At 45.0% G+C, this 922,746-nt stretch carries 714 protein-coding genes, 8 tRNA genes and 1 pseudogene (2 of these 723 cut by a window edge); 407 read left to right on the top strand and 316 right to left on the bottom strand.

Annotation, left to right across the window (positions count from 1 at the left end):
* Positions 1 to 400, top strand: the 3' portion of a protein-coding gene (locus AC5ZC7_RS22180) for a response regulator (protein ID WP_496158857.1). The gene continues 323 nt to the left of window position 1, outside the view; 400 of the gene's 723 nt are visible here — the last part of the coding sequence; its start codon lies off the left edge, out of view; the stop codon is at positions 398 to 400.
* 1 nt (position 401) lies between these two features.
* On the opposite strand, the gene AC5ZC7_RS22175 is transcribed toward AC5ZC7_RS22180, so the two are convergent.
* Positions 402 to 2,144 (bottom strand): hypothetical protein, encoded by a 1,743-nt coding sequence (locus AC5ZC7_RS22175; protein ID WP_496158858.1) that lies wholly within the window; start codon positions 2,142 to 2,144, stop codon positions 402 to 404.
* A gap of 181 nt (positions 2,145 to 2,325) precedes the next feature.
* Here AC5ZC7_RS22175 and AC5ZC7_RS22170 point away from each other — a divergent pair, with 181 nt between their 5' ends.
* Positions 2,326 to 3,768, top strand: a complete 1,443-nt coding sequence (locus AC5ZC7_RS22170; RefSeq protein WP_496158859.1) for a sulfatase-like hydrolase/transferase — start codon at positions 2,326 to 2,328, stop codon at positions 3,766 to 3,768.
* Between the two features lie 186 nt (positions 3,769 to 3,954).
* On the opposite strand, the gene AC5ZC7_RS22165 is transcribed toward AC5ZC7_RS22170, so the two are convergent.
* Positions 3,955 to 4,941, bottom strand: coding sequence for an aldo/keto reductase (locus AC5ZC7_RS22165; protein ID WP_496158860.1), 987 nt, complete (start codon positions 4,939 to 4,941; stop codon positions 3,955 to 3,957).
* Between the two features lie 163 nt (positions 4,942 to 5,104).
* Here AC5ZC7_RS22165 and AC5ZC7_RS22160 point away from each other — a divergent pair, with 163 nt between their 5' ends.
* From AC5ZC7_RS22160 to AC5ZC7_RS22140, 5 genes are all read left to right on the top strand, one after another.
* Entirely contained in the window at positions 5,105 to 6,016 is a 912-nt protein-coding gene (locus AC5ZC7_RS22160; protein ID WP_496158861.1) for a helix-turn-helix domain-containing protein, read from the top strand.
* 60 nt (positions 6,017 to 6,076) lie between these two features.
* On the top strand, positions 6,077 to 6,505 hold the full coding sequence (locus AC5ZC7_RS22155) for an SRPBCC domain-containing protein (protein ID WP_496158862.1): 429 nt from the start codon (positions 6,077 to 6,079) through the stop codon (positions 6,503 to 6,505).
* Between the two features lie 261 nt (positions 6,506 to 6,766).
* Entirely contained in the window at positions 6,767 to 7,813 is a 1,047-nt protein-coding gene (locus AC5ZC7_RS22150; protein ID WP_496158863.1) for a type II asparaginase, read from the top strand.
* 17 nt (positions 7,814 to 7,830) lie between these two features.
* A complete protein-coding gene (gene aspD / locus AC5ZC7_RS22145) occupies positions 7,831 to 9,474 on the top strand; it encodes an aspartate 4-decarboxylase (protein WP_496158864.1) in 1,644 nt (547 codons plus the stop codon).
* Between the two features lie 127 nt (positions 9,475 to 9,601).
* Positions 9,602 to 10,165 (top strand): YceI family protein, encoded by a 564-nt coding sequence (locus AC5ZC7_RS22140; protein ID WP_496158865.1) that lies wholly within the window; start codon positions 9,602 to 9,604, stop codon positions 10,163 to 10,165.
* Between the two features lie 116 nt (positions 10,166 to 10,281).
* Here AC5ZC7_RS22140 and AC5ZC7_RS22135 read toward each other — a convergent pair whose 3' ends face one another.
* Both AC5ZC7_RS22135 and AC5ZC7_RS22130 read right to left on the bottom strand, forming a co-directional pair.
* Positions 10,282 to 10,713 (bottom strand): GNAT family N-acetyltransferase, encoded by a 432-nt coding sequence (locus AC5ZC7_RS22135; protein WP_496158866.1) that lies wholly within the window; start codon positions 10,711 to 10,713, stop codon positions 10,282 to 10,284.
* A 6-nt stretch (positions 10,714 to 10,719) separates the two neighbouring features.
* Positions 10,720 to 11,160 carry a carboxymuconolactone decarboxylase family protein gene (locus AC5ZC7_RS22130; RefSeq protein WP_496158867.1) on the bottom strand — a complete coding sequence of 147 codons (441 nt, stop codon included), beginning with the start codon at positions 11,158 to 11,160 and terminating at the stop codon, positions 10,720 to 10,722.
* A gap of 92 nt (positions 11,161 to 11,252) precedes the next feature.
* On the opposite strand from AC5ZC7_RS22130, the gene pdxR reads away from it, so the two are divergent.
* Complete coding sequence (gene pdxR / locus AC5ZC7_RS22125) at positions 11,253 to 12,725, top strand: MocR-like pyridoxine biosynthesis transcription factor PdxR (RefSeq protein ID WP_496158868.1); 1,473 nt, start codon at positions 11,253 to 11,255, stop codon at positions 12,723 to 12,725.
* Positions 12,726 to 12,856: 131 nt separating this feature from the next.
* Here the strand turns inward: pdxR and AC5ZC7_RS22120 are convergent, their stop codons facing one another.
* The 7 genes from AC5ZC7_RS22120 to AC5ZC7_RS22090 form a co-directional block, all read right to left on the bottom strand.
* A complete protein-coding gene (locus tag AC5ZC7_RS22120; RefSeq protein ID WP_496158869.1) occupies positions 12,857 to 13,255 on the bottom strand; it encodes a hypothetical protein in 399 nt (132 codons plus the stop codon).
* Positions 13,256 to 13,278: 23 nt separating this feature from the next.
* On the bottom strand, positions 13,279 to 14,661 hold the full coding sequence (locus AC5ZC7_RS22115; protein WP_496158870.1) for a DUF4302 domain-containing protein: 1,383 nt from the start codon (positions 14,659 to 14,661) through the stop codon (positions 13,279 to 13,281).
* 23 nt (positions 14,662 to 14,684) lie between these two features.
* Positions 14,685 to 15,581: a substrate import-associated zinc metallohydrolase lipoprotein gene (locus AC5ZC7_RS22110; RefSeq protein WP_496158871.1), complete on the bottom strand. Its 897-nt coding sequence runs from the start codon at positions 15,579 to 15,581 to the stop codon at positions 14,685 to 14,687.
* A gap of 21 nt (positions 15,582 to 15,602) precedes the next feature.
* Positions 15,603 to 17,027, bottom strand: coding sequence for a RagB/SusD family nutrient uptake outer membrane protein (locus AC5ZC7_RS22105; protein ID WP_496158872.1), 1,425 nt, complete (start codon positions 17,025 to 17,027; stop codon positions 15,603 to 15,605).
* An 18-nt stretch (positions 17,028 to 17,045) separates the two neighbouring features.
* Positions 17,046 to 20,714: a SusC/RagA family TonB-linked outer membrane protein gene (locus AC5ZC7_RS22100; RefSeq protein ID WP_496158873.1), complete on the bottom strand. Its 3,669-nt coding sequence runs from the start codon at positions 20,712 to 20,714 to the stop codon at positions 17,046 to 17,048.
* A gap of 69 nt (positions 20,715 to 20,783) precedes the next feature.
* Positions 20,784 to 22,013: a FecR domain-containing protein gene (locus AC5ZC7_RS22095; RefSeq protein WP_496158874.1), complete on the bottom strand. Its 1,230-nt coding sequence runs from the start codon at positions 22,011 to 22,013 to the stop codon at positions 20,784 to 20,786.
* A gap of 51 nt (positions 22,014 to 22,064) precedes the next feature.
* Positions 22,065 to 22,658: an RNA polymerase sigma-70 factor gene (locus AC5ZC7_RS22090; RefSeq protein WP_496158875.1), complete on the bottom strand. Its 594-nt coding sequence runs from the start codon at positions 22,656 to 22,658 to the stop codon at positions 22,065 to 22,067.
* 130 nt (positions 22,659 to 22,788) lie between these two features.
* Here AC5ZC7_RS22090 and AC5ZC7_RS22085 point away from each other — a divergent pair, with 130 nt between their 5' ends.
* The gene (locus AC5ZC7_RS22085) at positions 22,789 to 23,370 is read left to right on the top strand and encodes a sigma-70 family RNA polymerase sigma factor (RefSeq protein WP_496158876.1); all 582 of its coding nucleotides are present in this window, start codon (positions 22,789 to 22,791) and stop codon (positions 23,368 to 23,370) included.
* A 168-nt stretch (positions 23,371 to 23,538) separates the two neighbouring features.
* Here AC5ZC7_RS22085 and AC5ZC7_RS22080 read toward each other — a convergent pair whose 3' ends face one another.
* Positions 23,539 to 25,374: a transthyretin-like family protein gene (locus AC5ZC7_RS22080; protein WP_496158877.1), complete on the bottom strand. Its 1,836-nt coding sequence runs from the start codon at positions 25,372 to 25,374 to the stop codon at positions 23,539 to 23,541.
* 547 nt (positions 25,375 to 25,921) lie between these two features.
* Here AC5ZC7_RS22080 and AC5ZC7_RS22075 point away from each other — a divergent pair.
* The 5 genes from AC5ZC7_RS22075 to AC5ZC7_RS22055 all read left to right on the top strand — a co-directional run bounded on the left by AC5ZC7_RS22075 (position 25,922) and on the right by AC5ZC7_RS22055 (position 37,004).
* Complete coding sequence (locus tag AC5ZC7_RS22075) at positions 25,922 to 28,687, top strand: TonB-dependent receptor domain-containing protein (protein WP_496158878.1); 2,766 nt, start codon at positions 25,922 to 25,924, stop codon at positions 28,685 to 28,687.
* Between the two features lie 43 nt (positions 28,688 to 28,730).
* Positions 28,731 to 30,266 carry a hypothetical protein gene (locus AC5ZC7_RS22070; protein WP_496158879.1) on the top strand — a complete coding sequence of 512 codons (1,536 nt, stop codon included), beginning with the start codon at positions 28,731 to 28,733 and terminating at the stop codon, positions 30,264 to 30,266.
* Positions 30,267 to 30,331: 65 nt separating this feature from the next.
* Positions 30,332 to 31,318, top strand: a complete 987-nt coding sequence (locus AC5ZC7_RS22065) for a hypothetical protein (protein WP_496158880.1) — start codon at positions 30,332 to 30,334, stop codon at positions 31,316 to 31,318.
* Positions 31,319 to 31,954: 636 nt separating this feature from the next.
* On the top strand, positions 31,955 to 34,336 hold the full coding sequence (locus AC5ZC7_RS22060; protein WP_496158881.1) for an ABC transporter permease: 2,382 nt from the start codon (positions 31,955 to 31,957) through the stop codon (positions 34,334 to 34,336).
* 172 nt (positions 34,337 to 34,508) lie between these two features.
* Entirely contained in the window at positions 34,509 to 37,004 is a 2,496-nt protein-coding gene (locus tag AC5ZC7_RS22055; RefSeq protein ID WP_496158882.1) for a glycosyl hydrolase family 95 catalytic domain-containing protein, read from the top strand.
* Between the two features lie 70 nt (positions 37,005 to 37,074).
* Here the strand turns inward: AC5ZC7_RS22055 and AC5ZC7_RS22050 are convergent, their stop codons facing one another.
* From AC5ZC7_RS22050 to AC5ZC7_RS22035, 4 genes are all read right to left on the bottom strand, one after another.
* Positions 37,075 to 37,461 (bottom strand): DUF3037 domain-containing protein, encoded by a 387-nt coding sequence (locus tag AC5ZC7_RS22050; protein WP_496158883.1) that lies wholly within the window; start codon positions 37,459 to 37,461, stop codon positions 37,075 to 37,077.
* Entirely contained in the window at positions 37,439 to 38,239 is an 801-nt protein-coding gene (locus AC5ZC7_RS22045) for a HipA family kinase (RefSeq protein WP_496158884.1), read from the bottom strand. Before AC5ZC7_RS22045 ends, AC5ZC7_RS22050 begins: the two co-directional genes overlap by 23 nt.
* An 81-nt stretch (positions 38,240 to 38,320) precedes the next feature.
* Positions 38,321 to 39,373: a DNA glycosylase AlkZ-like family protein gene (locus AC5ZC7_RS22040; RefSeq protein ID WP_496158885.1), complete on the bottom strand. Its 1,053-nt coding sequence runs from the start codon at positions 39,371 to 39,373 to the stop codon at positions 38,321 to 38,323.
* A gap of 53 nt (positions 39,374 to 39,426) precedes the next feature.
* Positions 39,427 to 40,368 carry an HTH domain-containing protein gene (locus AC5ZC7_RS22035; RefSeq protein WP_496158886.1) on the bottom strand — a complete coding sequence of 314 codons (942 nt, stop codon included), beginning with the start codon at positions 40,366 to 40,368 and terminating at the stop codon, positions 39,427 to 39,429.
* Positions 40,369 to 40,479: 111 nt separating this feature from the next.
* Here AC5ZC7_RS22035 and AC5ZC7_RS22030 point away from each other — a divergent pair, with 111 nt between their 5' ends.
* Together AC5ZC7_RS22030 and AC5ZC7_RS22025 are read left to right on the top strand one after the other, a co-directional pair.
* Complete coding sequence (locus AC5ZC7_RS22030) at positions 40,480 to 41,442, top strand: hypothetical protein (RefSeq protein WP_496158887.1); 963 nt, start codon at positions 40,480 to 40,482, stop codon at positions 41,440 to 41,442.
* A 126-nt stretch (positions 41,443 to 41,568) separates the two neighbouring features.
* Positions 41,569 to 42,549: a hypothetical protein gene (locus tag AC5ZC7_RS22025; RefSeq protein ID WP_496158888.1), complete on the top strand. Its 981-nt coding sequence runs from the start codon at positions 41,569 to 41,571 to the stop codon at positions 42,547 to 42,549.
* Positions 42,550 to 42,645: 96 nt separating this feature from the next.
* Here the strand turns inward: AC5ZC7_RS22025 and AC5ZC7_RS22020 are convergent, their stop codons facing one another.
* From AC5ZC7_RS22020 to AC5ZC7_RS21985, 8 genes are all read right to left on the bottom strand, one after another.
* Positions 42,646 to 43,497, bottom strand: coding sequence for an aldo/keto reductase (locus AC5ZC7_RS22020; protein ID WP_496158889.1), 852 nt, complete (start codon positions 43,495 to 43,497; stop codon positions 42,646 to 42,648).
* A 202-nt stretch (positions 43,498 to 43,699) separates the two neighbouring features.
* A complete protein-coding gene (locus tag AC5ZC7_RS22015) occupies positions 43,700 to 44,695 on the bottom strand; it encodes a hypothetical protein (RefSeq protein ID WP_496158890.1) in 996 nt (331 codons plus the stop codon).
* 96 nt (positions 44,696 to 44,791) lie between these two features.
* On the bottom strand, positions 44,792 to 46,612 hold the full coding sequence (locus AC5ZC7_RS22010) for a cytochrome c peroxidase (RefSeq protein WP_496158891.1): 1,821 nt from the start codon (positions 46,610 to 46,612) through the stop codon (positions 44,792 to 44,794).
* Positions 46,599 to 48,167: a metallophosphoesterase gene (locus AC5ZC7_RS22005; protein WP_496158892.1), complete on the bottom strand. Its 1,569-nt coding sequence runs from the start codon at positions 48,165 to 48,167 to the stop codon at positions 46,599 to 46,601. Before AC5ZC7_RS22005 ends, AC5ZC7_RS22010 begins: the two co-directional genes overlap by 14 nt.
* Before the next feature lie 10 nt (positions 48,168 to 48,177).
* Entirely contained in the window at positions 48,178 to 49,263 is a 1,086-nt protein-coding gene (locus AC5ZC7_RS22000) for a phytase (protein ID WP_496158893.1), read from the bottom strand.
* Positions 49,264 to 49,268: 5 nt separating this feature from the next.
* Positions 49,269 to 50,534, bottom strand: coding sequence for a hypothetical protein (locus AC5ZC7_RS21995; RefSeq protein WP_496158894.1), 1,266 nt, complete (start codon positions 50,532 to 50,534; stop codon positions 49,269 to 49,271).
* 23 nt (positions 50,535 to 50,557) lie between these two features.
* Positions 50,558 to 53,314 (bottom strand): TonB-dependent receptor domain-containing protein, encoded by a 2,757-nt coding sequence (locus tag AC5ZC7_RS21990; RefSeq protein ID WP_496158895.1) that lies wholly within the window; start codon positions 53,312 to 53,314, stop codon positions 50,558 to 50,560.
* Positions 53,315 to 53,564: 250 nt separating this feature from the next.
* Positions 53,565 to 55,139 carry a tetratricopeptide repeat protein gene (locus tag AC5ZC7_RS21985; protein WP_496158896.1) on the bottom strand — a complete coding sequence of 525 codons (1,575 nt, stop codon included), beginning with the start codon at positions 55,137 to 55,139 and terminating at the stop codon, positions 53,565 to 53,567.
* Between the two features lie 179 nt (positions 55,140 to 55,318).
* Between AC5ZC7_RS21985 and AC5ZC7_RS21980 the strand changes: the two genes are divergently transcribed.
* The 12 genes from AC5ZC7_RS21980 to AC5ZC7_RS21925 all read left to right on the top strand — a co-directional run bounded on the left by AC5ZC7_RS21980 (position 55,319) and on the right by AC5ZC7_RS21925 (position 74,734).
* Positions 55,319 to 56,092 (top strand): 3-keto-alpha-glucoside-1,2-lyase-like domain-containing protein, encoded by a 774-nt coding sequence (locus AC5ZC7_RS21980; protein ID WP_496158897.1) that lies wholly within the window; start codon positions 55,319 to 55,321, stop codon positions 56,090 to 56,092.
* A gap of 150 nt (positions 56,093 to 56,242) precedes the next feature.
* A complete protein-coding gene (locus AC5ZC7_RS21975) occupies positions 56,243 to 56,752 on the top strand; it encodes a hypothetical protein (protein WP_496158898.1) in 510 nt (169 codons plus the stop codon).
* A 94-nt stretch (positions 56,753 to 56,846) separates the two neighbouring features.
* Entirely contained in the window at positions 56,847 to 57,449 is a 603-nt protein-coding gene (locus AC5ZC7_RS21970) for an RNA polymerase sigma-70 factor (protein WP_496158899.1), read from the top strand.
* Between the two features lie 96 nt (positions 57,450 to 57,545).
* Positions 57,546 to 58,706: a FecR domain-containing protein gene (locus AC5ZC7_RS21965; protein WP_496158900.1), complete on the top strand. Its 1,161-nt coding sequence runs from the start codon at positions 57,546 to 57,548 to the stop codon at positions 58,704 to 58,706.
* Between the two features lie 301 nt (positions 58,707 to 59,007).
* Positions 59,008 to 62,352, top strand: coding sequence for a SusC/RagA family TonB-linked outer membrane protein (locus tag AC5ZC7_RS21960; RefSeq protein WP_496158901.1), 3,345 nt, complete (start codon positions 59,008 to 59,010; stop codon positions 62,350 to 62,352).
* 12 nt (positions 62,353 to 62,364) lie between these two features.
* Positions 62,365 to 64,050, top strand: coding sequence for a RagB/SusD family nutrient uptake outer membrane protein (locus tag AC5ZC7_RS21955; RefSeq protein WP_496158902.1), 1,686 nt, complete (start codon positions 62,365 to 62,367; stop codon positions 64,048 to 64,050).
* 18 nt (positions 64,051 to 64,068) lie between these two features.
* Positions 64,069 to 66,555, top strand: a complete 2,487-nt coding sequence (locus tag AC5ZC7_RS21950; RefSeq protein WP_496158903.1) for a hypothetical protein — start codon at positions 64,069 to 64,071, stop codon at positions 66,553 to 66,555.
* Between the two features lie 3 nt (positions 66,556 to 66,558).
* Positions 66,559 to 67,734 carry a hypothetical protein gene (locus AC5ZC7_RS21945; RefSeq protein ID WP_496158904.1) on the top strand — a complete coding sequence of 392 codons (1,176 nt, stop codon included), beginning with the start codon at positions 66,559 to 66,561 and terminating at the stop codon, positions 67,732 to 67,734.
* Positions 67,712 to 69,514 (top strand): FAD-dependent oxidoreductase, encoded by a 1,803-nt coding sequence (locus AC5ZC7_RS21940; protein ID WP_496158905.1) that lies wholly within the window; start codon positions 67,712 to 67,714, stop codon positions 69,512 to 69,514. The genes AC5ZC7_RS21945 and AC5ZC7_RS21940 overlap by 23 nt, the downstream gene beginning before the upstream one ends.
* Positions 69,514 to 70,473, top strand: a complete 960-nt coding sequence (locus AC5ZC7_RS21935; RefSeq protein ID WP_496158906.1) for an FAD:protein FMN transferase — start codon at positions 69,514 to 69,516, stop codon at positions 70,471 to 70,473. Before AC5ZC7_RS21940 ends, AC5ZC7_RS21935 begins: the two co-directional genes overlap by 1 nt.
* Before the next feature lie 63 nt (positions 70,474 to 70,536).
* Complete coding sequence (locus tag AC5ZC7_RS21930; protein ID WP_496158907.1) at positions 70,537 to 71,829, top strand: S41 family peptidase; 1,293 nt, start codon at positions 70,537 to 70,539, stop codon at positions 71,827 to 71,829.
* Between the two features lie 115 nt (positions 71,830 to 71,944).
* Complete coding sequence (locus AC5ZC7_RS21925; RefSeq protein WP_496158908.1) at positions 71,945 to 74,734, top strand: family 78 glycoside hydrolase catalytic domain; 2,790 nt, start codon at positions 71,945 to 71,947, stop codon at positions 74,732 to 74,734.
* A gap of 631 nt (positions 74,735 to 75,365) precedes the next feature.
* Here AC5ZC7_RS21925 and AC5ZC7_RS21920 read toward each other — a convergent pair.
* From AC5ZC7_RS21920 to AC5ZC7_RS21900, 5 genes are all read right to left on the bottom strand, one after another.
* Positions 75,366 to 76,181, bottom strand: a complete 816-nt coding sequence (locus AC5ZC7_RS21920) for an SDR family oxidoreductase (RefSeq protein WP_496158909.1) — start codon at positions 76,179 to 76,181, stop codon at positions 75,366 to 75,368.
* A 166-nt stretch (positions 76,182 to 76,347) separates the two neighbouring features.
* Entirely contained in the window at positions 76,348 to 77,358 is a 1,011-nt protein-coding gene (locus AC5ZC7_RS21915; RefSeq protein ID WP_496158910.1) for a hypothetical protein, read from the bottom strand.
* A 422-nt stretch (positions 77,359 to 77,780) separates the two neighbouring features.
* The gene (locus AC5ZC7_RS21910) at positions 77,781 to 80,363 is read right to left on the bottom strand and encodes a glycosyl hydrolase 2 galactose-binding domain-containing protein (RefSeq protein ID WP_496158911.1); all 2,583 of its coding nucleotides are present in this window, start codon (positions 80,361 to 80,363) and stop codon (positions 77,781 to 77,783) included.
* Positions 80,364 to 80,536: 173 nt separating this feature from the next.
* On the bottom strand, positions 80,537 to 81,979 hold the full coding sequence (locus AC5ZC7_RS21905; RefSeq protein WP_496158912.1) for a RagB/SusD family nutrient uptake outer membrane protein: 1,443 nt from the start codon (positions 81,977 to 81,979) through the stop codon (positions 80,537 to 80,539).
* A gap of 29 nt (positions 81,980 to 82,008) precedes the next feature.
* Positions 82,009 to 85,365 (bottom strand): SusC/RagA family TonB-linked outer membrane protein, encoded by a 3,357-nt coding sequence (locus tag AC5ZC7_RS21900; protein WP_496158913.1) that lies wholly within the window; start codon positions 85,363 to 85,365, stop codon positions 82,009 to 82,011.
* Between the two features lie 298 nt (positions 85,366 to 85,663).
* Between AC5ZC7_RS21900 and AC5ZC7_RS21895 the strand changes: the two genes are divergently transcribed.
* Entirely contained in the window at positions 85,664 to 88,477 is a 2,814-nt protein-coding gene (locus AC5ZC7_RS21895) for an alpha/beta hydrolase family protein (protein ID WP_511911270.1), read from the top strand.
* A 167-nt stretch (positions 88,478 to 88,644) separates the two neighbouring features.
* Here AC5ZC7_RS21895 and AC5ZC7_RS21890 read toward each other — a convergent pair whose 3' ends face one another.
* A complete protein-coding gene (locus AC5ZC7_RS21890; protein WP_496158915.1) occupies positions 88,645 to 88,905 on the bottom strand; it encodes a hypothetical protein in 261 nt (86 codons plus the stop codon).
* A 287-nt stretch (positions 88,906 to 89,192) separates the two neighbouring features.
* Between AC5ZC7_RS21890 and AC5ZC7_RS21885 the strand changes: the two genes are divergently transcribed.
* Positions 89,193 to 91,799 (top strand): prolyl oligopeptidase family serine peptidase, encoded by a 2,607-nt coding sequence (locus AC5ZC7_RS21885; RefSeq protein ID WP_496158916.1) that lies wholly within the window; start codon positions 89,193 to 89,195, stop codon positions 91,797 to 91,799.
* A gap of 27 nt (positions 91,800 to 91,826) precedes the next feature.
* Here AC5ZC7_RS21885 and AC5ZC7_RS21880 read toward each other — a convergent pair whose 3' ends face one another.
* The gene (locus AC5ZC7_RS21880) at positions 91,827 to 94,478 is read right to left on the bottom strand and encodes an outer membrane beta-barrel protein (RefSeq protein WP_496158917.1); all 2,652 of its coding nucleotides are present in this window, start codon (positions 94,476 to 94,478) and stop codon (positions 91,827 to 91,829) included.
* 457 nt (positions 94,479 to 94,935) lie between these two features.
* Between AC5ZC7_RS21880 and AC5ZC7_RS21875 the strand changes: the two genes are divergently transcribed.
* From AC5ZC7_RS21875 to AC5ZC7_RS21855, 5 genes and pseudogenes are all read left to right on the top strand, one after another.
* Positions 94,936 to 96,540, top strand: a complete 1,605-nt coding sequence (locus tag AC5ZC7_RS21875) for a hypothetical protein (protein ID WP_496158918.1) — start codon at positions 94,936 to 94,938, stop codon at positions 96,538 to 96,540.
* Positions 96,541 to 96,613: 73 nt separating this feature from the next.
* Positions 96,614 to 97,168, top strand: a complete 555-nt coding sequence (locus tag AC5ZC7_RS21870; protein WP_496158919.1) for a redoxin domain-containing protein — start codon at positions 96,614 to 96,616, stop codon at positions 97,166 to 97,168.
* A gap of 138 nt (positions 97,169 to 97,306) precedes the next feature.
* The gene (locus AC5ZC7_RS21865) at positions 97,307 to 97,579 is read left to right on the top strand and encodes a hypothetical protein (RefSeq protein ID WP_496158920.1); all 273 of its coding nucleotides are present in this window, start codon (positions 97,307 to 97,309) and stop codon (positions 97,577 to 97,579) included.
* A gap of 1,140 nt (positions 97,580 to 98,719) precedes the next feature.
* Positions 98,720 to 98,992: a hypothetical protein gene (locus tag AC5ZC7_RS21860; RefSeq protein WP_496158921.1), complete on the top strand. Its 273-nt coding sequence runs from the start codon at positions 98,720 to 98,722 to the stop codon at positions 98,990 to 98,992.
* 944 nt (positions 98,993 to 99,936) lie between these two features.
* Positions 99,937 to 101,141, top strand: a pseudogene (locus AC5ZC7_RS21855) (IS256 family transposase).
* A 28-nt stretch (positions 101,142 to 101,169) separates the two neighbouring features.
* On the opposite strand, the gene AC5ZC7_RS21850 reads toward AC5ZC7_RS21855, so the two are convergent.
* From AC5ZC7_RS21850 to AC5ZC7_RS21840, 3 genes are read right to left on the bottom strand one after another with little or no spacing between them, the layout of a single operon-like run.
* Complete coding sequence (locus tag AC5ZC7_RS21850; RefSeq protein WP_496158922.1) at positions 101,170 to 101,361, bottom strand: hypothetical protein; 192 nt, start codon at positions 101,359 to 101,361, stop codon at positions 101,170 to 101,172.
* 12 nt (positions 101,362 to 101,373) lie between these two features.
* Positions 101,374 to 101,616 carry a hypothetical protein gene (locus AC5ZC7_RS21845; RefSeq protein WP_496158923.1) on the bottom strand — a complete coding sequence of 81 codons (243 nt, stop codon included), beginning with the start codon at positions 101,614 to 101,616 and terminating at the stop codon, positions 101,374 to 101,376.
* A 30-nt stretch (positions 101,617 to 101,646) separates the two neighbouring features.
* Entirely contained in the window at positions 101,647 to 101,988 is a 342-nt protein-coding gene (locus tag AC5ZC7_RS21840; protein ID WP_496158924.1) for a winged helix-turn-helix transcriptional regulator, read from the bottom strand.
* Between the two features lie 106 nt (positions 101,989 to 102,094).
* Between AC5ZC7_RS21840 and AC5ZC7_RS21835 the strand changes: the two genes are divergently transcribed.
* The 11 genes from AC5ZC7_RS21835 to AC5ZC7_RS21785 all read left to right on the top strand — a co-directional run bounded on the left by AC5ZC7_RS21835 (position 102,095) and on the right by AC5ZC7_RS21785 (position 120,021).
* Positions 102,095 to 103,219: an MFS transporter gene (locus AC5ZC7_RS21835; protein ID WP_496158925.1), complete on the top strand. Its 1,125-nt coding sequence runs from the start codon at positions 102,095 to 102,097 to the stop codon at positions 103,217 to 103,219.
* Positions 103,220 to 103,289: 70 nt separating this feature from the next.
* Positions 103,290 to 103,856, top strand: coding sequence for an RNA polymerase sigma-70 factor (locus tag AC5ZC7_RS21830; protein ID WP_496158926.1), 567 nt, complete (start codon positions 103,290 to 103,292; stop codon positions 103,854 to 103,856).
* A gap of 62 nt (positions 103,857 to 103,918) precedes the next feature.
* The gene (locus AC5ZC7_RS21825) at positions 103,919 to 104,851 is read left to right on the top strand and encodes a FecR family protein (protein WP_511911269.1); all 933 of its coding nucleotides are present in this window, start codon (positions 103,919 to 103,921) and stop codon (positions 104,849 to 104,851) included.
* Positions 104,852 to 104,967: 116 nt separating this feature from the next.
* Positions 104,968 to 108,411, top strand: coding sequence for a TonB-dependent receptor domain-containing protein (locus AC5ZC7_RS21820; RefSeq protein WP_496158928.1), 3,444 nt, complete (start codon positions 104,968 to 104,970; stop codon positions 108,409 to 108,411).
* A gap of 17 nt (positions 108,412 to 108,428) precedes the next feature.
* Positions 108,429 to 110,129 carry a hypothetical protein gene (locus AC5ZC7_RS21815; protein WP_496158929.1) on the top strand — a complete coding sequence of 567 codons (1,701 nt, stop codon included), beginning with the start codon at positions 108,429 to 108,431 and terminating at the stop codon, positions 110,127 to 110,129.
* Between the two features lie 8 nt (positions 110,130 to 110,137).
* The gene (locus AC5ZC7_RS21810; RefSeq protein WP_496158930.1) at positions 110,138 to 111,316 is read left to right on the top strand and encodes a hypothetical protein; all 1,179 of its coding nucleotides are present in this window, start codon (positions 110,138 to 110,140) and stop codon (positions 111,314 to 111,316) included.
* 18 nt (positions 111,317 to 111,334) lie between these two features.
* Positions 111,335 to 112,417, top strand: coding sequence for a fasciclin domain-containing protein (locus AC5ZC7_RS21805; RefSeq protein WP_496158931.1), 1,083 nt, complete (start codon positions 111,335 to 111,337; stop codon positions 112,415 to 112,417).
* Between the two features lie 11 nt (positions 112,418 to 112,428).
* Positions 112,429 to 113,610 carry a fasciclin domain-containing protein gene (locus tag AC5ZC7_RS21800; protein WP_496158932.1) on the top strand — a complete coding sequence of 394 codons (1,182 nt, stop codon included), beginning with the start codon at positions 112,429 to 112,431 and terminating at the stop codon, positions 113,608 to 113,610.
* An 18-nt stretch (positions 113,611 to 113,628) separates the two neighbouring features.
* Positions 113,629 to 114,606 carry a fasciclin domain-containing protein gene (locus AC5ZC7_RS21795; protein ID WP_496158933.1) on the top strand — a complete coding sequence of 326 codons (978 nt, stop codon included), beginning with the start codon at positions 113,629 to 113,631 and terminating at the stop codon, positions 114,604 to 114,606.
* 5 nt (positions 114,607 to 114,611) lie between these two features.
* Positions 114,612 to 117,851 carry an outer membrane beta-barrel protein gene (locus AC5ZC7_RS21790; protein ID WP_496158934.1) on the top strand — a complete coding sequence of 1,080 codons (3,240 nt, stop codon included), beginning with the start codon at positions 114,612 to 114,614 and terminating at the stop codon, positions 117,849 to 117,851.
* A gap of 19 nt (positions 117,852 to 117,870) precedes the next feature.
* Entirely contained in the window at positions 117,871 to 120,021 is a 2,151-nt protein-coding gene (locus AC5ZC7_RS21785; protein ID WP_496158935.1) for an IPT/TIG domain-containing protein, read from the top strand.
* A 107-nt stretch (positions 120,022 to 120,128) separates the two neighbouring features.
* Here the strand turns inward: AC5ZC7_RS21785 and AC5ZC7_RS21780 are convergent, their stop codons facing one another.
* The 3 genes from AC5ZC7_RS21780 to AC5ZC7_RS21770 form a co-directional block, all read right to left on the bottom strand.
* The gene (locus AC5ZC7_RS21780) at positions 120,129 to 121,607 is read right to left on the bottom strand and encodes a RagB/SusD family nutrient uptake outer membrane protein (RefSeq protein ID WP_496158936.1); all 1,479 of its coding nucleotides are present in this window, start codon (positions 121,605 to 121,607) and stop codon (positions 120,129 to 120,131) included.
* A gap of 25 nt (positions 121,608 to 121,632) precedes the next feature.
* Positions 121,633 to 124,785, bottom strand: coding sequence for a SusC/RagA family TonB-linked outer membrane protein (locus tag AC5ZC7_RS21775; protein ID WP_496158937.1), 3,153 nt, complete (start codon positions 124,783 to 124,785; stop codon positions 121,633 to 121,635).
* Between the two features lie 579 nt (positions 124,786 to 125,364).
* Complete coding sequence (locus tag AC5ZC7_RS21770; RefSeq protein WP_496158938.1) at positions 125,365 to 125,754, bottom strand: VOC family protein; 390 nt, start codon at positions 125,752 to 125,754, stop codon at positions 125,365 to 125,367.
* A gap of 48 nt (positions 125,755 to 125,802) precedes the next feature.
* Here AC5ZC7_RS21770 and AC5ZC7_RS21765 point away from each other — a divergent pair, with 48 nt between their 5' ends.
* Complete coding sequence (locus tag AC5ZC7_RS21765; RefSeq protein ID WP_496158939.1) at positions 125,803 to 127,329, top strand: sulfatase-like hydrolase/transferase; 1,527 nt, start codon at positions 125,803 to 125,805, stop codon at positions 127,327 to 127,329.
* Between the two features lie 61 nt (positions 127,330 to 127,390).
* Here the strand turns inward: AC5ZC7_RS21765 and AC5ZC7_RS21760 are convergent, their stop codons facing one another.
* On the bottom strand, positions 127,391 to 128,593 hold the full coding sequence (locus tag AC5ZC7_RS21760; RefSeq protein WP_496158940.1) for a copper amine oxidase: 1,203 nt from the start codon (positions 128,591 to 128,593) through the stop codon (positions 127,391 to 127,393).
* 88 nt (positions 128,594 to 128,681) lie between these two features.
* Positions 128,682 to 129,917: an ROK family protein gene (locus tag AC5ZC7_RS21755; protein ID WP_496158941.1), complete on the bottom strand. Its 1,236-nt coding sequence runs from the start codon at positions 129,915 to 129,917 to the stop codon at positions 128,682 to 128,684.
* A gap of 159 nt (positions 129,918 to 130,076) precedes the next feature.
* Between AC5ZC7_RS21755 and AC5ZC7_RS21750 the strand changes: the two genes are divergently transcribed.
* From AC5ZC7_RS21750 to AC5ZC7_RS21695, 12 genes are all read left to right on the top strand, one after another.
* Positions 130,077 to 131,276, top strand: a complete 1,200-nt coding sequence (locus AC5ZC7_RS21750) for a n-acyl-d-glucosamine 2-epimerase (RefSeq protein ID WP_496158942.1) — start codon at positions 130,077 to 130,079, stop codon at positions 131,274 to 131,276.
* Between the two features lie 106 nt (positions 131,277 to 131,382).
* Positions 131,383 to 134,562 (top strand): SusC/RagA family TonB-linked outer membrane protein, encoded by a 3,180-nt coding sequence (locus AC5ZC7_RS21745; RefSeq protein WP_496158943.1) that lies wholly within the window; start codon positions 131,383 to 131,385, stop codon positions 134,560 to 134,562.
* Positions 134,563 to 134,581: 19 nt separating this feature from the next.
* Positions 134,582 to 136,273 carry a RagB/SusD family nutrient uptake outer membrane protein gene (locus AC5ZC7_RS21740; RefSeq protein ID WP_496158944.1) on the top strand — a complete coding sequence of 564 codons (1,692 nt, stop codon included), beginning with the start codon at positions 134,582 to 134,584 and terminating at the stop codon, positions 136,271 to 136,273.
* Positions 136,274 to 136,303: 30 nt separating this feature from the next.
* Entirely contained in the window at positions 136,304 to 137,971 is a 1,668-nt protein-coding gene (locus AC5ZC7_RS21735; protein ID WP_496158945.1) for a DUF5018 domain-containing protein, read from the top strand.
* 42 nt (positions 137,972 to 138,013) lie between these two features.
* Positions 138,014 to 139,414: a family 10 glycosylhydrolase gene (locus AC5ZC7_RS21730; protein ID WP_496158946.1), complete on the top strand. Its 1,401-nt coding sequence runs from the start codon at positions 138,014 to 138,016 to the stop codon at positions 139,412 to 139,414.
* Positions 139,415 to 139,418: 4 nt separating this feature from the next.
* Positions 139,419 to 140,804: a DUF5009 domain-containing protein gene (locus AC5ZC7_RS21725; protein ID WP_496158947.1), complete on the top strand. Its 1,386-nt coding sequence runs from the start codon at positions 139,419 to 139,421 to the stop codon at positions 140,802 to 140,804.
* Between the two features lie 5 nt (positions 140,805 to 140,809).
* Positions 140,810 to 141,478, top strand: coding sequence for a GDSL-type esterase/lipase family protein (locus AC5ZC7_RS21720; protein ID WP_496158948.1), 669 nt, complete (start codon positions 140,810 to 140,812; stop codon positions 141,476 to 141,478).
* 21 nt (positions 141,479 to 141,499) lie between these two features.
* A complete protein-coding gene (locus AC5ZC7_RS21715) occupies positions 141,500 to 143,410 on the top strand; it encodes a sodium:solute symporter family transporter (protein ID WP_496158949.1) in 1,911 nt (636 codons plus the stop codon).
* A 1-nt stretch (position 143,411) separates the two neighbouring features.
* Positions 143,412 to 144,083: a GDSL-type esterase/lipase family protein gene (locus AC5ZC7_RS21710; RefSeq protein WP_496158950.1), complete on the top strand. Its 672-nt coding sequence runs from the start codon at positions 143,412 to 143,414 to the stop codon at positions 144,081 to 144,083.
* The gene (locus tag AC5ZC7_RS21705) at positions 144,083 to 145,015 is read left to right on the top strand and encodes a DUF4434 domain-containing protein (protein ID WP_496158951.1); all 933 of its coding nucleotides are present in this window, start codon (positions 144,083 to 144,085) and stop codon (positions 145,013 to 145,015) included. Before AC5ZC7_RS21710 ends, AC5ZC7_RS21705 begins: the two co-directional genes overlap by 1 nt.
* A 172-nt stretch (positions 145,016 to 145,187) precedes the next feature.
* Positions 145,188 to 146,447: a divalent metal cation transporter gene (locus AC5ZC7_RS21700; protein WP_496158952.1), complete on the top strand. Its 1,260-nt coding sequence runs from the start codon at positions 145,188 to 145,190 to the stop codon at positions 146,445 to 146,447.
* A gap of 85 nt (positions 146,448 to 146,532) precedes the next feature.
* On the top strand, positions 146,533 to 148,338 hold the full coding sequence (locus tag AC5ZC7_RS21695) for an alpha-1,3-galactosidase-related protein (protein WP_496158953.1): 1,806 nt from the start codon (positions 146,533 to 146,535) through the stop codon (positions 148,336 to 148,338).
* A 28-nt stretch (positions 148,339 to 148,366) separates the two neighbouring features.
* On the opposite strand, the gene AC5ZC7_RS21690 is transcribed toward AC5ZC7_RS21695, so the two are convergent.
* Together AC5ZC7_RS21690 and AC5ZC7_RS21685 are read right to left on the bottom strand one after the other, a co-directional pair.
* Positions 148,367 to 149,191 carry an SUMF1/EgtB/PvdO family nonheme iron enzyme gene (locus AC5ZC7_RS21690; protein ID WP_496158954.1) on the bottom strand — a complete coding sequence of 275 codons (825 nt, stop codon included), beginning with the start codon at positions 149,189 to 149,191 and terminating at the stop codon, positions 148,367 to 148,369.
* Positions 149,169 to 149,918 carry a hypothetical protein gene (locus AC5ZC7_RS21685; protein WP_496158955.1) on the bottom strand — a complete coding sequence of 250 codons (750 nt, stop codon included), beginning with the start codon at positions 149,916 to 149,918 and terminating at the stop codon, positions 149,169 to 149,171. Before AC5ZC7_RS21685 ends, AC5ZC7_RS21690 begins: the two co-directional genes overlap by 23 nt.
* Positions 149,919 to 150,113: 195 nt before the next feature.
* Here AC5ZC7_RS21685 and AC5ZC7_RS21680 point away from each other — a divergent pair, with 195 nt between their 5' ends.
* The 5 genes from AC5ZC7_RS21680 (at position 150,114) to AC5ZC7_RS21660 (ending at position 157,182) form a co-directional block, all read left to right on the top strand.
* Positions 150,114 to 150,692 (top strand): hypothetical protein, encoded by a 579-nt coding sequence (locus AC5ZC7_RS21680; RefSeq protein ID WP_496158956.1) that lies wholly within the window; start codon positions 150,114 to 150,116, stop codon positions 150,690 to 150,692.
* An 11-nt stretch (positions 150,693 to 150,703) separates the two neighbouring features.
* Entirely contained in the window at positions 150,704 to 150,862 is a 159-nt protein-coding gene (locus AC5ZC7_RS21675) for a hypothetical protein (protein ID WP_496158957.1), read from the top strand.
* A gap of 331 nt (positions 150,863 to 151,193) precedes the next feature.
* Positions 151,194 to 154,241, top strand: a complete 3,048-nt coding sequence (locus tag AC5ZC7_RS21670; RefSeq protein WP_496158958.1) for a SusC/RagA family TonB-linked outer membrane protein — start codon at positions 151,194 to 151,196, stop codon at positions 154,239 to 154,241.
* Between the two features lie 22 nt (positions 154,242 to 154,263).
* Entirely contained in the window at positions 154,264 to 155,838 is a 1,575-nt protein-coding gene (locus tag AC5ZC7_RS21665; protein WP_496158959.1) for a RagB/SusD family nutrient uptake outer membrane protein, read from the top strand.
* Positions 155,839 to 155,847: 9 nt separating this feature from the next.
* The gene (locus AC5ZC7_RS21660) at positions 155,848 to 157,182 is read left to right on the top strand and encodes a sulfatase-like hydrolase/transferase (RefSeq protein WP_496158960.1); all 1,335 of its coding nucleotides are present in this window, start codon (positions 155,848 to 155,850) and stop codon (positions 157,180 to 157,182) included.
* A gap of 49 nt (positions 157,183 to 157,231) precedes the next feature.
* Here AC5ZC7_RS21660 and AC5ZC7_RS21655 read toward each other — a convergent pair whose 3' ends face one another.
* Positions 157,232 to 158,062 carry a phosphatase PAP2 family protein gene (locus AC5ZC7_RS21655; RefSeq protein ID WP_496158961.1) on the bottom strand — a complete coding sequence of 277 codons (831 nt, stop codon included), beginning with the start codon at positions 158,060 to 158,062 and terminating at the stop codon, positions 157,232 to 157,234.
* Between the two features lie 93 nt (positions 158,063 to 158,155).
* Here AC5ZC7_RS21655 and AC5ZC7_RS21650 point away from each other — a divergent pair, with 93 nt between their 5' ends.
* From AC5ZC7_RS21650 to AC5ZC7_RS21640, 3 genes are all read left to right on the top strand, one after another.
* Entirely contained in the window at positions 158,156 to 158,911 is a 756-nt protein-coding gene (locus AC5ZC7_RS21650; protein WP_496158962.1) for an MBL fold metallo-hydrolase, read from the top strand.
* Between the two features lie 85 nt (positions 158,912 to 158,996).
* Positions 158,997 to 159,497, top strand: a complete 501-nt coding sequence (locus AC5ZC7_RS21645; protein WP_496158963.1) for a DUF5946 family protein — start codon at positions 158,997 to 158,999, stop codon at positions 159,495 to 159,497.
* A gap of 80 nt (positions 159,498 to 159,577) precedes the next feature.
* Complete coding sequence (locus AC5ZC7_RS21640; RefSeq protein ID WP_496158964.1) at positions 159,578 to 160,306, top strand: DUF92 domain-containing protein; 729 nt, start codon at positions 159,578 to 159,580, stop codon at positions 160,304 to 160,306.
* Positions 160,307 to 160,382: 76 nt separating this feature from the next.
* Here AC5ZC7_RS21640 and AC5ZC7_RS21635 read toward each other — a convergent pair whose 3' ends face one another.
* Both AC5ZC7_RS21635 and AC5ZC7_RS21630 read right to left on the bottom strand, forming a co-directional pair.
* Positions 160,383 to 161,693: a RagB/SusD family nutrient uptake outer membrane protein gene (locus AC5ZC7_RS21635; protein ID WP_496158965.1), complete on the bottom strand. Its 1,311-nt coding sequence runs from the start codon at positions 161,691 to 161,693 to the stop codon at positions 160,383 to 160,385.
* A 10-nt stretch (positions 161,694 to 161,703) separates the two neighbouring features.
* Positions 161,704 to 164,619 carry a SusC/RagA family TonB-linked outer membrane protein gene (locus AC5ZC7_RS21630; RefSeq protein ID WP_496158967.1) on the bottom strand — a complete coding sequence of 972 codons (2,916 nt, stop codon included), beginning with the start codon at positions 164,617 to 164,619 and terminating at the stop codon, positions 161,704 to 161,706.
* Between the two features lie 407 nt (positions 164,620 to 165,026).
* Here AC5ZC7_RS21630 and AC5ZC7_RS21625 point away from each other — a divergent pair, with 407 nt between their 5' ends.
* The 4 genes from AC5ZC7_RS21625 to AC5ZC7_RS21610 all read left to right on the top strand — a co-directional run bounded on the left by AC5ZC7_RS21625 (position 165,027) and on the right by AC5ZC7_RS21610 (position 183,479).
* The gene (locus AC5ZC7_RS21625; protein ID WP_496158968.1) at positions 165,027 to 167,132 is read left to right on the top strand and encodes an alpha-L-fucosidase; all 2,106 of its coding nucleotides are present in this window, start codon (positions 165,027 to 165,029) and stop codon (positions 167,130 to 167,132) included.
* A 379-nt stretch (positions 167,133 to 167,511) separates the two neighbouring features.
* Positions 167,512 to 180,801: a DUF7927 domain-containing protein gene (locus AC5ZC7_RS21620; RefSeq protein WP_511911268.1), complete on the top strand. Its 13,290-nt coding sequence runs from the start codon at positions 167,512 to 167,514 to the stop codon at positions 180,799 to 180,801.
* A 33-nt stretch (positions 180,802 to 180,834) separates the two neighbouring features.
* Positions 180,835 to 181,854 (top strand): PorP/SprF family type IX secretion system membrane protein, encoded by a 1,020-nt coding sequence (locus AC5ZC7_RS21615; RefSeq protein WP_496158970.1) that lies wholly within the window; start codon positions 180,835 to 180,837, stop codon positions 181,852 to 181,854.
* A gap of 32 nt (positions 181,855 to 181,886) precedes the next feature.
* A complete protein-coding gene (locus tag AC5ZC7_RS21610; RefSeq protein WP_496158971.1) occupies positions 181,887 to 183,479 on the top strand; it encodes a hypothetical protein in 1,593 nt (530 codons plus the stop codon).
* A 235-nt stretch (positions 183,480 to 183,714) separates the two neighbouring features.
* Here the strand turns inward: AC5ZC7_RS21610 and AC5ZC7_RS21605 are convergent, their stop codons facing one another.
* From AC5ZC7_RS21605 to AC5ZC7_RS21565, 9 genes are all read right to left on the bottom strand, one after another.
* Positions 183,715 to 184,710, bottom strand: coding sequence for a TolB family protein (locus AC5ZC7_RS21605; protein WP_496158972.1), 996 nt, complete (start codon positions 184,708 to 184,710; stop codon positions 183,715 to 183,717).
* 60 nt (positions 184,711 to 184,770) lie between these two features.
* A complete protein-coding gene (locus AC5ZC7_RS21600) occupies positions 184,771 to 186,249 on the bottom strand; it encodes a RagB/SusD family nutrient uptake outer membrane protein (protein ID WP_496158973.1) in 1,479 nt (492 codons plus the stop codon).
* A gap of 17 nt (positions 186,250 to 186,266) precedes the next feature.
* Positions 186,267 to 189,446: a SusC/RagA family TonB-linked outer membrane protein gene (locus AC5ZC7_RS21595; protein ID WP_496158974.1), complete on the bottom strand. Its 3,180-nt coding sequence runs from the start codon at positions 189,444 to 189,446 to the stop codon at positions 186,267 to 186,269.
* A gap of 229 nt (positions 189,447 to 189,675) precedes the next feature.
* A complete protein-coding gene (locus tag AC5ZC7_RS21590) occupies positions 189,676 to 190,734 on the bottom strand; it encodes a FecR domain-containing protein (RefSeq protein WP_496158975.1) in 1,059 nt (352 codons plus the stop codon).
* 112 nt (positions 190,735 to 190,846) lie between these two features.
* Positions 190,847 to 191,413, bottom strand: coding sequence for a sigma-70 family RNA polymerase sigma factor (locus tag AC5ZC7_RS21585; RefSeq protein ID WP_496158976.1), 567 nt, complete (start codon positions 191,411 to 191,413; stop codon positions 190,847 to 190,849).
* A 141-nt stretch (positions 191,414 to 191,554) separates the two neighbouring features.
* Entirely contained in the window at positions 191,555 to 191,824 is a 270-nt protein-coding gene (locus tag AC5ZC7_RS21580; protein ID WP_291916351.1) for a hypothetical protein, read from the bottom strand.
* Between the two features lie 78 nt (positions 191,825 to 191,902).
* Entirely contained in the window at positions 191,903 to 192,802 is a 900-nt protein-coding gene (locus tag AC5ZC7_RS21575; protein ID WP_496158977.1) for a LysR substrate-binding domain-containing protein, read from the bottom strand.
* 14 nt (positions 192,803 to 192,816) lie between these two features.
* Positions 192,817 to 193,614 carry a hypothetical protein gene (locus AC5ZC7_RS21570; RefSeq protein ID WP_496158978.1) on the bottom strand — a complete coding sequence of 266 codons (798 nt, stop codon included), beginning with the start codon at positions 193,612 to 193,614 and terminating at the stop codon, positions 192,817 to 192,819.
* Between the two features lie 113 nt (positions 193,615 to 193,727).
* Positions 193,728 to 194,846, bottom strand: a complete 1,119-nt coding sequence (locus tag AC5ZC7_RS21565) for a hypothetical protein (RefSeq protein WP_496158979.1) — start codon at positions 194,844 to 194,846, stop codon at positions 193,728 to 193,730.
* A gap of 118 nt (positions 194,847 to 194,964) precedes the next feature.
* Here AC5ZC7_RS21565 and AC5ZC7_RS21560 point away from each other — a divergent pair, with 118 nt between their 5' ends.
* The 5 genes from AC5ZC7_RS21560 to AC5ZC7_RS21540 all read left to right on the top strand — a co-directional run bounded on the left by AC5ZC7_RS21560 (position 194,965) and on the right by AC5ZC7_RS21540 (position 203,813).
* Positions 194,965 to 196,266: a hypothetical protein gene (locus AC5ZC7_RS21560; RefSeq protein WP_496158980.1), complete on the top strand. Its 1,302-nt coding sequence runs from the start codon at positions 194,965 to 194,967 to the stop codon at positions 196,264 to 196,266.
* Between the two features lie 68 nt (positions 196,267 to 196,334).
* On the top strand, positions 196,335 to 196,715 hold the full coding sequence (locus AC5ZC7_RS21555) for a hypothetical protein (protein ID WP_496158981.1): 381 nt from the start codon (positions 196,335 to 196,337) through the stop codon (positions 196,713 to 196,715).
* Between the two features lie 87 nt (positions 196,716 to 196,802).
* The gene (locus AC5ZC7_RS21550) at positions 196,803 to 201,164 is read left to right on the top strand and encodes a CusA/CzcA family heavy metal efflux RND transporter (protein ID WP_496158982.1); all 4,362 of its coding nucleotides are present in this window, start codon (positions 196,803 to 196,805) and stop codon (positions 201,162 to 201,164) included.
* A gap of 19 nt (positions 201,165 to 201,183) precedes the next feature.
* Positions 201,184 to 202,323: an efflux RND transporter periplasmic adaptor subunit gene (locus AC5ZC7_RS21545; protein WP_496158983.1), complete on the top strand. Its 1,140-nt coding sequence runs from the start codon at positions 201,184 to 201,186 to the stop codon at positions 202,321 to 202,323.
* Positions 202,324 to 202,397: 74 nt separating this feature from the next.
* Positions 202,398 to 203,813, top strand: a complete 1,416-nt coding sequence (locus tag AC5ZC7_RS21540) for a cation diffusion facilitator family transporter (protein WP_496158984.1) — start codon at positions 202,398 to 202,400, stop codon at positions 203,811 to 203,813.
* Positions 203,814 to 203,952: 139 nt separating this feature from the next.
* Here the strand turns inward: AC5ZC7_RS21540 and AC5ZC7_RS21535 are convergent, their stop codons facing one another.
* From AC5ZC7_RS21535 to AC5ZC7_RS21510, 6 genes are all read right to left on the bottom strand, one after another.
* Positions 203,953 to 205,443, bottom strand: coding sequence for an amino acid permease (locus AC5ZC7_RS21535; RefSeq protein WP_511911267.1), 1,491 nt, complete (start codon positions 205,441 to 205,443; stop codon positions 203,953 to 203,955).
* 52 nt (positions 205,444 to 205,495) lie between these two features.
* Positions 205,496 to 206,701, bottom strand: a complete 1,206-nt coding sequence (locus AC5ZC7_RS21530; protein WP_496158986.1) for an FAD-dependent monooxygenase — start codon at positions 206,699 to 206,701, stop codon at positions 205,496 to 205,498.
* Between the two features lie 296 nt (positions 206,702 to 206,997).
* Complete coding sequence (locus AC5ZC7_RS21525) at positions 206,998 to 207,885, bottom strand: alpha/beta fold hydrolase (RefSeq protein ID WP_496158987.1); 888 nt, start codon at positions 207,883 to 207,885, stop codon at positions 206,998 to 207,000.
* A 58-nt stretch (positions 207,886 to 207,943) separates the two neighbouring features.
* Positions 207,944 to 208,711 (bottom strand): TSUP family transporter, encoded by a 768-nt coding sequence (locus AC5ZC7_RS21520; protein ID WP_496158988.1) that lies wholly within the window; start codon positions 208,709 to 208,711, stop codon positions 207,944 to 207,946.
* Between the two features lie 76 nt (positions 208,712 to 208,787).
* Positions 208,788 to 209,675 carry an alpha/beta fold hydrolase gene (locus AC5ZC7_RS21515; RefSeq protein WP_496158989.1) on the bottom strand — a complete coding sequence of 296 codons (888 nt, stop codon included), beginning with the start codon at positions 209,673 to 209,675 and terminating at the stop codon, positions 208,788 to 208,790.
* 69 nt (positions 209,676 to 209,744) lie between these two features.
* Positions 209,745 to 210,308, bottom strand: coding sequence for a TetR family transcriptional regulator (locus AC5ZC7_RS21510; protein WP_496158990.1), 564 nt, complete (start codon positions 210,306 to 210,308; stop codon positions 209,745 to 209,747).
* A gap of 738 nt (positions 210,309 to 211,046) precedes the next feature.
* Here AC5ZC7_RS21510 and AC5ZC7_RS21505 point away from each other — a divergent pair.
* The 6 genes from AC5ZC7_RS21505 (at position 211,047) to AC5ZC7_RS21480 (ending at position 221,091) form a co-directional block, all read left to right on the top strand.
* A complete protein-coding gene (locus AC5ZC7_RS21505; protein ID WP_511911266.1) occupies positions 211,047 to 211,508 on the top strand; it encodes a sigma-70 family RNA polymerase sigma factor in 462 nt (153 codons plus the stop codon).
* A gap of 163 nt (positions 211,509 to 211,671) precedes the next feature.
* A complete protein-coding gene (locus AC5ZC7_RS21500) occupies positions 211,672 to 212,943 on the top strand; it encodes a FecR domain-containing protein (protein WP_496158992.1) in 1,272 nt (423 codons plus the stop codon).
* Between the two features lie 296 nt (positions 212,944 to 213,239).
* Positions 213,240 to 216,512 (top strand): SusC/RagA family TonB-linked outer membrane protein, encoded by a 3,273-nt coding sequence (locus AC5ZC7_RS21495; RefSeq protein WP_496158993.1) that lies wholly within the window; start codon positions 213,240 to 213,242, stop codon positions 216,510 to 216,512.
* Between the two features lie 32 nt (positions 216,513 to 216,544).
* Positions 216,545 to 218,410, top strand: coding sequence for a RagB/SusD family nutrient uptake outer membrane protein (locus AC5ZC7_RS21490; protein ID WP_496158994.1), 1,866 nt, complete (start codon positions 216,545 to 216,547; stop codon positions 218,408 to 218,410).
* Between the two features lie 35 nt (positions 218,411 to 218,445).
* Complete coding sequence (locus tag AC5ZC7_RS21485) at positions 218,446 to 219,543, top strand: discoidin domain-containing protein (RefSeq protein WP_496158995.1); 1,098 nt, start codon at positions 218,446 to 218,448, stop codon at positions 219,541 to 219,543.
* 24 nt (positions 219,544 to 219,567) lie between these two features.
* Entirely contained in the window at positions 219,568 to 221,091 is a 1,524-nt protein-coding gene (locus tag AC5ZC7_RS21480; RefSeq protein WP_496158996.1) for a discoidin domain-containing protein, read from the top strand.
* A gap of 66 nt (positions 221,092 to 221,157) precedes the next feature.
* Here the strand turns inward: AC5ZC7_RS21480 and AC5ZC7_RS21475 are convergent, their stop codons facing one another.
* The 3 genes from AC5ZC7_RS21475 to AC5ZC7_RS21465 form a co-directional block, all read right to left on the bottom strand.
* Entirely contained in the window at positions 221,158 to 222,117 is a 960-nt protein-coding gene (locus tag AC5ZC7_RS21475) for an amidohydrolase family protein (protein WP_496158997.1), read from the bottom strand.
* 67 nt (positions 222,118 to 222,184) lie between these two features.
* Positions 222,185 to 222,754 carry a cyclic nucleotide-binding domain-containing protein gene (locus AC5ZC7_RS21470; protein WP_496158998.1) on the bottom strand — a complete coding sequence of 190 codons (570 nt, stop codon included), beginning with the start codon at positions 222,752 to 222,754 and terminating at the stop codon, positions 222,185 to 222,187.
* 148 nt (positions 222,755 to 222,902) lie between these two features.
* Entirely contained in the window at positions 222,903 to 223,880 is a 978-nt protein-coding gene (locus tag AC5ZC7_RS21465) for a helix-turn-helix domain-containing protein (RefSeq protein ID WP_496158999.1), read from the bottom strand.
* Between the two features lie 118 nt (positions 223,881 to 223,998).
* Between AC5ZC7_RS21465 and AC5ZC7_RS21460 the strand changes: the two genes are divergently transcribed.
* Complete coding sequence (locus AC5ZC7_RS21460) at positions 223,999 to 224,430, top strand: VOC family protein (protein ID WP_496159000.1); 432 nt, start codon at positions 223,999 to 224,001, stop codon at positions 224,428 to 224,430.
* A 175-nt stretch (positions 224,431 to 224,605) separates the two neighbouring features.
* Here the strand turns inward: AC5ZC7_RS21460 and AC5ZC7_RS21455 are convergent, their stop codons facing one another.
* Positions 224,606 to 225,478 (bottom strand): endonuclease/exonuclease/phosphatase family protein, encoded by an 873-nt coding sequence (locus tag AC5ZC7_RS21455; RefSeq protein ID WP_496159001.1) that lies wholly within the window; start codon positions 225,476 to 225,478, stop codon positions 224,606 to 224,608.
* A gap of 10 nt (positions 225,479 to 225,488) precedes the next feature.
* Complete coding sequence (locus AC5ZC7_RS21450) at positions 225,489 to 226,457, bottom strand: metallophosphoesterase (RefSeq protein WP_496159002.1); 969 nt, start codon at positions 226,455 to 226,457, stop codon at positions 225,489 to 225,491.
* A 429-nt stretch (positions 226,458 to 226,886) separates the two neighbouring features.
* Here AC5ZC7_RS21450 and AC5ZC7_RS21445 point away from each other — a divergent pair, with 429 nt between their 5' ends.
* From AC5ZC7_RS21445 to AC5ZC7_RS21405, 9 genes are all read left to right on the top strand, one after another.
* Entirely contained in the window at positions 226,887 to 230,006 is a 3,120-nt protein-coding gene (locus tag AC5ZC7_RS21445) for a SusC/RagA family TonB-linked outer membrane protein (RefSeq protein WP_496159003.1), read from the top strand.
* Positions 230,007 to 230,024: 18 nt separating this feature from the next.
* Positions 230,025 to 231,533: a SusD/RagB family nutrient-binding outer membrane lipoprotein gene (locus AC5ZC7_RS21440; protein ID WP_496159004.1), complete on the top strand. Its 1,509-nt coding sequence runs from the start codon at positions 230,025 to 230,027 to the stop codon at positions 231,531 to 231,533.
* A gap of 29 nt (positions 231,534 to 231,562) precedes the next feature.
* On the top strand, positions 231,563 to 232,801 hold the full coding sequence (gene phnA, locus AC5ZC7_RS21435) for a phosphonoacetate hydrolase (protein WP_496159005.1): 1,239 nt from the start codon (positions 231,563 to 231,565) through the stop codon (positions 232,799 to 232,801).
* Between the two features lie 8 nt (positions 232,802 to 232,809).
* Positions 232,810 to 234,255 (top strand): phosphonoacetaldehyde dehydrogenase, encoded by a 1,446-nt coding sequence (phnY, locus tag AC5ZC7_RS21430; protein WP_496159006.1) that lies wholly within the window; start codon positions 232,810 to 232,812, stop codon positions 234,253 to 234,255.
* A gap of 23 nt (positions 234,256 to 234,278) precedes the next feature.
* Complete coding sequence (locus AC5ZC7_RS21425) at positions 234,279 to 235,505, top strand: FAD-dependent oxidoreductase (protein ID WP_496159007.1); 1,227 nt, start codon at positions 234,279 to 234,281, stop codon at positions 235,503 to 235,505.
* A 44-nt stretch (positions 235,506 to 235,549) separates the two neighbouring features.
* Positions 235,550 to 236,854 (top strand): DUF5690 family protein, encoded by a 1,305-nt coding sequence (locus AC5ZC7_RS21420; RefSeq protein WP_496159008.1) that lies wholly within the window; start codon positions 235,550 to 235,552, stop codon positions 236,852 to 236,854.
* A 27-nt stretch (positions 236,855 to 236,881) separates the two neighbouring features.
* Positions 236,882 to 237,973, top strand: coding sequence for an alkaline phosphatase family protein (locus AC5ZC7_RS21415; RefSeq protein ID WP_496159009.1), 1,092 nt, complete (start codon positions 236,882 to 236,884; stop codon positions 237,971 to 237,973).
* Entirely contained in the window at positions 237,973 to 239,577 is a 1,605-nt protein-coding gene (locus AC5ZC7_RS21410) for a LamG-like jellyroll fold domain-containing protein (RefSeq protein ID WP_496159010.1), read from the top strand. The genes AC5ZC7_RS21415 and AC5ZC7_RS21410 overlap by 1 nt, the downstream gene beginning before the upstream one ends.
* Positions 239,578 to 239,673: 96 nt before the next feature.
* Complete coding sequence (locus tag AC5ZC7_RS21405) at positions 239,674 to 240,246, top strand: hypothetical protein (RefSeq protein ID WP_496159011.1); 573 nt, start codon at positions 239,674 to 239,676, stop codon at positions 240,244 to 240,246.
* A 142-nt stretch (positions 240,247 to 240,388) separates the two neighbouring features.
* Here AC5ZC7_RS21405 and AC5ZC7_RS21400 read toward each other — a convergent pair whose 3' ends face one another.
* Positions 240,389 to 241,390: an aldo/keto reductase gene (locus tag AC5ZC7_RS21400; protein WP_496159012.1), complete on the bottom strand. Its 1,002-nt coding sequence runs from the start codon at positions 241,388 to 241,390 to the stop codon at positions 240,389 to 240,391.
* Positions 241,391 to 241,471: 81 nt separating this feature from the next.
* Entirely contained in the window at positions 241,472 to 242,380 is a 909-nt protein-coding gene (locus AC5ZC7_RS21395) for a helix-turn-helix domain-containing protein (protein ID WP_496159013.1), read from the bottom strand.
* Positions 242,381 to 242,857: 477 nt separating this feature from the next.
* Here AC5ZC7_RS21395 and AC5ZC7_RS21390 point away from each other — a divergent pair, with 477 nt between their 5' ends.
* From AC5ZC7_RS21390 to AC5ZC7_RS21380, 3 genes are all read left to right on the top strand, one after another.
* A complete protein-coding gene (locus tag AC5ZC7_RS21390; RefSeq protein WP_496159014.1) occupies positions 242,858 to 243,844 on the top strand; it encodes a hypothetical protein in 987 nt (328 codons plus the stop codon).
* A 6-nt stretch (positions 243,845 to 243,850) separates the two neighbouring features.
* Positions 243,851 to 244,213: a hypothetical protein gene (locus AC5ZC7_RS21385; protein ID WP_496159015.1), complete on the top strand. Its 363-nt coding sequence runs from the start codon at positions 243,851 to 243,853 to the stop codon at positions 244,211 to 244,213.
* A gap of 403 nt (positions 244,214 to 244,616) precedes the next feature.
* A complete protein-coding gene (locus AC5ZC7_RS21380) occupies positions 244,617 to 246,128 on the top strand; it encodes a serine hydrolase (protein ID WP_511911265.1) in 1,512 nt (503 codons plus the stop codon).
* Between the two features lie 389 nt (positions 246,129 to 246,517).
* On the opposite strand, the gene AC5ZC7_RS21375 is transcribed toward AC5ZC7_RS21380, so the two are convergent.
* The 5 genes from AC5ZC7_RS21375 to AC5ZC7_RS21355 all read right to left on the bottom strand — a co-directional run bounded on the left by AC5ZC7_RS21375 (position 246,518) and on the right by AC5ZC7_RS21355 (position 250,321).
* Positions 246,518 to 247,879 carry a Fic family protein gene (locus AC5ZC7_RS21375; RefSeq protein WP_496159017.1) on the bottom strand — a complete coding sequence of 454 codons (1,362 nt, stop codon included), beginning with the start codon at positions 247,877 to 247,879 and terminating at the stop codon, positions 246,518 to 246,520.
* 440 nt (positions 247,880 to 248,319) lie between these two features.
* Positions 248,320 to 248,970, bottom strand: a complete 651-nt coding sequence (locus AC5ZC7_RS21370; protein WP_496159018.1) for a DUF5710 domain-containing protein — start codon at positions 248,968 to 248,970, stop codon at positions 248,320 to 248,322.
* 192 nt (positions 248,971 to 249,162) lie between these two features.
* A tRNA-Leu gene (locus AC5ZC7_RS21365) sits at positions 249,163 to 249,248 on the bottom strand.
* Between the two features lie 20 nt (positions 249,249 to 249,268).
* Positions 249,269 to 249,341, bottom strand: a tRNA-Gly gene (locus tag AC5ZC7_RS21360).
* A 140-nt stretch (positions 249,342 to 249,481) separates the two neighbouring features.
* Entirely contained in the window at positions 249,482 to 250,321 is an 840-nt protein-coding gene (locus AC5ZC7_RS21355; RefSeq protein ID WP_496159019.1) for an RHS repeat domain-containing protein, read from the bottom strand.
* Between the two features lie 148 nt (positions 250,322 to 250,469).
* Between AC5ZC7_RS21355 and AC5ZC7_RS21350 the strand changes: the two genes are divergently transcribed.
* From AC5ZC7_RS21350 to AC5ZC7_RS21330, 5 genes are all read left to right on the top strand, one after another.
* Positions 250,470 to 251,477 carry a DUF3667 domain-containing protein gene (locus AC5ZC7_RS21350; RefSeq protein WP_496159020.1) on the top strand — a complete coding sequence of 336 codons (1,008 nt, stop codon included), beginning with the start codon at positions 250,470 to 250,472 and terminating at the stop codon, positions 251,475 to 251,477.
* A gap of 8 nt (positions 251,478 to 251,485) precedes the next feature.
* Positions 251,486 to 252,265 carry an enoyl-CoA hydratase-related protein gene (locus AC5ZC7_RS21345; protein ID WP_496159021.1) on the top strand — a complete coding sequence of 260 codons (780 nt, stop codon included), beginning with the start codon at positions 251,486 to 251,488 and terminating at the stop codon, positions 252,263 to 252,265.
* A 140-nt stretch (positions 252,266 to 252,405) separates the two neighbouring features.
* The gene (locus AC5ZC7_RS21340) at positions 252,406 to 252,930 is read left to right on the top strand and encodes an Ivy family c-type lysozyme inhibitor (RefSeq protein ID WP_496159022.1); all 525 of its coding nucleotides are present in this window, start codon (positions 252,406 to 252,408) and stop codon (positions 252,928 to 252,930) included.
* A 41-nt stretch (positions 252,931 to 252,971) separates the two neighbouring features.
* Entirely contained in the window at positions 252,972 to 253,580 is a 609-nt protein-coding gene (locus AC5ZC7_RS21335; RefSeq protein WP_511911264.1) for a transposase, read from the top strand.
* On the top strand, positions 253,568 to 254,398 hold the full coding sequence (locus tag AC5ZC7_RS21330; RefSeq protein ID WP_511911597.1) for an IS3 family transposase: 831 nt from the start codon (positions 253,568 to 253,570) through the stop codon (positions 254,396 to 254,398). Before AC5ZC7_RS21335 ends, AC5ZC7_RS21330 begins: the two co-directional genes overlap by 13 nt.
* A 102-nt stretch (positions 254,399 to 254,500) precedes the next feature.
* Here the strand turns inward: AC5ZC7_RS21330 and AC5ZC7_RS21325 are convergent, their stop codons facing one another.
* Positions 254,501 to 256,774 (bottom strand): helix-hairpin-helix domain-containing protein, encoded by a 2,274-nt coding sequence (locus AC5ZC7_RS21325; protein WP_496156870.1) that lies wholly within the window; start codon positions 256,772 to 256,774, stop codon positions 254,501 to 254,503.
* 291 nt (positions 256,775 to 257,065) lie between these two features.
* Here AC5ZC7_RS21325 and mazG point away from each other — a divergent pair, with 291 nt between their 5' ends.
* Positions 257,066 to 257,836, top strand: coding sequence for a nucleoside triphosphate pyrophosphohydrolase (gene mazG / locus AC5ZC7_RS21320; RefSeq protein WP_496156871.1), 771 nt, complete (start codon positions 257,066 to 257,068; stop codon positions 257,834 to 257,836).
* 18 nt (positions 257,837 to 257,854) lie between these two features.
* Positions 257,855 to 261,658 carry an ATP-binding protein gene (locus AC5ZC7_RS21315; protein ID WP_496156872.1) on the top strand — a complete coding sequence of 1,268 codons (3,804 nt, stop codon included), beginning with the start codon at positions 257,855 to 257,857 and terminating at the stop codon, positions 261,656 to 261,658.
* Between the two features lie 183 nt (positions 261,659 to 261,841).
* On the opposite strand, the gene plsX is transcribed toward AC5ZC7_RS21315, so the two are convergent.
* Genes plsX through AC5ZC7_RS21300 form a run of 3 tightly spaced genes read right to left on the bottom strand, consistent with a single transcriptional unit; the run spans position 261,842 to position 263,593 of the window.
* Positions 261,842 to 262,795 (bottom strand): phosphate acyltransferase PlsX, encoded by a 954-nt coding sequence (gene plsX / locus AC5ZC7_RS21310; protein WP_496156873.1) that lies wholly within the window; start codon positions 262,793 to 262,795, stop codon positions 261,842 to 261,844.
* Between the two features lie 48 nt (positions 262,796 to 262,843).
* Entirely contained in the window at positions 262,844 to 263,038 is a 195-nt protein-coding gene (rpmF, locus tag AC5ZC7_RS21305; RefSeq protein WP_079473289.1) for a 50S ribosomal protein L32, read from the bottom strand.
* 12 nt (positions 263,039 to 263,050) lie between these two features.
* Positions 263,051 to 263,593, bottom strand: coding sequence for a YceD family protein (locus AC5ZC7_RS21300; RefSeq protein WP_496156874.1), 543 nt, complete (start codon positions 263,591 to 263,593; stop codon positions 263,051 to 263,053).
* 246 nt (positions 263,594 to 263,839) lie between these two features.
* Between AC5ZC7_RS21300 and AC5ZC7_RS21295 the strand changes: the two genes are divergently transcribed.
* Entirely contained in the window at positions 263,840 to 266,278 is a 2,439-nt protein-coding gene (locus AC5ZC7_RS21295) for a PAS domain S-box protein (protein WP_496156875.1), read from the top strand.
* Here the strand turns inward: AC5ZC7_RS21295 and AC5ZC7_RS21290 are convergent.
* The gene (locus tag AC5ZC7_RS21290; RefSeq protein WP_496156876.1) at positions 266,264 to 267,142 is read right to left on the bottom strand and encodes a fructosamine kinase family protein; all 879 of its coding nucleotides are present in this window, start codon (positions 267,140 to 267,142) and stop codon (positions 266,264 to 266,266) included. The genes AC5ZC7_RS21295 and AC5ZC7_RS21290 overlap by 15 nt on opposite strands.
* A 15-nt stretch (positions 267,143 to 267,157) precedes the next feature.
* Here AC5ZC7_RS21290 and AC5ZC7_RS21285 point away from each other — a divergent pair, with 15 nt between their 5' ends.
* Positions 267,158 to 268,243, top strand: coding sequence for a DUF3810 family protein (locus AC5ZC7_RS21285; RefSeq protein WP_496156877.1), 1,086 nt, complete (start codon positions 267,158 to 267,160; stop codon positions 268,241 to 268,243).
* A gap of 510 nt (positions 268,244 to 268,753) precedes the next feature.
* Here the strand turns inward: AC5ZC7_RS21285 and AC5ZC7_RS21280 are convergent.
* Positions 268,754 to 269,701 (bottom strand): arginase, encoded by a 948-nt coding sequence (locus AC5ZC7_RS21280; RefSeq protein WP_291918394.1) that lies wholly within the window; start codon positions 269,699 to 269,701, stop codon positions 268,754 to 268,756.
* A gap of 237 nt (positions 269,702 to 269,938) precedes the next feature.
* On the opposite strand from AC5ZC7_RS21280, the gene AC5ZC7_RS21275 reads away from it, so the two are divergent.
* The 4 genes from AC5ZC7_RS21275 (at position 269,939) to AC5ZC7_RS21260 (ending at position 273,966) form a co-directional block, all read left to right on the top strand.
* Entirely contained in the window at positions 269,939 to 271,078 is a 1,140-nt protein-coding gene (locus tag AC5ZC7_RS21275) for an acyl-CoA dehydrogenase family protein (protein ID WP_496156878.1), read from the top strand.
* Positions 271,079 to 271,222: 144 nt separating this feature from the next.
* A complete protein-coding gene (locus AC5ZC7_RS21270; RefSeq protein ID WP_496156879.1) occupies positions 271,223 to 271,912 on the top strand; it encodes a YggS family pyridoxal phosphate-dependent enzyme in 690 nt (229 codons plus the stop codon).
* Between the two features lie 4 nt (positions 271,913 to 271,916).
* The gene (locus tag AC5ZC7_RS21265; protein WP_496156880.1) at positions 271,917 to 273,167 is read left to right on the top strand and encodes a redoxin family protein; all 1,251 of its coding nucleotides are present in this window, start codon (positions 271,917 to 271,919) and stop codon (positions 273,165 to 273,167) included.
* Positions 273,168 to 273,663: 496 nt separating this feature from the next.
* Positions 273,664 to 273,966 (top strand): YtxH domain-containing protein, encoded by a 303-nt coding sequence (locus AC5ZC7_RS21260; RefSeq protein ID WP_496156881.1) that lies wholly within the window; start codon positions 273,664 to 273,666, stop codon positions 273,964 to 273,966.
* A 122-nt stretch (positions 273,967 to 274,088) separates the two neighbouring features.
* On the opposite strand, the gene AC5ZC7_RS21255 is transcribed toward AC5ZC7_RS21260, so the two are convergent.
* Positions 274,089 to 274,817 (bottom strand): SRPBCC family protein, encoded by a 729-nt coding sequence (locus AC5ZC7_RS21255; protein ID WP_496156882.1) that lies wholly within the window; start codon positions 274,815 to 274,817, stop codon positions 274,089 to 274,091.
* A 219-nt stretch (positions 274,818 to 275,036) separates the two neighbouring features.
* Between AC5ZC7_RS21255 and AC5ZC7_RS21250 the strand changes: the two genes are divergently transcribed.
* A complete protein-coding gene (locus AC5ZC7_RS21250; protein WP_496156883.1) occupies positions 275,037 to 275,891 on the top strand; it encodes a 3-keto-alpha-glucoside-1,2-lyase-like domain-containing protein in 855 nt (284 codons plus the stop codon).
* A gap of 231 nt (positions 275,892 to 276,122) precedes the next feature.
* Positions 276,123 to 277,346, top strand: coding sequence for a DUF4272 domain-containing protein (locus AC5ZC7_RS21245; protein WP_496156884.1), 1,224 nt, complete (start codon positions 276,123 to 276,125; stop codon positions 277,344 to 277,346).
* 47 nt (positions 277,347 to 277,393) lie between these two features.
* Here the strand turns inward: AC5ZC7_RS21245 and AC5ZC7_RS21240 are convergent, their stop codons facing one another.
* Positions 277,394 to 278,563 carry a hypothetical protein gene (locus AC5ZC7_RS21240; protein ID WP_496156885.1) on the bottom strand — a complete coding sequence of 390 codons (1,170 nt, stop codon included), beginning with the start codon at positions 278,561 to 278,563 and terminating at the stop codon, positions 277,394 to 277,396.
* 147 nt (positions 278,564 to 278,710) lie between these two features.
* A complete protein-coding gene (locus AC5ZC7_RS21235) occupies positions 278,711 to 280,462 on the bottom strand; it encodes a DUF885 family protein (RefSeq protein ID WP_496156886.1) in 1,752 nt (583 codons plus the stop codon).
* Positions 280,463 to 280,657: 195 nt separating this feature from the next.
* Between AC5ZC7_RS21235 and AC5ZC7_RS21230 the strand changes: the two genes are divergently transcribed.
* Positions 280,658 to 281,368, top strand: coding sequence for an RNA ligase family protein (locus tag AC5ZC7_RS21230; RefSeq protein WP_496156887.1), 711 nt, complete (start codon positions 280,658 to 280,660; stop codon positions 281,366 to 281,368).
* Entirely contained in the window at positions 281,337 to 282,455 is a 1,119-nt protein-coding gene (locus AC5ZC7_RS21225) for an AAA family ATPase (protein WP_496156888.1), read from the top strand. The genes AC5ZC7_RS21230 and AC5ZC7_RS21225 overlap by 32 nt, the downstream gene beginning before the upstream one ends.
* A 120-nt stretch (positions 282,456 to 282,575) precedes the next feature.
* Here AC5ZC7_RS21225 and dcd read toward each other — a convergent pair whose 3' ends face one another.
* Positions 282,576 to 283,112: a dCTP deaminase gene (dcd, locus tag AC5ZC7_RS21220; protein WP_496156889.1), complete on the bottom strand. Its 537-nt coding sequence runs from the start codon at positions 283,110 to 283,112 to the stop codon at positions 282,576 to 282,578.
* A gap of 112 nt (positions 283,113 to 283,224) precedes the next feature.
* Here dcd and AC5ZC7_RS21215 point away from each other — a divergent pair, with 112 nt between their 5' ends.
* The 7 genes from AC5ZC7_RS21215 (at position 283,225) to lpdA (ending at position 291,310) form a co-directional block, all read left to right on the top strand.
* A complete protein-coding gene (locus tag AC5ZC7_RS21215; RefSeq protein WP_496156890.1) occupies positions 283,225 to 283,845 on the top strand; it encodes a 4'-phosphopantetheinyl transferase superfamily protein in 621 nt (206 codons plus the stop codon).
* A 33-nt stretch (positions 283,846 to 283,878) separates the two neighbouring features.
* Positions 283,879 to 284,373 carry a shikimate kinase gene (locus AC5ZC7_RS21210; protein ID WP_496156891.1) on the top strand — a complete coding sequence of 165 codons (495 nt, stop codon included), beginning with the start codon at positions 283,879 to 283,881 and terminating at the stop codon, positions 284,371 to 284,373.
* Position 284,374: 1 nt separating this feature from the next.
* A complete protein-coding gene (locus tag AC5ZC7_RS21205; RefSeq protein WP_496156892.1) occupies positions 284,375 to 284,767 on the top strand; it encodes a DUF423 domain-containing protein in 393 nt (130 codons plus the stop codon).
* A 14-nt stretch (positions 284,768 to 284,781) separates the two neighbouring features.
* A complete protein-coding gene (locus AC5ZC7_RS21200; RefSeq protein WP_496156893.1) occupies positions 284,782 to 286,194 on the top strand; it encodes a CocE/NonD family hydrolase in 1,413 nt (470 codons plus the stop codon).
* A 103-nt stretch (positions 286,195 to 286,297) separates the two neighbouring features.
* Positions 286,298 to 288,955, top strand: coding sequence for a DNA translocase FtsK 4TM domain-containing protein (locus tag AC5ZC7_RS21195; RefSeq protein ID WP_496156894.1), 2,658 nt, complete (start codon positions 286,298 to 286,300; stop codon positions 288,953 to 288,955).
* Between the two features lie 133 nt (positions 288,956 to 289,088).
* Entirely contained in the window at positions 289,089 to 289,748 is a 660-nt protein-coding gene (lolA1, locus tag AC5ZC7_RS21190; protein ID WP_496156895.1) for an outer membrane lipoprotein periplasmic chaperone LolA1, read from the top strand.
* A 155-nt stretch (positions 289,749 to 289,903) separates the two neighbouring features.
* Positions 289,904 to 291,310: a dihydrolipoyl dehydrogenase gene (lpdA, locus tag AC5ZC7_RS21185; RefSeq protein ID WP_496156896.1), complete on the top strand. Its 1,407-nt coding sequence runs from the start codon at positions 289,904 to 289,906 to the stop codon at positions 291,308 to 291,310.
* A gap of 113 nt (positions 291,311 to 291,423) precedes the next feature.
* Here lpdA and AC5ZC7_RS21180 read toward each other — a convergent pair whose 3' ends face one another.
* Positions 291,424 to 294,189 (bottom strand): S8 family serine peptidase, encoded by a 2,766-nt coding sequence (locus tag AC5ZC7_RS21180; RefSeq protein WP_496156897.1) that lies wholly within the window; start codon positions 294,187 to 294,189, stop codon positions 291,424 to 291,426.
* A gap of 718 nt (positions 294,190 to 294,907) precedes the next feature.
* On the opposite strand from AC5ZC7_RS21180, the gene AC5ZC7_RS21175 reads away from it, so the two are divergent.
* Entirely contained in the window at positions 294,908 to 295,735 is an 828-nt protein-coding gene (locus AC5ZC7_RS21175) for a M57 family metalloprotease (protein ID WP_496156898.1), read from the top strand.
* A 146-nt stretch (positions 295,736 to 295,881) separates the two neighbouring features.
* On the opposite strand, the gene AC5ZC7_RS21170 is transcribed toward AC5ZC7_RS21175, so the two are convergent.
* The gene (locus AC5ZC7_RS21170; protein WP_496156899.1) at positions 295,882 to 296,904 is read right to left on the bottom strand and encodes a histidine kinase; all 1,023 of its coding nucleotides are present in this window, start codon (positions 296,902 to 296,904) and stop codon (positions 295,882 to 295,884) included.
* A gap of 167 nt (positions 296,905 to 297,071) precedes the next feature.
* On the opposite strand from AC5ZC7_RS21170, the gene AC5ZC7_RS21165 reads away from it, so the two are divergent.
* Positions 297,072 to 299,234 carry a S46 family peptidase gene (locus AC5ZC7_RS21165; RefSeq protein WP_496156900.1) on the top strand — a complete coding sequence of 721 codons (2,163 nt, stop codon included), beginning with the start codon at positions 297,072 to 297,074 and terminating at the stop codon, positions 299,232 to 299,234.
* 131 nt (positions 299,235 to 299,365) lie between these two features.
* Here AC5ZC7_RS21165 and AC5ZC7_RS21160 read toward each other — a convergent pair whose 3' ends face one another.
* Together AC5ZC7_RS21160 and AC5ZC7_RS21155 are read right to left on the bottom strand one after the other, a co-directional pair.
* Positions 299,366 to 300,259: a methyltransferase domain-containing protein gene (locus AC5ZC7_RS21160; RefSeq protein WP_496156901.1), complete on the bottom strand. Its 894-nt coding sequence runs from the start codon at positions 300,257 to 300,259 to the stop codon at positions 299,366 to 299,368.
* A 25-nt stretch (positions 300,260 to 300,284) separates the two neighbouring features.
* Positions 300,285 to 301,832, bottom strand: a complete 1,548-nt coding sequence (locus tag AC5ZC7_RS21155) for a methylmalonyl-CoA mutase family protein (protein WP_496156902.1) — start codon at positions 301,830 to 301,832, stop codon at positions 300,285 to 300,287.
* Between the two features lie 96 nt (positions 301,833 to 301,928).
* On the opposite strand from AC5ZC7_RS21155, the gene AC5ZC7_RS21150 reads away from it, so the two are divergent.
* Entirely contained in the window at positions 301,929 to 302,837 is a 909-nt protein-coding gene (locus AC5ZC7_RS21150; RefSeq protein WP_496156903.1) for a peptidoglycan DD-metalloendopeptidase family protein, read from the top strand.
* On the opposite strand, the gene AC5ZC7_RS21145 is transcribed toward AC5ZC7_RS21150, so the two are convergent.
* The 4 genes from AC5ZC7_RS21145 to AC5ZC7_RS21130 all read right to left on the bottom strand — a co-directional run bounded on the left by AC5ZC7_RS21145 (position 302,838) and on the right by AC5ZC7_RS21130 (position 306,805).
* Entirely contained in the window at positions 302,838 to 303,356 is a 519-nt protein-coding gene (locus tag AC5ZC7_RS21145) for a DUF7935 family protein (protein WP_496156904.1), read from the bottom strand.
* A 136-nt stretch (positions 303,357 to 303,492) separates the two neighbouring features.
* Positions 303,493 to 304,632, bottom strand: a complete 1,140-nt coding sequence (locus AC5ZC7_RS21140) for an aminotransferase class I/II-fold pyridoxal phosphate-dependent enzyme (RefSeq protein ID WP_496156905.1) — start codon at positions 304,630 to 304,632, stop codon at positions 303,493 to 303,495.
* A 195-nt stretch (positions 304,633 to 304,827) separates the two neighbouring features.
* Positions 304,828 to 305,562, bottom strand: a complete 735-nt coding sequence (locus AC5ZC7_RS21135; RefSeq protein ID WP_496156906.1) for a DUF4397 domain-containing protein — start codon at positions 305,560 to 305,562, stop codon at positions 304,828 to 304,830.
* Positions 305,563 to 305,608: 46 nt separating this feature from the next.
* The gene (locus tag AC5ZC7_RS21130; RefSeq protein WP_496156907.1) at positions 305,609 to 306,805 is read right to left on the bottom strand and encodes a serine hydrolase; all 1,197 of its coding nucleotides are present in this window, start codon (positions 306,803 to 306,805) and stop codon (positions 305,609 to 305,611) included.
* Positions 306,806 to 307,018: 213 nt separating this feature from the next.
* On the opposite strand from AC5ZC7_RS21130, the gene secDF reads away from it, so the two are divergent.
* On the top strand, positions 307,019 to 310,168 hold the full coding sequence (secDF, locus tag AC5ZC7_RS21125; RefSeq protein ID WP_496156908.1) for a protein translocase subunit SecDF: 3,150 nt from the start codon (positions 307,019 to 307,021) through the stop codon (positions 310,166 to 310,168).
* Positions 310,169 to 310,339: 171 nt separating this feature from the next.
* Here the strand turns inward: secDF and AC5ZC7_RS21120 are convergent, their stop codons facing one another.
* From AC5ZC7_RS21120 to nusB, 5 genes are all read right to left on the bottom strand, one after another.
* Positions 310,340 to 310,630: an iron-sulfur cluster assembly accessory protein gene (locus tag AC5ZC7_RS21120; protein WP_496156909.1), complete on the bottom strand. Its 291-nt coding sequence runs from the start codon at positions 310,628 to 310,630 to the stop codon at positions 310,340 to 310,342.
* A gap of 71 nt (positions 310,631 to 310,701) precedes the next feature.
* Positions 310,702 to 311,298: a dephospho-CoA kinase gene (gene coaE / locus AC5ZC7_RS21115; protein ID WP_496156910.1), complete on the bottom strand. Its 597-nt coding sequence runs from the start codon at positions 311,296 to 311,298 to the stop codon at positions 310,702 to 310,704.
* Positions 311,299 to 311,397: 99 nt separating this feature from the next.
* Positions 311,398 to 311,745 (bottom strand): preprotein translocase subunit YajC, encoded by a 348-nt coding sequence (yajC, locus tag AC5ZC7_RS21110; RefSeq protein WP_496156911.1) that lies wholly within the window; start codon positions 311,743 to 311,745, stop codon positions 311,398 to 311,400.
* 29 nt (positions 311,746 to 311,774) lie between these two features.
* Entirely contained in the window at positions 311,775 to 312,218 is a 444-nt protein-coding gene (locus AC5ZC7_RS21105; RefSeq protein ID WP_496156912.1) for a DUF1573 domain-containing protein, read from the bottom strand.
* A gap of 39 nt (positions 312,219 to 312,257) precedes the next feature.
* Positions 312,258 to 313,187, bottom strand: a complete 930-nt coding sequence (nusB, locus tag AC5ZC7_RS21100) for a transcription antitermination factor NusB (protein ID WP_496156913.1) — start codon at positions 313,185 to 313,187, stop codon at positions 312,258 to 312,260.
* Between the two features lie 397 nt (positions 313,188 to 313,584).
* Between nusB and AC5ZC7_RS21095 the strand changes: the two genes are divergently transcribed.
* The 7 genes from AC5ZC7_RS21095 (at position 313,585) to AC5ZC7_RS21065 (ending at position 321,795) form a co-directional block, all read left to right on the top strand.
* Positions 313,585 to 313,866: a co-chaperone GroES gene (locus AC5ZC7_RS21095; RefSeq protein WP_079473337.1), complete on the top strand. Its 282-nt coding sequence runs from the start codon at positions 313,585 to 313,587 to the stop codon at positions 313,864 to 313,866.
* 52 nt (positions 313,867 to 313,918) lie between these two features.
* The gene (gene groL / locus AC5ZC7_RS21090) at positions 313,919 to 315,556 is read left to right on the top strand and encodes a chaperonin GroEL (protein WP_496156914.1); all 1,638 of its coding nucleotides are present in this window, start codon (positions 313,919 to 313,921) and stop codon (positions 315,554 to 315,556) included.
* Between the two features lie 190 nt (positions 315,557 to 315,746).
* Positions 315,747 to 316,175: an FKBP-type peptidyl-prolyl cis-trans isomerase gene (locus AC5ZC7_RS21085; protein ID WP_496156915.1), complete on the top strand. Its 429-nt coding sequence runs from the start codon at positions 315,747 to 315,749 to the stop codon at positions 316,173 to 316,175.
* A 62-nt stretch (positions 316,176 to 316,237) separates the two neighbouring features.
* A complete protein-coding gene (locus tag AC5ZC7_RS21080; protein WP_496156916.1) occupies positions 316,238 to 316,723 on the top strand; it encodes an FKBP-type peptidyl-prolyl cis-trans isomerase in 486 nt (161 codons plus the stop codon).
* Between the two features lie 114 nt (positions 316,724 to 316,837).
* Positions 316,838 to 317,317 carry an FKBP-type peptidyl-prolyl cis-trans isomerase gene (locus AC5ZC7_RS21075; protein ID WP_496156917.1) on the top strand — a complete coding sequence of 160 codons (480 nt, stop codon included), beginning with the start codon at positions 316,838 to 316,840 and terminating at the stop codon, positions 317,315 to 317,317.
* Between the two features lie 101 nt (positions 317,318 to 317,418).
* Entirely contained in the window at positions 317,419 to 318,846 is a 1,428-nt protein-coding gene (locus AC5ZC7_RS21070; RefSeq protein ID WP_496156918.1) for an L-serine ammonia-lyase, read from the top strand.
* 138 nt (positions 318,847 to 318,984) lie between these two features.
* A complete protein-coding gene (locus AC5ZC7_RS21065; RefSeq protein WP_496156919.1) occupies positions 318,985 to 321,795 on the top strand; it encodes a BamA/TamA family outer membrane protein in 2,811 nt (936 codons plus the stop codon).
* Between the two features lies 1 nt (position 321,796).
* On the opposite strand, the gene AC5ZC7_RS21060 is transcribed toward AC5ZC7_RS21065, so the two are convergent.
* Entirely contained in the window at positions 321,797 to 322,276 is a 480-nt protein-coding gene (locus tag AC5ZC7_RS21060; protein WP_496156920.1) for a hypothetical protein, read from the bottom strand.
* Positions 322,277 to 322,335: 59 nt separating this feature from the next.
* Positions 322,336 to 324,987, bottom strand: a complete 2,652-nt coding sequence (locus AC5ZC7_RS21055) for a valine--tRNA ligase (protein WP_496156921.1) — start codon at positions 324,985 to 324,987, stop codon at positions 322,336 to 322,338.
* 206 nt (positions 324,988 to 325,193) lie between these two features.
* Here AC5ZC7_RS21055 and AC5ZC7_RS21050 point away from each other — a divergent pair, with 206 nt between their 5' ends.
* The gene (locus AC5ZC7_RS21050; RefSeq protein WP_496156922.1) at positions 325,194 to 325,844 is read left to right on the top strand and encodes a collagen-like triple helix repeat-containing protein; all 651 of its coding nucleotides are present in this window, start codon (positions 325,194 to 325,196) and stop codon (positions 325,842 to 325,844) included.
* 95 nt (positions 325,845 to 325,939) lie between these two features.
* Here AC5ZC7_RS21050 and AC5ZC7_RS21045 read toward each other — a convergent pair whose 3' ends face one another.
* Entirely contained in the window at positions 325,940 to 326,956 is a 1,017-nt protein-coding gene (locus AC5ZC7_RS21045; protein ID WP_496156923.1) for a GntG family PLP-dependent aldolase, read from the bottom strand.
* 328 nt (positions 326,957 to 327,284) lie between these two features.
* Between AC5ZC7_RS21045 and AC5ZC7_RS21040 the strand changes: the two genes are divergently transcribed.
* The 5 genes from AC5ZC7_RS21040 to AC5ZC7_RS21020 all read left to right on the top strand — a co-directional run bounded on the left by AC5ZC7_RS21040 (position 327,285) and on the right by AC5ZC7_RS21020 (position 331,491).
* Positions 327,285 to 328,142 carry a sigma-70 family RNA polymerase sigma factor gene (locus tag AC5ZC7_RS21040; RefSeq protein WP_012793808.1) on the top strand — a complete coding sequence of 286 codons (858 nt, stop codon included), beginning with the start codon at positions 327,285 to 327,287 and terminating at the stop codon, positions 328,140 to 328,142.
* A gap of 159 nt (positions 328,143 to 328,301) precedes the next feature.
* On the top strand, positions 328,302 to 329,180 hold the full coding sequence (locus AC5ZC7_RS21035) for a DUF4249 family protein (RefSeq protein WP_496156924.1): 879 nt from the start codon (positions 328,302 to 328,304) through the stop codon (positions 329,178 to 329,180).
* 16 nt (positions 329,181 to 329,196) lie between these two features.
* Positions 329,197 to 330,147 carry a thioredoxin-disulfide reductase gene (gene trxB, locus AC5ZC7_RS21030; RefSeq protein WP_496156925.1) on the top strand — a complete coding sequence of 317 codons (951 nt, stop codon included), beginning with the start codon at positions 329,197 to 329,199 and terminating at the stop codon, positions 330,145 to 330,147.
* Positions 330,148 to 330,282: 135 nt separating this feature from the next.
* Complete coding sequence (locus tag AC5ZC7_RS21025) at positions 330,283 to 330,633, top strand: dihydroneopterin aldolase (protein WP_496156926.1); 351 nt, start codon at positions 330,283 to 330,285, stop codon at positions 330,631 to 330,633.
* Between the two features lie 102 nt (positions 330,634 to 330,735).
* The gene (locus AC5ZC7_RS21020) at positions 330,736 to 331,491 is read left to right on the top strand and encodes a tetratricopeptide repeat protein (protein WP_496156927.1); all 756 of its coding nucleotides are present in this window, start codon (positions 330,736 to 330,738) and stop codon (positions 331,489 to 331,491) included.
* 78 nt (positions 331,492 to 331,569) lie between these two features.
* Here AC5ZC7_RS21020 and AC5ZC7_RS21015 read toward each other — a convergent pair whose 3' ends face one another.
* Positions 331,570 to 332,901 (bottom strand): MATE family efflux transporter, encoded by a 1,332-nt coding sequence (locus tag AC5ZC7_RS21015; protein ID WP_496156928.1) that lies wholly within the window; start codon positions 332,899 to 332,901, stop codon positions 331,570 to 331,572.
* A 141-nt stretch (positions 332,902 to 333,042) separates the two neighbouring features.
* Between AC5ZC7_RS21015 and AC5ZC7_RS21010 the strand changes: the two genes are divergently transcribed.
* Genes AC5ZC7_RS21010 through AC5ZC7_RS20995 form a run of 4 tightly spaced genes read left to right on the top strand, consistent with a single transcriptional unit; the run spans position 333,043 to position 335,402 of the window.
* Positions 333,043 to 333,912: a DUF3822 family protein gene (locus AC5ZC7_RS21010; RefSeq protein ID WP_496156929.1), complete on the top strand. Its 870-nt coding sequence runs from the start codon at positions 333,043 to 333,045 to the stop codon at positions 333,910 to 333,912.
* Complete coding sequence (locus tag AC5ZC7_RS21005) at positions 333,903 to 334,457, top strand: RsmD family RNA methyltransferase (protein WP_496156930.1); 555 nt, start codon at positions 333,903 to 333,905, stop codon at positions 334,455 to 334,457. The genes AC5ZC7_RS21010 and AC5ZC7_RS21005 overlap by 10 nt, the downstream gene beginning before the upstream one ends.
* Positions 334,458 to 334,473: 16 nt before the next feature.
* Positions 334,474 to 334,950 (top strand): pantetheine-phosphate adenylyltransferase, encoded by a 477-nt coding sequence (gene coaD / locus AC5ZC7_RS21000; protein ID WP_496156931.1) that lies wholly within the window; start codon positions 334,474 to 334,476, stop codon positions 334,948 to 334,950.
* 20 nt (positions 334,951 to 334,970) lie between these two features.
* Positions 334,971 to 335,402 carry a hotdog fold thioesterase gene (locus AC5ZC7_RS20995; RefSeq protein ID WP_496156932.1) on the top strand — a complete coding sequence of 144 codons (432 nt, stop codon included), beginning with the start codon at positions 334,971 to 334,973 and terminating at the stop codon, positions 335,400 to 335,402.
* Between the two features lie 53 nt (positions 335,403 to 335,455).
* Here the strand turns inward: AC5ZC7_RS20995 and AC5ZC7_RS20990 are convergent, their stop codons facing one another.
* Entirely contained in the window at positions 335,456 to 336,076 is a 621-nt protein-coding gene (locus AC5ZC7_RS20990) for an NUDIX domain-containing protein (protein WP_496156933.1), read from the bottom strand.
* A 146-nt stretch (positions 336,077 to 336,222) separates the two neighbouring features.
* Here AC5ZC7_RS20990 and pyrE point away from each other — a divergent pair, with 146 nt between their 5' ends.
* The 3 genes from pyrE (at position 336,223) to AC5ZC7_RS20975 (ending at position 337,929) form a co-directional block, all read left to right on the top strand.
* Complete coding sequence (gene pyrE, locus AC5ZC7_RS20985; RefSeq protein ID WP_496156934.1) at positions 336,223 to 336,858, top strand: orotate phosphoribosyltransferase; 636 nt, start codon at positions 336,223 to 336,225, stop codon at positions 336,856 to 336,858.
* 49 nt (positions 336,859 to 336,907) lie between these two features.
* Entirely contained in the window at positions 336,908 to 337,285 is a 378-nt protein-coding gene (locus AC5ZC7_RS20980) for a cation transporter (RefSeq protein ID WP_496156935.1), read from the top strand.
* A 188-nt stretch (positions 337,286 to 337,473) separates the two neighbouring features.
* Complete coding sequence (locus tag AC5ZC7_RS20975; RefSeq protein ID WP_496156936.1) at positions 337,474 to 337,929, top strand: hypothetical protein; 456 nt, start codon at positions 337,474 to 337,476, stop codon at positions 337,927 to 337,929.
* Here AC5ZC7_RS20975 and AC5ZC7_RS20970 read toward each other — a convergent pair.
* Positions 337,915 to 338,370, bottom strand: coding sequence for an LEA type 2 family protein (locus tag AC5ZC7_RS20970; protein ID WP_496156937.1), 456 nt, complete (start codon positions 338,368 to 338,370; stop codon positions 337,915 to 337,917). The two genes, AC5ZC7_RS20975 and AC5ZC7_RS20970, sit on opposite strands and share 15 nt — an antisense overlap.
* Before the next feature lie 404 nt (positions 338,371 to 338,774).
* Here AC5ZC7_RS20970 and AC5ZC7_RS20965 point away from each other — a divergent pair, with 404 nt between their 5' ends.
* Both AC5ZC7_RS20965 and AC5ZC7_RS20960 read left to right on the top strand, forming a co-directional pair.
* Positions 338,775 to 339,401, top strand: coding sequence for a WbqC family protein (locus AC5ZC7_RS20965; RefSeq protein WP_496156938.1), 627 nt, complete (start codon positions 338,775 to 338,777; stop codon positions 339,399 to 339,401).
* Between the two features lie 259 nt (positions 339,402 to 339,660).
* A complete protein-coding gene (locus AC5ZC7_RS20960) occupies positions 339,661 to 341,061 on the top strand; it encodes a type III PLP-dependent enzyme domain-containing protein (RefSeq protein ID WP_496156939.1) in 1,401 nt (466 codons plus the stop codon).
* Between the two features lie 376 nt (positions 341,062 to 341,437).
* Here the strand turns inward: AC5ZC7_RS20960 and AC5ZC7_RS20955 are convergent, their stop codons facing one another.
* Both AC5ZC7_RS20955 and AC5ZC7_RS20950 read right to left on the bottom strand, forming a co-directional pair.
* Positions 341,438 to 342,271, bottom strand: a complete 834-nt coding sequence (locus tag AC5ZC7_RS20955; RefSeq protein WP_496156940.1) for a hypothetical protein — start codon at positions 342,269 to 342,271, stop codon at positions 341,438 to 341,440.
* Positions 342,272 to 342,485: 214 nt separating this feature from the next.
* Positions 342,486 to 342,938, bottom strand: a complete 453-nt coding sequence (locus AC5ZC7_RS20950; protein ID WP_496156941.1) for an Hsp20 family protein — start codon at positions 342,936 to 342,938, stop codon at positions 342,486 to 342,488.
* Between the two features lie 237 nt (positions 342,939 to 343,175).
* Between AC5ZC7_RS20950 and AC5ZC7_RS20945 the strand changes: the two genes are divergently transcribed.
* The 16 genes from AC5ZC7_RS20945 (at position 343,176) to AC5ZC7_RS20870 (ending at position 357,891) form a co-directional block, all read left to right on the top strand.
* Positions 343,176 to 343,589, top strand: a complete 414-nt coding sequence (locus AC5ZC7_RS20945; protein ID WP_291918592.1) for a BrxA/BrxB family bacilliredoxin — start codon at positions 343,176 to 343,178, stop codon at positions 343,587 to 343,589.
* Positions 343,590 to 343,718: 129 nt separating this feature from the next.
* Positions 343,719 to 345,020, top strand: a complete 1,302-nt coding sequence (locus AC5ZC7_RS20940; protein ID WP_496156942.1) for a prolipoprotein diacylglyceryl transferase family protein — start codon at positions 343,719 to 343,721, stop codon at positions 345,018 to 345,020.
* Positions 345,021 to 345,027: 7 nt separating this feature from the next.
* Complete coding sequence (locus tag AC5ZC7_RS20935) at positions 345,028 to 345,459, top strand: hemerythrin domain-containing protein (RefSeq protein ID WP_496156943.1); 432 nt, start codon at positions 345,028 to 345,030, stop codon at positions 345,457 to 345,459.
* 170 nt (positions 345,460 to 345,629) lie between these two features.
* Positions 345,630 to 346,565 carry a DUF2167 domain-containing protein gene (locus AC5ZC7_RS20930; RefSeq protein ID WP_496156944.1) on the top strand — a complete coding sequence of 312 codons (936 nt, stop codon included), beginning with the start codon at positions 345,630 to 345,632 and terminating at the stop codon, positions 346,563 to 346,565.
* A gap of 313 nt (positions 346,566 to 346,878) precedes the next feature.
* Positions 346,879 to 349,359 carry a TonB-dependent receptor domain-containing protein gene (locus AC5ZC7_RS20925; RefSeq protein WP_496156945.1) on the top strand — a complete coding sequence of 827 codons (2,481 nt, stop codon included), beginning with the start codon at positions 346,879 to 346,881 and terminating at the stop codon, positions 349,357 to 349,359.
* Between the two features lie 336 nt (positions 349,360 to 349,695).
* On the top strand, positions 349,696 to 350,262 hold the full coding sequence (locus AC5ZC7_RS20920; protein ID WP_496156946.1) for a sigma-70 family RNA polymerase sigma factor: 567 nt from the start codon (positions 349,696 to 349,698) through the stop codon (positions 350,260 to 350,262).
* Positions 350,262 to 350,819 carry a hypothetical protein gene (locus AC5ZC7_RS20915; protein WP_496156947.1) on the top strand — a complete coding sequence of 186 codons (558 nt, stop codon included), beginning with the start codon at positions 350,262 to 350,264 and terminating at the stop codon, positions 350,817 to 350,819. Before AC5ZC7_RS20920 ends, AC5ZC7_RS20915 begins: the two co-directional genes overlap by 1 nt.
* Positions 350,803 to 351,888 (top strand): hypothetical protein, encoded by a 1,086-nt coding sequence (locus tag AC5ZC7_RS20910; RefSeq protein WP_496156948.1) that lies wholly within the window; start codon positions 350,803 to 350,805, stop codon positions 351,886 to 351,888. Before AC5ZC7_RS20915 ends, AC5ZC7_RS20910 begins: the two co-directional genes overlap by 17 nt.
* A 41-nt stretch (positions 351,889 to 351,929) precedes the next feature.
* On the top strand, positions 351,930 to 352,664 hold the full coding sequence (locus tag AC5ZC7_RS20905; RefSeq protein WP_496156949.1) for a GIN domain-containing protein: 735 nt from the start codon (positions 351,930 to 351,932) through the stop codon (positions 352,662 to 352,664).
* A gap of 93 nt (positions 352,665 to 352,757) precedes the next feature.
* On the top strand, positions 352,758 to 353,249 hold the full coding sequence (locus tag AC5ZC7_RS20900; RefSeq protein ID WP_496156950.1) for a YajQ family cyclic di-GMP-binding protein: 492 nt from the start codon (positions 352,758 to 352,760) through the stop codon (positions 353,247 to 353,249).
* Between the two features lie 74 nt (positions 353,250 to 353,323).
* Positions 353,324 to 353,575 carry a type B 50S ribosomal protein L31 gene (locus AC5ZC7_RS20895; RefSeq protein WP_145674946.1) on the top strand — a complete coding sequence of 84 codons (252 nt, stop codon included), beginning with the start codon at positions 353,324 to 353,326 and terminating at the stop codon, positions 353,573 to 353,575.
* A 69-nt stretch (positions 353,576 to 353,644) separates the two neighbouring features.
* Positions 353,645 to 354,823, top strand: coding sequence for a putative sugar nucleotidyl transferase (locus tag AC5ZC7_RS20890; protein ID WP_496156951.1), 1,179 nt, complete (start codon positions 353,645 to 353,647; stop codon positions 354,821 to 354,823).
* A 13-nt stretch (positions 354,824 to 354,836) separates the two neighbouring features.
* The gene (tpiA, locus tag AC5ZC7_RS20885; protein ID WP_496156952.1) at positions 354,837 to 355,598 is read left to right on the top strand and encodes a triose-phosphate isomerase; all 762 of its coding nucleotides are present in this window, start codon (positions 354,837 to 354,839) and stop codon (positions 355,596 to 355,598) included.
* A gap of 149 nt (positions 355,599 to 355,747) precedes the next feature.
* Positions 355,748 to 356,272: a GNAT family N-acetyltransferase gene (locus AC5ZC7_RS20880; RefSeq protein WP_496156953.1), complete on the top strand. Its 525-nt coding sequence runs from the start codon at positions 355,748 to 355,750 to the stop codon at positions 356,270 to 356,272.
* 225 nt (positions 356,273 to 356,497) lie between these two features.
* Positions 356,498 to 357,094, top strand: coding sequence for a 2'-5' RNA ligase family protein (locus AC5ZC7_RS20875; RefSeq protein ID WP_496156954.1), 597 nt, complete (start codon positions 356,498 to 356,500; stop codon positions 357,092 to 357,094).
* Positions 357,095 to 357,603: 509 nt separating this feature from the next.
* Positions 357,604 to 357,891, top strand: a complete 288-nt coding sequence (locus AC5ZC7_RS20870) for an acylphosphatase (protein WP_496156955.1) — start codon at positions 357,604 to 357,606, stop codon at positions 357,889 to 357,891.
* 292 nt (positions 357,892 to 358,183) lie between these two features.
* Here the strand turns inward: AC5ZC7_RS20870 and AC5ZC7_RS20865 are convergent, their stop codons facing one another.
* From AC5ZC7_RS20865 to AC5ZC7_RS20835, 7 genes are all read right to left on the bottom strand, one after another.
* Complete coding sequence (locus tag AC5ZC7_RS20865; protein WP_496156956.1) at positions 358,184 to 359,311, bottom strand: C1 family peptidase; 1,128 nt, start codon at positions 359,309 to 359,311, stop codon at positions 358,184 to 358,186.
* 114 nt (positions 359,312 to 359,425) lie between these two features.
* The gene (locus AC5ZC7_RS20860; protein ID WP_496156957.1) at positions 359,426 to 361,879 is read right to left on the bottom strand and encodes a M56 family metallopeptidase; all 2,454 of its coding nucleotides are present in this window, start codon (positions 361,877 to 361,879) and stop codon (positions 359,426 to 359,428) included.
* A 10-nt stretch (positions 361,880 to 361,889) separates the two neighbouring features.
* Complete coding sequence (locus tag AC5ZC7_RS20855; RefSeq protein WP_496156958.1) at positions 361,890 to 362,279, bottom strand: BlaI/MecI/CopY family transcriptional regulator; 390 nt, start codon at positions 362,277 to 362,279, stop codon at positions 361,890 to 361,892.
* 198 nt (positions 362,280 to 362,477) lie between these two features.
* Entirely contained in the window at positions 362,478 to 363,335 is an 858-nt protein-coding gene (locus AC5ZC7_RS20850) for a sterol desaturase family protein (RefSeq protein WP_496156959.1), read from the bottom strand.
* Positions 363,336 to 363,455: 120 nt separating this feature from the next.
* Positions 363,456 to 364,322, bottom strand: a complete 867-nt coding sequence (locus tag AC5ZC7_RS20845) for a DUF4249 family protein (protein WP_496156960.1) — start codon at positions 364,320 to 364,322, stop codon at positions 363,456 to 363,458.
* A gap of 21 nt (positions 364,323 to 364,343) precedes the next feature.
* Positions 364,344 to 366,725 (bottom strand): carboxypeptidase-like regulatory domain-containing protein, encoded by a 2,382-nt coding sequence (locus tag AC5ZC7_RS20840; protein WP_496156961.1) that lies wholly within the window; start codon positions 366,723 to 366,725, stop codon positions 364,344 to 364,346.
* A gap of 192 nt (positions 366,726 to 366,917) precedes the next feature.
* Positions 366,918 to 367,130 carry a hypothetical protein gene (locus AC5ZC7_RS20835; RefSeq protein WP_496156962.1) on the bottom strand — a complete coding sequence of 71 codons (213 nt, stop codon included), beginning with the start codon at positions 367,128 to 367,130 and terminating at the stop codon, positions 366,918 to 366,920.
* 108 nt (positions 367,131 to 367,238) lie between these two features.
* Between AC5ZC7_RS20835 and AC5ZC7_RS20830 the strand changes: the two genes are divergently transcribed.
* Positions 367,239 to 368,234 (top strand): helix-turn-helix domain-containing protein, encoded by a 996-nt coding sequence (locus tag AC5ZC7_RS20830; protein WP_496156963.1) that lies wholly within the window; start codon positions 367,239 to 367,241, stop codon positions 368,232 to 368,234.
* A 51-nt stretch (positions 368,235 to 368,285) separates the two neighbouring features.
* Here AC5ZC7_RS20830 and AC5ZC7_RS20825 read toward each other — a convergent pair whose 3' ends face one another.
* From AC5ZC7_RS20825 to AC5ZC7_RS20790, 8 genes are all read right to left on the bottom strand, one after another.
* Positions 368,286 to 368,915: an NAD(P)H-binding protein gene (locus AC5ZC7_RS20825; protein WP_496156964.1), complete on the bottom strand. Its 630-nt coding sequence runs from the start codon at positions 368,913 to 368,915 to the stop codon at positions 368,286 to 368,288.
* A 305-nt stretch (positions 368,916 to 369,220) separates the two neighbouring features.
* Positions 369,221 to 371,434: a sodium-translocating pyrophosphatase gene (locus tag AC5ZC7_RS20820; RefSeq protein WP_496156965.1), complete on the bottom strand. Its 2,214-nt coding sequence runs from the start codon at positions 371,432 to 371,434 to the stop codon at positions 369,221 to 369,223.
* A gap of 181 nt (positions 371,435 to 371,615) precedes the next feature.
* Positions 371,616 to 373,133 carry an NAD(P)H-hydrate dehydratase gene (locus AC5ZC7_RS20815; protein ID WP_496156966.1) on the bottom strand — a complete coding sequence of 506 codons (1,518 nt, stop codon included), beginning with the start codon at positions 373,131 to 373,133 and terminating at the stop codon, positions 371,616 to 371,618.
* Positions 373,134 to 373,232: 99 nt separating this feature from the next.
* Positions 373,233 to 373,766 (bottom strand): hypothetical protein, encoded by a 534-nt coding sequence (locus tag AC5ZC7_RS20810; RefSeq protein WP_496156967.1) that lies wholly within the window; start codon positions 373,764 to 373,766, stop codon positions 373,233 to 373,235.
* Between the two features lie 90 nt (positions 373,767 to 373,856).
* Entirely contained in the window at positions 373,857 to 375,068 is a 1,212-nt protein-coding gene (nhaA, locus tag AC5ZC7_RS20805) for a Na+/H+ antiporter NhaA (RefSeq protein WP_496156968.1), read from the bottom strand.
* A 136-nt stretch (positions 375,069 to 375,204) separates the two neighbouring features.
* A complete protein-coding gene (locus AC5ZC7_RS20800) occupies positions 375,205 to 377,085 on the bottom strand; it encodes an OstA-like protein (protein WP_496156969.1) in 1,881 nt (626 codons plus the stop codon).
* Positions 377,086 to 377,094: 9 nt separating this feature from the next.
* Positions 377,095 to 378,093: an MlaD family protein gene (locus AC5ZC7_RS20795; protein WP_496156970.1), complete on the bottom strand. Its 999-nt coding sequence runs from the start codon at positions 378,091 to 378,093 to the stop codon at positions 377,095 to 377,097.
* Between the two features lie 128 nt (positions 378,094 to 378,221).
* Positions 378,222 to 379,454, bottom strand: coding sequence for an N-acetylmuramoyl-L-alanine amidase (locus AC5ZC7_RS20790; protein WP_496156971.1), 1,233 nt, complete (start codon positions 379,452 to 379,454; stop codon positions 378,222 to 378,224).
* Positions 379,455 to 379,639: 185 nt separating this feature from the next.
* On the opposite strand from AC5ZC7_RS20790, the gene AC5ZC7_RS20785 reads away from it, so the two are divergent.
* Entirely contained in the window at positions 379,640 to 382,414 is a 2,775-nt protein-coding gene (locus AC5ZC7_RS20785; protein ID WP_511911263.1) for a putative LPS assembly protein LptD, read from the top strand.
* Positions 382,415 to 382,517: 103 nt separating this feature from the next.
* Here AC5ZC7_RS20785 and AC5ZC7_RS20780 read toward each other — a convergent pair whose 3' ends face one another.
* Both AC5ZC7_RS20780 and ung read right to left on the bottom strand, forming a co-directional pair.
* Positions 382,518 to 383,264 carry a 1-acyl-sn-glycerol-3-phosphate acyltransferase gene (locus AC5ZC7_RS20780; protein WP_496156973.1) on the bottom strand — a complete coding sequence of 249 codons (747 nt, stop codon included), beginning with the start codon at positions 383,262 to 383,264 and terminating at the stop codon, positions 382,518 to 382,520.
* Between the two features lie 11 nt (positions 383,265 to 383,275).
* Positions 383,276 to 383,947 carry a uracil-DNA glycosylase gene (gene ung / locus AC5ZC7_RS20775; protein ID WP_496156974.1) on the bottom strand — a complete coding sequence of 224 codons (672 nt, stop codon included), beginning with the start codon at positions 383,945 to 383,947 and terminating at the stop codon, positions 383,276 to 383,278.
* Between the two features lie 134 nt (positions 383,948 to 384,081).
* On the opposite strand from ung, the gene AC5ZC7_RS20770 reads away from it, so the two are divergent.
* Together AC5ZC7_RS20770 and AC5ZC7_RS20765 are read left to right on the top strand one after the other, a co-directional pair.
* Positions 384,082 to 384,155 (top strand) — tRNA-Arg (locus tag AC5ZC7_RS20770).
* Between the two features lie 94 nt (positions 384,156 to 384,249).
* On the top strand, positions 384,250 to 384,846 hold the full coding sequence (locus tag AC5ZC7_RS20765; protein ID WP_496156975.1) for a hypothetical protein: 597 nt from the start codon (positions 384,250 to 384,252) through the stop codon (positions 384,844 to 384,846).
* 80 nt (positions 384,847 to 384,926) lie between these two features.
* Here the strand turns inward: AC5ZC7_RS20765 and AC5ZC7_RS20760 are convergent, their stop codons facing one another.
* On the bottom strand, positions 384,927 to 385,427 hold the full coding sequence (locus tag AC5ZC7_RS20760; protein ID WP_496156976.1) for a DinB family protein: 501 nt from the start codon (positions 385,425 to 385,427) through the stop codon (positions 384,927 to 384,929).
* A 137-nt stretch (positions 385,428 to 385,564) separates the two neighbouring features.
* Between AC5ZC7_RS20760 and AC5ZC7_RS20755 the strand changes: the two genes are divergently transcribed.
* The 4 genes from AC5ZC7_RS20755 (at position 385,565) to AC5ZC7_RS20740 (ending at position 387,177) form a co-directional block, all read left to right on the top strand.
* Positions 385,565 to 385,879: a metalloregulator ArsR/SmtB family transcription factor gene (locus AC5ZC7_RS20755; RefSeq protein ID WP_496156977.1), complete on the top strand. Its 315-nt coding sequence runs from the start codon at positions 385,565 to 385,567 to the stop codon at positions 385,877 to 385,879.
* 2 nt (positions 385,880 to 385,881) lie between these two features.
* Positions 385,882 to 386,391 (top strand): SRPBCC domain-containing protein, encoded by a 510-nt coding sequence (locus AC5ZC7_RS20750; protein WP_496156978.1) that lies wholly within the window; start codon positions 385,882 to 385,884, stop codon positions 386,389 to 386,391.
* Entirely contained in the window at positions 386,388 to 386,801 is a 414-nt protein-coding gene (locus AC5ZC7_RS20745; RefSeq protein WP_496156979.1) for an SRPBCC domain-containing protein, read from the top strand. Before AC5ZC7_RS20750 ends, AC5ZC7_RS20745 begins: the two co-directional genes overlap by 4 nt.
* A 130-nt stretch (positions 386,802 to 386,931) precedes the next feature.
* Positions 386,932 to 387,177 carry a hypothetical protein gene (locus AC5ZC7_RS20740; RefSeq protein WP_496156980.1) on the top strand — a complete coding sequence of 82 codons (246 nt, stop codon included), beginning with the start codon at positions 386,932 to 386,934 and terminating at the stop codon, positions 387,175 to 387,177.
* Positions 387,178 to 387,186: 9 nt separating this feature from the next.
* Here AC5ZC7_RS20740 and AC5ZC7_RS20735 read toward each other — a convergent pair whose 3' ends face one another.
* Positions 387,187 to 388,263, bottom strand: coding sequence for a hypothetical protein (locus AC5ZC7_RS20735; protein ID WP_496156981.1), 1,077 nt, complete (start codon positions 388,261 to 388,263; stop codon positions 387,187 to 387,189).
* Positions 388,264 to 388,580: 317 nt separating this feature from the next.
* On the opposite strand from AC5ZC7_RS20735, the gene proA reads away from it, so the two are divergent.
* Both proA and AC5ZC7_RS20725 read left to right on the top strand, forming a co-directional pair.
* On the top strand, positions 388,581 to 393,212 hold the full coding sequence (gene proA, locus AC5ZC7_RS20730) for an anti-phage protein ProA (RefSeq protein WP_496156982.1): 4,632 nt from the start codon (positions 388,581 to 388,583) through the stop codon (positions 393,210 to 393,212).
* Between the two features lie 155 nt (positions 393,213 to 393,367).
* Positions 393,368 to 395,761 carry an ABC transporter permease gene (locus tag AC5ZC7_RS20725; protein WP_496156983.1) on the top strand — a complete coding sequence of 798 codons (2,394 nt, stop codon included), beginning with the start codon at positions 393,368 to 393,370 and terminating at the stop codon, positions 395,759 to 395,761.
* Between the two features lie 106 nt (positions 395,762 to 395,867).
* On the opposite strand, the gene ygiD is transcribed toward AC5ZC7_RS20725, so the two are convergent.
* The 4 genes from ygiD to msrA form a co-directional block, all read right to left on the bottom strand.
* Positions 395,868 to 396,734, bottom strand: coding sequence for a 4,5-DOPA-extradiol-dioxygenase (gene ygiD / locus AC5ZC7_RS20720; protein WP_496156984.1), 867 nt, complete (start codon positions 396,732 to 396,734; stop codon positions 395,868 to 395,870).
* Positions 396,727 to 397,137: an Rrf2 family transcriptional regulator gene (locus tag AC5ZC7_RS20715; RefSeq protein ID WP_496156985.1), complete on the bottom strand. Its 411-nt coding sequence runs from the start codon at positions 397,135 to 397,137 to the stop codon at positions 396,727 to 396,729. The genes ygiD and AC5ZC7_RS20715 overlap by 8 nt, the downstream gene beginning before the upstream one ends.
* Before the next feature lie 64 nt (positions 397,138 to 397,201).
* On the bottom strand, positions 397,202 to 397,624 hold the full coding sequence (locus AC5ZC7_RS20710; RefSeq protein WP_496156986.1) for a hypothetical protein: 423 nt from the start codon (positions 397,622 to 397,624) through the stop codon (positions 397,202 to 397,204).
* 306 nt (positions 397,625 to 397,930) lie between these two features.
* The gene (gene msrA / locus AC5ZC7_RS20705) at positions 397,931 to 398,578 is read right to left on the bottom strand and encodes a peptide-methionine (S)-S-oxide reductase MsrA (protein ID WP_496156987.1); all 648 of its coding nucleotides are present in this window, start codon (positions 398,576 to 398,578) and stop codon (positions 397,931 to 397,933) included.
* 430 nt (positions 398,579 to 399,008) lie between these two features.
* Between msrA and AC5ZC7_RS20700 the strand changes: the two genes are divergently transcribed.
* From AC5ZC7_RS20700 to AC5ZC7_RS20640, 13 genes are all read left to right on the top strand, one after another.
* Entirely contained in the window at positions 399,009 to 401,117 is a 2,109-nt protein-coding gene (locus AC5ZC7_RS20700; protein WP_496156988.1) for an endonuclease MutS2, read from the top strand.
* A gap of 125 nt (positions 401,118 to 401,242) precedes the next feature.
* Positions 401,243 to 402,130: a helix-turn-helix domain-containing protein gene (locus AC5ZC7_RS20695; protein ID WP_496156989.1), complete on the top strand. Its 888-nt coding sequence runs from the start codon at positions 401,243 to 401,245 to the stop codon at positions 402,128 to 402,130.
* 342 nt (positions 402,131 to 402,472) lie between these two features.
* Entirely contained in the window at positions 402,473 to 403,666 is a 1,194-nt protein-coding gene (locus AC5ZC7_RS20690; RefSeq protein WP_496156990.1) for an efflux RND transporter periplasmic adaptor subunit, read from the top strand.
* Between the two features lie 136 nt (positions 403,667 to 403,802).
* Positions 403,803 to 406,967, top strand: a complete 3,165-nt coding sequence (locus tag AC5ZC7_RS20685; RefSeq protein WP_496156991.1) for an efflux RND transporter permease subunit — start codon at positions 403,803 to 403,805, stop codon at positions 406,965 to 406,967.
* A 41-nt stretch (positions 406,968 to 407,008) separates the two neighbouring features.
* Complete coding sequence (locus tag AC5ZC7_RS20680) at positions 407,009 to 408,424, top strand: efflux transporter outer membrane subunit (protein WP_496156992.1); 1,416 nt, start codon at positions 407,009 to 407,011, stop codon at positions 408,422 to 408,424.
* Positions 408,425 to 408,696: 272 nt separating this feature from the next.
* A tRNA-Ser gene (locus AC5ZC7_RS20675) sits at positions 408,697 to 408,781 on the top strand.
* A 534-nt stretch (positions 408,782 to 409,315) separates the two neighbouring features.
* On the top strand, positions 409,316 to 409,702 hold the full coding sequence (locus AC5ZC7_RS20670) for a hypothetical protein (protein WP_496156993.1): 387 nt from the start codon (positions 409,316 to 409,318) through the stop codon (positions 409,700 to 409,702).
* Positions 409,703 to 410,655: 953 nt separating this feature from the next.
* A complete protein-coding gene (locus tag AC5ZC7_RS20665; RefSeq protein WP_496156994.1) occupies positions 410,656 to 412,977 on the top strand; it encodes a TonB-dependent receptor domain-containing protein in 2,322 nt (773 codons plus the stop codon).
* Positions 412,978 to 412,979: 2 nt separating this feature from the next.
* Positions 412,980 to 413,858, top strand: coding sequence for an ABC transporter substrate-binding protein (locus AC5ZC7_RS20660; protein ID WP_496156995.1), 879 nt, complete (start codon positions 412,980 to 412,982; stop codon positions 413,856 to 413,858).
* A complete protein-coding gene (locus AC5ZC7_RS20655; RefSeq protein WP_496156996.1) occupies positions 413,836 to 414,867 on the top strand; it encodes an iron chelate uptake ABC transporter family permease subunit in 1,032 nt (343 codons plus the stop codon). Before AC5ZC7_RS20660 ends, AC5ZC7_RS20655 begins: the two co-directional genes overlap by 23 nt.
* The gene (locus AC5ZC7_RS20650; RefSeq protein WP_496156997.1) at positions 414,867 to 415,640 is read left to right on the top strand and encodes a heme ABC transporter ATP-binding protein; all 774 of its coding nucleotides are present in this window, start codon (positions 414,867 to 414,869) and stop codon (positions 415,638 to 415,640) included. The genes AC5ZC7_RS20655 and AC5ZC7_RS20650 overlap by 1 nt, the downstream gene beginning before the upstream one ends.
* Positions 415,641 to 415,675: 35 nt before the next feature.
* Positions 415,676 to 416,194 (top strand): hypothetical protein, encoded by a 519-nt coding sequence (locus AC5ZC7_RS20645; protein WP_496156998.1) that lies wholly within the window; start codon positions 415,676 to 415,678, stop codon positions 416,192 to 416,194.
* Between the two features lie 52 nt (positions 416,195 to 416,246).
* On the top strand, positions 416,247 to 420,521 hold the full coding sequence (locus AC5ZC7_RS20640) for a discoidin domain-containing protein (protein ID WP_496156999.1): 4,275 nt from the start codon (positions 416,247 to 416,249) through the stop codon (positions 420,519 to 420,521).
* A gap of 106 nt (positions 420,522 to 420,627) precedes the next feature.
* On the opposite strand, the gene AC5ZC7_RS20635 is transcribed toward AC5ZC7_RS20640, so the two are convergent.
* From AC5ZC7_RS20635 to AC5ZC7_RS20605, 7 genes are all read right to left on the bottom strand, one after another.
* Positions 420,628 to 421,488, bottom strand: a complete 861-nt coding sequence (locus AC5ZC7_RS20635; RefSeq protein WP_496157000.1) for a hypothetical protein — start codon at positions 421,486 to 421,488, stop codon at positions 420,628 to 420,630.
* Positions 421,489 to 421,855: 367 nt separating this feature from the next.
* Positions 421,856 to 424,516 carry a hypothetical protein gene (locus AC5ZC7_RS20630; RefSeq protein WP_496157001.1) on the bottom strand — a complete coding sequence of 887 codons (2,661 nt, stop codon included), beginning with the start codon at positions 424,514 to 424,516 and terminating at the stop codon, positions 421,856 to 421,858.
* 15 nt (positions 424,517 to 424,531) lie between these two features.
* Entirely contained in the window at positions 424,532 to 425,062 is a 531-nt protein-coding gene (locus AC5ZC7_RS20625; RefSeq protein ID WP_511911262.1) for a DUF4402 domain-containing protein, read from the bottom strand.
* Between the two features lie 10 nt (positions 425,063 to 425,072).
* Positions 425,073 to 433,127, bottom strand: a complete 8,055-nt coding sequence (locus tag AC5ZC7_RS20620; protein ID WP_496157003.1) for a DUF8693 domain-containing protein — start codon at positions 433,125 to 433,127, stop codon at positions 425,073 to 425,075.
* 29 nt (positions 433,128 to 433,156) lie between these two features.
* Positions 433,157 to 434,014, bottom strand: a complete 858-nt coding sequence (locus AC5ZC7_RS20615; protein ID WP_496157004.1) for a hypothetical protein — start codon at positions 434,012 to 434,014, stop codon at positions 433,157 to 433,159.
* 108 nt (positions 434,015 to 434,122) lie between these two features.
* Complete coding sequence (locus tag AC5ZC7_RS20610) at positions 434,123 to 434,638, bottom strand: DUF4402 domain-containing protein (protein WP_496157005.1); 516 nt, start codon at positions 434,636 to 434,638, stop codon at positions 434,123 to 434,125.
* A 514-nt stretch (positions 434,639 to 435,152) separates the two neighbouring features.
* On the bottom strand, positions 435,153 to 437,501 hold the full coding sequence (locus tag AC5ZC7_RS20605) for a discoidin domain-containing protein (protein ID WP_496157006.1): 2,349 nt from the start codon (positions 437,499 to 437,501) through the stop codon (positions 435,153 to 435,155).
* 331 nt (positions 437,502 to 437,832) lie between these two features.
* Between AC5ZC7_RS20605 and AC5ZC7_RS20600 the strand changes: the two genes are divergently transcribed.
* A complete protein-coding gene (locus AC5ZC7_RS20600; RefSeq protein WP_496157007.1) occupies positions 437,833 to 438,384 on the top strand; it encodes a dihydrofolate reductase family protein in 552 nt (183 codons plus the stop codon).
* Between the two features lie 10 nt (positions 438,385 to 438,394).
* Here the strand turns inward: AC5ZC7_RS20600 and AC5ZC7_RS20595 are convergent, their stop codons facing one another.
* Positions 438,395 to 438,772 (bottom strand): winged helix-turn-helix transcriptional regulator, encoded by a 378-nt coding sequence (locus AC5ZC7_RS20595; RefSeq protein ID WP_496157008.1) that lies wholly within the window; start codon positions 438,770 to 438,772, stop codon positions 438,395 to 438,397.
* 188 nt (positions 438,773 to 438,960) lie between these two features.
* On the opposite strand from AC5ZC7_RS20595, the gene AC5ZC7_RS20590 reads away from it, so the two are divergent.
* From AC5ZC7_RS20590 to AC5ZC7_RS20580, 3 genes are all read left to right on the top strand, one after another.
* Complete coding sequence (locus AC5ZC7_RS20590; RefSeq protein WP_496157009.1) at positions 438,961 to 439,563, top strand: NAD(P)H-dependent oxidoreductase; 603 nt, start codon at positions 438,961 to 438,963, stop codon at positions 439,561 to 439,563.
* Between the two features lie 121 nt (positions 439,564 to 439,684).
* Positions 439,685 to 440,707: an LLM class flavin-dependent oxidoreductase gene (locus AC5ZC7_RS20585; RefSeq protein ID WP_496157010.1), complete on the top strand. Its 1,023-nt coding sequence runs from the start codon at positions 439,685 to 439,687 to the stop codon at positions 440,705 to 440,707.
* A gap of 271 nt (positions 440,708 to 440,978) precedes the next feature.
* A complete protein-coding gene (locus tag AC5ZC7_RS20580; RefSeq protein WP_496157011.1) occupies positions 440,979 to 441,986 on the top strand; it encodes a PDDEXK nuclease domain-containing protein in 1,008 nt (335 codons plus the stop codon).
* Positions 441,987 to 442,306: 320 nt separating this feature from the next.
* Here the strand turns inward: AC5ZC7_RS20580 and AC5ZC7_RS20575 are convergent, their stop codons facing one another.
* The 7 genes from AC5ZC7_RS20575 to AC5ZC7_RS20545 form a co-directional block, all read right to left on the bottom strand.
* Positions 442,307 to 443,299: a DUF4407 domain-containing protein gene (locus AC5ZC7_RS20575; protein ID WP_496157012.1), complete on the bottom strand. Its 993-nt coding sequence runs from the start codon at positions 443,297 to 443,299 to the stop codon at positions 442,307 to 442,309.
* 11 nt (positions 443,300 to 443,310) lie between these two features.
* The gene (locus tag AC5ZC7_RS20570; RefSeq protein WP_496157013.1) at positions 443,311 to 443,877 is read right to left on the bottom strand and encodes a hypothetical protein; all 567 of its coding nucleotides are present in this window, start codon (positions 443,875 to 443,877) and stop codon (positions 443,311 to 443,313) included.
* Positions 443,878 to 443,887: 10 nt separating this feature from the next.
* Positions 443,888 to 444,289: an HNH endonuclease gene (locus AC5ZC7_RS20565; RefSeq protein ID WP_496157014.1), complete on the bottom strand. Its 402-nt coding sequence runs from the start codon at positions 444,287 to 444,289 to the stop codon at positions 443,888 to 443,890.
* A gap of 299 nt (positions 444,290 to 444,588) precedes the next feature.
* Positions 444,589 to 444,798 (bottom strand): hypothetical protein, encoded by a 210-nt coding sequence (locus AC5ZC7_RS20560; RefSeq protein ID WP_496157015.1) that lies wholly within the window; start codon positions 444,796 to 444,798, stop codon positions 444,589 to 444,591.
* Positions 444,799 to 444,897: 99 nt separating this feature from the next.
* Positions 444,898 to 445,563, bottom strand: a complete 666-nt coding sequence (locus tag AC5ZC7_RS20555) for a response regulator (RefSeq protein WP_496157016.1) — start codon at positions 445,561 to 445,563, stop codon at positions 444,898 to 444,900.
* Positions 445,560 to 447,242, bottom strand: coding sequence for a tetratricopeptide repeat protein (locus AC5ZC7_RS20550; protein WP_496157017.1), 1,683 nt, complete (start codon positions 447,240 to 447,242; stop codon positions 445,560 to 445,562). Before AC5ZC7_RS20550 ends, AC5ZC7_RS20555 begins: the two co-directional genes overlap by 4 nt.
* 111 nt (positions 447,243 to 447,353) lie before the next feature.
* Positions 447,354 to 447,500, bottom strand: a complete 147-nt coding sequence (locus AC5ZC7_RS20545) for a hypothetical protein (protein ID WP_496157018.1) — start codon at positions 447,498 to 447,500, stop codon at positions 447,354 to 447,356.
* A 355-nt stretch (positions 447,501 to 447,855) separates the two neighbouring features.
* On the opposite strand from AC5ZC7_RS20545, the gene AC5ZC7_RS20540 reads away from it, so the two are divergent.
* Entirely contained in the window at positions 447,856 to 448,842 is a 987-nt protein-coding gene (locus AC5ZC7_RS20540) for a hypothetical protein (protein ID WP_496157019.1), read from the top strand.
* Positions 448,843 to 448,907: 65 nt separating this feature from the next.
* Entirely contained in the window at positions 448,908 to 449,153 is a 246-nt protein-coding gene (locus AC5ZC7_RS20535; protein ID WP_477079312.1) for a GlsB/YeaQ/YmgE family stress response membrane protein, read from the top strand.
* 85 nt (positions 449,154 to 449,238) lie between these two features.
* On the opposite strand, the gene AC5ZC7_RS20530 is transcribed toward AC5ZC7_RS20535, so the two are convergent.
* The 3 genes from AC5ZC7_RS20530 to AC5ZC7_RS20520 all read right to left on the bottom strand — a co-directional run bounded on the left by AC5ZC7_RS20530 (position 449,239) and on the right by AC5ZC7_RS20520 (position 451,721).
* On the bottom strand, positions 449,239 to 450,078 hold the full coding sequence (locus AC5ZC7_RS20530) for a rhodanese-like domain-containing protein (protein WP_496157020.1): 840 nt from the start codon (positions 450,076 to 450,078) through the stop codon (positions 449,239 to 449,241).
* Positions 450,079 to 450,154: 76 nt separating this feature from the next.
* Positions 450,155 to 450,799, bottom strand: a complete 645-nt coding sequence (locus tag AC5ZC7_RS20525) for a CPBP family glutamic-type intramembrane protease (protein WP_496157021.1) — start codon at positions 450,797 to 450,799, stop codon at positions 450,155 to 450,157.
* A 232-nt stretch (positions 450,800 to 451,031) separates the two neighbouring features.
* The gene (locus tag AC5ZC7_RS20520; RefSeq protein WP_496157022.1) at positions 451,032 to 451,721 is read right to left on the bottom strand and encodes a DJ-1/PfpI family protein; all 690 of its coding nucleotides are present in this window, start codon (positions 451,719 to 451,721) and stop codon (positions 451,032 to 451,034) included.
* Positions 451,722 to 451,915: 194 nt separating this feature from the next.
* Here AC5ZC7_RS20520 and AC5ZC7_RS20515 point away from each other — a divergent pair, with 194 nt between their 5' ends.
* Positions 451,916 to 452,482, top strand: coding sequence for a cyclic nucleotide-binding domain-containing protein (locus AC5ZC7_RS20515; RefSeq protein ID WP_496157023.1), 567 nt, complete (start codon positions 451,916 to 451,918; stop codon positions 452,480 to 452,482).
* Here the strand turns inward: AC5ZC7_RS20515 and AC5ZC7_RS20510 are convergent, their stop codons facing one another.
* Both AC5ZC7_RS20510 and AC5ZC7_RS20505 read right to left on the bottom strand, forming a co-directional pair.
* Positions 452,483 to 453,082 (bottom strand): macro domain-containing protein, encoded by a 600-nt coding sequence (locus AC5ZC7_RS20510; protein WP_496157024.1) that lies wholly within the window; start codon positions 453,080 to 453,082, stop codon positions 452,483 to 452,485.
* A 108-nt stretch (positions 453,083 to 453,190) separates the two neighbouring features.
* On the bottom strand, positions 453,191 to 454,135 hold the full coding sequence (locus AC5ZC7_RS20505) for an NmrA family NAD(P)-binding protein (protein WP_496157025.1): 945 nt from the start codon (positions 454,133 to 454,135) through the stop codon (positions 453,191 to 453,193).
* A 138-nt stretch (positions 454,136 to 454,273) separates the two neighbouring features.
* Here AC5ZC7_RS20505 and AC5ZC7_RS20500 point away from each other — a divergent pair, with 138 nt between their 5' ends.
* Positions 454,274 to 454,660 (top strand): winged helix-turn-helix transcriptional regulator, encoded by a 387-nt coding sequence (locus AC5ZC7_RS20500; protein WP_496157026.1) that lies wholly within the window; start codon positions 454,274 to 454,276, stop codon positions 454,658 to 454,660.
* A gap of 85 nt (positions 454,661 to 454,745) precedes the next feature.
* On the opposite strand, the gene AC5ZC7_RS20495 is transcribed toward AC5ZC7_RS20500, so the two are convergent.
* From AC5ZC7_RS20495 to AC5ZC7_RS20480, 4 genes are all read right to left on the bottom strand, one after another.
* Positions 454,746 to 455,495: an SDR family oxidoreductase gene (locus tag AC5ZC7_RS20495; protein ID WP_496157027.1), complete on the bottom strand. Its 750-nt coding sequence runs from the start codon at positions 455,493 to 455,495 to the stop codon at positions 454,746 to 454,748.
* Between the two features lie 33 nt (positions 455,496 to 455,528).
* The gene (locus AC5ZC7_RS20490; protein WP_496157028.1) at positions 455,529 to 456,215 is read right to left on the bottom strand and encodes a hypothetical protein; all 687 of its coding nucleotides are present in this window, start codon (positions 456,213 to 456,215) and stop codon (positions 455,529 to 455,531) included.
* Positions 456,216 to 456,393: 178 nt separating this feature from the next.
* Positions 456,394 to 456,678: a transcriptional regulator gene (locus AC5ZC7_RS20485; RefSeq protein ID WP_496157029.1), complete on the bottom strand. Its 285-nt coding sequence runs from the start codon at positions 456,676 to 456,678 to the stop codon at positions 456,394 to 456,396.
* Positions 456,679 to 456,688: 10 nt separating this feature from the next.
* Positions 456,689 to 457,261, bottom strand: coding sequence for a hypothetical protein (locus AC5ZC7_RS20480; RefSeq protein ID WP_496157030.1), 573 nt, complete (start codon positions 457,259 to 457,261; stop codon positions 456,689 to 456,691).
* A 136-nt stretch (positions 457,262 to 457,397) separates the two neighbouring features.
* Between AC5ZC7_RS20480 and AC5ZC7_RS20475 the strand changes: the two genes are divergently transcribed.
* On the top strand, positions 457,398 to 458,162 hold the full coding sequence (locus AC5ZC7_RS20475) for a hypothetical protein (protein ID WP_496157031.1): 765 nt from the start codon (positions 457,398 to 457,400) through the stop codon (positions 458,160 to 458,162).
* Between the two features lie 388 nt (positions 458,163 to 458,550).
* Here the strand turns inward: AC5ZC7_RS20475 and AC5ZC7_RS20470 are convergent, their stop codons facing one another.
* The 3 genes from AC5ZC7_RS20470 to AC5ZC7_RS20460 all read right to left on the bottom strand — a co-directional run bounded on the left by AC5ZC7_RS20470 (position 458,551) and on the right by AC5ZC7_RS20460 (position 463,893).
* Positions 458,551 to 460,116, bottom strand: a complete 1,566-nt coding sequence (locus tag AC5ZC7_RS20470; RefSeq protein ID WP_496157032.1) for a DUF6770 family protein — start codon at positions 460,114 to 460,116, stop codon at positions 458,551 to 458,553.
* Between the two features lie 31 nt (positions 460,117 to 460,147).
* Complete coding sequence (locus AC5ZC7_RS20465) at positions 460,148 to 461,593, bottom strand: M48 family metalloprotease (protein ID WP_496157033.1); 1,446 nt, start codon at positions 461,591 to 461,593, stop codon at positions 460,148 to 460,150.
* A 158-nt stretch (positions 461,594 to 461,751) separates the two neighbouring features.
* On the bottom strand, positions 461,752 to 463,893 hold the full coding sequence (locus AC5ZC7_RS20460) for a GH92 family glycosyl hydrolase (protein ID WP_496157034.1): 2,142 nt from the start codon (positions 463,891 to 463,893) through the stop codon (positions 461,752 to 461,754).
* 236 nt (positions 463,894 to 464,129) lie between these two features.
* Between AC5ZC7_RS20460 and AC5ZC7_RS20455 the strand changes: the two genes are divergently transcribed.
* The 10 genes from AC5ZC7_RS20455 to AC5ZC7_RS20410 all read left to right on the top strand — a co-directional run bounded on the left by AC5ZC7_RS20455 (position 464,130) and on the right by AC5ZC7_RS20410 (position 476,433).
* Entirely contained in the window at positions 464,130 to 464,690 is a 561-nt protein-coding gene (locus AC5ZC7_RS20455) for an RNA polymerase sigma-70 factor (protein ID WP_496157035.1), read from the top strand.
* An 80-nt stretch (positions 464,691 to 464,770) separates the two neighbouring features.
* The gene (locus tag AC5ZC7_RS20450) at positions 464,771 to 465,838 is read left to right on the top strand and encodes a FecR domain-containing protein (protein ID WP_496157036.1); all 1,068 of its coding nucleotides are present in this window, start codon (positions 464,771 to 464,773) and stop codon (positions 465,836 to 465,838) included.
* A 197-nt stretch (positions 465,839 to 466,035) separates the two neighbouring features.
* Positions 466,036 to 469,290 (top strand): SusC/RagA family TonB-linked outer membrane protein, encoded by a 3,255-nt coding sequence (locus AC5ZC7_RS20445; protein WP_496157037.1) that lies wholly within the window; start codon positions 466,036 to 466,038, stop codon positions 469,288 to 469,290.
* Positions 469,291 to 469,314: 24 nt separating this feature from the next.
* Positions 469,315 to 470,865, top strand: coding sequence for a RagB/SusD family nutrient uptake outer membrane protein (locus tag AC5ZC7_RS20440; protein ID WP_496157038.1), 1,551 nt, complete (start codon positions 469,315 to 469,317; stop codon positions 470,863 to 470,865).
* A gap of 191 nt (positions 470,866 to 471,056) precedes the next feature.
* On the top strand, positions 471,057 to 472,088 hold the full coding sequence (locus AC5ZC7_RS20435; protein ID WP_496157039.1) for a S41 family peptidase: 1,032 nt from the start codon (positions 471,057 to 471,059) through the stop codon (positions 472,086 to 472,088).
* Positions 472,089 to 472,109: 21 nt separating this feature from the next.
* Positions 472,110 to 473,222 (top strand): histidine kinase, encoded by a 1,113-nt coding sequence (locus AC5ZC7_RS20430; RefSeq protein ID WP_496157040.1) that lies wholly within the window; start codon positions 472,110 to 472,112, stop codon positions 473,220 to 473,222.
* Positions 473,212 to 473,907 carry a response regulator gene (locus tag AC5ZC7_RS20425; RefSeq protein ID WP_496157041.1) on the top strand — a complete coding sequence of 232 codons (696 nt, stop codon included), beginning with the start codon at positions 473,212 to 473,214 and terminating at the stop codon, positions 473,905 to 473,907. Before AC5ZC7_RS20430 ends, AC5ZC7_RS20425 begins: the two co-directional genes overlap by 11 nt.
* 155 nt (positions 473,908 to 474,062) lie before the next feature.
* Positions 474,063 to 474,950, top strand: coding sequence for a DcsG N-terminal domain-containing protein (locus AC5ZC7_RS20420; protein WP_496157042.1), 888 nt, complete (start codon positions 474,063 to 474,065; stop codon positions 474,948 to 474,950).
* A gap of 458 nt (positions 474,951 to 475,408) precedes the next feature.
* Positions 475,409 to 475,999, top strand: a complete 591-nt coding sequence (locus tag AC5ZC7_RS20415) for a cyclic nucleotide-binding domain-containing protein (RefSeq protein ID WP_496157043.1) — start codon at positions 475,409 to 475,411, stop codon at positions 475,997 to 475,999.
* Positions 476,000 to 476,073: 74 nt separating this feature from the next.
* Positions 476,074 to 476,433, top strand: a complete 360-nt coding sequence (locus AC5ZC7_RS20410; protein ID WP_496157044.1) for a nuclear transport factor 2 family protein — start codon at positions 476,074 to 476,076, stop codon at positions 476,431 to 476,433.
* A gap of 212 nt (positions 476,434 to 476,645) precedes the next feature.
* On the opposite strand, the gene AC5ZC7_RS20405 is transcribed toward AC5ZC7_RS20410, so the two are convergent.
* The 3 genes from AC5ZC7_RS20405 to AC5ZC7_RS20395 all read right to left on the bottom strand — a co-directional run bounded on the left by AC5ZC7_RS20405 (position 476,646) and on the right by AC5ZC7_RS20395 (position 481,985).
* Positions 476,646 to 478,157: a RagB/SusD family nutrient uptake outer membrane protein gene (locus tag AC5ZC7_RS20405; RefSeq protein WP_496157045.1), complete on the bottom strand. Its 1,512-nt coding sequence runs from the start codon at positions 478,155 to 478,157 to the stop codon at positions 476,646 to 476,648.
* A 55-nt stretch (positions 478,158 to 478,212) separates the two neighbouring features.
* Positions 478,213 to 481,281 (bottom strand): SusC/RagA family TonB-linked outer membrane protein, encoded by a 3,069-nt coding sequence (locus AC5ZC7_RS20400; protein ID WP_496157046.1) that lies wholly within the window; start codon positions 481,279 to 481,281, stop codon positions 478,213 to 478,215.
* 455 nt (positions 481,282 to 481,736) lie between these two features.
* Positions 481,737 to 481,985: a hypothetical protein gene (locus AC5ZC7_RS20395; protein WP_496157047.1), complete on the bottom strand. Its 249-nt coding sequence runs from the start codon at positions 481,983 to 481,985 to the stop codon at positions 481,737 to 481,739.
* A gap of 313 nt (positions 481,986 to 482,298) precedes the next feature.
* Between AC5ZC7_RS20395 and AC5ZC7_RS20390 the strand changes: the two genes are divergently transcribed.
* Complete coding sequence (locus tag AC5ZC7_RS20390; RefSeq protein WP_511911261.1) at positions 482,299 to 482,961, top strand: GntR family transcriptional regulator; 663 nt, start codon at positions 482,299 to 482,301, stop codon at positions 482,959 to 482,961.
* Positions 482,962 to 483,145: 184 nt separating this feature from the next.
* On the opposite strand, the gene AC5ZC7_RS20385 is transcribed toward AC5ZC7_RS20390, so the two are convergent.
* The 3 genes from AC5ZC7_RS20385 to AC5ZC7_RS20375 form a co-directional block, all read right to left on the bottom strand.
* Positions 483,146 to 484,144: an aldo/keto reductase gene (locus tag AC5ZC7_RS20385; RefSeq protein ID WP_496157049.1), complete on the bottom strand. Its 999-nt coding sequence runs from the start codon at positions 484,142 to 484,144 to the stop codon at positions 483,146 to 483,148.
* 70 nt (positions 484,145 to 484,214) lie between these two features.
* Entirely contained in the window at positions 484,215 to 485,102 is an 888-nt protein-coding gene (locus tag AC5ZC7_RS20380) for a helix-turn-helix domain-containing protein (RefSeq protein WP_496157050.1), read from the bottom strand.
* A 141-nt stretch (positions 485,103 to 485,243) separates the two neighbouring features.
* Entirely contained in the window at positions 485,244 to 486,131 is an 888-nt protein-coding gene (locus AC5ZC7_RS20375) for a COG4315 family predicted lipoprotein (RefSeq protein ID WP_496157051.1), read from the bottom strand.
* Between the two features lie 192 nt (positions 486,132 to 486,323).
* Between AC5ZC7_RS20375 and AC5ZC7_RS20370 the strand changes: the two genes are divergently transcribed.
* Entirely contained in the window at positions 486,324 to 490,355 is a 4,032-nt protein-coding gene (locus tag AC5ZC7_RS20370; RefSeq protein ID WP_496157052.1) for an SNF2-related protein, read from the top strand.
* A gap of 82 nt (positions 490,356 to 490,437) precedes the next feature.
* On the opposite strand, the gene AC5ZC7_RS20365 is transcribed toward AC5ZC7_RS20370, so the two are convergent.
* Complete coding sequence (locus AC5ZC7_RS20365; protein WP_496157053.1) at positions 490,438 to 491,196, bottom strand: glucose 1-dehydrogenase; 759 nt, start codon at positions 491,194 to 491,196, stop codon at positions 490,438 to 490,440.
* 10 nt (positions 491,197 to 491,206) lie between these two features.
* Positions 491,207 to 492,925 carry a dihydroxy-acid dehydratase gene (locus AC5ZC7_RS20360; RefSeq protein ID WP_496157054.1) on the bottom strand — a complete coding sequence of 573 codons (1,719 nt, stop codon included), beginning with the start codon at positions 492,923 to 492,925 and terminating at the stop codon, positions 491,207 to 491,209.
* 227 nt (positions 492,926 to 493,152) lie between these two features.
* On the opposite strand from AC5ZC7_RS20360, the gene AC5ZC7_RS20355 reads away from it, so the two are divergent.
* The 6 genes from AC5ZC7_RS20355 (at position 493,153) to AC5ZC7_RS20330 (ending at position 499,221) form a co-directional block, all read left to right on the top strand.
* Positions 493,153 to 495,951 carry an outer membrane beta-barrel protein gene (locus AC5ZC7_RS20355; protein WP_496157055.1) on the top strand — a complete coding sequence of 933 codons (2,799 nt, stop codon included), beginning with the start codon at positions 493,153 to 493,155 and terminating at the stop codon, positions 495,949 to 495,951.
* A 2-nt stretch (positions 495,952 to 495,953) separates the two neighbouring features.
* Positions 495,954 to 496,724: a GLPGLI family protein gene (locus AC5ZC7_RS20350; RefSeq protein WP_496157056.1), complete on the top strand. Its 771-nt coding sequence runs from the start codon at positions 495,954 to 495,956 to the stop codon at positions 496,722 to 496,724.
* 24 nt (positions 496,725 to 496,748) lie between these two features.
* Positions 496,749 to 497,555: a DUF6597 domain-containing transcriptional factor gene (locus AC5ZC7_RS20345; RefSeq protein WP_496157057.1), complete on the top strand. Its 807-nt coding sequence runs from the start codon at positions 496,749 to 496,751 to the stop codon at positions 497,553 to 497,555.
* A gap of 69 nt (positions 497,556 to 497,624) precedes the next feature.
* Entirely contained in the window at positions 497,625 to 498,074 is a 450-nt protein-coding gene (locus AC5ZC7_RS20340; protein ID WP_496157058.1) for a VOC family protein, read from the top strand.
* A 104-nt stretch (positions 498,075 to 498,178) separates the two neighbouring features.
* Positions 498,179 to 498,436 carry a hypothetical protein gene (locus AC5ZC7_RS20335; protein ID WP_496157059.1) on the top strand — a complete coding sequence of 86 codons (258 nt, stop codon included), beginning with the start codon at positions 498,179 to 498,181 and terminating at the stop codon, positions 498,434 to 498,436.
* 251 nt (positions 498,437 to 498,687) lie between these two features.
* Complete coding sequence (locus AC5ZC7_RS20330) at positions 498,688 to 499,221, top strand: hypothetical protein (RefSeq protein WP_496157060.1); 534 nt, start codon at positions 498,688 to 498,690, stop codon at positions 499,219 to 499,221.
* Positions 499,222 to 499,229: 8 nt separating this feature from the next.
* Here the strand turns inward: AC5ZC7_RS20330 and AC5ZC7_RS20325 are convergent, their stop codons facing one another.
* Positions 499,230 to 499,667, bottom strand: a complete 438-nt coding sequence (locus tag AC5ZC7_RS20325) for a thioesterase family protein (protein WP_496157061.1) — start codon at positions 499,665 to 499,667, stop codon at positions 499,230 to 499,232.
* A gap of 190 nt (positions 499,668 to 499,857) precedes the next feature.
* On the opposite strand from AC5ZC7_RS20325, the gene AC5ZC7_RS20320 reads away from it, so the two are divergent.
* Positions 499,858 to 499,942, top strand: a tRNA-Ser gene (locus tag AC5ZC7_RS20320).
* 112 nt (positions 499,943 to 500,054) lie between these two features.
* Here the strand turns inward: AC5ZC7_RS20320 and AC5ZC7_RS20315 are convergent.
* The 4 genes from AC5ZC7_RS20315 to AC5ZC7_RS20300 form a co-directional block, all read right to left on the bottom strand.
* Entirely contained in the window at positions 500,055 to 500,660 is a 606-nt protein-coding gene (locus tag AC5ZC7_RS20315) for a hypothetical protein (protein ID WP_496157062.1), read from the bottom strand.
* A 244-nt stretch (positions 500,661 to 500,904) separates the two neighbouring features.
* The gene (locus tag AC5ZC7_RS20310) at positions 500,905 to 501,492 is read right to left on the bottom strand and encodes a hypothetical protein (RefSeq protein WP_496157063.1); all 588 of its coding nucleotides are present in this window, start codon (positions 501,490 to 501,492) and stop codon (positions 500,905 to 500,907) included.
* Positions 501,493 to 501,533: 41 nt separating this feature from the next.
* Positions 501,534 to 502,121 (bottom strand): hypothetical protein, encoded by a 588-nt coding sequence (locus AC5ZC7_RS20305; protein ID WP_496157064.1) that lies wholly within the window; start codon positions 502,119 to 502,121, stop codon positions 501,534 to 501,536.
* Positions 502,122 to 502,373: 252 nt separating this feature from the next.
* Positions 502,374 to 502,574 carry a hypothetical protein gene (locus AC5ZC7_RS20300; RefSeq protein ID WP_496157065.1) on the bottom strand — a complete coding sequence of 67 codons (201 nt, stop codon included), beginning with the start codon at positions 502,572 to 502,574 and terminating at the stop codon, positions 502,374 to 502,376.
* 248 nt (positions 502,575 to 502,822) lie between these two features.
* Here AC5ZC7_RS20300 and AC5ZC7_RS20295 point away from each other — a divergent pair, with 248 nt between their 5' ends.
* On the top strand, positions 502,823 to 504,697 hold the full coding sequence (locus tag AC5ZC7_RS20295) for a M13 family metallopeptidase (protein WP_511911260.1): 1,875 nt from the start codon (positions 502,823 to 502,825) through the stop codon (positions 504,695 to 504,697).
* Between the two features lie 170 nt (positions 504,698 to 504,867).
* Here AC5ZC7_RS20295 and AC5ZC7_RS20290 read toward each other — a convergent pair whose 3' ends face one another.
* The 8 genes from AC5ZC7_RS20290 to AC5ZC7_RS20255 all read right to left on the bottom strand — a co-directional run bounded on the left by AC5ZC7_RS20290 (position 504,868) and on the right by AC5ZC7_RS20255 (position 515,144).
* Positions 504,868 to 505,164: a hypothetical protein gene (locus AC5ZC7_RS20290; protein ID WP_496157067.1), complete on the bottom strand. Its 297-nt coding sequence runs from the start codon at positions 505,162 to 505,164 to the stop codon at positions 504,868 to 504,870.
* Positions 505,165 to 505,242: 78 nt separating this feature from the next.
* Positions 505,243 to 506,454 carry a hypothetical protein gene (locus tag AC5ZC7_RS20285; RefSeq protein WP_496157068.1) on the bottom strand — a complete coding sequence of 404 codons (1,212 nt, stop codon included), beginning with the start codon at positions 506,452 to 506,454 and terminating at the stop codon, positions 505,243 to 505,245.
* Between the two features lie 34 nt (positions 506,455 to 506,488).
* A complete protein-coding gene (locus tag AC5ZC7_RS20280; RefSeq protein WP_496157069.1) occupies positions 506,489 to 508,570 on the bottom strand; it encodes a tetratricopeptide repeat protein in 2,082 nt (693 codons plus the stop codon).
* Positions 508,571 to 508,682: 112 nt separating this feature from the next.
* Positions 508,683 to 510,851, bottom strand: coding sequence for a tetratricopeptide repeat protein (locus tag AC5ZC7_RS20275; RefSeq protein WP_496157070.1), 2,169 nt, complete (start codon positions 510,849 to 510,851; stop codon positions 508,683 to 508,685).
* A 31-nt stretch (positions 510,852 to 510,882) separates the two neighbouring features.
* Positions 510,883 to 512,106 carry a hypothetical protein gene (locus tag AC5ZC7_RS20270; protein WP_496157071.1) on the bottom strand — a complete coding sequence of 408 codons (1,224 nt, stop codon included), beginning with the start codon at positions 512,104 to 512,106 and terminating at the stop codon, positions 510,883 to 510,885.
* 15 nt (positions 512,107 to 512,121) lie between these two features.
* Complete coding sequence (locus tag AC5ZC7_RS20265; protein ID WP_496157072.1) at positions 512,122 to 512,736, bottom strand: hypothetical protein; 615 nt, start codon at positions 512,734 to 512,736, stop codon at positions 512,122 to 512,124.
* 70 nt (positions 512,737 to 512,806) lie between these two features.
* Entirely contained in the window at positions 512,807 to 513,856 is a 1,050-nt protein-coding gene (locus tag AC5ZC7_RS20260) for a hypothetical protein (RefSeq protein ID WP_496157073.1), read from the bottom strand.
* 19 nt (positions 513,857 to 513,875) lie between these two features.
* Positions 513,876 to 515,144, bottom strand: coding sequence for a hypothetical protein (locus AC5ZC7_RS20255; RefSeq protein WP_496157074.1), 1,269 nt, complete (start codon positions 515,142 to 515,144; stop codon positions 513,876 to 513,878).
* A gap of 187 nt (positions 515,145 to 515,331) precedes the next feature.
* Here AC5ZC7_RS20255 and AC5ZC7_RS20250 point away from each other — a divergent pair, with 187 nt between their 5' ends.
* The 7 genes from AC5ZC7_RS20250 (at position 515,332) to AC5ZC7_RS20220 (ending at position 521,855) form a co-directional block, all read left to right on the top strand.
* Positions 515,332 to 517,305, top strand: coding sequence for an ATP-binding protein (locus AC5ZC7_RS20250; protein ID WP_496157075.1), 1,974 nt, complete (start codon positions 515,332 to 515,334; stop codon positions 517,303 to 517,305).
* The gene (locus AC5ZC7_RS20245; RefSeq protein WP_496157076.1) at positions 517,305 to 517,919 is read left to right on the top strand and encodes a response regulator; all 615 of its coding nucleotides are present in this window, start codon (positions 517,305 to 517,307) and stop codon (positions 517,917 to 517,919) included. Before AC5ZC7_RS20250 ends, AC5ZC7_RS20245 begins: the two co-directional genes overlap by 1 nt.
* A gap of 51 nt (positions 517,920 to 517,970) precedes the next feature.
* The gene (locus AC5ZC7_RS20240; protein WP_496157077.1) at positions 517,971 to 518,705 is read left to right on the top strand and encodes a DUF6597 domain-containing transcriptional factor; all 735 of its coding nucleotides are present in this window, start codon (positions 517,971 to 517,973) and stop codon (positions 518,703 to 518,705) included.
* A gap of 64 nt (positions 518,706 to 518,769) precedes the next feature.
* Positions 518,770 to 519,318, top strand: coding sequence for a dihydrofolate reductase family protein (locus AC5ZC7_RS20235; RefSeq protein ID WP_496157078.1), 549 nt, complete (start codon positions 518,770 to 518,772; stop codon positions 519,316 to 519,318).
* Between the two features lie 59 nt (positions 519,319 to 519,377).
* The gene (locus tag AC5ZC7_RS20230) at positions 519,378 to 520,511 is read left to right on the top strand and encodes a prolyl oligopeptidase family serine peptidase (protein ID WP_496157079.1); all 1,134 of its coding nucleotides are present in this window, start codon (positions 519,378 to 519,380) and stop codon (positions 520,509 to 520,511) included.
* Positions 520,512 to 520,729: 218 nt separating this feature from the next.
* Positions 520,730 to 521,278: a hypothetical protein gene (locus AC5ZC7_RS20225; protein ID WP_496157080.1), complete on the top strand. Its 549-nt coding sequence runs from the start codon at positions 520,730 to 520,732 to the stop codon at positions 521,276 to 521,278.
* 112 nt (positions 521,279 to 521,390) lie between these two features.
* Positions 521,391 to 521,855 carry a hypothetical protein gene (locus AC5ZC7_RS20220; RefSeq protein ID WP_496157081.1) on the top strand — a complete coding sequence of 155 codons (465 nt, stop codon included), beginning with the start codon at positions 521,391 to 521,393 and terminating at the stop codon, positions 521,853 to 521,855.
* A 15-nt stretch (positions 521,856 to 521,870) separates the two neighbouring features.
* Here AC5ZC7_RS20220 and AC5ZC7_RS20215 read toward each other — a convergent pair whose 3' ends face one another.
* Entirely contained in the window at positions 521,871 to 522,395 is a 525-nt protein-coding gene (locus tag AC5ZC7_RS20215) for a GNAT family N-acetyltransferase (protein ID WP_496157082.1), read from the bottom strand.
* Positions 522,396 to 522,514: 119 nt separating this feature from the next.
* Between AC5ZC7_RS20215 and gap the strand changes: the two genes are divergently transcribed.
* On the top strand, positions 522,515 to 523,531 hold the full coding sequence (gene gap / locus AC5ZC7_RS20210) for a type I glyceraldehyde-3-phosphate dehydrogenase (RefSeq protein ID WP_496157083.1): 1,017 nt from the start codon (positions 522,515 to 522,517) through the stop codon (positions 523,529 to 523,531).
* 84 nt (positions 523,532 to 523,615) lie between these two features.
* On the opposite strand, the gene AC5ZC7_RS20205 is transcribed toward gap, so the two are convergent.
* From AC5ZC7_RS20205 to AC5ZC7_RS20185, 5 genes are all read right to left on the bottom strand, one after another.
* Positions 523,616 to 524,941: an ankyrin repeat domain-containing protein gene (locus tag AC5ZC7_RS20205; protein ID WP_496157084.1), complete on the bottom strand. Its 1,326-nt coding sequence runs from the start codon at positions 524,939 to 524,941 to the stop codon at positions 523,616 to 523,618.
* 10 nt (positions 524,942 to 524,951) lie between these two features.
* Positions 524,952 to 526,142, bottom strand: coding sequence for an ankyrin repeat domain-containing protein (locus tag AC5ZC7_RS20200; RefSeq protein ID WP_496157085.1), 1,191 nt, complete (start codon positions 526,140 to 526,142; stop codon positions 524,952 to 524,954).
* Between the two features lie 153 nt (positions 526,143 to 526,295).
* Positions 526,296 to 526,913 (bottom strand): DUF4304 domain-containing protein, encoded by a 618-nt coding sequence (locus AC5ZC7_RS20195; protein WP_511911259.1) that lies wholly within the window; start codon positions 526,911 to 526,913, stop codon positions 526,296 to 526,298.
* A gap of 46 nt (positions 526,914 to 526,959) precedes the next feature.
* Positions 526,960 to 527,793: a GDSL-type esterase/lipase family protein gene (locus AC5ZC7_RS20190; protein WP_496157087.1), complete on the bottom strand. Its 834-nt coding sequence runs from the start codon at positions 527,791 to 527,793 to the stop codon at positions 526,960 to 526,962.
* 62 nt (positions 527,794 to 527,855) lie between these two features.
* Complete coding sequence (locus tag AC5ZC7_RS20185) at positions 527,856 to 528,428, bottom strand: cyclic nucleotide-binding domain-containing protein (protein ID WP_496157088.1); 573 nt, start codon at positions 528,426 to 528,428, stop codon at positions 527,856 to 527,858.
* A gap of 195 nt (positions 528,429 to 528,623) precedes the next feature.
* Between AC5ZC7_RS20185 and AC5ZC7_RS20180 the strand changes: the two genes are divergently transcribed.
* Positions 528,624 to 529,028, top strand: a complete 405-nt coding sequence (locus AC5ZC7_RS20180; RefSeq protein WP_496157089.1) for a DoxX family protein — start codon at positions 528,624 to 528,626, stop codon at positions 529,026 to 529,028.
* Between the two features lie 87 nt (positions 529,029 to 529,115).
* Here AC5ZC7_RS20180 and AC5ZC7_RS20175 read toward each other — a convergent pair whose 3' ends face one another.
* Entirely contained in the window at positions 529,116 to 529,412 is a 297-nt protein-coding gene (locus tag AC5ZC7_RS20175; protein WP_496157090.1) for a hypothetical protein, read from the bottom strand.
* Positions 529,413 to 529,415: 3 nt separating this feature from the next.
* Here AC5ZC7_RS20175 and AC5ZC7_RS20170 point away from each other — a divergent pair, with 3 nt between their 5' ends.
* Positions 529,416 to 530,222 (top strand): hypothetical protein, encoded by an 807-nt coding sequence (locus AC5ZC7_RS20170; RefSeq protein ID WP_496157091.1) that lies wholly within the window; start codon positions 529,416 to 529,418, stop codon positions 530,220 to 530,222.
* A gap of 2 nt (positions 530,223 to 530,224) precedes the next feature.
* Here AC5ZC7_RS20170 and AC5ZC7_RS20165 read toward each other — a convergent pair whose 3' ends face one another.
* Positions 530,225 to 531,748, bottom strand: a complete 1,524-nt coding sequence (locus AC5ZC7_RS20165; RefSeq protein ID WP_496157092.1) for a family 43 glycosylhydrolase — start codon at positions 531,746 to 531,748, stop codon at positions 530,225 to 530,227.
* A 563-nt stretch (positions 531,749 to 532,311) separates the two neighbouring features.
* Between AC5ZC7_RS20165 and AC5ZC7_RS20160 the strand changes: the two genes are divergently transcribed.
* Positions 532,312 to 533,256, top strand: coding sequence for a terpene synthase family protein (locus AC5ZC7_RS20160; RefSeq protein ID WP_496157093.1), 945 nt, complete (start codon positions 532,312 to 532,314; stop codon positions 533,254 to 533,256).
* Here AC5ZC7_RS20160 and AC5ZC7_RS20155 read toward each other — a convergent pair.
* The gene (locus tag AC5ZC7_RS20155; protein WP_496157094.1) at positions 533,241 to 534,998 is read right to left on the bottom strand and encodes a response regulator; all 1,758 of its coding nucleotides are present in this window, start codon (positions 534,996 to 534,998) and stop codon (positions 533,241 to 533,243) included. The two genes, AC5ZC7_RS20160 and AC5ZC7_RS20155, sit on opposite strands and share 16 nt — an antisense overlap.
* Positions 534,999 to 535,360: 362 nt before the next feature.
* Entirely contained in the window at positions 535,361 to 536,038 is a 678-nt protein-coding gene (locus AC5ZC7_RS20150) for a TIGR02117 family protein (protein WP_496157095.1), read from the bottom strand.
* A gap of 90 nt (positions 536,039 to 536,128) precedes the next feature.
* On the opposite strand from AC5ZC7_RS20150, the gene AC5ZC7_RS20145 reads away from it, so the two are divergent.
* Positions 536,129 to 536,869 carry a tetratricopeptide repeat protein gene (locus AC5ZC7_RS20145; protein WP_496157096.1) on the top strand — a complete coding sequence of 247 codons (741 nt, stop codon included), beginning with the start codon at positions 536,129 to 536,131 and terminating at the stop codon, positions 536,867 to 536,869.
* A gap of 184 nt (positions 536,870 to 537,053) precedes the next feature.
* Here the strand turns inward: AC5ZC7_RS20145 and AC5ZC7_RS20140 are convergent, their stop codons facing one another.
* From AC5ZC7_RS20140 to AC5ZC7_RS20120, 5 genes are all read right to left on the bottom strand, one after another.
* Positions 537,054 to 537,968: a bestrophin family protein gene (locus tag AC5ZC7_RS20140; RefSeq protein ID WP_496157097.1), complete on the bottom strand. Its 915-nt coding sequence runs from the start codon at positions 537,966 to 537,968 to the stop codon at positions 537,054 to 537,056.
* Positions 537,969 to 537,978: 10 nt separating this feature from the next.
* Complete coding sequence (locus AC5ZC7_RS20135) at positions 537,979 to 538,464, bottom strand: hypothetical protein (RefSeq protein WP_496157098.1); 486 nt, start codon at positions 538,462 to 538,464, stop codon at positions 537,979 to 537,981.
* A 109-nt stretch (positions 538,465 to 538,573) separates the two neighbouring features.
* The gene (locus AC5ZC7_RS20130; RefSeq protein WP_496157099.1) at positions 538,574 to 539,932 is read right to left on the bottom strand and encodes an ATP-binding protein; all 1,359 of its coding nucleotides are present in this window, start codon (positions 539,930 to 539,932) and stop codon (positions 538,574 to 538,576) included.
* Entirely contained in the window at positions 539,916 to 540,632 is a 717-nt protein-coding gene (locus AC5ZC7_RS20125) for a response regulator (protein WP_496157100.1), read from the bottom strand. The genes AC5ZC7_RS20130 and AC5ZC7_RS20125 overlap by 17 nt, the downstream gene beginning before the upstream one ends.
* A gap of 118 nt (positions 540,633 to 540,750) precedes the next feature.
* Complete coding sequence (locus AC5ZC7_RS20120) at positions 540,751 to 541,326, bottom strand: histidine phosphatase family protein (protein WP_496157101.1); 576 nt, start codon at positions 541,324 to 541,326, stop codon at positions 540,751 to 540,753.
* A 181-nt stretch (positions 541,327 to 541,507) separates the two neighbouring features.
* Here AC5ZC7_RS20120 and AC5ZC7_RS20115 point away from each other — a divergent pair, with 181 nt between their 5' ends.
* On the top strand, positions 541,508 to 542,470 hold the full coding sequence (locus tag AC5ZC7_RS20115; protein ID WP_496157102.1) for a terpene synthase family protein: 963 nt from the start codon (positions 541,508 to 541,510) through the stop codon (positions 542,468 to 542,470).
* Here AC5ZC7_RS20115 and AC5ZC7_RS20110 read toward each other — a convergent pair.
* Positions 542,467 to 544,281: an ATP-binding protein gene (locus tag AC5ZC7_RS20110; RefSeq protein WP_496157104.1), complete on the bottom strand. Its 1,815-nt coding sequence runs from the start codon at positions 544,279 to 544,281 to the stop codon at positions 542,467 to 542,469. The two genes, AC5ZC7_RS20115 and AC5ZC7_RS20110, sit on opposite strands and share 4 nt — an antisense overlap.
* A 145-nt stretch (positions 544,282 to 544,426) precedes the next feature.
* Here AC5ZC7_RS20110 and AC5ZC7_RS20105 point away from each other — a divergent pair, with 145 nt between their 5' ends.
* The gene (locus AC5ZC7_RS20105) at positions 544,427 to 544,645 is read left to right on the top strand and encodes a hypothetical protein (protein ID WP_496157105.1); all 219 of its coding nucleotides are present in this window, start codon (positions 544,427 to 544,429) and stop codon (positions 544,643 to 544,645) included.
* 61 nt (positions 544,646 to 544,706) lie between these two features.
* Positions 544,707 to 545,780, top strand: coding sequence for a class I fructose-bisphosphate aldolase (locus AC5ZC7_RS20100; protein ID WP_496157106.1), 1,074 nt, complete (start codon positions 544,707 to 544,709; stop codon positions 545,778 to 545,780).
* A gap of 193 nt (positions 545,781 to 545,973) precedes the next feature.
* Here AC5ZC7_RS20100 and AC5ZC7_RS20095 read toward each other — a convergent pair whose 3' ends face one another.
* Entirely contained in the window at positions 545,974 to 547,224 is a 1,251-nt protein-coding gene (locus AC5ZC7_RS20095) for a glutamate-5-semialdehyde dehydrogenase (protein WP_496157107.1), read from the bottom strand.
* Positions 547,225 to 547,244: 20 nt separating this feature from the next.
* A complete protein-coding gene (gene proB / locus AC5ZC7_RS20090; protein ID WP_496157108.1) occupies positions 547,245 to 548,291 on the bottom strand; it encodes a glutamate 5-kinase in 1,047 nt (348 codons plus the stop codon).
* A 106-nt stretch (positions 548,292 to 548,397) separates the two neighbouring features.
* Between proB and bla the strand changes: the two genes are divergently transcribed.
* The 4 genes from bla (at position 548,398) to AC5ZC7_RS20070 (ending at position 551,224) form a co-directional block, all read left to right on the top strand.
* Complete coding sequence (bla, locus tag AC5ZC7_RS20085) at positions 548,398 to 549,300, top strand: class A beta-lactamase (RefSeq protein ID WP_496157109.1); 903 nt, start codon at positions 548,398 to 548,400, stop codon at positions 549,298 to 549,300.
* A 154-nt stretch (positions 549,301 to 549,454) separates the two neighbouring features.
* Positions 549,455 to 550,192 carry a hypothetical protein gene (locus AC5ZC7_RS20080; RefSeq protein WP_496157110.1) on the top strand — a complete coding sequence of 246 codons (738 nt, stop codon included), beginning with the start codon at positions 549,455 to 549,457 and terminating at the stop codon, positions 550,190 to 550,192.
* A gap of 8 nt (positions 550,193 to 550,200) precedes the next feature.
* Positions 550,201 to 550,524 carry a hypothetical protein gene (locus AC5ZC7_RS20075; protein WP_496157111.1) on the top strand — a complete coding sequence of 108 codons (324 nt, stop codon included), beginning with the start codon at positions 550,201 to 550,203 and terminating at the stop codon, positions 550,522 to 550,524.
* 22 nt (positions 550,525 to 550,546) lie between these two features.
* Positions 550,547 to 551,224, top strand: a complete 678-nt coding sequence (locus tag AC5ZC7_RS20070; protein WP_496157112.1) for a hypothetical protein — start codon at positions 550,547 to 550,549, stop codon at positions 551,222 to 551,224.
* A gap of 59 nt (positions 551,225 to 551,283) precedes the next feature.
* Here the strand turns inward: AC5ZC7_RS20070 and AC5ZC7_RS20065 are convergent, their stop codons facing one another.
* Positions 551,284 to 551,760: a hypothetical protein gene (locus AC5ZC7_RS20065; protein ID WP_496157113.1), complete on the bottom strand. Its 477-nt coding sequence runs from the start codon at positions 551,758 to 551,760 to the stop codon at positions 551,284 to 551,286.
* A gap of 275 nt (positions 551,761 to 552,035) precedes the next feature.
* Here AC5ZC7_RS20065 and AC5ZC7_RS20060 point away from each other — a divergent pair, with 275 nt between their 5' ends.
* The 3 genes from AC5ZC7_RS20060 (at position 552,036) to AC5ZC7_RS20050 (ending at position 553,966) form a co-directional block, all read left to right on the top strand.
* On the top strand, positions 552,036 to 552,305 hold the full coding sequence (locus AC5ZC7_RS20060) for an ArsR/SmtB family transcription factor (protein ID WP_145673940.1): 270 nt from the start codon (positions 552,036 to 552,038) through the stop codon (positions 552,303 to 552,305).
* A gap of 136 nt (positions 552,306 to 552,441) precedes the next feature.
* On the top strand, positions 552,442 to 553,197 hold the full coding sequence (locus AC5ZC7_RS20055; protein ID WP_496157114.1) for an SDR family oxidoreductase: 756 nt from the start codon (positions 552,442 to 552,444) through the stop codon (positions 553,195 to 553,197).
* A gap of 19 nt (positions 553,198 to 553,216) precedes the next feature.
* The gene (locus AC5ZC7_RS20050; RefSeq protein ID WP_496157115.1) at positions 553,217 to 553,966 is read left to right on the top strand and encodes an SDR family oxidoreductase; all 750 of its coding nucleotides are present in this window, start codon (positions 553,217 to 553,219) and stop codon (positions 553,964 to 553,966) included.
* Between the two features lie 237 nt (positions 553,967 to 554,203).
* Here the strand turns inward: AC5ZC7_RS20050 and AC5ZC7_RS20045 are convergent, their stop codons facing one another.
* Positions 554,204 to 555,634: an aminotransferase class I/II-fold pyridoxal phosphate-dependent enzyme gene (locus AC5ZC7_RS20045; RefSeq protein ID WP_496157116.1), complete on the bottom strand. Its 1,431-nt coding sequence runs from the start codon at positions 555,632 to 555,634 to the stop codon at positions 554,204 to 554,206.
* Positions 555,635 to 555,705: 71 nt separating this feature from the next.
* Positions 555,706 to 557,136, bottom strand: coding sequence for an aminotransferase class I/II-fold pyridoxal phosphate-dependent enzyme (locus tag AC5ZC7_RS20040; protein WP_496157117.1), 1,431 nt, complete (start codon positions 557,134 to 557,136; stop codon positions 555,706 to 555,708).
* A gap of 96 nt (positions 557,137 to 557,232) precedes the next feature.
* Between AC5ZC7_RS20040 and AC5ZC7_RS20035 the strand changes: the two genes are divergently transcribed.
* The 11 genes from AC5ZC7_RS20035 (at position 557,233) to AC5ZC7_RS19985 (ending at position 566,231) form a co-directional block, all read left to right on the top strand.
* On the top strand, positions 557,233 to 557,580 hold the full coding sequence (locus AC5ZC7_RS20035; protein WP_496157118.1) for a SnoaL-like domain-containing protein: 348 nt from the start codon (positions 557,233 to 557,235) through the stop codon (positions 557,578 to 557,580).
* A gap of 39 nt (positions 557,581 to 557,619) precedes the next feature.
* A complete protein-coding gene (locus tag AC5ZC7_RS20030; RefSeq protein ID WP_496157119.1) occupies positions 557,620 to 558,060 on the top strand; it encodes a carboxymuconolactone decarboxylase family protein in 441 nt (146 codons plus the stop codon).
* A 150-nt stretch (positions 558,061 to 558,210) separates the two neighbouring features.
* Positions 558,211 to 559,119, top strand: a complete 909-nt coding sequence (locus tag AC5ZC7_RS20025; protein ID WP_496157120.1) for a DNA glycosylase — start codon at positions 558,211 to 558,213, stop codon at positions 559,117 to 559,119.
* A gap of 9 nt (positions 559,120 to 559,128) precedes the next feature.
* Positions 559,129 to 559,614 (top strand): methylated-DNA--[protein]-cysteine S-methyltransferase, encoded by a 486-nt coding sequence (locus AC5ZC7_RS20020; RefSeq protein ID WP_496157121.1) that lies wholly within the window; start codon positions 559,129 to 559,131, stop codon positions 559,612 to 559,614.
* Between the two features lie 234 nt (positions 559,615 to 559,848).
* Positions 559,849 to 561,264 carry a pyridoxal-dependent decarboxylase gene (locus tag AC5ZC7_RS20015; protein WP_496157122.1) on the top strand — a complete coding sequence of 472 codons (1,416 nt, stop codon included), beginning with the start codon at positions 559,849 to 559,851 and terminating at the stop codon, positions 561,262 to 561,264.
* A complete protein-coding gene (locus AC5ZC7_RS20010; RefSeq protein ID WP_496157123.1) occupies positions 561,257 to 562,177 on the top strand; it encodes an EamA family transporter in 921 nt (306 codons plus the stop codon). The genes AC5ZC7_RS20015 and AC5ZC7_RS20010 overlap by 8 nt, the downstream gene beginning before the upstream one ends.
* Positions 562,178 to 562,302: 125 nt before the next feature.
* The gene (locus tag AC5ZC7_RS20005; RefSeq protein ID WP_496157124.1) at positions 562,303 to 562,743 is read left to right on the top strand and encodes a GNAT family N-acetyltransferase; all 441 of its coding nucleotides are present in this window, start codon (positions 562,303 to 562,305) and stop codon (positions 562,741 to 562,743) included.
* A gap of 118 nt (positions 562,744 to 562,861) precedes the next feature.
* Positions 562,862 to 563,425 carry an NUDIX domain-containing protein gene (locus tag AC5ZC7_RS20000; RefSeq protein ID WP_496157125.1) on the top strand — a complete coding sequence of 188 codons (564 nt, stop codon included), beginning with the start codon at positions 562,862 to 562,864 and terminating at the stop codon, positions 563,423 to 563,425.
* A gap of 20 nt (positions 563,426 to 563,445) precedes the next feature.
* Complete coding sequence (gene rlmB, locus AC5ZC7_RS19995; RefSeq protein ID WP_496157126.1) at positions 563,446 to 564,267, top strand: 23S rRNA (guanosine(2251)-2'-O)-methyltransferase RlmB; 822 nt, start codon at positions 563,446 to 563,448, stop codon at positions 564,265 to 564,267.
* A 131-nt stretch (positions 564,268 to 564,398) separates the two neighbouring features.
* Positions 564,399 to 565,250, top strand: a complete 852-nt coding sequence (locus AC5ZC7_RS19990; RefSeq protein ID WP_496157127.1) for a hydroxymethylglutaryl-CoA lyase-like TIM-barrel protein — start codon at positions 564,399 to 564,401, stop codon at positions 565,248 to 565,250.
* 9 nt (positions 565,251 to 565,259) lie between these two features.
* The gene (locus tag AC5ZC7_RS19985) at positions 565,260 to 566,231 is read left to right on the top strand and encodes a GSCFA domain-containing protein (protein ID WP_496157128.1); all 972 of its coding nucleotides are present in this window, start codon (positions 565,260 to 565,262) and stop codon (positions 566,229 to 566,231) included.
* Between the two features lie 98 nt (positions 566,232 to 566,329).
* Here AC5ZC7_RS19985 and AC5ZC7_RS19980 read toward each other — a convergent pair whose 3' ends face one another.
* Positions 566,330 to 567,790 carry an MFS transporter gene (locus AC5ZC7_RS19980; protein ID WP_496157129.1) on the bottom strand — a complete coding sequence of 487 codons (1,461 nt, stop codon included), beginning with the start codon at positions 567,788 to 567,790 and terminating at the stop codon, positions 566,330 to 566,332.
* 222 nt (positions 567,791 to 568,012) lie between these two features.
* Here AC5ZC7_RS19980 and AC5ZC7_RS19975 point away from each other — a divergent pair, with 222 nt between their 5' ends.
* A complete protein-coding gene (locus tag AC5ZC7_RS19975) occupies positions 568,013 to 570,283 on the top strand; it encodes a patatin-like phospholipase family protein (protein ID WP_496157130.1) in 2,271 nt (756 codons plus the stop codon).
* 106 nt (positions 570,284 to 570,389) lie between these two features.
* Here the strand turns inward: AC5ZC7_RS19975 and AC5ZC7_RS19970 are convergent, their stop codons facing one another.
* Positions 570,390 to 570,986, bottom strand: a complete 597-nt coding sequence (locus AC5ZC7_RS19970; RefSeq protein WP_496157131.1) for a tRNA isopentenyl-2-thiomethyl-A-37 hydroxylase MiaE — start codon at positions 570,984 to 570,986, stop codon at positions 570,390 to 570,392.
* A gap of 78 nt (positions 570,987 to 571,064) precedes the next feature.
* On the opposite strand from AC5ZC7_RS19970, the gene AC5ZC7_RS19965 reads away from it, so the two are divergent.
* From AC5ZC7_RS19965 to AC5ZC7_RS19940, 6 genes are all read left to right on the top strand, one after another.
* A complete protein-coding gene (locus AC5ZC7_RS19965) occupies positions 571,065 to 572,180 on the top strand; it encodes an aminotransferase class I/II-fold pyridoxal phosphate-dependent enzyme (protein WP_496157132.1) in 1,116 nt (371 codons plus the stop codon).
* A 52-nt stretch (positions 572,181 to 572,232) separates the two neighbouring features.
* On the top strand, positions 572,233 to 574,659 hold the full coding sequence (locus AC5ZC7_RS19960) for a penicillin acylase family protein (RefSeq protein ID WP_496157133.1): 2,427 nt from the start codon (positions 572,233 to 572,235) through the stop codon (positions 574,657 to 574,659).
* Between the two features lie 77 nt (positions 574,660 to 574,736).
* Positions 574,737 to 574,809: transfer RNA gene (locus AC5ZC7_RS19955), tRNA-Lys, on the top strand.
* A gap of 251 nt (positions 574,810 to 575,060) precedes the next feature.
* Positions 575,061 to 575,699 (top strand): uracil-DNA glycosylase family protein, encoded by a 639-nt coding sequence (locus AC5ZC7_RS19950; protein ID WP_496157134.1) that lies wholly within the window; start codon positions 575,061 to 575,063, stop codon positions 575,697 to 575,699.
* A 13-nt stretch (positions 575,700 to 575,712) separates the two neighbouring features.
* The gene (locus tag AC5ZC7_RS19945) at positions 575,713 to 576,072 is read left to right on the top strand and encodes a hypothetical protein (protein WP_496157135.1); all 360 of its coding nucleotides are present in this window, start codon (positions 575,713 to 575,715) and stop codon (positions 576,070 to 576,072) included.
* A gap of 141 nt (positions 576,073 to 576,213) precedes the next feature.
* A complete protein-coding gene (locus tag AC5ZC7_RS19940) occupies positions 576,214 to 576,891 on the top strand; it encodes a hypothetical protein (RefSeq protein ID WP_496157136.1) in 678 nt (225 codons plus the stop codon).
* 221 nt (positions 576,892 to 577,112) lie between these two features.
* On the opposite strand, the gene AC5ZC7_RS19935 is transcribed toward AC5ZC7_RS19940, so the two are convergent.
* Both AC5ZC7_RS19935 and AC5ZC7_RS19930 read right to left on the bottom strand, forming a co-directional pair.
* On the bottom strand, positions 577,113 to 577,802 hold the full coding sequence (locus tag AC5ZC7_RS19935; RefSeq protein ID WP_496157137.1) for a response regulator: 690 nt from the start codon (positions 577,800 to 577,802) through the stop codon (positions 577,113 to 577,115).
* Positions 577,799 to 578,833, bottom strand: a complete 1,035-nt coding sequence (locus tag AC5ZC7_RS19930) for a histidine kinase (protein WP_496157138.1) — start codon at positions 578,831 to 578,833, stop codon at positions 577,799 to 577,801. Before AC5ZC7_RS19930 ends, AC5ZC7_RS19935 begins: the two co-directional genes overlap by 4 nt.
* A gap of 189 nt (positions 578,834 to 579,022) precedes the next feature.
* Between AC5ZC7_RS19930 and AC5ZC7_RS19925 the strand changes: the two genes are divergently transcribed.
* Both AC5ZC7_RS19925 and AC5ZC7_RS19920 read left to right on the top strand, forming a co-directional pair.
* A complete protein-coding gene (locus AC5ZC7_RS19925) occupies positions 579,023 to 580,339 on the top strand; it encodes a serine hydrolase (RefSeq protein WP_496157139.1) in 1,317 nt (438 codons plus the stop codon).
* Between the two features lie 2 nt (positions 580,340 to 580,341).
* Positions 580,342 to 581,559: a M28 family peptidase gene (locus AC5ZC7_RS19920; protein ID WP_496157140.1), complete on the top strand. Its 1,218-nt coding sequence runs from the start codon at positions 580,342 to 580,344 to the stop codon at positions 581,557 to 581,559.
* A gap of 39 nt (positions 581,560 to 581,598) precedes the next feature.
* On the opposite strand, the gene AC5ZC7_RS19915 is transcribed toward AC5ZC7_RS19920, so the two are convergent.
* The 4 genes from AC5ZC7_RS19915 to AC5ZC7_RS19900 form a co-directional block, all read right to left on the bottom strand.
* Complete coding sequence (locus AC5ZC7_RS19915; RefSeq protein ID WP_496157141.1) at positions 581,599 to 582,444, bottom strand: sigma-70 family RNA polymerase sigma factor; 846 nt, start codon at positions 582,442 to 582,444, stop codon at positions 581,599 to 581,601.
* A gap of 75 nt (positions 582,445 to 582,519) precedes the next feature.
* Complete coding sequence (locus tag AC5ZC7_RS19910) at positions 582,520 to 583,323, bottom strand: SDR family oxidoreductase (RefSeq protein ID WP_496157142.1); 804 nt, start codon at positions 583,321 to 583,323, stop codon at positions 582,520 to 582,522.
* 121 nt (positions 583,324 to 583,444) lie between these two features.
* Positions 583,445 to 584,593: a chromate efflux transporter gene (gene chrA / locus AC5ZC7_RS19905; RefSeq protein ID WP_496157143.1), complete on the bottom strand. Its 1,149-nt coding sequence runs from the start codon at positions 584,591 to 584,593 to the stop codon at positions 583,445 to 583,447.
* Positions 584,594 to 584,704: 111 nt separating this feature from the next.
* Positions 584,705 to 585,046 (bottom strand): HopJ type III effector protein, encoded by a 342-nt coding sequence (locus tag AC5ZC7_RS19900; protein WP_496157144.1) that lies wholly within the window; start codon positions 585,044 to 585,046, stop codon positions 584,705 to 584,707.
* Between the two features lie 344 nt (positions 585,047 to 585,390).
* On the opposite strand from AC5ZC7_RS19900, the gene ppsA reads away from it, so the two are divergent.
* The gene (ppsA, locus tag AC5ZC7_RS19895; RefSeq protein ID WP_496157145.1) at positions 585,391 to 588,003 is read left to right on the top strand and encodes a phosphoenolpyruvate synthase; all 2,613 of its coding nucleotides are present in this window, start codon (positions 585,391 to 585,393) and stop codon (positions 588,001 to 588,003) included.
* 62 nt (positions 588,004 to 588,065) lie between these two features.
* Here ppsA and AC5ZC7_RS19890 read toward each other — a convergent pair whose 3' ends face one another.
* A complete protein-coding gene (locus tag AC5ZC7_RS19890; protein ID WP_496157146.1) occupies positions 588,066 to 589,709 on the bottom strand; it encodes an oligopeptide:H+ symporter in 1,644 nt (547 codons plus the stop codon).
* A gap of 456 nt (positions 589,710 to 590,165) precedes the next feature.
* Between AC5ZC7_RS19890 and AC5ZC7_RS19885 the strand changes: the two genes are divergently transcribed.
* The 3 genes from AC5ZC7_RS19885 to AC5ZC7_RS19875 all read left to right on the top strand — a co-directional run bounded on the left by AC5ZC7_RS19885 (position 590,166) and on the right by AC5ZC7_RS19875 (position 592,537).
* The gene (locus tag AC5ZC7_RS19885) at positions 590,166 to 591,548 is read left to right on the top strand and encodes an OmpA family protein (RefSeq protein WP_496157147.1); all 1,383 of its coding nucleotides are present in this window, start codon (positions 590,166 to 590,168) and stop codon (positions 591,546 to 591,548) included.
* A gap of 117 nt (positions 591,549 to 591,665) precedes the next feature.
* Positions 591,666 to 592,133, top strand: a complete 468-nt coding sequence (locus AC5ZC7_RS19880) for a hypothetical protein (protein WP_496157148.1) — start codon at positions 591,666 to 591,668, stop codon at positions 592,131 to 592,133.
* 14 nt (positions 592,134 to 592,147) lie between these two features.
* Positions 592,148 to 592,537: a DUF1801 domain-containing protein gene (locus AC5ZC7_RS19875; RefSeq protein WP_496157149.1), complete on the top strand. Its 390-nt coding sequence runs from the start codon at positions 592,148 to 592,150 to the stop codon at positions 592,535 to 592,537.
* A gap of 76 nt (positions 592,538 to 592,613) precedes the next feature.
* On the opposite strand, the gene AC5ZC7_RS19870 is transcribed toward AC5ZC7_RS19875, so the two are convergent.
* Positions 592,614 to 592,901, bottom strand: a complete 288-nt coding sequence (locus AC5ZC7_RS19870) for a hypothetical protein (protein ID WP_496157150.1) — start codon at positions 592,899 to 592,901, stop codon at positions 592,614 to 592,616.
* A 201-nt stretch (positions 592,902 to 593,102) separates the two neighbouring features.
* Between AC5ZC7_RS19870 and AC5ZC7_RS19865 the strand changes: the two genes are divergently transcribed.
* Both AC5ZC7_RS19865 and AC5ZC7_RS19860 read left to right on the top strand, forming a co-directional pair.
* Entirely contained in the window at positions 593,103 to 593,924 is an 822-nt protein-coding gene (locus AC5ZC7_RS19865) for an alpha/beta fold hydrolase (RefSeq protein ID WP_496157151.1), read from the top strand.
* Positions 593,925 to 594,216: 292 nt separating this feature from the next.
* Positions 594,217 to 594,876, top strand: a complete 660-nt coding sequence (locus AC5ZC7_RS19860; RefSeq protein ID WP_496157152.1) for a hypothetical protein — start codon at positions 594,217 to 594,219, stop codon at positions 594,874 to 594,876.
* A 40-nt stretch (positions 594,877 to 594,916) separates the two neighbouring features.
* On the opposite strand, the gene AC5ZC7_RS19855 is transcribed toward AC5ZC7_RS19860, so the two are convergent.
* Positions 594,917 to 595,732 carry a helix-turn-helix domain-containing protein gene (locus tag AC5ZC7_RS19855; RefSeq protein ID WP_496157153.1) on the bottom strand — a complete coding sequence of 272 codons (816 nt, stop codon included), beginning with the start codon at positions 595,730 to 595,732 and terminating at the stop codon, positions 594,917 to 594,919.
* A gap of 12 nt (positions 595,733 to 595,744) precedes the next feature.
* On the bottom strand, positions 595,745 to 596,575 hold the full coding sequence (locus AC5ZC7_RS19850) for an SDR family NAD(P)-dependent oxidoreductase (RefSeq protein WP_496157154.1): 831 nt from the start codon (positions 596,573 to 596,575) through the stop codon (positions 595,745 to 595,747).
* A 135-nt stretch (positions 596,576 to 596,710) separates the two neighbouring features.
* Between AC5ZC7_RS19850 and AC5ZC7_RS19845 the strand changes: the two genes are divergently transcribed.
* From AC5ZC7_RS19845 to AC5ZC7_RS19820, 6 genes are all read left to right on the top strand, one after another.
* On the top strand, positions 596,711 to 597,148 hold the full coding sequence (locus AC5ZC7_RS19845; RefSeq protein WP_496157155.1) for an SRPBCC domain-containing protein: 438 nt from the start codon (positions 596,711 to 596,713) through the stop codon (positions 597,146 to 597,148).
* 78 nt (positions 597,149 to 597,226) lie between these two features.
* Positions 597,227 to 598,195, top strand: a complete 969-nt coding sequence (locus AC5ZC7_RS19840) for a PKD domain-containing protein (protein ID WP_496157156.1) — start codon at positions 597,227 to 597,229, stop codon at positions 598,193 to 598,195.
* Between the two features lie 72 nt (positions 598,196 to 598,267).
* On the top strand, positions 598,268 to 598,771 hold the full coding sequence (locus AC5ZC7_RS19835; RefSeq protein ID WP_496157157.1) for a GNAT family N-acetyltransferase: 504 nt from the start codon (positions 598,268 to 598,270) through the stop codon (positions 598,769 to 598,771).
* 340 nt (positions 598,772 to 599,111) lie between these two features.
* Positions 599,112 to 601,820 (top strand): ferritin-like domain-containing protein, encoded by a 2,709-nt coding sequence (locus AC5ZC7_RS19830; protein WP_496157158.1) that lies wholly within the window; start codon positions 599,112 to 599,114, stop codon positions 601,818 to 601,820.
* A 121-nt stretch (positions 601,821 to 601,941) separates the two neighbouring features.
* On the top strand, positions 601,942 to 602,919 hold the full coding sequence (locus AC5ZC7_RS19825) for a Gfo/Idh/MocA family oxidoreductase (RefSeq protein WP_496157159.1): 978 nt from the start codon (positions 601,942 to 601,944) through the stop codon (positions 602,917 to 602,919).
* Between the two features lie 85 nt (positions 602,920 to 603,004).
* Positions 603,005 to 603,385, top strand: coding sequence for a hypothetical protein (locus tag AC5ZC7_RS19820; protein WP_496157160.1), 381 nt, complete (start codon positions 603,005 to 603,007; stop codon positions 603,383 to 603,385).
* A gap of 37 nt (positions 603,386 to 603,422) precedes the next feature.
* Here AC5ZC7_RS19820 and AC5ZC7_RS19815 read toward each other — a convergent pair whose 3' ends face one another.
* The 7 genes from AC5ZC7_RS19815 to AC5ZC7_RS19785 form a co-directional block, all read right to left on the bottom strand.
* Positions 603,423 to 604,109 carry a DUF4998 domain-containing protein gene (locus AC5ZC7_RS19815; protein ID WP_496157161.1) on the bottom strand — a complete coding sequence of 229 codons (687 nt, stop codon included), beginning with the start codon at positions 604,107 to 604,109 and terminating at the stop codon, positions 603,423 to 603,425.
* Positions 604,110 to 604,129: 20 nt separating this feature from the next.
* Entirely contained in the window at positions 604,130 to 605,302 is a 1,173-nt protein-coding gene (locus AC5ZC7_RS19810; RefSeq protein WP_496157162.1) for a DUF5000 domain-containing lipoprotein, read from the bottom strand.
* An 18-nt stretch (positions 605,303 to 605,320) separates the two neighbouring features.
* Positions 605,321 to 607,213: a RagB/SusD family nutrient uptake outer membrane protein gene (locus tag AC5ZC7_RS19805; protein WP_496157163.1), complete on the bottom strand. Its 1,893-nt coding sequence runs from the start codon at positions 607,211 to 607,213 to the stop codon at positions 605,321 to 605,323.
* A gap of 10 nt (positions 607,214 to 607,223) precedes the next feature.
* Positions 607,224 to 610,613, bottom strand: coding sequence for a SusC/RagA family TonB-linked outer membrane protein (locus tag AC5ZC7_RS19800; RefSeq protein ID WP_496157164.1), 3,390 nt, complete (start codon positions 610,611 to 610,613; stop codon positions 607,224 to 607,226).
* Between the two features lie 240 nt (positions 610,614 to 610,853).
* Complete coding sequence (locus tag AC5ZC7_RS19795) at positions 610,854 to 611,900, bottom strand: FecR domain-containing protein (protein WP_496157165.1); 1,047 nt, start codon at positions 611,898 to 611,900, stop codon at positions 610,854 to 610,856.
* Between the two features lie 81 nt (positions 611,901 to 611,981).
* On the bottom strand, positions 611,982 to 612,533 hold the full coding sequence (locus AC5ZC7_RS19790) for an RNA polymerase sigma-70 factor (protein WP_496157166.1): 552 nt from the start codon (positions 612,531 to 612,533) through the stop codon (positions 611,982 to 611,984).
* Positions 612,534 to 612,858: 325 nt separating this feature from the next.
* Positions 612,859 to 613,230 (bottom strand): DUF1801 domain-containing protein, encoded by a 372-nt coding sequence (locus tag AC5ZC7_RS19785; RefSeq protein WP_496157167.1) that lies wholly within the window; start codon positions 613,228 to 613,230, stop codon positions 612,859 to 612,861.
* Between the two features lie 153 nt (positions 613,231 to 613,383).
* Between AC5ZC7_RS19785 and AC5ZC7_RS19780 the strand changes: the two genes are divergently transcribed.
* Positions 613,384 to 614,550 carry an acyltransferase family protein gene (locus tag AC5ZC7_RS19780; protein ID WP_496157168.1) on the top strand — a complete coding sequence of 389 codons (1,167 nt, stop codon included), beginning with the start codon at positions 613,384 to 613,386 and terminating at the stop codon, positions 614,548 to 614,550.
* Here AC5ZC7_RS19780 and hisG read toward each other — a convergent pair.
* The 6 genes from hisG to AC5ZC7_RS19750 form a co-directional block, all read right to left on the bottom strand.
* The gene (gene hisG, locus AC5ZC7_RS19775; RefSeq protein WP_496157169.1) at positions 614,547 to 615,194 is read right to left on the bottom strand and encodes an ATP phosphoribosyltransferase; all 648 of its coding nucleotides are present in this window, start codon (positions 615,192 to 615,194) and stop codon (positions 614,547 to 614,549) included. The genes AC5ZC7_RS19780 and hisG overlap by 4 nt on opposite strands.
* A gap of 3 nt (positions 615,195 to 615,197) precedes the next feature.
* Positions 615,198 to 615,767, bottom strand: coding sequence for a P-loop nucleotide/nucleoside kinase family protein (locus AC5ZC7_RS19770; RefSeq protein ID WP_496157170.1), 570 nt, complete (start codon positions 615,765 to 615,767; stop codon positions 615,198 to 615,200).
* Positions 615,727 to 616,050 carry a hypothetical protein gene (locus tag AC5ZC7_RS19765; RefSeq protein WP_496157171.1) on the bottom strand — a complete coding sequence of 108 codons (324 nt, stop codon included), beginning with the start codon at positions 616,048 to 616,050 and terminating at the stop codon, positions 615,727 to 615,729. The genes AC5ZC7_RS19770 and AC5ZC7_RS19765 overlap by 41 nt, the downstream gene beginning before the upstream one ends.
* Positions 616,051 to 616,080: 30 nt before the next feature.
* Positions 616,081 to 617,145, bottom strand: coding sequence for a phosphoribosylaminoimidazolesuccinocarboxamide synthase (locus AC5ZC7_RS19760; protein ID WP_496157172.1), 1,065 nt, complete (start codon positions 617,143 to 617,145; stop codon positions 616,081 to 616,083).
* A gap of 10 nt (positions 617,146 to 617,155) precedes the next feature.
* Entirely contained in the window at positions 617,156 to 618,589 is a 1,434-nt protein-coding gene (locus AC5ZC7_RS19755) for a hypothetical protein (protein WP_511911258.1), read from the bottom strand.
* A gap of 274 nt (positions 618,590 to 618,863) precedes the next feature.
* On the bottom strand, positions 618,864 to 619,340 hold the full coding sequence (locus AC5ZC7_RS19750; RefSeq protein WP_496157174.1) for a globin domain-containing protein: 477 nt from the start codon (positions 619,338 to 619,340) through the stop codon (positions 618,864 to 618,866).
* A 255-nt stretch (positions 619,341 to 619,595) separates the two neighbouring features.
* Between AC5ZC7_RS19750 and AC5ZC7_RS19745 the strand changes: the two genes are divergently transcribed.
* A complete protein-coding gene (locus AC5ZC7_RS19745; protein WP_496157175.1) occupies positions 619,596 to 620,453 on the top strand; it encodes a glycerophosphodiester phosphodiesterase family protein in 858 nt (285 codons plus the stop codon).
* Here AC5ZC7_RS19745 and AC5ZC7_RS19740 read toward each other — a convergent pair whose 3' ends face one another.
* The 13 genes from AC5ZC7_RS19740 to AC5ZC7_RS19680 all read right to left on the bottom strand — a co-directional run bounded on the left by AC5ZC7_RS19740 (position 620,454) and on the right by AC5ZC7_RS19680 (position 635,753).
* A complete protein-coding gene (locus AC5ZC7_RS19740) occupies positions 620,454 to 622,082 on the bottom strand; it encodes a glycerophosphodiester phosphodiesterase family protein (RefSeq protein WP_496157176.1) in 1,629 nt (542 codons plus the stop codon). It abuts the gene before it with no gap.
* A complete protein-coding gene (locus AC5ZC7_RS19735) occupies positions 622,082 to 623,437 on the bottom strand; it encodes a PhoPQ-activated protein PqaA family protein (RefSeq protein WP_496157177.1) in 1,356 nt (451 codons plus the stop codon). The genes AC5ZC7_RS19740 and AC5ZC7_RS19735 overlap by 1 nt, the downstream gene beginning before the upstream one ends.
* A gap of 37 nt (positions 623,438 to 623,474) precedes the next feature.
* Positions 623,475 to 625,175: a SusD/RagB family nutrient-binding outer membrane lipoprotein gene (locus tag AC5ZC7_RS19730; protein ID WP_496157178.1), complete on the bottom strand. Its 1,701-nt coding sequence runs from the start codon at positions 625,173 to 625,175 to the stop codon at positions 623,475 to 623,477.
* Positions 625,176 to 625,196: 21 nt separating this feature from the next.
* Positions 625,197 to 628,652, bottom strand: coding sequence for a SusC/RagA family TonB-linked outer membrane protein (locus AC5ZC7_RS19725; RefSeq protein ID WP_496157179.1), 3,456 nt, complete (start codon positions 628,650 to 628,652; stop codon positions 625,197 to 625,199).
* Between the two features lie 84 nt (positions 628,653 to 628,736).
* Positions 628,737 to 629,780 (bottom strand): FecR domain-containing protein, encoded by a 1,044-nt coding sequence (locus AC5ZC7_RS19720; RefSeq protein ID WP_496157180.1) that lies wholly within the window; start codon positions 629,778 to 629,780, stop codon positions 628,737 to 628,739.
* A gap of 73 nt (positions 629,781 to 629,853) precedes the next feature.
* Positions 629,854 to 630,402 carry an RNA polymerase sigma-70 factor gene (locus AC5ZC7_RS19715; RefSeq protein ID WP_496157181.1) on the bottom strand — a complete coding sequence of 183 codons (549 nt, stop codon included), beginning with the start codon at positions 630,400 to 630,402 and terminating at the stop codon, positions 629,854 to 629,856.
* Between the two features lie 77 nt (positions 630,403 to 630,479).
* On the bottom strand, positions 630,480 to 630,992 hold the full coding sequence (locus AC5ZC7_RS19710; RefSeq protein ID WP_496157182.1) for a hypothetical protein: 513 nt from the start codon (positions 630,990 to 630,992) through the stop codon (positions 630,480 to 630,482).
* Between the two features lie 138 nt (positions 630,993 to 631,130).
* Positions 631,131 to 632,018 (bottom strand): hypothetical protein, encoded by an 888-nt coding sequence (locus AC5ZC7_RS19705; protein ID WP_496157183.1) that lies wholly within the window; start codon positions 632,016 to 632,018, stop codon positions 631,131 to 631,133.
* Between the two features lie 19 nt (positions 632,019 to 632,037).
* Positions 632,038 to 633,267: an MFS transporter gene (locus AC5ZC7_RS19700; protein ID WP_496157184.1), complete on the bottom strand. Its 1,230-nt coding sequence runs from the start codon at positions 633,265 to 633,267 to the stop codon at positions 632,038 to 632,040.
* 15 nt (positions 633,268 to 633,282) lie between these two features.
* Positions 633,283 to 633,720 carry a MarR family transcriptional regulator gene (locus AC5ZC7_RS19695; RefSeq protein WP_496157185.1) on the bottom strand — a complete coding sequence of 146 codons (438 nt, stop codon included), beginning with the start codon at positions 633,718 to 633,720 and terminating at the stop codon, positions 633,283 to 633,285.
* Between the two features lie 69 nt (positions 633,721 to 633,789).
* Entirely contained in the window at positions 633,790 to 634,878 is a 1,089-nt protein-coding gene (locus AC5ZC7_RS19690; protein ID WP_496157186.1) for a transglutaminase domain-containing protein, read from the bottom strand.
* Positions 634,879 to 634,915: 37 nt separating this feature from the next.
* The gene (locus tag AC5ZC7_RS19685) at positions 634,916 to 635,287 is read right to left on the bottom strand and encodes a DoxX family protein (protein ID WP_496157187.1); all 372 of its coding nucleotides are present in this window, start codon (positions 635,285 to 635,287) and stop codon (positions 634,916 to 634,918) included.
* A gap of 1 nt (position 635,288) precedes the next feature.
* Positions 635,289 to 635,753 carry a hypothetical protein gene (locus tag AC5ZC7_RS19680; RefSeq protein WP_496157188.1) on the bottom strand — a complete coding sequence of 155 codons (465 nt, stop codon included), beginning with the start codon at positions 635,751 to 635,753 and terminating at the stop codon, positions 635,289 to 635,291.
* Positions 635,754 to 635,878: 125 nt separating this feature from the next.
* On the opposite strand from AC5ZC7_RS19680, the gene AC5ZC7_RS19675 reads away from it, so the two are divergent.
* The 5 genes from AC5ZC7_RS19675 to AC5ZC7_RS19655 all read left to right on the top strand — a co-directional run bounded on the left by AC5ZC7_RS19675 (position 635,879) and on the right by AC5ZC7_RS19655 (position 641,374).
* Positions 635,879 to 636,505: a winged helix DNA-binding protein gene (locus AC5ZC7_RS19675; protein ID WP_496157189.1), complete on the top strand. Its 627-nt coding sequence runs from the start codon at positions 635,879 to 635,881 to the stop codon at positions 636,503 to 636,505.
* Positions 636,506 to 636,866: 361 nt separating this feature from the next.
* Positions 636,867 to 637,493, top strand: coding sequence for a CPBP family glutamic-type intramembrane protease (locus AC5ZC7_RS19670; protein WP_496157190.1), 627 nt, complete (start codon positions 636,867 to 636,869; stop codon positions 637,491 to 637,493).
* A gap of 60 nt (positions 637,494 to 637,553) precedes the next feature.
* Positions 637,554 to 638,354 carry a methyltransferase domain-containing protein gene (locus AC5ZC7_RS19665; protein ID WP_496157191.1) on the top strand — a complete coding sequence of 267 codons (801 nt, stop codon included), beginning with the start codon at positions 637,554 to 637,556 and terminating at the stop codon, positions 638,352 to 638,354.
* A 25-nt stretch (positions 638,355 to 638,379) separates the two neighbouring features.
* Positions 638,380 to 638,868, top strand: coding sequence for a phosphatase domain-containing putative toxin (locus AC5ZC7_RS19660; RefSeq protein ID WP_496157192.1), 489 nt, complete (start codon positions 638,380 to 638,382; stop codon positions 638,866 to 638,868).
* 142 nt (positions 638,869 to 639,010) lie between these two features.
* A complete protein-coding gene (locus tag AC5ZC7_RS19655) occupies positions 639,011 to 641,374 on the top strand; it encodes an ABC transporter permease (protein ID WP_496157193.1) in 2,364 nt (787 codons plus the stop codon).
* Positions 641,375 to 641,377: 3 nt separating this feature from the next.
* On the opposite strand, the gene AC5ZC7_RS19650 is transcribed toward AC5ZC7_RS19655, so the two are convergent.
* Positions 641,378 to 641,947, bottom strand: coding sequence for a cyclic nucleotide-binding domain-containing protein (locus AC5ZC7_RS19650; protein ID WP_496157194.1), 570 nt, complete (start codon positions 641,945 to 641,947; stop codon positions 641,378 to 641,380).
* A gap of 453 nt (positions 641,948 to 642,400) precedes the next feature.
* On the opposite strand from AC5ZC7_RS19650, the gene AC5ZC7_RS19645 reads away from it, so the two are divergent.
* Positions 642,401 to 642,772 carry a hypothetical protein gene (locus AC5ZC7_RS19645; protein ID WP_496157195.1) on the top strand — a complete coding sequence of 124 codons (372 nt, stop codon included), beginning with the start codon at positions 642,401 to 642,403 and terminating at the stop codon, positions 642,770 to 642,772.
* A 431-nt stretch (positions 642,773 to 643,203) separates the two neighbouring features.
* Positions 643,204 to 643,575 (top strand): hypothetical protein, encoded by a 372-nt coding sequence (locus tag AC5ZC7_RS19640; RefSeq protein ID WP_496157196.1) that lies wholly within the window; start codon positions 643,204 to 643,206, stop codon positions 643,573 to 643,575.
* 1 nt (position 643,576) lies between these two features.
* Here AC5ZC7_RS19640 and AC5ZC7_RS19635 read toward each other — a convergent pair whose 3' ends face one another.
* On the bottom strand, positions 643,577 to 645,976 hold the full coding sequence (locus AC5ZC7_RS19635; protein ID WP_496157197.1) for an ABC transporter permease: 2,400 nt from the start codon (positions 645,974 to 645,976) through the stop codon (positions 643,577 to 643,579).
* Between the two features lie 256 nt (positions 645,977 to 646,232).
* Here AC5ZC7_RS19635 and AC5ZC7_RS19630 point away from each other — a divergent pair, with 256 nt between their 5' ends.
* Together AC5ZC7_RS19630 and AC5ZC7_RS19625 are read left to right on the top strand one after the other, a co-directional pair.
* On the top strand, positions 646,233 to 647,318 hold the full coding sequence (locus AC5ZC7_RS19630) for an AI-2E family transporter (RefSeq protein ID WP_496157198.1): 1,086 nt from the start codon (positions 646,233 to 646,235) through the stop codon (positions 647,316 to 647,318).
* Between the two features lie 30 nt (positions 647,319 to 647,348).
* Positions 647,349 to 647,831 carry a hypothetical protein gene (locus AC5ZC7_RS19625; protein WP_496157199.1) on the top strand — a complete coding sequence of 161 codons (483 nt, stop codon included), beginning with the start codon at positions 647,349 to 647,351 and terminating at the stop codon, positions 647,829 to 647,831.
* Here the strand turns inward: AC5ZC7_RS19625 and AC5ZC7_RS19620 are convergent.
* The gene (locus tag AC5ZC7_RS19620) at positions 647,828 to 648,193 is read right to left on the bottom strand and encodes a winged helix-turn-helix transcriptional regulator (RefSeq protein WP_496157200.1); all 366 of its coding nucleotides are present in this window, start codon (positions 648,191 to 648,193) and stop codon (positions 647,828 to 647,830) included. The genes AC5ZC7_RS19625 and AC5ZC7_RS19620 overlap by 4 nt on opposite strands.
* 98 nt (positions 648,194 to 648,291) lie before the next feature.
* Here AC5ZC7_RS19620 and AC5ZC7_RS19615 point away from each other — a divergent pair, with 98 nt between their 5' ends.
* Together AC5ZC7_RS19615 and AC5ZC7_RS19610 are read left to right on the top strand one after the other, a co-directional pair.
* Positions 648,292 to 649,308 carry a zinc-binding dehydrogenase gene (locus AC5ZC7_RS19615; RefSeq protein ID WP_496157201.1) on the top strand — a complete coding sequence of 339 codons (1,017 nt, stop codon included), beginning with the start codon at positions 648,292 to 648,294 and terminating at the stop codon, positions 649,306 to 649,308.
* Positions 649,309 to 649,396: 88 nt separating this feature from the next.
* A complete protein-coding gene (locus tag AC5ZC7_RS19610; RefSeq protein ID WP_496157202.1) occupies positions 649,397 to 649,918 on the top strand; it encodes a GNAT family N-acetyltransferase in 522 nt (173 codons plus the stop codon).
* Here AC5ZC7_RS19610 and AC5ZC7_RS19605 read toward each other — a convergent pair.
* Both AC5ZC7_RS19605 and AC5ZC7_RS19600 read right to left on the bottom strand, forming a co-directional pair.
* A complete protein-coding gene (locus AC5ZC7_RS19605) occupies positions 649,915 to 650,235 on the bottom strand; it encodes a hypothetical protein (protein WP_496157203.1) in 321 nt (106 codons plus the stop codon). The genes AC5ZC7_RS19610 and AC5ZC7_RS19605 overlap by 4 nt on opposite strands.
* Entirely contained in the window at positions 650,232 to 651,080 is an 849-nt protein-coding gene (locus AC5ZC7_RS19600; protein ID WP_496157204.1) for a DUF899 family protein, read from the bottom strand. The genes AC5ZC7_RS19605 and AC5ZC7_RS19600 overlap by 4 nt, the downstream gene beginning before the upstream one ends.
* A 131-nt stretch (positions 651,081 to 651,211) precedes the next feature.
* Between AC5ZC7_RS19600 and AC5ZC7_RS19595 the strand changes: the two genes are divergently transcribed.
* Entirely contained in the window at positions 651,212 to 652,198 is a 987-nt protein-coding gene (locus AC5ZC7_RS19595; protein ID WP_496157205.1) for a helix-turn-helix domain-containing protein, read from the top strand.
* Positions 652,199 to 652,201: 3 nt separating this feature from the next.
* Here the strand turns inward: AC5ZC7_RS19595 and AC5ZC7_RS19590 are convergent, their stop codons facing one another.
* Entirely contained in the window at positions 652,202 to 654,571 is a 2,370-nt protein-coding gene (locus AC5ZC7_RS19590; RefSeq protein WP_496157206.1) for an ABC transporter permease, read from the bottom strand.
* 189 nt (positions 654,572 to 654,760) lie between these two features.
* On the opposite strand from AC5ZC7_RS19590, the gene AC5ZC7_RS19585 reads away from it, so the two are divergent.
* The 3 genes from AC5ZC7_RS19585 to AC5ZC7_RS19575 all read left to right on the top strand — a co-directional run bounded on the left by AC5ZC7_RS19585 (position 654,761) and on the right by AC5ZC7_RS19575 (position 659,082).
* Positions 654,761 to 654,967, top strand: a complete 207-nt coding sequence (locus AC5ZC7_RS19585) for a hypothetical protein (RefSeq protein ID WP_496157207.1) — start codon at positions 654,761 to 654,763, stop codon at positions 654,965 to 654,967.
* A gap of 63 nt (positions 654,968 to 655,030) precedes the next feature.
* Entirely contained in the window at positions 655,031 to 656,905 is a 1,875-nt protein-coding gene (locus AC5ZC7_RS19580) for a M1 family aminopeptidase (RefSeq protein ID WP_496157208.1), read from the top strand.
* Positions 656,906 to 657,090: 185 nt separating this feature from the next.
* Positions 657,091 to 659,082 carry a glucosidase family protein gene (locus AC5ZC7_RS19575; RefSeq protein WP_496157209.1) on the top strand — a complete coding sequence of 664 codons (1,992 nt, stop codon included), beginning with the start codon at positions 657,091 to 657,093 and terminating at the stop codon, positions 659,080 to 659,082.
* A gap of 680 nt (positions 659,083 to 659,762) precedes the next feature.
* On the opposite strand, the gene AC5ZC7_RS19570 is transcribed toward AC5ZC7_RS19575, so the two are convergent.
* Together AC5ZC7_RS19570 and AC5ZC7_RS19565 are read right to left on the bottom strand one after the other, a co-directional pair.
* Positions 659,763 to 661,439, bottom strand: coding sequence for a SusD/RagB family nutrient-binding outer membrane lipoprotein (locus AC5ZC7_RS19570; RefSeq protein WP_496157210.1), 1,677 nt, complete (start codon positions 661,437 to 661,439; stop codon positions 659,763 to 659,765).
* 31 nt (positions 661,440 to 661,470) lie between these two features.
* Positions 661,471 to 664,902, bottom strand: a complete 3,432-nt coding sequence (locus AC5ZC7_RS19565) for a SusC/RagA family TonB-linked outer membrane protein (RefSeq protein WP_496157211.1) — start codon at positions 664,900 to 664,902, stop codon at positions 661,471 to 661,473.
* A gap of 419 nt (positions 664,903 to 665,321) precedes the next feature.
* Between AC5ZC7_RS19565 and AC5ZC7_RS19560 the strand changes: the two genes are divergently transcribed.
* The 3 genes from AC5ZC7_RS19560 (at position 665,322) to AC5ZC7_RS19550 (ending at position 666,873) form a co-directional block, all read left to right on the top strand.
* Positions 665,322 to 665,690: a YccF domain-containing protein gene (locus tag AC5ZC7_RS19560; protein WP_496157212.1), complete on the top strand. Its 369-nt coding sequence runs from the start codon at positions 665,322 to 665,324 to the stop codon at positions 665,688 to 665,690.
* 64 nt (positions 665,691 to 665,754) lie between these two features.
* On the top strand, positions 665,755 to 665,955 hold the full coding sequence (locus AC5ZC7_RS19555; protein WP_496157213.1) for a hypothetical protein: 201 nt from the start codon (positions 665,755 to 665,757) through the stop codon (positions 665,953 to 665,955).
* A 228-nt stretch (positions 665,956 to 666,183) separates the two neighbouring features.
* A complete protein-coding gene (locus AC5ZC7_RS19550; RefSeq protein WP_496157214.1) occupies positions 666,184 to 666,873 on the top strand; it encodes a nuclear transport factor 2 family protein in 690 nt (229 codons plus the stop codon).
* Between the two features lie 34 nt (positions 666,874 to 666,907).
* On the opposite strand, the gene AC5ZC7_RS19545 is transcribed toward AC5ZC7_RS19550, so the two are convergent.
* Positions 666,908 to 667,498 (bottom strand): YdeI/OmpD-associated family protein, encoded by a 591-nt coding sequence (locus AC5ZC7_RS19545; RefSeq protein ID WP_496157215.1) that lies wholly within the window; start codon positions 667,496 to 667,498, stop codon positions 666,908 to 666,910.
* A 114-nt stretch (positions 667,499 to 667,612) separates the two neighbouring features.
* Here AC5ZC7_RS19545 and AC5ZC7_RS19540 point away from each other — a divergent pair.
* A tRNA-Lys gene (locus AC5ZC7_RS19540) sits at positions 667,613 to 667,685 on the top strand.
* Between the two features lie 137 nt (positions 667,686 to 667,822).
* Here the strand turns inward: AC5ZC7_RS19540 and AC5ZC7_RS19535 are convergent.
* Together AC5ZC7_RS19535 and AC5ZC7_RS19530 are read right to left on the bottom strand one after the other, a co-directional pair.
* On the bottom strand, positions 667,823 to 668,698 hold the full coding sequence (locus AC5ZC7_RS19535) for an SEC-C metal-binding domain-containing protein (protein WP_496157216.1): 876 nt from the start codon (positions 668,696 to 668,698) through the stop codon (positions 667,823 to 667,825).
* Entirely contained in the window at positions 668,685 to 669,335 is a 651-nt protein-coding gene (locus tag AC5ZC7_RS19530; protein WP_496157217.1) for a hypothetical protein, read from the bottom strand. The genes AC5ZC7_RS19535 and AC5ZC7_RS19530 overlap by 14 nt, the downstream gene beginning before the upstream one ends.
* Before the next feature lie 126 nt (positions 669,336 to 669,461).
* Between AC5ZC7_RS19530 and AC5ZC7_RS19525 the strand changes: the two genes are divergently transcribed.
* Positions 669,462 to 670,166 carry a hypothetical protein gene (locus AC5ZC7_RS19525; protein WP_496157218.1) on the top strand — a complete coding sequence of 235 codons (705 nt, stop codon included), beginning with the start codon at positions 669,462 to 669,464 and terminating at the stop codon, positions 670,164 to 670,166.
* Positions 670,167 to 670,231: 65 nt separating this feature from the next.
* On the opposite strand, the gene AC5ZC7_RS19520 is transcribed toward AC5ZC7_RS19525, so the two are convergent.
* Positions 670,232 to 670,573: a DUF3892 domain-containing protein gene (locus AC5ZC7_RS19520; protein ID WP_496157219.1), complete on the bottom strand. Its 342-nt coding sequence runs from the start codon at positions 670,571 to 670,573 to the stop codon at positions 670,232 to 670,234.
* 150 nt (positions 670,574 to 670,723) lie between these two features.
* Between AC5ZC7_RS19520 and AC5ZC7_RS19515 the strand changes: the two genes are divergently transcribed.
* The 3 genes from AC5ZC7_RS19515 to AC5ZC7_RS19505 all read left to right on the top strand — a co-directional run bounded on the left by AC5ZC7_RS19515 (position 670,724) and on the right by AC5ZC7_RS19505 (position 672,475).
* On the top strand, positions 670,724 to 671,062 hold the full coding sequence (locus AC5ZC7_RS19515; protein ID WP_496157220.1) for a helix-turn-helix domain-containing protein: 339 nt from the start codon (positions 670,724 to 670,726) through the stop codon (positions 671,060 to 671,062).
* 290 nt (positions 671,063 to 671,352) lie between these two features.
* Positions 671,353 to 671,715, top strand: coding sequence for a plasmid mobilization protein (locus AC5ZC7_RS19510; RefSeq protein ID WP_496157221.1), 363 nt, complete (start codon positions 671,353 to 671,355; stop codon positions 671,713 to 671,715).
* Positions 671,705 to 672,475 carry a relaxase/mobilization nuclease domain-containing protein gene (locus AC5ZC7_RS19505; protein ID WP_496157222.1) on the top strand — a complete coding sequence of 257 codons (771 nt, stop codon included), beginning with the start codon at positions 671,705 to 671,707 and terminating at the stop codon, positions 672,473 to 672,475. The genes AC5ZC7_RS19510 and AC5ZC7_RS19505 overlap by 11 nt, the downstream gene beginning before the upstream one ends.
* A gap of 142 nt (positions 672,476 to 672,617) precedes the next feature.
* On the opposite strand, the gene AC5ZC7_RS19500 is transcribed toward AC5ZC7_RS19505, so the two are convergent.
* Positions 672,618 to 672,848 (bottom strand): helix-turn-helix domain-containing protein, encoded by a 231-nt coding sequence (locus tag AC5ZC7_RS19500; RefSeq protein ID WP_496157223.1) that lies wholly within the window; start codon positions 672,846 to 672,848, stop codon positions 672,618 to 672,620.
* Between the two features lie 492 nt (positions 672,849 to 673,340).
* On the opposite strand from AC5ZC7_RS19500, the gene AC5ZC7_RS19495 reads away from it, so the two are divergent.
* Together AC5ZC7_RS19495 and AC5ZC7_RS19490 are read left to right on the top strand one after the other, a co-directional pair.
* Positions 673,341 to 673,835 carry a hypothetical protein gene (locus AC5ZC7_RS19495; RefSeq protein WP_496157224.1) on the top strand — a complete coding sequence of 165 codons (495 nt, stop codon included), beginning with the start codon at positions 673,341 to 673,343 and terminating at the stop codon, positions 673,833 to 673,835.
* A 44-nt stretch (positions 673,836 to 673,879) separates the two neighbouring features.
* Complete coding sequence (locus tag AC5ZC7_RS19490; protein ID WP_496157225.1) at positions 673,880 to 674,362, top strand: hypothetical protein; 483 nt, start codon at positions 673,880 to 673,882, stop codon at positions 674,360 to 674,362.
* A 360-nt stretch (positions 674,363 to 674,722) separates the two neighbouring features.
* Here AC5ZC7_RS19490 and AC5ZC7_RS19485 read toward each other — a convergent pair whose 3' ends face one another.
* The gene (locus tag AC5ZC7_RS19485) at positions 674,723 to 676,081 is read right to left on the bottom strand and encodes a phage integrase SAM-like domain-containing protein (RefSeq protein ID WP_496157226.1); all 1,359 of its coding nucleotides are present in this window, start codon (positions 676,079 to 676,081) and stop codon (positions 674,723 to 674,725) included.
* A 426-nt stretch (positions 676,082 to 676,507) separates the two neighbouring features.
* On the opposite strand from AC5ZC7_RS19485, the gene AC5ZC7_RS19480 reads away from it, so the two are divergent.
* On the top strand, positions 676,508 to 677,743 hold the full coding sequence (locus tag AC5ZC7_RS19480) for a tyrosine-type recombinase/integrase (protein ID WP_496157227.1): 1,236 nt from the start codon (positions 676,508 to 676,510) through the stop codon (positions 677,741 to 677,743).
* 160 nt (positions 677,744 to 677,903) lie between these two features.
* On the opposite strand, the gene AC5ZC7_RS19475 is transcribed toward AC5ZC7_RS19480, so the two are convergent.
* Positions 677,904 to 678,473: an SMI1/KNR4 family protein gene (locus tag AC5ZC7_RS19475; protein ID WP_496157228.1), complete on the bottom strand. Its 570-nt coding sequence runs from the start codon at positions 678,471 to 678,473 to the stop codon at positions 677,904 to 677,906.
* Between the two features lie 497 nt (positions 678,474 to 678,970).
* Between AC5ZC7_RS19475 and AC5ZC7_RS19470 the strand changes: the two genes are divergently transcribed.
* Complete coding sequence (locus tag AC5ZC7_RS19470; RefSeq protein ID WP_496157229.1) at positions 678,971 to 679,306, top strand: helix-turn-helix domain-containing protein; 336 nt, start codon at positions 678,971 to 678,973, stop codon at positions 679,304 to 679,306.
* Positions 679,307 to 679,320: 14 nt separating this feature from the next.
* Here the strand turns inward: AC5ZC7_RS19470 and AC5ZC7_RS19465 are convergent, their stop codons facing one another.
* Positions 679,321 to 679,554, bottom strand: coding sequence for a helix-turn-helix domain-containing protein (locus AC5ZC7_RS19465; RefSeq protein ID WP_496157230.1), 234 nt, complete (start codon positions 679,552 to 679,554; stop codon positions 679,321 to 679,323).
* A 402-nt stretch (positions 679,555 to 679,956) separates the two neighbouring features.
* On the opposite strand from AC5ZC7_RS19465, the gene AC5ZC7_RS19460 reads away from it, so the two are divergent.
* The 8 genes from AC5ZC7_RS19460 to AC5ZC7_RS19425 all read left to right on the top strand — a co-directional run bounded on the left by AC5ZC7_RS19460 (position 679,957) and on the right by AC5ZC7_RS19425 (position 693,613).
* Positions 679,957 to 680,454, top strand: coding sequence for a hypothetical protein (locus AC5ZC7_RS19460; protein WP_496157231.1), 498 nt, complete (start codon positions 679,957 to 679,959; stop codon positions 680,452 to 680,454).
* Positions 680,455 to 680,588: 134 nt separating this feature from the next.
* Positions 680,589 to 680,714 carry a hypothetical protein gene (locus AC5ZC7_RS19455; protein ID WP_496157232.1) on the top strand — a complete coding sequence of 42 codons (126 nt, stop codon included), beginning with the start codon at positions 680,589 to 680,591 and terminating at the stop codon, positions 680,712 to 680,714.
* A gap of 684 nt (positions 680,715 to 681,398) precedes the next feature.
* Positions 681,399 to 682,394: a hypothetical protein gene (locus AC5ZC7_RS19450; protein WP_496157233.1), complete on the top strand. Its 996-nt coding sequence runs from the start codon at positions 681,399 to 681,401 to the stop codon at positions 682,392 to 682,394.
* Positions 682,395 to 682,471: 77 nt separating this feature from the next.
* Positions 682,472 to 685,831 (top strand): RHS repeat domain-containing protein, encoded by a 3,360-nt coding sequence (locus AC5ZC7_RS19445; RefSeq protein WP_496157234.1) that lies wholly within the window; start codon positions 682,472 to 682,474, stop codon positions 685,829 to 685,831.
* Between the two features lie 65 nt (positions 685,832 to 685,896).
* A complete protein-coding gene (locus AC5ZC7_RS19440) occupies positions 685,897 to 687,369 on the top strand; it encodes a hypothetical protein (protein ID WP_496157235.1) in 1,473 nt (490 codons plus the stop codon).
* 30 nt (positions 687,370 to 687,399) lie between these two features.
* Positions 687,400 to 688,569, top strand: a complete 1,170-nt coding sequence (locus AC5ZC7_RS19435) for a hypothetical protein (protein WP_496157236.1) — start codon at positions 687,400 to 687,402, stop codon at positions 688,567 to 688,569.
* An 83-nt stretch (positions 688,570 to 688,652) separates the two neighbouring features.
* Positions 688,653 to 693,125, top strand: a complete 4,473-nt coding sequence (locus AC5ZC7_RS19430; RefSeq protein ID WP_496157237.1) for a DUF6443 domain-containing protein — start codon at positions 688,653 to 688,655, stop codon at positions 693,123 to 693,125.
* Positions 693,126 to 693,139: 14 nt separating this feature from the next.
* Complete coding sequence (locus AC5ZC7_RS19425; protein WP_496157238.1) at positions 693,140 to 693,613, top strand: hypothetical protein; 474 nt, start codon at positions 693,140 to 693,142, stop codon at positions 693,611 to 693,613.
* Between the two features lie 435 nt (positions 693,614 to 694,048).
* Here AC5ZC7_RS19425 and AC5ZC7_RS19420 read toward each other — a convergent pair whose 3' ends face one another.
* The 4 genes from AC5ZC7_RS19420 to AC5ZC7_RS19405 form a co-directional block, all read right to left on the bottom strand.
* Positions 694,049 to 694,816, bottom strand: a complete 768-nt coding sequence (locus AC5ZC7_RS19420; protein WP_496157239.1) for a hypothetical protein — start codon at positions 694,814 to 694,816, stop codon at positions 694,049 to 694,051.
* A gap of 149 nt (positions 694,817 to 694,965) precedes the next feature.
* On the bottom strand, positions 694,966 to 695,799 hold the full coding sequence (locus AC5ZC7_RS19415) for a hypothetical protein (protein WP_511911257.1): 834 nt from the start codon (positions 695,797 to 695,799) through the stop codon (positions 694,966 to 694,968).
* A 257-nt stretch (positions 695,800 to 696,056) separates the two neighbouring features.
* Positions 696,057 to 696,107 (bottom strand): hypothetical protein, encoded by a 51-nt coding sequence (locus AC5ZC7_RS19410; RefSeq protein ID WP_511911607.1) that lies wholly within the window; start codon positions 696,105 to 696,107, stop codon positions 696,057 to 696,059.
* 541 nt (positions 696,108 to 696,648) lie between these two features.
* A complete protein-coding gene (locus tag AC5ZC7_RS19405; protein WP_496157241.1) occupies positions 696,649 to 696,786 on the bottom strand; it encodes a hypothetical protein in 138 nt (45 codons plus the stop codon).
* Between the two features lie 40 nt (positions 696,787 to 696,826).
* Between AC5ZC7_RS19405 and AC5ZC7_RS19400 the strand changes: the two genes are divergently transcribed.
* The 3 genes from AC5ZC7_RS19400 (at position 696,827) to AC5ZC7_RS19390 (ending at position 701,178) form a co-directional block, all read left to right on the top strand.
* Positions 696,827 to 697,081: a hypothetical protein gene (locus tag AC5ZC7_RS19400; RefSeq protein WP_496157242.1), complete on the top strand. Its 255-nt coding sequence runs from the start codon at positions 696,827 to 696,829 to the stop codon at positions 697,079 to 697,081.
* A gap of 1,270 nt (positions 697,082 to 698,351) precedes the next feature.
* Positions 698,352 to 698,996 (top strand): hypothetical protein, encoded by a 645-nt coding sequence (locus tag AC5ZC7_RS19395; protein ID WP_496157243.1) that lies wholly within the window; start codon positions 698,352 to 698,354, stop codon positions 698,994 to 698,996.
* Positions 698,997 to 699,018: 22 nt separating this feature from the next.
* Positions 699,019 to 701,178, top strand: coding sequence for a hypothetical protein (locus tag AC5ZC7_RS19390; RefSeq protein ID WP_496157244.1), 2,160 nt, complete (start codon positions 699,019 to 699,021; stop codon positions 701,176 to 701,178).
* A 21-nt stretch (positions 701,179 to 701,199) separates the two neighbouring features.
* Here the strand turns inward: AC5ZC7_RS19390 and AC5ZC7_RS19385 are convergent, their stop codons facing one another.
* From AC5ZC7_RS19385 to AC5ZC7_RS19365, 5 genes are all read right to left on the bottom strand, one after another.
* Positions 701,200 to 702,402, bottom strand: a complete 1,203-nt coding sequence (locus tag AC5ZC7_RS19385) for a hypothetical protein (RefSeq protein WP_496157245.1) — start codon at positions 702,400 to 702,402, stop codon at positions 701,200 to 701,202.
* Between the two features lie 193 nt (positions 702,403 to 702,595).
* Positions 702,596 to 703,231 (bottom strand): DUF4760 domain-containing protein, encoded by a 636-nt coding sequence (locus AC5ZC7_RS19380; protein ID WP_496157246.1) that lies wholly within the window; start codon positions 703,229 to 703,231, stop codon positions 702,596 to 702,598.
* 66 nt (positions 703,232 to 703,297) lie between these two features.
* Positions 703,298 to 703,423, bottom strand: coding sequence for a hypothetical protein (locus tag AC5ZC7_RS19375; RefSeq protein ID WP_496157247.1), 126 nt, complete (start codon positions 703,421 to 703,423; stop codon positions 703,298 to 703,300).
* A 55-nt stretch (positions 703,424 to 703,478) separates the two neighbouring features.
* Positions 703,479 to 703,889 carry a hypothetical protein gene (locus AC5ZC7_RS19370; protein WP_496157248.1) on the bottom strand — a complete coding sequence of 137 codons (411 nt, stop codon included), beginning with the start codon at positions 703,887 to 703,889 and terminating at the stop codon, positions 703,479 to 703,481.
* Between the two features lie 319 nt (positions 703,890 to 704,208).
* On the bottom strand, positions 704,209 to 704,772 hold the full coding sequence (locus tag AC5ZC7_RS19365) for an AAA family ATPase (RefSeq protein WP_496157249.1): 564 nt from the start codon (positions 704,770 to 704,772) through the stop codon (positions 704,209 to 704,211).
* Between the two features lie 429 nt (positions 704,773 to 705,201).
* On the opposite strand from AC5ZC7_RS19365, the gene AC5ZC7_RS19360 reads away from it, so the two are divergent.
* Positions 705,202 to 705,987 (top strand): heparin lyase I family protein, encoded by a 786-nt coding sequence (locus AC5ZC7_RS19360; RefSeq protein ID WP_496157250.1) that lies wholly within the window; start codon positions 705,202 to 705,204, stop codon positions 705,985 to 705,987.
* A 72-nt stretch (positions 705,988 to 706,059) separates the two neighbouring features.
* Here AC5ZC7_RS19360 and AC5ZC7_RS19355 read toward each other — a convergent pair whose 3' ends face one another.
* From AC5ZC7_RS19355 to AC5ZC7_RS19340, 4 genes are all read right to left on the bottom strand, one after another.
* Positions 706,060 to 707,634, bottom strand: a complete 1,575-nt coding sequence (locus AC5ZC7_RS19355) for an alpha-L-fucosidase (protein ID WP_496157251.1) — start codon at positions 707,632 to 707,634, stop codon at positions 706,060 to 706,062.
* Between the two features lie 470 nt (positions 707,635 to 708,104).
* Complete coding sequence (locus AC5ZC7_RS19350; RefSeq protein ID WP_496157252.1) at positions 708,105 to 709,709, bottom strand: RagB/SusD family nutrient uptake outer membrane protein; 1,605 nt, start codon at positions 709,707 to 709,709, stop codon at positions 708,105 to 708,107.
* A gap of 24 nt (positions 709,710 to 709,733) precedes the next feature.
* Complete coding sequence (locus AC5ZC7_RS19345) at positions 709,734 to 712,919, bottom strand: SusC/RagA family TonB-linked outer membrane protein (RefSeq protein WP_496157253.1); 3,186 nt, start codon at positions 712,917 to 712,919, stop codon at positions 709,734 to 709,736.
* A 391-nt stretch (positions 712,920 to 713,310) separates the two neighbouring features.
* Positions 713,311 to 717,162, bottom strand: a complete 3,852-nt coding sequence (locus AC5ZC7_RS19340) for a response regulator (RefSeq protein WP_496157254.1) — start codon at positions 717,160 to 717,162, stop codon at positions 713,311 to 713,313.
* A gap of 955 nt (positions 717,163 to 718,117) precedes the next feature.
* Here AC5ZC7_RS19340 and AC5ZC7_RS19335 point away from each other — a divergent pair.
* The 3 genes from AC5ZC7_RS19335 to AC5ZC7_RS19325 are packed head-to-tail and all read left to right on the top strand — an operon-like array spanning position 718,118 to position 719,823.
* Entirely contained in the window at positions 718,118 to 718,714 is a 597-nt protein-coding gene (locus tag AC5ZC7_RS19335; RefSeq protein WP_496157255.1) for a methyltransferase domain-containing protein, read from the top strand.
* A gap of 36 nt (positions 718,715 to 718,750) precedes the next feature.
* On the top strand, positions 718,751 to 719,014 hold the full coding sequence (locus AC5ZC7_RS19330; RefSeq protein ID WP_496157256.1) for a hypothetical protein: 264 nt from the start codon (positions 718,751 to 718,753) through the stop codon (positions 719,012 to 719,014).
* A 56-nt stretch (positions 719,015 to 719,070) separates the two neighbouring features.
* Positions 719,071 to 719,823, top strand: a complete 753-nt coding sequence (locus AC5ZC7_RS19325; RefSeq protein WP_496157257.1) for a DUF1275 family protein — start codon at positions 719,071 to 719,073, stop codon at positions 719,821 to 719,823.
* A 27-nt stretch (positions 719,824 to 719,850) separates the two neighbouring features.
* On the opposite strand, the gene AC5ZC7_RS19320 is transcribed toward AC5ZC7_RS19325, so the two are convergent.
* Positions 719,851 to 720,558 (bottom strand): cyclic nucleotide-binding domain-containing protein, encoded by a 708-nt coding sequence (locus tag AC5ZC7_RS19320; protein WP_496157258.1) that lies wholly within the window; start codon positions 720,556 to 720,558, stop codon positions 719,851 to 719,853.
* A 165-nt stretch (positions 720,559 to 720,723) separates the two neighbouring features.
* Here AC5ZC7_RS19320 and AC5ZC7_RS19315 point away from each other — a divergent pair, with 165 nt between their 5' ends.
* The 3 genes from AC5ZC7_RS19315 to gcvT all read left to right on the top strand — a co-directional run bounded on the left by AC5ZC7_RS19315 (position 720,724) and on the right by gcvT (position 723,040).
* Positions 720,724 to 721,341 (top strand): methyltransferase domain-containing protein, encoded by a 618-nt coding sequence (locus tag AC5ZC7_RS19315; protein ID WP_496157259.1) that lies wholly within the window; start codon positions 720,724 to 720,726, stop codon positions 721,339 to 721,341.
* Between the two features lie 166 nt (positions 721,342 to 721,507).
* Entirely contained in the window at positions 721,508 to 721,882 is a 375-nt protein-coding gene (gene gcvH, locus AC5ZC7_RS19310; RefSeq protein WP_496157260.1) for a glycine cleavage system protein GcvH, read from the top strand.
* A 66-nt stretch (positions 721,883 to 721,948) separates the two neighbouring features.
* Positions 721,949 to 723,040 (top strand): glycine cleavage system aminomethyltransferase GcvT, encoded by a 1,092-nt coding sequence (gene gcvT / locus AC5ZC7_RS19305; RefSeq protein WP_496157261.1) that lies wholly within the window; start codon positions 721,949 to 721,951, stop codon positions 723,038 to 723,040.
* Positions 723,041 to 723,397: 357 nt separating this feature from the next.
* On the opposite strand, the gene AC5ZC7_RS19300 is transcribed toward gcvT, so the two are convergent.
* The 5 genes from AC5ZC7_RS19300 to AC5ZC7_RS19280 form a co-directional block, all read right to left on the bottom strand.
* A complete protein-coding gene (locus AC5ZC7_RS19300) occupies positions 723,398 to 725,074 on the bottom strand; it encodes a sulfate permease (protein WP_496157262.1) in 1,677 nt (558 codons plus the stop codon).
* Positions 725,075 to 725,129: 55 nt separating this feature from the next.
* The gene (locus tag AC5ZC7_RS19295; RefSeq protein WP_511911606.1) at positions 725,130 to 725,435 is read right to left on the bottom strand and encodes a DUF983 domain-containing protein; all 306 of its coding nucleotides are present in this window, start codon (positions 725,433 to 725,435) and stop codon (positions 725,130 to 725,132) included.
* A gap of 110 nt (positions 725,436 to 725,545) precedes the next feature.
* A complete protein-coding gene (locus AC5ZC7_RS19290) occupies positions 725,546 to 725,830 on the bottom strand; it encodes a hypothetical protein (protein WP_496157264.1) in 285 nt (94 codons plus the stop codon).
* 38 nt (positions 725,831 to 725,868) lie between these two features.
* Positions 725,869 to 726,450, bottom strand: coding sequence for a methyltransferase (locus AC5ZC7_RS19285; RefSeq protein WP_496157265.1), 582 nt, complete (start codon positions 726,448 to 726,450; stop codon positions 725,869 to 725,871).
* Positions 726,451 to 726,477: 27 nt separating this feature from the next.
* Entirely contained in the window at positions 726,478 to 726,882 is a 405-nt protein-coding gene (locus AC5ZC7_RS19280; protein ID WP_496157266.1) for a biotin/lipoyl attachment domain-containing protein, read from the bottom strand.
* Between the two features lie 95 nt (positions 726,883 to 726,977).
* On the opposite strand from AC5ZC7_RS19280, the gene AC5ZC7_RS19275 reads away from it, so the two are divergent.
* Positions 726,978 to 727,691 (top strand): cyclic nucleotide-binding domain-containing protein, encoded by a 714-nt coding sequence (locus tag AC5ZC7_RS19275; RefSeq protein WP_496157267.1) that lies wholly within the window; start codon positions 726,978 to 726,980, stop codon positions 727,689 to 727,691.
* Positions 727,692 to 727,715: 24 nt separating this feature from the next.
* Here the strand turns inward: AC5ZC7_RS19275 and AC5ZC7_RS19270 are convergent, their stop codons facing one another.
* From AC5ZC7_RS19270 to AC5ZC7_RS19215, 12 genes are all read right to left on the bottom strand, one after another.
* Entirely contained in the window at positions 727,716 to 728,195 is a 480-nt protein-coding gene (locus AC5ZC7_RS19270; RefSeq protein ID WP_496157268.1) for a macro domain-containing protein, read from the bottom strand.
* A 691-nt stretch (positions 728,196 to 728,886) separates the two neighbouring features.
* A complete protein-coding gene (locus AC5ZC7_RS19265) occupies positions 728,887 to 729,366 on the bottom strand; it encodes a hypothetical protein (RefSeq protein WP_511911256.1) in 480 nt (159 codons plus the stop codon).
* Positions 729,367 to 729,476: 110 nt separating this feature from the next.
* A complete protein-coding gene (locus AC5ZC7_RS19260; protein WP_496157270.1) occupies positions 729,477 to 732,239 on the bottom strand; it encodes a family 78 glycoside hydrolase catalytic domain in 2,763 nt (920 codons plus the stop codon).
* 9 nt (positions 732,240 to 732,248) lie between these two features.
* Complete coding sequence (locus AC5ZC7_RS19255) at positions 732,249 to 734,123, bottom strand: family 20 glycosylhydrolase (RefSeq protein WP_496157271.1); 1,875 nt, start codon at positions 734,121 to 734,123, stop codon at positions 732,249 to 732,251.
* 21 nt (positions 734,124 to 734,144) lie between these two features.
* A complete protein-coding gene (locus AC5ZC7_RS19250; RefSeq protein ID WP_496157272.1) occupies positions 734,145 to 736,169 on the bottom strand; it encodes a family 20 glycosylhydrolase in 2,025 nt (674 codons plus the stop codon).
* A 56-nt stretch (positions 736,170 to 736,225) separates the two neighbouring features.
* Complete coding sequence (locus AC5ZC7_RS19245) at positions 736,226 to 736,906, bottom strand: DUF4998 domain-containing protein (RefSeq protein ID WP_496157273.1); 681 nt, start codon at positions 736,904 to 736,906, stop codon at positions 736,226 to 736,228.
* A 24-nt stretch (positions 736,907 to 736,930) separates the two neighbouring features.
* Positions 736,931 to 738,121, bottom strand: a complete 1,191-nt coding sequence (locus AC5ZC7_RS19240; RefSeq protein ID WP_496157274.1) for a DUF5000 domain-containing lipoprotein — start codon at positions 738,119 to 738,121, stop codon at positions 736,931 to 736,933.
* 24 nt (positions 738,122 to 738,145) lie between these two features.
* Positions 738,146 to 740,032, bottom strand: a complete 1,887-nt coding sequence (locus tag AC5ZC7_RS19235; RefSeq protein ID WP_496157275.1) for a RagB/SusD family nutrient uptake outer membrane protein — start codon at positions 740,030 to 740,032, stop codon at positions 738,146 to 738,148.
* A 39-nt stretch (positions 740,033 to 740,071) separates the two neighbouring features.
* Positions 740,072 to 743,227: a SusC/RagA family TonB-linked outer membrane protein gene (locus AC5ZC7_RS19230; RefSeq protein WP_496157276.1), complete on the bottom strand. Its 3,156-nt coding sequence runs from the start codon at positions 743,225 to 743,227 to the stop codon at positions 740,072 to 740,074.
* A gap of 519 nt (positions 743,228 to 743,746) precedes the next feature.
* A complete protein-coding gene (locus AC5ZC7_RS19225; RefSeq protein WP_496157277.1) occupies positions 743,747 to 744,919 on the bottom strand; it encodes a macrolide family glycosyltransferase in 1,173 nt (390 codons plus the stop codon).
* A gap of 141 nt (positions 744,920 to 745,060) precedes the next feature.
* Positions 745,061 to 745,882 (bottom strand): DUF4249 family protein, encoded by an 822-nt coding sequence (locus AC5ZC7_RS19220; RefSeq protein WP_496157278.1) that lies wholly within the window; start codon positions 745,880 to 745,882, stop codon positions 745,061 to 745,063.
* A gap of 10 nt (positions 745,883 to 745,892) precedes the next feature.
* Positions 745,893 to 748,265, bottom strand: a complete 2,373-nt coding sequence (locus AC5ZC7_RS19215) for a carboxypeptidase-like regulatory domain-containing protein (RefSeq protein ID WP_496157279.1) — start codon at positions 748,263 to 748,265, stop codon at positions 745,893 to 745,895.
* Between the two features lie 246 nt (positions 748,266 to 748,511).
* On the opposite strand from AC5ZC7_RS19215, the gene AC5ZC7_RS19210 reads away from it, so the two are divergent.
* From AC5ZC7_RS19210 to AC5ZC7_RS19190, 5 genes are all read left to right on the top strand, one after another.
* Positions 748,512 to 749,519: a histidine kinase gene (locus AC5ZC7_RS19210; protein WP_496157280.1), complete on the top strand. Its 1,008-nt coding sequence runs from the start codon at positions 748,512 to 748,514 to the stop codon at positions 749,517 to 749,519.
* Positions 749,520 to 749,644: 125 nt separating this feature from the next.
* A complete protein-coding gene (locus AC5ZC7_RS19205) occupies positions 749,645 to 750,337 on the top strand; it encodes a LytR/AlgR family response regulator transcription factor (protein ID WP_511911255.1) in 693 nt (230 codons plus the stop codon).
* Between the two features lie 227 nt (positions 750,338 to 750,564).
* Positions 750,565 to 751,893 (top strand): TolC family protein, encoded by a 1,329-nt coding sequence (locus tag AC5ZC7_RS19200; protein WP_496157282.1) that lies wholly within the window; start codon positions 750,565 to 750,567, stop codon positions 751,891 to 751,893.
* Positions 751,894 to 751,898: 5 nt separating this feature from the next.
* A complete protein-coding gene (locus AC5ZC7_RS19195; RefSeq protein WP_496157283.1) occupies positions 751,899 to 752,957 on the top strand; it encodes an efflux RND transporter periplasmic adaptor subunit in 1,059 nt (352 codons plus the stop codon).
* Positions 752,958 to 752,969: 12 nt separating this feature from the next.
* Positions 752,970 to 756,095 (top strand): efflux RND transporter permease subunit, encoded by a 3,126-nt coding sequence (locus tag AC5ZC7_RS19190; RefSeq protein ID WP_496157284.1) that lies wholly within the window; start codon positions 752,970 to 752,972, stop codon positions 756,093 to 756,095.
* A 203-nt stretch (positions 756,096 to 756,298) separates the two neighbouring features.
* Here AC5ZC7_RS19190 and AC5ZC7_RS19185 read toward each other — a convergent pair whose 3' ends face one another.
* Positions 756,299 to 756,928 carry a hypothetical protein gene (locus AC5ZC7_RS19185; RefSeq protein WP_496157285.1) on the bottom strand — a complete coding sequence of 210 codons (630 nt, stop codon included), beginning with the start codon at positions 756,926 to 756,928 and terminating at the stop codon, positions 756,299 to 756,301.
* A 482-nt stretch (positions 756,929 to 757,410) separates the two neighbouring features.
* On the opposite strand from AC5ZC7_RS19185, the gene AC5ZC7_RS19180 reads away from it, so the two are divergent.
* The 18 genes from AC5ZC7_RS19180 to AC5ZC7_RS19095 all read left to right on the top strand — a co-directional run bounded on the left by AC5ZC7_RS19180 (position 757,411) and on the right by AC5ZC7_RS19095 (position 786,838).
* A complete protein-coding gene (locus AC5ZC7_RS19180; protein ID WP_496157286.1) occupies positions 757,411 to 757,986 on the top strand; it encodes an RNA polymerase sigma-70 factor in 576 nt (191 codons plus the stop codon).
* 6 nt (positions 757,987 to 757,992) lie between these two features.
* Positions 757,993 to 759,108, top strand: a complete 1,116-nt coding sequence (locus AC5ZC7_RS19175; protein ID WP_496157287.1) for a FecR domain-containing protein — start codon at positions 757,993 to 757,995, stop codon at positions 759,106 to 759,108.
* Between the two features lie 59 nt (positions 759,109 to 759,167).
* Positions 759,168 to 762,833, top strand: a complete 3,666-nt coding sequence (locus AC5ZC7_RS19170; protein ID WP_496157288.1) for a SusC/RagA family TonB-linked outer membrane protein — start codon at positions 759,168 to 759,170, stop codon at positions 762,831 to 762,833.
* 9 nt (positions 762,834 to 762,842) lie between these two features.
* Complete coding sequence (locus AC5ZC7_RS19165) at positions 762,843 to 764,351, top strand: RagB/SusD family nutrient uptake outer membrane protein (RefSeq protein WP_496157289.1); 1,509 nt, start codon at positions 762,843 to 762,845, stop codon at positions 764,349 to 764,351.
* A 24-nt stretch (positions 764,352 to 764,375) separates the two neighbouring features.
* Positions 764,376 to 765,197 carry a hypothetical protein gene (locus AC5ZC7_RS19160; RefSeq protein ID WP_496157290.1) on the top strand — a complete coding sequence of 274 codons (822 nt, stop codon included), beginning with the start codon at positions 764,376 to 764,378 and terminating at the stop codon, positions 765,195 to 765,197.
* A 31-nt stretch (positions 765,198 to 765,228) separates the two neighbouring features.
* Positions 765,229 to 767,337 carry a carboxy terminal-processing peptidase gene (locus AC5ZC7_RS19155; RefSeq protein WP_496157291.1) on the top strand — a complete coding sequence of 703 codons (2,109 nt, stop codon included), beginning with the start codon at positions 765,229 to 765,231 and terminating at the stop codon, positions 767,335 to 767,337.
* A gap of 40 nt (positions 767,338 to 767,377) precedes the next feature.
* Positions 767,378 to 768,571 carry a redoxin domain-containing protein gene (locus AC5ZC7_RS19150; protein ID WP_496157292.1) on the top strand — a complete coding sequence of 398 codons (1,194 nt, stop codon included), beginning with the start codon at positions 767,378 to 767,380 and terminating at the stop codon, positions 768,569 to 768,571.
* Positions 768,572 to 768,652: 81 nt separating this feature from the next.
* Positions 768,653 to 769,642, top strand: a complete 990-nt coding sequence (locus AC5ZC7_RS19145; protein ID WP_496157293.1) for a thioredoxin-like domain-containing protein — start codon at positions 768,653 to 768,655, stop codon at positions 769,640 to 769,642.
* Positions 769,643 to 769,874: 232 nt separating this feature from the next.
* Entirely contained in the window at positions 769,875 to 770,459 is a 585-nt protein-coding gene (locus AC5ZC7_RS19140) for an RNA polymerase sigma-70 factor (protein ID WP_496157294.1), read from the top strand.
* Positions 770,460 to 770,550: 91 nt separating this feature from the next.
* Positions 770,551 to 771,807 (top strand): FecR domain-containing protein, encoded by a 1,257-nt coding sequence (locus AC5ZC7_RS19135; RefSeq protein WP_496157295.1) that lies wholly within the window; start codon positions 770,551 to 770,553, stop codon positions 771,805 to 771,807.
* Positions 771,808 to 771,923: 116 nt separating this feature from the next.
* Positions 771,924 to 775,496, top strand: coding sequence for a SusC/RagA family TonB-linked outer membrane protein (locus AC5ZC7_RS19130; protein WP_496157296.1), 3,573 nt, complete (start codon positions 771,924 to 771,926; stop codon positions 775,494 to 775,496).
* 10 nt (positions 775,497 to 775,506) lie between these two features.
* Positions 775,507 to 777,027, top strand: coding sequence for a RagB/SusD family nutrient uptake outer membrane protein (locus AC5ZC7_RS19125; protein ID WP_496157297.1), 1,521 nt, complete (start codon positions 775,507 to 775,509; stop codon positions 777,025 to 777,027).
* Between the two features lie 17 nt (positions 777,028 to 777,044).
* Entirely contained in the window at positions 777,045 to 778,157 is a 1,113-nt protein-coding gene (locus tag AC5ZC7_RS19120) for a redoxin domain-containing protein (protein WP_496157298.1), read from the top strand.
* A 174-nt stretch (positions 778,158 to 778,331) separates the two neighbouring features.
* Positions 778,332 to 780,173: a type VI secretion system tip protein VgrG gene (locus tag AC5ZC7_RS19115; protein WP_496157299.1), complete on the top strand. Its 1,842-nt coding sequence runs from the start codon at positions 778,332 to 778,334 to the stop codon at positions 780,171 to 780,173.
* An 11-nt stretch (positions 780,174 to 780,184) separates the two neighbouring features.
* Positions 780,185 to 781,531 (top strand): hypothetical protein, encoded by a 1,347-nt coding sequence (locus tag AC5ZC7_RS19110; RefSeq protein WP_496157300.1) that lies wholly within the window; start codon positions 780,185 to 780,187, stop codon positions 781,529 to 781,531.
* A 32-nt stretch (positions 781,532 to 781,563) separates the two neighbouring features.
* Complete coding sequence (locus AC5ZC7_RS19105) at positions 781,564 to 781,899, top strand: DUF3592 domain-containing protein (RefSeq protein WP_496157301.1); 336 nt, start codon at positions 781,564 to 781,566, stop codon at positions 781,897 to 781,899.
* 12 nt (positions 781,900 to 781,911) lie between these two features.
* Positions 781,912 to 786,162 (top strand): DUF6531 domain-containing protein, encoded by a 4,251-nt coding sequence (locus AC5ZC7_RS19100; protein WP_496157302.1) that lies wholly within the window; start codon positions 781,912 to 781,914, stop codon positions 786,160 to 786,162.
* 10 nt (positions 786,163 to 786,172) lie between these two features.
* Positions 786,173 to 786,838, top strand: a complete 666-nt coding sequence (locus AC5ZC7_RS19095; protein ID WP_496157303.1) for a hypothetical protein — start codon at positions 786,173 to 786,175, stop codon at positions 786,836 to 786,838.
* Between the two features lie 51 nt (positions 786,839 to 786,889).
* Here the strand turns inward: AC5ZC7_RS19095 and AC5ZC7_RS19090 are convergent, their stop codons facing one another.
* Positions 786,890 to 788,035: a serine hydrolase gene (locus tag AC5ZC7_RS19090; RefSeq protein ID WP_496157304.1), complete on the bottom strand. Its 1,146-nt coding sequence runs from the start codon at positions 788,033 to 788,035 to the stop codon at positions 786,890 to 786,892.
* Between the two features lie 208 nt (positions 788,036 to 788,243).
* Between AC5ZC7_RS19090 and AC5ZC7_RS19085 the strand changes: the two genes are divergently transcribed.
* The 4 genes from AC5ZC7_RS19085 to AC5ZC7_RS19070 all read left to right on the top strand — a co-directional run bounded on the left by AC5ZC7_RS19085 (position 788,244) and on the right by AC5ZC7_RS19070 (position 792,892).
* The gene (locus AC5ZC7_RS19085; RefSeq protein ID WP_496157305.1) at positions 788,244 to 788,669 is read left to right on the top strand and encodes a hypothetical protein; all 426 of its coding nucleotides are present in this window, start codon (positions 788,244 to 788,246) and stop codon (positions 788,667 to 788,669) included.
* A gap of 21 nt (positions 788,670 to 788,690) precedes the next feature.
* Positions 788,691 to 789,089, top strand: coding sequence for a GNAT family N-acetyltransferase (locus AC5ZC7_RS19080; RefSeq protein ID WP_496157306.1), 399 nt, complete (start codon positions 788,691 to 788,693; stop codon positions 789,087 to 789,089).
* Positions 789,090 to 789,344: 255 nt separating this feature from the next.
* Positions 789,345 to 791,561: a glycosyl hydrolase family 95 catalytic domain-containing protein gene (locus tag AC5ZC7_RS19075; RefSeq protein WP_496157307.1), complete on the top strand. Its 2,217-nt coding sequence runs from the start codon at positions 789,345 to 789,347 to the stop codon at positions 791,559 to 791,561.
* 116 nt (positions 791,562 to 791,677) lie between these two features.
* Positions 791,678 to 792,892: a low temperature requirement protein A gene (locus AC5ZC7_RS19070; RefSeq protein WP_496157308.1), complete on the top strand. Its 1,215-nt coding sequence runs from the start codon at positions 791,678 to 791,680 to the stop codon at positions 792,890 to 792,892.
* A 68-nt stretch (positions 792,893 to 792,960) separates the two neighbouring features.
* Here the strand turns inward: AC5ZC7_RS19070 and AC5ZC7_RS19065 are convergent, their stop codons facing one another.
* Positions 792,961 to 793,470 carry a dihydrofolate reductase gene (locus AC5ZC7_RS19065; RefSeq protein ID WP_496157309.1) on the bottom strand — a complete coding sequence of 170 codons (510 nt, stop codon included), beginning with the start codon at positions 793,468 to 793,470 and terminating at the stop codon, positions 792,961 to 792,963.
* Positions 793,471 to 793,562: 92 nt separating this feature from the next.
* Between AC5ZC7_RS19065 and AC5ZC7_RS19060 the strand changes: the two genes are divergently transcribed.
* A complete protein-coding gene (locus tag AC5ZC7_RS19060; protein WP_496157310.1) occupies positions 793,563 to 793,928 on the top strand; it encodes a winged helix-turn-helix transcriptional regulator in 366 nt (121 codons plus the stop codon).
* Here the strand turns inward: AC5ZC7_RS19060 and AC5ZC7_RS19055 are convergent.
* Together AC5ZC7_RS19055 and AC5ZC7_RS19050 are read right to left on the bottom strand one after the other, a co-directional pair.
* Positions 793,918 to 794,394, bottom strand: coding sequence for a GNAT family N-acetyltransferase (locus tag AC5ZC7_RS19055; RefSeq protein ID WP_496157311.1), 477 nt, complete (start codon positions 794,392 to 794,394; stop codon positions 793,918 to 793,920). The genes AC5ZC7_RS19060 and AC5ZC7_RS19055 overlap by 11 nt on opposite strands.
* An 87-nt stretch (positions 794,395 to 794,481) precedes the next feature.
* The gene (locus tag AC5ZC7_RS19050) at positions 794,482 to 795,411 is read right to left on the bottom strand and encodes a pentapeptide repeat-containing protein (RefSeq protein ID WP_496157312.1); all 930 of its coding nucleotides are present in this window, start codon (positions 795,409 to 795,411) and stop codon (positions 794,482 to 794,484) included.
* Between the two features lie 166 nt (positions 795,412 to 795,577).
* On the opposite strand from AC5ZC7_RS19050, the gene AC5ZC7_RS19045 reads away from it, so the two are divergent.
* From AC5ZC7_RS19045 to AC5ZC7_RS19005, 9 genes are all read left to right on the top strand, one after another.
* Positions 795,578 to 796,171, top strand: a complete 594-nt coding sequence (locus AC5ZC7_RS19045; protein WP_496157313.1) for an NAD(P)H-dependent oxidoreductase — start codon at positions 795,578 to 795,580, stop codon at positions 796,169 to 796,171.
* Positions 796,172 to 796,183: 12 nt separating this feature from the next.
* Positions 796,184 to 796,522, top strand: coding sequence for a YciI family protein (locus AC5ZC7_RS19040; protein ID WP_496157314.1), 339 nt, complete (start codon positions 796,184 to 796,186; stop codon positions 796,520 to 796,522).
* Between the two features lie 186 nt (positions 796,523 to 796,708).
* On the top strand, positions 796,709 to 797,713 hold the full coding sequence (locus tag AC5ZC7_RS19035; RefSeq protein ID WP_496157315.1) for a PDDEXK nuclease domain-containing protein: 1,005 nt from the start codon (positions 796,709 to 796,711) through the stop codon (positions 797,711 to 797,713).
* 183 nt (positions 797,714 to 797,896) lie between these two features.
* Positions 797,897 to 798,223: a hypothetical protein gene (locus tag AC5ZC7_RS19030; RefSeq protein ID WP_496157316.1), complete on the top strand. Its 327-nt coding sequence runs from the start codon at positions 797,897 to 797,899 to the stop codon at positions 798,221 to 798,223.
* Between the two features lie 142 nt (positions 798,224 to 798,365).
* Positions 798,366 to 798,959 carry an RNA polymerase sigma-70 factor gene (locus AC5ZC7_RS19025; protein ID WP_496157317.1) on the top strand — a complete coding sequence of 198 codons (594 nt, stop codon included), beginning with the start codon at positions 798,366 to 798,368 and terminating at the stop codon, positions 798,957 to 798,959.
* A 64-nt stretch (positions 798,960 to 799,023) separates the two neighbouring features.
* Positions 799,024 to 800,025, top strand: a complete 1,002-nt coding sequence (locus tag AC5ZC7_RS19020; protein ID WP_496157318.1) for a FecR domain-containing protein — start codon at positions 799,024 to 799,026, stop codon at positions 800,023 to 800,025.
* A 208-nt stretch (positions 800,026 to 800,233) separates the two neighbouring features.
* Complete coding sequence (locus AC5ZC7_RS19015) at positions 800,234 to 803,644, top strand: carboxypeptidase regulatory-like domain-containing protein (protein ID WP_496157319.1); 3,411 nt, start codon at positions 800,234 to 800,236, stop codon at positions 803,642 to 803,644.
* Between the two features lie 20 nt (positions 803,645 to 803,664).
* Positions 803,665 to 804,435, top strand: a complete 771-nt coding sequence (locus AC5ZC7_RS19010; RefSeq protein ID WP_496157320.1) for a hypothetical protein — start codon at positions 803,665 to 803,667, stop codon at positions 804,433 to 804,435.
* Positions 804,436 to 804,447: 12 nt separating this feature from the next.
* Positions 804,448 to 805,248: a hypothetical protein gene (locus tag AC5ZC7_RS19005; RefSeq protein WP_496157321.1), complete on the top strand. Its 801-nt coding sequence runs from the start codon at positions 804,448 to 804,450 to the stop codon at positions 805,246 to 805,248.
* A 64-nt stretch (positions 805,249 to 805,312) separates the two neighbouring features.
* Here AC5ZC7_RS19005 and AC5ZC7_RS19000 read toward each other — a convergent pair whose 3' ends face one another.
* From AC5ZC7_RS19000 to AC5ZC7_RS18990, 3 genes are all read right to left on the bottom strand, one after another.
* The gene (locus tag AC5ZC7_RS19000; protein WP_496157322.1) at positions 805,313 to 806,896 is read right to left on the bottom strand and encodes a discoidin domain-containing protein; all 1,584 of its coding nucleotides are present in this window, start codon (positions 806,894 to 806,896) and stop codon (positions 805,313 to 805,315) included.
* A 310-nt stretch (positions 806,897 to 807,206) separates the two neighbouring features.
* Positions 807,207 to 807,716, bottom strand: a complete 510-nt coding sequence (locus AC5ZC7_RS18995) for a helix-turn-helix transcriptional regulator (protein WP_496157323.1) — start codon at positions 807,714 to 807,716, stop codon at positions 807,207 to 807,209.
* 20 nt (positions 807,717 to 807,736) lie between these two features.
* Entirely contained in the window at positions 807,737 to 808,255 is a 519-nt protein-coding gene (locus tag AC5ZC7_RS18990; protein ID WP_496157324.1) for a hypothetical protein, read from the bottom strand.
* Between the two features lie 246 nt (positions 808,256 to 808,501).
* On the opposite strand from AC5ZC7_RS18990, the gene AC5ZC7_RS18985 reads away from it, so the two are divergent.
* From AC5ZC7_RS18985 to AC5ZC7_RS18960, 6 genes are all read left to right on the top strand, one after another.
* Positions 808,502 to 810,781, top strand: coding sequence for a hypothetical protein (locus AC5ZC7_RS18985; protein ID WP_496157325.1), 2,280 nt, complete (start codon positions 808,502 to 808,504; stop codon positions 810,779 to 810,781).
* 96 nt (positions 810,782 to 810,877) lie between these two features.
* Positions 810,878 to 812,764 carry a glycoside hydrolase family 97 N-terminal domain-containing protein gene (locus tag AC5ZC7_RS18980; protein WP_496157326.1) on the top strand — a complete coding sequence of 629 codons (1,887 nt, stop codon included), beginning with the start codon at positions 810,878 to 810,880 and terminating at the stop codon, positions 812,762 to 812,764.
* Positions 812,765 to 812,871: 107 nt separating this feature from the next.
* On the top strand, positions 812,872 to 813,765 hold the full coding sequence (locus AC5ZC7_RS18975; protein WP_496157327.1) for an aldo/keto reductase: 894 nt from the start codon (positions 812,872 to 812,874) through the stop codon (positions 813,763 to 813,765).
* A complete protein-coding gene (locus AC5ZC7_RS18970) occupies positions 813,765 to 814,937 on the top strand; it encodes an enolase C-terminal domain-like protein (RefSeq protein WP_496157328.1) in 1,173 nt (390 codons plus the stop codon). Before AC5ZC7_RS18975 ends, AC5ZC7_RS18970 begins: the two co-directional genes overlap by 1 nt.
* Positions 814,938 to 814,953: 16 nt before the next feature.
* Positions 814,954 to 816,516, top strand: coding sequence for a sodium:solute symporter family transporter (locus tag AC5ZC7_RS18965; RefSeq protein ID WP_496157329.1), 1,563 nt, complete (start codon positions 814,954 to 814,956; stop codon positions 816,514 to 816,516).
* A 9-nt stretch (positions 816,517 to 816,525) separates the two neighbouring features.
* Positions 816,526 to 816,960, top strand: coding sequence for an L-rhamnose mutarotase (locus AC5ZC7_RS18960; RefSeq protein ID WP_496157330.1), 435 nt, complete (start codon positions 816,526 to 816,528; stop codon positions 816,958 to 816,960).
* A gap of 19 nt (positions 816,961 to 816,979) precedes the next feature.
* Here the strand turns inward: AC5ZC7_RS18960 and AC5ZC7_RS18955 are convergent, their stop codons facing one another.
* On the bottom strand, positions 816,980 to 817,858 hold the full coding sequence (locus AC5ZC7_RS18955) for a helix-turn-helix domain-containing protein (RefSeq protein WP_496157331.1): 879 nt from the start codon (positions 817,856 to 817,858) through the stop codon (positions 816,980 to 816,982).
* A gap of 354 nt (positions 817,859 to 818,212) precedes the next feature.
* Here AC5ZC7_RS18955 and AC5ZC7_RS18950 point away from each other — a divergent pair, with 354 nt between their 5' ends.
* Positions 818,213 to 820,528, top strand: a complete 2,316-nt coding sequence (locus tag AC5ZC7_RS18950) for a hypothetical protein (protein WP_496157332.1) — start codon at positions 818,213 to 818,215, stop codon at positions 820,526 to 820,528.
* A 52-nt stretch (positions 820,529 to 820,580) separates the two neighbouring features.
* On the opposite strand, the gene AC5ZC7_RS18945 is transcribed toward AC5ZC7_RS18950, so the two are convergent.
* The 7 genes from AC5ZC7_RS18945 to AC5ZC7_RS18915 form a co-directional block, all read right to left on the bottom strand.
* On the bottom strand, positions 820,581 to 821,621 hold the full coding sequence (locus tag AC5ZC7_RS18945; protein WP_496157333.1) for an RNA ligase family protein: 1,041 nt from the start codon (positions 821,619 to 821,621) through the stop codon (positions 820,581 to 820,583).
* 190 nt (positions 821,622 to 821,811) lie between these two features.
* Positions 821,812 to 822,972, bottom strand: a complete 1,161-nt coding sequence (locus tag AC5ZC7_RS18940; protein ID WP_496157334.1) for a BT_3987 domain-containing protein — start codon at positions 822,970 to 822,972, stop codon at positions 821,812 to 821,814.
* A gap of 20 nt (positions 822,973 to 822,992) precedes the next feature.
* On the bottom strand, positions 822,993 to 824,942 hold the full coding sequence (locus AC5ZC7_RS18935) for a RagB/SusD family nutrient uptake outer membrane protein (protein ID WP_496157335.1): 1,950 nt from the start codon (positions 824,940 to 824,942) through the stop codon (positions 822,993 to 822,995).
* A gap of 10 nt (positions 824,943 to 824,952) precedes the next feature.
* On the bottom strand, positions 824,953 to 828,360 hold the full coding sequence (locus AC5ZC7_RS18930) for a SusC/RagA family TonB-linked outer membrane protein (protein WP_496157336.1): 3,408 nt from the start codon (positions 828,358 to 828,360) through the stop codon (positions 824,953 to 824,955).
* Positions 828,361 to 828,499: 139 nt separating this feature from the next.
* Positions 828,500 to 829,573, bottom strand: coding sequence for a FecR domain-containing protein (locus tag AC5ZC7_RS18925; RefSeq protein ID WP_496157337.1), 1,074 nt, complete (start codon positions 829,571 to 829,573; stop codon positions 828,500 to 828,502).
* 69 nt (positions 829,574 to 829,642) lie between these two features.
* The gene (locus AC5ZC7_RS18920; RefSeq protein WP_496157338.1) at positions 829,643 to 830,197 is read right to left on the bottom strand and encodes a sigma-70 family RNA polymerase sigma factor; all 555 of its coding nucleotides are present in this window, start codon (positions 830,195 to 830,197) and stop codon (positions 829,643 to 829,645) included.
* 440 nt (positions 830,198 to 830,637) lie between these two features.
* Entirely contained in the window at positions 830,638 to 831,021 is a 384-nt protein-coding gene (locus tag AC5ZC7_RS18915; RefSeq protein WP_496157339.1) for a hypothetical protein, read from the bottom strand.
* 365 nt (positions 831,022 to 831,386) lie between these two features.
* Here AC5ZC7_RS18915 and AC5ZC7_RS18910 point away from each other — a divergent pair, with 365 nt between their 5' ends.
* Complete coding sequence (locus AC5ZC7_RS18910) at positions 831,387 to 832,547, top strand: acyltransferase family protein (protein WP_496157340.1); 1,161 nt, start codon at positions 831,387 to 831,389, stop codon at positions 832,545 to 832,547.
* A gap of 59 nt (positions 832,548 to 832,606) precedes the next feature.
* Here AC5ZC7_RS18910 and AC5ZC7_RS18905 read toward each other — a convergent pair whose 3' ends face one another.
* Positions 832,607 to 833,140 carry an NAD(P)H-dependent oxidoreductase gene (locus AC5ZC7_RS18905; protein ID WP_496157341.1) on the bottom strand — a complete coding sequence of 178 codons (534 nt, stop codon included), beginning with the start codon at positions 833,138 to 833,140 and terminating at the stop codon, positions 832,607 to 832,609.
* Between the two features lie 147 nt (positions 833,141 to 833,287).
* Between AC5ZC7_RS18905 and AC5ZC7_RS18900 the strand changes: the two genes are divergently transcribed.
* The 4 genes from AC5ZC7_RS18900 (at position 833,288) to AC5ZC7_RS18885 (ending at position 835,756) form a co-directional block, all read left to right on the top strand.
* Positions 833,288 to 833,653 carry a winged helix-turn-helix transcriptional regulator gene (locus AC5ZC7_RS18900; protein WP_496157342.1) on the top strand — a complete coding sequence of 122 codons (366 nt, stop codon included), beginning with the start codon at positions 833,288 to 833,290 and terminating at the stop codon, positions 833,651 to 833,653.
* 1 nt (position 833,654) lies between these two features.
* Positions 833,655 to 834,128 carry a DinB family protein gene (locus AC5ZC7_RS18895; protein ID WP_496157343.1) on the top strand — a complete coding sequence of 158 codons (474 nt, stop codon included), beginning with the start codon at positions 833,655 to 833,657 and terminating at the stop codon, positions 834,126 to 834,128.
* A gap of 56 nt (positions 834,129 to 834,184) precedes the next feature.
* Positions 834,185 to 834,260, top strand: a tRNA-Lys gene (locus AC5ZC7_RS18890).
* Positions 834,261 to 834,520: 260 nt separating this feature from the next.
* On the top strand, positions 834,521 to 835,756 hold the full coding sequence (locus tag AC5ZC7_RS18885) for a tyrosine-type recombinase/integrase (RefSeq protein ID WP_496157344.1): 1,236 nt from the start codon (positions 834,521 to 834,523) through the stop codon (positions 835,754 to 835,756).
* Between the two features lie 191 nt (positions 835,757 to 835,947).
* On the opposite strand, the gene AC5ZC7_RS18880 is transcribed toward AC5ZC7_RS18885, so the two are convergent.
* Positions 835,948 to 836,424, bottom strand: coding sequence for a hypothetical protein (locus AC5ZC7_RS18880; protein ID WP_496157345.1), 477 nt, complete (start codon positions 836,422 to 836,424; stop codon positions 835,948 to 835,950).
* 510 nt (positions 836,425 to 836,934) lie between these two features.
* Here AC5ZC7_RS18880 and AC5ZC7_RS18875 point away from each other — a divergent pair.
* The 4 genes from AC5ZC7_RS18875 (at position 836,935) to AC5ZC7_RS18860 (ending at position 840,021) form a co-directional block, all read left to right on the top strand.
* The gene (locus tag AC5ZC7_RS18875; RefSeq protein WP_496157346.1) at positions 836,935 to 837,261 is read left to right on the top strand and encodes a hypothetical protein; all 327 of its coding nucleotides are present in this window, start codon (positions 836,935 to 836,937) and stop codon (positions 837,259 to 837,261) included.
* Between the two features lie 408 nt (positions 837,262 to 837,669).
* Positions 837,670 to 839,031: an ATP-binding protein gene (locus tag AC5ZC7_RS18870; RefSeq protein WP_496157347.1), complete on the top strand. Its 1,362-nt coding sequence runs from the start codon at positions 837,670 to 837,672 to the stop codon at positions 839,029 to 839,031.
* Between the two features lie 324 nt (positions 839,032 to 839,355).
* Entirely contained in the window at positions 839,356 to 839,697 is a 342-nt protein-coding gene (locus tag AC5ZC7_RS18865) for a hypothetical protein (RefSeq protein WP_496157348.1), read from the top strand.
* Positions 839,698 to 839,766: 69 nt separating this feature from the next.
* Positions 839,767 to 840,021, top strand: a complete 255-nt coding sequence (locus tag AC5ZC7_RS18860; protein WP_496157349.1) for a hypothetical protein — start codon at positions 839,767 to 839,769, stop codon at positions 840,019 to 840,021.
* A 25-nt stretch (positions 840,022 to 840,046) separates the two neighbouring features.
* On the opposite strand, the gene AC5ZC7_RS18855 is transcribed toward AC5ZC7_RS18860, so the two are convergent.
* The gene (locus tag AC5ZC7_RS18855) at positions 840,047 to 840,664 is read right to left on the bottom strand and encodes a hypothetical protein (RefSeq protein ID WP_496157350.1); all 618 of its coding nucleotides are present in this window, start codon (positions 840,662 to 840,664) and stop codon (positions 840,047 to 840,049) included.
* A gap of 168 nt (positions 840,665 to 840,832) precedes the next feature.
* Here AC5ZC7_RS18855 and AC5ZC7_RS18850 point away from each other — a divergent pair, with 168 nt between their 5' ends.
* The 6 genes from AC5ZC7_RS18850 (at position 840,833) to AC5ZC7_RS18825 (ending at position 845,020) form a co-directional block, all read left to right on the top strand.
* Positions 840,833 to 840,985, top strand: a complete 153-nt coding sequence (locus tag AC5ZC7_RS18850) for a hypothetical protein (RefSeq protein WP_511911254.1) — start codon at positions 840,833 to 840,835, stop codon at positions 840,983 to 840,985.
* Positions 840,986 to 841,198: 213 nt separating this feature from the next.
* Positions 841,199 to 841,792, top strand: a complete 594-nt coding sequence (locus AC5ZC7_RS18845; protein ID WP_496157351.1) for a cyclic nucleotide-binding domain-containing protein — start codon at positions 841,199 to 841,201, stop codon at positions 841,790 to 841,792.
* Between the two features lie 78 nt (positions 841,793 to 841,870).
* Entirely contained in the window at positions 841,871 to 842,617 is a 747-nt protein-coding gene (locus AC5ZC7_RS18840; RefSeq protein WP_496157352.1) for a DUF8737 domain-containing protein, read from the top strand.
* Positions 842,618 to 842,732: 115 nt separating this feature from the next.
* Complete coding sequence (locus AC5ZC7_RS18835; protein ID WP_496157353.1) at positions 842,733 to 842,879, top strand: hypothetical protein; 147 nt, start codon at positions 842,733 to 842,735, stop codon at positions 842,877 to 842,879.
* A 73-nt stretch (positions 842,880 to 842,952) separates the two neighbouring features.
* Positions 842,953 to 843,915, top strand: a complete 963-nt coding sequence (locus tag AC5ZC7_RS18830) for an ornithine cyclodeaminase family protein (protein WP_496157354.1) — start codon at positions 842,953 to 842,955, stop codon at positions 843,913 to 843,915.
* Between the two features lie 67 nt (positions 843,916 to 843,982).
* A complete protein-coding gene (locus AC5ZC7_RS18825; protein ID WP_496157355.1) occupies positions 843,983 to 845,020 on the top strand; it encodes a proline racemase family protein in 1,038 nt (345 codons plus the stop codon).
* Positions 845,021 to 845,143: 123 nt separating this feature from the next.
* On the opposite strand, the gene AC5ZC7_RS18820 is transcribed toward AC5ZC7_RS18825, so the two are convergent.
* The 4 genes from AC5ZC7_RS18820 to AC5ZC7_RS18805 all read right to left on the bottom strand — a co-directional run bounded on the left by AC5ZC7_RS18820 (position 845,144) and on the right by AC5ZC7_RS18805 (position 852,685).
* Positions 845,144 to 846,994, bottom strand: coding sequence for an ATP-binding cassette domain-containing protein (locus AC5ZC7_RS18820; protein WP_496157356.1), 1,851 nt, complete (start codon positions 846,992 to 846,994; stop codon positions 845,144 to 845,146).
* 91 nt (positions 846,995 to 847,085) lie between these two features.
* Positions 847,086 to 847,307 carry a hypothetical protein gene (locus AC5ZC7_RS18815; RefSeq protein WP_496157357.1) on the bottom strand — a complete coding sequence of 74 codons (222 nt, stop codon included), beginning with the start codon at positions 847,305 to 847,307 and terminating at the stop codon, positions 847,086 to 847,088.
* A 117-nt stretch (positions 847,308 to 847,424) separates the two neighbouring features.
* Positions 847,425 to 849,023 (bottom strand): vitamin K epoxide reductase family protein, encoded by a 1,599-nt coding sequence (locus tag AC5ZC7_RS18810; RefSeq protein ID WP_496157358.1) that lies wholly within the window; start codon positions 849,021 to 849,023, stop codon positions 847,425 to 847,427.
* 461 nt (positions 849,024 to 849,484) lie between these two features.
* Positions 849,485 to 852,685 carry a reprolysin-like metallopeptidase gene (locus tag AC5ZC7_RS18805; RefSeq protein WP_496157359.1) on the bottom strand — a complete coding sequence of 1,067 codons (3,201 nt, stop codon included), beginning with the start codon at positions 852,683 to 852,685 and terminating at the stop codon, positions 849,485 to 849,487.
* Between the two features lie 157 nt (positions 852,686 to 852,842).
* Here AC5ZC7_RS18805 and AC5ZC7_RS18800 point away from each other — a divergent pair, with 157 nt between their 5' ends.
* Positions 852,843 to 853,148, top strand: a complete 306-nt coding sequence (locus tag AC5ZC7_RS18800; RefSeq protein WP_496157360.1) for a hypothetical protein — start codon at positions 852,843 to 852,845, stop codon at positions 853,146 to 853,148.
* 302 nt (positions 853,149 to 853,450) lie between these two features.
* On the opposite strand, the gene AC5ZC7_RS18795 is transcribed toward AC5ZC7_RS18800, so the two are convergent.
* The 3 genes from AC5ZC7_RS18795 to AC5ZC7_RS18785 all read right to left on the bottom strand — a co-directional run bounded on the left by AC5ZC7_RS18795 (position 853,451) and on the right by AC5ZC7_RS18785 (position 857,920).
* Positions 853,451 to 855,604 carry an Ig-like domain-containing protein gene (locus tag AC5ZC7_RS18795; RefSeq protein WP_496157361.1) on the bottom strand — a complete coding sequence of 718 codons (2,154 nt, stop codon included), beginning with the start codon at positions 855,602 to 855,604 and terminating at the stop codon, positions 853,451 to 853,453.
* A 414-nt stretch (positions 855,605 to 856,018) separates the two neighbouring features.
* Positions 856,019 to 856,456 carry a lipocalin family protein gene (locus AC5ZC7_RS18790; protein ID WP_496157362.1) on the bottom strand — a complete coding sequence of 146 codons (438 nt, stop codon included), beginning with the start codon at positions 856,454 to 856,456 and terminating at the stop codon, positions 856,019 to 856,021.
* Positions 856,457 to 857,098: 642 nt separating this feature from the next.
* Positions 857,099 to 857,920: a methyltransferase domain-containing protein gene (locus tag AC5ZC7_RS18785; protein ID WP_496157363.1), complete on the bottom strand. Its 822-nt coding sequence runs from the start codon at positions 857,918 to 857,920 to the stop codon at positions 857,099 to 857,101.
* A gap of 194 nt (positions 857,921 to 858,114) precedes the next feature.
* On the opposite strand from AC5ZC7_RS18785, the gene AC5ZC7_RS18780 reads away from it, so the two are divergent.
* From AC5ZC7_RS18780 to AC5ZC7_RS18715, 14 genes are all read left to right on the top strand, one after another.
* Positions 858,115 to 859,329 (top strand): YncE family protein, encoded by a 1,215-nt coding sequence (locus AC5ZC7_RS18780; RefSeq protein WP_496157364.1) that lies wholly within the window; start codon positions 858,115 to 858,117, stop codon positions 859,327 to 859,329.
* Positions 859,330 to 859,985: 656 nt separating this feature from the next.
* Positions 859,986 to 860,534, top strand: coding sequence for a sigma-70 family RNA polymerase sigma factor (locus tag AC5ZC7_RS18775; protein WP_496157365.1), 549 nt, complete (start codon positions 859,986 to 859,988; stop codon positions 860,532 to 860,534).
* 56 nt (positions 860,535 to 860,590) lie between these two features.
* Positions 860,591 to 861,610, top strand: a complete 1,020-nt coding sequence (locus AC5ZC7_RS18770) for a FecR domain-containing protein (protein WP_496157366.1) — start codon at positions 860,591 to 860,593, stop codon at positions 861,608 to 861,610.
* Between the two features lie 81 nt (positions 861,611 to 861,691).
* On the top strand, positions 861,692 to 864,871 hold the full coding sequence (locus AC5ZC7_RS18765; RefSeq protein WP_496157367.1) for a SusC/RagA family TonB-linked outer membrane protein: 3,180 nt from the start codon (positions 861,692 to 861,694) through the stop codon (positions 864,869 to 864,871).
* A gap of 21 nt (positions 864,872 to 864,892) precedes the next feature.
* The gene (locus tag AC5ZC7_RS18760) at positions 864,893 to 866,620 is read left to right on the top strand and encodes a RagB/SusD family nutrient uptake outer membrane protein (RefSeq protein WP_496157368.1); all 1,728 of its coding nucleotides are present in this window, start codon (positions 864,893 to 864,895) and stop codon (positions 866,618 to 866,620) included.
* Positions 866,621 to 866,691: 71 nt separating this feature from the next.
* A complete protein-coding gene (locus AC5ZC7_RS18755; protein WP_496157369.1) occupies positions 866,692 to 868,869 on the top strand; it encodes an alpha-galactosidase in 2,178 nt (725 codons plus the stop codon).
* A 20-nt stretch (positions 868,870 to 868,889) separates the two neighbouring features.
* Positions 868,890 to 869,075 (top strand): hypothetical protein, encoded by a 186-nt coding sequence (locus AC5ZC7_RS18750; RefSeq protein ID WP_496157370.1) that lies wholly within the window; start codon positions 868,890 to 868,892, stop codon positions 869,073 to 869,075.
* Complete coding sequence (locus tag AC5ZC7_RS18745; RefSeq protein ID WP_496157371.1) at positions 869,050 to 870,420, top strand: glycosyl hydrolase family 18 protein; 1,371 nt, start codon at positions 869,050 to 869,052, stop codon at positions 870,418 to 870,420. The genes AC5ZC7_RS18750 and AC5ZC7_RS18745 overlap by 26 nt, the downstream gene beginning before the upstream one ends.
* Positions 870,421 to 870,484: 64 nt before the next feature.
* Entirely contained in the window at positions 870,485 to 872,371 is a 1,887-nt protein-coding gene (locus tag AC5ZC7_RS18740) for an alpha-galactosidase (RefSeq protein WP_496157372.1), read from the top strand.
* A gap of 646 nt (positions 872,372 to 873,017) precedes the next feature.
* A complete protein-coding gene (locus tag AC5ZC7_RS18735; RefSeq protein ID WP_496157373.1) occupies positions 873,018 to 873,614 on the top strand; it encodes a sigma-70 family RNA polymerase sigma factor in 597 nt (198 codons plus the stop codon).
* 145 nt (positions 873,615 to 873,759) lie between these two features.
* On the top strand, positions 873,760 to 874,923 hold the full coding sequence (locus AC5ZC7_RS18730; protein ID WP_496157374.1) for a FecR domain-containing protein: 1,164 nt from the start codon (positions 873,760 to 873,762) through the stop codon (positions 874,921 to 874,923).
* 115 nt (positions 874,924 to 875,038) lie between these two features.
* Positions 875,039 to 878,437, top strand: a complete 3,399-nt coding sequence (locus AC5ZC7_RS18725) for a SusC/RagA family TonB-linked outer membrane protein (RefSeq protein WP_496157375.1) — start codon at positions 875,039 to 875,041, stop codon at positions 878,435 to 878,437.
* Positions 878,438 to 878,466: 29 nt separating this feature from the next.
* Entirely contained in the window at positions 878,467 to 880,194 is a 1,728-nt protein-coding gene (locus tag AC5ZC7_RS18720) for a RagB/SusD family nutrient uptake outer membrane protein (protein ID WP_496157376.1), read from the top strand.
* A gap of 29 nt (positions 880,195 to 880,223) precedes the next feature.
* On the top strand, positions 880,224 to 881,063 hold the full coding sequence (locus tag AC5ZC7_RS18715) for a DUF5018-related domain-containing protein (protein ID WP_496157377.1): 840 nt from the start codon (positions 880,224 to 880,226) through the stop codon (positions 881,061 to 881,063).
* Between the two features lie 126 nt (positions 881,064 to 881,189).
* On the opposite strand, the gene AC5ZC7_RS18710 is transcribed toward AC5ZC7_RS18715, so the two are convergent.
* The 3 genes from AC5ZC7_RS18710 to AC5ZC7_RS18700 are packed head-to-tail and all read right to left on the bottom strand — an operon-like array spanning position 881,190 to position 884,053.
* Positions 881,190 to 882,719, bottom strand: coding sequence for a sulfatase/phosphatase domain-containing protein (locus tag AC5ZC7_RS18710; RefSeq protein ID WP_496157378.1), 1,530 nt, complete (start codon positions 882,717 to 882,719; stop codon positions 881,190 to 881,192).
* A gap of 44 nt (positions 882,720 to 882,763) precedes the next feature.
* Positions 882,764 to 883,147: a BACON domain-containing protein gene (locus AC5ZC7_RS18705; protein WP_496157379.1), complete on the bottom strand. Its 384-nt coding sequence runs from the start codon at positions 883,145 to 883,147 to the stop codon at positions 882,764 to 882,766.
* A 27-nt stretch (positions 883,148 to 883,174) separates the two neighbouring features.
* Positions 883,175 to 884,053, bottom strand: coding sequence for a RagB/SusD family nutrient uptake outer membrane protein (locus AC5ZC7_RS18700; RefSeq protein ID WP_496157380.1), 879 nt, complete (start codon positions 884,051 to 884,053; stop codon positions 883,175 to 883,177).
* Between the two features lie 456 nt (positions 884,054 to 884,509).
* On the opposite strand from AC5ZC7_RS18700, the gene AC5ZC7_RS18695 reads away from it, so the two are divergent.
* The 5 genes from AC5ZC7_RS18695 to AC5ZC7_RS18675 all read left to right on the top strand — a co-directional run bounded on the left by AC5ZC7_RS18695 (position 884,510) and on the right by AC5ZC7_RS18675 (position 891,357).
* Positions 884,510 to 885,937, top strand: a complete 1,428-nt coding sequence (locus AC5ZC7_RS18695; protein ID WP_496157381.1) for a 3-keto-alpha-glucoside-1,2-lyase-like domain-containing protein — start codon at positions 884,510 to 884,512, stop codon at positions 885,935 to 885,937.
* Between the two features lie 10 nt (positions 885,938 to 885,947).
* Complete coding sequence (locus tag AC5ZC7_RS18690; protein ID WP_496157382.1) at positions 885,948 to 887,993, top strand: plastocyanin/azurin family copper-binding protein; 2,046 nt, start codon at positions 885,948 to 885,950, stop codon at positions 887,991 to 887,993.
* Positions 887,994 to 888,386: 393 nt separating this feature from the next.
* Complete coding sequence (locus AC5ZC7_RS18685) at positions 888,387 to 888,833, top strand: hypothetical protein (RefSeq protein WP_496157383.1); 447 nt, start codon at positions 888,387 to 888,389, stop codon at positions 888,831 to 888,833.
* 22 nt (positions 888,834 to 888,855) lie between these two features.
* Positions 888,856 to 890,082, top strand: a complete 1,227-nt coding sequence (locus AC5ZC7_RS18680; protein WP_496157384.1) for a putative outer membrane beta-barrel protein — start codon at positions 888,856 to 888,858, stop codon at positions 890,080 to 890,082.
* Positions 890,083 to 890,388: 306 nt separating this feature from the next.
* Positions 890,389 to 891,357: a hypothetical protein gene (locus AC5ZC7_RS18675; protein WP_496157385.1), complete on the top strand. Its 969-nt coding sequence runs from the start codon at positions 890,389 to 890,391 to the stop codon at positions 891,355 to 891,357.
* A 146-nt stretch (positions 891,358 to 891,503) separates the two neighbouring features.
* Here the strand turns inward: AC5ZC7_RS18675 and AC5ZC7_RS18670 are convergent, their stop codons facing one another.
* Genes AC5ZC7_RS18670 through AC5ZC7_RS18655 form a run of 4 tightly spaced genes read right to left on the bottom strand, consistent with a single transcriptional unit; the run spans position 891,504 to position 898,698 of the window.
* Complete coding sequence (locus tag AC5ZC7_RS18670) at positions 891,504 to 892,829, bottom strand: c-type cytochrome domain-containing protein (RefSeq protein WP_496157386.1); 1,326 nt, start codon at positions 892,827 to 892,829, stop codon at positions 891,504 to 891,506.
* Complete coding sequence (locus AC5ZC7_RS18665; RefSeq protein ID WP_496157387.1) at positions 892,826 to 893,935, bottom strand: NHL repeat-containing protein; 1,110 nt, start codon at positions 893,933 to 893,935, stop codon at positions 892,826 to 892,828. The genes AC5ZC7_RS18670 and AC5ZC7_RS18665 overlap by 4 nt, the downstream gene beginning before the upstream one ends.
* 17 nt (positions 893,936 to 893,952) lie before the next feature.
* Positions 893,953 to 895,467 carry a DUF1501 domain-containing protein gene (locus AC5ZC7_RS18660; protein WP_496157388.1) on the bottom strand — a complete coding sequence of 505 codons (1,515 nt, stop codon included), beginning with the start codon at positions 895,465 to 895,467 and terminating at the stop codon, positions 893,953 to 893,955.
* A gap of 6 nt (positions 895,468 to 895,473) precedes the next feature.
* On the bottom strand, positions 895,474 to 898,698 hold the full coding sequence (locus tag AC5ZC7_RS18655) for a DUF1553 domain-containing protein (RefSeq protein ID WP_496157389.1): 3,225 nt from the start codon (positions 898,696 to 898,698) through the stop codon (positions 895,474 to 895,476).
* An 823-nt stretch (positions 898,699 to 899,521) separates the two neighbouring features.
* On the opposite strand from AC5ZC7_RS18655, the gene AC5ZC7_RS18650 reads away from it, so the two are divergent.
* The 3 genes from AC5ZC7_RS18650 to AC5ZC7_RS18640 are packed head-to-tail and all read left to right on the top strand — an operon-like array spanning position 899,522 to position 906,686.
* Positions 899,522 to 902,416: a SusC/RagA family TonB-linked outer membrane protein gene (locus tag AC5ZC7_RS18650; RefSeq protein ID WP_511911253.1), complete on the top strand. Its 2,895-nt coding sequence runs from the start codon at positions 899,522 to 899,524 to the stop codon at positions 902,414 to 902,416.
* A 16-nt stretch (positions 902,417 to 902,432) separates the two neighbouring features.
* On the top strand, positions 902,433 to 903,956 hold the full coding sequence (locus AC5ZC7_RS18645; RefSeq protein WP_496157391.1) for a RagB/SusD family nutrient uptake outer membrane protein: 1,524 nt from the start codon (positions 902,433 to 902,435) through the stop codon (positions 903,954 to 903,956).
* 33 nt (positions 903,957 to 903,989) lie between these two features.
* Complete coding sequence (locus AC5ZC7_RS18640; protein ID WP_496157392.1) at positions 903,990 to 906,686, top strand: glycoside hydrolase family 38 N-terminal domain-containing protein; 2,697 nt, start codon at positions 903,990 to 903,992, stop codon at positions 906,684 to 906,686.
* Positions 906,687 to 906,748: 62 nt separating this feature from the next.
* On the opposite strand, the gene AC5ZC7_RS18635 is transcribed toward AC5ZC7_RS18640, so the two are convergent.
* Positions 906,749 to 907,642, bottom strand: a complete 894-nt coding sequence (locus AC5ZC7_RS18635) for a helix-turn-helix domain-containing protein (protein WP_496157393.1) — start codon at positions 907,640 to 907,642, stop codon at positions 906,749 to 906,751.
* 300 nt (positions 907,643 to 907,942) lie between these two features.
* Between AC5ZC7_RS18635 and AC5ZC7_RS18630 the strand changes: the two genes are divergently transcribed.
* From AC5ZC7_RS18630 to AC5ZC7_RS18585, 10 genes are all read left to right on the top strand, one after another.
* Positions 907,943 to 909,331 (top strand): glycoside hydrolase family 76 protein, encoded by a 1,389-nt coding sequence (locus AC5ZC7_RS18630; RefSeq protein ID WP_496157394.1) that lies wholly within the window; start codon positions 907,943 to 907,945, stop codon positions 909,329 to 909,331.
* Positions 909,332 to 909,365: 34 nt separating this feature from the next.
* Entirely contained in the window at positions 909,366 to 910,748 is a 1,383-nt protein-coding gene (locus tag AC5ZC7_RS18625) for a sugar porter family MFS transporter (protein ID WP_496157395.1), read from the top strand.
* Positions 910,749 to 910,756: 8 nt separating this feature from the next.
* Positions 910,757 to 911,935 carry a M24 family metallopeptidase gene (locus AC5ZC7_RS18620; protein WP_496157396.1) on the top strand — a complete coding sequence of 393 codons (1,179 nt, stop codon included), beginning with the start codon at positions 910,757 to 910,759 and terminating at the stop codon, positions 911,933 to 911,935.
* A gap of 10 nt (positions 911,936 to 911,945) precedes the next feature.
* A complete protein-coding gene (locus AC5ZC7_RS18615) occupies positions 911,946 to 912,734 on the top strand; it encodes a glucose 1-dehydrogenase (protein ID WP_496157397.1) in 789 nt (262 codons plus the stop codon).
* 11 nt (positions 912,735 to 912,745) lie between these two features.
* Entirely contained in the window at positions 912,746 to 913,174 is a 429-nt protein-coding gene (locus AC5ZC7_RS18610; RefSeq protein ID WP_496157398.1) for a cupin domain-containing protein, read from the top strand.
* Positions 913,175 to 913,184: 10 nt separating this feature from the next.
* A complete protein-coding gene (locus AC5ZC7_RS18605; RefSeq protein ID WP_496157399.1) occupies positions 913,185 to 913,850 on the top strand; it encodes an RraA family protein in 666 nt (221 codons plus the stop codon).
* Between the two features lie 20 nt (positions 913,851 to 913,870).
* Positions 913,871 to 914,926: a mannonate dehydratase gene (locus AC5ZC7_RS18600; protein ID WP_496157400.1), complete on the top strand. Its 1,056-nt coding sequence runs from the start codon at positions 913,871 to 913,873 to the stop codon at positions 914,924 to 914,926.
* Positions 914,927 to 915,061: 135 nt separating this feature from the next.
* The gene (locus AC5ZC7_RS18595) at positions 915,062 to 918,571 is read left to right on the top strand and encodes a glycoside hydrolase family 38 N-terminal domain-containing protein (RefSeq protein ID WP_496157401.1); all 3,510 of its coding nucleotides are present in this window, start codon (positions 915,062 to 915,064) and stop codon (positions 918,569 to 918,571) included.
* A gap of 171 nt (positions 918,572 to 918,742) precedes the next feature.
* The gene (locus AC5ZC7_RS18590; RefSeq protein WP_496157402.1) at positions 918,743 to 919,003 is read left to right on the top strand and encodes a hypothetical protein; all 261 of its coding nucleotides are present in this window, start codon (positions 918,743 to 918,745) and stop codon (positions 919,001 to 919,003) included.
* Positions 919,004 to 919,280: 277 nt separating this feature from the next.
* Positions 919,281 to 920,141, top strand: a complete 861-nt coding sequence (locus AC5ZC7_RS18585; RefSeq protein WP_496157403.1) for an alpha-1,2-fucosyltransferase — start codon at positions 919,281 to 919,283, stop codon at positions 920,139 to 920,141.
* 26 nt (positions 920,142 to 920,167) lie between these two features.
* On the opposite strand, the gene AC5ZC7_RS18580 is transcribed toward AC5ZC7_RS18585, so the two are convergent.
* The 3 genes in view from AC5ZC7_RS18580 to AC5ZC7_RS18570 are tightly spaced (at most 48 nt apart) and all read right to left on the bottom strand, a layout consistent with a single transcriptional unit that may run on beyond the window.
* Entirely contained in the window at positions 920,168 to 921,028 is an 861-nt protein-coding gene (locus AC5ZC7_RS18580; RefSeq protein ID WP_496157404.1) for a beta-1,6-N-acetylglucosaminyltransferase, read from the bottom strand.
* 48 nt (positions 921,029 to 921,076) lie between these two features.
* Positions 921,077 to 921,937, bottom strand: coding sequence for an alpha-1,2-fucosyltransferase (locus tag AC5ZC7_RS18575; protein WP_496157405.1), 861 nt, complete (start codon positions 921,935 to 921,937; stop codon positions 921,077 to 921,079).
* On the bottom strand, positions 921,934 to 922,746 hold the 3' portion of the coding sequence (locus tag AC5ZC7_RS18570; RefSeq protein ID WP_496157406.1) for a hypothetical protein. Its footprint extends 561 nt past the window's final position; only the last 813 of its 1,374 coding nucleotides appear in the window; the start codon falls outside the window, past its right edge; the stop codon is at positions 921,934 to 921,936. The genes AC5ZC7_RS18575 and AC5ZC7_RS18570 overlap by 4 nt, the downstream gene beginning before the upstream one ends.

Below are 922,746 nucleotides of genomic sequence, written 5' to 3'. Positions count from 1 at the left end.
CGTAAACAAGGCATTGTTGTATCGCGGCATGCTGGACGAATCCCACCAAACCAGCGGCAGCGCGTCTATAGCAAATGATGCGGTATATGTGAAAGCCGATCGTAAATTTTTCCAGGTATACTTCCGGGATATCCTGTTTATCGAAGGCCTGAAAGATTATGTGATCTTACATGTACCTGGGCGGAAAATTATTACCGCCATGAACATCAAAACCATTTATGAGCAGTTACCACCGCTGTTGTTTGTAAGAGTCAGCAGGTCTTATATTGTAAACGTACAACATATTCACACGTTCGATAACAATACCATTTACATCCAGCATCACGAAATCGCGATTGGCAATAATTACCGCACTTATTTTTTTGATGAATTTGTAAAGAAGAAATTACTCAGCAAATAAGTTAAAAGAAGATATCCATTTCCAGTCCGGAGAAATATCGCGGAGACCGGCGAGGCGATAATACCGTGCCATAGCTGATCTTCAACGGCAAAAAGTATTGTGCCGGAATGCGCAACCATACCGGCATGTTAAAGTAGTTCAGGTTAATCAGCGATGCCAGTTGTAAACCAACCGCAGGCACAAAAATAAAGGCCGTGTTGTGATGCGTGAACTCCAGGCCCACTTCTGTATAATTGTAAATGCCAATAAATTTCCGGTCGGTAACCCATAAGTCGAAATTGCTCCGGATGCCTACCCGCGCCTGTTGTACATCCCAGGTGTTATCCTTGTATTGCATCACAGCAGACCGCACCAAACTATAGCTTGCGGTATAACCGAGCCAGTAGTCGAATGTGCCCTTTTTGCCCCCTTTGCTGTTTAAAGAATAGTTGTTGGAGAAGTTGCCCACATTCAACCGGAAATCTATGGCCCGGTAATATTCACCGGGGGTGAAGTTACTGTTAATCGCTACCACCAGGGAGTTAGATACCCTGCTGCGCACGAAATTGCGATAATACAGCGGACGGTTAGCCTGTTGCATGGCCGGCGTAATAGTGGTTTGACCATCCATCACGGCGGCCAGGTCAGAATTATAAGGAATTGGTACCAAAGCCAGGCTCGGAATATGGTGGATGAGGAAAGACGCCTGGGTGGCCTTATCATCCGGAATGCGCTGCAAAAAGGGCGTATAACGGTCATCGGTATACGCCTGCTGATAGGCGGTCCACAGATCCTGCAGGGATAACGTTACGGCGTTGATGACCCTTTCGGATTCGGGTGTTTCAATGGGATAGGTAATATCCTGGAGAGACGGGGACTTCTTCCAGCTGCTGTGAGTATGGTTGTATTCCCCGTCGCCATACGCATGCCATATTTCTCCTTTTTGATTGACTACGGTAGCGCCATTTTGGCAATAGAAATCATGCAATGCTTTATTGTTGGTAACAGAGGCCAACAGGGTTCTGTTTACTACCAGGTGCCCCGCTGCGAATGCATCTTCCAGAAAATGATCTGCAAAACCATTGAAGAGGAACGCATAGTATAATAATTTGCCGGCAGCAGGATCGCTGATTTTAGCCAGCCTGGCGCTTTGTTCGGCCAGGTCAATGGCCAGCGTATGCAGGGTGACATACATATTGATCGCATTGGTATTACTCAATTGTTTGAATATATCCGCTACCATGGCAGGATTTTCACATTGTTTCACGTTGGCTTTATCAAAGTGACGCAGCTGTTGAAAGAATGATTTTTTATACTCGTAGAAATGCGAAATGTTCACAGCAGCCTGTAGCGCATAGCTGAAATCTACTTTGGTCAGTTTGCCATCCGGCGCCGCCGGATAGCCTGCTGCTATATACTGTTCATGTAATACCAGGAGACGCTGTATTACTGAGTAGCGGTAGCGCAGCTGTTCTTCCAGCAGCAAGGGATTGCTTTCATGATCCCCGCTTAGGCCATTTAAGACACCGTAAGACACCTCGTATTTTTCATCTTCTGTAAGAGAAGGAAAGTAATAACGCTGCTGGATACTATCTGACCGGATACCGGCGTATTGCAGGAAGGAAGCCATGAGCGGCTGGTTACCTACCCGTTGCAGGAATTGAATAAAAGCTTTGTCGCCAATGGCTTTGTGTTCCCCATACTTGTAGGCTAGCAGCGGGGTGGGGAATACGATTAACAGGAACAATATTACTTTTTTGCGCATGGAGTGTTTGGCAGGTTACAGTCAAAAGTATAGGCATCCTCCTTAGCGAGGGGCATTTTTATACGAATGCGGCTGTTTTTTCTACCAGCAGGGGGGTACTAAACAATTTGAATGTGCCAGAGGTGGTTATAATACTTCCGGAATACTTTGTATTTTGGCTGACTAAGAACAATGAAACACTATGAAGAGGAACATTTTTACAAAGCTGCTGCCAGCTATAGCAGGCTGCGCGCTGTTGTCGGCGCCGGTAAACGCGCAGCAGACATCCGCTACTACTCCGAACATCGTTTTTATTCTCGCAGATGATTTAGGTTACGGAGACCTGAGTGCCTATGGTCAGCAAAAATTCAGTACCCCACATATTGATCAACTGGCGAAGCAAGGCATGCGATTTACACAGTTCTATGCCGGCACTTCTGTTTGCGCCCCTTCCAGGGCATCGCTGATTACCGGTTTACATACCGGGCATACCTTTATCCGCGGCAATAAAGAAATACAACCAGAAGGCCAGCAACCTATAGCCGATACCGTTATAACGGTGATGGAAGTACTGAAAAAGGCCGGGTATACTTCCGGTATCTTCGGTAAGTGGGGACTGGGACCAGTAGGCTCTTCCGGCGATCCTTTGCGGCACGGAACCGATCGCTTTTATGGCTATAATTGCCAGCGGCAGTCGCATCGTTACTTCCCCACACATCTCTGGGATAACGATACCAAAGTAGTGTTGCCGGGAAATGAGCAACTGGCGCAAATGAGCACCTACGCACCAGACATGATTCAGCAACAGGCGCTGCGTTTCCTCGAAGAAAACAAAAACAAACCGTTCTTTCTGTACCTGACGTATACGTTGCCACATGCAGAGTTGCAGGTGCCTGATGATAGTTTATTCCGTCATTTCAAAGGCAAATTTGCGGAGAAGCCTTATAAAGGCAACGATTACGGCCCTAAAGCCACGGTACCGGGATATGCGTCACAGGCTTATCCACACGCCACCTTTGCAACTATGATGACCCGCCTGGATAATTACGTAGGGGAAGTAATGGCCCGTCTCCAGGCGCTGGGATTGGATAAAAACACCCTCGTAATATTCACCAGCGATAACGGTCCACATACAGAAGGCGGTGCAGACCCGGCTTTCTTCAACAGTGCCGGTGGGTTACGCGGGGTAAAAAGAGATTTGTATGAAGGCGGTATCCGCGAACCTTTCATTGCACGCTGGCCGGGTCGTATAAAGGCAGGCAGCACCAATAGTTTCAAGGGAGCATTCTGGGATATTATGCCTACGCTGGCTGCCCTCACCAAGGCACCTGCGGTGCCTTACACGGATGGCGTATCCCTGTTGCCTACATTAACCGGCGGCAAAGGTCAGCAGGAACATCCTTATCTCTACTGGGAGTTTCATGAAGATGGTGGTCGCCAGGCAGTACGCCAGGGCAAGTGGAAAGCAGTGAGGCAGCAGGCACAGCAACATCCCGACGGCGCGGTAGAGTTATACGACCTTGTTGCAGATCCGGCAGAAACAAAGAATGTAGCCACTACACATCCTGATATTGCAACAAAAATGGCCGGATATATGAAAGAAGCACATGTGGAGACGCCGTTGTATCCCTTTTGGGGGAAATAAGCGAATTTTGTCTTTTTCAGGATTAAACTGAGTATACTGATTTTTTTTTTTTACTGATTTAACAGAATTTGGGGAGATGTAAGCGAATATATTCGCTTACATCTCCCCAAATTTTTTTACATCTTATAAAATCAAAAAGTAAAAATCAGTATACTCAGTTTAATCCTGAGAAAGACAAAATTCGGATCAGCTTTTATCCACCAGCTTGTTCATGCTTTCGCTGTACCGGTCGCCGGTGTTAGGATATTTTTTGAGCAAATCTTCCAGGTTTTGCAGGTCTGTTGCGGTTAAGTGTACGTTTACTGCACCGGCATTGTCCAGCAGGTATTTTCTTCTTTTGGTACCGGGGATAGGGATGATATCCTCTCCCTGTGCCAGCACCCATGCCAGGGCCAGCTGGGCGGGGGTACAGTTTTTACCGGCAGCCAGTTCCGCAAATCCGGCGGCCAGCAGCCGGTTGTTTTCAGCGTGTTCGCCCTGGTAGCGGGGCAGCTGTTTCCGGAAGTCGTTATCTGCCAGTGAGGAAATGTCGAGATCGTTGGTAACAAGGCCACGGGCCAGCGGACTGAAAGGCACAAAGGTGATGCCCAGTTCTTTACACGCCGGCAGTATCTCTTTTTCCACATCCCTGGTCAGCAGGGAATATTCACTCTGTAAGGCGCTGATGGGATGCACGGCACAAGCTCTGCGTAAGGTGTTGGCAGAGGCTTCAGACAGGCCCAGGTAGCGCACTTTCCCTTCTTTTACCAGTGCTGCCATAGCGCCTACCATTTCTTCTACGGGTACGTTAGGGTCAATACGGTGTGCATAATATAAATCGATCACATCTGTTTGCAAACGCTTCAGACTGGCTTCTACGGCCTTTCTCATATAGGCCGGAGAACCATCGAAATTACCCGCACGGACTTCCGTATTCATGGAAAATCCAAACTTGGTGGCAATGAAGATTTTATCACGGTTAGGTTTCAGCACCTTCGAGATCAGCTCCTCATTTTTGCCCGCTGCATATACATCTGCGGTGTCCCAGAAGTTAATACCTATTTCAAGTGCTTTTTCAAGTGTGGCAATGGATTCCACATCATCGGGTACACCGTAGGCATGACTCATGCCCATACAGCCCAAACCAATGGCAGACAATTTCACGTCTGTAGTGCCTAATGTTCTGTATTCCATATGATAATCTGCTTTTATTATATTTTGATAATTGGATGACGCAAAGGTAAGCCGCCTATATGGCCAAAAATTGTAGTAGCACCAGTATTAATTGTGTTTTTCAAAGATAGCAGGACATAGGATTGTTTTTTAAAGGTAGGTATTATTCGTAATTTTAAAGTGTATGAGGAACCATGATAAACAATATGAATTAACCACCCCTAACAGTATTACCACTGTTACCGACTGGTATAGTGACGATATCCGGCTTACACATACTATTTCCAACTACCGTAAGGCCGATCTGATGCATGCCAGCGCCGATAACGATGTGGTACGGTTACATTTCGGATTGAAAGGAGACTATGCCTTTTCTTATAAGCAGTTGAACCGCTCCTTTGACCTGGTAGGAGGGCATCACAATATTATGTACTCCGATGGCTTTGAAATAGAAGTGCGGCCTAAAACAGCGGAAATAGAAACTTTTGGGGTACAGTTTCCTAAAAGCCTGTTCGTCGAGTTTACACAAACGGGAAATGATTCCCTGCAGCGCTTTTGTGAACATATACTGGCGGGCCGGCATGCGTTGCTCTCCGAAAACTGGGGACCTATTGATCCGCCTACACAGGCGGTAATCGGGCAAATTATGCAATGTCGCTTTACCGGGCAGTTGAAGAAATTATTCCTGCTGTCGAAGAGCATTGAATTACTGGTGCTGTCGGCAGAAGCGTATAACTATGCGGCCACTAAAAAAGACATCTTCCTGAAAAATAAAGCAGACAAAGAAAAAATTATTGCGGTCCGGGATTTGATTCACGAACGTTTAAATGATCCACCAGGACTGTCTGAAATAGCGCAACTGGTAGGACTGAACGAATATAAACTCAAACGTGGTTTTAAAGAAACATTTAACAGCACGGTATTCGAATACCTGACCGGACAACGTTTGGAACTAGCCAATCAATACCTGCTGGATACCGAAAAAACATCGGCAGAAATAGCGTATGAACTGGGTTATGCCACCCCGCAACATTTTAATAATGCGTTTAAAAAGAAGTTTGGCGTTACACCCAATTCGGTTAGAATTAATCCGTAAAATGCAACAGCTGGTTGCTGCAACTGCTTAATATTGTAGTCATCTTTAAAATACTTTATTATGGATAAGCAACTGACCATGTCGGCCTCAATTAACATTCACGCGAATGCATCAAAAGTGTGGACCGCCATCACGGACAAAGCACAGATTAAAAGTTATTTTTTTGGAACAGATGTAGAGAGCGACTGGAAAAAAGGAAGCCCGGTGATCTGGTCCGGTGAATGGGAAGGACAACGATATGAAGAAAAAGGAGAAGTACTGGCGGTGGAAAAAGACCAGCTGTTATCCTACAGCTATTTAAGCACCGGCAAAGAAGACATCCCGGACAATTATTCCACGATCGTTTATCGCCTGGAAAAAAACGGACAGGGAGAAACTCAATTTTCTGTTACCCAATCCAACTTCGCCAGCCAGGAAGCCTGCGAGGATTCTAAAAAGAACTGGAAGCAGATCCTGGAGGGCCTGAAGAAAGTTGCGGAAAGTAATTGATGTTTGTCTTTTTCAGGATTAAAGGGATTAGGCTGATTTTATTTTTTTGATGTCACAAGATTTGGGGAGATGTAAATGGATATATCCGTTTACATCTCCCCAAATTTTTTTCATCTTATAAAATCAAAAAATCAAAATCAGGTTAATCAGTCTAATCCTGGATAAGACAAAAAACCGCCTTCGAACAATCTGGCGGCTTCCGGTGTTCTAATATCCTAACAATTCCTACCAAACAATCTAAAGGTATTAAAAGCATTACATATGAGATCCTTATGTACTTTAATCGTAGTATTATTTGTTAGTATAACCGCCCTGGCTCAGAAACCCCGCATTATTATCCTTGCTACAGGTGGTACTATTGCCGGAGAAGGTGCTTCCGCCGACAGGGCTGCTTATACCGCAGGAAAGGTGCCTATTGAATCACTACTGAAAGCGGTGCCAGGTATTGAAAACATCGCGGATATTACCGGAGAACAGGTGGCGAATGTTGGTAGCCAGGATATGACGATCGATATCTGGATGAAACTCAACAAGCGTATCAACGAAATTTTTACCCATAATGAAGCCGAAGGCGTAGTGATCACCCATGGTACCGATACACAGGAGGAAACAGCTTATTTCCTGAATCTGACCATACGTAGTAATAAGCCGGTAGTGATCACCGGTTCTATGCGGCCATCTACCGCTATCAGCGCTGATGGACCTAAAAATTTATTTGATGCCGTTACCGTAGCTGCTAACCCTAAATCCAATGGCCGCGGAGTAATGGTAGTATTTAATGAAAATATATTTGATGGCCGTGATGTATCAAAAGGAAGTACCACCAAGGTAAGTGCTTTTCACTCTCCCAACCTCGGCCCAACAGGACAAGTATACGACGGTAAAGTAATTTATTACATGACCCCTGTTCGTAAAGCAGATAAGGAAACACCTTTTAATATTACCGGTGATAAAACATTACCCAAAGTAGGTATTGCCTATATGTATACAGACGCAGAACCTGGCGCCATTAATAACTTCGTAGCAGAAGGTTATAAGGGAATTATTATTGCCGGCGTGGGTAATGGTAACTTCAATAAAGCTTTTTATGATGCTATTGATGCAGCCGTGAAAAAAGGAGTGGTGGTGGTAAGATCCAGTCATGTTGGCTCCGGCAGGGTTACGCAGTATGATGAAGTAGATGATAAAACGCTGGGTACCATTGTGAGCGATGACCTCAATCCCCAGAAAGCAAGGATACTACTGATGTTGGGACTCACCCAAACTACTAACAAAGATATTTTGCAGAGTTATTTCTTTAAATATTGATGCCTCAATAATTAATTATGGGACTATCTTATATTAAAACCACGGTAGCAGAGCAACGTGCGTTGCAGAAACTAAGCCCCTTTGAATTGAAGGATACCCTCATTTCGCTGGCGGAAAGTAAAGCTGAGAAAAGTACTGAAATCATGTTGAATGCCGGACGTGGTAATCCTAACTGGGTAGCCACTGTGCCGCGTGAAGCCTATTTCCTGTTGGGGCAATTTGGTATAGCGGAATGCCGCCGTAATATGGCCGACAATCATGGGTTGGCCGGTGTACCGGAAAGAAGTGGCATTGCTGATCGCTTTAAAGCATTTCTGGCGTTGCACAAAAATGCACCTGGCGCCAATCTGTTGCAACAGGCTTATCTATACGGTATACAACAACATCAATTTGGAGAAGACGATTTCGTTTTTGAGTTGGCAGAAAGCATCATTGGCAATGAATATCCCGTACCAGGCCGCATGCTGGCACATATGGAGCCAATTGTGCATGATTATATTGTACAGGAGATGTGTGCAGGACAGGCACCCAAGGGGAAGTTTGACCTGTTTGCCGTGGAGGGTGGTACGGCAGCGATGTGTTATATTTTCGATTCGCTGATGCAGAATAAGCTGCTGAAACATGGATCCCGCATTGCATTGATGGTACCTACGTTTACACCTTACCTGGAAATTCCGGAGCTGGATCGCTACCAGTTTGAAGTAGTATACATTAACGCTACCGGACAAACGAAAGAAGGACGGCATACCTGGCAATACCCGGATGCAGAACTGGAAAAATTAAAAGACCCTGAGATAAAAGTACTGTTTGCTGTAAACCCCAGTAATCCCCCTTCCAGGGCCCTCGCACATCCGGTTATGGATAAACTGGCGGCCATCGTGAAAAAGGATAATCCTCATCTGATGATTGTAACAGATGATGTATACGGCACTTTCGTCAACGGCTTTCACTCACTGTTATCAAAAATTCCTTATAACACAATTTGTGTTTATTCGTTCTCTAAATACTTTGGTTGTACCGGCTGGCGCTTAGGCGTGATTGCCATTCATGAGGATAATATTTACGATAAACTCATTGCCGGACTACCCGTTGCCGCCAGGAAAGACCTGGCCAAACGTTACAACACGACCACGCTGCACCCGGAGAAAATGAAATTCATTGATCGCATGGTGGCCGACAGCCGGCAAGTAGCGCTGAATCATACAGCCGGACTTTCTTTACCACAGCAAACGCAAATGACCTTGTTTTCCCTGTTTGCCCTGCTGGATAAAGAAAATAAATACAAGCAAATAGCACAGGAACTGGTGCACAAGCGCCTGAAATTATTGTGGGATAAAATAGAGCTGAAACAATTGGATGATCCTTTGAACACCGGCTATTACTCCGAAATTGATATTGCTTCCTGGGCGAGTAAGATTTATGGAGAAGATTTCTCTAAATGGTTGCAAAAGAAAATGCAGCCTACCGACATCCTTTTCCGGCTGGCAGAAAAAACCGCCATCGTGTTGCTCAATGGTGGTGGATTTGGTGGCCCTGAATGGTCTGTACGGGTATCGCTCGCTAATCTGCCCACAGATGCCTACACACTTATCGGCGAAAACCTCACGGAAATTATGCATGAATACGTGAGCGCCTTTAAAGAGGAAACGGGTAAAAAATAGTCTTTTTTCATAATGATAGCTATACGGCGGGTGACTATGCAAGGGTAGCCCGCTGTTTTTTATACTATCCCGCCAGAAACATGGTACGCGATTTGGCCGAATAAGGGTAAACAAACACCTTTGTATCATGAAAACTCAGGTATTTCTTCTTCGCTTCCTGTTATGCAGTATCCTGGTGTTTAGCACCGGCATGGTACAGGCACAGCAATACACCCTCTCTGATGAGGGGGCTACCGTAAAATTTACGATCGTCAATCACCTTATTTTCAGCAGTACGGTAAATGGGTATTTTAAGGGGCTGAAAGGCCATGTCCGCTTTGATCCGCACGACCTGAAGTCGGCCGCCATAGATGCCACAGTAGCCGTGAATACAATCAGTACCGGCATCGGTAAACGGGATCGCGATTTAATGGACGAAAAGTATTTCAATACCGCTAAATATCCCAACATGCGGTTGTTGGCTACCAGTATAACGGCTACGGATAAACCGAATACTTACCAGCTCACCGGCGCACTAACCATTAAAGGGGTTACCAAAACCATTGCATTCCCGTTTACCGCGGTGGTGGGAGCAAATGATTGTCAGCTGAACGGACAGTTTACTATTAACCGCAAAGACTTCGGCGTAGGCCCTGACAATGCCATTGATGATAAACTGACCGTGTCCTTGAAGGTACTGGCCAGGAAGTAAGTATTACGAATTACGAATTACGGATTTGTGGGTAGATAGTAAACGCGAAGATTAACATCGCTTCCATCTACTCACAAATCCGTAATTCGTAATCCGTAATTCGTAATTCGTAATTTTTACAGCGGTTGTGTGAAATGATGTGCAGAAATATAATATCCTTTCCGGAGATATACCCGGTGCGCCGGGTGCCGGTCATGACCGGAGTCCAGTTGCACCCGTGGTAATCCTTCTGCTGTTGCCTGTGCCTTGATATGATCCAGTAGCATCCCGGCATAGCCCCGGCCCTGGTAGGCAGGCAAGCAGGCCAGGTCATCGATATAAATAATTTTCCCGCTAACCAGCTTGTTCATGTGCCGGAAGCCTGCAAAGGCAGCGGCCTTGGTTGGGTCATCATCTGCCGCGATGTAGATGACCTGGTAGTCTTCCTGCTGCATTTCTTTTATCTGTGCCAGCAGCGCTTCTTTTTTCAAATGAGGGCGCAGGTACAAAATAACTTCACTGCAAGCCAGGAAATCGGCATCCGTAATGGCTTTTTGAATAACAGGCATAGGTTATTATTTTCCGGGTACCCGGTGTGAGGAAATACCAATACGGTTCCAGGCGTTGATGGTGTTAACGGCCATAATGAGTTCGGCGGTACCTTTCACCCCAAAATGTTGTACTGCTTTTTCGTAAGTAGCGGCTGTTAATCCCTGTTGGTGGATGAGCGTTACCTCTTCTGTGAGCGCCAGGATAACCCTTTCTTCTTCGGTGAATTGCGGGGCTTCGCGCCAAACGGGGAGGAGGTATAAACGCTGTTCTGTTTCTCCTTTACTACGTGCATCCTGGCTATGTATATTAAGGCAATAGGCACAACCATTTATCTGGGATGCCCTTACCCGGATCATTTCGTGGTGAAGTGGAGAAATGCTGGTGGTTTCCAGGTAATCTTCCAGTGCCAGCATTACTTTATAGGCAGCCGGATCAACTTCTTTCATTAAAAAACGTTCGGTCATATCGTGATGGTTTTATCGTAAAAATTATACTACAAAATTAAAAGTTGCTGGAGTATCTTAGTAGTCCACTTTACAATTGGTGAGTAGTCCAGATGCTTCCATTTAAAACGCTTATACAAACAGATAAATCGCTGAAGCTGCCGGTATATCAGCAAATCTCCAATAGCCTGATAGGCCTGATACAGGAAGGCCTCCTGAAGCCAGGTTCTTTTCTGCCGGGAAGCCGTGTGCTGGCGGAACAGCTGGAGTTACACCGTAAAACGGTGATGGCCGCTTATGAGGAACTGATCAGCCAGGACTGGCTGGAAGCAGTGCCCCGCAAAGGGGTGATGGTGGCGACCAATTTACCGGTGATCCGCGCCCGGACCTACCGGAAAACGGTTTCTCCTTACGGAGAGGAGGCGTCGTTTGCTTTTCATCGTATTCCTACCGTGGTAACCCCTACGCCACCGCCGGTAGCAGGAGCCATGCTGGTGCTCAATGACGGGTTTCCCGACGCCCGCCTGGCACCGCTAAAAGAATGGGTAAGGGAATGCAGATCTGTTATAGAAAGTCCACGGTATCATAAACTGTTAATGTATGGTAAGCCAATGGGGAGTGACGCCTTGCGGGAGGCCATGGTACACTATTTAACCGACACACGGGGCCTCAGTATTGCCATTGATCATATCATGATTACCCGTGGCGCGCAAATGGCTATTTACCTGGCAGCTGCGATGATTATCAAAAAAGATGATTATGTGATTGTGGGTAGTCCGAATTATTTTTTTGCAGATCTCTGCTTTGAACAGTTGGGCGCCCGCCTGTTATATGTGCCGGTGGATGAAGAAGGAATAGATGTAGATGCCGTGGAAAAGTTGTGTAGCAGCAAAAAAATAAAGATGTTGTACCTGATCACTCATCATCACCATCCTACTACGGTGACACTGAGTGCTGCCCGAAGAATGAAGCTGCTAACCATCATCCGGAAATATAACCTGCCCGTGATTGAAGATGACTATGACTACGATTTTCACTACAGCTCGGCGCCTATTTTACCTTTGGCCAGTGCTGACCATGGTGGAAATGTTATTTATATTGGTTCTTTTACCAAGTCACTGGGCTTGTCGATCCGTATTGGTTTTATGATTGCACCCGCCAGTTTCATCAAAGGAGCAGCTGCGCTTCGCGGCCTGATGGATTTACGGGGAGATAATCTTTCTGAACAGGCATTAGCCAATCTATTGACAGATGGTACCATAGAAAGGCATTTAAAGAAGTCCAATAAAATATATAAGGAACGCCGTGACCTGCTCTGTCACCTGTTACAAACGCGCCTGGGAGATGCCGTACAGTTTACGATTCCGGCAGGAGGAATGGCTGTTTGGGTGCGCTTCTCTCCCAAAATATCCTTAATAAAGTTAGCAGAAAAAGCGAGGGCCAATGGATTACGGATCGCTTCCGGTGAACAATATCATTATGGTGCGGCCTCACGAAACGGGCTGCGGCTGGGTTTCGCGTCACTCAATAACAAAGAATTGACAGAGGCGGTGAGGATTTTGGAGAAGTTGATTTTGGGAGCATAAAGCATAAGTGCTAAAGCACCTGTAAACAAAGCGAAAAGCATAAAGCTATTATAGCGAATCATCATTGCGGATATACGCTTTGATCATTCGCTATAATAGCTTTATGCTTTATGCTTTTCGCTTTCTGCTTCTTAATAAAACAGTCCGGTGAGATAGTTCTTTTTATCGCCGCGGGCTGGTTTGGTGGCCAGAAACGCATTCATTTGTTCTGCGCTGAGTACAGTGCTTAGATTTGTTTTAAAGGTGTTGAATAACGCAGGTTGTTGCTGTTGGTACACTGCAGGATTGTTCCTGGTAGATAGCCACAGTGCTTTCCTGGCCGCCATGTAGTCTGCAAAGATTTTATTGGCCGCTGGCTTTTGTGCATCTGATACAGCAATCTTTGGCATAAACAGGTCGGTATAGTCCAGGTTAGCCAATGTGTTTTTTAGATCTGCCATAATGATGTCTCCCGGTTTGGTAGCGCTTTGTTGCGCTTGTACACCAAATGCGCTGCCGGTGATCATGAGTAGAAAGAATATCTTTTTCATTTGCGGATGTTTTTAGTTTAAGATTACTGATGACTCCATGTCATCCAGCCCAGACCGTCACCTGCGGTCACCATGTCAAAAGAAACACCATCTTCCTTACGGACAATATAGAATCCAGGGGAATCAGCCGCGTAAGGTGGTGCTACTTTCCCTGTGGCAAAGATATTATTAGTGATCAGGAGACGGGTGGGGGGAATTATACCGCCAAAATCTACCATCACAAATATCAGTTGCCCGTTATCTCCCAGATAGGTATTGGCCAATCCTTTACGCAGGTAAGGGTAGGAGGTGCTACCACCGATGAAGAAAGGTGATAACAAGTCAAGGTCTCCGCCATTTACACCACCAGGGATGTAGACAAAACGATAGTAGTTGGCGCCTGGATACGTTAAGTGCAGGATGTCATAAGCATCATCTTTACCGTTCACGTGAAAACCGGCTACCGCCAGCCAGGGGTTTGTATTACCTTCTGTATAAAAGTTCGATGCAATATCTGCTTCTGGTGCGATAGGATCCAGCGCCGTATCAATGGTGGCAGGCGTAGTTCCATTAATGCTGACACTGATATTTTGAGTGCCAGCATTCCAAACCAGGTTATTGAAGCTTTTAATGGTTTGTCCGCCTAAGGCAACGGGTGTTTCCAGCACCATGTTATTGGCAGTATACTGTACTGCTACGTTGATCAGTTCCGGATGGCTGGCCGATTTGATATTCAAGGTTCGTCCGCCCGTGCCGGGAGTCAGTTCAATCTGTTCTGGGCCGCCCTTTACCCGTTTGAAGTAAGTGAGCAGTTGGTTAAAGGTGGCATAAGCTGCAAATCCTTTGGTCGTAAACAGTTGTTGATCTGCCTGGGTGGCTTTTACCAGCGTAACGCGTGTTTTATTCAGGTTACCGGTCAGGTGAATGGTATCACCCAGCTCGGTGGCTGCCACGTTGTCGGCAAAAGAAAACTCAAAGTCGGTGCCCCAGCCGAAGCCGCTGCCAAAAGGACTCTGGGATACGGCTACATCAGGATCACAAGGCACATGCAGGTAGCTGTAAGTATCAAAGATCAGCGTAGGACGCTGGGTAGCTTTGATAAAGTACGACGATGTATTGAACGTAGTAGACATGGACGGACTAAAATCAGAGATCATAGCTACCCGGTTGCTCTTATCAAATGTCATGTAGTAAGAAAAGATAGCTCTGGGACCTGATTTGGTAACACCACCATTTAGTGCGGTACCATTGGTATACTCGGTGAGTATCCATCCATAAGGCGCATCCGTGAGCTTTTTCTGGTAATTGGCCAGTGCTTCAGAGAGGCGCTGATCAGCAGATTTACCATCTATATTCAGATCCGATTTCCTGTCGCAGCCGGAGAGCAGAGCGGTAGCGCCAAGAAGATATATCAGTAATTTTTTCATAAATAACAATTCAGGTGATACAATTATTGGAAATACCCGGTTAATGCACGGCGGCATCTGGCTTGTAGCGCATAGATATCGATGTTCCATGACCTCGCATAATAGTCTACCACTGCCGCTTCTTTGGCCCTAAGCAATTGGTAGGATTGGGAACCTGGCCCGCCGGTTTGTTCTGCCATAATTTTTTCGTAGTCATCATAACCAGATAAACCATTTCTGCCGCCTATCAGCATGGTAGCTACCATTTCCACAAAATCTTCTCCCGGATCAGATTCTGCATAAGCAGAAATGAAACCTTGTTTACGGGCAGCCTGGTCAGAAATATTGTACCAGTTGCCGGTGTAGCCCGGAGTAATTTGTTTGAAGGAAATGGGATATGGGATATTCTGATTCAGTATATGCCCAAATTCATGGTGCATGGTATGTCCTATTTCTTTCAATATGCCGGAGTCTTTCATTTGCCGGGTAAAGCTGTTGATTTCATACAACAGCATCGCTGTACCGCCTTCTGCTTGTCCGAGAATGATGCTGCCATTGCTTTGGTACTGTGCACTACCAGCCATTTTAAGCACTTTAGGAAGATATCTTCTTAAGAAAACCGTGCTGCCGGTTTGGTCATTAAACGGTTGAAAAGTAATGGCCATCAGGGCTTTCAGGGCAGGTACGATCTGAGCTTCCTTAGGTGGTACAATTTCATAAGGGAAGTCCAGCTGTCCGGGTTGCCATTTGTAATATACGGCCACGTTGTAGGGGACCGTTAAGCTATCATAAATAAATACATCGGTGGGTGATTGGGTGGAAGAGTCGCCGCCCAGTCCCACCGGGATCGTGTCCAGGTGTACCTTTTCTTTTTTACAGGCGCTCCATCCGGTAGCCAGTAGCAGCAGTAATATGATTGCAGGGAATATATTCCGTTTCATGTTGTTCATTTTAAAGGGTCATTATCTGGGATTCAGCGCCATACCATCGTTAACAGCTTCCGCTGGTAACTGCAACAATCTTCTTTTGTCTCCGGGTACCAGTGTGGTGCTAAAATTATTGGCGCCCGTATGTGTAACGGGGATGTCCAGTCGCTTAATATCCAGCCATCTTAATCCTTCCTGGAAGTAGGTAGCTCTTTTGAAGTCCAATGCAGTGGCGATCATGGCAGCATCCTGTGGTAATCCATAGAACTCCATCATTTTGTTGGCGTCTACATTATAGCTCGGACTATAGTCGGAAACGTTTTTACTGATCCAGATGTTGAGGTCTTTAATAGCTGCTGCATAGTTCTTCAGGCGGACATTTGCTTCTGCCCTGTTCATCAGTACTTCTTCCATTCCAAACAGTGGTTGTATTTTTAAGTTATCCGTGAATTTCGGGAAGTTAAAATACTGTGGGCTGGCACCATATATACTCATGGCATAAAAGCCACCGGTAACATTAGGTGCGTTGAAAACCTCCTGGTTGAGGACAGAACCCACACCATACCGGTAAGAGTAATAGTTATTCATGTACTTACTGCCGGGCATCTCCTGCAAGAGGATATTGGCGGAATTGGAAGAGTTGGTATACAAGGTTACCATATCGTTGTAAGACATTTTGTAAACCGCTACCTGGTTACGTATCAGCGATGAAGGGTCGGCGCTGCCAAAAACAGCATTTGCATGTGTTACTACTTTGTCATAATCTCTCTTAAACAAATAAAACCTGGCGGCAAACGCGTGGGCTGCCTGTGCAGTAAAATGGAATTTTGGAGCGTCGCCATATATCCTGTCCTGGATGAGGGCAAGGCCGGTGGTGAGATCGCTCTCTATTTGTTTGTAGACATTCGCTACGGTGCCTCTGCTGTATTTTGTGAAAACATTTTTGCTGATAGTGGTCATATACGGAATGCCGGGATCGTTGGCAGCCGTAGTAGGATCATATGCTTTGGAAAACAGCGTTACGAGCATGAAATGCGCATACGCTCTGCAAACCAATGCTTCTCCTTTTTGTGCGGAAAAACTGGCGGAATCCGGACCGCTGCAATACGAGAGGGCCTGGTTAGCAACGGCAATCGCTGCATAACAGGAGTCCCAGTAGGCTACCGGAGAATCTGTTGTAATAGCCTGCGGATCTTCATATTTAAACACCTGCGAATTGATCAGGAATGTTTGGGGATCAATACCTATTCCGCTGTTTCCTTTGTCTTCCACATTGTCGCTCAATGCTTCGCAAAACAGCATATACGTACCATGTGGATAGGCGGTGGTGAGCAATTGCGATACCTGTTCGGGGGTAGTGATCACGGTTCGGTTATCGGGAAGGGTTTCCAGGTATTTTTTACATCCTGGCAAAGCCAGTGTGCCGGTGATCAAACCTATATAAATGAGTAGTTTTTTCATAATAAAGTACTTTTTGAATTAAAGGCTTACTCTCAGAGAAAAAGTGATTTGCTTATTTACCGGGAGGGCTACACCACCAGTGTTATAAAACTCCGGATCCTGCCCATGTAAGCGGGGATCAGCGTAAATAAGCCATAAGTTGTTTCCTGTTGCGGTGAGTGAGCCGCCTTTAAATCCTATCCGGTTTAATATAGACATTGGCAACTGGTAGCTGACTGTTACCGTTTTAAGCCTGATAAAACCACCATCTGCCACCCGGTCATGTGAGAAATTGTAGTTGTTGTATGGGAAGGCCGTGTTGTTCTGCAGATCTGTTTGTGTATAGATATCTGCTATAGAAGGGATATTGGTTTTCTTGTCATCTCCGGGTAAGGTAAAGCGTCCTTTGAATTCGTTGGGAAGCGCGTTAAAGTCAGAATAATCGGTGCTATAAACCGGTGTTAGCCTGATTTTATTACCTGCCTGGTAAGTAACCAATGCGCTCAATACAAAGTTTTTGTACCGTAAACTGTTATGCCAGCCACCTGTAACGGTAGGATCAGCTGGACCTTCATATTTAAGGTACTTCACATTATGGCTCTGAAGATATACGCCGGGAGATACGGTACCGGTATCATTGACGAACAATGCTTTTCCATCATAGGGATCCAGTCCGGCGTTTTGCAGGGAGAATAAGCCTCTCACCGGGTAGCCTTCGAGAGCGCCACCGCCTTCACCAATCAGGTCCATGATTACCGGGTTGTTTTTGGCATTGGTGATCAGTGTATTGTTATAGCTGAATGTTAGGGTACTGGTGAGGCCAAAGTTTTTATTCGCAATGATTTTACCCGCTATCTGGAGATCGACACCATGTGCTTTTAAATTGGCATAGTTGGCAAACTGGTTTACTTGTCCGCCTACACCGGAAGTCCGGATCAACCCAATGAGGTCGAAGCTTTTCCGGCGATAGTAGTCAAAGGCGAAGTTCAGTCTCTCTTTAAAAAATCCTACGTCGGTACCCAGGTCCAGTTCATATTTTTTCTCCCAGGTCAGATCCGCATTTTCCAGTGCTGCGAGCTGGATAGCTGTTTGCTGATCCACAATATAAGGGCGGTTAGTGATAAAAGAACGGAGGATGGCCGTAGAGTTGGTAGCGCTACCGGTGCTGGCATTCAGTCCATAGCTCGCTTTCACAATCATATGACTAATGGTCTTGCTGTTTTCCAGGAATTTTTCCTGGTCTACATTCCATGCGCCAGACACGGTCCAGGTAGGGAGCCAGCGTGCGCGGGGGGAACTTCCCAGCCTGTTGGATCCTTCATCTCTCACGGTTCCTGTGATGGTATACCTGTTCAGGTAGGTGTAGCTGGCATTGGCATAGAACGCGATGAAGCGGTCGTATTCATTGCTCATACCATAATAAGTTTCATTTTGCTCCGTCATTTTTTTAATGAACAGGTAGTTGATGAAAGGGGTACCACCTGTATTATACTGATAACCAATACCGGTGTTGCCTGACGTGACGCGGTCAGCATATTTTACTTCCTGTCCTACCAGTGCATTGAGTTGGTGACGGTCATTGTCGAATGATTTATTAAAGTTTAGCTGGTTACGGAAAGTATAGTTTTTCAGTTCTATATCTTTTCTTTTATAGAAGCCTCCATAAGGAAGTACAACTATCGGCAGGTCGTTGGGAAAGTCCGGGTTTTGGTAAAGGAATTTATTGTTTTGCCTGATGATGCTGGTACCGGCGGATCTATAAGCATTGGCTTCATTGGAATTTTCATTCACTTTGTGTTCCACGGTTGTTTTAGCGTAGCGGATCGCGCCGGTAAACTCGTAGTTCAGGTGTGAATTGAATTTATATCCCAGGTTACCCTGTAAGCGGAAGTCCATCAGGTTAAGGTCTGTAAAGTTGTTTTTAGTTTCCTGCAGGATATTAAACGGTGCGAAGTTGCGGGTAAAATATTCGAGGTTACCTTTTTCATCATATGCGGTTAATGCCCTGCTGGTGCTGAGCGCATAAGAGAAAGGGTTGATATCGAAATCCCTGCTGTAGGTACCTTGTACGGCATCTGTTACGCGGTCTTCTGTACCGGGGGCTTTTTGTTGGCGTACGTTACCATTTACCAGGAATCCGTAAGTCAGTTTCCGGTTAGGGGTGTAGTTGGCGCGCATGTTAACCGTATATCTTTTCACGTTATCGGCAATGGTCCATCCCTGGTCGTTGAAAAAGCTGGTAGAGAGATAGAGCTGTGATTTATCGGTACCGGTAGAGATACTGAGGGAGTGTTCCTGGGTGAGCGAATTGCGGAACAGCAGGTCAAACCAGTCGGTGTTGGCGTTGGCATATCTTAACAGCCATTTTTGCCTGTTTTCCCTGGCATTGATTACTTCAAACTGATCGTTCTGGTCAGGATATTGGAGCAGGCGTCCCAGTTTGCCGTAAATACCGGAGGAGGCTTCGTTGATCAGTTTTTCCGGTTGCAGGAGTTTTTTGCGTTCCAGTTCTGCGTATACAGACATCTGGTCAGCGGAGTTCATGATATCATAGTTCCTGTAAGAAGGTTTCAGTTGTACGCCGAAGTTGCCGGTATAGGATACTACCGGGGCGCCAATTTTTCCTTTCTTGGTAGTGATCACAATTACACCGTTCATGGCCCGGGCGCCATAGAGGGCGGTAGCGGCGGCATCTTTCAGGATGTCGAATGTTTCAATATCGTTGGCATTGATACCGGCTACAGATGATCCCAGCAGGGTGCTGGCATTACCGGTGGTGAGCTGTTCATTAGCCACGTTTACAATGTCTTCCAGCACCACTCCATCTATTACCCACAGTGGTTTATTTTCACCGGAAATGGAGGTAGCCGCACGGATACGTACTTTGGGCGCAGAGCCGAAGGTACCGGATACGTTTTGTATACTTACGCCGGCAGCGCGGCCTTCCAGCATACGGCTTACATCAACCACACCATCTATTTTTACGTTGTCTCCTTTGAGGGTAACGGCGGCTCCGGAGAATTTTTTGCGGTCAATAGTCTGGAAACCGGTTACTACTACGCCACCCAGCTCTGTTACATCTTCACTCAGGGAGATGACCAGGTTGTTTTTGGCTTTTACTTCCTGGGTTTTATAACCAATGGCAGATATGACAATGGTAGCGCCATCGGGTACGTCCAGGTCAAAGGCGCCGGCAGCATTGGTAATGGCGCCCTGTGTATTACCTTTTATTTTTACAGAGGCGCCCGCAATAGGTTCGCCTTTGGCGTTGCGTACAATACCGTGAATAGGTGGGGCAGCCACGATAGTACCGGGCGTTGTTTTAGCACGGGTGATGGTGACCATTCTTCCATCTATCGAAAATTCAAGGTGTTGATTTTTCAGGCATTCTTCCAGGAAATTGTTCAGCGATGCATCTTTCGCGTTAATGGTAACAGGGGAGGTTTCTTGCTGCAACAGTTGATAATCGTACAGGAATACATACTCTGTTTGCCGGGAAACATCGGATAGCACTTTGATCAAAGACGACTGCCTGGCCGTATAAGTGATCTTCTGTGAGTAGCTTCTGGCGCTTACCTGCAAGCAAAGAGCAAGTAAGCAAAAGAATAATAGTTTCATCGCTTTCAGCGGTTTAGTTGAGAGTAACAGCCAGTGCGTATCGGGACTATTGGATACACGCCAGCGCCTACCTTTTTTGGTTGAATGCATAAGCTAACGCTTTTGGGTTTAATTCTGATGATTTGTGACCTTATTTATTTTCAGTTGATAAAATACATGCTATTTATTGTTGCCTGGCTGCATCGACAGTACGTTAACTTTCCGGTCGGCGATTTCAAACCGCATCCCATATTTCTCCAGTGCTCCCAGTATGCGCGACAGCGGGAGGTGTTTGTCTATCCCTCCGCCAAAAATAATGTCAGGTGTCCTACCTTCATAGGCGATGTCTACATTGTACCAGCGACCTATCTGGCGCATAATGGCCGGTAGTTTTTGCTGGTCAAACCGGAAAAATCCTTTTTTCCAGGCTACTGCAATTTCGGTATCTACATTTTCTACGAGGATAGTGCTGTTGTTGTCTGGTGGGAAAATGGCCTGCTGACCCGGGGTTAACCTTTTGCTGTTGCCCGACCGGGACACCAGTACGGCGCCTTCCAGCAGGGTGGTATGTACAGCGGTTTCATCGTCATAAGCCATAATATTGAAGCGGGTACCTAATGCGGTTACCTCGCCCTCCTGATTATGATGGGTTTGTACCTCCACTTTAAAAGGAGATTGCTCGTTACTATTTGCTTCAAAGTAAGCTTCTCCGGATAAAATAACTTTTCTTTCCGCTCCTTTTACAAAGGATACGGGGTATTGTAGCGTGGTGGCTGCATTGAGCCATACCCGTGTGCCATCGGGCAGCACAATCTCGTATTGTGAGCCACGGGGAGTGGTAATGGTATTCCAGGCAACGGTGCCGGGATCTGTTTGGGCGATTACATCATAGGTAAGTGCACCAGTGGCAGTTTTCGTGATATTGGCGCCATTTTGTTTAGCGAGTGCACCTTCCCGGGCACTATCTAATACAATGGTGGAGCCATCGGACAGGGTGAGAACAGCGCCTGTTTTACCAGGTTGGATATCCCGTTTTACCTGGTGGGTTGCCACCGGTGATGGGTGGGAGAGGGTCTTTTTTTGCAGGTAGAAAAATCCGCCGGCGGTCAGCAATAATACAAGGAGAGCAGCGGCGGCCAGCATGCCGTTTTGTTGCTTCCTGCGGGTAGTAGTTTGGCGTAACAGCTGTGTGGAGGTTTGTTCGGAAAACAGGATTTTATCCAGGATAGCAGATTGCCTGTGTTCCGGCAAAAATGGGGTTCCCTCAGCTGATTCCCAGTATTCGCTGATCTTATTTTTGAATACTTCATCCAATTCCTCACTTTTTACATACTGCATCAACTCCTGCTTTTCGGCAGGGCTTAAGTTGTCTTGTAGATGCTTATGAAGTAGTTCGGCAATACGATGCATACTTAATAAGACGACTGGGAAGAACGGAGGGAGTAGTTGGATTAAAAAAAATTACCGGACCAACAGCCAAAGGAGTAGTGGGCCCAGGCTGCTGATATGCTGGCCCAGGTAGTGGCGGATGCGATGCAGGGCCATGGCCATATGTTTTTTGACGGTGAGCCGGGAGAGCCCCATTTGTTGGGCAATTTCCTCCTGCGATAATCCGGCGGTTTTAGAAAGCCGGTATACTTGTTTTTGCTGGGGAGGGAGCAGGTTAATGGCTTCTTCCAGTAATACCTCGCACTGACGGTTGCGCAACGGGTGGTCGGTGGTGTCGGTAAAGTGGGTGCAGGAATCTGTAAAAGCTTTCAGGTGTGTATTTTCATAGGCTGCTTTCTTCAGCCGGTCCAGGATCAGGTGGCGGGTCATGGACAGCAGGTAGGCTTCAAGGTTTTTGATATCACCGAATGCTGCCCGTTTCAGCCAAACCTTCATAAATACATCCTGCACTATTTCTTCAGACTGGGTAGGGGATTTCAGGAACCCCATTGCTGTGCCGTATACTTTGCGGTGAAACCTGCCAAATATGCTGGCAAAAGAAGACTCATCTCCCTGCCTGAGCAATTCCAGCATCTGGGCTTCATCAAAAGTATCGGGCAACCGCATAGTATTTATTTCATAGTGTGCACCGGCTAAATTAATTAAAAAAAATTATAAGCAGCCGGCATTTTGCCAGAAACGTTTTTTGCTGTATTTTGCTTGTCATCACAAAAGCAAATCCCAATATTCCAATATCATGCATGAAAATGAATTATGGTACTCCTATAAAGAGGGAGATGTAAAAGCATTGGAAGGTTTGTACGAACAATATTATCACCCCCTCACCAATTACGGTTATAAGTTTACCCCCGATCGCATTTGCATAGAGGAAAGTATGCAGGATCTCTTCCTGAAGTTATGGCAAAACAGGGAGCGTATTGCACAACCTGCAGTGGTGAAGCAGTACCTGTATCATGCGTTCCGCCGTATCTTGCTTGGTAGGCTGGAATTAGGGCCTTCCCGGCATGATGGAGAACTGGCCGGAGAGCATATTCCTTTTAACGTGGACCTGAACTGCGCGCACCCATTGCTTCGCCGCGAACGGATGGAAGCGTTGGCCGCTCAATCAGCTACTTTACTAACCCACCTCAGTAACCGGCAGCGGGAAGCTGTTTTCCTGAAATACTACGAAGACCTTTCTTATGAACAGGTGGCCGAGATTATGTATATGACGGTTACCGGCGCGCACCAGTTGGTGTATCATGCCCTGGAACGTTTGCGTGGACAATTTGGCAATTTTACGTTGCTGCTGCTGTTATGCATTTTAAAAAGAACCTGAATTTTTGAAAGCAGAAAGCAAAAAGCTATTATAGCGAATGATTGAAGCGTATTAATATTCGCAGTGATCATTCGCTATAATAGCTTTTTGCTTTCAGCTTTATGCTTTCTGCTCAATACAGAAGGCTGTCTCCCATTACAGGAGGCAGCCTTCATCGTCACATGCATATCAGCTTGTTTTACAGAACGCGATATGATCATGGATCTGTGGTATTTTCTGATAACCATTGGTAAGGCCCAGTTGGAGGTCCAGCCAGAGGATATACGCGCATGGTTCCATACCTGTTGTGCTGAATACTTTGTTGTTATCGTGGTATTCGGCAGCATATGGTGGCGGTCCGGCGCTGAAAGGTGTGGGCAAGGTCGGATTACCTTCAAAGCGCAGTGTAAAGCTTTCCACATGCGGATGGCATACGGTGTATTGTGCGGTAACAGTGGTGGTAATGCCGCCGCAACCGTGTCCGCTGCCGGTGGTTTCTTTTATTTCCAACATGGCGGCTGCCATAAGGGATTCATCTCCAGTATAGCCCCAACCCGGGTGACGGCGTTGTTTATAGCTCACATTAGAGATCACAATTTTATCCAGGGTATTTACTGCGGTGAGCGTAGTGGTACCTACCTTACGGGCTTCAAACACAATTTTGAAGGTGTGGATAGATGCCTGTTGGGCTGCTGGTACTGCGGTGCCGGCAATGAGTACTCCGGGGGCTGTCAGGTCAAATACATTATTGGCGAATGTAGTATTTGACGCATCCAGGGCCAGTGCTGCAGAGTTGATATTGGCCAGTACCCCATTGGTAGGGGTAAATATTCCGGTGGTGAGGTTGTTGCCGCGTGGCACAGTAATCCACAATTCGCCGGCGCTGTTGAGTGCCGGGGTGATGATTACGGCATCATGTGTCCAGGTGATAGGCCCGGTTTGTTTTAACAGCTCGCCAATTTTGAACGGTACCATCGCATTTAATACCTGTGTGGCGGTCAGCTCGTAACTGGTATCAGCATTGAAGATGCGGAAGCGGTATTCCATTTCATTGGTGTTGGTACCGCTGGGCAATGTGCCGTTCAGATCCAGGCCGCCGTAGAAAGCCAGCTTAGGTACATCTGTGGTGTAGCCGTTGGCATCAAACTGCGCGCCGGTAGGACCTATATCATAACCGCCTACTCTTTCAAAGAGGGCAGGTACTTCGTTATTAGGTGTTACATCCTGTGGTACGCATAGTTCTACGCAGAAACAAGGACCCCTGTTAGCGCGGTCGTTGCGGTGGCCGATGCTACGGTCTTCGTTCAATAGTACGGCGCCGGAAACGGGTTCTGTAATGCGGAAATAAATATCCGGACCGGCAGGCCATTCAACATTCAGGAAAGGCAACAGGGTTTTACTGAAATCTGCTGCGGTGTAGTCGATGCGGAAGTGTCCGGTGGCATCGGTGATGTTGCTGCCTAATGGATCATCCTGTAGCCAGTCTACATCGAAAGCGGCGACTTTCAGGCCTTTTAGCGGCAGCTTGGTTTTACAATTGATTACACGGCCACAAATAATCCAGGCATCAAATTTACCCCGGATGGCGCACCACCAGCGGTTAGGAACCTGGTATTCCCAGTATGCCAGGAAGTTGTTTTCCGTTTGCCGCCATTTCGGCTGCAGGGTGGTAATGTGAAATTGCAGTACCGGCAACTTTTTAGGGTACGGTTTAGTGCGGGGTACATTACCACACTCGAAATCAATGTCGAAGGCTTCTCCTTCGTATTTGCTGTCGCGACCAAAATCGATGGTGAAGTTACCATCGGTATCGGTCATGGTTTCCGCGAGGAGGTTGCTTTCCTTGCTTCTCAGCTCGTCTGCGCTGACTTCGTGGAAGGTTTCCTTAGCGGCTGCAGTGGCTTGTTGTACCACGTCGCGGGAGGCGATAGCCCGGTAAATGCGGATTTTTACGTTGGCAATGGCTTCTATGCAGTAATCATCGCATAGCATGCCTTTTAAATTGCCTTTGAACTGATAGCTCATGACTTATTTTTTTGGGGTTATTTAAATATAGAAGCAAAGGCTTTTGGGGTGCTGATAAATGATCAAATTTTTTGGGGAAGGTATACAATTGGGGCCAATGCTTCCAATACAAATGTCGGCTTAATATCTTTTGTTATCAAGCGGAGAAGTGCGCAAAAACAGGAACACGTACATATACCGGTTCACCAGGTATAGTGAGAAGTACTTCGATTGCAATGTACTTAAGCGAGCTGTCGAACATGTTGTAACAACTAAATGAGCAGAAGGCGGCATACATCAGATATGCGACTTTTGGCAATACAGAATTCCTCCAGAATGATTACATATTGTATGTTTCCGGGTTGTTTTTCAGCTGCCCGGCTGCATATACAGGCCGGGTAATGGTTCCACGGATTCCGCTACCGGATAACATTTGCGCGGATTCGCGGGGCATCTCAGTGTACCGCTTGTTAACTAATCATTACGTTATAATTACCATTCTATTAAGATGCGCTACCGCCCTGTTATCTGAGGAAAAATAAAATTTCCTTTGCACAAATTCTACAGGATGATAAGAACGATACTCATCTTCTTTTTACTTTTTTGCTGCGTATCAACCGTTTTTAGTCAGCAGTCTGAAGTGGTTTTCAAAGGAAAAATTATTGATGCTCAAACCAAGGAACAATTACCCGGCGCCACTGTGCGCTTACATGAATCAAAACGTGGCGGCAGCGCCCGGCTGGATGGTACTTTCAGCGTTGATAAAATAACCGCAGGCACCTATCATTTACAGGTTACCTATATGGGTTATTTTACCCTGGATACGGTAGTGCATATAGACAACAATACTTACTTGTTGTTAACGATGCGTAATAAAGCAAAAGACCTGAACACTGTGAGCGTAAATGGAAAACGCGATGTCGAATCTGCTGCATCGGCCAAAAAATCGGAGCAGCTGGCAGGCAATGTGATGAACATCGTCTCTGCAAAAAATATACAGTTATCACCGGATATCACCATTGCTAACGTATTACAACGTGTATCTGGTGTGTCTTTAGAAAAAAGCGGCAGTGGAGATGGACGTTATGCGATTATTCGTGGTATGGACAAGCGTTTTAATTACACATTGATTAATGGCGTGAAAATTCCCAGTCCGGATAATAAAAACCGCTATGTGCCTTTGGACTTATTTCCCGCTGACCTGGTAGAAAGAGTGGAAGTGAATAAAACACTCACCCCTGACATGGAAGGAGATGCGATTGGTGGTACCGTGAATATGGTGATGAAAAATGCGCCGGATCGTTTATACGTGAACGGTAGTGTTTCCGGCGGATATAATCAAACACTGATGGATCGTAAATTCGATTATTTTCCAACAAGTGCTATTAACCGTAAATCGCCTTACGAGGCCAACGGGCCGGCCTACCTGGCGCAACCGGGCGATTTTACCCGTGATAACCTGAACTTCACCAGGAAAAATTTTACGCCGAATCTATTTGCGAATCTATCTATTGGTAACCGGTTTTTTAATAACAAACTGGGCGTAATGTTAGGTGGTTCTTACCAACATTCCTATAAGGGATATCACAGTATCTATAACCCCGTGGATGAATACCAGGATTTGACAGATGCCTATGGTACCATCTACATAAAACATGCGTATATACGGGATTATTCTACCGAGGTAAAAAGAACCGGCTTAAATGCAAAAATAGATTATCGTTTTAACGATTATAATAAAATCAGCGTTTACTCTTTTACTGCCATATTAGCTGATGCGCAGGCAAGAATGGGCATGGATACCTTGCAACCAACTCCCCGTACAGCACCAGGTTTAGGACAGGTATGGTATCAGAACCGTGCGAAGTATCAGCGGCAAACGATTAACAGTACTACTTTACGGGGTGAGCACGACCTGCTGCCGGGGCGTTTGAAACTGGATTGGTCAGCCGTGTACTCAAAAGCGAGCAGTAGTATTCCTGATCTGGCTGAATACCAGTATGATGGAGGTTTCTATGCAGATGGTACCAATAAAGATCCTTACCAACATCCTAACAAAGTATCCTCTTACAACCGGGAATGGTGGAAAAATAATGACCGCGATTACACCGGGTATTTAAATGCCAGCTATACCGGCAAAGTGGCCAGTATTCCTTTTAAACTTACTGCTGGTGGTATGTACCGGTCAAAGCATCGTGATAACTTCCATCAGAATTATAGCCTGGGTGTCATCACTGATGGTAACCAGGACATGCAACTCTGGACAGATATCTACCATTTCAACTGGAAGGTAAACAATCCCGCCGGTACCAGTGATGATGGCAATAACTATCGCGCAGATGAAAATATTGCGGCCGGTTACGCCATGCTGAAATTTACTGTAAAGAAGCTGGAAGCCATTGTAGGCGCACGTATGGAGAATACCGATCAGCAATATAATACAGATGCGCCGCCAAGTATGCCGGGCAAAAGCGGGAAGATTAGCTATAGCGATATCATGCCCAGTGTGCATTTGAAATATATGCTGAACAGTAAAACCAATCTCCGTTTATCTTATTTTAGCTCTATCAGTCGGCCTGCTTATTTTGAACTGATACCTTATCCTTATAACGGAGATGAATATGTGGAAACAGGGAACCCCCAACTGAAACATACGACGGCTGATAATATTGATTTCCGTTATGAATATTTCCCACGCCCGGAAGAACAGATTTTAATAGGCGCTTTTTATAAAAAGCTGGCAAATCCTATTGAGTATGGATTTGTGGAAACGGGCGTGCAGAGCCAGGCTACCTTCCAACCCAACAACTATGGAGATGCTACCAACTTTGGTTTTGAGGTAGTGTATGAAAAATATATCCGCAACTTTGGTATCCGCGCTAACTATACTTACACTAATTCAACGATAGAAGCATCTAAGTTCCGCTCATTTAACAGAGTAGGCTCAAATGTACTGGAGAAGCGCCCATTACAGGGGCAATCCGCCAACGTGGCTAATGCAGCCTTGTTGTACAAGAATCCAAACATTGGATTGGATATACAATTAAACTGGCAACTTACCGGAAAGCGTATTGCCGTGGTGTCCCGCTACTATGGATATGATTATTGGCAGAAGGATATGAACACCTTTGATTTTTCTGCGGAGAAAAAAATTGGTAAACACTTTTCTGTCTTCACAAAAATTCAAAATCTGCTAAACACACCTTACGAGTTATATATCAATGGCACACCGTCTAACACCGTGCCTATGCCGAAGGCTGGAGATAATAAAACACTGATCCAGAAAGATACGTTCGGTCAGGATTTCCAGCTGGGAGTACGATTTGTGCTTTAACATTTTTCCATAATAAATTTTTCAAATTTCCAAGTAGAAACTTATGAAAAAGATCCTCTCTCAAAGCGGCCTGGTTGCCCTGGTAGCAATGTCTGTTATCTCCTGTAAAAAAGGAGACGAACGTGTAGACATCTCCAAACCACTGGTGGTAGTTGGTCAAACTATCAGCGACACCATTCTCCCAAAGAAGGATGCCAATAACAATCCGATTCCATTGAAAGGTACCATGCTGGCTGGCAAAACCTATCATATCATGTCGGATGTTACCATCAATGAAGGCGATACCCTGTACCTGCAGCCAGGTGTTAAAGTATTGATCCACGGTGATGGCAAAAGCCCTGCTACTTCTCCTGCATTCCTGGTAAATGGTACCCTGGTAAGCGATGGTACTAAAAATGCACAAAACTGGTTTACCGTAGCAGAAACCGAAACGGTGAAAAAATCTGATGCCACCTATAAAGATGATGCGGGTAATGATCCTGCCTTTAAAGGCTACTGGGGCGGTTTCCAGTGTGGTGGTAACGCCAAACTGTTGTTGCTCCGTTGGTCGCACGTAGAATACACTGGCGGCGCCTGGGGTGCTGATGCGCCTCAATATGGCGCCAATGTTGGTGACGCACGTTTCACTATTTACATGAACAGCAAGAGCACTACTTTAGGTAGCCTGATCGTTGAAGACTCCTGGTTCTATGGTAGTAAAGATGACGGTATCCGTCCAAATAACGTATACATGAGCCTCATGCGTAACACCTTTACCAAAATGGGTGCTACCGGTGGAGAATCTGTTAATATCAAAGATGGTGTATATGGCGATATGGCCTATAACCTGACTTATGGTATTGCAACCAACGGTCTGAAAACTTCCGGATCTACCGGTAAAACCTGCATGGTGAACATCTATAACAACACCGTGGTTAACTGTGGATTCAGACAAACCAAAGCTACCCGAAATGGTTCTATCAATACAGAAACCAACGCCGGTGGTTACATCTTCAATAACATTATCGTAAACTGTAAATCAGGGCTGAGAATATCTTTCCACTCTGAGAAAGGTAAACCAAGCGATACCCTGAATACCCTGTACAACAACAACCTCACTGCTATTGGCAGAGGCAATCCAATGGGCGGTGCAGAGCAATATATGGTGTTCATTGAACCTAATCAGTTCACCCTGAAACAGCCGTATGATATCAATGGTTACATCAACGGTACTATCGCCGCAGATGGCACCAACAATGGTACTAACCCCGCCAACGACTCTTTGAAATATGATCCAATGTTTGTTAACTATGATATGGCTGCCATGAGCCTGGGCCGGAACTACCGTGTTTACCAGATTCCTGCCGGAGCCGACTTCCATCTGAAAGCAGGATCTCCTGCTATCGGTGCGGGCGTATATCCTGGTGGTACCGGTAAAAATGCTATTCCTGCCAAAGCAACTGCTCCTTTGCTGAACCAATATGGTTTCCCAATGAAAGTAGTAGCTGCCGGTGGTATCTATGGGGCTACCATTACTCCGCCCAATAAGGATCTTGGTGCATTCCCTTCTGATAATTCAGGGAATCAGCATACCTATTAATCGCTATACCTGGCCCAAGAAAAAGGACGTCTTTGTACGTCCTTTTTCGTTTTAATTTTTTAGTGATGAAACCTGTTCATAGTTTTCTTTTTGTATCTGCCTGCATGGTAGCCACTATGGCTTGTGGAAAAGGGAGTAAGGAAGATGGGATCACACCCGGTAAAGATTCTTCCGGTGTGGTAGTGGACACTACCCGGACAGCTACCTACGACCTTTCCCTGCTGGACCGTTGCACGTTATTTAACGACGCTCCCCAGGTAAGCGTTACTGCCCGCCAGGATTACCAGGAGTTGTCCGGCGTTGCTCCCAGTCACCGGACACCCGGATTGTTATTTGTGCATGAAGACAGCGGTAACTCCAACGAAGTATATGTTACCGCTGCTGATGGCAGAAATGCTGGTAAACTGGTACTGCAGGGCATTGATAACCGCGACTGGGAAGACATTGCCACCGGGCCAGGCCCGGATAAAAACCAGTCGTATATCTATGTGGCAGAAATTGGCGACAATAATGCCGTGTATCCCAGCATATTTATTTATCGTTTCCCGGAGCCTGATCTATCCGCCGCCAATGCCACTACGGTGGTTAACATCACGGCGGTGGATAAAATTGAACTCCGCTATCCGGGTGGTCCTGTGAACGCGGAGTCCCTGTTGCTGGATCCTTTAACAAAGGATCTTTACATTGCTACCAAGGAGGAGAGCCGCAGTACCCTCTATGTGGCGCGTTACCCACAATCTACTACCAGCAAAACCACGCTGGTAGCATTAGATAAACTCCCTTTTGATCACCTCACTGCCGGCGATATCTCGCCGGATGGTATGGAAATATTAGTACGCAATACAGGTCAGATCTGGTATTGGAAAAGACAGGCCGGTGAAAGTATTGCCGCCACTTTCTTGCGCAAGCCACAGGATGCTCCTTATGCCCGCAATGAGCGGCAGGGGGAGGGCATTTGCTTTGGACTGGAGGGTAGTGGTTATTTCACCGATTCAGAAACCAAGAAATACGCCGGCGAAAAAGTAGCCATCTCATTTTATAAAAGGAAATAAGTTGTAGGAAAAAGAATGGTAGCTATCTCTTGTCTTTATTCGCTATAGTGGTGACGATGAAAGATACAGTTAGAGGATTTTAACCCCAGTATAAAATTGCGTAAAAAATTGGCCCGTGTTACACGGGCCAATTTTTTAGAATAAACAGTTCTCAACGCCGGGTAGAAAATTCAAACCATTTATCCCGGCATTATCCGTGGAAGCCGATCCTGTTTTGATCGTCTTCCTACGGAAACTACGCCGGACAGTACATAGGTATAGGCGGAAGGGGTGGGGTTAACAACAATGGCTTTAGGTCAACAATGATGGATTTTCAAAGGTCAACAATAATGGATGTTGAGGGTCATGCTATTCATTTAAATTAGGGGTTAACAAACCGTCTTTTGCTATCACAAACATACCCGTGCACCACGCATTTTATTTGCGTGATGATCGAAATATTATCCATCTGAAATAATATCTGTTAACATGATAGAACCGGGCTGTTCATTTCCGGACAATCCCCGTCCTGAACTGGACATGTGATTGAATTATTGTATTTGATAAGTATTGATTTAAAGCTACTTTTAGCATGGCATTTTCTTCGCTTCCGCTAGCCGGCGTGTGTAATATGATTCATCTTATCAACTGCAAACGATGTTTAAAAACTATCTCAAAATTGCCTGGCGCAATCTCTGGAGAAATAAAGTGTTTTCCCTGATTAATGTGTTGGGTCTTACTGTAGGCCTGACCGCCTGTTTCTTCATTTTTCTTTATGTACATTTTGAATGGAGTTATGATAAATTTCATTCCAAAGGAGATCGCATTTACCGGGTAACCTGTGATATACAAACTCCCAGTGAATTGATAAAGGGGGGAATTACACCCTGGCCGTTTGGACCTAATATGAAACGCGACTTCCCGGAAGTAGAAGCCTTTACAAGGTTCAGCAAAGGGAATTTGTTAGTGAAAAAAGGCAATGTTAGTTTCCAGGAAGAGCATTCTTTATTTGCCGATTCTTCCATTTTTCGCGTATTTGATTTTAAGCTGTTGAAAGGCAATCCGGTTACGGCCCTGGCAGATTTAAACAGTGTGGTGTTAAGCAAAACCGCGGTTAAAAAATACTTTGGAGATACCGATCCTATTGGTCAAACAATATTACTGACTGGTGGAATGTTGCCTCATACCATTACGGGTGTGATGGAAGATATGTCGGAGAATTCCCAGATAAAAGCCGATATGCTGGTGTCAATGAGTTCACTGGTTACGCAGAACAAAGGTATCGATGAACAGTGGGGTAACTTTGGAGCATCTACTTACCTGCTACTGAAACCTAACACCAACGCCAGTTTGCTCGAAGCGAAGTTCCCTGATTTTATAGAAAGACACAATGGTGATGAACGGAGGAGTGCTAAAATGTTTTATACTATAAAATTACAGCCCTTAGAAAAAATCTACCTGTATTCCGGTCCTTATTCCGCGTATGAAAAAGGCAGCATCACGAATGTGTATATTTTTTCTATTATCGCCATCTTTATCCTTTTCATTGCCTGTATCAACTTCATTAACCTGACTACAGCCCGTTCTGTAGAGCGGGCCAAAGAAATAGGCATCAGGAAAGTAGTGGGCGCCACCAAATCTGAGTTGCTCCGGCAGTTCATCGGGGAATGTGTGTTACTGTGTTTAATTTCCTTTGTATTAACAGTGGCATTATTTGCTGCATTGTTGCCTACATTTAATCTGTTGGCAGGTAAAACCATCAGCCCGGGTGTGTTTGCCAATGCATGGTATATCGGGATATTGTTTGTGGCGGCTATTGTGATAGGATTGTTAGCGGGTATTTATCCGGCCGTGGTACTTTCTTCCTTTAAACCAGTATCTGTACTGAAAGGACGTTTCGCTACCGGCACCAAAGGCGTGTTTCTCCGCAAAGGTTTAGTGGTAACACAATTCGCCATTTCTATTGCCCTGATCATTGGCACCATGATCGTATACCTGCAAATGCATTACATGCATACCCATGACCTGGGCTTCAATAAAGACCAGATGTTGGTCATTGATACTCATGGAGATCCTGCCAGGAACGCGTTAAGAGATGCAATTGCCAGGCTGCCGAAAGTGAATTCTGTGAGTATGGGATCCGGCGTACCGGGAGGAGAAGCTAATGGAGCCTATACGGAGATCATGAATAAGCAGGGCGAAATGCAGGTGGCTAACCTGGATTTGTATGATGTGGACTTCGATTACCTGAAACAGTATAAGATCAAAGTAGTGGCCGGACGTGGTTTTTCAAAAGACTTTGGTACGGATACCACCAAGGCTATGATGATCAACGAAGCTGCTGCCAGGCTCCTGGGCTATGCTAAACCGGAAGATGCTGTTGGCAGAGCATTCCGCCAATGGGGCCGGGAAGGCGTTATTATCGGTGTGGTAAAAAACTACAACTATCGCTCCCTGCAGCAGGATATTAGCCCCCTCACCATGCGCATTGAACCACGGGATTGTGACATGATTTCTGTAAATGTGGCTCCCGGCGATTTGCCTGGTACCTTGTCTGCCATTGAACAACACTGGAGAACACTCATGCCCAACCGTCCTTTCTCTTATTTTTTCCTGGATGAATTCTTCGACCGCCAATACCGCACGGAAGAACGGTTTGGTAAACTCTTTTTCAATTTTGCCTTGCTGGCCATTATTATTTCCTGCCTGGGATTGTTAGGCCTGGCTTCCTATAGCGCCATACAGCGTACCCGTGAAATCGGTATCCGTAAGGTGATGGGCGCTTCGGTAGCAGATATTGTGAATTTATTATCCCGCGATTTTCTGAAGCTGGTGCTTATTTCCTTTATCATCGCCACACCCGTGGCGTGGTACTTTATGCATAAATGGTTGCAGGTGTTTGCGTATCGCATCAGCATTGGCTGGTGGGTATTCCTGGTAGCAGGCATTATTGCGCTGTTGATTGCCATAACTACTATCAGCTACCAGGCGATTAAAGCAGCGCTGGCAGATCCGGTGAAAAGTATGCGCGCAGAGTAGTTGTAAAAAAATATTTTAAGTGGTTTTGGAATAAAGCAGATTCCTATTACTTTTAGCTTTAAGCCGTTAGTTTTTAGCTTTTAGAAGATGCAGCGGAGACCAACATATGATTATCTCCCCTGCATCTTCTAAAAGCTAAAAACTAACGGCTTAAAGCTAAAGTAAAATACCCATGATAAAATTCCACGATTCCACGCAAAACAAATTAAGGAGGCGTATCGCCTTTTACCTGGCCACCTTCCTGGTAGCCGGGCCAGCATTTTCGCAGCAACAACCGCTGAAACTTTGGTACAATCAACCTTCCGGAAAAGTATGGGAGGCAGCATTACCAGTAGGTAATGGCCGGTTGGCTGCCATGGTATATGGTAATCCTGGTGAGGAACTGATACGCCTGAACGAAAACACCGTTTGGAGTGGTAGCCCCAACCGCAACGATAATCCCCATGCACTGGCGGCATTACCGGAAGTGAGAAAGCTGATATTTGAAGGAAAAATGAAAGCAGCCAGCGACCTGGCTGCCCAAACGATACAGGCGGAGAAAATCAACGGGATGTGTTATCAGCCGGTGGGGGATCTGCGGTTACGCTTTCCCGGTCATGAGCAGTATACCGGCTACTCCAGGGAATTGAACCTGGAAACCGCGGTAGCCAGTACTTCTTACAGTGTTAATGGCGTGAAGTATACCCGCGAAGTATTTGCCTCTATTCCTGATCAGGCCATCATTGTACATCTTACTGCCAGCGAACCTGGTCGTCTTACCTTTTCTGCCAGCACTAAGAGCCCGCAACGTTCTACGGTGACGGTGAAAGATAATAACGAGTTGGTATTGTCCGGTATTAGCGGCGACAGAGAAGGCGTACCCGGTAAAGTGAAGTTTCAGTCGCAGATACGCTTTAAAACAACCGGGGGCACCAGCACAGCCACAGGGGACTCGGTTAGCATTACAGGCGCCAGCGAGGTAACGGCATACATTTCCATCGCTACCAACTTTGTAAATTATGCTGACATCAGCGCCGATGAAGTAAAACGTACGACGGATTATATGAACCAGGTTTGGCCCAAAACATACCCTGGTTTATTGCAACGTCATATCGCAGCTTACCAGCGCTTTTTCAACCGGGTACAACTCAACCTGGGTAGTACGGATTCCATAAAAAATCCTACTGACATCCGGGTAAGAGATTTTGCCTCCGGTAACGATCCACAGCTGGTGGCCTTATATTTCCAGTTTGGCCGGTATTTGCTGATTGCGGCTTCCCAACCGGGAGGGCAACCCGCCAACCTGCAAGGCATCTGGAACCCGCACATGAATCCACCCTGGGGCAGTAAGTATACCATCAACATCAATACAGAAATGAATTACTGGCCGGCAGAGGAAACCAATCTTACCGAAATGCATGAGCCATTGGTACAAATGGTAAAAGACATTGCGGTAACCGGCCGGGAAACGGCCAGGGTAATGTATGGCGCCGGCGGATGGGTGACTCATCATAATACAGACCTATGGCGTATCACCGGCCCGGTGGATGGTATTTATTCCGCTATGTGGCCTATGGGAGGCGCTTGGTTAAGTCGCCATCTCTGGGAAAAATATATGTTCAATGGCGATAAACAATACCTGCAAACCATTTACCCGGTGTTAAAAGGCGCCGTGGCATTTTACCTCGATTTCCTGGTGGAAGAACCCACGCATAAATGGTTGGTAGTATCTCCTTCTATGTCGCCGGAGAATAATCCTAAAATTTATCCTGACGTGTCTATTGCAGCGGGTACCACTATGGATAATCAATTGGTATTCGATCTTTTTTCCAATACCATTCATGCGGCGGAAGCACTGGGTATAGATGCAGCGCTGGTGGCAAAACTGAAGGCCACCCGTAAACGACTGCCACCTATGCAAATCGGGCAGTATGGACAATTACAGGAGTGGCTGCAGGACCTGGATAATCCTAACGATAAACACCGACACGTGTCGCATTTGTTTGGATTGTATCCCGCCAACCAGATCTCTCCTTACCGTACACCGGAGTTATTTACCGCAGCGCGTACTTCGCTGGTGCAGCGCGGAGATGTATCTACCGGTTGGTCTATGGGATGGAAAGTGAATCTCTGGGCAAGACTACTGGACGGTAACCATGCCTGGAAACTGATTAAAGACCAGCTGACGCCGGCAGGGAAAAACAAAGCAGAAAATAGTGGGGGCGGTACCTATCCTAACCTGTTTGATGCGCATCCACCCTTTCAGATAGATGGTAATTTCGGCTGTACTGCCGGGATCTGTGAAATGTTGCTGCAAAGCCAGGATGGAGCTGTTCACCTCTTACCAGCTTTACCAGACGACTGGAAAAATGGGCAGGTAAAGGGATTGCGTACCCGTGGCGGTTTTGAAATTACCGACATGGTTTGGGAGAATGGAACGCTGAGTAAAGTGACTATTCGCTCCACCTTGGGTGGCAACCTGCGTTTGCGGGTACCCAATGCCTTGCGTAGCAGTAGCAAACTGACGCTGGCGAGCGGGCCACAAACCAATTCTTTTTTCCAGCCGGATGAAACAGCCGCTGCTTTAATTAATCCCGCTGCTTCGGTAGTACCGGGTGCCATAAAGAAAACGATAACATATGATGTGCCTACACGTGCGGGGCAAACGTATACGTTCACAAAAGAATAAGCTCATTTTATATTTAAACAAAAAGCCCTCTGCAATAGCGGAGGGCTTTTTGTTTAAATATAAAATGAGCTTAGCCCACCAGTTGTTCCTGTAAGCGTGCCAGCGTAGCGGCGGCATCGCTGTTACAAAAGCCGGGATGTACTTTGGAGGTTTGTATGATACTGCTACGTGTAGCCGTGAGCCAGCGAAAACGCGCTGCCATATCCAGTTTGGCGATGGGACCTCCGGCTTTGCTGCCCTTGCTGATTTCTACAAATGCGTCCAGGTAAGGACGGATCGCAGGAATATCTATAGCGGGCGAAAAGGCGCGGAGTCGTTCTTCGTTCAGTGTATAAACAGCCTGAAGAAATTTCTGTTGTCTGCAATAAAGAATTACACCTACATTCAAAAATTCTTCCCGCTCTACACTTGGTACTACGCGTATCACGGCATATTCATATAAGTGCTTGTCTTGCATGTTGTGCTTCTTTTACAAAAATTTCGGAATGGCTGATCCGGGTAGTTAAAAATTCGAAATACACCTGCCGGCGTTGTTCCGGTGTTTCATCGGAATGGTCGGCCACCAGCCATTCATCCGGTATGATTTCCACAATAGCACGTATACGCGCCGGCGTTAGTAACGCACGGAAGGCGATATCGGTGCTTTCCAGTTCACTGGCCTGTGGCAGCAATACATGATCTTTTACCTGTACAAAAGGACGTAAGGCCTGTTCCTGCCAGTTGTGCCAGGAATGATGGAAGTAAAGGGAAGCGCCTGCATCTATCAACCACAATTCATTGCGCCACATCAGCATATTGGTATTGCGTGCGGTGCGGTCTACATTGGTGAGCAGGCAGTCGAGCCACACAATCCGGGATGCCAGGGTAGGAGCTACCGTGTTGACGGTGGGATCGTAGGTAGTGGCGCCGGAAAGGTAGTGCAGCGCCAGGTTGAGGCCTACACTCTTTTTCAGCAGGTCTTGTATTTCTTCGTCAGGTTCGGTACGACCAAAAGCTTCATCGAGGTTGGCAAACACCAGTTCGGGTACTTTTAAACCCAATACCCTGGCTATTTCGTCGCCAATTAATTCGGCAATCAATGCTTTTACGCCTTGCCCGGCACCCCGGAATTTCAGCGCATACAGAAACCCATCGTCGGCTTCGGCAATAGCGGGCAATGAACCGCCTTCCCGCAAGGGGGTTACGTAGCGGGTTACATTGACCGTTCTTAGCTGAAGTTGAATATCTTCTATCATCTAATATCTGGTTATTGTTTTCTATAATATGACTAGTTCCATCATCAAAGTACCAAATATCAGCCTTTTTTTGCAGTCGGCTTATGCGCTTCCCATGAAAGTCTTATATGCCTGTATGGCGGCGGCAATAGCTTTGTCGGCGTTTTTGGGCCGTTTGATGAGTTGCGTGTCTACTATCAGCTGCCGGCGTACTTCTTTGCGGCTCCAGGTGCCAGCGATTTGTCCGTTTACCACAATCACAGGTTTGAAAATGCCGTATCCTGCCTGTGCGTTTAATGCCGGGTTGAGGATATCGCTGCGATCTTTATAGGCTACGGTGTATTCGTCGTAGACCGGCAGTAACTGCACCGCAACGTGGGGGGAGGGAACTGCTTTAACGGCGGTGGGGAACCAATAGGCCTGACCGTTAGCTACTATATGGGTGAGCGCCTGTTTATTCAGGAGCAATCCTTTTTTGATATCTGTCATATTGAGTCCGCTCCACCACTGGAAATCATTGACGGTAGCGGGGCCGCGGCTGGAGAAATAGCGGAGCGTCAGGCGGGCGATGGCTTCGTCCCGGTCCAGTGGGGGCTGGGCCGGTGCCCTGTCGGATAGCAGGGCATAGGTAAATTGTTTGCCTTGCCGGGGACCGCTACAGATCAGCCCATCCAGTTCTGCATCCATCAGGAGAAAGCCGAGGCGGATATCATCGGTATTAATCCTGGCTTTTGTCAGCAAAGGTTTAAGCGCACTTCGTGTAAGAAAGGTGGCGTCGCTGAGGGCTTTGCCGATGATGGTTTTACTTTGCCGGAGATCTTTGTCTGAGATCCCCAGTTTAGTGTACAGGTTTTTATTGAATGCCTTTATTTTAGGAGCCGTCAGCTGCAGCATCCAGCCGATGTCCTGCGGCGATACAAAGTGCCAGGTGGGACGTAAAATGTGCGTGCGGAGAAAAAGACCGTTGTTGAAGTCTTTTTCAATAGTGGCATCTGTGCTACCCGGAATGCGGTTGCCAATACCCCATTTGGCGCCGGCATAATCCTGTGCCTGGATACATCCCATCCATTGCACCAGGTCGGCGGCACCGGTGAATTGGGTGCTCGCTATTTGCTGTTGTTGCAGGCGTATTTGCGCGATTTGCTGACTGTTCATGTCCCAAAATTACCGGTGGGATATGACAACAGTATGTCAGTTGCAAAACGGGGTCAGGAAACTTTGGCCAATATTTCCTTTACGCGGTCTTTTACCAGGGTTTTAAGCGATGCTGGTTCAATGATGGTGGCTTCATCCGCAAAAGTGATATACCAGCGGGAAAACGCCTGTATACACGGCGCCTGGAAATGCATGGTGGTTTGTTCGGCGTCTTGTGTTTCGCTCAGGAAGCCATAGTTAAATTTTTGCTCTACCAGGTAGCGGGCCAGGAAGTTTTTCACGGCGATGGTAACAGGGAAGGACCCATCATTCACCGGGGGACGCTGGGCCAGGTATTCGGGTAAGGTAAGGTGTGTTTGTTTGCTCGTTTTCCCGGTATCGCGGAGTGTTAATATCCGTTCTGTGCGGAAGGGATGGTATTTTTTCGACTTCGTACACCAGGCGATGGCATTCCAGGTACCGTTTTCATGATAGATGCCGATAGGCGTGATATCTCTTTCGTTGATGCCATCTTCTGTAGCATAATGAATGGTCAGTACAGATTTTTCCCCTATCGCTTTAATGATCTGTGGAAGAATGCCATTGAGCAGGTGATTATGTTCGGATACTTTGTCTTTTACCTCAATATTTTCTTCCATGTTCTCCATCACGGTTTTCTGTGTATGGCGCAACACTGCTTTTACTTTGAACATGGCGGCTTTGAATTGTTCGCTATTATACAGGTCGGCATGTTTTTCCAACAGTTTTTCTGCCATGAGAAAAGCAATCACTTCTTCTTCCGTAAACATCACCGGCGGAATGCGATACCCTTCCATAATAGAGTATCCCAGGCCTTTTTCTCCGATAATGGGTACGCCGGCCTGTTCAAGGGAACGGATGTCGCGGTAAATGGTACGCAGACTTACATCGAACCGATCGGCTATGTCCTGGGCCAGTACAATTTTTTTGGATTGAAGGTGGATAAGAATAGCAGTTAATCTATCGAAGCGATTCATGGGTAACAGTATATTTGCCTGCTAATTTACAGTTTTTCGGCAGATATGAATTTTAAATACATCGGGTTATCTTTGCTGGCGCCGTAAAACTCCGGCGAAGAAATATACGATATGAAACGTTTGTTTGTTATGTTATGTATGCAGGTGGGCCTGGTGGCTACCTGCCTCGGGCAGGTTCCTGCCGATGGATTGCAGAAAAAAAATATCAGTGACACTTTTTTGTTGCCCACGCATAGTTTATTACTGAAAGGCCCTTTTAATCCCCAGAACGCCCTGCAGCAACTATTTCCTGGCAAACATTACCGGTTGGTAGATGGGAAATATGTAAATGAGATGATTAACTGGGAATGTAAAACCTGCAAACCGAAGAAATATGAAGATGTGAATGAAGATGGCCTTGGAGGTTTCCCTTATGAAAACGGGGTTGCTACCCGCCTGCTGGGGGTGATGGATTTTAAAGATTCGTCCGGTATGCAGTACAAAGTGATCAGCTTTAACCATTCTGAATTTGATGAAGATGGCGCCCAGGTGTCCAGATTTACCGGTGGTTTGCTGGGGCTGGCTAAGTTTGTGCTCACGGACCAGGGTTGGAACCTGCGTATGTTTTCGCCGGCTATCAAAGCCTATGGCGCGTTTTCCAACTGCCCAACACCCAAGCCCTTGCTGATTGGAGTGGATCAATATGCTTTTATACTTAAACACAGCAACGGTGGTGCCGGTGGTCCCTATAATGGTGACTATTTCCTGATAGCCGGTATCAATGGTGGCTATCAACAGGTGATGGCTGCTTACGGTATTGAGTTAACAGACGGTGGAGAAGATGGTATGGTACCCTGTACCTGGACCAGCACCTACAGTGTGCCGGCCAGCGACAAAAAATATTTCCGGGATATTCTTATTACCATCACCGGAACCGCCAGTGCATCGGATAAGGATCATGTGCCCCAGGGAGTGGAAGTTTTTCTGAAAGGAAAGAAGTCCGTGCGTTTTGTGGAGGAAAGAAGGTATGTGTATAAGGGCGCCACTAAAGGATATGAATTACAATTGCCTACAAAGGTGAGCCAGGCGAATTAGCTTTTAGCCATTAGCTTTTAGCTTTTAGCAAAATGCAGCGGAGATGATGTTATATATTCTTCTCCGCTGCATTTTGCTAAAAGCTATTTTTACGCACCATAAAATCTTGGTTACGAAATATACCTTATGAAACGTTTCTTTGTTCTGTTATGTATGCAGGTGGGCCTGGTAGTTGCCTGCCTGGCACAGGCGCCTCAGGGCGATCTCCAGTTAAAGAATATCAGCGATACCTTTTTGCTACCCACCCGGAGCTTAATACTGAAAGGTGATTTTAATCCACAGGATGCACTACTGCAATTATTTCCGGGCAAGCATTACCGGTGGGTAGAAGATAAAGTGGTGAATGAGATGATTAACTGGAAATGTAAAACATGTAAGCCGAAGAAATACGAGGATGTGAATGGACCCGGAGAGAATGACGGGTTTCAGGATTTTCCCGAAACAGAAGGTATAGCTACCCGTCTGTTGAATGTAATGGATTTTAAAGATTCATCCGGCCTGCAATATAAAGTGATGAGCTTTAACCATTCTGTATTTGACAAAGAGGGTTTCCAGGGAACCCGTTTGGTGGGTGGTTTGTTGGGACTGGCTAAGTTTGTACTAACAGATCAGGGTTGGCATCTGCGTATGTTTACCCCAGTTATCAAGGCATACGGTGATTATTCCGCGTGCCCAACACCAGCGCCATTGCAGATCGGGGTAGATCAATATGCTTTTATGCTTAAACATAGCAGCGGTATGGGCGATGGTCCGTTTCATGAAACTTTTTTCCTGATCGCCGGCATCAATGGCGCCTATCAGCAGATAATGGCGGTGTATGATATTGAGCAGGCCGTAGATGAAGAAAGAAAGAAGGTGTCGTCTTTCTGGGCAAGTACCTACCAGGTACCACCCAGCGATAAAAGATATTTTCGGGATATTGTTGTTACCACCACAGGAACCGCCAACGCTGCAGATACAGGTGGTTTACCCAAAGGAGTGGATGTATTGTTGAAAGGAAAGAAAATAATACATTTTGTAATAGAACGAAGATTTGTATACAAAGGCCCTGCTAAAGGATATGAATTGCAAGGGCCGGCAATGGTGAGGTTAGCGTTTAGCCATTAGCTTTTAGCTTTTAGCAAAATGCAGCGGAGATGATGTTATATATTCTTCTTCGCTGCATTTTGCTAAAAGCTAAAAGCTAATGGCTAAAAGCTATTTCTATGCTGACAGCAGCGCGAAATCTTCTGCTGATAGTTCAATATTAACGGCTTTAAGGTTTTCAGCCAGGTGGTGAATGCTTTTGGTGCCTGGGATGAGCAGGATATTATCTGCACGTTTCAGCAACCATGCCAGCGCTATTTGTGCGGTGGTAGCATTGTATTTGGCGGCAATGTGGCTGATTTTTTCTTCCAGTGTTTGCGGACCGGCAGCCAGCGGGTACCAAGGAATGAAAGCGATGCCTTTTTGGGTGGTATAGTCCAGCACTGCTTCCCATTGACGGTTACCCAGGTTATAAAGATTTTGTACAGATACAATCGGCAGTACACTTTCTGCCCGTTGGATTTGCTCCACGTTTACTTCCGACAATCCCACGTGTTTTACTTTACCGGCTTTTACTGCGTCCGCTACTGCTCCTATGGTTTCTTCCACAGGTACGTTAGGATCTACCCGGTGTAATTGCCAGAGATCTATTTGCTCTACCTTCAGGTTTCTAAGGCTGTTATCTATTTCTTTGGTGATCCATGCCGGGGTGCCATCAGTACGCCATTCTTCCGGTTTGGAGCGGTGGAAGCCGCCTTTGGTGGCGATCACTAATCCTTTCTTATAAGGATGCAATGCATCTGCTATCAGTCGTTCGTTCAACTCAGGGCCATAAGCAGCGGCAGTGTCAATAAAGTTAACGCCGGCAGCGACTACCTGGTGTAATACTTTGATGGCGGCAGCACGGTCGGCTCCTTCTCCAAAAGCCAGGTCGCCGGACAGGCGCATGGCGCCATAGCCCATACGATTAATGTTCAGATCATTGCCTAAGCGAAAAGTATAAGTGGGTGATATTGTTGTTGTGTCCATTTTTTTAAATTTTAATGAACCAAAGGTAAGGGGATAGTCGCTCTCAAAAATTGTGAAAATAAAAGACCAACTTGTAGAAATCAAAGAATTGTTTTCCGGGCATAAAAAAGGCGGGTAGAAACCCGCCTTATACCAACTTCATGTATTTTACGATGAAAATCTGACTATAACTAGAAAGAGGTCTAAATGTAATGAAGGCCTGTCAGAGGGAGGTGGCGTACCAGGTGGCTGCCTGGTAAGTCATCACGTGTTCGCAATCCATCAGTTTATTGGCAATTTCCAGCAGGCCTTTCTGCAGGCCGCCAACGCCCGGGCGGAGCATGGGATTGATCAGTTTGTCGCCCCAGCCGATCTCCGCCAGTTTACCATCAAATTTTGTGAGGCCATCCAGGTAATCTTTTTGAGCCAGGAACCACAGTTCCTTGTTTTTTAATAAGGCGTTTTGGGCCACTTTCATATGCTCGTTGAAGTATTTGGTGCGGATCTGCTTTTCTTTGGCAGGATCAGCCCCGGTGTACTCACCCACCTGGATAACCGGCAGGGCCTGTAGTTCGGCAGCTTCCTTTTTATCCAGTACCTCATGTACACTCAAATCCGGTTTAGAAAGCTGGTTAAGATATTTGGTTTCCAGTTGTTGCTGAAAGGCTCCCATCTCCATGGCCAGCTTTTTCATTGCTTCCATTTCATTGCCTACGTTATGATTGACGTCAACGGGTTTCGTAGATGCTTTTACGTTATATTTCTTACTCCACTCCTTTAGGAATATTTCCTTCTCCTTGTCACTTTTAGCTTCAAATTCTTCGGCGAATTTTTCATCATTCTGCAGTTTGTCTGAAAGATCCCTCATGGCGCGTTGCATTTCGGGACTGCCGGCTACAAAGGAATTGCTTTGTTTGGCCATATCTACTGCAATATCCGCGCTTTCTGCCTTTGATGGCGGGGGAGCGCCCGCGTCAATTTTTGCAATGACTGCATTGATTTGCTCCTGGGCATGGTTATAAACATCCTGTTTGGTATTCACTGTTTTTTTCTGCTCACCGGCACTATGTGCCAGGTGATAGGCGGCTTCCAATGAAGCAGGCGGAGCTGGTAATTTGTCTGCCACTACTTGCACCAGCTTTAATTTAAGTGCTGTTTGCGCGGTTCCACCCAAACACGCGAAGCAGATCATACAACCGGTAAACAATATCTTTTTCATCTCGGGCAACATTTATTGTTTCCCAAAAGTAGGCGCCCGGAATCGTCCGGGTGTCAGTATTAACAAGGGCTCCCGAAATTCAGTAGTACTACGTAGTTACTGTGGTGTGTCGGTCAGCGCATGCAGGAAGGCAATAACATCCTGTATTTCCCCGGGTGTTAATCCCAGTGGAGTAGCGGATAAGGTTTGGTAGGAATCATGCAGCCCCAGTCCATTACCGCCGCCGGCATTGTAGAATGCCATGACTTTCTCCAGGTCAGCAAATACACCGTTGTGCATATAGGGAGCAGTCATAGCGCTGTTGCGCACGGTGGGCGTTTTAAATGCCCGTTGATAAAATTCAATAGGGAAAAATTCAAACCGGCCGGCATCTTTATCAGCTTGTGGATGTTGCAGGTCGTCATTTGCCGGCACTCCTAAGTTTTCAAATTCTGTACGTTGATAGTAAGGTGGGGTAAGACCATTGAACAGCGGTGCAAAATGACAGGTAGCACATTGTGCTTTACCCATGAATAAGTTGAAGCCATGGATTTGCGCGGCCGTCATAGCCTGTTTGTTGCCGGCAAAATAATCGTCCATGGCGCTGCGCATGGGTGAGAGTGTATGAAGGTAGGCCGCAATAGCGCTGGTGAGATGGGATAATGTAATGGCGCTGTCGGCAACGGCTTCGGGGAATGCTATCCTGAACGCCTGTACGTAGTGAGCGCTGTCGCGGAGCCGGCTGAGTACAACGGCATGTACACCATTCATCTCTTGCGGGTTACGGATCACATCGGCAATTTGCCGGGCGATATTATTTGCCCGGCCATCCCAGAACTGTGCATATTGGAATCCGCTGTAATAGAGGCTGGGTGCATTTCTGCGCACATAGCTTTTCCCATCTATTGCCAAACTGGTTTTTAAACCGTCTGTGAAATATTTAGCGGGTTGATGACAGGAAGCGCAACTGCGGCTATGATTGCCGGAAAGCGCTTTTTCAAAAAACAGTTGTTGTCCTAACGCTCTGCGTGCGGCGCTGTTGTTGCTGGTATCCTGGAATATGCCTGAACGCAGTGCATCTTTGGCGAACAAATTTTTGGCACTGTAGTTCAACGCGGTGCGTGTATGTTGGTCCAGTTGCAGGGAGGTAATCAGTTTGTTCAATTGTTCCTGTAGTGGTAAAGCGTAGTTGATCAGGAATTCCAGGCGGTTGAACGTATCAAAATCCGGATGTTGCTGTAAGTATTGTATGCATCCGGTGAGGTATTTTTTTACGGGTAGGTTTTCGGGAGATGGGGTACCGAGCCAGGGCTGTAGCAGGGCGTGGATCGTTTGCATCGATTGTGCCGTTTCGGTGATACCGCTTTTTAATTCAGGCGCATCGTAACCGGTGATGCCATTTGCGTATAGGCGTACCAGTTCGATACGTATACTTTCCATAATGGCTTTGTCGGTGGTATGAAACTGGTACAACAGCGCAGGGAGATCGGCGGCAGAGGAGCTGATCACGGCGGCCTGCTGTGATAATTCGTTTTTGTGTAACAGGGGATCTTTGTTGTACAGCAATACGGCTATTTGCTGTAAGCCGGCAGGAGCCTGGTATTCCATGTACGGCTCATCTATTTCTGTTTTCGCGGGCTGGTTATATACCAAGGAAGAACTGAAGAAGTAGTAGTCGAGAAAAAATTCTATTCGTTTGTATTGTTGCCGGCATTTGCGGAGCGCGGCTTTGGCGTTGTGGAGACTATTGGGTTGTGCATCCAGTGCGTTGATGGCCTGTTCCATTTCCAGGGAGGCGGCCGCAAAGCCAGCGGCGCCTTCCCTGAAAATGGCGATGGTATTGGCCTCACCGCGGTTATCATCGGTTTGTTTGAGCCCCAGGGTACTGATAATAACGCTGGAGGCAAACAGTAGCCAGATGAGCTTATTTCGATACATGTACGATGAAGGTATCTTTTACATGATTAAACGCGTCGGTAACAGTATATTTAGTGACAGCTGCACTGGGTGTTACGGTGATGCTTCTGCCGGTATCGGTACCATTGTTCCATTTGTAGGTACCTACAAAGGAAGCGGTTAAGGTAGCCGATTGTCCTTTTTTAATATGGATATCCGTTTGACGGTTTACATTTTTTAAGATGGTAAACTGATCACGGATGGAGCCATCTGCGCAAATCCATTTCAGGTCCAGGCGGGTATCCTGTATTTCCAGCAAGCTGGAGCCGCCATGGTCGGCATCTGCAAAGTACATGGCTTTGTGTGGGTAAGTAGTTTGTTTACCGCCCAGTTTGCCGGCAGAGCCACTGACTACATATACGGTGCCTTTGTTGTGGATACTATCTTTGATATAAGGCGCCGCATTATTGCCACCGTCATAGCGTCCGGAAGAGCTGCTGACATTATGTTTTGCCGGATCAAAAGAATTGGCGGGGCCATAATGTCCCTGTATCAGCCTGGTTCTTTCGTAATCGTGGCTATGTCCGTTCAATACCAGGTCTACGCCGTTACGTTCCAGTACCTGGATGAAGTTTTCGCGGATATGTACCAACTCATCTTCTTCATCGGAGTTGTGGGAACCCATAGTATAAGGAGGGTGGTGCCAGAAGGCAATGACCCAGCCTTTGTTTTGATTGGCCGCCAGGTCTTTCTTTATCCAGGTTACCTGTGGACCGGCGGTATCGTAGAGGCGGTAGGCGCTGTCTTCTTTACCGTAGCTGTCGAGCGACAGGAAATGGATATTGCCGATATCGAAAGAATAGAACGACTGGGTATGCGAAGGCACGCCGCCTGCTTCTCCTTCGGTGGGCATAGAGAAGTTCTGGTAGTAGGTGGTTTGGTGCGTCATCTGGGCCTGTTGCGCTGAAACATCCGTATCATGGTAGTCGTGATTGCCGGGTGCCGGGAACAGGGGTGATTTTTTCAGCAGGTCATCTTTGTATACGTTAAAGAACTTGCTTTGGTATTCCGCGTCTGTGCCATCGGGGTAAGCATTATCTCCCAATAATATCCATGCATTCAGGTAGTTGTTACCGAGATATTTCAGCAGCTGTTCTTTTACCTGGCGTTGGTTTACGGAGTTGTCGCCGCAGTCGCCGAGGGCGGCAATGCGATACAAACCGGTGGCGCCGGGAGCGGGGAGTGTCTGGAAGTAATTATTGGCATCTCCCTGTAACACATCTTTATAACCGCCAATACTGTAGTAGTAGCGGGTATTAGGTTGCAGGTGGGTGAGTTTCACTTTATGTTCGGTCACCAGGTTGATGTCGTCGGTTTGTTGGTCGAGTTTATCGGGAGAAGTACCGTATTTGACGCGGCTTCTGGCAGATACATCGGTGCGCCACCTGATCAGGATGCTTTCGCTGCTGGCGGCTTGTAAATAGGGGCCACGCAGCAGGGCAGGCGTTAGCGTTGCTTTTTTAACCGGTGCTTCCTGTGCCTGTGTCGTGGTATACGCGAACAGCAATAGCATGGAAGCCAGGACAGTAGATTTCATATAGCGGGCATTATTTTTTTGTTGGCGCAAGTTCCAGTTGCTTCCCTGCAATGTCTTCCCAGCGATAATAGTGGAAGGTTTTGTCGTCACTCATCACTACAAACAACCCATGGCGGAAAGTATCGTTTAACGGCACATTTACTACATCGGAACCATCACTGTGGCTGGCGGCTACCTGCACTACTTTCAGCAGTGTATGCTTTGTTCCTTCCCGGCTGAAGATATGGAATTTATTGGCACCCTGGTCAGATACCAGCAGGTATCCTTTCTTCCGGCCGGTTTTATAAATAGAAATGCCCTCATGGTCTTCCGTAAACCCGGTGGTTCCGAAGAGTGATAATTCTTCATTACCTTTTTCCGGGTCGGCATAATATTGTCTTACACCATGTTGTTCATCTGAATAGTAAATATAACCCGCTTCGTTATCTACTGCAATAGATTCAATTTCTTTTTTACCACTATACTGTCCAAATTTGCGAACCAGGGTAGCTTTCACTTGTCCGGCGCCATTATCGGTCAGCAGGTATTGCCATAAGTAAGAACCGTCCTGTGGGCCGGTTTTGCGGCCTACGATGGCATAGTGTGCTCCTTTTTTGCTGGTATACACCGCAATTCCCATTAAGTCGCGGTACTGTTTGCCGGTTTCTCCTTCAAATACGGGAATACCGCCGCCGTCAATGGGTTGCATATCAGGCAGGGAGAAGAAGCGGATTTTATGCGTGATACGTTCGGTGGTAACGGCGTAGTCTACACGCTTTCCGTTGAGTAAGAGGCCATAGGCAATGTCCACATTGTTAGGACGTTGCAGGCCGGATACCACCTGTTTTATTTTGCCTTGCAGGTCAAACACGTATAGGGCGCCTTCCGCCGATTTATCAGTACCCACTACCAGGCTCCGGGCCGGATTAGCCGGATTTACCCAGATGGCCGGATCGTCAGAATCAAATTGTACCGGAGCGGTGATGATGGCAGGTTGAATGATGCCGCTGGTATCGGCCGGATTGTTTTGTTTAGTGGACCTGGCAGCGCCCGCACAGGCAAGAAAGCACAGCAGTCCGGGGACTGCTGTGAATAAAGCTATATTTCGTTTAATCATGGATGTTAGTTTTTAGCGGAAAACGCGCCAATCGTAGAAGAAGGATCCGGAGAGGGGTAAGGATATTTTTCCATGCCCACGCCGTTAGGGAAGTTGCGTACAAAGCTGGTAGTACCTGCGCCAATAGCAGGTGACCCGGCCTGTAACCGGAAGTTCCAGGAGGGATTGAAAGTGGCGTTATTCATCGCGGTATTGAGCGGGTAATTCACGAATTTAGGATCATTCTCTCCTGCTTTGGTACCGATGACATCGTTTTTACCGGCTATTATTTCTTTAGAGGGCTGGAACTGGTCAACAGTAGCCTGGTCAAATCCGTAGTAGAGATTGTTGCTGATCACAGAGCGGTTATCCTCCAGTTTTTTGGTATCTCTCTTAATACCAAAACGTGTGTTGGCAAACAAATTATTATGCAATTCCACAAATACAGCCGCTTCCACCCAGATAGAACCGCCTTTCACAGTAGGTCTTCTCCAACCAGTATTGAGGATGGTATTGTTGTAAGCGATCACATGTGCCTGCGGCGTACGTTCGCCGGCGTTAGACAGCTTCAGCGCGTTGGTATTGGTGGCATAAAACAAGTTGAATGCCACGTCCGCAATACAACCGGATTTGATGTTAATCCCTTCTCCACCAGTGATACCGGTAGTGTAAAACTGGTTATTGGAGAAGATAATTTTTCCGCCTTCAATATAGGTACAGTCTTCATTGAAATTCCTGAAAATGGAATTGTTGACCACCAGTTTCCCTTTCACATTGCTATACCATAAGGCTGGCAGGTTTTCGCCGCTGGTAGCTTTGTACAGGCCCATTTTCACAGAAGTAGAAGATTCTGTGGTAGTAGATCCGCCATATTCCAGGATGGCATTATCCAGCAACAGTTCTGCACAGCTGGGTGCAGCGAGAATGCCTCCCCATTGTTTACCGAATTTGTTGGCTGCTGTACGTGCATTTTCGTGGATGGTAAATGTTACCGGGCTGCCTGGTTTTCCCATGGCATAGAGGTTACCTTTTACAATCACTTCCGGTTTGGCGAGGGTATCCATGATAATGGTGACGCCTTCTTCAATGATCAATGTTTTACCTTCCGGGATAATGATATCGCCGGTAACACGCAGGGTGCTGAATTTAGACCATACACCGGATACTTCTCCATGGATACCAGTGGTATCAACAGGTTTCTCGGTAAGGTCTACGTAGAGGTTAGCCTTTTTACAACTACTCACGAGCGCTATGAGGAATGCCGTGTAGCAAAGTGTTTGTATAAACTTCATGACGATTAATATTTTGAAGACGTTTATAATTTGTAGCGTACGCCGAGCAGGTAAGTTTGTTTGTAATACTCTTTCCTGATCAGTGTTTCGTTGGCATTATTTTGTCCGGGAATATCCTGGTTTTCTTTGTTTACTCCTTTGATAAAGATGGTGGTGGGAGTGTTCAGCAGGTTACCCGCTTTAGCGAACACGCTGAAGTGATTGCGGAACTTTTTCTCCACGGAAATATCCATCTGGATAAATCCTTTCTGCCAATAATCGTTATCCACAAACTGGGATACCACACTAATACGGGGACCGGTGTAAGCACCTGCCAGTTGTGCATCCCAACCATGTTGTGTGTCTTTGTACAACAAGGAGAGGTTGGCAATATGTGCCGACTGACCATACAGTGGTCTTGTTTGATCCACTTTACCGGTTGTCTGATTGCCTTTATCATCTGTGTAGCGGTAACTTTTGGGTGTAGTGATACTGGAATTGGTATAGGTATAATTGGCTTTGAAGCCTATTTTATGGAAGAATTTGATGTAATCTATTTCCAGTCCGTAGTTACGTGCTGTACCAAAGTTACCCGGTGTATAGTATTGATCCTGTCCGCGCACGGTATCAGCTACGATGGTGTTTTCAATTGGATTCTGGATTCTTTTATAGAATACGCCCACGAGTAACTGATCGGTATGGTTGGGGAATAATTCGTAGCGCAGATCCAGGTTGTCGGCGATAGCGCGTTTCAGGTCCGGGTTACCGCGTTCGGTATAGTCTTCGTTCACAATAGGGCCAGGCACCAGTTCAAAGAAGCCCGGGCGGTTTAAGGAACGGAAGTAGGATGCACGGATGTTCTGATGGGAAGTTAATTCATATTTCAGGTTCAGGCTGGGCAATACATCTGTATAAACCTGGTTGCCGGTAGGACGTTTTTCACCTTTAGGGAACAGCATATGATAACCCTGATCAGTATGTTCTACGCGTACACCGCCGGTTACTTCCAAATCAGCGGCCTTGAACTTAAACATGCCGTAACCGGCTGTTGTTTTTTCAGAAGCGTCATAGGTCAATGCGTTGTCAACGGCACCGGTAGCCTTTTCTATATTCCATTGAATGTCTGTGTAGGAATGGAAGTCTTTGCCATATACGGCGGCCAGGTTGGTAGGCAGGAATTTATAGTTGTTATAGAAACTACTTCTTTGTTTGTCGCGGTATAAGCCTCCGGCAGAAAAATCCACTTTGGTACCGGCAATTTTTGCGGTGTAGGTCAGGTTGGCATAACCGGCGATATCGTTATCTGTATTACGTTCCCAGCGACGCATGCTTTGTGATACTGTGGTACGTGCTTCCTGGAAGTTAGTACGCTGGCCATACACATCGATGGTGGTATTGTCGGGCACTTCGTTTAATGCAGTAGAGATCACAGCAGACCAATCCAGTTTTAATTTACCCGGAACGATCTTGTGTTCACCATGCAGGGTGGAGTTATAGATTTTTTGATCTATTTTCCGGGACCGGCTTTGATAAGTCAGTTGTGCGTTGCCATTTTCCGGCTCAAATCCGTTACCTACGTTGGTAGTGATCCCTTCCCGCGTCTGGAAGCTTAACAGGTTCATATAAGCATTGTAGAGCGACAGCTTATTATTATCATTGATGGCATAATCTATTTTGGCGTGTACCCCGCTGCGTTGCTGTTGTTCGCTGTACTGGCGTTCGCGCATGCTGGAAATTTTCTGGTATTTGTCTATTCCAACATTGGACGCCTCATAAAACGTGCTGGTGGTACCGCGGTAGTTGTTCTGGAAGCTACCAGCTACGATTACCCCCAGTTTATTATGAAAAAAGCGCTGACCTACAGACAGTCCTGCTACCAGGTTGGGTGCAAAGTTTTTAGGTTGGTAGTTCAGGGTGCCGGTGGCAAAGTCGGCAGGGGAGGCATTGTAGTCTTTGCCATGTATTTCATAAGGAGATTTGCTTTTGATACCGCTGGCATCGAAGCGGGTATATCCCTTATCCAGTAACATCTGGCTATAGCCTGTAGCTATATTGGCATTCAGCGATAGTTGGTTAGGGGCATCTTTCATCACCATATTTACCACACCGCCAACGGCATCGCCTTCCATGTTAGGGGTTAAAGATTTGTATACTTCCAGGCGGTCCAGCAGTTCGGACGGGAAGATGTCCAGGGGTACATAGCGGTATTTGTTGTCCGGGCTGGGGATTTTCACGCCGTTGATCAGGGTATAGTTATATCTTTTGTCCATACCGCGGAGAATGGCATATTGTCCGTCGCCATTGCTGCTACGTTCAATAGACACACCGGATACGCGCTGAATAACGTTGGCAACGGTGAGATCGGGCGATACTTCTATGGCGGCGCCGGATACTACGTTCATTACCTGTACGGATTTTTGTTCCAGTTTGCGGGCCGTTTTTTCTGAAGACGCTTTGGTGGTGGCAGATACCACTACTTCGCTGAGGCCTTTGCTGCTGCGTTCACTGAGATAAATAGTAATGTGTGGATTGTCTTTTTCCACTACGGTTACTGATTGGGAAAGCGTTTTGTAGGTAAGGTGGGAAATAACGAGGGTGAATTTGCCGGGTGTTACCTTTTTGAATTCGAAGGAACCATCCAGGCCGGTGAGGGCCACCAGTTTTGTTTGTTCCAGTATAACGGTAACGCCTACCAGCGGTTCCCCTGTTTTCTGATCGTAAACATGTCCTTTCAGGCCATCGGCTTTAACGATGGTGGCGCTGAGCAACAGACATAGCAACGTTGTTAAAAGTGTCTTCATTTGTAATGAATTTGATACCGTTTGTGTTGTTCGTAAATGGTATCGCAAATGTGATCTGTTGAGAAAAAAATTACAAGAAACGGCCGTAAGCAAAACGTAAACAGCGTTAACACGGGCGTAAACAAAGCGTAATCAGCGTATACAAATGGATGGTAAGTAGCTGATAATTAACTGTTTATTTGTAACATGATTCGCCATTACCATATTGTTAAGGGAATTACGAATTACGAATTACGGATTCGTAATTCTTTCAGAGTCCATGGACAAATGTTGTCAACGTATCGCCTTCGGGGATGTTTAATTTTTTCCGGAGACGGTACCTGGCAACGCGTAAACTATCGGGTGAAATACCGAGAATGGTAGCCATATCTTTGGAGTCCATATTCATTTTATGGAGTGCCAGTAATTTGATATCGTTGGTGGTGAGGTCGCTGTAAAGTGCGTTGAGTTTGTCGAAGAATACCTGGTGTACCTGTTCAAAGATGCCGGTGAATTCTTTCCATTGTTTTTCGTGGTTAACGGTTTGATTTATTTTCAGCACCAGTTGCTGCAGTTGTTTTTTCTGGTCTCTTTTATCATCCTGTACCAGTTGGGAGAGGCTGTTCCTTAGTTCGTCGAGGAATTGGTTACGCTGGATAACATCGAGGGTATGGGTAGCGAGTTGTTTACTTTTCAGTTCCAGCTGGTCTTTTTGTACCCGGTTGATTTCCGCATTTTTTTCTTTCTCAGCCTGGGCCTGGCTGATTTTCAGTTTTTGCCGGGAGATGGTGAGCAGGCAAAGGATGACGAGTAATACCACCACTATCACGATAGCGGTGTAGATGATGCGGTTTATTTGGTGGCTGTTTTCCAGCTGTTTAATTTCATCATTCTTTTTATTGGTATCATAAATGATCTGGAGGAAGTTCATCTGTTGGTTATTTTGGGCAGAATAGATTTCCGCTAGGCATTTGCGGCTTTGCTCCATATAATAATAGGCGCTATCGTTTTGTCCTAACAGGTTAAATGTTTTGGCGATATCTTTTCCGGCGGCGGCTTCCTGGTATTTGTTGTTGGTGCGTTGTGCAATGTCCAGGGCTTCTTTGGAGAAGGGCATGCTGTGTTTATAGTCGCCTGTTTTCCTTAATACGTCTCCTATATTATTGATGATTTCTATTCCGGCGCTGCGTTCGTGGTGCAGTTCGTACAGGCGGAGGGCATTCTGGAAGTAGTAGAGGGCGCTGTCGTATTTCTCCAGGTCTTCATGAATAGTGCCCAGGTTTTCGTAGATGCCGGCCATACCAAAGGTATCGCGGATGGCCTGGTATTGCCTGAGGGCGAGTTGCTGGAAGAAAAAGGCGCTATCGTATTGTTGTTGTTTTTCGTAGTGGTGACCGATATAACCGTAGGTGGCGGCCATACCGGCTTTATCGTTCACCGCGCGGTACAGTGCAAAGGCCTTATCATATTGCACTTTGGCTGCTTTCTTATTGATGTTGCGGTAGTAAAGCTGGCCCATGTCGTTCATGGTAGCGGCTTCATCTGCCTGTTGATGGCTGACTGAAAACAGGGTAGCAGCTTCCTGGTAATATTCGAGCGATTTGGCGTAGTGGCCGAGGGTAAAGCAGATGCGACCCATTTGTTGCAGGCATTTGCCCGCAGCGGCGTTGTTATGGGCAGCTGCGGCCTGGTCATGCATTTTGCGAAGTGCAAGGAAAGCCGCATCGGGCGACTGCTGGCTTAGTTTTGCGGCTGCCTGCAATTGCATTTGCAGGGAATCCTGCGCGGAGGCCGAAAAGATAAATAAGCATAGCACAATGAACTGAAAAACCCCTTTCTTTTTCATGACAGCACAGAACAATTAAGCATAAACAATCCGCAAAGAACCCATTTTAGTGTTAACTGTATGTTACCAAATGACGCTCCGCCGACATAAAAATGCTTGCGTCCCTATCGGATTTTATATATTATTGTGCTATCGGTTACTTTATTGAACCCACATTTAATTCCAGTTAAACACTCATTATGAAAAGAAAATTCTTATTTACGATGCTTTTAGCGGGTGGATTTTGTGCCGCTCAAGCGCAGGAGAAAGCAAAGCCTGAAGATACAGAAGTATATACACCCGTACCACCGGAAGTTATTCCGGCTAAAAAGCCTGGTGCACCGCCTTCCGATGCCATCGTATTATTTGACGGCACCAACCTGGATCAGTGGGTAATGGCCGACGACCGCGACAAGCCCGCAGAATGGCTGGTAGGAAAAGGTGTCTTTACTGTAAATAAGAAAGTAGGTAACATAGAAACCAAAAAGACCTTCACCAATTACCAGTTGCACATCGAATGGCGTGTACCTTCCAATATTACCGGTACCGGCCAGGCCCGCGGTAACAGCGGTATTTTCCTCGCCTCCCTCGGTAAGGGTGATGCCGGTTACGAATTGCAGGTATTGGATTCTTATAAGAATAAAACATATACGAACGGACAGGCAGCCAGTATCTATAAACAATATGTACCGCTGGCTAATCCCACCCTGCAACCTGGCGAGTGGAATACCTATGATGTAGTTTGGAATGCACCGGTGTTTGGTGCAGATGGTGCCGTAGTGAAACCAGCCAAAGTAACCGTGTTCTTTAACGGCGTAGTAGTGCAAAATGATGTGGAACTGAAAGGACCTACACAATATATCGGTCAGGCAGCTTACGGTCAGGCACATGGCGCTTGCCCTATTAAATTGCAGGCACACGGTGATAAGAGCGAGCCGCTGAGCTTCCGGAATATTTGGGTGAGAGAGTTGTAGTTGTAAATTGATTTTATATAGGCGAAGACTGAAGTGTTTTATAAACGCTTCGGTCTTTGCTTTTTTAGTTAGGGATAATGGCGAGTGTGCTTTGTTTTAGTACCGTTTTTATGGTAATAGTGTATTATTATATGCCAAAACTTTATTGAAATGAAAGCAAAAAAGAAAAAAAAAGAAGCCCTCTCACCGGACAATATTTATCCGCACGGTCTTTCTGCCGCCGAAAAAGCAGCAGCAGACAAAGAGTTTGTGGCCTTGCGAATGGAGATGCTGAATAATCGTACAAAGAAGGATCGTTTAAGGGATAATTTGATGCAATTGAGATTCCAGATACTGGATGTAATAGAGGCCCGGGAATACCAGGAGGAATTACATTTCGGTTATTTTCTTGCTGCCTATATCCGTATCCTGGAAAAGACGCAAAAAGAATTTTCAGCTGAAATCAGTGTGGATGCCACCCGTTTAAGCAGAATTATCCATCAGAAGGAATTCCCTAATGATGAATTATTTATTAGACTTGAATTACATTCTGACGACAACATCCCCGCATTTTACTGGTTCATGCTGGCAGAGAAAGAAAAAAGTTATAATATCCGAACGAACAAAGCCTTAAGAAAGCAGGAACAAAAAAATGTACATAAGACAGTTGCGGAGATGTAACATCTCCCCCAAAAATTATTTCCCCTTATTTCCCCTTTTTTTTTAATTTTAGTCTGATCTACGTTATGTAATACTATTCCACTTATCCTGTTTCATGGAGCATGTAACCGATGAACAAAGATTGCTGCAAATGGCTGCTGCCGGGCATGAAGAAGCGTTTACGCGCCTTTTTCACAGCCATAAGCATAAGTTATATAGCTTCCTCCTCCGTTTAACCAATTCACCGGAAATGTCGGAAGATGTAATCCAGGATGTCTTTTTGAAATTGTGGAAGGATCGTCAGCAGTTGGTGAATATTGAACAGTTTGGTGGCTATATTTACCGCATGGCCCAGCACCAGGTATTGAATGCGTTCCGGCGGATGGCCAGGGAAACGCTGATCCTGGCGGAAATGAATAAGAGCGGTCATGTAGCACCCGCCAATGCAGAAGATAATTTAAGTGTACAGGAGGTGAGAGCGCGACTGCAACAGGCATTGGATAAATTGCCTCCCAAACAAAAGCTGGTATATACCCTTAGCCGGGACCAGGGATTAAAGCACGATGAAATTGCCCGGCACCTCAATATTTCCCCGGCTACTGTTAATAATCATATGATTGCTGCCCTGCGCACCATCCGGGAGCAGCTCGGTATACATCTACACTCCGCTACTGGCGCCTCTTGCGTGCTGCTCGCCCTGGCTGCCTTCCAAAAATAAAAATATTTTCTTCCGGACTAGTTATATCTCCTTTCCCGTTTGTCTATAATAAGATAGATACCGTGGAGCGGATGTTGATTAACGTAAATAACCAGGATGCTGTCAGCAAGAATTAAATACCTCGTTGAAAGATATTTTAACGATACCGCTACTACTGCCGAAAGAGAAGAATTAGCGGTGTGGATAGACACCACTGCCACACAAGATCAGCTCGAAGAAGCGTTGGGAGACGCCTGGGAGCAGCATGTACCACTGGCAGAGATGCCGGCCGACATGTCCGATCGTATTGAAAAGGCATTATTTAATATCGTTCCGGAAAAACAGCCGGCGCGTATTATCCGTTACGGCTGGTGGGCAGCGGCGAGTGTATTGTTGCTGGGCGCGGGCACCTGGTGGGCATTGCGTTATACCAAGCCCGTTACACCCATGATCGCCAGTAAACAAGCCCGGTATAAAAATGAAGTAGCCCCCGGCGGCAACAAAGCCACGCTTACGCTGGCAGATGGCAGCGTTATCACCCTGGACAGTGCCGGCAACGGCTTGCTGGCACAACAGGGCAATATTAAAATAGTAAAGCAGCGCAATGGAGAGCTGGCCTATGAAGGCAACGGCAACGGAGAACAGCTATACAACAAAATGGTAACACCACGCGGAGGACAATACCGCCTCACACTACCGGATGGAACCATTGCATGGCTCAACGCCGCTTCCTCTATTTCCTTTCCGGCTGCTTTTTCCGGCAGCAACAGAACCGTAAATATTACCGGAGAAGTATATTTCGAAGTAGCCGCCGATGCGCATCATCCATTTGTAGTAAATACCGGCACAGTGGATATCACCGTGCTGGGTACACGATTCAACGTTAATGCCTATGGGCAGCTGCCTGCTATCAGCACTACCTTGTTGGATGGGGCGGTAAAGGTGAGCAGTGCCAGTGTGAATACAATCCTGAAGCCCGGACAACAGGCACAGGTAAATAATCATGGCGCATTAACCGTGGTAAACAATGTAGATACCGATGAAATTATAGCCTGGAAAAATGGTTTCTTCCAGTTTACCGATGCAGATATGCCTACCGTGATGCAGCAAATCGCACTATGGTATGATGTAACCGTGAATTATGAAGGAGCCATCCCGAAAAGGAGCTTTGGTGGCGGTATACAACGCTCATTGCCTTTGTCGGAAGTATTAAGTATCCTGGAAGCCAACGATGTTAAATTTAAAATAGAGGGGAAAAATATTACAGTACTAAAGTAAAAACCACGTTTCATTTTTTTAATGCAGCAAATAAATTCCACTGCGTAAGTCACCACGATTACGCGTATGACAGGACTATGCAAATAAAAGCCGGAAATACTGGTCATATTTCCGGCGGCATTTGATAGCGATGAACAAAATAAGTCGGCGAAGACTCCTTATTCACTCAACCAAACAATGCAAATGTATGCAAATTAATTGTAACGCTCTTTGCAGCCGGACGGCCGTTGCTATTCCCCAAAGGGTACCAAAAACAGCTGTCGGGCATCACAGGGCATGCTCAACCAAAATGCTGTTAGCTATGAAGTTAACGTTTCTGTTTCTTACGGTTGTTTTTCTGAATGTAAGTGCTACAGGACTTTCTCAAACAGTGAGTTTTTCCGGGAAAGAGGTATCACTCAAAACGGTTTTTTCCGCTATCAAAAAGCAAACAGGTTGCGTCGTATTTTACGACAACTTTCTCCTGAAAGATAGTCATCCGGTTACGCTGGATGTAGAAAAGGTATCCCTGGAAGAGCTGCTCACGCGAGCTTTAAAAGGGCAGGACCTTACTTTCACTATCGTAGACAAAACAATTTCCATCAAAAAACGGGTACCCATTACGCTACCCCCGATGTTAAAAATGCTGACATTCTCCATGTCGCTCATCGGGCGGGTTACAGATGATACGGGTACGCCACTACCCGGTGTAACGGTACAATGGAAGGGTACTACCAAAGGTACCGTGACCAACGCCCTGGGAGACTATAAACTCAGTGATATCAGTGATGGGGCCACTATCGTATTTTCTTTTATTGGCTTTGAAAAACAGGAAATCACCCTGCAGGGACAATTCCGGCTCGACGTTCGACTGAAAAAAGCCGGGAATACAGCACTCGACGAACTGGTGGTGATCGGTTACGGCTCCGTGAAAAAAAGTGATCTTACCGGCGCCGTTTCCACCGTAAAAGGCGATGCCGTAGCATCCCGTAAAACCACGCAGGTATCGCAGGCCTTACAAGGCGCTATGCCCGGTGTAACAGTAACACGCGATGCCAAAGGCCCGGGCGCTACCGCGCAAATCCGCGTGCGCGGTATTACCACATTTTCCAATGAAGGTGCTACACCACTGGTGATCCTAGATGGAGTACCAATTGATGATGTCAATTCCGTCAACCCTAATGATATCGATAATATTTCCGTACTGAAAGATGCCGCCTCCGCTTCTATCTACGGCTCCCGCGCAGCCGCAGGCGTGATTCTTGTGACTACCAAGCGTGCTAAAAACGGACAACTGGATCTTAACTACAGCTACGAGTACGGCCTGGAAAAACCGACTAAACTACCACAATACGTAGATGCCGTAAGGTTTATGCAACTGACCAATGAATTGAGATGGAACGATAACGGCAATAACGCCAACGAATATCCCACCTTCACAAAAGATATTGTAGATAACTACACACAACTGCACGCAGAAAACCCGGACCTCTATCCCAATACCGACTGGCGGGCACTTATGCTGCACAGCAGCGCACCCCGCGAAACGCATATGCTCAGCATTGCCGGCGCCGGAAAAGCACTGCGCTCCCGTGTATCACTGGCATATGATAAAAATGGCGCCTTGTATGATAACCGTTCTTACGACCGGATCACCACCCGCATCAACAATGATATTACGATCAATAAATACCTGTCGGCCAGCGTAGATATTAACTTTAAGCGTACCATCGTGAAAGCGCCTATTATTCCGGCCCCTATGCTGGATCCTATGTATAAAATGGGCATCGTACCACCTATTTATGCGGCGATGTGGTCAGATGGACGTATTGGCGCCGGAAAAGATGGCGCTAATATTTATGCGCTGACAAAATACGGAGGCTTCAATAACAACTGGTACAACCAGCTGGGAGGAAAAATCGGCATCGATTTTACCCCTATTGAAGGATTGAAAGTTTCTGCGGTGGTAGCGCCTTTCCTGAACTTCGACAAAGGGAAGAAGTTCACGAAAAAAATCCCTTATACCGCTTTCAATAACCCCGGTTCTGTCTCCGGCTATATTGAAGGCGCCACAGAAACCAAGCTGGAAGAAGTGCGTAACGATAACTACCGTTATACTACCCAGTTCATCGCCAATTACACCAAAGAAATTAAAGCCCACAGCTTTAACGTGATGGCAGGCTATGAGTTTTACAAAGCTTCGGATGAGTTGTTAGGCGCTTCCCGTGGACAATATCAATTGAATAATTATCCTTACCTCAACCTGGGCCCGCTGGAATTCCGCGATAACAGCGGCAGCGCCTTTGAAAATGCTTATCGCTCCTGGTTCGGCAGATTGATGTATAGTTATAAAGATAAATACCTGCTGCAAGGGAATATCCGCTATGATGCTTCTTCGCGTTTTGCGCCAGGGTACCGCTGGGGCGCCTTCCCTTCTTTCTCTGCCGGCTGGGTGATGTCGGAAGAAAGCTTTTTGAAGAAAACAGCTCCCTGGTTGTCGTTCCTGAAAGTAAGAGGTTCTGTAGGCGCACTGGGTAATGAGCGTATTGGAAATTATCCTTACCAGGCGTTGCTATCTTTCGAAAATAATTCCCTGTTCTATAAAGGTAATACCGTGGTATCCGGACAATCCGCGGCACAATGGCAATATGCCATCCGCGATATTTCCTGGGAAACCACCCGCTCCTGGGATATAGGCGCAGATGTTAACTTCTTACAAAACCGCTTACGCTTTACCGGCGACTACTACCAGAAAACGACCAGCGATATTTTGCTGGAGCTGGAAATACCGGATTATATTGGTTACGACAACCCTTACCAGAATACGGGTAAAATGTTTACCAAAGGCTGGGAAGCGCAGGTGGGCTGGAGTGACCGTCTCGGTGACTTCAATTACAGTGTATCCGTTAACGTATCCGACTTTATCACCAAAATGGGCGACCTCGGCGGTACCGTGTTCCTCGGTGACCAGATCAAAAAACAAGGCAGTGAATTTAATGAATGGTATGGCTATGTATCCGATGGCATCTATCAAACACAGGACGAAGTGGATAAATCGCCTAAACTCAATGCCAACGTAAAGCCTGGTGATATACGCTACAAAGATATCAGCGGCCCCGATGGTGTGCCGGATGGTAAAATATCGCCGGAATATGATCGCGTGTTATTAGGCGGTTCCCTGCCCCGGTACCAATATGGTGCTGCTATACAGGTAGGCTATAAAAACTGGGATCTGGGCATTGCCTTACAGGGCATCGGTAAACAAAACTCGCGACTCGGTACCGATATTGTAAAACCATTGCAGGAAAATTATGGCAATTTCCCCGCTATACTGGATGGCAATTCCTGGAGTAAATACAATACTGCGGAACAAAACCTGGCGGTGAAATATCCCCGCTATACCAATACTTCTGCCGGCAATAACTATGCGATGTCTGATTTCTGGCTGATCAAAGGAAATTATTTCCGGTTGAAAAATATCAATATTGGTTATTCTATGCCAAGCAACTGGATGAAAAAAGTGCATCTGCAGGGTGTTCGTTTATACGGTAGCGTGAGTGACCTGTTTTCTATACACCATTTCCCCAGGGGCTGGGATCCGGAGCAGAGCGGACTGGGCTATCCTATCACTACCAGCTTTGTATTTGGCGCATCTGTTAAATTCTAAAATTCCACGATCATGAAACAATTGGCTATTATCATATTCACCGGGATGCTGTTGAGTGGCTGTGGCTCACTGGACCTGCATCCTTTGTCTGACGGCTCCAGCGAAACCTGGAACTCCACGCCGGAAGAAATTAACATGTCGCTCAACGGATTGTACAAAGGCGATTTCTGGCTGAAAGACAGCGACGATTGGACCGACGACTGGATGTACCGCGATGTGACAACAGACATCACCGGCGCTACTATCAATGGGCAAACCGACTTTGTGAAAGACTGGTGGACTAAAACTTACAAAGCCATTGCCAGGGCAAATAATATCCTGCAAAGTATTTCCAGGGCCAGCAAGGTATTGTCTGCTGATCAGATCACCAGTTACTCCGCAGAAGCCAGGTTTGTAAGGGCCTGCCAATACTCCCGTTTGCTATCGCACTACGGCAATATTGTGTACACCGATTCTACGCTGGACATAGAACAGGCGCTGCAACTGAAACAAATGAAACCGCAGGAAGTACTGCAAAAAATTTATGCGGACTTTGACATCGCCGCCGCGGCTTTGAAAACCACCTATAGCAGCAGTGACCTGAAACGCGCTACCAAAGGCGCTGCATTAGCCATGAAAGCACGCATTGCCTTGTACATGGGTGATTGGGAAACCGCTAAAACAGCGGCCAAAGCCTGCATAGACTTGAATATCTATAAACTGCATGACGACTTCGGCAATCTCTTTTTATCTAAAACAAAGAACTCCGCCGAAACTGTTTTTGGCCTGCCTCGTTCAGTTACCCTGAAAGTAACGCTGGGCGACTGCCAGAACTTTGTTACCCGCAACGCCGGCGGCTGGGCTGCTAAAGACCCTTCCTGGGACCTGTTGTGCGCCTTCCTCTGTAAAGATGGATTGCCGATTGATAAATCACCACTGTTTAATCCACGCCGCCCCTTTGATAACCGCGATCCCCGCTGTACCGCCACGTTGGTGGAATTTCAGACGCCGCACCTGGGATATGTTTTCCAGCCACACCCGGATTCTGTGACGGTGCTGAAGGTAGCAGATAACAAGTATGTAGAAAATAAAGACACCCGCTCCATCGCGCAGTACGCTTCTTTCAATGGCCTGCTCTGGAAAAAAGGTATTGACGGCGACTGGCTCCTCAATTCCTGGACGGTAGAGCCGGATAATATCATTATCCGTTTTGCAGATGTGTTGCTGATATATGCAGAAGCAAAAACAGCGTTGGGAGAAACAGATCAATCAGTGCTCGATGCCATCAATAAAGTAAGAGCCCGCGCTTACGGTACCACCTATACGAACACGGCCGCTTACCCTGCCGTGACCACTACAGAGAAAAATGCGCTGATGCAGGCCATTCGTATTGAAAGACGGATGGAGTTTGCATTGGAAGGAATTCGTTACATGGATATCATCCGCTGGCATTTGGCAGAGAAGGTATTGAACAAACCCAATTATGGTTTGCTGGATCCTGCCGATCTGCGCGCCAAAGTGGTAAAGCCGGGCCTGTGGTTTTTTCCGCAAACACCCGCGATAGATGCAGATGGCGTGGCCGACTTCTCACCCATGTACAGCGCAGGGCTGGTCAAACAAATTACCATACGTAAGTTTGATGCTACCCGTCAGTATCTCTGGCCCATACCATCTACTGAAGTACTGACCAGTCATCTTATCCAGAACCCAAATTATTAAGCCGCGATAAAAAACAATATGAAACACGGAAGAAATATTATTTTGTGTACGGCTATTATGGGCCTGTTAACCACAGCTTGTAATAACAACGCCGATGCACAGTCGGGTAAACCCCGTGGCTATAGTGGTATTTATCCGCAATTGGCCATGTATAACAAAGAAGGAGAATGTGGTACCGGTGCAGTAGTTCCCTGGGCTGGTAATTTATGGGTCATCACTTACGGCCCGCACATGCCCTTTGGCTCATCAGATAAGTTGTATGAAATCACACCGGCCCTGAAACAAATGGTGCGGGAAGAAAGTATAGGAGGAACACCGGCCAACAGGATGATACATCCCGAAAGCAACCAGTTATTTATAGGGCCGTATGCCATCAGTGATAAAGGTATAGTGAAGGTGATTCCCTACACGTTAATGCCAGGGCGACATACCGGCAACGCCCGCCACCTGACCGATCCCGCCGGCAAAATATATTATGGCACCATGGAAGAAGGTTTCTATGAAGTAGATGTACATACCCTGCAGCCGAAGTTATTGTATGAAGATGGAAATGTGAAGAACAAAAAAGGCGCAGATACTGTTGCCAACGCAGCACTGGCTTTGTTGCCGGGTGCGCATGGTAAAGGATTGTACTCCGGTCAGGGCGTATTAATTTATTCCAACAATGGGGAACCGGGTCCTAAAGCACTCACTGATTTTGATATCGAAGCCGGCTCCTTATCGGAATGGAATGGTAAGGACTGGAAAGTAGTGCGCAGGAATCAATTTGTGGAAATTACCGGCCCGGGTGGCATCTCCGGAAATCAACACCCGGCCACAGATCCTATCTGGACTACCGGCTGGGATCATAAATCGTTGTTACTGGGATTGAGAGACCAGGGAAGATGGCAGTTCTTCCGGTTGCCCAAAGCCAGCCATACCTACGACGGCGCCCACGGATGGAATACCGAATGGCCGCGCATCCGGGATGTAGGCACTGCCGCGCAACCGGAATACCTCATGACTATGCACGGCATGTTCTGGCATTTTCCGGCTACTTTCGCCAGCGGACATACTGCGGGTATCCGTCCCCGTAGTGCTTATTTAAAAGTAATCGGCGACTATACCCGTTGGCAGGATCAACTGGTATTTGGTTGTGATGATTCCGCACAAAAAGAATTCCTGAACAAACGCAGCGCGAAAGGAAATATCGAAGGTCCTGGTCAATCGAATTCTAATTTATGGTTCACCAGTTTACAACAACCGGATCACCTGGGGCCTACTACCGCGGAAGGCGCAGTATGGCAGAATGAAGCGGTAAAAGCAGCCGTGGCCTCTGAACCGTTTTTATTTGCCGGCTGGCCGCAACGCAGTGCACGTATTCAACACAACAGCACACAACCGGTAGTATTTACTTTTGAAACAGATCGCGCCGGTAATGATACCTGGACCACCGCACAAACTATCACCGTGGCACCCGGACAAGCAGCCGAAGTAATTTTCCCGGAAAACATGCCGGGAGAATGGATTCGCGTAAAGGCCAACAAGGACGTAGTGGCCACCGCTCATTTTTCCTATACCGCCAACGACCCGCGCAGCACTACTGCAGCGCCTATTTTCGAAGGGCTCAGTAAGGTAACTACCGCCAACGTGAAAGGAGGCTTGTTATACGGACTGGGCAATGATCGCCGGGCGTTGGGTATGGTAGCACGCACGTATCGCAATGGGGACGTCACTAATACCGGCTACTATGAACTGAATGCAGACATGCAGCTGCAACCTAAAAACGATGCGGCCACCGCTGATTTTATTGAACAAAAATTTGCGATCCCACAACAGCCGGTAATAATAGAAGCCGCTTCTGTATTGATCGTAGATGATAAAGGTCGTCGCTGGCGATTACCACTGGGAGAGGAGGCATATACCTCGCTTATTGGTAAAGCAGCGCTCCGCATTTGCAGGGAAGTAGCAACAGAAAGAGATTTGTTGAACTGCCACGGTACCTTCTATGAACTACCTGCTGAAAACGCCGACGGCTATGCGAAAATAAGACCCATTTCCTCTCATCATTTCCGGATCAACGATTACGCCTCTTACCGGGGAATGTTGATTATGACAGGCATTGATCCGGATACCAAAGCAGGCGCACACATCATTGTATCCGATGATAAAAAAGCGGCGGTATGGGCAGGCGCTATTGATGACCTGTGGCAAATGGGCAAGCCTACCGGTCATGGTGGCCCATGGAAAAATGCCGCCGTGAAAGCAGGACAACCATCGGACCCTTACCTGATTGGGTTTTATGACAACCGCAGCCTGCAATTATCGCATGATGCCCGCACAGCGGTTACGTTCACCATTGCTACCGACCCGGTAGGCAATGGTACCTGGATGCCTTATAAAACCGTTACCGTAGCACCGGGAGAAACCTTTACATATCAATTTCCAAAAGGCTTCCAGGCCCGGTGGATTCGTTTTGATAGTAATAAAGATTGTAACGCCACCGCGTGGCTGGAATATAAATAGCATATGAAATATACAATGGCGGTATGGTTGATAACAGGATGGCTGGGGCTAACAGCTAAGGCTTTCTGCACGCCGGCAGATACCACCGGGCTGCAGGCATTGGATACCAGCCATATCGATGACGTGCTGCATAACCGTTACCTGTTGCCGGTAGCTACTCATCAGCGCACATATACCTTCCGGGAAAACGATACCACGGTATATCCGCTGCACCTGGCCACCAACAAAGCCGGACAGCCACTGTATTATTTCAGGAACATTTTTACACCGGTTTGTTATACCGGCGAATGCAAACCGGTGTACATTAATTTCTACTGGGACCTGTTGGGGAATTATATCCGTTATGATTTGCCCGTTAATGAAGCACTGACCAAACTGGATCACAAAGTTTTTAAGCAGGACGACTATGAAAAGATGCAGGACATCCTGGCTAAATCCAACTCGTTACTGGCATCACTGAAAATTACGGACCTCATTGTACCGGGCACCGAAAACCTGACCGACTCCGTAGATGCCAGAACTGGGGCCACTTTGAAGACGATCAAAAATGAAGTGATATCCGGCGCCGTATATTCCTGCTATACACTGTGGCACATCGCCCACGGGCCGGTGACTGATGAAATGACACGGATTACGGAAACTTATAGCAATGAAGCGATGTGGCACCGGTTACTATCTTCCGGAAATTATCCTTACCAGTATTGGGCCATCGATAAAGTAATGGATAAAAAAGGGAAGATCCGCGCCGGTTTTGACCATGATATACGCGAAGTAGTGGCCGGAAAAAATGTTTTCCTAACCCGGTATTTATTGCAACAGCTACATCCGGATTTTATGACCGGCAAACAACCACAACGCTGGCTGTGGAAAATATATGCAGCAGCTGCTTACCCGGTACAGATCACCATCTTACGAAAACTAAAAATGATTCCGTTAGATGCGGAGTTGATCCAACACCTGGTAGCCGCTTTCCCGGATGCCAATACGGAGCAGTCGGCCCTGATACTCCCGTTGCTGCAACACGCGCCGGTGTTGCCACTGGACCAGTTGGCCGCACAGTTAACCAGTGCGGAGGCAGAAAAAGCCGCCGTTATTTACACCCTGATACAAACACGGAAACCCGATAATAAACACGTTAAAAAGCAGCTATACAATTATGAAAAGCATATTAGCCAGTAGCCAAACATGGTGGCGCGTAATAGCGTTATGTTGCAGCTCCCTGTGGTTGCATGCACAGGAGCCGGTTTTGGTGGAAACAGAATCCTTCGCCAACAAAGGCGGTTGGGTCATTGACCAGCAGTCGTTTGTAGTAATGGGATCTTCTTACCTGATGGCACACGGGATGGGCCGGCCGGTGAAAGATGCTGTTACCACCGTGACCTTCCCCGCCAAAGGAAAGTACCATGTATGGGTACGTACCAAAGACTGGGCGCCCTTCCCCAAAGGACCGGGTAAGTTTCGTGTAACCGTTAACGATATACCGCTGACACCCGTATTCGGCGAAAGCGGCGACGATCAATGGAAATGGTACGATGGGGGCATGGTGAACATCACCGACGTAAATGCAAAAATAGCCCTGCATGACCTGACCGGTTTTAATGGCAGATGTGATGCCCTGTTATTTACCACTGCAGCAAAATATACACCGCCCAATGATAAATCTACCTTAAGCGCCTTGCGCAGAAAGTTATTGCATACCACGGAACAACCTGCCAATGGTGGTCAATACGACCTGGTAGTAGTAGGCGGCGGTATTGCCGGCACCTGTGCCGCGATTTCTGCTTCCCGCATGGGTTTGAAGGTGGCATTGATACAAGACCGCCCGGTGTTGGGAGGCAACAACAGCTCCGAAATCAGGGTGCACCTGAAAGGAGATATCGACAAAAATCATTATCCCAAGTTAGGGAGAATAGTAAGGGAGATGGATAACGGCGACCCCGGTAATGGTAATCCGAACGCGGAAGAATATGGCGATAGCCGGAAAATAGCCATCGTAAAAGCAGAAAAAAATCTGACTGTTTTTCTCAATACCTATGTGTATAAAGTAGAAAAAGATAACGACCGTATTATTGCCGTTACCGGCCGTGACATTGCCACCAGCCAAGATACCCGGTTTACCGGTACTTATTTTTCAGATTGTACCGGCGATGGTACCATCGGCTACCTGGCCGGCGCTGAGTTCAGAATGGGCCGGGAAAGTAAAGCCGAAACACATGAATCACTGGCCGCCGAAAAACCAGATAGCTTCACATTAGGCACTTCCAATTTGTGGGCGGCTGTACCGGTAGACACGCCTACTTCATTTCCGGCTACACCCTGGGCCCTTCCTTTTTCCGATGAATATCATATCGATGCTACCAAAGCCGATTGGGAATGGGAAACCGGCTTCGGTAACTTCAACACCATCACCGATGCAGAGAAAATACGGGACCATAATCTACGCGCCGTATACGGTAACTGGTCTTATCTCAAAAATAACAAACCTGAAAAATACGCCAAACAGGAGCTGGCATGGGTAGCCTATATAGGCGGCAAACGGGAGTCGAGACGCATCATGGGCGATCTTGTACTCAACCAGATGGACATACAGGAAGGTAAACGTTATCCCGATGGTGCGGTAACAGCTACCTGGACCATCGACCTGCATTTCCCGGATTCCCTGAACCGCAAGTATTTTGAGGGACAGGAATTTTTTGCCGGCACCCGGCATATCCGCGTAGCCCCTTACACCATTCCTTACCGTTGCCTGTATTCCCGTAATATCAGCAACCTGTTTATGGCCGGCAGAAATATCAGCACTACACACGTGGCCTTTGGCAGCACCCGGGTAATGCGTACCTGTGGTATGATGGGAGAAGTGGTAGGCTTTGCCGCTTCCGTGGCACAAAAATATCACAGTAGTCCCCGGGAAGTATACACCGCTCACTTATCGGAATTAATGCAGTTATTGCAGGAGTAATGATGTACCTGTTTTTTTTACTATTTCACAGCCAGGTGGTGAGCCTGGAAGGCGCAGCACAAGGCACCACCTGGCATGTGACATATACCGGTATACCCCATCCGCAGTTGTCACGGGCCATTGATAGCACATTGCAGGAGATTGATCAGTGCCTGTCCGTTTACCGCAAGGATTCAGAAATATCGCTCTTTAATAAATCCACTACCTGGACCTATGAGCTGCCTTATTTTTACCCGGTATTGAAAAAGTCTGCTGAAATATACACGGCTACGCACGGCGCCTTTGACCCCACCGTAATGCCGCTCACCGAAGCCTATCGTGCCGGAAAAAAATCCGGCCTGCCCTGGTGGGAGAAAAAAGATTCCTTATTACAATACGTAGGCTTTACTAAAATTACATTTGATGAAAACCAGGTGCATAAGCTACAGGAACAGGTACGCCTTGATTTCGACGGCATTGCCCAGGGCTACAGCGTTGATGTTTTAGCCGCTTTGCTGGAGTGCAATGGCATCGGCAACTACATGGTGGAGATAGGAGGGGAAGTACGCTGTAAAGGCCGGAAAAACGGTGTGCCGTGGAGTATCGGCATCGACAATCCCCAGCATCCCGAAGCCAAAGCTTCCACCGTGCAACTCTTCAACAAAGCTGCCACTACTGCCGGCAACTACCGCGACTACTACCAACAGGCAGGGCATACATTCGGACATATCATTAACCCCGCCACGGGGGCCACTGCACCAGCCGACTTACTCAGCGTCACCGTTTTTGCCGATGATGCCATTACCGCCGATGGCTACGATACGGCATTTATGGTAATGGGGCTGGAAGCCACGAAACGCTTCCTGGCGCAACGAAAGGAGCTGGATGCATACCTGATCTATAAGGACAAAGACGGGCAACTAAAAGTATTCATCACGGAGGGAATCAAACCTTTTATCACCGCCAGTACTTTTCCCTGAATTAGTTTCTTATTCGTAAATTAACCCATGCTTTTCTTTCAACGTTGTATACTTCTGCTATTGATGGCATTTCCTGCAGCGGCCCAGGAACGGTCCTGGAACCCTGATCAGTTATACACTCCTGCTGCATTAAAAGCAGATCTCCGGTTTGTAAGAAAGCAATTAGAAACTACTCATCCCGCGCTTTACCGCTATACGTCCAAACAAACATTTGCCGCTTTTTGGGATAGCCTGGATAAGGCAATCCGTGCGCCAATGACCGGGCCCGCATTTTTAAGTTTGATAACACTCCTCCATGAAAAGATAGCAGACGGCCATACCATGTTCCTGCCCGGCAAAGCGGCGATGGCATATTACGGCAGCAAAGGACGCTTTTTACCGCTGGTGTTAACGTATAACGATGGCAAGCTTTTCATCAAAGACAACAGCTCCCTGAATAAGGAATTGTATGCTGGCGCAGAAGTCCTGTCCGTCAATCATATGCCGGCAGATAGTGTAATGGCGGAGTTGGAGAAAAGACAAATCAGGGACGGCTATAATCGCACCTACCCATTGTGGATATTACAACACTATTTTTCCGCGTATTATCATTTCGCCTTTGGGGAGTGTAGCAGCTTCCAGGTGCAGATCAAAGGAATGCCGGAAGTACAAACCGTGGCGGCACTGACAAAAGACAGCATCCGGTTGTTGCGGACGCCGGATACAACAGCGGTGGCACCCCTGTTATATCCCAACGGGAATGATAACCCCGGTATTGCGTTATCACTCATGCCTTATAAAAAGCCGGTAGCCTGGCTGAAGGTAAAAACATTAGATAAGGACGAACTAACAGCCACCTATCACCAGCAGTATAAGACAGCTATTGATAGTGTGTTTGCAAGGATACGGGATTCCGGGTACGCTCATCTTGTACTGGACCTGCGGGATAACCAGGGCGGCGATTTTGCCCCCGGATGTTACCTGCTTTCTTACCTGGTACCCAAACCAGCCGCGTATTTATATGGAGGGAAAGAAGCCCGGATAATTACGCCGGCGCGTAAACGTTATACCGGGCGCTTGTTTGTATTGATTAATGGGGGCACATTTTCTAATGCGGCGATTGTGAGCGCCTGCCTGGAGAAATACACAGCAGCCGTTTTTATCGGAGAGGAGTCGGGTGGTAATAAACATGTTATCAGCGGCAATGCCAAGGCGATCTCTTTACCCAATACCCATTTGCAGGGATTTATTTCTACTACCAAGTACCTGGTTAACCGGGATGTAAATGACGGACATGGGCTGGTACCGCAGTACAACCAGGTAACTGATGAAGCTACCCTCAGAGAAACGTTAGCGGCTATACTGGAGGAGGAATGAATTAATCTGTAGAAATATACCAGCAGTTCCGGAGAAATTTGTATAAATTAAATGTAGTGAAAACACTGCCCCGGATATGTAGTTTTTGGTATATCACCCTATAAACGGTGTCACTATGAAATCCATTTTTTTTCTTTTCCTGTTACTGATCAGCACTGCCACCACGGCGCAAAAAGTTCGCGTACAACAACTCCTGTGTAACGGACAAGCCAATAACCCTATCGGTATAGATGCTGTGAAACCGGCTTTTAACTGGCAGCTTTACGCCGATGTACCACATGTTAAACAAACCGCTTATCGCATACTGGTAGCTGATAATCCCGCGCTGCTGGCGCGAGATAAAGGAAACATCTGGGATTCAAAGAAAGTAGTATCAGATGAATCGATACAAATAGCCTATGCGGGTAAATCATTACAGCCTGCCACTATGTATTACTGGAAAGTAATGGTATGGAATAATGGCGTGGCGTCCGACTGGAGTGAACCGGCCTCCTGGCAAACGGGTTTGTTTACACCGGGCGACTGGAAAAATGCGCAATGGATAGGTTATGAAGCAATGCCCAACAACGAACGGATTATACCCGGACTTACCAGCGATTATCACCTGAAAACCTGGCGACGCAGGGACATTCTTCCGCTGCTGAGAAAAGATTTTACCCCCCGCAAACCGCTGGAAAGGGCCACTGTTTTTATTTGCGGCCTGGGACAATTTGATCTTCATCTCAACGGAAAAAAAGTAGGGGAGCATTTCCTGGATCCGGGCTGGACAAAATACGATCAGCAAGCCCTTTACGTCACGTTTGATGTAACCCGGCAAATAACGAGCGGCCAAAATACATTGGGAGTTATGCTGGGCAACGGCTTCTTTTTTATACCCGGAGAGCGGTACCGTAAGCTCACCGGCGCCTTTGGTTATCCACAGCTTATTTGTCGCCTGTACCTGCAATACCGCGATGGCAGCACCGAGAATATCGTCAGTGATCCGGGCTGGAAAGCGGCACCGGGTCCCGTTACTTTTTCCAGCATCTATGGGGGAGAAGACTACAACGCTACTTTACAGCCATCCGGATGGGATCAACCTGGCTTCAACGACAGCAGCTGGCGGAATGCGGTAGTAGTAAGTGGCACCCCGCATTTGAAGGCGCAAACCTCCGCGCTGACCACCTTCGATCAGTTCCCGCCGGTGAGTATTACGGAGCCCAGGCCTGGTGTTTGGTTGTATGATATGGGTCAAAATGCTTCCGCTATTCCGCGCCTGCAGGTGAAAGGGGCCGCCAATGCCGTGGTGAAGTTAACACCGGCAGAACTGCTGACGGCTGAAGGCGTGGCAGACCAAAAGCCGGTAGGTAGCCCGGTGTTTTTCAATTACACCTTAAAGGGGGATAGTGTGGAAACCTGGCAGCCGCAGTTTATGTACTACGGCTTCCGCTATATACAGGTAGAAGGAGCAGTGCCCGAAGGAAAGGATAATCCCCGGCATTTGCCGGTGATACAGCAGCTCACGGAGATCCATACACGTAACGAGGCCCCCGTAAGTGGCGAATTTCAATGCTCCAATGAGTTATTTAATAAAACGTTCCGCCTGATTGACTGGGCCATACGTAGTAATATGGTGAGTGTTTTTACGGATTGTCCTCATCGTGAAAAGCTGGGATGGCTGGAGCAGGCGCACCTGGTAGGCAGCTCTATCCGCTATAATTACCGCATACAGGAGCAGGGGCGTAAAATTGTGCAGGACATGATCCTGGCACAGACCCCGGAAGGCCTTGTACCAGACATTGCACCAGAGTATGTAGTGTTTGAAGAGGGCTTCCGCGATTCCCCGGAATGGGGCAGCAATGCTGTTATTTTCCCTTATTACCTGTACCAGTGGTACGGCGATAAACGGATACTGGAAGAGAGTTATGAGATGATGGCCCGCTATGTGGCCTACCTGGAGAAAAAATCGGATCATCATATTCTCCGGCATGGCCTGAGCGACTGGTACGACATTGGTCCTAATTTCCCCGGAGAATCCCAGTTGACGCCGAAAGGCGTAACCGCTACCGCGATGTACTATTATGATCTCTCTATACTGGCAAAGGTCGCGGGTATTTTAGGGAGAAAGGAAGATGCCCAACGATACGAGGCGCAATCCGAATTGGTAAAGGCCGCCTATAATAAGGCCTTCTTTAACGACAGCACCAAACAATATGCTACCGGTAGTCAGGCCGCCAATGCCATGTCGGTGTATATGGGACTGGTAGCGCCTGAGCATAAAGCGGCGGTAGTGGATAATATCATTGCAGATGTGCGTGCGCATAACAACAGTCTTACTGCCGGAGATATTGGTTACCGCTATTTGTTGCGGGTGTTGGATGATGAAGGCTATTCTGATGTGATTTATGATATGAATAACCGTTCCGATGTTCCGGGTTATGGGATGCAGCTGGCCAAGGGGGCTACGGCGCTTACGGAATCCTGGGAGGGTTTTCACTATGCCTCCAACAATCATTTTATGCTGGGGCATTTGATGGAATGGTTTTATACCGGTTTGGCCGGTATCCGTGCTGCGCCTGGCAGTGTGGCTTTCCGGGATATCGTGATTCGTCCGGAAGTGGTGGGAGATGTGACGTCGGCCGCCGCCCGGCATGAATCACCTTATGGTGTTATCAGTAGTAAATGGAGAAAGGAAGACCGTGATTTTTTCCTGGATGTACAGATACCTGGTAATGCCCGCGCTACTATTTATTTGCCGGCCTCCTATACGGCAGATGTGACCATGAACGGGGAGCGTCTTAATGCGGAGTATAAAGACGGGCATTATATCCTACACGTAGATTCCGGTAAATATGCTTTCATTGTTACCAATACACCACCTGCCAATAATTCCGCCGGCAGCTACGCCGGCTATATAAAGCGATAGAAAATAAGACATCTGATCGGCACTGCATGGGGGCAATTCCCATGTAAAGGAAAAGTCATTTATGGTAATGGATACACTTTTTGCCATTAAGGGAGATGTATTTGGCGCTATTGTGCGTGGTAAACGTGTTGTTTAAATAGTTAGGCATCCATAGTATGTGAGGTGAGGTAGGTCCGGAGGTGTGCTCTGTGGTTTGTGTGTATAGTGAATGTGGTGGCGTTATTTGGTTGATATGAGAAGTTGTTTTTTGATCAAATTATATCCTTCCTGGTTATTCTCTATAAGAAATTTTTCAATTCAAAAATCAACTTTTTGGCGGTTTTAAAAATGAATGAGAATGAACAAGAAAAATTAAAACTGAACGAAACTGAATACTTCTTTTCGAGATAGTCGTTGTAAATTTATGCTGGGTTAACAAACATGTCATTCGACGGAATACTCGAATGACTATAAAGATGTAACAGGCAACCCTTTCCAGGGCAGCTTTCGCTCACATTAATAGTTAACGAAAAAAGCCGTTCTTTTTAGAGCAGCTTTTATTTTTTATATAGTTTGGATATACCCAGTTATATAAATACGGTCATCATTCGCTTCTATAGCTTTGTGCTTTTAGCTTTCGGCTTTCTGCTCCTCAAAGGAACAGGTCCTTCTGTAATTTCCCGCCGGGAACAACCGCATATTTATCGAAGTTGGTGATGCCAGCAGCCTGTAATACTTCTTCATCAATAAACGTGTGACCCGTATAAGATGCAGGTTGCTGCAGTATATATTCTACTGCATCTGCCAATATATCGGGTGTACGGCTTCTGTTAATAAGGGCTTCTCCACCCAGCAGGTTTTTTACCGCGGCAGTAGCAATGGTGGTAGCCGGCCAGAGGGCATTGGAGGCAATATGATGGGGAGCCAGCTCAGCGGCCCAACCCAACGCCAGCATGCTCATGTTATACTTGCTGATGGTATACGCCACATGTGGGCCAAACCACCTGGGATCCATATTAATAGGAGGGGATAAGGTGAGAATATGTGGGTTATTACCTTTTTTGAGATAGGGAAGGCAGTGTTGCGTAACCAGGAAAGTACCCCGCACGTTGATATCATACATCAGGTCGAACCGTTTGGCGGGTGTTTGTTCGGTGTTGGTGAGTTGAATGGCGGAGGCGTTGTTGATCACCACGTCTATCCCTCCAAATTTTTCTACTCCCAGTTGTACGGCCTGGGCAATTTGTGCTTCTTCCCGGATATCTACCTGCACTGCCAGGGCTTTGCCGCCGGCCTCTTCCACTTCTTTGGCAGCAGAGTAAATGGTACCTCCCAGGCGCGGATCTTCTTCTACACTTTTGGCGGCAATAATGATATTAGCGCCTTTGCTGGCGAGTCGTAGTGCGATGGCCTTACCAATGCCACGGCTTGCGCCGGTAATAAGGATGGTACGTTGCTGAAAAGACATAACCCTTGCTTTTTGCGGTGAATAAAGAAAAGGAATTTAAGGATTCTTTCTCTCTTAGCAAAAAGCAAGGGTTATTTTGAGGGATAGAAGGAAAAAAATAGCGGGACTAAGACTAGTCCCGCGAGTCACCAACCTAAAAAATCAAAAGGGGTGATTAAAGTAAACTTCATTGGGCATTACGAACGGTGATGAAGGAACAGTTAAAATATGTTTCAAAAACTTTGATGAATTCTGCGGCATTTCTCATGGCAACAGATTTCGCAATTTCTTTCGCGGAAGATTTAGTGGACACGGTCAGGTGAAATGCATGGAGCATTTTACGTTGCCTGTCAAAGGCTTCCATGCTGATCTGGAAGGTGTTTTCAAAGGCCGCATGTAGCTCTTTCGCATTTACATCGAAGATGTAGGCAATTTTCGCCAGGTTAAACTGGTCTTCCACATTTTTGTTCATATACTCCACTACATCTTTCAGGATAGCTTCCATTTCATCGGAGTTATACACATTCGGGAGATGAGCAATGCTGTCCTGGTTAGCGAAGTTGATAAACAGGTCCAGGGAGCATCTGTAAAGGAATTTATCCGCCAGTATCCCGATATATTTACAATCCGTAATTTCTTTGATCAGGTAATTACATACCAGGTTTATTTTATAAGGCCTGTTTTGCAATGGTCCGCTACCGGCCATGAGTTTTTTCTTTGCCAGTTGTGCCAGCTCAGGATGCAGTTCACCCAGTGTAGGCAAGTCCTTTGGCAGCACATTGATGTGGAAGCTGATCATTTCATCGCCTCTTTTCAGAGGGGCTTCATTGAACAGGGCATTTAATTTAAACAGGTTAACCTCTTTGCCATTGAGCGGATAGCTGCCGTTTTGGGCTATCTCTGCTTTGGTGGAGCCGTGGGCCATAAAATGTAACACCACAATTTCCTTACAGGTAACGGGCAATAGTTTAATGGCTTCCATGGCGTAAATTTCGTGCATCCAGATAGTAAAGATACCCAGCCGGATACACTGGCAAACCATGTCGAAGTCGTAATCTCTGGTGAAGAACACTTTTGAAGCAGGGATGATCAGGTGTTGGTACTCTTCTGGAATCTCCTCAATCGGCGTGTAGTTTTTGTCTTCAGTTTCGATTCTCAGAATTTTCTCGGGGAGTTTTAACTTTCTTGGCGTAGCCATAAAAACAAGGTTTTTTGAACTTTTAAATGTTTGTTTTCCGGTGCCTGCGATCTTCTGGGCTAATGAATAAGTTTTCATAGGACAGCAACAAATTATTTCAATCGGCTGTCAGTATTGTTTCTTAAAGTGTGTCTTTTAACGGTTATCCTGGTTGTACTTATAATACACTTGTTATATTTAAATCGTACTATAACAATCTTTTTTTGAGGTAGTACACTAATGATACACCATTAAAATCCCGATCGTACTATAGTCATTAAACTTTTTTTGAATTTTTTTGGGATGCTGGATGGAAGCGGATCATATTTTAAATATTTGTATCAGTTTTAGAAAAAAGGTCACTAACAAGACTATTAGCGACGTTCCCATATGAGTGCACATGGGGCGTAAACCAATCCGCCCACATGTACCGCGTAATGTGTTTAGTTATTTGTAGGCCAGGTTGGCTGGCCGGATTTCATTTTTTGGAGGGCATCAGTATATAATTTTTCGTCTGGCGCGCCTTTCTTTATTTGCAGAGCCTTCTCTTCCCATTTAATAGCTTCGGTGGATTGATTAAGTTTATGAAGTATGTTGGCGTAAGTATCATAGGCTTCAGGATCTCCCTGATACCAGTTCTCCAATGAGTATTTCATTACTTGTGCAGCAAATTCCAATATTTTCGGATCATTTTCATGTTCGAATAAGAGCCAGGTTATATTGTTAATATAATAAAGGGGATGCTTTAATGCCTTTTGAAAATATAATACATAGTATTTTGAGAAGTTTTTCCAATCTTTAGGGTCCGGTCCGAAGCCACAATAGATCATACGACTGCCATAACCATATTCTTCACCAAGATCGCCATATTTATCTTTTAGTTTGGCAATAATTGCGTCCCAGTCTGGGGGTATTTTTGAAGTATAAAGGGGCGTTATTTCTTCCTCTCCAATTATCTTTGTCAAGAGCTTCATAGCCGTAGTGGCCCCCAGTACTTCATCGACTTTTTCCTGGTTTTTTAAGAACAATCTAAACCCCTTGTCTTTACTGGTAAACATTGTTTTTGACAGAAATTTTAAGTTTTCTTTTGAGAAGGGGGTAGTTAGTTGAGCAACATAGTCGTTACCAAATTGAGTTGTTTTAGCCTGATCTTTTTTACGGACAGAAATAAGTACCAGTCTTCTTAAAAGCGCTGAGTCGCGTTTACCGCTATTATATTCGTTCAATAGCTGTTCATAACGATCATCATTGTCATTTACATCTATGTTTGAGGCAATAGTGAAGTTAGGGTCCAGGTTAAATCCATTCGTTTGGCTTACAAATGGTTGGTTAAGCACCCTCAACTCATTAACAGGAATTTTAATAATGGAGCGATCATAGGTGAGTAAGCCATTTTCCTCGCCTTCTACATCAAAAGGCTGTGTATAGATGGAGGCGCTCAGACCGTCTTTTTCAAGTTCTTTTAATGCCTGCATCATATGGGCATATTTGGCCTTCAAGTCGGCAGGTGTTACCTGCACATATCCCCAACCTTGCATATCATCCCATTCGTGTCCGGGAACGGGCACCCCTACACCTCCAAACTCACCCAGTACCCTGGCTTCGTTGGGCTTCGCCGGTGCCATTCTTGGTTCAGGATAGGAATGTACGTCGGTCATGTCACTGGATACCCAGGGATTGTTGGCTGGCTCACGTAACTGATTATCCACGTATAATAATTCACCGGAATGCCCATTGACTATTCTGCTGGGATCATTCTTTTTAACCCATTCTGTTAACCGTTGTTGATCGTAAGCACCCCAGCGTTCATTGAACAGTACCCAAGTGATGATACTGGGGTGGTTATGTAATTGTTCCATGGTTTCTGCCACTTCCTTTTCAAAGGCAGGCTTGGAACCAGGTCGGAGGTCCTGTGAAGGATTGACGAAGTCCTGCCAAACCAGCACGCCTGTTTTATCGGCATGGTAATACCATCTTTCTGGCTCAATTTTGATATGTTTCCGGATGGTATTAAAGCCAAGGGACTTAATTGTTTTAATATCAAAGGCCAAAGCCTCATCTGTCGGCGCCGTGTACAGCCCTTCCGGCCAGAACCCCTGATCCAGAATACCCAGGTTGTAAGTGTATTTATTATTCAGGAAAATACGATCAGCTCCTTTCTCATCTTTTTGGATGTCTATTTTGCGCATACCAAAATAGCTTTTCACCTCATCAATGGGTTTGTTGTTTTTTAATACCCTGACAGTAAGGTCGTATAAGAAGGGATCATCCGGGGACCATAGTCTTTCGTTAGGAATGTCAATGGTAGAAGACAGGTCATTTCCTGTAATTGTTTTTTTGCTGCTACTAACTATCTTTCCATTGGCGGAAGCAATAATTTCAAGTGTGGTGTTATCGGTCTTGCCAATCGTGTTGATATCTATATTTAGCACGCTTTTATCTATATCCGGGGTTGCTTTCAGATGACTGATATGTGTAGCCGGCACTGTTTCTATCCATACTGTTTGCCAGATGCCGCTGGATGGAGTGTAATAGATGTTGGCAGGATGAAGTACCTGCTTGCCATGGGGATTTGGGCCCTGATCGGTCGGATCATATACTTTTACCAGTAACTCATTGTTACCGGACTTCAGAAAATCGGTAATATCAAATGAGAAGTTTTGATATCCTCCCGTGTGCTCCCCAACCTGTTTATTGTTTATATAAATAGTTGCCTGCCAATCTACAGCGCCAAAGTTTAATAATACCCGTTCATTGGATTTTGTTGCTGGTTTTTGTATGCTTTTTTTGTACCAGAGCCGTTGTTCGGGCATTAATGGTTTTTGTACCCCAGAAAGAGCAGATTCTATTGGGTATGGAACAAGTATTTTTCCATCAAACTTAGTGGGAAATGTAGTAATAGAATCGGTAATGGTATACTCCCACAACCCATTGAGGTTTTGCCAATTATTCCGCTGTAATTGTGGCCTGGGATATTCTTTCAGTGCATTATCTGGACGGACTTCTTTCGCCCACCTTGATTGCATATGGATGGGCGCCATTTGGTAATTGTTAGATTGTTGCTGGGCATAACAATGAAAAATCATTAAATTAGCTAACCCCGTCAAAATAATTTCTTTCCGCATTATTTTATTATTTAGTCAAATAGTGGTTTAAATACTGGTTATGGTAGTAATAAATTCCCTCTGCAAGTCACCTGTTAGTAGCCTGGATTTTGGGTGAGGTTTCCATCAAATTGGATGTCAAGTGGCGGAATGGGGTATAGTTGCTTGCTTGTATTCCAGGTTCCTCCCTTTAGGGGGGTGACTACTCTCATCACAGCATCGACCATTTTTGTTCTTTTTAAATCCAACCATCGGTGCCCCCATTCTGTGAATAACTCTACCTGTCTTTCATGGTAGATGGACTGTAGTAAACCTGATTTGTCATTTAATGTGGAGGCCTTCAGCCCAGCCCTTTCCCTAATCGCATTTAAATCTGATCTGGCATCTGCCAGATTATCCATTTGTGCCCTAGCTTCAGCGCGGATTAGATATTGTTCTCCCAGCCGCAATACAGTGTTGTATTCTGTTGGAACTCCACCTGAGGTAAGTGTATCAATTTTGTATTTATAGGCGAAGTAATAAAGACCATCAGATGTGGTCAGAGTATCAACCCAATTCTTTTTTCGTTGATCATTAGGTTCAAAACTGTTAATTAATTGAGAACTGAGATATACCGGGGTGGCGCTCGACAAACCAGTGGCAGGGATAATATAAACTTTTGCATCTTCTGAAGTATAGCTAGCATTTACGGGCTGAAATTGCCAGATGGATTCTTTGCTGTTTTTCAAGAAGACATTGTTTAGAGAGTCTAATGAGTACGCGCCGGAGTTAATGACATCGTTGGCCTGTGCTTCCGCATTTTTCCAGTCTCCAGTATATAAATAGCTCCTAGCTAAAAGTGAAGTAGCAGCCCATTTTGTTGGTCTGACGTGCTCTGGCGTTTTTGTTAAAAGAGTGCCATCCAGATAATTAGGAGATAACAATGATTTGGCATCTGAGAGATCGGTAATAATTTGTTGCCAAACCTGTGCTTGTGGAGTGCGAGACATTACCTTATTTTGATTATAATCTGTTCCCAATATAAGGGGAACATCCCCATATAGATTTATCAGGTAAAAATAGCAGAGACCTCTGATGAATTTAGCCTCTCCTAACAGCTGTTGTCTTACTGCCGGGGTTAAAGAGTTTGTATTATTGAGACCCTCAATGGCACCATTTGAAGTATAAATTTCGTTGTAAATAACAGACCAGAAGCCAAAGATATTAGTGGGTATCCGATTTTGATAATAGGATTTTAATTGGTTATCTGCATATCCGGTGTAGAATGTTAGTTCATCTGAAGAAAGACCGGTTATAAATCCTACAGAATTTAGGTCTGTTCCAACTAAACCACGTGAACTTATTTGAGTATATATAGAAGTAATTACTGCAATAGCTGTTGCATCATTAGTATAAACATTTTTAGCGCTTATAGCAGTAGTAGGTGCATTTACCTCGACCAGTTTCTTACAACCTGTGATAGCCAAAACAGTATACAGGTTTATAACAAGCAAGTTGATTGCAATTGGAATTTTTTTAAAGTATCGTGTCGATGTCATGATATTTGTTTTACTTATTGGCAATGATATTAGAGCGTAACCTGTGCCCCAACAGATACTGTTCTTAGCGGCGGTAAAGAGAGCCCGGTGGACTCGGGATCTAGCCCTTTATAACTGGTAATCGTTAATAAATTTTGAACATTCAAAAATAATCGTGCATTCTGAAGTCGTATTCTTTTCTTCCAGGAATCTGGCATTTGCCAGGAGAGAGATAGATTTTTTAATCTTATATAAGATGCATCTACAACAAAGGCATCACTACTCTGAATATAACCTAAGTTACCGTTGACTCCTGTACTAAATGGTTGGCGAGTAGCATGATCACCAGGCCTCCGCCAGCGATCTAGAACACTTGTTAATTGATTGTTCATTCCTCCCATAAAATATCCAGGATATACTCCTCCCAAGCCATAAGAAGAATTGTCTATACCCATTTTTTTAGTAAATGAGAAGAAAACATCTAGTGAAAATTCTTTGTAGGTGAAGGTATTTTGAAAACCGCCATATAGTTTGGGCTCAAAACTGTATATAGCTGTCGCATCGGCTGGTGCGGAGGGAGTATAAGTAAGATTGCCCTTTGCATCTTTGAATTGATATTGGCCAGTAGTATCATTTACCCCAACATAATTAAAGAATGTACGGATTGAAAGGGGCCTCCCTATAAAAATGGAATTGTTTTTGTCTTGCCCTTGGTAAGAAAGGATTTGGTTCTTTGGAATAGTTATGTTAAAACCAGAGGACCACGAAAAGTGCTTGGATTTAATATTGATAGTTGAGAGTGTTATTTCCCATCCAGTATTTTGAATAACTGCAGGGAAATTGGCCGTAATTCCGCTAAATCCTGTAATACTTGGTAGTATAGTTGATATAAGCTGATTAGACGATCTGTTTTGATTATAGTTTACACCGAGCAAAATTCTATCCTTGATGAACCCGAGATCTAACCCGAATTGCAGTTTTTTAGTTTCTTCCCATTTTAAATACGGATTTGTTATGCGTGAAGGCATGAGCCCGATTAAACCTTGGTAAGGAATGCCACTGACAGGAACTGAATTATAGATATCCATGAACTGATAATCAGGAATTTGGTCGTTACCAGTGGTGCCATAGCTTGCTCGCAGCTTACCAAAGCTTATAACGGGTATGTGTGACTGGAAGAATTGCTCTTGTGAGAATATCCATGCACCCCCTACAGAACCGAAATTATGAAACTGGCTCTTGGGACCGAATCTGGAGCTACCATCCCGTCTCGCATTAATGTTGACTATGTATTTGTTTTGCCAGTTGTAAGATATTCTACTATAAACAGCATTGTATTTGTAAATAGCATTTTGAGTGGTTCCATATAGCTGTGGTGCGGATCCCAGGTCCTCCATTACTAATTCATTGTTGAAGCCAAGGGCTGTTAGACTTTCCTGATCACTGTTTTGTTGAGTAATAGTCGTCCCAACTAAGACCTCTAAATCACCTCGGCTAATTTTTTTTAAGTACTGTATCTGAGGCTCTACTATCCATGAACCTATTTTGTTTGTTATAAATTGTGTATAGTTGGGATAGTAATGCCTATACTCCGGAGAAATAATGGACTTGGGGGTTTTGACGATTTCTTTAGTCAATAAAGTATTGTATCCAAAACTACTTTTAATGATGAGACCAGGTATGATTTCATAGCTCAGAATTGCATTGCTGATTAAATTGCTCGTTTGATTTTTACTTCTTTGAGCAATCAGAGCGAGCGGGTTTTGTGAAAAAGTGCTGCCACCAGTGGCCTTGGGTTGCCAATTAATCTCGCCATCAGGAAGAAAAGGCTCAGGTGCCATAGGAGCCAATGATAGTGCTGCATTCATTAGGTCTGTTAATGGTAATTTATTATCATCAAAAACAAAGGAGGACGTAAATTGAATTTTGAACTTTTGGTTTGCGGAACTACTATTTAGATTTACATGCACGGATCCTTTGGTATCTGAGAAAGGACCTGGAAATACTGTTGTTTCCTTATGGTATCCGGCTCCAAATAAGTATTGAGTTGTTGTATTGCCTCCCGATACATTGAATTGAGCATCGGTATATTGTGCATTACGTCCGACTAACCTTTTTTGCCAATCCACATTACGGGTTGTATCCCACGAACCGTTTAGGTCGTAATCGCCACTGGATATAGAGCTATTATCATTTTTTATAGCTTCATGTCTCATGGCCAGATATTCTTTTGTATCTAATGCATCTAATTTTTTCTGAATGTGAGACCATCCACTTTGGAAAGTTAGCTGTACTCTTGTGAGGCCTGCCTTGCCTTTTTTTGTGGTGATTAATACTGCACCATTAGCTGCTCTAGAACCGTAGATTGCTGTAGCATCAGCATCTTTCAGTACTTCGATACTCTCAATGTCTGCTGAATTAAGATAATTAAAAGGGCTGCCACTAATACCAATACTCCCAGAGGTTCCGCCTATTGTATTGTTGGTTGATAGTAATTGAGAAGTGAAAGGAATACCATCCACAACATAGAATGGGTCGTTCCCGCTGTTTATACTATTCACTCCTTGTATACGTACTTTTACCCCAGCGCCGGGTAAGCCAGTTGCTTGCTCAATAAAAATGCCTGGCACCCTGCCTTGCAATGCCATTAGCGGGTTACTTACTGGCTGTTTCTCGATGTCAACGGCCTTTAAACTGCTAACATTGCCAGTACTTAATCTCTTGGTAGTAGTTCCATAAGCAATAACTACTTTTTCATCCAGTATGTTGGTATGTGTATTCAACTGAATGAGCATGTTTTTATTTTCACTGCTTATTTCTTTTGATTCAAATCCGATGGAACTAAAGACAACAATTGATCCCTTTTTTACATCTGACAATCGAAATCCTCCATCGGAATTTGAAATAGTACCATGTTTAAGGTCATTTTTTAGCTTTACAGAAGCGCCTGGAATGGGGTTGCCATCTTTGTCAATTATTTTTCCAGATAAGTCAAAAGCATTTGACGTGGTATCCGATTTTATGAATGAAATTGGATTTTTCATAAAGAGATCAGATTTCTTAAAAATGAGAATATGATGATCTGTTAATGAGTATGTCAAATCTTTTTTGTCATTAAGGAGAAAGGTCATTACCTCGTTAATTTCAGTTTGCCGAAAGTTGACGCTCACTTTCTTTTTATCACTGAATTCTATTTCAGGTAGATTAGTATAGATGGTAATGCCGGTTTGCTGTTTTATTTTTCGGAAAACAAGTTCTAGTGGTATATTATTAGCTGATATAGAGACCTTTTGTATCTGGCAATTGGAGATGCCCAGTACAGGACTGGCGTAATAAATGCAAATCAGCATGGCAATTATTAAGCGCCCTTTACGATGATCAGAAACCCCGAAGGCAATGATGTTCATATAGTACCGTTTTATTAATGTTTTTTGCAAGAAAAATTAGTTGCTGCCTATTAAGTACACTTGACGAGAGCGATCCGTACTAGAAGTTTTCATTAACATATTATTAAAATCTTCAGTGTCCTGTTATTTTATGTAGGGATTTATATGTTTCCTGGTACTTTAATTAATGAAGAAGGGTATATCTAGTAGTATTTATCTGGCCGAAGATGTCTATTGGGGGACAAGGCCTACTTTAGGAATCTATGTAATATAGATTTGCTTATGACTGCAATATGGTTTCATTATTATTAATTAATTTATGGTTTTAATTTTTAATATTATATTATTTAAAAACCCAACAAATAATTCATTGATGAAGAGGTCTTTTTTTTTAATGCTTTTTTTGTTATTATTCCTGACTGGTATTAAGCTTGTTAATGGACAAGTAGCTGTTACAAATAACCACTCATACCCAATACAGACGCCAAAGCCTGTAATAGATACTTCGGTTTACGGAAAATGGACGCAAGTAGACGATGCTCAGATAAGTAAGAATGGGGCATTTATATCTTACGTTATAAAAAATGACTCAATGACTAATAGCTTTGCGACAATCTTAACAGATGGGAGTGGTCGTTGGCAGAGAAAATTAAATCACATTAAAGATATTAAGTTGACGGGAGATAGCCGGTTAGCCGTATACTTGGTCAATGATACCCTATTTCTCGTTAGGTTAGGTAGCACAGAAGTGGAAAAAATACCCAGTGTCAATTTTTTCTTTACATCTGAGAATGGAAAAGGTGAATGGATTTGTTTCAAACACAAGACGTCTGATAGCCTCATTGTATATAATACCCATTCTGGAAGTAAGAAGAAGTATGCCCCCACCAGTAGTTCTTATTTTTCGGAAGATGGTGAAAGTTTGCTACTTCAAACAGATGATGGCACGAATAATGGCCAATCAGTAAGTTTCTTGGATCTCAATAATGGGAAGTTGGTTAAAGCCTGGAAAGGTAAAGGTTTAATTAGCACTCAAATGAATCCGACTGCCAATCTCGTTGTATTTATAGTTTCAGATGGTGTCGGTAGTGGGAAATCTATGTGGTTTTATGACCGGAAAAAGGCGCAAATGAGTTTATTGGTGAACAGCGCGACTCTAAAGATGGATAGTTCATGGATATTGGAAGACCGTGTAGAATTTAGTGTTAGTGGAAAGTACGTTTCTTTTTTTGCTCGGAAGTTGGAACAGGATGTAGTTAATCCGGAAACTCAGAATTCCACTGTGAATATTTGGAGCTATTTGGATATAAGACTGCAGTCACTTCAATTGAAGAATGAACAAATACCTCCGGTACAGTCATTTGTCATGAATCTGGATAATCGTCATGTTGACCAGATATGTAACGAGAAAGAGTCAATAATATCTGCTAGCCGGGATAATGATACATATGTACTACGAAAAGTTGCGAATGATATAGATGAATTCGAGACATATTGGAATTCAGCCGGGCAAAGAACTTATTATGTAAGATCAATTAAAGATAATAAGAATGTGTTGTTGAGACAGGGTAAATACGACTTGGTTTTTATTTCTCCTGAAGGGAAGTATGTTATTTATTACGATAATGAAGCATCTAGTTATTTTAGCTATGAAATGAAAACGGGAATTTATCGGAATATTACATTTGGAATGAATGTCGCCTGGAATTTTCTTTATAGAGAGGATGCTTTTATTGCACCACGAGGTGTTTGCGGATGGGGACAGGAGGATGCCTGGTTATTGATTTATGACAAATTTGACATTTGGAAAATAGATCCGTTGGGAATTAAACAACCAGTGAATTTAACAAATGGATATGGACTGCAGAATTCCATTGTTTTCAATATTTCTTTTCTCAAGTCTTCTGTCCCAGTATTTTCAGAAACAGATAAACTTATTTTAAGCGCAGTTAACATACAAAATAAGCAGAACGGATTTTTTCAGAAGGTGATTGATAAAGTTGGAAATCCTGAGTTGTTAACAATGGGAAATTATATTTATCAACTTGTCGACAACCCATATTTGTATCAGCCGCATTTAGAGCCGATAAAGGCAAAAAGCGTGAACGCCTATGTTGTTTCAAGAATGAGTGCGACAGAGGCTCCTAACTATTTTTTGACAAACGATTTTATACACTTCAAACAATTGAGTTATGTATCCCCGGAAAAGAAGTATAATTGGTATCGTACAGAACTGCATGCTTGGGAAAAACCAGATGGTAAAATAGGGCAAGGCGTACTTTACAAACCTGAAAACTTTGATTCTTTAAAAAGGTACCCTATTATATTTTATTATTATGAGAAAAAATCATTTTCATTGAATGAATATTTAATTCCAGAAAATATTAGCTCGGGATGCAACATCAACATACCAACATATGTCAGTAACGGATATCTTGTGTTTACCCCAGACATAGACTATGTTATCGGCAACCCTGGGGGGAGCACTATGGATGCAGTTGTATCTGCAGCCAACAATGTTTCCCGACTTTCTTTCGTAAGGAGTGATAGAATGGGAATTGGGGGATGTAGTTTTGGAGGATATGAAACTAATTATTTAATTACGCATTCAAATCTATTTGCAGCTGCCTATTCTGCTTCATCTGTTTCAGATTTAGTGAGCCAGTATAATGATGTTCCGACTCAAGGACAAAGTAATCAAACGTATTATGAGAGTGGGCAAGGACGTATGGGGGTTTCTTTGTGGAAAGATCCGGATAGATATATTAAAAATTCACCTATTTTATATGTTGATAAAGTAACTACCCCCTTGTTAATAATGCATACAACCAATGATATTGGCATACGTTTTTCTCAGGCGCTCGAACTATATACCGCATTACGTCGATTGGGTAAAAAAGTTTGGTTGCTGGAATACACAGATGGGAATCATGGTGTTTGGGGTAAATCGGCAGAGGATTATTCTATACGCTTGAGCCAATTTTTTGATCATTATTTAAAAGGAAAGGCAGCACCTAAGTGGATGACTAGAGGTATCCCAGCTAGATTAAAAGGAATAGATAATGGGTATGAATTGGATTCGGTTTTAATTATTCCTGAAAATGGATTATTAATGCAAAATATTCAGAAGTAAATATATTGAGTACCTAATTTGACCTCAGAATAAGTATCGATGTGTAGAATAGAAGAGTTATAAAAAAAAGCAGCTGATATGATTCAGTTGCTTTTTCGTAGATTAATGGAAGCCTGGTATTAACACCTGACAATTGCTACTTTTTAAGGGGTTAATTATAAAACATTTTATAAAGTAGGAATTACTGATATAACGGGACAAGGCACGTTGATAGATGCGGTACTGGCTTTGATCGTTCTAACCCCACCGGGACTGGCGGTAAGGGTATACGTTGTAGGTAACTCGCAAACGGTGGCCGGAGAACCGGAAAGCATTGTTGTTGTATCTAAATAGAAAATGTGTTGTTCTCTATTGGCTTTATATGCTAGCGCACCACCGGCAATTGTGACCGTGAACAACAAGGCTAAAAAAATTTTGCTTTTACGCATAGATGCTCCGCTTTTTAGAACCCAAAAGCTAAGGTTTAGTTGTTATAAATTAGTTGTTATAAAATTAAGTAATTGATATACGTGACCTGGCTATAATTTGTAAAAATTGATTTTAAATATATAGAAACGGAACGATATAGAGTAAGGGTATTGTTCTCGAAGATAGGTTAAGGTGCTGTAACTTGGCTTCAGTGCATTTGTTAAATCATCCGGCTGCAGTGTGAATACAGTTTTAGTATTTAACTTAAAACTCCTCCTTTGGTGTCAAAAGAATCTGGAGGTGATGTATGAAATATATTATATTACTATTGTTCATATTTGTATCTATAAATGGGAAAACGCAATCTCTCATAAACCTTAAGAGTATTACATCCACAGTTCGTTCTAAACCCCCTTTGGATATTAGCAATTTGAAAGATTGGATAGACGTAGCTTATTTGAAAATTAGTGATGATGGAAGATATTGTGGGTATGTCATAAAACAACAGGAATCAACTGACGGGATATTGGTTTTAAGGAGTACTGAGAAGAAATGGGAAATAAAGTCTGCAATTAAAGGATATTACTTTTTCCTAGATAGGCTTGATAAAGTAGTTTGGATAAATTCACATGACAGTTTATGTCTGGTTACTTTGGGAAGATTTGACATATACTATATTCCTGGTGTTTTGTCATTTTGGATTAACGGTGACCATATAACATACCAACCAAAAGATCCCAGTAAAGGAATCGTCTTTGTTGACCCTAAAGGAAATTTAAGATCAACGGAAAAAGATGAAAAAGGTACATCACTTGTAGAGAGTAAACGAGGACGGTTGATTTTGCGAAGGGAGGGGTATAAAAGCCAGCTATTTATCAAATCAAAGAATAGAGAGTCACAAATATGGAGCGGGGGAGAGATTAATAGTATTGTTAAAGATAATAATAAAAGCCAGGTTGCTTTGGTTTCTAAAGAAGCTACGAATGTTATATGTTATTGTAAACTGAGAAATGGTACTATAGACTTTTTAAATATACCATTGGATTCCACTTTTTTTTTTGAAAGTTTATCATCTTTCAGTAACAATGGGGAGTACTTATTTTTGAATTTGATTGAACGTATTCCTTCTGAAACTCGAAGAGAATCTGCTTTAAATGTTTGGAGTTATATTGATAGCAAACTACAAGCACAACAAGTAATGGAGCAATCTGCAAGACATTATACCGGCGTTATACGATTATCTGATTATCATTTTTTTAGATTAGATAGTGAAAATGATTGGTTATTTCTACCTAAGATACAGGATTCAGTAGCATTGGTACGTCAACAGGCTGTAACAGTGCCTGCAGACGAAGTGAATTGGAATATTCATAGCGAATATTCATGGTATCTTATATCAATGAAGGATAACAGAAGAATGGAATTAGCAAACATAAAGCAGAATCGAATTGTACAAGTATCTCCTTCTGGGAAGTATGTAGTGTATTACGATAATAAAGAAATGAATTATTTTATTTACGAAACAAGGAACGGATATAGACGATGTTTGACTAACGGGATCAAAGAAGATTGGTTAAAAGGAGGGCAGGAGGTAGGCTATGGTCAGTATATTGCTGCTTGGGGAGAAAATGATGATTTTATCCTGCTATATGGGATGAGAGACATCTGGCAAATTGATCCTACAGGATTAACTCTACCGATTAATTTGACTGAGGGATATGGAATAAAACATAATGTCGTTTTCTTCCTAGCATTAGATGAGTATATGTATCGGGGAATTTCAGGAGGTGAGTCACTCCTGTTAAGTGCCTTTAATCTGGATACTAAGGAAAATGGCTTTTATAAGACAAGGATTGGCGCGAAACGGAGACTTGATTCATTAAGTATGGGGCCCTACGTATATGATATTAGAGAAAATAAATATATTCCATCAGGCATGAGCTATGCCCCGCTTAAGGCGTTAAAATCAAATAAATTTATTGTAAGAAGGATGAGGGCAAACGAAGCTCCAAATTTTTTCTATACCACAAATTTTCAAACATTTAAGCCGTTAAGCAATATTCAGCCTCAACAAAATTACAACTGGTATACTACCGAGTTGCATGAATGGAGATCACTTGACAGTTCTAAATTGCAAGGAGTTTTATATAAGCCGGAGAACTTTGACAGTACGAGGAAGTATCCGGTTATCTTTCATTATTATGAAAAAAAATCGGATGCTTTGAATGTTTATTTGAAGCCTAGTATTCTGGATAATGGTTGTGATATTAACATTCCTTACTACGTTAGTAATGGGTATCTTGTATTTTGTCCAGATATAAGATATCAAGTAGGAAATCCTATGAAGGGAACTTATGATGCTATTGTTTCTGCTGTGAAGTATGTAATGAGGATGTCATTTGTTGATACGCAGAAAATTGGAGCCCAGGGCTGTAGTTGGGGAGGGATACAGACAAATTACATTATTGCACACACTAGTTTTTTTGCAGCAGCATGTTCTGCCTCTGGGATTGCAAATTGGGTAAGTGGTTATGGGGGATTAGCAGGAACGGGTGAAAGTATGCAGGGAATATTTGAAGTAGGTCAGTTTCGGATGAATGGAACGCTTTGGGAGAAACAAGAGACGTATATAAGTAATTCTCCTTTCTTTGACGTTAGTAGAATAAATACTCCTTTATTGTTAATGCACACTACGAAAGATATGATCTGTAACCTATCAGATATGCAAATTTTTTTCAGGTTGTTATGCAATGCCGGGAAAAAGTCTTGGTTTTTGCTTTATGAAGGAAATCATGGAGTTTATGGCAAGGACGCTGAAGATTTTAGTTTGAGAATGAAGCAGTTTTTCGATTATTATTTGCGTGATTATCATGCACCGAAATGGATTACCTCCCCAAGCAGCGATAAGAAATGATTTTTTTAAATATATTTTATGGCTAATTCAATTTTTCATTTTTCCAAAAAAGTAAGAAAACCTAAGTAGGAAAAAGGGGGCAATTGTATTTGTTTGGATGTCTTCAATATAGTTCGCCTGTACATTACGGGTGATATTCTTATTTTGTTTTAAAAGATCAGTTCCCTGGAAAGTAATCAACCCTTGTTTGTGTTGAAACAATATTTTGGAGACAGATGCATTGAGTATCCAGATGTTATTGCTGTAAGAAGCAGGTAGACCGGAAGTATAGCTGTAATGGAGAAAAGCACTGATGGTAAATCCAAGAGGAAGATTTAGGTTTCCACTGTATGTGGCACCATATGTCAGATAGTTTGTGTTGCTGTTTACAGGGCTCGAATAATGAATATTGTTATAATTTATGCTGGCAGAAACTAGATAGTCAAACAATTTTGCCTGTTCCGAATTATAGCTAATTGACTGCGCAATTGATAGTTTGTCATTAACATTTTTAGTTTCATTCACATAATTCAGCGATCTCAAGATGGAAGATTTCGTGGCGATGTTAATAGAGTTGGCTCGATTTTTAATAGGTAATCCATTGGCAAAGTCAAAGGTAATGGAATAGCCTCCCGAATGATTAAATGGCTGTGTTACTTGTCTTCCAATAGAGTCAGTTTTTATGTCAGTAGTAATTTGGTCACTATTTAGATTGCCATTAATTGCAAGAAATAGTGATCGTAAGGATTTAGTATCGAATGTATTATATGATAGATTGAATCCATGAGAACTTGCGGGTTTAAGATTAGGATTACCGAGCTTGGGATTTAAAGGATCACTAATATCTGGTAAAGGTTGCAATTGTGTAATATCCGGAAATTGAACTTCTTTTGAATAGCCAAATCGAAGTTGTTTGTTATTGCTGATGACATAATTAAAGTTTAACGAAGGGAGTAATACTGCGCTTTGTAGAGAAATATTTGTCAAATTTGTATTGCTGTTTTTTAGTTCATAGAACAGACTAGATAGCGAAACCGAATAATCGAATTTGTTTTTTTTTACAAACCAGCTTATCCTTTCGCAGTGCTGACTGGCAACGCTTTTGGATATATTGCTCATACTATCAAGGTACTTGTCATATAATCCGTTTGTCATATTGAAGTCGAATGTAGATTTATTATAGGAATCATTTGTGTGGCTCGTGCCGACAAAAAAAGTAATTAACCCATTTTTTTGGATTGGTTCTGTATAGCTAACATAGAACAATGCTCTTTGACTCTGAGTGTTTATATTTATGTACTGATTGATGGTGTCTTCGCTATTTTCTCCAGTAGGAGAAAAGAACGAATTTCTTGATGTGTTAAGTTTCGATCCAACACCTTTATTAGCCGAGTAGCCGATATTAAAGTTTAATGAACGATTTTTTTTTCGGAATCTCTTTTCGTAAACAAAGTTGCTAGATAATGATTTTGTATTATTTTCTTCGCTGTTATTCACAATTCCGTTATTAATGTTTCTACCATTCTGGGTAGAGGCGTATGTATTGGAGAATAAGTTGCTATTGCGACTTAGAAGTGTATTGAAAGAGAAATTTATTTTCTGAAGAGAATCCGGCTTGTAGTCTAATTGAACAGAAATGCCATGATTGTCCATACGATTACTGAGTTTTGAGCCCTGATTGCTTGATAGAATAGAGTCCCCTATAAAGTTTTTTTTGATACTATTTTGCTGTTGAGTATTAAGTTTACTATCCATTAAATAATTGGCATTTACAGTTATTTGCTTGTTTATATCTTCCAAGTAGCTAGCTCCAGCATTCCAAGTTCTTGCTAACCCCCCACTTCCAATATAATTAATATCTGGAGCTCCATTTGTATTATTCCCATTCCCTAATAGTAGTATTTGTTGATGTTCTCTGAATCGGCTTAGATATGTTTTTGCATCGAATAAATCTGATGTGCCGATTGCCGCGCTTAGTTCACCTGAAATTTGGTTTTGCTTGTTTTTTTTGATAGTGATGTTAATGTACTTGGCTGTTTCCCCGCTATTTTGGATGTTTTCAGAACTTTTATTAAACACCTGAATTTTATCAATTAAATCTGACTGAAGGTTTCTACTTATAAGCTTTGGATCCCCATTGCCCAGTGAAGAATATCCGTTAATCATAATTGATTTTACGATTTCACCGTTTATTCGGATAGTCCCATCCTGATCTATCTGAATACCGGGTATTTTTTTGAACAGATCCTCAACAGTCGCATTATTATTGGTTTTGAAATGACTAGCATTAAATTCTATAGTATCTCTAGTAAGTTTAACAGGAGGTTTTGTTTGAAGTATTTCGATCTCGGACAGGCTTATGCCGGTTCTTTTTATATGAAGAATTCCGACATCAATGCTTTCCGTGCCTGGTGCCATTTTTACATTGTACATTAACGGTTGATATCCCATGTATGTAATATACAAAATGAGGTTTTTCCGCGGAAGGCTGTCAAGTATGAAGTATCCATTTTTGCCAGAGAATCCTTGCGCTGCACGAGAAGAGTCTTTGGCATATAAACATATTATTGAAGCATCTGCCAGTCCAGTATTTGCTTCCTCGTCATGTATACTGCCCTTAATTTGTACTATGTAAGGCAACTGAGCGGATGCCTTCAGGGTAAACAGAGCGATGAGTAATAAGATTAATATGTACTTCATGTTGAGGAATTGCCGGTTCCCGTAAATTCTATCATTTAAATGCAGTCGAATTGCAGTGTAGTCAGAAATTATTTATTTTTTGGAACTGTATGTTTTTATAAAAAAAGATCGCTGTGTGGTGATTGCAGTGGCTCACGTTAATTTTGATTTAGTAAATGAAATAACCATTATAGACTACCTGTTTTAATGAATAGAAGCTCAGTAGGCAACACTGATTGTAAGCTGAATTACAAAAACCTCAAATAACATGAACCATGTCAATAATAAGAAGGAATATTACCGGTATTATTTAACATTATAGTCTGCTAGTTCAGAAGTGAGGAACTAATTGCAATAATAATTTATTCCAATTTTTTGTTATCTATTTCACGATATCATCTATGCATAGACGTAGTGTTGCTAGTTACATATACAGTATTAGATTACTAATAATATTGATGCTAAATTAAAAGGCTCGATGAATACATCTGATTTTACAACATCAACATCAGTGGAGGAAAGAGAGATAAGTAATATCTTGCCTACAGTCGTGGGTAGTGATTCTGAAGAAAGAGATAATGTCAAAGGTGGAGAACCATCAGTTGGATTCAAGGATTATATATTTAAAGATCCTGCTAATAGATGGTTTGTGCGTGTCGCTGTTCTGGCTATTTTTATGCAGTTGATTATTTTTAAGTTTTTGTATCCATTTGCTGGGTTCATAAATGGGGACTCTTATGTTTATTTAACTGCTGCTTATCAGAATGCTTTTATTAATACTTATCCAATTGGATATTCAAAGTTTCTTCGCTTAATTAGTGTGTTTACACATTCCGATACGGTAGTTGTGGTGCTGCAGTATGTTTTAATGCAATGCAGTACATTGGCATTGGTGTTCACGTTGTTTTATTTTTATAATCCTACAAAATTAACCCGGATACTATTGTTTGGGGTGATGTTGTTTAATCCTGCTTACTTGTATCTGGCAAATTATATATCCAGTGATTCCTTTTTCCTTGCGCTCAGTTTGGCTTGGTTTACTTTGTTGATATGGATTATGAATAAGCCAAACAGACAGATAATATTAGTAAATGCTGTTGTTCTTTTTGTAGCTTTTACAGTACGATACAACGCATTGTTTTATCCAGTTATAAGTATAGTTGCCCTGCTGTTAGTCAGACGAAAAGTAACAATGAATATTATCGGTTTTTTGCTAAGTGTATTCTTGATTGGACTTTTTATGTGGACAACGACAAATAGGTATGAAAAAGCAACAGGGTATCGGCAATTTACACCGTTTACTGGTTGGCAACTGGCAAATAATGCCTTATATGCCTATCGATTTGTGGATAGTGCTAATAGGAAGGAAGTGCCTCCGAGACTACATAAGTTAGATCAAATGGTACGCAACTATTTCGATTCAAGTAGGGATATAAGAACACACCCCTCAGAGGCATTGATTGCTAGCACAGTTTATATGTGGGCACCAAGTTCTCCACTATCCATGTATATGGAGGGCGAGTTTAAGAATGATTCTACCGCATCTGCATTAAAAAAATGGGCTACAGTTGGACCAATAATGAAAGAATATGGATCGTTTTTGATTAAAAGTTATCCCATTGAATTTGCTAAATTTTATCTGCTTCCCAACGCTGTGAAATATTATGCTCCCCCTGTGGAGTTTTTGGATCACTACAGTACGGATATAGACAGCGTTAATGAAGTGGCGAAGGTTTGGTTTGATTACAAGAGCAATAAAATTAAATGCTATTTCAACGATTTTAATGTGGCAACGCTAGATTTCTATCCTACCCTAACGGGAACTATGAATGTTGTATTGGTGTTTAGCTTGATCAGTTTTGTGGTTTTACGCGGGTATCGATATTGCAATAAGTTGTGGAAAGGGGTAATCTTGTTGATGTCATTGTGGGCAGTGAATTTTGGATTCAGTGTATTTGCATCACCTATTGCTCTTCGATTTCAACTATTCCCTATTTTGATATCCCTGTCTTTTGCATTTTTACTTGTGGAGTTCCTTGTAAAGGCATCGAAAGGTGCATTTGATGGGAAAAAGACACCTTAGGAAGATTCTCATATAGACAGCGCGGAGCAGGTAAAAATATTATAATTGAACAATATTAAAGTGCATATTTAGTATGAAGAAAATTGGTTTATTCATCACTGTTGCATGTGTTCTGACTTTTCTTTCTTACGTAGGCGTGTGTAAGTTAATGGGATATCCTGTTTTTGAAAATGATCGTAAAGCAAGCTACGTTGTTCCTGTTTACTCTGGTAAAGAGGGGGAGCTACTTCCGGACGTGGAGTTATTAATGGTAGATAGTATTACTTATATAAATATTGCAGATATACCCGAAGGGAAACCCACTGTTCTCTTTTACTTCGGTCCGTATTGTCCATATTGCCAGGCGGAAATTGAAAGTATTATAAAGCACATAAAATTATTTCGAGATATACAGATTTATTTACTTACTGCGTATTCATATGCCGAGATGAAATCATTTTATGACAAGAATACAATTAGTAAGTATGACAATATTAAAATCGGTATCGACTATAAATACAAATTTGGTAAGTATTTTAACACAACATCTATTCCGTGCACAGCTATTTATAGTGCCAAAAAAAGATTGAATTCAGTTTACTTGGGGGCCCTTAAGTATGATCAAATAAAGGACGTTTCTGAAATGTAACTTGTTGCGCAACATCGGCGGACTATATCCTTGCAAGTAAGTCGGCCAAGAAAATGGAGAAGCCGAAAACCATTATAAACGAGTAGGCGTGTTTATCAAACAAAGTTTAGCTTTTTGAATTAAAAAGCATCTATCATTATGAAACAAGCAAAATTTGCATTAACAGCAGTAGCTTTATTGGCAGTTATTGGTGGTGCATTAGCATTTAAAGCTAATAGAACTCCTAAGTTTTTCTACAAATATAACACTTCTGTTATTGACGGAGCAGTGACTGGTATTTGTGATCAGAATCTGAGTGTTTCTTTACTTTCTACAACAGTGATTCCTCAGGCTGGTGTTAGAACAACTGTTTCTGCTCTGCCTGCTCAGAAAGTAACTACTTGTACTACTTATGTTGCAGGTAATGACTAATTACTGTTAAGGAGGAAGTTGGTATAGTAATGCCTGGTTCTATCCGAAATCAGTTTCTAAACTAGTAGAGCCGTCCCGAGATCCTGGGACGGCTCTATATTTATAGCAAATTTTACCTGACTCTTAGTAGGCGATATTGCTAATGCCAGGCCTAACTACCAGATAGAGTGTTTGCAGAGGGGGAAATTGTCTCGATTTTTTTTTCGGGAAAGAAATATCATAATGAAATCGTTACGCACCGATCTGCACTAACTTTATATAGATTTTTTATTTAGTCGATGCGTAATTCAGCACGGTAAGAATAATCTAGAAACGGAGTAATTATTATTATTATTATTAAAATACTGGCGTCCCCTATTGTCGCGAATCGATTTCGTTTATGAGGGTAATACTAAATAAGCTTGTATTGTCTACATATGATAGCATTGCGGATAATTTCGATTTTTATTTGTTTATGGCTTGATTAGAGTTGGTTTGTAAATGAAGAAGTCGAGCAAGCAGATGATAGCATTCATTTTTTTTATAATAATGCATTAATAGTGTATTTGTGCGGAGGTATCACGTAAAGAACGGGAGGCTGGTGGTAGTCGTAAACGAGTTGTTATGTTTATCAATCAAGTTTAGTTTATTTAATTTAAAAACATTTATCATTATGAAACGAGCAAAATTTTCATTGACGTTATTAGCCGTGTTAAGTATTATTGGCGGTGCATTGGCATTTAAGTCCAACAGAAATGTTCAAACGTTTTATAGATACAATAGTTCTACTATCAATGGTAAAGTTACTGGCATTTGCGATCAGAATCACACAATAACTCTCCAGTTTACAACAGTACCTTTCCCCTTAGGGCACGAGATACCGGTTTCTGCTAGACCCGCTCAGAATGTAGTTACTTGTACTGCTTATGTGCTTCCAACCATGTAGTTTGGAAATGAAACAGCGCTATCCCATTCTTGTTAGTGTCGATCTCAATTTAGTTCTTAAATGGGACATTCGATACTTGGCGAATAAGTTAGAATCGCGTCAGGATATCAGTATACTTACTGTATTAGAAATGAAGAAGTCGAATATCATTAGAATAATCACTCGTATTTATTAACCAAAGGTTAGCTTTTTGGATTTAAAAAGCATTCACCGTTATGAGAAAAGAAAAATTTGCATTGACTGTAGTAGCTGCATTGGCAGTTGTGGGAGGTACACTTGCGTTTAAAGCTAGTAGAATTCCAAAGTATTTCTACCAATACTCCACTTCTGTAATTGATGGGCGTGTAACTGGTATTTGCAATGGAAATCAGTCGACTACGTACCTGTATACCACCACAGTAGCACCTAACGGCGTCAGAATTACACTTTCTGCATTAACGGCAGATAAGGTTACTACTTGTACTGCTTATATTATTGGGAACGGTTGAATTTACGCTAAGATACAACAGAGTAAGATGTCTATAAAGAGTGTTTTGTGAACGCTTAGTTACTTTATGATTTACATTATATAGGATATGAATTGAGCTTTGAATTGGAGGTGCTGAGTTTGATATAGATGTTTTATTCTGTTTGGATAGTTAAGGTAGTAGGATGGCGTACCCTGCCTTTACAAATATTGACATTAAAGTAAGTGCTCTGAAAACTGTAAATGAGTAGTCGGTTTATTAAGCAGAGTTTTAAGAAAATAGTTATTACTATGAAATATGCAAAAATTGGACTAATAATGCTAGTCGTATTGGCAATTGTTGGGTGGGGTATTGGTGTTTAAAGCAGCTCGGATACCCAGCGTATTTTATAAGTACAATACCTCTGTTATAGATGGACAAGTAACTGGTATTTGGGATCAAAGTCAGACTGCTGTTCTCTTGTCTATAACTGTGCCGGAACTCCTAGGAGCGCGGATTACACTTTCTGCCGCTCCATCGATAAAGGTATTTACTTGTACAACTTATCTTAATCCATATAACTTAATTTTTTGAAAAAAAATCAACATAACAGCAGTTTGGATCTACCTGATGGTTATTGATTAGCTATGTTTACAGTTTTGCATAAGAGATGATGAAAATGGGTAATGCCAATAGGAGAGTAGGCATTGCCCCGGGGCTACTTTAAACTATTTTTGAAAACATGACCAAAGCATGAATCAACTTATTAACTCTGGTTCTCGCAATTTACACAGTTTATGGGGTGGCCCCGTGTAGAAGAAGCTATAATCTCAAGTATCTTAATGTATTCGTTTTCCTTTTGGTGCAATTTACTTTGCGGAATTTAAGGGATACGAATGGTTCATCGCATTATTTGTCATAAATATTGAGGCTATTACATAAAGTGTGTCAGCAAAAAGTTATTTAACTTAAACTGACAATGTAATATGGAAAAGCAAAACTTTGATTTCGAATTCTTCAAGAAGCTAGCAGCTAGTCGTTTGAGGAACAAAGATACGCTTTTTGCACACGACGGGGTTCTAACGCCGCTGCTGAATGAGCTTCTTTGAGGGCACCCTGGATGGTGACTTGGAAGCACATATGGAAGATGAAGGAAAAGACAATAATAAAATGGCAAAGGGCGTAAATTGGTAAAACCGTCCTAGGGTCGGTAGATATTAATTCAGCGTGTGATTGCAGTGGAACATTCTACTCTGATCTTATTCCTAAACATTATAAAATCCTTGGGTAGCCCTGAATTTACAAGAGTATTTCTTTTGCCTCTATGGCGCCAGTTACAGCGATATACGGGAACACCTCATGGATATGTATGGTTTGGGGGCATCTACGGCCACAATAAGCCGTGTTACAGATAAGATTCTATCATTGATACAGGAGTGGCGTAGCCGGCCCCTGGAACGTGTTTATCCCTTTGTTTGACTAGGTGCTATACACTATAAAGTTCGCCATGAGGGGCGAGTCGTCAGCCGTACTGTTTATTACATTATTGGGCTCAATCAGGAGGGCTACAAAGAGTTGCTGGGGATGTATATAGGAGAGAACGAAGGCGCTAAATTCTGGTTACAAGTATTGACCGACTTACAGAATCGCAGTTTGGAGGATATCTTCATTGCCTGTATTGATAATCTTCAGGGCTTTGCCGACGCGATAAAAAGTGTTTTCCCCAAGACCGAAGTTCAGCTCTGTATTGTACATCAGATACGTAATTCCCAGAAATATCTTTCTTACAAAGACGTTAAGCCATTTATGAAAGATCTTCAAAATGTCTACAAGGTGACCACTGCTGACCAGGCAGAACGCAGGCTTGATCAATTGGACTTCAACTGAGGCGATATCCCAAGGTGATCGAATCCTAGCGAAAGAATAGGCCTCGACTCAGTAGCTATATTCAATACAACAAAGACATCCGCGGAATAATGTATACTACAAATATTATTGAAGGCTTCCACCGGCAGCTTCGCGCTGTTACCAAATCAAAAGGCGCCTTCCAGTCGAAGGACGCCCTTATGAAACTCTTATTTCTTGTCCAGGAGAATATATGTGCAAATGGAACAAGCCAGTACACAACTGGAATCAGACATTGGCGCAATTATTAATTATATTTAGTGATCGATTAAAACTTAATCTTTAATCAATCTGACACACTTTATGATACTCCCCTATTTTCTATTCCCCGCAATCATCATCTCCTCCCTATCCACAATCAAACTATCTACAACCCGAACACTCGTTACTACAGGAACATATGTATCCCTGGGAGGCTCTCTCTTCTCACTCCCCATCCAACTAATAAACAACGCCACCATCCCTCCAATCACCACCATCCCCAACGCTATCCTCGCTGTTTTCATAAAAAATAAATTTTACTCCCCAACAATAATAAACGACCCACACGCCCCAGGCGTTGCCGCCAGCGCCACTCGCTTCCCTTTCGTAAAATTAGTCCCCACATCCGGAAGAACACTCTGATAAGGCGTTACCGCCACGGTACATACACCACCTTCGTATAAAGGTTTATAATAAACGTTCGGCGTAAAATACGCCAAGGCGCCGCCAGTCAGGCCGGACAACGCAATCATCATCAATAGAATACGTGCTTTTTTCATAACCTGAATATAGGCGAAACCCCTGCAACGCTAATGCACTCCCGCTTCTTTCATTTTCTCCAGTCCATACTCCATAATGGTTTGTATTACGGGGATGGCGCGCATGCCAACAGCGGTGATTTTGTACTCCACTTTGGGCGGTGCTACGGGGTAGACAATCCGCTCTACCATCCCCAGTTCTTCGAGTTCCCGGAGTTGGGAGGTGAGCATTTTGTGTGTGATATGTGGGATGTCAGCTTTTAGTTCTCCGTATCGCATGATGCGGAGATGTAGTCGCCAGAGGATAGGCATCTTCCAGGTGCCGCCGATATGTTTTAGTGCAAACTCGATGGGCGTATAATATAATTTGCTATCATGAAAAAATTCAGGCATAATTCAAGCTGGTTGTGATGCTTTCAAAAAAGTAAGTATCTCACTTAAAAGTGAACAAGCCGGTAACAGGGCGATACTCCTGCAAATTTGCACAAAAAATAGCAGGATGAAACGAACACTTTATTTATTGGCATTAGGCGTTTTCGGTATTGGTACAACGGAATTTGGGGTAGTAGGTATTTTGCCGCAGGTAGCGGCGTATTTTGATATTACGGTAGACAGGGCGGGGTGGTTATTAAGTGCGTTTGCATTGGTGATTGCGATATTCGGGCCGTTGATGGTATTATTATTCCGTCATGTGGAAAGGAAGAAGGCGATGTTGATGGTGTTGGCGGTGTTTACGGTGTCGAATATCATTTCTTATGCCGCGACCAGTTTTGGGATGTTGTTGGTGGCGAGGATATTACCGGCTTTTTTGCATCCGGTATTTTGGTCTATTGCATTGTCGGCGGCGGCGGGTAGTGTGAGCAGGGAGGAGGCGCCGAAGGCGGTAGGCATCGTTTTCGGCGGCTTTACGGTGGCGAGTGTATTGGGGATACCGTTGTCTACCTGGGTGGCGGATGTATTTACCTGGCGCGCGGCGTTTGGTTTATGTGCGGTGGTGAATATGCTGTCTTTGGTGGGGATGGCGGCGTGGTTGCCAGTGATGCCGGTAGTAGTGCAACACAAAATAGGTACACAGCTAGGTATTTTAAAAAGCAGAAGACTATGGTCAAGATTATTGCTGGCTTGCCTGATGATTTCGGCGATGTTCGCGGGGTATGGATATATGGCGGCGTACCTGGATAGTGTGACGCATATGAGTGGACGTAGTATCAGTATCATGTTGCTGATCTTTGGCGTGGCGGGGGTAGGAGGGAATTGGTTGGCGGGGAAGCTGCTGAGTAAGAGCATCCGGCAAACGACTATCACCTTCATGGCGGCATTAGCAGTAATATATATCATGATCTATGCTGCCGGTGCCAGCGGGCTACTAATGATCCCCGTGGTAGTTGCCTGGGGCTTTATCCACACAGGTGGTTTCCTCATCAGTAATATCAATGTTACTTCGGCGGCGCCGGAGTCACCGGAATTCGTGAACAGTATTTTTACATCGTGTGGGAATACAGCGGTTACTGTCGGGACCACTGTAGGGGGCCTGACGATCGCCCATGCCGGTGTGCAGAACATTCCCTGGGCAGCAGTAGTGTTACTACTGTCGGCTGCTGTAGTATGGGTACGCAGTAAATGATAACAGTAACTTAAAATCCCTGCTCCCGCAAATCGACTATTTTGCCCCCGCGTTGTTTAAAAGACTACCCATGCAATCCAGTGAAGATATCGAGTTGCTGAATCTTATCCGTGCCGGTGATCAGAAAGCATTTGAAAGGTGTTTTAATCGTCATTGGACGGTGTTATATGCTTTTGCGTGGAAAATCCTGGGTAGTGCAGATGATGCCAAGGATGTGGTACAGTTGGTGTATATCTCGCTGTGGTCACGGCGGGAGCGGTTACATATTAAAGGCCCGCTGGAGAACTACCTATTGCAGGCGGTGCGGTTTCAGTCGCTGAAGAAGCTGCAGGAAATCATGAACCGGCCGGAGGAGTTGGAGCGGGTGCAGGAGTATATTCTGCCGGTATTAAATGATATCTGGGAGAAGATGGAGGAAGCGGATGTATTCAGGGAGATAGATGAACAATTAAATACGTTACCGGTAAAAACCCGGGAGATATTCTTGTTAAGCCGTCGGCATCATTTGTCGGTGACGGAGATTGCCCAAAAATTAAATCTCTCCGAGAAAACAGTCAGAAATCAGTTGCATATGGCGCTGAAGGCCCTGCGACACCATATCGCAGTGGCGATGTTACTGATAGAATTTATCAGTTAATAATTCCTTAACGTACTTCTTCGGGACAAGGACCCCTTGTAAAGGAACATATCTATAGAAGCATGTTCCGGATGAATATTTCACAGTTTAAAAGAATGATCGATAACTACCTGGCGGGGAATGCCTCCCGCAAGGAGGCCGCGGTGTTGCAGCAATGGCTGGATAAGGCCATGGCGGAAAAGGAGTTGCCGGCAGATGCAGAGGCGCATCGGGAGCAGGTGTTGGACAACCTACGTTTAGCCATATACGAACCGCGCAGGATCAGTTTCTGGAAGTATGGGATGGCGGCGGCGGCGAGTGTGTCGTTGCTGGTGGCGGCCACGGTATACCGTTTTGAGCTGCAGGACTGGCTGAATCCCGTACCTATTGAGCGGGTAACGGCGTTGAAGTACCAGGTGAAGAAGGTGATATTGCCGGATAGTTCGGTGGTAGTGTTGAATGGGGGAAGTACCATGATGTATCCGAAATATTTCCGTGGGCGGCAGCGCAGTATCAAAGTCAATGGAGAAGCCTTTTTTGATGTAACGCCGGAGTCGGCGCCATTTATTATTACGGGGCCTAATCTGAAAGTACAGGTACTGGGTACTTCGTTTGTGGTAACGGATAGTATTGGCATCCAGTCGCCGAAGGTAAGTGTGAAATCGGGCAGGGTAGCGGTAACAGCGGAAACCGTAACGCGGCAATTAGGAGCAGACGAAGAGTTGGTATTTAACAAAGAGCAGCAACAAATAAAAATATACAGCCACCAGGAGGTGAACACCGGGTGGATCAGTAACAAGTTAATATTTAATGAATCGGCGTTATCAGCGGTATTTGGGGAGATAGAAAAAATGTACGGGGTAAAAATTAGCTGCGGAAGCCAGGCGACGGCAGGGCTGAAGTTTACGGGTGCTTTCGAGGAAGCGGATACCCTGGATGATATCTTAAAAGTAATTTCCCTTTCCTATCGGTTAACTATTCATAAAAACAAGGACGGAACCATTTTAATCAAATAGCATCACAATAGTAGCAGAAGTGAAGCCTGGCACACCGCCATGGCTAACGGCTGCTCATTGTCCAAACTCAGACTAAAAGCTAACTGCTAAAAGCTAAAAGCTAAATCATCAAACGAATGAAGCAAAAAATTTTACACGGATGTATGTGGATCCTGCTGTTGGTGACGGTCCCGGCGATGGGGCAGGTCAACGTTTTACAGCAGAAGATCAACATCAGTTTCAGGAATGAGGGCATCACCAAATGTTTCTCCCTGTTACAACAAAAAGGAGGGGTCACCTTCTTTTATAATCCCGCCGATATCAAGGTGCTGGATAAAAAATATAATGTCGATCTGAATAATAAAACGGTGGCAGAAGTACTGGGTTACCTGTTGCTGAATACAGGGCTCGAGTATGAGGCAGTCGACGGCAAAAAGATTGTGATCCGCAAAATTGTAATAAAAGAAACGACTGCTCCCCGCAAAAGAACCATTAGCGGGATGGTCACAGATGCGGTAAAGAGTACGCCGGTAGCTCATGCGGAGATCATGTCGCAAAGCACCGGGCATGTAGTTACAGCAGATGAATCCGGCCGTTTTTTCATCGACGTGAAAGATACCAGTGATGTGCTGGTGGTGTATTATGTAGGGTATGCCACCAAAATGGTAAAGGCCGGAAATCTGCCTGTATTACAGGTGCTGCTGAAATCCGACAGCAAAACATTGGCCGCCGTAACGGTAGATGCCCGCAGACGCGCCAATACAGAAGTGATGATGCTGAACGACCGTAAAAATTCAGCGATGATCTCTGACGGTATTTCCGCGCAGAACATCGAGAAAACAGCGAGCATCACTACTACCCAGGCGCTGCAACGCGTGTCTGGGGTAACGGTAACAGACGACAAATACGTAGCTATCCGCGGATTGGGCGATCGTAGTGTCATCGGTCAGCTGAATGGTATTCGCCTGGCCTCTTCAGATCCGGATAGAAGTGCTATTCCGTTGGACCTGGTGCCTGCCGGCTTGCTGGACAACATCACCATCTATAAAACCACTACTTCCGATAAACCTGCCGATGCTGCCGCCGGTATCGTGGAGCTGAAAACAAAGTCGGTGCCGGATCATCAAACACTGAGCATCACGATTCAGTCGGGTATGAACTCACGGACAGGCAACTACGTAAACAGTTTCTATAACAGCGACATGGGCTTTCTCGGAGATAAAGTAAAAGGGAAAGGATTGTCTAATGATTTCCAGCAGTTGTCGTCCCAATACCCTAATGGCCTGGGCGACATCCAAAGCAAAATCGCCAACAGCCGCAATGACCCGGCTATGCTGGCAGAAGCCAACCGTATCAACAAAGTGATGCATGGCTTTGATCCCGTACTAACCACTAAATATAAAAAGACGCCGCTGAACCAGATTTATTCTATTACCTACGGTAACAGTTACACGGTATTTAAGAAACACCAGGTAGGATTAATTGCCGGCGCCAACTATTACAGCCGCACCAACGATATCTATGATGGATCGCTGACCCAGTATAGTGTATACCAGGGCGTGTTAACGGGTAACAGCGCATTGTACAGTCCCCGCGTGATTCCTAACTATATTACCCCGAACAACATTAACCTGGGGAAGTACTTAAATTATAAGGAAAACACCGGTACACAAACACTCAACTATGGATTTTTGGGTGGACTGACCTATCGCTTTAGCCCGCAGCACGAAATAAGTATGCAGTACCTGGGCAGCCGTGGTGCGGAAACAAGGGCCAGCAACCTGCATGGCGCCTATGAATACACGGGTTTGCCGGGTAAGGTATACAACCTGATTTATTCCCTGCGTCAAAGCTATCGTACGCTCAACACATTCAACTTACAGGGGGAGCATAAGTTCGGAAAGAATGAATATGCGCCGAAATTGAGTTACAACATGGCTACTTCTTCTTCCACACAGGATGATCCGGATTATCGTTTTGTGAACCTGGCCGATTACCGTATCAATGGAGGAAGTACGTATCCGGGTCCTTCAGAAACACCAGGAACCCTGCCTCCAGTAAATGCTTCGCCTAGTTTATATTCGCTGGTATCCGGTTATGTAAATGGCTATGGCCCGTATGGTATCATCCAGGCCGATCCGAATGGGCGTCGTTTCCGTCACCTCAAAGAAGAAAACTATAACTACAAAGCAGATATCACGATCCCTTTTAAAGCCCTGAACAAAAAGCAGGACTTCAAAACCGGTGTGAACTACCTGCATAGAAGAAGAAGTTTTGGCGAGAATGTACTCTATCTCCCGGGATCTAACTATGGTACCGGTGGGGCATTGCCTTTATACGAGGTAAATGGTAACCTGGATCAGCTGGTAGGATATGATCGTATTGGTATTCGTCCGCCTTCGGCGTATAACGAAGAAGGAGCGCCCCGTGTTGGTGCCTTTCTCTATAATATCCAGAAATCGCCTAACAACTATAAAGGCTACTACGAAACACGTGCGTTCTATGGTATGCTGGATTTGCACCTCACAGAACAGTTACGCTTCACCGGCGGGGTGCGTTTCGAAATGACGGATATACAGGCGGCCGTAGATACGTCTAATGTATTCCTGGATCCCTCCATTACCGCTAAAGACGCCAGCGGTAACAAAGTGAACCTGGTGTACACGGAGCCTAATTCCATCTACAAAACAGATTACGAGCCTTACTACTCTGCTAACCTGACCTATACACTGAATAAAAATATGAACTTCCGCCTCGGCTACAACACTACGCTGGCAAGGCCTGAGCTGCGGGAGCTGACAAATGTATTCGACTTTGATCCTTTCCAGTTTGCGCTGGTAGTAGGTAACCCGAAGTTAAAGAACCAACAGACGACGAACTACGATTTCCGCTGGGAATGGTTCCCGCGTCCGGGAGAAGTAATTTCTGCATCGGTTTTTTATAAAGAAATCAATAACCAGTTAACAAAAGTATTCAAACAAAATTCCGGCGGACTGGAAGCCCGCTTCCCGGAGTTTCCGGCTATTGAATTCCAGAACGATCCTAACAAGGGTAAGGTATACGGGATAGAGCTGGAGGTAGTAAAGAACCTGGGCATCCTGGCGCAGGGCATGAAGAATTTTTCACTGGGATCTAACTTATTGCTGGCACAAAGTGAGATTAAGAAAACCAAAGAACGACTGGAATCTTCCCGCGCCATCGATCGCCGTGCGCCGGCTAACAGCCCGCTGTTTGAGCAGGCCCCTTATTCCGTGAACGTATTCATGAACTATAATAACGCTAAAACCGGAACAGATATCACCACCACGTTCAACATGGTAGGAGAGCGGTTGATACAGGTAAACCTGGATGGGACGCCGGATCTGTATTCCAGGCCTAACCCGGTGTTGGATATCGTGTTTTCCCAGCAGCTGCTGAAACGCTTACAGTTAAAAGGTTTCGCTAAAAATATTTTAGACCGTCCGGTAGAAGAAGTATATGCCAACCCGGGCACCGGTGGAAATTTTTATGGAAAGAAATATGTACGCAGAAGTTTTTACCGCGGAACAGAATTTATGCTGGGATTGACTTTCAACCTGTAAAAATTTGAATGATGAAAATGAAAACTACTTATATACTTGTTGCGGCGGCAGTTTTATTGAATGCTTGCAGCAAAAAACTGGACTACACCTACGATAACCGGGTGGTACAACAGCCGATGACGCCCTCTACGATCCGCCTCATAAATTTGGTGGGGGCTACAGAGTTGTCGGTAAATGGTATACAACTGACCAGCTACCAGTTACCCGATGGGGAAGGCTATTATGGTGAGAAACAAACTAAGGGCACCTTTTATTTCCCGGAAAATGGTCGGTTGGGTACCACCTATACCATTCCACGGGAGTTGGTAAAAAATGGCTGGGCAGATAGTATTATGTTCAGCAGTTTATCTCCCCGGAATTATGTGCCACCGGCACGGCCATTCCGTGCAAAAGACGATGATGCACATCCGAACGATTATTACTATGTGCGTTTTCGCCCTCATACGGCCGGTTTGATGGACTCTTTGTTTGTAGTGCCACGGGGTATATCACCGGCGGCAGATCCGGCCGGATTTAAGATCCGGTTACTGAATCTCAGTTCTACGATTACGGGTAGTATTCCGCCGGGAATTTATCGCACCGGCCCGATGTCAGTCACTCTGGCAGATGGTACCAATGTACCCGGACTGAGCAACATTGCGCCCGGTCAGTACTCCGACTATGTGGACCTGCCTTATGGTACTTACCAGTTCAGGGTATTGAATAATGAAGGTAAACAGGTACCGGCAGCGAATAGCCTGTACAATATCCTTAATCCTGTTACCGGAACCCTGATGGATGTTTGGGGCGTCCCCGGCATTGGTAATTATAAGGATACCTGGTTAACCTATGCGCCGGTGAAGACGTTTCAGCCGGGAGGTATTTATACCATTGTGGTATCCAATACCTATGACGCCAATATTCCGAATGGTGGCCCCTCGGGGGAAACCTATAAGTCAGAAAACAATACGTTCCGCATCCTCGCAGATATTGCGGAGCCGGTAAACCTCACCTACGCCCGTTTACAGGGGATTAATGTGGCGGCTGGCAAGAAAATCACCTGGCAGGTAGACGGACAACCTTTGGGGGATGCCCTCACTTTTGCCAAACAAACCAACTATGCCCGTTACATAACGGGTAAGCATATAGTAAAAGCTTTGGGAGATGATGGTAAAGTAGTAGCTGAAAGCAGCATCGATCTGCAGCCCGCTGATAATCTCACGGCCTGGTTGTATACCCGTAAAGATGGTAATACCGCCATTACGTTTGTAGCCAATAATCTCAGTGGTAAGTATTACGATGGCAACGCCACCGACAATGGTAGCTGGAGTTCCATGAAAGATATCTACCCTTCCTGGATCCGTTGCATGAACTTCTGCCCCGACCTGGATGAAGTAACCTTTACACAGAACGATGGCCAGCCCTTACCTGGCTTGTCTGCCGCTTCACAGCATATTTACCAGGGCAGGCCGGTAACGGACGTACCGTATGTACAGTTGCCGGTTAATTTTCCGCAAAGACTACTGGCCTATGCTTCCGCCCCCGGCGTTACACCCGGCGACTGGCTGACAGGGATTGCGCCGCTGAAGAGCCGTGATTTTATTGCCCGTCCTGAATTATATAAAACACCGCTGCTGCCACAGAGCGAGCCAGGCATTTATACCGTGGCGCTGGTAGGTAGCACCGCTGCCAATGCTATAGAAAAAGCCCGGATGATTATTGTGAAACATAACAATTGAGTCGTTTTATGAACTATAAATATTTTTTACTACCCCTGTTGCTCACCGCGCTGTTGTTTAGCAGTTGCCGCAAAACAGAATATGCGGAGTTGAGTAGTCCTGCGTATCTGCGGGTATTCAACTGCCTGGAATTTGTACCTACACTCAACAATAAGGATGTGCCACAACCTTTCCTGGCCTTCCTGATAGATCCCGTAATGGATGATTATGGAGTACCGTTAAGTGCGGCTATTACCGGCGATTTCCTGCAACGTCGCGCCGATTGGGCCCGCCCTTATCCTGATGCTGCCAGCAATGTACTCTGGCAAAATGAATATCCGGGTACCAGGAGAGTACTGGCAGCGCCCATTGTGAATGGATATGATTTATCGAGCTGGGCGCAGGTGCCTTCCGGAAAACACCGCATTGTGTTCCGCACCAGGCCCCTGAATAATACGCCGTACTTCGAACTGGAAAAAACAGAAAGAGGTATTACCCTGGTTGATACCACTATTAACCTGACAGCCGGAGAGGTATATACCATGCATGCATTGCTGGAAGACTTTACCAGTCAACGCCCTATGATGTATCTGCGTAATGAAACTTTTCAGAAACAGCCATTCGCGGACTCGTTGGTGTATGTGAATTTCTACAACCTCAGCGCGAATGACTTCTTTACGAAAGGGCCCGATGTATTACCAAATGTGGATATCGCTAACACGAAGCTGAAAGATACCATGAATGTGTATTACACGCTTGGCAAACAGGCCAATAACATCCTTACAGCACTCCCCGGATACAAAGGGATACCGATGGGACAAATCACACATTCCCTGCAACCAATTGTAGCACCTTATTATAGCTTCCCGCTATTCCCGGATAGCAGCAGTAATAAAATCTTTACGGGTAATATGTACCAGGCATTTGGCTATTATGCGCCCGGTCTTTCGCCGGACAATATGACCTATCCCGGTTTCCTGCCGGTAGGGGCTTACTCCGCTGTGATTATGGGAGACTATGGGTCATTAGGACGAAATACTTATTACCCTTTTAACGTGAGATGTGATTTGCGTACAGGGCTGGTGGTAAGTATTCACTCCGGTACTACTAATCCACGGTCGTTTGCTACGGTAAATACGGTGGAGTATATCAACAGACGCTTTTATATCACCACTATCCAGCGCAAGTTTGCACCGCCTGTTTATTAACGTCTTTATTATTTTAATATGTTGAATACCGCTATCATAAAACAGCTCGTCGCCGGTTTACTTTTACTGGTACTCCTGGCAGGCTGCCGGAAAGACAACCTGCTGCCGCCGGTGGACCGAACTACTTCACCGCGCCAGATAGGCGCCTTTATTGAAAATAACTACGACCTGAGTATCCTGGCCGCTGCATTGAAGAAAACCAACCTGCTGGATACACTGAATCAGGCAGGCCCTTTCACGTTTTTTGCACCCGATAATAATGCTTTCAATAGCATGGGTATTAAAGGCGTGGAAGATGTAGCCAACATGAATGTAGATAGTCTGCGTTTCATGCTCCGTTATCATATGATCCGCAACCGCTATTATACCACCACCTTCCCGCAACAACTGGATAGCCGCTATATGACATTGGCAGGAGAGGAAGTATATATCTCTACCGCACCTGGTGTACAGTTGCAACCTGATAACGACATGTTTGTAAACGGTGCGCTGATCTACAAGGAAAGCAGGCGTAATATTCCCTTAGCCAATGGGGTATTACATATCCTGGCCAAGCCGTTGAAATTTACCCGTGCTACTGTACAGGATTATATCGCTGCTGATACCAGCCTCACCTTGTTTGCTACCGCAATGAAACAATTCAAATTGTGGGATGGACTCAAAACAAATAAGCCACTCACCGTATTTGCGCCAGCCAACAGCGCTTTTGCCAAATATGGTATCACCGCAGCCAAAATTGGGGCGATGAATCCGGATGATTATAAAGCAATTGTTTTTTCCATCTATGCGATTGACATGAGGAAGATACACGTTTTTTCTACGGATGGTTATCTTATCAATGGTAGCTCCGTGATATCGGAAAACGCTATCCAGGTAGGAGGCTACGCTATCGCGCCAGGATATGTCTACTATTCAACAACAGGCGAACAGAGTACGATCACCGTTACAAAATGGAAAAATGCCGCCTGGTTCCCTAATGAAGAAGGGCCTTTTAATCTAAACTATAAAAACGGCCTCGCCAATGCGGATCATCTGACCAGCAATGGTATTGTACATGTGGTAGATGACCTTTTCCTGAATCCGGATTTAATGAAGCGATAAAAATGAAAATAATGACATCAAGAATATCTTTACTCTTATTGCTGCTCCTGTCTTTTGCCGCCTGTAAAAAACAGGATATTGAACCGGAACCGGTAGGAGAAGCTGTACCACACTTGCCTGGTCCGGATAAAACCTGGCAGCAGCAACTGGCGGCATCTCCGTATGCCCGTTTCCGTGAGGCATGGCAACGTGCCGGTATGGATGAAAAAGTGAAACAAAGTGGCGCCGGTTTTCATACCCTGCTGGTACCTACTGATAAAGCATTTGAAGAAGCCGGCTGGACCGCAGATAAAATAAAAAACACGGATGCGGCTACGCTCAGTGAACTCCTCACCTTGTACGTAATGCCTGCCCGCCTGCTACCAGACAATATTGCAGCCACAAAAGGAAGTACGCCCACCGCTACCTTATCATCCCGCGCTTTTCCGGAAAGAGAAAACTGGTATAGTGACTATACCGATTTCCTGTTCCCCGCAAAGTCCGGAGACAGCCTGATAGTAAATGGAAATGCCCTCAGTAAATGGGGACAATACCTGGAAGGTACCAACGGTATCGTATATCCTATTGATCACCTGATTGCTAAACCACAGCAAAGCATGTGGGAATACCTGGAAAGTCAGCCGCAGTTTAGCCTTTACATGGAAGCACTGCGCATCAATGATAGCCTCTACGCATCCGTTTATATGAGCGAAATGGCGCCCTTTCTGAAATCAGCTTCCAGTTTTGCACAGTTTACACTCTTTGCACCCAATAATGATGCGTTCATCAAAAATGGCTTCCGTAACTCAGAAGATATACTGGCATATTGCCTGCGCTCCTGGCCTTTGCCTGATGCCGGCTATGATGAAAATATGTATTGGCAGACCCCCGTTACCGCCATGGATTCTATTCTCAGAGCCTGCGGACCGGAAGTATCCGGCGCCAGTCAACTGGATGCGAACTACCGGGTAGGACCGGTATACTTCTCCAACGACCTGGTCAACAACGCCACCGGACTCACAGGCCTCGTGCTGCGGGAAGGCCAGCGTTACAATGAAGGACCGGTAACGATTCACCTCTCGTTTGTGAATAACAACGGACAACCAGGCGTCAGAAGATTGAATACCAACTATCCTTACGTTTCTCTGAAGAACAGGAACACCCGGGTCATTAATGGTGTCATCCATGAAATAGATGATCTCTTTAAAAGATAATTTTTAAAAGCAGACAACATGAAGAAATTTACCTGCGCAGGTTTGCTACTGTTAATGCTGGCAGCCTGCACAAAGGATAAAGATAACGGGCCGGGAGCAGGCGAATTAACCCGCCTGACCTACGTCATTGATGATAATAAATTCAATTTCTCTTCTTTCAGTACCGCATTGGGACGCACCGGCTACCGTAATGTCCTGGCCGGAGAAGGCCCATATACGGTCATGATACCGGATAACAACGCCTTTATCAAGGCAGGATATGGTACTACCCAACAAGTGCTCACGCAAAGCGCGGATATACTCAATAAACTGGTATCCTATCATATTGTAAATGGTACCTGGGAGTTAAACAAACTGCCCTTTAAATTTAACCAGGAACTCAGTGCCGTAACAGGTGCTAAAATGTTTGTTACGCATTGGGTAAAAGGCGCAGATACGATCCTGACAGTGAATGGCAGCCCGGTGCTTGCCTATAACCTGCCAGCCAGTAACGGCATCATACAGGTACTGAATACCGTATTACAACCACTGGTACACGCTAACCTCTCCGCCGCTATTTCTTCCGATACCAGCCTCACCTTTTTGAATGTGGCCTTACAACGTGCCGGATTAAAAGAAAGCATCGCAGGCGCCGACGTATATACCTTCTTCGCGCCTTCCAATAATGCTTTCCGCGCAGCCGGGTATCCTTCTGCGGATAGCATCCTGCAAACAGATGCCACCGTACTGAAAGATTTATTACAGTATCATTTTTTCGCTGGCAGGAAATTCATCTACGATTATATCCTCACCACAGGTGTCACAGATCAATCACAGCAAGCCATGCTGAATGGTAATAATGTCACCATTTCCCTGGAGAAAGAAGGGGTGAAATATACAGGTATCAACATCAAAGGCGCCAGTAATAAAACAGCCGCAAAAGTTACCAAACAGAATTTCATGGCCGGCAACGGTGTACTGCATATCATAGATCAGGTATTAAAAGAAAATCAGTAATTGTGATGAATAAAATTTTATACATAGCTTATTTTTTTGCACTCCTGCTCTGCCTGCGTTTCCCCGCACAGGCACAGGAAACAAATGGTACGCTCAGCGGTAAAATCACCGGTGATAAAAATGAACCACTCATTGGTGTTACAGTAGTAGCGCTCCATGAGCCCTCCGGCACCAAATACGGCGTAGCCACCGGTACCGACGGCCGCTATTATTTACCCGGTTTGCGCATCGGCGGTCCTTACACCGTGAGTGTGACCATGATGGGCATGCAACCACAGAAAAGAGAACAAATAAATATCCGCCTCGGTGAACCGATGCAACTCAACTTCGTACTTGCAGTAGCCGGTAAGGAATTATCGGCCGTAACGGTGAAAGGCACGAAGAAAGGGGCTTCCGCTAACACCTTCGGAGCAGGACAGAATATCAGTCGTACCCAGTTGGCAAACATGCCCACCATTTCCCGCAGCCTGCAGGATATGACTAAAATGGTACCACAAAGCTCCCGGGATAACTCCTTCGCCGGTACCAACTTCCGGTATAACAACGTCACCATCGATGGCGCCATTAATAATGATGCCATTGGCTTCAGTCCTTCTGCAGGTGGTATCACCGGCAGCTCCGGTATGCCCGGGTCCAGCACCCGCACCAACGCGGTATCGCTGGATGCCATCGAAGATATGCAGGTATACCTCGCCCCCTTTGATGTGAAGATTGGTAATTTTACCGGTGGTAGTATCAACGCCGTTACCCGCAGCGGTACCAACACCATTACCGGCTCCGTGTATGGCTTTGGCCGTAATGCGGCATTGACCGGTAAAGGTCCCACCGGCAATAAAATGAACAACGACTTTTACGATTACCAGGCAGGGGTGAGGGTAGGTTTCCCTATCATCAAAAATAAATTGTTCTTCTTCACCAATGAAGAAATCACCTCCCGCCAGGACCCTTCCCAGTTGCTCGTTGGGCAAACAGAAACGACGCATATCCTCAGCATCAAAGACGCGGATCAGATCCGCCAGTCTACGCTGGATCGTTATGGCAACAGTTTTGACCCTGGCACTGCTGGCAATTACAGCGCGTATTCCCGCTCGCAGAAATTCTTTAACCGCCTCGACTGGAATATTAACGATAAACACCAGCTGTCCGTTCGCAACAACACCATCATGTCTAAAGCCATGAACATGGACCGCGATCAGCAGGATTTCCGTTTCAGCAGCATGGCGTATCAGCAGGTAAATAACCAGACTTCTACCGTGATGGAGCTGAAGTCGCGTTTCAACAGCCGCTGGTCTAACAGCTTCATTGCCGGCTACAGCGTGGTGCATGATAAACGTAACCCGGATTCCGATCCAACGCTGCCACAGGTGCAGATTGCAGGCCGCACACCCGGTACCACCATTTATCTCGGTACCGATCGCGAAGCCAGCATCTTTGACATGAAACAGCGTACCATTGAAATCTCCGATAACCTCACGTGGCGCAAAGGAAAACACACCGTGTTACTGGGTACCCATAATGAGCTGTATCGTATTAACTATGGATTTGTGAACGCCTGGAATGGCCGTGTGGACTATCTCAGCATTGAAGACTACCTCAATAACAACCCTTATCGCGTAAGAGGAAGTTATAACTATACAAACAACAGCCGTAATTATATCCTGGACAACCCGGAAGCAAAGTTCAATGTGAATATGCACAGCGTATATGCGCAGGATGAAATACAGGTAACGGATAAACTAAAGCTGATTCCTGGTTTGCGGGCTGATTATACCTGGCTGCCGGAGAAACCGGCACTGAGCGATAAAACACAGAACGCCTGGACAGATGGTTTCTTTGGTAACACCTACACCTATACGCCACTCAATCGTATTAACAATGGCTACCTTGGCAAAGTGCAGGTGTCGCCACGGCTGGGTTTCCGCTTCGACTGGAAAGGCGACCAAAGCCTCATCCTGCGTGGTGGTACCGGTTTGTTTACCGGCCGTATTCCATTTGCATGGATTGCCTATGCGTATTACAACAACGGCATTAACTACGGTTCCTTTGACCAGAAAGCCGATACAAAGGCATTTGCACCAGGTAGTGATCCGTTAAAACCCAATCCTAACGGGATTGCACAATTTATTGAACAGAATGGTGCATTGATCAGTAACCGCAATGCCGGTAAAACACAGGTAGATGTATTGGATAACAATTTTGTGATGCCGCAGGTTTGGCGTACCAGTGTAGGGGTGGATTATACCAGCCCGGCAGGGTTTAAGTATATGGTGGAAGCCATGTACACCAAAACACTGAAAGATGTATTGTTTCAGCAGATAAATATCAAAGATGATCCAAAGTACTATGGATATGACAAGGACCGTTTGCAACCTGTTTACAGTGGTACCGTAGATCCTCATTTTTCTAATGCTTACCTGTTAAGTAATACCAGCAAAGGTTACCGTTACAGCATTACCGGTAGTGTAAACCGCACTTTCCCTTCCGGTATACAGGCGTCCCTGGCCTATACTTATGGTGGCTCAAAAGATGTATCCAATGGTATCCGTAACTCTATGGAAAGTAACTGGCAGTTGAACCAGGCACTGAATCCCAACAATCCCGGTTTGGCCTGGTCTAACTTTGATGTGCGTCATCGTGTAGTCGGCAACGTTACTTATCACAAAGCCTGGAGCAATAGCTGGGTGAGTACGCTGACCGTTTTTGCCACAGCGCAGTCAGGTAGTCCGTTTACCTATGGTATTGTTAACAACAGTATCCAGGGATTACCACAGCAGGTAAGCCTGCTGTATATTCCAAAGGTGGAAGAAGCCGTGAATTATTTCCAGGATAAAGGAGAAGGTGCAGCAGCGCAGGCAGCGGCTTTCAATGCCTATATTGACGGCGATAAATATCTCCGTTCCCGCCGTGGACAGTTTACCGAGCGCAATGCGGGCCGTACCCCATGGAATATCCAGGCAGATCTGCACTTCGCACAGGAGTATCATTTTGGTGGGAAACAATATATCACTTTCACCCTGGATATCGTGAACCTGACTAACCTGGTGAACAGCAATTGGGGAAAAGTATATTTCTCTCCTAATACGTTCAACTCAACGGCCAGTACAGGTTTAACACCGGTGTTCCCGGCCCGGCAGAATCCGGGCGCATATCCGGTGTATACCTTTGAAAATCCGGGTAAGCCTTATTCTGTGGACTTCTTCAATTCCCGCGCACAAATGCAGTTGGGAATGCGGTACTCTTTTTAAGCTGATTAATATAACCAATATGAGAAAATATTTATCCCTGCTGGCGGTATGCTGTATACTGGCAATGGCCTGCAGGAAAAACAACAACAAAGACGCCGTGTCCCTGAATGTAAAAACATTCTGGCCTAACAGTGGTAACGCAGGTACCATTGTTACCCTGCAGGGACAGGGCCTTAACAAGGAGGTGAGCGTAAGTTTTAATGGTACCGATGCCAAAGTAGTGGATGCCCGTGATTCAATATTGATGGTGTTGGCGCCGGAGCAGGGAACTACCGGTACACTCACCGTGAAAGCGGGAGAGCGTAAGCAGGAACTGGGCACCTATACCTACCAGGCATTGAGTTTACACGAAATAAATCCGGCTAACGGTCCCGCAGGTACGAATATTTCGATTCATGGCGCCGGCTTTAGCAGCCTGGATGGCCCGGCAGTGGTAACGGTAAATGGAAAAGCGGCAGTGATTACCGCCGCTACTGATACATTGCTGATTGCGTCGGTACCGGAGGGCGCGGGAAGTGGTAAAATAGCCGTAAATGTAAACGGTAAATCCGTTACCGGACCTGATTTTACCTTCCAGTTGATCAGTGCTATCAAGCCGGTGAAAGGCGGTGCCGGTACACAGGTGGCCATTAGTGGAGAAGGCTTTAATACAGCTGTTGCCGGTAATACAGTCACCTTCAATGGAAAACCGGCAACGGTGGTAAGTGCTGCCAGCAACAAGCTGGTGGTAACAGCCCCGGCAGGCGTAGCCACGGGACCGGTGGCAGTTAGCATCAACGGACAAAAAACCGTAGGGAATGTATTTACCGTAGTACCTAAGCCGGTGATCAAAGTAGTGACTCCTTTAAGTGGTCCTGCCGGTGCTTCGGTAGATATTACCGGTGAATATTTTAGTACACTGGCAGACGAAGTAAGCGTTACGTTCAACGGCCAGCCGGCGGTAGTTACTACCACCGGGGATAGGCAGCTCAGTGTAAAAGTGCCGGCAGGTGCGGGAGCCGGCCAATTGCAGATAACAGTGAATGGGCAGCAAACCACCGGGCCACTGTTTAAAGAGCAGGCATTGGGCGTGAAACAGCTGCTGCCGGACAATGGACTGGCAGGAACAGAAGTAGTAGTAAAAGGGGTTGGTTTTAGTACCAATGCCGGGGATAATATCGTGACCTTCAACGGCATCCCGATCCCTGTGAGTGAGGCTACAGATACCACGCTGCGTGTAGTGATGCCTGTTGGTATCTCTACAGGTGATGTTCAGGTAAAAGTAGGCAACCTGGTAGCTACGGGACCATTGTTTAGAAGAGCCGGTGTAATCACCATGGCGGGTGGACCCAATAGCAATGCATTCAGCTATCCAATGGGGATAGTGGCAGACAGAAGTGGAAATGCATATGTTACGGAAGGGAATATAATAAAGAAAATAACGCCGGATGGTGTAGTGAGCCTGTTTGCAGGGCATGCTGATGGAAGCAGTGGCAACGAGAATGGTACCGGTACCGGCGCGGCATTTAACTTTGCCACCGGGATGACGATCGATGCGCAGGACAATATATATGTGGTAGACCAGGGCAACAAGGCATTGCGTAAAGTTACGCCTGCCGGGGTAGTAACTACCTATGCCCGCGTAAGCTTCACCCCTGTAGGTGTGGGGATAGATCAAAGTGGCAGCTTATATATCGGTGCCATGTGGGGTGGTGTATACAAACTGGATGCGGTAGGTAATGCCACGCAGGTAGCGCGTAACAGCTATGAAACACCTGGTATAACGATGGCTGTTGATAATGCAGGGAGCGTATTCTACACCAGTGATGATGCGGTGGTATACCGGTTGGCGGATGCCAACAAAAGCACGTATGCGGGTTCACAGTATGGTTATAATGATGGTCCATTACGGAGCGCTGGCTTCTCATCATTAGCGGGTATTGTAAGAGATCCGGCAACCGGTGTGATGTATGTGGCAGATAACAACGCGGTGCGTATGCTGACGGCTGATGCGGTAATTACGGTGGCTGGTTGGAAAGGTGGCACGGCGCCGCCGAGGGCCGGATACCAGGATGGTACGTTGAATCAGGCGTTGTTTAGCAGTATCCGGAGTTTATTTATCGATAAAGAAGGGAATTTATACGTCGTAGAACAAACCAACAAATCTGTGAGAAAAATTTTCTTTAAGTAAGCGCTGATAGATTTCATAAACAAAAACAAATGCCGGCTACATCTGCAGCCGGCATCTTTGTTTTTATACAGTTAGTAAGTATGGACCGCTTTGGGCGTTCCTGCTTATTAGTAACCTTTATTCTGTTCCATATTTGGGTTACGTTCTACTTCCTGGTTAGGCAGTGGGAAAATAGCGTAGTCACCTTTCCAGGGTTGAACGTTTACACCACCGTGCGCCGGAATGTCGCGGTGTGTTCTCATGAAATCAAACTGGGCTTGTCCTTCGAAAGCCAGCTCTATACGGCGTTCTGTCAGGATGTTATCAATCAGCGCAGCTGGTGTGGCGGGTGCTAATGGCGCAGCGTTCGCTCTCTTCCTGATAGCATTTAACAGGGTGATGGCGCCTGCATCAGGAGTAGCCGTATTTAACCGGGCCAAAGCTTCCGCTTTGATCAGCATCACTTCTGCGAGGCGGAAAATGGGTACCCAGGCATCCAATGGCATGGTGCCGGCAAACTTTTTAGTGAAGAAAGCAGTGGTATCACCCGTTTTGCTGAATGTATAAGCGAACAATGGCTTACCTCTCAGGTCTGTCTGATAGTTAAAGTTGGGTAACGTGCGGTAATCTTTACTAATGGAAATATCCTGGCGGCCATTAGCACCATAGTGTTGTCCGATGGCATTATTGGTGTTAGGATTGTCCGCACCATTCATCGCTACAGAGAAGATACGCTCTGTAGAGCTTTGATAGTTGGCAGCGGCGTAAATAGCAGCAGGTGTTGCATCCAGTGCATATCCTGCAGAAGATAAAATCACACTGTCTGCAAAAGCTCTGGCCTTATCCCATTCGCCCTGGTACAGGTAGATGCGGGACAGGAGTGCATGAGCAGCGCCTTTAGTGGCCCTGGCATGGTCCGCATAAGGATCATTGTTGCTGACTGGTAAATCGGCGGCTGCTTCCGTGAGGTCTTTGATCATCTGATCGTATACTTCTTTAACGGAATTGCGTTTTACCTTATTAGCGGGATCCATTGCTTCCGCACCGTTTCTGGCTGCCTTTAATATCAATGGTACACCAGGTTGGGTGGCACCAGCTTCTGCGGTGTAGGTTTGTGCGAAAGTATTTACCAGGTAAAAGTAACTGAGTGCGCGGATGAATTTAGCTTCTGCATAATAACGTGCAGCAGCTGCCGGCGCCAATACTTTTTCGTTGTCTTTCAGGTTTGCGGTGAAGAAGTTGGATTCGTGGATGGTGCGGTAGCCACCTGACCAGCCATTGAAGGCGTAAATATTAGTCGACAACATACTGTAGGTCGGTACGTCGCCAAAGTAAGAGGAAATATTGACATCCAAACCCCGCACATCTGAATAGATCAGGATGCGGCCACCAAAAAACTCTTTGTTTTGCAGCGCGTCATACATACCCACCGCCGCTTTTTCAATTCTTTCCGGATTACTGAAAGCATCCTTCGGATCTATTTTAGAATAAGGCGTTTGGTCATTTACCTTGGAGCAGGAAAACATGGCAGTGGCAGCCAGTGCTACTGCGCCGAGAGCCAGGCGCCCCGATTTTCTGCGGCTGTTTGTTTTATTCTTGAAATTCATAATTCTTTTTTTTAATCACTAACAATTAGAAACCAACATTTAATCCCAGCATGAATGTTCTTGGCATAGGTACTGCCCTGTTATCCATACCGAAGTTGATGTTACTCACACGGTTGGTATTTGCTTCAGGATCAGAACCTTTATACTTGGTGAAGATGAACGCATTTTGTACCAGGCCATATACACGCAGGGTACTTACGCCTAATTGTTTTTTAATGCCAGGGAAAGTATACCCAACGCTGATTTCACGCGCTCTCAGGAAATCGCCTTTTTCCAGCCAGCGAGTAGACGCCTGGGTAGACACACCTTCTTTCATATATAATTTTGGTACATCGGTATTCTTGTTTTCCGGTGTCCACCTGTTTTTGATGTCCTCCAGGTTGTTACCGAAATAGTTGCTCATCAGGTTGGCCCTGGTACCGTTATACACGTAGTTTCCACCACTGTATTGGAGGAAAATGCTCAGGTCAATGCCTTTATAAGTGAAGGTGTTATTAAGACCACCATAGAAAGTAGGGTAGCCGGACTTTCCCTGGTAATGTGCATCAGCAGAGGTAATAGGTGCTACTTTGGTTTTACCGTCTGGTGTAGTCCATCTGTCTGCAGCACTTGCGACATCCGGGCCCGGATTGTACATCACCAACTCATGCTTCTTGTTGTAGAACATGGGATTGCCTGTTTCCGGATTTACACCACCCCAGTCAATCAGGTAAAATACACCCAGTGTTTGGTCTATTGCAGCCCTGTTATTGGTCTTGATAATGTCGCTACCGTCTGCAGTTGCAGTTACGCGGTTTTTAATAAAGGTAATATTGAAGCTGGAGCTCCAGGTGAAGTCTTTTTTATCAATATTGCGGGTATTGATGGTAAATTCCCATCCTTTATTCCACATAGAACCTACGTTGGTAGTTAAAATAGGGCCAGGATTGCCGGTAGAGGGATCCCATGGAGTACCTACTGTAGCCAGTATAGGTGCATCGAGGATCAGGTTGTCAATATTGTTGCTGAAATAATCTGCCGTAAATGTGATCCTGTTTTTCAGCAGCGTCAGGTCGATACCGATATCCAGTTTTTTAGAAGTTTCCCATTTCAGGTTAGGGTCACCAATCTGGTAAAGGGAGAAACCATTCAGGTCGGCATAAGCACCACCGCCATATAAGGTTCTGTAAGCATAAGGTCTGATGTTGGAGTTACCTACCAGGCCATAGCTGGCGCGGATTTTCATATCGCTGATCACGGAGATATTATCTTTGAAGAAGTTTTCTTCAGAAAGTCTCCATCCAAGGGAAGCTCCCGGGAAATAACCACGACGGTTATTAATACCAAAGTCAGAATACGCATCAGCTCTCAGTGTTGCATCGAAGTAATACTTAGAGCCGTAGTTGTAACCAATTTTACCAAAGTAAGAATCAAAAGCATTAGCAAAATTGTCACCACCGGTTTGGCTGGTTTCTGTACCGGCATACAGATTGTCGTAGATTTCCTTGAAGTAAGAATCTGCCAGATTACCTTGTCCGTTAGCCATTTGTTTGGTTTGTCCAAACTGCGACTCAATACCCACCATGGCATTAATGAAATGCACATTGTTAATGCTTTTCGTATAGGAGGCGTAGTTAGACCAGTTCCATTGGTTTTTCCTGGTCAGGATGTTCTGTGCCAGCCCTCCGTAGGTAAGACCGTTACCAGCTTGTAACGGGCTGTTATATTGTTCTTCCAGGTTTTGAATAAAGTCTACACTGAAGCGGGAAGTTAATTTCAAACCAGCAATCGGTTCTACTTCAACATAAGCAGCAGATAACACGCGGGTAACGGTATTATCATTTCTTCCGTAGAACAGGTTAGACAATGGGTGGAAGAAGCGGTTTAATTTACCGGCGGTACTATCGTTTCCATCTCCCAGGTCACCGTTGCTTTTGAGGTAGTAGTTACCATTTTTATCATACACGGGTACATTCGGCATAGCAGAATAAGCAGAGCCGGTAGATCCTGCCAGGTAGCCGTCAGACAATACACCGTTGTTTACACTTTTGGAAGTATACAGGCTAAAACCTGATTTCAACCATTTCCGGGGGGTTACATCCATGTTCAGGCGCATACCACCTCTGCGTAAACGGTTCGTAAGAACAATGCCTTTCTGGTCGCTGTATTCGCCGGAAGCATAGAGTCTTGCTTTCTCAGTACCACCGGAAATAGATAACTGGTGACTTTGAATAATGCCGGTTTGGAATGTTTCTTTTAACCAGTCTGTTCTGTCGGGTTTACCATCGCCGTTTACGTCAATGTCTTTGGCAGGAACCAAAGGGATATCTCCTGCTTTGGTGATATTTTTTTGTTTTTCATTTTGAATGACAGTAAAGTCATCACCATTCAGCAACTTCGGTAATTTAGCCGCTTTGCTCCAACCAACATAACCATTGTAGTTAACGCTGACAACGCCTGCTTTACCTCTTTTGGTAGTAATTACAATCACCCCTGCAGAAGCCCTGGAACCGTACAATGCAGTAGCTGCTGCATCCTTCAGGATATCCATTGTTTCAATGTCATTGGGGTTAATATCCGCCAATGGATTGTAACGGGTACTATTACCACTGTTGAAATTGTTTAAGTTGGAACTTACGTTCATAGGAATACCATCTATAATAACCAGCGGTTGTGTGCTGTTACTGATAGAGCTTACTCCCCTGATACGAATGTTTACACCGTCACCCAGTACACCGGAGTTAGTGGTAATATTCACACCGGCTGCGCGGCCGGCTAATGACTGGTCAAAGCTGGTGCTGGGACGGTCATTAATTAATGCACCGGATACTGCGGTTACAGAAGACGTAACATCTTTTCTTTTCTGCTCACCATAACCGGTAACCAATACTTCATTCAATATTTTATTGCTGGCAGATAGAGACACCTGCATGTTAGTACCGGCACCCACTTTTTGTTCTTTCTGTTCGTAGCCCACAAAAGAGAAAAACAAGGAAGTACCATTATCTGCCTGGATGGTGAAAGCACCATCAGGACCGGTTACTGCGCCTACTTTTGCGCCTTTTACGCTGACAGATACCCCCGGCAATGGTGAGCCATCCTGTGCATCTGTTACTTTACCTTTAATCGTTCGGGTTTGGGCAAAAGCATGCACCATACCGATGGCCAACAACAGCCATAGTAGTAAACCTTTTTTCATACGGTTTAAATTGGGTTTATTATGTGAAAAAAATTGGGGACACTACACGGTGCTGCGGGCTACGCCTGTATCAGCTATGAGGTAGGTCGCTGTCATATTTCATTTTGGTTTAGGCATGAGTTTATCTGTTCGTCATTTTTAATGACCAACTGTGGTTAAGAAAACGGTATTGCAGCGCAAGTGAAGATAAATTTGCTAAACAGCTAACGTGATTTGTTGTAACGTAAATACTAAATTGGCTACAGCGTATACATCATATCTTCCTGCCGGAAAATAAACCGGTTATTTTTTTTTATGTTGAAATGATAACTATGAAACCGCACACCGATGCAGGTTTATAGCTTTAATGCTACTGGTTTACATGTTGTCTGAATTCTTTGGATTAAATGGATTCTCAAGCAAAAAAAATTTCAAAAGCAAAAAATATATTTCAAAGCAAAAACTACAGTCTACAAATTTTGTTGCTACAAGGGCGCTGTTTTCAGATCGGTTGAAACACAGTTAACACAATGTTATTTTTTCATTAGCGCTATAAAAATATATTGTTTTTTGGAAAAAACAATATTATAGTTTCAGATTTCAAACCATCACATTATTACTTACTTCCAGTAAATTTCCGTCGGGGTCACGAAAGTAAACAGAATGAATGTGGCCTGTAGCCCCCGTCCTTTCTACGATTCCGCCTTCCAGTATTTCAATGTTGTTATCAAGTAATTCCTGCATAACTTCCGTTATCGGTGTGGCCGCAATGAAACAAAGATCTGCAGATCCTGCAGTGGGAATATTGGCTTTGGGATCAATTTCTTTTCCAACTTCATGTAAATTTATTTTCTGATGCCCAAACTGTAAGGCTTTCCGGCCATTTCCAAATGTTACAATGGTCATGCCTAGTATTTTTTTATAAAAATCACAGGTTGTCTCCACATTTTTTACTGTTAATACCAGGTGGTCCAAATGCTTAATTATCATGTGCAAAATTTTATACTTTTGGAAGATATACTAAAGAACATCCGGGCAATGAAAAAGTTATATCTCTGTGGTTGCCTGCTCCTTGGCATACACATCACGCTCCACAGTCAAACACCCACTGCTCCCAATATCATCTTCTTCCTGGTAGATGACATGGGCTGGCAGGATACCTCCGTGCCTTTCTGGGACAGCATCACACCAGCCAACCGCAAATTCCATACCCCCAACATGGAACGCCTGTGTAAAGCAGGTACTAAATTTACCAACGCCTATGCGGCGTCTGTTTGCACTCCTTCCCGTGTGAGCTTCCTCACCGGCATGAATGTAGCCAGGCACCGGGTCAGCAACTGGACTTCTCTCAAAAATAAAGCTGTGGATGGCCAGGATAGTTTACTTGAAGCACCCAACTGGAATGTAAATGGTATTTCACCTATACCCGGCCAGGAAAGAAGCGTATATGCCACACCGTTACCACAACTGCTGAAAGCACACGGGTATTATACCATTCAATGTGGAAAAGCACATTTCGGCGCCTACCAAACCATTGGCGCCGATCCGCTGCAGCTGGGCTTTGTTAAAAATATAGGCGGCAGCGCGGCCGGACATCCGGCTTCCTACCTCGCGGAAGACGATTTCGGCCGGGTACCCGGTCGCTTTATCTTGCAGGCGGAAATGCCCGGACTCGATAAGTACAGGAAAGGAAAATCCTTCCTCACAGAAGACCTCACCAAAGAAGCCATGCTGGCAATGGATACGGCACGGCAAAGAAAACAACCTTTCTTCCTCTATATGGCACACTATGCCGTACACTTACCTTATAATACAGACGATCGCTTTATACAACGCTACCTGGATATGGGACTGCCTAAGCCCGAAGCGGCCTATGCTGCGCTGGTGGAAGGCATGGACCAGAGTCTCGGTGAACTGATGGATTACCTCGATCAACATCATCTTACCCAAAATACCATCATTGTATTTATGTCTGATAACGGGGGCTTTTCACATCCGCCCCGGCAAGGTGGAGATAATACACAAAACTATCCCCTGCGCGGCGGCAAGGGCGCACTATATGAGGGCGGTATCAGGGAGCCGATGATGGTGCGCTGGGAAGGGGTTACCCAACCAGGTACCGTGAATACACAGTACATGATCATGGAAGATTTTTATCCTACTATCCTGGAATGGGCGGGCATAAAAAAGTATACCACCGTACAAACCATTGATGGGCGCAGTATCATTCCTTACCTCAGGCAACCGGCGCTGCGGGATAACCGCCGCGCGTTGATCTGGAACTATCCCAACGACTGGACCGGCGGAAATTTAGGGGCCGATAATTCCTGGTTAACGGCTATCCGCCAGGGAAAGTGGAAACTGATTTATTTGGAGAAACAACAACGACTGGAACTATACAACCTGGAAACAGATATTTATGAAGCCAATGATGTATCGGCGCGCTACCCGGAAAAAACCAAAGCATTGGCAAAGCTGCTGACACAACAACTGAAGCAACGGAAAGCGCAGTTACCTTTTTATAAGGGCACACAAAAAGTGGTGCCTTACCCGGACGAATTATAATGACTGGCAAAAAAAACGGCGTTCCATCGTGGAACGCCGCTGTATATGATTTCCGTTATTATTATTTCAGGTCTACCGGTACCAGCACCAATGGTGTTGGCAGGCAGGAAGCGCCGGGAGGGGAGTAGGTCAGGTGAATTTGTTGTACACTGCCATCTGCCGGTGGTATGAAAATCTGCACCAGGATTGCTTCCGGTGCTTTGGTTGTCACCAGTTGATTAGTCGGCAATTGTATAATGCCTTCTTTAAACTTACCACTACTTACGATCATGGTGTTGGCCATACCGCCGCACCATTGACCGTTGTCGCCGCGTGGATTCCAGGTCATGAGTGCCAGGCCTTTGCCATCAGAGCTCTTCCAGGCCAGGTCTATGTGATATAGGATACCATAGTTACCATCCAGGCTTTTCAGTTCACCGGTGGTAGCTTCTTTACCCATTACCCAGGGATCTTTTTCTCCGTCTGCCACTACAATTTGTGCCAGTCCGTTTTTAGTATCGAGGGTATCTTTTGCAATGATGCGATAGTTGCTGATACCATAGGTGCCGCGTCCTGCGCCAGCGTATTGTTTGGTGGCGAGGGCTGTTTTTACGCGGGCTGCTGCTACCGTAGCAGGTGTTTTTAAGTCTGTTTGTACAATGCTGATTTCGCCGGGTTGGTCAATCACAAATTCATAGAAGCCATGTACCAGCTCATCGTATTTCACCACCGCTTTATCCTGGATGGGGTCCAGGCAAATGGCAGCGCCGGGCTTCACTTCGCGGGCAATGGTTTCCGGTTTTGACGCAAAGAAATCTGCCAGTCCCTGTTTACCTGCAAAGAAGTAGTTGGTAGTAGGTTTTTGGGAAGCATATTTCAGCATGCGTATGTGCATGGGTTGGGTCCCGGTATTTTTTATCACCGCCGCTATTTTACGATCCATTTTCTGCGGTTCCTGTACGCCGTTTACGTTATAGAGGTATAGTCTTACGGAGCCGGGTTGCACGGGTTCCCGCAAAGCTACGCCCTCGGGTACACGAATATATTCAGGGTCATCGGAAATGAGGTATTGTGGCCCGGGTAATACTATTTTCTGGTAGTTCAGGGACGGCAATTGTTCGCTGAGCAGGCCGGGTACCTGTAAAGTATGACCTTGCGGCGTGTTGATGATCACCTGGTTTAATGCGCTGGAAACGCCCTGTGCATGCGCCATACAACCTGCTGCGATGGCATAGCCGAATAATAGTATCTTTTTTCCGTTGGCTGATATACGTGTTGTAAACATGGAAATTTGTTACGATGAATAGTTAATATTATTATTAATCGAAACAAACTTAATAAAATAATTTAAAAAACAACAACCGTTGGTGTAATTAGTTATTAAAAGCAAGCAGGTTATGCCGGGCAATCAGGCAACCGCCAATAATACCGGCCTTTTCATGCAGTTTAGACATCCGTAACTGGGTATCATTATTTACCAGGCTCAGTGAATACTTGTTCAGCGCACTGCGTATAGGCAGCCGGATATAGTCGCCCGTATCAGCCAGGATACCGCCTATAATCACGAGTTCCGGGTTAAAGAGATTGATGAGCACAGAAATACCCCGGCCTATTTTTTCTCCCAGTTCCGCAATCAGCTCTATGCACAGCGTGTCTTCCTGTAGGGTAGCCTGTATAATATCAGATACGCGCAGGTTCTCCGGCAGCTGCTTGCCATGCAGCAGGGCAGAGGTGTGCCCCTGTTCAATTCTTTCCCGGAACATACGTACCAGCGCCTGCCCGGAGGCTTCTGTTTCGAGACAGCCCTTCTTGCCGCAATGGCAAATGATTTCGTTGGAGAAAATCGGGATATGCCCAAACTCGCCACTGAAGCCGGATTTGCCCCGGTAAATCTTGCCGTCTATCATAATCCCCAAACCAATACCGTAGTCCAGGTTCAGGTATAATACATTCTTTTCGTCATGTACGGTGCCGTTGTAAAACTCGCCATAGGCCATAGCCCTGGAATCGTTTTCCACAAAGGTTTTGATGCCAATCGCATTTTCCACGATCTGGCTCAGCGGCTCTTCATTAAAATGGAAATAGCTGTAGCTATACCCTTTCTCGCTGTTGATGCGCCCGGAAAGATTCAGGCAGGCAGCAAAAATTTTCTTCTTATCAACAGATACATTATCTATAAAGTGAAGAATAATGCTGATCAGTTCTTTAAAAGACTCGGGTGTATTTGCCAACGTAAAAGGGACGTGCATCTCCGAGGTCACCAGCTCCTTCTTAAAATCCAGCAGGCCGATGTTCACGTAGAAGTTCTTAATGTCTACCCCCACAAAGAAGCCACATTCGGCTACCAGGCCGTACATACTGGCCCTGCGCCCTCCTTTGGAGTCGTCTTTACCATAGTCCTTTACAATGCCGTCGGTCATCAGTTCATTAATAAGACTGGTGGTTTTGGGGACGCTGATATTCAGGGCGATGGTTAAATCTGTAATGGTGCTGTTGCCCGACTGATCAAGGTGATCAATGATGGAGCGCTTGAGGGATTTATTCTTATAGGCCACACCGGCCAGGTTCTCTTCTGAAAAGATCTCAAATATGCTTTCCTGGGTTGTCATGCAGTAAATATGATATTTTTTCTTAAAAGTAGTATTTAATTAATAAAGTTATTCAAGTTGTCATGAAATCACCTTTAATAATAAAATATTTTACGAACCATTGCTTTATAATTAAAATAATAATAAATTAGCCTTCGAAAATAAAATAATTTAAAAAGAATGCAACCAAAAGTAGCCGATCGACCGGAAGAGACCACCCACGAATTGAATACTACCTATTATGCTGGTTTATATAGAACCGAATTACTCGATAATATTTTGCCATTCTGGGTCAACTTCAGTAAAGACGAAACCAATGGAGGATTTTATACCTGCCTGAACAGAGACGGCAGCGTATTTGATACGGATAAATTTATGTGGCTGCAGGGCCGCGAGGTATGGACGTTCAGCCATATGTTCAACCACATCGCACCCCGCCAGGAATGGCTCGACATGGCCCTGCACGGCGCCGCCTTCATGGAGAAATATGGCCGCAACGAAAAAGGCCACTGGTACTTCTCCCTCAACGAACAAGGCCAACCACTGGTGCAAGCCTACAATATTTTCAGCGACTGCTTCGCCGCCATGGGATTTGCCGCACTCGACAAAGCCGCTCCCAGCGACCGCTTCAAAGAAATCGCCCTCGATACTTTTGAAAGTATCCTGCTCCGCCAGGACAACTGGAAAGGCAACTACAATAAAACCTTTCCCGGCACCCGCCCCCTCAAAGGCTTCAGCTTACCCATGATACTCTGTAACCTGTCGCTCGAAATGGAACACCTGCTCGGCGCCTCCCGCGTGGCCGCATTCATTCCCACCGTGGTACATGAAGTGATGGACGTATTCTATCAACCAGATAAAAAACTGATCGTTGAAAATGTATACGCCAACGGCACCTTCTCCAACAGCTTCGAAGGACGCCTCGTCAATCCCGGCCATGGCATCGAAGCCATGTGGTTTATCATGGACCTCGCCAAAAGAATGAATAATCCGGTTCTCCTCCGCCAGGCCTGCGATATCATGCTAGATACCCTGGAATTCGGATGGGATAAGGAATTCGGCGGCATCCTCTATTTTAAAGACATCCTGGGTCATCCACCACAACAACTGGAATGGGACCAGAAACTATGGTGGGTACACGTAGAAGCATTGGTAGCCCTGGCCAAAGGCTATGCCTATACCGGCGATCCACGCTGCGCCGCCTGGTTCAAAAAAGTACACGACTATACCTGGCAACATTTCCGCGATGCAGAACATGGAGAATGGTTCGGATATCTTAACCGGCAGGGAGAAATACTACTGCCACTCAAAGGTGGAAAATGGAAAGGTTGTTTCCACGTACCCAGAGCACTATACCAGGTAGCTACTACTTTCTCGTAGTAACGTGTTACTAACTATGATTTAAAAATATCCCTGTAAAAGTAATCGCAAAAGGCAATCACTAACTGCTAACAGCTAAAAGCTAACAGCTGAAAAAATCCAAGTTATGAATAAGCGTAAACCAAATCTAATGTGGCGCACCTGCCTGCTGATGATACTACTGATCATACAGCAAGGGATAGCGCAGGCACAACAACAAGTGCTCAAAGGTACCGTCAGGGACGAAAAAGGAAACGCCCTTCCGGGCGCTACCATCCTGGTAAAAGGTACACAGAAAGGGATGGTGACAAATGCAGACGGAACTTTTAGTCTCCCTGCCAACGGTCCGCAAACCCTGCAGATATCGATGACAGGCTTTACCACCATCACCATCAATGCCACGCCTGGTCAATCCTTCAACGCGATACTGAAGGAAAATTCAAAAGACCTGAACGAAGTAATGGTAGTAGGGTATGGTACACAAAAGAAAGCTTCCCTTACCGGCAGCGTGGCGCAGATATCTTCCGCAGAGCTGAAGAAAACACCGGCCATGAACCTGACCAACGCTCTGGCAGGCCGCCTTCCAGGATTGGTAGCCAGCCAGACTTCCGGCCGCCCCGGATTTGACGATGCCACCCTGCTCATCCGCGGACAAAGTACCTACAACAGCAACGCGCCGGTAGTGATTGTAGATGGCGTGGAGCGCTCTTTCGGCAGCCTCGATCCTACAGAAGTAGAAAGCATCACCCTCCTGAAAGATGCTGCTGCCGCCGCTACCTATGGCGTACAAGGCGCTAACGGCGTTATCCTTGTCACCACAAAAAGAGGCGTCACTGGCAAACCAGTTGTATCCTACGACGGAGAAATTACCCGCACCGCCTTTACCCGTTTCCCTAAATTCCTCAACGGACCAGATTATATGTACTGGTTCAAAAAAGGAGAACAAATGGATAATGACTATCTCACCGCTACCGGCGGAGATCCTATTCCATACACCTATTCCGATGCACAGATTGCCGCCCTGCGCAACGGCACCAATAAAGATCCTTACCTCGGCAACACCGACTGGACCGGCATGCTCACCGGTAGAAAAACAATGGCGCAACACCACAGTGTAAGCGTAAGAGGCGGCAGCGATAAAATCCGTTATTTCTCCAACGCCAGTTACCTCAACCAGGAAGGCGTGGTAAAGGGATCTGACTACAAACGCTTCAACGTAAGAACCAATGTAGACGCTACCATCAGCAAAACTTTTTCAGTAGCTTTTGATCTCGGCGCACGCCAGGAAACACGCAACAGCACCGGTATCCCCGCAGATGATGGCGAATACATGAACCCCTTCTACCAGGCAGTAAGAGCACTACCCAATATTCCTGCAACCGTTGATGGCACGCCTACGGCTACACGCTCTAACTCCGGTATCGTAAACCCGCAGGCAGTGATTGAACAATCCGGCTGGCAACGTTACGTGACCAGCACCTTCCAGGGCGCGTTGACTTTCACCATGCACGTACCTTATGTAAAAGGACTGGACCTCAAACTGATGACAGCCTACGATAAATCTTTCCAGGAATTTAAAAGCTGGACTACGCCGTATACCATGATGGTAAGAGAACAAAGCAGCACCGGCTTCTACTGGAATCCTTCCCTGCCGCCGGGTATCAACATCAATACGGTACGTCAGTCGCAGGGCAACAACGCGCGTCAGACTTTCCAGCCCAGCATTCAATATAGCACCGAAGTGGGCAAGCATAGTATCAAAGCACTGGCCTTATATGAATATTCTCAATACGATAGAAACGGCTTTTCTGCCGGTGGTAGCAACCTGCCATTAACAGAACTGAAAGAAATTGATTTCCGCGACCAGGACAACAAATACATTGTACAACCTACGGGTAACAGTGGTACCAATGCCCGCTCCGGCCTGGTGACCAGGATTAACTACGCTTACAAAAACCGCTACCTGCTGGAACTGGTATCCCGCTACGATGGCTCTTTATATTTCCCGGTGAATAACCGCTGGGGCTTTTTCCCGGCGGCTTCTGCGGCATGGGTGCTGAGTGAAGAACAATTTTTTGCCGGCCTGAAAGAAAAAGTAGACTTCCTGAAATTAAGGGCTTCGTATGGTAAAACCGGTAACGACCGGGGTATTGGCGATTACCAGTACCTGCAAACTTTTTCATTGTCAGCAAACCCGGTAGTAGTAATCGGTGATAAATCTGTATCCGGTATTTATTCCGGTAGTATTCCTAACGCCAATCTCAGGTGGGAAAAAGCTTACACCACCAACGTGGGTGCAGATGTAAGCCTGTTCAATGGTGCACTATCTGTCACCGCTGATTATTTCTACAAAATTACCAAAGACATACTCGATGTACAAGGTAACTTATTCCCACCTTCCATGGGAGGCTACTATACACAGGTGATCAATCGTGGTATGGCCGATGTACGCGGGATAGACCTGCAGGTTACCCATCGCCATAAAGTAAACAACAAACTGGATTATGGAGTGACCGGTAACTTCAACTGGTCGCGCAATAAAATCCTGGTAAAAAATGATCCGGATGGATGGCCCGCCTGGCAGAGAACACCGGGAAGAAGTATCGGCGAAAAGAAAGGATTTATTTCTGAAGGTTTATTCCAGAACTGGGATGAAGTCAACAGCTGGCCTTCTTCACCCAGTGGTGGCGCGGCTCCCGGCTTTATTAAATATAAAGACATCAACGGTGACGGTAAAATTACTACCGATGATATTACTTACATGGGCCGTAGTAACATTCCGCAAATCATGTATGGTTTAAACCTGGAACTGCGTTATGGCATTTTTGATTTCTCTGCCTTAATACAGGGAGCAGCTTTGGTAGATGTGTCACTCGGTGGTGAATATGAAGGTTCATCCGGTACCTGGGGCGTGAATGATAACACACCGTTTACCCGTCCGTTTTATGGCGCTGGTAACAGTCCGTACTATCTCGTGGAACAAGCCTGGACCCCGGACAATCCAAATGCCGCCTTCCCCCGCTTAACCGCTGACCGCGCAGGATTTCCGAATCACAATGGCTGGGCTAATTCACAATGGGTAAAGAATGGCGCCTATGTACGTTTGAAATCAGCACAGATTGGGGTAACCGTACCTGCGCCTGTTTTGAAGCGACTGAACATTGAAAAATGCCGCTTCTACCTGGCAGGGTTTAACCTCATCACGCTGGATCACCTGAAGTACATGGATCCGGAAATGCCGAATGCCAACAATGGCTTCTATCCGCAACAACAGATGATGTCTTTTGGCGCTAACCTTACTTTCTAAACCGGAAAAGAAATTACTTATGACCACATTTCGCTCAAATATAAAAAAGGCCCTGCTGCTCCTGTTCGTACTCTCTGCCGGCATGCAGGGATGTAAGCTGGATGGTATGCCCGGCGATCGCTATACCGATGCGGCCATCTGGAAAAATGCCAGCAGCGTGGACCTGTACATGTACGGCATGTACGACCAGTTTAAAACATTTTCTTTCGGCCAGTTTCCCATCGGTTACAGCAATGCCACCGATGCACTGACCGACCTGGAGAAATATACCTCCAATACTACCGGCAATGGATCAGTGAACAAATTGATGTACAACCCGGCGCAGGTGAATGCCACCGCACCGGGTATTTCCTTCTGGGATGGAGCTTACGGGAATATCCGCCGCATCAACGAATTCCTCAATGGTATGCAGCTCTATGCTAAAATCAATGCGGAACAAAAAATACAGTACGAAGCAGAAGCACGCTATATCCGGGCCTATTCCTATTTCTGGCTGGCCCGTATCAATGGAAGCGCCATTATTCTCGATAAGCTTCCTGCCGGCCAGAGCATAGCCCGCAGCAGTGAAGAAGAAGTATGGAACTTTATTACGCAGGACCTCACTTTTGCAGCAGCTCACCTGCCGAAAGAATGGCCGGCTGCACAGAAAGGCCGCGCTACGCAAGGCGCCGCTAACGGACTGCTGGCACGGGCATGGTTATACGCTGCTTCGGTAGCAGAGTACGACAACAAACAATTCAACAAGGATCCTCTCACCGGCGTACCCGCTGCAAAGAAAACGGAATACTACCAGCATGCGGCAGATGCTGCGGCGGCAGTAATCAACTCCGGTGTGTATGAACTGGAAAGCGATTACAGTAAACTGTTTACCAATAACAACAGCAAGGAAACCATCTTTGCCCTCTATTATCAACGCCCGGGCGTGACCCATCAGCTGGACTACTTCTTTTGTCCGCCGGCAGATGTAGACGGTGGTGGGGCTACCGGCGTACCTACGGCGGAACTGGTAAACGAATATGAAATGGCAGATGGCCGGAAATTCTCCTGGTCGGAAGCAGCCATGGCAGCCGATCCGTATACCGGCCGTGAACCGCGCTTCTACGCCAGCATTTTATACAATGGCGCCAGCTGGAAAGGTCGCGTATTGAATACCACACCGGATGATAAAATTGAAGGCTACATCGATTTTAAAGTAAATACCGATCCACGTAAAACAGTAACGGGCTACTATATCCGCAAAATGCTGGATGAAAGCAACAGGGACATCCTGGTACTGGGTAGCAACCAGCCATGGATAGAAATGCGTTTTGCAGAAATATTGCTGATTCATGCAGAAGCACTCACCAAACTGAATCGTATTCCTGAGGCTAAAATATCATTGGATAAAGTACGTAACAGGGTAAAGCTGCCAGGCGTAACGGCGGCTACGCCGGAAGCCATGATGGCGGCTATTGAACACGAACGCAAAGTAGAACTGGCCTTTGAAGGACATCGTTACTGGGATTTGCGCCGTTGGCGTAAAGCACATATTGTGCTGAACAATGTGCGTTTCCACGGTCACAAGGTGACCGGAAATGGTAGTGGCTTCAATTACACAGAAGTAGACTGCGACAAGGAAAACCGCTATTTCCCCAGCTCCTTCTACTATATGCCTATCACACAGGATGAAATTATCAAGAATCCTGCGATGAAACAAATTCAGGGTTGGTAATTACTATGCGTAACAATAAATGACATGAACATGCGAAATATATTCATCATACTGGGACTAGGCATAGCGGTTACCGCCTGCCGCCAGCCGGAACCTATCTTCCCCAAATCAGACAACAGTCTGCAGGATATCTGGGTAGGGCTTCCCGGCGTTAAAGATGCCAAATTTGATCCCGTTTACAGTACCGCACGTGATACCGCGTATATCAATGTGCCTTATTTCTACCCGGAGGAATCGGACAATGAAACCGATATGAAACAACTGGTACTCCGCGCCAATATTCCCCTGGATGCCGTGGTAACGCCGGCATTGGGCGTGCCGATGGATTTATCTAAACCGGTGAAGCTGGAAATAAAAGGTGGTACCGGTGAGAAAAGAAATGTAGTAGTGGTGGCAAAAAAGGTCGGAAACACGGACATCAAGGGCGCTACCATACACTATTTGATGGATGGAGAGGAAACAGAAATGGAAGCCGTGATAAAAGGTAACGACGTTATTTTTTACATCCTGCCGGGAGTAGATGTGAGTAAAGTGAAAGTAAGCGTATCGGTAAACAGTCATTCCACTACTTCCGTATCGCCGGATGCTACGCTGAACCTCTCTGCCGATCTGCCTTTCACCGTAAAGAGTATAGACGGTATCGTAAAGCAGTATACTATGAAAGTAATGCCGCCGGTGAAAAAGCCGTATGGTATTGGTATTACACGTAAGTTGTTTATTAAGCTGGGTGCAGCTTCCGGCGGCGGTGGTATCAGCACTAACTATACCGAAACCAGTATGGCCGTAAGCGGTGATTACCTCGTGATTGTGAGCAATACCAATCCGTCTAAATTGCGCCTGTTCAATCGTACTACGGGCAACTATGTACGTGATATGCCATTACCTGCCAACGATTACTATTCCTTCCAGATGCAGAACGATAGCACCGGCGCTTTGCTGGGGGCTACTTTCGCAGGCAGTGGGGATAAGTTCCGTTTATACCGTTGGAAGAGCGCTACCGATGCCGCGCCGGAAAAAATCCTGGAGTGGACCAATAATACCGCCTGGGGTGGTGTAGGCCGTAGGGTAAGGATTTATGGAGATGTGAATAAAGACGCGGTGATCTATGCTACAGCCTCCCTTACAAATGACATCTACAAGTGGCGTATCCACGATGGAAAAATTGTGAATGCAGCGAATGCGCCGGATGTTAATGCAGCGCCGGTAATCGCTACCTATGCCTCCGGTTCCGGCAGCTTCGGCTACCTGGCGGATGCGGTACCTACCGATGTATCTTTCAGCAGTACTTACTTCCTCAACTATGGTAGTGAAATAGCCATGGTGAATGGTGGCAGCAACATACGTACATCGGCGTTCAATGGCGATGCCGCGGGTAACATCTTCCATGCCCCTTCCCTGTATTTCCACTTTAATAACGCCAGTTACCTCGCTATCCTGAAGTATACTTCCTGGAGCCTGAACGGTGGTAACATCGCGTTGTTCGATGTAACCGATCCTGCGGCTATCAGTATGTCGCCGGCTAATCCGAATTATGGTACGTTCAACGTATTTAATTCCGAAGTGATCAACGGACCGGCAGATAACGGTAATGGTACCGGCGATTTGTGCGTGTCTTTCTCCGCCGACCGATCCAGTGCCTATATCTATATGGTGCTCACCAACGTGGGCATTGTTGGTTACGAACTCACTACTTATTAATGATCAGCCACGCGCTTGCGCGTGGCATTAAAATAATGCGTTATGATAAAATCAACATTCCTGTATGCCTGCTGCCTCTTAATACTGGCAGCAACAGGTTGCAAAAAAAATAACGATACACCTCCGGTAGATCCGGGCAACGGAACAGACACCATTCCTATCCCTACCGGAAAAAAAGAGGCGATTGTATGGATAGACCTGAATGCAAATGTATTCGGTACCTATGGCCGTTTCAATGATACAGCGGCTATCCGCAAAACATTGGATACCCTGCAGCAAATAGGTATTACCTCGCTGGTGGTAGATGTAAAGGAATCTTCTGGTCATACTGTTTTTCCAAGTGCGTATACCAAAAAAGTAGGTAGCCATAACGGTAAGTCGTTGCCCGCAGAGGTAGATTACCTCGACTTCATGGTGAAAAAAGCCAAAGAGAGAAAATTCAAAATATACGCGTCTGTGATGACCTTCGTAGAAGGTGACAACGATGATAAAACAGGTGCTGTATTTGAAGATCCTGTCTTTAAGAATAAGTACCAATCGATCGTATGTGACGTAAATGGTAAACGTATTCCTATCACGGAAACGGGTCGCCCGGGATTTGTAAATCCCGCTTACCCGGAAGTACAGGATCGTATCATCAATATCCTGAAAGAGATTGTTACCAAATACGCGGTAGATGGCGTTATCCTCGACTACGGCCGGTATGCCAACATTGACGCTGATTTTTCTGACTACAGCAAAACACAGTTTGTGCAGTACCTGAAAGAGGTGTTTCATGACCAGAATGCCAACTTCCTCAACTTCCCGGCAGACATTGTAAGTTCCTGGAAAACAGAAAGTGGGCAAACCACCCCTGCGGCCACCGGTAAGTACTACAAACGCTGGCTGGCATATCGCATGAGTGTGATCTACCACTTCGTGAAAAAAGCACATGCCGCTGTGAAGGCAGCCCGTGCAGACGCCTTATTTGGCGCTTATGTAGGCGGCTGGTATGGCGATTATTACCCGGTAGGGGTGAACTGGGGTAGTCAGCAATATGATCCGTTCAATGATCCTAAGATCCGCATGGACTGGGCCTACCCGCAAACCAAAGAATATGGGTATGCAGAGGAACTGGGATTACTCATGACGGGGAATTATTTTTCACAGCTATACCTTGCCGATAACCCGGCTACGGCTAACTTAACCTATAACTGGTGGAGTTTGGAAGGATCGCTGCGAGGCGGTCGTTATGTGACCCAGGGTAAAGTGCCGCTGGTAGGTAGTATTGATGCCGGCAATACCAGCTGGAATCAAAAGTCGGATATCCGCAGGGCGATTAAATTAATTCTCTCACAAACTTCCGGCGTAATGATCTTCGACCTGGTACACCTGTATGCACCACAGTATAACAAATTACAGCAGCCATTATGGGACGAAGTAAAAGCAGGATTACAGCCGTAAGCATATGAAGCAGCGTAATCAAAGCCTGGATGCATTAAGAGGGCTGGCTATTTTTGCCATGGTCTTGGCCGGTAGTATTGCCTTTGGCATATTACCGGCATGGATGTACCATGCGCAGGAACCGCCTCCTACGCATGCTTTTAATCCTGCACTGCCGGGTATTAGCTGGGTAGACTGCGTGTTCCCTTTCTTTTTATTCAGCATGGGCGCCGCGATTCCCTTCTCCCTACAGAAAAAAATACAGGCAGGGACCCATGTGGGAGCCATTTTGGAAACAGCGTTGAGACGATTCCTGTTACTGGTGTTCTTTGCCTTGTTTAGCCGGCAGATGACCGCATCGGGGTTAAGTAAGCAACCGGGCGCCATGGAATACGGATGGTCGTTGTTATCATTTGCGCTGTTATTTGTGTTGTTTTACCACGGGAAATCGATAGCATGGCGGGCGTTGAAAGCCGCTGCCATTATCATTACAGCGTCATTGCTTTATTGGTTGCCGTTTGAAAGTGGGCAGGGGTTTTCATTATACAACAGTGATATCATTATCCTGATCCTGGCAAATGTATCACTTGCCGGAACACTGTGCTGGTACGTTACGCGCAACCGGCCATTGCTCCGTATAGCGCTGTTGCCGGTGCTCATGGGGATTTTTCTCAGCGGAACACAGGACGGCAACTGGTGCCACACTTTGTTGTCATGGTCGCCGGTGCCGTGGATGTATAGTAGTCATTTTTTGAAATACCTGTTTATCTTGTTGCCGGGCACACTGGCGGGAGACTGGATGTTGCAATATGGTGCGGTACAAACCATACCGGAAAAGCAATCGCTCCGCTATCTCCGATGGGCCGCGGGATGTGCAGCAGTGGTGCTGATCGGAAATATCTGTTTGCTGTTTGGCCGGCATACTACGCTCAATTTTCTATTGACCATAGCGGGTTTGAGTGGATGTTACGCGGCTATCCGGAAAACAGATGCAAATGAATTCCCACTATTGCATCTATTTTTGAAAGCAGGTGCTTATCTTGTTGTACTGGGCTTATGTTTTGAGTCATTTGAAGGAGGCATCAAAAAAGATCCGGCCACGTTTAGCTATTACTTTGTTACTGCCGGCCTTGCGTTCCTGGCATTAATAATTTTTTACGCATGCCAATATAGTAAAGCAGGAAATGTGGTTGTCCATTACCTGGCCATGGCCGGCCGCAACCCCATGGTAGCCTATGTAGCAGGCAACCTGTTACTGCTGCCGTTGTTACACCTCACCGGCGCCATCATACTTTTTGAAAGAATGGGGCAATCGCCGGGGTGGGGGATGGCACGGGGTGTATTTTTTACCGGTATTGTATCAGCCGTTGCGGTGTGGTTTACCCGCCGGCAATGGTTTTGGAAAACATAAATTATATGAAGAAGATATCAACCATGCTGCCTATGCTTTTGATATGCGCGATGACGCGGCTGTTGGCACAGGATTCCAGCTATCATAATTATTTGTACGATAGTCGTACCGCCTATTTTAAACAATTACCCATTGCAAAGAAACCGGTTATTTTTTTTGGAGACAGTATCACGCAGTGGGGCGACTGGTCAGAGTTCCTGGGCAAAGCCAACATCCTGAACCGGGGTATTGCAGGTGATAATACCAATGGCCTGTTGGCCAGGGTAGATGAGGTGATCCGGCATAAACCTGCCCGCCTGTTTATACTGGTTGGGACCAATGATATCAACAAGCAAATGCCGGCAACGGCCATTGTGGCTACCTATCGCCGTATTATTGCGGCAGTGCAGTCACAGTCGCCCGCCACCCGCATTTATGTACAAAGCGTATTCCCTGTCAACAACCAGCTCATAGGCCGTCAGTATTACAGCGGTACCAATGAACAAATCAAAACGCTCAACACCGGTATTCAACAGATGGCGACGGATCTGCACATCACTTTTGTAAATATTTACGATGCCCTGCTGGATGGCAGCGGACAACTGGATGCAAAGTATACCTATGATGGGCTGCACCTCTCCGGGGAAGGCTATCTGAAATGGGTCAGCGTGTTGCAGCAACAACGATTAATTTAATTCATCTATTAATAGCATATCATGAATTTGGCGACAATAGACATTGTGATCATCTTTCTTTACCTCGCTGTTATTGTGGGGCTGGGGTTCTGGATATCGAAGAAAGCATCTAAAAATATCCAGTCGTATTTCCTGGGAGATAATAACATCAAATGGTACTGGCTGGGATTCAGCAATAGTAGTGGCATGTTTGATGTAAGTGGTACCGCCTTTTACGTGGCACTGCTGTTTGTATATGGCTTCAAAGCTGCGTGGTTGCCCTGGTTGTGGCCTATCTGGAACCAGATTTTTGTGATGGTATTCCTGGCCATCTGGATACGGCGTAGCAACGCTATGACCGGCGCCGACTGGATCACCAAACGTTTTGGAGATGACCGGGGCGGCCGACTGGCACATATTATTGTAGTGCTGTTTGCCATTGTGAGCGTGATTGGATTTATCGGCTACGTGTTCGTAGGGATTGGTAAATTCAGCGGAAGTATTTTGCCCTGGGACCTCTCGAATCCGCTGTTGACCAGTCAGCAAACCTATGCCGTGATCATTGTGGCGTTAACCACCTTGTATACCGTAAAAGGAGGGATGTATAGTGTAGTAGCCACAGAAGTATTGCAATACGGCATCCTGCTGGTGAGCTGTGTGCTGGTGGTAACGTACGCTGTACATGACGTAAATTATGCAGAACTACATCGTAAGGTACCGGAAGGCTGGAGTAATTTCTGGCCCACCTGGAAACTGGATGTGAACTGGAGCAACTCTTTCCCGCAAGCCAATCAGAAAGTAGCGGAAGATGGTTTTACCTGGTTTGGTGCATTGGTGATGATGATGATTGCCAAAGGCGTATTTTCCAGCTTAGCAGGCCCGGTACCGGGTTTTGATATGCAGCGTATCCTCAGTGCTAAAAAGCCGAAGGAAGCGGCCATGCTGACAGGTTTCACCAACCTGGTATTATATATTCCGTTGTTCATGATGGTGAGTGCTTTAACGTTGATTGGTATCAACTACCTGATGCCCGTATTGCAGGGACAAACGAAACCCGATTTCGAGATTATTCTCAGCAGGGTAGTAGGCGGTTATTTGCCGGCTGGCGTAAGAGGCGTGGTGCTGGCAGGTTTGCTGGCTTCTTTCATGAGTACATTTTCTGCCTTTGTGAATGCGGCGCCGGCTTACCTGGTGAACGACTTCTATAAAAAATACTTCAGACCCAATGAAGCGCCGGCCCATTATGTGAAATGGAGCTATGTGACTTCGGTGGTGGTGATTTTAACGGGTTGTATTTTCGGATTGTTTGCAGATTCATTGAGTTCATTAACCCTGTGGATTTCTTCCGCGCTGTATGGTGGTTATGCCGCAGCCAACGTGTTGAAGTGGATCTGGTGGCGGTTTAATGGCTACGGCTATTTCTCCGGCATGCTGGTGGGGTTGATTTCCGCAACGTTTGTGCCTAAGCTGATGGACCTGTTATCGTCTGCTTATTTCCCGCAATACGCTGATCTTTTCGGTAGTGGCATTGGTACCCTGATCTCGTTCTTTATCATCCTGGTATTTTCTATGACGGGCAGTATATTGGGTTGCCTGCTCACGCCGCCGGCAAATGAAAAGGTACTGACGGAGTTCTATGTAAATACCCGTCCCTGGGGCTGGTGGACGCCGGTAGCCCGTTGGGCAAAGATGGCGGATCCTTCCTTTATGCCTAATCAACAGTTTAAATGGGATGTGTTGAATATACTGGTAGGTATTTGCTGGCAGATGAGTATGGTGATTATGCCCATCTGCTTTGTATTCGGTTATTTTGAAAAAGGATTCCTGGCAATGGGCGTATGGCTGGCCTGCATGGCAGTGCTGAAATTTACCTGGTACGATCGCCTGCATATCACGGCAGCAGAAAATATACCGCATACTGCTCCGGCTACTTTGACCGCAGAAAACGCATAATATGATGAAGCAGATTTTCTTCACCGCAGGGTTATTGTTATGGGGCGTTTCCGCCGTTGCGCAATACGATAGTACCTATGGTAGTAGCTACTACCGGCAAAAGGTGACCCAGTTTTATGGGATACCGGATACTGACAACGGGGAAATCATTTTCCTGGGAGACAGTATTACGGACATTGCAGAATGGGCGGAGTTATTTAAAAATCCGAAAATAAAAAACAGGGGTATCAGTGGCGATCATACGGCCGGTATTTTAAACCGGTTGCAGGAAGTGACCAATCGTAAGCCGGCAGCAATTTTCCTGATGATCGGAATTAATGATATGGCAGACGGGGTGCCGGACAGCGTGCTCCTGGCCAACTATACGGAGATCATACGCCGCATCCGGCTGGCATCTCCCATCACAAAAATATATGTGCAGAGCATACTGCCCACCAACGACCACTTTAGTGAATTTGCACGGCACCAACACCAGGAATCGCGTATACAGGCTGTGAACCGTCAACTGGAAATACTGGCGGCACAACGTCAATGTACCTACGTAAATTTACATGATGCGCTGAGCGACCCGGAAGGCCGGCTAAGCAGCGCCTACACCAATGATGGCCTGCATTTAACCGGCGCCGGTTACCAGGTTTGGAAAAGCATCTTGCAGCAAAAAAAACTATTATAATGAAGATTACGGGAACATTTATAGATGAAATCAGTCACGATATCCCGCACCAGAACTGGGGCCGGGAAGAATGGCGCAGGGATTTTGAGCATATGAAAGCCATCGGTATTGATACGGTAATCCTGATCCGTAGCGGTTACCGGAAGTTTATTACCTACCCTTCCCGCTATCTTATGAACCAGTTTGGTTGTTACCAACCACCGGTAGACCTGGTGAAAATGTTCCTGGAACTGGCCGATGAACTGGATATGCAATTTTATTTTGGCCTCTACGACAGCGGTAAATACTGGGATACCGGCGATATGCAGCATGAAACCGACAGTAACCGTTTTGTGATAGACGAGGTATGGCAAACATACGGACATCATAAAAGTTTTAAAGGTTGGTATCTCAGTATGGAAATCAGCCGTAAAACAAAAGGGGCTGCTGCCGCATTTCGTACACTGGGCTTGCAATGCAAGGAAGTAAGTCGGGGCCTGCCCACGCTTATTTCTCCATGGATAGACGGTAAAAAAGCCGTGATGGCAGCTTCCGGGCAACTGACCAAAGCTGAATCCGTATCGCTGCAGGAACACGAAAAAGAATGGAGCGAAATATTTGAAGAAATCAGGGGAGCTGTAGATGCGGTGGCCTTCCAGGATGGTCATATCGACTATAGTGAGCTGGAAGATTTTTTCCGGGTCAATAAAATGATGGCCGATCGCTATGGACTACAATGCTGGACCAATGCAGAAAGTTTTGACCGCGATATGCCGATCAAATTCCTGCCCATCAAGTTTGAAAAACTGCGTTTGAAGCTGGAAGCCGCACGCCGTGCCGGTTATGATAAAGCGATCACGTTTGAATTTTCTCACTTCATGAGCCCGCAGTCGGCCTACTTACAAGCAGGGCATTTATACAATCGCTATAAAGAGTATATGCATAGTTTGTAGGAGCGGAAAGCAAAAAGCAAAAAGCAAAAAGCTATTGAAGCGATTGAGAAGGGCGGATAAGTAATTTAATACTCGCCCTTGTCAATCGCTTCAATAGCTTTTTGCTTTCTGCTTTCCGCTTTCCGCTAAATTTGATTTATCTTAACGTATACTCATTAAACATTACTTACTCATGCGTAAACAGGCATCCGGGAACAAACTGCTTACATTCTTTAAAAAATTAGGACCTGGATTAATAACAGGGGCCAGTGATGATGACCCCTCCGGTATAGCTACCTACTCACAGGCAGGCGCGCAGTTTGGACTGGCTACCCTGTGGACCGCCTTATTAACGTTCCCCCTGATGGCTGCTGTGCAGGGCATGTGTGCCCGCATAGGACTGGTCACCTGCCAGGGCTTAACAGTGACCCTGAAAAAGTATTATCCACGCCCGGTACTGTATACCATGCTGCTGTTCAGCTTTCCCGCTATCACACTTAACCTGGGCGCCGATATTCAGGGTATGGGGGCCGTATGTCATATGATGGTACCCGCCGTACCAGTATCCGTTTTTTGTGTACTCATTACCGCCCTGATGATGTATGTAATCATTCAGTACTCTTACCAGAAAATAGCGATGATCCTGAAATGGCTTTGCCTGTCGCTGTTACTGTACCTGGTGGTACCTTTTATGGTAAAGCAGGACTGGCCGGCGGTACTGCGGCATACTTTTATCCCTACAATCCGGTACAACAAAGATTTCTTTTCCATTATTGTAGCCCTCCTGGGCACCACTATTTCTCCTTACCTCTTTTTCTGGCAAACTACTATGGAGGCGGAAGATGTGGCGCATAGCACAACGGGCATTGTGGTGGATAAAAGAATATTGGGTGATATGAAAACAGATGTGAACACGGGGATGTTGTTTTCTAATATAGTGATGTTTTTTATTATCCTTACCACAGGTAGTGTATTGTTTCCTGCGGGTATTACACAAATAGATACGGTAGATCAGGCGGCCCAGGCTTTGGAGCCGCTGGCAGGTAAGCTCACTTCTTTTATTTTCACCACTGGCGTGCTGGGAACAGGTTTGCTGGCTATCCCGGTGCTGGCGGGTTCTCAGTCTTATATGCTGGCAGAAACCATGGGATGGTCAGCCGGGTTGGATAAAAAATTCGCGCAGGCGAAGCCGTTTTATATTTCCATCATCGTGTCGCTGATTGTGGGGTTGTCGCTCGATTTTCTTGGGGTGAGCCCTATCAAAGCGCTGTTGTATACGGCCATTGCCTACGGATTAACGGCGCCCGTGATGATTGCGATGATCATGCATATTGGCAATAATAAAAAGATCATGAAGGAGTTTACCAACTCGAAGTTGTCGAATATATTAGGGGCGCTGACCCTTATTATTATGACGGCTGCCGCGGTAGCTATGATCTGGTTTTTGTTCTGATGTTAAAACAGCGATAGTATTTCAGCGAAAAATATCATTTCATAAGGACCAGATGTAGTAGCTTTCCCCCCATAACACGTTTAGGATGCACCGATATTTCATTATACTCTCCGGCTTACTATTATCGATCGCTGTAACAGCACAACAACGTATACCCGTCAACGTCATACCCAATACATTTAAAGATGTGACGGCGCAGGTTCAACGTGTGATTAATGCCAATAAAGACAAGCCCGGCACCGTGCTGGAGTTTCAGCCCGGCCGGTACGACTTCTACCCGGATAGCGCTGTGAAGAAAACGTATTTCATTTCCAATACGTCCAGCGAAACAGAAGTACCTGATAAGGAGAAAACAATCGGCTTGTTTTTTGAAAACTGCCGTGACATGACCATTGAAGGTAATGGGGCTACTTTTGTATTTCATGGAAAGATGATTACCTGGTTATTGGATCATTGTGACAACATGACCCTGCGCCACTTTACTGTTGATTTTGAACGGCCATCTATGTCGGAGCTGACACTGGTGAGCCTGTCACCTACCAGTGTTACAGCGGCTATACACCCGGATTCCCGGTTTGCTGTTATTGGGCAGCGGTTGGAGTGGTATGGTGAAAAATGGGACATGAAACAATTCCACGCAATACTGGCAGATACTATCAGGGGCGTAAATACCTACTCTTCCTGGGATCCGTTTTATAAAAGTAAAGCTACGCTGGTAAGCCCCGGAGTGGTGCGCTTTGATGGCGACTTCTCCCGTTTCAGCGGCAAGCCAGGAGACATCCTCTCCGTGCGGGATGGCATCCGCGACCAGGTAGGGGCCTTTATCCATCATGCAAAAGATATCCACCTGGAAGATATTAACATGCGGTATATGCACGGACTGGGCATCGTAGCGCAGTTTTCCGAGAACCTGTATTATCAGCACATACAGGTGGTACCTGCCCCAGGCGGTGGACGGACGATGGCTTCTTTTGCAGACGGCATGCACTTTTCCGGCTGCAAGGGCGTTATCGAAATCACCGATTCACACTTCAAAGGATTACACGATGATCCCATCAATGTGCATGGCACACATCTGCAGATTACAGAACGGATTTCACCTACTGTATTGAAGCTGAAATTTATGCACCATCAAACCTATGGCTTTGCCGCTTACTTTGCCGGCGATAGCGTAGCATTTGTACGCAGCGCCGCCCTGCAGGGATTAGGCAATGGTCGCATTACCGCTGCCCGTATGCTCTCCGACCGGGAAATGGAAGTAACGCTGAGTGAAAACATACCAGCTACTGTGCAGGTAGGTGATTGCCTCGAAAATATAACCTGGACACCGTCATTGACTATACGAAATTGTCGCTTTGAAAGTGTCAACACACGTGGGCTGTTGGTAACCACCCGCAAAAAGGTAGTCATTGCCAACAATACCTTTTACAGAACCGGCATGCACGCTATTTTAATAGCCGATGATGCCACCAGTTGGTATGAATCCGGCCCGGTGCAGGACGTCACCATTACCGGTAATACTTTTGAAGGTTGTGGCTATAATTCGGCGCCCGGTAATTTTGTCATTGCCATTGCACCGGAAAACCATACACTGGTGAAAGGATACATGGTACACCGTAATATCCGCATTGAAAACAATGATTTCCGGGTGTACGATTACCCCATCCTCACTGCCCGGAGTACGGCGAATCTTATTTTCAGCCATAACCGGATTACCTGGGTGAAAGATTTTATGGCGCCACAAGCCACGGTGAGCGCAGCTTTTAGCCTGACAGCCTGTGAGAAAGTAACGATAAAAGAGAATGATTTTAAAGTGCCGTTTCAGCCGGTAGTGCAACTGAAAGAGATGTTGCCGGCGGCGGTAAAAACAGATTTACCCGTTAAAAAGTAACCTGAAATGCCCCCGCACAGGGGGCATTTTATTTCTTCACAACCCGAAATCCCTGGTTGCTAAATGAGGCGCGCCTGTTAACCCTGCCTATATCTGCAGAATTAAAAAAAGAGCAGGACTTACTGCTGCACCACCAGGAACCGCCGCGGGCATGCACTATCGAAGGACTTTCTCCCGGAGATACCTTACCGGAACAAAATTCAAATACATTGCCGTATACATCATACAAGCCCCAGGGATTGGGTTGGAAACTGCCTACAGGAGCCGTGTACATATATCCGTCTGAACTATCCGCCTTTAAATGGTCAGAGCCATGCCAGATGTTAGCATATTGACCAATAAGCGATTTGTCATTACCGAAAAAGTAGTCAGTGTTGGCGCCTGCGCGGGAGGCTATTTCCCATTCCTCCAGGGTAGGGAGCCGTACATCCGCCCATTTGCAATAAGCTTCGGCATCGTTATAACTGATGCAGGTAACCGGATGATCCATTTTGTGATCGATTCCACCTGCACTTACACCATTGGGAAAACGCCAACAGGCAGTACTATCTTCGTGCCATTCAAATTCTTTTAGTCCCGGCAGAAATACAAGCGCATTGTGGCGCCGCTCTGCATCTGTGATGTAGCCGGTGGCTGCTACAAAGGCCGCAAATTGTTGATTGGTTGTTTCGCAGGCGGCAATGTAGAAACTATCTACCACTACCTGCCGCCGTGGATTCACACCATGTTGTTTTTTCCCAATCCAGTATTGTCCACCAGGTATTGGTATATAGCTGCTTTTATGCTGTGCCCGCACAGCATAAAAGCAGCATAGCAATAACGCTAACGCACTAACGTTTTTTAGGAAGCCCATTATAGAAAGCAGTGGCACGTTGTATAATCAGTTCTTCGTTCGCCGTATTACAAATCAGGTAAGCCCGGTAGCTGCTTTCCTGGTTAGTTGCTGCATATAATTTTTTATAGGATGGGGAGGTCATGAATGGCGTATACTCATTTTTTTTCATCAGCAACATGAGTAGGGTAAGAATGTCTTTGTCTTTATGATCCTTGTTATAAGTGCTGATCAGCAAAGGAATCATTTCCCGGCCATTTAAATCTTCAATCGCTCTTTTATAGTTAATTCCTACGCGGTTACTTCTGCCAATTGATTCGCTCATCAGGGCGATGGCGGAATCGCGGTTGGCCTGCATGAAATTCCCCTGGCGTTCACTCCAGCTAAAATCGCCAAAGGCATCAGGTAGTTGACCGAATACTTTTGTCTCTGATCCCGGTACCGGTGGGGTGGCATCACAGTTCTGGCTATACGTTTCTGCGTGAATCATATGATAGGTGAACTTCTCGCGAAGTGATAACGCCATATAATCTTTCTGGTTCAGTACCAGGTTTTCGTCGTCCGTTTCTTTAATACGGCTGATCAGTCCTAATACTTTTTCCAGTCCATAAGGCGGGCGGGTGATTTTGACACGGGATTCTTCGTAAGCCAGGGTTGCTTTGGTGATATGCTCGTAATCTTCCGTTTCCTGGGCAAATCCAACGGCATAAGAGGTTAAAAAAACAAAAAGGACAACAATACGTTTCATATAGTTCGAGAAAATTTTAGGGAAAGATAAAGCAGTAGGGAGAAACGGCCAAAGTTAATTACTGTTAAAATGGCCGTTTGGCCTCCTTCTTTTAACATAAAATTTAAAACCCACTTCTCTGTGTGTTGTTATCATAGTACCATTTAGCTTCATTGTGCTGCATTATTTATTTGTCAACATCTAAATTTTGTCATCATGAAAAAGCTTTTTTTATCCGTCGCCTTCATAGCTGCCGTGAGTTCGCTTTATGCGCAAAGCAGTGGCCCTGCTGTGGGGATGAATCGTAAGGAAGTCCGTAAAGAACGGCACGAACAAAAAATTACCCTGCGGAAACTGGAAGGAAAAGAAGTAAGTACGCTTTCCCAGCATCAGTTTAATATCGATTTCGGGAATATACCGGATGTTACCTGGAGCCGCGAAGCTTACTTCGATAAGGCTACGTTCGTTAATGCCAAAGGAAAGGAAATGTCGGCCTATTATGATATGGATGGAGGATTGGTAGGTACCACTGCTGTTGCTTCTTTTAGTGATCTTCCGCCGATGGCGCAAAAAGAAATTAGCAAACACTACAACTATTATGAACACGCACCTGTTATTTTCTTTGATGATAATGAAGACAATGAAACAGATATGATCCTCTATGGCACCCAGTTTGACGACGCGGATAATTATTTTATAGAACTGGCCGATAAGAAAGGAAAGCCTGTTGCCCTGAAAGTAGACATGCAGGGAAACGTGTCTTATTTCGCAGATATGAGTCATCTTAAATATTGAAACCACGTAACATGAATAACAGGAAAATTCATCATCGCCTTTTGTTCACCTTGTTGCTCCTGTTTACCGGAGGTTGTGCCGGCTCCGGCAGCGTAAGCCAGGTATCGATGCAGGGGCCACCCCAGGTCAGCATCACCTACCAGACCTTCTACGAAGAATTGTCGCCTTAAACGACGAATGGCCCGCTGCCAGACCGGAAGAACAATGTCCCAATGTATCACAACTTCCTGTGATGCACAGAATAATCCACCTCCGGAAATGAGAGGTGGCGGTGCGCCACATAGTCCCGGTGGTAGAAACGGTGGCCGCCATTAATGACAGCTAAATTGAAACGCGGTCCTGCTGGTAATGGGGCTGCGTTTTTCATTTCTTTATAAAAATATGATTACCCTATAGGATTTGTAGACTATAAAATATACTTTTGTTCCCATCAATGAAAAAACACTAAACCAACATTACTTCCGGCTAATCAAAGGCTACCATTTTAATACCAACAACTAAATGAAAAAGCTTTCACTTTTCATGTATGGCATCGCCATGCTATTATCTTTCACTGCCCGGGCCCAGCAGCCGCTGAAAATCACGGGGCAAATAAAATCAGGTAAAGGCGATGCGCTACCCGGCATCAATATATTGGTGAAACATAGCCGGTCAGGCACGGTAACAGATGCGCAGGGGCGCTACACCCTTACTGCTGCTAGTTCCGATACGCTGTTAATTACAGGTATCGGTTTTAAAAAACAGGAAGTGCCGGTGAATGGCCGGGATCTGCTCAATCTACGCCTGCAGGACGACGAAACGGCACTGGGAGAAGTAGTGGTAGTGGGATATGGTACACAAAAGAAAAGCGATTTGACTAACGCCGTTTCCCAAATCAAAGGCGCCGATATCACCCGGCGGCCCGTATCCAACATACAACAGTCGCTCCAGGGCATTGCCCCCGGCGTAACCGTATTAGACAGGGGAGGCGCTCCCGGCTCATCTGCCGCCACTATCCGCGTGAGAGGCATCACTACTTTTAATATCAACAACAGCTCCACCAGCGGTTTCGATCTTGGTAAAAATGATGCATTGGTAATTGTGGATGGTATCGAACAGCAAATGTCTTACCTCAACCCGGAAGACATTGCTTCTCTCACAGTATTGAAAGATGCTGCATCCACCGCTATCTATGGATCACGCGCTACCAACGGGGTGATATTGATTACCACCAAACGGGCCAAAGCCGGTAAGATAACCGTGAACTACAACGGTTACTATGCCTGGCAACAAAGCGTGAACAAGCCGCAAATGATGGATATAGCATCCTATATGCGGGAACAGGTAGCAGCGTATACTAACGCCGGCGTAGCCGTACCGCCAAGATTTACAGAAGCGTCTATTCAGCAGTATGTCAACGCAACGGACAGGTATAAATATCCCATGCCCAATACCTGGTTCCAGACCATGCTGAAAACCGCGCCACAACAGAGTCATGCGCTCTCACTCGCAGGTGGCAACGAAGTAGTGAAAAGTCGCCTGAGCATCCGCTACCAGGATCAGCAAGGCATCGTGGAAAATTACAGCAACCAGCTCAGCGAGCTCCGGTTGAATACTGATTTTACACCGGTGAATAGTCGCTTCCACCTGGCCGGAGATATCCACTATCAGAACAATGGATCTAATGCGCCCACAGTAGCGCCTTTCAATAATATGCTCCATGGCTCTTTATGGGCCGTGCCCAAATATCCGGATGGTACCTATGGCCTGAGTACACAGGGTAATAACCCGCTTATGTTTGATGAACTGGGAGGACTATCTAAACAGATTATAGATTACTTTAACGGAAATGTAAAGGGCGATGTGGAACTGCTGCGTGGCTTGCGTTTTTCTACCCAGTTTGGCGCCCGCGTGATATACACCAGGCAGAAGAATTTCGCGAACGCCTATACGAATACCGATAAAAACACCAACATCACCAAAACGGTAGCAAATAATTCGCTCACGGAAGTACGCAATAACCTGAAAGAATATACGTGGAATAACCTGCTTACGTACGAGCGCTCTTTCGGTAAACATGATCTCAAAGCATTGGCAGGATATTCACAAATCAGCAACACGCAGTCTTTCCTCTCCGCTTACCGCGAACGTTTTTATAACAACGATATTACGTCGATTGGGCAGGGCGCCAATGATGGCACCAAAAGCAACAGCGGTAGTGATGTGGCATACGGACTGCGCTCTTATTTTGGCAGGATCAACTACGCTTATGCCGGCAAATACTTGTTGGAAGTCAACGGTCGCTATGATGGATCTTCCCGCTTCGCCGGTGATAAACGCTACAGCTTCTTCCCGTCTTTCTCGGCAGGCTGGCGCATTGCGCAGGAAAATTTCTTTGCTTCGTTATTGCCCTTGGTCAACGATCTGAAACTACGCGGCTCCTACGGCAGCACCGGTAACCAGTCGGTAGACCTCTACAGCTACTACGATGCACTCACCGCTACCAGCTATACCTTTAACGGGGTGCCGGTAGCCGGATATCGACAAACCACCCTCGCCAATACCGACCTCGGATGGGAAAGTACCAACCAATTGGACCTCGGCCTGGATGCCGCTTTTCTCGATAAGCGACTCACATTGACCGCCGACTATTACCGCAAACTCACTTCCAATATCCTGCTCAACCTGGATATCCCCGCCACGGTAGGACTCAACGCGCCGCCGCAAAATGCCGGTTCGGTAGAGAATAAAGGTGTGGAAATTGCAGTGAACTACAGCAGTAAACCCACCAGTGAAATACGTTATAATATAGGCGCCAACGTTAGTTACAATGAAAATAAAGTAACAGACCTGAAGGGAACAGGCCCTTATATTACCGGTTCGGATATAGATCCCCGTTATATCATCAAAACAGGGCTTCCTATCAACACCCTCTGGGGATACCAGACAGACGGGCTGTTTCAGACCCAGGAAGAAATTAGTAAATACCCCACACTGGCAGCCAACACCAAACCGGGAGACGTTAAATACGTGGATCGCAACCACGATGGGAAAATTGACGCAAACGATATGACAAATATTGGGGTGTCTTTCCCAAAATATACTTTCGGTATCAATGCTGGTATTCAATATCATGGCCTGGAACTAAACATCCTGTTACAGGGGGCCGCTAAAGTAGATACCCGCTTATCCGGTGCACTCGCCGAAATGGGTAACCAGGAAGGGTTCACACATAAAATATATACGAACAACTACTGGACACCAGACAATCCCAACGCCCGTTTCCCGCGGCCAATAAAGTATGATCTGCGTAATGTGGCTACTTCCGATCGACTGGTAATTGATGGCTCTTATCTGCGATTGAAAAATATACAACTGGCTTACCAACTGCCAACCCATATCACGCGGAAAGCTTTTCTCAGCAGTGCCAGGGTATACGTGTCTGCTACTAACCTGTTCACCATTTCCAAATTAAATGAATGGAACCTTGACCCGGAAGCAGAATCCGGCAGGGCAGTTTATTACCCGCAAACATCGTTGTACACCGTTGGTATTAACCTGCAGCTCTAAGGCTGTGCAAAATTGAAATGCTATGAACTTAATCAATAGAAGTATTTATCTTTTTCTCGTCATCCTGCTGTCATCCTGCAATAAAAACCTGCTGGATACTGCGCCTACCGATCGGCTGGCAGTGAATATTTTCTGGAAAACAGAAGCCGATGCCAAACTGGCCGTGAATGCGCTGTACCAGGACCTCGACTCTACCAATATCCTGTCATTGGATGCCCTCACGGATATTGGTCATACCAACCAGAACTTTGATGTACAGGCGTATATCGAACTGGGTACTTACGACCAGTCCAGCGCCAAGGTATACGGAGAGTGGAAGAATGCCTACAAAGGCATTCACGCAGCCAATTATTTCCTGGAAAATGTAGACAAGATTACCGTGGTTACCCCTGCACTGATTAACCAGTTCAAAGGAGAAGCCAAAACCTTACGCGCTTACCAGTATATTAAATTAGCCGGTTTATATGGAGATGTACCACTGGTTACTAGCTCCATTACCCTGGAGCAGGCACGGACCCTGAAAAGAACACCGGTGTCTGAGATCTACGACTTCATCGATAAAGAACTCACCGAAGCCGCGGCCTTATTGCCGGCCAGCTATACCGCTGCAGATAAAGGTCGTATTGCCCGCGGTGTTGCCTGGGCGCTGAAAGCGCGTGCCGACTTATTTGCCGGTCGTTATCAACTGGCCGTGGATGCGGCTACGCAGGTTAACAGTCTTGGCTACACGCTGTATGATAGTTACCAGAAATTATTCAGCTATGCAGCAGAAAATAATAAGGAAGTGATCCTGGATAAACAGTTTATCAAAGACAACTATCCTAACAATGTATTCAGTTTAATGGCGCCTTACAGCCAGAAAAATGGCAACAGTTCGTATGTGCCTACACGCGTGTTGGCAGATACCTATCAAACCAGCAGCGGCAAAGGGATCAACGATAACGGCAGCAATTATGATCCGGCACATCCTTATGATAACCGCGATCCGCGCCTGCGATACAGCCTGTTCGTAGACGGTGATGTACTACCCTCCGGGCAGTTGTTTCATCCGGCTCCCAACAGCGGCACCGCGGATGCTATCGGTAGTACCTACATTGCTTCTACCACCGGTTACAACCTGAAGAAGTATATCAACCCGGAAGATTATGTCAACCCCACTAACTGTGGTATCAACATCATCCTGTTGCGTTATGCAGAAGTATTACTCACCTATGCAGAAGCAAAAATAGAACTGAACCAGTTGGACCAAACCGTATACAACGCCATTAATACCGTGCGGCAGCGGGCGGATGTGAATATGCCTGCCCTGCCGGCAGGGTTGACACAAAGCCAGTTGCGGGAGGCTGTACGCTATGAACGTACCGTGGAACTGGCCTTTGAGGGACTTCGCCTCTACGATATCCGTCGTTGGAAAACAGCGGAAACCGTGATGAATGGGCCGGTGTACGGCATTACGTGGAATAACAACGGACAACCTGTCACGGTGCAGGTAGTTTCCTTTAATCGGGCATTTGATAAGTCCAGGCATTATCTTTGGCCGGTGCCGCAAAAAGAGCGCGACCTGGATCCGGCATTATCACAAAATCCTAACTGGTAATAGTTATTTATGAAGAAGTATCTCTATTGTTTACTGGCAGGGCTTTCTATTGGCAGTATTGATCAATTGTATGCGCAACAGCGCCCTAACATCATTTTTGTGCTGACGGACGATATGGGGTATAGTGACCTGAGTTGCTATGGCAACCCGCAAATTCGTACCCCTTTCCTCGATCATGTGGCAGAGAAGGGGGTGAAGGCAACGGGCTATATGGTTACTTCGCCATCCTGCACGCCTTCCCGGGTAAGCCTGCTCACCGGACGTTATCCTACCCGCTCTCAACTCAATTTTCCGATTCCTCCGGGCTATAAAATCGGGTTGCCGGATGAAGATGTTACCATTGCTGAAATGCTCAAAGGAGTGGGCTATAATACCTGTATGATAGGGAAGTGGCACCTGGGTGATATTCAGCCGTATAACTTTCCGGTCGCACAGGGATTTGATCATTACTTTGGGTTGTTGTACAGCCACGACTATCGTTCTCCATATGTGAAAACAGATACCGTGCTGAAGATTTACCGCGACAGAACACCGGAAATTTATCGCCCGGCAGATACCTCACTCACGGAGCTGTACACCAAAGAAGCCATCAAATACATTCAGCAACAAAAGAAGGATAAACCTTTCTTCCTGTACCTGGCGCATAACATGCCACACTTGCCGGTAGCGGCTTCCAAAAAATTCAGAGGGCAATCAGCCGGAGGATTATATGGTGATGTGATTGAGGAGATAGATGCTAACCTGGCAGCCCTCTGGAAGGCGTTGGAAAAACAGGGGCTCGCAAACAATACCATTTTCATTTTCAGCAGCGATAACGGTCCCTGGATCGACTATCCCGCCCGTATGTCGGCCGATGGTGTGATTAAACCATGGGATGTAGGCAGCACCGGTATCTTCCGGGGTAAGAAAGGAGAAACCTATGAAGGTGGACACCGCGTACCTTTTATCGTATACTGGAAAAATCATGTACCTGCCGGCAAAACAATCACGGATGCGTTTACCAGTATGGATGTATTACCAACCCTGGCGCAATGGGTGAAAGCTCCGCTTCCCGCCGGCAGAACATTGGATGGTGAATCAGTGGCAGCACTGCTGACCGGGCAGCAGGCACATATCGCACATCACCCCATTTACTATGTAAACAACGGCACGCCGGAAGCCATTCGCGTGGGCGACTGGAAACTGCGCCGCATCGTGGATAAAACAACAGGTACAAAAAATATCGAGTTGTTTAACCTGCAGTCAGATGTACGTGAACGCAGCAACGTGGCCGCTGAATACCCGGATAAAGTAAGTGATCTTGAACAACAGTTGGATAAGTATAATGGTAATGCGGCTAACTAGTAGGTGTTTACAATAAAAAAGGTGCGATGATTCCCTCATCGCACCTTTTTTATAAATGAAGGTTGAGTAATTGCATGGCTTTTTTATGCTCCAGCTCCCGGTGATGTCTGAAGATACTTTTGGTCACAAAATGTCCCAGCGACAGCCCTATCAGCACATCACTGCTCCAGTGACGATTTTCGTATAGCCGGGTTATGCCGGTAAGCCCGGCAATACTATACGCCACCCATGGTACCCAGGGATGATCTTTGCCGTATAGCTCGGCCATCGCGGTGGCTACTGTCATCACAGTAAGACTATGCCCCGAAGGAAAGGAGGTATGTTGTTTGTCTTTGCTGAATGGTGGTTCAAAAGTAAAAGGGGAGTCGTAATAAGTAGGCCTGCCTCTTCTTACAATACTTTTAATAGTCGCATAAATGGCAGTAGAAATAATGAGTGATTTGGCTGCCATCAGCCCGCCATGCTCGAGGTTCCGGTCATGTGCAATCACGCCGGCTACATAGATGCCCGCAACCAGGTAGGGAGAATAAGCATTGCCAAAAGGTTCTATCTGGTCAGTAACGCTGGTCACGAAATTACTTTGATGATGTACAAAGAATTGTTTTACGCCATAGTCGATCCCCAGTAAAATACCCGTTACGCCGGTAATCACGCCCAGCCGTATATAGTCCCGTTTTTCCCAATGTGCGGGGCGGGCTACAGTATACTTCAGGTCCTGCCAGATACTGCCCAGGTAAGCCCCGTTGATGCGGTAACGGATCAACCTATCCGCAGCCCGTACAGGTGCCGCTACGCTGTCTGTTACGGTGGTGCTGTCTGACTGTCCATGTACATGGCCGGTGAGTAGCAGTAATAAAAAGAGTATAAGCGTGGACCTCATCTGTATAACTGGTTTTGGAGTAATAACGAATGTAGCATTTTATTAAAAAAGAAGAAGAAACGCGGTACCTTTAGCTACTACAATCAACTTCATATGAAAATCAGTATGCTCTCTTTATGCTTCTTGCTGGCTACCTCCGCGGTATTTGCCCAACGGGTAAAGCCAGACGTTGTACCGGTAACCGGCGGCGAGTTAACCATTCAACCCATTGAACACGCCAGCATGGTGTTAACAGCCGGTAAATCTACCATCTACATAGACCCGGTAGGTGGCGCAGGAAAATATACCGGCCTCGCTGCACCCGACCTGATCCTGGTTACCGATATTCATGGTGATCACTTCGATGCCGCTACGCTGAAAGCTGTCAAAACGGCCAAAACCATTATCATTGTTCCACAGGTAGTAGCCGATAAACTACCTGCAGATGAAAGGGCCAATGTAGTGGTGTTGAAAAACGGCGACCAAAAGAAGGAAGCGGGTGTAGACATACTCGCCATCCCTATGTATAATATTCCAGAAGGCCCCAACACCATGCACACCAAAGGCAGGGGGAATGGTTATGTACTCAGCTACGGCAAAAAGAATATCTATATCTCCGGCGACACCCAGGGTATCCCCGAAATGCGTAGCCTGAAAAATATAGATGTGGCTTTTGTTTGTATGAACCTGCCCTATACGATGGATGTGCCGGAAGCCGCTGATGCCGTGCTGGCCTTTGCACCTAAAATCGTATATCCATACCATTACCGTGGTAAAGACGGATTCAGTGACGTAAATAAGTTTAAATCACTGGTAGATGCCGGTAACAAAAAGATAGACGTCAGACTGAGAGATTGGTACGCCAAATAAGGCCATTTTCTTTCGGGCGGATTAACATCGATGCTGGTGTAAAATCGTTACATTTAAGTTTTACACCAGCATTAATTCCGCAGCTATGACAGGAAACAAAATTATTTGCCCCGGTTGTCACCTGCACCTGGCAGATGAGCAACTCGCCCCTTCCGACAGATACAATGCATCCGGTGAATGCCTGGATCTTTTTCAACAACTTTCGGCCCGCACGTTTGCCCTGGAACATCCCGACTTCCATCATCAGCTGGCAGTAGACGCCTACAGTGCCCAGCACGCCGGTGGCGTAGCTAAAAGCATCACCACCGCCTATGCGCTGATAGGACTCTATCTTGCGCTGGAACTCAAATACACCGGCCGGCAGGTGCAGCATGTACACAGTATTATTCCCAAACAACACTGGGCGCCCATTACACCGCCTGAACAACCTGCTGCCATCACGGTACAGGAAGTACTAAAGGCAGGTACCAATGAGGCGCTGTACACCGCCATCCGCAAATGGGCAAAATCCGTATGGGATAGCTGGGCCCTGCACCATGAATGGGTGAAGGAAAAAGCAATGCTGTTTGTAGAACAGAATGCATAAAGCCATTCCTGTTCGCACGGGCAGATCGCATCAATAGCTTTTTGCTTTCTCCTTTAAGCTTTCTGCTTAAATTGCGTCCCATGACGCTACTCACATTTTCTTTTGGCCCCCTGGCAACGGCGGTGTTGATTCTTATCATCGCCATCTTATGCGTTAAAATGGGCAAACTCACCATACCCGCGGCGGTAATGGCTTTCTTTGTTGGCCTGTTGGTAATGCTGGGGACGGGCTATGGCGGCCTGGTATTGCTGGGTACTTTTTTTATCCTGGGGGTAAAAGCTACCTCTCATAAAAAACAGTTGAAGCAGGAAGGAGGAGATGCACATCCCCAGCAACGCACCGCCGGACAAGTATTTGCCAACGGTGGGGTAGCCGCTATTATGGGATTGTTGGCGATATGCTTTCCTTCGTACACTGCTACCTGGTGCCTGATGCTGGCTGCCAGCCTTGCTTCTGCTACCGCAGATACCCTCTCCTCTGAATTAGGCATGGTATACGGCCATAATTTCTATAATATCCTCACGTTTAAGAAAGAACCCAAAGGCCTGGATGGGGTGATTAGCCTGGAAGGTACGCTGCTGGGCGCTGCGGGTGCATTGCTCATTGCGGTGGTATATGGCGCTTTCTTTGGTTTCAATACAGCAATGCTTATTGTATGGTTGGCAGGTGTATTGGGAAATGTGATAGATTCTTTGCTGGGCGCTACGTTGGAGCGTCAACGTTATATCGGGAATGATGCGGTGAATTTTTTGAATACGGCGCTGGCAGGGTTGATAGCATGGGGTTTAGCGGGCATCATTCATCTGTAAAACGCTGTTTTAATTAAAATATAAAAAGGCATTAAGTCTTGTCCTTAATGCCTTTTCTGAAAGTACCTAACTCACTTTACTGCGCTGTTTCTTGCTCCGCCAATGGTAATTGTGGCCACACATCATCATTTGGCCGGTCAATCGGTAAGGTATTCAGCCGGTTATACCGGCGCATATCAATTAACCGATGTCCTTCTCCGAAGAGCGAAAACCTGCGCTGTACCAGTAGTTCATCTAACAGTTTGTCTTTGGTATCCAAATCATTCCTGGCAGCAACACCATGCGCTGTTCTGATGTGGTTGAGTGCAGTAGCTGCTTCTGTAAGCTGATTGGTTTGTAAACTGGCTTCTGCATAGATCAGTATCAGTTCCTCATTGCGTATAATAGGTATGGGACTGGTTTCTTTTGGATAGAGTGCAAAGTCCCGGTCTGAAGTAAGATCATCACCCTTAAACGGTTCCGTTCTTAAGGCGGTTTTCTTAATGCGGTCATCTGCCGGATCTATATCATGCGCAAAAGATGACTGCACAAATCTTACCTCGGAGGTACCATCTGGCAGGGTTACCATATCATTGACCATATCGCCGCTGGCCGCCGCAAATATATGATATACCCCCTCATTCAAATCAGCACCCGCTGCTTTATTCAGGAAAGATGCCTGTAGAAATGCCAATGCATCCGTCCATTTTTGACGATAAATAGCTACACGGGCGGCCAGTGCACGGTTGAATTTCCGGAAACCGGCAACATCACTGAATCCTTCAAATCCAGCAGAGAGTTGGAACAAAAATTGGGCGTCTCCCATAGCGGTATTGGCTTCGTCCAGCAACTGGGCAATGGCAGTATACGCCGCGTCTTTTGTTACAATAGGTCCCAGCTTGTCGGGATCAGCTACATCAATACGGATACCATTTTCATACGTCAGGTTCAGGCACATGAGCAGTTGGTAAGCCATAATGGTTTTCGCAAAAGCAATGTATCCTTTGCGCTGCTTGTCATTAGACAGGTAAACAGAGTTTTTTACCCCAATGAGTAACAAGTTGGCATTTTTTATTACACCGTAACGATACAACCAGTAGTTAAAGCAGTAGAAAGAAGTGCTATTCAGGGTAGAGGTGCCTTTTCCCAGCAACTCCTGTGTCCAGCGATTTTCTGAACCGGAAGAACGATAATACTCCCTGCCAAATATGCTTAATAGATCTAATTGCAGCGACAGCTCCAGTCGCATACCGCCCTCGCAACCAGTGACCAGGTTATTTAAATCAGCGATGGTTGGATTCTTTACTATTTGATCCATCGTAGGGGCGTTGGGGTTAAGTATCGGTTCGTTTTTGCATCCCGTCAGCAGCAGGCCGGTGAGGAGAAGCATTGAAAATATACGTTGCATAAATATTTTTTTAGAAATCAAGCGATAAGTGAAATTGCAGGCGTTTGGAAGATGGGTAAGGCGCTACGTCTATCCCTGATCCGAAACCAGTACCGAAGTTGGATACTTCCGGATCATATCCTTTATAGGGAGTCCAGGTAAAGTAGTTGTTAGCGGAAACACCTACCCGCAGATTTTGTACCTGCCTTGCAATAGATTTTATCCGTATACGGTAATACAAGCCAATTTCACGGAGCCGTATATAGCTGGCGTCCTGTACATACATCCACGGGTTATCCTGGCGCACAATCCCTAAAGGTTGACCCTTCTCGCCTTTATCATCCCAATCAGGAGAAGTGCCGCCCGAGTCGTATAGGGTTTGGGTTAAGTTGACATTAGAGTTTCCTTTCTTCCAGTGAAGGAGAAAACGCAGACTGAAATCTTTCAGAAAAGTGAATTCATTGAAAAAGCTAACCTGGAATTTAGGCTCCGCATCTCCAAATGGTACCAATTTTTTGTTGGCATCCTTGGCTACCAACTGTGTGATAGATTTGCCTTCTTCTATAATGATGGTGCCGTAGGCAGTGCCAAATCCATTGCCCTGGTCAAAACTGGGCACGTTCAACTTTAATACTTTAGAACGGTTCATCCAGAAGTTAAGGGTGGAGTTCCAGTGTATAGATGTATTATCAACAGGAATCATTCTTAATCCCAGTTCTATACCCCTGTTGCGGAGATTGGCACCATTGATCCACCTGGTAGAGAACCCGGTAGAACCAGGTACACGGGCAGCCATCAGTAGATCTTTGATCACTTTATTATAGAAGGTTGCTTCCAGGCCAATTCTTCCATGCAGGAAGCTCACATCCACACCACCTTCCAATTCTGTTTGCCGTTCAGATTTTATGTTGCCGTCGCCCAGTGAAATATTGATGAGGGAGCCAGGCAACCCACCAATGTTGTTCACAGGTAAGGTGGTAAAGCGACTGTTGAAAGAAGGAAATCCGCTACTTTCACCATAAGCTACACGCAGTTTCAGATCGTTGAGTACGGACCCTTCCCAGCCAGTCATCCGGGTGATATTCCAGGAAGCATTGGCTTTAGGATAAATATTATATTTTTTGTAATCCCCGTTATTGGTAGATTTATCGAACCGTACGCCCGCAGTGAAATTCAGGTAATCATTAATCGCTACTTCTTCCTGTAAAAAAATACCATCATTACGGAAAAGGTTACGGGTTTGTGTGGACCGCACAGAAGCGGCCTCGGATTCGCTGGATTGCCCGCCAATCAGGTTAGTGGCAACATTGATTAACTGATCAAAAGCGCCATATTCATGTGTTAACCCGGCAGTGGAGGTGAATGTCATTGACTTATCAGGCGTAAGCGTGTTCACCAGGAATACTGCCCAGTTGGTATTCAGATCGTTGGAACTGCTTTGCACATTATGTCCGCCCGTTCCCCTGGCAATTTCAAAGAAGAGAATAGGCGGAAATAAAGCCTGTGTTTTTTGATGATAGAAATCCACTCCTGCCCGCACAATGCCTTTGGTAACAGAATGAACAGACTCCTGTAAAATTACATCAGCATTTACACCCGTAATTACCCGGTTTACTTTCTCGTTATTCGTCATTAGTGCAATGGTCTGCAACGGGTTGGCACCATTAAATGGGTTTGGGTAAATACCGTTGGCATCAGGATGCAGTTCATGATACGGCCTTATATAGGACAGGTTAACGCCCACGGATACACTCTGATTATCATTATTCGTTAAACCCCTGTCAGATGAAGAATTGATATAGTTAGAAGTGAAGCCAAAGTTAACCCGGTCGTTTGCACGATGGTTGACATTTAATCGCAAACTATTGTTGGCATAACCGGTGCGTTGTATAATGCCATCTTCTTTTTTCATGCCGGCAGAAAATAAGAAAGTTGTTTTTTCAGATCCACCACTTACATTGATACTGGTGTTCCGGGTTGTTCCCCGGTTACCATACATTTCTTTTTCGTAGTTGTATAGTTTGCCGTTTTTCCGTGCCGCTTCATACCTGTCTACATTCCATCTCCGCTTACTTACCTGTGCAGTATCCAATATTTTCATTCCCAGCAGATGCGCTGCGGTAACAAAGCCATAGTCTTGTGAGATATTGAGTTTTGTTTTGCCTGCTCTTCCTCTTTTGGTAGTGATGATCACCACGCCTGCGGAGGCCTGTGATCCGTAAATAGCCGAAGCAGAAGCTCCTTTCAGGATTTCCACATTTTCAATATCCGCCGGATTAATATCAGCAATCCTGGAAGTGGCGTTGTCTTGTGTTGAAGTAGGAAACCCACCGCCCTGCGCACTGGTAACTGCATTCAGACCCGCAGAGATACTCCGGTTACTGACAATCACCCCATCAATAACATACAACGGCTGCGTGGTACCATACACGGAAGATACGCCCCGCAGTTTTACAGAAATACCGCCGCCCGGTGCGCCGGAATTGGAAACGATATTGGCGCCCGTAATTTTGCCGCTCAACGCCGCATCAAAAGTTTGTGCCGGCGCGGTACCCGACAACTCTTTGGCGGATACTACCGCCACTGCATTAGCCGCGTTTCTTCTTTTAACCGTGGTGGCCAGACCCGTCACCACAATTTCATCGAGGCGTGCTACGTCTTCTTCCAGGGCCACTGTAACTGGTGTGGCGCCCGGCTTAAATGTTTTGGTTTTATACCCGGTGAAATTAACAACGAGTACAAGATCAGATGGCCCGGCAATACTAAATTGCCCGTCGGCATTGGTAACAGTTCCCTGACGGGAATGTTGCATCATGACACTGGCGCCTGGTAACGGCGCTCCTTTGGAGTCGGTAATCCTGCCCGTATAGGTCCTGGATTGCCCTTGCGAAAAGAGCGGCAGTAACAGGTACAGGGTACTAAGCAGTGCTAGTAGTAGTTTTCTCATAAACATAAAACTTATTTTGACATTTCAGGTAGACGATTGAGGTTGTTGATATTGTTGTATAAATGGCATGGCATTGGTCGATCAATTCTTTGTCCGGGGGCATTGGACATAAATGTAGGACGCAACTTTTCACGAGTTACCCGGCTCCGGACGAACTGCTTTTTTTTATGATCAGGATGCGCAAATGGATGATTGAAATGAACCTGGGGTGCAACGAAAATTGAACTGGTACATTAATTTCATTATGTTTATAGGGGTAATCCGTTCGCTTGTTTCGGCAAATACCAACCACAGTGAACTAATGTTGCACTGCCGGAAAGGCAAAAACAGCCAGCTATTCTACCAGGATAAAGGGTAAAATATGCCAGCAAGATAAATAGGACGAATTTTTAAAACAGTTTGCTACAATGAAAAAAACAGGTCTTTTCGCAGGATTACTGGCTTTATCAGCCAACCTTTTCGGCCAGTCGGCGCCTACGCCTTATGGCGCGCTGCCTACTGCCGCTCAATTGAAATGGCATGAAATGGAAATGTACTGCCTGATCCATTTCGGCGCCAATACTTACCTCGACCATGAATGGGGATACGGCGATGAAGATCCTAACCTCGTAAATCCCGTACAATTCGATGCCCGCCAGATTGTAGGCGCGGCGAAAGCAGGCGGATTTAAAGGCGTGATTGTGGTGGCCAAACACCACGACGGATTATGCCTGTGGCCTACCAAAACCACTACGCATAATATCTCTCAAAGTAAATGGAAAAATGGGAAAGGAGATATCCTGAAAGAATACCAGCAGGCCTGTGAGCAACTGGGCATGAAACTGGGCGTATACTGCTCCCCGTGGGACCGGAACAATGCTGCCTATGGTACACCGGCCTACCTGGATATTTATCGTCGCCAGCTCAAGGAATTATACAGCAATTACGGTCCCCTGTTCACCTCCTGGCACGACGGCGCCAATGGTGGCAGTGGATACTATGGCGGCGCTAATGAAACCCGCAGCATTGACCGTACCACTTACTACGACTGGGACTCTACCTGGAATATTACCCGTACTATGCAACCTGATGCCGTTATTTTTGGTGATGTAGGTCCGGGCAGCCGCTGGCTGGGTAATGAAGACGGAAAAACCAGTACCACTTGCTGGGCCACCTATACCCCGGAATCGCCGGAGGAAGGCAAACGGCCCGCTAACGGCTATGTGAAATCTGAGTTGGGTATTGAAGGTACCCGCCATGGTAAATACTGGCTGCCGGCAGAATGCGACGTGGCGATGCGACCAGGATGGTTTTATCATACCTCTCAAAATCCGCAGGTAAAAACCTCCTCCGAATTGCTGGACCTCTACTTTGAAACAGTCGGCCGCGGCGCCTCGCTGGACCTGGGCCTGTCGCCCGACCAGCGCGGACTGCTCAACGACATCGACGTAGCTGCCCTGAAAGGATTAGGTGACCTCCTTCGCAAAACATTTGCCGTAAACCTGGTAAAGAATGCCACCGTTACCGCCAGTAATGTAAGAGGCAACAACACCGCTGCATTTGGTCCGCAACAAGTACTGGATGCCGACCGCTACTCCTATTGGGCTACCGACGATAACGTCACAACTGCCAGCATTACCCTGGATCTGCACAAGCCTCAAACGTTTAATATTATCCGCCTGCGGGAAAACATCAAACTTGGTCAGCGCATTGACTCCGTAGGAGTGGATATCATGCTGAAAGGCGCCTGGACAACTATCGGCGGCGCTACCAGCATCGGTGCTAACCGGTTAATACGTTTGGAGAAAAATGTTACAACGGATAAAATCCGGGTACGTGTATATGCGCCCGTTAGCATTACGCTGAGCGACATCGGGCTGTATAAAGAACCTCCTCACATTAAAGCGCCGTTGATAAAAAGAGAAAAATCAGGCATGGTAACCATCTCCCCTGAAAAATCCACTGAGCCGATTTATTATACCCTGGACGGTAGCGAGCCTACCTTGAAATCGCTGGTGTATAAACATCCCTTTAGCTTTGCCGACGGGGGAACTATTAAAGCCAGAAGTGCCGGTAAATTATTGATGGGCGATATTAAAACCCAGATTTATGGTATTGGCAAAAAAGGCTGGAAGGTTATCGAAGCACCTGCTAACAGTCATGCAGATAACGTAATTGATGAAAATGAACATACCGACTGGAATACGCTGACACCTGAACTGGCAGGGAAAATTCCGGTAGATGTAGCCGTCGATATGGGCGAAACACATCTGATCAAAGCCTTTACCTATCTGCCACGGCAGGATAAACAAGATGAAGGATTAATTGGTAAATATGCCTTTTATATCAGCCAGGATGGCCATAACTGGGAAAAGGCCAGGGCAGGCGATTTTCATAATATAGAAGCCAACCCGGTGCAACAACTGGTGATCCTGGATCATCCCATGAAGGCGAGATATTTTAAGTTCTCTGCGTTGCACATCAATGAAGGCGCCGGCGTTGCGGTGGCTGAGCTTGGAATCATTACGCGTTAAAAATAATAACGGAATACCTGGAAACGGGGTTTGATACGGAGAACGTATTAAACCCCGTTTTTTATTTTTGTTTTAGGTAGATAGGAATCCTCCTTTATGCTTTCTCCGCTTTTATTAAACTTTCTGCCTTTTTTATTGTTGATAATTCCAAAAAGATACTGTTGCTGAGGTGAATGTATGTAGATAGCTATAGTATCGTTGATTCCAATTTAAGCATGTAATAAATTTTTGCAGCGGAAATACTATGGGAAACTGCGTGTGGTCTGGCACGTACGGAGACCTATTGTCTGATTGTCATGAATGTTGGTTGATCCCCGGACAGTATGGGATACCCTGAAACCGATTTCACCTGCGATATACCCTCCAAATTGTGAACCTTATGGTCAATAAGTTTACCGTATCCTCATTTACTGCAAAATGGCAACGGCGACTGGCTGCAACGGGCGGTGTGATACATAAAAACTATGCGTGGTTGCTTGGTGCATGGGTTGCTTTTTTTCTTTCCTTGTCTGTTATTCCCGCCACCGCACAACAATGTACGGGTTCGTTAGGTGACCCGGTATTTAAAGAAACCTTCGGACAGGCGCCTTCAGCTGCCAAACCTACTTTAGGAGGTCCCCTGCCAGCAGGGCTTACCACTTATACTTACTACAGCCCCGGCGTAGGAGGCCGTCCCACTGGTCCCTATCCCGGACAATATACCATCAGCAATACCACCCGGGGATATAACAATACCTATTTCGTAGACCGCCCCGATCATACCAGTACAGATGGTACCGGCTATTGTATGGTAGTGGATGCGGAAGCAAGACCCGGACAATTTTACCAAAGAACAATTACAGGCCTTTGCGCAGGTACTACCTTCGAGTTCTCTGCCTGGATCATGAATATAAACCCCCAGAATGGCGTATCCCAACCCAGCCTGAGGTTTGATATCCTGGATGCCAATAACCCCAATGGTACGCCTATTACTTCTGTATCTACCGGAACGGTGCCTTACCAGAGTCCGGGTACCTGGGTACGCCAGGCGGGCGTGTTCCAGATGCCGTCTTCCACCAGTGCTGTTATCTTAAGAATTTTCAGTAACACCCCCAGCAGCAATGGTAATGACCTGGCACTGGATGATATTGCTTTTGCGGCTTGTGGTCCGCCTATTGCTTTTGTGCAGGCGCCCGGCGTAGTATGTGCAGGAGGAAACACCAGTTTGAGTGTGAGTTTACCCGTAGGTAGTTATTCTAACTATTATTTCCAGTTGCAGAAACGCCCCCTGGGAACTACCGACTGGAATAATGAAGGGGGTATTATTAATAACCAGGGCAATAATCAGCATGTTTTTCCGGTGACCAATGCGCAGGCAGGATTCGAATATCGTGTAGTCGCCGCCGGTGGTAGCGCAGAAATTAACAACCTCAATTGTCGCGTTGTTTCCAGTCCTGTAGAATTAAAAGTGATCGACTATACGGTAACTATTACCGGTCAGCAACCCCTTTGTTATAATACCGCTACCCAACTATCTGCGGTAGTTACCCCCAAAGCCGGTACCGGTACACCCACTACCGGGTTTACTTATCAATGGGAAACCAGTACCAATGGTACCAGCGGCTGGACCGTGGTAGCTGGCCAAACAACAGCTACGCTGAATACCGGGGCGCTCACAGCTACCCGTTATTACCGGGTAACGGCTACCGTAAGTGGTTGTCAGGGGGATGGTGTGTCCCGTCCATTCGTGGTGAACGTGAATCCCGCTATTACCGCTACACTGGGAGCAGTGAACAATGTATGCCAGGGCGCGGTGGTAATGGCTGTTCCTTATACCATTACTTCCGGCGCTGCAGACAAATTCAGTGTGGTTACTTCAGATATGCCGGGCTTTGTTGCCGTGAACAACAATAACCTGTCTGGTTCCCCGCTCAGTATTGCCATTCCGGGTAATGCACCGGCCGGCACCTATCATTTTGCCATCAGGTTCACCAACAGTACCACCGGGTGTAACTCCGACTCATATCCATTTACGCTGGTGGTAGATGCACCTTCCACCATTGCCTCCGCTGGCCCAAACCAGGAGTTGTGTGCGGTTACCAGCGCTACACTGGGCGGTAACATAGCCGTTAACGGCACAGGTACCTGGTCACAGATCAATGGGCCTAATACCGCCGTATTTGCCAATGTCAATGATCCTGCCACCGCCGTAAGTGGTTTGATCCCCGGCACCTATATATTTAACTGGAGAATCGCCAATGGAACGTGCTTACCTACCAATAGCCGGGTGCAGATAATTGTTGACCAGGCGCCTACTGTTGCCAATGCCGGTCCTGATCAGCTACAGTTCAATTCCGGTATATTTACAATGGCCGCCAATGCGCCGGCAGTAGGCACCGGTAAATGGACCGTAGTAAGCGGTACCGCTACCATCGACAATCCAACCGACCCACATACGATTGTTACTATTGCAGCCAATACTACTGCTACACTGGCCTGGACTATTACCAACGGCAATTGTCCGCCTTCTACAGACCAGGTAGTCATCACCTATACCCACGAATCCAGTATTAAGATTAATAAATCTGTGCTGAACTCCGGACCTTACCTGGCCGGACAAGACCTGGTGTACCGGGTGGTTGTGTCTAACGGAGGACCAAGTGATGCCAATACGGTGACTGTAAAAGACGCCATCCCGGCTGATTTTGTGGCAACCAACGTTACTTTCACCACTTCGGGTACTGCACAGATATTAACCAATTCGTCTACTAATACCCAGATAGATCTGACCGCCAAAATTCCGGCTACCAGTTCTGTGATTATTACTATTGAAGGTGATATTAAGTCCTCTTTTGAAGGAGACCTGACCAATACGGCTATCGCAACTTCTCCGGATATAACAGATCCTGCGGGCATCAGCAGCACGGTGACGATACCAGTACTACGCCGCCCATTTTTCTCGGCAGAGAAAAAGGCACCTGTTGCGGCAGTAGCAGGCGAACAAATCCAGTTCAGTATTGCGATAGATAACACCGGCCTGGGTGATGCCGTAGGCGCCGTTATTACAGACGCCATTTCCTCTAAACTCACTAACGTAAGTTGGACCGCATCCGCTACGGGTGGCGTGGTGATTACAGGCGGTGCTACCGGTACAGGCAACAACATCCGTGTGGTAGCCAATATGCCCGGAGGCGTGGTGGATACCGGTAAAGTATATATTACCGTTACAGGTACGGTGGACGCCGCAGCTACCGGCACGATCACGAATGTAGCTACCGTAACCGCATCAGAACCGGCTACTAACCCGGTAAATTCCAATACCACCAATACGCTGATCACCAGCTCACCAGGATTACTGGTGAATAAAGAAAGAACCAGTTCTGTTATAGCCATTGCCGGACAACGTATCGACTACGTACTCACGCTTGTAAATAATGGACCCAGTAACGCGGTAGGTACTGTACTCACTGATACCGTACCGGCTATGATCCAGAATGTTACCTGGACTACCACTACACAAGGATCCGCTACTGTTACCAGCGGGGCTTCCGGTACAGGCAATATCATTCGGGTAACTGGTAATATACCTGCGGGATCTACTAATCGTATATTGGTGAGCGTTAGTGGCACCGTGAGCCCTGATTATGCAGGTACTATCCTTAACAGGGTAACCGCCACACCGGCAGAACCAGGTGTACCACCGGTAACGGATGAAGATATAGCTACCGTAAAGAAGGCGGTGAAATTTAATATCACCAAGAACGGACCCGCTACCGGAGTAGCAGGTGAACCAATCACCTACACGGTAGATGTAGAAAATGAAGGTCCTTCCAATTCCACCAATACGGAAATCAACGACATTATTCCTTCTTCCCTGACAAATGTAACCTGGAATGCTACCGTATTAAAAGGAACGGCTGTTATTAAATCAGGTGTTACCGGCAGTGTGAATAGTGTAGATATAGTGGCAGACATGAATGCCGGATCTGCTATCAGGATTATCATTACCGGTACCATCTTACCTGCAACTGTTAACCCGATCAAAAACACAGCAGAAGTAACCCCTTCAGAGCCGAATACACCCCTGGTAAATTCCAATGAAGTAATTACCACTGTTAGTCAGCAGTCCAACCTGTCAATTACCAAATCTGGTCCTGATACGGCCAGCGCAGGTAACACGATTACCTATATCCTCAAGGCCACTAATAATGGCCCAAGTATAGCACGGAACCTGGTAATCACCGATGTAGTGCCTGCAACACTACAAGGTGTTGTGTGGGCAGCCACTGCTCACGGCAATGCGGTGATTCACGGCACACCGGGAGGAACAGGCAATAATATTTCCCTGAGCAGCGACATCGGTGTAGGTAGCAGCAACTACATTACCATCACCGTAAAAGGCACCATTGATCCGGCCTTCTCCGGGCAAATCAGTAACAAGGCTGTTATCACACCTGCGCCAGGCACCGGCACTGCCGATTCTGCGGTGAAAATTACCACCGTTAACAGGCTGCCTAAACTGGCCATTTCCAAAACAGCCGTAGACATCATGGTGGCAGGAGACAGCCTTACTTTCACTATCCAGGTAACTAACCTGAGTAACTCCGATGCACAAAACCTCGTTGTTACGGATGTGGTGCCATCTTCGTTGACAGGTGTACACTGGAGCGCTACTGCTGCAGGTGCCGCAACAATCAGTACTGCCAGCTCCGGCACCGGTAATAATATCAGTCTTACCGGATCCATTCCTGCCGGCAGCGGCAATATGCTGACCATCATTGTAAAAGGTAAAACAGATCCTTCCCTGGATGGATTCATTAATAACACTGCGCAGGCTACACCTTCAGAAAATGTACCGGCAGTAGCTGCTAACAAAACAGTAAGAGTAAGGAGAATACCAGTGCTGACCATCAGCAAATCCGGGCCAGCTACTTTAAACGCGGGAGAGGAAATTGTATACACGATAGCGGTAAACAACACCGGCGCTTCTGATGCACAAAACCTGACGATCGATGATATGATCCCGGCGATGGTACAAAATGTTACCTGGACTACTGCTACTTCCGGCGCAGCTACGGTTGTAAGAGGCGCCACCGGCAGCGGCAGCAATGTAAATCTCGCCGCCAATATTCCGGGTGGAGGTAATAGTGGTATCCTCATCTTTGTGAAAGGAACGGTAGATCCTGCGTTCAGCGGTACATTCTCGAATACCGCGGTTTACCAGCCATCAGAACCTGGTACGCCTCCAGGCAGTTCCAACGTGGTGGTAACAACGGTTAATCAAACACCGAACGTAAAAATAATTAAGCTGGGACCCACCAACGCCCATGCAGGGGATATGATTACTTATAACCTGCGGGTCACCAACCTGGGGCCATCTAATTCCATGAATACCCTGATCACAGATCAGCTGCCGGCATTGTTACAGAACATAAGCTGGACTGCCATAGCCAGTGGTGGGGCTACCATTCATACAGGGGCTACCGGCACCGGCAATGCGCTGTCTGTAGAAGCAGATGTTCCCGCAAAAACAGGAGTGGTTAATATTTCAGTTACCGCCACCATTCCTCCTTCTACACCTGCAGGCAGTATTCAAAACTTTGCAGTGGCTACGCCGTCAGCACCTGGTATCCCACCAGTAAATTCTGATACAGTAGTAACGGTGATTCAACAAAAATCAAACTTGCTGATTACCAAAATTGGTCCTTCCACCGCACGTGCAGGGGAAACGCTCAATTATGGTATCAAAGTAGTAAATACAGGCCCAAGTGACGCTACCGGTGTAGTGATTACAGATACAATCCCTGCTACCATACAGCATTCATCCTGGGCAGCTACCGCTGCCGGTGGCGCGGTGATTACTACCGGTGCGGGAGGTACGGGTAACCTGCTCCGTATTGTTGCCAATATTCCGGCAGGTGAAACCAATTTTATCAACGTACTCGTAAACGGTACTATTGATGGCAATTTCTCCGGTACCCTGATCAACAGGGCGCAGGCAGCCATTCCTGGCAATACACCGGTTACTTCTACTGCCACCACACAGGTAACCAGGAGCGCCGTATTACAGGTACGCAAATCCGGACCGGCATCTGCTGCCGCAGGTAGTCCTATTCAGTATACCATCGCCGTATCTAACAACGGTCCTTCCAATGCGACTAACGTAACCATTAAAGATGCCATACCTGCGGGCGTTATTAATGCCACCTGGATAGCTAACGGCGTGAATGGCGCAGTGATCACCAGCGGTAATACCGGCAACGGCAATATTCAGTTACAAGCCAACATACCTGCTACCTCGCTGGCCGCAGTGAATATCATCGTAAGCGGACAGGTAGATCCGGGCTTTACAGGTACTACTATTACCAACACCGCTATTGCGCTGAATGATCCTTCCATTACGCCGGCAGGAGATACTTCCACAGTAGTAACTTCTACCTACAGACAGGCTAACCTGGGTATCGTGAAGAGCGCACCTGCCGACGCAGCGGCCGGTGAGCCAATTCAATATACCCTGCTGGTCCGCAACCAGGGCCCATCCAATGCCATTGGTTTGCAGGTACAGGATGTACTGCCTGCAGGACTGCTCAATGTCAGCTGGACCACCAGCACTACCGGCAATGTGCAAAACATTACACCAGCATCAGGCAACGGTAACATTAATCTCACAGCAGATATTCCGGCTGATGGTAGCACCTTACTGGTAACCATAAATGGTATGGTATCGCCTGCACTTATTAATGGGGCTACGTTGCAGAATACCGCCACTGTTGGCTTCCCTCCAGGTAGCAATATCGTGGATCCAAACCTGGCAGATAATACCAGCACGGTTACAACAGTAATCGACAATGATCCGGTAGTAAGAATTGGGAAAACAGGTCCGGCTATTACACATGTGCTGGATCCGATTACTTACCGCATAGTAGTAACCAATGGAGGTTCCGGCAATATCACCAATGCCAAGATAGACGATATCGTACCAGGCGCCGTTACCGTTAGTTCCTGGACTGCCACCGCTACCGGTACCGCCACTGTTACCGGCGCTACATCCGGTACTACCAATAACATCAGCACTACCGGCGATATCCCGGTGGGATCTAATAATACCATCGTGATAGTGATCCAGGGAGTTGTGAACAATACGGCTGGCAACACCATTACGAATACCGCCACCGTAACAGCGGGTGCTAATAAAACAAGTTCGGTTACCACCTCTGTTGACCGCTCGCTGGATGTAAGCATCATTAAGAATGGTCCGCAACAGGTGTTGGCAGGAGAGCCGATCAACTATACCCTGCAAATATTTAATGCAGGACCACAACGCGCCAATAACCTGGTGATCACAGATGTGTTGCCCACTGCCATCACTAATGTTACCTGGACGGCCATTGCCCATGGCGATGCATCCGTACTCGACAGTGCAAGAATAGATAGTAGTGGAAATATTAACCTGCCTGCACAACTGGGACCAGGCGCTGCTAATTTCATTACCATTACGATCCGTGGTACCGTGAGCGGTACGGCTACTGCCGGCACCATCACCAACACTGCCACTGCCGTAGCAAATGGTATCACCGACTACAACCCGGATAATAATACCAGCAGTGTTACCACCACCGTGGGTGTATCTACTGGTGTACAGGTACGTAAGAGCGGACCATCACAGGCGGTAGGTGGAAATGCCATCACTTATAATATCATCGTTACCAACAGTGGTCCGTCAGATGCCACCGGCCTCAATATTGCCGACCTGGTACCAGCAGCCGTTACCAACGTAAGCTGGCAGGCTTCCGTGAATGGATCGGCCAGCGTTACCGGACCTTTCTCCGGCGCCGGCAACAACATCAGTACTACCGCCACCATACCAGGTGGTGTAGGCAACAATGTAACCATCGCCGTAACAGGTACCGTCGATAATGATTTTGCTGGCAGCATCCTGAATACCGTTCACGTAACCGGTACAGGTATCCCTGCCGTTAGCGATTCTGTTAGAACAAATGTTGCCAGGGAAACAGGTATCAATATCCGTAAAGACGGTCCGGCTAACATTACTGCCGGTGATAAAGTAACCTATGTGATTACCGTAGGCAATACCGGTCCGGGATATGCCCGCAATATGCAGGTAACGGATACCATCGACGCCCGCATCCTGCAACCAACGTGGACTACTCAAACCAGCAACGGCGCAGTGGTGAACAGCGGCGCCACCGGCAGCGGTTCATTATTGGCTCTTAACGCCGATATACCGCCTACCGGCAATGCTTTGGTGACTATAACGGTAACGGGTATACTATCCCCGGCCGCTAGTGGTACACTCAAAAATACCGCTACTGTTACACCTCCGGATCCAACCAATCCTCCTGTGGTAACACCGCCGGTAATCACCCCGATTCAGCAGCACCCAATGCTGGAAATTACCAAGAACGGACCAGGTGCACTGCATGCAGGCGAAATGATTCACTATACACTGCAGGTGAGCAACAATGGTATCAGTAATGCCACCAATGCACAGATAACCGACCAGGTGCCTGCTACCATCAGCCAGGTACAGTGGAGTGTACAAAACACTTCCGGCGGCGCTGTGGTAACCGCCGGCAACACGGGTACCGGTAACCAGGTATTGGTAACCGCTAACATGCCGGCAGGTGCCACCATACTGGTGCAGATAAGCGGTAAGGTAGATTCGTCTTTTGCTGGTACCATTACCAATACCGGTATAGTGATACCTTCTGAATCAGGCAATACACCGGATAGCAGTGCAATACAAACCAGGGTTACACTGCAGCCTGCTGTGAATATCACGAAGAGCGGCCCTGCTACTTTACAATCGGGAGAAAATATCAGCTATACCATCGTTGCTACTAATAACGGTCCGAGTGCAGCCCTGAATGCAGACATACACGATGCCATCCCTACTGCTATCAAACAAGTAACATGGACGGCCACCGCAGCTGGTAAAGCCACTGTCAACGGTACCTCCAGCGGCAGCGGTAATCTCGTGGATCTGCTGGCGAGCATTCCGCCGGGAGCAGGCAATAGCATCACGGTGCAGGTAACCGGTACCGTAGATCCGGCCTTCCGCGATACGCTGAAAAATAAGGCGATCATCACACCATCAGAACCAGGAGCATTACCGGATACTTCTGAATTGGTGCAAACTATTGTAACCGGTAATCCAATATTGTACATTGATAAATCCGGTCCTGCTACGGTGATCGCCGGTCAGAATATCAGTTATACCATCACCGTGGGCAACAGTGGTAAGAGCGATGCCATTAACCTGGCCATCACCGATACGGTGCCGGCATCTATTGTTGACGTACAATGGCAGGCAGTAGTAGACGGAGTAGCCACTATCAACGGTGCCGCATCCGGCAGCGGTAACAATATTAACCTGCATGGAAACATTCCGGCAGGTAATGCAAATTCCATTGTGATTACTGTCACAGGAAGGGTATTACCAGCTACTACCGGCACCATATTGAATGTGGCCAGGGTAACACCTGCAGAGCCAGGTGCAGCATCCGCGCAATCGAGCGCCAACACCACCGTGAATATTGTTTCGCTGCTCAATATCAATAAAACAGGTCCGGCGGTAATGACCAGGGGAGAAGGGGCCACTTATGTCATCAATGTCACCAACCCGGGCCCAAGCAAAGCCACCAATGTAGATATCACGGACCTGGTTCCGTCTGTGCTTACCAATGTAACGTGGACGGCTACACCGGTACGTACAACAGTGATCACCGCTGGCGCCACTGGCACCGGTAATAATGTGAAAGTTACAGCCGATATACCTGCCATTGATACCAGCGGTGTTACGATCGTAGTAAAAGGTACGGTCGCACAAAATGCACCGGCTGGTAGTGTGACCAACATTGCACATGCAGTGATCAGCAACCAGGGAGGAAAAGACTTCCCGTCAGCGCCGGTAATCAGCAAAATTGGTAGCGCGGCAGATTTGAGTATCACTAAAACAGGTCCTTTATCTGTATATGAAGGTGGCCAGGTAACCTATGTGTTAACTGTCAATAACCAGGATGGACCTTCCGATGCAAATGGAGCCACTGTGAGCGATATGCTACCGGCAGGATTTAACAATGCAGCTATCAGCGTACAAAGCAGCAGCGGCGGCGCCAGCAATATTCAAACCAGCATTAATGGCAATACCGCCAATGCCACACTGGGTGCATTCCCGGTAGGTGCGCAGGTCGTATTGCAAATTACCGGCATCGCAACAACACCAGGCAGCCTTAGTAACGTAGCCGTAGTGAATACGCCAACCGGTATGCCGGATACAGATAGCAGCAACAACACCAGCAGCACCGTAGTCACTACCGTTCAGGCTAAATCAGCACTGAAAGTAGTGAAAGCGATTACCCCTGCCACCGGCCCATATGAAGTAGGTCAAACCGTTACGTATACCATTACCGCCACTAATAATGGTACCGTAGGTGTAAATCCGGTGATCACAACTGATCAGTTGCCGGCAGCCACGTTGGTAAGTGATCCAACCTATTCCGCACCACCAAGAGGTACTGTCAATTACAACGCTACCCAGCGCATCCTGGAATGGAACATTGGTCTGCTCAACGGTGGAGAAACACTGAGCTGGAATTACCAGGTAACCATCAAAGGACCCGGCAGTATCCAAAACGGTGTGGTAATTACCGGCCCACCAGATGTAAGTACGCCGGATACATCTACCGTTATTATTCCGGTGCCGAAAAATACAGACCTGAAGATCAGTAAAAGCGGTACTGCTACCGTGTTTGAAGGGGGTAAAGTAACATATGTACTCACCGTTGACAATGCCGGTCCGTTAGCAGCCGACGGAGCTACCGTAAATGATGTACTGCCGGCAGGCTTAACACAAACCGCTATCAGCGTACAATCCAGCACAGGCGGCGCCGGTAATATTCAAAGCAGTATCACCGGTAATACGGCAACGGCTACACTGGGTACGTTCCCGGTAGGCGCGCAGGTAGTATTACAAATTACTGGTACTGCCCCAACGCCAGGTACACTCAGCAACGTAGCAGTCGTGAATACACCAGCCGGATTGCCGGATAAGGACAGCAGTAACAACACCAGCAGTACAGTTATCACTACCGTACAAGCCAAGGCAGCATTGAAAGTAGTGAAAGCGGTATCACCAGCAACAGGTCCTTATGTAATAGGTCAAACACTTACCTACACTATCACTGCTACCAACACCGGTACTACTCCGGTAGATCCGGTAGTGACCAGTGATCAGCTGCCGGCAGCTACCCTGGTGAGTGATCCAACCTACTCCGCGCCGCCAAAAGGCAGCGTTAATTACGATGCTACCCAACGTATCCTGCAATGGAACATCGGCGTACTCAATGGTGGAGAAACCACCAGTTGGAGCTACCAGGTAACGATTAAAGGACCAGGTAATGTTCAAAACAGCGTAGTGATCACCGGTCCACCAGATGTAAGTACACCAGATACTTCTATCGTGATTGTTCCGGTAGAAAAAAATACAGACCTGAAGATCAGCAAAACTGGTCCTGCTACTGTATTTGAAGGCGGTAAGGTAACGTATGTACTCACCGTTGATAACGCCGGTCCGTTAGCGGCCGATGGAGCTACCGTAAATGATGTACTGGCGGCTGGTTTAACACAAACCGCTATCAGCGTACAATCCAGCACAGGCGGCGCCGGTAATATTCAAAGCAGCATCACCGGTGATACGGCAACGGCTACACTGGGTACGTTCCCGGTAGGCGCGCAGGTAGTATTACAAATTACTGGTACTGCGCCAACGCCAGGTACACTCAGCAACGTAGCAGTCGTGAATACACCAACCGGGTTGCCGGATAAGGATAGCAGTAACAACACCAGCAGTACAGTTATCACTACCGTACAAGCCAAGGCAGCATTGAAAGTAGTGAAAGCGGTATCACCAGCAACAGGTCCTTATGTAATAGGTCAAACACTTACCTACACTATCACTGCTACCAACACCGGTACTACTCCGGTAGATCCGGTAGTGACCAGTGATCAGCTGCCGGCAGCTACCCTGGTGAGTGATCCAACCTACTCCGCGCCGCCAAAAGGCAGCGTGAATTACGACGCTACCCAACGTATCCTGCAATGGAACATCGGCGCACTCAATGGCGGAGAAACCACCAGCTGGAGCTACCAGGTGACCATTAAAGGACCAGGTAATGTTCAAAACAGCGTAGTGATCACCGGTCCACCAGATGTAAGTACACCAGATACTTCTATCGTGATTGTTCCGGTAGAAAAAAATACAGACCTGAAGATCAGCAAAACGGGTCCTGCTACTGTATTTGAAGGCGGTAAGGTAACGTATGTACTCACCGTTGATAACGCCGGTCCGTTAGCGGCCGATGGAGCTACCGTAAATGATGTACTGCCGGCTGGTTTAACACAAACCGCTATCAGCGTACAATCCAGCACAGGCGGCGCCGGTAATATTCAAAGCAGTATCGCCGGTAATACGGCAACGGCTACACTGGGCACGTTCCCGGTAGGCGCACAGGTAGTACTGCAAATTACAGGTACAGCGCCGGCATCAGGTACACTCAGCAACGTAGCGGTAGTGAATACACCAGCCGGATTGCCGGATAAGGATAGCAGCAATAATACCAGCAGCACGGTAGTCACTACGATAGTGGGTAAATCGGCGCTGAAAGTAGTGAAAACGGTATCGCCGCCAACAGGCCCGTATAGTGTAGGTCAACAACTTACCTATACCATCACCGCTACCAATACCGGCACCGCTGCAGTGAACCCGGTAATCACTACGGATCAGTTGCCGGCCGCCAGCCTGGTAAGTGATCCAACCTATTCCGCGCCACCAAAAGGCAGCATTACCTACGATAGCAGGCAACGTGTATTACAATGGAATATTGGAGCAGTGAACGGTGGAGAAACGGTAGTATGGAGCTACCAGGTAACCATCCTGGGGGCAGGCAAGGTAGAAAACAGCGTGGTGATCACCGGTCCGCCGGATGTAAGTACGCCTGATACATCTACCGTAATTATTACCACCGACCGGTACGCCAACCTGAAAGTGTTGAAGAAACAAAACACGCCAGCGCCATTGAGTGTAAACCAGGTATTGCAGTTTGAAGTAACGGCCATCAACAACGGACCAGATGTAGCTACCGGCGTAGTGGTGAAAGATGTGCTGGAAAGTATGGTAGGACAACCATTAACCATTACCACCAGCAAGGGATTGGCCACCTTTGATCCGATTTCTAAAACCATTACCTGGCAGCTGCCGGATATGGTATCGGGTACACAGGAAACACTCACGTTTACGGCTAAACTGATCAGCGGCGGAACCCTGAGCAACACTGCTACCATCCGTGGTAATGAAACAGACCTGGATCTATCTGATAACACGGCTACCATTACACAACCGGTGAATGGCGACGACATCTTCATCCCGAACATCGTGACACCAAACGGCGATGGTAAGAACGATCATTTTGTAATACCAGGACTGGATCGTTATCCGGGATCATCACTGATGATTTACAACCGTTGGGGTAACCAGGTATATCAGAATAAGAATTATGATAACAAATGGGATGGTAACGGACTCAATGAAGGTACTTACTACTATATACTGAAATTACGTACGGCGCAGGGAGAAAGAAATTACAAAGGATGGATAGAGTTGCTGCGATAATAATCAACTACAGAAATTTTAAAGGAATTTAGTATGAGCATAAGCGCGAAATCAAGGTTGCTGCTACTGTTAATGTTATCCGGGGGGATACTGAAACCTGCACTAACACAGGCACAGCAAAACCTACAGTTCAGTCAGTATATTTTTAATATGCTGAGCGTGAATCCTGCGTACGCAGGGTATAAAGAAGATCTCTATGCAAATGCGATCTATCGTAAGCAATGGGTCAACTTTCCCGGCGGACCGCAAACAGGGGGCGTGTCGGTAGACGGCGCACTCAACGCCTCCAGGGATAACCGTGTGGGGCTGGGCATGCAGGTGATGTATGATAAACTGGGCCCACAGGATGCTACCTCCATTTACGGGATGTATTCCTACCGTATTCCCCTAAACGAAGATGGTGATAAACGGCTGTGTTTAGGAGTAGGCGCCGGCGTTACCCAATACGCAATTGATGGAAAGGCCCTGCAATATAATGATGAGAATGACCCCTCCATTCCGCTGGGAAGAGCCTCCACCTGGATTCCGGATGCACGATTCGGTATCTACTACTATACATCAAAGTTTTATGCAGGCGCCTCTGTGATGGACCTCTTTTCATTGTATACCGATGCCTCCAAATATTACTGGAAAGGATATCAGTATAAAACCATCCGCAAAACACAACACCTGTATGTAAACGCCGGGATGATGTTTGACTTTTCAGAAAACGTAAAATTTAAACCTTCTATCCTCATAAAAGAAGACTTCAAAGGACCTACCAACGTAGACCTCACCGCCTTATTCCTGCTGGCCGACCGCTTATGGGTAGGAGCCTCTTACAGAACAGGGGTGAAGCTGTGGAGCAAGCCTGCGCTGGAGAGCGACCTCGAACAACTGGATGCTGCCAGCATACTGGTACAATTCAACATCAATCAACAATTCAGAATAGGATATGCATATGATCTTACCATCAATAAAATGGCCTCTTTCCAGAGTGGATCGCATGAAATATCCCTTGGCTTTTTATTCCCTGGTAAGAAAGCCAGGATTATCAGTCCAAGGTATTTTTAATCATCGCCAGGCTGTCCTTTTAAATAAATACTATGAAAAAATATGTTGGAATAATTCTACTACTACTATCAGCGGCTTGTTTATCGGCACAGGAGCAGTTGTCGTTAGACAGGCAGGCAGCTATTTATTATAACAAATATGATTTTGCCAAAGCAGCTTCTATGTACGAACGGATAGCCGCCAAACGGAAGGAGAAAACTTCCACGCTGGTATTGGAAAGACTGGCTAATTCCTACCGGGAAATGAACCGGTATGCCGCTTCGGCCAACTGGTATGAAAAGCTGCTGGCCCGCACGGATGCTCCGGCAGATGCCCGTTTGTATTATGGTGATATGCTCATGAGCCTGGGTAAATACCCGGAAGCGAAAGCCGCCTACACCCAGTATGCACAAACGCCGCCGCAACAGGAAGCCGTGAAAAACCGCATCGCCGGCTGCGATGCCGCCCCTGGCTGGATAGCATCACCCACCCCTGTTTTTATTAATAATGTGGAAAGATTGAATACATCTAAATCCGATTGGGGCGCTACATACTATCCCAATGGGATCGTATTTACTTCAGATACTTTATACCGCCATCAACTAGCCAATGGCAGCCATTTTAACCGGAATAAATATGGCCGTACCAATCGTGACTATTATGGTTTGTATGTAGGAGATACCGCTAACTACGGTAGCGTATATATCAAAGACTTTTCCCCCTCTTTTAACTGGTCACGCTACCACGTAGGCCCTGCGGCATTCGACAAGGATTATCGTACCACTTATGTAACCATGACCTACCCGCAACGTCGTATTCCCGGCGTTAAAGAACACCGCGTAATGTATGGTTATCGCCGCCTGGAACTCTTTTCTTCAGAGAAAGATAAAGACGGCAAATGGGGCAAGCCAGTACCTTTCCCTTACAATAAAGCGGATCAATACTCGCTTGGCCATGCTGCCCTCAGCAACGACGGCAACACCTTGTACTTTGCCAGCGATATGCCCGGTGGCGTAGGTGGAACAGACATCTGGTACAGTGATAAGCAAAGCGATGGAAAATGGGGCACACCCATCAACTGTGGGCCGGCTATCAATAGCCCCGGTGAGGAAGAGTTTCCTACCATTGCACCAGACGGTAGTTTGTTTTTCTCCAGCAAAGGCTGGCCAGGTATGGGCGGCTTCGATATCTTCCATGCCACTGGTAGCAAAGCACAATGGAGTACACCCGAAAACCTGCGCTATCCCACCAACTCACCGACCGATGATTTTTACTTCGTAACCGGCAACAACGGCGCTACTTACTTTTCCTCCAATCGTCCTGGTGGTAAAGGCAGCGATGACATCTATAGTATTACCACACCAGAAACATACACCCTGAAAAAAATCACCCCTGGATTGGTGATTCCATTTACCGGCATCGTTTGCCCATCACTGAGCGACGCCTGTATCTATATCTACAATAAACAGCGTGAGATGGGCTGGTGCTTCATTGGCACACCCGGACGGGAAATTAACATGATGCTGGAAAAAGATACCGATTACGAAATCCGGGTTACCTATCCGAATGGCCGCCAGCAAAGAATGGAGTTTAATACACGGGGCATGACGGAAGGACAAGCGTTGAAAAAAGATATTTGTTTTTAGCAGGCAGCTATTGACCGGGAGATATTAGCGGATTTTGTCTTTTTCAGGATTATACTGATTATACTGATTTTTTGTTTTAAAAAGATTTGGGAAGATGTAAGCATTTATCCGCTTATATCTTCCCAATTTCTTTTTCATCTTTCGAAATCAAAATTCGAAATCAGTATAATCAGTATAATCCTGAAAAAGACAAAATACGCTTTGGTTATTCGCTTTAATAGCTTTCTGCTTTCCGCTATTTATAACATCCTCCTAATTCATTTTGCGTACTGTTAATATTCGCGTTGTACGCACTCAATGACCATATATCACCAGTGGTAATATTGGCAATATACAGGTCATACGCACCTATGGTGCCGTTGCGGGTACTGGAGATGATCACATAGTCTGTACCGCAGGGAAAGGCATCAGAATAGTCCGCGTTGCTGTTATTGAATGGCAGCCTGGTGCGGGTATTATTGGCGAAGTAACCCATGTATACCTGGTCGTGTTGATTGGAGCTGCTGTACCACCTGGAGTACAGGAAGGTGTTGTTATCGCGGGTAATGGGGTAATACTCCTGTACGTTGGCCGTGTTAGCCAGCGCTGTTTTACCGGTTCCATCGATGTTTATTTTGTAGATGTCTGATCCGCTGCCGGCGCCCTGCGCAAAGATTAAACCGGTGGCATCATCGGTGTAATAAGGCATTCCTTCTTCTATGGAAGGGGTGTTGGTTACATTGTTGGTAACGTTACCATTCAATTCCATGATCCGGAGATTACCATCTTGTTTGAAGGTAATGCGATAGCCGTTGGGAGAGAATTTAGGATCTTCATCCCGGAGACCATTGCCCGCTGTGAGGTTTACAGGAACGCTGCTGCTGCCCACGTCCCAGGTATAAATGTCCCAGTCGCCGGAGCCTTTCGGTTGTCCCATGAATACTATTTTGGTAGCATCGGGATTGAAGTGGGCGTTCATGGGGTAGTCGATATTCCAGTTTTGATTGAGCCAGGTAAGCTGGTTGGTGGCGAAGTTGTAGAGGAACATTTTGGTATCTGCGCAACCGTAGCAATCGTAGCGGTGGAATAACAGTTTGCCGCTGAGTGTTGGCCGGGTGGCCGCCGGTACAGCGGTGTCTGGGTGGGTTACAGGGGGCGTAGTGGTGTTGTTGGCGCCTGCCTTATCATTTTTGGAGCAGGCGCAGGAAAGTAGAATGCAGACGATGCTGCAACTGAGCGATAGCAGTTTCATATGATAAAGATTAGAAGGTGAAAAAGAAGAAGGTGTACTTTTAATACACCCCCTCATTAATTAGTAGCCTTTATTTTGTGTGAGCTTTGGGTTCCTGTTCATTTCACTTTGTGGAATGGGCAATAGGCGTTTGTCGTTGGTAATGCCGTAGTCAACGAGCACTTTGGCGTTGCTGTTGCAAGACAATACATATTCTTTCAGGTTGCCCATTACGGTAGTGAGTTTATTCAAACGTACCAGGTCGTACCAGCGCTGACCTTCGAAGGCCAGTTCCAGTCGGCGTTCTTTGAGGATGGCATCCCGTAATACTTCTTTAGAAGCCATGGGAACAGGCGACAGGTTTACGCGTTTACGAATCTGGTTATTCACGATGTTCAACGCTTCGGCAGGTTGACCAATTTCATTGAGTGCTTCTGCTTTCAGCAGCAGGATATCACCTAAACGAAGCAGGGAAATATGGTCACCGCTGGCCCAGCCGTTGGCATGTTTCCATTTATAGGTAAATGGAATAGAACCTTCGCTGGCACAGGGTTTCCAGTATTGGTCAGACCAGGATGCATTATCAAAAAGAATGTTGGCATTTTTGCGGATGTCATCGCCTTCATCATCATATGCTTTCACGAGATCTTTGGAGGGCGTACCATATTTGCGCCAGTCGTCACCAGTAAGAGAAGGGGGCAGGAACATCTGCGGACCCCAGTTGGCTTGTGGCGTGCTTTGAATAAACTGTACCTGCAGAATTACTTCTGAGTTAAGATAGTTAGCGCCGTCAAACAAGGTAGTATAAGAAGGCGTGAGTTCATAACCGGTTACGGCATCGCAATAGCTAATGACTTTGTTATAATCGCGGTCCGGCATCTGGGCGTATACTTTTGCCAGCAAGGCATTTACGGCACCTTTGGTAGCACGGGAAGTATTGAGTGATAAGCCTTGTCCGTAGTCGGCTGGCAAAGCGAGGGCTTCTTCCAGGTCTTTCACAATGGCAGCATATACTTCTTTTTCGGAAGCGCGGGGTACGTTTGCCTGCGCGGGTGCTACATCTCCGAAGGTAAAGACCAACGGCACCGGACCGTAATTTTTTACCAGTTCAAAATAGCAGTACGCACGGATAAATTTAGCTTCTGCTGCCAGGGTGATTCTGCGATTATTGATATCGAGTGCCGGATCTTTTACGCCTTTTATTTTGTCGAGTATCAGGTTGGCTTTGGAGATGCCATTGTAGAGCAGTTTCCAGTTGGCGAAGATGCGGCTGTTGACCGTAGCAATTTTTAAATTATCATACTGGTCAATTTCTGCGTCATCTCCCCCGGAGTAGGCATTGTCGGCACGGATATCTCCCAGTAATACATCATCCCAGATAAAATATTCTCCGAAGAAAGTGCTGTAGAGTCCTACCAGTGCTGCTTCCATGTCTTCGGCAGTTTGGTAGGCGTTGCCGGTGGTAGCGCTGGATTCAGGCGCCAGGTCCAGGAATTTCTTACACCCGCTCATGCTGGTGAGAGCAGCTAATAGTAAGAGGAAATATATTTTGTTGCGCATATAATAAGATTAGGAGATCAGAAAGAAATGTTCAATCCGGCAATCAGCTGCCTGGTTTGCGGATAGGTACCGAAGTCAACACCCATGGCGCCATTCTGTGCGCCGAAGGCACTTACTTCCGGATCGTAACCGGAGTATTTGGTGGCAGTGAGCAGGTTTTCACCTGTCAGGTAGATGTTGGCACCTCTTAACCGCATGCGTTTGGCGAGTGCATCAGGCAGCTGGTAACCCAGGGTGAGTGCTTTCAGACGTACATAAGCACCATTTTCCACGAAGCGGGAAGAGATGCGGGTATTGGATGCATCATCAGGTACTGCTTTGGGAATATCAGTGATTTGTCCTTCTTTGGTCCAGCGGCGTAATACGGCGGTAGACTGATTCCTGAAATCATTCATGGCTTCAATTTCTATGCGGGTACCATTAAAGATATCGTTGCCCTGTACGCCTTGCACGAAGATGCTGAGGCGCCAGTTTTTATAGCTGAGGGTGTTGGTGAGTCCGTATGTAAACTTAGGGTTGGCGTTGCCAATCACGGTTTTGTCGCCATCGCTTACATCGCCGCTTTTATCCAGGTCGGCATAAGTCATCATTCCGGTTTTAGGATCTACGCCGGTAGCCACATATCCCCAGAAGGTGCCCAGTGGGGAACCTTCGCGGATCAGCGCCGCTTCTTCCCGTTGCGGGATCATGCCTACAGGTAGTACTTCGTGACCGATGTCAATTACTTTATTGCGGTTAAAGGAGATATTGAAATCGGTATTCCATTTTAATGCGCCCACCAGGTTTTTGGTGTTCACGGTAATTTCCAATCCTTTATTTTCCAGTTTGCCGATGTTTTGCAGCGCGCCGGTGAACCCGCTGGAAGTAGCCAGTGGCTTGTCGAAGAGCAGGTCGTGGGTATATTTGCGGTATACATCTACAGAGAGATTAATTCTTGTTTTCAGTACGGCTACATCTAACCCGATGTTATTTTGTGTGGTGGTTTCCCAGCGCAGATTCCTGTTCTCCGGTGTGAGGGGAGCAGTACCCGGTTGTACCACACCGCCCAGGATATAGCTGGCGCCGGTGCCTACTTTGCCATACCAGCCGTAAGCATCGATATGGTCATTACCTACTTTACCCCAACCGAAACGCAGTTTTAATTCGTCTACGTTAGGGATGCTTTTAAAGAAAGGTTCTTCTGAAATGCGCCATCCCACAGAGAAAGAAGGGAAGTAGCCGGTACGGTTACCCGGACCAAATACAGAAGAAGCATCTGCACGGAAGTTACCCGTGAACAGGTATTTATCTGCGTAGGTATAGTTAATTCTGCTGATCAATGCATCATTTGCGCGGGCAATGCGGGTACCGGTAGCGAAGTTTACTACGGCGCCACCGCTTACAGTAGGTACGCTGATGCCGGAGAAGTTCTTCGTTTCGATGGCAGATGTTTCGGTGTTGGTTTTCGATACGCTGAAGCCGGCGAGTGCGTCCAGGCTGTGTTTACCCATTTTTTTGGAGAAGCTCAATGTATTTTCCGACAGCCAGTAGATGGTTTGATCGGTGTTAAGGTCGGCTACTCCTTTGTTTACGCGTCCCCAGTCAGTTTTATACGGATCGAGGAAGTAGTTGTATCTGCCGGTAGTTTGATCGTAGCCAAAAAGGCTTTTGAATTTCAGGCTGGGTGAAATTTTTACTTCTCCATACACATTGCCAAAGAAGCGGCTGTTGTTGAAACCGTTGGTAGCACCATCGGTGTAGGCCACGGGGTTATGAAACGATAAGCGTAACGGGTTGGCGGTGAAAGTGCCGTCAGGGTTGTAAACACCAATCACGGGTGCGGTGGTGAGTACATTCATGATAACGCCACCGTTGCCGGTACCTCTGCTATCATCTACGTTGCGATCGAACCATTTGGAATAGGAGATGCTGGTCCCTATTTTAATGAAGTCGTTTATTTTTTGATCGAGGTTGATTTTAAAATTATACCGGTTCATGGTATTGGTGCGTACTACGCCATCCTGTTTCATCCAGGCGCCGGAGATGTAGTAGGCGGTGGCATCATTGCCGCCGTTGAGCGACAGCTGATAATTCTGGCTGGCTGCTTTTCTGAATACTTCGTTATGCCAGTCGGTGTTAGCGGTATACTTGCTCCAATCGGCTACCTGGCCAAGTTCCGTCATCAGGTCGATGTAGTCTTTGCTGTTCAGTACCGGTAATTTTTTGGTGACCTGTGATTCGCCGTAGTAAGTGTTGAAGGCGAGTTGTGGTTGTTGATTTTTACCGCGTTTGGTAGTGATCAGTACTACGCCGTTGGCGCCTGCAGCGCCATAGATGGCTGCTGAGGAGGCGTCTTTCAAAATTACAATATTCTCAATATCGTTAGGATTGATATCGTAGGTAGTGGCGCTGGGTACTCCGTCTACCACGTAGAGTGGTTCGCTGTCGGCGGTGATGGAGGTGGTACCTCTTACGCGGATAGAGAAGCCTGCCTGTGGTTTGCCGGAGGAGCGGATTACCTGTACGCCGGCGGCCTTGCCTTCCAGGGAGTAGCCGAAGTTGGTGGCGGGTCTGTCTTCCAGTTCTTTGCCGGATACAGTGCTTACGGCGCCGGTGAGGTCTTTTTTGCGTTGTGCGCCGTAGCCTACTACCACTACTTCATTCAGTGCGCCCTTTTTTTCTTCGAGGGATATGTTGATGATGGCGTGGTTATTTACTTTTACTTCCTGCTTTTCGTAGCCGATGAAGCTGAACGAGAGTATGTCGTTGGGAGCGGTGCTGATTTCATAGCGGCCGTATTGGTCGGTGATGGCTACTTTTTTGCCGGCTAATACGGTGGCACCGGGTACCGGTTGGCCGGCTGCGTTTTTTACAACGCCTCTTACAATGATATCTTTTTCTTGTGGTGGGGTGTTTTCCCGCATTTTGATGATGACGAGGTGATCGCTCATAACCTGGAAAGTGAGGCGGGTATTGGCGAGGGCAGTTTGCAGTACCTGTTGCAGCGGCTGGTCTACCACGTCGATATTAACCAATTGGTTATTGGACAGCAGGTTGCTGCTGTAGGCGATATGATAATCGCATTTGTTTTCGATGAGTTTAAAGAATTTTTTCAGTGGAACATTTTCTGCCTTCAGGGTGAGCTTTACATCCTGCGAATAGACCATCGCAGTGGATTGCATCACAAAACAACATAGAAGGATTGCCAGCATTTTCATTTTCAAGTGCATTTTAGCCCATAACGGCCCCGTTCCGAAGGTTCGGAATTGCCTGTTTTTTTCCATAGATTTGAATTGTTTAGTTGCTAAATCATTACCGGCTCCACGCCCGCGAAGTTGGGAGTACGGTAATACTAACTGAACTGAAGGGGGATGTTCATCGTTCCCCTTTTTTAATTACGAATTACGAATTACGAATTACGAATTACGAATTACGGATTTGTAATTCTCATTGGTTGATATGCTGTTTATTTATTTTTACCTCCGTGCCATTGATGGTATATTGAAATGGTAGAATTAATTGCAGGATATGCAATGTTTGCGGCAGTGTTTCTTTCTCAAAAACGGCCGTATAGTGATAGTTACCCGCAATGCTGCTGTCTACCTGGATCTGTACGCCATACCAGCGTTCCAGTTTATGTGCTACTTCTGCCAGTGTTTCGTCATTAAAGGCCAGTTTATCGTTGGTCCAGGCGGTTTCAGCGATCAGCTGATTTTTGGATTGCAGGCTTGTTTTGCTAACCTGTATGGCCATGCTATGGTTGTTGTTGTTGGGCGACAGTATACCATTTTCTAACGTGATTTTTTCATTGGGCTTTAGCACAATGTGATTGTCTGGTTTGCTTTTCAGCGTTATTTCCACGGCGCCGCTGATCAGCGAAGTTTCTGTTTTGGTGTCATTTTTATACGCCATAATATTAAAAGTGGTGCCCAGTACTTTTACGTCCATATGTGCGGTATGGATAATAAAAGGATGTTGGGCATCCTGGTGTACATCGAAGAAAGCTTCACCTTGTAAAGTGATTTCCCGGACGCCTTGTTTGAATTGCGGATGGAGTTGCAGCTGGCTGTTCACATTGAGGTTTACTTTGGTGCCATCGGCCAGTACCAGCGACTTCCGTTCGCCGGGCAGGGATTGTACCACTTCCGGGAGGACGGCTTTGGGAGTGGCATGTTGCCAGTACCAGGCGCCGGCTCCTGCGGTAACAGCAATGGCGGCTGCTGCGGCTATCCGTTTGTACCAAATGCGCAAAGTGGGTATCCGGTCTGGCTGTTGGGCTTCCAGCAGCTGACGGAATTCCGTAGCGGCTTCGTCTGCGGCCAGTGGAGTGAGGGCGGCATGCAGTTGTTGTACGGCCAGCCTGGCTTTTTCCACATTGGCCGCTTCGCCCGGGAAATGCGCCAGGTAAGCAGCCCAGTATTGCGCTGCATCGGCGTTGTGCGTGGTGCAATAGGCGATGAAAGTATCGTGGGTGATCAGTTCTTCGTACGTGTAAATTTTGGTCATTCCGCCGTATTTATAAATAACAGACGGCCGGAAGTAGCGGATGTACCAACTTTTTGTAAAGTTTTTTATAACTTTTTTCGGGAGATGTGGTTCGCAGCCACCCGCTTATGTTTCAGATCATGCACAGGGTCAGCAGGGCGCGTAAATGAGTAGGGCGCTGGGATTTATCTTCCAGGAGGAGGCGCATGGCTTTTAAGCCTTCGGAAAGATTGTTATAAATGCTGCGGTGACTTAGCCCAGTTTGCGCGGCAATCTGGTCGTGGGTCAGTCCTTCGTAATATTTGAGGCGGATCACGAGGCGGCAGCGGGGAGGCAAAGCCTGGTAGGCCTGTTGCATCTGTGCTTTCAGTTGTGCCGCTTCTTCCGTCAGGATGATTTTTTCCTCTATGCTGTCGTCCGTAGTTTCCGTATCCGGAATCGTGTACATTTTACCCTTGCTGCGGGCATAGTCGGTGAGTTTGTTTTTAAAGCTGCTGGCAATGTAGTATTTGGGCTGTTCTATCTGTGACCAGTCGATGTTTTTTTCTATGAAAGCCAGGAAGGTTTGATTGATGAGGTCTTTGATGATATCTGGCGTAAAGCCTGCATTTTGGCCGGTTTTGAATAAATAAGGATAGTGTTGCCGGTATAAGGCAACATATTGTTCATTACTATCTGTTGTATAAGACGACCTCAGCACAGGTGGGAAGCTACAAAAAAAGATGATATCCTGCTACATTATTGCGGGGAGGGCGTGGAAATAGGCGGGGAGCCTTGAGGGGTAAACAGCTGTTGATGTATTCATAGGAATGAAGGGTTGCCTTCATTCCTATGAATATTTTTATTCTCCGTTATACAGCATTTCCATTTCAAGCAGTTTGCTGCCGCCGGCAAAATCGGCTGCTGCATCCGGGCATAAAATAGAACCTAATGAACTCATCATGCGCTGTGCAACGAGGTCTATATCTTCTTGCGTGGTTGATAAGAAAGGAGCCTGACTTTTAAGCGTTGATAACAAGTAGTTTTTTTGCTGTACAGAAATATCGACAATTTTATTGATTCTTTCTACAGCCGCTTTGTATAACTCATCATAATAAAAAAGCATGTTCATAGAAAAATACATTTTGTGGTATTCAAATGTAGGCTTATACCTATAATTTTGTCTATTGGAAATTATTATGACCTATAATTATAAATTATAAATGCTTTTGGCCATTTTGATGAATCGCTTGTTCAGGTCGCTGGTTTCGCCTTTTCGCTGAATAAAGTAAAAACTGCGCTCTATGCGCAGGCCGTCAAAGTGAAGGATGGTCAGTTCGCCGTGTTGCAGTTCTTTTACAATAGAGCGGGTAGACAGAAATCCTACGCAGCCGGATTCCAGCAGGAAATTTTTCAGGGCTTCGGTACCACCCAGCCGCACTTTTATTTTCAGGTCGTTCAATCGTATTTTACTTTTTTGCAGGCCTGTTTTAATGGCTTCCAGTGTGCCGCTGCCCCGTTCCCGGATAGCTATCGGCATGGTCAGGATGTCTTTCACCGCATAGTTCTTTTTCTTCGCCAGCGGGTTATTTTTGCTGCACACGGCCACTATCTGGTCTTTCAGGAAAGGTTGATAGGTAATGTTGCTCAGTTGTCCTTTTTCTTCTGTAACACCTATGTTAATTTCTTTATCCAGCAAGGCCTGCAGCACAATTTCACTGTTGCGGTTTAGCAGGGAAATATCTACCAGCGGATATTCCCGGTGAAAGGCCGACATCACTTTAGGCAGGATATACAATGCTGCCGTTGTGCTGGCGCCGAGGTTGAGCATACCCGTAGCTTGTTGCTGGTCGTGGATCACAGAGATATCAAACTCCGTTTCCTGCTGTATATGCCTGACGGTCAGCAGGCGATTGTACAACAACTGTCCCGCTTCCGTTAGTTCAATTTGTAATCCCTTCCGCTCAAATAACTTCGTTTGATACTGTTCTTCCAGCCCTTTGATATGCGTGCTCACGGCAGGCTGTGAAATAAACAACGCCTGGCTGGCTTTGGAAAAGCTTTTCTGATGCGCTACTTCCATAAAAATCAGGTGACGGTTAGATAGCATATCGGTGGTGTTAATTAGGGATGGTAAGTAATTTCCCGCTTCCGGATAAACTGTATCTTATCCTGGAAGCCGGTAATTTTGTTATTCATCGTTTCAGTTTTTTCTATCCAGTTATCATATGCATCGTATTGATAGCGATAATGGAAAATGGTACGCCAGACATCACCCTGTTCGTTTATACGGTCATGGATATACGTAGTTAAATGGTGTTGTTGATTATAGGTGTTGGTTTTAATGGAATCCGGCTTGTTGGCCGCAAGGGCCGCCTCATCCGCGAAAGTAGCCTCATACGTCAGCTGTTGCTGCGCATTGTATTTCCGCTTGGTGATATCGTGCAGGGTACCGTAGGCGTAGTAATGTACCAGCTCCGCCGGATGACCATCCGTATCCGTGATCAACTGGGTTTCCCACTGTTCATTGTAAGGATCGGTTTCAATATCAGTGGGCAGGTTATTTTCAAATTGCGCGGTTACATTTCCTGTTTCGTCGTATAGGGTTTTATAAGTATCCTCCCCATAGTATTGCACTGTTTCTTTGTATTGCCCGTTAGGGTAGTAGCTGTTTTTATATACCACCCGGTCATTGCTTTCCTGCAGGGTTTCTTCCTGTAATATACCGTGGTCGTTGAAATGATATAAGATGTGTTTTACGGGTATATTCCCGGCATCATATTTTTCCCATTTCAGCAGGGTGCCCTGCGTATCATAGTGTGATAATTCATAATCGTATTGGGCGCCGGCTGCGTCAGTGGTCCTATATTTCATTTGCCGGACCGGCCCCGTTAATTCATCATCTGTAATGGTTTTTCTCATGGCAGATATAAAAGATATTTATATCAATTTATGTTAATCAACGGAAAAACCGGCATAAATATATAATCCTTATATATCAGTAGCCACGCTATATGGCGTGGCTACTGCGGAGGTTATCTTTCTGTGACGAGGTGTTCAAATTTATCCAGTTGTGCCATTATGCCCCAACCATAAAAATTGTTGGCTACACCAATCAGCAACTCATTATCTCCTTTTACGAGGGGCAGCTGGATGGTGCTGTTTTCTATGGTGCATCGGCCATCGGGTTGCTTCATAATAGGGGAGGCATAGGTGTTTTTATCTATATACAGGAACTTCCCGTTTACCAATACCCATACTTCATTATTGAAACCCAGGTGTAATTGCCGCACCTGGTCTGTGGCGGCATGGATATTTGTTTTGAGCCATACCAGCCGGCGGGCGCGATTGGGCGCACCGCCAAATCTGCGGGTCAGGTTAACCAGCCCTCTTCTTTCTGCCCGGATAGTATCCCACATGGTAGTTTTGTCCGGCAGGTAAGCGTCGCGGAAATCATTTTTTTCGGGCATGGGAATCACCGGGCTGATCATCCATTTACGGAGGTAACGGGGATCGTTGTTGGTAATGTCAACACCTTCCTGCGGCGACAAACCAGCTGTTTGCCCCGGCTTCACTACCAGGTTGGCAATGATCACCTTTCCGTCGAAAGAGAGCGTACCATGGGTGGAATTGCCCTCCAACCGTGGAACTTCCAGTGCGGGATGCAGGGTATCGTTTACGTATACACGCAGTTGTTTGCCGGAAATGACCAGCTTGACATGATTCCACTGCTGTTTCTCAAACCAGGCAGCATTCTGGTAGTGATACAGCATGTTCCATAGATTCACCCCGTCAATAATAGGGGTGTATTGTACCGCCGCCTGGTTACCAGACTCCCCTGTACGGAAGTAGAAACACTCACTTTCTGCCTTGCTGCCACGCCGGAAGTAAAAGGCCGTAAAAAAGGAATCTACCGGCTCTATATCATATTCTATGGTGCCATCCGTAAAGTCAAAGTTTTTTAATACGGAAGAATCAATACTGTTTAATATCTTCATAGCCGGCACAGACTTGTACGTGAAGAACTCCACGGTACCTGGTTTAAAATCCCAGTTGGCGGCCGTGAGTGGCACCTGGATCGTCCCCTTTTTGGATTGCGCCACTGCACACACCGGCAGCAATAAAAGCAATACGCGCATAGCTGTTTTTGTCATGGTCTTTTTTATTTTAAATGGATATCCGGCAAAGATGAAGGAGGCGTATTTTTAATGCAATTCAAAGCTGCATCAAGTTGGTGCAAGTGCGTGCAAGTCTGTAAAATGTTAATAAACAATGACTAATAGTGAGGAAATATATGATATAAAAAGATGCCTGTTATTGGCAGAAGCCCGCCTGAACCGGGGGCCTGCCGATGCCTGGAGCAGCTACGACTTCGAAGCACTGAGCATCGCCATCGCTACAGACACGGGAGTAACGCTCAGCGTTACCACCCTGAAGCGGCTATGGGGAAAACTGAAATACGCGCATATTCCTACCACTACCACGCTGAATACGCTGGCTCAATTTGTTGGATATAAAGACTGGCGTGATTTTAAAAATCAGGCGCCACCCGGTAAATCCGATACCACGACGCCTGCACCGGGGCAACTGCTGGTCAACACCGCATTGGCATCTCCTGAAAAAATACCCGGCAAACGCAGTCGCCGCAAATGGGCCTGGGCCTTGCTGCTGCTAATACCTGTCCTCACATATGGCCTGTTGTCATTAAATAGCAGAACCATTGCCCCTGTTAATCCAGCCAATTTTGCCTTTAGTTGTGATAAAATCCGGCGTACCGGCGTCCCCAACTCCGTCATTTTTCATTATAATGCCTTTGCCGCTACAGACACGGTATTCATTGCGCAATCATGGGATATTAGCCGTAAAGCAGTGGTGCCGATGGACCAAAACACCTATTCCTCCATCTACTATACCCCCGGTTATTTCCGGGCAAAACTCATGGTGGGCAAACAAATAGTAAAAGAAGATGACCTGATGATTGCTTCTGATGGCTGGGTCACCATGATAGAAAATGAAACAGGGGTACCGCTGTATTTCAAAAAAGAAGAAGTAGAAAAAAATGGGGAAATAAGCGTGAATGAAGCATTATTATCGCAATACCATCTCCCTTTACACCCTACGGCACCAGCACTACGTTTTTTTAATGTGCAGGACATGGGCGCCCTGAAAAACGACCAGTTTGTTTTTGAAACCACCCTGAAAAGTGATTTCCATCAGGGTAGTGCCGCCTGTCAGCGGATACAGGTGCTCATACTGTGTAAAAATGATGTGATCATGATCCCGCTATGCGCCAAAGGTTGCGTGGGGGACATCTTTTTATATGCTGCCGGCAAAAATGTAAGAAGCCGCGAAGCAGACCTCTCCGGGTTTGGCTGCGACCTGGACCAATGGGCCACGCTACGCGTAGAAGCGAAAAACCGGGAAATGCGATTTATAGTAAACGGACAAACCGCCTACACCCTCAATTTTCCACACGCCCCCACCGACATTGTTGGATTACAGTACCGCTTCTCCGGCACCGGCGCTATCAAAAACACCCGCTTCATCAACGGGGACCAGGTGATTCACCTATAAATTCTGTAGATACCGCGTTCATCAAAAATAATGGGTTCCTTGTAGGAGAATATTTATATTTGCGGCATATGAAAAAATGTGGCGTATACATATTGATGCTCATTTTCATACTTCATCATACTGCGTTAGACCAGTTGCTCAAAATACCCGCACTCATTGTGCACTACCAGGAGCATCATCAACTTAACCGGCATCTGAGTGTGAAGGACTTCCTGTGTATGCACTACTGCGGAGAAGATGATAATGATGGCGACAACGACCGCGATATGCAGCTGCCCTACAAAACGGTAGATGTGCATACCCTGCATCATACATTTATTCCACTTGCCAAAGTAGTTGCTGTAAAACAGCAAACCTTCTCTGAAATAAAGATTCATTACCCTGCGCTGAAAGATAATTATCTGCCTGAACCAGCGTTGACTTCACTCTTCCGTCCTCCCAGGGCTTAATCAGCCATTACTTTGTACGCTTGCCACCAGTATCATACAGGTGGTAGCCACTATTTTATTTCTACTTGATTTAACGAAAACAAGGACATGCTAAATAAGATCATTAGCTTTTCTGTAAAGAATAAGCTGGTAATAGGGCTATTTGTACTGGCGCTGATAGGTTGGGGTACTTTCGAAGTAACCCGCCTCCCTATTGATGCCGTACCGGACATTACCGACAACCAGGTACAGGTGATCACCGTATCTCCCTCACTGGGAGCACCGGATGTAGAGCGATTGATTACTTTTCCCATAGAACAATCCTGCAGCAACATCCCTGGACTCAAACAGCTCAGAAGCTTTTCCCGCTTTGGATTGTCGTTGGTGACCATTGTATTTACCGATGAAACAGATATTTACTGGGCCAGGCAACAAATTGCCGAACGCCTGCAACAGGTGCAACGGGAAATTCCTGCCGGCGTAGGATCACCGGAAATGGCGCCCGTGACTACCGGCCTGGGTGAAATATATCAGTATGTAGTGCGCCCGTTACCCGGCTACGAAGGGAAGTATGGTCCCATGGAACTGCGTACGTTGCAGGACTGGGTGGTACGCCGGCAACTGCTGGGTACACCGGGAGTGGCAGATGTGAGCAGCTTCGGCGGACAACTAAAACAATATGAAATCGCCGTAAAGCCCGGACTACTGAAGGCCAACAACATTTCTATTGCAGATGTATTTGATGCCCTGGAGAAAAATAACGAGAATACCGGTGGCGCCTATATTGAAAAAGGCCCCACCGTATTATATATCCGCAGTGAAGGACTCACGAAGAACATCGATGATATTGAGAAAATAGTAGTGAAAACACTGGATAACGGTATCCCGGTACTGATACGCGATGTAGCCACCGTGCAACTGGGCGCTGCTACCCGCTATGGCGCCATGTGTTTCAATGATAAAGGAGAAGTAGCCGGCGCCGTAGTGATGATGCTGAAAGGAGAAAACTCTTCTGCGGTGATCAAAAGAGTGAAAGATAAAGTGGCCGTTATTCAGCAATCTCTCCCGGAAGGCGTGGTCATAGAACCCTTCCTGGACCGCACCAAAATGGTGAACAACGCCATTAAAACAGTAGAAACAAACCTCATAGAAGGTGCGCTCATCGTAGTGTTTGTACTGGTGTTTTTCCTCGGTAACCTGCGCGCAGGTTTGATCGTTTCTTCCGTGATTCCGCTATCTATGCTGTTTGCCATTATCCTGATGAATAAATTTGGCGTAGGCGGTAACCTCATGAGTTTGGGCGCCATCGACTTCGGGTTGATTGTAGACGGTACCGTGATTGTGGTAGAAGCGATCCTGCACCGGTTTACACACTCCAAACATTTCAGTAAGCTGAGCGTAGTAGATCAAAATACTATGGATAAAGAAGTGAATGCTTCTACCGGTACCATGATTAAATCTGCCGTATTCAGCCAGATCATCATCCTCATTGTATACATTCCTATTTTATCATTACAGGGTATTGAAGGCAAGATGTTTAAGCCCATGGCCTTTACCGTGGCCTTTGCCATCCTCGGCGCTTTCCTGTTGTCGATTACTTATGTGCCGATGATGAGCGCCTTGTTCCTGAGCAAAAAAATCAGTCATAAACCTTCCCTGGCCGACCGCATGATGGTATGGCTGGAAAGACGTTATCAGCCCGCGCTGAAAACGATGATGCGGTTTCCGAAAGCCATCATCGCCAGCACCCTGGTACTACTGGTAATTGCTGTTGTGATATTGGGTCGCATGGGAGGAGAGTTTATTCCTGAATTGGAAGAAGGCGACTTTGCCGTGGAAACCCGCTTGCTGACAGGCAGTAACCTCAATACCACGGTGAAGGCTACGCAGCAAACCGCCGCTATCTTATTGAAAAAATTCCCGGAAGTGGAAAAGGTAGTCACCAAAATAGGAAGCGCGGAGATCCCCACAGACCCTATGCCAATGGAAGCCAGCGATATGATGGTGATCCTGAAAGATAAAAAAGAATGGACCTCTGCCCGCACGTTTGATGAGCTATCGGAGAAGATGAGTAAAGAATTATCTGTAGTACCCGGTGTGAGTGTAGGCTTCCAGTTCCCGGTACAAATGCGTTTCAACGAATTGATGACCGGCGCCCGCCAGGATGTGGTATGTAAGATTTTTGGAGAAGACCTGGACTCGCTGGCTTTCTACGCCAACAAACTGGGCGACGTCATAAAAACCGTGGATGGTGCTATCAACCTGTACGTGGAAACCGTTACCGGTATGCCACAGGTAGTCATCAACTATAACCGCGATGCCATGGCTAAATACGGTCTGAATGTGAGTGATATCAACCGCGTGGTGAATACCGCTTTCGCCGGACAATCTACCGGGCTGGTATATGAAGGAGAGAAGCGCTTCGATATGGTAGTGCGATTGTCAGACGATGCCCGCAAAAACTTATCGGACGTGCAGCACCTCCTGATCCCTACCCGGCAGGGTTTGCAAATACCACTGGACCAGGTAGCCACGGTAGAAGAAACAGAGGGACCTAACCAGATACAACGGGAAGATACCCGCAGACGTATAATTGTAGGCTTCAACGTTACCGGCAGGGATGTGCAAACCATTGTAAGGGAACTGCAACAGAAAGTAGCCACACAGCTGAAATTGCCGCCTGCGTATTCTATCGTATATGGCGGTGCTTTCGAAAATTTAACGGCGGCTAAAGAACGGTTGTCGCTGGTAGTACCTATTGCCTTGCTGATGATTTTTATGCTGCTGTATTTTGCCTTCAATTCTGTTAAACAGGGACTCCTGATTTATACGGCCATCCCGTTATCTGCTATTGGTGGTATCCTGGCTTTATGGATGCGGGACATGCCTTTTAGTATATCCGCCGGCGTTGGATTTATTGCGTTGTTTGGTGTGGCGGTATTGAATGGTATCCTGTTGGTATCAGAATTCAACCGCCTGAAAAAAGAAGGTTGGGATGATGTGGGCAGAGTAGTGATCCATGGTACCAAATCCAAATTGCGTGCGGTGCTGATGACGGCCCTGGTACCTTCCCTGGGATTCATTCCCATGGCCGTGAGTAATGGCGCCGGTGCAGAAGTACAAAAACCATTGGCTACCGTGGTCATTGGTGGTTTAATTATTTCTACGATGCTTACTTTATTTGTATTGCCGGTATTGTATATCCTCTTTGAAAAAGGATTTAAGTATTTTAAACTCCGTAAATCTGTAACGGCAGTTATTGTGTTGGCAATGTTAGCTGTACCGGCTGCCAGCCAGGCACAGCAACGGCTCACCGTACAGGAAGCAGTGGAACTGGCGCTGAAAAACAATTTGCAGCTGCAATCGGCTAAAATCAACGAACAATATTATCAGTCGTTGAAGAAAAGCCACCTCGACCTGGATAAAACGAACGTAGGAGTAGAATACGGAAAAATTAACAGCGTGGCCAACGATAATCGTTTTACCATTTCCCAGGGCATACAATTTCCGTCGGTATATAAACATCAGCGGAGTATTAACAACACCAATATATCGCTTAGTAAAATTAATACACGGCAACAGGAATATGAACTGAAAGCACAGGTAAGGCAGGTATATTATTCCCTGTTGGTATTACAGCAAAAGAAACAATTGTTGCTGGAAGCCGACAGCATTTACCGGGTGTTCCTGGAAAAGTCTGACTTACGATTTAAAACCGGCGACGTAAATACCCTGGAGCATTCTACCGCAGAGAATCAACGCCTGCAGATTGCCGACCAGCTCAGTTTATTACAAACAGACGATGCCGTGCTGCGGAACCAGTTAAGGAGATTGCTGAATACAGGGGAAGAAGTGATCCCGGTGGAAACTGCGCTGATATACCCGTTGAACGATATGCCGGATACCAGTTACATTGGCCGCACACCCGCCATCGCGTTGCGTGAGCAGTTGCTGGAACGGAGTATGGAGGAAAATAAACTTGAGAAAAGCAAGTTGTTACCTACGCTGAACCTGGGCTACAACAATATGAGCATCATCGGATACCAGCGGGTAGGCACCGACGAAAAATATTTTGGTGGAGGAGACCGTTTTTCCTCTGTAAGCGCTGGCATCGGCATTCCATTGTTTGGTGGGGCGCAACGCTCGCGTATCCGTGCTTCCGGTATTTTTGTGCAACAGCAGCAAAAGGAACTGGATGCTACCAAACAACAGTTACAATCCGAATTAACGAATGCAGTAGCCGTGTATGCCAATCGTTTAAAGCGCTATAGCACGCATACCGTTCTATTAAAGAATGCCGCTACCATCCTGGCCGGCGCCGGTAAGCGTATGGCCATCGGGGAAATTGGTTATGTAGAATGGGTAGTGCTGGTGAACCAGGCCATGGAAATAAGAGGTAATTATTTTACCATGGTAGAAGAATTGAATAATGCTGCTTTCACCATCGAAAAATTAAGCGCCCTTCACTAAAATTTTTAAATTCAGTTTCATGAAAAAGATAACCTTCTTTCTATATAGCCTGGTCGTTATTTTAACCGCCTGCAAAGAGCACCCCGCACCACAGAAAGCTCCTGACACCAAAGCGGCAGCAGCCACTCTGACTAACGAAGTAACACTCACACCCGAACAAATGAAAGCCGCCGGGGTAGCCGTCAACCCACCTGAGCGGAAAGATATGCACAGCACCCTGCGTGTAAACGGGGTAGTGGATGTGCCACCACAAAACATCGTATCAGTAAGCATGCCGTTAGGTGGGTATTTAAAAAGCATGCAGCTGTTGCCCGGTATGCAGGTGGCCAAAGGCCAGGTATTGGCCGTATTGGAAGATCCGCAATACATCCAGCTGCAACAGGATTATTTAATGGCAAAGAGTAAACTGCGCTACCTGGAAGCGGACTTTGTGCGCCAGAAAGAACTGAATGAATCCAAAGCGAACAGCGACAAGGTGTTTCAGCAGGCAAGAAGTGAGTTTGATGCGCAGAAAATTATGGTTAGTTCACTGAAACAAAAGCTGCAACTGATTAACATCAATACCGAAAAATTAACAGAGGAAACCATCACCCGGAGCATAGCCGTGTATGCGCCCATCAGCGGTTATGTTACTAAAGTAAATGTGAATACCGGTAAGTATGTAAACCCCACAGATGTATTGTTTGAGCTGATTAATCCGGCTGATTTACACCTGAGTTTAACGGTGTTTGAAAAAGACCTGGGCAGCCTGGAACCCGGTCAGCAGGTAAAATGTTATACCAATAATGGTGGGGAACAATATGCCGCCAAAATACACCTGATCACCCGCAACGTGGATCAAAACCGCTCCGGAGAAGTGCATTGTCATTTTGAAAAATATGATAAGCGTTTGTTACCCGGGATGTTCATGAATGCGGAGATTGAATTACAAAATGCCAATGTTACCGCGGTGCCGGATGATGCTGTGGTGAAGTGGGAAAACAAACATTATATTTTTGTATCAGCAGGAAATAATAAATTTATAATGACACCGGTAGAAATTGGTACCAGCAATGGCGGCTATACCGAAATTAAAAGTAATATCGGAGCGCAACCCATCGTTACCCGGAATGCATATACGCTGTTGATGAAAATGAAGAACAGCGGAGAGGAAGGATAATAAAATGACTGGCCTGGTGTATTTTTTTGGTATACCAGGCTATTTACGCATACATTCGCTTTTTAATCAGCATTATGGCAAATATGGTAGTCCCTGAAGCGGCTAACGTACAAAGTAAAAGTAAGATTACTACGATCTCAGTAATTGCCAGCGGCAGTCTTGCTGCTATCAAATTTATTATCGGCGTCCTGACGGGTAGTCTTGGTCTGATTGCAGAAGGCATACATTCCCTGCTGGATTTGCTGTCTACCTTGGTCACCTTTGTGGCCGTACGCGTGGCGGCCAAACCGCCTGACGCCAATCACCCTTATGGGCATGAAAGAGCAGAGTCGTTGGGGGCGCTTGCCGGTATGATATTACTGGGTGCTACTGCGTTGATTATTGGTTACCATGCCATCGTTAAAATTGTATGGGAACCCGGTGCGCCGGAAGTGACCATCTGGTCATTTGCCATCATCATTATCAGCATTGTGGTTGATTTTATGCGGGTCAGATCCTTGAAGAAGGCAGCCCGGCTTTATCAGAGTCAGGCACTGGCCTCGGATGCAGAACATTTCGGCAATGATATGCTGGGATCTATCGCCATATTAGTAGGACTGGTATTTATATTTTTAGGAAGATACCTGCCATTACCTGTTTGGCTGGTGGAACGTGCAGATGCTATTGCCGCATTGGGGGTGGTAGGCATCGCATTTAAATCGGTGTGGAGCGTTGGATCGCAGGCCATCCGCTCTTTAATGGACGACGTACCGGAAGATTTGCAACCCCGCCTTCAGCAACGGGTGGAACGCATCTATGGGGTAGTACCCGGCGCCGTGACGGTCAAAACCCGCTTCGTGGGAAACAAGCCTTATGTAGAAGCCAGTGTAGGCACGCTCAGAAGCTTAACGTTTGAAAAAGCACACGAACTCACCAAAACTATAGAATACGCCATCAAAGAAGAACTGGACCCCGAAGCAGTGGTGATTGTACACGCACAACCCATTCATACCACCGATGAGCCGTATAGTATTACCGTAAGATCTGTGGCAGCCCGCCTGGACCTGCGTATTCATAACCTGAACCTTTACGTGGTAGGAGAGGAAATGAGAATTGAACTGGACCTGGAAGTATCAGAAGAGGTGACCCTGCAGGAAGCACATACCAAATCAGAATTGCTGGAATCTGCGCTGATACAGGAATTCCCAAGGCCGGTGAAAGTAGCCGTACATATTGAACCAAGAAATGAAATGCCCAAAACCGCCAGGCGCCAGGTGGAAGCATTTGAACGCGTAAAGGTGGCGTTAACTAAATTAAAAGCCTGGCCCAATGTGAAGATCGATGAAGTGCTGGAAACAGAAGAAGGGCTGGTAGTTACCCTGATTATTTTCTTGCCCGGCGATACCTCGCTGGCATATACCCATACCATCATGTATGACCTGGAACGTGCACTGAAACTGGAAGTGCCGGACATTATCCGTGTGCATATTGATCCGGAACCTCTGAGATAAACCAGTGGCTTTTGTTGTCCGTTTCCGGACATGACAATGAGCGTTAAGATGGAATAGGGTAGTGGAAAGAATGTATTACCCATGGGAATAAAAAAAAGTGAGGCAATTCGCCTCACTTTTTTTATAATATCAAAGCAGGTTAAGCCTGCGCTTTATTTCTTCTTACCAATTGATAACAAATAAACAAACAGATCACCCACACCGGAATCATGGCTACCGGTACCCACATACCGGTAATGCACATCAGCGTTAATATGCCTACCAGGAACACCAGGCAGATATAATTCGATACCGGGTATAAGAAAGAAGGGAACTTCGTTTTTATTTGTGCTTCTCTTTTCGTGCGTTTGAAGCGGAAGTGTACCACGGTAATCATGAGCCAGTTGATAATCAAACAGGATACCACCAGCGACATCAATATTTCCAGCGCTTTTTCCGGGATCAGTTTATTGATCACAATACATACGGCGGCAAAAACACCGGATACCAAAATAGCCTTTACCGGTACATGATTTTTATTTAAAGAAGACAGGAACTTAGGTGCATTCCCCTGTTCAGCCAGGCCATACAGCATCCGGCTATTGCTATACACACAGCTGTTGTAAACAGATAACGCGGCGGTGAGTACAATCAGGTTCAATACATTGGCAATCAGGCTGGTGAAGTAAATGGTATGGCCGAAGAGCGTAAACTGGAAACCTTTCAGGCTTTCAAATACCGTCACAAAAGGACTGCTGTCTGTGGTGATGCTTCTCCAGGGAGATAAGGCAAATAAGATAATCAGGGCGCCTACATAAAAAATCAGGATACGGTAAATCACCTGGTTGGTGGCTTTCGGAATCGTTTTTTCCGGGTTATCCGCCTCCGCTGCCGTGATCCCGATCAGCTCCAGACCCCCAAAAGAAAACATGATCATGGCAATGGCCGCAAATAATCCCTGGTAGCCTCCCTTCCCATCCGACTGCAATAACCCTTTCGGGAAAAAGCCATCGTCGTTCCACAGGTTTTGTATGCTGGCCTGAGATCCGCCACTACCGCTGATCAGCAGGTAGCTGCCGAAAACAATCATGGCCACAATAGCAGCTACTTTTACAATGGAAAACCAAAACTCCGCTTCTCCGTATACTTTAACGGAACTCAGGTTGAGCGCATTAATGGCAATGAAAAAGAAAAGGCTGGAAGACCATAACGGAATGCCCGGCCACCAGAAATGGACGTACATGCCGATGGCAGTTAATTCAGACATGCTCACCAGGATATATAATACCCAATAGTTCCATCCGGATGCAAAGCCCGCAAAGGTGCCCCAATATTGATAAGCAAAATGACTGAAGCTACCGGATACCGGTTCTTCTACTACCATTTCCCCTAGTTGTCGCATAATAAAAAAGGCGATGATGCCTGCAAAGGCATAACCTAAAATAACAGATGGCCCTGCCTGTACGGCTGCCGGGCCAATGCCCAGGAATAAGCCCGTGCCAATGGCGCCACCAAGGGCAATCAGCTGAATATGCCTGTTTTGTAGTCCTCTCCGCAGTTGCTGGTCTGCTGGTTTAGTAGTGCTTGCTTTCAATGTAAATGCGCTGGATAAGATTGCAATTTGAGTTAATTTCAGCAAAAAGATAAACATATTTACTCCATTTATCTGATGGCTGCCCTTTCTCCTTTGAAATAGGGGGGCATTACTCCCAGTCAATCTTATATCGATATACCCAGTCGACTCCTTTGATACCAAATAGTTTGAGGAAAAAGCTCATCATCAGGTTGCGTATTTTTGCCTGGAAGGGGCTTATGGCTTTTTTGCCTACACTGCGTTTCCGCCCTTCCGCCACAATTTTTTCCACACGTTCTTTGCGGCCGCCTTCAAACTGTGCAAATACTTTTTCGTAATCCCCGTTTCCGTCGCGGAGCAATTTAGCCAGGTACATGGCATCTTCCAGCGCCATGGAAGCACCCTGGCCAGCATTGGGACTTACCGCATGCGCGGCGTCTCCAATGAGTAATACGCGGCTTTTGTGCCAGGTAGGAAGGGATTGAATATCGCTGATATTTTGCCGGATGGGGCGCTCCGTGTTTTTAATCAGTGCCGCAGCCGGTGCGTGAAAATCCTGGTAAATGCTGAGCATTTCTTCCTGTAATTTATCCATCGATGTATCCCGCAAGGCGGCTTCATTCATAGGCTGCTCTGCATACAAATTAGACCACCACATGGCATACCCCTGGTCAGCCGCACAGTAACCAAAAAATCCCTTGGCGCCGAAGGTGAAATTTAAACTGCTTAATTCTTGCTGGGTAAGCTCCGGTACTTTTTCCAGCTTTACAAATCCACCTACGCCTACCACGCCTACAAAACCAGGGGTGGGGCCGGCAGGTAAAATAAGACTCCGGGTTTTGGAACGGATACCATCTGCACCAATCAGGATACTACCGCTGTCGCTGTCCCCGTCTTCAAACCAGGCGGTGATGCCACGGGGCGATTCTTCGATAAACTGTAATCGCTTATTGTATTTTATTTCAATACCCGATTGGTTGATTTCCCTTGTCAATACTTCATATAACAGCGCCCTGGACAAACTCACGCCGGGTTGTCCATACTTATGAATATCTCCATAAGGAATGCGTGCCAGTACTTTGCCATTTTCACTCCGGAAACAGTGTTCCAGTGTAACTGCGCCGCGGGCCGCCAATTCATCTGCCAAACCCAGTGCAGCCAGTACATTCATGCCATTGGGGGCAATGTTCATTCCTCCACCAGCTTCTCCTTTGTAAGCATAGGCTTCATAAACGGTGCAGTTAATACCTGCTTTTTTTAAGAATAATGCCAGCGCAAGACCGGCCACACCTCCACCAATAATCAATACATGTTGCGATTGGGTACTGTTGATCATATAAAGAGTTTATGATGCAAAACTATCGGCGCAAGGTGGGAGCAACAATGGAAAGCAGGTAAAATCAAGGGAATTTGTCGGTGAAAGGAATGATTACAGCGGTGAAAAAGAAGGGCGATCTTTAAAACCGCAAATATTTTCAGGGAAATACCGGGCGTAATATGGGAAGAACCTGCATATTTCAACCAGGTTTCTGATTACCAAATAAAGCCGTTAAATATAAAAATGGAAAAGCTGCCTCATTTTATTTATGAGACAGCTTTTTCTATTGTTAGTGTGTAGTATGAATTGGCAGATCAGTGTTGTAAGAAGTGTTTAATTCTTGCGGCTATTTCCACTGCATATTCTTCCAATGCAAAGTGCCCGGTAGGATAGAAATACATTTCTGTATCAGGCATGTCTTTTTTGTAAGCCAGTGCACCGGGTTTCAGGAATACCGGATCATTTTCTCCCCAAACAATCAGCACTTTCGGTGAAAGTTTGCGCAAAGTTTCCTGCCATTTTGGATACTCCGCGATGTTGAAGCGATAATCATATTTTAATTTGTACTGGATCTCTTTGTTACCGGGTCTGTCCATCAGCAGTTGATCCAGCAGGTAGCTTTCCGGTGCCACTTTGGTAGAATCGCTCACACCGTGTAGGTATTCGAATTTAGTGTATTCCAGTTCGAATGCGCTGTATACTTTGGCGCGGGATGCTTCCGTATTTTCATCGATATTTTTCCGGTATGATTTCAGGATGTCGCTTAATCCTTCTGCATAAATATTTCCATTCTGCACAATCAGGCGATCTAATATGGCGGGGTTGCGTTGGATGATTCTCATTCCTACCGGCGCGCCATAATCGAAGATATACATGCTGCATTTGGTTACGCTTTTCAGCTGTAAGAATTTTTCAACGATCAGCGAATAGTTTTCGAAAGTATAATCAAAGTCAGTCATCGCTGGCATATCACTGAATCCATAACCAGGATAATCGGGTGCCAGTATGTGAAATTGATCTTTCAGTAAGGGGATCAGTGTTCTGAAATTGTGGGAAGAAGAAGGGAATCCATGTAACAGGAGCAGCGTAGGTTTGGTAGGATCACCTGCTTCCCGGTAAAAGATATTAAGGCCATCGACTTTCAGTGTTTTGTGGTACACTGGGTATTGCGTTTGTGCAGTGCCGGTTAATGTAGTTGTCATAAGTATCCAGATTAAAAAGATGGGTAAAGTTAATGGGTATTTCATTTGTTGATAATTTTTAGTGTTGATAATATTCTTTAAGGAAGAACAGTAAGGTAATGATGGCGCCCAAAGTAATGATGAGTTTACGCAATATGGGAGGTGGTATTTTTCGCGTAAATTTTGCACCGTAGTACCCTCCCAGCAAAGCGCCTGCAAGCATGATCCCTGTGTATTCCCAGACAATCATATGGGAAACAACAAAAGCAATAGCGGCTATCCCGTTGTTAAAGGACACTAATAATACTTTGAGTCCGTTCATTTCGTTGAGTTGCTTGTATCCAAAGAAGCTGAAAACAGTCAGCAGCATCATACCCAGGCCGGCTCCGAAGAAGCCGCCGTAAATTCCTATCAGCAATAAGGTGCCTGTTTTACCTGCTAAGCTGATACGGTATTGTGGCCCGGTCAGAAAACGGCGAATAATGGCCGGGCTACAAACAAATATCAGCCAGGTAAAAAGCAGGAAGAAGGGCACGAATTTGCTGAACAGGCTGGGTGAGGATACTACCGCCAGGCTGGCACCGATGAGGCCACCCAGGGTAATGGCAATAATGAGTGGCCCGGTGTGTTTCCAGCTATAATCGGTATCTGGACGGTACGCATTGATACTGGCGATGTTCCCCGGCCATAGGGCTACCGTGCTGATAGCATTGGCTGCTAATGGCGTGGTACCGATTGATACCAGGGAGGGATAGGATACGAAACCACCACCGCCGGCGGCGGCATTCATGGAGCTGCCAAAAATAGCGGCGCCGAATAGAACGAGGGAATCTTGAATGGGTATCATGGCGTAAATAAAAATTTTAGCGGTGCAAAAAACAGGAGTGGGAACCTGGCCACACTCCTGGTGTATAATGGTACAATCAGGCAGTAGCTAAAGATTTGCGTGCCACCTTTCTGCCGAGGAATTCTCTGATGGTAGCTGCAATTTCTTTTCCATGGCTTTCAAGGGCGAAGTGACCGGCATCGAATAAATGATACTCCAGGTTTTTCACATCTTTCTTATAAGCTTCAGCGCCGGCTACGGGAAATATGTAATCGTTTTTGCCATATACGATCAGCATTTCCGGTTGATGTGTGCGGAAATATTCCTGCCATTGAGGGTATAAGGTGGTATTATTTTGATAGTCGTAAAACAGTTGCAGTTGTATGCGGTCATTGCCCGGGCGTTGAATGTGACGAAGGTCCAGTTCCCAGTTATCAGGGCTGATAACGGTGGCATCAGATACGCCGTGTGTATACTGCCATTTCAGGCCATCTATGTTGTGAAATCCTTCGAGTATACGTTCGGTTTCTTTGTTGCTATTGTCTTTCCAATATGCTTTAATAGGATCCCAGAACTGCTCCAGTCCTTCCTCATACGCACATCCGTTTTGTACGATCAGTGATTCAATTCTTTCCGGGTGTGCGGTTGCCAGACGGTAACCCACTGGTGCGCCGTAGTCCATGAGGTAAAGGCTGTACCGTTCCAGTCCCAGTTGGTTGAGCAGGCCTTGTACAACGTCCGCCAAACTGGCGAAGGTGTAGCTGAAATCAGTCATATTGGGTTGCGCACTTCTGCCAAAACCAGGGTAGTCGGGCGCTATCAGGTAGTAGTCGTCGGAGAGCTCCTGCATCAGGTTCCGGTACATGTGGGAAGAAGTAGGATAGCCGTGTAATAATACCAGGGTGGGTTTACCTTTCTGACCTGCTTCCCTGTAGAAGATGTCGATGCCATTTACTTGGGTGGTGTGGTGTTTTACGTTGCTCATTTTAGGAGACTTTTAAAGTTTTATAAATATTATTACCGAACGTTCGGTAAAATTAAAGTGAAAAAAATTTTACTCGTTAGTGAAAAGCATTTTCAAATCGGTCAGTGCCTTTTGAAAATGGGTAGGATCGCTCAATCCTTTCGACAGCACCAGGCTTCCCTGTATCAGCACGAATGATTGTCTTGCTTTAGCCTTTGCCTGGGCAGTTGTAAAACCCTGTTCTATGCCCAGCGCAGTAAAGGATTCAAGCCATAGCAATATCGTTTTGCTGATTTCATTGCCCAACACTACTAATCCTGAATCAAGGGAGAGGGCGTTCAGGATACAACTTTTCTCCCCATTATGATACAGCTCTTTAATATGCTGAATAGCCCGTTGCAATTTTGTGGCGGGCGCTACCCCTTTTTCTGTCAGCACCAGGTAGATATTGTCTTTAATCCACGTATACACAAATTCAAGCACCATCACCGCAATCTCATTCTTCCCGCCGGGAAACCGGTGGTACAGACTGGCTTTCTGCAAGCCGGTAGCTTTGGCGAGGTCGTTGAGGCTGGCCCCTTCAAAACCTTTCGACTGTAATACAGACATCAGGCTTTCTATCAATCTTGCGTCGTCTATTTTTTGCGGTCTCATGGAACAAAGGTAATGCGTTTTTTGATATTACCAAACGTTCGGTAAAATAATTTTTCAGATTTTTTATTCTGACCTCCTTCCTTCATAAACAGGTGCCCGGTTTTAGGAAAAGAAAAAACAAAAAATATTTTGCATCTTTGAATGCCTGGTATTTTTATTAAGAGCGATTTACACATTGGGTCATCCGTACAGGCTGATATAAACCGCGGCGGCCCCAGTAAATGATGTAATTATTTAGTGAACAATTAAACATAGCGTGTTCCTTACTATTATTCCACGATAATAGTTTACCGGCCAGGACACGTTGTCAGACGAAATAATTTTTATTTAGCACAACCGGCACCAGATGCTGTTGAAAGCATGCTGGCGTCTGTAGAAACAACATCATAGCGCTACCTTTTGCTACCGGTATGGGTGAAAAAAAGATATGAATAGATCAATTTTGGTGTAGTTTTATAGCGTGTGGCCCGTTACATTAGCGCACATGCGGTTTTTATTCCTTGTAAAGGAAGCATAGGGCTTATTGGTGACATATCAACGCTGTTATATCCAACAGTTTTTTGATTGCCTGAAAATCTGCATTTTTTAACTTAAGAGTATACGGTACTTGCCTTTGATATGGTGTTAGAAGTATTAGATGACGATGATTGCTATAACCGGTTAAGGACAGGTGACGAATTCGCATTTCGCTATCTGATTGGGATATATGGACCAGTACTGTGCCGTTATACCGACAGGATGATTATGAACAGTGCGGCAGCAGAAGATATTGTAACGGAGGTACTTGTAAAAGTGTGGGAGAAGCGGGAAACATTTGAATCATTTGGCAACATAAAACGCTTTTTTTACGTCGCCGCCAGGAACGCGGCATTGCAATATATACGCGACCGTCAGCGTGAACAACGAAAGTTCGAGGCATTTAGCGAAGTACATACGGGTGTGGCAGTGGATGAAGTGATTTATGCAGAAATGATGGCGGATTTACAAAAAGCCATTGCAGAATTGCCCGCCAAAATGAAAGAAGTATTCATCCTGGGATATGTACGCCAACTTACTAACCAGGAAATCGCTCAGCAACTAAACCTGTCTGATCAAACCGTTCGCAATCAGAAAACCAAAGCGCTCTCTATCCTTAGAAATAAGCTTGGATATCGGTCTCATCTCGAAGTTTATCTTGCCATATTATTGCTGCTTCGTTAATGTATGTCCGTATCCTGCTGCAAATGGGATCATTTTATGACCCGGCAGCACGCCCTCTTTTTTCCATTTGACCCACTTTTAAAAAAAAACTTTGCTAAACCGATGGTACAAAGTCGGGTAGGCGGCGTTGTAATGATATAAGTAGAAAATTCCTTTGCATGTCATGAAAGATCAACGAATGGATGAAGCGTTGCGCATAGCGGCGTTGATACAACAATGGAGAACAGGAACAATAACGGAGGAAGACTTAGCAGTCTTGCAAGGGTGGAGAGCCGCGGATAAAGATAATGAAGCTACATTCCGGCAACTCAGTGATCCTGCTCACTGGAATAATGAACTGCAGGCCATTGGAAAGCATGATATCAATACACTTACCCAACGGATTTTTACGTCGGCTGGCTTGTCGTTGCAGGAAACAGCGACCAGTGTCCGGCAGCCTGTTTCACGCCCCTGGCATCAGCGGGCGCTCTGGCGATGGACCGCGGCGGCCGCAGCAGTGGTATGTTTCGCGATGATCACGATCCAATACGTGATCAATAAGCAAACACAGCAACATATGCCTTTGAATAAACCGGCTGTTAAGATGGCCGCCATTACACCAGGTAGTAACAAAGCCACTCTGATTTTAGGTAATGGCGATGCCATCGCGTTAAAAGATGTAGCGGCGGATACGGTGGCACTACAGGGAGGAAGCCTCATTGCCCAACACCAGGAAGGGGTACTCATTTATCAGAAATCCCCTGCAGCCGCGAAAGAGGCCACTACCTGGAATACCGTGTCAACACCAAAGGGCGGCAAGTATGAAATTGTATTATCGGATGGTACACGCGTTTTTCTCAACGCAGCATCTACCATAAAATTTCCGGTAGCGTTCCCCCAAAACAGCCGGGAGGTGGTATTAACAGGCGAAGCTTATTTTGAAGTAACCCATACTGCAGCCGGCAACAAAGAATGGCCATTCCTGGTGAAAATAAAACGGGCCGGCGAAGATGGGGGAGTGGTGAAAGTATTGGGAACCCACTTCAATGTGATGGCCTATGATGATGAAAAGGCGGTGAAAACTACACTGGTAGAGGGATCGGTGAGTATGCAGAAAGGGACTAATGCCGTAGTGCTTAAGCCGGGAGAACAATCTCTATGGTTTCCACAAACAAACACCCTGCAGGTAAAACCCGCCGATCTGGAGGCAGAAATTGCCTGGAAGAACGGACGATTCCTGTTTCGCTCCACCGACATAAAAACAATTATGCGGCAACTCGCCAGGTGGTATGATGTAAGTGTAGACTACAACGGAGACATGACCGATATCCGTTTTGCCGGAAATATTGAACGAAAAGAAAATATCAGGGAATTAATAGAAATACTGGAAGCAGACGGCCGGTTGCGCTTCCTCATCACAGGGAACAAAATTATGGTATCACGTATCTCAAAATAAAATAAGGAGGAACAATGAAATAAAAAATCAAACAGCACTGATCAGCCAAAATAAACCGGAATCCGCGGCCAGGCGGTATTCCGGTAGTAAACGTTCGCTTTTTTCATAAGGCGTAGTAATTCCTGTTATCAAAAACGAAACTATACAAATATATGTATTTGCTTGCGCAATATGCATGCTCATTGTATTGGAGCATGCGAAGAACCAGAATCTTGTCACACATCGTTATGAGACTAGCTTTTTTTGTTTTATTAGCCGTCTGTTTGCAGGCACGGGGGAGTGCCTATTCTCAAAAGATGAATCTTTCAGGAAAAGACCTTTCACTGGAAAAGGTTTTCTGGATGATTGGTCAGCAGAGTGGGTACCAGATTATCTACAATCCCGACCTGGTAAAACATACTGCCAACATCGACCTGAACCTGAAGGAAGCCTCACTGCAAGAGGTCCTCGATGTATGCCTTAAAAATCAGGGCCTCACTTATGTAGTCAGGTACAACACCATTATATTGAAAAAAACAACCGACACCGAAGACGCTGCCACACGGGTGATGACCGTCCGGGGCCATGTAATAAATGAGAAAGGATTACCCCTGGAAAGAGTCGGTATACAGGAAAAAGGAACTGCCAATGGAGTTTATTCCGATAAAAAGGGGGAGTTCGTCATATCGGTAAAAGATGGAAACGCCATACTCCTCTTTAAATACCTCGGCTATACGCCTAAAGAAGTGCCGGTAAATAACCAGGCCTTCGTAGAGGTACAGTTGGCGCCTTCTTCCATAGGTATCGACTCGGTAGTAGTCACCGGTTTTAACACCAAACAAAAGAAAATCAGTATCGTAGGCGCCATCACCACTATTTCTCCCCAGGAATTAAAAACGCCTTCCAGTACGTTGTCTTCTTCATTTGCAGGGAGGTTATCAGGCGTTATCGCCAGGCAGTCTACCGGAGAACCTGGCAGCGGCGCCCAATTCTGGATCAGAGGGGTATCTACCTACGGAGGAACCGGTGCCCTGATCTTTCTCAATGGCGTAGAAATATCTTCCGGCGATCTGAATAGTATTGATCCCAGTAACATTGAAAGTTTTTCTATCCTGAAAGATGCGTCGTCTACCGCACTATATGGGGCAAGAGGCGCCAACGGTGTGATACTGATCGAAACCAAGCGAGGCAAGATCATGGAAAAACCAAGGATTACCGGGCTGGTGGAAAGCTCCGTTTCTTCACCCACACAAATTGTGAAGTTTACGGATGGCGTTTCCTACATGAAGCTATACAATGAAGCGTTGCGGAACGATAACCCTTATAACGCCGATCGCTATTCCTCCGAAAAAATTAATGGTACCGCACAGGGACTGGATCCTTACATCTATCCGAATGTAGATTGGTATAAAATGTTGTTTAAGGATTATGCACTGAGTCACCACGCCAACCTCAATGTACAGGGAGGCGGACAGGTAGCGCGTTATTACATGGGGATCGCCTATTATAAAGACATGGGGATCCTGAACAACGGTTTACTGACAGGGTTTAAAAACAACATCGATAATAATCGTTTCAACTTCGTGAATAATGTAAGCGTAAAAGCTACCAAAACCACCGAGCTGGAACTGAATATCAACGCCGACTATTACCGGAATACCGGTCCTGCTACCAGCGCTTCTGATTTGTTTGGTAGTGTAATGGGCGCCAATGGTGTGGATTTCCCAGCTTATTACCCTACGCCTGCTGACGGAACGATGGATCATATTTATTTCGGTAATAAAACGGATGGTTTCCTGGGCGCTAATACCCGCGATAACCCGTATGCCGACATGGTAAAAGGATATAATCAATCGGCCGCTTCCACCTTACTCACCACGCTAAGGGGAAAACAGGAGCTGGATATGATCACCAAAGGATTAAGTTTTAACGCGCTCATTTCTTTCAAAAACTGGTCCAGCAGCAGCATTACCAGGACTTATACTCCCTACTATTATACCCTGGATAGCTATCGTAAAGAGGCAGATGGAAAGTATATCTATAACCTCAACTGGATAGCTGCTGCAGGTGGGTCTACTGCACTGGGCCAATCCGGGAATAACAATGGCGACCGAACATTGTACATGCAAACTACGCTGAATTACAATCGTGTGTTTAACGACAAACACGACGTAGCCGGCATGTTGGTATTTTTAAGAAATGAATACAATACCAACACCCCTGGCGACAACATTGTAGATGCATTACCATCCCGCAAACAAGGATGGGCGGGCCGCCTGGCATATGGATATGACTCCCGCTATTACCTGGAAGCAAATTTGGGTTACACCGGTTCTGAAAACTTCGCCGCCGGACACCGTTATGGTTTCTTCCCTGCAGGAGGTATTTCCTGGGTAGCATCTAATGAGTCCTTTTTTAAAGGAACCACCTGGACCAATCATATCAACCTGCTCAAAGTCCGTGCTTCTTACGGTTTGTCCGGTAATGATCAAATTGGAGGCGACCGGTTTCCTTACCTCAGCGTGGTGAATATGAACGGTAAGAATGGTTTTACGACCGGTTACAATTTCGATAACGGGATGTCCGGTATACAAATTACCCGTTACCCGAATAATAATATTCAATGGGAGATAAGTAAGAAGTTGAACGTAGGGATTGATTTGGGTTTGTTTAACGATCTTACCCTGAACTTGGACTGGTTCCGGGAAATACGTAGTAATATCTACCAGCAGCGAGGTACCATACCTGCTACAGCAGGCGTATTGAGTGCGTTGCCCTATTCCAATATCGGACGGGTACTGAATCATGGAATAGACGCTACCCTGTTGTATAACCACAGTTTCAACAAGGATTTGCAGGTATCTTTCCGTGGTACATTTACCTACGCACGTAACAAGATATTGTACTACGATGAACCCAATTATGCAGCTGCAGGACTTCCCAATCTTTCCTTTATAAATCATCCACTGAATACCAATTTCGGATTAGTGGCAGAACGGTTATTTATCGACGACAAAGAAGCAGCTAACAGCCCTGTGTTCATTGCTTCCAAAGCAGGAGATATCAAATACAAAGATATCAATGGGGATGGGGTGATTAATAACAACGACCGCATCGCAATGGGCTACCCCCGGGTGCCGGAAATTGTATATGGCGCCGGATTTACAGTTAACTATAAAAAGTTTGATGTAGGCGTCTTCTTCCAGGGATTATCTCATATGTCTGACTATATCAGCGGGTTCCGTCCTTTCGGCCGCGCGCAAAACAACCTGATCGCTGCCATTGCGGACAATCACTGGTCGCCGGATAATCAGAATTTATATGCTTTTTACCCAAGACTGACTGCACTCGAATCTGCGCCAAACAACGAGCAAAGGTCTTCCTGGTGGTTGCAGAATTTCTCCTTCCTTCGCCTGAAGCAGGTAGAAATCGGCTATAATCCTGCAAAAATTGCCAGGATCTACCTGAGAGGAATCAACCTGCTCACCTTCTCTAAATTTAAATTATGGGATCCTGAACAGGGAGGAGGTAATGGTTTAGGATATCCGCCACAGGCCGTAGTCAACTTAGGCGCGCAGTTTAATCTCTGATTACATCCATTCATCAGTTGAAAAAGAAATTTATGAATATCTTCAAACGCAAATATATATTCGGTGGACTTTTGGCTTGTTTCCTGGTATCAGGATTATTGTCCTGCAAAAAGTACCTCGACATTGTACCGCCCAACACGGCTACCATCAATACTGCTTTTCAAAATTATAATACAGCGCTGCGTTTTCTGTATTCTCTATATGCTTATATGCCTACAGAGAACGACGCCAGCTATGGTAACATCAGCGCCTGTGCCACTGACCAGGCGATTACGGTATGGCAGGGGAATGTTATTTCAAGGATGTTGCGGGGAGAACAGAATTCTTCTGATCCGTTATTTAACTATTGGGAAGGGAAAAACAGTATCCCTGGCATCAGTCTTTTTGAAGGGATACGGCAATGCTATATCTTCCTCGATAATGTGGACAAAGTACCCGGGGTGGCTGCAGATGTAGCGAAGCGCTGGAAAGGAGAAGCCATTTTTTTATCTGCCTACTATCATTATATTTTATTAAGACAGTATGGCCCTATTCCACTGATTGATCATCAAATAGATTTTAATGCCACCAGCGGCGACGATATTTTTCCGGCTCGTCAGCCGTATGATTCCTGTGTGAATTACCTGGTACGCAGATTTGATGAAGCTACTGCGCTGTTGCCTAATACCATTCCTGCTCAAAATGAATTGGGACGCGTTACCTCAGTGGCCGTAAAAGCGATGAAAGCCAGACTGCTACTCACCGCAGCATCTCCGTTGTTCAACGGTAACAGTGAATACTACGCCAATTTCAAAAACAGGACTGGGCAGCCGCTGATGAATGTTGCCTATGATAAAGAAAAATGGAAAAGGGCGATAGATGCTATCAAAGACGCTATAGATGCAGCTACACAAAATGGCAGACGCCTCTATCAGTTTGCGGACTATAAAGGTCCAACCAGCATCTTTGAAAAAACACGTCGTGATACAGGTATGATTGCCTACCGTTTTGCAATGGTAGACCCCTGGAATACAGAATTGATATGGGGATATTCTGTGCCGGAAGGATACTATCAATGGCAACAGAACTGTGCGCCGCTGACTGGTAATTCCTACAATGGTATCGGTCCGAGCCTGAGAACAGTAGAAACATTCTACACGGAAAATGGATTACCAATCGATAAGGATCCTACCTGGGCCTATGCCAAAAGATATGAAGTAGATCCTGACGAACATACCATGAATGTAAACCTGCATCGCGATCCCCGCTACTATGCATCTATCGCTTATGACAATGGTAGTTACCTGGTGAATGGCACCGTAGAAACGATGCATTTTAAAGCAGGAGAAGCACAGGGATGGCGCTCCGGAGCCACAAACTATTCGCTTACAGGCTTCCTCGTACAGAAAGTGGTGCATCCGCAAACCGTAGCAGACGACAACAATTTCACCATTGTCCATTATCCGTGGCCGCTTATTCGTTTGGCGGAATTATACCTCTCTTATGCAGAAGCCCTGAATGAGTACTATGGTCCGGCAGAACAACAACTGGTGTTGGATAACCTCAACGCCATCAGACAAAGATCTATGTTGCCAACGGTACAGGCTTCCTGGGCTATTGCAGGCCATGCTGCCGTGTTTACGCAAGATGAAATGAGAGCCATTATACGGCAGGAGCGCACCATAGAACTGGTTTTTGAAGGACAATATTTTTGGGATGTACGCCGCTGGAAACAGGGAGATAAATACCTGAATCAAACCATTTATGGAATGAACTTTCAGGGATCTGATGAAAGTTCCTTTAACCAGGTAACACCGGTGATGAACCAGGTATTCAAAACACCCGCCAGTTACCTTTTCCCGATTAGTGTACAGGAACTCAGCAAGAATGTGAACCTGGTACAAAATCCTGGTTGGTAAGCATCTTTAAAAATTTCTATCCCAAAACATTTATTATGCTACATAAGAAAATATTAGCAGGCATTGTGTCAGGTGTTTTATTGATGAACCTGGTGAGCTGCAAAAAGAAAGAAGAGGTTGGTGTTCCACCGGCTTCGCTGAGTAATGTAAAATGCGTAGCGGGTTATGGCGAAGCTATCTTTACCTGGGATCCGATTGGCCGTACACCGCAGGATTCTGCCAGTTATCTCTATACGGCTATTAGCTACACCGATAGTATCGGGAAAGTCAATGAATTTAAATTTAGTCGCTATACCGATACCGCGGTGGTAAGCAGCCTGGTAGACCGGCCCTATTCCTTTACCATTAAAGCGGTGGGGCCTCAGGGAGCAGTAAGTGGTATCACTACGCTTTCGGTGACACCCAAACCACCGGTGTATGTTGCTATTGCGCATACGCTCAAAATATCGGCTTCTATAGGCGGGGCATTGGTGACATGGGAAAATAATTCAGGAAAAACGGTGATCGTTAATGCTGCCTATACTGATCCGGCAACAGGGAAAGTAGTCACCAAAGCCTTTACATCGGCGGCAGCAATCGGTTCCGGCTATCTTTCCGGTATGCCTGGTGGAAGCCCGCTTACCGTAGTGGTAACGGTAACGGATATATCCCGGCGTCAATCGGATCCGGTGAGTGCAACGATCACCCCGTTAACGGAAATTAAACTTCCCCGGAATGGCTGGTCCATCGCTGGTTTCAGCGACCAGGAAGCAGGCGGTGAAGGGCCGGTAAGTGGATATGCTACCGCTGCTATAGATGGTAATATTAGCACCTTCTGGCATACCAGCTGGTCCGAAGCAGAAACGCCTTATCCGCACTGGATTGCGGTGAATATAGGACAGGCAGCTACTATTTCCAGGGTAGGACTCATCAATCGCCAGAACAATAATGGAGGGCAAACAGAAATACAATTGATGGGAAGTACCGACGGACAAACCTGGACAGACCTGGGAACATTTCCTTTCCAACAGAAAAATGGAGAACAGTTTTTTTCTGTGGCACCTCAGCCATGGAAATATATAAAAGTAGTGCTCACCAAGGGACCGAATTTCTTCGGGTTCCTGGCAGAGATCAATTTGTACGGCGCATTATAGATTTTTCACCCTCAAAACAAACATATGAAAACGCTTACTTGTTGGATTTATATTGTTTTTTTCGGCTGGATGCTTTCCTGTACTTCCTGTGGTAAAACAACGGAAACAAATACAGATGGTAAGAAGCCACCACCTGTAGAAGTCAACAAAAGCACCTATAAATTGAATGTCATTTATTTCCTGCCACAGGGGCAGGACACCTTATTGCGCTACCGGGAACGGATGACAGATATGTTGTTTTTCTTCCGGGATTTCTATGGCAAAGAAATGAAGCGCAACGGATTTGGTGAAAAAACCTTCGGACTTCAAACCAATGCTGCGGGTAGCCAGGTGGTATTTTCTGTTGTTCAGGGCGCTCATCCTGCATCATCCTATAAATATGATGGAGGAGCAGGGCCTATGATGGATGAAATCAAAGCCTATTTTGTACAACATCCCAATGAAAAGAGAAGTGAACACTACCTGGTAATCACGCCGGTGCCGGATGTTACGCATGCGGACGTACCTTACTATGGTATTGGCAACTGGGCATTTATACTGGACCACGATAAACTGGATATCAAACAATACGGACCCGGCATAGACTGGGTAGCCGGCAATGCACATGAACTCGGTCATGGCCTTGGCTTACCTCACGATAAAGAGAAGAAAAGCGAAGCTACTACCATAGGCACCTCACTGATGAGTTATACTGATTTTACAAAGGGTACTATTTTATCGAAAGCAGCCTGCGCTATTTTAAACAACTGCGAATTATTTAATAATGCAGTGGTCAACAATTACCAGCAGTCTTTTAAATCCTATGTAAAGAAAGTAAATGTAAACTACACCAATGGCAACATGGTGATCACCGGACGTTTCTATGCAGATCAACCTGTTAACGGTATCAACGTATACCAGGATCCCGATGCCAACGCTGACTCCTATGATACGCCGAGCTGGTCTGCTGCTCCTATAGGAACGGATAGTTTTAGCATATCAACGCCCATCAGTGAACTCTGGGACCTCACAGGAACTTACGCGTTGCGCGTTGACCTGCTGGGCGCCAATGGTTATCGCCAAACCATTGTGACCTATCACTATTCTTTTATCAACCAGGTACCGGTATTGGATCCTGCCATCGGGTCCAAACCGGAGATCCCTAAAACCGGTTGGGTAATCGCTGATGTAGATTCAGAGGAAAGTGGCTATCCGGCCACCAATGCCCTGGATAACGACCCTTCTACCTACTGGCATACACAATACAGTGGCGCAGAACCCACACATCCTCATCAACTGACAATAGACATGGGTACCTCCCACCTGTTGAATGGTCTTACTTTCAGAGATCGTCAGGGGGTATGGCCGGGTATAAAAGATGTGACCGTATACACGAAAACGGCCACCGGTAACTGGACACAGGCAGGGGTGTTTGTGCTGAGAAAAAGTGACATGGACCAGTTTATTTCCTTTACTACACCAGTAAATGCCAGGTATTTCAGGATCGTAACCAGCAGCAGTTATGATGATGGCAGATCCTGTGCACTGGCGGAAGTGGGGGCTTATTAATACGCCGGATAAGTGAGTACAAGCGAGGTGTTTCCTTTTATGAGGAAGTACCTCGCTTGTTTGTTTTTATTTCGTATTCAGCGCCAGCAATTGCTCTGCATTGCCACCCGCAATTTTCGCTACCTCTCCGGGCGACAACGGAATGCTTGCCAGCAGCTGCTTGCCTGCTTCATTTGTACTGAACGGATAATCTACAGAAAACATCATATTATCGATACCAAAAGTCTCCAGTGCAGCCATCAGTGGAGGTAACGTAAAAATTCCACTGGTGGTGATATGTACCTGGTCGCGCAGGGTTTGACTGATGGACCGCTGGTGGTATCCAGTGCCACTTACCGTGAATTTTTCGTCCAACCGGGACATCATCATGGGAATCATTTCTCCCATATGCCCAATGATAATCTTTACTCCGGGATACCGGTCCAATGTGCCTGTGACAATCAAACGCAGTATCTGTAGCGCTGTTTCCGAATGCCATCCCCAGCCGCCGCAGGCCAGCATCACGCCGGTAGATCCTGGCAGATCCTGGTAGTAGGCCTGGGCCACCGCTTCGGGAGGCATACCAGGATGGAGGTACAACGGCATTTGTAATTGTTCCGCTTTTTCCAGTAAAGGCCTGAATGTGGGATGATCCAGGAATTGACCATTGGTCAGTCCGTTGATGAGCGCCCCACAGAAATGAAGTTCCTCTTTGGCTCTTTCCAATTCATTAGCCGCGGCCTCCGGGGAGGACATCGGCAGATGTGCGAATGCCTTAAACCGGCTGGGATGTACAGCAATGCGGGTAGAAAGGAGATCATTATACCGGGCAGCAAATTTCATGGCTTCCTGTGGAGGCAAACTTTCTGCTCCTCTGCCCACTACAGACAATACCTGCATATCGATACCGTTATCGTCCATTGATTTCAGGCGAACATTGTTGATGTCAGCCAGTTTCTCCAGTGCCTGGTCGGGCAAAGGCCACTGTTGTATCTCATGGGCAAACTCAGGTAACACAATGTGTTCTTCTAATGTGATAATACGCATAGCTCGTTGATTTGAGATACAAAAGTCCGGCTATGCAATTTTGAAATCGTTGATCGGGATCAAAAAATCATCCCGCGGATTTTATTCTGCTGAGTGCTTCCTGCGTGATATTCAGATAATTTGCTACTAACTTATTCGGTAAACGGAGTACCATTTCAGGATGCTCCTGCAGCAGTAACTGGTAGCGCTCACGTGGACTGAGGGTAATAAAATCTTCCAGTCTGCTGGTATTGATAATATAAGCCTGTTCAAGAAAACCACGGTAGAATTTTTCCCAGCCGGGAACCGTGTTTAGCAATCTATAGAAATCTTCACGACTAATATACAGCAGCTCCGAACGTTCAACCGCTTGCGTATCTTCTTTGAGCAACGTACCGCCAATAAAAGAGGTTAAAGAAGTAGAAAAGGAATTTTCGAAAGCAAAGCGGCGGGTAGCTTCCCTTCCGTCGGGTTTTATATAATACACCCGTAAACATCCTTTGTTAACGAAAAACATACGCCGCGATGGTTCTCCTGTTCTCCCAACCAATTCATTCTTTTTTGCTTCCAACGGATGAAAACAGGAGAGGACCTGTTGCAAATCAGTGTCGCTTAATGGAAGGCTGTCTGTAATAAATTTAGTCAGCTGTTCATGCATGCTAATGGGTTGTAGTGGCAATAATAAACAAAAACAGAGATATAAGCCTAAGATGGCATCCTATGCCGATAGTGGAAAAAGTCGGCCTGGCTTTGTATAATTGTAGCGAAAGCATTCAGGGATAAGCATGTGCAACTGCCGGAGTAGTTTAGTCCAGCATCTTCCTTGAATACTTGTTTTTGTATTCTACAGGCGTCATGCCTGTATTACGTCTGAAAACATCTCTGAAACTCTGGGTGTCAGTATAGCCAACATTCAGCATAACTTCCCGGATAGACTTTCTGCCAATTTCCAGTTGTTTTTTTGCGCCTTCAATTTTAACCCGTTGAATATATTCTGCAACGGTATTCCGGGTAGCTTTTTTGAACCGCCGTTCAAAAGATCTTCTGCTCATGTTGAATGTTTTCGCCAGCTCCTCCACGGTAAGTTTGTCTCTGTAGTGTTTTTCAATATACGCCTGTATCTCTTTGATATTGTCGTCGTGATGCTCCTTGAGGCCATGGAACACAATGAAGGGAGACTGTACACTTTTATCGAGGTCAATAACGAAGTATTTGGCGGCATAGATAGCAATTTCACGACCTGCATATTTCTCCACCAGGTGTAGCAACAGGTTCCAGTAAGCATTACCACCTCCGCAGGAATACAGGCCATGTTGGTCAGTGATCATATGTTCGTCTGCTACATCGATAGAAGGGTAGTAGAACTTCAGTTCATTGGCATAACTCCAATGAGTGGTACATTGTCGGCCTTTCAGAAGACCGGAGAAGGCGAGTAGAAAAACACCGGCGCTTAAACAGGCGATTTCAACCCCTTCTTTATATTGTTCAGCTGCCCACAATGAATAAGGCGTATTGAGCATCACCGCCGTAGTCATATCGCCTGTCAGTGCGGGAATTATAATGAGGTCAGCGGTTTGTATATCCTCCAGCCGCACCTCGGGTTTTACTTTAAACAGCCCGCCATTATAGGTTACATCGTCTGTAATACCAGCAAGCCGTACATCAAACAACGCCTTTTTACCCCGTTCGGTCAGAAAGGTGTTTACCATGGTAAAAACATGCTGGCAGTCAGCAATGGACGCCACAGCAGCATTTCTAACAGTAAGGATGTATATCTGAATCATATTCATCAAATGTAAACCAAAGAAATGACGCAAATACCTATCATAAGTTGCCGTATTTACCGTTTATTGAGATTGCTTTCTGTCTTTACCTTTGTTTTCAGCAAAAAACACGTTTATCATGCAAGCAATTACAACGTATTTCAATTTCCTGGGTAATACAGAGGAAGCCATGAATTTCTACAAGTCTGTTTTCGGTGGAGAATTTACTTCGTTTACACGTTTTAAAGATACTCCCGGCAGCGAAAATATGTTGCCCCACGAGCGGGATAAGATCATGAATATTATTCTGACGACAAAAAGCGGCGCTGTGTTGATGGCGACTGACTTTCTGGAATCTATGGAACAGAAAGTACAGTTAGGGAATAATATACACCTGGTGATTCATGCGGATTCAGAAGAGGAGGTGGATAGTTTGTTCAAAGCACTTTCAGCCGGCGGGAAAATAGAAATGCCCGTAAACAAAACTTTCTGGGGGGCCTATTTCGGCATGTGTGAAGACAAATTTGGTATTAAATGGATGCTTAGTTATACCTATCCTGCTGCTAATTAACAGCGCATTCGGTAGCTTCCGGTTACCAACGGGCAACCGGTTTTTGCTGTAGCTGAAAATACAGCCCCCGGCCCGGCCTTTTTTAAGTTGATGTTAAACAGCAGGCCGGGGGATTTTTCAAAGCGCGCCTTTTCCTTTCATTCCACTGCTTATAGGAGGATTATAGGTTGATTGTTTAAAAAAGCAGGAGCGCCTTTACGGGATAATGGTCCGATAAAGTGTCTGTTACCGGATCTTTCACTATATCTACTTTTTTGCAGACATTTTTTATTTCAGGAGACAGTAGAATATGATCGATATTTATTTGTTCGCTTAGCGGTTCATTTGGATATATCCTTGTAGGATAACTCGATTCAAATTTTTTATGGAACATCGAAAAGCCGTCGGAAAAACCTGCACTCAAAAAGGTACGTAGTACCTTGTAATCTATTTCATTATTCCCGTCCAGGTTTTGTAATACCTTATTTTTTTGCTGAGCCAGTAGCATACTGTCGCGGATGCCGGAACTACTATAAAATATACTGTCGCCGGGTATAAATGAGTTGAAGTCGCCCAGGATGATGGCAGGCTTCCCGGCACGTTCTTTTTCCTGTAAGGCGTGGAGTACGGCATTCGCTTCCTGCAATCTCCTGGCGCTGCTGAAAGGAGAGAAGTGTACCACGAAGAATCCAATTCCTTTTATTTCCGCATATAAACATCCATGATGCATGTCGGCAGTAAGCCGGTATATATTCGTGATGGGATAGCGGGAAGAAATGCCAACAGGATACCCTTTTTCTTTGAGAATAACGGCATAGGGATGCCCCCAGGATGCAGCCAGCTGGCTAAAAGATTCCTGTGTGAAATTATTTAATTCTTCCAAAGCCATTACATCAGCATGCTGCTGTTGGGCCCAGTTTACAAACGTATTTTTCCGCTGGCTTTCACCTTCAAAGCCGTTCCATACATTATAGGTAATGACAGATAGCGGCGGCTTTTTTTCTTTTAAGGGAGAAGTAAAAGCGCATAATAAGCTGATAATGGCCAGCAGGCCTGTTATATATTTCATTGTAGCAGAATTATATTTTAAGCTTCCTGTCTGAAATAACAGGCACAATAGGATAAATATATTCCACCAGTTTTACTCCCAGCTTTTCAGGTGAAGAGCCAACAAACACTGTTTTCCGCCCATTGATGGTGATGGTACCGTTTTCTGTTATTTCAATGGTGGCCCAAAGGGGATCTTTATAGGGTACGGTATATTTTATCATCGGGTGGGCTTTGTCTACCGCTTCGGAATAACGGATTTCTTTGTAGTCATCACCGAGCCACTGATAGGAGGCACTGTTGATTTGTACATAGTGGATGCCATTAATAAAGTTATAGTAGTCCTGGTGGTGGTGGCCACTCAGTACCAGGATCACTTTTTGTTTCCCGTTTTGATTGGCTTGTTCCAGCGTATATCGCAGTAGTGTACCATTTTCGAGCCCGCCGGCATCATTATCCAATCCCTGGTGGCAGCATATAATCGTTGGTGACTGGGTAGCTTCCAGGTCTTTCTTTAACCATTCCAGTTGTGTGAGGGATATGAAGCGGGCATAACCCGGTGGGCGTGATTTGCTTTCATTGTGTTCATTACCATCCAATACAATGAAATGAAATCCGTTGGCATCAAAAGAATAGTACTTGCCTTTGGCTTTCCAGAATTCCACTACCTGCTCACGTGTATAACCGGTGTCTGTGTCATGGTTGCCTATTACGTGGTAAGCGGGTCCTTTGAACTGGTTCCAGATGTCCATCAATGGTTGGTTCTCTTTCTTAGGATAGCAGAAGTCGCCCATCTGTATAATAAAATCGGGTGACTCTTCTTTCATCTTATTAATAAAAGCCGATAAACGCGCTGGCCCGTCGTGCATAATATCGTGGTGTAAGTCGGCAATGACGCCAAACCTGATCTTTTTATGGGAAGGCTTCCATTCAGGATAGCGTGGGAGTAAGAACGCGCCGCCAGCGAGACTGGCTTTTGTCAGAAAGTCTTTTCTATTCATGTTACGAAGATTGTGAGGACTTAATTGATAAAATACAAATACTAAACACAAGTGTAGCTAATATTTCCATGATTTTATAATGTAGCGTTTAAAATTTCCATAAATTTTAAAGATGAAATCAGCCGGAAAATCTGTTGATCTCTTATGGGTGCATTTGTGAAATGTATTGTAGTAGATGGTTTTATGGTATTTTCATTATCCCTGCTTCCCCTCGCTTTATTTACTTTTAACCTCCTCACTGAAAAGGGTTTTCAGTTTATATTTTTTGCTCATCTTTTTAAAGAAAATAAAAAGTTTAGTATAAATAAACATTTTTCAAAATTAATGTTTAATATTACTTAACAAAAGTTTAATTACAAAATATTTCATCCGTCAACCATTAGCCACGTTTCAGTGATCAATTAATGAAAAAAACCAAAATCCACTATCATGAAATTAGTGCTCTTACTTGCCCTGAGCTTATGGGCGGCGTTGCCTGCTGCTTTTGCACAAAAGGAAATTAGAGGAACAGTAACTGATGAAAATGCCCAGCCACTAACCGGCGTTTCCGTTTTATTAAAAGGCACCGGAAAAGGAACTATCACCGACCTGAAAGGAAATTTTACCATTAGCATGAAGATACCCGGTACCCTGACCTTTAGCTTCATTGGCTACACCGCAAAAGAAGTACCTGTAAACAATGAACAATCGCTGGAAGTACAACTCATGCCATCCAAAGGCGGCCTTAATGAGGTAGTGGTTACCGCACTGGGCGTAAAAAAAGAAAAGAAAGCCGTTGGTTTTGCCGTACAGGAAGTAAAGGGCGCGGACCTTGTTAAAGCACGTGAACCCAATGCCATTAACTCCCTTACCGGTAAAGTAGCTGGTCTTACCATCGCCGCCAGCAGCAACCTTTATGGAGATCCCGGCATACTGCTGCGTGGCCACTCCGGCGTACTGATCGTAGTGGACAACGTGATCGTAAAATCGGATTCCTGGAACCTGGCACCGGACGACATTGAATCCTATTCTGTACTGAAAGGCGCCAGTGCGGCGGCTCTCTATGGTGCTCTCGGTGCCAATGGCGCTATCATCATTACTACGCGCAGAGGCTCCAAAGATAAACGCGGTTTCTCTGTTGAGTTTAACTCCAGTACCCAGTTGCAAACAGGCTACAATGCTATTCCTAAATACCAAACAGAATACGGCGCCGGCGATGGATTTGAATACGCCTTTAAAGATGGTAAAGGCAGCGGCATTAACGACAACGATTATTTTATCTGGGGCCCACGCTTCGAAGGGCAACTGATCCCGCAATATAACAGCCCGGTAAATCCAGCTACCGGTGAACTGGTACCCATTCCCTGGGAGGCAAGAGGAAAGGATAACCTGAAAAATTTCCTTCGCAACGGATTGCTCAGCACCAATAATATCGCCATCTCCGCTAACAATGATAAAGGAGATATGCGACTCTCCGTATCGCAAACCTATCAGAAAGGAACCATCCCCAACACCCAGGTGGCCAGCACCAACCTCGGCTTCAACGGTGGCCTGAACATCGGCTCCAAAGTACGCTTTGAAACAAACATTAATTACAATAAACAGTACACTAAAAATTATCCTTCATTGGGATATGGACCACAAAGCCTGATTTACCTGATGACCATTTGGGGCGGGGTAGACTATGATGTACGCGATCTGCGCAACTACTGGCAACCGGGAAAAGAAGGTATCCAGGCATACAACCGCGAGTACACCATTTACAACAATCCATGGTTTGTTGCCTATGAAAACCTGCGCGGATACTACAAAGATGACCTCTATGGCTATGTGAAAATGGATTACTCCCTCAGTAATAAAATTAAATTCAGCGCAAGAACCAATGTAAGTACCTATACGCTGAATCGTTCCACCCGCTACCCTGTATCCGGTACTTTCTATTCTCCCTATAATACAGTAGGTGGTTATGAAGAATCATATACGCAACTATGGGAAAATAATACGGAAGCATCCCTGAACTATTCCGATACTTATGGCAACTTCCATTTTCACGGCGCACTTTACGGCAACCTCAGAACACTTTCCTATAAACAAATGTCCGGCGCCACATTGGGAGGTCTCGTAGTGCCCGGCGTATACACCTTATCCAATTCCGTATTGCCGAATTCTCCATCAAATACAAGAGCTTCTAAACAAGTGTCCAGCGCATACAGCTTCCTGGATCTCGATTATAAAAATTATCTCTTCCTGAGCGTTACCGGCCGATTCGATAAATCGTCCACACTCCCGGCAAAGAATGATACCTACTTCTATCCCTCTGTATCATTGAGCGCGGTGGTTTCGGATATGGTAAAACTGCCCAAAGCTATTTCCTTCCTGAAAGTACGCGGCGCTTATGCCAACGTAGCTACAGATCTGGGTACTGAACCCAGCGACCTGTATAACCTGCTTCCTTCTTATTCTACCTATGGTACCCGGTGGAATAACAACGTAGGCGTTTCTTATTCAGGTACCCTCTATAATCCTGACATACTCCCTTCCAGGATTAAAACAGTGGAAGTGGGAATGGAAGCAAGATTCCTGAATAACCGCCTGGGATTTGATCTCGCCCGTTATCGCAATATTGAAGGTCCCAGCATTGTAAATGTGACCGTTTCCAACAGCTCCGGTGTAAATACCATCCAGAAAAACGCCTACACTTATTTGCGGAAAGGATGGGAACTCACGTTGACAGGTACGCCCGTAGCACATAAAAATTTCTCCTGGAACGTACTGGCCAACTGGTCTACTTCCCATCGCTGGCTGGATAAAATAGATGGAGTACTCATCCGTGATGGTAATATCCACCTCAAGGAACGTGCAGATGCCTATTATATCACCGACTTCCAACGGGATGAAAAAGGACAAATGTTGGTGGGCACCAACGGATTGCCCGCTTATAATCCGTATACCACCCGCATCGGTTACGCAGATAATAATTTTGAAGCCAGCCTGAATAACAACTTCCGCTATAAATCAGTCAGCTTCTCCTTCCAGCTGGACGGTCGTTTCGGCGGACTTATCAACAACTACCTGGACGGCTACCAATGGAGCGCCGGAACGGAACCTGCATCGGCAAGCCCATACCGCCTGCTCGACTGGAACCATCGCGATGATCCCAACTGGAAAGGCTCTGTAATGACTAACGGACAACGAATAGTATCCGGCCAGCTGAGTACAGACCAGGATGGAAAGGTGACAGCCGATACCCGGGTGCTTGCACCTAACGACAAACCAGTGCTCTGGCAAACATGGGCCCGGAATTATTATCAGTCAGGATATAACCTTGCCCGTAACCGTACATACGCGAAACTGAGAGAAGTGGTGCTTACCTATAACTTCCCCGCTGCCATGCTGGAACGCACTCATTTTATACACAATGCGAGCATCTCGGCAGTAGGCCGGAATTTATTGTACTTCACCGGCAAAGGTACCCAGAACATGGATCTCGATCAGTACACCGGAAGCGTGTCTTCCCTGGAAACACCCTCTGTAAAAAGTTTTGGGATCAACTTAAACCTCACCTTCTAACTGTTCAACCACATCAACATGAAAGCTGTAACATATATATTCTCCGTTGGCCTGGTAGCAGTTTTACTGGCCTCTTCCTGCAAAAAAATAGCAGATCTTCAGCAAAATCCTTCTGCTATTTATAATCCAAATGCGCAACTGATTTTTACAGGCATTCTCCTGAATATAAATGAATCACCATGGAGTACAGACCAACGTAACAACCAGTTTATGGTGATCAACGAAAACTATTACGGTAATCAGGCATATACCTGGGGAACCGGATCTACCGTAGGTTACGACCAGCTGCGCAATGTATTACAACTAGAAGCGCAGGCAACAAAACTGGGAACACTTGGTAAACCATACCTGGCGCTTGCAAAATTTTTCAGGGCTTATTTTTTCGTGGAAATGACACAGATGCTCGGTGAAATACCTATGAAAGATGCGTTAAAAGGACGTACAGAAGGCGTTTTCCGGCCGGCTTATGATCCACAGCAGGATATTTATAAACAATGTCTGCAATGGCTGGAAGAAGCCAATACTGATATCAGCACACAACTCACACAAACAGTAGGCGGCGATTTTTATTATGGCGGCGACCTTTCAAAATGGCAACGGCTCATTAACTCCTACAGACTAAGGGTGTTGATCAGTTTGAGTAAAAGAGCAGATGATGCGCCTGACCTGAATGTTCGGCAACAGTTTACCACCGTGGTGAATAATCCGTCGAAATACCCGCTGATACTGGATAATAAAGATAATCTCCAGTTGGTCTACAACAGCACCACTACCTCCAACTACTACCCGCTATGGCCCAGTAATGGCATTGTGGTGAAACAGGATCTCCGTAATAATATCGGGGATACCTATATGAGTATTCTTACCACTACCAGCGATCCCCGTGTTTTTATAGTAGCTAATCCTACTGACTCTGCCAAAAATAGTGGTGATCCTGCCTATGCTACGAAGTTTACTTCTTTCCGTGGCGGCAAAACCGGTGAATTGCAAACCACGCTTAAATCCCAGGCGGTAGCCGGTAAATTGTCGACCATCAACTTTGATTACTGGGAAGCTTCTCCTGCCGGTATTCCCAATATTATGTTTGGTGCTGCCGAAACGGAATTTTCCATAGCCGAAGCCATTAACAGGGGCTGGATAGCCGGCGATGCAGCCGATCACTTTAAAAAGGGTATTACTGCTTCCATGAAATTTTATGGCGTGAGTGCCGGCGATGTAGCCAATTATTTCCTCTTACCTGGCAACAACTACACCGGTAATAATGCGCTGGGCCTCCGGCAGATACTGTTGCAGAAGTACGTTGCTTTCTTTGAAAATTCCGGCCGTCAGGCTTATTATAATTTCCGCAGAACAGGGTTGCCGGTGTTTGATATTGGCCCTGCCAACGGGAACAATAACCAGATTCCCGTGCGTTGGGCATATCCTGTATCAGAATATACTACCAATGAATCTAATCTTAAAGCATCATTACAAAGGCAATATGCCGGATCCGACACACGGAATGATGTTATGTGGCTGATTAAATAATGTGAACAGGTTTTATAAAAATCAAAACTATGGATATTTCAACAACCGCGTTTTCTGTAAATGGTAAAACGTATAACCCACCTTCAAAACCAATCGTGGTCATTTGTATGGATGGATCTGCCGACGAGTATTATAACGCTGCACTGGCAAGAGGAAGGATGCCCCATCTGCAACGGATGATTGTGGCAGGTTTCAGAGGACTGGTAAGAGGCGCTTTACCCTCTTTTACAAACGTCAATAATTCTTCTATTGTAACCGGTGTATCGCCCGCTGTACATGGTATCTCAGGTAATTTTTTTTATGATGAAAAGAAAGACCAGGAGATCATGATGAACGCTGCGGAATACCTGCGGGCCGACACTATTCTTGCCGCCGCAGCCAACGCGGGCAGAAAGGTAGCAGTAGTAACGGCTAAAGAAAAATTGCGCGACATCCTTTCGTATAAAATGAAAGGCATTGCATTTTCCGCAGAAAAAGCGGCGCAGGCAAAAATAGATACGCACGGCATTGAGAAGGTGGAAGAGATAATCGGACATCAAACGCCTGAAATCTACAGCGCCGCCGCCAGCCTGTTTGTGTTGCGCGCCGGGGTAGCCCTGATAGAGCAGGGGATGGCGGATTTCCTCTATTTATCGCTGACAGATTACATGCAGCATACCTATGCGCCGGAAGCTCCTGCTTCCCTCGATTTTTATGAAGCCATCGATACGGAACTGGGACGCTTACTGTCCACCGGCGCCATCATCGGCGCTACACCTGATCACGGAATGAATGCTAAAGTGGATGAACATGGAAAACCAAACGTACTGTTTGTGGAAGATATGCTCGAAGCACAGTTCGGCAATCACTTCCGGGTTATTTGCCCCATTACCGATCCGTATGTTAAACACCATGGCGCATTAGGCTCTTATGTAGTGATACATGTAAACGATAAAGTCAAAATACCTGCCGTAAAAGAATGGCTGGCGGCGCAACCGGGCATCACCGAAGTATATGATAAAAAAGAAGCGGCCCGGCTCCTGGAACAACCGGAAGACCGGACCGGCGATCTCGTAGTGCTCTCCGCACGTGATGTGGTAGTAGGACGTCGCCCTCAATACCATGACCTTTCGGCGCTGGACGGTACCTTGAGATCACACGGCGGCAGGTACGAGGAAATGGTGTCCATGATCCTGTCGCACCCGCTCAATGCCGCCTACACCATGAAGGCCGCAGGTGATCCGAGAAATTTTCACGTGTTCGATTTTCTTATCAACGGAACAAAATAACAACCGCTATGGATCCAGTTACAATTAACTCAACGGATGTATTGCAGCTCAGTTGCTATGTAGCCGGCAAAAAAGTGAAACCGGGAAGGGAACTGGAAGTGAGAAGTCCTTATAACAATAAAGTAGTAGGTATTGTGCATACAGCCAGGGCTATTGACGTGGAAGATGCTGTAGCTGCTGCGCTGAAAAATAATACACGGCTAACACATTATGAGCGGTATGCGATCCTCGAAAAGGCCCGGCATTTACTCGTGGAAAGGAAAGAAGATTTTGCGCAGTTGATCAGCGCCGAAGCCGGACTGGCTATTCGCGAAGCAAGATATGAAACAGAACGGGCGCACGATGTATTGTTGTTTGCAGCTATTGAATGTTTGAAAGATGATGGTCAATTGTTTTCCTGCGATGTTTCCCCAAAAGGGAAACATCGTAAGATACTCACCTTCCGGGAACCCTTGTCGTTAGGGGTTTGTATTACCCCTTTCAATCATCCGCTGAACCAGGTGTTGCACAAAATAGCTCCTGCCATTGTAGCGGGCACGCCGGTGATCCTGAAGCCTTCGGAGAAAACACCACTTACGGCTATTAAAGCAACAGAGCTACTCTACGAGGCCGGACTTCCGCCACATATGCTGAGTGTATTACTGGGCGACACCTCCGAAGTAGCAGAACCATTGGTGAGAAACCCGTTGGTAGACATTGTTTCTTTTACCGGCAGCGTTGCAGTAGGAAAACGTATTGCAGCAACAGCGGGGTATAAAAAAGTAATCCTCGAACTGGGTGGCAATGATCCCCTCATCATCATGGAAGATGCAGACATGGACCTGGCGGCACTCCTGGCGGCAGAGGGATCTTTCCGCAATAGCGGACAACGTTGCACCGCGGTAAAACGCATCCTGGTCCATGAAAAAATCCACGATGATTTTATCAGGAAATTCGTACAGAAATCAAAGGAATATACCTGTGGTGATCCATCGGATCCGGCAACGATGGTTGGAACGGTCATAGACGAAGCTGCGGCTATTTACCTGGAGCGGGTTACCAACGACGCGGTGAAAGCAGGTGCAAAAATCTTGTTGGGAGGGAATCGCACAGGGGCATTGATGGAACCCACTATTCTCACCGGTGTGCCCCGTGATGCCGACATTGTAGTGAATGAATCTTTTGGCCCCCTGGCGCCGGTAATGACCTTCACAGATATGGACGATGCAATTACATTGTCTAATTCAACCGCCTATGGCTTATCTTCCGGTATCGTTACCCACAATATGGAATATGCCATGCGGTTTATAAAGGAGCTGAAAGTGGGCACAGTGAACATCAATGAAATCCCCGGCTTCCGGATTGAAAGCTCTCCTTTTGGCGGAGTAAAAGATTCAGGACTGGGTATTAAAGAAGGGGTAATAGAAGCAATCAAATGTTTCTCGTTTGTTAAAACATGCTCCGTTCCCTGGTAGTATTTAACCATAAAAACAGTAACATGAATGTTGAAAAAGCAGATGTGGTAGTCATTGGCGGAGGTATCTTCGGTTGTGCTATTGCCTATTATTATACGCGGAATAACCCCGGGAAAAAAATAGTAGTGTTGGAACGGAATGAGTTGTGCAACGCGGCTACCAGCCGCGCAGCGGCGCTGATGACCAGGATCCGCCCCAAGAAAGCATTTATACCATTGTCGCTCGAAACCTATCATGCCGTTGGGGAAATGGAACAACAGCTGGGAGAAAGCATGGATATGAAAACAGTAGGCGTGATGCATGTGGCGGCTTCTGAAAGCAGTGTGAAAGACCTGGACGAACTAATGTCCATTGCCGGGGAATTTAACGAACCATGCGTTTACATTACGCCGGATGAAGCGCGGCAGCGTGCTCCCTGGCTGAAAACAGATGAGGTATTGCGTATCGGCTATATCCCACAGGAAGCTTATTGTGATCCTTACCTGTTAGGAACTTTTTATGCCCGCTGCGCGAAAATGCAGGGCGCCGATATCCGGCAGGGAGTAGAAGTAATCACGCTGTTGATGGATGGCCATGTAGCCACCGGCGTTCGCACAAAAGATGGTGAAATACGCGCAGGTAAAGTGATTATCGCCGCGGGCGCATGGTCGCCCCTGTTTGCCGCGCAGGCGGGCGTTGGCTTGCCAATGGCGCCGGTGAGAAGTCAGTATTGGATCACGGAACGGGCGGCGATATTTCCTTCAGATGCACCAATCGTATTATTGCCGGATGCCCAGGCTTATACCCGGCCGGAAGGAGGCAGCCTCCTGTTTGGTATCAGGGAGAAAAAGTCTTTCAGCGTTTCGCCGGAAGAAATACCCGCAGACATCAGCCACTTTGTATTCAGTCCCGATAAAGGAATGCAGGATTTGTCGGAGGTGATAGAAAGACTGGCCCGCTTCTTTCCCGGCGTATATGAAACCGGGCTTAAATATTATATGGCGGGATTTTCAGGATATACACCAGATAATAATCTCTCTATGGGACAGGTAGCTGGTAAGGAAAACCTGTTAATGGCTACGGGCTGCGTAGGAGCAGGGATCGCAGTTTCCGGAGGTGTTGGATATGCCTTTGCTGAAATGGCGGCAGGCCGTCCCAATCCATACGATTTTAATAGCTTTGATATAAACAGGTTTGGGAAAATAGATCCTTTCAGCCGGGAATGGCTCGATAAATGTGCCATGGCAAGGTCTTTAAAGAAAAGCGGTTGATCCGCCGGCAGAAAGTATATCTCTTCAACAACTAAACCAGCAATATGAACAGGTTACAACGACTACTTAAAAATTCTGATTTACTCTTCGTATGCTGGTGTATGGTGGCCGCTTTCGGCACTTACTTTTGCATGTATGCGTTCCGGAAACCATTCAATACCGGTATTTATAGCGGTTATAGTATTGGCATCCTGGATTATAAAGTGCTGCTGATCATTTCACAGGTGTTAGGGTATATGGTATCAAAGTTTATTGGTATCAAAGTGATTGCAGAACTGAAACCTGCCAACCGGCAAAAGCTGATCATCAGTCTTATTCTTTTTGCAGAAATATCCCTCGTGTTATTTGGTATGGTGCCGGCGCCCTATAATTTCTTTTGCCTTTTCCTGAATGGACTTCCGCTGGGTATGGTATGGGGTGTTATTTTTAGCTACCTGGAAGGACGACGCTTTACAGAAGTGCTCAGCATGGGACTGAGCACCAGCCTGATCATCTCTTCCGGTTTTTTGAAAACCATTTACCTCCAGGTACATGGTATTTTCCCGTTTTTAACCGAATTCTGGATGCCAGCGGTAGTAGGGTTGGTTTTCCTTCCTTTTTTCCTCTTGTTCGTATGGATGCTGTCTGTCATCCCTGCTCCAACAGAAAAGGATATCCAGGCCAGGTCTAAACGACTGCCAATGGATAAAGAAGACAAGAAAAAGGTATGGCGTCAGTATAGATGGGGACTTATCGGGATCATTATTGTATATGCTCTCCTCACCATGCTGCGGGATTTCAGGGATAATTTTTCCGTGGAAGTATGGAGTGAACTGGATAAAGGCTGGCGCCCGGATGTATTTGCAAAAACTGAAAGTATCTCTGGTGCCATTGTACTTATTGCTATTGGTTGCCTGTCGGCTGTGAAAAAAAGCCTCACTGCCTTCTGGTGTACTTTCGGATTAATATTGGCCGGGCTGGTGTTAAGCGGACTATCAACACTCTTTTTTCAACTGCAATGGCTATCTCCATTTTGGTGGATGCTGTTGCTGGGAATGGGATTATTCCTCGCATATATTCCCATCCAGATCGCAATTTTTGAACGGCTTATTGCTGTTTTCCGGATCAAAGCCAACGCAGGTTTTTTTGTATACACCTGCGATTCCATTGGCTACATGGGTAGCGTAGGACTGCTACTGTATAAGGAGTGCTTCGATCATAACCATAGCTGGACAACCATGCTGATGAATTTTTCCTATCTGCAAACAACCATTGCCATCGGCGTGTTGGTGCTCACCGCGCTGTTCTTTTACCGTAAAACACACCGGCAGCAGCAAACAGCTGCAGCACCCGCATCCATCTCATCTTAATACAATAAAAATTAATGCTACAGAACAATGAAAATTAAATTATTACTATGCCTGGCAGGATTAATAATGGGCCTGTCATCAATGGCGCAACAACCACATGCCACACAAAATATTATCTATATCTCCATCGATGGTTATCGTTGGAAAGAACTGTTCAGAGGCGCTGAACACGCATTGCTCGTAAATAAAAAATATAATGAAGATACTGCCCGTAACCTGAAAAAATATTGGGCAGAAGATCCGGTGGAGAGAAGAAAATTGCTCATGCCATTCACCTGGAATTATATTGCGCAACATGGACAACTGTATGGTAACCGCGATCTCGGCAATAATGTAAACGTACGCAATAAAGCCTGGATCTCTTATCCCGGTCGCGCTGAAACGCTTTCAGGATATGCGGATCCGGCTATTACCTCCAATGGTCATCCGGACAACCCCAACGAAACAGTGCTCGAATTCCTCAACAAACAAACAGGATTTAAGGACAAAGTAGTGACGTTTGCCTCATGGGATGCCGTGGCGAAAATTGTGAACCGCAACCGTACCGGGATGCTGGTGAATATTCCTTTTGATAACCTTACCGGTGAACATCTTTCGGAAGCGGAGAAGCTCGCCAGTGAAACACAGCATTATGCACCAAAGATCTGGGGAGATGGAGAACGCCTGGATGCCAACACATACGCCATCGCACGGTCGTATATTTTCGCTCATCATCCACGTGTGGTGTATCTTGATCTCGCAGATACCGACGACTATGCACACGACGGAAAATATGATGCCTACCTCGAAGCCATTCATAATATTGATGCCATGATTGCCAGCCTTTGGAAAGGATTACAGGAAGATAATTTCTACCGCAATAAAACAACCTTCATCATTGTACCCGACCATGGCCGTGGTGATGATCATCAATGGACCAGCCACGGTTCCTCTATTCCTCATGCCAACGATACCTGGCTGATGGTGCTGGGACCAGATACGGCTCCATCAGGAGAAATAAAAACGGCCCAACAACTTTACCAGGACCAGTTTGCCAAAACGCTGGCTGCTTTCCTGGGCTTTAATTTCACCAGCACACATCCGGTAGGAGAAGCCGTAACCAGTGTTTTAGGAAAATAATGATGAAGAAGAAAATATTTCTGATGTGGGCCTGTATAGTATGCTGTACAACGATTGTTGCGCAACAACCTGTATACACCCTCGATTTTGATAGCCATAATTTTAAGTATCCCGTTCTGGCAGATTCGGAAGCAGTATATACTGTGGACCTACAGCAGCCACAATTTGTAAAAGGACTTAGCGGGTATGCCCTGGACCTTTCTGCCAACGCTATTTTGAGACGCCCGGTAAAACCAGGTAAAACGGAGTTGCCTCCATTTACCAGCAACACTTCCTTTACGGTACAGGTGTGGGTGAAAACATTGCCTGGTGCGCTCATGGGAACACCCATCATGGGAAATAAAAAAGCAGATGACCCTGCCACCTCAGGGTGGCAAATCTATTCCCAGGAGAACGGCGCCTGGGCACTGCTGCTAAATGATGGCAAAAAAAGATATGATTATAAGCCTACCGCTCCGCGGCAAAAGATCAATGACGGCGCCTGGCACCAGATCGTTTTTACGGTAAGGCGCGATAAACAGGAAGTATGGATTTATTTTGACGGTCGCAACGTAGCCATTTACAACACGCCCGGTGCAGGAAGCTTTGAAAGTGAAAATGCTACGGTTATCGGTGGATCAGATGAAAAATGGGAATATGGTTCCAACGCGCAATGGAATGCCTTTAATGGCTTTATTGACGAGGTAAAGATCTGGAACCAGGTCATCACGCCGGAAGCCGTACGCCAGTTATACACCACCTGGTTCCCGGGAACACCTGCGGAGGAACCCCCGGCGCCCAGGCAACTGAAAGTGCTCTCCTGGAATATATGGCATGGCGGCCATCGTTACGGTCAGTATGTAGGCTTACAACGACTGATAGAAACGATTAAATCCAGCCAGTCAGATGTGATTGGCCTGGTGGAAACCTATGGCTCGGGTGAAGTGATCGCCGATTCACTCGGCTATTACTTTTACCTGATCAGTTCCAATCTTTCTATCCTCAGTAAATATCCATTTACAACAACTTTTATTTCGGATAAACCATCCAATAGCGGTGGCGCTAAACTGAAGCTGGCGCCGGGAAAAGAGCTTATTTACTTTAATACCTGGCTGCATTATCTCCCGGATTATGGTGATAGCATTGTGAATAAACACAAGCTACCTGCAGAACTGATCGCCGATGAAGCCGGAACACGACAAGCTGAAATAACCAGTATCCTTGAAAATATACAACCGTTTATTAAAAATGCAAATCATGTTCCGGTGTTGTTGGCAGGCGACTTCAACATGGGTTCACATCTTGATTGGACGCCTGCTACCAGCGCCATTCATTACGGTATTGCCGTTGAATGGCCGCAGAGTAAAGCAGTACTGAATGCCGGCTTCACCGACAGCTACCGGAAACTGCACATCAACCCACTGCTGGATCCCGGTTTCACGTGGACGCCACGTGCGGCCACCTCTTCTACGCGGTACGGCCTGAGAGACCGGATCGATTTTATTTACTACCAGGGAGCAAAGCTGCATCCCATTGAGTCGCGCGTAATAGATTATCACCCGGTTATGTTTCCTTCGGATCATGCGGCCGTGATGACTGTTTTTGAATGGGTAGAAGAGAAGTAAATAGTTGCGTGGTATTCCTGATGGGGTAGATAAAAAATCATTAATTTTCCATACGAGCCGGTGCATTTGGCTCGTATGAATCTCAATGGTAAGTGTATGCAAACAATGGCAATACAGTATTGTAAAAAATGTAAAAGCTGGAGTCTTCTTACAACTGTGTTTCTCTTGATATTAGTGCAGGATATTAAATCACAGACAATGGTCGATAGTAGTCTGATAAAAGCAATAAACACCTATCATCTGGGAGATAGTATTGGTCATTATAAAGGATTTGTTCCAATTAAAGAAGTTGAAAAAAAATTGAATGTTAGCCTGTTTTTCTTCCCCTTTAAAATAGACTACTTTCTGGTTCCCGAACAGTTGCCGGTTGGTATTGATCACCTGGGCATTTCAGTAGTTAATAATACAATTTCTGGTGTTCATTTTCTTTTAACAGACACCAGTTCAATTTTACCTGCGCTGGAAGCAGCATATGGTAAATGTGATGTGACGTTTACCGGAATAGGTGATGGTTACGGATACAATTGGAAGAAAAGTCCTTGTATTAGTTATACTAATACTTCAACACCATATACCACCAAAAATAAAAAGACAGTTATATCAGTATTCCGATGTGATCAATTGAAACAAATCGTTGTTAAATCCGTTTCAAAGTACATAAAGGATTAGTTGCTTTTACGTCCTCCGGGATGGGAGTTAGCCAAGCCATGTGCGCTGCTGTACCTGTTTCTTTGATATGGAAGCGCACATGGCTTTGTCCCCAACAGCGATGGCCGCTGTTCCCATTCTGGTTAATTTGCAAATCAGTTTATCACTGATTAACCATTGCCATCGCACCTTCGCTGTAACGGGCGCCAATATTCGGATATTTCGCAGCTATTGCATCAATCAACGCCAGTTCCTGACCGGTCAATTGAACCTCAACAGCACCGGCATTTTCTTCGAGATATTTTCTCCTTTTGGTGCCGGGGATCGGGATGATATCATCGCCTTGCGCCAATACCCAGGCTAACGCCAATTGCGCGGGAGTACAGTTTTTATCTTTGGCCAACAGGGCGAAATCGGCAACCAGCCGGGCATTATTTTCTGCATGCTCTCCATGACTGCGTGGCAACGTTCGCCTGAAATCATCTTCAGCAAGACTATTGAGATCGAGTACATTGGAAAATAGTCCTCTTGCCAGCGGGGCATAAGGAACCAGGCTGATTTGTAACTCCCTGGTAGTTTTCAGGACTTCGCCTTCTACATCACGGGCCAGCAATGAATATTCGGTTTGCAGGGCAGCAATCGGGTGGATCGCATTTGCCTTGATAATGGAAGCGGGCGATGCTTCGCTCAGGCCGATATAACGGACCTTGCCTTCTTTCACAAGATCAGCCATGGCGCCTACTGTTTCTTCAATCGGTACATTCGGATCAACCCGGTGGGCATAGTACAAATCAATGGTGTCAATTTTCAGGCGTTTAAGGCTTTGTTCCACGGCAATTTTTATCCAGGCAGGGGAACCATCAAAAAATGTATTTGCTGTGCCGCTATGCCCCGCTACACCATTTTTGAACCGAAAGCCAAACTTCGTGGCGATGAATACTTTTTCCCGGTTAGGAACCAATACTTTTGAGATGAGCTCCTCATTCGCTCCATTGCCGTACATATCAGCCGTATCCCAAAAGTTGATGCCCAGGTCCAATGCCTTTTCAAGGGTGGCTACGTTTTCCTTTTCATCTGCCGGGCCGTAAGCAAAGCTCATACCCATGCAGCCAAGGCCGATAGCTGACAACTGTTCATTCGTTTTTCCCAGATTTCTGTATTGCATAATTATCAAATTTTATTCTATGCAAAAGTAGAAATGGGAAGAATCGTTTGTTTATAACAATCAAACGGATACTTACACTATTCAAACAGCGATGTTGCGAAGTTGATTGGGCGACATGCCGGTGTGTTTTTTGAAGAAATTGGTAAAATATGAGGGATACTCGAACCCCAAACCGTATGCGATGTCCGCAATATTCCAGTCTGTATGCTGCAGAAGGGCCCTTCCTTCTTTCGCTATCCGGGCAGCGATCTGTTCAGAAGTCGTTTTCCCTGTGGCTTCCTTTACAGAGCGGTTCAGGTGATTAACATGCACTGACAGCGCACGCGCGTAATCAGCCGGCGTTTTCAGCGACAAACTTACTAATGGCGAATCTATTGGAAATTGCCGCTCCAGCAGCTCCAGGAATAGCCCCGAAACCCGCGCCGAAGCATTGGCATATGCGCCAAAATTATCGGCTGGATTGGATTTCATCGCCTCATGGATCAGCAGGTGCAAATAACTACGCAATACGTCATATTTCTGCGCGTAGCTGGACGCCATTTCCGCCATCATCTTTTGAAAGATGGCAGAAATTTCCTGCAGCTGTGCCTCGTCAGGAAAGAAAATAGGATTGCTCCCTATTTTAAAGAGTGGGGAATCCCGCAGGCTTTCTACGCGTTCCGTATGCTGGATAAAACCTTCCGTAAACAGGCAGTACCATCCGGATTGCTGCTCAGACTCCGGTTCCCAGGAATAGGGGACTACCGGATTTGAAAAAAGCATGGCAGGGCGATCTATCTGCACCCACTTGTCCGCATAATAGAGCTTGCCCTTCCCTATGATCAGAGATGCCTTATAAAAATCCCGGCGACTATAGGGGGAAACAACAGCACAAGCCTCCCGGCTAAAGACATTAAAATGCCCTATCCCCGCATTATTTGCTGATTGCAACGAGGTAGCCTGCCTGGGCAGTCTGTTGTAAAAATCCTCTACACTTTCTGTCGTTTTCATAATATAAAATTATAAAAATCAAACGTAGTTCCAAAAGGAGATTTACCTCATTTTTAATTATATCCTCGGGAAAATCACGTAAAAAGAAAACAAGTGATCCGGAAGGAGTAATGTTTCGAAATTAAAGTTATCTGTCAGATTAAATACAGTCTTTTACACACAAAAAAGCTATTGTTAATCTATTGTCTTTCAAATAGCCGCAACGGCTACCGAATATAGTTTGCCGGTAGAAGGGCTAACACTGTACCTTATTGAACAACATAAAAAGATCGCTGCCCCGGAAGAATGGAAAGAGCAACAGGGAAAAAAGAATAATAAGTCTCAGTTAAGATATTACCACGATGGTTCCAGCTCCCGACTATCCTGGTAAAGCAATATCCCGGAAACACATTCGAAGGAAATTTGCTCCTATTTGCAGGTTTGCTTATATTAGTTTAACCACTGTACTAATCAGCCCCAGGGCCCAAATAAAGCATAATGAAATTAGCACCTACCCAGACGTTTAAAATCCAGGATGCCGGACAAAAACAATTTCACAGGATCGTACTCTTAAATACAGGAACCGTTGTGGGATATTATTCGCAGGACGACAAGTGCTTTTTAGAGTGGTTTAAAGGAAATGAAATTGTGGAAACAAAGGTCGATGAAATAGCCTGTGATGTTTTCGAAACCCCGGCTTTCTTCCATTTTCAAAACTATGTAGGGCTTTATTCTTCCAAAAGTGACATCGTCGTTCTATATGGCGAAAACAATAAAAACACTCCTGCCAGGATTTCGATCACTAATCATCTTCCTAAAACAAAGTATCCAAATTTCGATAGACCCCTGTCTAATTACCATTTGGCCGGCAACACGGATACCAACATAATACCTATACTTTTCACCAATGCAGGCATGTTACCTATATATGCAGCCAACCTGCAGGTTGATGTAGAAAAGGGGACCGCCAGTTGGCTGGATTTAAAATACTGGAACAACAAACAACCGATCGCCCTGGAAAACGAAAGGTTCGATAAGCCCCAAAAACCATTTACAATCTTGCATGCGCTGAATAAAAAGAATGTTTCATTCCTGTATGGGATCGGCGACAGGGATGGCGGTTATTTAAAGCCGGGGATGGAGTTCTCGGAATTAAGTACGGTAGATGAAAAAGGAACGGTAAAGGAGACATTATTTTCTCTGGGGAGATTGTACAAAGAGTTAAAAAAGGGAGGTAAAGAATGCACATTCTCTTCATCGGGCAAGTATGCCATACTGACGCCGGCATTTAAATCAGACGATTGGAAAAACAAACAGAAATTATTAGAGCTGGATAGTAAACAGCTTATAGACCTGGAACTTCCGAAAGCGCTTTCGGATTACCGGGTAATTGATCATAATAATGAAGCATTTTTGTTGGTGAATCGGCATCCCAACCTGGTATTTGCCGGTACTGATAGTATTATTATTTGTAAGGCGCAATAGCCGTTTATGGAAGATTATCCTGTCTTATTTGTTTCTGAATGTTTGAAGGATCATTTACCCAAAGTAGTAGTGGATTCCGAAGGGAGACGCTATGATATACCTACGCAAAAATGTGCTGACGGTGGCTTCGATATGACAGTATCACTGGAAGGGCTAAACGACGAACTAGTCGTTGGCCATTCATGTCACTGTCGTGATAAAAAAGTTGAAGATACCGTAAAGATTAACTGGACGGACTTCTCGCAGATTAAAGAGGAAGACAGAAAAAAGTATTGCTATTCATTTTCAGGACAAAATTTATTCTTCCTTAGTTTATTTCAGCTGGCAGAAGATTTGAGCCAGATCGGAGTTGAACACGCAAATGGCTAAAAATGAAAACAATATGTCAAAAACGGGTGAGTGAATTCGAAAAATGGGCATAAAAAAACCGTTGCGAATCTATTGCCTTTCAAATAGTTGCAACGGTTTAGTATCCCAGATGGGAGTTATTGGGAACATATAATGTTTTTACTATTAGAAATGGAGTCATTTCATCTTTGCCTTTGAAATGGCGGAAGAATACCACCAGGACTTATTTTAGTGCCAGTTTGCAGGAATCAGCCCAGTACCTTTTATATAACGTTTTGCCGTAAAAGTTACAACTTGATAATATAACGAAACCTCAAAACGCAACTTTCATCCCAAATTCGCCCTGTTCATCCCATCGGAGAAGGTCCGTTAACAGGAAATTATATCATTGTCTTATCTTCTAAATTCATACATGATGAGGTCAATGATTATCGGAATAATTTGCCTGTTATCTGTCGGTGCTCGAGCCCAGGACAGGGATTTCGCGTTTAAAAACTATTTTGATACCCTTTCGACGCATCAGCTTTACGATGGTGGTATTGCATTGGCGGAAAACGGGCATAAGGTATATGCTTTTTCAGGTGGATATGCGAATTACGCCACGCACCAGAAGAATACGGAGCAGTCGCGTTTTAACCTTGCGTCTATTTCCAAAATATTCACTTCTACTGCCATTCTTCAGTTAAAAGACAAAGGAAAGCTAAAGTTGGAAGATGAAGTCAGCAGGTATCTTCCCGGCTTTCCATTTCCCGGCGTTACTTTACGTCATCTGTTAACACACACTTCAGGTTTACCCAACCTGGAGCTATTTGACGAATTAGTGAAGCAATATCCTGATACGGTCATCACAAATGCTGATGTGTTGCCTTTGTTAAAGCAATGGACAAAAGGGCTGTATTTTAAACCGGGAGATGAGTTCAGGTATTGTAACACTGGCTTTAATCTGCTGGCTTTGATCGTAGAAAAGGTGTCCGGACTAGATTTTCCTGCATACGCGGAGAAGTATATTTTTAAACCGGCGGGTATGAAAAATACTTATATCACAGGTATTAATCATGCTTATGATACTTTGGTGGTAAAACAACAGGTGAAACCAACCTTCTATGATACGGCCTGGCTGCAGGCCAATAAAGTAGCTCGTTACCGATATTCGGAGTATAACAACAGCGGGAGTGTTGGGTCCTCCAATGTAATCACTACAATGGATGATATGTTGAAATTCGATAACGTTTTTTTTCTTGGGAAATTAATATCGCTTTCCTCTGTGGAAGAGGCTTTTGCTCCAGTCAAACTAAATAATGGAAAGGAATATGAAGCGCATATGGATACGATGTTAGGAGATGGTGTTGGACAATATGGACTGGGCTGGGAAATATTTAGAATGCCAGGATACGGAAAAGGAGTAGGACATGGAGGATTCAAATTTGGACTGGCCACTTTCTACTATCATAACCTTAGCAGCAAACAGACAATCGTCGCTTACACAAACGGCAATAGCGCACTGGGAGATAATGTGACCTCCTGTTTGTATATGCTGAATGGAAAACCCTCAATTCCTCTGTTCTTAAAGAAGTCTGCTGTCCGCGAATATGCCAGGGCATTGATGGAACAGGGGACAGATCATGCTGCCTGTATATTACATCTTTGTATGGCAGACAGCACAAACTATTACTTTAATACAAAAGAAGTAAATTTCCTGGGATATGATTTCCTTTACGAGTCTAAGGCCCGGAAGCATTTGCAATGGGCATTGGAAACATTTAAGCTCAATACGTTCCTGCAGCCGGCTGATTTCAATACTTACGACAGTTACGCGGAGGCATTGTTGGAAGCCGGGTATCGGGAAGATGCCATAAGCATGTATAAGAAATCACTGGAACTTAATCCTGCCAGCACAGATGGAATAAAGGCTATGAAGAAACTGGGACAGATGTAAAGACTTATTGATACGCCGGGTATCTGATCTGTTTAAGCGCTCAGGAATTATGATCCAGCACGGCGTTGCTCGGCATTAGACAAATATATTTTGATTCCTAAAGCCTTCCTGCCAGTTTTGGGAAACAATGTGTTTGGCTAATATGTCGTACACTTTTGAGACGTTTTACTTATTGGGAATATGTTCTTTTGTAAATTGATAGGCAAGATATAAGTCGTCTATAGAGATATAGCAATTCTATTACAAACAAAAAAGGCACCGACGGTAGTCGATGCCTTTTCAAAACTTAAGAGCGTCTGCTCTAAAAGTACCCCAGATGGGAGTTATTTGGAAAATGTCCTCTCTTTTTTATCTGAAATATATGGTATTGTGATTGCCATTGCGGATATTTAATGTTTCCATTCTTCTTGCCACTTCTTAAATTCGGAAGGGCGAACAAGATATCTGGCGAAATTACCTTCATGTAGCGATAGTAACTCTGATTCTACCACTTCGATTAACTTATTCCTCTCCACCTCTGGTAATTCCTGGGCCTGATCTTGTATGTATGGCTCTACCTGGGGTTTGGCCATTGCCTCGGATATTATTTTATGGATGATGGATCTGATTTGATCGCGGTATTTAAGCCGGAATGGATCAGGCTCACCCAGCGATTGTCTGAGTACAGCGTATTGTGCAGCAGAACGTTCATAAGCCCAAAGGAAAACGTCTTTCAATAACTCAATTCTATTTAGTTCGTAAACTCCGATTAATCCTTTCGTATACAATTCATTTGGGACATCGATAAAAGATAAAGGAGCCAGGTTGTGTTTATTCAAAGAAATATTAGACGCTAATCTGGATACTCTTTTATTTACATCATCAAAAGGTTGCAAATAGGGAAGATGCACCATGATAAAAAATGCTTGTTCGAAAGGGTTCTCAATTTGAGATGCTTTGTCAAGTATTAGATCAAACATTTCTTCAATGAGCTGGGGGACGGCTAGTGGAGTATATATGCTGTTTTGAATGCCTACAGCAATATGTCTTAGCCTCCCTGATGCAGCAGGATTGGGTAAAAGATTGTTGGACAGTAGTGAATGAAGGTTTAGCAGGGTATACCTGTTAAACCCAATTTCATCAGCTAATTGCACAATGAATTCAATAGCATCCTTGTGATTCAGGATCATTTGGGCTTCTTTCGCAGACTTGTTGTCCGCTACATGTCCGGAAGAAATCAGTCGTTCAGTGTCCAAGAGGGAATAGGTATTACCTTCCAGGCGGCTGGAGTTCCAGGATAAGTCTATCAATAGCCTGTTGAGAATTTCTTTCGCATAAGTGCCTGCCGGTTCATTTAGTCTGGCAGTATTACCTAGAGCCGCCAGCTTTTGCAGTTCTGTTGCAGATAGATAATTAGTAATATTGGGTTGATACTTCTCTAAGAAACTACGATTATAACCTACCGGGGGACGTTGTTGTACCGGCTTTTGTACAATTGCAAGAATTTCATGAGCAGAACCGGATAATAAAATATCGGTAAAACTGTTTCCATTTTCTAACTTATTTTGACTAGCCAGATGATAGCGAAGTCCCCGGGTTTGACCTGTAGTTGTTACATAGCCGGATGTACGTAAATCATTCAACCGTCTTTGTAAGGTGCGTGTATTTAACTGTAGACCACTCCGAGAAATAATATTCTCAATGGATGCTCCATTTGGGAATTGACTAAGTACATTTAATAATACATCATTTACAGCGCTGATTTGGGCCATGACTTATTGCGACATTTTCTGTTAATTTACGACATTATTACGACATTTTCTGTCGTAAATAGTCATTTGAGTTATTAGTTTTTCTAATACATATTTTAATTAAAAAATATTATATATATTTAAGTTGTTTATTATTAATAAATTAATGATTTTCTGGTTGATTTTTCTACTAATTTCATTTGGGGCATAAAAAACACCCATATCTATTATACTTCAAGTAGCCGCGGCGGTTTAAAGTATCTGAGAATATCAGCGAACCAATTTATTCAGGAGATGCTGAATATCAGCGATTATTTAGCGAAAAAGGTAAGAAGTAATTTTCCCAAACGAAAATTGTTCATTTCAGCTGAGGCCAACATTAAGTGACGTTGATATGCAATTTTTAAGCAGACCATGACTGGGCAAAATCAGCAATTTACTTTCATGTAAGAAGTTTAAAGTCACTCCTGATAGGTTGGCCCATCGTAGAACCTGAATCCATCTCCGTCATCAATGTAAGAATAGTCGCCCTCATCAACAACTGCATCTAAGTAATAATCAAATCTTAATTCAAGACGTTCTGTTTTTATGTTGTCAAGCCCATTTCCATTATGACCATGAAATGGGCCACCCTTATCAAAATTATAATTATCCCCTTGTATAGTTTGACAGTGTATACATGTATTTACCCAAACATTCTTTTTTAATGTTTTGGAATATGTATTTTGGAAAAAAGGGAAACGTTTTTTTAATATATCAATCAAATCATTGTCTATAGAGTTGATATCGCAGAAAAAAGCAGGACGGTCATATTTTTCCCATAATACATCTTTCGGAGAGTGAAAAGCAGTAGTAAAATAGTTTTTTGAGCCAAATGCGATCAGAGGAGTTTCCTTATGACACTTCCAGCATTTTCGATTGTCCTTTGCAACAAAATACGGGTATTTAATAATACAACCTCCGAGTGATGGCAGTGGTAGCCATGGCTTAAATGGATTTATATTCACAATACTATCAGGAATAGCCCAGACCTTTACATCTGGAATCCATATAGCACCTAATTTTTTTGCGTCATCTTTCTGGTTAAAAGGTACATTAAGTTTAATGGGCATGATGGATGATTTAATATGTTATAAAAAACGTAGTATTTGTTTTCTTCCGGTGTAATAATAAAGGTAACGTTGAAATGCACTTTCAGGACGGAGTGCGTTGATATTGAGATGATCAACTTAATGTTTCTATAAGTAATATAAACAAAAAAAGGCACCGATTTACATCGATGCCTTCTAAACGCGTCTGCGTTGTACCCCAGATGGGAGTCGAACCCACACTTGCATTGCTGCAAACGGGATTTTAAGTCCCGCGTGTCTACCAATTCCACCACCAGGGTGTGTAGGGAATCTTACACAGAGCGAAAGACCGGGCTCGAACCGGCCACCCCGACCTTGGCAAGGTCGTGCTCTACCAAATGAGCTACTTTCGCTTGAAATGAAGAACTTTACAACGTTTTTAGCTATCTGCTTTTTTCGTTGGGATTGCAAAGATAGGATTCTTTTTGAAGTTGCAAAATTTTTTTCTGCCTGAATTAAAATATTTTATAAATCTCTTTTTTTTAAACTGTATTTACGGATTCAGATCATAACTGTATTTCACCATCCCTAACAGCTCCTTTCCTTTGCCATAACAGGTTTCCTTCAAAGGTAATCCATTCGGCTGATACTCATACGCCCAAATAGTATAAGACGACGTTTGTGCGTTCACGGTAGTCATCTTTATCACCTGTCCCTGTGCATTGTACTCAAAAATATAATCCGGTAGCATACGCTTCTTCGCAGGCTGATAGCGATATACATCTGTTAAACGACCAGATTTGTCGTAGTTATAGTAGGTACGTTTACGCTGACGCTGATCAAACTCCTCAGTAACATGACCAAGACTGTCTGTTTTAAATGCAATAACGGTAGAATCACTGCCGTTTCCCTTCTTCTGTATCATTTGCTGTAATCGCCCGGCAGCATCATAGCTATAGCTCCTCGTTTCATCGAAACGCATTTTGCTTTGCAATGCAATAGAAGTGCTGCTGATATATTGCAGCAGACCTTCGTTGTTATACCGGTATAAAGTAGTGGTCACACTGGCCGAAGAGCTATCCACGGTTTTGGTGAGCTGCCCTTTGGTGGAAAAAGAAGAGGTCATGGCAGAATAGCCGGTAGAGCTGGACTGCGTTTGCGCCCTCATCTGGTGATAAGTAGGACTCAAACTACGTTCACAGCGAAAGTCAGGATCCATTTCCATATTGGCGTCCAGGGTTTGTACCTTCTGGGTCTTTACCTTATTGCCTTTCAGCAACGCCATGGTGGCAATAGTCTGTTGTGTGTTGTAGATATCCTGGAAGTAATATTGACAAAACCCCCTGCCTGCAAATGCCAGCATCCCCAGTGCCAGTAGAATCGTTTTCTTCATGAACGTAAAAATCGCTGATTTTTAATTGTGACAAAGGTAAAACGCAAAAATCATATTAAAATTTTTTAACCGTACACTTCTGGAAGATAATTCGTAATTTCTTCTTTATCTTGTACCCTTTTTTGAGCACAACAACCATCTAAATCACTTGAAAACACAACCTTTACGAGAGGATAAACACTGTCTCAACTGCGGCACGGAAGTCCCCGAGCGCTTTTGTACCCACTGCGGACAGGAAAATACCGTGCCTCACGAAACCTTTGGCCACCTTTTCAAACACTTTGTGGCAGATATTTTCCATTACGACTCCCAGTTGCTCATCACACTCAAATCCCTGTTTTTCAGGCCTGGATTCCTTTCCAGGGAATATATGGCAGGCAGGAGAGTACGTTATGTGAACCCGATCAAATTATACGTCTTTGTATCTTTTGTCTTTTTCTTCGGCGTTTTTACCCTTCACTCCAAACATAGCGAAGGAGAGGAGGAGGAAACAGAAGAAACAAAACCGCTGGCTTCTACCAGGTTCACAAAAGACAGCGTCAGGATATTAACCGTTGATGAAGGCCTTGACCAGGCCCTTGCCGGTGATACCTCCGGGAGAACGAAGAAAATCCGGAAGTTCGCAAAAGGTTTCGAGGGCTATAACTCGGTGAAATCATTCGATTCTGCCCAGGCGGCACTGCCGGAAAGCGAACGTTTCCACGGCTCATCACGACTCTTCTTCCGGCGTATGGCGGAAATCCGTCATAAATACGGGAAGAACTACCAGGCAGCCATCGTAGATATGTTTACGCACAACCTGCCGAAATTAATGTTCCTGCTGCTGCCACTGTTTGCGTTGTTCATGAAATGGATGTACGACCGCAAAAGATGGCTCTATGCAGATCATGCCATCTTCGCCATCCACCTGCATTCTTTCGCCTTTATTGTGCTGTTGTTTGGGTTTATATGGGAAGCCATCTTCCACAGCGACCTGTTTATGTCCATCGCTTACTGGTTGATCTTCCTGTACCTGATACGTGCGCTGATGAATAACTATGGCCAAAACTTCTTTAAGTCGTTTTGGAAGGCCATTGGGCTGCTGGCAGCCTATTTTGCAGCTGCAGTATTCGTATTTTTAGGCTTCCTGTTCCTTATTTTTAGCATATTTCTTTAACTTTAAAGATGAACCCGGAATACATTATCATACACCAGCAAGTGGCGCCCTTTGTGGCCCACATCCAGTTAAACCGCCCAAAAGAACTGAATGCATTGAACCTGCAACTCATGGGCGAGCTAAGAGATGCACTGAAAATGCTCGATGCAGATGAACAGGTGAGGGTGATTGTACTCAGTGGCAACGAAAAAGCTTTCGCAGCCGGCGCTGATATCAAACAAATGGCCGATAAAACAGCCATCGATATGTATAATATCGACCAATTCAGTACCTGGGACGCCATCAAAAAAATAAAGAAACCGATCATTGCCGCCGTAAGTGGCTTCGCCCTTGGCGGTGGCTGCGAACTCATGATGTTGTGCGATATGATTGTGGCCAGCGAAACCGCCCGCTTCGGACAACCGGAAATTAAACTGGGCGTAATGCCCGGTGCCGGCGGTACCCAACGCCTTACCCGCGCCGTGGGAAAAGCACTCGCCATGGAAATGGTGCTTACCGGTCGCTTTATCACCGCATCCGAAGCATTACAAGCCGGCTTAATTAATCGTGTAGTCCCCGTAGAGCTATTTTTAAAGGAAGCAGTAAAGTTGGCCAGCGAAACAGCTGCCATGAGTCCTATTGCCCTTAAAATGGCCAAAGAAGCCGTTCTTAAAACATTTGATACTTCCCTGGAAGAAGGATTACATTTTGAACGTAAGAATTTTTATCTTCTCTTTGCATCTGAAGATCAGCAGGAAGGCATGCAGGCTTTTATGGAAAAAAGACCACCTGTATTTAAAGGAAAGTGACACCCATTTTTATTGAAAACCATTAAACTTTTTTATTATCTGACTTGTTAACCTTCCACTGACATATTACTGTAGCTGCCGGGATAGTGGTGCCCGCCGGCTTCTGTGACCCCGTTACTATCAAAAATAAAAATTTAACCATGAGTGCGAAACGGATTCGGGTAGCGTCACTGTTATCGTTTACCTTCTTTGCCACCGCCTGCAATGGGCCGGCCCGGCAAATCAGGACAGTGGAGCTGGCAGACCAAATTAATTTACCTCCCACGGATACAATGATCGCCGGTGGCGATACCATTCAAACAGATCTCGTAGCTTCCTGGAACAGCTTCCTCGGTTTTGATGGCAAGTATGCGATGGAAAATAATCTTTTTGAAAATGAACCCTTGAAAACCCGCTTCAACACCCTGATCGGCAAGGCCAGGAAGTCTTTCTTTGAACGACTTAAAGTAGCTCCACCTGTAGAAGTAGAAAATAAAATTCTCTTTAATGAAGGGTATATGCCCGGTAAGTCCGGCTTTGATGAAGCAGTTATTGCAATAGACCTGGACCGGGATATTATCTACCTGGGCTTCACGGTCAACCGGAGCCTCATGCTCTTCAGCGAAAAAGGAGATACAGACTACCCGGAAAAATTCCTGCAATGGATGCAGAAATATGAACGATAAGCAGAAAGCAGAAAGCAAAAAGCAAAAAGCTATTATAGCGAATGACAAGAGCGAGTATTGAAATGCCCCCTAAAAGTTGGACACTTTTAGGGGGCATTTTTATGGCAGGAAAGATTAAATTCAGTTTAAACCAGAAGCTTCGAGCCGTGCAGGCCGTGCTTTCAGGTAAGGACCATATAGCATCAGTAGCTCGCAAGCTAGGAACGACCGATACATCGGTGCATCGGTGGTTACATCTTTATAAGTATCATGGTGTAGCCGGATTGAAACCTCGTGCGGGAGTGATTTATAGTGGTGAGTTTAAACTGGAGGTTATCCGAACAGTATTCAAAAAGCGATTATCTTTATTGCAGGCGGCGATGATATTCGGAGTCGCGCAAGATCATACTGTTGGTCTATGGTTAAAACAATATGAACGTGAAGGGGCCATAGGTTTACTTAAAAGTAAACGAGGATCAAAAAAGAAGCAAATGGCAAAAAAGAGTAAATCCACAGAGGTAGCAACGGACCCGGATACGGCCAAACTAGCCGCTTTAGAAGCTGAGTTACAATACCTTCGAGCTGAAAATGCACTTTTAAAAAAGTTAAAGGCCTTAATTCAAAAAGAACAAGCCGGTCAAAGCAAACGGCAGAAGCCATCAGGGAATTAAGGCCGCTTTATCCATTAGATTTGCTGTTAAAAGCAGCGGATATGGCACGTAGTAGCTATTATTACAATTTGAAGTTATTAACCCAGCCTCAAAAGCATGCTGCATTGCAAACTGAGATAATGACCATTTACAATCGGCATAAAGGCAGATATGGCTATAGGCGAATAACAAGGGATATACGGCAATCGGGGAGATCTGTTAATCATAAGACGGTATTAAAAATCATGCGATCGGGTAATATTAAAAGCCTGGTCAGAATGAAGAAGTATAAGTCATATAAAGGAGAGCAGGGTAAAATAGCTCCTAATCTGCTAATGCGTGACTTCAATGCCGAAAAGCCTTACCAGAAGTGGGTCACAGATATAACAGTATTCTCTGTTGGGGGTAAAAAATTATATCTTTCTCCAATTATGGACCTGTATAATGGAGAAATAATGAGTTATAATATATCAGAACGGCCAACGTTTGGTCAAATTGTTGATATGCTGCAAAAAGCATTTTCCCGGCTACCGAAGAAAAGCAATTTGATATTACACTCTGACCAGGGTTGGCAGTATCAAATGAAGAAATATCAGACAATTCTTCGAGACAATAAGATCAAACAAAGTATGTCTGCAAAAGGAAATTGTCTGGACAATGCCGCTATGGAAAGCTTTTTCGCTATCCTCAAAACAGAACTATTTTATCTTGAAAATTTTGATTCGCTATCAGCTTTAAAGCAGGGGTTAATTGAATATATACACTATTATAACAACGATAGGATTAAATTAAAACTAAACGGCTTGAGCCCAGTTAAATACCGAACTCAAGCCGCATAACTTTTTAACATTTAAAAAAACGTCCAACCTTTAGGGTGCACTTCATATTACGCTTTAATCATTCGCTATAATAGCTTTTTGCTTTACGCTTTATGCTTTCTGCTAATTATCAAACTTATTCTTCAGCGCTGCCAGCTTGGCCTGGAAATCATTCAATGGCGCTTCTTTCGCAGCAGGCTTGTTGTTACGCACCTCTTTACGTGGTTCAGACCTGCGCTCCCCTTGCTGTGACGACTTGTTACCACCGCCTTTCTCATTATCTTTCATAGAGAGAGAAATACGCTTGCGGGCCACATCTATTTCCAATACCGTTACCTGTACTTTCTGATTCAGCTTTACCGCTTCATTAGGATTACTGATAAATTTATTGGAGAGATGGGAAATGTGCACCAGCCCATCCTGTTTTACGCCGATGTCCACGAAGGCACCAAACGCAGTAATGTTGGTGACCACACCCGGCAATACCATACCCGGTTTCACGTCTTCCATTTTGTGAATTCCTTCTGCATATTCAAAGATGGAAATCTCGTCGCGTGGATCGCGGCTGGGCTTAGCCAGCTCTTTTAAGATATCTTCCAACGTCAGCAAACCTACTTCTGCACTGACATAATCTTTGGGATTGATCTGCTTGCGAAGGTCTTCTTTCACCATCAGATCCTGCACAGTGCTGTGTTGCTTCGCTGCCATTTCTTTGATCAGGTCATAACGCTCCGGGTGTACCGCCGAATTATCCAGTGGGTTATCGCCATTCTCAATACGGAGGAAGCCTGCGCACTGCTCAAATGCCTTATCGCCCAAACGATGCACTTTCTTCAGCTGCATACGGTTGCTGAACGCACCGTTTTCTTTGCGGTATTTTACGATGTTTTCCGCCAGGGAAGGTCCAAGGCCGGAAATATACGCCAGTAAGTGTTTGGAAGCAGTGTTCAGGTTCACCCCTACATTGTTCACACAACTTACCACCACGCGGTCCAGGCTTTGCTTCAGGGATGACTGGCTCACATCATGCTGGTACTGACCTACGCCAATCGCTTTGGGATCTATTTTCACCAGTTCAGCCAATGGGTCTATCAACCGGCGGCCAATAGACACGGCGCCACGAACGGTAACGTCGAAGTCAGGAAACTCTTCCCGCGCTACTTCTGAAGCGGAATACACAGAGGCGCCGCTTTCGTTAACCATGAATACATTGATCTTTTTACCAAAATCAATTTTCTTCACAAATTCCTCTGTTTCACGGCCAGCCGTACCATTACCTACAGCAATGGCTTCAGTATCATATTTTGCTGCCCACTTTCTCAGCAGGGCTTCTGCGTCATCACGCTTGTAATTCTTTTCCAGCGGGTAAATTACGTCGTTGTCCAGCATATTGCCCTGGTTATCCAGCGCTACTACTTTACAACCCGTTCTGTAACCCGGATCTATGGCAATCACCCCTTTAGGCCCCAACGGAGCCGCCAGCAGCAACTGGCGCAGGTTTTCGGCAAATACTTCGATGGCTTCGCTATCTGCCTTTTCTTTGGCTACCGCCCGGAATTCATTTTCCAGGGATGGACGCAGTAAACGCTTGTAAGCATCAGCCGCCGCTTTGGTAACCTGTTCTGCCGCTTTACCTTTACCCGTTACAAATTGTTTATTGATCAGGGCATTCGCGTCTTCTTCTACCGGCGCAATAGAGCTGAACAAAATACCTTCATGTTCTGCACGTAATATCGCCAGTACACGGTGAGAAGGCATCTCCCGCAGGTCTTCTGAAAACTCGAAATAGTCTTTATATTTATCGCCTTCGGCTTCCTTGCCTTCCACTACTTTGGAAGTCAGCTTACCGGTGTTGGCAAATAATTTACGCAGTTTATCACGGCATTCGGCATTTTCATTGATCCATTCGGCAATGATATCCCGCGCACCTTTCAGGGCTTCCTCAGAGGTAGCTACCTGCTCATTGATAAATGTTTCCGCAGTGGCAACATCGCCGTCCTGTTGCTCAAACAACAGTTTCGCCAATGGTTCCAGACCTTTCTCAATGGCCACAGTTGCACGCGTTTTACGCTTCGGTTTGTAGGGAAGATAAATGTCTTCCAGCTCCGCTAACACCCAGGTTTGCTCTAATTTCTCCAGCAACTCAGGCGTCATTTTTTCCTGCTCTGTGATAGTCTTGATAATAAATTCGCGGCGATCATCTACTTCCTTGTAGCGCTTCTGCAAGTCTTCAATACGACCTATCTGCACCTCATCCAGGCTACCTGTTACCTCTTTACGATAACGGCTGATAAAGGGTACCGTAGAGCCTTCAGATAAAAGGGTCATGGTATTTTCTGCCTGTTTGCCGGAAATACCTAACTCCGATGAAATAAGCGCAATGTGTTTCGGATTCATAAATCAATACATTTTTGGGACCTTTTGATTTTAAGATTTTTAGAAAGATATCATCACAGTGAAAATGCACTGCTGCAATAAATTTCCATCTCCTCAAAACCGTGAAATCACTACCATTTTATAGCTCGCAAATGTAACTAAAATGGGCTTTTTACCAAGAAAAAGAATTCCCCATTTAACCGGCAGCTTTTAGCCATTAGCTTTTAGCTTTTGGTGGGCCATCCGCTGCATTTGCTAAAAGCTGAAAGCTAATGGCTAAAAGCTAAAAAATGATCCCTATTTTTACAAAATATGGAAAAGACAGCTACATTTGATCGCCTCCTGCAGATCATGGACGATTTAAGGGAAAAATGCCCCTGGGACCGCAAGCAAACCATCCAAACGCTTCGACAGCTCACCATCGAGGAAACCTATGAGCTGGCGGATGCCATTACTGACGAAGACTGGAAATCGATTAAGGAAGAACTGGGAGATATCCTCCTGCATATTGTGTTTTACGCCAAAATAGGCGCAGAACAGCAAAAATTTGATATCAATGATGTCATTAACGGGGTATGCGATAAACTCATCCACCGTCACCCACATATTTATGGCGATGTGAAAGCCGAAACAGAAGACCAGGTAAAACAAAACTGGGAAAAACTTAAACTGAAAGAAGGCAAGAAGTCCGTCCTCAGTGGCGTACCCGTATCTCTCCCCGCCCTCGTAAAAGCGATGCGCCTCCAGGAAAAAGCCAAACAAACCGGCTTTGAATGGGACAACACCAGCCAGGTATGGGATAAGGTAAAAGAAGAAGTGAATGAACTGGAAGAAGCCGTAAACACAGGCAGTAAAGACGCCATGGAAGACGAATTTGGCGATGTGATGTTCTCCCTGGTCAACTATTCCCGCTTCCTCGACATCGATGCGGAAAATGCACTGGAACGTACCAACAAAAAATTCCAACGCCGCTTCCAGGCCATGGAGGCCCTGGCCTTGCAACAGGGACGCACACTCAACGACATGAATTTAACGGAAATGGATACACTCTGGAACCAGGTGAAAGCCACAGAGCAATTGTAAATTTCATAACCACTCGCATTGATCGATACTAAAGAAATACGGCTTTTTTTCCTGCGGCATGGCTATCTCCTGATCATCGCGGCCTGGTTGTTTACCTTCGCCTTCCTGTTCAGTAACTACTGGTCCTACTACTCCTCGCCTCAAGGCGTGAAACGCAGTATGGAAAAAAGTATCCAGCAACGGGAAAAGGATTTCGGCAAGCTGACCAAAGATACGAGCCTCTCCACGTCTCTCTTTCAGCGCAATTATAATGAGCAAACACTCGATCGGCTCACCAACTTGGAGTACTACCTCTTTGCATACGACTCCAGCAATGCCGGTATCTGGCTTACATTCTGGAATACCAGCCAGGTACAACCGGAAGAACTGCAAACAACCCTCGTGGATGGCTCCCGCTTCATGAAGCTGAAAAACGGCTACTACGAAGTAGTAACCCGCAAAGTAAAATCAGCCCCCGGCCATGGACAATACCTCGTAGGCGTGATCCCCGTCCGGCTGGAATATGCCATCAAAAACAATTATCTCGTTAATCACTTCTACCATAAAGAAGAGCTGGGCGATGAATACAGCATCCTGCGCGAACAACCCAGCCTGATGCTGCCGGAACACATCACTTTCGCCGTGAATAACGGGGAAGGGGAAACCTTATTCTATCTCGATTACAACAGCGGGATGCATGTACACCCACCCAATAACCTGAGCGTTTTGCTCCGGGTACTCGGCTGCCTCTGTGTACTGATATTCTTAAACCTCTTCGCTACGTTGCTGGCCAAAACAACCAATCCGCTGTACGGCTTCCTGTTCCTGCTGCTCGTGGTATTGGGCCTACGCGTACTCAGCTACGTATACCCGTTTCCGTTTAACCTGAAAGAACTGAATATTTTTGATCCCCGCATCTACGCAAAAGATGAGATCTTTTATTCGCTCGGCGACCTGCTGATCAACGTACTGCTCACGTTCTGGATGATCCTCTTCTTCCGTGAACACGTAAAAACCATTAACCCGCCCGTACTCAAAAAACGCTGGGCGCAAAGTGTGGTGATCATCATTGCCAGCCTTATTCTCTATGTGGTGGAGCAATTCCTGGCAGATCTCATCCAAAGCCTGGTGATAGACTCCAAGATATCTTTCGATGTCACCAACTCCTTTAGCATCACGGAGTACAGTGTCATCGGCTTTGTGGTCCTGGGCTTCATTTCATTCAGCTTTTTATTCTTCTCCCAAATTATTAACTACCTGCTGAATGAACTGACCAACTTTCAGTATCGTACCAAATATATCTGGCTGGGTGCTGTTGGAATTATCTGGTTACTGGTGCGGGTGCATAACCCGGAACTACCGTTCTCTATTTCCATGGTGGTATGGCTGCTGGCATACATTGTATTGCTCGACTTCCTGGCCGACCGGTTTGAAAGCAGTATGGCTACCGTGCCATTCCTGTTCTGGCTTTTCCTGCTCACTGTCACCACTTCCGGCGCACTGGTACACTATAATAACCATAAGGAAGTACTGGCCCGCCAAAAACTGGCAGAAGATCTGTCCAGGCAAAAGGATCCTTACCTGGAAATGTTGTTGAATGATATTGGAAAGAAGATTGAACACGATGAAGCAATTCAGTATTTTTTCCAGGACAGTATAGGGAGAGAGCAAAGCAAAGCGCGGTTCGACAGCCTCCTCCTGCAGAAGTATTTCCAGGGCTACCTGAGCCGCTTCCGGGTAAACATCTATACGTACGATGAAAGCGGCGCATCCCTGTTTGGCTCAGACACCATGAGTTTGCCCACCTTCAACAAGTTGATGTTTTCGGAATCTACGCCGTCGCTGGTACCTGGCAACGACCTCTACTACTACGAACGCAGCTTTAATGACTACAGCTATATTGCCAAAAAGGAATTTCATAAATCCAACAACGACATCAGCGGATGGCTGGTATATACATTGGTGCCGAAGCCCGTCAGCAGCGACCGGCTCTACCCGGAATTACTGGTGGAAGGTGACCTGGCCGACCCCGGCCGCGAATATGCCGGCACTTACTCTTACGCAGTATATGATAAGGGCATATTGGTCACCAATAACAACGATTTCCCGTTTCCAATCCGGCTATACCCACATGATCTGCCACTGTCTGATGTATCCGTAAAATCTATCAAAGGCTATTCAGAATTACTCTATCGCGCTTCGCCCGATAAGGTGGTGGTGGTAGTGAAGGAGAACAGGATGTTTGTAGAATTCATCACGCTCTTTGCGTACATGTTCTGTCTGTTCCTGCTCATTGTGGCCGTGTATAAAGTGTTTGACCTGCTCATTAAAGCCAGGATGCGGATCAGTAATTTACGTACACTCATCAACGTGAGTATCCGTAAAAAAGTGCATGGTACCATCATCTTTGTGGTCATCTTCTCCTTCCTGATCCTGGCTATTACCACGATCAAATTCTTTATCTATCGTTCGGAAGAACAAAACCGCGAACGGTTAAGTAAAACAATGAGAGAAGTGGCCAAAGATGTGGAAAAGGCTTTCGAAGCGCAACGCGACCTGGACCAGGTAGGTGATATCTATGATTCTGAGTTGATGAAGAAACTGGCTTCTTCCCTGGCGGATATTTCGAACGAACGTGCACTGGATATCAATATATACGACCGTGACGGGAATCTGCAGTTAACAACGCAACCCATGATGACCGACAAAGGACTCATCTCCGTGAAAATGGATCCGCAGGCCTATTACCGGTTGTCCCGTATGGAACAAATCCAGTTTATGCATACGGAATATATTGGCGAAATGCCGTTCCTGTCGGGTTATATGCCATTGCGTAATCATGATACACATGAAGTAATTGCTTACCTGAACGTACCTTACTTTGCTACACAAACAGAGCTGAACGAGCAAATATCCAGCTTCCTGGTAGCACTGATTAATTTCAACGCTTTCATTTTCCTCATAGCAGGGATGGTGGCCTTGTTGATCACCAACTCTATTACGCGTTCGTTCTCACTGGTAACGGAAAAACTACGCCACGTAAACCTCGGACAGCGTAATGATGAAATAGAATGGGATAAAGATGATGAAATTGGTGCGCTAGTAAAAGAATATAATAAGATGGTGCGTAAACTGGAAGTCAGTGCCGTACGACTGGCTAAGAGTGAGCGGGAGGGAGCCTGGCGTGAAATGGCGCGGCAGGTAGCCCATGAAATCAAGAATCCGCTGACGCCCATGAAGCTGAGTATACAATACCTGCAACGCGCTATTGCCAACGATTCTCCAAATGTGAAGGAGCTGTCGCGCAATGTAGCAGGTACGTTAGTGGAGCAGATAGAGCACTTATCGAATATTGCATCCGACTTCTCTGCCTTTGCCCGCATCGGGGAGCCTAATAATGAAGAGGTGCTGATCAATGAAGTGCTGCATTCACTGACTGCTTTGTACCAGGGCCATGAAGATTGTGAGGTCACTTATGTAGAGCCGCAGCAGGACTTCTTTGTCTTTGCTGATAAAACGCAAATGAACCGGCTTTTCACCAACCTGCTGCTCAATGCTATTCAAGCCATTCCAGACGACCGGAAGGGGCAGATTGTAGTGAGGTTATGGGCTACTGCCGATTATCATGTAATTATCAGTGTAGCAGACAATGGAGAAGGTATTTCTGCAGAAGTACAGTCGCGGATATTTGTGCCAAACTTCACCACCAAGTCTTCCGGTACCGGGCTTGGGCTGGCCATGTGTAAAAATATTGCGGAGCAGGCGAGGGGAGAGATATGGTTTGAAACCAAGCTGAATGAGGGGACTACTTTCTATGTGAAGTTACCGTTGGATATGAAGTAAAGCTGAAAGCATAAAGGAGAAAGCATAAAGCATAAAGCTATTATAGCGAATGATCAGGGCGGATATCCTACGCTTTAATCATTCGCTATAATAGCTTTATGCTTTCTCCTTTATGCTTTCAGCTCAATAAAAAAACCGCCCTGGGAATACCAGCGCGGTTTTTAAAATACTTTTTAGCCTTAATTACTGGGCATCTTTTGCTACAAAACTTTCCTTAATCTTCTCCAGCAGTTTGCTATCGATCATTTGTTGTGCCAGCTGTATCATGTTTTTAAATGCGGTTCCTTTGGAAATACCGTGACCAATGATCACTGGTTTGGAAACGCCTAAAACGGGAGTACCGCCGTATGATTCAGAATCAAATTTATTCATGTAGTCATCATGAATATTGCGTCTTAATGCAACTTCATGGAATGATTCAGCCATCTTAAGCACGATGTTACCGGTAAAACCTTCACAAACGATTACATCTGCTTTTTCGGATAAGATATCTCTACCTTCGATGTTGCCGATGAAATTGATTTGTTTGTTTTCTTTTAACAGCGGATAAGTAGCTTGCGCAAGGAGATTACCTTTTCCTTCTTCTTCACCGATATTCAGTAAGCCTATCTTAGGGTTGTTTACCTGTAGGATGTGCTTTGAATAGAGAGAACCCAGAATGGCAAATTGCGCGAGGTTTTCAGGTTTGCAGTCGGCATTGATACCTACATCAAGCAAGAGGCCGTACGAGCCGTTTTCACGGGGTACCAGAGTAGATATAGTAGGACGTTGCACTCCTTCTATGGCCTTAATGGAATAATAGGTGCCCACCATCATGGCGCCGGTATTGCCAGCACTGATGAAAGCATCTATTTTTTCATTTTTCAGTAAATGAAAGCCGATAGAGATGGATGATTGTGGCTTCTCTTTCAGTGCCTTAGTAGGGTGTTCATCCATCCCAATTACCTGGGATGAATGAACAACTGAATATTTTGATTGGTCCAGCTGTGCGTCTGCTAATAAAGGAGCTAACTGTTGCTCGTCCCCTATCAAAACCAGATGCACATCAGATGCAACAGCGTCTAAATATAATTTTACTCCTTTTACTGCTTCTGTGGGGGCGAAGTCGCCACCCATCATATCAAGCCCGATTCTCATGTAACTCAAGTTTGTTCTTGTTAGCTTCGGGTAAAAATAGTAAAATAATTATTTAGCAGCGCTCTGTTTTTCCAACACTACTTTTCCTCTGTAGTACAGTTTGTTTTCCACCCAATGAGCACGGTGTCTCAGGTGCACTTCACCGGTTGCGCTGTCTGTGCTTAAAGTATCCGCTACCGCCTTATAATGCGTTCTTCTCTTTGCTGATCTTTGCTGAGAATGTCTGCGTTTAGGATTTGGCATTTTATTTAATTTTTAATTGTCCTTAAATTTATCCAATCCTTTCCAGATTGGGTTATCGTTTTCTTTTGCCTGCTGGTTCATCTGTTCCAGCATTTCAATCACCTTCGGATTACACCCGCTTTTGCCATCAGCATTGTCGGGATGTATACGCTGCATTGGAATGCTCAAATGAATGAATTCGTAAATATAGTCCGCCACGTTTAAATGGCTTTCGGTCCTTAATATGTACGATACATCCGGATCTTCTTCGGTACTCGCCAGCTCTTCCGGGTTGTCAACCAGTTTTACAATCTGGTTGAAATCATCCCATAACTGCATCTCGAAGGGCTCTCCACAACGGTCACATGTCACCGTTACCTTGCCGCCTATCTCAAATTTCAGCAAAAAGAAGTTACTCTTTTTATCCAGGGTGAGGTTTACACTCGCCACACAGTTACTGAAATCTTTCGGCTCTTCAAAGTTATCAAAGAAACTATCTCCGATTGCATACTGAAATGAATGCACCCCTGGATTTAGTCCTACAAAGGCAATATCAAATTCGCGGAGTAGTTTCATATCAATATCCTCACTTTTAGAGGGATGCAAAGGTAATTAAATATTTGCAATTGCAAAAATTTCATAAATTTGTTCACTAACGATATCTTATTTATATATATATTTATATCATAAAATATCAGCCATATTGACGTGTGAGCATCCAGGCGTGAGGCGCAAAGGTACATAATTCGAGCTTATCTTATGCCTGTTTTTCACAATTCATCCTATTTTCTTGAAAACCCGTATTCCCCATTTTCACCTGGAATGATGAAGGCCACTGGAAGAAACAGTAAGAAAACAACTGCTACTGGTAGTACCGGCATGCCATTAAATGGCGCCCCGGACATCTTTTCCTTGCCCATAACTGCCTGGCTAAACAGCACCAATGCCGGCATTCTGGTCACCAACGAAAAACACCGCTGCATTTGGGTAAATGATATCTTTTCACAATATATGGGAGGGAACAGCCCCCTCAACCTTTCCTATACTGAACTCATCCGCTTCTTCAAACCAATGGTAGCCGATACCCTCCCACTGGAAGAAAAAATGAAGACCTTCCGCCGGGAAAAAAAGCCCTGGTTCGGCTGGGAAGTACCCTTCATAAACGGACAAATCTGGGAAATCACCTACCTCCCCGTATTTAATGGCGACGATTTCAGTGGCAGCATCTGGCAAGCCATCGATGTTACCCGCCGCCATAACGGACAGGAAGAAATACGGCGCAATGAGGAGAAATTCAGGGTAATGCTCAATAACCTCAACGCAGCCATGTGTGAAACAGACGTAAAAGGAAACATTACCCGCGTATACGAAAGCTTTTGCCGCCTCTCCGGCTACCAGGAAGAAGAACTGATTGGCCGCAATATCACTGACGTATTTGTGCCGGAAAACAACCGCGCCTTCGCCCGTGCCCTCCGCAGAAAACGGCTCGAGGAAAACGTGCCACTCGTATACGACATGGAAGTAAAACTGAAAGATGGCTCCTCCCGCTGGATCCTCGCCAGCTCCGCTAATACCTACGACCGAAACGGCAAGATTACCGGGGGCGCAGGCATCCACATGGATATTACGCATCAGAAGAAATTGCAGGGAGAACTGGAAGAAGCCCGCCGCCAGGCAGAAGAAGCCCGGCACGCACAAAAGGACTTCCTCGCCAGTATGAGCCACGAAATCAGAACACCGCTCAACGCCATTATCGGCATGGCACACCTGCTGGAAGAAACCAACCTGGATACCCAGCAAAGAGAATACGTCAATATCCTGAAACACTCCTCCGGCATACTGCTGGGCATTGTCAGTGATATTCTCGATATTTCCCGCATAGAAGCCGGAGAAATACAAACAAACCAACGGGAATTCAACCTCCGTGAACTGATTCAATCACTCCGGCATACCTTTGAACTAAAACTGGGCCGCCGTCCCGTGAAAATAACCGCCGAACTGGACGCTACCCTCAATACCTGGCTGATTGGAGACGATGTGCTATTGAACCAAATATTAATCAATTTGTTAGGAAATGCAGAGAAATTCACCAGTGAAGGCGCCATTGCCATCAAAGCCACCCAGGAAAGCTGGCAGGATAACAAACTCTGGATCAGGTTTCGCGTATGCGATACCGGCATTGGCATCCGGAAAGATAAACTGGAACTCATCTTCCGGAATTATAAACAAGCAGAAGGCGATATCCGTGAAATGTATGGCGGCACCGGGCTCGGACTGGCGATCGCTAAACAGTTGGTGGAATTCCAGGGCGGTACCATCGGCGTGGAAGATGCCCCCGGATTTAACACCTGCTTTAGCTTCAATATACCCTTCATGGATAGTCGCAAACTGCTCTCCGCCCCAACCGGCAAACTAAGCAGGAAATTGCTGCAACGCTCCTTTGAAGCAGCGAGGGTACTCGTAGTGGAAGATAACCCGATGAACCTCCGCTACATCATGAGCCTGCTGGAGAAATACAAAATTAATTATCAGCTCGCCACCAACGGGCCTGATGCAACCTATTTCCTGGAATCCCGGCAATACGACCTGATCCTCATGGATATCCGTATTCCCGGTATGAACGGACTCGAACTGGCACAGAAAATCAGGGCAGATGAAGAACAACCCAATGTGGCTACACCAGTAATCGCCACCACAGCAGTTGCCATGGAAGGAACAGCCAACATGGCACGGGCAGCAGGAATAACAGATATACTCACTAAACCTTACACACCGGATCAGCTATTACAGATTTTTAATAAATATCTCAACGAAGACGAAACAGAATTAATAATGGAAGAAGTGCAGAACTTAAGTGGATTCGAGTTCAACAACGATTTGGATGTAAAGTACCTCACAGATCTCTATGAGAGTAATATTTCCTATGCCGCTGACCTGTTTGAAATTTTTATCAGAACCATCCGCGATGAAATCTCCAAACTCCGTGTAATGGTAGACGAACACGAATGGGAAAAAATGAAATTCCAGGTACACAAACTCAAACCTAACTTTGCCATGGTTGGCCTTACCTGGATCAGCGCCAAAATGCAGGAACTGGAAAATTACCTCCGCATTAACCAGGAAGTATACAGTGAAGATATTGCCCGCCTATTTAAGGAAATTCAGGAAGATGTGAACAAATTTTATCCACTCGTAGAAGAAGAATATAACAAAATGCGCGAATTTATTGATACACGCGGCGAAGACTCAATAGGATTGTAATATCTCCTTAATGCTGTTATAATAATTCCCTCCAAATAAAATCATATGTACCATCAATGGATATAACTGGCAAATGCCTATCCGCTGTTGCCACCCCGGCAACAATGGGTAGGCCGACTGGTAGGCATAGTAGAAACGTGTGTCGAAACCGCCGAAAAGCCGCGTCATCGCCAGATCCATCTCCCTATGACCATAATATACCGCCGGATCAAACACACAAGCCTTCCCATTGGCCCCCACCATAAAATTCCCCGACCACAAATCCCCATGCAACAATGCCGGCGCTTCCACCGGGAATAATCGCGGTAACTGCTTACACAACGACTCTACCTGCTGCACCATCTGCTTATCCACAATCTGCTGGTCATATGCCATCCGGATCAACGGCAATAACCGGTTGAATGCATAAAATACCGGCCAGCTGCTATAAGGCGTATTATATTGTTTTAAAGTGCCCAGGTAATTAGGTCCCGGGTTACCAAAATGCGGCCGGGTAACACGATGCTGCTTCGCCAGCGCTACCGCAAAGTCCTCCCAGAAATCAGACACCGCCTGCCCCTTGGTCAAAAACTCCTGCAACAGGTAAGCACGCCCATTCACCGAACCATAAGCCAACGGCTTCGGTACGGGCAACGCCTTCGCCCCCTGCAATTCCAGCAAACCGGCATATTCCTGCGCAAACATGTCCGGATAACGCTTCGCATCATTCAGCTTCACAAAGAAATAGCCCTCGTTGGTGGCTATACGAAATGATTCGTTAATATCGCCACCATGAACGCTTTTTGCATCATTTATATGTACTTTTACCTTCAATTGTTCGGAAAGTGCCGCACCTAATTGTTTTTGTAAAATTTCATCTATCATGTTCTGCCACATTATATGGAGACAAAAGCCCTGATTAAAAAGAAAATTGTCCGTATTGTACTAACACTTACGGCTATACTGTTGTTAAAAGGATTTTTCGCCTGGAGCAACCGCTTCAGCGATTTCTACTTCCATAGGTGGTATGAGTGGAGTAGTGTGGCGTTCAGACAAGTAACAGGTATAGTGCCATTTAGCATTGGTGATGTAATATATACCGCCTGGATTATTGGAGGATTATTTTATTTGTTAAAACTATGTTATAAAGTCATTCGCTTCCGTTGGGAACAACTTGGTTTACAATTACTACGGGGTATTCATTTCCTGTTAGCCGTGTACCTCGCCTTCATGGTACTCTGGGGATATAACTATCAACGCAACTCCCTCACCGCCGATACCAGCCTCGTAACCGGGCATTACGACACACAGCAACTATACCAGCTTTCCGATACCCTGCTCCGTCTTGTTAACCAGGATAAAGCCAATACCGGCGATACCCTCCACGCAATGAAGGCAGATACTACCGGCCTACCCATTTTCGCAAAAGCTGTCACCGCCTACGAAGCCGCTGCCAAAACCTGGCCCGCCCTGCGGTACCGCCATCCCAGCGTTAAACGTACCCTGTACGGACACTGGCTTAACTATATCGGCATCACCGGCTACCTGAACCCCTTCACCAACGAAGCCCAGGTAAATACCACCACCCCCGCCGTGCTGCAACCTTATATTACTTGTCATGAAATAGCACATCAGCTGGGATATGCACCGGAAGAAGAAGCCAATTTTGTAGGATACCTCGCCGCCACCAGCATTCCGGATAGTCATTTCCGTTATGCTGCCAACTTTGATATGTTTATGTATAGTGTAAGACAACTGGGGCAACGGGATACTACCCTCGCAAAAAGTATCTGGAACAGAGCAGTACCCGGTGTAAAGGCAGATCATAAAGCCATCATCGACTTCTATGAACCCTATACCGGCAAAGTAGATGAATACTCCGCTATGTTATATGATAAATACCTGAAAGCCAATCAGCAGGAAAAAGGTATCCGCAGTTACAGCGAAGTAACCACCTGGCTCATCGCGTATTTTAAGATCCATTAATCGCTAGAAAGCTTTTAGCTTTTAGCAATTAGCTGTTAGATCAGAGCGGACATTTGAACTTTTGATGATTAGCTGCTAAAAGGTAATATCGCGTATTTTAAGATCCATTAATCGCTAGAAAGCTTTTAGCAATTAGCTGTTAGATCAGCGCGGACATTTGAACTTTTGATGATTAGCTGCTAAAAGGTAATATCGCGTATTTTAAGATCCATTAATCGCTAGAAAGCTTTTAGCTTTTAGCAATTAGCTGTTAGATCAGCGCGGATATTTGAACTTTTGATGATTAGAGCTGCTAAAAGCTAATATCGCGTATTTTAAGATCCATTAATCGCCAGAAAGCTATTAGCTTTTAGCAATTAGCTGTTAGATCAGAGCGGATATTTGAACTTTTGATGATTAGCTGCTAATCGCTAGAAAGCTTTTAGCTTTTAGCAATTAGCTGTTAGACCAGCGCGGGCATTTGAACTTTTGATGATTAGCTGCTAAAAGCTAATAGCTAAAGGCTAATAGCTAGTTCATCATCAGCACGTTCACACTCCGCTGCAAAATATTAAACGCAATTTCTGCCATCAGGTTCTCCCGGTCCAGGGTTGGATTGACTTCTGTTATTTCAAAGCAACAGATTTTACGGTGTTGCATGAACTTGGCAATCAGGTCTTCCGCTTCCCTTTCCCGTAAACCATTGCTTACCGGGGTGCCGGTGCCTTTGGAAATAGAGGCATCAAGACTGTCCACATCAAAGGAAACATAGATGTATTCACAATCACTCAGGTAACGGAACACCGAACGGGAAATATTTTCCGGTCCTTTACGGCGCACTTCACTGGTGGTAATCACCTTCATGCCGTATTGCTTGATCAGGTAGTCTTCTTCTTTTTCAAAATCCCGCAGGGAAATGAATACAATATCTTCCGGTAATACCTTGGGCGCTATTTTGCCGATGTTTTTCAGGGCATTCCACATTCTCGCCGTATTCTCATCGATGTCATGCACTTTGCAGTCCATATTGTCTTCCGCAATGGCCGTAGCCAGGGGCATACCGTGCATATTGCCGGAAGGCGTAGTGTAAGGCGTGTGCAGGTCGGCATGCGCATCTATCCATATAACCCCCAGCTTGGCTTTGGGGTGCGCCATTTTTAGTCCTGCAATGGTAGCCCCGGCAGTACTATGGTCGCCGGAAAGCAATACCGGGAACCAGTTGGCCTTTACGGTTTCTGCTACACTTTTGCTGATACGCTCATACATATTGAAAGTACCCTTGATCCTTTTGGCATAGGGCGATTCAATAGGCTCAAATAACAGCTTATTTTCCGTTTCAATTGCTTCGGTGGGGAAGTGTACAAAAAAGTTGCTCATGAAGTCCAGTGCAGCTATTTTAATAGCGTCTACGCCTAAACTGGCGCCCCGGGTTCCGGCTCCGATTTCTGATTTAACTTCTATTATTTTGATATTCTTCATAAACACATCATTATAGGCAAGCTACAGGATTTTATGTGAACGCCCAAAGCAGTCAACCCTGTAATGGTGAAAAACTGGTATATATTAGCTGAACCAAATCCAATACAGTAGCGTTATTGTAGCGATTTGTTCAATATTTTCCCATTTCTGGTTGACAATGTTGAATTTTATACGACCTATTTTTTTACCTCCTGATTTATAAATAATTTGGGAGGATTATATTATAAAATAATAACCATGGATTTTCAATTGACGGAAGAGCATCTGATGATACAAAAGGCGGCGCGTGATTTTGCTATCAACGAGCTGCTGCCAGGTGTAATAGAAAGAGATGAACACCAGAAATTTCCTGCCGAACAGATTAAGAAACTGGGAGAACTGGGCTTTTTAGGTATGATGGTAGACCCAAAGTATGGGGGAGCAGGCCTGGATGCCATTTCTTATGTACTGGCCATGGAAGAAATTTCTAAAATTGATGCATCCGCCTCTGTGGTCATGAGCGTGAACAATTCATTGGTATGCTGGGGTCTCGAAACCTTTGGTACAGAAGAACAAAAACAAAAATACCTGGTGCCGCTGGCATCCGGACAAATAATAGGCGCTTTTATGCTGAGTGAGCCGGAAGCCGGTTCTGATGCCACTTCTCAGCGTACCACCGCCGAAGATAAAGGAGATCATTACCTGTTAAACGGTACCAAAAACTGGATTACCAACGGTAACTCCGCCAGCGTATACCTGGTAATGGCCCAAACCCATCCTGAGAAAGGCAGCAAAGGTATCAATGCCCTGATTGTGGAAAAGAATATGCCAGGGGTTACCATCGGCGCCAAGGAAAACAAACTCGGTATCCGTGGTAGCGATACTCATAGCGTGATGTTCCAGGATGTAGTAGTACCAAAGGAAAACAGGATCGGAGAAGATGGCTTCGGGTTTAAATTTGCCATGAAAACCCTGGCTGGTGGCCGTATTGGTATTGCCTCCCAGGCATTGGGCATCGCTAGCGGCGCTTATGAACTGGCCCTCAAATACTCCAAAGAAAGAAAAGCATTCGGTAAAGAAATAGCCCAGCACCAGGCTATCCAGTTCAAACTGGCAGATATGGCTACCCGCATAGAAGCTTCCCGCTTATTATGCCTCAAGGCCGCCTGGGAAAAGGATCAACACCAGGATTATACCCTCAGCAGCTCCATGGCAAAGGTATTCTCTTCTGAAACAGCGATGTGGGTAACCACAGAAGCCGTACAGGTACACGGTGGATACGGCTACGTAAAAGAATATCACGTAGAACGTCTCATGCGCGACGCTAAAATTACCCAGATCTATGAAGGTACTTCTGAAGTACAGCGTATCGTAATCAGCCGCGCTATCCTGGGTTAGCAGAAAGCAGAAAGCATAAAGCAAAAAGCTATTGTAGCGAGTCATCAAAGCGTATATGAAATCCGCAATGGTCATTCACTACAATAGCTTTTTGCTTTATGCTTTGTGCTTTCTGCTTTGCAAAATCAGCGCTATCTTTGCCCGATGGCAATCAACATAGAAGCATACCAAAAAATCATATCCGAATTAACACCTTTCCATGCCCAACTGGTAGCCGTTTCCAAAACAAAACCAGTCGCTGATATTGCAGCATTTTATGAAGCAGGACAAAGGGTCTTCGGGGAAAACTATGTACAGGAATTAGTCGAAAAACAGGCTGTTTTGCCGGCAGATATAATATGGCATTTTATTGGTCACCTGCAATCCAATAAAGTGAAATTTATAGCGCCGTTTGTGCATACCATCCACGCAGTAGATAGTTTGAAACTATTGCAGGAAATCAACAAACAAGCCGCTAAACATCAGCGGATCATCCATTGCCTGCTACAGGTACATATTGCAGCAGAAGAAACCAAGTTTGGGTTAGATGAGCAGGAGTTACAGCAACTGCTCCAGGCGTATGCCGCTGACCCGGCCGCATTTGCTTCCGTTCGTATTGCCGGTATGATGGGCATGGCCACCAACACCACCAACGAAGCACAGGTCCGTAAAGAGTTCCACCAGCTCCACCAGTTATTCGGATCTGTTAAAACCACTTATTTTAACAACGAAGCGTACTTTAAAGAACTGTCCATTGGCATGAGTGCCGATTATCCCATCGCCCTGCAGGAAGGGAGCACGATGGTCCGTATCGGTAGCCTGCTGTTTGGAGAAAGGAACTATTCACAAAAGTAGTATTATGAAAAAACTATGGATCTATTGCCTGGCGGGTATCGGGTTCGCTGCCTGCAATAACGGCGCCGCCACAAAATACCTGGCCGATGGTGTATGGCAGGCAAAACTACACCGTAAAGACGGTGCCAACATCGTTTTCAATTTCGACGTAAAAAATGCCAACGGTAAAACTACACTCCACGTCATCAATGCCACCGACAAGCTGCTGGTAGATGAAGTAACCGTAAAAGGAGACTCCGTATTCATCAGGATGCCCTTCTTTGACTCCGAATTCCAGGCCCGTTTAACGACCGACAGCGCCCTGGAAGGTCAGTGGATCAGACACCTGGCAGACAAAGATGTGAGCATTCCCTTCACCGCCGTGGCTGGCAACGCAGAACGTTTTAAGGTAAATACACCTGCTACCGCCGATGTTTCCGGTCGCTGGGTGACGCAGTTTGTATCTGCAAAAGACAAGGATAAAGCTCCTTCTACCGCGATAGGGGAATTTAAACAATCCGGTAACGTGGTACATGGTACCTTCCTCACTACCACCGGCGACTATCGCTTCCTTGATGGTGTAGTAGATGGAGATACCCTCCGCCTCTCTACTTTCGATGGCTCACATGCCTACCTGTTTACCGCCGTGGTAGGAAAAGATAGTATCACCAACGGCCGCTTCTACGCTGGTATCGGAGATGGCCTTGAAAACTGGTCGGCAGTAAAAAATGATACCGCTACTTTACCAGATGAAAGAACCATTGCTACCATGAAGCCTGGGCAACAACAACTGGACTTCTCTTTCCCGGATCTGAACGGTGGTAAAGTAAGTATTAAAGATGACCGCTTTAAAAATAAGGTAGTCATTATTACCCTCATGGGTTCCTGGTGTCCCAATTGTATGGACGAAACCGGTTTCCTGAGCAAGTGGTATGAAAAGAATAAACACCGTGGCGTTGAAGTAATCGGCCTGGCTTATGAACGGACTACTGATTTTGAAAAATCAAAGAAAAGCCTGGAAAGCTTTCTCAACCGATTCAATGTACATTATCCGGTACTCATCACCGGCGTAACACCTGCTGACCCGGAAAAAGGCGAGAAAACCCTGCCACAGCTTACAGGTATCAAGGGTTTCCCTACTACTATATTTATCAATAAGAAAGGAAATGTACAGGAAGTACATACCGGTTTTTCCGGCCCTGGAACAGGAGAACACTATGAACAGTTCCAGGCAGATTTCCACCGGCTGGTGTCTGGGATGCTCGATGCAAAATAATCGCCGGTTTTTTTGCAGCTTGCAACTGGACGCTTTTAATAAAATGATCGCAATTTCATAATATACGTTAATTGTTTAATATAATAGACAATCAGCTAAATCCCCTCTGGTATTGATTTACAGGGGGGATTTACTTTTTAATAAAATTTATTATTTCATTTCTTTCAATAAAGTTTGAAAAATACGGGAATGTAATTATTTTACTGCTCCGTTTGACTTTTATAAATTCCATTATCTAATACGCTTATCTTATCCACCTGCCGGGGCAATGTCAATTCTGATGTTGTCCTGGATAGCGTCTCCTTCGATGTTTTACGTTATTGAAACTTATCTTTTGACTTCTTTAATAGCAGGTGGTTTTTCCTTCCCTTTATTTTAATAACATTTCTTTAAGACCAACTCCGGCTTTGCTGGCCTGATATTTGAAAATTTTACCAGCAAGTGTGAATGAACTACGCACCGGAATCATTTGTTAAACCATAAAAATCCAATAACTATGTCTACAACGAAATTTTTAGCTGGCGCTATAGCCGGGTTAACTACCGGATTAGTAATCGGATTATTGACAGCACCGGATAGCGGCGATAGAACCCGCAAAAAAATTAAAACCAAAGCAGACGACTGGCGCCATAAAATCAATGGCCTGGTAGGAAAAGGAGGAGAGGATTTATCGGAGTTGAAAGAAGTATTTGAACATGAGATCAGCGGTTTACAGGATGATGTTCGTGAGCGTGTGCTGAAACTGATTAACAAAAGTCAGGGAACGTATAACAGATTTAAAAGAGAAGCATTGTCATAAAGCGGAAAGCATAGAGGTAAAAGCAAAAAGCTATTGAAGCGAATGATCATGGTGGATATTTCAATTACTCCCCTTTAATCATTTGCTTTAATAGCTTTTTGCTTTTACCTCTATGCTTTCCGCTAATTCGCTATTTCCCCTGTTTCCATGTAATTCTTAAAGCGTCTCACGTCTTTCACAATCATATTTTCGAAAGCAGGATTCAATAGCCACGCCAGCCCGGAGCCTACGTAACCTGCAGGCGGCCGGTAGGTAATCATCACATCTATTTCCGTACCGCCATTAAAGGTTTCCCGGAAAGTAATTCTGCCAGCAGTAGCAATAGAAGATCCGGGCAGGGAACGCCAGCCAATAATTTCACCGGGCACCTCTTTCACAATTTCTGCATCCCACTCCAGTGTACCAATCCCACCAGGCCCCTTTACGATCCAGTGAGAATGGAAGGGATCCGTTTCCTCTACAGATTGCAGATGTTTCATAAACACAGGCAGGTTGTTTAATTGCCGCCAGAAATAATACACTTCTTCCTTCGGATTATCAATGCTGATTGCTGTGCGGATATTCACAGCAGCAGTGTGCCGGTCTGGTTTTCTTTTGCCAATCAGCCCATTGATGAGGTCATTACCGCTAATGCCCCGGTATAGCAAATAGCCCGCGCCCAACAGCTTTAAAAGGCTGCCCACAGGGCTTTTATCTACTTTGCTGATAGCATTGCCTACCAACCAGGCCCCCGTAAAAATAGAGACAATTCTGCCTTCCGGTGTTACATTAATAATGTTTGAACCTTCATATAATGAGCCCGCTTTGGGTTGTTCCGTGTACCGATCATGTTGTTGCGTAAAGGAATTCATATATACAGTTTGGGGAACCTACAGCGAAAACCCTGCACTTTTATGCAGATGTGTTTAACTGATTGATATTTAGGTAGATAGATGCACGCTTCGTTTGCCTGTTCGTGTGGCACATCCGGCACGGTGCGTATTTTCTTACACACTCTATTATCCCGCCGGGAAGGTAACTTGGATATCTCTTCACTATCTGCTATCTTAACCGGCCAAATCAAAGAACTTATGAAAAAAGCACTGACCGCGTTATTATTACTGGCCGGATTACACAGTTCCGCGCAAAAAGAAATAGCCCCCAATAAGTGGCTTAAACTCTTTAACGGAAAAGACCTCACCGGATGGGACGTAAAAATAGCCGGCCACGATCTGAACGATAACTTCGGTAATACATTCCGCGTAGATAGCGGCATGATGAAAGTTTCCTATGATCAATACGACGATTTCAAAGGACAATACGGTCACATTTTCTATAAAAAGAATTTCTCTGCCTACCTCATCGTGGTAGAATATAAATTTACTGGCGACCAGGTGAAAGGCGGTCCCGGATGGGCGTATCGTAACAGCGGTATCATGCTCCATGGACAAACTGCTGCCAGCATGAAAAAAGACCAGGACTTCCCGATTTCACTGGAAGATCAGCTGTTGGGCGGTAATGGCACAGATCCACGTTCTACCTCTAATCTCTGTACACCTGGTACCAACGTGGTCATGAATGGTAAACTCATCACCGACCACTGTATCAGCTCTACTTCCAAAACCTACCAGGGCGATGTTTGGGTACATGCAGAAGCCCTTGTTTTGCGCGACTCCGTGATTAAACATATCGTAGACCGTGATACCGTGATCGTCTACAATAAGCCACAGGTAGGCGGTGGTTCCGTTTCCCATGCAGATCCGGCCCTGTTGCAGGAAGGTCGCTTATTAAGCGAAGGATCTATTTCCCTGCAAAGCGAAAGCCATCCGGTGGCATTCAGAAAGGTAGAATTGTTTGATCTTTCTCCTTATGTAAATGACCCCGTTAAACTGAATAAAATCCTGCGCCTGCTGCAACATCGTGCAGACGGTAAAAAGGGTAAGTAATAATACTACTATGACGGTGAGGCCTTGGTGGTCTTGGCGGTCTGGGGGGCCTGGGTGGTAAACAACCGGCTGCCAGCAGTAATGCACAGACAGCCAGGGCTGGCAAGGTTTTTCTTTTCATCACTTCCTGGTTTATAATGGACAGAATAGCTACGGATTCACCGGAATAAGGCAAATCCAATACCATATTTGCCCGGTTTGGACTACCTTTGACCCCTCGAAAAAAACAGCATGGAAAATTGTACCCTCTATACGCACGAGATAGACATGGAGAAAGTGCTAACCCGCATGCGGGCGCATTTTGGAGAAAAGGCAGTAAAGGTAACAGGCGCCGGAGAGCACCATTGGGAACAGTTAACCATTACATCCGGTAAGAAATTATTACGTAAAGGGAATACCCTTACCATCCGGTATCGTCAGCGGGCCATTCCCGGCTATCAGCTGGTGAGGAATGATGACCCGGTTACCATCAACCTGTTGGGCATGTACGGCTTTGTGCAGCAGCTGCCCGCGGAAAACACCCGGTTACAGGAATTATTGTTGGCCAAAGTGGCCACCATCAATACAGAGGTGATTTTTCTCGCAGAACCTTCCTTTAATGGAGAGCTGAGAGCCGCTGTCATGGAGCTGGCGAAAGAGCTGGATGGCTTCTTCTTTTGCGAAAAGAATTTCATATTCGATACAGATGTACAAGGCTTCTGGGATAACACAGGCGCCTTGCTACTCGATGTAAACGGACATTCCACCGCAACCAATCTCACAGTAAATATTCACTCCGCTTATTTCGACAGCCAGGAAACACCGTCCACCACTGCTACTACCCGAAAGCAACAAAGCATGGCACAGTTGAAACAGCTGAATGTGAAAACAACACCAAACCTGCCGGTCATCATTGATGAAACCCAGGTAACACTGCGTTCTGCCAGGGAAGTGGCGGAGCGGGTAGTGGTGCTGGCAGCTGTAAATACAGTGGCCTTTGATTATCTCGAGGGAACTGTGGTGATCAAATATTTACAGCAAAATCAACTTTGGGATAAAACAACACCTGCTGAAAAAGCCTTCCTGGCAGATCCACAGGAAGGGCAGAAAACAAGGGAAACATGGAAGTGTGAAGATATATGGGTGCTCCTCTGGGCTTTAAATAAAGTGCCTTCCCTGGGAGAAATAGATACACTCTGCAACCTTGATATGGTACCGGAAGAGGAGTTCCCTTTCCGTGGCCCGGATAGCGATCCTGCCGCCTTCCTGGCTACTGCTGACAACTTACGTACAGCCCACGAAATACTGGATGCAAACGATTTGTATTACCGCATTAACTGGGCTTGTGTAGATGCCCGTTTGAATGGAGGAGAAACACCCGCGCATCCCGGTATTGTATATGAAAGACATTATGCCCTGAACTGGTTGATTAACTACAGAAACCAGGAATGGGATGATGTGAGTTGTGATACGTGATTTGTAAAAGCGCCCCCGGAAGATATTTACCGGGGGCTACTATATGATTATTTAGTACTTAGCTGTTCCACTTTTTCGGTAAGCTGCTGTACTTGTTTGTTGAGCTGAATAATATATAGCATCTGCTCTTCTACTTTTTGTAACAACAGTTTATTCATTTCTCCCAGATCTATACCTTCGGCTTTTACTTCTTTTTCTGCCGGAATTCCCGGTAAATGTTGATGCTGGCCGATATACTGTGCTACTTCCTGTATAGATGGTAACGCATAATCGTGATGGAATACGAAGTCGGCCCAGGTTTCCTGCGTAACTTTTACCTTTCTGCCGCCGATAGTGCCGTTTACTGCCAGTTTATACCCCTGTTGGGCGATAGGACCGCCTATGAGCACATCCCCGTCCTTGGTTATTTTCATTTTTACACCGGATGCATTTTGTACAGTCATAAATTCCCAGGCGGTATTGGCGCCATTGTCTATATATAAACCTCTTTTAAGCGTATTGGATGGTTCATCAACAGCCCCCGGACCGATAAAGGTAACCGGACCCAGATGCTTTGTAATTCCTGACCCGTACGTAGTAAGATCACCGGTGGGGCTCATCTGTAGGAGTGTTCCGTTGGAATTGGAAAAAATAAATCCTCTTACCGTAGAGTTGTTGGAAATATTTACGCCATTGTCGTTCACACCAATGTTTAAATTATACCCCGAAGTACAGGGACCTGATCCAAATAAAATCTGCTGTAATCCATTAACAATATGCAAACGCGCTCCCGGCGTGTTGGTGCCGATACCCACATTTCCCAGGTAGTTAATTCTCATTCTTTCGCTTAAATCCGTCTGCACTCCTGCTGGAGAGGTGGAAAAAGCAAGGTCCATGCCTTGTATCAATGCGTTGTCAGGGGCGTAACGGTTAATTCTTTCCGCCCGGATGCGTGCACCCACTTGATTAGGCGTCATATCACGGTAGGTATGAAAGTCGATATTGTAGCCACCTGCAACACCACCAACCGGCACCGCTAATTTTCCGGTATCTCCCGCAAAACCGATTCGGATGGCCGAACTATCTAGTTGGGATGATATGGCAATATGCAATTTGTTTGTTGGTGAAGTGGTGCCGATGCCAACATTCCCGGAAGCATTAATCTTGTTATTATAGGTTTGGCCAGATGAAGCCATGGCAAAAAGCAAGCTCACACTCACTAAAAAGTTGAATTTCATGTACAGAGATTTTTAAAATATGGGGATGACAAATAGTTAATTAATAAATATAGGTTTACTGGTTAACTTCTTTACAGGGCAAATATAAAATAAAAACGCATCTCTTTTTGTTTAAAAGAGATGCGTTTTTATTAGATAAGTTGATCATTATTTCAACATCAGCAACCGGATATATTTCACCGGTGCGCTGCCATAACTCAGGAATTTCTCATTAAATGCTTTCAAGCTGTAATCCTTGCCCTGCTGCTCTTTGTAAGCTCTTCGCAGATCAATGATTTCTTTGTAGCCAGTGAAATAGCTGGTTAACTGTACACTGGTTACACTCACTCTTTTCCATTTTCCAGCTGCTTCAGCCGCCTGTTGGAAGGCTTCTTTTGTCAGCAGATGGATGGCGTCTTCCTTACTCATGTCTTTCACATGTACGCTGTAATCCAGGATGGTATTACATACCGCGCGGAGGTTCCATTTATACCACATCAGCCACATTTCCGGTGCATCGTTGCCATAGCCATTTTCCAGCATCATTTGTTCGGTATATACCGCCCATCCTTCAATCATGGCGCCATTACTCATTAATGATTTAATGAGGCTGGGAGATTGATTGGCATATACCAGTTGGGTATAGTGGCCGGGAATAGCTTCATGGATATCGAGTATCTGCAGGATATACTGATTGTATTCACGCAGGTAACTTTCTGCTTTATCTTTTGGCCATCCTTCCAGGCTGCCTACATTGTAATAGGTATTGCCGCCTTTATCGTAAGGGCCTGGGGCACTGATAGACGCGCCGGCCACACCCGCCATGTACGCTGGTTCTTTACGCACTACCAAAGGCTTGGACGGATCAATGTATAAGAGATCTTTTTCTTTGATAAAGGCAATGAGTGTAGGGAGTTGCTTTTCGATGGCGGATTGGAATTCTTCCGGCTTCACGTGCTGCACGGAAAGGGTGTCTATCATGCGGCCTACTAACTCAAGGGAATCCGCAGGCATCGGTGCATTGCCAAAGTATTTGGGCCACAGTTGCCGGCTGATTTTTGTCATCTCTCCATGGATAAATGCTTTACGGGCAACCGCTGAATCATAGATTTGAGCCGCCGTAAAAGAGGATTGTATGTCGAAGCCAAATTTCTTGTTGTACAATGCTTTGCCAAGTCGGAAACTCCGTGGGTTGGCAGGTTTCAGCGCCTTTAACCAGTCGGCATAATCACGGATAGCTTTGGCGGCTGTTTTGGCGTTAGCCACCATAACAGCTTGTTCCGCTGTAGGAATACTGGTTTTCTTTAAAGAATCAGCAAAGTCCTTTTCAAAAACAGACAAGCCGCCGTTGTTCTGATCTATAGCCAGCGACGTTAATTCAGGAACAGGGTTGTTGATTTGTTTTTTTGCGGCTTCATAGTAAGCGGGCACCCGCTGTAATCTGCTGCCAAAGCTACGCAACCTGGTTTCCAATGGAGCGTAGTTTTCATTCAGGATAAAGGCAAAGGTGTTACTAACGTTAAAGGAAGATGGATCCCATTCATTGCTCTTTTGCTCATTGATGGCCCATTGCACCGATTGCAGGTAATTCTGCATCAGCTGGTAATCAATTTGGTTGGCATCACTCAATGCTTTGAGATCAAATGATTTGAGCGAGTCCAGTTGTTGTTTCGCAAAGGCCAGTTTTACCTGCGCATCTGCACTATCTGGTACTATTAATACGCTGTCATAAGCATGATACCCCACGCTGGTAGCCCAGTCGGGACTTATTTTCCAGAGGTTATCAATAAACCGCGCTTCATACTGACGGAAGGCATTGTTCAGCGTGCTGTCGGACCCGTTAGACTGCTTGCTGCCGCTGTTGTTGTTACAGGCAGCCATTGCGGCCAGGGCGGTGGCACAAAGGAAGAGTTTTCTCATGGCGTTAGATTGGTGGTTGTTGTAAAAAAGCCTGCGTAATATACTATTAAATTATTTTCTTTATTTTTGCGGCTCATTTAATAAAACAACAAACACCTTGCGCCATGTAATCTCACAGGCATATTAACAAGTTCCTTTCGCCGTTCCTTCCCGGAACCGGCCTGTGATTTTATTGTTTAATTTAAACCCCATAACATGGCAATTTCTCAGAAATATGGCCGTACCTGGCATTATCCGTTTTCGCCGGGGACTACCAGCGATGACCGTATTCAATATGAATACTGGCAATCGTTGCAACAGATTCCCGTGCTGATTCATACGGAAAAACTGGACGGTGAAAATAATTGTCTTTCCCGCTACGGCGTATTTGCGCGCTCACATGCAGCGCCTACTACTTCTGCCTGGTCGGAAAGTATCCGCCGTTACTGGCAAAGTATAAAGAATGATTTGGGCGACCTGGAAATTTTCCTCGAAAATTTATACGCCATTCATTCTATTGAATATAGAAACCTGGATCATCATTTTTATGTATTTGGTATCCGGGAAGGAGCGCGGTGGCTGAGTTGGGAAGAAACCCATTTCTATGCCGCCATGCTGGACCTGCCGGTGGTACCGGAAATTAAGCGGATAACGCCACCGGCTACACGTAGTGAGTTCGAACAGGATACCCTGTCACTTGTGAACAGCCGGGGAACTTTTAATCCGCATGATGTACATACCGGCCAGCCGGCTACGATAGAAGGAATTGTATCCCGCAATGCCGCAGGTTATGCGGTCAGCGATTTTGCAAATAATGTGTTTAAGTATGTCCGCAAAGGACATGTAAAAACAGACCAGCACTGGACCCGTCATTGGCGCCGTGCCAGGTTAAATAATGAAGGAGGTAGTTATGTGGCAGCTCAGTGAAAATAAATCGTGGACGACGCTGGAACAAACCTTTGAATGGGTGCGGGTAATGCAACAGGTGCCGCAGGATGTCCGTCATCATGCGGAAGGAAACGTTGCCATCCATACACAAATGGTATTGGCAGCGTTGCAGCAGTTACCGGAATACCAACAATTATCGGCAGGAGATCAGGAGCTGCTATGGACAGCCGCCCTCCTGCACGATGTGGAAAAATACAGCACCACCGTAATTGAACCCGATGGTCGGATTACATCCGCCGGCCATGCCCGGAAAGGAGAGGGGAGGGCACGGCAAATCCTTTACCGGGAAGTGCCGGCACCTTTCGCCGTGCGCGAGCAAATCGCTAAACTGGTCAGGTACCATGGCCTGCCGTTATGGGTGTTCGATAAACCAGACCCGCAACGGGCTGCTATTATTGCCAGCCTGGAAGCAGATACCCGGCTCCTGGCATTGCTGGCCCGGGCAGACGCGCTGGGACGCATCTGTTCCGATCAGGCTGATTTATTGTACCGGTTGGATTGCTTTGAAGAGCTGTGCCGCGAAAACGGGTGCTGGGGACAACCACGTGCCTTTGCTACGCCGGAAGCGCGCATGTATTATCTCCGGAAAACGGATTCCCCACTGGACTACGTGCCCTTCCAACAGCCGCAAACGGAAGTGGTGATGATGAGCGGCCTGCCGGGAGCTGGCAAGGATACCTATGTGCAGCAGCATTATAAGCAGTGGCCGGTCATATCTCTCGATAATATCCGCAGGGAAATGAAAATCAGCCCAACAGATAAAAGCGGCAATGGGATCGTGATTCAGGCGGCAAAAGAACAAGCCAGGGTTTACTTACGCCGGCAGCAGCCCTTTGTATGGAACGCCACCAATATCACCCGGCAAATGCGGGAGCAGCTGATCAGTCTTTTTACTACCTACCAGGCGGCGGTAACAATTGTATACGTGGAAGTACCCGCAGAAAAATTGTTGCAACAAAACCGCCAGCGGGAGGAAGTGGTGCCTTTGGCGGTCATGGAACGTCTCATGGATAAGCTGGAAGTTCCCACGTTAGCGGAAGCCCATGTTTTGGAGCTGAAGGCATAAAGCAGAAAGCAAAAAGCTATTATAGCGAATGATCAAAGCGTATATCACCCGCTATGATCATTCGCTATAATAGCTTTTTGCTTTCTGCTTTAGGCTTTCTGCTTTTTGCTTTCTGCTCTCCTAAAATTCGTTTTTCCACATCATGCTCTCAACAGGCTTGATGGTGCGGCCGTTATATTTAGCGTTGCCTTTTTTATTGTAAAAAGTTTCTACTTCTCCTTCTACTACAAAGTAGATCAGTTGCCCGATAGGCATGCCTGCGTATATACGTACGGGTTGTGCGCAGGAAATTTCCAGGGTCCAGGTGTTGCAGAAGCCTACATCTCCTTTACCGGCGGTAGCATGAATATCAATACCTAAGCGGCCGGTGCTTGACTTACCTTCCAGGAAAGGTACATGGGCATGCGTTTCAGTGTATTCTTCCGTTACGCCCAGGTACAGGGTACCAGGTTGCAACACATATCCTTCTGCCGGTATTTCGAAATGCTCAATTTCATTGTGTTTGCGCGCATCCAGTATACGGTCTTTGTAGGTAGCCAGGTATTTTCCCAGGTGTACATCATAAGAATTGGTACCCAGGTATTTCCGGTCATAGGGAGCAATGACGATAGTGCCTTTTTCAATTTCCTCCAATATCCGTTTGTCTGACAGAATCATGCTTAGGTTCGTTTAGTTTTAATAGCTTTTTGGTTTTCAGCTGTTAGCATTTCGTTAAACACGTGCCGCCAAAAGCTGTTTTTTCTGCTTTTTTGCTTTAATTTGGCAAGATATGCCATTAATACGAACGATACAAATTGATCCGGAAACGAAGCTGGGTGTATGGAAGATAACAGAGGAGGAAGACTTTTTCCGGGAGAAGGTAAATATCAGCCCGTCGATTCATCATCCGCACAAGCGCTTGCAGCACTTTGCGGGCAGATATCTGCTGGTAACGCTTTTTCCGGCATTCCCGATTGGGCAGATCACTGTTACCAACAGCCGGAAACCTGTACTGGTATGCGATAGTTACCATTTTTCTATCTCTCATTGTGGCGACTATGCCGCCGCCATTGTTAGCACCAAAGCCGCAGTAGGCATAGATATTGAAGAGGTGAAGCAAAAAATAGAACTGGTATCGCATAAGTTCCTGTCGCCTGCTGAAAGGTCGTTTATTGATCCGGCGCATGAACTGACCCATAAAACCATTTGCTGGAGTGCCAAAGAAGCCATGTTTAAGTGGTACGGACGAGGAAGTGTTGATTTTAAGGAAAATATGAAACTGCATCCCTTTGTTTATCAACAGGCTGGTTTTATTACCGCCGATTTTAACAAACAGGATACAAATAGCCGGTTATATTTGCAATATATTATGGAAAATGGCCTATGCCTGGCATGGACTCATCCTGCGTGAGGAAAGAATTTATTAAGCACTGTTGCGTTATTTATGAAGATATATTTACTCGGTTTTATGGGTGCCGGAAAATCCTATTGGGGTAAACAACTGGCAGATCACCTGCATCTTCCCTACTATGACCTCGACGAAGTAATCGTAGAAGCGGAAGAAATGGCCATTGCCGACATCTTTGCCTCCAAAGGAGAAGATTATTTCCGCGATAAGGAAAGTAAACTGCTCCGTGAATTATCAGAACAGGAAAACTTCCTGATCTCCTGTGGAGGTGGTACGCCCTGCTTCCAGGAAAATATGGATTTCATGAATGATCATGGCACTACCGTTTGGATCAATCCTTCTGTGGAAGCCATGGTGGAAAGACTGCAACGTAAAAAATCCAAACGTCCGCTGATTGCAGACCTGGAAGATGAGGACCTGGTAGGATTTGTAGAAAAGAAAATGGCGGAACGACTGCCTTTCTACCAACAATCAAGGCACATAATTTCATCTGATAATATTTCATTGGATACCTTTACGCAAAATTTCTAGTATGCATAAGAGTTTTTTAGTTTGGGCGGCGGTTTTTGGCGCATTGGCAGTTATCTTAGGTGCATTTGGTGCACATAAGCTGAAAGAACTGGTGCCACCGGAAACGGTATCTACTTTTCAGACAGGCGTTACTTACCAGTTTTATCACGTTTTTGCGTTAATAGCTACCGGCATCCTCTTCGCACATATTCCCGGCGCTCAGCTGGAATGGGCTGGCAGATGCTTTATTATCGGGATCATTTTATTTTCCGGTTCCCTTTATGCACTTACTATGCTCAAAATGACAGGTAATGTTGGCCTGAAAGGAATTGGTATTGTGACACCTATTGGAGGTGTATTTTTTATAGCAGGCTGGGTAAGTTTGCTGCTCGGTGTTTTAAAAATAAAAGCATAAAGAGGAACGCATATATGTACAGAGGTTTTTGGGTGTTGTTGCTGGGAGTGCTGACAGGTTCAATGGCAATGGCCCAGGATAATGCGGGTATTGCCGGTAAATGGTATGGTACCTTCAAACGTTACTACGGTGATAAATATCGCATGATAGTACAGTTGGAAAAAGATGGCGCTGGCGGCTACAAAGGCCAGATGCAGTTACCTGACCTGGCAGAAGACGAAAAGTTTGACCTGGAAACAGTGGTGTACCGGAAAGATACCCTGCTACTGCGCATAGATGAGGTCAGGTTTTCCTACACCGGTGTATGGGATCCCGCTACGAAACAGTTCAAAGGCATCTCCAGCTTTGGCAACGATGAAAATGAAGTGAACCTGGGACGTAAGGAAATTACCCGCGCCGAACTGTACAAACGGCCACAGGAGCCTAAACCGCCGTATCCTTATTACACAGAGGAAGTTCGATTTAACAATATAAAAGATTCCGTATCATTGGCAGGTACCTTTACCCGCCCTGCTGCCGCTGGCAAATACCCGGTAGTAGTGATGATCAGCGGATCGGGACCTCAGAACAGGGACGAGGAAATGGCAGGCCATAAGCTCTTCCTGGTACTGGCAGACTATTTCGCACGGAATGGGATTGCCTCCCTGCGGTTCGACGACCGGGGAACCGGACAATCTACCGGCAGCTACTACGATGCCACGATCTATGATTTTGCGCATGATGTAAGTACCGCCAGCGCCTATCTGAAAAAAAGAAAAGATGTAGACCCGCTGAACGTAGGCCTGTTGGGACATAGCGAGGGTGGTATTGTGGCCCAGGTTGTGGCAGCAAACAATCCGGGCGTGGCTTTTGTAATATCCATGGCGGGCGTTGGGGTAACCGGCCGGCAACTGATTGATCAGCAAATGGCTATCAAACAAAGTATGGCCGGGAAATCTGATAGCTTTATTGTGGCAGACCGCCAACGGATGAAACCCTACTGGGACCTGCTGGCCGGCGATAGCGACATCGCCGTGATCCGGCCAAAAGCAGCCGCCATTATCAGGGAATTGTACCGTAGCTCCGATGCTACCGTAAAAAAAGAAATGACCGAAGAAGAGATGGTGAACAACGCGGAATTAAGCCCGGAGGCATTATCAATTTTGAAATACAATCCATTAACGTACCTTAAACAGGTGAAATGTCCGTTTATGGCAATTAATGGAACGAAAGATATACAGGTGGATGCCACTACAAATCTGAATGCTATTGAACGTGCATTAACCGAAAATGGAAATTTGCTGGTAACAATCCGTAAGTTTGATGGATTGAACCACTTGTTCCAACGTTGTAATACTTGTACAGCAAACGAATACGGAGAGCTGGAGCAAACCATTGATCCCCTGGTACCTGAATTCATCGCACACTGGATTTTACAGTTGCCATAATTCACCAGGTAGTCCCAAATTGAAAGTTATATGGCTGTCATCTGTTAGTAGTAGCGTGTTTGGCTATCCACTAAAGTTGGCAGCTGGCAGCTAAAAGCTAATTATGTCCAGGAATAAACTGAAAACCGAAAAACCGGAAAGCAAGAAACCAAAAGGCTCCACACCGAACCCTGATGTGCTGACGAAAGACAAGGAGCCCGAGGTAAAAGTAAAAGAACTGGTGAAAGATGAGCGTACCCATAAAGTTATGGGCGTGTTCTTTCTTTTGCTGTCTGTGTACTGTTTTATTGCTTTCACTTCTTATCTTTTTACCTGGGAAGATGACCAGGATAAAATATTCCACTACTCTACCCGGGAACTTTTCTTCGGTGACGTAAAAGTAGATAACCTGCTTGGTCGCCTGGGCGCTTATGTATCCCACAACTTCTTTTTCTATGGAGTAGGTATTGCTGCTTACCTGTTTTGCTATTTCTTTTTTATCATCGGTATTAACTTCATCGTAGGACGCCGCGTATTTCGCATCTGGCGTAACGTGAAATATATTTTGTTTGGTCTGCTCTTTATCAGCATGTCAATGGCATTTCTGGCCGGTGGAAACGATTTTCCCTGGGGAGGCGCCCTGGGAGATGCCCTGAACAAATGGACCTCCGGCTTTGTTGGTAAAACAGGTACCGCCCTTTTGCTACTGGTAGTAGGCTTCTCCTGGCTCATCTGGAAATTCAATTTTGAGTTCAAATGGCCGGAAAAGAAGGTGAAGGCTCCTAAACCCGTACCCGCCGCAGCTCCCGCCGCACCTGTGCCGGCAACCACCCCCGTTGCTGCAGCTCCTGCTGCCACACCTGTGAAGGAAGATCCGCGTAAAAACGGTTTGAAAGGAGAAGGCGGTGTGATGGTGATTCCACCACATGAAGAAGAGGAGGAAGACGAAGAAGACCTGCCACCCATGCAGTTGGTGGAAAGAGAAGATATCACCGTGATCCCTTCCCATGCGCCGTATATGCCACCAGTAGCCCCTGTAGCAACACCGGAGCCAATGGAACAATTTGAACTATCGCCGCAGGAAGAAGACGAGCCAGCCGAAGATGAAGATCCGGGACCGCTCCTGTATATAGAAGAAACGGTAGAACCAACTCCCCCTGCCAATAAGAAGAAAAATGGTCCGCAGGAAGTAGCATTTGAAATTAAACAAACCTACCAGGATGAAGAAGACGAGATAGAGGAAATTCAGCCCACAAGGCCCTTGGAACCGGTAGATCCCTACGATCCTTCGCTGGACCTGAGAGACTATAAGTTCCCGACACTGGACCTGCTGGAGAATCATAACGCCGATAAAGTAATTGTACAGGATACCTCAGAACTGGAAAAGAATAAAAACCAGATCATTGATACCCTGAAAAACTACGACATCTCCATACAGAAGATAAGTGCTACCGTAGGACCAACAGTAACACTGTACGAAATTGTGCCGGCAGCCGGCGTTCGTATCTCCCGTATTAAAAACCTGGAAGATGATATTGCCCTGAGTTTGTCGGCGCTGGGTATCCGTATCATTGCGCCTATCCCGGGTAAAGGCACCATTGGTATAGAGGTGCCCAATGTGAAGAAAACAATTGTATCCCTGAAAAATATGCTGGCCTCGGAGAAATTCCAGACCAGTACCATGGATTTGCCGATCGCCATTGGTAAGAAAATCGACAATGAAAACTTCATCGCCGATCTGGCAAAAATGCCTCACCTCCTCATGGCGGGTGCTACCGGTCAGGGTAAATCTGTTGGTATCAACACATTGCTGGTATCCCTGCTGTATAAAAAACATCCTTCCCAGCTGAAGTTTGTATTGGTGGATCCGAAAAAAGTGGAATTATCGCTCTACAAGCTCATTGAGAAGCACTTCCTGGCTAAATTACCAGGTGAAGATGATGCGATTATTACCGATACCAAAAAAGTAATTCATACCCTGAATGCGTTGTGTATTGAAATGGACCTGCGCTACGACTTGCTGAAAGAAGCCGGTACCCGTAATATCCGGGAATACAATGGCAAATTTACCCAGCGTCGCCTGAATCCATTGAAAGGTCATCGCTACCTGCCTTTCATTGTACTGGTGGTAGATGAGTTTGCCGACCTGATTATGACAGCCGGTAAAGAGGTGGAAATGCCGATTGCCCGTTTGGCCCAGCTGGCCCGTGCGGTGGGTATTCACCTGATCATTGCTACACAACGTCCGTCTGTAAACATTATTACCGGTACCATTAAAGCCAACTTCCCGGCCCGCGTGGCCTTTAAGGTGTCTTCCAAAATAGATTCCCGTACTATCCTGGATATCGGTGGGGCCGAACAGCTCATCGGACAAGGGGATATGCTCGTTTCCTTTAACGGAGAGCTGGTACGTTTGCAATGTGCTTTCGTAGATACACCGGAAGTAGAAAGCGTGGCCGAGTTTATTGGTAACCAGAAAGGCTACCCTGACGCGTTCCTGTTACCGGAATATGTGGACGACAAAGATCCGGATGGCAAAGAACTGAGCATTGCCGATCGTGACCCGCTGTTTGAAGAAGCCGCCCAGGTAATTGTGACCACGCAGCAGGGTTCTACCTCCTTATTACAACGCCGTATGAAACTCGGCTACAACCGGGCCGGCCGGCTTATGGATCAGCTGGAAGCCGCTAATATCGTAGGGCCCAATATGGGTAGTAAGGCGAGGGAAGTGCTGGTAAGAACAGAAAGCGAGCTCCAGGAAATCCTTAATAATTTGTTATAATATGTTAAGGTCTTTTGAAATTATTACCCTTTTTCAGGAAATATGCTGAATTTTGCACCCTGTAAAAGACCAACCCGCTATACCGGCATGGCATTTGTCTTTGCTGGATGAGCACAAACTAAAAAAAATTACGATGAAGAAATTTGTATTAACCGGAATGTTGTTGAGTGGTATCATTTTCAGCGGCATGACACAATCCAGGGGCGCCTCTGACCCCAAGGCAAAAGTTGTTCTGGATGGTGTTAGTAGTAAATTCAAATCATTAAAAACAGTAGTAGCTAATTTTATATTAAAAGTGGAAGGCGCTAACAACAGTGTATCTGATTCCAAGAAAGGAACTGTATACCTGAAAGGCGCAAAATATAAAGTAACGCTGCCAGGCCAGGAAATTATCAGCGATAATAAAACCTCCTGGACTTACGCCAAAGATGTAAACGAAGTAACCATCAATAACGTGGATCAGAGCAGTGGTTCCATGACACCTGCCAAACTGTTCACCAATTTTTACGATAAAGATTACCTGTACAGACTGGAGCCTGAAACCAATGAAAAAGGCAAAGTATTCCAGAATGTAGAGTTAACACCTACTGATAAATCCAAGAACGTATTTAAAGTAATAGTGTCCGTAGATAAGAAAAGCCAGAGTATCGCAAAAATGAAGGTTTTTGAGAAAAATGGTAATCATTACACCTACGAAATCACCAACTTTACACCCAATACCAACCTGAGCGATGCTACTTTCACATTTGACGCTAAGAAATATCCTGGCGTGGAGGTAGTGGATCTGCGATAGGCAGAAAAGGAAAAGCATAAAGCAAAAAGCCATCGGAGCGAATGATTAATGCGGATATTCGCGCTGGTCATTCGCTCCGATGGCTTTTTGCTTTATGCTTTGTGCTTTTAGCTTAATTATCTACCTTTGGCGAGTTCAATTTAAAATTAAACAATATGGCATACGACGTAATCGTAATTGGTAGTGGGCCCGGCGGATATGTGGCTGCTATCCGTGCTTCTCAGCTGGGATTTAAAACTGCAATCGTGGAAAGAGAGAGTCTGGGTGGTATCTGTTTAAACTGGGGCTGTATTCCAACCAAAGCTTTATTAAAAACTGCACAGGTCCTTGAATATGCACAGCATTCAAAAGACTATGGTATTACTATAAGTGATGCACAGGTGGACTTTGAAGCCGTAATCAAGCGTAGCCGCGGTGTTGCTGATAAAATGAGCAGGGGCGTTCAGTTCCTGATGAAGAAAAATAAGATTGATGTGATCATGGGCAATGGTAAAGTAAAAGCCAAAGGCCAGGTAGAAGTAACCGATAAAGACGGTAAAACTGCCGTACATGAAGCAAAACACATCATCCTGGCTACAGGTGCACGTGCACGTGAACTGCCTAACCTGAAAATAGATGGTAAAAACGTAATTGGTTACCGCGAAGCAATGGTATTGCCTAAGCAGCCTAAGTCCATGATTGTAGTAGGTTCCGGCGCTATCGGCGTTGAATTTGCTTACTTCTATGCTACCCTGGGTACCAAAGTAACCATCGTTGAATTCCTCCCACGCATTGTACCAGTTGAAGATGAAGATATCTCCAAAGAACTGGAAAAAATATACAAAAAGAAAGGTATCGATATCATGACCAACGCTTCTGTTGAAGCAGTGGAAGCTAGTGGTAACGGTGTGAAAGCGAAAGTTAAAACACAAACCGGTGAAATTACCCTCGAAGCAGACGTTGTACTGAGCGCCGTGGGTATTGCCGCTAATATCGAAAATATCGGTCTGGAAGGTATGGGTATTAAAACCGACAAAGGCCGTGTAATAGTAGATAAATACTACCAAACCAATATTCCAGGCATCTACGCTATCGGCGACATGGTTCCTGGTCAGGCCCTGGCACACGTTGCTTCCAAAGAAGCGATTGTTTGCGTGGAAGCCATCGGTTACAACGAAAAGAAATACGCACACAAACCAGCTACTATCGACTACATGAACATTCCAGGCTGTACTTATTGCGCACCTGAAATTGCGTCTGTAGGTTATACAGAGAAAGCAGCTAAAGAAGCCGGTTACGAAGTGAAAGTGGGTAAATTCCCATTCTCTGCTTCCGGTAAAGCTTCTGCAGCCGGTGCTACCGAAGGTTTCGTAAAAGTGATCTTTGATGCTAAATACGGCGAATGGTTAGGTACCCACATGATCGGGGCTAACGTTACTGAAATCATCGCAGAAACAGTAGTAGCACGTAAACTGGAAACTACTTATCAGGAAGTGCTGGACTCTATCCACCCGCACCCAACTATGAGCGAATCTGTGAAAGACGCGATAGAAGTAGCTTACGGCGAGGCAATACATTTGTAATAGCATAAAGCAAAAAGCATAAAGCTATTATAGCGAATGAAAAGAGCGGGTATTAATCTGCTTTGATCATTCGCTATAATAGCTTTTTGCTTTATGCTTTTGTGCTTTCCGCTCTACCGCCCCTGCTTTACGAATTGTTTGGCATACACCCGTTTCCCCTCTACATAAATGCTGCAATTGAAAACGCCATTCGGTAGCTGTTGTACCGGAATTACCTCCTGGCTGTCTTCCAGGTCGCGTTGCATCATAATACGGCCACTCATATCTGTAATCACCATCTTCCGGCTGCGTACCTGTTCATCTAAGATATACAGCTGTGAACTGACGGGGTTAGGGAACAGGAGTATCTTGTTGTTCAGGAAAATATTGACAGAAACAATGTCTGAATAAATAGTCTGCGCATCGGTGGTAAGTAGTCGTACGCGATAATGTACGATACCTTCTGAGGGCTGCTGATCCAGGAAGTTAAAATTCATTGCCTCGCCAATAGCAGTGGAATCCAACGCTATCCATCCTTTGGGGGAGTATCGCTCCCAGTATAGATTTTTGAGATGCCAGGTACTGCCCAGGGTAAGGGAAAGCAATACTTTGTTGTCGGTAGTTTTATCGGCGAGGAGGTTTTGCACGTAGCAACCCACTCCCTGTTGTGTGTAGTTGGTGGCGTAGCTGCGCATGCCTGTCCAGCCGGCAGGCGCTATAGGGCTTACTGCGAAGTATAGCGATGCGGCGGTGGATTTCGGCACAAAAATAAACGTATCACGGGTTTGGCTATACGGAATGAGGGTGGTACTTCCCAGTGTGTATAGCTGATAGGCTGATGCGCCGGGTTGCCCGTTCCAGTAAAGCAATACAGTATCGGTACAGTTAAAGCCGGTATGTATGTTCAGTTGTGGCGAAATGTAGCAGGGTGCGCTGATAAACGCCGTATCCGGCAATGTTAGCCTGAATAATACCCGCTGGAAGATGTTGGGCGTTATCCAGTTGTAAAATCCGGGCGCCACGGGTATATTTTGTGCAACAGGCAGCCACGTTTGTCCGTTGTCGATGCTGTAGGAAATGTCACCGTTACCACTATACGTAGTTTCCCATTGTAACGGAACATTTTGTGCTGCGCCCAGGATGTTCTCCGGGGCGGGGTTTTGCCATTGAAAGCGTTGCAGCGGTATAAATTCGTAAGCGAGGTAAAATGACTGGGTAGCAGTAGCCAGGGAGCTGCCTTTTACGCGCAGTTGCAGTGGTCCCGCTGCCGGATGGTCAATGGTGATTTGTTCGGTGTTATTGAGACTGTCGCGGCCACGTTTCGCCGCAGCGTTTAAGGAATCTGCTGAAGGGTAGGAGGAGAGTACCCAGGGGAGCCAGGTATTGCCGGAGGCAGTAGCTACCAGGTCCAGGTCATTTACAAGCGCTTTGGCGGCATTTACGGGGGCCGGCGGATCATTCCAGCACAACGTTATTTTTACTTGCTGTATGCCGGCCGGAACGTTGATAGTGAAGAGTGGTGACGTGCCATTGCTGACGGTTCCGGTCAGTACCCGGTTTTCCTGTAAAGTTTGTAATGCCGCTAATGCATGAAAGCGACCATACCCTTGCGTATAAGAGGGCGTTACACCAATGGCGCGTTTGGCGCTGTTGATGAGTACCGTTTTTACCAGTGCCGCGGGCATGGGGCTGTTGTGTTGCTGCTGCCAGGCGTCTTGCAGCAGGGCCGCTGCACCGGAAGTGAGTGCTGCTGCGCCGGAAGTGCCATCTTCGCCATAAGCGGTGAAGTCCGGTTTAATACGGCCGTCATAGGCCGGCCCCCGGGAGCTGAGTGCCATCACGTTTGCTGCTTCGTCTGTACCACCTACTACGATCACATTTTTTGCCTGTTTAAAGTTACCGGAGAGATTGGCATAGCTGGCAATGCCCTGGTAACGCCCGTCGGCCGGGCTGCTGTTACCAATATTTCCGGAAGAGTATACATGCACAATGGTATCTGCTTCATAGATCTGTTGATCATAGGCCGCCGCTTCTCCACCATAGTAATTTTCTATGCCCGTACCATACGAATGGTTTTGTACGGTGATACCGGATTGCCGGTAGTAGTTATCATCATCCGGGAATAAGCTGCTGTTGTAATCTGCGGAACTGAGCTTTACTTCCCGTGCCACACCTTTTCCCTGCTGACCACTGTTGCCGGCGCCACCAATCAGGGTAGCCATGATCAGGGCATGTGAGCTGCTTAGCGCAGAGGTGTAGGCAGAGGGCAGGTATCGTCCTTTTAAATCAATATCGGTGGTATCAAAACGATCTTCTTTAACGGAAACGGCTATACGCTTTCCTTGCAACAGCGGAAATTGTTGTTGTGCGATGAGTATACCATTAAGGGTAAGATTGCTGGTATTAATAATAATTTCAGGAGCGGGGCGTCGTAAGCGATCGGCAAAGAGGACGGCCGGCTGCCTGATAAAAGCCGGCCATTGTTGCTTTTGCACGGCTACTATGGCGGTAGAAAAACGATCAGAATACGTATGTATACCGGCATATGCCAACTGAGCATGTGGGGTATAAGATACCTGTACAATAATACTGTCGGTGTTTGCCGCTTTTTCTAATTGTGTTAATAACGCCCTGCTGGCTTTATAATTACCGTTGGCGGAATAGCAATAGCGGATACTGCTGTCTTTCGGAACGATTTTTAATATATAGTGATACCGGCTGATAGCTTGTACCAGCCCATGTTGCAGCAGTGTGGCCGATGCCGGTACCTTGTCGAATTTAACCAGGTAGGGCGGGCATGGGTGTGACCGGGAAAAAGTATCAGCCGCATATCGTTGCAGAATGCTATCGGTTGAAATTTTTTGCTGTGCAGCGGTACTATAACCGTAACATAGTATCAAAGTTAGCAGGGGCCATATTTTCAAGGGATTACATGTCATGGATAATGATAACAATAGTTCGGTGATATTGGGTTTTATGTTGTTGCTTAAAGCTACTGTATTTACTCCTCCAATGCAATTTTAGGGAGATAAAAACAAAATATTTTTTTTAAATAAAACGAAAGTTGTAATATTGAAAAAGGGAAATCCTAAGAGCAAATTTCGACAAAATCTGAACAAATCTAAACAACGATCTGGAAAACCATTTCACAAGGTAGTCAATCTGTAAAGCAAGTCTTATAGCCGGAAGTAGCCGGTATTACTGAATCATAGCCAAACCATTGAAAAGCTGATGCTGTATCATTACGAGCATCATAGCTGTTGTAATTATCCAAAAACGAGAGCACACTTCACCGTGGTTTTTTGGGATTATGAACAAAGCTGGAGCAGTTGCATTTGTGGCAATAAGCTGGGCATTATAAGTGTATAATATGCACTTATAAATTTGTCTATTGCTTCACCACAAATCATTGCGGACATTTTGTATCTGTAAAAAAGCCGGAAAGATGGCGCCAGCAGCTATCTACGGGCATTGTTAATATGTGTTGTTAGCACACATAACAAACGATGTATGCCCGGTCGGCATTGACTTGATGTATAATTGCTTGTTTACCATAACAGGTAATCAGAATATCTTTTCTAAACCCAAAAACAAAAAACAAAACCAAAATTTGAATCTATGAGAAAACAAACAATTCCTGTCCTTTGCTGCGTAGCAGCCACTTTCCTGTTTGCGTCCTGCCAGAAAAATGGCGCACAAAAGGAGGAAGTGAAACCCGATCCAGTATCAGCAGAAGTGTTAGCCCAAATCAAAGACAACGGTTTCAGTACAGATAATGTAGTGAAAACAGAAGATGGTTACCTGGTAGAAGGTGATATCCTGTTAACTGCCGATCAACTGAAAGTGAAGGTGGTAAGCCCTATACTCAGGGTTGCAAAAACAGAACAGTACCGCACTAATTTGCTGGTAACCGCTTTGCCACGCGTAATCAAAGTGAAAGTAACTAACCTGGGTACTGCATTTATCACCGGAACAGATACGGCTATTGCCCGCTATAACAGGCTGGGACTGCGGTTTACCTTCCAGCGTATTACCAGCGGCACTCCAGACATCACTATTAAAGGCTTCAATCAGGGCCCAAGTGGTGGTTATATCACGTTGGGATCGTCAGGTTTCCCTACCAGCGCCGGCAATCCTTACGGTACTATTAAGATGAACACTAACCAGTATGCTTATGGTTCCAATCCTAACGTACTGTATGTGGGCTCCGTTATTCAGCATGAAATTGGTCACTGTATTGGTATGCGTCATACCGATTATATGGACCGTTCCTACAGCTGTGGTGGTAGCGCTGTAAACGAAGGTGATGGCGGCGTAGGCGCTGTGTTTATTCCGGGTACGCCTTCAGGTCCGAATGCCAACTCCTGGATGCTGGCCTGCTCTAACGGCGGTAACCGCACCTTCAACGCCAATGATATTATTGCGCTCAACTACCTGTATCACTAATCGGTGCAGGAGCTAATCTGTTAAGGTATTTCCGGTTCCTGGAATTTTTTGATGCTGGAGCAGTATTGTAGCGGGATCTCTCTCCCGAAACTAATATTGTTATCAAAAAGTTTCAGGCCGGAAATACTGTCTGTAAAAGAGGTGGGTTATGCCTGTAGCTGTAAGGTAATCGCATAGGCGCCATTGTCCTCACTGATCTGCAATTCATATTTATCCGGATACAAATGATCCAGTCTTTGCCGGGTGTTCGCAATACCAATGCCAACAGGGGTATTATCCGATACCATCCTGAACAATTTATTACTGCAGAAAAAATGGATATGATTTTCTGACGTGGCCAGCTGAATGTTGATTTCAGACGGTTCATGATTACTGACCCCATATTTGAATGCATTTTCCAGGAAAGGAAATAACACCAGCGGCGCAATACATTTTATACCCGGACTACCGGTAACAGAAAAGTTTACCTGTGTTTTAGTCGTGAGCCGGAGTCTTTGCAAATCTATATAATCGCGCAGGCAATCAATTTCATTTTCAAGCAATACATAATCATGTCGCGTGTCTTCCGTCAGGTAGCGGAGCATCTTTGACAGCTTCATAATGCTCATGGCCGTATTTTCGTTACGTGTAATGGCCAGGGAGTAAATATTGTTGAGGGTATTGAACAGGAAATGTGGGTTGATCTGGGCTTTCAGAAAAGACAATTCAGCCTGTGTTTTACGGGTTTCCGCATACAGCGCCCGTTGCTCGGTTTGTTGCCAGCGCCGGGTAGTTTCAATAGCAACACTCAGTGAAATGGTGAGCAGAAAAAGGAAGTCGCTGACGATATCCACTTTCAGCGGTGGTAAAGGTGCTGCTTCCGGATGTCGTAACCGGCTGAACAAATGATCAAATGGCCGCATGTAGTTGATCATCAGCAGCAATAATAATACCATGAGGAAGTACAACACATACTGCTTGCGGAAGTACAGGCGGGGAAAAAGAAAGTACGTATGAAAGTAGAATAATGCTACATATGTTACCCCGAAAACCAGGTAATCTGTGGAAAATAAAATAGAAAGTGCCCTGTGGTCGCCTGTTTGCCCGCTGATAAAAAGTAGCGGTAAACTAAGGCATATCAGCCACCCTGTTATGTGTGCTATTACTACCGAAGATTTTAACCGGAACATTTGCGACAGATAGATAGGAGATGAAATTGCGGCAATCCATCCAGATGAGCAACGGTATCTCTGTAAATAGCGGGTTTGTGTCGATGAATCAGAGGAAACACCGGGTTATCTTTTCCTGCCTCCCCGAATTATAGTAAATTGCCTGTTTTATAAAAAGAATATCAGATATGTTGCAACGAATCGCGAAACGGGTACTACTGTTAGTATTCCTCGTACTGGCGCAGCAGGCCTATGCTACTGAAGGCATGTGGCTGCCGCAGCTGTTATCCGGTCTTAATGAGAAAGAGATGAAAGGAATGGGCATGAAAATCAGTGCCGCGGATATTTACAGTATCAATAAAGGTAGTTTGAAAGACGCTATCGTGAGCTTCGGTGGGTTCTGTACTGCAGAAGTCATTTCAGAGCAGGGTTTGCTGCTCACCAATCACCACTGCGGTTATGATGCCATCCAAAAGCATTCTTCCCTGCAGAATAACTTCCTGGAAAATGGCTTTTGGGCAAAATCAGCTGTAGAAGAATTACCCAACCCCGGCCTCTTTGCCACCTTTATTGTGCGTATCGATGATGTGACCAAAGCTGCCCTGCAGGATGTAAAACCCGGTATGAGCGAAAGAGAACGCCAATCCGCCATAGATAAGCGCTTAAACGATATCAAACTGTCTGCCCGCAAAGAAAGCTGGCAGGATGCCATGATAAAACCATTTTATGAAGGCAACCAGTACTTCCTGTTCGTAACAGAAACCTATCGTGATGTACGACTGGTAGGAGCCCCTCCATCTGCTATCGGGAAGTTTGGGTCAGATACCGACAACTGGGTGTGGCCCCGTCATACAGGCGATTTTTCGATGTTTCGTATATATGCCGGTAAAGATGGTCGCCCGGCTCCTTATTCGAAGGATAATGTGCCTTTAAAGCCTAAATATGCCCTCACCATTTCCCTGAAAGGCGTGAAACAAAATGACTTCACCATGGTGATGGGATTCCCTGGCCGCACCACTGAATATCTCCCGTCAGAAGCGGTTAAGCAAACCGTGGAGGTAGTAGATGCCGCCAAAGTGGAAATGAGAGACGCCGCCCTCAAAATCATGGACGGTTACATGCGTAAAGATCAACAAATCAAAATACAATATGCCGCCAAATATGCCGGCACTGCCAACTATTGGAAAAAATGGATGGGAGAAATGCAGGGCGTAAAACAAACCAATGGCATCGGTAAGAAACTGCACTATGAAACCGCCTACCGGCAGCTCCTGGAAACAAACCCGGTATGGAAAAAACAATATGGTGGTGTACTGGATTCACTGAACGCATACTACCAGCAAATGCAGCCATATGCGCAAACCCGTGATTACTATAGCGAATTGGTTAAAAATGTGGAACTGTTTACCGTGGGCGATCGCCTCATTACTTTCCTGAACGACGTACACGAAAGAGGGGAAGGACAGTATGAAACCATGCGGGAACAATTCCTGGCCTCCATGCAACCATTCTACCAGAACTATAACGCCAAAGTAGATCACGATATTTGTGTAAGCCAGGTGGCGCTTTATGCCAAAGGCGTACCAGCGCAATATGCAGGCAGTGAGTTTACACAGATCTGGCAGGAGAATAACAAAGACAGCCGCGCATTAGCCGATAAAATGTATGCACTCTCCGGCTTAACTTCTCCCGAAAAATTAAAAACTTTTGTGCAGCAACCTTACAATACCGTAGTGGCACAAATGTGGTCCGATCCCGCTACCCGCCTGGTAATGGCCATGCGCAAAGGATTTGTAGACAATGTAAGTAAACCGCTGGCAGATATCCAATCCAACATCAACAACCTGCAGCGTACTTACATGCAGGCACAAATGGACGTGATGGGCAGCAAGAAAACGTTCTATCCGGACGCCAACAGTACGCTTCGCGTTACTTACGGTAAGGTAGACGGCTACAATCCACGCGACGCCGTTCACTACGACTATTACACCTGGCTCGATGGTGTCATGGAAAAATATATTCCGGGCGACTACGAGTTTGATGTACCAGCCCGGTTAATTGAGCTGTATAAGAAAAAAGACTATGGCCGTTATGGCGTGAATGGAAGAATGCCGGTTTGCTTTATTGCTTCCAACCACACTACTGGTGGCAATTCCGGTAGCCCCGCCCTGGACGCATATGGCCGTTTGATCGGTTTGAATTTTGATCGTACCTGGGAAGGCACGATGAGCGATATTAATTATGACCCTTCTATTTGCCGTAATATCATGGTAGACATCCGCTACGTATTGTTTATAGTAGACAAATATGCAGGATGTACCCGCTTAGTAGAAGAGATGAAGCTTCGGTAAAGCAGAAAGCATAAAGCAGAAAGCAAAAAGCTATTATAGCGAATGATTAAAGCATAGGATGAAAATATCCGCTCCGATCATTCGCTATAATAGCTTTTTGCTTTCTGCTTTATGCTTTCCGCTTTATAAACTCAGATCCTGCATTCATATACAATTGAGCTGCATTGATCTACTACTTTTAATCCCTTTCTATAAGAACGGAAACCATGGAAAAAGCCTTGTAATAAGCGGCTGCTACCGGTTTTATATTTTTCACTGAGTAAGCTTACGTAGAAGCCATCAAACACCATCGGGTGTTTTTTTACCAGTTTTATCTGGTGTTGGGTGAGTAATTGTTCCATAGCACCCGGAGAAAAATGATACAGGTGTCTGGGTACATCATAGGCCGCCCAGTATTCTTTGTAATAGCTGGCATCGGAGGAGGTGTAGTTAGGAACGGCTATCAGCAAAGCCCCGTTAGGCTTCAGCAGGGTGCGGATATGATCCAGGTAACGATGCAGGTCATGTACATGTTCCAGTACATGCCACATGGTGATGGCATCATACTGTTGTGCCGGCAAAGTATACAGCTCCTCTATTGGTAGCGCGGTAATATCGTAAATCGTTTTGGCATTGTGGCGCGCATTTTCATCAGGCTCCAGACCGGTGACGGTCCACCCGCCCTGTTGCATATAATGGAGGAAAGCGCCGGTGCCACTGCCGATGTCCAGCAGGTTGCCTGTTTTCATACCAGCGGCATTACGCACCCAGTTTTGTTTGGAGCGCAGCGTAATTTTTCTGACGCTGTGGTATAAACGGTTAATGAGGCCTTGTTTGGTTTCGGAGTGAGAAATATATTCCTGTGATTGGTAGTAACGTCCTATAGATGCACTATCCGGTACATTTTGTGTAAACCGGCCACCACAGCCTCCGCAATGGAAGATATTGAATGTTTCTTTTGATACAGTAAAGTCTTTGGCAGTAAGCGCTTCATGAATTTGTGATGATCCACAAAGCGGGCAGTTGTTGTGATAGATTAAACTCATTTGTTTGTTGAATACGCTTATATAATTATTTATACTCTCCCCATATGTCTCTCAGTACATCTGCAATTTCTCCCAGTGTGGCCAAATGTTCTACTGCTTCTACTACCAGGGGCATCAGGTTTTCGCTGGTGCCGGCCGCTTCCCGGATCCGGACCAGTGCCTGTTGTACCGCCGCATTGTTGCGGCGTTCCCGTAAGGATTTCAGCCTTTCAGACTGTAATACACGGATACTGTCGTCAATACGGAACACTTCGGGTGCTACCTGGTCAGCTGCTGTAAATTTATTAACACCGATGATAATTTTTTCATTATTCTCAATCTCCTGCTGGTACCGGTAGGCGCTGCGGGCTATCTCGTCCTGTACGAAGCCTTGTTCAATGGCGCTCACAGCGCCGCCCATGGCGTCTATTTTGTTAATGAGTTCCCAGGCTTTGCTTTCTACTTCGTTGGTGAGTGCTTCCACATAGAAAGAACCAGCTAAGGGGTCTACGGTGTCGGCTACACCGCTTTCATATCCTACTATCTGCTGGGTGCGGAGGGCAATACGTGCCGCTTCTTCGGTGGGCAGTGATAATGCTTCATCATAGCCATTGGTATGGAGCGATTGGGTGCCTCCCATCGTAGCCGCCAGGGTTTGTATCGCTACTCTTACAATATTGTTGTGTGGTTGCTGGGCGGTTAGGGTGCTGCCACCCGTTTGGGTATGGAAACGCAGCATCTGTGCCTTGGCGTCAGTAGCCCCCAGGGATTGGGTGATATGTGCCCACATGCGTCTGGCAGCGCGGAATTTCGCCACTTCTTCAAAAAGGTGGTTATGTGCATTGAAGAAGAAAGACAACCGTTTGGCAAAAACGTTGATATCCAATCCTACTTCCTGAGCTGCTTTCAGATAGGCTTTACCGTTAGCTAGTGTAAAAGCCAGCTCCTGTACGGCATTAGCGCCTGCTTCGCGGATATGATAACCAGATATGGAGATGGTATTCCACTTGGGAACCTCTTTGCTGCAATAGGCAAAAATATCCGTGATTAACCGCATAGAGGGTTTCGGCGGATAAATGAAAGTGCCTCTGGCAGCATATTCTTTCAGTATATCATTTTGAATGGTACCGGAAATCTTTTTCAGATCGGCGCCCTGCTTTTTGGCAAGCGCAATATACAATGCCAGCAATATGAAGCCGGTGGCATTGATGGTCATGGAGGTAGATATTTGTTCCAGTGAAATGTCTTTGAACAATATCTCCATATCTTCCAATGAATCTATGGCTACGCCTACTTTCCCTACTTCTCCTTCAGACATGGGATGATCTGAATCATACCCTATTTGTGTAGGCAGATCAAAAGCAACACTCAGGCCCATTACGCCCTGACTGAGCAGGTAGTGATAACGTTTATTTGATTCTTCTGCAGTACTGAATCCGGCATACTGTCGCATGGTCCACAGCTTATCGCGGTACATGGTAGCATGAATTCCCCTGGTATATGGGAAATTACCGGGCTGCTCTTCCATAGCCACCGGTTGGCTATATACAGGCGCTATCACAATGCCCGAATCGGTTTGAATGGTTTTTTCCATAGTATCAAAAACTAGCGTTGCAATGTTACATAATTATTATGGTACTTCGCCGCTGAGAAAAATATTGATAATTTGTGTGAAAGATGGCAGGCAATTATGATCATTTATTGTTTATTAGGCATTACCCTCGTGCTGGCACTATATAGTTTATACCTGGTATGGAAAGCCGGCAGCAGACCACTGGGCGCTACTTACACTTATTTGTTGCTGGGCTTATCCCTGGCAGTGTTTCTTTATTTATACGGTACCTGGGTATATCTATCCATCTATGCAGGCTATGTATTCGGAGGCCTGTTATTGGCCGTTTGCGCCGCCTATGTATTGCGTAAGCATGATCATGCCGCCAAACCTACACCGCTATGGAAGCAACGTAGTAATAGGATGCTTTCTGCACTGTTCACTTTCCTCAGTATCCTTTATTTCACGGGTACTACCGGCAAACCGGACACTGTACGCTTATCGCTTCCGTTTAAATCCGGTAAGTATTATGTGCTGCAGGGAGGCAAAGGATTGCCTACCAATGTGTTCCACTTTAGTTTACGGGGAGCGGTATATGCTATGGATATTGTAAAACTCAATCCTCGCGGCGGGCGTGCTAACCGTATATTTTCCCGTAACCTCCACGATTACACGATTTTTGGTGATACCTTGTATGCCCCCTGTGATGGGCTGGTGGCAAGGGCTGTCAGCAATAACCCGGATAATATTCCCCCTGCGATGGACCGGGGCCCCAAAAATACTAACCAGGTATTATTGGAAACGCCCGGTTATTACGTGTTTATGGGCCATCTCAAAATGGGTAGTGTGATAGTGACAGACGGACAGCATGTAAAACAAGGAGATCCCCTGGGTTGTGTGGGTAATTCAGGCTTTAGTACAGAACCGCATCTGCATATACAGGTACATGCTAAAACAGCCGGCGTTCCCTGGTACCAGGGAAAACCACTTTACATACTGTTTAACGGAAAAGGTTATTTATTGAATGAAGTGATCCGCACGCGGTAATTATCGCATGAGGCGTTTGGCTTCTGCATTGATAATCTGGGAGGTGAGTTCGGCAGGAGATTCCCCGGCTTGTAAAAAAACTTCCAGTATTTGTTTGTTCAGTTCCAATGCCGGCGCGTCCGGTGGCAGTTGTACAGCTACCTGGTTAATAACGGAAATGGTTTGTTCCTTTAAAGTTTTTACCGCTTCCCAGGTGGCAGTAGACACATAAATCTGCTGGGTCACATTATGTTCATATTCCGCTTTGATTTGTTGTACCATGGCAATCTGCATATCCACTGCCAGCAGGCCCGGATGGTAAATCCGGCCAATCAGGCTTTGCGGTGTAATGCGATCTACATACAACGCCATCCGCTCATAAGCCTGTAATTGTAATGGAAGGATGGCGGCATTAACAGGCGTCTTTTTTTCTCCTTCCGGCGCATCCTCCGGTTTGTTTTTTTTGAAGAGATCTTTTATGGTCGGATATATAATCGCTATTGCACCAATGGCAATGGCGATATACAAAAGTTTATTCACATCCATCTTTATACGTTATGCGCACAAATATATAATAATTTTATATATAATTAAGTGTTAAGAATTAAGAATTTATGGGAGATGATATACACGAAGGATACTATCTCCCATAAATCTTCATTCATATTGCTTTTGCTTAGCTCAGTTTTGCCAGCCAGGTACGCAGCCTTTCCACGCCTTTTTCCAGGTTCTCCATGCTGGTGGCGTAAGAGAGACGAATACAGTTGGGCTGTTGGAATGCTACGCCGGTAACGGTAGACAGATGTGCTTTATGTAACAGGTACATGCACAGGTCATCTGCGTTTTTGATATGCATATCTTCATACGACTTATTGAAGAAGGCACTCACATCGGGAAACATATAGAAGGCGCCTTCCGGATCATTTACTTTCAGACCGGGAATGGTTTTCAGGGCCTCATGTATGTAAGCACGGCGTTTTTTAAAGGCAGCCACCATTTCCACGGCAGTAGTCAGATCGCCGGTGAGCGCAGTAATAGCAGCCCGCTGGGTGATAGAGCAGGTAGCAGAGGTAAACTGACTCTGAATTTTATCACAGGCTTTGGCAATATCCAGTGGAGCGGCCATATAGCCCAGGCGCCAGCCAGTCATGGCAAATCCTTTACTGAGACCATTAATAATGATGGTACGGTTAATCAGGTCCCCAAACTGGGCAATGCTTTCATGTTTACCAACGTAGTTGATATACTCATATATTTCGTCGGAGATAATAAAGATCTGCGGGTGTTTGGCAAATACAGCCGCCAGCGAAGCCAGTTCTTCTTTGGAATATACAGACCCGGTAGGGTTGCAGGGAGAAGAAAACATGAACAGCTTACTTTTCGGTGTGATAGCCGCTTCGAGCTGTGCCGCTGTGATTTTATAATTATTTTCAATGCTGCAGGGAACAAATACCACTTCCCCCTGACAAAGGCTCACTTGTTCTGAATACGTAACCCAGTAAGGGGTAGGGATGATGACTTCATCGCCCGGGTTTACAATGCTCAGTACGGCGTTGGCCAGGCATTGTTTAGCGCCGGTAGACACTACAATTTGTTCTGGCGTATAGTCAAGACCGTTATCTCTCTTCAGTTTATGCACTACTGCCTGTCTTACGTCTGCATAGCCAGCCACGGGGGTATAATGTGTAAACCCTTCATCAATCGCCTTTTTGGCGGCTTCACGGATATGCGCCGGGGTATCAAAGTCCGGCTCTCCGATGCTGAGGTCTACAATATCTATACCCTGGGCTTTCAACTCGCGGCCGAGTTTAGCCATTTTAATTGTTTGAGGCTCGGAAATCCGTGACAGCCTTTCTGCTAGTTGATTCATATCTTAACATTGTACCGGAACAAACCTACAGAAAAAAAGTAGATAATACATGGAAAGATGGGGTACGGCTGCCATACTAACGCAGAAGGGGCCGTAATCACGGCCCCTTCTATATTCTATCATTAAGAATTTATCTGCTGCTTAGTAAAGGCTGGGAACTGCGTTAACCACCAGTTTATCAACACCGGTGCTGCCTGGAGTACCCGCATAATAAATAGTATACACGTTTCCGATATTGAAAGATCTGCCTTGAATCATTGTCAGGTTGTTATTGGTAGCAAGTATTTCGTTAGTACCCGCTTTCTTTACGGTAATGGTATTGTTCACGCTGAAGTTGGTGAATTGGGTGAATTTAGAGGCAGATGACGGGTCAATATAAGACATGTATGCACGATTACTGTCTATTTTCTCACTACCTACATAAAAATCTACCGAGGAGGTACCTGGTGACAAGTTAAAGCAACGGATGTTGATTTTGCTTTGACTGGCAGTGGTGAAATCACTTGGAACGGTAAAAGATCTTACCGGGTTATTACCTACAATCAGGTAGGTATAGTAAGCGGTAGAGTCGTAGTTATAACTATTGGTGGTAATTACGCTGTCTCCGCCTTTTTTCCTCAACTGGAAAGTATGCATACCTCCTAACACTGAATAATTCGATATAAAGCCAAAGTTAATGGAAGCGGTATCTTTACTGATTCTCTGATCATTATCATAAAATGAAGCAGGCACAGTGCTATTGGATACATTCATGAACAGGATCTGGGCTTGAGGCCTGCTGGGCGTGATCTTATCATTCTTCAGACAGGAAGTGAATCCGATTGCTGCAGTCAACAGGGCAGCTGCGGCCCATACGCGATTTTTCTTGGTTAGCATTTTGCTCTCAGTTTTTTTTGTGTGTGTTATTGTCAGTTGTTTTTTCCTATTTTGGTTTGAAGCGGGACAGGTCCGGCAGTATTTTTTTATTCCGTTGTACCTCTTCTGTATAAATCACTTCCCCCAATGCCCTGAGAAAGGGTTTACCTGTTTCTTCAAAAGCTTGTTGATCATCGCCCAGTATCCCGCTTGTATTGACGAAGATGCTGGCGGATAGCAAGAATTCTGTATTGTTGGCAAAATCCACAATATAAGCGGTATCCGTCAGAAATCCGTAAGCCCATCCTGGTTTATTAAATATCCTGATATGGTCGGGTATCCGGCTATTTTTATCTCCTCCGAAAAGCAAAAATCTGGTATATGCCTGGTAATATTGGTCCGGATCATATATTGGATCGGTTGACTCCTCCGGATATTGTGACATATGTTGATACAAAAAATTATAGTCTTCCTCTGTTAAACGGAACCGTTGCCGATTTGTTACAGCTGCTGGAAAAATTATGCTCCGTAATATGTTGTGTAAGTGAGTGAGAGGGAGTTTGTTGCGATGGGAAAAGTTCATGGGCCGGGCTTCCAGCTTGTCGAGATGATTATAGAAAGCCCGTCCGGCAAAATCCTGGCGTGGGGGAAAATCCAGTTGGCTGCATTGGGCCGGTTGCTGGTATAATACAATATTACCCACCTGGAATACCACCCCGTTCGTGTGTTTATTCGCGGCTTCATAAAGAGGAAGCCCTACCCGGTGGCGGATTTGAGCCTGATCGTATCCCATTTCCCACAGCCGCCGGTTAAAAGACTCCTGGCCAATCAGTTCATACAGGCGGTTAAAAGCGTCGTTATCGCTTGTAAGGAATATTTTTTTAATATAGTGAGCTACGGAAGGGCGTCCGGAGGCGGCCGAACGGTCGCGGCGAACGCCTGTATTGATGTTTGGTAGCGGATCTGTTAACAAAGGAGTGTCCCGGTGCAGGCCCGGGATCTGCAAATCGTTTATTTTTTCCAGTGCCAGTGCCGCTGCCGGTAACTTTACCGTAGAAGCAGGGTAGAAGTAGGTATCTGGCGGAACGCCATAAAAATAATCTGTAAAATGAGGCATTTGCCGTTCATCCCGGTCAATCCGGGTAAAAATTACCTGTAACCGGTAGGTCGAAGGATCGCTGAAAACCGCACCCAATCGGCTTTTTTGACTTTTCAGCAAAGCTTCCAGAAAATTATCTGTTGCCGGATAATGTTGGGTTTGCATATATTTGTCGTTGTTATTGATTGTAAAGCAAAGGAATAATATTAAAAAGACCAGAATCCAGGATCGCAGATTTACAAAAAAGTATGCCAGCTAACCTGTAAAAGCAGGCGCAGATTGATTTTGCGCGTCTTTTAACAAGGGCTTTAATATATCGATTTAAATTCTATCTTTGCAACTCTTAAAAATTTTTTTTATAAACCCGAAACAAACAGTATGCAACTTAAAGGACTGGTAAGATTTTTTGCCATCGCACTGATCCTTATCTCTTTGTACCAATTGTCCTTCACGTTTTTGGTGCGGAACTATGAGAAGAAGATAGAGCAGCAGGCCAAGGACTATGTGGCCAAACAATACCCTACACCTGATAAGAAATATCCCGGCAATGCTGAATTGCAGGGCTTCTACTCAGATACACTGGCAGGGTTTATTAAACTGAGGAGACAAGAGATCGTGGACAGTACCAGCAGCACGAAGATTGCAGGTTTCCCATGGAACGTCACGTACACCAAAGCAAAGGAAAAAGAATTGAATCTTGGTCTGGACCTGGTAGGTGGTATGAACGTTGTACTGGAGGTAAACGTGGAGGATGTAATCCGCGCTTTATCCGGTCAATCCAAGGATGCTGCATTTAACAGAGCACTGGTAAGGGCAAATGAACTCAAAAAGACAAACCAGTCAGATTTTGTTACTTTGTTCGGTCAAGCATACGCCGAAGTAGCACCACAGGGTAAACTGGCAACGATCTTTGCGAATGCCTACCAAAAGGATATCACCTTCAATTCTACCAATCAGCAGGTGCTGGACATGATCCGCAAGGAATCACGTGTTGCCATTAAAAATACCTATATCGTACTGCAAAAACGTATTGATAAATTCGGGGTGGCACAACCAAACATCAGCCTGGACGAAAACAAAGGCCTGATCTCCGTGGAACTGGCAGGCGTTGATAACGCTGCCCGTGTACACAAATACCTGCAGGCAACCGCTAACCTGGAATTCAGGGAAGTATACAAAAACAGCCCGGAATTTTTCCAGAATGTGCTGATGCCAATGAACGAGGCCATCAGAAACTCTCTGAAAACAGCTACACCAGCTACTGCTGCTGTAGATACCACTAAAGGAGCTACCGCCGCTGCCGCCACTCCTGGCGATACCGCTAAGGATGGCAGCCTGTCACAGTACCTGTCTAAAAGCGATACCGGTAAAAATGCCAGCAAAGAACTGCAAATCAAAGAACAGCAGAAACAAAACCCGCTGTTCATGGTTTTCATCCCTAACGCTGACCCACAATCCGGTACTATCTTCCCAAGTTCTTCTATCGGAAGAATCTTCCCTAAGGATACCGCTACTTTCAACCGTTACCTGGAACTGCCTGCTGTAAAAGCGGTATTACCTAAAGATGGTGTGATTGCATTCGGTCCGGAAAATAAAGAAGACAAACACGGTCTGATTGCGGTATACCTCCTGAAAGTGAATCCTGCTAATCCTACTCCACGTGTTGGTGGCGAAAGGATCGTAGATGCACGTCAGGATATGGACCAGAACAACCAACCGGAAATCAGCATGACCATGGACAACGTAGGTGCCCATGAGTGGAAAAAGCTGACCGGTGAACTGGCGCCAACCAATCCAAAAGATCCTAATACTTTCAACTACGTTGCGATTGTTCTCGATAATATCGTTTACTCCGCACCATCTATACAGGGTGAAATTGCCGGTGGCCGCTCTTCTATCAGCGGTAGCTTTACCATTGAAGAAGCGAGTGACCTTGCCAACATCCTGAAATCCGGTAAAATGCCGGCGCCTGCACAAATCGTACAGGAACAGATCGTAGGACCTACCCTCGGCGCTGAATCTATCGCTGCTGGTGCAAAGTCTTTCATGATCTCCTTCGGTATCATCTTCGTACTCATGCTGGTGTATTACAACTCTGCCGGCTGGGTAGCTAACATTGCACTGGTACTCAACCTGCTGTTTACCTTCGGTATCCTGGCATCTATGGGCGCTACGTTAACAATGGCTGGTATTGCGGGTATGGTACTCACTATCGGTATGGCGGTGGATACCAACGTAATCATCTTCGAAAGAATCAAGGATGAGCTAACGCATGGTAAATCTTACCCTGAAGCAGTTGCAGAAGGTTACAAACGTTCCTATGCACCTGTACTCGATGGTCACGTTACCTCCCTCCTGACTGCATTCATCCTGTTTTACTTCGGTTTGGGTCCTGTACTGGGCTTCGCTACCACTCAGATCATAGGTTTGTTCCTGTCTCTGTTCTGCGGTATCCTGGTTTCCCGTATGGTAACTGACTTCTGGATGAAGAGAAAAAGACACTTCGAATACTTTACGCCTATTTCCCGTAAAGTATTTAAGCATGCTGCTTTCGACTTCGTAGGTAAACGTAAATATGCTTACATTATCTCTGCTGTTGTAATGGTGGCAGGTGTATCTTCCTTCTTCCATGGTTTCGACCACGGTATCGACTTCTCCGGTGGACGTAGCTATACCGTTCGCTTCGAGCATCCGATGAACAGGGAGAAAGTAGCAGAGGTGCTGAAGAAAGAATTTGAATCAGAAGTATTCGTTAAAACTATCGGAAGCACTAACCAGCTGAATATCACTACTGCTTACAAAATTGAGCAGCAGAGCCTGGCAGTAGATAAAGAAGTAGCAGATAAATTATACCAGGGCCTGAAGCAGTTCTATGATGCTTCTGTAACGCCTGAAGCCTTTGCTTCCCGTTATATTGTTGGATCACAGACGGTATCACCTACTATTTCCGACGACTTACGCGCTGGTGCTGTAAAAGCAACGATACTGTCTATCGTGGTGATCTTCCTCTATATCCTGTTACGATTCAGCAAATGGCAGTACTCTATCGGTACTATCTTCTCTTTGCTGCATGACGTATTGGTAACATTGGCAGTGTTCTCCTGGTGCAGATCTTTTGTACCATTCACCCTGGAAATTGACCAGCACTTTATTGCGGCGATCCTGACAGTAATCGGGTTCTCCATGAACGATACCGTAATCGTATTTGACCGTATCCGTGAATACTTCAGAACAGGTAAACATGGTCGCGACAGAGATGTGGTTATCAACAAAGCGATTAACGATACGCTGAGCCGTACCATTATGACCTCCCTCACAGTGTTCCTGACCATCCTGATCCTGTTTATCTTCGGTGGTGAAGTAACCCGTGGTTTCGCTTTCGCGATGCTGATTGGTGTGATCACTGGTACTTACTCTTCTATCTTCGTAGCCGCGCCGGTACTGGTTGACTTTGATAAAAAGAACCAACTGGCAAACGAATCAGAATCAGTGGAAGTGACTGCGCAGAAAGCAACTGCTGCTAAATAAGTAAGATAACTGAAATGATGTTTGATAATAAAAACCTCCTGGCTTGCCAGGAGGTTTTTTGTTGAGCATAAATCATAAAGCGGAAAGCAAAAAGCCATTGAGGCGAATGACCTGCGTGAATATCCGCTTACATCATTCGCCTCAATGGCTTTTTGCTTTCCGCTTTATGCTTTATGCTCCCCGGAAAACGAATCCTTTCGCCTCCGGTTCATAATCTATTTCCATTCCCATCAGGTACATACTATGGGCTTTTTTCATGATCACAGGAATACCCGCTACCTCAAAAAGGTCATCATCTTCCATAATAACGTCAAATCCCAGCATATAAGCCACACCAGAGCAGCCACCGCCTTTAACGCCTACCCGCAGATAAGGGGCTTCTGTTGCGCCCTCCAGCAGTTTTTTCACTGCTGCCGCTGCACCAGGGGTGAGTTGTATGGGGGAAATATTCACCTTATCCATTATCATTCATATTTTTATTAAAGTTAGGCAAAACGGCAGGGGAGTATGTCAGTGCTATACCCCAGGTAACCTTAGTGTGCTGCCGCCAATGCCAATAATTCCTGGTGTAGGGCCAGTACTTGCGGAATCACCATGTGCTGCTCATCATTGTGTATCACATAATCGCTCAGCCGCATTTTAATGGTTTCATCAATTTGCTTGTAAATGCGTGCCAGCACTTCATCGCGGGTCATGTTATCCCGTTTCATGACGCGGTGTACCCGCAGTGGCTGGGGTGCAAAAACAGCGATGACTTTATCCAGGTGGTGAAAAGATTCTGTTTCAAAAAGCAGGGCTGCTTCCTTTAGTACATAGGGCGTCGTTTGCTGGCTGGCCCATTGGTCGGAATCCCGGATGGTAGCAGGGTGTACCAGGGAGTTCAGCAGGGCCAGTTTGTCTTTGTTGTTGAATACAATATCCCCGAGGTATTTCCGGTTCAGCTGACCGTTTTCATCATATGTTGCTGCACCAAAGTGTTGTTTTACCTGGCCCATCAGTTCCGGGTCACGTACCAGTATATCCTTTGCCCTGTCATCGGCGTAGTATACGGGGATGCCTAATAATTCAAATATTTTGCTAACGGTGCTTTTGCCAGAGCCAATACCTCCGGTGATTCCTATCTTTAACATAACCCCAATTTAAAAAAAAATACGAACCGGCCCATACGAAATACGGAGTTACAAGCCTGGGCCCGTAACTCCGTAGTATAAAAAAGGTAATCTGTAAGCTTATTTGGTTTCAGCTGGTTTCTGTTGTTTGGCAGAAGTATATTCCATGCTGATAGCAGAACGCTCAATCACGAAGCTGGTACCAGGACTAACTTCCATTACAACGGTATTGTCGTCGTTCATTTTCTTCACTTTACCGTGAATACCTGCGATGGTAACGATTTTGTCGCCTTCTTTCAGGTTGTCGATAAATTGTTTCTGCAGTTTCGCTTTCTTAGTTTGAGGGCGAATCATGAAAAGCCACATGACAAGGATCATACCGCCGAAAAACAGGAAGGAAATCGCGGAACTACCACCACCTTGAGCACCACCTTGAGGCGCCATTAATAAAATGTTCAGGATGTTCATCTATAATTGATTTAATAATTTAGTCGGTCCTACTTGGTAATGATATTACACTGTATTTTAGGTCCTATCACATAACCGTCATTATTGTTGATTTTCACAGAAATCTCTTTCTCTGTATAACCAGATTTGCCATGACTGTCAAAAATAACCTTCATATAGCCGGATTGTCCGGGTTTAATCGGTTCTTTAGGCCATTCCGGAACGGTGCAACCGCAACTGGAAATGGCATCTTCGATCACTAGCGGGCTGGTGCCTGTATTAGTGAATTTGAAAGAATACTCTACTTTTTCCCCGGCTGCAATTTCACCAAAATTATGCACCTTTTCCTCAAAGGTCAGTGCAGAAGATTGTGCATTATTCTTTACTTGCCCACTTTCGGTAGCGCCGGCAGCGGCAGTATTCTTTTTGGCACTATTGTTACAAGCCGCTATCAGCAGGCTTCCACAGGCGAATAAACAGAACAGCTTTTTCATGGTTTTGCTATTTTTTTAGGTAAAAATAACTTTTCCCACTTACTTTTTGGGACGGTCCTGTTTTTGAACCAATTGTTCCTTTTCCAGGTCTTTCAGGATATTATCCAATATCCCGTTAATGAACTGTCCGCTTTGTGGAGTGCTGTAAGCTTTTGCCAGGTCTATATATTCGTTGATGGTTACTTTGGTCGGAATAGTAGGGAAGTAGAGGAACTCGCAAACGCCCATTTCCATCAGTAACATATCCACCGCTGCAATACGTTCAGAATCCCAGTTTTGTAATTTGGGTTTGATCAGCTCCAGGCAGTATTCTTTTTTGTCGATTACTGTCAGCAGCAGTTCTTTTGCATAATCCAGCTTTTCTTTGCTGATCAACTGAAGGAAGTTGAAGAGATGTGGCTTGTTGAAATAATTGTTGAGCAGGATGCTCATCATTTCTTCATCATCGCCCCAGTGGAGGAAGGTATCTTCCATATGCTGTATAAACAGCTCACTTTTCCCCAGTACTTCTTTATAGATGAATTCCAGTATTTCCTTTTCCCCGGCTTTTGTACGGTTGTTGTCTGCTATATAAGCTTTGTAGGTATCCGTAGCCACCAGTTGGTTATAAAGCTTTCTGAGCAGGTCATCATCTGTCTGCAGCTTCATTTTCCATTGTTCCAGGTTTACCTGGAATCCCTTGTCACTGGTTATCTGGTAAATAAATTCGTTTCCTGCAATCTTGGTATTCACCTGCAGGTCCTCGGCAGAGGGTAAGTGTTTGGAGGCACGGGCCTGCGCATCAATTTCTGCGTATTGTGCCACCTGTACCACTGAATTAAGTAAGTAGGTAAAGATCTGACAGGTCTGGTCCAGCTTTTCATTTAAAAGTCTGGTAGCCGTACCTGGCTTAATACTGCTTTCATCCATCGTTTCCAGGGCATAAAGTGTTTGCATTACCTTTACCCGGATGTTTCTTCTACTGATCATCGTATAAAAAAGAACTGGTATAAGGGCGCAAAACTAGAGAAAAAAATTCATATTTGAGGAAATTTGGGAGATAAAGCCATGGGGGCGGATTTTGTCTTGTTCAGGATTATACTGAGTTATGCTGATTTTTTCTTTTACGACACTAACAGGCATAAATACCTGTTTTGCTGGTATTTAATTGTCTGACATCTTAGAGCGGGAAAATCAGCATAACTCAGTATAATCCTGAACAAGACAAACTTTCTGTCATTTTTTCGGGTTGCCTGTCATGATTTGTCAGTGTGAATTCCAATCAATACCTTCATAACCTGCAAATTTGACCCGAAAACCGCATTGGCACAATTCTCGTGGACGGGAAGGAACAAAATATAAACATCTTTTTTAAATAAAATCTACTATGGCTAAACAATTAAGTATTAAACCTTTAGCTGACAGGGTAATTGTGAAACCTGCAGCAGCAGAAGAGAAAACAGCTGGTGGTATCATCATCCCGGATACTGCAAAAGAAAAACCAGTTAGAGGCACCGTAGTGGCTGCTGGTCCTGGTAAAAAAGATGAGCCCATTACTGTTAAAGTAGGTGATACTGTACTGTATGGTAAATACTCCGGTCAGGAACTCCCTATCGAAGGCGAAGATTACTTAATCATGCGTGAATCTGATATCCTGGCTATCGTTTAAGATAGGCTTCCGGATATGTTTTAATTCCTAATAGAAAAATCTACAAAGTATTATGGCAAAACAAATTTTCTTCAATATAGACGCCCGCAACAAAATGAAGAAGGGTGTTGACACCCTGGCGGATGCCGTTAAAGTAACCCTGGGCCCTAAAGGTCGTAACGTAGTAATCGAAAAGAAATTCGGTGCTCCTGGCGTAACTAAAGATGGTGTTACCGTTGCGAAAGAAATTGAACTCGAAGACGCTATCGAAAATATGGGCGCACAAATGGTGAAAGAAGTAGCTTCCAAAACTGCTGATCTGGCAGGTGATGGTACTACCACTGCAACCGTTCTGGCACAGGCCATCATCGGCGAAGGTTTGAAAAACGTAGCTGCCGGTGCTAACCCAATGGATCTGAAACGCGGTGTTGACAAAGCTGTGAAAGCAGTAGTTGAAAACCTGAGAAAACAGTCCGAAAAAGTTGGTAACGACAACCAAAAAATCGAACAGGTAGCTTCCATCTCCGCTAACAACGATAGCGAAATTGGTAAACTGATTGCTGAAGCAATGCGTAAAGTAACCAAAGATGGCGTTATCACTGTAGAAGAAGCAAAAGGTACTGATACTACTGTTGAAGTAGTAGAAGGTATGCAGTTCGACCGCGGTTACCTGTCTCCTTACTTCATCACCAACAGCGAAAAAATGCAGGCTGAACTGGCTAACCCTTATATCCTGATCTACGATAAAAAGATCAGCACTATGAAGGATATCCTCCACATCCTGGAAAAAGTAGCACAACAAGGCGCACCACTGGTAATCATCTCTGAAGATCTGGAAGGTGAAGCACTGGCTACCCTGGTGGTAAACAAACTGCGTGGTACCCTGAAAGTTGCTGCTGTTAAAGCTCCTGGCTTCGGCGACAGAAGAAAAGATATGCTGCAGGATATCGCTACCCTGACTGGAGGTATCGTTATCAGCGAAGAACAAGGATACAAACTGGAAAATGCTGACCTGACTTACCTCGGTAAAGCAGAATCTATCACGATCGATAAAGATAACACGACTATCGTAGGTGGTAAAGGCGATAAAGACGCTATCCAGGGCCGTATCGGACAAATCAAAGCGCAGATCGAAGTAACTACTTCTGACTACGATCGCGAAAAATTACAGGAACGCCTGGCTAAATTAAGCGGTGGTGTAGCTGTTCTCTACGTAGGTGCTGCTACCGAAGTAGAAATGAAAGAAAAGAAAGATCGCGTAGACGATGCTTTACACGCTACCCGCGCTGCTGTTGAAGAAGGTATCGTTCCTGGTGGTGGTGTGGCTTATATCCGCGCTATCGAATCCCTGGAATCACTGAAAGGCGATAACAACGACGAACAAACCGGTATCACTATCGTTAAACGTGCTATCGAAGAACCATTACGTCAGATCACCGCTAACGCTGGTATCGAAGGTTCTATCGTAGTACAGAAAGTGAAAGAAGGTAAAGGTGACTTCGGTTTCAACGCCCGCACAGAAGTATACGAAAACTTACTGGCAGCAGGTGTAATCGATCCTACTAAAGTAAGCCGTATCGCACTGGAAAACGCAGCGTCTATCGCTTCTATGCTGTTGACTACTGAATGTGTAATCGCAGATAAACCAGAACCTAAGTCTGCAGCTCCTGCAATGGGCGGCGGCGGCCACGGTATGGGTATGGATTACTAATCTATATTATTACAATAGCCAAAAACTCCTGCAGATCTGTATCTGCAGGAGTTTTTTTATGCCGGAAATAGAATAATTGTAACTTTCGGCGCGGATATCCGTTAAACAAGCAGATCGTAAACAGAAGCGGATGAACAAAGCTGTAAAATTATTAATGGCATGCGGGATGATGATATTAACGACAGCATGCATGAAACAAAAAGACGGCCCTCTCATGATGAACCCTATAGATACCCGGATAGAAAATGTAATCCTGGGTTATCTAAATGCACATAATGAAACGGCTACTAAAGACGTGTCTGGGCTTTATTATAAAATCCTCCAGCCGGGCGACAGTATACATTATGTAAAAGCAACCTCTATTCCTACCATCATTTATACTAACCAGTTACTTAATGGAGACATCGTAGGTTCTTCCTTTGGACCTACCGACTTTGACCGTAGAGAACTTAAAAATCATATTCCCGGTTGGCAGATAGGATTGCAAAAAATTTCCCAGGGAGGTAAAATCAGGTTATATATTCCCCCCGCCCTTGCCTATGGCGCTACCGGTGTTCCCGGTATCATTCCGCCTAATGCCATTCTGATTTCTGAAGTAGAATTAGTAAATATCAGGTAAAAGTGATTACTTGCTTACCATCGTCACCTTTTAATTTATAATAAAACCGAAACCGTAATTGTATGAAGAAAGTTTTTCTGTTGGGAGGATTATTTTTATCGGTACTTGCCGCTTGTTCTAAGAAAGATGATAATAATACGCCTCCTTACGACAAAGCAGCGCAATATACCATCGACTCTGCAAAAATTGTTGCCTACGCAGCTGCTAACAATATCACAGACCTGAAACATGATTCGGCGGGGATATTTTACCAGATTATAAACAGAGGTGATACAAAAGATACTGCCAATGCAGCGGCCTACGTAAACGTTGCCTACATCGGCACCCTGCTGAATAAAACAGTGTTCGACAGCAGCTATAACGCTAACTTCGGCCTTAATGGTGTTATTGACGGGTTTAGAATAGGTGTACCTAAAATAGGCAGAGGTGGCGAAATCAATTTATTACTGCCATCTTACTTTGCGTATAAGCAATACGGACAAGGACCTATTCCTCCTAATACCGTGTTGATCTTTAACGTTAAACTGAAATCTTTCACCAACAGATAATGGGTGTTCAAATAAAACAAGAAGTGGTGCCAGCTCAAGAGGCCCTGCTTCTTGTTTTATTCGTCCACTTTCCGTTAATTTACAGTACAACGAAAAAAACCGAAATCTAATTGTATGAAGAAAGTTTTCCTGTTAGGAGGATTATTTCTATTAGTCCTTGCCGCTTGCTCCAAGAAGAATGATCCGCCCCCTTATGATTGGAAGGCGCAGTATACCATTGACTCTACAAAAATTGTTGCCTACGCTGTCGAAAACCATATTACAAACATGCAACACGACTCAGCAGGTATCTTTTATCAGATTATAAACAGAGGTGATACAAAAGACACTGCCAATACCGCTGCTACCGTAACTGCTGCCTACGTGGGTACCTTCCTGGATAAAACAGTATTTGATAGCAGCTATAATGCTACCTTCGGCCTGAATGGCGCTATTGACGGCGTTAAATACGGGGTACCTAAAATCGGCAGAGGAGGAGAAATCAATTTATTCCTGCCATCAGCTTACTGTTATGGTCAGATGGGGACTGCCCGTATCCCGGGTAATACCGTATTGATTTTTAATATTAAACTGAAATCCTTTACCAACAGATAACTGGTGTTCAAATAAATGTAAAAGCGGTGCCGGCTCAGCCAGTACCGCTTTTTGTTTTATTCGCCGGCTTTCCGTTAATTTTACAGATAAACGAAAAAATAGTGGCACACGAATGTATTTCAGTATTTGATATTTTCAAGATAGGCGTTGGCCCTTCCAGTTCCCATACATTAGGCCCCTGGAGAGCAGCACTGCGCTTTCTCGCAACATTGGAAGCAGAAGGTAAATTAGCAGCTATCAGTAAAGTACAGGTTTTATTATATGGTTCCCTGGCTAAAACCGGCCATGGTCACGGTACAGATATCGCTGTACAGCTGGGCCTTTGCGGAGATGACCCCGTGACTTTTGATGTAAACCAGATCAATCCTAAAATGGATGATATCCGTCGCAACCGTAAAATGTTGCTGGCAGGTAAATATGAGATAGACTTTGATCCTGTGGAGGATATCGACTTCCTTTTCGAAGAATCTTTACCTTTTCACCCCAACGCACTCACTTTCCTGGTTACTTTCGCAGACGGCGAACAAATTGCCTCTACCTGGTATTCCATTGGTGGTGGATTTGTGGTGCAGGAAGGAGAAGATGGCAGCGGCGCACAACAGGTAGACCTGCCTTTCCCGATTGATACCGCCCGCCAACTCCTGCAGTGGTGCATCAAAACCGGTTATAGCATCTCTGAACTGGTAATGGAAAATGAAGCGGCCTGGCGTCCGGAAGAAGCCACCCGTCAGGGATTACTCAATATCTGGCGCGTCATGCAGGAATGCACCTTCCGTGGTTGCCACACCAGCGGTGAACTACCCGGTGGATTAAGAGTAGGCCGCCGCGCGGTAGCACTCAACAAGAAGTTACTGAAAGGCCGTACTTATACCGATTATGCTTCCTGGATAGCTGCCATCAAGGCAGGAGGAGAGCATTTTAGCTATACGCTCGACTGGGTAAGTTGCTTTGCGCTGGCCGTAAATGAAGAAAATGCTTCTTTTGGCCGCGTGGTAACTGCCCCTACCAATGGCGCAGCAGGCGTGATTCCGGCAGTATTGCAATATTTCATCGCTTTCTGCGATGGCTTCCACGAAGAAAAAATCCAGCAATTCCTGCTCACAGCATCTGAAATAGGCAGCATCTTTAAGAAACGTTCTACGATTTCTGCAGCGATGGGCGGTTGTCAGGCGGAAATCGGCGTGTCTTCCGCAATGGCGGCAGCAGCACTGACCGAATGCCTGGGAGGCTCCCAACGCCAGGTGTTGATGGCAGCAGAAATAGCCATGGAACACCACCTGGGCCTTACCTGCGATCCTATTGGCGGATTAGTACAAATCCCCTGCATTGAAAGAAATACCATGGGCGCCATTAAAGCCATCACGGCTTCCCAACTGGCGCTGCAAAGCAACCCTGAACTGGCAAAGGTTTCCCTGGATGCAGTGGTAAAAACCATGTGGGAAACTGCACAGGATATGAATTCAAAATACAAGGAAACATCCGATGGCGGCCTGGCTGTAAATATTCCTATCAGCCTGCCAGAATGTTAATAGACAGAATTATAAATTACGGATTATGAATGACGGATATTGTCGATTAAATACTGTTATATAAGGAAAGAAGCATATTTTCGTTTATACAGTATTATCAATCGCTCATATCCGTCATTTTTAATTCGTAATTGTTTTATGCGCTTTGTCCTGGCCATTACTTTACTGATCTTTTCCTTTTCTTTATCAGCACAGCAATTCGGAGGTAACCCGCCGTCGCTGAAATGGCAACAGATAAATACGGATACCGTGAGAGTCATTTTTCCCAAAGGAATGACCAGACCCGGCGAACGCGTAGCCAACATTACGCATTACCTGAATCGCTATACCCGCACTTCTATTGGTCCATTGGAAAAAAAAATAAGTATTGTGTTGCAGAACCAAACCATGCAATCCAATGGATACGTACAACTGGGACCTTTTCGCTCTGAATTTTACCTGACCCCTTCCCCCAATTCACTGGATCTGGGCTCACTCAACTGGATAGAACAACTGTCGGTACATGAATACAGGCACGTATTACAAAACATGAATTTCCGGCAGGGATTATCTAAAGTATTTTCTATTCTCGGTGGCCAGCTCGGACAAGCTGCCATCACCAATATAGCCGTACCTAACTGGTTTTGGGAGGGAGACGCCGTAGTAATGGAAACCGCTTTAACCCCACAGGGCAGAGGCAGACTCCCGGGTTTCTTCGATGGCTTCCGCGGACTCTCCCTGGCAGGTAAACAATACACCTATATGAAAATCCGTAATGGTTCTTATGTAGACTATGTGCCCGATCATTATCCCCTGGGATACCTGATGGCCACCTATGGACGCAACCACTACGGAGAAGCCTTCTGGAAAGGCGTTACCACAGATGCGGTACGCTTCCGCGGACTTTTCTACCCGATGTCACATAGCCTGAAAAAGAAAACAGGCAAGAACATCACCGGTTTTTATCATGCTATGCTGGCAGAATATCAGCCACTATGGAATAGCTATGCAGCCCGCCCGGATACTACACCGGCAGCGGCCGTGCTGCCCCTGGACCGGCCTGTTACTGACTATAAATATATTTACAATGCCGGCAATAAGGAATGGATTATACTCAAAGACGCCTGGAACAAAGTGCCTGGCATATACCGCCTGAACGCCGCCGGCGAAGAAAAACTGCTGGTACGGCCCGGCATCGTATACGACGACTTCTTCAGCTATCGTAATGGTCGTATTGTATGGGCCGCAGCCCGGTTTGATGCCCGTTGGAGTTGGAAAGACTTTTCCGTTATCCGCATATGGGATAACGCTACCGGCCGTACGAAAACAATTTCTGCCAAAGGCAAATTCTTCTCTCCTGATATCAGTGCAAATGGTCAGCAGGTAATTGCTGTAGCTACCACGCCTGCAATGGCTTATCACCTGCAACTGATGAATGCCCAAACCGGCGCAATAGAAAAGGAATTGCCGAATCCCAACAACTGGTACTATACCTATCCTCGTTTTACCACCGATGATCAGGCGGTAATCAGCGCTGTACGTAATCAAAAAGGAGAAATGGCCCTGGTACAACAATCGCTCGCCACCGGGGAAACCACTACACTCACACCTTTCAGCTACACAGTGATCGGTATACCCGTTGTAAGTGGCGATACTGTTTATTTTACCAGCGGTCACAAAGATGTAAATAACGTATACGCGATCACGTTAGCCAATAAAAAAACATTCGAAGTGACAGACAGAGGTAACAGTGCTATGCACATGGCACTGGATCCGCAAAAAGACAGCTTGATTTTCAGTGAATTTACCGTAAAAGGGTATAAACTCTATCATGCCGCATTGCGCGCGTCTTCCTGGAAAGAAGTGCCTGTCAGTGAAGATGGCCACAGCGCCTGGTTACGGCCCGATTTTAAAGAGGGGGGGAATATCCTGGATATTGTGCCACAAGATTCTCTGCCAGTAAAGAAATATCCGCAACTATCACACCCCTTCAATTTCCATAGCTGGGTACCTTCTTTCAATGATCCGGAATTTGGTATTTCCGTGGTAGGTGAAAATATATTGAGTACTACATCTACCAGTATCGGCTATACGTACAATCGCAATGAAGAGTACTCCGACTTTTCTGCCGGGTTTACTTTTGGTGGCTGGTTCCCTGTATTGAATGTAGGCGCGGATTATGCCATTAACCGCAATGGCCTCAACCAGGCCAGGCAACGGGTATACTGGAATGAAGCCACAGCGCATATTGGCGCCTCTGTTCCGCTCAATCTTTCGGCGGGGATGTATAGCCGCAGCCTGGTGCTAGGTAGTAATTATAACATCCGCCACCGGTACCTGGACAGCAAGTACAAAGGCAATGATATCCAGTTCCTCAGCAACACGTTTATATTTAGCAATCAACGTCTCAAGGGCACACAAAATATATTTACCCATTTCGGACAATACCTGGCTGTTCAGTACAACACTTCTGTCAACGGGTTATTTGCAGAACAACTGTATATGCGCTTCGACCAATACCTGCCGGGTTTATGGCAAAATCATAACCTGGTATTACAGGCGGCCTATCAGCAACGCGACAAGTCCTTCAATTATACTTTCTCTGATAACTTCGTATATGCGAGAGGGTATAATACGCCTTTCTATACCCGCATATACAAGCTGGGTGCTAATTACCATCTGCCATTGGCTTACCCCGACTGGGGCTTTGCACAATTGCTTTACTTCAGCCGGATCAGGGCTAACCTGTTCTATGATTACAGTATGACTAATTTTGTGCAGACAAACCAGGAGATCAACACCCGCTATGCCTCTACTGGTGCGGAGTTATTCCTGGATACGCGCATAGGAAATGCCATACCGTTTACTTTCGGCGTGCGGTTTAGCCACTTGTTAGACACAGATCCGGTAGACAACGCGCAAAATCGCGTGGACTTTATTATCCCTATTCAACAGTTATTTAACAACTAGATTATTTTACATTGATTTTAAGAGAAGGTGCTCTGTAGAGCTTATCTGGTGCATACTTGATGATAATTTCATCGAAGTACAGTATATCACCGGTTTGCAGTGTTTCCTTCAGGCCTTTGCTCCATAAAGGGGAGAGAGAGCCTGTTTTGAAGTTGTCGCCTGTAAAGTCTTTATAGATGCCAGGTTGGCCGGTAGTATCGTTTAGGTAAGGTTCATGCTTTTCATAAGTGAAAGCAAAGGACAATACAGGGTATTTGATATTCTTTTCGTCGCGTACCACCAGTGCGGAGTCCAGCAGTTTGATCACTTCTGTTTTGGGTAAGGTGTCACTCAGGTAGATGCCCCAGGTACTACGCAGTTTTAGCGGACGTTTATTGGTAACCGCTGCGGGCGCAGTGGCTGCCGGCTTTTTATGCGTCTGCGCCCATACTGGTGAAGTAGCGCTGGCTAAAAGAAAACTAAGTAACAGGTGTTTATGCATGATAGTACGGGGATATAAAAAAATCGCCCGGTATAGTAACGACCGGGCGATCATAAAAATTATAAGGACTTTAAACTTTCCGCTATCACCGAAATTTTAGCTTCGGCATCTGCTTTTTTCTTGCGTTCAGCTTCTACCGCTTCAGGTTTTGCTTTTTGTATAAATCCTTCGTTGGAGAGCTTCTTCTCAACAGATACCAGGAATCCTTTCAGGTATTCCAGGTCTTTCAGCAGGGTAGCTTTCTGCGTGGCAGTATCCAGTTCGGTTTCTGTACCGAGATAGAATTTATCTTTTGCAATAACGACTGTAATACAACCAGCTACCGGTTCCTGTACATAGTGGATGGCAGATGCATTCACCTGTTTAGCGAGCATGCTTTCAATTTGTTTGAAAGTGTTGTCGTGTTTGGTTTCTATGTGCAGTACGATAGGCTCTTTGGGCTTAATCTGGTTTTTATTACGTGCATCGCGGATGCTGGTGATCACTTCTTTAGCCAGGGCACCTTCCAGCAGTGTGGCATGTACTGGCGCACCAGGTGTAGCGAATTGCTTGATCATCAGGGAATCATCAGCGGAACGTTCCGTCAGTTGCTGATAGATTTCTTCTGTGATAAACGGCATGTATGGATGTAACAACTGCATCAGTTGTTCAAAGAAGTATACGGTTTTACGATATACAGATGCAGGAATTGGTTGCTCAAAACCAGGTTTCGCCCATTCGAGGAACCAGCTACAGAAATCATCCCATACAAGACTGTAAATTGCTTTCAAACCCTCACTGAGACGGAAATCTTTGTGCAGCGCAGCAACTTCAGCCTGTACTTCATTCAGCCTGCTCTCAAACCATTTCACCGCGAAGTGATGGGGAGCCGCTTCAGCTGCGCTGTCATCTTCCTGGCGTTGTTCCCACATTTTCACCAGCTTCAGGGCATTCCATATTTTATTACAGAAGTTACGTCCCTGTTCGCAGCTGGCATCATCGTAGAGTAAGTCGTTACCGGCAGGTGACGAGATCATGATACCAAAACGCACGGCATCAGCGCCAAAGGCGTGAATGAGTTCCAGCAGGTCAGGTGAGTTACCCAGCTGCTTACTCATTTTACGTCCTTGCTTGTCGCGTACCATCCCGGTGAAGTATACATCGTTGAATGGCTTCACGGCTTTGAATTCCAGGCCGGCCATGATCATACGGGCTACCCAGAAGAAAATGATATCCTGTCCTGTTACCAGTACGGAAGTAGGGTAGTAGTAGTTGATATCTTCATTGTCTGGCTGGGAGATGCCATTGAACACCTCCATTGGCCATAACCAGGAGCTAAACCAGGTGTCGAGGCAATCCTCATCCTGTTTCAGTTCGGCGGCGGTAATGGTGATGTTACGGGCAGCAAATTGCTGTACCGCTTCAGCGGCGGTGGCAGCTACTTCAAAGGTACCGTCTGGTGCATACCAGGCAGGTATTTGTTGTCCCCACCAGAGTTGGCGGGAGATACACCAGTCTTTTACATTCTCCATCCAGTATTTGTAGGTAGCGAGGAAACGGTCGCCGGGATGTATTTTTACATCACCGTTTACTACCGCATCCAGTGCGGGTTTGGCCATTTCCGCCATTTTTACAAACCATTGGGTAGAGATGCGTGGTTCTACTATAGTGTCTGGGTTACGTTGGCTGTAACCGAGGCGGGTAGTATATTCCTGTTCTTTTATCAGTAAGCCTTCTTCTGCGAGAGCGGCTACTACTTTTTTGCGTGCTACGAAGCGGTCTTCTCCAACAAATACAACAGCGGCGGCACTCAGCGTACCGTCATCGTTCAGGGTGTCTACTATTTCCAGGTTATGTTTTAAACCGAGGTTATAGTCGTTGATATCGTGTGCCGGCGTTACTTTCAGCGCACCGGTACCAAATTCTTTATCTACGTAGGTATCAAAAATAATGGGTACACGACGGTTTACCAGTGGCACCGTTGCGAAATGGCCTTTCAGGTGTGCATACCGTTCGTCATCGGGGTTTACGCAGATGGCGGTATCACCCATGATTGTTTCAGGACGCTGGGTAGCGATGGTAATAAATTCGCCGGTAGGTGCGCCTGCGGCATCTGTGATGGCGTATTTAACGTGATACAGCTTGCCCTGCAGATCTTTGTATTCTACTTCCTCGTCACTCAAAGCTGTTTTAGCTTTGGGATCCCAGTTAATCATGCGGGCGCCGCGATAGATCACACCTTTTTTATACAGGTCAACGAAAACGGTGATAACCGCTTTGTAGTAATGATCATCCATAGTAAAGGTAACCCGGTCCCAGTCGCAGCTGCAGCCGAGTTTTTTTATCTGGTGGTAGATGATATCACCGTATTTATCTTTCCACTCAAAAGCATATTTCAGGAACTCTTCGCGGGTAAGCTGGGATTTTTCAATCCCTTTTTCCTGCTTGAGCATATTTACCACTTTCGCCTCAGTAGCTATGGAAGCGTGGTCGGAACCGGGTACCCAGCAGGCGTTGAACCCACTCATACGGGCACGGCGCACCAGGATGTCCTGTACGGTTTCATTGAGGGTATGGCCAAGGTGTAAGACCCCGGTGACATTAGGCGGGGGGATGACGACAGTAAAAGGTTGACGGCCATCCGGCTTAGAGCGGAAATAGCCTTTGTCCATCCATTGTTGGTACCATTTTTCCTCTACCATTCCAGGCAGGTAATTTTTCGAAAGTTCCATGCTATTCATAATATAAGGTTGCAAAAATAACGGAGATTAGGGAGAGATGGAAATTTAAAGGACAATAATAGTAATCATACAGCGGTTCGATACAATTATCCGTGGAAATATGCCGAATAATAATTATTTGTGGCCGCCTACGATTTTAGACAGCTTCCTGCAGGCCGGCAGCTTATTTTGTCCGATAAATTAACACCCAAAGTATTATGAGAAACTTTTTTATCGGAAAATCCCCGTCCCCCAATGTATTGTTAACTGTATTGTTGATTGCCAGCTTATTCCTGATGTCTGCCTGTTCAAAGAAAGGCGATACCGGCCCAGCCGGGGCAACTGGTGCACAAGGTCCGGCAGGACCAACAGGTCCCAGGGGACCGGGCGCCATTTCAGGAACCTTCTCACTGGCTAATGCCGATTATATCCTGGACTACTGGACTATATCAACCGGAGCAGGCAGTGCACTGGGGATTACTGCCAGGACTTCTACTAAAATGTTGCCGGCTATCACAGCTGACATATTTACTACAGGTACGGTGTTGGTATATTTGAAAACGCCGGTGGGTTTGAACAGTACCAATACGGTGTGGTCGCCTTTGCCGTACGATATCCGTGGATTTAATACAGGGTATATTACCTCCATTAAATACAATTATGAGGCAGGAAAACTCAGGATCTATTATATGATCGTGCAAACGGATAGCGCACCTACGCAGGCCGTTCCGAGCGTAGCAACAATGACCATTCCTGCTTATGATTACAAGTATGTGATAATTCCGGGAACCGCCGCAGCCAGGGCCAGCAGTGGTGTTGATCTGAGCGATTACAATGCAGTAGCGAAATACTATAATCTGAAGGACTAAGTCGTTAGCTATTAGGTATTGGCCATTAGCTATTAGCGATTAACGGCTGGCCATAGGCGGCTAACTGCTAATAGCTAATAGCTAGGACCAGCTGCTTACGCCATTGCTGCAATAATATCGCAGGTGGTAGCTATCATGTCTGCTGTTACGTCCAGGTGGGTAACTATTCTGACTTGTGTAGGGGAGATGGCCATCACCAGGATGCCTTTTTTCTTCAGGTAATCAGCGAACAACTGGGGTGTCCAGTCGCCGGTTACTTCAAAAATGAGGATATTGGTTTCTACGGGCAGCATATGTCCTACGAAAGATTTCTCCAGTAGCGCCTGTGCCAGTTGCTTGGCGTGCAGGTGGTCTTCTGCCAGCCGGGCGATATTATTTTCCATGGCATAAATGCCGGTAGCTGCCATGTAGCCGGCTTGTCTTAAGCCGCCACCGAACTTTTTGCGGATACGTCTGGCCGATTTGATAAAGGCTTCGCTGCCCATCAATACAGAGCCCATGGGACATCCCATGCCTTTGTTGAGGCAAACGGAAATACTGTCAAACAGTTGGCCGTATGTTTTGGGATCCTGGCCGGTGGCTACGAGTGCATTGAAGAGACGGGCGCCATCCAGGTGCAGTGCCAGGCCGTGTTGTTTACAAACATCGCCGATCTTCACCATTTCTTCCCAGTCGTAGCAACAGCCACCACCGCGGTTAGAAGTATTCTCCAGGCAAACCAGGCTGGTGCGCGCTTTATGGACATCATCCGGGTTGATGGCTGCTTCCACCTGTGCCGCGCGGATCATGCCACGGTCGCCAATAACAGGGTGTACCTGTGCGCCGGAATTAAAAGCGATGCCGCCGCCTTCATAAATGTATACATGTGCAAGATTACTGCAAACCACTTCGTCACCCGGCAACGTATGTACTTTAATGGCAATTTGGTTACTCATTGTGCCGGAAGGGCAGTACAAGGCTGCCTCTTTGCCAAAATAAGCTGCCATCATGGCTTCCAGTTTATTGATGCTGGGGTCTTCACCGAAAACGTCATCACCGGTTTCTGCCTGCAACATGGCCTGTAACATGCCAGGGCCGGGACGTGTAAAAGTGTCGCTTCTAAAGTCAATCATTTTATTGAAAAATTTGCAACGGCTTAACAATTAAATTAGTTAAGATGTTAATTTAAATATGATTCTTTATCAATTGTTAAAATTTGTATAAACCATCGCTTTTAGAGGACTAAAGCACTATAAAATTCCGTTATAAAACTGTACTTTGTTATATGGCTGACAAATATAAGAAGGATTTGGTAGAGTGATTGGTTAGCACGATCTTTGCAGACTTATTTTTGAACAAACGAATAATGCGCGGGAAACTTTGTAAGTTAATAATTTTAAAAATTCGAACAAAAAATTTCTTCCGCTGTTATTTTATTTATAAACCAATACAATTTTTCATATGAGGCAACTTAAAATTGCCACCCAGATCACCAATCGTGATTCGCAGGCGGTAGAAAAGTACCTGCAGGAAATCTCGAAGATCCCTTTGTTAACACCCGAGGAGGAGACCGTTTTGGCGCAGCGCATTAAAATGGGCGATCAAAAGGCTCTTGAAAGATTGACTACAGGAAACTTACGTTTCGTTGTTTCTGTTGCAAAGCAGTATCAACATCAGGGGCTCAGCCTCAGTGACCTTATTAATGAAGGTAATCTTGGCTTGATCAAAGCGGCACAACGTTTCGATGAAACGAAAGGTTTCAAATTTATTTCCTATGCAGTTTGGTGGATTCGCCAATCCATCCTGCAGGCGTTAGCGGAACAAGGTCGTCTTGTTCGTCTGCCGCAAAATAAAATTGGCACTTATAATAAGGCTAACAAAGCTTATATGGCATTTGAGCAGGAAAACGAGCGTGAACCTTCTACCGAGGAACTCGCAGAAATCCTGGAAATGTCTGAATCAGAAATAAACAATATCTTCCAGAGCAATACCCGCCACATGTCATTGGATGCACCTGTGCACGAGGCAGAAGACGTAGCGATGGGCGACTTGCTGGAAGGTGGAGATATTACTGATGACGATGTTATGAGAGATTCTCTCCGTGAAGAAATACGCAGGGTATTGAAATCCCTGAGTCCTCGGGAGGCGGAAATTGTGAATGCTTATTTTGGTCTGGATGGTGAAAACGGCGCAACAATCGAACAAATCGGTCAGAAATATGATCTGACTAAAGAAAGAATCAGGCAGATTAAAGAACGTGCTATCAAAAGGCTGCAGAAAGCCCGCTATAGTGGCGCATTGAAATCTTACCTGGGATAAATTCTTTTACTCCGTTGGTTATTTTGATATTTATCTGCTTAAATAACAGAAATGACCTTTTGGATAAATCTACTAATCCTCTTTATTCTATAAGAACACCGGCCTTGTAAATACATGGCCGGTGTTCTTATTTAGTTGACACCCCTTATTTTTGCAGCTATGCGCTATACGCTCTTCCTTATACCGGTTGTACTTATCTTTTCCGCCTGTGAAAAAGATATTACCGTGAACCTGCCTGTGCAGGAGCCACAACTGGTAGTGGAAGGCAAATTCGAGAATGGCAGATACCCGGAAGTGGTGCTTACCCATAGCCTGAATTTTTTTTCAAAAATAGCGCCTGCTACTTTACTGAACGCCTTTGTACATAACGCATTGGTCACCGTTTCAGACGGCAGTAAAACAATGACCCTGTACGAACAGGCAGTAGACTCAGGTAACACAAAGTTCTTTATTTACAAACCAGATAACAGGCTAGCCAGTGATAACTTCACCGGAAAATTGGCAGGGACTTATACCTTACGCATTCAGGCTGACAATAAGGCATATGAATCCGTGACAACCATACCCTCCCGGGGCATGAAACTGGACTCTATCTGGTGGAACCTGGTAGTGCTGGAAAACGACAGTGCAAAAGGCCGCTTATGGGTACGGATAACGGATTCACCTGAATTTGGCAATTATGGCCGGTACTTTACCCGGCGTAATAAAGAGCCGTTTCTACCAGGGCTCACGTCTGTCATAGATGACCAACTGGTGAACGGCACAACATTTGAAATTCCTGTGGACGCAGGGGTGAATAAGAATGAGAAACTTGATGTGACAAACTATGCATTCTTCAACCTGGGTGATACCGTAACCATGAAGTTTTGTAATATTGACAAAGCTACCTGGGATTTCTGGCGAACACTCGACTTTGCATATAACAGTAACGGTAATCCTTTCTCATCACCTACAAAAATACTGGGCAATATTCCCGGTGCATTGGGCTACTGGGGAGGTTATGCAGTAACCTATAAATCAATTATTATTAGCAAGTAATTATACAGCAAAAAGTATGGAAAACAAGCAACAAGAGCATGTGCATTTACTGATCATCGGTTCCGGACCTGCCGGTTATACCGCTGCTATTTATGCCGCGAGAGCCAACCTTAAACCAGTATTATACCAGGGTATTCAACCCGGCGGACAATTAACCATCACCACAGAAGTTGAAAACTATCCTGGTTATCCGGAAGGTATTCAAGGTCCTGAAATGATGGTGGATTTCGAAAAACAAGCTACCCGCATGGGGGCTGATATCCGCTACGGTATGGCTACATCCGTGGATTTCAGCAAACAACCCTATAAAGTAATCATTGATGAAGAGAAGGAAATTACTGCCGATGCCATCATCATCGCTACAGGTGCTTCCGCCAAATGGCTGGGCATTCCTTCTGAACAACGTCTGAATGGTAGCGGTGTTTCTGCCTGCGCCGTTTGTGACGGATTCTTCTTCCGTGGTAAGGAAGTGGCCATCGTAGGCGCCGGTGATACCGCCGCTGAAGAAGCCCTCTACCTCTCTAAAATGTGCAGCACCGTGCATATGCTGGTACGCCGCGATGAAATGCGCGCTTCCAAAGTAATGCAGGACCGCGTACTGAAAACTTCTAACATCATCGTTTACTGGAACTCAGAAACAGATGAAGTATTGGGAGATAAGAAAGTAGAAGGTATCCGCATCTACAATAATAAAACAAAAGATAAGAAAGATGTGCCGGTAAGCGCATTCTTCGTAGCCATCGGCCACCAGCCTAATTCAGCTATCTTCAAAGATTACCTGGAACTGGATGAGCAGGACTATATCGTAACTGTACCTGGCTCCAGCCGTACTACCGTAGAAGGCGTATTTGCCTGCGGCGATGTACAGGATAAAATATATCGTCAGGCAGTAACTGCTGCTGGTAGCGGATGTATGGCCGCTCTGGATGCAGAAAGATATTTATCTGCAAAAGAACACCACCAATAATAGAAGAATTATGAATTACAAATTGCGAATTACGGATTTGTGGAGAGATGGTAAACGCGAATATTACTTCCGCTTATATCTTCTCACAAAATCGTAATTCGTAATTTGTAATTCGTAATTATCAATTCCTCTCTTATGCTTACTATTGCCCTCGAACAGGCTACTTTCTATGCCTATCATGGTTTATATCCGGAAGAAACCATTATTGGTAATCACTTCGTATTAGACATTGCCGTTCGTATACCCGGCACCGTTGTAATTGACGATTTGTCTGAAACCGTGAACTATCAGGGTATTTATGAGATTGCTGCCACCATCATGGCCACTCCGAAACCCTTACTGGAAGAAGTCGTGTATGCATTATCCGGAGCACTGAAACAACGCTATCCCGCTATTCAACATAGTATCGTTACGCTTCGTAAAATGAACCCGCCTATGGGAGCCAGTATCCGCAACTCCCTCGTTTCACTGGAGAAAGATTACTAACCCGCTTTTTTTGGTATATGCGTGATGTTTCTCATTTGTAATTTCCGTAAATTTATACCAGGTAGTTAATCAATAAAATTTTCACGCTGTAAAACCTGTCCTATGTTGAAACGGATCATGGCAGTTTGCTTTTTGTTATCTGCAGCCCTATGGGTAAAGGCGCAGAGTGTCAGTGAAATGGTGGAAGAAGCCAGGCAGCTGGAAAAACAAATGAAGGAAAGCGAAGCATTCGAAAAAGATAAAGACATCCTTAAAATACAACCTACAGAACTGGATGCATTGAATCAGGCCAGCCAGTTATGCTCCCGTATAGGTAACAGACAAAAAAGCAAAGACGATAAAGTTAACTACTTCAATATGGCCAAAAGCTACGCGCAGCAGGCCCTGAAAGTAAATCCAAATAACCCGGACGCTAACTTATCTATGGCCATTGCCATGGGACGTATGGCCCTTATCTCCGGTGCAAAAGATAAAGTAGCCGCCTCCAAAGACGTTAAAAAATATGCAGAACTGGCTATTAAATTCAATCCTTCCCTGGCACAAGCCTATCATGTACTCGGTAAATGGAACTTTGAAGTGGCCAACCTGAACGCCTTTGAAAGAGGCGCCGCTAAAATGTTGTTTGGTGGCCTGCCCGATGGATCCCTGCAAAATGCCATCAACAATTATGAGAAATGCCGGCAGCTGGATCCCGGTTTCCTGCTCAACTATTATGAGCTGGCCCGCGCCTACAAAGAAAATGATCAGCAAGACAAAGCCATCGAAGTACTGAAGAAAGCACTCACCCTCCGCAATGTTGTTTATGACGACGCCACTACCAAAATGGATTGCAAAAAGATGCTGGACGATTTGCAATAGCCGTTAGCTATTAGCTTATAGCCGTTAGGTTACTCGCGATAATGGCTTTGCGCTTTTAGCTTTATGCTTTCAGCTTTTCTATATTTCTTTGCCTTTCCATTTGCCGCTGCGCAAATACCAATAGCTGATGCCGAAGATGATGATCCAGTAAATGAAGTCTGCTCCCCAGGCCCATTGTAACTCACTGCGCATTCTTTCAATCACAATATCACAATACAGCAGGTAGCCAATAACGGCGGCAATTTCCGTTATCAGGTTAATACGGGTGTTGCCGGTACCTATTACCCCACTCATGACTACCGCTGCTACTGCCATCAGAATAGTACTCAGGGTAATAATGCGTATAGAAGGAATAGCGGCTGCAATTAGGTCTGCATTGGTGGTATAAATATGCAGTAACGTATAAGGAAACAGGTTTACCAGTATACACACCGTTGCCGCACAAGCCAGGCTGAGAATCACAATCTTCCGGATTGCAGTGAATACCAGCTCCGGTCGCCCCTGACCAATAATATTACTTACCATCGTATTGCAGGCTGCTGCTAACGCCCAGGTGAATATGCCGAAGAACCCAAAAATGCTGCGTAACATATTAGACACCGCCAGCGGGCGCTCTCCCAGGTGTTCAATGAAAATGAAGAAAACAAACCAGCTGCCAATGCTGAAAAGAAATTGTACAATCAAAGGCGCTGATACATTCAGGATATTCCTGACAATACCCCAGTTCAAACGGAGATAACGGAACAAGCTGTATTTCACATGATAACGTTGGATGAACAAAATGCTGAAAGCCACCCCAAAGCCTGTCATCTCTGCGATGATAGAAGCGGTGGCCGCACCATTCAATCCCATGGCCACAAAGCCCAGTTTACCAAATATGAGGGTATAATCAAAGAAGATGTTGACCAGTTCCTGGAACAGGGAAGTGATAATCAATACTTTGGAATGACCACTACCAATATAAAACGCATTGGCCATATTCAGCACCATCAGGAAAGGAAGCCCCCAGATACGGATACGTATAAACGAAACAGCGGCCGTATATATATGGTGGTCATGCAGGCTTTTGGAAAAGAACCAGGGCGCTGCCAGCAACGTCAGTAAAATAGCCAATAGGGAGAAGCAAATGCCCACCTGCAGGCCATTGGAAAAAAGCTGCCCGATCCCGGCATACTGGCCTTGTCCTGCCCGGCGGGCAATCAATACCTGCATCCCATTGTTGAGGCCATAGGCGATCATATACATTACCAGGTAATAAATACCAGCAATACCGTTGGCTGCCAGCTCAAATTCTCCCAGGCGGCCCAGGAAGGCCGTATTGGTAATATGATTGATTTGCGGGATAATAAGGGCCAGGCATATAGGTCCTGCGATTTTTATAATCTGCCGCGTAGTAGCTTCCAGTTGCATGAATCTTTTGCTGAATTGAGGGTGTAAAAACAAAGATATGGCTATATGTTGATCATCTACCTTATATAAAACAACAAAACGCCCTCACCAATTAACTAAATTGGTTATTATTGTAATTCATTTGAAAGGTAACATATGCCCGTGGCTTATAACATCCATCCTGCATTTACAGTAGACGATGAAACACTGCTGGAAACTGATCTCACCGCCTGTTATTTATTGGTACTGGTAGGTAGTGGCACCTTTAGTTATGTGGTATACGATCCGGCAGCCAGGAAGTTTCTGGCATTGAAGTCTTATCATTTTACGCCCCGGAAGATGGCGCTGGCCGACCTGGAAATGATAGAACAGGTATTTGATACCGACAAACTGCTGTTTACTGCATTCAAATCCATCCTGCTGGCCTTTAACACCGGTAACGGTGTATTGGTGCCGCATATGTACTATATGCCTTCCATGAAAAAAGACTACCTGCACCTGGCTATGCCCGAGAAGGTACAGGAAGCGATTCTGTCGGATTTACTGCCCGGATTACCCATGGTTAATATATACAGCGTAGATAAAGACCTGCTCGGATTTTTGCGGAAAGAGTTTTCTACTGATTTGGTTATTCACGCTAATTCAGCCCTGTTGCAGTCCTATCCAATGGACTTCGACTTTCAGGCTGCTAACGGAGTGGCCTTTGTGGAGGTGGAACAACATACCTTTACAGTGACGGTATATGCCGGCGGGAAACTGCTGATACAACAGGAAGCGGATTACCAGACCGGGTTGGATGTGGTGTACGGCGTTGTGAATATACTGCGTCAGCTGGGACTGGATGAGCAAACAGCCAAAGTAAAGCTGGGCGGAATCGTAGCCACAGATGCGGGCGTATACCAGGAAATGTACAAATTCATTCCGCACCTGGAATGGATGCAACGACTACCGGGTTTCAACTACATTACTAAAATGCAGGAAATACCGGGTTATTATTTTCATAATTTATATGCGTTAGCGTTATGCGTATAATCGGAGGAGCTAGTGGAGGAAGAAAGATACAACCACCTGCAAAAATGCCGCATACCCGCCCTACTACTGATCTGGCAAAGGGAGGGTTGTTTAATATTATAGAGAACAATCTCGATATTCCATCTTTAAAAACACTGGATATTTTTGGAGGTACCGGTAGCATCAGTTATGAACTGGCTTCCAGGGGCGCAACGGACATGACCATCGTGGAAAAAGACCCTGCCATGGCGGCTTTTATTAGTAAAACTGCCCTGGGTTTAGGAATTACCACCCTGAAAACGGTAAAAATGGACGTTTTCAAGTACCTGGAGCATTGCACAGAGAAATTTGATCTGATTTTTGCCGATCCGCCATATATGATGGAAAACCTGGACCAGCTGCCACTACTGGTGTTTGAAAAAGAACTGCTGCATCCGGAAGGTTGGCTCGTAGTGGAGCATACCCAACACGGGAAGTTCCAGGACTATTCTTATTATCGGTCTGAAAGAAATTATGGCGCTACGGTTTTCTCTATTTTTATTAACCGCGAAGCTTTGAAACGCTGACAGTAATTTATACATCATGAGGACTTGTTTATTCCCGGGCACATTCGATCCCATTACATTGGGCCATACGGATGTAATTAACCGTGGGCTCGATTTGTTTGACCGCCTGGTGGTGGGCATCGGTGTTAACAGTAGCAAAACGCCTATGTTTGCATTGGAAGAACGGATGGCGTGGATCCGGGAAATTTATAAAGATGATACCCGCGTGGAGGTTACTTCCTACTCGGGGCTTACGATAGATTTTTGTAAGAAGATAGATGCCCGTTTTATTTTACGCGGCATTCGCAACATCGGTGACTTTGAATATGAGAAAGCTATTGCCGATGTAAACCGGACACTGGCACCTGGTATTGAAACCATTTTTTTAAGCACCGCATTACAGTATTCAAGTATCGCTTCCACCTTGGTGAGAGATATTTACCGTTATGGGGGAGACGTAACGTCTTTTCTGCCAAAGGAAGTAGTAGAAGGGATAAAGCGCATTAAGCAATAATTTTTTTAAAGTAAACTGATATGAAAACGATCTGGCATTCTACCCAAATTTCATTGGACCAGCTGAACGAAATGGGCGATGCAACCATGGCGGCGTATTTGGGAATGGAGTTCACTGAAATAGGGCCGGATTATCTTAAAATGATGATGCCGGTAGATCACAGAACCGTACAGCCGTATGGGTTATTACATGGCGGTGCTTCTGCCGCCCTGGCAGAAACAGTGGGCAGTATGGCCTCAGGGTTAATTATTGACCCCGAAAAACAGATTTGTGTAGGAATGGAGATAAATGCCAATCATGTCAGAGGGGTAAGGAGTGGTTATGTTCATGCCTGTGCCAGACCTTTGCATATTGGCGCCAACAGTCATGTTTGGGATATTCGCATCACAGACGACCAGCATAAACTGGCATGCGTAAGCCGGCTCACCGTGGCTATCCTGGCTAAACGCTGATATGGACAGGAGATTTAATGCGGCGTTGGCAGCATTAAATCTCCTGCAACAACTTACAGGTCGGAAGCCCTGAATACTTCCCGTATATTCTCGTAGGAGAATTTCAGGTATTTGTCTACATGCTCCGGCTTCACCCATTGCACATCCTGTATATCTTCTTCTATTTGTGGTACCGTTAATTCAGTGCCGGTAAACTGCATACGGTACCAATGGGTATGTTTTAACACCTTTTTATTTTTCATGGGATAGTAGTGGTAGGTTTCAATGATTTTATTTTCCAATGAAACGTTGTGCAGGCCTGTTTCTTCAGCTACTTCACGGAGTGCGCAGGTTTCAAGGTCTTCTCCCGGATCCTGTTTACCCTTTGGCAAATCCCATTTACCTCTGCGGAACATCATCAATACCTCTCCGGCAGGATTGGTAACGAGGCCACCGGCCGCTACCAGCGTGGTAAAGTGCAGGGATACCTTTTTGAAGAGTTGCTTTACATCCGGGGCAATAAAAACGGCTGCTTCTTTTTTACCATCTTCCAGTTTCTGTAATACACTTTCCATTTTTTCGGGATTGGGATTGTCGTATACTTTCACTTTTGTAAAGTGTGCTGGAATCGTGTCAGTATCGGCACTCAATAGGAGTGGTCGTTCGTTGAGGTAGATCGTAATAGTTGCTTGCATGCCGCAAATTTAGAGAATTACGAATTACGAATTACGAATTACGGATTTGTGAGAAGATAAACGAGAATAATTGTATTCGCTAATATCTTCTCACAAATCCGTAATTCGTAATTCGTAATTCGTAATTCTTTATCTTTGGCGATTGTATGAGTAAAGTAAGCGAAAAACAAGTTGCAGAAAAGTTACTGCAGGTGCAGGCCGTAAAGTTAAGCCCTGCACAGCCTTTTACATGGGCTTCCGGCTGGAAATCACCGATATATTGCGATAACAGGAAAATTTTATCTTTTCCATATGTACGCGATTACATTAAATCTGAATTGTGCAACCTGGTATTCGAAACTTTCCCGGATGCAGCAGTGATTGCCGGTGTAGCTACCGCAGGTATTCCTCATGGTGCACTGGTAGCGGATCAGTTGAAACTGCCTTTTATTTATGTGAGATCCAAGCCTAAAGAACATGGTATGGGTAACCAAATAGAAGGGGTGTTGCAACCAGGTCAGCCGGTGGTTGTGGTAGAAGACCTGATTTCTACGGGTAAAAGCAGCCTGGAAGCGGTACAAGCCATTCGTGCTGCAGGTGGAGAAGTAGTTGGTATGGTGTCCATCTTCAACTATGGCTTTGATGTAGCGGTGAAAGCTTTTGAAGCAGCGGGTGTACCTTTCCATTCTCTCAGCAATTACAGCGCAATGATTGCCCTGGCAGAAGAGAAAGGAATTGTTTCTGCTGATGAAATCGCCACTTTACAAGCCTGGAGAAGTGCGCCGGATCAATGGGGCAAGTAGTTAATTGTATATCATATTTTTTGTATATTCGGGTATTAATATTATAACTATGCGTATCCTAAAATTAGTAATGTTGTTCCTGGTGGCCAGTGTAGGTATGGCAATGGCGCAGCAGAAGCAAAAGGCTATTGAAACGGTAAAAATCAATACACCTACCGTACAATGCGAGTCCTGCAAGAACCGTATTGAAAGATATATGTTGCAGGAAGAAGGTATTCAATCTACGAAAGTTGATTTTAAAAAGCACATCACTACGGTAAAATATTTTACTGATCGTACCAATGTGGAGAATATCAAAACTGGTATTGCCAATGCGGGATACGATGCAGATAACGTGACTGCTAATCCTGAATCTTATGCAAAACTGCCAACCTGCTGCAAGAAGCCGGAAGATGGTGGTGGCATGGCCAAGGAGAAGAAAAACTAATATCGTCATTGCCTTTAGTCTTTGATTTAGCGTGAAAACGGTAAATAACGGCTAAAGGCAATTTTATTTGTAGCAGCCCCTGACAATATATCATCTTAAAAGCTACTGTTATTCCCATTCTGTTCAATCCGCTGAAACATCATCTTACTGCGCTTCGGCAGGCATTTTCCCATTATCAGCCCACTGATTTGTTTGTTCATTTGCTGGCCCTGGGTGGGTCGCAAATGGATATGTATGTAGGGCATCTTGCCCCGGAAGCTATTTTCGGGGAGGTAAGGGGGCAGTTGAAAGCTGCTGGCGTAATTAGCCGCCCTGATTATGAAGCTTACCTGGCACAAAGGAATCACTATGCCACGGTGGTGCTGTCTGATACTTCCAAATGGATATTACGGCTGGCAGCAGATAAGGAATGTTACATACATCTTCATCCGGGAAGGTATAGTCCCCATACGCTCCGGGTGAAGGCTACGGCACTTAAAACAGCGTTGGCCTGGTGGGTGGCGGGGCAGCATCACACATTAACCGGCCATTTGCTGGAAGATCTGAACCAGGTAAGAAAGGGAATAGGATTGTCGCCGCTTAGAAATGCAGCGGAAAGTAACCATATCCTGGAAATAATGGCTTTATTATCAGAAGAAGTTTAAGGCTTGTTTGGTTTCGCATTTAATAGGGAAGGGTAGGAAAATGCCGCCTTTACCTACTTTACAATTCCCTGTAGCTTTGATGGTCACCTCTTTATTGGAAAATGCGCTGAGGGCATTTTTGAAGACATTGCCCATATTTACCTCCAATTTTACCGGAAAGTAAAAAGTATCCCTGGCGGGGATAGCGATGGTAGTATCCTGCATTGAATGGCCGACTTCGGTATCGTCAATAAATAAATCGAAGTTGGCATCTTTTAACTGGAGACGGAAATTATTGGGATTGTAATATGCCAGGGTCATCCGTACAATACTTTTGCTCATACCAAGCTCTGCCAAATCAATACCGGCTACTCTTACAAACTGTAAATCTTTCGTTTTTTCGCAAGAGCTTGCTACTCCCCAAATGGCAAAAACAACTATTATGATGCGCAAAAATTTCATCGGCCGACCAGGTATTTTAATTTATGTCAAACCTACTGCAAAGGTTTTAGTTATCAAAAAAGAGAAATTGAATTGGGAAACTTTTAACGGAGTGATAAAAGGCGGGTAGAAGAATAAAATATTAAACACATATAAATAAAAAGGTGTTTTAAAAAAATAGCTTATCTTCACATTTCCTCCTCTGTTCGCTAAAAATGAACAAAAAAGCAACTAATTTCTTTAGTATTTTTGCATTTCGGTAACTTTTGACGAAAGTAATGGCGTGCTAATTATTTTAGCATATGATTAATATTTCTATGAGCTGTTAATCATTCACTTAAAGTTAATTGTTAAGTATTTATGTATAAGTGATTGTCAGGTGAGATAAACCATTTTCGCACACCGGGCTATAAAATTTTGACATTATGACAGAGAATGCAGGAGAGAAGGTATTATTGATTGAATCTCAATATTTTCCACCAATTGATGCATATAAAGCTTTAGTTAAACACGACATATTACAGATAGAGAAATATGAGCACTATCAAAAGCTCAGTTACAGGAACCGTTGTTATGTAGCGGGGCCAAATGGCAGGATGATTTTAAGCGTGCCTTTATCGAGAGGCAAGAATCAGCGGACGGTGATGAAGGATGTCCGGATCAGCAATGAGGAGAAATGGCAGGGTTTGCATTGGAAAACGCTGGTGTCTGCTTATCGTCGCTCTCCCTGGTTTGAATATTATGAAGCCGAGTTACAGGAATTGTATGAGCAGCCATTTACCTTTTTACTGGACTGGAACCTCGCTTGTTTTGAATGGGCCAATAGCAAGCTCGGCATTAATGTACCGGTTTTTTTTACAGAAAGTTATCAGAAAGAAGTAGTGGGCGTAACAGATGCCAGGGAAAGTATTTTGCCGGGAGCGGAAACCACCGGCGAACCCGAATACACCCAGGTATTCCAGGACCGCACCGGGTTTATTCCTGGGTTGAGCGTGCTGGACCTGCTTTTTTGCGAAGGGAAACAGGCGCTGGAAGTCATCAAACAAGGTTAAATAAATAGGGAACAATATTATTTAACTAGCTGACTTGTAATTGTTTGTATATTTGCCGGGGTAATTGTGCTGTTTTAAGCAATACCTCCCGAAAAAAATTGAGGTGGCAATCAACAAAATATTTAGATTTGCAACCTATTTTGCTGGGGTTCGAACTGACGTAGGTGTGTAAACCAGGAGTTTCCCAGTGAGGGAAAAAAGGAATGTTATCCTGTTTTTTTTTCTATTACTAATTCCTAAAATTCATTTGTAGTACTAAATGAACAACACCTACACAGACCTCGTTAAACAGACCTTTGAATTTCCCCAGGAGGGCTTTGAAGTAAAAGACAACTACCTGGAGTTTAATGGTTTGGACATTAAGGCTTTGATTGACAAGTATGGAACACCGTTTAAGTTGACCTACCTTCCTAAAATCGGGATGCAGATCAATAAAGCAAAGAAAATGTTCCATGATGCTATCAAAAAGAACAGGTACGATGGAGAGTATTTCTATTGTTATTGTACTAAAAGCTCGCATTTCTCCTTTATAATGGAAGAAACGCTGAAGCATGGGGTGCACATTGAAACTTCTTTTGCTTATGATATTGACATCGTCAATAAGCTGTACGAGCGGAAAAAGATCAACAAGGATACCTTCGTGATTTGTAATGGTTTTAAGACCAAAGCCTATACCAGGGCTATTGCACGATTAATCAACAGTGGATTTAAGAATGTAATACCTGTTCTGGATAATAAAGAGGAGCTGGAAGACTACAAACGGAATGTTAGAACGAAAGACAAAGTGAAGCTGGGGCTGCGCGTAGCAGCGGAAGAGGAGCCAAGTTTTGATTTCTATACCTCCCGTTTAGGTATTCCTCCGCGCGATATCCTGGAGTATTATGTGGATAAACTGAAAGGCAATGAGAAGTTTGAGCTGAAAATGCTGCACTTCTTTATGAATAAAGGGATCAAGGACGATATCTACTACTGGAGCCAGTTTAACCGTGTAATGAATCTCTACTGCCAACTGAAGAAGATCTGTCCGGAGCTGGATAGCATCAACGTTGGTGGTGGTTTCCCGATTAAACACTCTTTAGGTTTCGATTACGACTATAATTACATTGTGAATGAAATTGTAGCCAATATCAAAAGCATGTGTAAAAAGAACAAGGTACCCGTACCTAACATTTACACAGAGTTTGGTTCCTTTACTGTGGGAGAGAGTGGTGCCGTTATTTATAGCGTGGTAGGTGAGAAAATGCAGAACGACAGGGAATCCTGGTATATGATTGATAGCTCTTTCATTACCACTTTACCGGATACCTGGGGCATTGGTGAGAAGTTCCTGATGTTGCCTATTAATAAATGGGACCAGGAATACCAGGAGGTACATCTCGGTGGACTTACCTGCGATGGATACGATTTTTACACATCTGAGGAACATATAAATGCGGTATTTCTGCCTAAGCAACAGGCATCAGGCGAGCCGCTGTATATTGGATTTTTCCATACAGGCGCCTACCAGGATCAGCTTAGCGGATATGGCGGTATTAAGCACTGTCTCATTCCTTCACCTAAGCATGTGATTGTGGGGTACGACAAAAACGGTCAGCTGAAAGATTGGTTGTATGCGAAGGAGCAGACTTCCCAGAGCATGTTAAAGATTTTGGGTTATTAAAAAAATGGGTTAGTAATCCTACTGAAAGCCCCCCGATTATTCGGGGGGCTTATTTTTTTTCATTTTTTTCTCTCAGTATAAAAAAAAGGCTTTCATTTTAGTGAAAGCCCTATCATGGCATAGGTTAGATGATATTCACCGGCATAAGGAAAATAGGAGATGAATATTGAATGCTGCAAAGATATACTTCTCCTTTGCCACTGATAAGCCCCGAAAGTTGTAATTTTTTCTAATCTTGTTTTAATGGAAATACTTGCATTAGCAACAATATATTATCATATTGACCGAAAACGATACAAATGGTAATATTTACTTATCAATAAAGTATGTAAAATGATAATATGATTGCTTTGTTGTATAACACAGATGTGTAGTTCTAGGCTTCTTTAGAGTCGTTGAGGTAGTCAATGGCTGTACCACATTGCTTTTCAATTTCTGTAAAGCATACTTCCAGTAATTCGAGTTCTCCTTTTATGAAGGCAGATTTGCCGGAGCGGGAAAATCCTTTCACCAGCAGGAATTGTTTGGTCAGGTGTTGGTTGATCAGGGAGAGGTGCTGTTGCTGCTTTTCGGCAGTTCGCTTCTGCTCCATGGATATAATGTTGCGGTAATACTGTCCCAGTGCCCTGATGAGGAACAGCAGGTACATACCTACAATTAATGGATTGGCGAGGTATTGAAAGGCGGAAGAATATCCCGGACTAACGTATATGGATATATTATTGAGCTTTATCCAGGCGATGGCTACCAGGTAGCTACAGAGAATCAGGCTCCAGGTGAGTGCCAGGGTTAAATTCACCGTAATATAGCAAAGTAAAATACTCATCACCCATATCATGGTATACTTTGGACTGAGGTCCTGGTTATTCAGCAGCGAGGAAATGATGGGAATACATAAGGTAATGAAGGAAGTGAACAGCCCTACTTTTTTGGCCGGCATCCCCTTTCTCAGTAGGCAAAGACATAATATCAGGCAGCAGATCATCAGGGGAATGAGCAGCATGTTGACGATGTTTTGACTCAGCATATTGATGAAGAGAATGGTCATCAACATAACAATGTAAAAAAAGGCGTAGTCAAAGATGAGTTTGATTTTTGCCTGCTCGTAAGTGTTTTCCGTGTGAAGGATCACTTGCCCAATCACCCTTTTCTCGGTGTTCAGGTAAATACTTTTTATAAATAACCAGCCTTGTCGGAAGAGCTTTGCCATGGTTGCGCGCTTAGAGAGGCAAATTATTATATAATAAAGTACCGGGAATTCAACGTTTGTGTGAATTATACACAGCTAATAGCATTTAGCTATTAGTTTTCAGCAAAAAAATACCGCATAACGGATGAGTACGGCATAAAAAGAACAACCCCGCCAAGGCGGGGTTGCTTTCCCTTTAAAGTTGGCGGCTGTTAGCTGCCAGCTTTTGCTTCCCTTATTCCACTACTATTTCTTTAGGAGCATCCTGTTTGTTTTCCTTTTTACCAAGGGTTACTTTCAGGATACCATTATCATATTTTGCATTGATCTTGCCGGCATCTACCAATTCACTGATCGTGAAAGAGCGCTTGAAAGATTTGAAGCTGAATTCACGACGTACTTGCTTGTCGCTTTCGTTTTTAGTTTCTGCTTTTCTTTCTGCACTGATGGTGATGGCTTTTTCATCGGCGCTGATCTTGAAATCTTCTTTGGAGAAGCCTGGTGCTACCAAGTCCAGCACAAAAGATTCCGGCGTTTCAACGATGTTTACCGGAGGATGCGTGGTAAAATAATCGTTGGTCAGAAAATCGTCTTTTACATATTTATTTAATCCTCCGTTCAAAATGTCTTCTACAATTCCACCAAATGATTTGGGAAGCGGGCTGTGGTTAAATTTAATGTGTGTCATAGTTTCTATAAATTTTTTTAGTGTGAAATCAATTTTTGTTTGATACCGGGTACAGATCAAATGGGATACCATGTCACAAAAACTGCTATTTTGTTAGTAAAAAGGTTACAGATTATGACACTATGTCATTTGCATTGTAGTTGTTATGTCAAAAAGTCTAATTGCGCATCCATTTTTTTACTTTTTGGCTGCATATGACTAACTTTGTAAAAAATTAAACAGAAAAAACTATAACATATGTATCCAGCGGAATTAGTAATGCCGAGAAAGGCGGAGTTAACAGATAATGGTTTCCAGGAACTGCTGACTGCAGGTAGCGTGGATGAAACACTGAAACAGGAAGGAACGACCCTGGTGGTGATCAATTCGGTATGTGGCTGTTCTGCCGGTACTGCCCGTCCGGGTGTATTAATGGCGGTAGCACACAGCGAAAAGAAACCAGACAGGCTGACGACCAGCTTTGCAGGTTTTGACGTAGAAGCAGTACAACAAATCCGTACGCACCTGTTGCCTTATCCTCCTTCTTCTCCGGCGATTGCGTTATTTAAAAATGGTGAACTAGTACATTTCATCGAGCGTCATATGATTGAAGGCCGTTCTGCGCAAATGATTGCTGCGAACCTGCTGGACGCTTTTGAACAATATTGCTAAAAATTCATATTTCTAAAATCCAAATTTAGAAATTCGAAATTGCATCGTACTTTGGTGGTTTGATTTTCCTTTTGATTAAATTCGGCTTTGTTCATAGGAAAGTTCAGATCACCAATTTTTTTTAAGGCTATGTATCCTAATTTATATTACGCGTTCAGAGATCTGCTTGGCTTAGAGATTCCATTTTTAAAGATTTTCCAGACGTTTGGCTTTTTTGTGGCCATCGCCTTCCTTGCAGGCGCTTATATTTTAACGCGTGAACTGAAACGCTATGAGCAACAAGGTTTGCTGAAAGGTGTTCCTGAGAAAATAGTGATAGGCCTGCCTGCTACGCAGGGAGAAATTATTGGTAATGCGGTGGTAGGATTTATCATCGGATATAAAATATTGGGTATCTTCTTTCAATGGGATACTGCCTCCGCAGATTTGCAGTCGTTTGTATTTTCAGGTCAGGGCAGCCTGGTGGCCGGTATACTGTTAGCCGCTGTGATGGCCGCCTATAAATATTACACGAAAAAGAAAAAGGCATTGCCTAAACCCCAGGAGCAAACAGTGATGGTAATGCCACATCACCGTGTGCCCGATATTATTGTCATGGCGGCGATTGCCGGCTTACTCGGTGCAAAAATTTTCCATAACCTGGAGAACTGGGGCGACTTTGTGAAGGCACCCGTAGAAGCATTGTTATCTTTCAGTGGTCTTACTTTTTATGGAGGACTCATTGTAGCCGCTATTGTGATTATCAGCTATGCCCGTAAAAAACAATTTAATATCCGTGCATTAATCGATAGTGCTGCGCCTGCGTTAATGCTGGCCTATGCAATTGGCAGAATGGGTTGTCATTTCTCCGGAGATGGAGACTGGGGTATCTATAACAGTGCTTATGGTATTGATACCAACACCGGTCATACTGTGAAAATGGCTCCTGCTACTTTTGATGATGCGGTACAAAAAAATATACTGTTCTTCCAGCAACAATACGGTCCCCAGGATCACATTCCGCATGCGTCCTTTGAAAAGCCTGCTGCGCTGGGCTTTGTACCCGACTGGCTTTTTGCATACGGATATCCGCACAACGTTATTAAAGAAGGCGTGCAGCTGGCTGGCTGTGATGGCCCTTATTGTAAAGTATTACCTATTGCCGTATATCCTACACCGTTATATGAGATCATTGTTTGCCTGGCGCTGTTCCTGGTGCTTTGGGCCATTCGTAAAAAGGTGACTATACCTGGTGTTATATTTGGTATATACCTTATATTAAATGGTATTGAAAGATTTTTTATAGAGAAGATAAGAGTCGACACCCGTTACGATATCTTCGGTTTTCACCCTACCCAGGCAGAAATTATTTCTACGCTCCTGGTAATTGGTGGTATTATATTGATTGTCATCTACCGAAAAAATAATACTGCCGCTAATAAGCTATCCTGATTACAATATGCAACGTCACCCTTCATTAATTTCACTGTCGCACGAACACAAGCGCCTGCTATTTGTGTGCCGCTACCTGAAAAAAGATGCCGCACCCTACGAAGGCTTTCCCCTGGAAACACAGGCCAGGTTTGAATATATTATTAAGGTATTCCAGGAACTGATGGTTCCGCATATCCAGAAAGAAGAATATCTCTTTGAAAAATGCGCAGGCAAAAGTACCGCTATTGATACCATGATACAGGAATTACAGGCTGAACACCTTGTTATTTCCCGGATGTACAGCACGCTCACTGATAGCACAGACCTCGATGCGGCTATGGATGTATTGGCCAATAGCCTGGAAACACATATCCGCAAAGAAGAGCGGGAATTTTTCGAACTCCTGCAGCAGGAATTACCAGACCTGCTGAACACCCTGCAACTGGACCATGAATAAATGTATTTAACGTGTTATTGTCCTGGTTCGATTTTAAAGGTATTTTTTCAGTAGAGTTATAGTAGCACTATGTAGTTGTATTTTTAATCTGACTATTAATCGTAACCCTTTTATTAGTTTATCCTTGTTTGTTGAACTGGTAAATAACCTGTGGCTATTTAATTAGTTTTATGCGTACGTTTTATTGCAGCTTCATATGGCTTTTGTGTTTAACGGTGAACCTCAAAAGCCTTGGATTATCCAGGGAAGACAGTCTTAGTAAATATGACAAGCTGGATTCTACTGACATTATCGTGGCATCCTTTTCTTATAAGACAGGTGAACAGGAACTTGGACAGGGGGTTACTATGCAGGTACCTGAAGGTTTCCGTTTGCTGGATGCTGCGCAAAGCCGCCGGTTGGTGGAAGGCTTGTGGGGAAACCCGGAAAATCCAAATACCCTCGGCATCTTGTTGCCGGCCCGGGTAAGTCCCAGGGACAAGGATTTCCGCGGGGTAGTGATTTCTTTCGAACCTTTTGGATACCTGGACGAACGGGAAGCTGGCAATATCAATTATAATAAGTTGCTCCGTGAAATGAAAGAGGAGCTAAAAAATGAGAATGTATTACGCCGCCGTAACGGAGCAGGAGAGATTACCAGTATGGATTGGGCATTTCCTCCTTTTTTTGACAAGGAAAATCGTTCCCTTCACTGGGCAAGAGTATTACATTTTAATAGTGGCGCCACTCCTGTGTTGAATTATGAAGTCCGCCTGCTGGGAAGACGAGGCTCTCTGTGTTTTACTGCTATTGGTAAAACAGGCGATATTTCAAAAATAAGGACACAGTTGCAACGGGTGGTGACGCTGGCCAGGTTTACCAACGGATATAGCTATACCGATTTTAACCCCCGTACTGATGAATCGGCCCGCTGGACACCGGAAGAAACGTTTTTTAACAGCAGGACTTTGTCTACCGAAAGCCTGTTATTAGGTATACGCAGTACATTATCAATGTTACTGGTATGCTTATGTATGATATTGTTTATCTATTTGATGCAAATCTACCATCATCGCCGCAAGCCCGGTTATCGTAAAATGATCGACTTCGATGAGCGTCTGAATTAAAACCACGCTCTTTTTCCCATCTTCCTGGTTATTTTATCCGCTTAAAATACCGGTTATCCGGTATTAACACCACTATTTTATATAGTGCCTATCCCCCTGCAACATTATGTTGCCTCAGTCGTCTTTTTAGTCGTCTCCATAGTTTTTACCATTCGTCCCTAGCTATAGACCGCTTGTGTAATGCTATGTACTGTGTAATACATAATACCTACTTTTACATCGTAGTAGTTAATCTACTGTAGTAGTTTAACTACTGTAGTATACAAGCTAAGGATCTAAAAAACCAAAAAGAATACCTCTAAACCGCCCTTATATGAACACAAGTATTAAAGCTATAACATTAACAATGAGTGTGTTAGCTGCAGCCTTTACCTCCAACGCCCAAAATGCACAAGGCGTAGCAGGACAAGTTAACCAGGCTGGAAACAAACCTGTAGAGTTCGCTACTGTAACCCTATTAAAAGCAAAAGATTCAACTTTAGTAAAAGGAGCCATCGCAGATATCAATGGTCGGTACGAATTTGAACAGGTAAAGCAGGGTAAGTACCTGGTTGCCGCAGTATCTATTGGTATGACCAAAACATATAGCCCGGTGTTTGATGTGGCCGGCAGCAAAGTACAGGTACCAACCCTGTCACTGGCAGCCGTTTCCAAAGCACTGAAAGGTGTTGATGTAACCGCCCGCAAGCCATTTGTAGAGCAAAGGGCTGATAAAATGGTAGTAAATGTGGAAAGCAGCATTACCGCCGCCGGCGGATCTGCCATGGAAGTGCTGGAAAAATCTCCCACTATCAATGTAGACAAAGATGGCAATGTTTCTATGAAAGGAAAGGCGGGTGTTATCATTATGATAGACGGAAAGCCTACCAACATGACATCACTGGATGTGGCAGAAATGCTGAAAAACATGCCGGCAACCAATATCGACCAGATTGAACTGATATCTAATCCTTCTGCCAAATATGACGCAGCTGGTAATGCAGGTATTATCAACCTGAAACTAAAGAAGAACTCCAACTATGGTACCAATGGTAACCTGACTATTGGCGCAGCCCAGGGAATTCGCCCGCGCTGGAACGGTGGCCTGAACCTGAATCACCGCAATGCTAAATTCAATGTGTTTGGTTCTTATAATTACAATCACCGCGAAGCACAGCAAGACCTGGGCGTATATCGTTCTTTCACCGATGAAAACGGTTTAAGAGTGTATGACCAGACGAATAAAATGCACCAGAAATCTGATTACCAGGGAGGTAAAATAGGTGCAGATTATTTTATCAGTAAAGGACATACCATTGGTGTGATGGTGGATCTGGCCGACAGAACCCAGCGTTATCCTTCGCAATCCATTACGAATATTGGCAACAGCCACCGTATAGACTCCATCCTGAATACCAACAGTAATTATGATAGTAAATGGAGAAGAGGTTCTTATAACCTTAACTATCGTGGTATCCTGGATTCTACCGGAAGGGAACTGAATATTGACCTGGATTATGCACGGAATACAGACAAACAGACAACCAATATTTTCTCCTTGTCTCGCGATGCAGAAGGCAAACGCATAATGGGTAGCGATACTTCCCGCAATAATCAGCCCTCCCGCATAGAAATCAAAACGGCCAAGCTGGACTATGTGCAACCGCTGAAAAATCAGGCAAAACTCGAAGCTGGTGTGAAAGTGGGCTTTGTAACCACCGATAATAATGCCCGCTTTGACTCACTGAGAAACGATACCTGGATATTGGATAATAACCGCTCTAACCATTTTATCTATAAAGAAAACGTAAATGCCGCTTATATCAATTTCAACAAGCAGTTTAAAAAGCTGAATGTACAGTTGGGACTGCGTGGAGAACAAACCAATATCTCCGGTAATTCTGAATCGGTAGACGCAGTAGGTAAAGAGGTCATTAAAAAGAATGATTCCAGTTACTTTAACCTGTTTCCCAATGTGGCATTGAGCTATACGCTGAATAAGAACAATACCCTGGGGCTGAGTTATAGCCGTCGTATTGAACGCCCGAGCTACGAAGACCTGAATCCGTTTGAGTTTTATATCGACAGGTATACCAAGCAATCCGGTAATCCTTATCTCCGTCCGCAGTATTCCAACAACTTTGAGTTGACGCATACTTTTAAGGATTTCCTGATTACTTCCATCGGTTACTCTCATACAAAGGATATGATGACAAGAATACTGGAAGCGGAGGTAGACAGAAATACCGGCGATACTTCTGTTATCCGTTACAAATACCAGAACGTGGCTAAGTCAGATAATTTTAACCTGAATATCTCTGTACCTATGCCTATCACCAAATGGTGGATGAGCTTTACCACCGTATCTGTTTCTTATGCCAAATACGAAACTATGGTGGATAACTCACTGGTGAAACTGGCTTCCGGCGCCTTCTTTGGCCGTACCCAGCAGACATTTACCCTGAGCAAGAACACCGCAGCGGAAGTGACTTTCTTCTATGTATCTCCGCAGGTAACCAATGAGGGATTGTTTAAAATGAAGGCTATGAGCTCCCTGGATCTGGGTGTATCACAAAAAATAATGAAAGGTAAGGGTTCACTGAAACTGAATGTAACGGATGTACTCGGGAACAACTACTTCCGTGGTGACTTTGCAAATGCTGGCAGATATACTTCCATCTACAGTAAATGGGATGCCCGCCAGGTTCGTTTAACCTTCAACTATCGTTTTGGTAACACCAATGTGAAGGCCGCACGTACCCGGACAACAGGATTGGAAGCAGAGCAAAATCGTATAAAGCAGGGTGGTAACTAATCCAGCCCCCTGTCCTAAAGATGGTTTTTTAGGTATATAAGGATGGAAAAACGTAGCCTCTCATTGGGCTACGTTTTCCTTTCAGATGTTCAAGTCGCAGTTTATACCAGTTTCGTCACAGAAAAAGGCCCTTTGGTGTAATTTGATCATGGGGGATGTTCCACCGGCATAATTTTGAAAAAAAAATCACAGGGCTAATCTTTTTGTCTTCTCTATAAAGTATTAATAATTAAATAGATAGAAAGGTTATCATCCTGGCAGAAAAGGCTTAGTGACAATAAATTGGAAAATCTTTCCAAAGCACATGCAACCTTTTTTACAATTACTGTCTTTATAATGAAAGCATCAGCAACTAACTTGAACCAAACGCAAATAGCAGAGAATGTAATCGACCGCTGCAAGAAGGGGGATGTTCGCGCATTCCGTGAATTGTATAATGCGTACGCGGCGGCTATGTACAATATCTGTTTGCGTATGACCAATAACGTAAGCGATGCTGAAGACACCTTACAGGAGGCATTCATCCAGGTACACCGGAATATTGGTAAGCTGGAACGCGAGCAAAGCGTGAGTGCCTGGATTAAACGGATCGTGGTAAATCATTGTTTAAATACACTGCGTAAAAAGAAAGTGTATTTTGAAGAGGTAGACGATGTGGAAGTAATGACAGAAGATGGTATTGATGAAGCGCAGTTTACCTCTACGGTGGCTGCTGTTAAATCCGCCATCCATGGTTTACCGCAGGGATACCGTACCGTGTTGAATCTCTATTTGTTTGAAGAGTATTCTCACCGGGAAATAGCAGAAATGCTGGGTATCACCGAATCGACCGTTAAAACGCAGTATATGCGTGCCAAAGAGAAAGTAAGGCAAATTGTAAAACAGCAAAATGTAACTCATTGATGCCAGACAATTTTGAAAGTTTTATCCAGCAGCATCGGGAAGATTTTGAGATGCCCGGACCTTCTCCAAAGGTTTGGGATGCACTGGAAAAAGAGCTCACACAGCAAAAGAAGGGGAGGGTGGTACAGCTTTTACAGAAAAACTGGTTTAAAGCGGCCGTGGTATTGGTATTGCTGGCAAATGCAGGCGCCTTGTTTTATTTTGCCCAACATAAACAGCACCAGCAACAGGAACTGGCGGTAATATCGCCTGAAATGCAGGAAGCGAAAGCTTATTATACTACACGCATCGACGAAAAGCTGAAATTAATCAATGCTTACCCGGCAGAAGAGCTGGGGCTTGATAGTGCTGCCCGTAAAGAACTGGAACTTCGCAATGATACCTATAAAGCGCTGGAGAAGGAATTGAAAAACAATCCCGGCAATGAAAGAATTCGCGCTGCTCTTGTACGCTACTACCAGTTGAAACTGGACTTACTGGACAAAATATTAGAAGAGTTACAGGCGAAGCGCGTAACTCCGGGTCACACAAAAAAGCAATATGAAGCTGAGATTTAAATGCTTGTTATTCCTGTTATTGCCAGTACTGGCGCAGGCTCACGGTGGAGGAACGGCTTACAAAAAAACAGTGGTTAAGAATTTTACAGTAAGCGATAATGCAACACTGAGTATCGGAAATAAATATGGAAAGATCATTTTTCATGCCTGGAACAAGAATGAAGTAAAGGCCACCATTACCATTACCGGCTTTGGCAAGAATGATGAACAAGCCCAGTCGATAGCAGACCTGGTAGATATTGCCACCGATAAAAGCAGTAATACAGCGGTATCCATGCGTACCGTGTATAACCCTTCCAAGGCTGGTTCCAGCTGGTTTTCATGGGGTGGGAAAATGGATTCCAAAGATTACGTGAATATTGATTATGACGTATACATCCCGCAAAGTTTGCAAAAGTTGTTAGTGGAAAACCAGTTTGGAGATGTGATTGCAGACAAGTTTACTTTTCCCGCTTCGCTGGACCTGAACTATTGCACGTTTGATATCAGGGAAGCAGAAGACCTTAGTTTTAGAATCAACTACTGTGATAAGGGCAAAATCGGGAAAGCCGGTAAAGTGGATGTACGGGGTAATTACTCTACTATTCGCGCAGATCAGTTGCGGGGACTGGAAACCAGTTCTAACTACAGCGAATATGCGATCGCTAAAGTAGGTAGTCTGAAAGTAGCGGCTAATTATGACGATTATAAAATAGAATCGGCTGAGCAGGTAGAAGGACGTTGTACTTATTCCGATGTGAGGATAGGAGAGCTGCAGCAGGCTATCAATGTAAGAATGACTTATGGAGATGTGAAAATAGCGAAAGTAGGTACTGGTTTTAAGCAGGCCTATTTACAGCTCACTTATTCTGATGCAAAAATAGTGTTCACCCGCAGGCAGCCCTTGTCTATTACCGCGAACCTGGTAAACGGAGACCTGGGTACTGGAGGGCTGGAGTTGAAGAATGTGGTATCTAACCAGCGGGGGTCGAGTTTGAATTACTCTGCGCTATCGGCCACGGGGAGTGAATCATCTCCCAATATAAAAATACAGGGAACCAATTCGGATGTTAATCTTGATGTTCAATAAAAAAAACGCCATTCTATTACCTTAAAAAATTTGTTACACATATGAAACGTATCAGTACCTTTTTAATGTTAGCCCTGCCTTTATTATTGGCGGTTGGTGTATTGGCTTCCTTTAAACATATCACAGAAGAAAGGATCCGGGGAAATGGAAGTATGAAGCAGGAGGCCCGTGATGCCAGCGCTTTTACAGATATCAGTACTTCCGGCGTTTATAAAGTAGAGATCACTCAGGGCAGCACCCATAGTATCCGGGTGGAAGCGGAGGAAAACCTGTTGCCATATATTGTAACGGAAATCAGTGGCGGAGAGCTGCGCATTCATTCTAAGAAAGGCTATAACATTCAGCCCACGAAAGACATCAAAGTATATGTAACCTTACAGCAGGTAGATAAGTTATCTGCCAGTGGAGCAGGAGGGTTTACCAATACCGGAGTGTTGAACAGCGATCGTATTCAGCTGCGGTTTAGCGGGGCCACAGATGCCAATTTGAATATCAATACAAAGAAAGTGGATGTAGGATTATCCGGCGCCAGCAATATTAAGCTGAAAGGCAGTTCAGATAAAGCAGAATATGGTATATCAGGTGCAGCAGATATTGATGCATTGGGTTTATCTGCTAATGACGTTTCTATTGGTATTTCCGGTACTGGTAAGGCCGAAGTATTTGTACAGAAAAAACTGGACGCCAGCATATCCGGCATGGGGTCTATAAAATATAAAGGCGATCCGAGCCTGACAAAGTCTGTTTCAGGCATGGGCCGGATCAGCAAAATTTAGTAACAAGTTAGATTTAGAGTATATATGCGGCAGGTAGTTCTCTACCTGCTTTTTCTTTTTTATATTTGCTGTTCGAATATAAAATTTATAGTTATGCCGTCCTTTGATATTGTTAGCAAAGTAGATTTACAAACACTGGATAACGCGATTAACACGGTGAAAAAGGAAATTACCAACCGGTTTGATTTCAAGGGTTCACATGTGGAAATAGCGCTGAATAAAAAAGAATTGGTGCTGAATGTTGAGGTAGACAGTGATATGAAGCTGGGACAGGTACTGGACGTACTGGTGAGCCGTTCCATGCGTCAGGGGCTGGATGCTACTATCTATGACATGAGTAAGGAGCCTTACCAGAGTGGTAAGGTATTTAAGAAAGATATACCGGTGCGGAATGGTATTAAGCAGGAAGATGCCAAGAAGATTGTGAAAATGATCAAAGACGCAGGTTTAAAGGTACAGGCGGCCATTATGGACGATATTGTGCGGGTTACCGGTAAGAAAATTGATGACTTACAGGAAGTTATCCAAAAAGCAAAGGAGGCCAATCTGGGTATACCTTTGCAGTATATTAACATGAAATCCTGATTTTTTTACGAATAATCTTTGGGTGTTAAAGAAATTTAGTTAACTTTGCACCCTGTATTTACAATAATTTTGATATGAAACAGGGAATCCATCCAGAAAGTTACAGATTTGTGATATTTAAAGATATGTCAAACGGTGACAGCTTTTTAAGCCGCTCTACTGCTCCTTCCAAAGAAACTGCAAAGTGGGAAGATGGCAATGAGTATCCGTTGATTAAGTTGGAAATTTCCAATACTTCTCATCCTTTTTATACTGGTAAGAACGTATTGGTGGATACCGCAGGACGTATTGATAAATTCAACAAGCGTTATGCTAAGAAAGCATAATTGCTAAGTAAAATATTTTTTAGTGAAATCCCATCGGCGTGTCGATGGGATTTTCTATTTTAGCCCCTTATGGAGCGTAATTATATTCTTTTTGACACGCCCGTACGTGAACTGTTATACCCTTTTACACATACCAGACCCATTGCCGCCTGCAGAGTAGGAATACTCACCATACAGGAGAAGTGGGAACACTGGCTGGGTACAGGAGTAAGCCATTTTACTGTACCGCATTTACAGGAAAAATTTCCATTGCTGCACAAAGACGGCAATAAGGTAAATATTTTATTGAGCGGACATATACTGCCGGATGCCGGATTAGTAGCCGCCATTGCTGCGCTGGAGCCGGACCAGGAGCTATATAAAGATCACCAGTTACTGGCTAAAGCGGTGCTGGCCCCCGATGTACCAACTTTACAGGCGGCCGACCGGAAAAATTATCCGGGAGAAGTACTGGGAATTTATAAGCCTTGGGATATCTTTGCGCTCAACGACAAAGCAATCAGGGCAGATTTTGAGTTGCTTACAGCAGGCCGCACATCGGCCATCTTATCACACACCAATCAACAAATCAATCATACGGACATTTTCCTGGAACCGGGTGCGAAGATATCGTGCAGTGTGCTCAATGCTAGTACCGGACCTATTTATATCGGGAAAGATGCAGAAGTGATGGAAGGGTGTTTGATCAGGGGGCCTTTTGCGTTGGGAGAAGGAGCGGTGTTGAAAATGGGGACCAAAGTATATGGAGCCACCACATTGGGGCCATTTTGTACCGGCGGCGGAGAAATCAAGAACAGCGTGATGTTTGGCTATTCCAACAAAGGGCATGAAGGTTACCTGGGGGATGCTGTGATTGGGGAGTGGTGTAACCTGGGGGCGAATACTTCCTGTTCCAACCTGAAGAATAATGTGTCTACCGTAAAGGTATGGGAAGAAGCCAGTGGGGCAGCAGTAGCAGCAGGCAAGAAATGTGGGGTATTGATGGGCGATTACAGTCGCTGCGGCATTAACACCATGTTGAATACCGGCACTGTGATTGGCGTATCCTGCAATGTATTTGGCGGGCATTTTCCACCTAAATTTGTGCCTTCTTTCAGCTGGGGAGACCAGGAGGATTACCGGTTAGTGGAGGCGCTGAAAGATGCCGGAAACTGGATGGCATTAAAGGGGCATGCTTTATCGGAGCAGGAGCAGGAGATATTGACGGCCGTATATGAATTAAGACATCAGAAAGACCTTAAAACTTAATATCACAGTATTTATGAGAAAGAAAATTGTTGCAGGTAACTGGAAAATGAATCTGACGCTGGCGCAGGGCGAGCAATTGATTAATGACATCCTGCAGGCAGGGCTTACCTTGAAAGAAGGACAGGAAGTAGTGGTGGCTACGCCGTTTCCTTATTTACTGAAAGCGAAAGCGTTGCTGAAAAACTATCCTGGTTTTTATGTAGCTGCACAAAATTGCTACAGTGAGAAGTCTGGCGCTTATACGGGTGAAGTATCAGCGGAAATGCTGCAATCAATAGGAGTAGATTATGTGATCCTGGGTCACTCTGAGAGAAGAGAATATTTCCAGGAAAGCAATGCAATGCTGGCGAAAAAGATTGACCAGGCACTGGCTAATGGACTGAAGCCTATTTTCTGTTGTGGAGAGCCACTGGAAGTAAGACAGGCGGAAACACAAAACGCTTATGTGGCCAAACAACTGGAAGAAAGTCTGTATCACCTGACAGCAGAACAACTGAAACAAGTGGTGATTGCCTATGAGCCTATTTGGGCAATTGGTACCGGGCTTACTGCCAGTGCTGCGCAGGCGCAGGATATGCATGCGTTTATCCGTTCACAGATTGCCAATAAATTTGGTCGTGAAGCAGGTTTGCACATCTCTGTTTTATACGGTGGTAGCGCGAAGCCAGGTAATGCGGCTGAGCTGTTTTCCAGTCCTGATGTTGACGGAGGCTTGATTGGTGGCGCGTCTTTGGTGGCTGCTGATTTTGTGGCTATTATTGAAAAGCTGTCGTAGTAAATATATTATTCAGCAAAGGGCTATCTCTTATTACATTTGAGATAGCCCTTTTTTATTTCGCATAAATTGAAATGAAGATGCTATTGGCAGCAGGGGAATATTCGCGATATTGGTCGGGATTTCCCTGTTAAGATAAAAGCAATGGTATGAAAACAGCAAGACTCATTTTCGAAAAGCCTGTAGCGGAGGACGTAACTACTTACTTTGAAATTTATGGTGACATTCGCACCAATCTTTATAATCCTTTTGGTCCGGTGCCTGATATGACTGTAGCGGAAGCCAATATGAAGCGGTTCCTGGAACATTGGGAGCGATATGATTTTGGTCCCTGGAAAATTAGTTTGGAAAGCCATCCGGAGCAGGTGATTGGCTATGCGGGATTGAGTCATAAAATGTATGGGGATGTAGACAGAATAAATATCGGATATAGATTCGCTGAAAGTGCCTGGGGGAAAGGGTATGCGACTGAATTCTGTAAAGCGGCCATTCGGTATGGGTTTGATCAGTTGAATTTTTCCGAAATATATGCAGTGGTAAGGCCTGTAAACCTGGCTTCCATTAAGGTGTTGGAGAAATCCGATATGGTATTGACTGGTGAACTGGATGATGTACCTGGGCAGGTAAAAAGCCTGGTGTATTATATCAGTAAGGCAGATCCGTATGCCTTATAATGGGTAGGCGGATAAAATATAAAAGCCTGGTAAATGTATCATTTACCAGGCTTTTAGTATTTAGAAGCTTTTGATTGGTATTCAATAGGTTGTATGTTTTTAACTCACTATTTTCTTTAGCAATCCTTATTTTTTTAGTAAAAAATGCTAAAAAAATTAGTATTTCCGAAAAAAGGTTGTATATTCGTATTGTCATTCTAACAGGAAGAATTAAAATATCAGGTTATGAATACGAATTATGAAACTTCGGAAGAGTTATTTGATTATTTGTTGGTGGTGAATCCGGATGCAACTGTATCTAAAGATGTGACCCGTATCCGCCAGTTTGTTGCTACTGAATTAAATGAAGTGGGAATGTCGGGAGCGCCGGTTCATGTGGCGTTGTTCAGATCAGCCTTCCCTGAGCGTTTTCAGGAAGATTTTGTTAGCATGTTGGATGAGGTAGCGCGTAAGCAGGCAGGATTTGCCATTTACACCTCAAAAATGGATGCTTTCAGACATGCAGACGGGCATAATAGTGTTTTCATCAACGTGGCGAACCCCAAGCCCCTGATTGAGTTACATCGTAATATCCTGCAGGCGTTTGAGTTAAAACCACAATCTTTCAAACCACATATTATGTTGGCCAGAGGATTACATGATGCAGAAGTCAACATGATCATGCCTTTGCTGGCGCAGCAATTATTTGTACGCAGCTTTAATTGTCATTGTTTTAGTTTGCTGAAAAGACCTGCTGCAGGTGGTAAATATGAACGCATTAAAGATTTTGTATTTGGAGATATTGAACACATGGTTGGTTCATTGTTCAACTATGCTGCATAAGCAGCTATAACATTATCTGATTCAGGATTGCCGGGTGGTAGATTCGCAGAATGAATGGATTGTAGGCGGAGAAAAATAATTTGTTATCCCCTATATCAATGTTCATCAGTGTTTGTTTCCCTCAAGTTAACCACTCTTTCATACTGTTGCTGTTGCAATGCTTTGTTTACCGTCCATACCATGGTGGTCATCGTTGGCAGCTGTTATTGATCCGTTAGCATACCCATTTAACGATGCTGCGCATCCATTGACCCGGCAAATCCTGGTTCAGGTAGTTGTATATTGCTCATCTCTTGTTTCTTATCCATTTGGATATCCGGCTTGGCGTGATGGCTGGTGGCCATTAAGGCTTCATGGGCCTGTCACTATTTAATCCCTTTTGTAATAAGTTTTTAGTTGTTTGTATCTTAGCGGAAATTTTGAATGTTTTTTAAGTGTATGTCCTTCTTCATTTGTATTGCATGCAGTTCGGAAAATAGGGCAACAACCGCGTTAATCGAGTAAAATTTATGACAACTAAGACAATTGTACACAAGGAAATTATAGTGAAAGGGCGTGTGCAGGGAGTGGGATTCAGGGCTAATGCAAAACGTGTAGCCGATTCAATGAAAGTACAGGGACAAGTAAAAAATCTGTTGGACGGAAATGTATGGATTCTGGCAGAAGCAGAAGAATCTGTTATGGAAGACTTTATCGATTGGTGTAAATCAGGACCTGCCATGGCGGCAGTAAAGGAACTGGAAATTACTACCGGCGAGGTACAACATATTAAAGGCTTTACTATCCTTTATTCATAAATCCCTGGTTCGGTTTAACAGCAGGTGTTCAGATACCTATGCCCCCGAAGCTGTTAGTAGGTGACTATCAGCATTTAGAAATCGCAGAGAAAAAGTTAACCAGAACCTTTTAGGCGCAAAGAAATTTAACGGAGCAACGCAACTGAATACTACCGTTTAAATTTCTTTGCGCTTTTATTATGTAGGCATTGAACCCTCAAGCATTAACTTTTATACATTGGCTATACTGCCTGATAATAGAAAAGGCAGCCTCCTGTTGGCGGAAGCTGCCCTTGCTATTACGGAGAATCGCTTAGTTGATACTATATTTCTTTTGTAAAGTCTTATCCAGTGCTGCTTTAGGTACTACTATCGTAATGGTATTTACAGCAAAATAAGCTTCGGATACATTCAGATAACCTCCAAACGGACTGGATTTAGTTCCCCATGAATTTTTTACCAGGAAAAAGGTTTTGCCTTTAGGTGTTTTCTCGATGCCCGTAATGTGCATCAGGTGATCATCCTGTGTAACCAGTTCTTCGTATAGTTGTTGGCGTGATTCCTGGGTAAAGGAAGGCTCCGCCATATCCGGATTGATGCTGTCTTTTTTCAGGGAAGTGTTTGGCTCAGGCAACATGGCGTATCCCAGGCTACCGGCAAAACCCCTGTTGCTTACATCTGCATCCCATAACACAGTATAACCTTTTTCCAGGGCTGATTCGGTGATGCCGGTTAATTCTTTTATGGGTACATTGTAATACGCGCCATTAGAGAAGTTATCCGGTACTTCTACCACGAAAGGTTGGTAAAAAGGATGATGTGTGAAGGAGGTCAGGAATACATAATCATTGGCATCAAACTTCACCACTTCCTTTGCATATGTTTGTGGAGTATAGGTTTTACCATTGTATTCAAAGGTAGCAGGTGGCTGGCCCATGTAATTATCCAGGATGCCGGTAAACTGGGAAACCCAGTTGTCGGGCACGGGAGAAACTTTGATGATGCTATCGAGGTATTTTTTCATGGCGCCTACCATTTCACTGTGATTATGCATGGTAGCATTGCCTTTGAGGCCACTGTATACACTTTCCGGCTCTATGCCATAAAGTGCAATGGAACGGATTACGTCGTGTGCCAGGCCGCCTTCATCGAAGCGGGCAAAGCCTTGCCGGCGTACATAGTTCTTGGCTTTTTCGATATAAACATTGCGGGCAGTAAACATTTCAGAGAGGTCCAGCTCAGGGAGTCCTTTACGCAGGCATTCTGATTCTACCATAGAAGTAGAGGAGAATGACCAGCAGGTACCTGTCATTCCCTGATTCTTAACCGGGGTGGCAGCATTAACTTTTCCTTTTACCAGGTTGTTGATCACCATGCCTTTTTCCTGGGCATTTACCATGGTGGTGGCAAACAAGGCTAGTGTAAGACAAAATGTTCTCATAATACAAAGTCGTTGATTTGTTAACCTAAAGATAAGGGAACGCCTATAATAAAAAATACCATTACCGTATGAACGGTAATGGTACGGATCTCATCTGCAATTGGTTTGCAGTAATTAGTTTTCTATAATTGAACTGAAGTTGTTGGTAGCACCTTTGATAGTGATATGATCTCCCTTCAGGTATTTGCTGTATTTGCTGGCAACGTTATCAGGTTGTTTTACACCATTGATAAACAAGCCATTGCTGTTTTTTTCCACGCTATAGCTTTTGTTGGCATCTAACAGGTTGTCAGCAGCCATTTCGTTGATCATTTCCCGGTAGGTCTTATCAACAGTTTTTCTTTGCTCATCTGCCAGTTTCCTGGCTTTATCAGCCACTGCTCTTTGTTCGTCTGCTATTTTCCTGCTCTTGTCTATCTGTGCTCTTTGTTCGTCTGTTATTTTCCGGTCATTGTCAGCATGTGCCCTTTGCTCGTCCGCCAGTTTCTGGTCTCTGTCGGCGCGTGCTCTTTGCTCGTCTGCTCTTTTCCTGTTTCTATCAACGAGCGCTCTTTGTTCATCTGCTTTTTTCCGGTCTTTGTCACTTACAGCTTTTTGCTCGTCTGCTTCTTTGCCGATATCTGCTCTCCCTTGTTTAACTTCTTCCCTTATTTTACCGGCTTCCTGTCTGGCTTTGGCAGCATCTGCGAGGGCAGCAGCTCTTTGTTTGCGCACGTCATCTATATTAGTGCCGGTGTTGGATTGGCTCCTTCCTGTTTTGCTATGTACTTCATTATATTCCTTCTGGAATTTATCTGTTTTCAGGTTGGTATATGCCAGGGTAAGGCTTTTATTGATGGTGGCGAAGTCGATGTTTTTCAAGGCTGCTGCGGCTTCTGCCTGTGCTTTGCTCACCTGGGACCAGTCAACTTTTTTCATGGCTGCAATGCTTTCTTCCTGTGCCTTCCGGGCTTCTTCTGAAATATCCTTCCAGTTGATATTTTTAGTAGCAGCCTGAATATCGGCTTGTATTTTTTTCATATCCACTTCTTTCAACTGTTTCATGGCCAGTTGTATGCTGCGTTGTGCCTCCCGGATTTGCTTGCGGATTTCTTCTTTATCCACATGCACATCGTAATTACCCGACAGGGTGATGGGGGTACTGTCCATCATCTGATTGAAGCTGGAGTTGAAATTGGAATTGAAGTTGGAATTAAATTTAACATCAAAGTTGGAGGCAGGTACTGGCGCCACAGGTGCCATATCGCCGGAGATGTTGCCTTTGAGTGGTGCCAGTGGTGCAGCTGGTGCCGGAGCTGGATTGGGCGTGGGAGCAGCAACCGGGTTAGGAGGAGGTGGTGGAGGTGGAACCGGAATGCCAATATCAGATGGATCTATGGTACTGTCAATGGCGGTGGTTTCTAATTGCTGTTTGAGGTACACCTTCCGGCCGTTGGATGATACTATGATCGCGTTCTGATCTGCTGAGTTGTCGCAGGGTAAAGCATCCTGCTGGTGCTTTTCTGCGATCAGCTTTTCCCCGGCAGCGTTTTCTTTTCCTTTGGCAGGATTAAGCCAGGCAATGGATACGAGGCCGGTGGCGATAATTAATACGGCTAAAAATTTCTGGCTATAATTAAGATGTTTTGTTTTCATTTCCATGATGCGTTTAATGCGGTAAAACAGATGTTGTTTATTATCTGCAGCAGCCATGGTGAGCCTGTTGGCGGTTAGCCGGTACTGTTCGAGCGCTACCAGTGCGTGTGCATATTGGAGCGGTTGTACGGTATTCGCAATTACCAGGTCATCGCAGCAGTGTTCTCTTTCTATACGGATGGTTTTGGAAATCAGCCATACGAAAGGGTTAAAGAAGAGAATAGTTTCAACGATTGATTGGAAGATATTCAGTAGATAATCATTGCGTTTAATATGCGCCAGTTCATGTAACAATACTGCTTCGAGTTGTTCTTCGCTGAGATTGTTGACCATGGCTATTGGCAGCAGGATCAAAGGTTTTAAGAAGCCGAGCATTACGGGAACCTGTACATGGCTGGAGATCAGCAGTTTTACTTTACGGGGAATCTGCAATTGAGCAGCAAGCCGTTCCAGGTGTTTGTCCCATGCCGCGCCCATTGGCTCTGTGAGCGTAGTACGGATTTGTTGTAATTGAAAAAGATCCGAGCATAATTTAATGGTCATGACTGCCATTCCTATTATATAAAGCATTACCAGGAATGGAAAGCACATTTCCAGGTTGGGGAACATCCACATGAGCGGGTCCTGGCCGGGATATACCGGAGGCTGGGAAGCCGCCGCAGGTAAGGATATTACATGGTTTCCGGCAAATACAACGCTTTCCTGTATTTCCTGCAGGCGCTGCATATGCATATACAGTGTAGCCAGGAACCAGGTAAAAATACCAGTCAACGACAGGAGGGAGAGATTATATCGGATTCGTGCACCGGCTAGTGGCCAAAGCTTTAACACTATTCGCAAACAGGCATGAATAAAGAATGCCTGCCACATGGAATGAAGGATCGTCCATCCCAGGGCGCGTACAAAATCGCCCGTAATAGGTAATGAGTTCATGGTACCAGATTTACCTGTTGTTCTTTTGTTGTTTTTCTATTGTAGCTAAATACTGCCGAATCTTCTCCAGTTCTTCCTCTGATGACTGATGATGGCCCAGGGCTTGCATAACCAGCTGTGATGCTGATCCGCCAAAGATGGTATCAATCATTTTATTGACCAGCTGCTCCTGTGTTTTTTGTTGCGAAATGGCTGCTGTATATACATGCGTTTTACTGCTGGTATCGCGATCCAACAGAGCTTTCTCATGCATAATCTGCATTAACTTAAGGGTAGTGGTATAACCAGCATCTTTCGTTTGAGATAAGATATCATGTACCTCACGAACGGTGCTGGGGCCTTTTTCCCAGAGTACACCCAAAATTTCCAATTCACTTTCTGTAGGCCGGATCTGTTTCAAAGTAATGCGTGTTAAAGGGTAATGATTATTGTACGAATATCTTCGTAAACGAATGTACGATAGTTTTCGTAATAACCAAATAGTTTGAATAAATTTTTGTCTTGGAACAGGATTAGACTGATTTGATGATTTTTGATTTTGAATCTTTTATAAGGAATCAGGGAAATCAGTCTAATCCTGTTTCAAGACAAAAAATCGCTATTCCTGCCGCAGCTGCCGGGTGGTTTTCCGGTTACCATCGGCGCTCCAGCCTGGCGCATCGAAAATGTAATGCCATACTTCCCTGGCTGAGCGGGCTGTCCGGACATCTTTCCAGATGTCCACCCATTCATGGGTAGCAATACGGAAAGGGTTATAGCTGTGTATGTTTTTGGTAAGACCATATACCGGGCGCTGTTTTTCTGCTGTGAACGTACCAAACATACGATCCCAGATAATCAGTATACCGGCATGGTTGCGATCCAGGTAATCCAGGTCGGAACCGTGGTGTACCCGGTGATGGGAAGGGGTGTTGAAGATATATTCTATGGGAGCAGGTAGCTTGTTGATAACTTCCGTATGAATCCAGAACTGGTAAATAAGGCTGATGGCCTGCATACTCATTACCATTACCGGGTGAAAGCCCAGTAGCGGCATCCAGAGCCAGAAAGCGAAAGTGCCGGTCAGGTTGCCGGTCCAGTTTTGCCGCAAGGCAGTAGCCAGGTTATATTTTTCGGAAGAATGGTGGATGACATGTGAGGCCCAGAAAAAACGGATAGTATGACTGCTGCGATGGAACCAATAGTAACTGAAATCATCTGCAAAAAAACATAATACCCATGCCCACCAGGTAAAGCCCAAGGTAAACAGCCGGAACTGGTACAGAAAGAGGTAGATACCGAAGATGACAGTTTTGGTAAAAATGCCAATGAATACGTTACCCAGCCCCATCGCGATGCTGCTGAGCGCATCTTTGGGCTCATACATATTCTTATGCTCGATAGTGGTAAACACAATTTCCAGTAAGATGAGCAGTACAAATCCGGGGATGGCATATGTAATCAGGTCAGGAGACATATCGTTGTAACTTTCTGTTATGGAAGTTAACGATTTTTTGCTCCTTTTGATGAAAGGTGGGCATAAAAAAAGTGCAGCGGAGTAGCCCGCTGCACTTTAACTAAAACTAACCTATAATACTTACTTTGGGAAGGTTTTTTCGGCTCTGCTAACTGCAGAAGTACCGAACCAGCCTAATATTCTTATTTGCCCGTTGGTTGTCGTATTTTTTACATTGCTTTTTACGTTCTCCAGCACTTTTGCAAACAGTCCACCTGAAGTCACCTGGTCATTTACCTGTTTCAGGAATTCGAAGTCAGGATTGGTAATAGACCTGATTTTCACGATTACTTTTTCACCTGCCAGGAAAGGCTTGTCATAGTTGGTGATCCCTTCTGTAATGGGTAAAATAAACGATGCACCATCAGAAACACCGGAATCATAAGAACCATCTACAGAGAAGTTATCCTCCAGGCGTTTAAGTGTATCATTTCTGTAAGAACGGATCCAGTAATAATCAACGGCATCTTTGATGTCTTTGGCGTGGAAAGTAGCGTAGTAGCCTTCTTTACCACTCAGGGCTTCCTCTTTTTTCTTGAATTCGTAGGTGATAGAATCAATTTGCGGTACGCGTTTGATAGTATCTAAGGCTTCAAAGGTTTCACCTTTGTACACCACCTTCAATTTGTAGGCATGACCTACTACACCAATTGGTTTGGTGGTAGCATCGTAGCTATACATTTTGTTTTTGAATGCAAATGGATAAGAGGCACCGCTGGTAACATCGTACAACGTGATTTGTGCATCGTCAATTACCGGTGCCGGATTATCATCTGTATAAGGAACAGACATTGTAAACTTGATTGTTTGCGGTCCGGCTTCATCGGTAATCCAGGCATCCAGTACCGGGAAAGAAGTACCTTTCTTGATGTTCAGGTCTACCTTGTCTTCGCAGGCTGTTAACCCAGCTACGGCGGCAAATAATATGAGGAAGAATGATTTTTTCATCTGATCTTGAATTTTGGACAATTAGAACTTAAAGTTGTACGTGATACCTGGGATAATAGAACCGATGATAGACAAGCGGGTGGCTTCACGTTTGGTTGGATCATCGTCATTCTGTTTAAAGTAGATGGTATAAGCATTTCTGCGGCCATACACATTATACAGGGAGATCACCCATTCACCTTTCCAACGTTTGGTTTGTTTGCCTTTTATCGTCATAGATAAATCCAGGCGGTGGTACGATGGTAAGCGGTAGTTATTGCGCTTATCGGTACTGTTGTAAGGAATATCCCAGTCCTGGAACTCCAGCCTGTTATCTGCGAACGTACCAGGTGTGCCGGAAGCAAATACCCAGTTGCCGGAGAGGGAGAGGCGTTTGTTGAGCGTATGTGTTACTACCAGGTTCAGGTTGTGGGTACGGTCGTAGCGATTCAGGAACCATTCATCCAGGCTGATACCAGGCGTTTTCCTTTCTGTGCGGGACAAGGTATAGCTTATCCAACCGGTAGTTTTGCCAATATCCTTTTTCGCATAAAGTTCCAAACCATATGCACGACCCTGGGAAGGCAGTAAATCTGCTTCGATCAATGGGTTCAGCTGCAGGTTGGCGTTATCGATATAATCTAACTGGTTATCTGTTTTCTTGTAAAATACTTCTGCAGAGAACTCATATGCATCATTGGGTGCATTGTAGAAATATCCTGCTGTATATTGGTCCGCTACAATTGGCTTCACGTTATTGGTGCTGGGTGTCCAGATATCCAGTGGGGTAGGAGATGCAGTGTTAGACAACTGGTGCATGAACTGGGTAGTTCTGCTATAGGCCAGTTTTACGGCATGTTCGTCGGAGAAGGCATACCGGGCGCTGATCCTGGGCTCAAAGTAATAATAGCCTTTAATCAGTTCATTGTCGCCATATGTTTTCATGCTCACCAGTCTTTTGCGGATACCTGGGGTGGTGTCTGCATAGAAATAGGCGGTGCTGTTACCGATAAACTGGTAGGAAGACAAGCGGCCACCGTATTGGATACCAAATTGTTTACTTGGTTTCCACTCGTGATCAATATATACGGCTGACTCCAGTGCATGTTGATCATACAATTTTTTCACATTCTTTACATCGCCGCTTTCGCTGGTACCGGTACCTGGTTTGAAAGTATAGTAGATACCCTGTACACCGAAATGCAGGCTATTGGAGGAGTTGATGTAATAAGTGAAAGATGGTTTAAGGCCGTAGTTGATGATGTTGGATGTCCAGTCGTATGCCTGGTCTTCTTCATTCGCCTTTTTCTTGGAAGAGTTGCTGAAATTGAGGTGATAGTCATACTTACTATAGTAAGTAGTCAGGTTCAGGAACAGGCGGTTCGTGAAAACGTGGTTCCAGCGAACCGTGGCGGTGCTGTTACCCCAGTTCATATTTACATCTTTACCAAATCCGAATACGTCTCTTCCAAAGTAGCCGCTTACAAAGAGTGAGTTGTTCTTGTCAAATTTGTAATTGGCCTTCGCGGTGATGTCGTAGAAGTTGAGTTTGGTATCTTTCATATCTCCCTTTACAAAAGGCTTCATCAGCAGATCTATGTAAGATCTTCTGGCGGCCACAATGAAGGAGCCTTTGTCTTTTACAATGGGGGCTTCTACCGACAAGCGGCTGAAGATATTACCAATACCGCCATTAATAGCGAGGTTTTGGTTATTACCATCTTTCATACGAATATCCAGTACAGAGGAGGTACGACCACCATATTCTGCGGGAAATCCACCTTTGATGAGGTTCAGACTTTTCACAGCGTCGGGATTGAATACAGAAAAGAAGCCGAGCATGTGGGTGGAGTTGTATACCGGGGCTTCATCGAGCAGGATGAGGTTTTCATCGCTGTTGCCGCCACGGACGTTGAAACCGGAAGAACCTTCTCCAACGGTATTTACACCGGGGAGTGTCTGAATAGCGCGGAGTACGTCTACCTCACCCATGAAGGTGGGCATTTTTTTCATCTGTGCAATATCCAGTTTGTTGATGCTGGTGTTGAGTGTATTTACGGTCTTTTCCTGTTTCTGACCGTTTACTGTCACCACGTTTAACTGGCTGCTGGTGGCTTCCATGTTAACATCAATAGTGGTGTTTTTTTTCAGATTGACAGTTGTTTTATAGGTACCATAGCCCATATAAGAAAACTGTATTTCGTGTTCACCTGCGGGAAGGGTGAGGGAATAGAATCCGTATTGGTTACTAACAGTTCCGATAGTGGTACCACTTTTACCAATAGAGATGCCTACGAGGCTTTCGCCATTTTGTTTGTCTTTTACGTAGCCGCTTACGGTATATCGTTGCTGCTGTGCGATCGTTGTTTGTCCTGCTAATAGGAGAAGGAGCAGTGACAGCAACAGGGTTGCCTTAGTTTTCATAAAAATTAAGTCCTTTGTTTGCATAAAATCCATGGCTTTTTTCGAGCATGTGCTAATAAGACGTGGCAAAAATATTATACCCCTACGTTAAACAGATTATTTTTTTTATAAATGAAATAAAGCCACTGTAGCGGAGAAGGGCTTATTCTTCGCTACAGCAGCTTTACAGGTAGTACAATTTATTGAATAATGTTATTCGAGAATATCGCAATTAAATCCCAAACGCGTTACAACATCTATTATGGTTTGTTCGGCGAGGGACAGGGGGCTGACTACGCGTAGCACCCTGTCGCAATCCTCCAGGTCTACGCTACAGGCGTTCACGGTAAATTGAGAAGAAATTGCATTGATGACGTTGTTTCTATCCTGAACAGTTGTAATATTGGTACGGAATATTCCCATCATGGCATAATTAATTTATTATTCGGAATATTTTTTATGCAAATTTGCCGTTGTTATCCCATATAGCTGTTACACGAAACGGATAAACACTTATACGAAACGGATTTTTTTATGGGCATAGTTATTACCAATGATGCCAACCATGTACTGTTGAAGGAAAATATGCCTTTTGACTACCGGAAAATCCGGTCCAGGTCTATCGTGGAGGAAACCCAGGAGATGCGGCATGATTTCGGGGCGGCTACCGTACAGGAATATTGCTTTGATGGTATCAGCATGGCCTATTGTGAGGCAGATGTGTTCGAAAATATCCATATTCATACGGAGTTCAGGGAGCCACGGGTGGTGATGATGTTTATGGAGCAAGGGGATGTCAGCACATCGTTAGAGGGTAGGAAAGATTTCAGATTTTCCAGCCTGGAGCATAACCTGATGTTTAGTCCTAATTCAACGGAATCAGCCGATGTAAAGAAGCAGCGGGATATCCAGTTTTTTGGCCTGAGCTTTATGCCTGCGCGTTTTCTGGAGCTCGCAGAAGATAATGGGCGGGTGTTGGGTAACCTGGCCAATGATGTGGCGGGTAACCGGACAACGACGCTTGCGGATAAATTTAATCCCCGGATTACGCCCCGTATGCGGATGGTGATTGAAGAAGCCCGTCAGTGCCGGTTTCAGGGCGGTCTTAAAAAGCTGTTCCTCCAGTCGAAAACCATAGAACTGTTGGCATTGCAATGTGAGCAGATGGAAACGACCCTATTTTCCAGCAAGCCTATAGTGGCGAGGATATCAGCTACTGATGTGGAGAAGTTGTACTATGCGAGGGATTTGCTGTTGCAGCATATGCAGGAGCCGTTAAGCCTGGAGCAGTTGTCAAGAAAGGCCGGGTTGAATGAGTTTAAACTAAAGTCCGGTTTCAAGGCGGTTTTTGATAATACCGTATTTGGTTACCTGAGCGATCGCCGGCTGGAGCTGGCGCGGGAGTTGATTTTGAGCAGTGATCAGAGCCTGGCAGATATTGCTGATAAGGCAGGATATTCCTCTCCGCAACATTTCAGCAATGCTTTCCGTAAGAAATTTGGGGTGAGTCCTTCCAAAATAAGGGAATAAAAAACAGGATCAGCTGTTGGGCCGATCCTGTGTATCATGATATATAATATATTAATAAGCCAGTGTGAAACGTTGTTGGAGATGTTTCGGCTGTTCCAGTTCATCTATCAGTGCCACGGCATAATCTGCTGTAGAAATCCTGCTTTCTCCTTTCTCATCAAATACTACCTGGTCTTTTCCCAAGCGGAATTTGCCGGTACGTGTACCAGGTTCAATCATCATGGCTGGGCTTATTACGGTCCAGTCCAGGTCATTGGTTGCTTTTATTACCTGGAAAGCATCGCGGGTGGCGGAAGCGCCTTCTTTCCATGCTGCCGGGAATTCCGGTGTATCCAGTAATTGTACGCCAGGTGCAACTTCGAGGCTACCGGCGCCACTTACGGCGATCAATCTTTTTATTCCTGCTTTTTTGGTGGCATTGATAATAGCGTGTATGGCTTTCAGGTAAGTAGCGGAGTCGTGTGCGCTATAAGAACTGATAACGGCCTGGTTGCCAGCCAGCAGTGTGGCTAACGCTGCTTCGTCGGTAACATCTCCTTTTTTAACTGTCAGATGTGGGTTCTGCAAAGTTATTTTTTCCGGGTTACGTACAATGGCGGTTACTTCATGACCTCTGTTAAGCGCTTCGCTTAAAATGGCTGATCCTATGAATCCGGAAGCTCCGATGATGGCTACTTTCATGTTGTTAATTTTTTTATGATCATTAATAATACAGCGGGTGAATGCTGATTGTTTTAATTGAAATAAAAATTATGACAGTTTTTGTGTTAAAAAATACAGATATTTAATCTGTAATAATTTTAATTACAGTACAAAGGTAGGAAAGATAGGCAAACCACCAAAAGAATTTTATTTTTTGATATTGGGAGATGGGGAAGTGGGCGGAGGCGCCCTTTTGCCGCGGACAGCGCCAGGGGGAATAGGGGCGGACAAAAAAAATCCCGTTACGCCAGGGCGTAACGGGATTTTCTATTGAAAGAAAGTGATTATTGCTTTTTTATCAGGTAAGCAGTGGCCTTGCTGCTCACGGTTTTAGCCGCCGGCGCCACTTTTTCTGTTTTAGCAGTAGGTGGTACAGGTGGTTGTTTGGTGTGGAACATCTCCGCTAAGGTAGGTGCAATCACTAATGATACAATAGACATCAGTTTGATGAGGATGTTCATAGAAGGACCGGACGTATCTTTAAAAGGATCACCTACAGTATCGCCGGTTACAGAGGCTTTATGTGGCTCAGACTTTTTATAGTAGGTTTCGCCATTAATTTCCACGCCTTTCTCGAAAGATTTTTTAGCGTTATCCCAAGCGCCGCCGGCGTTGTTCTGGAAGATACCCATTAATACGCCACTAACAGTAGCACCGGCGAGGAATCCACCCAGTACTTCCGGACCAGCCAGGAAGCCTATTAATAAAGGAGAAATCAGGGCAATAGCGCCAGGCAGCAACATTTCGCGGATAGAGGCCTGTGTGGAAATAGCCACACATTTATCGTATTCCGGTTTGCCGGTGCCTTCCATAATACCCGGTATTTCGCGGAACTGGCGGCGTACTTCTTCCACCATAGCCATGGCCGCACGTCCTACGGCCGCAATGGCCAGGGAGGAGAATATAAATGGTATCATGCCGCCTACAAATAAGCCGGCAAGTACATTGGCTTTATAGATGTCGATGCCCTGGATACCGGCTACTCCCACAAAGGCAGCAAACAATGCCAGTGCGGTTAAAGCAGCAGATGCAATCGCAAAACCTTTACCAGTTGCGGCGGTGGTGTTACCCACTGCATCCAGGATATCTGTTTTTTCTCTTACTTCTTTAGGCAGTTCGCTCATTTCGGCAATACCGCCGGCGTTATCGGCAATAGGACCAAAAGCGTCAATGGCCAGCTGCATGGCAGTAGTGGCCATCATACCGGCAGCAGCGATCGCAACGCCGTATAAGCCTGCCAGGTGGAAAGATCCGGCGATACCCGCTGCCAGTACCAGTATAGGCAGTGTGGTAGATTCCATGCCCACAGATAAGCCGCCAATGATGTTGGTAGCCGCACCTGTAGCCGATTGACGGATAATAGACTTCACCGGGCGTTTGCCCATGGCGGTATAATATTCTGTGATAATACTGATCAGGGTACCTACAGCCAGACCTACCATGATGGCGCCGAATACCTGTCCGCGGGTAAACTCATGACCACGTAATACCATAGCGCTATCCGGCAGTATCCAGTTTACCAGGAAGTAGGAAACAATCGCGGTTAAAATGATAGAACCCCAGTTACCCATATTCAGTGCTTTCTGTACCACGCCAGTATTTAGTCCTGAGGAATCGCTGATTCTTACAAACAGGGTACCGATCATGGAAAAGATGATACCAGCGCCAGCGATGATCATTGGCAACAGAATAGGAGCGATACCACCAAAGGCATCCTGGGAAACTGTTTCAGAGCCCAGTACCATGGTAGCTAATACCGTAGCTACATATGAACCGAACAAATCGGCGCCCATACCGGCTACGTCACCTACGTTGTCGCCTACGTTATCTGCGATGGTAGCAGGGTTGCGGGGATCATCTTCCGGAATACCGGCTTCTACTTTACCTACCAGGTCAGCGCCCACATCGGCCGCCTTGGTGTAAATACCACCACCCACACGGGCAAATAACGCAATACTTTCCGCGCCCAATGAAAAACCAGTAAGTACCTCAATGGTTTTGATCATTTCGGGGGTATTGGCTGCTGCGCCGAAATATGATTTTAATATGATGAACAAAGACCCGAGTCCAAGTACTGCTAAACCGGCTACACCCATCCCCATTACACTACCACCGGTAAAGGATACCTGCAGTGCTTTGGCAAGACTGGTACGCGCTGCATGTGCTGTACGTACGTTGGCTTTGGTAGCTATCTTCATACCAATGAAACCGGCGACCGCTGAAAATACCGCGCCTAACACGAAAGCCAGGGCAATAGACCAGTGGGAGTTGTCGTGCGTAGCACCCATATATCCCAATAGCAGCGCGGCAATAATAACAAAGTAAATAAGGACTTTATATTCAGCTTTAAGAAATGCCATAGCGCCTTCAGCAATGTGCTGAGCTATCTCTTTCATCTTGTCGTTGCCAGCATCCTGTCGTGTAACCCAGGCGCTCTTGACGGCCGTAAATAACAAAGCCAGTAATCCAAAACATGGTACGAGGTAAACTATATTCATGTAAGCGAAATTTATAAAAACGTGGTTGACAAAAAGAGTTTAGTAATGAATAAATAATAGGATTCCAAAAAAATATTCAAATGAATATAAAACATAAATTAATAATTGCGTAGGTAATAAATAAAATTATTACGCACATGCCCCATGAGTAAGTGTTTGGGACTAAAAAAATAATAAGCCGTCAGATGCCTTCCCGGAATGCCATTCCCAGCCAGTTAATGATATCTGCTGCGGTCATGGCTTCGGGTGAAAGATGGGATGCCGCCAGGTCTCCTGCATAGCCATGGAGCCATACGCCCAGCAATACGGCTGCTTTCGGAGAATAATCCTGCGCCAGCAGGCCGGTTAATATACCGGTCAATACATCTCCGCTGCCCCCCGTAGCCATGCCGGGGTTGCCGGTATTATTAAAATATACTGCGCCATCAGGACAGGCAATGGCGGTATACCGGCCCTTTAAGATAATATAAATCTGTAGTCTTACTGATTGTTTCGATAATAATTCGAGTCGTGCCACATCATTTGCACTGGCCCCAAACAGGCGCTCAAATTCTTTCGGGTGTGGGGTGAGGATACTGCCTGCAGGCACCTTTTCTAACAGGAACGGATATACGGAAAGCAGGTTGAGTGCATCCGCATCTATTACCATTGGGCGTTGCCAGTTATCCAGTAACAGCTCCAGTGCCTTGGCAGTACCGGGTTGGGTACCCAGGCCGGGGCCTATACCGATGGTTTTATAAGTAGCAGTGTGAATGTCGTGGTGAAAATGGGTGTTGTAGTGTGGATCATCATCTGTAATACACATGGCACATGGCTCACTGATCTGCATAATCTGAACCCCACTTTGGGGAACGTGGCAGGTGAGCAGTCCTACGCCGGCGCGTAAACAGGCTTTGGCGCTCAATACTGCGGCGCCCATTTTACCGTAACTGCCGGCAATAAGCAGGGCGTGGCCGTAGGTGCCTTTGTGGGCAAACGGCAGACGGGGCCGGTAAATGGTTTGCATAATATCCCGGTCGGACAGGTGATATCGTGCAGGCGTTTTCGTTATATAGTCGGGATGTAGCCCAATAGGCAGTATGTGTATTTCGCCGGTGCAGGCGGCATTTTCAGGCAGCAGGAAAGCCAGTTTATAAAACTCAAAGCTCAGGGTATGATGTGCTTTGATGACAGTAGCCTCCGGATGGCTTTCATCTGCTATCAGGCCGGAAGGCATGTCTATGGCTACAATGGTATGTTTGGAGTATTGATCATTGATGTGATGTACCAGGCCGGCCACCCATCCTTCGATGGGCCGGCTCATACCGGTGCCGAAAATGGCGTCTACAATAACTGCATCAGTGGGGAGCACCGGGAAGTCGGATACATCTCCTATATCATATATGCTGGCAGGGTATTGCTGTTGCAGTGTTTGTAGCTGTTGCTGCTGATCAGCGCTGGATTTGGAGCTATGTTGTACTATGCCGGCATGCACCGTGTAGCCACGATCGAGCAATAAACGGGCGATGACTAATCCATCTCCCCCATTATTTCCTTTTCCGCAAAAAACAAAAATGGGGTGACGGGGAGAGAAATGATCTTCCAGCCATGCGGCGCACTTGCCCGCGGCTCTTTCCATCAGGAGAACACTGCTGATAGGCTCATGAGCGATCGTGAAGGCATCGGCCTCCCTGATTTGTGCTGCGGAGAAGATTTTCATGCCAATAGTTGAGCATTAAAAATACTTCAAAATAAGGAACATAAAAAAACGGACCATGCTTGCCTCATGATCCGTTTGTAGATGAAGTGGTTGCCCGGTTTAGAAAGTATACCTGGCAGACACACCGCCAATCTCCTCACCCATATAGTTGGTGGGTCCAACAAACTGTACGTAAGGTTTCAGATCGGCACTGATGTTTAAAGGAAATTTCTTGAAAGTATATTCGATACCAATAATCCCATCCAGACCCGGAGACACGTAGGTGCCATTTTTGTAGTTTTTGTCTTCATAACGGCTCCAGTCGTAATCACGACGGTCGTAGAAGCCCAGGTGTGCACCACCGCCGGCATACATGTTCAGTTCCGGCATACCGATATTCCAGTTGTATTCGTACAAGCCGGTAATTGTCAGGTTATTTCTGTGCGAGTGGTTAGTTGTTACCAGGCCTTCAATAGCATGAGGTCCCTGGATAAAATGTTTTACGGTAAAGCCCACTATCCATGGGTTTAAGCGTACACCCAGCGCAGTTGTATAGTTAGAAGGATCGCTGTTGTTGTAACTTTTTTTCTTTTGTGCGTTAGCCTGACTCGCAAGGATGGCAATAAGGCTGAAAAGTAACACTACTTTTTTCATAGATGTGTTGTTTGAAATGATTCTTTTAAAATACACGTTAAGAAACGTTGGCTTTTTTCTCTAAAGTATATATGGACGACGAAAATAAAATCACGGTTGCTTTACAATAACAATGCCAACTGGCTTCAATAAGCGAAGAAAAATAAATCCGGCGATGCCTGCCATCAGGGAGGCAGCGATTACAGAAATGATGGCAATGATCTGTAACTCCCGTTCTGCGTAGGCCAGGGAGGAGATAAATATAGACATGGTAAACCCTATACCGGCAATGAGGCCAACGCCGATTAGCTGTAACCAGCCTGCTTTTGAAGGGAGTGACGCTAATTTTAATTTTACAGCTAGAAAAGAAAGCGAAAAAATTCCCAGTGGTTTACCCAACACAAGGCCTGCTATCACGCCATAACTGATGTTATTCTGCAGCGCGCCTGCGATATCGGCAGGCAACAGTATGGCAGTATTCGCCAATGCGAATATGGGCATGATGACAAAATTTACCGGATCATGTAAATCATGGACCAGGTCGGCAATCTTCTGTTGTGGAATACAAAATGCCAGCAGTACCCCGGCAATGGTGGCATGTACGCCGGAGTTAAAAAGACAGTACCATAATATCAAACCGGGTATATAATAGAAGATCAGTCGTTGTACTTTTAAAAAATTCAGCAACAGTGGAATTAAAAATACACCGCCACCGATGAGCAGATATTTTACATCGAGGTGAGGGGTATAAAAGATAGCAATGGTCAGGATGGCGCCCAGGTCGTCGATGATAGCCAGGGCCATGAGGAATATTTTCAGGCCCACCGGTACCCTTTTACCCAGCAGGGATAGTATACCCAGGGAGAAGGCAATATCCGTAGCCATGGGAATGCCCCAGCCATGGGCATGAGGGGTATTGCTATTAAAAAGGGTAAAGATCAGCGCGGGAAACAACATACCGCCAATGGCTGCCAGTACCGGCAGAATAGATTTCCTGAGGGAAGACAATTCGCCTACGGTGAGTTCCCGTTTTATTTCCATGCCTACCAGGAAGAAGAAGAGCACCATCATGCCATCATTTATCCATAGCAGGTAGGAGTTGGGGAGATGCAGGGCGCGGTATTGGTAATGATGTCCGCCAGCTGGGTCAAAGAGGTTATTCCAGAATCCTATATAATCCGCCTGCACACTTGAATTAGCTAACCCCATGGAGGCAATGGTGCATACGATGAGTACAATACCAACGGCACGGCTGTCTTTCAGGAAGGTGTGAATAGGTGAAAGCAGTGTTTTGCGGATGATGTTAATAGAGTTCCGGATCACGTTTATCAGTTTTAGTGAGATGATAGCAGGGAGCTTAAAATGAAATTGGAATTTGTTCCTGTAAAGTATACCTACCTGGTAGTCAGATAGTTTAAGTTACCGGCCCAAATTCCAATCTCGGGATCAATCCCTATGCTTATTGCATTAACTCGTACTTACTTTTCGGTTGCCGTTTGATATCCCATTTGAAGTTTTCCAGTTGTAACTGGTCCATTGGGCGTTTGGTAAACGGATAGTTGGTACCGTCTACATCTTTAAACAGCGACACTTTATATACTTCTCCTTTCCGGAAGAAGATATCGATAGACGCACATTGGGCTTTGTTAACGCTCATATAGGCGCCGGCGTTATCTTTAATATAGTTGATGGTTTCAGCATTCCCTTCCACGTGCATCCAGTCGAGTGTTTCCTCTTTCACATAGCCGGTGATGGTAGTGCCTTTGATCTGGTTGTACATGCCTGGTCCGGCTTCGTTGATGATGAAGCCATTATTTTTCAGCAGCATTTTATCTGCTGTCTGGTTTTTGGTAAACATCAGGATGGTGTCTCCACTCAGCTGGGTGGTGTTATTAGACCAGATCACCGGGTTGCGGAAGAGGCGGAAAGTGGAATCTTTGGAAGAATAGAATACACTGTCGGCTACTGCTTGCAGGGAATCGGAAAACACCCTGACATTGTTGTAAGCCAATATATATCGTTCTTCGGTAGTGTCTTTAGGAGTAGTAAGGGCTACGCTGTCGGCATGATGTTTAATGCCGGGCAGGGAGTCTTTCATTGCGATATCGCGTTGCGGTGCAATTTTCACATTTTTCACCAGGGCGGTATCGAGTTTCTGCCTGGTTTTGATGAGGGCACTGTCGGCCATAAACATCATCACGTTGCCGGCTACACTTTGTTTTTTGGCAATGGAGTCGCCTTTGGTAACGGGTGATATGGTAGCGGTGAATCTTTCCGGTGGCCGGATGATTTTAAGGCTGCGCAGGTTTTTGGTAGGCCCGTCAGGGATGCGTTTGAGTCCTGCCACGGATGGGATAGACAAGCTGTCGCCTGGCTTGATAACGCCTGAAAACAGGGTATCGGCGGCCATGTACAGGGTATCTTTATTCTTTTCCATGATCAGCAGTGGTTTCTGCGTAGCGAGGATCGTTTTTTCGCGTTGATTGGCGATGCCTCTATTGGCCAGCAGCGACATTTTGCGGGCGGTGTCCCGGTACACCATATTGCCGGTAGCATAGGCCATCCCCGTTACTTTATCCATTTCGATATTATCGGCAGTAATGGTGCTGGTACTATCTTCGATGGTAGGGCGGTTACCGAAATTGCCATAGCCTTTTTCTGTATCATAGTAACCACTGGTAGCATACATGGTGCTTTTGTCGTTGCTGTTGATAGTGGTGGGCGCTATGATGGTGGCTATTTTGGTACCGGTATTATACATTAGTTCGCTGGTACTGAGGGTATATTCCGGATCTACGAGTAATACATTGCGGATGAAGTGCATGTCTTTAGGTTCCGTATAATAGTATCCTTCATCGCTGGTGAGTACACTTTTGCCGTTTACCAGGCGGCCACCTTTTACGTAGGAGCCGATTTTGGCGTTCATATCGTACTGTAATTCGGGGCCGGTGATGGTGACTTTACCATCGGTTAATTTGGCGTTATCCCGTAGCAGGGCGATGCGGGTATTGGCGTCGTAGTTCAGGTAATTACCGTAGATGTGTACACTATCTGCCTGGTTAATATGGATATTCCCATAGGCATCAATGACGTTGGTTTTATTGTTTTTGATGGCACTGTCGCAGTTAAACAGGGTAGATCCCTGTTTGAATACGGCGCTGCCAACGAAGCGGGTCATGCTTACGGAATCGCGTTCATACATGATGAGTGTATCTGCATGAATGATTTCAATAACAGACCCGGTTTTCGGAGCTTGTTTCTCCGGAAACTGGGCGCTGGCCGATAATGCCAGCAGGCATATAACGGCCAGAAAAATCCCTGATTTTATGTATCGATGCATTGATTCTTATTATTGTGCCGCTGCTGTATCAGAAGGTAACGGCTTCGTTTTATCTTTTTTGCCAAACAGGGAGAAGTGTACGTAGCGTTTTGGATTGACGCGGAGGTCTTCCAGTAGCTTATTCAGGTTTCCGAGGGAATACTGAAGGTTGTTATACACTTTCTTGTCGTTCAGCAACATGCCGGCCGTGCCATCTGTGGTATTCAGTTTGGCGATGGTGGCGTTCAGGTTAGTGGCAGTTTGTTGTAATTGTTGCAGTGTTTTATCGATATTACCTTTTGCCAGTGCATCTGTTGCTTTCTGGGCGTTGTCGAGGATACCGGTAATTTTTGCGTTGTTATCTTTCAGGTTACCGGTAACCGCTGCCAGGTTGTTGAATGTTTTCTGGATGTTGCCTGAATTAGGATCCAGCATACCATTCAGGGAAGCGGAGGTATGCGTGAAGTTACGCATGGTGGTATTCAGGTTGCGGATAGCGTCCTGGAGATTTCCTTTGGCGGTGGTATCCAGGATAGCATTCACAGACATTAATACAGAATCGATATTGGAGAGGGTACCTTCCAGTTTTTTTACCAGGGGGCTGAGTTGTTCTTTCAGCGCGTCTGTCATGGAGCCGTCTACTGCTGCGTAGATGGTATCGCCGCTTTTCAGATATTCGCTGGCGTTACCCAGGTCCATCTGTACGGTTTTGGTACCCAGCAGATCGCTGCTGATGCGGGCTACAGAGTTGCGTGGGATTTCCACTTTTTTGGTAATCGTGAGGGTCACCAGAATGCGGGAGGCATCGTTATCCATTACTTCGAGGTTAGACACACTACCTACTATTAAGCCATTTACCTGTACAGCATTGGCTGGCTGTAAACCATTTACCTGCTTATATACGGCATAAATGGTTTTGTTATGTGAAAAAAAGCTTTTTCCCTTCAATAAATTAAAGCCCAGCACAAGTAAGGTTATACCCAGCACCGTTAATATACCAACTTTGGTTTCATTAGATAATTTGAGCATGAGATTCGTATACGTTCACGCAAAAATAATCAAAAAGCATGCACGGGGAGTGATCGGGTAAAAATGTTGCTAATAAAAAAGTGGAAACGGGGAAAAGAGGAGGGGTAATTGGGGAGAGGAGGTGGGGGTTAGCAGGAGGTAACAAAAGCGCCTTTGAATCCCAGTTTGCGGGCCTTACGCAGGGCTCCGGAGGCTTGCTGGTCTGTTTTGAAACGCCCCCAGATATATTTGTTCAGTTTTTTTTTATTCATGACTACCTGTTCGCGGTTGATATCACCATGGAGCTTCCTGAAAATGGAAGCTCCTGGTTTATAAAGTTTATCTGTTATCAGCAGTTGTACACAGTAGCTGTCGTTAGACTGGGGGCTGTTGGATTTGCCATTAGCGCCTTTGCCTGCGAGTGCGACGGCATGTGAATTTTTGTTTTTGGAGGAGATACGGGTAGTCGACGGCTGTGCGTTGCGGTTGTTAGTGAACCTGTCGAGTTCATCACGGTAACGCTTAATCGCTTTATAGATACAGTTGGCCAGTTCTGTTTGTCCGTTGCTGGAGTTGAGGTAATCTTCCTCTTCCGGGTTGCTGATAAATCCAAGTTCTACCAGTACGCTAGGCATAGCAGTGGCAGACAGTACCCAGATACCTTTTTCATTTCTTTGTCTTGCTCCGCGGCTGATACGTCCTACACGGGTAAACTCGTCTTCAATGAGGGTAGAGAGACGGAGGCTTTGGTCGAAGTAGGAGTTTCTCAGGGTATTGAGGAGGATGACTGTTTCGGGATCATCGCCCATCAGCTGTTTACTTTCTTCTGAGTTGTCGTCCAGTACGATAACGGAATTCTGTTTAAGGGATTCCATTTTTGCGTTGTTCTTACTGGTAGCCCATATATACGTTTCCGTGCCTTTCGCGTTGCTGGGGTAATAGGCGTATATTGGTTGTTTAGTGGCTATTTTCCTTTTTCCTTTCTTCCGGTAAACGGTTTTATAGTCCACTATTTTACGGATCTTACCCGTTGAGTTACAGTGGATAGACACGAATAGTTCACCTTTGTTGTCGTTGGCGATCTGGGCTTTTACGCGGGGATCGTCAAACCGGTCGGTTTTTCGTGTATACACTACCTTTACATCGGGCATGTTTTCTTCGAGGATTTTACCCAGCTTCAGGGCTACTTCGAGGGTTACCTGTTTTTCGGTAGAGTAGCTACCTTTAGCGCCAGGATCTGTACCGCCGTGGCCGGCATCAATAACAATTGTTCTTATAGGCTTATCCTGTTTAGTAGAAACGGGATTATTTTTGGCCTGAATAAAAAAGGTACAGGTGAATAGTGTTCCCAGTCCTAAAATCCAAAATCGGTTCCAGCGCATGATTCTCATTTTAATGGGTGCTGTTTATCACAAAAAATAAAAAAATAAGTTTATCAGTTAAATTAATCATTGGCTTACTCCATGCGAGTTTGCGTCATTTCCCCACATATCCTTTCTTCAACATTACAAGTTACCATTTGTAATAAATTGTATAATTTCTTGTAGGTTTGTGGCCGCCATAACACATGAACGCTAGCTACAAAAATAATTATAAAAAGTTTTTTCGACATACATACCTGGTTTTTGCCGGTATGTTCATTGCCATTCCCTTTATTATAGATGCAGTTGCAGGCTCCAGGCCACACGTAACTTCGTTTTTTAACAAAAGTTTGGCAGATACCGTTCCGGTGACCAGGAAAGACACTGGTAAAACCAAACCTCCTGCCGTTAAACCCGTTGCTGTGGCGGATACTAACGTGCTGTCGAAAGCAACAGATACCAGCGGAACAGTAACCGTAGATACGCTCTATGTTCCAAAGATATCAAAAGACACGCTGGATGCGCCGGTTACTTATAAAGCCAAGGACTCTATTATCCTGATGGTGCCTGACAAGCGCTTTTATTTATATGGTGCTGCCAACACAAAATACAAAACCATTGATCTTACGGCCGAAAAAATGAATTTCGACCAGGAAACCGGTACACTGGAGGCTACAAATGCCAAAGATACTGCCGGTAAACTGTTTGGTGGTCCGGTGATGAACGACGGCGGCCAGAGCTTTGAATCAGATACCCTCCGGTATAATTTTACTTCCCAGAAGGCAAAGATCTACAATACCCGCTCTCAATACGGAGAAGGTTACATTCATAGTGCTCAAACCAAAAAAGCGGCTGATAATACCATCTTCGGCTTTAAAAACGGTTATACTACCTGTAACCTGGATACCCCGCATTTCAGTTTCCGGGCCCGCAAAATAAAGGTTATCCCTGATAAATTGGTGATTTCCGGTCCGGCAAACCTGGAAATTGAAGGAATTCCTACTCCTTTGTTCATTCCATTTGCCATTTTCCCCATTACACAGGGGCAGCGGTCCGGTATTTTACCGCCGCAGTACGTGGTGAACCAACAGAAGGGGATCGGACTTGAAAATGGAGGATACTATATCGGTTTGGGCGATAACTTCGACCTTACCATGCGGGGGGACGTATATTCTTATGGAAGCTGGAGCCTTACGGGTAGCCCTACCTATCGTAAACGCTATAAGTACAGCGGGGGCCTCAACCTGAGCTTTGCCAATACACGCTTCGGTGATCCGGCGGTGAAGTCGGAGTTCAGTACTTCCAAAGATTTCCGCGTTACCTGGAATCACAGCATGGACAGCAAAGCCCGTCCGGGTGTGAACTTTGGTGCTGCCGTGAATTTTGGTACGTCTTCTTATAACCGGTATAACGTGTATGATTATAATACCCGTGTTAATAATAACATCGGGTCCTCTATCACGTTTTCGAAAACATGGGTTGGAAAGCCTTATAACCTCAGCCTGGGCTTAAACCACTCTCAAAACCTTAGCACCCGCGATGTATCCGTTTCCTTCCCGGACGGAACCTTTACGGTAAATACTATTTATCCTTTCCAGCGCAAAGAAATGATCGGTAGTCCGAAATGGTATGAGAAAATCGGTATTTCCTATAACACGGTATTGCGTAACCAGGCTAATTTCAAAGATTCCCTCTTTGGTAAACAGGCCATGTTTGATGCGATGCAAACAGGTATGCAGCACAATATCCCGATCTCTTTTTCTATCCCGGTATTTAAAACCTTTACGCTGTCGCCAGGTATTAACTATAGCGAGTACTGGTATACCAAGAAGTTCAACCGTACCTGGAATCCCAACAAATTCAATCCGGGATTAAATAACTACGGCGCCATTGATACTTCTTACGAGGCCGGTTTCTTTACGGCCCGTGATGTGAGCACCAGCCTGGCATTGTCTACTGCGGTGTATGGTATGTATGCGTTCAACAAAAATTCCAAGATAAAGGCCATCCGTCACGTAATGCGCCCTACCTTGAGCGCCAGCTTCCGTCCGGACCTGAATCCACATCTCTATAAACCTTTACAATATAATAATGCAGGCGATAAGTCCATGGTATCCGTGTATGACGGAGCTATTATCGGTGTACCTGCTTCGGGGTCATTTGGTGGGTTGAACTTTGGGTTAGATAATAACCTGGAGATGAAAGTGTTTTCTAAAAAGGATACGACGGGTAACCATGAACGGAAAATCAAGCTGCTGGATGGTTTCGGTATTAACGGCAGTTATAACTTGGTGGCCGATTCCTTTAAGCTGTCGACCTTCAGCTTATATGCCCGTACCAACCTGTTCGATAAATTGAACATCTCTGCCAGTGGTAACATCGATCCATACCAGACAGATGCCCGCGGTCACCGTATTGACAAATACATATGGCAACAGGGAAAAATCTCCCTGGGACGTTTAACGAATGCGAGTATTTCCATGAGTACCTCGTTCCAGTCGAAGGATAAAAAGAGCAAGGCAAAAGAACAAACCATAGATTCCATACAGAACGCACAGAGCACAGACGCTGCTTTCGCTGCACAACAGCGGCAGTTGCAAATGGTACGTAACAATCCTGGCGAGTACGTGGATTTTGATATTCCATGGCGTGTGGATCTCTCCTATAGCTTGTCTTATACCAATACCATTATCCCGGATTCCGGTGGTGTGGTAAAACGTATAACACAATATGTAAGCTTTAACGGCGACTTCAGCCTGACGCCTAAATGGAAGATTGGGTTAAACAGTGGTTTTGATTTCACCAATATGCAAATTGCCTATACGAATATGTATATCTCGCGGGATCTGCACTGTTGGCAGATGTCTATTAACCTGATACCGTTTGGTACTTTCCGGCAGTTTAGTATCACTATTAACCCGAAAGCCGGTATCCTGCGGGATCTGCGGATTAACCGATCGAGACAGTTCTACGATTTGTAGGCATAAAGCGGAAAGCATAAAGCAAAAAGCCATAAAAGCGAATGACATAAGCGTATGAGTAATAGATACTCGCTTATGTCATTCGCTTTTATGGCTTTTTGCTTTATGCTTTTGTGTCGTGAGCAGTATAGTAATCCCACATCTGTTTAAATATTTTTTCTTTAAATGCTGGTATATCATCCCTGCTGAGACCCGCTGTGGGTACGGGTGGCAGGAAATGATATTCGATACGATGTGGCCATGCAAAAAACTTCCTGTTGACCGGCAGGATCTTTTTTGTGTGGAATAACAGTGACGGAATCAGTGGTAGTTGTGTATCAATAGCCAGCGCAAAAGCACCGTCATAGAAGGCTTTTAGCGGTTCATCCGTGCGATTGCGGGTACCTTCCGGGTATAGTAAAATGTGTAGACCCATTTGAAGGGCTTCCTTCATATCAATTACACTTTGCTTTCTGCTGGCTTCACTGCTGCGGTCTACCAGGATGCCGCCTATTTTATACAGCACGCTAAAGAGTGGTATTTTGCCCATAGAGGCTTTGGCCAGTGTTTTATTGGCACCGGGAATTTTAGCGGTGGTTACAGGTACATCTATCAGTGAATTATGATTACATACAATTACATAGGTTTGTCCGGGTGCAAAATAGTCCGTGCCTTTTAGTTTTACCGGGCATCCGATGAGAGGCATATATACTTTCATCCATATCCTGCCAATAGCCAGGAAGCCCCTGGATTTCGTTGGATCCGGCCAGAAGGAGATAATCCAGATAGGGATAAATACCACCAGCATGGTGCCTGCAAACAACAGCAACGCCCAAAGGGCGTATATTCTGCCGAAGATACTTTTCAACATAGTGTTTGCTTTTATAGTCTCCAGTCTACCGGTGCTATGCCTGCCTTACCGAGTATTTCATTGGTTCTTGAAAAATGCCTGCATCCAAAAAAACCTTTGTCGGCGCTGAATGGAGAGGGGTGTGCTGCCTGCAGGATATGATGTTTGGTGGCATCAATGAGGTATTGTTTATCCTGTGCAAACCGTCCCCAGAGCAGGAAAACGACATCGGACCGTTTTTCAGAGATGGTTCTGATAACGGCATCTGTAAAATCGCCCCAGCCTATTTTGCTGTGTGAGGCGGGTTCTCCGGCTCTTACTGTCAGAAAGGCGTTTAATAATAACACCCCGTGTTCTGCCCATTTAGTAAGATTGCCGCCGGTAGGGATTTCCAGGCCGAGGTCTGTTTTCATTTCCTTATAAATATTTACCAGGGAGGGTGGTGGTTTCACACCATCCAAAACAGAAAAGCTGAGTCCATGTGCCTGTCCTGCGCCATGATAAGGATCTTGTCCCAGGATCACTACCTTTACCTTGTCTAATGGTGTTTTATCAAAGGCATTGAAGATGAGATTGCCAGCGGGATAAATCACTTTATTCAGGGCTTTTTCATGTTTCAGGAACATGACGATCTGATCAAAATAGGTCTTATTGAATTCGTCTTTCAGCGCTTCCTTCCAGCTACTTTCTATTTGTACATCCATAGTATGCAAAACTATATTTAAAGAAAAAATAAATTAAATTTGATTTATTGAGAGAAAATTACATAAATTTGCACTCCCAAAACGAGATAAATATAACAATTTATTTCACACTGCAAAGGGAAGAAGATATATAAGTCTCGGTAGCTCAGCTGGATAGAGCAACTGCCTTCTAAGCAGTAGGTCATTGGTTCGAATCCAATCCGGGACACAAGAAGAGAGGAAAATTGCGAAAGCGGTTTTCCTCTCTTTCTTTAAGACAGGTGTTCCTTCGAGTATATTTTTAATAGCTTCAATCCTTACCTATGACCGCACTGGCCCTATTATTACAAATCATGGAATATGAAAACAAAGATGGAGATATAGATATAAAAGAATGTTTGCCGAAACAACTCCGGCTTACACAAATTATCAGTCTGGCTCAGGCATTGGGCTATTATGATGTATCAACCTCCATTGTAACAGCCTGGCAGGAACAAGGTGTATTAAACAATATATATCATTCACTTAAACCTAAGCGCGACGCGGCTCCAAGTCCGGTTTTAAAGGAAAAAATACTTTCGTATGTGACTGAATATCATTCCATGTTTAAGGACCGCGCAGTAAGGTGGATGGATATAGAATGGATGTTTAGAGAATTATATGATTACAGAAAAGAAGTGATGCAGTTGCTAGCCACTAAGAATGGAATGATGGAAGGGTTTTCTGGTGGATTGTTTTTTGCCCATCATCTGATCGGTTTTGTAAACGAGACGATTGCCAACAGCCTTGAGGCTATTGACGATACGTTATGGGAATTGGTAGATCCGGCGAAGCGTGTGCTGGAAAAATATCCGGAGAGCTATCCAGATGAAGAAATGGTGGAAAGTGCAGAGTTGCAATGGAGAATTGATAACTATTGAGCAACCATATTACCATCGCTGCTCATGCTATCTTCCGGGGCTTTGAAAGTATGAGCTCCGTAAAAGAGGCCCGTCGTCAATTACCTTGCAGTGTTTACCCAATCTGGTGCATCACCGATCTCTTTTCTTAACATCATATTTAGTTGACCCGTATGATGTTGTACATGGCGCATATTATAGAGAAGTAATTCAGCCACCGGCATTTCCTTGTCTCCATCTATTTCCACCCATTGTTGTGTAAATTCATCTTCCGTCATGTTGATGATAACGTCATGGCATTTTCTTCTACTCGCTTGCAGGTAAGCCAGTATTTCCTCTTTACTATAAATCTTGTCTGGAACAACATCGTCAAGACCATCTTCCGGAATCTCCTCACTGAGTGTGAAGGAAAGTGGTGAGGAAAGATGATCTGCCGGAATATTTAAGTAATAGTCAAGGAACACGGCCACGTGATAGGAGATATAGAAAAACTTTTTCTCCTTATACCACCGCTCTGCAGGATAAGCAGTAATGGCATTGATGAGCATATCAATGCTGCCGCCAAATTGCTTCCATAAGCTTTCCCGGTAATTTACCATCATGATTTTTTTATATTGAAACTACCACTTTTTAATACTTCCAACCCCACATTTCCTGCCCGTCCAATAATTTTTTTTAAGAAAAATTTGTGCAACTGATTAGTTGCACTTATATTTGCAACCAATCAGTTTCGCAAGATATGAGAAGAGATATTTTTCAGGCGATAGCAGATCCAACCCGAAGGGCCATTATCGCGTTAATTGCAGTACACGCCATGACGCCCAACGCCATAGCGGAGCATTTCGATACTACGCGGCAGGCGGTGTCAAAGCACCTGAAAATATTAACGGAATGTGACCTGGTGAAGCAAGAACAACGGGGCCGGGAAATCTATTACCTGCTTGAAATCGAGAAAATGAAAGAAATCGACAAATGGCTGGAGCAATATCGCAAGATATGGGAAAGCCGATACGCACAATTAGATCATCTTTTAGCAACTATTAAAAAGAAATAAATATGAATCCTAATCTGATCTTCGACTTCATTGCAGACAAGCAAAAAAACACACTAACCATCAGACGTGAGTTTTTAGCCGGCCGGCAACTCGTTTGGGACTGCTACACTAAAAGTGAATTGCTGGATCAATGGTTTGCGCCAAAACCTTTAACCACTAAAACAAAAACCATGGACTTCCGCGAAGGCGGACATTGGCACTATGCCATGGTTGAACCCAATGGCACGGAGTACTGGGGTTGGACAGACTACCTGAAGATCAAGCCTGTTGAATATTATACCTCCCTGGATGCTTTCAGCAATGCGGAAGGTGAAATAAATAAAGACCTGCCACGTGCAGAATGGTTGGTTTCCTTTCTTGAAAAAGGAGAGAACGCTATCGTGGAAACCATCGTTACCTATAAATCACTGGCCGACCTGGAACAGGTGATCCAAATGGGCATGGAACAAGGTTTAACAGCTACACTGGAAAAATTAGATGAATTATTAGTTATATTAAACTCCAAGAAATGAGTAACAAAATCACTGTTGTCGCAACCATAAACGCAGACGTCAACAAAGTATGGGATGATTATACCAATCCCGAACACATTACAAAATGGAACTTTGCAGATCCATCCTGGCAATGTCCGTCGGCCTCAAATGATATGCGGGTAGGTGGTAAATATGCAGCAAGAATGGAAGCCAAAGACGGTAGTTTTGGATTCGATTTTGAAGCCACTTACGATGAAATAATTGTAGGTAAAAATTTTACTTATACCATCGCTGATGGCCGGCAGGTAACCGTTACATTCAACGAAGAAGGACAGCAAACCTTTATTAATGTTGAATTTGATGCGGAGTCGGAGAACCCGGTAGAAATGCAGAAAGCCGGTTGGCAGGCCATTTTGAACAACTTCAAAAAGTACGCAGAGGCCGCATAAAGCAGGAAGCGTAAAGCAAAAAGCTATTGGGAAGAATGATTGATATTCGCGTTGATCATCCTTCTCAATAGCTTTTTGCTTTACGCTTTCTGCTAATTTCTATTTATATTTAATCATATACTTAAATACTATGGCAGACTTCATCAAATCCTGCGTACCGCAGTCATATGTTTTCATTAACCTGGAATTTGTAACCGATATAGAAGTAACCGCAGATAGAAAATCTATCCATTTTCATTATTCTAAAGACAGAAGTATTACCTGGCAATATGAAGATGAAAAACAACTGGAAGAAGACCTGAATTTAGTCAAGCACCGCAGCTCTGATAAATATAAAAGCCGTCAAAGTGGCTTTAGAATGGGAACTGATTCCTGAGATGCCTTGTTATTCCTTTCCGGGAATGACTGGAGCAGTGGTAACAGGAATCGGCATATTTTCGGGCTCACTTTCGTATTTAATATAGCCGTTATAGTGATAAGATTTTTCTGATCCTTCACCACAAACAGTATAGAATATACTTCCTGCTGCAACTTTATGGAGGTCAAATCCTTTTGTGTGGGTAGCTACAGGCTGTACTTTTACATACTTGCGCAGGTAACGATCATCAGTAGACTGATTGTTCCGGAAGTAATCCTCATTTTCTGCCGCCTGTTTACTGATGTATTGATTGGAAGCAGGATCGAAAGTATAATGCTGTAAATCTATTCCAGGGAAGAAGCGATAATGTTTGTTTCCATACGCAGTGTCTGTATCCTCCTGTTTGGCTGCATCGTAATCCTGCTTCATAGAAAGTACCCGCTGCCATTCTTCTTCCTCAACAGGCGTATTTTTACCATAGCCTTCCTTGCCGCCATAGTTAGATAGTACCATTCTGTCGCCGTCTGCTGTTTTCAGCACCATGCCGCTGAAGTCTTCATACTTCCGTTTCGGCTCATTGTGTACAAATACGAAATCATTGCAGCCTTTATCTGCCTGGTAAGTCCAGAAATTGTCGGGTGCTGCCTTGCCTTCAGGGCCTTCGGGAAGCAATGTGGCAAGTGTAAAAGTGTGTGGTGCCTTTGTGGCTTCATATACAAACGGGGGATCAAAGCAATTGGGAGCTTCATTAAAAACCTGCTGGGGAATGCTGTTATCAAATTTCACGAAGTTCCGGCCTTCCTGGAAGCCTACGAAATTGATACGCACACTATCGCCATAGTTGGGGTGTGCATGGGCATACACTTCAAAGAGCGCAGGTTTTTCAGGTGTGAAAAGGAGGTAGTCTTTTTCAAAAAGGTAGGTGCCAAATACGATGGTGGCATATCCGTACATTAGAAATTGACCATCCTCAAACAGGCAGATGCCTGAATTACCGCCGTACTTACCGGCATATTGTTTATACCGTGCATCTTTATGGTTGTTTTGCGCGAACGTGTTCATAGAAAAGAAGAATAGCGTATACAGTAAGAAATATTTTTTCATTTCAGCCAGGAAGTTATGGTCTGCCGAAAATAACGAAAATAGCGACCCCACGTTTGGCTATTCATTATTCGCACAGATTGGGGGCATATTCGACAGGCCTGATCATATTGGCAGTAACTAAAAGGATCCGGGTAATGGCCCTGATCTTTTTTTATTTTTTTTCGGGAGATGGTGCTGCCAGTGTGTTTCCGTTTGGCAAATTGTTATCGGATGGCTACTCATCAGATAAATAATCCCTTTTTCTGCTTTTATATACTTCTTCTCCCCGTTCACCGTTTATTAAAATTATATTTGTAGCCTTTATTATTATTGTTTTTATGATCGCATCCATATTAACCAGGCTTGAGTCTTCCCGCAAGGAATTACTGGATTTAGGTCTCAGGAACCCATTGTTGAATTATAAGTTGCCCGCAGGCAAAGGTTTACATATTGTAGAAGAACAATCCGCTGCTATCTATGAGATATTGGTGCGGGAAAATAAAACCATGTCTTTTCTTGGCCGGCCCGATAAAAAACAGGACGAAGAGGTAGTGGAATATAATGAGCCGGTGTCTAAAGAAGCGTATACGGATACCCGTTTGCAGACGAATGAAACACAGGTAAATCTGCATGCAAAATTATTGAATACCTACTATGCCGCCCGTATGAGCATGGAGGAACAAGGGGTTAATATCCTTTATATTTCACTGGGCATGTTGCAATGGTATGAGGAGGCCAGTAGTGAGGAAGCCCGACAGGCGCCATTGATCATGGTGCCGGTGTTGCTGGACAGGTCCAGTGCGCGGGAGCGTTTCCGCATAAAATATTCACTGGAAGAAGTGGGCGCCAACATTTCGCTGCAGGCAAAAATGAAGGCAGATTTTAACATCCACATTCCCGATTTACCGGAGGCAGAAGATTTCGACGTGAATGCTTACCTGGCTGCGGTGGCGGAAGCAGTGGAAATAATGCCAACGTGGAAAGTAATGCCAGACACCATAGAACTGGGCTTTTTCTCCTTTGGGAAATTTATGATTTACAACGACCTGGATGCCTCTAAATGGCAACAGGAAGATGATATACTGACACACCCGATTATTCAAAGCCTGTTTGGCGGTGGCTTTTCGGACGACAGACCTCCCATCCCCGAAGAAGCGTTTATTGACCGGGATACACCGGCACATGAACTGTTCCAGGTAGTAGACGCTGATAGTTCCCAGATTATGGCGATGCTGGCGGTGCAGGAAGGACGTAACCTGGTGATCCAGGGGCCTCCGGGTACGGGGAAATCCCAGACCATTACCAACATCATTGCCGATGCTATTGGTCGGGGTAAAAAAGTATTGTTTGTGGCGGAAAAGATGGCCGCACTGGAAGTGGTAAAACGCCGGCTGGATACCATCCAGCTGGGTGAAGCCTGCCTGGAATTACACAGCCATAAAGCGAATAAAAAAGAACTGCACCAGGAACTCCGGAGGGTGCTGGAACTGGGGCGCCCATCTATCCAGAAGTTACAGGAAGAAGTACTACTGTTAGATAGCTGTAAGAAAGAACTGAACGACTATTGCCTCGCCATTAATGGCGCCATCGATAAAAGCGGTTTGACTGCCCACCAGGTGATTGGCTACCTGTTACGGTTAAACGAAGAAACAGCGGGGATTACCTTACCCGCTATTCCTTTGCAGCAAATCGGGCAATGGGATGCGGTGAGCATCAACAAAGCCACTGCCATGGCTGCCCGTATACAAGCCTGCTTGCAGGAAATAGGCGTGCCCTCGGCACTCACTTTCCGCGGCAGTGAATTGACGGTATTGCTGCCTCATGAACAGGTGGCGTTGCAGGCATTATTAACCACCGCATTGGATGGCTTGACAGCCCTGCAGCAATCGGTCGTGGCGATCGCTGGAAAAATTGGTATCCCATCTCCCCCCGATATTCCGGCTACCAACGCCCTGATCAGCATATGTGCGTTACTGGCAGAACAACCTGACCTGCAGGATATAGACATCGCCAGCAATACATGGCTGCTGCATCAGCAGGATATTGCCGAATGGCTGGCAGCAGGGGTAGCCGCCACCACCATACAACAGCAATACGAGGATATTTTTATCCCGGAAGCCTGGGAACAAAATGTGATGGAAATACGCCAGGATCTCCTGGCCCACGGCACCAAGTGGTATAAATTCCTCATCGGCGCTTATAAAAGAAGCAACCGGCAATTGGCGGCTTTGTGCAAGCATGGTCTGCCCGATGACAATGAAGAAAAATTACAGTATGTAGATGCCATCATGGAATTCCGGCGCCAGGATGTGCTGCTGAAAGAACATGCTGCATTGGCTAAAACACTCTTTGGCAGCCGCTGGCAGAAATCGCAGACAAACTGGGAGGCCCTGCAAACCGCTACCGCCTATATCACGGATATGCATAAACGTGTGGCGGGCGGTAGTTGTCCTGCTGCAGTGGTGGCCTATTTACAACAAACCCGTGACGCTGCCGGCGCTTTGGCAGATAAAGAACAATTGGGGCGCCAGTTGCAGGAGCATCAGCAACAAAGCCTGGCTGTCTTACAAAAACTGGAAATGACTGGTGGACACTATCCATCGCTGTTTACAGAAAAGCAGGCCACGCTGCAAACCTGGATAGATAAATTGCCGGAAATACATCACCTCATTTCCTGGAATAATATAACGGATACGGCTAAACAGGAAAACCTGGAATGCCTGATCACCCCGGTGCAGGATTGGCCTGGCGCCCATCAGTTCTTAAAAACAGCGTTGTTGAAAACCTGGTATGAATACCTGGTAGAAACAGCCGTGAAACAGCAACCATCTTTACGCAAATTTGAACGTGGTGGTCATGAAGAAATGGTGCAGCAGTTCCGTCGCCTGGATGTATTGAATTTGCAATACAACCGTGCCCGTGCAGCCTTACAGCATTGGGAACAAATGCCCCGCGCAGATGCCGGCGGACAGGTTAATATGCTCCGTACCGAATTTAATAAGAAAGCGCGGCATATGCCTATCCGCAAACTCATGCAGGAAGCAGGTTTGGCTATACAAGCCATTAAGCCGGTATTTATGATGAGCCCTTTGTCGATCGCTAACTTTTTGCCACCAGCTGTATTGGAATTTGACCTGGTTATTTTTGATGAAGCCAGCCAGGTGAAGCCGGTAGAGGCGTTGGGCGCTATATTGCGTGGTAAGCAATTGGTGGTAGTAGGCGATAATAAGCAATTGCCGCCGACCAGTTTCTTCGACTCGCTGACAAAAGAAGTAGATGATGAAGAAAATATTACGGCAGATATGCAGAGCATCCTGGGACTCTGTGATGCGCAAGGTGCGCCGCAACGTATGCTGCGCTGGCATTACAGGAGCCGGCATGAATCATTGATTACATTGTCTAATCATGAGTTTTATGAAAATAAACTGGTGATATTCCCGAGTCCGGGTTCTAAAGAACAAAAAGGGCTTGTGTTTCATCATCTGAAAGATACGGCGTACGATCGTGGTAAAACCCGCACCAATCCTAAGGAAGCGGAGATTGTGGCAGATGCGGTGATGGATCATGCCCGTAAAAACCCCGGACTGAGTTTGGGAGTGGTAGCATTTAGTACTTCTCAGCGACAAGCCATCAGCGACGCGCTGGAGTTGCGTCGTCGTAAATCGCCGGAGCTGGAATCCTTCTTCAGCGGGCATGCCGATGAACCGTTTTTTGTGAAGAACCTGGAAAACGTACAGGGTGATGAAAGAGATGTGATCTTTATTTCTATCGGTTACGGACGTACGGAGGAAGGATATGTAGCCATGTCTTTCGGACCATTGAATAACGAAGGCGGGGAAAGAAGGCTTAATGTATTGATTACCCGCGCCAAGAGCCGTTGTGAAGTGTTTACCAATATCACGGCTGATGATATTGATGTAAGCAAAACGAAGAGTTATGGTATACAGGCGTTGAAAAATTTCCTCTATTTCGCGCAGCATGGCAAGCTATATATGACTGCGGAAACGGGTTTGCCGGCCGACAGTCCCTTTGAGGAAAATGTAGCGGCCCGGTTGGAGGCGTTGGGATATATTGTGCGTAAACAGATTGGGTCTAAAGGATTTTATATTGATCTCGCTATTGTAGACGCGGACAATCCAGGTCGTTATTTGATCGGTATTGAATGCGATGGCGCTGCTTATCATTCTGCCCGCTCTGCCCGCGACCGGGACCGTTTGCGTCAGCAGGTGCTGGAAGCGATGGGCTGGAAGATATACAGGGTGTGGAGTACCGATTGGTTCCGCAATCCGGAGCGGGAGCTGAACCGGTTGGTAGCAGCCATTGAAAAAGCCAAAACGGCAGCGGCTATCGATGACCAGGTGGCGGCAGATGCGATGAAGGAAGCTGCACCGGTAATAACACGGGAAGCAGTGGAGACTACAGAAGCTTCGATACCTGTGTATGAAACGGCGGTGTTGCCGGAAGAAATCCGGGAGCAGGAATTTCATCTTTCTCCCATGGTACAGTTATGCAATTGGATAGAGCAGGTGGTGGTGGTAGAAAGCCCGGTGCATTTTGATGAACTGGCCAGGCGTATGGTGGAAGCTGCGGGTATTACCAGGGTAGGACCACGTATCCGGGAAATATTGCGCCATGCTGTGCGACATTCTGATGCCAGCAAAAGAATCAAAATAAAAGGACAATTCCTTTGGAATACCGCGTTGCCTACACCTGTAGTCCGCAACCGCAGCCAGTTGCCGGCGAGCGCACGTAAAATCAGCTATATTGCTGCGGAAGAAATCGGCGTGGCACTGGAGAAGGTAGTGAAAGACGCAGTAGCCATTCAGCGCGAAGATGCGGTTCCTTTTATTGCCAAAATGTTTGGTTATAGCCGGGTAACGGAAGAAATGAAAGAAGAAATTCTGAAAGCCATTGATATCAGTGTGGAAAATAACTGTGTACAGCGCGAGGGGGAATTGCTGAAACCATAATATCGCACAGGCGCTGTATCGAAACCGGACAAATGTAAACGAATTTACATTCGTTTGCTGCTGGTATTGATAGCCCCATCGCCATGGCATGTTTTTTCTTTCCGTGTATGGGGAAGAGAAATTTGTGAGGAAGATGTAACATTAAAATTACCACGATGTTTCGTAATCATCTCCTGATTGCCTGGCGCAATTTGCTCCGATATAAATATTATTCGCTGATCAACATCGCGGGATTGGCAATAGGTTTGGCAGCCTGCTGGTTGTTGCTGTTGTATGTACAACAGGAAACCAGTTATGACAACTTTTACCCGCATGCCAACCGTATTTACCGCGCTGTTAACCGGGCCAGCTGGGCTGGTGGTAACCTGAACCTGGCTACTACTTCTGCTCCTTTTGCAGCCGTATTAAAAAAGGATTATCCGGAGATAGAACAGATTACGCGGGTAGATGCCGATGGTGGCGCCATGCTGAAGTATGGTGAAAAGAAACTGGAAGTAGGGAATATGGTTTTTGTAGACAGCACTTTCTTCCAGGTATTTGAATTCCCTTTTGTAGCAGGTGATGCAATCAGTGCTTTATCGCAGCCCAATTCACTGGTGTTGACCCGTAGCCTGGCGGAGAAGCTGCTAGGTACATCTGACGCCGTAGGAAGAACCGTGTTAACAGAAGATAGTACCGTTTATGCAGTAACGGCGGTGATGGAAGATGTACCTGCTAACTCACATTTCAATTTCAGTGCGTTGCGGTTATTACCAAAGGATTATAATGCAGACGGCTGGCAGAATTTCGACGTATATACTTACCTGTTATTACAAAAGGATGCTGATGCCAAAGCCTTGGAAAATAAACTGCCCTTGTTTTTTGAGCGGTACCTGAAACCGCGCATGGGAGAGGTAACCTATAAAATGGACTTGCAACCCGTGCATGATATTCACCTGCATTCTAACCTGGACTATGAAATGTCTCCTAATGGGAATATCAGTTACATCTATATATTTCTTTGTATTGGGCTGCTTACGTTGCTGATTGCCTGTATCAACTATATGAACCTTGCCACTGCCCGTGCCAGTGCACGTGTAAAGGAAGTAGGGGTACGTAAAAGTATGGGTTCCGGGAGAGATGATATTGCCCGGATGTTCCTGATAGAATCCATGCTGCTCACCTTTTTTGCTGCTATGGTGGCTGTTGGGCTGGTAGCGTTGCTGTTGCCCTGGTTTAACGCTTTCACTGGTTTGCAGGTTACACTCTGGCAGTTCGGGATAGTAAAAACTTTATCTATACTGGCATTGATGGCCGCATTAACCGGTTTGCTGGCGGGTATTTACCCGGCGATATTTATGTCGGGTTTCAGGGTGATTCAGTCGCTGAAGGGCAGGCTGGGAGGTAGCAGCCATGCAGGTTTCCGCAGGGGCCTGGTGACCTTCCAGTTTATTATCGCCATTGCTTTAACGGCCAGTACAATGGTGGCGTATGATCAGTTACAATATGTGATGCAGAAGAACCTGGGATTCAATAAAGAGCAGGTATTGTCTTTTCACCTGGCAGACCGGCAGTTGCGTAACAGGATTCCTGCTGTGAAGGAACAATTACTCCGTAACCCGCTGATACAGCAGGTAGCAGCCGCCAGCAATCCCATTGGCGGCAATAATATCGGTGGGCATGGATTTTTCTTTGAGCAGGCGGATGGCAACATTTCCGAAAGCTCTTTGATTGCCAGGAATTATACGATAGATGCGGACTACCTGAAAACGTTAGGTATCAAGATGGCGCAGGGGCGTAATTTTTCCGACACTGGTCTGTCTGATCAATACCATTCGGTACTCGTTAATGAAACCCTGGTGAAAACGTTGAACTGGAATCAGGCCATCGGTAAGCGGGTGCAATTTAAAATTGATGCCGCCGGTACCCGTGTAGAGCGTGTAGTGGTGGGCGTTATGAAAGATTTTCATATTTATTCCCTACAGCATAAGATTGCGCCGTTAGTGCTGGAATTGCCGCCTAATCCCGGTTTCCAGGATAATATGTATGTGAAGGTGAGTAACACCAATGTGCCCGCAGCAGTAGCCTATATTGAAAAGGTATTTCATTCTTTTGATCCCGTACATAATTTCAACTATAGTTTCATTGATCAGAATTTTGCGAAACAATATGCGGGCGAGCAGAAACAGGAAGTTATTTTTATGTTGTTTGCAGCGCTGGCCTTATTTATTGCCTGCCTGGGACTCTTTGGCCTGGCGGCTTTCACGGCCGTGCAGCGTACCAGGGAAATAGGGGTGCGTAAAACACTGGGAGCTTCTGCAATCAGTATTGTAAAAATGTTATCGAAAGATTTCCTCTGGTTGTTGTTAATCGCCGCGGCGATTGCCTTCCCGGTTACCTGGTGGATGATGGATCGTTGGCTCAATCATTTTGCCTATCACACCGGTATTAGTATCTGGATATTTGTGTTCACGGGTGGGACGATTGTGGTCCTGGCCCTGGCCACCGTGAGTTTTCACGCCTTGAAAGCGGCGTTGGCAAATCCGGTGAAGAGTTTGAGATCGGAGTAGGCGTGTTGAGAATTACGAATTACGGATTTGTGAGAAGACCATAGCGAATAACCTTCGCGTTCACTGTCTTCTCACAAATCCGTAATTCGTAATTCGTAATTCTTTTTTATGCTGTCCGGAAGCAACGCATACTGATACTTCCATTTTGTATTTCTTCGTAAGTAAATTGTATCTCCTCATTTTTATTGACCAGGCCGAGGGTATATATCATTGGGAGATAGTGATCGTTGGTAGGAATAGAAAGTTGCGCTTCTTTCCCCAGGGTATGGTAATTTACCAGGTCGGTAAATGCGCCCTGTTCCAGTTTTTGTTTTACGGTGGCGTCAAACGATACGGCCCAGTCGAATGGTTGGGCGTTATCGCTGAAGCTGATTTGCCGCAGGTTATGTACGATGTTACCGCTACCCATAATGAGTACGCCTTTGTTCCGGAGGGCCTTTAGTTCTGCGGCCAGTTTATAATGATATTCCGGTGGCTGGTGGTAGTCGATGCTGAGTTGGAACACCGGTATATCGGCCATTGGATACATGTGTTTTAATACGGTCCAGGAGCCATGATCCAGGCCCCAGTGGTCATCTTCTATTACCTGGGTAGAAGTGATCAGTTGTTTGGTCGCTTTGGCAAATGCCGGTGCGCCGGGTGCGGGATATTGTACCGCGTATAATTCGGGTGGAAAGCCGCCAAAGTCGTGGATGGTTTCCGGTTGTGGGGCTACCAGCACATGGGTGCCTTTGGTGAGCCAGTGGGCGGAAATAACGAGGATGGCGCTGGGTTTTTGTGGCAAATCCTGCCCCATTTTCCCCAGTGCCCGGGTAAAAGCGTTGTCGGCGATGCCATTCATTGGGTTCCCGTGGCCAATGAACATAACGGGCATCTCTTGGGTGCTTTTAAAATCGCTGGTGATGTTCCTGAGATCGTTGAGTTGCATGCTATTCCTCCTGGCAGCAATGCCTTTAATGATAAAATTATCCAAATTGGCCTAAGAAGTCGGCCAGACTTGTGTTTTCTAGTTTGTGCAGCAGTGCTCCTTCAATTTCCACGTAGAGGTGGTCGAGGTGTTGTTTGATTTGTTTGCCTACGAGGCAGTCCGGGTTAGGCTCATTTTTACTGTTTCCCAGCAGGGACGCCTGTTGTACGGCATGGTATACTTCGGAGAGCTGAATTTTTTCCGCTGGTTTGGCCAGGGTGGCGCCGCCGTTTTTACCTTCTTTACTTTCTATCAGGCCGTGGTTGCGCAGGTTGCTGATTTCCTTGCGTACCAGTACGGGATTGATATTAATACTGCCGGCGATGTAGTCAGACGACAACAATTCCCCTTTCGCGCTGGCCAGCAGCGTGAGTATATGCATTGAGATGGGAAACCTTCCGTTGTTCATTCTGTAATCGTCTTTATTACAGTACAAAAGTACGATAATCGTAGCAAATGGAAAAATTTAAGCGTTAGCCGCGGTGGGTATAGAAATAAATGACGCTGGCAATGATGAGTACCAATACGATGAGCACTATCACGCAGCCGTTTTTATTAGGTTTTTTAACGGCGCTGGTGAGGCCGCGGGCGGCCAGAAGGCTGTCTACGGTATCTTTGGCGTGTTGCATCGATATTTTGGTGCCTGGTAGTTTGTTCATTTCGGTGAAATAGTACATCACCCCATGGAGTTTGCCCTTGCTGATGCAGAGCTGCATGGTTTTTTCTTCCATATCACGTTTGACGGTTCGGCTTTTCTGGGCACTGGTGTCATCTGTTTCGGAAATGACGCGATGGCATTGCTGGCAAACCAACATTACGTTAAAAGGATCTTTTTCCGGAATAGTGCGTATAATTTTGGTGCTTCCGCACCATGGACATGCTGTTTCAGTGCTCATTAATAGTGGAACTTTTATAATACTGCCGTATAAGGTAGTAAAAAAAGCAGAAAGCAGAAAGGGGAAAGCAAAAAGCTATTAAAGCGAGTGATCAGAGCGGATTTTGTCTTTGTACAGGATTAAACTGATTAGACTGATTTTTTATTTTGATTTTCCGGGTAATAAAGAAGGGAGATGAAAGCAGGTATATGCTTACATCTCCCTTCTTTTAAAATCTTTAAAATGTAATCAGTCTAATCAGTTTAATCCTGTACAAAGACAAAATCCGCGTTAATAACTTTATGCCTTCTGCCTGCTGCTCCCGAATTACAGCCCTTTCTTCAAATGGCCGGCAAATGCTTTTCTGAATTTCTCCAGTTTGGGTTTGATCACAAACGTGCAGTAGGGCTGAGATCCGTTTTGATTATAATAGTTTTGGTGGTAATCTTCTGCCTCATAAAAAGTGGTCAGGGGAGCTATTTCCGTCACAATGGGCTTGTTGTAGGCCCCTGATTCCTGTAATTTCTTCTTATACAAGGTGGCTTTTTCCTTTTGTTCCTCGCTATTATAAAAAATAACGCTACGATACTGGGTGCCTACATCGTTGCCCTGCCTGTTCAGCTGGGTAGGGTCGTGGCTGAGCCAAAATGCCTGCAGCAGCTCTTCGTAGCTGACTTTGGCAGGATCATAGGTGACCCGGATAACTTCCGCATGACCGGTAGTGCCGGTGCAAACCTGTTCGTAAGTAGGATTAGCGACGGTGCCGCCGGCAAAGCCGGATTCTACTTTAATGACGCCGTCCAGTTCCTGGAATTGTGCTTCTGTACACCAGAAGCAGCCGCCCCCAAAGGTAGCAGTAGCTGTTTTTTGACCTTTGCTTACTTCCATATCACCGGGTACTTTGTCCTTATTGCTTTGTGCGCAGGCAAAAAGTGCCATTGCAATCAGACAAATGAATATTGAATATTTTCTCATAAAATAAAATTTCAAAGATGCAGATTATTTTTATATGACTATAAAGCAATACTGTAAAGGGATTGCAGCCTGTATGAGCATCTTTATAGCCCCTGCTTTCTTTATAATTTACGTAATAAATGATGCAGGAGTACGACAAGTTAAGTAACTTTAACATTCTTTTGGAGTTTCCAGGTGCCCGTGGGGCTTCAGAGATACCTTATAAAACATACGTCAGCAGCAGCAGGAACCGATATAATAAGCCGGGTGTAACCGGATAACGTTTGATAGCATAATGACAAAAACGATGGACAAGAATTAAGATTTTTCCCGGATAAAGCTTCCCCCGCCACCTTGATGGCAGCGCCTTTACGCGCCTGATTGTAAACCTTTTACACAGACACAAACAACGGACGATTGTTTGTGCCTTCTTACTTTAAATAAAGAACACTTGAAATATTTTCCTGAATCTGCGTTGATGCAGTTGGAATTCGATAAAGTACAGGCATTGCTGCAAGAGCATTGCAAAACAGAACTGGGCAAGGAAATGGCTTCGGAACTGCGCCTGCACACGCATATAGATTACGTTAAAACTGCCCTCCAACAGGCACATGAATATAAGCAACTTACCTTGTTGCAGGAGAATTTCCCGAACGATTCCATCCTGAACCTGAAAAAGGAATTGCGGTTGCTGTCTATCGAAGGCGCCGTACTCACCGGGGAACAGGCTATGTTGCTGCGCAAGCTGGCAGAAAGTATGCATAGTATCGTTCGCTTTTTTGATCACGACCGCCGTATCCAGTACGGAGGCCTTTTTGAGGTGATCAAAGACACTCATTACGAGAAAAAAATTACGGCCACCATTGATGAAGTGCTGGACGAATTGGGACAGGTAAAAGACAATGCCTCCCAGGAACTGGCCAAAATCCGGATGTCGCTGTTCCGTAAACGAACAGAGCTACGCAGGATTTTTGACCGTATTCTCCAGAAATTGCAGAAACTGAACTATTTGGCTGACCAGGAAGAAGCCTTCCTGAACGGCCGCCGGGTAGTAGCAATTTATGCAGAAAACAAACGGATGGTGAAAGGGCTCATTCACGGGGAGTCAGATACCCGTAAAACCGCTTTTATGGAGCCGGAAGAAACGATTGAGCTTAATAATGAAATACAGTCGCTCGAAAGGGAAGAAGGCCGCGAGGTATATCGTATCCTCAAAGCCATGACAGCGGCGCTCAGTGGCTATTCGGGGTTATTGAACAGCTATCACCTCATTCTGGGCACTTACGACTTTATCCGTGGGAAAGCCAAACTGGCCCTGGATATGGACGCCAATTACCCGATGCTGGTGCCTACTGCCCAGTTAAACCTGATCCAGGCCTATCACCCGCTATTGTTTCTCTATAACCAGAAAAACAAGAAGCCCACGATCCCGGTAAATATCGACCTGGATAAGGACGCACATATCCTGGTGATCAGTGGACCCAATGCCGGTGGTAAAACGGTGACATTGAAAACCATCGGGCTGATACAGCTGATGTTGCAGTCGGGTTTGCTGGTACCGGTACACCCTTCTTCCCAGATGGGAATCTTCAAACAACTGATGATCCATATCGGGGATACCCAGTCGATCGAGTTTGAGCTGAGTACTTACAGTTCTCACCTGAAGAACATGAAATATTTCATGGAAAACGCCAACGGCAAAACCCTGTTCTTCATTGACGAGCTGGGTAGTGGTTCCGATCCTAACCTGGGTGGTGCTTTTGCGGAGGTGATCATGGAGGAGCTGGCGAAGAAACATGCTTATGGTGTGGTAACAACGCACTACCTCAACCTGAAAGTGATGGCCAATAAAGTAAAGGGTATCATTAACGGGGCCATGGGCTTTGACGAAGCGACTTTGTTGCCGATGTACAAGCTGATGGTGGGTAAACCGGGTAGCTCCTATACTTTCTCTATTGCGGAACGTATTGGGTTGCATCCTTCGTTGATTGCCCGTGCGAAGAAACTGGTAGATGAAGGACATTTCCAGCTGGATAAACTGTTGAACAAAGCGGAACAGGATCTGCAGAAAGTAGAAAGTAAAGAAAAAGACCTGCAGAAATTACTGAAGGAAAATGAGCGTTTGAAGAAGGAGTATGAAGTGTTGGCAGATAAAGAACGCAAGCAGCAACAATATACCCTGTTGAAATTACAGAACCAGATTAAGGAAGACGACTTGCAGTATCTGAAAGATATGGAGCGCAAGCTGAAGCAGATCGTGATTGAATGGAAACGTGCGGACGATAAAGAAAAGGTGATGAAGCAGGCAGAAATATTGTTGTTCCGTCGTCGTGAAAAACAGCATACTGAGCAGCACAATAAGAAGGTGCAGGAGAAGTTCCAGGAAATAAAAGGCCAGGTAGAAGTAGGGATGCAAGTGAAAATTGTAACGAACCGGCAGGTAGGTAAGGTGCTGGAGATCCGTGACAAGCGTGCCATTGTGAAGATTGGTAATATTCCTATCAATGTGAAGTTAAGTGACCTGGTGCTGGTGCAGGAGAAAGTAGAAGAAGGGAAATGATATAGGTAATCATCGGATGGGATATAGAAAATATCTATGCCGCGTATAGTTGGAGTATAGATATTTAATCAGCTACCTTTACTTCGTTGAATTTAAATGATTGTTACCGATAAAGTATTAAACCAATGGAAGTATTAGAAAGTGTTGTAACACGCATTTCGAATGTACCGGTTTATAACTGTGATTATGCCAACGGCGCTAACTTTTTCATGGGGGAGTGGAGTGGCTGTGAAGGGTGTGTAGATGCGATGAATGTGCCTCACCGGCATAACGGATATAGTATAGATATATTAATTAAAGGACGTATTAGTCAATCCATTGATTTCAAGCATTTTGAAATGGAGGCGCCGGCATTGATGCTGATGGAACCTAACCAGGTGCATCAGCATGAGATGAGTGAGGATGCTGAACTAATCAATATTTATTTTACTAACGACTTCCTGGTACCTGAAATGCAGGGAGTTGTTAGTTGCTGGCGTTGTATATTCAGTTCGGGGATGGTACCGTTGAATGAAGAGCAGCTGGAGGAAGTGTTGGCTTATACGGACCTGATCCGGAAAGAATATAACAGTGATAAATTACGGAAGGATGCCATCATTCGTAACCTGGTGAATGCTTTTGTGATTGCATGTGGACGGATTTCTGAGCCATCGGGGAACTGGATGAATGCGGAAAGTTCACAGTATAATATGGCCCGCCAGTTTAAGATACTGGTAGATCAGCATTTTCATGAGAAAGCGCAGGTATCTGACTATGCGGAAATGTTGTACGTTTCACCGGGACACTTAAATGACACGGTGAAAGCGTTGCTGGGGAGAAATGCGAAAAACATCATTGATGAAAAGCGTATTATGGAAGCAAAGCGGCTACTGTATTGGGGTGAGCACTCTATTAAGCAGATAGCATCGCAGTTGAATTTTGAGGATGATGCCTATTTTAACCGCTTTTTTAAGAAGCATTCAGGATATACGCCCGCATCATTTCAAAAGAGTATCCGTGAAAAGTACAATTAAACCCGTAATAATTTAAATGCCCGTTAACATTAAATATCTATTTTTGCATAGTGTTTAAAATAATGATGTCGCCCGTGCATCATTCAAAATTTGAAAACCGATGAGAATTTTTTAGCGGCCCACCGCACATCTTCAATTTCTTTTTTACAGTAGTAACAAATTGCTGTACTCAAACGTACCATGTGCTGTAAGCATGTACGTGTCTGAGTGTCGCGGGGCTGCCTACCTGTATTTTACCACCCAATGCTGTCACTGATATTGATTGCTGCGAAGCAAGGCTGCGTTTTATTGGCCTGATTCGTTAAGGGGAATTTTATTGTTAGTAGTTAAAAAAAAAGTAGTATGAAACCATTGAAATCAACATTGACCACTTTGCCGGCAGGCTTACTTTATAGTTTTTTTGTTCTTTCGGTATTGTCTGCCTGCAGCACATCACAGGCAAAAAATGAGGCACCACCGCCAGTATCTTTACCGGTAATTAAAGCAGTGACATTACCTGCTACAACGTTTCAGGATTTCTCTGCTTCGGTAGAAGGAACCCGTGATGTGGAAATAAGACCACAGGTAGACGGTTATCTAACGGATATTTCAGTAGATGAAGGTGCTTACGTTAGAAAAGGTCAAACACTTTTCACGATCGACAGAAGACCATATGCAGAGCAACTCAACAATGCCACTGCAAATTTACAAGCTGCAACAGCGGCATTGGAGAATGCACAAATCAACGTTGATAAATTGAAACCGCTACTTAGCAATAATGTGGTATCGGATGTTCAATTAAAATCTGCAGAAGCAAGTTACAATTCAGCGAAAGCTGGCGTTGCCCAGGCAAAGGCCCAGGTAGAAGCCGCCCGTATCAATCTTGGGTTCACAAATATTACCGCACCCAGCGATGGTTATGTAGGTAGTATTCCCTTTAAAACGGGAAGTCTTGTTAGCAGAGGCATGGCAGGCGCATTGACTACTATTTCTGAAGTAAAGGATATGCGTGTTTATTTTTCTTTGAGTGAAACCGATTTCCTCAAATTCAAGGAAAAATATCCAGGTAATAGCGTTGCTGAAAAAGTAAAAGGAATGCCAGCAGTAGAATTAATCCTGGCAGATGGCAGTGTTTATCCTGAAAAAGGAAAAGTTGAAATAGTGGAGGGCCAGTTTGACAAAACTATTGGTGCAATTAGTTTACGTGCCAGCTTTCCGAATGCACAGGGTGTACTTAGAAGTGGTAGTACCGGTAAAGTCAGAGTACCTACTTTACATGCTGCAGCATTGGTAATTCCTCAGGAAGCTACGTTTGAATTGCAAGACAAAGTGTTCGTTTATACCGTGGCCGATAGTAATAAAATCGTTACAAAACCACTCACCATTTCCGGCAAAACGTCTAATTATTATTTTGTTACTGATGGTGTAAAAGAGGGAGACAAGATTGTATTATCTTCTCAATCTACCATGATGATGGGCGGTTTAAAAGATGGCGTTGTTATTCAGCCACAGATGGTATCTACAGATAGTTTGTTGAAAGCAAAACCGTTGCTTTAAAATATTAAGCGTGAAAGCACGCCAGTGTTAAGAACGTTTACACAAAACATTATTCAAATTGTGACGCAGGCAGTGTTGTTACACACATGCACTGTTTGTGTCTGCGCGGACATACCGCAACCCATAATTGTTATTTATGTTAAAACGATTTATTGAAAGGCCGGTATTATCTACGGTTATTTCTATTATATTGGTTATACTGGGAGGGTTGTCTTTATTCTCCCTGCCTACGGCCTTATTTCCTGAGATTGCGCCGCCATCTGTACAGGTGATCGCCAATTACCCTGGCGCCAACGGGGAGGTGATATCCCGTACAGTTGCTACCCCGATAGAAGAATCGGTAAATGGTGTGGAGAACATGACGTACATGACCTCCAATTCCAACAACGATGGTAGCTACATCCTGACAGTTTTTTTTAAACAAGGAACGGATCCTGATATTGCGGCAGTAAACGTACAAAACCGCGTATCTAAAGCGAATAGCCAGCTACCTCCCGAAGTATTACAAGCCGGGCTTTCTACACAGAAAGTGCAGAGCAGCTTCCTGATGTTTGTGGCGTTATATAGCGAGGACAGTGTTAAGTATAACGAACTGTTCTTAAATAACTATGCAAGAATTAATATCATCCCTCAGTTACAACGTATACCAGGGGTGGCACAGGTACAGCCATTTGGTTCAAAAGACTATTCGATGCGTATCTGGTTGAAACCTGACAGGCTTGTTGCTAATAATCTTTCTACCACAGAAGTGATGAATGCGATCAGAGATCAGAACGTAGAAGCTGCACCAGGTCGTTTGGGACAAAGTAGTAAGGAATCTTTCGAGTATATCATTAAGTACAAGGGAAAGTTGAGCAAGCCCGAAGAGTATGAAAACATGGTGATTAAGGCAAATAACGATGGTTCTGTTCTTCGTCTTAAAGATTTGGCCAGGGTTGAACTTGGTGGCTATACTTATACTGCCTCGAATTTGCTTGATGGCAAACCGGCTACTGGTTTTGGTATTGTGCAGACGCCAGGTTCCAATGCCAATGAAATTCTTACCGAACTGGAACGACAGATTGGAGAGTTTGATAAGGGGTTACCCGGTGGTATGAAGTTTAAGATCATGTACAACTCGAAGGAATTTTTGGATGCATCTATCGACCAGGTAAAAGAAACACTGATCATTGCGTTCGTCCTTGTGGCCATCGTGGTTTTCATTTTCCTGCAAGATATGCGCTCTACATTGATCCCGGTAATTGCTGTTCCCGTTTCGATTATAGGTACCTTCTTCTTCTTACAATTATTTGGCTTTAGCATTAACCTGCTTACATTGTTCGCATTGGTACTGGCTATTGGTATTGTGGTGGATGATGCAATTGTGGTGGTAGAGGCCGTACACTCAACGATGGAACGTGAGCATTTAGCGGCAAGAGAGGCAACCGTTAAAACGATGAGTGAGATATCCGGTGCGATTGTTTCGATCACATTGGTAATGGCAGCAGTGTTTGTGCCAGTGAGCTTTGTACAAGGCCCTGCAGGTGTATTCTATAAACAATTCGCCTTTACACTGGCCATTGCTATCTTTATTTCTGCGGTGAATGCGTTAACGCTAAGTCCGGCGTTGTGTGCTTTATTCTTAAAGAACCAGCATATAGGCGAAGGTGGAAAGAAAAAAGGCTTTGGCGCCCGCTTCTTCGATGCGTTTAATAACGCTTTTAATGCCATGACGGCAAGATATATACGGAGCATCAAATTTCTGCTGAAAAACAGATGGGTGGCCATTACCGGATTATTGCTTGTGGTGGTTGCCACATTTTGGCTGATTAAAACAACACCTACCGGGTTTATTCCAGATGAGGATCAGGGGTTCGTGGTTGGTATTACCCAAACACCTCCCGGTAGTTCACTTAGCAGAACGGAGAATGCAACAAGTCAGATTAGTAAAATTGTGATCAAAGATGAGGGTGTGAGCGATGTATGGGCTGCAAATGGGATGAACTTCGTAACAAATGCGAACGCTTCCCCTAATGCTGCAATATTTGTAAGGTTGAAAGATCGTAAGGAGAGAGGTGTTGTAAAAGACCCGACTGCTATTGCTGGCGGTTTGTTAGGGAAATCAATGCAAGTACATGATGCCTTAACTTTTTTTGTTGGTTTTCCAACAATACAGGGTTTCGGTAACGTGAGCGGGGTAGAAATGATGTTGCAGGACAGAACAAACGGATCACTGGAGAAATTAGCAGGAACGGCATGGGGTTTTGTTGGTGCATTAAGTCAGCGGCCGGAAGTGGCAAGTGCGTTCACTACTTTTAGTACGGGTAATCCACAGTACACAATTGATATAGATGAGGTAAAAGTGAAACAATTGGGAGTATCTGTTAGTGAATTGTTGAATACACTGCAAACCTATTATGGTAGTAGTTTCGTTTCAGACTTTAACCGTTTCGGAAAATATAGCCGTGTAATGGCGCAGGCCGATATTTCATACCGGATGGATAAAAGTTCGTTGGATGCTATTTATGTAAAGAACAACCTGGGTACGATGGTACCGGTAAGTACAGTGGCCAAATTAACACGTGTATATGGCCCGGAAACAGTTACACGAAACAACCTGTATACTGCTGTTACCATTAATGCTACACCCAAACCAGGTTATAGTACCGGTGATGTAATTAAAGCCATTGGAGAAGTATCGAAAAAGGCATTGCCACAAGGATATGCCCATGAGTTTACGGGTATTTCGAGGGAAGAGATAAGAGCGGGGAACCAAACTGCGTTCGTGTTTTTACTGAGTGTATTGTTTGTATTCTTCCTGCTGGCTGCACAGTATGAAAGCTATATCCTGCCACTGGCAGTAATCCTTACTGTACCTACGGGTATATTAGGTGTATATAGTTTCATTGGCTTTAGCGGCATAGAGGGCAATATCTACGTACAAATAGGTATGATCATGCTGATAGGATTATTGGCTAAAAATGCGATCCTGATTGTGGAGTTTGCCCTACAACGGCGAAGAGCGGGTTATAAGCTTGTTGACGCAGCTTTGGAAGCAGCACAGCTTCGTCTTCGTCCAATATTGATGACTTCCTTTGCCTTTATTGTTGGTATGTTGCCATTAATCTTTACACAAGGTGCATCTGCCAAAGGCAATCATTCAATTGGTTGGAGTACTGTAGGTGGTATGTTTACCGGGGTGGTCCTGGGGATATTCATCATACCTGTGCTGTTTGTAATTTTCCAGTACCTGCAAGAGAAAATCAGCCGTAAGCCGATAGTGGAAGTGGACGCAGAACATGCAGCAAAGCTGGTACACTAAAATATTAGCATTATCTATTATCAGAATCAGAAAAAAGACAAATGAAAACAAGTTATAGCTCATTTTTAATTCTGTTGTCCTTAGTTGTAGGGTTGGCAGCTTGCCGGGTTGGCCGCAATTACGAGCGGCCCCCAGTGGCGCTGCCCCAGCAGTTTGGGACCGTGGCTCCTTCCGATACCAACAGCATAGCAGAAATAGAATGGAAGAAATTTTTTACCGATGCTACCTTGCAGCAGTTGATAGATAAAGCCGTTACCGGCAACTACGACCTGCAACTGGCCGTGAAAAGAGTAGAGGCTGCGCAGGCTTACCTGAAACAGGCAAAAGTGGCATGGTTGCCAGCTTTTAATGCAACGGCATCTGCCAGCACCAACTTCCCGTCCAAGAATAGTTTCACAGGCCTGAACCTCTCCGCAAATAACCTGGGAGATCACCTGGAAGACTTCAACCTGGGCGTGGGAATGTCATGGGAAATAGATATCTGGGGTAAAATACGCCGTCAGAAAGAGGCCGCACTGGCTACTTACCTGCAGTCGTATGAAGGTGCACATGCCGTGCAAACAGGCCTGGTAGCTGCTGTTGCCAACAGCTACTTCAACCTGCTGATGCTGGACAACCAGTTGGCCATTGCCCGCAGAAACCTGGAGTTAAGCGATACCATTGTAAAAATGATCCGTTTACAGAAAGCTGCCGGTGAAGTGACCGAGCTGGGCGTACAACAGGCCATTTCACAGCAACAGACCGCAGAACTGCTGGTACCACAACTGGAACAAGGCATTGCCATCCAGGAAAATGCACTGCGTATTTTAACCGGTGAACTACCGTCCACCATTACACGTAGCAGCAGCCTGGCTACTTTCCAGGTAGCAGATGCCTTGCCAACCGGTATTCCGGCTGCCATGATCAGTCGCCGCCCGGATGTACGCGCCAGCGAAATGGGGCTGGTAGCAGCTAATGCCCTGGTAGGCGCAGCACAAGGCAATATGTACCCCACGCTGACCATCACCGGTAATGGTGGCGTAAATGCCTTCAAAGCCAGCAATTGGTTTAACTTACCTGCTTCCCTGTTCGGTACCGCAGCGGGTGGACTTACACAGCCCATTTTTCAGCGCCGTGCCCTGAAAACACAGTTGGAAGTAGCTAAAATACAACGGGAACAAGCCGTTATCCAGTTTAAACAATCCGCGTTGAACGCAGTAGGAGAGGTGAGTGATGCACTGGTAAAACTGGATAAAGTAAAAGTTCAGCAGGAAATAGCAGTAAGACAGGTAAATACTTCCCAGCTGGCGGTTCAACAGGCTCAATTGCTGTTCCGCAGCGGTATGGCTAACTACCTGGAGGTGATCACCGCACAGGGACGTTCCCTGCAAGCAGAACTGGCTAAGGCCGACATTGATCGCCAACGCTTAACTGCCATGGTAGATTTATACCGCTCTTTAGGTGGCGGTTGGAAATAAGATATCAGGAAAAGGATAAGAAACAATACTGCACTGTAGCAGTGGATAATAAGAGTAATACTGCCTGATGGCAGACGGGAATAATTAATGACGAATTACGGATTAAAGCGAAGATCAAAAGACGAATTTTTGAATCAATGCCCGGTAAAAACATCGCTTTAGGTCCGTAGTTCGTCATTTGTATTTTGTATATCCGCTCTGGTGGCTGATTTGAAAATTTTCTGCAAATTTTTTTTTATTTTCAAATTCTTTTATACTTTTGCAACCCACACGGAGAGTTGGCAGAGCGGTCGATTGCGGCAGTCTTGAAAACTGTTGACTGTAACAGGTCCCGGGGTTCGAATCCCTGACTCTCCGCTAGCAAACAAGAAGCCTTTGGTTTATGACCAAAGGCTTTGTTGTTTTTGGGATATTGCGTTAGTCTTATGGCAAATGATGCTCTTCGTCCACTTCTCCTTTAAGTCCTTCTATAATTATGTTGTTGAGTGCAGCTGCTGTCTTAAATGCAGGATGATTCTATTTAGCATGAGGTTCAGATTTTAGTTTGATGTTGTTGGAAAGAAATTGGGTAAAATATGCTGGCTCCAAATGTTTAACAGCTATATTATCATTGGCACTTCATTGGTACACAAGAAAAAGTAGCTTAAAAAATATTAATGATGTCTGTTAAAATAATATTGATGTTGGTTAAAATATCACTTTAATTGAAATCGAAAAAGCCTACCTTTTGCTTACCAAAATATTTCATTCAATTTCAGCCAAAACACCCAAACAATATCCAGGCAATCCTGATTTTCATACCCAACTTTTGCAACAGTAAATTTATATAAACGCGGTCTCAGAAAGAGATTACAACAAATCACGCTTTAAAACCATTTTCAAACAATTACTATGAAAAAGCTATCATTTTTATTCCTCTTCGCGTTCGTAACACTTACGTTATCTTCATTTACACCAAAAGATGGTAATAAAAATATAACCCATACAGCAGCTGTTGCTCCTACCGGGACAGCGCTTGGTTATATTGTTGAAGGAAATTACGTTTTTACTTTTTTTGCTGACTTATCCAAACCTGCTCCTCAGCCCATTACTTATATTGAAGTAAGTAGTGCAACTACTGGCCTGGATTATACCGTGGTAAACTATTCAGGAACTGTGCGCCATTGGAAATTTTTGCAGTATCAGATCAATGGTACAGCAAGTGTGCAGTTTTATGATGGTAGTACACTCGTATCAAAAGATCTGACCGGTGTAATTCAGGGTGGAATTTTGCCATAATAAAATTATTGGATTTACTGTTGATGCCCTGAGATACGAAATAAATGTCTCAGGGCAATTTATTGCCAGACCTGCAACAATATGGATCCTTACATTATAAAAGTTCACTAAGAAACATTAAAAGTGGAATAAGGGGTTCGATTGGTGTCCCTGACTCTCCGCTAGCAAACAAGAAGTCTTTGGTTTATGACCAAAGGCTTTGTTGTTTTTTGGGGTAACTTCTATTTGGAAATAGCATTGATATTATTATGTTATGGTGTTTCCGTTATATCTGCTCCATTAAAATATTATCTGGCGGTTAAAAGCTTCGTTTTGTTGTACTGATCACATTCACACCAACTGGCGGTTACATTTGTATGATAATTGCTTCCTGAAACAATATATAATTGTCATAAAAAATAAACAAAGAAAGAAAGGCTATGATCCAATAAATTTTTTTATTAGCTTTATTTTAATATAAACAACCAATTTCTGAAGCCGAATCTAAGAGATCAGCGAAAAAAAACTGCTTAATACCGGAGTACCACGGGAAAAGTAACCCTAAGCAGGTTAGATACATTAGCGCAGCGAGAGATATTAATTTGAGCATTATTGTAATAGCGCTGTACCGAAACTGACGAGAGATACTTCTATGAATCAAAAAGACTTTGTGAATCCGATTTTACTGTGAATCAATGAACTAATACAAGTTGTTTTCAGCAACTATTGTAATAGCGCTGTACCGAAACTGACGAGAGATACTTCTATGAATCAAAAAAGACTTTGTGAATCCGATTTTACTGTGAACTAATGAATTAATACAAGTTGTTTTCAACTTTTAACCGCGTTATTCATGTAATTAACCAAATCACATATAAATAATGAGAAAATTTACTTTCCGGCTATAGCATAGCTATGCCCAACGGTGTCGTATGCCCGCTAAAATTCTAACACAAACCCAAAATAATTACCTGATGAAAACCCTGATTAATTGTTTACTGGCGACAGTACTGTCGCTCCATAGTTATGCCCAACAGGCAATACATGGGAAAGTATATGATATCTACACACAGGTTCCGATTAAAGGTGCCTGCCTGTATGCCAATGGTAAATTGATGTCTTCAACAGACATCAATGGCAGTTTTAGTATAACATGTTCCAACTGCACTGTAACGATAATAGCTATGGGATATGATACGCAAACGGTCCCCGTTAAGAACAGCAGTACTCAACTGATGATCGGACTTACTGCCGCATCCTATAATCTAAATGAAATAATGGTGGATGCGGGTAAAATCAACGTCAACCCGCTGCAGCCGAGATCTGTAGCCGTACTCACTAACCAGGACCTGCACCGCAATGACGGCCTCTTTCTCGAAAATTCGTTGAACCTGGTGCCTGGCGTACGCATGGAAAAAAGAACGATGTCCGGTGGTCAGCGTATTACCATCCGGGGATATGGTAACGGTACCAATTTTAATGGCACCGGCTATAAGGCTTATCTGAACGGCATTCCCGTCACCGATGCAGAAGGTACTACCATCCTCGATGATATTGATTTCTCCGTGTTGGGAAAGGTGGAAGTGATCAAGGGACCGGCTTCCAGTTTGTATGGCAGTGGCATTGGTGGCGTATTGAAAATGTATACCCTGAAGCCGGCTACTTATGGCACCCGTATCTCACAGGAAGTGCTGGCCGGCAGCTATGGTTTGTTCAGGACTAACACCCGGATAGAACACGCAGACGAAAAATCATCTGTTATGCTCAACTACGGCCATCAGAACTACGATAGCTACCGCATACAAAGTGGCTCCAAAAAAGACTTTGTTTCCTTCATCGGTGACTTTCATAGCAATGATAAGCAAACACTGTCTGTTTATGTTGCCTATAACAATTCGAACGATCAGTTGGCCGGACAGTTGGATAGTATACAGTTTGCACAACGGAAAGATACTGGAGAAGTCCCCTATCTGAAAAATAAAGGTTATGTATCTTTCGAATCTTATCGCGCAGGAATTTCCCATAACTATCAATTTTCCGGGAAGGTTGATAACCTCACCAGCGCCTGGTTTACCGGGTATAAACAATCACAGGCCTTTGCAGTAGGTTTGTCCGGGAACATGGTACAGAACCTGGGCGCACGTACCGCATTCGGGTTTCATTTTACCGGCCGTACCCTCACCCTGCATGGCAGCGTAGGTGCTGAATACCAGAAAACAAATTCCTTCAAAAAAAGCTATGGACTAGCCAATAATATTACAGGTCCACTCACGGGAGATCTTGAATTATCTGCTATGCAGTACAATATTTTTACCCAGTGGGAATTGAAACTGCCGAAGGAATTTATATTCACCGCCGGCGTGAGCAATAATTATATTGAATATAGCATCACCGATCGCCTCACCAACAGTGCCAATCCTGCACATAAGGACCAATCGGGTCATAAAACATTTACGCCGGTACTTACGCCGCAAATCGGTGTACTGAAAGCGCTGAATGAAAATGTGTCGGTGTATGCCAGTGTCAGTAAGGGGTATTCTCCTCCTGTATCCGGACAGGTGGTTATTCCGCAGATTAGCCAGGTGAATACGGCCTTACGGCCCGAAAAATCTATACAATATGAAGCTGGTGCAAAAGGTACCCTGTTGCATAAAAACCTGGCGTTCCAGGCAGCTGTATTTGATATGGAGATAACAGATAAGCTTACCTCACAGGCTATAACAGACAATACCGGCTCCGTCCTGTACGCTATTACCACCAATGCCGGCAGGCAGCAAAACCGTGGTATAGAAGCAACGGTATCTTACACGATTAAGCCTGCACACCCGAAGGTATTCTCGCTAATACAGCCATTTGCAAGCTATACTTATTCCAGCTTTACCTATAAGCAGTTCCGCAGCGATAATAACAATAATGCCAAAACCATTGACTACAGTGGCAACAAGGTATCCGGTGTACCACCTCAACTCCTGAATGCAGGCGTGGATTTCATTTCCCAATGTGGTATTTATCTGAACACCACGTGGCAGTTTGTAGATAAGATGCCGATCACTTATGATAACCGACATTACGCAGACGCCTATACGCTATTGCAGGCTAAATTAGGTTACCGTCATGCTATCGGTCAGCATTTTCAGTTGGACGTATTTGCTGGCGGCAACAACCTCACCGGCAGCCGGTACTATACGATGGTATTTTTGAATGCCAACTTCAGTGGCGCTACTCCCAATATTTACTTACCTGGTCCTTATAAAGCTAACTGGTATGGTGGGTTCAATCTCAACTATAAATTTTAATCATGAATAAGAACATACTCCTCGCATCAGTGGTGCTGCTGCTAACTTCCTGCGGACGATTTGGACATCAGACGCTGCTCCATAATGACAGTACCCGCATTGTTTGTTTATCGAAGCAATATAATGAAGTGATTTACGCATTGGGTGCAGAAAAAGACCTGGTAGCAGTAGATCTCTCCAGTACCTACCCGCCAGCCATCAAAGCACTGCCTACAGTTGGCTATCACCGCGCACTCAGCGCAGAAGGATTATTGGCGCAACATCCAACGTTGGTGATACACGATAATAATATTGGGCCGGAGCAGGTAATGCGACAACTGGAAAAAATGAAAGTTCCTATGAAAACTTTTATGGACAGCGTATTCACCATAGCGCAGGATAAATCCATGATACAGCAGCTGGGTGGGTATTTTCACAAAGAAAGGCAGGCGGATAGTCTCTGTAAAAAACTGGATACAGAAATGAACCAGGCGCTGACTAACGTACACCAATATACGGATACGCCCAAAGTGGTTATTATTCATTTTGGACGAGCCATGAATATTTACCTGGCGCTTACGCAGAAAAGCACCGGCGCTAAAATGGTAGAATGGGCCGGAGGACGCATTCCTATTGCTGGCGATAAAGGCATGCAGCAAGTATCGGCGGAACTTATTGCACAAGCTGATCCTGATGTAATATTACTGACCGATTTTGGTTATGACCGGCTGGGTACTTTCGAAAAAATAAAAGAGCTGCCAGGAGTTTCCGGCACCAAGGCGGCGCTTCATCATCGTATTTACAGGATAGAGGAGCACGATATCGTATACCTGGGGCCACGCACAGGCGCTAATGTGCTCACTTTTCAAAAACTGATACATGCAGCTAAACAAACAATATAGTGGCGTGTATCCGGTCCTGGTAGCATTGCTGATAGTAACGGCTTTGTTATCTGCCTGCTTTGGGGCTGTTAATATTAGTGCCGGTGAAATATATGACGCCATTTGTAAAACCATTACAGGACATGGCGACCTCTCCTTATATGAACGGATTTTTATGGAGATCCGTTTACCCAGAGTGCTTTTCTGTTTACTGGCCGGATCAGCACTGGCTGTAGGTGGTGTGTTATTGCAGGCGCTTTTCAGAAACCCCATTGTGGAACCAGGGCTGGTTGGTACCTCCAGCGGAGCTGCTTTTGGCGCAGCGCTTTATTTTGTATTAGGATCGTCGCTACATTTTAATGCCGGAGAATGGACACTCCCGATAGCAGCGGTGGCTGGTGCAACGGTGGCCACTTTCCTGGTACTGGGTTTATCTGAAACAAAGCAAAGTGGGAGAGCAGCTATCGGAACCCTCCTGCTGATGGGGATTGCGGTCAATGCATTATTTCTCAGTGGTACCGGTTTCCTTTCTTATTTAGCCCGTGATCCGCAGGCCCGGTCCATTACTTTCTGGAATTTGGGTACCCTTTCCGGCGCCAACTGGCATGCTGTTATCATCACTGCCGTAGTATTGGCGATCTGTTTCTGGCGCTCACTTTCGTATGCAAAACAATTGAATCTGCTGATCCTGGGTGAAGACGAAGCAATGCTGGCAGGTGTTTCCGTTCAACGGCTCAAAAGAGAAATACTCATCCTCAACGTCATCATGGTGGCGGTGGTTACTTCATTCACCGGTGTGATCAGTTTTATTGGATTGGTGGTTCCTCATTTGATGCGGATCTGGAAAGGTGCTGATCATCGCTACCTGATTATTGGTAGTGCATTGGCCGGCGCCATATTGTTAAGTCTGGCCGATATCGCCGCAAGAGTGTTATTACGTCCTGCTGAACTGCCGATTGGTATTGTTACCTCTGTCACTGGTGTGCCCGTTTTTATCTATCTGTTAAGGAGAAAAAAATATTATTACTGATGTTGGTAGTATCTGATCTGACCTACGCAGCGGGTAACAAGCTATTGTTACAATCTATTAACCTGAAACTGGATGCGGGTAAGCTGCATCTGGTAATAGGTCCTAATGGGGCAGGAAAGTCGACTTTATTAAAAGTGATAGGTGGACAAATAGCGCCTGCTTCCGGTACTATCCGATATGCAGATAAGAATATTTCCACATTTGGAAGTAAGGAACTGGCACGGATACGGGCTTCGCTTTCCCAGCACCAGGAATTATCATTCCCGTTAAAGGTATGGGAGGTGGTGATCATGGGGAGGTACCCTCATGGGCGGGATCACCCGGGCCAGAAGGATATGCGGTATTGCTGGGAAGCGATGCAGTTGTTTCACCTGGAAGCACTGGCCGGGAGGGATTATATGAGTTTGTCCGGAGGTGAAAAACAGCGGGTACACTTTGCCCGTATCCTATCGCAGATATGGGAGCCTGTTCCGGGTACCTGTCGTTATTTGTTTTTGGATGAACCACTCACTTTCCTGGATGTACATTATCAGTTTCATCTGATGAAGCTGTTAAAGTCGTTGTTGCAACAACCCGATTTGCTGATTGTTGGCGTAGTACATGACCTTAACATCGCTGCCCGGTTTGCCGACAACATCCTGTTGTTGCATCATGGGAAATTAATAGCACAAGGCAGCCGCGAAGAAGTGCTTACACCAGAAAATATACGACATGTATATCAGCTGGAGCCGGTGATCTATGAGAAAGATGACCGGTATTTTCTGGCCTTTTGAAAATGTATTTATTTACCTCACAACAACCAATGAAAATGAAAACAAAATCCGTAAAAAGACCGCTGTGGCGCTATGTTTTGCTGATGGCGCTTTTGCTTTCCTGCATGGTGTCACCCGCGCAGCAGCATGCCCGCCAAAGTACCAAAGCTCCCGAATGGATCGCCATGATGGATGATCCGAATGTCAACTTCTTTGTAATTGAAAAATCCTTTAATGACTATTGGAGAGGGAAGGAGTTACCGGTGGAAGAGGATGAAATACTGGATACCAAAAATAATTCAGAAAGAAAGCGCGGATTCCTCGGCTTATTTAAACGAAAAGAATCTGCTGCAAGAGAAGAAGGGCAGAAATATGCATTTGCCTATAAAAAGTACCAGTGGTGGCGAAGGCAGGTACTTCCCTATGTACAACCGGATGGTACTATTCTCAACAAGGATCAGCAAATACGGATCTGGCAGCAACAAAAGGAACTAAAGACCAATATTAACGCCAAGCAGGCCAGAGACAGGATGGAGAAAGAGCGGAAAGATACCAGTAACTCCCGGCAGCGCTAATAAGCATAGCACATGCGAAAAATAATTTTTCCATCAACCAGAAATAACTGAGATGTATATACGTAAATATCTATCACTAATTTTATCCGCCTGTCTGCTGCTATCATCAGCCGCATTTGCCCAAAACTATGGCAGTTGGCGGAATATAGGGCCGGTACTTTTCCCCATCAACTCTTCCGGTCAGATCAATGGTATAGGCCGCGTTACACAAATGAAATTTCACCCCACTACCTCCGGTACCATTTATGCCACCAGCGTATGGGGATTATGGAAAAGTACGGATACGGCCAATACCTGGTTGTTGCAGGGCACGGATGATCTTCCGAAAGCTTCCTGTGCCTCTGTGTGTATCGACAACACCAATGACCAGATCATTTACCTCGGCACAGGAGATCCCAACTATTATGGCACCTCTCTGGGCGTTTACAAAACAACGGATGGTGGGCAGTCGTGGTTGCCGGCCAACAGTAGCATTGGTACGCGTATGGCCGTGGAACTGCTGATGTCACCCACCAATCATAACGTATTGGTAGCCGCTACCAATGATGGCATCTGGAAAACTACTGATGGCGGTGTGTCCTGGTCGCAGCAACTGGTTGGCGGACAGTTTACCGACATGGTATTTAAAGCTGTTACTAACACGGCTACGTTGTTTGCGGTTACTATGGATGGCCATTTTTATACATCCAATAACATGGGAGATACGTGGACCGCTACCGCCATCACCTTGCCTGCAAATGGCGCCAACGGCACCAGGCTGGGCGTTACCCGTGCCGACTCCAACCGCGTATACGTAGGTATGGTAGGCTCCAACAACGGCTCCGCAGGAGGTGTTATTTACCAATCCACAAATGGAGGCACTTCCTTTACACAGGTGAAAGGTGATGTATCGCCCAATCTGAATGGCTACTCCAGCACCACTACGGGGCAGGGTAACTACAACTGGGCCATGTGCGGGGATCCCACCAATGCCAATACTGTATATGTTGTTGGTCACCTGATATGGAAAAGTACCAACGGTGGCAGCACCTGGACCCAAATGGAACCTAACTGGGCTTCTGTGATCCATACGGATATGCACGGTATTAAAGTAGATCCCTATAACAATAGCCGGCTGTTTAATTACAACGATGGTGGCGTATGGCTCTGTACTGATGGGGGTACTACCTGGACCCCAAAAAGCAACGGACTTTCTTCTACTGAAGTATACCATGCTTCCAATAGTCCTATCAGAAGAGATATGATCAGCATTGGTACCCAGGACAATGGAGAACTATACTATAAATATGCCGCCAATCCCTGGTTTACAAACAGAGGTGGCGACTGGGGCGCACGCTCCAACTTTGACTACAGCAATAATAGCCAGGTATATTATTACAATGGGAAAAGAAGATCGGTGACAGGCAGTGATGCCTCCTATAACCTGCCCTTCACAGGTACCAACAATATGCAGTTGGAATTCACACCACAAAATGTAAACATCGCTTTTGCCGCGGATACCGGTTTATGGCGCAGCGCCAATATTACCGTGGCCTCTCCGTCGTGGACCAATGTAGCCAGCGCAGCGGAGAAAATTAACGCGCTACAGATCAGCAATGTCAACGCCAATGTGGTATTCTACGTTACTACCAATCAGAAAGTATACAGCTCCCGTAATGCTACTGCAGCTACCCCCACTTTTACCAGCGTTACCGCACCGGCAGCTACCAATGTGGCCGCCAGCGTTACCACCATCTCCAGCGATACGAATGTGGTATACCTTGCCTGCGGCAGCCGTGTATACCGCTCTGGTGATAAGGGCAGTACTTATACTGATATCAGCGGAACCCTTCCACAGGTAAACGTGATCCGCCTGCTGGAAGACCGATACGCTACCAACGAAACTGTATACCTGGCTACCGCGCGTGGTGTGTATTACCGTAATAAAACCATGAACGACTGGGGACTGTATTCCATAGGACTCCCCACGGTAGCGGATATCACAGATCTTTTTGCTTATAATACCGGCAACGTCGACAGCAGTGAATTACGGGTAAGCTTTTATGGAAGAGGCGTTTTTGGTACTAAATTAGGCAACGCCATCACACCGCTGATTTCCTTTGCCGCCACGTCTATTGGTACCACTGCTGCGGGTACCAGCATATCTGGATGTAAGCCATATACCGATTACCCGGTGAACCTGACTATCAGCCCCGCGCCAACCGGAAATGCAAATGTGCAACTGGTGGTAGGCTCCACCTCCTCCGCCAGGCAGGGAGTTGATTTTGATGTAACCACCAACGGTAACTTCACCACTCCCAGCGATACCGTAATTTTTGCTTCCGGGCAAACTGCTCCACGAACCGTCACCATCAGGGTTTATGGCAGCAAAACAGATCCTTCCAGTAAATTCGCCCTGCTGACCTTCAGTGTCAACGGCACCACCAATGCGATGGCTAATCCAGCCGCGCAAACAGCGCGCGTGGATATCACCTATCCGGATGCCTCACCAGTAGGTGATACTGCTCTTGTGAACCTGACATATGGTAACGGTACCACAGGAGGAAGCGCTTCCAGTCCGTTCAACGGCACACAATCGGATAAGAAAGCACAAACCATTTATCCGGCCAGTGAACTTAGAGCAGCAGGCATACAAAAAGGATTTATCAACTCCATCTCCTACCATGTTATCTCCAGAACAGTGACCACTACGAGCACGTTCCAGAACTTTAATGTGGGAGTCGGACTTACACCACAGGCCACCTTCACTAACACGGTATTCGATAACAGTCCGCTTACCAGCGTATATGCAGGCACTATCAGCGTATCGGATACAGGCTGGATTCAGATACCTTTCTCACAACCTTTCTATTGGGACGGTTATTCCAACCTGCTCATCCAATCTTGTTACAATAATCCTGATGGCAATGACCAGGGAGATAACCTGGTAGCATCTCTCTCCGTAAGCGGGGCTAATCCTACGGCTTTCCAACGCCAGACCAGCGGCGCCGGCTGTACCTTTAATGCACCCGGTTACGGATCTACCAGGCCTAACCTGATCATCAATACCAGACCATCTGTTACATCAGTTGCCAGTGTATTAAACCGTAGTACCACCCAATATCTCGGGCCTAATGCAACCGTTTACTTCTCAGACACCAGCGGAGCTATTATCGCCAAAATACAGAATCTGACCAGTTTCGATTATGGGTGCACTACTGTAAAGATAGATAGGGCCGGCAGCAGCGCCGCTCCATTCTGGGATAGCACTACCGCACACTATCTGGCTTCTAAAACTGTAAAAATAACACCTGCCAATAACAATACTTCCGGCAAGGTTAGTGTAACGCTCTACTACAACCAGGCAGAGAAACAAGGTTGGACTACTGCTACCGCACAATCATGGGATACGATAAAGATGGTGAAGGAGATCAGTAACATCAGCAGTGTAACGCCAGCTAATCCTTATCCGGATGGCGCCGGCGGATTTGAGGTGAGTCGTGATTCCAGTGGTAAAAAAGGCGCTACTATTTATTTTGTTTCCGCTACGTTTAATACTGGCCTGGGGGGCTTTGGTGTAGGTATTCCTGGTACTCCACCAGCAACATCCAACTGTAATACACCTATACCACGTGCGCAATTAAGGATCTCCCAGTTCGATAGCCAGGAAACCGTTGGAGAAAATGCACCGGTTACCAATGTAATTGACGGCAATATTAATACCTTCTGGCATACACAATGGTACAACAGTACCGCACCAATGCCGCACTATGTATCCATCTATCTGGGTGGTTCTTATAACCTGAGCAAGCTTACCTACGTGCCAAGGCAGGCTGCTGTGAACGGCCGTATTAATGCGTACAAGGTAGAGGTAAGCGCAGATAGCCTTAGCTGGACACAGGTAGCCACCGGAAACTTCACCAACAGCACTGCGTCACAGGATGTCGTTTTCAGTCCTACTGTAAAAGCGAAATACGTGAAGCTCACCGCTACTTCGGAAGTGAATGGTAACGCCTGGACGTCTGTAGGAGAACTCTCCTTTACCGGTTGTCCGGATACGAGTCCTATGCTGAATAAGTTAAGTACTTTGTCAGCAGGCAACGTCAAAGTATACCCAACTTTGGTGCGGAGAGGAGAAACCTTCCATGTCCGGAACAGCGGATCCGGTACGATCCTGATGCAGTTGTATGATGTAAATGGAAGAATGATGAAGCGGGAATTGTTTAATAACAGCGCTAACATTCAAACCAGCGATCTGCCCGCAGGAATATATATCTATAGCATTTTCAGTAATAAACAGAATATGCGTAAACAAATCATGACAGGAAAAATTATTATAACGGAATAATATTTTTCCACTGGTAAACAAAGCACCCTTTGGCTGTAGGCCAAAGGGTGCTTTGTTTTGGGCATTGCGGTAGTTTTATGGCAAATGATTTTTACTGTAAATGCCTTTACCTATGATCATTAAAGCGCCCGGAAGTCCAGCCTACATCTCCCTGTTTTAACAGATCCAGCAAGGGAGCCGGAACAGACGCTATCTCCCTGTTTTCTTTCAGATGAAAATATAGTGAATGGCTATCTTCCTCTTCAAATATGTCTTTGGAGAAAAATGCAATGATGTTTTCATCTTCAAAGATTTCCAGCTCCTCAAACCGCTGTTGATTTGTGAGATTGGACTTTAGTATAGTTCTCAGCTGATCGATATCTGCAACAGGCATAGCGAAGCTGCTGCAATTAGTCAGGTAGGAAAGCAGGTGACTGAGGGCAAACGAGGAAACGGAAACGGAGACCAAACCAAAAAAATCGAACTTTTCATTCGTGTCGTCGTCATAATCGAGCAGGTAACAATACACGGCCGGATCGTCTTTGGAAAGGTCTTCCATTTTTATTGCCCAAATCGTGTCTTGTTCCGCTTGTATCATAAGACTAACGGCATCGTGATCTTTTAAGATCGAAATATGTAAGCCGTCCCTGAAGATATTTGCGAATTGATTTGATTTTTGTCCGTTTGGATAAGTATAAGGAGCTTCTGCTAATTGCTTTGATAAAAGAAAATAAGCTTTAACAGCGATGGGTAATTTTACATTCAGTGCTTGCTCAAGCGCAGCAAATGCGGCTGAATGATCTGTATCGGGAATGTCAAAATCATACCAGCTTTCAATCAGGTTGCTTATTAAGTGCCACTTGTCGGCTACGGTTGGATGAGCTGTTTTAAATAGCGGTTTATAATCTCTCAATGTTTTTGTTTTGATGATTTTTATGTTGTTGTTATATCTCAAAAATAACGTCAGCATAAAAACTCGTATGTTCATTCAGTATAGTTTCCATGACGAATGATTGTTATAATTGCAAGGAGCTGGTCGCTGCGTTCAGTTCAAGAACAGGTTCTGTAATTTTTATTATTAGCTACTACCTTATTCTTATGCAGTTGGGACGCGGGATAAGGAGGGTTGTAATAATAATGAATATTTTTTAAATATGGAATAAGTGTAGGTGTGTTGAAATTTATATAAAAAAGAAAATGTGCCTGCGGTTGAAGAATTAAAGCTGTAATTATAGAATTTTTACGTTCGGTTGCTTTTGTAGTACTACCTATTTTGAGCGTAGCTATTGCTAATTAGCATGAGGGTATTTAATTGCCATGGGATTAGCTTTCAGGTTGCTGACAATAAATATCCATTACTCCGTGGCGGTTTTCTTAACCCGGAAAATAAGCCCTTCCACTACATCTCCTTCCAGACGAAAACGGATATTAAACGGTAGCTTCACAACATCCGCTGACATACCCTGTTTTTGCAATTGCGTGGCATCAATCCTTGCGGTATAAGCCCCAGGTGGCAATCCCATATAATCGAAATACCCGTCGGCCTCTGTTTGTGTACGCGCTACCAATGTAGTATCATCTTTATAGAAGCTAACGGTCAGCCGACCCAACCCATTCTGGCTATCCTGGCCATCCGACAGTAATTTACCTGAAACTTCCCCCATAATACTGACGGGCACTTCTATCAGCTTCATCTGGTTGGGATCTATGGCTACACTGATAGCTGGTTTTTTAATTTGCCAGGCAACATTTTCGAAACTGGTTTTTGCCAGCTCTATAAAATAATATTCGTATGGCTCCAAATTTACAATCCGGATGGTGGTGTCATGCAGGTTTTGCAATATTCTTCCCGCGTTACAATTTATTTTCAGCCCATATGCTTTGGGCTCTCCGGGGTCGCGGCGATTATTGCCATTGAGGTCCAAGAAAGGTACCAGTACCACGCCCCCCGTACCTACGCTGGTCCGGTTGCTAAATCCGGCCGACCTGGTTTTATCATCGTATATCAGGCTTCCCCGGGCAGATTCCACCAGGGAGGTCATGTTGGTTCCTTTCCAGGCGGCAAACCCGATCTGTGAAAATGCAAAGTCGTAGCGCAGTCCAACTCCCACATTTGTAATATCACTTTTATAGTTACGTTCATAAGAAACATTCACATAGCCATGATGGAAGAGATACTTCCCTAACTCACATCTTGTTGCCATTACGCTGTGCGTATTGTATTGATACTGCAACTGGGGTGTTGCGATAATAGCTCCCGGGAGGCGGAAGGTGAGTGCCAGGTTGCTATATACAAAAGCGGGGTCTGGTTTCAGGAAGATCGCATAGGTACTTAAGTTAACGCCTACACGCGCAACAGCGCCCGAAAGCATCCATTCTGCCGTGGTGTATCGGGTGTCGGGCATGATAATCTGGTTCAGTGTAACACGGTTAAAGAAAGAAAATCCTTTGGTAATAAAGGGCTTTGAGATAACAAATTTCCTTTCTTCCACATAATTGTAAATGATGGCCTGTTGCCCTTTTTTATACCGGGTGTAGTATAATTCAAATTGTAAATTGGAAGGCATGCGATAGGTGATAATACCCCGTCCTCTTACGCCATAGGTATAGTCTGCCGACAGCAAAAGATTAGGTGTCATACGCATAGATGCCATTACAAAAGGCATCAATTTATCTTTGGTGATAGATGACAGGTATTCCATACCGCCGCCCAGTGTGATCTTCCGGCTGGCGCCATAATTCATTTGCAGGCGGGAAAAAAAGCTGTTGTTGCCATCTTCTACCATGCCTGCACTTGCGGTATATTCAAATTCATGTAACGGTAAGAAATTGAAGGGGATGCTTATGTTTTCTTCCCGTGATCGTTCTTCGCCCCAGGGACCATAGAAACGAAGCTTTACTATTGAATTACCATATACCAGTGGTACCTGGAAAGTGTAAAAGCCTGCTGCATCGGCAGTGGTGTAATCTACCAGTGCATTGTTTACATACAACTCCACAGTCCATCCCGGATCGGTGTAATTACTGAGTGTATATGAGCCATAAGAACGCCGGTACGAGGTGGGGGAGTTGGTAAATTGTACACCTACTATCGGATCAAAAATAGATGCTACTGATGGTACAAATATTTTTCCTGCAATTACTTGTCGTAGCAGGCGATTGTCGTTGTTAACATACCGCCACCGGTAATATTGCTGACGCTGATCGAATGGCTTTACTGCGGATAAGGTGTCATGGGTGAAAGAAAGCTGATTTTGTGCGTAGTTGTTGTAGTTAAGCGATACATTGGTTTCACCACCCAATACCATACCGCCCAATGCCAGGTTCACCCAGGTATCGTTCGCCCTGGTTTCCGGGCGTTGGGTGGCAATCACCGACCAGTCGGCTGTGCCTATACTAAACATCGGGTGCCGGGGGCCTATGATGGTATCAGCTTTCAACTCACCTTTCAGTCGGCTGATATTTCTACGCATCATTTCCTGCCGCATTTCCCGGATGGCAGGTAGTTCCTGTCTTGTTTCCAGTTTCACAGAAAGAGAACGGAAGCTAAATTGGCAGGTTAGGCCAAATACGGTAGCTAAGCAGCCGGTTCCCAGGTAGATGCTGGTTTCCGTGCCCACTATATCATTTTTGTTTAGTGGAGTAAGCTTATCTCCATAGCGGATAATGTTATTCTTTCTGTCTATCAGAAACGGTGCTTTTTCAGTAATAAAAAAGCCATATACCGAATCCATATGGGGAGTGGCAATGTTCTTTATCTTCAGAAAATTAAAAAGATCTGTAACCGATAAGTAAGCTGAATCATTGTTAATCACTGCTGAAATTTCTGCGCCCCCAATACCTTGTACTACCACAAACACGGACGTTTCATATAGAACCGGTTCGGGTTCGGGGTCTATTGCCAGGGATTTCTGTGATATCAGCAACGATAGCATACCCGGTATAACCGTGATGGCTATCATCCTGGCTATACGACACAAAGTGTAGAAGGTGCTATTTTTAGTCGCTGGTATCATTTTCCTTACCTGGAATTATTCCTGTATAAAAGTGACATTAAACACGCCGCTATAAGCGCCTGATGGATTGGAAAGCGGGCTTCCTACCGTAAGCGTTCCGCCAATTTTTACCAGGTTTGTTGCCGGAGGCGTTGCCGTAGTGATGAACGTGCTGCCCGTACTGGCAGCTCCTATATGTAAACTGATAACGCCACCATTGCTACCGGTCAGCGTTACATCAGGACCATTTAATATCGAAATGAGCGTTCCCCTGTTTGCTGTTATTTCAAATATGGCAGGTGAGAAAGGATAGCCCAGGTTCGCCTGGATAACACTGCCGGTAACAGCCCGCGAGCCATCGGGATATATAATGACTGTACCTCCTGACATGCCCTGGAAAAAAGCGCCGAATATAAGTCCCTGCGCGGGATTCACATATACAGAAATTGGCTTGGGGGGTGGCTCCTGTGCATACCCGGTTGTATAGTTTGTTAGCAGGAATATGCCAGCAATTGCCAACCGGTGCAGCCAATTTTTATTTATATTTTTTCTAAGAACAAAGCCCATCTTAAAAAGATTACTGGTTAACGATAAACACTTTCCTGGAAACCACTTTATCATTCGCACGGAAAGAAACAATATAAATGCCACTGCTGTATTGTTTGCCGATCACGTGTTGCTGCCCGTTACCCGCCATTTCTTTCGACCATAACTCCTGCCCCAATAAATTAGAGATGGTGATACGGCATTTTTCACCTGTTACTTTATCAAAGTATCCATAAAGTGTTTTTCCGTTGAAATAAGCGCGGAATACCGGCTCTGAAGCAGGAGATACTATTTCTCCTCCTTTTCGGAACACCAGGGAGAAACGCTTGTCATAGCTCCCGGCTTCCAGGTATACCCTGTACTTCGCATCCTGTAATAGTTCTACTATTTTACCGGTAACTTCATCCTTCAGGTAAATATGTAGTCCATCGGGGATACGTAGCATTTCGATGGTATTGAAAGTGATCCATCCGGTTTTCTCTGTTTTTATTCCCATTGGAATAACAGTATTGGAATCCGGATTGGCTGGCCACGCGTTGATGGAAAGGCGATAGTTATCAGTTGACCAGGCATACATATTAGGAACAGTAGGATCTGTATTCATCAGCTTTAATGCATCCATATCTTTTTCAAAAGAAGATTTGGCGGCCGCATCGAAGTAAATCACCAATGGGTCTGCAGCCAATCCATCATCGGTAAAGGCAGCCCCCAGCCTCAGTAGTGGCATTGTTTGCGGAACCCGGTGAAAAACAGGAGAGAGATTATTTGTTCTCACATTGTTATTAACAGACAAAGTGCCTGATACAGGGAAAGTACCATTGGTAACATGTATGAAGAATCCCTGCATGGCAGCAATAATATTTCCCGCAACACCATCGCTGGAAACACCATTTATATAGGAGCTGTAGGTGCCGGTATACTGGTCGGTAGTACCGGTGTTAAAATAGTAGATAGCGTTATCGACATTGGTCCGCGTCCATCCGGTAGCTGCATCCCAGTCAATCGGCGAAGGATATGGATTACCTACCAGGTTAAATCCTTGTGTATACGGTTTATTATTATTGGTGACAGTAGGCGCCGTCACTGTACCGTTATTTACGGTCCCGGTGATATCCACCGTTACCGGTGAGGTAGAAGTCCCCATTTGTGCAGCATATCCCACCATCGGTGTGAGGATATTAGAAGTAGTTGTATAGGCTACCCATCCAGTGGAGGCACGGTTTTCCACATATTGATAAAAGGAGGGGAAGGCAGCAGTGAGATTAATATCATCGGCAAATTCATTCACGGTCGCCGATTGAAACGGAGAGCTGAAATACCGGTATCCGAAGCCCGTAGGAACATATTGTTGCATGGTAACCGTTCCCGATACTTGTCCGGCGCCGCTGCCATCAATCAATGCAGTTTGACCAGCCGTGGAAAGCAGGGTCAAAAATCCACCAGTAGTCAACTGCCCTGCACTGATCTTTAATATACCACTTAGGTTCAAAACTCCGCCCAGCGTTACCCCTGCGGTATTATTAACAGTAAGGTGCCGTATTGTATTTGAAGAGAAAGTAGATGCTGGTATTACCTGGGCAGATAAACCATTTAATACAATGGTGCCGTTTGTAGCGGTAAAAGTACCGCTGTTGGCAATCGTACCACCTATCTGCAGGATGCCTCCATTCACGGTTACACTTGCGCCACTTTGAATAGTAATATTGTTGGTTATCGCTGTTCCTGTATTGATCAGCGGATAATTAACGAGACCGGTGGGAATAGTTACATTCGTAACACTTACTGGTATCACTGTTGGCAACCAGTTACCCGTAACATACCAGCTATTGCTGACCGCTCCGGTCCAGACAGTACCGGTTGATAACTCGCCCACTGCCAGGTCCCCAAAGGTCGTCAGACCAGTTGTTTGTATGGAAGTAGCCAGGGGGGCGGTTACTGATGGTTGTGTCCATACTCCGCCGCTATACCGGGCCACTTTAAAATTGGTTGTATTAGCCCCTGCATCTACATCAGCAGCGATCCAGTTGAGCGTGGCGGTAGCAGTAGTAAACGCGGTACCATTGTTGGTAACAGACCAGTAGCGGTTTACTTTTTTACTGGTATTTAAGCCGGAAGTAGCCAGGTTGGGGTGGCTACCCGGAGTTACCGAAGCCGTCACATTTCCACTGGTGCTTACGCTGGCAAATGTTAGGGTGGCCGGCGTATAATTCAGGCTGTCTCCAATTTCATAAAGCCGGTTGATGTTAGTACCCGAGGCAATATTCTTTTGCAGTAAACCGTATACCCATCCGGTGCTTTGTCCACCGCCCACTACGCTTCCGGAAGCTGCGATGATCATGGTATTACTGCCTGTCCGTATCCCTTTTGCGGTAAATGTCAGGTTACCATTGACAGTTACATTGGAAGATAATACCATTGATCCTGCCGTCTTATTAATGGTAATATGATTAAATGCCCCTGTAGAATTAATGTTTTGGTCCACACTTCCGGACATGTAAATAGTAGATCCGGCATTAGTAAATGCTCCTCCTGTCATGGTCCAGTGCCGCTTGAGCGTATCCGTAAAGTTACCCGGCACAAAGGTGCCGTTGCTCAATGTAAAATCATTCAGGATTGTTAACGCAGCAGTGGCCGTTTTTGTACCCGCAGCAGAAATAGTGAGATTCCCGTAGGGGGTAGCTGTAGATACTGTTTGTGTGCTACCGCCATATTCCACTGTACTTAAAGTATCTAACAGGTAACTGTCAAACGCAGGTAGACTGTAAACGCCCCTCACAATAAGCCGGGTACTGTCGTCGATCGTTAGCACGCCGCCACCGGCAGGATCTTGTATAATAGTAGAATCTCCCGTGTCCAGTGTTCCGCCTATAATTGAAAGGGTCGACATTAAGCTGAGGGTTCTGGCCATTGTCACGGTAGCAGTAGCCGATTTTTGTACCTGAAGTTGCGCCAGGTTAAACGGACTTGCCGTACCTCCAATAACAGAAGGTCCGTTGCCTATCATATTTGGAATACCAATAGACGCATCCAATGCGCCATTGATCGTAAAATTATTCTGGATGTTGAAATTCGATTGCGTTTGTACGGTACCGTTAATCACCAGGTTATAGAACGTAGTACCCAGGCTGCCTGTTAGCGCTCCGGAAGGCGATGTCATGGTAAAAGTAGAGGTGCCTCCATTCAGGGTACCATTACACTCAATATTTCCATTTACGGTAAATGTATTACTGCCAGCGTTGAAGATAGCATTGCCCTGGATATTCATATCTCCGTTCATCGTCCAGTTGGCCGTTGGAGTCACGCCCACCGTATTTGCAATGGTAACTGTATTCAGGCTGCTGGGAGCGCCATTAACTGTTATGGCCGCCGTACCGCCAAATATCACTGTACCTGTACTGGAAAAAGAAGTGCCGGTGAGTTGTATATTCTGAGGAGAAGAAGGATTAAAATTCAGCGTACCACTACTTGTTACGGTACCATTGTTAGTAAAACTACCCTGAATAATATGAGTAGGCAGCCCTCCATTGAAAATAGCACCATTGCTTATATTAAATGCTACCAGCACTGTCCATCCCACACTGGGATTGATGCCTGCGGTATTATTTACATTCAGTGTGGCATATGTGGGAGAGCTGGTGGAATTTAAGACCGGGGAAATATTCCCGTTAAAATTGATCACACCTGTTGAGTTAGACACCAATGCATTGATAAAGCGGATCGTTTGCAGCGAGGTACCGGTAAACGTGGTAACGCCATTGCTGATAAGAGATCCGCTGTTGATCAGATCTCCATTCACGGTAGCTGACCCGCTGCCGCCATCATACGAGCCTCCGGTGATTATTTGTAGTAATCCGTTATAAGTGATATCACTCCCTGCTACCACATAACTGCCATATACGGTTAGCCGGTTGAAGGTAGTGTTGCCCGTAATGGTTTTGTTGCTTCCGTTTAGTGTAACCGTTCCCGTGCCTCCTGAAAAAGTACCGCTATTGATCCAGTTACCATAAAGATTGGTGGTAAATGCGCCGGCACTGTAGGTAACACCACTACCAATCGAGAGGTCGTTATTGACCGTGAAATTGGCGGCCTGGGTTTTGGTGCCGCTTCCGCTTAATGTAAGGAATCCATATGTAATATTTCCGGCTATTGTTTGCGCCCCGGCTGCGTTGTAATTAACCGTACTTGTATTTCCCAACTGGTATTGGGAGTAGTTGGCCGGAAAATTGGCCGTCCCGCCCACCGTTAATATGCTACCATTGGCCACCGTCAAAATTCCTCCCTGATTGGATCGGTTGGCGGTAAAGCCAGCCAGTCCAAGGGTACCGGCATTCACTGAAAGATTTCCATTCATCACGATGTTGCCGGTGAGTGAGGCTGTTCCGCTGGTTTTATTGACCACCAGGTTGTTAAAGGTCGTGCTGCTGATATTTTGCGCATTGCTGCCGGTAAAATTAATAGTTCCTGTTGACGGTGTGAAGGTGCCGCTATTGTTCCAGTTGCCACTCAACGTGATGGCTGCACTGCCGCCATTTGCCGTAGCCCCTGCACTGATTCCTATATCACCGGTTACCGTGGTAGCAGCATTCACACTCAGGTCGCCGCTGCTCACTGTAAGATTGCCGTTAACAGTAGTACTGCTGTTGATTTGGGCACTGTTGGCAGATTTATTAATGGTAAGATGGTTGTAGGTAAGGCCGGCAACCGACTGTAATGCGGCGCCGTTGTATATCACACTGCCGCTGCCCGCAGTAAAAGTACCGCTGGTATAATTAAAATTACCGCCAATGCTGAGTGATCCCGTGCCGGAACAAGCTATGCCCGCTCCACCGGATTGGGTTACTGATCCACCCACAGCAACACTGCCATTGCCAACATTTAATTGGATGGTATGCCCGGTAGTACCGTCGCTTAACACCAGGTTACCATTTACAGTCATTGTTTGACTACCCACATTAATTGTATGTGCCGCATTAGCCGACCATACCCCGCTGATATTTCCCTGGGTAGTCAGTGATCCTCCGGAGGCCAGCGTGAGCGTAGCCGCCTGCACGCTGCCGAAGGAAATACTTTTTATATTCACACTGTTGCTGATGACCGGCTGATTGGTAAAGGCAATTGTTCCTATTTCCGCAATATCGTTTACTCCTGGCGGACGAGATGGGCTGCCCTGCGCAATTGTCCAGTTACCGGCTGTATTCCAGTCGCTGCTCACACTGCCATTCCACCTTACCACATTGGCGGTTGATGCCAGGGTATAACGGCCATTGAAAGCCGCCAGCAGACTGTTTTGTTCCACGTAATTAGCCGTGGTGCTGCTGGCAGCATTGCCGTATACTGACCAGCTGGAGCCGGCATTGCGCCAGATGGTGAGGCTCGACTCTGTGTTACCGTTCAACTCAGCATCTTCATAGTGGAAACGAAGGGTGGTAGCAGCGAGGGTGATGCCACTGACCGTAATATTATATTCACGGTTAATAGCTGCACCAGATGGAAAATCTGCTACCGGCTGTGGAAGTACAGACATGGTAATAGAAGCGGAGGTAGTAATGCCCGTAAGGGTAACGGTAGTATTGGGGCCTTCGAAAGCATAGGCAGTGCCTAAATTAAATACGTGGGAATGTTGGATGGTGCCCAGTATAATACCGTTGCCACTTCTGTTGCCAGTAATGGTGACTGTATTGGCTCCTGTATTCATGGTTCCATTCGTCATCGTGAGCGTTCCTACAGAGATATTATTGACCAAGGTTACCTGCGTAGCCGCAGTTGATTTATTTATGACGAGTGTATTAAAGGTAGACGCTCCCGTGATCGACGTATTGCTACTTCCTGCAAGCGTTACCGTACCCGTGGATGCTGTAAACGTGCCGTTGTTGATCCAGTTGCCTGATATGGAAACGGACTGACTGGCACCATTAAAGGTGGTACCTGATGTAATGGTAAAGTCACCATTTACCGTTACAGTACCCCCTAATGTTTTGGTATTGCCTCCACTAACCGTTAGGTTATTAAAGGTGCCTGCAGGTACTGTCTGGGCTGTCGTGCTATTGAAATTGACGGTGTTGGGAACAGTGGAGGTTACATTGAGTGCACCCGCTGTAACGGTATAGGTATTAGCGATTCCCAGTATTGAATTCGCCGACAATTGTAAAGAGGTACCATTCAGGGTAACGTTAAAAAGATTAGCCACGCCATTGAGCACGCTGGTACCGGTAAAGGTAGCTGTACCTGCGCTGGCAGAAAAACTACCAGATACATTCAGTGTATTACTAACAGAAAAATTGGCGGTGGATGTAATAGTACCGGTTGGTATCAGGCTTCCGAAGCTCAGTGTGCCTGCACCGGAAATAGTCTTTCCCGTACCGTTCATTGTTACACTGCCCGATGTATTGGTAAAAGTACCACTGGCAGAAAGATTGCCTGTTAAAATAAGATCTGTTGCTGCCGTCACGGTGCCTGATATGGCCAGGTTTTCGAACGAAAAACCTGTACCGGTGATGGTAGTACCAGTGCCGCTCATGGTAACTGTGCCACCTGTTTGATGTGTAAATGTTCCGGGGGCCGTGCTGGTGAAACTGCCGGAGAGGTTAAGCGAAGTATTTGCTGCAGCCGTAATATTAGTGGCAGCCACAGTCAGGTTATTAAAATTATGCGTTCCTGATCCACTGATAGAAGTGCCTCCTCCCGTCAATATCACGGTGCCGGTGCCGCCGCTGAAGGTACCACTGTTGACCCAGTTGCCTCCGGTAGTTATCGTAAAGCTTCCCCCATTGAAGGTAGTGGATGCATCAATATTGACGCTTCCGCTCACGGTAATATTCGATGCTGCCGTATAAGTAACGGAAGTGCCGCTACCGACGGCCGAAGTAAGATTTCCGGCTACAGTAAAGGCGGAGGATGGCATCGTTTTTACGGAGGCGCCGCTGCCGGAAGACAGCGTGAGATTGCCATAAGTTTGAGCGCCCACGGTTTGCGTAGTGCCATTATACTCTACGGTGCTGGTCAGACCAAGTGATACGGCGCCGTAGTTAACAGGAAAGGTGTTGGTACCGCCAATCTTCAGTGAGGCCGAATTGGCTACGTTTATACCTCCGCCGGCTACGGTTGTACCCCGGTTTGCGGTAAATGTAGACAGGTCGAGTGTGCCGGCAAGTACTTCTATGGTTCCTACACTTGCTGTAGTGGAGTTGAGCGGGTTCAGGTTGCCTCCCAATGTTTTTATGCCGCTACCGCTGATTCTTAGTGTGGAATAGGTCAGGTTATTTTTGACGGTTTGGGCTACCAGGGTTCCGCCGTAATTCACAATGCTGCCGGCGGCCAGCGTAATGGCTCCTGAGAGGGTGTTGTTGCCTGCAAATGTGGCTGCATTTACCTGCAAAATGCCACCAGCGCTCACCGTCATAGTACCGCCTCCGGAAGTCACTACCGGGGTGGCAGCATCTACCGGAATAAATGTACCATTTATGGTGAAGGTACCGGAAACAGCCATATTCACATTTTGAGTAGTAATACTACCTACTCCAATGGTAAGCTTGCGGAAGGTGGTGGTAGCAGCCCCTCCAATGCTCTGGGTAATTCCTGCAAAGGTTACTTTAGCATTGTTGTTGGTGGTAGTATAGGTGCCTCCATTCGTCCAGTTTCCATTTATAGTTAAGGTAACCCCTTTCTGGCTGATGGTGCTGCCGGCACTGATCACGAGATTGCCCGCAACAGTGAGATTTTTACTGAGCGTAAGGGTAGCGTTAACACCGGCTCCAACGGTAAGCGACTTACAGCTGGCGCTTGCACTTATGGTTGGGCTGAAGGGGCCTGTAAAACTGGCATTGCCAATAATTGCATCCACGGTGGCGCTGGGTACGCCGGCGGTCCAATTGGCACTGGTTGACCAGGCGTTGCTCACCAGCCCGGTCCAGCTGGTTTGAGCTAATGATAATGCAGGCAGCAGGAAAAGCCCGACTGTCAGTAGCCAGGCAGTTATGGATATGTTATGAGGCTGGTCAATAGCTACACCAGGGTTACCTATGTAGAAAATCCGGGAAAATTTATTGATACCAACATGACGAATTAACCAATGTATAATCACTTCCATGGGAGTGTTATTGGGTTGATGTGCTCCCCCTAGAGTACCAACTCTGCTGCCGCAAGTTGTTGCATGGCCGTCTTCAATTTCGTGGTGTATGCTACCCTTAACTTTCCTTTGTGATAATTAATTCCTGGCTTATTTTCGAGGGGGAGGCGGAGATAACGTTGTTTATTCGGGGTGTAAACGGCTAGTCCTCTTACCACAGCCACTTCTGTCATTCTTCCCTGTGGAGAGATATGCTCCACAGTTATATCACCGTATACAGAGGCATTCCCTGACCGGTTGACCAAAATACTCAGCATGGGTGAGGCATCCCTGGCCAGGTCTACAGAAAGATCTGACAATTGCACATTGGCATTAGTTTCACCAACCCTTATGATAACCGGGATCGTAATGCCAAAAACCGGTGTAAGTTTTACGTTAATGCCGTTACTGTCTGATATTGGTTTGTTTTGGGAAGTCATCTCACCAGGGATGGCCCTGAAATAAAGATGAGAGCGATACTCGCCTGTTGGCAACTCCCCGTTACGGGTGAGTTGTAGCTTTATCACTTGTGCTTCATTAGGCCCCAACACAACACTTCGTGGAAAAAAACGCAGGTACTTACTCGCAAATTCCTGTCCTGAATCCGGCTCATTAATTTGGTCAAAGGTGCCGTTTTTATTCATCCTGATCTCTACAAATGAAATAAGGTACCTCGCTGTATCCGTACCGGCATTCGCCAGGTTTAATTCTTCCGCACGTTTCTGTCCTTCAAAAACAACTCTTACGGGTGTTACCAATAGGTTGCCCTGTGCATTTGTCAGGAATCCTGAACAACATAAAATAGCTGTAACAATAAAATGGAAGGTGCATCCGATATTTAAAATACCTGGTCTTACCGATATCCTCATGAGCGTATGCTTTAAAATAAAAGCGTATAACCGTGGGTATGCCACGTACTAAACAGTGGGTTAAATTTTAACTGGGGAAAAATCAGATGACGTTATCAGACCTCTGCGTCAGTTATAATTAACAGTTACGTTAAATGGGGTACCTGACACATACGTACCAGCCGGCTGAGCAGCGGTAACATTCAGTGTAGCGCCCACATTGAGCGTTTGGGTACCAGCAGTAAGTGTTCCCACACCAGAAGGAGTGCTTGTGAAATTGGTAACAGTCATTGTATTCGACCCACTTGTAATGGTCAGCGCCGAAGATGGCAGGGTTATGCTGTAAGAGTAATTACCGGTTCCGTTCACAGTAAAGGAAGCGGCCGTAATAGTTCCGGTGGCCGTTGTAGGCAAAGTTACACCTCCTGTAGCGCTACGTACACCGGCGGGAGTAAGCACTACTGTTCCTCCGGTTGTAGATTGTACAGCTACATTACCAAAATTCATATCCACTGTTTTAGTGATACTGATAGGAGTTACAATAGTAGCAGTGGCAGTGGCGGAGGCAGTTTCCTGTGCTATGGCGCGCACGCCTGCAGCAAGAAATACCAATGTGATGAGTGCCGTAATTTTAGTCCTTTTCATTTTGTGGTTATTTTAGTTTTGAAGGTATATTCGGTAAATCACCAGTAAATAATAATAAAAGATAATTCTGGTTGTTAACTCACAGCGTATTCATTCTCTTGCACTGGTTAGACTGGTTGTTCGTATAATGAAGATAGTATAAATATCACTTGCGGGGAAATATTTATGCTAACCAATCACGATAAGTTAAATCAGTATACATCAGGGCGTTACGGATGAGTAAATTTGTCCTTTGTCCGCCTATATAAATACACTAAAATGACCAAAATGTTCATTACCTGCAATGCAGGTCCACAAGAGAGGACTTCCTTTTCAGACCCTATTAGCTTTATGTTAATTACCGGGTTGTACTATGAAAGGGATTGGTTTAGTATATTTTGCTAAATATTGGCTTCCTGGAAACAGAAAATACCTCATAGGACGTCAACACCCAACCAGGTTTTAGCCGTTAGGAAGGTATCCTGATTTGAAAGGAGTGGTAATACTTTCTGTTTTTTTAGAGAGATGGAAAGCCTCAGTAACCATATACCTTCAGCGCATAAATTCCCGTGGCTGCTTTTTCTGCGGCAGGTAATACGGTAATGCGTACCCAGCGTCCGATTGCTTTATGAAGATCCACAAAACAAGGCAGTGGAACGTCGTTGTTGCTGGTTCTGTCGGCAAATAGCTGCCAATGCACCTTATCAGTAGAATACTCCAGCTTGTAATGTGCGGGTTTATCTGTTAGGTCGGTGAAGGTTTCGCAGCGGGTAATGTTACAGGGACGTCCCAGATCTACCATTAGCCATTGGGCTTGTGGGGGATCGCCTGTCCACCATTTGGAAAGGGAGTTGCCATCAAAGGCGTTGACGGCCTCTTGTCCGGGCGATTCCACGGATGCAGTAGCCACTTTCCAATCAGATAATAACCGGCCCCTGAACGGAACGTAATGAAAAGCAGCATTATCAAATTTGGCCTTATTCCAGCCGGAAGTAAATCCGGTGGCGCCCAACAGGTAGGTTTTGTCCTGGATTGAAGCCACTGTATGACCATCAATAAATGCCTGAATGCTATCGGCATTGCACCGTAATCTGAGGCGATGCCAGGTGTTGGCATCCACGCGGCCTTCGGCTAAAGTTTGTGTTTTCGTTTGTAACTTCCAGGTATTGTCTTTACAGATACTCAACCTGTAACCCAATGGAATCTTAGCTTGTGAGGATTTATCATAAGAAGCCCTGATGATTACGCCGGCATAACCGGTGCCATTGAAGGCATTTTCTTCTGCTAATACATCTGCGGCTACTTCACCGTTTTCCCATTCTGTACCCTGTGCCACAAAAGTATAGGCGCATTCATCGGGGATCCAGTGGGTAATATCGTTGTTCAACATCTGCCGTAAACATTTACTTTCACCAGCTGCCTGGTAGATTTCAAAAGCGCCGGAATTATCGTAGAAATACCTGGGCGACATCGGTGCCTGGTTCAGCGTATATTGGTCGAAGTTATCCTTATAGGTAGATGGGAAATCAGTAGCAGGGGGGATGGTATGGGCGCCTTTCCGTTGCCCGGTGGTAGTAGTCAGCGAGTAGATGCTGGCCGCATCCAGTTGAATGGTGAACACGCCGTTTACAGGTTTGATATCGGCTAGCCGGATCAATTGCCGGATGCTGTCTGATTTCCACACATGTACAACGCTTCCGGAGAGATGTGTTGTTTTAAACGTTATTTTTTTCGGGAGATTCCCCGTTACGGCTACGATGCTGTAGTCGCCCTGGTTACCGGGGCGTTTGTACGTGCAGTAGGCGCCGTTTCCGGGCAGCCATCCGCAGCCATCATCGAGGTATTGCCATCCTGGTTGAACAAACTGGTTGAAATGCGCTACTGCCCAGATGGTAGGCCACACCTCATAATAGCCGGACCAGGGGCTTACCCCTTTCATCATGCCTACGCTGGAAAAGCACGCGTTGTCGGGCATGGAAGCAATGGGGCACCAGACGTTCACTTTTACAATCTTTTGTTTGAGATAACATTTCAGGATGTTCAATGCCAGGTACATGGTGTTTTTCCAGGATTTTCCTCCCAATGAAAAATCTTCTCCTGACCATAATGGTACACCGCACTCAAAGGCATTCTTTCCGGCAAATGAGGTTCCTTCCCGCCACATATAGGAATCGGGGTAGTGGTAGCTGACTGCCGCCACTGCATGACGAAATGCGGTATCTTTTATCAGTTCGTCACAAATAGCCCAGGCGTTTCCGGCGCCTTCCGGTGCATTGATCCCGATATGGGAGAAGCCACTTTTATTCAACAGTGGCCTTAACGTGTCTACGATCCAATTACGATTGTATTCCCGTTCGTTCCAGCAACCACCGATATATTTCATAGGAAGGCACCAGTGCCGGGCGCCTTCGATGAATTTAACGAGATAGGCGGCATTGTCGGCAGACCAGGTGCCATTGAACCATCCGGGCATGCTCCATTCCAATGCATCCAACTCAATGTTGGGGTTTCGGTTGGCCGCTTCCCGCATGAGCCAGTATTCGTATCCCCTGTTATAATTGGGGGCAGCCATTTCCGCACGGGTGCGGGCGAAGCTGGGCTCAGCGCCGCAGGTGCTGTTGCCATCTCCTCCGATTTCTGTTTTCAGGTAGATAAAACCCGCGCCGAAATTGGGCTTGAAAAGATAGTCAAGAATATTACTTCTGCGGGCAGCAGGATAATCGATCAGCATACGGGAAGAACCGCCGGCACTCACTGCACCGATGCCTTCAAACACCCGGCCACTGCCATTTCCATTGATAGGGATCGTATCTGTATCGATAGCATAGGTGTAAACAGAGAGCAATAATAAACAGGTTGTGACCAGTCTTTTTTTTGATAGCATGCGGCGCTGTGTTTTGTGTATTGTGTGCAAAGTAAGATTTATTGTCAACCTGGATTTTGTAATTACAACGCCATCCCTTTTGTATGGCGCCAGTATCAGCGGCTTTGTCTTTAGCAGCATAGCCTACCGCAATAGTAGCATATGACAGTCGAAAATAATAAGGAGTCATTTTATGAAAAATGGACAATCGCTTCATTAAGATGGATTATCCGATGAAGCATTCAACAGACGCTGGGTTGGTCTTAAAGACCCCCATTTTTGTCTCAGATGCCCCCGTCATGATGGATATATTATTTTATTTTTGACCTATCTGAGCAAATCAACCTATCACATGAGAAAAATAATCTACGGTATCAATCTGACTTTAGATGGTTGCTGCGACCATACCCAACTGAGTGGCAGTGCAGAAACCCACGACTATTTTACAGACCTTATGGAGAATGTTGACCTGATTATTTACGGACGTAAAACTTATGAATTGATGGTGCCTTTCTGGCCGGATATGGCGCAAAAAAAATCCGGGACCGCATCGATAGATAGATTTGCGGAGACATTTGACGCTATTGAAAAAATTGTTTGTTCCAGGACGGTAGAAAGTTTTCCTGGTAATCCAAGGGTGATCCGCACCAACCTGGCAGAAGAGGTTTTGCGGCTGAAACAGGCGCCGGGAAAAAATATTTCAATTGGTGGCGTAGAATTACCGGGCGAGTTGATAAGGCTTGGCCTCGTGGATGAATATTATTTTCTTGTTCATCCTGTCCTGGCAGGAGAGGGAAGACGGCTGTTTGACGGGAAGAAACTTCCCCACCAGGTACCATTAAAACTAGCGGATTCAACAACGCTTGCATCAGGATGTATAGCGCTTCATTATGTGAAACAGTAAAGGGACCCGATCAGGACTGCATCCGCAAGCTTTGCTTGATTTTTTCCCTGTGTTGCCTACCCCAGGCACTCAGTTCAGTTATCAGTTTCTTTAAAGTGCTGCTATACTCCGTTGCCTCATAAACAATGGTTACCGGCGAGGTAGGATATACCCGTCGTGCGATAAAACCATTCAACTCCAGATCCTTTAAATCTTTAGCCAATATCCTGGAAGATATACCCGGGATTTCATGTAGTATCTCATTAAAACGCTTTGGTGACTGCATTAGGCAAAGGAGTAAAGCCAGCTTCCATCTTCCATTGATAACAGACAATGCATCAAGGGCATTTTTAAGTGCGCCGGCGCATTCTTCCAGGCCAGGAAGTGGCTCATGTATAATTGTTTCCATAGTTACAAATGTAATGACATTACCCAAATGTAAGCGCTTCCCTTTATGTAAGTACGCCCTTTTGACTACCTGGTAGCTATAATTTTGTTTTTGATAATTCGGGAGCAAGCTTGCTGCTTCTTTAACAGAAAAGAAGCGGCCATCCCGGAATGTAAAATTGATAACATGATTAAACCGGTAAATTTTTTATGAAACGTATCCTTCATTTAATGTCCAGTATACAAGAGAAAGGATCTCACAGCGTTCAGCTGGGTCGCGCTATCACGGAAAAAATTCAGGAAAAATATCCGGGTAGTACACTGGAAGAATTAAACCTGGTTGATATCGACATGCCACATCTTAATCCAACTGTTCTCCGTACATTCTTTCTTTCCAGCGATCAGCTAACGGAAGAAGAAAAAGCATCCATCCGTTTTTCTGACCAGCTGGTTAAACAGTTATTGGGAGCAGATATCATTGTGATTGGTGCACCGCTTTACAACTTTACAATTCATTCATCGTTAAAAGCCTGGATTGATCACATTACCAGGGCAGGCATCACCTTTGGATATGGTGAAAATGGTCCCGTAGGAAAGGTAACAGGAAAGAAGGTGTATGTTGCGATGTCTTCAGGGGGTGTTTATTCAGAAGGGCCGGGTAAAGCGAACGACTTTGTAGCGCCTTACCTGAATGCTTTCCTGGGTTTTTTAGGCATGACCGATTTAACAGTGGTGCGTGCGGAAGGCTTAAAAGTACCGGGTGTGATGGAATCTGCCATGGAGAAAGCCATTGGCAGCATAGCGATTGATTAATGCCACTTTTGATTAGCCTTGCTTTTAATAGGAATGAAGTAAAGAATGATTTAAATTTGGATGGAGAAGAATAGCGCAAGAGATACTTGCAGGTAAAAGAAAAATAGATAATATCAGATTTATGAAGAAAATAGGATTTTTATCATTCGGGCACTGGTCTAATCATCCGGCTTATAACGCCCGTACAGCCAGCGACACGTTACTTCAATCTATTGATCTGGCGGTTGCTGCCGAAGAAATTGGTATAGACGGCGCCTATTTTCGTGTACATCATTTTGCCGCTCAATTAGGTTCCCCGTTTCCTTTGCTGGCCGCTATCGGTGCTAAAACAAGCAAAATAGAGATGGGAACTGGGGTCATTGATATGCGTTATGAGAATCCGTTGTACATGATAGAAGATGCCGGCGCTGCGGATTTAATTTCGGAAGGGCGATTACAATTAGGAATCAGCAGAGGGTCGCCAGAGCAGGTGATTGATGGCTGGCGTTACTTCGGCTATGAACCGGCAGCAGGCGAAACAGATGCAGACATGGGTCGCCGTAAAGCAATGGAGTTCCTGGATAAGCTGAATGGTGTTGGATTTGCCGAACCCAATCCATATCCGATGTTTCCGAATCCACCGGGCTTATTGCGCTTAGAACCCTATTCAGAAGGGTTACGGGAACGTATCTGGTGGGGGGCTGCTTCCAATGCTACGGCTGTGTGGGCCGCTGAAAATGGGATGCATCTTCAAAGTTCTACACTGAAGATGGATGAAAGCGGCAAGCCTTTTCATGTGCAGCAGGCAGAGCAAATCAGATTGTATAAAGAAGCCTGGAAGAAAGCCGGGCATCGGCGCGAACCAAGGGTTTCTGTGAGCCGGTCTATTTTCGCATTGATCAACGATCAGGATCGTCAGTTCTTTGGACGTGAAGGCAAGCAGGTAGATCAGATTGGCAATATAGAACCGAATAAGCGCGCCATTTTCGGAAGAAACTATGCGGCTGAGCCGGATCAACTCATTAAAGAGTTGGCGAAGGACGAAGCCGTTCAGGAGGCAGATACAATTTTGCTGACCATACCGAATACATTAGGCGTGGCTTACAATGTACATATACTGTCTTCTATTTTAGAGCATGTGGCGCCGGGATTAGGCTGGCGGTAATTTTTGCAGAAGCAGGCGGATGTAGAAAGCATAACTTTAACAGGTTTCGAAAAAAAATATTACATTCATATAGTACGACGCAGCGATACAAGTTCTATTAGAACTGGTATCGCTGTTTTGTTTTCAACAAGTTCGTTTTCAGCGAAGCTACCTGTAGCGGGTATGATGTGTTGGATGAAACCAATAGTATCATTCTGAAATAACCACAAGCAGAATTTATTTAAAAAAGAATTTGTTAACCAGTATTATCTCAATTGTTAAAACCATTATTATGTTAATCAATCAGTCCTTTATTACGGACATTAAATCAATCATTTCAGACGCAAAAGAAAAGGCCATTCGCGCAGTAGACCATCAGCGCACATTGATGTATTGGCATATTGGTAAACGTATTTTTGAAGAGGAGCAGGAAGGAAAAGATAGGGCAGACTATGGCACCTATGTGATAAAGTACCTTTCTGAAAAGATTCAACCGGAGTTCGGCAGCGGTTTTTCGATCAGGCAACTGGAACGCTATCGTCAGTTTTTTCGCCTGTTTCCAATTGCGTCCGCACTGCGGACGCAATTGAGCTGGACCCAGTATAAATTGCTGCTAAGTGTTGATAATGAGGATGCAAGAGATTACTATATTGCTGAAACAGTAAAAAATAACTGGACTTCACGGCAATTAGAAAGACAAGTCTACAGCAATTTGTATGAGCGGCTTTTGATGAGCAATGATAAAGAAAGCGTACTGGCGGTAGCCAAAAAAGAAAAACTTCCGTCTGATGCGAAAGAAATTATCAAAGACCCTATGCTATTGGAGTTTTTGGGAATGAAACGGGAAGCCTCCTATTATGAGAAGGATTTGGAAAGCGCCATTATCACCCATTTGCAGGATTTCTTATTGGAACTAGGTAATGGATTTTCATTTGTGTCAAGGCAAAAACGGATTCATATTGAGGGAGATGAGTTCTATGTAGATTTGGTGTTCTATAATCGACTGCTGCAATGTTTTGTCATTATTGAAATGAAAACTGAAAAGCTTACGCATCAGGATTTAGGCCAGCTACAGATGTATGTTAATTATTATGACCGGGTGGAAAAAGTGCCCCACGAGAATCCCACCATAGGCATCTTGCTTTGTACCAGTAAGAATGATGCGGTGGTAAAATTCACATTGCCCGAAGGGCAAAAGCAAATCATTGCCAGTCAGTATGAACTTTATTTACCAACGGAGCAGCAATTATTGGACGAGGTAAATAAAGAGGTAGCGAGTTTCGAGGAAAAGGGGAAATAATAAGAATGATGTTCAGCTTTAAACTTTCCCGATCCCGACAGAAAGTATAAAGCCTGGCAACCTTGGAAGCACTAAAAGAAGTGTAGAGAAAAGAAAGGCCCATCAGCAGACGTTGATGGGCGTTCTCTTGCCGTCAATTCCCCTTATCGAAACATTCCTACGTCGCTTTTCGTCAAGTGCTCCGGGTAACGAAGCATCGTATTGATTACTGACATTACACCGGAAGAGCTGATTAGCATGATGCTATAAAACATTGGACGTTTTTCTAATGTGCTTAAGTGCTCAAAGTAATTCGCCAGATAAATTTCGGGGCTGTTTTATTATTCAAATCCTTTCCCAAGCGCATCAAGTCGTCGTATCTGCAAATTCATGTGGTGCAATACGACCTTTTCATAATCATTAGATTGGTCCCCCATCTTACTGAATAATACCAGCATCTCAATAAACAGGAAAAATAGAATCCACAGGAACCAGAAGCCAATTGCAACGTAAGAGGAAGATAATATGTGTGTCATGATTGTTAACTCATCTAGAAATCCTGTATTTGCTTTCATTTCTTTTTCAAGTTCAGGCTTGATGTGGAGTAAATCATTTTCCTTTTGCGCTTTTTGTTGTCGCATAGCGCCAATAGTAGAGTCAAGGGGCGAAAGCAAAGCTATTTTAGGATTCGGCATTGGTGCAGAGGCAACGGTATAATCATGTACCGTTTTCCAAATAGTTGTATCCTTACCAGAAGCGGTTATGGTTTGCTCCGGTACCCGCCTTGTTGCTGTTTGCGTAGTGGTGGCACTGATGGTTGAATGTTTACTGATATCCTGGATGTAAGCATCTCTTTCTTGTTCTTTTTTATCAATAGTAGTATCCAATGCGGCAATCTGCTTTCTCAATTCTTCCGTTTTTGAGGGTAATATTCTATCTACTTTTTCCGAAACGTAGAAATTTTTCTCGATCTCAATATCTTTTTCGAATATTATCTGGTCGATGATCACCGCACCAAGAATGGACATCATAAGGGCTAAGCATCCCCTGAAAATTAGTAGTAGGCGGCTTGGATGAATGGATAAGACAATTTGCTTTTCAACCTGTACAATGATTACCGTAGAGAGGAGTCCGGCGAATAGGCAGCCCGGTAAACTGAGGTTGAGGTAACGATGTGCGAAAGTAAAACCAATAAAAAACCACAGAATACAAACAATAACCATGGCTGCGGTATACTTCTTCACGGATTTAAAGGCGGCTTCGCTGCAGTTTCGCAGTATGCTGTAGTTGTATCCGGTCATGAAGCAGCCGAAACGAATCCATAGATGTTTCATAGCACTCGATTTTAGAAGGTTTTGTTCAAAATAATGTGACTGGAAATTGCTGCAAGACCATTTCTGAATCCGCGGGTATAACTGATAACAATGCCATGCCCAACACCTTCATTCATCTTTGCCTGCTCTTCGATTTCTTTAACCTGATTGATATGACTCTCCGCGATTTCCTTCTTTGTTGTCAGTTCTTCTACGGTATCTATCATTCCACTTCTACTTCTGCTCGAAATATGGAAATTGATTTGTCGGATAAAGTCTTCGTAGAAGGTTTTTACCTTTCTGATAGATCTTTCCAGGTCATTTTTCAATGCAATCACATTTTGATCAAGGTGAGTTGCATCAGGGTTTATCAATGCATCATTGTACCCTTTGGATTCGTAGTTTTTGTCGAGGAAATCATACAGGAGATGGATTCCTCCATTTACCGGCGCAACGGGATTTGCTTCGGGTGGTTCTTTTTCCTGCGCTTCCTTTTCAATGAAAGTAGATTCCGGAATATCAGGTATTGCGCTTTCAATTGCCATGGTATGGGTATGCCCATTTTGGCGTTGCCGGTTGAAAATATCAAATAGACTCATAAATATTTTATTAAATAGTGATGGTCGGCACTTTATATTTATTATGCCCTTTATTATGACAAATTTCACAAAGCGTGATCAGTAAATGATCGGGGTAATCCCATGGAAGGCGGAACTTTTGCTCGCTTGCGATAAAGTGGTATTGCCGGTGATGCACCTGCAGGTCTTTATCGCTGTGGCAGTGTCTACAGCGATGCTTGTCGCGGTACAGTATTTGTTTTCGTTTCGCCTTCCAGTTAGGATGAAATAAAAGGGCCCCATAACTGCCATGGGATTTGGTGTTCAGGAAGTCCTGGTCTCCGGATTTTGCCGGAAGAGATTTCGGTGGGAGACCTTCCTGGATATACCTGCTATAAGATTGATCTCCCTTAAACTGTAGATATCTATACGGTGCGTGGTTTGGAGTTGTCATAATATCCGAGGTTGGAGTTGTTGAAATATAGTTCCGGTGACAGCTAATTCATTGCTCCCATTTACAAAGGGTTCTGGTTGTTCTGGCTTCATCGAGGGGTATGGAGATGATTCGATGTTTACAATTACTTAGTCCACGACAATTCGAATTGTAATGATATCTTGTTGCGTTTTTGCTGTCACAGATATACACCATTACCCGGTTACAATGAATGTAGCTTATAAGCAACCACGCACATAGCAGTTTCATAGCTTGATGATTCAGAAGACAAGGGGAGACAAGAGAGCTGTTAGTATTTTCTAACTTGTATGGCAGGGGTTGCAACAAGTAAAACAGCCATTCGACCTTGGGAAACGTTTCTTAGATTCACGAACTGCTTCCTGGCAAGTTTCAAATTCCCCCAGGTAAATCCGGCTGTACATTACGGAGAAGTAAGGGCAGGTATTCACGTGTACCTCATGATCACCGTTGAGCTGGGCGTTGTTGTTTACGTAGTACTTTTGTTTCATAATGTTTATTTTTGATTGATGAAGCAAAAGTAAATTTCATTCAACTCTTTTTTTTATGGGAAACCGTAGTTTAGTTTTTGCTGTCCGATTTTAGAACTGTTATATAGCGCCTAATTCTCTGCAGTAAAGCACCAGCTGCTCATTTTTGGTAAAACCCAATGCCTCTTTCATCTGGTTCAGCCTTTTTTCTATACTACTTAAACCAGAAGGTGTTATTCCGTTGTGTTGAAGATATGCAGGTATGTCTTTTTGCAACATTCCCTGTGAGAGAAGCGCGATAATGGTGATGTCAAATTCTGAAAATGAGTAGGCGTTCTTTTTATCGATCAATTGCCTGATATGACGTGGAATATAACGTCGTTGCTGGATTATTTCATTGATGGCCTCTTTTAGATCCCGCGCATCGTTTCTTGCCTTAAATACAAAGCCATTGATGTTATATTCATTGTAAAGTTGATCAATAATCGCTGGTCTTCGTTCCAATGAGAACACCAGGATATTCAGGTCGGGCTGAACTTCCCTGGCAGCGTGAATCAGATCGATACCACCGGAAAGCACCTGTTTGCGATCGTCTGGATCGAAGGACAAATCTGTAATGAGGAGATCGAATGATTTTTCGGCTTTAACTGCTTGCGTTATCTTATACAAAGCATCATCACAATAATAGGCATATGCTATATCTATGATGGCTAGTTCTTCCAGTGTTTTCTGCAGAGAAATATTAGCAATTTCGTGATCTTCGGCAATAAGAACTTTTGTAATCATGAGGATTGAGCTATTGGGAAAGTAATGTAAATTTTTAGTCCTTTAACAGGATGTTCGAATATACATTTCCCCTTTATCCTTTCAATACGGTTTCCCGTATTTTGCATTCCATTCCCATACTTAACTTGCGGGGAAATACCGATACCGTTATCGGTATAGAGAATTTGAACCTGATTGTTCTGACATCCAAACTTTATCATCACAGAATTAGCCTGGCTATGTTTTTTCATGTTAATCATCAGTTCCTGCAGAATATGTTCGACTTCATGTTGTACCTGCGGATTGATCTGGCTCCATAGCTCAGGACTGTTACCGATGATCAGGACTTTGGTGTGTTCGGATCCAAAAGATTCCAGCAGATCATCAATTTTATTGTGGAACAGGATTTTGGGGGTGGTAAGGTGTTCGTAAGAGATGTCGCGGGATTGTTCATACAATATTTCAATTTTATCTATCAAATCTTCTTTGTTTACTGACGGTTTATGTTCAAGGTCTGCCATGATGCGGTACAAGCCGTTGGCTACCACGTCGTGCACTTTTTGGGAGGTTTTAAGCTGGTGTTCTTGTATCGCCTGGCGGGAGGCCAACTCTATTTGTTGCCGCCGCCTGCGGTGCCGTAGAATTAAAATACCGCCGATGATAAGAAAGAGGAGGGTGGTTAGCAACAGGACGAATCGCTGTATTACCAGCTGCGTTTTTTTCTGGGCATTATCCTTCTGCAGTTGAAGGTTATCTGCTTTGCTTTTTGCGGCTTCGTACCGGATTAATGCGAATTGATTCTTTGCAGTGTTTTTGGCAGTTTGGATACTATCTGCCAGGTATTGGTAGCGGGTAAAATAAGATTTCAACAGATTGGCGGGACTAAGTGTTATAAGCTTTAAAAGTGCTTCGGCTTCGTCATCCGGGCTCTTTAATTCCCTGGCGACTTCGTACCTTTTCCGGGCATAGTAAAGTGCTGAATCGGGCAAAGAGAGCGAATAGTAGTCCGACAGATGCGCATAGCTGGCATTGAGTCCCCAGGTATCATTTGAATCTTTACGGATTTGCAATGCCCGTTGGAGTTCCGGACCAGCTGGATAAGCGGAATCTTTTAACCATTTTGTTTTAGCATAGTTGGAAAGCATCCGGGCATATTCTTTTTTCTCGTCTTTGCTCCTGGTTAGCAGGGATTTGTATAAATCAATGGCTTGATTATAGTCGCCTTTCTTTTGATAGGTAAGGGCCATACTGTTTAAGGCAATAGTTTCGTATCCAGGCCTGGTGATGTATTTGAGCGCTTTATGATAATAGTCAATCGCGGCTTCATAGTTTTTGAGGTTAAGATAGGCATTGCCTAGTTCATAGTAATTTGAGCCCAGGCATTCACGGTCTTCTTTTTTATGTTCATCGAGATAAGTAAGGGATTTCAGCAGGCTTTCCTGTCCGCCATAATGATCTCCCTCATGTGCCTGAATGATACCCATATAAGTGTAGGCCATGGCAATTTCTAAGCTGTCGGTGGCGCCTGTTGTAACGAGATTAAAATAATAGAAAGCGGAGTCGTATTGGTAATTGTTATTGAAGAAAGACTCTCCTTTTTCAAGTGTGGGTGCAGTCATCGTTTGTGGAGGCGCCTGGTTGGATATACAGGCAGAAAGACTACACAGTAGTATGGATAAGATGAGGTTAGAGGGGCGCACTAATGATTATTTCTTTTAAAAGTATTGAATTTCTGAATGTTTGGGAATTATTATTGGCAGGAAACAAAAAAAAGTGAGGCAAGAACTTTCTTGCCTCACAAAGCTGATATATTATGGTTTTTTCCTCGGAGGAATTATTCCGGTTTCACCGCCGGTATCATCAAGGGTAGTGATTTGCTCGCCCTGATTATGGCTGCCGTTATTGGTATGGCCGGGACTTAATAATGCCAGTAGGAAACTTAATATAATGTGGTACATGTTTGTAAGTTTTAAGTGTTTTAGCAATAGGCTGCCGGTTGCCGGGGCGGCCGGCAGCGGAGTTTTGAGTCAGTGAAGCGCTTCTTGTTTTTTGGGAAGTGTAGGGGACAGATTACGGAAGCTGATGATCGCTTCCCAAGCCGGTTATCGGCTTCCGCTTTCTTTGCCCTGGGAGAACCGGTGCTGTACAGCGCCTCTTAGCTAAGGAGGCATTTTCCGATTGCAGAACAAAGGTAGAATGAGGTAAGAGGTTGATTTACAAACAATTCCAGTAATTCCTGTAATTCTTGATATTCCATATGTAATTCCGGGAATGCAGGTTTAATTCCGATTATTCAGTTCTATAATTTCATTTATGGCGACAAATTATCCTGACTACGAACAAATGGTAATGCAGGCGTATGAACGAAAAAAAGAAAACAATACACTGCCCCATGGTTTGATGTATCTCACACCAGCAAAACTTAAAGAGGAATGTGCAAAAAGATGTACAACGGCTCTCAGCAAAAAGGATGAAAAGGTTTTAAGGGATTTCTGCGGGGATTTGAATGAAAAAAGGAACTGCAAAGCTATTATTCAGCAATGTGACACAGATAAGTTCAGGCCGTTGGTGAATTACCTGAAAAGGAAGTCGGAAAGTACGGATGTGAAGAACATTGAATTGCTGGCCTGGTTAATTGAATTTCCTGGCAGGCCCTGGGAGATAGGGAAAACGGTTTCCGGAGATAATGATGTAGATCAGGAAGCCGTGATAAAGGATATTAGCCTGGCAGCAGAAGACCCGGTGACGGTATTAGATTCCATGATGGGCAACCCGCCCACAACCGGGGGATATAAAGCCACGGGAGATACTGTAATTCCTGAAATTCCGGAAATTCCATCCGGTGGTGATGACTCGATAGAGGAGGTAGGTACGGACGTGAAGGGCACAGAAGGAGGGAGTGAGAAAGGATCCAGGGGGAAATCCACGAGAATATTGATAGTGGCAGTGATGTTATCAATGGTACTGGGAACAGGCAGTATGTGGTGGTGGAAAGATAGAAATCTGCAAGAGAGAGCCGGTGGCTGTATGTATTGGAAGGAAGATCATTACGAGCCTGTCGCCTGTAACCAGAAAGTACCTAATACGATGGTGATAGCACTTGATAGCGTGAAGTTGAAGAGTTTCAGGAAGATAACCAGGCCAGATACCATTACTCACCAGGCTATAGGAAAGGTTTGGTATTCTAAAATTAATGGGAAAATAGAATACTATACATCGGGTGGTGCACACCCCGTAGTTTTTAGTCGTCAACTGAAGCCTATTACCGGCTATATTATCGATAAGTATATTCTCCCATAATATTTTAAAAAACATGCGTAAGTGCCAATTAATTGTTACATTCAGGTATCTTAAAATTTTTCCTTATGTCATGGTTATGGACTTTACTCATCGGCGGCATTGCAGGTTGGCTCGCCGGTAAACTAATGCGCGGTGACGGATTTGGGGTGCTGATAGATATCCTGGTAGGTGTTGTTGGAGGCTGGCTGGGCGGCTGGCTATTCGGCAAACTGGGTATCCATATGGGAAATGGCTTTATTGGTTCCCTGATAGTGGCACTCATAGGGTCGGTGATCCTTATCTGGCTGGTGCGTCTTGTCAAAGGAAAATAGTGCGCTGTCTGACGATGAAAATGTTGATACATGGCACTGTGATATGATTGATCTTAGTGCCATGTGTTATTTGTGACCAGTTTTGTCAGTGTGCTTCCGTTGCCACCGGCTTATCTCTTCTGCTCCATTCACTCCAGGAGCCAACATATAAATGGGGAATTTCCATTCCTGCAGCTGCCAAAGCCAGAATAGTGTGGCAAGCCGTTACCCCGGATCCGCAATGAATAATCAGCTTTTCCGGTTTGTCCGTTAATAGACCTGCATATTTTTCCTTTAATATTTCGGGAGAAAGAAAATGCCCGTTTTCGTCCAGGTTTGCTGAAAAAGGAATATTAATTGCACCAGGAATATGTCCTGCAACCAGGTCGATGGGTTCTGATTCCCCACGATAGCGATACGCATCTCTTACATCAATGACGGTAGCCGATGCCGCATTAATTTCTCTTTCAACGTCTTCAATAGTGGAAAGCGGAAACTCCCATGCGTTCCTTTCGCGCAGCTGTCCTTTTTCAACAGCTTCTTCGCCCTGGGAAAGCTCCAGTTTTTCTTTTTCTGCGGCGGTAAAGCCACCATCCAATACCTGTACATTTTTTAACCCAAAGGATCTGAGCATCCACCAAAGTCTGGCTGCCGCATTAGAGCCGTTCTTGTTATCGTAGATAACAATATGTGCATCTTCTGAAACACCGAATTGCTCCAGGGTTTTTCGAAAGTCTTCCAGGGAAGGTAGTGGATGCCTTCCTCCATGGGCGGCATTTTCAGGAACATTAGCCAGGTCTTTTTCCAGGTTGGCAAAGCGGGCATGTCTGAGATGTTTAAGAAGGTATTGCTCATAGGCATCTTTCCCTGCGCTGGCATCGAAAATGACGAGGTTGTCCTGGTTGAAAATTGTTTTTAATTCCTGTGGACTAATAAGTGGTTTCATCTTTTCAATAATTTAAAAACAGTTTATAAAGCGCTGTTTATTATCACGATTTTTCAGCCGGCTATTATTGAAGTTGCTATTTCAGATACTGTGTAACAGTGATGCCGACATTAACAACATTATGCAGTAGTATTGGGATGAGTAATGAGCCGCTGCAACGTAATAGCGCCATGTAAAAGAACGCGCTTATAAAGGTACTGAAGAAGTAAAGCATGTCAAAGTGTAACCCTGATGAGTTACTTAAAGATAGCGAATGGGAGAGGGAGAAAAGCAGGCAAATAAAAAGCATATCGCCGGTAAAATTGAACGGCGTTTTGCTACCGGTGGGGTGATGACGGAGGAAGAGAAACAAATAAACTCCTCTGAAGGCAAGTTCTTCCGCCAGGCCAGGTAAAGTAGCTTCATAAAGAAATCTCTCAGTGCTTACTGCTTCTTTGTCCGACTGTAGTATATTGGGGAGTAGTTTGAATAGCAATAACCCTGCAGAGAGTGTCAATAACGTTTTCAATTGTGCCGGTGAAAGACGGGGAAGCCTGATTCCGAGGGCAGTGATGTCTTTTTTGTGAAACAGGAGCATATAACCTGACAAAAACAGCAGACTTAATAGCTTACCGAGCCAATTATAGGATAGGTTTGGAAAGAAATCCGATTCCCAGCTACTTCCGAGTGAAAGCAGGCTTTCATTGATTAAAAATACGAGGAACAGCGCCAGGAGAGGCATCCATTTTTTTGAGTTTTATCCGTGAGCGTGGGTAGCAGGGCAAGGGAGAAGATGATAACATTAATATAGACGTCCGACAAGATGGTTTTTGTCATGTGTTCATTTTAAAACAGGAAAATAGTTAAAAAAGGAACATAAAGACAAAATATAATGATTACACGGAAAGCAGCGGAATTGGTAAAGGATAATAGTATAAGGGCCATAATAAACTTTACTATGGCCCTTAGGTTAGTTACTTCCCCTGTAATGCAGCGATCACTTTTTCTCCCACCAATACCGCAGATGCAGGATTCTGTCCGGTAATCAAATTCCCCGCTGTTACCGCAAACGGTTGCCAATCGGCGCCTTTTACATATATCGCGTTCTTTTCTCTCAGCATATCTTCCAACATAAAAGGTACTTCCCCGGTGGTTTGCCCGGCAATTTCTTCACTGTTGGCAAACCCGGCTACCTGTTTACCGTGTACGAGTGGTAAACCATTTTTGTCTTTTACGTTTTTCAATGCCGCGGGAGCATGACATACCAGCGCTACCGGTTTACCTGCTTCATAGAAATTTTCGATGAGCTGAATGGAAGCGGCATTATCTACCAGGTCCCACATAGGGCCATGGCCGCCAGGATAAAAGATGGCATCATAGTCTTTTGCCTGTATGCTGTTGAGTGGCACAGTATGATCCAGTTGGTGCTGTGCGGCGCTATCCAGGAAGAATCGCTTCACGGCAGCAGTGCTGAATTCCGGGCGGGTACTCTTCGGATCAATGGGCGCTTTACCACCTTTGGGCGATGCAATAGTCACATCGTAGCCCTGTGCGGTAAACTGATACCAGGGGGTAGCAAATTCTTCTATCCAGATGCCTGTTTTGTGGCCGTTATGTGGAACTTCATCGAAAGAAGTAACAACGATCAGAATCTTTTTATTCATATTGTTTGTTTTAGTTTGACCATAGCCGAAAAAGCTGCTTAATAAAGCACATAATAGCCAGATGCTTTGTTTCATATGATAATTTTGATGTAAAATTCGCATGCTGGCAGGACCTGCAAAAGGAGGCAGGTCACTATTAAATAGTGATCTACATCACTTTTAAACCCTATTTTGCGGATGTAAATCAGTAAGTAATGAGTACAGTATTCAGACAACATATCGCCGCTATTGTATCCCTGACGGATACGGAGTTTGAGCAGGTACTGTCTTATTTTACCACAAAGAAATTAAAGAAGCATCAATTCCTGGTACAGGAGGGGAGTGAAGTACAAACGGAGTATTTTGTGGTGAGTGGATTATTGAAAGCTGCCTATGTCAACGACGCAGGCAAGGAACATATTTTACAGTTTGCCATGGAAGACTGGTGGATCTCAGATTATCTGGCCTATTCACAGCAAACGCCGGCGCGACTGAACATCACTTGTCTGGAAGATACTGCGGTGATGTGCATATCTGCCGAAAACAAAAAAAAGCTATGCGACGCTTCTCATAAAATGGAGCATTTCTTCAGGATGAAAGTTTCCATCGGATTTGTAGCACAGCAGCAAAGGATTCTTTCGTTGTTAAGTAATGATGCGCAGTCGCGTTACGAGTTGTTGCTATCGCAGTATCCGCGGCTTTTCCAGCGGGTTTCCAAAACGCTTATTGCGGCTTACCTGGGTGTTTCCAGGGAAACGCTGAGTCGTTTTTCCGGTAAGTAATCAGTGCGTCCAGATCATCCCCTGTGGATTGATATTCCAATGGTATTTTTGTGCTTCACCGAAGTTGGCAAAATCCTGTTTCTTTCCCGCTACAATTTCATCAAAGGCGTAGCGCATCTGTCTTGCACAGATCATCGGTTGCATGCGGCCTACGCCTGTACAGAGGCCGGGAATGGCTACTGTTTGTATACGCTCGTCACTATTGGCCTGTATGAGAATTGCTTTCATGGCGAGGTAGGCATTGATGGACGTATCAATATTGAAATTAGTAGGAATACGCATAGTAGGTGCGGAAATGAGATAAGGAATGTCAGGATCGTTCGTTTCCAGTATCATGGCTTTCCCTACCATTAATTCCCCTTCCGGGAGAAGTTTAATGCGTTGTTGCAACTCCTTCTCCAGCTGCCATCCCAGTCGTTCTGAAATGGCATAGTCCAGGGATCCATCCATGAAACCAAATGAATTGGCAGGGCTTACAATCGCATCAGCTTTAAGTTTGGTAATGTCGCCTTCCATGATTTTTACATGCGGAATTTCAGCAAAAAATTCATTCCAGGCGGCGACTAGTTTAGGGTTGGTATCTATTAAAATGTATTCCACAGGTATTCGTTTACCTATGTAAGATAATGAATTAAGCGATGGTTGCAAGGGGACGCTTGTATCAGTCGTGTTGCATGATACGACCGTTTCCCTTAAAATCTCAGCTCATCAATACGTACGTTTTTCCCCTTTCCAGCCGGTGTTGCGTAAAAACTGTTCCCACGTAACGCTGTTGGGGTTTATTTGCCGGCTCCATTCCAGGTCGCGTGCCGATTGATAATAGCCATGTTCATAGGCGTAGGATACCATTCCCAACAGCTCTTCTACCAATGTTTCATTGTCACCAAAGTGAGGGAAATGTTGTAATAATTCTTCCCGCGTATAGGCGGAAGCGTATTCCGCTTTCTGGCCGGTAACGCGTACAAAGGTGTCGACCATTTCCTGCGGGGAAATAATTTCGCCGATGACCGGTAATCCTTTGCCTTCGTATTTATCCGGGTTAGCAAGAATTTCCAGAACAGCAGGACCGGTAGCGGTAAGAGGGTCCACAAACGGTGCGCGGAAATCTTTGGGCAGGTAAACCGGGAATACCAGTGTATCGTCTTTTTGGTAGGGGGTATAAAACTCTACCAGGTTAGTATAAAAGAAGGCCATGTAAATGAAGGTGCTCTTAATGGGGAGCGTACGGATATATGCTTCCACGTTAGCCTTGTCGGTAAAGTGGGGGGCAAATTTTTCGCCGCCACTGATGTCGTGAACATTTTCCAGGCTGCTGAAGATCAGATGTGGCACGCCTGCTGCTACTACTGCATCGGCGAGTTCTTTACCCAGTGCTGCTTCGTGGGTAGCCGGCGGCGCAATGCTGGGTGTCATCAGGAAAACGCTGTCTGAGCCACGGAATGCTTCAATAAATGCTTGTTGATGTCCCAGGTCAAGCGGGATACTTACCAGTTCTACGCCTTGTTCTGCCAAACTAAGCGCTTCCGGTGAATTAACGCGACGGGTGATACCACGTACCCGGTAACGACCGCTATCCAATAGTGTGCGAGTAGCACTGAGTCCCTGTTTTCCTAAAACGCCGGCGATGGTAATGAGTGGTTTATCTGGTGTCATTGTTGTTACTTTTTAAGTTAAATGGCTGGTTTTCGTTCGTTATTTTTTGTACTATAAAAATTATAGTTGCAAAACTAAGTATAGTTAAATAGCTTTGCAATAGCTATCCATTTGGATAGGTTCATTAAATAAAATCTTATGAAACTGGAATGTCAAAGCGACTATATAAAAGTGAATGGTAAATTATATCCGTGCACCGTGAGTCTGGCGATGGATTTCGTGGGAGGCAAATGGAAAACGGTGATTCTTTATCATTTAAAGGATGGTTGTAAGCGATATAACGAGCTTAGAAAGGAAATGCCCAGTGTAACAGAAAGAACATTGAGTTTACAGCTAAAACAGCTGGAAGATGATGGCCTGGTGTCAAGGGAAGTGCATGGAGACAAGCCGCCTATTAAAGTGGTGTATGACTTAACTGATTTTGGAAAATCTTTTCTGCCGGTATTGGATGCCCTTTTCGGATGGGGGAATCAGATTGCTACGGAAAAGGGGGAGTTTGTGAAGGTAGGTGTGCCGGCAAGATGAGGCTAACAGAAGTTAACCGCAGCTACGTGATAAAGCGGGACCGGCTGGGTAAGCCGGTCCTTTCTTTTTGTGACAAAGAAACGCTTTATCCTGCCAGTAGTCCTCCGTCTATAGGCAATGCAGCACCGGTAATAAACTTGGCCTTATCTGAAGCGAGGAATAAAATGAGCGGTACAATATCTCCTGGGGTAGCCAGCTTACCCGTAGGCATTGCTTCGGCAATTTTTTCCAGGCGTCCGGGCATTTTTTTTATGTTCTCCAGCCATTGTTCAGTTTGAATCACGCCTGGTGCAATCGCATTTACGCTGATCTGGTGACGGGCATTTTCCAGTGCGGCGGCCCTGGTTAATCCTATCAACCCGTGTTTGGCGGTTACGTAACCCGCAATGTTTTGTCCCACACCTTTCAAACCGGCAGTACTGGCAGTATTAATGATACTTCCACCAGCGGCTTTCATGACCCGTATTTCATGCTTTAACGCATAAAAGGTGCCTGTCAGGTTCAGTTGAATGGTGTTGGCAAATTGTTCGGCAGTGGTATCTTCTATGGGAGTATTGCCTGTATTGCCACCGGCGTTATTGAATGCCACATCTAATTTCCCATAGCGGCGAATGGTTTCATCTACCAGGTGTTTCACCTGTTCTTCCTGGGTTACATCGGCCTGGATAAAAGTAGCTTCTCCACCAATTTTGCGGATTTCATTTTCCAGGGCAAAACCAGTTTCTGTGCGTCTGCCACAGAACACTACCTTAGCGCCTCTGGCGGCAAAAGCGCGGGCGGTATCAGCGCCCAAACCAGCCGTGCCGCCAGTAATCAGAATTACTTTGTTTGTCATTGTTAATTGCTTTATGGTTGAAAAAGAAAAGGGTCAAATTGTTTTTCTTCTCATGAGAGAAAATCCGGTACTCACCATCCAGACATAGGATCCAAACCGAACAATGGGTAACAGGATAAATGCTGCTTCCCATACAAATCCGAACATGCACAACTGTGCAAGGACACCGAGTACTATGCCCAGCCATGCCATCCATGCAGGGGTATATTTTCTCAGCAAACAGGGAATGGAGATGCCCGCCATGAGTAAGCCCAACGGCATAGCATGTGCAATGCCACCGGTGGCAAATCCTACCAGCCGTAGCAGGCGAACAATATCGGCATTGTCTGTCACTCCCGGCTGAGTGATTATCCAGCTGGAAATACTGGCGATACTAACAAATACCGAAGCGGCAATGCCACCAAACAGCGCAATGTGGAGACCTGCTGCCCTTATGCCCAGCGACCTTGTTCTGGCAACTATGGCGGCGGTAAATATGCCCAATGGCATCGCGCTGGCCAGTTGCAGCAGTGCATTCACCTTCAGCGCGGCAGGGAAGTCTTTCACCAGCTGCCGGAATTTGTCTATGTCGCTGAATGGCGAAGGAAAGGTGGCGCCATGCGCTAACACAGAAAACAGTATTATACTGGCCATAAACAGCACGATGTAAACAATAGCCAATGTGCCCGGATGCGGACCCAGGTAGCGTTTCGTGGAGGGGAGATTGGTGGTGACGTTCATGATGAATAAATTTTTAAACGATAATGATAGCAGGTGCACGATGCCCGTATTCCTGCACCTGCTGTTTTTGTTTTTACTTGTTAATCTAGTTTGTATTGCAAACTAAAATGATCTAAAAAAAGGCATTTTTTTGCCCGTAAAAAAAGCCCTTAATGCACCGTATATCAATAGGCTATGCTTATAAGTGTAAATATTTTTTGATGTCCTCCACATACTTTTCAAATGCTTTTCTCCCTTTGGCCGTGAGCTTGCAGATGGTATGCGGGTAATTACCTTTAAATGTTTTGATCACTTCCACATATTCCGCTTCACTTAATTTCCTGATCTGGTGACTCAGATTGCCCTGCGTGGTTTTCGTTACCTCCATTAAATAACTGAAATCTGCCTGTTTCATTTTTATCAATACGGAAACAATTGCCAATCTTACAGGTGTATTTAAAACAGGATCAAGATCACTAAACATGCAACGTTAATTATGATTTGGAATATTTAAGCATATACCCGGGGATCAAATACCCCAGTATCACAGCAATACCATGAATCAGCGGCCGGTACGCTTCATCCATGAAGATGCTGATAACGGCAAAGATAAAAAACAATATTCCTCCGGCCATCAGGGGCTTGAAGCGGAGATTTAATCCCGAAACCAGGGTACCCACGCCACCAATCAATAAGGTAAAGGTAAATGGCTGTATTTTTTGGGCAAGACTTATAAACACTGTCAACACAAAGCAAATGCCCAGTACAAACCACAGGTTTTTCAAATAACTGGCAAGATAAGTTTCCGCGGTCTTCTTCTCCGACCGGTAATACAGCACGGTAATAAGCACACCTGCGCCCACCAATACCGGAAACGGCAGGAAGAACAACGATGTGGCAGTAAACGTATGCAAGGCAAAGAATGCCAGGCTCGCCACCGCTATAATCCATCCCCATACCAGGTAAAGAAAGCCATAGTTCTTTAGCTCGTCTTTAGTCTGCATAATGACATCTGAAATTAATTTCAGGCTTTGTAAAGGATGCATTTCATTTTCCGCTGCATTCATACTGCTGTTTTTACATACGAAAGTAAATCTTGTTTGCGACGCAAACAAAAAATTATTTTAAACGGACTGGTGACCCGAAACAGCAAAACAATTGCTTATCTTCCATTACCTATATTTCTTTTAAATAATAGCATCGATGAAAAAGCTCGTATTTGCCTTATCCCTGCTGCTGTATGCCATCTCCCTAAAAGCACAATTATTTCATACGGCAAAGTTATATCCGCCCAATAGCTACATCAGGTCCGCTTTTTTTAACGGTTCCGGGGGCAAAGGCTACTGGAGTACTGAAAAAACAGATTCGCTGGGCAGGGTAGTGGAGGAGAACATTTTCCAGAAAAAGGTACTCCTGTCGGCAAACGTATACACGTACAATGATCAAAACGACCTGCTTTACACCATTGAGACCCACGATACGAATCATCCGGGTAAAATAGATACCACCCGCTATACCTATACCTATCAGCAACAGCATATTCAATACCAGCGGATTGTATACGGTAATCATTGTGCAGACATTTTTCAGTTAACCGCCCACCACGATAATGTTTGGAGCTATCATGCTACGTCTTATGATCAGGAAAATAAACCATTGCCGGCTGCCGCTTACGATTACGTGCTTACTTACGATAATGGCTTATTGGTAAAAAAGGTACAAACCCATACGGATAGTAGCGTTATCACCACATCCAAGGAGTACTACCCCAATGGCCAGCTGAAACGCAGAAAAATAGAAAGAGTGCCGGAATGGCCGGGCGGTAACGTATATGTAGGCGGCCCGGGCAGCGACGATCAGAGGTATGAATATACTTATGATAAACACGGATACATAAAGAAGCTGTATACCATCGTTAACGGTAAAACATACAAGATTGCAGTGTACCGTTACAGCAGCGCGAAGTGACTACTGTTAGTGGTATTGGCCTGCAATGCTTATTGGATAAGCGCCTGAGTAATATTTTCTTCTTAATAATTCCTTAATACAACATTTTATCCCCTATTTCACTTCCGGCAGTCTTTACTACAAAGCGCATGGATGAAAGAGTGAAATGCACTAATTGCCAAATACCGGGAAGGCACTGCTTTAGCAGCTGAATTACATCGTCTTTATCACCTGTTGACTGAAGAAAATCGGGCGTGGTGGATTTTGTTTTTTTGATTTAAAAAGATGGGCGAAACAAATATGGATCAATATCTACATTTATTTCGCCCATCTTTTTAAACCAAAAAAACCGAAAATCGAAAATCAGTATAATCAGTCTAATCCTGACTAAGACAAAAACTCGTTTTTATTAAATCGCTTCAATAGAGATGCGCCTGGTTTTTTCTTTTTTATTGTATTCAGATACGAGCACATGTCCTTCTTTGGCCGGGTAAATGGAAGTCTCTGTGGCGCCGTCTTTACGGGGAATGGTCCGCAATACTTTTTTCTGATTTACATGATAGAAGGTAATATTTTTTGCTTCTGTGATGATCAGGTAGGTAGACTTGGAATCAGAAGAACTGGCCGTGTAGTAAGATTTATTATCTCTCAGCAGCAGGGAGTAGTTGCAGGGTACGCCGCGGCTGGGTGCTACCGGAATCTGGTTATCGAGCGACAGGACGCCGTCCGGTGTTTGTTTGAGGATCATGGCATCGCGGATGGTGAATTTCCGGGTACCATAGAAGCCCACCATGTAAGGGGTAACCACCACCAGTGGCAGGGTAGCTACTTCGGCAATTACCAGGCCTGTATTCATCGTACGTTTTAGGGCCGATCCGGTAAAATAGGTATTGCCGGAATAGTCTTTAAAAGACGGGCCAGGCAGCAGGAACGACTTGTTGGCATGCAGGCGGCCTTTTGAATTGGCAATTGGATTTTTGATATCGCGCCAGTAGTTGTAAACTGGTTTAATACTATCTTTTTTACGGCCGTCAATGTTGATGGTAAATACGCCCAGGTAATTTCCTTTGCTGATGGATTTAAGCGTAGGGAAAGGTCCGTTTCTGCGTGGATTGATGATATTACCGGAAACGAATGGTTTGCCGCTTACCGGGTCATTCGTGAAGGACAGTACCTGCAGCGGGTTACCTTTTTTATCTTTCAGGAAATATTTAGGGATAGCTGTGCTGTCTGACAATCCATAGCCGAATACCACGAAGCCGCCGCTATGACGGTCGTCTTTTTTCTTCTGCAGGAAGTATACGTCTTGTCCGGAAACCAGCATGGTGTAGTCACCTTCTTCTCCACCAATTCTTTTTTGCCAGATTTGTTTACCGGTAATATCATAGATGAAAAGGAATTTGCCGCGGTCATCTCCAAAAAAGCAGGCAAATCCTTTTCCGGCGATGTTGCTTACACGTAAAGGTTCTTTCAGGCCACCATTGCCGATGAGCAACTGGCCTTTCCGGTATTCATCTGCCAGGTCAACGCCTACCTTTACCGTATTGGTTTTTAATACCTTACCGGTAAGGTCAATGAACTGGGTAAATACCGCCATATAGCCTTTGGAAACGGCTTCGCGGATTTCTTTTTTCTTTTTGATGGCATGCCCCAGCAAGTTGCTTTTCATGTAGGAGAGGCAGAGTACTTCCTGTTCAAAGGCAACGGAACGCAGATCCAGCTTTAACTCCCTGAAGTTAACCACACCAATATCATTCAGGTTTTCGTCCATGATATTGATCTTGTAGTTAAAAGAGTCTTTGTCGGCCTTTTCCAGTTCTGTGAACATGAGGTATCCAACCAGGGTTCCGTCCTGGGTGATGGCGCGCATGCTTTGGGAAATGTCTTCCCCTACTTCCTTAAAAATTTTAGTTTGAGCGTTCGTACCGGTTATTGTTAGGAACAATAAGGTACATGCTAAGAGTACATGTTTCATGTTGGTACCTGATGGGATAAATTGTTACTGTCTATTTTTTTGAAAACGGTGTGACAAATTCACAGTACAAGCTGGCCGGATATTTGGCAGTAAATGCTTTGGCCGTTTTTTGTGCATTGTCTTCGTCGGTTAATAAAGTGTGTACGAGTGATTTGAAGCCTTTTTCGGCATCTGTTGTATTGCTCCAGAATGCGCCTTGTTGCAGGGTGTTGTAGAATTCTTCCAGTTTTTCCCTCGGCATTTGCTCGAACATAATTTCCAATTCATAGTAGTTTTTGGAAATGTATTCTTTGGGTTTTACGGTGATGGCATTAAAGCGGCTTAATTTTTTATCGGCATAGTAGAGGCCGGACATCACGTTATTAAACATGAAATCGTACCACGGATCTTTGTTGCCATTGTCTTTTTCCAGAAGTATACGATACAGGCAGGCAGTCATATTGCCACCGCAATAGATGCTCCATACCATCATCTTCATGGATTTGTCGCGTAACGTGGTGGGGATAGGCGTAAAAGTATTGCTGGCAGACTGGAAGCTTTTGGTTTTATTATATCTCTCTTCACAGTCCGGGTGGGTTTTGAGAGAATCTGCCAATCCAGCGGTGCTGGTGCTAAAGCTATAATTCTTGGCAGATAAACCTTTGGTACGTTTTACCATCCAACTATCTTCTACATTCAGGTGGTAGGCCGCGAAATATTCTTTTACGCTTTTCTTCAGCGGCTGACGATATTGGATATCTGCACTGTCGAGCCGCAGGAAGCAGGTCGCGTCAACCCCGATCTGGCTGTTTTTTAGTAAAACAACGGCCAGTGAATCTGCATCTGACTCATGATAGCGCTGATGCCGGCTTCTGTCGAAAGAATAACCTTCAAATACTTTTTTCAGGCGGGTGAGGCGCTCATATTTTGAATCCAGGACGGCATTAAGCGATTGCTTGTATTCATCTGACGTAAGCCATTCTGCACGTTTCTTCATCCCGTTTTCCGCGTGCTGCATGATATTGTGTGCCAACTCATGGGCCAGTACCAGCGCCAGCTCTTCCCGGGTTTTTACAAAGGCCAGCAATCCTATATTCACCGCTACCAGGTTACTGCCAGTGGCGTAGGCATTGACAGAAGTGCTACGGTCAATCATCAAAAACGGCTGTTGCGGAATCAGTTGACGGTTGGCACGAACAATCTGATTGATCAGCGTATTTACATAATTATATATTTCACCTTCGTATACATAACCGTCGTTTTCGATGGCGGTGTTAATAAATTCAGTACGGTCATCCCATATTTCCTTATACTTCTTTTGTGTTTCTTTTTCTTTATACACAGCCGGACAATTCCACGCTTTTTTCAGGGAATCTTTCTGACGTTGGTAATAAAAATGGGAGAGGTCTTGATAATTATACAAAGTTGAATTTTGGGCTACAGCAGCGTAACTCAGCAGCAGTACTGCAATTACGCCCAGGGATCTACGAATTGACATAAGTTATAGGTATATTAACTAAGGCGCAAAGATAATTTTTTAGGAGCAGAAAGCAAAAGTGCTAAGGTACCTGAAAACAAAGCTATTGTAGCGATTGATCATTGCGAATATTAATACGCTTTGATCAATCGCTACAATAGCTTTCTGCTTTCTGCTCTTTAATTAGTATCCACTTCTATCAGGCCGCCATGCTTAAATAAATCGTGCGGCACAAAGTATCCTTTGTTTTCATGTCCGTTAACTTTGATGCCTGTTAAATTGCGGCCGCTGGCTGGTCTGGAAATAGTGAGCCATTTTCCGGTAGCCGTTTTCCATTTTACTTCGTTGAAGAGCGGAACGGTTACGAGATAATTGGGATCAGTAGCGGAGTAGGGGTACAAGCCTAAGGCACTGAATACATACCAGGCAGACATTTCACCGGCATCATCCATCCCACAGAGGGCGATGCCTTCGTCGCCGATGCCATAAAGGGTATTCAGTATGGTATCAATGATATGTTGCGACTTGGCCGGCTTGCCTACAAAGTAATAGGCAAACGGAGCTTCGTGATCTGGTTGGTTGCCATGGCAGTATTGACCAATCATGGTTTCTACGTTGCGCGCAATATAATGTGGATTCCATGGAACCGTAAACAGCGAATCCAGTTTGGATTCAAAAGCATCCGCGCCGCCATACAATGCGATCAGGCCTGCCATATCATGTGGTGCAAAGAAGGATACCTGCCAGGCATTGGCTTCCCTGAACATATATTCATAGTAGGGATACTGTGGATTGAATGGCTCAATCCAGTTGCCATTCGCGAGTTTACCCCGCATAAACCGGACAGATGGATCAAATACATTTTTATAGTTCTTTGACCGGGCCATGAGGATGCGGTAGTTGGCCGTGTCTCCCAGTTTTTGCGCGATCTGTGCTACAGAATAATCATCATATGCATATTCCAGCGTTTTGGACACGCCTGCTTTTCCTTTACTTTCTACGTGCGGATGAGGAATATCCGGATCTGAAATAAATCCTTTCTCCATGTATTCTTTGATGAATGGTCTGGCGCCGCCTTCTACATTGGCGTTTTTCAGTAGTATGTCGTAGGTGCCTTTGATATCAAATTTATCTATGCCCCGGAGGTAGGCGCCGGCAATGGAGGAGGCGCCGTGATCACCATGGAAAAAAGTAGGGATAAAGCCTTTTTTATCTCCCACATCTTTCATCGACTTAATCACATCCAGGGTTACCTGGGGGGAGATCAGTCCCAGCAACACATCTTTATTCCGGTAGGTATCCCAGAGCGATGGTTCGGTATAGTAATTAAAGTCAGCCTTCACCACTTTGTGTTCGGCGTCTGTATACTCGCCATTGATATCGCTGCGCAGGGCAGGCCAGAGGAACGACCGGTACAGGCAGGAATAAAACATAGTGTTTTGTTTTTCCGTGCCACCTTTTACTTGTATAGATGACAACAGTGCTTCCCATTTTTGGGTAGCTTCCTGACGGATATCATTGAACGTTTTGCGGCCAATTTCTTTTTCCAGGTTTTCTTTGGCGTTGCTGCTGCTCACAAAAGAGATCCCTATTTTCATTTCTACAGGACCGGCGCCGTCAACCAGTGTAACCATGCCGTAGCCGTTGTTATTGCCTTTATTCGGCAGGTCTAATTGGGCAATATTGGTATTCAGGATGGCGTAGAAATAAATGCGTTCGCCTGCCTGCTGATAGCCTTGCAGCGCATTATTGCCTACTTTTTCCATATCCCAGCCATTTACCCGGTTATTGGCTTTGGCCAGGTCAAACAGGATTTGCCGTTGGTGGGAATCTTTGAATTGATATTGATGGTAGCCACATCTCAGGGTAGAGGTGAGGCGTACATCCACGTTATAATCGTGGAGGTATACCTGGTAAAATCCAGGTGCGGCACTTTCTTTCTTGTGAGAAAACCGGGACCCGAAGTGTTCCCCGGGATGCGATACCGGGAGTATGGGAATATTGCAAAGATTCCAGTGTCCTTTGTTGGTATGTGTAAAGCTGTAGATGATGCTGTCTTCATATTGGTACCCGGCGCCGGAACCATACGCGGTCATCGGGCTGAGTTGCACCATAGCGTTGGGTAGTGAGCTGCCTGGAAACGTGAGGCCGGCCCAGGATCTCCAGCCCTGCGGTAGTTCGTAGCCCAGGATCCTGGGATCGGTAAGTGGTGCGGTGCCGATAAAAGTGTTGACATACTTTGTATAAGTGGTTTTCGGCTGACTGTTGGCGGTGGTGGCAAACAGCAGGAACAGGATCAATGGTACGTGGAAGCCCTTCATAGTGCGTTTGTTTATGTTTCGTAATTAGTTGCTTTGCGGAGGGATGAACATTCCCTGGCTGGAGTGCTAAACCGATTTAGGCGGCGATAAATGTATTCAAAAAATAGTATTAATCAAAGCGAAGAGTGGACGATTGGTATAGGATACTACTATTTGCGGGTAATTTACTATTAAAAATAGGTAATTCGATATTCTGCTTTTATTAAAAGAAATGCTATTTTGGATCATTCTTGAACATGAGCAGTAAAGCGTCTGATTATTCTTCTTTTTGGGCATTGGGGGATCTTGCCGTATTTAAACAGATGATGAAGGCATTCAGCCCTTCATTACGGTATTTCGCGTGCAGTATTGTAGGCAATGAAGCAGAAGCGGAGGAAGTGGTAGCAGATGTATTTATTAAGATATGGCAACAAAGAGCACAGGTTACCGCACCTGATAATGTACAATACTATCTTTTTAAAGCGGTGAAAAATACGGCGCTTAATTATCTGAAGCAGAATGGACGCCGACAAACACACCAGGCCGCCTGGGAAGTGGAGGTGAGCCACCATGCTGCACAAAGCCCTGAAGATATCCTGATTAACAAAGAGCAGCTGGATCATATACACGCCGCTATCCAGTCTTTACCACCTCGTTGCCGGCAAATTTTTGTGCTCGTAAAAGAAGAGGGATTTAGTTATGAACAGGCCGCCGCCCTGCTGGACCTGTCTAAAGCTACCGTGAATGTACAAATGACCATTGCCCTGAAAAAGATTTGGGCTGCACTGGGGCCTACCATCCAATATTCCTACTCATAAATTTTTTTTACCCCGCTTAATTGTTTTTCTTTCGGCTGTTGTCTTATTAGTACAATCATCGAAAAATATACCTTTTGTAAATGACCCAACGGTTATCGGAGTTATTGGCCCTGCACTGGAGCGGCGAAATTTCCGCCGCTGAACAAGCGGAGCTGGACGAATTATTATTGCAACATCCGGGCGACTGGCTGAAAGCCGGTATGATGGAACAGCTTTCTTTCCGTAAAAAGGCTGCCTTTGAGGACGCTGATATGGAGAGGTTGATGGCGCGGGTAAGTAATGCTATTGGAGATGAACATCCTGGTGAGCCTGCTGCGAGCCCGGAACCTCCCAAGCGGCGCTTTCCTGCCCGCAAGATGCTGGCTCCTTTACTGGTGCTGATTTGCCTGGCCGGCGCCGGGCTGGCATATCTTTACCGGCAATCGTATTTCCCGGGATATAAAATAGTGACCACAGATGCCGGGATGAAAACGAAGATTCGTTTAATGGATGGCAGTACCATCTTGCTAAATGCCGGCAGTACTTTACGCTACCCGGAAAAAATGGATAAAGGCGTTCGGGAAGTATATCTTACCGGCGAAGCCTTCTTCGATATCAAACATGCTGCCAGCCGGCCTTTTATTATACACGCGGAAAAAATGGATGTGCGGGTGCTGGGTACCAGTTTCAACGTACGCTCCTATAAAGAAGAAGATTTTGAGGAAACCGCAGTTATCTCCGGTGCGGTAGAAGTAAGGGTAAAAGACGGACAACAGGTGCTGCGGGTAACCCCCAACGAAAAAGTATTGCTCCGGAAAGCAACAGCTACTGCCGAAAACAAACAAATTACCTATAGTAACAGCGGGAAAGAATCGCTCATTATTGAACGCCAGTCATTATCGCCTGTTTCATCAACAGATAGCAGCCATGTGCTGGAAACAGCCTGGATCAATAACCAACTCATATTTCAAAATGAAACATTATCCGTTCTGGCACAAAGACTGGAACGCTGGTATGGGGTAAAGATCACGATTAGTGACCCACAACTGGCGGCATTGCGATTCTCCGGACGAGCCGACAATGTATCAATCGAAAAACTGCTAAACATTTTACAGGAAATTCAACCATTTAAATATTCCATCCAGGGGGATGTAATAACAATTAACTAAAATCTTCCAATATGAATAGCAACACCATTATTGGGGAGCGACCTCCCTAGCGGGTTTCCTATGCCGGTTAGTGTCGGCCATTTATTGCGAAATAATTCCACATTTATTGAGTCTTAATAAGAATTTTCCAGGTTATGAAAAGAAAAACGCCACGAACAACGTTTGAACTACCATGTTATGGAAGAAAACTACTACTGATGTTTAAATTTACCTGCTTTCTGATCGGCCTGTTTTTCCAGGTATCTGCATCAGGTTATTCACAAAATACCGTTTCTGTTTCTTTTGTAAAGGCAGATGTGGAAAAGGTATTTCACTATCTCGAAAGAAAATCGGGATACACTTTTTACTATAGTAACACCGCTATTGAAAAACTGCCGCGCCTGAGTCTTACTATGGAAAAGGCTGATATCCGCGATGTACTGAACGAAATATCCCGTCAAACCGGTCTGCACTACGCTATCATGGATAATAATATGGTGGTGTTTAAAAGTGCGGCAGAACAAATCCGTACCAAGAAAATCAGCGGTAAAGTAGTGGATGAAAAAGGCCACCCCTTACCCAATATCACCGTGCAGGTGAAAGGTACTACTACCGGTGCGCTGACTACGGTAGATGGCCTGTTTTCCCTGCAAGTGCCGGATAATGCGGTACTGGTTATTTCTGCTATCGGATTCCTCAAACAGGAAATTGTGGTGTCAGATCAAACCTCCATTACCGTGGTACTGAAAGACGACGTAGCCGGCCTGAATGAAGTAGTGGTAGTGGGATATGGTACGCAGGAAAAACATAAACTGACCAGCGCCGTGGCTACTGTTTCCGGCGCTGACCTGAACAAGCGGGTGGCAACCAATCCGGCCTCGCTGCTGCAAGGACAGCTGCCAGGCCTGCAGGTAACACAAGGATCGGGCGAGCCAGGCAATGAAAACGTACAACTGCGCATCAGGGGTGTCAGCACTTTCAGTGGCGCCGGTAACGATCCGCTGGTCATTATTGACGGACTGCCCGGTAACCTGACTGCCCTGAACCCCAACGATATTGAATCTGTTTCCGTATTAAAAGATGCGGCATCGGCGGCCATTTACGGCTCCCGCGGCGCCAATGGTGTGGTGGTTGTAAAAACCAAAAAAGGAAGGGCAGGCTTCTCCCTGACCTATGCTTATAACCTGGGTATCTCCAAAGCAGCCAAACTGCCAGATGTGATCAGTAACTCAGCAGAGTACATGTCGTTGTCTAACGAGGCCCGTACCAATTCAGGTCTGGCGCCCCTCTATTCCCAGCAGCAGATAGATCTTTACAAAAATGCCACCGACCGGGTGAAATATCCTAACCACAACTGGCTGGACGATATTTTCCGTACCGGCTACACGAATAACCACTACCTGAATATGAGTGGTGGTAAAGACAATACCAACTACAGCCTGGGCCTGGGTATCAGTAATCAGCCCGGTGTAATGATTGGCTTCGACTACAAGAAATATACATTGGACCTCGGTCTCAGCTCCCGGGTTAACAAAAGAGTGACGCTGGGTACCAATATCCAAATGCGGTATGCCAACCGGAAGTATCCCGAAAACGGCGCGGGTGATATGTTCCTCTCCGCCCTGGCACAGTCGCCGCTATACCCGGCTTCCTACAACGGCAAATGGATCAAGAAAGCTTACTCCAATGAGCTCGGAAATAAAAACCCCGTGGCAATTGTAGATGAAGACATACGGGTACGCACCAACGATTATTATGCACAGGGTAATTTATCGCTCGATGTAGATATCATAGATGGGCTGAAATGGGAGAACCGGGCGGGTATGAACTACGACAACTACAAATCCAACGATTTCAGACCAGTAGTGCCTACTTTTTACTTTAGCGATATGAGCACAGCCGGCATATTGGATGATGGCACGCCGGGGCTGTATGTCAGCAATACCGGCTATATCTACACCGTGTATTATAGCCAGTTTACATACAAGAAAAAATTTGGCCTGCATAACCTGAATGCACTCGCCGGTTTCCAACAGGAGCAAAACAAAGCAGATACCCTGGGCGCCAGCCGTAACCAGTTTCCTACCAACTCACTGAGAGAGCTGAATGCCGGTCCTACTGACGGACAAACCAATAACGGTACCTCCGGACAATGGGCCATCAGTTCTTTTTATGGTAATGCGAACTATGATTATAACGACAAATACCTTTTCGGCGCCTCCGTACGATATGATGGTACCTCCAGGCTGCCGTCCAACACCCGCTGGGGGCTATTTTATTCCTTCTCCGGCGCATGGAGAATATCGGAAGAAGCCTTCCTGAAAAAAGTATCCTGGATCAACGATTTGAAACTGCGTGCTTCCTGGGGACAACTCGGTAACCAGAATATCGGAACATATCCGTATCAGTCTACCCTCGATAACGCTCCCTATGTATTCGGCTCCAACATTGCCACCGGTTTCAACGGCCGCCAGATCATATTCCCCGGCCTTACCTGGGAAACCACGCGCGTACTGGATTTCGGTCTGAACCTGACCGCCTTCGATAACCGGCTTACCATTACCGGCGACTGGTTCAATAAGTATACCTTCGATATTCTTCGCAACTCCCAGGTACCCATATGGCTGGGCCTGAATGCGCCTATTGTTAATAACGGCGCCGTAAGAAATAAAGGATATGAATTTAATATCCAGTATAACGACCATATCGGGAAAAACTTTACCTGGTATGTAGGCGCTAACTTCCAGCATTATAAAAACATACTGGAGAAATATGGTAAAAGAGATATTATAGGTAATAATATCCGGGAAGAAGGACATCCGCTGGATGAATATTACCTGTACCAATGGGATGGTATTTTCCAGAGTGCAGATGAAATCGCAAAATCTCCCAAACAGCCGGTAGACGCCAAACCCGGAGATTTGAAAATAAAAGATGTAAATGGAGATGGAGTAATCGACGACAAAGACCGGACTTATACCGGTGGAAAATATCCTACCCTGCAATATGCCATTAACCTGGGCGCTTCCTGGAAAAATTTCGATCTGAGTGCACAACTATATGGCTCTTCCGGACAGAAAGTATATGTTACCGGCTGGGGAATAGAACCTTTCAGACAAGGGTCCGTGCCTACTACCGATTGGCGGAACCGCTGGACACCAGAGCATCCCAGCACTACCATGCCAAGAATATATGTAGCAGATAACTATGCACCGGTGCAGTATTATCAATCTACCTACTTCCTGAAAGATGCTTCTTTTCTCCGCCTGAGAAACGTACAATTGGGATATAGCTTACCTGCTGCTACCATCAGCCGGATTGGTATGAAATCATTGCGGGTGTTCTTCACCGCCGACAACGTATTCACCATTAGCAAATTCCCGGGTCTGGATCCGGAGCGTGTAGGAGATGGCAGTTATGTGACTTACCCACAAACTAAAACTTACACCTTCGGTGCAACCGTACAGTTTTAATTTTTCCCGTTAAATGATTCAGTTATGAAAAGATATCAGCAATATATACTAATAATAGCAGGGGCTTCCCTGATGCTGTTCAGCGCCTGTAAGAAAGCATTGGATCTCATCCCACCGGATAAACTGGCCACTTCCCTGTTTTGGAAAACACCGGAAGATGCAGACAAAGCATTGGCTGGTTTATACAATAATATGTACGCCGGCAGCGGAGGATACGCTACGTCACAGTTTACCGTTTTTGCCTGGGATAACTTTACCGATGACTCGTACGGGCAGTATAATTATGGTGGCGGAACCAATGCCCTTATTTCCGGTATTACCGCACAATCGGGTGATTTTGTAAGATCTTATTATGATAACAGCTACCAGGCCATTGCCGGGGCTAATGTATTCCTTGCTAAAGTGGGCACCGTGCTGAGTGGCGATAAGCTGGCGCTGTATAAAGGAGAAGCTTATTTCCTGCGGGCTTTTAACTACTTCTGGTTAGCCCAGCTCTATGGCAACACAGTATTGATTACAGAAGATCCTTTCACTGTAGATTATACTTCTTCCAGGGCAAAATCCCCAAGGGCGGACGTTTTAAAACAAGTACTCGCTGATCTGGATGCAGCCATTGCTGTATTACCGGATACCAGCTATTACAACGGACATGCGGTGAAAGCCACTGCCCAGGGATATAAAGTAAGGGTACTGATGTTCCAGAAAAGATATGCGGAAGCCGCTGCACTGGCAAAGGAAATTATGAATGCCGGTAAGTTCAGCCTGAATGCCAGCTATCCCGGTAACTTTTATAAACCCGATCAGAACAACAGCAAAGAAATCATGTTTTCTGTGAGATACATGCGCCCTAATATGTTGCACCAGGATGTAGCGATATCCGTGAACCTGCAACGCTGGAAAGGAGAACTGGGTACCCAGGATCTGATCGACGAGTATGAAGCAGCAGATGGAAAAGACACCGCATCGTCCAGCGTATATGTTCCCGGAAAACCTTATGAACACAGGGATCCCCGCATGCGGATGACTTTCTTCTTCCCCGGCGATACCAAAGCCCAGGGTTGGCCGTTTACCGGCGACCTGGCAGTGGCTACACCCGGAAAAGATAGCTGGATAAAGGGTTATTATGCGGTGAAGAAATGGCTGGACCCTTCCCTGACAGATCCCGACTACGGTACGATAGACGATAACGATTTTGTATTACTTCGTTATGCAGATATCCTGCTGATGTATGCCGAAGCACAGAATGAAGCCGCCGGCCCGGATGGTACCGTATACGCAGCCATGAAAGCAGTGCGTAACCGCGCAGGCATGCCGGATCTTCCTGCGGGCCTGTCACAAACGGCTATGCGTACACGTATCCGTCATGAAAGAAGGGTGGAATTTGCCCTGGAAGGATTGCGTTATTTTGACTTGAGAAGATGGGGAATTGCCACACAGAAATTAAATGGGTTTGTACCTAATCCATTAGTACCGGATGTGAAAACAAAGTACAAGGATAACTACGAATTCTGGCCTATTCCGCAAACAGAAATAGACCGTAATTCCCCCGTGTTGATACAGAACGACGGCTACTAAGTAGCATATGTCTAAAAACGCGAAACGCGGCTCCACCTCGGTGGGGCCGCGTTTCGCGTTTTTAGACATATGCTATTGGGATAACTGCACATAGACTAATTCTTTTTTTGGTACGGTGAATCCTTCATTTGGTGTAAATAACTTGCTCATAGACGGAGGGAGGCATAGTTTAGTACCCAAAAAAACAACACATGAGAAAACTGTTTTTTTGTGTACTCTTATCGATATGCACCACTGGTGTACACGCGCAAAAGACTTTGTTTGATTCCATTTTTTTACTGGTGAAAACGCAATCTGTTTATGCAGAGCAGGTCAATTGGGATTCGCTGACACCTCACATCTACCAACACCTGGACCGCACAAGAGCTGATAGTGCGGGTGGTGTGCTGCCGGCGTTCGGCATGCTGATGCAGGCGCTGAAGGATATGCACAGCGGTATTTCCTTCCAGGGAAAGGAAGCCGGTAACCCCGACGCCTATGTGTTTGTGAGCAATAAAATAACACCAGAAATGCGGGACGCTGTCCGTAAGGGATATGGTAGTTTACGCACGGCTGTGTTGCACGGCGCATATGGTTATATTACCATTCCCGATGCGGGTATTGAACCATCGGAAGACATGCAGGTGGTGATAGAAAAAATGTCTGCTATTGCTCAAAGTATATCAGATTCATTATGCCTGTTACAAAGCAAGCCGCTTAAAGGCCTTATTGTTGATTTACGGCTGAATTCAGGAGGCAGTACACCCGCCCTCATTGGTGGCATGGCTGCCATCCTGGAAGACGGCCTTTGTTTCGCTTTTTCGAAGAAGGGAAATGCCCGGGAGGAAATGTGGCTCAAAGATGGCAACCTGTTCTATGATACGACGCAGCTGACATGGTTAAAAAACCGATGTATGCCAAAGAAAGGGATGAAGATAGCGGTATTGATTAGCGGTTTTACTACCAGTGCCGGTGAACATGCCGCCATTGCACTAAAGGGAAATAGCAATACCCGGTTCTTTGGAAGTTCCACCAGGGGACAGATTACAGGTAATGAGACTTTTTTTCTGAGAAAAGATGTTATTTTAAGCCTGTCGACCGCCTGGGCAGAAGATAGGAACGGAAGAAAATATATGCTGGATGTGGTGCCGGAGGAGCCTGTTCCTGTAGGGGCTGACTTTGAACATCCTGACAACGACAAAAGCATACAGGCGGCAATCCGCTGGTTGGCGGCCCGTAAATAATATTTAAGAGAAAAAGTTGATATGCCAGGAATAATCACCATTGAACTTTTAAAAAAGATGATCCGGCATCCAAGAATTCCGTACTGGAAAGTGGTTGGCTGGCTGGCAGTGCTGCAATTAGTCATCAATGCCAGAACCTGGTACGTTAACAGTCACCTGGAAGACCCGGTGCTCAGGACCGGGTTTCTTAGCTGGATCTTTAGCTGGACATACCTGTTGCAGCAGGCACTTTCCTGCCTGCTGGTATCATTGCTCTGTTTTTTAGTATTCAACCTGTTTTATCATTTGTCGGTCCGTAAAGCCGGAATCTTGGTGATCTTCGCGGCAGCCTTGCTGTTGTTTGTTCCGTTGCTGCTGATAGACCTGGGTATTAACTATTTTTTTTATCCGGAAACATTCATAGCGTTTGTGAGGAATCCCTTTGCTTTTACTTCGGATTTTTTGTTGGGAGTGACCATCATCGGCGTACTGACAATTATCATTGTCAAAGCGGCGATATCCAGCGATGTAACCAAAAGAAACAAACAGCTGGAACTAGATAAGCGCGAAGCTGAATACGAACTGCTTAAGGCCCAGGTAAATCCTCATTTTTTGTTTAATTCGCTGAATTATTTATATGCCCGATCGCTTCCGTATTCAAAGGAACTGTCAGAAGGGATTCTGACACTTTCTGAAATTATGCGGTATGCTTTTGATGCCCATGATGTAGCAGGAAATGGTATGGTGGCGCTGAGAGATGAAGTAGCATATATCGGGAAGTTTTTAAAAATGAATGAACTCCGGTTTGGTGTTGGATTTTATGCCACATTTGAGCAAACGGGTTTGATCAATGGCTGGCGAATCATACCGTTTGTTTTAATGACGATAGTGGAAAATGCCGTCAAGCATGCAGATGCTACCAATGCCCTGCATCCTATCCGGATAACTCTCGACGCAGCGGAAGACAAGTTGATATTCAGCTGTGCAAATCAGAAAAAGTCCCGTAGTATGGAGGTACCATCTACAAAAATGGGCATCTTAAATATGAAAGGCCGGCTTCGGATGACCTATGGTGATGCCTATAATCTGCTGATTGAAGATACTACAGATACTTATTTTACTAAACTAACACTGTATTCGGGTAATGGCCATTAATGTTATTATAATTGACGATGAACCTGCGGCAATAGACGTGTTAAAGTACTATATAAACATGACGCCGTCGCTCCACTTGCTGGCTGCATTTTCTGATAGCGGGGAGGCAGTGCGCTATTGTACACAGCAGGACGTGGACCTGATTTTTTGTGATATAGAGATGCCACTGCTAAACGGATTGGAGATTGCCGGATCTCAGAAAGGAAAGACGGCCATTGTTTTTGTTACTGCATATGCCAGGTATGCTGTAGAGGCATTTAACCTGAATGTAGCAGACTACCTGGTGAAACCTGTCAGATATGAGCGGTTCCTGCAGGCAGTCAATAAATATCGGGAGCAAACTCCCGGCGCTGAAGAAGATCACTTTTTTGTGAAAACAGGGACCAAGGGCTGCCTGGAAAAAATCCACCTGGCCGACATCATCCAGGTAGAAGGCGCAAAGAACTACGTGACCATCTGGCATGGAAATAAAAAGACGATGACACTCCTGAGTCTGAAAGATCTGGAAGTGCGCCTGCCGTTCAGGGATTTTTGCCGTGTACAGAAATCCAGCATTGTGGCGGTAAAGCACATCATCGGTCTGAAAGGAGGCTCCCTTACATTGTCGAATGGGCAGCAGGTACCAATTGGCCCCACCTATAAAGAGGAAGTGGTCCGGTTGATTAACCGCAAACTGATTAATTAGTGAATAACGGTCTCCCTTACACGCCGTTGTAATGATCCTGTCCGGGAAATAGGTTTTAATGATAGCGATATAGAAATTTGTATGCACTATTTCATTTCCCTTTGAAGTACTTTTGCCAACCAAACCGATTGTAGCAACATTTAAACCCGGAAATCATGAATCAAAAAATAGCCCTGGTTACTTATCAACAGCAAGCACGGTACAACGAAGGCGTTACAGAAAGTGAAGATGAGCAGTTATTGAAATTCCTGCAGGGGAAAGGAATAGATATCACGCCGGTGGTATGGAACGCCCCGGAAGTAAATTGGCGACAGTATGATGTAGCCATTATTAAATCGCCCTGGGATTATCATGACCAGATTGATGCCTTCTATGCCTGGTTAAAAACTACTGAGCAGGCGGGTATACGATTGCTCAACTCCGCTGATATGGTAAGGTGGAACAGCAATAAGCAATATTTACTTGAAATCGCCGATGCCGGGCTATCTATTATCCCCAGCCAGTTATTGGTACAGGGTAGTACACCCGACTGGGGCACCTTCTTCTCTCTCTGGAACACCGATAAAATTGTAGTGAAGCCCTGCGTAAGTGCCGGTGCAAAAAATACGGTGTTATTGTCTGTGGGAGATATTGCCGCACAACGGGAATCCCTGAATGCTTTGTTGCAGGCGGAAGACTTTCTCGTACAACCTTACCTGGAAGAGATTAAAGAAGGGGAATGGTCATTTGTGTTCTTTGGAGGGGTGTTTAGTCATATGCTGTTAAAAACTCCCCGGCAGGGAGATTTCCGCGTACAACACTATCACGGTGGTACGTTTAAACAGGCGTCCGCTGGTGAAACGATGATCAGTAAAGCACAGCAGTATGTAGATCATTTCGGAAAGGGATCTTTATATGTGCGGGTAGATGGGATTATTAAAGCAGATGAATTTTACCTGATGGAGTTGGAGATGATAGAACCCTATCTGTTCCTGAGTATAGCAGCACAGGGATATGAAAATTATTACCAGGCGTTGAGGAAGCTTTTAGCTATTAGCCTTTAGCTTTTAGCAAATGCAGCGGAGGCTTTATTATTTTGATCTCCGCTGCATTTGCTAAAAGCTAAAGGCTAATAGCTAAAAGCTTTTTCGTAATCGCTGCTTCATAGTTTGCCTGGAACCGCAAATGTGTTTTGGTATTCTCCGCGCTGTGTGTAGTAAGGGTTAGTGGGGGATAGCAGGAATAATGAGTCTTTTGGCTCCCGTTTCCTTACAGGGAAATTCACATTCAACAATAAAAAGGCATTTAAATACTACCGCCTCAATATTACTGTCCAGCTGGCCGAGTGGCGCCTGCTGAGAAGACCGTGGGGAAAGGAAATTACGAATTACGAATTACGAATTACGGATTTGTGGGTAGATATAAGCGAAGGAGATCTTCTCGTTTACAATCTACCCACAAATCCGTAATTCGTAATTCTTGCGTATGCTTACTATCTTTCCGGCTTAAATATCATCTACAAATGTTCGACATTGACAACGCAGCGGCCGGAAATGTATTAGCTTATGTAAAGTCACTCACTTCCTTTAAAGATAAAAATTGGGAGCTGTTGTACCCGGCACTCAGCATCGTAACGTTTAAGAAAGGGGAGTACCTGCTGGAAGCCGGAAAGGTTTGTCAGTCGCTGTTTTACATCAGTGAAGGTTATTGCAGGGCCTACTACAATAAAGACGGGAAAGATATCAATACAACCTTCTTTTTTGAAAATGATATGGCTACCAATATCAGCAGCTTTGGAGCAGGAGAACCATCGGACTATGCCATACAGGCCATGGAGCCGCTTACCGCGGTGAAGTTTGATAAGCAATTGCTGTACGCAGCAGCTGTACAGGACCCGGATATTCAGTTGCTCGGAAGGAAATGTCTGCACTTGATTGCAGCAAAGCAGGAGCAACATGCGGCCATCTATAAACTGATGTCCGGACAGGAGCGTTATGAATACATGGAAACACATTTCCCCGATTTGCTACAACGGGTATCCCTGTCTCACTTGTCTTCTTACCTGGGCGTAGCCAGGGAAACGTTGAGCCGTATCCGTGGCCGGAGGGAGTAGCCGCTTCTTTTGTGACGAACGTCACAGGTATAACTACCGGTATCTCCGGATCTTTGTAATATAATAAAACATTTATGACAGCAACACAGCATAACAATAGCGCCAAAGACGTGGTATTATCTTTTATTAACGCTTTAAACAACGAAGATTTTGCCGGTGCCCGGCAGTATTTGCAGGATGATCTGACTTTTGTGGGCGTAATGGGTACCCGCGAAGGGGCAGATGTATACATCAGTGACATGTCCCGCATGAAGTTCAAGTATACCGTGAAAAAAGCATTTGAAGACGGTACGGATGTTTGTCTTTATTATAATATCAACATGGGTGAAAAGACCATTTTCAGCAGTGGCTGGTATGAGCTGAAAGATAATAAAATCAGCAGGTTCCAGGTTATCTTCGATCCGCGGCAATTACTTGATAAACCGGCCCAATAAAAAATATTTCTTTGTTCACATAAAATGGTAAAGACGTCAGGATGAATTATTCCTGGCGTCTTTACCATTAGAAGGAGGGGGGATGAAGGCCATATCCGCTTTCATCTCCCATGATCTTTTTAAATCTTAAAAATATAATCAGTCTAATCAGTCTAATCCTGAACAAAGACAAAATCCGCTCTGGTCATTCGCTAAAATAGCTTCCTGCGCTATTAGAATCCCGGATTATTAGGCAGCAGGTTTGGGTTCACATCCGTTTCCTGTTTAGGAACGGGGAACAACAAATTCTTTTCTGCGAAAGTAGCGTTGTACACCGTTTTGTGTCCTACGAAATCATCCCAGTTGCCGGTAACATCGTTATGGACTTTACGGGTACGGATCATATCGAACCACATCTTGTTTTCGAAACAGAGTTCAAAGTACCGTTGCAGCCATACTTCGTGTTCGAAGTCGGTTTGAGACATGTTTGCCGGCAGTGGTCCCAATTTGGCGCGGGTACGGATCGCTTTTACGTAGTTGAGCGCATCTGCATTGGGGGCACCTTCTGCACGGTTAGATGCTTCCGCATATAGCAGGTATACATCTGCCAGGCGATACACGGTATAGTTCAGATCAGACTTGGCGGTGCTTACCACGGCTAAAGAATCAAAGAACTTGTAGATGTATGTGTTCCTGAAGGTAACAGTATCGGTGCCATTGATTTTTTTGTATTTCGTATAAAAGAATTGTCTTTCCTGTACGCGTTTGTCACCCGGTGCAAATGATTTGATAAACTGAGGAGTAGGATAAACGGATCCATATTCATCAGAATATTTGGAGATACCTGCATAGTTCGGAATAGTCAATGCCGTTAATGGATTAGGTGCTGGCACGGACGCTGCGAACTGTACCTGGAATATGAATTCCCCGATATTTTTATTCGCGGGGTTATTCATATCTGTGTAGTTGGTAAAGAGAGACGCACCGCTATTGGCAATAACTGCTTTGGAGGCAGCGGCCGACAAAGCATAGTACTGATTACCTCCATTGATGGCTGCACCAGCGTAGGTGAGGTATACATCAGCCAGCAGTGTTTGCACCAAACTCATAGTTACCTGGCCGGTAGCGTCTTTCCAGGGCAGGGTTGATTTGGCGGCATCCAGCAGGTCCGGAATAATGATGCTGTCGTAAATGGCTTTGGCTGGCGTACGCGGCAGATTCAGGTTCGCCGCCGTTGGTACGGTGGGTACCACCGTTACTTTGGGCACTGCACCGTATAGCCGTACCAGGTAGAAGTAATACAAGGCCCGCAATGTTTTGGCGGTGGCCAGCTGGTTAGTGGTAGTGGTGGCGGGTTGTATGGCTTTCGGAATATTTTGAATAGCCAGGTTACAGGCGCCTACGCCCAGGTATAAACGTTGCCACCAGGTATCTACATAAAACGAGGTGTTGTTGTACAACAGATTCTGGAAGGTGGCAAAACCTGTTTGTCCAAGATCACTGCCCGCTTTACCAGTCATAAATTCCATCAGGTTGTAAGTATTACCCCCGTAAGAAGCAGGTTGTCCGTATATTAATCCCTGTAGGTTTTGATAACAACCCAAAGTAAAAGCGGTGGCTACTTTCGGGCTGGTGAGGTCCGCATCTGGTGTGAGGAAGTTCGTTGGTTTTTCATCCAGGAACTTTTTGCAGGAGCAACTGAGCAACACCAGCAACGCTATTAATATATGTTTTGTCGTTTTCATTTTCAGATGTTTTAATTCACTAAATGATATCACTGGTCCGGTTATACGTAATGGGCTAGAAGTTGACATTTACACCCAGGTTCCACACGCGCGGGCGGGGATAAGGGAAGAAGTCAAGGTTCTGTGAGAAGCCGGTGTTGGAGCCATAGGTGCTGGTGAAGGTGTCAACTTCCGGATCATACCCAGTATACTTGGTGATCACGAAAAGGTTTTGCACGCTGGCGTATATACGGAATTTGCTGATATGGCTTCTCTGCAGGAATGCTGCCGGGAAAGAATAGCCCAATGTGAAATTCTGGCCACGGATATAAGAACCATCTTCTACCCACCAGGTATCAAAGTGAGAGTCCTGTGTGAATTTGTAGCTACGTACCTGGGCAATAGAAGTGTTTTGGTTATTGGGTGTCCAGGCATTTAATACGGTAGCCAGGCTGTTAGCCAGTGTCTGGCGGTCTTCTGTAGAGTGTTTAAATGTAGCAGCAGTATTCACCCCTTGTACAAAACGGATATCGCAGGTCAGGTCCCATCCTTTGTATTTGAAATTGGTGCTGAAAGTACCGGTCCATTTTGGATAAGCACGGCCTATGATACTATATACCGCGTTGCCATTGGCATCATATACATATTTGCGGTCGCCGGGTAACAGGCCGTGTTTGGCTGCTTCTGCCGCTTCGTCAGTACCATAAGTGCCCAGGCGGGTCATGCCATAGAAAGAACCAATGGGTTTGCCTACCCGTAATACGTTCGTTTGTCCGAGGAAGTTAGGACCCGGGAAAATATCCGCATTGCCATCGTTGAGCTTTAAGATTTCATTTTTATTGGAAGCAAAAATGAAGTTGGTGCTCCAAGTGAAGTCAGGCCGCTGGATATTGATTGTATTCAGGTTGACTTCTATACCACTGTTTCTTACGGAACCTACGTTTTTATACACATTGGCATTGTACATCCCGGCCGACCATGGAATAGGAGCCGCTAACAGCAGGTCGTTGGTTTTACGGGTATATACGTCCAGGTTCAGGTTAATACGGTTTTTCAACACAGACAATTCCACACCTCCGTCGAACTGGTTGGATTTTTCCCATTTCAGGTTAGGGTTACCAATGTAGCCGGGTACAATGACAGGCTGGTTGGAGCCTCCTATCACAGTTTGGTCAGGTCTGTATTGCGGAACGTTCTGGAATTGTCCGATTTCCTGGTTGCCGGAAAGACCATAACTGGTGCGGATTTTCAGGTTGTTGACAAAATTGCTGTGTTTCAGCCATTCTTCTTCAGACATGCGCCATGCAAAAGCAACAGAGGGGAAGAAGGCAAATTGTTTTTCTTTACTGAATTTAGACGAACCATCATATCTGCCCGTAGCGGTGAACAGGTATTTGTTATGCAGGCTGTAGTTCACACGTGCATAGTAGGAATTCATGTCCCAGGGAGTAGTCAGCGAAGTCGCATTAGAACGTACGGAACCTGCTCCCAGGCTATTCCACTGGAAGTAGTCCGACAGGAAATTTTGTGTTTCCACCAGGTTGTTTTCCCCGGAATACTTGATAAAGGAGATACCTGCCACGGCATTTAAGCTGTTGTTGGCGTTAAATTGTTTGTTATAGGTAAAATAGCTTTCTGACTGCCAGTATTTGTTGTAGTCGTTGGTGATCTTGGCTACACCACCCTGGTCCTGCGACAGGTGAGGCAAGTCGCCGGCAGAGTAATAGTTGGCTTTATTGCTCACCAGGTCATAACCGAAGTCTGTTTTAAAATCCAGCTCTTTGGTAATATGGAATAACAGGTAGATATTACCCAGGGTATGTTGCATATTATTCAGGGTGTACCTGTTTTGCGCAATATGCACCGGATTAGGACCTCCTTCCAGGCCGGCAATGTCATTGTTACCAGCCCAGGTGCCGTCAGGATACCTTACGGGTACAATTGGCACTTCTTCTGTCACCATCCTGGCTACGTTCAGAGATCCGTTACCATCAGATATCAGTCTTTGTTTGCCGGAAATGATGTTCAGGCTACCGCCTATTTTTAACCAGGATTTTACGTCATCATCGAAAGTAAGCCTGGCAGAATATCTCCTGTACCAGGACTGTGTCATCAGACCATTCTGATCCAGGAAGCCGAGCGACGCACTGTACAGCATTTTGTCGTTACCACCCTGGAAGTTCAGCTGGTGGCTGTTGGAAACGGCTGGTTTATAGGTTTCTTTTTCCCAGTTGGTATTATAGAGAGGTTTATCGTTCGCATCAAAGAGCAGTGGAAAGTTCTGGTGATTGAGGGCCTTGGGTGGCGCCCAGGTACCATGCTGTGGGTCGAACTTGGTTGCATTTACGAATGCTTCATTATATACTTTCACGAACTCATCGGAATTCAGCGTTTTGAGGTGCCGCGACAGGGTGCTGACGTTTACATCGCCCTGGTAGCTCACCTGGGTAGGACCTGCTTTACCGCGTTTGGTAGTGATCATGATAACACCGTTGGCGCCTCTGGCACCATAGATGGCGGTAGAGGAAGCGTCTTTCAATACTTCCAGGGAGGCGATATCGTTCGGGTTGATGGCATTACCATCTACGCCTGCTACTCCATCTACCACATACAATGGATCGAGGGAGGAGTTGATAGAACCAATACCCCTGATACGTACTTTGGCGGCCTGTCCGGGAGCGCTGCTGTTAATATTCACGTCTACCCCGGGTAGTTTACCTTGCAGGGCCTGTGAAATATTAGGCACGGGAGCATCCATGATTTGTTCTGCTTTGAGAGAGGCCACCGCACCGGTGAGATCCGATTTTTTTACGGAACCATAACCAATTACTACAAGGTCATTCAGCGTATTAGCTTGTTCCGAGAGTGCCACGTCGATAACGGTTTGGTTACCTACTTTTACTTCTTTCGTAGCAAATCCTGTGAAAGAAAATACAAGCACCGCATTGCCGTCAGGTACCTGTAAGGTATATGCTCCTTTAGCGTCTGCAATTGTACCTTTCAGGGTACCTTTAATGGCAACGGTTGTATTGGGAATTTCACTCCCGTCGGTGGCGTTGGTGACCTTGCCACTTATTTTAATCTGGGCCATTGCGTGCATGGAGAGTAATAGACATGCAAGCACATAAACAAGTTTTGTTTTCATAACAAGTCTTTAGAGATGATGGAATAATAGCCGGTAAATCGTTTAACTAAAAAATGGGTAGGATTGCTTTTTTACGTGGAATCCCCCTTTCAAACAAGTGATCAGAGCTGATAAGATAATAACTGATAAAGGTTCAATAAAAGATAATGGGGAGGATGGCTTTTTACGTGGATCCTCCCTTTAAACAAGTGATCAGAGCTGAATCATAGTTTTTTCCGTCAGATTTGGTTGCGTGATTAATAATTAACAACAAGTGAACAGCGGGAATCCTTACGGGTGCATGTTATCCGTTGCTTTTTCAGTAACGGGACAGCCTCCTGTAATACACCTGCTTCCCCCGTTGAAATTTCCTGGTCCTTTGGGTTAGCCTATTGGGTCTTCATACCATTCGTAGCGTTGTTGTGAGCAATGACGTGGTTAGTCATGGGTTTAAGCCCATCAACAGTTGTTTATATTCATCTTTTTTTAGCGGTTTTATCATACCCATCGCATACCCCAAAAGCCTTGTCCATGCGTTGCAAAATCGTTTTATCACTTTGGGCTAAAAAAAAGTAAGACTGATCGCCGGAAGCGATTACACCTGGTTGGCTGTGTTGGAGGATAGACGCCAGCACTTCGGGTGACTTACTTTGGGCTTGCATGCTTTCTGTGAAGAAAACAGGAAGGGTAATACCTGCGATTATGGGAATCAAATTTTTCATCATGTGGTCCCGGATATTATGTACAAACATATAAACATAAATTTACTAATGCAAGAAAAGTTTTTCACATGGATCAGGTGGCTTATCTGCCTGTTAATGAATAGATTATAACGCAATCGGCCCCCTATTGTTGCGTAAAGTTGAAAAAAATGACATCGATTGTCATGGAAGGCCGTCACCATACATATTCGGCAAAATAGGGGGGCTAAAATTGGTTTTCTAGTTATTTTCCAGTTGCTTTGCAGGCATGAATTTGAGCATAGATCATAAAAATCCTTTACCGCTGCACATCCAGGCAGAAAATCTGTTGCGAAACATGATCAAGGATCCGCAATATGCCGGAGGGAAATTTTTACCGAATGAAGTACAGTTGGCAAAACAGCTGGCGATCTCCCGGTCTACATTGCGTCATGCTTTAAATAAACTCGTTTACGAAGGCCTGCTGACCCGTAAAAAAGGCGTAGGAACAAAAGTGGCGGAAGCTACCATCAGCTCTAAATCCAAAAACTGGCTCAGCTTTACGCAGGAAATGACTGCCCGCGGAATTACTATCCGGAACTTTGAGCTGCATGTTACCTGGGTATTACCGGATGAAACCATCGCCAATTTCTTTGAAATCAGTCCTACCAAAAAAGTATTAAAACTGGAGCGCCTGAGAGGCAAAGCAGAAGGCCCCTTTGTTTACTTCATTTCTTATTTTCACCCCCGCGTAGGACTTACCGGAGAAGAGGATTTCAAACGCCCCCTGTACGATATACTGGAAAAGGACTACATGACCACTGCCACCTTATCCAAAGAAGAAATCAGTGCCAAAACAGCCGACAAATTTATTGCAGCCAAACTGGAACTGGAACCCGGTAGCCCCATTCTTTTCAGGAAACGTTTTGTATACGATCAGGGGGAACGCCCTATTGAATACAACCTCGGCTACTATCGGGCAGATAGTTTCGTATATACCGTAGAAAGCCGGAGAGAATAGACGCGAATATTGTCTTGTTCAGGATTATACTGATTATACTGATTTTCCCGATTGTTTTTTATAAGATTAAAAAGATTAGCGAAGATAGATGAAGCATGTATTCATCTGTCTTCGCTAATCTTTTTTATCTTATAAAATCAATAAATTAAAATCAGTATAATCCTGAACAAGACAAACTCCGCTCTTATCCATTCAGTGATTGCATCCCTGCCGCCGCATACCGGTCGCCAGCCGCTATGCCCATGGGGAATATCGCTTCAATAGCCGCCAGTTCAGCTGCTGATAAGGTAATATCCGATGCGGCGATATTTTGCTTCAGATTAGCTACCTGCCGGGTACCAGGAATTGTAATAATATCTTCCCCCTGTGCTAACACCCAGGCAATGGCTAATTGTGAAGGTGTACATCCTTTTTGTGCTGCCAGCTCCTGGATTTTTTCTACCAACAGCAGGTTTTTGTAAAAATTATCTCCCTGGAAACGCGGCATGTGTATCCGGCCATCTTTTAAATCTTCCGGTGTACGGATAGTGCCACTCAGTAAGCCCCGGCTCAGCGGCGCATACGCCACCAGGCCTATACCATTGGCGCGTAGGGTGGGCAGTACCGTTGCTTCAATTTCCCGGCTCCATAAAGAGTATTCAATCTGCAGGGCGGTAATAGGATGCACCTGCTGCGCTTTAACGATCGTAGCTGCACTGGCTTCCGATAACCCAATGTAACGGATAATACCTTCTTTTACCATATCTGCCAACGCGCCGATGGTTTCCTCAATAGGCACTTTGGGGTCTACGCGCGAAGGGGTATACAAATCTATATAATCTGTTTTCAGTCTTTGTAAACTATATACCACCGCGTTGCGCAGGTAATCAGGGCTGCCATTCACCGGACCAAAAACAGGCATCCCGTTTTTGGAGGGCGCCCGCATTACACCGGTTTTTACGCTCAGGAATGCTTTATCCCGTTTGCCGCGGATCGCTTTGCCAATGATTTCTTCATTGTGTCCGTTCCCATAAAAATCAGCGGTATCGAGGAAGTTAGCACCCCGTTCCAGCGCCTGTTCAATAATAGCAATGGAAGCAGCATCTTCCGCAGGGCCATAGATGCCAGAGAGGCCCATACAACCCAGTCCAACTGTTGATACCTGTGGACCGCCTTTTCCGAGTATTCTTGTATTTGTATTCATGATCGTTTGTTTTGTTTTTTGACAACACAAAGATCGATGCCCTCCCGGAAGAAGTGCCGGACAGATCATCCTAACTACCGGACAAATCCCTGACCCCCGTCATAAACGCGGATACCGTTTTGCCCGTCACTTTCCGGAATAACCGGGAAAAGTAATCAGGATCGTTGAAGCCGAGGTCAAAGGCAATTTCTTTTGCAGACCCTTCTCCATAGTATAGTTTTCGCTGCGCCTCCAATATCAGCCGGTTGTTGATAAAAGATTTGGGCGACACGCCGGCATATTTGGTCACAATGTTATACAAGGTGGTGGTATTAATGCCCAGTTGTTTCGCTATTCCGGTAACGGGTGGTTGCTCTGTCAGCTCCTTTTCCACCAGCAGTTTGAAATCGATGTATTTTTTGAGTTTATCATCCGTGGCACTTTGCTCCGGTGCCTGCTGGAAATATCCATGATTAATTTCTGTGAGCAGGGTATCCAGGTGGGCCAGGATCAGCGGGGGAGGCGTGTCTTTAACAGACAGATGCTGCGCCAGCATTTTAAAAATCCATTCCAGTCGTTCTGCTGCCGCAGGCGTAAAACTAATCCGTTGCTGATGTAAAGGATTGACGAGAAACGGGTAGGCTTTGGGTAGCATCGACAAGCAATGCTGATCGAAACTGAGTTTATAGAACGCCATCGGTACCGGATCTTCCTGTCCTTTGGGAGGTAACTGGTGGATCTGGTGAGGTAAAACAAATAGTAGTTGCTGTGGGGCCAATGGCATTTTTTGCAGGTCTACCGCATGACCAGAGTTCCCTTTCAATTGGAACATGAAAAAGTAATGCGTTTTGCGGTGTGGTTGCCTGAAACGATCTTTCACCGCTTCCGGTAAAAGTCCCATTTCATGAGAGCTGATCCGGATCGCCAGTTTTTCATGTTGCTTTAGTTCATCCAGTAGAAAAGTGATATCATTTGGCATCGTTAGAGCGGATAGTTACGATGCAAGGTAAAAAGAATTACGAATTACGAATTACGGATTTGTGGGTAGATGGTAAACGCGAATAATAGCATTCGCTTAAATCTACCCACAAATCCGTAATTCGTAATTCGTAATTCCAAATCACGGCTGCGGTGCAGCGGCCACATCTTTGGTGACTACCGGCCATACGCCAGGTGCAGGAACACTGACGCCTTTGTTCGCGCCCCGTACTCCGGCATCCTGCCCGAAATAGTACAACGGCCATCCTTTATATGTCAGTTGTTTTTTTCCAAATACGGTAATGCTGCCGAATTGTGTTTTATCAAGAATAGAAGGCACCACCACCTGGTCGGTTTCATAAATTGGCCAGATGGCATTATTGGAGAAATCTGCTTTGGTAAATTTATTGACGTTGAATTTATCTATGCTGAAAGCATACAGGGTAACCCCTTTGGCATCTGTGAAGTATAACGTTTTGCCGTTTCCTTCCGTATGGTCTGCCAGGTAATTTTTACCGTCGGCACCTACCAGCTGGGCATTTACCAGTTGTATGGAGTAATCTGTTTTAGCCACAAACCATACATTTCCCACAGCTTCTCCCTTGGTTTCACCGGCAGCTTCGCGTACGTTGGCGCCATTCACGTTAGGGGCGTAGTAGTACAGTGGCCATCCTTTGTAAGTAGTTTGTTTTTTACCATCAGTAGTGGTAATACTGCTGAAGTCTTTGATGTCTAAACCGGTACCCAGGGCCGCTTGTGCGAGATTATCGCCGGCATAGTAAACAGGCCATACCGCCGCGCATCCTCCGGCGCAGTGGTTAGCGCCATCGAAATCATTGGAAAAATAATACAGTGAGTTCCCGTCTACGTCGGTGATGTGTGCGCCCAATGTGGTGCTGTTGCTGATTTGTACCACTGGCTTAGGTGTGGGCTTGTCCGGGTTGTTGTTGTCATTTCCGCCACAGGCGCTGAATGCTACGATGCCGGACATAGCTATCCATGCGAAAAGGGTGTTTCTTACGCAGTTCATATTGATTAAAATTTTTTGAGATGAAAAACGGATACGCCGTTGCCTGCTACAATCAGCAAGACGTGTGATCCGGTACCTATGCGTATTCGCAAAAAACAGCGAAAAGGTTGCCACCCCGGCAAAATATTTTTTTGCAGACCAGTACCGGAGATAAAAACGCGGCACTCCCCATAATCCGCTAAATTTGCTGCCATGGTAAATGAAAGCTACTACCTGCAGCAATATGAATCAGCCGATGTCGATGCCCGATTGGTAATGGACGTGATGTCGGTGTACCTGTATCCGTTAGAGACGTTTACCATTACGGACGCTGTGAACCAGGTGAAGGAAATGAAAGGGACGGACATCAGCGTGGTATTAAAACATTTAATCACTGCCGGGCTGGTGGTTAAACAGGTCACTGGCAGCTATGCGTTGATCCCGGAATTGAATTTTATCCTGTTCCCGAAAAATATTACGAACCCGAAATATGCATCGCTGCAGGGACGCACCCGGATGGCCCTGCATGCTTTTTATACCAGCAGCGGCCGGTTACAGGACCTGCAGGAACTACTTACCGCCTATTTTACGGGCGACCGGTTTTTATTGTCGGCTCCTGTGAAAAGGCTGGAGTTGGAACTGGATGAGTACCAGCCGTATCTATCTTACCTGTTGTATTTCCCCGCCTACGCAGGACTATTGCCGTTTTTTAGTGCAGACAGCGTCAACAAAATGGCCTTGTTTGCACTAAAATACAACCTGCTAAAAATGCTACCAGTGGCGGAACTGGAAGCCTTCCGCCAACAGTATGGTGTTTCTTTCCCGGAATTATCCCTGGTACAGGGACATTTGAATATCCCGGAGGCAGATCAATCGGCCGACGACCTGTACGCGAAGGCAGTGGTGTTATTATACGGCGGCGAAGTAGAAAAGGCTTTTACGCAGTTTGAGAAAGGAATCAAACGTCAACGGCAGCACGACAAAAAAAATACTCTGCCTTTATCACCGTTGTTTGCTTTTTACTATGCGTTTACGTTAGCGGTAATGCCCGGTGAGAAAGTGAATCCGCTGATGGCTAAAATAGTGGCCACTTATGAACGGAAGCTGTTGCCTGCTTTTACGCCTGCTATTTGCCTGCTACACTACCATGCGGGCCGCCGGGAAAAAGCAGATAACCTGTTGCTGATTTTACTGGAAGGAGCGGGCAGTTATTTACTGAGTTACTTGTCTATCCTGTGCTTGCAGCTAATGCATCCCAAAAGTAAATTGTTACGCACCTTCAGTCCGCAGGCAGGACACCTGTTGAGTATCGGTATGGAATGTCACTACCGGTTACTGACCTACGAATATCTATATTTATTTAAGGGAGATGATTACATAGGCTATGAAAGCCAGTTCCAGGAGGCTGCCGCGATTACCGGTCAGCCACCGGTATTTTCACAGATGGAGCAAACACCCGACTGGGAGCGGTTGCTGAACACCTTGCTGGGAGCAGATAGTCATCTTACTAAAAAAGAAAAAAATACCAATGCGTTGCGATTGATCTACCTGATCGACTTCGACGACTATAAAATACAACCGGTATTACAATCGTCGCAAGGCAATGGCTGGAGCGCCGGGAGAAACGTAGCGCTGAAGAAACTGAAGGAAGGTAAGGCGGAAGCCATGACTGAGCAGGATTTTCGTATAGGCAATACCGTTCAAAAAGATCATTACTATAACTACGACGGCGAATCTTATTCCTTTGCAGAAACGGTATGGCAGGAGATTGCAGGACATCCGCTCTTGTTTTCTGCCGACGATCCCACTATTTCGGTGGAAGTGATCCGGGCGCAGCCGGAATTGAGTGTTAACCGGAGCGATCACGGATATACGTTTAGTGCTAACGTGGACGACTATATTAGTGAAACCGTTTTTGTAAAAGAAACCAATACCCGCTTAAAGGTGATCAGCCTGACTGCGCAGCAGCGCCGTTTGCTGCAAACACTGCAGCAGATTCCGGTGGTGCCCGCGGCGGGAAAAGATAAACTGATACAGGTATTAAAAAGTGTAGGCGCCCATCTTACCATCCATGCAGACATGGGCGATATTGCGGCCAATATCAGCAAACGCCCCGCCGATTCCCGTATTGTAATACAACTATTGCCATTGGGCGAAGGGCTCAAAGCTGGTTTATATGTGAAGCCGTTTACGATGGACCCGCCTTATTGTAAGCCTGGTGCCGGCGCTCACCATATTATTGGGATCAGCAACGGAGAACGCTGGCAGGCGGTTCGTGACCTGGCCAGAGAGAAAAGTAATGTGAGCGCCCTGCTGAACCTCATTCAGGGAACCATTTCGCAGGAACTTTCGGATGATATCATCATCTTTGAAGACCCGCTCGATTGCCTGCAATTACTGGAAATTATTAAAGAAAACCCCACACTGGTCAGGGCAGAATGGCCGGAAGGCGAGCGGTATAAAGTGACGCATTCCGCAGGCTTTGCGCACCTGAGTATTTCGCTGAAAGAAAAAGATCATTGGTTTATGGCTGATGGTGAGCTGAAGGTGGATGAAATCACGGTGCTGGCGCTGAAAGATTTGCTGGATACTACCCGTACTGTTAAGAAACGGTTTATTGCCCTGCAAAATGGCGAGTATCTGGCGCTGACGACCGACTTACGGAAACGACTCAACGAAATGTCGAGTGTGGCAAAAATAGATCGCCATACTGTTAGCATACAACCTTTTGCCGCTATTGTGCTGGATGAACTCCTGGAGCATGCGGGGCATGTAAGTACAGATGCGGCATGGAAAGCCTTTTCCCGCAAACGTTCGGAAGCCATGGAGCTGGTAGCGCCGGTACCCGGCACATTGCAAACTAACCTCCGTCCTTATCAGGAAGAGGGGTTCCGCTGGATGACCCACCTGGCTGCCTGGGGAGCCGGAGCCTGCCTGGCAGACGATATGGGGTTGGGGAAAACCATCCAGGCCATTGCCTTGCTGTTGCATCGTGGGGAACAGGGAGCTGCGCTGGTGGTATGTCCGGCTTCTGTAGTCAATAACTGGCGGAATGAAATCAACCGCTTTGCGCCTTCCCTGAATGTGATTTACCTGCATAACGGGCAGCGGTCGAAGCTGGTAAAAGGCGCTGGTGCCTTTGATGTGGTCATTACCACTTATGGTTTGCTGCAGGCAGAGGAAAGGTTGTTGTGTGCGGTGGAATGGCCTACAGTAGTGCTGGATGAGGCGCATACCATTAAAAATTTTCAAACTAAAACGTCTAAAGCGGCCATGTCGCTGCAGGCGGGATTTAAACTCATGCTAACGGGAACGCCTATACAAAATCATATGGGCGAAATCTGGAACTTGTTTAACTTCCTGAACCCGGGCTTGCTGGGAACATTGGATCATTTTAATAAGCAGTTTGTATTCCCGTCGGTGCGTAACCCGGAGAGCGCGGTGAAGCAGCATTTGAAGAAGTTGCTGGCGCCGTTTATCCTGCGTCGTACCAAAACGGGTGTGTTGGATGAGTTGCCGCCTAAAACGGAGATTCTTAAACTGGTGAGTTTATCGGCCGACGAAGCGGCTTTTTACGAAGCGTTGCGTCGTAAAGCCCTGGAGAATATCAAAGCGCAGGAGGGAGGTATGGCGCAACAGCATATCCGCGCACTGGCAGAGATCAGCCGCTTGCGCATGGCGGCTTGTAATCCGCAGATGGTGGATGCAGAAACAGATATCCCATCTTCCAAATTAATAGTGTTTAAAGAGATCGTGACGGAGTTGGTGGCTAATAATCACCGGGCGTTGGTATTCAGCCAGTTTGTAAAACACCTGGATATAGTGAAGGAAGCGTTGCTGGACATGGGTATTACTTATTGTTACCTGGATGGCAGTACGCCGATGTCGCAGCGTGATAAGCTGGTGAAAGATTTCCAGGCGGGCAAGGCACAGCTGTTCCTGATCAGTTTAAAAGCAGGTGGGTTGGGGCTGAACTTAACCGCTGCCGATTATGTGATTCATTTGGATCCTTGGTGGAACCCGGCTATTGAAGAACAGGCATCTGATCGTGCGCATCGTATCGGGCAAACCAGGCCGGTTACCATTTACCGGTTGGTGGCGCAACATACAATTGAAGAAAAAATTATTGAACTGCATAACAGCAAGCGAGATCTGGCCGACCAGTTACTCGAAGGCAGTGACCAGGCAGGGAAATTAAATGCCAAAGAGCTGTTGGCATTGATTGCAGACAATGATCCGGCATAAGGTATCCGTCTCCCTAAAAAACCAACCTCCGCATAGATCATTCGCTACAATAGTTTTTTGCTTTATGCTTTCCGCTTTCTGCTCAGAAAGGGGATGGACTGATACTGGTCCAGCCGCCATCAATAATCAAACTTTGTCCTGTAATATGCCTGGCCATATCAGACACCAGGAACAGTGCAGCATTCGCGATATCAATCGTATGTGCAGGGCGGCCCATGGGTGTTAGCTGCGACCATATTTTTTCATAGCCCGGATCGTCGAGCGTACGTTCAGTGAGGGTGGCGCCGGGAGCAATCGTATTTACGGTGATGTTATAAGGCGATAGTTCAATCACTAAATTCTTCGCCAGCATTTCCAGGGCGGCTTTGCTCATACCATAAGCGGCAAGGTTTTTATGTGCCTGGTGGCCGGTAACAGACGAGGTAAACAGGATGGCGCCGCCCTGGGCCTGCTGTTTCATTTGGTTGGCAGCTGTTTGTGCCAGGAAGAAAGAGCCTCCAAGATTTACCTGCATCACGCGGGAGAAGGCTTCGGGGGTATAGGTAAAGAAATCGCCAAACAGGGTAATCCCTGCGTTGGCGATCACGATATCAAGGCTGCCATAACGTTTCACGGCTGTTTGCACCATTTGTTGTATAAAGTGTACCTCGCTGGAGTCGCCGGGCATGGCAATGCAAATGCCTTTGTCGCTGGTAATTTCGTTGGCAGCGGTATTAGCCAGTGTGGTATCAATATCATTCAGGATTACAATAGCGCCGCGTTCTACCAGTTGTTTACATATTTCAAATCCAATGCCTTGCCCTGCACCGGTAACAATGGCTACTTTATTTTCAAACTGCATAACAATTATTTTAGTGTGAATCCCTGGTAACTTCACTGCCGGAGCCGCCTTTCAGGAAGCCGAGGTCGGCGCCCAGGTGTGCCTGTTCTACATGTTGCTGGTATAGCTGTACATATCCACGGGTAGATTGCGGATATACGGGATGCCAGGCCGCTTTCCGGCGGGCTATTTCATCGGGTGATAAGTCCGCATGCAGGCGGCGTTGGTGTACATCCAAAGTAATCACGTCGCCATCGCGGAGAATGGCGAGGGTGCCGCCGGCCGCAGCTTCCGGCGATACGTGGAGCACCACCGTACCGAACCCGGTGCCGCTCATGCGCCCGTCGGAGATGCGTACCATGTCGGTAATACCTTTTGCCAGTAGCTTGGCAGGTAGGCCCAGGTTACCTACTTCCGGCATACCGGGGTAGCCTTTAGGCCCAACATTCTTGAGCACGAGTATACTGTTTTCGTCGACCTCGAGTGCGGGATCATCGATCCGTTTTTTATAGTCGTCAATATCTTCAAATACCACGGCTTTGCCGGTATGTTGCATCAGGTGTGGGCTGGCAGCAGAGGGTTTAATGACGGCGCCTTCTTCACAGATATTTCCTGTCAGTACTACAATGCCAGATACCTTGTTAAACGGGCTATCCAGAGGTGCGATCACGTCATTATTATAACTCACAGCATGGGCATAGTTGGCGCCGATTGTTTTGCCGTTGGCGGTCAGGCAATCTTTATGCAGGTGCTCCAGGAGGATATTGATGACGGCGGGAAGTCCGCCGGCATAATAAAGGTCTTCCATGAAGTAGCTGCCCGAAGGTTGCAGGTTGGCGATCAGGGGGATGTTGGCAGAAAACCTATCCATGTCCTGTAAGTTCAGCTCCACGCCGATGCGTCCGGCGATGGCGAGGAGGTGGAGTACAAAGTTGGTGGAGCCGCCGATGGCCGCATTCACACGGATGGCATTTTCGAAGGCTGCGCGGGTGAGTATATGGGAGGGTCGCCGGTCTTCTTTTACCATTTTCACGATTTCGTTGCCGGAGAGTTGGGCCAGTACTTTGCGGGCAGCATCTGCGGCGGGGATGGCCGCATTCTGAGGCAATGAAAGCCCCAGTGATTCTACCATACAGGCCATGGTGGAGGCAGTGCCCATTACGGCGCAGTGGCCGTCGCTGCGGCACATACCGGCTTCTGCCATCATCAGTTCTTCATTGGTCATACGTCCGGCTCTGACAGCTTCACTGAAACGCCAGATATCGCTGGTGCCGATGGCTTGCCCGCGATGCCGGCCGGTGAGCATGGAGCCACCGGAAACCACGATGGCAGGCAGGTCCACACTACAGGCGCCCATCACCAGCGCCGGGGTGGTTTTGTCACATCCGCAGAGCAACACCACGCCATCCATGGGGTTGGCGCGGATCGATTCTTCCACATCCATACTCACCAGGTTACGGTATAACATGGCTGTGGGCTTGATCAGCGTTTCTCCCAATGACATTACCGGGAATTCCAGCGGATAGCCGCCAGCCTCCAATACACCCCGCTTTACCGCTTCCGCCAGTTCCCTGAAATGGGAATTACAGGGCGTCAGCTCTGACCAGGTATTACAAATGCCAATAATAGGTTTTCCTTCCAGCTCGTGGGCGGGTATGCCCTGTTTCTTCAGCCAGGCGCGGTAAATAAAGCCATCTTTACCTTCACGGGCAAACCAATGACTGCTTCTGAGTGAGTGTTCCTGCTTCATAACGGGAATGGATATATAAGATACGTTTTCCTTATTGTCCTGAAATTTACGGATTTTGAATTTATCATGCAATGCAATTACGCGTGTATCTTGAATCTATTCTTTCTCTACATGATAAATAGGCTATCCATTTAACAGATGTTTATCACACCCGGTATTAAAAGTGTTCTTTTTATTGTGGAATTTTGATCCCATTGCATCTGTACAATAACCCGTAGTTGTCCACAATGAAAAAATTAATTTTACTAGTCCTCTGTTTGCTCTCATTTACGCGATTCTCTGTAGCACAAACGGCCAGGGTAAAAGGAACTGTAGTAGACACACTCAATCGCACCGCGCTCTCCAACTCCGTGGTGGCGCTACTTCAGGCCAAAGATTCTATCCTCGTTAAATTTGTCCGCAGTAATGAACAAGGGCATTTCGAGTTAAATAAGATCCCGGCCGGAAAGTATGTACTCCTGATTAGTTACCCGGCATTCGCCGATTACGTAGAGCCGTTTACGTTATCAGATACTTCGGTAGTGAATGTAGGGAAAGTGATGCTGACACAAAGGTCCCGCTTATTAAATGAAGTGGTGATACAGCAAAAAGTAGCCGCCATTAAAATTAAGGGAGATACCACCGAATTTAACGCGGCCAGCTTCCAGACAGCCGCCAATGCCTCCGTGGAAGATCTCTTGAAAAAGTTGCCGGGTATACAGGTAGATAGTAAAGGACAGATTACTGCACAGGGAGAAAGTGTGAAGAAAGTATTGGTAGATGGAGAAGAATTTTTTGGAGATGATCCCACGCTGGTGACCAAAAATCTGCGTGCAGATATGGTGGACAAGGTACAGTTGTATGACAAGAAAAGTGATCAGGCGGCCTTTACCGGGGTTGAGGACGGGGAAAAGAGCCGAACGTTGAATATACAGTTGAAGGAGGATAAGAAGCGGGGCTATTTTGGAAAAGTATCGGTAGGTGCGGGTGATCGGGGGTATCATAACAGTGAAGCCATGGTGAATGTATTCAGGGGGAAGAAGAAAATATCCGCCTATGGCATTGTATCCAATACGGGGACGACTGGTCTCGGCTGGGGCGACCGCGAGAGATTTGGCGAAGGTAATGGTGATTTGTCTGTCAATGACGATGGCGACTTTGAATTGAATAGTCTTGGATCACGCGATGAACTGGACAGTTGGAGCGGTCGGTATGAAGGTAATGGCTATCCGCTGGTGCAAACAGGAGGCTTGCACTTTGGAGATAAATGGGATAAAGACCGCCAAAATCTGAATGCCAACTACAAAATCATGAAGTTGTATGTAGATGGTAGTACGAATACCATTTCGCAGAATATTTTGAAAGATACCACCTACTATAATAATTCTTCTGAACAGTTTCAAAACAGTATTCTCCGTAACCGGATGAATGGGAGCTATGAAAAACAGATCGACTCCAGTTCATCTATTAAACTGATGGTAGATGGTAGTGTGGATCATAAAATATCGTCTATGTCCAATATGTCTGATGTGGCGGTTGGTTCCAACGGTAATATCAATAAAGTGAACAGCACCAACCGGAAAGCCGCTTCTGTATCGGATATCGGTGGCTTCAACAGCAGCCTGTTGTGGCGTAAGAAATTCAATAAGCCCAGACGCACGATTTCTATATTACTGGCGGAAAATTACAGTCGTACCAACGGTGAAGGCTTACTGGATGCATTTACCAACTTTTACAAGCAGGGACAGGTGGATTCTGTACAAAAAACCGATCAGCGTAAAACCACCAATAATGAAGCCGTGAGTATAAACGGGAATATTACTTATACGGAACCGATATCAAAGTTCTCTATACTATCATTTACTTACGGATTTCATGTGGGTAATAATCACTCCAACCGGCTTTCCTTTAACCAGGGGTCTGATGGGAAATATGCAGCATTGGATTCTATTTACAGTAATGACTACTCGTTTAACCTGTTAACACATACTGGTGGAATGTCGTATGGCTATTTTAAGAAGAAGGTGCGTATTAATATTGGCAGTAACGTAGGATTTACCAGCTATCAGCAGGCGGATATTTTCAGTGGACGTTCCCTGAATCGAAATTTTATAAACTGGTATCCAAAGGCCATCTTCCGATATAATTTTACCCAGCAAAGGCGTTTCTCGTTTAACTATTACGGGTATACGCAGCAGCCGGGAATTAATGATCTGCAACCGGTTCGGGTAAATGATGATCCGGTGAATGTAGTGATTGGTAACCCTCATCTGAAGCCTGCGTTCAATAATAACTTTAGTCTGAATTTCTCTGATTATAAGGTAATGACCAACAGGAACATATGGGTAAGCCTGGATTATTCTGTTATCAATAATGCGATTGGCAGTCGTAGTGTGTTGTCTGAAGATGGTAAGCGGACCACACAGTCCGTGAATGTGGATGGAAACAGTAACGGACGGCTTTACAGCAATATGGGGTGGAAAATTGCGCCCTGGGATATGAGAGCTGGTGTTGGTATAAATGGTGGTATGAACAGGAATGTGAATTATGTGAATGATGTTTACAATGTGACCAAATCTTTTAATGGAGGGGTGAATGTTTCTGCTTCCAAATGGAAAGAAAAGAAGTATGATGTCTATATGTCGGCTGAGGCGAACTATAACACCAGTGTTTCATCAGTGCAAAGCACCCTGCGTACTAATTACTGGACATTTAGGTTTAGTCCCAATGTAGATATTTACCTGCCCTGGAAAATACAGTTGCATGGTGATATGAGCGCGGAGATACGCCAGAAAACCGCTTTATTCGACAAGAATAACAATGTGGCCATTATCAATGCTTTTGTGGCAAAGAAATTTGGGAAGAAGGAGTTGACGCAAATCAATTTCTCTGTCAATGACATACTGAATCAAAATATAGGATTTAACCGGTCGGTGACTACCAATACCATTACGCAAACCACCCGCAGCACTATTGGTCGCTATGGTATGCTTTCTTTTATCTGGAATTTTAATAAACTGGGCGCCGGCGCGCCGAAAGAAAAGTAGCTATGAAAAACAGCGGAAAGAAATTATGTTGGCTCCTGTTACTTTTTGTGACAGCCTTTTCTGCGCAGGCACAGCAGGCCATGTTTCTGCAACAGGGACGCATTGAATATGAGAAGCGACTGAATGTACATGCGCGCCTGAAGGAGATGTCGGGAGGAGAAGAAGATTCGTGGTCGGATGTGATTAAGAAAGGAACATCGCAATACCAGGTGACTTATTTCAATTATTCTTTTGCCGGTAACACGGGTTTATATCAACCTGGAAAGGATAATTCATCGGAAAATAAATCTCCGTTTTTTGGAGAGGGTCCTGCGGAGGAGAACGTGGTATATTCCCGGCTGGACAGTATGCAAAGCATTTCCCAGAAAAAGGTATTTGAACAATTGTTCCTGGTAAAGGATACGATTCGTGCCATCCAGTGGAAAATTACCAATGAAACCCGTAAAATAGCGGGTTTTGATTGTCGCCGTGCCAATGCTATTATCATGGATTCTGTTTACGTGGTAGCATTTTATACAGATGCTATTGTTACACCAGGCGGGCCGGAATCATTCAGTGGCCTGCCGGGTATGATTTTGGGGGTAGCATTACCTCACGAGCATGTTACCTGGTTTGCCACCAAAGTATTGGTAGATGATATCAAAGAAGGTACCCTGAAGCCACCGGTAAAAGGAAAGCCGGTGGATAACAAAAGTCTGAATGTAGCTGTCAGTAAAAGTATCGGTAAATGGGGCGATTGGGGAAAGGCATATATTAAAGCAATTATGTTATAATTGCAGTTAACAGGCCAATGGTTTATGCAAACACTACCTAACATAAGAGCGCTTTATGCCCCTGTTCAGCCGGGCATGAAGCAGGCGGATAGGGAAGTGGTATACCAGGAGTTTTTGCCGCATCCGGGTTTGCAGGACGTGATTTATTGTTATTGGGAGCTGAAAACCGGCTGTGTGTTAACCTCCCCTTACCAATACCGGGTGGTAGCTGACGGTTGTATAGACATCTTTTTTGAGCGGCATGCCCCGGCGCAGGCGGTGGTGATGGGTTTCACGGACGCGTATACGGAGTTCCCGCTGCCCCCCGTTTTCCATTACGTGGGCGTGCGTTTTTTACCCGGTATGTTTCCCGCCGTATACAAAGTCGATGCCGCCGAACTGGCGCATCGGGAAACCAATTTGGCTGACATAACGGGTTCGGAAAATCATTTTCTCCCAGAAGGCTTCCCGGAAGCCGCATCGGCAGCGGAAATTAAATTGTTGCTGGATGCACACTTCCTGGCGCTTCTTTCTACTACTAACTTTCCTGCAGATAACCGCTTCTATGAATCTTTAGACCTGATTTTGCGTACATCTGGCATGGTGAGCATTGAAAAAGAGTTGCCCAGGGGCATCAGTTCCCGGCAGTTACGACGTTTGTTCAGCAGCTATATCGGGGATACACCGAAGGCATTCAGCAATGTAGTACGCTTCCAGCATCTTTTGCAGTCGCCCTTGCCCGTGCTGAAAAACAGGTTGTACCTGGATGCCGGTTACTATGACCAGGCCCATTTTATTAAGGTATTTAAAGGACTGTACGGTCTTACTCCCTCCCAGGTTTTCGAAAAATAGTTTGTCCGTTTTTTACAATGCCCAGGGCTGTTACCTCTCTAACTTTGCTGTCATAAAATTAATCAGATCATGAAACGATGGCTGTTGGCAGGTATTTTTTCTTTCATCATTTTTCCACTTTATTCACAAATTAAACCGGTGACCATGAAATTAAATGCGGGTATTATTACTAGTAAGATAGCGGAGAGTAAAAAATTTTATACAGAGATACTGGGCTTTGGGGTAGCATTTGAAAACGATTTCTATCTCTTGCTGCATACCGCCGACAGTAGTGCCGTGTTGAGTTTTTTGCTACCAGAGCATGCCTCCCAGCAGCCGTTATTCCGTCCTGCTTTTCAGGGGAAAGGGGTATATCTGACGATAGAGGTGGAGAACGTTGATGAGCTATATCAGCAGTTAAAAGCCAAAGGGGCGGAGATACGGATTGAGCTTAGAAATGAGCCATGGGGCGACCGTCACTTTGCTATTGAGGATCCAAATGGGGTAGGGATAGACCTGGTGACATATGCTCAGCCATAAACGATGTTAACATTTTTTTAAGCTAAAGAAATCTTAAAACGCCGTGGATGGCCCTCAAAGAGGAATCATTTTTGTTTTATGCCAGGTAACTAAAAATTTTAACCATGGCAAAGCAAAGCAAGGACGCAGTAAAAAATGAAATTCAGGAACTGGCCATCGGTAACTATAAAAGTTACCCTGCTGATTATGAGGAAGCGCCGGCAGCGGTTTTACAGAATATCCAGTCGTTGGCAAAAGGCTACTGGGATAGCCGCGAGTTCAAAGAAGTAGCGCGTGATGAGCAGTTGGGCATCCGGCTGGAGGATTACCAGCACTGGACAAGAGAGGCGTATGATGTCTTTTTGAAAGCCAATATGAATTAGTATCATCCTTTTTACTACCCCGATAGCCCCCCAGCTTCTAAGTTGGGGGGCATTTTTTTTAAATCTGCAACTATTTGCGGTCGGGGGTTGTTTTAATATGACGGTGGATTCACTGCCATATAATGTAGTGGGCACTACACCTGCTTAGCTTTGACAAATCTGCTTCTATACACCACTAGAGCCGGTGTTCGTAACCCCCTGATTGCATTGGGCTTGTGGCTGAACCTGCCATTAACCTAAATTTTCAGCGCATGAAAAAGTTTTTATGTTTGTTGATGATCCTGGGCGCCGCATGGCCGTTGTGTGCTCAGAATGCCCCTGTTGCGGCAGTTGTTAAGCAGGATGAGGACCTGGTTACACAAATATTTGGTAAGAATAAAGAATCGTTGCTGGATGATTTATTACAGATTTCCCCGGTAGAGATGCAGGCATTCCAGGCTACTTTCATGGAATATGAAACAGAGAAAAGCCCGTGGCTGGCGGAGCGTATTGCGTTATTAAAGATGTATAATGAAGAATTCTCTTCCCTCGACGAGCGTAAACTGAATTCACTGACCAGGCAGATTATCAACAACGACCTGGAGTTTGGGCGGTTACAAATGCGCTATTTCCGGCGGATGAACAAGTTATTAGGCGCTACCAGGGCGGCTAAGTTCTTCCAGCTGGACAATTACCTGGAGCAATCTTCCAGGGCATTTATACAAAACAAATTACCTTTTATTAAGGAGCTGGAATCTGACCGGCAGGAGTTTATACATGGCGGCCGGCCATTAACCAGCAGGTAGATCTCTGACTATGGCTCTTCTACAAAGTCCTCGCTGCGTGGAATGGCTTTAAATTTTTCGAGCAAGTCTGCCGGGAGTCCCGTTAGTTTCCGTTTGCGGGTATCTATCCAGGCGCCGTCTACCAATACGGTGGCTGATTTAGTGCCATCACCGCGGTAAATTTCGTGTCTGATAGACCAGCGCGAAGCATCTGCTTTGCATTTCGTCATTTCGCAGGTGACCTGTACTTTATCATTGGGGCCTATTTCCCGGTGGTAAAGCAGTTCCTCGCGGAAGAGGATAGGGCCTACCTGTAGCTGTAAAAAATGGGAGGCATCGAGCCCTGTTTTGTCCAGCAGGCTTAGTCGTGCCTGGGCGGCAAAGTCGGCGTAGGCTGAGTGCCGCAGGTGCATATTAGCGTCTATCTGAGACCATAATACCGGTCCTTCAAAGAATATGTTGTTCATCTTTAAATTTACGAAAAAGTGATATAAACTGGTGATGCCGGGAGGCCGGGTATTTTAGGAGAAGCTATCGATAATGACTATACGTAAATGATAAAAGCTTGCTATGGGCCGGCTTGTTAACGAAAAAAATCAATAAAAAAAAGCAAAACAAATTTTTTTAGAATCAATTCCTTTTATACTTTCGCGGCATGGAGAGTTGGCAGAGCGGTCGATTGCGGCAGTCTTGAAAACTGTTGACTGTAACAGGTCCCGGGGTTCGAATCCCTGACTCTCCGCAAAATGTGATACAAAATTCAGAAATGGATTTTTGTATCACATTTTCGTTTTTAAGATGTAGTTCATTATTTATTTCAGTATCCACGATTACTTAAGGTATTCAGATAAGCATTATTTAAATTTATTTGCTAAATCTAAATAGTATTGTCTGCCATATTCATTGTTTGATTCTTCAGATTTTTTGTTGAAATATTGGGCTACCTCTTCTTTATTTTCCTCAGGTATCTCATTACCATGTAAATCCATAATTATCTCGAAAGAGCTTTCTGCTACTTTTTTTGGAGACATATCCTTTACATTCATAAAATACTGCCATTTTTTGCTGTAATTTTTAAAATGTTCCAGTCTTGGAAGAAATATCGCCACATAAGGCCCTACATTTTTTTTGTAAGCATTTTCAACCATAAACTCATACATATCCTGCGATTCCGGCAAGTTGTATCTTTGAATCATATTTCCTATCGCAGAAATAAGAAGGATAACCATTTGGGCATTATCAGCATTGCTTTTATAAATGTCCAAAAGTATTTCTGAAAACTTTACATCATTAAAAAGATCGTTATAATAAATCGAGACTTCCAGTCTTGGGGTCTTTTCAAATTCCTTTACACTTTGAAATAGGTCCTCGATACTAAGTTTTCTCCACTGAGATATTTGTTTTTTTAACACTTCAATGTTATCAATATTCTTTTGGATCTTATGAGGTATGTTACTCATTTATATAATTTTTCTTTATTCAACGGGCTAGTGATACGCCCAATGAATATAGATCTTTTAAAATAAAAAAAATAAGTAGAAGGATTTATAAAAGCTAACCCCTAAAAAGTCACAAATTACCGGTTGTTAGTTATTGGTCTGATTTAATCTTTTTATTAAGATAAAGTCATCGCCTTCAATGATCATAAAAAGAAAGGCTGCCTCTTATGAAAGAGGCAGCCAATTCCGTGTTAAATGCTTAGATCTATTTGGCTTTTTTAGCTACGAATTTGCCAAGTACTTTACCCGCTTTGGCGTATGCATCACCGATACGCGGACCGGTAGCAAACTGACCTTTTCCGCCTTTCATATCATTGAGCATAATTTTGCAGAGGACTTTAGATTTATCAGCAGCATCATAAAAATAAATTTCGAGATTAACCGCTGCTTTGGCAGAAGTAATGCCAACATTATATCCTACCTCAATAAATTTGGTATGTACTTCCATGATATATTTAGTGGCAGCATCTTCGCTGATGGTTCTTTTGGAATATTTCGCAAACAGCTCGTTGAATTTAGGCTGGTAATGATTTTTTCTATCGCTTATCCAGCTTTCTTCCCATGCTTTGCCCGTGCCGGGTTCTTTCGATTCTTTCTCTGCTTTTTTTCTTTTGATGTAAGTGGCTTCTTTGCCATCCTTGCCTACGGTTATATCATCGTATACATAGGAAATTTGTATTTCTTTAACATCTTTCAGGAAGGTCAGGTTACCTTTAACAACATCCTGCGCCTGTGAGGAAATGCTGGTCATTATTGATCCTGCCACGAGGATCAGTGCAAATAATTTTTTCATAGTGTAAAGGAATAAATGGTATAAAGTGAAAAAGGAAATGTTTAGAAGTTAAACAGTGTTGCCAGGCTGTAAATGTCAGGTTTATTATCTGTTAAACCTTTCATGTAGCTCAGCTTTATTTCTATGTTGTGTACCCTCCCTACGCCTATACGAAGACCTGCATTGGCCAGTGGACCGGTAGTGATGGAGCTTTCGGAGGAGTTGTACTCGCCATAGTCGCCTGAGTAATTATCGGCCTCGGAGCTAAAGTGATACCCGTATCCGGCGCCTACAAAAAAGCCCATACGGCTATGTGCATTCTTGCTGGCGCCGCGGCCAAAGTTTACGTTGACTACTGCCGGCAAATTGAACATGAAGCGGATGTTAGTAGTTTCATCCCTGTAGGAGCCAATATGACTGCTGTAGTTACCACCTAAACCCACGCTCAGCGGAACACCCACAGATAGGGACAAATTATCTTGCTGGAAAAAATTAACGCGGGGGGAATAAGTAAGTCCACCTACTGCCCTGGCATCTGAATACTCCGTTTTATCCACCAGGACAATAACGCCTGCACCATGCATAAACGTTTGAGAATAAGCACTGAAACACGCTGCAAAGGCAAAGGTCAACAATATGATCTTCTTCATTATGTTTTTGGGAATTTTATGAATATGAATTAGTGTTACAATTTATAGGTTACTGCTACCGTACTTCAGCGCGGGTGCAAATTAAGTACATTAAAATCATTTTAAGAAAGGAAATAATGGAAATACCATGAATGTGTGACCTCCTGAAACGTTTATACGTTACTGTTATAATAAGTTGTGCAGGCCTGGTTTTGAACAGATCTTATCCTGGTCCTGGTTGGGCATACAGCGGGAATATGTTAATGTCAGTCTTCACAAAAGCATGTTCCCGTATATGCCTACGCTTTCGCTCTGCTGGTTATTGTTAAAGATGAACACAAAGTTATCCAGCGCTGCCTTTCTTCTGCGGCCCGCCTGGTAGATGAAATCATTATTGCCAACAGCTTCATTGACCAGCTTTTGTGCGGCAGTGGAATCGGCCAGCGGTGGCGGCGACAAATGCATTTTCCTCAATGCTGTAAAGATTCCGGCACCCTCCGTAGGGGTATTTGGAAAAGTATTAGATAGAAACGATATCTTTATTTATCATTGAACATCATTTCGCAACCAATCTAATCTATATGAAAAGCTGGTTTTTGCTATCCGTTTTCTTAGTTTCTTTTGTTGCCTGTCAAACGCATACAAATGAAAAACCCTTCATTGCTATTGAGGGAATCGACTCGACCATTCAGCCGGGCGATAATTTTTATAATTATGTAAACTTGAAATGGTATGATACTGCACAAATACCACCCAGCCAGTCGGGGGTAGGTGCATACCGATTTATGAACTATCAGCAACGTCTCAAGTTACAGGGTATCCTTGATAGTGTATCAAAAAGTAATAATCCCGCTGGCAGCCTTGAACAAAAGATCGGTGATTTTTTTGCTTCCGGAATGGATACGGGTATCATCAATCAGCGTGGATTTGAGCCACTTAAAACAGGGTTGCAGCGGATCAATGCCATCACTAGCATTGCTGACATGCTTACATTCATGGCGGAAGAAACCAAATTATCAAACATCGCCCTTATTGATTTTCAAGTTTCACCTGATCAGGAAAACAGTAGCATGAATATGGGGCATATTTATCAAACCGGTATCGGCATGCCTGACAGAGATTATTACTTCAAGACTGATACCGCCACCGTGGCTATACAGCAAGCATATAAAAAATACCTGGCAGATCTTTTTACGCTGACGGGAAGCGATACTGCGTTAGCACAAAAAAACGCGGCACTTGTTTACGATATTCAAAAGCAGCTGGCAACATCACATAAAACCAATATTGAACTGCGGGATATAAAGGCTAATTTCCATAAAGTAGGACTGGCGGCTTTAAATAAGCAACAACCCAATATCGGTTGGACAGCTTTCTTCCAACATCTGGGCGCTACCATAGACTCACTGGATATAGCCCAGCCTGGTTATTATGACAAATTAAACACACTCCTCAAATCGATTCCAATAGGGGATTGGAAAGTATACCTGACAGCAAATTATATTAGTAGCTATGCAGACTACCTCAGCAAGCCTTTTGTGAATTCATCCTTTGAGTATAATAAAGTCCTTACGGGACAGACCACGCAAAAAACACGCGGCGAAACCATGTCAAGCGTAGTAGATACCTATCTCGGCCAGGCATTGGGACAATTATATACGAAGCTATATTTCCCGGAGTCCGCCAAAACACGGATGCTGGAGTTGGTGAATAACCTGCAGAAAGCATTCTCCAATAGGGTGGACAAGCTGGACTGGATGAGCGACAGCACTAAGCAAAAAGCCAAGGTGAAATTATTTGCTATCACCAAAAAGATCGGATACCCGGATAAGTGGCGCGAATACAACCATGTAAATATTGTGAGGAATAAATATTTTGAAAATGTAGTATCGGCGGCCGCGAACAACTTTCAATACAACCTCGCCAAATTAGGGAAGCCGGTTGACAAAACGGAGTGGTTCACTACACCTTCTACAGTTACCGCTTATAACAATCCTTCCGCCAATGAGATTGTGTTTCCAGCCGGCATTCTACAGCCTCCCTACTTTGACAACAACGCTGACGACGCACTTAACTATGGTGGCATTGGCATGGTGATCGGGCATGAAATGACGCATACATTCGACGATCAGGGTGCCCAGTTTGATAAAGACGGTAACGTAAAAAACTGGTGGACACCGGAAGACTATAAGAAGTTTAAGGCCAAAACACAACAGGTCATTGATCTGTACAGCACGTTTACCGTATTGGATAGCATTCATATAAAAGGTGCGCTTACAGTAGGAGAAAACACCGCAGATATCAGCGGAATTGCCGTAGCCTATGATGCTTTTAAAATGACCAAACAAGGTCAGGATACAACAAGGATCGGAGGCTTTACGCCTGATCAGCGATTTTTCTTTTCAGTGGCCAGGATCTGGCGGGTGAAAATGAAAGACGAATACCTGCGCTACTGGGTTAATAACGATCCCCATTCTCCACCTATATGGCGTGTAAATGGCCCACTAATGAACATCGCTGCTTTTTACTCAGCTTTTAATGTACGATCCGGACAGCGGATGTTCCTGGATGAGGATAAGCGGATCAAGATATGGTAAGTTGCGAAAAAAACAAAAAAGCCTTTGGTCAATCACCAAAGGCTTTTTTGTTTTTGGATACAATAAAATGTAGATAACACTTCCGTCCCCAGGGATTATCTACTAACCATTTCCAAACGGCTTACAGCACTTCTTCACAAAAGCAGTATATAAGAAGAAGTGGCAAATAACTAATTAGCAGCTTTATTGACTGAATCGGCCGGAGTGGCTTCCTGTGGCTGTTTTTCTACTTCATCATTTTTCCTGGATTTTTTGTTTTTCTTTTTGCCGCCATTAAAAATTTTGTCCATTACTTTATCAGCTTTATCGGATGCTTCCCGGCTCGTGCGGTCTTGTACTTTATTTTCCACGGTGTTCCCCACATTGCCTGCAGCTTGTTTTGCCTTGCCTGCTACTTTGTTAAGCAATTGTGCATTTGCGGTAGCTATTCCTGTGCAGAACAGGTGCAGGAGGAGTAACTTTTTCATATGAATGTTTTTTGGGTTTATGAGATAAAATTAGATGTTAATGAAGTTGGTGTCAATCGTTAAAAAAGATGATTTTGCTTATTCCACCAGATGTTGTAATGCTTTAAAGTCGAAGTGGTTGCTAAAATTGTTTAAGACCCTGAGTGATGATGGTATCGAAACATAACGAAAAGCAATTGTTATCATTTGCGGGCTGGCAGGGCTGGCAGCAGCCACTTTGAAGTATTCTGAATTGTATTTATAGAGTGGACCTTCATTCTTCTCCTTATCATAAAATTTCCAGAACCGGTTATAGTTGGTTTTTTCTGCTAACCTGGCTTTGTATGTTTGCGTGTTGTCTTCGCTGTGGTTAATAACTGCCTGGGCGGACAGCCATTCTTCGTTGTGCTCCATTAGCGCTTTTTTGACAACGCTTATTTTGTCTGTCACATCCGCTTCCCAGCTGCTGTATTGTTTTATACCGGCATCATGATCTGCGGTCAATTTTGCCAGCAATTTCGGGAAGTGTAATTTTTCTCTGTCGTAGTATTCCAACAGGCTTTGCAGGTATTCTTTGCGGGTTACTGGTACCAATACAGGCAAGTTCTTTTTCTTCATGAACCAATAGCGGTATACATAATTATTGCGGTTATTAGGTCTGATGTCCTTTTCAGGAACATCCTGGAAATAGTTGTTGCCCGAGTTGATGGCTTCCATCAGGGCCGGGTTGCTGCAGGTCATGTAGGTAAAGAGGGAGATCAGTTGGGCATTCACATTGGATGGCTGGTGGTTTTTCCAATCCTGGTATTGCAGGCCAAAATCATAATTGCCCATGCTGCTGCCAAAAGGCGTGTGTAAGAAGCGATCCAGAGTGTTGAGCGGAAGGCTGTTTACATACATCCGTAAGATAGTGCCGGCTTCATCGTTTCTTTTTAGTTTGCCTTTGTAGCAGAAGTATTCGTGTAAAGAGGATTGAAAGGTGGATTTCCCCAACCGGGTATTGCCGCAGTATTCGTAGCCGTCCGTGGAATAGTAATTTTCCCAGTCGCCGCCAGTGAGGTTAAAGCTGGTGTGGCTTTGCTGTTCTATCTTTTCTAGATCGTTCAATGTTTTTTTCGCCATTGCTTTGTCAGCAGCAGTCGTCATGCCATTAAAGTATTCCGCTCTGGCGGCCGGCCATGGATATTGGGCCGCCGTAAGATACTTGCCGGGAGTTGCATCCAGGTCAGCATTGGTTTTACAGTCTTGTCCAATGGCGGGTTGTGTTAGCAACAAAGCCATTGCTATGTTAAATGTGATTGCGCTTTTCATTTATCAAATATTTTATGCTGTTGAGAGGTGGGTGTTACTTTCCAAATCCACTTATCGTTCCCGTCATATTTCCCGATATCAGGCTCATGCGACCGGAAATCGCAATGATGTCAATGCTGGGGTCTTTTACAGCACCTGCGGGATCATCTACGGTATCAGATCCGGCGGTTACTTTGGCTTCTCCGGTGGCGTATACGTCTTCAATACCACGACTACTGAATTCCATTCCCATACCGGCTTTGACGGAGGCGCCTACCTGCAGCGGTCCTTTGCTGGCAGATACGCCTTTGTCTATCACCGTCACTTCCACGTTGCCATTATGAAAGTGATTATTACCGGCATTATCAGATTTGAAATTGAATTGGCCGGTTACCCTTCCGGCATCAAATTCTATATGGGCGTTGCCGCATTCGAATACCTGTTTATACACGATAAAGTCCAGGGTAGATTTATACCTGCAGTGCATGTCATCAAATTCGGCGAGTTTGTAGCGGGAGCCTTTTTCGGGAGGAATGGTACATTTACCATACTTATTGGTGGCAAGGTATCTTGAGTTACCAAGAGCGGCCAGCCATTCTTTTTTTGCATTTATTTTGGTGGCTTCAAATGTTGGCGGATCCTGTGTAAATTGTTCCCAATACAGTTCTTCTGTAATCTTTAGATACAGTTGGTGTAAATAGTTTTTATAGGCTTCTTCCAAAGGTTTGTTATAATTGGCGTATACCCATTCGCTATACTTTTGTTGTACCGTGCAGTTGTTGAATCCAATGTTTTCCCCTTTTTTAGCATTTTCTGTTTCATGGTCGGCAACAAGACTGTATTGCTTTTCCAGGCTTTTTCGCTGGGCCTCGTCTTTTGCCGCAAAGCTATTCACTAAATCAGCTACCTGCTTTTTTGTAGTCGCTAACCGGTAGGCGGCTCCTCCATCCTTATTCATTTCTTCCAGGTTTTTCTGGGCCACTTTGTTGTAAATATTACTCGCCTGCGACGTACTTGTACCCATGGATTTTACGGCTCCATTTTTATACTGATTGTATGCTTGTTGGGCTTTTTGGATATTCGCTTGTTGATAAGGAACCAGGTCTTTTGCCAGCGAGATAGATTTTTCATTCACCTGTTTTTGAAACGCATCCCAGTCAGGTGCCAGCTTTAATTCCTGGTCGTAAGAAGTAGGTACATCCGGGCGTACAAATTTCCGCAGCCCCAGGGGATCGGGATCGGGCCGGAAGGGAATGCGCATATCATTAGCTTTTACGGAGTAGCCCAGTTGACGGAGTTTATTCACTTTGTTTGATGAATAGCTATACCGGAGGGAGTTTTTCATTTTCTCAATCGCTTTTGCCTTATTCCCTTTGCTTTCCTGGATAAGGCACTGGGTATAGTTTGCCTGTGGGTGCCAGGCAAATGCACGGATGGTTTTTTCCAGGTAAGTATCCGCTTTGTCTGTTTCCCCCAGGTAAAACCAGGCCTGGCCGAGGTTATTAAGAATGGTGGTGTTATCCGGATATTCTTTGTTCAGGTATTCGAGTAGGGGAATAGCTCTGTGTGGCGCACCGCCCATACTGAGCATGGCTGCAAAGTTGCTGAGCATATCCATATCTGATCCGTTTTCGGCGCAGGCACGGCCCATCATGTATACGGCAATTTCAGGGTTGCCGGTTGTCCAGTAACCAACGGCTGCGTTGCCGATGGTGCCAGCATCATATTTATGGGATTTGAAAGCGGTGTATACCTGTTGCCCGAATAGTTTTGCGTCATTGCTGATACCTTTTTCAACATAATCATTGAGTGTTTTGATATAAGCAGGGACGGTGGCTGCAGAAAGTTTTACCGCCGGGATAGCATCAATAAACGCTGCGTTTTTTTTAGGTACACCCTCGCCGCCAACGGCCAGGGCTACCTGTGCATCTGTTGTGCCGCCTGGAATAGCGGGTACTTTGGCGGAGAGCCCCATTCGCTCCATCATCTTTTTTTGTTCGGGAGTAAGTTTATCTAATGCATCCTGCGCCTCTTTTTGTTTTTGCTGTATTCCTTTTACAGAGGTGGGGTTTCTGCTTTGGGCAAAAATGCTTCCAATCGTGAGGAATAGAAAGGGGGTGATAAAGATGATTTTCATGTTGTACAATTGTTAGAAGGGATTATCTATCTCAAAAATAGCGCAGGGAGTAGCCGTGGACAATCGTTAAAAAAGATGATTTTAATCCAATGAGATCACCTGCCTGTTTTCACTATTTAAAGATCCCGGTGCCATTTATTGAACCTGCACCGGTATTGAGGCTCATCCTGCCTTCAACCCCTGCAGATGCCCCCAGTGGACTGGCCTCGGCTGTTTTTGGATTTGAAGTTTCCCGGTGGTCAAGTATATTGGCTTCTGCTTCGAGACTCCCTTTTACTATCACATCTGTGATCCCGGTTCTGTCTATTTCTATGTCTACACCTGCACCTACTTTAGCGCTGGCGGCTACAGGGCCCATTTTGGCCTCTACGCCTGTTTTAGGACCAATGCTTACGGTGCAGCTTTTAAAGGAGTCGCCAAACCCGGCATGGTCTAAATCCTGGTTGAGAGTAATGCCAAATATTAACGCGTTAAATTCGGTGGTCATACCACTGCAGTTCAGTGTTATTTTAAAGCCCAAGTTGGCCAGCCCAAGGGATTGACCGAATTCACTGTTGATATTGCAATGGGGATCTTTAAACGCAGTTAAACGGCCATTTTTTCCATCAATGGCGTCTTCGCAATCATATTTTGTAATCACTTCAAAATTCATCCCGTTTTGGGTGAGGCTCAGGTCTCTTAACCATTGCATTTGCAAGCCGGCATTCAGTCCGGGAAGTAGTTCCGGGTAAGTAGTGTACAAGGAAGAATAGGAAATTTCATTTAGTAGCTGTTTCTCTGCGGCCAGGTATTGGTTATAAAGCCCTTCCAGTTGGGTATTGTAAGGCTTTAGAAAGTCATCCGCTACTTTTGCATAGTCGGAGCAGAATGCGCCGGGATCAACGGTTTGACTCACACTATTCTTCTCTGCCTCTTTCACTTTAGCGTCCACGCCTTTCTTTGCGTCTTCGTAGGCCTTCTTCAGTTTGGCGCCATCGCCTTTAACGAAATCCACTATTTGCTGCACCGCGTTTTGTTTTTTCCGTTGCAGGTTTTCTAATATTGTTTTTTCCCGGGCGTTCATTTTTTCGGAGAATATCGGTGTTCCCATTATCTGCATCGCGGTGCCCACATTTACGGCTCCGGGGTTGCTGATAACTTTGTTTTTGGCCTGCAGGAATTGTTGTTGCTGTTGTTGCAGGCGATTGGTCGTTGTCTTATTTGATTCCTCTGTAATTTTCTGTAATGATTTCAGTCGCTGATCTATATCGGCGCGGAATTGTTTCCAGGTAGGTGCCAGCCCTCTGCATTCGGCTACTGATTTGGGGAATGCAGGCATGGCAAAGCCACCGAGGTTAAGGAGGTCATCACTTTTGTTGGCGGGCGGGAAGCTACTGTAATCTCCCGGGCCAGGTGTGTAGCCCTGTTGCATGAGCTTATCTCTCCTTGCTGTGGTGGTGCCTTGTTTGAAGGCTGCTTTGGCGTGTGCCGCAGCGGCGGTTTTATTGCCTTTGCTTTCATCTATCAGGCAACGGGTTTCATTGGCCTGTGCATGAGCAGGAGCCAGCAGGAGTGTGCTGTCAAGGTATTTGGTGGCCTTGTCCATATCGCCGAGGGCAAACCATGCTTGTCCGAGGTTGTTGAGAATAGTGCTGTTATTCTTAAACCGGGCATTCAGATTGGTAAGGATAGGAACCGCCAGTTCCGGTGCACCCATCATGGTTAGCATGGCGGCGTAGTTATTCAGGTTGTCGGTATTATTGGTGTTGTCTTTACATACCTGTGCCATCAGGCTGAGGGCAATCTCGGTGCGGCCGTCCATCCACAATACTGTGGCGGCATTCCCCATTTCGTCTGCCTTGGCGCCTTTTGATTTTAAAGCATTATAAATTTCATTGGCTTTGTTTTTGGCGGCGGGTAATACAGCGGCAAATGTACTGTTGCCGGTGCTGCCTATAAAGGCCCCCATCGTTGCTGTTGCCGGAGTAGCCGCAATGGAAGCAATCGCGGAGTTGTCTTTTGCAGGAATGAGTCCTACGGCCGCTTGACCGGATTTTGTGGGTTGATAATTGTTTACTTGTTTTACGGCATCATCAATTTTGGGTCCCACCCCATACTGATGGAGCATGCTGTCGTAGTGTCTTTTCGCAGTTGGATCCATTTGGGCTGTTTTTTCATTCAGCTTTTTCATGGCTTCGGCCAATTTTTTTTTATCGGCTTCCATTTGTTCTTTGGAAGGACGTTGTGCGAATACGGTGGTAGTGATGGTGATATATAATAAGAGAAATATTGTCTTTTTCATGTGGGAGAGTATGGGGTGAATAATTCAGGATTTAGTGATGGGGCGTAAAGCCTTTACCCAGTCTGTAAAATAAACTGTTGTTTATCATTAGCCCGCTGTTGTCAATACTCGCTGGATTAGCGTCCAGGATAGGTGTCAGGGCTACCTGTAGTCGCCGTCCACTTTGGGTGGTAAGTATCAGGGAGTAGTTTATGATTTCATAAGTCCCGGTTCCCAGGGCGTAGTTGTCATTTAATGTTAGATTGCTGAACTCGATGCCCTCATTGATATAAGTCCCATCTTTTTTGAAAAAGATAATGGGCCGTTTATTAGGATCAATTTGTCGGGAAATGATATCCGTTTTCCCATTGTAGTAAGATAATTCCGGAGAATAGGCTCCTTCAAACCGCAACCCGTCTACAGGTTTTGCCTTCTTATAAATAACACTTTTTGAATGAGGGTATCTGCTCATGGAAGTAGGGGTGATTTTGTACAGCTCCATATTCCCATATCGTTCATTGCGAAGTTGCAACATGCTGCCTTTGTCCGTTACAATACCCCAGTTGCCATTGTCATTACTGTTTGCCGGAGTAATGCCATGCAATCCCTTTTCGGGCATGTAATACAAGCATCTGCCATCGGGAGATAGCACCACTGTTTTTAGTTCCAGAAGAGAGGTGGAAGGATTCATCGCATGACATTCCCATACTTCGTATTGGAGGTTATTTTCCACACTGGAGCGAGGGTGGATGGAACTATTATTGGCATGTTGCGGCGAAGGGGGAGTCGCAATTTCTCTCAACAAATTTACTGATGCGATGAAGCTTTCTATATCAGGCTTATACAGATCCGCATTGGACAGAATACATATGTTTTGCATGATGTTTTCTCCGCTGAAGTTAGTGAGTAGCACCATGGTGTTGATACCATTGTCCGGGTAAACAGCAGTACCCATAGAAAGCTCCCATCCTTTTAAAGTGGCGGCAGGCTGCATATTGGGGGAGGTTGTTACATTGAATGCCTTACGAAGCATATTATTCCAAAAAAAGTCAAAGTTTTGTTTGGGATTGCCTTTTGCAGGTAAAGTGCCATAAATGATAAACTTGCAATAGGCGCCGCTCTTGCTGTCTTCTTTGTAATAAGTCAGCACCTGATCCATTTTTGCCAGCCGGTAGCCAGCAGGCACTGTATAGCTGATGATGCCGAAATTATCTTTCTGGGCATAACCGGCGATATTGCTTAAAAGGATTGCTATTATGGCAAGGTGTTTTAACATGGGAAGGTTTTTTATTTAGAAGTTCGTCCATGGTATGCCGGCAATAGTGTCCCAGCCGGATTTGGTGGTACCATTTGCCTTCCCTGTTTTGGGATCTTTGCTGAAATAGAGCCAGCCAATGCGGGCTGCTTTTAATTTGATTTTGCTGGTACCGTTCATATCGGAGCAGCTCTCCACTTTTACATCTTCCAGTATGATTTGGTTAGATAAGGTAGGCATGTTGTTACTCACCCGGTTGGTCACCGAGATATCTATTCTGGCTATTGGCGCCGAAGGTAATGACGGCTGGGTGATTGTTTTCTGTGGCAGTGCTGCGGTAATAACGTTATTGTTGTTCACCGACCTGGTAGCAATGGCTTTTGCCACCTGCGTTTTAGGAGTTGGTGCATTTATCATATCCCGGAAGGTGGCCATGTATACACCTGTAGGCACTTCTATTTCTATGGTTGCCGTATTATCTGCCCCTCCGGTATAATTGGAGATAATCAGTTGATCTTCGTATCCTTTCATCGTAGAAGTGCCTTTAATGCGGCTTCCATCGCTTTTAGTCACCTTCCCATATATGGTTGTTGTTTGTGCAAAGAGGTGTGTGGCAGTAAAGGTGGTCAGTAATAGCAAAAATGTTTTCATTTTTTTTTAGTTTTTTAATAAGGTGATGCAGTGTAGGTTAATAGCCATTGGTATCCTGGTTAGTGTTGCTCTATCTCATTGGGAGTTTGACCGATTTCGCTTCGTTGGTTTCAAAGTAATAGGTCTTGTTACCATTCCCTTCCCGTTCTGTATGTCCGTTGTAACCTTCCAGTATCAATGCATTGGAATGGTTCCCTTCCTGGTAGGCAACGCTGTAGGTGTAGGTGACTTTTTCCAGTTTCCTTTTGGTTGTTTTGAGCCGTTTGCCCCATTGGGATTTAATATCTCTTATTTGTACGTCGCTCATGCCGGCAAGTTTGACAGGACCGGCTGCCAGGCTCCATTCTTCGTTAGCGCCATTGGTAGGAATAATCGTTAATTGGCGACCGTTTACCGTATAGGTGCCGGTTTCGTACTGCAGCGAATTCGTTTGTACATGGGCGGAAGCCAGAACGTTGACAAATTGGTACGTGCCATCTGCATTAAACCGGTATTGCGCAGTAAAATAGCCTCCTGTATTATAGCCATTCATGGCACCAACCGTAAATTTTTCAGTAGTGGTGCCTTCCCATATTTTCCCGGTAAGCGTAGATGTGGCAGGGGAGCTTGGAGTGGGCGGACCGTTTACCGTTTCCGTCAATTGAATATTGTTGAGAAAATCTTCCAGGTCTTGCTGATAGATAGCGGTATTGGTCATGGTCACCAGTACGGCTACCTTACCACCACCAGAAGCGGTAATAAGTGTTACTACTCCCTTATTGGTGCCATCGGTATAGAGCGCCCATCCGGAAGTAATATCCCAGCCTTTATCCCTGGAAGGATCCACCATAGTAGGTGCTTCGGTAACCGATACGGTCCCTTTTACCAGCTTCGTCCAATAGTTATTGAAGTTTTCGATGGCGGATGCGCCCGATGGGGTTGATTTAAGAATAACCACTACTGCATACTCGCCATTTTTTTTATCGGGGGTATTTAGCTGTAAGCCATTTTCTTTAACAGCTTTTTGCCAGCCCGCAGGAAGGGTATACGAAATTACATCGTAAGTTTCCTTTTGTGCAAATGCATGCAAGGTAGCGATCATTAACATGACAAGGAGGTTGACTTTGTACCAGGTGTTCATTTTTGTAGTATTGAGGTGATTATTCCAGCATCTTCTTTAACCCATCCATATCATAATTTTTCAGGAAATTATTGAAAAGCCTTTCGGAGAAGCCTCTTCCCATTTCATAGCGGAACTGTATGCTCATGAATACCGGCTTGGCGGGTTGTTGCACATTATTTTTGAAGTATTCGGGGTTGTATTGATATAAGGGGGAGTTTTGATTTTCGTTGTCATAGAATTTATCAAAATCCAGCAAACCGTTGGAGGGCCTGGCGTAGTCATTGGGGCGTAAATCCCAGCGACTAGCCACTATGGCCGGACGTTCCAGCCAGTCTGCTTTCTGATTGGCCAGCAACTGGCTTACTTTGTCTTTTTTATCTGTATATATTTTTTGATAGGCAGATTTATCTGTTTCATAAATGCCCATTCTCTTTTTGGCTTCCGGGCTACTGCTTTTGGCGTCTTCCTGGGCTTTTCTACTAACCATGGTAAAGAAGTTTTCCTTCTCCAGTTCATAGTATTCCAGCAGGGCTTCCAGGTATTCTTTGCGGGTAACGGGGATAAAGAGTGGGATACCGGGTTTGGTAATATACCAATGACGGTTTAACCACTGGTATTTTTTGGGGTCACTGCCTTGCATAATTTCTTCTATATACCCGTTCCCGTTATTGATTTTTTGAAAGTCTTCCTTGCTATTGGCTATCTGCGCCATCATAATAAACTGGGATATGCGGCGGCCGCTATAAGTGCTGGGATAGCCGGCATTGCGCTGGTCAACGGTACCATCTACAGGTATCTCATAACGGACACTTTTATCGCTGATGTAGAAGTCGCCTGTAACACTAAAGAAATGACCCTGGGCAATCCCCGGATTAATAGCTACGCGGATGACGGTACGGTATTCACCTACTGTTTTCACAACATGTTCCTGAATATGACAAACATTTTGGTACGCAGCTAATTGATATTCATAAGGAGTGTGCGCGTACCTGTTAAAGAGCACTTTTGTTAATACACTAAAACTGGTGCGCAGCACGCATCCGTTCAGGGGGAAACCGTTACGGCTTTTTTCTTCCAGCTTTTCCAACGCAATCAGTTGGTTCATCATGGCTGCTTTTTCCTGTGCCGAGCCCGCCTTTAAATTCATGGGATATTTAGGCTGGGTATGGTCGTAATATTTGCCAGGCAGTTTATCTGCATCGGCATCATCTACACAGGCCACCGGTGCTTCCTGGGCAGCTTTTTGCTGAGAGAAGCCTGCAATATGACTAAGCAGTAATACGGTGATGGTCATGTACTCTTTCATGGGGATCTATCTTTAAATTATCCGGGGAGGTAAGTATTCTTGACAGCATAAAAGTAAATGCCCGTGCCGGGCTACACAATCGTTAAAAAAGATGATTTTTATAAAAAGGGGAGAAAATCATTAAAAAAGATGAGGTAAAAAGAATATTTTCAAAGCAACTTTGTTCTGTCTGAAATGTATTTATATCATGAAGCAAATTTACCTGGTATTAATCACTGTTTTAATGTGTTTGCCTGGCAGGGTAGCAGCACAGGCAATATCGGACAACGACAGCTTACGTAATAGTATTAATAAAGCCCCTACTGATAGTCTTCGGGTAGAAGCATTGTATCAGTATATGAAAGCTAACCTGAATAATAACACCTCAGATTTTGAGCCGTATATAAGGCAAATGGCTTTCTTAAGCAAGAAGATACATTACAACTGGGGATTAAGTACGGCGTATATTCTTGGATTATCGTATTATAAAAATCAGGGGAAATTTGAAATAGCCTTAAGTTATGCCGACTCCGTTATAGCCGTTACCCAGGGGGATACAGCCGAAGATATGCGTCTTAATATGGGGCATCTGCATCTTAACCGGGGTAATTTGTATTACAATATAGGCGATTATCAAACTGCCCTGCCGGATTATTTCCAGGCAGAACAGATTTTCAAGCAAATAAATTATAAACAACTTGCCAGCACCTACAGTAATATAGGCAATTGCTTTATGGGATTGGGTAATCATAAAAAAGCAATTGAGTATTCAGCGTTAGCGGTTAGTACGGCGCAGCATTTTGGAGACAACAGGTTACTGGCCACTAATATGATGAACCTGGCTACTGCCTATACGAATGTCGACAATTATGCTGCCGCTGATTCCCTGTTGCGGCTTGTGGGTCCCATTGTAGAAAAATTACAGAATTCTAAAAGCTTTCATGTGTATTACTACAACATGGGAGATTTGGAAGCTTATTATCGAAAAGATACCCTGAAGGCACTCTCTTATTACCAGAAATCCTATGACTATGCGCTGCAGAATGATGATGTTTCACAGCAGGCGAAGGCGCTTGATTTAATGATTAATTTTCAGATGGATTTGAAGCTACCGGCTGCCAAAGCAAATATTGACATGTTGTATCAGTTGGCAAAAGAGAACGGAATTGATGATGAGATGGCATCGGCAATGGATTACTATTCAAAATGGTATAGCCGTTTGGGTGATTATAAGAAGGCCTATGAATATGAAAAGCTATTCCGTTCGGCTTCAGATAGCATACAATCAAGAGAAATAAATGAAAAGACTGCCATGATGGAAATTCGTTTCCGGGTGGCAAATAAGGAACAGGAAATTAATCAGCTGAAAACCACCCAAAAAGTGCAGCAGCTGGCTATCCGGCAAAAATCTATTCTTAATTACTTTTTGATCGCTGGTACAGCAGCCATACTTGTTATTTCATTCCTGGGTTACCGGAACTACCGGCATAAGCAAAAATTACAGCAGCAGCGCATTACAGAGCTGGAAGTGGAAAAGCAACTGGCGGCCACAGAATCAGTATTGAAAGGAGAGGAACAGGAGCGTACCCGGCTGGCGAAAGACCTTCATGATGGCCTTGGTGGCATGTTAAGCGGCATAAAATTTACCTTTCAGAATATAAAGGAAAACCTGATCCTGACACCTGAAAACGGACAGGCTTTTGAGCGTAGCATTGATATGCTGGACAGCAGTATTAAGGAAATGCGACGGGTAGCGCATAACTTAATGCCGGAAACGTTGGTGAAATATGGACTGAATACTGCTTTGAAAGAATTTTGCAGTGAAATAAACAGGAGTGGTGTAGTACGTGTAAATTACCAGGCCATTGGCATGGATGATATGACCATTGCGCAAACACCGGCGGTGGCGGTGTACCGGATTGTACAGGAGTTGGTTAATAATGCCATTAAACATGCTGCCGCCCAAAACGTATTGGTGCAGGCACACCTGGTACTCCAGGAGAAACGATTTACTATTACCGTGGAAGACGATGGTAAAGGTTTTGATAAACAAATGCTCAAACATACCACTGGTATGGGTTGGAGTAATATTGAAAACCGGGTGGACTTTTTAAAAGGAAAATTGGATGTACAAACTGCACCTGGTAAAGGAACATCCGTGATGATAGAAATAGATATTTAATGAAAGCAACTGTTTTTGCCGTTGATGATCACTATATGGTGATAGAAGGTATCCGTTCGTTACTACAAAACGAAGAAGACATTGAGTGGGCCGGACATGCCACCAACGCAGCCTCGTGCCTGGCTTTTCTGCAACACCAACAGCCCGACGTTATATTGATGGATATTAACCTGCCAGACAGAAGTGGCATCGATTTATGCAAAGAGGTAAAGGAGAAGTACCCATCTGTCTTAATTATCGGCTTAAGCACCTTTAACCAGCAGTCGGTAATAAAAAATATGCTGGATAACGGCGCCTCAGGATATGTATTGAAAAATGCGGATAAAGCAGAACTGCTGGAAGCTATTCAGATGGTAAAGTACGGTGGTACTCATCTCAGCCTGGAGGCAGAAGAAGCGCTGAATGAGCAGAATGATACCGCCCCTGTTATTACACGACGGGAGAAGGAAGTATTGCTATTAATTGCGGAAGGGTTGACGAATGCGGAAATAGCAGAAAAGCTGTTTATCAGCATCCCAACAGTGAATACGCATCGCAAAAGCTTGTTGGAAAAATTTGAAGCGAAAAATACAGCTATTTTAATCAATAAGGCGATCCGGCAGGGGATCGTGTAATACTGAGTAACGAATTGCCAACTCTCCGGAAATAGCTACCTTAGCTTACTGATGAAATACAACACAACGATACCTTGCCCGGAACTAGCCACCCATATTCATTCTTTCTGGGAGTTAAAAGGAGAGGAGCGTGATCACCAATGGGAACGCATATTCCCGGATGGGTGCGCTGGTATAGTTATAAATGTAGGCGCATCCTGTAAAACGGATAATGGGACTACCGCCATAGAACATGGCAAAACCTACGTAGTAGGTGCCATGACCACTTTTAAAGATAGTTTTATAGATAGCAACACGCATCTATTGGGCGTGTGTTTCAAACCGGGCGTCTTCTCCTCTTTTTACAACTATGCACCGCAAAATGAATTAACAGATGATACGGTTGAATTGGAGAAACGATACTCATTGGATATAGGCGAGATAAATAAAGCCCCCGCTACTTATCTCAATAGGTTTTTTTTGGATAGGAAAGGAAGCCCTAATGCATCGTTGTTGGCTGTATTAAATGATATCAGCATTGCTAAAGGAACAGCCAGTATCTATGAAACAGCCCAAAGGAATTTTATTACCGTGAGGCAATTGGAGCGGCTATTTAAAACACATATTGGATTAACCCCCAAGGAATATGTAAAGATTATCCGCTTTCAATCGGCGTTGACGATGCTGAACGAGGCCGGTCAAAGAAAGAGCCTGGCGGATATCGCTTTTGAGGGTGGGTTTTATGATCAGTCACATCTCACCAACGAAATAAAAAAACACACCGGACTTACGCCAGCTCAAATTTGATTTTGTCGCATTTTTCCAAAGAATAGACAAACCAGGTATTTACCTTTGCTAAAAAGTACGTAGCATGAAGAAAATAATTTTGAATTTAGCCGTAACACTGGATGGGTTTATTGAAGGACCAAACGGCGAAGTAGATTGGTGTATAATGGATGATGATATGGATTTTGGCAGCTTTATCGCAAGTATCGACACTATATTTTATGGTAGGATAAGTTATGACGCATGGGGGAATTTTCAGCCTGATGCCGCTACCAGTCCGGCGGAAAAAGAAATGTGGGAGGGAATACACTCAAAGCAGAAATTTGTTTTTTCACGTCAGACCAGGCAAGACGGCAAAGCTACGTTTATCAGTGCCGATATCGTTAACCAGGTAGCTGCGGTTAAACAGCAGGGAGGCAAAGATATCTGGCTATATGGTGGTGCCAGTCTTATCAAAACATTTATACAAGCTGGGTTGATTGATGTATATAAAGTATCGGTACACCCGGTGGTACTGGGCGTCGGAAAACCATTGTTTGAAGATATAAAAGAAAGAATAGGATTGAAGTTGATGGGAACGAAGGTTTTTAAGTCAGGGGTGGTGGAATTAACCTATGCACCTGCCGCGATTTAATATTTTGCAAAATTGAATATGATATGTATTTTATGAAGAATTTTCTTCAAAAGAATACTATGAAGTTTTTGCTTTTGCCATTGTTATTATGTTGTCATCTCGCATTCTCCCAATCATACAACGAGCTGCTGGAACAGGCGGTCGGTAACTTAAATAAGAAAGACTACTGCGCCGCACTATCCAATTTTAAAGCGGCCTTCTCAAAAGGTGCTACCATTGGCGCATATGATTATATAAGAGGGGTAACCGCTGCTGCCAACTGTAATGATCCCCGTCTTGCCCTGGAATGGTTGAAGAAAAGCTATGCGCTGGGGCTTGGAAAGAACCAGGAAGAAGTTACTTACCTGGAAACCAATGAAGTGTTTAAAAATATATCCCATACAAAGGATTTTCAGTCGATATTAATGGAAATGAAGGCACGGTTGGGCGAGAAGGGAAAGGAACAAAGAGAAGCAGCCGAAGAATGGAATAAAACGATTGTAGCACACCGGGTGCTGGCGCAGGTACCTTTTCAAAAGGCGCCCAAAGGTTTTGTGTTATATTTCAGGGAGGTGGAGGGGATGCAGGTGCCTTACCTGGTATATGTTCCGAAGGGTTATAAACCATCGCAACCTGCTACTGCCATTGTTTTTCTTCATGGTGGAGTTGTTTCTTCCAAAGATTTTTTTCATAACAGCCCTCAGGTTAAAAACGAGCCCATATTTTCCATTGGGGAACAGTTTAATAGCATTATTATTTATCCGTTCGGAAAGAAAGATTTTGGTTGGGTAGACCAGGAAAAAGCATTTGAAAATGTTTTGGCGATCGTAGCGGAAGTGACACAAAAATATAGCATAGATACTAGCCGGATTTATCTCGGTGGGATGTCTAACGGCGGTTCAGCGACCTTCTGGTTTGCTGCCCAACAAACAACACTATTCAGGGCATTCTATGCATTTGCGGCGAATCCTGTATTGAAAATCGGGACCATTAACTTCGGAAATATTACCTCCAACCATCCTTTATATACCATCCATTCCAAGCAGGATGAAATTTTCGGGTATGACAACGTGATACAGATTTACAACGAACATAAAGCCCAGGCAACAGGGTGGACATTTGAGACGATTGAAAAGGGGGCTCATGGATTCATCTACGACCCTGCCATTGGTCCCAAACTATTGCGTACTTTTTTTGCTACCCTGTTGAAGTAGCGGAGAGGAATATTGATCTACCTGTTTCCAGGGAGCAGTTGCCTACCTGTTAACCGGTAATTATAAGGTGACAAAAAAAATCAACCTAAATTTCCATATTATTGCGTTGAAATTGCGCCAACGGTTCGGATGCATAACCCATACATATCAACGTTAGCCTGGCTGCTATAGCCTGTTATCCGTATAGTGCCAAAAAAAAGTTTAACCATTTTTGAATTATGAAAAGAATATTATCAATCGTATTCGCCTCTTTGTTTTTATTTTCCTGCGGTAAAAAAAGTGATAATAATCCGGCTCCCGGGAATGGAGACGCTAACTGGAAATTAGGAGATTATACCTATACCCGGGCGGCATCTTCCCAAACCAGCAGTGCTCCTGATCAAGGGCGGGTGATCACTGCCATTGCAACTACTACCGCGGGAGATGGTGGAAATTATGGGGCTTTTTCCGGTAGCTCACTTACCATGACTTTCTATAGTAACCTGGGAGAAGGAAGCTACAGTCTTGGTACCACGCAGGCAATGGTGGCAAATCCCGGCAGCCGCATCATTGTTATTGATTGTACCATTGGAACTGCTGTAACTACAGGAGCCGTGCTATATTCGGTGAATGGAACCGGTGGTACTGCCAATGTGACCAAAGACAGTAACGGAAAATATCACGTCACCTTGTCGTCCGCAGTTAGCTTTAAGAAAGACATCGTTGTGGGTGGTGGCATCCCTGCGGCAAAAGCTACTTACGACCTTACTATTCATAATGCCTGGTAAAATATTGGCAGGTACCAGATATGCAAAGAGGAGCTTCACATCGAAGCTCCTCTTTGCATATCTGACTAAACGACCTTTATTTTTTATAAATTGCGTTTCGAAAAAGTAAAAGATGTATCCTACCATTTTAGCCATTCACTCCCTGGTACGCTGGCTGGTACTGATGAGTCTTATCCTGGCAATTTATCGTGCCTGGCACGGTTGGTTGTCGGCAAAAACGTTTACTGCTTTTGATCATTCCATCCGGCGCTGGACCATCATCTTTGCGCATATCCAGTTCCTTGCCGGCTTGTATCTTTATTTTATCAGTCCCCTGGTGACTTATTTCTGGGCGAATTTTAAAGAGGCGGTTCATCAGCGGGAGATACGTTTTTTTGGCATGGAACACAGCCTGATGATGACAATCGCTGTAGTTGTGGTGACCATTGGTGCCGCAAAGTCGAGGCGGCAGTCTTCAGACAGGGCAAAGTTTAAAACAATGGCCATCTGGTTTAGCATAGCGCTGTTAATCATACTTAGCTCTGTACCCTGGGCATTTTCTCCTTTGATACACCGGCCCTGGTTAAGAGGTTTTTAATATAGCCCGGACAGGTCATTCAAAGAACGCCCTGGCGTATTCTACTACGCCGTTAACATCTTTCAATGCACCATCCGTTAATTCAATTGCCATACTATTTTCATCCGGCACCTCAAAGGGGAGCTTAATTCCGAACGTTTTTGCCGTTTTATAGCCCAAACGGGGATAATAACTTTCATGTCCCAATACCACCACCGCCGTAAATCCGGCTGCTTTCGCTTTTTCATGGGCAGCCTTTATTAATTGTCCGCCGATGCCTTTCCCCTGGCAGGAGGGAAGTACCGCCACCGGCGCTAATGCCAGCGCAGGATGACGCGCATGGCTATTCACGATGTTGATTTTTGTCAATAAGATATAACCCACGATGTTACCATCTTCCTCAGCCACCAAAGATAATGCAGGAATAAAGGCATCGGAATGCCGCAGCCGTGTTACGAGGAACTGCTCCTGGTGATCGCTGTGGACTTCTTTTTCAAAAGCAAGTTGAATTAAGTTGAATACTTCGGGATAGTCTTTTTCCTGCTCCTGCCTGATGTGCATGGTGATTGTTTTAATGCTGCTAATGTAGGGAAAAACCAGCCTTCGGGGTTCCCCGGGACAGGCAGATTTTTGTTATTTGCACACTATCAAATAACTTTACAGGCTATAACTATTTAAACATGAAGGTAGCTATTAATGGTTTTGGGCGTATTGGCAGAATATGTTTACGTATGTTACTGCAGAAAACCGGGATAGAAGTGGTAGCTATCAATGACCTGGCGGATACGCCAACATTGGCGCACCTTTACAGCTATGATTCGGTACATGGTCCGTATAAAGGAGAGGTCACAGCCACCGCTGATGCCCTGATAATAGATGGTACATCAATTCGTGTTTTGTCGGAGCGGGATCCGTTGAAATTGCCCTGGGCAGCGCTCGACGTTGATGTAGTCATTGAAGCTACGGGTAAATTTACTACCGGCAGCGCTGCCGGCTTACATTTACAAGCCGGCGCCAAACAGGTGATTGTATCGGCTCCGTCGCCTGATAAGGATATTCCTACCGTGGTATTAGGCGTAAATGATCATTTGGTGGACCTTACGGCGCCGGTGTTATCCAACGCTTCCTGTACGACCAATAATGTGGCGCCCATGGTAAAGGTATTGGACGACAATTGGGGTATCGTGGATGGTTATATCACTACCGTGCATTCCATGACCGGAGATCAGAATTTACACGATGCGCCGCACAGGGATCTGCGCAGAGCACGTGCAGCATCGGCTTCCATCATCCCTACGTCTACCGGGGCGGCAAAAGCAATAACATCTATATTCCCGCATTTGGAAGGAAAAATGGGAGGAGCGGGGATACGCGTGCCGGTACTCAATGGTTCGCTGACCGATTTCACCTGTATCCTGAGAAAGCAACCGGGTAGTGTGGATGAAATTAACGCGGCATTCAAAGCGGCTGCCGCTACTTCCATGAAAGGTGTGTTGAAATATACAGAAGCGCCTATCGTATCTATTGATATCATTGATAATCCTTACTCCTGTACTTTCGATGCTTTACTCACTTCCATAGTGGGCGACCTGGTGAAAGTAGTAGGCTGGTATGATAACGAATTTGGCTATTCCAATCGCCTGGCAGACCTGGTGGTGCGCATCGCAGCATTGAAGCGTCAGCCCGTAGCATCATAACTGATTGATTTTACTAACAGATAAAAAGCCTGTAGATATGCATCTACAGGCTTTTACATTTAAAACGGGTGTTTTCGGAGAAAACTATTTTCCACTCAGCACTTTGGCCTTCTCTGTATCAAATTCCGCCTGGGTAAGAATGCCGGCATCCAGCAATTCTTTCAGGTCCATCAATGCTTTTTTCTTATCTGTAACCGGCTGGCTGTCCACAGTAGCAGTAGCTACGGGCGTTTGAGCCGCCGGGGACTGATAACTAAGCAGTAGTGCAGCAATCTCATTAAATCCTTTGATGGAGGCATAATCTATGGCTTTCTGTTCTTTGGTGTTGACGATGGTCACGTCGGCGCCTTGTTCCAGCAGGTATTTCACGATATCCTTCTTCCCACAGGAAACGGCGTAGTGCAGGGCACTATTACCGGATTCGTCCTGGATGTTGACATTGGCGTTTCGCTCCAGCAACAGCTTAACCATACTCAGGTGGCCATTTTTGGCCGCTACGTGCAGGAGGCTTTCGCCGCCGTAGGTGTAGGTATGGTTAAAAGAAAACGCGCTTTCCATGGAGAGGTTATTACTGCTTTCTACCCAGTCGAGGTAGCTGTTCATGCTGATGGTAGCTTCAGATAGCGGCTGGCTGAAATTTACATCCATGCCTTTATCCAGGAACAGGCTCACGATTTCTTTCTGGTTGTTGGCGCAGGCGTACCAGATAGGTGACAGCCCGTTTTTGGAGGTGACTTGTACATCGGCGCCTTTGTCTACCAACAGGTTGGTGATGGCGCGGTTGGTATCGTAGCAGGCAATCAGCAGGGCTGATTCGCCGGCATCGTTGGTTTGGTTCACGTCGGCGCCGTTTTCGATCAGGCAGGTCACCATCGGTATGTTCTTGGACCGGACCGCCGTAATCAGTGGGGAATCACCGGATTTGTCGCTGGCATTGACGTTGGCGCCATGATCGATGAGGGTTTGCACAATCTCTTTGTTGCGCCATGCCGATGCTACCAGCAGGGGCGTAACGGCCTCGTTGTTCACGAGATCAGCACTCATACCGCCTGCCAGCAGCACGTCAACCAGCTCTTTCTGCCCTGTTCTGGCAGTGAGATGGAGCAGGTTATTGCCCTGGAAGTCTTTGATATCGGTTCTGGCGCCTTTCTCCAGGAGATACAGGGCGGTTTGTTTTTGTTTCTGCAAACAGGCAAAATAGAAAGGAGTTTCTCCGTTGTGATCTTCATAATCCAGGTCGGCGCCCGCTTCCAGCAGTAATTTTACGATATCCAGATAGCCCTGGTGAGCAGCGTAATGCAAACTGGTTCTGCCTTTTTCATCAGTATATTTTACATCTACTTCTTTGTTGGCCAGCAGTATTTCCGCAATTTTTCTTTTGCCGCTTTCGCAGGCTATAATAAAAGACATGGACATGTTATCAGGCTTTATGTTTCAGGAGTAACTCCACAGTTTTAGATTTCAGGTTATCCTGCGCTGCCAGGTCGAGCGGTGTCTGGTCCCGGTCGTTGGTCAAATTCACGTCGGCACCGGCTTCAATCAGCATTTTCACTTTGCGGTACAATTGTTTAGCGGCTTCCTGTTCATAGTTCACATTATGTCCGCATATTTTATGCAGCAGGGTATTACCTTCATTGTCGCGGCGGTCCAGTTCCACCACACCGGTATCCAGTATGGCTTCGAGGATATCGGCATGATGTGATGCGGTCCAGTCCAGCGCGGCTTTATCCGCCGAATACCAGAGAGAGGTTTGGTATACATCGGCGCCATCGTTGATGAGTGCTTTGATTAGTTTTGTTTCCCCATCACCCCCGCGACTGCGCATCCGTAATGCCCCACCAATAATGGTTTCACCGGTTTGGGTGACGGCGTCAAAATCAGGCGTGGTTTGGGCAGATAGCAGCCGGTATAGTTCTTCATCACATACCTGGTGAGTGATGGCCGCATAAAAAGGTGTTTCGCCTTTTTTGTTGGCCTGGTTAGGGTCGGCGCCCTGTTCCAGCAGGAAATTGATATAAGCTTTTAGTTTTTTTCCTACGGCCAGGTGTAGGGGCGTTTCGCCTACAATATTGCCGGCATTGGGATCTACACCGTTTTTGATTAAGAAATCAAGATAAACAAGGCCATTGTTTTCTTTGATATTAAATTCTTGTATTACTTTATAGAGATAGGTTTCTTCGTAGTTGTTTTTCCGGAGAATATCTGCGCCGGCAGCTATCAGCAATTCAATATGTGCCACGGGGGCATTGGTTTTGAAGGCCAGCTCCAGTAGCGTAACGTCGCCGGGTGCATCATTGATATTATCTGTTTTTGCCAGTAACGACGCCAGGAATGTCAGTTCTTCCGGGCTGGTACCGAGGTTCCGGAAAACAGATGCATAGATGCTGCCATCCAGTTTATCGTATTCGTAAATATCTGTTTCCACAAACCGGCCTTTTATCAGCTGGTCTATTATATCAAAGGCTTTTGCCCGTAGTAATGTATCTGTTATTTGTCGTTGGTCGTAGTCGGCCAGATCAGCGGGTAATTTTTCTCCCTGTGCCAGTCTTTGGCGGGCTTCGTCCACATTTCCTCTTCTTAAGGCCTGGGTCAATTCATTTACTTCGTACATAGTTTCCTGTTACGTTTGGGTTAATGGTTCGCAGTGGCATGGTAGGGGCTTTCCCTTTCAATATGGTTTGCCTGCATTTTCAAAGGTGGAAAATAAGCAGGAATGCTGACATGAAGAAATGAATTTTTTATTTATATAATGAGTGTGAGCGGGTCAGGGCTGACCAATAAGGTCTGATAACTGGTATGTTTTTTCATTATTTTTTAAGACGGTATTCAATTGGTTTTCAAAGATGGTCCATCTTTTTTCGGATCCAAAGTTACTGAAGAGCTGTCCCGTAAAAGCTTTTAATTGTTGCTCCCGGCCGGTTAACAACAGGTAGGTAAATAATTCTTTGTAGTTATTCAACCCGTTTTTGTCGATCATTAATTGCGCCAGGTCATTGGAAGTCCGGATACTTTCAAACAAAGCCATTACTTGCTGTAGGTCTGCCGTTATCTGTGTAGCGGTGGTGATTCCCGTCACATAGCCATCGCTGATGGCCTGGGTGATATCAGAGATCCTGTCCCGGTAATAGCAGTCATATTCTTTGGGTGCGTCGTTTTCTTTAACGCCAATTACCCGGTCTATGTCAGTGGAGTGAATACCACAATTGATATAGAATTTAATGTTGTCACCGCTGTTACCCTGGCTTTTTTGAAGATTAATAAGGAACACCAATCCGTTGGTTGTCTTATAAAAATTTAATCCCTTTTTGCTAAACCCATACTGCTTTAACAGGGGTGCAATTGTGTCCGCTATCAGTAGATCAAAAGAAGTTTTCATGTGCATGGTATCAGGGAACCAATTTAGATAAATTTATTCAATACCATGTGGCTCAGGCATCCCGACGCAAGGAGGAAGCCGGAAGTGGCACCCGGGTGGGGTGTGAAGCTGCCCTGACCCAATGTTGTAACATATCTGCCAAAATATTTCCCGCCACATCATTCAGGTGAATACCATCCGACAGCACATGTAAGTGATGGGCCCGGGAAATTTGATCATAGCTTTTTCCCAGATAGTATTTTTTAAATGCGGACATCAGCAGCCGTGAAATTTTCATAGAAAACTCGCCCTCGTCTTGTATGCGCTTGTCGCTTAAGTAAGCCTTCAGCGCTTCATTAAATGGCAGGTAGCTGATGTTGAAATCTGCTGCCAGTTTAACGAGCGACTGGTTAAACAGATTCACTTCTTCATTCTTCCGGCTATGCAGATTTTCTCCCAGTGGTGGAAAAGCAATTAAAGCAACCGGGATATCTTTCACCGCTTTTACCTGCTGAATCACTTGTGATAAATCGCTGGAATAGCTTGGTAGTGGCACTTTCCGAAGCACATCGTTGGTGCCCACATAAATAACAAGCAGGTCGGGCCGGCAGGGCAATACGTCTTTCTGCACGCGCTTTAACAAGCCGGCAGCGGTATCCCCATTTTTGCCAGCGTTAATCACCGTAAAAGCATTGCCCAGGGAGGCCCGTAACATAGCCGCATAATCGCTGCTAAGTGTACTATGAGTTTGACTATCTCCAAACAGTACGAGGCGCTTCCCCGATGCCTGCGGACGCTGTTGCAGAAAACTGCGTGGGTTATTAAAAGCCTTGCGGCGAAAACCAAGATAAACCAGGAGTATAAAGGCGCCCAGCACCAGCGTGAATACAAACGTGATTAGTGTCATTTTATTTTTTGAATAAAATTGACGCTTTGTTGGCGAATGCCACCGTGATAATTGTCACAAAATCAGGACCTGCCTCTTTTGTTCCGCATGCGGGAGAGCGTTTCCCTGGATACACCCAGGTAAGAAGATAATTGTGTAAGCGAAACCCGCTGTAAGAGTGCCGGATGATGGGCTTCCAGGTATTCATACCGCTGCTGCACCGTGGGAAGCCGGAATAATTTGATTTGTTCTTCCTGTTTGGCAGCAACCACCTGCATCAGTTTTCTGCCTACTACTTCATTTTCAGGTGCCAGGCTATTGATGAGTGCCAGCTGGGGCTTGTCGAACCTAACTACCGTGAGGGCTTCACAAGCCCGGATCGACAACGTAGCTGGTTCATTGTTGTGAAAGCTGTTGATATCGGTAACGAGGTCGTTTTCAAAATAAAAGCCGGTATTAATTTCCTGTTCGTCTTGCTCATAAGAAGTGCAGCAGTAGCCTTCACAGACAAAGAATAAACTGTTACAGGCTTTCCCGGCTTTAGTCAGCCAGGTGTTTTTGGCATATTCCTCCCGGGTAACATGTGCACAGAGTATTTCCCAGCTTTGATCTGAGAAAGGCGCCAGCGACCGGATATAGGTGAGCAGATGAGTCATGGTGTCTTTTCGTATCTGGAATGAAGTTAAAGGTAATCGCGCACTTTTTCACCCTCTGAAAAGACGAATTCACCCCTCAATTCGTCCAACTCAGGTGTTTGGAGCCGTAGCCGGCGGAAAAACCGGTCTACTTTTGATGCAGCAAGCCGCTAATACAATAGCAGCCACATTTTATCAAACATAAAAAAGTAAAAAATGAAAACTACTACCACAAAAATTATCTATTGGTCCGCCGTTATTTTTATGTCGCTTTGGTTTGGTGCCAGTGGTTTCTTTGAGCTGACTAAAAACCCGATTGTATGGGGAATTACACAGCAATTAGGCTATCCTTCGCATTTTATTTACATACTGGGCGTCTTTAAAATTTCAGGGATCATTACGCTGTTAATACCTAACCGGTTGTTACGTTTAAAAGAATGGGTATTTGCGGGCATGTTCTTCGACATTATTTTTGCCTTCTTCTCTAAAATAAGTGTGCTGGGGTTCCCGGCTACCATAGATGCCATCATTGCTTTTAGTGTGTTGGCGATCGCGTATAGCATGTTCCGGAAATTGTATCCTGCGCAGTATGAGATGGCTACTCCGGCAGCAGTATATTGATGATGTATATCTACCTTTAAATACCAACCATGAAGGCTGGCAACTGTTTACAGTGCCAGCCTTTTTTGGGTAGATACTGTAGACCAGCTAAAAATGTTGTTCGTTTATCTCCTGGTTATTGAAGTCTGAATATCTTACCCAGGTTGGTTTTACCAGGAAATAGGCAATGTCCGGCATATGCTTCAGCCGGTCCCGGCCCTCGGGGAAAGTTTCGAAATAGATGTCGAGAAGATCAGGGGAGGAGGCTATTGACAACTGCGTGGCGATACCTTCATATTGCAGGGTTTGTTCATTATCCCAACCTATCACTAATGCAATAGCGGCATTCGCGTTATCTGTTATTTGGGGAATAATATTAATATTATATTGCAGCACCAGTAACAACTCATGAAATACATTATCCTGCTACCTATTGCCATTTGGCTGTTTGCCTGTAATAACGGGCATCGTACATCAAATAAACCAGCATCCTCCCCAGCAGTGGCGGTTGATAGTACACCTGGTGCATCTGAACAGGAAGACGCAATTTTTGCCGACGGAATAGTGGAAGATTCCATTATACCACCGGGATTTCGTGTAGATAGTATTCATTACATGGATAGCGCCATCCGGCTTAAGATCACCATTATACATGCTTGTACAACAGATGAATCTATGGCTGGGTATAGTGGTCTTGTAAACCGTTCACTGGACAGTGCATTACAAGCGTGTCGGGAGCCGATGCTGTCAGCGGCAAAGGATCAGGCACCAGATCCCGGGGTCGGCGAAGATGAAACGAATGAATTTGTAGCCTTTCCGATTAACTATTACCAGGATGAACGCATTGTGAGCGTAAGGTTTGGTGTGGCCATGAATTCAAGTGGTGCGTCTCATGCCATCAATTATTTGAAATCTGTGACTTATGATAAAAAAAGTCAGCAACCAATTAAAGTCAACGATTACTTTAATGTAAAAAGCAGCAGTGACTCCAGTCTCTTGATAAAATTGTTGGATAAACATTTTCTTTCATTGCGGGAGGGGAGCAGAGATGATCCCTGGACTTTTTATGGCTTAAATCATATTGTTTTCAATATATCAAAAGATATGATCACCTTCAGTTTTGGGGACTACGCACTGGGGCAGGGGCCATCTATGATGGAATATAAAGTAAGTAAGCAGGAGCTGATGCCGCTGATCAACCCCCGCTATCGCTAAAGCTATGGTTTTCCGCTGGTATGGTATTTAATATCAAAAAAGCTAAAGGCTGCTATTTCATTTTCCGCACCCTGGAAGTGCAGGCCAGGTCTTGGTGCACGATCCCATTGAGGCAGGAAGCTAATAGAGTAGGGCTGTTGCTCAGGTGTTAGTTCCTGCCAGCTGTTCCCCTGTTTCCAATACATCCGGCAGGTGAAATCCGGGTATACGGTCATTTTCAGGTATACAGGCGCCTCTGTGTGTCCAATGGTTTGCTGAGACATCACCGTTTTTTTTCCATCTCCCGATATCCAACATACTACCTGGTTATCCTGGACATCAATGCCTACTGCGGCATTGGCGTCTCCGTAAATGACCAGCCCTTTGGCGGCTTTGTTATGATTGACGACGGCGGTACTGACTTCATATGCTGCGCTGTAAGGGCGTAGCGTAAGGGCTATACCGGCGGGGTTATGGTCGCTGTATTTGCCGGATAGCTGTAGTTGTCCGTTGGCTTCCTTCCATACGGGCTGCATAGTTCTGAAATCCCATTGCCAGAATGCTTTCTGGCCGGGATGGGTGAAATCGTAGTGGAGTGAGGCCGGTGGCCGGTTATTAATAGTCGCCCTGGTATGACTGAACACGGGCCATTGTTCCGGATTCCAGGAAAGCGCCGCCACTATGCCTTCCCGGCCGGTAAATACATTACTGGTTTTGTTATAGGCGTGGTAGAGATACTGATAGTTGCCCCGGGGATCCTGTACAAAGGTGCCATGTCCCGGGCATTTCCAGTCGTTCCCATCTGTCAGCACAGGATTGGCGGTATAATCCGTATAAGGGCCGGTAATAGCCGTAGCTCTGGCTACGCGTACATTATAGCTGCAGGATACGCCACAGCAGTTGCCTGCCGAGTAAAAGAGGTAGTAGTAGCGATCCTTTTTGAGGATGCTTTGTCCTTCTATGCCCTGGTGCTGCTCATCTTTTAACAGGGTAAAAGGTGTACCCGTGAGGGAAAGACCGTCATCTGCCAGTTGGCTGCCGAGTATTTCTATGGGTCTTTTATCCAGGCCATAGGCTTTCCAGGTGATGTATAGCTGACCATTGTCGTTAAATACGAATGCATCGATGGCTTCGCGGCCATATTCAATCAGGATACCATGGTCTTTGAAGCCGTGATCGGGGTAAGCGGAGGTAGCCACGCCGATGCAGGAAACGCCATCACTTTTTCGTTTAGCCGTATAGTAAACATAGTAGGTGTTGTGATGAAAGTAATATTCCGGGGCCCAGAAAGAAGACCCTGTCCAGGCCGGAGTTTCGTCAAAGACGAAGCCGGTTTGTTCCCATTGTTGCAGGTTATCCGATTTAAAGATCGGAAACTGAGGCCCCCATTCGCTGGAGGTGCCAATGGCATAGTAGGTATTACCCACCCTGGTAATGGACGGATCCGCGAAATCGCCGGGGATATTTGCATGGGTCTGTTGTGCTATGGAAGCGCTTGTCGCCATTAACAGGGCGATGCTCACTGCCGTTATAAGTTTACCTATCATTTCCATCATGGTGTAAAACGGCAAAAATAGCTTGTTCCATGTTAGGTGGTTCGTTAAAGCATCTCATTTGTTCGCTAAATAATCTCATTATCAGATTTGTAAACTTTTTACGGGCGCAACAGTTATTTTAGATATAATTATTTCCCGTACCCAAACAAGAGTGCTCACACAAAGATGCTATCATGTGAGCTGGTAACTGTCATATTGTTGCACTACGGGAATGGATATATGAATGTCATGCAGACATTTTCACGGCGTGCCAATTATTGATTCGCGATGTGCTGATATCGCGGTGGGGCGCTATACTGTCACGTTAATGCTGTGAATGAACTGAATTATTTTCGGGCAAAAATAGTTTTGTCCATTTTAGCTTTTTATTGTCAACTTTATTTAGATTGTATCGAAATAATACTATCAGAGACCGGTTTTCCTGCACTTTCAGAAGATTATGTACGTATAGTTAACGGTGTCAAAGTGGACTTTTTCACCACCTATGTAATGCAAATTCCTATTCCAAAATATACTTATCAGTCCCTTTTTTCTAACACTTAAAAATTACAGTTATGTCAATGAATGCGTATGCCTGCACCTTACCAGGCGAACCTGCGATTAATGCATTTTCCGAAGAAGTACAATTGAACACCTTGAAATGGGCACAAAGATTTGACCTGGCCCCACAGTTCAAATCTATTGGCTGGTACACCAAAGCGAGATTTGGTTTACAGGCTGCCCGTGAATATCCCAATGCCACATTTAATCAGATTTGTTTAGCAGGTGATTTGCTCACCTGGTTATTTACGGTAGATGATACCTGCGACAGAGGCTCCGCCGGAGCAGATGCCGCTATTGAAATGAAAGCGATGTTATATGAGTTTATTGACATCCTGGATGATAAACGAGGCCCATCGGAGAATAGCTTGAGTATAGGATTGGCAAATATTCTACAGCGATTCCGCGCTATTAGTTCGCCTTATTTATACCGGGTGTATTGTAAACACATGGCCGATTATTTGAGAGAATGCTTTTTTGAAATTGATATGCAGTTGCATAGTTATGTTCCTACCATGGCTAAGTATTTTGAAATGCGGCCTTTTACAGGGTTTTATATTATGTTCCCTTTGGTGGCCATTTTTGAAAAGTTGGATTTGCCAGATGAAGTATATGAGCATAAAACAATTGTTGAAATAGAGCTGATCCTTAATCTGCTGGGTTGTTTAGCGAACGATTTGCATTCCATTGCAAGGGAGAAAGATCTTGAAATTGCGGGATTTAATTTGATTTTTATTGCACAAAGAGAATTGAATTTAGATCATGAAAATGCGGTACAATACGTCATCGATTACCATGACGAATACGTATCTAAACTGGAAAAGCTCCGGAAAGAAATTCCTTTCTGGAGCGAAAGTATCAATGCACAGATAGACGAGTACATCCAGGGATTATACACGATTGTAAAAGGGTATGACGATTGGGCTATTTTGGATACCGGCCGTTATGAGAGTATATGATGAGGTAAATGCCTGGATAATTCCAGATGCAATTCCTTAAAATGTACAGGTTTTGTAATGAATGCCTGGGCACCTGCCTGTAGTATTTCGTCTTTTAAGAAGGCATCTCCGGATACGATTAAAACGGGGATGCCTTTTAATTCTTCCGTATGATGGAGGTATTGCAGTAATTGTTTGCCATCAAACCCCGGCATGTTGTGATCTGAGATAATCACATTGGGCATTGTTTGATGGATTAATGCAGCAGCGTTTTCTCCGTCCTTACATACAACAGAAGTGATGCCCATCTCTGTAAGTATTTTAGAAAGAAAGTGAGCGCTTAAAAGGTCATCTTCAATGATCAGTGCGGTAGCGCCAGCAAAGCAGTTTTTTCTGAATTGGAAGACTGTTTGTTGCTTTACTTTTTCTGTACTTATTTCCAGTGGGATATTAAAAGCAATAATAGTGGTGTTTGGATAGGCTTCATCCGGTTCCAGGGCAATCGTGCCATCAAACAGTTCTACAAGATGTTTGGTAATAGACAATCCCAAACCAGTTCCTTCAGTCTGATTACGGCCTGATACAAAGTCGTCGAAAATCCGATCGGCTATTTTAGGGTCTATCGCTCCATCGTTGCGGACTTTAAAATGGATTTGTTCTCCCTTTTTCTCACAGGTGAATTCCACAATACTGCTGCCGGCAGCGAACTTCACAGCGTTAGACAGCACATTGTTAAATATCTTCTTCAGCAATAAATCATCACTATTAATTGGTTGATCCAGTGCCGCGTCAAAATTTACATTAATCATAATTCCCCTGGAAGCAGCCAGGTAGCTGTTCATGGCTACACAATGCGCAACGCATTCTCTTAAGTTAATAGGTTCCTTAATGAGATTGTAGAAACGGCCGGATTCTATTTTTGACATGTCCAGCACATGATTAATAGTGTTGCGGGCAATATAACAGGAAGAATAGAGATCATCCAGTTGTTTTCGGTCTTCCTCTACATATTTATCCTTTTTCAGCTGGAATAATTGTGCAATGGAGAATATGGCGTTGAGCGGTGTTCTTAATTCGTGATAAGTTTCCCGTAAGAAAACACTCTTTCTTTCAGAGATTTCTTTAAGCGCTCTCTCAGAAGATAATAATGAATTGATTTGTGCTACATAAGACAACATTACCAATACGATAAATACAATCAGGGCAATCGTTGTGATAAATCTCATGCTTGTTGCTATATTATCACTTAACCCTATCGGGTCCATCAGATGAAAATAAGAGTTCGCCAACACCCAGGACCCAAACAGCACGGTGGCAATCAGGCAAATTAATGTAGATCTCTTCTCTTTATGCAGAAAGCAGGAAGCCGACAGGTGGAAAATAATAATGGTAATAAATCCAAGTAACAATCCCAATGAAATACCTGATCCGAGAACGGTAGACCAGTAAGCTATGAAAATGGCATTAACAGTATACATTAACAGGTTAGCCTGGAAATATTGTTTATGGTAGTTCAGGCCAATAACACAGGCAAAGCCCAAGACTTCCAACGGAATACCAACAAGAAAAAAGACAGAGTTTTTCAAAAGATAGAAATAACTACCAATTCCCAATACTAACCCGCTTAATACAAGGGCCATAAGGTTAACGGTAATGATAGAGCGTTTTTTTTCAGATTTTTCCAATCCTCTTGCTCCCGCAAATAGCGGCGTCAATAATGCTTCCTTCAGTAAGCGAACAGATGTAGAGTTATTAGTTTCCATAAACGATTATTACGAGGGTCACAGTTATATTAAGGTTTCCAAAAAAAATAGGACAGCATGGGAAAAATATCAATTGATCAATCTTTTGTACTGCTATAATGTTTCAGCGCTATTCCAGGGTATCATTAATGCCTATTACCACGCTACTTACGGGTAAAGCTAATTAACTAAGTTATGTTGAGTGTTAATTCAATGTTAAGATAGGGAATGTTTGTTTAATGGTAAAACGAAGCTTGCGTATTTTTGATATTTATAAATAAATAATACATATATACCATGTAAAGTAGTCATTTGGTCTGGGTTTAGCAAATTATTGCCTCTGCGGTCACTGCAATAATAGCGCACTGAAGCTTGAGTAATCACTACCGCTGATAGTGATAAAATATCCCCGTATCAAATATCGTCCACCTGCAAGCTTTTTGTCCACAGCTTTTTAACCCGTTGTTTGCCCAGGTATTGCAGGTATGAAACAAATTATAGCTGCCCTTCGCTTCATAGAACGCATCATTCCTGTCATAGTTTGCATGGGTGACAATATTCACCGGTTGTCCATCGGCGCCGGTACGGAAGCTACTGTTGATGTAATTGACGAGCCGGGCATACTGGTCTTTGTTCACCAGGATAGCGCGACAACTTTCATTTTCGCGCAAGCCGTGATAGTAGGTAGCATGAATAGCGGAAGTACTTAAGTTAAATGCTGCTTTCAGTGCGGTACTGGCTTTCAGGTCGCCCCAGGTAGGCGTTTCTAGGTAAAAGCCTTTATCGCCCCATCCAAAAGCGATTAACGTAGCCGTTGTATCGTTGCCTGCTGTATTCCTGAATGGAATATGCTGGCTCCAGTCAATCTGAGGAGTACGTACCGGCACCACAAGATCAGTATGTACGCCATTGGTAAGAATATAAATAGTAATATCTGCATCGTTCACCGCTTCACGGTGGGTACTCATACGGGAAAGGGTATACGCAGACAACAGGTAAATGCCAATGAACCCGAAAAAGGCTAACAGCGTGTATCCTGTTATTTTTAATAGTTTCTTCAATGCCAGTGCTTTTAGTCAATAGCACAAATTAGTATATTTTCTTATTTTGCGTCCCAATCAGTTTTTTTAACCCTGATTCGTGTCTGCTTTATGTTCGCTTTCTGGAGTAACTATTATTATCTTGTTATTATTCTGCAAATTGTATGTGTGGTGCATGCCATGAAATCCGGCAGAAGAGAGTGGTTGTATTTTATAATATTTATTCCGGCATTAGGAGTAGCGGTTTACCTGATCCGCGAGTTGTTACCCGAGCTCCTGAGCGGCGACTGGAAAGAAAACCTGTTGCGATCCATCTGGCCGAACGGGCGTATACAGGAGTGGGAGAAAAAAGTACGGATATCTGATACCGTTACTAACAAATTACAACTGGCAGAAGCCTATGCGCAACAAAAACAATATGATAAAGCCATTGCGCTGACACTGGAATGTGCCAATGCGTTTACCAAAGACGCGGGTATTTTATTGCAGCTGGCCCGCCTGTATTTCCTGAGCGGTAACTACACAGAAAGCATCAGTTACTTCGATAAAGTAAATGCATCCAAAGGAGTGAGAATGAGTAAGGCGGAAGATGAGTTGCTGTACGCACAGGCGCTGGAGGCTACTAACGAAACCGCCAGGGCAGAAGAAGCTTATCAGAAAATAATACAGGTACATCATTCCCTGGAGGCGATGTATTATTATGGTTTGCTGTTAAAGCAACAAAACCGGATACCGGAAGCCAAAGCCCAGTTTGAACGTACCCGCCAGGAAATAGACCTGCATCCCCGGTATATCCGCCGTACCATCCGTAAATGGGTATGGCTGTCCCGGAAAGAACTGGCCGGCATGTAAAAAGCTCCGGTAGAAACCGGAGCCATCGTCTTACGCTATAAATTACGGCCCTTTTGGAAGTAAGCCTTAACACAAAGCTTTTAGCTGTTAGCGATTAGCTTTTAGTCTGGCGAAGATTGAACCCTGGCTATCAGGCAAATATTCGCGCTAACCTAAAAGCTAATTGCTAAAAGCCAATAGCTATTTAAAGTACGTAGTAGGTGGGTACCTGTACTGGTTCTTCCGGTGCACTGTATTGTTCGTGCAACATTTGCCGGAGGTCTTTTTCAATATTCCTGGCAATGGTGGTCACCGGTGTATCAGTTGGTTTGTTTTCAAATGGATCCTGCAGGTTGATCGCCATTTTTTCGATCAACAGGAAGGAGGCGGCTATGGCTACTACCAATGGTATTTCCATGAAGCCCAGCACATCTATCAAGGCAAACGGCAATAACAGTATAAAGAAGATAACGGTGAAATGAGTGTATAAGCTGTAAGTAGCCGGAAACACGGTATTTTTAATACGTTCACATTTACCCATGGAATCACAAAGCTTCGACAACGTTTGATCCAGTGCTACCTGCTGGTATTGGTTGATCCAGCCTTGTTCCATTGCGTATTTTAAATCTTTTCCATGTAAGAGCAACAAGGCAGCCGGCACGTTATCATATTTCATCACATAGCTAAGTTCCCGTCTTGATAATAATCTGTCTACACCTTTGAGCGGATCTGTCTTTCGTAACGATTGTCCCAAACTGTGGCACCATGCTGCCTGTCGCTTTACAAAGCGTTCCTGGAAAAGTGTCAGGTCTTCCGACTGATACGTTGCATCCATCAAACTCAACACCTGACGTGTCAGGGAACGCGAATCATTTACAATAGCACCCCATATGGTTCTGGCTTCCCACCATCTGTCGTAGGCCTGGTTAGAGCGAAATGCCAGGAGGAGGGAGAGTACAGTACCCAATACCATAGGCACGGATAATGGGATCACCATATTGGTGAAATCATATTGGTAATAAAGAATGTTGATGGTTAACGTGTAAATAGTTACCAGCAAAATTTCAAATCTGATCTTACCAAATACATATTTAAGGGGGATATTTTTCTTCAGTAGCATAAAATTGCTTTTATTCTGTGGCCAGCAAAAGTGCTGATATGGAGGATTTGCCTGTTACCAGTGGCTGACGCTGCAATTGAATTTTCATTTTTGGGTAATTGCATTTGGCGATCAGTTTTTCCGGATCATAACTTCTTTTGGAAGGCGGATTATAATCGTGATCTGCGGGCTGGATAATCAGGTCTATATTTTGTGCCAGCAGGAAGTTGCGTAATGCTGCACGGGTATTGCCGTGGAAGAATTCGATCTTCAGCTGGTTAATTGCGGTAGAATATTTATTGCGGATAATTTCACAACCATCCTGGAAGTCGTTTGAAATTAGTTCCAGGTGCCGGCTGTTGCGGGTATACGTAATCAGGTCAAACAAAGAGTCCGGCATCTGCAGTGCATGCATCAATATAATATTTACCGGCTCATACGGATGTTGTGCTACAATGCTGTGCACATAACTGAGGGAGCGAAGAGAAAAATCTGTTGGTATGAGTATATTTTTCATGTCTGGTTCTTTTATAACAACAAAATTATTGTGGCTAAATAAGTAACCAGTAAGAACGGCGTTAAAAGGTGGTAAGAATGTGGTAAGAATTTGGTAAGAAAAGCAAGCGCTACAGTGGTAACTCCACCCTGATCTCAGTTCCGAGGTTTACCTGGCTGTTTACCACGATATCTCCCTTGTGCATGCGGATAATATTCATGGCCAGTGGTAAGCCAATACCATAGCCTTTAAAAAGCCCTGTATTGGAGGCGCGGAAGAAGGGGGAAAAGATATAGGGCAGGTCTTCCGGCGGAATGCCGATGCCCTGGTCTTTCACAATAATGATATTTTTCTTTTCTGTAGCGGCGAGGGCAATAGACACCGGTTGATTATTAGAATATTTGATGGCATTGATCACAATATTGCTGAGCGCCAGTTCCAGGAGTTGTTCATTGCCGGGAATCAGCAATTTATCTTCTTCTTCCGGAAACAGGCTATAGTCGATGGATACCTGGTTTCCCGGATGTAGTTTATCGATCGTATGTTTTACGGTGAACAATAATTCATCGCTGCGTATCTGGCTCCATTCCTGTTTCTTGCCATCAAAGCCGGTTTGAGCGAGGTGAAGCAGGCTTTTGGTGATATGTTCCAGCCGGCCGGCTTCATGCAGGATATTTTTCAGGGAGTAAACATATTTTTCGGGGGTACGCTCTTTATTCAGCGCCAGTTCTGCTTCGCCGATAATGGCAGTGAGCGGGGTACTCAATTCATGAGACGCGTTGCTAACAAAGTTATTCTGTGTTTCGAAAGCCGTTTCCAGCCGGTCCAGCATATTATTAAAGGTGCTGGCGAGGTCATTGATTTCGTCGCCGCTGTTATCTACGTTTAGCCGTAGGTGTAAGTTGCGCGAGCTGATACTTTTTACCTGCACCATCATGTGGCGGATCGGTTTAAGAATATATTTGGAGAAGAAAATGCCGGCGCCCACCAGTATCAGGCTGGAAGCTACGGAGCAGATAATTAATATTTTACGCAGCCAGCCCAGGTACTCCACACTATATTGATTAATGGCAGATACAATGACGATATACAGCCCTTGTTTGCTTTTATAGAGTACGCCTTCATAGAAGCGGTCGCCCTCGCGCCAGGTGGCTTTGCCTTCTCGCTTAGCCAGTTCATAAAAACTGTTGGGGAGGGAAAGTTGTTCATTTTTACGCACATTGCCGTCGTCGGCTATCTCCAGGAAATATTCTTTTTCGGAAGGTAATTTCTCCAGGTGTTCATCGCGTATTTCGTTGTAGATAACGGAGTCGGATTCGTAATAGGGGAGTGTGGCTTTAGCAGTAAGATAGGCGCGTATTTCCAGGCGTTTGTAGAAGTCCTCAAAGGAGTGCTGGTTGGCAAAATAATACACCAGTATGCTCATGCTGAGGATAGTGGAAATGGTTAAACCTGCAAATACCAGTAATATCTTAGTGCGTATCTTCATCGGCTTTATTTTCCCGGAGCATATAACCTAGTCCTACTACCGTATGTATCAGTTCTGTAGCGTGATTTTTGTTAATTTTTTTCCGGAGATAGTTAATATATACGTCTACTACTTTGGTGTTCATATTAAACTCGATGCCCCATACCTGCTCCAATATTTCCAATCGGGAGAGCACTTTCCGCGGGTTCTTCAGCAGGTACTCCAGCAGCCGGTATTCGGTAGCGGTGAGTGCGATGCTTTTCCCCTGTCTGCTGGCGGCTTTGGTATCCGTGTTCAATTCCAGGTCGGCCAGGGAAAGTACGGCAGAAGTAGTAACGGGAACGGGTATATCAGTAGGCGATTTCCTGCGCATAAGGCTACGGATGCGGGCTTCAAGTTCCTGTAGTTTAAAGGGCTTGATGAGGTAATCATCTGCGCCGCTGTCGAGCCCCATCACAATATTTTCTGTGGTCCCTAACGCAGTCAGCATCAGGATAGGGACATCCTGTTTGGCAGCCCGGAGAGAGCGACATACTTCTATGCCGTTCATGCCGGGGAGCATAACGTCCAGTATAATCAGCCGGAAAGATGGGTTATTGAGCGCCATTTGTAATCCGCTGTTACCATCCGGCGCTACGCTTACTTCGTAGCCGGCTTCGGAAAGCCCGCGGGTGATAACAGATACTACAGCCGGTTCGTCTTCTATCAATAATAGTTTCATGTACCATAAAGGTAATTACGAATTACGAATTACGAATTACGGATTTGTGGGGAGATGGTAAACGCGAAGCCCATTCGCTATCATCTACCCACAAATCCGTAATTCGTAATTCGTAATTCTATTCGAGGTGGTTTACACAGTTAAACAGTTCGCAATGCCAGTTTTCGTCGGAGAACTGAAGTCTGGTGATAGACGTATTTTTCATAGGAGGGGTAGGATGCATGGCAGGTAACAGGGCATCCAGCATTTGTCGTATGAAGCTGCCGTGTGTTACCAGGAGTATTTTTTTACCAGGGTTTTCGGTGAGGAGATCTGTTAAAAAGGCGTGGCCGCGTGCTATTACGGAAGCATTACTTTCCATGCCGAGGTCCATTAGTTTCCAGGATACGCCCCATTTAGCCTGTCGTTCTTCCTCTGTAGTGCCTTCAATGAGGCCGCCACCGGCTTCTCCCAGCCGGTTGTCTTCTATGACCGAATCCAGTCCTAATTCCTGGGCGATGATAGCCGCTGTTTGGCGGGCGCGAATCAGGTGGCTGGAATATACCAGGTCCCAGTTTTCGCCACTGAGCCGCTGTCCCAGTTTGAGGGCCTGCAGTTTGCCTTCCTCATCCAGCGGGATGTCTGAGTGGCCTTGCAGTTTGCCTGCTTTGTTCCAGGAAGTGGTGCCATGGCGGATAATCGCGATTTGGGTCATAATGTGTCATTTATTCATTCGGGGGACAAATATATATAAATCAGACCGGGGTTGGTAGCGGGTTATTCAAGATCCTTAGCTAAAATTGACAAAAAAATGAATCCTGCTATATACTTTATAAATAATTTATATATTAAATAGACTCCACTTTATCATTTATTCATTTTAAAAACAAATTGTTATGTCGACAATTATTTCTTCCGTTCCAAGATTGCAGTATCCCTTCCCTGATCTTAAGAATGCACACGCCGATCGTATAGAGGCGGCAACTAAACAATGGCTTACAGATGAGTATGGTAGTTTACCTTATGATTTTCAGACAAAGCAAAAGAAGTACAAGTATTGGGAAACCAATGTAGGGCATATGGGCGCCCGCATGTATCCTGTGGCTAATTTTCAGCAATTGACCCCTATCTGTCGTTTCCTGTTATGGGGATTGTCAAATGATGACTATTATGAAGACAGCACAATGAGTCAGTTGCAAACTCTCCGCGAGCGTGCAGTGGCTATTCTGAAAGGTTATGCGTTGGAAACAACGGATAACGAATTGTTTAATCAGCTAAGACTGCAGCGAAATGAGATGCTGGCTTTAATGCCTGATTACTGGATGAATCGTTACACAGAGAGCATTGATCGTGGATTTGAAGGAATGCAACTGGAAGCGCCGTACAAAGCAACAATGCAGTACCCTTCTGTAGCCGATTATATGGCTATCAGGGAGAAGGCAGTACTGGTGTACCCGTTAATTGATCTGGTGGAGTTACAAATAGGTACAGCTTTACCAGATGATATTTTTTATCATCCTCACATCCAGCGTATTTCTGCATTGGTTTGCCGTATTCTTGCCTGGTGCAATGATTATTTTAGTGTGAAGAAAGAGAGGGGAAAAGATGTGATGAATCTGATCCTTGTTATCGAAGCCGAAGAAAAAGTGACACTGGAACAGGCTTACATGAAAGCCATTACTATTCACGACCAGGATGTTGCTGCCTTTGTCAGGCTTCGGGACAACCTTCCCGAACATTTTGGGGAATTCAAATCGATGGTAGAGAATTTTATCTATCATCTTGGCCTGCTCATTTCGGGGCATAAGTCCTGGTATGAGAAAGACACACAACGTTATAAAGTGAAGGATAACAACTAGTGTTCTACTACCGGGTGGGTGGCTAAGTATTTATGCAGCAAGGCCCTTACTTCCACAAAAGCAATTGGTTTTGGAATAAGTTCATTAGCGCCTGCCTGGATCATTGTTTGTCCGTCCTCATTAAACCCATCTGCTGTTACAGCGATAATCAGCGTATCTGAAAAACGTAAATCTTTACGCAAGGATACAATCGTTTCATGTCCGTTCATCACAGGCATGTGCGCGTCTACAAAAATAATGTCTGGTAGAAATTCGTTCGCAATAGCTAATCCTTCCAGCCCATCCCGCGCTGCTTTTGTGTTGGCGCCCATTCCCTCCAACAATTTGATCAATATTTTTTGAGACATAGGGTTATCTTCTATTATCAGGGCTTTTAGCCCGTGTAAATCGGTGTTGGTAACTGTTGGTTTGGCTTTGATCAGTGTTCCTGCTTGTAGTGGGAGTGTTAGGATAAATATAGTACCACTTTTAATGCTGCTTTTTACACTGATATTGCCTTCCAGCAGGCCGGCCAGTTGGCGCGTAATATACAAGCCGAGTCCGGTGCTTTCTACTTCCCTGTCTTCTGTTTTTACGAACGGCTCAAAGATGGTTTGCAATTTTTCTTCGCTAATACCTTTCCCGTTATCCTGAACAGACAGTTGCCATTTGTTTTGTTGACGGCAAGCCTTTACCTGTATAGTGGTTTGTTTTTCAGTAAACTTGATTGCATTGGATATCAGATTGTTTAATATCTGCTTCAGCTTTACTTCATCACCCATAATCACACCGGGTAATTCAGGATCAACATCCAGTGTAATAGTTACTGATCTGGAAGCGGCAATGTATTGGTGCATGTTAATAACCTTGTCTAGCCAGGGTGCCAACTCGAAGGGAGTAGTATGGAGGTTGTGCATTTTCCCTTTTTCTATTTCAGCCAGGTCGAGTACATTATTTACAATAAGCCGGGCATCATAGCAGGCCTCTATCAGATCACTTACATAGGTGTTTAACCGCTGGTGTTCCGGGTGCTGGGCAATGTCTTCTTTTAATAGTTGTACAATACCAAATATGCCGTTAAGCGGAGTGCGGATTTCGTGGCTGATCTGTTTGACAAAATTGGATTTGGATTCATCAGATTTTTGCAATTGCTGCTGATAGGATTTATTTTTCAGGTCATAAAAATTAATTACCTGTAAAATTAGTGTGAGGATTCCTGTCATCGCCAACCAGCGAAAACAGAAACTAACATTGACCGACAGATGTATATAGGGAATGATGTTATAGTAGAAATTAATTTCTGTTAATATTAGCATTCCAATAGAGACTCCGAGGTAAATCCTCCGCAAACGTGTGCTGTCGGTGATCAGATAGGAAGCCATGATCAGGAAAACAATCAATAATTGTATTTCTATGACTGGTCCGAGAATCATACCGAAGTAAGTGGCACAAATACATTGCAATACGTATATGGCTACACGTACCTGTTTGATTTTTCCGATATGATTAAAGTAAATAAGACTGGAAAACGCCAGAAATTCCAATATTACCGGAATGAGAATGAGTTCTGTGTTAAGCAGATAGCTGAAAGTCAGACCAATGGAAAGTACCAATGCAGCCGTACTTAAACTAAGGCAGTTAACGATAACGACGCCTTTACGTTCTTCATTATTCTGCGCATGGTCTGCACCTGCATTAATTAGTCGTGAAATTATCGGGACCTTTTTCAATACATCCATTAGTGGTAACAGTGTTTTAGTGGCGATGACATCAGGTGAGACCTTAAACGCAAAAAGACGCTTATTGTTGTAGGTTTTTATGCTAAAATTCAATGTTTAATCCTGGTCGCATTAATGATCTTCTGAGGTTATCTAGTCGGTTATCCTGCCTGTCTTTATCGGGTATCCATAGTTAATGTAGATGATGTTATTCATCACTACCTTTCAAAGGTATATTTTTTATTGAAATTGCCAAATTATGAATTTCACCAGATTCTCCGGTTTCCAACTTATCATTACATTTGTTACTATGGAAAAAAGTAACAAACCCAACGAAGAAAAGCCTGTTAAAAAGGAGGAAAAGATAACAGAAGAACCTATTATCCATGACGGTTCAGGTGGCGCTTTTGAAGGTACTGAAATGGTATCCGAAGAGCGGGATGATCAACCCCGTCCTAAAGGTCCTACACCGTATTAACCAGTAACCGGGTATTGCGGTATTAAATCCTTAAATTAGTTGTACCAAAAAAGCAATGCTTATGTTATCCTTGGAAAAAATCAGCGAATTATTAGGAAAAGAAAGCGATACCCTGCTCCAGCATCAAAGCAAAACCATCAGCAAAGACTTGCTGCACTTGCCCGGACCTGATACCGTCAATAAAATTTATCAGCCTTCCAGCCGTAACCCGCAGGTACTGCGCAGTTTGGGACAGTTGTTTAATCACGGAAGATTGTCAGGTACTGGTTATATGTCGATACTCCCGGTAGATCAGGGTGTGGAACACAGTGCCGGCGCCTCTTTTGCCAAATACCCCGCTTATTTCGATCCTGAGAATATCGTAAAACTGGCGATAGAAGGAGGTTGTAATGCAGTGGCATCTACCTTTGGCGTGTTGTCTTCGGTATCCCGCAATTACGCGCATCGTATTCCCTTTATCGTAAAAATTAATCATAATGAACTGCTGACTTATCCCAACCGGGCGGACCAGGTGATGTATGGCACCGTGGAGGAAGCCTGGAACATAGGTGCTGTTGCGGTTGGCGCTACTATCTATTTTGGCTCCGAACAATCAGACCGGCAGCTGGTGGAAGTTTCGCAGGCATTTGAAAGAGCACATGAATTGGGCATGGCAACCATCCTCTGGTGCTACCTGAGAAATGATGCGTTTAAGAAAGATGTGGATTATCATTTGTCGGCCGACCTTACAGGCCAGGCAAATCATTTGGGCGTCACCATCCAGGCAGATATTATCAAACAAAAGTTGCCCACGGTAAATGGTGGCTATAAAGCCCTGAATACCGGTAATTCTTCCTATGGTAAACTGGATGAGCGTATCTACACAGCACTGACTTCTGATAACCCGATTGACCTTTGCCGTTACCAGGTGGCTAATTGCTATATGGGACGTATGGGCTTAATCAATTCTGGTGGTGCCTCTGAAGGTGCCGCAGATCTGGCAGAAGCCGTGCGTACTGCGGTGATCAATAAAAGAGCCGGCGGGATGGGATTAATTTCCGGGCGCAAAGCTTTCCAGCGGCCTATGGCAGAAGGAGCTGCGTTGTTGAATGCGATCCAGGATGTGTACCTCAATGAACAAATTACAATCGCGTAGATGCGGGTTTTTGTGGGTGAACAGGATTAGACTGATTATACTGATTTTGTTTTTTTGATTTAAAAAGATGAGCGAAGATTGACGCGGATACATGTCCACAGCAATCTTCGCTCATCTTTTTAAATCAAAAAAAAGTATCAAAAAAATCAGTATAATCAGTCTAATCCTGTTCACCCACAAAAAACCGCACTTGTTACCCTCTTACTTGTCCATCTCCATGAATAAACCATTTCTCTGTCACTAGTTTTTCCAGCGCAAAAGGGCCGCGGGCATGTAGTTTCTGCGTAGAGATGCCGATTTCTGCGCCCAATCCGAATACGCCGCCGTCTGTAAACCGTGTAGAGGCGTTCACGTATACCGCTGCCGCATCTACTTCATTAAGGAAACGTTCACTGATGGTAGTATCCCTGGAAATGATGGCTTCTGAGTGACGGGAAGAATGTTTCTGGATATGCGACAGCGCTTCAGGTGCGCCGGAAACCACTTTCACCGAGCATTGCAGGGATAGAAACTCCCTGCCAAAATCTGCCGGTTGGGCCGCTTGTAAATGAGGGTAGTTTTGTTGTTGCAGTATTTGAAATGCTAACGGATCAGCATACACGCTGACCGCATAAGGCAATAATTTCGGCGCCAGTAGGGCGAGGAAATCTGCGGCCACGGCTTCGTCTACTAGCACGGTGTCCAGCGCGTTGCACACGGAAGGACGGGATACTTTAGCATTGGTGACGATGTTGGCGGCCTGCGCGAGGTCGGCGGTTTTTTCCACGTAGGTATGGCATACGCCGGCGCCGGTTTCGATAACAGGTACCCGGGAATTGGCCCTGACAAACTCAATGAGCTGTTCTGAGCCACGGGGAATGATGATATCGATATATTTTACGGCCGTCAGCATTTCTGTTACCAGGCTACGGTCAGTAGGTAGCAGCTGCACGGCGTTTTCATCTACCCGGAATTCTTTTAGTACGGTTTGTATCAGTTGTACGAGGAACGTGTTGGTATGAAAGGCATCGGTGCCACCACGGAGTACGCATACGTTACCGGAGCGGATACAGAGTGCCGCTACATCGATGGTGACATTGGGCCGGGATTCATAGATCACGCCTACTACGCCCAGCGGCACTGTTTTCTTTTGCACCAGCAAACCGTTGTCCAGCGTTCTTTCCAGCAGCAATACATTGGCCGGATTAGGCAGGTTGGCGATGTCTTCCAGGCTGGAAGCCAGGTCGCGGATGCGGGCAGGGCTGAGCAGTAACCGGTCTTTTTTAGGATCCTCATCCGGCATCCGGTCCAGGTCTTTCTTATTTTCAGCAATGATATTATCTGATTGGATCAGGATCACGGCCGCCAGTCGCCGCAGCAGGGCCTGTTGTTGCGCATCCGGCAGGGTACGGATTGATACGCCTGCCTGTTGTGCCTTTTCCAGTAAAGGTTGTATAGTTTGCATAATGATGTACTTATTAGGGTCTACAACAATACGATGTCGTCGGCATGTGCTACTTCGGTATTTTGTACTTTATGCTGAACGTCGAGTACGTCGGAAGCTATCTTTGCCCGGCCAACGGCGATGGCGATATTATCTTCGTTCACAATTTCTATGACTTCCCCGCATTCGAATTTTTCCAGCACAGCTTTTACACCTACGGCCAGGAGGCTATGACGCTTCTCCAGGGCATTTACGGCGCCGGCATCGATTTGTATTCTGCCGGTTACCAGGCTGCCGCTGGCCAGCCACTTTTTACGGGCGGGCATGCTGCAGGGCTGCGGTAAACACAAGGTACCTGTTTTACCTGCTATGGCATTGAGTATGCCATCTTCCGTACGAATACCAAAAATAACCACCCTGATGCCCATCCTGGTTGCTAGGCGGGCAAAAGTGAGTTTGGATACCATACCACCCAGACCCAGGGCAGATTTTTCTTTGTCCGCCAGTCCCAGGGCGGCTTTGTCGATCACGTCGATCTGTGGCACTACCTGTCCGGTTCTGTCCAGTACGCCGGCTACGGAGGTGCTGAACAGCAGGAGGGAGGCGCCAAAGCCTACCGCGATAAGCGTGGCCAGTTCGTCGTTGTCGGAGAATTTGAGCTCCAGGCTGCTCACCACGTCGTTTTCGTTGGCAATGGGGATGATATTGCTGGCCCACAGCTCTTCGTAGGTGCGCTTTAGCTGCAGGAACTGGTTCCGGTCAGAGAAGTGCTGCCGTTCGCACAGGCTTTGTGCTACGGCAATATTGTACGGGGCAAAGTAACGGCTGTATTTATTTAACAGGAGGGGGTTACCCACGGCTGCAGCGGCTTTGCGCTCGCTGATGGTGCCGTTGTACTGGCGTAAAAATTGTTTACCTGCGGCTACTGCACCGGAGGATACCAGCACGATGTGATAATCGGCATGTAAAGCCGCCACCTGCCGCGCGATGCCGGCAATCACGGTTTCATCCAGGTCTCCATTCTGATGGGTAATAGAGGCCGTTCCAAATTTTATAACTAGTATGGGCTTGCTCAATTTCGGTTGCATTTGGCGCCTAAATTAATATTCAGAAAGCGTATTTCTAAATGTAAAATTCCTGTCAACTGCCGGATTTAATTTTATATTGGCAGTAATATTCTTTACAAGCAAACGTATGCAGCAAACAAGATCCATCTTTATAACGGCCATAGTAGCCTGCTTAGCGGGTTATCTCCCCCGTGCTTCCGCACAGCAAAACCTCCGTCAGCAACTGGCAGAAATTGGCGGAAATATAACAGGGAAAGTAGGCATATTTGTAAAAGTACTGGAGACAGGAGACACGGTGTCGCTTCGCCGGGACGATCACTTCCCCATGCAGAGCGTCTATAAATTTCCCGTGGCTATTGCGGCCCTGCAACAGGTAGATGCCGGCAAAATGCGGCTGGATCAGCCGGTGCAGATCCTGAAGTCGGATCTGACAACGGATGGCCATAGTCCGATTCGGCAAAAGTACCCGGAAGGTAACGTTACATTAACACTGCGGGAATTGCTGGACTACAACATCCGGGAAAGTGATGGCAGCGCCTGCGATATCCTGTTTAAATTACTAGGGGGGCCCGCAAAGGTGAATGCGGCCATTCATCAACTGGGAGTCAAACAAATGGCTATCAGCACTACGGAAGAAGCACAGGTGCAGAAAAAGAACCTCCAGGTACAATATACCAACTGGTGTACACCGCAGGCAATGACGCAGTTATTTGAAACGTTTTATACCCAACCCATACTGTCTGACAGTAGCCGTAGCTACTTGTTGCACCTCCTGACTACTTCCACGCCAGGCGCAAAAAGACTAAAAGGTTTATTGCCCGCGGGTACAACAGTAGCGCATAAAACAGGCACTTCCTGGACAATCGACGGCTTCACCGCCGCGCATAATGACGCCGGTATTATTACCATGCCCGATGGAAAACATATAGCCATTACCGTATTTGTATCCGACACCCGGGCCGGCGACGATGAGCGCGATGCCACCATTGCTAAAATAGCCAGGGCAGTATGGGATAAATATGCGCACTAGAAAAAAATGCCGCCATTGTTTGTTCTTTCGTTGATAATTCCAGAATATTGCACCTGATTTGTATTGTAGTACCCGTTTTTAGCCCGGCTTTAGATGTCATGTAGCCTTGCGATAAAACCATCATGAAGAACCATCACCCATAACCCAGATATTTATGATTATTGTTTACCAGATCAGATCTATGGAGCATACCCGGAAGCATTATCCGGACCTGGCATGTCCTGCAGCCAATGGCGGCGGTACCGGCGTGACCATCGCAGTATTGCAGCGCTACATCTGGTTGGTTGGTCCCATGATGCCTTCCCTGAAATATGGCGTTGCTTTTTGTGATAATGGAGAAAAAATTCCGGCATCGAAATGGACGCCCGAAATTACTGCGAAATACAAGGAGCTGAAGGCAGGCACCCGTACACCACTGCGTTTGTGGAGAGGCCTGATTGTTGTGCCTTCTTTTATCCTGGTGCTGGCGATTTTCGCGAGAATCGCGAAGTTCAAAAAAGACCGCAGCGATAAGGAAGTAGGGGCCTATGTAGCCGATCCTAAAGTAGGCGATATTTTTTACGCCAACACCGGCGGCACGTTGGTCGTTGAGGGGAACACCGCTACCACTACAAACGATGTTTATTCGTTGTTTAAAGTAACAAATATCAGCGGCGACAGCATTTACGTAGTTCCCGGTAACGCCAGCAGAACAGGCACCGCCGACAAGCCCATTAATCCCTATACGTCCGGTTTTTGGGAAGACCTGGAGAAAGAAACCACCAGCTATAGCGCTGCCCCGGTGATTATTTCCATGAAAAGCCTGCATCAGTATCAGTACTTTTCCACGCTGCCGCGTCAGTCGCAAAACTCTCCCGGCAGGGTTTCTAAAGTAGTTCGCGCCGATAAATAAGTATAGATATGGAAGAAACCCCTTCACCAAAGAAAAAGTTGGTTTACCACGAAAGTGAGTACGAGTATGTAAACGGTATGTCTAAAAAGGCATGGCCCACATTGGCATTGACGCTGGTGGTCAGTGCCGCATTTTATATCTTTGCCGTAATGAGGTTCCGGGAATTACAGGCCTGGGAGGCCACCGGCGGCCGCATCCGGATGACCAGCACCGAAAAGCTCTGTTATGATATAGGCGGCGTTTGGCTATTTCCCACATTGATAGGTATATTTGCTACAGTAGTACTTGTGCTGGGAATCAAACAGTATTTGAGGAGGAAGCGGCTGGGCTGATGCCTCCTGCTAAATCAGGTATATGAAATATCCCCGGATCATATTGTTGTGGTGCCTGCTGATACCGGCCACCCCGATTTTTGCGCAAACAAAAAGTATGGATATCATCACCGGTTGTTATACCGCCAGCCAGATGGAAATGGCAGAAGAACTGTGCATTTTCGATAATCACCGGTTTATTTATTCGATGAGCTATGGTGCGATGGACCAGTTTACCAAAGGGATCTGGCAGCAACGGGGCGATACACTCTACCTGGATTCAGATAAACCGGCGCCCAAGTTTAAGATAACTGCTTCGCAGGATAAAGATGTGCCACCAGGTAAGATGTTACTGCTGTTTGCATTTAATTATCAGCATGCACCTTATCTCGTTTGCCAATTTGCAGAACATCCGGCTATGGATTCATTAATGGTGCTAAAGGAAAGTACCGGTGGATTTGAAGCGCTGGTGGATCAACCTTCTTACCGGCACCTGAAAATATTGCATAGCATGTATGATACGGTGTTTTTTGATTTTCCGGTGCCACCGGAGGCGAATAAATTATTGATCGCACCAGGAGAGGGGTTAGGGAGGTTACAATTCAGCCGTGAAGCATTCCTGGTCTCGAAAGAGAAACTGGTAAGCGTCAGCAATAAAGATCACCAGTTTATTTTCTCCGGCAAACCGCCTGCATCGGCCATGAGGTTTGCAGAAGAATAGCTTATAGTAAAAATGCCGCGGAGATTGTTCTCCGCGGCATTTTTACTATAAGCCAACAGCTATTTCTTCATATACTTCAGATATTCATTTTCAATATCCGTCAGGTCTATTTTATTCACTTTGTTACCGTCGTACAGCCAGGCTTCCCAGTTGTATTTGGGATCGTTTAAGTCAATAGTAGTAGCGTGGCCGGTTTTGGATTCGAAGTGAAGTTTCCCTCCGTTGGGAGCCATAATTTTTACCCCTTTCCCTTCCAGGAAGATGCGGGCATCCGCCATGTAGTTCTGATTATCATCCGCCATCGTGTAGAAGGCTTCTTCCCCATTCTCTTTCTTTAACTTTTCAAGTTGAACACTATCAGGAGCGTACAGTATGGCGCAAGGTTGTGAAATGCTTTCAGCGCCTGCCGGAATGGCGTTGGATGGCGGTGGTGCGGCGGCGGTAGCAGTTTGTTCTTCGGCGACTTTGCTTTCGTGACAGGCGGCAAGTGTAAATAGTGCTACAGGCAGTAAGAGGTGCTTTTTCATGGTTTTCATAGCAATAGTTGTTTGGCATATTTGATAACCCTGTTGCGGGCAGGCCGGCACAGGTAATCGCAAGATAATGTAAAAATGTACCGGGTGCAACTATTAAGCAGCGGCGGGAACGGGGCCGGAATTCGGGGCAGCAGTTTTTTTTAAGCAATGTCCCGCCTGCTGAATGTCGCTGTCATGGCGGGTATTCAGCAGGTTGGGGAGGAGTGGAGGGAAAGTCCCTGAAAAATATCCATCGAAATATTTCGATATTTGGAAAAATGTATTACTTTTGTTGCATGGATTTAGCAGTTATAGAAAAAGCAGCAAATGCCATCGCCGACAAGCATCGATTATCTATTATAATGGAGGTTGTTAAGAAGGGCAAGCTGATTTGTGGTGATGTATGTGAGTTTACGTGTTTATCGCAACCCACGGTATCGCACCATGTGAAGATCCTGGTGGATAGTGGTGTGCTGAATTCTTCAAAAAATGGCAGAATTGTGGAATTAACGCTCAATAAAGAGATGATGAAGCAATTGTCGATGTTCTTTTTACAATTAAGCTGAGGGACTACCGGGCGGGTTTACCAACAGCTTTTTTTATAGATTAATACATTGAAGTTTTTGAATTAGTTTTTAGGAGAGATGAAAATTCTCTTTTTTTTGAAGGTATTATATTGATAAACTTAAATAAATCAATAGGATGGCACAATTACAAAACAAGACTGCTGTTATCACGGGCGGTAACAGCGGTATAGGATATGCAACAGCAGCAGATTTTCTGGAGAAAGGCGCAAAGGTATTGATTACAGGCCGCAGACCAGATGCCGTACAGCAGGCAGTGGATGCACTTGGCAAAGAAGTCGACAGTTTTATAGCAGACCAGGGAAGGATAGAAGACGCAACAAAATTAGCGGAGTATGTGCGTAACCGTTATGGAAAGATAGATATCCTGTTTGTAAACGCAGGCGGTGGCAAATTTGGGAACTTTGCCGACGTAACGGAAGAATTATTCGACAGTATGATGGACACCAATCTGAAAGGCGCATTTTTCACGGTACAGCACTTACTCCCTTTAATTAATGACGGCGGCACCATTATCCTGTTATCCTCTGTGAACGCATACGCTGGTATGCCAGGATCAGCAGTATACAGCGCCAGCAAAGCAGGACTGAACTCACTGGGCCGTACATTGTCCAGGGAACTGGCCGGCAGAAAAATCCGGGTGAACGTAGTGAATCCGGGACCTATCGATACACCCATCTTCGAAAAGGCAGACATTCCCAGGGAAGCCCTGAGTCATGAAGCCCTCGGAACGAAGATACCTTTAGGCAGAATAGGCTTGCCACACGAGGTAGCCAAACTGGTATCTTTCCTCGCTTCAGACGATGCTTCTTTCATCACCGGCGCCGAATACAATGTAGACGGAGGCCTCACAGTACACCCATTAATCGCCTAATTTTTCAAATCAGTTATTCATGTCATCATTAAAAGATAAAATCGTTGTTATCACAGGCGGTAACAGCGGCATAGGTTACGCAACCGCAACATCATTTTTGGCAAAGGGCGCAAAGGTTTTGATAACAGGTCGTAATCCAGCGGCGATACAGGAGGCTGTACACGCACTCGGACATCCTGCAGAAGGTTTTAAATCAGATCAGGCAGATTTAAGCGATGCAAAGCGGTTAGCGGAATATGTGCAGGGTAGATTTGGAAAGATTGATGCCTTGTTTATAAATGCAGGTGTGGCGAAACTGGCACCGTTTGAAACGGTTACAACAGACTTATACGATGAATTAATGAATGTTAATTTCAAAGGCGCCTTTTTCACCATACAGGCTTTATTACCACTCCTGAACGACGGCGGTTCTATTACCTTGTTGTCGGCCCTGAATGCATATTCAGGTACACCTAATGCAACAGTCGTATCTGCCAGTAAAGCAGCATTGAACTCGCTGGGGAGAACCTTATCCAGGGAACTGGCTGGTCGTAAAATACGGGTGAATATGGTGAATCCGGGTATTATTGCTACGCCTTTACTCGAAAAAGTAGGGATGCCGGATGTACTCAAAACACACCTGGGTAACACTACACCCATAGGCAGATTAGGAAAGGCGGAAGATATTGCGAACATGGTGACTTTCCTGGCTTCAGACGAAGCGTCTTTCATTACAGGCGCAGAATATAATGTAGACGGTGGACTTATGGTACACCCGTTGATCGCTTAATAAATGATCCTGGGCATTGCAGTGTGCAGCATTGTGCAAATGCTGCACCAGCAGCAAGGACATTAAAAAGAATTTTCTTTGTTGATTACAGTTAACGGTTGTTTAGGATGTTAATCCCATTGGTTGTTCGCCAGGTGCCGCTTGCTATACAGGCATCTGGCAGCAACTTTAAATATTGTGCAAAACATAATAAGTTGTAAGTTAAAAGCGCCGGGGTATTCTTACTCCGGTCTTTTTTTATGTACTCATTTTTTTGATGAGCTTACCTAATGTTTTCAGTCCGTCATCTATCTGTTTGCTCCACGGATTCCCGAAGCTGATACGCATACAGTTATTGTATTTATTCTGCAAAGAGAAAATTCTGCCGGGGCAGAAGCTGATCTTATGTTTAAGCGCCTGCTGGAATAACTCAAAGGTGTTGATGGATTCATCCAACTCTACCCACAGCACACAACCTCCCTGTGGCCGTGAAATGCGGGTTCCCTCCGGGAAATATTCACTGATCGCCTGTGAGTACCGTAAACACTGGGTATGCAGCATTTTCCGCAGGTTCCGTAAATGAAATTCGTAACGGCCAATTTCCAGGAAATGACCTACTGCCGCCTGTGGCAACGATGCACAGGCGATAGAGTGATTCTGTTTCATCATCAACACCTTCTCCTTGTATTTTCCCGGCATGGTCCAGCCCACGCGGTAGCCCGGGGCCAGCGACTTTGAAAATGAATTGCAGAGCAGCACATGTCCGTATTTATCGAAAGTTTTGCAGTTGGCCGGGCGTTGTTTGGAGAAATAAAGATCTCCGTAAATATCATCTTCTATCAGTGCAATATCATATTTCACCATCATGTCTACCAGTTCTTTTTTGTTTTTATCCGGCATACAGGAACCCAATGGATTATTGTAGTTCGTAACAAAAAGACAAGCCTTGATTTTATGACGGGGAATGGCTTTGTCGAGGTATGCGAGGTCTACGCCATACACCGGATGGGTAGGCACTTCCAGCACCCTCAATCCCAAACTTTCCGCCAACTGCATAGAGCCGTAATACGCCGGACTTTCAATCGCAATGGTATCGCCGGGTTGGGTGATGGCCGTCAGGCAAAGCGTGAGGGCATCCATGCAGCCACTGGTGGTCACGACATCATCTGCGGTATACGCGCTGCCCCAGGCGAGCGACATCCGCGCTATTTGTCCGCGTAAGAGTTCGTTGCCCTGCAGTGGCTCATAGCCGATGCCATTGTTAGGCAGATTGCGCAGTGCATGTACCACGGCTTTGGCCATTTTAGCCGCCGGCAGTACATCCGGTGGCGGTGTAGCTACGGAGAGATTCAAAAAATTAGGATTCCGGATCTGGTTGAATACTTCCATCACCATATCACTCACCGTAGCTTCGCTGGCTTTCTTTACCGGCGCACAGGTGGAAGGCATGGCGGGCATACGCCGACTGGCAAAACGAATGTAGTAGCCGGATTTGGGCCTGGATTCAATCAACCCTTTTGATTCGAGATGATAATAAGCCTGGAAGGCGGTGGTTAAACTGATTCCTTGTTGCTTGCTGAGCATGCGCACAGAGGGGAGTTTCTCCCCAATTTTCATCACATCTTTTTCTATCAGCTGTTCTATGTTATCAGCTACCTGCAGATACAGGTGATCGGCGGTTTTTATCATGGCAATGCAAATCTGATCTGGTCAAAATTACAAATTTGCCATCTGTTTTATTTTTATTTTTTCGGGAGATATTATTTTAGTTGTTGACTACTCAGCCGGCCGAGCGTTTGCACGGCCCACTCCTGGTCGTCATTCCAGGGGTTGGCATTGGTGAGCCGGATGCAGTTATGGTAACGGTCCTGGCTGGAAAACAAGGCGCCGGGTGTAAAGGTAATACCCTGTTCCACCGCGGCATCATGCAGTCGCCAGGTATTTACTTTCGGCGGCAGCACTACCCATAAACTGATGCCGCCGTTGGGGCGGGTGAGCTGTGTATCTGCCGGGAAATATTCCTGTATGGCTCTCGTCATCTGCATGGTTTGCATGTTGAGCTGTTGTCGCAATGATTTCAGGTGTAAATCCAGCCGTTGCTGGTCCAGGAATTTGGTCAGCACCAGCTGTGGCAACAAGCCCGTGGCTGCGGAAGTCATGAATTTCAGCTGTGCAATTCTTTCATGATAGCGGCCACCAATCACCCAGCCTATACGAAGGCCTGCTGCAATGGATTTAGACCAGGAGGAGCAATACAGTACCAGTCCTTCTTCATCATACGATTTTACGGTGCGGGGGCGTTCCGGCGCAAAATGCAGATCGCCGTACACATCATCTTCTATCAGGGGCACCTGGTATTGCTGTAGTAGCTTTGCCAGCTGTTCTTTATGATTATCGGGCATGCAGCTGCCCAGGGGGTTGTTATAATTGCTCACAAACAGGCAGGCCTGCACTTTCTTTTGTTTAAAGGCTTCTTCCAGTTTATCCAGGCTTACGCCGGTTACCGGATCAGTAGGGATTTCCAGGGCTTTCATGCCTAAGCTTTCAATGCCCAGCAGCAGTCCAAAAAAAGTGGGCGATTCAATGGCGATGGTATCGCCGGCTTTCGCTACAGCGCGGAGGCAGAGTACCGCTGCTTCTATAGCGCCGTTGGTAACTATAATTTCATTTGGCAATACTGCCCGTCCCCAGTTAAGGCAATGCTTGGCAATATGCCGGCGGAAAGGTTCATACCCGGATATATCACCATAAGGGATATACGAAGTATCGAGTTCACGGGCGCAGAGCTGTAAGGCCCGCTTTAGTTTGGTAGATGGTAACAGGGAGGTTTCCGGTGTAGCACCTATTAATGAAATCGTTTTCTGTGAACTACTGGTTTTGCGGAACATCGCGAGCTTTTCGTTGACCTGTACCTGGCAGGCCGTAGGCTGTGGATTGGATACCGGAGGTAATGCAGGCCGGATGTTGTGTGAGTACCGTACAAAGTAACCCGATTTTTCCCGGGCTTCTACCCAACCCGTTTTTTCGAGGTGGGTGTATACCTGTAATGCCGTGCTGATGCTGATACCATGTTCCAAATGGAGGGAACGCACGGATGGAAGCTTGTCGCCCACCGCATACGAGCCACCACCAATCATTTGTTGGATCTTTTCCGCTAACTGTAGATATAGAAACCCGTTATTTTTTTTCATCTCACCAAAGGTAATCTGTTATGGTTTAATATTCGTTATTCTGTATCTGTTTTGGTGGTGATATTTGGGCTTATTTTGTATCCACAAATCACCCGTATGACAGTTGTAAAACAAGTGGCTTACACCTTAACGCAATTATGCCGGGAATGGAAGTTCCCCGAAGCACAAGCCAGGCTTTTTCACGAAGACGCCGTAAACCTAGAACCGGATGGCCGCATTACCTCCGGCTTGCCAGCCATCATGGCCAAAGAGCGTATGTTTCTCGATAATATTGAAGAACGGCATCTGCTGGAAATATCCGACCCGATTGTGGCAGATGACTATTTCGCTGTGCAGTTGCTGATGGATGTAACCATCAGGGGAATAGGACGACGAACGAGAAATGAACTATGCGTATATCATCTGAAGGAAGATAAAATTATCCGTGAACAATTCTTCTATTAAAATTATTCATCACAAATTTTAAACTTAATTATTACCATTATGGAAGCAAGAATGGACATTTATAAACTGGTACCAGGCTCATTGAACGCCTTATTGGCACTGCAAACTTTTACTGATGGCATGGGCCTGGATAAAACTTTGTCTGAGCTGATTAAAATCAGGGCTTCTCAGATCAATGGCTGTGCCTTTTGTTTAAATATGCATACCAAAGATGCGCGTAAAATGGGAGAAACCGAACAACGCATCTACGCATTGAGCGCCTGGCATGAAGCACCTTATTTTACCGACAAGGAACGGGCAGCCCTGGCACTTACAGAAGCCGTTACCCTGGTAAGCTCCACCCACGTACCGGACGATGTATACAACGCAGCCCTGGCGGTATTTACGCCCCAGGAAGTAGCACAGATCATCCTCGCCATTGTAATGATCAATGCCTGGAACAGGGTAGCCGTTACTGCCCGGACGCAACCGTTGGGATAATGCAGCGGAATTTGTCTTTGTACAGGATTATACTGATTAAACTGATTTTGTTTTTTGATTATAAGAACTAGAAATCAGTATAATCCTGTACAAAGACAAAAACAGCAAGAAATCGCAGTTATCGCAAACGGGCGTTGCGTAACTTTGTGTATGGCTTTGCAAAAAATATGGATACCCATTCACGAGCCGCAGCACTTTTCTTTTGATGAGTGCCTGCGGTTCCTGGGAAGATCAGAAAAAGAATGTTTGCATTATATACGGAATGGCAAAGTGCGACGAATGCTGTTGTCGGAAGGAACACCGGTGGTAGTGGAAATAGGCCCCGCGCCGCAACGGGAATATCTCGAAGTAACAGTATTGGCGCCAGTGGAGGAAGAAGTAGCTGAGGAACCAATTAAACAGTTTATTACCCATTGGTTGCACCTGGATGCCAGTTTGCAACCTTTCTATGATTACACGGAAACCGATCCGCTGTTAAAAGGCCTGGCGCAGGAGTATCATGGCCTGCGACTGATAGGCATGCCTGATTTATTTGAAGCCATCACCTGGCCAATTATCGGCCAGCAAATTAACCTGGCTTTTGCATATACACTCCGTCAACGGTTTATTACCCATTTCGGGTATCATGCCCAGGTGAATGATACCGACTATTATTTGTACCCACACCCGGCTGTTGTTGCCTCCCTGGACCCGGAAGTATTAGCGCCGATGCAGTTTTCCCGTAGCAAAGCAAAATACCTGGTGGAAACAGCCCGGCAAATGGCCGGCGGGGATCTCAGCGAAGCCGTTTTAGATAAGTTGAGTTATGAAGCGGCATTAGAAAGACTGGTATCCATCAAAGGTATTGGTAACTGGTCGGCCAACTATGCGCTGATGAAATACCGGCGTTTTCCACAATCTGTACTATTGGAAGATGTTGGTTTACAGAATGCGATAAAAAATAGATTAAATTTGGAAAGTAAACCTTCCATGACGGCACTAAAAGAGTACACCCGGCCATGGAAGGAGCATGCGGCGTATGCCACTTTTTATTTGTGGAGGTCCTTATTACCCCAATAGACTAATAGCATGGAAGAAGGAATATATCATTTACGTATAGACACCCCCGTTGGCCCGCTGCTGATTAGCGGCACTACTAAACATATCAATGCCGTATCTTTTACGGACGAACCTCCGGTCGATTTTCCGCAGGCCCCCGCTTTGCTGCTGGATTGTGCACAGCAACTCTACGAGTACTTCGCCGGCGAGCGTAAAGTATTTGATTTACCGCTTTCGCAGGAAGGCACCGATTTTCAGCAATCGGTATGGCAGCAATTGTTAGCCATTCCCTTCGGGCAAACCATTTCTTATCAACAACTGGCCCGCCGTATACACAACCCGAAAAGTATCCGGGCAGTGGGTACTACCAATGGCAAAAACCGGTTGGCTATTATTGTACCTTGTCACCGCGTAATTGGCGCCAATGGTACGCTCACCGGGTATGCCGGTGGTATCTGGCGCAAACGCTGGCTGATTGAGCATGAGCGAATGGACCTGTTTACCGGGTTGCTATGAATGAGCGCAAAGCTAAAAGCAGAAAGCTAAAAGCTATAGCAGCGAATGCGCAAAGCATATTAATATCCGCGCTGGTCAATCGCTACAATAGCTTTTAGCTTTCTGCTTTTAGCTTTCCGCTCCCCATGCATCTGATATCCTCAAAATTTACAAAACTGCATCTGTTTTGGCATTGATAATTGTCTCAATTTTGATCCTGAATTACAACCGATCACTTATCAACGTCGCGTAAACATGGATTTGAAATTGCAGGATGATCTGAAGCATACAGATCAGCTTTTACAGTTAACCAAAGATTTCAGCAGCAAATTTTTGTCTTCTATCGATAAGCTGGCCACCGATAAACAGGTGCCCATCCATCATCGTTTATCCTTGCCTGATACCGGCCTGGGTGGCGCTGCGACGTTGGAAATGTTCCGGCAACAATATGGGAACAGCATCACTGCCGCAGCAGGACCCCGCTACTGGGGCTTTGTTACGGGCGGAGTGACACCGGCCTCCCTGATGGGCGATTGGCTGACTGCTGCCATGGATTTGAATTCATCAGACAAAAGTTCCGCCGCTTTCTACGTGGAAACGGAAACCATCGCTTTACTAAAAGAATTATTTGGGTTACCTGAAGTATTCCTGGGCTGCTTTACGACAGGTGCTACCATGTCGAATTTTACCGGCTTAGCGGTAGGACGGCAATGGCTGGGACAACAGCTGGGTATAGACGTTGCCGCAGAGGGCCTGGGAGCATTGGGTACTATCAAAGTATTGTCCGGAACGCCTCATTCCAGCATCAGCAAAGCCATGTCTATGCTGGGAATGGGCCGGAATAACCTGGTTCGTATAGCCGTTCCCGAAATCCGGGAAAGTGTGGACATCGCCGCTTTGGAAACCTATCTGCAGGAAAACAAAGGCCCCTTTATTTACGTGGCCAATGCCGGTACGGTGAATACGGTTGACTTTGACGACATCGCCGCACTGGTGAAGCTGCGGGATAAATATAATTTCTGGCTGCATGTAGATGCTGCTTTCGGTGGATTTGCCGCCTGCAGCGATCAGTGGAAACATTTGCTGAATGGTTGGGAGCAGGCAGACAGCATCACCATCGACGCACATAAATGGTTGAATGTACCTTATGATGCTGCCATGATTTTTTGCCGGCATCCGCAGTTGCAATCAGTGGTATTTCAGAATGCCGGCGCTGCTTATCTCGGCGATCCGGCCGCGCAGTTTAATTTCATCAATTATGTACCGGAAAATTCGCGCCGGCAGCGCGCCCTGCCCGCCTGGTTTACCCTGATGGCCTATGGTAAAGAAGGCTATCGTTCGCTGGTGGAGAATAATATTACACTCGCCAAACAACTGGGCAGCCTGCTGGAAGAAGACGCGAAATTTGTGTTGTTATCGCCGGTAAGACTCTGCGTAGTTTGCTTTACCCTGAACGTAGCCGCAGCAGATGAAGCGGAAGCGGTAAAAGAATACCTGGATCTCCTGAATGCCTCTGGCATAGTATGTATGACCGCTACATTTTACGATGGACGCCAGGCCATCCGCGCTGCGTTGGTGAATTGGAGAACCAGTGAAAAAGATGTTACCCTCGTGTATAATACCATGAGTGTGCTGGCAGAAAAAATAGTGAATAAATATACTTATGCGTAAATCAAGGACAAATGCTTACATCGCGCTTGCCATTGTAAGTATTTTTTGGGGCACCACCTACCTGGCTTCCAGCGTGGGGGTGAGGCATATGCACGGCGTGATGCTGGCAGGCATAAGACAGGCGACAGCCGGATTTTTACTAACCGGATTCTTTTTATTGCGTGGATATAAGTTGCCCGGGAAAATGGTATTGTCGAAGTTGTTTATTATCGGTACCCTCATGCTTTGTGGGGGCAATGGGTTACTCACCTGGGCAATGAAGTTTATTCCCAGCGGACTGGGCGCCATCATTGCGGCCACCATTCCCATTTGGATTACCATTGCCAGCTATTTCCTGGTACAGCGTACCCGGCTTAGCTTACAATTGATCATTGGAATGATCCTCGGCTTCGGGGGCGTAGCAGGCATCTTCTATAATTACCTGTCGAGTTTGATGAACCCGGATTTCCAGTTTGGTATCCTCATCGCCTTTGTTTCTTGTATCTTTTGGGCATTGGGATCTGTGTTGACGGCCAAATGGGCACTGGGCGTGAACTACTTGTATGGAGCCGGTTTCCAGATGTTTTTCAGCGGTGTTATAATGCTGCTGGTAGGTACCTTTTTCCTCGGACAACATATTGAGGTAAGCACTTTTACCACGGAATTGTGGGAAAGTATCATATACCTGGTGTTGGTAGGATCCGTATTTTCCTATTCCGCCTACGTGTTTGCATTGAATAATCTGCCACCTGCGCAGGTATCCATTTATGCCTACATCAACCCGGTGGTAGCGGTGTTGCTGGGATGGCTGTTGTTACATGAACAACTTACCTGGTTAACCGGTATTTGTTCACTCGTCACCATCGGCGGAGTATACCTGGTGAATAATGCCATCAATAAGAATAAGAAAAGTCTTGCTACGACTGCAAAATAGTAATAGTTATATTTTAAGGTAGAAGTTAATAGTCAGATGTTCACCCCGGTGTTTACCGGACAGGGCATCTTTTCTTTTGTTAGGGAAATGCGTTAAATTGAGGAGGCATTCAATAAAATATTTTTATGGAAGTTATTCAGGCAACGGAATTACACCTCAACGAAGTGGCGGTTTTGTTTGATGCTTACCGCAGTTACTATGACCAGGCCCCCGATTTCAAAGGTGCACTTGCTTTTATTACAGATAGAATCACTAAAAAAGACAGCGAAATATTTGTAGTACTGGAGGGAGATGAAATTGTAGGGTTCACGCAATTATATCCCATCTTTACTTCCATCGGTATGAAGCGGGGCTGGCTGCTGAACGATTTGTATGTACTGGATGAACACCGCGGGAAGGGTGCAGGTAAAGCCCTGATAGCTGCTGCGGCAGCACATGGCAAAAAAACAGATGCCGCCTGGTTGATGTTACAAACCTATATCGCCAATACAACTGCACAGGCACTTTATGAAAAAGAAGGGTTCATAAAGGATACGAATTCTTTCTATTATTATAAGTCGCTTTAAAGAAATTACGAATTACGAATTACGGATTTGTGGGTAGATGGTAAACGCGAATAATAGCATTCGCTTAAATCTACCCACAAATCCGTAATCCGTAATTCGTAATTCGTAATTTCACTCAATGGATATGAACAAAAACCCCTGGACCATTCAATCCAGGGAAACGAAATATGATAACAACTGGATCAGCATATGGCATCATGATGTACTGAATCCTGCCGGCGGCCCCGGTATTTACGGCGTGGTACATTTTAAGAACCTGGCGATAGGTGTGGTGGCGCTGGATGACGAGATGAATATTTACCTGGTAGGGCAGTACCGGTTCCCTCTACAGCGATTTAGCTGGGAAATCCCGGAAGGGGGTGGACCTCATGGAGAAGACCCGCTGGATGGCGCCAAAAGGGAATTGCTGGAAGAAACGGGCCTGGTAGCAGCGCATTGGGAAGTAATAACCCGTATAGATCTTTCTAATTCGGTATCTGATGAAGAAGGGGTGGTATTTTTGGCCAGAGGGCTGGAACAACGGGAAGCTGAACCGGAAGAAACGGAGCAGTTATATATAAAAAAAGTGCCTTTTGAAGAGGCTTACCGGATGGTGCAGGACTTCGAAATCACGGATTCCTTGTCGGTAGCGGCCATACAAAAAGTGAAGCTCATGAGCTATGAGGGCTTATTAAATAAATAAACCCGTTACCTTTGCAGCACATGGAAAGGAAATTTAACGCTTTCAGAGGTGAAAGAAGAGATGGCCACGGTGGCCCTAAAAAATATGCAACACAGCGGCCCAAGCAATCATCTATGATTATTGGCCGGCAACCTATGCTGGAAGCTTTGAGCTCCGGCAGGTCCATAGAGCGCATTTATATGCTGCGCACGGCAACAGGCGACAATATCCCACAAATAAGGGAACTGGCGCAAACCCACAATATCCCGGTGAATTATGTACCGGTAGAAAAGCTGAATGCCCTTACGCAGGCTAACCACCAGGGTGTGGTAGGGATTGCAGGGAATGTTACCTACCTGGATTTGCAGGATGTTATTTCTCACGTTATTGACCAGGGAGAAACACCGCTGTTCCTGATCCTGGATGGTATTACCGATGTGCGTAATATTGGCGCCATTGCCCGTAGTGCGGTATGTTGTGGGGCACAAGCCATCATCATCCCGGATAAAGGCATTGCTGCATTGAATGAAGAAGCCATTAAATCTTCTGCCGGTGCCCTGGAAAAAATTCTTGTTTGCCGCGTAAATAGCCTGAATAAAGCCATTGATACCCTGCATCTCAACGGTATTAAAGTGATGGCGAGTGAAATGGAAACCGAGATCAAACTGTACGACTGCGATCTGAAAGAGCCGGTAGCGGTGATCATGGGATCGGAAGACAAGGGCGTATATCCCGCACTGATCAAGGCTTCTGATGTACTGTTCCGCATACCTATGGCCGGTAACTTCGAATCATTTAACGTATCAGTAGCAGCAGGCATTATTCTTTATGAAGCACTGAAACAGAGAACTGTAAATATATAGCGGATTTTGTCCTGGGACAGGATTAAACTGATTTTACTGATTTTTACTTTTTGATTTTGAAAGAAAAAAATAGGAATCAGTAAAATCAGTTTAATCCTGTCCCAGGACAAGCTGCGCGCAAATGGTTTGTTATGCTAAAATTAATTGAATGCCCGCGTGATGCGATGCAGGGATGGCACCGGATGATCAGCACAGATGAGAAGGTGGAGTACCTGAACGCTTTATTAAAAGTTGGTTTTGATACGATTGATTTTGGAAGTTTTGTATCTCCCAAAGCCATTCCTCAAATGGCGGATACAAAAGACGTATTACCCCGGCTGCAGCTATCCGGCAGTGATAGTAAGCTGCTGGCCATTGTAGCCAATTTGCGGGGAGCAGAAGAAGCAGTGGTATTCGATGAAATCAAATACCTGGGCTTTCCCTTCTCCATATCGGAAACTTTTCAGTTAAGAAATACTAATAAAACCATCGCGGAATCTATTGAGCAGGTACATTCCATGCAGGAGCTCTGTATCAAAAACAGGAAAGAACTGGTGGTATACATTTCCATGGGATTCGGAAACCCTTATGGCGACCCGTACAGCCCTGAAATTGTATTGCAATGGGTAGCGGAAATGGTGAAGATGGAAATCGGCATTATTTCCCTCGCCGATACCGTAGGGGTAGCGGATCCTGCTACTATTACCGGGTTGTTTAAACACCTGATCCCGGCCTATCCAGCGGTGGAGTTCGGGGCACATTTTCACGCAGCGCCCTATAACTGGGAAGAAAAGGTACAGGCGGCCTATGCAGAAGGTTGTAAACGTTTCGATAGTTCTCTCAAAGGCATTGGCGGTTGCCCGATGGCCAAAGATGAACTGGTGGGCAACCTGGCTACGGAAAACCTGATGGAATTTTGTTTTCAGCACAAAGAACCGCTGCACCTGAATCTGGCAGCCCTCAGCAAGGCACAGCAACTGGCTGATGCCGTTTTTAAAGATTAACAGTCATACATGCAATTTCATTTGAATTTTCCGGTAGTACCGCTTTCTACTGATATACAATATCAGCAGGAATTGTTGCTGATGGGTTCCTGTTTTGCAGAAGAAATAGGAGAAAAGCTGCAGGAACACCGGTTTAATACCCTGATCAATCCACACGGTATTTTATATAACCCGCTTAGCATCACCAACGCCCTCACCAGCTATCTCGACGGCAAAGTATATACCACCGCTGATTTATTTCAACATAACGATACCTGGCATAGCTGGGACCACCACAGCCGTTTTTCAGGTCTTACGCCGGAAGCTACGCTGGAAAGTATTAACCGTATGCAGGCCGCCGCGGTGCAGTCGATCGAAAACGCTGACTGGCTCATTTTAACGCTCGGCTCCGCACATGCTTACGTGTTGAAAGAAAACAGCCGGATGGTAGGTAACTGCCATAAAGTACCAGCAGGCAATTTCTATAAGCGCCTGTTAACCGTAGATGAAGTGGTGACCGCGCTGGACAACGTTATGCACCGCCTGTTTTTCCGTAACAAAAAAATTAATATACTCTTTACCGTTAGCCCGGTAAGATATATCCGTGATGGTGTGGTGGAAAACAATCTGAGCAAAGCCGTACTGCTCCAGGCAGTACATCATCTTGTTAATAAATTTAACCGCCTCTTTTATTTTCCGGCATATGAGCTGGTGATAGATGACTTACGCGATTATCGTTTTTATAAAGAAGACCTGGTACATCCCAACGAGCTGGCCATCAACTACGTATGGGAACGGGTAGTGAAGGCTTGCATCAGTGAAGACAGCCAGGCATTACTGCATCAGGTTGCAGATATTAACCGGGCTGCTGCTCACCGGCCTTTTAACCGGGAAAGCAGCCAGCATCAGCAGTTTATGCGTACTTACACCGCAAGAATCAATGCTTTGATGGAAGCACATCCGGCGCTGAAACTGGATGATTTACTGGAAAAATTTCGTTGAGTATAAAGTATAAAGCTATTGTTGCGAATGAACATTGCGATTATTAATACGCTTTGATCATTCGCAACAATAGCTTTCCGCTTTCAGCTTTCTGCTCCTTACAGCGGAATACCTCTTTTATCTTTCAAATAAATCAGTCCTACTACAAAGCAGATAACCGCAATACCAATCGGATAAATCAATCCGGCCAGGTGGTTGTTGGTATTGGTTACCAAAATGGTGGAGATGGTAGGTAATAATCCCCCGAATACGCCATTCCCGATGTGGTAGGGCAGCGACATCGATGTATACCGGATACGGGTAGGAAACAGTTCTACCAGGAAAGCCGCGATAGGCGCGTATACCATGGTAACAAAAAGTACCTGTATGAAGATGAGCAATACCAGGCAGGCCACATTAAAATTACTCACGGTGAGTTCTTTTTTATCGCCGGTTTCTTTGAGGGTACTGCCGTCGGAATAGCTGTGAACGCGGGTGGTTTTGGTGATCATTTCACCTGCATCATTTTTGGCGGTATTGCTTTCAATTTTAAAGAGTTCGGTTTGCTCCGTTTTCAGCTTCACATTGCCGATGTTGTCCATGGCGTGGTAAATAGGGTAGTAGGCCAATGCGGCTACCAGCATGCCGGTGAGCATGATTTTTTTACGCCCTATGCGGTCAGACAGTGAGCCGAAGTAAATGAAAAACGGTGTACCTAACAGCAGTGCAATGGCAATGATCACATTGGATTGTACAAATTCAATGTTCATTGTTTTTTGTAAGAAGGACAAGGCATAGAACTGACCGGTGTACCAAACCACGCCCTGACCCATGGCGGCGCCAAATAAGGCGATGGCGACCAGTTTCAGGTTTTCTTTGTTGGCAAAGCTCTCCTTGATAGGATTGCTGGAGGTTTTACCCTCTTTTTTCATTTGTGCAAACAAAGGAGATTCGTGCAGGCGTATCCGTATGTAATACGACATGATCACCAGTAATACCGACAGTAAGAAAGGAATACGCCAGCCATAGTTGTTGAAATCGTCCGGCGACATCAGCATGCGGGTTACCAGGATCACGCCCAGGGATACAAAAAGTCCGAGGGTAGCGGTTGTTTGAATGAAGCTGGTGTAATAACCCCGGCGATTATCCGGGGAGTGTTCTGCCACGTAAGTGGCTGCACCGCCATATTCTCCACCCAGGGCCAGTCCTTGCGCCAGGCGGAGCAGAAGCACCAGTATGGGCGCCAGTATACCGATGGTATGGTAACTGGGAATAAGGCCAATAGCGAAAGTAGAGCCACCCATAATGAGGAGGGTAAGCAGGAAGGTATATTTACGGCCTACCATGTCTCCGAGGCGTCCGAATACAATGGCGCCGAAGGGACGTACAATAAATCCCACCGCAAAAGTAGCCAGTGTGGCGATATACGCCAGTTGTGGGTTGCTGGGAGGAAAGAACTTTTCGGCAATGATAGCAGATAAACTGCCAAAGATGTAGAAATCGTACCATTCAATGAGTGTGCCTGCTGACGAGGCCATGATCACCTGCCAGATGTTTTGCGTGGGGAGCGAGTTTTTCATACGTGTTAATTGTAGCTGCCAGCCTTTAGCTATTAGCTTTTAGTCTTACTTTTTTGTTATTAGCTTTTGGATGATAGACTTTTAGAGATGTCTTTTGTATTAAAGGGGAATAAGATAATGAATATTTATGTCGGGAACAAATGTTGGATTAAAAAACTCCGGTGTTGCCCCATCTTTAATGTCGATAATCCCTTATCTTTAATTAAGGGCCAATTATTCACTATGAACCAGGGACTATCCGTTTACATCAGCAAGGTAATATGTTTATGTCTGTTAGCTACTGCCCTTGGCCACTATACCGTGGAGGCCCAGCAAACTATCAGTAACAGACCGAAAATAGGCGTAACGCTTAGTGGCGGTGGCGCCCGTGGTCTGGCGCACATCGGTATCCTGGAAGCCATTGACAGCGCAGGACTCCGCGTAGACCTGCTCACCGGTACCAGTATGGGCAGCATTGTTGGTGGTCTTTATGCAATGGGCTACTCCGGCAAACAAATTGAAGTGGCCGCCCGCAAACTCAACTGGAATAGTTTATTTACCAACCAGCCCGTATTGAATGATATTTCTTACGAAGAAAAAAGAGAATACGCCAAGTATATCATAGAAATTCCTTTTGAATACGGTAAGCCCAAACTGGCTTCCGGCGTTATTTCCGGGGAAGCCTTATGGCTGGAGTTGGCCCGGCTTTGCTGGCCGGTAAAAGATGTAAAGAAGTTCGAAGACTTCAACATTCCTTTTAAATGTATTGCCACCGATGTAGCCACCGGTGAAATTGTAACGCTGGACAGTGGAGAAGTTGTCACCAGTCTCCGTGCCAGTATGGCCATCCCGTCAATTTTTACGGCCGTTAAAATCGGCGATCGTAAATTGGTAGATGGGGGCGTGGTGCGCAACTTCCCGGTGATCACCGCCAAAGATATGGGCGCCGATATTGTGATCGGCTCCAATGTAAGCGGCGGTTTACGCAAAGCAGACCAGTTGTTGACTCCTTTTGATATCCTTTACCAGCTTGGGTTTTATAAAGATGCAGATGACTTCAAAAAGGCGATCAAAAAATGTGATATCTATATTCCCATGAATAAGGAGCTCGAAGATTATTCAGCTGCCAGTTTCGGAAGTGTAGACTCAATTATTGAAGCCGGCCGGCGAAAGGGACACGAGCTGTATCCTGTTTTTAAACACCTGGCAGATTCACTGAATGCCTTGTATCCCCAGGCCCCCTTTGTAGCAGAGCGTTTGCCTTTCTCCGCAGATATAGAGTTGAGCAGTATTCATGTAAGCGGCCTGGTACATTCTGATCAGAAATTTTTTCTGCAACGGTTACACCTCAAGCCCAATGGTTGTTATACATCTGCACAATTAAGAAATGCGATTTTGAACGTATACGGTACCCGCTTTTATAAATTGATTACCTATAACCTGGTGCCGGAAGGTTATGGTAAGAGCCGCATGGATATTACCGTAGAAGAGAATCCGCTTACCTATGTGAAGGTAGCGTTGAACTATAATACCTTAACTGGCGCCAATGCTATCGTGAACCTGACGCAACGGAATTTCATTGTGCCTAACTCCCGTTCTTTTGTTACGGTGGCCATCAGTGAAAACCCGCGGCTGGAAGCCGAATACTTCAAGTACCTGGGGCGCAGCCGTAATTTTGGATTTGGGTTAAGTACCTATTACGAAAATAATGGACTCACCTTTTATGACGATGAGTTTGCGCGGCTACAGCCTTATCGTAGCAAGTATGCCAATGCCAATATGGATATGCAGTATACTATTAACCGGGATATGTCTATTGGTGCCGGAACGCGTTGGGAGTACATCAAATTTAAACCGCAGTTCTCCCAGTTCACAGATGTGCGTGGCAGCACCAACCAGCTGAATACTTATCTCTCTTTTGGTATTAATTCCCTGAATCAGAAAATATATCCTACCAAAGGCTTGCAGCTGGATTTTGAGGCAGGGTATATCTACAATCAGCATTCCGGCATCAAACTGAGCTCTGGTGGCCAGGAGCTGGGACTCGACAGCCTTGGTATCCGTTTTGATGACTACCAGCGGTTTATCCTGAACATGAAGTATTATATTCCGATGGGGCGTAAGTCGACCCTGGAGCTGGATGGCAACATTGGCTATAACCTGAATTATAAGGAATCTGTTATCAACGGCTATATAGTAGGTGGTATGAACAACGTAATACGTAACCAGGTACCTTTTGTTGGCTTATACGAAGGAGAGGTGATTACGCCGAAAATAGGCGCCGTGCAGGTAGCATGGCAATATGAGTTTATCCGCAATTTATATGCTATACCAAGAGTGGGTGCGGCTGTATATGATGGGGAGTTGACGGGAGGAAACCGGTATAAATATCTGAGCGGTTACGGACTGGGAGCCGGCTATAGCAGCCGGTTAGGGCCGATTGAAGCCACGCTGATGTACAGCGATCAGGCGGGTAAGCTGAAGTTTTATGTAAATATGGGATTCAATTTTTGAGCTTTTAGCTGTTAGCGTTTAGCTATTAGCAAATGCAGCGAAGACCAACATATTATCATCTTCGCTGCATTTGCTAATAGCTAAACGCTAACAGCTAAAAGCTGGTTCAGTGCATTCTGTCTCCGCGCACTTCAATATTTTCGAGGATGTCTGCTTCCATTTTCAACCATTCCTGCCAGCGGGTTCTTACTTTTTCTTCCGGGAAATATTCGTTGGAGAGATCGATAAAGAGCCGGTAGTGCCCCGCTTCCGAGATCATGAATTTGCGGTAGAACTCTCTCATGTATTCATCTTCCAAACCTTCACTTAACAAACGAAAACGTTCGCAGCTGCGTGCTTCGATAAGTGCAAATATTAAGAGGGCGTCGAGGAAGCTGTCGTCTGCATGGCCGCCTTTTACGCGACGCTCCATCAGGGCGTTGACATAGTCATCTTTCCGTTGCCGGCCCAGTGACAAGCCACGTTTCTTCATTTCTGCCAGTACCTGCCGGAAATGGCCCCATTCTTCCGTAACAATAGGCGCCAGTTCCTCTACCATCCGGGTTCTTTCCGGGTTGCGCTGGATCAGGGAAATAGCAGAAGAGGCAGCTTTTTGCTCACAGTAGGCATGATCCGTAAGAATGTCCTGCAGTGAAATTGCCGCCAGATTTACCCATCGTGGGTCAGTAGGTAGTTTTAGTCCGAGTATTGATACTTTGCTCATTTGAAATAACCGTTAGCTGATCGCTTTTTTGCGAAGATAACGGCAAAGTTTAAATTGTGCATTGCTAAAAACAGTTCTATGCGTAAGGATGACGCCTCTTTTTTAATACCATGGCTGGATGAACGCCGTGCGCAGCAGTCGTTTCGTGAGTTGCGCCTGCCTGCGGGCAAAGTGGATTTTTGTTCCAATGATTACCTGGGACTGACTCAAAATGCCGCTGTTCGCGCTGATATTCACCGGCTGATGGAAGAACGGCATCCGGCGCATGGCAGCACCGGATCGCGTTTGCTGGCAGGGAACTATGAGTGGGTGATGTCTGTAGAGAAAGACCTGGCTGATTTTCACCAGGCCCCCGCCGGACTGCTGTATAATTCCGGCTATGATGCCAATCTCGGTGTGTTTTCCTGCGTGGGCCGGAAAGGGGATACGATTATTTACGATCAGTTGATACATGCTTCCATCCGCGATGGCGTGAGGTTATCGGCTGCGCAGTCGTTTTCTTTTTTGCATAATGATGTAGCAGACCTGGAGAAAAAGATTAAAAATGCCACCGGGAATATATTTGTAGCCGTAGAATCCGTATACTCCATGGATGGCGATATGGCGCCGCTCACAGCCATGGCCGCACTTTGCAGTCAATATGGCGCCCACCTGGTGGTAGATGAAGCCCATGCCACCGGCGTGATCGGCGACAGGGGAGAGGGGCTGGTGCAGCAACTGCAATTAACCGGTGCCTGCTTTGCCCGCATACATACTTTCGGAAAGGCCGTTGGTTGTCATGGCGCCGTGGTACTGGGTTCGCAGACCTTACGCGACTACCTGATTAACTTCTCCCGGTCATTCATCTATACAACAGCACTTCCGCCCGCCGCACTGGCGGCCATAGAAGCCGGCTATGCTGCTTTCCCTTATATGCAGGCCGAAAGGACGCAATTACAACAACTGATTCGTCAATTTCAGGCAGGACTGCCAAACATGGAACTGCTACCCAGTAGCACGCCTATACAGGCGGTCCTGATCCGGGGTAATGAACGTACCCGCCAGATAGCAGCCTCCCTGCAGCAGGCAGGGCTGGATGTGCGTCCTATCCTGCATCCTACGGTTCCCAAAGGCGCTGAACGACTGCGGATTGTACTGCATAGTTTTAATACCGTTGCAGATGTAAATCAGCTGATAAAAGTATTGTCGGCATAGGCGGTTATGAATCAAATTTGATGTATTTTACATATTACATCCGATTTGTAATATGAGACTCATTCCCGCAATTGTTACCGCCGCTGTCACATTATCACTTACTTATGCTTTCAGTCACAAACTGGGACAAATACCACCGCTGGGCAAGCTGTTAAGTCCACAGACAGGCTTCTGGCAAAATGCCGAACCTATTGGTGAATTCCCCCGTGAACAACTGGTATTACCGGGCCTCACCGGCAAAACAGAAGTATGGTACGATGACCGCATGGTGCCGCATATATTCGCGGAAAATGAAGCCGACGCGTACTATGTACAAGGATATGTAACTGCCCGCGACCGTCTCTGGCAAATGGAACTGCAAACCATGGCCGCCGCCGGCCGCTTATCCGAGATACTCGGCCCCAAACTGATCCAGTATGATCGCCGGCAACGGCGTTTGGGCATGGTATACGGCGCAGAAGGCACCGTGAAAGAGATGATGGCCGACCCGGCCACCAAAACGGCTGTTACCAGCTATGCAGCAGGCATTAACGCCTACATCGCCACGCTCACACCTGCTACCTATCCCGTAGAATATAAAATCCTGGACTATAAACCAGAACAGTGGGATGTGATCAAATCCGCCCTGCTGCTGAAATACATGGCACATGACCTGTCGGGCTTCTGTAATGATCTTGAGTTCACCAATGCCCGCCGCCTCTTTTCCATGGAGGATTTCAACCTCCTATACCCGGATTTTCATGATGCCACCGATCCCATCATCCCTAAAGGCACTGCATATGCTAAAGCCTCCGCCAAAGCCACCGCGCCGCCCGACAGCATACAAGCCGCCGATGCTGCCTTCATGAAATTTAAAATGGATAAGCCGGATCCGGCCAATGGCAGTAACAACTGGGCCGTAGCAGGCAGCAAAACACGCTCGGGCGCCCCCATCCTCTGCAGCGATCCCCACCTGGGATTATCATTACCCTCGCTCTGGTACGAAGTGCAAATACATACCCCCGATATGAACGTTTACGGCGCCTCGCTACCCGGCGCTCCCGGCGTCATCATCGGTTTCAATGACCACATCGCCTGGGGCGTCACCAACGGCGAAGAAGACGTGAAAGACTACTACCGTATGCAGTTCCGCAACGGTGTCAGCGAATACCTCTATAACGGCAGCTATCGCAAAGCCGACCTGCGCGTGGAAGATATCAAAGTAAGAGGCGGCGCCACCATACACGATACCGTTGCATACACCGTATTCGGCCCCGTGATCTTTGATAATACCTTCCCCGACAAAACGGCCCGCGAAACCTTCCTCGCCATGCGCTGGAAAGCCCTGGATCCATCCAACGAACTCGCCACCTTCAACAAGCTCAATAAAGCCCGTAATTACGACGATTATGTGGCCGCCATTGCTACGTATACCTGTCCGGCCCAGAACTTTGTATTCGCCGATAAAGCCGGCGATATCGCCATCTGGCATAACGGCCAATACCCACTGCGCTGGAAAGATCAGGGTAAATGGATCATGCCCGGCGCCGACAGCAGCTACGCCTGGCAGGGATTTATTCCACATGAAGAATTACCGCATATCAAGAATCCGGCCCGTGGCTTCGTGAGCTCCGCCAATCAACGCGCTACCGATAGCACCTATCCGTACGCATTATACGGAGAGTATGACCTGTATCGCGGTGCACGTATCAACGAACGGCTCGCAGCCATGAATGCCATCACCACCCTGGATATGCAGCACCTGCAAAATGATGATAAAAACCTGTTCGCCGCCGCAGCACTGCCCATGATCAGGCAACATATCGACAGCACCTCGCTCACTGCACAAGAGCAACCCTACTGGCAACTGCTCTCCTCCTGGGATTGCATGGCCACACCCGACAGCAAAGCCGCTACCATCTTCAATGCATTCTGGAGCCGCCTGGAAGATACCATCTGGCAGGATGAACTGAGGCCTAAAGACACCACTATTCTCGCATATCCGCAATCTATCACCACGCTGCAACTGCTGCTACATGATACCGCTTTCCATTTCATCGATAACATCAACACGCCGGAAAAGGAAACGTTGTCGCAGCTGATGCACGGCGCTTTCGTGGCCATCGTAAAAGACATGGCAGAACTGAATAAAGCCGGCAAACTGGAACTTGGTAAAGCCCGCGGCACCGATATCAATCACCTCTCCCGCGGTATCCCCGCCTTTAGTGCGCAACATCTCAACACCGGCGGTGGTCAACATATCGTAAACGCTACCAAGCAGACCCATGGCCCTTCCTGGCGCATGATCGTACAGCTCTCCGATAAAACAGAGGCCTTCGGCATCTATCCCGGCGGCCAAAGCGGAAATCCAGGTAGTCCGTTTTATGATAACAGTGTAAATGACTGGGCATCGGGCAAGTATTATCAGCTGCGTATTTTTAATCCTGCAGAAAAAGATGACGCTGTAATCCGCTACAAGGTGGTGTTTACAGGGAAATGATAAAAATAATTTCAACAAAATTTGGTAGGAATTGAATAATTCCTATCTTTGCACTCCGTTAAACAAACGGGGTTAACGATTCCCTAGCTCAGTTGGTAGAGCAATACACTTTTAATGTATGGGTCTTGGGTTCGAGTCCCAAGGGGATCACTGGAAATTTTCAAAGCCTGCGCGATGCGCGGGCTTTGTTGTTTTAGGCTATTTGTTAGTCTATCAAAGTGCGAAATTGCGATTCGTGGTTACTTAGTTTTAAGTGCGAAAATGTTGCAGTAAATTAGTATCTTTTGATCATAGAATTTACTAATTATTGTTTACTATAAATATATACACGCTATGATATCATGTAACTGAACAGCTGTAAAATAGAAATTATCCCTCAATTATTCCTCAATATATACCCCATGATTACGAAACACCAATACCTGGACAGGTATCCTATTTCCCCTGAAAGTACTTCATTAATACTTGGGACAATTCATCCGCATGACGTCGGAAACTTTCAAATTCCTTTTTTCTACGGCAACAGGAATAGTATCTGGAATTTGCTCAGTGATGCGTTTCCAGACTCATTGCAAAAGCCGATTACATTAAGCGGTGTGATATCTTTCTTAAACGATAGAAAGATTGCCGTGACTGATACTGTCAGACAATGCCGCCGGGTAAATCCAACTGCTTTAGATCAGGACCTTATTCCAGAGATATTGCATCATGAAATCAGAGTGCAGATTGCACAGTCAAAAATTGACCGTATTCTTTGTACCAGCTCATTTGGAAAAAATAACGCGTTCAGGTTGTTTTATTCTGATATTCTTGGCCAGAAAATAACACCTGCTGTGCGAAGGAATAGGGAAGTGCTTTTGAGCCCATCGATATTTGGCAGGCCTGTGCTATTAAAAGCCTTGTATTCCCCTTCAGGTTCATCTAACGTTTCCTTGTCGAGGCATCCACTTTATCTGAACAACAGGAATAAATATGTAGGGTCGGCCAGGCCTGTATATGATTTTAAAGTGGACTACTATCGTCAACAATTTTCAATGTAAAAAATCATTAAAAGTGAAGACAACTGATACATCAAAAGCAGCCCCAAAAGTAACAATTGTTTTGGACAATAGCGATCACGCAAAAGAATTTGATTATGCGAATCTTGTGCATCAGATTGAGTTTGAGTCCATAATCAAATTCATAAGTCAGGCCTTGGAATTGGCGGAGAAGGATATGGGGAGCGGTGCTAATCATAAGCATAATACTATAACGCTGTTGGGATCCAGAGGTAGTGGTAAGACATCCTTCCTGCTTAGTATTGCAAATTGGATTAAGGATAACGACAAAAAAAAGGATAAAGGCATAGGCATCGACCTTTCATCTATTCAAGTTTTAGATATAATTGATCCCACACAATCTGTGTTTCTGTGAATCTGGTCTTTTTCATGATAGTAGTTCAGTTTAAATTTAGCGATTTTTTCTAAGTTTAAACTGTCACCATAATAGGGGTACTTACAATTACATTGGATGCATTTGGGAAAATACACTATGAAAAATAAATATCTAATTGATATGAAAAAAATGCTAATTGCCATCTTTTTTTTTACTCAACTTTTTATTGGAGGATATGGCTCAAAAGCTAAAACCTATTGGGCAAATAATGAAGCCAATTTTGAAGACATTGATATGTTTTCATTAAAGGGTGAAAAGATGTTAGGAACTAAGCCCCCTTATCCTTATATAAAGATAACCGTGAATGGTGGTAACCAAAGAAAGATCAGCTATTTTGTTAATAAGGATTTTAATGTTGAAAGAGAGTACAGAAAGATAGATAATTATTGGACCACAAACTATATTGAACTGGGAGATACCTCCAAAGAAAGAGTTTTTGAGTATATACTCCCAGACAGAATAATAACTCTTAGCTATTTAAGAAATGTCCACAATCAAGATTTGTATTTAAGAGAGGTTTCTGTTTTGAAGAAATGGGATGAAACAGTGTATTTAATTCAACGTGATTTGAAAATGGCACCAGGTATTCGAGTTCCTGATCTTGTAATGCCGAATGTTTATATAACCCATAAGAAACAAATAAGAAAAAAAAATGGAGTATTAAGTATTTTTGAGCAGACATATGATAAGAATGGAAAAAATACTAGCAACAGTAAAACATGTTATGATATTGGCTCCTGTTCTTACTTTCAATGGCTTTATCTTAGCCTCAATAAAAAAACGGTTGTCTGTAATTGAATAATTTATATTGTCACTAGTTAAATTGCACCATGACTCATTCAGACGGAATATATTCTCCAGGGAAGACAACAAATATTCAGGCTTATAGAAGGGCCATCAAACAGAATTTGATGACGAGGAGAATTAAATCTATAAATATCTATATTTGCCTACCATTACTTCTGACTATAACGGTTGCATGTTAGGTTATCATTACGGTTAGCGGAAAACGCTTACGCTTACCCTTTCAGCATTTTAAGCAATTCATTACGATATACTTTGCCAACCGGTAGTTTCTTATCTCCCACAGACACTTCATTACCTTCAAAAAACTTTACCGCTTTCAGCGAGAGAATATATGATTTATGGATGCGCACAAAAGCAGCTGCCGGCAACTGCGCTTCGAACTGCGTAAGTGTTTGCTTGGACATAATGCGTGTTGGCCCGGTGTAAATGAAGATATAGTTGCCATAAGCTTCTACATAGGTAATGTCATCCAAAAATACTTTGACTAGTTTTTTATCTGATTTCACAATCAGGAAGTTGTCTTTCTCCGGCGTTGTTTGCGTAGGTTGATTTTGGTGAAGTACTTTTTCTGCGGCCTGTACAAACCGTGGAAATGAAAATGGTTTGAGCAGGTAGTCGGCTACCGCCAGCTCGAATCCTTCCAGTGCAAATTCCGGGTAGGCAGAGGTGATAATAATAGCCGGGTATTTTTTTAAGGTACGAAGCATATCCAGCCCGCTCAGCCTTGGCATCCTGATATCCAGGATGACGATATCAACAGGCTGGCGGTTAATAAACTGCATGGCCTCAAATGCATCACTGCATTCGCCTTTTAGTACCAGGTATGGTATCTGCGAGATGTAGTTACGCAGGATATCCCGGGCAATGGGTTCATCGTCAACGATGAGGCAATTCAGGGTCATGTCAGGTCAATTATTAGTTTGGTTTCAAAACTATCCTGGTTTTTAGAGATGGACAGCTCGTGTTGTCCGGGATAAATTAAGGCGAGCCGCTGTTGCACATTCCCCAAACCCAGGCCACCTTTACGTTTAGCCGATGGCGTAGGGACCACCTCCGGATTAACGGAGTTGGTAACGTTTAAATGCAGCTTGCTGCCTGTTACCGAAAGCACCACATTAATATAAGCAGTTTTTCCTTTTGCAGCGGAAAAATGCTTGAAGGCATTTTCGATGAATACGATCATCAGCAGGGGAGCAATGTATTGTGCGGTGGTATCGCCGTCTACCTGGAACTGAATATCCGATTGATGACTGAGCCTTATTTTTTCCAGGTCAATATAGTTCGCGATATAGTCAATTTCCTTTTGCAACGCCACGTAATGCTGCCCCGTATCATATAGTGAGTAACGCATCAGATCCGATAGTTTCAACATCAGTTCAGGTAATTTTTTTGATCCGGTAACGGATAAACCGTACAGGTTATTAAGTGTATTAAAAAGAAAATGAGGGTTCAATTGCGCTTTTAAATGACGTAGTTCATTTTCCTTTTGTTCCTTGTCCCGGATCAGGTGGTCCAGTCCTGTTTTACTCAATGTGGCGATGATGGTAAAGGCTACCATCGAGAAAGCAAAGTGCTGGTCGCGCCAGTCTACCAGGTCGGTGATGTGAAATACTGCTGCAAAGAGGCTTCCTATGGCATTTAATAAGTAAGGGAAAAAACGGATAAGGATAAACAATTGCAACACATATAAGCCAATGCCGGCAACCCATTTGCGGCGCTTGAGTAAAGGTAATACCAACAGGTTTTGTGTATAGCAGGGGATGATCAACTCCAGTGTTTCCTGTAATACGAGGCAGAAGAGCGTCATACCACTCATGCGTTGAGGATATTCTTTCAGTAAGATGTACAGGAAAAATACGATTACCCAAAACGCCAGTTGCGTGTAAACCTTGTAGGGCCATGTAAAAAAGCGAGTCCAGTCGAACGGTTTCATGGCTCAAATAAACCAAGGTTGGGGATCATTGCCAAATTTTGGTGACAAACGTATGTTATCTGGTGATGAACGTCCCGCAAAAGGGATATCACCCTCTATATGGTGTTCATCATCCATTCGGCGAAGGTGATCATTTCTATTTTTTAATCTTTTGTGTTCGGGATACTTTTGGTATAACCTTTTAAAGTTATGAAAATCACTTATACGCTTCTGCTCATTTCCCTGTTTATCAGCAACGTTGCTGTTGCCCGGCAGGATACTGTTATCGCCGCCTTAACGCGTGATATCCCTGTTTGGATGGCGCAAAACCATGTTCCCTGCACGGGTGTTGGCCTGATTGAGCATGGACGGATCAAATGGCTGAAGGTATTCGGTCATTTACAGGGCGATCATCCTGCTCCTGCAAACACCCTGTTCAATATCGCTTCGCAAACGAAGCCGGTTACCGCTATGCTAACGATGAAGTTGATACAGGCTGGGTTGTGGAACCTGGACGAACCGCTTTCTCATTATTGGATAGATCCGGATATCGCAGATAACCCTTATCTCAATAAAATTACCACCCGCATCGTGCTGAGCCATCAAACGGGCTTCCCGAACTGGCGTACAGACAACGGCGGTACCCGGCTACGTTTCAACTTTGAGCCCGGAACTAAATTCAGTTACTCCGGGGAGGGATTTGAATACCTGCGTCGCGCGCTGGAAAGCAAGTTTCATCAACCATTAAACGTAATAATGGAAACGTATCTGTTTAAGCCACTGGGGATGGATCATACGCAATACTGGAGCACAACGCTTGATACCAGCCGTTTTGCGATGTGGCATAACGGCCGGGGGAACCGCTATGACGTTTCCATACAAACGCCGGTTAATGCGGCGGACGACTTAATCACAACGGTGGAGGATTACTGCCGGTTCGGCATTGCTACCATGAAAGGATTGGGCTTACCGGACAGCTTTTTCGCAGACGTGACCAGTCCGCAGGTGAAAATAAAAGAGCACTACTACCGGGGCCTGGGCTGGGGCCTGGTGACCGGGCTTCCGGATGGGGAATATGCATTGGAACATGGCGGCTCCGACGTGGGGGTACGTACCATGGCTGTTTTCCTGCCAAAGTCTGAAAGTGGTATTGTGATAATGACCAATGCCGACAACGGCATGTTTGTTACCGACCAGGTGATAAAACACGCATTGGCCTGCGGTGCGCAGCTATTGGAAACGATGAACAAAGGCGCCGTTAGCCACGAGAAAATCACCATAGCAGATGAGTTGATCAAAAGCTATGTGGGTACTTATGTACAAAGCAATGGGAAGTTGCTGAAGGTGGAGCAGGAAGGTAATGCGATCAAAGTATCCGGCGATGGAGCGCCAACCGCTGTACTATATCCTGAATCAACACATAAATTCTTCCTCGAAGGATACGATGTGCAAATCGAATTTCCGGACACGCATTCGCTGATCATCTATGAGGGTGGTAAACAGGTCATGAAGATTAACCGTCAATAATTATGAGAAGATATCTCCTTATCACTATAATGGTCAATATAGGTTTCCAGGGTGCTGCGCAAAGTATTGCTGACCTGAAAAAAGACATGTATAACATTGCTGCTGATAAAACTGCAGGGCGTTTCACCGCCTCTGCCGGATACCTCAGAGCTGCAAAATATGTGGCCGCACAATTGAAAGCGTACAGCATAAAACCTGGTTGGAAACAAGACCGTGAAAGTACCTACCTGCAACCGGTTCCGTTCAGCTGGGATAATTATACCGGCAGCACATTGACGAGCAACAACAAAATATATCAGCATAATGCTCAAAACTTTATCGTTGTTAATCGTGGTACTGCGAAGGCGGGAAAATGGGTGGTCGCTTCAGCAGGGGATAAAGTAGCTGGAAATCCTGCAGGCATTATTTTGCTGCCAGAGCCGTCGAAAGATTGGGAAACAACGGTTATTCGTCAATATAGATTTGGATATATGCACTACCTGCCTGATGGTATGAGTCAACCTGAGGGGATTGCTACGATGATGGTGAGTCCATCAGTGGCAAAGGTATTGATGAAAGGTGATAGTGTGACAGTAAAACTAGTATACCGGGCCGAAAATAAAATAGGATATAATATAGTAGGTATAGTGCAGGGAGCAGGCCGGCCATCGCCACGCAGCACAATTATTATAGGTGCTCACCTGGATCATATCGGGCGTATTGGATCGCATATTTACAATGGTGCCAATGACGATGCCAGTGGATGTGTGGCTGCATTGGGTGCGGCTAAAATGCTGGCAGCACATAAAGGAAAGCATACCCTGATATTTGCTTTTTTCTGTGGCGAAGAACTTAATCTGAAGGGTTCCGCTTGGTTTGCGGATCACCTGCCGGTTCCACAAAGTACTGTTTCAATGATGATCAACCTGGAGCAGTTAGGTAGTAAACACCGTTCATTCGATGGTGTATGGGCATTAGGAGATACCGTTTTTAAAAAGGTATTTTACAAGGCCGGCTGTAATTTTACGATGCAGCAACTGCAATTCTCGGCGGTAGATTCCGTACAGGACATTTTGAGCAATACAGATTCCTACAGCTTCATGAATAAACATATTCCTTCGTTATTACTTGGCTCTGGCGGTTTCCCGGAACATCATACACCCGGGGATAAGATAGATTTGATTGATTTTAAACATCTAAAGAAAGCCACTTTTTTATTGAAAGCGTTGATAGAACAGTGAAACAGATCATAGTTGCATTGGGGGGATGCTTCTCCTGTATTATCTTTCCTGTTCAAAAAAGTCCTTTTTCTCTCCAATGGCTGTCCTTAAGCATTTCATTATCTCCTCATGAAAATCAGTGCCAGCTGCATTCAGCGGATCAATTGCCTTGACGAGTAGTGTTCTCAGGTTAAACAACTGTTCCCTGTTATACTTCTTTGACGCCTTTACCAGCTCCAGTTTCATCAGTTCTTCCTGCTGGTGCTGTTTGGGGTTAAATATTTCATTGATATGGCTGCATTGATGGCAAACGCCATTCTTGTTGATGAGTGCACACCGGTGCTCGAATATATCTGTCATTGTATTCCGTGCATCGTTTAACAGGTGCTTTATTACTGCTTCGGTTTTTTCCAGGATAAGGGCAATTTCTTTCACCTGGAAATCGTAAATATTCTTCAGGATCAGCGCTACCTGGTTTTCTATGGGTAATGTTTTAGAGATGCAGGTAAAGCAATAATCGATATGTTCTTTCATTTCATATGCGCCGGCGGGAGAAGTGTTATGCACTGCCCAGAATACTTCCCTGATTGCTGTTGAGCTGATGGCCAGGTCTGCAGCGCGATCCTGTGCATCCGGGCCCCATCTCTTTTGTTTGCGCAGATGATCATAGGCAAGGTTAGTCGCTATTTTGAACACCCATGTTTTTAGCGTTGCTTCTCCCTTAAAGGTGGCTATTTTGGTAAATGCTTTGAGGAAGGTATCATGTGTCAGGTCATCTACATCATTGCGGTTGGTGAGTAATCTATAGAGATAGGATTTCAGCTGGGGCTGAAATTCGGCAAACAACGACTGAAAGGCATTGATATCGCCGGATATGGCTGACAGGAGTATGTCTTCTCTTTCCATTTGGTGCATTGATGAATAAGAATAGGGCTACAGTCTTCCGCGGGAAGACCGTAGCCAAAGGAGTGATTTAATTTACTATAAAATGTTCAGCTTACCACAATCCACATCAACAATATGACTATTAAACGCTACGCCGGTGGAGGAAGCCAGGAAGGCGGCGGTGTCGCCAAGTTGCTGCAGAGAGAGATTCGTTTTGAGTATATCGAAAGCCTGATACTGCGCAATTAACTGCTCGAGTGGGATGCCTGATTCCTGTGCAGCAGCCCGGATCCAGCCGGAGATGCGTTTGGTTTCGATTAAAGCCCCCGAACAAATACAAATCACTTTGATGCCATGTCCTCCCCATTCGGTAGCCATGACACGGGTAAGTCCTTCGATGGCGGCGCTGGCTGCCGTGATACCTGCCAGGTTAGGCAATTTGGACCTGGATAGGGCCGCTGTGAGCAATAAGATAGTGCCTTCGGATTGACTTTGTATCATGTATTTGGCAGCTACCCGCGACGTCAGGAATTGAGAACCACAGATCTTTTCCATAGGCGCCATAAACTGTTGGAGGGTAGCCGTTGTTGTTGGCGGACGTCCTCCCATTTCATCATAGCCTACCCCAATGCCGTTGAATACAATATCTAACCGGCCATTTTCGGAGGTGACTTGTTGCAGGAAATGGTCGATGTCGTTTTCCCGGAGGGCATCTACTTTGACAGCTTCAGCATGGCCGCCATTGGCATTGATTTCCCGGGCCAGTGCTTTTACGGCGTCCAGGTTCCGGGCAGACACATACACCTTTGCCCCATGCTGGGAAAGCGACTTGGCAACAGCGCCAGCGATGTCGCCGGAGGCGGCAAATACAACGGCTACTTTGTCTTTCAGATTTTTCATTTTACATAAGTTTATTTTCCGACGAACAGGCAGGAAGAAACGATCGGAATTTTTAAAGAAAAATAAACGGACTATGTAAATGATTGAATATTATGTAGATAAATACGATGTGCCCATCCTCCTATATCGTCAACAACAAAAAACCTCCAATACTCCCTGTCAGGATAATCACCACCGTACTCAGGTGCTTAAAAATAAGCATCAACGCCAGGCAAACTACCAGTATCACAGCGCCCTGCCACCGCTCTACCGAAGCCGTGAATAAATGAAGCGCTACCACAGCTATAACGGAGATAGACGCTGCACTCAGCCCATCCAGGAAAAGCCGTATCCGCTCACTCTTTCGGGCAGAGGAGAGTAGCTTGTGGAGGAAGAAAGAGAGAAAAAAAGAAGGCAGGAATATACCTACTGTGGCAATAATACCTCCCGTAGTGCCGCCAATAAGATACCCGGCAAAGGTAGCACTGGACAGTATCGGCCCCGGCGTAATCTGGCCTACGGCAATGGCATCCATGAGCTGCTGGCGGGTGAGCCACTGATGGTGCCGTACCAGCGATTCATCCATGTAGGCAAACAATACGTAACCGCTGCCATATAGTACAGCGCCGATTTTAAGGAAGATGAAGAATAATTTACTGTTGGAAACACGGTCATCAGCCAGTAAAGGCACATATAGCAAAGCGGTGAATACCGTTAATTTGTTCTTTTGGGTATGTATGATGTAATTGAGTATCCCCGCTGCAATAATGAGTAGTACTTCATTCAGGCCATATAACGAACCGGCAAATACCAACAGGCATAGTACCACCAGGGTGATATTATTACGCAGCGTTTTTTGAGAGAGCCTAAACACGGTGCCTATCACCAACGCCGTGGTAGCGGGTCTTAGCCCATAGATGAAGTGCTGTACATCGGGTAAGGCACTGTATTGCTGATAGAAATAACCAAAAATCAGGCAGATCAGCATGGCCGGCAGGATATAACAGATGCCGGCTACCACCAACCCTATCCGGCCACCGCGTTCTTTTCCGCAGTGCATTACTACTTCCACTGCATTCGGCCCCGGAATAATATAAGACGCACTCAGTACATCCATAAAATGCTGGTGATCGATCCATTTACGCCTCACCACCAATTCGTTTTCTATGGTCGCTACCATGCCTGCTATGCCGCCAAATCCAATGGTGCCAAGCTTCAGGCAGGAGAAAGCAATTTCTTTTAGTTTAGTGAATTCATTTTCCGGACTATGATGAATGGGTTCAAACGACATTTCCTGGATTTAAATGTGTAATGCAAAATAGCTTTTAGCGTTTAGCCATTAGCTTTTAATGGAAATGCAGCGGAGTTTTTTTGTTAAAAGCTAATGGCTAAACGCTAAAAGCTACTTTGCGGTAAGGGCGGTTCCTTCGAACGCTATGCCTGACCAGCCATGCGCCATAAATTGACGGATATTCTGGTGATCCGTTTCATTTGGATGACTTAACACCGCCTGGTAATGTTCTGCAAATAAATAAAGGGTATCTTCTTTATCCAGGTTATTTAATTGGGCAAATGCAAAGACTTTGGCACTGCCCTGGTTTTGCGTGGCCTCATTATACGCATCCCCGTTTTTAAACGCAGTAGGCTGATGATGGTAATGATTTTCTATAAATGCAATCACCTCTTTAAAAGTAATAGATTGATTTTTTAACTGTTCAATTAAAGTAATAAGTTCCCCTTTCATCTGAAATATGCTATTGAAATTGATAAGAAGCCGGAATAAATTTTCGGCACACCTGGTTTTTTGTGCAAATCAAAAGTAATATTTAAAGTGGTAGTTGTCAACCAGTGGCGGAAATTGTTTTGGGACAGCTGAAATTGCTGTTTGGATTAGAATGGCCACTATGGCTGTTTTGTGGGTTGGGTGGATGCCGGTAGTAATATGCTCCTTTTGTAAGATAAACGCCGGGATAAAAGCATTTATTGCGTAAAAAAAATATACTGCGAAATGATTTTTTCACCCGAAGGCATTAGATACTTTTGGTGCCTCAGTACTGTTTTTTAACCACTATCTTCAAAATGAAAACTATGATCAATCAACCTGCATGGGTATGGAAATTTTCTGATATCGACCGGACCCTCTTTCCCCTGGTAGGCGGAAAAGGTGCAAACCTCGGAGAATTATATAAATTGGAAGGTATCCTGGTACCAGATGGGTTTTGTATTTCCACGGCTGTTTTTCAGCGTATCCTCAGCGATACATGGGTAGTGCATGATTTACTGGAGCAGTTATCGGATTTAAAAGTAACGGACAAGGAAGCGATACATGCGTTGAGCAGCAAGATTCGCAGCGCTATTGAAAGCGCCGTTATCCCCGATGATATACAAGCAATCATCAGGCATTTCCTTTCAGGTAAGGAGGGTACCGCTTTTGCAGTCCGCTCCAGTGCTACCGCGGAGGATCTGCCTACCGCATCTTTCGCCGGTCAGCAGGATACCTATTTGAATATTATCGGTGAGGCGGCCATCCTGCAGCATATCAGCTGGTGCTGGGCTTCGCTGTTTACTGAACGGGCTATTATTTACCGGATTCAAAATGGTTTTGACCACCGTAAAGTGCATTTGGCAGTGGTGGTACAGGAGATGGTGTTTCCTCAGGCAGCAGGGATTTTATTTACAGCCGATCCGGTAACGGGCAACAGGAATGTATCGTGTATTGATGCGGGGTATGGACTGGGAGAAGCCATGGTAGCCGGACTGGTAAATGCCGATCACTATAAGGTGCGCCAGGAAGAGGTCATTGAAAAGCAGGTAGCCATTAAGCAAGTAGCGATATACGCGCAAAAAGAAGGCGGCATCAAAGAAGTGACGCCAGACAAGGAATTACAAAGCAGGCAGGTACTCACAGCACCGCAAATACTTGTGCTTGCAGCCATTGGCAGCAAGATTGCCGCACATTTTGGTAGCCCCCAGGATATAGAATGGTGTTGGGCAGATGACACTTTCTATATTGTGCAAAGCCGCCCCATCACCACTTTATACCCGGTTCCGGAAGTAAACGATACCGCACCGCATGTGTATGTATCTGTAGGCCATCAGCAAATGATGACAGACCCCCTGAAGCCATTAGGACTATCGCTGTTTCAGTTAACGTCGCCAAGACCGATGTATACTGCCGGCGGACGGCTATTTGTGGATATAGCGCCTAATATGGCTTCTCCCAGCGGCAGGGCGGCTATCATTAATGCGTTAGGACAATCTGATCCACTCATTAAAGATGCCCTGATGACCCTGGTAGACAGGGATTTTATACCCTTGTTACCGGAAGAAGAAAAGAAGGAAGGCACCAGTGCAGCCACGCAATTATTCCCGGGCATACCTACTATCAGTGAAGGCGATCCGGCTATTGTGGCGGGTTTGATAGCCCGTAGTGAAGCATCTATTGCAGCGTTGTCGCAGCAGATGCAGACGAAATCCGGGGTAGCAGTATTCGATTTTATTTTGGAAGATCTGCACCAATTGAGAACCACCTTATTTGATCCGAAAATATTGGGCGTAGTCATCGCGGCCATGAATGCCTGCATATGGATCAACGAAAAAATGGAAGAATGGTTAGGTGAAAAAGGCATGGCGGATACTTTGTCGCAGTCGGCTCCCAACAATATTACTTCTGAAATGGGGCTGGCATTAATGGATGTAGCAGATGTGATCCGCCCTTACCCGGAAGTGATTGCGTACCTGCAACAACGTACCGATGACGACTGCCTGGATGGCTTAGAGTCGTTGCCCGGTGGGCATGTATCCCGGGAGGCTATCTATACTTATCTCCGTAAATATGGTATGAGATGTATTGGGGAGATAGACATCACCCGGACCCGCTGGAGCGAAAAACCGTCAGCCCTTGTTCCAATGATATTGAGTAATATCCGCAACTTTGAACCCGGTGCTGCCGCCAGGAAATTTGCACAGGGCCTGGAAGAAGCTGCCCAAAAAGAACAAATGTTATTGACTCGGTTGCGTGAACTGCCGGAGAGTGCGGAGAAAGTCAGCGAAACAAAGCGAATGATTGACATCATCCGGAATTTTGTAGGCTACCGGGAGTATCCAAAATATAGCAAGATTTGTCGCTATTACATATATAAACAAGCCCTGATGAAGGAAGTAGCCCAACTGATGCAGGCCGGTGTATTGCAGGAAAAAGAAGATATCTATTATCTCACATTCGAAGAGTTCAGGGAGGCCGTACGTACCCAACAACCGGATTATACGTTGATCGATCAACGAAAAGTGGCTTACCAGTTATTCGAAAAACTAACGCCTCCACGTGTTATGACTTCCGAAGGCGAAGTAATTGTCGGTAGGTATAAACACGAAAATATTCCCGCAAACGCCCTGGCAGGACTGGCTGTTTCTTCCGGTGTGGTGGAAGGACGCGCACGCGTAATTTTACGGGTAGAAGAGGCAGATATAGCAGCAGGAGATATCCTGGTCACCACATTTACGGATCCCAGCTGGACGCCGTTATTTGTAGCCATCAAAGGCCTGGTTACGGAAGTAGGCGGACTTATGACCCATGGCGCCGTGATTGCACGTGAATATGGATTGCCGGCAGTAGTGGGAGTAGAGCATGCCACTAAACTGATAAAAGATGGACAACGGATACGCCTGAACGGAACAAACGGATATGTAGAAATCTTATAAATGAAAACAGGGAATAAATCGTAGCCAGTAATGGCACGACTTATTCCCTGTCTCCCTAAAATTTATTTTTTTACCTGCGCGTTAAAAATCCCATTCAGCCAGCGCAACATAGCAAATATGACAGCGGCTGCACCTCCCAATAGCAGGAAGTTAACGAGGAAATAGTTCGCTTTGTTATCATAAGTATCCCATAGTGTAGCCAGGATACCGGAAAGTTTATTACCGATAGAAGTAGCCAGGAACCAGCCTCCCATCATCAGGGAAGTAATACGCACCGGGCTCAGTTTAGATACCAGCGATAACCCCATAGGGCTGAGGAATAATTCCCCTACGGTAATAACGCCGTAACAGCCGATCAGCCACCATGGAGAAGCCTTGATGGCGCCGTTGCTGCATACATACACCGCGCCAACCATCATCAGGGTGGATAATGCAGATATCAGCAAACCCCACGCAATTTTTGACGGCGTAGAAGGTTCGCGGTTGCGTTTCCGTAGTAAGGCAAAGAGTAATACAATCAACGGGGTAAGCGTAATAACAAAGAAAGGATTGATAGACTGGAACAGCTCTGTATTGTATAAACTGATACTTTGCCCTTCTGCCGGCATCTTCTCCGGCGCCACATTTCTGAAATAGGGCACCTTGTCCCATACTTTCGTTGGTTTGCCGGCAGCATCACGTATGACGCGGAATTCGATGTCGTACGCCGTAACGGAGTCCGGTTTATTGGTGACTGTTTCCACGAGATAAAGTCCTTTGGCCGGTTGCTCAATCACCGCCGGAATCTCGCGGTTAGTATAATATTGCGCCCAGGTAGTAAGTGCCGTACCATTTTGTTTGAATACCGCCCAGAATACAATAGATACCGCGAAAATAGCCAGCAGCGCTGATATCGGCTTGCGATCTTTGGCATCTGCCTTATATAAAAGCGATACAAAGAAGAAAAGGATGGGAATACAGGCGAAAATAAATGCATCGGTAGAATCAGATCCGAAGATATTGCCAGGAATAAACCAGGCGCCCAAACCCACTACAATGGCGGGAAGGAATACTACAGAGAAAATTCTGCTGAGTGGCATATCACCTTCCTGCATCGGTTTACGCACATCCGCATGTTTATAGTGCTTCATACCAATCACAAAAATCAATACACCGAGGAACATGCCTATACCTGCTGCAATAAATGCCGCACCCCAACCCACGGTATTCCGCAGGAAGGCCGCAAAAAAGTTACAAATGAAAGCACCGATGTTGATACCCATGTAAAAAATGTTGTAGCCGGTATCTTTACGACTACGATATTTTTCATCGTTGTATACATTTCCCAGTAAGGTGGAAATATTCGGCTTAAAGAATCCATTCCCAATGCAGATCAGGGCCAGCGACAAATAAAATACCGTGAGATGATGTACCGCTAGTCCGATATAACCAATACCCATTAATATACCACCAATAATAATGGATTTGCTATATCCTAATTTACGATCAGCGATTAATCCACCGAGAAAAGGCGTGAGATACACAAATGCAATGAAGGTACCGAAGATATCTGCTGCGGTAGCACGATCCATGCCCCAGCCACCTTTAGCCGTGTCTGTAAGGTACAACTGGAAAATACCCAGGATCAGGTAAAAACCAAACCGCTCCCACATTTCAGAGAGGAAAAGAAAAGGCAATGCCGCCGGATGATTACGTGGTTTACTCATAAAAAAGAAAATGCTATAGCAATGACATAGGTTATTTACGGGCGGTTACCGCCAAACCGCTAAAATAAGGGAAAGAAGTGAATAAAGGACATCTTCACATCGCTTATATGTAAGGATTGTGATATTTTAATTTATTAAAATAGATGCCTTTTTTCATGGTGAAAAAAGCTGCGATGAACAATAGCATATATTCTTATATAAGGCCATATCTGCTTTTGTATACCTGTTTTGTTGTATTTGTTAGCGATTTTTTATAGAAATGTTAAATGCTTTGTCAGTAAGGATTGCAAATGTATTTTTCTGGATTTTAATAATGATTTTATGTGTTGGCGCTGCATGTTGGCACAGCCTTTGCAAACTGCGGATTCGTTCTAACTCCGGTACCGTTTTTTGTTAGCAACGAATTGATTGTCGTAATGTGAAATTGATATTATTCAACCCAAAAAGGTTTTTTTTATGAGTACGTTTACAAACAGGATTTTTGGAAAATCTTTCTTATTAGCTTCATCAGTATTGGCGTTATCAACTGCTGCATTTGCACAAGACAGTACCCGTAGTAAGGTTGACCGCGTAACCCCTTTCAATGGAGTGAAAGATTATCGTACATGGTCCGTTGGTGCGTGGGGCGGTGGTTCTGCAGCATTTGGTCCTTTTGGTGGCCCATACTATTTCAACAACTTCGATTTTAATAATGTTGGTTTCGTATACGGCGGCTACGTGAAGAAGCAACTGTTACATAACTTTGGTTTACAGGCCGACTTCATGAGAGGACAAGTGAAAGGCGCTACCAAAGCATCTCAGCAACTCACTAATGGTATATCTACTTTTAAAACAGATATCGACTGGTCTGCATCTGTAAGTGGTGTGTTTAGCATTGCCAATATCAACTGGTTAAATAAACAGAGTTCCATTATTCCATACGTATCTGCCGGTGCGGGTGCGATTGCCTTTAAACCTACCGTTGCTACTGCTAATGGTACAGAAACGGCGGTATTGAATTCTGGTGGTGGTAATACACACAGAGAATTATTTATCCCGGTAGGTGTGGGTGCTAAATTTGTAGTGGCCCGCGGTGTTAACATCGACCTTGCTTACAACGTAAATTTCGTAAACAGCAAACAGTTTGATGGCATCGATAACGGTACCAAAGATAAATTCTCTACTGCCAGACTGGGTGTTGAATTTGCCCTCGGCAAAAAGAAGAAACCTCAGTTAGCCGTTGTAAATCCAGCTGCACAATTAGCCATGGATTTATGGGATAAAAATGCAGCCCTGAAAAATTCACTGGATGCAAGTGATTCCCGTAATCAGGCAGCTATCGACGGTCTGAAGAAAGAAGTAGCCGATATGAAACTGGATACAGATGGTGACGGCGTTCCTGATTACCTGGATAAATGCCCGAACACACCAGCTGGTACTAAAGTAGATGGTGCAGGTTGTCCATTACCAACACCTGTACAGGTAGTGAAAGAAAAAATTATCGTAACAGAAGCTGATAAGAAAGTAGTGAAAGATGCGATCGATAACCTGGAATTTGATCTGGGTAAAGCGACTATCAGACCTACCTCTTTCGCCAGCCTGGATAAAGTAGCCAGCCTGTTGGTAGAGAAAAACTTCAGCCTGAAATTAGCAGGTCATACTGACAATACCGGTTCTGCTACTACTAACATGCGCCTGTCTAAGGAACGTGCAGAAGCTATCAGATCATACCTGGTATCTAAAGGTGCCAATGCTTCCCGTATTGAAGCGGTTGGATATGGCTCTAATCAGCCAATTGCCTCTAACAAAACAGCTGCCGGACGTCAGCAAAACAGACGTGTAGAATTTACTTTATACTAATAGCAGTTTTTTTCCTTCAATAAAAAAAAGCGGTTCCGGGATTGGGACCGCTTTTTTTATGTTGGGAACCAGCCATAAAAAGTATTAATTTAGAACGGATTCAATGGACCAGTACTTATGACAACAGCGGAAAAAATCGCTTTTAAAAATAACCTGAAACAAACCGGACGTACACTAATACAGGCACGCATCGATATGGCGAAAGCAGCCATCGACAACGCACAGGCCGCTGCTAACAGCGAAGAAAAAAGTTCTGCCGGCGATAAATATGAAACCGGACGCGCTATGGGACACCTCGAGAAAGACATGCATGCCAGGCAACAGTCGGAAAATATAAAAGAGCTGGCACGCCTGGAAGAAGTAGATACGGATAAAGTGTATACAACAGCACAAACAGGCGCCTTTGTATGCTGTGAAGCACAATCCTTTTTTATAGCAGCAGGACTGGGAAAACAACTCATCACAGATCACACCGTATTTTTCCTGTCTCCCTATACACCACTGGCAAAATTATTATTACACAAAAAGGCAGGCGATCATTTCCTTTTTAATAAACAAGAAATACTGATCCTGGATATTTACTAATAAAAAACCATCATATGCACACTGATACCAAAGCATACAATGATTTGCTATCCCCGGCGGACAAGGCCATTGCACAACAGTTGGCGAAGGAAATTGATAAACATCTGCCGCAGGCGGAAAATAAAATATGGCACCGGCACCCGGTATGGTTCCTGGATGGTAATCCCATTGTAGGGTACAGTAAATTGAAAGATAGTGTACGCCTGCTGTTCTGGAGTGGCCAGTCTTTTGAAGAAGAAGGACTACAGCCTGAAGGAACTTTCAAAGCAGCGGAAGCCCGCTATACAGACGTCAAACAGATTGACAACACGCAGCTGGCCCGCTGGCTGGAGAATGCAGCCCGGATTCAATGGGACTATAAAAACATTGTAAAGCGCAAAGGAAAACTGGAGCGATTGTCCTGATATCGCTATTTATTAACACAAAAATTCCCCGCTAGCCCCGCGGGCTATCCAATTACGAAAAGTAAATCAGCGTTATTTATACTTTCGCGTGTTGCAATAATTTCCTGCTTTCCTTACTCACAAATGTGATAGGGACAAACTTGTCTGTAGGCGCTCCAATATAATACACTATCCACTCCGGATCATGGTGTGACAGCATTTCACTGATACAGTCGGCACGGTGTCCCATGGGATTGGTGCAGTCGTCCCAATAAAATAACTCTACCCGGTACCGTAGCTGTTGCTTCTGGTTGTTGATGGTAACTTCCACCTCTATTTCCTGTTTACCTGGAAGTGGCGGAATAGGAATGACAATGTGGCTCATACACTTGATGTTATAAAAACGTTACCACAAGAAGATTGCCATATCCCAAAAGCATATTGTTCGTTTAGTTATGTATTCGTTTTTTCTATAACTGTTCATACTGCCGGAAATGCCTGTCCGAAAACGGACATCCCGCGTGAACAAGATCTTTTGTATGGGTGTTAACAGGAACCACATTGATCACTATTTAAATCCAAAACCATGAGTAAGATTATCTTAAAAGACGGCACTGAGTTTTACTATAAAGACTGGGGTACCGGTCAGCCAATCGTATTTCATCATGGATGGCCGCTGTCGGGCGACGACTGGGATGGGCAAATGATATTTTTTCTGCAACAGGGTTATCGCGTGATTGCCCACGACAGGAGGGGACATGGAAGATCTTCTCCAACTGCGCAGGGGCATAACATGGATACGTATGCAGCAGATGTGGCAGAGCTTACACAGGCACTTGATTTAAAAGAGGCTATCCACGTAGGACATTCTACTGGTGGCGGAGAAGTGATTCGCTATGTGGCCAAACATGGAAAAGGTCGTGTAGCCAAGGCCGTATTGATCAGTGCAGTAACGCCTATCATGGTGAAAAACGATCAGCATCCGGATGGCGTGCCGATCGCTGTATTTGATGAAATCAGGCAAAATACGGCTACGCAGCGGGCACAATACTTCCAGGATTTCACGATTCCCTTTTATGGGTATAACCGGGAAGGGGCCAGGATATCTCAGGGTGTCAGAGATAACTGGTGGCGACAGGGAATGATGGGAGCGGCTATCGCACATTATGAATGTGTAAAGGCCTTCTCCGAAACAGATTTTACAGAAGACCTGAAAAGCGTAGATATACCGGTGCTGGTGCTACATGGAGAAGATGACCAGATTGTTCCTTTCGCTATCTCCGGTGCTAAAGCAGTTAAGCTCCTGAAAAAAGGACAACTCATTTCTTATCCCGGCTTCCCGCATGGTATGCCTACCACGGAAGCTGCTACGATTAATAAAGATTTACTAGCCTTTTTTAAAGCGTAAAGCATAAAGCAGAAAGCAAAAAGCAATTTTAGCGGGTGATCAAAGCGTTTATAATATCCGCAATGATCACCCGCTAAAATTGCTTTTTGCTTTCCGCTTTATGCTTTCAGCTCCACGTATAGTCGTTACGGTTAGCCAATTTGCCTTTCGCCCCAATTAATACCCGACTGGATAAGAAAAAAGCCATTGAAAATTTTCTTGATATTTATCAAGTGGACTATGCCGGACAAGTGCAATATTTGTGATGCTGATCGTTCAAATAAAAACGATGGTAATCTAAAACTGCTTATTTATGTTTATCGGACACTTTGGACTTGGGATGGCCACAAAAAAATTAGCCCCCACCCTTTCATTAGGAACACTGTTTATGGCTGTTCAGTTTTCTGATCTTGTATGGCCTACTTTACTGCTGTTGGGAGTAGAAAAGGTAGCATTACATCCGGAATTGGGCGGCACGAGAACCATTGAATTTATCAGTTACCCATTCACCCACAGCCTGGTAGGAGCATTAATATTGGGTCTCCTGTTTGGCGCTGTTCACTACGCTGTTAAAAGAAATTTCCGCAACGCCCTTATTCTGGGAGTGGCGGTATTGAGTCACTGGTTGCTGGACCTGGTAGTACACTTCCAGGATTTACCGTTAACCCCTGCTGCCGGCGCTGCCAAGGTTGGATTTGGACTCTGGTCGTCCGTTGCAGGAACATTAGTGGTGGAGCTGGTATTATTTATCACAGGTATAGTGCTGTATCTGCGGGCTACCCGGCCGTTGAATGCCAAAGCGAGAATTGTTTTCTGGATCAACATCGCTTTATTGATGGCAGTACAGTTATCTAACTACTGGGGTGATGCGCCGGCGAGTGTAATAGCACTGGCCTGGTCTGCACAGTTGCAGTGGTTGTTTGTGATATTAGGTTATTGGGCAGATAAGAATACCGAGCCAGTACTAGCATAACGATCATTAACAGATGGACACGCTACGGCGGGTCCATCTGTTAATTTATATTGATTTTTGTAGGCGCGGTGCCGTATTGCTTTCTGAAAGCAAATGAAAAGTGGGAGAGGTCCTCAAATCCCAGGTCCAGGTATATATCAGAAGGGCGCCGTCCTTTTTCCCGGATGAGGTAATGCGCTTCCTGTAGTCTTCTTTGCAGCAGCCACCGGCTGGGCGTTATATGAAATATCTTTTCGAAATCCCGTTTAAAAGTAGCCAGGCTCCTGCCCGTCAGATAGGCGAACCGCTGTAGTGGTACGTTGAAGTGAAAGTTTTTGCTCATGAATGCTGCCAGGTCTATTTTCCCCGGATCACTGAAGTCAAAAAGGATGTCTTTCAACATAGGATCCACTTTTAACAACAACAACACCGCTTCCCTGAGTTTCAACGTTACCAGCAGTACATCGTCCTTTTCATGTAGTGGGAGATAGGCGGGTAGCGAATCAAAATAATTTTTGAACAACGGATCCTGTGGTAAACGGATCACCGGTGAATGGCTGGTGGCCGTGGCGGCGGTATGTGCCGCCTCCATACTGAAGCTGCGTAAAAAGGGCTGATCAAACTGTACCGAAAGCGATTTGAATTCGCCTCCTTCCGGTGGTATCTTCTTAAACTTCATCAGGTGATTGCGCCGTCCTAACCTGTAGTCGCCCGGATGGAAGATATACGAGTGCTGTCCATCATTCATCTCCATGGTACCGGATACCTGGTAGCTGAAAACATATTCGGGTATGAACTGTTCGCCTTCCCGGTGCAATGTCGTGTAGCAGGAGGAGGCAACCGGAGAATGGTACTTGTGGAGTGAAGAAGTCGTCATATGATTAAAGGATCAGTCATCGGCGTCGGTAGAAATGCTCAGCGACCGCCATTTTTCCATTTCCTGTTGATTAGCTTCCATGGCTTGTTGCAGCCGGTTCACCGCATCGCTGCCTAATAGCAGGTGTATGGGTGGCGTGGGACTATTCACCAGTTGAAGGATGGCTGTTGCCGCTTTTGCCGGGTCTCCCGGCGGGTTAAAGTTACTGCTTTTAAACATTTCTGCTCTGGCGCCTACGGTGGTTTCGTAGCCAGGTATGGCAGGCGCGGTTGACATGGTGCTAAAAGCATCGGTACGGAAGCCTCCGGGTTCTACACTGCTAACCCGTATACCCAGTGGTAATACTTCTTTTGCGAGGGCTTCACTGAAGCCGCTTAATCCGAATTTGGCCGCCTGGTAAACAGTGAGTCCCGGATTGCCGGTTCTGCCGCCAATAGAGCTGATTTGCAGGATATGACCGGTCCGTTGTTGCCGCATGTGCGGCAATACAGCGCGGGTAATGGCAATAGGTGCGTAGAGATTGGTGGCCAACTGTAACGCTACCTGTTCATCGCTGTAAGCTTCTGCAGCGCCTAGAATGCCAAAGCCGGCATTGTTAACCAGCACGTCTATACGTCCGAATTTTGCGATGGTATTTGCTACTACTGTCCTGATATCCGCCTCGTTGGTAACATCCAGTTGCTGCGGGTAAATGTGTTCCGGGTATCGTTGTACCAGGTCGCCAAGGGTTTCCGGATTCCGGGCAGTAGCGGCTACCAGGTCGCCGCTGGCCAGTGCCACTTCCGTAATACTTCTTCCTAATCCCCGGGAGCTGCCGGTGATTAACCAAACTTTTTTCATCATCTTATCTTTTTGACAAAGGTCGGACCTTGGGAGAGAAAGTATTTTGTTAAAACGTTCATCATATTTTGTTGAAACGCTCAGAAGGTTTGTTGATATTTGTAGATATACCAGAAAATTTTAGGAGATAGCCAACAAATGGAAACCATCAGTAAAAAAATAATGATCCATGCGCCGGTGTCTGCTGTATGGCACTCATTAACAAGCCAGCAACGCATGACCACCTGGATGGGAGATCCGGAGATGGCATTGGAAATAATGACTACCTGGGAAGCCGGCAGTCCTATCGTGATCCGCGGTTTTCACCACACCCGGTTTGAAAACAAAGGCGCGGTGCTGGAATATGTGCCCGAACAGGTGCTGAGTTATAATTTCTTAAGCTCCTTATCCCGTTTGCCGGATATACCGGACAATCATACTGTACTCCGTTTTGTATTGCAGCCGGAAGGCACACATACACAACTTTCACTGGACCTTTCCAATTTTCCAACCGACACGATTTATCAACATCTCAATTTTTACTGGAATGGTACGCTGGCCATGTTAAAGAGGGAGGTGGAAAAAAGCAGCAGGTAAAGTAGCTTATTTCAGCGAGGGAAATAATAGCTAAAAATGGCCGTTGTGGTGGGCAGCCGTGGCCTGTACTTTTGTGGGATGAAATCATCCCTTGCTTTTACATTACCACTGATTTTTTGCATTGTCCTCCTGGCCTGCAAAAAAGAGGATACCAAAGATACCCCGGTAACACCTGTTACCCCGGTGACGCCCAAACCTGCCCCCAAAGCTGATTTTTCTTTTGCAGTAACAAACGATGGCACCTTACCCGGTATCGTAAATTTTACAGATGCATCTACCAATGCCACCACTTTCTCCTGGACATTTGAAGATGGGTTGTCATCAACAGAAAGAAATCCGCAACATTCATTTGCCGCAGCTGGCACTTATTATGTGAAATTGCTGGTAATGGGAGAGGGTGGAAAGGATAGCGTAGTGAAGACGGTCGTGATCACCGAAAGAGGGAAACCCTTACTGGATAAATCGGTGGCGGTATACCTGGTGACTCCCCGTGATAAAAAGTACAATGCCGACTACTATAATGTGCTGAAGCATACCATACTGGAGCTGCAAACCTGGTATAAAAATCAGATGGGCAACCATAAAACTTTTGTGCTGAATGCTTTCGTGGTGGATACATTAACCGGTGGGCACGACAGTACCTGGTACAATAGTAACAACGGCAGCATAAGCGGCACTGATCCCCGTTTTTATGGGTACTATAATACCTACCATGATGTGCAGCAATTGCTGGGAAATAAATTTAATACCAGCAACTATGTGTACTTCGTGTATGTAGCTGCTCCCGGAGGAGGGGCGGGCGCACCCGGCTTTTGTGCCATGGGCGACCAGGACCTGAAAGGATTACAGGGTACCAATGCGGAGAACTTCAATCCTAAAAGATGGATTGGTGGCGGCGGGCATGAGTTGGGACATGCATTCGGACTGGCACATCCAGATAGCCAGGATCCAGCTGCTATTATGTGGACTGGCTACGCCAATTATCCAAATTGTATTTTGCTGCCGGCAGATAAAGCCATATTGAATGCCAGCCCATTTTTCAGGTAATCACCAGGAGATGGTTTTTAAATATGGATGTTTGGGAGAAGTGAGTTAATTTTCCATCTCTAACGAACTGCTATGCGCATACTTTATCAGGGGGAACGGATTATTATCCGTGAATTTTTGCCCACAGAAATATCTTTGTTTACCACGCTTTTTGAAGATGAACGCGTAACGATGTACTTACCTTACCGGTCGCCGGAGCAATATGTCGAGATGTTTCATATAGCCCTGGAAGATTATCAGAAAGGACTGTTCAGTCGCTGGGCAGTTTTTGATGCTGTTACCCATGAATTTATCGGGATGTGCCTGGCACGATACTTTGCAGAAGTACCCCACCAGGTGGAAATAGGATATACGTTAAGTCCCGCCTGGTGGGGGAAAGGTATTGGCTCCGCCGTGAGCAGGGCACTGGTGGAATATTGTTTTGCCAACACTGATACAAACGAAGTGGTGGCGGTGACAGCGCCTGATAATATAGGCTCCCGGAAGGTGTTGGAGAAAACAGGATTTAAGCGCCTGCCTAATTTAGTGAGGGAATATGGGGAGGTCACGTATTTTGTGATACAGCGTCCTGCATAGTTTGGATCGCTACCTTTTTGTAAAATGATATCCGTATCATTTTTTTTTAAATCGATTTTGTTAATCCGTTTTAAGTTATCCGAAAATCCACTATTTTTATAGACGACCAGCTCAATCAGATTGAGCGCATATTTTGATATTCCTCATAATAACCATTTAAATATATGATTTGCCTGCATAATTCTTCAGATAGGTAGTCACCTGTTTTTTCATTGTTTTTGATATAGCATTTGCTCATAGGTAATGTGCCGGATTGTTATGTCCTGTTGCTAAGCAGGGAATGCATACAACGACTAATCGTTTCCACACTTTCTTATAAAACCCAAACACTTATTTACGTATGAGTTATTTACAGAGCCCGCGTTTGCAATTTTCGGGGAAGTTTCAGGCGGATCCATCCACCGTGAACAACGACCCGCAGCACTTTAATACTGCCCAGTTTCAAACCAGTTATGACATGCCCGGCCCGGGCGCCAGCAATGGCTGGTGGAATCCCAATGGTACCGGCGCCTGGCGCTTATATGATTGTTCCGTAAAGCGGGTATATTACCTGGATGGTACTTTTTGTGACGATCCCGCGCAAGACCCGGTGGTAGGCTTGCCTGTAACCGGTGCAGACGGCCGGGCAGAAGGAAAAATAGTGGACCTGGATCCGGAACAGCAGATGGTGTCTGAGTTGTGGGGCTTCCAGGTAATTGTAGGTAATGAGCATACGATTGGCTTCAAAGGCGATTTTAAAGAAGCTCCCTTTGGCGATATCTGGGTACGCTATCCACAAGGTCAGCCGGATTCCTTCTTTGGCGCCTTTTACCAGAGCATATTAAACATCAAAAACTGGGTGAACCTGGGAGAATCCCGCTTCCTGAAAGAGCTGGCTTCCGTATCCGCCACGGGAGTGGTACCAGAAAAACTCAGTATTAAATTCAATGTAGATGGTTTCCAGGATAATTCCTCTCAGCCTGATTTCACATTAGGCCGTGTGGTGGGCACCATTGGTCAGCAAGGAGTCAAAGAACCGGATTATTTTACCGCTGGCAGGATGCTCAGCGCAGTGCCAGGATCTCCTTTTACGGCAAATACCGCTTATTGCGTAGTAGATAATAATGTGTTAACGATCGACCTTGGTAATAGTTTGCCCTGCAAGAGCCCCGGCGGCCCTATGACAGATAACGGCAAGCTTTACCTCGGTGTAACGCCCGCCAACGGCGGCGCCCCTGTATCATTGGGTGAAATACGCTACCTCGATCCGGGTTGGTACACCCTTTCCGGCGGACTTGCTTCCATTACACTCACCCCTGATCAGGTAACATTGGTAGCCTCCAATCCATTGGCAATATTTGCAGGCTTCCCCAGTGTATTAACACCGATGGTGTTATCGGAAAACAGCGATGGTACTTTTCTGCGTGCAGATAAATTTGTGTTCCGCATGGATCCCGGAGAAAAAGCGGTCACTAAGTTTTATGCCACCGCCTTCGGTAAGCCACTGCCCAATGCACCTATCACGCTGATATATGACCCTACCACCATAGAAGGGCAAATCAAACAGGGGCCGGTATCAGGACCTACCAATGTAGGACAACCCCAGTCGGCCTTCACCTTTCCACTCAACCTCACCACGGGTACAGATGGTACCGTAGAACTGCCGATGACGGCGGCCAACCCTGGCAACCCCAGAAAGTATATCGACGGACAAGTATACGGAGTGGCCTACCAGCTGGGCACTACACCACCGGTAGTAGGGGCTGTCCAAAATGGAAATCAGTTGTTGAATGCATTGATATATACGGAGTATAAAATACCGGATGAACCTAACTGGGTAGAACATGTACAGCCCATTTTTCAACAGTATGCTGATCTGTACCCCGTGATGCGGCCTATTGTGGATCTGTCGGACTACGCACAGGTACGGCAGCGTATTAACATCCTGAAGAATGTTTTTCATACACCTATTTCCAGTCCTAACTATATGCCGGTTACCCGTGACCTGTCTGGTGGTAAGTTGCATATGATCCGTAAATGGCTGGATAACCCGGTGTACATGAACCTGGACTCTGCGGAAGACCTGCATAGGGCGCTGCAAACCGCTATTGAGCTGGAACACTCTACTATTCCGCCTTATCTGTGCGCTTTGTACAGTATTAAGCCTAATTGTAACATAGAAGTAGCCGGTTTAATCCGCAGCGTGGTAATGGAGGAAATGTTGCATATGGCGCTGGTATCCAACATCATGATTTCTATCGGTGGTAGCCCGAATATCAAGCATTCCCGCTTTGTGCCTAAATATCCGGGCTCCCTGCCTGGTGGGCTGCGTGCTGGTCTTACGGTGCGTTTAAGGCGCTGTTCTATTGACCAGATACGTGATTGCTTTATGTCGATCGAAGAACCGGAAGAAATTATCCAGCAACGTTTCCGTTCCCTGCGTCCGGCGCTGATGGGAGAAGAAAGCCTGTATACCATTGGCTGGTTCTATCAACAGCTGAAACAGGCATTGACAGATTTGAGTGGAGCAGGTCAGATAACGTTTGGTCATGCCGATAAACAGGTATCTGACTGGAGCGGCATGGGGAAATTATACGTGATCACTTCCCTGCAGGATGCCCTGGATGCTATTGATGAGATCATGGACCAGGGAGAGGGAACTAAAGCTACCAATCCATTTGATGGACAAGGAGAACTGGCGCACTACTACAAATATGCAGAAATAGTGGCCGGGCATCACCTGGTAAGCAACGGTGAAACCTATTCGTATACCGGTACGCCTATTCCATTTGACGAAAAAGGCGTTTACCCGATGGCCGATGATCCGCAGCCGGCCAATTATCCGAAAGGCTCTACCGCGCATATTTTGGCTACCCAGTTTGCACAAGGTTACCAGGCTTTGCTGAATGGCTTACACCGGACGTTTAATGGAGAGCCACATTTCCTAAGAGAAGCGATTGGCTCCATGTATTCACTGGACTTGTTGGCGCGGAAGCTGATGCAAACGCCTTCTGGTTTGAATGATGGTACTACAGCAGGCCCCGCATTCCAGCTGCCGTATGTAGTGTAGATAATTACGAATTACAAATTACGAATTACGGATTTGTGAGGAGATGGTAAACGCGAATATTATTCGTGTAGATCTCTACGCAAATCCGTAATTCGTAATTTGTAATTCGTAATTTCATTTTATGGAAACAATCAAATGGGGCATTATAGGTTGCGGCGACGTAACCGAAGTAAAGAGTGGACCGGCTTTTAATAAAGTACCACATTCTTCATTGGTAGCGGTGATGCGCAGGGATGCAGCTAAAGCAGCAGATTATGCGCAGCGGCATGGTGTACCGAAATGGTACAGTGATGCGAAGCAATTGATCGATGATCCGGAGGTAAATGCGATATACATTGCCACACCGCCGCTACAACATGAAGATTATACGCTCATGGCGATTGCCGCCGGTAAACCGGTATACGTAGAAAAACCTATGACACTCAATGCGGCGGCGGCCATTCGTATGAACGAAGCAGCTATCCGGCAGAACGTGAAGTTAAGTGTGGCACATTACAGAAGGGCGCAACCTGTATTTCTGAAAGTAAAAGCGCTGTTGGACAGTAATGCTATTGGCGCCGTTCGTTTTGCGTCGCTACAAATGTTACAGCCGCCTTCGACCAAACTGATTGCCAATACGGGCAACAACTGGCGTTTGGATCCGGCTGTTTCCGGAGGAGGGTTGTTTCATGATTTAGCGCCGCATCAACTGGATTTGATGATTTACTTTTTCGGGCCCCCACAGTATGCATCTGGAATAGCTCTGAACCAGGCGGGATTATCGCCGGCAGACGATTTCGTTACCGGGCATATCTTGTTTGAAAATGGCGTGGCGTTCGATGGTACCTGGTGTTTTTCAGTAGCCAAAGAAGAGCAGCAGGATCTTTGCAAAATAACCGGGTCGGCCGGTTCCATTACTTTCCCGGTGTTTGGGAGTAAGGTAACCCTGCATAAAGATGGGCTGTCAGAAACGTTTACGTTCGATGCGTTACCACATGTGCAGCAGCCTATGATAGCGGCCGTGACCAACTATTTTTTAGGACACGGGCCGAATCCATGTTCCGGGGAGCAGGCGATATTGTCTATGCAACTAATGGATAGTTTTACGAAACCGCGGTAGATATCTCCCGAAAAAAATTATATCAAATACCCTTTTTGATACCTGCAAGCCTGAGTTTGGGCATGTCAAAGAATATAATGATAGCATGAACAACCTATATTTAAGCATGGTGATGATCCTCTTACTGTTAGCCTGTTCGGGACGAGGTAATCATACCCCTTTTCCCGCTATCATCGATACCCTGGTGATAGAACATCATGAATGTACCGAGTGTTTGGACGCATACTTGCTGAAAGGACATATTACCTATCCTGATTCCCTAAAAAAAATGTATAACCAACAACGTGACATTATGTTAGCAGGATCCTCACCTTATGAAGGAGAAGAGATTGGGAATGCTATTTATGATAGTGAAATAGTGGTTACCGGGTTTTTCTATAAAGTTGATACTGCCAATGCTGTGGGTGATGTTCCTGTGTTTTACGTTATTAACTGGGAGAAACAGCAAAAAAGGAAAGTAAATTAGAAAAGAAAAGGCGTCTCCACCGGGACGCCTTTTCCTTTTATTGTGCTACAAAAACAGAATCATACCTGTTCACATAGAACGTATCAATGGCCGTTCGCGTGGGGATGAAGGCTGATTTGCGCCACACCCAGGTGTTGTGCTTAATGTTGAGTATAATGCTGGTGTCACTGGGAAGGATATACGCAGATTGCAATTGATCCTGCTGATTGATATATTTTATTTCGGTATTGATATTGATGGTATCTGGCCGGTTAAAATATAGTATTAACCTGGATTCATCCAGGTATTCCCAGGGCTTTGATGTGGTGAGTGACCGGTTGTATAAATTGCTGATGTACATATTACCGTATGCGCGGGCGTTAGCTACACTTCTTGGCATAGAGCGGTTGCCTGCCTGGTCAAAGGCATATACGGTAATGTCATAGGCGCCTTCCGGTAAGTTGGAGAGCAGGGCCTGCAGGGTGTCTTTTGGATTGCTGGATTTGGACATTATCTTCAGCGAATCTGACATATTGTTCCAGTAAATTACATAGTATTTTACGCTGGCATCTGGTGTGGGGCACCAGGTAAGCTGGATACGGTTTTTTCCCGGACCTCCAGTGATGACAGAATCAATTCCGGGATAGCGGATTTCTCCGTTGGGCACCAGTTGCCGGTAGTCGTCCCACTTTTTACAGGAAATAAGCAGGGCGCTGATAACTAGAAGGTATGAAAAGTATTTCATGTGGTCGCATGATTTAAATGTTATTGGATGGTACCCCAGAAGGTAATTTCCATAAAGTGGATGCGTGGGCTGGAAGACCAGCTTTCAATGAATTCCATCCGGATATATCTCACTGCAGGATTAGTGATGGGGAAGGTGAATTCTTCCCCGGCTTTGATGTAGTTGATATCTTCTTCCGTATTGGTACCCTGAGGGCTGCCGGAGGGCTTCCGGGAATTACATACCAGGAGCTGGGTCCAGCCATTAAAGCTGCCAGCAGGATCCGGGTTGTTGGAGCCGTACATGACCCATTTGGCAGGGTTGCCCCATTTATAGTAGAGTCCATCGTCTCTTTGCCAGAGTTTGAACCTGCTGAGTTTAGCGGTTACACCCAGGTCAAAGGTGATGTGTCCGGGGAGGGGAACCGGTTCGGGAGTATGATAACCGGAACCAAGGTTGTTGTCCCATATGTTGGAGAGTACCCAGCCATAAGCAGAAGGCATGTCGGTAGGGAGTACATAAGGTTGGAACTTCCCTTTATCCAGCATTTTTTCCTCGTAAGGCGACATTTCTTTGAACAAGGTATCAGAGTAGTTATTGAACTGATCTCTTACGTATATACCAAAGGTTTGTTTGGTGGTATCAAATCCCCTGGCGGCGAAGCGTCCACTGTCCGATGCGGTGTAGAAGGTTTCCGTAGGTGTGAATTCGCCGTTTTTATTGCGTACAATAATGGAGATTGCGATATTGGCTTTGGTGGGATTAGTGAAAGAAGCACTTACGCCACCAAAGTCTTCCTGCATGAGCAGGTTTTTGTATACGATACGGAAGGCTGGAGTATCTACATTCACTTTTACCACCAGCGGATCGGACTTGACTTCTCCACTATTGACCGTATAAATGGATACAGGGTATTCTCCTTTATTATTAAATCCATCCACGGTAATGCTGTTGCCATAGCGGGAAACTCTCGCCTGGCGTTTTAAGGTAGCGTTTACATTGTATTCTGCCATGACGTATTGGATGTCGGGATCAGCAGGTAGTGTGTAGCTGATGGTAGCGGTGCCTTTCCCGTTAACAACAGCTACATCTTTCACTACATTAGGTTTGGGGCCTCCGGTGGAAAGTGGCTTGCGCGTTTCCATTTTGGTGCAGCCATATAGCAGTACCAGTAACAGGACGAAAGGCAGGCGGAAAGTATTGATTGCATTCATAAAAATTTGTTTACTGGTTTACCATCCTGGATTTTGAACGAGATTAGGGTTTACGGTCACGGTATTCTCTGATAAAGGCCATAGATAGTCTTTCAGAGAAAAGCTGGGTGTATACAGTACTTTGATACGATAGTAATCTTCCGCTTCTGTTCCAATGATATTCCAGCCGGTGATTGGTTGGTTGATATATTGTGCGGCTGTTTTCCAGCGGCGTATGTCCCAGAATCTTTTGCCTTCAAAGGCCATTTCTATCATTCTTTCCTGTTGGATGATATCCCGTAGCCCTTCTTTGGTGCCGGGTTTGGTAGGTTTGGTAGAATTATTCTGCCAGGAAGTAACTACGCCTTGTAGTCCTGCCCGGGCTCTTACTTTATCGATATAATTGTAAATGGTAGCGGAGGGTCCGGCAGATTCGTTTAATGCTTCTGCATAGAGCAGGTATAGTTCGGCGAGGCGCATCATGGGCCAGGGGTATCCTTGTACCGTATACTCTTTTTCGGTGTAAGCGTTGTTAAAGTTGACCAGTTTTTTTGGCCAGTAGCCGGATACGCTGAAGTTGGTACCCACGCCGCTACCTGCTGCTTGTTTCAGTTTAGATTCTACCCAAAAAGGATTGTTGTCGTCCAGTCGGCCGGAACCATACCAGATGGCGCCGTCAAAGCCGAGGTCGGCGTAGTAGCGGGGTTCGCGGTCAAAGTTAATTTGTGCTGTCGTATAGCCGTTCTTGATATAAAAGCGATAGTCTGCGTTGGATTGTCTTAACCGGGTATAGCGGTTACCGAAATCGTAGGAGCGGTCTTCCGAAATAGGTACGCCGTTGCTGCTGTAAAACAGTTCTGTCATGTTGATAGGCACGGCCAGGTTTTGTTTCACGGTGCTGTTGGCGCCCAGTGGGCTGAGATAGCATTGTGCATTTACTTGCATACCCCAGTCGGAGTATGAATTGGAGGCACCCCAGATAATTTCGGAATTCCATTTTTCAGTAATAGCACCACGGATACTCATTTGAGTGAGCGTGGTGTCGGAAAGTGCATAGGTTTGTACCCGGGGAATATATTTATATAGCTTCAGGCCGAGTGCGTCACAGGCATCGATGGCCACTTTACAGGCGGCAGCAGCCTTGTCCCATTTTTCTGCGGAAAAGGTAGGATTGAATAAAGCGCTCCCATTTTTATTTTTGAAATTGCCGTAATCAGGATTCCCGTTGAATAATGGGCTGGCTGCGGTAACCAGTACCTCTGCTTTTACGGATAGTGCAATTGCTTGTGTGATGCGTCCTAATTCCTCGGTTTCATTCATCAGCACAGAAGGCAAATCAGGTGCAGCTTCATCCAGCAGCGATACAATGTAGGCCACTACCTCGTCTACCGGTGCACGGGATATCCTGGATTCCTCTGGCGACGCAGAGACGGGCAGGTTATTTTTGATCAGTGGAATAGGACCATACATTCTGAACAGCCAGTAATGATAATAGGCTTTCAGGAATTTAACTTCTGCAATCCATCTTTTGCGTTCCAGGTCAGTGAGGTCGGGTACCTTGTTTATGTTTTCGAGGAAGATATTACACTCGCGTAGTGCCCTGAAGGAGCCTCCTTCCCAGAAGTCGCAGATAGGAGATACCCTGTTTTGTTGTCCGAGCAAAATTCCGGCATTGTATCCGGCAATATCGCTGTAGTTGCGGTAGCCAGGATAGTTGGTAATCAGTTCATCGCTGCCCAGCAAAGCCGGATTACCGGAGAGAGAGCCTAACGGAGGCATGCTACTATAACAGGTGAAAAGATACTTTTGTGCTTCCAGCCTGTTACGGAAGGCATATTCCAGCGTAGCTACGTTATCAGGTACGATGTTCAGGAATTTTTTACAGGAAGTAAGGCCAGCCAGTATAAGTATAAAACAGATCAATCGTTTCATGGCGCTGAGATTAGAAGTTTAGGTTGATACCAATATTAAAAACCTTTTGTACCGGGTATCCCAGGCCATCGCCGCCCATCTCAGGATCCCAGTATTTGAAGGCACTGAAGGTGAGCAGGTTAAGACCACTGAAATACACGCGCAGATTTTCTGCTTTTATGCGCTGTAATAAGCGCTTGGGCAGAGTATATCCGAATTCCAGTGACTTCAGTCGTACAAAAGAACCATCATACATAAACCAGGTGCTTGTTTGCAGGTTGTTGTTAACCGGCGTGGTGGAGAGACGTGGCCACAGTGCGTAAATATTACGGTTCTCTTCTGACCAGTGATCTTTGGCGTAGATATCTAACAGCGCGTTTTCTCCCTGGGTGCCATTATTGGACCGGTTGATAAAAGGAGACGTAGACCATGGATCTATCCAGAAGGAGGACCGGGCAGATCCCTGGAAGAACGCGGAAATATCGAACTGACCGTAACCGGCAGAGAACCCAAATCCATAGATGATTTCTGGTACAGTAGGGTGGCCAATGGGTACTGCATCTGCATAAGTAATCTGGCCGTCGCCGTTTACATCTGCATATTTGATATCTCCTGCGCCATAGGTGCCGAAGTTTTGTTTAGGTGAATTTTGTACATCTTTATCGTCGATGAACAGGCGTTCTGCGACGAAGCCCCAGTTTTGTCTGAGCGATTGCCCCAGGTGTGAGCGATATGGTTCGGCATAGGCAGGTTCTTCATAGGCTTTGTAGGCGCTGGTAGAGTAAGTGAAATTACCTCTTACGGTTAGCCATGCCTTCGAATTAAATTGTTCTGTATAATCGAGGGAGAGATCTATTCCCTTGGTGAGCGCAGCCCCTACGTTGGCATAGGTGAGGGCGGACAAGCCCATGGAAGCAGGGGTGGAAGACCGTCCCATCAGGATGTTTTTCCTGTTACGGTTGTATATTTCTGCGATAAAGTTTGCTTTACCTTTGATGCCCACTTCAAGGGCGAGGTTACCATCATAGGAAGTTTCCCAGGTGATGTCGTTGTTGCCATAAGCACTGATGGAAACACCGGGACGGAAAAACTGGTTATTATAGCCGAAATAGGCACCTCTGTCGTTGTTATTAAGATTTACATTGGATAGATAAAAGAATCGTTGGTCCGCCGTACCAATAGCATCATTACCCACCATCCCATAAGAACCGCGTAGCTTCACTTTGGTGATGGTTTTAGATAATCCTTCCCAGAATTTCTCGTTGGAAACGATCCAGGAAGTGCCCATTACCGGGAAGAAACCAAATTGTTTTGTTTTGTAGAATTTCTCAGAGCCATTGTAGCCAAAGTTAAATTCCAGGAAATATTTGTTGTCGTATCCATAGGATGCGCGCCCGGATACCCCCGTATTACGACTGGGGAGTGATCGTTGTAAGTCGTTGTAGTTGGGATCCTGGTGTTGTTCTACTGTACCGATAATGCTTCCGGACAGACTATGTTTTTCGTTGAAGATGCGGTTGTAATCCAGCGCACCCAACAGGTACAGCTGCGTGGAAAGTATCCTGGAACCAGGATTATAGCCGAGGTATTCTGTTGGCGTGTTTGCTTCGTTTAGCCATTGCAGTGAATAGGTATTGGTAAATTTATCATATTGCCCAATATTATAGTAATATGGATTGTAACCCCTGGATACTTCGAAGTAGCCGTAGCGGTTGGTACTGCCTATGCTGCGGAAAGAGAGGCCGGGAGTAATCGCTTCGAGGTTTTGCGTCAATTCCAGTTGTGCCAGCATCCGGGACTGAGAGTATTGTTTATACCCACGTACCATGTCTGCATAGGGGTTGGTGTACTGGCCTTTGCCAAAGTTACCAAAGAGCATATGCTGGGTGATTTGGTTGGCAGAATCTGGCGCATAAAACGCGGGATAAGCCGTAGGGCTTACCTGCAGTGACCTTTGATAAAGTTCGGAACCACCGTCTATCGGCCCGTTATACTCATCGAACGTACCGTAAAGTCTTACTACCAATTTGGTGGTACGTGTTACGTCGATGTTTACATTAGAGCGAAGCAGGTAGGTGTTGAGTCGTATATTATTATTAAAGTTGCTGACTTTGGGCACCTTTAGTATACCATTATCGCGGTTGTAGCTGCCGGATACATAGTATTGCGCTTTAGTGCCACCACCTGATATACTCAGGTTGCCGCGCTGGTTCATGGTGTTTTTCTTAAACAGCATATCCTGCCAGTCTACTTTCGGATATACGTAAGGGTTGTCGCCGGCAATGGTATGGTCTATTTGTGTAGGACTATATTTCACGCTTAAATCGCCGCGGGTAAGCTGGGCTTGTGTATACATGCGCATATACGTAATAGGATCTGCCAGTTTTACGGTTTGTGTAGGTGCGGAAATGGCATCTTCCAGGCGCAGGTTTACCTTTAGCTTTCCTTCTTTTCCTTCTTTGGTAGTTACGAGGATTACACCATTGGCTCCCCTGGCCCCGTAGAGTGCAGATGCGCTGGCATCCTTCAAGATAGAGAAGCTGGCAATATCATCTGGTTGCAGGCGTGCGAGGTCGGTGGTGGTGAGTTCTATATTATCGATGAGAATGAGCGGGGAGTTGTTGACGCCAAATGTAGTGATACCACGGATGAAGAACTGGGCATTGTCTTTACCTGGTTCTCCGCTGCGTTGGTAAGAAATAATTCCGGCCAACCTTCCTGCGAGGGCAGCGGTGAGGTTACTGGAAGGGATTTTCAGGTCTTTCGGAGAAATAGTAGTGACAGACCCTACAACGGCTTCTTTGCGTTGTTTTCTACCAAAGGCGGTTACCACTACCTGGTCCAGGTCAGTGGAGTTAATCTGCATCACAATATTGAATACTGTTTTATTACCTACTATTATTTTCTGAGGTGTATAGCCTGTCAGGGAAAGCAGTAGCGTACTATTTACAGGAACATCCAGTACAAACTTTCCGTTGATATCGGAGGTAGTACCTACACTCTTATTGGATTCCAGTAACACCGTGACACCGGGGAGGGGAACGCCTGATGAATCTTTAATAGTACCGGTAACGGTAATGTTGGCCATGGCCGCCTCCATTGCTGCTGTTTCCGCCATCCTGCTGTTAGACTGGGTGAGAATGATCACCTGGTTTCGCTGCTCTTTGTAGGAGAGATGCAGGGTAGAAGATACACGGTCAAGGATTTCTTTCACGGTTGCATTTTTCATTTTCAGCTCCAGCACTTTGTCGGCATTGATGTCGGCGCTGTTATAAAAAAAGCGGTACCCTGAATTGGATTCCATGTAGGAAATAAGGCTGTCTAAAGTCACCGCGGGAAAGTTGACCCGCAGTTTTTTCTGCGAGTAACCGCTGGCTGATACCTGAAGAAAAGCAATGATAAGGAAGAGTGTAAGCTTCATGATTTTGATAAACAGCTTATCAGCCCGGAGACAAATAAATTTGTCCGGGTACGAAATTAAATTCATAATTTACGATGGTTGAGTTCAGACAATAGGAAATCTTGAAATCCTTATTTGTAAAGATTTCCTGTTTACTTGACGAACGGGGGATGTGGCCGCATTCCCCGTTTTTTATTGGAATAGCCTGGTAATTAAGTGACCCCGTTTGAGCAGGATTGTTTCATAAACGTAGATTTTTGGTTAATTAATAATGACCGTTTTACCTGAAATGGTGTACTCAAATGGATGGATCTGTTGTAAGATTTTAAGTATGTCGGTTAATGACTCCCCCTGGATATTTCCGGAAAAATGTAATGAACGGACGTTTTCGTTACCAAATACGAATTTGACATCATTACGTCTTTCTATGCTTAATGCAAGGTCATCAAAGCGTTCGTTGCGGAAAGGCAACCGGTTTTGCATCCATGCGGTTTCTTCAGCCGCGGGACCGGTAATAATGACTTGTTCCGCCAGAACGGTGTTTCGGTTGGTTACAGGTTTCAATGTTGTTGTACTTTCCTCATTTGATTGCGTTGGTTCTTTTAATATGGTTACTTTTTCATTAGGTTTCAGACGTATTTTTCTACCGCCGGAATTTTTCACGATAACTTCTACTGCTCCGCTAATCAGGGCAGTTTCTGTTTTGTGGTCACCTGGATAAGCTTTCAGGTTAAATGTAGTTCCCAGCACTTTCACATCTACCTCATTGGTATGTATAATAAACGGTGCGTTGGCATTCTGTGTGACATCGAAATAAGCTTCGCCGGTTAATTTTACTTCGCGGTTTCCCTTTTCAAAATTGTTTGGATAGGAAAAAGCGCTGCCTGCATTGAGTACTACCACCGTGCTGTCTGGTAGTACAATTTTGTAGCGTGCGCCTGGTTTGGTGGTAATATTGGTCCAGGTAACAGCCTTGCTTTTCTGTTGCTGATGCAGGAAAAAGCCGGCTCCTACGGTAATGGTTACCCCAAATACTGCCGCGGCGATGGCCCAGGGCCTGAGCTGGAAGCGCTGGCGCGCGGGAGGTTGCTGTGCCTGCGCAAAAATGGCGGAAAGGCGTTGGTCTTTGTTATTGGCAGGCACAGAAGGCAAGGCACTATTCACTTCCGCCTGTTGCAACACCTGGTAGGTAGCTGACAGATCTGGGTCGGTGAGGAGCATTTGCTCAAATTCCCGTTGTTCCTTTATGTTCAGTTCATTAGCCAGCGCTTTTGCTAAAAGTTCCCAGGCTTTTGCTGATTTATCCACGTACGAAGATTAAGTCTTATAGTAAGACAACAATTTTTAAAGGACCTATTAAAGGGGAAGGAAGTTTTTTTTGAGAGATAATTATAAGATGTTCAGTTTCCGTTCCAGGCGGATACTTTTGCTCAGTTTTTTAACGGCAATGCTCATTTGTACATTCACGGTATTAACGGAAATATCGAGGATTTCGGCTACTTCTTTGTATTTAAGGCCATCTTCCCGCACCAGGCGGAAGATCATTTTGCATACCGGCGGTAAATGATTTACGGCCTTTTCCATGGCCTGTTCGTTTTCTTTGCTGATCAGGATATCATCCGGGAGAATAGTGGCGATGTCGGTTTTAATCTGCAGGTATTGGTCCTTTAGCATATTGCCAACGGAGTATTTCTTTTTTACGCAATTCAGCGCTGTATTACGTACTGCGGTATACAGGTAGGTATTGATATTTTGTACGTGGCTTAGTTGTTCGCGTTTTAACCAGATATTCAGGAAAACATCCGACACCACTTCTTCTGCTTCTTCGGCGACTTCCAGGTATGAGCAGGCAAATTTAAAGAGACGGTCAAAATGATGGTAATAGAATTGGCGGAACGCCCCTTCGTCACCATTCATCACATCCGTTAATACATCTCTCATGGAATAGGAAGATCAAATTTGTTGAACTAAATCTACCTGCTAAATACATATAAATCAAATAGCATTTTGCCGAATAAGGATATCATTTTGACAGATTTACCTTTTTATTCGCAGTATCCATCATCATGGAAGTTTTAACGGGCCAGCATAAACGTAGTCCACCGGATTTTTGTAAATAGATTTTCCGGAGATGTAATTCTTAATACCTATACTTATCATGATGGTTTTTTCCGGAGATGTTTGAAGGCCAAATTTTAATCTTGCAAAGGTCTGGTAATGAGGTAACAGCGATTTTCATTACCTCTGCGTACCATTCTCATATGACCTATTTCTTCTTCTTCGCTGCCAGCTTCGCGTCATTCTCTTTTACCCGGTACTTCACTATTTTAGTAATGAGCGCCAGCGGCATGGGCTGGTCCAGGGGAAACTGCACAGAACCTTTTCCTGTTTTAAATTTTGATAGCTCGGCTTTAAAAGCCTCCAGTCCTGATGGTATAGGATAAAATCCAATGTGCTGTTTGAAGGCCGCGAAGTAAACCAGTGGTCCGTTTTGTTTATAAGCAGGCATTCCATAGCCGATGTATTCTTCAGCCTGAGGCGCCGCCTTTTTCACCGTAGCCCGTACCTGTTCCAGCACCTCCCGGATATCGGGTGGGAAAGCCGCTATGTATTCGTCTGTAGTGGTTGCGTTTGTCATGGTAGCTGATGTTGTAGTGCAAATTTACCTTTTCCCGCTGAGCAGCAGGCGGTGTAAACGCGACAATACACCATGCTGAACCCGACAAAAAAAACAAAAAAAATACGGGTTATAATTATCTTTATAAAATCGCTTCCACGTATGTGAAAATTTATGAACTACTCAGCTACACTTCCCACCTCCAAAAAGTTACTTGGTTTAGATCACTTAAGGGCGCTGGCTATCACACTGGTGTTGCTGTATCATTACCGTATGTTTGCCCATCCAAAGTGGGTAGATGATGTAATAGGCTTTGGATGGACCGGCGTAGATTTATTTTTTGTATTAAGTGGCTTCCTGATTTCCTCGCAGTTGTTTGAGCAGATGGCAAAGGGGAAAGCGATCTCTTTACCGGAATTCTTTATCAAGCGTTTTTTCCGGATTATCCCGCCTTACCTGCTGGTGCTGGCCATATACGTATTCATTCCGGCTTTCCATGAACGGGAGCATCTGGCGCCTGTATGGAAGTTCCTGACGTTTACACAAAATTTTGGACTGGATATTAAAAGTGAAGGCACCTTTTCACATGTATGGTCGTTATGTGTAGAGGAACATTTTTATTTACTGTTGCCGCTGGTGCTCACCGGCCTGGTGGCATGGAAGGCCACCAGGAAGAGCTGGATACTGCTGGTGGCCCTGTTCGGTGCAGGTTTCCTGGTCCGGTTATATTGCTGGCATTACCTGATTGCGCCACATGAAGGCGCTGATGATTACTGGAAATATTGGTACATGCACATGTATTATCCTACCTACAACCGCCTGGATGGCTTACTGGCAGGCGTGGCGGGGGCTGCCCTGTTTGCTTTTTTACCGTCGGTAAAAGCGTGGATGTTCCGGTATAGCCATGTAGTGGTGGCGGCCGGATTGCTTGTGCTCACAGGCGCCTGGTTTTTATGTGAAGACCAGGAAAGCTTTGGGGCGTCTATCTTTGGATATCCGGTTATTGCAGTGGGGTATGGGTTATTGGTAATGGGTGCGGTGAGTCCGGGTAATTTTTTATACCGGTTCAAGAGTCGTGTTACGGCGTTGATCGCAAAACTATCCTTCGTATTATATCTCTCGCATAAAGGTGTGATACACCTGGTACAGCCACTTTTCGAAAAAGCAGGACTGGATCCTAAAGGTAATGTTATGCTGCTGGCTTGTGTATTGGCGGCAATAGTAGCGGCTTTTATACTGAATAAGTTGGTAGAGGTGCCTTGTTTGCGGCTCCGTCAACAGGTATTGCAGCAAAGGAAAAAGAAGCAGGAAGCAACAATGATGGAACAGATGCGGGCTTAATATACCGGCTGTCGTAAATGGTTCATGAATATTTCCTGCGTAGTGATATCTTTTTTCCGGGTCCAGATTTCATGGCTTAGAGGGGTAATCGTATCCAGTTCACAGAATCCCATTCGCCGGATGGTACGACCGGTTTCAATTACATCTATAATAGCGTCTGCAATATGCAGGTAGAGGGCTGTTTCATGCGCGCCTTCCATAGGAATGATACGGGCGGCTAAATGGCGGGCCGTGATATATTGTTGTGCCACAGCGGTAAACTTCGCACAGATAGTGTTGATGTGCCGAAGGTCGGTAGCACGCTGCGCTATCAGCGAAAGGCGGCATTGTTGCATCGGTAAAGGCAGCAGGCAGCTGAGGGCAGCCAATCCGTATTCCCGGAACCAGATGCTGCTGCCTATGGCTACATCAATATGCCTTTGTTCCAACATCCAGCAGAGGTCGCGGCTACGTACAGTCACCAACGTGATATTACGGATTGGATTGTGAAATGCGGGGATGTCTCCTTTTATGAAGCTGTTAAACGCCGGGGTATCCGGCATCTCTATTAAGGATACCGATTCGGTAAATCCTCTGCCTTTCCCGATGGCTATCCGGAGAGGGTGTGTGTGAAGGGGAGAGATGTCAGTTAGTGGCAGTTGCATGTGTTATATATTATTGGCCCAGGAGAGCAATTTAGCCAGGCATACTTCCTGGCTATAGTGATCGGTTCTGAGGATATTGGCGCCATATGTTTTTCCTAAACTGAGGTATTGGGCCATGTAGCCGGTATGATAGGTTACATCGAATGTTTCTTCCGTCCTGGTGGCCAGTCGTTGTAAAGTAGTGCTAATGCCTGCATAACAAAGGGTGGTAGGCGGCACCGGTAGCCAGTCCTGGTAATAGCTTGCCGGGATGAGGGTAAAAATAGTCATCCAGTGCCGGTCGAAGATGAGTACTTCCTGGTTATGCTCCATCAACAGTTGCTGAATGGCAGCTTTGCCGAGATCGGCTACCTGTTGGTACTCTTTTTTTGCGGCGTGTTCAATGAGGGCGGCGCCTGTTTTTCCGCCAAAAGGGCGGAGGTAAGTTCCCCCGGTGGCTTTTGCCAGTAAGGTGGCCATGGTGGTTTTGCCGGCGCCGTCGTGTCCGTCTATTGCCAGTATCAGAGGGCGTTGTTGTATATCCATAGGTTTATTAGTGATGAGGATATAGCCCAACGCTGCCGTCTTTTTCATCCAGTTTTACCTGGTATTTGCCGGCGCCTTTATGACCGTTTTTAAGAAGGGTGCCTGCTGCCTGGTTTAATTTCATTAATCCGCGGGCGGATACTTCTTTGAAGGGGCGTTTATCCGTTGCCGTTGAGTACAGCACTACTTTATCTTTTTCTACGGAAAAGCCTATACGCTTTCCCTGACCTTTCTCAAACTTGAGCAGATGACGGGCGGCAGGAGGGAGGGTGATCATGCCGGCAGGGGAAATGGTTCTGCTGCTGAGGTTTTCTTTAAATGAAGTAGCCATTGTTTTTATTTTTGTAAGATGAATAAGCGGTTAGTCATGGTTTATCTGAAACATGGAGGAATAAGCTTTTTCATAATTTTCATATAACTTCTCCGGTGCGGCACCTTTTCTCCAAAGGTCTTTGTCCATTGATTCGGCTTGTTCCGGATGGAGGCTGTTCCAGCGGATGCGCATGCAATCCGGGCTGATTTCACCATAAATCAATTTGCCGCTGCGATCAATAAAAATGCACATATCAATGAGGGTGATACCGGATTGACAGAACATTTCTTCCAGCCATAGGAATGTTTCCAGCGCCATTTTTTTAGCGAACGGAAGGTCTTGTATCCAGAGTGCGGCATAGTCATCGGAAATGGGTTCATCCGCCAGCCGGTTATTGTTTTCATCAGAGAGTGGGTGACGCCAGTCGAAGCATACGATGGGTACTTCAAAGCGGGTCCACCTGGTCACCGGCAGCTCACCGGGAAGGGTCGACGGGTATTTATCGGTATAGCGATACCGGTGTACGGGGGAGCCGATATGATACCTTTTAATCCTGGTTTCCACGTTGCAGGTATCTACTAATAATTGTACAATGAACAAGCCCTGTTCGTTTTCTATTTCCGCCAGGAAGGCGCTGGCCGGGGCGTAAGCCCGGTTTTTGCCGTCCTGTACCATCTTCCGGTAAACGGCAGTGGTGAACCTGATCCGGATGTCGTCGGTACCATCTGCCAGTCCATAACGGTTATGGGTATACGAGTATACGGTAGGTTTAAATTTTTCTATCACTACCCGGGGTGTCCAGTACTTAATAATTTTGCTTTCTCCTTCCACCAGCAACGGCAATTGTTCAAAGTGGAAGGGCAATTTCTGGAGGATACGTTCCAGGATGCTTTCGGCTGGTTCGCCGTGTTGTATCATCAGCGTAGGTACGTCGCCGTGAGTATCTGGAGTATGGGTCAGTATAAGATATTGGCGGGAGGGATCTGCCAGTGGCAGCGTTGTAAGCGTTACAGGGAATTCCAGCTCCTGTAGTTGCCGGATAGCGGCGGCTACGGGGTCACCCGGCATTGTGTGACATTCGTTGATGATTCCTGTGGGCGTTATATGATTCATACTTTATTGTTTATCGTAAAAATTCGGGCAAGTCCCAGTCGGTATAGTCGAAGGCGTGCCAGGTATTGTTCAATATGTACAATAGTTTTAGGGTAGCGGCATATGCGTTGGCGATCGCTTCCCAGGGTCGCCCGTTTTCACAGAGTGCTACCTGGTCTTCTATCGCGTAGTGAAGGGTGGATGTAGTCCAGGCGTTGATCAGTTCCTTGTTATTGGGCACCTGCATCGCTGCCCGCATACCTTTGGTGATATGCATGGGTATCTTAATAAAATATTGGTAAAGATTTGCTTTCCCTTCCAGTCCGAAATGGGTGCCTTCTTTAGCGAGGAATCCGGCCATTCCCAGCAGTTGCCGCATACGTACATAGCCAAAGCTAAAGTTGCGGTATAGCAGGTCATACGCTGGTTTCACGGGTATGGTCGCCTGTCCGTATAAACAGAGTACATGCTGATTGAGGTTGTCGCCGGACAGCGACTGGCATCCGTAGAAATCAGTTTCATCATACACGCTGATATTGATATCTACCCCCTGGTAGGAAGGGTTTTTTCCACTGAGTGTGCGCAGTGCGGTATCGGATGATTTCACGTACAGGATCACGTCATAGTCAGCGAAGGTTTCACTGGTAACGGAAGAGCCGTATACAAAGATGGCGAGGAGGTTGTCTGATAACGTATCCCGCAGTTGATTGGCAAAGCCAAACCGTGATTGCTGGGCGGCGTTGAGCGGACTTTCTGTTACCAGCAACGGTGTAGTGGTTACACCGTCGCTTAAAGCGGTGAGCAGCCGGCCGTACATTTTTTTGATGGCACTGATGCGGTCGAAGGAAGACAGGTCCATAGCATAGCCATAATGCAGCACAAATTGTTGCAGTTCTTCTTTGCTGATGATCGTTATCTCCAGTGATTCGAGATAAGCGGATATTTGCCAGAGCCGGTCCAGCTTACTTTGTATAGTAGCTTCTGTGAAACGGTTTTGTATAATGGCGGCGCTGAGGGTACAACCTGCCAGGAACAGGAGCGATTGCAGGTAGTACCGGTTACTACCCATGCCTGTATTGTGGTCTACGGGTAGCAGTGGATGAAATGTATGTAGTGATTGAATAAAGCGGGTGTATGTTTCATCAGCAGGAGCGGTGTTTGTTTCCTGGACAAAGCGTTCAAAAAAAAGTGGATGGAACAGGGATGACAGCTCCAGTAGCTGACGGCTTACCGGGCGTGGGTTGACCAGTTGTTGTGCAGTGGCTATCGTGAAAAAATTACGCAGTTCGCGTTCGTCCAGTTCTTCGTGGAAAAGGACAAAGGTGAAATCGCTTTCTTCTTTTTCCCGCCATCCTGGCGGCATAGTGACTATGCGGCAGCCGGCATATTTACGTTTAAATATGTTGCGGAACGGGGTCATATCCACCGGTGGTGGTATAAACAGCTGATCTTTCAAAGCTAACAAGATGAGATAGTAACGCCTGAATGTTGCTGATAATGCCTGGTTTGATAGAGCGCTTTATGGGAAAAGATACTTTTTATTGCCTGGAGGGAGGCGATCAATTCTCATAAATTAAAAATTCCGGTCTATGGGGTTGTTCAAATCACTTTGAGGTATTCAATCAATAGTCATTAACAAGTGATCGCTTTTATAGCGATGTATTTAAAGTTATGCAATTTCCAGCAATAAAAAAAGTTTAGCATTTAGCCGTTGCCAGCTAAATGCTATCGGGCTTCAGTTATCCCGCCTGATAGGGTCCGCCGGGTTCTCCCCATCCCCATTTAGGCATCGGCTCATCGGGATTAATGGGAAGCGTTGTTTCATTGGAGTTGATCACTGCAATACGGGTACCCCATTCAATATAGGCGACAAAAGCGGAGCGGAACTCAGGATCTGCGGGCAGGTCCATTTCATCGGCGGTGACGAGGAGTAGTTGTACCCACCTTTGGCGATGTGCTTCTTTAAGATGTTTGCCCAGGTGCTTTTGAATCATGGCAGCATGGGAGCCTTCGCCGTTACTGTACAATTTCGGTCCGCCAAATACTTCTGCGATGAAGTGCGCTACATGCAGTTGATGGGTGGGCGACATATGCTTAAATATAGGTCCGATTAAATCGTCCAATACTACTTTATCGTAAAATTTACGGATCAGTTGTTCAAATACCGGCATACCGCCGGCCCATTCGTATAAAGTGGGTACGGGTTTGTTGGTCATCTCTTTTTTAGTAAAGCTAGAAAGGTTAAAAATGAACACCAAGGACTTACCAAAAAGTAGGTGCCAGCTACTTAACAAAAGGGTAACGCCAATTATCAAATAAGTTTGCATTCGTTGAATAATCTTGCGTATTTTTCGGGATCGTGATGGTGGTGACCCTGTCTGTCACCCGGAAGCCTGGAACGAGCTGTAGCCAAAGATCACAGCAGCCTTATGCTTTATTTATCCCTGTCATCTAAGAAAATCAATAACGTCATGAAACGCATTTTTTTATTCGTGTTAGTCATTACTTCATTTTCCGCTACCGCCCAGAAAGCTCCGCCTGTAGCGGATATTATCGATCAGTTTTATCATCATCCGGAGCATATTATGGTTACTGCTCACCGGGCTGCGCATACCAAATACCCGGAAAACTCTCTGGCAGCCATACAGGAGGCTATCAGGCAGGGGATTGATATCGTGGAAATTGATGTACGGGAAACAAAAGACCATGTGCTGATTATCATGCACGATGAAAAAATTACCCGCACTACGGGCAAGCCTGGTAAAACAACCGATTATACTTACCAGGAGTTGCAGCAATTTCCTTTGTTGTTTAACGGGCAGCCTACCGGGGAAAAGATTCCTACGTTTGAGCAAGTGCTGCAGCTCACCAAGGGAAAAATTATGGTAGACATCGACTTTAAAGCAGATAGCCTGTCCACCGCCAAACAAACGGTTGATATGATCGCGAAGCATAAAATGGAGCAACAGGTATTATTCTTCATTTATGAGCATCCTTTTGCCACACAATTGTTGCAATGGAATCCGAAATTACCGGTGATGCCCCGGGCGCATAGTATCGCAGAAATACATGAGATAGAACAGATGGGCAAGTTCCCGGTGATTCATATCGACGATGATTTTTACACCGATTCGACTATGCAACGTGTGGCCAACAGCGGTACCCGGATATGGATCAACACCCTGGGAGATTATGATAAAATGGAAGCGAAGCAGGCTGATAGCGGGTTTGATCAACGCCTGAAAGATGCTAAGTATGCCAATGCTATCCAGACAGATTATCCGGAAAAGCTATTGGCATACCTGCGTAAGAAAGGCCTGCACAAATAGTTATTCGGCGGGGTAATATTGTTTTAACCAACTGATTACTTTCGCAAATACATCCATGGAGGCTGTTAACCCCATCCCATGCTTTTCTGTTGGATAAAGTTCCAATTGCGTAGGGATATTGAGCGAGGTTAGTTTTTCATGTAGCTTTTTTGCCTGGCTTACATCCACCAGTGGATCTTGTCCGCCATGAAACAGAATAGTAGGTACGCCGTTGGCTTTGGTAAGTTGATAATACGGACTCGCATCAAATGCAATTTTGGCGGCCGGATCTGGCTCCCCCAGTAGTCGTGCTACTTTTTCATCTGCATCTTTATTTTCCTGCCTTACTTTTTTATCGGTGAAATCTGTTGGCCCCCATAAGTCGACCACCGTTTTAACCTGGCGTAAACTATCACAGGCGTAGGCATATTGCATAGCCAGGTAAGCGCCGGCGCTACCACCTATCAGGGCAAACTGGTTGCCATCGAATTGCAGTTTTTTGGATTTGGAAGATATGAACGCCAGTGCTTTTTTTACATCGTCCAGTTGGGCGGGGTAAATGTTTTGGTTGTCCCGGATCAGGCGATAGTTCATGGACACAACGCCGTAGTGCAACTTGCCGGCCAGTTCTTCGATGAGCTGTTTGGGAAATTCTTTTTTATCGCCACCGGTCCAGCCGCCGCCATGCAGGTACACGATGATTTTTGTGCTGGCAGTATGGTTTTCCGGCAGATAAGCATCCAGGGTGTTATCCTCTCCGGCTTCACCATAAGGTACATTACGCATCGTGATATAGTTGGCGCTGCTGGCTACTGCCGGCAGGGCCGTACCATTGTTGCCATCCCGGAGATTATTTTTTTTCAGGTAGCTGACAAGTGCATCCGGATGATCACTTTGCATGCCTTGTACTCCTTTGCTTAATACAGCGTTCCAACTGGCGGGGCCTTCCGACGGCATTTGTGCATCGAGCCATACCGCTACGCCGTGTTGCCGGGTTACGGCCAGCATAGCACTGTCGGTTACGTTGTCGAGTACCCCGATGGCGATGTTGTCGAGGAGGTAGTTGAGTTGGGCTGCGGTGGTTACTTCGTCCGGTACGCTGGTCATCAGGGGAACTTGTGGCGCCGTTGTTCTCCAGGGTTTATATTGTTCTTTGCTGTTGAGATATACCACTACTTGTTTCTCCATGCCGGCTGCCTGTATTTGTTTCCAGGTTTCGACTACGTCGGCATCTTTGAAGTCGAGGTAGATGTTGAGTTTCCCTTTGCAGGCGCGCAGGGCTTCCGCGAAAGTAGGTACGCGATAATCTTTCCCGTCTTTGCTATTGACTTTTAGCTGTTTGATTGCTGCCCATGTCAGGTCTGCTACTTTCCCTTTTCCGTTGGTCATGCGATCTACGGTGCCGTCGTGCATGAGTACCAGTTGTCCGTCTTTGGTGGTGCGGAGGTCCAGCTCTGCATAGTCGGCGCCGCATTGAATGGTGGCGGCAATGGCGGCTACGGTGTTTTCCGGCATGTCTACGTGGTTGCCTCGATGGGCTACTACCACGAATTTATTTTTGGTAGCTGGCAGCGGCGCTGTCTGTTGTGCAATAGCGGTATGCATCAACAAACAGGCGCCGGCAAAAATGAATATACACTTCCTCATCATTACAATATCTTTTTAGTATCGGTCACGAATACACGGGTACTGACAGAATAGGTCCCCCCGGTAGGATTAGTATATTGAAGATCTACGTAAAAGGCGCGGTAGCCGCTGGCAGGTAATGGTGTGTTTACTTTTACGGTCGATTTATGTGCTTGTCCCAGGCTTTGCGACGACCATTTTTCATTGCGGAAATCCAGGTCGGTAGAGTTGGCGGTCCACAGGATCACATCTACCAGTTGATCAGCAGTAGCTTTGGCCGTGAGCTTTACTTTTCCGCGACGGGTGCTGGTTGTCCAGCTACAGGCGGGATACGCCTGTTGGGTGAGGGTGTTGCCGAAGAAAGCGCTGAGTCCTTCAAAAGCATGTTTTTTATCACCCAGGTTATGTCCGGCATTGGGCGTGTAGTTGAGCATGTTTTTACCCGGGATGCTATCGAGATAATTTTTAACATTGTCTACTACCCAATATTCATCATTGGTGCCCATGAAAATCATTTTAGGCATGGTGAGCAGCTGACGATAGGAGTAAGGATCTATCATGGTGTTGATCGCTTGTCCGCCTTCGGTGTGGGCTGCCTGTGGGATGCCCAGTTTCACGTAGTCTTCAATCTGAATGCTGTATTCTTTCCATGTTTTGATTTGATAGTCGAGGCTCACCGGCATGTTCAGTACATCAATTACCATGGGTGCAATGGCGGCTACACGGTTGTCGTTGGCGCCGGTCAGCCAGGTGGTCCAGCCACGTTTGGAAGCGCCGGATACCACGAAGCGGTTTACGTTTTGCGACAGCTTTTCTTTGGAGAACGCCTGTACAACATCCATGGCACGTACGGCGCTTTTCACCATGGGAAACAGCAGTGGCCAGGTAAAGTCGCCATCTTCCTTAAACTGGTGCAGTGTGTAAGATATCAGGGCATCTTCTGTCAGGTTTTTAAAGAGCGGCTGATTGGGTGTTTGTCTGAGTACAGCGGTAATCGCTTTGTTGGTGTTGGCTACAGCGGCAATTTGCTGATACAGTTCGTCCGTAGGGCCGTTCCAGTTAGGAAGACCATTTTTAACGGAGCCACCGGTAATAAACAAGAGGGCGCCATCGTAGCTCACATTGGCCGGTACAAAGATAGCGAGTTGGTGTGTCCAGGTATATTCCCGCCATTTCTGCGAGGTGAGTAAAATGCTGTAGCATTTTACCTGGTTGATATTGAAAGAGTCTTTCAGCTCATAATGGAAAGAAGCATCTCCGTTGTTCAGGTAGCTTTTCAGTGCGGTGGCAGGTGAAGCGGTTTGCTGTGCAAACGCGGTCGCCAGGAAAAGCAGGTTGACAAATAATGCGGTGGTTGTTTTCAGAAAGCGTTGTTTCATATGCGGACGAGTGATTTATAGTAAGATAAAAAATGTTTTACCAGGGTTTGCCGGTGCCTTGAATAATCCAGGGCTTGGACCAGGGACTGTTTTGCGGACCATTGGCCCCAAAAGCAGATTGAGCGGTTACTTCCAGCCGTTTCATGGCTTCGGTAACATTGGCTTTATTCAGGTTCCTTTCATCCAGCATGTAGTACAGTCGTACCGGTAATACCGGTGCTTTGGCATATGGGCCGGCATGTAAGTTCGGATAGCCGGTACGTTTATAATCGGCCCAGGCCTCTGTGGCAGCTGTCCAGCTGGCGATCCATTTCTGCGTAATAATCTGTTCCTGTGTATTATTGAATTTCACATTCGGTTGTGCCAGGTAAGCAGCCAAACTACCACCCACGCCCCAGGTGCTAAAGGAAGCTTGTATGCCTGCTTTATAATGGGTTTCTGCATCGCCGGCAGCCCAGCCTTTGATACCGGCCGCTTCGGCCAGGATGAAATGTACTTCGGCGGCAGAGATCAACCGGGCTTTCAGCAAGGGGCCTTTGGCTTGTTTGTAGATGTCGTTGAGCCAGGAGACATGCGGATTCCGGGAGGCCTGTGCGGCATCCGGACTTAAATTATACACCGCAGGGCCGGGGATTGCAGGCGGAATACCTACATAGTTTACGTCCTGGTTGATGTCGTTCAGGGTAAGCCCTTTTGATGCCAGTACATCGGGAGAAATGTATCTCACCTTCCTGTTTTCGCCGTTTACTACGGTATCCACGGCTTTATATACGTTACCGGTGCCGGGAGGTTTGGTATCATCTACCACCAGGAAGCATTGTACTTTATTGGCCCATACGCCCAATCGCGGATCGTGTAATGATTCCAGGGAAGTAACGAAGGTGCTGCACATTTTCAGGCGGCGGTAGTTGCTGCTGTCGCTGTCGTATATGGCGTTGGCAGGCCAGGAGTCGGCGTTGCTGTTGCCCGGAAACGACATGGTGGCATCGTCGGCAGCATCCGTGATGATAGGATACTGCGTTGGGTTGCCGGCAATTTTTTCAATACCTGCTTTAGCGATGGCCGGCAGCTTCTCTGACAAGCGCATGTAATAGCGTAATGCGAGAGAATTAGCCATTTTACGCCATTTTGTGGGGTCGCCCTGGTAGTATACGTCAACGGCATCAATGGGGGCCGGATAAGCGCTCTTAGGCTTGGAAAGTAAGGTGTTGGCTTTTTCCAGGTCAGCGAGTATGCCGGTGTAAATATCCTGTTGCGGATCGTATACCGGTGTGGTGGCCGGCGGACCGTCTTGCCCTTTTAAAGCCTGTGAATACGGTGCATCTCCCCACAGATCAGTGATCAGTCCAAACATCATAGATTTCATCACCAATGATACGCCCTGTTGTAATTCATTTTGCAAAGCAACGGCGCGCGTATATACCAGCTGGTTGTTGCGCAGGATGTCGTAATAGCTGGTCCAACTGTTGCTGCCGCCCCAGTCGTATTCATTGTGCGTACTGGTCCAGCCATCTTTCTGGGTATGCTGCATAACGCCGGCCATGTCCTGGTAGCCCAGGGTAACGATCTCGATACCTGCCTGCGTTAATACGGTGGACAATACCAGGTTAGGATTGATGGTAGCGGGATTGGAGCCATTGGGGTTCTCGTTCAATTTCATCAGGTCCTTCTTACACGAAGTCATAGAAGTCCCTAACAACCCAAGGCAAAGTATCATTGATTTAGTAACTGTTTTCATGTTGCTGAGTTAAATGAGCTCTTAAAAAGTAACGTTCAGTTTAGCGCCCATGGGAATAGACCAGGGAGTGACATTGTATCTTTCAATGCCCTGCATGAACTGCATACCTGACCCCTGTACCGTAGTAGAAGGCTGATAGGCATTTTCCGGATCAATACCAATTTTAGCGGCTGTCCACAGGATGATGTTTCTGCTGTAGATGGACACGCTGGCATTCTGTACTTTAATACCGGAGAGTAACCGTTTGGGCAGTTCATACGAAAGCGATACTTCCCGCAGTTTCAGGTAAGACGCCGGGAACAGGAACGCTCTTGTGAAAGACCAGGCAGTGCTGCCTGCATAAGGAAGGGTAGTGGTACCGCTACCTCCCAGGTTTTCGATATAGCCGGTAGGGTTACCATTGGCATCATATCCTTTGGCCCTTACGCCGGGAATAAATACACCGCCATAAGGCAGTACATACGGACCATACGCAAATCCGTAACCGTTATATTCCGGCGTAGGACCACCCACCAATGGAAACTTATTGCCGCTGGGAATAATCAGTTCATCCTGGTGACTCACGAGATAGTCTCTGAGTTCCTGTCCTTTCATGTTACCGGGGTTGGTAAGTTTATCGAGGAATAGTTGGGAGTTACCTTTTTCTTCTCCATAACGGTAAGTCTGGGAAACGAAGTCGCCGCCATTCCTCCAGTCGAAGGTCATGCTGAGGGTAAAGTTTTTATAGCTGATGCTGGTCTGCAATCCCATGATGAAGTTGGGGTTGAAATTGCCGATTTTGTTGCGGGCATTCGTAGCATCCAGGCTTTGCCATTTGCCGGTATTATCCAGTAGCGGATAGCCATAATAGGGAGATGATTTATCGGTAACGGTGACCAGTTGCGCATCATAAATATCGCCGATGTCTTCCCCTACGTACGTCCATGCACCGCCTTTACCTTCCTGCCAGAGGGTGTAGTAAGGCAGGTCATCGGGCAGGGAAATGATTTTAGTTCTGTTGCGGGTAAAGTTCATGTTCACATCCCATCTCCAGTTTTTTTGTTGTATCGGTGTACCACCCAGGGTTAATTCTATTCCGCGACTTCTCAGCAAACCTGCGTTAATATTACGGGAGGAGAAACCAGATGACGGCGCTGTTTTAGGGCTGAAGATCTGGTTTTTATTTTCTACCACGTAATAGGTAGCGGCAAAGCGGAGGCTATTTTTGAACAGGTTGATATCGGCGCCTCCTTCGTAAGAGGTAGCGATTTCCGGCTTCAGGAAAGGATTGAGCAGATTGCCGGAAGTAGATAACCGCGGAATATTACCCCAGGCGCCCGCATCGTAGAGGGTAGCAAGCAACTGGTAAGGAGAGGCGTCGTTACCTACCTGCGCAGCGCCGGCTCTTAGTTTAATCAGGTTAATGTTGTCGGAGGTCAGGTGTGCCATTTCATTTACGAGCAGGCTGAGGGAGGCTGCCGGATAAAAATAGGCCGCTGCATTTGGCAGGGTGCTGGACCAATCGGTACGACCTGTTACATCCAGGTATGCCATGCCTTTGTAACCCACGTTTAACATGCCGTAGATGCTGTTGACCCCTTTTTCAAACATAGTGCTGTTATAGTTCAGGTTTTGCGGGGCAATGTTCTGAATCGTATATACACCCGGTGTATTTAAGCCGGTACCATCTTTGGTAGAAGTGGTGATATTTTTGCCGGTTTGATAACGTTTGTTACCTCCTGCAGAAACGGAAAAATCGAAGTCGCCAATATCTTTCTTGTAAGTCAGCAACACATCTATATTGCGTTCGAAGTTGCTGAGATTGATGATGCCGTAAGCACCGCCGGGATTGTTGAGATAGCTGTTGGCAATTTTAGTTTCTCTTTTTTCATTGTAGGTATCCAATGAATACCGCGCCATGAAGCTGAGTGATGGCAGTATTTTCCAGTCGGCCCGGATGTTACCGAACACGCGATCTCTCACAAATCCGTTCTTTACTTCGTACGCCAGGAAGTAAGGGTTGTTGAATACGCCGTTAGCCTGGGTGCGTTGTTGCAGGCCTTCTTGTCCAGGCATCCAGTAATTTCTCAGGTCGCGCACATCGATGTGTGGAGAAATAGAGTATACTGCCTGTAAGGGATTGGCGCCTCTGTCGCCTGCCGGGCGGTTATTGGAGTTGGTACGGCTGAAGTCAATGTTGGTACTGAAGCTCAGCTTTGAATTGGCTTGTAAGCTGGAGTTCAGGTTCAATGCGTTTTTAAACAGGTCGGTGTTAGGGATGATACCTTTGCTGGTCATGTTGGCATAACCAACCCGGTAAGCAATTTTTTCATTGTTGTTGGCCAGGGAAACAGCGGTGGTGGTGGTCATGCCGGTGTTCACAAAATTCTTCACATTGTTTTTATGCGATACCAGCGGCATGGGGATTGGTTTGCCGTTCTGATCTTTTGGACTGTTCCATTGTACTTCTTCATAACCCATATCCAATTCGGCGCCGAAGGTGGCATCAATATTTTCAGAGATAATGGTACCAAAAGGGTTGGTCAGCATATTACCGCTGCGTGATACCGGGATACCGGAAAACTGCCCGGAGCCGAATTTGGTTTGCCATTTCAGGAATTTGTAGGGAATATCAAATACCGTATTTACGGAAGCGTTCACGGTAGCGCGGTTTACTTTTTTACCGGTTTTAGTGGTGATAAGTACTACGCCGTTGCCTGCGCGGGAGCCGTACAATGCTGCTGCACTGGGGCCTTTCAGGATGGTTACGCTTTCGATGTTGTCGGGATTGATATCTGAGATCGCGTTACCATAATCTACTTTATTATCTTGTCCGATCTGGCTAACGTTATTTACGGTGTTGGCCAGTGGCACGCCATCTACTACGAAGAGCGGTTGGTTATCGCTGCTGAGGGAAGTGGCGCCGCGGATGATCATGCTAACGGAGGAGCCTGGCCCGCCTGTGGAGTTGATGGTCACCCCGGCTACTTTACCGGACATGGAGTTCAGGAGGTTTTCCTGTGTGACGCGGTTAAATTCTTTTCCGCCGAGTTCTTCTACAGAGTAGCCCAGCGCTTTCTTTTCTCTTTTAATGCCGAGGGCGGTAACGAGTACCTGTTCCAGCTCTTCCACTTTTTTTTTCATGACAACCGACAACGATAATTTGCTGGAATCATTTATCGTATAGCCTTTGAGGGTATCTGTAGTATAGCCGGCATAATTAAAGATAAAGCGGTAAGGGCCGCCAGCGGGCAGTTTCGGGAAAGTGAAGATACCTTTTTCATTAGTCAGGGTATTGGCTAATACCTGGTTATCTGTATTTTCTACTCTTACCATTACCCGCGCCAGCACTTCGTTGTTCGCGTTTTTGATAATGCCGATGGCAGCAGGATGTGTATTTTGTGCCAACAGGCTGCCTATGCATAACTGCGATAACAGGAGCAGCCAAATCGTTTTGGTGGGACGATCTTTTCGGGATTGTCGGATGTTTACACGCATAAATATTTCATTTTTAGGCAAAAGGAATCACGGGCAGCCTTTTCAGGCTGCAATTAGTTACTGTTTAAGATGATTATATCCGGCTTACGGTGTTACGTAAATAACATTGTTTGTTTGCTTCATCGTCAGGTTGTTTAACGTGGCGATGGTAGACAGAAAATCGCTCAGGGATTCTTTGCTACTATCGAATGTTCCGGTAAAGCTCATATCCGCGAGCGTACCTTCCTGGTATTGAATGGTGAGGTGATATTTCTCCGACATCAACCTGAAAATATTAGTCAGCGGTTCATTGCTGAAAGTAAATATTTCCTTTTCCGGCTTCGCGATCACCTGTTTCGTGGGAGTGTTGACGGGTTTATTGACTAAGGCCGTCATTTTAATGGGATCAAAAACAAGGTCTTGTCCTGGTAGCAGGTAAGTGGTTTTAAGCCCTTTGCTGTTGCCGGAATGGGCTGCCTGCACTTTTACCTTGCCGCTGATCAGTTGCACGCGTATAGGTTCTTTTGCGGCATTCCAGGCGGTTACTTTGAAAACGGTTCCCAATGCGGTAGTGGCCAGGTTGCCTGCCTGCACGGTAAATGGTTTGTTTTTGTCGGGTGCCACATTGAATTTGGCTTCTCCCGATAAAAATATTTCACGGCCGGTAACGGCAAAAGAAGACAGGTACTTTAACTGGCTACCGGGCGCCAGTTCTGCCGTGCTGCCGTCTTTCAAACGGAGCGACATTATTTTCCGCGTATGATTGACCTGTTGTACAAACGTATCCGGTGCAGCAACAGACTGCGGAACAGGTGTGGCGGCAGCTAATGGTGCTACCGGCTGTTGATGGTAGCGGCTCCATACAAAACCGGTAAGGGCAGCACCCAGTACAGCGGCGGCTATCCATTTGTAATAAATGGTTTTTACCTTTTTCTTTTCCCAGGTACGACTTTCAATAACGTCCAGCATTTTGTCGGAAACGTTGGTTGGTAAAGTTTGGTCTGGATGAAAAGAATGCCAGCTCTCTTCTGTTAACCAGGGTTGCAGCGCTTCCGGATGCTCCGCGAAATAAGCGGTGACAGCCTGCTTTTCTGCCTCGTTACATTCTCCCCGGAAAAACTTTTCAAGTAATGTTGCTGGATGCTTCATATGTAGTATTCGTTTGAAAACAGTAAATCCCTCACTGCTTAACAATAAGTAAATATTGGGGAAGAAAAAAGGATCAGCAAAACCAGGCAACGATGGCTGGTAATAACAATAACAGGGAGTCTTTCAGCTGGCGTATAGCACGTACAATGTGATTTTCAACTGTTTTGGGAGAGATGGATAACTGTTTGGCGATCTCTTTATGTGGAAGTCCTTCAAAGCGGCTTAGTTTAAAAACATTTCTCCTGATGGGAGATAATTGTTCTATGCTATTATATACCCGCGTTAATTCTTCTTTCACGGTAAGGTCTGTTTCCATGTGCCAGTCGGGTGTTTCCCGGATCATTGATTCGGTATGGCGGTTCCTGACCTGTTGTTTACGCAGCAGATCCGTCATCACACTTTTGGCTATACGGAAAAGCTGTGCAGAGATATTATAATTTGTTGATAGTTTCTCTCTTTTTTCCCAAAGTAATATGAAAGATAGCTGTACTGTCTCTTCCGACAGGTAAGCAGAGTGTGTACATTTCAATACGTAGAAATAGAGCTTTGTATGATATTGTTGATATATCATTTTGAAACGCTCAATATTTCCATTCTTTATATCCTGTACGATACTTTCCATAATGATCGCAAATATCTAATGGACCTAAACAAGATACAAGGAATTACTGATTATATTATTGTTATTTTGGCCGCTCCTTATTTCTTCAGTTTCAATACTAACGGTGCCGTAGCTACTCCCGGAATGGTCACTGTAATTGATAAATCCAGGGTAGAGTCGCTTACATCCTGAATCCAATGCGGATCGTTGTCGCCTTTCCCGTTGGTGAGTAGAAATACCGCATCGTGTACATCCAGTTTCCAGGTGCCCGCATTGCCGGCAGCAGGTAGTATCAGCTGCGTACAGCCGTTGATGTTGAATTTGCCGTCGGCGCTGAACTGGTAAGTGTTGGTAGTGGTGCAGGTAAACAATGCACCTGCCTGACCCAACAGGGGCGCCAGTTTAATGATGCTGGTGCCGGCGGGGATGTTTTGTCCGCCCAGCTTCACCGGTACGGCAAAAACAATATCCTTTTGCTGCCAGTTCCCAGCTACCAGTCCGTATTTCCCGGATTTGGCCGGGGCAGCATCCTTGTTCTTTTTGCAGGATACCAGCAGCACAACGCCCACTGCCAATAGCGCCAGTACTTTTACAGGGATAGAATTACGCATAACTTTTTAAGTTAAATGATAGGGATGATGAATGATTTGCTACGGAAACCTTTACTATGTATTCGTTTGGAAATGATAAATCCCTCACCTGGTAACAATTAGTTCACATAAGAAGGGTAAGGGACTGTAATGTAAGGTCTAGGGGGTAGGGGTGTAATGGAACCGGATCATGGCATTTTCCGTTTCAGAGGAGGACACGGTGAGTTCATAGCGTTTGTTGCCGGTGAGAATAATCATTTTGGCCGTATTAGGCGGGATATCTCCCAGGTTGTTGGCGTGTAATATGAGTTCCTGTATTTCCGTGCCAGGATCAGCTACCAGTTGCAGTTGTATGGGTTTGGCTGTGAGTTCCTGCCGGTCGGCGATCTTAACGCCATTAAAATAAACGGTAACGGTATCATGGTCAATGGTGCCATAATCGTATAGCTGAATAGCAATAGCCGGGTGGCTGATCTCGTAGGAGCCCTGCAGCCTGTTTTTACGGCGGTTCACCGCAATACTGTCTGCTATAGTGGTAACTGTTACCACGGTGTCTTTCAGCAATTGCCTGCCACCGGGTAAGGTGAGTTGCGCTATTTCGGTATCGGACAACCGCGATAAACGGATGAATCTTTTGCTATGTATTTTGTTGGTATACTTTGAATAAGAGATAATGTTGCCCTGCAAGACAATTTCCCCGTCAATGTCAAACCATTTCAGGTTAAGATCAGCCAGTCGGGGGGTATAGTTTTTGGGTATTACCAGCTGGTTGAATTTCGTTTCTTTAAACAGCCAGTTGTTACCGCTATTGTTATGCTTTCCGGCAATATTAATTTCACCATAGAGGGAGGGTGTTTCGTAAAACCAGGCTTTACCGGTATAGCCGCTATCCGTTGTTTGCAGTTGCATGACATAAATACCATCCTGGCCTGCCCAGCCATCGTAATTAACAGCTGTATAGCCCTTCCAGACGCCTTGCAGATTTTGTGCCTGCAGGGGAAGTGAAAAGAAAAGGAGGATGAATAAAGGTCTGAAGCTGGTTAACATGCGGATAAAGATACATCATTCAGGAATGAACCGGAAGTGTTGCGTGTTGCGGTTGCTGTATCCGCCGGAACAGAAGTCCGCCAATAGCGATGGTGATGACACCTTGCAGTAGCACGGTGTTAGGAGTGCCAATCAGCTGCGACATAGCACCTATCAACAATCCGCCGATGGGCTGCATGCCGAAGAACGCCATCGCATATACGCTGATGACGCGTCCGCGCATAGCAGGGTTCACGGTAGTTTGAATGAGGGTGTTGCTGATAGTAATTTGCGACATCATGCCGAAGCCAGCCAGTGTAGCAAATACCAGCGCAATGGGGTAATAAGTGGAATGTGAAAACAGTACAAGGCCGGCGCCGAAAATCAGGGTATTAATGGCGAGTATTTTCCGCAGGTTTTTTCCGGGTTTTAAGGAGGCCAGGAAAATGGCGCCACAAAAGGCGCCGAGGCCGATCGCACTGTCTATTACGCCGAAGGTAGCAGCACTGCCGTGGAAAATATCTTTGGCATATACCGGCATGAGGGTGGTGTAGGGGAGTACCAGCAAGCTAACAGAGGCCAGGGTGATCAATATCAGGGAAATAGCCGGTGTTTCGCGGATATAGATGAATCCTTCTTTCAGTTCACCGGCCATGTTTTTCGTATGTACTTTAGGGGTATAGGCGGGCAGTTTCATTTGCAGCAGAGAGCCTATCACGGCAATGAAGCTGAGGGCGTTGAGGCCGAAGCAGATGTCTTCTCCGAATTTTTCGAGTGCCAGCCCCGCTAAAGCGGGGCCAATGAGGCGCGAGAGGTTCACCATAGAAGAGTTCAGGGCCAGTGCGTTGGGCAAATCGGCTTTGTCGTCCACCATTTCATATACGAGCGATTGCCGGGCGGGTACATCAAAGGCGTTGATTAATCCGAGGAAAGCGCTGAGCGCAATGACTTCCCATACCGAATAGTGCTGGAAGTAGATGAGGATGGTGAGTGCTACAGCCTGTAGCATGGCGGCTATCTGGGTGGCGAGCAGCAGTTTGAAGCGGTCGTACCGGTCGGCCACTACGCCGCCGGCAAAGGAGAATACAAAGGACGGGAACATGCTGGCGAAGAGGGTAAGGCCCAGCATGAACTTAGAGTGGGTTTGGGCGTATACTACCCAGCTCACGGCAGTTTTCTGCATCCAGGTACCGATCAGGGAAATGGATTGTCCCGTGAAATATAGCCGGTAGTTGCGGCTTTTAAATGCATTGAAGGTGGTAATGTTCATTTTTTGTTGGCACTTTTATTCAAACTCCACCAGCCTGGCTAAAGGCGCCAGTGCTGCTTGCAGGATCGCCTGCTCTTCTTTTGTACATACGGTGGCGATGGCGTTGCTGAGCCATTCATCCCGTTCCCTTCTTACCCTGTCTATCCGTTCTTTGCCGGCGGGCGACAGGGAAATATAAATTTTACGTTTATCGCTCTTGGAAGGTGTCCGGGTAATAAGTTCCAGGGCCGCCAGTTGCAGTAATAGTTGTCCCATGGATTGTGGCGTCATTTTTTCCATGACGGCAAGTTCCGCGGATAGCAGTTGCTGGTGTTGGTCCAGCAGCACCAATACGGAGCGCGCGCTCTGCGACAATGGTTCATTAGCGGGTGATACCTTTCGCAGTTTGCGTACCAGTCGTGCCAGCAGGGGACGGAGTTGTCCGGCCAGTGCATCCTGTTTTTTAGATGGCATAAATAGTAAGGTAAAGTTATAAGTTTACCTTACAAATATACTATTTTTGGCTGAAATGGGAGAGCGGTTTTATTGGAGGCTATTTTTTTCGACTACCACCTTGAATCTTAGGGCCCGGTCATAATCAAACAATATGTCCAGGTAATTCAAAGCAGGATCGGTGACTACATAGTCAAAAGTATAATGGAACCCGTAGCGGTTATAATCGATATATTTTTGTCTGCTGAGTGCAAAGGTATCAAGGACCCATTCCGTCCGGTGTCTTGATTTTTTCACCAGTTTCTTTACTGTGAGATTGCGGGAGATATTAGAGTTGATTTGTATGGTTTCAAGACTTCCTCTATATCTGAAATCAAAGTGAATAGTGTCTCCTTGTTGTGCGTGCACAATGCCGCTGGCAGGAGAGAGGAGTTGCATATCCGGAAGAATACTGCCTTTGTAATATGGATTGGTGGCAAATTTCTCTTTTGTATAGTTGTTTTCAAACACCCATTGCTTGTCTTCCGGATAGTGATTTCTGGCAAGATCATGGAAAGAAGTAAGCCAATAGTACTTATTGAATGATTTTTTGAATGGGTGGAGTTTCCCGTTGTCTTTTTCTCCACAGTGGCCTGCTGCCCAGGTGGCATCCAGGAGGAAGTAGCTGCTATCGAGCCATACCGCATTCCATGCATGATTAACACTGCCGGTGCTACCTACCTGGTAGTATTTTTGTTTGGTATAGCCACTGATCACTTCAGCACGAATACCAGCGATAGTACACATTTTTTTGAATAGTCTTGCGTAGCCGCTGCAAATCGCTTTTCTGCGTTTCAATACCTTGCGGAGGTAATCATTTTCCCAGTCCTGCAGGATGGCGTCACAATTACTTCCTGGGGAGCACTTCGGCACTTTTACACTTTTCCCTTTATTGATAAATTTATAATCGTAGCGGATGTTTTCTGTAATCCAGATAAATATCGCCCTGGTTTTCGCCAACTTATCAGGATAGGCTGCGGTAAGCGTTTTGGTGAGCGCGAAGATATCGCCATGGTACTTCACCGTGCGGGCGATGCTGTCAATTTTTGAATAGTCCATATCAGGTGCAGGGGCCTGGCAGGGCGATAAATACGGTATCAGCAATAACAGCAAAAACAATAAGCTTCCGGGAGGGCGCATACAGGGATATGATGTTCCAGCCCGGAAGTTATTATAATCAGTTCAAATTTGGATGCAGCCGGTGATAATACCACCAGGAAACAATGAGGCTGGCCAGAAAAGTTAAATGCCCGATTTCCAGCAGCACGCTGTCGCCACTGGATAAGTGGGCGATCGTAGCAGATACCAGGGTAATACCGAAGCCGAAGTAAGCAAATTCTTTCACCTTTACCGGCACGAATGGGAGTAGCAAGGCCAGTACGCCCAGTAGTTTGGCAACGGTGAGTTCTATGCGGAACCAGTTGGGCAGGCCGAGATGGGCAAAGGCGGTTTGCATGTCCCGGTTAAAACCGAAGTTAATGGCGCTCCATAACATAACCCCGGCAATGATGCTGGTGGCTATCCAGTATATGATGTTGTCTTTTTTCATGTTAGTTGAATTTAAAAACACTGAGGAAGACGATAATAAGAATGAAGATGATTTGTACCAGGTGATAGTTGTTTAGGCCTGTTTTTACATTTCCCGGAAGTGCCTGATTGGCCAGCACTGCCTGGTTTAACCGGGACCGTTGCCGCTGCCCTATTATTAAGGCGTTGGCAATGACGAGCAGCACCAGTCCGAATTTTATCCGGAACCAGGTTTGCTCTCCGAATACGCCCCGGGTCATGGCCATAATGCCTACACCCGACAAAATAATTACGCCGATGCCTATACGTGCTGTGAGCAGGAATGCGGACATGGCCTGTAATACGGCGGGCGCCTTACCAGCGTCTGCTGCATATTGTTTCCAGAATTGCCGGATACCAATAAAGTCTGCGATAGTAGATCCGGCAAAGAGCAAAAATCCTATCAGGTGTATAACGATGAGACTTTGAAAAAGGGTTTGTGTTGACATGATCGGGATGATTTAAATACTGTGATATCGAAATACTTTATGTAAATGTATATCGGAAATATAGTAAAAACAAAATTTCCGAAGTATTTTTTATATTATTGCTTCGGAAATAATACAACTGTTACATGAATAAAGCCGTAGCGCTGATTACAGCATGGGGCGCTTTCGACGATCATCATCCCGAAAGCAGCCTGGAAGATTTTTGCCGTCACTACCTGGCCAAGGGGAAAGGTGAAGGTAAAGCGCCGGCTGGCGGACGTTTCATGCCTGTCAGCAACGATGGTATCCTGATGCGCAGCATTGGCCGGATCTTTAAGCTGCATACCATTTATACCGTAGCGGCACTGGAAGGCACCGGGATCAACAATATTGATGAGTATGCACTGCTGAACACCGTAGCGCAACTGAATGAACCCCGGAAAACAGAAGCAATTTATGCCGCACTACAGGAACTCTCAACAGGCACCGATAAGCTGAACCGGTTAAAAAAACTGGGCTACCTGACAGAATATGATGATAAGGAAGATAAGCGGTCCAAGCGATTGAAAGTAACGCCGAAGGGGGAGAAAGTGTTGACGATTTGCAGAAAGCGTATCAGCCAGCTGGCGCAAGTTATGTTTCATGATCTTACGGAAGACGACAAGCAATTGGCCTTCCAGCTATTGAGGGGCGTGGAAGAAAAGTTTACGGGCATCTGGCAATCCCATAAGGGAAGCGATTTTGAAGATATTTATAAAGAGATAGTGGGTTAGCTGTTAGCTGTTAGCAAATGCTAAATGCTAAATGCTAACAGCTAATAGCTAATAGCTAATGTATGCTGTAGCATAAAATAACAGAAAACAGGAATTTTTTCATTCTATTTATATTTAGATCATTACAGCCGATAAAGCTAGTAGGTGATGGTGAGGATAACTGTGCAAAAGAGGAAAATGATTTGCGCAATCGGGAAAAAGCGATTGTTCATCTTTGAACAAAGCCGGTATCGAAAATGAACGATGTGGAAGCGAACCGTGTTTGATTACCAATGGGTTACCGCCTGGCACTATATTCGACATCGCTCTGGCTTAATCTTTCAGGTTACTTCATATGCTTACCACCCGCATTAGAATAGTTTTGGATATTTTATTGATCGCCTTCCTGGTGATATTTCCCCACCAGGCTCCTATCCCGTTTTTTGGATATGTACCGATTGTACTGGTTGTTGTTGGGTGGTATTTGAAAATAAATAAACAAACCTGGAGCGATATCGGATTTCGGTTTGCGGACTTCCGATGGCGGGCGCTGTTGCTGGGAGGTGCTATAGGCGCTGTATACAGCGCCTTTGTATTTTTTGTGCTGGGGCCGTTGATACTGAAGGTCACCGGCTGGCCGCCCGCGGATGTTTCGGCTTTCTATTATATCCGGCACAATACCATGGGATACATTATTCTCCTGGTAGTGGCTTCCCTGTTGGTGATTCCTTATGAAGAAATCATATTCAGGGGATTTATTTTTACCAGGATCCGGGAGATGTTGCCTGCCGGGAAATGGAACTTCGCCTGGGGAGGGTTGCTGACCAGTATGCTTTTTGCCCTTTATCATATTCAGGAAGGTGCTGCTGCTATGGTGAATATTTTTATCGGGGCGTTATTTACCATCTGGCTATATCGTGTGTTTAAAGGCAACCTATGGTATCTCATCTTTTTTCATATTGCCTGCGATATTTTTATGCTCACCGCCATCAAGATAGGATATTTGTAATCGAAGGTTTCTTTCTCCCAATGAAAAGTTATATTTACTTATTCAACCAAATCCTATTACATGAGCAACACTGCCACAGAAAGGGCGCGGATGCCGGAAGGCGACAGCAGCGTTTTAGATAGCAGAAGCCTGGCCAATAGCTACGCCACATTAATACCCGTTCTCCGGAAAGGAATGCATGTACTCGATGTTGGTTGTGGCACCGGTGCTATATCTGCCGGTATTGCGGAAGCCGTAGGGCCTACCGGAAGAGTCATTGGGATCGACAGCAGTACACATCTGATTGCCAAGGGGCAGGAAGATCATGCGGGTATGTCACAGTTGACGTTGCTTACCGCCGATTTATTTAGCTATACATCCACCGAAAAATTTGATCTCATTGTTTCCGCCCGCGTGCTGCAATGGTTAAATAATCCGGCCGAAGCATTGCAACATTTGAAATCGCTGCTTCGTCCCGGTGGTATCCTGTCTATACTGGACTACAATCATACGCAGTTGCAGTGGACGCCTGCGCCACCTGCCGCCATGCAACATTTCTATGATGCCTTTCTTCGCTGGCGTGCAGATGCTGGCATGGATAACAATATGGCGGACCATTTGCCGGAAATTTTCACACTACTGGGGTTGCAGCATATCGAAACACTACCGGCCGATGAAGTGTATACCCGGAATCATCCTGCTTTCGCAGAAAAAGCAGGTATCTGGTCTAAGGTAGCAGAATTGCGCGGCCCACAAATGGTGGCTGCCGGCTTTGTGACAGAGGCAGAAAGATTAGCCGCCATCACAGCATATAATCATTGGATAAATACGGCCGCTGAAGAAATGGTGATGAAGCTGAAAGAAGTGAGGGCCACTGTTTGAGAATATATACGGAATCCATCATTACATGAAAACACGCGTTTATTGGCTGGAGCAATTTCCCAGCGGCGCCGCATTGGGCATCATGCCCCGTCCCCGTGGCGACGACTGGCTCGAAGATGACATCCTCAGTTTAAAAAAGCAAGGAGTAGATGTACTGGTTTGCCTGCTGGAACCGTCTGAAATAAGGGAGTTGTCGCTTACTATGGAGCAGGTAACCTGTATCAGGAATGGTATCCGGTTTATTCATTTCCCTTTTCCCGACAGAGAAGTACCGCCAGCCGGATCTTATACAGAAAAATTTCTGCGCACACTGGAAGCGGCTATTGACGAAGGTGAAACCATTTGTATTCATTGCAGAATGGGCATCGGCAGATCCGCGATTATTGCCGGCAGCCTGATGCTCTTAAAAGGCGCCCGCTACGATAACCTGCTCACCAAAATCAGTAAAGCACGTGGCCTGAAAGTACCGGATACGGAAGAACAGGTAGCCTGGTTGAAAAACAGGGGGAGCTAATAACGAACCACCGTATTATCGGTCATCGCTTGTATCAAAAACGGACATATTAAAAAATAAATATTGCTTAATGTGCTGATCCGCATTTTTCCTGATCAATGGCATTATTTTTCCCCGCTTCTCATTAATGATACATACCAATATGATAAGCAACTATTGCAGGATCGCGTGGCGTAACCTTGTCCGCAACAAAACATTTTCTGCCATTAACATCATGGGATTGGCGCTGGGCGTGGCCTGCAGCCTGCTGATGTTATTGTGGGTACAGGACGAACGCGGCATGGATCAGTTTCATGCTCACCACAACTACCTGTACCAGGTGTATCTGCGTCAATCCGCAGATGGTAAAGTAGATGGTGGCTATCTTACACAAGGCCCGCTGGCCGCAGCTTTAAAGAAAGAGGTCCCTGAAGTGGAAGCGGCTACCGGATGGCAGGCCTTTCCTCCCATTACTTTCCAGGCCAATAATAAAGTGGTAAAAATGACGGGTGGCTATGCCAGCGCCGATTTTTTAGGCATGTTCAGCTATCCTCTCCTACAGGGGAGTAAAGATGGCTCCCTGGGCGCACCCGGTACCATCGCCATTTCCCGGCACATGGCGGAGTTATTTTTTGGCAGCCCGGAGAAAGCTATCGGCCAGATCATCCGGTATGAGGATACTACCAGTCTTGCTATCAATGCAGTTGTGGAAGTTCCCGCTACCTCGTCTGTTCAATTTGATTTTATCCGCAGCTGGGACGATTTTGTTGGCGCCAATCCATGGGCAAAAACCTGGGGTAGTACCAGTCCGGCTACGTATATCCAACTCCGTGCCCAGGCAGATCCCCGCAAAGTAGCCGCAAAACTGAAAGATTTTATCTATCAATATCAACCTAAGAATAAGGAATCTTATACCGAACTGGGGCTGCAACGCTACAGTGAAAAGTACCTCCACAGCACTTTCGAAGATGGACACCCCGCCGGCGGCCGCATTGCCTACGTGCGACTCTTCACACTGCTCGCCATTTTTATCCTGCTTATCGCCTGCATTAATTTCATGAACCTGGCCACCGCACATGCTGCCAAAAGAGCCAAAGAAGTTGGGGTGAGAAAAGTGGTAGGCGCCCGCCGTGGTGTACTGATCAGCCAGTTCATCGGGGAAGCCCTGTTGTTGGTATTTGTGGCCACCGGCATTGCCGTATTGATAGCCATCTTATTATTACCTGCATTTAACCAGCTCAGTGGAAAGCAACTATTCATGCCATTTCACCAGGTTACTTTCTGGCTGGCATTATCCGGGTTAATGCTGCTGACAGGCTTCGTGGCAGGTAGCTACCCCGCTTTATTTTTATCGTCACTGGATCCGGCCCGCGTATTGAAAGGCGGTTTGAAATTCAGTACCGGCGCCACACATTTCCGCAAAGGACTCGTGGTGTTTCAATTTACCTTATCCATTGTACTGATAGTAGGGATGATAGTGATTTACCGGCAAATGGATTATATACAAACCAAAAACCTGGGTTACGACCGGCAACATTTACTTTATATTCCACTGGAAGGAGAACTGCTTTCCAAATACCCCGTATTTAAGGAACAGGCGTTGAACATACCAGGTGTACTGGCCGTCACTGAAATGAAGGAATCTCCCACGGTAATTGAGCATCATAAAGGCGGCATCAATTGGGCCGGTAAGGATCCAGGCCAGGAAGTTTCTTTCGCAGATGCGGCCGTAGGATACGACTTCGTAAAAACCATGCACCTGCAATTACTCGATGGCCGCGATTTCTCCCGTGAATATGGCAATGATTCCGGCAGTTATATCCTGAATGAAGCCGCCGTAAAAAGAACCGGCTATACGAACCCGATAGGGCAACCTTTTACACTCGGAAATGTACCCGGAAAAATCATCGGCGTACTGAAAGACTTTCACTTTACTTCCATGCATGAGGCTATCTCACCACTGGTAATACGACTCGACACACATCCGAAATGGGGAACCATCCTGGTACGTACCACTACTGGTAAAAGTAAAACCGTGCTGGCCGGATTGGCGGGTATCTATAAAGATCTGAATCCCAATTTTCCGTTTACTTACCAGTTTTCCGATGAAGAATATACCCGGCTCTATAAGAGTGAACAGCTGGTGAGCCAGTTGTGTAACTACTTTGCGGCACTTGCTATCTTTATTTCCTGCCTGGGATTATTTGGGCTGGCCTTATTTACCGCCGGACAACGCACGAAAGAAATTGGTGTGAGAAAAGTATTAGGAGCTTCTGCGACCAACATCTTCCTGTTACTTTCTTCCAGTTTCCTGCAACCGGTTCTAATAGGTATGGCCATTGCTGTGCCACTGGCCTGGCTGGCCATGAGTCACTGGCTCCAAAATTTCGCCTATAAAATTGACCTGGATTGGTGGATATTTGGTTTGGCGGGTATCGTTACCCTCTTCATAGCCTTGCTCACCGTGAGTTTCCAGAGTGTAAGGGCCGCCGTGATGAATCCTGTAAAAAGTTTGAGAACAGAATAACGCCTATTTCATCGCTTTTTTCCGCAGCCGGCTTAAGGTTTCCGGTGTCATGCCCATCATAGAGGCAAGGTATTGGAGCGGCACCAGGTTAAATAACTCTCCATGCTGCTGTAACAGCTGATGGTATCGTTGTTCCGCTGTTTGAGACAGCAGGTTAAAGATGCGGTCTTCCATCAATGTAAAACAACGTGCAATAAATAATTTTTCCAACAGGTGCCATTGCGGAATGTGCTGGCCGATGTTATGGTAATCTGTTTTATTGATAGTATAAAACTCACAATCTGTCAGCGCCACAATATTATACCGGGATGGCTTGTTGAAGATAATCCCCGCCAGGTCCGTCACAAAATAACCGGGGTAAGAAATCCATTGCGTAATTTCTTTCTCCTCACTGTTAGCGTATACACGGAGCAATCCGGCTTTATGAAAGCTCAGCTGGTCGCAGATGCGGCCGGCTTTCAGGAAGTATTCCCCTTTGGATAAAGTGGTTAGCTGAAAGAAGGGGGTGATTTTGTCTATTTCTTCTTTCGGGATGCCGAAGTAGCCATTGATGTATTGCGCGAGTTCTGTCACCGTTTTTCGCGGAAAGGTAGTGTATCATAGGGTATTTTTCTATTCATTTTTTTGATTATCTTCCATCCTGAGATAGCATTTGATAATGATTTATTTGAAGCATTTGGTTGTTCCTGTTTTTGTACGTAGTTCGGGCGGGTATGTTCGCAGATGCAAAGAGGGCTTCATGTAAAATTTTGATTTATGATGGAATGAATAAGTATCTGGGAAGTTATTACCTGGGGGGATATGGTATCTTCCTGATAGATTAGAGAAAGGAAAACTGGTTTTTCTTCCTAATGAAGAGTGTGATCAAATGACAATGGTAAGTTTTAAAAAAGGGATTCCCCGATACATTTTTATATATAAAGGAAAGTTAGGAGATACATTTACCTTTGAAGCTAACTAAAGCTAATCTTAAGGCCCTGAAAGATATAAGGTGTGCCAAAGGTTAAATGAAAAAAGCATATAGTTATGGTATTTGATTTTGATGATAATAACTGGCACAATGCTGTCCTCGAAAGTATTTTTATTGACCGAAAAGACCCGGGTTATAACGATAGTATAGAAGTTATAGTAAAATGGTATGAAGATAATTCACGGTCGAAGTTAACCTTCAAAAAGGCCTACTTATTTAAAATAACCAACAACCTGGGCACTATTGCCAATGAAACAATAGATACAGCTTACATAGCAGCAGATGATGATGTTGATCTGCTGGATTTTTACCAGGGATGGAACGGAATGGTTGATCTTGTGCATCTAAAGTGCTATGTCATTGAAACATTGTCTACAGAAGGAAGGTTAAAGATAGTGGCTGAAGGTGTAGAAGCGTTGAAAATATAATCCATAAATGCTAAACGGATTTGAAAATCTTTAAATGGCTTGGTCCAGTTGTTTTCCTTTTTATCATCTGTATGAACTATTACTTAACCATTGTTCAAAACAGGCCATTGGATAAAATCGGATGCCTGGTGCTGCTATTACTGGCCCTTGCGTGGCTGGAGAAGGGGATGATATTTTGGATCACGGGTATTTTAGTATGTTGTTATGGGCTATATAATTTGATATTTATAAGCCCTGGAGCTGCGGAACCGACCGCCATGGAGTTTACTGCCTCTGTGAATTATTTAATATTCGGGAGTAAGACAGGGGCTTTAATGCGGCAGGTAATCAGGTTGATACCCTTGTTTTTTTACCCGTCATTTCTGCTTTTCCTATTATATAAGCTAAGAAAAGGGTAACCACCAAAATTCCTACCTTTAACGCAAAAAAAAATGCCGCTCCTCAATACCTCCAAAGACCCATTAGTGCAATCTTTTATCGCCGGCAAAACGCCGGTAACCCTTTCCCTGCTGGATCATTTCCTGCAACAATATGCATTGCTGGATAAAGTTTACCTGTATCCTACCAAATCTATGCTGGGCGTCGGTGTGGGCGATAAACGGGTAGCCTGGGTAACCCAACTGGGGAAAAACTTCGTACACATTGTTTTCCCATTTGAAAAAGCTTACCCGGATAATTTATGCTTTCAGAAAATAGCGCCGGTACCTGGCGATGCTCACCAGGTGAATCATCATTTCCGGATGTATGCACCGGAAGATGTGAATGAAGAGGTGATACAGTTTATGCGTTTATCATTGAAATAAATCACTCTGATTTCAGTGACTTCACCGGGTTGGCGAGCGCGGCTTTAATCGACTGCACACTCACCGTGAGCAGGGCGATTGCCATGATCACGAGGCCGGTAACGGCGAACATCCACCATTGTATTTGTATGCGATAGGCATAATCCTGCAGCCAGCTGTTCATCACATACCAGGTCACCGGGGTGGCGATGAAGATGGCGATAGCCGCCAGTTTAACAAAATCTCTCGATAGTAAATTTACAATACTGCTCACAGAGGCACCCAGCACTTTGCGGATACCTATTTCTTTGCTGCGTTTGGTAATGTTGTAGGCGGTAAGTCCCAGGATGCCCAGGCAGGTAATAAACAGTGTAAACCCGGAGAAAAGCTGTACAATTTTACCAAACTGTTGATCTGCCTTGTATTGCTCATCAAACATTTCATCGAAGAAATGATATTCAAACGGATATTCCGGGTATTGTTGCTGCCAGAGTACCTTCACCTGGGCGATAGTTTTAGCCAGATTTTTGGTGTTGATTTTTGCGGCGAAGTAGGTGCCTCCATTAGTGCGATACCAGTGGATCATAGGCAGGATCGCCGTTTTCAAAGATTGCTGGTGGTAATCTTCTACTACACCTATGATGGTGCTATATGGTTGACTGGTCCAGGAGAGCGTAATTCTTTTCCCAATCGCCTCTTCGGGATTGCGAAAACCAAACAGGCGACTGGCTTCCCGGCTCAGTATCATGTTGTTGGCGTTAGCAACGCCGGGCCGGAAGTTTTCGCCGGCCAATAATTTGAGTTTCATTACCGGCAGGAAGTTTTCGTCTACCCCATAAGCATAAAAGGTATAATTCAAGCCTGTATTGGATCCCAGCAGGCTAATGCCACTGGTGGTAGAGAGGTCGTGTAAACTTGCGCCGGGTAAGGCTTCAGTGCCCGTGATCTTTTCTACCTGCGGCAGCTGGGATACACCGTTGATAAATAGGGTGCTTTGCTGCCGGCGGATGGAATCTATGATTTTACCCTGTCCGGAAGGTGCTCTGAGTATCAAAATCTGGTTGGTGCTCAGGCCCAGATCCTGGTGGCGCATATAGGAGAGCTGCCGGAAAACGATCAGGGAGGCAGATAATACAACTAAAGCTGCGGCAAACTGTCCTACTACCAGCATTCTCCGGAATAGGTTACCACCAGAAGTTGCGGTGAAAGATTTCCTGGTAACGGTGACCGGCTTCACGGCTGATAATACCAGCGCGGGGTATAACCCGGAGAGCACGCAGTTGAACACAAATAAAGCCGCCGTTGTGAGCCAGAAGAAGGAAGAATGAAAGAAATTAGCCGTAATAGGACGACCGGTCAGTTGCACATAATTCGGCAGCAGTATTTCTATCAGCGCCAGGGCGAGTCCCATGGCGATTAAGTTTATCAGCACCGTTTCTGTCATGAATTGCTTCACCAGCGATAGCCTGGACGATCCCAGTGCTTTGCGCATACCCGTTTCCTTGGTACGGTCAGCGGCACGGGCGGTGGTCAGATTCACGTAGTTTACGGACCCCACCAGTAACACGAGTATGGCAATGACCATCATAAACTGCACGGTTTTCAGGTCGCCGTTTTCTTCCGGTTCGAACGACTTATGCGACAGCAAATGTATATCCTTCATGGGTTCCGCCCGGAGCTTGTCCTGCTTTAGCTTTTCTTTGGAAATTTGCAGTAGCTTATTGTTGAAGGCGGCCAGGCTGGCGTGTGGCAGCAACTGCACATAAGTATAGTTATTATTGCCGTTCCAGCTTTCCATTTGAATCCCTCTGCTGATCAGGGAGTTGAAAGAAATGAGCAGGTTAAATTTCAGGTGGGTATTGGAAGGCACATCTTTAATCACGCTGGTAATGGTATAGGTCCAGTCGCCGTCCTGGATTAGTTTTCCTACTGCTGACTCGTTGCCAAACATGCGTTTGGCGAGTGATTCCGTCACCACGGCCTGCATCGGCGCCGTGAGTGCGGTAGCGGCCTTCCCTTCTATAAAGTCGTAGTTAAACACGGTGAACATGGAATTGTCTACCGCATACATTTCTACTTTGAAAATTTTTCCATTGGATTTGATGCTCGGTGCTTCTTCCATATGTTCTACCCGCACATAATCTACTACTTCCGGATATGTTTTTTTAACCAAAGGCCCCAGAGGCGGATGCGTTTCGCAGTCCGTCATTACATATTCACTGTCTTTGTAATTATCGAGGGTAACGCGATAAATGTTATCGGCATTTTTGTAAAAATTTTCATAGCTATATTCAAACCGCACATAGTTGATGATAAACAGGAACGCTGCCGTAGCCAATGCCAGCCCCAGGATATTGATAATTGTATAGAATTTATCTTTCCTGAGATTACGCCAGGCGATTTTCAGATAATTCAGCCACATATTTTGGTTGTTTAGTTAACAGCTTTTCGGAGTCACAAGAAGGTTGCCATTTAATGGCGTCGCTGCCATGGAGCGTTTCCCGGGAATGTAAGGTAGGATAATGTCCGGAAATGGACATGGTTGTCCGGTATTAATTTAGGGAGAAGGAAGCCGGCCAGGTGACTTTGCTGCTCCAAACGGTGACATATTGCTGCTTAACTAAGGAAGGAGTGTTATATTTACGAAGTAAGCCCATTTGTTGTTAAAATTTCATGGTATGAACAATCACCTCCGGCCAGCTTCCAGGAACATGATAGAGTCTATACTCGTATTGCTGTTATTGTTGGCGTTGCTGTTAGCGCTATACCAGGTATTACATTTATTTTTCGGCGTACTCACGTTTGCATTGATTTTCTCTGTTTCTTTTTATCCGCTGTTTGAGCGCATGGTGCGGTGGTTTGGCGGCCGGCGTAAGCTAACGGCTACCTTGTATGCTATTGTGTTGGTAGCGATCATTGCCCTACCGGTCACCTATATTGTGGCGGAAATGAGTTCACATGTCCGGGAATCTATACACTGGATCAGGGATATGAAAGACAATGGATTGCCCCCTTTGCCGGCCTGGGTAGTGAATATGCCCTATATAGGCAGTGAAATCAGCGCATTCTGGCAGCATCTGCAGGATAGTCCCAAGGAAACATTAAACACCCACGAACAGCCGGTAAGGATGGTGTTAAACCATGTAGTGAGCAGCGGCTTCGGCATCATTGGCACCGCAGTGCAGCTGATTATCGGTATTGTGGTATCTGCATTTTTCCTGGTAAGTGGTGAAAAATCAGTGCGGCCCATTCGCGCGGCAGTAGAGCATCTGCTGGGACGTAAAGATGGGACTGATTTGCTGAATGCCACTACCATGGCGGTGAAAGGCGTATCGATTGGCGTAATGGGTACCGCATTTATTACGGCAATTGTAGCCTGGATAGGTTTGACCATTGCAGGCATTCCCTTTGCACTGGGACTGGCTGCCCTGATCTTCTTCCTCGTAGTGATACAAATAGGGCCGTTGGTGGTATGGGTACCACTTACCATCTGGATGGCTACGCAGGGACATCCTGGCATGACCATTTTCCTGGCGATCTATGGTGCAGGTATCCTGATTGGAGAAGCCATCCTGAAGCCGGTATTGATTGCCAAAAGTGGGAAACTGCCTTTCCTGGTGCTGTTTATCGGTGTGATAGGGGGCGTGGCTGCCTGGGGATTTACGGGCATGTTTAAAGGTGCTATCATTGTATCTGTATTCTATACCATTTTCAATTCCTGGCTGGAACGCAAAGATGGTCCGCATGCTGCAGAAAATAGATAGTAACTTTGCGCTTTATCCGAAACGTATCATATGAAAGCGGCTACTATCAGCGAAATAAAAAAGGAACTGAGCACACTGGCACCGGCGGAACTGTCGGCCCTTTGCCTGCGCCTCGCGAAATATAAGAATGATAACAAAGAACTGCTGACTTACCTGCTCTTCGAGGCACATAATGAACAAGGCTATGTGGAATCAGTGAAAGTCGAAATAGATAATGGATTTACAGAGATGGCCGGCGATAAATTATACCATGCCAAAAAGCGGTTGAGGAAAATACTGCGTATCACGAATAAGCATATACGTTATACGGGGTCCAAACAGGCAGAAGCAGAACTGTTGATTTATTTCTGTACTAAAATGAAAGCGGCCGGTTTATTATCTTCCTATAGTGTTCAATTAAATAACCTCTACGAGCAACAGCTGAAGAAAATTGGAAAGGTGATTGCGGCACAGCATGAAGACCTGCAATACGACTACCAGCGGCAGTTAGAGCGCCTTGCCGGGGAGGATTAAGATACTGTGGCGGCTTGTGTTACCTTATCTGTTTTGCCCCATTGCCACAGTTGTTGGAATACAGCCCGGAGTGATTCTCCGCGGTTTGTTAAACGATATTCCACTTTCAGCATCGCCGTATCATAAGAAATGCGCTCCACCAATTCCCGCAGCTCCAGTTCCTTCAGTTCCGCGGTGAGCATGCGTTCTGTAATAATAGGAATGGCTTTTTTGATATCGCTGTAACGACATACCCCGGAAAATAATTGGTGTAATATCATGGGTTTCCAACGTCCATCTATCAGGGATAAGGTATATGAAATAGGGCAGGCAGCAATGATTTTCTGGCGGTTTTCGAAGTTGGTAGATTGCGTTTTCCTCATAGGGCAAATTTTACTCTTTAACTACATCCGAACATTTTTGTTCGTTATTGTAAAAGTAGCGATAGGGAGGCACATTTGTATAACGATAAAAGCGTTATATGAAAAGTTACCATGTAAATTTAGGCGGCGGACTGGCCGGATTAAGATTGAAAGAGCAGGACATACCGGTGCCGGGCCCAAGGGAAGTATTGATGCGGGTTAAAGCCAGCTCGTTCAACTACCGCGAATTGATGATCCTCAAAGGTTTTTATCCATTGCCGGTGAAGCCCGATGTGATTCCTTTATGCGACGGTGCCGGCGAAATTGTGGCTGTTGGCAGTGCGGTAACCAGTGTGAAAGCCGGCGACCGGGTGATGGCGCAGGTATTCCCGGAATGGCTGGACGGTCCTTTTAGTATGGAATATGCTGCACAGCTGGGTGGATCGCTGGATGGCATGCTCACAGAATATGCCGTGTTGCCGGAGCAGGCAGTGTTACCCATACCTCCGCATTTATCCTATGTAGAAGCCGCAGCCATACCCTGTGCCGGCTTAACTGCCTGGAATGCACTGAGCGGTGGTCGCGGGCTCGTAGCGGGTGAAACCGTGCTCACATTGGGTTCCGGTGGCGTATCATTGTTTGCGTTGCAGTTGGCAAAAGCCGCAGGAGCCCGCGTAATTGCCACTACCTCCGGAGAGGAAAAAGCTGCGAAATTAAGGGCACTGGGTGCAGATGAAGTGATTAACTACCAACAGCAGCCCGACTGGCACGTGGCCGTGCGGGAACTCACTGGCGGAAAAGGAGTAGATCATGTTGTGGAAGTAGGGGGCGCAGGCACGGTGGAAAAGTCTATCCGCTCGGCTGCCCTGAATGGGGAAGTGGCCATTATCGGTAGCGTAGCCAATGAACCTACCTCGTTTAATATTAACCTGCTCCTGTATGGCATGGTGAATGTGCGTCCAATATCCATTGGTAGCAAAGCACAATTTGTTGCTATGAATAAAGTGATTACCAATAGCAGGTTACATCCTGTGATTGACCGGGTGTTTGCTTTTGAAGACGCGCCGGCTGCATTCAGCACTTATATGGCGGGGAAATATTTTGGTAAAATTGTGTTGGATCATTCGGATTTGTAGTTACTTGTTGCAGTGAAAAATAGCGCTGGTTATTTGTTTCCTTCGGCAGAAAATGATATTTTGTAAGGAGTCATTATAACCTGTTTACATGAAAGTGCTATTTGAAACGCCGCGGTTACAGTTGCGCACCTTTGCAGCTACCGATGATACCTTTGTATTGGAATTGTTGAATACCCCTACCTGGCTGCAATACATCGGTGACCGGCAAGTGAAAACGCTGGCAGATGCACAAAGATATATTATGAACAACCTGTTACGCCTATACGCAGAACAGGGATATGGCGCCTGGGTAGTGGTGCTGAAAGAAACAGGCCTGCCTATTGGTATTTGCGGATTATTTAAGAGAAGATACCTGGAGCAACCCGATCTGGGGTTTGCATTTTTACCGGAAGCAGAAGGGCATGGTTATGCATATGAAGCTGCTACCGCTACAATGGCTTATACAAAGCAACAGCTCGAATTGCCCAGGTTATTTGCTATTACGCAGCCAGATAATCACCGGTCGGTGCGACTGCTACAACGTTCAGGATTTACTTTACAGGGTACTATTCAACCTCCGGGGGAAACCATGGAGCTCATGTTGTTTAATATTGAATTCGAACAAGGCTAACTTTGTTTATGCCGTTTGTATAAGAACCGTATTTTGTTCATGACGAGATACGTCAGTGATCCGATGCACAACACCACAAGTCCTGTTCGCAGCCAAGTGGCGGCGGTTACAGACAATCCGAGGCCGGTGCCCAGGGCTACATAAGCAGCCAGACAAATAGGGCACTTCGGCAACAATGCGAGGGTTATGCCCGGTAAAAGCCATCGCACAGTTTTAATGATACGTTGCCGGAATGTCAGCGGACTTGTGGTTTGCGCAGCCGTTGTTTTGCGGGAAGCGCTGCCCGTAGCGCTTCCGCAGGAACAATTCGTTTTCATGAGGCGTGTTCTTCCCCGCTACAGCAGGAGCCAGGCGTTTCATCTGCATGATACCTGCCGGTATCGTCTACATAGCCTTTCTCATCGTATTTATCATGGTGACGTACCCACGACGTGAGGCCGCCATTTTTATCGGCTTCGTTACGGCCCAGGGGTGCAATATCCAGGTAGTTGTAAGCCACCAGTTGTAATTCGCCGCCACGGGCATAAGTTGAATAAGTATGATAGATGCTGCCGTCTGTATCTTTATAAAAAACACTTAAACCAGATAGGTCCTCTACATGGGTAGGTAAATTTTCCAGGATGCCATAATTGAAATATACCTTTCCTTTTTCCAGGTCTTCTTTGTGGAAGGATACGTGATAGTCGTAGTTGAAATCACTCTGCCCGGAAGATACCCATTTAAATTGCCAGCCCATTCGCTTTCTAAAGGCTTCCAGTACAGGTATTTCAGCTCTTGATATCACTACCAGCGACACATCATGATGCTCCAGGTGAGGTAATACGCCGTTGATAGAATCCGCCGAGAAAGAGCAGCCTACACAGCCGATTTTTTCATTAGGACCCAGCATAAAATGTTGTACGATCAGCTGGCTACGGCCATCAAAAAGGTCGGACAAGGTGACTTTACCATTGGGGCTATCAAAAACATATTCTTTCTCTACCTTTTCCCAGGGCAACTCCATGCGTTCCCTCGTGAGTTCATCACGTAAACGGGTATGCTGTTTCTCTTTCTCCAGGAATTTTATCCTGGCGGCTTTCCATTCTGCAGGAGATACTATTTTGTGCGGGAGACCGGGTTCTACCATGGATTGCTTAAAACCAGTTGTTACGTTGGTACTCATGATTTTATATTTTAGGTCTTACAAATCTCCATTCTTCCGGCCACACTTCGCATGTGCAAACACGCCTAATTTAGGGGGCATTTGTGCCATTAAAATCAGTTATTTTTGTAGGGTATCATACCTTTTTTACCATGAAAACAGTTTCCCTGCTGATTTACGAAGATGCCGTTTTATCCTGTGTGTCTGGTGTAATGGATATGCTGATTGGCGTAAACCGTTATATGGCCGAAATAGGACGGCAACCTGCTTTTAATGTAGAGCTGGTGAGTGAAAAAGTAAAGAACATCCAACTGCAGCTCCCCGCGCAGTTTATCTGTTATAAAACCATCGATGAAGTAAAACATACCGACCTTATCCTGGCGCCCGCGTTCGCCGGGGACCCGGAAACGGTGCTGAATAAGAACAGCGCATTAGTGCACTGGCTCACTGCCATGCACGCCGGCGGTACCGAAGTAGCCAGCCTGTGCCTGGGTAGCTATTTCCTGGCAGAAGCCGGCCTGCTCAAAGGCAAGTCCTGTACCTCGCACTGGATGGCGCTGGAAGATATGCGCAATCGCTATCCCGATATCACCATGCTACCCGATAAAGTGATGACCGACCAGGACGGTATCTATACCAGCGGCGGCGCCTTCATTTCCTTAAACCTGGTGTTGTACCTGATCGAGAAATTCTGCGGACGCGATGCCAGTATCTGGACCAGCAAAATGTTTTCTATTGATATGGACCGCGTGAACCAGTCGCATTTTGCCGTGTTCCAGGGGCAACGGCAGCACGAAGATGAAGAGATCCTGAGAGCGCAGGCCTATATTGAAGCGCATTATGATCAGCAAATTTCCGTTGAGCAGATTGCAGAACAGGCGAATATGAGCAAGCGGAATTTTATCCGACGATTTAAGGTGGCCACCCAAAATACACCGCTGGAATACTTGCAGCGCGTGAAGATAGAATCCGCCAAAAAAGAACTGGAGAAAAATGCACAGAATATCAGCACGCTGATGTACAATGCCGGTTACAACGACCTCAAAACATTCCGGCAGGTATTTAAACGGATCACGGGCCTCACCCCGCAGGAATATCGCCGGAAGTATTGCCGGTCAGTAGCGGAGTATAGTAATTAACTGCTATTCTATTTTAAGACTTTTAACAGGATTCATGAATGCCGCTTTGGCCGATTGATAACTCACCGTTAGTAACGTTAGCAAGATGGTGACTGCGCCGGCAGCTACAAACAGCCAGATGGAAACAGTGGTGTGATAGGCATAATTTTGCAGCCAACGGTACATAAAGTAGTAAGTTACCGGGGAAGCCAATAGCAGCGCAATCACCACGAGCCTTACAAAATCTTTCGATAACAATACACATACATGGGTGACTGATGCACCCAATACTTTGCGGATACCGATTTCTTTGGTGCGTTGTTCCGCCAGGAAAGCCGCCAGTCCCAATACGCCTAAACAGGAAATGAAAATAGCAAGTACTGCAAACACTGTTGCCAGGCGGGCAATGCGTTCTTCATCCGAAAACTTTTTAGCGTAATTGTCGTCCGTAAAAGTATAATCGAAAGGTCCGCCGGGATTAAACCGTTTGAATACCGGCGCTATTTTAGCCAGTGCATCGTGCATAGACATGGCCGGATTTATGCGTACGCTCATGGCATTCATCATGCCATACTGCAGGCTGAAAATAGTAGGTGCCACCGGTGCGTACGGCGACTCCATGATCATATCCTTTACTACCCCGTTAATAATACGTGGCGTCCCGTTCAGGTAAATTGTTTCGCCTACCGGGTGTTGTAGTCCCATTAGCTTTACAGCAGCCTCGTTGAGGACAAGTGCACCGGTATCTGTAGCGTAGCTCCGGGAATAATCGCGGCCTTCTCTGATTTGCCAGCCAACAGTATGTCCATAGTCGTGCGTAACGCCGATAACACCTATGGGTGTTTGACTGCCGGCAGGCTTACCGTTCCAGGTAACGTCTGTTTTATAGTCAGGTGTTTGGGTAGACGGCACATCCGATTTAGCCATATCCGTTATGGCGCCGGTTTCCAGCAAGGCGGTTCTGAGAGCGTCGTAAGGGGCGCCGTACATTTCACCGGTGCTCATGGTGACATTGATAAGGCCATTGCGGTTATAGCCAACAGGGCGGTTTTTACCGTATTGTATCTGCTGATAAATAATGACGGTGCCAATGATTAAGGCAATGGACACGCTGAATTGTATTACCATCAAAACATTGCGGGGAAGCAGGGAAAAGCGTCCCTGCGTTGTTTGGCTTTTCAACACTTTCACCGGTTGGAAAGACGACAGGAAGATAGCCGGATAGCTGCCTGCAATTAAGCCGGTAAAAATGGTAAACGCCAGTAAGGCGAGCCATAACTGCGGTTGTGCAAACGGGATGCGGAGTTGTTTTTCTGCCAGCTGGTTAAATAATGGCAGCAGGGTATACACCATGATCATGCATATCAGCAGCGACAAAAATGACAATACCAGTGACTCCATTAAAAACTGTTGTACCAGCTGTGTTCGGGTGGCGCCAATGGCTTTGCGGATGCCTGCTTCTTTGGAGCGTTTCGCACTGCGGGCAGTAGCGAGGTTCATGAAATTGATACAGGCGAGCAATAGCACCAGTGCACCGATAACGCCAAATAGCCACACCAGCCGGATCCGGCCACCTGTTACCTGGCCGTTTTTAAATTCGCTGTAAAGGTGCCATTTGTTCATCGGGTGCAGCAGTAAGGTTTCAGTGCCACCGGTGATATATTTTTGCGCTACGTTTTTGATGTGGGCGCTGGCAGTGGCAATATCTACCTGGTCATTCAATTCTACATATAATTTCCAATACCGGTTATCCCACTTGTCCTGTGCATCTTTCAGCCAGGGGAGGGTGCTGATTGCCTTGTCCCAGGAGAGGAACATTTTGGTATCATGAAAGGTGGTGTTTTGCGGGAGGTCTTCAAATACGCCGCCTACCTGTAAGTCGGTACGGTTGTCCAGTTTAAAACCTTTGCCAACGGGATCTGTATCGCCAAATAATGCTTTTGCCAGGGAGTGGGTGATCAATGCGGCGCCAGGATCTTTCAGGGCATTCCGGGTACCATAGATCATTTTCAGCGATAGCATTTCCGGTAAGTCAGGTTGTACCCATACGCCGGACTGTGATAGTTTATGATCACCTACGGTAACGGCGTGGATGAAGTTAGGGAAAAGGATCGCTACTTTTTTGAAGTCGCCCGCGTAATTGTTGCGTAATTCATTTGCCAAAGGGATGGCAATAGCTTCACTGGTAGTGTTTTCGCCGTCAATGGTTTGTACATCCATTACCTGTGCAATCCGGTTATGGTGGCTATGCCAGTGGTTAAAAGAAAGCTCGTCCCATATCCATAAACTGATTAGTAAGGTAACAGCCATGCCCATGGCTAGCCCGAGTATGTTGATGGTAGCATACCCCTTGTTTTTCAGTAAATGACGGAACGTAATTTTTAACAACTGCATGGGTCAGACGTTTTAAAAACAACCAGCGGAAAAATTATACCGAATATAACGGACTTAATAATAAAAGTAATTATAGTTTATTTATTATAATAATGTGTTCGTTTTAGTACATGCAGTGTTCGTTTTTATGACGTTGGACATAGGTAAACACGGCATAATTGGTTAACTTCATCGCAAAATGTTTTTACTATGGAAAAGGCAATTATTCATCTGGATGGCAAGGATTATCATATACTACCTGTCAGGGAAACCGAAAAAACATACATGGTGGAAATAGATAGCCACCAGGTAACGTTCCGGCCGGATGAACAAGGGAAGCTGCAGGCATCTCATGATCATATTCCAAACGAATTCTTATCCCGGCTGGCCCGGAAAATTGAATCCTATTTTTTCTAAACAGATGTCTTGTAGCCCTTCTTGAAGGGCGCTTGTTTTATCCCTGGAAATTAGCAGAAGTGTATGAACAAAATTATGTATAGTCTGCTGTTGTTAGTAGGTGTAAACACTGCAACCACAGCACAGGAATTATATATGCCCCGGAACATCAAACAGGCATATGTTAACCAGACAAGAGACAAAAGCGGGGCTCCCGGCAAACGTTACTGGCAAAATAAGGGCATATACGACATTAAGTTGTCGGTGGAACCACCAGCCAGAACAGTGACGGGGGAGGAAACTATCACGTATATCAACAACAGCCCGGATGTATTAAAGGGCATGATCCTGCGACTGATTGTTAATCTGCATAAATACCAGGCTCCCCGTTCCGGGTATGTGAGCAAAGATTTTTTAACAGATGGCGTTGTTATAGACCAGCTGGTCATCGATGGCATCCGGGTTAAATTTAATAATGATGTAGGTACCACCGCCTGGGTGGCTTTCCCAAAGGCGCTGGCATCGAAAGATAGTATGCACCTGCATATCAACTGGCATTATGATTTGTCGGTGCTGAGTGGGAGAGAAGGTATGATAGACAGTACCACGGCCTTTATGGCCTATGCCTATCCGAGAGTATCTGTGTATGATGACTACAACGGATGGGATGGACTGGAACATACTGACCGCGTAGAATTTTACAGCGACTTTAACGATTATAACGTAGCCGTTACCGTGCCTAAGAACTTCGTGGTATGGGGTACCGGAACTTTGCTCAATCCCGAAGCCGTATTGCGTCCGGTATTTGCAGACCGGCTGAAACGCGCCATGTCGTCAGATAGCAACGCATCTATTGCCAACCGGCAGGAAATGCAACAGGGAGAAGTAACGCAGCAACAACCGCGTAATACCTGGAAGTTCAGCGCTAATAATATTGCAGATGTTACGTATGCTACCAGTAACCATTACGTATGGGATGCAGCCAGTGTGGTAGTGGATAGCAGCACCATGCGACGCGCCAGTATACAGGCGGCTTACCATGATACCTCCACAGATTTCCATCATTCGGTGGCGTTTTCACATAATGCGCTGAACTGGTTTTCCCATAAATGGCCGGGCGTACCTTATCCATTTTCTACGATGACAGCTGTCCAGGGCTTTGCGGACATGGAATATCCCATGATGGTGAATGATGGCACCGTAGGGGATGACCTCAGCTTTGCACAGCTGGTGCAGGATCACGAGATCGCACATACGTATTTTCCTTTTTACATGGGCATCAACGAAAGTCGCTATTCCTTTATGGATGAGGGCTGGGCTACTACTTTCGAATACCTGATTGGCATCGCAGAGAAAGGAAAGGCAACGGCAGATGAATTCTACCGGAAGTTCCGTGTGAATAAGTATATCCATGATCCTTCTACAGAAGAAGATCAACCGATTATTTCCATGTCTAACCAGGTGAGCGGGATGGGCTATAGCAGCAACTCTTATGGCAAAGCATCATTGTCGTACCTGGCATTGAAAGACCTGTTAGGCGATAGCTTATTCAGAAAATGCTTACATGCTTACATGGATAACTGGCAAGGCAAGCACCCTATTCCCTGGGATTATTTCTATTCCTTTAACACCGCTGCCGGCCAAAACCTGAACTGGTTCTGGAACAACTGGTATTTCAGCCATCACTATATCGATCTTACCCTGGCCGACGTGAAGTTAAACGGGAAAAAAGCTGCCTTGCGTATTGTTAATACCGGTGGTTTTGCGGTGCCTTTTGATGTAGTGATTACTTTTAAAGATGGCAGCACGCACCAGGTGCATCAAACACCGGCTGTATGGAAACAGAACCAGCAAGAAGCATCGCTGAGTTTGCCCTATTCCAAAGAAATCAAATCTATAAAGCTGGAAGGTAATTTGTTTATGGATGCCAACGGGAAAGACAATGAGTGGAAGCGCTAAAATAAGTTGCATTTGCGGGTAATCGGGTGGTGATAAAAGGGAAACCCTTATTCAGGCTAATATTCTTTTGGAATGGGGTAATATCTGCAAGAACTTTATTTTTTTGATCTGCTAATTTCGCGGCGGAAGTATGCCGGGACCACGTTATTTTCATAGATGGGCATCTTTTCAAAAACAATTTATACATGAATAGCAGCAGGTTTTTTCTGGTAGTGGGTTGCTGGCTGGCAATGACCGGCTACACCCGTGCGCAGTCGCCCCGTTGGGCGCTGGCAAAGGATGGCGGTATCCGTCAGACGGTAAAATCACAAGACGTCCATACGGATCATATTGAAATGAGTGGTAAGCAGCTGTCGGCTATTATCACGTATGGTGTAACAGATCAGCAGGAATTGTTACTGAAGAAGCAACTGGTATTCCCCATGCTGCGCACCATTCCCAATAACACGCATGCCAGCCTGAAAGTGAATTTCGATGGCACGGAGTTGCCTGCGATTACTGTAGATGGGGCCGCACTGAAAGTACTGCCGGCCGACTTCTACCTGAAAAGCATTTTACAAATACATGCCCGCACGAATACCGGTCTAACGGTAACGGACATACTATTCCCATCAATAGATAAAGCAGGGTTTATTCAAATGCGGGAGCTGGTCAATAGCAGCACCCGCACCTGTCACGTGCAGGTGGATAGCCTGGTGAAAGAGCAACATACAGATCCGGCCAAAGGTGTATACGGAGAATATGTGATACAGTCGGCGGTAACCGGCTACGGTAGTTTTGACCTGGCGCCGGGAGAGAAACATTCGCTGGCCATCATTTATTCAGCACGTAAAATCAATACGCCTGCCTATTATTTTTCGCCGGCGTATGAGTTAGCGCGCAGGACGGATTTTGTACAATCGCTGATGGAAGACCTGGTGTTGGAAACACCGAATGATACCATCAACCGTGGGTTTGCATTTGCTAAAATCCGTGCTACGGAGAGCATCTATGATACCAAAGCGGGATTGATGCATGGTCCGGGTGGTGGTGCCTACTACGCGGCTATCTGGGCAAATGACCAGGCGGAATATGCCAACCCGTTTTTCCCTTTCCTGGGAAATGCCAATGGCAACGAATCTGCCAGGAACAGTTTCCGTTTGTTTGCCGGCTATATGAATAAAGATTATAAGCCGATTCCCAGTTCCGTGATTGCTGAGGGAGATGGATACTGGAACGGCGCCGGCGATCGCGGCGATCAGGCCATGATTGCTTATGGCGCGGCGCGTTTTGCGCTGGCCTCGGGTGATACGGCTACGGCAAAGCAACTGTACCCACTGATCAACTGGTGCCTGCAATACCTGGAGCTGCACAAGAGACCAGACGGTATCATTACCTCCGACGCAGATGAACTGGAAGGTCGTTTCCCGGCGGGTAAGGCGAATTTATCTACCAATGCGTTGGCCTACGGCGCTTACCAAAGTGCGGCCTGTGTAGCCACTGCATTAGGTGATGAGGCCAATGCCACCTTGTACCGGAATCGCCAGCAACAAATGGGACGTGCTATTGAGCAGTTCTTCGGTCATAACGTACAAGGCTTCGATACCTATCGTTACTACGAAGAAAACACTGTGTTGCGTTCCTGGATTTGCCTGCCGCTGGTAATGGGTATTAATGAACGCCGCGATGCTACCATGAAAGCATTGCTTTCTCCCTATTTGTGGACACATAATGGTATCCTCACCGCATCCGGAGATCATACGTTCTGGGATCGCTCCACCTTGTATGCTTTCCGCGGACTTTTCTTCGCGGGGGCTACGGATACTACCTTAAAATACCTTGCTTATTATACTCGTCAGCGGTTGTTGGGCGAACATGTGCCTTATCCTGTAGAAGCCTGGCCGGAAGGGGATCAGCGCCATCTTTCTGCGGAAAGTGCCTTGTATTGCCGCGTAATTACCGAAGGTCTTTTTGGAATGGTGCCTACCGGCCTGCGGCAGTTTGAGATGTGTCCGCGTTTGCCTGCCACCTGGAACCAGATGGCGTTACGTCATATCCGCGCTTTTGGTGCTGATATGGATATTATGGTAAAGCGTTCGGGCAAACAACTGAAAGTAACGGTAACGGATAAAGGAAAACAGGTGTGGGCGAAAGACTGGAATGGGAAGGAGATATTGAAGGTAGCTTTTAGCGATTAGCTTTTAGCTTTTAGCAAAATGCAGCGGATGAAGACAAAATATATTGTTATCTCCGCTGCATTTTGCTAAAAGCTAAAAGCTAACGGCTAAAAGCTGTTTTATTGTCCTTTTTTGTAAAATGCAGCGGAGATTAACATACAACATGTTCTCCGCTGCATTTTGCTAAAAGCTAAAAGCTAATGGCTAAAAGCTATTTTATTGTCCTTTTTTGTAAAATGCAGCGGAGATTAACATACAACATGTTCTCCGCTGCATTTTGCTAAAAGCTAAAAGCTAATGGCTAAAAGCTGTTTTATTGTCCTTTTTTGTAAAATGCAGCGGAGATTAACATACAACATGTTCTCCGCTGCATTTTGCTAAAAGCTAAAAGCTAATGACTAAAAGCTGTTTTATTGTCCTTTTTTGTAAAATGCAGCGGAGATTAACATACAACATGTTCTCCGCTGCATTTTGCTAAAAGCTAAAAGCTAATGGCTAAAAGCTGTTTTATTGTCCTTTTTTGTAAAATGCAGCGGAGATTAACATACAACATGTTCTCCGCTGCATTTTGCTAAAAGCTAAAAGCTAACGGCTAAAAGCTATTTTACTGTCCTTTTTTGTAAAATGCAGCGGAGATTAACATACAACATGTTCTCCGCTGCATTTTGCTAAAAGCTAAAAGCTAACGGCTAAAAGCTATTTTACTGTCCCTTACCAAAATCAGGTGCGGACTTATCATACCATATTCTTTGCGTGCTAAGGGTAGGCAGGTCCTGCGCATTGGGGGTAAAGCCCTGTTGCTGCATCGCGGCACTCCAGTTAGCGTGGTTTACTTCTCCCGGATCTAACAGCCAAAAGCGGCGGGGGATTAATTCGTTGAAAGTCTCCCTGGCATAATACGTTGAGTTATATTTAGGGTAGCCTGTGCGTCTGCAAAAAACAAATGCTTCATTAGGCTGCCGGTAAAAGCTCAGGTATTCCTGTATGTAAATTCGCTCCAGGTCGTTGGTACCGTTGAATTTAACGTTTGGGTTGTTCAGGTAGTTGTTGATTTCCGTTTGCCCGTTACCGTTATAAGCGGTGGTAGATGCTGCGGCAATAGCCACGGCATTATTGGTTTGAATGGAAGAAGCGATGCCTTTTTTGTACCAGTCTTCCGCGCTGCCCTTGGTATCTACGCCACCGGCATATCCTTTCTGTATAAATTCTGCCAGGTAAAAACAGGTTTCTGCATAAGTAACAGAAACATCCAGGAAGTTATTGGTGGCATTGTTGAGTTTAGGGGAGAAGAATTTCCGGTTGATGGCGGATACCAGGTTGTATTTCGTATACGGACCAATCGGGAAAGCATTACCTATATAGGCGGCTACTGCAGGATTGGTGGTCCAGTCGGCAGGGCCGCCCTGGTACATAATCATCGGGTCATTGATATCAATGAACGCGGGCAGGGTGACGTTATAGGTAGCAAGACTGTCTTTAAAGCTGCCTTTCAGATCATTGGTTTCAAAATATACCGGCAAGCGTGGATCATTACTTTTTTTCAGGAACATCATAATGGAGGTGGAGGCGTAGCGGCGGCTGCGGTAGTCAACATCGCCGCTGCTACCGAAGGGAGAGTAGGTGGTGTTGAGATATTTAACCTGAGAATCATCTCCGTTGATAGGACCGGTAGGATCTTTCAACACTTGCTGGAAAATGGTTTTGCATTTGGCGTTGTCCGCATTTTCCAGGCGGGCGGCGATGCGCAGTTTAAGGGTGTTGGCTAATTTGATCCATTTGGTCCAGTCGCTCTGATAGAAAATGTCTGACTGGTCGTAGCCAATTTGTACTGGCAATGAATTATCTGACAACACTTTTATGGCATCGTCCAGTTGCGACAACCAGTTATCGAAGAGCGCAGGCTGCTCATCGAATACGGGACCGTAGTTGGTTTGATAACGTCCCTGTATAGCCTGTGAGTATGGAATGGATCCATTCATATCTGTTACCTTGATGCCGTGCAGTACCTGTAAAATAAACGACACCGCTTTAATACGCTGGTATTGTTCCTTATTGGTTTTGAGGTCTGCCTGTCTTCTTATCTCAAAGAGATTGGGCAGGATTTGCAGGTAATAGTTATTATAGCGGGTATTTACATTTTGAGTGATTTCGTAAGGGCTGGTGGTGACAGACTGGGTGAAGCGCATGAGCTGTTCCATGCTTTCCCATACCCATTCTGTTCCCTGGTAGGTAATGATTTTATCTTCTGAATAGCTCAGGAGGTATTTCACATCTGGTTGAGCAACGAGACTGGGGTCGGTATTAATATCTCCGAAATTTTTAGCGCAACCCGTAGCGCCCAGTAGTGCCAGTAATATTGCGTATTTTATATTTTTCATGTGAGTTGTTTTTAGTGTGTACAATTTTTACCTAGAAGCCCACCCGGATGGTACCTGCAATGGAGCGTACCATGGGTAGAAATCCTTCTTCCCCGGAAAATGCTGTATTATTGGAGTTGTTGGAGGCCGGGTTGTAATTGTAAGGCAGTGAATTGTACAGGTATAATAAATCGCGGCCTACAATGGCTACGCTCAGGTTGTTGAGCATCAGTTTTTTGCAGATCGCCGGAGAGAACTGGTAGGCCAGGGATACCTGTCGCAGGGAAATCCATGAATTCTTTTTGATCCAGTAATCTGATACACCTGTAGAAGAAGAACCATAGCGGTAGTAGAACTGTGGTGCGTGGCTGGGTTCCACATAGCCTTTGTCGTAGGCTTGTTGGTAAGTCATGCCACCTACATCTACCTGTGTACCGTTGGCCTGTGTAATTTTTTGTCCTTTGGCAAAAACGCCATCAGGAATAATACCATCGTCGTATACCTGTTGGTCATAAGCGCTTTTCCAGGTGATGCCTCCGTGTTCTGCGTCTCTGCCAGCGAGGGTATTAGGGAATATGCCGGTGTGTGTACCATAGCGGTAGGTGAGGAGTACAAAGTCTCCCCCAAATTTACCGTCCAGTAATACATTCAGTGAGAAGTTTTTATAGCGGAAAGTGTTGCCCCATCCTGCGCGGAATTTGGCGTTGATATCTCCTACATCCTGCATGGTATTACTACGAACGGGGAACCCGGTACGGGCATCTGAGCGCCAGGCCAGTTCCGGCTTGCCGTTGTTAGGATCTGCTATGGGGTTACCATTGGCATCTGTAGCCTGGTAGGCTTTAGAATGAATCAGGGTGCGGAGGGTACCATAAGATTTGCCCACTACTGCCCAGGTGCTGATTTCCCCGATATTGGCTTTCAGGTCAAAGTCTGTTCTGCCCGGCGCCAGCGCTACAATCATGTTTTTGTTACTGGAGTAGTTCAGGTTGGTGCTCCATTCGAACGTCTTTGTTTTCACGGGTGTACCATCGATCATGATTTCGATACCCCGGTTCTGAATATTACCCGCATTGATGATTACGCCTTGCAGTCCGGATTCCGGCGGGGTGCCAATGTTCAGGATTTGTCTTTTGGTATTGTCCTGGTAAAGGGAAACGTCGAAGCCAATCCTGTTTTTAAGAAAGCGCATTTCCGCGCCCACTTCTTTCGCAATCTTTCTTTCTGACTGTAGGTTAGGCTGGATGGCAATAATGGCGCCGGTAAGGGGATCGGGATAGCGGCTAAACGTAGAAATAGGAAGATCCACACCATTGGATTGCGTATATCCATTGAAGGCAAATCCCGGGTTAATACCATAAGGATCTGTGTCATGTCCTAACCAGGCAATATTGCCTCTCAACTTACCGAAGCTAATCCAGTCAGGCATTTTAAAGGTTTCGGAGAACAACCAGGATGCGCTAACGGAAGGATAAGTGTAGAAATAGTTACCGGTACCATTGGAATAAGCAAGGGAGGATGACCAGTCGCCGCGAAATGTTCCCTGTATGAATAATTGGTTCTTCCACGCCAGGTCGGCACTGGCATAGATGGAGTTCATGGCTTTCCTGCTCCGCAGGCCACCCGTTGCTTTGGGTTTGTTTTTAGAGTTTGCCAGAAAGTAGTTACCCGGGTAGCTTAATCCGCCATCGGTTTCATCATAGTTATAGGAAGTCTGGAGGCGTTGTGCTTCACCGCCGATATAGCCTGCCAGGTCCAGGTCTTTGGTCAGACTTTTATTCACCATGGCCATCCATTTCAGGAAGTAGCTTTCTTTGTTGGTATGTCCTATTCCGTATAAGCCACCGCCGAAGTTGGGGTCTTGCCCCAGTTCTTTATTTTCATTTTTGGTGTAGAGGTTATTGACGTTGCCTTCCAGCACCAGTTTTAACCAGGGGTTGATGGTAGCGGTGAGGGCGATACGTCCACGAATGGTTTGTTCGTTCTGGAAGTAGTTGTTTTCAAATAAGCTGAACCAGAAACGGGATTCGGGGGCTTTATTCGGCTCATTGGGATTATCAGGATTAGGGGCGCCTCCCAGGATACTGGTGTATTTAGACTGTTGCATCCAGTATTTGGTATCGTAGTTACGTGGAAGTATCCAGGTAAACAGTTTACCAAAGTTATAGGAGGCGAATGCATCGAGTCCGCCTAACCGGGGAGGATTTTCGCCGGAGAAATCGGTGTAGTTGGCGCTTGCATCAGCACTGAGCCATTTGTTGACTACATGCGTAACGTGCAGATCTATACTGTTTTTGAGGAGGGCATTTTTCCGTACAATGCCTTCGCTCTGGTCGCGGGTATAGGATACACGGAAGGTGGAGCGATCGGTACCACCGTCTAATGAGATGTTAGTGGCGGAGCCATGGCCATTCTGAAATGCATCCAGGAAGTTGTTGGGCTGGGCTACATATTTGGTGGGGGTACCGTCGTAATTGATCACATCCTGTCCGGCGAAGCGGGGGCCCCAGTTTTCCAGTTCCCGGTTTATTTGCTGGTCTATATATGGCTTACCGGTGTTGGGATCTGTGGGAAATACTTTTGTTCTCCAGTTCTCGGTAGGTTTATAATTTTGATCGCGTCTGTCGGTAAAGAATGCGCCTACCGTACCGCCGCCATATTCATTTTGGAAATCAGGACCTGAGTAGGGTTTGAACACATTGAAGGTTTGACTGACATTCACGCCCAATCCTTTTCGTTCGTGTCCTTTTTTAGTGGTGATGAGGATCACGCCATTGATGGATCGGGAGCCATAAAGGGCGGCGGCAGCGGAGCCTTTCAACACGGTAACAGATTCAAAATCTTCCATGTTCAGGTTTTTCAGGTCGTTACCGAAGTCGCGGCCCGTGCCACCAAAGGTGTTATTTTCCACGATGACACCATCGATCACAAAAATCGGTTGGTTGTTGGTGCCCAGGGTGGAGTTACCGCGGATCAGTATTTTGGTGCTTCCAAAGAGTCCGCCGGCGCCCTGGTCTATCTGCACGCCCGCTACCTTGCCCTGCAGGGCATTTACGGGGTTTACTTCGTTGGTAATGGCGAGATCCGCGCCCTTGATTTCCGTGGCAGAATAGCCGAGGCTTTTCTTTGCCTTAGTGATGCCGAGAGCGGTTACCACTACTTCACCGAGCTGTTTGTTGTCTTCCGTGAGGGTGACATTGAGGGAGGTCTGACCGTTGATCGCTATTTCCTGTTTAATAAATCCGACCGCATTAAATACCAAGGTGCCGTTACCTGGTGCGGTGATGGTGTAAATACCCAGGCCATTGGAGATGGCGCCGGTTTTAGTGCCTTTCAGTAATACAGATACCCCGGGAATAGGTTCTTTGTTGGTACCAGTAATCTTTCCGGTAATGTTGATGTTTTGGGCAAATAATGTACTGCAGCAGAGCAGCAGGTACAAAGAAATGGCCCTGCGTTTGCAAGAGTGTAGCAATTTCCACATACATTTTGGTTTACAGGTTAATAAATAATTACGGTGATCATTGACCGATGGCGTGCAATTTTTCTATTTGTTCATGATGGTTGATTGATGCGACGACTGCTCACGACAAGTATGCCTTTTCACCGTTTCTACAAAACGACAGTTTGCATTGTTCTTTTAATTAAACAGGCTGGTTGGGTAAATGTTTTGGATGAAAATGGCTGCGTGCTCACTAATTGCTCTGATGCTCTCCCGGGAGCCGGTGATGGATATTATATAAATAGGAATGTATAGGGCTTTGATGGCTGTCTGCCACAAAATGTGCTGACAGGTAAAGCATTAGTAAGATACTATTATCTGCTGGGTTATGGAACTTATTTTTTTAATACAAATTATCGTGTATGCACGCAAATATCCATGTTCCGTTATACATTTGACATATGAATTTAATCGGTAACATTATCTGGCTCATCTTCGGAGGCTTTCTTACATTTTTGCAGTATATGGTCAGCGGTTTATTGCTTTGTCTGACTATCATCGGTATTCCTTTTGGGTTGCAGTGCTTTAAAATTGGTTTCTTTACATTGATGCCTTTCGGGCGTCAGGTGCGGGATGTACCCGGGCAAACCGGTTGTTTATCTACCATTTTTAATATTATCTGGATCTTTCTTGGAGGCATCTGGATTGCGTTGACGCACCTGGGATTTGGATTGCTGCTGTGCATCACTATTATTGGTATTCCATTCGGTCGCCAGCATTTTAAGCTGATGAGCCTTAGCTTTACTCCTTTTGGTAAGGAGATTTATTAACGGTTGTGTGTGCCGGTGTTGGCATGACTATTGGCTTTTAGTATTTCAAACTAAAACCTGGAATATGAAAAAGATGTTGATTGCCGCCGCTGTTGTAGGTGCTGCCGCCTCCCTGGTAGTGTTGTATCTCAGGAAACGTTATCCCGGGGAGCCATTGGCAGATAAAGCCCGTGACCTGGTAAAAGATTCGGTAGATACCGTGGGCAAGTACGCCAGCAAAGCAAAGAAGGAAGAAAATGGCATTTATAGTAATGCTATGGGCTAAACGTCCCGCGGAATAAAAGTCATCAAAGCGTGTCCGTTGTACGGACGCGCTTTTTTTGTATGTTTGCGGCATAATTATTATCTCCACATATCAGAGCAGGATCATCAAAGATCCGTCTTCCCCGAAAGGGAGCAGGGTTTCCTTTCACTAATTTCTCCAGATAATACGATTTGTTTTTCCGGTGCATTAGCGCCCCGGGGAGCTTTTATCTTCCAAAAAATAAATTACATGACTATCATAAATAATAAAGCCATTGTATTGGCAGCTGTTAAACAATTAATAGGGGAGCGGAATGCCGGTGTAGTGGATACTTTTCTACATGACCATTATATTCAACACAGTCCACAGGTAAAAGATGGTAAGACCGGGTTACTGGAAGCCATTCACCAGTTGCAGCAAATGCCGCTTCCTCCAGCTGGTCAGGCATCGCCTATTGTACGCACGATAGCAGACGGGGACTACGTTATGTTGCATATGGATGTCGCCTTTATGGGCAGGAAACTGGCCGTTGTGGATCTTTATCGCCTCGAAGCGGGGAAGCTGGCTGAACATTGGGAGGCTACGCAGGTGCAGCCTGCTGATGTACTGATTACTGCCGGTACCACAGCTATCACAGCAACAGAAAAAACGGCCGAAAATAAGCGGTGGGTGCAGCGTTTTTTCCAGCAACCCGATGAGGTTTTACTGTCGCCGGATTACGTGAATCATGATGTGGCGCCGTTTGCCCCGGAGCAGTTGACCGTGCATCGAATATTAGGAGAAGGGAATTTTGTGATGGTGCAGTCGTCCGGTATGCTGAATGATCAACCGGCAGTGTTTTACGACATCTGCCGGGTGGAGCATGATTTGCTGGCAGAGCATTGGCGGGTGGCGCAGGCCATTCCCCCGGTATTACCACATACCAATGGCATGATATAAGGAGGTGAGGTCCCCCGTTATTATAGCGGGGGACTTAATGAAATTTCTCGCCTTTCGACAGCATATCGACGAATGTAGCTATCCGTTTGGCCCTTGTTTCAGGTTTCTTGGCGCTCTGCAACCGGAAGTAGATGGCGAATAAATTTTGCTTATTCAGCGTTTGGAAGAAGGCTTTTGCTTTTTTATTTTTATTCAATGCTGCCATAAAGTCTTCCGGAATAGTGGCATCACGGGAGGTGGCATAAGCGGCGTCCCAGCGGCCGTCGGCTTTGGCGGCTTCTACCTGGGCAAAGCCAGCGGGTTTCATTTTGCCAAGTTTGGTGAGTCGTTCTATGTGTTTGGTATTTCTTTCGGACCAGATGCTTTTTGCGCGGCGGGGCGTAAATTTCTGTACAAAGGACACGTCATCCCTGGACTTGGACATACCATCTATCCATCCGTAACAGAGTGCTTCTTCCAATGCCTGGGCATAATTGATGGAGGGGATTTTGGAATCTTTTTTATACATGAGTAACCATACGCCATCTGTTTGGGTATGATTTTCGGCGAGCCATTGTTCCCATTGCTCCTGGGTTTCAAAGGCTAATACGGGTAATTCTTTGGGTGTTTCTTTAGGCTTTGTCATAGGTACGAAGATAGGGTATTGAATAGCGTGTAGGCGTAGGCGTTAAAATTTTTTTCAAGAAAAATTTGGAAGTAATGGAATAATTATTACTTTTGCACTCCCAATAAATGAAACGATTCCCTAGCTCAGTTGGTAGAGCAATACACTTTTAATGTATGGGTCTTGGGTTCGAGTCCCAAGGGGATCACTGGAAGATTACAAAGCCTGCGCTAGTCGTGGGCTTTGTTGTTTTGGTCTATTTGTTAGTCTATCAAAGTGCGAATTCGCGTTTCGTGTTTACTTAGTTTTATTTGGGTTGACTTGTCTGTATGAAGATATTGCTTTTTAGTTTATGTTTTCATGAATTATGTCATTACGGAGGTTGGGTTTTCGATTTTTCAACTTCATTGCATGTTTTTGTCGAAATAAAAATTCGTAATGATAGCCCTTGACTCCCTTCTTATTTAGACAGCAATTTTCATATTTTTCCTCCGAACCACATGGGCAAAAATCTTTCGGCAAAAAAGAACTGTAATTTTCATGTTGAAAATACGTTTCGTGAATAATGATATTCCAATAGTCAAACGGGCCTAATTCTAATTCATTGTAATATTCAAGTAATTCATAGTCGTGATGATCTATTCTTTCATTCGTTTTTTCATCAGTAAAGAAGAGAACTCCGTATTTATTTACAGGATTTTGGACTATTGCTATTCCAATATAATCCACGTCTGTAACATTTCTTACACATAATTCGCCATTGTAAATTTCTCCCACTATATGACCACACGGATTTCGGATGGAAATTTTCTTTTTACAAATACTACACTCTTTTTCTTTCTTTATTATCTCTGAACTTGCAAATAACTTATATGGAAAAAGAACTTGTAAGTTTGTTATTGTTCTTTCTATAAAGGACAGTCTATATTTTTTTTCATCATAGCCGTAGTGTTTTTTAAGGGAAAGAAAAAGTATTTCTATCGCTTCAAGCATACACCATGCATCGTAGAATTTACTTGATTTTATTAACATGTATGCATCTAAATAGCTCTTATGTATACGAATTATTTGTTCTAGCACCCATATTTCTTTTGCTTTTTCTGGGAAATTCCTTTTAACTGCTTTCCTTTTCGCCTGCTTTAGTTCAATTAAAATGCTATCAAAATTGAAAGATTTGGTTCCAAGACCAGAGAGGTTTTTTTTAAACTCATTTATCTTCATTCGTAATAAGTTTTTTTATATCTTCTGTGACTTCATGGACATTTTCAGCGGGTCCGTCGTAGTCAAATTTTAGGGACTTTCCAGTTGTTGTGTCAACAATAGTGAGTGAAAATTTCAGTTTGGGTTTCTCAAGATGTTTGGCAGGTGACGCTTTGCTTTTAACATATGGTTCGGAATGAACTTTTTTACCATTGGTATTTTCATTGGATATTTGATGGGCACTATTGTCAATAGTATTTACTTGTATTATTGGTTTATTTTCCTCCTCTTGTATTATATTTTTTTTCACATACTCTCCAAGCACATCTAAAAATAATGGTAGTACTATGCTAAGTACTATAAAAGACCCCAATCTTTTATAGTTGCTATATAAGCCTAATTCTATATAATCTTCATCGCTTATGCAAATATCTACATAAGCGTCTTGGGGAAGATGGGCTTTAAAAAAAGATAAAATACTTTCAGTACCCACGGGAAATGTTGGTTCTTGATGGTCACGAAATCCAATAGTAGGAACCATTAGGATTTTTGCTTTCTTTAATTCATCTTTCAAGTTTTCCGGGATAAAAGGTTGAGATATCCAGGTTTCAAAGTTTTCACTAACTTCAGAAGTCTCAAGGATGTAATCTTTACTCATTATTTGTTATTATTATGTGTTTTACTAGATAGTTTTATAAGGGTCCGTATTTTTTGAAGATAAATTATACCTATCTCATAAATTAATCGTAAATTAATATTTATTTTTTTTTTAAAATAGGATAAGATGAGAAAGATTTTGAAGCGTTTGACATCCTTTGCCACTTTTGATCTCCCCGGTAATATAGGCTATAATCGGTTACTACTGTATACAATTCACAAAGAACAAGTATCAGCTATTCCCCATTGGAATATTGAAGGTACACGAAGAAAGCTCATCGCCCTTTATTGGTATAGACATGTGCTTTATCACTTCCTACTATTGTTCTGCACTGCAGTTTTTATGATCTTGCCATTTAGCCCATACTTTAATTTACTTTACTTATCTGTACTGTGCGTGATGGGGGCCATAAGTTTTGGGGTAGTCTACCTTTTTATCTATTTACCTCTTTTTTCATCAGCATTTATTCCACAGTTGGAAACATTGGTTGCTAATTTTAAAATGGAGCATTTAGCAGTACCACAGACTAAAAGCTCTAAGACACAAGCTAAAATACCAACATTAACCATAATTCATTCCGTATTGATGGAAATGGCTGGTGTCACAAGAATTGCTTGTGATGATAAGTCCGCACAGGCATTGAATACCTTAACGGGTTTGGACACTGGTAGTATTAAAGAGAATCTTCGCCGGATTTATCAGCCTTCCAAACTCACACCAAAGGAGCGCGCGGAAATTAGTAAAGCCATCATTGCTGCGCGCTCCTATTTTACAAAGTTGAATCATCCTCGTGCATTTAAAATATTAGATCGGTTAGAACAAAAGTTGTAAAAGGCGTATATCCTTTACAATTTGCACCGGCTCGCTTTCACCGTGATAGAATAGTAGACCACATCTTAATTTCTGCACTCTGGAAGTTTAAGCAAGTTATCCGACTGGACATTATCTCGTACCGTTTTTACGTATTTTGTTCCCCACGGACTAGTTTCTGCTATTAACTTGGCTTTGTTACCGAATAGGTCTTGTACATAAGCATATCCACCCTGAGTAATCCAGTCATGCATATCGTTTCTTGTTGTAGTACCAGTGCCACCAGTGGCCTCGTTAAGCCAAGTAAGAGAAGTGATTGCAACATATGGATTCTCATGATTTCCCCCAGCTTTTTTAATGCAAGTAATTTTAATGGACATAATTTTGATTAGTTGTATTAAATAATGTTTCAATAATCCGTATAACATATTAAATATTTTGTTAACTATTTGTTATGCAGAATCATTTAATAATTTCACAGAAAAGTGAGATGAAAGCTATTTCGGTCTAGTATAAGTATACTTAGTTTTTTTTAGCTTGCCCCCAAACGTATGTTTGCCGGCTAAAACAGTAAGTGTATGAAAGAAAATGTGCAAATTGAGAAAACTGTAACCCCGATGTTGTTTCCCTTTGACCCCAACCAGTTTTGGCAACAGGTAAGACTTATTATCCGGGAGGAAGTTACCAATCTGGAAAGTAGTAGATCCACTCAACCAGTCTATGAAACTCCAGGATTGACTTATAAGCCCCTTTTTAAGCTCGTAGAAGTCTGTAAGCTATTTCAGGTTACTAAGCCTACTATTTACAAGTGGATTGAGCGCGGAAGGCTAAAACCCTACAAAATTGAATCTCGTCTTTTCTTTCTCTGGAATGACATTCAGCAATTATTACAACCTAAACAAGACAGTAAAGATTAAATGTTCAGCTTCGCTGGCCATTTGTGAAGATCGAATAGACAGCTTTGCTATCTGTTCAGGGAGATTGAACCGGCGGCGTTGCCTCCAGTTCGGGAAGATCGGGTAGGGGCTGCTCCACGCAGGCCCCTTACCCGCGAAGAGTGAACGGGCGCCTTCGGCATCCCGTTCGCGGATTCGGAACGGGCTTCGCTCCGTTAGCGAGCGGTGTTTTTGCTTCGCAAAAACCGCTCGCCCCTTCACTCCCGTTGGTCGCAAAGGGGAAATGCAGCGGAGATTAAATCGGAGATCGTATGGAGAGAACAGAGCAAAGACCAAAAGGTAAAGGAGGCCGACCGGCTAAAGCCGTTCGAAGAGAGAAGCAATTTAGCGTCAGATTTACGGCAGCAGAGTATTATACAGTGAAGGGAAAAGCCCGCGATAGCGGCTTTTCCCTCACTGTATTCTTCCGGCAAATTGCCCTTAACGGGCAGGTTAAAATTCGTTTGACTGTAGATGAAAAGCACATGCTAAAGCAGTTAATAGGCATGGCCTCTAACATTAATCAACTGGCAAAAGCAGCTCACCAGCATGGCCTGGCGGCCGCTTTGTTATACTTTGAACAGTATAGAATGCAGCTTGATGAACTAATAAACCGGTTGACAAATGATAAGTAAGGTAATTACCGGCAGTAGTTTTTATGGCTGCTGTCGGTATATATGTGAAGATGAAAACCGGGCCATAGTATTAGCCGCAGAAGGAGTAAGGGACTATGATTACCGCCTGATGGCCCATGATTTTGAGGCCCAAAGAAAGGATTTACCGGGTAAAAAGAAGGCCGTTTTTCATGGTATTCTTAGCTTTTATCCAGGAGAATCTTTGTCGGATGACGCACTGGAAACAATAGCGCGGGAGTATCTGGAGAAGATTGGTATGTCTGATACGCAGTTTGCAATAGCCAAACACATCGACAAAAAACACTTGCACCTGCATATTATAGCCAACTTTGTAGGAAATAAAAGAAAGGCAATTCGTGACAGTTGGATCGGCTTAAGAGGCAAGAAAGCAGCACAGGAACTAACTATGAAATATCAATTAGTCCCGGCTGAAAAGAAAAATTTGTCTTTGACAAATGTCGAATCTTTGAACACAGAAGAAGCCATTCGTTATGAAATTTACGACGCTATTCAAAAGAAATTACCACTAGCTAGAAGTCTTTCGGGGTTAATAGATAGCCTGCTTAAATCGGGAATAGATATACAGTATAAGTATAAATCAGGTACCAGAGAATTGCAGGGAATCAGTTTTAAAAAGGGGCTTTATTGCTTTAAAGGAAGTAAGATAGACCGTAAGTTTTCCATTACAGGATTACAAAAAATAATCCAGGAAAATAACCAGAAACAGACGCAAAAAAGAAAGCTTAGAAGGGGAATATGACGCTAAAAAGTAAATCGCTGCCGCGGGCTTGCGCCTTGTCCAGGATAATTTTTGCAACGCTTTTTCGCTACCGGGCATGTTCGAAAAAATCATCCTGGACAACGCGCAGTATGCTCTTAATAAGGAGAGTTATTGCGTTAAGTTATAATTCTTCAACCCTTTTATGAAAGTCAGAAAGAGTAATACCAAAATATTTGCAGAGAGCAGAAAGTGTGCTGACAGTAGGATTAGCTTTGGCCGTTTCTATTCGACCAACGTGTATATTCGTATCATTATAAACTTCTTCCTGACTAACGTCTTTAGCCTCACGTAATTCTTTAAGAACCGCGGCTATTCCCTTTAACAGCTTATTATTTCTTATTTGCTTCGCCATCTTACATACAAGATGGGGCTAAATATTTTTCTGAGTAATGACGAATATGTCATTATTTTAACTATTTTCGTTTTATCAATTATAAACCGACAATCTGAATTTTAAAAAGCACACTATGAATAAATATTGATAGAACTGGTTTTACTTCTAAAGTAAAATCAATATTTTCGCGATTCTTCAATAAAATAATTTGAAGCAATTCGCTTTTGCCTTGCTATAGAAACGTAGGAAATTTCAGAACACAGGGTGATAGGTGAATGGCTCATGCTATAAAGGCGTGGGCCAACTTATCTGTGTTCAGGCTTCCTACGGCCTCTATAGCGGAGAAAGTTGGTACCTGCGCCTTTTTCTTTTATCCTCCCCGCAGGCTTAGGCTGTTTCTCAGATTTTAATGATAAGGTTTAGCTAACCGGTCCTTATGGATCGGTAGGGAGAACTGTTTGGCATAATCAGACCTGTAGCCCTTTTAATCATTCTTTAAATTAAAAAGTTATGGAAAGTTTATTAAGTAACCTGTGCGACATTACCCCCTTTACTAGTAAGACTAGTTTTGTAAACGTCTGTTGGTATTCGTTAAGTCGGGTTATAGCCAGTAAGGACGCCGATAAATGGACGTCCAGACAACGGGATGACTTTATGCTATTCACTCAGTATTTTGTTAGATGCGGGGAGGCTGTGTTTATTGTTAAAGAGGCTTTGATCCGGGAGAATGTTAGAGACCTCAATAGTAAGTTAGTTGCCGAGCTGGCGGAGTCTTTAGATTGGTTAGAGGAATTTGCATCATCCATAGAAGCAGATGACCTTGAAAGAACAATTGATGAGTATGCCGAGATACTCTTAAATATAGAGCCGCAGATGGTAGATGAGGAAGTAGCCGATTTTGCGGCTAACCAGTTCAAATTTTTCTTCCAGAAGGTCCATTCTTTAAATATTGAAGAACGAGCAAAGAGAAATAGGTCTATTATCATCATTAAGCCTACCATATAAGAGCTTGGAAGGTCTGAACGTGTTAACGGGTAAAAGGTAATGTTATGGAAGATCTATTAGCCACTTTAAACAGAATTACCGCTTATACCTCAGAGCATTGTTTTGTCAGGTTTTGCTGGCGTTACCTAGGCGAGGTGATGTATTGCAAAGAGGTAGATAAATGGGATGCTGCTAAACGCAGCCAGTTTATATGTACTTCAAGTTTCCTTATAGAGGGTGTCAGGGCTGTTTTTGTTACGAGGGACGCTCTTATCCGAAATAACGAAATAGAACTAACCAGTTCGTTGATAAGCCTACTCAATGAACATCTAACATGGTTGGACGAATTTTCCACTGTTTTAGATCTGAATGATCTAAATGAAATGCTTGATGAGTGCGTAAATTGCCTCATAAATGCCGATACGGATTATTGGGAAACCGTTACAATTGAGCTGGTGGCCAGTTACCTTAAGATGTTCTTTCTGTCTGTACATTCTTTAAAAATGTCGGAACGTATTCAACTGGTAAAAAATTCAATAACTCTTTAAACGCACATGATGAGTACCAATAAACGCAATGCAAACATACTATTTACGCTACACGCGGAATTTTGCAAGCTACCGGCGCTTTTCAGGGAACGGGTTTGCGAGGAATGTAATTATAGTACTCCAACCTTTTACAGAAAGATGAGGGGTATTGATAAATATGTAGAAGGTAAGCTGATAATAGCATTAAGTAATGCTGAAAAGCAAAAGGTCCGCGAGATTGCGGAAGAAGTAACTAACAAGTTATGTGCTTCTGTTTTCGAGAAAGACAATAAGTAAACATCTGGAAAGGTATTTAATAACAACGGCGCTCGATTACTCTTGCGCCGTTTTGCTTTATATAGTATTGGTCTGAAGCCCTATTCAGGCCGTTTTAGCATGGCCTGAATAGTTTTCTTGGTTTAGCATAACTATATCTGTATTATTTCTGGCGGCCCATATTTCTTTTATTTTCCTACCAGCTTCTTCTGGACTAATGCGGATATACTTGTAGAAGTCTTGGAGGCTTTTATGGCCGCTGATTCTCATGATCAACTCTACTGGTGTGCCAGCGAGGAATTCATTGGTACAGAAAGAACGGCGGCAGGTATGGGAAGTTATCCATCCGTATTTGGGCTTTATAACCTCAATATCCTGATTCCCTCTTTTATAGGAGAACTTAACGGTTTCGCAAATGCCTGCCAGTCGGCCAATTTCTTTAATATTTACATTGAAATCCGGGTTGTTTACGATAGGAATTACCTTTTGGAAGCGATTTATAAGGATCTCATTGGCCGCGTCCATTAAAGGAATTACTACCCAGTGGTCCGATTTTTCCTGCTTTTTCCGAAGCATCCCTTCCCGTATATCTTCTGGCTTGATATTGGAAAAGTCTGAAAACCGAAGTCCGGTAAGACACCCCAAGATAAATAAATCACGATAGGGAAGGAGGGAGGGAAAATCCGATAGGTCGGTATTATATATCTGGTTTATCTCCTTCCATGAAAGGTATATAGCGTCCGAATCTTCATTCAGTATTTTAAAATCCGATAAGTCAATAGGAGGGATGATTTTACGGCGTACCCTATCCCGGACGAATATACGGAGCTGTTTAATCGTTTTGCCTACTGTGGCTGTTTTGAGGCCCTTTGTAACGGTCTTGCGCCTACGCTGGATATATTCAAATGTCAGGAAATCGACCAGCCCCTCATAGAAATTAAAGTCAAGGCAGTTAAAGGTAATAATGGCCTTACGATAGTCTTGATATGCCAGTAGGTGGTCTTTCATGTTTTTATAAACCCGCAACATGCCAGGCGTAACCTTATTGGTCTTGCATTTTATGTAATCATCTATCTGAAAGTAAAAGTCCAGGTTTGTTTCTGGCTGCCTGTCTGCAACCTGTTCCGCCATTGGGGAAAGGGTTTCGGGGTTTAAATCAGGTTTGAAGGTACTTTTGACGAAGGCTAATACATCTATTATTTTCTTTTGAACCGCATGGGAGATAACATCCTCGACTACACGCAACATGGCTTTAAGCCTTTTGTTGAGTGCTTCGGAATCTCCAAATGCTTCTGGCAGGGTTGCCGCTATCCGGGATCTTTTCCAATAGGCGGGAGGGATAGCAATTTCGGTGTTTAACAATGTTCTTTTGTCGGAGTTGTAACAATACTGGATAAAAATAAGGCTTGTACCATCGCGCCTAATCTTGCTACTTTTGCATACTAATTTAAGAGGTAACAGCATAACTAGTCTATTTTTTAGTCTATTAAAGTGGGGCCAACCTTAATAAAGTTAAGAAGTAGAAAAGCGATTTGCTGTTGCAGAATGCTTAAAATCAACGTTTTAGAACGTGTTTAGGTAATCTGCGGTAAGACTAGGAAATAGATCGGAAATCCCAAGGGGATCACGAAAGAGAGTAAAAAGAAATACTCTTACGTAATTAAAACCTTGTAGAAGCTGATTCTACAAGGTTTTTTCGTTTTTGGTGGTAATTGTGTGAAAAGATAAGTAACGATAGAAAAGTGAGCGTTGAGGTTAGCAACAGAATGATTAAATTGTGCTAACCGTCACTGGCCTTAAATGCTATACTGTATTGCGTTTGACCAATGTTAAGTGATGTCAGGATAAGTGCAATTGAAACAATTTTGGTAAACTAAAAACAAATGGTGTATGACCAGCTTTTCTGTTCTTTTCTGGCTCAATAAGAGCCGTACAAAAAACAATAAGCCCGCTATCTATCTTCGCGTCAGCGTAGGCGGCAAACGTGCAGAGCTTTCCACGTATCAGTATGTAACCCCGGCATTATGGAATGCCTCCGCCCAATGTGTTAAAGGAAATTCTGAAGAAGCACAGGCGATCAACCGACAGCTACTCACCCTGAAAGCCAATCTACACAAGCATTACAGCCTATTAGTTGCATCCGGCAAACCGGTAACCGCGGCTGCTGTTAAAAATTCTTTCGCCGGAATCGCGGAACACTCCCGGACTTTATGTGAAGTGATAGACTTCCATAACCGCCGGTTTGGAGAGAAAGTTAAGGCCGGGAAGAAGTCCGGGCGAACGCTGAAGCGCTTTGAGATCACTAAAGAAAAGGTGATCGCCTTCCTGAAAGCCCAGTATCATGTTTCAGATAGATCGCTATCCGAAATTCGTTTTTCTTTTGCCCCGGATTTTGAACACTTTCTTACTACCGTGCAGGGGATAGGAGCTAACACTGCAATGAAGTATGTGAAGATTTTAAAACAGATGCTCAAATTGGCGGTAGATCAGGGTTGGTTAGTCGTTAGTCCTTTGGCAGGATTCAAATGTACCTATGAAGATCCGCAGCGGGAGCGGCTTACCATGGATGAAATTATGGCCCTGTATAACAAGCAACTGATTCCACGATTAGCAGAGGTGCGTGATATTTATCTATTCTGCTGCTTTACCGGTTATGCCTACACAGATGTACTGCATCTTACACCAGATAACCTTGTGATTGGCATCGATGGTGAAAAATGGATTGTGAAGGATAGGGAGAAAACCCAAACAGCGGAACGGGTACCGCTGCTGCCTATTCCATTGGAGATAGTTAACCGGTACAAAGAATCCCCGTATTGCCTGTTATACCGCCGTCTATTGCCGGTTAATAGCAACCAGCGGTATAATGCCTATCTACAAGAAATAGCCACGCTATGCGATATTAAAAAGCATTTAACGACACATACCGCGCGACATACCTTTGCTACTACGGTGACGCTGGAAAATGATGTGCCGATTGAAACGGTGAGCCAGATGTTAGGGCATAAATGTATCCGGACTACGCAGATTTATGCGAAGATCACGCAGCAGAAGGTTAGCAACAACATGAGGGCATTGCGTGAGCGCCTAGCAGTTGATAAACCGAAGTTGCGGGTGACCGTTTAACCAGGTATCGCTGCCGCGGGCTTGCGCCTTATAAACAAATGTTTTTTCAACGGTAGATCACTACCGGGCTTCATGGAAAACATTTGTTTATAAGGCGCTTGTGCTTTGTAGTGTATTTATTTTCCTTCTTGGGCATATTGGGAAATAACAAGTGCCAGCTTTATTCTTCACTGTAATTAGTCATTTCTTCGCCTTCTTTATCAAGCTTTACAATTAGATCGAAGAAACTTTGAGAGATATCTTGTATCGCCAAAGGATCGTCATGATCCCATAAAACAATAGGATAGTCATTATTGGAAGATTCCCTATTTGTATCAAAGCAAAGTGCACCCCAATCACTCCAGTCTGCAAAATGAATATATCCCTTATTAAACATGTACTCAAGTGGCCATCCTTTAAAAATCATTTTTTTGTGCTGCTCTTGCCATCTATGTATAGGGTGTCTGCAAAAACTGGCTTGTGAAATGTCTAGATCATAGAAGTGTTTATGTTTTAGAAACGTTTTGTAATCTGCCGGTAACTTATGCCCCAACTGTGTTTCAAAATTTTCAATTTCTGGATCGGTGACTTTGCTGTCGATAGGAAACCATGTCCGGTATTCTTCTTTGGGATCTTGGTTTGGATCACCCATTTCAATTTCTATTGCACCCGGGATTTTGTTGATATCAGCATCTATCCATTTCTGTAGGTAGGTATCTATTACTTTTTTAATAACATGATCATGATTCATAGTTGCCTTTTAATTGTTTGAAATTCGTGCAGTAGATTTCAGTAAACTTTTTAGTTGCCCAATAAATCTAATGTATTATTTGGATGTAAACACAAATGTCTATTGGGTAAACTTAAGTTCGGATGTGATTACTATTGTAAAGCTAGTTATGGAGTAAGCAATTTCCAGCTTCACAGAAATTTGCAAGAGTACAGGTTGTATCACAACCTGCGTTTTTGGCGCTTCCCCTCCGAAGTCGGTCGCTGGTTTTACCTCTTTAAAATTTTTAGGGGTTAAGGTTATTGCTCAATATTGAATTAGTTTTGGATAGATAGTTCCCTGCTTCGCTGGAACCCGCAAGATGTACGGTTGTATCACAACCGGGATTTTTGAAGCTTCTCCTCCTAAGTCGGGAAGCGGTTTAACCTATGGCAAAATTCGTCTAGGTCAAGGTTATTATTAAGCGCTTAATTATTTTTGAACTGTTAACCATTTATAATAATTTAAAAAGCAAGTGTATGAATGAAAATGCGAGCAATGAAAACGCTATCCCCTCTTTGTCGTTCCCTTTCGGCTCTGACCAATTTTGGCAACAAGTAAGAGCAATAATTCGGGAAGAATTATTTGCAGGAAAGAACGGTCCTATGAAGATTGTTAATGAAGCAGGCAGTTTGCTCCACAAGCCTGTCTATAAGATCTCGGAAGTATGCGACTTGTTTCAGATAACCCGCCAAACGGTGTATGAATGGATAAAGATCGGTAAGTTAAGGCGCTATAAGATTAGATCGCGTGTTTTCTTTTTGAGAGATGAAGTCTGGAAACTATTTCAGCAGGAAAGTAACACCGAGAAGTAGATCTGTAAAGTATGTTATCCCGCGAAGCCAAAATCGAATAGCTCCTTAGGATGCACATCAAGCCCTTTTGCCAGGGCATAAATTACCGATAGCGTAGCTGCATGTTCCCCATTAATTACGCGGTAAACCTGTTTGGTTTCAATATTGCCATGGGCAGCAACCTCTTCTGGGGTCTTTTTCTTAGACTCCAGAAGTTTTTTAAAGTTTTGACCGAAAGCCGTTATATATGCTTGATTCTTAGTTTTCACCTGCTCAAGGTCCGTAACCGGTCAAAAATAAAATTGTCAAATTTGACAAAATTGAATTTATTTATTATTTTAGCATTTAGAATATACTTTTGCGATTCTTCAATACAAGATATTGTAAGCAATTCGCTTTTTAAGTCTCGCTTTTGAAACCTGAGAATCTTCAATGCCACGAGACGATGAAGTGGATGGCTCGCGTTTGTGCGCGGGCCCACTTTTTCGTGGCATGGGCTTCTCAGGGCCTCAAAAGCGAAGGGTGGGTACCGCGCTTTTTTTGTGCCTAATCTTCGCGCCCGCTTTTCATAAAACATATACCTGATAAAAGGTTTTTTTCAGCTCTAATCGGCTGGAAGGGGATTGTATTGCCCGTTCAGAACTGTTTTTATTCACTTTAAATATTCAGTTATGGAAAATCTACTAGACATTTTAGACCAAATTATGGCGTTTGGCACTTCGGATGGTTTTATTGGGCTTTTCGAGTATGAGCTATCTAACGTCATTAGCAGTCATGCGGCTGACCGTTGGACAGGGAGCCAGCGGGCTGATTTTATGACGTTTTGCGCTTTGTTTAGAACCAATACCATCGCAGCTTTTAATATCCGTGATGCGCTGCGAAGAAATGGGGTGGGGGACTTAACACCAGCATTGATCACTGAACTGGAAGGCGATCTGTACGAGTTATCGAGTTTCCAATCGGGTATTGAATTACATGATTTAGAAGCTGCATTGGATCAATACATCGCCATCCTGGTCGATGGGGATACCGGTATGGATGGAACGGTGGCAGCTATTACCGGTAGCTATTTCAGAACTTTTTTCCTTACGCTCCATTCATTAGGTATAGAGGAACGAATCAACGGTATAAAATTGAATAACGCTAACTTTTCAAACGTCATTTTATGAGCATTAAATCCCAACCAGTAAACATTTTACTTGAATTACATACTACATTTTCCAAACTGCCGGTACTTTTTAGAGAGCGTGTTTGTGAAGAATGTAATTATAGTACTCCGACTTTCTATAGAAAAATGAGGGGAATGGATAAACGAGTTGAAGGAAAGCTGGTGCAGGCATTAAGTAGGGCAGAGAAGGAAAAGATACGTGAGATTGCTGAGGAAGTAACGAATGGATTATCTACCTCCATTTTCGGGGAGGAGGATTAGAACCGTCGAGTTTTTTTATGTGTTAGGACTAAACAATAATGGCGCTTGATTCTTCTTGCGCCATTTCCCTTATCACATGTTGAATGCGGAGCATGAAAAGTTTAAGGGTTTTGGTATTACCAAAACATAGCTGGCTAAACCGAGGTTTTGTTATTGGAAATTATTTATGTTTGAGATGAAATGGCCGACTCGCATGCGTCGCAACATTGATTTTTGCCAACTATATTGGTACTATTGGGTAACACAATAAAAATACTGATTCTGTATGGGAGACTTTTTCAGCTCCTCGAAGTTAGGGCTACAGGGCTGGATCTTTTAAAGAAATTAAGTTTCATATGTATAGATTCATAAATGTAGCAGAATAAACGGAGTTTTATATACCAGCTAACACATCTGTACTACTTACGTAAATAGGTTGCGTAGAATCAGCCTATTTTTATTTTGATAGTTAATTTGTTAATACGATTTATAGTCTGTACATTTATTACGAACAATTGAATTTTCGAGCCCAAAATCTTTTTAACCCTTTTTAAATTGTCTGTACCAATGAAAATTTTGTCGTACTGTTAGCACATCCAATTTTAAACTTTGGCCTTTGTAGCTATCTCACATCATCATTTGCAATGTTCTCCAAATAATGTAATTAGATTTCTTTACCCTAAAAGAGTACCTAATTCAAGTACTATGAAATATATTATTTCAGCAGTAATACTGTTTCTTGTTGCATTTAAAGCCCCGTGTCAGAATTTATTTCCATCTTCCGGAAAAGTGGGGATAGGTACAAGTAGTCCTACAGCCTTACTGCATGTAAATGTGGGAAACATCAAACTTACTAACCCGGCTGGTTACCCTTATGGTATTAATCTGGATGTAAATTATGCCGGCACCTGGGCAAGGGAATTGGGCATTTCCTATGGTAGCAGGGGAAAGTTAGCCAGTTTTGGCGTAATGGGAATTGACAGTAATTTAAACTATGCCTACCTGGGAGGAAATACCCTTAATGAAACTAGCCACGTAGCGCCATGGATGACATTTAAGCCCAATGGATTTATTGGAATAGGTACGATTACACCTGTGGACAGACTTACTCTGGAAGTTACAGATAGCACCAGTGACCACTTTGTCAGGATGGAAAATAAAGGGATTGCAGGCTCCCTATTGTATATGGGTACGGCAAATTTTAATTATGTCGTTACCAATTACCGAAAAGCTAACGTAATTGAGAGTTATAAAGATCTACATATTTCCGCGGCTAATGCTAGTAGTAATATATTTTTTGAAACAGGAAGGACAGGCTCCTCATCTCCGGTCCGCATGGTGATTAATGGGGCTGGCAATGTAGGGATAGGAACTACCAGTCCCGGCACCAGTAAGCTGGCTGTAGAGGGAACTATTGCTGCAAGACGGGTAAAGGTGACCTCCGCTAATCCCTGGCCGGACTATGTATTTCATGCGGACTACCATTTGCCTGGGTTATGTGCCCTGGAAGATTTTATTCTAAAGAACAAGCATCTTCCTGATTTGCCAACGGCCGACCAGGTAAAAGATGGGGTTGACCTGGGAGAAGTAAACCGGCTGCTGGTACAAAAAGTGGAAGAGCTGACGCTTTATCTAATCGAGCTAAATAAACAAAACGATATTTTGAGAAATCGGGTGGAAGCACTTGAGTCAAAAAAGTAAAGAATTATAGCACATTATTTACGGGTGCTGATTTGTCACCATATACCATTAATCCCTTAATTCCCCTTCACATAGATATGAAAAGAAGTCTTGCGCAATTAGTAAAAGGCAGCTTGTTGTTGATTACATTGTCAATGCAGGTATACGGGCAACAGTACGAGGCATCGAAGGTTATTCCACCTTCCCCGACGGCAGCAGCCCTTGGATCATATGGTGATATCCCTGTAAATCTTTATACTGGGACTACTAATTTTTCCATTCCGCTATATGAAATAAAAACTAATCAGCATGCTTTGCCTATTAGCTTAAGCTATCACTCTACGGGGGTGAAGGTGGGTGAAAATGCCGGGTGGACAGGGTTAGGTTGGTCGCTCGCAGCCGGTGGTGTTATTACCAGGAACATAGTTGGGCTTGACGATTTTGTTATCGATGGATTTACCGGATATTATACAGCGACGTTACCCAATAAGTTTGATCTGGGAGATAAGGAAATTATTAACATGCCATTGCCACAGCAGGATTACTTTGCTGAAGTACGAAATGGTGGGATTGACACCGATCCAGATATTTTCAATTACAACTTTGGTAAGTACTCAGGGAAGTTTACTGTTGGCAAACAGGTAGACGGCACAATAATATACCATGATGAATGGAATAATCTGAAGGTTGAGTATATAAGAGTACCTAGCCGGTGGATTGTTACGGACGAGTCGGGATACAAATATTATTTCGGCACCAAGGAAATGTCTACAGATTATAACGTCTCTTCTCCAGATACAGAGCTGAGTGATTATGCGCCACTAGGGTATTTTGATATACCTATTAAGCCAAGAGTGGCAAACTCCTGGTACATAGATTCCATTGTGGCGCCGTCTACAGAAAGTATTACATTTATTTATGAAAGCAAAAGTCAGAGCCTTAGTTTAATCAGTAAGTCAGAGTCGCAAAGTGATAAACTTAGGTCCGACTATAACGATGGGGATCCTGGTAACTGTAACCCAGGTCCTACTTCTACACCCCTTCCGGTTGTAAAATCATATGGCGCATCTATTCAGGAAATCAGTGATGTTACGTTAAGTAAAATTAATTTTAGCCAGGGAAGCATTGAGTTTGCCGCAACGGAGAGAAATGATTTATTGTATTCAGGAACTATAAAGCCATCAAAGTTATCTGAAATAACTATTAAAGATGTAAAGGGTAAACAGATCAAGCGGTATTCTTTTTATTACAGTTATTTTCAATCATCTGACTTTAGATCAGTAAGTAATGATAGCATCTATAGACGACGATTAAGGTTAGACTCATTAATTGAACGGGGAGGAGATGGCGTTGCCAAAGCACCTTTTAAGTTTGACTATTACACGCCTGATGGTATTCCCTACAAGTATTCAAAGGCAGTAGATTACTGGGGATATTATAATGGAAAAACCACTAATATGCGTTTGCTCCCTGAAAAGCTGGTTCATTATGAGCCAGGTGCAGAGAAATACTATTTTTTTGATGGTGCGAATAAAAAATCGGAAACAGATCCTGTGAAGCTAAAAAGTGGCATGCTTTCCTCCATTACCTATCCGACTGGAGCAAAAACCGTGCTTGATTATGAGATAAATGATTATCGTAACCTATATGATGATGATACATTCGACTGGGTGCCGCTTTCGGTAGAAGCGTATGCAAGAGGACAGGACCGAACCGCTCATTTGACCAACTCATTTGATATTTATGATTCGGTACCTGTGCCGGCTACTTTTACTACAAGATTTAAAAACGAGAGTAGCCAACCTACTAGCTATATCCGCGACTACGCACATGTGTATAAGAATGGTATTTTATTATATAATTTCTGGGAAGAGAATAACGATATGCCAGGTAATTATTCTCACCCTCAGTCATATTCAGTAATACTTGGTCCGGGGCATTATACAATAGATGTCGTTTCCGATGAAGGATTTACCACTCAGATTGCAGCCAACTGGAGGGCGAGGGTACCAGTCAAAAAAAGATTTGGCGGTGGTTTGCGTATTAAATCAATTACCAACTATGATAATGGCGTGCAAGTGCTAAAACGAAATTTTCAATATGCTATCAATGATACTACCACTTCGGGCCTTTTAATAAATCGGCCTACATACGATTATCTCACCTATCTTGGTCTGTCAAGTCCTCCTTATTGTCAATGGAAACATACCTATTATACCAGAACCTCTTCTTCGATTGCTGTTCAAGGATTGTCTTCTAATGCAGGGATAGTGGGCTATGATAAAGTAACTGAGCTATTGGGAGAAAACGGAGAGAATGGTAAAATTGAGTATTATTATAGAAATGAAGAAGACATGCCAGTGGTTTTTCCTTATTTACCTATGGAGCATAATGTATTGTCAGGTAAGTTGGAAAAGACTATTACTTATAACGCTTCTGGCGCGAAACTAAGCAGGACTGAATATCGGTATGTACGTAACCAGCGCGATATGTTGCCTGGAATGAAAATATATCCTATCCTTCCGATTGCTGCAAATATGGTGGTGAGTTTTCCCTATAAGTTTTATAATACATTTTCCAGTTTCGTGACTCTTGCTGAAGAAATTAAAACAGATTACTCGGGCACCGATACCCTTGGCGTATCTACTAAATATACCTACGCAGGAGGCCGGGTGAGCCCTATGAATGTAATTGGAAATGAAATTACCCAAAGTAGCGGCCAGCGCTTACTGACCTTGAATTCCTATGCTGGTAATTATGCGACAGGCACGGCTTTTATTGACAGTATGCTTTCACGTCATGTGGTTTCCAGCCCTATAGAAACGGTTAGTTATCAGATAAGCGGCAGCGGAGACACCACTATTACAGGAGGAAGTATCTATACCTATAAAACAGCAAATGTAACCTTAGCCGATGAAGTCAAATTGCTCGATGCCCCAGCGCCTATTGCCATGAAAAATTTCAAGTTTTCTAACGCTGCGTTAGGGGTTTTTCCAGCGCCGTTTAACACAACTACTATGCTTTCGGACAGTCGTTATTTAAGAAAAGCTGTTTTTAACACCTATGATAGCAAAGGAAATATACTAGATAGGACTGTTAAATCAGGCCCAACGGAAACGTTTTTATGGGGATATAATTCCCAGTATCCAGTGGCAAAGATTGTCGGGGCAGATTATAACACGGCTAAACAATATATAACCCAGAATGTGCTTGATTTAGCTGCATCCGATCAGATCGTAAGGGATGAAATAAATAAAGTAAGAACAGGTTTGCCGGGTGCATTAGTCACTTCCTATACCTACAGTCATTTAGTGGGTGTCACATCAGAAACAGATCCCACTGGTAAAACAACGTTTTATGAGTATGACAGCTTTGGCCGGTTAAAACTGGTGAAAGATAAGGATGGGAAAATTTTGAAGCAGTTTAATTACCAGTATCAGCAGCCCATTACCCAATAGTTGTAAACCGCCTGAAAATCAAGCTCAATGAAAAGAATAGGTGAAGCGCCTTTAATGGTTAATTTATGAAATCATTTTTGATGATTCTTTTTAGCGTAATTATATGGCAGGATGTCTATGGGCAAATCCGTTTTGACTCCGCAGGGGGAGTATCTGCGGGCAATATAGCGATGCGCCTAACAAATGGGGCGCCCTCTACCTCTATACCGGGAAAGTATCTTTCGCAGGTAAAACAGAAGTCTGATAAAATGCAACGACAGGTGTCTAGTCGCAGTGAACAGGCCTTGAGCCGGTTTATAAGGCAGGAAAAGCGGTTAAAGCGTCGTTTGGGAAAATTGGATTCCGTGAAGGCAAATAATCTCTTCGTGCATTCCATTGATTCGTTAGGTAGCCTGAAATCGCGTATGAAAGGTAAGATAGGTAAGTATTCCAGCGCACTATCGCAAGTAGGAGGCGGGCAATACCTAGATAGTCTTGGCAATTCCCTTGCATTTCTAAAGGAGTCCAAAGGCTTGCTGGCGCAGTCAAAAGGAATCACGGATAAACTCAATGGCTCTTTAAAGTCGGTAGATAACCTCAAAGATAAACTCGTGCAGGCAGAGCAGATCAAAGCCTATATCCGGGAACGTAAGCAGTTGCTGAAAGAGCAATTGAGCCAGTATACTGGTTGTACAAAAGATCTGGAGAAGATGAATAAGGAGGCCTACTATTACGCCCAGCAGCTGAAAGAATATAAGGAGGTTTTCAAGGATAAAAGGAAGGCGGAACAAAAGGCGATGGAAGTGATTAAAAAACTGCCAGCCTATAATGACTTCATGCAAAAGCATTCTCAACTAGCCAGTCTTTTTAATATCCAGGGCGCCACCGCTTCCGCGCAAAGTTTGGAGGGATTACAAACCCGCAGCCAGGTAGAACAGATGATTCAACAACGCATTGGTAGTGGTCCCAATGCCAGCGCTGCTGTAAGTGCGCAGATGGCGGAAGCGCGAAGTAAGTTTGATGAACTCAAAAGTAAATTTCCCGATCTGGATAACGCAGCTGAGATGCCGGATTTCAAACCGAAAGAAATGAAGACCAAAAGTTTTTTGCAGCGGCTGGAATTCGGAAGTAATATCCAGTTTCAGCGAAGCAATAAATTCTTTCCTACTACCGGAGATCTGGCGGGACAAGCGGCTTATAAATTCCACAAGAATGGGAGTGTGGGTCTCGGGCTTGCTTATAAGCTTGGAATGGGTACTGGCTTTGATAATATCCGGTTTTCCAGTCAAGGCATGGGCATTCGTTCTTTTATCGATTGGAAATTAAAAGGGACGTTTTTCCTGAACGGTGGTTATGAGGAGAATTATCAACCGGAATATGCAGGCGTGCTAGAAGGAGTTGGGCAAAAGTGGACGCAGAGTGGGCTGATAGGAATAAGTAAGAAGTATAAGATCAACAGTAAACTAAAAGGAAACATCATTTTATTATTCGATTTTTTATATAATCAGCATGTACCCAGGACAGATCCGGTAAAGCTGAGGATGGGATATAATTTTTAAAATAATTTATTAGTCAAAAAAACATTTCGTATGCGTTTGTTTTTCTCCTTGCTTTGTTTCTCTATCATATTATTGTTACAGGGGACCTGTGTGGAAGTATTTGCCGCCCGGCCGGGCGGCCCTGGAGACTGGCTCACAATGGGTGGTACTAATAGCGGTGTGTCTCCATACAATCTTTATTATTATAAAGTGGCTAAAATTAATGACAATGCACACCGCTATGCAACTACGATTGAAGTAGATATCCAAGGAGATGCCAATTACTATTATGCACAAGGAACCTACCGTATTCGTATAGATAAGTATGAGGGTACCACTATCGGAAGGTTCGATGGTTTGGAAATTCGCACTATCTCCGGTAATCCCTCGGCGGCCACATTTTATGTATTCAATGATGCATTATGGGTTAAGTCAAATTACCAGTGGGGCCTGATACATTATCGTACGATAGATTATCTGCCCAATAGCCCGATAAATACAGCGCCTTTTGATCAGACCACCACCGCACCGGCTGGCTTTGTGACTAGTACGAGTACCTATGGACTGAAATGCGACTTTGATAACAATAAATACTACCAACTGTCTTATGAGGATGTTCAGGGCAATACCACGAATATGGGAAAACTGGGCGTCGGTACGGTGCCTGGTTACGTATTACATACCTTGGCTCCAGGCAACACTAATAAGGCGTCCGCCTATTTATGGGGGGAAAACTATGGAGTAGCTATTGGAACGCTTAATGCCACAGCCGCCAATTATTCGTTTGCCGTATTAAATAATGCCACTACTGATGGGTCTTCGGCACCAGGTGGCGGCAAACCGTTGTTATATGTGAGAGGCGATGGAAATGTGGGCATAGGCACCAGTGCGCCACAGGCCAAGTTAGCGGTAAAGGGTGATGTTTTTGCTCAGAAAGTAAAAGTTACCCAGACAGGATGGGCTGATTTTGTGTTTCATCCCGACTACAAGCTACCCTCACTGCTGGAGGTAGAGCATTTTATTAAAACCAATAAACATCTACCGGAAATACCATCGCAAAGTGAGGTGGAAAAAGAGGGATTAGATATTGGTGAGATCAATAAGAAGTTGCTGCAGAAGATAGAGGAGCTAACCTTGTACATCATAGAAATGAAGAAAGAAAGTACAGCCCAGCGTCTAGAGCTACAGCTATTAAAAAGAAAAGTGCTGGAAGAGAAGTAATCGTTATTGACATCCCAATTATAATAGTAGTCATTGGTAAACTTATTGAAATAAATAATATGCATAGACTTTATTTGGTTTTAATGCTACTCGGTCTTGCTTTAAAATTATCCGCGCAGAAACCGGATGTTACTGTCCGTCCGGCAGCCACGCCGGTACTGGTGCCGGGCGCTTATTCAAATACGACCATTAATTACGTCCGTACCTGGGAACCAGCTATACCCACTACTGATACAAACTATGTAACTGCCGCTGGCCGGCAGGTAACGGAAGTGAGGCAGTCTACCCAATATTTTGATGGACTTGGCCGGCCGTTACAAACGGTGCAAAGGGCGATGAGTCCGGGAGGAAAGGACTTAGTAAGTCCCGTTAAATATGACGATTTTGGACGGGAGCAGTTTAAGTATCTGCCATATGTACAGCAAAGTGGTAATATCAGCGATGGTAAATTCAAAATGGACCCTTTCAATGGGCAAAAAGCCTTTTATCAGAAGGATACGCTGGTGCCTGGAGCAACAGGTGAAACGGTTTATTACAGCCGGGTGGATTACGAAGCTTCACCTTTGAACCGAACGTTTAAAACCTACGCACCAGGTAATAGCTGGGCCAAAAATGATCTAACGACCGTAGAGCGGGGAGGAAACCGTCCCGTTGAGGCGAGATATCAAATCAACACTTTGGCTGATTCTGTACGGATTTGGGATTTTTCGGGAGGTGTGGTTATTCCTACCAGCGCTGCCGGTAAAATTTACGGAGCAGGGCAATTGTATAAAAATCTGAGTGTTGACGAAGTGGGCAACCAGGTAGTGGAATACAAGGACAAAGAAGGAAGAGTGATTTTAAAGAAGATACAAGCATCTCCTACGCCAGGAACAGCACATATGGGCTGGCTCTGTACATATTATGCTTATGATGACCAAGGTAATCTTCGATTTGTGATTCCTCCAAAGGCAGTGGAGGCGATCATCAGTAATTGGGTGGTCAGTAGTGCTATTGCCGCGGAACTATGTTTTATTTATCGCTATGACGGGCAGCACCGAATGATTATTAAGAAAATTCCCGGTGCCGATTCTTCGGAGATGGTCTATGATGTCAGAGACAGACTGGCCTTTTCCAGGGATGGAAATATGAAAGGGAAAAGTTGGGTAGTAACCTTCTATGATAACCTGAACCGGCCAACAATGACAGCTCTTTATAGTGATGCCAGTAGCAGGGAGGCGCTTCAGACATCCATGAACACAGCAACGGGTAACACACAGGTAATACCGTATACTTTCCCGGGTACCGCCGACCTGGTACTGGCCTCCTATGATGGTACTACTCCTTTATTCCAGGCTACCAGCAGTGTCTTTTTAACTGACGGTTTTGACACTGGTGCTGGCGGATCTGTTACTCTGGAAATCAATCCATCGGTTACGCAAGGGACTACCTCTATTACCGCTACCAATCCGCTGCCGAGTATTCCTGCTAACAAATTAACTCCGTTGAGTTATACCTACTATGCAGATTATTCATTTGCAGGTAGCAGAAACTATGATACCCGTGATATTGCTAAGCCCCAACCTGGAGGTAATCTATATGCAGAGGCTTTACCGGCAATTGCAAGTAGCATGATTAAAGGCTTAGTAACCGGTACCAAAGTAAGGGTGTTGGGAACCGATCAGTGGCTGACGACGACGAGCTATTACAATGACAAAGGCCGCCTGATACAGTTGCAGTCCGATAATATCAGTGGCGGCTATGATGTGATAAATCACCTGTATGATTTTAATGGGAAATTACTAAGTATCTACCAACGCCACCGCAACCAGCGCAGTGGCACTAGTCCTGAGATAACGGTGCGGACCATTATGAATTATGACGCTGGCGGCCGTCTGGTCAGCATTAAAAAAATGCTCAATGATGATCCTGCCCAGGAAAAGACCCTGGCAGTAAACGAATATGATGAGTTAGGGCAACTGAAAAAGAAGCGTTTAGGTGTTACGGGAGGCAGCACACAGCTGGAGATCTTAAACTATGAATACAATATCCGGGGCTGGCTAAAGGCTATTAATAAAGACTTTGTGACGACGGCCAGTGGCTCTGCTAACTGGTTTGGGCAAACATTGAGTTACGATTACGGATTTTCCTCCATGCAATATAATGGAAATATTGCAGGTGCTATTTGGAAAAGCCGCAGTGATACCATTGCCAGGGCCTATGGGTTTGCCTATGATAGGGTAAACAGATTGCTGTCAGCCGATTTTAACCAGGTTAATGCAGGCAGTACTGGTTGGTCAAAAAACCTGAAAGACTTTTCAGTGAGCGGTCTTTCCTATGACGCGGCTGGTAATATACAGTTGATGAATCAAAAAGGGATGAATGGGCTGACCATACTAACGCTCGATAGCCTTAAGTATGGCTATGGTACCGGTAGTAACAAATTATCCTTTGTAACAGACCGTAAGAACAATGCGCAAAGTCAGTTGGGAGATTTTAAAGAGGTCAATAACAATGAAACAATAGATTATGCATATGACGCTAACGGTAATCTGACAAAAGATGCCAATAAAAGTATTGATTCTATCAGGTATAACCACCTCAATCTCCCTGATAGTATTAATATCGCGGGGAAAGGCAATATTAAGTATTTGTATGATGCTGCCGGCAATAAACTTCGAAAAATCGTTACAGATATTACAGGCGGGCCGGCCAAAGTGACAACGACCGATTACGTTGGTAGTTTTGTATATAAAAATGATACGCTGGAATTTGTGGGACATGAGGAAGGCAGAACCAGGCCTGTATTTGCTGCAGGGCAGCCCGTGCGTTATATGTATGATTATTTTGTAAAAGACCATCTGGGCAATATACGGATGGTACTTACCGAGCAATCTGACTTTACCATGTATGCGGCTACCATGGAGGCGCCAGCGGCAGCTAAGGAAAACGCACTATTCAGCAATATAGATAATACCCGTGCAGATAAGCCTGCCGGCTATCCCACCGATGAAAGCGCCGGAGACAATGCGGCAGTGGCCAAACTAACGGCTACGGGTAGTGGTAAGAAAATAGGCCCCTCTATCGTTTTGAGAGTAATGGCCGGTGATACTATTTCGCTGAGCGCCAAAGCCTTCTATAAATCTACTGGACCTAAGGACAAAAATGAGGTTAGCCCTTCCGTTGAAAATATGCTAACTGATCTGGTACATGCCTTTAATGGCAGTGGTGCAGCAGATAATGGGGCGCATGGATTAACGAACGCCAGTGAGCAAACACCGTTTAACATTAACTTTTATAACAACGATTACCGGCGGTTAAAAGAAAAAGAGCCTGATCAGCCAAATGCAGACAGACCTAAAGCCTATCTTAATTTTGTATTGTTCGACGATCAGTTTAAATTAGTGGATGGCAATAGTGGCGTAAAACAGGTGAAAGCAGAGCCAGACCAGCTACAGACGCTTTCCCAGGATAAAATGGTAGCAGAGAAATCAGGTTTTCTTTATGTATACACCAGCAACGAGGGAAGTCAGGACGTGTTCTTTGATAACGTTATTTTGGGGCTAAATTCTGGTCCTTTGCTGGAGGAGACGCACTACTATCCGTTTGGACTCACAATGGCGGGGATTAGTTCAAATGCGTTGAAGGGAAGCAACTATGCTGAAAACCGCTTGAAATACAATGGTAAAGAGCTACAGTCAAAAGAATTGGGAGATGGAAGTGGATTGGAATGGTATGACTATGGAGCGAGGATGTATGATGCGCAGATAGGTAGATGGCATGTGCTGGATCCTTTATCGGAGAAAATGAGAAGGCATTCGCCGTATAACTATGCATTTGACAACCCAATTCGTTTTGTTGATCCTGATGGAATGGGACCGCAAGATATTGTTTATTTTAATTTGCATGGTGAAGAGGTCCGTAGAGTTAAGAGTAGTACTGAATTTAGGACATTTATACAGACCTCAACTCAAGCTGGAGATCCCGCTAAAAGTAACAGTGGTTGGAAAGAGGTGCCAATGCCAAATGTTATCCAAAATAGAACAGAAGGAGGAAATCCCACAACAGACGCAGCTTATCAGAAGAATGATTATGTTATAGCAGCAAGAACAGGATATTTTAATCAGGCAAAAGAGGCCGGTGCTTTAAGCCTTTCGACGGAAGGGGGGAATCCGATACCTAATGACGCCGTCAAAAGCATGCCAGATCTTGATCCAACTTTAGTAAAAGCAGTAGCCATGCAAGAATCATCATTAGGTACTACAGGAGTTACTGATATAATGCAGGCAAATGTGGGAGGCGATTGGGGAGATGGCAAGATGAAAACTAATTATTCGTTGGAAAAGGGTGAGAAACCAAGTGTAACTAACTCGATATATTCAGGAATAAGGATTTTGGGAACAAAAGGGTTTAAGGGTGGCGTTACATATGATAAGAAAACAGGAACTTCTACATTTAGGTTTAAAGGTTGGGAAAATGCAGTCGAACAATATAACGGTGGGGGAACGGCTGGTTATAAAGATAATGTTATACGGATGGTAAGTGAATCAATGAAGCCAGAACCCAACAGTTATTAAAAAATAATAAAGTTATGAGAGCTACAATTTTGCTGTTGATTCTTAGTATGTATTTAAAGCTATGTGCGCAAGATGAATCCAGTCTTAGGACGCAGGTGTTAGGTAAAAATGCTATTGGGAAAGAGTTTATATTTAAAGGAAAAGGCAATAATGAAACTCAATTAAAATATATAGGAAGTATTAGAACGAAAAAAGGAGAAACACTCAAATTTTTGAATTCAGTTTACCTTTTTGGTTTGTATAAAGATTCAAAACGGGCTACATGTCAAATTTTGGTTTATGATGGAGCTAATAAGTATTTAGGCTGCTATAATGTAGGTGGAATATGGTATCTGCCTAATAGATTAGAGAAGGCAAAACTGATCTTTCTTCCACATAAAGGATGTGATCAAGCAACAAAAATAAGTTTTGAAAATGGGATTCCTTCTCAAATTTATATATTATGTAAAGGAAAAGAGGGAGATGTTTTTACATTTGTAGGTAGCTAGCGTTAATCTTGTTTGATTATTAAGAATAAGCCGTAGCGGTTTTGCTACGGCTTACCAGCCCAGGTAACTGGTATTTTTCTTCTTGAATCAATAAATATTTATCTACCTTTACCTATTCATTACTCCTGATTTTAACGGTTACACGTAATCAGGTTAGCATTACGGTTAGCAGTAAACGGTCACCACTATCAAACACAGACACTACAAGACATTACGAACATACGTGCTACTCCCAAGGGGATCACTGGAAGATTACAAAGCTCGCGCTGGTCGCGGGCTTTGTTGTTTTGGTCTATTTGTTAGTCTATCAAAGTGCGAAATTGCGATTCGTGGTTACTTTGTTTTATTAGGGTTGACTTGTCTATATGTAAGGTACAATTTTTTAAGATAATTTTTAATGGATTAGAATTATAGGCAATTCTAGATTATTCATAATTATTTCCGATAATCTTGATTTCGGTTATATGGAATATGTGCTGTCCAAGGCGCTGTATATGGTTTATGCTTCAATCCTTTCACTAATTCATCTCTCGGGATTCCCCACGTGTAAGATATGTAGTGAACATGAGGAGATTCTCCAACTTCTTTGCCGGTAATACTGTTATAGGTAAAAAAGAAACAATGCCATTCTGAGCCCTTATCCAGTAGTTTTGCAATAACAACCTTTCTATTTTCAATTACAGCTTTTATTTGTCCAGCAGTCATGGCTGTATTTCCAATTGTGGAAATGGTGCCTTTCTCGTCATCCTTATAGGCTAATTCAGGCATTTTAGACGCATCCGTTCCATTGGGAAGGTTATGAGATTCATACACACTATAAGTATAACCATACTTTTCCCAAGCTGTAAAAATAAATGCTAATAATATGTCTGGATTCAAAGAAATATTCTTTAACAGTTTAATTTGCTCTTTCTTCTTTGTACTTGCCAATATAGCCAATAAACCATCCGGTAATTGAGTCGCCATTATTCTATTATATTCCTCCTCCCAATATTTAATGGCTCTTTTCAATAGTGTTTTGGTTATGATTGCATTTGGGTCTCTTACACCATTTGGATCGGGGAGCATTTCACGTCTAAGGGATAATATGCTACTTTCCAAACTTATGTGTGCGTTGATAATTGCTTCGGATATCTTCTGGACAGGATTTGCATATTCAAATTCACCTACTTTAAGCAAATTATAATGCTCATTTTCTTTCATATCTGTAATTTTCCTAGAATTCATATAATAAATTGAACGAATCTTAGTTACGAGTTGCAGATTTTTATCAGAAATAGCTCATTATCACCTTTAAAACTTAGCCTTATAGTTCAGTAACAGCGTAGTGAAATGGTGAAAATGACCTTATGTTATTGGCTATCCTTTCTAACAATAGAGCTTACTCTTCCGAATTGATGATCGTAATATCCCATTCCATTCGTATGTTGCATGTAGGCTACAGGCTCAATTACATTTTCCAGAGCTAACCTGTTACTTTTAAAATGGGTGCTATAAATTTCAATATCTTTCCATCCGCCCCATAGTACGGGGATTAAATAAAAATGTACATCCTCTTTAAGGTTTTCCTTCTTTTTATTTATTTTTTTGGTTAATCTATCGGTTAAGAACTTGTTAATAGCGATAGGGTCTGCTTCTATGCGGTCGCTATTCAGGTGTATGTTGACGATTTCAATTAATAGGGAGCTATCACTTTCGATTTTCTTCAATTGAAAATCAATAGAATCACCATTTTTAAGTGGTGCTTCGACACGTTCAAGCCTATAATTTTTTGTTTTCATCAAGTTATTTAGTGTTGCAATTTCACCAACAAAATCGTAGAACTTCAGACTGAATATCGTAAGTATTTTTTTGATAGTTGAGCAAACCATTTTCTTTTCCTTGGCTTCTAGAGAATCAGATAGTTCTTCAAATAGGCAGTTAAGAAAATGTAGCATCCCAATTGCTTGAGATTGACCTTTCCTAGCGGACATAATTGTGAAAAATAATGTAGCATCCACTTCTATTTTATCTCCGACAGCAAGTGTAGCTTTCTCCTTCAAGAAGGTATCGAAAAGACGATCGATTCTGTTCCATGGAAAATCATTATCGATGCATGTTATTTCTAATAATGCAGGCAGATAGAAGGCGACGTTTTGTTTCGCGTAATTTATTTCTGATTTTTTCATTATTTTATTTCGCTTCACGATTCAATCGTTTTTCAATTTTCAATAGTGAGGGAACAGTTATAAAATTACGGAATTTGCATAACTATTAGGCGGTTGCTATAGTATAAGCAGCATACTAAATGCCTACTGATTACTTAAGAAGGTAGGGGCCTGTTAGACTTGTATCATCTTCCATGTTTGGCAATAATGAAATTGCAAATAATATGGATGAGCTTAGTTTGGGCTGGCAAAAATATGAGGCAAAGCTGCTCAGTCAGCCTTGCCTCTATCATTAACTAATCTTCTACAACACTTGCTCCAGGCGCATTCTTTTTCACTGATTCTATTCCATTATCGCGGCTGGCCGTAGCTTCATAAATCTGGAATCAGCGACATTTTAAAAAGTCTTTCCCCATCCTGCGCGATGAAGTTATTTCGCTCAGCCGTATCGGTTCCATGAATACCTATAGCCGTTGTATAAAGGAGCTGCATTGCTACGGTTACATTCTGTATCAACAAGGCCGATTGACCATGCCTGGCATTGTTACCATTCTTCCGCTTCCGGAATCATCTGAGGATGACACTACTCAACTTCAGCTATTTGATGAACTAAATGGGGGTGAATCAGATCCCCAAAATAGTCACTTCAGTCGCAAAAATGATACTGCTTCGTGTCTCAAAAATGCGACTATGCCTTGTCGCAAAAGTGATACTATACCAGTCCCAATTTTGCGACACTTTAATAAACAAATAAACAAGTATAAGCGAGAGAGAGAAAACATGCTCCCGCTCTCAAAAAAAAATTATAAAAATGAAATTACCCCCCCAAGCGATCTGTATACACCCCGCGCGGAAAATGCATATGTTGCCGGGCGTGTTCCCCCCACCTTACCCCAGGTGCAGTACTTTTTTAACACCCACGTCTACCCGCCGGTGGAAGCAGGCAAGTTTTTCCACCACTACCAGGCCAATGGCTGGCGAAAGTCGGGCAAAACGCTGATCACCGACTGGCAGGCCGCTGTCCACAAATGGATACTAAATATTCCCTCTCTTAAAACTGTAACCCATGACAGATACACCAAACAATCAACCGGGCCAGGAGGGCTCCACGTCAATGAAAACAAAAGCTATTCAGAGCCCCTATGACTACTACCTGCTGATGCAGCAGCTGGAAGAGCATGGAAAGAATGTTTACGGGCCTCGTTTCAGGATTGAGGATATTGACCGGCCTGTGGTGATAAAGCTACTGGCTTATTTCCTGCAGGATGAAACGGTGGCAGCAGCGGAAGGGATAGACCTCAACAAGGGCAGGGGCGTATAGGCTGTGGAAAGACCTCGCTCATGACGCTAATGAGGGCATTGGCACCGGAATCGTACAGGCCGCAGATCGTTTCTTGTAGGGATGTTAGTTTTGAATTTGGCAAAATAGGATATGATGTTATTGCGCGGTATGGGAGGAATGCGTTTTTTCCTTATTCTATTATTTCGAGAGTGCATTGCTTTGATGACTTGGGGGTGGAGCAGAATATGAGTTTCTGGGGGAATAGCTGCAATGTAATGGGGGAGATATTGTTCTCACGGTATGATCTGTTGATTTCGAACAAAATGGTTACACATGTAACCACCAATCTCAATAACCCGGAGATTGAAGGAATTTACGGAAATCGGCTACGAAGCAGAATGCGGGCGATGTTTAATCTTGTTACTTTTGATCCGGGAACAGCGGATAAAAGGCGATAAGCTTCGAATAACCATTGAGATTTGCCTAATCATTACTTTCTATTGTTCAGCCTCGTTGTGAGAGAATCAATTATAGGCGGCCAAGGTATGCGAGGAATATCATGATATTGGTTATTGTCTGTATATTGAAGGTAGCATCTTGCAATGGAGGTTCTTTTTGCAGTATAACGGTATTGCTAGAGCGAGATTCTTCCTCCTTCATTGTTCCCTTTCTAACTGTTGCTATGTCAGATAAATTTTTAAGGATAAGATTTATGGCCAGTGATTGTCATCGTAGGACAATTCGCGTCACTACTCAATAGTAAGAGAAGCAATACAGGTAGGTCCCCAACCTATTCAGTTATAAGGATGGATTTCTCTTATTGATGTTGCGTTGAGTATTCTAAATTTAGGGACTTCTCTAACATATTCTTCCTAGAGAGTTTTTTTTTTCAACATAATTTGCTATTACGACGAGCGGTTGTTGGTGATATTGTTATGATATCATTAAGAACCAATTAACGATTTTACTGAATTTTGATTTATAATATTTTACCCCCTTCCTTAAGAATACACCTGCATGTTAAAAAGGTACTATGGTCAAAGCGTTTTTTATAAAATTGGTACCTGACGGTAAGAATAAGTGTAATTGAAGTAAAGCAAAAGAAACATCGGAGCTTATATGCATTTGCAGAATTGTGATCGGGTAGGCACTGGAAAGGAAGATGTTGGCACAAGAAGAAAGTGAAGATTAATGTTCCTTATCGTAATTAAGTGACATTTTTTTTGATCGTTTTGGGAAAATCTACAAACTTCTGGGATGATTTTCGCCGTTGTTTCCATTTGCAAAACATTATAAAATATATAATATTATGGCGCAAGAATTTGCCACGCTTAGGATCAATGCCAAAAGTCTAGGTACAGTATCGCAAGTAATAGGTTTTCTTAGCGATATTGAAAGGGCATATAATAGCCTTTACACGTTTGATTTTATTGTTGAAATAATGGAATATGATAACAAAAGAAAGATAACAATGTTGGAGGATTTTGGGCATCGCAAAGAATTTCGCTATTATGATTTTTACCCCTATCTGAACAACCCACTTCCAAATTTAATAGAGTTACAAAGTAATATTGATATTCAAAATATTACATTGCCAGGAGAACGGCTCAGGCTTTCAAAGATAAACATTCAATCTCCTGGCTTTTGGGAATTCTTTGGGAGCCTTAATCCCTTGCAACAGTTGCGGGAATATCTAAAAGACCGGCATGAAAGAAAGAAGGACAGGGATTTCAGGAACGCTCAAGAGAAGAGACAGGGGGAATTGGATATTTGGGAAAAGGAGGGTAACATTATACGGCAAAGGATTGATACATTGAAAGCTTTGGGATATAATGAAATAGAAATTCGTCAGATGATTGGAGCTCTTGTTATTCAGCCCTTGGAAAGGCTTGGAAGCCATCAGGACTCAGGTTTGATAGAAACGCCATCTAATAGTAATCAGGTGGAGGAGTAAATTGGCAAGTTGGGTTAGTTGAATGGAGATCAACACCTGTAGTGTTTTTATGTATGGTTATGTTTGTGGTAATATGGAAATAACAAGAGAGGTATTGAAACCCTTAATAGCTGGGGTTCAGGGCAATTTGACTGGCGTTGGGGCCGATGATTTGGAACTGGCCTGTACGATTTATGGGCCGTTCGGGACTGACTCTATTAACTGGCAGGATGTTACTAAGTGTATAATGAGGCGTCTACAGGATATTTTGCAAGTAGCCATTAACTCACCTTCCGGGGTACTAAACCGCTGGGATCTTACGGCAGAATATGTATATGAGGCAATTCTTGAGGGCTTCAACAATGACATTTATATCAGTATAACCCAGACTTGGGCTATGTGTGTAGATCATATAGGCCTTCAGTTATCTGAGCAAGATATACGGACAGCCATTAAGTTAGCGAAAGATTATATCCTCATCAACGGTACAGATGATGAGGGGAAGAAACTAACAGAGCGTCATCGCGAGTACTTTGACAGAGGCCAGGCTGCAAAGAGATTGGTAACGCATGGTTGTCTTATTTCCTTAGAAGGTGAACAAATGGAAATTAAGGAGGGCTTAGACCGAGTAGTGACATATATAGAGGAATTGATCGCTCAGGTGGGAGGAATTACTGTTATAAAATACATCTTTGGAAGTCTTTATCGAAAGCAAAATTATCGGATAAATCAGCTTGATAGATACATTTTTCTACATTCATTTGCTGGTCCCGCATACGAGACCCACTTGGTTTTTCCATTTGGTTATATCCTGAATCTGGCGGCCAAATACCCTTATTTTGTAGAGACGGCATTAGATCCAGCCTTTGTCAGCGATAATTTGAAGCAAATTATTGATATAGCTGCTGATTTGTTAATTATCCAGGGTGGGCAACGGAGTAGTGTGTGGGAAGTCCCTTTTCTTAGGCTTTCTGCTATGATAGGTTTTATTACGCGAATGGCTGTATTTGATATCTCCTATGGATTTGTTCAAAGCCAGATACGCAGAGAGTTGCAATTGGTAGGGGCATTACTTTCCTGGCCAGAGATAAAGTTGTTACCTTCTCACTGTGGGTTTAACCTTCTTGAGTATTTGCAGGTGGCAGGCATTATAGAAAGAATGGTGACAGGTAGCCATGGACCTGTGAGACTGAATCGTGCAGATATTACTCTTCAGGCTGCTCGAGCGAAAGTGTCTGATGAAGTTACAAATAGGATTTTAAAGGAACTCTCCCATGAGCCGGGGGAAGTCAACCTGGGATTTGTAAGGCTGCAGGATCAGCAAAAAGTAAACGTATATTTAAAGCCGCTAATAGAGATTTCTCCGCAATCATACCTCATGTACGATAGAAACTGGAGCGCACCCGGATTCTTTGAGGTGATGTACGGATTGGTAAAAAAGATTGTTGCTGGTGCAGATCGTCAGATAGGCATACATCTAGAAAAACATGTAAGATATTTGTTGGCTCAAAAGGGCATGAAGGTACATCATGGAAATTTTAAGAACAATAAGCAGGTTGAAGGTGATTGTGATGTACTGGTGGAAACCGCAGATACCATCATACTAATAGAGGTGAAAAAGAGTCCGTTAACCAGAAAAGCACAAAGCGGCCTGGATCATCATGTGATTACTGATCTGGCAGAAACCCTAATAAAGGCTCAGGAGCAGATGGGTAAAATTGAGATACGGTTGCGTGATTATGGCTTTATCGACTTAGAGCAATCTGATGAAACGCTAAAACGAGTACAATGGGAAGGGCGAAAAATAGAGAAAATAGCTTTAAGTCATCAAGATTTTTATAGCTTCCAGGATCAGGTTTTTGTGGATAGGTTTTTGTCTTTGTTGCTCGATGTCACTTTTACACCGAAAGCTGATCTGCAGCTCACTGCGGGTGTGCGTAATAAGTTTATCAACCTTAACAAAAGTTGTCAGCGTATCACGGAACAAGTTCTAACGATAGGCCCCGACGACCCCAGGATTGATCGACCATTTATTGATACCTGGTTTCTAAGCCTTCCAATGCTCGAACTGTTACTGGAAGGTGTTAGTAGTGCCGCTGAGTTTTTAACGAATTTGCAAACAACTAAGCATATGACTTTCGGTAGCGGTAGTTTTTACTACGAATACTTCACGATGAAGCAGGCCAGAAAAACCGCTTCCTGAAAAACAGCTTCTATTTTGAAGTTATTTCCACTTATTATTCTGTTTTTCTAAGATTTTTTTTATGTAATCGCCTTCAACTTTCAGGTGATCTGGAGATAAAACATCTGCTGTGACCCAAGGTTGTTTCTTGGTATAGCTGCGTCGGGTTATGCAAACAATCTGCTGTAAATTTAATTTCTTATACAGATGTTGGACCATCTCTGGTTCATAAATAGTATCCACCGGAAACATACCCATTTGAATTTCCGGTAGCGACTCACTATCAAGAAAGAAAATTTGATTTGGGTAGTCGGAATTTTGGTGTTGCTCCTTTTTTTCTTTTAAAGCAATTTCCAGGTTTTTGTAGATTTTATTTCGCGGAATTGGGAAATTCACCATAACCTTCATAAGGTACCTGGTAATAATTCCAGGAATTTCAACCTTAGGAGGTTTTAGGTGAAAAAGCACATCAAATGTTTTCTTTTGTTTTAACTCAATCAGGGTGGCAAGGTCAAAATTTACAACATGGAATGAACCAAAGTCATCATCTATATGATAGTCTATGGTATGTAGACTAGAGAGTTCATTAAATGATTTAAAGTATTGGTTTATTTTTTCTTCAAAGTTTTTGGCGTGTTTAGCTTCTACAGGCTTTTTGATGGTAATCGTGCCTATCATACCAAAACCTTTGTTGAGCTGTTGCACAGAAGTATAGATATATGTCATTAATCTCCGGAGTATGTCTAGATGATGCAACCTGGGCATAAATATTTTACGACATTCAAATAAAAACGGTTTGTTAGATAAGACCAAATCTCCCTCCAGCTCCTTAGTTCCAACCATTATTTTTTTTCTGTTAGTTATTTTGTTGTAATCTAAGAGCCTAAAGACATATAGCTCGTAAAAGAAAGTTCTCAAATTCTGTGGGTTTTTCTTTAAGTAAGCCATGTCTTTTTGTAGGGAAGTATCCAACGTTTGTGAATAGTCAATAAGCAGGGCTATATCGTAAAGTGCCCAGATGCACCTTAATTCGTTATGGCTCACAAGTAAAGAGAAGGTCCAACTGATTTTATCAATTGGCCGGTCTTGTCCTACATTCACAATGAAAAATTTTAAACCAAAGAAAATTAAAAACTTGTCAAATATGAACTGAATTTTTTCCCTCGATATTTGTTGGTTTATATTTAATGGGGAAGAGATGACTAGCGCCTCTTTGTACCACTCTTCAAGTAAGTTTTTTTTCATTTAATCTCTATTTAGCCTCCATAATGATATAGGAAAATAACTGTTCTATATTTAAAAGATAAACATTAGAGTTAGAACAAAGTTCTTCAGAAAAATGGATCTACTGGTTTCTATTTTCATAATCCACAGTAGTAAGAAGAATTTTTGTGAGAATATTAGAGTATGCTGTACCCAATGCTAAATTGGAAGAGTACTATTTCCTGTCTTTCTTCCATCTTTCAACCAGGATAGTAAACTGCAGCCAGATTTCGGGATCGTTTATATTGCTCCTTCTCATAGTAATTAAGTCTATATAATCTTCGTAGAATTCAAAGAAAATTCTTCTGAAAAACTTTTTCATAAATAATTCATCCATAATTTCTTCATTTACTGCGACCGATATTGATTCAAGATAATTCAATATGGAAACCAGAGCTTTTTTATACTCAATATTTTCGTTTTTATCGAGGGCTTCCATAAAATCAAGGGTACCTTTTCCTAGAAGTTTAAATTCTTCCTTATCTTCAAAGGTTAAGCAAGTTTCATAGTATCCCATCATAACAGGAGTATACCATACTTCCATTACCTTATATGTAGTTAAGAATTTCTGTATTCTCATGTCATACCGATTTTGACTTTGGTTAGACTCATAGGTAAGAATTGAATACATTAATCCGATGATTACCAGACCGCCAGTTATTATCTTTACTAGTTCAGATACTTTCAGATCTGGCTCTTCATGTTTTAAGTAGCATGATAGAATAGCCAATATTATTACTAAAATTAGAAGTAGTATCAACCTAATGGTTTTCTTTTCAAGCGAAATTGAAGGTGATCTTGAATCGTTCATAATTGAGGGAATATAGAGGTCTGATGGGATTAATTTAAGCCTGCACATATTTTATTTATAGTTTGGCTATGACAGCAATAGCTGTTTACTCAGCTGTACTAAATGGTCTTCTGGCGAGGCGTTGGAGTTATTATATTGTATTGGGATAATAACCATATTCAGGTGATCTTCGGTGTTCTTGTTATTTTCCATATCCCATTCTTTTTGAATAGCTACCAGTCGTTGAGCGGTGTTCAGATCGAAAAGCTCAGGTCAGGGAAGCCCCCTTAACTTCGCTATTAGCCAAAGTAAGGGGGGCACATTCACCTCTACGTAGGGGGGTAAATGCCTTGTTATCGCCGTAATCTTGTACGATCATGTAAAGCTGCGGGATTAGTTCAAAGCCAGTGTATACGGGAAGCAATCGATAATCAGATTGCTGTCTGCCGTCTTTTGAATGGACAGATTCTCCAATCAAATACATCACAGTTGAACGGTCATATAGTTCAACACTTTCATCATGATGGTACTCGTCAGAGGGATTGGCCCAACAAAAGCATTTACTTTCGTCGTCAAAAGTCATGGGATTCCAGTCATTGCTGACACTGTTTTTTCCCATAACGATAAAATATTTCGGACTAAATTTCTTTTTGTCTATCTGGCAGAACAACTTTTTCATACATTTAATTTTTAACCATTTAGTGACTTATATACACAGTAATATGGAGAAGTGTACTATGTCTGTAGATGGACGAAGGAGACATTTTCTTCAGAGTAGGAGGGGAGCGAGTCGGTTTACTTATCTTTCTTTCCAGTTTTCTTTTTGTTTAGCTGTTCCAACCAATGTTCATATGGGGCATTTTTCTCCGCGACAGGTGACCAGCCTTGTCGTTCGTCTGGGTAACGTGGAGCCCAAGATCTTGGAGGTGGTAGTGCAAGTACCTCATCGACTGCTTTCATTATCTCTGGAGAAACTTTTTTTTGCGGATCTATATTAATTAACCACGGCAAACCTTCGTTTGTGAATTTTGGCTCTCCGCTACGGGCAATAATCTGACAATGGCGTAATTCTGTATTTCAGCGTCTTTCTTGGAATAATTATCTACTGCTAACTCTAGTTCGTATGATAAACCTGTTAGAGATTCAAGGTCACCTAGCCTCTTTTCTATTTCTTGAATACTTTTGTCAATTTCAATATTCTTCGAACCTAGTATTGTGAACGGTTTAATTGAGCCATCATCATTGTGAAGCCAGCTCAGATTAGCCCGAACAAAATCAGAGTTGTATACTCGAACTTGTATATTCTCATCTACCAAAGTATTGTGAGTGATTGTACTTTTATCCGTTTTAAAAACGGTAAAGTTTGCGTTTGGGAAGTTTGGATGGAGTGCTTTATCTTCTAGGCATTTAAATACTCGTGAAAATGTCGTTTTGCCTGAATAGTTTCTACCGTATATAATATTTATTCTTTTAAAGACTTCGTTGTCTGCATTTCCAACATTAAATTTCCAGTCGTAATTTTTAAATAAACCAAAATTTTGAATATCAATTTTACTTATCATAAATGGAGCGGTAAAGGGTGCAAAAAATTACATGACAGACGATATTATGAAAAAAGGTTGGTCGAAGTGTTTATAAATATTAAATTATAAAAAATAAAATATAATTCAATGTTATGTATTTCTTAGGTTACATAGTAGACATATGAAAGGAAAATAGTAATTTACTGTTGAAGGATCTGTGTTATGAAAAAGACTTTGCTGCGTTTGGCGTCCTTTGCCACTTTTGATCTCCCCTGTAACTTCGGCTATAGTAAGCTACTACTGCGTACAATGTTAATACGCAGATGATGTCGGGGTTAAATGCGACTGGTATATTAATCAGATAAAAATGAAATATGAGCGAAGAAAATTTTCCGCCACCCCTCCATAATTGTCCATTAATGCTTATCTTATCTTGATTTTAACCCAAACCAATCTAAATCTTGCATTATGAACAACCTTATGTTTAAGCTATTTGTCATGGGAGCAAGCTGCCTGATGTTACTGACTAATTGTAAGAAGGACAATGAAAACACCGTGCTATTGGATAAATCCCAGGGGGCTAACACACAAGTCAATGGCCCCGGTATTTCCAGCCTATTATTTAATGGCGATGCAGCCAACGGCGTCGCTAATGTATGGAAAGACATTAACGTGGAACAAAACGGATCGGTGACAACGGTCACAGATGAAACCGGGACCTTATGCTGGAAGTTTTTAAAACCAGTAGGGTCTCATCGCGCCGAAGGACATGGAGCCAAGAACTTTCAGGCCCTGGAAGGATCGGAGATTTATATCGGCTGGACCAGCAAGATTTACATCCCGGTATCGTTAAAAACAGAGGCGGTATTTCAATGGAAATCTTATCCCACCGCTACGGCCAGCGCCAATCATCCTTTGATGTTGCATACGGTGAATGGTCATCTGGAGTTGCAGTATTTTGACGAAAACCACGTGGCTACCGTGCTCTGGTCCATTCCCATTTCTTCCGGCACCTGGCAGAAATTTGTCATTCACATGAAAGTGTCTAAAAGTGATGCCATCGGATTTGTAGAATTCTGGTACAACGGCGTAAAGCAAACATTGTCCAATGGCAGCCAACACATGGCTTGCAGAACATTGGACAGCGATTTTTGTGATCCTAAATGGGGTGTTTACGGCGGAGATACCGCTCAGGTAACACATATCGTAAAGGGAATCCGTATCGCTTCTACTTATGCAGATGCCGCACAATAAATTACATTTGGAGAACTTTATGGTACGCCACGCTCCATTTACATAGGAAAATGCACATTGTATAAAGTCATTCTACAGTGCTCCTTTTATTTCAAAAACAGCAGCATATTTTGAAGGACGCTGAGCAGGAACCAGGAACGTCAATTTTTCGTCTGTTTGCTGGAAGGTTACTTTTTTCCCATCCATCATTTTTATTGACCTGATCTTCTTTGGACACTGTTTTGATTTGAAGCCTAATGTTGGAAGTGCGATCTCACCTTCGGTTGGGTTCAACACAAAAACATACAAAATTTCACCTTTAGTTGTAAATCTAACCTCGTCATTTCCATATGCCGGACTTTTAATGGTTCGCTGATTAAACTGTTCTGATTCTGCTTGTTTTTTCAATGCTTCCAAATCGGCATTGGCAATATTAGTGGCGCGTTTTAAAACAGAATTTAGATTATCTCCATACACTTTCCATGGTTTACTTGCATAAATTGCAGCACTGTTTTTATTAACCCAAGCTCCAACTTCGTCAAGAATTGCTTTTTCATCGGCTGAAAGGCTTCCATTAGGCAAAAGCTCAACATTGAGCAATAAATTCCCATTTTTACTATTCACATCTGCCATCATTTCGATAATTGTTTGGGCATTGTGAACCATTTCCCGGTCTTTTTTATAGAACCATCCGCTACTAGTTGTAATAATACCTTGCCAGGGTTTTGGATTGATTTCGTTTGAGGTCCCGCATTCAATATCCTTTACAATGGCATCATCATCAGAAATTTTACCTGCTGCAACGGCCATAATTTTACCGTTTTTCTTTAGGCTGTTCTCAAATAAAGTACGGCAAACCTCTTTTCCTGGTTCACCATATGGAAAACCATAACCATCGTACCAAATCATATCCACATCGTATTTTGTGACTAATTCTTTATGGCGCAATACCCATGTTTTTTTCATGTTTGCAATCCATTCAGGCGTTCTTTTGGCAGGTGGTAATCCATATAAGTCGGCTGGATCAAGACCCTCCCACCATAAACCTTTCCCATCTTCTTTAGTCAGATTTCCATCATAGGGAACCCCTTTCAATGGTCCGGATTTATCCGAACCAAAGGCCGGAAGCCACCAATTCAAATAACGGTCATCGTGTGAACTCACGGCAAAAGGCATCTTGTATTTTCGTGCCGATTTTCTAAAGTCTCCTACAATGTCCCGTTTAGGACCAACATTTACAGAATTCCATTTTTGATAGGTCGAATTGAAATTGTCAAAATGATCATGATGAACGGCCAAAATCATAAAATATTTAGCACCCATTTCTTTGAAATATTTCATCAAAGCATCAGGATCTAGCTTTTCAGCCTTCCAGGATTGAAGCACTTCTTTGTAACCGAATTTGGATGGATGCCCATATTGTCTTAATTGATTAGGGTAAGCATCTTTTCCGAAGGTTTCACCACCCACATCCTGCATATACATATGACGTGCATACCAGCCGCCGCCATTATCGGGTTGAGACTGTCCTCCCCAATGCAGCCAAATCCCAAAACGGGCTTCGGTGTACCATGCAGGAAACTCATAGTTTTGTTTTAACTCTTCCCAGGACTTTTCTTTTTCCTGAGCATAGGAAGAGGTAATTGAGCATAAAATTGTCAAACTCAAATACAATGCACATTTGAATGTTATGGAGTGAAAAATTTGAAATGGTTTATTTATCATTTTGTTTGATGTCAATGTGTGTGTCTTGCTGGTTTTATAGAAGATGGAAGGCAAAGCTGGCAGTGATCCGGTTACCACTAAACCTGTAGTTGTGTCTCGGATTACTAACCAATTGTAAATCGATCCTCAAATTAAATGATTTTGAACCGCTAAAATTTGTTCAATATTGCCTAATGATGATGCTTTTTTGCTTACACAACAACACAAAGAGGAAACTACCTCACTGGATCAAAATTATTTTACATAATTAAAAACTTGTAGAAGCTTATTTTACAAGTTTTTTTTCTCACCACCACCATCACCTTCACCTCCCCGTAAATCCGCATAGTGCCGGATGAATTGTTTTCGGTATTGTTTAATAAAAAAAGCCGGTTTCTACTGACGAGAAACCGGCTTTCCATGTTGCTATTTCATTAATGATTCATTGCATTTCCAGTGAGGTTTTTGTTGTTGTCTAATTCGGCCTGTGGGAAGGGATAGTACATCGCTTTGGGGGTCCATCCTATAGCCTTAAGTGGTGCCAGCCATTGTGGATCAGCCATGCCCCATCGGAGTAAGTCGAAGTAGCGCTGGTATTCGCCACAGAATTCTACAAATCTCTCGTGCTGAATAATATTTTTGATATTATTGAGTCTGATACCATTGATGGTTGTATCTTTTGCGAGAAGACCGTCTACATCAGGGATGGTACCTGGCGAATGCTGATACCAGAGTTGCGGTTGTTCAGAGGGCACCACTAAATTAGCGCGCTGCCTCACCATATTGATGTATAGTTTTGCGCTGGCCGCGTTTCCTGCTTCATTGAGACATTCGGCATATAATAGCAGTACGTCTGCATATCTTAAAAGGCGGTCGTTGATGCCATCATCAAAGTCGGCCGTCTGTTTATCCGGGCAGTATTTGCGTGTACCGTATAGATCCTTGTTGGTAGCCAGATGTGCCATCCAATAGTTATAATCTGTTACTTTACCATCGATCTGCGTATAGAAGGCGCCGTTGTCGCAGAATAGCGTCATATATTTACGCGGATCACCGGGCTCGAACTCATTATATGTTTTTTTGTTGGGTGCGAGGTTCCACCATGCTCCGCCGGTACCGTCATAGATGCCGATCTCCTGCCATCTCCAGGAGTCGGACATATCATCGCCCAGCCATCCTGGCCCGTTGTGCATTTGTACTTCAAAAACTGATTCGGGATTATTTTCAGTAGCTTCCAGGGAGTTGTCACGGAAATTATTTACCAGGCTGTATTCTTTGCTATCTATTACAATTTTCAGTTGTTCCTGTGCTTTCGCAAATTCTGCCGGCTTGCCAACTTCCAGTATAGGGCGGTACATATAAGCCTTTGCCAGGTAGGACTGCGCAGCGCCTTTAGTGGCCCTTCCTATGAAGGCGGCGTTGCTGTACAATTCACTTCTGAGTGGGAGAAAGCCTGCCGCCTGTTGGAAATCACTGATTATAAGTGCATAGATCTCGCCGGGTTTGGAATTTGTCGGGTAGTAATCCGCATTGCTTTTCACAGGGGTTTTGATCAGGGGAACTGTTTCACCAAACAGCATTACCAGATGCATATAAAGTAAGCCGCGGAGAAAATGTGCTTCTCCCAACAATCTTGATTTCTGTTTATCATCTATGTGCCCTGTAAAAGCATTGATCCTGTCGATGGCCATATTGGCGGCGAAAATACCGTTCCACATATCTTTCCAGCTACCGGCGGCCATACCATCGCTGGAAGGCGTGTTATAGGTATCCTGGTACATGGGTTCCCATTTGAAGGTATGGTTGAAGTCATCACCGGGAGCCAGCAGTTCGTAGTAAAAAGAGCGGGCATAGCCACCCTGCACTTTACCGATGAGCGCCTGGTATGCCGGGATAACCGCTGCTTCCAGCTGGGCAGGTGTTTTATAATAGGTATCTATGGAAAGTTCCTGCGGGTTATTAAGATCCATATCAGGTTTGCAGCTGTAGGTCATCATTGCAGCGGCAAGTACGCAGGTATATACATTGAATTTTTTCATCTTAAAGCATTTATTGGTTTACGACTAAAAGGAGACCTGCATACCGAAGAAGAATTCACGGGTATTGGTGAAGGTCAGTCCCCATGGCGTTTGTGCATCTATACCGCGATTCAGGTTATAGCGGCCATTGCTTAAGCTGTTGTCGGAGGCCACTTCAGGATCATAACCTGAGTATTTGGTAAACGTGAACAGATTTTTACCGCCAACGTAGAAGCGGATGAAATCTATTTTATACCTGTTCAGTAAAGATGTCGGGAGTGTATAGCCTATGGTAAGGGTTTTCAGCCGGAGGTAGGAGCCGTCTTCTATAAACCTGTCGGATACACGAAGATTTTTATTAGGATCTCCTAACACCGCACGTGGCATATTGGTAGCTGTATTTTTAGGGTAGGTGGTTTTAACGCCGGAGACAGGGTTGGTAAATACCAGGTCTTCCGCGCGGTAGCGGTCGAGCGTAGAGGAGAAGTTGTTATAATAGTGGTACATACCTTCTCCCCAGTATTTGCTGTTGTTATAGATGTCGTTGCCGTAGGAACCCTGCCATATCATGGAGAGATCGAAGGTACCGGCTTTTGAAGCATAGCTGACATCTGTGGTAAATCCGCCGCTGAAGCGTGGGATAGGATTCCCGATAAAGGCTTTGTCGGCAGCATTGATAGCGCCGTCGTGGTTACGGTCTACGAAGCGAACGTCGCCCAGTGCAGCATTCGGAGCGAAGGCTTTATCGGCGTCCAGTTGTTCTTTGTTTTTGTATAAACCGTCGGTGACGTATCCCCAGAACTGACCGATGGAATTACCAACAGCGGTACGGGTCACGTTTTCACCGCCAGGGTTTACGCCTCCTGCCAGGATTTCATTACCATTACCCAGGCCTAACACTTTATTATTTACCGTTGAGAGGTTGGCGCCTACGGCATAGGTAAATTTCCCCACTGTATTTTTATAATTGACGAGGAATTCCCATCCTTTGTTACTGATACTACCTGCGTTCAATATCGGGAAATTGTCCAGGTATCCGGCGGTGTAGGAGATAGGAACATTCACCAGCATGTCGGCGGTTTTCTTATTGAAATAGTCTACCGTTACCGATAGCTTATTATTAAACAGGGAGAGGTCGATACCGAGGTCGGTGGAGTTCTGGCTTTCCCATTTAACATTTGGATTGGCCGGTGTGGCAGGGAGGGCGCCGGTAACCATGACATCATTGAGATAATACCATACATGGTCGAAGCTGACCGTACTCTGATATTGGTATGGACTGATATCGGAGTTGCCTAATTTTCCGTAGCTGCCTCTGATTTTCAGGTCGGAGATGAAAGGTATGGATTTCATGAAGTTTTCCTGGCTTACTCTCCATGCTGCAGAGAAGGAAGGGAAGTTACCGTATCTGTTTGCCTTACCGAAATTCGCGGAGGCGTCGCGGCGGAAGTTGGCGGTGAGCATGTACTTACTATCGTAGGCATAGTTGATCCGGCCTAACAGGGAGTACATGGCGGTCCGTCCTACACCTGATCCAACCACACGTGAAGAGGTAAGCTGAGCGAGGCCCAGGATCAGCAGATCGGGACTAGGCAGCGATCTGGCGCCGGCATTTACAGCGCGGTATTCGGAATTTTCGGAGGTGATACCTGCCAGTGCGCTGATGTTATGTTTTTTTATCTGGCGGTCGTATGAAAGGGTATTTTCGTAGAGATACCTGTTGTTTTGTGCAGTGGAGATGGAGAGTTCGTCCGGATCGTGGTTCTGATATTGACCTACGGAGTAGGCGGAGATATAATTCTGCGTACGGTTCCTGTAAAAGTCGATACCCATATTGAATTTATAACGGAGGCCCGGAATAAATTCGTAAGACACCCATCCATTACCATTGGCGCCTATTGTTTCAGACTCGTTGGCGTTGAGGTAGGCATTGGCCAGGGCGCTGGCCACATCGGTACCATTACCTGCTCCTGCGAACCCTGTGGTGCTGTTAGGGTCGTAGATCGGCAAAGTAGAAGACCATTTCTGTGCATCAATAATATTTTTATTACTCCAGTTTCTGAGGTTGCGGCTGAGTGAAAAAGTTTCACCGGCTTTTAACTTACCCTTTGTAAAATCGGATATGAACTGAATGCCATAATTTTTATAAGCATCTTTTATGATAACAGGCTTATCTGTAGCATAGTTGGTATTGATACGGAAGCGGGCATTTTCGTTACCGCCGGAAATGGCCAGGTTATGTTTCTGGTAGCCTCCTGTTCTCAGCAGGGCGTCTACCATGTTATATCCTTTCCCGATTTTGGTGGGATCTGATAAGGCAGGGAGGTAATCCGTGCGGGAAGGGTTTTGGTTATACATTTCTTCGTTGATCAGTTCCGCTAGTTGCTGACCATTGAGGAGGCCAACATTATGCGACATCTCCTTGGTACCACCATAGCCATTATAGTCAATTTTTGTTTTGCCGGCGGCGCCTCGTTTGGTGGTTACCAGCACAACGCCGTTTGCACCTCTGGCTCCATAGATGGCGCAGGAAGCGGCATCTTTCAGCACCTGGATGCTTTCTATGTTATTTTCGTCCGGCATGGCGCCACCGATCATACCGTCTACCACGTAGAGTGGGTCTGTATTGTTGATAGATCCTACTCCTCTGATCCTGATCTTATCGCCGGTGATTTGTACGCCTGGCACCTGGCTTTGCATGGCTGCCTGGAAACCACCGGGCACCTTCAGCAGGTCCTTGGGATTTACTGTTGCAATGGAGGAAGACAGGTCCGCTTTTTTCTGGGTACCATATCCTATGACTATTACCTCGTTCAGGGCTTTGGTGTTTTCTATTAGTACAACATCTACCACATTACGTCCGTTGAGGGATATCTCCTGTGTTTGATATCCCATGAGGGAAACGATCAGTGTTGCCTGCGTGTTGGGGGCATTTAAAGTAAATCTGCCTGCACGGTCAGTAAAGGCGCCGGTGGAGGTTCCTTTTACCATGACGTTGGCCATTTCAAGCGGTTCCCCTTTTTCATTTTTAATGGAACCGGAAATCCCAATCAACTTGCTGGTATTGGCAGCAGGCGCCATGGCATAGGCTCCTTCTGCCCGGAGCGTGTTGCTGGTCAATAGTAAAATGGAGGCAGCAAGCATCAGGCGGCAGGTAGTGGAAATACCAAACCCCAGGTGGAATTTTGCATGACCTGGTCCTGCCAGGCTGCTGGATAACACTAATTTCATAAAATAAATTGTTGTATTTACCCCACTATAGTATGGTCTTTATACGTACCTAAGTTGGTACGTACAGGAGAGACGTATAGTTTCATAACGGGACTATTAAATAAAATCAGAAGTATTTCATAACGCTTCATTCCCTCCGGAAGGGTGATGAAACAAATATACCGTGGATGCTGAACAATAGCATTCAAAAGCAGATATTTCGGTTTAACTTTTAGATAATATTCCTTGAATGTAGTACGGTTTTCATAGTTGATAAACGATCCGTGTAGCCATGGGCAAAGAAAGGCTGCCTGTTATCCTATTAAATGTATTTTAGACAATTAATAATCGGCGGGTATATATTTTATGCCAAATGAATGTCTCTTTTTAAAATTAATTGTAAAGATGACAATTATATATCTGCGGGAGATTTTCCATAAAATTTCTTGAAAGAAGTACTAAAATAGCTGACACTGGAAAAACCGCATAATTCGCTAATCTCCATTACACTATGTTTTCTGGACTGGAGTAGCCCGAGTGCGTGGTTAAGTCGGATAGATTTGATGAAATCTACCGGCGACTGTCCGGTAAGGCTTTTTAATTTTTTATAGAGCAGGGAGGAGCTAACGAACATGGCAGCGGCAAACTCTTCTTTTCCAAACGCCGCGTTGGCGAGGTTGTTGCGGACTACCATTACCGCCTGTTTCACGAATTTGTCGTTATGCTCATTTTGCAGGATGGGAATATTATTTTCAGGTTGAATCAGGCGAAGGGCTTTTTCCCTGATGACTGTTCTGTTACGTACGATGGTTTTAATTTTCTGGACCAGCAGCGGTATATCGAAAGGTTTGGTCAGGTAATCATCAGCGCCCAGTCCGAGGCCATAAAGCTGGTCGGTTTGGGAATTGAGTGCCGACAACAAGATCAATGGGATGTGTGAGGTTTCGAATGTAGCCTTTATGAGCCGGCAGAGATCATGGCCGTTCATTTCAGGCATTACTATATCGGAAATTACAAGGTCCGGCAGTTCTTTCCGGATGAGTGGCCATGCCTCCTGTCCGTTATTTGCAGTGAATACCTGGAATTCTGTTTGTAAGGCAGTGAGGAGGAAGGCCCGTAATTTTTCATTATCTTCTGCGATGAATACACGTAGTTTGCTTAAAGGTTCCGGTGCATCCACGTCTGACCATAATGGGGCAGGGACGATTTCATGGCTTAATTCCTGCCGTGGAGGTGTCAGATCCTCTACGGAAGCGATCTCAGTATAAGGGATTTCAATTTTGAATAACGCCCCGGCATTTTCCTGGCTGGCAAAAGAGATCTCTCCGTGGTGCAATTTTACATAACTTTTGGTAAGCAGCAACCCGATACCGGAACCTGTAATCCTGGCGTTTACTGCATTTTCGCTGCGATAGAATTCCCGAAAAATACTACGCTGTGCTTTTCTGCCAATCCCTATTCCCTTGTTTGTTACTTCCAGTGTCCAGCTTTGTTTGGTACCGGAAAACACGAGCAGTACAGTACTATTCCTGTACGCATACTTTATGGCATTGGATATCAGGTTATCGACTACTTTTTCCATCATCAGCACATCTACTGCTGAAGTATAATGTCTGATATCCGTATTAAACCGGATAACAATTTCTTCTTGTGCGGCCCAGGCGTCAAACAGCGCTTTTCTGGCTGCAATTAGCTGTACAATATCCACGCTGCTGAAATTGACTATTTCTTTGCCGGCATCTACTTTTTGAAAGTCGAGCAAACGTGAAGCGGTCGTTGTCAGTTCTTTTATCTGCTCCGTAGCCAGTTGCAGGTGTTGGTGGCCTTTCTCTGAAAAAATCTCTTTTTTAAGTTCCTCTATTGGCGCCTTCACCAGTGTGAGCGCGTTTCTCATCTCATGTGCCGTGTTGGTAAAAAAGCGGATTTTATCTGCGGTATGTTTGCGTTGCAGTTTATCAATATATAATCGCAGGGCAAAATACATCACCGTAACCAGCAGCAGCAGAACGGCAGCATAAAACCACCTGCGTTTCCAGAATGGCGGGATTATCCGGATGTCTATTACTTTTTCTGCTACAATTACATCATTGGCCAGGAGATGTATTTTTAATTTGTATTCTCCAGGGGAAATATTACTATAATTTATTTTCCTTCCTTCTCCCGACTTATTCCAATCTTTGTCCCAACCTTCCAGCATCCATTCAATTGCAGAGCGGGACACACCTTCGTCCAGTATCACCAGTTCAAATGAGAAGTCGTGCTGTAAATAATTAAGTTGTAGTGTGGCTAATTTTGAGAGGTCGATACCCATTAATGGCGAAAGACTATCATGTACGGACCTGCCGGCAATTGTAAGATCCTGCAGAAATATCCTGCCATTGCTGGTATTGGGTTGTGTTATATCTGGCGGGAACAACACTGCACCGTTATTGGTGCCAACAATGATGCGACCATCTTTCAGAATGGAAGACGCATTCCTGTTGCAGGCCAGTCGGTATATCGGTGAAATATGAGCAAATGTCTGTACCTGCTGCCGCTGCGGGTCCAATTTTGCGATGCCCCCTTCTGTACCTATCCAGATAAACGAATCAGCTACCATGATACTGTTGGCATAGTCTGACGGCAATCCATTATTCATGTTGAAATGCCGCATCGATTTATCGCCCATATCATAGGACAGTACGCCGTTTCCGGCAGTGGCCAGCCATACTTTGTTTTTGTAGTAAACAATATCGCTTACCAGGAACCCATCAACAATAATCTGTTTATCTCCATTCTGTTTGTCCATGATACCCAATCCATAGGTACATCCCATGAGCAGCTGATGATTGCTTAGCTCCGCGAAAGCAGAAACAGGCTGATAGTCATATTTTTTAAAGCTATTTTCAGCAGCAACATATCTTACCATATTACCCAGGCCACCACCATACCATATATCCTTGTTACTATCTACATAAATATCAAATACATAATTATTAAAAGGCCGGTTACTGCCTTTTTCATTTGCGTAGTGCGCCAGCTCCCTGCCGGTCGCCGGATCAAGTACATATACACCTGCCCCGTATGTGCCCGCCCATATCTTACCGGTACTGTCTTCTGCCAGTACCAGGAAAGCGCTGACCGCTTCTTTTCTATCTGCGTAGAAGGTCTGCCATTTATCGGTCTTTTCGTTCCACCGGGAAATACCATTGTTAGTAGCAAACCAAAGATTACCCAAATGATCCTGTAAAACGCTGTTAACATGATTATTTACCAGGGAGTTTTTGCTGTTTATCTGATGCACTATATGTACCGCGCCTGGTGGATGCTGTTCGAAATAAGACAATCCTCCGGTGAGTGTGCTGATCCAGATCCTGCTGCTATCACAAAATATGTCATAAACCCCATTCCCTTTCAGTGATTCAGGATCGTTCATATCCTCCTTGTAATGATGCAATATCTTTTCCCCCGACCTTGAAAGCTCCCAGATACCTTGTCCGTCCATTCCCAGTAGCATTGTAGCGTCCGTGTTAAATGCAATTGCCAGAATCGGCTGCCGGGGCAAGTCAATATTCACCTTTTTAGCGGCACTCTTTACAGAAAAATCGTAATACATCAGTCCATCTGAAAATGTACCGATCCAAAGCTTGTTGGAAATTTTATCATACGCCAGCGCCGAAACGTTTTTGGGTATATTACCACAAACGTATTTCAGCTCACAGGTACGCTTGTCTATAGTATATAGTGCGTTTCCGCGGACTACAGCGAGCAAACCTTTATCCGATATAGCCACTCGCGACATCTCGTCGGCTTCCCTGCCTATTGCCCGGAGCTTACCATCATAAAATCTGTGTAATCCCATGGACGAAGCCACCCAGATAGCCCCGCTCTCGTCTATTACCGCATTATTGACGCTAAGGTGCCCGGTTTTCAGTGGCCCCCTAAGATCAATCAGCAGCTCAAATTTGTCCAGTCTTTTATTGAACCTGAAAAGTTGACCGTTATTGGAATAGGCTACCAGCATGCCGGCACCATACATTAGTTTCAAAGAAATAACATCCGCCGAAACATAGGGTAAACGGTAAATCCTGCAGTCTGGTTCTGCCACCCGCAATACCCCCATCCGGGATGAAGCCCAGATGAAACCATCCACATCCTTGCATACCGATGCCATTTCTCTGATGGCAAGGGCATAGGTATTATTGAGACTGACAAAATTAACCTGCGAAGCAAAAGTAGCTGCTACATAAAGCATTGCTGCAACAAGCAGACCTCCCCTTTTCATTTAGTAAGTTTTAAAAACGTGGACTTTTAATAGGTAATACTATTAAAGTATACCCGCCATCAATAAGTGCGTTATAAATTAAACGAACTTCTTCCCAAAAAACAAATATTAAATGTTAATGTGACAATTAATGGTGGTTGCCAAACAGATGATTTGCTTATTTCTCTCATCGGAATATTTAATATTAATATTTATAATATTGAATATGAATTATTTGTGTTTTGCCAGAACTTTGTTCCCACTTTCGCCATTACCTGCATTGAGTTTAAAAGGAAGCTCTTCTTTGACGTCCTTGGTGATAACAAATTTTTCCATATTGAATGGTTTAATGTCAGCTCTGGAGATAAGTAAATAATTTAAAATATGACGCGAACATATTGCAGTGTATTTTAATAGGGGGAGGTGCCTGTTCCAGGATCGTCCCAGTCGTGTATACGATACTGTTAGATACCAGAAATATAATTAAGGGCGTACTGCTTACCGGTTAAATCGGCTACGGAAAAACCTCGCATATCAGCCTTATGCGGTCATTGTGTCCAAAAGCCTACAGACCAACCGTTTGGTGTAATGGTATTTTGTATTACAGCCCCCATCTTTTAGTAGAAAAGTGACTTTTTGCAATTTTTAAATTGAAAAGTATCAATTAAACGGAGTGGATCTTCCGGTAACTTTGCCCTATAAAATAAAGTTCCGGTTACAAGTCAGTAAATACCTGGAGACTACTATGAATATGGGAAAGACGAGCGTAGCATCATTATTACTTCAATGGAATAGATTGTTTAGAATAGTGTTTTTGCAGGTTATCGACGAAGAATACGTTTCAAAAATTGATACTTATTTAGACACTCAGGAAATGTTCCCTACTGCATTGACTCACACATTTTGTTTCGCTGATTCAGTTAACCTTTTCCCAACAGCCAATAATATATTCTTTCTAAAATAGTCAGCAATAAACATGGAAAATATTACCTCTAATGCAACGTGGTATGTGAATGATGCGGCATTTGATTGGTTGTATCCAGAACGGATACAGCAATTATCCAAGCGACACTGGACTCCTATGGAGGTGGCAAGAAAATCAGCTAAATTCCTGGCCTCGGGATCAGGTAAGAGAATTCTTGATATTGGTAGTGGAGTTGGCAAGTTTTGTCTGATTGGAGGCCATCAATTTCCTGAAGCTACATTTTATGGTGTGGAACAACGAAAAGAGCTGTATCATTTTGCGCAGGCTGCGAAAGAATTAACAGCCGCAGGGAATGTTGAATTCATAAATGGCAATTTTACGCAGATAGATTTTGAAGCCTTTGATCACTTTTATTTTTATAATTCTTTTTTTGAGAACCTTGTTGATGATGGACAAATTGACCAGGAGATGGAATATTCTACGGGCTTATATAATTATTATTCCCGTTATATGTTCAAGGGATTAGACAATAAACCTAGTGGCACCAGATTGGTGACGTTCCATAGTCTGGAAGACGAAATACCACCTGATTACCAGATGGTTGATGCAACGGTAGATTTTCTCTTAAAAATGTGGATAAAGAGATAACTGGAAAATGATTAAGATTTGATATTAAAATCGAAGATGATGAAGGTAGATAAATATGTATTGTTAGTGATTGATGAATTGAAAGCGGCACAGGATAATAACCAGGTTGAAAGAATTATCTCCGTTGCAATAGCAGGTATTGAGCAAACGGAGTATGCGAATATGATTAAGCCATTTGTCTTGGAATTACAGGCTTGGCTTGAAAATCTATCACCTATCAATTGGAATAGTACTCAATGGGGATGTTTACGTTACGCTAATATGTACCTACGAAAATATTCGACGATGGAATTAGTTTAAGATTAATTTTTTGCGTACTTATTATTTTGATGTTCAATTTTCAATTAAATTAATAAATGCTGCGTCATATAGGAAGAAAGAGAAATTACCGCCATAACTTACGACTGGCGGTACTTTTATGTTTTACCGCTGGAATGGTAAATGCAGCCGGTTTTTTTTCCTTTGCAGTGTTGACCACTAATGTCACTGGACATGCAGCATTACTAGCGCAGAAGTTGGCTACCGGAGATCTGAGATCCGCGCGAATGATTGGGTTATGGCTAATACTTTTTCTTGCAGGGGCTTTTTTTTCAAGTTTTTGTACCGGTAAAACACAACAGAACAAAAGATTTGGCTATGTTATACCTATTGTGAGTGAGATCGCAATTCTTATACTGGTAGGCAGCTTTGGACACACATTTGATCGGTCGATTATCAAAACGGAATACTTTGCTGGTAGCCTGTTATTCGCAATGGGAATGCAAAATGCTTTGGTTTCAACAATTTCAGGATATGTGGTTAGAACTACACACCTTACCGGTATGTTTACAGATCTTGGTATTGATCTGTATACATTAGTATCTGCTCCCGGGAAAAACGTTGCGGCTGTCAGGAAAAAAATAGTACTACGACTCGTTATCATATTTTTCTTTCTGACAGGCGGAATTGCAGGAGGATATCTGTTTTTGAAATTTAAGTACTTCACCTTTTATTTACCGGCAGCTGTATTGGTTATTGCCATGTTTTATGAGGCTTTTCGCGTGAGGTTTTCCAAAATGGTACATCGCATTATGATTCATGATAAAAAAATATTGGGGGAAAACGGATAGCAATACTAATTAATTTGCGCACCACATCTATTTATAATTAGCTATTTTAATCAACTTGTTGACGTCTTTTATCATAATTTTCCTGCCTTTTGTTTCCAGGATGTCATCTTCTTTAAATTCAGTCAAGACCCTTACGATATTTTCCCTGGCGGTTCCAACAAGGCTGGCTAGATCTTCCCGGCTTATATTTATTTCTATGGACATACCATCGACATAATTTTCTTTATATTTTTCCCGTATAATGATCAATTGCAGCGCTAGTCGTTCCCTTACAGTTTTCTGTGCGAACATTGTTAGGCTGTTAGCCAGCACCGCAAATTCATGGCTTAAAGTTTTTAGTAGCCTGTTATTAAGCAAAGGAGAATAATCGAGCGCATTCAAAAAATCCTCTTTAGGAATGAAGGCGATGGAACTTTCTTCTATCACGGCAGCAGAGTCAGGATACCGATCTTCTGATAAAATGGCATGATACCCGATCAGTTGCCCTGTATTGGCCAAATAGATGATCTGCTCTTTACCTTCATTATCAACCTTATATTTTTTGATTTTTCCTTTGGTTATATAAAATATACCGGATGGATAAGATCCTTCTCTAAAAAGGATCTCGTTCTTTTTATATATCTGCTCACTCTTATGGGCAGTCAACAGCTCATAAACATCATGCGGCAAGTCTGCAAGGATGGATTCACTTTTGAAATCCCATTTATCTATTGGAAATATACCCTTGATACTCATAGCACACAAAATTAACATTTTTAAAATTGATAAAAATCACTTTTTAGGATGATAAAGTTTACCGCAGCGAGATTGAATGATAAATACCTTTACAGCATGGATCTGGCAGTTACATTCAATGAATTTTACTGGTTCAATTGTAAACTACAAACATTAGCATAATACATGTCATTAACATCAGCATCAACTCCGTTACGTGGACATTTGGATAAATGGTTTGATTCAGATGATAATTTCCATCATCTCTATCCCCTTTACATACAGGCGCTGGCTCAAAAGCACTGGACCCCGCTAAAGGTGGTTCGGAAAGCATCCGGATTTCTGGCTGCAACTCCGGGTGTCAAAGTATTGGATATTGGTAGTGGGGCAGGTAAATTTTGTATGGGAGGGGCATATTACCACCCCGAAGCGTTCTTTTACGGTATTGAACAACGGTATGACCTGGTGCGCTATGCAACCATTGCTCAGGAAATGGCAGGGCTTAATAATGTTACTTACATGCTTGGTAACTTAATGGAACTGGATTTCACACAATATGACCATTTTTACTTTTTCAACTCCTTTTATGAAAACCTCCCTGGCGCTTATAAAATAGACAATAAACTTACGTATTCAAGGGCTTTGTATAATCAATATAACAGGTATTTATATCATCAACTGGAAAGAATGCCGGCTGGTACGCGGCTTGCGACTTATCACTGCGCAGAGGAGGAGGCACCGAACGGGTATCAAATTGTGAGTACAGATATAGATCGTTTGCTAAAATTCTGGGTAAAATTATAAAAATAGCCAAGACATTGATCACCAGCCTATTGATGCGTTTACCTGATCACTGAAATGTAAAATACGAGGAATATATCGCAAACCCTATAACTGTTGCACTTATAATTTAACACCTAAATGATCAATCAATCCAATCACCAATTAAAACTGAAAATTTAGTAAAATCATGTATTATCCAACACATTTGCTGTATTCAAAAGATCATGAGTGGATTCACCTTGATGGTGAGTTTGCATATATCGGCATTTCTGATTTTGCGCAGAAAGAACTGGGGGATATTGTTTTCCTGGACATTCCTTCAAATAATAAAACGCTTGAATCTGAAGCTATTTTTGGAACGGTTGAAGCAGTTAAAACTGTTTCGGATCTTTTTATGCCCCTGGCAGGTAAGGTGATTGAAGTCAATGCCCTTCTTGAAAAAGGCCCTGAACTGGTAAATAAAGATCCTTATGGTAGTTGGATTATTAAAATACAGGTGAGGCTACCTATAGATACAACACACCTGCTCTCTGCCGAACAGTATGCAAATCTCGTGCAATAGGACGATTGGGATTACTGAAACTATAATAAAAAGGAGATAGATTCTAACTATACTTTAATATACAAAATGAAAGATACAGCATTGACAGATGTTCATCGTCAATTGGGGGCCAAGATAGTGGCATTTGCCGGTTATAACATGCCAATTCAATATGAGGGAATAAATATCGAACATGAAACCGTGAGAAAAGGTGTAGGTGTATTTGATGTATCCCATATGGGAGAGATTATAATCAAGGGCCCAGAGGCTTTATCCCTGGTCCAGCAAGTAGCTACTAATGACGCCTCTAAGCTGGAAGATGGGAAGATACAATATTCCTGTCTCACCAATGATATGGGTGGAATAGTGGATGACCTGCTGGTATATAGATTGGATGCAACTACTTATATGCTAGTTGTAAATGCATCAAATATAGAAAAAGACCTCAGCTGGATTAAGCTGAAGAACACTTTCAATGCGGAGATAAACAATATTTCAGAGAATATTTCTTTATTGGCGGTACAAGGCCCTATGGCGTTGGATACTTTACAAAAATTAACTACGGTTAATTTGTCTGAAATACCCTACTATGGGTTCAGAATAGGAACATTAGGAGGTATATCTAATGTAATTATTTCAAATACCGGCTATACCGGTGCCGGTGGTTTTGAGTTGTATTTCCCTAATAAGAATGCTGCAAGGCTCTGGCATCATATTTTTGATGCAGGAAGACAATTTGGTATAAAGCCGATAGGTCTTGGTGCAAGGGATACCTTACGTTTGGAGATGGGATATTGCTTATACGGCAATGATATTGACGATTCAACTTCGCCGTTGGAAGCGGGATTGGGCTGGATCACAAAATTTACCAAACCATTTACGGCCGATGATCTACTTGAAAAGCAAAAGGCAGGTGGTCTGTCCCGTAAATTGATTGGATTTGAAATGATGGAGAAAAGCATTCCGCGGCATGAGTATAAAATTTATAGCATAAACAGGGTACATATTGGAGTAGTGACTTCAGGTACACAATCGCCTTCGCTAAAGAAAGGTATAGGTCTGGGATATATTGATAGTGACTTTGCTGCAGAAGGCAGCACTATTTTCGTAAAGATAAGAGATAAGATGTGCGCGGCAAAAATCTGTCGCCCTCCATTTATAAAAACGCAGATAAGATAATATTCCTGTGTTTTGTCGGAGTGTGTTGCTGGAATAGTGAATATTGATTAGTATAAATTTTCTGCGGTTAAATATGGTAGAATTCTGCCAGGGCCGGGGATGGCAGGAAGGTGTTAAGATGTCCTTAGTGTAACTGTATCCCCCATTTTTCAGTCAGCATGAATTGACTCTTCAATGCTGACCTGTCATTCTTACCGGCCTTATCGCTAGTGATATCAAAGTAAAGAGAAGGTAAATTGGGATATTGATTGCTATTTATTTGAGCAATAGCGCAAAAATTCAATCGCTGTTAATACCTACACTTACTATGAGTGCCGGAAAATTTAAAGTAACGGTTGGTTCTTGATATAGCAATAGTTAAGTGCCCGATTTTAGGCGCCTGTCTGATATTATTTTTTTGCTTCTTTCAATTGATTTGACGAAAGTATCTGCCACATTTGCTTTTCCAATACTGAACAGTAACCGGGCTTTTCTCAATTCTTCATATACTTCTTTAGTCGGTATTTCTGATAGTATAAGTTTTGTGCCGCGGTGCTGCAGGTCTTTATTTACGTCTTTGAGCGTCTGAATGCCGGTGGCATCAATAATAGGTACCTGCCTCATTCTGATGATCAGCACCTGTGGGCTGCTTTCAATAAATTTGCTGGCATCTTTAAACTTATATGCGGCACCGAAGAAAAGGGGACCGGTTATCTCAAATACTTCTACCCCGGGAGGGATAGTAAAATTGGATATGGATAAAAGATCTTCGTTAGTTTTGTTGCCATCGAATTGTTTGGTTATGATATTAACATTGCTGAACTGAGCCATTTTTCTCATAAACAGAAATACAGACAATATCATTCCAATTTCTATCGCCACCGTAAGATCAATAATTACCGTGAGTAGAAAGGTCGCAATTAACACCGCTGCATCACTCTTAGGGCCTTTGATTATAGCAATAAAATTTTCCCATTCGCTCATGTTATAGGCAACTACTACGAGAATACCAGCTAATGTAGCCATTGGTATAAGGGCCGCCCATTTTCCAATAAAAAGCATTATCAGCAGTAGTGTTAACGCATGAACAATACCTGCAACAGGGGTGCGTCCACCATTTTTAATATTAGTCGCCGTCCTTGCAATTGCCCCGGTGGCAGGGATTCCGCCAAATATTGATGAAAATATGTTGGCTGCTCCCTGAGCGACCAACTCCATGTTGCTTTTATGTTTCCCCCCAATCATACCATCAGCCACAACTGCAGAAAGTAATGATTCAATACCGCCGAGTAATGCTATGGTAAAAGCCGGTTGTATTAGTAGTTTAATAGTATCAAAATCAAGGTGGGGTAAAGAGGGTGAAGGCAGTGAGGTAGGGATGCTCCCAAACCTGCTGCCAATTGTATCCACAGGTAAATGAAACAATTGCGTTGCCAGGGTTGAAAGAATAATTGCGATTAATGATCCCGGAATTCTGTGTGTAACTTTAGGCCATAAAAAAACCAGCAGGGTGGTAAAAATGGCAATAGCAAAGGAATAATAATTGACAGACGAAATATGTTGACCGTATATCATCCATTTTTTTGTAAAATCAGATGGAATCGTTGTTATATTGAGGCCTAAGAAATCTCTTATTTGAGAGGAAAATATTACCAGTGCAATGCCACTGGTGAATCCTACTATTAGTGGATATGGAATGAATTTTATCACAGATCCTAAACGTGCGATCCCCATAATAATGAGGATTACCCCGGCCATAAAAGTGGCTATTATCAGGCCAGTAACCCCATGTTGTTGTACAATACCATACACTATTACAATGAAAGCGCCAGTAGGCCCACCTATTTGGACGCTACTGCCGCCCGCTGCAGAGATGATAAAACCTGCTATGATAGCAGTGTAAAGGCCCCTTTCCGGCGATACTCCGGAAGCAATTGCAAAAGCAATAGCCAGCGGTAACGCAACAATACCGACAATTAACCCAGCAAGTAAATCTTTTACAAATTGTATGCGGGTATATCCTTTTAATGTTTCGAGTAGTTTAGGTGTGAACATAAAAATTACTTAAAACATGGGCAGCCTATGACGGCTTAGTTAAAGTAGGAAGTGCTTATGATAATTTCTCTTTTTTCTTCCGATCTTCGGCGTCAGGATCATGGCCTACATAAAAGGTGAGGTATAATGTCCGGGACAATCGCATTAAGAAGGGCATCGAAAGTGTAAGTATGATCCCATTAACTATCAGCCAATGGAATATACTGTTATCTCTCCAGGTTATGCCAAAGAACAGCCAATACCATACTAAGTTAAATACTGAGAACATCACTGCCAGCACATAGCTAACATATCCGGTTCCATACCAGAATCCTATCTCCAATTCCGTCCGTTGGCCACACACAGGGCAGTTGTCGTGCATATCCAGCACTTTCTTTAGCTCGTAAGGGTTATCATTTTTAAATAATTTCCCTTTTCTGCATCGGGGGCATTTATTTTCTAAAATGCTGGTAATAAAATTTGATTTCTTCATCACAATATTTTCTTCTGGTCTTCAGGTGCGTACTTAACAGATGAATTATTAATGCAGATAAGAGCAAAACGATAACAACCCCATTGTTCGCTACTGCAATTAAAAGAAGGAATTTCGGCTAATGCTGTCTGCAATTTGTCAAGACATCGTTGTATTATAAATCCATTCTTCTTCTTCTCTGTCATGTTGATGATGGATACCTGAATTACCTTCTCTACTTCCGCGTTATCTTTTGCGGCCTGAATTTGTTCAATTATTGTGGCTACATATTCATCCATTGTCATAGCTCCGTGCATTTTATTTTATGTGCAATAACCGATTGTCATTTTTTTATCCACATTTTCAGTAAGGAGTCTTCTGAAGCGTCTACCAGCTGGTAACCTGGTGGGATTTCATCTTCCAGGCTACGGAAAGTCGTTAACCTGGTTCCTTCAGGCTTATTATCGAGTTCCTTATATAGGTACCGGGAGTAATATTGATATAGACTGATTGAATAATCAATCTGATGATCTATTCTATCTTTAGCATCCAGATTTTCAAAAAAGGCATTGTAGAAATAAAAGTGATCATATTCAGTAAGGTCAACTTGTGTGAAGTTGCCATTTATAAATTCTGAATTAACGGTCTTAGTGTATTCTTTTGCTGCCAATGCATAATGATGTAACTCGCTCCTTTGCTCAACACCGTGAAAAAATGATTCGGGAAAGTAATGAGCGCCGATGAGCGCGAATTTTCCAACACCACTTCCAATATCCAGGATCTTTTTGCCTTTTTCTGAGGCCAGGAAGGCAGCAGCCTTTTTGGCGACTCCCATTGGAGTCCAGTGCCGCTTCGACATTTGCTGAATCCTTTCTGGAAACAGCCAGTCAAATGATGCATCAGTCAGATACCAGTTAGGTTTCATCAAGGAGTTTCCCATTAGTATTAAAAATCAATTAGCAACTTTGGATCGTATTAATTTCTGGTAGTTTTCAAGTGAAAGAAGAGGGGCCTGGTGGTGGAATTTCATCGGGGTCACAAAAAATACCCAACCATTGTCCTGTGGACTTTCCAATATAAGGTTCAGGTTCCCCGATAGTTTTTGATTCTGACCAAGATATTTGCAACCAAGAGGAGCGTGTATAGGTATAATCTCGTCAGCTGTGTGGATTTCAGCAATAAGGGTTCCTTTATCAATAATGCCTTTCGGATTATGCCATATTACATTAACTATATTTTTAATCCCTTTTAGTCTGTGTGCAGAAACACCTACAAACCCAACACTACCATTAAGAGCAATCCACTCATGGTTATTGGTGAAATTGATCCTGGGGCGAGAAATAGTTGATATTTTCATATTGCAAAGGTATCTTTGGCAGCATTTGGTTTCATTGATACTTTTCAATTAAAAAACTGCAAAAAATCACTTTTTAGCCCAATGAGTCGATTGCTATGAGTTTAGATGGTCTGTTTCCAATTTATAAATGGAATTTTAAATCCCAGTCCATCCTAAATAGTCTGCCCGAGGATGAATGTACGGATCTCTTTTCCCATATGCAGGAACAATGCTATGGTAAAGGGGAAGTTATATTCAGGGAGGGAGCTGTGGCCTCTGGCATTTTCTTTATAAAAAAAGGGAAGGTTAAAAAGTACCAGGTTGATCGGAGTGGTAGGGAACAGATTATATATGTTGCCAATGCGGGCGAATTAATCGGATACCATGCTATTTTGGCGGATGAACGTTATCCCGACTCCGCTGCTACATTAGAAGAAAGTGTCATAGCATTCATCCCCAAAGAAGATTTCATGACTATTATGGGAAGATCCAGTGTGTTGCCACGTAGATTACTCAAAGCGCTCAGTCATGAATTTACAGTACTGGCAAATAGCATTTCTGTATTTGCACAACGTTCTGTTAAAGAGAGACTCGCCATTACATTAATTGTGTTACGCGAAAAATTTAAGGAAGAAACAGCACCAGGGGAAGATATTATGATTAATCTTTCCCGTAGTGATCTGGCTAACATGGTAGGTACCGGTAAGGAGAATATTGTTAGATTTTTAACAGAGTTTAAAACTGCCGGCATTTTAACATCCCATAGCAGGAAGATTTGTATCAAAGACATAAAGCAACTTATTAAGGTATCAGGTTGCGGCATGGGCTAAATGTTCCAGAAGTATCATTTTTGATTAGAAATCGTACACAAACACCTCCACAAACCGGCATATGACTTCTTTTGAAATTATCGGCTCTATTTGATCCCATGTTCCGCCAGCAAGTCCGCATCCTATTCTTGGCATGTGAACTGTTGCTTTTATTTCTGCCGCAAATTCTCCTACTTGCTTAAGTCCTACTCTTACAGCTTCATAGCGTATCGGGGCATTACCATTTTCGTCCTTGTTGATTTTATGTTGCCCTATTATATTGGCAACCCATATATCTGTTTCAACTTGCACAAATTGCGCTTGCCCCAGCGCAAAATTATCTTTTGACTTGAACCATTCTCTATAACTCTTTTCAGGTTGGGGCCAACGTTTCGAAACAGCCACGACAAAACCTTTGCCCCAACGACCAATATCGTTGCATATGTGGACGATGATTTTATTCCCATTGATAAAAGGCTTTGTTGCGTCACCTTTTAGGTATATGATGCTGCTGTTGTTGCTCACGATTGTTTCTTTTTACAAATAAATATATTTTTTCTTATTTGCGCGTGTCATTTGTTCTTGATAATAGGGGCCTAAATGCTCACCCAACAGGACGTTATTTCATAATGACAACCCTGAAGGAAAACCGCTACGCTAATTGAATCCTTCACCCAAGAGAATATATCTTCGTCTTCACCTGCTTTTTACCTTTTTCCTGAAGATTAAAAACTCCGCGATCGTACATAATAAATAAATCACTGAAAAAACTAAAAGTGTTTTTAGCGGACTTTCATTGTATTGATAAATATCCATCGAAACATTAACCGCTAAGAAAACAATGCAAACGAACGGTATTCCTGAAAATGTCAGAAAGGACAAGAGGGAGTTGTTTTTAATTTTTTCTATCAGATTCAGAAAAAACGTTAAGGAGCTAAAAGTCATTACTACAAGATATATAATTGAAAAACCCAGGTTTAACAGAATATCGATAATGTTGAAAAATTTTCCCAGTAAGGTTGTCTCGATTGGCTGTGTTTCGCGGATAACAACCCTGTAAGAAAAATATAGCACCGCACTTATCAGAAGGTTAGCCAGCCAAAATCTTAATATAGTTTTACTCATTTGTTGTCAGTAGCAGTTTTTATTCATTTGATGAAAGTTTGATAATTTCTATTCTTCGCTGTGCAACCATCACCAGAGAGTAGATGTTTTTTCAATGGTCGTTTGTTTTTTTATAGTATGTTTCAACTAATTGTTTGTAAATACTGTCCCATCCCGGATTATTGTCTGCGTTTATTTTTACATATTGTCCGTTTTGTGTGGAGATGGTTATTTCTGTGTCTATCCCATCGTAGGCCTGGCGGGATGCGCCGTTTTTAGCATTTTTAAATTTTTCCAAATCAATTTTGCTCAATAAACTTTTCCAATCCAGTTCTGTGTTGGGATATGATTTTAGGGTGTTTTGATTTGTATCAATAGCATAAAGCCGGTAATATACACTGTCTTTGGTAATCATAATGGTATATGCCTTCGATGGTATTGCCCTTAGTCCGCCGGAAATGGAAACTGATACTGCTGTAATGCCTGTTTTAGTTTCATTTTCCGTTGCTTGCTGAGATTTGCTGTCGTAGCATGACGACACGAAAATAAGCGAAAGTAAAAGTGATACGCTAAGGATGATTTTGCTATTCATATTTTATTAAGGTCAGTTGCGGGGAACAAAGCTACCAGGCAAATGTAAAAAAAATGTGCCACATGTTGTGGCACATTTCAAGTTTAAGAGAAGCAGGAGCATTTCCCATTCTAATGCTTTCTATCCCTCACGCTAAAATGATATACGCCTGAACCAATACTATAAACGAACCGTTTCCCTTCTTTCCTGATAAAGCGGACATCTTTCACCTGGTTCACCGGCTTGCCGTCAACATACACGTTGTTGCCAGGAGGAACAGGCAGATAAACCGTTGCTGCGGTATTTCCGGGGATCTCCGTGGTGAGTTCAAACGTGCCGTCCTGTTGTTTCCAGTCGCTTCTGATCAGGCCGTAGAGCGACTGGTAGCTGGCCTGCGCAAAGGTAATGCCGCCAACAGGTTGGGGGCGTATAATAATGTGTTTAAAGGCATTGCTGTTTTCAGTCTGATCTATTCCGGCTATGGTATTGTAAAACCATTCCATCAGGTGCCCCAGCATCAGGTGGTTGTTGGATACATTGCGATAGGCCTGCCAGGACTCCGTTAGCGCGGTAGCGCCATGCTCCAGCTGGTAACCATATCCGGGTACATCTGTGCGGGCATTCATCTGGTAAATCAGGTCGGATTTACCGGCAGCCTGTAATACACGTAACAGGAAACTGTGGCTGATTTCCCCAGTAGTGATGCTATTATTCCGTTGTTGTATATCTGTAATAATATGGTTGATCACGGCGGCTTTATCGGGGGATGGTACCAATCCCATGTAAACCGGCAACGCATTGGCTGCCTGGCTGCCACTGATATATTGTTTGGTAGTTTTATCGAAAAAGAACTTATTGAAGGCGGTTTTCACCCTGGCCATTTGTGCCTGGTAGCGGCGAACATCATCGTTGTATCCCAGTACCGCGGCTGTTTTGGTAAGGATGCTCAGATCGTAGTAGTAGAAGGCGGTGGCGGTATTGCCTTTGGGCGTGTTCTGGGATTCTCCGACACCATTTGGACCGATGTCGAACCAGTCGCCCAGCCCAAAGCATAACGTATCATTGACCGATTTACTTTCCAGGTACGACACATATCGCTGCATCATGTGGTAGTTGTCGTGGAGTATTTTTTTATCGTTGTACCATCGCCAGGCGTTCCAGGGTACTATTACAGCGGCGCTGCCAAATTCAGGCGCATCCCGGAAGCCACCGGAAAATTCCACATACTCCGGCGCAATATCTGGCACCATGCCATTGGGTAATTGGGCCTCGCGCATATCGGCGGTTATTTTGCGGAGCAGCAGGGCTACGTCGAAGTTATAGGAGATGGCATTTCCCATCAGGTGTGCCTCTTCGAGCCAGCCCAATTTTTCGCGGTGCGGACAATCTGTGAATACACTGGCCATATTGCTTTTCACTGCCCAGTTGATCAACCGGAAGATCCTGTTGAACAGCTCATAAGAACAGCTGAAGCTTCCCGCAGTAGCGGCTGCATTGCGTGTATGCCATCCTGCAATGGCGTGTACTTCTGGTAGGTGGGCAGGATTATTTTCTCCAACTGGTACAGCCCCTTCTACCTGGAGGTAACGGAAACCATAGTACGAAAACAGCGGATGCCATTGTTCAGCGCCTCCTCCCTTCAGGGTGTATTGGTACAAGCAGGGCCCCCCGGAAGCCTGTTGTGTAACGGCGCCATCTTCTGCTACCAGTTCTCCGGGCGTTATTTTCACGGTACTTCCTTTGCTGCCGGTGACGGTAATAGCCGGAATACCGGACGCATTCTGGCCCAGGTCATATACCCATACACCCGGACGGGGTTGATACACTTTTACCGGTTTCAGTGTATCCATTACCTTTAGGGGATCTGCCTGCTGGCTTTGCAGATTGGCAGGACCGTTTACCAGGAGGGCTGCTTTCCAGGAGCTGTCGTTGAAGAAAGGCTGATCCCAGCCAGCCTGTTCCAGTTCCGCATTATAGTCCTCGCCGCCGTAAATACTGGTGTAAGTTACCGGGCCAGGCGCTGTTTTCCAGGTGGGATCGCTGACGATGTTTTCGTAGCTGCCGTCTTCATATTCCAGTAGCAGCCGGCATATCATCTTAGGATATCCGAAAGTGCCTTCCAGTTTGCGGTAACGCTCTTTTGGGATATGATAAAATCCGTTTCCCAACATAACGCCCAACACATTGCTGCCGGGGTTGATTTGTTTCGTAAGGTCGAACGTGACGTAGAGGGTCTTTTTATCGTATTGTGTCCAGCCGGGATCCAGGAAGTGATCACCCACTTTAGGGCCATTTAAACTCAGCTCAAACTGGCCTAACCCGGAGATATACATGGTGGCCTGTTTCAGCGGTTTTTGCACAGAAAATGCTTTGCGTAACAGTGGCAATATGTTCCGGCTTTTGGCATTGGCAGTACGCTGCCGGTGATCATCTCCCGCCAGCTCTTCAAATGCAATCCAGGCCGCATGGTGCCAATCGGTGGAATCGCGCAGCCCCATTTTCCATTTCGCTGGTTCACTCCAGGAGGAGGCTTGTCCTTTGTTGTCCCAAACCCTGACTTTCCAGTAATAGGTTTTGGCGGGCAACAATGGTTGCCCGGAAAACTGGATCTGTATCGACTGTCCCCCTGGCTGACGCCGGGAATCCCAGATGTTACCGGTGTTTTTCCGCAGGAGATCCGGATCGTCCGACACCAGTACCTGGTAGGCTGTTTGCAGAACGCCGCGTGTAGCAGAAAACAACTCCCATGATAAATAGGGGCTGGCAGTTGTTATTCCCAACGGGTCTTTTTGATATTCGCATTTCAGCTGCGCTATCCGGGTGCTATCTTTCCCGGTAGCATTGACATTGTTCACAAAGAAGAGGCATGCTACTGCCATTATATATCTCAACATGGATACTCGTTACTTTTTATTTTCTAAAACAACCTTGCTGACTGCACTTCGTTTTCCTGACGGCGTAACAACAATGGTCTGAAAGGTTCTTTTTTCGTCCGGAGGAATGATGAACACGGGCGCATTCACAAATTCACGATCGTTGATGCCGGGTGTACTTCCATCGAGGGTAAAATAGATTTTAGCTCCCGGTACGGCAGGCTTCAGGTTAAAAGAAAAACGTTCCCCCTTCAACGTTGTATCTGCCGGGAGAAAGGCAACGGGCACCCGGTAGTTGTAACCCAGCTTATCGAACTTCGCCAGATGACGGGGCAACCTGTTTTCAGAGAAGCTCTGGTAATCTTTATTATTGGTAGCTGTCCAACCTATTTCCGCTAATGCCATTAAACGGGGAAGCGTCATGTATTGGATCTTCTGAACGGTAAGGATGAATTCTGTCCATATGTTGCCCTGTACTCCCAGGATATAGGGTTGCTCGCTGGTGGTGAGGGAGTGTGGCACCGGGTCATAATCGTAAAATGTGGAAGACCCGCCGGCACTGGCAGGCAGGAGGTCTGCAGCAGCTTCACCGTAATCGAAATACAGCCCGTTGGTGGAAGGCGACATGATGACTTCATGCTTCAATTTAGCGGCTTCAATGCCTCCTTTTTCTCCTCTCCAGCTCATCACGGCTGCGTCGCTGGCAAGGCCGCCTTCCAGTATTTCATCCCAGCCGATCACTTTTTTACCTTTCTTTTTTAGCAACTGAACGATGCGGTTGGTAAAATAGCTTTGTACTTCTTCACCATTTTTAAGTTGCTTTTCTTTCATCAGTGCCTGTACGCCGGCATTTTTCTCCCAAAATCCTTTATAGCATTCGTCACCACCGATGTGGATGTATTCATAAGGAAAGAGCGCGGTTATTTCAGTGAATACATCGTCGAGGAACTGGTATACTTTTTCATTGGCGGGATTGAGGGTGTTGTCGAGCAGTATTTCAAATTTGCCGTTGCCATACCAACGGGAGAAGTTACTACCGGGATTTACTTTGGCGCTCGTGTCCTGGGTGCAGGAAAGCTCCGGATAGGCGGCAATGGCAGCGAGGCTATGTCCTGGTACATCTATTTCCGGCAGAATCTGTATATAGCGGTCGGCGGCATATTTTACTACGGACCGGATTTCTTCCTGTGTATAGAAACCGCCGTCGGTAGCGGCTTCTCCGGGTAGCGGTGCTTCGTTAGCACCATAGTGCAGGTAGCGTGGTACGCGCCAGGCGCCGATGGAAGTGAGCCGGGGGTATTTTTTGATTTCCACGCGCCAGCCGTTGTCGTCTGTCAGGTGCCAGTGGAACCGGTTCAGCTTATAGGCCGCCATCAGGTCTATCAGGTCTTTAACTTCGGGTACGGTGAAGAAGTGCCTGGACACATCCAGCATAAGACCACGGTAACCGAATCGCGGGGCATCTTCCACTGTTAAGCAGGGTAGCGTTGCGTTACCGTTGATCTCCGCCGGAAACAGCTGTAGCAGTGACTGAACGCCGTAAAAAAGACCTGCTCCGTTGCCCGTAATAGTAATACGTTGAGGCGTAATTGTTAGTTGATATCCCTCCGGAGGTAATGATTCCGCGCCTTTACCGGTGAGTTCAATCACGTTGGCCTTTCCGGTGGCGGCTTTATCGAGGTAGGTCTGCAGCAATTTGGCAGCCTTGTCTGCGGAACCTACCGTTTTAATAGTAGTCTGGCGGCTTACGGTAAAGGTGCCACTTTGATATTGCACTTTTGATGGTGCAGGAATGATGCCGGCATAATGGTCTGGCGCCTGTGCCATACTCTGTAGGCCCGATAAGGAGAGCAATAACGGCAACGTGTATACGATTTGATGCTTTAAAAGGGTGTAAAGTTTCATAGTAAACCTGGTTTTATATGCTTATTTCCCGGGATGGAACCGGGTATTGTTTTCATACCAGTTGATGCCCTTTTCGCGATGTACGGGTATCACCGTATACATCAGCTTGGGTGGTTGTTGCCAGTCTTTCATCGGGTCGAAGCTGTTGAGCGGAAGTTTTACCAGTACGCTGTTCCAGCCTTTCTTTACTTTTACGGTGGTGGGTGGCCGGTAGGAGAAACCTTCATCTACCAGCGGGTCTTCCAGTCGCCCTGCTTCCCGGCCGGGCACTGCCCACGCGGGTGGTGGAATCAATGTACTGTTCAGCCATATCCGGCTCTTCATATAGTCCCATTCTCCTGCCGGCGGGGTGGCGTCCGCACCGGACCTGGAAAGGTCTTTCAACTCAGTAAACAGGGTAAGCGTGGTATCACTATTGCTCCAGAAACGGGTAAACGCATACCAGGTAGTATTTTCTTTGGGCCGTGGTAACCAGGCAGTGGTGCCCATAAAGGAATGGGTTTGCCAAAGCCAGATGGTACCACCGGTTACCCGCAGCGTGGCTGCTGAGTCGGCCAGCGATACCTGTTTTTCTTCGGGCCAGAAGGCGGTGGTTAGCGCACCTTTATTTTCAAACGGGCCAAACAGTTTCCAATGTATCCCGGTTTGTTTTACATACGGAAACGGCAACTGCGAAAAGTACTGCTGTTTATGAATCAGCAGTCGTGCTTCAAATGCGGCAAAATCTTTCGCTCTTTGAGAACTATCTTCTCCAATATAAAACATTACTCCCGGATATCCACCCCCCCGCCAGCTACGTTCTGCAAAAGCCAGCATCGATGGATATACGGGCGTCATCGATAGGAGGTCGGTTTCCCTGGCAACGCGGCGGTCGCTCCACAGGCAAATCTCCGCGCCCAGCATACTTTCATTTCCCCGTGTACGCTCACCTATCTGCCGGTTGAAAATAGTCACCACACTATTCAATGGATCCAGGTCGCTGAGGTAAAGAGAACGGGAATCGATATACTTTATGGCTGGGTTACCGATCTTCTCGTCCCGCCACATTTGCCGGATGGTGCTGCCGGGATCTCCACCCGGCGCCCAGGTAATTACTTCCTTACCATGCCGGTGAATAATGTCCGCTATCCGGGGCAATAAATTTTTGTTGCTGATATCTACCTCGTCGGCGCCGATATGGATAAACGGAATGTCGTAAGTGCCAGCCACTTCGTCAATCACCTCGGCGATCATTTGGCTGCCTTTTGCGCTTTGCATGTCTTCTCCGGTAGCCCTTCGAAAAGCGGCGCTATGGCCGGGAATATCGATTTCCGGCACCAGGGTAATAAAACGGTCTTTGCAATATTGGATCAACTCTTTCACTGTTGCGATAGAATAAAAATCCCCTTTATTCCTGGTCATGCTTTCGGGGGTAGTCAGCTCCGGATGCCCGGCCACCTGTAGTCTCCAGGCCACATCCTCTGTCAGGTGGAAGTGGAAAATATTCATTTTGTAGCGCGCCATAATGTCAATCTGCTGCTTCAGCTGTGCAATAGATTGGAAGTTCCGGCCCACATCTACCATATAACCTCTCCACCTGTAGGCAGGATAGTCGGTGATGTTACAACCGGGCAGGGTATGGTGTGTGGTGACAAGCTGATATAACGTTTGCAGCCCATTGAAAATACCATGTGCCGTATTAGCGGAAACGACTACACGTTTTTCGGTCACCACCAGGTGATAAGCTTCTTCCGGCAAATAGTCAGCAGGTACCTGGGTGAGCTTTAACTGAATGGTGTAGTCGCCGGTGGCGGTAGCCTTTACCGGAGCCTTCAGGCCATGTACTGCCAGCACCTTTGCCAGTGTCCGGGCCTGCATGACCAGGGAATCTTCACCGGCCACAATTTCCCGGCATCTGCCCAGTGGGAACTGTTCCATCGTCCAGGTGACCGACTGTGGCAGTGGCAGGAGGGCAGGATGTTGTTGGGCTTGTATTTGCCCATAGGCCAACAGCAACAAAATAATAGCCGGGATACAACAGAATGGTTTCCTGATATACTGTTTCACTTTAAAAAATTTAACGTTAAACTTATTAGTGCATTTATCTATCTCCCTGTTAATTCCTATGGTTTACTGGTAAGATAATCTGTATAAAAGGTATCTATACTCATGGAATCCGGTAGAAAAACGGTGCGGTACTGATAGCTGGTGCCGGGCTTCATATCCTTGATGGTAGAGGCATTCATGCTCACCGGGAAACTGCTCACCCGTTCGGCATCCTGCACATCGGTATATTTTACCTGGGTGGCACAGGCGCCGTTGGAGATATCCGCGCTGCTCCAGGTAATCACTATCGAATCGGGATAATGAGCGGTTTCCAGTACCATCCTGCTGAGCAGGCCTGATTGATAGATGGCTCCGTAGCTTGTTCCGAATACTTCTGCAGGCACAGACGAGTGGCCCCGGGCATCATAGGTTTTGATGATAAAAGAATAAGTTTTTTCCGGAAGATCAGGGATGATACAACTGATGGTATCCCCGGTGGGTGGAACGGTGACGCTGATAGAATCTGTATAGTTATTCCAGAAAATTTTTGCGGCTACAACACTGGGATCTGCATTTCTCAGCCAGGTAATTTTAGCCCGGTTGCGACCGGAATGTACCTGTGGCTGATTGGCTTTCCCGGCGTAGAAAATACCATCTGGCACCACAAATTGCTTATAGGTATTGTCCATTTTTTTGCAGGCTGTTCCTGCCAGTAAGGCCAGGCATAGCAGGGGAATATAGCAGGCTGTTTTTTTCATTTTCTTTGGTTTTAAATTCCGGGATCAGGGTACAATTTGCCCCCATAGATCTAGTTCTGCGATGACAATCGCTGTTGGTGAATCATATGTTTCCAGTGTTTTGAAACGTATATACCGCACGGCGGGTACCAAATGATCGAAGCTGAAATCTTCTCCATGAAGCCAGGCGTAGTTCATGTCTTCGGCGGAGTTGTTTCCCATCGGTAACCCGGAGGGTTTGAACGAATTAAAGGTGCCCAGCAGTTCCCAGTTTGTCCAGCTACCGTCGGGGCTGGGGTTGTTGGTGCCCCAAAGTTCAAATCTTTTCACGGCGCCACCGGCATAGAGGTGATCATATCTGAACTGGTGCTCCAGTATACGGCTGATGATTACTTTTTTGCCGATATCAATGGTGAACCACTGTGGTATTGTAGAAGCATTGGTAGAGGCAAATATGTAGTCGTACCAATCTATCCTGTTATCCCACAAGTGATCGATGGTCAGATTGAAGTAGGACTGCCATGTATCGGTAGGAAGCTTCAGCAGACTCCAGGTATTTTTGGGAATGGATACTTCGTATATGGGTTTCAGTGGTTTAATCAGGGTATCTGATTTATTATTCCACCGGTCTCTTACAAATACCGCGAATCTTCTGGCGGTGGTATCGAATCCTCTTACAGAAAAGTTACCGGAAGGCGCGGCGGTATAGAATGTGTTAATGGTAGTCCAGGTATTTTGTCCCGTAGAATCGAGCATGACGGTGATGGCCAGGTTATCTTTCGCCTCATTCTGGAAAGAGATTTGTACACCGCCGAAAGTGGCCGCCATGGCCAGCGAAGCAAACGTAGTGAGTACCGGCGCCCGTAATGGTCTTACGGATATTTCTACCGGTGCGGAAGCTTTTTCATTTCTGCCAACGCTGAAGAGCTGCACTTTATGTGTGAGGGTATCGCCAAAGCCTGTCAGATGCAGGGTATCTGTAAAATAAGAGGCTTTGGTTTCCCGCACGTTGCCCGGCTTGGTTTCATATACCGCTTTTACATAAGACAGGTGTGGATCTGCCGGCAGCCTGTAAGTAACTATTGCACCACCTGGTATGGCGGTTACCTGTATATTGTTTATCTGCGCCGGCGCCGGTGCATTGGAATCGGTGTATTCGATCCGGTCCCCTTTTTTACAGCAGAAGCATCCCAGTAAAAGGAATAAGAGGAGGGCGATATGTTGCAATGATTTCATACAAATGATTTTGAAATAGCAGGTTTACCAACCCAGGTTTTGTACTAAACTTCTGTCGATGGAAAGCGAATTTTCGCTGATAGGCCAGAAGTAATTCTTCAGCCCGAATTGTTGGTTGAAAATATTCTTGGGTCTGTAATAAGTGGCCGCCAGTTCCTGGCTAACATCCCAACCTTTAATGGGGCGGTTTAGCACTGTTTGTGCTTCTTTCCAGCGACGCAAATCCCAGAAACGCTGCCCTTCGAAGGCCAGTTCTATGAGTGTTTCCTGGTGGATGATGTCTCTCAAACCCCGTTGGGTGGTATATTTCGCGGGGTTATTGGAATAGGTGCTCCAGGAGGAGGCCACCGATTTTAGTCCGGCAGCATCTCTCACCAGGTCCAGGTATTGCAGTGCTTCGGTCACTGGTCCGCTGCTTTCATTCAATGCCTCCGCGTACATCAGGTATAAAGCAGACAGCCGCATAATAGGCCAGGGATAATAGGTAACGGAATAATCGTTTCCGGTGCCGATGACGTTTTGGAAATGAATAGGTTTTTTCAGGTAGTAGCCCGTCACCGTGCCGAAGTTGGGTTTACCGCCGCCATTTTGTTCGTGGTGTTTGGCCCGCAGGTAAAAGAGATCGCCGGGTTTGCTGTCGTCATATCTTCCCTGGCCATACATGATACCACCATCAAATCCCAGATCGGCGTAGAACCGGGGTTCCCTGTTGAAGTTCAGGTAGGCGGTAGTATAATCTTTCCGTATGTAGAGGGCATCGCTATCGCCGGCAATTTTCAACGTGTAGCGGTTGCTGTAGTCGTAAGTTTTATCTTCTGCAATGGGGACGCCATGGTTGCTATAAAACATCTCGGCTATATGTAGCGGTGGCGATAGCCAGCCGCGTATCCAGGTGATGTCGGCATTGGCGGGATCCCAGGGAGTGGAGATTAACCACTGGAGATTGGAAGAATTGGTGAGTGTATTGGCCCAGATAATGCCGCTATTCCATCTTTCACAAAGGTTGTTACGGATGCTCAACTGTGTGGTGATCGTATCTGTAAGATGGTACAGTTGGAAATCAGGATGATATTTGTAAAGGTGCATACCTGTTTGGTGACAGGCGTCTATGGCGCGTTTACAGGCTGCAGCGGCGGAGTCCCATTTTGTTTTGGAGAAAACGGTGTTGAAAAGTTGTACCCCTTCCTGGCCTTTGAGGCCGCCTTCATCGGAGTTGCCGTTGAACAGGGGGCTGGCAGCATATACCAATACTTTTGCTTTTATAGCCAGGGCAATAGGCTGCGTAACACGTCCCAGTTCATTGGCAGGGTCTGTGATAACTGGTGGCAGATCTCCGATAGATGCATTGAGCAATGACACCATGTAATGGAAACAGGAATCCATCGGTGCGCGGCCCTTGTTTATTTCGTGCCCTTCTGCATTTACCGGCACATTGGTTTTCAGGAGCGGAATGGGGCCGTACATGGTGACGAGGCAAAAATGATAGTATGCTTTCAGGAACTGTACTTCCGCGGTCCATCTGCGCTTTTCTGTTTCACTGAGGTCAGGTACCTTGCCAACATTTTCCAGGAAAATATTACAGTCGCGGATCGCCTTGTAATAATATCCCCAACGATCGCCAATGGGCGACACCACATTCTGATACCCTTGTGCAATACCAAAATATCCGCCCTCGGTAGCAAACCTCCACAATTCATCGCCACCCACCATCGCGGGGTCGTTGTCGAAGTCCCCGTTCCTGGGAATATAGGAGTAGCAGGTAAACAGGTACTTCTTGGCCTGAATGCGCGAAGTAAAAGCATTGTCCAGGGTGGCCACATTATCGGGTACCACGTCCAGGAATTTAGAGCAGGAGCAGCACAGGCATAGGATCAGCCATAAGCAAGCCTTTTTCATTCCATTATCTTTCATGGTAAAATTTGTTTTGTGTATTTATCCGGTGGCCGGCGATTAATTAAAATTGATATTCAGTCCTATGTTCACCACGCGTTGTACCGGGTATCCAAGGCCATTTCCACCCATTTCCACATCCCACAGGGTAAACTTGCTGATGTTGAGGAGGTTGGTGGCATTGAGGTAAATACGGCACAAAGAGGTATGCATCTTTTGCTGCCAGCGCTTCGGTAAAGTGTATCCCAGTTCTATTTGTTTCAGCCGCAGGAAGGAGCCATCGCGCATGAACCAGGTGCTGGGTTGTGCATTGTTCCAGTTGACATCAGGGCTCAAACGGGGCCAGAGTGCATGTACATCCTGGTGTTCCTCTGACCAGTGACTATCTGCATATGCTTTCAGCAACTGATTCTGCTGGGCAAAAGGCGAGGTGGCAGCGGGGTCTATCCAGAAAGACTCGTTGGCCAATCCCTGGAAAAACATGGAGAAGTCCAGGCTTTTGTAACCCATGGAGAACCCGAACCCATATACGATTTCAGGTACGGTAGGATGACCGATAGGTACCATATCCGCTTCTGTGATCTGTCCATCCCGGTTTACATCCAGGAATTTGATATCACCACCGCCATACGGGCCGAAGTTTTGTTTGGGGGAATTGAGTGCTTCCGCATCGTCTACAAACAGCTTCTCTGCAATGTAGCCGAAAGCCTGGTTGAGAGACTGCCCGGCGCGATACCGATAGGCCTCTGCGTATTTGGGCTCTTCATAGTGTTTGTATTTACTGGTGGCGTAGGTAAAATTACCCATCACGGAAGCCCAGCAATCATTGCGGAAGAATTGTTTATAGTCGAGCGACAAGTCCATACCGCTGGCAGTAGCTACGCCCACATTGGCCATAACAGGCGCCGCAAAGCCCGCCGATTCAGGAATAGACTTCCGGGTCATGAGGATATGATCCCGGTATTGGGAATAGTATTCTGCTGTAAAATTCAGTTTGTTGAACAGCCCCAGATCCAGCGCAATGTTCTTTTGTTTGGCCGTTTCCCAGGTGATATCGGGGTTAGCATACCGGGAGATAGAAATGCCGTTAAGGCTGTATTGGGTGCCAGGATCACGGCCAAAGATGGCGCCTTTGTTGCCGTCATTCATATTCACATTCGAAAGGTAGAAAAACCGGTCCTGAGGCGAGCCGATGGCGTCATTGCCAATAATGCCGTAGGTAGCCCGGAACCGCATATTCGTGATCACCTTATCAATGGACTTCATGAATGACTCGTTAGAAATGGTCCATGCCAGCCCGAAGGCAGGGAAGAAACCGAAACGATGGTGCTGGTCGAACCGCTCAGACCCATTGTACCCAAAGTTAAATTCTGCATAGTAACGTTTGTCGTAATCGTAGGTGAGCCTGCCGGATAAGCCCAGGTTGCGGAAGGGGAGCGACTGCTGCAGGTCGCCGGCGTTGGCGTTCAGGCGGCTTTGTGCCATGAATACCACCATGCCGCTTATGCCGCTTTTATCGAAGCTCCGGTCGTAGTTCAGGCGTGACTCCAGGTAGAAAGCAGTGCTGATAGTTTTGCCACCTTCCTTGTAGCCCAGGTATTCCGTACCATCATTAGGATTGATATTCGTAGTAAAAAAGTTGTTTGATAGTTTGTCGTAGGCATCCAGTTTATACCAGAATGGGTTGTAGTAGCGGCTTACCTCAAAGTAGGAAGTCCGGTTGGTATTCATCATGGCGCTGGCTACCAAACCCGGTGTGATTGCTTTCAGGTTCTGTTTCAGTTCCAGTTGTGCCAGCATCAGGGAGCGGGAATAATTCTTGTAGCCTTTCACCATATCCGCATAAGGGTTAATATACTGGCCCTGGTCGTAGTTCCCGAACATAATATGCTTTACATATCGGTGTGCATCATCTACGGGGTAAAATGCAGGAAACAATACGGGATTGGCACGCATTACTTTCTGGAACATGGTGGTGCCACCATCGAGCGGGCCTGTGTAATCGTCGAAGTTGCCGCTAAGGCGTACCGTCATTTCCGTTGTACGGGTGAGATTTATATCCACGTTAGACCGCAGGCTGTAACTATTGAGGCGGATATTGCTGTTGAAGTTATTACGATGGTCTACTTTCATGAGGCCATTATCGCGGTTATATGCGCCGGATACATAATACCTGGCTACACCGCCGCCACCACTTACACTTAGGTTGGCGCGTTGGTTGGAGGTATAATCTTTAAACATGATTTTTCTCCAGTCATTCGCCGGATAGGCGATGGCGTTAGTACCTGCGGCGGTATTTTCAATTTTTTCTTCGGAGTAGGGGAGTACGCCCAGCGGATCGCGGGTAAGCACTGCTTCATTGCCCAGTTTCATGTAGGTGACGGGGTCTGCGAGTTCAATATTTTTGGTGGGGGCAGAAAGCGAGTTTTCTATGCGGAAAGACAGGTGGGCCTTCCCGATGCCTCCTTCTTTGGTAGTAACGAGAATCACGCCGTTGGCGGCCCGGGAACCATACAGCGCGGTGGCGCTGGCATCTTTCAATATAGAAAAGCTGGCGATATCATCCACCTGGAGACGGGCAAGGTCGGTGGTGGTAAGCTCGATGCCATCAATCAGTATCAACGGATCTTTCTTATATCCGAAAGTAGTGACTCCCCGGATAAAGAATTGTGCATTATCCTGACCGGGTTCCCCGCTTCGCTGGAAGGCGATTACGCCGGCAGCTTTGCCGGCAAGCGCAGTGGTCAGGTTACTGGAGGGCACTTTCAGATCAGCCGGCCGGATGGTGGTAACGGAGCCTACTACATCATTCCGTTTTTTGGTGCCAAATGCTACCACTACCACGTCTTTCAGTTGACTGGATATGGATTGCAGGCTGATGTTTAACGTAGTTTGGAGGCCTACTTTTACATGTTTTTCTATGTATCCGATGTAACGGAAGATCAGGGAGTCGCCGTTTTGCGCCTCAATAAAATATTTTCCCTGCTCATTGGTGGTGGTACCCCGGGAAGTACCCATTACCTGGATGGTGACCCCGGGAATAAAGGAGTTGTCGTCTGATGAAGCCACTGTTCCGGTGATGATACTGCGTTGCTGAGCGGATAGCCCGGCGCTTTGCAGTAATATCAGCAGCAAAAAGAAGTACTGCTTGTAACGTGGACTTTTTTTTAAGGAGACGAGGAGGCGGCGCGTTAGTAATAACGTCGAGTTTTTCATTATGCTTACTGTTTGCATTTAATGTAAGTGGTGATAAGCATCTTCAGTTGCCGGTGGCCAGTATCCGGCAATTAAAGGAGCACTGAAATTTATTCCGGTTGATATTGGATGTCTTTTACTATAATTTTTCAGGCAGATATTTAGCCACCAGTTCAGTCGCCCTTCGTCCGATTTTCTTATTCGCCGGACCAATACGATCACAGTACCCCGGTGCTGGTAACGTCAATGGGGTAGTGCCGGAAACATTGGTTGATAGCGAATATCCAAGGATTGCATAAAGCAAAATTCTTCCAAATAAGGTGAACAAACCAACACTTTAGAAGATATTACCTGCACTTTTTTGACCATTTTTCCGGAGAGAAAGGAAAAAATAGCTCCTGTTTGGATAGGAGTGTTGGGAGATGTATCGCCTGGAAATAATATGGGATTTCACACAGGCAGGTCCGTTAGCGACATAGCGGTACAGGAAGCAATGTACCGGTGCCGATGCAATGCACTACATACCGAAGGAACAACAGTTTACCGAAATGCAAGAATTGCATCCGTAGCACGCAAATAGCCGCCTGCGCTACGGATGGTGTCTTTTATATGGTGTACCGCATGCCTGATCGATTCGCTTTGGAATACTGTGGTAACCGCCTCCCGAAGTGCTTCAGCAGTAAAATTTGTACGGTCAAGAATAAGGCCCAGATGCAAGTCCCGTACGCGTTCTGCTGTTGTTACCTGTTCCTGTATAGAGGGTAGAACAACCATAGGTACACCATAATACAGGCTTTCCATAGTGCTGTTTAAGCCGCCATGGGTGACAAAAACATCCACATGAGGGAGCAGGGCCGTCTGGGGTACGGAGCGTTTTACCACAAAATTACCAGGTATGGGTTCCAGCGCAGGCAAGTCGATGTGATCTCCAACGGACATGACTACGCTCCAGCCAGGTGTTGCAAATGCAGCGAAACACTTGCGGTAAAAATCAGGTTCATTATTTCGTAATGTGCCCAGTGAAACATAGATCCTGATGGTTGGTGATGGGCTGCCTGACGCTATGGGCCAGGAGATGGGAGGTTGTGCTGTAAAGGATGGCCCTACAAAAAGAAAACGCTCGTCGAATTGCGTTCCATCCACCTGGAATGTTTTTGGCAGAAATACCAACGTTAGTCCGGGCACTTCTGAAAGTAGCTCCTGAAGGGTAATGACAGGGAGCTGGTACGATGTTGTAACGGCTGCAAGTGCCTCATTGGCAGCATGCGCAAGTAATTTTAAATTAGGGTCGGTAAAAGTTGCTATCATCTTTTGCTGTCGCCTGGGACTATGAAATGGCCGGAACGCGATAGCGGGTAATCCCAATATCCGTGCTGCGAGTTTGGCCGTAAGCAACATGGTATTAAATATAATACAGTCAGGGTTTATACTTTTCAACTTGTCTACCATTTCCGGTACTATCCGGGGCGATTCACGCGCCATTAAAAACGGTAAAAGCGCAATCTCTTTATCTCCTGGTGGCGTTGTATGTTTGCTTCGTAAAGTTTCTGCTAATGTGACCGGGATAGCACCCGCTTTTTGTACGGCATCAGCAAAGGACTCGCCAATAAAATAATAAACCTTGTGGCCTCGCCTGGTTAGCTCGGTAACAATGGGGAGCGTTGGGTTCACATGGCCATGTGCCGAAATATTGAAAAAAACGTAAGTGGGCATATTTTTTATATTCCTGTGTAAGCATGGTATCTTACCTAAAGATAGATCAATTGTTTCCAAAGAATCTCCTTTGCGAGTCACGTTTTATAGCACCTATTTAGCTTACCTGCGAACCGGCTGTTTAACATAAGATAATATTAATTACTTTACCGTATAGTCCTTTACGTCTACTTCCGATAATCTGAAATATCCATAAGCGAAGTTGGAGAAATGGGTCTGATTGATGATATTTCCTCTCACTGAACCAGGCGTTGTTTGAAACGGGCCGCTACCAGCCCCGGATGCTGCCAACAATTTTCTGAAATAATCATAATATCTCCGGGAAATTCCATACAGCCGGATGTTTATAAGATCTCCGGCTTTCAGATCTTTATCGGAGAAATATTCCTGCATTAGTTTGCCCTGGCTGTTCTCGTCGTCTTTGGCTTTGTAATCCGGATACTTTGATACCGGTGATAGAATACGGTGTAGATAGTAATTTTCTTCATTGCCATTATCCTGGTAGTAATAGGTGATTTCTACTTCATCACCGCCAAATCCGCCATCATTGTCCTGTTTAATATTATTTTCAATATTCGGCGCCCCTATGCAAGTTTCGGTGGCGGTATAAACTTCCCCGTTTAAAGTTACTTTTAATGTATAGGTTTCCCCGATAACCGGCTGGAAATTAGAACAGATATATTCTCCTGTACCGGGATTTTCTATGAAACTAAAAGCAGTATTTGCTGCATTTGTTATAACAATATCCGCTCCTGAAACTGTTGGGAATGTCTTGCTGTAATATCCCGTTGTGGTGGAGAGTTTGATTTTCTGCTCATGGCCTGTTGTGCCTTTTATCCAATCGATCGATGCGTCAATGACCAATTTCGGTGCTGCTGTTTCTAAATCTACTTCCACCACTTTAGTGCAGGATAGCAAAAAGACGCCGCATAGCGCCACCAGGTATTTAAGTATATTTTTCATTTTTATAGTATTAGAATTTGAAATTGTAGGTTACCCCCGGAATGATGCCGAAAATCGATATTCTTTTTGCTTCGCTCAGCCCTGTTTCCCTGTTTTGCTCGAACATAATAGATGCGGCGTTGCCCCTGTTGTAAACATTGTAAATACTGAACACCCATTCGCCTTTCCACCTTTTTTTGCTGTTAGGTTTTGGCGTGTAGGTGGCCGATAAATCCAGGTGATGATAAGCCGGAAGTGAATTAATGTTTCGTTCTCCGTAATTCCCGATCGTAATTCCCTGGTACTCATATTTACCGATGGGATAAGTGGCGGCTTTCCCTGTTTGGTAGGTGAAGATGCCGCCAAAACTCCATTTTTTCGTCAGTTGATAAGCAGCGGTAAGTGAAAAATTATGCGTTTTATCGTAGTTGGCGCGATACCATTCGCCGTTGTTAATACCGGGTTCTTCTGCGTTTCTTCCCGGTGTGCGTTGCTCTGCTTTAGAAAGCGTGTAAGAAAGCCAGCCGGTTACTTTCCCGGTATTTTTCTTCAGCATCAACTCCAGTCCGTAAGCCCTTCCCTCTCCGTTCAGCAATACCTGTTCTATGGCTTTTTGGGCGATTAATTCGGCGCCGTCAATGTAATCAGCTTTATTTTTTATTTTCTTGTAAAAGGCTTCTGTTTCCAGGGAGTATTTCCCATGGTTGAAATTTCTGAAATAGCCCAATGCCACCTGGTCAAGAATCTCAGGCTTCAAAAACTGGTCGCTCGGCGCCCATATATCGAGCGGAGAGACAGAAGCGGTGTTGGAAATTAAATGGATATATTGGCTCATCCGGTTGTAACTCGCCTTAATGGACTGATTGTCATTTATGAGATAAGAAACGGCCAAACGAGGTTCTAAATTTCCAAAACCAGCAATCTTTTCGTTTTTACCATACTGTGTTACACCCGTGGGTTTTGCTGCTTCATAAATTTGTAATCCGGGATTGAATACTACTGCCTGATTATTGGCATAGTTATTTACGTTTTGTTCCCCCAGCCGTAAGAAATTGCTGTATCGTAATCCATAAGTCAATGATATTTTATCCGTGAGTTTTTGCTCGGCACTGATATATATTGCATTTTCCCAGGCATATTTTTTTTCAAGCTGGTCGGGATTGATAGGCGATTTGGCGTCCATTGGTTTTATGGTGCCCGGATTGAATTGGTAGTAGATGGAATTGATACCATAATTCAAAACCAGCTTGTCAGACAGGTGATGGTTAAAATTGTATTTCAGGTTATAATTACGGATATCCGATGCCCAGTCAATGCCAACATATTTTATCTTCAGGCCGTAATCGTACTTGCTATAGATGATGGATGCATTGGAGAAAAACTTATCGGAAAAGTTATGATTCCAGCGAAGGTTAAAGAAGGAGTTCCCATAATTGTTGTTGAAGAAATTGCTGAAATCCATTTTATCCTTGCCGAAATATCCGGAAAGGAAAATCCGGTTATTGTCATTGATGTTGTAATTCAGTTTGGCATTCAAATCATAAAAAGAAACAGCATTGGGATTGTTGGCCAGTTTCATAAACAATTGAGCATAAGAAGTACGACCAGCGACCACGAACGAGCCTTTGTTTTTTACAATAGGGCCTTCTACCAATAGCCTGCTCGAAATGGCTCCTATGCCGCCTGTTAGGTGATATTCCTGGTTGTTTCCTTCTTTTTGGTAAATATCCAAAACAGAGGAAGTACGTCCGCCGAAATTGGCAGGTATACCGCCTTTATACAGTTTCAGATCTTTAATCACATCCGCATTAAAAACGGAGAAAAAGCCGAACAGGTGTGATGTATTGTAAACAACAGCTTCGTCTAACAATATCAGATTGCCGTCAACCGAACCTCCCCTGACGTTAAAGCCTGTTGCTCCTTCCTGTGAGGTGGAAACTCCCGGAAGTTGCAGGATAGCTTTCAAAATATCTACCTCGCCCATTACTGCCGGCATTTTTTTGATAGTGGCGATAGATAGCTTATTCACACTCATTTCCGGTTTTTGGATGTTATTGGCTGACCCATTGTATTTTACCACTACTTCATCCAAAGTTTTACTTTTTTCAAGCATCGAAAAGTTTTTCTTGGTGTTTTCTGTCAGCGTAATATGTTCTTCAATGGTCTCAAACCCTATACAGCTGATAACGATGGTGTATTCTCCTTTAGGCAGGGTGATGGAATAGAAGCCATACGCGTTGGTAACGGTTGAAACTTTTGCCCCGGGAATGAAAATGCTTGCACCGATGATTGTTTCGGTGTTTGTTTTCATGTTGACTGTTCCACTCAATGTGACTTTCTGTTGAGGATAGGCATTGAATGAAATAGCAATAAGCAGCAGTACATAAATGATCTTGTATCCCATTTGTAAGAATAGATTTAACAATTGTAAGTTGGACACAAAATTATTTCTTTGAGGAACTGCCTTTTTTTAATTATACCAAACATGGTATCTTTTATAGCAAATTATGCCGGGGTACTACAAGATATATTTCTGTTTGATGCATTTTTATAATGCTTCCCGGTTTCGTATAAAAAGCATACACTTTCGTATAAAAAACAGGACAGACCATAGCTTTAATGATTAAATTTGTGCTATACAGTTTTATAAATGAATGATTTTGACCATCAACAGCCTATTAGCGAAAATGTGCTTTTTCGTTTCTTGATTTCGCCCGGCCGCAGGATATTCCGGCATTTGTTGCTCATTGTTTTTATTGGTGCTGTATTGTATAACAGTACTTCCGTGATTGCCAATCCGTTGGCAATATTCATATATTTTATTAGTTTGTTCTATGTAAACATGTACCTGCTGGTGCCAAAGCTTTTGTTCAGGAATAAAAATATTAAGTACTGTTTATCTGTGATCAGCATCCTGGTTGTAGTGGCAGTTTGTGGTTATTTTTTCAATCCTTTTAATAAAGATAATGAGCTGAATATTCCGCTTTTTTCCTTCCTTACCGTGCTGCTGTTAGCGGCTTCCTCCTCCATAAAGCTGTTTCAAAAGGGAATGATGGACAGGCAATTGATTTACGAGCTGGAGCAGTCGAAGAGTTATGCGGAATTAGAACAATTGAAAAACCAAATCAACCCGCATTTTTTATTTAATATGCTGAATAATGCCAATGTGCTAACGAAGAAAGATCCCGAAAAAGCTTCGCAGGTTTTGATGAAGCTGAGCGATTTACTTCGCTACCAGCTTTACGACAGCGCAAGAGATAAAGTGCTATTGACTTCGGATATTCATTTCCTGGAAGATTTTTTAAATTTGGAAAAAGTAAGGAGAGATAGTTTTGATTTCCTGATTTCAAAAGAAGGAGATTTGAGCGGCGTGCAAATTCCTCCTTTGCTGTTCATCCCGTTTGTGGAAAATGCGGTGAAGCATAATAATGATGTAACAAAATTGTCTTATATAAACCTGTATTTCGACGTCAGAAATGATGAACTTTTCTTTAAATGCATCAACTCCAAGCCCGCGCATAAATCCGTTAATAGTACAGGCGGACTGGGGTTGACAAATGTTAAACGAAGACTGGAACTTTTGTTCCCGGCAACACACGTTCTAAATATCGAAGATGACTCAGAAAGGTATTGTGTAACTTTAACCATAAAACTATGACTTACGTACCAGTCAATGACGTGCTAACCTTGTAGGAAAGGAAGATTCAAGTATCAGCGGCGATTATTTTGTTATATAGTAAAGCGTATAAAATTATGAACTGTATTATCCTGGATGATGAGCCTTTGGCAAGAGAAGCCATTGAGATGTTGATTAATCAAACCGATGATTTGAATTTAGTGGGTTCTTTCAACAGCCCTGAAACCGTTACAAAGTTTATAGAAAACAATACCGTTGAAATAATCTTTCTTGATATACAAATGCCGGGAATTAACGGGATTGACTTTGCCCGGACCATTCCGAAAGAAACATTTGTGATTTTTACAACCGCCTATTCTGAATTTGCAACCGACAGCTACGAGGTAGATGCGATTGACTACCTGATAAAACCCGTAAAATTAGAGCGCTTTCAAAAAGCGGTTGAAAAAGCCCGTATCTATTCTAAATTGTTCAAAGCAGATTATGCGAATAACAATATTGAACAGGTAGCAGACGATTTTTTCTTTGTGAAAGCAGACAGGAGAATTTTTAAAATCTATTTCAATAACATACTTTTTATTCAAGGGTTAAAGGATTATGTCGTGATGCACAGCGAGAATCAAAAAGTAATTACGGCCATGAATATCAAAACTATCTATGATCAATTGCCCAAAGATATGTTTGTGAGAGTAAGCAAATCCTATATCATCAATGTTAAGCATATTGGCTCTGTAGATAATAACACGGTCTATATAGGTACAAACGAAATTCCTATCGGGAATATTTACAGGGATTTCTTTTTCAATGAATTTGTAACAAAAAGAATGATGAACAGGTAGCCTACCTATTTTCCTGCTTTACCGAAAGACGTCTTCCAACCGGGAGACGTCTTTTTAATTAGGGGTATGGCGGATTTATGGCGTTGTATTGATTATTCCCTAAGCTATTTTTTTGTATAAAAACCAGCAGGTTTGGTATAAAATGAATTTTAGCGGTTCCCCTGTAGACTATTTTAGCAGCATTGTATCAGAAGTCCTTTTACAGACGAAGGAATAAGTTAGCAGGTATGACTAAAATTTTTCCAATTCTTATCATCTTTTGCATATATGTCAAAGCGGAGGCCCAGGGAGGCTGGACGTTGAAGCAGTGCATAGCGTATGGTCTGCAAAATAACCGGAATGCCAATATCTATGCTAATCAGAAAATAGCTGCTGATGCTAAAGCCAGGGAGGTCCTCGCAGATTATCTTCCCAAAATGAGTCTTACTTCAATGTTAGACAACAATCTCAAATTGCAGCAAAATATTATTCCCGCCGGCGTGCTTGGGCCAAATGAAATTAAGGTATCCTTTACGCAGAAGTTTAATTCGAATGCCGTTGCTCAACTTGACCAGGTACTATACGATCAGTCATTGTTGACGGGGCTTAAAGCCAATAAATTAAATAAGACACTGGCAGATCTCAACATTCAACAGAGTCAGGAATCAATTATCTACAATATTAGTTCCGCCTATTTCCAGTTGCTTGTTTACCGGCAACAAATGCTGCTGCTACAGTTTAACAGTAAAACGTATGAACGACAGATGGATATATACCGGTTGCAAGTGGCGAAAGGTATTGTATTACAAAAGGACCTGGATAAAGTGTCGGTAGATTTCAATAACACGATGTCGCAGATCAGGGTAGCGGAAAGTAACTTTCAATTAGCGGAAAATCAATTGAAGTTTGAGATGGGATATCCCATTGATGATAAGCTCCCCGTTAACCTGGTGGCTGCCATAGCCCCGCTGGTTGATTCAGCGGATTCGCAGCTCATTTTTTCTCCGGCAGCCAGGAGTGACTACCAGGTATCATCTACTAATATCAGGTTACTGGAGATAGAGGAAGCCCGCATTAAAGCCGAAGGGTTGCCCAAATTGACAGGATATGTGCGTTACGGCGCCGTTGGATTTGGCAATAAATTAGGCGGGGCCTATGAAGAATTATTGCCCTATTCTGCTGTTGGCGTAAAACTCACGATTCCGATATTGGACTTCTATAAACGTAATGCCAGGCATAAACAGGCCGTGGTGAATGAGATTAATGCGGTAGAGCGCTTAAAGCTTTCTGAAAGTAAGTCCAGGGTTGAATTCGAAAATGCTCAGACGAAAGTTGCCCAGACCCGCATCAATATGGAAAATGATAAACGAAATATGGACCTGGCCGAATCAGTATTTAAGGTAACCAATCTTCAATTTCAGAAAGGTACCACTGATTTGAATGACTGGTTAATTACCCAGAATTCCCTCAAATCAGCGCAAAATAATTATCTGAACGCTATCTATAGTTATTACCAGGCCAGGGTTGATCTTGAGAAAGCTGCGGGTACATTGAAAACATTTTTAAATTCCCTTTAGCTGCGATGAAAAAAAGAATCGTATTGATACTGGTTGTCATTGCCATGGTAGTTTTTATGGTGCTCAGGTTGGCATATAATAAACGTAAAATTGCAGAGAAGAATTTGCCTGCTAAAATTGCGGACAATCGTATACCCGTTACTACTACCATTGTGAAGTCGCAGATGATGCTGGAACGTTTGGTAAAAACTGGTACGCTGGCGCCTTTAAGAGAGTCCAGGGTCCTCTCTGCTTCCGGCGGCCAGTTACAGAGAGTCCTATTCAGCCTGGGAGATCATGTAAGGAAGGGGCAGTTACTCGCTGTTGTTGACAGCAGACTGCTTGCACTTGACTTGCAAAAGGCGGAGGCGAATGTTGCCAAGTTGGAACAGGATAGTCATAATTACAGGGAGTTGCTGGCGGGAAACGCAGCTACCCTTGAAAAGGTAGAGGGCATACAGCAAAACTATAATGATGCGGTGAATCTTGTCCAACAGCTGCGGAAACAGATCGCGGACGCAAGTATTAAAGCGCCGGATGACGGTGTTATTGCTTCCAGACCGATTGAGCCAGGTACATTCATATCGCCCGGAACAGAAGTAGCTTCAATAGTGAATATGTCGTCGCTGAAAGTGCAGGTGAATTTAACGGAGGAGGAAGTGTACAAGGTATCCCAGGGACAAAAAATTGCTATCACCACAAATGTGTACCCGGATAGGATTATTCCCGGGGTGGTGACTTTCATCAGTCCTCAGGCTAATCAGGCATTCAACTACCAGGTGGAGGTTACTGCACCTAACGATAAATCCATACCGCTACGGGCTGGCACATTTGTTAATGCTGATTTCTCAAGGGAAACTGAACGGGAAGTATTACTTGTTTCACGGGAGGCTTTGATTGAGAGTGCGGTTAACGCGGCTGTTTACGTAGTTATAAAAGGCAGGGCTATGTTACGGAAAATTAGTGTAGGTATAAATTATGGAGATGAACTGGAGGTACTGGGTGGCCTGGAATACGGAGATGAGGTAGTTGTTGCTGGTCAGGTCAACCTGAAGGACGGTGCTTTGATTCATGTTATTAAGTAAAGAATAAGCCGTATGTCAATTACTGAAATAGCCATAAAAAGGCCGCTGTTGCTTATTGTGATTTTTACCGTACTAACGCTGTTTGGTATCCGGTCGTACCTGAATTTAAATTACAATCTCCTGCCCAAAATTGATGTTCCTACCGTTTCTGTCAGCACCATCTACCCAGGGGCTGCAGCTGCTGAAGTGCAAACCAATGTTACAAAAAAGCTGGAAGATGCGGTGTCTTCGGTGGAGGGGCTGGATCAAATGAGTTCGACTTCCCAGGAGAATCTTTCAGTAATTACCATTTCTTTCAGGTCGGGAACCGATATCGATAAGGCAGAACGGGATGTTCAGCGAAAAGTTGATCAAATGATCAGTGATTTACCACTTAATGCTGAAAAGCCGGGGATAAGTAAAGTTAACCTGGATGAAACGCCGGTTATTAAAGCTGGTGTAACGGGAAATCTGCCTCCCCGCAAATTGTTTGACCTGGTTGATAACCAGTTGCGACCCATATTACAGAACGTTCCCGGAGTGGGGCAGGTTAACATTATCGGAGGAGAAAAACGGGAAATCCAGGTAAATGTAATGCAGGATAAGCTTTTAGCTTATGGGATTTCCATAGGGCAGGTAACCAATGCTATTGGACGTGCGAACCTTTCCTTTCCTGCGGGGAGCATAGAAACAGTAAACAGGCAGCTTTCCATCCGCTATGATGCAAATGTGGATTCGGTAGAGGAGCTTCGTAACCTGATCATTTTGCAACATCCTACGCAGGGCGCCATAAAATTAGGCGATGTTGCAGATGTGGCAGATGGGGCAGCAAAGCCAGTTGCCATCAACCACATTGATGGGATTCCATCCATTGGCATTCAAATTATTAAGCAGAGTGACGCAAACGCGGTGGAAGTAAGCGATCGGGTAAAGAAGCGTTTTTATGAGTTAGAAAAACAATACCTGGGACAGCAACTACGGTTTAATGTTTCTTCCGATCAGAGTATATATACATTACACGCAGCCAATGCGGTTATATTCGATTTGTTTTTGGCGATAGTAATTGTGGGTATTGTAATGTTGGCTTTTCTCCATAGTATGAGGAGTGCAACATTTATACTGATCTCTCTTCCATCTTCTATCATTCCTACATTTATTGCGATGTACCTGATGGGGTTTTCCCTGAATCTAATGACGTTAATGGCAATGTCTTTGGTAGTGGGTATTCTTGTTGATGATTCAATTGTGGTACTGGAGAATATTTATCGCCATATGGAGATGGGGGCCGATCGCCGGAATGCCGCATTGGAAGGGCGAAATGAGATTGGTTTTACCGCCTTATCTATTACATTGGTGGATGTGGTGGTGTTTCTGCCCCTGGCATTAGCGGGGGGAATGATCGGCGCAATTTTACGGGAATTTTCTCTCGTCGTTGTTTTTTCTACATTGATGAGTCTCTTCGTATCCTTTACCATTACTCCTTTGCTGGCAAGTAGGTTTGGTAAGCTGGAGCACCTGTCTGCAAAAAATATATGGGGAAGGATTAGCCTGAAGCTCGAGTACTTTATCGAAATTATAAAAGAAGAATATGGAAGATGGTTAAGCGTAGTGTTGAGCAAAAAGAGATGGCTGCTGTTGTTTGTAATGTGCCTGATCTTTGGATCAATGGCTTTGATTCCTATGGGATTTATTGGAGCTGCGTTTATGCCGAAGGCAGATCAAAGCGATTTGATCCTGAATATGGAATTGGAGCCAACAGCAAGTATTTACAAAACTAATATGGCGGTTCAGCAGGCGGAGAAGATTATACAGGAACAACCAGAGGTGAAGAGGATCTTCTCCAGCATAGGGTTTGTGAGTGGTGGTGTGGCTGGAGCATCATCCAATGAGAACCTGGCTGAACTGACGGTTGGCCTGGTGGACAAGCACCTGAGAAGTATGAGTGCTGAGGAACTTGGCACGTATCTGCAGCAAAAATTAAGTAGCATCATAGCCGGTGTCAAATTTACAGTGGCCTCCACTTCAATAACCGGAAATGTAAGCAACGCACCGATACAGATAGCTATCAAAGGCGTTAATATGAGAGACGTCCGGCAGGTTGCCGGGGAGTATATGCAGGCTGTTGCAGCTGTTCCCGGGACGCAGTATGTAAAGTTGTCCGTAAAGAACAGGAAACCTGAGGTGGATATCAGGCTCAATAGGGAGAAAATGAGTCTCCTCGGACTGAATGCAGGTGGCGTTGGTACGGCGCTGCAGAACGCATTTAGTGGGGATAATAAAAATCAGTTCAAACAAAATGGAAATGAGTATGACATCAGGATAGGGCTGGATCAGTTTAGTAAATCGGATGTCCGCAATATAGGGAACTTGCCGGTAGTAAATGCTAATGGTCAGGCCATACTGCTGCGGCAATTTGCGGATGTTGAAGAAGCAATGGGGGAAACTACACTCCAACGTATTAACCGGCTCGGATCAATTACAGTACAGGCAAATGTCTCAGGACGTCCAACTGGAACTGTGAGTGCTGACATTAAAGCGAAGGTAAAATCTATAAAGGTGCCGGATGGTGTTAGTATTGAGTACCTGGGAGATTCCAGGAATCAGGCAGATGCCTTTGGAAGTCTTAGTCTGGCACTTATCACCGCGATTGTGCTGGTGTATCTCATTATGGTGGCGCTTTATGAAAACGCGGTCTATCCATTTGTAGTGCTGTTTTCGATACCGGTGGCACTTGTTGGCGCATTGCTGGCGTTGGCGCTTGCGATGGAAACATTGAACATCTTTACGATTATTGGGATGATTATGTTACTGGGATTGGTCGCTAAAAATGCTATTCTCATTGTCGACTTTACCAATAAACTCAAAGAGGAGGGACATGCAACGGTAGATGCACTGATAGAAGCCGGCAAGGAAAGACTTCGCCCAATTCTGATGACAACGCTCGCGATGATTTTTGGCATGTTACCCATCGCAATGGCAAAAGGGGCCGCAGCAGAGATTAAGAACGGAATGGCCTGGGTAATCATTGGTGGGCTGACAAGTTCTATGATACTCACACTCTTTGTAGTACCTGCGATGTACCTGGTTGTGGATGGTATGCTTATCCGCTTTTCCCGTCGTGGGAGGAGGCCTGCTGTGTCTCCTGTGAGTATGCTGTAGTAGAGGAATGTATCAATGGGAGGAGGCTAATATTTTCTTCCGAACATGAAACAGCTATATATTCTTACGCACTGTGGGGTAATAACACGTAAGGTGTAACAGTTTGTAGGTTAGGTAAACAGGCCCCGATATTTATCGGGGCCTAATTATTTAAAAGGGGCGTAAATCCATACATGTGAAGCCTGGCTTATAAAGCATTATTGTTATTCTTCCTTTTCGTTAAGACCATCTGCACTTGCCAGGTCATAATATTTTCTAAAGAAAGCTATTTGTTCTTTCCTGGATTTATGTTGCAGGTAACGTAACAAATCATAATAGAGCTGGCACAACTGATTTTCTGCAAAAGAGGCACTGGTTTGGGCGGGATTGGTAAAATAGGCAGTCACTAATGCTTTGGTCTCCGGTATCTCTACCAGGATATCAGGTAATTGCATATTTCCGGTTAACAGGCTGCCGCCTTCCAGCAGTCTGTCATTATATAACCAGATATTCAGGCCGTCTTCGAGTTTGTATCTATTCTCTTCATCGAGTTGATTAAGCCTTTTTTCCGCAAATGCAAAAAGGCTGTCGGCACGACCCGGCATATCATTCAGGTCTTCATTCAATAAACAGGGTTCTTCCGGAAATGGAAATTGTTTGGCAAAAGAGGAGTCAAGATAGCAGAGGGCATAGATAATTTCTCTTTTATGGAAATTTTTAACCAGACTACTGAACGGTCCCCGTGCATAATTATAATGGGTGAGGGCAGTCGTATCTGCTACGGATTTGTTGGGCTGAGTGGATCCGCAACTCATTAAAATCAATAGCAACAACAGTACAGTGAACTCTTTCATACGCTTCATATAAAGTATAGGATGACTGGGAAACAGCATAAGAAGATAGGTTTATACTTATGAAGATTAAAGTAACAAAAGCAACGGTATGCGGGAATATGTGGAAGTGGAGCAGGATAAATTCGCGTTACCAGGTAACTGATAATGACAGTTATTGTTTTTTTTATGCAGAATAAATTTCTCCGATAATCTTTACAAGACGCCTATATAGTTATCTCCCGGGAATACCGGGTCATATTATACTTTTTTTAAGCGCTTAGCCACCCCAAAAATATTTTTCAGTTATTTTTTCCTTCCCCTTCACCCTTTTTGATGCTTTTTAAGACCTATAGGTACAGAAGCTGAAGTACAATGCGGTCCGGATAGGGGAGATCTGCCCGGAGCCAGGATATAACGATTGTTTTGAATGATTCATGGTTTGATAAGCTGCTTCCGGCTTAGAAACGACCGGTAAGAATAACGCTGACAGAAGTATTGGGAATATGCATCAACCAATTTCAGATGATAATGCTGCGTTCGAGGAGCTCTTCCGGCAACATTTTGTGTCATTATGCACCATAGCTTACTATGTGGTGGATGACAAAGATGCCGCCCGGGATATTGTCCAGGATTTTTTCCTGGGGTACTGGAACAAACGACACCAGATTAAAATTACGCATGACTTTAAAAGCTATGCTACTAAGGCGATCCGCTATTCTTCTATCTCCTTCCTGAAAAAATCAGGCAGGATGAGATTGGAGGAACTGGAGGTGATAGATGGGCTTGCCCAGCACTTTGCTGTTGAGGACGGCGAATCCAGGGAGCGCCAGTATGACGCCTTATGGGAGGTATTGAATAAAATGCCGGAGCAACGCCGGAAAGTATTTCTAATGAGTAACCAGGATAAGGTCAAATACAAGGATATCGCATTACAGCTTGGGATTTCTGTCAACACTGTTAAAACGCATATCAGGCTTGCGTTGCAGTTTTTGAGGGTAGAGTGTAAATGGATGATGGCACCTGTTTCATTGGTGTGTTGTGTGGAGCTGGCAGCCATATTTTTTAAATCTTTTAACTGAGATATTATGCAACTATCACCCAATGATGGCGGAATGGATTGGGAAAAAATATTGGAATCATTAGATGAAGCAAAAATCCCTCAGGATATGACGAAAGAAGAATTCGCCGCCATGTCTGCTGCCCGCGAAGCACGCGCTGTATTGTCTGCCGGAGACTTCAATGAGTCGGATGGTTGGCAGGAGTTTGTAGTATTGCGCGATCAGCAGCGTATCCGGCGTATCCGGTTTACCAGGCTTGCTATCGCAGCCAGCGTGGTAATGGCCCTTGGTGCCGCATTATGGCTCGTATGGCCGTCCACACAACTGCCACAAATGGCGAATGTGCTGCCAACAGGGAAGGTCCGTCTTAAAACATCGAACGGCCAGGTGATTGACCTTAATCAAGAGATGCGTACTATCCAGGACAATAATATTGCGAAGGTGAATGCCGGTGGCGATTCCCTGGTATATATGGCCCGCATGGCCGCATCGGCCGAGGTAAAAATGGACACGCTGGAAGTGCCCCGTGGTAAGCCTTTTCAACTGGTGCTCGCTGATGGCTCCCGGGTTTGGCTGAATGCGGCCTCCAGGCTGGTGTTTCCCGCTACTTTCAACGGACCACGCCGCGAAGTGTTCCTGGAAGGAGAAGGATATTTTGACGTAGCACAAAAGACGAATCAACCTTTTATTGTTCACGCCGGGAAAACGGCTACCACTGTACTAGGTACCTCGTTCAATATCCGGTATTACGATGCAGCTGTAGTGACCACCCTCCGCAATGGAAAGGTACAGGTAAGCGCAGGGGAGCAAACCCTTCTTCTGCAACCCAACGAGCAATCGACGTTTCTTGCAGGCAACGGCTCCCTTCAAAAGCAGTCAGTGGAGTCTGGCGATTATATGGCATGGGTGAAAGGAGACCTGTACTTCGATGTAGCACCGCTCAGCCGTATCACAGAAAGCCTTTCCCGGTACTACGATTACACATTTAAATTTGATGACGCGGCTACCGGCAATCTCAGCTTTACACTGGATATGCCACGTCCGGCCACACTCCAGGAAGTGTTGATTGCTCTTAAAGCCAGCCGGACTGATCTGCGGTTTAAGGTAGACGGCAAAACAGTCACCATTTCCAGGCAACGATAATAAATCAACCAAACTGCCGCCCGGTGCGGATTTTACAGTAAATAAAATATCAAACCAACATGACGAAATTATCTGGCCAGTCCTTTTTATCGAAGGATACCAGGAGATTTTATATCCTGACTTCCGCCATTCTACTGTTTTTCGGATTGCTGTTCGCCGGAGTCAACTCCTTTGCACAGGATAACGACGGCGCAGACATCCTTTCCAGGAAGGTGTCTTACAAAGCGCAAAAATATCCACTGTCGCGCGTGTTGAAGGATTTGCGCAAACAGCTGGAAGTGCGGTTTACCTATAACGAAGAGTATATCCGGGAACAGCCGCCAATCACCGTTAATGTGCAGGGCGTTACGTTTGAAACACTCCTGAAAGAGATCTTTAAAGGTACTGATCTGACCTATACTGTTGTCTTTAATGGCGTCATCATTTCCAAAAAAGAAAAGGTAACCGCTATGGCTGCTAAAACGTCAACACCGGACCAAATGCACGTGGTGATAAGGGGGCAGGTGGCTACCGCTTCCGGTGTTCCACTCGCAGGGGTGAGCATTCGCGCAATGGAAACCGGCGCCATGACAGTTACCCAGTCAGATGGGCTTTTTACCCTCATGCCCCGCGAAAACGAGCAGGTGCGCTTTAGCCTGCTGGGGATGAAGGCCTTCGTGTATAAGGCGGTACGCACAGATGAACAGTTTCTCAGATTGAAGATGGATACCATTGTGCAGGCTATCCAGGAAGTGGTGGTGAATGGTTACCAGAAAATAGATCCACGCTTAGCTACCGGTTCGGTAACAAAACTTACTGCTGCGCAGGTGATTGAGCCAGGTGTTCCCTCCATCGATAAAATGCTCCAGGGTAAAGTGCCCGGCCTGATGGTGGTGAATAACTCCGGGGGGGTGAACGCCTCACCGAAGTTGCGGATGCGGGGAACTTCCACGCTGTTGGGAAACGCTTCGCCGCTGTGGGTGATTGACGGGATGGTTCGCCCTGATCCGGTGAACATCTCTGCTGCATTACTCAACAACGTTCTTAACAGCAGTTCACAATCTAACTTCGAATTGATGGGTAATGCCATCAGTGGTGTAAGTCCCTACGATATTGAGAGTATCACCTTTCTCCGTGATGCTGCGGCTACGGCCATTTACGGAACACGTGCGGCAAATGGTGTAATTGTGGTAACTACTAAAAGAGGGAAAGCTGGGCCTATACAGATTAACTATAATACTGACCTGTCCTTTCAGCAACGGCCGGGTTATCGGCGTATGAACCTGATGAATTCCAAAGAAAGGGTTTTGTTGTCGCGTCAACTCCAGGAAGACTATGTGGTGTTTACCAATAACGGATTCGACGAAACATTGACCTATGAAGGATTACTCCGGAACTGGTGGGCGGGGAAATTAAGTGAGGAGGCGTTCAATCAAAGGGTGGGAGTATTGGAAACCCGGAATACAAACTGGTTCAAGGAACTTTTCAGGAATCAGTTTAGCATGAATCACGCTATCAACATGAGCGGAGGAAACGAGCGAACAACGTATTATGCGTCATTACAGTACAGCGACAATAAAGGATCCGCTAAACAGGACGCATTGCAGCGCTATGCGGCAAATATGAATCTGCACTCCAAAGTAGGTAAACGACTCATCGTTGACCTGACCCTGAACGCCAATTTTCGTAAGTCGCAGGGATATTATGGCGCTTCTCCATTGAGTTATGCGCTGCAAACCAGCCGCGTTATCAGTCCGGAGGATTTTCTGCCCAAGGCAAATTCACCGGTACTCTTAAAGCCAGATGAAAATCCTGATGACCTGAGAAAAGCACTTCCTCCACTCACCATAAATTTTCGTAATGAAATAGCGCATTCCGATAATACCTCTAAAGTCCGGTCAATGACGGCGAATCTGCAACTCGAGTATAAACTGGCAAAAGGGCTTTACTGGCGGAGTAACGGCAGCTTTATCACGGATGCATCGGAGGGTTTGACATATGCTGATTATTATACCTATACAGCCGCCATTAACAGAGGTTGGGATATATCATGGACGCCGACTGCCAGTCAGATCGCGACTTCTCTTCTGCCGGTGGGAGGGATTGCGAACACCACTGCCAGTAATTCTACGGTTTATAATCTCCGGAACAGTGTTGATTACACCACTGGTATCTTCCATGAGCGGGATCAGGTCAACGTTTCTTTTGGTAACGAAATAATCAGCACCACTGGTAACCTGCAAACGCATACGATGCCTGGTTTCTTTCCCGACCGTGGTTATCTTTTTACCCCAACGCCTAAAGGTCTTGCCGACCTTTCCAGTAATAGCCTGACACCTGTAAAAGAAAATCTTGTTTCTGTGTATGCAACAGCAGCATATAGTATGAAGAACAGGTATATCCTCGGCTTTACTACCCGTGCAGATGGTTCCAACCGTTTTGGTAAAAAAGCGAATAGTAACTTCCGGCCTAACTACAGCATGTCTGGCCGCTGGAATGCAACCATGGAAAATTGGTTTCCAAGGAACGGAATACTCAGCGACTGGCAGGTAAGGGCGTCATTCGGTACACAAGGTAACGTGGTGAATGCAATAGGTCCCAATCTCATTTCCGGGTACACCGAAACGAAACGTGATCCTGTTACTCAAATGCCTTACTTAACCATCAAATCCATGCCTTATCCGGATCTGCGTTGGGAAAAAACGTACCAGTTAAACCTGGCAACCAATGTGGGTTTCTTCAATAACAGGTTAATGATAAATGCCGAGTATTACAATAAGATAACGAAAGATGTGGTAGACCGGTTGCCTATTCCTTACGAATATGGCATGTCGTTTATGTACAGGAACGGTAGCGAAATGTTTAATAAAGGATTTGAGCTGGACGTCATGGCTCAATTGATTCAAAAAAAAGATGTCAGTTTTTCTCTTTCATTTAATACCAGCAAAAACCTGAGCAAGCTGGCCAGGCAAACCAGTAATTACGGCTATGAAAGCCTGTTTAATGGATATGGAAACTTGCCTGGCAGGGCTGTTTCAGGGGTCTATTCTTATATTTTCAATGGGCTGAATCCTCAAACGGGTTTGCCCATGTTTAAAAATGTAAACGGATCGAAGGTTACATCCGATCCCAACGATCTCTTTGTATACTCCGGACAACTGGACCCAAAGATGACAATGAGTGTGCAGCCTACGATTACTTATAAATCTTTTTCCCTGACATCCTTAATTTATGTCAGTCTCGGCAGTGTGAAAAGATTGAACCCTGTTTACGGCAATTCCGGTGGGCCTAGCGGCGTCCCGGCACCCATGTCCAATGCCAGCCGCGATTTGCTAAATCGCTGGCGTAAACCGGGGGATGAAAAATACACGAACATACCGGTCGCCATGGACGTTACAACGGCTAGTCAGTCCTTGCTCATCCCTTATTCCACAGGGGCGGTTAGTTCCGCTAACTCCGCAGCATTTATTTCGGTTTCACCCTTTGACGCGTATAACTTATCCGATCTAATGACCGTGAAAAATGACTATGTGCGCTGCAAATCACTGACTTTACGGTATGCCGTGCCTGGTGGCCAGCTGGCAGGTACAGGGCTACGTGCCTTAAGTTTGGGCTTCTCTGTTAACAATGTGTTTACTATCGCCAACCGAAAACTCAAAGGGCAGGATCCTGAGATCACCGGGGTAGGTACATCAGCGCTGCCCATAACACGTCAGTTTGCCGCTTCCATCAACGCATCCTTTTAACGTAAGCACATGAAAAAAATACTTGCCATATTGCTCGTTTCCATCTCTGCAATTTCCTGTAAGAAATTTCTTGAAGAATATTCCCCTTCAGATGTGACACCCAGGTCCACCGCTGATTTCTCAGAGATCCTTTTAACTGACGGTTATCCGGATTTTGTATACACACTGCATCCCTGGCTGACATTCCTGGACGATGATGTACAATCCTACGTGGGCGCCGTGAATGAAGCGGTAGCAGTTGATTACAACGCCTATTCCAGGAATATTTATCAATGGCAATCAATCTTGTCATATGGGAGTAACGGCTCCATTAAGCCTGGTGAAATCAACGCATGGGGCACCTATTACAAAATGATCCTTGGAGCGAATGCGGTGCTCGATTATGCAGACAATTCAATAGGCAGTCAGGCAGCGAAAGATCAGCTGAAAGGAGAGGCCTATGGGTTAAGGGCATTCTACCATTTTATGCTGGTAAACCTATATGCCCGGCCTTATAATGATTCGCTGACAACGCCCGATAAATCTCCCGGAATCCCTGTCCGTACTACCTCTGGGCTTTCCGATACCCGCCCGCAAAGAAATAGTGTGAAGGAAGTATACCAACAGATTACTGCCGATATCGATAGTTCAATCGCTTTGCTGAGTGTATCGAAAGCAACAGATAATCAATTCCGCCTCAATTTTATTGCTATGCATCTGTTGGCCAGTAGAGTGTATTTGTACATGGAAGACTGGCAAAAATGTATCGCGCATGCAGATATGGTGATCAGGTATCATCCACAATTAATGAATTATAATAACTGGGTGAATAATCCTCCGGATTGGGGCAATTTGTTGATTGGTCCTTCGAATGTTGAATCTTTATGGAACTACGGCACCAATGAGGAGCACCTTCCGTATATGCGTGGTGGTTATGGCAGTTGTTTTGAAATTTCCCGTAGTCTTGTTAATTGTTTCGAGGAGAACGACCTGCGTAAAACGGTGGCCATTACAGAGATCCCCGATTTTCTGAAAGACTACATTCCTTTAGATTTCAAGCAGAATAAACACTTGCTGGCAGGTACTCCTATGGGGAATGAGAATATAAACAATTCGTGGCGCAGCTCCGAAGCATATCTCAACCGGGCGGAGGCCTACATTCAGTTGTATCGCACCAAAGGCGATGGAGCAGCCGCCATGGAGGCATTGAAAAGTCTCAATACGCTCCGGGAGCAGCGCTTCAGTCCTGCTACTTTCCAACCCTGGACCATGCAGCAGGCTGCCGGATTACTGGATATGTGCCGTAACGAGCGTAGGCGGGAATTGTTCACGGAGGAGGCCCACCGCTGGTTCGACCTTCGCCGGTACGGAATGCCTGAAATCAAACACATTTTTATGACAAGTGCAACGAACAGGCAAACCTTCACCCTTCGTAAAAGGGATCCACAATACATTATCCCCATTCCGGAAGATGTAATCACCCAGAATCCGGCGCTGATACGTAATCCTGCGATAACCGGAGAACGCCAGCCCGATTGATTGTCATTTAACAAAAAATAATTCATGAAATCATATCTCTTTCTTCTACTGGCACTGGTCATGTTCGCCTGCCAGAAAGAAGCCGCACTCACACGCAGCGAGCCTGAAATCATGTATCATCTGCCACAGGGCAACACCGTGGCAGATGATACCATCCTGTCTATTCATAAGAAATTTGGTACTTACATCCTGTATCGTTTTTCACAGGGTGATTATGCTTATGATTATTTATTTGCGAGGAAGGATAGCGCGTTTAACGCTAATCCGGCTTATGTAGATACCGCCCTGAATTTTTTCAGGAATCAACTGATGCTATTATACCCGGATGATTTTCTGCGCAAAACAGTGCCGGTAAAGGTGTTGCTGGCTTCCAGCGTCACTGCAAAAAATAGTGTAACAGGTCAACTCATCGGGTTTGCCAGCACCTCCAGTATGATGGCCATCGGTTGGGCGGATAGTACATTGGTACATCTGACTCCGCAGGAAACTAAAAAATTAAGAGGTAAGCTTCATCAATATTATTGGGAACGCGCGCTCCGGACAAAAAGTATAGAAATACCTTCCGGATTCACCCCAACCGTGAAGGATTACGGACAAGTGAGTTACGGGAACCGTTATCAGTTTGGAGTAGTTGCCGAAATAGGCGGATTTGGGCTGGATCTGGGACAGGATTTTCTGGGCTATATCTGTATGATTACCGGCAACAGTACCGCAGAACTGGAAGCGAATTACTTCAAGCCCGACATTGATACAAAAGGACTTATTCGCCAAAGATATAATACAATCATCACCTACTATAAAACGGAATACGGTATAGATCTACAGGCTATCGGCAACTTGCCATAAGCCATTTCATCAGTAACTAAAGGATTAAGATATGAACCATGGATACAGGCCCTTTATAATAGCGGCCCTGGCTACTTCATGCTCTTTTGCAGCGCGTGGGCAGGCGCAAACAGGATCATTTCGCAGTGAAATTATCCGTAACGTCCTGGAAAAAATTAAAACAAAACACTTTGAGCCCCGGCCATTAGATGATAACTGGTCGGCCGATGTATGGGACAACTATATCCGTCAGCTGGACCCCAACCGTAATGTTTTTTTAGCGGAAGATATTGACCGTCTCGCCACACAGCGCAAACAGTTGGATGACCAAATCACTGCTTTACACACTGATTTTTTTGATTCCGTATACGCCATTTACCGGTTACGCATGTCGGAAAATAAAGCCCTCACTGAAAAAATCCTGGCGGAAAAATTCGACTACACGAAACGTGAAAGCCTCGTGTTAGCAGGCACAGAACGCAGTTATCCCAAAGGACAGCAAGAGAAAGAAGCATTGTGGCGCAAACAACTCAAATACCAGGTGATGCGTAATTACATGGAACTGAAAAATGCGGCGGGTGATACCCTGCATACTTCTGCACTGCCTGAATCAGCCACCGAAACCAAAGCCCGGGAAAGAGTACACAAATGGTACAATGATCAATTCCGTCTTGCAGAAAAGGCAGGTGCAGAAGATGAAAAATTCAGCGCCTATCTCGCCGCTGCCATGTTTGGAATCGATCCACATACCTCTTACAGCGGACCTAAAGATAAAACCCTCGAACAACAGATCTCTAAGCGATACTTCGGGCTGGGCATGGAACTCGCCGAAAAAGAAACGGAGTATTATATCAAAAGATTACTACCTGGCGGCACGGCAGCAAAAAGTGGCAAACTAAGAGAAAATGACCGCATCCTTTCTATCTCCGACAATAAAGGTACCCTGGTGCCTGTATCCGGCCTCACAGCAGGAGAAGTGACCGCTATGATCCGCGGAGACAAAGACACAGACGTGAAACTACTGCTGCGTCAGCCCGGAGATACCATGCGTACCGTCACTGTAAAAAGAGGAGAAGTGATTGACCAGGAAAACAGGGCGAAGAGTGTAGTGCTGGAGAAAGACGGTAAAAAATTCGGCTATCTCTACCTGCCCATGTTCTATCTCGATCCTTCCGGTCATAATCTCACGGGTGCTTCTGCTGATGTAGCAAGGGAAGTAGAAGTATTAAAGGAACAAGAGGTGGAAGGCATCATCGTAGACCTTCGTGGGAATGGCGGTGGATCACTGGACGAAGTGGTGCGTATGAGTTCCATCTTCCTTCCCAGTGGTCCGGTTACCTGGTTGCGTACGCAAACAGCAGTGAACCGCTACAATGGTCCGGCTATCCCACCGGCCTATAATGGTCCATTAGTGGTGATGGTGAATGAAAACAGCGCCTCCGCTTCGGAAATTTTTGCCGCAGTAATCCAGGACCGCAGGCGCGGCATTATTGCAGGACCATCCTCCACCTACGGAAAAGGCACGGCACAGATGACGATCAACATCGGGAAACTGGGCAATCCCGCGCTGGGCACATCAGATATCAGCTACGGCAGCATGCGGATTACCAGCCAGAAATTCTATCGTGTAACCGGTACTTCCACCCAGCTAAAAGGGGTGGTGCCTGATGTTGTTTTCCAGGAAAGTATGCAGCCAACGGAGGAGCGTGAACGTAATTTCTCTACCAGTTTACCTTGCGATACCATTCAGTTCCCGCCGTTTGAACTGGCCGGTACCCACTTTAACTATGACGAAGTAGTAGCAAAAGCCCGCAGCCGCGCGGCCGCCAGTACTGCATTTGCCACTGTTTCGGAAAATATGGCGCGCCTGAAAGCATACACCCATATGCCTGTGCCACTCGATTTTGCCGCATTCCGGAAACATTATGAAGTGGCCTCACGCATCGAAAAAGATATCCGGGAAGGCAGTAAGCTGCCGCCCGGAAAAGATTTACAGGCCCAATGGCCCGTTAACCAAAGCATCCGCCCTGATCTGCGGAAAGAAACACCGGAGAGCGCAGCGAACAAAGACTGGCTGAAACTGGTGGGACAGGATGTATACATTGATGCATCCGTTTCTATCCTGGAAGATTTGGCTACCTCTGCAAAACAGGCTCACTAATCTATTATCCTATTCATTTATAAAAACACTTACTCGTATCATGAAAAAATATGCTTTACTCCTTTGGTGTCTGCCTGCGCTGAGCGCATTGGCGCAGCAACAGGATGGGAACAAGACTTTTTCCACTAACACGGAAAAAAAGGCAGTCATCACCGCTCATCTCAACAACCTCCCCAACGATACACTGGTGATGCTTTACGAGCCTTATTCCGGAGAATTCGATACCGCTCGTGTCAAAAACCATGGCTTTAAGCTCGAGATGCCTTTGAAAAAAGGAGGAAGTGTGTATGTTATAAAAGTGGGTGATGCAGATGTAAATGCAAGCAACACTAAAATCCTGTACGTTGAAGATGGCAACATGAACATCAGTGGCAAAGAGCCTGCATTGAACAAAGCAAAGGTGACCGGCAGCAAGTGGGTAAAAGAATGGGAGGAAGCATTCTCCATGGTAGACGCGCAGCAGGGGCTTGGCAAAAGGCTGTCTGATTTGGGGGAAAGTATCGAGAAAGCTAACCAGGTAGGTGACGAAGATGCCAGCATCCTATATGCGCATGAACGTGATTCACTCCAGCAAATCCAGCGGAAAAAAATATTGGAATGGATCCGCAAAAACCCTGATTCGGGGGTGAATGGATACCTGATCACCTGCTTTATACCTACCATCCGGGAAAAAGATTCCCTGATTGCAACCCTGGGTGCGCATGCTAAAGAGTCCCGTACTATTCAGCGGTACCTGCATCCCGGTAAAGTTGACGAGGCGCCTATGTCGCTTAAATTTAATACTGCAGAAGAAGGCAACGCGCAATTCAATGCTGTTGCAAATGGTAAGCCAGCGCCCGATTTCAGCATACCGGACGTAGATGGCAAAATCATCCACCTGGCTGATTTCAAAGGAAAATATGTGCTGCTGGATTTCTGGGCCAGTTGGTGCGGTCCCTGCAAAGGACAGATACCTTTCCTGAAAGCAGCCAATGATAAATTCAGGGACAAAAACATGGTGATATTAGGTGTTTCCCTGGATAGTAAAAAAGAAGCGTGGATGAAAGCGATCGAAAGTCATGGACTCAACTGGCTGAATACCTCTAACCTGAAAGGCTGGGCTGAACCGGTAGCCGGACTGTATGGCGCTTCCGCTATTCCTTACAATGTGCTCATCGGACCCGATGGAAAGATCCTGGCACAAGGACTTTACGGCGAGGACATCGACAAAAAACTATCTGAAATCATCAAATAATTTTTCCGTTATCATATCAAACAGGGGGCTTGCCGGAATGGCCGGCCCCTCTTTTTTATCGCGCTTAAAAGCAAATCATCCATGAAATTTATTGTTAAAACAGTCGCTATCTTATTGCTGCCGTTCTATTGCCTGGCGGGCGACGGCTATGTTATCAAAGGAAAAGTTTCCGGGATTATCAGCGGCTACATCAGCCTCCAGGAACTTACTGAAAATGGAGTTGAACCCATTCATGACCAGGTGCCCGAACGTGTGCGCATTATAGATGGTGAATTTATCTTCCGGGGCAAAGTATCTCACCCTGGTCTGGTGAATCTGAAAGTGAGTACGCGCAGCATAAATATTTTGCTGGAGAATACAGCATATACTGTCAATTCTACCCTGCAAACCCTCAGTGGCGAACAGTTTACCGGCAGTGCGCTCAATGACCAGTACTATGAATATTTGAAAAGTAAAACTGGTCCGCTTGACTTTGTAAAGCAATTTCCTGCCAAACCGATATCTGCTTGCCTGGCGTATATGTTTACCCGTGAGTACCAGGAGGTGAAAGACGCATACGCGATACTAAGTCCTGAAAACAAAGCATCCTACTTCGGTTTGAAAATGGGTGAAAGATTGGCAAAGTTCAACACCACGCAGGCAGGCAAAGACATGCCCAATTTCGATATGACCACACCTGGCGGCAAAAAGTTTTCTGTTAAAGAGATGTTGGGCAAAGTAGTAGTACTGGACTTCTGGGCCTCCTGGTGCGGACCTTGCAGAAACTTTATTCCTACGATGCGGGAGTATTATAACGAGTACCATGCAAAGGGGGTGGAGTTTGTGGCGGTTTCCCTCGATGATGATGCGCATAAATGGCGGCAGGCGATCGCCGAAACAAAAATGGAATGGACACAAGGGATTGTTGATGGTGGATTTGGTAATGATGCACCTGTCAAAAACCTGTTGAACATCAAAAGCATCCCGCATGTGATTGTAGTAGGGAAAGATGGAAAAATTGCCGCCTGGCTGAATTTTTCCATGAAGTCGCAATTGCCGGAAATACTGGCGAAGTTAAACCAGGGGCAATAAAGTAGTTGCATAGAAGGGCACTAGTTAGCAACTTTCCTTCTGTATGATTTAGCCTGGTTGATCGGTGTGGCATTCATCACACTGGTCGATAGCAATTGCCGGTTATGGGTGGGAGATATATCACATGAATGACTAAACGTATACGTGTGTCATTCCAACAGCGGAACGTTAGGATTATTTTGGAGTTAGCTATACCTTTGACCGTTAGATACCGTCTTAAAGTACTATAGCATTGCAAAATAGTGAGTTACATAGTGAGAAAGATTTTATTTTAAGTATAAGCGATGGCGATGTAGCCGCATTCGACCAGCTTTTTATAGAAATGTATCCGGCGCTTTGCCTGCTGTCAAACAGGATTGTAGGAGATGAAGCTGCTGCAAAAGATATTGTTTCCGAGGTTTTTTTACAGGTATGGAAAACCAGGGCATTTTTGAATGAAGTAAAAAGCATTAACGCTTATTTGTATGTAGCTACCCGTAACCGGTCAATCAACCATCTGAAGAAATTAAAGCGCAACGAAAAGAGAGTACAGGAAGCTTACGAAAAGCAGCTGGAAGAAAAAACGTATGAAGATATTTTGCAGCATGTTTTTAATGCGGAAGCCGTTCGCATCCTACATGAAGCCATATTAACCCTACCTCCCGAATGCACCAAAGTGGTGCAATTAAATATTGAAGGATGGAGTACCAACGAAATAGCCCAACAGCTGGGCATTTCACCTTCTGCGGTCAGCCATCAGAAAGCCCGGGCCATCAGGTTATTGCGGGAAAAAATTGCGCCAGGTATGGCGTTAATCAGCCTGTTCCTGGCAGAATAATTCACCTGTTTAAAATTTTTTTGAAAAAAAATCATTGGCGGAGTCAAATCTGGTGCATGAGCGTTGTCTTATAATAAACAGACATTGCCTGATGATGAACGAGGAAGAGCTATCAGCTGATGATTTATCTGAACTGCTGAGGGCTGCAAAGCTAACAGTTTATGAAAAACTGGATCAGCTGTCGGACGCAGAAAAGGAAGTGTTGCAGCATTGGCTGCAGCAGAAGGCGCAGCACCAGGACTGGCGGACCTGGCTGAATGAAGGCGATGGCCTTTCCCAGCTGAATAAGGAATATGCCGCCTTTAAAACAGCTGCCGCAACAGCACTGGAAGCATTTCACCAGCAACACCTGCAGCAGCCGGAAGTAGCGGAGCCCATACATCGCATTCCATTCCTGCGCCGCCACTGGCCACGTTATGCTGCCGCTGTGCTGCTGTTGCTGGCTGGCGCCTGGTTCTTTTTCCCGGGTAAACCTACAAAGCCTGTCAAACAAACGCCTATCGCCACCAAAGAGGTGATGCCTGGAAGGGATGGCGCCATTCTTACCCTGGCGGATGGATCCACCATCCTGCTTGATTCAGTTGGAAATGGCATCGTTGCCCAACAAAGCGGTGCAGTACTGTCTGTGAAGAATGGTGAGCTCGAATATAAAGCCGCCGGGCAAGCTTCCGGCGCAGAAGCATTTAATACGCTTGTTACACCTAAAGGCAGGCAATTCAAAATGCTGCTGCCGGATGGTACCGTGGCCTGGCTGAATGCTGCCAGCTCCATCCGGTTCCCAACACAGTTTACAGGTGATACCCGCCGGGTGGACATTACCGGGGAAGTGTATTTCGAAGCAGCTGCTATGATAAAAGGAGGGAAAACAATTCCTTTTATAGTGAATGCAGATAACCGGTTTGAAGTAGCGGTGCTGGGTACACATTTTAACGTGAACGCTTATACGGATGAACCCACGCTGAATACTACTTTGCTGGAAGGTAAGGTGGCGGTTACGATGAACGGACAGAATGGAAAACAGCGGGTAGTATTAAATCCCGGCGACCAGGCTTCAATGACCATGCGTGGCAATATGGTAGCACATATGTCTGTTGGCCCCGGTGATATTGAAAAGGTGATGGCCTGGAAAAATGGTGTTTTTGATTTTGAAGATGCCAGGATTGATGAGGTGATGCGGCAGTTAAAAAGATGGTACAATATAGAGGTTAAATATGAATCTGGCGTGCCAGACATTGAATTTGTCGGGAAAATGACGCGGGATATTCCGCTGAATGGGTTATTGATTGCACTGGAAAAATCGAATGTTCATTTTCGTTTAGAGGGCAGAACACTGATTGTCATGCGCTGATACACCTGAAATAAAAATGCCGGAACCGATTGGCCTCGTTTCCGGCGGTATTTTAGTTGATTCATAAAAGGTTTCGCAAACCGGTTTTTATTCACAACCAAAACTAGTCACAAGTTATGCAAAAAACTGCTTACGGTGGCCTGCATTTCTCTGCCCCGCAGGGAAGCAGGCTACGAGCACAAATTTCAAAAGTAATGAGGCTGCTACCTGTATTTCTGATCACGGCCCTGGTGTCTGTGAAAGCGGCCGTTTCTGCCCAGTCGGTAACACTTTCAGGAAAAAATCTCCCATTAAAAAAGATATTTTCTGTTATCGAAAAACAAACAGGATATGTGTTGTTTAGCAATAAGGAATTGCTGGCTGGATCAGGAACGGTGTCTGTTGCGGTTAAAGATGTTCCGTTAAACAAGGTATTGGACCTGGTGTTGAAAGACCAGCAACTGGATTATGTGCTGCAGGGAAAAACAATTATCCTGTCGCGAAAACTTTCCACTGCGCCCGTTTCCGGGAATGTTGCACCGGTAGCTGTAAAAGTAATTACAGGCCGCGTCACCGATATGCACGGTATTCCATTGCCTGGCGTTACCATCCAGGTGAAAGAAACCCAAAAGGGAGTCGCCACAGCGGCCGATGGCAGCTTTTCCGTGCCGGTAAATGAAGGCAATACGCTCCGGTTTACCTACGTAGGATATACACCCCGTGAAGTGATGGTGACCGCGGAAATGCTGAAAGAGGGACAACCTGCGCTGGTGGTAAAACTTACCCAGGCTTCCACTAAACTCGATGAAGTAGCCGTGACCGTAGTAAACACCGGGTATCAGTCTATTTCCCGGGAAAGGATGACAGGCGCTTATTCTTCCGTGCAAACCAGGCGACTGGAAGGCAAACTGCAACCCAGTCTGTTGACCATGCTGGAAGGGCAGGCCGCTGGTGTTGCCGTCACTAAGGAGGGTAAAGTGGAGGTACGCGGAAGATCTACTTTTTTGGCGAATGGAGATCCGCTGGTCGTGATTGACGGGTTTCCGGCACCGGGTGGACTGGAGTCTGTGAACATTGACAACGTTGAAACCATTACCGTGTTGAAAGATGCAGTGGCTGCATCTATTTATGGTGCCCGTTCTTCCAATGGTGTAATCGTTATCACCACCAAAACGCCTAAGAACGGAAAGTTGCAGGTTGGCTATAAAGGCAGCATGGGCGTAACACTTCGCCCAAAATTATCTTACCTGCATAAAGCCAGTGCGGCAGACTATGTAGATGCTGAAGTGGATTACTACAACAGCGATGCAGCCAGTATTCTGGAGGATTACGAAACCAATACTGCGTACGGCCGTGTTACACAGTTAATGATCATGAAAGACCAGGGGCTGATTTCTGAAGCAGCAATGAATAAAGAACTCGACCAGCTGAGAAAAAACAATACCCAGGATCAGCTGGAGCGGTATTTATTCCGCAGGAGTTTAACACAACAACATAACCTTTCTATTTCCGCCGGCTCAGAAAGATTCTCTACCAATGCGGCTATTCGCTATATCACCACACAGGGTAACATGAAAGGTAATGACAACGACCGCCTGATCCTGGATCTCAAAAACGACTGGAAACCAGTGAAGCGGGTTACCTTTAAAATGTTCTCCAACATCAACTTTTATAATAGCAAAACACCCATGGATGCCGCTGATATGCTTGATTTTACCAGCTGGAAAACCATGAAGCCTTATTATAACCTGGTTGACCCATCCGGTAATCCACAGAATATTCCTGCCGGAAGACCGGATCTGCTGGAGCGTTATGCGAATTACGGTCGTCTCAAATCGATGGACTATAATCCGCTGAACGACCTGGGATTAGCCACTACCAGGAATCAGGCATTTCAGGCGAGATTAGGAGCCAGCCTGTCTGTAGATATTGCAGATGGGCTAAGTGCAGAAGTAGGTGGTTCATGGACCCGGGGAAGTGGTATGCTGCGCAGCCTGCGCGATGCCAACTCCTTCTATGTGCGGTCACTGTATAATGCAACCTCTTCTATTTCCAGTCCTGGCAAGCATTACCTGCCGGAAGGAGCTATATTGAATGAAACCCGTAGCCAGAGTGAGGCTTACACATTCAGAGCCCAGGCAAACTACAACAAGACCTTTAATCGTGTTCACCGGATTTCATTGATTGCCGGTAGTGAGGTAAATAAAGACCTGGTCGACAACAACGTGGTGCCCGGCAAGGTGGGTTATAATGACCAGGCGGGAACCTTTGCTCCGTTCAATTACCAGGATTTCAACAGCAACGCTTATGCGGCAGACTTCCTGTTTCCCGCTGGTGCAAAGGTCATTAACTATGGCTCCTATTCACTGCGTGATAACCGTTTCTTCTCCGTGTATGCCAATGGTTCCTATGAATATGATAATCGTTTTATACTGAGTGGTAGTGCGCGTATCGACCAGGGTAACCTGTTTGGCACCAATCATAAGTACAGGTATAAGCCCAACTGGTCTGTTGGTGGAACGTATAAACTCGGCCAGGAGAAATTCTTTCACGTGCCGTGGATAGATAAATTGGATATACGTGGTTCTTATGGTATCAATGGAAATATTTCCTTTACACAAGGTCCGTTTTTATTGGTCACACCGGCACAGTATTCTGCTACCACAGGAGGCATCCCTTACAGCATAGCTTCCCTGCCGGATAATAACCTGCGCTGGGAGCGTACTATCATTTCAAATTTTGGAACGGATGTACGTTTGTTGAACGGACGCCTGAACCTGACCATTGATTATTACAACAAGCTCAGTAAAGATCTGCTGGCGCCTGATTTTATTGATCCTACTTATGGAAGGGCAATGATTACGAGGAATGCCGGTTCCGCAAGAAATACCGGCATTGAACTATCACTGGAATCAGACGTCGTGAAAGGGGATAAATTTGGTTGGAATGTGTTGTTCAATGGCAGCTATAATAAGAGCAAGGTATTACAGTTTAATTATGATTATCCAAGTCCTAACTACCTGACCTTCGCTTTTTCCAGTACCATACTGGGAAGTAATGCAGGAGGCGCCGTATTAAGAACCGGTTATCCACTCGACGGCATTTTCAGTTATCAGTTTGCCGGACTGGATAACACAGGTACCCCACAATATTATTCCGAAGCAGGAAAGAAAATATATGGAAACGATCTGACCGTGAAAGACATGGTGTATACCGGAACAGCCAGGCCCAAATTTATATTGAGTTTGACCAACACCTTCACCTATGAGCGCTTTGATCTCTCCTTTATGCTGATCGGGCAAATGGGAGGCGTGTTCCGCAGAGATACCTACAACGGAGATAACCTGGATCATAAAGATGCGGCGCTTCGCTGGCGCAAACCCGGTGATGAGAATAATACCATTTATCCGAAGCTCGCTGCTTTCAACTCAGATGCCTGGTATTTCCCTTATACGACTATGATGGTTCAAAAAGCAGATTTCGTGAAACTCCGGGACCTTACCCTGGCTTATCGGCTCAACAATAAAATATGGGGTAATACTGGGTTGAACAATGCCAGAATTTATTTCCAGGGTCGCAACTTGTTGATGGTAACAGCCAACAATGTAGGGATAGATCCGGAAACACTGGAGCAGGTAACGAGTTTCCCCGTTAAGAGGGGACTTCCTATGAGACCCGAGTACTATATCGGATTTTCTGTAAATCTCTAATCTTATTATTATGATCCATCAAAAATATATTATACTCATTGCAGCTGCTTTAATGGCGGGTTCCTGTAAACGATACCTCGATGTAAAGCCTAAAGGAAAGCTCATTCCATCAACGGTAGCAGACTATGATCATCTGCTGGATAATACCAGCACAGTAGATCTCAATTTCCTGGATGGTAATAAAGGGTCGATACTCGCTACCCTGGGTGATAATCTTGAAATAACAGAAGGACAGGGAAAAGTGGGCTTTGTACTCAATAGTCATCCGAATGTGGAACGTTATTATGCACACATTTTCCGTCAACCTTACAAGAATCCCAATATTGATGATCAGTTCTGGAGTTCCGGGTCGCTGGGCATATATCCGCAGATATCGTATTTCAACAACGTCATTGAAGGGATTCGGAGCGTTGGCCAAAAAACACCGGAAGAGGAGACCTTGGGTAAAAGCTCAGTGGCACAGGCGATAGTAGCAAGAGCATGGTGTTATTTCAATGCCAATATGATATACGGACCGGTATACAAACCGGGTACCCCTAATGCTACCAAAACGATTCCTTATGTGGTAGATGTTGATGTCAACAAACCCATTCCTGATTTATCTACTACAGAAGAAGTGGCCACGCGCGTACTTCGTGAACTGCATGGCGCATTACCGGATCTGCCGGTACGGGCTACCTGGCCTTCCCGGGCCGGCAAGGCCACCGGTCATGCGATGTTAGCTTACTACCATCTTTTTACCCATCAGTATGATAGTGTGGTATATTATGCCGACCTGGCCTGGACCGCCGGTGGCGGCCCTGCGGCGGTGTTGTACGATTATAATAAAATCAAACTGGCAGATCCTTCCAGGCCGCTTACTTCGCTGTTGGTGAGTTCCCAGGATGGGTTTATTAACCTGGTCAATAGCCGGGAAATGTTGTTTTACAGGGCTACCGACAGGGATGCCGGTGTGGCGGCTTCATTGTCTTATCCTTCGGCGGAGTTACTGGCATTATATGACCGGACAAATGATCTCAGGTTCAGTTTATTCTTTCTCAATGCGCCCGGCTATAAAACCAGCGTTGGCGGAGGCTATGATGATGGGATGCGCATCAGTACCTACCGCTTCCGGAAAACAAAAATGACGGATGGCTTCTCCTGGCCCGAAGTGCTGCTCATGCGTGCAGAGGGATATGCCAGAACCAATAAACTGGAGTTGGCGATTGCCGATCTCAATACACTTCGCCAATACCGGTTTAAAACCGGTACTCCACTGCTGACCATTGGTACCCGGGATGAGGTGATTCAATGGGTACTGGAGGAAAGAAGACGGGAGCTACCTGTGGGTGGTTTCAAAAGATTCCTCGATCTGAAACGCTTCGCATTGGAGAATGGTAAGCCCTGGTCTAAATCACAAATCACGCATAAAGTGGGTAGTCAGACTTATACAGGTACCATCGACTCTAAAGATTTTATTGTGCCCATCAGCAATGTGGTGCTCAGATTTAATCCTCAATGGGGTATTCCGCTCGAAACCCGTTCCTATTAATCGTTTAATGGATGAATATGCGAAAGTTATTTTCAGTGTTAATAATGGTGGGATGTTCCGCCGCAGTAGTGGCCCAATCAAAAATGGTGATCAAAGGAACTGTGAAAGGAGACCTGGAAGGATATCATAAAGTATATGTGTTGGAAGATGGAAAGAAAAAGGATTCTGTTGAAATACAAAATGGCCGCTTCTCCATTACTATGCCCTGGGTAAAAGATGCAGCGCTTCAGCTTCGTGCGGAGTATGAGACCCGCTCGAAACCTTTTCCCCCGGCATTGTTCCTGGTGACGGAAAGTCCGGGCACCGTTTACGTTGACGTAGCGGATATCAGCAAAGGGCTTCGCTCAGCAAAGATCCGGGGCAGTAATTCGGCAGTGGCTTTCCAGGACTTCGAAGCAGGAAGGGAACGGGTGAGGTTGGAAATGAACGCAGCGGTAAAGGAGCGTTTCCCGGATAAAACGGGTACCGATTCAGCCCGGAATGTGATTTTCCAGGAACAGGTGCAAACACGGCTGATGCCGTATATCTGCCGTTTTATTGAAGCCCGTGCAGATACTTACACCGGCGCGTTTATTCTTGGCCGTTATCAGTCTGTTTTGCCATCGGCTGATTTGGAAAGACTTTATAATAAGCTGAGTCCGCTACAGAAACGTTCCGGTCCAGGAAAGGAAGTGGCCGCGAGACTGGTGGGTATAAAAAGCGCAGTACCAGGTTTTGAGGTGGCTGATTTTACATTGCATACGCCAGTGGATCAACCCATTACTTTTAGTAGTTTCCGGGGGAAATATGTGCTGATTGATTTCTGGTCGAGCTGGTGCGGACCTTGTAAGGCTTCCTTCCCTTATATGAAGGCACTATATCAGCAATACCGCAGTGATAAATTTGAGGTGCTGGGTGTTTCCATTGATTCGGATAAAAATGCCTGGTTGAATGAGTTGAAAAAGCAACAGTTGCCGTGGCCGCAGGTACTAGACACTAAGAACGTGTCTGTGAACAGTTTTGCCGTAACAGCCGTTCCTACTGCTTACCTGGTTGGACCGGACGGAAAGATAATGATGAAGCAGGTGGGCTTTGGGGAAGAGGGTAATGGAGAAATAGAACAGCAGCTGAAAGCATTGTTTGCAAAATAAAAAAACACATGAGAAGTATTGCTCTCAAAGGAGTTAAATCTTTTGGGGGCAATACTTTTTTATTTAACCCCGGCAATACTAAAAAAAATGCTATATTGAAATCCGTATTTTGATACAACAATTGTTGTACAGAAATGCAGATAACCAGTCTTTAAACCTACTATCTCCATTTGTATGACCCAGTTAACTGACACCCAGTTTAGCATCAACGGCAATGCCGTTAAGCAATTCAGATCATTTGCCCTGAAGCAAAGCATATTCGACCATCATCAGTTTGAGCTCGTTTGTCCGGCAGAAACCGTTGACGGCGTAACCGGTATTTTTACTTCTTCCCGGGAGATGATTGGCGCCACTTTTAATGCCCGCATATCTGGTGTTGGTATTAAAGGAGAGATGCAATTTAACGGTATTGTTACCAGCATTGAAACCTCCCGCGTTAATGGCGAATATGGCGATGTTATCATCGCCGGATACAGTCCTACTATTGTACTGGACAGCGGTCCACACTGTAAAAGCTGGGAGGATAAATCTGTCAAAGAGATTGTACAGGACGTCCTGAAGTTCTTCCCGCAAAACCTGTTGGAACCTAAAATCCGGCCTTTGTCTAAGGAAAGCCTGGAGTACATTGTTCAGTACAAAGAAACTGCCTGGAATTTTTTAAAACGATTGACCTCCGAATATGGTGAGTGGCTATTTTGGGATGGCCGCAGCCTGGTGGTAGGACCTCCGGAAGGTGAGGATAAAACTACCCTGGGATACGGCAGTACACTGAGCCATTTTAACATCAACCTGAATGCAAAACCTGCTCAGATGCAATACCTGGGCTGGGATTACCGGAGCAGCCAGTTATATACCAGCGTACCTGTAAATGATGCCATCGGGAAAAAAGCCGGGCTGAATTCGCTGGGCGAAAAAGTACATGAAAAATCACAAACGCTCTATGGCACACAACCTAAACAATGGAGCGTGCGCTATTCCAGCAGCAAAAAACAACAGGACGATATGGCCACCTTGTTTAATGCCATGGAAAGCAGTAAAATGGTGCGTTTAACCGGCAAAAGTGGTCACCCTGGTATAGGAGTAGGTTCCAAAACAGATCTGACCAACAATAATATGTTTAGTAAGCACTCCGAAGAATATGGTGAATACCTGGTAACGGCTGTGGAACATTATGTAGATACAAAAGGAGAATATTATAACGAATTTACCGCTATTCCTTCCTCTGTTCTCCTGCCACCGGTTACTATTCCGGACCTGCCGGTTTGTGAAGCACAGAGCGGCATCGTAACGGATAATAACGATCCACAGGGATTAGGCCGGGTGCGCGTAAAATTGCACTGGATGAACGGAGACGAAAAAACACCCTGGATCAGGGTTACTACGCCTCATGCTGGTGGAGGTAAGGGAATGTTCTTCATCCCTGAAGCCGGTGAAGAAGTGATCACTGGTTTTGAAGGTGACAATGCCACGAGACCCTATATCGTGGGCGCGGTATATCACGGCAAAGCCAACAACAGCTTCGGTAATGCTGCCAACGATGTGAAGGCACTGCAAACCCGCAGCGGAAACAAAGTTATCCTGAACGATAAAGACGGAAGCGTATTTGTGGAGGATAAAGATGGTAATAGTGTGAAGATAGATGGCGCTGGTACTATTACAGTTAAAAGTAAAGTGAAAATAGAGATCCTGTGTGGAGACGGAGAGTCCCCTAAAAGCGCCATTACCCTCAATAACGAAGGGGATATTACTATCTCTGCCGAAAAAGATATCATGCTCAGTGCAAAGAAAATATCGGGAGTAGGGTCGGAATTGGTATCCATGGGATCAGGAAGTGGAGAAGGAGATGCGTTCAGCGGCTCCGGATTTTCGGTAGATCCCCAGGAGGTGAATATCGCTGCCAAACAAAAATGCAGTATTGGCGCATTAACGGAAACAGAACTCGGCTCTGCCGGAAAACTGACCATACAGGCACAGGGCGAATCCATCCTGGTGGGGCAAAAAGTGAGTATCAATTAATCCGGGAGAGTATGCAGAACAATGCCATTATGCAACGGGTGCTACAGCTGAGTGATTTATGGAGCCAGGAAAAGAAAGATCATCCGGATGTACGTACATTTATCATGATAGGAGCCAACCTGGTGGAGTACAAAACCATCAAAGGTTTTGTGATGTTCCAGCTATCTGAGGAGAAAAATCTGCCAGATACTTTCCTGTTGCATCAACAACCCTTTGAAGGAGATGGAGGTGCTTACGCTGCCAGGTTATTACAGCATCTCCACCAATATTTTCAGCAATTCAATGAAGACAGCAAACTGGTAGCTGAATATGGCAGTAAGATAGGGTGGGAATACCCTTATGGAGAGAAAACGGCCGTTAACCAGGAAGAGTTTGTAAGAGCTTTGTCCAGCCTGGCGACTGCCCTGCAGATAGATGGAAGAAACAGCGTGTTGGTGATCACCCTGTTCCCCGAACAGGTAAGCGATTTTGATAAACTGGTAGAATGGATCACCTTACTGGCCGCCACCAGGATACCTTCCTCCCTGCGTTTTTTATTGTATGATAATACAGAAGCAGAATTATATAAGGGGCTGGTAAAAAACAATCCCAGCGCGCGGTATATTAAACCCGACCTGGATATTCCCGGCGCCATGAACCAGATACTGGAAGAGGCAAAGGCGCAGAAAACTTCGCAGGAGGAAATAGATATTATCCAGTTTCAGCAATATCTTATTAAGCTCAATGAAGCGGCTACCTACACCAGTGAAAAGGATCTGCTGTTTTATAAGGAGCAATGTTGTAACATCACCAGGCGGCATCGGTGGCTGCAACAGGAAGCCATTGTTTATTTTTTTCTGCATAATTTTTACGCACAACAGCATAAGGCCAGGGCCCTCGAAAGTATCGACAAAGCCATTCAACTGGCGGATGAAGCAGTACATAAAGGCCTGACATCAACCAACCAGGAACAATTTCATTACCGGATTGCCAAAGGCAATCTTTATTATTTTGATAAGAAACTGGCTGAAGCCGCCACAGTGTATAAATCAGCCCTGGCACTCGATCAAAAAGATGCTAACCCCATGATGCTGGCTGGCCTTTACCAGATGCTGGCCTCCTGCCAGCGACGCACCGAAAACCATAAAGCAACGGCCAGCACCCTGCAGGCGGGTTGGGATTTGCTATCCCGCATGCCGGAAGAAGAATTAAAGGAAAATGCCATGGCCATGTTCTATGGAAAGGATATGCTCGAATTGAACGACCCTGAATTGAATAAGCAAACGTCTTTTATGAACCGGCTCTGGGGCAACAACTGGTTGCAGAAGATCCGGAATAGCAATGTATACCAGGAATATACCGGCGCCACTGAAAATTAACCGGCAGGTAACCATAAAAAAGTATTTTAACCATGGAAAAATCTAAAACTATTATTTACCTCATTGTAGTAGTAGTCATTCTTTCAGTGGCTTATACTGCCTGGAGTTTTGTTAACCAACAACCCGATAAAAAGAAATACCTGGACTATCTGCCGGTAACCGCTACTATCACAGATAAGCTGGCTGGCAGAGTAAGCAGGTATGGTGCCAAGCCTACCCGTTACCATATCTCTTTCACGACAAAAGATGGAAAAAAACATTTTGCTTCCGATGTGGAATTGGGAGCCAATCTGAATCCTGGCGATACTGTTACCGTGTATTACAACCCCGCCAATCCCGAAGATGATGTTGTATTCAGATTACCTTAAAGCAATTTTCTGATGGCCTACATAAGAATAAAGAATAACCCGTTAACGCCTCCACCACCGGTTGATCCAAAACCGGTGGCCAAACATTTTGATATTGTCCTCGGACTCGATTTCCACATGCTGAAAGTGCCGTGGCCGTTTACGCCTTGCCCCATCACGCCTTTTGCAGCATTGATCTTTGATCCGATGGATTACATTCATATCACCCTCCCCGCTATACCGGTGTATACCCCCGGTAAAGGATTTGAGATTGCGCGGAATGTACCCATGGGTGGTACCGTATATTTCAACGGCATGCATAAAGGCGTTGCCCAGGGCGCCCTCTGGGGGATGCCGTCCGTTCCTCCCTTCATGGGGAAATTCAAAGGGCTGGGCAAAGTGGTCAGCAAATTAAATCTCCTGCATTCAGTTATTCCACATCCATTATTCCTATTGCCCAAGTTCTTTCATCCGCATGAAGGCCAGCTATCGCACGGCAGTAAAACAGTGCTCAGCCAGGGGATGTATCAGAGTACGTGGTTATGCAGGGCTTATTCCTGCCAGGATATTGGAAAAATCCTGATGAATAACCCGATTGGAGGTTTCTATCTTAACTTCCTGACCGCCGTAATGGTGGTATTGCCGATTGGAAAACCGGTATTGATAGGAGGTCCCAAAGAAGAACAACAGCTGAAACTGTCGGATCTGATGAACGCCCTCTTCTTTTTAGGGCTGGTGCACGGGTTGAAGTTTTCGTTGAAAATGCTGGGTAAACTGTTGACCAAAGTATTGGCAAAAATAGAATCCCGTTTCCCTAAATTCAACAAGTTCAGGGCAGCCGTACAACCCTCCATCTGTAAGTATTTGGGAGAGCCGGTAGACGCCGCCAGCGGTCATATGACCAGTTACCTGGAAGGCTTTAATTTGCCTGGTCCGATTCCTTTTGTATGGGAAGCCAATTACTACAGCGACAGCCACTATGATGGTCCACTGGGAAAAAATATCTATCATAGTTACGATATGTCGTTGCTGATAAGTGAGGAAGACGAGGTAGTGGTGATGAATGATAACGCCGGCCGGCCGGTAGTATTCCCTTTACTGGAGCGGGGAACCAGCTTTTACCATCCCAAAGAAAAATATGAACTGCATCGCACAACAGCGGGAGAATATTATGTAAGCGATAAAAACGCCTTACAATATCATTTTAACCGCCCTGCTTATAATGACCAGGGACATGGTCAGCTGCGTAGTATCACCAATCGTAACGGGTTTGCGATCCGGTTTTATTATAGCCACGAGGGGCTGTTAGAAAAGATCACAGACAGCGCTCACCGCGATATCCATATCCGTTATAAAGGAGACCGCCTGATTACAGCCATACAGGTACCACATCCGGAACTGGGCGACAGGGGCATACTGGTGGAAATGATGCGTTATACCTACGATAACAAAGGTAACCTCAAAGAAATGTATAATGCGGAAGGGTATCATAACGCCTTTCAGTGGACGGATCGCCATATTATCTCCCGCCGGTTTAACGACGGCACTACCTTTACATTTGATTACGACCGGCATCACCGTTGCATTGCAGCATTAGGCCCGGAAGGCTTATACAGTTACAGGTTTGAATACTTTGAAGGTTATACGGTAGCTACCAATAGCCTGCAACATAAAAAAACGTACTACCATAACAGTGGTATCGTCAACAAAATTGTGAATGGTTATGGCGCCACGCAACTATTCACCTATGATGAAGCAGATAACCTGGTAGCAGAAACCAATGAATTGGGTATTGCCACTACCTATGAATATGATGACCGTGGTAATATGACCAGCCTGCAACTACCGGGAAAGGGCGCCATGCGTATCACCTATAACCAGCAGCAACAGCCTGATACCGTCACCCAGCCGAATGGAGGGATATGGCAGTATGAATATGATGAGGCGGGCAACATCGTGCGGCGCACTGATCCCCTGGGAGTAGTAACGGAATTTGAATACGAACATGGCCAGCTTAGTAAGGTTATCAATGCATTGGGTGCGGGCACCCGTTTGCAACACAATGCACAGCACCTGCTCAGCAATGTTATTTTACCCAATGGTCGTAACATCCACTACGACTATGATTCCCTGGGACGGATAGTAAAGGTGGCAGATTCCACCGGGACTTTGCGGGAACGGCAGTATAATTTGCTGGGCAAACCGATCGAAGAAAAAGATAACACGGGTAATACAGTCAAACTACAATATGATAGCCTGGGTAATGCCATTGCCGTTAGTAACCGGCAACAGTCCGTTGCCCTTCGGTATAATTTTTTTGGAGATGTCATGGAGCGGCGGCAAGGCAATGCTGTCATTCAGTTCGGCTATGACAAGGAAGGGCAATTAGTGCATGTTATCAATGAACACCGGGAAATCTATAGTTTTGAACGGGATGCAGAAGGGCATATAGTGACCGAAAAAGGTTTTGACGGACTAACACGTCAGTATATACGCAATGCAGGCGGCCAGGTAATGCAGGCAACCTTGCCGGATGGTAGTCAGCAAGCTTTCGAATATTCGGCGGCAGGACAGGTGACGACTGTATATTATGAGAAAGATGGCAGCGCGGAGACTTTTGGTTATAACGCGATGGGGGAACTCGTCAGCGCACAAAACCAACATGCTTCCGTACAGTTACAGCGGGATCTGCTGGGATTCGTTATACAGGAAACGAGCAATGAACATGTGTTGAATAGCGAATACAATCAACTGGGGCAACGCGTGGGGCTAAAAAGTAGCCTGGGAGCAACTTTGAGCATGCAGTACAGCACTACTATGAGTTGGCTGGAGCAAATGGAGGCGAATGGTTGGCGTACACAATTCAAATATAATGACCTGGGGCAGGTAACGGAACGTAGCATGACGGGTCGTGTAACCCTGCAAAACCAATTTGATCGTGCAGGCCGGCTGATAGACCAGGTCACGTCAATGGGTAACAAACGGCTGCAACGGCATTATACATGGGATGGCGGCCGGCTGTCAGGGATCAACGACAGTACCACCGGTACCAAACAGTTCAGGCATGATACTTACGGCAACCTGGCGGAAGTGATCTATGGTGACGGCAGTGTGGAATATCGTATGCCCGATTCGGTGGGTAATTTGTTTGAAACCCCGGAGCAGAAAGACCGTAATTATGATAAAGGCGGAAGACTACTGAGTAATAAAAATGCCAGTTATAAATACGATCAGCTGGGTAACCTGGTACGCAAAGAAGAACCGGGTGGCCAGGTATGGCAATATGAGTGGAATCCTGCCGGTATGCTGGAAAGCGTGCTACGACCGAATGGAGAAAGGGTGAGCTTTAAATATGATGCTTTAGGGAGGCGGATTGAGAAACGATACAAACATACCATCACCCGTTGGGTATGGGATGGCAGCAAGCCATTGCATGAGTGGAAAGAGTTCGATGCGAAGGAAAGCAGCGCCGATGATTTGATTACCTGGGTGTTTAATGAAAATAATTTCGCGCCCACCGCTAAGATAAAAGGAGAGAAGAAGTACAGCATCGTAACAGATCAGTTGGGCACACCTATACAAGGATATGATGAAGCCGGAGAGTTAATCTGGCAGCGGGAAATTGACAGTTATGGAAATGTGAGGATGTTACATGGAGATGCCGGGTTTTGTAATTATCTTTATCCGGGGCAGATGATGGACGCGGAAACAGGGTTGGCATATAACCGTTTCCGGTACTACAGCCCGGACGAAGGGATGTATATCAGCCAGGATCCCATCAGGTTAGAAGGCAATAATCCTACCCTGTATGGGTATACGAAGGATCCAAATACCTGGATAGATATTTTAGCCTTGTCTGTTCAGAGTTGTAGTGCCAACAGAGGCCGGGCACAGGCTGAAACGGATATAAAGAATAAAGGTCTTCAGATCATTGGGGAAGAGGTAACCATGGAAGTGAATGGTTCAAGGATTCGGGCTGACTACGTTGCATATGATCCTGCTACAGGAGATATACATGTAATAGAAGTGAAGAATGGAGCCAGTCAGTATACCACCAACCAAACCAATTCCAATGTATTCGACAAAAATAGTTTGGCGAATACCAATAAAACAGGAAACAACAATTTGGATCTGACGAAAGGAAAAACAGCCAATGCAACTATCAGTACCGGCAACCAAACAAAACTGGACGATATAGCGAATGGTATTGGTAATCCGGGTAGTGTTTCCAATGGAACAACATTAAACAACGTTAACTTTCATACAACTTGGTATGATCTATAAAGGATAAAACATGAAAAAAGAAACATTACAGCTTTTGTCATCCAGATTAACAGAAAAGTATAAAGGACTTTCTTCCAAAACACAATTTCAACCAGATAAGATGGTGGTTGAATTTGAAAATGGCAGCATTATAGAAATAAGATTTGATACCTTAAAAGCAGACATCAAAGAGAAAGGAGCATTTCTCCTGAGTTATTCCCTGACAGTAAACAACAGTGAAATATTTGCTATTAAAGAGCAAACGCAAACAAACTCTCTCAATAATCCATTATTGTTTTTTGGGAAAGATTTATACATTTTGCCGGAGAATATGGAAAGACACAGCCGGTATACGGTTTCGTCGTCTAAAAGTACCGCCGAAGTGGTTGACACCATCATAGCTGACTTTGATGAGTATGTATTGCCATTGGGAATGGCCCTAAGTAAAGATTACGCAGCAGCGCTTAAATATTTTGACAACAAAGATTTTCTCATTTGCTTAAAAGACGCCTATGCAACGGCCATCATCATGGCATACCTGACGAAATCACAAAATTGGCTGGCGAAAGATTTACCAACTTTAGTAGACAAATATTCAGAAGGAAATCTTATAAGATTCTATGACTATAGAAGGTCACCTAATCCGCAGGAAAATATTTTAGACAAAATTGCTGCCACCTTCACAAAAGGTAAATGATGAGAAGATAAGGCGGATGGATGATGGCGGTTGACATGAAAGCGATCTTCTTTACAATCTCCATAGCCCTGCCATGATTTCATTCTTTATATCTGCTACTCTTCCCTGGCCGCTGCTGTCATTTACCAATATGATAATGGCGGCATTATGATCCGGATAAAGGTAGCATAGCGCTGCGAAACCGCACCCATCCCTGCCTGTATGCATAATAAAAGGAGTACCATCGTCTTCTTTATCCAGCATCCAGCTTAGCCCCAGGCTCATACCATCTGGTTTGGTAAAAGTAATGGCATGACTTAGGTTAATGGCCGCGTTTTTCTTGTCCAGGTTGGCGGCAGCGTATTTAAGCATATCTGCTGGTGTGGAGAACATGGAAGGCGCTGCCCTGAAACCAGCATCGGGGATAAAGGGTAATACTTTGCCCTGCTCATCGTGGCCCGCAAGTAAATGTTTTTCTTCTTCGGCAGTCAACAGCGGTTTGATGTGTGTGATTCCCATTTGCTTTTTCAGCAACGAAGTAACCAGTTGCTGGAAAGGCGCATGATAGACCCGCTGTAAAATAGCCACCAATACCATCATGGCGTTTCCATTGTAACGATACTTCGTACCGGGAATTGTATCAAGCGTAAAATGATGCATGTCCCGAAACAGGCTGTCAACCGTATAAACGCGATAAAATTCCCGGAATGCTGCTGGCTTTAATTTGGTGACGCTGTCAAGATATTGCTCATCATAGTCTCTCGACATACCGGGCAAAGCAGAAGTGTGATTGGCCAGGTCTACCAGTCGAACCGGATGTCCCTGGTATTGTAAATTAGGATAGCTCCCGGGTAAATATTTTCGGATATCATCCCTTAGTTGCACTTTCTTGTCAAGCACGGCCTGGGCAAGCAGGATGCCTACAAAAGTTTTAGCAATGGAACCCAGGCCAAAGTAAGCGGTGTTTTGACTTAAATCGCCGGGGCCACGATGGAAGGTGTATTGGTGTGGTTCACCATTTTTAATGATGCCAACAGATAAATCAAATGTTACCGGGGATTGCATATAATGTTCGGCTGCCCGTTGCACCAGGCTATCAAGTGAGGTTTTCAGCGGGTTGTTGTGCCGCACTATCGCAGGAACATCCTTTTGCTGGCCAAGGCAGTACTGCGATAAAAGTGTAAATATGGCAAGGGTTTTAAAATGAATAGCCTTCATATGTAGATAACCTTGTAAAGCTTGAAGCAATAAACTACATAAAAGGTGGCTTTTTTCAAAGTGAATTTTATCTTTTGAGGCGAAGGCCCCCATGAGCTATTTGATATTTTAGTCACTAATAATTTGCCAGGCAATAAACTTGCCGGATAATTAAAGGGCATTGGATCTAATTGTCGTATTTTTCATTTATTAATGGCTTTTGAATATTATGATAGACTTATGGAAAGTGCAATTCGGAGATGGATTTATAAAACATGCTGAAAGCAAGTTGCTTTTAATTGGCGGGTTGTATGAAAACGGGTATTTATTCCATTTAAATACCCGTGAGGTAACTTATGTGAATTGTTTTTATGGAGACCCTACCTGTGCTGTTATCAGCCATGACGATCAATGGGCTGCAATGGGAGGATACGATGCACTAACCATTTGGAAGCAGGGAGCTACGTTTGATATCGCCATCAACTATGTTTTTGCCCTCCGGCAAACCGGCCCCGTAGTGATGCAGATTTTAACCGATCCATGGTGTGAAGATGCTGCGATTTGGGAATTAAATGTGACCACGTTTGATCTGCAAAAGGTAAGATCATTTCCCGATTATAGGGACCAGGAATATAGGGATGATGTTAACTGGTAAAACTATCAATAATTCCATAAAATGGAAATAACATATACTACCGAACTGCCAACAGCAGAAAGCATGTATGAACTGTACAGGCATCTCGACTGGAATGGATTTTTGCAACTGGATAAACACCAGCTAATGACTGCCATGCAGCAAAGTTGGTGCGTGGTGACCGCTTATGATGGACATTGCCTGGTGGGCACCGGGAGAATCATTTCAGATGGGGTGATTAACGGGTACCTGTGTGGTTTGGGGGTTCATACGGATTATAGAAAAAAGGGAATCGGTACCGAAATTACCCGTTTGTTGATTACCCAGGGGCAGCAGTATCAGTTGCATTTGCAGTTTTTTTGTGAGCCACACCTGGTATCGTACTATGAAAAGATGCATTTCGAAGTTTTTGCGGTGGGTATGAAAAGAAAACAGGATTAGGTCATCATCTCCTTAAAAAACAAAGCCGCCCCGGGGAATGACTGCGGCAAACAATGTGTTTATTTACTTTTAGCGGCACAAATTATTTTCTATATTGTGCGTTATTCATTCAACATCATGTGATGTTTTAGTCCACGTTATCAGGCCGGCAATAACTTTGTATACCGACGAAAAGCTTCCGAATGGATGAAAAGTGACAATGAAAATGTATTTAACAGGATCCGCCGCCGCTTATTGCTATTTAAAATCGAACAGATGAACCGAAATTTAATGCTGAAAAATCTGGGTATTGCATGTTTTTGCTTTCTTTTTTCTAAACAACTGTTTTCTCAATCTGCCTTTATTCCTCCGTATAAGAATACCTGGACGAAGGCACCCGGGGAAATTCCAACGAATGTGTCGACAGATGCCCCACTGATGGGCAATGGCGACTTACTGGCTACGGTAGGTTATCAGCCGGATAAGCTAAGATTTTATATTTCAAAAACCGATTTTGGGAGATGGGTGTCGAAGTATGGTCACGGGGAGAACGAATTTAACCAGGCTGGTAGCAGGTTGGTAGCCGAGCTCGACATTAACTTTCCCCAGATGGAAGATAAACAGGCAGGTGTTCAGCCATTTTCAGCCAGCCAGGAAATCTGGAATGGTCAAACGACTGCTAAAATCGGGCAAAACATATCCGTTACTTCCTGGGTAGCTGCTACACAAAACCTGGTTTTCGTGCAGGTAAGTGCCCTGAAAAAAGATGTGATGGTATCTGTAGACCTGGGAGCGTCTGAAAATAAAATGGCAAAATTGTCGGCCGGACAGTTGAATAACGTGATCTGGCAAACACGTGCCTTCGAAGAGAACGTAGATATACCTGCCTCCGCATCCATAGCGGTAAAGACAATTAACTACAACAGATCGTCTGAAATGCTTATTAAAAAGGGGCAGCCGCTCGTCCTGGCGATAGCGGTAGAAAGCAACTTCGGGCAGAAGCAGGCATTGGCGTATGTTAAAAACAGTGTAGGTGCTTTGTCATTAAAAAATATACCCCAAATCCTTGCAAAGCATAATGCCTGGTGGAAACAATACTGGCAAAAATCCAGTGTATTCCTGGATGATACAGTAATGATGAAAAGCTATTATCAGGGCCTGTATACAATGGGTGCCTGCAGCAGGAATGTAAATTTCCCTCCCGGTATTTTCGGATGGATTTCCAATGATGCTCCCGCCTGGAATAATGATTATCACCTGAATTACAATTTCGAAGCGCCATTTTATGCGTTATATGCGGCGAACCGCTTGGAGCAGGCATTGCCTTATGACGCGCCGATACTGGCATTTATGCCAAGGGGAAAATGGTATGCAGAACAGGTAACAAATACCAGGGGGGTATTGTACCCGGTAGGAATAGGACCAATGGGGATAGAGATAACGAGACAGGTGGATACATTTTATTCCAGCGTTCATCCAACAGGCATTGAAAAAGGAGGTATGTTCTGGCAGCAACGGTCTAATGCTGCCTATGCCTTACTGAACCTGGGACAACATTGGTATAGTACTTATGATACCAGCTACGCCAAAAAGATTTATCCTTACGGCCTGGCAGTGGCTGAGTTTTGGGAAGATTACCTGAGATGGGAAGACGGTCGGTATGTCATTTACAATGATGCCATACATGAAGGGTCGGGGAACGATATCAATCCTATCCTGTCTTTGGGCCTGGTGCGATATGTTTTCAATTTAGTGATTGATTTGAGCCATGATTTGAATATCAACGAAGATAAAGTGGGGAAATGGAAAAATATATTGAGCCATATCAGTGCATTCCCCACGCAAACAAGGAATGGCAGAACTGTTTTCCGCTACACGGAAAAGGGAATGGATTGGAATCCTGGGAATGGATTGGGGATTCAGCATATCTATCCGTCCAATGCTATCACGTTGGATAGCGATACGGCGTTGTTGTCAGTGTCCCGGAATACCATTGATGAAATGAGGCGGTGGAAAGATCAGAACACCAGCAGCAGTTTCTTTATGGCAGCTATCCGGGTGGGCTATAATGCAGATACGATTTATAATAAGCTGCGTGCTTTTATTGACAATACCCGCCCCAATGGGTTTATTAATAATAACGTACATGGTGTAGAAAATGCTTGTGTGGTAGCCAATGCCATTGATGAAATGTTATGTATGAGCGTGGGAAATGTGATCCGGTTATTCCCGGTGTTGCCAACAGGCGTTGATGCCTCCTTTAGTAAGCTGAGAGCCAATGGCGCGTTTTTAGTGTCGGCCAAAAGAGCATCGGGCAATATTGCTGATGTGGAAGTTATTAGTGAAAGAGGACGGTCTTTGACGTTTGATAATCCCTGGAGGAATAAGAAGGTAAGGGTGATCAGGGGAGGACAACGGGCAGAACTACTTAATGGAACCAGGTTAACCATATCCACCGCTAAAGGGGAAAAGATAAGAATGATACCCGAGTAAGCGGTTGTTGACAAGGTCATAGGTGATATATTTTGAGCAGCCCTGCGATCTCCGCGGGGCTGCTTTGTTGCTATATACAGCCTGAAATAATTATCTTGGCGTCACAAAATCTATCTATGGAAGATAATTACAATCTCTGGTGGGGCCCCCCCAGGAATTTTGCAGACCGGCAGAATGAACGAAAAATCAGCTGGCTCGAATTATTTTATGACCTGGTGTACGTAGCAGCTGTTGGCCAATTGACACATCATATCGCTGAACATCCCACCTGGCAGAGCGTTTGCGCTGCTTTTTTGTTGTTTTCACTGGTTTTCTGGTCGTGGGTAAATGGAAGTCAATATTATGACCTGCATGGCAACGACAGCATCAGAACCCGTTTGTTTACCTTTTTACAAATGCTGGCTGTTGCGGGCGTGGCGATTACGATACAGGATGCATTTGAGGGGCATCAACAGGGATTTGTGATTGCATTTTCGGTGGTGCAATTGATGATTACTTACCTCTGGTGGAGCGTGGGGCTATTTGATCGTTCCCACCGGATCTTTAACCGGTTTTTCACCACCAATTACCTGCTGGCCTTACTGACCCTGGTTATTTCTTATTTTACCAGTTACCAGGTAGCTGTTATATTATGGGTAGTGGCTTTGTTGCTGAACCTGACACCCGGACTGATTGGCGCGCGTACCATTGTACGTGTAGTGCAGGAAAGAGGGCAGGTGTTCAGCGCATCAGCGGCTATAGTAGAGCGGTTTGGTTTATTTGCCATTATCGTATTGGCAGAGAGCATTTTGGCTACCGTTAATGGCGTGGCGGAGGTAAAAGATAAACACCTGACGGTTTGGATAGCCTTTATATTGGGTATTTTGATCGCCTTTTTACTCTGGTGCCTCTACTTTGATATGACGAGTGAACAGGAAACCAAGAAAGGATATAGTTACATGCAGTGGCTGGTGTTCCTGCATTATCCGCTACTGGGGGCTTTCTGTGTGGTGGGTGGTTGTATTAAAACCATATTGGCAGATATTGATGTGCCACTGTCGCCCACCATACAATGGATGTTTAGTATTGCGTTGGCGGTCACTGTTTTTATGATTGTGGGGATTGCAAAAATTATGGAGGAAGAGGAAGAAGACAGGGTATATATCCAACCAGTATCAAAATTATTAATGATAGTTGGGGTTATATTATTGGTTGTTCCTGCATTTGGTCAATATTTAAGTAATCTCGCATTCCTGGGCATCCTGGCAGGCGTATTGTTTGTACCTGTTTTTGTTGGGATCCGGAGTTGGGTACGGTATAAATTTTTTAGCCAGCATATTATCGAAGAATAATGTCTGCATACAACGGAGGAATAAAAAGCGCGCAGTTTTTTATTCCTCCGCTGTTTAAGGCGAGGCCGTCAGGCTTTCGTTAAATGTAGCTGCACAATGTTATTGGTGAGCAGTTTGTGTTCCTTCAGATTAAACCTGCTCTCCAAATCAAAGTTGGTTCCCAGTTCTCCGCCGTTACCGGTAATGGTGGGAATGATGTTGAAGTAGATGTCTGTTGCCAGGTTTTTATCCAGGAAGGCATTATAGGTTTTGGTGCCACCGCCTACTGCTACCGTGTCGAATCCTTTTTCCTGGAGGTATTTAATAGCGGCCTCGGGGCTGCTGACTACTTTGTAGGTAGCTGTATCCTGCAGGGTGTTGGACAGCAACACAATTTCTAACCCGGCAAGGAAGCCTTTTGCAGCCTCCGGAAGTTGCTGAATAAATTCGAAGGTAGATCTGCCAAGTACCATGTTCCGTGCCTGCATGGCTACCTGGATGAAGCTGGTAACTGCCTCTGGAGGAGCTTCATGGTGTTTGTTTTCAGACAGTAGTACTTTCCCATTGGCCGAGATATTGGCCACTAATGTTATAGTCATAAAGTATGCTTTTATCGATTGGGTGTAAAGCTACCGGATGCTGATTTTATCTTCACTATTCGTTACCTTTAGGTAAGTAACTTTTATTTAAAATGATATCAATTGAATTTGGAAATGCTTCGCTTTGTAAAGAAGCCAGGTTGGCTTTAAGAGATGCGATTGAGTTATTAGGAGGTAAATGGAAGATTTGTATCCTGCAGCACTTGGAGCTGGGTACAAAACGATTTAAAGATTTGCAGGAAAAGATGGAGGGTATCTCTTCCAAAGTATTATCGGAGGAGCTGCTGGAATTAGAGCAGAACCTCCTGATAACAAGAACGGTTAATAACACCAGGCCGGTGACGGTTTCTTATTCCCTGACACCATTCGCCTATGAGGCACAAGCCGTATACGATGCCTTGCTGGCATTTGGCATCGCACAAAGAAAGCGGATTAAAGGCAATTTATCTACCGTATAGGCGTGATAGTTTTAGTCATAAGTGTTTCTTCATAGCCCACATTATAGTGATAGATAATAAAATCTTTCACCTTCTGCCATCCGTTTTTATAGTAGAATGCCAGTCCTTCCGGTGATGCTGCCAGCTGTAATGTGGTTAATCCCAGGCTTGCCGCATAACCTTCCAGGTGATCCATTAGTAGTTTACCTATTCCCTGCCGCATGTTTTCCAATCTTGTGTAGAAGCCTACTACCGCATCACCATCTAAGGCAATAGTACCAACAACCTGGTTGCCGATTTCCGCGCAGAATACTGCCTGACTGGAGAGTTTCTCGTGTAGCACCGGTATGGAATAATACCGGGTAAATATTTCCCATTGCTCGTCGCTGTAGTGGGGCCTCAGCATTTTTTGAGCGTTATGAAGGATCAGTTCACTTAATGTTGCTGCATCGGAGGGCCGGGCGTTTCTGATATGGATGGTAGGCATATGATGGGTGTTGAAATGAAGGAGGCGATAAGCTCCATAAAACAGCAATTTAGCAAATTGGCTACAATTGCTGTTTTAAATTACGTATCACTTCAACACGATCACTTTCTCCAAATTAACATGTAATCCTTTCAGCGCGGTATAGGTCAGCTTATCCATAGTGGCGTCATCAAAGCATACTGTTTGCAGGTCGCGGTATGATTTATTGGTGATGGAAAAGGGGAGTTTGAAAGATACATTTTGCAATGTGGCGCCTTTAAACGAGGCATTTTTCAGGGCAGATTTGTTGAACTGCACGCCAACGAAGGTTTGGCCGTCGAAACAACAATCCTGCAGGTTACATTGATTGAAATCTACGCCGTTGAAGATACAGCGCTCAAAGCGCGTTTTGTTAAGTTCGGTTTTGGTGAAATTCACATCCGTCAGGGTTACATCCGTGAATTTCGCTCCCTGCCCGGACATATTGAGTGTAGTGCGTACCAGGGTAGATTGATGGAAGTGCGCATCTGTAAGGTCAACGATGGAGAAATGGCAGTCCGTCAGATTGGTGCGTTCGAAATTGGCTTCCTGGGCATCCAGGGTGTCGAATGAACTGCCGGTTAAGTCGGCCCCGGTAAAGTCGGCTGCACGCAGTGGTGTTACTTTGAATTTCCCTTTATGTAAGATAACGCCCGTGAAGTCTTCCTGCTGCAGATCTATAGCATTGAGGTTGATGAGCACCTGTCGTTCCCGCGAGCGGGAGGGAGGATTAACATCCTTTGCCGGTTGCGTTGGCGGAGATGCCATGGGGGCTGTTTCGGTAGTCTTACCCGGTATATTTTCCGAGAAATGATTAAGGTCAACACCCAATATTTCTGCCAGGCGATTAAAAGTGGTGATGTCGGGCATCGATTCTCCCCGTTCCCACTTGCCGACCGCCTGCGGACTAATAAAGAGTTGTTGTGCCAGCCGTGCCTGGGACATCCCTTGCGCCTTCCGCGCCTGGGCAATTTTACCACCAATAGTCTGGGTATCCATATTGTATTTTTTTACCCTCCAAAGATATTGTGCTTCACACAGGGAATCAACAAAAAGCCACAACGGTTAGTTGTAATTACGCTACTTACAGTGTTTTTTACGAAATATTTGACAGGAATGTCCCCTTTTGGTCAGTTCGGTCGTCATAAAGCCAAACACATGATTTATGACCAGGAAAACAGCTTTGCACATTATTTCCAGCGCCCGGGGCAACGACTCACATAGCAGGGCCTTGAGTTCGGCAATTATCGACAAATTAATCAGCAAAGGGGAGATTGACACTGTAGTGGAAAGGGATTTAACAAAGGAAACACCGCCATTTATAAAGGAAGACCTGGTAGGCGCATTTTATACAAACCCCGGGTCAACGGAGCAGCAACAATTATTAAAGTATGCGGATACGGTGGTGAATGATGTTAGTAGGGCAGATGTCTTAGTGATTGGTACGCCCATGTATAACCTGGGCATGTCGGCCGTATTAAAGGCCTGGATTGATCAGTTGGTTCGCTTTGGGATCACCTATGGGTATGATGGAAACGGTGTCAGGAGTGGCCGTTTAAATGGTAAGAAGATATACCTGGCCATCGCTTCCGGTGGCAGACTGGCAGACTGGCCCAACGGGCATGAGTTTATAGCCTCGCATATTGAAGCCGTTATTCATGCGTATGTAGGATTGGCAGAAATTCATACATTCAGGGTAGAAGGAACGGTAATGCCTGGTTTTCAGGCAGACTACCAAAAGATTTTAGCGCATTTATAATATTACAGGACCATGAAAGAATTCGCATTAATTTTCAGAATAGGGGATATCGCTGATTTCAGGCCATCACCGGAGCAAATGAAGGAACGCATGGAGTGGTTAGCTGCCCTTGATCTGCAACATAAATTAGCAGATAAAGGAAACTCATTGCTGCCAACTGCCGGAAGTGCCAAAACAGTAAAGGCAGATAATGTGGTGACCGATGGTCCTTATACGGAAATTAAAGAGTTCATTGTAGGGTATGTAATTATCAGGGCCAATGATATTGAGGAGGCCGTGGCAATCGCAAAAACAAGCCCGGTGTTTAAAATAAACGGGAATGTGGAAGTAAGGGAGATACTAGGGCGGTAGTGTTTGAATGGGATTCGTTTTATTAATGGCACGATTAGTCAGATTAGAATATCAGTCAGCCGGGGATCTCCCCGGTTGTTCTTTTTTGAAGAGTTAGTAAGGCTGGTTTAAGTGATCTTTTGTTAATCTGGTATTGTTAAACTCAATATATAAATCCTCCGCAGTATAAAGAGGAGTATTGTATTTATGTTAGATAAGCAATTTTTAGAGATTATTCAACTCATCAGAAACGCGCGAATTTCTGCAATAAGATCAGTTAATACTGAATTAATCAATCTGTATTGGAATATAGGTGAGTATATTAGTAAAAAGGTAAAGTGGGCGGAGTGGGGGCAATCAGTGGTGAGTGATTTGGCATTGTATATTCAACATAACGAGCCCGAACTTAAGGGGTTCTCCAAAAAAAACATTTGGCGGATGAAACAGTTTTATGAAATTTACGAGTCTTCTCCGAAAGTAACCCCTTTGTTAAGAGAAGTCTCCTGGACTAATAATTTGACTATTTTTAGCCGTACAAAATCTGAGGAAGAGCGTGAATTTTATCTTAAGCTATGTATTCGGGAAAAATATAGCGCAAGAGAACTAGATAGACAAATTAGTAGTGGCATTTTTGAGAGGACGGTAATCGGTAACTCAAAACTCTCAGCAGTGCTGAGACAAATTCACCCTAATGTAACTAATACGTTTAAAGATAGTTATGTATTTGATTTTTTAAATATTAAAGAACCATTTAACGAAAATGACCTGCAAAAGGGATTAGTAAAGCAAATGAAGAACTTTATTCTTGAATTAGGTAAGGACTTTTTATTTGTTGCAGAGGAATATAAAATTCAAGTTGGGAACTATGATTTTTATATTGATTTATTATTTTATCACAGGGGGCTACAGTGTTTGGTTGCTTTTGAACTAAAGGCAGATAGATTTAAACCAGAGCATATGGGGCAAATCAATTTGTACCTCGAAGCATTGGATAGAGACGTTAAGAATGATAATGAGAATCCAAGTATTGGAATATTGCTTTGTAGAGATAAAGATAGGGAAGTGGTTGAATATACGCTAAGCCGGTGTTTATCACCAACACTTATTGCAGAATACCATACCAAACTTCCGGATAAGAATCTTCTTCAAAAAAAGCTTCACGATATTTTCGAAGAAGAAGAGATGTTTAAAAAAACAGGAAACTTAGTATAGAAAATAGTACCCCCAGGAACGGGCATGATGGCCTAATAAAATCCCATTCTCAACAGGATAATATAATTATTGTCATGTTCAAAATAGCCCGCTACCTACTGGCCGCATTTATCGGATCTGCCGGCTTCACCCACCATCCCCCGCACTTATTTTCTTACATTATGAGACACAAAATTCTAAGTTATGCTCAATAGAAAATTTGCATCCAAAACCTGCCTGGTAGCGGCTTTTAGCATGATAGGGGCGCTGACGGTATCTGCACAACCCCGTGTATCATCCGTAGCTGCCCCCGCGAAGCCGGTTGCTGCCCTGACGGTGTACCAGCAGGAATTTAACTATGGCTACCTGGAAGGTCAAAAGTATCGCCAACGTAACGATCAGGCGGGTTATCAGTACATGTTGAATCACTATCGTTCGGCCTGGCAAATGTATCCCGAAAACGGTGAATTTTACCGTGGCAGAATAGACGGCCTGAATGCCGGCTGGAACAATAATGTGATTGATCTCTAAGGTTCATTTGTGTCAACACTGAAAGCGTGATACGTTCTAAAGAAGGTATCCCGCTTTTTTTACGCCTATCCTTGTTAATGATTATTTAATATGTACATCACTTTCATCGTTTAATTTTGTTGCTGTCGAATTCGGTACTGTAATGACCCAGGAAATTAAAGATTTGTCAGACAAAGACCTGCTACAACAATGCGCAGAAGGTGATAATACCGCCTTCAACGAATTGTTTCGCCGCTATTTTAATAAACTGTACCATTACACGCTCAGCTTTACCAAAGACAGCCTGGTGGCTGAAGAGCTCGTGATGGATGTAATGCTCAACCTATGGCTGAGAAAAGGAGATATTACCATCACAGATAGTTTGAATCCTTATCTTTTCCGTGCCATGAAAAATACCCTGATCAACTACTGGCGGAAAAAAATCCTTCCTACTACTGCGCTGAAAATTTCTGAAGAAATTGATTTTGCAGATGCCCGTTCTGCGGACCACACCATCCTAACCAATGAACTTGATAATTTGTATGCACAGCAGTTGCAGGCATTGAGCCCCCAGCGTAAGAAAGTATTTGAGTTGAGCCGCCACGAGGACCTTACCTACCCGGAAATAGCCAGCCAGTTGAACCTTTCGGTTAAAACAGTGGAACATCATATGAGTGCCTCCCTGGTTTTTCTGAGAAAGAAACTGAAACCATTGTCAGATGCAACGATCATTCTCCTCCTCCTGTTATCTCAATAAAAATTTTTAGCCTGCATTAGGGGTACCGTTCTTTTTTGGTGTTTTAAACAGTATAAGCACAAAAATGGAAATGCGGGTTGACAAAGCACTCATAAAAAAATTCATCAGCAATAACTGCACACCAGCGGAAATAGCAGCTATCCGCCGTTTCCTGGAACAACCCGGAGCCGACGAGGTGTTTGAAGATATCCTCAATGAACGGTGGGAGAATAGTGATCCGGAGATACCGGTGGATGAAATACAGCAGCAGCACTGGGAAAACAAATTTCAGCAGAAGATAGCACAGCTCACTACACCATCTCCAAAGAAAATTAAACGGGCTACTTATCTAAAATACGCCGCCATATGGGCGCCGCTGATCATGCTGGCCGGCATTGGTGCATATCTTATGCGCAACCATTCGAAGCCTGCCACGGTAGCTATGCTGACCAGCAGCACCACTACCGGGAAACTATTGAAAATTCAGTTGTCTGATAGTACCATCGTGCATTTAAATGCGTCCAGCAGCCTGCAATACCCGGAAACGTTTTCTGGGAATAACCGTACGGTGGTGCTCCACGGAGAAGCTTTCTTTGAAGTAAAACAGGATGATAAACATCCCTTCTTTGTTACCACAGATAAATTGCAGGTACAGGTATTGGGCACCTCGTTTAATGTGAGGTCGTATGCAGACGATGCTGATATAGCCGTTACCGTTACCACGGGTAAAGTAGGCGTAACCGTGCCGGAACTGGCCAATACAGCGGCCACCATCTTATTGCCCGATCAGGAGTTCAGCTATACAAAATATGCACATCTTACTAAAGTATCCCCGGTAAACGCCATGGATAGTAAGGCCTGGGGAGAAGGCGCCTTTATATTTAATTACGAAACACTGGAAAATATCACGAAACGCCTGTCACGATGGTACGGTGTTACCTTTGTATGTACAAATGACATGTTGCTGCAAAGACGTTTTAAGCTAAAGCTAAAGAACGAAAACCTCCACAATATTATGTCCGCCCTGAGTACTGCCGGCGATGGATTTAAGTATGAATGCAACAACAAACAAATCATCATCAAATAAGTCTGTCACCTTAAAAAATCCGTATGTGATCAGCTAAATAAGCGCTATCAGCAAAGAAAGAGAAGATCTGAAAGAAAAAGAAGCGGAGGGTTCGAGGCCTCCACTTCCGGGTAGCTTTTGAGATCTATTGACAATCCATGTAACAAATCTTTTAAAAGCCATGTACAATTCTACGAAAAAAAAGAATGTAATTAAACACCTATGTGCAATGACCAGGTTTGCCTTTAACGTACTAGTCATTATTTTAACGCTGGCAGGTACAAGTGTTGCCGAACCGGTAAAGTCGCAGGGCATGAATGATGTCAGGGTATCTGTCACCTTCAGGGAGGTGGCATTAGACCAGGTCCTGGATGCCCTGGAACGCCAGTCCGGCTTTACTTTCGCCTATCCGATGGAAATCGGGAAACTAGGCCCCGTTAGTATTCAAGTGAACAAAGAAACACTTTCCGCTACGCTGGCCTTATTGGCAGCCGATCACCGCCTGGTGTTTAAGCAAGCGGGTAACCTGGTATCGGTAAGCCGCCAGCAGAAGCCTGGACGAATTATCGGGAAGGTAACGGATGAAAAAAATGAACCATTGCCGGGTGCCACTATAAGAGTGCTGCAAACGGGTATGGTGATACCCAGTGGCACCGATGGCGCTTATCAGCTATCCCTTCCTCCCGGTACCTACACCATTGAAGTGAGTTATGTTTCCTTCCGGTCGAAACGTATTACCGAGGTGGTAGTGAGCGAAAACCGCACCACCAGGCTGGATGTGGTGATGACACCCTCCACCAGTACGCTGAACCAGGTAGTGATTACCTCTAAGTACAAAACAGAAAGTACGGCAGCCCTGTATGTGCGTCAGAAGAATGAAGCCGGCATCTCCAACGGTATCAGCCGTGAACAGATTGCGGCGCTGCCAGATAAAAATATCGGGGAAACGCTGAAGCGCATTTCCGGACTTTCCACCAACGACAATCGTCGTGTAGTGGTACGCGGTATCGCGGAACGGTATAACCTGGCGATGATGGATGGCGCCGTATTACCCAGTACAGACGTACAGGTACGCGATTTCGAATTCGATATCGTACCCAGTAACCTGATTGATAACGTAGTGGTGTCTAAAACCGCCACCCCTGATATGAGCTTCGGTTTTGGTGGTGGGTTAGTACAAATCAATACCCTGGCTATCCCGGATAACAAGTTTACTACGGTGAGTATTGGTAGTAAGTATATCGCCGGTAGCACAGGCAAAGACTTCCTGGGATATGGCCGTGGTAAAAACGACTACTGGGGTTTTGATGATGGCAGCAGGGATCATTTTCCCAAAGACCTGGTGATCTTTACCAATCAAAATTATAATCCCTCCAATCCCAATACAGCGCCACCGGCTGGCGTAACGCCCGTTACACCGGCTATGATTGCGGAACAGAATAAAAAGATTGGCGGATTTGAGCGCATGGGGTTGCGTACTTACAAAGCGATGCCGGGTCAGAACTACCAGTTCAGCCTGGGCCGCAGCTACCAGTTGAAGGGTAGCCGGATTGGTTTTGTGGGCTCATTAAGTTATCGCAATGAACAATCTATAGATGATATTCCTCATTTTGAAAGAGGTAACTGGGAGAAATTGGGAGGCACTTCTTATGATGCAGAAACCGGCCAGGAGATTGAACCCACCTATGCCCATCAATACAATTTCAACACCAGTTGGGGAGCCTTGTTCAATGCAGGATGGGCCACTAAAAATCATAAAATCACTGCCCGGAATTTTTACTCCCGGATGTTCAGTAACCAGTTCTCGCGTATTGTAGGTTTTGGAAACGATATTGGTTATGGTAAGGATTTACCGGCAATACGCGAATATGATCGTCCAAAGTTTATTGATTTATTACAAACCCGTATTAATGGCGAACATACGGTGGGTGCCTTTCGCATAGACTGGAATATTTCCCGCAATAAGCTCAATAACCTGGAGAAAGACGCGGTAGAAGCGTGGTTGGCTCCCACCGGTACGCTGAATGGCACGGTGTACAATGTAGTGCCGAACGGGATTACGAATCCAGGCACCGGTACTTTTAACCGCGGACAATACAAATATGAAGAAAGCAACCATATTGCGGAAGCCGCATTGAGCTACCAGTTAAAGGTAGCCGGGCAAAAACAACTGATCAAAGCCGGTTATCAGTACATGGAGCGTCACGGTTATTACGACTGGACCATACTGCCCATAGGTACCCTGCAACCCATCGGTAGTGTATATGGCTATGTACCGGTACAGCAATGGGGACAATTTTTGGATTTCAAAGACCCTAAGAAAGACCTGCTATATTTTCCAGCCACTTTCTCTCAGAATGGATATGAAGGAAAAAATGTGAACCAGGCGGTGTATGGGATGATGGACAACCGCGTCACGAGCTGGTTACGACTGGTATGGGGTATTCGGGCAGAATACTATAAGTATGAACGACTGAAGAATGGCGCAAATGATCTCGTCATCAGTACGCTGATTGACCAAGCCGGTAAAAACAGGTTTGTAGATCCCGAAACAGGAAAAATCGTTACGCCATTTGCTAACGCAGAAACAGAAGAAAAAACCTGGCGTTATCTGCCTTCTGCCAGTTTAACAGCAACGCCTATACGTAATTTTAATATCCGCGCTGCCTATTCCCAGTCAGTAGTGAGGCCTGCATTGATTGAGAACTCGCGCATGATCCGTTATGATCCTGCCATTGGCGCCTATCGCCGCAATGAAGGCGTATTGTCTACCACTATTGACCACTACGATTTCCGGATGGAATGGTATCCTAAGCCAGGAGAAGTAATTTCCGCGGGCGTTTTCTATAAATACTTCGATAAGCCAGTAGAACTATACCGCATTCAACCCGATGCCAGTGGGCGTGTGTATGTAACTACCCAGAACTCGGAGTGGGCAAAGGTGCATGGATTTGAATTTGATATCCGTAAAAGTCTCAGCTTTATAAAGCCCAACTGGAAGTGCCTGGATAACATGTTCTTCAGCGGTAACCTGACGCTGCAAAGCTCGGAAGTACAGGGTAGCTCCTTTGGGGGGCTGTCATTGACTGGAGATAAATACGGCGCCAGCTATGAATACCGTACCAAGATCTTACAACGCGAAAAAAGACCTTTATACGGGCAGGTACCGGTAGTCTATAATGCAGGACTGCAATACATCGGCAACCGCCTGGGCGCCAACTTCGCTTATAACCATATGGGGTATAAAACCTTCTCCACTGGTATGACACCGGATATTGTAGAATATGAACGCCCCCGCAACCAGATGGATGTACAGTTAAGCTATCGTTTTTTAAAGCATAAAAACCTGGATGTGAAACTGAACATCGCCAACCTGCTCGATAATCCTTACCGGTTTTACATCAATAGCAATAGTACCTACAAATTACTGGATAAATGGAAGGATAAGAATCTGTCGTCAATCCCGGAAACAGAGTGGAGCCAAATATACGAGTGGAAGTACGGCTTCTCCCAAAAATATGAAAATGGCTATTATGAAACTTCGGCAGATGGAAAGACTAAAACACGGATAGGTGATAAAGACACCTTTATCCGTAAAATAGGGACTTCCTTTAGCCTGACTGCAGCTTATTCTTTCTAAATCGTATAAAAATTACATCCATGAAGATATACTATATTATTTGCAGCCTGCTGATACTGGCCGCCTGCAACAAAGGAGGAGATGATTTCTATTATAAGGACGAAGTATTGCCGATCAGCATAACAGGGTATAATGGTGGCAATGAGCCCCTGGAAGTGAAACTGGATACGTTCCGGTTTGAATATTCCCCAAATGCACCTTTTGATCAAACGATGGGATATTCTTTTACAGGCCAGCAAAACAACATACACCTGCAGATTACCGAAAAAGGTACCGGCAAACTGGTGATGGAGAAAGTGTTCAAAAGAGATACCGGACCGGTTAAAATCAGCTTTCTATACCTCGACGGGCAAGCCGGAGATATGCCGGAACGGCCCGCAGCTGAGGAGGGGAAAATTAAAATAAAATATCTTTTCAGACCAGTACTCACCCAATACCATGAACCGGTAGACATTGCGCTGGTTAAGTACTATGTGACACCGAAGGTATCTGAAGAAATCACCCGGCTGAAAAATGTAAAGCCTGATGAAATGAGTGGACCTGTCTCCCTGTCTACTTTCGCAACTGTTGGACAACAGTATAACGGACAGCCTACGGCTGTTTTATTCAGGGCCTATATTTATAAAGCGGGTACCAATGAGTTTTATACCAACGGTACCGCTTACTCCTGGCATGTTACTTTGTCAACGGCTCCGTTACCATCCTCTTCCAGCGCATCTTCCAAGGTGTATATCTTCAGCGAAACTGCTGCGGGAAACAGTATCCGATTCACTAAAAACCTGGAATTGTAAACACAACTGCTCATGATGTCAATAATGAAATATCAGAAATTACCGGTACTGCTGCTATGCCTGTTTGTTGGATGCCTGGCCTGTAATAAAGAAGAAATAGCGCCAGAGATGGCCATGCAAGTGCTGATTAATGGATATAACGGTAGTGGCGATTCGTTGGAGGTACAAATAGATACCACTAAGTACGATAAAACTGTGATGCATGCAAAGTATGTTTTTCAGCCGGCTTCCCTGGTTGGCTTTAATACTACCTATACTTACCGGGGTGACGCAGCTCAGCGGATATTAACGATCCGGAATCCTGTAAACGACAGCATCGTGTATAGTAGCCCATTACCTGCCATTGGTACAAAGGCCCTGTTTAATTTTATTTATGTAGACGGAAAGATCCAGGAAGTGCGTCCTCCTGAAGCCAATCCCGGTACCAACAAGCTGGGATTTTACCTGCGATATCCGGATAGTGAGGCGCCGGTAGATATTTTTCTGTATCGGGTGGATGCAAACACGGGCGAGGAATATCGTGCGTACCTGGCAAAAAATGTTCGTCCTGGTAACTGGGTGTATGTAGATTACCTGCCGGCAAAAAACTTTGACAAGACGAATGATTTAAGCAGTGCCACCATCTGTTTCACCAAGGCTGGTACTACTAATGAATGGGCCTTCCTGGATAGTGAAACGCAGAGTAAGGTATCTGCCAGTGGTTTATCCTTGCCGAAGGAAGGTGAAAAAGGATTGGTACAACCGTATTTTATTATTCCCGGCGGTTGGGAATTGGGTTTCTCCCGTTTGTTTTTTTACCCGGACCGGCGATAGTGAACGAAAGATCATCCGGGCCGTTTTACCCGGATGATCTTTTACTATGAAAAAATGCTCGTGGTTAATCTTTATAAGTACCTACTTCGCACATAGCGGCAAACTGTTCTCCATCGTAGGAACTTTTCATATTCAGCTTGAAGTAGCGAAAGTTTTTGGTGGATGATAGCACAATGTTTTGTGGGTTGGTAGTTTGAGCAAGGGTGAAATCACCCAGGGAGGTCCAGGTGGAATTGTTATTGCTGGTCAGAATTTCTACCACCTTCACCATCCGGCTATCCCGTTGTTTGAATGTAAACCGGTTTACATCCAGTGCCTGGCCCATATCGATTGTAATATAGTGTGGATAGCTGGCGGCACTGCTGGACCACCGGGAGTGCCAGAATGTACTGCCGGAGCCGTCAATAATGTTGGCCGCAGCGCCGTTTTCAGAAGCGGTTTCCTGTGAGCTATAAGCGGCTACTGTCCATCCGGTTTTATCGTATACGGCCTTATCTCCGAATGTAATTACCGGAACGCCATTAACGAAGTTATAGGATGCCACATAGCTGGTAATGCTGCCGTTTTCGTGACATAAGCGGATCGTAAATTCGTAATTGGTGTTTCCTTTGTCCCTGAAATCACTAACGGGCATAACAATACGGAAACTGTCGGTGCCAATTGGTTTACTGGCGAAAGTAACGGAATTATAACCACCGTTATCGTTGCCGGTATTGCGGTTGTAATAAGCAATATCTTTTACCGCTTTGGTAGCAGAAAATTTACCCGACACGATAATACTTTGGGAGCCGCTGTTATAGCTGGCATATACTTGTTTCACCTGGCAGCCGGGATCGGTGTACCAGTCGCTCCTGGTAACCGTACTGAATACCTGGCCATTGGCCAATATGGCTGCATCGGCGGGGGAAAAATAAGTGGGCGCTTTACCAAAAGTACCATTGCCATAACCCATTAGCGTAGTGCCATACAGGATATTCTCCGATTGGGCGCCACCGTTGTGGGGGAGGTTGATACCATGTCCCATTTCATGTGCCATTCCGCCAATCCATTTAGTAGAAAATTTATCATCCGGTTTACCGAGATTGATGGTATCCAGGCCGGTATAGTCCAGTGCGAAGCACCAGCGGCCGATGCCATAGAATGGGCCACCACTGGGATCTCCATTGGCGCCATAGGAATAAGTAGGCATAATTACCATGATATGATCACTCTTTTTCTCAGTGGGATGAGCTGCGAACCAGGCATTTACTTCCGTCATCACGGCGCCGGAGCCGCCCTCATAAGGATAACTGGCTTTGCCGAGTTGTCCGCGTATAACGGGTACCTTCAGCCGTCCGGTGGAATCCGTTTGTAACCCCATGGTTTTGCCGGCGTAACCCCATTGGTTCATCCATTTGGAGGTGAAATTCTGCATGTACAGGAATACACCGTTCAGCCGTTCCCGATACGCCGGAACGGTATCAAGGTCTGATGGAACAAAATAGACTACGTTCAGCATATAGGTGCCATTGGCAACGCCATTGACTGCTCCAAGTGGTTTTTTGGTGTCAATTTTCGGAACTGTGGCAGATTCAGGCACTTTTTGGCAACTGGTGATTGCCATCATAAGTACAGTGATGGCCACCATGAAATGGAAGATTTTGGTCATTGTTTACTGTTTAAGGTTTTATGAAGATTGATGGTTTAATTATTTAAGTGCTACCAGGTTTTCAAACATTTTTTAGTATGACGAGAAGGTCCTTTAAATTACGTATAAAAAAGCAAAAATAATGGGAGGAATTTTGAAATGACATCGGGAAAGAGTATCTAGTGTGTTTTTTTAATAATATAACGACAGGGGATCAATTATTTTACGCGAACTATTTATACCTACTTATGTCATATATAGTTGATGGTAAGGCGGCACTACGGCCGCCCAATGGCGCCAGCATAAAGGGTCGGCATGAACGAGTGGTATATTATGAGGCATTTTGCAATACCTTCTCGTAATCATATTTTTTATACTTTTTCTCTAGTTTAATTTCTTGCTCAAACACAAGCATTTCATTTTTAAATTGGACTTTTAGCCATAAGTCAGCCGGGGTATGAAAGAAATAGCCGAATTTTATTGCCAGTTGGGGATTAAATTTTCGATCGTCTTTGTAATATTTATTAAGATTTGACAGGTCTATTTCGATATGGGATGCAAATTCTCCCTTTTTCAGATTAAGAACTGCAAGAAAGTCATTGGCGAAATCTTTTATTGTTTTCATGTTTTTAAGCGTGATACGCTCGTCCAGTAAATAAGCTTCCATTTTATATAAAACAGACAGCATTTCATTTTTAAGTAATCTGGCAGCGCTTCTTTCTAAATGATGCGCTTTAGCCGTAGCCTCAATGAAAGCTTTTTTCTTTGCGCTTCTATTATGTCCGTCATTTGGACCAATAGTAGCATCAATTTTTTTGCTGGTTTGTTTCAAGTTTTCCATTGCTATCTTTCTTGTTAAATTCATTCTATTTCAGGAAGATATCTTTCTATCAGGTCTTCGCCATATTCATCATAGATGACCATTGTGGTCTCATCAAGCCTCTTGGCATTATATTTTGATGAATACAACAACATTAGTTTGATCTGGTCTTCTCTCTTTTCTTCCAATACTTCAAGTTGGAGGTAGGCTTTATAGTGATCTACCCCATGCTGGACACTTTCTTTATATGCATAGGCAATCAGACATCCAGCAACATTCTCATGCAACTTGCTGTTCCCTTTATTATGCGGGGCAACTTCAACCATTGCCAAATATGGTGCTTTTTTATTGATAAGCTGGAAGATCATGCAGCCTTCAATTACTTCAGGAGGGCCTTCACTTACCAATAAATAGCCGGTAGCATTCTTCAGCTTTCTGAGTTCCTTATCAAAATTGAATCTCCATCCATCATGAATAGAAGGCATTTCAGAAATCTTACCGTTTTTGATGAGTGCATCAACCTCTTCGCCTGTACTTGCTTTTAGAATTTTTACCTTCACCTGTTATCTCTTTAACAAAGTACAGATTCCAATGCCTAAAGGTACTAAATATTTTTTTATTGGTACAATTTGTACCAATAAAATTCAAAAATTATTTTTAGGGCAATTTTTAACCTAGTGGGAGCCAATATTTATATTCCACCCGCCCGGATCAAAAAAGCATCTGTATCCGTCAAAATAAAACTGGCCTCTTTGCCCAATCAGGGCTTATATTTGGCGTTGATTGTTTACACAATAAACTACGCGATGTTTACTAAAAATGCGGTTGCATTATTGATAGCTATAGTTACCAGTTCTTCCCTCTTTGCGCAATATGATTTTAATACAGACCGGTTTAAAATTCATATCAATAACAAAGGATGGATTACCAGTATGAAGAATACCACGGTGAAACCCAACCGGGAATTCAGTCCGGCCGATAAACCCTCTCCGTTGATGAGCCTGTACGATAGCCGTAAGAAGGTATACTATCAGCCGGTGGCCGCTACGTATAACAAAGGGAACAAGGCATTACAACTGCGTTACGCCAATGGGGCAGTAGCTACGGTGATCATCTCTCCCAATAAAAAATATTTTAAACTGACCCTGCAATCGCTGGCGCCCAGGAACGGGGTAGATGCAATTCAGTGGGGCGCCTATCATACTAATATCACCAACCTGTTGGGCGAAATCATTGGCGTAAGCCGCGATACCAGTGCTGCTGTTAACTATGCCATTGGTATGCTGGCACTGAATGATAATACGCTGGGCGGTACCGCCGAAACCATCGCAGATGCGGCGCCATTTCAGTATATCATTCACTCGCCGGATGCCCGCCGCTTTCCCTTACCTAAGGAGCTGCACGAAGGACAGGTATTTTCCCTGGGAGGCGATGGTATCAGCGATGTGGCTTTCTACGCACATAAAGAGCCCTATTACCGGATCATGTATGGGAATGCTGCTGAAGTAGATGACAAAGGCCGGATATCTGTTACTTATCAGTCGAGGGACCGGACTTTCGAACGCGAGGTGAATTATTCCCTCATCCCGCATATGGCAGCTAATACTCCCAATCATATACAGGTAGAACCATTGCCGGGCGTGGATTACATTGGTTCTTCCATCGCATTATGGGGTAGCCCGGATAGCACAGCGTTGCTGGACGTGGTACAAAATATTGTGCTGTCGGAAGGACTCCCTTATCCAACTATTAACGGGAGATGGGTAAAAGATCCGGCTGCTTATGTGCCGGATGCAATTACCAGTGGTAACCTGAATGATAGTATTATCTCTTACACCGCGAGGTTAGGATTTAAAACCATCAGCTTATACGACCAGGGATTTTTAAGACCTGACCGTGGAAATGGTGGATACATTGATGGTAAGCATTTCGAGAAACAACCTATCCATCTGACTGCCGGCAACCTGTCGCATAAAGCGTTTTCGGAGCTGGCCGCAAAATCTGGTCTTACTATTGGCCGAACTACCATTACCAATGCGTTGGCGCCAGGCACACTGGATGCCAGCCCGGTGCCGAGTGATAGTTTGTGTTATCAGCAGAAGCGCTTACTGGTAGCAGGTATTCAGGCTACTGATACCATTATCCTGGTAAATGATCCTGCACATCTCGAAGAAATTGCCAGTTGGGAAGGACATTGTGCCAACTTAAATATGATTAAAATCGGCAAGGAGCTGATACATTATTTGGGTGTTTCAGACAAGCCACCTTACCGGCTGTTGAATGTAAAACGGGGTTACTGGGGTACGCAACCGGCCTCTCATGCTGCCGGCGCCGACATTTACAAGCTGCAGGTGACAGTGAACTATGGCTATGATGGCATCATTCCAAATATGGCGTTACAGGATGAAATAGCGGCGTATTATGCGGCCGTATGTCATATCAACGGCCTGGGTTACTACGATTTCGACGGACAGGAGTTCCTGTTTAACAACGGCCATGGTTATTATTCTGCCAAACGTTTTTTTCGTAAAATGTTTGAAAGTGCCCATCAGCTGGGGCTTCCGACTATTCGTTTTACAGGCGCCACTTTGTCGGAGGGCTCCTGGCATTACCAGAGCATCTGGAATGTAGGCGGCGGAAAAAATTTGTATGATGCCACTACCAGGGAGTGGGGAAGTACCACCAGCCAGGGTAAGGATCTCCGGGATGTTACATACGCCAATTTTTTCCCCGTAGGCATGGGGGGCAATTTCCCGATAAAGGCGAATTCCACGGTAGCAGAATATGAACATATACAAGCCATTTCTGTGGGCGTAGGAAGTACCTATAGCCTGTATCTTAATCAGAAAGATGTAGAGAGCTGCCCGCAAAAGGAGGCCATCTTTGCCGTGATCCGCACCTGGGAGCAGGCAAGAGCCGCCAACGCATTTCCCCGCTGGGTAAAAACAGCCCTGGCTGATCCGGCTAATTCGTTTCACCTGGAGGCGGTGAATGCCAATGAGTGGAATTTGTATAAGGTGAGCCGGGATGGAACGCAGCCGCAGTTGTTCGCGCGACTGGTCCGGGCGCAGGGCTATCGGGGATAATATGATCAATATTGTAAGACGGTTTCTGTTTTAAAATTCTACTGACAATCGGCGCCAACAATGGCGCCGTTACTGTTTGAATACAAAAATGTAAAGATGACAAAAAGAACAGGCTTCCTGCTGGGGCTACTACTGGCCATAAATTTCAGCTTGCTGGCGCAGGACTCGCTGCAGTTGATATCTCCCAACGGGCAATTGCAGTTTAATTTACAAACAGATCAGGAAGGGAAAATAGGTTACCAGGTTAGCTTCCGGGGGAAAGAAATCATACAGCCTTCAACGTTAGGACTGGATGGATGGGAAACCCGTTTAATACTCAGGAGTATTGCCGCCATCTCAAAGGATACGGTATGGCGGCCGGTATATGGCGAACGCAGTGAAGTACGCGATGCTTTCCATGAGAAAACGTTTACCTTCTTTAAGAACAACAACGACCGGCAAACCCTTCAATTAGAGGTAAGGGCTTATAATGAAGGGATCGCGTTCCGGTATGTATTTCCGGAGCATCTGGCAGGCGGCGTCGATGTTACAACTAGTAAAGAGTTGACCACCTTTACGTTGCCTGCCGGCACCAAAGCCTGGTTTACCGGGCATGCCCAGGGCGCTTATAGCCTGCTGCCACTAAGCAATTGGCCGGGTGAGGCAGAACGGCCGTTAACCCTGCAGCTGGGCAATGGGTTATATGCGGCATTAGGTGAAGCCGGTATGGTGGATTATTGCCGGATGAAGTTTACGCTCCATCCGTCGAAACCTAATACTATCAGCTGCGCCATGTACGATAAAGTGGAATTAACCACCCCTTTTGCTACGCCCTGGCGTATGATAATGGTGGCAGAAAAAGCCACGCAGCTATTGCAAAACAACGACCTGGTTCTGAACCTGAATGCGCCCAACCAGCTCAAAAATACCAGCTGGATCAAACCAGGTAAGATTATGAGAGAAACGACACTGTCTACCAAAGGGGCAAAAGCACTGGTAGATTTTGCGGTAAAACGTCACCTGCAATACATTCATTTTGATGCGGGCTGGTATGGATTTGAGTACACTACCGCTTCCGATGCAACGGAGGTTAATGTAGATCCGCGTCGCAATCCCAATAAGGATTTAAATCTCCCGGAAGTGATCCGTTATGCGAAGAAAAAAGGTATCGGGGTTTTCCTGTATGTGAATCAGCGGGCCCTGGCCAGGCAGCTGGATACGCTGTTGCCTTTATATCACCAATGGGGCGTGGCGGGGATTAAGTTTGGTTTTGTGCATGTAGGTTCGCATCGCTGGACCACCTGGCTGCACGAGGCCATACAAAAATGTGCAAAGTACCAGCTCATGGTAGATATTCATGATGAATACCGGCCTACAGGATTTAGCCGTACTTATCCTAACCTGCTGACGCAGGAAGGTGTACGGGGAAATGAAGAAATGCCCGAAGCCACCAACAGCACCATCCTTCCCTTCACGCGCTTACTGGCGGGTGCGGCAGATCACACTATCTGCTATTATCATCGGCCGGAGTTGAAAAAGCGTTTGGCCGACACCAAAGATACGCACATAATGAAAACCACTTCCGGGCACCAGTTGGCGCTGGCAGTGGTAATGTATAGCCCGTTGCAGTTTTTATATTGGTACGATCAGCCAACGGATGCACAGGATGAGCCGGAGCTGGAATTTTTTGACCAGGTACCTACTGTGTGGAACGATACCAAAATAGTAGCGGGAGAGCCCGGCCAGTTCATTACGGTGGCGCGGCGCAGCGGGAACAACTGGTTTGTGGGAACGGTTACTAATAACGATGCCAGAACAGTTAGAATAGACTGTTCTTTTTTAACGCCGGGAACAGCCTATAAGGCGGTATTGTATAACGATGATCCGGCAGCTGCGGTGCGCACACATGTTTCCCGTAAAGAGCAGTTAATAGATCATAAAACTGTGTTGGAGGTTTCGTTGCAGGCTTCCGGTGGACAAGCCATCCGGATAGAGAAAATATAACGTCATTGACTATACGAATAACTGATCAAAATAACATCGTATCCCGTCAAATTAAAGGTGCTGTAATTTCCGTCTTTCCTTTAACTTCGGTATGCAATCGTTTACATATGAGTAGAGAGCGTTTAGTGCTGGGAACAGCGGGGCTGGGCGGTGTATGGGGGCCGGTAACAGCGGCGCATTCTGTGCAAACAATATTAGCGGCATTAACGGCAGGCATTGGCGCCATTGATACGGCGCCCGCCTATGGAGATGCGGAAAAGTATGTAGGCATGGCATTGGCACAATGGACTGGGAAAAGGCCGGTCATCAGTTCCAAAGTAGGCCGGTTGAAATCGTACGCGGCAGATGAGGCACATTACGATTACTCGGATGAAGGGATGACCGCCAGTTTGCATCAAACGTTGGAAACGCTGGGCGTACCCTCCCTGGATATACTATTCCTGCACGATCCGGAAGCGGTTCCGCCGGATCAAATAAACCGGATTATAAACACGCTGGAAACATTCCGGGCGCAAGGTTATACCCGCCAGATTGGCGTAGGTGGCAACTGGCCGGAGTGGATGGTGCCTTATATACAATCAGGCGTATTTGAGGTAGTGATGGAGTTTAACCACCTGAATGCGGCCAACGTTTCGGCATTACAAAATAGTCTGCCTTTCTGCATGGTGTATAACATCCGGTATTATGCTGCCAGCCCGTTGAATATGGGATTGTTAGGCAGATATATCACATCTTACGCACACATGAAGCCGGATTGGATACCGGCAGATACTTTACAGGTAGCCGTTTTGTTGCAGCAGCTGGCAGTGGATTATGACATGAGTTTATCTTCCCTGGCGCACCGGTTCCTGTTGTCTATACCTTATCATTTTAATATCGTATTGGGCGCATCGAACCAGGCAGAATTAGCGGCCACCTTGCAGGATATGGCGGCGGGGCCATTGCCGGCGGTTTTGATAAAAGAAATATTGAATTGCAATAAAGGAAAATTGGTGGTCTGATGTACAGTTTTGACGCAGAAGTTTTTAATATCAGCAGCATACAGATAAGAGAGCTGGCCCCGGTGGGAGCAACAATGCCTCTCCAGGACGCTACCATGGGGCCTTTTCAGTCCTTCGGGCTGGCGGTTATTACGATTGAGGATGAAGATGGTAACATTGGAGAAGGACCGGTGTTTAGCTCTTACAATCATATATTCGAGCATTGTCTTTTACCCATTTTATTACATAGCCGTAATATCCCTTATGGTATATTGTATCCGCAGTTATACTGGGCTATCCGCAACGAAGGCTTCAGAGGGCCGGCTGGGGCCTTAATAGGCCAAATAGAGCTGGCGTTATACGATCTGGCGGCCCGACGTGCCGGTGTAACCTTACACCAGTACCTGAACGCTGCGGGCAATAGTGTGAAAGTATATGGCAGTGGAGGAGGCACCAATTATTCCCTGGAAGAACTGGAACAGGAAGCCAGCTACTTTGCCCGCGCGGGCGTAGACTGTTACAAAATGAAAGTGGGGAAAGATTTCGGCACCCGCATGAAAGAAGACGCTGAACGGGTAAAGTTTGTACGTAGTATATTGGGCAAAAACATACGATTGGCGGCAGATGCCAACCAGATATGGACTTGCGAAGAAGCGCTCCGGTTTATAGATCTCACGGCAGGAGCAGACCTGGCCTGGTTCGAAGAACCCATTCATTCTGCCGATTTGCAACAGATCGGGGAGCTGTGTAAACGTACGCCCCTGGCCATTTCCTATGGGGAATCAGAACGTAGTGCCAAGGTATTTCCTACGCTGGTGGAGTTAGGCGTGCGGCATTTGCAGCCGGTACCTACCCATCTGGCGGGTATACGGGAATGGATGGAGGTACGCGACCTCGCCGCCCGGCAAGACGTGGAGTTTTCCTCAGGAGGATACTCCTTGTTTACCGCCGGATTGATGGCATCCGCCGGCGCTCAATGCCAGGTAGAATACCTGCATTGCATCATGCGGGGACTGGAAGTGTACTTTAAAGTGCGCCCGGAGTGGAAAAACGGACGATTTTATTTGCCGGAAACGCCCGGAATGCCCGTACGTATTGACTGGGATTATTGCCATCAGACGAACGCTATCACGAAAAAAAGCCTTTGGACCAGAAAGAACATCAGGGAATACCATCCGATTGTATCTTTATGAGCTATAAGCTTTTAGTGTGACGATACTTTTAACGAAGATTGATTACCTGGTATTATTACTGTATATCGTTGCGCTGTTTATTTTTGGTTTTTACCTGAACAAGCGGGGTACAGCGGCTAATACAGATATTTTTTTGGGAGGTAGGTCATTAAAATGGTGGCAGATCGGTTTTTCCATGTTCAGTGCCAACGCCGGCGCCACGATGTTGATAGGCCTATCCAGCCTGGGTTTTTCACATGGGGTGGTAGGAAGTAATTTTGAATGGCTGGCCTGGATCTTCCTGTTGTTGCTGGCCATGTTTTTTTTTCCACGTTATATTGCCGCAGGTATTCATACCATTCCGCAATTCCTGTTACTACGTTATGGAAAAAGATCGTATAATTTCCTGGTCATATATAGCCTGGTATCTATTTTAATTGTTTGGTTGGGCAGTGCATTGTATGCCGGGGGACTGGTCATTTCGCAGGTGTTTCACCGGCCATTGCTGGAGTCAGTGTCTGTGATAGCCTTGATAGCCGCCAGTTATACGGCCATAGGTGGATTGAAGGCAGTGGTACGTACGGGTATCTTCCAATCAGTGATTATTATTATTTCTTCCGTGATATTAACGATCCTGGCTATGAAGAAAGTGACCGCCATACCTGGCTGGGCACAGAATACGCCGGTCGATTACTGGAAGCTCTTTCATCCCCGGTCAGATCATGAATATTCCTGGCTGGCTATTGTGATGGGGTACCCGGTAGTGGCTATCTACTACTGGTGCGCAGATCAGACCATTGTACAGAAAGTACTGGCCGCAAAAGATATCCGGCAGGGGCAGTACGGCATCATGTTGATTGCCGCCATGAAAATTATTACGCCATTGATCTTTGTGTTGCCGGGCATCATTTGTTTTATCCTGTTCAGGGATAGCGCAACGCCAGACAACGCCTATATTACTATGGTGGAAAGGCTGATGCCGGCTGGTTTGCGTGGGCTTTGCATTGCTGCGCTGATAGCCGCGCTGATAGATACGGTCTCCTCGGGACTCAACTCTTTCAGCACCGTTTTTACGCTCGATGTAGTAGGACAATTCACTGCACTTGAAGGGCAGCGGAAGCGTACCATCGGCAAATGGGTGACAGTATTGGCAGCTTTCCTGGGAGTAGGTGTAGCCGCGCTTTTTGCTCGCTCCGGAAAGGGACTTTTTGAATTAAGTCAGGGCCTTGTTTCTATATTGGCGCCTCCTTTATCCGTAGTATTCCTGGGTGGGATTTTCTGGAAACGTGTGAATAAAGCGGCGGCTGAAATTGTGTTGTATGGCGGGGGACTGATATGTGTGCTGATTGGATCCTGTTATGTGCTGAACTTCCCCTACAAGGGGTACTGGCCGCATTTCCTGTTGTTGTCTGTATATATTTTTATTGGCTTGTCTTTCCTGATGGTGTTGATTACGTTGTTATCTGATCCTGCAAAGGAAACAACGTCTCCCACGGTATGGACTCCGGCTCAGCCATTGTTCCGGAATAGCGCCCGCGTATGGATGGGATGGGGATTGCTGGCACTCGTTATGATCATTATTTATATCGCATTTAATTAATTTAGAAAGATGAATAAGCACTTTCCTATGGTAAGATTTCTTCCCCTGGCCATTTTCTTTTTACTGTTCACCGCCTGCGAAAAGGTTATTGCACCGGAGAAACTGACGGAGCGTGTGTTTGTGGTGAATGTGGTTCCCGGTGAGCAGCCGTTGAAAGAATACCTGGACTATCACCAGCATATCTGGCCGGAAGTGGAAGCGGGCTTCCGTAAAGCAGGCTATCGCAATATTTCATTGTACCGGTATCAGCATTTGCTGGTGATGACCATCACGGTTCCGGAAAATGCGAACCTGGATAGCATGGGGAAAATAGCGGCGGCGCATGATCCCCGTTGCGCCGAATGGAATAAAGTAATGGCTGGTTACCAGGCAGGCGTACCAGGCACGGCGCCCGGAGAAACGTGGGTGGAGGCTGCTCCCTTCTATCATTTTCAGGGAAAATAGTCAGTGCTGAAACGCTCCGCTATGGGAGCGTTTCCACATCCTGCCGGTATTGCCGGAGAAACTCGCGCGGCGATAAGCCCTTTACTTCCCTGAAATGTTTGTTGAAGTTGGAAATATTGTTATACCCGCTTTGATAACAAGCTTCTGTTATATTAAAATCTCCTTCCAGCAAAATTTTAGCGGCATGGCCTATCCGTATTTCTTTGACAAAGTCGATCAGTGTACGGTTCGTTTTACGCTTAAAGAAGCGGCAAAAAGCAGCGGAAGACATGGGGATCAGGTCTGCTACGTCCTGTAAAGCGATCTCCTCTTTAAAGTGCTGGAAAATATAATCGAATACTTTGTTTATTTTTTTGGCCTCACCGGAATTGTCGACCACGTTATAATAAGGAGACGAAAGCACCTGTGAAGTAGTAGACTGCGCCAGGATGTCGAGTAACCGGAGCATCAGTGCAGCACGCGTTAAACCGGATTCGAACAGCATTTGCTGCATAATCATTTTGGCATTTACCAGCGTAGGACCAGTAAATAAAACACCTTTTGCCGCTTTATTGAAAAGTACGTTTAATCCCTGTGCTTCCGGTTTTTCCAATAGTTGTTGTCCCAGGAAATTAGGAAAGAAGTGTATCACAATAGCCTGTGGTTGTACCAGCGGATCAATGGTACGGTAATATTGCCAGCAATGAGGAAGATAGCTGCCCAACAATACCAGCTCCGGACCTTCAAAATCTGCTATATGATCGCCAATAAATCGTTTCCCACTGCAATTTTCCAGTAACGCAATTTCAAAGTTAATATGTGACTTCAGCGAAGTATATTTTTTTATTTCCAGTATGTCTGATCTTACCGTAAACGACTGGTCTGGTGGAAACGTGAAATTTTCATAAATATATTGCATACTGTCCTAATAAATTGTTGATAAAACGATTTACCCCGTATCCAAAAGTACTATAAAAAGTGAATATCTCTCCTAATGGTTTTCTTTCGCGGCTACTGCAAATAAAACATAAGTAATAGTCAAGTTATGGGTGGTGAAAGGCCGATTATATGCAGATCTTTACGTCGTTATCGGTCGGCACCAGGTCCAATTATATTCATTCCACACTTTTATCACCTACGGATAACGATTAATTTTTGATGGCACACAGGGCATATACCGGGAAAGCCCGGTATATGTTTATTTTTTTTAATAGTAATGGAGCAGGAGAAGAGCAGTACCCTGCTTATTATATAGCATTTTTTAATCGATCCAATGAGGCATTCTTTTTTGAAGTGGTCCGTTTTATTTTTATTAGGCAGTAGCATCACCGTTTCCGCTCAGCAATCACCGGTTGATCAGCTGCTACAGCAACTGAGCGGAACAATTTACTTTTCCACCAAACAATACAACGGTACGGCTTTAGTCAAAGAACAACGTTTTCAATCTGCTACATTGAAAGGTGATGATGGCGTTTGGCAGTTGAACATCACCACAACACCGGTAAGCGACCAGCAGGGAGTAAGGGATGTTACAGCGGTATTTCGCCTCAGCAGCGGAACTGCCAGTCATACAGCCGTTAACGTTAGCTTCGATTTTAGCCGCTGGAGCCCCGGGAATTATGTGATGGTACCAGCCTCCGTATATAATGGCAACCGTTATCGTGTTATTGGAGATGGATATAGCCCGGCTTATCCGGATGATATGTATTACCAGCCACAGGTGCCATTAACCATTTCCAACAACCCACGCCTGAAAATAGAAAAGGACGCGGCTTCGCTGATTGAATTACAAACTACCAATACCGCTACGCCTGCCATGTGTTTCTTTTCTCAGCAGGAGAAAAAAGGATTTATTGTGTTAACCACGCAGGCAACGCCATATGGTAACAACGGTTTGACTATCGCAGAAAATGCGCAGAAAGACAGTTGTGCTTTTCGTATTTCCGCGCCTGCCGTACGCGTATTGGCGCCGGGTTTCGGCGACTGGCACGCTAGCGGGGATATAGCACCCAACTGGAAAGCAGGAGATGAAGTGACCCTGCACTTCCGGCTATATGTATTTGATGCTGCTAACATTCCTGCTTTGCTGACCCGCTTCCGGGAAGTGCGCAAAGACCTGGATGGAGGAGGTCAACCCCGCAACCAGGTGCCTATGAGTAAGCTGTTGGAACTGGGACGTGGTATTTGTAGCAACAACTTTGTTACCGTACCTGCGGGAAGTTATTATAAGCCGGAAAACAACAACGATTTCCAGCTGGGTTGGGTGAGTGGCATGATGAACTCATATCCGATGCTGGCAATGAATAATGAAACAGAACGCACTCGCGTGATGGCGGAACTGGATTTTGTGGCGCATCAACTCCAGGGTAAAAGTGGTTATTTCTATGGCGGTATGACCGCCTCCGGCGAGATAAGACCCGAAAAGATGAATCCTCATTTTCCGGAACTACAGGCCATGGTGCGGAAAAATGCTGATGCCCTTCTTTGGCTGATGAAGCACCTGCTGTTGTTTAAAGCACAAGGCTATGGCGCCAGCATTCATAAAGATTGGGAAACCGCTGCACAAAAACTGGCAACAGCGTTTACCACCACCTGGAAGAAACACCATGAGTTTGGTCAGTATATTGCCCCTGCCACTGGTGAAATAGCCGTATTTAATTCCACTGCGGGGGCTATTGCGCCCGCAGGGCTGGCAATGGCTGCCCGCTATTTTAACCGGCCGGAATGGCTGCAAACGGCAAAAGAAGCCGCTGATTTCTATTACGAAAGGGATGTTGTAAAACAAGGACTTACCGGCGGCGACTGTGGCGATATTTCACAGGATGCCAATTCGGAATCTGCCTTTGGTTTCCTGGAGTCGCTGATGGCATTGTACTATCACACCAACGATCGTAAATGGCTACAGAAGGCAGAAGTGCAGGCAGCCCTTTGTGCAACCTGGACTATTTCTTACCCGGTAGTATTCCCGCCCAACAGCACCATTGGCAAACTGCAATGTAACATGACCGGAGCCGTATGGGCCAGTATACAGAATAAGCACGCTGCACCAGGTATCTGCACCGCCTCCGGTGATTATCTTTTTAAATTATTCCGGGCTACAGGAAAAGAAGCCTATGCCGAATTGCTGCGCGATATTCAACATGCCCATTCAGAAGCGGTGAATATGCCGGGACATGTCACTTCCAATTATCTTATTGGCTCTTGTATGGAGCGCATACAACCCAGCGACGCGGAAGGACGTGGCAGCATAGGTAATTTTATTTATACCCGCAATTCATGGACGGAAACCAATGGCATGCTCATGGCCATGGAAATTCCGGGCATTTATCTGCAAACGGATAAAGGCAGCTTATATGTTTTTGATCATGTAACGGCTAAAATAGTGACCAGGAAGAATGGTAATACCGTGCTGGAAGTAACCAATCCTACGGCTTATGATGCCTCGGTAGCCGTAATGGCAGAATCTGGCCGGCAGGCCGCCACTCCACTGGTATACACGGCATTTCTGAAATGGCCGAAAGTGAACATTAAAGCCGGTGAAACAGTACAGGTGCAGGTGCTGGCGAATGGACAGCTATCACGTATATAGCCGACACGGTATACAGGGCTACCCATAGCAAAGTGGTAGTCCTGTATACCGGTTATTGTTCAGGGGGTAACCCGCCAATGAATTCTGCTATCCGCGCCCGGATCCGATCCCGGATCCATTGTATTTTCTCTGCATCCAGTTCTGCCAGCAGATTTCCATTGTCTACGTTAAAATCAGTATATACATCTTCGGTGAATTCGTTCTCTATTTCTTCCAACCGCTTTTCGTTGGCAAAGTCCAGCCGCCCGATCTTCGACAGCACACTATTCAGCCTGTTTGCTGTAATGTAGCCCGCCATTTCTGTTACTAAGAAGGACAGCTCTTCCGACCTGGAGCTAACGTCGGGTAAGAACGACCACTTTTCTGCTTCGTGAAATTTTTCTTCTTCATCGAAGGCAGGGTTTTTATGTTTGATAACCGGACGGCTACTCAGTGTTGCTACTGTTGAATGATGGAGCGGTTTTATCACCACGCCTTCTATGAGGTTAGGCGTGATCTCCGGCAAATGCAATAATGAAGGGATGGTAGAAGAACGGTGGATATCAAAATTTAGCGCATCATTCCATTTCCCGATAAATAATGGCCTGGCATAAAAGATATTAAACCGTTCAAAATAAGCCATGGCTGTATCGTAGTCGAGATAGGTTTTGGTGGTGGTGTCTGCTGCTAACAGCGCAATATCAAATGCGCAAAACCGGATGGAGGGACTATAATATACACCCGTTTGAATAGCCTGTACCTGCTCATCGGGCGCTACTCCCGGATGAGGATATTTTCCGCCAAACAATTCTCCATAGACAATATACCGGTAGGCAGGAAAATCTTTGTGTAATTGCTCAAACAGGGCAATGACAGCATCTTCCATGTTGGCAACTACCTGTTGGAATCCGAAAAAATCATCGTCCCATTGAAGATAGCCTTTCCGTTTAGCGTATCGTAAATGCCTGTTTTCGTATACAAAACTGAAATTGGCGCCATGTATTTTTTCGGTTACTACCCACTTTAGTTTATGCAGGCTGTTTAATTCTTTTTCTGATAAGTGAAGTCCTTTGGAATTTTTGGGCATTTTCTCATATGCGGAATGCTCGCTCATAGCCGTAAAAACAATGGGTTAATAACAAAATAATTTGTTGGCAATATAAGTTTTTTTGCAGATTTAGAGATAGGTTAATACTTGCATTGCATCGGTAATAGGTTAGCCTGGCATACGATTAAAGAAAATAAAAAAAGCCGCAGGTATCCATCTACCTACGGCTAAAACATCCGCTGATAACTGCTGGATGTTATTGTTGGGGCAGCCAGTATTTATATCCCCTGCTTCTCACTTCCAGCCAGCTTTTGGGCGCACTCCAGTAGTTGGGTACATCCAGGGTGAAATCGTCATTTACATAAGTCAGGATATCGGTGTAATCCTGGCCGATAACGTTTTTGTAGTGGATGGTCAGTTGTTTGAGCCGGGGATCATAAAAGTTGTTTTCGGTGGATTGCTGCACCGTGCTATAGGCGAAGGTGCCCATCGGGAAATCGGTATTGCCTCCCAGGATAGGATCCTGTCTGTATATTCCAAAATCCTGGTCTACCAGTGTCAGCATATTATACATCCAGCCTGCACTGTGTAAACCGTGTACTTCAAAGGACCAGGCGCTGGATCCCCAGATCATGTATTTGCCGTTAAACTTAGGATCATCGTCCATGCTTAGCGGGGTAACGAACTTGTATTTTCTGAGTCTTCCGTCCGGTGCGTTTTCGCCGCCATTGCCTGCCAGTTGCACGGAGTAATAGCGACCAATAGGGATTTTAGGTATAGGGAAGCCAGACCAGTTAACGATTTTATCTTTTGTTACCAGCAGGCCGGCAATCATGAATTGGGTGTATTGCCTGCTCAGTGGGAGGCTGTCTGCGCGCACCACTTTTAACGGGAAGGCGTAGTCCTGGTATTCCTTCATTTTGTCCCTTTCCACCGGTACCGTGAAAATGAGAGAGGAAGAAGAGGAGCCTTTCGGGATGGTTACCACAAACCCGTTTTCTTTTGCATCGAATGGTGCGTTAACGGTATATGCAGCAGCATCCGGAATTTTCTTGGTTTCGTTTTTCAGGATGTTATAATCCTCCACTGCTTCCGGATCAAAAGCTACTATCACGCGATAGTCCCGGGAAGCTGGCAGCGAACCGCCGATACCTACTTTAAACTTTATTTCTGCCATGAAAGTTTTGGTATCAATGATGGTATCAGACTCATACTGGGCGTTGAGATACTTGAGTGTATCCACGAAAGTATGTACGGCTACATCGGATATTTCTCTTTCTGTGGCGGAAGTAGAAGAAGCGGAAATAATATAGACTTCCTGTTTGTAGAATTCTTTGTTTTCGTAGTCGGGTTTACCACAGCCATGCAGCATGGCGGCAGCAAATGCGATGGAAAGTATATGATAAATGCGTTTCATGTGGTTTGATTTTAAGTGTATTACCATCCTGGATTTTGTATCAGCGTTCCCCAGTAGTTAGCTACTTCCTGGTAAGGAATTGGGAGGAAGTAATTTTTAGGTCTGAATACATAACCATCGATGACGGCTCGGTCGTAAAACCCGCCATCAGGCGACAGGTAATTGCATCCATATACAAGGCCGCCCATGCCGAGGCTGTTACCCCAGGCGTCGCGGGCAGTTTTAGCGGCATCTTTCCAACGGCGGGAATCGAAGTAGCGTTGTGCTTCAAATGCCATTTCCACATAGCGTTCGTGTTTAATGCGCTCCCGGGTGATTTCTTTGCTGGCGGGTTCATAACCGGGTAGGCCTGCACGGAATCTTACCAGGTTGAGATATTTGAGGATATCTGCATCTCCGGGTGCATATTCATTTAATGCTTCGGCGTAGGAAAGATAGATCTCTGCCAGGCGTATGGCCGGATATGGTTTATCAAAGCTGCCACCTGCTTTCTGCTCATCGTCAGCTACCCATTTTACGATCTGGTAACCGGAACGTACGGAGGGGCGGTCGGTCTGGATAAAGCCGTCCAACGCATTGGCTTTGTAGTCGGCATAGTACATGGTACCGTTGTTCTGCAGGTAACCACGACCAATAAATCCGATAGTGGCATAAAAGCGAGCTTCCCGGTAAAGGCAGCGGTTCGGCACTTTAGCGTTGATATTGGACAGTTTGAACCCGGTAGTAACCGGGCTCGCATCTTCCGGACCATTTCCTCTTATATAGAGGTCATCGCCATTATCCGCCACGCCAACATCGTTGTACAATTTCCTGTTTTCTTCATCTATAGTGTTACCATTATTCATGAAGAAGGCATCTACCAGTTTTTGTGTGGCATATACTCTTCCGGCATATTGTGCTCCTTCACTATTGTTGTAATTTCTTGGAATACCCATAATGGTGAGGTTCCAGGTTTGATTACCCTGATTCAGGAGCCAGATGGCTTCTTTATTCCAGTAGGATTTGCCACCGGAAAACAATCCTTTATAAGAGCGATAGGGGTCGATACCAGCAGGTCCGTTAGGCCAGGCAACGTTATTGCCGGGGAAATTACCCAGGGGAACGGTTAACTTGTCGCTGTTAGCGGGCACTGTAAAGAGTTCAAATTTTCCCTGGTCAATGACTACTTTGGCAGCATCTGCCGCTTTCTTCCATTTCAGTGGATCTGCGGATGGAGAGAAGTAGGGTTTTCCTTTAGCGTCTCTGAAGTTGCTATAGTCGGGGTTACCGTTTACCAGCGGGCTGGCATCCCAGAGCAGTACCCGTGCTTTAATGGCCATGGCGGCTTCACGGGAAGGACGGCCTAAATCTACATTCTGGATTTTTTCTTTCGGAGGCAACTGGCTAATGCAGGAGTCCAGTTCTGACGTGATGAAGTTAACGCATTCTTCTTCGGTATTCCTGGTAGTGGGCAGCTCTTCGGTTTTGGAATAGTCGATAGTTTTACTGACGATAGGAAAAGGACCGTATAGTTCCAGCATCTGTGAATAGTAAAATGCGCGAAGGAACCTGGCATCAGCAGCATATCCTTCTATTTCGCCTGGTACCAGCAGTTTGTCGTTTGCTTTGTGATAATTTTCGAGGAACAGGTTGCAGGTGCGGATCGCTTTGTAGTAATCTCCCCAGAAGCCATATATGGGATTATCCGGGTTGAATTTACCCTGGGCGAAAACGAGGTTGGGATAGTTATCCAACCCTGCGTGGCCTTCATCGTAATTGGTATTAAAAGGCCAGCTGTTAATCATATCTGAATAGTTGGGCATAGCGCCATAACAGGCGGCCCAGGCTTTCCGGATATCGATGCGTTGTGTCCAGATATTATTGAGATTGTTTACCTCATGCAGGTATTCGTCTGCTTCCAGGTAGTGGCAGCTGAAGGATGGAACGAGGAAGAACAGGACTACAAGTAATTTTATGATATTGTTTTTCATGAACGTCATTTTAAAGGTCAAATCCAATTTCCAATCCCAGGGAGATGGTTCTTTTTAAAGGATAGGCGTAGGAAGAAGTTTGTTCCGGATTCCAGTCTTTAAATTTGGAGAAGGTGTATACATTGTCGCATCTGCCGTAGTAGTAAATACTTTTAAACGGTGATTTTTTGGATCGGGGCGTCCAGGTGTATCCCAGTTCTGCGTCTGCAATTCTGAGATAGGAGGCTTCTCTTAACCAGAAAGTAGAAGTTTGTGCGTTGTTCAGGTTGTCTGAGCCATAAGCCAGCCTGGGATAGGTAGCATTTGGATTTTCGGTAGCGGGGTTACCGGAGTAGGAGGTGGGTGTCCAGTGGTCTTTTACTGCCGCTGCATATATAGCACCGTTTTCGTTGCCGCCTGCATTATATGGATTGAAGGGAATTCTGCTTCCGTAAATGGTTCTGAACTGGTTTAGCTTGCCGATGGCGCGGGTAGCGAAGGTCCATTTTTTATATCGCAGGTCAATGGCCAGCGAATAGCTCCATTTGGGATACCGGTTACCGGTCCAGATCCTGTCGTTGGCAGTAATAACGCCATCGCCGTCGATGTCTTTATATTTGATATCTCCGGGCATTACTTTATTCCAGGTTTGCACCGGGCTGTTATCAATATCTTTCTGATCTTTAAATAATCCCAGTGCAATGTAGTTCAGGTCGCGCCCGAAATCGAGTCCAATGCCGCTCTGGTAGGCTACTTTAGGATCCAGCTGTCCGTTTTCTATGATCTTGTTTTTATTGTAGCTAACAATGGCTTTGATATAGTTGATTTTGAAGTTGCCAAATGATTTGGTGTAGGTGAGGTCAAAGTCAATACCTTTTGATTCGGTTTTACCGAGGTTGGCTTGTGGTGTGGATGGCAGTCCCAGTGTAGCAGGCAGCCTGCTCAGGTAAATCAGCTGGTCGCTGTTTACGTATTGGTAAGCGTCTACAATCAGTTTCATATTTCTGAACAAACCTATTTCTGTACCCAGGTTTAATTTCTGATTACGTTCCCAGGTGAGGTTCAATTGTTCCAGGCGGGATTCTCCGATACCAGGAACATAAATGCCACTGCCGGCGGCTTGTCCGAATCCGAAGGTATAACCGGTACGGCCGGCGGTGGTGGCCATGTAGCCAAAGCGGGAGGCACTACCGGAGGCACCTACCACGCCGTAGGACACCCTGAATTTGAGGAAGTCTATTACATCAGCGATACCTCCGTTCCAGAATTTTTCTGCAGAGGGTACCCAGGCGAAACCTATGGATGGGAAGCTGGACCAGCGTTTATCCGGTGTAAACATTTGTGATCCGGATGCGCCGAAGTTGATATCCGTAAAATACCGGTCGGCCCAGCCGAAGGTAACGCGTCCGGCCACTGATTGTTCGCGGGTGGGTAATGCGTTGATCAGCAGGGTACCGCCATCTCCGCTGGGGGCGTCGGTGAGGTACTCGCGTTGTTTATACAGCATCAACCCGGTTACCGCCAGTTTTTTGAAAAAGGTGTGGGCGTAATTCAGGCTACCTTGCAGTTCTACTACACGATCACCGGTAGGTGCGGTGTAATAGAATCCCATTTTGTCGTTAATATCCGGGGTTTTGTTGATCGTTACCAGGTTACCATCTTTATCCCGTCCGGTACCCATATAGCTATTCATATAGTCAATAGCGTGGCGTTGGTAATCTTTAAAATATCGATGTGCGTAATAATTGCTTTTTGTAAACGAGGCAATGCCACTCAGGAACAATCCTTCTGTGAGAAAGTCCAGTTTCTGTGTAAGGTTCAGGTTAGTAGACATGTAGTTGGCATAGTTTTTCACGAACCCTGTTTTGGTTAGCAATGAGTAAGGGTTCACAATGCCGGATGGTTCTTCCGGTGCAGAGCCATCAGAAAATTCTGCAGGGAATAACGTTGGATTTACGTTGTTCATGATATCAAGCAGGGCGCCTGCTCCCTGTCCTGGTTCTGTGGTAGTATTGTACCGGCCATCGAATCCAATTCCCAGTGTAGTGATGGGCGTTAGATCTGCTTTTAAGTTAGAGCGGAAGTTGAACTGGTTGTAGTTGGCATTGGAAGCACTTTTGCTATTGAACATGCCTTTCTCGTTGTACAACCCACCGGACATATAGTAAGTCACCGCATTACCGCCGCCGCTGATATTGAAGTTAGCTTTGGTAGCAGGATTATTTTGTCTTATCATGGTCTTGTACCAGTCCACATTGGGGTAGAAGTCCATATCATTATCTGCAAACTTTGCGATGTCCTGGTCGGTATACATGGGTCGTTTATCTCTTACCGCCAGTGCTTCATTTTTCATTTTGGCAAAGGTGGGTGCATCTACCCAGGTAGGTTTGTAGGTAGCGTTGTTGATAGAATGCGATGCCGAAATGCGAACCGTTGGCTTGGAGGCGATTTTACCGGTTTTGGTAGTAATCACGATAATACCATTGGAACCTTCGAGGCCATATACCGCTGTAGCAGATGCATCTTTCAATACCGAGAATGTTGCAATATCGTTGGGGTCTACGTCATCGATATTTCTTCTTAGCCCATCAATTAATATCAGGGGAGAAGTGCTGCCGGATACGGAGTTAATCCCCCTGATGATGAAAGAGGCACCATCTTGCCCGGGCTGGCCAGAAGACTGTACAAACGTAACACCCGCTACTCTGCCTGCCAGCTGTGAGGTCAGTGAACGGGTAGGGGCTTTTAACTCTGAAGGGTTGATGGTGGTGATAGCGCCTACCACACTTACCTTTTTTTGTGTACCCATGGCCGTTACCACTACTTCGTCTTTGGTAAGGCTCTCTGATTCCATGATGATCGGGAATTTCCGGAGGCTGGCCGTGGGGATATTTTTTACATCTACTTCCTGGGTTTTATATCCTATGGAGGAAATCACCAGGGTAGCATAACGGGAGATATTGCCCACCACAAAATAGCCGTTTTTATCAGATACGGTTCCTACCAGTGGATTAGACTTCAGGTAAATGGTCACCATATTGAGGGGCTGATTCTGCAAATCGGTAATGGTGCCGGAAAGCGTAACAGCGGCGCCTGCACTGTCTTTTACGGCCAGCAACGCGGAGCGGGGCGTATGTAGTGTTACCAGTTTGTTGGCATTGATGCGGAAGGAGATATCAGTATCTTTCAGGATAGCTGTTAAGGCAGCAGAAATATCAGTGGCTTTGCCATCGTATGCGCCTGCCATTTTGTTAAACATCGGATCTTCTGTATAGAGAAACCGGTAGGCAGTTGTTTTTTCAATGTATTCCAGTACTTCCCGTATAGGCTTTTTACCCGCGGGAATGCCAATTTGCTGTGACCACACCTTCAGGGAAGGGCAGACGCATAGCATGACAATAAGATACAGCAGTAGCTTACAGCTTTTTTTCACGTTCATGTGACTGATGGTTTAAAATGATGACTATAGGCAAAGCAGATACCCGCGGACTTCATGACGTCCGCAATACCTCAAGTACGTAAAGCAATCTGGTTTTTAAATGATGTTACTGTGCGGATACTACCTGCACAATTGATGTTTATTGGTTGATATAAATTTTATTGCCTGAACTGGTGTAATGAAATGGAATAGTTTGTTGCAATGCAGGGATAATCTCCTGAATGGATTCATTGGAGAATGTTCCCGTGATGCGAATGTCCTGGAATACGGTATCATTAAAGTAGATGTATACGTTGAATTTTCGTTGCAGCTCATTAGCTACGTCCTGGAATCTGGCAGAACGGAAAACTAATTTATTTTTTAGCCACGCTGTTTCGTCGAAGCTGCTGTCGATACGGTTAAGCGTCAGGTGTTGTAGTGACACGGTTTCGTTATGTATTTCTTTTGGTGTACTGGTGTATATGTTTTGTTTTTGATTAATGGTCACTTTTTCCCTTGGTCTCAGCAGGATGATTCTTTCCGGATCTTTGTTGGTAGCCAGCTGGATAGCACCGGTGAACAGGGATGCTTCCACAACAGAATCTTCTGCATAAGCTTTTACATTAAAGGTGGTACCGAGTACGGTGACGCGTACGCTGGGAGTAGCTACCTGCATTGGCATGGCCGGATCTTTCTTCACATCAAAGTAGGCTTCGCCTTCCAGGTTAATGAGCCTGTTTTTTATGCCAAAATCTTTATCATAGGTGAGGCGGCTCCCGGAGTTCAGGATAACAACTGAACCATCTGGTAAATGAATGGTGGTTTTGGCGCCCCGTTCCGTGTTGATTTTATTCACAAAAGTGCCGGCGGCATTATGACTGGCAAACAGGTATAATCCTGTGAGTACTGCCAGGTTGAGTGTAGCTGCCACGTATAGTTTGGAATAACGCCTGAAATGTTTTTTCAGCGGGTTGTCTGCCGGCGTGGCTTCCTCGTTGGCCTGGAGGTCGTTAGCTGGTTCTTCACCGATTAGCCGGAGTAACCGTTTTTCGCTTCGTTCCAACATGGCGGGATCTTCTCCCTTAACAATCTCCAGGTTGAAAACAGCATCCAATACTTCACCTTGCTGTAATTCCTGCTGATGTTTCTTTAGCAGGAACTCCAGTTCTTTAATCTCGTGATCAGAGATCTCATGACTAAACTTTTTGGCGAGTAATTCCCAGATTCTGTCCATGTAAATGGCGGTCGTTTATTAGAAGGAGTAGTAAAACAACCGTTTACCCTTAAGTGCCGGAAAAAAAAATTATGTAGTAGAAAAGGTGAAGGCTTTGCTGAGCTTTTTCAGGGCAATACCCATTTGGGTTTCCACTGTTTTAGGGGAGATATTCAGGATTTCGGCAACATCGCGGTATTTGAAAGATTCCTCTTTCACCAGCATAAAAATGAGTTTGCATTTGGGCGGAAGCTGGTTGATAGCGGTATTTACCCGGTATAACATTTCGGAGGAGATGAGTAGTTCTTCCGGGGACCGGGCTACTTCCAGCCGGAAGTCTTCGATATTGTCCAGTGGTTCGGTAAAGTGTAGTTGTTGTTTCAGAAAAGCGAAGGCTTTGTTACGTGCCATTACGTACAGGTATACTTCCGGATTGCCGACTTCAAGCAGTTTTTCCCGGCGTTGCCAGAGCTGCACGAATATATCGCTGGCCAGTTCTTCTGCTGACTCGCGCTGTTTCACGAGAGAGTGAATCAGTTTAAATATTCTGCTGAAGTAATGGTTGTGCAATTTTACGAGCACTGCGGGCCCTTCGGCGGTTGGTAACTGCTGGAATAGAAGTCTTGCTTCGGTTCCTCCTTTCATAACGGTTTGGTCACTGCTTTAAAGACAAAAAGGTGTTAAATAATACAGCCTATGCAATAGTTTCTTATGGTTACTAAATTCTTGGTGTGCCAAGCAGGATGAAGGATTGGATGGATCTGTAGTTGATAGCATTTACGGAAATTCCATTTCTGACGATCATATTATGTATCCGTTGTTACAAATTTCAGATGTTCCAAAATCGTTTTTTCTATTAGCATTTAAATTAAAGTCATCCCTTTTGATTTACAAAAGTTCAGGCAAAATTTGAGTAGCAAAAGTTAAAATAGCATCAGTAAGTGAAGGCTTTTTATCGTGTAGGCGGGGGGATATAGCTTTTAGCGTTTAGCAGTTAGCTTTTAGCAAATGCAGCGAAGAATACCATATAACACTTTTCACTGCATTTGCTAAAAGCTAAAAGCTAACTGCTAAAAGCTAATTGTTTATCTGTTGCAGTCTGCCGACCACGCTTTGTTATCCCTGGTAAACCCGATTACCAGTTTATCTTTGTTGATGGTAATAATGCCGGTACCGGAAGATCCGACACTGACCATGGTGTTATCGTCTTTTTTCTGAAACTCAACACCGGTAAGATCGGGGATACCGTCTGAGAAGCGGAAGTCGTACCGGGTACCCACTTTAGTGACAAAAACGCTGCCGTTGTCCTGGCTAACATTTTTACCATCGGCGGTGTAGCCAACTTTGCCCCTGAAGGTACCGGCGAAGATGTCGGTGTCTGCCGGGTCGGTACTTTTGCTACAGGCAGTGAACAGTACGGTCGAAAAGAACAATACGCTAATAATGCTAAACATCCATTTCATTTTCATATATCACGTTTTTGGTTTTTCAATATAGTTCGCTATTCAAAATGCAATTAGCATACCAGCCGGATCGCGTGTATTATATATAGGCAGCGCTTTTTTTATAGCAGCGCCGTGATTTTTGGGTGAAACTATACACAGAATGGGTAGGGAGGTCCTTGTTTAGTGGGCACATCCACCTGGAAAGCAGGTCGTCAGCAAGCAAACGCAGGCAATAAATTAATGTATTGATAATCAGTGACAGTAGATGGAAAATGTGTGTTCTTTTTAATTTTAAAAAAATTTAATTTCATTTTTATTAGCTTGTAAGTCGCAGGTAACCAAAATCGTTTATAAAACTATCAATTGACTTCTTCAATACTGAATCGTTCATGAGTACATTAACAACATCTCCAGCGCCATCTGGAGAAGCAGCAACCGCCGTTGGCGGAGGGGAAAAGAAGGGCCGTCTTTACTCATTAGATGCCCTCCGGGGATTTGATATGTTCTGGATCATGGGTGGTGGCTCAATTTTTCATGCTATCGCCAATGCTACGAAATCACCTTTCTGGGAAGCAGTAGGGGTACAATTAGAACACCCCGAGTGGAACGGATTTCATTTCTATGACCTCATATTCCCGCTGTTCCTGTTTATGGCCGGTGTTTCCACGCCTTATTCGGTAGGACGGGAATTGGAGAAAGGGAAAAATCGCACACAACTACTGGGAAGGGTGATCAAAAGAGGACTAATCCTGGTATTATTAGGCATCATTTACAATAATGGCCTGCAATTGCAGCCCATATCGCAAATACGCTTTGGTAGTGTGTTAGGGCGTATTGGTTTGGCCTATATGTTTGCCAACATCATCTATTTGTATACCAAAGAAAGAGCGCAAATGATCTGGTTTGTAGGGATTTTGCTTACCTATTGGTTGTTGCTGAAGTTCACTGCTGCCCCTGGGTTTGCGCCTGGTACCCTGACCATGGAAGGAAATTTCGCCTCTTATATAGATCGCTTACTAATGCCAGGTAAATTGTACCTGGGTATTCATGATCCGGAAGGACTGGCATCTACTTTCCCCGCTATCAGTACGGCTTTGCTGGGCATTCTCACTGGTAATTTATTACGTAACAACGATAGGGCGCCCATGAAGAAGGTAGGCATCATGGCGCTGACAGGCCTGGTATTCCTGGTGCTGGCACAGCTGTGGAACCTCGATTTTCCTATCAATAAAAATCTGTGGACCAGCTCCTTCGTGCTACAGGTAGGCGGTATCAGCCTTTTGTTGCTGGCGCTTTTCTATTATGTGATCGATATCGCCGGGTATAAAAAATGGGCTTTCTTCTTCCAGGTAATTGGTATGAACTCCATACTCATCTATATTTCCGGGCATTTTATTGATTTCAGCTATACCAACAACGCATTTTTTAAGTGGCTGGGACAGCTGGTAGGAGAGCCATACGGCGCCGTAGCACTGAGTATCACCTTCCTGTTGGTGAAGTGGTTGTTCCTGTATTTTATGTATAAGAAGAAGGTATTTCTCAAAGTATAATCATCGCTATAGCAGAAAGCGTGATACACACCAGGGGTGTATCACGCTTTTTTATTGGGTTATAGTGCTGTTATAAAAGCAATATAATCCCGGGCGCTTTGATCGATCTGTTCCTCTGTTGGACGATGCTCCACGCCATAAAAAGCAAAGAACGGCCGGTAGTCCGCTCTTACATAGTTGAAAGTGATTTCAAAAGGAGCGGTTAGTTGCGCCATGGTGTATTTATATCTCCCGGAGGGCTGATAATCGTATTCGTTAATACCCGCACTAATGGCCAATGCCATCTTTTTACCGGCTACCTGGTAGCCGCTGCCGGCGCCATAGGCCCAACCCTCCGTTAATACTTCATCCAGCCATTGCTTGAAAAACGGCGGACAATTAAACCAGTAAAAAGGGAACTGGAATATGATCTTGTCGTGATTGGCCAGCAGTTGTTGTTCCCGCTGCACATCGATACGCCCGTCCGGGTACTGCCCGTGTAATTCATGTATCACATATCTCTCCGGGTATTTCTTTAATTCTTCTTCCCATCTCTTATTCACCGCAGAAGCAGCCATATTGGGATGGATGATTATTACCAGCGTTTTCTTCATATCTTGTTATATTATCTGTGCTGTCAGCAAAGGTGAAATTCCTAACTTCACCAGCCAATAAGGGTTTAACTTATCCGGTAGTGAAAAATTTATCACTATGCGCGCACACAGGGAGATCATTACTTTTGTAAACTTAAAAAGCGGCGTATGTACCAACGGAAAATTCCCATTGATTATAATTGCGGTCTTAACATTGCGATGGAAGTAGTGGGTTCAAAGTGGAAATTTTGTTTACTCGATGAAATCGCCAAAGGCGCCAAACGCCCAAGGGACCTGGTTCAGGCGATCAACGGTATCACCAGGCGGGTATTACAGAAAGATTTGCGGGAACTGGAAATGCACGGATTGGTAGGAAAAACAATCTATGCAGAAGTACCCCTGCGGGTAGAATACCACCTCACGGCCTCCGGAGAAACATTGCTGCCGCTCATTGCGGCTGTTGACCAATGGGGACTGAGCTTCGCCCCACAACTGAGAAGTATTTCAGAAAGAACAGCGCAACCCATTTTATAGTATGACTTCCACAAAACTACTATCCAAACATTTCAGAGACGTTCATTTCGGTGGTAACTGGACCAGCGTAAACTTAAAAGATACCCTGGCCAACATTACCTGGGAACAGGCCACCACCAAGGTTCACGACCTGAACACCATTGCCGTACTGGTGTTTCACATTAACTATTATGTGAGCGCTATCCTGAAAGTACTACAGGGCGGTCCCTTAGATGCCAGCGATAAATTTAGCTTCGATTTGCCCCCGGTTACTTCGGAAACGGCGTGGCACGCACTGGTGAATAAAGCTTTACATGAAGCCGAACAACTGGCAAAGGCCATAGAAGATCTCGAAGAAACGCAACTATCGCAGGACTTTGCGGGCCCTAAGTATGGCAGCTATCACCGGAATTTACTGGGGGTGACAGAGCATACACATTATCATCTTGGACAAATATCGCTGCTGAAAAAAATGATCTCCGCGGAAAAAGGATGAAAATTTTTTTTGTAGTTTAGAAATAATGTTTACTTTCGCGCTCCCTTCAGGGGAATGATTCCCTAGCTCAGTTGGTAGAGCAATACACTTTTAATGTATGGGTCTTGGGTTCGAGTCCCAAGGGGATCACCACAGAGAGTAAAAAGAAATACTCTTACGTAATTAAAACCTTGTAGAAGCTGATTCTACAAGGTTTTTTTGTTTTTGGTGGTAATTGTGTGAAAAGATATGTTAGGATAGAAAAGTGAGCGTTGAGGTTAGCAACAGAATGATTAAATTGTGCTAACCGTCACTGGCCTTAAATGCTATACTGTATTGCGTTTGACCAATGTTAAGTGATGTCAGGATAAGTGCAATTGAAACAATTTTGGTTAACTTAAAACAAGTGTCGTATGACCAGCTTTTCTGTTCTTTTCTGGCTCAACAAGAGCCGTACTAAAAACAATAAGCCCGCTATCTATCTTCGCGTCAGCGTAGGCGGCAAACGTGCAGAATTTTCCACGTATCAGTATGTAACCCCGGCATTATGGAATGCCTCCGCCCAATGTGTTAAAGGAAACTCCGAAGAAGCACAGGCGATCAACCGACAGTTACTCACGCTGAAAGCCAATCTACACAAACATTACAGCCTTTTAGTTGCTTCTGGTAAACCGGTAACCGCGGCTGCGGTTAAAAATTCTTTCGCTGGAATCACTGAACACTCCCGGACTTTATGCGAAGTGATAGACTTCCATAACCGCCGGTTTGCAGAGAAGGTAAAAGCTAAGATGAAGTCCGAGCGGACGCTGAAACGCTTTGAGATTACAAAAGAGAAGGTGGTAGCTTTTCTAAAAGCACATTTTCATGTATCTGATAAGCCGCTTTCTGAAATTCGTTTTTCTTTTGCCCCGGATTTTGAACACTTCCTCACAACTGTGCAGGGGATGGGGTCTAACACCGCTATGAAGTACGTGAAGATTTTAAAACAGATGCTCAAATTGGCTGTAGATCAGGGTTGGTTAGTCGTTAGCCCGTTGGCAGGGTTTAAATGTACCTATGAAGATCCGCAGCGGGAGCGGCTTACCATGGATGAAATTATGGCCTTGTATAACAAGCAACTGATTCCACGGTTAGCAGAGGTGCGCGATATTTATCTATTCTGCTGCTTTACCGGCTACGCCTACACAGATGTATTGCATTTGACACCAGATAACCTTGTAATTGGTATTGATGGTGAAAAATGGATCGTGAAGGATAGGGAGAAAACCCAAACGGCGGAACGGGTACCGCTGCTGCCTATTCCGTTAGAGATAGTAGACAGGTACAAAGAATCTCCGTATTGCCTGTTATATCGCCGTTTGTTACCCGTTAATAGTAACCAGCGGTATAATGCCTATCTACAAGAAATAGCCACGCTATGCGATATTAAAAAGCATCTAACGACGCATACCGCGCGGCATACCTTTGCTACCACGGTGACGCTGGAAAATGATGTACCGATTGAAACAGTGAGCCAGATGTTAGGGCATAAATGTATACGCACTACACAGATATACGCGAAGATCACTCAGCAGAAGGTTAGCAATAATATGCGGGTGTTACGTGAGCGCCTGGCTGTTGATAAACCGAAGTTGCAGCGGACTATTTAAACACGTGCGCTGCCGCGGGCTGGTGCCTTATGACGAGATGTTTTTTGCAACGGTGGAATGCTATCGGGCTGCATATGAAAAAACATCTCGTCATAAGGCATTTTGTTGTATTACATTATACATTTTTCTTTTCACTGGAAATCTGTTCACTAGTTAAAAGGTAGAGTCTTTTATGGCGTGACCAGTACAGTCTAAGAGGCAAGGTATTTTTGGGTATAGTAAAATAGTGCGATAATTACTCCTATCAAAAACAGTATTCTATCAGCTCTTTTAGTTCTGATTTGATATATGATTAAGAAACCTAGAAACGCACCAGAGAGAGACATGCCGACCACTCCCAGTAGGAAATAGTAAAGATTTTCATTAATTGTGTCACCATTTAAAGTTGGAAACCTTATTATCTGAAAAAGTGTTTCTGCTCCTACACAAACAAGAAAACTGTAGTATGACATTTTAGGCATACTAATATTCTTATCAATGGTTAGTACTTTTTTTTGAAAAAATATGAGTATTGTTAAGAATAAGCCTATAAGCAACAGGCCGTCAATATTAAAGGGTGTATGAGGTATGTTAGTGGGGATACCTAAAGAAAGTCTATGCATAATAATCCAAAGGGTTATTATGCCAACTAGTAATATTGCACTGTACTTAAGGATATAAGGTTTCATTTTCATTTTATTCCGGGACAAATTAAGAAAATAATATATTTTTTTCAGAACCTTTTGATTCAACTGGAGTTAATCTGAACACAATCATGAAGATTTTGATAGTTTGGAAGCGGTACTAGGTGCTCTTCGCGGTTTGTTTTAGGATAGAACCTGTGGCTATGCCACCAGTTCGAGGAGGTTATACAGGCAGCTTCGCAACCTGTATGCGGAGGTCAACGGATCTTCGCTCCGTTAGCGAGCGGTGTTTTTGCTGCGCAAAAACTGCTCTCCCCTTTGCTCCCGGTGGTCGACAAAGGGGGAAATGCAGCGGAGATAGAAGGGGAGATCGGGTGCCGGTGAAAAGAAAAAAGTCATATTGTGTTGACCCAAAATCGGTTTTATGAATGCGGTAGCATGATAGGTTTAAGGGTTTGGGTATTACCAAAACATAGCTGGCTATACATAATTTCCTCTTCTTATAATTTTTTTTCAACCCAATATATCTATATTCATAGCTTAATTTTTATTTCTATGGGCTATGAATTACACATAACACGCCAGGATAATTGGTTCGAAGACGATATCGAAAAAAAAATATCTATTGATGAATGGAAAGATTATGTAACAAACGATATTGAAATGAAGTTGGGTGACCAGATGGAAGTGTTAAATGTAAAGGATGGGGGGGAGATTACCTTGGTAGGATATTCAGGCAGTAATTCCGCTTGCTTCTACTATTACAAGGGAAATATCTGTGCGAAAAGTCCGGATGATGAAACTATAAAGAAAATGATAAAAATTGCTGTAGCCCTTAACGCTAAAGTTCAGGGAGATGATATGGAGTTTTATGGTGAGTAAGGGGATTAATTTTCAATAGGATAAAAATATTTTGTTATTTTTGAGAAACCACGATTACTGACAACATTTTTGGATATACCAATCAGGTTAGCATTACGGTTAGCAAAATCCGCTCACCACTATCAAATACCCATTCTACAAGACATTACGAACATACGTGCTACTCCCAAGGGGATCACGGAAAAATGAAGAAGCCTTCAGGTCGCAAGACTTGAAGGCTTTTTTTCGTTCGATTTTTTTTGCATCAATTTTCAACAAAAAATAAACGGTTTATTTTCAGGGAGATCCGGATTCGAGTCCCATAAGGCTGTAATGTTTGTTAATACAAATTGTTTCACAAGTGGGCAGAACATAGATTTCCTCCCTCGTATTAGTTTTGTGACATATCGATGTTTAATGTCGTAAAATATGCCAGAACAGCACAATATAGAGTACAAGCAATCCTGGAGAGATGAGTATCTTAAATGGGTATGTGGATTCGCGAATGCGCAAGGCGGTAAATTATTTATTGGTATTGACGATAATGGCATTGTGGTCGGAGTTGATGAATATGGAAAATTGATGGATGATATACCGAATAAAGTGGTTAATCATTTAGGACTAGTTGTTGACATCAATTTACATAGAAAGGTAAATAGACATTATATTGAAATCATAGTCCCCGTTAGCAGTGTTCCAATCGCGTATCATGGTATCTATCATTATCGTAGTGGCAGCACAAAGCAGGAATTGAAGGGTATTGCTTTGCAGAATTTGCTTTTGAAAAAGATAGGGAGAAAATGGGAAGATATACCAATAGAAGGTGTTACATTAAAAGACCTAAATGAAAGCACTATCCAATTTTTTATCACTAAAGCTGTTGAGAAGAACAGAATTCCGTCTACAGCGGTAAAAATGAAAATTGATGTGCTATTAAAAAACCTTGATCTAATAACAGAACAAGGCCAATTAACAAATGCTTCTATGTTACTTTTTGGTAAGGATCTTATGAAGGTGACAGTGACCGCAAGTTTTAAAATTGGTAGATTCGGTAAATCAAGTCATGATCTTTTATTTCATGATATTGTCGAAACCAATATTTTTGATATGGCAGATAGGGTCATGGAGGTTTTAAAGATGAAGTATTTAATCAGACCAATTTCATACAAAGGTTTAGAAAGACTAGAGCCTTTGGAGTATCCAGAGCCGGCCTTACGCGAGGCAATATTGAATTCCATTATTCATAAAGATTATTCAAGTACCTACATATTTCTTCGTGTTTATGATGATCGTTTACATTTATGGAATCCAGGAATTTTACCCGAGGAGTTGAGCGTTGATGAATTGCGAAAGGAACACTCCTCCTATCCAAGGAATAGAAATATAGCAAATGTTTTTTTTAAGTCTGGTTATATTGAATCATGGGGAAGAGGCATTAATAAAATCATTGATGCTTGTGTGGAAGCAGGAATGCCTGAGCCTCTGATTGAAGAAGAGCAGGGGGGCTTTAGCATAACATTTCTGAAAGATATTTATACAGAGGATTTTTTGCGGCGATACGATCTCGAGGAAAGACATATTAAGGCATTGTTGTTTATGAAAGCAAATGAACGAATCAGCAATAGAGAATACCAGGAGTTATTTAATGTATCCAAGCGTACAGCGTCATACGACCTCCAGTTATTATTGGAAAAGAATTTGATTTTAAAGATTGGTTCAACAGGGAAGGGGACTTATTATGTTTTGCAAAGGGGCAATAAAGGGGCAAAAGGTGCAGCAAAGGGGCAATAAATGTATTATAGTATTTATTATTATAATATGCAAAGGACTTTCAAGGCAAAAAATAATAAGTTCGATTTCTGTACCAAGGGGATCACTGGAGAAACTTGAAACCTGCGCGCCGCGCGGGTTTTTTGTTTTTGGTCTATTTGTTAGTCTATCAAAGTGCGATTGCGCTGTTTCTGCTTATTTAGTTTTATTTGGGTTGACTTGTGCCATAATATTCTGAAATTTTCGACTAGTTTTATAGGAGGTTGAAAGCTAGGCAATGTTAAAAGACATACCGACTCTAAGTTCGCTTGCAAACAAGTAATGATTATCTACAAATAATTTAAAATGAAGAAAATATATATAATTATGTCCTATTTTAATGTACTCCTTTGGTTGTTAATAGGCTTGTTTACCATTGGTAGTATTATTCTAAGTAGAAATGACTTTGTTATTAATCTTTTTGTTGGAATTATATTCTTATTATTGGCAGTATTATTTTTTTTAAAAGTGCATTTTTTTGTGAAAGCGGTAAAAGGTGAGGAAAAAAGGAGTGTAAATATGGGGTATATTTCAAAATATTTAATAATAGATTTAACATTAACTATAGGGATTATATTGTTTTCATTGATTATTCTTTCTGCCGTTTTACATAGAATATTTTGGAAGGGTAACGCTATATTTGGTTAGGGTGTTGAGTACTACTTTTTAAGCCTTACCTATGAGATTCAAAATAAAAACGAGAGTTATCTTCAACTGATGGAGGATAGAATTTTACTTCCTCAAATTTATAAGGATTTTTATAGACGTTGTTCTCGTTCTTTACCGGCAGGTTTAGTCGGAACAGACCTTCGCAATGATTATCCCGACTTGAACATAGGGGCAATTGCGCTTTTAGAAGAAGATGGAGCCGAAATTTTTCTTGATAGTGATGACTTTGTTTTTATGATGCATCAAGGGTACATGTTTTGGTACTTCAAAGCCGATGGTAATCCAGCGATGGTAATTGATTGATTTTTTAGGTTTTTAAACACGGAAATTAGCTAAGGTGAAAATCACTTATCCCTGGGAAGGGCTTGAAAAGCGTATTTAATTCTTGTAGTTTTAATAAATACTCATCATGTGACAGTGCATCAACATTACGAAGCCATAAAATATTTTGTTGTTGTTGCTCGTATGATAACAACGTTGATATTTGACCATATTTGCCTACAAGATACGCTTTCCTTTTCTCCATAAGGACTTGTATAAACTGTGAGAGTTCTGTTTTGGATGGGTTGTCTATCAAAAAGGCTATAGCATTTGAATTATTGTTTGGAGCGAGATAAATTAATCGCTTATATGTAAACAAATACGCAATGAAGCAAAGTATCGCAGCTGTTAAATAGAATAAATAGGCATTTTCCCCTACTTTCCCGCCTTTACCTTCCTCGACATAGAGTAAGGCTGAAATGCCTGCCAAAAATAAGACTCCAACAAGCCAACCTCTATTGCCAGATTTTGATTTTATTACCTTTACCCCTATGTCTTCGAATTTGAGATAATATTCACTGCTGTTAAGCAATTGTTTATTTCGAATTGCTAACCCATCAGCCTTTATCTCAAACCATTTCTCCTGAAGTAGAAAATTTTTCTGATGTAAGCTACATTTTGTCATATTGAAATTAGGAGATTTTAGCCTAAAGTACAATTATCTTCAATATTGATCAAGTTTTGTAGACAACATTTAGAATTCCCGACAAGATTCGAGCCATTTGCTATTTGATAGGCATGTATCGGCATTATAGTCCCGTGGCTTTCAGGCATTATACCCATTTTGACACCTATGGCAGCAGCAGCCTTTTGCTCAATTATGTTAGCAGGCATGGTTGTTCACGTCAAGAAGAAGGAATACAAAATGCTCCCAATGTTGATTATAGTTTTTATCCTGTCAGCAATTGTTGCATATTTTAGGTTCGCAGCTGTAGCAGCACAATAGGAAATAGCTGAATTGAACATAGCTACTCTTAAATTCACGCAGTGTCGGCAAACTTGCGCAGATCCAAGGGGATCACCACAAAGCGTAAAATTAAATACGCCAGAAACAAATCCCAACGGGCTGATCGAAAAGGTCAGCCCGTTACTTTCCTGCTTTAAATTTCTTATCTTTTACAGGCCATTTAAACCGAATATTTGAGGTAAAAGATAAACAATGAATAAAGACAGCCTGGTTCAGTTTGTACAGCAGGCATTGCCAATCAGCCAGCTAAAGGCCGAACAACTGGCAGGGAAGTTTATGCCGATGAAAATCGAGCGGAATGGCTACCTGCTGAAGGAAGGAAAAGTATGCCATGAATCTCACTTCATTGAGAAAGGCATTGTCAGATCCTATATTTATGACGTTGACGGTAATGAAGTGACCACCGCGTTTTATGCAAAAAACACCTTTGCTACAGACTTGCTATCGTTCTTCAAAAGAGCTCCTGCAAGGGAATATATCCAGGCCGTCACCGATTGTGAAACCTGGTTTATCACCTATGAAGACATGCAGGCAAGCTTCCATACCATCCCGGAGTTTCGTGAATTTGGAAGGCTGAATATTGTAAATCAATACGGCATTTTAAAGGAAAGAATGTTATCGATGCTACAGGAAACAGCTGAACAACGATATAGTCACCTGATCAGTTCAAGCCCGGAAATTTTTCAGGACGTACCCCTAAAATATATCGCTACCTACCTCGGTATCACCGACACCTCATTAAGCAGGATCAGAAAGGAGTTTGCAAAGAAAAATACAGGTAGTTGATTTCTTGCCATTTGCTAAGTGCGAGCTTGGAGATTTGGTTTTCCTTTGTTTTATTATTTTATTAAAACAACTCATCAAATGGAAAATCAGGTTTCGGCCATGCCACTTGGGGCCATCATCATATTTATTGCAAGTTTCCTTTTTTCTATCGCTTTTATTACCTGGCCGGTAAAACAGGCGGCACTTGACGCAGGTATGTCCCTGCGGAAGGCAAGGAATATTCAGATAGGAATTTTTAGCTTCTATGTTGCTTACCTGGCGTATGTATCGGTGTTCGCCCTAAGAGGTACGTTTAACGTCGACTCCGTGCCCCCTAAAGTAGTGGTTTGGGCCGCTTTACCGTTAATGGTTATCCTGTTTGGCTTTATTGGAAATACCCCACTATTTAAAAAACTACTCAGGTCCATTACATTGGAGTCGCTTATCGCTGTACATGTATTCCGGGTGCTTGGCATATTTTTCATTATCCTATACGGCTATCACTTACTGCCGGAAAAATTTGCCTTCTCTGCCGACCTGGGAGACCTCATTACCGCGGTGCTGGCTCTACCAGTGGCGAGAATGGTGTCGAAAAGGAAACCCGGTTGGAAGGTGGCGGTGTACGCCTGGAACATTTTCGGGATACTGGACATCGTTAACCTGCTCACGATTGCCGTTATTATCGGTGCCAATGGGAATCTCCGTGAAATGGCGGTATTCCCTTTTGTTTGGTTCCCTGCTTTTGCACCGGCAACTATTTTATTTTTGCACACCACGGTTTTCAGGAAATTGCAGCTGCTGAAAACTGTGGAGAGCCCCAAAGAGTATTCATATGCAAATAGTTGATATACCAGCCGGTTAATTTTGGCAAAGAAATGGTTAACATCGGTGGCAGCCCCAATAACAATAATAAATATATTCACATCGCTAATATTATTTATCATCACTAAAACAAATTGCGATGAAGAAACAAGGCGTAAAAAAATTGACCCTGGGCAAAATCACCATTGCTGAATTAAGTAAGCCCGGTGGGTTAAGTGTAGCTGTAAAAGGTTCTGCCAATTGTGTGTTCACCTGGCGACCACCTTGCTATACAGACCTTAATTAATTAATCAGCATCAGGATTAATTGAACCTAAATCCTGTCAAGTTTTAACGAATGGTTCCGCTTATGTATTTATAATGTTGATATTAAACAATCATGAAATTGCGGGCCTCCTTTCGTTAGCAGAAGTAATAGTAACGGTGGAGGCTGCGCTCATTGCCAATGAACAAAATAGTTGCCTGGTTCCAAAACGTATGCATATTGACTGGGGCGAAAACACGTTCCTTTCCATGCCTTCTTTTTCTGACATTTATTTTGCTACCAAATTGGTATCTGTAGTACCGGGAAACAGCTCTCAGCAACTGGCGGTTACTAACGGAGTGATGTTGCTGAATGATGCACATACAGGTTTCCCATTGGCCATGATGAATGCCGAAAAGCTAACCGCATTACGTACCGGGGCATTGGGTGCAATAGGTATCAAATATATGACGTCTCCTGACATTGACAGCATTGGACTAATAGGATGCGGTGTACAGGGCTTACAACAGGCGATCTTTGCCTGTGCTGTGCGGCCTGTGGCAAAAATATATTGTTTGCAGCGATCCGCAACAGGTATGGCAGCTTTCACCGCGCAACTCCGGGAACAGTTTCCATCAGTAGCAGTGATTCCATGTACAGATGCGGCTACTATTTTGCAGCATACAACTGTAGTTATTGCAGCCAGCCGGTCTGCTACTCCGGTTTTGCCAAATGATGCGGGTTTACTGGAAAACAAACACTTTATCAGTATTGGGTCCTACAAGCCTGATATGCAGGAATTACCAGATGAGGTTTTCCGATTATCCGGGAAGCTTGCCATTGATTCCGTGTTTGCCAAAACAGAAACCGGGGATATCATTCATCCCCTCAGAAAAGGAATTTTACAGGAAAATGATGTTTTTACGATCGGAAAACTCTTAACCGGTGAGGTTAAGATTGACGTAACCAAAACTACAGCATACAAATCCGCAGGAATGGCCATTTTTGACCTGTTTATGGCAAAGGCTTTGTATGAAAGGGCCAAAGCCAGGAATATCGGAACCGATATTTCTCTTTAGACGTGAAATTGTTTTCATCTCCCTGCACTTCATCAATAATAGTTACAAATCATTGATTCCACCTAAAATGCAAACACTGCTTAGTAACCTGCATTGGGATGCACCTGCCCAATGGTTAAAGATAGAAACAATAGATATGCATACCGGCGGAGAACCGTTACGTGTTTTCGTTAGCGGATTGCCGGCTATTAAAGGCACAACCGTGCTTGAAAAAAGAAGGTACTTCAAAGAACATTTGGATTTTATCCGTACGGGTATCATGTGGGAACCGCGTGGACATGCAGACATGTACGGAGCAGTGATTACTTCTTCTGCAGATGCAGATATGGATGTTTTCTTCCTGCATAATGAAGGATACAGTACGATGTGCGGACACGCCATTATTGCACTAACAAAGCTTGTATTGGAAACCGGTATTGTTAAAAAGACGGAACAAAATCCAGTGCTGACCATTAATGTGCCGGCAGGTAGAATTTACGCCAGTGCCACCATGGAAAATGGTAAGGTAAAGCAGGCGTCCTTTCGCAATGTGTCTTCTTTTTTGTATTTATCCGATCAGGAGGTCGCAGTGCCGGGTATCGGGACCGTAAAATTTGATGTGGCTTATGGCGGCGCTTTTTATGCATTTGTAGATGCAGAGCGTCTGCAACTTAGCCTGGATGCTGACCACTACCATCAACTGATTGATTATGGACGGAGGATTAAGCATGCAGTGATGAGCAATTTTAGTATCAGGCATCCATTTGAAGAAGACCTGAGCTTTTTGTATGGAGCCATTTTTACAGGACGGCCAGAAGAGAAAGGACATCATAGCCGTAATGTATGCATTTTTGCGGAAGGAGAGGTAGATCGCTCCGCTACCGGCTCAGGCGTTAGTGCACGCGCAGCATTGCATTATGCCAAAGGGGAATTAAAGATGAATGAAACTATTATAATTGAAAGCATTACTGGTAGTACTATGGGGGTGACAGTGAGGGAGCTGACTACCTTTGGAGACCATGAGGCGGTAATACCGGAAGTAAGTGGCACTGCTTTTATTACAGGCAGGCACACCTTCCATTTTGATCCGGAAGACCCATTTAACCGGGGATTTATTTTTAGATAACGATCTATACCAGTAGGCCAGGGGTATCAGGATGATAGGGATCTTTGATCTCCTGACCTGCTATTCTCATGTGTGAATTTTAGAGGTTATTAGTATATAAGAAGACATAAATCATTTTCGGGCTTAACGATATCCCTGTGCCTGTAAATGGAATAACCCGGCATAATGCCCGCCTTTTACCAGTAACTCTTCATGGCTGCCAATTTCTATCAGTTGCCCCTTTTCCAGTACTAATATCCTGTCGGCCATACGTACGGTAGAAAAACGGTGCGAAATAAGGACAGAAGATTTGCCCCGGGTAAGATCTGCAAAACGGAGGAAAACATCGTATTCAGCCCGGGCATCCAATGCAGCAGTAGGTTCATCCAGTATAAGTAGCTGTGCATCTTTCATATAAGCCCTGGCCAGCGCGATTTTTTGCCATTCGCCTCCTGATAGCTCCACGCCGTTGCTAAAATGACGCCCCAGCATCTGCTTGTATTTGTCTGGTAGTTTTTCGATGAAAACGTGTGCCATGCTTCGTTTTGCGGCAGCAACAATGAGTGCATGATTTTCTTTTTCGCGGATATCGCCAATCGCTATATTATTGGCAACACTCATCTGGTACTGGAGGAAATCCTGGAAAATAATGCCTACCTGCATCCGCAATTCAGCAGGATCATATTCCCGCAGATCGTGTCCATCCAATAAAATGCGGCCTTCTGTTGGATCATACAGCCGGCTCAGTAATTTTACAAGCGTTGTTTTGCCGGCGCCATTTTCTCCTACCAATGCTAATTTTTCGCCTGCATGCAATGTAAAGTTTAGGTGACGATTCGCCCATTTTTCTGAATGGAGATATTTGAAACCCACATTTTCAAAGGTAAACCCATATTGAATAGGATGGGGAAATGGTCGTGGATTGGCCGCAACTACCATCCTTGGTTTGATGGCAAGAAAATCAAACAGGTCGCGTAAATAAATTGCACCCTGCATGATGGTAGTGAACCTGCCCAATACACCCTGTAATAATCCGCGCAATTGTATAAAAGAACCCGCCATAAAAGTGAGATCGCCGATGGACTGATACCTATTAACAGTACGGAAGATGATGAGAACGTAGGCTCCGTAATAGCCTGCGCTGCCAAGCAGCGAGAATACGGCACTCCAGGAAGTCCGCTGTATATATAGTTTACGGCTGTCGCGGTAAAACCTGTTGGATAAATCACGGAAACGGTCTACCAGGAAACGGGATAGGCTGAATATTTTCACTTCTTTGACTGTTTCATCACTGGCTCCCAGGAAGCGGATATAGTCCAGCTCCCGACGTTCCGAGGTTTGTCCGAAATAAAGCGCATACATTTTATTGTTGAAATAGGATTCGCCCATGAAAGTGGGTATGACAGCCATCAGCAACAACAATATCAGCCAGGGATTGAATATTACCAATCCCGTTATCAGAAACCCCATCGTAATACTATCCTGTACCTGACTTAATGTTTGTGATAATAATATAGTACGTCCTACCGTTTGTTGCCGGGCACGATCCAGCATATCATAAAAGGTGGCTTCCTCAAATTGATCAAGATCAAGTATTGCCGCATGTTCCAATATCTTAACGGAGGTATTGTTGGCAAATAGATCTCCCAATAAAGTATCCGTTAACGCGATTACTTTTCCCATGCTATCAGATAATATCACCAGGCCAAATTCCAGCGCTACCCATTGCCATAAATCGTGTTGGGAATGATGAGCATCCCGATGGCTCAGTAATACTACCTGGTCAATGATCAGTTTACCCGCATATAGCATGGCCAGTGGTATTGCTGATTGCATGATACGCAATAATGTATTAACAATCGTAAGCCAGGGATTGGTTTGCCACACCATTTTGAAAAACGGAGGCAGGTTACGCAAAGCAACTAGTCGTTCTCTATAAGTCAGATCATCGTTAGCAGATAATGATCCTTGAAATAACTTGCGCCAGAAATTCATGCAATTGGATTGAAGATATTTGGAGGAATACAGTATTGAAAAAGGGGCTGACTTTACATCAGCCCCTTTCACGGTCATCACCAGGGCTTACTTACCATCTGTTAGGCTGGCAGCTACCTGCATAAGCGCAGAAACAGTTTAAGTTAGACGGGCCACCGTAACCGCAGTTGTTACCGTTAGGGCCACTCGGACCATAAGGAGGTATGCAGTCAGCGTTAAATAAAGAACAGCTTATGTCTGCTGCTGCTCCACCATTGATGGCTCTTAAATCGTTTCTGCTGAGGCTTTTGCCAAATGATTGCTTTGTTTCCATTTTTCTTCGTTTTTTTTAAGTAAGAGAAATAATATGCTGCAAGACTGCAAATTGCAGCATGGTACTTGTGAGTAGCAGTCCTTCTCACAACTGAGTTTATAATATGTTGAGGTTGTTTTATTGTTCCACAGCAGTACTGAATGAGGCTGCCAGTGAAGGAATCAGTTGAAACATATCCCGTATAACATAATTACGGGGTAGCTGACGGCCGTTAATAAAAAAGGTAGGAGTGCCTTTCACTTTTGCTACGTCATCCATCCAATAGATATGTGTCTTTAACAGGTTTTCTACATTTACATCAGGTATGGGCCCCCATTTTTGCCGCCATTTGTCGAGATCCATCAATTTGAACCAATCAGATAACATCATGGCACGTTCCTCATCCGGAAGAATATGCGTTGCTTTTTGTAAAATAGCTTTCACTGCTATTGTTAAATCATTATTCGGATTATCAAGAGGGAAAAGAAAGCGGAATTTTATACACAGTACTTCTTTATAGGTTTCATATAATTCATCAATAATCTTATGTGCTGTTGCACATGGTCCGCAGTAAGGGTTGCAGGCTATGGTTATTTGTACGGGGGCTTCATTGTTACCCAGCATTAGCTCCTGATCCCAGGTAGTACAATCTACATAAGGCCGCTGGTTGGACTGATATAAATAAAGCGACTCATTCCTTTTCCACCTCCGCAACTCTTTTGCCTGCATCAACTTTTCCCTGATATTTATCGCGAAATTTTTTAATCCCTTGAGTAAATAGCAGACGATACCCTGTACCAAAAAGAAAGAAATGACATAAGAAATGGATATCCTGAAACTACCGGTAACCGAAGTCGCATACAGACACGCCAGCAAGCACTGCGCAATAATAACGGCCACAATGCACAGACAAATAACACACCATTTTTTCAGTATAAATTGTTGTGCATATAAACTTAATCCGGCTACTATTATAACAGGTATGGACAAGAGCAGGGCTGTATTTAGTAAAATAGGATGCCAGTTGGACAAAAGATAAAATCCGGATTGTGTCACGAAATACGATATTGCTGCATCTGCTATTGAGATACCGGCAATTCCTTTGGAGTAACTACTTCTTAGTACAGCATCACACCCTGAAGGGCTTACGGAATTACACACTTCCTTTATCGCTTTTACCTGCATGCCCATCTCCACAGAAAGTACACCTATGCTAATTACAAGGCCCGTGAGTGAGAGTAATCCCCATATGGTATTTATGAGATGGAAACCGGGAATAGTTACGTAAATAAAAGCGGATAGCAATAATAAAACAGCCATAAAAGATGCTGCTTTCGCGGCGCGATGCTGCCTGATCTGTTGCGTGTTTTCAGCATTATTCCAGGAGGGCCGCTTACCAGCCAAAACAACAATACCGGTCCAGTTTTTCTTTAACTGCGGATGCTGATCCCAGTCACTTATATTGTCTACCTGTATCATATGTGAGGAACCATCGTTTTCCATGACATGGGCCAGGCAGGGATAGTTAAATTGTGCAATATGCGTATGATCACTTTGTACTACCTCATAACTCATTCTACCCAGGTCCAGGAAATCGATGAGGGAAACAAGGGAGGGATAGTCAGGATGGGAGTGCATTTCCTGGGTAATGAACTGCTGACTTACTGTAATGCCAATCTTGCGCAGCCAATTATAAGCGATTTGTTCAAACGCCGCAATCTGTTGATTCGTTTTCATGGTAATATGCTAAAGAATTATTTCCCCGGACATGACTACAGATAGCCCGGTTTTAAGAATGGGTGATAACTTATTTGTTTAAAATGAGTGCATGGATATTTTGAATACTTGTAACATACATGATGGTTGTTTATCAAACAATCATGCGGGGATAATCATAAGATGGCAATTTTAAATATGATGTATTCACATTCATCGTGATACCTGAAAAATAATTATTTTGAGTAGATGCTTTTCCGGATGTAAAATTAGCACTTCACGCCATGTGCCCCTAGTCTGATATTGACTACTTGTTTGCAGAAATTCACCCTGGCATTTTCTGTCATTATATAATCGTTAACAAGGTTGCAAAATTGGGAAATTCCCTTCGCGTAATATATGGGAGTGCTCACAATAACTGGCGTAAAATGCAATACCGTATTGCACTTTACGCCAGTGTCTTTGGTGTGCTGTATTTGCCTTTATTGTTTGATGATCTTCGTCATATTCACTTCCGTTGCCCCATTCTTAATCTTCATTATATAAACACCTGGACGTAGTGCGGAAATATCAAGCAGCGTGTTAACCGCGCTCACTTCACGATGCAATACCACGTGGCCGTTTACATCAAACATACTCAAATCTGATTTCCCTTTGAGCCCTGGAATTTTAATGGTTACTACATTATTGGCAGGATTGGGGTATACAACCACTTTCTGCTTATCCTTTTGCACTTCGCTGGTAATAAGTTCATTTGCGCGACTGGCAGTACCTAGTTGTACCCGTAATGTATAACAAGAGGTACTGCTATTGGCTCCATTGTAACCATACACCTGTGCATAATAGGTACCCGGACTAACAGTTCTGCTGATACTTTCGCTGGTGGTACCACCTGCCTGCGAAATAGAGAGCTGTGTACCTGCGCTGTTCAGTAATTTCAGGTCATAATCACCAGGTAATGTGCCCAATGTAATAGTAATGGTACCGCGGGTAGTAATCACAAACTTATAATTATCTATATCTCCACTCGGGTTGATGAGACCAGTGACGTCTGTATTAAATGGAATAGTTGCGGCACCGGAAATTGTTCCGTTGGTCGAATTATCCAATGGATTTGAACAACCTGTTGTAGTTAAAGTGGTGAACTGTGCAGTAGTATATGTACTGCTGCCGCTGCCTGAACAATTTGTTCTCACTCTCCAATCATACAATGTGGCGGATGTTAATCCGCTTACATTAGCAGAGATGGAAGTGGTTCCGGTTACGGCATTGATCCATGTACCTGACGAATTAGCTTTATAATCTATGTCATAGTTCAGGGCGCCACTTACGGCGGTCCAGCTAAGTGTAGCCCCGGTGCTGGTTACAGATGAACTGGTTAAGCCAGTGGGCGCACTACAAGTGCCTGTGGTAGTAAATTGCGCAACTGAATAAGCGCTGCTGTCACTGGCACAATTGGTTCTTATCCTGTAATCATAGGTAGTTCCTGATGTAAGCCCTGTTAAGCCTGAAGAAATGGCTGTTGTTCCTGTTGCAGCATTGATCCAGGTAGGAGATGAGGAGGGTTTATAATCCACATTGTATGATACAGCGCTGCTAACTGCGGTCCATCCTAGGGTAGCCGATGTAGTGGTAATAGCTGTAGCCGTTAAACCTGCCGGAGAGGCACAGGATGAACTGGATGTAATAGTGAAGTTGGTGTTGGAAATATCAAAGAAAATATTTCCTACCGCTTCTACTTTTATTCTTGCTGTTGTAGTGGGTGTATTGGGAATAGTGACCACCTCGCTGCCGTCATTAGGTGTGCTGGCTACTAATGTGCTGAATGTAGTGCCTCCATCTGTAGAGATGGATATTTTTACGTTGGCGCAACTAACAGGTGCCGCAGTGGTATTGGCAACGCTCCAGGTTATCGTTTGGGCTGAATTGCCGGCCCATGATACAGCCGTATTAGGAGCTGTCACAGCAAACGGTCCTGATGAACTGGTGACGGTTACTGTCATATCCGCAAAATTGGTCTGCCCGATCGTTACCGGTGGGGTAGAACTATAAGGAGCATTATCTCTTACGGTTAATCGGAAGCCCAAGGTTCTTGAAACGGAACTTAATGCTTCCGTATTAGCTCCTGCATCACCACCCGGCAACGGACCAGACACTAATCCGCCCGCAAGAATGGTCGCCATTTTGGGGAAGTATCTTGTTGCCGTTGTGGTAGGGGCAAATGATATCCAGTTTGGGCCAGATGCTTTGGTAGGGCTGGCCACGCTACTAGCTCCTGTTTGTGATGATGAAGCATTATCATTTTGTTCCCAGCAATAAGTCAGGACGTCGCCGGCATTGGCATCAGTAGCTGAACCGGTAAGTACGAACGGGGTGCTGATAGGAATAGTAAAATTACCACCGGCATTGGCAACAGGTGTTGCGTTATTGCCGGATATACTCGTAGTTATTGGGCAAGTTTTGCTGGAAAGATTAGACTGGATTTGTGCAATGGAGGCGGCGTGATAAATATCAATGGAATGTGGCGCAATGTCCTGGCTGGTAATACCGGCATACCCCATAATAGTAATTCCAGAACCAGGTTCCACATTAACGCCTGTGCCTTCATTGCTCATGGAGAAAGTATGGTTAGCCCCCAATTGGTGCCCTACTTCATGTACTACATAGTCGATATCGAAATTATCTCCCTGTGGAATATTATCTGCAGGGGAAGTAAAACCACTTCCTTTTTGATTGTCGACACAAATACAACCTATACAACCGGCGTTACCGCCACCTCCGGATGCACCGAAGAGGTGACCAATATCATAATTAGCTGCACCAATCACAGAAGTCAGGGTACTTTGTAACTCACCGTTCCACGCTCCGCCTGCGCCCGAGCTGGCGTCGGAGTATGGATCTGTTGTAGGATTATAATAAAATACATTGGTAGCTGCCGCGATCAGGTTAAGATGAATGGCCAGGTCCTTTTCATAAACGCCATTGCAACGGGTAAGCGTCGCATTGACCGCCGCCAGCACCAGTGAAACCTGTGAAGCGCCTGTGGCCCCAAAATAATTGGAGTATTCGGCAGTAACTGATTGAGCCAGCCGCAATGTTTTCATATCACCGGTTGATCTTGCCGTACTGTTAGGTAGCTGGTTACCTATACTGGTTGCTAATCGTTGCTCCGGAGTAGTGCACTTCCATGGCAAAGTTTTCGGTTGTTTTTTGAATACAGTGTATACCGTGTGGTCTGCGGAATAGGGTTCAATAAATTCATTTTCCTTTCCTGTACGGAAGACCATCGTTTGTATCCCCTGTGGGGAAATGCTCAGCTTCAATGTGGCATATTTATCGGTAATGCCTTTTCCCGAGAATGCCCTTATCTCTGGAAATTGGGCCTGCAATGCAGGTTCGAAATTGGAAGCTTCTATAATTTCGAACTGCTCAATTTGCCCGTCTGCATTGGGCAAAGAGATAATTATTGAATGCGCCGACTTATTACCTACCGATTTGAATATTTCGTTCCGCAAAAGCGTCAAATTCAGGTCAAATAATTTGAAGTTGATCGGAAATGCAAGCCGGGCTACGCTTTTGTCGGTGGTAATCCTGGCGCCATTTGTGTGTGACGTCCAGTAATCCTGTGCAAATGCTACAGTACTGCACAGCAATGCTGTTGCGAAGAGTAAGACTTTTCTCATGGATAGTTTAGATTTTAGTTGTCAAAATGGTTAACGCTATAAATGTAGTTGAACTCCCTGCGATTTTAATTGCACTGGTTTGCAATACCAGGCAACGGGAATGCCGGCAGCATCCAATGTTTCAGTTTTATGAGAATGGAACAACGGGACTTGTATCATGTCAGTCAGCAATAATTCCGGAAAATCACTCAGCATCCGTGAAATTGTCCTATTCGATTTTCAACATGAGCTGCCCGGTGATACTGATATTTATGAAGAGGTATTTCAAAACTATCCCAAGTGGGTGGAGCGCTCGGAAAGCCGCCGGATCTGGGAACCTACGGACAGGAATTACTACAAAATTCCGGAGCCTGAGAATATGCGGGCCGCCTATGGCATGCTTACCCTGCAATTACCGCATGGATTGCCAGCCACCTGCCGGAACTCAGGTATATCCAGGATATATGTCCATTATTACTCCTGACTACGATGGTTGCAAGTCATCAGGCCAGCATAACGGTTAGCAATAAACGCTTATCATTACCAAACGCCCATTCTGCAATACATTACGAAGATACGTGCTACTTCCAGGGAGGATCACCGGAATGTTTCAAAGCACGCACCAGTCGCGGTTTTTTTTGCGCTATTTATTAGTCTGTTAACAGGCAAACTTGCAGATCATCTACCAAGTAGCTATCCGGATTTTCCCTAATGATGAAGTAGGAATTATCATTATGGAAAATCCGGTGCTACCGAAATATTATTACGAATGCCATTTGAAATGGGCTATAAAGTATTTACAACCACTTTCCCGGTCAATATTTTTCCTGTCTTCGTCCTTACCTGAATGATATAAACACCATTTAGCACAGATGATGGTAGCTGAACATAGTTAGTTTTTAACACACCCTGGTAAACAGAATGGCCCTGAAGATCATTGATATGGATGATACCACCTTCGAGACGCTCTTTATGACGTATATGAAACAAGCCCCTGGTTGGGTTGGGGTAACATTCGAGTAATGCAGGCGAAGTGCTGGTAATTTTCTGAATGGACAGGCATTGACCCACAATTACCTTTACTTGTTTTCTTACAGGATATTCACATTCGTAGCCGGCACTTGCATAATAAATCCTGGTGATTGATGGACTGACTTTGTAATAGTTCCCTGTAAATAGTAAATTTCCCCCGGTTGGTGCATCGTACCACCTGATAATCGACAATGTAAATACAGGAACAAAGGCGTGCAGAGTAGCACTGTCATTAATACATATATTAATGCTATCTGCATCAACACTTGGACGCTGGGAGGAGCCGCCCATATTATATGAATTATAAATAGTATCAGATCTGCACCCGGAAACAGGATCAACTGCCTGCACGGAAACATTGACCTGGGCAGGAACCGGAGGTAAGAATGCAGGAGTCGTGATACTACTACTATTGGTTATCAGATAGGCAGTGTCAAGAAATAGACCTGAAAAATTTTTGTACAATAGATGTACACGATAGTTAAAGCCCGCCTGGTGATTTTGGACCGTTAATGTCTGACTACCGCAAACCAATCCCTGTGGAACGGTATATACGGGATCAGGTAATTTACTGACAACGGCTGTTGCCGGAACCCGAACCGGATATTCACATTGATATGCTGCAGTGACATAATAGGTGGTGGTTGTAGTAGGCCCCACTTTGAAATATTTCCCGGTACCAACTAAATTACCTCCCACAGGCGCATCGTACCAACGAATAATGGCGATATTATCCCCTGGATCATTATGAATAAATGCATGAAAGGTAGCACTATCTCCTTTACAGATGTGGATGCTGTCGGCATCCAGGGCAACATAGGTAGAATGACCTCCTATATTAAATACCTGATGTACACTATCTGATTGGCAGCCGGTAAGTGCGTTGACCGCCTGTAAATAGATGTCAACAGTAGCGTTGAAGAAATAAGCAATGTCCGCAATATTCACGATACCACTATTGATTACCGTATAGGAGGTATCTTTTAGGAGACCAAAAAGTCCGGCATACTTTAAACGGACATTATAATTAATACCGGATTGATAGTTTGATACAGATATGGCAGTATTACCACAGGTGATAGACTGGGGTACGGAATATACCGGATCAGCAGGCCGGGGATTTATAAACACCTTTACGGGCGTGCGCTGGCTGATACATCCGCCGCTTTCTGCTTCCACGTAGTAGGTGGTAGTACCTGAAGGACTTACAGTAAGGGAATAATCGCCAGGATCAGATGATATCAGATTTCCACCTGTTACCCCATCATACCAACGGTATATGGTATTAGCATTACGTACAGGACGTATTTTTACCGTATTTCCCTGACATACCGTGGTATCTTTAACAGGTACCGTTAAAGGAGCGGGTAACGACTGTTTACGCAGCGCATAATAGATCCTGAAGTTTCCTAATAAGCCGGCCAAACCTACATTGTAGGTTACTACCACCCGATCAAAAAGTTGACCCGGTTTCAGCAATAATTCTGCCTGCGTATTATCCGGCAGAATATGTATTTGTGCGGCGGAAGGCGAGAGCGAATCATTATTGGCGGTGCTGCCGTTGTAGGTGCGTAAAGTAATATTACCAAAAGCGCTGGCATTTAATGGATAGCTGCTAGCCACTTTTATGATAAGTGAATCGCAGGCGGCATTTCCTGCGGAGGGGAAAATCAGTGTCTGAGATAATTTTACACCTAGTAATTCTACTGGAACTACAAATTCAGAATAGTTGGAGTGATCTGTATCAACTGCATTATTAGGGTTATTGATACTGCATAGCAAGCATAAACCGGTAATAGAATTTGATTGGCTGTTTGCATACACTGTTTGACCGTAAATTCGGGGTGAGAATAGTAATAGCAGTAACAGTAAGAACATGGAGTTAAGCAAATGTAAAAATGCTTTCATGGGATAGAATTTAGTTGAGAGATAATTAAGAATATAGTAAGTTTAAGCTTTCAGTAAAGAATCGGGTTAATAGATCAAAATTCATCAATAACACTGCTTCTGATTTGCATTGCAGCATTTAAGACTCATTAACCGGGTTTGAGTTAAAGATAATATGATGGTGGGCTGCAAACGTGACCGTGCTTAATACTGGTTAACTGGTGCTTGTTAAGATACACGCTATTTATATAAAACATGTGCTACTTACCAACTTTATTCATATTTATTAAGAATAGAATTGGTGGGTAAAAGTGTTTAGCAAATACTAATCAAAAAAGCTGATCTGAAAACATTTTTTGTTTTTAGATCAGCTTCCGGTAATTATTTTGGGGCGCTTAACTTTATCTGTACCTACCACTAAGATATACCCGGTTATTATTTCTCGCGGGTATAGCTAAGTTCTACGCCGTTATTTCCAGTTAAGATAAGCGTGGAGTCAGTCACCTGCTTTATAATAGTGGTGTCAATACCAGGGCCTGCTGCTTTTACGCCTGTAGTATGATTCCACAAGATCAGTGTATCGCCTTTTAACTCCCATTTTTCATAGAGGAGTGTGTGCATATTAATTGAACTGGCAGTTCCATCCGGGTTTAATTGAATTCCTTGTTTATTGGGTTCCTGGCCTGGGATGGGTTGAACCCATTTTCCTGCCAGTTTGCTGCTTGTTGCTGGCTTCTCTTCTGTTGTTGAGGTGGAGATGGCCGGGTTTGTTGTCGTTGAATCCTCAGGTTGTTTTTGCCCATTATTATTGTTACACGCTACCAAGGATGAGGCAAATACAATTGTTGCCAGAATGGATGTTTGTGATTTCATATTTTTTTATTTTAATTATACCTGAATTTGTATTTACCACATTTAGTTCCTGGGTATAAGATCAGCAGCTCCATAAAGCAAAATTAAAACCGGCTACTAATTGAGGACCATGTGCGGATAGGCACCATGTTGTGACCTGATGGTCAGTGTTTCACTATTATCATGCCATTTTATGGCTATGGTTGCATCTCTCACTTTTCCCATCAAGCGGGATCTTCAATTCTCTGTATTCGTCTGGCGCCGGGATGCCGTATTACTCTTGCAAACGGAGGAGCGTAAAAGGTAATTTCAACTGGCCTGATAAAAAATGCATAATAAGTAATAGTACAGCCAAAGCAAGAAATGTTTTGTTAAATAAGCATGTATTACCTGATTTTAAATTAGGTTTTACACTCAGGCCTTGTGGTTTTCTCCTTCAAAGGTAGATTCGGGCATTGGTAAGAACTACAATATTTTTGATATTAACTGATGCAATATTGCCCACAAGGGAAATAGTATTGAAACGCACCTTTGCGGTTGCTTAACTGGCACTATGCCAGAAACGATTGTTAATTATAGGAAGATAATGACCCCGTAAATTTTTCTTTTGGAATCAGCTGTGCCTGATCTCATGTTCTACATGCCAATAATTCCTCTATATATTTATTTAACGGCTTCAGTGATATTGGAAGCCCACTGAAAATACAATTTTCCACGAATAATATGCATAGACAGCTGCGTGGATGCCATCCTTCTAACTTCCTCTTTAGCACTTTCATTCAAAGGCTTTAATGCATGTATGATTGCGGAACTCACGGTCGTTACATAATCCCAAAATTCCTCAAAGGAATCAAATGACACAACCCCGGTAGTCTCCTGTTCCCTGATGTTCCTGAATCCCGTTAAATCAAGCCATTCTGAGGTGAAACCAGGTTGCATACAGTATAGCATTCCGGGAGTATAGGTACGATAGGACTTTGTGTGCGTGAGAGCCGAAACCTGGGACAAGATTATGTCCAGCCATAAGTTCTTGGATAGTTGTCCCCATGTTGAGATGTGTATACTGCCACCAGGTTTCAGCAATCGATGCATTTCCTGCAGCGGCTTAGCCAAATCTGAGAAAAACATGATACCATTTCGGCAAATAATAGCATCAAATTTTTCATTATCAAATGGAATTTCACTGGCATCGCAATGATAGGTAGAGTAGTTGGATATGTTTCGCTTTTGTGCATTTTTATTGGCCATTTTGAGCATTTCCATGGAGTTGTCGATTCCAATTACCTGTAGGGCCGGATTAATTTCAGCCAGCGTTATGCCTGGTTCTCCAGTGCCTGTTGCAATATCCAGAATGGTGCCGCCGGGTAATTTTTCTAATGGGCTAATCAGTTTGTTGGAAATAGGGGTGAGAAAATTATTAATAAGCTTTTCAAGGCGATTCCTGTCATCGGACATAGAATCCCACGGGTTAATTTTGGGTTGCATGGGAGATAGGTTTCGTTAAATGAATATAGTGCCAGCAAAATAGTTCAATTCAATATTTAAAGGGTTTTCATGTTCATTGTTTTATCTGGTTCGGACTTCAAACTTGTTTTACGAAAATAAATGAGTCAGCTTGAAGTATGAGTTCAGTAGTCCTGCCTAACTTCAATTTTGTAGCTTAAAAAGATGATAACCTTATGAAAAAAATTGTTCTGTGCTTTGGGATAACCCTCTTGTGTTTGCCATCATGTAAACATTGTCCGGAAAATTCCAATATCTCCAAAACCAGTTTTATTATTGATTATCGTGATCTGTCGGGTGTTTCTGACGGTATCGCTATAGTAGAACTAGATCCTGGATCTCCAGAGTTTGGAAAGATTATCTCCAAAATTGAATTGGGAAAAAACGTGTTACCACATCATATTTACTTTGACAAGCGCCAGAAAAGAGTATATAATACGGCGTTGGGGTTCCCATATCTCTATGAGTTGAAATTGAAACACGGTGCTGATGGCAGACCTGTCATTGACAAGGCGGAACCCATCAATACAGATGGGAATCTGGTAGGGGAGGATATTTTCTTCACAGGAGATGATCGTTTTTTTGTGACGTTTATGGGTGGAAAAGGTAATGAACACGGAGGCACGGTAGGCGTTTTTCGGGCATCAGACAATAAACTGATTCACACAATTGAAGCGGACATGGAGCAGGATAGCACTAAGTTCATTATGCATCCTCATGGGATTTCAATGAATGAGTCCACCAAAATGTTGATGGTAACATCCACTATTCATCCCGGACTAACATCTGGTTTCGGTAATACTGTTACGCAGATAAATGCAGATAATTATGCGCTTATAAAAACCTACAAAGTAGCAGATCTTCAAACCCCTGCTTCCAGTCCGGTGGAAGTGTTATTGTTGCGCAATGAATTTCCACCATATGCGCTGGTGACTACCATGTTGGGCGGAGATGTATGGATCGCTGATCTGGATCCTAAAACCAATAACTATGGTGAGTTCAGAAAATTCTTCGATGGCAGTGACAATGGGTTAGGTTGGGCATTGGAATTCTATATTAGCCCGGAGAAATTATTGTATGTGAGTTTTGCCAAGCCTGGCATTGTGAAGGTCTTTGATCTTAATGCCTTGCCAGCAGCGAGGGTAGTACAAACATTGCAGTCTGATCCAGGCGCCCACCATATGGCTTTCTTCAAAACTAAATCAGGAAGGGAGGTTGTTGCTGTACAGAATAACATGTTAAACCTTCCGGACATAAATGCAGGCACTATTGCCGTATTTGATGTTAAAACCGGACAGCGGTTGGCCACTGCAAATATCAAAAAGGATTACAATATCCAGCCGGAGTCAATTGAGTGGGCAAATGGGAATGGCCATTATATGCATCATTAATATCAGGAAAATGATACAGATGGCAACAGCAATGTTATACCGTGACGTCTATGCTAAAGCGGAAAGAAGAGTATTTGTACTCTGAGCATTGAATTTTTGGTACCCCGAAAGTTGATCTTTTGCCCCTGGAGGGTAACAGTAGGTTTGATGCCGCCGCAAGGGAGTGCAAAGGTATCAAATTCCATAGAGCCTGTGTTGGGGTGGTCAATATTGCATAGGTATTAGTCAATATAATTGTATGGACTGATATAGATGCGTTAAATTTTTGGGTCTGACTGGATACTCGGCAAGACGCTCTCCTCGGCGAATATTGTAGTGGGTTTTGATAATATAAGATCAGATTATTAAATGGAATATGTCAATATTTGACACCACCCGTAATTAATGAGGTCGTCTCTAATGATAAGGATCTTTTTAAATCCCGGTTATGAATAAAATAACGCCATAAATCAAATGCTCCTGGTAGGCGCTAGCTCAATAGATAGTCACGGTATGAAAAATATTCTATCCGCAATGCTGACTTTGTTGGCCTATTAGTCTATGCCTCTTGTTGTTGGGGGCGGGGGCTTATTTTATTTCGGGTTTATAAAAAAATACTTATTTTAACAGCACCATCTCTTCAATTTTCAACACTAAACAAGCGTATCTTGTACCTGATGCAGGAATATATTAAAAATATCATGGATGATGATCCGACGGCTTTTGAAATGGTATTTAAACTAAGTCACAAAAAAATATACGCCTACTATATAAAGAAAACTGCTTCTACAGAATTAGCAGATGAGCTGACACAACTGGCTTTTATAAAACTATGGCGCTTCCGGCATAAGCTGGCAGCGGATATTAGTCTGGATATACAATTGTTCCGGATAGCCAAAACCACGCTGCTGGACCACTTCAAAAAAATAGCGACAGAAGAAAGGAACTTAAGATCGTATTACCGGGATTATTCCCCGGATATTGCCGTTTTGCCGGCTACTTACGAAACAAATGAGCAACTGGCTGCCATATTAGACCGCTTACCACCCACCCGCAGGCAAGTGTTCATCCTGAGCAGGATAGAAGGATACAGCTATGCCGAAATAGCCGCCCGCCTCTCGATTTCTCCCCGGACCGTGGAAAAACACATATCGCTGGCATTAAAACAGTTAGGTGGTTATGCGGGTGCCACCATTGTCATCTGCCTCGCGCACCATATTTCTTAATTTTTTTTTATTGATTACGGGTATCTGTTAAGTACGATCGTATTAGAAGATGAGATATGAATATAACCGATCAACTGCTGGATAAATATTTTAAGGGCCAATGCACGCCGGAAGAGCAAGACCTGATAAATTCGTTTTTATGCGAAATAGATCTGCTGCCGGATCACCTCCTTACAAAAGAGGAGTGGGATGCTGTGGAGGATGCACCGTTATCAGCAAAAAAGACTGATCAACTTTTTGCGAAGATAACAGCAGATATTTTCCCCAAAGTGCGGCGGCTGCAATGGATCAAATATGCGGCGGCAGCGGCGGTTATTATTGCAATGGTATCTGTAGGTACTTTCATGTTTATGAAAACACAACCAAATCCGAAAATCGCACAAAATGAAAAAGATCAAAAAGAAGAAGCCCACGTAGCATCGTGGAAATCTACCTATAACTATGGTAATAAAGATGTGGCAGTCGTATTGCCGGACAGTTCAGAAATAAAAGTACATCCGGGAGCTGAAATCAGCTATACGCGGGATTTTGTCAAAACAAAGAGAGAGGTTTACTTAAAAGGGAGCGCCTATTTCAATGTATCAGTTGATAAGCAGCGTCCTTTTATTGTATATGCCGGAGGGGTTTCCACCACGGTACTGGGAACTTCCTTTACTATTACAGCTATAGAAGGAGGTGGTATTGTCAGTATAAAACTCCATACCGGGAAAGTGTTGGTGAAAAACATTTCTGCAGAAACAACAGTGCCTTCTTTTAATAAGGTGCTGACAGCAGGAGAGACGCTGGTGTTGAATAAAGCAACCGGAGAAGTGAAGGTGGTAGTAAAACAGGCAGCTATTCCACTTATGGATTCCCTATCCATCAATTTTATCCAGACGCCTTTGCCGGACGTCTTCTATAAGCTGGAGCAACATTATAAAGTGAGGATAAGTTGCGACGAAGCAGTACTAAAAACAATGTTTTTTACAGGAACTATAGACTTACAAATTCCACTGGACCAAATATTGAAAGATGTAACAGGTGTGAATAAATTAACACTTGTCAAGACCAACGAAGGTTTCCTGGTTAAAAAATAATTCGCGCCAATTGAAATTTGCATTTTACCCGTTTACCGGGAGGGGCTTCTATTGCCCGAAAACCAAAATAATTTAAACACTATGCAAAAAAGAATTACAAAGAAATTGTTTTTCAGTTTGTTTTTTATACTGGTCTGTACCGCGATGTTACAGGCGCAAACGCCCGAAATTACAGGCGTTGTCAAGGATGAAGCAGGCGCACCATTAGTATCTGCCACCGTTACGGTGACTCCCAAAAATGATACACAAAAGAAAAAATCAACATTAACCAATACAGACGGAAAGTTTACTATTTCAGACCTGGTTGCGGGATCTCCTTACCAGATCAGCGTATCTTATATTGGTTATAAAACCTGGATGATCGACAATTTTATGTTGAAACCAGCGGAGCAGTCTTCACTAATCATCAGTCTTAAAACAAATGCCGAGCTGGGTGAAGTAGTGGTAGTAGGTTATGGTAAGAGCAGCAAGCGGAATTTGTTGCAGAGTGTGAGTTCTATGAAAGGAAAAGATGTGGTGGAGGTACCGGCAGCCACGTTGGCGCAAACCCTGGCAGGACGGGTGCCCGGTCTTGTTATAACCCAGTCCGGTGGAAAACCCGGTAAAGCATCCAGCATACGTGTACGCGCCTACGATGGGTTTGGTGCCGCAAAACCACCTTTATTCGTGATTGACGGCGTTATTTCAGATCAATTTGCCTTTGATGGACTGGATGCTTCTGAGGTAGACAATATCTCCGTGCTGAAGGATGGTGCCTCCGCATCGGCTTATGGTGTGCGGGGCGCTAATGGGGTGATCGTGGTAACCACAAAGAAAGGGATTACCGGACCTCCCCAGATAAATGTGATCTCCAGCTATAGCATCAATGAGCCTACTGTACAACCCAAAACGCTCAGTGCATTTGACCAGGCAGTATTTACAAATGATGTTTTGCAGCAGATAAATCCAACCGGTTATCTCACCGATTCCCGGTATTATACCAAAGATGAATTGGATTACTGGAAAACACATGACGTTGATCTGCTGAAGAAGTATTACAAGCGCCCCACAGAATACCGCACTACAGCTAACATATCCGGCGCCAGTGATAAGATCAATTATTTTGTAAGTGGATCTTTTTATAAAGGAACCGGCTCCTTTGATAATGTGAACTATCAGAAATATAACATCAGGGCCAAAGTAGATGCAAAAATCACCAGGGATCTGAATATAGGACTCAATCTGACCACAGATATCCGGAACGATCAGAAGCCCTACTGGGAATATGATTATGATAACGATGATATGCCCGATTTATACAAAGGGCTACTGCTCAGAAGTAAAATGTCTCCGGACTATGTTACCTATAATGGCAAAAGCTATCCCGTGGGTACACTGATAGCCTGGCATCCGGGAGAGGTGATCAATGGAAACACGGGATACAACCGCAAAAAATGGAGTAACTACCAGGCGTTGGTGGATGTAAACTATAACCTGTCCTCCCTGGTAGATGGATTAAAACTGAGGGCCACCTTTGCTAACTATACCCGGCATGATTTCCGTAAGACACTTAATTTGCCTTATAATCTTTATATCACTAACCGATTCGGCACTAATAACCACCTGGTGGGGGATGAGATCGATTTTTCACGTACAAAGCAACGGAACGATGGAAATGCGATCAGTGAAACCTATAATGCCGGCTCTTTTTATCAGTTGAACTTCTATATCAACTATGATAAATCGTTTGGCAAACATAATATTTCCGCCACTGCCATGTACGAGCAGAGTGAAATCAACAATGATGCCTTTAATGCACGGAATCAGTTTGTGCTTTCCCGGCAACTGGATCAGTTGAGCCTGGCCAGTAGCGATCCTTCGAACTATAGCCTTGGTGGCAGCGAATTTGATGACGGCCGCCTGGCCGCGTTCGGCCGTCTGAGTTATAATTATGCCGGGAAGTACCTGGTGGAAGGATCGTTCAGATACGAAGGGTCAAGATACTTTATTCCAAGTAACCGCTATGCCATCTTCCCGGCAATATCATTGGGATGGCGTATTAGCGATGAATCCTTTTTTAAAGATAATATCCCGTTTATCAATGACTTTAAGTTCCGTGCCACATTTGGTATGACCGGTGAAGAACCGAATTTGAATGGAGACGGCTCGCAGAATACCACGCTGCAATGGGAGCAATATTACCGGAAAAGCGCAGGGGCCATCTTTGGTAACATCTCCAATGGTGTCTCTCTGGGAGCATACCCAAATGCCGATATCACCTGGGCCAAAAAACAATCTATTGATATCGGCTTTGATGCCAGCCTTTTCAATAACAGCGTGAATATTTCCGCCACACGCTTTACTACCAAAAGAACGGATATCCTTGGCGATATTGGGGCCAGCGTGCCTACTACCTGGGGAGCCAGCTATCCGCTGGTAAACTTCGGTGCAATGAACTCCAAAGGATACGAAGTAAGCGTTGATTACCGGAAGTCTGTCAATAAGAACTTGTCATTCAATGTAGGTGTTAATTACAGCTATGCCGTGAGCAGACAGGTACGTATTAACCAGGCCCAGAATATCAGGGATTATCAAAATCAGCTTGGCAGGTCTCCGGGAGGTATCATGGGATACGTCGCAACAGACATTATTCGTACACAGGCAGACCTGGATGCATTGCCGGCCGGGTATACTATTAATGGCGCAATGCCGAAAATAGGGATGCTTAATTTCAAAGACATACGCGGTGCTACTTCTGATAAACCAGATGGTAAAATTGACGGAAACGACCAGGAATTTATAGCCAATTATACAACGCCTCCTTCTACTTACAATCTGTCCCTGGGCGCTACCTGGAAATCATTTAGTATAGATCTGCTTATTCAGGGTACCGGTAACTATTATAAAGTACGGTCGCCATTACTGAACAGTGGGCAATGGTTCACCCAGGAAGAAGCCAGTGCCGCATTTTGGAAAGACCACTGGACCCCAGAAAATCCAAATGGAAAATACCCGATCTACCTGGATGAAGGAGGAGGAGGTAGTGCATCTACGTTCTGGCTGGATAATGCTTCTTTCATCCGGCTGAAAAACCTGAACCTGGGATGGTCCGTGCCTCTGCGCAAAAACAAGTCGGCTTTTAAAAGTGTCAGGCTGTTTTTCAATAGTTCGAACCTGTTTCTCCTGAAAGATCACATCAAAGTATACGATCCTGAAGCTAAGAGCCTGGTAACTTACCCGCTGAACCGCAATTATACTTTTGGTGTAAATGTTACCTTATAAAAATCACAATTCTTTCTTACTATGAAGCGTTTTTTTAGCTATAAAAATTCCATCCCTGCTGTTGCCATAGGTATTGTAATGGCAGTTTCCGGATTGATGAGTTGCACCAAAGTGCTGGATAAGCCTGATCTGGGAGCTATTCCAAGCGGGGAAGTATGGACAGACCTGAACCTGAGTACAGCCTTTCTGAATAATATATATCTGAATGTATTGCCCAACTGGCCAGATGCCACTTATCATGTATCTGATGAAGGTGCCGGCGGAGGTGACATCCTGTTTGGTCAGCTCACCGTGAATTCAATTAATTATTGGCCTTATGCAGATATCAGGAGCATAAACCTCCTGTTGCAGCAGGTGCCGGCTGCACCGTTTGCAGAAAACGATAAAAATGCATTAATCGGGCAGGCCTTGTTTCTTCGCGCCTGGTTGTATTTCCAGATGGTCAGCAGGTACGGAGGGGTCCCCATTATTCTTACCCCGCAGAACCTGGAAGATAACCTGAATGTATCCCGTAACAAAACTTCGGAGTGTATTACACAGATTGTAAAAGATCTCGACAACGCAGTGGCTTTATTGCCAACCAGCTGGAACACGGATAATGTTGGCAGAATTACACGCGGCGCGGCTTTAGCATTTAAAGGAAGAGTGTTGTTACACTATGCCTCCGAACAATTTAATCCGACCCAGGACCCCGCAAGATGGCAGACTGCTTACAATGTAAACAAAGCCGCGATGGATTCACTGACCAAATATGGCAATGCCCTGATGCCCGATTTCAGAAACCTCTGGTTTGTAGAAGGCGCCGGCAATACAGAAGCTATCATGGTGACACGATTCATTTATCCCGGTCGCGCGCAAACCCATGATGCCAGTGTCCGGCCACTGGAGGAATCGCAGAATTATGCGGGTGGAGATCAGCCATCATTGCAACTGGTGAATGCGTTTCCGATGAAGAATGGATTACCCATTACAGCACCGGGTTCGGGCTACAATAGCCAGACTTACTGGCTCAATCGTGATCCGCGTTTTGCTACTACAGTAGTGCACAATGGGGATGCCTGGGCGCTTTCCGGGAAAGCAGGACGCATCCAATGGACATTCAGCGGAGGAGAAGCCATCGGGGGAACCTTCTCCGGTTTTTACACCAGGAAAACAGTTTTTGAAGGATATAAGCCATTTGATGCGGAGCATAGCGGCACCGATTGGATAGAAATAAGATTGGCAGAAGTAATGCTGAACTATGCCGAAGCTGCCAACGAAACAGGTAAAGTACAAGCAGGGTATGATATGATAACCGCTATCAGGAAAAGAGCCGGTATCGACGCAGGGCCCGATGGCAACTACGGCCTGAAAGCAGGAATGTCGAAAGAGGAAATGAGAGCGGCTATTCTCCTGGAAAGAAGGCTGGAGCTGGCGTTTGAAGGTAAACGTGATCAGGACCTGAGAAGACGTAGACTATATGCCGCTGTATTAAATGGCAAAAAACGAACAGGTTTGGATATCAGGTTAATCAAGTTTGGTGGTAAAGCGGGAGATTTCTTTGCTGCGTACGCCACGGGTACCATCAACCTGAATACCGATTACTTCAGCTACTTCAGTGAAACACCTAAGCTGCTGGACCCCAACAATGAAATTAATTATAAAGACGAGTATTATTTCTATGCTATTCCCCTGGATCATCTCCAGAAAAATCCCAGGCTACAGCAAACAAATGGCTGGGACGGTGGAACCTTTGATCCGCTGCAGTAATCGCAGAGGAGCAGCCAGTCAGGTCCTGAACAACGGACTTGACTGGTTTCATTTTAATTTACTTTCTACACATGAAAAGATATCTATTAGGTTTGACGGTATGCATGCTGGGCTACAGCATGTTTTCGATGGGACAACAGCCGCAAGCCCTTTCTGCATTTAAATCATCGGTCGCAGTTACAGATTGGTTGATCCAAAAGCCGGCACAGAAAGCTACGGTTTCGCGGATAGGGAATCAACAAGTGGTCATGAGCAATGGCCTGATCAGCAGAACTTTTTATGTGGGTGCAAATATGGCTACCACAAGTATCAGGAACCTGGTAACCGGTGAAGAATATCTGCGCGCAATAAAGCCGGAAGCCGAGGTAATGATCGATAGTGTAAATTATCCGGTAGGAGGCTTAACCGGCCAAATTGATCAGGCTTATTTGTTGCCGGACTGGCTGGATAAAATGGATGTTTTCCCTCACTCTTTTTTATTCAAAACATTTATAGTAAGTGAGCTCAAACAAAAAATCCCCTGGACGAACAAGCGATGGCATGCCAGTTCGCAGTGGCAGGCTAGCGGTAAAGAACTGACCTGCTATTATGAACATCCAGCTCTTAAAGGTATTTCGGTGGAAGTCCATTATGAAATTTATGATGGCATACCGCTTATTTCAAAATGGCTGGAAATAAATAATAAAGGAGATAAACAGATACAGGTGAATCATTTTACCTCCGAAATGATCGCCTTCAGTGAACCCTCAAATTCACCTTCCGGGAAGCAGGAATGGTTGAAACCTAATTTTCACCTGGAGAATGATTACGCGTTTGATGGCTTTACGTATGAAAGCTCTGACCAATCGATTTTCTGGCAAACAGATAAAAGCTATACCTCCCAGGCAGATTATAATTTAATGACACCCTGTGTAGTGAAAAGCATGCCGGCAAAGGGCCCCGATCAAATATTGGAACAGGGGCAACGTATGGCAACATTCAATACTCATTTTTTGGCTTTAGATGGAACCGACAGAGAGCGGAATGGTCTCAGCCAACGAAAGATGTATCGTACGTTGGCACCCTGGGTTACAGAGAACCCTATTTTCTTACATCTGACTTCCAGTAAAACGGAGGTAGTGAAACAAGCCGTTGATCAATGCAAGGCCACAGGTTATGAAATGATTATCCTGAGTTTTGGAAGTGGGTTGAATATGGAGGACACCAGCGCTGAAAATATAGAAAAATTCAGGTCGCTCGCCAACTATGCCCATTCCCGGGGGATAGAAATCGGTGGATATTCTTTGTTTTCCAGCCGTAGTATTGATTCGGGAAATGACGTGATAAATGTTACTACAGGAAAGCCAGGAGGCACCAGGTTTGGAAATGCACCTTGCCTTGGCAGTAAATGGGGCATCGCTTACCTGGAAAAAATAAGCAGGTTTATTGCTGAAACCGGGTTTGATGTGCTGGAACATGATGGGCCGTATCCCGGCGACTTCTGCGCATCAAAAGATCATCCCGGACATCGTGGATATGGTGATTCCCAATGGAATCAGTGGGAAGAAAGCATTAAATTTTATGCCGCTTTAAGAAAGAAAGATATTTACCTGAACCTCCCGGATTTTTATTTTTTATCGGGCAGCAACAAAGTGTCCGTTGGTTATAAGGAAGTGAACTGGTCTTTACCACGTGCGCAACAACTGGTATTAGGCAGACAAAATAACTATGATGGTACCTGGACCAGAACGCCAGGCATGAACTGGACTTTCGTGCCTTTGGTAGAATATCATGGAGGTGGAGCCGCCGCTACACTGGAGCCATTAGCTGAACATTTGGATGCTTACGAAGCGCACATGAAACAAAATTATGGTGCCGGTATACAGGCCTGTTATCGGGGTAATCGCCTCTATGATACAGAAGCCACAAAAGCATTGGTAATAAAAGAGGTGGCGCACTATAAAAAGTACCGCAACATCCTCAATGCGGATATCATTCATTTGCAACGACCTACCGGCCGGGATTGGGATGGATTTATGCATGTAGATCCGCAATTAAAAGAAAAGGCCTTCGCCATGTTTTTTAACCCACTTAATCAATCCATTACCCGGACTATTAAATTACCGTTGTACTATGCAGGGTTGAACAACCGTGCGAAGATCAGCATAGCAGGCGCACCGGCCATTCAATTTGCATTAAACCCAAATAAAGAAGCATTGGTAAGTATTACTATCCCAGCCAATAGCAGCACCTGGCTAGTGGTGGAATGATAAACCATCGGACGTAATCAATGAAGAAGCAGCCTGAAGTTAGTATTACTATTCATAACCCTTATAAATCCAATAGTAATGAAAAAACACCCTCTTCTAAAATGCGCAGCGATGAGTTGCCTGTCAATCGCCGTATTATTTTCGGCAGCATGCCGGAAAGACGGCGTAAGGAAATCGTCTATGCAATCATTGGCAACAACACGTAAAAGTGGAAACGCAAAATTATTATCTGTTCCTAATGGTAAAAGGGTTTTTGCCTATTTTGCGCAAGGGGATCATGATTATGGAAAATGGATCGATTCAATACAAACAGACCTTATCACCGATGTGTGTATAATAGGGGAACAATACGATAGCCAGGGAGTGCTACCCACCACTGCAAGCATTACTCAATTTAATACAAAGGCGCATCTGCAGGGCCTCCGTACTTTTATCTCTATTGGTGGGGCATATAGTTATAGCGCTACTTTGCTCCAACCCGCCAACAGGCCCGCTTATATTCACAACCTGGTTACTTACCTGGTGAGCAATAATTTTGATGGGATAGACCTTGACTATGAAGGGAATCAGATTACTTCAAACTATAATGACTTCGTGGTACAACTCTCTGATTCATTGCAGGCCCACGCAAAGCTGCTCGCTATGGCAATTGCAGCATACCAGGGTAATGTGATTTCTGCAGCAGCCTATGGCAGGCTTGATTTCCTGAACCCGATGATTTATGATTATGTTCATCCCGGAAGTCCTCAATCTCACGCCACTTTTAGGGACTATAAAAGGGATGTGGATTTCTTCCTTACAAAAGTACCTGCTGCAAAAATTAATGCAGGAATTCCTGCTTATGCATGGACCTATGTAAATGGGCAGCCTGCTTCACAGGTAGGCTTTAATACGGTGGTAGCCCGGGATGTAAATCTGGCCTTCGTTAACCATGCCACTATTTCGGCAACGGAACAATGGTTTTATGATGGTCATCCTGTTATCCGGCAGAAGGTGGCCTATGCCGTATCGAAAAACCTTGGTGGAGTGATGTTTTTTCATCTTAATTGTGATACGAAGGATAACCGTACTTCTTTGCTTAAACTGATTAACTTTTGTTTTGCAAATCCAAATGGTTTTAATTCGTCCGACAAATATGTACTCGCCAATACTAACAGTGGCAAAGTTATATTTGTTTCCGGAGGGGCTTTAACAAACGGTGCTGCGGTAGTACAGGGTACCACTATCCCGGCCAATGCACATTTCTGGAATATTAACTTTGTGAGTGGAGCCAATTTTGGTATATTGAATGTAAACAGTGGCAAGGCGCTCGATGTTACCGGAGCTTCCATTGCGAACAACGCGCCGCTGATACAATGGATATGGTCGGGTACCGCCTTGAATCAATTGTATACCCTGGTGCCAAACGATTTGGGTAACTACGTTATTACTAGTGTAAATAGTAATAAAGCCATTGAAATAGCGGGTAGCGCTGTGGCAGATGGTGCGGCTGTTGTTCAGAATCCGGCAAACGGCAGCTACAATCAACAGTGGGTGCTTCTCAAACAATAGTGGCTATGATTTGCTAATTATCAACATCCCCGTCCATTGGATGCGGGCGGGGAAAAATTAAAATATGCATAAGACGAAAATAATTTTACTATTTGCATGCCTGGTCGCTATTACGCGGAGTTGGGCATTCAGTACAGACGTACCACAGTCAACAAGCCAGGCTTTTATAACTAAACTGCAACGGTCGTCCGCCAAAGTGATATTGGCAACCGGAATGCCTGCAGCATCCAATGTTTCGGTTTTACGAAAATGGAACAACGGGACTTGCATCATGTCAGTCAGCAATAATTCCGGAAAACCTCTCAGCATCCGGGAAATTGTCCTATTCGATTTTCAACATGAGCTGCCCGGTAATACTGGCATCTATGGGGAAGGATTTCAAAAACTAGCCCAGGTGGGCGGAACGCTGGGAAAGCCGCTGGATCTCGGAACCTATACGGATAGGAATCACTACAAAATTCCGGAGCCTGAAAATATGCGTACTGCGTATGGCATGCTTACCCTGCAACTACCGCATGACCGGGTGTTATTGGCTACCACCTCCTGCAACAGATTCATATCGAGGTTTTCTTTTGATGAGAAACGCATACGGATCTCCCTGGATTGCGAAAACCTGGTATTACAACCGGGAGAGACCTGGCATCTCGAAGAATTTATGGCAATATCAGGACCAGACCGGGAAAAACTGTACGACAGGTTAACAGCAGCTATCGCTAAACATCACCCACGTTTAAAACATGAACCAGTACCAATGGGCTGGTGTTCCTGGTACTGCTTTGGTCCACAGGTAACGGCAAAGAATGTGGCCGATAACACCGCATGGATTGCCGGCCACCTGCCGGAACTCAGGTATATCCAGATTGATGATGGCTACCAGCCATGGATGGGCGATTGGATGGACAGGGGAAAAGCATTTGGTGGCGATGTGGAAAGCGTATTGAAGGAAATAAAGCAGAAGGGATTGGAGCCGGCTATATGGGTGGCCCCATTTGTAGCCAGTCCGGAATCACAGTTGTTTAAGAACCATCCCGACTGGTTTGTTAAGGATGAAAGTGGCGCGCCATTGCGCTCCGATAAAATTGGTTTTGGTGGTTGGCGCCTGGGACCCTGGTATGTGCTTGATGGTACTCATCCACAAGTACAAACCTTCCTGACGGAACTTTTCACAAGAATGAGGAAGGAATGGGGTTGTTCCTATTTCAAGCTGGACGCTAACTACTGGGGAGCTATCCATGGAGGTGTTCACTATGATAAAAAAGCTACCAGGATTGAAGCCTACCGCCGTGGTATGGAAGCTATTCTGAAGGGAACCGGTGATGCGTTTGTGTTGGGCTGTAACCATCCTATCTGGGCGTCCCTGGGATTAATCCATGGCTCCCGCAGTTCTATGGACACCTGGAGGAAATGGGAATCTTTCAGGGATATTGGCCGGGAAAACCTGCTCAGAGGGTGGCAGAATGGAAGACTATGGTGGAATGATCCGGATTGTATCTTACTGACAGATGGAGGGGCAACTGATATTATGGATCAAGCAGGGAACAACGTAAATACACAAAAAAAAGAGACAGGGCCTACTGAAAACGAATACTTGTTTCATGCAACCACTGTATACGCTTCCGGTGGAATGCTACTCAGTGGTGATGATCTGACAAAGATTACACCGGAGCGGCTTAATATCTTAAAGAAGCTGATTCCCCCAACAGGAAAAGCTGCAAGATTTGAGAATGAGAAATTCGAGGTGGGGAGAATTGTTTTACGGGATCGGTTAGTATTCACTGTTTTTAATTGGGGAGAACAAGCCGTAGAGCGCCGTATAAAATTGCCCAAAGGGACTTATCGGCTAGTGAATAAATGGACAGGTCAGGAGTTGGGTAATTTTAAAGATGAATACATTATCCGGTCATTGCCACTGCATAGTGCGTTATTAATAGAAGCACATAAGGTTGACTGATCATCGATAGCCGGTTGTTTAAAAAAGGCTATTAATTTTAGTTTGTCAAAGGGTAAAAGGCGTTAAGTATTTGCTGGTAAATAGGGTTGGCAAATCCTGACTTATGTTGGGTTGTCAACCTTAGAAATAATCCCGGTGATGCAACATTTCAAAGCGATTACTGACATTGTCTCCATGAGAGAGCGCGTTTATATGCCAAATTAGGAACAGGCATACATTTAATACCGTTTATATTCAAGTCTTACTTTACCAATCCTTGTAGTTGTAAAATCAGGGAAAGAAATTCCTACACCTTTATTATTATCAGATACCGTTTGAAGGTTTGCTGCGTCGCTTATGCTTACGCGGTTTGTTCAGCTATTCGTCTTGCCCGCAATAAAAGCGTAGTTATATGGTATGCTGCGGAATGAAAGTTATAACTTTCATTCCGCCTTATTTTATATTTGAGCAACCTGGTATCACTGAGATGCAAAAAAACATAAGAAATAGTCAAAATAAGATTAGGAAGTGATGTGATTTATTGGGAGCTTTAAAATTATTTGCCAAAATCAAGAACAAAGGGACTAGGTATAACAGGAAAAGTACACGTTATATTATCTAGGGGAGCCGGAACAAACGTTTCTCTATATCAGATATTTCTTATTAAATGTATTCAAGCTACACAGATGATCAGTTATCGCGGTTGCTAGCCAGTGGCGATGAGAAAGCGTTTAATGAAATCTACACCAGGTACTGGAAATGGCTTCTTTTTATTGCGCACAAGCGCCTGCGTGACACAGAAAAAGCGAGAGAGGTTATCCAGCGTGTATTTCTGAATCTTTGGAAAAAGCGGGAAGGGCTTACCATAGCATCTTTGCCAGGCTACTTGGCAGCTATGACAAGACACGCAGTATACCGTTATCTGGCTGAAGAGCATCGGAGGCATGCCCTGCACGAAGTACATGCTGGTATCGCAGGTCAGGAGGGAAAAGTACTTGCGTTTGATTTGGAAAACAAGCAACTCCTTGATATACTTGTGAAATATGCCGGTGATCTACCGGAGAAATTCAGCATCATATTTATCGATCATAAATTATTGGGCAAGCCGCTTGAAGAGGTAGCGCAACGGTTGGGGGTATCCTCACGTACCGCTGAGCGCTATATAAGTCAGGTCATGAACATTATGCGTAATAAGCTAAAGGCATTGCGCACAGCGGTCTTTGTATTGTCTGCTTTGTATGCTGCATGGGAATGGTTCTCCTGAATGTTGATATCCGGAACCTTTGTTTGCGTTACTTTTTTACCCTCCTTTTTTTATTTCAAAAAAAAATGCCGTTTGCTGCGTATAAACTTCCCGCACAGGTATCTATTCTAATTATTACCCTGTATAAATAAAAAAGCCAGGACTTATGCATCTTAGTAAAGAAGCAATAAAGCTGATTGCCCGTAAGTATTTTGACGGTACGGCAAGCGAAGCCGAAATCAATCAGCTGCATGCCTGGTATGACGAAATAAATGCCGGAGAGGAAGAGGCGATCCTGATATCCGGTAGTGAAGAAGAATTTGAGGCAGAAACATGGCAGCATTTACGTGCCCAAATTGCCGCTGAGAAAACATCTGCAGTTGTCATGCCGCGTCATGGGTTTCGCTGGAGAGTTGCTGCTGCGGCGGCATTGCTGTTGACCGCGGGGCTCACGCTTGTTTTCCTGAACAATAGGCGGCCAATGAAAAGTATAGCCACTGTGGAAAAGCGGGCGAAAGATATTCCCGCTCCATCTGCTACGCATGCCGTGCTAACATTAGCTAACGGCAAACGAATACTGCTTGATAGCGCCGGAAATGGCCTGCTTGCCAGCCAGGCAGCCACTAATATCTTAAAGAATGACAGCGGACAAATTGTGTATGTTCCTGATGGACACAATTTGGAGACGCAGTACAACACCCTTACTATTCCTGCGGGCAGCAGGCCAATGTCTTTAGTGCTGGCTGACGGTACCAAAGTATGGCTGAATGCTGCTTCGTCGCTTACTTATCCCACCACGTTTTCAGGTAAGGAAAGAAGAGTGCTTATCAATGGGGAAGGTTATTTCGAAGTAGCGTCCAATCCGGCACTTCCCTTTGTAGTGGCCCGTCCAGACAAGGATCTCTCAGTACAGGTATTAGGCACACATTTTAACATCAATGCTTATGATGATGAACCGGAAATGCGTGTCACGCTGATATCCGGCGCAGTAAGGGTTTCCGGAGGACAATCGAAACAATCTGTGGTGATCTCACCAGGGCAGCAGGTGCGTGTCGCCAGTTCACTGACGGTTTTGAAGCATGTGGAATTGGATGATGTACTGGCATGGAAAGAAGGGTTGTTTGTATTTGATGCAACAGATATTCAGACAATGATGAGACAGGCTGCACGCTGGTATAATATCACGGTACAATATCCCAATGGTGTACCTAACGAACGTTTTACGGGCTCCATTTCCATCAGTGCAAGTTTGTCGGAATTCCTGAAGATACTTGATTATAGTGGGGTTACCGCTACTGTAAAAGGGAAAATAGTATTAGTAAATCCTTAGAAAACGGACTGAATAAACAGAAACCGACAGTGGTGGAACACTGTCGGCGGATAGTTCAGGCAGTATAGTTCACAATAGACCAATTGTTTTTTATCAACCTAAACCACATGAAGTTATGAAATTAAAATTTCATAGGCAATTCCTCGTTGGCAGATGGAAGGCGAATTGCTTCCGAAAGTCAGCCGGCGTCCTGTCAGTTATGAAAGTAACAGGGTTCCTTTTGTTATTAGCCTGTTTACAAGCCTCCGCCAAGGGATTTGGCCAAAATATCACCTTGCATTTAAAAGATGCATCCTTCGCAAAAGTTTTCCGGGAAATTAGTCGCCAGAGCGGTTACCAGGTTTTTAGCAACGATCGCCTGCTAAAAAGCAGGGGGAAGATAACAGTCGATATACAAGATGCATCCCTGAGCGCAGCACTGAATGCATGTTTTAAGAATCAGGCGCTTAGTTATGTTATTGTTGGCAAAACAGTAGTGATCAAGGAAAAAGCTGAAGTATCACAAGAGACGTCTCCGGCAATTGCGCCGATCGTGGTCAATGGTATTATTACAGATGAAAAAGGAAACCCTTTGCCCGGGGCGTTTATCCGTGTGAAAGGGAAGAATAAAATGGTGGCTACCGATAACCAGGGCGCCTTTACACTCACTGTAGATGCTGCTGATCAGCTGATCGTTTCCTTTGTAGGATATGAGGAACAAGTCATCGCAGTAGGCGGCCGCAAAGAGATCAATGTCTCCATGAAATTTTCTGCCAGTAAAGTAGATGAAATCATTGTAGTGGGTTATGGTAAACAGTCTAAACAAACACTAACCAGCTCCATCACCACGGTTAAAACAGATAATTTCAAAGATGCACCTTATACAGACATTCAATCTGCATTGGCGGGCCGTGCAGCGGGCGTCGTAGTCAACTTCAGCGGTGGAGAACCAGGTAGCGTACCTTCTATGACGATAAGGGGTGGAGAACCGCTAATCGGGCAAAGTACACCGTTGTATGTAATTGATGGAATTATTCGTGACCAGAACGCTTTTGTAGCGTTGAACATGAATGATATCGAAAGTATCAGCTTCCTGAAAGATGCTGCTGCTACAGCTGTTTATGGTGCCAAGTCTTCTGCTGGTATCGTACAGGTGACTACCAAAAGCGGACAAACCGGTAAACCAAGATTTTCTTATTCCAATAACACCGCCTGGAACACCCCCAATCTGTTCCCCAAACTAATCAACAGCACCGATAAAGCACTGGTGGCTAACGCTATTGGTGAAGCGGCAGGTAACGGCAAATACTCCGTATACACCCCGGAGCAACTAGACAAAATAAAGACCGGTACGGATCCGGATACCTACCCCAATACGGACTGGTATGGACTGGTTTTCCGCAAATACGCACGTCAGCAGAATCATAACCTGTCTGTAAACGGAGGTACAAAAGATACCAAATATTACGCAGGATTGGGTTACTTCGATCAGGGAAGTAACTATGTAAATAACTCTTTCCGGGTACAACGATTTTCGTATAATACCAAACTCAGTACTACTTTCGATGCTACCGGCCTTACTATCGCGCTTGGGCTCAATGGATATTATACCTATAGCACGCAACCTCCGGCAGGTTCCGGTAGTATTTTTAGTCATATTGTTGCCAAAAGCCCACTGGAAAAGGCATTTAATAAAGATGGCAGCCTGGCTGCATTGGTGGATCATCCAGTGGCGGAAATGAGGTCACCCGGTTACAGCAGGTCTGAAACATTTTTTAATGATGGTAACCTCACCTTCACGTGGAATGTTCCCTGGGTAAAGGGCCTGACATTAAAAGCGCTGGGCGATTACGTTTTCAGTTCCAATCCAAGCAAAACATTTGATGTACTGGCAACGCAGTACAATGCAGACGGAACTATCTACCCCACGCCAAACCCTACATTGACACAGTCCAACAGCAATTCCCGTTCTTACAACGTGGAGCTACAGGCCGATTACAATACCAGCTTCGGTGAGCATACATTGGGGGCTACACTGGTATCAGTTACCAGGGGAGGAAACAACAAATGGTTTAGTGCCCAGAGAAAAAATTACGTTTCCACCGCTATCGACCAGATGTTTGCAGGTGATGCAGCTACACAAGTGAATGATGGTTCCGCGAGTGAGTGGGGAGAAGTAGGTTATGTAGGAAGGATCAAATATGATTATGCGAAGAAATATTTGCTGGAATTATCCGGTCGTTATGATGGTTCTGATTATTTCCCACCCTCCAAGCGTTTCGGATTTTTTCCGTCTGTGAGTGCAGGATGGGTCATATCGAAAGAGCAATTCTATGAAAACGCCCACCTGGATAACGTATTTTCCTATTTCAAATTTAGAGGTTCGTACGGAAAGGTAGGCTCCATAGGGGGAACAAAGTATGCCTATCTGCCACAATATGGTGTGCATACACAAACCTATGTAGCCAATGGCAACCTGCAGAATGGTTATTATGAAGGAGGGCTCACCGTCAGCAACCAGAATATCACCTGGTTTTCCACCAGCTCACGTGACTTCGGTATTGAGTTTGAAAGTCTGAAGAAAAAGCTTAGCGGTAACATTGATTATTTCTTTACACGTACTACCAACATCCTGGGGAGCCCGGCCTATCGTTATACTGATCCGCTGGGACAGGGATTACCGCAGGTATTAACAGATGCCGCTACCCGTAAAGAGGGGATTGATGCTGTTTTCAATTATAATTTCAACGTTAACAAAAACCTGAAAGGCTATGTGGGCGTCAATGTTACCTATTTCAATTATCTATGGGAAAGAACAAATGAAGACAGTGCTTCTTTGACCAACCCTTATACCCGTAACCAGGGTGTAAACCAGGATTATTACGGCGCCATGTACAGTTCCAATGGGTTGTATCAGAATTTTGATGATATCCTTAATAACCCCAGCCGTATTACATCTTCTGCATTGGGCCTGGGAGATGTGTGGCTGGAAGATACCAACGGCGATGGTAAAATAGATGCGCAGGATTTCCGCCGCATAGGAAAATCTTCTTCTCCCCGGTTCTCCTTTGGTATTCCGTTCGGACTGGAATACAAAGGGCTTCGGTTCGATGCACTCATCCAGGGTTCCGGAACACGTAATGTATATCTCGGTGGCTATCTGCAAGGAGGAGAGGGGTTAAACAGGATCAACTTCGACTTCCAGAAGAACTACTGGCTGGCTGATAACAAAAGTGCTGATTTCCCCAGAGCAGGAAACAATTCCATGAACTCCGGCAATAATTATACAACCAGCACTTTCTGGTTAAAAGACGCACGCTTTGTAAGATTAAAAAGTGTGACGTTGTCATACAATTTCAGACAGTTTTTGAAGAAAACCAGCCCATTTACTGAATTGTCGGCTTTCGCAAGTGGTAACAACCTGCTGACCTTTTCACCGGTAAAGAAATATTTTGATCCGGAACTGGCAGACAACAACAACTTCTTTTACCCCGTAAACAAAACTTATTCAGTGGGCATCCGGATAGGGTTCTAAGTATTTTAAAGCATTAAATAAGTCTGAAAATGAGATACTATATCATATTAACCATAGCGTGTTTCCTGACCTTTACCTCCTGTTCGAGGGTAATGGATACCAAGCCGCTGAATACATATACCGGCAGTGATGTATGGAATAATTATGGCCTGGCGCAGGGCTATATATATGAATGTTATTCCAATTGCATGGGATATATTTTTTCCTGGGACTTTGACGCCAATACAAAAAGTATCCGAAACCATCCATGGGGAGGGGGATACACATCCGAAAAAACAGAGCAGATAGACCGGAACAATGATGAGGGCTGGAGCGCATTCGGCAACATACGCCGCGTGAACATGGTATTGAAAAATATACCAGCTTCTCCTTTCACTGCTGTACAAAGAAATACGTTTCTCGGCGAAGCCCACTTCCTGCGTGCGGCTATCTACTCCAACCTGGCTTTCCGTTTCGGTGGTGTACAGCTGGTAAAAGATGTACTGACCGTAGAAAGTGATTTCAACATAGGCCGCTCTTCCCTGAAAGAAACCTATGATTTCATTTTGACAGACCTGGATGCCGCTGCTGATTTGTTGCCGCAGACTAATGACAGGGGACGTGCAACGAAGGGGGCTGCCTATGCGCTGAAGATGAGAGTGGCTTTACAGGCTGGCGCCTACCTCAATGACAACAGTTATTATACTGCTGTAAGAGCGACAGGTGATAAGTTATTTGCACTGGGGCAGTACAGCCTGGACAGCTACACCAATCTTTTCAATGCCTACAGCACTGCAATTGCCTCTCCGGAAAACATCCTGGTATTTGAGATGAAAAACACCAATACTAGTTTTTCCAGCACACCAATGCAGGCGTTGGTATGCAACAGCGACATGCTGGCCTCCAAACTTACTGCAACCGCCATGCAGAAATTTCCTTTGAAAGAATCCATAGAGGGATGGATGAATTATGCCCCTACGCAGGATCTGGTAGACGATTACCTGGTAACAGATGTTGATGGGAAAGAAAGGAAGTGGGACCAAACCATTTATAATCAAACAGGCGGAAGTGCTTACGAGAAAATGTATAAAAACAGGGATAGCCGATTCTATGCTTCTATCGTATGCGACAGTTCCAAATACTTTGGTAACTGGGCCTACCTCAGAGCAGATGGCAACGCATCTTCCAATGTGCAGCCACTGAACGGAGGCAACATCAATGGTGGTGCATCCGTGACGGGTTACCTGTTTGCAAAGTATGTGTACCAGGCCAAAAAGCTCTGGTATTCTGATCCTACCGATTTTTGTTATAGTGTACTCCGTTTGGGAGAAGCCTATCTGAACTACGCAGAGGCGTGTATACGTTTGGGTGATGAAGGCGCTGCGCGCATATATCTCACCAAAACCTACCAGGTACACGGTGGATTTAAAAATAATATTACTTCTTCCAATGAAGACCTGTGGAATGATTATAGAAGAGAACGGCATATTGATATGATCCTCGAAACAGGTGACCGTTACTGGTCATTACTGAGATGGGGCATGCAGCTGACCGGTGGCCTGAAACAAGGTTATGAAAATACCGGGGTGGCCATACCGGAACTGAATGGCAAAGAACATGGTATAGCGATCAGTTCAGATGGAAAAAGCTACCAGGTGTATGAGATGAATGAGCAAAACGGACAGCCGCTGAAATTTACACCTAAGCGTTACCTGTTCCCGGTACCGCAATCTAAGATAGTGGCGCTTCCCATCCTCACCCAGAATGCTGGTTGGTAGGTATTTTAATCAATTCAATTCCGTTTAATATGAAAAGCAGATATCTCAATTTTATTATCATAGTACTTGGTTCACTGGTGATGACTTCCTGTTTAAAAAAGGACCTGCCTGGCATGAATAATTCCTCATTAAACAATATCAGCGATTTTAACCTCTACTACAAATACATTGATACCGTTGTTGATAACAAAGGCACACCACAGGAAAATACGCGTATCCTGGCGAAGACAGTGCAATTAAGCCGTGTAGTAAAGATCTCCCAGGACACCGTATATGTAAATCCATCTTTTCCTGCCGGTTTTCCGCGGACTGAAAAGCCTAAGGTAACACTAAGTAAAATTTGGGGTTATGCGAATATTCCTGAAGCAGCTATTATAAGCCCGATTGGGTCTTCACCAGCCCTGGGAAAGCCCGGTGATTTTACACAGCCCGCGCAATATGAGGTGATGGCGGCAAATGGCGATAAGAAAAACTGGGTAGTATCGATTTCACCTCTTCCAGTTGTGAACAAGTGGGAGGGTAGTTATGTCGAAACCGGTACACTCAATCATGCGTCTGCAGGATTACAGACTTGTCCGGCTAATTATGTGCAGGATTTGATTACTGTAGGGCCAAACAAATTGAAGGCTACCGCCGGATATTGGTATTTCAGTAATGCCGGGATCACTTACTTTATCACCGTGAATAATGATAACACAGTGACCATTTCCAGCGACCCTGATGCTGTCGTGTCTATTCAACAAGAGGGGACACCGGCATCCACTTATGATCCGGTGAACAAACGTTTTACATTGAATTATTATTACTATAGCGGCGGTAACCCTGCAAACTGGAGAAGGTTCAATACTGTCCTGACTTTAAAACCATAATCATTTCTTCTTTTGGATGATGAAGTAAAGTTTATTAGAATATAGGTGGTGCGCAGGCTATTGAATGCAGGAAAATGCCCCTGGAATTAACGTCCAGGGGCATTTTTCTGCATATTCATTCTAGTGTCACGGTTCTACCTTCATCAACTCCTCCGCTTCCGCATCTTCATACTTTTTAATTAATACTAACAACTGCTTTTTCAATTGTGCAGTAATGGCTTCATAGCCCTTTTGGCCATAGATGTTATTTGTCTCAGATTTATCTTTATCAAGATCAAATAACTCCCACGCCGCTACGCGCTTGTAATAACGAATTAGCTTATAGCGTGCGGTTCTGATACCAAATTGAGGCGATACTGAATGTTCACCATTTTCATAGTAATGATAATACATGGCTTCTCTTCCTTTTTGCTTCGCATTTTTCAGCAATGGGAGGAACGATTCTCCTTGCATGTCGGCAGGTATTTTAATACCGGCAGCATCCAGCAGGGTAGGTGCTATATCTACATTCATTACAAAATTACGGTTAACGGTGCCTGGTTTTAACACGCCGGGATAACGCATCACCATTGGTGTTCGGAACGACTCTTCATACATCCAGCGCTTGTCGAACCAGCCATGTTCTCCCAGGTAGAAGCCCTGGTCTGACAGGTAAATTATGATAGTATTTTCTGTTAACCGGTGCTTATCAAGATAACCCAACGTGCGGCCAATATTACGATCCAGCGATGCTGCCGTACTCAGGTAGTCACGCATATAGCGCTGATACTTCCATTCTGTCAGCGCATTGCCGGAAAGATGTTGCGCGTTCAGGCTGGCATGGATGGCCTTATAGTAGCTATCAAAACGTGCGCGTTGCGCAGGATTCATGCGATTGATATTACCATCTTTGTTTGCTGCCTGATCAGTATCAAACATTTTTAGATCGTACCCCATCGTCAGGGTTTTGGCAATCGACATATCCTGTATTGCAGCAGCTTTTCTGGTATTATAATCGTCGTAGAAATTAGCAGGCAGCGGAAACATGATGTGATCGTACATACCCATATCGCAGGTGTCTGGCAGCCACACGCGGTGCGTTGCCTTATGGCCAATTACCAGGCAAAATGGTTTGGATGTATCACGTTGATCGAGCCAGTTTTCAGCGAGATCTTCTATGATATTGGTAGCATAACCCTGTATCCTTGTTTTGGAGCTATCCATTTGAATAAAATCAGGGTTGTAATATTGCCCCTGCCCGGGTAGTATCTCCCAAAAAGTAAAGCCCTGCGGCTTAGTTTCAAGATGCCATTTACCAATCCAGGCTGTCTGATAACCATTGTTTGCAAGTTCTTTGATGAACGAGTTCTGAGCACCATCAAAACGGGAATGTTCGTTGTCGGTGAACCCGTTTTTGTTGGAGTATTTCCCTGTCAGAATTACTGCTCTGCTCGGGCCACAAATTGAATTGGTGACATATGCCCGGTCAAATCTTGCTCCTTCATGGGCGATTCTGTCAATGTTGGGTGTTTTTATCAATTTGTTGCCGTAAGCACTTATGGCCTGATACGCGTGGTCATCAGATACGATAATGATTACATTGGGCCTTTTCTGCGCTAAGGCGCTTGCAGAAACTGTTAGTGAGCATAACAGGGCCATCCAGTTTCGAAGTCTCATACTTAGTATTTATTAGCTTAATTCCTGTTTTTGACATTGAAAACCTAGTACGACTGATTTAGTGTTATAGCTACCCTGGGCAAATTATAGCTGGGGTTTAGCGTAATAACTACCTGCCTGGGGGCGCCGGTTGTATTGGCGCCTATCGTAACGGGCAACAGGAAGTTTCCCGATCCATATTTTTGTGAGACAGCACACCATGATGAGTTGCTGTCTGGGATGGTAACCCACCAGCCATCAGTTCCGGCGGTGATGACAATCGTATCTTTACCTCCGCTTGCGGGGAAGTTGGTGTTTTGCTTCATGGTGGCAGTAAACGCTGACGGCACAGGCTTTACCGGCTGGTTATCTTTTTTGCAGGCTGTAGCCACGCAGAGCAGTAATCCGGCTACAACTGCGGCGTTTAAATATCTTTTTGAGTTACACATAAATATTTTTTTTTGGAAGTGTAGAAATTACCAACCGGGATTTTGTACCCACTTAAAACCGGTCAGCTGCAACTGCCGCTGCTGAATTGGCAGGAGGTAGTCTCTTTTGAGATTAAATCCAAAACCATTTGGTGCCGATGCCTTGTATGGATCAATGTATCGTAACGCATCACCCGGATTTCCTGAAAGGTATAGATTTACTTTTTTGCCCGCAGGCGGGGTATCATAAATCAACAAAGAAGAACCGTAGAACCCGGTAGGCGTATTTTGCTGAGCAAGGTCACTTCCTGTAAACAATGCGCCCAAAGGCCTTTTGCCCTTTACGAGTACGTCGGCGGCACACCAACGCATAATGTCGTCCAGGCGGAATCCCTCGCATGCCAGCTCTACTCTTCTCTCTCTTCTAATAGCCTGTAGCAGGGGGCTTAAGTCGTGGAATGGATAGTTTACATCTCCATTAAATTCATTCACAACATTCATAACGGGCATGCCTACTCTATCACGCAGGGGTTTTAAAACAGTGGTAATGGATGTTGCATCATCTCCCAGCTCTGCAGCTGCTTCTGCATAGTTCAGCAATACCTCTGCATACCTGAAGGCAATGGCAGGCGTCTGATCTTTGTTGTCATCTGTATAGGCCACCGGATCATTGTAGGCTAAAAACTTTGCCAGCGCGTAACCAGTGGTATTCATATTAAAGCTCGTACCATTCAACGCGGGATACGCCGGGGCTATTGTACCTGGTTTTAATTGCTGCACACCAGGTACTACCACGGTTTGAGATAAACGTGGGTCCCCCAGCAGCCGCTCACTATATAATTCATATATTTTTTCAAAAGCAGCCTGCTGGCCGGCCCGGAGCAGGGCCACCATTGCCTTCTCATCAAGATGATTAGTATCTGTCAATGCAAGCTGTTTTACAGGGATTACATAACAAGGTAAACAAGAATTTATAAAGGTGCAAACACAATCGTTTGTGTGAAATGCGAAAGAGACCTGGCATCGTACACATAAAGCACAATGCAAGGGGCATTCATGGTACACATTAGAGATTACCAACTGTACGTTAATGAAAAAACAGTAATTCCATTAGCTTTTCATAAAGCTTGCAAAAATAACATAAGGAGTTGATAATTTCGATGAACTTTCTTTTGCTGAAGGTGTCTATTTTGTGGCTTAGTAAGCTGGATGTACGTGATATCCGGCCGGGAGTAATAATTGCATCGTTAACGAAAGGGGAAAGCTGAAAATAGTATCACACATGCTATCTAAAACATTGTTTATGTTGTATCTTGCCTGCCAGTCTGTGTTTATTAAATGTCTTTATAACACTTAATTTTAATTCACATTTTAACAATAGCTATGAGCAGTTTTAGAAAATGGGCCATTTGTATACTGGCTGTTACTGCCTGGTCATCGGACAGCAACGCCCAAACGGTCAGCAATAACTGGGTGACCGTTCCCTTAAACAACTGGCAATCCTTCAGGGATCCCGGAGGCAACTGGCATATCGCAGGCGATGCCAGTACAGACCTGACAAAGCCGGGCGACATGAAGTTGGCTTCAGGGGAAGGCGTGGCCGTGAACATTACAGGCAAGAATAATAATAGTCAGTTGGTAACAAAGGAAGAGTGGGGGGATGTTGAACTGGAACTTGACTTCATGATGGCAAAAGATGCCAATTCAGGGGTATACCTGCAAGGAAGATATGAAGTGAAGCTGGTCGATAGCTGGACAAAGACAGCCCCTTCCTTTGCAGATTGTGGAGGTATTTATCAACGCTTTAATAACGCGCAACAAAAAGGATACGAGGGTGTTGCCCCGTTAATGAATGTGTCCAAAGCACCGGGATTATGGCAACACCTGTCTGTGAAATTCCGTGCGCCCAGGTTCAACCAGGCGGGTGAAAAAACTGCTGACGCAAGGTTTGAGGAAGTATACCTAAACGGCTCCCTGGTACAACAACAGGCTACCGTAACAGGGCCTACCCGTTCGGCTATGTTTGAAGATGAGAAAACAACCGGGCCTTTAATGTTACAGGGTGACCAGGGCAACATTGCATTCCGTAATATCCGTTATCGTCCGTTGAACGCGCTGGCAGACGGCACCGGCCAACAGCGCCATTTCGATAACCCCATTATCATCACCCCGCAAAGCCGTCCATATCTGCTCAGGAGCTTCTTTAATTATGAAGGGAAAAAACGCACGCATATCATTTCGGTGGGCTATCCTTCGCAGGTAAACTATGCGTATGACCTGAAACAGGGTGCCTTGCTGGAAATGTGGAGAGGGAATTTCCTGGATGTAACGGAAATGTGGCACGACAGAGGTGAGCCGCAACTCGCCGTTCCACTGGGAAGTGTGACTAAATTATCCGGCGCTCCTTCGTTGGCGGTGTTAGCGAATGTAAACACCCCCTGGCCTGCCGATGTGTCTTTTGATGACCTGCAAAACAAAGGCTATGTATTGGATAAAGCCCGTAATCCTACCTTCAATTATGTGATAAACGGCACCTCCGTAACAGACAAGGTAGCTGCAAATCCGGATGGCACCTCGCTGGTCAGGGATATTACTGTGATCAATGCGCCGGCAGGTCTTTACTGCAGAGTGGCGGCGGCGCCGCGTATTGATGCCCTGGAAGACGGACTATATGCTATTGACGGAAAATCATATTATATCCGCATAGATAAACGTTTCAAACCGCTCGTCAGGCAGTTGGGCAATCAACAGGAAATACTTGTTCCTGTTTCCGGGTCTAAAGATCCCATTACTTATTCCATCATCTGGTAATTCTTTTTACATGAACACTTTTTTTCAGAAGAATATATCACTCTCGCTAAAATACTGGCTATGCTGCGCCATTGGTATGTCGGGGATAACGATAGCAACGGCACAGCAAAAAAAGGATTCCGTGAAATCGCAGAAAGAGGAGGACTTCTATACCATCAATACGGTTCCTATACCTCAAAACGTTGCCCTGGAAGTGGGTGGTATGGCATTGCTTCCCAACGACGCATTAGCGATATCTACCCGTCACGGCGAAGTATGGATCATCACCAACCCCTACGGAAAAAATGGTCAGCTGCCACAGTACCGCCTGTTTGCGCAGGGGCTACATGAAGCACTGGGCCTGAACTATATCAAAGGAGATCTTTATCTCACGCAACGCAGTGAACTGACGCGGCTGCACGATGAAGACGGTGATGGAGAAGCAGACGTATACGAAACCGTATATAGCTGGCCGTTAGAAGGCAACTATCATGAGTATGCTTATGGGCCTGTGCTGGATAAAAACGGCAATATGATGGTCAACCTGAACCTCGCCTGGGTGGGAGATCATGGTGAAAGCCTTTCCAAATGGCATGGCTGGATGGTACAGATATCCGATGACGGGAAGCTAACACCGTTTGCCGCAGGAATGCGGTCGCCGGCAGGCTTTGGCCTGAACGACAAAGGCGATATGTTTTATGCTGAAAACCAGGGCGATTGGGTAGGATCCGGCAGTATCACCCATGTAGAGAAAGGTGATTTTTTAGGTAATCCCGCCAGCCTGGTATGGTCCACGTTACCAGGATCTACTGTTTCCCTGCGTAAAGAAGATATACCAGATACCAATGAACCGAAATACGAGGTAGCGAAACGGGTACCTCATCTTAAAACCCCTTCTGTATGGTTTCCACACACCATCCTCGGTGTATCTACTTCAGGTATACTCAGTGATGAAAATGATTCCAACATGGGGCCCTTCAACGGACAACTGTTTGTTGGCGACCAGGGACAGAGTAAGATCATGCGCGTGTTTCTCGAAAAAGTAAAAGGCACATACCAGGGGATTGTATTCCCTTTCAGAGAAGGTTTCTCTTCCGGGATACTCCGGATGTGCTGGGGTACAGACGGCAGTATGTTTGTAGGCATGACCGCCCGCGGCTGGGGCGCTACCGGCGGTGGACTGTTTGGCCTGCAACGCCTGGTATGGAATAAAAAGATTCCTTTTGAAATGAAAACCGTCACCGCGCAACCAGATGGATTTGAAATTACGTTTACCCGGCCTGTTGATGAAAAAACGGCAAAGGATGCAGCTTCTTACAAAGTAAGTACATTCACCTATCAATATCATCACAATTATGGTAGCCCCGTTATTAACCAGGGTAATTGCCCTTTGAAAGCCATAGAAGTGTCGCCAGATCATATGCGTGTAAGACTGGTAATGGATAGTCTGAGAGAAGGATATATCCATGAAATAAGAGCGGAAGGCGTTGTATCGGAAGATAACAACACCTTATTGCATAACTATGGTTACTATACGCTTAACCACATACCGGAGGGGCAGCCCCTGCTGATCACCGCCGCCAATAAAGTAAGCCCGGAAATGAGCCACATGCATATGCACATGCCGGCTGCCGGCACCGCTGCTCCTGTTGCAGTCAGCAATGTGAAACACCTGACCAAACAACCGGCAAGCTGGAAGGGCACTGCTATAACGGCCATCAACCTTACTACCAAACCAGGTTTGCAATTCAGCATTACCGCATTGACCGTGAAAGCTGGCGCCCGGGTAAAACTCACCTTTCAGAACAGTGATGACATGCTACACAATTTTGTACTCACCGCTCCGGGAGCCGGTAATGAAGTAGGAGTGCTGGCGTCTAAAATGGGACTGAACGGACAACAGGCCAGTTATATTCCTGCCAGTTCAAAGGTGCTTTTCCATACGTTATTGTTGCAGCCAAAAACATCAGATGTGATCTACTTTACCGCCCCGGAAAAACCAGGGGATTATCCGTATATCTGTACTTATCCAGGTCATTTTATGGTAATGAAAGGTGTACTGAAGGTGACGCCGTAAAGCTGCGCTTAAAAAATAAACGAAAGAAGGCTGTCTCCTGTTGATGTATACTTCAACAAGAGACAGCCTTCTTAGTAACCTTGTAGTCTATTAGAGAAGCCTGACCACCAAAACAGATCGTCCGTTTTCTCTTTTTTCTTCCGCTGCTGTGTTTCTTTTGAACGTGCGGAAATATTAATATGTGAATAGATAGGAATGCAAATTATATTTAAAGTAGAAAGGCAAGTAGATAATGCTGTTATGTAGTTAAATGGGGGAGAGATGCCTCCTTTCGCGTTACTTGCTTTTTAAATTAAACCTTTCTCTTTTTTTGCTGTTAATTTTAGCAGGAGCTGATATATTATTACCCCAATTATACCCCTCTTTCTATTCACTTAAGCTCAACTATTGGCTATGATTAAGCACATTAGAAGCATTTTACTACTGGGAAGCATTTTTATTGCCGTCACTGCCCGGTCTCAGGTAGTGGTGCAGGTAAATGCTGGTTCACGCGCACCGTGGGGAACCAATCAAAATCTGTTTATCGACCATCAGGGACATTGTGTATTCTATCTGAAGGATGTACAGGGACCCGTAAAAGATTCTTCGTCATTCGACATCCCGGTATCTCAGCTATCATCTTTTTTAGATAAGGCGAAGCAGGTTGGTTTCTTTAGCCTCAGAGAGAAATATAACGGCGACCTGGCAGATGGCGCCGGTATCTTTTTATCATTGAACAGCGCTGGCCAGAAGCATAGTGTAACGTTACTGAATACAGATATTCCAGCTGTTCATGAGCTGGTAGCGCAGCTCAATACCATGCTGGCACCGCGTGGCATAAGGATTAATTATGGTCAATAACCTTTCCTCAAAATAATTCATCATGAAATACATTCTTTTCCTGGCGTTGACATTCGCCGGGTTTTTGCTGGTACAGAGTTGTGCTGTTCAAAATCATGCTACCACGGTAGAACGTGATAAAGAAAATGGATGCACGGTACATGTTATCTTGCAGATTGGCATAGATGGAACAGATGCGGATGTAATTGCTGTACGTGATCAACTGGAGGAATGTTATTCCAAAAAATGTGTCATACCCTGTGAAAATGATGCATCAAATGGATGCCAGGTACTTAGCCACGTTATCGTAAAAAAATGGTCTTCGCTTAGTGAGGATGATAAAAAATCATTTCATCATATTACGATGATTGACAATGACGGACTACCCTCCAATGCACATATAGGAACACCAAATGGAGGCCCCAAAACGGGTACCTGGAGAAGGAATGAGCCGCCAAGAACCTACTGCCATGAAGTATTGCACCTGGCAGGGCTGAAGGATCAATACTGCTCCCGGGTGTATGATACCATCACGCAAACTTCCAAAGTAGAGGTCAGTTGCCAGCCGCCTCCTGATCCGGATGGAGGTAACTGCTGTACCGCTACTGCCGCACAGATACGTTGTGGCCAACCCTGCTCAGGTCACGAGAATGACCTCATGGCAACGCTGGCACCTGAACTTTCCTGTGACAATATCCTGGATGTAGTTAAAAAAGCGGGCCTGAATAGTTGTCCGGAGGCTTGTTGTCCTCCTCATCGTAATAATTATCATTTAAATTATTTTCCAAAGAACCTGATCTTTTTAGGACCCAGTTATGTACACTTTGGAGATAAAGATCTTCACTATGGCAGCTTTGGGGGGACAGGGGAGTATACCCGTTTTTTTACACCAAAGATTGGAGCTACGCTGGACGTGGGCATTTATTTTCATAACGATAAACAAAGTGAATTTACAACGCACTATCAGCAATGGAATATAACAGCAGGTATTACGTATCTGCCGATTGCTACGCCAGCGCCTCGTGTCATTTTCTCGACTCATGCGTTATTCGGTATTTCAACGTATTCCTATAAATTCACTGCCAATGGTATCAACAGCGATCGTACCACAGAACATTCCTTCACCCCGAATGTTGGAGTAGCACTGGATTTACCATTGAATAAAGCATTTGGCATCCGTTTGCTTCAGGCAGATTACATGCCTACTTTTTTCTCGGGGTCTACTCAAAATAATTTCAGGCTCAGTATAGGAGCCACCTGGCGGTTCTAAGCTGGTAAACAATAAAACAAAAGGAGTCAACCAGGGAGGTACACAATAAAAAAGTTTCCTGAGGATTTTATGGTTGAAAATGTTGGCATGCTCAACCCTATTCGTATCACATTAATGTCACTTAGATAAATGCCTATTAAGGTCACTGGAAAGCCCGTCCTGGTAGCGACTAATCCTGAGCGGCATCATGCAGATTACTGTACTTAGATTTCCCATATTTCAATTTTTGGGTTATCTTTATAGTATTGTTAATCTTAAAGTTGTCATGATGAAATAACGTTCATGGCACACCTCAATTTTCAAACTATGAAAAAAATCTCCCTTTTTTTTGTTGTTGCGTCCATTCTTTATATCAGCTGTAAGAAGGATAACAGCCCAAAGGATACTCCCGAAGTTAAAAAGAATAACCCGGTAACATTTAGTGTTTCAGGGTTTAGTCAAAGTGTGGAAGGATTTGGCAGAATAGCTTCAGGCGCTGTAGCAAGGACTGCTAACCAGGATACATTAAGGAATTACACTAATTACCTTTCTCTTTTTATTTTCAATTACTCGGATGGGCATTTAGTCAAGGTAATTCGTCAAACTTCTGCTGATACGAGTTTTGGTATCATCAATGATTCTTTGCCAACTGGTAAATATGTGGCTACCATGGTTGCATCAAGAGATGCAGATTCTCTCTTTTATCTATACTTTCCTTTCAATAGACCGGTTTATCTTTACCCGGGGTATCCCGGAACGGATATATTCCTTAAAAGGATGATATTGGATGTAAGTGGCCCCATAAATCAGAATATGGTATTGGATAGGGTAGTTTCTAAATTTAAGTTTACAATTAAAGATAAGATTCCCAATGGGGCAAAGCAGCTAGTAGTTAAATTGAATAAATACCCTATGGGGGATCCCATAATTGGTATAAACGATTTGCCAGGTATGATTAATCTGGTAGCAGGAGCCATGGTCATACCTGATAGGGAGTTGTCCGGGTACCGTCCATTTGTCCAACAGGTAAATGACTCCATGATAGGAACGATTAACTACACCAAGGAGTTTTATTTGTTAACAGTTGATACCGCGATTGCAACAATAAGTTTTACTTGTTATGGTGATAATAATAAAGTGATATCAAGTAAAACAATTGCTCCTGTCTATTTTTATACCAGCAAGAGAACTGTTTTGTCAGGCAACCTGTTTGACTCAGTGGGAGCTGGTAACGGAGTAAATGTGGGGTTGGGAAATACTTCATGGAAAGATAATGGACCTGTAATAGAGTTTTAGCGGATTTTGTAGCACTGGATTTGCCATTGAGTAAAGCATTTGGTATCCGGTTGCTTTAGGCAGATTTTTTTTCAGGGTCTACTCACAATAATTTCAGGATCAGTAGCAGGTAGTGAAACTAGCGCCCGATCTTTCGGGCGCTAGTTTTACTTTATTGCGGTGCCCCAGGTATAAATTCGTTTGATGCCGGTATTTTTTTTCAGGTTGATCACGGTCGTCTCCGTTATTTTAGTTTCGTTTAAATTGACAGCCTCCAGGTGCTTAAGAGATGCAAGATCCTTGTACACATCGTCGGTAACCGGGTTCTTTTCTATCCGTAATTTTTCAAGATTAATAAATGAGCTTAAAATCTGTAGATCACTATCTGTAAAGTTATTGGCGGATAGGTTCAGCCAAACAATATTTTTGGCCAGGGAGATCAGGTCGTCCCTGATCTCCGACATTTTTACACCGGAATTGGCGGGTAGTGTAACATCCAGCATCACAGGCTTTTTTAGCATCCATCTCACCATCAATCCTTTTGTTCGTAGACGCGCCATGGGTAAAGTGTCTGCATGTATGGGAATGTCAGGATTAATAGTCTGAGTAATTTCATTCCCGTCAGCATTGCCCGTAGATGTTTTATTAAAGCCCAGGTAGGTGCTTACCTGCATTTGTATGGAATCTGCTCCCTTTAACTGTGCTAATGTTTTACCTTCTACCGCACCGGCCTTCGCTATCCACCATTTAAGTATCAGTAGCTCATTTCCTGAAAGCGGTGGCTTGCCATCCGCAGGCATATAATCGCTATGGCTGGGATCGAGTGTAACCCGCTTATATAATTCGCTTTCGGCTAATTTCCCCGGTACTATTGCCGGGCCACTCTTGCCTCCCTTTAATAACGTTTGCAGGTTTTCGACTGAAAAGTTTCCTTTCTGTTTACTCCCCTGATGGCATTGAGCACATTTATTTTGTAAAATAGGTGCAACAACATCTTCGAATATCATCGCACTTTGGACGCTTTCCGGTTTGTTGCGCACCTGCTGCATCAGTGTGTGCACACTCAGGTATTCGTTCCCGTGCGTAAGACTGGCCCCTTGATGCCCGCTATAGCTCATGAGTGCTATAACACCGAGAAGTAAAACGGAGAATAGCTTTTTCGGAATGCGTATTTCCCGCATCACTTTTTCTGTAGAGATATAATATACGACACCAGAAATAACGGTAAGGGTAATACCGGATAACTTATGATGGATCAATATGCTCTTTTCATAATCGCCGGATAAGGACAATATATAGCCGAACAAACAGGCCAGAATTGCCGATATAAACCCAATTAGTAAGGTTACTGATACGGCCGGTTTTAAATTCTCGTACTTTTTTGTGTATGATAAGATATTAAAAATTGCTGCCAGTAAAATAAAGCCAATCGGGAGATGCACAATAAGCGGATGCAAATGGCCTGAAAACGTACTAATGTTACCTAATATCATATACGCGTTAATTTCACCGGGGCTGTGTGATAGGCATTCCACTGACACACATACATATTTTTATCCTCATCAATACAAACATCATGGCCATGCTGGAAAACAGGGTTTGTTGCCTGCAATGTTGGCTGTAAAATACCGTTTTTATATACCGGTGCAGCTCCTCCCGGGTTTGATACCACTTCATCATTTGCATTCAGCACAGTTACAAAGCCCGAATAATCAAAGCGTTTACCATTGGCATCTTTTGACCAGCACACGCCGGCATAAATATTCTGTTCATTGATTACTGCCCTGCATACGTACATACCGGGCATGTCTATACGCTTGATGAATTTACCATCGAGCGTAAATACTTTAAAGCAGTTCTCCTCCCGCGAGGTACAAATCAAAGTAGGATTATTTTTATCGCGGGTATCAACGGTTACGCCATGTGCATTAATCAGATTATGGTCTTTGTTGGTGTTATGATGTCCACCAAAGTGGCGTATATATTGTCCTTTACTATTGTATTGTATAATATAATCAGAGCCGTAACCATCGGCAACATAAATATCGCCATTGGGAGCAACGGCAGTTTCTGTTGGTTTAAAGGGCTCATCGTCCTTGTAAATACCAATCGTTCGTGGGTGGCCTATTGCAAATATTAGTTTACCGTCCAGCGTAGTTTTCAGTACCTGTCCTGACTGGCCATAGCCGTTTCCTGTTCTGTCCTGGGCCCAGCCGCAATCGGTCAATAACAGAAAATCTTCGTCACCTTCTTTGCTGATGCTTAAACCATGCCCGCCGGGAAGGGCAGTGCCCCAGTAATCCAGCAACTTACCCGATTTGTCGAATATAAGGATATTGTTATGGGTATGGTCGCCCAACATAATGAGACGGCCTTTACTATCCTGCACCATTTCGTGACAGTTAGCGAGCGGGTTGGTGTTTACGCTGATTTTTGCCCAACTTTTATCTGCTTTGTAGGTAAATGCGCCCTGGCCAATGATATGATCATCAGGCTGCACATCCTTGTGCAAGATGGCAAAACTTTTTGCAGGAGTGGCCGCAATCAAAGCAGACGCCATAGTGGCATTTTTGATGAAATTTCTTCTTGAGTTTTCCATGAATCTATGTTATAGTATCAAGCTAATATATTTTTTACAACATTTCCTTCTACATCTGTAAGTCTGAATCGTCTTCCCTGAAATTTATAGGTAAGCCGTTCATGGTCTATCCCCATAAGATGCAGCAGCGTGGCCTGGAAATCATGTACGTGTACTGGATCTTTTACAATATTATAGCTAAAGTCATCTGTTTCTCCATAAGTGATACCGGGTTTAACACCTGCACCTGCCATCCACATGGTAAAGCAACGCGGGTGGTGGTCACGGCCATAATCATTTGCCGTCAGCTTGCCCTGAGAATACACGGTACGGCCAAATTCGCCGCCCCAAATGACTAATGTATCTTCCAATAAGCCCCGCTGTTTTAAATCTTTAATTAATGCGGCAGTAGCCTGGTCTGTTGCTTTACATTGTGTGGCTATGCCCGATGGCAGATTGCTGTGCTGATCCCAACCCTGGTGGTATAGTTGTATAAATTTTACATCTTTTTCCAGCAGCTTACGCGCGAGTAAGCAGTTGGCGGCATAGGTACCGGAATCCCTGCTATCAGGTCCATACATTTCAAATATCTCGTTGGGTTCGTCTGCAGTGCTCATTACCTCTGGTACGGAGGTTTGCATGCGATAGGCCATTTCATACTGTGCGATACGGGCGTCTACTTCCGGGTCGCCGTAGGCAGCATTTTGCATCTGATTTAGTTTTGACAGATACTCCAGCATTTCTTTACGGTCTTTGCCATCGTACCCATCAGGGTTGTTTAGAAACAGCACCGGGTCTTTGCCTGCCCTAAACTGCACACCCTGGTGCTTAGATGGGAGAAAACCGTTACCCCATAACCGGGCATATAGCGGTTGATCTTTTTGTCCGTTTTTGGAAACCAGCACAATAAAAGTTGGCAGGTTATTATTGTCTGACCCCAGGCCATAGCTTATCCACGACCCAATAGAGGGTCTGCCGGGTAATTGATTACCGGTTTGAAAAAAAGTAATAGCCGGGTCATGATTGATCGCTTCTGAATGCATTGATTTTACTATACAAAGTTCATCCACTACTGCTGCGGTAAAAGGCATCAACTCGCTCATCCAGGTTCCGCTTTGGCCATGCTGGTTAAATTTGTAATAGGATGGCACCATGGGCAATGCGCTTTGGTTGGCACTCATGCCGGTAAGCCGTTGTCCGTTGCGTACCGAATCGGGCAGGTTCTGGCCCATCAATTTGGCCAGCACGGGCTTGTAATCAAATGTTTCGAATTGAGACGGGCCGCCGCTTTGAAACAAATATACCACCCTTTTTGCCTTTGGTGCAAAGTGGGGGAGTGCCCTTAAAATATCGGCCTCCAGGTCGCCCGTCGATACAGGTGCTGCCTGGGGCGAACTGCTAAACAGTTTATTACCGAATAATGAACCCAGTGCCAGTGCTCCGATCCCTAAGGATGTTTTAGTTAAAAAATTACGGCGGTCAAGCTTTTTATTGAGCTCATTAAATTCCGGTGTATGGAGTCTGAACTCCGCATCATGATGAAAATCAGACATATAAATTTATCTTTTGGTTAATGATGCATCAGCGTTAATGATGGTGCTGGCAACAACTGAATTGGCAGCAATCATTGAACTGTCCAGCGTTTTATCGATTTTATATTGTCCCGTATTAAGCCAGCCCGTTTGTTTTTCAGGATGCTGTCTGAATTTTTTTAACTCGGCCTGTTGTAGTGTGAACAGCAGGTTTACCTCGTCAGGGGTAGGCCTGTGTCCGGTGAGTTTACGGTAAGTTGTAATGATGGCTTCACGGCTGTCATGCATTCGGGTCATTTGTTCGCCCATTACCCTGGCCACTTCTACAAAGGTTGGATCGTTCAGGGTCACCAATGCTTGCAGTGGCGTATTGGTTTTTTGCCTGCGCATGGTGCAGTAATTACGCGCGGTGGCGTCAAAAGTTGCCAGTGTTGGATTAGGTACCGAGCGCTTGATGATCACATACAGGCTGCGCCGGTAAACGGATTTGCCGGTATCAGGTTTGTAGGTGGTATTGTTAATCTCCCAAAGTCCTTCGGGCTGGTAGGGTTTCACGCTTTTACCACCTATTTCTTCATTCAGCAATCCACTTGCCAGCAGCGCGTTATCGCGGATCATTTCGGCCTGCATACGATAAGCCGGGCCATGCGACAGGAAACGATTCTCCGGGTCTTTTTCTACTGTGGCTTTGCTTGCCCGGGAATCCTGTCTGTACGTGGCTGACATCACAATCATTTTATTGAGCTGCTTTACATTCCAGCCGGATTCAATAAAAGTGGTAGCGAGCCAGTCCAGTAATTCGGGGTGACTAGGCATTTCGCCCTGGTTGCCAAAATCCTCCGAAGTTTTTACGATGCCAGTTCCAAAAAAGTTCTGCCAGAAACGGTTTACTGCCACCCTTGCAGCCAGTGGATTATCAGGGCTGGTTACCCATTGTGCCAGGCCATACCTGTTCTTTGGCAGATGCTTATCAAAGGGTAAAATAGCGTCCGGTGTGTTGGGATAAACCTGCTCTCCCGGCATATCATAATTGCCACGTTTCAGGAGAAATGTTTTTTTAGGTTTGGTCATTTCCCGCATCACCATTATTTCATCAATGTTCTCTGTAGAATCTGATAATTCAGTTCTTAATGCAGTTAATTTTTGTTCCTCGGATTGTACATCCGGATCTACTGCTGAAAGATAATATGCCCTTAAGTTATTTAACTCCTCCGGAGTAAACCCGGTTTTATCTTTAGTTGTAATTTGCGACCAGCTTGCCTTTTGCGCTAAGATTTTAACTTCGAAGGGTGTTAAAGTACGATCATAAACAGTGATATCATCCACCTTACCATCCTTAAAACCACGGCCACGCCACCAGGCGCCTATTTGCAGGCCAGGGCCTCCGCCATTAAAAAGAATATCTTTGGTTAATTCGTCCATCGTGGTTTCCATGGGTAATTCCGATCCATCCAGATATAATTTCAAGCCGGCTGCCTTTGATGAACCATCGTAAGTGGCTGTAAGTTGTATCCATTTATCACGCGGTACATCAGGAATGCTCACTTTTGTAATAGCATTTGAAGGACCCGTATGGGTTATATTCAGCTCCAGCTTGTTATGATTCAGGTAAAGATGATATCCCTTGAAATTATACAAACGCTCGGAGCTGCTTTTGTGAAAGATAACGCCCTCGGTTAGTTGCCTGGGAATATTAACCCACATGCCTATGGTAAATGGCTGCGATTTCCTGAAAATACCGGTTTTATTAAGATCCAGCCAACTGTCACCATTGAGTACAATGGCTTTTCCATTACCGTTATTTTCAAATACCGCCTTTTCGCCAGCTTGCCCGGTTTCGCGTTTCATGGTGGCAATATCTTTAGGGTTTATCTTATTGGCCAGGCTCCCTTTATCAAAAGTATAGTAGGCCTGTATACCATTACCAGGAATTTTGTCCGCAGATAGTTTTTTATAGCCACCGTCATTTATCCATTTCTCAAAGGCAGCAGCAGCTTTGCTTTCCGTTTGAGCAAGGGTTTCCTGCTCTTTTTTGATGTTGTTATTGATGAACTGGATTATTTTTTCTTTTTGTTCAGTAGGTAATAGCAACGTTGGTGTAGGCAGTGCATCATCAAAGGATATCTGGCCAGCTTCTTTTACGTTGTTAAAGAAACTGAACAACTCATAATAATTCTTTTGAGATATGGGGTCGAATTTATGATCATGGCATTTGGCGCAGCCTACAGACATGGCCAGCATAGCATTGCCAAAAGTATTGGTTCTATCAATCACATATTCTGTCTGGAATTCTTCTTCAATAATTCCACCCTCCATATTTTGTTGATGATTGCGGTTAAAAGCGGTGGCAATGATCATGTCGCGGGTGGGATGTGGCATTAAATCGCCGGCCAGCTGCCATTGTATAAATTTATCGTATGCAAAATTGGTATTAAAAGCTTTGATCACCCAATCGCGATAAGGCGACATGTCCCGGATCCTGTCAACCGTATATCCATGTGAATCGGCATAACGGGCAACGTCCAGCCAGTCAACCGCCATTTTTTCTCCATAATGCGGGGAAGACAGTAGCCGGTCAACCTGCTTTTCATAGGCATTAGGACTACCATCTCTGAGGAAAGCATCTATTTCTGCCAGGGTAGGTGGAAGTCCTGTAAGGTCAAGTGTAACGCGGCGCAGCAGTAATTCTTTATCTGCCTCCTTTGATGGTGACAACTTTTGCTGCTTTAGTTTAGCCAGTACAAAATTATCGATAGGGTTGTTTATAATACCATCTGCCGACGGTACATGAGGTTTTACCGGTTTAACAAAAGCCCAATGAGGTTTGTAAATTGCACCTTTGTCAATCCATTTGATCAGAATGGCTTTTTCCTGGGCCGTAAGGGTGTGGTGCGATTCGGGTGAAGGCATCATGTACTTTGGATCATCTGACAGGATGCGGTGAAATAATTCGCTGCCGTCTAAATTTCCGGGAGCTATAGCCACTTTACCTTTATTGTCGGGAAGTTCGGCGTAGGCAGCTTCAGCGATATCCAACCGGAGGCCCGCTTTTTGCTTGGCTTTATCGGGCCCATGGCAGGCGAAACATTTGTCAGACAGGATCGGTTTTACGTCTGCGTTATAGTCCGGTGAACCAGGTAAGGCATTATAAGCTTCCCTGACATCAGGCGGCAACTCAACGGCCGTTGAATAGTGGAAGATGACAGCAAGTAACAATGCAGCACTAAACAATATAAATATGAGCCTTCTCATAACGTAAATATTCCGCGTTTATAATCAATATATTATCCGTAGCACAAACGCCCTTGGTTCAGTGGATGGTTGTTCTAAGTATATTTCATCGCCAGGAAAGCGGAACATCTATACTAAATGTAAGAAATCCAGCCTTAAAAGCCTTTATCGGAAACCTTGGCGGATAACCCGGAAATCATGCGCATTGCTGATTTCGTTTGTATCCATGGTAGTTTCAAAAGGATCTAAAGATATATCGATTAACATCAGCATTATTGCAGTATTTTAATCGAAACTTAAAGTATTTTATCGAAATAGTGTAGCGCAGTATTTCGATAAATCCTGCTTTCAACCACTTGTTCATAATTAGCTTGTCGGGGCAAATATTATCATCCATCCACAGATCTCTCATATGATCGAAGGTTCCTTTGATATCTCCTTTCCCTAATCATTGTGGAACCGCTTTTTCGATCGTGCGTTAGCGCGATCACTTTTGTTTACAACAAGAAAAAGTTGGTTTTCAAAAATCGGCAGATAATAGTATAAAGAGAGTAATATACTTTAAGTATCCATTAAACCAATTGTAGATGAAGCCACAGCCTATATTTATTTTTGGATAACGTTATCATTATATCCTTGCCACGTTAATAGTTATTACACAATTAAACTAATTCCCATTATGAATCGGCTCCTGAATGCACTTCAACTTAAACAACTATTTTCATGTTGTTGTCTAACTTTTTTTCTTTCATTTACGGCTGCATATGGCCAAACTCAACCAAAAGAAATATCCGGGACAGTATTGGACGAAAACAAGACCCCCCTGGTCGGAGTTAGTATTGTTGTGAAAGGTACTCGTAGCGCTGTTACTACCAACGAGAAAGGATCTTTCACTATCCACGTACCACCACACGCTGTGCTGATCATGAGTTACATCGGGTATCAATCTATGGAAATACCCGTTGGAGACCAAACCGTTCTTAATGTACAAATGAAACTCAGTAGCAAATCGCTCGGGGATGTTGTTGTGATTGGTTATGGTACGCAACGAAAAGTGGATGTGACAGGATCCGTTGCTTCCATCAACACCGCCGTGATCAGGGAGCGTCCGTCTCCCAATGCCCTGGGCGCGTTGGCAGGCCAGGTACCCGGGCTGAATATTACGACCAATTCCGGCAGGCCCGGCGACTACCGCATTAATATCCGTGGATTCAACTCCATTAATGCGTCCAATAATCCTTTGTTCGTAGTGGACGGTGTTATCGGTGTCGACTATACGACGATCAACCCGAATGATATCGCAACCATCGATGTATTGAAAGATGCTTCTTCGACTTCCATTTACGGTGCGAGGGGATCCGGTGGTGTTATTATCATCACAACAAAGCATGGATTCAACGCCAAACCTATGGTAAACTACAGTTTCGTGGGTGGTTATAACGTATTGCCACGGGAAATTCCAGTCCTCAATTCCACGGAGTACCAGGCTGTCGAAAAGGCCGCTTATGCCTTTGTACCGGGCCGGGCTTACCCGGATTTCGCCACACTGGAACCTGCGTTATATAATCCCGATGGAACACCCAGGTATAACACGAACTGGCAGAAGGAAGTGTATAAGCCTACCTTCTCTCAAAACCACAACTTGTCTGTAACAGGAGGAAATGAGGACCTCCGGTACAGCATGAATTATGGTTACCAGGACGATGAAGCGTTGTTACTAAAGACCTATAACAAAAAATATTCAATGCGGATCAACGTTGATGGCAAGGTCAATGACTGGTTAAGCACGGGATTGAACTTGTCCGGTACTTATTTCCAGGAAAGGATACAGGACGATGGGGTTGGCGGTCTTACAGCCACCCGTGAAGTATTGGAAGCGCTGCCGATGATCCCTGTAAAAATGCCCGATGGAAGCTGGGGAGGCAATTGGATGCATCTCGCTTCGGAAGGCGCCGATAATCCGGTAAATATTCTGCAGACAAAATATAATATCAATAACCGGACGGTGGTTCTCGGCAGTACGTTCTTCAATATTCGACTGAGCCATGACCTTGACTTCCGGACCAGTTTTTCCGGTCAGATCAATACCAATAAGAACAATAATGCAGCCAGTGGGGCGGCCATTCAGCGGGGCCTTTATCAGCGGATCAGCGCAGGCGTTAATGCGGACAAAGCAGTATACTGGCAGAGTTCCAGCTATTTTACTTACAAAAAAGCGTTCAATAGTGATAATAACCTCAATGTGATATTAGGCGCCGAATGGGCGAAGAATAACTATGAAATTGTAAGTGCATCGGCCTCTAACTTTGATGGTGATTTTTATTTGTGGAATAATCTTGGCGCCGCTGCTGTCCCCAATCCGCCTACGTCGAGTGCCTATGATTGGCAGATCAATTCTTACTTCAGCCGGGCAATTTATTCACTGAAAGACAAATACCTTTTTACTGCCACGGGCAGGTATGACGGCTCTTCGAAGTTTGGCGCCAATCACAAATATGCCTTCTTCCCGTCGGCAGCTTTTGCATGGCGCGTTTCGGAGGAGAAGTTCCTAAAGAGTAGTCAGGTGATCAACAACCTTAAATTAAGAATCAGTTACGGTAGCACCGGTAATTCCGAGATCGGACAATATCAGTCCATTAGTTCGCTGACTTCGAATACCGCCATCTTTAATGGTGCAAGGGCTGCCGGCGTGGTGCAGGGTACCATACCTAACCAGGACCTGCAATGGGAGAAGACCAACCAGTTTGACTTTGGCGTGGATCTGGGGTTGTTCGGCAACCGCATCAACATTGTGGCGGACATATACGACAAGGAAACGAAAAATCTGCTGCTCTCAGCCCCCGTTCCATTGACTTCCGGTTATGATAATATCCTGAAGAATATCGGCTCGGTACGCAACAGGGGGATCGAGTTAGGACTGATGACCAATAACCTGACAGGCCCACTCCAATGGAACACGACCATTAATTTTACCATGAACAGGAATAAGATCCTGGCCCTCGGCACGCATAATGAAGACATATTCCCTGGTCCGGGTTTCCTTGACCAGACTAATATCCTGCGGGTAGGCCAGCAGGTGGGCACTTTCTTCGGCCTGGTAAGAGAAGGCGTATGGGGTACGGAGGAAGCGGCAAAGGCGGCTGGCTACAACGCAAAGCCGGGCGACCTGAAGGAAAAAGACATCAACGGAGATGGCAAGATCGATGGCAACGACCGGACGATCCTGGGGTATGCATATCCGACTTATACGATGGAGTTAATAAATAAATTCTCCTATAAGAACCTTGATCTGCTGATCGACCTGCAGGTGAGCCAGGGCAATAAAGTACTGAATCTCGCTTATGCAACTTCAGAAGACCGGCAAACCCTGGCCAACAGCTATACGACTGTGCTCAACGCATGGACTCCGACGAATCAGCAAACTAATATCGCCAAGGTGCGCCTCAACTCTGATGGTCCATCTTTGCGACAGGATAATCACTACCTGGAAGATGGGTCGTTCATAAGAGGAAAGAATATTTCGCTGGGTTATAACTTTTCCAACAGGTTGCTGGAAAGGGCCCACCTGCACAGTCTGCGTGTATATGCCGGTGTTCAGAATGCTTTCCTCATCACGAAATATAAGTATGGTTATGATCCGGAAGTGTCCACCTATCCGCAGGCTTTTGCCTATGGCATTGAGTTTTACGCCTTGCCTAAGGCCCGGACTTTTAATTTCGGTGTAAACGTTGGTTTTTAACTATCAAATCTATTTTATGCGAAGAATAAAGATATTTCAGGGCATATTACTCATCTCTCTTTCGATGAATTTCTCCTGTACAAAGTTTTTGCAGGAAGATCCCAAAAGCTTTTATACCCCTGATAACTATTATACCAGCCTTGTACAGGCGCAGAATGCTATCAACGGCATCTATGCCTTCACGCGGGATTTTTATGCCAGTATTGGCCTGTACAGTGAAGATGCTATGTTTATGCTGGAAATGCCAACGGGCCAGGCCCGGACGGAGATCAACCAGTCTAACAACAACGCCAATCTGTTGAACCTGACCATGACGCCGACTGACCTCTATTTCACGCAATGGTGGCGAAGCTCCTATAAAGGTATCGACGCAGCGAATCTGGCAATAAAAAATATCCAACAGATGCCGGCTGCTATTGTACCCGATGCGCAAAAGGCGCAATTGATTGGTCAGGCGCAGTTCTTACGGGCCTGGTTTTATTTCAACCTGACACGTATTTTTGGAGACGTGCCACTTGTTACTGAGCCAACCGTTACAGCAGACAACCTCCAGGTGAGCAGAACGGCAGCCAAAGATATTTATGAGAAGGAGATCGTCCCTGATCTGCTGGCTGCCGAGAAAAGTGGTCTTCCATTTGCCGACAATACCGGAAGAGTATCTATCGGTGCCGTAAAATCGTTGCTGGCTAAGGTGTATGAAACTATGGCCGGTTACCCTTTGCAACAAACCGATAAATATGCATTGGCGAAACAAAAAGCGCTGGAGGTGATTACCTCCAATAAGTATACGCTGTACCAGAACTATGACCAATTCCGTGATCCGGCCAACGATAATAAAATGGAGAATATCTTCATGGTGCAGTTTTCTTCCGCTATCGCCGCCAGTCCTATCTTCTCCTTCACACTACCCAGCTTTAGTTATATTTCTAACGGGCAGGGAGAGATAGGTGCACTATTACCAGATACTACCTTTTATAAGTCATATGAACCAGGAGATAAAAGGGTAGAAGAGAAACAGTTTTTTTATTCGCATTATCCTAATTTCGCAACAGGGGCGAATGTCGTATTCACAAATGGACAGCATATCTTCAAATATTTTGACGACGTTGTTCAGCAAACCGGTCTCCCTTCAAGTAAGTGTTTTCCTGTTATCCGGCTTTCCGATATTTATTTGCTATACGCGGAAGCTCAGAATGAGGCCGACGGAACACCGGGCACAGATGCATATACATATCTAAACGCCATCCGCACCCGTGCTAATCTGGCGCCTCTGTCGGGACTCACACACGACCAGTTCCGGAAAGCAGTTTGGAGGGAACGTAATCATGAGCTATGCTTTGAGAACCAAACCTGGTTCGATATGGTGCGGACAAGGATGGTCTATGACACGAAGAATGATCAATTTGTACCGATGGTGGGATATAGCTTCCCTGGTAGTGGCGGAACCCGGACTTTCCAGTCCAAACACCTGTTGTTCCCCATTCCCCAGTCGGAGATGGATGTCAACCCAAAGTTGGCGCCGAATAATACTGGTTATTAAATCCAAAAGCCATTTTTTTCTAAACGTTTTCTCATGCCATTTTTCAAAAAGATCTTTTTATTCCTGGTGTTGGCATTTTCATGCCACACCAGTTTTCTGTCGGCACAGATAAATTACCGGCCGCACGGATCAAAAAATACCAATACATCTTATTTTAAAAATGGAACGGTTAGTTTGATCAATTCAAGCCACCAGGACATTGCCTGGATGGACTCCATCGGCGCCTGTGAGATATGGAGAGCGGATAATATGATCACACCCGTGCTGGCGTTGATGAAAAGCAATCCTGATTATTGTTTTAGCGTGGAAGACGCCCTGAGTTTACGCGAATACCTCGCCCGTCATCCGGACCGGTATGATGAAATCCTGAAATACACAAAAGAAGGTCGGTTAGAATGGGGGGCCACTTATAATATGCCTTACGAATCGATGTATGACGGAGAGGCGCTCATCCGCCAAACCTATCTGGGAAAAAAATGGTTGAAGAAAATCCTGCCTGGTTGCGATTTTCTCACCGACTGGAACGAAGACGTGCCCGGTAAGGCATTGCAGATGTCTCAGATTTTGTCCAAGGCGGGTATAAAATATCTTTACATCTCCCGGCATGAGGCAGGTATTTACCGCTGGTATAGCCCGGACGGCAGCAATGTCCTCATGTTCACGCCCGGGCATTATGACGCCTCCTCTCACAATTTCCGCGCTGCAAAAAGTGATACTGCGAAAGAACGGGAGGTGCTCGATAATATCAAGGCATGGAGTGTTTACTACAAGACCAACAAATTCCGGCCGGTGCTGCCGATGCTGATCGATGGAGACTGGAATAAGCCGAACGACTATTATACACTTTTCCAGGACTGGAATAAGAAGGCTGGTAGCCTGGGTCTGCCTTCCCTGAAGTATGGGATCGCGGCTAACGTATTCAAAGCGCTGGATGCGCCTCACGCCATCTACGAAACGTTGAAAGGAGAACGCCCTAACGTTTGGTTGTATATACATGGCCCAACGCATGAGCGTGCACTGGCCGCATCACGCAAAGCCAGCCGGACACTCATTGCTGCAGAGATCTTTTCGGCAGTGGATGCAACCCTGCAAAAAGACTTTACCCATTATCCCCAATCGGAGCTGACTACTGCCTGGGAAAAGGCCATCTACGCCGATCATGGCTGGGGCGGAAAGCATGGGGATATGACGGATCTGACATTCAGGACGAAGTTCGAAGAGGCTTGTGCACTGTCCGATAAAGTATTGCAACACAGCCTGGAGGATATCGTCCGGCAGGTTGGTTTCGATAAAAAAGGCAGGTCGCTGGTTATATTCAATCCTTTGTCCAAAGAACGGACAGATAGGGTGGAAGTCAGCATCAAAGTGTATGGACAAGATACGTTGTCTTACAAAATAGTCGATGCGGCTTCAGGGAAAGAGGTACCCAGCCAGCGCATAGAAAGTAGCCCGGCCGGCGGCTCTGACGAGACCATCACCCTTAGTTTTGTGGCAGAAAAAGTTCCTTCCCTGGGTTATAAGACCTATACCCTGGAACCTTATGTGGCAGGCTTCAGGAATGGGGTCCCCATAGCGCCTACACAGCCTTCCCTGATAACGGCAGCGGCGGGAGCTGCGGTGTATGAAAATAAATTCTATAAAATCGAACTGGCCCCGGGAGGCGTGAAAAGTATCTTTGATAAGGAACTGAATACGGAATTGCTAAAAACAGATAAACTATTGGGGGGAGAGATCTTTCAGCTACAATCAGTGGGTAATGGCGCCGGCGAATTTACGGATGTACAGCCGGTGACCATGCAGGGGTTTGAAAAAGTAAGTCAGTATGGATCCAAATGGAATTGTACTGAATTCGGGCCTGTCCGGAAAACCTGGGAACTGGTGCAGCAAACACAGTTTGCTACCATCAGGGAAACAGTCACTTTATATGAATCGCTGAAGCAGATAGATTTCAAGGCGGACATTCTTGGATTTTCAGGGGAGCGCTACCGCGAATACAGGATGGCTTTTCCGCTGAATCAAACGGATTCCAGGGTCGCTTACGAAGTCCCCATGGGGGTAGTGGAGGTGGGCAAGGATGAGATAAAGGGTGCGGCTGGTTTTTCGTATGGCATCCAGGACTATTCATCACCATGTAGTAAAGTGCATCCCAGGGAAGTGCAGGACTGGTTTAATGCCAGCAAAGACAATGTTTCGGTTACAATCAGCAGTTCCGTAGCTGTATTCGATTGGGTGGATGCTACGGATAGCAATAACCGGCAAACCGTTTTGCAACCTATTTTATTGGCCAGCAGGAAAAGCTGTCATGGAGAGGGCAACTATTATCTCCAGCCCGGTAATCATCATTTTGAGTTTAGTCTGACCTCTTCGCCAGGGGATTGGAAAGCTACTGCCAACACTGGTAAACAGCAAAACCAACCCTTACGTGCCCTGGTGGTAGATGTACCACAGGCACGTAACGGACTTCCATTAACGTATAGCTTCGCCGGTACTAATTCCGATAATGTGCTTATTACAACGATAAAAAAATCCGAAGACGAAAACAGCGTTGTTATGCGGTTGGTAGATATGCAAGGGAAAAGTACAGAGGCAAAGATCGATTGGTTTGGCGCCATCAACGGTGTTACAAAGACGAATATTATTGAAGAAGAAGATCAGCCAATGAAAAAGACAGCGCCTGGCATTATGCTGACAGTACCACCGTATTCTATTGAAACAATACGGATAAGATAAACATGAATTAAGACAGACAGATTTCAGGAGAAAACCATATCCGGCGATTACTCACAGGCTCTTTATGTAAGAGCCTGTGCTGTTTGCTCTATAGACATAAGTTCTTTTCTATATTCAGAGGGCGTTTTCGCGGTTATCTTTTTAAAGAAATCATTAAAATGAGTGAAGTTTCGATATCCCGAATTAAAGCAAATGTCTGCTATCGTTAAATCCAAATCTCCCAATAATTTGCAGGCATGTCCTATTCTTAATTCATTTAGAAATCCGGTAAAAGACTTTCCTGTTCGTTTCTTGAAAAAACCGCAAAAGGCCGGTGGAGTCATATTCGCTACTTTGGCAATGGTGGCCAAATCAATCGGCTCTCTAAAATTTTCCAATGCATACCGGTAAACATTATTCATTCTTTCCGCATCCTTTTCATTTAACGAAAACCTGAATGCAAAAGAAGAGAGTTGCTCATACTTTTTTGTGCTTATCAGGACATTCATTATTTCCAGAAACAGGATTATTTTTGTGATGCCTGTAGCATTCAGTATTTCGTCTAATAAAACAGCAATTTTTTGTTTTGTTTTTGACGAAAAATTGATGCCCGCTTTTGATTTTTCAATGAGGTTTTCCACTTTCTGTATAAAAGGTTCCTCAAGGCCCAACATCTTCATATAATTTGCGGGGAAATAAATAACAATTGCTTTTCCGGTTTGCTTATCGCCTGAATTGCTTTCAGAAGGATCGCCATACCAGATATGCGGAAGATTAGGACCCAGTAAAACCAGGTCTCCGGCTGAGTAATTCCTGATGCAGTCACCAACAATACTTTTTCCGGTACCTTCCACTATATAATTCAACTCGCACACTTCATGGAAATGAAAAAGGGAGTTGAAATTACTCTTGTTGACATGTTTTACAAAAATAGCCTGCATATTCAGGGCTCCTACCTCAATTAAATTTGCCTTCATTGCAATTCATTTTGTATACTGAAAGTTAGTATTTATAAAAGAATTTTACTATTTTTATTATTCCACTGCCCATAATTTGATTAATAAAGTTGCAATAATGATTAATAGAGTTTTACCAAATCATCTGGATATGGGCGTTTTTTCACTCTCCTGGCGTATGAGCTGCTGCCTTTTTTATCTACATTAATCATATTTGTATATTTAATCGGGAATCTATTAAAATAGTTTAAGTAACGATTTATAGACTTGTAGGAATGTTGTTCGATTGAAATTAGTTTTGACCTCACACTGAAATCAGCCATGAAAAGACGAAATTTTGTAAAAACGGCGGGAGGTTATGTCTTGTTATTTCCTTTAATTAAGCCCCTTGCCAATATCGGTTTCGATAAAGATATGCAGGATGATGCCGAACTTAAAGCGAAGTGCATCGCGGCTTTTGGCAGGTTTGAGGAAGTTTGGGATTTTAATGATTTCTGGAGAAGGGGGAATACTTTCGATGCCTGCCTGAATTTTGCAGATGCGCTGCACCAAAGATGGGCTGATGATGGAGAGGTAAAATCCATACAACAAAGGGTGAATACGATGTTGGAAAAAGATTTTGCCTATTTCAAAAGCACGGATCCCGGTGGCCTATGGACGGATGATTTTGGATGGTGGGGACTAATGGGACTTAACGCAAGACGACATTTATTGCGCACAGGTAATAAGGAATTGGCAGATAAATATCTGCAGCTCTCCACCGATTTGTGCTGGAAACAGGCAAATGATCATGCCTATGACTTTTTATCAACGGCCAACCCGGTTCCGCATGGCTTCAGGAATGGAGATGCCAAAGGCAATGATAAGGGCGCAAAAAATACGGTAACCAATGTGTTGTTTTTCTTACTGTCTACCCGTATTTATCGTTTAACACTGGCAGAGAACATTGGTGATAATGAAAAATACCTGGACATGGCTTACCGCCAATGGATATGGTTTGACAGTTGGTTTCAACTGGATAAATATGAATATCTGAAGAAGACTACTTCCGGTGGTGCACTGGTACAGGAACGGCCCACCGCTTTCTTTAATGGATCTGATTATACGGAAATTACCCATCCAACCTGGCATAAAGGATGGGTGTGGACAGGCGATCAGGGCATGTTACTGGCCGCGCTTTCGGACTTGCTGGCAATTAAAACCCAGCTTGCCGCATGGGTATCAGCGCATAAAAAGGAAGTGAACTTCGATATCAACACCTTTACGGAGAAGGTACATCGCTACCTGTCACTAATAAGCAAGGGCATAAAAACGACGCTGATTAGCGACAAAGATCACATTATTCGTGAAGCGCCCCTTATCGCAAATATGGGCCCCGAATTTGGCAGCGATTATCTCGCCGGCCGGGGGATCATGATGCGTTATCTCGGAAAACTAGACAGCAGCATTATAGGAGTTGATTTCAAGCATAATATTCAGGCAACTGCAAACGCACTATGGAAAACCCGGGATGCATCTAATAACCAGTTTCAGCCTGAATATACCAGTATTGAAAATGATAAATTATATATTCAGCAATTCCGGAGTCAATGGGGGCTTGCAGATAATATCTTAAAATGGGATATAGCAAAAGCAAATCTGCAGCAAAGGATCGGTGTTTGTCAATCTATTGGACTTGATGCATTGGGGGCAACGATCAGGCTTACGTAGACTAATCAATATTTATAACGACTAAAGTGGCTATATGAAATTGCATGGATATGCTTATGTCATATTAATTTGTTTTACGGCCGGTTTTGGCGGCTTCTTATTTGGCTTTGATACAGCGGTGATATCAGGTGCCATCAACTTTTTAAGGATACAGTTTCACTTATCGCCCGTCATGGAAGGCTGGCTCATGAGTTCTGCATTGCTCGGTTGTGTCATTGGGGCTGCTGTTGCGGGGTACTTATCCGATAAATATGGCCGTAGAAAAATACTGCTGTTGTCGGCCATTTTATTTATCATATCGGCCATCGGGTGTGCCATCGCGCAAACGCCATCCTTTCTTGTTGCAGCGCGGATTATTGGAGGTGTAGGCGTTGGTTTTGCGGCAATGGTTGCGCCCATGTTTATTTCTGAATTGTCGCCTGCCGGGCTGAGAGGGAGGTTGGTTTCATTTTATCAGTTAGCTATAACGCTGGGCATTTTGTGTTCGTACCTCTCCAACGCTTTTCTTTTGAAGTATGCTGATCATCACATAACCGGCAACTCAGCGGGGCTCCTGCATTATTACCTGGTCGCTGAAGTATGGCGTGGTATGCTTGGCTCTAATATGATTCCGGCATTATTCTTTTTCATCTTCCTGCTTTTTGTGCCGGAAAGCCCAAGATGGTTGGTGAAAGAAGGCCATATAAAGGAAGCCGAAAGGGTGCTGGAACGCGTGAATGGCAAAGAAATGGCAATGATTGAATTAAGTGCAATTGAAATGAGTATTGCGGAAGAGTCGGGAAGTTTCAAACAGTTGCTTGCCCCGGGCATTCGCCTGGCCCTGATCATCGGCATTTCTCTTCCTTTTTTAAGTCAACTCTCCGGAATTACCACCGTCATGTATTACGCACCTGCAATTTTTGAACAGGCAGGAGGACAAGCCGGATCAGCTATGGGGAGCGCTACTGTCATAGGTTTTTTCAATATGATATTTACGTTTGTTGCCATCTGGAAAATTGATAAATGGGGAAGAAAGCCGGTGTTGATCTGGGGCTTCGCCGGTCTGAGTCTTGCATTATTTCTCATTGGCATCGCATTCCTGAAAGGATATACTACGGGCAACTTTTTACTGGGCTCATTTATCTACTATATAGCCGTGTTTGCATCAACACTTGGGCCTGGGGTATGGGTGGTGATCTCCGAAATTTATCCAACAAAGATAAGAGGGAGGGCGATGTCAGTAGCGACGCTTTCTTTATTCCTGGGATCCACATTTGTAACACAAACGTATCCGATACTACGTGAAACTATCGGAATAGGATATGTGTTTTTACTATATGCATGTGTCATGTTGCCGGCAGCTTATTTTGTCAGCAAGCTGGTGCCGGAAACAAAGGGCAAATCATTAGAAGCAATTGAACATTTTTGGAAAAAGTAAAATAGGGCATGAATTTACAACGGGAACAAATGCTTAAAAATATTATCCGGCAGCGTAACCTGGGTGCGCTGGTTTTCTGGCGGCCGGATGAATTGGTGATTACCTGTGGCTATTTCCCTTTATGGGGACTTTCGTTGCTGGTTTATACGGACGATGATGCACCCGTTTTGTTCGTGCCTGAGCTGGAACCGGAAGATAATTTGCCAAAGCATATTAAAGTAGAAAAGTTCCCCTGGGGGGTAATGGACTGCACAGATCCATGGGGGATTTTAATCAACATGATAAAAGGGCAGTTGGTAGAAAAAAAGATACAGCATCTTCCGGTTGCATTTATAAAAAATATTGGGGGAACGGCGCCTTGTATGATGTCGGGAGAGCAGCCTCCGCTGCCTCCTGACCTGGTCGACAGGCTTTCTACTTTGACGGAAGGCGGGTTTAAAGATGTAACGCAGGATCTCGTTAATCTGTACGCTTACAAAACGGATGCAGACGTTCGGTGTCTCAGGCGTACACACAAGATCGCTGCCTTTGCAGTAGCCACATTTTATGAAAATTTAAAGCCCGGCATTACTGAGGCAGAGTTGGCCGGTAAAATTGAATATGCCGTGCAGAGAATGACCGGTAGTGAGGGGGTATATTTTTCAAAGGCATGGCCAATGGTGATGTCAGGCAGAAATGCGATGGCCGGTGGAAAATATAACAGGTCAACCGGGAAAAAGTTACAGCCGGGGGAAATGGTCATGTTGGAAATGGCCATTTGTGTAAACGGTTATTGGGCTGATATTACACGTACGGGTCAAACAAGCGAATTGTCAGCACTACAAAGCAAGGTTTTTAATACCGTGCTGGAGGCGCAGCAGAAAGCTATCGCTATGATAAAGCCCGGAGCATTGATGGCTGATATTGATGCCGCCGCGCGAAAATATATCGAAGATGCCGGATTTGGGCCCTATTTTAACCATGTATTGGGTCATCATGTGGGGTTCAGGTATCACGATATGGGACCAACGCTTTCGCCGGGGTCACCAGGGCTGCTGAAAGAAGGGATGCTGTTAACTGTTGAACCTGGGATTTATGGAGAAGAAATTGGCTGTGGTGCCAGGATTGAAGATAATATATTGATAACGGAGGATGGATTTGAAATACTATCAGACTATCCCAGGTTATTGACCAGTAAAGAAATTTAAATTAACACCTATGGACAATTCCATTGACCTGAAAAATAAAAATGTATTGGTTACCGGCGGAAGCCAGGGGATTGGCGCGGCAATATGCCGGGCGATGGCTTCCTGTGGAGCCAATGTAGTAGTTAATTATCTTGATAATAAGCAACAAGTAGAAGTATTAGCAACTGATCTCCAACGGGAATACGGTGCCCAGGTACTTATATTTCAGGCTGATATTGCTGACCAGAAGGCAGTAATAGAGATGTTTGAATTCATAGATAACCGTTTTGGCAAAATAGACATATTAGTAAACAATGCAGGTTGCGAGACCATTGGACACGCCATTAGTCTGAACTTAGACGAATGGGATTTGATCTTTAATGTAAACCTGAAAGGTGCTTTTATTTGCGCGCAGGAGGCGGGGAAAAGAATGGTAAAACAAAACAGTGGGGTCATCATTAACATTTCCTCTATTCATGATAAGGTACCCCGAAAAGGATTGGTGCATTATTGCGCCTCCAAAGCCGGGATGAATATGATGACCAAATGCCTGGCACTTGAACTTGCTGAAAACAATATCCGCGTAGTTACTGTTTCTCCCGGCGCCATTCAAACGGAAATGAATAAATCAGAAATTGAAAAATTTGGCGTCGAAAAATTCAATAAATGGATCCCTTTGGGAAGAATTGGGGTTGTTGATGACGTGGCCTGGACCTGTGCATTCCTTGCCAGCGATAAGGCGGCCTATTATACTGCAACAGAAATATATATTGATGGAGGCTATAAGGAGAATACAATTCCTTATGATCCCCGTCCTTAACCATAAAACAGATGAATCCAACATTAATAGAAACTTATAGGCATTCAGGGGAAGGTTATAACCCGTTCTTTATAAAAGATAACTGGCAGGTGGCGCAATTGAACTACATGCCTGATCAGGATGTTTTTGGCATTCAAAAAATGGATCGACACGAGCAAACAGACGAAGTGTTTATCCTGCTGAAAGGCACCGCCGTGCTTATTGCTGCAGAGGAACATCCAACGGGTTTTATATTTGAATGTATTCATATGAAACCGGGTATTACATACAATATCCCCGTAAATGTGTGGCATAATATTGCCATGGAGAAAGATGCGGAACTGATTATCATAGAGAAAAGTAACACCCATCTTGGCGATTTTGTATACCAGCCATTATCTCAGCAGGAAAAATCTGAATTGAACAAACAAATACGGGATACTTTACATCAAAGAATATAAAAAATATTTTATGAAATCCTGGGCGAACGACATCGAGCTTTTTGACCTTTTTAGAAAGGAATTATATACCCCCGTTGTGGGAGATATATTAGATGGATTTGGCTGTTATCATCAATTTCTTCCGTATTCTATCCAGCCGATACATACATCGGATATTGTAATCGGAAGAGCGATGCCGGTATTAATGATAGATGTATATGGGCCGCAGAAAAAACCGTTTGGCTTATTAACAGAAGCACTGGACCAATTGCAGGACGGTGAAGTATACATCGCGAGTGGCGGCGACATGCGCTGTGCTTATTGGGGGGAACTGCTTACGGCCACGGCAAGAATGAGAGGAGCTACAGGCGCCGTAATCAACGGATTTCACAGGGATACCCACCAGGTTGTGGCACAGAACTGGCCGGTATTCAGCCGGGGACGGTATGGGCAGGATTCATCGGTGCGTACGCAGGTAGCCGACTTTCGTTGCGACATAGAAGTGGGTGATGTCTGGGTAAAACCCGGAGATTTGATATTCGGTGATTTGGATGGCGTGTTGGTGATTCCAAAAAAGTATGAAGAGGAAGTGATCATTAAGGCGCTTGAAAAAGCCAGAGGAGAAAAAGTAGTTCGTACGGAAATTGAAAATGGTATGAGCAGCACGGATGCGTTTAAAAAATATGGTATCCTCTGAAAAAGTTAAATTTAATATAGATGAAATTAGGTTTGGGGCTTTATCGTCACATGCTCAACAGGCAGCATTATGATTTTGCAAGGCAATGTGGCTGCACACATGTTGTGGTGCACCTGGTAGATTATTTCAACCAGGGGAACCAGGAGAATAAAAACGATCAGCCTATTGGAGATGGTTCCGGTTGGGGATTTGCTGGAGATCCTGCGAAAATATGGACGGTGGAGGAATTAGTGCAATTGAAGAAGGAGATTAATGAAGCTGGTTTGGAACTGGAGGCTATTGAAAACTTTGATCCTGCGCACTGGCATGATATATTATTGGATGGCCCCCAAAAAAAGATGCAAATCGAAAAACTGAAACAAATCATCCGCAATGTTGGGGCAGCAGGGATTCCGGTATTTGGATACAATTTCAGCCTTGCCGGGGTAAGCAGTCGTATTACGGGGAATTTTGCCCGCGGTGGCGCACGTTCCGTTGGTATGAATGACGCCGACCAAAGGCCAATCCCGAATGGGATGGTTTGGAACATGGTGTATGACAAAAATGCGCCGCCGGGGTTTATTCCTGAAATTACTCACGAACAGTTATGGGAAAGACTTGCATGGTTTTTAAATGAGTTAATTCCTGTTGCCGAACAAGCCGGTGTAAAACTCGCGGCTCATCCCGATGATCCGCCAATGCCATTTATCAGGAAAACGCCCCGGTTGGTTTATCAGCCGCAGTTGTACCAGAAATTACTGGATATTAAACCCAGCAGCAGTAATATGCTGGAGTTCTGCCTGGGCTCTATTGCCGAAATGACTGAAGGAGATGTTTATCAGGCTACTGAACAATACGCTTCAAATGTTGCTTATGTGCATTTCAGAAATGTGAAAGGGAAAGTCCCTCATTATAAAGAGGTGTTTGTTGATGAAGGGGATATTGATTTGATAAGGATCTTGAAAATATTTAAAGAGAAGAAATTTGATGGCGTGTTTATCCCCGACCACACTCCTCAAATGAGTTGTGATGCTCCATGGTACGCAGGCATGGCTTATACATTGGGTTATATGAAGGCAGCTTTGAACTTGATTTAGCAACATCTTAAAGGGATTCGCGGCAGGCCGCATTTATAAAGGAATGCCAGGCCCAATACCAGTATCTTTGCGAGGAAGATGCTGGTGTAACGCCACTCAAAATTTTACTTCTAGTATATCAATTAACGGATGATAATGAAAATATTAGGTACTGGCCTGTTATGCTGTTTAACATTTATCCTGATGGGTTTTAATAGTGTAGCGCAGCAACCAACGTTCAGGATAGCTCAGGATATCAGGGCAAGTGAGATCAGGGTATCTGCATCGAGCTACTTTAGCCCCCAACAAAGTGTTAACCATTTAACGGATGGTTCGGGTATTCATGATAACAAACATGATAATGATGCCGGCGCACTTACCATGTGGCATACCGTTTTGAACCCGGTGCCGGGTATTCCGGTAAGAGGATTGCCGGCATTTCCAGCCTGGGTTAGATTTGATTTTTCAACGCCGAAACCTATTGGTGCTGTGCAGATCTGGAATCATAACCAGGAGAACTTGTCTAATCGCGGATTTCGATTAACAAAAGTATATGGAACAACCGACGGGAATAATTGGTTCCTGTTAAAGGAATTTGAATTGCCGGACGCTAAAGCCATGAATGATACCGCAAGTCAAATTGTGATTAATAAAGTAAGGCCTTTAACCTCCGTAATTATTGCCGCTGCATCTAATTGGGGCGGAAATGTTTATGGACTCAGTGAAGTGAAATTTAGTACTGAACTTGAATTGAAAGCGTTAGATCTTCCATCCCCCATTGGTTTTGAATGTACATCTACCAGTATATACCGTTATTGTAAAGATGGCAAACCAGGAAGGGAAGTGGTACTGACATTTCAGGGAGGCAATTTATACCAGTCTGCAGCAATCGAAGTTACTGTTGACGGACAGACGGAAACCACTTCATTGCCTTTTAACAAATACGGTTATGAAACAGTAAAAGTATTACTGCCATCCGGGGTTGGTATAGACAAGGAAATACAGACGTTTATAAAATTAAAATCGGGCAATAAGGTCATTCGGAAATCATTTGTTTTGCCCAAACAAAGACAATGGACTGTTTACATATATCCACACTCACATGTCGATATTGGATATACCAATACCCAGGCAAATGTGGAGATTATTCATAAACGGAATCTTGTTAACGGGATGAAGCTTGCAAAGGAAACGTCCAACTATCCGGAGGGAGCAAGGTATGTTTGGAACCCGGAAGTTATCTGGCCGGTTGAACGGTATTTAAAAAATGCAACATCAGCCGAAAAAAGTGACTTATTGGATGCTATCCGGCATGGGTATATACATGTAGATGCCGGATATATAAACGATAATACCAGTATTACCGCCGACGAAGAGTTTCCCAGGTATTTTGGAGATGCAAAGAACATAGAGAAAATGACAGGTGTTCCGGTAAATACAATTGTTCAGGTGGATGTTCCTGGTATGACCTGGGGAATTGTTCCTATAGCCGCGCAATTTGGGATAAAGTATATTTTTGCACCTTTCAATGGATCGGATCGAATTGGATTAGCTGATAAATTTAATTTCAAGCCATTCTGGTGGATTGGACAGGATGGAACTTCAAAGGTATTGTTTCTTCAGCCCGGAGATTATACTCCAGGAGCAAGAGCAAAGGGGTATAAATATTGGCCATTAATGGCTGGTCAGCGAGATCCTGATAAGCTTTTCCAGATTGTCAAAACGGATCACCCCCGCGAAAACTTCATTGACGGCTATTTATGGTCAAAGCTGAAAGAACTTGAAGCAGATAAGGATTATCCTTATGATTTATTTCCAATGACATGGGCAATGGCCGATAATACGCCTATAGACGCCGATCTGCCTGAAGCCGTAAAAAGCTGGAATGAAGAATATGCATTTCCCCGCCTGGTGATTTCAAGTTCAACAGGTATTATGTCAGCATTCGAAAAAAAATACGGAGCGGTCATTCCTTCATACAGGGGAGATTTTACGGAATATTGGACAGACGGAGCGGGTACAGCTGCAAAAGAAACGGGTATGAACCGTAACTCCAAGGAGCGGTTAATTCAAGCCGATATACTTTGGTCGATGCTGCATCATGGCGAAAAAGCCCCCCGAACGGAGCTTAATGAAGCCTGGCGTAATGTGCTGATGGGTTCAGAGCATACCTGGTGTTATATGAACCCTAACCAGGCTGATATGCAGGATGAAATATGGAAAGTAAAGCAACTTTTTTTTAAGAATGCGGAAGACAGTAGCGTATACCTACTTTCAAATTCACTGAAGCCATTAGCAACAGACACATCAAATATTGTAGCTGTATTTAATACGCTTTCCTGGCAACGAAGTGGATTAGTGACACTTACAAAAGACCAAAGTAAAGGGATATTCTCCGTGATGGATGAGCATAATAAAACGATTGTCTCCCAACGATTAAGTACGGGTGAATTGGTGTTCATGGCTACTGATATTCCTGCATTAAGTGCAAAGAACTACCTGTTAAGCACCAAAAAGACGGTGAATCCTAAGGCGAAAATGGCCAACGGAAATACCCTGGAGAATGATTTGTTTAAAGTTGTGATTGATTCCGTAACCGGAGATATTATTAGTATAAAAGATAAAACAGGCGATGATTTTGTCAGTAAGAATGATGCCAGTAAGGTTAACAGTTACAGATATTTGATGGGAAGCGGAAAGTCGGTATCCAATGGCCCCCAATACGCCGTCAATAATAGTGCATCCTTAAATAACTCAGTGAAAGATACCCTGAAAGCTACCGGGCCTACCATGGTGAAAACACTGATTAAAGAGAATGGGCCACTGGTGGCATCGGTGCTGATAGAATCAAAAGCAGCAGGCTGTAATATATTAATCCGGGAAGTGCGCGTTATTGCTGGTAAACCTGAAATTGAAGTAAATAATTTAGTAGATAAAATAGCAACAACGCAAAAAGAAGGCGTTCATTTTGGATTTGCTTTTGATATTCCGGACGGACGTACACGGATAGACATTCCCTGGGGTGTAGTAGAAGTTGACGCAGATCAGCTTCCTGCTGCAAACCGTAATTGGATTGGTTTTCAACGTTGGCTGGATATATCAAATGCAGATAGGGGAGTAACCTGGTGCTCACTGGATGCTCCTACCTTTGAAAGTGGGAATATGACAGCCAATATTATCGGAGGCGCTTTTCACTCCCCGGAATGGATTGAACATTTACCTTTAAGTTCAACCATATATTCCTGGGCGCTTAATAATCATTGGCACACAAATTTTCCACTTTTCCAGGAAGGTAAATTGAGGTTTCGTTACCGGATACTGCCACACCAGCATGGGTATGATGCTGTTAAAGCTAATCGCTTTGGACTTGAACAGTCACAACCGCTCGTAGCTACTCCTGTTAAAGAAAGAGTCAACATTAAGCCCTTAGTTAACATCAACAATGATAAGATATTTATATCGGTAGTTAAAACATCTGCGGATGGTACTTCCATGATTATCCGGCTTCGGTCATTATCCGAAAAGCCGGAAAAAGTACATCTTACCTTTCCTTCATTTAAGCCAAAATCTATACGGACTTGTGTGGCAGATGAAGTGCCAGGTGGAGAAGTGGGAGATGATGTTGATATGTTACCATATGGAATAGCAACATTAATGATAGAATAAGTATTTAAGGGAATCCTGAATTGCGGGCGAATATTGACTGAGAACACGCGAATATTAAACGGAAGCCTGGATTTTACTATAACTCATCTATTTTTGGTATGAAAATGTTAATATGAAAAGTAGCGCTATTATTGGGCTGTGAAGTGATTAGCGCCGTTAAAAACCAAAATTATGTTGAAGTTTAACAAAATGAGTAAAAAGCCACTTGATTTCCTGTATGCAATAATTTGGATAGGCATCTTCGGGGCAATGGCAGCTTATGTATATTCGGGCAAGGTATTCGAACCCATTAATGGGAAGATTCATATTGTTGCCATTTTGATAGGGTGGGTGGCACAATATATTGGGTTGTTCCTTACAGCACTGCTCTTGTTTGCCATAGGATTATATAAGGCATTTATGATATTGTTCAGTAATAAATACGAGGAGTAGCAATTATACAAAAGTCAATATCCTTGTACCACAGGGATCGTTGCAAATAACAAAGCCTGCACTACATTAGTGCGGGCTTTGTTGTTTGCAACGGAAGAGCGCATGGCGTGTCGTCATGAAATAGTTATCGTGATAAAATAAATACCTGGTATGGATTGTATAAGCTGATTTGATAACTTATATTTGATTAGCGACAGAGCATAATAGCAGTTTGTGTTTGCAATGAAAAATAAAGAATAAGACAGGTTAACCAAAGTGATATCAGGTATCCCATAACATGATAGTAATTAAAATAAAAGAGGGACTTGGCAATCAAATGTTTCAATTTGCATTTGCTTTAAAATATATCCTGGATAAAAAGCAGGTGAAATTCGATACTTCATTTTATGTACAAAACCAATCCCGTAATGGGTTTGAACTATTCAGGGTATTTGAGAATATCGATATACCCATAGCGGGGTTGAGAGACTTCTTCTTCTTTGCTAAGAAAGTAAAGAAGGAGAACGGGCGGTCTTACTATGCCATCCGGGAGAACCGGCATATATACCAGGAGTCAAAAGAAAATGAATTTACCTACAACCAGGACTTATCTTTATTGGACGACGCTTTCTTTAACGGATATTGGCAAAATGTCAACTACTTTTCTGAGTGGAGAGATGAAATTTCCTACTACTTTAGATTTCCACCAATACCTGAAAGTGACCCCGAAAATAGGCACATCGCGGGAGCCATAGTGTCTTCTAATGCAGTAAGCATACATATTAGACGAGGAGATTATTTAACATCTACCTTTCATAAAAATCTGGGGGTAGATTACTACATGCGGGCAATCAGCGTGATTAAATCGCAGGTGAAAAACCCGCAGTTCTTTGTTTTCTCTGATGATCCTGAATGGGCGCTGAGAGAAATAAAGCAGGAAAATATGGTGTGTGTGAACCATAACATTGGTAGCCATAGTTACAGAGATATGCAACTGATGAGCCTCTGTAAGCATAACATTATAGCAAACAGTACTTTTAGCTGGTGGGGAGCCTGGCTGAATAATAATGAGGAGAAAATAGTTATTTCACCTAAGATGTGGTTTAATGAACCTATTGCAATGGACTTCTTACTATTGAAAGACTGGATTAGGATTTGATTTATAGAAATCAGAAAAGTTATTTCCTATTTCTCCCGCTGGGAAAGTGCGTCAAGCACTGCTTTGTCTTTTGTTATATCAAATTTCCTGGCAAATAATTTCGGTGAATCCAATAATCCATCTATGTCCATTATTCCAAATGTTTTTGGATACTCTGGACCGGATGCCCAATCTATTAGCCGTAAATTGTCGTTGACAATATTCTCCCTGTAAGGTGAATTTTGAAGTAATGTCTGAAAGAAGGTTTCATCTGCCACAAATACATGTCGAAAAAAATCAACGAATGAAGGAGTGCTTTCACAGTAATGAAGTATATAGCTGGCACAATCCCTGTTTATGCTCCACCACTGTGAACCTCCATAATATTCAATATTTAATTGCTTTCTGGTCATGCCAACAATTTTTTGTGCCATGTAAAGCCTGGTAGCTTCTTCATGTCCAAGATCGTCCAGGAACCAGTAAAACCGCAGGCGGTCAAGTCCGCCGTCCATCGCCCACCCACTATAAGGGATGGTGAAATTATCGATGAAGATCTTATGTCGATGCTGCAGAAAATGACGGTGTATCGTTAAATTGTCTTTCAGCGGAAAATCTTGTGCACTCAACAAAATCAGGTAGTCATTGTCTTCGCCTTTCATGTCTATAGCCGATTTTATCAATGACAGCGAGGCTGTAATAAGACTAAAGCCTCCCCATTTTATATCTACCCGGTCTTTCAGTACGGTAACCGAACACCTGTCTTCCAGCTGTTCCCGCTCACCTGGGAGTATTTCATATTTTATGTCTATATGCACAAAGAAATGAGCATGCTCAAAAGATAATTTGTCAATTAATAATATTAGCTGATCGAAATTTTTATGGAATAATATCAGGTAGTTTAACTTCATTTGAGTATAAAGGCTTATGTCAGCCGGAAGGCGGCTGCGTGTTTTCATTTATAATTTAATCCAGTTTTTTGGCAGCAGGTCTTTTGTATTAAGCGTGTCGGTCGCAAACCACTTTTTGGGTGCAATGACTATTTTACGCTTATTTTTCGCCATCCAGGCTGCCCACCAGGCGAATGAACTGTTGGGGATAATGAAATGTTTGCACAGACTCATTAACTGCAAATAGTATTCAAAACTTGGATCATAGTAAGATTCATCTACAAAAAAGACATGCTTATCTTTAATATGCTCTTTACACCAATGTATGTCGTCAGAGAATATATAGAAAAACGGACGGGAGAGGCGCTGTCTGATTGTTTTCATGGCTTTGTTGATGTAATCCATCTCAACAACCCCATGATAATCCAGTTTGTCAAGAAAATCCCCTCGTCTGACATTTAGCATCACTGACTGTTTTTGCATGATTTGTTCACCCAATGCTTTCCATTTCCCGTACAGGGGATGACGGAAAGTAAAATCGTTAGATAATGCCTCCTCAATACCCTGAAAGTATTTACACGACTGCCAGAATCCCGTAATCATCAAATGAAACTCCTCTTTTTTAGGGATGTTTGTTGCATATTTTTTTAATGGATTAATTAAAGTAGCATCATAATGAAAATGTCTTTCATTCAAATGTATAATAGGAGCTGAGAGGTCCTTCATTTTTTCATAGACCATCTCTTTAGAGCGAAGTTGATGGACAGATAAATTGAAGATGTCAAGATTGTAATTCCTGTTGCTGGCTCCTTTTACATATACGTCAGTGTTTACAAATAGCTCCTGTTTGAGAAGATCGGACAGGTATTTTCCGAATGAATATTGGAACATCTGGTTACCGATGCCGCCATTTAAATTTACTACTATCATTTTGTCAAGACAGTTGCGACTTTTTCAGATGATACTTTTTTTTGCTGGTCATTATGCGACGTAAAAATTTCGTTCATTTTTGTCAGGCGATCTTCGCTCACGGCGAACATAAACTGTACAATACCCTCTATTGAATTATGTAAAGCAGTAATATCTGAATAGCCGAATTCTTTTTGGTTAGAGATATAAGGGAAGATGATCATCTTATTACCCGTTAATTCCGATATTTTGATATCACCAACAACGGTTTCATCATAAGGAGCATCCAGTATTTTTTGAAAGAATTTTCGGAAAACGATAATGAATTGTGTTGACAGGCAGTGGTTAGTCCAAAATAAGTTTTTGGTAATCGGAACGGCCAGATCAAATTTGCCAGCGCCTCCTGAGAAATAGTCGCAGCCTTGTTGGTAAGCCAGGTAGATATTTTTGAATAATAGTTCCTTTGAATAGCCAGGTGTAAATTCATGATCGTCTTCACAAATGATGATCACATCATCGTCATTGTCAATAGCGAGTTGAATTATTTTCCGGATACTCTGCCAATGTCCCAGCGCTCCGATTTCATTTTTACAGGCATCGACCACGGTGATATCAAATTCGGACCTGCCTTCAAATTGTTGAAGTATATGTTCGCGGCGTTCTGTTCTTTCCGGGAGGTTGATGATATAGAGAGGAATACAGGCATCGTCATCAAGCTGCTCATTGGCTGCTTCTACCTGCTGGTAAGGGATTTTATAAAAAGATCGTATGTCTCTGTTTACCTGGGCGCCGGCAGCACTTTTTGAAAACAATTCTTCCACTCTGTCGGT

The sequence above is a fragment of the Chitinophaga sp. 9-1-y genome (assembly GCF_059511905.2).
This window is presented reverse-complemented; position numbering and strand designations above follow the sequence as displayed.

Coding starts and splice junctions, on each gene's coding strand:
- AC5ZC7_RS22175 (WP_496158858.1), bottom strand. CDS start 2,144: ATGCGCAAAAAAGTAATATTGTTCCTGTTAATCGTATTCCCCACCCCG.
- AC5ZC7_RS22170 (WP_496158859.1), top strand. CDS start 2,326: ATGAAGAGGAACATTTTTACAAAGCTGCTGCCAGCTATAGCAGGCTGC.
- AC5ZC7_RS22165 (WP_496158860.1), bottom strand. CDS start 4,941: ATGGAATACAGAACATTAGGCACTACAGACGTGAAATTGTCTGCCATT.
- AC5ZC7_RS22160 (WP_496158861.1), top strand. CDS start 5,105: ATGAGGAACCATGATAAACAATATGAATTAACCACCCCTAACAGTATT.
- AC5ZC7_RS22155 (WP_496158862.1), top strand. CDS start 6,077: ATGGATAAGCAACTGACCATGTCGGCCTCAATTAACATTCACGCGAAT.
- AC5ZC7_RS22150 (WP_496158863.1), top strand. CDS start 6,767: ATGAGATCCTTATGTACTTTAATCGTAGTATTATTTGTTAGTATAACC.
- aspD (WP_496158864.1), top strand. CDS start 7,831: ATGGGACTATCTTATATTAAAACCACGGTAGCAGAGCAACGTGCGTTG.
- AC5ZC7_RS22140 (WP_496158865.1), top strand. CDS start 9,602: ATGAAAACTCAGGTATTTCTTCTTCGCTTCCTGTTATGCAGTATCCTG.
- AC5ZC7_RS22135 (WP_496158866.1), bottom strand. CDS start 10,713: ATGCCTGTTATTCAAAAAGCCATTACGGATGCCGATTTCCTGGCTTGC.
- AC5ZC7_RS22130 (WP_496158867.1), bottom strand. CDS start 11,160: ATGACCGAACGTTTTTTAATGAAAGAAGTTGATCCGGCTGCCTATAAA.
- pdxR (WP_496158868.1), top strand. CDS start 11,253: ATGCTTCCATTTAAAACGCTTATACAAACAGATAAATCGCTGAAGCTG.
- AC5ZC7_RS22120 (WP_496158869.1), bottom strand. CDS start 13,255: ATGAAAAAGATATTCTTTCTACTCATGATCACCGGCAGCGCATTTGGT.
- AC5ZC7_RS22115 (WP_496158870.1), bottom strand. CDS start 14,661: ATGAAAAAATTACTGATATATCTTCTTGGCGCTACCGCTCTGCTCTCC.
- AC5ZC7_RS22110 (WP_496158871.1), bottom strand. CDS start 15,581: ATGAAACGGAATATATTCCCTGCAATCATATTACTGCTGCTACTGGCT.
- AC5ZC7_RS22105 (WP_496158872.1), bottom strand. CDS start 17,027: ATGAAAAAACTACTCATTTATATAGGTTTGATCACCGGCACACTGGCT.
- AC5ZC7_RS22100 (WP_496158873.1), bottom strand. CDS start 20,714: ATGCATTCAACCAAAAAAGGTAGGCGCTGGCGTGTATCCAATAGTCCC.
- AC5ZC7_RS22095 (WP_496158874.1), bottom strand. CDS start 22,013: ATGCATCGTATTGCCGAACTACTTCATAAGCATCTACAAGACAACTTA.
- AC5ZC7_RS22090 (WP_496158875.1), bottom strand. CDS start 22,658: ATGCGGTTGCCCGATACTTTTGATGAAGCCCAGATGCTGGAATTGCTC.
- AC5ZC7_RS22085 (WP_496158876.1), top strand. CDS start 22,789: ATGCATGAAAATGAATTATGGTACTCCTATAAAGAGGGAGATGTAAAA.
- AC5ZC7_RS22080 (WP_496158877.1), bottom strand. CDS start 25,374: ATGAGCTATCAGTTCAAAGGCAATTTAAAAGGCATGCTATGCGATGAT.
- AC5ZC7_RS22075 (WP_496158878.1), top strand. CDS start 25,922: ATGATAAGAACGATACTCATCTTCTTTTTACTTTTTTGCTGCGTATCA.
- AC5ZC7_RS22070 (WP_496158879.1), top strand. CDS start 28,731: ATGAAAAAGATCCTCTCTCAAAGCGGCCTGGTTGCCCTGGTAGCAATG.
- AC5ZC7_RS22065 (WP_496158880.1), top strand. CDS start 30,332: ATGAAACCTGTTCATAGTTTTCTTTTTGTATCTGCCTGCATGGTAGCC.
- AC5ZC7_RS22060 (WP_496158881.1), top strand. CDS start 31,955: ATGTTTAAAAACTATCTCAAAATTGCCTGGCGCAATCTCTGGAGAAAT.
- AC5ZC7_RS22055 (WP_496158882.1), top strand. CDS start 34,509: ATGATAAAATTCCACGATTCCACGCAAAACAAATTAAGGAGGCGTATC.
- AC5ZC7_RS22050 (WP_496158883.1), bottom strand. CDS start 37,461: ATGCAAGACAAGCACTTATATGAATATGCCGTGATACGCGTAGTACCA.
- AC5ZC7_RS22045 (WP_496158884.1), bottom strand. CDS start 38,239: ATGATAGAAGATATTCAACTTCAGCTAAGAACGGTCAATGTAACCCGC.
- AC5ZC7_RS22040 (WP_496158885.1), bottom strand. CDS start 39,373: ATGAACAGTCAGCAAATCGCGCAAATACGCCTGCAACAACAGCAAATA.
- AC5ZC7_RS22035 (WP_496158886.1), bottom strand. CDS start 40,368: ATGAATCGCTTCGATAGATTAACTGCTATTCTTATCCACCTTCAATCC.
- AC5ZC7_RS22030 (WP_496158887.1), top strand. CDS start 40,480: ATGAAACGTTTGTTTGTTATGTTATGTATGCAGGTGGGCCTGGTGGCT.
- AC5ZC7_RS22025 (WP_496158888.1), top strand. CDS start 41,569: ATGAAACGTTTCTTTGTTCTGTTATGTATGCAGGTGGGCCTGGTAGTT.
- AC5ZC7_RS22020 (WP_496158889.1), bottom strand. CDS start 43,497: ATGGACACAACAACAATATCACCCACTTATACTTTTCGCTTAGGCAAT.
- AC5ZC7_RS22015 (WP_496158890.1), bottom strand. CDS start 44,695: ATGAAAAAGATATTGTTTACCGGTTGTATGATCTGCTTCGCGTGTTTG.
- AC5ZC7_RS22010 (WP_496158891.1), bottom strand. CDS start 46,612: ATGTATCGAAATAAGCTCATCTGGCTACTGTTTGCCTCCAGCGTTATT.
- AC5ZC7_RS22005 (WP_496158892.1), bottom strand. CDS start 48,167: ATGAAATCTACTGTCCTGGCTTCCATGCTATTGCTGTTCGCGTATACC.
- AC5ZC7_RS22000 (WP_496158893.1), bottom strand. CDS start 49,263: ATGATTAAACGAAATATAGCTTTATTCACAGCAGTCCCCGGACTGCTG.
- AC5ZC7_RS21995 (WP_496158894.1), bottom strand. CDS start 50,534: ATGAAGTTTATACAAACACTTTGCTACACGGCATTCCTCATAGCGCTC.
- AC5ZC7_RS21990 (WP_496158895.1), bottom strand. CDS start 53,314: ATGAAGACACTTTTAACAACGTTGCTATGTCTGTTGCTCAGCGCCACC.
- AC5ZC7_RS21985 (WP_496158896.1), bottom strand. CDS start 55,139: ATGAAAAAGAAAGGGGTTTTTCAGTTCATTGTGCTATGCTTATTTATC.
- AC5ZC7_RS21980 (WP_496158897.1), top strand. CDS start 55,319: ATGAAAAGAAAATTCTTATTTACGATGCTTTTAGCGGGTGGATTTTGT.
- AC5ZC7_RS21975 (WP_496158898.1), top strand. CDS start 56,243: ATGAAAGCAAAAAAGAAAAAAAAAGAAGCCCTCTCACCGGACAATATT.
- AC5ZC7_RS21970 (WP_496158899.1), top strand. CDS start 56,847: ATGGAGCATGTAACCGATGAACAAAGATTGCTGCAAATGGCTGCTGCC.
- AC5ZC7_RS21965 (WP_496158900.1), top strand. CDS start 57,546: ATGCTGTCAGCAAGAATTAAATACCTCGTTGAAAGATATTTTAACGAT.
- AC5ZC7_RS21960 (WP_496158901.1), top strand. CDS start 59,008: ATGAAGTTAACGTTTCTGTTTCTTACGGTTGTTTTTCTGAATGTAAGT.
- AC5ZC7_RS21955 (WP_496158902.1), top strand. CDS start 62,365: ATGAAACAATTGGCTATTATCATATTCACCGGGATGCTGTTGAGTGGC.
- AC5ZC7_RS21950 (WP_496158903.1), top strand. CDS start 64,069: ATGAAACACGGAAGAAATATTATTTTGTGTACGGCTATTATGGGCCTG.
- AC5ZC7_RS21945 (WP_496158904.1), top strand. CDS start 66,559: ATGAAATATACAATGGCGGTATGGTTGATAACAGGATGGCTGGGGCTA.
- AC5ZC7_RS21940 (WP_496158905.1), top strand. CDS start 67,712: ATGAAAAGCATATTAGCCAGTAGCCAAACATGGTGGCGCGTAATAGCG.
- AC5ZC7_RS21935 (WP_496158906.1), top strand. CDS start 69,514: ATGATGTACCTGTTTTTTTTACTATTTCACAGCCAGGTGGTGAGCCTG.
- AC5ZC7_RS21930 (WP_496158907.1), top strand. CDS start 70,537: ATGGCATTTCCTGCAGCGGCCCAGGAACGGTCCTGGAACCCTGATCAG.
- AC5ZC7_RS21925 (WP_496158908.1), top strand. CDS start 71,945: ATGAAATCCATTTTTTTTCTTTTCCTGTTACTGATCAGCACTGCCACC.
- AC5ZC7_RS21920 (WP_496158909.1), bottom strand. CDS start 76,181: ATGTCTTTTCAGCAACGTACCATCCTTATTACCGGCGCAAGCCGTGGC.
- AC5ZC7_RS21915 (WP_496158910.1), bottom strand. CDS start 77,358: ATGGCTACGCCAAGAAAGTTAAAACTCCCCGAGAAAATTCTGAGAATC.
- AC5ZC7_RS21910 (WP_496158911.1), bottom strand. CDS start 80,363: ATGCAATCAAGGTGGGCGAAAGAAGTCCGTCCAGATAATGCACTGAAA.
- AC5ZC7_RS21905 (WP_496158912.1), bottom strand. CDS start 81,979: ATGACATCGACACGATACTTTAAAAAAATTCCAATTGCAATCAACTTG.
- AC5ZC7_RS21900 (WP_496158913.1), bottom strand. CDS start 85,365: ATGAACATCATTGCCTTCGGGGTTTCTGATCATCGTAAAGGGCGCTTA.
- AC5ZC7_RS21895 (WP_511911270.1), top strand. CDS start 85,664: ATGGTTTTAATTTTTAATATTATATTATTTAAAAACCCAACAAATAAT.
- AC5ZC7_RS21890 (WP_496158915.1), bottom strand. CDS start 88,905: ATGCGTAAAAGCAAAATTTTTTTAGCCTTGTTGTTCACGGTCACAATT.
- AC5ZC7_RS21885 (WP_496158916.1), top strand. CDS start 89,193: ATGAAATATATTATATTACTATTGTTCATATTTGTATCTATAAATGGG.
- AC5ZC7_RS21880 (WP_496158917.1), bottom strand. CDS start 94,478: ATGAAGTACATATTAATCTTATTACTCATCGCTCTGTTTACCCTGAAG.
- AC5ZC7_RS21875 (WP_496158918.1), top strand. CDS start 94,936: ATGAATACATCTGATTTTACAACATCAACATCAGTGGAGGAAAGAGAG.
- AC5ZC7_RS21870 (WP_496158919.1), top strand. CDS start 96,614: ATGAAGAAAATTGGTTTATTCATCACTGTTGCATGTGTTCTGACTTTT.
- AC5ZC7_RS21865 (WP_496158920.1), top strand. CDS start 97,307: ATGAAACAAGCAAAATTTGCATTAACAGCAGTAGCTTTATTGGCAGTT.
- AC5ZC7_RS21860 (WP_496158921.1), top strand. CDS start 98,720: ATGAGAAAAGAAAAATTTGCATTGACTGTAGTAGCTGCATTGGCAGTT.
- AC5ZC7_RS21850 (WP_496158922.1), bottom strand. CDS start 101,361: ATGAAAACAGCGAGGATAGCGTTGGGGATGGTGGTGATTGGAGGGATG.
- AC5ZC7_RS21845 (WP_496158923.1), bottom strand. CDS start 101,616: ATGAAAAAAGCACGTATTCTATTGATGATGATTGCGTTGTCCGGCCTG.
- AC5ZC7_RS21840 (WP_496158924.1), bottom strand. CDS start 101,988: ATGCCTGAATTTTTTCATGATAGCAAATTATATTATACGCCCATCGAG.
- AC5ZC7_RS21835 (WP_496158925.1), top strand. CDS start 102,095: ATGAAACGAACACTTTATTTATTGGCATTAGGCGTTTTCGGTATTGGT.
- AC5ZC7_RS21830 (WP_496158926.1), top strand. CDS start 103,290: ATGCAATCCAGTGAAGATATCGAGTTGCTGAATCTTATCCGTGCCGGT.
- AC5ZC7_RS21825 (WP_511911269.1), top strand. CDS start 103,919: ATGTTCCGGATGAATATTTCACAGTTTAAAAGAATGATCGATAACTAC.
- AC5ZC7_RS21820 (WP_496158928.1), top strand. CDS start 104,968: ATGAAGCAAAAAATTTTACACGGATGTATGTGGATCCTGCTGTTGGTG.
- AC5ZC7_RS21815 (WP_496158929.1), top strand. CDS start 108,429: ATGAAAACTACTTATATACTTGTTGCGGCGGCAGTTTTATTGAATGCT.
- AC5ZC7_RS21810 (WP_496158930.1), top strand. CDS start 110,138: ATGAACTATAAATATTTTTTACTACCCCTGTTGCTCACCGCGCTGTTG.
- AC5ZC7_RS21805 (WP_496158931.1), top strand. CDS start 111,335: ATGTTGAATACCGCTATCATAAAACAGCTCGTCGCCGGTTTACTTTTA.
- AC5ZC7_RS21800 (WP_496158932.1), top strand. CDS start 112,429: ATGACATCAAGAATATCTTTACTCTTATTGCTGCTCCTGTCTTTTGCC.
- AC5ZC7_RS21795 (WP_496158933.1), top strand. CDS start 113,629: ATGAAGAAATTTACCTGCGCAGGTTTGCTACTGTTAATGCTGGCAGCC.
- AC5ZC7_RS21790 (WP_496158934.1), top strand. CDS start 114,612: ATGAATAAAATTTTATACATAGCTTATTTTTTTGCACTCCTGCTCTGC.
- AC5ZC7_RS21785 (WP_496158935.1), top strand. CDS start 117,871: ATGAGAAAATATTTATCCCTGCTGGCGGTATGCTGTATACTGGCAATG.
- AC5ZC7_RS21780 (WP_496158936.1), bottom strand. CDS start 121,607: ATGAATTTCAAGAATAAAACAAACAGCCGCAGAAAATCGGGGCGCCTG.
- AC5ZC7_RS21775 (WP_496158937.1), bottom strand. CDS start 124,785: ATGAAAAAAGGTTTACTACTATGGCTGTTGTTGGCCATCGGTATGGTG.
- AC5ZC7_RS21770 (WP_496158938.1), bottom strand. CDS start 125,754: ATGATAATTAAGCATTTGGACCACCTGGTATTAACAGTAAAAAATGTG.
- AC5ZC7_RS21765 (WP_496158939.1), top strand. CDS start 125,803: ATGAAAAAGTTATATCTCTGTGGTTGCCTGCTCCTTGGCATACACATC.
- AC5ZC7_RS21760 (WP_496158940.1), bottom strand. CDS start 128,593: ATGTTTACAACACGTATATCAGCCAACGGAAAAAAGATACTATTATTC.
- AC5ZC7_RS21755 (WP_496158941.1), bottom strand. CDS start 129,917: ATGACAACCCAGGAAAGCATATTTGAGATCTTTTCAGAAGAGAACCTG.
- AC5ZC7_RS21750 (WP_496158942.1), top strand. CDS start 130,077: ATGCAACCAAAAGTAGCCGATCGACCGGAAGAGACCACCCACGAATTG.
- AC5ZC7_RS21745 (WP_496158943.1), top strand. CDS start 131,383: ATGAATAAGCGTAAACCAAATCTAATGTGGCGCACCTGCCTGCTGATG.
- AC5ZC7_RS21740 (WP_496158944.1), top strand. CDS start 134,582: ATGACCACATTTCGCTCAAATATAAAAAAGGCCCTGCTGCTCCTGTTC.
- AC5ZC7_RS21735 (WP_496158945.1), top strand. CDS start 136,304: ATGCGAAATATATTCATCATACTGGGACTAGGCATAGCGGTTACCGCC.
- AC5ZC7_RS21730 (WP_496158946.1), top strand. CDS start 138,014: ATGATAAAATCAACATTCCTGTATGCCTGCTGCCTCTTAATACTGGCA.
- AC5ZC7_RS21725 (WP_496158947.1), top strand. CDS start 139,419: ATGAAGCAGCGTAATCAAAGCCTGGATGCATTAAGAGGGCTGGCTATT.
- AC5ZC7_RS21720 (WP_496158948.1), top strand. CDS start 140,810: ATGAAGAAGATATCAACCATGCTGCCTATGCTTTTGATATGCGCGATG.
- AC5ZC7_RS21715 (WP_496158949.1), top strand. CDS start 141,500: ATGAATTTGGCGACAATAGACATTGTGATCATCTTTCTTTACCTCGCT.
- AC5ZC7_RS21710 (WP_496158950.1), top strand. CDS start 143,412: ATGATGAAGCAGATTTTCTTCACCGCAGGGTTATTGTTATGGGGCGTT.
- AC5ZC7_RS21705 (WP_496158951.1), top strand. CDS start 144,083: ATGAAGATTACGGGAACATTTATAGATGAAATCAGTCACGATATCCCG.
- AC5ZC7_RS21700 (WP_496158952.1), top strand. CDS start 145,188: ATGCGTAAACAGGCATCCGGGAACAAACTGCTTACATTCTTTAAAAAA.
- AC5ZC7_RS21695 (WP_496158953.1), top strand. CDS start 146,533: ATGCACCGATATTTCATTATACTCTCCGGCTTACTATTATCGATCGCT.
- AC5ZC7_RS21690 (WP_496158954.1), bottom strand. CDS start 149,191: ATGGGCTTCCTAAAAAACGTTAGTGCGTTAGCGTTATTGCTATGCTGC.
- AC5ZC7_RS21685 (WP_496158955.1), bottom strand. CDS start 149,918: ATGAAACGTATTGTTGTCCTTTTTGTTTTTTTAACCTCTTATGCCGTT.
- AC5ZC7_RS21680 (WP_496158956.1), top strand. CDS start 150,114: ATGAAAAAGCTTTTTTTATCCGTCGCCTTCATAGCTGCCGTGAGTTCG.
- AC5ZC7_RS21675 (WP_496158957.1), top strand. CDS start 150,704: ATGAATAACAGGAAAATTCATCATCGCCTTTTGTTCACCTTGTTGCTC.
- AC5ZC7_RS21670 (WP_496158958.1), top strand. CDS start 151,194: ATGAAAAAGCTTTCACTTTTCATGTATGGCATCGCCATGCTATTATCT.
- AC5ZC7_RS21665 (WP_496158959.1), top strand. CDS start 154,264: ATGAACTTAATCAATAGAAGTATTTATCTTTTTCTCGTCATCCTGCTG.
- AC5ZC7_RS21660 (WP_496158960.1), top strand. CDS start 155,848: ATGAAGAAGTATCTCTATTGTTTACTGGCAGGGCTTTCTATTGGCAGT.
- AC5ZC7_RS21655 (WP_496158961.1), bottom strand. CDS start 158,062: ATGAGGTCCACGCTTATACTCTTTTTATTACTGCTACTCACCGGCCAT.
- AC5ZC7_RS21650 (WP_496158962.1), top strand. CDS start 158,156: ATGAAAATCAGTATGCTCTCTTTATGCTTCTTGCTGGCTACCTCCGCG.
- AC5ZC7_RS21645 (WP_496158963.1), top strand. CDS start 158,997: ATGACAGGAAACAAAATTATTTGCCCCGGTTGTCACCTGCACCTGGCA.
- AC5ZC7_RS21640 (WP_496158964.1), top strand. CDS start 159,578: ATGACGCTACTCACATTTTCTTTTGGCCCCCTGGCAACGGCGGTGTTG.
- AC5ZC7_RS21635 (WP_496158965.1), bottom strand. CDS start 161,693: ATGCAACGTATATTTTCAATGCTTCTCCTCACCGGCCTGCTGCTGACG.
- AC5ZC7_RS21630 (WP_496158967.1), bottom strand. CDS start 164,619: ATGAGAAAACTACTACTAGCACTGCTTAGTACCCTGTACCTGTTACTG.
- AC5ZC7_RS21625 (WP_496158968.1), top strand. CDS start 165,027: ATGAAAAAAACAGGTCTTTTCGCAGGATTACTGGCTTTATCAGCCAAC.
- AC5ZC7_RS21620 (WP_511911268.1), top strand. CDS start 167,512: ATGGTCAATAAGTTTACCGTATCCTCATTTACTGCAAAATGGCAACGG.
- AC5ZC7_RS21615 (WP_496158970.1), top strand. CDS start 180,835: ATGAGCATAAGCGCGAAATCAAGGTTGCTGCTACTGTTAATGTTATCC.
- AC5ZC7_RS21610 (WP_496158971.1), top strand. CDS start 181,887: ATGAAAAAATATGTTGGAATAATTCTACTACTACTATCAGCGGCTTGT.
- AC5ZC7_RS21605 (WP_496158972.1), bottom strand. CDS start 184,710: ATGAAACTGCTATCGCTCAGTTGCAGCATCGTCTGCATTCTACTTTCC.
- AC5ZC7_RS21600 (WP_496158973.1), bottom strand. CDS start 186,249: ATGCGCAACAAAATATATTTCCTCTTACTATTAGCTGCTCTCACCAGC.
- AC5ZC7_RS21595 (WP_496158974.1), bottom strand. CDS start 189,446: ATGAAAATGCTGGCAATCCTTCTATGTTGTTTTGTGATGCAATCCACT.
- AC5ZC7_RS21590 (WP_496158975.1), bottom strand. CDS start 190,734: ATGACCAAAATTTACACGTACGAAGAACTGATCACCCACGATACTTTC.
- AC5ZC7_RS21580 (WP_291916351.1), bottom strand. CDS start 191,824: ATGAACATGCTTTTTTATTATGATGAGTTATACAAAGCGGCTGTAGAA.
- AC5ZC7_RS21575 (WP_496158977.1), bottom strand. CDS start 192,802: ATGCTATCTAACCGTCACCTGATTTTTATGGAAGTAGCGCATCAGAAA.
- AC5ZC7_RS21570 (WP_496158978.1), bottom strand. CDS start 193,614: ATGAGAAAAACCATTACAGATGATGAATTAACGGGGCCGGTCCGGCAA.
- AC5ZC7_RS21565 (WP_496158979.1), bottom strand. CDS start 194,846: ATGACAAAAACAGCTATGCGCGTATTGCTTTTATTGCTGCCGGTGTGT.
- AC5ZC7_RS21560 (WP_496158980.1), top strand. CDS start 194,965: ATGACTAATAGTGAGGAAATATATGATATAAAAAGATGCCTGTTATTG.
- AC5ZC7_RS21555 (WP_496158981.1), top strand. CDS start 196,335: ATGAAAAAATGTGGCGTATACATATTGATGCTCATTTTCATACTTCAT.
- AC5ZC7_RS21550 (WP_496158982.1), top strand. CDS start 196,803: ATGCTAAATAAGATCATTAGCTTTTCTGTAAAGAATAAGCTGGTAATA.
- AC5ZC7_RS21545 (WP_496158983.1), top strand. CDS start 201,184: ATGAAAAAGATAACCTTCTTTCTATATAGCCTGGTCGTTATTTTAACC.
- AC5ZC7_RS21540 (WP_496158984.1), top strand. CDS start 202,398: ATGGCAAATATGGTAGTCCCTGAAGCGGCTAACGTACAAAGTAAAAGT.
- AC5ZC7_RS21535 (WP_511911267.1), bottom strand. CDS start 205,443: ATGTTTATCTTTTTGCTGAAATTAACTCAAATTGCAATCTTATCCAGC.
- AC5ZC7_RS21530 (WP_496158986.1), bottom strand. CDS start 206,701: ATGATCAACAGTACCCAATCGCAACATGTATTGATTATTGGTGGAGGT.
- AC5ZC7_RS21525 (WP_496158987.1), bottom strand. CDS start 207,885: ATGACAACTACATTAACCGGCACTGCACAAACGCAATACCCAGTGTAC.
- AC5ZC7_RS21520 (WP_496158988.1), bottom strand. CDS start 208,711: ATGATACCCATTCAAGATTCCCTCGTTCTATTCGGCGCCGCTATTTTT.
- AC5ZC7_RS21515 (WP_496158989.1), bottom strand. CDS start 209,675: ATGAGCAACGTAAAACACCACACCACCCAAGTAAATGGCATCGACATC.
- AC5ZC7_RS21510 (WP_496158990.1), bottom strand. CDS start 210,308: ATGAGACCGCAAAAAATAGACGACGCAAGATTGATAGAAAGCCTGATG.
- AC5ZC7_RS21505 (WP_511911266.1), top strand. CDS start 211,047: ATGATTATGAACAGTGCGGCAGCAGAAGATATTGTAACGGAGGTACTT.
- AC5ZC7_RS21500 (WP_496158992.1), top strand. CDS start 211,672: ATGAAAGATCAACGAATGGATGAAGCGTTGCGCATAGCGGCGTTGATA.
- AC5ZC7_RS21495 (WP_496158993.1), top strand. CDS start 213,240: ATGAATCTTTCAGGAAAAGACCTTTCACTGGAAAAGGTTTTCTGGATG.
- AC5ZC7_RS21490 (WP_496158994.1), top strand. CDS start 216,545: ATGAATATCTTCAAACGCAAATATATATTCGGTGGACTTTTGGCTTGT.
- AC5ZC7_RS21485 (WP_496158995.1), top strand. CDS start 218,446: ATGCTACATAAGAAAATATTAGCAGGCATTGTGTCAGGTGTTTTATTG.
- AC5ZC7_RS21480 (WP_496158996.1), top strand. CDS start 219,568: ATGAAAACGCTTACTTGTTGGATTTATATTGTTTTTTTCGGCTGGATG.
- AC5ZC7_RS21475 (WP_496158997.1), bottom strand. CDS start 222,117: ATGCGTATTATCACATTAGAAGAACACATTGTGTTACCTGAGTTTGCC.
- AC5ZC7_RS21470 (WP_496158998.1), bottom strand. CDS start 222,754: ATGCATGAACAGCTGACTAAATTTATTACAGACAGCCTTCCATTAAGC.
- AC5ZC7_RS21465 (WP_496158999.1), bottom strand. CDS start 223,880: ATGATTCAGATATACATCCTTACTGTTAGAAATGCTGCTGTGGCGTCC.
- AC5ZC7_RS21460 (WP_496159000.1), top strand. CDS start 223,999: ATGCAAGCAATTACAACGTATTTCAATTTCCTGGGTAATACAGAGGAA.
- AC5ZC7_RS21455 (WP_496159001.1), bottom strand. CDS start 225,478: ATGAAATATATAACAGGCCTGCTGGCCATTATCAGCTTATTATGCGCT.
- AC5ZC7_RS21450 (WP_496159002.1), bottom strand. CDS start 226,457: ATGAATAGAAAAGACTTTCTGACAAAAGCCAGTCTCGCTGGCGGCGCG.
- AC5ZC7_RS21445 (WP_496159003.1), top strand. CDS start 226,887: ATGAAATTAGTGCTCTTACTTGCCCTGAGCTTATGGGCGGCGTTGCCT.
- AC5ZC7_RS21440 (WP_496159004.1), top strand. CDS start 230,025: ATGAAAGCTGTAACATATATATTCTCCGTTGGCCTGGTAGCAGTTTTA.
- phnA (WP_496159005.1), top strand. CDS start 231,563: ATGGATATTTCAACAACCGCGTTTTCTGTAAATGGTAAAACGTATAAC.
- phnY (WP_496159006.1), top strand. CDS start 232,810: ATGGATCCAGTTACAATTAACTCAACGGATGTATTGCAGCTCAGTTGC.
- AC5ZC7_RS21425 (WP_496159007.1), top strand. CDS start 234,279: ATGAATGTTGAAAAAGCAGATGTGGTAGTCATTGGCGGAGGTATCTTC.
- AC5ZC7_RS21420 (WP_496159008.1), top strand. CDS start 235,550: ATGAACAGGTTACAACGACTACTTAAAAATTCTGATTTACTCTTCGTA.
- AC5ZC7_RS21415 (WP_496159009.1), top strand. CDS start 236,882: ATGAAAATTAAATTATTACTATGCCTGGCAGGATTAATAATGGGCCTG.
- AC5ZC7_RS21410 (WP_496159010.1), top strand. CDS start 237,973: ATGATGAAGAAGAAAATATTTCTGATGTGGGCCTGTATAGTATGCTGT.
- AC5ZC7_RS21405 (WP_496159011.1), top strand. CDS start 239,674: ATGCAAACAATGGCAATACAGTATTGTAAAAAATGTAAAAGCTGGAGT.
- AC5ZC7_RS21400 (WP_496159012.1), bottom strand. CDS start 241,390: ATGCAATACAGAAATCTGGGAAAAACGAATGAACAGTTGTCAGCTATC.
- AC5ZC7_RS21395 (WP_496159013.1), bottom strand. CDS start 242,380: ATGAAAACGACAGAAAGTGTAGAGGATTTTTACAACAGACTGCCCAGG.
- AC5ZC7_RS21390 (WP_496159014.1), top strand. CDS start 242,858: ATGAAATTAGCACCTACCCAGACGTTTAAAATCCAGGATGCCGGACAA.
- AC5ZC7_RS21385 (WP_496159015.1), top strand. CDS start 243,851: ATGGAAGATTATCCTGTCTTATTTGTTTCTGAATGTTTGAAGGATCAT.
- AC5ZC7_RS21380 (WP_511911265.1), top strand. CDS start 244,617: ATGATTATCGGAATAATTTGCCTGTTATCTGTCGGTGCTCGAGCCCAG.
- AC5ZC7_RS21375 (WP_496159017.1), bottom strand. CDS start 247,879: ATGGCCCAAATCAGCGCTGTAAATGATGTATTATTAAATGTACTTAGT.
- AC5ZC7_RS21370 (WP_496159018.1), bottom strand. CDS start 248,970: ATGCCCATTAAACTTAATGTACCTTTTAACCAGAAAGATGACGCAAAA.
- AC5ZC7_RS21355 (WP_496159019.1), bottom strand. CDS start 250,321: ATGAAGAAAACGATTCTACTGGCACTGGGGATGCTGGCATTTGCAGGC.
- AC5ZC7_RS21345 (WP_496159021.1), top strand. CDS start 251,486: ATGAACCCGGAATACATTATCATACACCAGCAAGTGGCGCCCTTTGTG.
- AC5ZC7_RS21340 (WP_496159022.1), top strand. CDS start 252,406: ATGAGTGCGAAACGGATTCGGGTAGCGTCACTGTTATCGTTTACCTTC.
- AC5ZC7_RS21335 (WP_511911264.1), top strand. CDS start 252,972: ATGACAAGAGCGAGTATTGAAATGCCCCCTAAAAGTTGGACACTTTTA.
- AC5ZC7_RS21325 (WP_496156870.1), bottom strand. CDS start 256,774: ATGAATCCGAAACACATTGCGCTTATTTCATCGGAGTTAGGTATTTCC.
- mazG (WP_496156871.1), top strand. CDS start 257,066: ATGGAAAAGACAGCTACATTTGATCGCCTCCTGCAGATCATGGACGAT.
- plsX (WP_496156873.1), bottom strand. CDS start 262,795: ATGAGAATCGGGCTTGATATGATGGGTGGCGACTTCGCCCCCACAGAA.
- rpmF (WP_079473289.1), bottom strand. CDS start 263,038: ATGCCAAATCCTAAACGCAGACATTCTCAGCAAAGATCAGCAAAGAGA.
- AC5ZC7_RS21300 (WP_496156874.1), bottom strand. CDS start 263,593: ATGAAACTACTCCGCGAATTTGATATTGCCTTTGTAGGACTAAATCCA.
- AC5ZC7_RS21295 (WP_496156875.1), top strand. CDS start 263,840: ATGATGAAGGCCACTGGAAGAAACAGTAAGAAAACAACTGCTACTGGT.
- AC5ZC7_RS21290 (WP_496156876.1), bottom strand. CDS start 267,142: ATGATAGATGAAATTTTACAAAAACAATTAGGTGCGGCACTTTCCGAA.
- AC5ZC7_RS21285 (WP_496156877.1), top strand. CDS start 267,158: ATGGAGACAAAAGCCCTGATTAAAAAGAAAATTGTCCGTATTGTACTA.
- AC5ZC7_RS21280 (WP_291918394.1), bottom strand. CDS start 269,701: ATGAAGAATATCAAAATAATAGAAGTTAAATCAGAAATCGGAGCCGGA.
- AC5ZC7_RS21275 (WP_496156878.1), top strand. CDS start 269,939: ATGGATTTTCAATTGACGGAAGAGCATCTGATGATACAAAAGGCGGCG.
- AC5ZC7_RS21270 (WP_496156879.1), top strand. CDS start 271,223: ATGGCAATCAACATAGAAGCATACCAAAAAATCATATCCGAATTAACA.
- AC5ZC7_RS21265 (WP_496156880.1), top strand. CDS start 271,917: ATGAAAAAACTATGGATCTATTGCCTGGCGGGTATCGGGTTCGCTGCC.
- AC5ZC7_RS21260 (WP_496156881.1), top strand. CDS start 273,664: ATGTCTACAACGAAATTTTTAGCTGGCGCTATAGCCGGGTTAACTACC.
- AC5ZC7_RS21255 (WP_496156882.1), bottom strand. CDS start 274,817: ATGAATTCCTTTACGCAACAACATGATCGGTACACGGAACAACCCAAA.
- AC5ZC7_RS21250 (WP_496156883.1), top strand. CDS start 275,037: ATGAAAAAAGCACTGACCGCGTTATTATTACTGGCCGGATTACACAGT.
- AC5ZC7_RS21245 (WP_496156884.1), top strand. CDS start 276,123: ATGGAAAATTGTACCCTCTATACGCACGAGATAGACATGGAGAAAGTG.
- AC5ZC7_RS21240 (WP_496156885.1), bottom strand. CDS start 278,563: ATGAAATTCAACTTTTTAGTGAGTGTGAGCTTGCTTTTTGCCATGGCT.
- AC5ZC7_RS21235 (WP_496156886.1), bottom strand. CDS start 280,462: ATGAGAAAACTCTTCCTTTGTGCCACCGCCCTGGCCGCAATGGCTGCC.
- AC5ZC7_RS21230 (WP_496156887.1), top strand. CDS start 280,658: ATGGCAATTTCTCAGAAATATGGCCGTACCTGGCATTATCCGTTTTCG.
- AC5ZC7_RS21225 (WP_496156888.1), top strand. CDS start 281,337: ATGAAGGAGGTAGTTATGTGGCAGCTCAGTGAAAATAAATCGTGGACG.
- dcd (WP_496156889.1), bottom strand. CDS start 283,112: ATGATTCTGTCAGACAAACGGATATTGGAGGAAATTGAAAAAGGCACT.
- AC5ZC7_RS21215 (WP_496156890.1), top strand. CDS start 283,225: ATGCCATTAATACGAACGATACAAATTGATCCGGAAACGAAGCTGGGT.
- AC5ZC7_RS21210 (WP_496156891.1), top strand. CDS start 283,879: ATGAAGATATATTTACTCGGTTTTATGGGTGCCGGAAAATCCTATTGG.
- AC5ZC7_RS21205 (WP_496156892.1), top strand. CDS start 284,375: ATGCATAAGAGTTTTTTAGTTTGGGCGGCGGTTTTTGGCGCATTGGCA.
- AC5ZC7_RS21200 (WP_496156893.1), top strand. CDS start 284,782: ATGTACAGAGGTTTTTGGGTGTTGTTGCTGGGAGTGCTGACAGGTTCA.
- AC5ZC7_RS21195 (WP_496156894.1), top strand. CDS start 286,298: ATGTCCAGGAATAAACTGAAAACCGAAAAACCGGAAAGCAAGAAACCA.
- lolA1 (WP_496156895.1), top strand. CDS start 289,089: ATGAAGAAATTTGTATTAACCGGAATGTTGTTGAGTGGTATCATTTTC.
- lpdA (WP_496156896.1), top strand. CDS start 289,904: ATGGCATACGACGTAATCGTAATTGGTAGTGGGCCCGGCGGATATGTG.
- AC5ZC7_RS21175 (WP_496156898.1), top strand. CDS start 294,908: ATGAGAAAACAAACAATTCCTGTCCTTTGCTGCGTAGCAGCCACTTTC.
- AC5ZC7_RS21170 (WP_496156899.1), bottom strand. CDS start 296,904: ATGTTCCGGTTAAAATCTTCGGTAGTAATAGCACACATAACAGGGTGG.
- AC5ZC7_RS21165 (WP_496156900.1), top strand. CDS start 297,072: ATGTTGCAACGAATCGCGAAACGGGTACTACTGTTAGTATTCCTCGTA.
- AC5ZC7_RS21160 (WP_496156901.1), bottom strand. CDS start 300,259: ATGAGTTTAATCTATCACAACAACTGCCCGCTTTGTGGATCATCACAA.
- AC5ZC7_RS21155 (WP_496156902.1), bottom strand. CDS start 301,832: ATGGAAAAAACCATTCAAACCGATTCGGGCATTGTGATAGCGCCTGTA.
- AC5ZC7_RS21150 (WP_496156903.1), top strand. CDS start 301,929: ATGATCATTTATTGTTTATTAGGCATTACCCTCGTGCTGGCACTATAT.
- AC5ZC7_RS21140 (WP_496156905.1), bottom strand. CDS start 304,632: ATGGCTAAACTCGGCCGCGAGTTGAAAGCCCAGGGTATAGATATTGTA.
- AC5ZC7_RS21135 (WP_496156906.1), bottom strand. CDS start 305,562: ATGCTAACCAAGAAAAATCGCGTATGGGCCGCAGCTGCCCTGTTGACT.
- AC5ZC7_RS21130 (WP_496156907.1), bottom strand. CDS start 306,805: ATGCAAACCCAACATTATCCGGCAACAGATAATTTTCTGGAAGCTTTG.
- secDF (WP_496156908.1), top strand. CDS start 307,019: ATGCAACTTAAAGGACTGGTAAGATTTTTTGCCATCGCACTGATCCTT.
- AC5ZC7_RS21120 (WP_496156909.1), bottom strand. CDS start 310,630: ATGGATAAGGTGAATATTTCCCCCATACAACTCACCCCTGGTGCAGCG.
- coaE (WP_496156910.1), bottom strand. CDS start 311,298: ATGTTAAAGATAGGAATCACCGGAGGTATTGGCTCTGGCAAAAGCACC.
- yajC (WP_496156911.1), bottom strand. CDS start 311,745: ATGAACATCCTGAACATTTTATTAATGGCGCCTCAAGGTGGTGCTCAA.
- AC5ZC7_RS21105 (WP_496156912.1), bottom strand. CDS start 312,218: ATGAAAAAGCTGTTCTGTTTATTCGCCTGTGGAAGCCTGCTGATAGCG.
- nusB (WP_496156913.1), bottom strand. CDS start 313,187: ATGATCAGTAGAAGAAACATCCGGGTAAAGGTAATGCAAACACTTTAT.
- AC5ZC7_RS21095 (WP_079473337.1), top strand. CDS start 313,585: ATGGCTAAACAATTAAGTATTAAACCTTTAGCTGACAGGGTAATTGTG.
- groL (WP_496156914.1), top strand. CDS start 313,919: ATGGCAAAACAAATTTTCTTCAATATAGACGCCCGCAACAAAATGAAG.
- AC5ZC7_RS21085 (WP_496156915.1), top strand. CDS start 315,747: ATGAAACAAAAAGACGGCCCTCTCATGATGAACCCTATAGATACCCGG.
- AC5ZC7_RS21080 (WP_496156916.1), top strand. CDS start 316,238: ATGAAGAAAGTTTTTCTGTTGGGAGGATTATTTTTATCGGTACTTGCC.
- AC5ZC7_RS21075 (WP_496156917.1), top strand. CDS start 316,838: ATGAAGAAAGTTTTCCTGTTAGGAGGATTATTTCTATTAGTCCTTGCC.
- AC5ZC7_RS21065 (WP_496156919.1), top strand. CDS start 318,985: ATGCGCTTTGTCCTGGCCATTACTTTACTGATCTTTTCCTTTTCTTTA.
- AC5ZC7_RS21060 (WP_496156920.1), bottom strand. CDS start 322,276: ATGCATAAACACCTGTTACTTAGTTTTCTTTTAGCCAGCGCTACTTCA.
- AC5ZC7_RS21055 (WP_496156921.1), bottom strand. CDS start 324,987: ATGGAACTTTCGAAAAATTACCTGCCTGGAATGGTAGAGGAAAAATGG.
- AC5ZC7_RS21050 (WP_496156922.1), top strand. CDS start 325,194: ATGAGAAACTTTTTTATCGGAAAATCCCCGTCCCCCAATGTATTGTTA.
- AC5ZC7_RS21045 (WP_496156923.1), bottom strand. CDS start 326,956: ATGATTGACTTTAGAAGCGACACTTTTACACGTCCCGGCCCTGGCATG.
- AC5ZC7_RS21040 (WP_012793808.1), top strand. CDS start 327,285: ATGAGGCAACTTAAAATTGCCACCCAGATCACCAATCGTGATTCGCAG.
- AC5ZC7_RS21035 (WP_496156924.1), top strand. CDS start 328,302: ATGCGCTATACGCTCTTCCTTATACCGGTTGTACTTATCTTTTCCGCC.
- trxB (WP_496156925.1), top strand. CDS start 329,197: ATGGAAAACAAGCAACAAGAGCATGTGCATTTACTGATCATCGGTTCC.
- AC5ZC7_RS21025 (WP_496156926.1), top strand. CDS start 330,283: ATGCTTACTATTGCCCTCGAACAGGCTACTTTCTATGCCTATCATGGT.
- AC5ZC7_RS21020 (WP_496156927.1), top strand. CDS start 330,736: ATGTTGAAACGGATCATGGCAGTTTGCTTTTTGTTATCTGCAGCCCTA.
- AC5ZC7_RS21015 (WP_496156928.1), bottom strand. CDS start 332,901: ATGCAACTGGAAGCTACTACGCGGCAGATTATAAAAATCGCAGGACCT.
- AC5ZC7_RS21005 (WP_496156930.1), top strand. CDS start 333,903: ATGCGTATAATCGGAGGAGCTAGTGGAGGAAGAAAGATACAACCACCT.
- coaD (WP_496156931.1), top strand. CDS start 334,474: ATGAGGACTTGTTTATTCCCGGGCACATTCGATCCCATTACATTGGGC.
- AC5ZC7_RS20995 (WP_496156932.1), top strand. CDS start 334,971: ATGAAAACGATCTGGCATTCTACCCAAATTTCATTGGACCAGCTGAAC.
- AC5ZC7_RS20990 (WP_496156933.1), bottom strand. CDS start 336,076: ATGCAAGCAACTATTACGATCTACCTCAACGAACGACCACTCCTATTG.
- pyrE (WP_496156934.1), top strand. CDS start 336,223: ATGAGTAAAGTAAGCGAAAAACAAGTTGCAGAAAAGTTACTGCAGGTG.
- AC5ZC7_RS20980 (WP_496156935.1), top strand. CDS start 336,908: ATGCGTATCCTAAAATTAGTAATGTTGTTCCTGGTGGCCAGTGTAGGT.
- AC5ZC7_RS20970 (WP_496156937.1), bottom strand. CDS start 338,370: ATGAAATTTTTGCGCATCATAATAGTTGTTTTTGCCATTTGGGGAGTA.
- AC5ZC7_RS20965 (WP_496156938.1), top strand. CDS start 338,775: ATGACAGAGAATGCAGGAGAGAAGGTATTATTGATTGAATCTCAATAT.
- AC5ZC7_RS20960 (WP_496156939.1), top strand. CDS start 339,661: ATGAACAACACCTACACAGACCTCGTTAAACAGACCTTTGAATTTCCC.
- AC5ZC7_RS20955 (WP_496156940.1), bottom strand. CDS start 342,271: ATGGCAAAGCTCTTCCGACAAGGCTGGTTATTTATAAAAAGTATTTAC.
- AC5ZC7_RS20950 (WP_496156941.1), bottom strand. CDS start 342,938: ATGACACACATTAAATTTAACCACAGCCCGCTTCCCAAATCATTTGGT.
- AC5ZC7_RS20945 (WP_291918592.1), top strand. CDS start 343,176: ATGTATCCAGCGGAATTAGTAATGCCGAGAAAGGCGGAGTTAACAGAT.
- AC5ZC7_RS20940 (WP_496156942.1), top strand. CDS start 343,719: ATGTATCCTAATTTATATTACGCGTTCAGAGATCTGCTTGGCTTAGAG.
- AC5ZC7_RS20935 (WP_496156943.1), top strand. CDS start 345,028: ATGCAACGTCACCCTTCATTAATTTCACTGTCGCACGAACACAAGCGC.
- AC5ZC7_RS20930 (WP_496156944.1), top strand. CDS start 345,630: ATGCGTACGTTTTATTGCAGCTTCATATGGCTTTTGTGTTTAACGGTG.
- AC5ZC7_RS20925 (WP_496156945.1), top strand. CDS start 346,879: ATGAACACAAGTATTAAAGCTATAACATTAACAATGAGTGTGTTAGCT.
- AC5ZC7_RS20920 (WP_496156946.1), top strand. CDS start 349,696: ATGAAAGCATCAGCAACTAACTTGAACCAAACGCAAATAGCAGAGAAT.
- AC5ZC7_RS20915 (WP_496156947.1), top strand. CDS start 350,262: ATGCCAGACAATTTTGAAAGTTTTATCCAGCAGCATCGGGAAGATTTT.
- AC5ZC7_RS20910 (WP_496156948.1), top strand. CDS start 350,803: ATGAAGCTGAGATTTAAATGCTTGTTATTCCTGTTATTGCCAGTACTG.
- AC5ZC7_RS20905 (WP_496156949.1), top strand. CDS start 351,930: ATGAAACGTATCAGTACCTTTTTAATGTTAGCCCTGCCTTTATTATTG.
- AC5ZC7_RS20900 (WP_496156950.1), top strand. CDS start 352,758: ATGCCGTCCTTTGATATTGTTAGCAAAGTAGATTTACAAACACTGGAT.
- AC5ZC7_RS20895 (WP_145674946.1), top strand. CDS start 353,324: ATGAAACAGGGAATCCATCCAGAAAGTTACAGATTTGTGATATTTAAA.
- AC5ZC7_RS20890 (WP_496156951.1), top strand. CDS start 353,645: ATGGAGCGTAATTATATTCTTTTTGACACGCCCGTACGTGAACTGTTA.
- tpiA (WP_496156952.1), top strand. CDS start 354,837: ATGAGAAAGAAAATTGTTGCAGGTAACTGGAAAATGAATCTGACGCTG.
- AC5ZC7_RS20880 (WP_496156953.1), top strand. CDS start 355,748: ATGAAAACAGCAAGACTCATTTTCGAAAAGCCTGTAGCGGAGGACGTA.
- AC5ZC7_RS20875 (WP_496156954.1), top strand. CDS start 356,498: ATGAATACGAATTATGAAACTTCGGAAGAGTTATTTGATTATTTGTTG.
- AC5ZC7_RS20870 (WP_496156955.1), top strand. CDS start 357,604: ATGACAACTAAGACAATTGTACACAAGGAAATTATAGTGAAAGGGCGT.
- AC5ZC7_RS20865 (WP_496156956.1), bottom strand. CDS start 359,311: ATGAGAACATTTTGTCTTACACTAGCCTTGTTTGCCACCACCATGGTA.
- AC5ZC7_RS20860 (WP_496156957.1), bottom strand. CDS start 361,879: ATGAACTCATTACCTATTACGGGCGATTTTGTACGCGCCCTGGGATGG.
- AC5ZC7_RS20850 (WP_496156959.1), bottom strand. CDS start 363,335: ATGTCTCCTGACCTGATTACATATGCCATCCCCGGATTTGTACTGCTC.
- AC5ZC7_RS20845 (WP_496156960.1), bottom strand. CDS start 364,322: ATGAAAAAATCATTCTTCCTCATATTATTTGCCGCCGTAGCTGGGTTA.
- AC5ZC7_RS20840 (WP_496156961.1), bottom strand. CDS start 366,725: ATGAAAACTAAGGCAACCCTGTTGCTGTCACTGCTCCTTCTCCTATTA.
- AC5ZC7_RS20835 (WP_496156962.1), bottom strand. CDS start 367,130: ATGATGGGAATATTCCGTACCAATATTACAACTGTTCAGGATAGAAAC.
- AC5ZC7_RS20830 (WP_496156963.1), top strand. CDS start 367,239: ATGGGCATAGTTATTACCAATGATGCCAACCATGTACTGTTGAAGGAA.
- AC5ZC7_RS20825 (WP_496156964.1), bottom strand. CDS start 368,915: ATGAAAGTAGCCATCATCGGAGCTTCCGGATTCATAGGATCAGCCATT.
- AC5ZC7_RS20820 (WP_496156965.1), bottom strand. CDS start 371,434: ATGAATATAGTTTACCTCGTACCATGTTTTGGATTACTGGCTTTGTTA.
- AC5ZC7_RS20815 (WP_496156966.1), bottom strand. CDS start 373,133: ATGAAAATCTTCTCCGCAGCACAAATCAGGGAGGCCGATGCCTTCACG.
- AC5ZC7_RS20810 (WP_496156967.1), bottom strand. CDS start 373,766: ATGAAAAAAGTAGTGTTACTTTTCAGCCTTATTGCCATCCTTGCGAGT.
- AC5ZC7_RS20800 (WP_496156969.1), bottom strand. CDS start 377,085: ATGCATCGATACATAAAATCAGGGATTTTTCTGGCCGTTATATGCCTG.
- AC5ZC7_RS20795 (WP_496156970.1), bottom strand. CDS start 378,093: ATGCTCAAATTATCTAATGAAACCAAAGTTGGTATATTAACGGTGCTG.
- AC5ZC7_RS20790 (WP_496156971.1), bottom strand. CDS start 379,454: ATGCGCTGGAACCGATTTTGGATTTTAGGACTGGGAACACTATTCACC.
- AC5ZC7_RS20785 (WP_511911263.1), top strand. CDS start 379,640: ATGAACGCTAGCTACAAAAATAATTATAAAAAGTTTTTTCGACATACA.
- AC5ZC7_RS20780 (WP_496156973.1), bottom strand. CDS start 383,264: ATGTTGAAAAGTATCTTCGGCAGAATATACGCCCTTTGGGCGTTGCTG.
- ung (WP_496156974.1), bottom strand. CDS start 383,947: ATGGATGTACAAATAGAAAGTAGCTGGAAGGAAGCGCTGAAAGACGAA.
- AC5ZC7_RS20765 (WP_496156975.1), top strand. CDS start 384,250: ATGACCGCACTGGCCCTATTATTACAAATCATGGAATATGAAAACAAA.
- AC5ZC7_RS20760 (WP_496156976.1), bottom strand. CDS start 385,427: ATGATGGTAAATTACCGGGAAAGCTTATGGAAGCAATTTGGCGGCAGC.
- AC5ZC7_RS20755 (WP_496156977.1), top strand. CDS start 385,565: ATGAGAAGAGATATTTTTCAGGCGATAGCAGATCCAACCCGAAGGGCC.
- AC5ZC7_RS20750 (WP_496156978.1), top strand. CDS start 385,882: ATGAATCCTAATCTGATCTTCGACTTCATTGCAGACAAGCAAAAAAAC.
- AC5ZC7_RS20745 (WP_496156979.1), top strand. CDS start 386,388: ATGAGTAACAAAATCACTGTTGTCGCAACCATAAACGCAGACGTCAAC.
- AC5ZC7_RS20740 (WP_496156980.1), top strand. CDS start 386,932: ATGGCAGACTTCATCAAATCCTGCGTACCGCAGTCATATGTTTTCATT.
- AC5ZC7_RS20735 (WP_496156981.1), bottom strand. CDS start 388,263: ATGAAAAAATATTTCTTACTGTATACGCTATTCTTCTTTTCTATGAAC.
- proA (WP_496156982.1), top strand. CDS start 388,581: ATGATCGCATCCATATTAACCAGGCTTGAGTCTTCCCGCAAGGAATTA.
- AC5ZC7_RS20725 (WP_496156983.1), top strand. CDS start 393,368: ATGTTTCGTAATCATCTCCTGATTGCCTGGCGCAATTTGCTCCGATAT.
- AC5ZC7_RS20715 (WP_496156985.1), bottom strand. CDS start 397,137: ATGAACAACGGAAGGTTTCCCATCTCAATGCATATACTCACGCTGCTG.
- AC5ZC7_RS20710 (WP_496156986.1), bottom strand. CDS start 397,624: ATGAGCACTGAAACAGCATGTCCATGGTGCGGAAGCACCAAAATTATA.
- msrA (WP_496156987.1), bottom strand. CDS start 398,578: ATGAGAAAATATTCAATATTCATTTGTCTGATTGCAATGGCACTTTTT.
- AC5ZC7_RS20695 (WP_496156989.1), top strand. CDS start 401,243: ATGGAAGTATTAGAAAGTGTTGTAACACGCATTTCGAATGTACCGGTT.
- AC5ZC7_RS20690 (WP_496156990.1), top strand. CDS start 402,473: ATGAAACCATTGAAATCAACATTGACCACTTTGCCGGCAGGCTTACTT.
- AC5ZC7_RS20685 (WP_496156991.1), top strand. CDS start 403,803: ATGTTAAAACGATTTATTGAAAGGCCGGTATTATCTACGGTTATTTCT.
- AC5ZC7_RS20680 (WP_496156992.1), top strand. CDS start 407,009: ATGAAAACAAGTTATAGCTCATTTTTAATTCTGTTGTCCTTAGTTGTA.
- AC5ZC7_RS20670 (WP_496156993.1), top strand. CDS start 409,316: ATGAAAAAGCTATCATTTTTATTCCTCTTCGCGTTCGTAACACTTACG.
- AC5ZC7_RS20665 (WP_496156994.1), top strand. CDS start 410,656: ATGAAAACCCTGATTAATTGTTTACTGGCGACAGTACTGTCGCTCCAT.
- AC5ZC7_RS20660 (WP_496156995.1), top strand. CDS start 412,980: ATGAATAAGAACATACTCCTCGCATCAGTGGTGCTGCTGCTAACTTCC.
- AC5ZC7_RS20655 (WP_496156996.1), top strand. CDS start 413,836: ATGCAGCTAAACAAACAATATAGTGGCGTGTATCCGGTCCTGGTAGCA.
- AC5ZC7_RS20650 (WP_496156997.1), top strand. CDS start 414,867: ATGTTGGTAGTATCTGATCTGACCTACGCAGCGGGTAACAAGCTATTG.
- AC5ZC7_RS20645 (WP_496156998.1), top strand. CDS start 415,676: ATGAAAACAAAATCCGTAAAAAGACCGCTGTGGCGCTATGTTTTGCTG.
- AC5ZC7_RS20640 (WP_496156999.1), top strand. CDS start 416,247: ATGTATATACGTAAATATCTATCACTAATTTTATCCGCCTGTCTGCTG.
- AC5ZC7_RS20635 (WP_496157000.1), bottom strand. CDS start 421,488: ATGAACATACGAGTTTTTATGCTGACGTTATTTTTGAGATATAACAAC.
- AC5ZC7_RS20630 (WP_496157001.1), bottom strand. CDS start 424,516: ATGATACCAGCGACTAAAAATAGCACCTTCTACACTTTGTGTCGTATA.
- AC5ZC7_RS20625 (WP_511911262.1), bottom strand. CDS start 425,062: ATGGGCTTTGTTCTTAGAAAAAATATAAATAAAAATTGGCTGCACCGG.
- AC5ZC7_RS20620 (WP_496157003.1), bottom strand. CDS start 433,127: ATGGAAGTGATTATACATTGGTTAATTCGTCATGTTGGTATCAATAAA.
- AC5ZC7_RS20615 (WP_496157004.1), bottom strand. CDS start 434,014: ATGAGGATATCGGTAAGACCAGGTATTTTAAATATCGGATGCACCTTC.
- AC5ZC7_RS20610 (WP_496157005.1), bottom strand. CDS start 434,638: ATGAAAAGGACTAAAATTACGGCACTCATCACATTGGTATTTCTTGCT.
- AC5ZC7_RS20605 (WP_496157006.1), bottom strand. CDS start 437,501: ATGCTATCAAAAAAAAGACTGGTCACAACCTGTTTATTATTGCTCTCT.
- AC5ZC7_RS20600 (WP_496157007.1), top strand. CDS start 437,833: ATGAGAAAAATAATCTACGGTATCAATCTGACTTTAGATGGTTGCTGC.
- AC5ZC7_RS20595 (WP_496157008.1), bottom strand. CDS start 438,772: ATGGAAACAATTATACATGAGCCACTTCCTGGCCTGGAAGAATGCGCC.
- AC5ZC7_RS20590 (WP_496157009.1), top strand. CDS start 438,961: ATGAAACGTATCCTTCATTTAATGTCCAGTATACAAGAGAAAGGATCT.
- AC5ZC7_RS20585 (WP_496157010.1), top strand. CDS start 439,685: ATGAAGAAAATAGGATTTTTATCATTCGGGCACTGGTCTAATCATCCG.
- AC5ZC7_RS20580 (WP_496157011.1), top strand. CDS start 440,979: ATGTTAATCAATCAGTCCTTTATTACGGACATTAAATCAATCATTTCA.
- AC5ZC7_RS20575 (WP_496157012.1), bottom strand. CDS start 443,299: ATGAAACATCTATGGATTCGTTTCGGCTGCTTCATGACCGGATACAAC.
- AC5ZC7_RS20570 (WP_496157013.1), bottom strand. CDS start 443,877: ATGAGTCTATTTGATATTTTCAACCGGCAACGCCAAAATGGGCATACC.
- AC5ZC7_RS20565 (WP_496157014.1), bottom strand. CDS start 444,289: ATGACAACTCCAAACCACGCACCGTATAGATATCTACAGTTTAAGGGA.
- AC5ZC7_RS20560 (WP_496157015.1), bottom strand. CDS start 444,798: ATGAAACAAAAGTACTACGTAAACAACAACGCCCAGCTCAACGGTGAT.
- AC5ZC7_RS20555 (WP_496157016.1), bottom strand. CDS start 445,563: ATGATTACAAAAGTTCTTATTGCCGAAGATCACGAAATTGCTAATATT.
- AC5ZC7_RS20545 (WP_496157018.1), bottom strand. CDS start 447,500: ATGTACCACATTATATTAAGTTTCCTACTGGCATTATTAAGTCCCGGC.
- AC5ZC7_RS20540 (WP_496157019.1), top strand. CDS start 447,856: ATGGCGACAAATTATCCTGACTACGAACAAATGGTAATGCAGGCGTAT.
- AC5ZC7_RS20535 (WP_477079312.1), top strand. CDS start 448,908: ATGTCATGGTTATGGACTTTACTCATCGGCGGCATTGCAGGTTGGCTC.
- AC5ZC7_RS20530 (WP_496157020.1), bottom strand. CDS start 450,078: ATGAAACCACTTATTAGTCCACAGGAATTAAAAACAATTTTCAACCAG.
- AC5ZC7_RS20525 (WP_496157021.1), bottom strand. CDS start 450,799: ATGCCTCTCCTGGCGCTGTTCCTCGTATTTTTAATCAATGAAAGCCTG.
- AC5ZC7_RS20520 (WP_496157022.1), bottom strand. CDS start 451,721: ATGAATAAAAAGATTCTGATCGTTGTTACTTCTTTCGATGAAGTTCCA.
- AC5ZC7_RS20515 (WP_496157023.1), top strand. CDS start 451,916: ATGAGTACAGTATTCAGACAACATATCGCCGCTATTGTATCCCTGACG.
- AC5ZC7_RS20505 (WP_496157025.1), bottom strand. CDS start 454,135: ATGACACCAGATAAACCACTCATTACCATCGCCGGCGTTTTAGGAAAA.
- AC5ZC7_RS20500 (WP_496157026.1), top strand. CDS start 454,274: ATGAAACTGGAATGTCAAAGCGACTATATAAAAGTGAATGGTAAATTA.
- AC5ZC7_RS20495 (WP_496157027.1), bottom strand. CDS start 455,495: ATGACAAACAAAGTAATTCTGATTACTGGCGGCACGGCTGGTTTGGGC.
- AC5ZC7_RS20490 (WP_496157028.1), bottom strand. CDS start 456,215: ATGAACGTCACCACCAATCTCCCCTCCACGAAACGCTACCTGGGTCCG.
- AC5ZC7_RS20485 (WP_496157029.1), bottom strand. CDS start 456,678: ATGTTTAGTGATCTTGATCCTGTTTTAAATACACCTGTAAGATTGGCA.
- AC5ZC7_RS20480 (WP_496157030.1), bottom strand. CDS start 457,261: ATGAATGCAGCGGAAAATGAAATGCATCCTTTACAAAGCCTGAAATTA.
- AC5ZC7_RS20475 (WP_496157031.1), top strand. CDS start 457,398: ATGAAAAAGCTCGTATTTGCCTTATCCCTGCTGCTGTATGCCATCTCC.
- AC5ZC7_RS20470 (WP_496157032.1), bottom strand. CDS start 460,116: ATGAAACATGTACTCTTAGCATGTACCTTATTGTTCCTAACAATAACC.
- AC5ZC7_RS20465 (WP_496157033.1), bottom strand. CDS start 461,593: ATGTCAATTCGTAGATCCCTGGGCGTAATTGCAGTACTGCTGCTGAGT.
- AC5ZC7_RS20460 (WP_496157034.1), bottom strand. CDS start 463,893: ATGAAGGGCTTCCACGTACCATTGATCCTGTTCCTGCTGTTTGCCACC.
- AC5ZC7_RS20455 (WP_496157035.1), top strand. CDS start 464,130: ATGAGCAGTAAAGCGTCTGATTATTCTTCTTTTTGGGCATTGGGGGAT.
- AC5ZC7_RS20450 (WP_496157036.1), top strand. CDS start 464,771: ATGACCCAACGGTTATCGGAGTTATTGGCCCTGCACTGGAGCGGCGAA.
- AC5ZC7_RS20445 (WP_496157037.1), top strand. CDS start 466,036: ATGTTTAAATTTACCTGCTTTCTGATCGGCCTGTTTTTCCAGGTATCT.
- AC5ZC7_RS20440 (WP_496157038.1), top strand. CDS start 469,315: ATGAAAAGATATCAGCAATATATACTAATAATAGCAGGGGCTTCCCTG.
- AC5ZC7_RS20435 (WP_496157039.1), top strand. CDS start 471,057: ATGAGAAAACTGTTTTTTTGTGTACTCTTATCGATATGCACCACTGGT.
- AC5ZC7_RS20430 (WP_496157040.1), top strand. CDS start 472,110: ATGCCAGGAATAATCACCATTGAACTTTTAAAAAAGATGATCCGGCAT.
- AC5ZC7_RS20425 (WP_496157041.1), top strand. CDS start 473,212: ATGGCCATTAATGTTATTATAATTGACGATGAACCTGCGGCAATAGAC.
- AC5ZC7_RS20420 (WP_496157042.1), top strand. CDS start 474,063: ATGAATCAAAAAATAGCCCTGGTTACTTATCAACAGCAAGCACGGTAC.
- AC5ZC7_RS20415 (WP_496157043.1), top strand. CDS start 475,409: ATGTTCGACATTGACAACGCAGCGGCCGGAAATGTATTAGCTTATGTA.
- AC5ZC7_RS20410 (WP_496157044.1), top strand. CDS start 476,074: ATGACAGCAACACAGCATAACAATAGCGCCAAAGACGTGGTATTATCT.
- AC5ZC7_RS20405 (WP_496157045.1), bottom strand. CDS start 478,157: ATGAAAACGACAAAACATATATTAATAGCGTTGCTGGTGTTGCTCAGT.
- AC5ZC7_RS20400 (WP_496157046.1), bottom strand. CDS start 481,281: ATGAAAACAAAACTTGTTTATGTGCTTGCATGTCTATTACTCTCCATG.
- AC5ZC7_RS20395 (WP_496157047.1), bottom strand. CDS start 481,985: ATGATGAAAAATTTGATTCCCATAATCGCAGGTATTACCCTTCCTGTT.
- AC5ZC7_RS20390 (WP_511911261.1), top strand. CDS start 482,299: ATGATCAAGGATCCGCAATATGCCGGAGGGAAATTTTTACCGAATGAA.
- AC5ZC7_RS20385 (WP_496157049.1), bottom strand. CDS start 484,144: ATGAATACAAATACAAGAATACTCGGAAAAGGCGGTCCACAGGTATCA.
- AC5ZC7_RS20380 (WP_496157050.1), bottom strand. CDS start 485,102: ATGCCAAATGATATCACTTTTCTACTGGATGAACTAAAGCAACATGAA.
- AC5ZC7_RS20375 (WP_496157051.1), bottom strand. CDS start 486,131: ATGAACTGCGTAAGAAACACCCTTTTCGCATGGATAGCTATGTCCGGC.
- AC5ZC7_RS20370 (WP_496157052.1), top strand. CDS start 486,324: ATGGTAAATGAAAGCTACTACCTGCAGCAATATGAATCAGCCGATGTC.
- AC5ZC7_RS20365 (WP_496157053.1), bottom strand. CDS start 491,196: ATGCAGTTTGAAAATAAAGTAGCCATTGTTACCGGTGCAGGGCAAGGC.
- AC5ZC7_RS20360 (WP_496157054.1), bottom strand. CDS start 492,925: ATGAAGCAGGAACACTCACTCAGAAGCAGTCATTGGTTTGCCCGTGAA.
- AC5ZC7_RS20355 (WP_496157055.1), top strand. CDS start 493,153: ATGAAAAAATTAATTTTACTAGTCCTCTGTTTGCTCTCATTTACGCGA.
- AC5ZC7_RS20350 (WP_496157056.1), top strand. CDS start 495,954: ATGAAAAACAGCGGAAAGAAATTATGTTGGCTCCTGTTACTTTTTGTG.
- AC5ZC7_RS20345 (WP_496157057.1), top strand. CDS start 496,749: ATGCAAACACTACCTAACATAAGAGCGCTTTATGCCCCTGTTCAGCCG.
- AC5ZC7_RS20340 (WP_496157058.1), top strand. CDS start 497,625: ATGAAACGATGGCTGTTGGCAGGTATTTTTTCTTTCATCATTTTTCCA.
- AC5ZC7_RS20335 (WP_496157059.1), top strand. CDS start 498,179: ATGGCAAAGCAAAGCAAGGACGCAGTAAAAAATGAAATTCAGGAACTG.
- AC5ZC7_RS20330 (WP_496157060.1), top strand. CDS start 498,688: ATGAAAAAGTTTTTATGTTTGTTGATGATCCTGGGCGCCGCATGGCCG.
- AC5ZC7_RS20325 (WP_496157061.1), bottom strand. CDS start 499,667: ATGAACAACATATTCTTTGAAGGACCGGTATTATGGTCTCAGATAGAC.
- AC5ZC7_RS20315 (WP_496157062.1), bottom strand. CDS start 500,660: ATGAGTAACATACCTCATAAGATCCAAAAGAATATTGATAACATTGAA.
- AC5ZC7_RS20310 (WP_496157063.1), bottom strand. CDS start 501,492: ATGAAAAAATTATTTGCACTGATCCTCGTGGCAGGATCAATAATGACC.
- AC5ZC7_RS20305 (WP_496157064.1), bottom strand. CDS start 502,121: ATGAAGAAGATCATATTGTTGACCTTTGCCTTTGCAGCGTGTTTCAGT.
- AC5ZC7_RS20290 (WP_496157067.1), bottom strand. CDS start 505,164: ATGAAAAAGTTACTCCTCCTGCACCTGTTCTGCACAGGAATAGCTACC.
- AC5ZC7_RS20285 (WP_496157068.1), bottom strand. CDS start 506,454: ATGAAAAGCGCAATCACATTTAACATAGCAATGGCTTTGTTGCTAACA.
- AC5ZC7_RS20280 (WP_496157069.1), bottom strand. CDS start 508,570: ATGAAAATCATCTTTATCACCCCCTTTCTATTCCTCACGATTGGAAGC.
- AC5ZC7_RS20275 (WP_496157070.1), bottom strand. CDS start 510,851: ATGAAAAAGACAATATTTCTCTTATTATATATCACCATCACTACCACC.
- AC5ZC7_RS20270 (WP_496157071.1), bottom strand. CDS start 512,106: ATGTTAAAACACCTTGCCATAATAGCAATCCTTTTAAGCAATATCGCC.
- AC5ZC7_RS20265 (WP_496157072.1), bottom strand. CDS start 512,736: ATGAAAACATTTTTGCTATTACTGACCACCTTTACTGCCACACACCTC.
- AC5ZC7_RS20260 (WP_496157073.1), bottom strand. CDS start 513,856: ATGAACACCTGGTACAAAGTCAACCTCCTTGTCATGTTAATGATCGCT.
- AC5ZC7_RS20255 (WP_496157074.1), bottom strand. CDS start 515,144: ATGAAAGAGTACATGACCATCACCGTATTACTGCTTAGTCATATTGCA.
- AC5ZC7_RS20250 (WP_496157075.1), top strand. CDS start 515,332: ATGAAGCAAATTTACCTGGTATTAATCACTGTTTTAATGTGTTTGCCT.
- AC5ZC7_RS20245 (WP_496157076.1), top strand. CDS start 517,305: ATGAAAGCAACTGTTTTTGCCGTTGATGATCACTATATGGTGATAGAA.
- AC5ZC7_RS20240 (WP_496157077.1), top strand. CDS start 517,971: ATGAAATACAACACAACGATACCTTGCCCGGAACTAGCCACCCATATT.
- AC5ZC7_RS20235 (WP_496157078.1), top strand. CDS start 518,770: ATGAAGAAAATAATTTTGAATTTAGCCGTAACACTGGATGGGTTTATT.
- AC5ZC7_RS20230 (WP_496157079.1), top strand. CDS start 519,378: ATGAAGTTTTTGCTTTTGCCATTGTTATTATGTTGTCATCTCGCATTC.
- AC5ZC7_RS20225 (WP_496157080.1), top strand. CDS start 520,730: ATGAAAAGAATATTATCAATCGTATTCGCCTCTTTGTTTTTATTTTCC.
- AC5ZC7_RS20220 (WP_496157081.1), top strand. CDS start 521,391: ATGTATCCTACCATTTTAGCCATTCACTCCCTGGTACGCTGGCTGGTA.
- AC5ZC7_RS20215 (WP_496157082.1), bottom strand. CDS start 522,395: ATGCACATCAGGCAGGAGCAGGAAAAAGACTATCCCGAAGTATTCAAC.
- gap (WP_496157083.1), top strand. CDS start 522,515: ATGAAGGTAGCTATTAATGGTTTTGGGCGTATTGGCAGAATATGTTTA.
- AC5ZC7_RS20205 (WP_496157084.1), bottom strand. CDS start 524,941: ATGTCTTTTATTATAGCCTGCGAAAGCGGCAAAAGAAAAATTGCGGAA.
- AC5ZC7_RS20200 (WP_496157085.1), bottom strand. CDS start 526,142: ATGTACGAAGTAAATGAATTGACCCAGGCCTTAAGAAGAGGAAATGTG.
- AC5ZC7_RS20195 (WP_511911259.1), bottom strand. CDS start 526,913: ATGCACATGAAAACTTCTTTTGATCTACTGATAGCGGACACAATTGCA.
- AC5ZC7_RS20190 (WP_496157087.1), bottom strand. CDS start 527,793: ATGACACTAATCACGTTTGTATTCACGCTGGTGCTGGGCGCCTTTATA.
- AC5ZC7_RS20185 (WP_496157088.1), bottom strand. CDS start 528,428: ATGACTCATCTGCTCACCTATATCCGGTCGCTGGCGCCTTTCTCAGAT.
- AC5ZC7_RS20180 (WP_496157089.1), top strand. CDS start 528,624: ATGAAAACTACTACCACAAAAATTATCTATTGGTCCGCCGTTATTTTT.
- AC5ZC7_RS20170 (WP_496157091.1), top strand. CDS start 529,416: ATGAAATACATTATCCTGCTACCTATTGCCATTTGGCTGTTTGCCTGT.
- AC5ZC7_RS20165 (WP_496157092.1), bottom strand. CDS start 531,748: ATGATAGGTAAACTTATAACGGCAGTGAGCATCGCCCTGTTAATGGCG.
- AC5ZC7_RS20160 (WP_496157093.1), top strand. CDS start 532,312: ATGTCAATGAATGCGTATGCCTGCACCTTACCAGGCGAACCTGCGATT.
- AC5ZC7_RS20155 (WP_496157094.1), bottom strand. CDS start 534,998: ATGGAAACTAATAACTCTACATCTGTTCGCTTACTGAAGGAAGCATTA.
- AC5ZC7_RS20145 (WP_496157096.1), top strand. CDS start 536,129: ATGTTCGCTTTCTGGAGTAACTATTATTATCTTGTTATTATTCTGCAA.
- AC5ZC7_RS20140 (WP_496157097.1), bottom strand. CDS start 537,968: ATGCTACTGAAGAAAAATATCCCCCTTAAATATGTATTTGGTAAGATC.
- AC5ZC7_RS20135 (WP_496157098.1), bottom strand. CDS start 538,464: ATGAAAAATATACTCATACCAACAGATTTTTCTCTTCGCTCCCTCAGT.
- AC5ZC7_RS20130 (WP_496157099.1), bottom strand. CDS start 539,932: ATGAAGATACGCACTAAGATATTACTGGTATTTGCAGGTTTAACCATT.
- AC5ZC7_RS20125 (WP_496157100.1), bottom strand. CDS start 540,632: ATGAAACTATTATTGATAGAAGACGAACCGGCTGTAGTATCTGTTATC.
- AC5ZC7_RS20120 (WP_496157101.1), bottom strand. CDS start 541,326: ATGACCCAAATCGCGATTATCCGCCATGGCACCACTTCCTGGAACAAA.
- AC5ZC7_RS20115 (WP_496157102.1), top strand. CDS start 541,508: ATGTCGACAATTATTTCTTCCGTTCCAAGATTGCAGTATCCCTTCCCT.
- AC5ZC7_RS20105 (WP_496157105.1), top strand. CDS start 544,427: ATGAATTTCACCAGATTCTCCGGTTTCCAACTTATCATTACATTTGTT.
- AC5ZC7_RS20100 (WP_496157106.1), top strand. CDS start 544,707: ATGTTATCCTTGGAAAAAATCAGCGAATTATTAGGAAAAGAAAGCGAT.
- AC5ZC7_RS20095 (WP_496157107.1), bottom strand. CDS start 547,224: ATGCAAACTATACAACCTTTACTGGAAAAGGCACAACAGGCAGGCGTA.
- proB (WP_496157108.1), bottom strand. CDS start 548,291: ATGCAACCGAAATTGAGCAAGCCCATACTAGTTATAAAATTTGGAACG.
- bla (WP_496157109.1), top strand. CDS start 548,398: ATGCAGCAAACAAGATCCATCTTTATAACGGCCATAGTAGCCTGCTTA.
- AC5ZC7_RS20080 (WP_496157110.1), top strand. CDS start 549,455: ATGATTATTGTTTACCAGATCAGATCTATGGAGCATACCCGGAAGCAT.
- AC5ZC7_RS20075 (WP_496157111.1), top strand. CDS start 550,201: ATGGAAGAAACCCCTTCACCAAAGAAAAAGTTGGTTTACCACGAAAGT.
- AC5ZC7_RS20070 (WP_496157112.1), top strand. CDS start 550,547: ATGAAATATCCCCGGATCATATTGTTGTGGTGCCTGCTGATACCGGCC.
- AC5ZC7_RS20065 (WP_496157113.1), bottom strand. CDS start 551,760: ATGAAAACCATGAAAAAGCACCTCTTACTGCCTGTAGCACTATTTACA.
- AC5ZC7_RS20060 (WP_145673940.1), top strand. CDS start 552,036: ATGGATTTAGCAGTTATAGAAAAAGCAGCAAATGCCATCGCCGACAAG.
- AC5ZC7_RS20055 (WP_496157114.1), top strand. CDS start 552,442: ATGGCACAATTACAAAACAAGACTGCTGTTATCACGGGCGGTAACAGC.
- AC5ZC7_RS20050 (WP_496157115.1), top strand. CDS start 553,217: ATGTCATCATTAAAAGATAAAATCGTTGTTATCACAGGCGGTAACAGC.
- AC5ZC7_RS20045 (WP_496157116.1), bottom strand. CDS start 555,634: ATGATAAAAACCGCCGATCACCTGTATCTGCAGGTAGCTGATAACATA.
- AC5ZC7_RS20040 (WP_496157117.1), bottom strand. CDS start 557,136: ATGAAAAAAAATAACGGGTTTCTATATCTACAGTTAGCGGAAAAGATC.
- AC5ZC7_RS20035 (WP_496157118.1), top strand. CDS start 557,233: ATGACAGTTGTAAAACAAGTGGCTTACACCTTAACGCAATTATGCCGG.
- AC5ZC7_RS20030 (WP_496157119.1), top strand. CDS start 557,620: ATGGAAGCAAGAATGGACATTTATAAACTGGTACCAGGCTCATTGAAC.
- AC5ZC7_RS20025 (WP_496157120.1), top strand. CDS start 558,211: ATGGCTTTGCAAAAAATATGGATACCCATTCACGAGCCGCAGCACTTT.
- AC5ZC7_RS20020 (WP_496157121.1), top strand. CDS start 559,129: ATGGAAGAAGGAATATATCATTTACGTATAGACACCCCCGTTGGCCCG.
- AC5ZC7_RS20015 (WP_496157122.1), top strand. CDS start 559,849: ATGGATTTGAAATTGCAGGATGATCTGAAGCATACAGATCAGCTTTTA.
- AC5ZC7_RS20010 (WP_496157123.1), top strand. CDS start 561,257: ATGCGTAAATCAAGGACAAATGCTTACATCGCGCTTGCCATTGTAAGT.
- AC5ZC7_RS20005 (WP_496157124.1), top strand. CDS start 562,303: ATGGAAGTTATTCAGGCAACGGAATTACACCTCAACGAAGTGGCGGTT.
- AC5ZC7_RS20000 (WP_496157125.1), top strand. CDS start 562,862: ATGGATATGAACAAAAACCCCTGGACCATTCAATCCAGGGAAACGAAA.
- rlmB (WP_496157126.1), top strand. CDS start 563,446: ATGGAAAGGAAATTTAACGCTTTCAGAGGTGAAAGAAGAGATGGCCAC.
- AC5ZC7_RS19990 (WP_496157127.1), top strand. CDS start 564,399: ATGCTAAAATTAATTGAATGCCCGCGTGATGCGATGCAGGGATGGCAC.
- AC5ZC7_RS19985 (WP_496157128.1), top strand. CDS start 565,260: ATGCAATTTCATTTGAATTTTCCGGTAGTACCGCTTTCTACTGATATA.
- AC5ZC7_RS19980 (WP_496157129.1), bottom strand. CDS start 567,790: ATGAAAAACTCGCTCCCCACGCAAAACATCTGGCAGGTGATCATGGCC.
- AC5ZC7_RS19975 (WP_496157130.1), top strand. CDS start 568,013: ATGAACCAGGGACTATCCGTTTACATCAGCAAGGTAATATGTTTATGT.
- AC5ZC7_RS19970 (WP_496157131.1), bottom strand. CDS start 570,986: ATGAGCAAAGTATCAATACTCGGACTAAAACTACCTACTGACCCACGA.
- AC5ZC7_RS19965 (WP_496157132.1), top strand. CDS start 571,065: ATGCGTAAGGATGACGCCTCTTTTTTAATACCATGGCTGGATGAACGC.
- AC5ZC7_RS19960 (WP_496157133.1), top strand. CDS start 572,233: ATGAGACTCATTCCCGCAATTGTTACCGCCGCTGTCACATTATCACTT.
- AC5ZC7_RS19950 (WP_496157134.1), top strand. CDS start 575,061: ATGATTACGAAACACCAATACCTGGACAGGTATCCTATTTCCCCTGAA.
- AC5ZC7_RS19940 (WP_496157136.1), top strand. CDS start 576,214: ATGAAAAAAATGCTAATTGCCATCTTTTTTTTTACTCAACTTTTTATT.
- AC5ZC7_RS19935 (WP_496157137.1), bottom strand. CDS start 577,802: ATGACCCTGAATTGCCTCATCGTTGACGATGAACCCATTGCCCGGGAT.
- AC5ZC7_RS19930 (WP_496157138.1), bottom strand. CDS start 578,833: ATGAAACCGTTCGACTGGACTCGCTTTTTTACATGGCCCTACAAGGTT.
- AC5ZC7_RS19925 (WP_496157139.1), top strand. CDS start 579,023: ATGAAAATCACTTATACGCTTCTGCTCATTTCCCTGTTTATCAGCAAC.
- AC5ZC7_RS19920 (WP_496157140.1), top strand. CDS start 580,342: ATGAGAAGATATCTCCTTATCACTATAATGGTCAATATAGGTTTCCAG.
- AC5ZC7_RS19915 (WP_496157141.1), bottom strand. CDS start 582,444: ATGGAAAGAGAAGACATACTCCTGTCAGCCATATCCGGCGATATCAAT.
- AC5ZC7_RS19910 (WP_496157142.1), bottom strand. CDS start 583,323: ATGAAAAATCTGAAAGACAAAGTAGCCGTTGTATTTGCCGCCTCCGGC.
- chrA (WP_496157143.1), bottom strand. CDS start 584,593: ATGTCGTTTGAACCCATTCATCATAGTCCGGAAAATGAATTCACTAAA.
- AC5ZC7_RS19900 (WP_496157144.1), bottom strand. CDS start 585,046: ATGAAAGGGGAACTTATTACTTTAATTGAACAGTTAAAAAATCAATCT.
- ppsA (WP_496157145.1), top strand. CDS start 585,391: ATGATCAATCAACCTGCATGGGTATGGAAATTTTCTGATATCGACCGG.
- AC5ZC7_RS19890 (WP_496157146.1), bottom strand. CDS start 589,709: ATGAGTAAACCACGTAATCATCCGGCGGCATTGCCTTTTCTTTTCCTC.
- AC5ZC7_RS19885 (WP_496157147.1), top strand. CDS start 590,166: ATGAGTACGTTTACAAACAGGATTTTTGGAAAATCTTTCTTATTAGCT.
- AC5ZC7_RS19880 (WP_496157148.1), top strand. CDS start 591,666: ATGACAACAGCGGAAAAAATCGCTTTTAAAAATAACCTGAAACAAACC.
- AC5ZC7_RS19875 (WP_496157149.1), top strand. CDS start 592,148: ATGCACACTGATACCAAAGCATACAATGATTTGCTATCCCCGGCGGAC.
- AC5ZC7_RS19870 (WP_496157150.1), bottom strand. CDS start 592,901: ATGAGCCACATTGTCATTCCTATTCCGCCACTTCCAGGTAAACAGGAA.
- AC5ZC7_RS19865 (WP_496157151.1), top strand. CDS start 593,103: ATGAGTAAGATTATCTTAAAAGACGGCACTGAGTTTTACTATAAAGAC.
- AC5ZC7_RS19860 (WP_496157152.1), top strand. CDS start 594,217: ATGTTTATCGGACACTTTGGACTTGGGATGGCCACAAAAAAATTAGCC.
- AC5ZC7_RS19855 (WP_496157153.1), bottom strand. CDS start 595,732: ATGACGACTTCTTCACTCCACAAGTACCATTCTCCGGTTGCCTCCTCC.
- AC5ZC7_RS19850 (WP_496157154.1), bottom strand. CDS start 596,575: ATGATGAAAAAAGTTTGGTTAATCACCGGCAGCTCCCGGGGATTAGGA.
- AC5ZC7_RS19845 (WP_496157155.1), top strand. CDS start 596,711: ATGGAAACCATCAGTAAAAAAATAATGATCCATGCGCCGGTGTCTGCT.
- AC5ZC7_RS19840 (WP_496157156.1), top strand. CDS start 597,227: ATGAAATCATCCCTTGCTTTTACATTACCACTGATTTTTTGCATTGTC.
- AC5ZC7_RS19835 (WP_496157157.1), top strand. CDS start 598,268: ATGCGCATACTTTATCAGGGGGAACGGATTATTATCCGTGAATTTTTG.
- AC5ZC7_RS19830 (WP_496157158.1), top strand. CDS start 599,112: ATGAGTTATTTACAGAGCCCGCGTTTGCAATTTTCGGGGAAGTTTCAG.
- AC5ZC7_RS19825 (WP_496157159.1), top strand. CDS start 601,942: ATGGAAACAATCAAATGGGGCATTATAGGTTGCGGCGACGTAACCGAA.
- AC5ZC7_RS19820 (WP_496157160.1), top strand. CDS start 603,005: ATGAACAACCTATATTTAAGCATGGTGATGATCCTCTTACTGTTAGCC.
- AC5ZC7_RS19815 (WP_496157161.1), bottom strand. CDS start 604,109: ATGAAATACTTTTCATACCTTCTAGTTATCAGCGCCCTGCTTATTTCC.
- AC5ZC7_RS19810 (WP_496157162.1), bottom strand. CDS start 605,302: ATGAATGCAATCAATACTTTCCGCCTGCCTTTCGTCCTGTTACTGGTA.
- AC5ZC7_RS19805 (WP_496157163.1), bottom strand. CDS start 607,213: ATGAAACGATTGATCTGTTTTATACTTATACTGGCTGGCCTTACTTCC.
- AC5ZC7_RS19800 (WP_496157164.1), bottom strand. CDS start 610,613: ATGAAGCTTACACTCTTCCTTATCATTGCTTTTCTTCAGGTATCAGCC.
- AC5ZC7_RS19790 (WP_496157166.1), bottom strand. CDS start 612,533: ATGAGAGATGTATTAACGGATGTGATGAATGGTGACGAAGGGGCGTTC.
- AC5ZC7_RS19785 (WP_496157167.1), bottom strand. CDS start 613,230: ATGACAAACGCAACCACTACAGACGAATACATAGCGGCTTTCCCACCC.
- AC5ZC7_RS19780 (WP_496157168.1), top strand. CDS start 613,384: ATGAACTACTCAGCTACACTTCCCACCTCCAAAAAGTTACTTGGTTTA.
- hisG (WP_496157169.1), bottom strand. CDS start 615,194: ATGCAACTGCCACTAACTGACATCTCTCCCCTTCACACACACCCTCTC.
- AC5ZC7_RS19770 (WP_496157170.1), bottom strand. CDS start 615,767: ATGAAAAAGACGGCAGCGTTGGGCTATATCCTCATCACTAATAAACCT.
- AC5ZC7_RS19765 (WP_496157171.1), bottom strand. CDS start 616,050: ATGGCTACTTCATTTAAAGAAAACCTCAGCAGCAGAACCATTTCCCCT.
- AC5ZC7_RS19760 (WP_496157172.1), bottom strand. CDS start 617,145: ATGAATCATATAACGCCCACAGGAATCATCAACGAATGTCACACAATG.
- AC5ZC7_RS19750 (WP_496157174.1), bottom strand. CDS start 619,340: ATGACCAACAAACCCGTACCCACTTTATACGAATGGGCCGGCGGTATG.
- AC5ZC7_RS19745 (WP_496157175.1), top strand. CDS start 619,596: ATGAAACGCATTTTTTTATTCGTGTTAGTCATTACTTCATTTTCCGCT.
- AC5ZC7_RS19740 (WP_496157176.1), bottom strand. CDS start 622,082: ATGATGAGGAAGTGTATATTCATTTTTGCCGGCGCCTGTTTGTTGATG.
- AC5ZC7_RS19735 (WP_496157177.1), bottom strand. CDS start 623,437: ATGAAACAACGCTTTCTGAAAACAACCACCGCATTATTTGTCAACCTG.
- AC5ZC7_RS19730 (WP_496157178.1), bottom strand. CDS start 625,175: ATGAAAACAGTTACTAAATCAATGATACTTTGCCTTGGGTTGTTAGGG.
- AC5ZC7_RS19725 (WP_496157179.1), bottom strand. CDS start 628,652: ATGCGTGTAAACATCCGACAATCCCGAAAAGATCGTCCCACCAAAACG.
- AC5ZC7_RS19720 (WP_496157180.1), bottom strand. CDS start 629,780: ATGAAGCATCCAGCAACATTACTTGAAAAGTTTTTCCGGGGAGAATGT.
- AC5ZC7_RS19715 (WP_496157181.1), bottom strand. CDS start 630,402: ATGGAAAGTATCGTACAGGATATAAAGAATGGAAATATTGAGCGTTTC.
- AC5ZC7_RS19710 (WP_496157182.1), bottom strand. CDS start 630,992: ATGCGTAATTCTATCCCTGTAAAAGTACTGGCGCTATTGGCAGTGGGC.
- AC5ZC7_RS19705 (WP_496157183.1), bottom strand. CDS start 632,018: ATGTTAACCAGCTTCAGACCTTTATTCATCCTCCTTTTCTTTTCACTT.
- AC5ZC7_RS19700 (WP_496157184.1), bottom strand. CDS start 633,267: ATGAACATTACCACCTTCAATGCATTTAAAAGCCGCAACTACCGGCTA.
- AC5ZC7_RS19695 (WP_496157185.1), bottom strand. CDS start 633,720: ATGCCATCTAAAAAACAGGATGCACTGGCCGGACAACTCCGTCCCCTG.
- AC5ZC7_RS19690 (WP_496157186.1), bottom strand. CDS start 634,878: ATGCGCCCTCCCGGAAGCTTATTGTTTTTGCTGTTATTGCTGATACCG.
- AC5ZC7_RS19685 (WP_496157187.1), bottom strand. CDS start 635,287: ATGAAAAAAGACAACATCATATACTGGATAGCCACCAGCATCATTGCC.
- AC5ZC7_RS19680 (WP_496157188.1), bottom strand. CDS start 635,753: ATGTCAACACAAACCCTTTTTCAAAGTCTCATCGTTATACACCTGATA.
- AC5ZC7_RS19675 (WP_496157189.1), top strand. CDS start 635,879: ATGAATAAAGCCGTAGCGCTGATTACAGCATGGGGCGCTTTCGACGAT.
- AC5ZC7_RS19665 (WP_496157191.1), top strand. CDS start 637,554: ATGAGCAACACTGCCACAGAAAGGGCGCGGATGCCGGAAGGCGACAGC.
- AC5ZC7_RS19660 (WP_496157192.1), top strand. CDS start 638,380: ATGAAAACACGCGTTTATTGGCTGGAGCAATTTCCCAGCGGCGCCGCA.
- AC5ZC7_RS19655 (WP_496157193.1), top strand. CDS start 639,011: ATGATAAGCAACTATTGCAGGATCGCGTGGCGTAACCTTGTCCGCAAC.
- AC5ZC7_RS19645 (WP_496157195.1), top strand. CDS start 642,401: ATGGTATTTGATTTTGATGATAATAACTGGCACAATGCTGTCCTCGAA.
- AC5ZC7_RS19640 (WP_496157196.1), top strand. CDS start 643,204: ATGCCGCTCCTCAATACCTCCAAAGACCCATTAGTGCAATCTTTTATC.
- AC5ZC7_RS19635 (WP_496157197.1), bottom strand. CDS start 645,976: ATGTGGCTGAATTATCTGAAAATCGCCTGGCGTAATCTCAGGAAAGAT.
- AC5ZC7_RS19630 (WP_496157198.1), top strand. CDS start 646,233: ATGAACAATCACCTCCGGCCAGCTTCCAGGAACATGATAGAGTCTATA.
- AC5ZC7_RS19625 (WP_496157199.1), top strand. CDS start 647,349: ATGAAAGCGGCTACTATCAGCGAAATAAAAAAGGAACTGAGCACACTG.
- AC5ZC7_RS19620 (WP_496157200.1), bottom strand. CDS start 648,193: ATGAGGAAAACGCAATCTACCAACTTCGAAAACCGCCAGAAAATCATT.
- AC5ZC7_RS19615 (WP_496157201.1), top strand. CDS start 648,292: ATGAAAAGTTACCATGTAAATTTAGGCGGCGGACTGGCCGGATTAAGA.
- AC5ZC7_RS19610 (WP_496157202.1), top strand. CDS start 649,397: ATGAAAGTGCTATTTGAAACGCCGCGGTTACAGTTGCGCACCTTTGCA.
- AC5ZC7_RS19605 (WP_496157203.1), bottom strand. CDS start 650,235: ATGAAAACGAATTGTTCCTGCGGAAGCGCTACGGGCAGCGCTTCCCGC.
- AC5ZC7_RS19600 (WP_496157204.1), bottom strand. CDS start 651,080: ATGAGTACCAACGTAACAACTGGTTTTAAGCAATCCATGGTAGAACCC.
- AC5ZC7_RS19595 (WP_496157205.1), top strand. CDS start 651,212: ATGAAAACAGTTTCCCTGCTGATTTACGAAGATGCCGTTTTATCCTGT.
- AC5ZC7_RS19590 (WP_496157206.1), bottom strand. CDS start 654,571: ATGCAGTTGTTAAAAATTACGTTCCGTCATTTACTGAAAAACAAGGGG.
- AC5ZC7_RS19585 (WP_496157207.1), top strand. CDS start 654,761: ATGGAAAAGGCAATTATTCATCTGGATGGCAAGGATTATCATATACTA.
- AC5ZC7_RS19580 (WP_496157208.1), top strand. CDS start 655,031: ATGAACAAAATTATGTATAGTCTGCTGTTGTTAGTAGGTGTAAACACT.
- AC5ZC7_RS19575 (WP_496157209.1), top strand. CDS start 657,091: ATGAATAGCAGCAGGTTTTTTCTGGTAGTGGGTTGCTGGCTGGCAATG.
- AC5ZC7_RS19570 (WP_496157210.1), bottom strand. CDS start 661,439: ATGAAAAATATAAAATACGCAATATTACTGGCACTACTGGGCGCTACG.
- AC5ZC7_RS19565 (WP_496157211.1), bottom strand. CDS start 664,902: ATGTGGAAATTGCTACACTCTTGCAAACGCAGGGCCATTTCTTTGTAC.
- AC5ZC7_RS19560 (WP_496157212.1), top strand. CDS start 665,322: ATGAATTTAATCGGTAACATTATCTGGCTCATCTTCGGAGGCTTTCTT.
- AC5ZC7_RS19555 (WP_496157213.1), top strand. CDS start 665,755: ATGAAAAAGATGTTGATTGCCGCCGCTGTTGTAGGTGCTGCCGCCTCC.
- AC5ZC7_RS19550 (WP_496157214.1), top strand. CDS start 666,184: ATGACTATCATAAATAATAAAGCCATTGTATTGGCAGCTGTTAAACAA.
- AC5ZC7_RS19545 (WP_496157215.1), bottom strand. CDS start 667,498: ATGACAAAGCCTAAAGAAACACCCAAAGAATTACCCGTATTAGCCTTT.
- AC5ZC7_RS19535 (WP_496157216.1), bottom strand. CDS start 668,698: ATGAAGATAAATGAGTTTAAAAAAAACCTCTCTGGTCTTGGAACCAAA.
- AC5ZC7_RS19530 (WP_496157217.1), bottom strand. CDS start 669,335: ATGAGTAAAGATTACATCCTTGAGACTTCTGAAGTTAGTGAAAACTTT.
- AC5ZC7_RS19525 (WP_496157218.1), top strand. CDS start 669,462: ATGAGAAAGATTTTGAAGCGTTTGACATCCTTTGCCACTTTTGATCTC.
- AC5ZC7_RS19520 (WP_496157219.1), bottom strand. CDS start 670,573: ATGTTATACGGATTATTGAAACATTATTTAATACAACTAATCAAAATT.
- AC5ZC7_RS19515 (WP_496157220.1), top strand. CDS start 670,724: ATGAAAGAAAATGTGCAAATTGAGAAAACTGTAACCCCGATGTTGTTT.
- AC5ZC7_RS19510 (WP_496157221.1), top strand. CDS start 671,353: ATGGAGAGAACAGAGCAAAGACCAAAAGGTAAAGGAGGCCGACCGGCT.
- AC5ZC7_RS19505 (WP_496157222.1), top strand. CDS start 671,705: ATGATAAGTAAGGTAATTACCGGCAGTAGTTTTTATGGCTGCTGTCGG.
- AC5ZC7_RS19500 (WP_496157223.1), bottom strand. CDS start 672,848: ATGGCGAAGCAAATAAGAAATAATAAGCTGTTAAAGGGAATAGCCGCG.
- AC5ZC7_RS19495 (WP_496157224.1), top strand. CDS start 673,341: ATGGAAAGTTTATTAAGTAACCTGTGCGACATTACCCCCTTTACTAGT.
- AC5ZC7_RS19490 (WP_496157225.1), top strand. CDS start 673,880: ATGGAAGATCTATTAGCCACTTTAAACAGAATTACCGCTTATACCTCA.
- AC5ZC7_RS19485 (WP_496157226.1), bottom strand. CDS start 676,081: ATGCTGTTACCTCTTAAATTAGTATGCAAAAGTAGCAAGATTAGGCGC.
- AC5ZC7_RS19480 (WP_496157227.1), top strand. CDS start 676,508: ATGACCAGCTTTTCTGTTCTTTTCTGGCTCAATAAGAGCCGTACAAAA.
- AC5ZC7_RS19475 (WP_496157228.1), bottom strand. CDS start 678,473: ATGAATCATGATCATGTTATTAAAAAAGTAATAGATACCTACCTACAG.
- AC5ZC7_RS19470 (WP_496157229.1), top strand. CDS start 678,971: ATGAATGAAAATGCGAGCAATGAAAACGCTATCCCCTCTTTGTCGTTC.
- AC5ZC7_RS19460 (WP_496157231.1), top strand. CDS start 679,957: ATGGAAAATCTACTAGACATTTTAGACCAAATTATGGCGTTTGGCACT.
- AC5ZC7_RS19455 (WP_496157232.1), top strand. CDS start 680,589: ATGGATAAACGAGTTGAAGGAAAGCTGGTGCAGGCATTAAGTAGGGCA.
- AC5ZC7_RS19450 (WP_496157233.1), top strand. CDS start 681,399: ATGAAATATATTATTTCAGCAGTAATACTGTTTCTTGTTGCATTTAAA.
- AC5ZC7_RS19445 (WP_496157234.1), top strand. CDS start 682,472: ATGAAAAGAAGTCTTGCGCAATTAGTAAAAGGCAGCTTGTTGTTGATT.
- AC5ZC7_RS19440 (WP_496157235.1), top strand. CDS start 685,897: ATGAAATCATTTTTGATGATTCTTTTTAGCGTAATTATATGGCAGGAT.
- AC5ZC7_RS19435 (WP_496157236.1), top strand. CDS start 687,400: ATGCGTTTGTTTTTCTCCTTGCTTTGTTTCTCTATCATATTATTGTTA.
- AC5ZC7_RS19430 (WP_496157237.1), top strand. CDS start 688,653: ATGCTACTCGGTCTTGCTTTAAAATTATCCGCGCAGAAACCGGATGTT.
- AC5ZC7_RS19425 (WP_496157238.1), top strand. CDS start 693,140: ATGAGAGCTACAATTTTGCTGTTGATTCTTAGTATGTATTTAAAGCTA.
- AC5ZC7_RS19420 (WP_496157239.1), bottom strand. CDS start 694,816: ATGAAAGAAAATGAGCATTATAATTTGCTTAAAGTAGGTGAATTTGAA.
- AC5ZC7_RS19400 (WP_496157242.1), top strand. CDS start 696,827: ATGACAGATACACCAAACAATCAACCGGGCCAGGAGGGCTCCACGTCA.
- AC5ZC7_RS19395 (WP_496157243.1), top strand. CDS start 698,352: ATGGCGCAAGAATTTGCCACGCTTAGGATCAATGCCAAAAGTCTAGGT.
- AC5ZC7_RS19390 (WP_496157244.1), top strand. CDS start 699,019: ATGGAGATCAACACCTGTAGTGTTTTTATGTATGGTTATGTTTGTGGT.
- AC5ZC7_RS19385 (WP_496157245.1), bottom strand. CDS start 702,402: ATGAAAAAAAACTTACTTGAAGAGTGGTACAAAGAGGCGCTAGTCATC.
- AC5ZC7_RS19380 (WP_496157246.1), bottom strand. CDS start 703,231: ATGAACGATTCAAGATCACCTTCAATTTCGCTTGAAAAGAAAACCATT.
- AC5ZC7_RS19375 (WP_496157247.1), bottom strand. CDS start 703,423: ATGGAAAATAACAAGAACACCGAAGATCACCTGAATATGGTTATTATC.
- AC5ZC7_RS19370 (WP_496157248.1), bottom strand. CDS start 703,889: ATGAAAAAGTTGTTCTGCCAGATAGACAAAAAGAAATTTAGTCCGAAA.
- AC5ZC7_RS19365 (WP_496157249.1), bottom strand. CDS start 704,772: ATGATAAGTAAAATTGATATTCAAAATTTTGGTTTATTTAAAAATTAC.
- AC5ZC7_RS19360 (WP_496157250.1), top strand. CDS start 705,202: ATGAACAACCTTATGTTTAAGCTATTTGTCATGGGAGCAAGCTGCCTG.
- AC5ZC7_RS19350 (WP_496157252.1), bottom strand. CDS start 709,709: ATGAAAAAATTCAATGTATATACCTGCGTACTTGCCGCTGCAATGATG.
- AC5ZC7_RS19345 (WP_496157253.1), bottom strand. CDS start 712,919: ATGAAATTAGTGTTATCCAGCAGCCTGGCAGGACCAGGTCATGCAAAA.
- AC5ZC7_RS19340 (WP_496157254.1), bottom strand. CDS start 717,162: ATGAAAAGGGGAGGTCTGCTTGTTGCAGCAATGCTTTATGTAGCAGCT.
- AC5ZC7_RS19335 (WP_496157255.1), top strand. CDS start 718,118: ATGGAAAATATTACCTCTAATGCAACGTGGTATGTGAATGATGCGGCA.
- AC5ZC7_RS19330 (WP_496157256.1), top strand. CDS start 718,751: ATGATGAAGGTAGATAAATATGTATTGTTAGTGATTGATGAATTGAAA.
- AC5ZC7_RS19325 (WP_496157257.1), top strand. CDS start 719,071: ATGCTGCGTCATATAGGAAGAAAGAGAAATTACCGCCATAACTTACGA.
- AC5ZC7_RS19320 (WP_496157258.1), bottom strand. CDS start 720,558: ATGAGTATCAAGGGTATATTTCCAATAGATAAATGGGATTTCAAAAGT.
- AC5ZC7_RS19315 (WP_496157259.1), top strand. CDS start 720,724: ATGTCATTAACATCAGCATCAACTCCGTTACGTGGACATTTGGATAAA.
- gcvH (WP_496157260.1), top strand. CDS start 721,508: ATGTATTATCCAACACATTTGCTGTATTCAAAAGATCATGAGTGGATT.
- gcvT (WP_496157261.1), top strand. CDS start 721,949: ATGAAAGATACAGCATTGACAGATGTTCATCGTCAATTGGGGGCCAAG.
- AC5ZC7_RS19300 (WP_496157262.1), bottom strand. CDS start 725,074: ATGTTCACACCTAAACTACTCGAAACATTAAAAGGATATACCCGCATA.
- AC5ZC7_RS19295 (WP_511911606.1), bottom strand. CDS start 725,435: ATGCACGACAACTGCCCTGTGTGTGGCCAACGGACGGAATTGGAGATA.
- AC5ZC7_RS19290 (WP_496157264.1), bottom strand. CDS start 725,830: ATGACAATGGATGAATATGTAGCCACAATAATTGAACAAATTCAGGCC.
- AC5ZC7_RS19285 (WP_496157265.1), bottom strand. CDS start 726,450: ATGAAACCTAACTGGTATCTGACTGATGCATCATTTGACTGGCTGTTT.
- AC5ZC7_RS19280 (WP_496157266.1), bottom strand. CDS start 726,882: ATGAAAATATCAACTATTTCTCGCCCCAGGATCAATTTCACCAATAAC.
- AC5ZC7_RS19275 (WP_496157267.1), top strand. CDS start 726,978: ATGAGTTTAGATGGTCTGTTTCCAATTTATAAATGGAATTTTAAATCC.
- AC5ZC7_RS19265 (WP_511911256.1), bottom strand. CDS start 729,366: ATGAATAGCAAAATCATCCTTAGCGTATCACTTTTACTTTCGCTTATT.
- AC5ZC7_RS19260 (WP_496157270.1), bottom strand. CDS start 732,239: ATGTTGAGATATATAATGGCAGTAGCATGCCTCTTCTTTGTGAACAAT.
- AC5ZC7_RS19255 (WP_496157271.1), bottom strand. CDS start 734,123: ATGAAACTTTACACCCTTTTAAAGCATCAAATCGTATACACGTTGCCG.
- AC5ZC7_RS19245 (WP_496157273.1), bottom strand. CDS start 736,906: ATGAAAAAAACAGCCTGCTATATTCCCCTGCTATGCCTGGCCTTACTG.
- AC5ZC7_RS19240 (WP_496157274.1), bottom strand. CDS start 738,121: ATGAAATCATTGCAACATATCGCCCTCCTCTTATTCCTTTTACTGGGA.
- AC5ZC7_RS19235 (WP_496157275.1), bottom strand. CDS start 740,032: ATGAAAGATAATGGAATGAAAAAGGCTTGCTTATGGCTGATCCTATGC.
- AC5ZC7_RS19230 (WP_496157276.1), bottom strand. CDS start 743,227: ATGAAAAACTCGACGTTATTACTAACGCGCCGCCTCCTCGTCTCCTTA.
- AC5ZC7_RS19225 (WP_496157277.1), bottom strand. CDS start 744,919: ATGCCCACTTACGTTTTTTTCAATATTTCGGCACATGGCCATGTGAAC.
- AC5ZC7_RS19220 (WP_496157278.1), bottom strand. CDS start 745,882: ATGAAAAATATACTTAAATACCTGGTGGCGCTATGCGGCGTCTTTTTG.
- AC5ZC7_RS19215 (WP_496157279.1), bottom strand. CDS start 748,265: ATGGGATACAAGATCATTTATGTACTGCTGCTTATTGCTATTTCATTC.
- AC5ZC7_RS19210 (WP_496157280.1), top strand. CDS start 748,512: ATGAATGATTTTGACCATCAACAGCCTATTAGCGAAAATGTGCTTTTT.
- AC5ZC7_RS19200 (WP_496157282.1), top strand. CDS start 750,565: ATGACTAAAATTTTTCCAATTCTTATCATCTTTTGCATATATGTCAAA.
- AC5ZC7_RS19195 (WP_496157283.1), top strand. CDS start 751,899: ATGAAAAAAAGAATCGTATTGATACTGGTTGTCATTGCCATGGTAGTT.
- AC5ZC7_RS19190 (WP_496157284.1), top strand. CDS start 752,970: ATGTCAATTACTGAAATAGCCATAAAAAGGCCGCTGTTGCTTATTGTG.
- AC5ZC7_RS19185 (WP_496157285.1), bottom strand. CDS start 756,928: ATGAAAGAGTTCACTGTACTGTTGTTGCTATTGATTTTAATGAGTTGC.
- AC5ZC7_RS19180 (WP_496157286.1), top strand. CDS start 757,411: ATGCATCAACCAATTTCAGATGATAATGCTGCGTTCGAGGAGCTCTTC.
- AC5ZC7_RS19175 (WP_496157287.1), top strand. CDS start 757,993: ATGCAACTATCACCCAATGATGGCGGAATGGATTGGGAAAAAATATTG.
- AC5ZC7_RS19170 (WP_496157288.1), top strand. CDS start 759,168: ATGACGAAATTATCTGGCCAGTCCTTTTTATCGAAGGATACCAGGAGA.
- AC5ZC7_RS19165 (WP_496157289.1), top strand. CDS start 762,843: ATGAAAAAAATACTTGCCATATTGCTCGTTTCCATCTCTGCAATTTCC.
- AC5ZC7_RS19160 (WP_496157290.1), top strand. CDS start 764,376: ATGAAATCATATCTCTTTCTTCTACTGGCACTGGTCATGTTCGCCTGC.
- AC5ZC7_RS19155 (WP_496157291.1), top strand. CDS start 765,229: ATGAACCATGGATACAGGCCCTTTATAATAGCGGCCCTGGCTACTTCA.
- AC5ZC7_RS19150 (WP_496157292.1), top strand. CDS start 767,378: ATGAAAAAATATGCTTTACTCCTTTGGTGTCTGCCTGCGCTGAGCGCA.
- AC5ZC7_RS19145 (WP_496157293.1), top strand. CDS start 768,653: ATGAAATTTATTGTTAAAACAGTCGCTATCTTATTGCTGCCGTTCTAT.
- AC5ZC7_RS19135 (WP_496157295.1), top strand. CDS start 770,551: ATGATGAACGAGGAAGAGCTATCAGCTGATGATTTATCTGAACTGCTG.
- AC5ZC7_RS19130 (WP_496157296.1), top strand. CDS start 771,924: ATGCAAAAAACTGCTTACGGTGGCCTGCATTTCTCTGCCCCGCAGGGA.
- AC5ZC7_RS19125 (WP_496157297.1), top strand. CDS start 775,507: ATGATCCATCAAAAATATATTATACTCATTGCAGCTGCTTTAATGGCG.
- AC5ZC7_RS19120 (WP_496157298.1), top strand. CDS start 777,045: ATGCGAAAGTTATTTTCAGTGTTAATAATGGTGGGATGTTCCGCCGCA.
- AC5ZC7_RS19115 (WP_496157299.1), top strand. CDS start 778,332: ATGACCCAGTTAACTGACACCCAGTTTAGCATCAACGGCAATGCCGTT.
- AC5ZC7_RS19110 (WP_496157300.1), top strand. CDS start 780,185: ATGCAGAACAATGCCATTATGCAACGGGTGCTACAGCTGAGTGATTTA.
- AC5ZC7_RS19105 (WP_496157301.1), top strand. CDS start 781,564: ATGGAAAAATCTAAAACTATTATTTACCTCATTGTAGTAGTAGTCATT.
- AC5ZC7_RS19100 (WP_496157302.1), top strand. CDS start 781,912: ATGGCCTACATAAGAATAAAGAATAACCCGTTAACGCCTCCACCACCG.
- AC5ZC7_RS19095 (WP_496157303.1), top strand. CDS start 786,173: ATGAAAAAAGAAACATTACAGCTTTTGTCATCCAGATTAACAGAAAAG.
- AC5ZC7_RS19090 (WP_496157304.1), bottom strand. CDS start 788,035: ATGAAGGCTATTCATTTTAAAACCCTTGCCATATTTACACTTTTATCG.
- AC5ZC7_RS19085 (WP_496157305.1), top strand. CDS start 788,244: ATGATAGACTTATGGAAAGTGCAATTCGGAGATGGATTTATAAAACAT.
- AC5ZC7_RS19080 (WP_496157306.1), top strand. CDS start 788,691: ATGGAAATAACATATACTACCGAACTGCCAACAGCAGAAAGCATGTAT.
- AC5ZC7_RS19075 (WP_496157307.1), top strand. CDS start 789,345: ATGAACCGAAATTTAATGCTGAAAAATCTGGGTATTGCATGTTTTTGC.
- AC5ZC7_RS19070 (WP_496157308.1), top strand. CDS start 791,678: ATGGAAGATAATTACAATCTCTGGTGGGGCCCCCCCAGGAATTTTGCA.
- AC5ZC7_RS19065 (WP_496157309.1), bottom strand. CDS start 793,470: ATGACTATAACATTAGTGGCCAATATCTCGGCCAATGGGAAAGTACTA.
- AC5ZC7_RS19060 (WP_496157310.1), top strand. CDS start 793,563: ATGATATCAATTGAATTTGGAAATGCTTCGCTTTGTAAAGAAGCCAGG.
- AC5ZC7_RS19055 (WP_496157311.1), bottom strand. CDS start 794,394: ATGCCTACCATCCATATCAGAAACGCCCGGCCCTCCGATGCAGCAACA.
- AC5ZC7_RS19050 (WP_496157312.1), bottom strand. CDS start 795,411: ATGGATACCCAGACTATTGGTGGTAAAATTGCCCAGGCGCGGAAGGCG.
- AC5ZC7_RS19045 (WP_496157313.1), top strand. CDS start 795,578: ATGACCAGGAAAACAGCTTTGCACATTATTTCCAGCGCCCGGGGCAAC.
- AC5ZC7_RS19040 (WP_496157314.1), top strand. CDS start 796,184: ATGAAAGAATTCGCATTAATTTTCAGAATAGGGGATATCGCTGATTTC.
- AC5ZC7_RS19035 (WP_496157315.1), top strand. CDS start 796,709: ATGTTAGATAAGCAATTTTTAGAGATTATTCAACTCATCAGAAACGCG.
- AC5ZC7_RS19030 (WP_496157316.1), top strand. CDS start 797,897: ATGCTCAATAGAAAATTTGCATCCAAAACCTGCCTGGTAGCGGCTTTT.
- AC5ZC7_RS19025 (WP_496157317.1), top strand. CDS start 798,366: ATGACCCAGGAAATTAAAGATTTGTCAGACAAAGACCTGCTACAACAA.
- AC5ZC7_RS19020 (WP_496157318.1), top strand. CDS start 799,024: ATGGAAATGCGGGTTGACAAAGCACTCATAAAAAAATTCATCAGCAAT.
- AC5ZC7_RS19015 (WP_496157319.1), top strand. CDS start 800,234: ATGACCAGGTTTGCCTTTAACGTACTAGTCATTATTTTAACGCTGGCA.
- AC5ZC7_RS19010 (WP_496157320.1), top strand. CDS start 803,665: ATGAAGATATACTATATTATTTGCAGCCTGCTGATACTGGCCGCCTGC.
- AC5ZC7_RS19005 (WP_496157321.1), top strand. CDS start 804,448: ATGATGTCAATAATGAAATATCAGAAATTACCGGTACTGCTGCTATGC.
- AC5ZC7_RS19000 (WP_496157322.1), bottom strand. CDS start 806,896: ATGACCAAAATCTTCCATTTCATGGTGGCCATCACTGTACTTATGATG.
- AC5ZC7_RS18995 (WP_496157323.1), bottom strand. CDS start 807,716: ATGGAAAACTTGAAACAAACCAGCAAAAAAATTGATGCTACTATTGGT.
- AC5ZC7_RS18985 (WP_496157325.1), top strand. CDS start 808,502: ATGTTTACTAAAAATGCGGTTGCATTATTGATAGCTATAGTTACCAGT.
- AC5ZC7_RS18980 (WP_496157326.1), top strand. CDS start 810,878: ATGACAAAAAGAACAGGCTTCCTGCTGGGGCTACTACTGGCCATAAAT.
- AC5ZC7_RS18975 (WP_496157327.1), top strand. CDS start 812,872: ATGAGTAGAGAGCGTTTAGTGCTGGGAACAGCGGGGCTGGGCGGTGTA.
- AC5ZC7_RS18970 (WP_496157328.1), top strand. CDS start 813,765: ATGTACAGTTTTGACGCAGAAGTTTTTAATATCAGCAGCATACAGATA.
- AC5ZC7_RS18960 (WP_496157330.1), top strand. CDS start 816,526: ATGAATAAGCACTTTCCTATGGTAAGATTTCTTCCCCTGGCCATTTTC.
- AC5ZC7_RS18955 (WP_496157331.1), bottom strand. CDS start 817,858: ATGCAATATATTTATGAAAATTTCACGTTTCCACCAGACCAGTCGTTT.
- AC5ZC7_RS18950 (WP_496157332.1), top strand. CDS start 818,213: ATGAGGCATTCTTTTTTGAAGTGGTCCGTTTTATTTTTATTAGGCAGT.
- AC5ZC7_RS18945 (WP_496157333.1), bottom strand. CDS start 821,621: ATGAGCGAGCATTCCGCATATGAGAAAATGCCCAAAAATTCCAAAGGA.
- AC5ZC7_RS18940 (WP_496157334.1), bottom strand. CDS start 822,972: ATGAAACGCATTTATCATATACTTTCCATCGCATTTGCTGCCGCCATG.
- AC5ZC7_RS18935 (WP_496157335.1), bottom strand. CDS start 824,942: ATGAAAAACAATATCATAAAATTACTTGTAGTCCTGTTCTTCCTCGTT.
- AC5ZC7_RS18930 (WP_496157336.1), bottom strand. CDS start 828,360: ATGAACGTGAAAAAAAGCTGTAAGCTACTGCTGTATCTTATTGTCATG.
- AC5ZC7_RS18925 (WP_496157337.1), bottom strand. CDS start 829,573: ATGGACAGAATCTGGGAATTACTCGCCAAAAAGTTTAGTCATGAGATC.
- AC5ZC7_RS18920 (WP_496157338.1), bottom strand. CDS start 830,197: ATGAAAGGAGGAACCGAAGCAAGACTTCTATTCCAGCAGTTACCAACC.
- AC5ZC7_RS18915 (WP_496157339.1), bottom strand. CDS start 831,021: ATGAAAATGAAATGGATGTTTAGCATTATTAGCGTATTGTTCTTTTCG.
- AC5ZC7_RS18910 (WP_496157340.1), top strand. CDS start 831,387: ATGAGTACATTAACAACATCTCCAGCGCCATCTGGAGAAGCAGCAACC.
- AC5ZC7_RS18905 (WP_496157341.1), bottom strand. CDS start 833,140: ATGAAGAAAACGCTGGTAATAATCATCCATCCCAATATGGCTGCTTCT.
- AC5ZC7_RS18900 (WP_496157342.1), top strand. CDS start 833,288: ATGTACCAACGGAAAATTCCCATTGATTATAATTGCGGTCTTAACATT.
- AC5ZC7_RS18895 (WP_496157343.1), top strand. CDS start 833,655: ATGACTTCCACAAAACTACTATCCAAACATTTCAGAGACGTTCATTTC.
- AC5ZC7_RS18885 (WP_496157344.1), top strand. CDS start 834,521: ATGACCAGCTTTTCTGTTCTTTTCTGGCTCAACAAGAGCCGTACTAAA.
- AC5ZC7_RS18880 (WP_496157345.1), bottom strand. CDS start 836,424: ATGAAACCTTATATCCTTAAGTACAGTGCAATATTACTAGTTGGCATA.
- AC5ZC7_RS18875 (WP_496157346.1), top strand. CDS start 836,935: ATGGGCTATGAATTACACATAACACGCCAGGATAATTGGTTCGAAGAC.
- AC5ZC7_RS18870 (WP_496157347.1), top strand. CDS start 837,670: ATGCCAGAACAGCACAATATAGAGTACAAGCAATCCTGGAGAGATGAG.
- AC5ZC7_RS18865 (WP_496157348.1), top strand. CDS start 839,356: ATGAAGAAAATATATATAATTATGTCCTATTTTAATGTACTCCTTTGG.
- AC5ZC7_RS18860 (WP_496157349.1), top strand. CDS start 839,767: ATGGAGGATAGAATTTTACTTCCTCAAATTTATAAGGATTTTTATAGA.
- AC5ZC7_RS18855 (WP_496157350.1), bottom strand. CDS start 840,664: ATGACAAAATGTAGCTTACATCAGAAAAATTTTCTACTTCAGGAGAAA.
- AC5ZC7_RS18850 (WP_511911254.1), top strand. CDS start 840,833: ATGGCAGCAGCAGCCTTTTGCTCAATTATGTTAGCAGGCATGGTTGTT.
- AC5ZC7_RS18845 (WP_496157351.1), top strand. CDS start 841,199: ATGAATAAAGACAGCCTGGTTCAGTTTGTACAGCAGGCATTGCCAATC.
- AC5ZC7_RS18840 (WP_496157352.1), top strand. CDS start 841,871: ATGGAAAATCAGGTTTCGGCCATGCCACTTGGGGCCATCATCATATTT.
- AC5ZC7_RS18835 (WP_496157353.1), top strand. CDS start 842,733: ATGAAGAAACAAGGCGTAAAAAAATTGACCCTGGGCAAAATCACCATT.
- AC5ZC7_RS18830 (WP_496157354.1), top strand. CDS start 842,953: ATGTTGATATTAAACAATCATGAAATTGCGGGCCTCCTTTCGTTAGCA.
- AC5ZC7_RS18825 (WP_496157355.1), top strand. CDS start 843,983: ATGCAAACACTGCTTAGTAACCTGCATTGGGATGCACCTGCCCAATGG.
- AC5ZC7_RS18820 (WP_496157356.1), bottom strand. CDS start 846,994: ATGAATTTCTGGCGCAAGTTATTTCAAGGATCATTATCTGCTAACGAT.
- AC5ZC7_RS18815 (WP_496157357.1), bottom strand. CDS start 847,307: ATGGAAACAAAGCAATCATTTGGCAAAAGCCTCAGCAGAAACGATTTA.
- AC5ZC7_RS18810 (WP_496157358.1), bottom strand. CDS start 849,023: ATGAAAACGAATCAACAGATTGCGGCGTTTGAACAAATCGCTTATAAT.
- AC5ZC7_RS18805 (WP_496157359.1), bottom strand. CDS start 852,685: ATGAGAAAAGTCTTACTCTTCGCAACAGCATTGCTGTGCAGTACTGTA.
- AC5ZC7_RS18800 (WP_496157360.1), top strand. CDS start 852,843: ATGTCAGTCAGCAATAATTCCGGAAAATCACTCAGCATCCGTGAAATT.
- AC5ZC7_RS18795 (WP_496157361.1), bottom strand. CDS start 855,604: ATGAAAGCATTTTTACATTTGCTTAACTCCATGTTCTTACTGTTACTG.
- AC5ZC7_RS18790 (WP_496157362.1), bottom strand. CDS start 856,456: ATGAAATCACAAACATCCATTCTGGCAACAATTGTATTTGCCTCATCC.
- AC5ZC7_RS18785 (WP_496157363.1), bottom strand. CDS start 857,920: ATGCAACCCAAAATTAACCCGTGGGATTCTATGTCCGATGACAGGAAT.
- AC5ZC7_RS18780 (WP_496157364.1), top strand. CDS start 858,115: ATGAAAAAAATTGTTCTGTGCTTTGGGATAACCCTCTTGTGTTTGCCA.
- AC5ZC7_RS18775 (WP_496157365.1), top strand. CDS start 859,986: ATGCAGGAATATATTAAAAATATCATGGATGATGATCCGACGGCTTTT.
- AC5ZC7_RS18770 (WP_496157366.1), top strand. CDS start 860,591: ATGAATATAACCGATCAACTGCTGGATAAATATTTTAAGGGCCAATGC.
- AC5ZC7_RS18765 (WP_496157367.1), top strand. CDS start 861,692: ATGCAAAAAAGAATTACAAAGAAATTGTTTTTCAGTTTGTTTTTTATA.
- AC5ZC7_RS18760 (WP_496157368.1), top strand. CDS start 864,893: ATGAAGCGTTTTTTTAGCTATAAAAATTCCATCCCTGCTGTTGCCATA.
- AC5ZC7_RS18755 (WP_496157369.1), top strand. CDS start 866,692: ATGAAAAGATATCTATTAGGTTTGACGGTATGCATGCTGGGCTACAGC.
- AC5ZC7_RS18750 (WP_496157370.1), top strand. CDS start 868,890: ATGAAGAAGCAGCCTGAAGTTAGTATTACTATTCATAACCCTTATAAA.
- AC5ZC7_RS18745 (WP_496157371.1), top strand. CDS start 869,050: ATGCAATCATTGGCAACAACACGTAAAAGTGGAAACGCAAAATTATTA.
- AC5ZC7_RS18740 (WP_496157372.1), top strand. CDS start 870,485: ATGCATAAGACGAAAATAATTTTACTATTTGCATGCCTGGTCGCTATT.
- AC5ZC7_RS18735 (WP_496157373.1), top strand. CDS start 873,018: ATGTATTCAAGCTACACAGATGATCAGTTATCGCGGTTGCTAGCCAGT.
- AC5ZC7_RS18730 (WP_496157374.1), top strand. CDS start 873,760: ATGCATCTTAGTAAAGAAGCAATAAAGCTGATTGCCCGTAAGTATTTT.
- AC5ZC7_RS18725 (WP_496157375.1), top strand. CDS start 875,039: ATGAAATTAAAATTTCATAGGCAATTCCTCGTTGGCAGATGGAAGGCG.
- AC5ZC7_RS18720 (WP_496157376.1), top strand. CDS start 878,467: ATGAGATACTATATCATATTAACCATAGCGTGTTTCCTGACCTTTACC.
- AC5ZC7_RS18715 (WP_496157377.1), top strand. CDS start 880,224: ATGAAAAGCAGATATCTCAATTTTATTATCATAGTACTTGGTTCACTG.
- AC5ZC7_RS18710 (WP_496157378.1), bottom strand. CDS start 882,719: ATGAGACTTCGAAACTGGATGGCCCTGTTATGCTCACTAACAGTTTCT.
- AC5ZC7_RS18705 (WP_496157379.1), bottom strand. CDS start 883,147: ATGTGTAACTCAAAAAGATATTTAAACGCCGCAGTTGTAGCCGGATTA.
- AC5ZC7_RS18695 (WP_496157381.1), top strand. CDS start 884,510: ATGAGCAGTTTTAGAAAATGGGCCATTTGTATACTGGCTGTTACTGCC.
- AC5ZC7_RS18690 (WP_496157382.1), top strand. CDS start 885,948: ATGAACACTTTTTTTCAGAAGAATATATCACTCTCGCTAAAATACTGG.
- AC5ZC7_RS18685 (WP_496157383.1), top strand. CDS start 888,387: ATGATTAAGCACATTAGAAGCATTTTACTACTGGGAAGCATTTTTATT.
- AC5ZC7_RS18680 (WP_496157384.1), top strand. CDS start 888,856: ATGAAATACATTCTTTTCCTGGCGTTGACATTCGCCGGGTTTTTGCTG.
- AC5ZC7_RS18675 (WP_496157385.1), top strand. CDS start 890,389: ATGAAAAAAATCTCCCTTTTTTTTGTTGTTGCGTCCATTCTTTATATC.
- AC5ZC7_RS18670 (WP_496157386.1), bottom strand. CDS start 892,829: ATGATATTAGGTAACATTAGTACGTTTTCAGGCCATTTGCATCCGCTT.
- AC5ZC7_RS18665 (WP_496157387.1), bottom strand. CDS start 893,935: ATGGAAAACTCAAGAAGAAATTTCATCAAAAATGCCACTATGGCGTCT.
- AC5ZC7_RS18660 (WP_496157388.1), bottom strand. CDS start 895,467: ATGTCTGATTTTCATCATGATGCGGAGTTCAGACTCCATACACCGGAA.
- AC5ZC7_RS18655 (WP_496157389.1), bottom strand. CDS start 898,698: ATGAGAAGGCTCATATTTATATTGTTTAGTGCTGCATTGTTACTTGCT.
- AC5ZC7_RS18645 (WP_496157391.1), top strand. CDS start 902,433: ATGCGAAGAATAAAGATATTTCAGGGCATATTACTCATCTCTCTTTCG.
- AC5ZC7_RS18640 (WP_496157392.1), top strand. CDS start 903,990: ATGCCATTTTTCAAAAAGATCTTTTTATTCCTGGTGTTGGCATTTTCA.
- AC5ZC7_RS18635 (WP_496157393.1), bottom strand. CDS start 907,642: ATGAAGGCAAATTTAATTGAGGTAGGAGCCCTGAATATGCAGGCTATT.
- AC5ZC7_RS18630 (WP_496157394.1), top strand. CDS start 907,943: ATGAAAAGACGAAATTTTGTAAAAACGGCGGGAGGTTATGTCTTGTTA.
- AC5ZC7_RS18625 (WP_496157395.1), top strand. CDS start 909,366: ATGAAATTGCATGGATATGCTTATGTCATATTAATTTGTTTTACGGCC.
- AC5ZC7_RS18620 (WP_496157396.1), top strand. CDS start 910,757: ATGAATTTACAACGGGAACAAATGCTTAAAAATATTATCCGGCAGCGT.
- AC5ZC7_RS18615 (WP_496157397.1), top strand. CDS start 911,946: ATGGACAATTCCATTGACCTGAAAAATAAAAATGTATTGGTTACCGGC.
- AC5ZC7_RS18610 (WP_496157398.1), top strand. CDS start 912,746: ATGAATCCAACATTAATAGAAACTTATAGGCATTCAGGGGAAGGTTAT.
- AC5ZC7_RS18605 (WP_496157399.1), top strand. CDS start 913,185: ATGAAATCCTGGGCGAACGACATCGAGCTTTTTGACCTTTTTAGAAAG.
- AC5ZC7_RS18600 (WP_496157400.1), top strand. CDS start 913,871: ATGAAATTAGGTTTGGGGCTTTATCGTCACATGCTCAACAGGCAGCAT.
- AC5ZC7_RS18595 (WP_496157401.1), top strand. CDS start 915,062: ATGAAAATATTAGGTACTGGCCTGTTATGCTGTTTAACATTTATCCTG.
- AC5ZC7_RS18590 (WP_496157402.1), top strand. CDS start 918,743: ATGTTGAAGTTTAACAAAATGAGTAAAAAGCCACTTGATTTCCTGTAT.
- AC5ZC7_RS18585 (WP_496157403.1), top strand. CDS start 919,281: ATGATAGTAATTAAAATAAAAGAGGGACTTGGCAATCAAATGTTTCAA.
- AC5ZC7_RS18580 (WP_496157404.1), bottom strand. CDS start 921,028: ATGAAGTTAAACTACCTGATATTATTCCATAAAAATTTCGATCAGCTA.
- AC5ZC7_RS18575 (WP_496157405.1), bottom strand. CDS start 921,937: ATGATAGTAGTAAATTTAAATGGCGGCATCGGTAACCAGATGTTCCAA.